Origin of the sequence: Mycolicibacterium mageritense (assembly GCF_010727475.1) — a bacterium.
Lineage (GTDB): Bacteria > Actinomycetota > Actinomycetes > Mycobacteriales > Mycobacteriaceae > Mycobacterium > Mycobacterium mageritense.
Window position 1 is genome coordinate 3,749,686 of the sequence record NZ_AP022567.1, and the last position, 908,499, is coordinate 4,658,184.

General features: G+C 66.8%; 866 protein-coding genes, 4 tRNA genes, 16 pseudogenes and 1 riboswitch (2 of these 887 cut by a window edge). Of the genes and pseudogenes, 538 read left to right on the plus strand and 348 right to left on the minus strand.

All coding sequences use genetic code 11. The features are described from left to right. The 20 genes and pseudogenes from G6N67_RS17985 to nuoN all read left to right on the plus strand — a co-directional run. Window positions 1-660, plus strand: partial view of a D-sedoheptulose-7-phosphate isomerase gene (locus G6N67_RS17985; protein WP_036429798.1) — the 3' portion only. The gene continues 21 nt to the left of window position 1, outside the view; the window shows 660 of its 681 coding nt (coding positions 22-681); its start codon lies off the left edge, out of view; it ends in the stop codon at window positions 658-660. Beyond that, a complete protein-coding gene (gene hypE, locus G6N67_RS17990) occupies window positions 657-1,769 on the plus strand; it encodes a hydrogenase expression/formation protein HypE (protein WP_073909097.1) in 1,113 nt (370 codons plus the stop codon). The genes G6N67_RS17985 and hypE overlap by 4 nt, the downstream gene beginning before the upstream one ends. A gap of 32 nt (window positions 1,770-1,801) precedes the next feature. Next, window positions 1,802-2,074 (plus strand): HypC/HybG/HupF family hydrogenase formation chaperone, encoded by a 273-nt coding sequence (locus G6N67_RS17995; protein WP_036429795.1) that lies wholly within the window; start codon window positions 1,802-1,804, stop codon window positions 2,072-2,074. 14 nt (window positions 2,075-2,088) lie between these two features. Further along, entirely contained in the window at window positions 2,089-3,237 is a 1,149-nt protein-coding gene (hypD, locus tag G6N67_RS18000) for a hydrogenase formation protein HypD (RefSeq protein ID WP_036429793.1), read from the plus strand. Then, entirely contained in the window at window positions 3,237-3,986 is a 750-nt protein-coding gene (locus tag G6N67_RS18005; protein ID WP_036429791.1) for a DUF6390 family protein, read from the plus strand. The genes hypD and G6N67_RS18005 overlap by 1 nt, the downstream gene beginning before the upstream one ends. Further along, the gene (locus G6N67_RS18010; protein WP_036429788.1) at window positions 3,983-4,822 is read left to right on the plus strand and encodes a hypothetical protein; all 840 of its coding nucleotides are present in this window, start codon (window positions 3,983-3,985) and stop codon (window positions 4,820-4,822) included. Before G6N67_RS18005 ends, G6N67_RS18010 begins: the two co-directional genes overlap by 4 nt. A 170-nt stretch (window positions 4,823-4,992) precedes the next feature. Then, window positions 4,993-5,352: an NADH-quinone oxidoreductase subunit A gene (locus tag G6N67_RS18015; RefSeq protein ID WP_036429787.1), complete on the plus strand. Its 360-nt coding sequence runs from the start codon at window positions 4,993-4,995 to the stop codon at window positions 5,350-5,352. After that, window positions 5,343-5,897, plus strand: coding sequence for a NuoB/complex I 20 kDa subunit family protein (locus G6N67_RS18020; protein WP_036429786.1), 555 nt, complete (start codon window positions 5,343-5,345; stop codon window positions 5,895-5,897). Before G6N67_RS18015 ends, G6N67_RS18020 begins: the two co-directional genes overlap by 10 nt. Then, window positions 5,894-6,541 carry an NADH-quinone oxidoreductase subunit C gene (locus G6N67_RS18025; protein WP_036429785.1) on the plus strand — a complete coding sequence of 216 codons (648 nt, stop codon included), beginning with the start codon at window positions 5,894-5,896 and terminating at the stop codon, window positions 6,539-6,541. The genes G6N67_RS18020 and G6N67_RS18025 overlap by 4 nt, the downstream gene beginning before the upstream one ends. Then, a complete protein-coding gene (gene nuoD / locus G6N67_RS18030) occupies window positions 6,541-7,860 on the plus strand; it encodes an NADH dehydrogenase (quinone) subunit D (RefSeq protein ID WP_036429784.1) in 1,320 nt (439 codons plus the stop codon). Before G6N67_RS18025 ends, nuoD begins: the two co-directional genes overlap by 1 nt. Beyond that, window positions 7,857-8,477: pseudogene (gene nuoE / locus G6N67_RS18035) on the plus strand (NADH-quinone oxidoreductase subunit NuoE); the annotation flags it as partial. The gene nuoD and the pseudogene nuoE, both read left to right, overlap by 4 nt. Before the next feature lie 26 nt (window positions 8,478-8,503). Continuing rightward, window positions 8,504-9,817 (plus strand): NADH-quinone oxidoreductase subunit NuoF, encoded by a 1,314-nt coding sequence (gene nuoF, locus G6N67_RS18040; protein ID WP_036429783.1) that lies wholly within the window; start codon window positions 8,504-8,506, stop codon window positions 9,815-9,817. Window positions 9,818-9,909: 92 nt separating this feature from the next. Further along, window positions 9,910-12,291: an NADH-quinone oxidoreductase subunit G gene (locus G6N67_RS18045; RefSeq protein ID WP_036429782.1), complete on the plus strand. Its 2,382-nt coding sequence runs from the start codon at window positions 9,910-9,912 to the stop codon at window positions 12,289-12,291. Then, window positions 12,288-13,607, plus strand: a complete 1,320-nt coding sequence (gene nuoH / locus G6N67_RS18050; RefSeq protein ID WP_081812436.1) for an NADH-quinone oxidoreductase subunit NuoH — start codon at window positions 12,288-12,290, stop codon at window positions 13,605-13,607. Before G6N67_RS18045 ends, nuoH begins: the two co-directional genes overlap by 4 nt. Continuing rightward, complete coding sequence (gene nuoI / locus G6N67_RS18055) at window positions 13,600-14,142, plus strand: NADH-quinone oxidoreductase subunit NuoI (RefSeq protein WP_036429780.1); 543 nt, start codon at window positions 13,600-13,602, stop codon at window positions 14,140-14,142. Before nuoH ends, nuoI begins: the two co-directional genes overlap by 8 nt. Next, the gene (locus G6N67_RS18060; RefSeq protein ID WP_110798351.1) at window positions 14,139-14,891 is read left to right on the plus strand and encodes an NADH-quinone oxidoreductase subunit J; all 753 of its coding nucleotides are present in this window, start codon (window positions 14,139-14,141) and stop codon (window positions 14,889-14,891) included. Before nuoI ends, G6N67_RS18060 begins: the two co-directional genes overlap by 4 nt. Further along, window positions 14,888-15,187, plus strand: coding sequence for an NADH-quinone oxidoreductase subunit NuoK (nuoK, locus tag G6N67_RS18065; protein ID WP_036429779.1), 300 nt, complete (start codon window positions 14,888-14,890; stop codon window positions 15,185-15,187). Before G6N67_RS18060 ends, nuoK begins: the two co-directional genes overlap by 4 nt. A 10-nt stretch (window positions 15,188-15,197) precedes the next feature. Continuing rightward, on the plus strand, window positions 15,198-17,105 hold the full coding sequence (gene nuoL, locus G6N67_RS18070; protein WP_036429777.1) for an NADH-quinone oxidoreductase subunit L: 1,908 nt from the start codon (window positions 15,198-15,200) through the stop codon (window positions 17,103-17,105). Next, window positions 17,099-18,670 (plus strand): NADH-quinone oxidoreductase subunit M, encoded by a 1,572-nt coding sequence (locus G6N67_RS18075; protein ID WP_036429776.1) that lies wholly within the window; start codon window positions 17,099-17,101, stop codon window positions 18,668-18,670. Before nuoL ends, G6N67_RS18075 begins: the two co-directional genes overlap by 7 nt. A gap of 14 nt (window positions 18,671-18,684) precedes the next feature. Then, window positions 18,685-20,217 (plus strand): NADH-quinone oxidoreductase subunit NuoN, encoded by a 1,533-nt coding sequence (nuoN, locus tag G6N67_RS18080; protein ID WP_051578877.1) that lies wholly within the window; start codon window positions 18,685-18,687, stop codon window positions 20,215-20,217. A 63-nt stretch (window positions 20,218-20,280) separates the two neighbouring features. Here nuoN and G6N67_RS18085 read toward each other — a convergent pair whose 3' ends face one another. Beyond that, window positions 20,281-21,165 carry a phosphoribulokinase gene (locus G6N67_RS18085; protein WP_036429774.1) on the minus strand — a complete coding sequence of 295 codons (885 nt, stop codon included), beginning with the start codon at window positions 21,163-21,165 and terminating at the stop codon, window positions 20,281-20,283. A 14-nt stretch (window positions 21,166-21,179) separates the two neighbouring features. Next, window positions 21,180-22,253 carry a class 1 fructose-bisphosphatase gene (locus tag G6N67_RS18090; RefSeq protein WP_036429773.1) on the minus strand — a complete coding sequence of 358 codons (1,074 nt, stop codon included), beginning with the start codon at window positions 22,251-22,253 and terminating at the stop codon, window positions 21,180-21,182. 173 nt (window positions 22,254-22,426) lie between these two features. Between G6N67_RS18090 and G6N67_RS18095 the strand changes: the two genes are divergently transcribed. Further along, the gene (locus tag G6N67_RS18095) at window positions 22,427-22,846 is read left to right on the plus strand and encodes a response regulator (protein WP_036429772.1); all 420 of its coding nucleotides are present in this window, start codon (window positions 22,427-22,429) and stop codon (window positions 22,844-22,846) included. Window positions 22,847-22,963: 117 nt separating this feature from the next. Beyond that, window positions 22,964-23,986 carry a type I glyceraldehyde-3-phosphate dehydrogenase gene (gap, locus tag G6N67_RS18100; RefSeq protein WP_163642226.1) on the plus strand — a complete coding sequence of 341 codons (1,023 nt, stop codon included), beginning with the start codon at window positions 22,964-22,966 and terminating at the stop codon, window positions 23,984-23,986. A 134-nt stretch (window positions 23,987-24,120) separates the two neighbouring features. On the opposite strand, the gene usfY is transcribed toward gap, so the two are convergent. After that, window positions 24,121-24,432: a protein UsfY gene (gene usfY, locus G6N67_RS18105; RefSeq protein ID WP_036429770.1), complete on the minus strand. Its 312-nt coding sequence runs from the start codon at window positions 24,430-24,432 to the stop codon at window positions 24,121-24,123. Between the two features lie 111 nt (window positions 24,433-24,543). Here usfY and G6N67_RS18110 point away from each other — a divergent pair. From G6N67_RS18110 to G6N67_RS18145, 8 genes and pseudogenes are all read left to right on the plus strand, one after another. Further along, window positions 24,544-25,633, plus strand: a pseudogene (locus G6N67_RS18110) (IS630 family transposase). A gap of 419 nt (window positions 25,634-26,052) precedes the next feature. Further along, window positions 26,053-26,652, plus strand: a complete 600-nt coding sequence (locus G6N67_RS18115; protein WP_229480497.1) for an alpha/beta fold hydrolase — start codon at window positions 26,053-26,055, stop codon at window positions 26,650-26,652. A 190-nt stretch (window positions 26,653-26,842) separates the two neighbouring features. Then, window positions 26,843-27,895: an HAD-IIA family hydrolase gene (locus G6N67_RS18120; RefSeq protein WP_051578517.1), complete on the plus strand. Its 1,053-nt coding sequence runs from the start codon at window positions 26,843-26,845 to the stop codon at window positions 27,893-27,895. 69 nt (window positions 27,896-27,964) lie between these two features. Beyond that, the gene (locus G6N67_RS18125) at window positions 27,965-29,467 is read left to right on the plus strand and encodes a M28 family metallopeptidase (protein ID WP_036429767.1); all 1,503 of its coding nucleotides are present in this window, start codon (window positions 27,965-27,967) and stop codon (window positions 29,465-29,467) included. Beyond that, entirely contained in the window at window positions 29,464-30,891 is a 1,428-nt protein-coding gene (locus G6N67_RS18130; RefSeq protein ID WP_036429766.1) for a M20/M25/M40 family metallo-hydrolase, read from the plus strand. Before G6N67_RS18125 ends, G6N67_RS18130 begins: the two co-directional genes overlap by 4 nt. 105 nt (window positions 30,892-30,996) lie before the next feature. Further along, on the plus strand, window positions 30,997-32,064 hold the full coding sequence (locus tag G6N67_RS18135) for a type III polyketide synthase (protein WP_229480505.1): 1,068 nt from the start codon (window positions 30,997-30,999) through the stop codon (window positions 32,062-32,064). A 5-nt stretch (window positions 32,065-32,069) separates the two neighbouring features. Next, entirely contained in the window at window positions 32,070-32,573 is a 504-nt protein-coding gene (locus tag G6N67_RS18140; protein ID WP_036429764.1) for an isoprenylcysteine carboxyl methyltransferase family protein, read from the plus strand. After that, on the plus strand, window positions 32,570-33,586 hold the full coding sequence (locus tag G6N67_RS18145; protein ID WP_036429763.1) for an NAD(P)/FAD-dependent oxidoreductase: 1,017 nt from the start codon (window positions 32,570-32,572) through the stop codon (window positions 33,584-33,586). Before G6N67_RS18140 ends, G6N67_RS18145 begins: the two co-directional genes overlap by 4 nt. On the opposite strand, the gene G6N67_RS18150 is transcribed toward G6N67_RS18145, so the two are convergent. Next, window positions 33,557-34,153 (minus strand): TetR/AcrR family transcriptional regulator, encoded by a 597-nt coding sequence (locus G6N67_RS18150; RefSeq protein ID WP_036429761.1) that lies wholly within the window; start codon window positions 34,151-34,153, stop codon window positions 33,557-33,559. The genes G6N67_RS18145 and G6N67_RS18150 overlap by 30 nt on opposite strands. A gap of 18 nt (window positions 34,154-34,171) precedes the next feature. Beyond that, complete coding sequence (locus tag G6N67_RS18155; RefSeq protein WP_036429760.1) at window positions 34,172-35,452, minus strand: uracil-xanthine permease family protein; 1,281 nt, start codon at window positions 35,450-35,452, stop codon at window positions 34,172-34,174. A gap of 18 nt (window positions 35,453-35,470) precedes the next feature. Between G6N67_RS18155 and G6N67_RS18160 the strand changes: the two genes are divergently transcribed. Further along, the gene (locus G6N67_RS18160; RefSeq protein ID WP_036429758.1) at window positions 35,471-37,162 is read left to right on the plus strand and encodes a SulP family inorganic anion transporter; all 1,692 of its coding nucleotides are present in this window, start codon (window positions 35,471-35,473) and stop codon (window positions 37,160-37,162) included. 11 nt (window positions 37,163-37,173) lie between these two features. Here the strand turns inward: G6N67_RS18160 and G6N67_RS18165 are convergent, their stop codons facing one another. Continuing rightward, a complete protein-coding gene (locus G6N67_RS18165; protein ID WP_036429756.1) occupies window positions 37,174-37,944 on the minus strand; it encodes an SDR family NAD(P)-dependent oxidoreductase in 771 nt (256 codons plus the stop codon). 14 nt (window positions 37,945-37,958) lie between these two features. Continuing rightward, window positions 37,959-38,789: a sugar phosphate isomerase/epimerase family protein gene (locus tag G6N67_RS18170; RefSeq protein WP_036429755.1), complete on the minus strand. Its 831-nt coding sequence runs from the start codon at window positions 38,787-38,789 to the stop codon at window positions 37,959-37,961. Between the two features lie 220 nt (window positions 38,790-39,009). On the opposite strand from G6N67_RS18170, the gene G6N67_RS18175 reads away from it, so the two are divergent. Genes G6N67_RS18175 through G6N67_RS18190 form a run of 4 tightly spaced genes read left to right on the plus strand, consistent with a single transcriptional unit; the run spans window position 39,010 to window position 42,835 of the window. Further along, window positions 39,010-40,341: an MFS transporter gene (locus G6N67_RS18175; protein WP_036429753.1), complete on the plus strand. Its 1,332-nt coding sequence runs from the start codon at window positions 39,010-39,012 to the stop codon at window positions 40,339-40,341. After that, window positions 40,341-41,159, plus strand: a complete 819-nt coding sequence (locus tag G6N67_RS18180) for a transketolase (RefSeq protein WP_036429751.1) — start codon at window positions 40,341-40,343, stop codon at window positions 41,157-41,159. The genes G6N67_RS18175 and G6N67_RS18180 overlap by 1 nt, the downstream gene beginning before the upstream one ends. Then, window positions 41,156-42,133 (plus strand): transketolase family protein, encoded by a 978-nt coding sequence (locus G6N67_RS18185; RefSeq protein WP_036429750.1) that lies wholly within the window; start codon window positions 41,156-41,158, stop codon window positions 42,131-42,133. Before G6N67_RS18180 ends, G6N67_RS18185 begins: the two co-directional genes overlap by 4 nt. Window positions 42,134-42,175: 42 nt before the next feature. After that, on the plus strand, window positions 42,176-42,835 hold the full coding sequence (locus tag G6N67_RS18190) for a GntR family transcriptional regulator (protein WP_036429749.1): 660 nt from the start codon (window positions 42,176-42,178) through the stop codon (window positions 42,833-42,835). Between the two features lie 4 nt (window positions 42,836-42,839). On the opposite strand, the gene G6N67_RS18195 is transcribed toward G6N67_RS18190, so the two are convergent. From G6N67_RS18195 to G6N67_RS18205, 3 genes are read right to left on the minus strand one after another with little or no spacing between them, the layout of a single operon-like run. Next, complete coding sequence (locus G6N67_RS18195; RefSeq protein ID WP_036429747.1) at window positions 42,840-44,060, minus strand: APC family permease; 1,221 nt, start codon at window positions 44,058-44,060, stop codon at window positions 42,840-42,842. Window positions 44,061-44,075: 15 nt separating this feature from the next. Next, window positions 44,076-44,402: a hypothetical protein gene (locus G6N67_RS18200; RefSeq protein WP_036429746.1), complete on the minus strand. Its 327-nt coding sequence runs from the start codon at window positions 44,400-44,402 to the stop codon at window positions 44,076-44,078. 12 nt (window positions 44,403-44,414) lie between these two features. Then, window positions 44,415-44,639: a hypothetical protein gene (locus tag G6N67_RS18205; RefSeq protein WP_036429745.1), complete on the minus strand. Its 225-nt coding sequence runs from the start codon at window positions 44,637-44,639 to the stop codon at window positions 44,415-44,417. 122 nt (window positions 44,640-44,761) lie between these two features. Here G6N67_RS18205 and G6N67_RS18210 point away from each other — a divergent pair, with 122 nt between their 5' ends. Next, window positions 44,762-46,027 carry a TetR/AcrR family transcriptional regulator gene (locus G6N67_RS18210; protein ID WP_036429744.1) on the plus strand — a complete coding sequence of 422 codons (1,266 nt, stop codon included), beginning with the start codon at window positions 44,762-44,764 and terminating at the stop codon, window positions 46,025-46,027. Here the strand turns inward: G6N67_RS18210 and G6N67_RS18215 are convergent. From G6N67_RS18215 to G6N67_RS18235, 5 genes are read right to left on the minus strand one after another with little or no spacing between them, the layout of a single operon-like run. Then, on the minus strand, window positions 45,994-46,266 hold the full coding sequence (locus G6N67_RS18215) for a DoxX-related protein (protein WP_036429743.1): 273 nt from the start codon (window positions 46,264-46,266) through the stop codon (window positions 45,994-45,996). The genes G6N67_RS18210 and G6N67_RS18215 overlap by 34 nt on opposite strands. 16 nt (window positions 46,267-46,282) lie before the next feature. Beyond that, window positions 46,283-47,767 carry a flavin-containing monooxygenase gene (locus G6N67_RS18220; protein ID WP_036429741.1) on the minus strand — a complete coding sequence of 495 codons (1,485 nt, stop codon included), beginning with the start codon at window positions 47,765-47,767 and terminating at the stop codon, window positions 46,283-46,285. 45 nt (window positions 47,768-47,812) lie between these two features. Further along, the gene (locus tag G6N67_RS18225) at window positions 47,813-48,745 is read right to left on the minus strand and encodes a DUF5996 family protein (RefSeq protein WP_036429740.1); all 933 of its coding nucleotides are present in this window, start codon (window positions 48,743-48,745) and stop codon (window positions 47,813-47,815) included. A 25-nt stretch (window positions 48,746-48,770) separates the two neighbouring features. Beyond that, window positions 48,771-49,430 carry a GntR family transcriptional regulator gene (locus tag G6N67_RS18230; RefSeq protein ID WP_036429739.1) on the minus strand — a complete coding sequence of 220 codons (660 nt, stop codon included), beginning with the start codon at window positions 49,428-49,430 and terminating at the stop codon, window positions 48,771-48,773. Then, a complete protein-coding gene (locus tag G6N67_RS18235; RefSeq protein WP_051578516.1) occupies window positions 49,430-49,972 on the minus strand; it encodes a VOC family protein in 543 nt (180 codons plus the stop codon). The genes G6N67_RS18230 and G6N67_RS18235 overlap by 1 nt, the downstream gene beginning before the upstream one ends. 103 nt (window positions 49,973-50,075) lie before the next feature. On the opposite strand from G6N67_RS18235, the gene G6N67_RS18240 reads away from it, so the two are divergent. The 7 genes from G6N67_RS18240 to tal all read left to right on the plus strand — a co-directional run bounded on the left by G6N67_RS18240 (window position 50,076) and on the right by tal (window position 59,861). Next, a complete protein-coding gene (locus G6N67_RS18240; RefSeq protein ID WP_036429737.1) occupies window positions 50,076-52,253 on the plus strand; it encodes an alpha-ketoacid dehydrogenase subunit alpha/beta in 2,178 nt (725 codons plus the stop codon). Between the two features lies 1 nt (window position 52,254). After that, entirely contained in the window at window positions 52,255-53,478 is a 1,224-nt protein-coding gene (locus tag G6N67_RS18245) for a dihydrolipoamide acetyltransferase family protein (RefSeq protein WP_036429736.1), read from the plus strand. 38 nt (window positions 53,479-53,516) lie between these two features. Then, window positions 53,517-54,440, plus strand: coding sequence for a LysR family transcriptional regulator (locus G6N67_RS18250; protein ID WP_036429735.1), 924 nt, complete (start codon window positions 53,517-53,519; stop codon window positions 54,438-54,440). A 180-nt stretch (window positions 54,441-54,620) separates the two neighbouring features. Beyond that, a complete protein-coding gene (locus tag G6N67_RS18255; protein ID WP_110798349.1) occupies window positions 54,621-55,883 on the plus strand; it encodes an MFS transporter in 1,263 nt (420 codons plus the stop codon). A 44-nt stretch (window positions 55,884-55,927) separates the two neighbouring features. Beyond that, window positions 55,928-57,175 carry a M20 family metallo-hydrolase gene (locus G6N67_RS18260; protein WP_036429731.1) on the plus strand — a complete coding sequence of 416 codons (1,248 nt, stop codon included), beginning with the start codon at window positions 55,928-55,930 and terminating at the stop codon, window positions 57,173-57,175. Continuing rightward, window positions 57,175-58,632 carry an amidase gene (locus tag G6N67_RS18265; protein WP_036429730.1) on the plus strand — a complete coding sequence of 486 codons (1,458 nt, stop codon included), beginning with the start codon at window positions 57,175-57,177 and terminating at the stop codon, window positions 58,630-58,632. The genes G6N67_RS18260 and G6N67_RS18265 overlap by 1 nt, the downstream gene beginning before the upstream one ends. A gap of 89 nt (window positions 58,633-58,721) precedes the next feature. Then, window positions 58,722-59,861, plus strand: a complete 1,140-nt coding sequence (tal, locus tag G6N67_RS18270) for a transaldolase (protein ID WP_036429729.1) — start codon at window positions 58,722-58,724, stop codon at window positions 59,859-59,861. Window positions 59,862-59,871: 10 nt separating this feature from the next. On the opposite strand, the gene G6N67_RS18275 is transcribed toward tal, so the two are convergent. Genes G6N67_RS18275 through G6N67_RS18295 form a run of 5 tightly spaced genes read right to left on the minus strand, consistent with a single transcriptional unit; the run spans window position 59,872 to window position 65,631 of the window. Next, entirely contained in the window at window positions 59,872-60,891 is a 1,020-nt protein-coding gene (locus G6N67_RS18275; protein ID WP_036429728.1) for a LacI family DNA-binding transcriptional regulator, read from the minus strand. A 9-nt stretch (window positions 60,892-60,900) separates the two neighbouring features. Then, the gene (locus G6N67_RS18280) at window positions 60,901-61,638 is read right to left on the minus strand and encodes an ABC transporter ATP-binding protein (RefSeq protein WP_036429727.1); all 738 of its coding nucleotides are present in this window, start codon (window positions 61,636-61,638) and stop codon (window positions 60,901-60,903) included. Beyond that, a complete protein-coding gene (locus G6N67_RS18285) occupies window positions 61,638-63,527 on the minus strand; it encodes a branched-chain amino acid ABC transporter ATP-binding protein/permease (protein ID WP_197747972.1) in 1,890 nt (629 codons plus the stop codon). Before G6N67_RS18285 ends, G6N67_RS18280 begins: the two co-directional genes overlap by 1 nt. Further along, entirely contained in the window at window positions 63,524-64,408 is an 885-nt protein-coding gene (locus G6N67_RS18290) for a branched-chain amino acid ABC transporter permease (protein WP_036429726.1), read from the minus strand. Before G6N67_RS18290 ends, G6N67_RS18285 begins: the two co-directional genes overlap by 4 nt. Further along, window positions 64,405-65,631, minus strand: coding sequence for an amino acid ABC transporter substrate-binding protein (locus G6N67_RS18295; RefSeq protein WP_051578515.1), 1,227 nt, complete (start codon window positions 65,629-65,631; stop codon window positions 64,405-64,407). Before G6N67_RS18295 ends, G6N67_RS18290 begins: the two co-directional genes overlap by 4 nt. Before the next feature lie 205 nt (window positions 65,632-65,836). Here G6N67_RS18295 and G6N67_RS18300 point away from each other — a divergent pair, with 205 nt between their 5' ends. Genes G6N67_RS18300 through G6N67_RS18310 form a run of 3 tightly spaced genes read left to right on the plus strand, consistent with a single transcriptional unit; the run spans window position 65,837 to window position 69,312 of the window. Next, window positions 65,837-66,814, plus strand: a complete 978-nt coding sequence (locus G6N67_RS18300) for an NAD(P)-dependent oxidoreductase (protein ID WP_197747973.1) — start codon at window positions 65,837-65,839, stop codon at window positions 66,812-66,814. Between the two features lie 10 nt (window positions 66,815-66,824). Next, window positions 66,825-68,102, plus strand: a complete 1,278-nt coding sequence (locus G6N67_RS18305; protein ID WP_036429725.1) for a M24 family metallopeptidase — start codon at window positions 66,825-66,827, stop codon at window positions 68,100-68,102. 22 nt (window positions 68,103-68,124) lie between these two features. Further along, window positions 68,125-69,312 carry an aldehyde dehydrogenase family protein gene (locus tag G6N67_RS18310; RefSeq protein WP_081812434.1) on the plus strand — a complete coding sequence of 396 codons (1,188 nt, stop codon included), beginning with the start codon at window positions 68,125-68,127 and terminating at the stop codon, window positions 69,310-69,312. On the opposite strand, the gene G6N67_RS18315 is transcribed toward G6N67_RS18310, so the two are convergent. Beyond that, window positions 69,277-70,368, minus strand: a complete 1,092-nt coding sequence (locus G6N67_RS18315) for an IS630 family transposase (protein ID WP_036429724.1) — start codon at window positions 70,366-70,368, stop codon at window positions 69,277-69,279. The genes G6N67_RS18310 and G6N67_RS18315 overlap by 36 nt on opposite strands. Before the next feature lie 37 nt (window positions 70,369-70,405). Between G6N67_RS18315 and G6N67_RS18320 the strand changes: the two are divergent. After that, window positions 70,406-70,714, plus strand: a pseudogene (locus G6N67_RS18320) (aldehyde dehydrogenase family protein); the annotation flags it as partial. 91 nt (window positions 70,715-70,805) lie between these two features. On the opposite strand, the gene G6N67_RS18325 reads toward G6N67_RS18320, so the two are convergent. From G6N67_RS18325 to thiC, 6 genes are all read right to left on the minus strand, one after another. Then, entirely contained in the window at window positions 70,806-71,075 is a 270-nt protein-coding gene (locus tag G6N67_RS18325; RefSeq protein WP_036429722.1) for a DUF3303 domain-containing protein, read from the minus strand. Further along, a complete protein-coding gene (locus G6N67_RS18330) occupies window positions 71,072-72,481 on the minus strand; it encodes a cytochrome P450 (RefSeq protein WP_036429721.1) in 1,410 nt (469 codons plus the stop codon). Before G6N67_RS18330 ends, G6N67_RS18325 begins: the two co-directional genes overlap by 4 nt. 46 nt (window positions 72,482-72,527) lie before the next feature. Continuing rightward, on the minus strand, window positions 72,528-73,124 hold the full coding sequence (locus G6N67_RS18335; protein WP_036429720.1) for a septum formation family protein: 597 nt from the start codon (window positions 73,122-73,124) through the stop codon (window positions 72,528-72,530). Window positions 73,125-73,144: 20 nt separating this feature from the next. After that, entirely contained in the window at window positions 73,145-73,777 is a 633-nt protein-coding gene (locus G6N67_RS18340) for an alpha/beta hydrolase family protein (protein WP_036429719.1), read from the minus strand. Window positions 73,778-73,781: 4 nt separating this feature from the next. Continuing rightward, window positions 73,782-74,618 (minus strand): bifunctional hydroxymethylpyrimidine kinase/phosphomethylpyrimidine kinase, encoded by an 837-nt coding sequence (gene thiD / locus G6N67_RS18345; protein WP_036429718.1) that lies wholly within the window; start codon window positions 74,616-74,618, stop codon window positions 73,782-73,784. After that, on the minus strand, window positions 74,615-76,216 hold the full coding sequence (thiC, locus tag G6N67_RS18350) for a phosphomethylpyrimidine synthase ThiC (protein ID WP_036429716.1): 1,602 nt from the start codon (window positions 76,214-76,216) through the stop codon (window positions 74,615-74,617). The genes thiD and thiC overlap by 4 nt, the downstream gene beginning before the upstream one ends. Continuing rightward, a riboswitch (TPP riboswitch) is annotated at window positions 76,208-76,317 on the minus strand. (Overlaps the previous gene by 9 nt.) Before the next feature lie 196 nt (window positions 76,318-76,513). Here thiC and G6N67_RS18355 point away from each other — a divergent pair. Further along, the gene (locus G6N67_RS18355; RefSeq protein ID WP_036429715.1) at window positions 76,514-78,271 is read left to right on the plus strand and encodes an MFS transporter; all 1,758 of its coding nucleotides are present in this window, start codon (window positions 76,514-76,516) and stop codon (window positions 78,269-78,271) included. 3 nt (window positions 78,272-78,274) lie between these two features. Here the strand turns inward: G6N67_RS18355 and G6N67_RS18360 are convergent, their stop codons facing one another. The 7 genes from G6N67_RS18360 to G6N67_RS18390 form a co-directional block, all read right to left on the minus strand. Then, the gene (locus G6N67_RS18360; protein ID WP_036429714.1) at window positions 78,275-78,961 is read right to left on the minus strand and encodes a DUF5642 family protein; all 687 of its coding nucleotides are present in this window, start codon (window positions 78,959-78,961) and stop codon (window positions 78,275-78,277) included. A gap of 19 nt (window positions 78,962-78,980) precedes the next feature. Next, window positions 78,981-79,451, minus strand: coding sequence for a hypothetical protein (locus tag G6N67_RS18365; protein ID WP_131524583.1), 471 nt, complete (start codon window positions 79,449-79,451; stop codon window positions 78,981-78,983). Between the two features lie 59 nt (window positions 79,452-79,510). Beyond that, window positions 79,511-80,335 (minus strand): endo alpha-1,4 polygalactosaminidase, encoded by an 825-nt coding sequence (locus G6N67_RS18370; protein WP_036434666.1) that lies wholly within the window; start codon window positions 80,333-80,335, stop codon window positions 79,511-79,513. Window positions 80,336-80,405: 70 nt separating this feature from the next. Further along, window positions 80,406-80,795: a DUF7715 family protein gene (locus tag G6N67_RS18375; protein WP_036429712.1), complete on the minus strand. Its 390-nt coding sequence runs from the start codon at window positions 80,793-80,795 to the stop codon at window positions 80,406-80,408. Window positions 80,796-80,870: 75 nt separating this feature from the next. Continuing rightward, window positions 80,871-81,653, minus strand: a complete 783-nt coding sequence (locus G6N67_RS18380) for an exodeoxyribonuclease III (protein WP_036429709.1) — start codon at window positions 81,651-81,653, stop codon at window positions 80,871-80,873. 4 nt (window positions 81,654-81,657) lie between these two features. After that, window positions 81,658-82,566: an N-acetylglutamate synthase, CG3035 family gene (locus G6N67_RS18385; RefSeq protein WP_419724290.1), complete on the minus strand. Its 909-nt coding sequence runs from the start codon at window positions 82,564-82,566 to the stop codon at window positions 81,658-81,660. Further along, window positions 82,566-83,159 carry a peptide deformylase gene (locus tag G6N67_RS18390; protein WP_036429707.1) on the minus strand — a complete coding sequence of 198 codons (594 nt, stop codon included), beginning with the start codon at window positions 83,157-83,159 and terminating at the stop codon, window positions 82,566-82,568. Before G6N67_RS18390 ends, G6N67_RS18385 begins: the two co-directional genes overlap by 1 nt. Before the next feature lie 127 nt (window positions 83,160-83,286). On the opposite strand from G6N67_RS18390, the gene G6N67_RS18395 reads away from it, so the two are divergent. From G6N67_RS18395 to G6N67_RS18420, 6 genes are read left to right on the plus strand one after another with little or no spacing between them, the layout of a single operon-like run. After that, window positions 83,287-83,595 (plus strand): nucleoid-associated protein NapA, encoded by a 309-nt coding sequence (locus G6N67_RS18395; protein WP_029370048.1) that lies wholly within the window; start codon window positions 83,287-83,289, stop codon window positions 83,593-83,595. A gap of 49 nt (window positions 83,596-83,644) precedes the next feature. Beyond that, window positions 83,645-84,115, plus strand: coding sequence for a LytR C-terminal domain-containing protein (locus G6N67_RS18400; RefSeq protein WP_179976832.1), 471 nt, complete (start codon window positions 83,645-83,647; stop codon window positions 84,113-84,115). Between the two features lie 10 nt (window positions 84,116-84,125). Beyond that, the gene (gene sodC, locus G6N67_RS18405) at window positions 84,126-84,830 is read left to right on the plus strand and encodes a superoxide dismutase[Cu-Zn] (protein ID WP_036429704.1); all 705 of its coding nucleotides are present in this window, start codon (window positions 84,126-84,128) and stop codon (window positions 84,828-84,830) included. Then, window positions 84,811-85,941 carry a glutamate--cysteine ligase gene (locus G6N67_RS18410; protein ID WP_036429703.1) on the plus strand — a complete coding sequence of 377 codons (1,131 nt, stop codon included), beginning with the start codon at window positions 84,811-84,813 and terminating at the stop codon, window positions 85,939-85,941. Before sodC ends, G6N67_RS18410 begins: the two co-directional genes overlap by 20 nt. Window positions 85,942-85,950: 9 nt before the next feature. Beyond that, entirely contained in the window at window positions 85,951-86,373 is a 423-nt protein-coding gene (locus G6N67_RS18415) for a hypothetical protein (RefSeq protein ID WP_036429702.1), read from the plus strand. Between the two features lie 17 nt (window positions 86,374-86,390). Then, entirely contained in the window at window positions 86,391-87,008 is a 618-nt protein-coding gene (locus tag G6N67_RS18420) for an LON peptidase substrate-binding domain-containing protein (protein WP_036429701.1), read from the plus strand. Between the two features lie 56 nt (window positions 87,009-87,064). Here the strand turns inward: G6N67_RS18420 and G6N67_RS18425 are convergent, their stop codons facing one another. Genes G6N67_RS18425 through G6N67_RS18455 form a run of 7 tightly spaced genes read right to left on the minus strand, consistent with a single transcriptional unit; the run spans window position 87,065 to window position 94,063 of the window. After that, on the minus strand, window positions 87,065-87,973 hold the full coding sequence (locus tag G6N67_RS18425) for an SAM-dependent methyltransferase (protein WP_036434664.1): 909 nt from the start codon (window positions 87,971-87,973) through the stop codon (window positions 87,065-87,067). A gap of 29 nt (window positions 87,974-88,002) precedes the next feature. After that, entirely contained in the window at window positions 88,003-88,347 is a 345-nt protein-coding gene (mnhG, locus tag G6N67_RS18430) for a monovalent cation/H(+) antiporter subunit G (RefSeq protein ID WP_036429700.1), read from the minus strand. After that, window positions 88,344-88,631, minus strand: a complete 288-nt coding sequence (locus G6N67_RS18435) for a monovalent cation/H+ antiporter complex subunit F (protein WP_036429699.1) — start codon at window positions 88,629-88,631, stop codon at window positions 88,344-88,346. Before G6N67_RS18435 ends, mnhG begins: the two co-directional genes overlap by 4 nt. Beyond that, complete coding sequence (locus G6N67_RS18440; protein WP_036429698.1) at window positions 88,628-89,164, minus strand: Na+/H+ antiporter subunit E; 537 nt, start codon at window positions 89,162-89,164, stop codon at window positions 88,628-88,630. Before G6N67_RS18440 ends, G6N67_RS18435 begins: the two co-directional genes overlap by 4 nt. Further along, the gene (locus G6N67_RS18445; protein WP_036429696.1) at window positions 89,161-90,756 is read right to left on the minus strand and encodes a Na+/H+ antiporter subunit D; all 1,596 of its coding nucleotides are present in this window, start codon (window positions 90,754-90,756) and stop codon (window positions 89,161-89,163) included. Before G6N67_RS18445 ends, G6N67_RS18440 begins: the two co-directional genes overlap by 4 nt. Further along, entirely contained in the window at window positions 90,753-91,214 is a 462-nt protein-coding gene (locus G6N67_RS18450) for a Na(+)/H(+) antiporter subunit C (protein WP_036429695.1), read from the minus strand. The genes G6N67_RS18445 and G6N67_RS18450 overlap by 4 nt, the downstream gene beginning before the upstream one ends. Next, window positions 91,211-94,063 carry a Na+/H+ antiporter subunit A gene (locus G6N67_RS18455; RefSeq protein ID WP_036429694.1) on the minus strand — a complete coding sequence of 951 codons (2,853 nt, stop codon included), beginning with the start codon at window positions 94,061-94,063 and terminating at the stop codon, window positions 91,211-91,213. Before G6N67_RS18455 ends, G6N67_RS18450 begins: the two co-directional genes overlap by 4 nt. A gap of 123 nt (window positions 94,064-94,186) precedes the next feature. Here G6N67_RS18455 and G6N67_RS18460 point away from each other — a divergent pair, with 123 nt between their 5' ends. Together G6N67_RS18460 and G6N67_RS18465 are read left to right on the plus strand one after the other, a co-directional pair. After that, a complete protein-coding gene (locus G6N67_RS18460) occupies window positions 94,187-95,608 on the plus strand; it encodes an FAD-dependent oxidoreductase (protein ID WP_036434662.1) in 1,422 nt (473 codons plus the stop codon). A 94-nt stretch (window positions 95,609-95,702) separates the two neighbouring features. Then, a complete protein-coding gene (locus G6N67_RS18465) occupies window positions 95,703-96,572 on the plus strand; it encodes a type IV toxin-antitoxin system AbiEi family antitoxin (protein WP_036429693.1) in 870 nt (289 codons plus the stop codon). Window positions 96,573-96,600: 28 nt separating this feature from the next. Here G6N67_RS18465 and G6N67_RS18470 read toward each other — a convergent pair whose 3' ends face one another. Both G6N67_RS18470 and G6N67_RS18475 read right to left on the minus strand, forming a co-directional pair. Further along, complete coding sequence (locus tag G6N67_RS18470) at window positions 96,601-97,887, minus strand: ArsB/NhaD family transporter (protein ID WP_036429691.1); 1,287 nt, start codon at window positions 97,885-97,887, stop codon at window positions 96,601-96,603. A 7-nt stretch (window positions 97,888-97,894) separates the two neighbouring features. After that, window positions 97,895-98,383, minus strand: coding sequence for a CBS domain-containing protein (locus G6N67_RS18475; protein ID WP_229480534.1), 489 nt, complete (start codon window positions 98,381-98,383; stop codon window positions 97,895-97,897). 143 nt (window positions 98,384-98,526) lie between these two features. Between G6N67_RS18475 and G6N67_RS18480 the strand changes: the two genes are divergently transcribed. Together G6N67_RS18480 and G6N67_RS18485 are read left to right on the plus strand one after the other, a co-directional pair. Next, window positions 98,527-99,486 (plus strand): histidine kinase, encoded by a 960-nt coding sequence (locus G6N67_RS18480; protein ID WP_036429689.1) that lies wholly within the window; start codon window positions 98,527-98,529, stop codon window positions 99,484-99,486. Continuing rightward, window positions 99,486-100,133: a response regulator gene (locus G6N67_RS18485; protein ID WP_036429688.1), complete on the plus strand. Its 648-nt coding sequence runs from the start codon at window positions 99,486-99,488 to the stop codon at window positions 100,131-100,133. The genes G6N67_RS18480 and G6N67_RS18485 overlap by 1 nt, the downstream gene beginning before the upstream one ends. Here G6N67_RS18485 and G6N67_RS18490 read toward each other — a convergent pair. From G6N67_RS18490 to G6N67_RS18500, 3 genes are all read right to left on the minus strand, one after another. Continuing rightward, window positions 100,100-100,549: a DUF1707 domain-containing protein gene (locus tag G6N67_RS18490; RefSeq protein ID WP_051578513.1), complete on the minus strand. Its 450-nt coding sequence runs from the start codon at window positions 100,547-100,549 to the stop codon at window positions 100,100-100,102. The two genes, G6N67_RS18485 and G6N67_RS18490, sit on opposite strands and share 34 nt — an antisense overlap. A 62-nt stretch (window positions 100,550-100,611) precedes the next feature. After that, window positions 100,612-101,112, minus strand: coding sequence for an SRPBCC family protein (locus G6N67_RS18495; protein WP_036429687.1), 501 nt, complete (start codon window positions 101,110-101,112; stop codon window positions 100,612-100,614). Next, window positions 101,109-101,477 carry a hypothetical protein gene (locus G6N67_RS18500; RefSeq protein WP_036429686.1) on the minus strand — a complete coding sequence of 123 codons (369 nt, stop codon included), beginning with the start codon at window positions 101,475-101,477 and terminating at the stop codon, window positions 101,109-101,111. Before G6N67_RS18500 ends, G6N67_RS18495 begins: the two co-directional genes overlap by 4 nt. A gap of 21 nt (window positions 101,478-101,498) precedes the next feature. Between G6N67_RS18500 and G6N67_RS18505 the strand changes: the two genes are divergently transcribed. Further along, window positions 101,499-102,089, plus strand: coding sequence for a TetR/AcrR family transcriptional regulator (locus G6N67_RS18505; protein ID WP_036429685.1), 591 nt, complete (start codon window positions 101,499-101,501; stop codon window positions 102,087-102,089). On the opposite strand, the gene G6N67_RS18510 is transcribed toward G6N67_RS18505, so the two are convergent. After that, window positions 102,075-102,785, minus strand: coding sequence for a hypothetical protein (locus tag G6N67_RS18510; protein ID WP_131524581.1), 711 nt, complete (start codon window positions 102,783-102,785; stop codon window positions 102,075-102,077). The genes G6N67_RS18505 and G6N67_RS18510 overlap by 15 nt on opposite strands. Before the next feature lie 13 nt (window positions 102,786-102,798). Between G6N67_RS18510 and G6N67_RS18515 the strand changes: the two genes are divergently transcribed. Next, a complete protein-coding gene (locus G6N67_RS18515) occupies window positions 102,799-103,296 on the plus strand; it encodes an SRPBCC family protein (RefSeq protein WP_051578512.1) in 498 nt (165 codons plus the stop codon). 90 nt (window positions 103,297-103,386) lie between these two features. On the opposite strand, the gene G6N67_RS18520 is transcribed toward G6N67_RS18515, so the two are convergent. From G6N67_RS18520 to G6N67_RS18550, 7 genes are all read right to left on the minus strand, one after another. Beyond that, window positions 103,387-105,594 carry an AAA family ATPase gene (locus tag G6N67_RS18520; RefSeq protein ID WP_081812610.1) on the minus strand — a complete coding sequence of 736 codons (2,208 nt, stop codon included), beginning with the start codon at window positions 105,592-105,594 and terminating at the stop codon, window positions 103,387-103,389. 10 nt (window positions 105,595-105,604) lie between these two features. Beyond that, window positions 105,605-106,465, minus strand: coding sequence for a CDP-diacylglycerol--serine O-phosphatidyltransferase (pssA, locus tag G6N67_RS18525; protein WP_036429681.1), 861 nt, complete (start codon window positions 106,463-106,465; stop codon window positions 105,605-105,607). Between the two features lie 13 nt (window positions 106,466-106,478). Next, window positions 106,479-107,177, minus strand: a complete 699-nt coding sequence (locus G6N67_RS18530; protein ID WP_036429680.1) for a phosphatidylserine decarboxylase — start codon at window positions 107,175-107,177, stop codon at window positions 106,479-106,481. Window positions 107,178-107,212: 35 nt separating this feature from the next. Then, entirely contained in the window at window positions 107,213-108,400 is a 1,188-nt protein-coding gene (gene moeA / locus G6N67_RS18535) for a molybdopterin molybdotransferase MoeA (protein WP_036429679.1), read from the minus strand. A gap of 27 nt (window positions 108,401-108,427) precedes the next feature. Further along, window positions 108,428-109,885: a threonine/serine exporter family protein gene (locus tag G6N67_RS18540; protein WP_229481967.1), complete on the minus strand. Its 1,458-nt coding sequence runs from the start codon at window positions 109,883-109,885 to the stop codon at window positions 108,428-108,430. A 69-nt stretch (window positions 109,886-109,954) separates the two neighbouring features. Further along, window positions 109,955-110,878 (minus strand): SDR family NAD(P)-dependent oxidoreductase, encoded by a 924-nt coding sequence (locus G6N67_RS18545; RefSeq protein ID WP_036429678.1) that lies wholly within the window; start codon window positions 110,876-110,878, stop codon window positions 109,955-109,957. 31 nt (window positions 110,879-110,909) lie between these two features. Next, on the minus strand, window positions 110,910-112,211 hold the full coding sequence (locus G6N67_RS18550; RefSeq protein ID WP_036429677.1) for a flavin-containing monooxygenase: 1,302 nt from the start codon (window positions 112,209-112,211) through the stop codon (window positions 110,910-110,912). Between the two features lie 95 nt (window positions 112,212-112,306). On the opposite strand from G6N67_RS18550, the gene G6N67_RS18555 reads away from it, so the two are divergent. From G6N67_RS18555 to G6N67_RS18570, 4 genes are read left to right on the plus strand one after another with little or no spacing between them, the layout of a single operon-like run. Continuing rightward, window positions 112,307-112,717 carry a MerR family transcriptional regulator gene (locus G6N67_RS18555; protein ID WP_036429676.1) on the plus strand — a complete coding sequence of 137 codons (411 nt, stop codon included), beginning with the start codon at window positions 112,307-112,309 and terminating at the stop codon, window positions 112,715-112,717. 28 nt (window positions 112,718-112,745) lie between these two features. After that, a complete protein-coding gene (locus G6N67_RS18560; RefSeq protein ID WP_036429675.1) occupies window positions 112,746-113,252 on the plus strand; it encodes a PH domain-containing protein in 507 nt (168 codons plus the stop codon). A 29-nt stretch (window positions 113,253-113,281) separates the two neighbouring features. Continuing rightward, on the plus strand, window positions 113,282-114,688 hold the full coding sequence (locus G6N67_RS18565) for a PH domain-containing protein (RefSeq protein WP_051578874.1): 1,407 nt from the start codon (window positions 113,282-113,284) through the stop codon (window positions 114,686-114,688). A gap of 25 nt (window positions 114,689-114,713) precedes the next feature. Continuing rightward, entirely contained in the window at window positions 114,714-115,529 is an 816-nt protein-coding gene (locus G6N67_RS18570; protein WP_036429673.1) for an HAD-IIA family hydrolase, read from the plus strand. A 3-nt stretch (window positions 115,530-115,532) separates the two neighbouring features. Here the strand turns inward: G6N67_RS18570 and G6N67_RS18575 are convergent, their stop codons facing one another. The 3 genes from G6N67_RS18575 to G6N67_RS18585 all read right to left on the minus strand — a co-directional run bounded on the left by G6N67_RS18575 (window position 115,533) and on the right by G6N67_RS18585 (window position 118,777). Then, a complete protein-coding gene (locus G6N67_RS18575) occupies window positions 115,533-117,239 on the minus strand; it encodes a DEAD/DEAH box helicase (protein ID WP_036429672.1) in 1,707 nt (568 codons plus the stop codon). Window positions 117,240-117,323: 84 nt separating this feature from the next. After that, window positions 117,324-117,830 (minus strand): cupin domain-containing protein, encoded by a 507-nt coding sequence (locus tag G6N67_RS18580; protein ID WP_036429671.1) that lies wholly within the window; start codon window positions 117,828-117,830, stop codon window positions 117,324-117,326. Window positions 117,831-117,859: 29 nt separating this feature from the next. After that, window positions 117,860-118,777 (minus strand): SDR family NAD(P)-dependent oxidoreductase, encoded by a 918-nt coding sequence (locus G6N67_RS18585; RefSeq protein WP_036429670.1) that lies wholly within the window; start codon window positions 118,775-118,777, stop codon window positions 117,860-117,862. Window positions 118,778-118,879: 102 nt separating this feature from the next. On the opposite strand from G6N67_RS18585, the gene G6N67_RS18590 reads away from it, so the two are divergent. The 4 genes from G6N67_RS18590 to groL (G6N67_RS18605) all read left to right on the plus strand — a co-directional run bounded on the left by G6N67_RS18590 (window position 118,880) and on the right by groL (G6N67_RS18605) (window position 123,157). Next, entirely contained in the window at window positions 118,880-119,434 is a 555-nt protein-coding gene (locus tag G6N67_RS18590; protein WP_036429669.1) for a TetR/AcrR family transcriptional regulator, read from the plus strand. Then, window positions 119,431-120,264, plus strand: coding sequence for an LLM class F420-dependent oxidoreductase (locus G6N67_RS18595; protein WP_036429668.1), 834 nt, complete (start codon window positions 119,431-119,433; stop codon window positions 120,262-120,264). Before G6N67_RS18590 ends, G6N67_RS18595 begins: the two co-directional genes overlap by 4 nt. Before the next feature lie 152 nt (window positions 120,265-120,416). Next, the gene (locus tag G6N67_RS18600) at window positions 120,417-121,214 is read left to right on the plus strand and encodes a polysaccharide deacetylase family protein (RefSeq protein ID WP_036429667.1); all 798 of its coding nucleotides are present in this window, start codon (window positions 120,417-120,419) and stop codon (window positions 121,212-121,214) included. Between the two features lie 317 nt (window positions 121,215-121,531). Further along, on the plus strand, window positions 121,532-123,157 hold the full coding sequence (gene groL, locus G6N67_RS18605) for a chaperonin GroEL (RefSeq protein WP_036429666.1): 1,626 nt from the start codon (window positions 121,532-121,534) through the stop codon (window positions 123,155-123,157). 330 nt (window positions 123,158-123,487) lie between these two features. On the opposite strand, the gene G6N67_RS18610 is transcribed toward groL (G6N67_RS18605), so the two are convergent. From G6N67_RS18610 to G6N67_RS18615, 3 genes and pseudogenes are all read right to left on the minus strand, one after another. Then, window positions 123,488-123,823 (minus strand): VOC family protein, encoded by a 336-nt coding sequence (locus tag G6N67_RS18610; RefSeq protein WP_036434656.1) that lies wholly within the window; start codon window positions 123,821-123,823, stop codon window positions 123,488-123,490. Window positions 123,824-123,853: 30 nt separating this feature from the next. Next, window positions 123,854-124,222, minus strand: a pseudogene (locus G6N67_RS38930) (pyridoxamine 5'-phosphate oxidase family protein); the annotation flags it as partial. Then, the gene (locus G6N67_RS18615) at window positions 124,219-125,946 is read right to left on the minus strand and encodes an N-acyl-D-amino-acid deacylase family protein (protein ID WP_036429665.1); all 1,728 of its coding nucleotides are present in this window, start codon (window positions 125,944-125,946) and stop codon (window positions 124,219-124,221) included. The gene G6N67_RS18615 and the pseudogene G6N67_RS38930, both read right to left, overlap by 4 nt. A 46-nt stretch (window positions 125,947-125,992) precedes the next feature. On the opposite strand from G6N67_RS18615, the gene G6N67_RS18620 reads away from it, so the two are divergent. Further along, window positions 125,993-126,379, plus strand: a complete 387-nt coding sequence (locus G6N67_RS18620; protein WP_036429664.1) for a VOC family protein — start codon at window positions 125,993-125,995, stop codon at window positions 126,377-126,379. A gap of 3 nt (window positions 126,380-126,382) precedes the next feature. Here G6N67_RS18620 and G6N67_RS18625 read toward each other — a convergent pair whose 3' ends face one another. Beyond that, window positions 126,383-126,901: a hypothetical protein gene (locus G6N67_RS18625; protein ID WP_036429663.1), complete on the minus strand. Its 519-nt coding sequence runs from the start codon at window positions 126,899-126,901 to the stop codon at window positions 126,383-126,385. After that, window positions 126,901-128,451: a serine/threonine-protein kinase gene (locus G6N67_RS18630; protein ID WP_036429662.1), complete on the minus strand. Its 1,551-nt coding sequence runs from the start codon at window positions 128,449-128,451 to the stop codon at window positions 126,901-126,903. Before G6N67_RS18630 ends, G6N67_RS18625 begins: the two co-directional genes overlap by 1 nt. A gap of 67 nt (window positions 128,452-128,518) precedes the next feature. Between G6N67_RS18630 and G6N67_RS18635 the strand changes: the two genes are divergently transcribed. The 6 genes from G6N67_RS18635 (at window position 128,519) to G6N67_RS18660 (ending at window position 134,618) form a co-directional block, all read left to right on the plus strand. Continuing rightward, the gene (locus tag G6N67_RS18635) at window positions 128,519-129,037 is read left to right on the plus strand and encodes a mycothiol transferase (RefSeq protein ID WP_036429661.1); all 519 of its coding nucleotides are present in this window, start codon (window positions 128,519-128,521) and stop codon (window positions 129,035-129,037) included. After that, window positions 129,037-129,642: a phosphatase PAP2 family protein gene (locus G6N67_RS18640; protein ID WP_229481790.1), complete on the plus strand. Its 606-nt coding sequence runs from the start codon at window positions 129,037-129,039 to the stop codon at window positions 129,640-129,642. The genes G6N67_RS18635 and G6N67_RS18640 overlap by 1 nt, the downstream gene beginning before the upstream one ends. 331 nt (window positions 129,643-129,973) lie before the next feature. Next, window positions 129,974-131,134, plus strand: a complete 1,161-nt coding sequence (locus G6N67_RS18645) for a hypothetical protein (protein WP_036429660.1) — start codon at window positions 129,974-129,976, stop codon at window positions 131,132-131,134. 142 nt (window positions 131,135-131,276) lie between these two features. Continuing rightward, on the plus strand, window positions 131,277-132,806 hold the full coding sequence (locus G6N67_RS18650; RefSeq protein ID WP_036429659.1) for an aldehyde dehydrogenase family protein: 1,530 nt from the start codon (window positions 131,277-131,279) through the stop codon (window positions 132,804-132,806). Window positions 132,807-132,880: 74 nt separating this feature from the next. Beyond that, a complete protein-coding gene (ppk2, locus tag G6N67_RS18655; protein ID WP_036429658.1) occupies window positions 132,881-133,738 on the plus strand; it encodes a polyphosphate kinase 2 in 858 nt (285 codons plus the stop codon). A gap of 31 nt (window positions 133,739-133,769) precedes the next feature. Beyond that, entirely contained in the window at window positions 133,770-134,618 is an 849-nt protein-coding gene (locus G6N67_RS18660; RefSeq protein WP_036429657.1) for a hypothetical protein, read from the plus strand. A 35-nt stretch (window positions 134,619-134,653) separates the two neighbouring features. Here the strand turns inward: G6N67_RS18660 and G6N67_RS18665 are convergent, their stop codons facing one another. From G6N67_RS18665 to G6N67_RS18690, 6 genes are all read right to left on the minus strand, one after another. Then, window positions 134,654-136,243 (minus strand): BamB-related PQQ repeat family beta-propellar protein, encoded by a 1,590-nt coding sequence (locus tag G6N67_RS18665; RefSeq protein WP_081812432.1) that lies wholly within the window; start codon window positions 136,241-136,243, stop codon window positions 134,654-134,656. Window positions 136,244-136,354: 111 nt separating this feature from the next. Next, window positions 136,355-136,756, minus strand: a complete 402-nt coding sequence (locus G6N67_RS18670) for a DUF1622 domain-containing protein (protein WP_036429654.1) — start codon at window positions 136,754-136,756, stop codon at window positions 136,355-136,357. Between the two features lies 1 nt (window position 136,757). Beyond that, window positions 136,758-137,483 (minus strand): MgtC/SapB family protein, encoded by a 726-nt coding sequence (locus tag G6N67_RS18675; protein WP_036434650.1) that lies wholly within the window; start codon window positions 137,481-137,483, stop codon window positions 136,758-136,760. Window positions 137,484-137,543: 60 nt separating this feature from the next. Further along, complete coding sequence (locus G6N67_RS18680) at window positions 137,544-138,443, minus strand: crotonase/enoyl-CoA hydratase family protein (RefSeq protein WP_036429653.1); 900 nt, start codon at window positions 138,441-138,443, stop codon at window positions 137,544-137,546. Between the two features lie 31 nt (window positions 138,444-138,474). Continuing rightward, window positions 138,475-138,738, minus strand: a complete 264-nt coding sequence (locus G6N67_RS18685) for a hypothetical protein (protein WP_051578511.1) — start codon at window positions 138,736-138,738, stop codon at window positions 138,475-138,477. 60 nt (window positions 138,739-138,798) lie between these two features. Continuing rightward, on the minus strand, window positions 138,799-140,793 hold the full coding sequence (locus tag G6N67_RS18690; protein WP_036429652.1) for a prolyl oligopeptidase family serine peptidase: 1,995 nt from the start codon (window positions 140,791-140,793) through the stop codon (window positions 138,799-138,801). A 61-nt stretch (window positions 140,794-140,854) separates the two neighbouring features. On the opposite strand from G6N67_RS18690, the gene adh (G6N67_RS18695) reads away from it, so the two are divergent. The 4 genes from adh (G6N67_RS18695) (at window position 140,855) to G6N67_RS18710 (ending at window position 144,592) form a co-directional block, all read left to right on the plus strand. Further along, window positions 140,855-142,378, plus strand: coding sequence for an aldehyde dehydrogenase (gene adh / locus G6N67_RS18695; RefSeq protein WP_163642231.1), 1,524 nt, complete (start codon window positions 140,855-140,857; stop codon window positions 142,376-142,378). A gap of 2 nt (window positions 142,379-142,380) precedes the next feature. After that, on the plus strand, window positions 142,381-142,851 hold the full coding sequence (locus tag G6N67_RS18700; RefSeq protein ID WP_081812431.1) for a DUF779 domain-containing protein: 471 nt from the start codon (window positions 142,381-142,383) through the stop codon (window positions 142,849-142,851). 80 nt (window positions 142,852-142,931) lie between these two features. Next, the gene (lpdA, locus tag G6N67_RS18705; protein ID WP_036429650.1) at window positions 142,932-144,326 is read left to right on the plus strand and encodes a dihydrolipoyl dehydrogenase; all 1,395 of its coding nucleotides are present in this window, start codon (window positions 142,932-142,934) and stop codon (window positions 144,324-144,326) included. Next, complete coding sequence (locus G6N67_RS18710; protein ID WP_036429649.1) at window positions 144,323-144,592, plus strand: hypothetical protein; 270 nt, start codon at window positions 144,323-144,325, stop codon at window positions 144,590-144,592. Before lpdA ends, G6N67_RS18710 begins: the two co-directional genes overlap by 4 nt. Window positions 144,593-144,595: 3 nt before the next feature. Here the strand turns inward: G6N67_RS18710 and G6N67_RS18715 are convergent, their stop codons facing one another. Further along, entirely contained in the window at window positions 144,596-145,147 is a 552-nt protein-coding gene (locus G6N67_RS18715; RefSeq protein WP_036429648.1) for a carboxymuconolactone decarboxylase family protein, read from the minus strand. Window positions 145,148-145,175: 28 nt separating this feature from the next. Next, a complete protein-coding gene (gene ramB / locus G6N67_RS18720) occupies window positions 145,176-146,591 on the minus strand; it encodes an acetate metabolism transcriptional regulator RamB (RefSeq protein ID WP_036429647.1) in 1,416 nt (471 codons plus the stop codon). 118 nt (window positions 146,592-146,709) lie between these two features. Between ramB and G6N67_RS18725 the strand changes: the two genes are divergently transcribed. The 4 genes from G6N67_RS18725 (at window position 146,710) to G6N67_RS18740 (ending at window position 151,046) form a co-directional block, all read left to right on the plus strand. Continuing rightward, window positions 146,710-147,531, plus strand: coding sequence for an acyl-[acyl-carrier-protein] thioesterase (locus tag G6N67_RS18725; protein ID WP_036429646.1), 822 nt, complete (start codon window positions 146,710-146,712; stop codon window positions 147,529-147,531). A gap of 254 nt (window positions 147,532-147,785) precedes the next feature. Then, window positions 147,786-149,072, plus strand: coding sequence for an isocitrate lyase (gene aceA, locus G6N67_RS18730; RefSeq protein ID WP_036429645.1), 1,287 nt, complete (start codon window positions 147,786-147,788; stop codon window positions 149,070-149,072). Window positions 149,073-149,162: 90 nt separating this feature from the next. Beyond that, the gene (locus tag G6N67_RS18735; protein WP_036429642.1) at window positions 149,163-150,023 is read left to right on the plus strand and encodes a 3-hydroxybutyryl-CoA dehydrogenase; all 861 of its coding nucleotides are present in this window, start codon (window positions 149,163-149,165) and stop codon (window positions 150,021-150,023) included. 147 nt (window positions 150,024-150,170) lie between these two features. After that, complete coding sequence (locus tag G6N67_RS18740) at window positions 150,171-151,046, plus strand: cyclopropane mycolic acid synthase family methyltransferase (protein WP_036429641.1); 876 nt, start codon at window positions 150,171-150,173, stop codon at window positions 151,044-151,046. A gap of 73 nt (window positions 151,047-151,119) precedes the next feature. On the opposite strand, the gene G6N67_RS18745 is transcribed toward G6N67_RS18740, so the two are convergent. From G6N67_RS18745 to G6N67_RS18755, 3 genes are all read right to left on the minus strand, one after another. Then, window positions 151,120-151,977 (minus strand): endonuclease domain-containing protein, encoded by an 858-nt coding sequence (locus G6N67_RS18745; RefSeq protein ID WP_036429640.1) that lies wholly within the window; start codon window positions 151,975-151,977, stop codon window positions 151,120-151,122. Between the two features lie 117 nt (window positions 151,978-152,094). Continuing rightward, window positions 152,095-152,964, minus strand: a complete 870-nt coding sequence (locus tag G6N67_RS18750) for a polyphosphate kinase 2 family protein (protein WP_036429638.1) — start codon at window positions 152,962-152,964, stop codon at window positions 152,095-152,097. 4 nt (window positions 152,965-152,968) lie between these two features. Then, window positions 152,969-153,673 (minus strand): TetR/AcrR family transcriptional regulator, encoded by a 705-nt coding sequence (locus G6N67_RS18755; protein WP_036429636.1) that lies wholly within the window; start codon window positions 153,671-153,673, stop codon window positions 152,969-152,971. A 106-nt stretch (window positions 153,674-153,779) separates the two neighbouring features. Between G6N67_RS18755 and G6N67_RS18760 the strand changes: the two genes are divergently transcribed. From G6N67_RS18760 to deoC, 6 genes are all read left to right on the plus strand, one after another. Beyond that, window positions 153,780-155,108, plus strand: coding sequence for a DUF445 domain-containing protein (locus tag G6N67_RS18760; RefSeq protein ID WP_036434642.1), 1,329 nt, complete (start codon window positions 153,780-153,782; stop codon window positions 155,106-155,108). Between the two features lie 85 nt (window positions 155,109-155,193). Beyond that, on the plus strand, window positions 155,194-155,649 hold the full coding sequence (locus G6N67_RS18765; RefSeq protein WP_036429634.1) for a helix-turn-helix domain-containing protein: 456 nt from the start codon (window positions 155,194-155,196) through the stop codon (window positions 155,647-155,649). Window positions 155,650-155,660: 11 nt separating this feature from the next. Beyond that, entirely contained in the window at window positions 155,661-156,296 is a 636-nt protein-coding gene (locus tag G6N67_RS18770) for a hypothetical protein (protein ID WP_036429632.1), read from the plus strand. A gap of 54 nt (window positions 156,297-156,350) precedes the next feature. Continuing rightward, window positions 156,351-156,635: a DUF2516 family protein gene (locus tag G6N67_RS18775; RefSeq protein ID WP_036429631.1), complete on the plus strand. Its 285-nt coding sequence runs from the start codon at window positions 156,351-156,353 to the stop codon at window positions 156,633-156,635. A 24-nt stretch (window positions 156,636-156,659) separates the two neighbouring features. Then, window positions 156,660-157,043, plus strand: coding sequence for a DUF2599 domain-containing protein (locus G6N67_RS18780; protein WP_036429629.1), 384 nt, complete (start codon window positions 156,660-156,662; stop codon window positions 157,041-157,043). After that, window positions 157,043-157,714, plus strand: coding sequence for a deoxyribose-phosphate aldolase (deoC, locus tag G6N67_RS18785; RefSeq protein WP_036429627.1), 672 nt, complete (start codon window positions 157,043-157,045; stop codon window positions 157,712-157,714). Before G6N67_RS18780 ends, deoC begins: the two co-directional genes overlap by 1 nt. Before the next feature lie 7 nt (window positions 157,715-157,721). On the opposite strand, the gene G6N67_RS18790 is transcribed toward deoC, so the two are convergent. Genes G6N67_RS18790 through G6N67_RS18810 form a run of 5 tightly spaced genes read right to left on the minus strand, consistent with a single transcriptional unit; the run spans window position 157,722 to window position 161,282 of the window. Then, window positions 157,722-158,615 carry an LmeA family phospholipid-binding protein gene (locus G6N67_RS18790; protein WP_163642233.1) on the minus strand — a complete coding sequence of 298 codons (894 nt, stop codon included), beginning with the start codon at window positions 158,613-158,615 and terminating at the stop codon, window positions 157,722-157,724. Then, window positions 158,612-159,451, minus strand: coding sequence for a carbon-nitrogen hydrolase family protein (locus G6N67_RS18795; protein ID WP_036429625.1), 840 nt, complete (start codon window positions 159,449-159,451; stop codon window positions 158,612-158,614). The genes G6N67_RS18790 and G6N67_RS18795 overlap by 4 nt, the downstream gene beginning before the upstream one ends. Window positions 159,452-159,456: 5 nt before the next feature. Then, window positions 159,457-160,263, minus strand: a complete 807-nt coding sequence (locus tag G6N67_RS18800) for a hypothetical protein (protein WP_036429624.1) — start codon at window positions 160,261-160,263, stop codon at window positions 159,457-159,459. Next, the gene (locus G6N67_RS18805; RefSeq protein ID WP_110798345.1) at window positions 160,238-160,753 is read right to left on the minus strand and encodes a DUF2505 domain-containing protein; all 516 of its coding nucleotides are present in this window, start codon (window positions 160,751-160,753) and stop codon (window positions 160,238-160,240) included. Before G6N67_RS18805 ends, G6N67_RS18800 begins: the two co-directional genes overlap by 26 nt. 22 nt (window positions 160,754-160,775) lie before the next feature. Then, window positions 160,776-161,282 (minus strand): DUF2505 domain-containing protein, encoded by a 507-nt coding sequence (locus G6N67_RS18810; RefSeq protein ID WP_036429620.1) that lies wholly within the window; start codon window positions 161,280-161,282, stop codon window positions 160,776-160,778. 26 nt (window positions 161,283-161,308) lie between these two features. Between G6N67_RS18810 and G6N67_RS18815 the strand changes: the two genes are divergently transcribed. Together G6N67_RS18815 and G6N67_RS18820 are read left to right on the plus strand one after the other, a co-directional pair. Then, window positions 161,309-162,376: a UDP-N-acetylmuramate dehydrogenase gene (locus G6N67_RS18815; protein ID WP_036429618.1), complete on the plus strand. Its 1,068-nt coding sequence runs from the start codon at window positions 161,309-161,311 to the stop codon at window positions 162,374-162,376. Between the two features lie 6 nt (window positions 162,377-162,382). After that, on the plus strand, window positions 162,383-163,717 hold the full coding sequence (locus tag G6N67_RS18820; RefSeq protein WP_036429616.1) for a L,D-transpeptidase: 1,335 nt from the start codon (window positions 162,383-162,385) through the stop codon (window positions 163,715-163,717). Window positions 163,718-163,816: 99 nt separating this feature from the next. On the opposite strand, the gene G6N67_RS18825 is transcribed toward G6N67_RS18820, so the two are convergent. Then, window positions 163,817-164,563: an SDR family oxidoreductase gene (locus G6N67_RS18825; RefSeq protein ID WP_036429614.1), complete on the minus strand. Its 747-nt coding sequence runs from the start codon at window positions 164,561-164,563 to the stop codon at window positions 163,817-163,819. Between the two features lie 198 nt (window positions 164,564-164,761). Between G6N67_RS18825 and G6N67_RS18830 the strand changes: the two genes are divergently transcribed. From G6N67_RS18830 to regX, 6 genes are all read left to right on the plus strand, one after another. Next, window positions 164,762-166,081: an ROK family protein gene (locus G6N67_RS18830; RefSeq protein WP_036429612.1), complete on the plus strand. Its 1,320-nt coding sequence runs from the start codon at window positions 164,762-164,764 to the stop codon at window positions 166,079-166,081. A 10-nt stretch (window positions 166,082-166,091) separates the two neighbouring features. Continuing rightward, complete coding sequence (gene mshA, locus G6N67_RS18835) at window positions 166,092-167,420, plus strand: D-inositol-3-phosphate glycosyltransferase (RefSeq protein WP_036429610.1); 1,329 nt, start codon at window positions 166,092-166,094, stop codon at window positions 167,418-167,420. Continuing rightward, complete coding sequence (locus G6N67_RS18840) at window positions 167,417-167,920, plus strand: type III secretion system chaperone family protein (protein WP_036429608.1); 504 nt, start codon at window positions 167,417-167,419, stop codon at window positions 167,918-167,920. Before mshA ends, G6N67_RS18840 begins: the two co-directional genes overlap by 4 nt. 23 nt (window positions 167,921-167,943) lie before the next feature. Next, on the plus strand, window positions 167,944-168,687 hold the full coding sequence (locus tag G6N67_RS18845; RefSeq protein ID WP_036434640.1) for a phosphoglyceromutase: 744 nt from the start codon (window positions 167,944-167,946) through the stop codon (window positions 168,685-168,687). A 222-nt stretch (window positions 168,688-168,909) separates the two neighbouring features. Further along, the gene (locus G6N67_RS18850; RefSeq protein WP_036429606.1) at window positions 168,910-170,088 is read left to right on the plus strand and encodes a sensor histidine kinase; all 1,179 of its coding nucleotides are present in this window, start codon (window positions 168,910-168,912) and stop codon (window positions 170,086-170,088) included. An 8-nt stretch (window positions 170,089-170,096) separates the two neighbouring features. Beyond that, window positions 170,097-170,783, plus strand: a complete 687-nt coding sequence (gene regX / locus G6N67_RS18855; protein ID WP_036429604.1) for a two-component sensory transduction protein RegX — start codon at window positions 170,097-170,099, stop codon at window positions 170,781-170,783. Window positions 170,784-171,314: 531 nt separating this feature from the next. Here regX and G6N67_RS18860 read toward each other — a convergent pair. After that, a complete protein-coding gene (locus G6N67_RS18860; protein WP_051578510.1) occupies window positions 171,315-172,184 on the minus strand; it encodes a helix-turn-helix transcriptional regulator in 870 nt (289 codons plus the stop codon). 1,073 nt (window positions 172,185-173,257) lie between these two features. Here G6N67_RS18860 and G6N67_RS18865 point away from each other — a divergent pair. Together G6N67_RS18865 and G6N67_RS18870 are read left to right on the plus strand one after the other, a co-directional pair. Next, window positions 173,258-173,758, plus strand: coding sequence for a helix-turn-helix transcriptional regulator (locus G6N67_RS18865; RefSeq protein ID WP_051578509.1), 501 nt, complete (start codon window positions 173,258-173,260; stop codon window positions 173,756-173,758). Window positions 173,759-173,809: 51 nt separating this feature from the next. Beyond that, window positions 173,810-174,968, plus strand: a pseudogene (locus tag G6N67_RS18870) (IS3 family transposase). Between the two features lie 171 nt (window positions 174,969-175,139). On the opposite strand, the gene G6N67_RS18875 reads toward G6N67_RS18870, so the two are convergent. Continuing rightward, a complete protein-coding gene (locus G6N67_RS18875) occupies window positions 175,140-175,958 on the minus strand; it encodes a GNAT family N-acetyltransferase (RefSeq protein ID WP_036429599.1) in 819 nt (272 codons plus the stop codon). Window positions 175,959-176,573: 615 nt separating this feature from the next. Here G6N67_RS18875 and G6N67_RS18880 point away from each other — a divergent pair. The 6 genes from G6N67_RS18880 (at window position 176,574) to G6N67_RS18905 (ending at window position 183,386) form a co-directional block, all read left to right on the plus strand. After that, complete coding sequence (locus G6N67_RS18880) at window positions 176,574-177,641, plus strand: alkane 1-monooxygenase (protein WP_306666506.1); 1,068 nt, start codon at window positions 176,574-176,576, stop codon at window positions 177,639-177,641. After that, window positions 177,634-179,259 (plus strand): GMC oxidoreductase, encoded by a 1,626-nt coding sequence (locus G6N67_RS18885; RefSeq protein WP_051578872.1) that lies wholly within the window; start codon window positions 177,634-177,636, stop codon window positions 179,257-179,259. The genes G6N67_RS18880 and G6N67_RS18885 overlap by 8 nt, the downstream gene beginning before the upstream one ends. 422 nt (window positions 179,260-179,681) lie before the next feature. Further along, window positions 179,682-180,926 carry a class I SAM-dependent methyltransferase gene (locus G6N67_RS18890; protein WP_036429593.1) on the plus strand — a complete coding sequence of 415 codons (1,245 nt, stop codon included), beginning with the start codon at window positions 179,682-179,684 and terminating at the stop codon, window positions 180,924-180,926. Continuing rightward, window positions 180,923-181,705: a glycosyltransferase family protein gene (locus G6N67_RS18895; protein ID WP_036429591.1), complete on the plus strand. Its 783-nt coding sequence runs from the start codon at window positions 180,923-180,925 to the stop codon at window positions 181,703-181,705. The genes G6N67_RS18890 and G6N67_RS18895 overlap by 4 nt, the downstream gene beginning before the upstream one ends. Then, complete coding sequence (locus G6N67_RS18900) at window positions 181,702-182,361, plus strand: PIG-L deacetylase family protein (protein ID WP_036429589.1); 660 nt, start codon at window positions 181,702-181,704, stop codon at window positions 182,359-182,361. The genes G6N67_RS18895 and G6N67_RS18900 overlap by 4 nt, the downstream gene beginning before the upstream one ends. Further along, the gene (locus tag G6N67_RS18905) at window positions 182,358-183,386 is read left to right on the plus strand and encodes an NAD-dependent epimerase/dehydratase family protein (RefSeq protein WP_036429587.1); all 1,029 of its coding nucleotides are present in this window, start codon (window positions 182,358-182,360) and stop codon (window positions 183,384-183,386) included. The genes G6N67_RS18900 and G6N67_RS18905 overlap by 4 nt, the downstream gene beginning before the upstream one ends. Here G6N67_RS18905 and G6N67_RS18910 read toward each other — a convergent pair. Next, a complete protein-coding gene (locus G6N67_RS18910; RefSeq protein ID WP_036429586.1) occupies window positions 183,370-183,924 on the minus strand; it encodes a dTDP-4-dehydrorhamnose 3,5-epimerase family protein in 555 nt (184 codons plus the stop codon). The genes G6N67_RS18905 and G6N67_RS18910 overlap by 17 nt on opposite strands. A gap of 14 nt (window positions 183,925-183,938) precedes the next feature. Here G6N67_RS18910 and G6N67_RS18915 point away from each other — a divergent pair, with 14 nt between their 5' ends. Further along, window positions 183,939-185,039, plus strand: coding sequence for a class I SAM-dependent methyltransferase (locus tag G6N67_RS18915; RefSeq protein WP_036429585.1), 1,101 nt, complete (start codon window positions 183,939-183,941; stop codon window positions 185,037-185,039). Beyond that, window positions 185,027-185,638, plus strand: a complete 612-nt coding sequence (locus G6N67_RS18920) for a GNAT family N-acetyltransferase (RefSeq protein ID WP_230021159.1) — start codon at window positions 185,027-185,029, stop codon at window positions 185,636-185,638. The genes G6N67_RS18915 and G6N67_RS18920 overlap by 13 nt, the downstream gene beginning before the upstream one ends. Here G6N67_RS18920 and G6N67_RS18925 read toward each other — a convergent pair. The 3 genes from G6N67_RS18925 to G6N67_RS18935 are packed head-to-tail and all read right to left on the minus strand — an operon-like array spanning window position 185,625 to window position 189,248. Then, window positions 185,625-187,256 (minus strand): hypothetical protein, encoded by a 1,632-nt coding sequence (locus tag G6N67_RS18925; RefSeq protein WP_165572148.1) that lies wholly within the window; start codon window positions 187,254-187,256, stop codon window positions 185,625-185,627. The genes G6N67_RS18920 and G6N67_RS18925 overlap by 14 nt on opposite strands. Next, entirely contained in the window at window positions 187,253-188,548 is a 1,296-nt protein-coding gene (locus tag G6N67_RS18930; RefSeq protein ID WP_081812429.1) for an O-antigen ligase family protein, read from the minus strand. The genes G6N67_RS18925 and G6N67_RS18930 overlap by 4 nt, the downstream gene beginning before the upstream one ends. Next, a complete protein-coding gene (locus G6N67_RS18935; RefSeq protein WP_131524579.1) occupies window positions 188,535-189,248 on the minus strand; it encodes a hypothetical protein in 714 nt (237 codons plus the stop codon). Before G6N67_RS18935 ends, G6N67_RS18930 begins: the two co-directional genes overlap by 14 nt. 395 nt (window positions 189,249-189,643) lie before the next feature. Here G6N67_RS18935 and G6N67_RS18940 point away from each other — a divergent pair, with 395 nt between their 5' ends. After that, window positions 189,644-190,420, plus strand: a complete 777-nt coding sequence (locus tag G6N67_RS18940) for a WecB/TagA/CpsF family glycosyltransferase (RefSeq protein ID WP_051578506.1) — start codon at window positions 189,644-189,646, stop codon at window positions 190,418-190,420. On the opposite strand, the gene G6N67_RS18945 is transcribed toward G6N67_RS18940, so the two are convergent. Further along, window positions 190,380-191,387 (minus strand): glycosyltransferase family 4 protein, encoded by a 1,008-nt coding sequence (locus G6N67_RS18945; RefSeq protein ID WP_230021161.1) that lies wholly within the window; start codon window positions 191,385-191,387, stop codon window positions 190,380-190,382. The two genes, G6N67_RS18940 and G6N67_RS18945, sit on opposite strands and share 41 nt — an antisense overlap. Window positions 191,388-191,449: 62 nt before the next feature. Here G6N67_RS18945 and G6N67_RS18950 point away from each other — a divergent pair, with 62 nt between their 5' ends. The 3 genes from G6N67_RS18950 to G6N67_RS18960 are packed head-to-tail and all read left to right on the plus strand — an operon-like array spanning window position 191,450 to window position 196,000. After that, on the plus strand, window positions 191,450-192,997 hold the full coding sequence (locus tag G6N67_RS18950) for an oligosaccharide flippase family protein (protein WP_370466380.1): 1,548 nt from the start codon (window positions 191,450-191,452) through the stop codon (window positions 192,995-192,997). Beyond that, on the plus strand, window positions 192,987-194,975 hold the full coding sequence (locus G6N67_RS18955) for a glycosyltransferase (protein ID WP_036434623.1): 1,989 nt from the start codon (window positions 192,987-192,989) through the stop codon (window positions 194,973-194,975). The genes G6N67_RS18950 and G6N67_RS18955 overlap by 11 nt, the downstream gene beginning before the upstream one ends. Further along, on the plus strand, window positions 194,972-196,000 hold the full coding sequence (locus tag G6N67_RS18960) for a glycosyltransferase family 4 protein (RefSeq protein ID WP_036429581.1): 1,029 nt from the start codon (window positions 194,972-194,974) through the stop codon (window positions 195,998-196,000). Before G6N67_RS18955 ends, G6N67_RS18960 begins: the two co-directional genes overlap by 4 nt. Here G6N67_RS18960 and G6N67_RS18965 read toward each other — a convergent pair. Next, window positions 195,972-197,069: a glycosyltransferase gene (locus G6N67_RS18965; protein WP_036429579.1), complete on the minus strand. Its 1,098-nt coding sequence runs from the start codon at window positions 197,067-197,069 to the stop codon at window positions 195,972-195,974. The genes G6N67_RS18960 and G6N67_RS18965 overlap by 29 nt on opposite strands. Before the next feature lie 209 nt (window positions 197,070-197,278). On the opposite strand from G6N67_RS18965, the gene G6N67_RS18970 reads away from it, so the two are divergent. Further along, window positions 197,279-198,799 carry a sugar transferase gene (locus G6N67_RS18970; protein WP_036429577.1) on the plus strand — a complete coding sequence of 507 codons (1,521 nt, stop codon included), beginning with the start codon at window positions 197,279-197,281 and terminating at the stop codon, window positions 198,797-198,799. Window positions 198,800-198,806: 7 nt separating this feature from the next. After that, complete coding sequence (locus tag G6N67_RS18975; RefSeq protein ID WP_036429575.1) at window positions 198,807-200,180, plus strand: glutamate-1-semialdehyde 2,1-aminomutase; 1,374 nt, start codon at window positions 198,807-198,809, stop codon at window positions 200,178-200,180. Here the strand turns inward: G6N67_RS18975 and G6N67_RS18980 are convergent. From G6N67_RS18980 to G6N67_RS19005, 6 genes are all read right to left on the minus strand, one after another. Continuing rightward, entirely contained in the window at window positions 200,119-200,454 is a 336-nt protein-coding gene (locus G6N67_RS18980) for a hypothetical protein (protein ID WP_036429573.1), read from the minus strand. The two genes, G6N67_RS18975 and G6N67_RS18980, sit on opposite strands and share 62 nt — an antisense overlap. Window positions 200,455-200,506: 52 nt before the next feature. Beyond that, window positions 200,507-201,373 carry a glucose-1-phosphate thymidylyltransferase RfbA gene (gene rfbA, locus G6N67_RS18985; RefSeq protein ID WP_036434621.1) on the minus strand — a complete coding sequence of 289 codons (867 nt, stop codon included), beginning with the start codon at window positions 201,371-201,373 and terminating at the stop codon, window positions 200,507-200,509. After that, window positions 201,373-201,987 (minus strand): dTDP-4-dehydrorhamnose 3,5-epimerase, encoded by a 615-nt coding sequence (rfbC, locus tag G6N67_RS18990; protein WP_036429572.1) that lies wholly within the window; start codon window positions 201,985-201,987, stop codon window positions 201,373-201,375. Before rfbC (G6N67_RS18990) ends, rfbA begins: the two co-directional genes overlap by 1 nt. After that, window positions 201,984-202,982 carry a dTDP-glucose 4,6-dehydratase gene (gene rfbB, locus G6N67_RS18995; protein WP_036429569.1) on the minus strand — a complete coding sequence of 333 codons (999 nt, stop codon included), beginning with the start codon at window positions 202,980-202,982 and terminating at the stop codon, window positions 201,984-201,986. The genes rfbC (G6N67_RS18990) and rfbB (G6N67_RS18995) overlap by 4 nt, the downstream gene beginning before the upstream one ends. A gap of 51 nt (window positions 202,983-203,033) precedes the next feature. Further along, complete coding sequence (locus tag G6N67_RS19000; RefSeq protein WP_163642235.1) at window positions 203,034-205,088, minus strand: carbohydrate-binding domain-containing protein; 2,055 nt, start codon at window positions 205,086-205,088, stop codon at window positions 203,034-203,036. Between the two features lie 171 nt (window positions 205,089-205,259). Next, the gene (locus tag G6N67_RS19005; protein ID WP_036429567.1) at window positions 205,260-206,036 is read right to left on the minus strand and encodes a DUF3109 family protein; all 777 of its coding nucleotides are present in this window, start codon (window positions 206,034-206,036) and stop codon (window positions 205,260-205,262) included. A 150-nt stretch (window positions 206,037-206,186) separates the two neighbouring features. On the opposite strand from G6N67_RS19005, the gene G6N67_RS19010 reads away from it, so the two are divergent. The 9 genes and pseudogenes from G6N67_RS19010 to G6N67_RS19050 all read left to right on the plus strand — a co-directional run bounded on the left by G6N67_RS19010 (window position 206,187) and on the right by G6N67_RS19050 (window position 213,700). Next, window positions 206,187-207,152: a Ppx/GppA family phosphatase gene (locus G6N67_RS19010; RefSeq protein ID WP_036429566.1), complete on the plus strand. Its 966-nt coding sequence runs from the start codon at window positions 206,187-206,189 to the stop codon at window positions 207,150-207,152. Between the two features lie 64 nt (window positions 207,153-207,216). After that, the gene (locus G6N67_RS19015; RefSeq protein WP_036429564.1) at window positions 207,217-208,269 is read left to right on the plus strand and encodes an Rv0497 family membrane protein; all 1,053 of its coding nucleotides are present in this window, start codon (window positions 207,217-207,219) and stop codon (window positions 208,267-208,269) included. Window positions 208,270-208,291: 22 nt separating this feature from the next. Continuing rightward, window positions 208,292-209,137, plus strand: a complete 846-nt coding sequence (locus G6N67_RS19020) for a sugar phosphate isomerase/epimerase family protein (protein ID WP_036429563.1) — start codon at window positions 208,292-208,294, stop codon at window positions 209,135-209,137. An 18-nt stretch (window positions 209,138-209,155) separates the two neighbouring features. After that, window positions 209,156-209,971: a thioesterase family protein gene (locus G6N67_RS19025; protein ID WP_036429562.1), complete on the plus strand. Its 816-nt coding sequence runs from the start codon at window positions 209,156-209,158 to the stop codon at window positions 209,969-209,971. A 26-nt stretch (window positions 209,972-209,997) separates the two neighbouring features. Then, window positions 209,998-210,858 (plus strand): pyrroline-5-carboxylate reductase, encoded by an 861-nt coding sequence (gene proC, locus G6N67_RS19030; RefSeq protein ID WP_110798474.1) that lies wholly within the window; start codon window positions 209,998-210,000, stop codon window positions 210,856-210,858. A 138-nt stretch (window positions 210,859-210,996) separates the two neighbouring features. After that, window positions 210,997-211,227 (plus strand): cell division/environmental response transcriptional regulator, encoded by a 231-nt coding sequence (locus G6N67_RS19035; protein ID WP_026256699.1) that lies wholly within the window; start codon window positions 210,997-210,999, stop codon window positions 211,225-211,227. A 114-nt stretch (window positions 211,228-211,341) separates the two neighbouring features. Then, a complete protein-coding gene (locus tag G6N67_RS19040) occupies window positions 211,342-211,443 on the plus strand; it encodes a 30S ribosomal protein bS22 (RefSeq protein ID WP_003402602.1) in 102 nt (33 codons plus the stop codon). Window positions 211,444-211,472: 29 nt separating this feature from the next. After that, window positions 211,473-212,594 (plus strand): SDR family oxidoreductase, encoded by a 1,122-nt coding sequence (locus G6N67_RS19045; RefSeq protein WP_036429558.1) that lies wholly within the window; start codon window positions 211,473-211,475, stop codon window positions 212,592-212,594. 30 nt (window positions 212,595-212,624) lie between these two features. Continuing rightward, window positions 212,625-213,700, plus strand: a pseudogene (locus tag G6N67_RS19050) (lysophospholipid acyltransferase family protein). Window positions 213,701-213,783: 83 nt separating this feature from the next. Here G6N67_RS19050 and G6N67_RS19055 read toward each other — a convergent pair. Then, window positions 213,784-214,320, minus strand: a complete 537-nt coding sequence (locus G6N67_RS19055; protein ID WP_036429557.1) for an FAS1-like dehydratase domain-containing protein — start codon at window positions 214,318-214,320, stop codon at window positions 213,784-213,786. Window positions 214,321-214,394: 74 nt separating this feature from the next. Continuing rightward, a complete protein-coding gene (locus tag G6N67_RS19060) occupies window positions 214,395-215,309 on the minus strand; it encodes an HAD family hydrolase (RefSeq protein ID WP_036429556.1) in 915 nt (304 codons plus the stop codon). 78 nt (window positions 215,310-215,387) lie between these two features. Here G6N67_RS19060 and G6N67_RS19065 point away from each other — a divergent pair, with 78 nt between their 5' ends. The 14 genes from G6N67_RS19065 to G6N67_RS19130 all read left to right on the plus strand — a co-directional run bounded on the left by G6N67_RS19065 (window position 215,388) and on the right by G6N67_RS19130 (window position 225,242). Further along, window positions 215,388-215,630: a glutaredoxin family protein gene (locus G6N67_RS19065; RefSeq protein WP_036434617.1), complete on the plus strand. Its 243-nt coding sequence runs from the start codon at window positions 215,388-215,390 to the stop codon at window positions 215,628-215,630. Between the two features lie 57 nt (window positions 215,631-215,687). Next, a complete protein-coding gene (locus tag G6N67_RS19070; RefSeq protein WP_036429552.1) occupies window positions 215,688-217,043 on the plus strand; it encodes a glutamyl-tRNA reductase in 1,356 nt (451 codons plus the stop codon). Between the two features lie 24 nt (window positions 217,044-217,067). Beyond that, the gene (hemC, locus tag G6N67_RS19075; RefSeq protein WP_036429550.1) at window positions 217,068-218,003 is read left to right on the plus strand and encodes a hydroxymethylbilane synthase; all 936 of its coding nucleotides are present in this window, start codon (window positions 217,068-217,070) and stop codon (window positions 218,001-218,003) included. Further along, entirely contained in the window at window positions 218,000-219,673 is a 1,674-nt protein-coding gene (locus G6N67_RS19080) for a bifunctional uroporphyrinogen-III C-methyltransferase/uroporphyrinogen-III synthase (protein WP_036429548.1), read from the plus strand. Before hemC ends, G6N67_RS19080 begins: the two co-directional genes overlap by 4 nt. Before the next feature lie 14 nt (window positions 219,674-219,687). Next, a complete protein-coding gene (gene hemB, locus G6N67_RS19085; RefSeq protein ID WP_036429546.1) occupies window positions 219,688-220,668 on the plus strand; it encodes a porphobilinogen synthase in 981 nt (326 codons plus the stop codon). Next, on the plus strand, window positions 220,665-221,099 hold the full coding sequence (locus G6N67_RS19090) for a hypothetical protein (protein ID WP_081812427.1): 435 nt from the start codon (window positions 220,665-220,667) through the stop codon (window positions 221,097-221,099). Before hemB ends, G6N67_RS19090 begins: the two co-directional genes overlap by 4 nt. Before the next feature lie 20 nt (window positions 221,100-221,119). Beyond that, window positions 221,120-221,500: a hypothetical protein gene (locus G6N67_RS19095; RefSeq protein WP_036429545.1), complete on the plus strand. Its 381-nt coding sequence runs from the start codon at window positions 221,120-221,122 to the stop codon at window positions 221,498-221,500. After that, window positions 221,493-221,975, plus strand: coding sequence for a transport-regulating membrane protein Mce1N (locus tag G6N67_RS19100; RefSeq protein WP_036429543.1), 483 nt, complete (start codon window positions 221,493-221,495; stop codon window positions 221,973-221,975). The genes G6N67_RS19095 and G6N67_RS19100 overlap by 8 nt, the downstream gene beginning before the upstream one ends. After that, window positions 221,972-222,199, plus strand: a complete 228-nt coding sequence (locus G6N67_RS19105) for a hypothetical protein (protein ID WP_036429541.1) — start codon at window positions 221,972-221,974, stop codon at window positions 222,197-222,199. The genes G6N67_RS19100 and G6N67_RS19105 overlap by 4 nt, the downstream gene beginning before the upstream one ends. Window positions 222,200-222,202: 3 nt before the next feature. Next, window positions 222,203-222,958, plus strand: coding sequence for an APH(3'') family aminoglycoside O-phosphotransferase (locus G6N67_RS19110; protein WP_036429537.1), 756 nt, complete (start codon window positions 222,203-222,205; stop codon window positions 222,956-222,958). Window positions 222,959-223,034: 76 nt separating this feature from the next. Next, window positions 223,035-223,889: an oxygenase MpaB family protein gene (locus G6N67_RS19115; RefSeq protein WP_036429536.1), complete on the plus strand. Its 855-nt coding sequence runs from the start codon at window positions 223,035-223,037 to the stop codon at window positions 223,887-223,889. Next, complete coding sequence (locus G6N67_RS19120; protein WP_036429535.1) at window positions 223,876-224,466, plus strand: TetR/AcrR family transcriptional regulator; 591 nt, start codon at window positions 223,876-223,878, stop codon at window positions 224,464-224,466. The genes G6N67_RS19115 and G6N67_RS19120 overlap by 14 nt, the downstream gene beginning before the upstream one ends. A 41-nt stretch (window positions 224,467-224,507) precedes the next feature. After that, window positions 224,508-224,723, plus strand: coding sequence for a hypothetical protein (locus G6N67_RS19125; protein ID WP_036429534.1), 216 nt, complete (start codon window positions 224,508-224,510; stop codon window positions 224,721-224,723). Window positions 224,724-224,759: 36 nt separating this feature from the next. Further along, entirely contained in the window at window positions 224,760-225,242 is a 483-nt protein-coding gene (locus G6N67_RS19130; protein WP_036429533.1) for a pyridoxamine 5'-phosphate oxidase family protein, read from the plus strand. 70 nt (window positions 225,243-225,312) lie between these two features. Here G6N67_RS19130 and hchA read toward each other — a convergent pair whose 3' ends face one another. Together hchA and G6N67_RS19140 are read right to left on the minus strand one after the other, a co-directional pair. Continuing rightward, window positions 225,313-226,194 (minus strand): glyoxalase III HchA, encoded by an 882-nt coding sequence (gene hchA, locus G6N67_RS19135; RefSeq protein ID WP_036429526.1) that lies wholly within the window; start codon window positions 226,192-226,194, stop codon window positions 225,313-225,315. A 106-nt stretch (window positions 226,195-226,300) separates the two neighbouring features. Continuing rightward, on the minus strand, window positions 226,301-226,498 hold the full coding sequence (locus G6N67_RS19140) for a hypothetical protein (RefSeq protein ID WP_036429522.1): 198 nt from the start codon (window positions 226,496-226,498) through the stop codon (window positions 226,301-226,303). Window positions 226,499-226,621: 123 nt separating this feature from the next. Here G6N67_RS19140 and G6N67_RS19145 point away from each other — a divergent pair, with 123 nt between their 5' ends. Then, window positions 226,622-226,942, plus strand: coding sequence for a hypothetical protein (locus tag G6N67_RS19145; protein WP_036429521.1), 321 nt, complete (start codon window positions 226,622-226,624; stop codon window positions 226,940-226,942). Between the two features lie 3 nt (window positions 226,943-226,945). Here the strand turns inward: G6N67_RS19145 and G6N67_RS19150 are convergent, their stop codons facing one another. Continuing rightward, the gene (locus tag G6N67_RS19150) at window positions 226,946-229,552 is read right to left on the minus strand and encodes a LuxR C-terminal-related transcriptional regulator (RefSeq protein ID WP_063835097.1); all 2,607 of its coding nucleotides are present in this window, start codon (window positions 229,550-229,552) and stop codon (window positions 226,946-226,948) included. 187 nt (window positions 229,553-229,739) lie between these two features. Between G6N67_RS19150 and G6N67_RS19155 the strand changes: the two genes are divergently transcribed. Further along, a complete protein-coding gene (locus tag G6N67_RS19155; protein ID WP_036429520.1) occupies window positions 229,740-230,228 on the plus strand; it encodes a lipoprotein LpqH in 489 nt (162 codons plus the stop codon). A 38-nt stretch (window positions 230,229-230,266) separates the two neighbouring features. Here G6N67_RS19155 and G6N67_RS19160 read toward each other — a convergent pair. Further along, window positions 230,267-230,521, minus strand: a pseudogene (locus G6N67_RS19160) (nitroreductase family deazaflavin-dependent oxidoreductase); the annotation flags it as partial. A 210-nt stretch (window positions 230,522-230,731) separates the two neighbouring features. On the opposite strand from G6N67_RS19160, the gene G6N67_RS19165 reads away from it, so the two are divergent. The 4 genes from G6N67_RS19165 to G6N67_RS19180 all read left to right on the plus strand — a co-directional run bounded on the left by G6N67_RS19165 (window position 230,732) and on the right by G6N67_RS19180 (window position 235,691). Further along, entirely contained in the window at window positions 230,732-231,802 is a 1,071-nt protein-coding gene (locus G6N67_RS19165; RefSeq protein ID WP_051578869.1) for a tyrosine-type recombinase/integrase, read from the plus strand. Continuing rightward, window positions 231,799-232,143 (plus strand): helix-turn-helix domain-containing protein, encoded by a 345-nt coding sequence (locus tag G6N67_RS19170; RefSeq protein ID WP_036429519.1) that lies wholly within the window; start codon window positions 231,799-231,801, stop codon window positions 232,141-232,143. Before G6N67_RS19165 ends, G6N67_RS19170 begins: the two co-directional genes overlap by 4 nt. Before the next feature lie 8 nt (window positions 232,144-232,151). After that, complete coding sequence (locus tag G6N67_RS19175; protein ID WP_036429518.1) at window positions 232,152-234,659, plus strand: site-specific integrase; 2,508 nt, start codon at window positions 232,152-232,154, stop codon at window positions 234,657-234,659. Window positions 234,660-235,283: 624 nt separating this feature from the next. After that, window positions 235,284-235,691 carry a hypothetical protein gene (locus tag G6N67_RS19180; protein WP_131524577.1) on the plus strand — a complete coding sequence of 136 codons (408 nt, stop codon included), beginning with the start codon at window positions 235,284-235,286 and terminating at the stop codon, window positions 235,689-235,691. 98 nt (window positions 235,692-235,789) lie between these two features. Here G6N67_RS19180 and G6N67_RS19185 read toward each other — a convergent pair whose 3' ends face one another. The 4 genes from G6N67_RS19185 to G6N67_RS19200 form a co-directional block, all read right to left on the minus strand. Further along, window positions 235,790-236,329 (minus strand): DUF5994 family protein, encoded by a 540-nt coding sequence (locus G6N67_RS19185; protein WP_051578502.1) that lies wholly within the window; start codon window positions 236,327-236,329, stop codon window positions 235,790-235,792. 343 nt (window positions 236,330-236,672) lie between these two features. After that, window positions 236,673-237,050, minus strand: coding sequence for a winged helix-turn-helix transcriptional regulator (locus tag G6N67_RS19190; RefSeq protein ID WP_036434602.1), 378 nt, complete (start codon window positions 237,048-237,050; stop codon window positions 236,673-236,675). Window position 237,051: 1 nt separating this feature from the next. Then, window positions 237,052-237,279: an FAD-dependent oxidoreductase gene (locus tag G6N67_RS19195; protein WP_036429516.1), complete on the minus strand. Its 228-nt coding sequence runs from the start codon at window positions 237,277-237,279 to the stop codon at window positions 237,052-237,054. Continuing rightward, on the minus strand, window positions 237,276-237,971 hold the full coding sequence (locus tag G6N67_RS19200; RefSeq protein ID WP_036429515.1) for a hypothetical protein: 696 nt from the start codon (window positions 237,969-237,971) through the stop codon (window positions 237,276-237,278). Before G6N67_RS19200 ends, G6N67_RS19195 begins: the two co-directional genes overlap by 4 nt. A 270-nt stretch (window positions 237,972-238,241) precedes the next feature. On the opposite strand from G6N67_RS19200, the gene G6N67_RS19205 reads away from it, so the two are divergent. Genes G6N67_RS19205 through G6N67_RS19255 form a run of 11 tightly spaced genes read left to right on the plus strand, consistent with a single transcriptional unit; the run spans window position 238,242 to window position 252,147 of the window. Next, window positions 238,242-239,759: a flavin-containing monooxygenase gene (locus G6N67_RS19205; protein WP_036429514.1), complete on the plus strand. Its 1,518-nt coding sequence runs from the start codon at window positions 238,242-238,244 to the stop codon at window positions 239,757-239,759. After that, entirely contained in the window at window positions 239,752-240,654 is a 903-nt protein-coding gene (locus G6N67_RS19210; protein WP_036429513.1) for an alpha/beta fold hydrolase, read from the plus strand. Before G6N67_RS19205 ends, G6N67_RS19210 begins: the two co-directional genes overlap by 8 nt. Continuing rightward, window positions 240,651-242,069 (plus strand): flavin monoamine oxidase family protein, encoded by a 1,419-nt coding sequence (locus G6N67_RS19215; protein ID WP_063835096.1) that lies wholly within the window; start codon window positions 240,651-240,653, stop codon window positions 242,067-242,069. Before G6N67_RS19210 ends, G6N67_RS19215 begins: the two co-directional genes overlap by 4 nt. Next, on the plus strand, window positions 242,062-243,486 hold the full coding sequence (locus G6N67_RS19220) for an APC family permease (protein ID WP_036429512.1): 1,425 nt from the start codon (window positions 242,062-242,064) through the stop codon (window positions 243,484-243,486). Before G6N67_RS19215 ends, G6N67_RS19220 begins: the two co-directional genes overlap by 8 nt. Before the next feature lie 44 nt (window positions 243,487-243,530). Further along, a complete protein-coding gene (locus tag G6N67_RS19225; protein WP_051578501.1) occupies window positions 243,531-244,178 on the plus strand; it encodes a hypothetical protein in 648 nt (215 codons plus the stop codon). Continuing rightward, complete coding sequence (locus G6N67_RS19230) at window positions 244,171-245,523, plus strand: glutamine synthetase family protein (RefSeq protein ID WP_036429511.1); 1,353 nt, start codon at window positions 244,171-244,173, stop codon at window positions 245,521-245,523. Before G6N67_RS19225 ends, G6N67_RS19230 begins: the two co-directional genes overlap by 8 nt. Beyond that, window positions 245,520-246,281, plus strand: a complete 762-nt coding sequence (locus G6N67_RS19235) for a gamma-glutamyl-gamma-aminobutyrate hydrolase family protein (RefSeq protein WP_036429509.1) — start codon at window positions 245,520-245,522, stop codon at window positions 246,279-246,281. Before G6N67_RS19230 ends, G6N67_RS19235 begins: the two co-directional genes overlap by 4 nt. After that, window positions 246,278-248,662 carry an AMP-binding protein gene (locus G6N67_RS19240; RefSeq protein ID WP_036429507.1) on the plus strand — a complete coding sequence of 795 codons (2,385 nt, stop codon included), beginning with the start codon at window positions 246,278-246,280 and terminating at the stop codon, window positions 248,660-248,662. The genes G6N67_RS19235 and G6N67_RS19240 overlap by 4 nt, the downstream gene beginning before the upstream one ends. Further along, window positions 248,659-249,780: a Zn-dependent alcohol dehydrogenase gene (locus G6N67_RS19245; protein WP_036429506.1), complete on the plus strand. Its 1,122-nt coding sequence runs from the start codon at window positions 248,659-248,661 to the stop codon at window positions 249,778-249,780. Before G6N67_RS19240 ends, G6N67_RS19245 begins: the two co-directional genes overlap by 4 nt. Beyond that, a complete protein-coding gene (locus tag G6N67_RS19250; protein ID WP_036429504.1) occupies window positions 249,777-251,240 on the plus strand; it encodes an aldehyde dehydrogenase family protein in 1,464 nt (487 codons plus the stop codon). Before G6N67_RS19245 ends, G6N67_RS19250 begins: the two co-directional genes overlap by 4 nt. A gap of 28 nt (window positions 251,241-251,268) precedes the next feature. After that, entirely contained in the window at window positions 251,269-252,147 is an 879-nt protein-coding gene (locus tag G6N67_RS19255) for an NAD(P)-dependent oxidoreductase (RefSeq protein ID WP_051578500.1), read from the plus strand. A 67-nt stretch (window positions 252,148-252,214) separates the two neighbouring features. On the opposite strand, the gene G6N67_RS19260 is transcribed toward G6N67_RS19255, so the two are convergent. From G6N67_RS19260 to G6N67_RS19295, 8 genes are all read right to left on the minus strand, one after another. Further along, a complete protein-coding gene (locus G6N67_RS19260) occupies window positions 252,215-253,435 on the minus strand; it encodes a PucR family transcriptional regulator (RefSeq protein ID WP_051578867.1) in 1,221 nt (406 codons plus the stop codon). Window positions 253,436-254,190: 755 nt separating this feature from the next. Further along, window positions 254,191-254,562 carry a LysR family transcriptional regulator gene (locus tag G6N67_RS39695; protein WP_051578499.1) on the minus strand — a complete coding sequence of 124 codons (372 nt, stop codon included), beginning with the start codon at window positions 254,560-254,562 and terminating at the stop codon, window positions 254,191-254,193. Between the two features lie 71 nt (window positions 254,563-254,633). Then, on the minus strand, window positions 254,634-256,787 hold the full coding sequence (locus tag G6N67_RS19270) for a TniQ family protein (protein ID WP_081812425.1): 2,154 nt from the start codon (window positions 256,785-256,787) through the stop codon (window positions 254,634-254,636). A gap of 4 nt (window positions 256,788-256,791) precedes the next feature. Then, the gene (locus tag G6N67_RS19275; protein ID WP_051578497.1) at window positions 256,792-257,916 is read right to left on the minus strand and encodes an AAA family ATPase; all 1,125 of its coding nucleotides are present in this window, start codon (window positions 257,914-257,916) and stop codon (window positions 256,792-256,794) included. Continuing rightward, the gene (locus G6N67_RS19280) at window positions 257,916-260,063 is read right to left on the minus strand and encodes a TnsB C-terminal domain-containing protein (RefSeq protein ID WP_036429499.1); all 2,148 of its coding nucleotides are present in this window, start codon (window positions 260,061-260,063) and stop codon (window positions 257,916-257,918) included. The genes G6N67_RS19275 and G6N67_RS19280 overlap by 1 nt, the downstream gene beginning before the upstream one ends. Continuing rightward, the gene (locus G6N67_RS19285; protein WP_230021721.1) at window positions 260,060-260,794 is read right to left on the minus strand and encodes a TnsA-like heteromeric transposase endonuclease subunit; all 735 of its coding nucleotides are present in this window, start codon (window positions 260,792-260,794) and stop codon (window positions 260,060-260,062) included. Before G6N67_RS19285 ends, G6N67_RS19280 begins: the two co-directional genes overlap by 4 nt. A gap of 542 nt (window positions 260,795-261,336) precedes the next feature. After that, the gene (locus tag G6N67_RS19290) at window positions 261,337-261,810 is read right to left on the minus strand and encodes a hypothetical protein (protein ID WP_131524572.1); all 474 of its coding nucleotides are present in this window, start codon (window positions 261,808-261,810) and stop codon (window positions 261,337-261,339) included. Window positions 261,811-261,840: 30 nt separating this feature from the next. Continuing rightward, window positions 261,841-262,476 carry a TetR/AcrR family transcriptional regulator gene (locus G6N67_RS19295; RefSeq protein WP_036434589.1) on the minus strand — a complete coding sequence of 212 codons (636 nt, stop codon included), beginning with the start codon at window positions 262,474-262,476 and terminating at the stop codon, window positions 261,841-261,843. A 196-nt stretch (window positions 262,477-262,672) separates the two neighbouring features. Between G6N67_RS19295 and G6N67_RS19300 the strand changes: the two genes are divergently transcribed. Then, on the plus strand, window positions 262,673-262,834 hold the full coding sequence (locus G6N67_RS19300; RefSeq protein WP_163642238.1) for a hypothetical protein: 162 nt from the start codon (window positions 262,673-262,675) through the stop codon (window positions 262,832-262,834). After that, the gene (locus G6N67_RS19305) at window positions 262,818-263,240 is read left to right on the plus strand and encodes a hypothetical protein (protein ID WP_036429498.1); all 423 of its coding nucleotides are present in this window, start codon (window positions 262,818-262,820) and stop codon (window positions 263,238-263,240) included. The genes G6N67_RS19300 and G6N67_RS19305 overlap by 17 nt, the downstream gene beginning before the upstream one ends. Window positions 263,241-263,401: 161 nt before the next feature. Here G6N67_RS19305 and G6N67_RS19310 read toward each other — a convergent pair whose 3' ends face one another. Together G6N67_RS19310 and G6N67_RS19315 are read right to left on the minus strand one after the other, a co-directional pair. After that, window positions 263,402-264,121 (minus strand): GAF and ANTAR domain-containing protein, encoded by a 720-nt coding sequence (locus tag G6N67_RS19310; RefSeq protein WP_036429497.1) that lies wholly within the window; start codon window positions 264,119-264,121, stop codon window positions 263,402-263,404. Between the two features lie 99 nt (window positions 264,122-264,220). Next, window positions 264,221-264,607, minus strand: coding sequence for a MerR family transcriptional regulator (locus G6N67_RS19315; RefSeq protein ID WP_036434587.1), 387 nt, complete (start codon window positions 264,605-264,607; stop codon window positions 264,221-264,223). Window positions 264,608-264,758: 151 nt separating this feature from the next. Here G6N67_RS19315 and G6N67_RS19320 point away from each other — a divergent pair, with 151 nt between their 5' ends. From G6N67_RS19320 to G6N67_RS19330, 3 genes are all read left to right on the plus strand, one after another. After that, window positions 264,759-265,172: an Hsp20/alpha crystallin family protein gene (locus tag G6N67_RS19320; protein ID WP_036429495.1), complete on the plus strand. Its 414-nt coding sequence runs from the start codon at window positions 264,759-264,761 to the stop codon at window positions 265,170-265,172. A 661-nt stretch (window positions 265,173-265,833) separates the two neighbouring features. Then, window positions 265,834-266,283 (plus strand): J domain-containing protein, encoded by a 450-nt coding sequence (locus G6N67_RS19325; RefSeq protein WP_407663287.1) that lies wholly within the window; start codon window positions 265,834-265,836, stop codon window positions 266,281-266,283. Window positions 266,284-266,345: 62 nt separating this feature from the next. Further along, window positions 266,346-267,083: a proteasome activator gene (locus tag G6N67_RS19330; protein ID WP_051578493.1), complete on the plus strand. Its 738-nt coding sequence runs from the start codon at window positions 266,346-266,348 to the stop codon at window positions 267,081-267,083. A 378-nt stretch (window positions 267,084-267,461) separates the two neighbouring features. On the opposite strand, the gene G6N67_RS19335 is transcribed toward G6N67_RS19330, so the two are convergent. Further along, entirely contained in the window at window positions 267,462-267,830 is a 369-nt protein-coding gene (locus G6N67_RS19335; protein ID WP_051578492.1) for a helix-turn-helix domain-containing protein, read from the minus strand. 743 nt (window positions 267,831-268,573) lie between these two features. Here G6N67_RS19335 and G6N67_RS19340 point away from each other — a divergent pair. After that, a complete protein-coding gene (locus G6N67_RS19340; protein WP_051578491.1) occupies window positions 268,574-269,065 on the plus strand; it encodes an ATP-binding protein in 492 nt (163 codons plus the stop codon). Between the two features lie 181 nt (window positions 269,066-269,246). Here the strand turns inward: G6N67_RS19340 and G6N67_RS19345 are convergent. Further along, a pseudogene (locus G6N67_RS19345) lies at window positions 269,247-269,378 on the minus strand (nitroreductase family deazaflavin-dependent oxidoreductase); the annotation flags it as partial. A gap of 88 nt (window positions 269,379-269,466) precedes the next feature. Between G6N67_RS19345 and G6N67_RS19350 the strand changes: the two are divergent. The 8 genes from G6N67_RS19350 (at window position 269,467) to G6N67_RS19385 (ending at window position 278,114) form a co-directional block, all read left to right on the plus strand. Then, window positions 269,467-270,855 (plus strand): cytochrome P450, encoded by a 1,389-nt coding sequence (locus G6N67_RS19350; RefSeq protein WP_036434577.1) that lies wholly within the window; start codon window positions 269,467-269,469, stop codon window positions 270,853-270,855. Between the two features lie 31 nt (window positions 270,856-270,886). Next, complete coding sequence (gene hemL / locus G6N67_RS19355; protein ID WP_036429493.1) at window positions 270,887-272,185, plus strand: glutamate-1-semialdehyde 2,1-aminomutase; 1,299 nt, start codon at window positions 270,887-270,889, stop codon at window positions 272,183-272,185. A gap of 38 nt (window positions 272,186-272,223) precedes the next feature. Continuing rightward, complete coding sequence (locus tag G6N67_RS19360) at window positions 272,224-272,811, plus strand: histidine phosphatase family protein (RefSeq protein WP_036434575.1); 588 nt, start codon at window positions 272,224-272,226, stop codon at window positions 272,809-272,811. After that, window positions 272,811-273,407: a TlpA disulfide reductase family protein gene (locus tag G6N67_RS19365; RefSeq protein ID WP_036429492.1), complete on the plus strand. Its 597-nt coding sequence runs from the start codon at window positions 272,811-272,813 to the stop codon at window positions 273,405-273,407. Before G6N67_RS19360 ends, G6N67_RS19365 begins: the two co-directional genes overlap by 1 nt. After that, complete coding sequence (locus tag G6N67_RS19370) at window positions 273,404-274,189, plus strand: cytochrome c biogenesis CcdA family protein (protein WP_036429490.1); 786 nt, start codon at window positions 273,404-273,406, stop codon at window positions 274,187-274,189. Before G6N67_RS19365 ends, G6N67_RS19370 begins: the two co-directional genes overlap by 4 nt. Then, a complete protein-coding gene (resB, locus tag G6N67_RS19375) occupies window positions 274,189-275,823 on the plus strand; it encodes a cytochrome c biogenesis protein ResB (RefSeq protein WP_081812422.1) in 1,635 nt (544 codons plus the stop codon). Before G6N67_RS19370 ends, resB begins: the two co-directional genes overlap by 1 nt. After that, the gene (ccsB, locus tag G6N67_RS19380) at window positions 275,820-276,818 is read left to right on the plus strand and encodes a c-type cytochrome biogenesis protein CcsB (protein WP_036429487.1); all 999 of its coding nucleotides are present in this window, start codon (window positions 275,820-275,822) and stop codon (window positions 276,816-276,818) included. Before resB ends, ccsB begins: the two co-directional genes overlap by 4 nt. A 129-nt stretch (window positions 276,819-276,947) precedes the next feature. After that, window positions 276,948-278,114 carry a MinD/ParA family ATP-binding protein gene (locus G6N67_RS19385; protein ID WP_229480763.1) on the plus strand — a complete coding sequence of 389 codons (1,167 nt, stop codon included), beginning with the start codon at window positions 276,948-276,950 and terminating at the stop codon, window positions 278,112-278,114. Window positions 278,115-278,118: 4 nt separating this feature from the next. On the opposite strand, the gene G6N67_RS38810 is transcribed toward G6N67_RS19385, so the two are convergent. Beyond that, entirely contained in the window at window positions 278,119-278,280 is a 162-nt protein-coding gene (locus G6N67_RS38810; RefSeq protein ID WP_165572147.1) for a hypothetical protein, read from the minus strand. A gap of 75 nt (window positions 278,281-278,355) precedes the next feature. On the opposite strand from G6N67_RS38810, the gene G6N67_RS19390 reads away from it, so the two are divergent. Both G6N67_RS19390 and G6N67_RS19395 read left to right on the plus strand, forming a co-directional pair. After that, window positions 278,356-278,640 (plus strand): DUF4229 domain-containing protein, encoded by a 285-nt coding sequence (locus tag G6N67_RS19390; RefSeq protein WP_179976869.1) that lies wholly within the window; start codon window positions 278,356-278,358, stop codon window positions 278,638-278,640. Beyond that, complete coding sequence (locus G6N67_RS19395) at window positions 278,637-279,683, plus strand: aminotransferase class V-fold PLP-dependent enzyme (protein ID WP_036429484.1); 1,047 nt, start codon at window positions 278,637-278,639, stop codon at window positions 279,681-279,683. The genes G6N67_RS19390 and G6N67_RS19395 overlap by 4 nt, the downstream gene beginning before the upstream one ends. A gap of 20 nt (window positions 279,684-279,703) precedes the next feature. Here the strand turns inward: G6N67_RS19395 and G6N67_RS19400 are convergent, their stop codons facing one another. Further along, complete coding sequence (locus tag G6N67_RS19400) at window positions 279,704-280,357, minus strand: response regulator (RefSeq protein ID WP_036429482.1); 654 nt, start codon at window positions 280,355-280,357, stop codon at window positions 279,704-279,706. Between the two features lie 74 nt (window positions 280,358-280,431). Continuing rightward, window positions 280,432-281,794, minus strand: a pseudogene (locus G6N67_RS19405) (MFS transporter). A gap of 158 nt (window positions 281,795-281,952) precedes the next feature. Here G6N67_RS19405 and G6N67_RS19410 point away from each other — a divergent pair. Continuing rightward, entirely contained in the window at window positions 281,953-282,159 is a 207-nt protein-coding gene (locus G6N67_RS19410; protein ID WP_036429480.1) for a helix-turn-helix domain-containing protein, read from the plus strand. A 2-nt stretch (window positions 282,160-282,161) separates the two neighbouring features. Continuing rightward, window positions 282,162-282,728 (plus strand): Clp protease N-terminal domain-containing protein, encoded by a 567-nt coding sequence (locus tag G6N67_RS19415; protein WP_036429479.1) that lies wholly within the window; start codon window positions 282,162-282,164, stop codon window positions 282,726-282,728. Between the two features lie 128 nt (window positions 282,729-282,856). On the opposite strand, the gene G6N67_RS19420 is transcribed toward G6N67_RS19415, so the two are convergent. Together G6N67_RS19420 and G6N67_RS19425 are read right to left on the minus strand one after the other, a co-directional pair. After that, window positions 282,857-283,672: a type IV toxin-antitoxin system AbiEi family antitoxin gene (locus G6N67_RS19420; protein ID WP_229480762.1), complete on the minus strand. Its 816-nt coding sequence runs from the start codon at window positions 283,670-283,672 to the stop codon at window positions 282,857-282,859. A 218-nt stretch (window positions 283,673-283,890) separates the two neighbouring features. Further along, window positions 283,891-284,757, minus strand: coding sequence for a 1,4-dihydroxy-2-naphthoate polyprenyltransferase (locus G6N67_RS19425; protein ID WP_036434571.1), 867 nt, complete (start codon window positions 284,755-284,757; stop codon window positions 283,891-283,893). 37 nt (window positions 284,758-284,794) lie between these two features. On the opposite strand from G6N67_RS19425, the gene G6N67_RS19430 reads away from it, so the two are divergent. The 5 genes from G6N67_RS19430 to G6N67_RS19450 all read left to right on the plus strand — a co-directional run bounded on the left by G6N67_RS19430 (window position 284,795) and on the right by G6N67_RS19450 (window position 289,164). Then, window positions 284,795-285,055, plus strand: coding sequence for a hypothetical protein (locus G6N67_RS19430; RefSeq protein WP_036429477.1), 261 nt, complete (start codon window positions 284,795-284,797; stop codon window positions 285,053-285,055). Window positions 285,056-285,062: 7 nt separating this feature from the next. Further along, window positions 285,063-285,848 (plus strand): S-methyl-5'-thioadenosine phosphorylase, encoded by a 786-nt coding sequence (locus tag G6N67_RS19435; RefSeq protein WP_036429476.1) that lies wholly within the window; start codon window positions 285,063-285,065, stop codon window positions 285,846-285,848. Beyond that, entirely contained in the window at window positions 285,845-286,876 is a 1,032-nt protein-coding gene (locus tag G6N67_RS19440) for an NAD-dependent epimerase/dehydratase family protein (RefSeq protein ID WP_036429475.1), read from the plus strand. Before G6N67_RS19435 ends, G6N67_RS19440 begins: the two co-directional genes overlap by 4 nt. Window positions 286,877-286,971: 95 nt before the next feature. Continuing rightward, on the plus strand, window positions 286,972-288,003 hold the full coding sequence (locus tag G6N67_RS19445; protein WP_036429474.1) for an endonuclease/exonuclease/phosphatase family protein: 1,032 nt from the start codon (window positions 286,972-286,974) through the stop codon (window positions 288,001-288,003). A gap of 42 nt (window positions 288,004-288,045) precedes the next feature. Beyond that, entirely contained in the window at window positions 288,046-289,164 is a 1,119-nt protein-coding gene (locus tag G6N67_RS19450; protein WP_036429472.1) for an NAD(P)H-dependent flavin oxidoreductase, read from the plus strand. A gap of 80 nt (window positions 289,165-289,244) precedes the next feature. Here the strand turns inward: G6N67_RS19450 and G6N67_RS19455 are convergent, their stop codons facing one another. Together G6N67_RS19455 and G6N67_RS19460 are read right to left on the minus strand one after the other, a co-directional pair. After that, a complete protein-coding gene (locus tag G6N67_RS19455; RefSeq protein ID WP_036429470.1) occupies window positions 289,245-290,267 on the minus strand; it encodes a sensor histidine kinase in 1,023 nt (340 codons plus the stop codon). After that, the gene (locus tag G6N67_RS19460) at window positions 290,254-290,943 is read right to left on the minus strand and encodes a response regulator transcription factor (protein WP_036429469.1); all 690 of its coding nucleotides are present in this window, start codon (window positions 290,941-290,943) and stop codon (window positions 290,254-290,256) included. Before G6N67_RS19460 ends, G6N67_RS19455 begins: the two co-directional genes overlap by 14 nt. 105 nt (window positions 290,944-291,048) lie before the next feature. On the opposite strand from G6N67_RS19460, the gene G6N67_RS19465 reads away from it, so the two are divergent. The 5 genes from G6N67_RS19465 to G6N67_RS19485 are packed head-to-tail and all read left to right on the plus strand — an operon-like array spanning window position 291,049 to window position 294,502. Beyond that, window positions 291,049-291,711, plus strand: coding sequence for a glycosyltransferase family 2 protein (locus G6N67_RS19465; protein WP_036429467.1), 663 nt, complete (start codon window positions 291,049-291,051; stop codon window positions 291,709-291,711). Beyond that, window positions 291,708-292,376 carry a TIGR04282 family arsenosugar biosynthesis glycosyltransferase gene (locus tag G6N67_RS19470; RefSeq protein ID WP_036429466.1) on the plus strand — a complete coding sequence of 223 codons (669 nt, stop codon included), beginning with the start codon at window positions 291,708-291,710 and terminating at the stop codon, window positions 292,374-292,376. The genes G6N67_RS19465 and G6N67_RS19470 overlap by 4 nt, the downstream gene beginning before the upstream one ends. Window position 292,377: 1 nt before the next feature. Continuing rightward, window positions 292,378-293,004 (plus strand): methyltransferase domain-containing protein, encoded by a 627-nt coding sequence (locus tag G6N67_RS19475; RefSeq protein ID WP_036429465.1) that lies wholly within the window; start codon window positions 292,378-292,380, stop codon window positions 293,002-293,004. Between the two features lie 41 nt (window positions 293,005-293,045). Further along, window positions 293,046-294,101, plus strand: a complete 1,056-nt coding sequence (locus tag G6N67_RS19480) for a molybdopterin-dependent oxidoreductase (protein WP_051578866.1) — start codon at window positions 293,046-293,048, stop codon at window positions 294,099-294,101. Further along, window positions 294,098-294,502 (plus strand): hypothetical protein, encoded by a 405-nt coding sequence (locus G6N67_RS19485; protein ID WP_036429463.1) that lies wholly within the window; start codon window positions 294,098-294,100, stop codon window positions 294,500-294,502. Before G6N67_RS19480 ends, G6N67_RS19485 begins: the two co-directional genes overlap by 4 nt. Window positions 294,503-294,508: 6 nt before the next feature. Here G6N67_RS19485 and G6N67_RS19490 read toward each other — a convergent pair whose 3' ends face one another. Then, window positions 294,509-295,864 (minus strand): hypothetical protein, encoded by a 1,356-nt coding sequence (locus tag G6N67_RS19490; protein WP_036434567.1) that lies wholly within the window; start codon window positions 295,862-295,864, stop codon window positions 294,509-294,511. A 121-nt stretch (window positions 295,865-295,985) separates the two neighbouring features. Here G6N67_RS19490 and G6N67_RS19495 point away from each other — a divergent pair, with 121 nt between their 5' ends. Then, entirely contained in the window at window positions 295,986-296,474 is a 489-nt protein-coding gene (locus G6N67_RS19495) for a DUF417 family protein (RefSeq protein ID WP_036429460.1), read from the plus strand. A 5-nt stretch (window positions 296,475-296,479) separates the two neighbouring features. Beyond that, a complete protein-coding gene (locus G6N67_RS19500; RefSeq protein WP_036429459.1) occupies window positions 296,480-297,295 on the plus strand; it encodes a GNAT family N-acetyltransferase in 816 nt (271 codons plus the stop codon). Here G6N67_RS19500 and G6N67_RS19505 read toward each other — a convergent pair whose 3' ends face one another. Beyond that, window positions 297,296-297,910 carry a pyridoxamine 5'-phosphate oxidase family protein gene (locus G6N67_RS19505; protein ID WP_036434565.1) on the minus strand — a complete coding sequence of 205 codons (615 nt, stop codon included), beginning with the start codon at window positions 297,908-297,910 and terminating at the stop codon, window positions 297,296-297,298. It lies immediately after the preceding gene. Between the two features lie 91 nt (window positions 297,911-298,001). On the opposite strand from G6N67_RS19505, the gene G6N67_RS19510 reads away from it, so the two are divergent. Further along, the gene (locus G6N67_RS19510) at window positions 298,002-298,367 is read left to right on the plus strand and encodes a hypothetical protein (protein ID WP_036429458.1); all 366 of its coding nucleotides are present in this window, start codon (window positions 298,002-298,004) and stop codon (window positions 298,365-298,367) included. A gap of 1 nt (window position 298,368) precedes the next feature. Here G6N67_RS19510 and menE read toward each other — a convergent pair whose 3' ends face one another. Together menE and G6N67_RS19520 are read right to left on the minus strand one after the other, a co-directional pair. Next, window positions 298,369-299,451 (minus strand): o-succinylbenzoate--CoA ligase, encoded by a 1,083-nt coding sequence (gene menE, locus G6N67_RS19515; protein WP_407663288.1) that lies wholly within the window; start codon window positions 299,449-299,451, stop codon window positions 298,369-298,371. A gap of 50 nt (window positions 299,452-299,501) precedes the next feature. After that, window positions 299,502-299,822 carry a DUF3349 domain-containing protein gene (locus tag G6N67_RS19520; protein ID WP_036429457.1) on the minus strand — a complete coding sequence of 107 codons (321 nt, stop codon included), beginning with the start codon at window positions 299,820-299,822 and terminating at the stop codon, window positions 299,502-299,504. A 271-nt stretch (window positions 299,823-300,093) separates the two neighbouring features. Here G6N67_RS19520 and G6N67_RS19525 point away from each other — a divergent pair, with 271 nt between their 5' ends. The 3 genes from G6N67_RS19525 to G6N67_RS19535 are packed head-to-tail and all read left to right on the plus strand — an operon-like array spanning window position 300,094 to window position 301,983. Further along, window positions 300,094-301,341 carry an inorganic phosphate transporter gene (locus tag G6N67_RS19525; RefSeq protein WP_036429454.1) on the plus strand — a complete coding sequence of 416 codons (1,248 nt, stop codon included), beginning with the start codon at window positions 300,094-300,096 and terminating at the stop codon, window positions 301,339-301,341. Between the two features lie 38 nt (window positions 301,342-301,379). Then, entirely contained in the window at window positions 301,380-301,664 is a 285-nt protein-coding gene (locus G6N67_RS19530; protein ID WP_036429452.1) for a hypothetical protein, read from the plus strand. 10 nt (window positions 301,665-301,674) lie between these two features. Then, the gene (locus tag G6N67_RS19535; RefSeq protein WP_036429451.1) at window positions 301,675-301,983 is read left to right on the plus strand and encodes a DUF3349 domain-containing protein; all 309 of its coding nucleotides are present in this window, start codon (window positions 301,675-301,677) and stop codon (window positions 301,981-301,983) included. Between the two features lie 45 nt (window positions 301,984-302,028). Here the strand turns inward: G6N67_RS19535 and G6N67_RS19540 are convergent, their stop codons facing one another. Next, entirely contained in the window at window positions 302,029-302,412 is a 384-nt protein-coding gene (locus G6N67_RS19540; RefSeq protein ID WP_036429450.1) for a VOC family protein, read from the minus strand. Between the two features lie 49 nt (window positions 302,413-302,461). Next, window positions 302,462-303,844: a PucR family transcriptional regulator gene (locus tag G6N67_RS19545; RefSeq protein ID WP_081812420.1), complete on the minus strand. Its 1,383-nt coding sequence runs from the start codon at window positions 303,842-303,844 to the stop codon at window positions 302,462-302,464. Window positions 303,845-304,009: 165 nt separating this feature from the next. On the opposite strand from G6N67_RS19545, the gene G6N67_RS19550 reads away from it, so the two are divergent. Genes G6N67_RS19550 through G6N67_RS19570 form a run of 5 tightly spaced genes read left to right on the plus strand, consistent with a single transcriptional unit; the run spans window position 304,010 to window position 308,755 of the window. After that, window positions 304,010-305,491, plus strand: coding sequence for an APC family permease (locus tag G6N67_RS19550; protein WP_036429449.1), 1,482 nt, complete (start codon window positions 304,010-304,012; stop codon window positions 305,489-305,491). Beyond that, window positions 305,484-306,176, plus strand: a complete 693-nt coding sequence (locus G6N67_RS19555; protein WP_036429448.1) for an SDR family NAD(P)-dependent oxidoreductase — start codon at window positions 305,484-305,486, stop codon at window positions 306,174-306,176. The genes G6N67_RS19550 and G6N67_RS19555 overlap by 8 nt, the downstream gene beginning before the upstream one ends. Continuing rightward, window positions 306,173-306,934: an SDR family NAD(P)-dependent oxidoreductase gene (locus G6N67_RS19560; RefSeq protein ID WP_036429447.1), complete on the plus strand. Its 762-nt coding sequence runs from the start codon at window positions 306,173-306,175 to the stop codon at window positions 306,932-306,934. Before G6N67_RS19555 ends, G6N67_RS19560 begins: the two co-directional genes overlap by 4 nt. Next, entirely contained in the window at window positions 306,931-307,920 is a 990-nt protein-coding gene (gene speB / locus G6N67_RS19565; protein WP_179976736.1) for an agmatinase, read from the plus strand. The genes G6N67_RS19560 and speB overlap by 4 nt, the downstream gene beginning before the upstream one ends. Further along, window positions 307,913-308,755: a polysaccharide deacetylase family protein gene (locus G6N67_RS19570; protein ID WP_110798340.1), complete on the plus strand. Its 843-nt coding sequence runs from the start codon at window positions 307,913-307,915 to the stop codon at window positions 308,753-308,755. Before speB ends, G6N67_RS19570 begins: the two co-directional genes overlap by 8 nt. Here the strand turns inward: G6N67_RS19570 and G6N67_RS19575 are convergent, their stop codons facing one another. After that, on the minus strand, window positions 308,756-309,625 hold the full coding sequence (locus G6N67_RS19575; protein ID WP_036429445.1) for an SDR family oxidoreductase: 870 nt from the start codon (window positions 309,623-309,625) through the stop codon (window positions 308,756-308,758). A 128-nt stretch (window positions 309,626-309,753) separates the two neighbouring features. Between G6N67_RS19575 and G6N67_RS19580 the strand changes: the two genes are divergently transcribed. Further along, entirely contained in the window at window positions 309,754-310,278 is a 525-nt protein-coding gene (locus tag G6N67_RS19580; protein WP_036429444.1) for a pyridoxamine 5'-phosphate oxidase family protein, read from the plus strand. 228 nt (window positions 310,279-310,506) lie between these two features. Next, the gene (locus G6N67_RS19585; protein WP_036429443.1) at window positions 310,507-311,496 is read left to right on the plus strand and encodes a TerC/Alx family metal homeostasis membrane protein; all 990 of its coding nucleotides are present in this window, start codon (window positions 310,507-310,509) and stop codon (window positions 311,494-311,496) included. A 49-nt stretch (window positions 311,497-311,545) separates the two neighbouring features. Here G6N67_RS19585 and G6N67_RS19590 read toward each other — a convergent pair whose 3' ends face one another. Further along, window positions 311,546-312,463 carry a 1,4-dihydroxy-2-naphthoyl-CoA synthase gene (locus G6N67_RS19590; protein ID WP_036429442.1) on the minus strand — a complete coding sequence of 306 codons (918 nt, stop codon included), beginning with the start codon at window positions 312,461-312,463 and terminating at the stop codon, window positions 311,546-311,548. 91 nt (window positions 312,464-312,554) lie between these two features. Between G6N67_RS19590 and G6N67_RS19595 the strand changes: the two genes are divergently transcribed. Beyond that, the gene (locus G6N67_RS19595) at window positions 312,555-312,830 is read left to right on the plus strand and encodes a hypothetical protein (RefSeq protein WP_036434557.1); all 276 of its coding nucleotides are present in this window, start codon (window positions 312,555-312,557) and stop codon (window positions 312,828-312,830) included. A gap of 7 nt (window positions 312,831-312,837) precedes the next feature. Here the strand turns inward: G6N67_RS19595 and G6N67_RS19600 are convergent, their stop codons facing one another. Then, entirely contained in the window at window positions 312,838-313,284 is a 447-nt protein-coding gene (locus tag G6N67_RS19600; RefSeq protein WP_110798339.1) for a nitroreductase family deazaflavin-dependent oxidoreductase, read from the minus strand. A 10-nt stretch (window positions 313,285-313,294) separates the two neighbouring features. Further along, on the minus strand, window positions 313,295-313,984 hold the full coding sequence (locus G6N67_RS19605) for an HAD family hydrolase (RefSeq protein ID WP_036429439.1): 690 nt from the start codon (window positions 313,982-313,984) through the stop codon (window positions 313,295-313,297). 136 nt (window positions 313,985-314,120) lie between these two features. On the opposite strand from G6N67_RS19605, the gene G6N67_RS19610 reads away from it, so the two are divergent. Both G6N67_RS19610 and G6N67_RS19615 read left to right on the plus strand, forming a co-directional pair. Next, window positions 314,121-314,909: a hypothetical protein gene (locus G6N67_RS19610; RefSeq protein WP_131524568.1), complete on the plus strand. Its 789-nt coding sequence runs from the start codon at window positions 314,121-314,123 to the stop codon at window positions 314,907-314,909. Then, window positions 314,903-315,472, plus strand: coding sequence for a hypothetical protein (locus tag G6N67_RS19615; RefSeq protein WP_036429436.1), 570 nt, complete (start codon window positions 314,903-314,905; stop codon window positions 315,470-315,472). The genes G6N67_RS19610 and G6N67_RS19615 overlap by 7 nt, the downstream gene beginning before the upstream one ends. Here the strand turns inward: G6N67_RS19615 and G6N67_RS19620 are convergent. Continuing rightward, window positions 315,456-316,706, minus strand: a complete 1,251-nt coding sequence (locus G6N67_RS19620; protein ID WP_179976737.1) for an RNA polymerase sigma factor — start codon at window positions 316,704-316,706, stop codon at window positions 315,456-315,458. The genes G6N67_RS19615 and G6N67_RS19620 overlap by 17 nt on opposite strands. A gap of 17 nt (window positions 316,707-316,723) precedes the next feature. Continuing rightward, window positions 316,724-318,325 (minus strand): fatty-acid--CoA ligase FadD8, encoded by a 1,602-nt coding sequence (gene fadD8 / locus G6N67_RS19625; RefSeq protein WP_036429434.1) that lies wholly within the window; start codon window positions 318,323-318,325, stop codon window positions 316,724-316,726. A 163-nt stretch (window positions 318,326-318,488) separates the two neighbouring features. Here fadD8 and G6N67_RS19630 point away from each other — a divergent pair, with 163 nt between their 5' ends. Further along, a complete protein-coding gene (locus tag G6N67_RS19630; RefSeq protein WP_036429433.1) occupies window positions 318,489-318,743 on the plus strand; it encodes a hypothetical protein in 255 nt (84 codons plus the stop codon). Window positions 318,744-318,795: 52 nt separating this feature from the next. Here G6N67_RS19630 and G6N67_RS19635 read toward each other — a convergent pair whose 3' ends face one another. Then, window positions 318,796-319,254: a YciI family protein gene (locus tag G6N67_RS19635; RefSeq protein ID WP_036429431.1), complete on the minus strand. Its 459-nt coding sequence runs from the start codon at window positions 319,252-319,254 to the stop codon at window positions 318,796-318,798. A 172-nt stretch (window positions 319,255-319,426) separates the two neighbouring features. Here G6N67_RS19635 and G6N67_RS19640 point away from each other — a divergent pair, with 172 nt between their 5' ends. The 12 genes from G6N67_RS19640 to G6N67_RS39790 all read left to right on the plus strand — a co-directional run bounded on the left by G6N67_RS19640 (window position 319,427) and on the right by G6N67_RS39790 (window position 331,819). Then, entirely contained in the window at window positions 319,427-320,605 is a 1,179-nt protein-coding gene (locus tag G6N67_RS19640; protein WP_051578488.1) for a PA2928 family protein, read from the plus strand. Between the two features lie 9 nt (window positions 320,606-320,614). Next, window positions 320,615-322,228, plus strand: coding sequence for an amidohydrolase (locus G6N67_RS19645; RefSeq protein ID WP_110798338.1), 1,614 nt, complete (start codon window positions 320,615-320,617; stop codon window positions 322,226-322,228). A 3-nt stretch (window positions 322,229-322,231) separates the two neighbouring features. After that, complete coding sequence (locus tag G6N67_RS19650) at window positions 322,232-322,909, plus strand: TetR/AcrR family transcriptional regulator (protein WP_036429429.1); 678 nt, start codon at window positions 322,232-322,234, stop codon at window positions 322,907-322,909. 148 nt (window positions 322,910-323,057) lie between these two features. Continuing rightward, window positions 323,058-323,903, plus strand: coding sequence for an ABC transporter substrate-binding protein (locus tag G6N67_RS19655; RefSeq protein WP_036429428.1), 846 nt, complete (start codon window positions 323,058-323,060; stop codon window positions 323,901-323,903). A gap of 15 nt (window positions 323,904-323,918) precedes the next feature. Continuing rightward, a complete protein-coding gene (locus tag G6N67_RS19660; RefSeq protein ID WP_036429427.1) occupies window positions 323,919-324,707 on the plus strand; it encodes an amino acid ABC transporter permease in 789 nt (262 codons plus the stop codon). Between the two features lie 21 nt (window positions 324,708-324,728). Beyond that, complete coding sequence (locus tag G6N67_RS19665) at window positions 324,729-325,505, plus strand: amino acid ABC transporter ATP-binding protein (protein ID WP_036429426.1); 777 nt, start codon at window positions 324,729-324,731, stop codon at window positions 325,503-325,505. Window positions 325,506-325,555: 50 nt separating this feature from the next. Then, window positions 325,556-327,148, plus strand: coding sequence for a gamma-glutamyltransferase family protein (locus tag G6N67_RS19670; protein WP_036429424.1), 1,593 nt, complete (start codon window positions 325,556-325,558; stop codon window positions 327,146-327,148). Continuing rightward, window positions 327,145-327,870, plus strand: a complete 726-nt coding sequence (locus G6N67_RS19675; protein ID WP_230021298.1) for a YoaK family protein — start codon at window positions 327,145-327,147, stop codon at window positions 327,868-327,870. The genes G6N67_RS19670 and G6N67_RS19675 overlap by 4 nt, the downstream gene beginning before the upstream one ends. A gap of 30 nt (window positions 327,871-327,900) precedes the next feature. Next, the gene (locus tag G6N67_RS19680; protein WP_036429423.1) at window positions 327,901-329,475 is read left to right on the plus strand and encodes a long-chain-fatty-acid--CoA ligase; all 1,575 of its coding nucleotides are present in this window, start codon (window positions 327,901-327,903) and stop codon (window positions 329,473-329,475) included. Between the two features lie 87 nt (window positions 329,476-329,562). Then, window positions 329,563-330,525 carry an esterase family protein gene (locus G6N67_RS19685; protein WP_036434549.1) on the plus strand — a complete coding sequence of 321 codons (963 nt, stop codon included), beginning with the start codon at window positions 329,563-329,565 and terminating at the stop codon, window positions 330,523-330,525. A gap of 5 nt (window positions 330,526-330,530) precedes the next feature. Next, window positions 330,531-331,487 (plus strand): o-succinylbenzoate synthase, encoded by a 957-nt coding sequence (locus tag G6N67_RS19690; protein ID WP_396899791.1) that lies wholly within the window; start codon window positions 330,531-330,533, stop codon window positions 331,485-331,487. Between the two features lie 149 nt (window positions 331,488-331,636). Further along, window positions 331,637-331,819, plus strand: a complete 183-nt coding sequence (locus G6N67_RS39790; protein WP_438804017.1) for a DUF7327 family protein — start codon at window positions 331,637-331,639, stop codon at window positions 331,817-331,819. A gap of 178 nt (window positions 331,820-331,997) precedes the next feature. Here the strand turns inward: G6N67_RS39790 and G6N67_RS19695 are convergent, their stop codons facing one another. Further along, window positions 331,998-332,345, minus strand: coding sequence for a type II toxin-antitoxin system HicB family antitoxin (locus G6N67_RS19695; protein ID WP_036429420.1), 348 nt, complete (start codon window positions 332,343-332,345; stop codon window positions 331,998-332,000). A 90-nt stretch (window positions 332,346-332,435) separates the two neighbouring features. Between G6N67_RS19695 and G6N67_RS19700 the strand changes: the two genes are divergently transcribed. Continuing rightward, window positions 332,436-333,398, plus strand: a complete 963-nt coding sequence (locus tag G6N67_RS19700) for a GlxA family transcriptional regulator (protein ID WP_179976738.1) — start codon at window positions 332,436-332,438, stop codon at window positions 333,396-333,398. A 10-nt stretch (window positions 333,399-333,408) separates the two neighbouring features. Then, window positions 333,409-334,131 carry a DJ-1/PfpI family protein gene (locus G6N67_RS19705; protein ID WP_036429419.1) on the plus strand — a complete coding sequence of 241 codons (723 nt, stop codon included), beginning with the start codon at window positions 333,409-333,411 and terminating at the stop codon, window positions 334,129-334,131. Between the two features lie 7 nt (window positions 334,132-334,138). Here the strand turns inward: G6N67_RS19705 and G6N67_RS19710 are convergent, their stop codons facing one another. From G6N67_RS19710 to G6N67_RS19720, 3 genes are read right to left on the minus strand one after another with little or no spacing between them, the layout of a single operon-like run. Next, window positions 334,139-335,143: an amidohydrolase family protein gene (locus G6N67_RS19710; RefSeq protein ID WP_036429417.1), complete on the minus strand. Its 1,005-nt coding sequence runs from the start codon at window positions 335,141-335,143 to the stop codon at window positions 334,139-334,141. Window positions 335,144-335,158: 15 nt separating this feature from the next. After that, complete coding sequence (locus G6N67_RS19715) at window positions 335,159-335,935, minus strand: SDR family NAD(P)-dependent oxidoreductase (protein ID WP_197747923.1); 777 nt, start codon at window positions 335,933-335,935, stop codon at window positions 335,159-335,161. Next, the gene (locus tag G6N67_RS19720; protein WP_036429414.1) at window positions 335,911-336,225 is read right to left on the minus strand and encodes a hypothetical protein; all 315 of its coding nucleotides are present in this window, start codon (window positions 336,223-336,225) and stop codon (window positions 335,911-335,913) included. Before G6N67_RS19720 ends, G6N67_RS19715 begins: the two co-directional genes overlap by 25 nt. A gap of 70 nt (window positions 336,226-336,295) precedes the next feature. Here G6N67_RS19720 and G6N67_RS19725 point away from each other — a divergent pair, with 70 nt between their 5' ends. From G6N67_RS19725 to G6N67_RS19740, 4 genes are read left to right on the plus strand one after another with little or no spacing between them, the layout of a single operon-like run. Then, entirely contained in the window at window positions 336,296-337,153 is an 858-nt protein-coding gene (locus tag G6N67_RS19725; protein WP_036429413.1) for a LysR family transcriptional regulator, read from the plus strand. Window positions 337,154-337,168: 15 nt separating this feature from the next. Continuing rightward, window positions 337,169-337,945 (plus strand): alpha/beta fold hydrolase, encoded by a 777-nt coding sequence (locus G6N67_RS19730; protein ID WP_036429411.1) that lies wholly within the window; start codon window positions 337,169-337,171, stop codon window positions 337,943-337,945. A gap of 9 nt (window positions 337,946-337,954) precedes the next feature. Continuing rightward, a complete protein-coding gene (menD, locus tag G6N67_RS19735; RefSeq protein ID WP_036429410.1) occupies window positions 337,955-339,574 on the plus strand; it encodes a 2-succinyl-5-enolpyruvyl-6-hydroxy-3-cyclohexene-1-carboxylic-acid synthase in 1,620 nt (539 codons plus the stop codon). Beyond that, complete coding sequence (locus G6N67_RS19740; RefSeq protein ID WP_229480184.1) at window positions 339,571-340,083, plus strand: DUF3592 domain-containing protein; 513 nt, start codon at window positions 339,571-339,573, stop codon at window positions 340,081-340,083. The genes menD and G6N67_RS19740 overlap by 4 nt, the downstream gene beginning before the upstream one ends. Here the strand turns inward: G6N67_RS19740 and G6N67_RS19745 are convergent. Further along, window positions 340,073-340,747, minus strand: coding sequence for a DsbA family protein (locus tag G6N67_RS19745; protein ID WP_036429407.1), 675 nt, complete (start codon window positions 340,745-340,747; stop codon window positions 340,073-340,075). The genes G6N67_RS19740 and G6N67_RS19745 overlap by 11 nt on opposite strands. A gap of 98 nt (window positions 340,748-340,845) precedes the next feature. On the opposite strand from G6N67_RS19745, the gene G6N67_RS19750 reads away from it, so the two are divergent. Beyond that, the gene (locus tag G6N67_RS19750) at window positions 340,846-341,973 is read left to right on the plus strand and encodes a glycosyltransferase family 4 protein (RefSeq protein ID WP_036429406.1); all 1,128 of its coding nucleotides are present in this window, start codon (window positions 340,846-340,848) and stop codon (window positions 341,971-341,973) included. A gap of 1 nt (window position 341,974) precedes the next feature. Here G6N67_RS19750 and G6N67_RS19755 read toward each other — a convergent pair whose 3' ends face one another. Both G6N67_RS19755 and G6N67_RS19760 read right to left on the minus strand, forming a co-directional pair. Beyond that, a complete protein-coding gene (locus G6N67_RS19755; protein WP_036429404.1) occupies window positions 341,975-343,924 on the minus strand; it encodes an aconitate hydratase in 1,950 nt (649 codons plus the stop codon). A gap of 39 nt (window positions 343,925-343,963) precedes the next feature. Then, window positions 343,964-344,788, minus strand: coding sequence for an SDR family oxidoreductase (locus tag G6N67_RS19760; protein WP_036429403.1), 825 nt, complete (start codon window positions 344,786-344,788; stop codon window positions 343,964-343,966). A 106-nt stretch (window positions 344,789-344,894) separates the two neighbouring features. On the opposite strand from G6N67_RS19760, the gene G6N67_RS19765 reads away from it, so the two are divergent. Then, entirely contained in the window at window positions 344,895-345,584 is a 690-nt protein-coding gene (locus tag G6N67_RS19765; RefSeq protein WP_036429401.1) for a demethylmenaquinone methyltransferase, read from the plus strand. Window positions 345,585-345,785: 201 nt separating this feature from the next. Beyond that, complete coding sequence (locus G6N67_RS19770) at window positions 345,786-346,295, plus strand: hypothetical protein (RefSeq protein WP_131524565.1); 510 nt, start codon at window positions 345,786-345,788, stop codon at window positions 346,293-346,295. Between the two features lie 58 nt (window positions 346,296-346,353). Here G6N67_RS19770 and G6N67_RS19775 read toward each other — a convergent pair whose 3' ends face one another. Next, entirely contained in the window at window positions 346,354-347,772 is a 1,419-nt protein-coding gene (locus G6N67_RS19775; RefSeq protein WP_163642241.1) for an HNH endonuclease signature motif containing protein, read from the minus strand. A 103-nt stretch (window positions 347,773-347,875) separates the two neighbouring features. Here G6N67_RS19775 and G6N67_RS19780 point away from each other — a divergent pair, with 103 nt between their 5' ends. The 3 genes from G6N67_RS19780 to G6N67_RS19790 all read left to right on the plus strand — a co-directional run bounded on the left by G6N67_RS19780 (window position 347,876) and on the right by G6N67_RS19790 (window position 350,907). Further along, window positions 347,876-349,108, plus strand: a complete 1,233-nt coding sequence (locus G6N67_RS19780) for a DDE-type integrase/transposase/recombinase (RefSeq protein ID WP_036429399.1) — start codon at window positions 347,876-347,878, stop codon at window positions 349,106-349,108. Window positions 349,109-349,369: 261 nt separating this feature from the next. After that, window positions 349,370-350,362, plus strand: coding sequence for a CobW family GTP-binding protein (locus G6N67_RS19785; RefSeq protein WP_036429397.1), 993 nt, complete (start codon window positions 349,370-349,372; stop codon window positions 350,360-350,362). 41 nt (window positions 350,363-350,403) lie between these two features. Beyond that, window positions 350,404-350,907: a TspO/MBR family protein gene (locus G6N67_RS19790; protein WP_036429396.1), complete on the plus strand. Its 504-nt coding sequence runs from the start codon at window positions 350,404-350,406 to the stop codon at window positions 350,905-350,907. Here G6N67_RS19790 and menJ read toward each other — a convergent pair. After that, entirely contained in the window at window positions 350,886-352,106 is a 1,221-nt protein-coding gene (menJ, locus tag G6N67_RS19795; protein WP_036429394.1) for a menaquinone reductase MenJ, read from the minus strand. The two genes, G6N67_RS19790 and menJ, sit on opposite strands and share 22 nt — an antisense overlap. Before the next feature lie 21 nt (window positions 352,107-352,127). On the opposite strand from menJ, the gene grcC1 reads away from it, so the two are divergent. From grcC1 to G6N67_RS19810, 3 genes are all read left to right on the plus strand, one after another. Then, a complete protein-coding gene (gene grcC1 / locus G6N67_RS19800; protein WP_073908022.1) occupies window positions 352,128-353,135 on the plus strand; it encodes a nonaprenyl/(2E,6E)-farnesyl/geranylgeranyl diphosphat synthase in 1,008 nt (335 codons plus the stop codon). A gap of 72 nt (window positions 353,136-353,207) precedes the next feature. Beyond that, complete coding sequence (htpX, locus tag G6N67_RS19805; protein WP_036429392.1) at window positions 353,208-354,083, plus strand: zinc metalloprotease HtpX; 876 nt, start codon at window positions 353,208-353,210, stop codon at window positions 354,081-354,083. 178 nt (window positions 354,084-354,261) lie between these two features. Continuing rightward, entirely contained in the window at window positions 354,262-354,909 is a 648-nt protein-coding gene (locus G6N67_RS19810) for a DUF1326 domain-containing protein (protein WP_036434541.1), read from the plus strand. Between the two features lie 60 nt (window positions 354,910-354,969). On the opposite strand, the gene G6N67_RS19815 is transcribed toward G6N67_RS19810, so the two are convergent. Next, window positions 354,970-357,135 (minus strand): SulP family inorganic anion transporter, encoded by a 2,166-nt coding sequence (locus G6N67_RS19815; protein WP_036429391.1) that lies wholly within the window; start codon window positions 357,133-357,135, stop codon window positions 354,970-354,972. Between the two features lie 457 nt (window positions 357,136-357,592). Between G6N67_RS19815 and G6N67_RS19820 the strand changes: the two genes are divergently transcribed. From G6N67_RS19820 to G6N67_RS19835, 4 genes are all read left to right on the plus strand, one after another. Beyond that, complete coding sequence (locus tag G6N67_RS19820; protein WP_036429390.1) at window positions 357,593-358,366, plus strand: response regulator transcription factor; 774 nt, start codon at window positions 357,593-357,595, stop codon at window positions 358,364-358,366. A gap of 4 nt (window positions 358,367-358,370) precedes the next feature. Continuing rightward, window positions 358,371-359,849, plus strand: a complete 1,479-nt coding sequence (locus tag G6N67_RS19825; RefSeq protein WP_036429389.1) for a sensor histidine kinase — start codon at window positions 358,371-358,373, stop codon at window positions 359,847-359,849. Window positions 359,850-359,971: 122 nt separating this feature from the next. Continuing rightward, on the plus strand, window positions 359,972-360,271 hold the full coding sequence (locus G6N67_RS19830) for a hypothetical protein (protein ID WP_036429388.1): 300 nt from the start codon (window positions 359,972-359,974) through the stop codon (window positions 360,269-360,271). A 38-nt stretch (window positions 360,272-360,309) separates the two neighbouring features. Next, window positions 360,310-360,834, plus strand: coding sequence for a hypothetical protein (locus G6N67_RS19835; RefSeq protein ID WP_036429387.1), 525 nt, complete (start codon window positions 360,310-360,312; stop codon window positions 360,832-360,834). Between the two features lie 2 nt (window positions 360,835-360,836). Here G6N67_RS19835 and G6N67_RS19840 read toward each other — a convergent pair whose 3' ends face one another. Then, window positions 360,837-362,276, minus strand: coding sequence for an APC family permease (locus G6N67_RS19840; protein ID WP_036429386.1), 1,440 nt, complete (start codon window positions 362,274-362,276; stop codon window positions 360,837-360,839). Between the two features lie 17 nt (window positions 362,277-362,293). After that, the gene (locus tag G6N67_RS19845; RefSeq protein WP_081812418.1) at window positions 362,294-363,406 is read right to left on the minus strand and encodes a zinc-binding dehydrogenase; all 1,113 of its coding nucleotides are present in this window, start codon (window positions 363,404-363,406) and stop codon (window positions 362,294-362,296) included. A 134-nt stretch (window positions 363,407-363,540) separates the two neighbouring features. Between G6N67_RS19845 and G6N67_RS19850 the strand changes: the two genes are divergently transcribed. Continuing rightward, entirely contained in the window at window positions 363,541-364,134 is a 594-nt protein-coding gene (locus G6N67_RS19850) for a helix-turn-helix domain-containing protein (protein WP_229480174.1), read from the plus strand. Between the two features lie 6 nt (window positions 364,135-364,140). On the opposite strand, the gene G6N67_RS19855 is transcribed toward G6N67_RS19850, so the two are convergent. The 5 genes from G6N67_RS19855 to G6N67_RS19875 form a co-directional block, all read right to left on the minus strand. After that, window positions 364,141-365,166 carry an NAD(P)H-dependent glycerol-3-phosphate dehydrogenase gene (locus G6N67_RS19855; protein ID WP_036434534.1) on the minus strand — a complete coding sequence of 342 codons (1,026 nt, stop codon included), beginning with the start codon at window positions 365,164-365,166 and terminating at the stop codon, window positions 364,141-364,143. A 151-nt stretch (window positions 365,167-365,317) separates the two neighbouring features. Then, a complete protein-coding gene (locus G6N67_RS19860; protein ID WP_131524563.1) occupies window positions 365,318-366,322 on the minus strand; it encodes a hypothetical protein in 1,005 nt (334 codons plus the stop codon). A 132-nt stretch (window positions 366,323-366,454) separates the two neighbouring features. After that, window positions 366,455-368,056, minus strand: coding sequence for a hypothetical protein (locus tag G6N67_RS19865; protein WP_079481882.1), 1,602 nt, complete (start codon window positions 368,054-368,056; stop codon window positions 366,455-366,457). Between the two features lie 95 nt (window positions 368,057-368,151). Next, on the minus strand, window positions 368,152-368,469 hold the full coding sequence (locus G6N67_RS19870; RefSeq protein WP_036429384.1) for a helix-turn-helix domain-containing protein: 318 nt from the start codon (window positions 368,467-368,469) through the stop codon (window positions 368,152-368,154). 1 nt (window position 368,470) lies between these two features. Then, window positions 368,471-369,523, minus strand: coding sequence for a tyrosine-type recombinase/integrase (locus tag G6N67_RS19875; RefSeq protein WP_036429383.1), 1,053 nt, complete (start codon window positions 369,521-369,523; stop codon window positions 368,471-368,473). 189 nt (window positions 369,524-369,712) lie between these two features. On the opposite strand from G6N67_RS19875, the pseudogene G6N67_RS19880 reads away from it, so the two are divergent. Continuing rightward, window positions 369,713-370,522: pseudogene (locus tag G6N67_RS19880) on the plus strand (alpha/beta hydrolase); the annotation flags it as partial. 64 nt (window positions 370,523-370,586) lie between these two features. Further along, window positions 370,587-371,042: a lipoprotein LppJ family protein gene (locus G6N67_RS19885; RefSeq protein ID WP_229480172.1), complete on the plus strand. Its 456-nt coding sequence runs from the start codon at window positions 370,587-370,589 to the stop codon at window positions 371,040-371,042. Here the strand turns inward: G6N67_RS19885 and G6N67_RS19890 are convergent. Then, on the minus strand, window positions 371,020-372,240 hold the full coding sequence (locus tag G6N67_RS19890; RefSeq protein WP_036434527.1) for an MFS transporter: 1,221 nt from the start codon (window positions 372,238-372,240) through the stop codon (window positions 371,020-371,022). The two genes, G6N67_RS19885 and G6N67_RS19890, sit on opposite strands and share 23 nt — an antisense overlap. A gap of 101 nt (window positions 372,241-372,341) precedes the next feature. Here G6N67_RS19890 and G6N67_RS19895 point away from each other — a divergent pair, with 101 nt between their 5' ends. The 5 genes from G6N67_RS19895 to G6N67_RS19915 are packed head-to-tail and all read left to right on the plus strand — an operon-like array spanning window position 372,342 to window position 376,778. After that, window positions 372,342-372,698: an ArsR/SmtB family transcription factor gene (locus tag G6N67_RS19895; protein WP_036429381.1), complete on the plus strand. Its 357-nt coding sequence runs from the start codon at window positions 372,342-372,344 to the stop codon at window positions 372,696-372,698. A 39-nt stretch (window positions 372,699-372,737) separates the two neighbouring features. After that, window positions 372,738-373,799 (plus strand): ABC transporter substrate-binding protein, encoded by a 1,062-nt coding sequence (locus G6N67_RS19900; protein ID WP_036434525.1) that lies wholly within the window; start codon window positions 372,738-372,740, stop codon window positions 373,797-373,799. Next, window positions 373,796-374,599, plus strand: coding sequence for an ABC transporter ATP-binding protein (locus G6N67_RS19905; protein WP_036429380.1), 804 nt, complete (start codon window positions 373,796-373,798; stop codon window positions 374,597-374,599). The genes G6N67_RS19900 and G6N67_RS19905 overlap by 4 nt, the downstream gene beginning before the upstream one ends. Next, the gene (locus G6N67_RS19910) at window positions 374,592-375,434 is read left to right on the plus strand and encodes an ABC transporter permease (protein WP_036429379.1); all 843 of its coding nucleotides are present in this window, start codon (window positions 374,592-374,594) and stop codon (window positions 375,432-375,434) included. The genes G6N67_RS19905 and G6N67_RS19910 overlap by 8 nt, the downstream gene beginning before the upstream one ends. A gap of 12 nt (window positions 375,435-375,446) precedes the next feature. Further along, entirely contained in the window at window positions 375,447-376,778 is a 1,332-nt protein-coding gene (locus tag G6N67_RS19915; RefSeq protein ID WP_036429378.1) for an LLM class flavin-dependent oxidoreductase, read from the plus strand. 87 nt (window positions 376,779-376,865) lie between these two features. On the opposite strand, the gene G6N67_RS19920 is transcribed toward G6N67_RS19915, so the two are convergent. Beyond that, window positions 376,866-377,357 (minus strand): YajQ family cyclic di-GMP-binding protein, encoded by a 492-nt coding sequence (locus G6N67_RS19920; protein WP_036429377.1) that lies wholly within the window; start codon window positions 377,355-377,357, stop codon window positions 376,866-376,868. Window positions 377,358-377,466: 109 nt separating this feature from the next. On the opposite strand from G6N67_RS19920, the gene G6N67_RS19925 reads away from it, so the two are divergent. The 4 genes from G6N67_RS19925 (at window position 377,467) to G6N67_RS19940 (ending at window position 379,662) form a co-directional block, all read left to right on the plus strand. After that, window positions 377,467-377,549: transfer RNA gene (locus tag G6N67_RS19925), tRNA-Tyr, on the plus strand. A gap of 171 nt (window positions 377,550-377,720) precedes the next feature. Further along, entirely contained in the window at window positions 377,721-377,996 is a 276-nt protein-coding gene (locus G6N67_RS19930) for a hypothetical protein (RefSeq protein WP_036429376.1), read from the plus strand. Next, on the plus strand, window positions 377,993-378,553 hold the full coding sequence (locus G6N67_RS19935; protein WP_036429375.1) for a hypothetical protein: 561 nt from the start codon (window positions 377,993-377,995) through the stop codon (window positions 378,551-378,553). The genes G6N67_RS19930 and G6N67_RS19935 overlap by 4 nt, the downstream gene beginning before the upstream one ends. Window positions 378,554-378,777: 224 nt before the next feature. Further along, the gene (locus G6N67_RS19940) at window positions 378,778-379,662 is read left to right on the plus strand and encodes a cutinase family protein (RefSeq protein ID WP_036434524.1); all 885 of its coding nucleotides are present in this window, start codon (window positions 378,778-378,780) and stop codon (window positions 379,660-379,662) included. 24 nt (window positions 379,663-379,686) lie between these two features. Here G6N67_RS19940 and G6N67_RS19945 read toward each other — a convergent pair whose 3' ends face one another. After that, complete coding sequence (locus tag G6N67_RS19945) at window positions 379,687-381,519, minus strand: DUF7159 family protein (protein ID WP_036429374.1); 1,833 nt, start codon at window positions 381,517-381,519, stop codon at window positions 379,687-379,689. A gap of 240 nt (window positions 381,520-381,759) precedes the next feature. Here G6N67_RS19945 and G6N67_RS19950 point away from each other — a divergent pair, with 240 nt between their 5' ends. From G6N67_RS19950 to G6N67_RS19960, 3 genes are all read left to right on the plus strand, one after another. After that, entirely contained in the window at window positions 381,760-383,421 is a 1,662-nt protein-coding gene (locus G6N67_RS19950; RefSeq protein ID WP_036429373.1) for a DUF7937 domain-containing protein, read from the plus strand. 81 nt (window positions 383,422-383,502) lie between these two features. Then, window positions 383,503-384,549: an AAA family ATPase gene (locus G6N67_RS19955; RefSeq protein ID WP_197747924.1), complete on the plus strand. Its 1,047-nt coding sequence runs from the start codon at window positions 383,503-383,505 to the stop codon at window positions 384,547-384,549. Then, window positions 384,546-386,327, plus strand: coding sequence for a vWA domain-containing protein (locus G6N67_RS19960; protein ID WP_051578483.1), 1,782 nt, complete (start codon window positions 384,546-384,548; stop codon window positions 386,325-386,327). Before G6N67_RS19955 ends, G6N67_RS19960 begins: the two co-directional genes overlap by 4 nt. Here the strand turns inward: G6N67_RS19960 and G6N67_RS19965 are convergent. After that, the gene (locus G6N67_RS19965) at window positions 386,320-387,213 is read right to left on the minus strand and encodes a DMT family transporter (protein ID WP_036434519.1); all 894 of its coding nucleotides are present in this window, start codon (window positions 387,211-387,213) and stop codon (window positions 386,320-386,322) included. The two genes, G6N67_RS19960 and G6N67_RS19965, sit on opposite strands and share 8 nt — an antisense overlap. A gap of 45 nt (window positions 387,214-387,258) precedes the next feature. After that, window positions 387,259-387,483, minus strand: coding sequence for a hypothetical protein (locus G6N67_RS19970; RefSeq protein WP_036429371.1), 225 nt, complete (start codon window positions 387,481-387,483; stop codon window positions 387,259-387,261). A 642-nt stretch (window positions 387,484-388,125) separates the two neighbouring features. Here G6N67_RS19970 and G6N67_RS19975 point away from each other — a divergent pair. Next, complete coding sequence (locus G6N67_RS19975) at window positions 388,126-389,820, plus strand: TROVE domain-containing protein (RefSeq protein WP_036429370.1); 1,695 nt, start codon at window positions 388,126-388,128, stop codon at window positions 389,818-389,820. Between the two features lie 445 nt (window positions 389,821-390,265). Here the strand turns inward: G6N67_RS19975 and G6N67_RS19980 are convergent, their stop codons facing one another. From G6N67_RS19980 to G6N67_RS19990, 3 genes and pseudogenes are all read right to left on the minus strand, one after another. Then, entirely contained in the window at window positions 390,266-390,592 is a 327-nt protein-coding gene (locus G6N67_RS19980; protein WP_051578482.1) for a hypothetical protein, read from the minus strand. 48 nt (window positions 390,593-390,640) lie between these two features. Continuing rightward, window positions 390,641-392,596 (minus strand): DEAD/DEAH box helicase, encoded by a 1,956-nt coding sequence (locus G6N67_RS19985; RefSeq protein WP_036429369.1) that lies wholly within the window; start codon window positions 392,594-392,596, stop codon window positions 390,641-390,643. Between the two features lie 68 nt (window positions 392,597-392,664). Then, window positions 392,665-392,889, minus strand: a pseudogene (locus G6N67_RS19990) (LuxR C-terminal-related transcriptional regulator); the annotation flags it as partial. 192 nt (window positions 392,890-393,081) lie between these two features. Here G6N67_RS19990 and G6N67_RS19995 point away from each other — a divergent pair. After that, window positions 393,082-393,813: an MSMEG_1198 family transcriptional regulator gene (locus G6N67_RS19995; protein ID WP_036429367.1), complete on the plus strand. Its 732-nt coding sequence runs from the start codon at window positions 393,082-393,084 to the stop codon at window positions 393,811-393,813. 23 nt (window positions 393,814-393,836) lie between these two features. Here G6N67_RS19995 and G6N67_RS20000 read toward each other — a convergent pair whose 3' ends face one another. Further along, window positions 393,837-396,212 carry a lysylphosphatidylglycerol synthase transmembrane domain-containing protein gene (locus G6N67_RS20000; RefSeq protein WP_036429366.1) on the minus strand — a complete coding sequence of 792 codons (2,376 nt, stop codon included), beginning with the start codon at window positions 396,210-396,212 and terminating at the stop codon, window positions 393,837-393,839. 189 nt (window positions 396,213-396,401) lie between these two features. Here G6N67_RS20000 and G6N67_RS20005 point away from each other — a divergent pair, with 189 nt between their 5' ends. Next, window positions 396,402-397,976 (plus strand): DUF4407 domain-containing protein, encoded by a 1,575-nt coding sequence (locus G6N67_RS20005; protein WP_081812416.1) that lies wholly within the window; start codon window positions 396,402-396,404, stop codon window positions 397,974-397,976. Between the two features lie 80 nt (window positions 397,977-398,056). Further along, the gene (gene stpK7 / locus G6N67_RS20010) at window positions 398,057-399,865 is read left to right on the plus strand and encodes a serine/threonine protein kinase StpK7 (RefSeq protein WP_036429365.1); all 1,809 of its coding nucleotides are present in this window, start codon (window positions 398,057-398,059) and stop codon (window positions 399,863-399,865) included. 39 nt (window positions 399,866-399,904) lie between these two features. Here the strand turns inward: stpK7 and G6N67_RS20015 are convergent, their stop codons facing one another. Next, the gene (locus G6N67_RS20015) at window positions 399,905-400,738 is read right to left on the minus strand and encodes an NYN domain-containing protein (RefSeq protein WP_036434513.1); all 834 of its coding nucleotides are present in this window, start codon (window positions 400,736-400,738) and stop codon (window positions 399,905-399,907) included. A gap of 54 nt (window positions 400,739-400,792) precedes the next feature. Next, window positions 400,793-401,281: a flavin reductase family protein gene (locus G6N67_RS20020; protein ID WP_036434510.1), complete on the minus strand. Its 489-nt coding sequence runs from the start codon at window positions 401,279-401,281 to the stop codon at window positions 400,793-400,795. Between the two features lie 116 nt (window positions 401,282-401,397). Here G6N67_RS20020 and G6N67_RS20025 point away from each other — a divergent pair, with 116 nt between their 5' ends. Together G6N67_RS20025 and G6N67_RS20030 are read left to right on the plus strand one after the other, a co-directional pair. Beyond that, window positions 401,398-402,585 carry a zinc-dependent alcohol dehydrogenase gene (locus G6N67_RS20025; RefSeq protein WP_036429364.1) on the plus strand — a complete coding sequence of 396 codons (1,188 nt, stop codon included), beginning with the start codon at window positions 401,398-401,400 and terminating at the stop codon, window positions 402,583-402,585. Window positions 402,586-402,684: 99 nt separating this feature from the next. Continuing rightward, window positions 402,685-403,935 carry a KasA/KasB family beta-ketoacyl-ACP synthase gene (locus tag G6N67_RS20030; RefSeq protein WP_036429363.1) on the plus strand — a complete coding sequence of 417 codons (1,251 nt, stop codon included), beginning with the start codon at window positions 402,685-402,687 and terminating at the stop codon, window positions 403,933-403,935. On the opposite strand, the gene G6N67_RS20035 is transcribed toward G6N67_RS20030, so the two are convergent. The 3 genes from G6N67_RS20035 to G6N67_RS20045 form a co-directional block, all read right to left on the minus strand. Next, window positions 403,929-404,819: a cyclopropane mycolic acid synthase family methyltransferase gene (locus G6N67_RS20035; protein ID WP_081812415.1), complete on the minus strand. Its 891-nt coding sequence runs from the start codon at window positions 404,817-404,819 to the stop codon at window positions 403,929-403,931. The two genes, G6N67_RS20030 and G6N67_RS20035, sit on opposite strands and share 7 nt — an antisense overlap. 19 nt (window positions 404,820-404,838) lie before the next feature. Further along, the gene (locus tag G6N67_RS20040) at window positions 404,839-405,762 is read right to left on the minus strand and encodes a cyclopropane mycolic acid synthase family methyltransferase (RefSeq protein WP_036429362.1); all 924 of its coding nucleotides are present in this window, start codon (window positions 405,760-405,762) and stop codon (window positions 404,839-404,841) included. A gap of 114 nt (window positions 405,763-405,876) precedes the next feature. Next, window positions 405,877-407,655 carry an alpha/beta hydrolase family protein gene (locus G6N67_RS20045; protein WP_036434505.1) on the minus strand — a complete coding sequence of 593 codons (1,779 nt, stop codon included), beginning with the start codon at window positions 407,653-407,655 and terminating at the stop codon, window positions 405,877-405,879. Window positions 407,656-407,786: 131 nt separating this feature from the next. Here G6N67_RS20045 and G6N67_RS20050 point away from each other — a divergent pair, with 131 nt between their 5' ends. Further along, entirely contained in the window at window positions 407,787-408,107 is a 321-nt protein-coding gene (locus tag G6N67_RS20050) for a hypothetical protein (RefSeq protein ID WP_229480150.1), read from the plus strand. A gap of 7 nt (window positions 408,108-408,114) precedes the next feature. Here the strand turns inward: G6N67_RS20050 and G6N67_RS39530 are convergent, their stop codons facing one another. Continuing rightward, window positions 408,115-408,249, minus strand: coding sequence for a hypothetical protein (locus tag G6N67_RS39530; protein ID WP_268951220.1), 135 nt, complete (start codon window positions 408,247-408,249; stop codon window positions 408,115-408,117). A 427-nt stretch (window positions 408,250-408,676) separates the two neighbouring features. On the opposite strand from G6N67_RS39530, the gene G6N67_RS20055 reads away from it, so the two are divergent. The 4 genes from G6N67_RS20055 to G6N67_RS20070 all read left to right on the plus strand — a co-directional run bounded on the left by G6N67_RS20055 (window position 408,677) and on the right by G6N67_RS20070 (window position 412,231). Then, complete coding sequence (locus G6N67_RS20055) at window positions 408,677-408,817, plus strand: hypothetical protein (protein ID WP_163642243.1); 141 nt, start codon at window positions 408,677-408,679, stop codon at window positions 408,815-408,817. Window positions 408,818-408,891: 74 nt separating this feature from the next. After that, complete coding sequence (locus tag G6N67_RS20060; protein WP_051578480.1) at window positions 408,892-409,992, plus strand: glycosyltransferase; 1,101 nt, start codon at window positions 408,892-408,894, stop codon at window positions 409,990-409,992. Next, window positions 409,989-411,002 (plus strand): hypothetical protein, encoded by a 1,014-nt coding sequence (locus G6N67_RS20065; RefSeq protein ID WP_036429361.1) that lies wholly within the window; start codon window positions 409,989-409,991, stop codon window positions 411,000-411,002. The genes G6N67_RS20060 and G6N67_RS20065 overlap by 4 nt, the downstream gene beginning before the upstream one ends. A 113-nt stretch (window positions 411,003-411,115) precedes the next feature. After that, window positions 411,116-412,231 carry a fatty acid desaturase family protein gene (locus G6N67_RS20070; protein WP_036429360.1) on the plus strand — a complete coding sequence of 372 codons (1,116 nt, stop codon included), beginning with the start codon at window positions 411,116-411,118 and terminating at the stop codon, window positions 412,229-412,231. 304 nt (window positions 412,232-412,535) lie between these two features. On the opposite strand, the gene G6N67_RS20075 is transcribed toward G6N67_RS20070, so the two are convergent. Genes G6N67_RS20075 through G6N67_RS20085 form a run of 3 tightly spaced genes read right to left on the minus strand, consistent with a single transcriptional unit; the run spans window position 412,536 to window position 416,256 of the window. After that, window positions 412,536-413,672 carry an FAD-dependent monooxygenase gene (locus tag G6N67_RS20075; protein WP_131524561.1) on the minus strand — a complete coding sequence of 379 codons (1,137 nt, stop codon included), beginning with the start codon at window positions 413,670-413,672 and terminating at the stop codon, window positions 412,536-412,538. Between the two features lie 17 nt (window positions 413,673-413,689). Next, complete coding sequence (locus G6N67_RS20080) at window positions 413,690-414,952, minus strand: ABC transporter substrate-binding protein (protein ID WP_036429358.1); 1,263 nt, start codon at window positions 414,950-414,952, stop codon at window positions 413,690-413,692. Beyond that, window positions 414,949-416,256: an MFS transporter gene (locus G6N67_RS20085; protein ID WP_036429357.1), complete on the minus strand. Its 1,308-nt coding sequence runs from the start codon at window positions 416,254-416,256 to the stop codon at window positions 414,949-414,951. The genes G6N67_RS20080 and G6N67_RS20085 overlap by 4 nt, the downstream gene beginning before the upstream one ends. A 428-nt stretch (window positions 416,257-416,684) precedes the next feature. On the opposite strand from G6N67_RS20085, the gene G6N67_RS20090 reads away from it, so the two are divergent. From G6N67_RS20090 to G6N67_RS20115, 6 genes are read left to right on the plus strand one after another with little or no spacing between them, the layout of a single operon-like run. Beyond that, complete coding sequence (locus tag G6N67_RS20090; protein WP_036429356.1) at window positions 416,685-418,118, plus strand: amidase; 1,434 nt, start codon at window positions 416,685-416,687, stop codon at window positions 418,116-418,118. Beyond that, window positions 418,115-418,369 carry a hypothetical protein gene (locus G6N67_RS20095; RefSeq protein ID WP_036429355.1) on the plus strand — a complete coding sequence of 85 codons (255 nt, stop codon included), beginning with the start codon at window positions 418,115-418,117 and terminating at the stop codon, window positions 418,367-418,369. The genes G6N67_RS20090 and G6N67_RS20095 overlap by 4 nt, the downstream gene beginning before the upstream one ends. Then, the gene (locus G6N67_RS20100) at window positions 418,366-419,799 is read left to right on the plus strand and encodes a sodium:solute symporter family protein (protein ID WP_036429354.1); all 1,434 of its coding nucleotides are present in this window, start codon (window positions 418,366-418,368) and stop codon (window positions 419,797-419,799) included. Before G6N67_RS20095 ends, G6N67_RS20100 begins: the two co-directional genes overlap by 4 nt. Next, the gene (locus tag G6N67_RS20105) at window positions 419,796-420,770 is read left to right on the plus strand and encodes an Lrp/AsnC family transcriptional regulator (RefSeq protein ID WP_051578479.1); all 975 of its coding nucleotides are present in this window, start codon (window positions 419,796-419,798) and stop codon (window positions 420,768-420,770) included. The genes G6N67_RS20100 and G6N67_RS20105 overlap by 4 nt, the downstream gene beginning before the upstream one ends. Continuing rightward, window positions 420,751-422,133 (plus strand): acyl-CoA synthetase, encoded by a 1,383-nt coding sequence (locus G6N67_RS20110; RefSeq protein ID WP_036429353.1) that lies wholly within the window; start codon window positions 420,751-420,753, stop codon window positions 422,131-422,133. The genes G6N67_RS20105 and G6N67_RS20110 overlap by 20 nt, the downstream gene beginning before the upstream one ends. Window positions 422,134-422,153: 20 nt before the next feature. Then, window positions 422,154-423,503, plus strand: coding sequence for a cytochrome P450 (locus tag G6N67_RS20115; protein WP_036429352.1), 1,350 nt, complete (start codon window positions 422,154-422,156; stop codon window positions 423,501-423,503). 90 nt (window positions 423,504-423,593) lie between these two features. On the opposite strand, the gene G6N67_RS20120 is transcribed toward G6N67_RS20115, so the two are convergent. The 3 genes from G6N67_RS20120 to G6N67_RS20130 are packed head-to-tail and all read right to left on the minus strand — an operon-like array spanning window position 423,594 to window position 425,531. Next, on the minus strand, window positions 423,594-424,397 hold the full coding sequence (locus G6N67_RS20120; RefSeq protein WP_051578478.1) for a hypothetical protein: 804 nt from the start codon (window positions 424,395-424,397) through the stop codon (window positions 423,594-423,596). Beyond that, a complete protein-coding gene (locus G6N67_RS20125; RefSeq protein ID WP_036429351.1) occupies window positions 424,394-425,071 on the minus strand; it encodes a sensor domain-containing protein in 678 nt (225 codons plus the stop codon). The genes G6N67_RS20120 and G6N67_RS20125 overlap by 4 nt, the downstream gene beginning before the upstream one ends. Window positions 425,072-425,120: 49 nt before the next feature. Continuing rightward, window positions 425,121-425,531 (minus strand): DUF6194 family protein, encoded by a 411-nt coding sequence (locus tag G6N67_RS20130; protein WP_036429350.1) that lies wholly within the window; start codon window positions 425,529-425,531, stop codon window positions 425,121-425,123. Window positions 425,532-425,594: 63 nt separating this feature from the next. On the opposite strand from G6N67_RS20130, the gene G6N67_RS20135 reads away from it, so the two are divergent. Then, window positions 425,595-426,281 carry a MerR family transcriptional regulator gene (locus G6N67_RS20135; RefSeq protein ID WP_036429349.1) on the plus strand — a complete coding sequence of 229 codons (687 nt, stop codon included), beginning with the start codon at window positions 425,595-425,597 and terminating at the stop codon, window positions 426,279-426,281. Window positions 426,282-426,301: 20 nt separating this feature from the next. On the opposite strand, the gene G6N67_RS20140 is transcribed toward G6N67_RS20135, so the two are convergent. Both G6N67_RS20140 and G6N67_RS20145 read right to left on the minus strand, forming a co-directional pair. Next, entirely contained in the window at window positions 426,302-426,814 is a 513-nt protein-coding gene (locus G6N67_RS20140; protein ID WP_036429348.1) for a nuclear transport factor 2 family protein, read from the minus strand. Beyond that, on the minus strand, window positions 426,811-428,199 hold the full coding sequence (locus tag G6N67_RS20145) for a serine/threonine-protein kinase (RefSeq protein WP_036429347.1): 1,389 nt from the start codon (window positions 428,197-428,199) through the stop codon (window positions 426,811-426,813). The genes G6N67_RS20140 and G6N67_RS20145 overlap by 4 nt, the downstream gene beginning before the upstream one ends. Window positions 428,200-428,389: 190 nt before the next feature. Between G6N67_RS20145 and G6N67_RS20150 the strand changes: the two genes are divergently transcribed. Beyond that, a complete protein-coding gene (locus G6N67_RS20150; RefSeq protein WP_163642245.1) occupies window positions 428,390-428,596 on the plus strand; it encodes a hypothetical protein in 207 nt (68 codons plus the stop codon). 66 nt (window positions 428,597-428,662) lie between these two features. Here the strand turns inward: G6N67_RS20150 and G6N67_RS20155 are convergent, their stop codons facing one another. The 4 genes from G6N67_RS20155 to G6N67_RS20170 form a co-directional block, all read right to left on the minus strand. Beyond that, window positions 428,663-430,204, minus strand: coding sequence for a tripartite tricarboxylate transporter permease (locus G6N67_RS20155; RefSeq protein WP_051578860.1), 1,542 nt, complete (start codon window positions 430,202-430,204; stop codon window positions 428,663-428,665). Next, entirely contained in the window at window positions 430,204-430,677 is a 474-nt protein-coding gene (locus G6N67_RS20160; RefSeq protein ID WP_163642246.1) for a tripartite tricarboxylate transporter TctB family protein, read from the minus strand. Before G6N67_RS20160 ends, G6N67_RS20155 begins: the two co-directional genes overlap by 1 nt. Window positions 430,678-430,688: 11 nt before the next feature. Further along, window positions 430,689-431,675: a Bug family tripartite tricarboxylate transporter substrate binding protein gene (locus G6N67_RS20165; protein WP_036429344.1), complete on the minus strand. Its 987-nt coding sequence runs from the start codon at window positions 431,673-431,675 to the stop codon at window positions 430,689-430,691. A 124-nt stretch (window positions 431,676-431,799) separates the two neighbouring features. Next, entirely contained in the window at window positions 431,800-432,705 is a 906-nt protein-coding gene (locus tag G6N67_RS20170; protein WP_036429343.1) for a LysR family transcriptional regulator, read from the minus strand. Window positions 432,706-432,786: 81 nt separating this feature from the next. Between G6N67_RS20170 and G6N67_RS20175 the strand changes: the two genes are divergently transcribed. The 8 genes from G6N67_RS20175 to G6N67_RS20210 all read left to right on the plus strand — a co-directional run bounded on the left by G6N67_RS20175 (window position 432,787) and on the right by G6N67_RS20210 (window position 441,745). Further along, complete coding sequence (locus G6N67_RS20175; protein WP_036429342.1) at window positions 432,787-433,839, plus strand: Ldh family oxidoreductase; 1,053 nt, start codon at window positions 432,787-432,789, stop codon at window positions 433,837-433,839. Beyond that, window positions 433,836-434,312 (plus strand): ribonuclease E activity regulator RraA, encoded by a 477-nt coding sequence (gene rraA, locus G6N67_RS20180; RefSeq protein WP_036429341.1) that lies wholly within the window; start codon window positions 433,836-433,838, stop codon window positions 434,310-434,312. The genes G6N67_RS20175 and rraA overlap by 4 nt, the downstream gene beginning before the upstream one ends. A gap of 67 nt (window positions 434,313-434,379) precedes the next feature. After that, complete coding sequence (locus tag G6N67_RS20185; RefSeq protein ID WP_036429340.1) at window positions 434,380-435,411, plus strand: patatin-like phospholipase family protein; 1,032 nt, start codon at window positions 434,380-434,382, stop codon at window positions 435,409-435,411. An 85-nt stretch (window positions 435,412-435,496) separates the two neighbouring features. Further along, window positions 435,497-436,372 (plus strand): formylglycine-generating enzyme family protein, encoded by an 876-nt coding sequence (locus G6N67_RS20190; protein ID WP_036429339.1) that lies wholly within the window; start codon window positions 435,497-435,499, stop codon window positions 436,370-436,372. Between the two features lie 120 nt (window positions 436,373-436,492). After that, entirely contained in the window at window positions 436,493-437,296 is an 804-nt protein-coding gene (locus tag G6N67_RS20195) for a GntR family transcriptional regulator (protein ID WP_051578476.1), read from the plus strand. A gap of 50 nt (window positions 437,297-437,346) precedes the next feature. After that, window positions 437,347-438,702 carry an arylsulfatase gene (locus G6N67_RS20200; protein WP_036429338.1) on the plus strand — a complete coding sequence of 452 codons (1,356 nt, stop codon included), beginning with the start codon at window positions 437,347-437,349 and terminating at the stop codon, window positions 438,700-438,702. Between the two features lie 10 nt (window positions 438,703-438,712). Then, the gene (gene gyrB, locus G6N67_RS20205) at window positions 438,713-440,626 is read left to right on the plus strand and encodes a DNA topoisomerase (ATP-hydrolyzing) subunit B (protein ID WP_110798337.1); all 1,914 of its coding nucleotides are present in this window, start codon (window positions 438,713-438,715) and stop codon (window positions 440,624-440,626) included. 249 nt (window positions 440,627-440,875) lie between these two features. Next, window positions 440,876-441,745, plus strand: a complete 870-nt coding sequence (locus G6N67_RS20210; protein ID WP_036429336.1) for a hypothetical protein — start codon at window positions 440,876-440,878, stop codon at window positions 441,743-441,745. Here the strand turns inward: G6N67_RS20210 and G6N67_RS20215 are convergent. Further along, window positions 441,731-442,051: a DUF202 domain-containing protein gene (locus G6N67_RS20215; protein ID WP_036429335.1), complete on the minus strand. Its 321-nt coding sequence runs from the start codon at window positions 442,049-442,051 to the stop codon at window positions 441,731-441,733. The genes G6N67_RS20210 and G6N67_RS20215 overlap by 15 nt on opposite strands. Continuing rightward, window positions 442,048-442,380, minus strand: coding sequence for a YidH family protein (locus G6N67_RS20220; RefSeq protein WP_051578859.1), 333 nt, complete (start codon window positions 442,378-442,380; stop codon window positions 442,048-442,050). Before G6N67_RS20220 ends, G6N67_RS20215 begins: the two co-directional genes overlap by 4 nt. Window positions 442,381-442,535: 155 nt before the next feature. Here G6N67_RS20220 and G6N67_RS20225 point away from each other — a divergent pair, with 155 nt between their 5' ends. Genes G6N67_RS20225 through G6N67_RS20240 form a run of 4 tightly spaced genes read left to right on the plus strand, consistent with a single transcriptional unit; the run spans window position 442,536 to window position 447,170 of the window. Beyond that, a complete protein-coding gene (locus tag G6N67_RS20225) occupies window positions 442,536-443,993 on the plus strand; it encodes an ABC transporter substrate-binding protein (RefSeq protein ID WP_036429333.1) in 1,458 nt (485 codons plus the stop codon). A gap of 26 nt (window positions 443,994-444,019) precedes the next feature. Next, on the plus strand, window positions 444,020-444,907 hold the full coding sequence (locus G6N67_RS20230) for an ABC transporter permease (RefSeq protein ID WP_036429332.1): 888 nt from the start codon (window positions 444,020-444,022) through the stop codon (window positions 444,905-444,907). Then, a complete protein-coding gene (locus G6N67_RS20235; RefSeq protein ID WP_036429331.1) occupies window positions 444,904-445,653 on the plus strand; it encodes an ABC transporter ATP-binding protein in 750 nt (249 codons plus the stop codon). Before G6N67_RS20230 ends, G6N67_RS20235 begins: the two co-directional genes overlap by 4 nt. A 29-nt stretch (window positions 445,654-445,682) precedes the next feature. After that, window positions 445,683-447,170 carry a SulP family inorganic anion transporter gene (locus tag G6N67_RS20240; protein WP_036429330.1) on the plus strand — a complete coding sequence of 496 codons (1,488 nt, stop codon included), beginning with the start codon at window positions 445,683-445,685 and terminating at the stop codon, window positions 447,168-447,170. Between the two features lie 269 nt (window positions 447,171-447,439). Here G6N67_RS20240 and G6N67_RS20245 read toward each other — a convergent pair whose 3' ends face one another. Beyond that, the gene (locus G6N67_RS20245) at window positions 447,440-448,600 is read right to left on the minus strand and encodes a beta-ketoacyl synthase N-terminal-like domain-containing protein (RefSeq protein WP_036429329.1); all 1,161 of its coding nucleotides are present in this window, start codon (window positions 448,598-448,600) and stop codon (window positions 447,440-447,442) included. A 161-nt stretch (window positions 448,601-448,761) separates the two neighbouring features. On the opposite strand from G6N67_RS20245, the gene G6N67_RS20250 reads away from it, so the two are divergent. Beyond that, entirely contained in the window at window positions 448,762-450,426 is a 1,665-nt protein-coding gene (locus G6N67_RS20250) for a sensor domain-containing protein (protein WP_051578475.1), read from the plus strand. Window positions 450,427-450,471: 45 nt separating this feature from the next. Here G6N67_RS20250 and G6N67_RS20255 read toward each other — a convergent pair whose 3' ends face one another. The 6 genes from G6N67_RS20255 to G6N67_RS20280 all read right to left on the minus strand — a co-directional run bounded on the left by G6N67_RS20255 (window position 450,472) and on the right by G6N67_RS20280 (window position 456,839). Then, a complete protein-coding gene (locus G6N67_RS20255; RefSeq protein ID WP_230022708.1) occupies window positions 450,472-451,752 on the minus strand; it encodes an amino acid ABC transporter substrate-binding protein in 1,281 nt (426 codons plus the stop codon). Between the two features lie 15 nt (window positions 451,753-451,767). Beyond that, complete coding sequence (locus G6N67_RS20260; protein WP_036429327.1) at window positions 451,768-452,481, minus strand: ABC transporter ATP-binding protein; 714 nt, start codon at window positions 452,479-452,481, stop codon at window positions 451,768-451,770. Then, complete coding sequence (locus G6N67_RS20265) at window positions 452,474-453,190, minus strand: ABC transporter ATP-binding protein (protein ID WP_036429326.1); 717 nt, start codon at window positions 453,188-453,190, stop codon at window positions 452,474-452,476. Before G6N67_RS20265 ends, G6N67_RS20260 begins: the two co-directional genes overlap by 8 nt. Beyond that, window positions 453,187-454,182, minus strand: a complete 996-nt coding sequence (locus G6N67_RS20270) for a branched-chain amino acid ABC transporter permease (RefSeq protein WP_036429325.1) — start codon at window positions 454,180-454,182, stop codon at window positions 453,187-453,189. Before G6N67_RS20270 ends, G6N67_RS20265 begins: the two co-directional genes overlap by 4 nt. Beyond that, the gene (locus tag G6N67_RS20275) at window positions 454,179-455,054 is read right to left on the minus strand and encodes a branched-chain amino acid ABC transporter permease (RefSeq protein ID WP_036429324.1); all 876 of its coding nucleotides are present in this window, start codon (window positions 455,052-455,054) and stop codon (window positions 454,179-454,181) included. Before G6N67_RS20275 ends, G6N67_RS20270 begins: the two co-directional genes overlap by 4 nt. Before the next feature lie 222 nt (window positions 455,055-455,276). Beyond that, on the minus strand, window positions 455,277-456,839 hold the full coding sequence (locus G6N67_RS20280; RefSeq protein ID WP_036429323.1) for a serine/threonine-protein kinase: 1,563 nt from the start codon (window positions 456,837-456,839) through the stop codon (window positions 455,277-455,279). A gap of 484 nt (window positions 456,840-457,323) precedes the next feature. Between G6N67_RS20280 and G6N67_RS20285 the strand changes: the two genes are divergently transcribed. Beyond that, window positions 457,324-457,698: a CDGP domain-containing protein gene (locus G6N67_RS20285; protein ID WP_036429322.1), complete on the plus strand. Its 375-nt coding sequence runs from the start codon at window positions 457,324-457,326 to the stop codon at window positions 457,696-457,698. A gap of 148 nt (window positions 457,699-457,846) precedes the next feature. Here the strand turns inward: G6N67_RS20285 and G6N67_RS20290 are convergent, their stop codons facing one another. After that, entirely contained in the window at window positions 457,847-458,410 is a 564-nt protein-coding gene (locus G6N67_RS20290) for a protein-tyrosine phosphatase family protein (RefSeq protein WP_063835136.1), read from the minus strand. Window positions 458,411-458,479: 69 nt separating this feature from the next. Here G6N67_RS20290 and G6N67_RS20295 point away from each other — a divergent pair, with 69 nt between their 5' ends. From G6N67_RS20295 to G6N67_RS20305, 3 genes are all read left to right on the plus strand, one after another. Further along, window positions 458,480-458,980, plus strand: a complete 501-nt coding sequence (locus G6N67_RS20295; RefSeq protein WP_036429321.1) for an O-acetyl-ADP-ribose deacetylase — start codon at window positions 458,480-458,482, stop codon at window positions 458,978-458,980. 306 nt (window positions 458,981-459,286) lie between these two features. Then, a complete protein-coding gene (locus tag G6N67_RS20300) occupies window positions 459,287-462,604 on the plus strand; it encodes a hypothetical protein (protein WP_230022710.1) in 3,318 nt (1,105 codons plus the stop codon). Next, a complete protein-coding gene (locus G6N67_RS20305; protein WP_036429319.1) occupies window positions 462,601-467,232 on the plus strand; it encodes a DEAD/DEAH box helicase family protein in 4,632 nt (1,543 codons plus the stop codon). The genes G6N67_RS20300 and G6N67_RS20305 overlap by 4 nt, the downstream gene beginning before the upstream one ends. A 126-nt stretch (window positions 467,233-467,358) precedes the next feature. Here the strand turns inward: G6N67_RS20305 and G6N67_RS20310 are convergent, their stop codons facing one another. Then, window positions 467,359-467,883 (minus strand): HNH endonuclease family protein, encoded by a 525-nt coding sequence (locus tag G6N67_RS20310; RefSeq protein WP_163642249.1) that lies wholly within the window; start codon window positions 467,881-467,883, stop codon window positions 467,359-467,361. Between the two features lie 18 nt (window positions 467,884-467,901). Between G6N67_RS20310 and G6N67_RS20315 the strand changes: the two are divergent. Then, a pseudogene (locus tag G6N67_RS20315) lies at window positions 467,902-469,030 on the plus strand (IS3 family transposase). A gap of 172 nt (window positions 469,031-469,202) precedes the next feature. On the opposite strand, the gene G6N67_RS20320 reads toward G6N67_RS20315, so the two are convergent. From G6N67_RS20320 to pglW, 8 genes are read right to left on the minus strand one after another with little or no spacing between them, the layout of a single operon-like run. Next, window positions 469,203-469,556, minus strand: a complete 354-nt coding sequence (locus G6N67_RS20320; RefSeq protein ID WP_163642251.1) for a DUF262 domain-containing protein — start codon at window positions 469,554-469,556, stop codon at window positions 469,203-469,205. Next, the gene (locus G6N67_RS20325) at window positions 469,549-470,037 is read right to left on the minus strand and encodes a DUF262 domain-containing protein (protein ID WP_051578472.1); all 489 of its coding nucleotides are present in this window, start codon (window positions 470,035-470,037) and stop codon (window positions 469,549-469,551) included. Before G6N67_RS20325 ends, G6N67_RS20320 begins: the two co-directional genes overlap by 8 nt. Window positions 470,038-470,045: 8 nt before the next feature. Continuing rightward, window positions 470,046-472,142 (minus strand): DEAD/DEAH box helicase, encoded by a 2,097-nt coding sequence (locus G6N67_RS20330; RefSeq protein ID WP_036429317.1) that lies wholly within the window; start codon window positions 472,140-472,142, stop codon window positions 470,046-470,048. Beyond that, window positions 472,139-473,419 (minus strand): BREX system ATP-binding protein BrxD, encoded by a 1,281-nt coding sequence (brxD, locus tag G6N67_RS20335; protein ID WP_179976740.1) that lies wholly within the window; start codon window positions 473,417-473,419, stop codon window positions 472,139-472,141. The genes G6N67_RS20330 and brxD overlap by 4 nt, the downstream gene beginning before the upstream one ends. Beyond that, window positions 473,416-476,094 carry a BREX-2 system phosphatase PglZ gene (gene pglZ / locus G6N67_RS20340; RefSeq protein WP_036429316.1) on the minus strand — a complete coding sequence of 893 codons (2,679 nt, stop codon included), beginning with the start codon at window positions 476,092-476,094 and terminating at the stop codon, window positions 473,416-473,418. Before pglZ ends, brxD begins: the two co-directional genes overlap by 4 nt. Further along, window positions 476,091-479,771: a DUF6079 family protein gene (locus G6N67_RS20345; protein WP_163642253.1), complete on the minus strand. Its 3,681-nt coding sequence runs from the start codon at window positions 479,769-479,771 to the stop codon at window positions 476,091-476,093. The genes pglZ and G6N67_RS20345 overlap by 4 nt, the downstream gene beginning before the upstream one ends. Next, complete coding sequence (gene pglX / locus G6N67_RS20350; RefSeq protein WP_235684052.1) at window positions 479,768-483,304, minus strand: BREX-2 system adenine-specific DNA-methyltransferase PglX; 3,537 nt, start codon at window positions 483,302-483,304, stop codon at window positions 479,768-479,770. The genes G6N67_RS20345 and pglX overlap by 4 nt, the downstream gene beginning before the upstream one ends. A gap of 24 nt (window positions 483,305-483,328) precedes the next feature. After that, the gene (gene pglW / locus G6N67_RS20355; protein ID WP_163642255.1) at window positions 483,329-487,567 is read right to left on the minus strand and encodes a BREX system serine/threonine kinase PglW; all 4,239 of its coding nucleotides are present in this window, start codon (window positions 487,565-487,567) and stop codon (window positions 483,329-483,331) included. A gap of 290 nt (window positions 487,568-487,857) precedes the next feature. Between pglW and G6N67_RS20360 the strand changes: the two genes are divergently transcribed. The 10 genes from G6N67_RS20360 (at window position 487,858) to G6N67_RS20405 (ending at window position 505,034) form a co-directional block, all read left to right on the plus strand. Beyond that, window positions 487,858-488,823, plus strand: a complete 966-nt coding sequence (locus G6N67_RS20360) for an AAA family ATPase (protein WP_036434485.1) — start codon at window positions 487,858-487,860, stop codon at window positions 488,821-488,823. Continuing rightward, window positions 488,816-491,356 carry a S8 family peptidase gene (locus G6N67_RS20365; protein ID WP_051578471.1) on the plus strand — a complete coding sequence of 847 codons (2,541 nt, stop codon included), beginning with the start codon at window positions 488,816-488,818 and terminating at the stop codon, window positions 491,354-491,356. Before G6N67_RS20360 ends, G6N67_RS20365 begins: the two co-directional genes overlap by 8 nt. Window positions 491,357-491,410: 54 nt before the next feature. Beyond that, window positions 491,411-491,827, plus strand: a complete 417-nt coding sequence (locus G6N67_RS20370) for a hypothetical protein (RefSeq protein WP_036429313.1) — start codon at window positions 491,411-491,413, stop codon at window positions 491,825-491,827. A 167-nt stretch (window positions 491,828-491,994) separates the two neighbouring features. Next, window positions 491,995-492,303 carry a hypothetical protein gene (locus G6N67_RS20375; RefSeq protein WP_131524559.1) on the plus strand — a complete coding sequence of 103 codons (309 nt, stop codon included), beginning with the start codon at window positions 491,995-491,997 and terminating at the stop codon, window positions 492,301-492,303. A 331-nt stretch (window positions 492,304-492,634) separates the two neighbouring features. Next, entirely contained in the window at window positions 492,635-498,964 is a 6,330-nt protein-coding gene (locus G6N67_RS20380) for an anti-phage protein ProA (protein ID WP_036429311.1), read from the plus strand. Beyond that, window positions 498,961-499,323, plus strand: coding sequence for a hypothetical protein (locus G6N67_RS20385; RefSeq protein WP_036429310.1), 363 nt, complete (start codon window positions 498,961-498,963; stop codon window positions 499,321-499,323). Before G6N67_RS20380 ends, G6N67_RS20385 begins: the two co-directional genes overlap by 4 nt. A gap of 81 nt (window positions 499,324-499,404) precedes the next feature. After that, a complete protein-coding gene (locus tag G6N67_RS20390) occupies window positions 499,405-501,234 on the plus strand; it encodes an AAA family ATPase (RefSeq protein ID WP_036429309.1) in 1,830 nt (609 codons plus the stop codon). Window positions 501,235-501,370: 136 nt separating this feature from the next. After that, window positions 501,371-502,599 (plus strand): IS3 family transposase gene (locus tag G6N67_RS20395; RefSeq protein ID WP_087139964.1). Its coding sequence is split into 2 segments (ribosomal slippage): window positions 501,371-501,683 and window positions 501,683-502,599, totalling 1,230 coding nucleotides; the frame shifts between segments, so codons are not numbered across the junction. A gap of 101 nt (window positions 502,600-502,700) precedes the next feature. Continuing rightward, window positions 502,701-503,855, plus strand: coding sequence for a 5-methylcytosine restriction system specificity protein McrC (locus G6N67_RS20400; protein WP_051578469.1), 1,155 nt, complete (start codon window positions 502,701-502,703; stop codon window positions 503,853-503,855). 120 nt (window positions 503,856-503,975) lie between these two features. Beyond that, window positions 503,976-505,034 carry a DUF2510 domain-containing protein gene (locus G6N67_RS20405; protein ID WP_131524557.1) on the plus strand — a complete coding sequence of 353 codons (1,059 nt, stop codon included), beginning with the start codon at window positions 503,976-503,978 and terminating at the stop codon, window positions 505,032-505,034. A gap of 113 nt (window positions 505,035-505,147) precedes the next feature. On the opposite strand, the gene G6N67_RS20410 is transcribed toward G6N67_RS20405, so the two are convergent. Then, window positions 505,148-506,476: a type 1 glutamine amidotransferase family protein gene (locus tag G6N67_RS20410; RefSeq protein ID WP_036434477.1), complete on the minus strand. Its 1,329-nt coding sequence runs from the start codon at window positions 506,474-506,476 to the stop codon at window positions 505,148-505,150. 205 nt (window positions 506,477-506,681) lie between these two features. Between G6N67_RS20410 and G6N67_RS20415 the strand changes: the two genes are divergently transcribed. Both G6N67_RS20415 and G6N67_RS20420 read left to right on the plus strand, forming a co-directional pair. Next, window positions 506,682-507,764, plus strand: coding sequence for a hypothetical protein (locus G6N67_RS20415; RefSeq protein WP_036429308.1), 1,083 nt, complete (start codon window positions 506,682-506,684; stop codon window positions 507,762-507,764). A gap of 136 nt (window positions 507,765-507,900) precedes the next feature. Next, a complete protein-coding gene (locus tag G6N67_RS20420) occupies window positions 507,901-508,614 on the plus strand; it encodes a PDDEXK family nuclease (protein WP_036429307.1) in 714 nt (237 codons plus the stop codon). 105 nt (window positions 508,615-508,719) lie between these two features. Here the strand turns inward: G6N67_RS20420 and G6N67_RS20425 are convergent, their stop codons facing one another. The 3 genes from G6N67_RS20425 to G6N67_RS20435 form a co-directional block, all read right to left on the minus strand. Next, the gene (locus G6N67_RS20425) at window positions 508,720-510,264 is read right to left on the minus strand and encodes an SIR2 family NAD-dependent protein deacylase (RefSeq protein ID WP_036429306.1); all 1,545 of its coding nucleotides are present in this window, start codon (window positions 510,262-510,264) and stop codon (window positions 508,720-508,722) included. A 335-nt stretch (window positions 510,265-510,599) separates the two neighbouring features. Continuing rightward, window positions 510,600-511,559, minus strand: coding sequence for a DUF4268 domain-containing protein (locus tag G6N67_RS20430; protein WP_235684053.1), 960 nt, complete (start codon window positions 511,557-511,559; stop codon window positions 510,600-510,602). 91 nt (window positions 511,560-511,650) lie between these two features. Beyond that, window positions 511,651-511,950, minus strand: coding sequence for a hypothetical protein (locus G6N67_RS20435; protein ID WP_036429305.1), 300 nt, complete (start codon window positions 511,948-511,950; stop codon window positions 511,651-511,653). A gap of 334 nt (window positions 511,951-512,284) precedes the next feature. On the opposite strand from G6N67_RS20435, the gene G6N67_RS20440 reads away from it, so the two are divergent. From G6N67_RS20440 to G6N67_RS20465, 6 genes are all read left to right on the plus strand, one after another. Then, the gene (locus G6N67_RS20440) at window positions 512,285-513,073 is read left to right on the plus strand and encodes a hypothetical protein (RefSeq protein ID WP_051578466.1); all 789 of its coding nucleotides are present in this window, start codon (window positions 512,285-512,287) and stop codon (window positions 513,071-513,073) included. 247 nt (window positions 513,074-513,320) lie between these two features. After that, window positions 513,321-514,274, plus strand: coding sequence for a nucleoside triphosphate pyrophosphohydrolase (locus G6N67_RS38935; protein WP_179976741.1), 954 nt, complete (start codon window positions 513,321-513,323; stop codon window positions 514,272-514,274). Continuing rightward, the gene (locus G6N67_RS20450; RefSeq protein ID WP_036429302.1) at window positions 514,271-514,663 is read left to right on the plus strand and encodes a hypothetical protein; all 393 of its coding nucleotides are present in this window, start codon (window positions 514,271-514,273) and stop codon (window positions 514,661-514,663) included. The genes G6N67_RS38935 and G6N67_RS20450 overlap by 4 nt, the downstream gene beginning before the upstream one ends. After that, window positions 514,660-515,064: a hypothetical protein gene (locus tag G6N67_RS20455; protein WP_230022094.1), complete on the plus strand. Its 405-nt coding sequence runs from the start codon at window positions 514,660-514,662 to the stop codon at window positions 515,062-515,064. Before G6N67_RS20450 ends, G6N67_RS20455 begins: the two co-directional genes overlap by 4 nt. Window positions 515,065-515,167: 103 nt before the next feature. Next, the gene (locus tag G6N67_RS20460; RefSeq protein ID WP_036429300.1) at window positions 515,168-516,136 is read left to right on the plus strand and encodes a hypothetical protein; all 969 of its coding nucleotides are present in this window, start codon (window positions 515,168-515,170) and stop codon (window positions 516,134-516,136) included. A gap of 30 nt (window positions 516,137-516,166) precedes the next feature. Then, window positions 516,167-517,822: an SWIM zinc finger family protein gene (locus G6N67_RS20465; RefSeq protein ID WP_036429298.1), complete on the plus strand. Its 1,656-nt coding sequence runs from the start codon at window positions 516,167-516,169 to the stop codon at window positions 517,820-517,822. Here the strand turns inward: G6N67_RS20465 and G6N67_RS20470 are convergent. Then, window positions 517,819-518,955, minus strand: a complete 1,137-nt coding sequence (locus G6N67_RS20470; protein WP_036429297.1) for an SMP-30/gluconolactonase/LRE family protein — start codon at window positions 518,953-518,955, stop codon at window positions 517,819-517,821. The two genes, G6N67_RS20465 and G6N67_RS20470, sit on opposite strands and share 4 nt — an antisense overlap. 208 nt (window positions 518,956-519,163) lie before the next feature. On the opposite strand from G6N67_RS20470, the gene G6N67_RS20475 reads away from it, so the two are divergent. The 4 genes from G6N67_RS20475 (at window position 519,164) to G6N67_RS20490 (ending at window position 523,351) form a co-directional block, all read left to right on the plus strand. Then, on the plus strand, window positions 519,164-520,282 hold the full coding sequence (locus tag G6N67_RS20475; RefSeq protein ID WP_036429295.1) for a hypothetical protein: 1,119 nt from the start codon (window positions 519,164-519,166) through the stop codon (window positions 520,280-520,282). A gap of 207 nt (window positions 520,283-520,489) precedes the next feature. Then, a complete protein-coding gene (locus G6N67_RS20480; protein ID WP_036429293.1) occupies window positions 520,490-521,170 on the plus strand; it encodes a hypothetical protein in 681 nt (226 codons plus the stop codon). A gap of 130 nt (window positions 521,171-521,300) precedes the next feature. Beyond that, on the plus strand, window positions 521,301-522,461 hold the full coding sequence (locus tag G6N67_RS20485; RefSeq protein ID WP_051578464.1) for an NAD(P)/FAD-dependent oxidoreductase: 1,161 nt from the start codon (window positions 521,301-521,303) through the stop codon (window positions 522,459-522,461). Further along, window positions 522,431-523,351 carry an RNA polymerase sigma-70 factor gene (locus tag G6N67_RS20490; protein WP_230022096.1) on the plus strand — a complete coding sequence of 307 codons (921 nt, stop codon included), beginning with the start codon at window positions 522,431-522,433 and terminating at the stop codon, window positions 523,349-523,351. Before G6N67_RS20485 ends, G6N67_RS20490 begins: the two co-directional genes overlap by 31 nt. On the opposite strand, the gene G6N67_RS20495 is transcribed toward G6N67_RS20490, so the two are convergent. Both G6N67_RS20495 and G6N67_RS20500 read right to left on the minus strand, forming a co-directional pair. Beyond that, window positions 523,348-523,719 carry a hypothetical protein gene (locus G6N67_RS20495; RefSeq protein ID WP_036429289.1) on the minus strand — a complete coding sequence of 124 codons (372 nt, stop codon included), beginning with the start codon at window positions 523,717-523,719 and terminating at the stop codon, window positions 523,348-523,350. The genes G6N67_RS20490 and G6N67_RS20495 overlap by 4 nt on opposite strands. A gap of 16 nt (window positions 523,720-523,735) precedes the next feature. Further along, window positions 523,736-525,709 (minus strand): OPT family oligopeptide transporter, encoded by a 1,974-nt coding sequence (locus G6N67_RS20500; RefSeq protein ID WP_036434465.1) that lies wholly within the window; start codon window positions 525,707-525,709, stop codon window positions 523,736-523,738. Window positions 525,710-525,931: 222 nt separating this feature from the next. Between G6N67_RS20500 and G6N67_RS39275 the strand changes: the two genes are divergently transcribed. Beyond that, the gene (locus G6N67_RS39275; RefSeq protein WP_036429287.1) at window positions 525,932-526,786 is read left to right on the plus strand and encodes a hypothetical protein; all 855 of its coding nucleotides are present in this window, start codon (window positions 525,932-525,934) and stop codon (window positions 526,784-526,786) included. A gap of 215 nt (window positions 526,787-527,001) precedes the next feature. On the opposite strand, the gene G6N67_RS20510 is transcribed toward G6N67_RS39275, so the two are convergent. After that, complete coding sequence (locus G6N67_RS20510; RefSeq protein WP_051578856.1) at window positions 527,002-528,468, minus strand: ADP-ribosylglycohydrolase family protein; 1,467 nt, start codon at window positions 528,466-528,468, stop codon at window positions 527,002-527,004. 65 nt (window positions 528,469-528,533) lie between these two features. Here G6N67_RS20510 and G6N67_RS20515 point away from each other — a divergent pair, with 65 nt between their 5' ends. Further along, the gene (locus G6N67_RS20515) at window positions 528,534-529,175 is read left to right on the plus strand and encodes an NUDIX hydrolase (RefSeq protein WP_036429285.1); all 642 of its coding nucleotides are present in this window, start codon (window positions 528,534-528,536) and stop codon (window positions 529,173-529,175) included. A gap of 34 nt (window positions 529,176-529,209) precedes the next feature. After that, on the plus strand, window positions 529,210-530,166 hold the full coding sequence (locus G6N67_RS20520; protein WP_036429283.1) for a mechanosensitive ion channel family protein: 957 nt from the start codon (window positions 529,210-529,212) through the stop codon (window positions 530,164-530,166). 100 nt (window positions 530,167-530,266) lie between these two features. On the opposite strand, the pseudogene G6N67_RS20525 reads toward G6N67_RS20520, so the two are convergent. Next, window positions 530,267-531,536, minus strand: a pseudogene (locus G6N67_RS20525) (IS256 family transposase). Between the two features lie 136 nt (window positions 531,537-531,672). On the opposite strand from G6N67_RS20525, the gene G6N67_RS20530 reads away from it, so the two are divergent. Beyond that, a complete protein-coding gene (locus tag G6N67_RS20530; RefSeq protein ID WP_081812410.1) occupies window positions 531,673-532,026 on the plus strand; it encodes a response regulator transcription factor in 354 nt (117 codons plus the stop codon). A gap of 20 nt (window positions 532,027-532,046) precedes the next feature. Here the strand turns inward: G6N67_RS20530 and G6N67_RS20535 are convergent, their stop codons facing one another. Beyond that, on the minus strand, window positions 532,047-533,021 hold the full coding sequence (locus G6N67_RS20535) for a metallophosphoesterase (RefSeq protein ID WP_036429279.1): 975 nt from the start codon (window positions 533,019-533,021) through the stop codon (window positions 532,047-532,049). A gap of 98 nt (window positions 533,022-533,119) precedes the next feature. On the opposite strand from G6N67_RS20535, the gene G6N67_RS20540 reads away from it, so the two are divergent. Further along, window positions 533,120-533,701, plus strand: a complete 582-nt coding sequence (locus G6N67_RS20540) for a DUF2510 domain-containing protein (protein ID WP_036429276.1) — start codon at window positions 533,120-533,122, stop codon at window positions 533,699-533,701. Here the strand turns inward: G6N67_RS20540 and G6N67_RS20545 are convergent. Next, the gene (locus G6N67_RS20545) at window positions 533,677-535,653 is read right to left on the minus strand and encodes an SEC-C metal-binding domain-containing protein (protein ID WP_051578463.1); all 1,977 of its coding nucleotides are present in this window, start codon (window positions 535,651-535,653) and stop codon (window positions 533,677-533,679) included. The two genes, G6N67_RS20540 and G6N67_RS20545, sit on opposite strands and share 25 nt — an antisense overlap. A gap of 126 nt (window positions 535,654-535,779) precedes the next feature. Between G6N67_RS20545 and G6N67_RS20550 the strand changes: the two genes are divergently transcribed. Together G6N67_RS20550 and G6N67_RS20555 are read left to right on the plus strand one after the other, a co-directional pair. After that, window positions 535,780-536,235 (plus strand): GNAT family N-acetyltransferase, encoded by a 456-nt coding sequence (locus G6N67_RS20550; RefSeq protein WP_197747925.1) that lies wholly within the window; start codon window positions 535,780-535,782, stop codon window positions 536,233-536,235. 247 nt (window positions 536,236-536,482) lie between these two features. Continuing rightward, window positions 536,483-536,710 (plus strand): hypothetical protein, encoded by a 228-nt coding sequence (locus G6N67_RS20555; protein ID WP_036429274.1) that lies wholly within the window; start codon window positions 536,483-536,485, stop codon window positions 536,708-536,710. Window positions 536,711-536,713: 3 nt separating this feature from the next. On the opposite strand, the gene G6N67_RS20560 is transcribed toward G6N67_RS20555, so the two are convergent. From G6N67_RS20560 to G6N67_RS20570, 3 genes are read right to left on the minus strand one after another with little or no spacing between them, the layout of a single operon-like run. After that, window positions 536,714-538,333 carry a peptide chain release factor 3 gene (locus G6N67_RS20560; RefSeq protein WP_036429272.1) on the minus strand — a complete coding sequence of 540 codons (1,620 nt, stop codon included), beginning with the start codon at window positions 538,331-538,333 and terminating at the stop codon, window positions 536,714-536,716. A gap of 51 nt (window positions 538,334-538,384) precedes the next feature. After that, window positions 538,385-538,768 (minus strand): type II toxin-antitoxin system death-on-curing family toxin, encoded by a 384-nt coding sequence (locus G6N67_RS20565; protein WP_036429270.1) that lies wholly within the window; start codon window positions 538,766-538,768, stop codon window positions 538,385-538,387. Beyond that, a complete protein-coding gene (locus tag G6N67_RS20570; RefSeq protein ID WP_036429268.1) occupies window positions 538,765-538,971 on the minus strand; it encodes a hypothetical protein in 207 nt (68 codons plus the stop codon). Before G6N67_RS20570 ends, G6N67_RS20565 begins: the two co-directional genes overlap by 4 nt. Window positions 538,972-539,124: 153 nt before the next feature. Between G6N67_RS20570 and G6N67_RS20575 the strand changes: the two genes are divergently transcribed. After that, window positions 539,125-540,306 carry a DUF7159 family protein gene (locus tag G6N67_RS20575; RefSeq protein WP_419724293.1) on the plus strand — a complete coding sequence of 394 codons (1,182 nt, stop codon included), beginning with the start codon at window positions 539,125-539,127 and terminating at the stop codon, window positions 540,304-540,306. On the opposite strand, the gene G6N67_RS20580 is transcribed toward G6N67_RS20575, so the two are convergent. Then, window positions 540,290-541,363: an HNH endonuclease gene (locus G6N67_RS20580; RefSeq protein WP_036429264.1), complete on the minus strand. Its 1,074-nt coding sequence runs from the start codon at window positions 541,361-541,363 to the stop codon at window positions 540,290-540,292. The genes G6N67_RS20575 and G6N67_RS20580 overlap by 17 nt on opposite strands. Window positions 541,364-541,490: 127 nt before the next feature. Here G6N67_RS20580 and G6N67_RS20585 point away from each other — a divergent pair, with 127 nt between their 5' ends. Further along, a complete protein-coding gene (locus G6N67_RS20585) occupies window positions 541,491-542,750 on the plus strand; it encodes a L,D-transpeptidase (protein WP_036429262.1) in 1,260 nt (419 codons plus the stop codon). A 73-nt stretch (window positions 542,751-542,823) separates the two neighbouring features. On the opposite strand, the gene G6N67_RS20590 is transcribed toward G6N67_RS20585, so the two are convergent. Next, window positions 542,824-543,384 carry a TetR/AcrR family transcriptional regulator gene (locus G6N67_RS20590; protein ID WP_036429260.1) on the minus strand — a complete coding sequence of 187 codons (561 nt, stop codon included), beginning with the start codon at window positions 543,382-543,384 and terminating at the stop codon, window positions 542,824-542,826. Window positions 543,385-543,459: 75 nt separating this feature from the next. Here G6N67_RS20590 and G6N67_RS20595 point away from each other — a divergent pair, with 75 nt between their 5' ends. Next, window positions 543,460-544,341, plus strand: coding sequence for an SDR family oxidoreductase (locus G6N67_RS20595; RefSeq protein WP_036429258.1), 882 nt, complete (start codon window positions 543,460-543,462; stop codon window positions 544,339-544,341). Window positions 544,342-544,365: 24 nt separating this feature from the next. On the opposite strand, the gene zwf is transcribed toward G6N67_RS20595, so the two are convergent. Next, window positions 544,366-545,856 (minus strand): glucose-6-phosphate dehydrogenase, encoded by a 1,491-nt coding sequence (gene zwf, locus G6N67_RS20600; RefSeq protein WP_036434454.1) that lies wholly within the window; start codon window positions 545,854-545,856, stop codon window positions 544,366-544,368. 215 nt (window positions 545,857-546,071) lie between these two features. Between zwf and G6N67_RS38820 the strand changes: the two genes are divergently transcribed. Beyond that, the gene (locus tag G6N67_RS38820) at window positions 546,072-546,221 is read left to right on the plus strand and encodes a hypothetical protein (protein WP_110798336.1); all 150 of its coding nucleotides are present in this window, start codon (window positions 546,072-546,074) and stop codon (window positions 546,219-546,221) included. Here G6N67_RS38820 and recD read toward each other — a convergent pair. From recD to recC, 3 genes are read right to left on the minus strand one after another with little or no spacing between them, the layout of a single operon-like run. After that, window positions 546,218-547,843, minus strand: a complete 1,626-nt coding sequence (recD, locus tag G6N67_RS20605; protein ID WP_036429256.1) for an exodeoxyribonuclease V subunit alpha — start codon at window positions 547,841-547,843, stop codon at window positions 546,218-546,220. The genes G6N67_RS38820 and recD overlap by 4 nt on opposite strands. Then, complete coding sequence (recB, locus tag G6N67_RS20610; protein WP_036434451.1) at window positions 547,836-551,072, minus strand: exodeoxyribonuclease V subunit beta; 3,237 nt, start codon at window positions 551,070-551,072, stop codon at window positions 547,836-547,838. Before recB ends, recD begins: the two co-directional genes overlap by 8 nt. After that, window positions 551,069-554,320, minus strand: a complete 3,252-nt coding sequence (recC, locus tag G6N67_RS20615; RefSeq protein ID WP_036429254.1) for an exodeoxyribonuclease V subunit gamma — start codon at window positions 554,318-554,320, stop codon at window positions 551,069-551,071. The genes recB and recC overlap by 4 nt, the downstream gene beginning before the upstream one ends. Before the next feature lie 43 nt (window positions 554,321-554,363). On the opposite strand from recC, the gene cynS reads away from it, so the two are divergent. Next, window positions 554,364-554,819, plus strand: coding sequence for a cyanase (gene cynS, locus G6N67_RS20620; protein ID WP_456152578.1), 456 nt, complete (start codon window positions 554,364-554,366; stop codon window positions 554,817-554,819). A 1-nt stretch (window position 554,820) separates the two neighbouring features. Here the strand turns inward: cynS and G6N67_RS20625 are convergent, their stop codons facing one another. The 3 genes from G6N67_RS20625 to G6N67_RS20635 are packed head-to-tail and all read right to left on the minus strand — an operon-like array spanning window position 554,821 to window position 557,346. Next, window positions 554,821-556,044: an MFS transporter gene (locus G6N67_RS20625; protein WP_036429250.1), complete on the minus strand. Its 1,224-nt coding sequence runs from the start codon at window positions 556,042-556,044 to the stop codon at window positions 554,821-554,823. Next, the gene (locus G6N67_RS20630; protein WP_036429249.1) at window positions 556,041-556,523 is read right to left on the minus strand and encodes a MarR family winged helix-turn-helix transcriptional regulator; all 483 of its coding nucleotides are present in this window, start codon (window positions 556,521-556,523) and stop codon (window positions 556,041-556,043) included. Before G6N67_RS20630 ends, G6N67_RS20625 begins: the two co-directional genes overlap by 4 nt. A 28-nt stretch (window positions 556,524-556,551) precedes the next feature. Next, window positions 556,552-557,346, minus strand: a complete 795-nt coding sequence (locus G6N67_RS20635; RefSeq protein WP_036429248.1) for a sulfite exporter TauE/SafE family protein — start codon at window positions 557,344-557,346, stop codon at window positions 556,552-556,554. 85 nt (window positions 557,347-557,431) lie between these two features. Between G6N67_RS20635 and G6N67_RS20640 the strand changes: the two genes are divergently transcribed. Further along, window positions 557,432-558,199, plus strand: a complete 768-nt coding sequence (locus tag G6N67_RS20640) for an AraC family transcriptional regulator (protein WP_036429246.1) — start codon at window positions 557,432-557,434, stop codon at window positions 558,197-558,199. A 6-nt stretch (window positions 558,200-558,205) separates the two neighbouring features. Here the strand turns inward: G6N67_RS20640 and G6N67_RS20645 are convergent, their stop codons facing one another. The 4 genes from G6N67_RS20645 to G6N67_RS20660 form a co-directional block, all read right to left on the minus strand. After that, on the minus strand, window positions 558,206-558,907 hold the full coding sequence (locus G6N67_RS20645; protein ID WP_036429245.1) for a crotonase/enoyl-CoA hydratase family protein: 702 nt from the start codon (window positions 558,905-558,907) through the stop codon (window positions 558,206-558,208). 54 nt (window positions 558,908-558,961) lie between these two features. Then, a complete protein-coding gene (locus tag G6N67_RS20650) occupies window positions 558,962-559,822 on the minus strand; it encodes a DUF8453 domain-containing protein (RefSeq protein WP_230022102.1) in 861 nt (286 codons plus the stop codon). Between the two features lie 63 nt (window positions 559,823-559,885). Continuing rightward, on the minus strand, window positions 559,886-560,875 hold the full coding sequence (locus G6N67_RS20655; RefSeq protein ID WP_036434446.1) for a phospholipase effector Tle1 domain-containing protein: 990 nt from the start codon (window positions 560,873-560,875) through the stop codon (window positions 559,886-559,888). 239 nt (window positions 560,876-561,114) lie between these two features. Then, window positions 561,115-561,840, minus strand: a complete 726-nt coding sequence (locus tag G6N67_RS20660) for an MBL fold metallo-hydrolase (protein ID WP_036429243.1) — start codon at window positions 561,838-561,840, stop codon at window positions 561,115-561,117. A 126-nt stretch (window positions 561,841-561,966) separates the two neighbouring features. Between G6N67_RS20660 and G6N67_RS20665 the strand changes: the two genes are divergently transcribed. The 13 genes from G6N67_RS20665 (at window position 561,967) to rplA (ending at window position 568,485) form a co-directional block, all read left to right on the plus strand. Beyond that, window positions 561,967-562,401 carry an RrF2 family transcriptional regulator gene (locus G6N67_RS20665; RefSeq protein WP_036429242.1) on the plus strand — a complete coding sequence of 145 codons (435 nt, stop codon included), beginning with the start codon at window positions 561,967-561,969 and terminating at the stop codon, window positions 562,399-562,401. A 23-nt stretch (window positions 562,402-562,424) separates the two neighbouring features. Continuing rightward, a complete protein-coding gene (locus tag G6N67_RS20670) occupies window positions 562,425-563,660 on the plus strand; it encodes a globin domain-containing protein (protein WP_036429241.1) in 1,236 nt (411 codons plus the stop codon). 117 nt (window positions 563,661-563,777) lie between these two features. Further along, window positions 563,778-563,850, plus strand: a tRNA-Thr gene (locus G6N67_RS20675). A 36-nt stretch (window positions 563,851-563,886) separates the two neighbouring features. Further along, a tRNA-Met gene (locus G6N67_RS20680) sits at window positions 563,887-563,960 on the plus strand. A 35-nt stretch (window positions 563,961-563,995) separates the two neighbouring features. Then, window positions 563,996-564,163, plus strand: a complete 168-nt coding sequence (rpmG, locus tag G6N67_RS20685) for a 50S ribosomal protein L33 (RefSeq protein WP_023985310.1) — start codon at window positions 563,996-563,998, stop codon at window positions 564,161-564,163. A gap of 11 nt (window positions 564,164-564,174) precedes the next feature. Continuing rightward, entirely contained in the window at window positions 564,175-564,651 is a 477-nt protein-coding gene (gene hadA / locus G6N67_RS20690; protein WP_036429238.1) for a (3R)-hydroxyacyl-ACP dehydratase subunit HadA, read from the plus strand. Continuing rightward, the gene (gene hadB / locus G6N67_RS20695; RefSeq protein ID WP_036429236.1) at window positions 564,638-565,066 is read left to right on the plus strand and encodes a (3R)-hydroxyacyl-ACP dehydratase subunit HadB; all 429 of its coding nucleotides are present in this window, start codon (window positions 564,638-564,640) and stop codon (window positions 565,064-565,066) included. Before hadA ends, hadB begins: the two co-directional genes overlap by 14 nt. 13 nt (window positions 565,067-565,079) lie before the next feature. Next, the gene (hadC, locus tag G6N67_RS20700; RefSeq protein ID WP_036429234.1) at window positions 565,080-565,589 is read left to right on the plus strand and encodes a (3R)-hydroxyacyl-ACP dehydratase subunit HadC; all 510 of its coding nucleotides are present in this window, start codon (window positions 565,080-565,082) and stop codon (window positions 565,587-565,589) included. 185 nt (window positions 565,590-565,774) lie between these two features. After that, window positions 565,775-565,847 (plus strand) — tRNA-Trp (locus tag G6N67_RS20705). Between the two features lie 69 nt (window positions 565,848-565,916). Further along, complete coding sequence (gene secE, locus G6N67_RS20710; protein ID WP_036434443.1) at window positions 565,917-566,363, plus strand: preprotein translocase subunit SecE; 447 nt, start codon at window positions 565,917-565,919, stop codon at window positions 566,361-566,363. A 25-nt stretch (window positions 566,364-566,388) separates the two neighbouring features. After that, entirely contained in the window at window positions 566,389-567,210 is an 822-nt protein-coding gene (gene nusG / locus G6N67_RS20715; protein ID WP_036429233.1) for a transcription termination/antitermination protein NusG, read from the plus strand. 66 nt (window positions 567,211-567,276) lie between these two features. Next, the gene (rplK, locus tag G6N67_RS20720) at window positions 567,277-567,705 is read left to right on the plus strand and encodes a 50S ribosomal protein L11 (RefSeq protein WP_003881829.1); all 429 of its coding nucleotides are present in this window, start codon (window positions 567,277-567,279) and stop codon (window positions 567,703-567,705) included. A 72-nt stretch (window positions 567,706-567,777) separates the two neighbouring features. After that, window positions 567,778-568,485, plus strand: a complete 708-nt coding sequence (gene rplA / locus G6N67_RS20725; protein ID WP_036429230.1) for a 50S ribosomal protein L1 — start codon at window positions 567,778-567,780, stop codon at window positions 568,483-568,485. Window positions 568,486-568,557: 72 nt separating this feature from the next. Here the strand turns inward: rplA and G6N67_RS20730 are convergent, their stop codons facing one another. The 7 genes from G6N67_RS20730 to G6N67_RS20760 form a co-directional block, all read right to left on the minus strand. Further along, complete coding sequence (locus tag G6N67_RS20730) at window positions 568,558-569,781, minus strand: RNA polymerase sigma factor (RefSeq protein ID WP_036429228.1); 1,224 nt, start codon at window positions 569,779-569,781, stop codon at window positions 568,558-568,560. A 6-nt stretch (window positions 569,782-569,787) separates the two neighbouring features. Then, on the minus strand, window positions 569,788-570,483 hold the full coding sequence (locus G6N67_RS20735; RefSeq protein WP_036429226.1) for a YciI family protein: 696 nt from the start codon (window positions 570,481-570,483) through the stop codon (window positions 569,788-569,790). A 93-nt stretch (window positions 570,484-570,576) separates the two neighbouring features. Further along, a complete protein-coding gene (locus tag G6N67_RS20740; RefSeq protein WP_036429224.1) occupies window positions 570,577-571,437 on the minus strand; it encodes a cyclopropane mycolic acid synthase family methyltransferase in 861 nt (286 codons plus the stop codon). 197 nt (window positions 571,438-571,634) lie between these two features. Beyond that, window positions 571,635-572,507 (minus strand): cyclopropane mycolic acid synthase family methyltransferase, encoded by an 873-nt coding sequence (locus G6N67_RS20745; protein WP_036429223.1) that lies wholly within the window; start codon window positions 572,505-572,507, stop codon window positions 571,635-571,637. Between the two features lie 160 nt (window positions 572,508-572,667). Next, window positions 572,668-573,573, minus strand: a complete 906-nt coding sequence (locus G6N67_RS20750) for an alpha/beta fold hydrolase (RefSeq protein WP_036429221.1) — start codon at window positions 573,571-573,573, stop codon at window positions 572,668-572,670. Beyond that, window positions 573,574-574,935 carry an ABC1 kinase family protein gene (locus tag G6N67_RS20755; protein WP_036429220.1) on the minus strand — a complete coding sequence of 454 codons (1,362 nt, stop codon included), beginning with the start codon at window positions 574,933-574,935 and terminating at the stop codon, window positions 573,574-573,576. It abuts the gene before it with no gap. A gap of 152 nt (window positions 574,936-575,087) precedes the next feature. Further along, entirely contained in the window at window positions 575,088-576,125 is a 1,038-nt protein-coding gene (locus tag G6N67_RS20760; protein ID WP_230022108.1) for an oxygenase MpaB family protein, read from the minus strand. Between the two features lie 55 nt (window positions 576,126-576,180). Here G6N67_RS20760 and G6N67_RS20765 point away from each other — a divergent pair, with 55 nt between their 5' ends. Beyond that, complete coding sequence (locus tag G6N67_RS20765) at window positions 576,181-576,780, plus strand: TetR/AcrR family transcriptional regulator (protein ID WP_036429218.1); 600 nt, start codon at window positions 576,181-576,183, stop codon at window positions 576,778-576,780. Between the two features lies 1 nt (window position 576,781). Here the strand turns inward: G6N67_RS20765 and G6N67_RS20770 are convergent, their stop codons facing one another. Together G6N67_RS20770 and G6N67_RS20775 are read right to left on the minus strand one after the other, a co-directional pair. Beyond that, complete coding sequence (locus G6N67_RS20770; protein WP_036429217.1) at window positions 576,782-577,381, minus strand: DinB family protein; 600 nt, start codon at window positions 577,379-577,381, stop codon at window positions 576,782-576,784. Between the two features lie 3 nt (window positions 577,382-577,384). After that, the gene (locus tag G6N67_RS20775; RefSeq protein ID WP_036429215.1) at window positions 577,385-577,909 is read right to left on the minus strand and encodes a DinB family protein; all 525 of its coding nucleotides are present in this window, start codon (window positions 577,907-577,909) and stop codon (window positions 577,385-577,387) included. Window positions 577,910-577,970: 61 nt separating this feature from the next. On the opposite strand from G6N67_RS20775, the gene G6N67_RS20780 reads away from it, so the two are divergent. Continuing rightward, the gene (locus G6N67_RS20780; protein WP_036429213.1) at window positions 577,971-578,939 is read left to right on the plus strand and encodes a helix-turn-helix transcriptional regulator; all 969 of its coding nucleotides are present in this window, start codon (window positions 577,971-577,973) and stop codon (window positions 578,937-578,939) included. Here the strand turns inward: G6N67_RS20780 and G6N67_RS20785 are convergent. Further along, window positions 578,932-579,480 carry a hypothetical protein gene (locus G6N67_RS20785; RefSeq protein WP_036429210.1) on the minus strand — a complete coding sequence of 183 codons (549 nt, stop codon included), beginning with the start codon at window positions 579,478-579,480 and terminating at the stop codon, window positions 578,932-578,934. The genes G6N67_RS20780 and G6N67_RS20785 overlap by 8 nt on opposite strands. A 61-nt stretch (window positions 579,481-579,541) precedes the next feature. Here G6N67_RS20785 and G6N67_RS20790 point away from each other — a divergent pair, with 61 nt between their 5' ends. The 4 genes from G6N67_RS20790 to G6N67_RS20805 are packed head-to-tail and all read left to right on the plus strand — an operon-like array spanning window position 579,542 to window position 585,989. Then, the gene (locus G6N67_RS20790; protein ID WP_036429209.1) at window positions 579,542-580,300 is read left to right on the plus strand and encodes an endonuclease/exonuclease/phosphatase family protein; all 759 of its coding nucleotides are present in this window, start codon (window positions 579,542-579,544) and stop codon (window positions 580,298-580,300) included. An 18-nt stretch (window positions 580,301-580,318) separates the two neighbouring features. After that, window positions 580,319-584,464 (plus strand): glycoside hydrolase family 38 N-terminal domain-containing protein, encoded by a 4,146-nt coding sequence (locus tag G6N67_RS20795; RefSeq protein ID WP_036429207.1) that lies wholly within the window; start codon window positions 580,319-580,321, stop codon window positions 584,462-584,464. After that, window positions 584,461-585,069, plus strand: coding sequence for a DUF7158 domain-containing protein (locus tag G6N67_RS20800; RefSeq protein ID WP_036429205.1), 609 nt, complete (start codon window positions 584,461-584,463; stop codon window positions 585,067-585,069). The genes G6N67_RS20795 and G6N67_RS20800 overlap by 4 nt, the downstream gene beginning before the upstream one ends. A gap of 14 nt (window positions 585,070-585,083) precedes the next feature. Further along, window positions 585,084-585,989 (plus strand): ROK family protein, encoded by a 906-nt coding sequence (locus G6N67_RS20805; RefSeq protein WP_036429203.1) that lies wholly within the window; start codon window positions 585,084-585,086, stop codon window positions 585,987-585,989. Here the strand turns inward: G6N67_RS20805 and G6N67_RS20810 are convergent. Beyond that, window positions 585,890-586,324 (minus strand): winged helix-turn-helix transcriptional regulator, encoded by a 435-nt coding sequence (locus G6N67_RS20810; protein ID WP_036429202.1) that lies wholly within the window; start codon window positions 586,322-586,324, stop codon window positions 585,890-585,892. The genes G6N67_RS20805 and G6N67_RS20810 overlap by 100 nt on opposite strands. A gap of 79 nt (window positions 586,325-586,403) precedes the next feature. On the opposite strand from G6N67_RS20810, the gene G6N67_RS20815 reads away from it, so the two are divergent. From G6N67_RS20815 to G6N67_RS20840, 6 genes are all read left to right on the plus strand, one after another. Continuing rightward, on the plus strand, window positions 586,404-586,856 hold the full coding sequence (locus G6N67_RS20815; RefSeq protein ID WP_036429200.1) for an anthrone oxygenase family protein: 453 nt from the start codon (window positions 586,404-586,406) through the stop codon (window positions 586,854-586,856). A gap of 297 nt (window positions 586,857-587,153) precedes the next feature. Beyond that, a complete protein-coding gene (gene rplJ, locus G6N67_RS20820; protein WP_036429199.1) occupies window positions 587,154-587,681 on the plus strand; it encodes a 50S ribosomal protein L10 in 528 nt (175 codons plus the stop codon). 57 nt (window positions 587,682-587,738) lie between these two features. Continuing rightward, window positions 587,739-588,125, plus strand: a complete 387-nt coding sequence (gene rplL / locus G6N67_RS20825; protein WP_036429197.1) for a 50S ribosomal protein L7/L12 — start codon at window positions 587,739-587,741, stop codon at window positions 588,123-588,125. A 178-nt stretch (window positions 588,126-588,303) separates the two neighbouring features. Beyond that, the gene (locus G6N67_RS20830; protein ID WP_036429195.1) at window positions 588,304-589,404 is read left to right on the plus strand and encodes an ABC transporter ATP-binding protein; all 1,101 of its coding nucleotides are present in this window, start codon (window positions 588,304-588,306) and stop codon (window positions 589,402-589,404) included. A gap of 556 nt (window positions 589,405-589,960) precedes the next feature. After that, window positions 589,961-593,473, plus strand: coding sequence for a DNA-directed RNA polymerase subunit beta (rpoB, locus tag G6N67_RS20835; RefSeq protein ID WP_036434438.1), 3,513 nt, complete (start codon window positions 589,961-589,963; stop codon window positions 593,471-593,473). 36 nt (window positions 593,474-593,509) lie between these two features. Continuing rightward, entirely contained in the window at window positions 593,510-597,463 is a 3,954-nt protein-coding gene (locus G6N67_RS20840) for a DNA-directed RNA polymerase subunit beta' (RefSeq protein WP_036429193.1), read from the plus strand. 126 nt (window positions 597,464-597,589) lie between these two features. Here the strand turns inward: G6N67_RS20840 and G6N67_RS20845 are convergent, their stop codons facing one another. Then, a complete protein-coding gene (locus tag G6N67_RS20845) occupies window positions 597,590-598,192 on the minus strand; it encodes a maleylpyruvate isomerase family mycothiol-dependent enzyme (RefSeq protein WP_036434437.1) in 603 nt (200 codons plus the stop codon). 100 nt (window positions 598,193-598,292) lie between these two features. On the opposite strand from G6N67_RS20845, the gene G6N67_RS20850 reads away from it, so the two are divergent. From G6N67_RS20850 to G6N67_RS20890, 9 genes are all read left to right on the plus strand, one after another. Next, window positions 598,293-599,048, plus strand: a complete 756-nt coding sequence (locus G6N67_RS20850) for a deoxyribonuclease IV (protein WP_036429191.1) — start codon at window positions 598,293-598,295, stop codon at window positions 599,046-599,048. Between the two features lie 62 nt (window positions 599,049-599,110). Then, on the plus strand, window positions 599,111-600,247 hold the full coding sequence (locus G6N67_RS20855; protein ID WP_036429190.1) for a phosphatase PAP2 family protein: 1,137 nt from the start codon (window positions 599,111-599,113) through the stop codon (window positions 600,245-600,247). Window positions 600,248-600,256: 9 nt separating this feature from the next. Next, window positions 600,257-601,927, plus strand: a complete 1,671-nt coding sequence (locus tag G6N67_RS20860) for a BamB-related PQQ repeat family beta-propellar protein (protein ID WP_081812409.1) — start codon at window positions 600,257-600,259, stop codon at window positions 601,925-601,927. A gap of 77 nt (window positions 601,928-602,004) precedes the next feature. After that, window positions 602,005-603,702, plus strand: a complete 1,698-nt coding sequence (locus G6N67_RS20865) for a BamB-related PQQ repeat family beta-propellar protein (RefSeq protein ID WP_163642257.1) — start codon at window positions 602,005-602,007, stop codon at window positions 603,700-603,702. 285 nt (window positions 603,703-603,987) lie between these two features. Continuing rightward, window positions 603,988-605,460: a BamB-related PQQ repeat family beta-propellar protein gene (locus G6N67_RS20870; protein WP_235684139.1), complete on the plus strand. Its 1,473-nt coding sequence runs from the start codon at window positions 603,988-603,990 to the stop codon at window positions 605,458-605,460. 52 nt (window positions 605,461-605,512) lie between these two features. After that, window positions 605,513-607,171: an acyl-CoA dehydrogenase family protein gene (locus G6N67_RS20875; protein WP_110798335.1), complete on the plus strand. Its 1,659-nt coding sequence runs from the start codon at window positions 605,513-605,515 to the stop codon at window positions 607,169-607,171. A 112-nt stretch (window positions 607,172-607,283) separates the two neighbouring features. Beyond that, window positions 607,284-608,201: a crotonase/enoyl-CoA hydratase family protein gene (locus tag G6N67_RS20880; protein ID WP_036429183.1), complete on the plus strand. Its 918-nt coding sequence runs from the start codon at window positions 607,284-607,286 to the stop codon at window positions 608,199-608,201. A 2-nt stretch (window positions 608,202-608,203) separates the two neighbouring features. Continuing rightward, complete coding sequence (locus tag G6N67_RS20885) at window positions 608,204-608,935, plus strand: PaaX family transcriptional regulator C-terminal domain-containing protein (RefSeq protein ID WP_036429181.1); 732 nt, start codon at window positions 608,204-608,206, stop codon at window positions 608,933-608,935. Further along, entirely contained in the window at window positions 608,932-609,696 is a 765-nt protein-coding gene (locus G6N67_RS20890) for a crotonase/enoyl-CoA hydratase family protein (RefSeq protein WP_036429179.1), read from the plus strand. The genes G6N67_RS20885 and G6N67_RS20890 overlap by 4 nt, the downstream gene beginning before the upstream one ends. Window positions 609,697-609,702: 6 nt before the next feature. On the opposite strand, the gene G6N67_RS38985 is transcribed toward G6N67_RS20890, so the two are convergent. The 4 genes from G6N67_RS38985 to G6N67_RS20905 form a co-directional block, all read right to left on the minus strand. Further along, on the minus strand, window positions 609,703-609,957 hold the full coding sequence (locus G6N67_RS38985; protein ID WP_036429178.1) for a hypothetical protein: 255 nt from the start codon (window positions 609,955-609,957) through the stop codon (window positions 609,703-609,705). Between the two features lie 18 nt (window positions 609,958-609,975). Next, window positions 609,976-610,956, minus strand: coding sequence for a C45 family autoproteolytic acyltransferase/hydrolase (locus G6N67_RS20895; RefSeq protein WP_063835095.1), 981 nt, complete (start codon window positions 610,954-610,956; stop codon window positions 609,976-609,978). A 68-nt stretch (window positions 610,957-611,024) separates the two neighbouring features. Beyond that, on the minus strand, window positions 611,025-611,438 hold the full coding sequence (locus tag G6N67_RS20900) for a DUF3060 domain-containing protein (protein ID WP_036429176.1): 414 nt from the start codon (window positions 611,436-611,438) through the stop codon (window positions 611,025-611,027). An 18-nt stretch (window positions 611,439-611,456) separates the two neighbouring features. After that, window positions 611,457-611,810: a DUF3060 domain-containing protein gene (locus tag G6N67_RS20905; RefSeq protein ID WP_230022126.1), complete on the minus strand. Its 354-nt coding sequence runs from the start codon at window positions 611,808-611,810 to the stop codon at window positions 611,457-611,459. Between the two features lie 154 nt (window positions 611,811-611,964). Here G6N67_RS20905 and G6N67_RS20910 point away from each other — a divergent pair, with 154 nt between their 5' ends. The 14 genes from G6N67_RS20910 (at window position 611,965) to G6N67_RS20975 (ending at window position 627,550) form a co-directional block, all read left to right on the plus strand. Next, window positions 611,965-612,513 (plus strand): DUF3558 domain-containing protein, encoded by a 549-nt coding sequence (locus G6N67_RS20910; protein WP_036434429.1) that lies wholly within the window; start codon window positions 611,965-611,967, stop codon window positions 612,511-612,513. Between the two features lies 1 nt (window position 612,514). Further along, entirely contained in the window at window positions 612,515-613,048 is a 534-nt protein-coding gene (locus tag G6N67_RS20915; protein ID WP_036429174.1) for a DUF3558 domain-containing protein, read from the plus strand. Between the two features lie 80 nt (window positions 613,049-613,128). Beyond that, a complete protein-coding gene (locus G6N67_RS20920; protein WP_036429172.1) occupies window positions 613,129-613,737 on the plus strand; it encodes a TetR/AcrR family transcriptional regulator in 609 nt (202 codons plus the stop codon). 309 nt (window positions 613,738-614,046) lie between these two features. Then, the gene (gene rpsL, locus G6N67_RS20925) at window positions 614,047-614,421 is read left to right on the plus strand and encodes a 30S ribosomal protein S12 (protein ID WP_007167812.1); all 375 of its coding nucleotides are present in this window, start codon (window positions 614,047-614,049) and stop codon (window positions 614,419-614,421) included. Next, window positions 614,421-614,891, plus strand: a complete 471-nt coding sequence (rpsG, locus tag G6N67_RS20930; RefSeq protein ID WP_036429170.1) for a 30S ribosomal protein S7 — start codon at window positions 614,421-614,423, stop codon at window positions 614,889-614,891. The genes rpsL and rpsG overlap by 1 nt, the downstream gene beginning before the upstream one ends. An 88-nt stretch (window positions 614,892-614,979) precedes the next feature. After that, window positions 614,980-617,082 carry an elongation factor G gene (fusA, locus tag G6N67_RS20935; RefSeq protein WP_036429168.1) on the plus strand — a complete coding sequence of 701 codons (2,103 nt, stop codon included), beginning with the start codon at window positions 614,980-614,982 and terminating at the stop codon, window positions 617,080-617,082. Between the two features lie 83 nt (window positions 617,083-617,165). Continuing rightward, window positions 617,166-618,356: an elongation factor Tu gene (gene tuf / locus G6N67_RS20940; RefSeq protein WP_036429167.1), complete on the plus strand. Its 1,191-nt coding sequence runs from the start codon at window positions 617,166-617,168 to the stop codon at window positions 618,354-618,356. Between the two features lie 176 nt (window positions 618,357-618,532). Next, the gene (locus tag G6N67_RS20945) at window positions 618,533-619,360 is read left to right on the plus strand and encodes a cutinase family protein (RefSeq protein ID WP_051578460.1); all 828 of its coding nucleotides are present in this window, start codon (window positions 618,533-618,535) and stop codon (window positions 619,358-619,360) included. Window positions 619,361-619,791: 431 nt separating this feature from the next. Further along, window positions 619,792-621,054, plus strand: coding sequence for a hypothetical protein (locus tag G6N67_RS20950; RefSeq protein ID WP_131524555.1), 1,263 nt, complete (start codon window positions 619,792-619,794; stop codon window positions 621,052-621,054). Between the two features lie 415 nt (window positions 621,055-621,469). Then, window positions 621,470-622,696, plus strand: a complete 1,227-nt coding sequence (locus G6N67_RS20955) for a hypothetical protein (RefSeq protein ID WP_131524553.1) — start codon at window positions 621,470-621,472, stop codon at window positions 622,694-622,696. A 141-nt stretch (window positions 622,697-622,837) separates the two neighbouring features. After that, window positions 622,838-623,680, plus strand: coding sequence for an SHOCT domain-containing protein (locus G6N67_RS20960; protein WP_036429164.1), 843 nt, complete (start codon window positions 622,838-622,840; stop codon window positions 623,678-623,680). Between the two features lie 175 nt (window positions 623,681-623,855). Next, window positions 623,856-625,370, plus strand: a complete 1,515-nt coding sequence (locus G6N67_RS20965) for a basic amino acid/polyamine antiporter (protein WP_051578458.1) — start codon at window positions 623,856-623,858, stop codon at window positions 625,368-625,370. A 15-nt stretch (window positions 625,371-625,385) separates the two neighbouring features. Then, window positions 625,386-626,633, plus strand: a complete 1,248-nt coding sequence (gene arcA, locus G6N67_RS20970) for an arginine deiminase (protein WP_036429162.1) — start codon at window positions 625,386-625,388, stop codon at window positions 626,631-626,633. 62 nt (window positions 626,634-626,695) lie between these two features. Beyond that, on the plus strand, window positions 626,696-627,550 hold the full coding sequence (locus tag G6N67_RS20975) for a mycofactocin-coupled SDR family oxidoreductase (RefSeq protein ID WP_036429160.1): 855 nt from the start codon (window positions 626,696-626,698) through the stop codon (window positions 627,548-627,550). A gap of 86 nt (window positions 627,551-627,636) precedes the next feature. Here G6N67_RS20975 and G6N67_RS20980 read toward each other — a convergent pair whose 3' ends face one another. The 3 genes from G6N67_RS20980 to ddaH form a co-directional block, all read right to left on the minus strand. Continuing rightward, entirely contained in the window at window positions 627,637-629,100 is a 1,464-nt protein-coding gene (locus G6N67_RS20980) for an amino acid permease (RefSeq protein ID WP_230022114.1), read from the minus strand. Window positions 629,101-629,162: 62 nt separating this feature from the next. Continuing rightward, window positions 629,163-630,416 (minus strand): ornithine--oxo-acid transaminase, encoded by a 1,254-nt coding sequence (gene rocD, locus G6N67_RS20985; RefSeq protein ID WP_051578457.1) that lies wholly within the window; start codon window positions 630,414-630,416, stop codon window positions 629,163-629,165. After that, window positions 630,389-631,246 (minus strand): dimethylargininase, encoded by an 858-nt coding sequence (gene ddaH, locus G6N67_RS20990; RefSeq protein ID WP_110798334.1) that lies wholly within the window; start codon window positions 631,244-631,246, stop codon window positions 630,389-630,391. Before ddaH ends, rocD begins: the two co-directional genes overlap by 28 nt. A gap of 112 nt (window positions 631,247-631,358) precedes the next feature. On the opposite strand from ddaH, the gene G6N67_RS20995 reads away from it, so the two are divergent. Both G6N67_RS20995 and G6N67_RS21000 read left to right on the plus strand, forming a co-directional pair. Beyond that, entirely contained in the window at window positions 631,359-631,805 is a 447-nt protein-coding gene (locus G6N67_RS20995) for an Rv2324 family transcriptional regulator (RefSeq protein ID WP_036429157.1), read from the plus strand. Between the two features lie 59 nt (window positions 631,806-631,864). Beyond that, on the plus strand, window positions 631,865-633,040 hold the full coding sequence (locus tag G6N67_RS21000) for an FAD-dependent oxidoreductase (protein ID WP_036429155.1): 1,176 nt from the start codon (window positions 631,865-631,867) through the stop codon (window positions 633,038-633,040). 163 nt (window positions 633,041-633,203) lie between these two features. Here the strand turns inward: G6N67_RS21000 and G6N67_RS21005 are convergent, their stop codons facing one another. After that, complete coding sequence (locus G6N67_RS21005; protein ID WP_036429153.1) at window positions 633,204-634,538, minus strand: MFS transporter; 1,335 nt, start codon at window positions 634,536-634,538, stop codon at window positions 633,204-633,206. Window positions 634,539-634,665: 127 nt separating this feature from the next. Between G6N67_RS21005 and G6N67_RS21010 the strand changes: the two genes are divergently transcribed. After that, window positions 634,666-635,409 carry a phytanoyl-CoA dioxygenase family protein gene (locus G6N67_RS21010; protein WP_036434416.1) on the plus strand — a complete coding sequence of 248 codons (744 nt, stop codon included), beginning with the start codon at window positions 634,666-634,668 and terminating at the stop codon, window positions 635,407-635,409. On the opposite strand, the gene G6N67_RS21015 is transcribed toward G6N67_RS21010, so the two are convergent. Together G6N67_RS21015 and mftR are read right to left on the minus strand one after the other, a co-directional pair. After that, complete coding sequence (locus tag G6N67_RS21015) at window positions 635,394-635,561, minus strand: hypothetical protein (RefSeq protein WP_163642261.1); 168 nt, start codon at window positions 635,559-635,561, stop codon at window positions 635,394-635,396. The genes G6N67_RS21010 and G6N67_RS21015 overlap by 16 nt on opposite strands. A 44-nt stretch (window positions 635,562-635,605) precedes the next feature. Continuing rightward, on the minus strand, window positions 635,606-636,220 hold the full coding sequence (gene mftR / locus G6N67_RS21020) for a mycofactocin system transcriptional regulator MftR (RefSeq protein WP_036429151.1): 615 nt from the start codon (window positions 636,218-636,220) through the stop codon (window positions 635,606-635,608). Between the two features lie 91 nt (window positions 636,221-636,311). Between mftR and mftA the strand changes: the two genes are divergently transcribed. The 7 genes from mftA (at window position 636,312) to mftG (ending at window position 642,815) form a co-directional block, all read left to right on the plus strand. Further along, entirely contained in the window at window positions 636,312-636,407 is a 96-nt protein-coding gene (gene mftA, locus G6N67_RS21025) for a mycofactocin precursor MftA (RefSeq protein WP_036429149.1), read from the plus strand. 2 nt (window positions 636,408-636,409) lie between these two features. After that, window positions 636,410-636,709 carry a mycofactocin biosynthesis chaperone MftB gene (gene mftB, locus G6N67_RS21030; protein WP_036429147.1) on the plus strand — a complete coding sequence of 100 codons (300 nt, stop codon included), beginning with the start codon at window positions 636,410-636,412 and terminating at the stop codon, window positions 636,707-636,709. Then, complete coding sequence (gene mftC / locus G6N67_RS21035; protein WP_036429146.1) at window positions 636,706-637,887, plus strand: mycofactocin radical SAM maturase; 1,182 nt, start codon at window positions 636,706-636,708, stop codon at window positions 637,885-637,887. Before mftB ends, mftC begins: the two co-directional genes overlap by 4 nt. A 3-nt stretch (window positions 637,888-637,890) precedes the next feature. Beyond that, window positions 637,891-639,084, plus strand: a complete 1,194-nt coding sequence (gene mftD / locus G6N67_RS21040) for a pre-mycofactocin synthase MftD (RefSeq protein ID WP_036429144.1) — start codon at window positions 637,891-637,893, stop codon at window positions 639,082-639,084. A 135-nt stretch (window positions 639,085-639,219) separates the two neighbouring features. After that, a complete protein-coding gene (gene mftE, locus G6N67_RS21045) occupies window positions 639,220-639,954 on the plus strand; it encodes a mycofactocin biosynthesis peptidyl-dipeptidase MftE (RefSeq protein ID WP_036429143.1) in 735 nt (244 codons plus the stop codon). Further along, a complete protein-coding gene (gene mftF / locus G6N67_RS21050) occupies window positions 639,951-641,363 on the plus strand; it encodes a mycofactocin biosynthesis glycosyltransferase MftF (RefSeq protein WP_036429141.1) in 1,413 nt (470 codons plus the stop codon). Before mftE ends, mftF begins: the two co-directional genes overlap by 4 nt. Window positions 641,364-641,372: 9 nt before the next feature. Then, window positions 641,373-642,815 carry a mycofactocin dehydrogenase MftG gene (gene mftG / locus G6N67_RS21055; RefSeq protein WP_036429139.1) on the plus strand — a complete coding sequence of 481 codons (1,443 nt, stop codon included), beginning with the start codon at window positions 641,373-641,375 and terminating at the stop codon, window positions 642,813-642,815. On the opposite strand, the gene G6N67_RS21060 is transcribed toward mftG, so the two are convergent. Next, entirely contained in the window at window positions 642,802-644,376 is a 1,575-nt protein-coding gene (locus tag G6N67_RS21060; RefSeq protein ID WP_036429137.1) for an MFS transporter, read from the minus strand. The genes mftG and G6N67_RS21060 overlap by 14 nt on opposite strands. 86 nt (window positions 644,377-644,462) lie before the next feature. Between G6N67_RS21060 and G6N67_RS21065 the strand changes: the two genes are divergently transcribed. Then, window positions 644,463-645,071 (plus strand): TetR/AcrR family transcriptional regulator, encoded by a 609-nt coding sequence (locus tag G6N67_RS21065; protein ID WP_036429136.1) that lies wholly within the window; start codon window positions 644,463-644,465, stop codon window positions 645,069-645,071. On the opposite strand, the gene G6N67_RS21070 is transcribed toward G6N67_RS21065, so the two are convergent. Further along, window positions 645,056-646,309, minus strand: a complete 1,254-nt coding sequence (locus G6N67_RS21070; RefSeq protein ID WP_036429134.1) for a cytochrome P450 — start codon at window positions 646,307-646,309, stop codon at window positions 645,056-645,058. The genes G6N67_RS21065 and G6N67_RS21070 overlap by 16 nt on opposite strands. Before the next feature lie 179 nt (window positions 646,310-646,488). Between G6N67_RS21070 and G6N67_RS21075 the strand changes: the two genes are divergently transcribed. From G6N67_RS21075 to modA, 4 genes are all read left to right on the plus strand, one after another. Beyond that, window positions 646,489-648,057: a carboxylesterase/lipase family protein gene (locus G6N67_RS21075; RefSeq protein WP_051578853.1), complete on the plus strand. Its 1,569-nt coding sequence runs from the start codon at window positions 646,489-646,491 to the stop codon at window positions 648,055-648,057. 4 nt (window positions 648,058-648,061) lie between these two features. After that, a complete protein-coding gene (locus tag G6N67_RS21080; RefSeq protein ID WP_036429132.1) occupies window positions 648,062-648,415 on the plus strand; it encodes a nuclear transport factor 2 family protein in 354 nt (117 codons plus the stop codon). Between the two features lie 69 nt (window positions 648,416-648,484). Beyond that, window positions 648,485-648,892, plus strand: a complete 408-nt coding sequence (locus G6N67_RS21085; RefSeq protein WP_036429130.1) for a TOBE domain-containing protein — start codon at window positions 648,485-648,487, stop codon at window positions 648,890-648,892. Continuing rightward, a complete protein-coding gene (gene modA / locus G6N67_RS21090) occupies window positions 648,889-649,653 on the plus strand; it encodes a molybdate ABC transporter substrate-binding protein (protein WP_036429128.1) in 765 nt (254 codons plus the stop codon). The genes G6N67_RS21085 and modA overlap by 4 nt, the downstream gene beginning before the upstream one ends. 9 nt (window positions 649,654-649,662) lie before the next feature. Here modA and G6N67_RS21095 read toward each other — a convergent pair whose 3' ends face one another. Next, a complete protein-coding gene (locus G6N67_RS21095) occupies window positions 649,663-650,148 on the minus strand; it encodes a hotdog fold domain-containing protein (RefSeq protein WP_036429126.1) in 486 nt (161 codons plus the stop codon). Between the two features lie 446 nt (window positions 650,149-650,594). Between G6N67_RS21095 and rpsJ the strand changes: the two genes are divergently transcribed. The 16 genes from rpsJ to G6N67_RS21175 all read left to right on the plus strand — a co-directional run bounded on the left by rpsJ (window position 650,595) and on the right by G6N67_RS21175 (window position 664,490). Further along, window positions 650,595-650,900, plus strand: coding sequence for a 30S ribosomal protein S10 (rpsJ, locus tag G6N67_RS21100; RefSeq protein ID WP_003883485.1), 306 nt, complete (start codon window positions 650,595-650,597; stop codon window positions 650,898-650,900). A gap of 14 nt (window positions 650,901-650,914) precedes the next feature. Then, window positions 650,915-651,568: a 50S ribosomal protein L3 gene (rplC, locus tag G6N67_RS21105; protein WP_036429124.1), complete on the plus strand. Its 654-nt coding sequence runs from the start codon at window positions 650,915-650,917 to the stop codon at window positions 651,566-651,568. Next, window positions 651,568-652,215 carry a 50S ribosomal protein L4 gene (rplD, locus tag G6N67_RS21110; RefSeq protein WP_036429122.1) on the plus strand — a complete coding sequence of 216 codons (648 nt, stop codon included), beginning with the start codon at window positions 651,568-651,570 and terminating at the stop codon, window positions 652,213-652,215. The genes rplC and rplD overlap by 1 nt, the downstream gene beginning before the upstream one ends. Beyond that, window positions 652,215-652,517 (plus strand): 50S ribosomal protein L23, encoded by a 303-nt coding sequence (gene rplW, locus G6N67_RS21115; protein WP_036429120.1) that lies wholly within the window; start codon window positions 652,215-652,217, stop codon window positions 652,515-652,517. Before rplD ends, rplW begins: the two co-directional genes overlap by 1 nt. A gap of 36 nt (window positions 652,518-652,553) precedes the next feature. Beyond that, window positions 652,554-653,390, plus strand: a complete 837-nt coding sequence (gene rplB / locus G6N67_RS21120) for a 50S ribosomal protein L2 (RefSeq protein ID WP_036429118.1) — start codon at window positions 652,554-652,556, stop codon at window positions 653,388-653,390. Between the two features lie 12 nt (window positions 653,391-653,402). Beyond that, a complete protein-coding gene (rpsS, locus tag G6N67_RS21125; RefSeq protein WP_003892827.1) occupies window positions 653,403-653,684 on the plus strand; it encodes a 30S ribosomal protein S19 in 282 nt (93 codons plus the stop codon). Further along, window positions 653,681-654,160 carry a 50S ribosomal protein L22 gene (gene rplV, locus G6N67_RS21130; protein WP_036429117.1) on the plus strand — a complete coding sequence of 160 codons (480 nt, stop codon included), beginning with the start codon at window positions 653,681-653,683 and terminating at the stop codon, window positions 654,158-654,160. The genes rpsS and rplV overlap by 4 nt, the downstream gene beginning before the upstream one ends. Then, window positions 654,160-654,987: a 30S ribosomal protein S3 gene (gene rpsC, locus G6N67_RS21135; protein WP_036429116.1), complete on the plus strand. Its 828-nt coding sequence runs from the start codon at window positions 654,160-654,162 to the stop codon at window positions 654,985-654,987. The genes rplV and rpsC overlap by 1 nt, the downstream gene beginning before the upstream one ends. Before the next feature lie 2 nt (window positions 654,988-654,989). Then, a complete protein-coding gene (rplP, locus tag G6N67_RS21140) occupies window positions 654,990-655,406 on the plus strand; it encodes a 50S ribosomal protein L16 (RefSeq protein WP_036429115.1) in 417 nt (138 codons plus the stop codon). Continuing rightward, window positions 655,406-655,639 carry a 50S ribosomal protein L29 gene (gene rpmC, locus G6N67_RS21145; RefSeq protein ID WP_036429114.1) on the plus strand — a complete coding sequence of 78 codons (234 nt, stop codon included), beginning with the start codon at window positions 655,406-655,408 and terminating at the stop codon, window positions 655,637-655,639. The genes rplP and rpmC overlap by 1 nt, the downstream gene beginning before the upstream one ends. Beyond that, complete coding sequence (gene rpsQ, locus G6N67_RS21150; protein ID WP_036429113.1) at window positions 655,639-655,935, plus strand: 30S ribosomal protein S17; 297 nt, start codon at window positions 655,639-655,641, stop codon at window positions 655,933-655,935. The genes rpmC and rpsQ overlap by 1 nt, the downstream gene beginning before the upstream one ends. Before the next feature lie 352 nt (window positions 655,936-656,287). Continuing rightward, window positions 656,288-657,814 (plus strand): hypothetical protein, encoded by a 1,527-nt coding sequence (locus G6N67_RS21155; protein ID WP_036429112.1) that lies wholly within the window; start codon window positions 656,288-656,290, stop codon window positions 657,812-657,814. A gap of 88 nt (window positions 657,815-657,902) precedes the next feature. Further along, on the plus strand, window positions 657,903-659,792 hold the full coding sequence (locus G6N67_RS21160; protein ID WP_235749814.1) for a hypothetical protein: 1,890 nt from the start codon (window positions 657,903-657,905) through the stop codon (window positions 659,790-659,792). 2 nt (window positions 659,793-659,794) lie between these two features. After that, the gene (locus tag G6N67_RS21165) at window positions 659,795-661,321 is read left to right on the plus strand and encodes a hypothetical protein (protein WP_081812599.1); all 1,527 of its coding nucleotides are present in this window, start codon (window positions 659,795-659,797) and stop codon (window positions 661,319-661,321) included. Beyond that, the gene (locus tag G6N67_RS21170) at window positions 661,318-662,805 is read left to right on the plus strand and encodes a glycosyltransferase (RefSeq protein WP_036429111.1); all 1,488 of its coding nucleotides are present in this window, start codon (window positions 661,318-661,320) and stop codon (window positions 662,803-662,805) included. The genes G6N67_RS21165 and G6N67_RS21170 overlap by 4 nt, the downstream gene beginning before the upstream one ends. Then, window positions 662,802-664,490, plus strand: a complete 1,689-nt coding sequence (locus G6N67_RS21175) for a glycosyltransferase family protein (RefSeq protein ID WP_036429110.1) — start codon at window positions 662,802-662,804, stop codon at window positions 664,488-664,490. Before G6N67_RS21170 ends, G6N67_RS21175 begins: the two co-directional genes overlap by 4 nt. On the opposite strand, the gene G6N67_RS21180 is transcribed toward G6N67_RS21175, so the two are convergent. After that, window positions 664,487-665,839 (minus strand): alpha/beta hydrolase, encoded by a 1,353-nt coding sequence (locus tag G6N67_RS21180; RefSeq protein ID WP_036429109.1) that lies wholly within the window; start codon window positions 665,837-665,839, stop codon window positions 664,487-664,489. The two genes, G6N67_RS21175 and G6N67_RS21180, sit on opposite strands and share 4 nt — an antisense overlap. Before the next feature lie 21 nt (window positions 665,840-665,860). Continuing rightward, window positions 665,861-667,057, minus strand: a complete 1,197-nt coding sequence (locus G6N67_RS21185) for a lipase family protein (protein ID WP_036429108.1) — start codon at window positions 667,055-667,057, stop codon at window positions 665,861-665,863. 281 nt (window positions 667,058-667,338) lie between these two features. Between G6N67_RS21185 and G6N67_RS21190 the strand changes: the two genes are divergently transcribed. From G6N67_RS21190 to G6N67_RS21210, 5 genes are all read left to right on the plus strand, one after another. Beyond that, window positions 667,339-669,426, plus strand: a complete 2,088-nt coding sequence (locus tag G6N67_RS21190; RefSeq protein ID WP_229478623.1) for an alkyl/aryl-sulfatase — start codon at window positions 667,339-667,341, stop codon at window positions 669,424-669,426. Window positions 669,427-669,508: 82 nt separating this feature from the next. Continuing rightward, a complete protein-coding gene (locus G6N67_RS21195; protein WP_163642262.1) occupies window positions 669,509-672,061 on the plus strand; it encodes a winged helix-turn-helix domain-containing protein in 2,553 nt (850 codons plus the stop codon). A 90-nt stretch (window positions 672,062-672,151) separates the two neighbouring features. Beyond that, a complete protein-coding gene (locus G6N67_RS21200) occupies window positions 672,152-672,676 on the plus strand; it encodes an NUDIX hydrolase (protein WP_036429106.1) in 525 nt (174 codons plus the stop codon). Window positions 672,677-672,726: 50 nt separating this feature from the next. Beyond that, window positions 672,727-674,154, plus strand: a complete 1,428-nt coding sequence (locus G6N67_RS21205; protein ID WP_036434404.1) for an NAD(P)/FAD-dependent oxidoreductase — start codon at window positions 672,727-672,729, stop codon at window positions 674,152-674,154. Next, window positions 674,151-674,477 carry a cupin domain-containing protein gene (locus G6N67_RS21210; protein ID WP_036429105.1) on the plus strand — a complete coding sequence of 109 codons (327 nt, stop codon included), beginning with the start codon at window positions 674,151-674,153 and terminating at the stop codon, window positions 674,475-674,477. The genes G6N67_RS21205 and G6N67_RS21210 overlap by 4 nt, the downstream gene beginning before the upstream one ends. Here the strand turns inward: G6N67_RS21210 and G6N67_RS21215 are convergent. From G6N67_RS21215 to G6N67_RS21235, 5 genes are read right to left on the minus strand one after another with little or no spacing between them, the layout of a single operon-like run. Then, window positions 674,474-675,376: an ABC transporter permease gene (locus G6N67_RS21215; protein WP_081812405.1), complete on the minus strand. Its 903-nt coding sequence runs from the start codon at window positions 675,374-675,376 to the stop codon at window positions 674,474-674,476. The two genes, G6N67_RS21210 and G6N67_RS21215, sit on opposite strands and share 4 nt — an antisense overlap. Then, on the minus strand, window positions 675,373-676,281 hold the full coding sequence (locus tag G6N67_RS21220; RefSeq protein WP_036429104.1) for an ABC transporter permease: 909 nt from the start codon (window positions 676,279-676,281) through the stop codon (window positions 675,373-675,375). The genes G6N67_RS21215 and G6N67_RS21220 overlap by 4 nt, the downstream gene beginning before the upstream one ends. Continuing rightward, window positions 676,278-677,423, minus strand: coding sequence for an extracellular solute-binding protein (locus G6N67_RS21225; protein WP_036429103.1), 1,146 nt, complete (start codon window positions 677,421-677,423; stop codon window positions 676,278-676,280). Before G6N67_RS21225 ends, G6N67_RS21220 begins: the two co-directional genes overlap by 4 nt. 5 nt (window positions 677,424-677,428) lie before the next feature. Beyond that, window positions 677,429-678,568 carry an ABC transporter ATP-binding protein gene (locus tag G6N67_RS21230; RefSeq protein WP_051578454.1) on the minus strand — a complete coding sequence of 380 codons (1,140 nt, stop codon included), beginning with the start codon at window positions 678,566-678,568 and terminating at the stop codon, window positions 677,429-677,431. Between the two features lie 27 nt (window positions 678,569-678,595). Continuing rightward, window positions 678,596-680,257, minus strand: coding sequence for an amidohydrolase (locus G6N67_RS21235; RefSeq protein WP_036429102.1), 1,662 nt, complete (start codon window positions 680,255-680,257; stop codon window positions 678,596-678,598). Window positions 680,258-680,392: 135 nt separating this feature from the next. Here G6N67_RS21235 and G6N67_RS21240 point away from each other — a divergent pair, with 135 nt between their 5' ends. Then, window positions 680,393-681,115 carry a TetR/AcrR family transcriptional regulator gene (locus G6N67_RS21240; protein ID WP_036429101.1) on the plus strand — a complete coding sequence of 241 codons (723 nt, stop codon included), beginning with the start codon at window positions 680,393-680,395 and terminating at the stop codon, window positions 681,113-681,115. On the opposite strand, the gene G6N67_RS21245 is transcribed toward G6N67_RS21240, so the two are convergent. From G6N67_RS21245 to G6N67_RS21255, 3 genes are all read right to left on the minus strand, one after another. Beyond that, window positions 681,101-682,603, minus strand: coding sequence for an ArnT family glycosyltransferase (locus G6N67_RS21245; RefSeq protein WP_036429100.1), 1,503 nt, complete (start codon window positions 682,601-682,603; stop codon window positions 681,101-681,103). The two genes, G6N67_RS21240 and G6N67_RS21245, sit on opposite strands and share 15 nt — an antisense overlap. Beyond that, window positions 682,600-683,232: a TetR/AcrR family transcriptional regulator gene (locus tag G6N67_RS21250; RefSeq protein WP_036429099.1), complete on the minus strand. Its 633-nt coding sequence runs from the start codon at window positions 683,230-683,232 to the stop codon at window positions 682,600-682,602. The genes G6N67_RS21245 and G6N67_RS21250 overlap by 4 nt, the downstream gene beginning before the upstream one ends. Before the next feature lie 118 nt (window positions 683,233-683,350). Further along, window positions 683,351-684,052 (minus strand): TetR/AcrR family transcriptional regulator, encoded by a 702-nt coding sequence (locus tag G6N67_RS21255; RefSeq protein ID WP_036429098.1) that lies wholly within the window; start codon window positions 684,050-684,052, stop codon window positions 683,351-683,353. Window positions 684,053-684,106: 54 nt separating this feature from the next. Between G6N67_RS21255 and G6N67_RS21260 the strand changes: the two genes are divergently transcribed. Then, the gene (locus G6N67_RS21260) at window positions 684,107-684,772 is read left to right on the plus strand and encodes a DUF2306 domain-containing protein (protein WP_081812404.1); all 666 of its coding nucleotides are present in this window, start codon (window positions 684,107-684,109) and stop codon (window positions 684,770-684,772) included. Here the strand turns inward: G6N67_RS21260 and G6N67_RS21265 are convergent. Continuing rightward, window positions 684,755-685,300 carry a TetR/AcrR family transcriptional regulator gene (locus G6N67_RS21265; protein WP_036429096.1) on the minus strand — a complete coding sequence of 182 codons (546 nt, stop codon included), beginning with the start codon at window positions 685,298-685,300 and terminating at the stop codon, window positions 684,755-684,757. The two genes, G6N67_RS21260 and G6N67_RS21265, sit on opposite strands and share 18 nt — an antisense overlap. Before the next feature lie 89 nt (window positions 685,301-685,389). Between G6N67_RS21265 and G6N67_RS21270 the strand changes: the two genes are divergently transcribed. The 4 genes from G6N67_RS21270 (at window position 685,390) to G6N67_RS21285 (ending at window position 690,674) form a co-directional block, all read left to right on the plus strand. Next, entirely contained in the window at window positions 685,390-686,613 is a 1,224-nt protein-coding gene (locus G6N67_RS21270) for an MFS transporter (protein ID WP_110798331.1), read from the plus strand. Window positions 686,614-686,740: 127 nt separating this feature from the next. Further along, window positions 686,741-689,092: a sulfatase-like hydrolase/transferase gene (locus G6N67_RS21275; protein WP_036429095.1), complete on the plus strand. Its 2,352-nt coding sequence runs from the start codon at window positions 686,741-686,743 to the stop codon at window positions 689,090-689,092. Beyond that, window positions 689,092-689,793 carry a hypothetical protein gene (locus G6N67_RS21280; protein ID WP_036429094.1) on the plus strand — a complete coding sequence of 234 codons (702 nt, stop codon included), beginning with the start codon at window positions 689,092-689,094 and terminating at the stop codon, window positions 689,791-689,793. The genes G6N67_RS21275 and G6N67_RS21280 overlap by 1 nt, the downstream gene beginning before the upstream one ends. Window positions 689,794-689,798: 5 nt before the next feature. After that, the gene (locus G6N67_RS21285) at window positions 689,799-690,674 is read left to right on the plus strand and encodes a formylglycine-generating enzyme family protein (protein ID WP_036429093.1); all 876 of its coding nucleotides are present in this window, start codon (window positions 689,799-689,801) and stop codon (window positions 690,672-690,674) included. Here G6N67_RS21285 and G6N67_RS21290 read toward each other — a convergent pair. Both G6N67_RS21290 and G6N67_RS21295 read right to left on the minus strand, forming a co-directional pair. Then, on the minus strand, window positions 690,612-691,337 hold the full coding sequence (locus G6N67_RS21290) for a YoaK family protein (protein WP_230022123.1): 726 nt from the start codon (window positions 691,335-691,337) through the stop codon (window positions 690,612-690,614). The genes G6N67_RS21285 and G6N67_RS21290 overlap by 63 nt on opposite strands. Window positions 691,338-691,349: 12 nt before the next feature. Then, window positions 691,350-692,909 (minus strand): hypothetical protein, encoded by a 1,560-nt coding sequence (locus G6N67_RS21295; RefSeq protein ID WP_036429091.1) that lies wholly within the window; start codon window positions 692,907-692,909, stop codon window positions 691,350-691,352. A 371-nt stretch (window positions 692,910-693,280) separates the two neighbouring features. Between G6N67_RS21295 and G6N67_RS21300 the strand changes: the two genes are divergently transcribed. Next, window positions 693,281-694,648 (plus strand): MFS transporter, encoded by a 1,368-nt coding sequence (locus G6N67_RS21300; RefSeq protein WP_036429087.1) that lies wholly within the window; start codon window positions 693,281-693,283, stop codon window positions 694,646-694,648. Here the strand turns inward: G6N67_RS21300 and G6N67_RS21305 are convergent, their stop codons facing one another. Further along, entirely contained in the window at window positions 694,649-696,316 is a 1,668-nt protein-coding gene (locus G6N67_RS21305) for a PucR family transcriptional regulator (protein ID WP_036429085.1), read from the minus strand. Between the two features lie 182 nt (window positions 696,317-696,498). On the opposite strand from G6N67_RS21305, the gene G6N67_RS21310 reads away from it, so the two are divergent. The 21 genes and pseudogenes from G6N67_RS21310 to G6N67_RS21410 all read left to right on the plus strand — a co-directional run bounded on the left by G6N67_RS21310 (window position 696,499) and on the right by G6N67_RS21410 (window position 712,272). Next, window positions 696,499-696,951 carry a GlcG/HbpS family heme-binding protein gene (locus G6N67_RS21310; protein ID WP_036429084.1) on the plus strand — a complete coding sequence of 151 codons (453 nt, stop codon included), beginning with the start codon at window positions 696,499-696,501 and terminating at the stop codon, window positions 696,949-696,951. A 125-nt stretch (window positions 696,952-697,076) separates the two neighbouring features. Then, window positions 697,077-697,796, plus strand: coding sequence for an iron-containing redox enzyme family protein (locus tag G6N67_RS21315; protein WP_036429082.1), 720 nt, complete (start codon window positions 697,077-697,079; stop codon window positions 697,794-697,796). A gap of 34 nt (window positions 697,797-697,830) precedes the next feature. Beyond that, window positions 697,831-698,184, plus strand: a complete 354-nt coding sequence (locus G6N67_RS21320; protein ID WP_036429081.1) for a Rieske (2Fe-2S) protein — start codon at window positions 697,831-697,833, stop codon at window positions 698,182-698,184. Further along, window positions 698,181-699,407 (plus strand): NAD(P)/FAD-dependent oxidoreductase, encoded by a 1,227-nt coding sequence (locus G6N67_RS21325; RefSeq protein WP_036429079.1) that lies wholly within the window; start codon window positions 698,181-698,183, stop codon window positions 699,405-699,407. The genes G6N67_RS21320 and G6N67_RS21325 overlap by 4 nt, the downstream gene beginning before the upstream one ends. Next, on the plus strand, window positions 699,404-700,846 hold the full coding sequence (locus G6N67_RS21330; RefSeq protein WP_036429078.1) for an aldehyde dehydrogenase family protein: 1,443 nt from the start codon (window positions 699,404-699,406) through the stop codon (window positions 700,844-700,846). The genes G6N67_RS21325 and G6N67_RS21330 overlap by 4 nt, the downstream gene beginning before the upstream one ends. A gap of 12 nt (window positions 700,847-700,858) precedes the next feature. Then, window positions 700,859-701,212: a Rieske (2Fe-2S) protein gene (locus G6N67_RS21335; RefSeq protein ID WP_036429077.1), complete on the plus strand. Its 354-nt coding sequence runs from the start codon at window positions 700,859-700,861 to the stop codon at window positions 701,210-701,212. Next, window positions 701,209-702,810: a gamma-glutamyltransferase family protein gene (locus G6N67_RS21340; protein ID WP_229478633.1), complete on the plus strand. Its 1,602-nt coding sequence runs from the start codon at window positions 701,209-701,211 to the stop codon at window positions 702,808-702,810. Before G6N67_RS21335 ends, G6N67_RS21340 begins: the two co-directional genes overlap by 4 nt. After that, complete coding sequence (locus tag G6N67_RS21345; protein WP_036429074.1) at window positions 702,800-703,225, plus strand: RidA family protein; 426 nt, start codon at window positions 702,800-702,802, stop codon at window positions 703,223-703,225. The genes G6N67_RS21340 and G6N67_RS21345 overlap by 11 nt, the downstream gene beginning before the upstream one ends. Window positions 703,226-703,385: 160 nt before the next feature. Next, window positions 703,386-704,876 (plus strand): hypothetical protein, encoded by a 1,491-nt coding sequence (locus tag G6N67_RS21350; protein WP_036434393.1) that lies wholly within the window; start codon window positions 703,386-703,388, stop codon window positions 704,874-704,876. Next, on the plus strand, window positions 704,873-706,231 hold the full coding sequence (locus tag G6N67_RS21355) for an amidase (RefSeq protein ID WP_036429072.1): 1,359 nt from the start codon (window positions 704,873-704,875) through the stop codon (window positions 706,229-706,231). Before G6N67_RS21350 ends, G6N67_RS21355 begins: the two co-directional genes overlap by 4 nt. 170 nt (window positions 706,232-706,401) lie before the next feature. Beyond that, window positions 706,402-706,770 (plus strand): 50S ribosomal protein L14, encoded by a 369-nt coding sequence (gene rplN / locus G6N67_RS21360; RefSeq protein WP_018601827.1) that lies wholly within the window; start codon window positions 706,402-706,404, stop codon window positions 706,768-706,770. Beyond that, window positions 706,771-707,088, plus strand: coding sequence for a 50S ribosomal protein L24 (rplX, locus tag G6N67_RS21365; RefSeq protein ID WP_036429070.1), 318 nt, complete (start codon window positions 706,771-706,773; stop codon window positions 707,086-707,088). 1 nt (window position 707,089) lies between these two features. Beyond that, window positions 707,090-707,653, plus strand: a complete 564-nt coding sequence (gene rplE / locus G6N67_RS21370) for a 50S ribosomal protein L5 (RefSeq protein ID WP_036429069.1) — start codon at window positions 707,090-707,092, stop codon at window positions 707,651-707,653. Between the two features lie 4 nt (window positions 707,654-707,657). Next, window positions 707,658-707,843: a type Z 30S ribosomal protein S14 gene (locus G6N67_RS21375; RefSeq protein WP_003892855.1), complete on the plus strand. Its 186-nt coding sequence runs from the start codon at window positions 707,658-707,660 to the stop codon at window positions 707,841-707,843. 389 nt (window positions 707,844-708,232) lie between these two features. Further along, window positions 708,233-708,631: a 30S ribosomal protein S8 gene (gene rpsH, locus G6N67_RS21380; RefSeq protein WP_018601823.1), complete on the plus strand. Its 399-nt coding sequence runs from the start codon at window positions 708,233-708,235 to the stop codon at window positions 708,629-708,631. Window positions 708,632-708,644: 13 nt separating this feature from the next. Then, a complete protein-coding gene (gene rplF / locus G6N67_RS21385; RefSeq protein WP_036429068.1) occupies window positions 708,645-709,184 on the plus strand; it encodes a 50S ribosomal protein L6 in 540 nt (179 codons plus the stop codon). Window positions 709,185-709,187: 3 nt separating this feature from the next. Next, window positions 709,188-709,589, plus strand: a complete 402-nt coding sequence (rplR, locus tag G6N67_RS21390; RefSeq protein WP_036429066.1) for a 50S ribosomal protein L18 — start codon at window positions 709,188-709,190, stop codon at window positions 709,587-709,589. Window positions 709,590-709,614: 25 nt separating this feature from the next. After that, the gene (rpsE, locus tag G6N67_RS21395; RefSeq protein WP_110798465.1) at window positions 709,615-710,271 is read left to right on the plus strand and encodes a 30S ribosomal protein S5; all 657 of its coding nucleotides are present in this window, start codon (window positions 709,615-709,617) and stop codon (window positions 710,269-710,271) included. Window positions 710,272-710,273: 2 nt separating this feature from the next. Beyond that, window positions 710,274-710,453, plus strand: a complete 180-nt coding sequence (rpmD, locus tag G6N67_RS21400) for a 50S ribosomal protein L30 (protein WP_036429063.1) — start codon at window positions 710,274-710,276, stop codon at window positions 710,451-710,453. Window positions 710,454-710,455: 2 nt separating this feature from the next. Continuing rightward, the gene (gene rplO, locus G6N67_RS21405; RefSeq protein WP_036429062.1) at window positions 710,456-710,899 is read left to right on the plus strand and encodes a 50S ribosomal protein L15; all 444 of its coding nucleotides are present in this window, start codon (window positions 710,456-710,458) and stop codon (window positions 710,897-710,899) included. Between the two features lie 308 nt (window positions 710,900-711,207). Next, window positions 711,208-712,272: pseudogene (locus G6N67_RS21410) on the plus strand (IS110 family RNA-guided transposase). Between the two features lie 21 nt (window positions 712,273-712,293). Here the strand turns inward: G6N67_RS21410 and G6N67_RS21415 are convergent. From G6N67_RS21415 to G6N67_RS21425, 3 genes are read right to left on the minus strand one after another with little or no spacing between them, the layout of a single operon-like run. Next, on the minus strand, window positions 712,294-713,217 hold the full coding sequence (locus G6N67_RS21415; protein WP_036429061.1) for an LLM class flavin-dependent oxidoreductase: 924 nt from the start codon (window positions 713,215-713,217) through the stop codon (window positions 712,294-712,296). Next, on the minus strand, window positions 713,214-714,362 hold the full coding sequence (locus G6N67_RS21420) for a serine hydrolase domain-containing protein (RefSeq protein ID WP_036429060.1): 1,149 nt from the start codon (window positions 714,360-714,362) through the stop codon (window positions 713,214-713,216). The genes G6N67_RS21415 and G6N67_RS21420 overlap by 4 nt, the downstream gene beginning before the upstream one ends. Continuing rightward, the gene (locus tag G6N67_RS21425; RefSeq protein ID WP_051578451.1) at window positions 714,362-715,738 is read right to left on the minus strand and encodes an APC family permease; all 1,377 of its coding nucleotides are present in this window, start codon (window positions 715,736-715,738) and stop codon (window positions 714,362-714,364) included. The genes G6N67_RS21420 and G6N67_RS21425 overlap by 1 nt, the downstream gene beginning before the upstream one ends. Before the next feature lie 114 nt (window positions 715,739-715,852). Here G6N67_RS21425 and G6N67_RS21430 point away from each other — a divergent pair, with 114 nt between their 5' ends. From G6N67_RS21430 to G6N67_RS21440, 3 genes are all read left to right on the plus strand, one after another. Further along, window positions 715,853-716,464 (plus strand): TetR/AcrR family transcriptional regulator, encoded by a 612-nt coding sequence (locus G6N67_RS21430; RefSeq protein WP_036429059.1) that lies wholly within the window; start codon window positions 715,853-715,855, stop codon window positions 716,462-716,464. Window positions 716,465-716,572: 108 nt separating this feature from the next. Beyond that, complete coding sequence (sppA, locus tag G6N67_RS21435) at window positions 716,573-718,342, plus strand: signal peptide peptidase SppA (RefSeq protein WP_036429057.1); 1,770 nt, start codon at window positions 716,573-716,575, stop codon at window positions 718,340-718,342. Window positions 718,343-718,549: 207 nt separating this feature from the next. Further along, a complete protein-coding gene (locus G6N67_RS21440; RefSeq protein ID WP_036429055.1) occupies window positions 718,550-719,953 on the plus strand; it encodes an MFS transporter in 1,404 nt (467 codons plus the stop codon). Here the strand turns inward: G6N67_RS21440 and G6N67_RS21445 are convergent. From G6N67_RS21445 to G6N67_RS21455, 3 genes and pseudogenes are all read right to left on the minus strand, one after another. Further along, the gene (locus G6N67_RS21445; protein ID WP_036429053.1) at window positions 719,942-720,595 is read right to left on the minus strand and encodes a GntR family transcriptional regulator; all 654 of its coding nucleotides are present in this window, start codon (window positions 720,593-720,595) and stop codon (window positions 719,942-719,944) included. The genes G6N67_RS21440 and G6N67_RS21445 overlap by 12 nt on opposite strands. Continuing rightward, window positions 720,592-721,311, minus strand: coding sequence for a maleate cis-trans isomerase family protein (locus G6N67_RS21450; protein WP_110798330.1), 720 nt, complete (start codon window positions 721,309-721,311; stop codon window positions 720,592-720,594). Before G6N67_RS21450 ends, G6N67_RS21445 begins: the two co-directional genes overlap by 4 nt. 37 nt (window positions 721,312-721,348) lie before the next feature. Next, window positions 721,349-722,074: pseudogene (locus tag G6N67_RS21455) on the minus strand (maleate cis-trans isomerase family protein); the annotation flags it as partial. 78 nt (window positions 722,075-722,152) lie between these two features. Between G6N67_RS21455 and G6N67_RS21460 the strand changes: the two are divergent. From G6N67_RS21460 to G6N67_RS21470, 3 genes are read left to right on the plus strand one after another with little or no spacing between them, the layout of a single operon-like run. Next, window positions 722,153-723,169, plus strand: coding sequence for a D-2-hydroxyacid dehydrogenase (locus tag G6N67_RS21460; protein WP_036429052.1), 1,017 nt, complete (start codon window positions 722,153-722,155; stop codon window positions 723,167-723,169). After that, window positions 723,166-724,572, plus strand: a complete 1,407-nt coding sequence (locus G6N67_RS21465) for an amidase (protein ID WP_036429050.1) — start codon at window positions 723,166-723,168, stop codon at window positions 724,570-724,572. The genes G6N67_RS21460 and G6N67_RS21465 overlap by 4 nt, the downstream gene beginning before the upstream one ends. Continuing rightward, a complete protein-coding gene (locus G6N67_RS21470) occupies window positions 724,569-725,066 on the plus strand; it encodes a DUF3830 family protein (protein ID WP_036429049.1) in 498 nt (165 codons plus the stop codon). The genes G6N67_RS21465 and G6N67_RS21470 overlap by 4 nt, the downstream gene beginning before the upstream one ends. A gap of 92 nt (window positions 725,067-725,158) precedes the next feature. Here G6N67_RS21470 and G6N67_RS21475 read toward each other — a convergent pair whose 3' ends face one another. From G6N67_RS21475 to G6N67_RS21490, 4 genes are read right to left on the minus strand one after another with little or no spacing between them, the layout of a single operon-like run. Further along, window positions 725,159-726,076, minus strand: coding sequence for a class I SAM-dependent methyltransferase (locus tag G6N67_RS21475; RefSeq protein WP_036429048.1), 918 nt, complete (start codon window positions 726,074-726,076; stop codon window positions 725,159-725,161). A 7-nt stretch (window positions 726,077-726,083) separates the two neighbouring features. After that, on the minus strand, window positions 726,084-726,980 hold the full coding sequence (locus G6N67_RS21480) for a class I SAM-dependent methyltransferase (RefSeq protein ID WP_036429046.1): 897 nt from the start codon (window positions 726,978-726,980) through the stop codon (window positions 726,084-726,086). Window positions 726,981-726,987: 7 nt separating this feature from the next. Then, window positions 726,988-727,890 carry an SAM-dependent methyltransferase gene (locus G6N67_RS21485; RefSeq protein WP_036429044.1) on the minus strand — a complete coding sequence of 301 codons (903 nt, stop codon included), beginning with the start codon at window positions 727,888-727,890 and terminating at the stop codon, window positions 726,988-726,990. A 10-nt stretch (window positions 727,891-727,900) separates the two neighbouring features. Beyond that, window positions 727,901-728,815, minus strand: a complete 915-nt coding sequence (locus G6N67_RS21490) for a class I SAM-dependent methyltransferase (protein ID WP_036429042.1) — start codon at window positions 728,813-728,815, stop codon at window positions 727,901-727,903. Window positions 728,816-729,099: 284 nt separating this feature from the next. On the opposite strand from G6N67_RS21490, the gene secY reads away from it, so the two are divergent. The 10 genes from secY to G6N67_RS21540 all read left to right on the plus strand — a co-directional run bounded on the left by secY (window position 729,100) and on the right by G6N67_RS21540 (window position 738,304). Further along, complete coding sequence (gene secY / locus G6N67_RS21495) at window positions 729,100-730,425, plus strand: preprotein translocase subunit SecY (protein ID WP_036429041.1); 1,326 nt, start codon at window positions 729,100-729,102, stop codon at window positions 730,423-730,425. Continuing rightward, window positions 730,422-730,967, plus strand: coding sequence for an adenylate kinase (locus G6N67_RS21500; protein ID WP_036429039.1), 546 nt, complete (start codon window positions 730,422-730,424; stop codon window positions 730,965-730,967). The genes secY and G6N67_RS21500 overlap by 4 nt, the downstream gene beginning before the upstream one ends. Beyond that, window positions 730,968-731,765: a type I methionyl aminopeptidase gene (gene map / locus G6N67_RS21505; RefSeq protein WP_036429038.1), complete on the plus strand. Its 798-nt coding sequence runs from the start codon at window positions 730,968-730,970 to the stop codon at window positions 731,763-731,765. A gap of 114 nt (window positions 731,766-731,879) precedes the next feature. Beyond that, window positions 731,880-732,407, plus strand: coding sequence for a sigma-70 family RNA polymerase sigma factor (locus tag G6N67_RS21510; protein ID WP_036429036.1), 528 nt, complete (start codon window positions 731,880-731,882; stop codon window positions 732,405-732,407). Next, window positions 732,404-733,138, plus strand: coding sequence for an anti-sigma factor family protein (locus tag G6N67_RS21515; protein WP_036429035.1), 735 nt, complete (start codon window positions 732,404-732,406; stop codon window positions 733,136-733,138). The genes G6N67_RS21510 and G6N67_RS21515 overlap by 4 nt, the downstream gene beginning before the upstream one ends. 157 nt (window positions 733,139-733,295) lie before the next feature. Further along, the gene (locus tag G6N67_RS21520; RefSeq protein WP_036429034.1) at window positions 733,296-735,020 is read left to right on the plus strand and encodes a thiamine pyrophosphate-binding protein; all 1,725 of its coding nucleotides are present in this window, start codon (window positions 733,296-733,298) and stop codon (window positions 735,018-735,020) included. After that, window positions 735,001-735,681 carry a hypothetical protein gene (locus G6N67_RS21525; RefSeq protein ID WP_036429033.1) on the plus strand — a complete coding sequence of 227 codons (681 nt, stop codon included), beginning with the start codon at window positions 735,001-735,003 and terminating at the stop codon, window positions 735,679-735,681. Before G6N67_RS21520 ends, G6N67_RS21525 begins: the two co-directional genes overlap by 20 nt. Before the next feature lie 7 nt (window positions 735,682-735,688). Beyond that, entirely contained in the window at window positions 735,689-736,717 is a 1,029-nt protein-coding gene (locus G6N67_RS21530) for a 3-oxoacyl-ACP synthase III family protein (RefSeq protein ID WP_036429031.1), read from the plus strand. Beyond that, entirely contained in the window at window positions 736,714-737,748 is a 1,035-nt protein-coding gene (locus G6N67_RS21535; RefSeq protein WP_110798329.1) for a pyridoxal phosphate-dependent aminotransferase, read from the plus strand. The genes G6N67_RS21530 and G6N67_RS21535 overlap by 4 nt, the downstream gene beginning before the upstream one ends. Window positions 737,749-737,800: 52 nt before the next feature. Further along, window positions 737,801-738,304: a MarR family winged helix-turn-helix transcriptional regulator gene (locus tag G6N67_RS21540; RefSeq protein ID WP_036429030.1), complete on the plus strand. Its 504-nt coding sequence runs from the start codon at window positions 737,801-737,803 to the stop codon at window positions 738,302-738,304. Window positions 738,305-738,309: 5 nt separating this feature from the next. Here G6N67_RS21540 and G6N67_RS21545 read toward each other — a convergent pair whose 3' ends face one another. Further along, a complete protein-coding gene (locus G6N67_RS21545; protein WP_036429029.1) occupies window positions 738,310-738,693 on the minus strand; it encodes a nitroreductase family deazaflavin-dependent oxidoreductase in 384 nt (127 codons plus the stop codon). Between the two features lie 86 nt (window positions 738,694-738,779). Between G6N67_RS21545 and G6N67_RS21550 the strand changes: the two genes are divergently transcribed. Beyond that, window positions 738,780-739,367 carry a TetR/AcrR family transcriptional regulator gene (locus tag G6N67_RS21550; protein WP_036429028.1) on the plus strand — a complete coding sequence of 196 codons (588 nt, stop codon included), beginning with the start codon at window positions 738,780-738,782 and terminating at the stop codon, window positions 739,365-739,367. Here G6N67_RS21550 and G6N67_RS21555 read toward each other — a convergent pair. Then, a complete protein-coding gene (locus G6N67_RS21555; RefSeq protein ID WP_036429027.1) occupies window positions 739,347-740,549 on the minus strand; it encodes a GAF domain-containing sensor histidine kinase in 1,203 nt (400 codons plus the stop codon). The genes G6N67_RS21550 and G6N67_RS21555 overlap by 21 nt on opposite strands. Then, a complete protein-coding gene (locus tag G6N67_RS21560; protein WP_036429026.1) occupies window positions 740,546-741,208 on the minus strand; it encodes a response regulator in 663 nt (220 codons plus the stop codon). Before G6N67_RS21560 ends, G6N67_RS21555 begins: the two co-directional genes overlap by 4 nt. Window positions 741,209-741,324: 116 nt before the next feature. Between G6N67_RS21560 and G6N67_RS21565 the strand changes: the two genes are divergently transcribed. Next, complete coding sequence (locus G6N67_RS21565) at window positions 741,325-742,128, plus strand: HAD family hydrolase (protein WP_036429025.1); 804 nt, start codon at window positions 741,325-741,327, stop codon at window positions 742,126-742,128. On the opposite strand, the gene mmsB is transcribed toward G6N67_RS21565, so the two are convergent. The 4 genes from mmsB to G6N67_RS21585 form a co-directional block, all read right to left on the minus strand. Further along, window positions 742,117-742,989 carry a 3-hydroxyisobutyrate dehydrogenase gene (gene mmsB, locus G6N67_RS21570; RefSeq protein ID WP_036434381.1) on the minus strand — a complete coding sequence of 291 codons (873 nt, stop codon included), beginning with the start codon at window positions 742,987-742,989 and terminating at the stop codon, window positions 742,117-742,119. The two genes, G6N67_RS21565 and mmsB, sit on opposite strands and share 12 nt — an antisense overlap. 10 nt (window positions 742,990-742,999) lie before the next feature. Beyond that, window positions 743,000-744,160, minus strand: a complete 1,161-nt coding sequence (locus G6N67_RS21575; RefSeq protein ID WP_036429024.1) for an acyl-CoA dehydrogenase family protein — start codon at window positions 744,158-744,160, stop codon at window positions 743,000-743,002. Between the two features lie 9 nt (window positions 744,161-744,169). Continuing rightward, entirely contained in the window at window positions 744,170-745,690 is a 1,521-nt protein-coding gene (locus tag G6N67_RS21580) for a CoA-acylating methylmalonate-semialdehyde dehydrogenase (RefSeq protein WP_036429022.1), read from the minus strand. Between the two features lie 111 nt (window positions 745,691-745,801). Continuing rightward, complete coding sequence (locus G6N67_RS21585; protein WP_036429021.1) at window positions 745,802-746,626, minus strand: MOSC N-terminal beta barrel domain-containing protein; 825 nt, start codon at window positions 746,624-746,626, stop codon at window positions 745,802-745,804. Between the two features lie 81 nt (window positions 746,627-746,707). Between G6N67_RS21585 and G6N67_RS21590 the strand changes: the two genes are divergently transcribed. Both G6N67_RS21590 and G6N67_RS21595 read left to right on the plus strand, forming a co-directional pair. Beyond that, on the plus strand, window positions 746,708-748,207 hold the full coding sequence (locus tag G6N67_RS21590; protein WP_036429019.1) for an FAD-dependent oxidoreductase: 1,500 nt from the start codon (window positions 746,708-746,710) through the stop codon (window positions 748,205-748,207). Continuing rightward, entirely contained in the window at window positions 748,204-748,806 is a 603-nt protein-coding gene (locus tag G6N67_RS21595) for a TetR/AcrR family transcriptional regulator (RefSeq protein WP_036429017.1), read from the plus strand. The genes G6N67_RS21590 and G6N67_RS21595 overlap by 4 nt, the downstream gene beginning before the upstream one ends. Window positions 748,807-748,824: 18 nt before the next feature. On the opposite strand, the gene G6N67_RS21600 is transcribed toward G6N67_RS21595, so the two are convergent. Continuing rightward, window positions 748,825-749,232, minus strand: a complete 408-nt coding sequence (locus G6N67_RS21600; protein ID WP_051578450.1) for a MarR family winged helix-turn-helix transcriptional regulator — start codon at window positions 749,230-749,232, stop codon at window positions 748,825-748,827. A gap of 167 nt (window positions 749,233-749,399) precedes the next feature. Here G6N67_RS21600 and G6N67_RS21605 point away from each other — a divergent pair, with 167 nt between their 5' ends. The 4 genes from G6N67_RS21605 to G6N67_RS21620 all read left to right on the plus strand — a co-directional run bounded on the left by G6N67_RS21605 (window position 749,400) and on the right by G6N67_RS21620 (window position 753,248). Then, complete coding sequence (locus tag G6N67_RS21605) at window positions 749,400-750,437, plus strand: substrate-binding domain-containing protein (protein ID WP_051578852.1); 1,038 nt, start codon at window positions 749,400-749,402, stop codon at window positions 750,435-750,437. A gap of 87 nt (window positions 750,438-750,524) precedes the next feature. Continuing rightward, on the plus strand, window positions 750,525-751,145 hold the full coding sequence (locus G6N67_RS21610; RefSeq protein ID WP_036429015.1) for an AmiS/UreI family transporter: 621 nt from the start codon (window positions 750,525-750,527) through the stop codon (window positions 751,143-751,145). A 28-nt stretch (window positions 751,146-751,173) separates the two neighbouring features. Next, window positions 751,174-752,214, plus strand: a complete 1,041-nt coding sequence (locus G6N67_RS21615; protein ID WP_036429013.1) for an aliphatic amidase — start codon at window positions 751,174-751,176, stop codon at window positions 752,212-752,214. An 8-nt stretch (window positions 752,215-752,222) separates the two neighbouring features. Then, complete coding sequence (locus tag G6N67_RS21620; RefSeq protein WP_036429012.1) at window positions 752,223-753,248, plus strand: AAA family ATPase; 1,026 nt, start codon at window positions 752,223-752,225, stop codon at window positions 753,246-753,248. Window positions 753,249-753,322: 74 nt separating this feature from the next. On the opposite strand, the gene G6N67_RS21625 is transcribed toward G6N67_RS21620, so the two are convergent. Together G6N67_RS21625 and G6N67_RS21630 are read right to left on the minus strand one after the other, a co-directional pair. Then, window positions 753,323-754,192: an EamA family transporter gene (locus tag G6N67_RS21625; protein WP_036429010.1), complete on the minus strand. Its 870-nt coding sequence runs from the start codon at window positions 754,190-754,192 to the stop codon at window positions 753,323-753,325. Beyond that, window positions 754,189-754,857: a TetR/AcrR family transcriptional regulator gene (locus tag G6N67_RS21630; RefSeq protein ID WP_036429008.1), complete on the minus strand. Its 669-nt coding sequence runs from the start codon at window positions 754,855-754,857 to the stop codon at window positions 754,189-754,191. The genes G6N67_RS21625 and G6N67_RS21630 overlap by 4 nt, the downstream gene beginning before the upstream one ends. 47 nt (window positions 754,858-754,904) lie before the next feature. Between G6N67_RS21630 and G6N67_RS21635 the strand changes: the two genes are divergently transcribed. Together G6N67_RS21635 and G6N67_RS21640 are read left to right on the plus strand one after the other, a co-directional pair. After that, window positions 754,905-756,053, plus strand: a complete 1,149-nt coding sequence (locus tag G6N67_RS21635) for a DmpA family aminopeptidase (RefSeq protein WP_051578449.1) — start codon at window positions 754,905-754,907, stop codon at window positions 756,051-756,053. Continuing rightward, a complete protein-coding gene (locus tag G6N67_RS21640) occupies window positions 756,050-757,474 on the plus strand; it encodes an APC family permease (protein ID WP_036429007.1) in 1,425 nt (474 codons plus the stop codon). Before G6N67_RS21635 ends, G6N67_RS21640 begins: the two co-directional genes overlap by 4 nt. A 6-nt stretch (window positions 757,475-757,480) precedes the next feature. Here the strand turns inward: G6N67_RS21640 and rfbC (G6N67_RS21645) are convergent, their stop codons facing one another. From rfbC (G6N67_RS21645) to G6N67_RS21680, 8 genes are all read right to left on the minus strand, one after another. Continuing rightward, window positions 757,481-758,083, minus strand: coding sequence for a dTDP-4-dehydrorhamnose 3,5-epimerase (gene rfbC / locus G6N67_RS21645; protein WP_036429005.1), 603 nt, complete (start codon window positions 758,081-758,083; stop codon window positions 757,481-757,483). Next, entirely contained in the window at window positions 758,080-759,066 is a 987-nt protein-coding gene (gene rfbB / locus G6N67_RS21650; RefSeq protein WP_036429003.1) for a dTDP-glucose 4,6-dehydratase, read from the minus strand. The genes rfbC (G6N67_RS21645) and rfbB (G6N67_RS21650) overlap by 4 nt, the downstream gene beginning before the upstream one ends. A gap of 74 nt (window positions 759,067-759,140) precedes the next feature. Continuing rightward, window positions 759,141-759,998, minus strand: coding sequence for an LLM class F420-dependent oxidoreductase (locus G6N67_RS21655; protein WP_036428996.1), 858 nt, complete (start codon window positions 759,996-759,998; stop codon window positions 759,141-759,143). A gap of 16 nt (window positions 759,999-760,014) precedes the next feature. Beyond that, window positions 760,015-760,875 (minus strand): LLM class F420-dependent oxidoreductase, encoded by an 861-nt coding sequence (locus tag G6N67_RS21660; protein WP_036428994.1) that lies wholly within the window; start codon window positions 760,873-760,875, stop codon window positions 760,015-760,017. A 43-nt stretch (window positions 760,876-760,918) separates the two neighbouring features. Further along, the gene (locus tag G6N67_RS21665; protein WP_051578448.1) at window positions 760,919-762,421 is read right to left on the minus strand and encodes an ATP-binding protein; all 1,503 of its coding nucleotides are present in this window, start codon (window positions 762,419-762,421) and stop codon (window positions 760,919-760,921) included. Between the two features lie 42 nt (window positions 762,422-762,463). After that, on the minus strand, window positions 762,464-764,155 hold the full coding sequence (locus G6N67_RS21670; protein WP_036428992.1) for an NAD(P)/FAD-dependent oxidoreductase: 1,692 nt from the start codon (window positions 764,153-764,155) through the stop codon (window positions 762,464-762,466). A gap of 98 nt (window positions 764,156-764,253) precedes the next feature. Beyond that, a complete protein-coding gene (locus G6N67_RS21675; protein WP_036428990.1) occupies window positions 764,254-765,765 on the minus strand; it encodes a flotillin family protein in 1,512 nt (503 codons plus the stop codon). Between the two features lie 36 nt (window positions 765,766-765,801). Then, window positions 765,802-766,299 carry an NfeD family membrane protein gene (locus G6N67_RS21680; protein ID WP_036428989.1) on the minus strand — a complete coding sequence of 166 codons (498 nt, stop codon included), beginning with the start codon at window positions 766,297-766,299 and terminating at the stop codon, window positions 765,802-765,804. Between the two features lie 318 nt (window positions 766,300-766,617). Here G6N67_RS21680 and infA point away from each other — a divergent pair, with 318 nt between their 5' ends. From infA to truA, 8 genes are all read left to right on the plus strand, one after another. After that, complete coding sequence (infA, locus tag G6N67_RS21685) at window positions 766,618-766,839, plus strand: translation initiation factor IF-1 (RefSeq protein WP_003418601.1); 222 nt, start codon at window positions 766,618-766,620, stop codon at window positions 766,837-766,839. A gap of 46 nt (window positions 766,840-766,885) precedes the next feature. Further along, entirely contained in the window at window positions 766,886-766,999 is a 114-nt protein-coding gene (gene rpmJ / locus G6N67_RS21690) for a 50S ribosomal protein L36 (protein ID WP_003879483.1), read from the plus strand. Between the two features lie 160 nt (window positions 767,000-767,159). Next, window positions 767,160-767,534 (plus strand): 30S ribosomal protein S13, encoded by a 375-nt coding sequence (gene rpsM / locus G6N67_RS21695; RefSeq protein WP_036428987.1) that lies wholly within the window; start codon window positions 767,160-767,162, stop codon window positions 767,532-767,534. Between the two features lie 4 nt (window positions 767,535-767,538). Next, the gene (gene rpsK, locus G6N67_RS21700) at window positions 767,539-767,955 is read left to right on the plus strand and encodes a 30S ribosomal protein S11 (protein WP_015305086.1); all 417 of its coding nucleotides are present in this window, start codon (window positions 767,539-767,541) and stop codon (window positions 767,953-767,955) included. A 16-nt stretch (window positions 767,956-767,971) separates the two neighbouring features. Further along, window positions 767,972-768,577 carry a 30S ribosomal protein S4 gene (gene rpsD / locus G6N67_RS21705; protein ID WP_036428985.1) on the plus strand — a complete coding sequence of 202 codons (606 nt, stop codon included), beginning with the start codon at window positions 767,972-767,974 and terminating at the stop codon, window positions 768,575-768,577. 75 nt (window positions 768,578-768,652) lie between these two features. Further along, the gene (locus G6N67_RS21710) at window positions 768,653-769,705 is read left to right on the plus strand and encodes a DNA-directed RNA polymerase subunit alpha (protein ID WP_036428984.1); all 1,053 of its coding nucleotides are present in this window, start codon (window positions 768,653-768,655) and stop codon (window positions 769,703-769,705) included. A gap of 59 nt (window positions 769,706-769,764) precedes the next feature. Next, on the plus strand, window positions 769,765-770,349 hold the full coding sequence (rplQ, locus tag G6N67_RS21715) for a 50S ribosomal protein L17 (RefSeq protein WP_036428982.1): 585 nt from the start codon (window positions 769,765-769,767) through the stop codon (window positions 770,347-770,349). After that, window positions 770,333-771,223 carry a tRNA pseudouridine(38-40) synthase TruA gene (gene truA / locus G6N67_RS21720; RefSeq protein WP_036428981.1) on the plus strand — a complete coding sequence of 297 codons (891 nt, stop codon included), beginning with the start codon at window positions 770,333-770,335 and terminating at the stop codon, window positions 771,221-771,223. The genes rplQ and truA overlap by 17 nt, the downstream gene beginning before the upstream one ends. A gap of 29 nt (window positions 771,224-771,252) precedes the next feature. Here the strand turns inward: truA and G6N67_RS21725 are convergent, their stop codons facing one another. The 5 genes from G6N67_RS21725 to G6N67_RS21745 all read right to left on the minus strand — a co-directional run bounded on the left by G6N67_RS21725 (window position 771,253) and on the right by G6N67_RS21745 (window position 775,148). After that, window positions 771,253-771,900, minus strand: a complete 648-nt coding sequence (locus G6N67_RS21725; RefSeq protein WP_051578447.1) for a cutinase family protein — start codon at window positions 771,898-771,900, stop codon at window positions 771,253-771,255. A gap of 93 nt (window positions 771,901-771,993) precedes the next feature. Continuing rightward, window positions 771,994-772,626 carry a cutinase family protein gene (locus G6N67_RS21730; protein WP_110798327.1) on the minus strand — a complete coding sequence of 211 codons (633 nt, stop codon included), beginning with the start codon at window positions 772,624-772,626 and terminating at the stop codon, window positions 771,994-771,996. A gap of 112 nt (window positions 772,627-772,738) precedes the next feature. Continuing rightward, window positions 772,739-773,392 (minus strand): cutinase family protein, encoded by a 654-nt coding sequence (locus tag G6N67_RS21735; RefSeq protein WP_036428977.1) that lies wholly within the window; start codon window positions 773,390-773,392, stop codon window positions 772,739-772,741. Window positions 773,393-773,416: 24 nt separating this feature from the next. After that, a complete protein-coding gene (locus G6N67_RS21740; RefSeq protein WP_081812399.1) occupies window positions 773,417-774,085 on the minus strand; it encodes a cutinase family protein in 669 nt (222 codons plus the stop codon). A gap of 25 nt (window positions 774,086-774,110) precedes the next feature. Beyond that, window positions 774,111-775,148 (minus strand): EamA family transporter, encoded by a 1,038-nt coding sequence (locus G6N67_RS21745; protein WP_036428975.1) that lies wholly within the window; start codon window positions 775,146-775,148, stop codon window positions 774,111-774,113. Window positions 775,149-775,235: 87 nt separating this feature from the next. Here G6N67_RS21745 and G6N67_RS21750 point away from each other — a divergent pair, with 87 nt between their 5' ends. Together G6N67_RS21750 and eccB are read left to right on the plus strand one after the other, a co-directional pair. Further along, on the plus strand, window positions 775,236-775,787 hold the full coding sequence (locus G6N67_RS21750) for a CGNR zinc finger domain-containing protein (protein WP_036428973.1): 552 nt from the start codon (window positions 775,236-775,238) through the stop codon (window positions 775,785-775,787). Between the two features lie 67 nt (window positions 775,788-775,854). After that, entirely contained in the window at window positions 775,855-777,255 is a 1,401-nt protein-coding gene (gene eccB, locus G6N67_RS21755) for a type VII secretion protein EccB (protein ID WP_036428972.1), read from the plus strand. On the opposite strand, the gene mycP is transcribed toward eccB, so the two are convergent. Next, the gene (gene mycP / locus G6N67_RS21760) at window positions 777,211-778,479 is read right to left on the minus strand and encodes a type VII secretion-associated serine protease mycosin (RefSeq protein WP_110798462.1); all 1,269 of its coding nucleotides are present in this window, start codon (window positions 778,477-778,479) and stop codon (window positions 777,211-777,213) included. The two genes, eccB and mycP, sit on opposite strands and share 45 nt — an antisense overlap. A gap of 44 nt (window positions 778,480-778,523) precedes the next feature. Further along, entirely contained in the window at window positions 778,524-779,849 is a 1,326-nt protein-coding gene (gene eccD, locus G6N67_RS21765; RefSeq protein WP_051578446.1) for a type VII secretion integral membrane protein EccD, read from the minus strand. A gap of 124 nt (window positions 779,850-779,973) precedes the next feature. Here eccD and G6N67_RS21770 point away from each other — a divergent pair, with 124 nt between their 5' ends. The 4 genes from G6N67_RS21770 to G6N67_RS21785 all read left to right on the plus strand — a co-directional run bounded on the left by G6N67_RS21770 (window position 779,974) and on the right by G6N67_RS21785 (window position 785,511). After that, window positions 779,974-783,690: a type VII secretion protein EccC gene (locus tag G6N67_RS21770; protein ID WP_036428970.1), complete on the plus strand. Its 3,717-nt coding sequence runs from the start codon at window positions 779,974-779,976 to the stop codon at window positions 783,688-783,690. Continuing rightward, complete coding sequence (locus tag G6N67_RS21775) at window positions 783,690-784,814, plus strand: type VII secretion-associated protein (RefSeq protein ID WP_036428969.1); 1,125 nt, start codon at window positions 783,690-783,692, stop codon at window positions 784,812-784,814. Before G6N67_RS21770 ends, G6N67_RS21775 begins: the two co-directional genes overlap by 1 nt. A gap of 72 nt (window positions 784,815-784,886) precedes the next feature. Continuing rightward, a complete protein-coding gene (locus G6N67_RS21780; RefSeq protein WP_036428968.1) occupies window positions 784,887-785,198 on the plus strand; it encodes a WXG100 family type VII secretion target in 312 nt (103 codons plus the stop codon). A 16-nt stretch (window positions 785,199-785,214) separates the two neighbouring features. After that, on the plus strand, window positions 785,215-785,511 hold the full coding sequence (locus G6N67_RS21785; protein WP_036428966.1) for a WXG100 family type VII secretion target: 297 nt from the start codon (window positions 785,215-785,217) through the stop codon (window positions 785,509-785,511). 3 nt (window positions 785,512-785,514) lie between these two features. On the opposite strand, the gene G6N67_RS21790 is transcribed toward G6N67_RS21785, so the two are convergent. Further along, a complete protein-coding gene (locus G6N67_RS21790) occupies window positions 785,515-786,495 on the minus strand; it encodes a hypothetical protein (protein ID WP_036428964.1) in 981 nt (326 codons plus the stop codon). 39 nt (window positions 786,496-786,534) lie between these two features. Further along, window positions 786,535-787,902 carry a DEAD/DEAH box helicase gene (locus G6N67_RS21795; protein WP_036428963.1) on the minus strand — a complete coding sequence of 456 codons (1,368 nt, stop codon included), beginning with the start codon at window positions 787,900-787,902 and terminating at the stop codon, window positions 786,535-786,537. A 250-nt stretch (window positions 787,903-788,152) separates the two neighbouring features. Between G6N67_RS21795 and G6N67_RS21800 the strand changes: the two genes are divergently transcribed. The 4 genes from G6N67_RS21800 to G6N67_RS21815 all read left to right on the plus strand — a co-directional run bounded on the left by G6N67_RS21800 (window position 788,153) and on the right by G6N67_RS21815 (window position 793,306). Beyond that, the gene (locus G6N67_RS21800) at window positions 788,153-789,442 is read left to right on the plus strand and encodes a GAF domain-containing protein (protein ID WP_230021553.1); all 1,290 of its coding nucleotides are present in this window, start codon (window positions 788,153-788,155) and stop codon (window positions 789,440-789,442) included. 101 nt (window positions 789,443-789,543) lie between these two features. Continuing rightward, a complete protein-coding gene (gene adh / locus G6N67_RS21805) occupies window positions 789,544-791,067 on the plus strand; it encodes an aldehyde dehydrogenase (protein WP_163642264.1) in 1,524 nt (507 codons plus the stop codon). 103 nt (window positions 791,068-791,170) lie between these two features. Next, window positions 791,171-791,569, plus strand: a complete 399-nt coding sequence (locus G6N67_RS21810) for a GlcG/HbpS family heme-binding protein (protein ID WP_036428961.1) — start codon at window positions 791,171-791,173, stop codon at window positions 791,567-791,569. Between the two features lie 66 nt (window positions 791,570-791,635). After that, window positions 791,636-793,306, plus strand: coding sequence for an HNH endonuclease signature motif containing protein (locus G6N67_RS21815; protein WP_081812398.1), 1,671 nt, complete (start codon window positions 791,636-791,638; stop codon window positions 793,304-793,306). 174 nt (window positions 793,307-793,480) lie between these two features. Here G6N67_RS21815 and G6N67_RS21820 read toward each other — a convergent pair whose 3' ends face one another. Next, window positions 793,481-794,188 (minus strand): (2Fe-2S)-binding protein, encoded by a 708-nt coding sequence (locus G6N67_RS21820; protein WP_036428959.1) that lies wholly within the window; start codon window positions 794,186-794,188, stop codon window positions 793,481-793,483. A 123-nt stretch (window positions 794,189-794,311) separates the two neighbouring features. Between G6N67_RS21820 and G6N67_RS21825 the strand changes: the two genes are divergently transcribed. The 15 genes from G6N67_RS21825 to G6N67_RS21895 all read left to right on the plus strand — a co-directional run bounded on the left by G6N67_RS21825 (window position 794,312) and on the right by G6N67_RS21895 (window position 809,583). Further along, window positions 794,312-794,752, plus strand: a complete 441-nt coding sequence (locus tag G6N67_RS21825; protein WP_036434365.1) for a diol dehydratase small subunit — start codon at window positions 794,312-794,314, stop codon at window positions 794,750-794,752. Between the two features lie 10 nt (window positions 794,753-794,762). Then, a complete protein-coding gene (locus tag G6N67_RS21830; protein WP_036428957.1) occupies window positions 794,763-796,478 on the plus strand; it encodes a propanediol/glycerol family dehydratase large subunit in 1,716 nt (571 codons plus the stop codon). A gap of 1 nt (window position 796,479) precedes the next feature. Then, window positions 796,480-797,061, plus strand: coding sequence for a propanediol/glycerol family dehydratase medium subunit (locus tag G6N67_RS21835; RefSeq protein WP_036428956.1), 582 nt, complete (start codon window positions 796,480-796,482; stop codon window positions 797,059-797,061). Beyond that, complete coding sequence (locus tag G6N67_RS21840) at window positions 797,061-798,926, plus strand: diol dehydratase reactivase subunit alpha (RefSeq protein WP_036428955.1); 1,866 nt, start codon at window positions 797,061-797,063, stop codon at window positions 798,924-798,926. Before G6N67_RS21835 ends, G6N67_RS21840 begins: the two co-directional genes overlap by 1 nt. Then, window positions 798,886-799,287 carry a glycerol dehydratase reactivase beta/small subunit family protein gene (locus tag G6N67_RS21845; protein ID WP_081812397.1) on the plus strand — a complete coding sequence of 134 codons (402 nt, stop codon included), beginning with the start codon at window positions 798,886-798,888 and terminating at the stop codon, window positions 799,285-799,287. Before G6N67_RS21840 ends, G6N67_RS21845 begins: the two co-directional genes overlap by 41 nt. 239 nt (window positions 799,288-799,526) lie before the next feature. After that, entirely contained in the window at window positions 799,527-800,939 is a 1,413-nt protein-coding gene (eat, locus tag G6N67_RS21850; protein WP_036428953.1) for an ethanolamine permease, read from the plus strand. 56 nt (window positions 800,940-800,995) lie between these two features. Continuing rightward, window positions 800,996-802,351, plus strand: coding sequence for an ethanolamine ammonia-lyase subunit EutB (locus tag G6N67_RS21855; protein WP_235750308.1), 1,356 nt, complete (start codon window positions 800,996-800,998; stop codon window positions 802,349-802,351). After that, window positions 802,348-803,133, plus strand: a complete 786-nt coding sequence (eutC, locus tag G6N67_RS21860) for an ethanolamine ammonia-lyase subunit EutC (protein ID WP_036428950.1) — start codon at window positions 802,348-802,350, stop codon at window positions 803,131-803,133. The genes G6N67_RS21855 and eutC overlap by 4 nt, the downstream gene beginning before the upstream one ends. Continuing rightward, complete coding sequence (locus G6N67_RS21865; protein WP_110798326.1) at window positions 803,130-804,398, plus strand: HAD family hydrolase; 1,269 nt, start codon at window positions 803,130-803,132, stop codon at window positions 804,396-804,398. The genes eutC and G6N67_RS21865 overlap by 4 nt, the downstream gene beginning before the upstream one ends. Window positions 804,399-804,650: 252 nt before the next feature. Further along, window positions 804,651-805,094 (plus strand): 50S ribosomal protein L13, encoded by a 444-nt coding sequence (gene rplM, locus G6N67_RS21870; protein WP_036428949.1) that lies wholly within the window; start codon window positions 804,651-804,653, stop codon window positions 805,092-805,094. Next, window positions 805,091-805,558: a 30S ribosomal protein S9 gene (rpsI, locus tag G6N67_RS21875; RefSeq protein WP_036428948.1), complete on the plus strand. Its 468-nt coding sequence runs from the start codon at window positions 805,091-805,093 to the stop codon at window positions 805,556-805,558. The genes rplM and rpsI overlap by 4 nt, the downstream gene beginning before the upstream one ends. Window positions 805,559-805,884: 326 nt before the next feature. After that, a complete protein-coding gene (locus tag G6N67_RS21880; RefSeq protein WP_051578444.1) occupies window positions 805,885-806,316 on the plus strand; it encodes a hypothetical protein in 432 nt (143 codons plus the stop codon). 141 nt (window positions 806,317-806,457) lie between these two features. Further along, a complete protein-coding gene (gene glmM, locus G6N67_RS21885; protein ID WP_036428946.1) occupies window positions 806,458-807,795 on the plus strand; it encodes a phosphoglucosamine mutase in 1,338 nt (445 codons plus the stop codon). A 42-nt stretch (window positions 807,796-807,837) separates the two neighbouring features. Then, the gene (locus G6N67_RS21890) at window positions 807,838-808,143 is read left to right on the plus strand and encodes a type VII secretion target (RefSeq protein WP_036428945.1); all 306 of its coding nucleotides are present in this window, start codon (window positions 807,838-807,840) and stop codon (window positions 808,141-808,143) included. A gap of 45 nt (window positions 808,144-808,188) precedes the next feature. Then, a complete protein-coding gene (locus tag G6N67_RS21895) occupies window positions 808,189-809,583 on the plus strand; it encodes a hypothetical protein (RefSeq protein ID WP_197747927.1) in 1,395 nt (464 codons plus the stop codon). Window positions 809,584-809,587: 4 nt separating this feature from the next. Here G6N67_RS21895 and G6N67_RS21900 read toward each other — a convergent pair whose 3' ends face one another. Together G6N67_RS21900 and G6N67_RS21905 are read right to left on the minus strand one after the other, a co-directional pair. Beyond that, window positions 809,588-810,628, minus strand: coding sequence for an LLM class F420-dependent oxidoreductase (locus G6N67_RS21900; RefSeq protein WP_036428942.1), 1,041 nt, complete (start codon window positions 810,626-810,628; stop codon window positions 809,588-809,590). Between the two features lie 48 nt (window positions 810,629-810,676). Then, window positions 810,677-811,558 carry a LysR family transcriptional regulator gene (locus G6N67_RS21905; protein WP_036428941.1) on the minus strand — a complete coding sequence of 294 codons (882 nt, stop codon included), beginning with the start codon at window positions 811,556-811,558 and terminating at the stop codon, window positions 810,677-810,679. Between the two features lie 71 nt (window positions 811,559-811,629). Here G6N67_RS21905 and G6N67_RS21910 point away from each other — a divergent pair, with 71 nt between their 5' ends. Further along, window positions 811,630-812,346: an SDR family oxidoreductase gene (locus tag G6N67_RS21910; RefSeq protein WP_036428940.1), complete on the plus strand. Its 717-nt coding sequence runs from the start codon at window positions 811,630-811,632 to the stop codon at window positions 812,344-812,346. Window positions 812,347-812,350: 4 nt separating this feature from the next. Here G6N67_RS21910 and G6N67_RS21915 read toward each other — a convergent pair whose 3' ends face one another. Next, on the minus strand, window positions 812,351-813,193 hold the full coding sequence (locus tag G6N67_RS21915) for a dienelactone hydrolase family protein (RefSeq protein WP_036434358.1): 843 nt from the start codon (window positions 813,191-813,193) through the stop codon (window positions 812,351-812,353). A 124-nt stretch (window positions 813,194-813,317) separates the two neighbouring features. Here G6N67_RS21915 and glmS point away from each other — a divergent pair, with 124 nt between their 5' ends. Together glmS and G6N67_RS21925 are read left to right on the plus strand one after the other, a co-directional pair. Further along, a complete protein-coding gene (gene glmS, locus G6N67_RS21920) occupies window positions 813,318-815,183 on the plus strand; it encodes a glutamine--fructose-6-phosphate transaminase (isomerizing) (RefSeq protein WP_036428939.1) in 1,866 nt (621 codons plus the stop codon). Window positions 815,184-815,212: 29 nt separating this feature from the next. Next, on the plus strand, window positions 815,213-816,151 hold the full coding sequence (locus tag G6N67_RS21925) for an alpha/beta fold hydrolase (RefSeq protein ID WP_036428938.1): 939 nt from the start codon (window positions 815,213-815,215) through the stop codon (window positions 816,149-816,151). Window positions 816,152-816,213: 62 nt separating this feature from the next. Here the strand turns inward: G6N67_RS21925 and G6N67_RS21930 are convergent, their stop codons facing one another. Then, the gene (locus G6N67_RS21930; RefSeq protein ID WP_036434355.1) at window positions 816,214-817,134 is read right to left on the minus strand and encodes a DMT family transporter; all 921 of its coding nucleotides are present in this window, start codon (window positions 817,132-817,134) and stop codon (window positions 816,214-816,216) included. A 58-nt stretch (window positions 817,135-817,192) separates the two neighbouring features. On the opposite strand from G6N67_RS21930, the gene pdxR reads away from it, so the two are divergent. The 11 genes from pdxR (at window position 817,193) to groL (G6N67_RS21985) (ending at window position 827,964) form a co-directional block, all read left to right on the plus strand. After that, window positions 817,193-818,611 (plus strand): MocR-like pyridoxine biosynthesis transcription factor PdxR, encoded by a 1,419-nt coding sequence (gene pdxR / locus G6N67_RS21935; RefSeq protein ID WP_036434353.1) that lies wholly within the window; start codon window positions 817,193-817,195, stop codon window positions 818,609-818,611. Between the two features lie 57 nt (window positions 818,612-818,668). Next, window positions 818,669-820,081 carry an NAD(P)H-hydrate dehydratase gene (locus G6N67_RS21940; protein WP_036428937.1) on the plus strand — a complete coding sequence of 471 codons (1,413 nt, stop codon included), beginning with the start codon at window positions 818,669-818,671 and terminating at the stop codon, window positions 820,079-820,081. Between the two features lie 17 nt (window positions 820,082-820,098). After that, window positions 820,099-821,484, plus strand: coding sequence for a glutamate decarboxylase (locus tag G6N67_RS21945; protein ID WP_036428936.1), 1,386 nt, complete (start codon window positions 820,099-820,101; stop codon window positions 821,482-821,484). A 38-nt stretch (window positions 821,485-821,522) separates the two neighbouring features. Next, entirely contained in the window at window positions 821,523-822,686 is a 1,164-nt protein-coding gene (gene alr, locus G6N67_RS21950) for an alanine racemase (RefSeq protein ID WP_036434351.1), read from the plus strand. Between the two features lie 55 nt (window positions 822,687-822,741). Next, window positions 822,742-823,209 carry a tRNA (adenosine(37)-N6)-threonylcarbamoyltransferase complex ATPase subunit type 1 TsaE gene (gene tsaE, locus G6N67_RS21955; RefSeq protein ID WP_036428935.1) on the plus strand — a complete coding sequence of 156 codons (468 nt, stop codon included), beginning with the start codon at window positions 822,742-822,744 and terminating at the stop codon, window positions 823,207-823,209. Next, entirely contained in the window at window positions 823,206-823,826 is a 621-nt protein-coding gene (gene tsaB, locus G6N67_RS21960; protein ID WP_036428933.1) for a tRNA (adenosine(37)-N6)-threonylcarbamoyltransferase complex dimerization subunit type 1 TsaB, read from the plus strand. Before tsaE ends, tsaB begins: the two co-directional genes overlap by 4 nt. After that, the gene (rimI, locus tag G6N67_RS21965; RefSeq protein ID WP_036428931.1) at window positions 823,823-824,290 is read left to right on the plus strand and encodes a ribosomal protein S18-alanine N-acetyltransferase; all 468 of its coding nucleotides are present in this window, start codon (window positions 823,823-823,825) and stop codon (window positions 824,288-824,290) included. The genes tsaB and rimI overlap by 4 nt, the downstream gene beginning before the upstream one ends. Continuing rightward, window positions 824,287-825,309, plus strand: coding sequence for a tRNA (adenosine(37)-N6)-threonylcarbamoyltransferase complex transferase subunit TsaD (tsaD, locus tag G6N67_RS21970; RefSeq protein WP_036428929.1), 1,023 nt, complete (start codon window positions 824,287-824,289; stop codon window positions 825,307-825,309). The genes rimI and tsaD overlap by 4 nt, the downstream gene beginning before the upstream one ends. Then, entirely contained in the window at window positions 825,306-825,797 is a 492-nt protein-coding gene (locus G6N67_RS21975) for a nuclear transport factor 2 family protein (protein ID WP_036428928.1), read from the plus strand. Before tsaD ends, G6N67_RS21975 begins: the two co-directional genes overlap by 4 nt. A gap of 159 nt (window positions 825,798-825,956) precedes the next feature. Continuing rightward, the gene (gene groES / locus G6N67_RS21980) at window positions 825,957-826,259 is read left to right on the plus strand and encodes a co-chaperone GroES (RefSeq protein ID WP_003892970.1); all 303 of its coding nucleotides are present in this window, start codon (window positions 825,957-825,959) and stop codon (window positions 826,257-826,259) included. An 85-nt stretch (window positions 826,260-826,344) separates the two neighbouring features. After that, the gene (gene groL, locus G6N67_RS21985; RefSeq protein WP_036428926.1) at window positions 826,345-827,964 is read left to right on the plus strand and encodes a chaperonin GroEL; all 1,620 of its coding nucleotides are present in this window, start codon (window positions 826,345-826,347) and stop codon (window positions 827,962-827,964) included. 63 nt (window positions 827,965-828,027) lie between these two features. On the opposite strand, the gene G6N67_RS21990 is transcribed toward groL (G6N67_RS21985), so the two are convergent. Further along, on the minus strand, window positions 828,028-828,879 hold the full coding sequence (locus G6N67_RS21990; protein ID WP_036428925.1) for a hypothetical protein: 852 nt from the start codon (window positions 828,877-828,879) through the stop codon (window positions 828,028-828,030). A gap of 10 nt (window positions 828,880-828,889) precedes the next feature. Between G6N67_RS21990 and G6N67_RS21995 the strand changes: the two genes are divergently transcribed. Then, entirely contained in the window at window positions 828,890-829,099 is a 210-nt protein-coding gene (locus tag G6N67_RS21995) for a hypothetical protein (RefSeq protein ID WP_036428923.1), read from the plus strand. A gap of 500 nt (window positions 829,100-829,599) precedes the next feature. Here G6N67_RS21995 and G6N67_RS22000 read toward each other — a convergent pair whose 3' ends face one another. Continuing rightward, entirely contained in the window at window positions 829,600-830,265 is a 666-nt protein-coding gene (locus G6N67_RS22000) for a DUF6891 domain-containing protein (RefSeq protein ID WP_036434349.1), read from the minus strand. 150 nt (window positions 830,266-830,415) lie between these two features. On the opposite strand from G6N67_RS22000, the gene G6N67_RS22005 reads away from it, so the two are divergent. The 4 genes from G6N67_RS22005 to G6N67_RS22020 all read left to right on the plus strand — a co-directional run bounded on the left by G6N67_RS22005 (window position 830,416) and on the right by G6N67_RS22020 (window position 834,381). Next, window positions 830,416-831,858 (plus strand): FAD-binding oxidoreductase, encoded by a 1,443-nt coding sequence (locus tag G6N67_RS22005; RefSeq protein ID WP_036428915.1) that lies wholly within the window; start codon window positions 830,416-830,418, stop codon window positions 831,856-831,858. Window positions 831,859-831,898: 40 nt separating this feature from the next. Beyond that, on the plus strand, window positions 831,899-832,489 hold the full coding sequence (locus G6N67_RS22010) for an HD domain-containing protein (protein WP_036428913.1): 591 nt from the start codon (window positions 831,899-831,901) through the stop codon (window positions 832,487-832,489). Between the two features lie 81 nt (window positions 832,490-832,570). After that, window positions 832,571-833,605, plus strand: coding sequence for a zinc-dependent alcohol dehydrogenase family protein (locus G6N67_RS22015; RefSeq protein ID WP_036428912.1), 1,035 nt, complete (start codon window positions 832,571-832,573; stop codon window positions 833,603-833,605). Then, on the plus strand, window positions 833,602-834,381 hold the full coding sequence (locus G6N67_RS22020) for an enoyl-CoA hydratase (RefSeq protein ID WP_036428910.1): 780 nt from the start codon (window positions 833,602-833,604) through the stop codon (window positions 834,379-834,381). Before G6N67_RS22015 ends, G6N67_RS22020 begins: the two co-directional genes overlap by 4 nt. 8 nt (window positions 834,382-834,389) lie before the next feature. Here the strand turns inward: G6N67_RS22020 and G6N67_RS22025 are convergent, their stop codons facing one another. Together G6N67_RS22025 and G6N67_RS22030 are read right to left on the minus strand one after the other, a co-directional pair. Further along, window positions 834,390-834,914 (minus strand): OsmC family protein, encoded by a 525-nt coding sequence (locus G6N67_RS22025; protein ID WP_308289833.1) that lies wholly within the window; start codon window positions 834,912-834,914, stop codon window positions 834,390-834,392. Then, window positions 834,903-835,781 (minus strand): annotated as a pseudogene (locus G6N67_RS22030) (sigma-70 family RNA polymerase sigma factor); the annotation flags it as partial. The gene G6N67_RS22025 and the pseudogene G6N67_RS22030, both read right to left, overlap by 12 nt. A gap of 78 nt (window positions 835,782-835,859) precedes the next feature. Between G6N67_RS22030 and G6N67_RS22035 the strand changes: the two are divergent. Then, window positions 835,860-836,222: a DoxX family protein gene (locus G6N67_RS22035; RefSeq protein WP_036428909.1), complete on the plus strand. Its 363-nt coding sequence runs from the start codon at window positions 835,860-835,862 to the stop codon at window positions 836,220-836,222. 6 nt (window positions 836,223-836,228) lie between these two features. Here G6N67_RS22035 and G6N67_RS22040 read toward each other — a convergent pair whose 3' ends face one another. Beyond that, on the minus strand, window positions 836,229-836,519 hold the full coding sequence (locus tag G6N67_RS22040; RefSeq protein WP_036428908.1) for a WhiB family transcriptional regulator: 291 nt from the start codon (window positions 836,517-836,519) through the stop codon (window positions 836,229-836,231). Window positions 836,520-836,951: 432 nt separating this feature from the next. On the opposite strand from G6N67_RS22040, the gene G6N67_RS22045 reads away from it, so the two are divergent. The 3 genes from G6N67_RS22045 to G6N67_RS22055 all read left to right on the plus strand — a co-directional run bounded on the left by G6N67_RS22045 (window position 836,952) and on the right by G6N67_RS22055 (window position 839,592). Beyond that, window positions 836,952-837,749: a hypothetical protein gene (locus G6N67_RS22045; protein WP_036428906.1), complete on the plus strand. Its 798-nt coding sequence runs from the start codon at window positions 836,952-836,954 to the stop codon at window positions 837,747-837,749. 99 nt (window positions 837,750-837,848) lie between these two features. Further along, a complete protein-coding gene (locus G6N67_RS22050; protein WP_036428905.1) occupies window positions 837,849-838,427 on the plus strand; it encodes a sigma-70 family RNA polymerase sigma factor in 579 nt (192 codons plus the stop codon). Then, window positions 838,420-839,592 (plus strand): anti-sigma-D factor RsdA, encoded by a 1,173-nt coding sequence (locus G6N67_RS22055; RefSeq protein WP_036428904.1) that lies wholly within the window; start codon window positions 838,420-838,422, stop codon window positions 839,590-839,592. Before G6N67_RS22050 ends, G6N67_RS22055 begins: the two co-directional genes overlap by 8 nt. On the opposite strand, the gene G6N67_RS22060 is transcribed toward G6N67_RS22055, so the two are convergent. Then, on the minus strand, window positions 839,583-839,987 hold the full coding sequence (locus G6N67_RS22060; protein ID WP_036434345.1) for a DUF5319 domain-containing protein: 405 nt from the start codon (window positions 839,985-839,987) through the stop codon (window positions 839,583-839,585). The two genes, G6N67_RS22055 and G6N67_RS22060, sit on opposite strands and share 10 nt — an antisense overlap. A gap of 194 nt (window positions 839,988-840,181) precedes the next feature. On the opposite strand from G6N67_RS22060, the gene guaB reads away from it, so the two are divergent. Together guaB and G6N67_RS22070 are read left to right on the plus strand one after the other, a co-directional pair. Then, window positions 840,182-841,723 (plus strand): IMP dehydrogenase, encoded by a 1,542-nt coding sequence (gene guaB / locus G6N67_RS22065; protein WP_036428902.1) that lies wholly within the window; start codon window positions 840,182-840,184, stop codon window positions 841,721-841,723. 10 nt (window positions 841,724-841,733) lie between these two features. Further along, on the plus strand, window positions 841,734-842,870 hold the full coding sequence (locus tag G6N67_RS22070) for a GuaB3 family IMP dehydrogenase-related protein (protein ID WP_036428901.1): 1,137 nt from the start codon (window positions 841,734-841,736) through the stop codon (window positions 842,868-842,870). A 67-nt stretch (window positions 842,871-842,937) separates the two neighbouring features. Here G6N67_RS22070 and G6N67_RS22075 read toward each other — a convergent pair whose 3' ends face one another. Beyond that, window positions 842,938-843,825 carry a type IV toxin-antitoxin system AbiEi family antitoxin gene (locus G6N67_RS22075; RefSeq protein ID WP_036434343.1) on the minus strand — a complete coding sequence of 296 codons (888 nt, stop codon included), beginning with the start codon at window positions 843,823-843,825 and terminating at the stop codon, window positions 842,938-842,940. 220 nt (window positions 843,826-844,045) lie between these two features. Between G6N67_RS22075 and G6N67_RS22080 the strand changes: the two genes are divergently transcribed. After that, window positions 844,046-845,782 (plus strand): GMC oxidoreductase, encoded by a 1,737-nt coding sequence (locus G6N67_RS22080; protein ID WP_036428899.1) that lies wholly within the window; start codon window positions 844,046-844,048, stop codon window positions 845,780-845,782. Here G6N67_RS22080 and G6N67_RS22085 read toward each other — a convergent pair. Then, window positions 845,779-846,321, minus strand: coding sequence for a hypothetical protein (locus G6N67_RS22085; RefSeq protein ID WP_036428897.1), 543 nt, complete (start codon window positions 846,319-846,321; stop codon window positions 845,779-845,781). The genes G6N67_RS22080 and G6N67_RS22085 overlap by 4 nt on opposite strands. Before the next feature lie 52 nt (window positions 846,322-846,373). Next, window positions 846,374-847,003, minus strand: a complete 630-nt coding sequence (locus G6N67_RS22090) for a TetR/AcrR family transcriptional regulator (RefSeq protein ID WP_036428895.1) — start codon at window positions 847,001-847,003, stop codon at window positions 846,374-846,376. Between the two features lie 46 nt (window positions 847,004-847,049). Between G6N67_RS22090 and G6N67_RS22095 the strand changes: the two genes are divergently transcribed. Both G6N67_RS22095 and G6N67_RS22100 read left to right on the plus strand, forming a co-directional pair. Then, a complete protein-coding gene (locus tag G6N67_RS22095; RefSeq protein ID WP_230022129.1) occupies window positions 847,050-847,832 on the plus strand; it encodes a P-loop NTPase family protein in 783 nt (260 codons plus the stop codon). Beyond that, entirely contained in the window at window positions 847,832-849,793 is a 1,962-nt protein-coding gene (locus G6N67_RS22100) for a YhgE/Pip domain-containing protein (RefSeq protein WP_036434339.1), read from the plus strand. Before G6N67_RS22095 ends, G6N67_RS22100 begins: the two co-directional genes overlap by 1 nt. 1 nt (window position 849,794) lies before the next feature. On the opposite strand, the gene G6N67_RS22105 is transcribed toward G6N67_RS22100, so the two are convergent. Next, window positions 849,795-850,691, minus strand: coding sequence for a TauD/TfdA dioxygenase family protein (locus G6N67_RS22105; RefSeq protein WP_036428893.1), 897 nt, complete (start codon window positions 850,689-850,691; stop codon window positions 849,795-849,797). A gap of 72 nt (window positions 850,692-850,763) precedes the next feature. Between G6N67_RS22105 and G6N67_RS22110 the strand changes: the two genes are divergently transcribed. Next, window positions 850,764-851,318 (plus strand): TetR/AcrR family transcriptional regulator, encoded by a 555-nt coding sequence (locus G6N67_RS22110; protein WP_036428892.1) that lies wholly within the window; start codon window positions 850,764-850,766, stop codon window positions 851,316-851,318. A 3-nt stretch (window positions 851,319-851,321) separates the two neighbouring features. On the opposite strand, the gene G6N67_RS22115 is transcribed toward G6N67_RS22110, so the two are convergent. Both G6N67_RS22115 and G6N67_RS22120 read right to left on the minus strand, forming a co-directional pair. After that, window positions 851,322-853,676, minus strand: coding sequence for a glycoside hydrolase family 65 protein (locus tag G6N67_RS22115; protein ID WP_036434336.1), 2,355 nt, complete (start codon window positions 853,674-853,676; stop codon window positions 851,322-851,324). Further along, window positions 853,676-854,419 (minus strand): beta-phosphoglucomutase family hydrolase, encoded by a 744-nt coding sequence (locus G6N67_RS22120; protein WP_036434333.1) that lies wholly within the window; start codon window positions 854,417-854,419, stop codon window positions 853,676-853,678. Before G6N67_RS22120 ends, G6N67_RS22115 begins: the two co-directional genes overlap by 1 nt. Before the next feature lie 164 nt (window positions 854,420-854,583). On the opposite strand from G6N67_RS22120, the gene guaA reads away from it, so the two are divergent. Beyond that, window positions 854,584-856,140 (plus strand): glutamine-hydrolyzing GMP synthase, encoded by a 1,557-nt coding sequence (gene guaA, locus G6N67_RS22125; RefSeq protein WP_036428890.1) that lies wholly within the window; start codon window positions 854,584-854,586, stop codon window positions 856,138-856,140. Between the two features lie 6 nt (window positions 856,141-856,146). Here guaA and G6N67_RS22130 read toward each other — a convergent pair whose 3' ends face one another. From G6N67_RS22130 to G6N67_RS22170, 9 genes are all read right to left on the minus strand, one after another. Beyond that, the gene (locus G6N67_RS22130) at window positions 856,147-857,055 is read right to left on the minus strand and encodes a MerR family transcriptional regulator (RefSeq protein ID WP_036428888.1); all 909 of its coding nucleotides are present in this window, start codon (window positions 857,053-857,055) and stop codon (window positions 856,147-856,149) included. Then, window positions 857,055-858,542, minus strand: coding sequence for a flavin-containing monooxygenase (locus G6N67_RS22135; RefSeq protein ID WP_036428887.1), 1,488 nt, complete (start codon window positions 858,540-858,542; stop codon window positions 857,055-857,057). Before G6N67_RS22135 ends, G6N67_RS22130 begins: the two co-directional genes overlap by 1 nt. 1 nt (window position 858,543) lies before the next feature. Further along, window positions 858,544-859,464, minus strand: coding sequence for a reductase (locus tag G6N67_RS22140; RefSeq protein WP_036428885.1), 921 nt, complete (start codon window positions 859,462-859,464; stop codon window positions 858,544-858,546). Next, entirely contained in the window at window positions 859,464-860,318 is an 855-nt protein-coding gene (locus G6N67_RS22145; protein ID WP_036428883.1) for an SDR family NAD(P)-dependent oxidoreductase, read from the minus strand. Before G6N67_RS22145 ends, G6N67_RS22140 begins: the two co-directional genes overlap by 1 nt. Continuing rightward, window positions 860,315-861,295 carry an alpha/beta hydrolase gene (locus tag G6N67_RS22150; protein WP_081812594.1) on the minus strand — a complete coding sequence of 327 codons (981 nt, stop codon included), beginning with the start codon at window positions 861,293-861,295 and terminating at the stop codon, window positions 860,315-860,317. Before G6N67_RS22150 ends, G6N67_RS22145 begins: the two co-directional genes overlap by 4 nt. Before the next feature lie 117 nt (window positions 861,296-861,412). After that, window positions 861,413-862,132, minus strand: coding sequence for a hypothetical protein (locus G6N67_RS22155; protein WP_036428880.1), 720 nt, complete (start codon window positions 862,130-862,132; stop codon window positions 861,413-861,415). After that, window positions 862,129-863,334: a zinc ribbon domain protein gene (locus G6N67_RS22160; protein WP_036428879.1), complete on the minus strand. Its 1,206-nt coding sequence runs from the start codon at window positions 863,332-863,334 to the stop codon at window positions 862,129-862,131. The genes G6N67_RS22155 and G6N67_RS22160 overlap by 4 nt, the downstream gene beginning before the upstream one ends. Further along, window positions 863,331-864,959, minus strand: a complete 1,629-nt coding sequence (locus G6N67_RS22165; protein WP_036428877.1) for a S53 family peptidase — start codon at window positions 864,957-864,959, stop codon at window positions 863,331-863,333. Before G6N67_RS22165 ends, G6N67_RS22160 begins: the two co-directional genes overlap by 4 nt. A 33-nt stretch (window positions 864,960-864,992) precedes the next feature. Continuing rightward, entirely contained in the window at window positions 864,993-865,280 is a 288-nt protein-coding gene (locus G6N67_RS22170; RefSeq protein WP_163642266.1) for a hypothetical protein, read from the minus strand. A gap of 288 nt (window positions 865,281-865,568) precedes the next feature. On the opposite strand from G6N67_RS22170, the gene G6N67_RS22175 reads away from it, so the two are divergent. Further along, window positions 865,569-866,276 (plus strand): DnaE2-dependent mutagenesis accessory factor ImuA', encoded by a 708-nt coding sequence (locus G6N67_RS22175; protein WP_036428875.1) that lies wholly within the window; start codon window positions 865,569-865,571, stop codon window positions 866,274-866,276. An 8-nt stretch (window positions 866,277-866,284) separates the two neighbouring features. After that, a complete protein-coding gene (locus G6N67_RS22180; RefSeq protein WP_036428873.1) occupies window positions 866,285-867,862 on the plus strand; it encodes a DNA polymerase Y family protein in 1,578 nt (525 codons plus the stop codon). A gap of 62 nt (window positions 867,863-867,924) precedes the next feature. Here the strand turns inward: G6N67_RS22180 and G6N67_RS22185 are convergent, their stop codons facing one another. Next, window positions 867,925-868,953 carry a nucleoside hydrolase gene (locus G6N67_RS22185; RefSeq protein WP_036428871.1) on the minus strand — a complete coding sequence of 343 codons (1,029 nt, stop codon included), beginning with the start codon at window positions 868,951-868,953 and terminating at the stop codon, window positions 867,925-867,927. An 86-nt stretch (window positions 868,954-869,039) separates the two neighbouring features. Between G6N67_RS22185 and G6N67_RS22190 the strand changes: the two genes are divergently transcribed. Beyond that, entirely contained in the window at window positions 869,040-869,429 is a 390-nt protein-coding gene (locus G6N67_RS22190) for a VOC family protein (protein ID WP_036428869.1), read from the plus strand. A 3-nt stretch (window positions 869,430-869,432) separates the two neighbouring features. Here the strand turns inward: G6N67_RS22190 and G6N67_RS22195 are convergent, their stop codons facing one another. Further along, entirely contained in the window at window positions 869,433-871,442 is a 2,010-nt protein-coding gene (locus G6N67_RS22195) for an SDR family oxidoreductase (protein ID WP_163642268.1), read from the minus strand. A gap of 58 nt (window positions 871,443-871,500) precedes the next feature. Here G6N67_RS22195 and G6N67_RS22200 point away from each other — a divergent pair, with 58 nt between their 5' ends. The 3 genes from G6N67_RS22200 (at window position 871,501) to G6N67_RS22210 (ending at window position 874,906) form a co-directional block, all read left to right on the plus strand. Beyond that, complete coding sequence (locus G6N67_RS22200; RefSeq protein WP_036428867.1) at window positions 871,501-872,370, plus strand: MaoC family dehydratase; 870 nt, start codon at window positions 871,501-871,503, stop codon at window positions 872,368-872,370. A gap of 98 nt (window positions 872,371-872,468) precedes the next feature. Next, window positions 872,469-873,353, plus strand: a complete 885-nt coding sequence (locus tag G6N67_RS22205; protein WP_036428865.1) for a universal stress protein — start codon at window positions 872,469-872,471, stop codon at window positions 873,351-873,353. Continuing rightward, window positions 873,350-874,906 (plus strand): APC family permease, encoded by a 1,557-nt coding sequence (locus G6N67_RS22210; protein ID WP_036428864.1) that lies wholly within the window; start codon window positions 873,350-873,352, stop codon window positions 874,904-874,906. The genes G6N67_RS22205 and G6N67_RS22210 overlap by 4 nt, the downstream gene beginning before the upstream one ends. A gap of 82 nt (window positions 874,907-874,988) precedes the next feature. Here the strand turns inward: G6N67_RS22210 and G6N67_RS22215 are convergent, their stop codons facing one another. The 4 genes from G6N67_RS22215 to G6N67_RS22230 all read right to left on the minus strand — a co-directional run bounded on the left by G6N67_RS22215 (window position 874,989) and on the right by G6N67_RS22230 (window position 878,694). Continuing rightward, entirely contained in the window at window positions 874,989-876,005 is a 1,017-nt protein-coding gene (locus G6N67_RS22215; RefSeq protein WP_036428862.1) for a hypothetical protein, read from the minus strand. Window positions 876,006-876,083: 78 nt separating this feature from the next. Continuing rightward, the gene (locus G6N67_RS22220; RefSeq protein ID WP_036428860.1) at window positions 876,084-876,935 is read right to left on the minus strand and encodes a 3-hydroxyacyl-CoA dehydrogenase family protein; all 852 of its coding nucleotides are present in this window, start codon (window positions 876,933-876,935) and stop codon (window positions 876,084-876,086) included. Continuing rightward, window positions 876,932-877,849, minus strand: a complete 918-nt coding sequence (locus G6N67_RS22225) for a PQQ-dependent sugar dehydrogenase family protein (RefSeq protein ID WP_036428859.1) — start codon at window positions 877,847-877,849, stop codon at window positions 876,932-876,934. The genes G6N67_RS22220 and G6N67_RS22225 overlap by 4 nt, the downstream gene beginning before the upstream one ends. A gap of 68 nt (window positions 877,850-877,917) precedes the next feature. After that, window positions 877,918-878,694, minus strand: coding sequence for an SDR family NAD(P)-dependent oxidoreductase (locus tag G6N67_RS22230; protein ID WP_036428857.1), 777 nt, complete (start codon window positions 878,692-878,694; stop codon window positions 877,918-877,920). Window positions 878,695-878,781: 87 nt separating this feature from the next. Between G6N67_RS22230 and G6N67_RS22235 the strand changes: the two genes are divergently transcribed. The 4 genes from G6N67_RS22235 (at window position 878,782) to G6N67_RS22250 (ending at window position 884,179) form a co-directional block, all read left to right on the plus strand. Next, window positions 878,782-879,636, plus strand: a complete 855-nt coding sequence (locus tag G6N67_RS22235) for a helix-turn-helix transcriptional regulator (protein WP_036428855.1) — start codon at window positions 878,782-878,784, stop codon at window positions 879,634-879,636. Between the two features lie 33 nt (window positions 879,637-879,669). After that, entirely contained in the window at window positions 879,670-882,954 is a 3,285-nt protein-coding gene (locus G6N67_RS22240; protein ID WP_036428854.1) for an error-prone DNA polymerase, read from the plus strand. A gap of 163 nt (window positions 882,955-883,117) precedes the next feature. Further along, entirely contained in the window at window positions 883,118-883,435 is a 318-nt protein-coding gene (locus G6N67_RS22245) for a hypothetical protein (protein WP_229479089.1), read from the plus strand. A gap of 57 nt (window positions 883,436-883,492) precedes the next feature. Beyond that, on the plus strand, window positions 883,493-884,179 hold the full coding sequence (locus G6N67_RS22250) for a FadR/GntR family transcriptional regulator (RefSeq protein WP_036428853.1): 687 nt from the start codon (window positions 883,493-883,495) through the stop codon (window positions 884,177-884,179). Between the two features lie 114 nt (window positions 884,180-884,293). On the opposite strand, the gene G6N67_RS22255 is transcribed toward G6N67_RS22250, so the two are convergent. From G6N67_RS22255 to G6N67_RS22265, 3 genes are read right to left on the minus strand one after another with little or no spacing between them, the layout of a single operon-like run. Beyond that, window positions 884,294-885,106, minus strand: coding sequence for an alpha/beta fold hydrolase (locus tag G6N67_RS22255; RefSeq protein WP_036434328.1), 813 nt, complete (start codon window positions 885,104-885,106; stop codon window positions 884,294-884,296). Further along, a complete protein-coding gene (locus G6N67_RS22260; protein WP_036428852.1) occupies window positions 885,103-886,254 on the minus strand; it encodes an FAD-dependent oxidoreductase in 1,152 nt (383 codons plus the stop codon). The genes G6N67_RS22255 and G6N67_RS22260 overlap by 4 nt, the downstream gene beginning before the upstream one ends. Before the next feature lie 27 nt (window positions 886,255-886,281). Then, the gene (locus tag G6N67_RS22265; protein WP_036428850.1) at window positions 886,282-887,616 is read right to left on the minus strand and encodes a carboxylesterase family protein; all 1,335 of its coding nucleotides are present in this window, start codon (window positions 887,614-887,616) and stop codon (window positions 886,282-886,284) included. Window positions 887,617-887,708: 92 nt separating this feature from the next. Between G6N67_RS22265 and G6N67_RS22270 the strand changes: the two genes are divergently transcribed. Continuing rightward, window positions 887,709-888,293 (plus strand): TetR/AcrR family transcriptional regulator, encoded by a 585-nt coding sequence (locus tag G6N67_RS22270; protein WP_036428848.1) that lies wholly within the window; start codon window positions 887,709-887,711, stop codon window positions 888,291-888,293. 5 nt (window positions 888,294-888,298) lie between these two features. Here G6N67_RS22270 and G6N67_RS22275 read toward each other — a convergent pair whose 3' ends face one another. Further along, window positions 888,299-889,774, minus strand: coding sequence for a 4-hydroxyphenylacetate 3-hydroxylase family protein (locus G6N67_RS22275; RefSeq protein ID WP_036428847.1), 1,476 nt, complete (start codon window positions 889,772-889,774; stop codon window positions 888,299-888,301). Between the two features lie 285 nt (window positions 889,775-890,059). Here G6N67_RS22275 and G6N67_RS22280 point away from each other — a divergent pair, with 285 nt between their 5' ends. The 3 genes from G6N67_RS22280 to G6N67_RS22290 are packed head-to-tail and all read left to right on the plus strand — an operon-like array spanning window position 890,060 to window position 892,585. Further along, on the plus strand, window positions 890,060-891,481 hold the full coding sequence (locus tag G6N67_RS22280) for a UbiD family decarboxylase (RefSeq protein ID WP_036434326.1): 1,422 nt from the start codon (window positions 890,060-890,062) through the stop codon (window positions 891,479-891,481). A 25-nt stretch (window positions 891,482-891,506) separates the two neighbouring features. Then, on the plus strand, window positions 891,507-891,971 hold the full coding sequence (locus G6N67_RS22285; protein WP_081812396.1) for a hypothetical protein: 465 nt from the start codon (window positions 891,507-891,509) through the stop codon (window positions 891,969-891,971). Continuing rightward, complete coding sequence (locus tag G6N67_RS22290) at window positions 891,971-892,585, plus strand: non-oxidative hydroxyarylic acid decarboxylases subunit B (protein ID WP_036428846.1); 615 nt, start codon at window positions 891,971-891,973, stop codon at window positions 892,583-892,585. The genes G6N67_RS22285 and G6N67_RS22290 overlap by 1 nt, the downstream gene beginning before the upstream one ends. Here G6N67_RS22290 and G6N67_RS22295 read toward each other — a convergent pair. From G6N67_RS22295 to G6N67_RS22320, 6 genes are all read right to left on the minus strand, one after another. After that, entirely contained in the window at window positions 892,578-893,483 is a 906-nt protein-coding gene (locus tag G6N67_RS22295) for a LysR family transcriptional regulator (RefSeq protein WP_036428844.1), read from the minus strand. The genes G6N67_RS22290 and G6N67_RS22295 overlap by 8 nt on opposite strands. A gap of 11 nt (window positions 893,484-893,494) precedes the next feature. Continuing rightward, complete coding sequence (locus G6N67_RS22300; protein ID WP_036434322.1) at window positions 893,495-893,944, minus strand: nuclear transport factor 2 family protein; 450 nt, start codon at window positions 893,942-893,944, stop codon at window positions 893,495-893,497. Between the two features lie 188 nt (window positions 893,945-894,132). After that, window positions 894,133-894,948 carry a 3-(cis-5,6-dihydroxycyclohexa-1,3-dien-1-yl)propanoate dehydrogenase gene (gene hcaB / locus G6N67_RS22305; RefSeq protein WP_036428843.1) on the minus strand — a complete coding sequence of 272 codons (816 nt, stop codon included), beginning with the start codon at window positions 894,946-894,948 and terminating at the stop codon, window positions 894,133-894,135. Next, entirely contained in the window at window positions 894,945-895,202 is a 258-nt protein-coding gene (locus G6N67_RS22310) for a hypothetical protein (protein ID WP_036428841.1), read from the minus strand. The genes hcaB and G6N67_RS22310 overlap by 4 nt, the downstream gene beginning before the upstream one ends. Continuing rightward, window positions 895,199-895,723: an aromatic-ring-hydroxylating dioxygenase subunit beta gene (locus G6N67_RS22315; protein ID WP_051578440.1), complete on the minus strand. Its 525-nt coding sequence runs from the start codon at window positions 895,721-895,723 to the stop codon at window positions 895,199-895,201. Before G6N67_RS22315 ends, G6N67_RS22310 begins: the two co-directional genes overlap by 4 nt. Beyond that, window positions 895,720-896,982 (minus strand): Rieske 2Fe-2S domain-containing protein, encoded by a 1,263-nt coding sequence (locus G6N67_RS22320; RefSeq protein ID WP_235684054.1) that lies wholly within the window; start codon window positions 896,980-896,982, stop codon window positions 895,720-895,722. The genes G6N67_RS22315 and G6N67_RS22320 overlap by 4 nt, the downstream gene beginning before the upstream one ends. A 360-nt stretch (window positions 896,983-897,342) precedes the next feature. Here G6N67_RS22320 and G6N67_RS22325 point away from each other — a divergent pair, with 360 nt between their 5' ends. Then, on the plus strand, window positions 897,343-899,658 hold the full coding sequence (locus G6N67_RS22325) for an ATP-binding protein (RefSeq protein ID WP_036428837.1): 2,316 nt from the start codon (window positions 897,343-897,345) through the stop codon (window positions 899,656-899,658). 3 nt (window positions 899,659-899,661) lie between these two features. On the opposite strand, the gene G6N67_RS22330 is transcribed toward G6N67_RS22325, so the two are convergent. The 5 genes from G6N67_RS22330 to G6N67_RS22350 form a co-directional block, all read right to left on the minus strand. After that, window positions 899,662-899,835 carry a hypothetical protein gene (locus G6N67_RS22330; protein WP_179976743.1) on the minus strand — a complete coding sequence of 58 codons (174 nt, stop codon included), beginning with the start codon at window positions 899,833-899,835 and terminating at the stop codon, window positions 899,662-899,664. Beyond that, the gene (locus tag G6N67_RS22335) at window positions 899,832-900,995 is read right to left on the minus strand and encodes an oxidoreductase (protein ID WP_051578439.1); all 1,164 of its coding nucleotides are present in this window, start codon (window positions 900,993-900,995) and stop codon (window positions 899,832-899,834) included. Before G6N67_RS22335 ends, G6N67_RS22330 begins: the two co-directional genes overlap by 4 nt. Window positions 900,996-901,047: 52 nt before the next feature. Continuing rightward, window positions 901,048-901,740 carry a DUF2848 domain-containing protein gene (locus G6N67_RS22340; protein WP_036428836.1) on the minus strand — a complete coding sequence of 231 codons (693 nt, stop codon included), beginning with the start codon at window positions 901,738-901,740 and terminating at the stop codon, window positions 901,048-901,050. Between the two features lie 82 nt (window positions 901,741-901,822). Next, entirely contained in the window at window positions 901,823-902,677 is an 855-nt protein-coding gene (locus tag G6N67_RS22345) for an IclR family transcriptional regulator (protein ID WP_230022133.1), read from the minus strand. A 186-nt stretch (window positions 902,678-902,863) separates the two neighbouring features. Beyond that, window positions 902,864-903,637 (minus strand): 2-keto-4-pentenoate hydratase, encoded by a 774-nt coding sequence (locus G6N67_RS22350; protein ID WP_230022135.1) that lies wholly within the window; start codon window positions 903,635-903,637, stop codon window positions 902,864-902,866. Window positions 903,638-903,837: 200 nt separating this feature from the next. On the opposite strand from G6N67_RS22350, the gene G6N67_RS22355 reads away from it, so the two are divergent. The 6 genes from G6N67_RS22355 to G6N67_RS22380 all read left to right on the plus strand — a co-directional run. After that, window positions 903,838-904,599: an alpha/beta fold hydrolase gene (locus tag G6N67_RS22355; protein WP_036428835.1), complete on the plus strand. Its 762-nt coding sequence runs from the start codon at window positions 903,838-903,840 to the stop codon at window positions 904,597-904,599. Beyond that, window positions 904,596-905,243 (plus strand): pyroglutamyl-peptidase I, encoded by a 648-nt coding sequence (locus G6N67_RS22360; RefSeq protein ID WP_036428834.1) that lies wholly within the window; start codon window positions 904,596-904,598, stop codon window positions 905,241-905,243. Before G6N67_RS22355 ends, G6N67_RS22360 begins: the two co-directional genes overlap by 4 nt. Continuing rightward, a complete protein-coding gene (locus tag G6N67_RS22365) occupies window positions 905,240-906,097 on the plus strand; it encodes an alpha/beta fold hydrolase (RefSeq protein WP_230022137.1) in 858 nt (285 codons plus the stop codon). The genes G6N67_RS22360 and G6N67_RS22365 overlap by 4 nt, the downstream gene beginning before the upstream one ends. A 120-nt stretch (window positions 906,098-906,217) precedes the next feature. Then, a complete protein-coding gene (locus G6N67_RS22370) occupies window positions 906,218-907,084 on the plus strand; it encodes a VOC family protein (RefSeq protein ID WP_036428832.1) in 867 nt (288 codons plus the stop codon). A gap of 36 nt (window positions 907,085-907,120) precedes the next feature. Then, window positions 907,121-908,362: an NAD(P)/FAD-dependent oxidoreductase gene (locus G6N67_RS22375; protein WP_036428831.1), complete on the plus strand. Its 1,242-nt coding sequence runs from the start codon at window positions 907,121-907,123 to the stop codon at window positions 908,360-908,362. A 14-nt stretch (window positions 908,363-908,376) separates the two neighbouring features. Further along, window positions 908,377-908,499 carry the beginning of a non-heme iron oxygenase ferredoxin subunit gene (locus G6N67_RS22380; protein WP_051578437.1) on the plus strand. Its footprint extends 210 nt past the window's final position, so 123 of the gene's 333 nt are visible here — the first part of the coding sequence; its start codon is at window positions 908,377-908,379; its stop codon lies beyond the right edge, outside the window.

The following is a 908,499-nucleotide window of genomic DNA, read 5'->3' on the forward strand; positions in this document are numbered from 1 at the left end:
GCCGACGCACCAGAGGAAGCCACCAATTTCCTCTATCCCTTCATCGATTCCCAGGAATCCGACCCAGGGCCTTTGTTGGCGGACCTCGCGTTGTCAGCCCGGACGAAGGCGGCCGAGAGCGCCGCACTGCGACGCTCCACGCTCGAGGATTGTGCCGCGCTGGTGGACACCGCCGCCACCGAGATGGCCCGGCGGTTCTCCACCGGGGGCCGATTGTTCACCTTCGGAAATGGTGGCAGCTCAACCGATTCGGCGACTCTGGCCGCGTTGTTCGCGCACCCCCCGGTGGGGCCCCCGCTGCCGTCTTGGTGCCTGACCGCCGATCAGGCCATCTTGACGGCGTTGGGTAACGATGTCGGATTCGAGTTGGTTTTCGCCCGACAATTGATGGCCCGTGCGACCGCCGGGGATATCGCGATCGCGATGTCCACGAGTGGAAACTCTGCCGACCTGACGGTGGCACTGCGTGAGGCCAGACATCGTGGCATGTACACCATAGGTTTCGCCGGCTACGACGGTGGTGCGTTTGCCGCCAGCGCCGACGTCGACGCGTGCTTCGTGGTGAAGTCACAGAGTGTGCATCGCATCCAGGAGGCCCAGGCCCTGCTCGGCTATCAGCTGTGGTCTTCGGTCCACGAGAAGGGGGTTCACGCGTCGTGAGTAAACCTGTCAGCGATCATCGTTCACCGGGCCCGAGCTGGGCCGAGCATGAGGTCATCGAGCGCATCGAGGCGTTCCGCAGGCGTAGACCCCGGTTGCGCGACGAAATCGTGACCCTGGCCCATGGAGCCGGCGGTAAGGCATCGGCTGCTCTCGTGGATGCTGTGTTCGTCGAGGCGTTTCGCAATCCGTTGCTGGAATCGCTCGGCGACGGCGCGGTGATCGAGCTCCCCGGCGGCCAACGCATTGCAGTATCAACCGACTCTTTCGTGGTGCAGCCCTTGCGATTTCCGGGTGGATCCATCGGTGACCTGGCGGTGCACGGTACGGCGAACGACCTGGCGATGGCGGGCGCACTGCCGTCCTGGATCACCGCAGCGTTTGTGCTGGAAGAGGGATTTCCGATAGCCCAGTTGGAGGAGATCGTCGCGGACATGGCGGCGGCGGCGGCCGCGGCTGGGGTCCAGATCGTCACCGGCGACACCAAGGTTGTGCCGCGGGGTGCTGCTGACGGGCTCTTCATCACCACAACGGGGGTGGGGTTGATACCGGCCGGCCGGGAATTCTCGGCCGCCGCGGTGAGGCCGGGGGACAAGGTGCTGATATCCGGATCTATGGGCGACCACGGGATGGCAGTCATGCTGGCCCGTGGTGATCTGGCTATCGACGCCGATATCCGTTCCGATACTGCATCGGTCAGTGAGTTGGTGGAGGTTCTGCTCGCTGCAGCCCCGGCCACCCGGTGGCTACGTGACCCCACTCGCGGTGGTGTCGGCACCGTGTGCAACGAGTTGGCCCGGACCGCCAACGTCGGAGTGGTTCTCGACGAGGAACGCCTGGTGGTGCGGCCACCGGTGGGTGGTGCCTGCGAAATGTTGGGCATCGACCCGCTTTACGTCGCCAACGAGGGTAAGTTCATTGCGGTCGTGGCACCCGCGGAAGTTGACGCGGCACTGGTCGCCCTGCGGCGACACCCGCTGGGTGCCGAAGCGGCCGAAATCGGCGAGATCACTGCCGAGCCTGCGGCAGCTGTCCTGCTGCGCACGATGTTCGGCGGAAGCAGGATCGTCGACATGCTCGTCGGTGACCCGTTGCCGCGGATCTGTTGAGAAGCGCCCGATGAAGAACGGAGAGTGACGCGATGTGTCTTGGAATTCCCGGCCAGATCGTCGAGATCACCGATACTGCAAACTATATGGCGCGGGTAGACGTGTCAGGAGTGCGGCGGACCATCAGTGTGCGTCTGCTTGAGAAGGATATGCCCGAGGTCGACGACTGGGTGCTGGTACACGTGGGCTTCGCGATGGCCAAGATCGATGAGACCGAGGCGTTGTTGACGCTTGCCGCGGTGAAGAAGCTCGGCGAGGCCTACGACACCGAAATCGAAGCCTTCGACTCATCCTCGATCATCTGAAGGAGACAACCGATATGCGATTCGTCGATGAGTTCCGCGACCCCGCAGCAGCTCGGAAGTTGTTGGGAACCATAGAGTTCTTGGCCAAGGACGGCCAAGAAGATGGTCAACCGTTCAAGTTCATGGAGGTGTGCGGCGGGCATACTCACACCATTTATCGACACGGCATAGAACATCTACTACCGGAAAATGTAGAACTCGTGCACGGGCCTGGCTGTCCGGTGTGTGTGATCCCGATGGGCCGAATCGACGATGCGATGTGGCTCGCGTCGCAGCCGGACGTGATCTTCACCTGCTTCGGCGACATGATGCGGGTACCCGGCTCCGAAGGGAGTCTGCTCGACGCGAAGGCCCGTGGCGCGGATGTCCGGTTCGTCTATTCGCCGCTGGACGCGCTCAAGATCGCGGTCGACAATCCGGGCAAGCATGTGGTTTTCTTCGCAATCGGCTTCGAGACCACGGCGCCGTCGACCGCGGTAACCCTCTTGCGGGCAAGGGAAATGGGCGTGGTCAACTTCAGCGTCTTCTGTAATCACGTCACGATCGTGCCGCCCATCAAAGCTATCCTGGAATCGCCGGATCTGCGACTGTCAGGTTTTCTCGGGCCCGGGCACGTCTCGACGGTGGTCGGCAACCGGCCCTACCGGTTCGTGCCCGAGGTGTACCGGAAGCCGTTGGTGGTCACGGGCTTCGAACCGCTGGATATCCTTGCGGCCGTGGCCATGCTGCTGCGGCAGATTCACGAGGGCCGCTGCGAAGTGGAGAACCAGTACTCCCGCATAGTTCACCCAGAGGGTAATCAAGCGGCTCTGGCGTTGCTGGGCAAGGTGTTTGCGCTGCGGCCACACTTCGAGTGGCGCGGGCTCGGATTCATCTCGCAGAGCGCGCTCAGAATACGTGACGAGTATGTGGAGTTCGACGCGGAAATGCGGTTCGACATGCCCGGGGTGCGGGTCGCCGACCCCAAGGCATGCCAGTGCGGCGAGGTGCTCAAAGGCGTACTCAAGCCTTGGGAATGCAAGGTGTTCGGCACCGCGTGCACTCCGGAGACTCCGATCGGAACCTGCATGGTGTCCGCAGAAGGAGCCTGTGCGGCGTACTACAACTTCGGTCGGATGCACCGCGAGGCCGCCCAACTCGTCGGGCAGACCGGGCGGGGGTGATGCCGGTGGAGGTGGCTACCGACGGGCCGCGGCTGTTCGGCAGGTACGCCTACGCGCCGAACCAGCTCGGCTATTGCGGTCCCGCCGACGGTGCGGCACTGCGCGACGGTTCCGAGGACGAGATCCGCGCGGTGGCGCGGCGATTCTCCGGTGTTTGGCCTTACCTGAGAGTGCTTTCCCGGATGACCGGCATCGCCGATCCGCTGGACCATCGGCTGGTCGAATCATATTGGTTGGGAGGCGGTGTCGGTGATCGCCTGGACTCAGCGGAGTTCTACGCCGAGCTGCTCGCGGTGATCGGTCCGCAGGCCGGACACTACTGGACGCATCTCACGCCGGAGCTGGCCGAGGAGGCCGCGGGCAACCACTGCTTCCACGTCTTCGGGGTTTATCCATGGTCGCGGCTGCTCGGCAAGGGCATGGGCGAACATCCGATCCGGATCTTGGACAGCTGCCGGATCACGCCGGCCGAAGTGCTGGCTCGCGACCGAGACCGTATCGAGGTCCGCACCAGGACACTGACCTGGGATGGCCGTTGTCTCAGCCTCTCCGAGCCGTGGGCGCGCGAGATAGCAGTCTTTGTCGACGGTCACAGCGCTTTGCCCGATGTGGCGGCCGGAGATCACATCGCGTTGCATTGGGACCGGATCTGCGGCCCTCTGGACGCCGCGCAGGTGCATACCCTCGACGAGTCGACGAAGCGTCAACTTCTGCTGACCAACCGCAGACTTGCCGTGCCGTCGGAATGAGGCCGCGAATTGTCCAGGCCGACGGTCAGATCGGCTTCTACTGGACCGATCCCGCTGGCACACCGACCACTTTGCAAGCGCTCGTGGCCGACGACGACGAAGCCGAACGTCTGGTCGCCACCCATCTCGAGGCGCTCGACGACGCGCTGATCATCTCCGCCGAGCGGTTCGGCCGACACCTCGGCGGCGGACGGTCGCCGGAAAGCCAGGATGAACGCGACGGCCTGGTCGAACTGCACCGCGTTCTGGATCGACTGTGTTTCGAATATGCCGCGACGGTCGAATTCCTGGGGCTGGCGGCGGATCTGCGCGCCGGCAAGATCATCGGCACCGCCGCGCTGTTCTCGATCCGGGCCCGGGAACCCCTTGGGCTGTTGGGGCCGGTGCCACTGGACGGTGAGCTCGACGACCCGACGCTCGGTGTGGTCAGCGGATTCGGCCGGATGCAACAGGTCGATCCCGACAAGCCCTTCAAGGGTGGGCGATGGGTGGTGCAAGCCGAATCCGGGCAGCGCTTCCCCTTGACGTTGTCGATGCTGCTGTTCGACAGCTCAGGGGTGAACAAGGATGCCGCGCGCACCGAGCACCTCGACGCAATGCGATCAGTGATGTCGGCAGCACACGGCCCGGATGCAGATGCGCTTGCCGTCGCCTGCGCACTCGACTGGTTGTTGTACGACTGGCTGATGGCCCACCGTGACGGGCCGGACAGCGCCGAGATCGTATTCCCCAAGGGCCATGATTCAGCTGCCCGGGTCATCGTGGCAGCCGCGGCCGCGTCAGTGGCCGCCAGGGCGACATTCGACCCGGGACTGTTCGGCCTCTCGCCGCGCTGAGCCGACTTTCCCCCAGCGAATCACCTTGCGTATCCCCCATATCGGGGTCAACCACGCCTCTGCCGACCGGTAGACATCTTCGTACGAGGTAGCGACCAATGACGGTCCACCTCGAATCACCTCGGCACGGCATCAGTGCCGCACTTCATCGTGTGGAAGGGCCAACGGGTATGGGTTTGTATCTGCCGATCCTGGTTCTCGGCGGCGTCGCCGCGGCGTTCGCAGTCGTATCGGTCGGGATGGCCTTGCTGATCGGTCCGCGCCGGTTCAACCGGGCCAAATTGCAGGCCTACGAATGCGGGATCGAACCCGCACGGCACAGCGTGGGTCCGGGCCGTTTCCCGATCCGGTTCTACCTGACCGCAATGCTGTTCATCGTGTTCGACATCGAGATCGTGTTTCTCTACCCGTGGGCCGTCGCGTTCGACCGGCTCGGTCCGTTCGCACTTGCAGAGATGGCGCTGTTCATGGTGGTGGTCTTCGTGGCCTACGGCTACGTGTGGCGACGGGGTGGACTGGAATGGGACTAGAGGAGACGCCGCCCGGTGGCATCGTGTTGTCCACGGTCGAGAAGGTGGCCGGTTATGTCCGCAAAGGGTCGTTGTGGCCGGCCACGTTCGGCCTCGCGTGCTGTGCCATCGAGATGATGTCCACCGCCTCACCGCGTTTCGATATCGCCCGGTTCGGCATGGAGCGATTCTCTGCAACTCCACGGCAAGCCGATCTGATGATCGTTGCGGGCCGGGTCAGTCAGAAGATGGCGCCGGTGCTGCGCCAGGTGTACGACCAGATGGCCGAACCGAAATGGGTTCTGGCAATGGGCGTGTGCGCGTCATCGGGCGGAATGTTCAACAACTACGCGATCGTGCAGGGCGTTGATCATGTCGTGCCGGTCGACATCTACCTACCGGGATGCCCGCCGCGCCCCGAGATGCTGCTGCACGCGATCCTGAAGTTACACGACAAGATTCAGCAGATGCCGCTCGGAGTGCACCGCGAGGAGGTCATCGCTGCCGCCGAACAGGCTGCGCTGGCATCACCATCCACGTGGGATATGAAGGGGTTGCTGCGATGAGCTGGAACCGCGGGATGTTCGGTGTCACCGGCAGTGGTGACACCTCAGGGTATGGGCTGTTGACTCGCGTACCCGCCGAACTGCGCCGCAGCGCCCGCCCTTACGGCGGGTACTTCGATGTGGTGGTCGACCGGCTCACCGGTGTCCTCGGCGGCCGCAAAGCGTTCGAGGCCGCCGTCGAACGCGTCGCCGTCCACCGCGAGCAGCTGACGCTTGAGGTACACCGTTGGCAGTTGCCGAGGGTGGCAGCCGCATTGCGCGATGATCCGCAGTTGCGCTTCGAACTGTGTCTCGGTGTCAGCGGTGTGCACTACCCCGAGGACACCGGAAGAGAACTGCATGCGGTGTATCCACTGATGTCGATCACGCACAACCGGCGAATCTGTCTGGAGGTCGCGGCGCCCGACAGCGATCCACGTGTCCCTTCGCTGTTTTCGATCTACCCGACTACCGACTGGCATGAACGGGAGACTTTCGACTTCTTCGGGATGGTGTTCGACGGTCATCCGGCGTTGACTCGCATCGAGATGCCCGACGACTGGGTCGGTCATCCGCAGCGCAAGGACTACCCGCTGGGCGGTGTCCCGGTGGAATACCACGGTGCCCGGATAGCACCCCCGGACAAGCGGAGGTTCTATCGCTGATGTCCGACATCGAAGACACGGTGGTCACCGTGGTCGGCCGGGACTGGGATGAGATGGTGCGGACGACGCCGGCCTGGTCGCAAGGTGCAGCGTCGGAACGGATCGTGGTCAACATGGGTCCGCAGCATCCGTCGACCCACGGCGTGCTGCGGCTGATCCTCGAGATCGAGGGCGAAGTCGTGACCGAGGCGCGCTGCGGTATCGGCTATCTGCACACCGGGATCGAGAAGAATCTCGAGTATCGCAACTGGACTCAAGGCGTCACATTCGTCACCCGCATGGATTACCTGTCACCGTTTTTCAACGAGACCGCATACTGCCTAGGGGTCGAGAAGCTGCTGGGGATCACCGACGACATCCCGGAGCGGGCGAGCGTGGTCCGGGTACTGCTGATGGAACTCAACCGTATCTCCTCGCACCTGGTGGCGCTGGCCACCGGTGGCATGGAGCTGGGTGCGATGAGCGCGATGTTCTTCGGTTTCCTTGGCCGCGAAGACATCCTCAAGGCGTACGAGGCGATCACCGGATTGCGGATGAACCATGCCTACATCCGCCCCGGCGGGCTGGCCGCGGACCTGCCCGCCGACGGCGTCGAGCAGGTGCGCGCGCTTCTTGGGACATTGCCGGGACAACTCGATACGGTCGAGGATCTGCTGCGGGAGAACGCCATTTGGAAGTCGCGCAATCAGGGCGTCGGTTATCTGGATCTGACCGGCTGTATGGCACTGGGGGTCACCGGACCGGTACTGCGGGCTACCGGGCTGTCGCACGACCTGCGCAAGAGTCAGCCGTATTGCGGTTATGAGACATACGATTTCGAGGTCGTCACCGGGACGCAAGCCGACTGCTATGACCGGTTCCTGGTGCGTGTCGGCGAGATGCGGGAATCGCTGAAGATCGTGACGCAGTGTGTGGAGCGACTCGGACAGCGAGCGCGCGGGCCGGTGATGATCTCGGACAAGAAGCTCGCCTGGCCGGCCGATCTTGTGCACGGCCCGGACGGGTTGGGCAATTCCGCTCAGCACGTCGCCAACATCATGGGCCATTCGATGGAGGGCCTCATCCACCATTTCAAGCTGGTCACCGAAGGATTCCGAGTGCCGGCCGGGCAGGTGTACACGGCGGTGGAATCGCCACGTGGTGAGCTCGGCGTGCACATGGTGTCCGATGGCGGCACGCGGCCGTATCGGGTCCACTACCGGGATCCGTCGTTCACCAATCTGCAGGCGGTCGCCGCGATGTGCGAGGGCGGGATGGTCGCCGACGTGATTGCGGCGGTGGCGTCGATCGATCCGGTCATGGGAGGGGTGGACAGGTGACCGAGATATTTCTCGAGCTCGGGCAACGACCCGACGAGACCGGACCGCAACTCAACGGCCCGGTTGCTTACCCGGCCGAAGTCGCGTCGAGGTTGGCCGACGACGCCGCAGCGATCATCGCGAAGTATCCACAGGCCCGTTCGGCCTTGTTACCGCTGCTGCATCTGGTCCAGTCGCAGGACGGGTATCTGACACCGGCTGGAACAAGGTTCTGTGCAACGCAACTCGGATTGACAGCGGCCGAGGTCACCGCTGTTGCGACGTTCTACTCGATGTACCGGCGTGCGCCGACGGGCGAATACCTCGTGGGCGTGTGCACCAACACGCTGTGCGCCGTCATGGGCGGTGACGCCATTCTGGAAGCGCTGCGATACCACCTGGGTATCGAGCCGGGGCAGACCACAGCGGACGGCCGGGTCACCCTTGAGGCGATCGAATGCAATGCGGCCTGCGACTACGCGCCGGTGGTGATGGTGAACTGGGAGTTCTTCGACGACCAGAATCCGGACACTGCGCGCGAACTCGTCGATGATCTGCGAGCCGGCCGACCGGTGACTCCGACGCGAGGTGGACCATTGTGCACCTTTCGAGAGACCGAACGGGTTCTGGCGGGGCTGCGTGCTGCACCTGACGGCGGTTGGTCATGACGCCGCGGACCCGGTTGACACCGGTGTTGACCCGATTCTGGGATGAGCCCGAACCGTGGACGCTGGACATCTATCGACGTCACGACGGCTATCGCGGCCTCGCCAGGGCGCTATCGATGGATCCCGACAATGTCATTGCGCTGGTGAAGGATTCGGGTCTGCGCGGTCGTGGCGGTGCGGGATTCCCGACCGGCACCAAGTGGTCGTTCATCAACCAGAACGACCCCAAGCCGCGCTATCTGGTGGTCAACGCCGACGAGTCCGAACCAGGGACGTGCAAAGACGTCCCACTGATGTTGACTGCCCCGCATCTCCTGATCGAGGGTGTCGTCATAGCTGCCTATGCGATCCGTGCACATCATGCGTTCATCTACGTGCGCGGCGAAGTGGTATCGGTGCTACGGCGATTGCAGGTCGCGGTCGCCGAGGCGTATGCCGCGGGTTATCTGGGCCGCAGTGTCGGCGGATCGGGGTTCGATCTGGAACTGACCGTGCATGCCGGGGCCGGTGCCTACATCTGCGGTGAGGAGACCGCGCTGTTGGATTCATTGGAGGGCCGTCGTGGCCAGCCTCGCTTGCGGCCACCGTTTCCCGCTGTTGCCGGGCTGTATGCGTGCCCGACGGTGGTCAACAACGTCGAGTCCATTGCCAGCGTGCCTCCGATCCTGCTGAACGGAGTCGAGTGGTTCAGGTCGATGGGGCCGGAGAACTCGCCGGGCTTCACGCTGTACTCACTGTCGGGGCACGTGAACCGGCCGGGTCAGTACGAAGCCCCGCTCGGTATCACGCTGCGCGAACTCCTCGAGCATGCCGGTGGGGTACGGGACGGGCATGAGGTGAAGTTCTGGACCCCCGGCGGATCCTCAACACCGCTGCTGACCGCAGAGCATCTGGATGTGCCGCTGGATTACGACAGCGTAGCTGCGGCCGGATCGATGCTCGGTACCAAGGCCTTACAGGTTTTCGACGATTCCACCTGTGTCGTGCGGGCGGTGCGCCGCTGGACCCAGTTCTACGCACACGAATCGTGCGGCAAGTGCACGCCGTGCCGCGAAGGCACGTACTGGCTCGCGCAGATCTACGAGCGCCTGGAGACCGGGTCGGGCACTCTGAGAGATCTGCGAAGGCTATTCGACATTTCGGAATCTCTGTCGGGTAAGTCGTTCTGTGCCTTGGGTGATGGGGCGGTCTCACCGATCATGTCCTCGCTTCGACACTTTCGCGACGAGTATGAGGCCCACGTCCGTTCAGGCTGCCCGTTCGATCCATACGCCTCGACTGCGATGGCTTCCGGCCGGGTGGATGCGTAGATGTCTCACATCGAGCTCAGACCCGAATTCGTCCGAATTGACCCAAGTATCCGCATTCTTACCACCGCTCACCGTCGCGGAAGGGAGCGTGTATGACGCAGGCCGAACAGACAAGCCACACGCCGTCGGCTCAGCTGGTGTCGCTGACCATCGACGGTGACAGGATCAGCGTGCCCGAGGGTACTTTGGTGATCCGCGCTGCCGAGCTGCTGGGTATCCAGATTCCGCGATTCTGCGACCATCCGTTGTTGGAGCCGGTCGGGGCGTGCCGGCAATGTCTGGTCGAGGTCGACGGGCAGCGTAAACCGATGGCGTCGTGCACAATCGTCTGCACCCCGGACATGGTGGTGCGTACCCAGCACAGCTCTGAAGCCGCCGACCGGGCGCAGCGGGGTGTGATGGAGCTGCTGCTGATCAACCACCCGTTGGATTGCCCAGTCTGCGACAAAGGCGGTGAGTGTCCACTGCAGAACCAGGCTATTGCCCACGGGCGCACCGAAACCCGGTTCGAAGACGTCAAACGGACCTACCCTAAACCGATCAGCTTGTCGGCCCAGGTGCTGTTGGACCGCGAGCGCTGCGTGCAGTGCGCTCGCTGCACCCGGTTCGCCAGCCAGATCGCCGGAGATCCGTTCATCGATATGCTCGAACGCGGCGCCCGGCAACAGGTAGGCGTTGCCCCCGATGAGGGGCTGCAATCCTATTTCTCCGGCAACACCGTGCAGATCTGCCCGGTGGGGGCGCTGACCGGCACGGCCTATCGGTTCCGGGCCCGGCCGTTCGACCTGATGTCCAGTCCCAGCGTGTGTGAGCACTGTGCGTCCGGATGCGCGCTGCGCACCGACCATCGCCGCGGAAAGGTGCTGCGTCGCCTGGCCGGTGACGATCCAGAGGTCAACGAGGAGTGGAATTGCGACAAGGGTCGCTGGGCGTTCGCCTATCCGACTGTGGGGGATCGGATCACGTCTCCACTGGTACGCGAGGCCGGCGAACTAAGACCCGCGTCTTGGCCGGAAGCGATCGGTGTGGCTGCCGCTGGGTTGTATGCCGCTACGGGGCGTGCAGGGGTGCTGGTGGGCGGCCGGTTGACGACCGAGGACGCGTACGCCTACAGCAAGTTCGCTCGAATAGCACTCAGAAGCAACGATATCGACTTCCGGATCCGGCAACACTCACAGGAAGAGGCTGAGTTCCTGGCCGCACGTGTGGCCGGGAAGGGTATGGAAGTGACCTACGGGGATCTCGAGCGCGCGTCGACCGTCCTGCTCGTAGGCCTCGAACCGGAGGAAGAAGCACCTGCGGTGTTCCTGCGACTGCGTAAAGCCGTTCGAACACACGGCCTTCCGGTTGTTGCCGTGGCGCCCTTCGTCAGCGGGGGGCTGGCAAAATGCAATGGTCGGCTGGTTGCCACCGTGCCCGGCGGAGAGGCCGCGGCGCTCGACGCGTTGACTCCGGACCTGCCCGCCGGTTCCGTCATCCTGGCCGGGGAGCGGCTGGCCGCCAGCCCTGGAGCGTACGTCGCTGTCTCGCGCCTCGCCGACGCCTCGGGGGCTGCACTCGCGTGGGTTCCGCGCCGAGCCGGAGACCGTGGGGCTCTGGATGCCGGATGCGCACCGAACCTCTTGCCCGGCGGTCGTCCGTTGTCGGACAGGCGAGCTCACCAGCAGATCGCCACCGCGTGGGGCGCCGTGAACCTACCCGAAGCCCCGGGGCGTGACACCGCCGCGATCCTCGCGGCGGCCACTTCCGGTGAGCTCGGCGCGTTGCTCGTCGGTGGGGTGGACGTCAACGACCTGCCAAATCCGCGGGCGGGACTGGACGCATTGGACTCCGTGCCGTTCGTGGTGAGCCTGGAAGTCCGGGAAACTGCCGTCACGCAGCGCGCGGATGTCGTGTTCCCGGTATCGCCCGTGGTGGAGAAGGCCGGCTCCTTCCGCAACTGGGAGGGCAGGGTGCGACAGTTCGAGCCGGCGTTGTCCACCGATGCAAACTCGGATCTGCGGGTGCTGCACATTCTGGCTGACCGGATGGGGGTGGAGCTGGGTAGTCCGTCACCCGCGGCGGCCGCAGCCGAGCTGTCCAGACTGGCCACCTGGGTGGGCCGGCGGCCTGACGCCGCGTCGGTGACCGCCCAGCCGTTGCCAGCTCCTCGGCCCGGCCAGGCGGTCATCGCCAGTTGGCGGATGCTGCTCGATGATGGTCGGCTCCAGGACGGAGAGCCAAATCTCGCTGCCACTGCGCCTATTCCGGTCGCACGGTTGTCGGCGAGAACAGCCGCAGAGATCGGCGCTGTCGACGGTGCCCCGGTTTCGGTGCGCACCGCCGACGGTGCTGTCACATTGCCCCTGAAGGTGACGGACATGCCCGACCGGGTGGTGTGGTTGCCCCTGAACTCGCGGGGCTGCGCGGTGCACCGTCAACTCGGGGTGGGCATCGGGGCGGTCGCCGATATCGAATCGGGAGGAGTGCGATGACGTATCCAGATCCCAACGTGTTCGGCCACGACCCCTGGTGGGTGATCCTCGGTAAAGCGTTGGCCATTTTCGTATTCCTTCTTTTCACCGTACTGGTTGCGATTCTGGTCGAACGTAAGGTGTTGGGGCGCATGCAGATGCGATTCGGGCCGAACCGGGTGGGACCGCACGGAATACTGCAGTCCCTGGTCGACGGGGTCAAACTCGCGCTCAAGGAAGGGATGATTCCATCGGGGGCGGACAAACCGATCTATCTGCTGGCTCCCGTGATAGCGGTTGTCCCGGCGTTCATGGCATTCGCGGTGATCCCGATGGGCCCGGTGGTATCCGTGTTCGGTACGCACACCCCGCTGCAGCTGACCGATCTTCCTGTCGCGGTTCTCTACATTCTGGCCGTCACCTCGGTCGGTGTGTACGGAATTGTGCTGGCGGGCTGGGGTTCTGGCTCTACATACCCGCTGTTGGGGGGACTGCGGTCGGCGGCACAGGTGGTGTCCTACGAAATCTCCATGGCTCTGTCGTTCGCCGCGGTGTTCTTGCTCGGGGGCACCATGTCGACCTCGGGCATCGTCGCGGGCCAAGACCGCACCTGGTACGTGGTATTGCTGCTGCCGTCTTTTCTGGCCTACGTGACCGCGATGGTCGGCGAAACCAACCGTGCGCCTTTCGATCTGCCGGAAGCCGAGGGGGAGCTCGTGGGCGGATTCCACACGGAATACAGTTCGCTGAAGTTCGCGATGTTCATGCTCGCCGAGTACGTCAACATGATCACGGTATCGGCGCTCGCCACCACGATGTTCCTGGGCGGCTGGCACGTACCGTGGCCGGGCACCGTCTGGAGTGGCGCCAACGTCGGTTGGTGGCCGTTGCTGTGGTTCGTCGTGAAGCTGTGGCTGTTCATGTTCGCCTTCATCTGGCTGCGCGCCACCCTGCCACGCCTGCGCTATGACCAGTTCATGGCGATCGGCTGGAAGCTGCTGATCCCGGTGTCCCTGGTATGGATAATGGCGGTAGCCGTGCTGAAATCGGTTGATCTGACCGGAAATGTGCCGATGACGCTGTCGGCGGGAGCGCTGTTGGGGGCGGTGTTCCTGATGGTCCGTGCTCGGCGCTCGACGACCGCGTCCGCTGTCAAGCCGGTGGCGGACTCGATCGCGTTCGATCCGTTCGCCGGAGGCTTTCCCGTGCCACCGCTACCCGGCGAGTGGGTCTGTTTTGACCCAACTGACCATGGCGGCGCGGCCGCACCGATCGACGACGGAGAACCGGTCCGCAATCGTGTGGTGCTGACCAGGGGAAGGGGCCGTGATGTCTGAATTCCGTGACGCAATGGCGGGCTTCGGTGTGACGTTCTCTGCGATGTTCAAGAGGCCGGTGACCGAAAAGTATCCGGAGAGTCCGGGGGCGGTGGCATCGCGCTACCACGGTCGTCATCAACTCAACAGGTACGCCGACGGTTTGGAGAAGTGCATCGGATGCGAACTGTGTGCCTGGGCCTGCCCGGCCGATGCGATCTACGTGGAGGGTGCAGACAATTTCGATGATCGGCGCTTCTCCCCGGGCGAGCGGTTCGGCCAGGTGTACCAGATCAACTACCTGCGATGCATCGGCTGCGGGTTGTGCATCGAGGCCTGTCCGACCCGGGCGCTGACGATGACCAACGAGTACGAAATGGCCGACGACAATCGATCGGACCTGATCTACGGCAAGGAACAACTCCTTGCTCCGCTGGGCGAGGGCATGGTGGAAGCTCCGCATGCCATGGTCCCGGGTAGCACGGTCGAGGACTACTACCGCGGGAAGATCACCGGCGCAACGGACGAATCAACACAAAAGGGGTCGGTCTCATGACCAGCACCGCCATGGAGACATCAGTGTTCTGGATCGTCGGCACGGCCGCCATACTCGGGGCCGTCGGTGTGGTGACCACGCGTAAGACCGTGTACTCGGCGATATTCCTGGCCTGCACCATGATCAGCCTTGCGGTGTTGTATGTCGTTGCCGGCGCACCGTTCCTTGGGGTGGTGCAGGTGGTCGTCTACACCGGTGCAGTGTTGATGCTCTTCCTGTTCGTGGTCATGCTCGTCGGCGTCGACTCAGCCGAGATTCCGGGTGAAACCATTCGCGGACAACGGGTCACGGTGATGGCGACGGCGTTGGGGTTCGGCATCTTGTTGATCGCAGGCATCGGGCGGGTGTCCGTCGCCGGATCAGGTCTGGGTGGCCGTGACGATGTGAGCGGACTGGCGGTCTTGATCTTCACCAAGTATCTGTGGTCCTTCGAGCTGACCAGTGCGTTGTTGATCACTGCGGCCCTCGGCGCGATGGTGCTGGCTCATCGCGAGCGGTTTTGTCGCCGCAAGACGCAACGAGAACTCGCTGCCGAACGGTTCAGGCCGGGTGGGCATCCGACGCCGCTACCCGCTCCCGGTGTCTACGCCCGCCATAACGCGGTCGACGTGCCTGCCCGGTTGCCCGATGGTGCGGTGTGCGAGTTGTCGGTCAGCAGAACGCTTGAGCGCCGTGGGGTCGTGCTGAAGCTGCTGGTGGCCGACGCCGAGGAATTCGAGAATGTGTGCGTGGAAGGGCGTGTGCCATGAACCCGGCCAACTATCTGTACCTTTCGGCCTTGCTTTTCACCATCGGTGCCGCAGGGGTGTTGTTGCGGCGCAACGCCCTGGTGATGTTCATGTGCGTCGAGTTGATGCTCAACGCCGCGAATCTGGCGTTCGTCGCGTTCTCCCGGATGCACGGCCAACTCGACGGGCAGGTGGTGGCCTTCTTCACCATGGTGGTCGCGGCCTGTGAAGTGGTGGTGGGGCTGGCGATCATCATCGCGGTCTTCCGTGCCAAGCTCTCGACCAGCATCGACGATGCCAACCTGCTGAGGCATTGAGGCCGCCGCGATGACCATGCTGTGGTTGCTGATCGCGTTGCCCCTGACCGGGGCGGCGGTGTTGTTGTCGGGTGGTAAACGGACAGATGCGTGGGGACACTGGCTGGCCTGTACGACCGCGGTGGCTTCGGGTGTCGTGGGCGTTGTGTGCTTCGCGGACCTGCTCGGTCGGGACGCCGCCGATCGCACCATCCACGAGACACTGTTCGCCTGGGTGCCGGTGGCGCAGTTGAACGTCGATTTCGGACTGCGCCTCGACGCCTTGTCGGTGTGTTTCGTCTTGCTCATCACCGGGGTGGGAACCCTGATCCACGTCTATTCGATCGGTTACATGCGTGAGGACGAGGGTCGACGGCGATTCTTCGGCTATCTCAACTTGTTCCTGGCCGCGATGCTGCTTCTGGTATTGGCCGACAATTATCTCGGGCTTTACTTCGGCTGGGAGGGCGTCGGTCTGGCGTCCTACCTGCTGATCGGGTTCTGGTCGGACAAGCCATCGGCCGCCGCCGCGGCGAAGAAGGCGTTCATCGTCAACCGGGTCGGTGACGTCGGGCTGGCCATTGCGGTGATGATCATGTTCGCGTCAGTCGGATCGATCTCGTACGCAGGGGTGTTCGGTGCCGCCCCGGCGCTGTCTGAAGGCACATTGAACAGCATCGGATTGTTGCTGCTGTTGGCGGCGTGCGGTAAGAGCGCACAGGTGCCGCTGCAGTCGTGGCTGGGCGACGCGATGGAGGGTCCGACTCCGGTGTCGGCACTGATCCACGCGGCCACGATGGTGACGGCAGGGGTGTACCTGATCGTGCGGTCCGGCCCGGTGTTCAACCTGGCGCCCGGAGCACAACTGGCCGTGGTGGTCGTCGGCGCAGTCACGCTGCTATTCGGCGCGATCATCGGATGCGCCAAGGATGACATCAAGAAGGCGCTCGCTGCCTCCACCATGAGCCAGATCGGGTACATGGTCTTGGCAGCCGGGCTGGGTCCGGCAGGGTATGTGGCGGCGATCATGCACCTGCTGGTCCACGGCTTCTTCAAGGCCGGGTTGTTCTTGGGTGCCGGTTCGATCATGCATGCGATGCATGACGACGTCGACATGCGACACTACGGTGGTTTGCGGAAGTGCCTGCCGATCACCTTCGTGACATTCGGCCTCGGTTACCTGGCGATAATCGGTGTGCCGCCGTTTGCCGGCTTCTTCTCCAAGGACGCCATCATCGAAACAGCGTTTGCCGCAGGCGGTGTGCGCGGTTGGCTGCTGGGTGGTACGGCCCTGCTGGGTGCCGGCGTGACCGGTTTCTACATGACCCGGGTGATGCTGATGACGTTTTTCGGTGAAAGGCGTTGGCACACCGAAGTGAATGACGAAAGCGTCGGTCATGCCGGTGAACCGCACGAGGCGCCCTTCGTCATGACTGCGCCCATGATCGTGCTTGCCGTAGGTTCGGTGGTCGGCGGGGCCCTACTCGCCGTCGGCGGAACATTGGCGCGATGGCTGGCGCCGGTGGTGGGCAGCCACGAGGTGCACCGCAACGTCGCGACATCGGTGATGACGGTGATCATTTTGGTCGTGGTGGGGCTCGGGGTCATGATCGCGTATCTGAGGTATGCCGCCCGCCCAGTGAACAGGCATGCCACCGAGTGGGTTTCGGTGCCGACCGTCGCCGCACGCCGTGATCTGTACGGAGATTCGATCAACGAGGCCGTGTTCGTGCGACCTGGAGCGGTGCTGGCTCGTTCACTGGTGGCCCTGGACACCCGGGGGATCGACGGCGTCGTGACGGGGCTTGGTCGGGCGGTCGGGGCCGCCTCGATGCGGATTCGTCTCCTGCAGAACGGATTCGCCCGATCCTATGCGCTCTGTCTTTTCGTCGGCGGGACAGTCATCGTCGCCGCCCTGACCGTGGTGAGGGTGTGGTGAGCGGCTTTCCGTGGCTGAGCGTGTTGTGGGTGACGCCGATCGTCGGGGCAGGTGCGGTGATGGTGCTGCCCGCCCAGGCGCGTCAGCTTGCGAAATGGGTTGCCGTTGTCTCCGCTGTCGTCGCGCTGATGCTGGGCGTGCTGCTGGCGGTTCAGTTCGAGCCGGCGGGAGACGGTTATCAGTTTGTCGAAAGTCACTCGTGGATACCGGCATTCGGTGCCGGCTACATCGTCGGGGTTGACGGCATCGCAGTGACGCTGGTCATCCTGACCGTAGCGGTGGTTCCGGTGCTGATACTGGCGGGCTGGAACGACGGTGGGGATCGGGGCCGGTCGACGCACGCCTATCTCGCCCTGACGCTGGTGCTCGAAGGAATGGTGCTCGCAGCCCTGATCGCTCTGGACGTGCTGCTGTTCTTTGTGTTCTTTGAGGCCATGCTTGTGCCGTTGTACTTTCTGATCGGTGGCTACGGCGGTGCGCATCGAACGGGAGCGGCGTTGAAGTTCTTGCTGTACAACCTGTTCGGTGGGCTCATCATGTTGGTGGCGCTGATCGTGCTCTACCTGGTCACGGCGGAGAACGGCGTGGGCGGCATCGATGGCGGGACTTTCGATTTCCGCGCGGTCGCGGCTGCTGTGGCAAATGGGAGCCTCGTGGTCGATCCGGCGGTGGCCGCCGCCATGTTCCTGGGGTTCATGTTCGCGTTTGCGATCAAAGCGCCGCTGTGGCCGTTTCACAGCTGGCTGCCCGACGCTGCGGTACAGGCCACCCCTGCCACCGCGGTGTTGATGATGGCGGTCGTCGACAAGGTCGGCACCTTCGGCATGTTGCGGTACTGCCTGCAGCTGTTCCCGGACGCCGCGGTGTCCTTCCGCCCGGTGGTTGGCGCGCTGGCGGTCGTCGCGATCCTGTACGGGGCCTTCGTGGCTATCGGACAGAGCGATGTGATGCGGCTGATCGCCTATACATCGGTTTCCCACTTCGGGTTCATCGTGATGGGCATCTTCGTGATGACCAGCGAAGGGCAAGCCGGTTCCACGCTGTACATGGTCAATCACGGTATCGCGACGGCGGCGCTGTTTCTGACCGCCGGATTCTTGGTGTCGCGGCGCGGTACCCGTGCGATTGCCGCTTACGGCGGGGTTCAGAGAGTGGCGCCGGTGCTGGCGGGCACCTTCCTGATTGCCGGTATGGCAACGCTCGCACTACCCGGGCTGGCGCCGTTCATCAGCGAGTTCCTGGTTCTGATCGGGACGTTCACGCGGTATCCGGCGTTCGCTGTGTTGGCCTCGATCGCACTGGTGCTCTCAGCCGTATACATCCTGTGGCTCTATCAGCGGATCATGACCGGACCGACTACCGAAGGCAACGACAAGCTCCGGGATCTGGTTCCCCGTGAAATTGCGGTAGTGACACCACTTTTGCTGTTGCTGATCGGACTGGGCGTCTATCCCAAGCCGGCCTTGGACCTCATCAACCCTGCCGTTGGCCACACCCTGACCACCATCCATCAGCGAGAGCCGGTGCCGACCGCGCCATCCGCAGCCGAAGGAGCGCACCCGTGACGACATCGCTGAGCATGTCGACCCCGAGCATCGAATATGCCTGGTTGTTACCGATGTTGTCGATCTTCGGGGTAGCGGTGGCCGGTGTGGTGGTCGAGGCGTTCCTACCACGACGCCGACGTTATCGAACCCAGCTGGTGTTGTGCGGGGGTGGGCTGGTGTCCGCGCTCATCAGCGTCGTCGCACTGGTCGGCACCCGTGGGATGGCAGTGGCCGGCGCGGTCGCAGTCGACGGTCCGGCCCTGTTCGTGCAAGGCGCGATTTTGGTTGTCGGACTGATGACACTTCTGCTCGTGGCCGAACGGCCCTCCACCGGTGGCTTGGACGGGTTCACCCCGCAGGCCTCGGCGGTTCCCGGCAGTACGGCCCAGCTTGAGGCCACCCGGGCGCGGGCGGTCCAGACCGAGGTTTTTCCACTGACGATGTTCGCCATCGGCGGCATGATGCTTTTCCCCGCCGCCAACGATCTGCTGACGATGTTCGTTGCGCTGGAGGTGTTCTCGCTGCCGCTGTACCTACTGTGCGGACTGGCCCGCCACCGTCGCTTGCTGTCCCAGGAGTCCTCTCTCAAGTACTTTCTGTTGGGCGCGTTTTCGTCCGCGTTCTTCCTGTACGGTGCGGCGATGCTCTATGGATACGCCGGCACGTTGAGTCTGGCCGGGATAGGATCGGCCGTCGCCGCCGGCGCAGGCGACGACTCGCTGGCATGGGTCGCCATGGGTTTGGTGTCGGTCGGACTGCTGTTCAAGGTCGGCGCGGTGCCGTTCCACTCCTGGATTCCTGACGTCTATCAAGGTGCACCCACGCTCATCACCGCGTTCATGGCCGCTGCTACCAAGATTGCGGCGTTTGGTGCGATGCTGCGAATCTTCTACGTTGCGCTACCGGGCCTGCGTGACGGCTGGCGGCCGGTACTGTGGGCAGTGGCGATACTGACCATGGTGGCCGGGGCGGTGTTGATGGTAGCCCAGACCGATGTCAAGCGGATGCTCGCCTACTCCGCAGTTGCCCAGGCTGGTTTCATCCTGATCGGAGTGTGTGCCGCGAACGGGGCAGGCATCTCCTCGACGCTGTTTTACCTTGTAGCGTATGGCTTTGCGACGGTGGGTGCGTTCGCAGTCATCACTCTGGTACGCGCCGTCGGCGGGGAAGAGGACACCGAGTTGACGCGCTGGGTCGGACTGGGCCGGCGATCTCCGCTGATCGGTGGGTTGTTCACGATCTTCTTACTTGCCCTCGCCGGAATCCCGCTCACGAGTGGCTTCATCGCCAAGCTCGCAGTGTTCAAGGCGGCAGGGGAGGGCGGTGCGTTGCCACTCGTCGTTGTCGGTGTGCTCGCAAGTGCCGTCGCGGCTTTTGTCTATCTGCGGGTGATCATCGTGATGTACTCGCCGGCCCTCGATGCGGATGGACCACAAATTCTGACGCCGGGTTCGGTGACGTGCGCAGTGATCGTGGTGGGAGCGGCCGGGACTGTGCTGCTCGGGATCATGCCGCAGCTGCTGCTCGACGTGACCGGCAGTACCGGGATGTTCCTGCTGCGGTGAAACTGCACCAAAACCACACTGGTGGGCGCGCGGGGCGCGCCCACCAGTGGTTTCAGGCAAGACCTAGTGCACTCCAAGTTCGACATTGCGCCGGTCTCGCAAACGCAGCACCATCGGGGTGAATATCAACTGCATTGCGAGGTCCATCTTGCCGCCGGGGCAGACAATGGTGTTCGGCCGCGTCATGAACGAATCGTGCAGCATCGAAAGTAGATACGGGAAGTCGATGCCGTGCGGATCCCGGAAACGGATGATGAGCATCGATTCGTCTGCCGTTGGAATCGACCTGGCGATGAACGGATTAGAGGTGTCCACCACAGGTACCCGCTGAAAGTTTACATCGGTGTTCGAGAACTGTGGGCAGATGTAGTTCAAGTAGTCGGGCATCCGGCGCAGAATGGTGTCGGTGACCGCCTCGGGCGTGTAACCGCGAGTGTTCCTGTCGCGGTGCAGCTTCTGGATCCACTCCAGGTTGATCACGGGCACCACACCGATGCGCAGGTCGGCGTGCACTGCGACGTTGGCCTCCTCGGTGATGATCGCTCCGTGCAAGCCCTCGTAGAACAGCATGTCGGTATCCTCCGGAACCGCTTCCCACGGTGTGAAGGTGCCCGGTTCCTGCCCGTAGGGTTCGGCCTCCTTGGCGTCGTGCAGATAGCGCCGGATCTTGCCGGTGCCCGTTTCACCGTAGCTTTGGAAGAGGTTCTGCAGCTCCGCGAACAAGTTCGCATCGGGACCGAAGTGGCTGTAGCTGTGGTCGCCCCGGGCATGGGCATCGGCGATCGCAGCCTTCATCTCGGCCCGGTCGTAGCGGTGGAAGCTGTCGCCCTCGACGAAGGCCACGTTGATGTGCTCACGCCGAAAGATCTGCTCGAAAGTACGCATCACGGACGTGGTGCCGGCGCCGGACGAGCCGGTGACCGAGATAATCGGATGTAGACGAGACACGGTCTTCTCCTTTCTCAGCCGGCCGCGGACCGGAACAGACCGCGGCGGGCATACAGCGGCGAACCGCCTGGACTGTCGTTGCTTTCACGGTGGTACGTCTCGATCAGTTCCACCTCTTCTCGGTTGCCGAAGATGAAGGGCACCCGCTGGTGGATGTCGTCTGGCAGTACTTCGAGCATGCGGCCACGTCCGCTGCTGGCGGCACCGCCGGCCTGTTCGATCAGGAACGCCATCGGATTGGCTTCGTACATCAGGCGTAGTCGTCCGGGCTTGGCCGGATCCTTCGAATCGCGCGGGTACAGGAAAACGCCACCACGACTGAGGATTCGGTGCGTCTCTGCCACCAGTGAGGCGACCCAGCGCATGTTGAAATCCCGCCCGCGCGGCCCGGATTTTCCTGCCAGGCATTCGTCGATGTAGCGCTGCACGGCAGGCTCCCAGAATCGGCGATTCGATGCGTTGATCGCGAATTCCTGTGCCACAGAGGGAACTCGGATGAACTGACGCGTCAACATGAACTCGCCGAGTCTGGGATCGAGGGTGAAGGCATGTACTCCCGTACCCACTGACAGCACCAGCATGGTCGACGGTCCGTATAGCGCGTAGCCGGCGCAAACCTGCTCGGTTCCCGGCTGGAGAAAGTCCTCGGGGCTGGGGTCGGTGCCTGGGTGCGGCGCCCGCAGAATCGAAAAGATGCTTCCCACAGACACATTGATGTCGATATTGGAGGAGCCGTCGAGGGGGTCGAAGACCAACAGGTATTTGCCGCGCGGATACTCGCCGGGCAGCAGGTACGGGTGCTGCAACTCCTCGGACACCATTCCGGCGACCTGGCCGCCCCACTCCGTCGCACGCAAGAAGTAGTCGTTGGCCAGCACATCGAGGTTCTGCTGGACCTCGCCCTGCACGTTGACCGCGCCGGCCGAACCCAGGGCGCCTCCGAGTTCGCCGAGCGCAACCCGGTTGGAGATTGCCTTACAGGCAAGCGCCACACTCAAGATGAGACCGTTGAGGTCTCCGCTGGCGCCGGCATGGCCCCGTCGTTCGTCGATCAGGAACTGAACCAGCGTCGTGTGGTTGGCGAGCATGACGATTCCTTGCGTGTCGTGGGGTCATCGTGTCGGTCACAGACGGCGACCGGGGACTTTTTGATGCTCCCGGGGGTACTGGTCGACATCCATCCCCCAGATGGGTGGGGCGAGTGGGGGAATCGGATCATGAGTATTTCGTTGTAGCGCAGCATGACTTAGCCTCGGGTGCCATGAGCGCATCGGCGGCGGTACTGGTCTACAGCGACAACGCTGCCACCCGCCGCCAAGTCATCACGGCGTTGGGACCGTGTCCGCACCCTGACCTTGTGAGAGTCGAATACCTCGAAGCGGCAACGCCTGCGGCGGCGATCGCACTGCTCGAGGCGGTCGATCTACGGCTCGCGGTACTCGACGGTGAAGCAACTCCGGCGGGCGGGATGGGTATCGCCAAACAGGTCCGCGATGAATTCGACTGGTGCCCGCCGATCCTGCTTCTCACTGGCAGGCCCGATGACATGTGGTTGGCTCGCTGGTCGCGCGCCGACGCCGTGGTGCCGCACCCGGTCGACCCGTGGCGATTGGTGGCGGCCGTGAACCGGGTGCTGGGTGTTGAACTGAACGCCGCATCATCGAACCGGAAAGCTCGATAGACGCTTGACGGTCCCGCAGGCAGCATGTGTTGTCGTACGTGCTCGATGAATTGAAAGACACTTCACGGCAACCTATTTTGTGAACTTCTTGGTGTACACCGACAGGAGGAGAAACACGTGACCATCCGGGTAGGCGTTAACGGCTTCGGCCGCATCGGGCGCAACTTCTACCGCGCCCTGGCAACTCAGAAGGCCGAGGGCAAGAACACCGACATCGAGATCGTGGCCGTCAACGACCTCACCGACAACGCCACCCTGGCCCACCTGCTGAAGTTCGACTCGATCCTGGGCCGCCTGCCCCAGGATGTCAGCCTGGAGGGTGACGACACGATCGTCATCGGCGACATCAAGATCAAGGCTTTGGAGGTCCGCGAGGGGCCAGGGGCCCTTCCTTGGAATGACCTGGGTGTCGACGTCGTCGTCGAGTCGACCGGCATCTTCACCAACGCCGCCAAGGCCAAGGGCCACCTCGACGCGGGCGCCAAGAAGGTCATCATCTCCGCGCCTGCCACCGATGAGGACATCACCATCGTGCTGGGCGTCAACGAAGACAAGTACGACGGCAGCCAGAACATCATCTCGAACGCGTCGTGCACCACCAACTGCCTCGGCCCGCTGGCCAAGGTGCTCAACGACGAGTTCGGCATCGTCAAGGGCCTGATGACCACCATCCACGCCTACACGCAGGATCAGAATCTGCAGGACGGCCCGCACAAGGATCTGCGCCGTGCCCGCGCGGCCGCGCTCAACATCGTGCCGACGTCGACCGGTGCCGCCAAGGCCATCGGCCTGGTGCTGCCCGAGCTCAAGGGCAAGCTGGACGGCTACGCCCTGCGCGTGCCGATCCCCACGGGTTCGGTCACCGACCTGACCGCCGAGTTGACCAAGTCGGCCACGGTCGCCGAGATCAACGCCGCGTTCCAGGCCGCCGCCGAGGGCCCGCTCAAGGGCATCCTGAAGTACTACGACGCGCCGATCGTGTCGAGCGACATCGTGACCGACCCGCACAGCTCGCTGTTCGACTCGGGGCTGACCAAGGTCATCGACAATCAGGCCAAGGTCGTCTCCTGGTACGACAACGAGTGGGGCTACTCCAACCGCCTCGCCGATCTGGTCGCGCTCGTCGGCAAGTCGCTCTAGCCCTCATGGCTGTCGCGACCCTTTCCGACCTGATGGCAGAGCGCGGCTTTTCACCGGTGCAGGGGCGTGGCTGGAATACCTTGACTGACATCGGGATAACCGCCTCGGGAGCGGGGTGACTCAAACCCTCGGCGCTACGAGGCCGGGGATCCGATGGTGGTACCGGAATGCCTTTCCTGCCAATGGCGTTCGATCTCGATTACCCGATGGTGTTCGACCACCAGCCAGGCAATTCCGCCCGAGATCGCAAGCAGCCCGACGGTCCCGGTCGTCAAGATCCATTCGTGCCGACGGTAGGCGGCCGCTGCGACGCTTCCGACCAAAGAGATGGCGCCCAACAAGATTGAGATCAGCCCTGGCCAGCTGTACATGTCGACGAACTGCTCACCGGCGTGCTTGTTGTGAGTACGGAAATGGTCAATCGGATCGTGGGTGTTTCCCATCATTCCACCTCCTCGGGCTTCGATATCGCCAGAGTGGATGCGTGGGGATTGGTGCGCCATCCCCCACCTAGTGTCCTGCGCCGTAAATTAGTTGATTAATTGTAGAATTGGCGGGTGGGAACCAGGGGTAGGCCGGTAGTCGAGTTGGTGTTGACCGACGACGAACGTGAGACGTTGCAGCGGTGGGCCCGTCGATCGAAGTCCTCGCAGGCGTTGGCCCAACGTTGTCGGATCGTGTTGGGTTGCGCGGCAGGGAAATCCAACAAGGAAGTCGCCGCTGATGAAGGTGTGTGGCCGCAAACGGTCGGCAAATGGCGTGGACGGTTCCTGGAGGCGCGACTGGAGGGTCTGGCCGATGAGCCGCGTCCTGGTGCGCCGCGCAAGATCACCGACGAGGCGGTCGAGCAGCTGATCGTGGCCACGTTGGAGCGTCAACCCAAAGGCGCCACGCACTGGTCGCGGTCTTCGATGGCGGCTGAGACCGGGTTGTCGAAGTCAACGGTCGGACGGATCTGGAAGTCGTTCGGCCTCAAGCCGCATCAGGTGGACACCTTCAAGATCAGCAACGACCCGCAGTTCGTCGACAAGGTCCGTGACGTCGTGGGGTTGTATCTGGACCCGCCGGAGAAGGCACTGGTGCTCTGCGTCGATGAAAATCGCAGATCCAGGCCTTGATCGCAGCGCGCCGGTCCTGCCGATGATGCCCGGCATGCCCGAGCGCCGCACCCATGACTACGTGCGGCACGGAATCACCACCTTGTTCGCCGCCCTGGATGTGGCCACCGGCGAGGTCTACGGCTCGATTCACCGCCGGCACCGCGCGATCGAGTTCAAGAAGTTCTTGACCAAGTTGGACAACACCGTGCCCGCTGACCTGGACGTCCATCTGATCTGCGACAACTACTCGACGCACAAATCGCCGACAGTAACCAAATGGCTTGCCGCCCATCCCCGATTCCACATGCACTTCACCCCGACCTACTCGTCGTGGCTCAACCAGGTCGAGCGGTGGTTCGGGTTACTCACCGACCAGAAACTGCGCCGCGGCGTTCACCGCTCAATTCAGGCCCTCGAGAAGGACATTCGCGAGTGGATCGCAGACTGGAACGACAACCCCCGCCCGTTCAACTGGACCAAGACCGCCGACGAGATCTTCGAACGACTCGGTTCATATCTTCAACGAATTCCCGGCGCAGGACACTAGGTGGAGAACGGAGGGATACCCTCGTCATCTCCAATGCGTCGAGGACGTGGAGCCGGCGAGAACAGTCAAGCGAAACGTGCAGCGTTGACTACGAATCCTCAATGGACAGGCCCGGTTCCGGCTGGGAGTATTCGAGACGTTCCGAGAGTCTGACGACTGCCGTTGCTCTGATGCTTGGGGCGAACGGAGCCCGCGGGATCATTACCGTGTTAGTTCAGCGCTTCCCGCTGATGTGCCAACTCGACATGGGTCATTTCTTGCGACAGATCTGGGGGTGAGCAGTGCGACATGTCGAGCGTTTGGCAGGCGAACACGCGTGCCGACGACGGCAACATCCGGCGCGGTTCGCCACCGATAGGCCGATAAACCAACTGGCGGCTGACTGCTGCGAAACGTACGCCGACAAGACGCTAGAGCGCATGGAGTTGACCGCACCAGACGCTGAGACGTCCTACCAGCGTCACGCCCAGCGCATGACTGTCGACGGTATACCCATTGAGGTCGTTGGCATTGGTCCGATACGTGGCCCGGCAGTCGTGATGCTCACCTCCTCGCGTTCGCGCGGTGTAGTCGACCGGGTGTGTGAGCGACTTCAGGTGGCTGCCTTGCACCCCCTCGTCGTTATCGTTGACCAGCGAATTGCCCCCGAAACTGTGATGCGACTGCTCGCCACGGTGGGTCTACAGACTGCCGTGCTGGTCGGTGACCGAACGGGAGGGCAGCTGGCTTGGCAGTTGGCCGCCGCGCATCCGGGCAGGTTCACCGGCTTGGTCGTCATCGATGCCGGGCACCCGGGTGTGGCCGACGTATCTGGTGTCATCAGTGATAGCACCTGTCCTGCAGTGAGATTGAATACGACTGCGATTGTGAGCACTTCGTGCGCCAGGGCGGTTGCCCGGGCAAGTCAACGGCTGGTCTATGGTGACTTCCGGCTCGCGGAAACGTGCTCGCCGCGCCCCACCTTGCTCTCGGTCGCGCAAGTGTCCAGCGAGATCGTTCTTCGGACAATCGGCTGGTGACGGCCATCCGTGAATCACCGTGTGATCGCCCGTGTGTGGGCGCGTACCAAGGGGCCAATGATCCTGGTGTGCATGCATCGACCAAGCCACCGGTCGGTGGGCGACACTGCCAGGTGGACCGCTGTGTTCACCCCCGGGTTCATACTGATAGGTGAGTCGAGGATCCGTTCCGGTTGCATATCGTCTGGCGGTGGGCCAAACCTCGGCAAGCCGAACCTCTGTGCCTCCCGAGCCGCTCATCGCGCGCTACCGGGGGCTGATCTGCGACCTCGACGGTGTGGTGTATCGCGGCGCGTCCGCGGTACCCGGGTCTGTGGAGACGCTGAATCATCTGATCGCGGACGACACCGGTGTCGTGTTCGCGACCAACAACGCGTCCCGCCCGCCTGACGCCGTCGGTGAGCACCTGCGGGAGCTGGGCCTCGCGCGGCGGGGCTGGTCGGTGGTGACCAGCTCGCAGGCGGCCGCGGCCTACCTGGCTGACCGGCTGCCCACGCGGACGCCGGTGTTCGCGGTCGGTGGCCCGGGAGTCGCGCAGGCGCTCGCCGAGGTCGGGCTGGTCCCGGTCGGGGTGCGCGAGCTGGCCGAAACTCACGTCACGGCAGTGGTTCAGGGTCTGGGGGTGGACGTCAGCTGGCGCGAGCTTGCGGAGGTCGCCCATCTCGCCGAGGCGGGTGCCACCTGGGTGGCCACCAATCTCGACTTGATGCTCCCAACCGCGCGTGGACCCGTACCGGGCAACGGAGCGCTCGTCGCAGCCGTGCAGACCGCCACGACGGTGACACCGCATGTTGTCGGTAAACCGGGCGCGGCCCTGCTCGATCTGGCACGTCGTCAGCTCGGTACCGACTGTGCACAAACCGTGGTGTGCGGTGACCGGCTGGACACCGACATCGCCGGCGCCAACGCGGCCGGGGTCGATTCGCTGTTCGTCCTGAGCGGTGCGTCGCGGCTGCGTGATCTCGTGTTGGCGCCGCCGGTCGCACGGCCAACCTATGTCGCCGCCGATCTGACGGGTCTGCTCGAACCGGCGATCCGGCTTGAGCCGGTACCGGACGACCTCGTCGAGTACGCGCCCGACGGTGTTCCGCACCTCCACGGAGACGCCGACCGGGCCAGGTTGCTGCGGTCGGTGGTGACGACGGCGTGGGCCGCTGCCGACGCGGGGCGGGTGGTGTGCGGTGATGCGCAGCTGTGGCTGCGACTTGAGGAGCGTCTGGGCCTGGTGCCGGTGCAGGCCTGATGCTGGGCCCGTCCAGCGCGTTGAGGATCAGCGGGAGCCGAGCCCGCGTCACCCGCTACCGTGGGTCCAATGCGACGCAATGTGACGGGGGCGGTCTTGGGTGCGGTCGTGTTGACCGCGGCTTTGGCCGGCTGTGATTCCAAGACCGAGCTGCAAACCGAGCCGCAATCGCAGGAGGCGTCGTCCGCGGCGGTGGACTTTGCCAGTCAGCTCCGGGAGCGGGTGTCGGTCGACGCCATGATGGGGCACCTGTCCACGTTGCAGGACATCGCCAACGCCAACGACGGCACGCGGGCGCTGGGCACTCCCGGGTACGACGCGAGCGTCGACTACGTCGTCAAGACCCTGCGCGATAAGGGCTTCGACGTCGACACCCCGGAGTTCGAGGTGCGGCTTCCGTTCGCCGAGGATCCACAGGTCACCGTCGGCGGCCAGGCGGTCACAGCCAAGCCGCTGGAGTTCACCATCGGCACCGCACCCGAGGGCGTGTCGGGCCCGCTCGTGGCGGCCAAGGTCGAAGACTCCCCGGGCTGTGAGGCTGCCGACTACGACGGTCTGCCGGTGGCGGGCGCTGTGGTGCTCGTCGACCGCGGCAGCTGTCAGTTCTCGGCCAAACAGGCCGCCGCCGCCGAACGCGGTGCCGTCGGGCTGATCGTCGCCAACAACATGGACGGCGACGAGATGGGTGGCACGCTGGGGCGGACCACTGACGTCAAGATTCCCGTCGTCAGTGTCACCAAGGCCGACGGCGCGCGGCTGCGCGCGAACCCCGGGCCGGTCACCATCAAGCTCAATGCCGGGGTCCGCACCGAGCACACCCGCAACGTGATCGCTCAGACCAAGACCGGGTCCACGTCGGACGTGGTCATGGTGGGCGCGCACCTCGACAGCGTGCCCGAGGGGCCGGGCATCAACGACAACGGCTCCGGCGTGGCGGCCGTGCTGGAAACGGCTGTGCAGCTTGGCAGTTCGCCCGACGTGAAGAACGCGGTCCGGTTCGGGTTCTGGGGCGCCGAGGAGGAGGGCCTGCTCGGGTCGGCCAACTATGTGCAGTCCCTGGACGTCGAGGCACTCAAGGACATCGCGTTGTACCTGAACTTCGACATGCTGGGCTCACCCAACCCGGGCTACTTCACCTACGACGGCGATCAGTCCGCGCCGCCGGATCCTCGGGGGGCCCCGCGCGTTCCGGAAGGCTCCGCGGGCATCGAGCGCATGCTCGCGGCCTACCTGGCCGACGCCGGAAAGATGCCGCAGGACACCAGTTTCGACGGACGGTCCGACTACGACGGATTCACCATGGCGGGGATACCCGCGGGCGGCCTGTTCTCCGGTGCCGAGGACAAGATGTCCGAGGAGGAGGCGGACCTCTGGGACGGTGAGGCCGATCAGCCGTTCGACCCGAACTACCACAAGAGCACCGACACCCTCGACCATGTCGACCGCGACGCCCTGGAGATCCACGGTGGCGGGGTGGCCTTCGCGGTCGGTCTGTACGCTCAGGATCAGCGGGGCCGCAACGGTATACCGATTCGTTCCGACCGCACTCGTCACCGGGTCACGCCCGAGTGAGCGCGCGTTGGCTCGCCGCGCTGGCCGCGGTGGTACTCGCCGGATGTTCGACAACCGCGCAAACCCCCGTGGATCCGCACGATCTGGCAGGCAAGATCACCGTGGACGCGATGTTCGCGCATCTGCGGAAGTTCCAGGAGATTGCCGACGCGCATGACGGAAACCGTGGGCAGGGCACACCCGGCTATGACGCGAGCCTCGACTACGTGTCACAACAACTGCGGGACAAGGGTTTCGACGTCGAGACACCCGAGTTCGAACGGCTCGGCACCATGCGTGGTGGCAACCCCGGCCTGACCATCGGCGGCCGCCGTTATCAGGTGGACCAGGCGTCGCTGCTGCTGACCACTCCGCCCGGTGGCCTCAAGGCGCCGACCTTGCGTCCGGACAAGGCCGCTGGCTGCGCGCGGGCGGACTACGGCGACATGAAGATGGCCGGTGCGATCGCCGTGGTCGACGACACGGGGTGTTCGGTTGGTGTCAAACAGGATACGGCCGTCGCCGAGGGGGCCGTCGGGTTGCTCGTGGTGAGCACCGAGCGACCCGCGCCTGCGGGGCTTTTCAACCAGGGCTACTACCGGCAGCTCACCGTGCCCGTCGGCATCATCGACAAGGACGCGGACGCGGCGTTGCGCCGCACCACCGCGCCGGTCCAGTTGGTTCTCGACTCGCGAGCCGAACTGGTGAAGGGGCGAAGCCTGGTGGCGCAGACCAAGACCGGTTCGACCTCCGACGTCGTCGTGGTCGGGGCACACCTGGACAGCATCGCCGCGGGCCCCGGCATCAACGACAACGGCTCCGGGGTGGCCGCGGTGCTGGAAACCGCTCTGCAACTGGGCAGTTCACCTCAAATCAAGAACGCCGTGCGGTTCGCGTTCTGGGGCGCCGAGGAGACCGGGCTGGAGGGGGCGACGCAGTATGTCCGCGACCTGTCGCCCGAGGAACGTTCCGACATCGCGCTGTACCTGAACTTCGACATGCTGGGCTCGATCAACACCGGCTACTTCACGTACGACGGCGATCAGTCCGCGCAGATCAAGCCCGCCAAACCGGCGCCCGAGGGGTCGGCGGGCATCGAACGCACCCTCGCCGGCTACCTCAACCTGGCCGGGGTGCGGCCGGCGGACATGCCGCTCGGCGATGCCACCGATTACAGCCCCTTCCTGGCCGCGGGTGTGCCGGTGGGCGGAGCGACCACCGGGTCGTCGCAACGGAAAACCGAAGTGCAGGCCCGGCTGTGGGGCGGCAAACCCGGCGTGGCGTTCGATCCGAACTATCACACGCCCCGCGACACGATCGACAACGTCGATGCGCACGCCATGTCGGTGATGGGGCCCGCCGTCGCGTTCGCCGTCGGCAGCTATGCACAGTCGATCGAGGGTGCCAACGGAGTTCCGCCTCGCGACAAACGCCACCCCAACTGATCGCCGCGGCAATGTAATGCGAAACACACCCGGGATTGACAGGGAACGGTTGAACCCCGAGACGTAGCTCCCCGTATGAGGGGTATGGGAATTAACCTCGCGAGAATGCCCAGCCCCAGCACAATTGCCGGTGTCCACGGCGTGGTGCCGCCCAATCGATATACCCAGGACGAGGTCACGCAGGCCCTGCTTGACCTGCCCGGATACGCCGAATATGAAGACGTCGTGCGGGCATTGCACAAAAGTGCGAAAGTGAACAGCAGGTATCTCGTCAGGCCGATTGAGGAATACGCCCGGCTCAGTGATTTCGGCGAGACCAACGACTTGTTCATCGAACATGCGACCGACCTCGGCTGTGAGGCGCTGATCGGGGCGCTCGATGAGGCCGGACTGCGCCCGGAGGACGTCGACCTCATCGTCACCACCACCGTGACCGGTGCCGTGGTGCCTTCCCTGGACGCGCGCATCGCGGGTCGGGTCGGCCTGCGCCCCGATGTGCGGCGCATCCCGATCTTCGGGCTCGGTTGTGTCGCGGGCGCGGCGGGGATCGCCCGGCTCAACGATTACCTGCGCGGCGCGCCGGACAAGGTCGCGGTGCTGGTGTCGGTCGAGCTGTGTTCACTGACCCGCAAACACAACCCGTCCATGCCCACGTTGGTCGCCGGCGCGCTTTTCGGTGACGGTGCATCGGCGGTGGTCGCGGTCGGCGCGCATCGCGCGCAGCAACTGGATCCCAGCGGGCCCGACGTGCTCGACTCGTGCAGCCACCTGTACCCCGACTCGCTGCACGCCATGGGTTGGGACATCGGCACCGACGGGTTCGAGATCGTGCTGAGTGCCGAAGTGCCGAGCTTCGTGGGGCGCTACCTCGGTGACGACGTCACGGGTTTCCTTGGTACGCACGGTCTCACGGTCGCCGACGTGGGGGCGTGGGTGAGCCACCCCGGCGGGCCGAAGGTGATCGAGGCGATCATCGACACCCTCGGACTGCCGAGTGACGCCCTTGACCTGACCTGGCAATCGCTGGCCGAAGTGGGCAATCTGTCGTCTTCGTCGGTGCTGCACGTGCTGCGGGACACCATCCGCAAGCGGCCCCCGCCCGGCAGTCCCGGTGTGCTGATGGCGATGGGGCCGGGTTTCTGCTCCGAACTCGTTCTGCTGCGTTGGCGTTGAGGCCTGTGAAGGGATTCACCGCGTTGATCGCCGCCGTCGCCGCCGAGCGGCTGGTTGAGTTGGTGGTGTCCAAACGCAACCTGGACTGGAGTAAGGCCAACGGCGGCAAGGAGTTCGGCGCCGGCCACTATCCGGTGATGGTGGCCCTGCATACCGGGCTGCTCGTGGGCGCGGTGGTCGAGGCCCGCCGCCGCCGGTTCCGGCCGGTGGTGGGCCTCCCGATGCTCGCGGTCGTACTGGCCGCGCAGGGCCTGCGCTGGTGGTGCATCAGAACCCTTGGCCGGCAGTGGAATACCCGGGTTGTGGTGGTGCCCGGTGCGTCGCGCGTCGTGGACGGGCCGTACCGCGTGGTCCCACATCCCAACTACGTGGCAGTGGTGACGGAAGGTGCCGCGCTGCCGCTCGTGGGCGGCGCGTGGATCACGGCGCTGGTGTTCACCGTGGCCAACGCCGCATTGCTGCGAACCCGGATCCGGGTGGAAAACGAGGCACTGCAGGGCTTGACGTGATTGATCTACTCGTCGCGGGAGGCGGTCCGGCCGGGCTGGCCACCGCGGTGCATGCGGCGCGAGCCGGTCTTGAGGTGGTCGTCGTGGAGCATCGTCGCGGCCCGATCGACAAGGCCTGCGGCGAGGGGCTCATGCCGCATTCGGTCCGTCAGTTGGAGCGGCTCGGCGCGAACCCCGACGGGCGTGCCTTTCACGGCATCCGGTACCTCGACGGCCGCCGGGCCGCCGAGGCCCGGTTCCGCGACGGCGCCGGCCGCGGCGTGCGCCGCACGGTGTTGCATGCGGCGCTCACGGCAGCGGCCGAGGATGCCGGGGTCCGGATCGAACGTGGCGAGGTCGGGGAGGTAACGCAGGATTCGACATCGGTGAGCGCAGCGGGTTTCCGGGCCCGCTACCTTGCTGCCGCGGACGGCCTGCACTCACCGATCCGCCGGGCGCTGGGACTCGCGCAGGGGGAGTCGCGGCGGCGGCGCTGGGGGATCCGGCGCCACGTGCAGATCGCGCCGTGGTCGGACTGCGTCGAGGTGTACTGGGCACACGACACCGAGGCGTATGTGACACCCGTGAGCGACGACTGCGTGGGCGTGGCGATCCTCAAGTCCACCCGCGGTGGCTTCACCGAACACGTCAAACAATTCCCCGAGTTGGTGGAGCGGATCGACGGCCTGCCGCACGGTGCCGACCGAGCGGCCGGCCCACTGCGGCAGAAGGTGCGCAACCGCACGGCAGGGCGCGTGATGCTGGTCGGCGACGCCGCGGGATACATCGATGCGCTCACCGGCGAGGGCATGGGGCTCGCGTTCGGCGCCGCCGAGTTGCTGGTCGGATGTGTGCTGGCCGATCGTCCGGGCGACTACGACCGGCAGTGGCGTGCGATGACCCGGCGGTACCGGTTCCTGACCGCTGCCCTGTTGCACGCGAGCGCAATTCGCCCTGTGCGCGCGTGCATCACCCCGTTGTCGGCGGCGTTGCCTGCGGTGTTCTCACAGGTGGTGAACGCGCTCGGGGAGTAGCTCGCGTTCGGCGAACCGCATGGCGATCTCACGGGCCTTGACCGCGTCGAGTTCGGGATCCTTCGTGGCCAGCTGGATCCACAGGCCGTCGAGCAGCGCAGCGAACTGGACTGCGAATTCGTTGGTGGCCGTGCATCGTTCGGTCAGCGCACCCTCGACGGCGTATGCGATGAGATTGCGCCACCCGAGGTTCATGTCAGCGCGGTAGGCGTCGCAGCGCAAGGCTTGGGCCCACATCTCAAGGCGTAGCGCCCCGGCCCGGCCTGCGGGCATGCAGATCCAGGTGACCAGAAGCGAAAGCCGGTCCCGCAGTGCGGGTACCGTGTCGAGTTGCCGTTGGGCGTGTTGATAGAACATGTCCTGGGCGAAGCTCAACGCCGAGATCAGCAGCTTCTCCCGGGTGCCGAAGTAGTAGATCACCAACGCCGCACTCACCCCGGCACGGTGCGCGATGTCGGCGACCCGGGCGTCGGCGAAGCCCCGCTCACCGAGGAGCTCGGCCGCCGCGCGCAGGATTGCCGACCGGCGCCGCTCGTTGTGTGAGGTGGCGTTGGCGGGGTCGGCCATGGCGTGGCAGCCTAACAGTTACGCAGGCTGATTTGGGGCCTTGCGGTGCCGCAGCCCGCCGAGGTACTCCAGCAATCGCATGCCGTGAAAGATCACCAACGCGGCGATCGAGCCCAGGGCGATCCCGGTGAATGTCAACTGCCCTGCCTGCCAGGTGAAATCGGCAATGCCGATGATGAGCGGGATCGCGGCCGTCATCTGGTTGACGGGGCGGGAGAAGTCGACGTGGTTGGTCAGCCAGATGCGGACGCCGAGGATGCCGACAAGTCCGTAGAGCACCACGGTGGCGCCGCCCAGCACCCCGGCCGGGATCGCCGAGATGGCGGCACCGACCTTGGGACACAACGACAATGCGATGGCCACCGTGGCGGCCACCCAGTAGGCAGCGGTCGAGTAGACCCGAGTGGCCGCCATGACGCCGATGTTCTCGGCATAGGTGGTGGTGGCCGATCCGCCTCCGGCGCCGGCAAGCACCGTGGCCACGCCGTCGGCGGCCAGTGCCCGGCCGACAAGCGGATCCATGTCGGTGCCCGTCATCTGGCCGACCGATTTCACGTGTCCGATGTTCTCGGCGATCAACGCGATGACCGCGGGAAGGAACAGCGGCAGGACCGCAATGGTGAACGTCGGCGTCTGGAACTCGGGCAGGCCCAGCCAGGGCGCGGCGGCGATCGCCGCGGTGTCCACATCGCCGAGAGCCAGTGCGAGTAGGTATCCGATCACCACTGCGGCGAAGATCGCGAGGCGGCCGATGATTCCGCGGAAGAACGCCAGCGTGCCGATCAGCAGAACCAGTGTCACGAGGCCGACGAGTGGTCCTTTCTCGAAGTTGGCCTTCGCGGCAGGCGCGAGGTTGAAACCGATGAGCGCGACGATCGCCCCCGTCACGATCGGCGGCAGGGTGAGGTCGATCCATCGGGTGCCGACCAGGTGCACGATCGCGCCGATGAGGATCAGCAACAGGCCCACGGCGATCAGGCCGCCCAGCGCACTGCCGGTGCCGTTGGAGGCGACTGCCGCGGTCACCGGGGCGATCACCGAGAAGCTCGATCCGAGGTAGCTCGGCAGCCGGTTGCCGGTGATGACGAGGAACAGGATGGTGCCGATCCCGGAGAACAGCAGCGTGGTCGCGGGTGGGAACCCCGTGAGCACGGGCACCAGGAACGTCGCCCCGAACATCGCCACCACGTGCTGCGCGCCGATGCCGATGGTGCGGGGCCAGTCCAGCCGTTCTCCGGGAGCGACGACGAAATCGTCTTCGGCGCGAGCTTCGACATACTTCCAACTCAGCAGGGTCACGAGTGTTGACTGAACACCATGAGCGATCGTCGCGCACCCCAAACGTGGGCGCCGGGCCTGACGCAGTTGCTGGCCTATCAGCGGTCGTGGCTGCGCGGCGACGTGGTGGCCGGGGTGACGGTCGCGGCATACCTGGTGCCGCAGGTCATGGCCTATGCGACGGTGGCCGGTCTGCCGCCGGTCGCGGGGTTGTGGGCGTCGTTGGTGCCGATGGCCGTCTACGCGGTGCTGGGCTCGTCGCGTCAGCTGTCGGTCGGGCCCGAGTCCACGACCGCGTTGATGACCGCGACGGCGTTGGCACCTCTGGTGGTCGGCGATTCCGCGCGATACGCCGCGTTGTCGGCGGTACTGGCGCTGCTCGTGGGCGTGATCTGTGTGGTGGCCGGGCTGTGCCGGCTCGGCTTCCTGGCGGACCTGCTGTCGCGGCCGGTGCTGATCGGCTACATGACCGGGGTGGCCGTCATCATGATCAGCGGTCAGCTCGGCAAGGTCACCGGGGTTCCGGTCGACGGTGACGAGTTCGTCGACCAGATCCGGTCGTTCATCGCGGGGATCGCTCATGTCCACTGGCCCACTGTCGCGTTGTCGACGGTCGTGCTGGCAGTGCTGCTCGTGCTCTACCGGATGTCGCCCCGGTTTCCCGGTCCGCTGATCGCGGTCCTCGCGGCGACGGCGGTGGTGTCGTGGTTCTCGCTGGAGGCCGCGGGAATTCGAGTTGTCGGAGGTATCCCGGCGGGCCTTCCGAAGGTGAGCATGCCTGCGGTCACGGCATCGGAACTCGTTGGGTTGTTGATACCCGCGGTCGGCATCGCGATCGTCGCGTTCTCCGACAATGCGCTTACCGGCCGAACCTTCGCGGCCCGCAAGGGTGAGACGATCGACGCCAACGCCGAACTGCGCGCGTTGGGCATCTGCAACATGACAACCGGTGTCACCCAGGGGTTTCCGGTGAGCTCGAGCGGTAGCCGTACCGCGCTCGGCGACATCCTGGGCAGCCGCACACAGCTGTATTCGCTCGTGATGCTCGCGACCGTGGTCGCCGTGATGCTCGTGGGCCGCGGCCTGCTGGAACATTTCCCGATGGCTGCGCTCGGTGCGCTCGTGGTCTATGCGGCGCTGCGGTTGATCGACATCGCGGAGTTCCGGCGGCTGGCCCGATTCCGGCACAGCGAGCTGATCCTGGCGGTGGCCACCACGGTCGCCGTGTTGGGACTCGGCGTGTTGTACGGCGTGCTGGTCGCGATCGGCTTGTCGCTGTTGGACACGTTGCGCCGGATCGCGCGGCCGCACGACAGCGTGCTGGGCTACGTCCCCGGAGTGGCGGGCATGCATGACGTCGACGACTATCCCGAGGCCAAATCTGTGCCGGGTCTGGTGGTGTACCGCTACGACGCGCCGCTCTTCTTCGCCAATGCCGAGAACTTCCGGGAGCGCGCGATGGCCGCTGTCGAGGAGGCCGAAGATCCGGTCGAGTGGTTCGTGCTCAACGCCGAGGCGCAGGTCGACCCGGATCTCACGGCGGTCGACGCCATGGAGCAGCTGCGCAGAGACCTCACGGATCGCGGCATCGTGTTCGCGATGGCCCGGGTCAAGTCCGACCTGCGCGATGACCTGGTGGCAGCGGGCTTCCTCGACCGCGTGGGCACCGACCGGATCTTCCCGACGCTACCGACCGCGGTCGAGGCGTTCCGCAACCGTTCGGGTCAATAGAGCGGCGAGGATCAGTGCATGTGGCTGCCACCGTTGACGTCGACGGTGGTTCCGGTCAGGTAGCTGGCGTCCTGGCTGGACAGGAACGTGATCACGGCGGCCACCTCGTCGGTGGTCGCGGTGCGGCCCACCGGGATGTCGGCGGCGAGCTTGGCTTCCTGCTCATCGGTGGAGCCGACGCGGATGTTGGTGTCGACCGCGCCAGGGGTGACGGCGTTGACCGTCACGCCGGTGTCGGCGATTTCGCGGGCCAGCGACTTGGTGAAGCCCAGGATCGCGGCCTTGGCCGAGGAGTAGGGCACCTTGCCGAAGACGCCGCCGCCGCGCTGCGCGGACACCGAGCTCATGTTGACGATGCGGCCCCATCCGGCCTCGATCATGTCCGGCAGGAAAGCCTTTGTGACCAAATAGGTTCCGGTGGCGTTGACGGCCATGACCTTGTTCCACAGATCCAGGCTGGTCTCCAGGAACGGCACGGGGGACGTGATTCCTGCGATGTTGGCCAACGCGCCGACGGTTGGTAGGTTGCCCGCGGCGACCTCGGCCGTGACGGCGGCGTGTGCGGCGGTGACCGACTCCTCGGAGGTCACGTCGACGGCGTGGCCGAACGCGGGAACCGCGAACTGGTTGCCGATCTCGGCGGCCACCTTGGCAGACTTCTCGCCGTCGAGGTCGAGGATCACCACGGCCCAGCCCTCGCGGGCGTAGCGCTCGGCAACGGCGACGCCGATGCCCTTGTCGGAGGTGGCGCCGGTGATGACGGCGGTGCGGGTGACGGACATGGAAGGGGTTCCTTTCAGATCAGAGCCGAGATGAGGTTTCCGGCCGCCGCGGCGGCAGCAGGACGTTCGTCGTGGGTGACGTCGCGGGTTTCGAGTTCCAGCGCGAAGTGCCCGAAGTAGCCGGCGTCGGCGAGACGCTTGAGACCGCTTGCGAAGTCGACCTGGCCGTTGCCGACCGACAGGTTGATGTTGCCGGGCACGGCGTCGCGGATGTGGACGTGGCGGATGCGCGGCCCGAACCGGTCCACGAAGTCGATCGGGTCGCCACCGGAGGCCACGATGTGGCTGAAATCCAGTACGATGCCGACGTTTTCGTCGAGCCGGTCGGTGAGCTGCTGCGCGCGTTCGATGTTGAAGCACAGCCGGAAGAAGTGCAGCGACTCGGTCCACAGCGCAACCCCGCGGTCGGTGGCCACCTGCGCGGCCGCCGCGAGTTCGCCTGCCACGGTTGCCAGATCCTCGTCGAGGGAGGCAACCGGCTCGTGTTCGAGCGCCCCGCAGGGCAGTACCAAGGCTTCGGCGCCGGTGGCGGCCGTCAGCTCGACCAGCATCGCGAGGTGGCGATCGCGAGCGGCGCGGCCCGCGGCGTCCAGCGCGACGTTGAGGTCGCCGATGTCGCCGTTGATCGAACGGACCCGGACACCGGAGGCCGCCACGGTTGCCGACACATCACGGACGGCGTTCTCGTCGAGGACGAACGGCACGTGGTCGCATACGCCCGGCAGCGCGCCGAGATCGATCTCCGTGAAGCCCAGCCCGGTGATGGTGTCGAGGGCCTCGGCCAGGGGCTGGTGGCGAAAGCTGATCGTCGAACAGCCCAGCCGGGTGTGGAACGAATCTGGCATGCGGCACTGCTTTCTTCCGGGCCTCACGGCGTTGTGACCGCGCCCACATTACTTTAGTCGACTGTTAACAGTCAACGGGTGGCAGTCGAAATGTGTTGACTGTTGACAGTAAGCTGTGTGCAGGCTCACACTAGGTCACGTACCGCACTGTTGACCGTCAACAGTGCAGGGAATTCCCAGGTAGAACCCGATACTGACCGGGATTTGAAAGGATGAACCCATGAGCGACGACGCTCTGAACATGCGGGGCCCCGTACTCGGCACGAAGGATGCCAAGCGGGTCGCGGTCGGCTCCGCCGTCGGCGCGGTGATCGAGACCTATGACTTCATCGGTTTCGGGACCGCGGCAGCGCTGTACTTCGGCACCGCGTTCTTCCCGAACTCCAGCCCGGTCGCCGGCACCCTGGCCGCGTTCGCGACGCTCGGCGTCGGCTTCGCGGCCAGGCCGCTGGGCGGCATCATCGGTGGACACCTCGGCGACAAGGTCGGGCGCAAGCCGGTGCTGGTGGCCTCACTGATCGTCATGGGTCTGGCCACGTTCGCGATCGGCCTGCTGCCCACCTATGCCGCGGTCGGCGTGCTCGCGCCTGTCCTGCTGGTGACCGTCCGGATTATCCAGGGCTTGGCCTTCGGTGCCGAGTGGGGCGGTGCCATCCTCATGAGTTACGAGCATGCCCCGTGGAAGCGCAAAGGCGCCTTCACCGGAATCGTGCAGGCGGGCTTCCCGGTCGGGCTGCTGCTGGCCAACCTGGTTTTCCTGGTCAGCGTGCACCTCGGTGGTGACTGGGCCTGGCGCGTGCCGTTCCTGGCCAGCATCTTTCTGGTGATCGTCGGCCTGATCATCCGGGCCAAGGTGCCCGAGTCGCCGGTGTTCGAAGACGTCAAGGACGAGGGCAACATCGTCAAGGCGCCGATCGTCGAGGTGGTCAAGAAGGACTGGCGAAACATCTTGCGCGGCATCGGCCTTCGCATCGCCGAAACCGCAGGCTACGCCGTGTCGATCACCTACATGATCTCCTACCTCAAGAGCGCCGAGCTCGCCACCGCCACCGAAACTCTTGTGGCACTGTGCATCGCGGCCGCTCTCGGTATCTTCGCGACGATGGCCTGGGCCCGGTTGACCGACCGGGTGGGCCGGCGCCCGGTGTACGTCTGGGTGTGCGCGTTCGGCATCCCGTTCGGTGTGCTGATGTTCCTGCTCGTGAACACGGGACTGTTCGTGCTCATCATCGCGACGTTCGTCGTCGCGTACGGCGTGTCCCAGAACGCGCTCGCGGGTGCCCAGGGCGCCTGGTTCCCCGAACTGTTCACGGCCAACACGCGAGCCTCGGGAGCGTCACTGGCGTACCAGATCTCGGCCATGGTTTCAGGCTTCACGCCCTTCATCACCACGCTGCTGTTCGAGTGGATGGGTTGGATGGGCCCGGCCCTGCTGTTCTCCACGTACGCCGCGATCGGGCTGTGGGCTGCCTTGGTGACCCGCGAGACCTGGGGCCCTGCCGAACGCAAGGCCGCTGACAAGGCCGCCGCCGACCACGCCCTGGCCGCCTGATGCGCGCGGCGAAGGTCCGTGACGCCGCCTACCGGATGCGTCACCACGTACTCAACATGGGCGAGGCTCAGGGGCAGGGCTACGTCGGGCAGGCCCTCGGTGCGGCCGACATGCTCGCCGTCGTCTATGCCGACCAGCTGCGCTACCGCGCCGACGATCCGCATTGGGCGGGGCGCGACCGGTTCCTGCTGTCCACGGGGCACTACGCGATCGGGCTGTATGCGGCGCTCGCCGAGGCCGGCATCATCGACGCTGCCGAACTCGACACCTACGGATCCGACGAATCCCGGCTGCCGATGTCCGGAATGGCCAGTTACACACCGGGTATGGAGATCTCGGGCGGATCGCTCGGGCACGGGCTCACGGTGGCGGTCGGCATGGCACTGGGCTTGCGCCACCAGGGCAACGATGCGCGCGTGATCAACTTCCTGTCCGACGGCGAACTCGACGAGGGCTCCACCTGGGAGGCCGCCATGGGTGCCTCGCATCACCGGTTGAGCAACCTGACCGCGATGGTCGACATCAACGCGCTGCAGGCTGACGGGCCCACCGCCGGGGTGCTGCGTACCGAACCCGTGCCCGACAAGTGGGCGGCGTGCGGATGGCACGTCCAGCGGGTCGACGGCAACGACGTCGACGAGCTGTTGGGTGCTTTCGATTCCGTGAGTACCGAACAGCCATCAGTCATCTTGTGCGACACCAGGATCGGCAAAGGCGTGCCACTGCTGGAGACCCGCGAGAAGGCGCACTTCATGCGCATCGACGCCGACGAGTGGCAGATCTGCCGCGACCAACTCACTGACGGGGCCTCAGCATGAGCACCAAACTGCGCACCTCGGCGATGATCGCATCGTTCGCGGATCCGGGACAGAAGACCACGCCCGCGCCATTCGGGCACGCGCTGGTCAAGGCTGCGCAGGCCGACGACCGCATCGTCGGGCTGACCGCCGATCTGGGCAAGTACACCGACATGCACATCTTCGCGCAGGCCTTCGGCGACCGCTTCTTCCAGATGGGCATGGCCGAGCAGTTGCTGTTCGGCGCGGCGGCCGGCATGGCCGAGACGGGCCTGATCCCTTTCGCCTCAACGTATTCCGTGTTCGCAGCGCGCCGGGCCTACGATTTCATCTGCCTCGACATCGCCGAGCCGGGGCTCAACGTCAACATCGTAGGTGGCCTGCCCGGGCTGACCACGGGGTACGGGCCGTCGCACCAGGCGACGGAGGACGTCGCGATCTTCCGCGGCATGCCCGGCCTGACGATCGTCGATCCGTGCGATTCGGTGGACATCGAGCACGCCGTGCCGCAGTTGGCCGAGCATCCCGGGCCGACATACCTGCGGCTGCTACGTGGGCAGGTTCCGACCGTGCTGCACGAGTACGGCTACAGGTTCGAGCTCGGCAAGGCCAAGGTGGTCCGGCCAGGCACCGACGTGGTGTTCGTCTCCAGCGGTTTGATGACGATGCGGGCGCTGCTCGCCGCCGAGGAACTGGTTGCCCACAACGTCGACGCCGCGGTGGTGCACACCCCGACGCTCAAACCGTTCGACGCGGAAACCGTGCTGCGTGAACTGGATTCGGATCGGCTGGCGCTGACGCTGGAGAACCACACCGTCGTGGGCGGGCTGTTCGAGACGGTGGCGGCCGCGATGGTCCAGCGCGGGATGACCCGGCAGGTCACGCCCGTCGCACTGCCCGACGAATTCCTCGCCGCGGGCGCGCTGCCGACCCTGCACGACCGCTACGGCCTGTCGACGCGACGAATCGTCTCATCGGTACTCGAGCGGCTGTAGGATCAATGTCGACAAACAAGTGTTGACAGTCAAGGAGCGGTCATGTCGGTCGAGGCTCCGTCGCTGCTGCGACTCGAGAAGACCAGCCTGCGTGAGCAAGCACTCTCCGCTCTGCGCCGTGCGATCACATCCGGTCAGTTGCAGCCGGGCACCCATCTGGTGGAGACCGAGCTGTCCGATGCGCTGCAGATCAGTCGCGGAACGCTGCGGGAGGCCATGCGCCAACTGCAGCAGGAGGGGCTGATCTCGGCGGGCGCCCGCGGCCGGCTGTCGGTGCGCCACCTCGACACCAAGGAGATCAAGAACATTTTCGACGTCCGGGGTGCCCTGGAATCGTTGGCCGCCAGTGCGCTTGCCGCGCAAGAGGATCGGACCGCGGCGGTTACGGCCCTGCGCAATGCTGTCGCCGATATGGAGCGGTGGGCCGCGGCCAACCTGGAAGACCGTATCGAGGCCGATCTGAAGTTCCACCGCACGATGTGCCATCTGAGTGGCAACGAGACCCTGCTGCACTCCTGGTCGTCGCTGGAGGGCAGCATCCGGATGTCGATCATGTTCGCCGGCGTGGACCGCGCGCTGAAGAACATGGACGCCAAACGTCATCTCGACATCGTCGATGCCATCGAGTCCGGCGACGCCGCGGCTGCGGCCGCCACGGTGCGTGACCACATGTGTACTGCCGCAGCGGTTCTGGTGGGTTAGTCCGCTATCGGCGCTTGCGTAGACCGTAGGCTGCCGCGCCGACGGCCACCACGACCAGGCCCGTTATCACCGACGACAACGGCAGCGTGAAGGCCAGCACCAGGCAGCCGACCAGGCCGACCGCGGGGATCAGGCGGTGTCCCAAAGTCCACGCCGACGCATTGGCGATCGCGTAGTACAGCAGCACCGCGAACGACGAGAAGCCGATCGCGCCACGCAGATCCGCGAACGCGGCAAGCGTCGCCACCACAACGCCCACCACGATCTCGGCCCGGTGCGGTGTCTTGAAGCGCGGGTGCACGGCGGCCAACGCGTGCGGTAGGTGCCGGGCGCGCGCCATCGCCAGCGTCGTGCGCGAGACCCCGAGGATCAGCGCCAGCAGCGAGCCCAGTGCCGCCACCGCGGCCCCGACCCGGACCACCGGCTGCCAGCCTCCCGCGCCGCCGGCAGCGACCACGTCGGCCAACGGCGCGGGCGCCGAGGCCAGCCCGTCGCTGCCCAGCACGGCCAACGCGGCCATCGCGACGGCGGCGTAGACCACCAGTGTGATGGCCAACGCGATCGGGATCGCCCGCGGGATGGTTCTGGCGGGGTCGCGCACCTCCTCACCGAGAGTCGCGATGCGCGCGTACCCGGCGAACGCGAAGAACAGCAGGCCGGCTGCCTGCAGCACGCCGGCCACCGTCGCATCCTCGCCCAGCTCCAGCCGGGTGGCGTCGGCATGCCCGGACGTGATGACGATGACCACGACGGCGGCCAGTACCGCGAGCACGATCGCGACGATGATCCGCGTCAGCAGCGCCGACTTCTGGATCCCCGCGTAATTCACGACCGTCAGCGCGACCACCGACGCCGCCGCGACGGCATGGGCCCAGTCCGGCCATACATACAGGCCGACGGTCAGTGCCATCGCGGCGCACGATGCGGTCTTGCCGACGACGAAGCTCCAGCCTGCGGTGTAGCCCCAGAACTCGCCGAGCCGTTCCCGGCCGTAGACGTACGTGCCGCCGGACTCGGGGTAACGGGCCGCCAGCCGGGCCGACGATGTGGCGTTGCAGTACGCGACGACCGCCGCCACGGCCAAGCCGATGAGCAGACCCGAGCCGGCTGCCGCTGCGGCCGGGGCCAGGGCCGCGAAGATTCCTGCACCGATCATCGACCCCAGGCCGATGATGACGGCGTCGACAGTGCCGAGCCTGCGTTGCAGGCCCCCGGGCGTGGTCACGCCCGCGATCGTAGATCAGTGCGTGTCGCGTGTCGGGATGAGCGTTTCGTGGGCCGACGACGTCGCGGCCCGGACCAGCACGGCCACCAGTGCAAGTGCCCCGATCACCACGATGGGAACGGTCCACAGCCGGCGCATCAGGACGGCTGAATCACATTTGCCGATGTACTCGTCACCCGCGGCGATGGCTTGGTCGAGGTGGACCCCGTACGCGGACCCGCAGGGAATCTGCATGCCGTACTGGTCGAAGTCGTCGAGATAGACCGGCATGCTCATCACGTACAGGCCGATGCCGAGGATGACGAAACCGGCGATCCCGATGTATACGGCGCGAAAACTCATGCTTCCCCTTTCTCAGGTCATGCAGACATCTGCGAACAACAGCACCGGCCAGGACACGATCGACCCGAGGAAGGACACCACCGCGTCGAGGCTGTTCATGGTTTCCAGATGCTCGGTATGGGTGGCCGACCAGATCGCTCCGACCAACAAGTACGGAAGGCCGAGGACGGCTGCCACGACGATCAACTCGCCGACCGCGACACGGTACGACAGCAACCTTCGTAAACCTCCGAGCACGGGACCCCCATCCGGCCTCAACGGCGCCGCGTGTGCTGCTCGCGTCGCACCTATATGTTAATGCCCATTCTGCGCTGTTCTGCCACTTTGACCGGATTGGCGGGCCCGTTTAGGGTGTCGACATGGCGCGCACCCCGCCCGGCCCGGTCGACGTCGACGGTGGTTCTTCCGGTGTGCGGCGCCGCCCGAAGGATCGCAAGGTGCAGATCGCGCGAGCCTCGGCCGAGGCCTTCAGCACACTGGGCTATCACGGCGTGAGCATGGAGGCCATCGCGTCGCGCGTGGGGATCTCGGCCGCCGCGTTGTACCGGCACTACTCCAGCAAGTACGAGTTGTTCCGCGGTGCGGTGCTCAACCTCGGCCAACAGCTCGTCGACGGAACCGCGTTCGCGGACGGCGGCGACGCCGCGGGCACCGATCCGCGCACTCTGCTGCGAAGGCTGGTGGCCGCACTGACCGATACCGCGTTGGCCAACCGCGAATCCGGCGGGTTGTACCGCTGGGAGGCCCGGTTTCTGCGCGGCGAGGACCAGCGCGCATTGGACGCTCAGCTGCGCACCGTGCACCGGCGCATCCAGCGGCCGCTGCACGAGCTCCGCCCGGACCTGACGTCGCACGCGAGGTGGATGCTGTCCACCTCGGTGCTCAGCGTGGTCGGCAGCATCGTCGACCACCGAGCCAAACTGCCTTCCGGCCAGATCCGTGCCGTGCTTGCCGAGATCGCCGAAACCGTGCTGGCCGCCGAACTGCCGGAGCTGCCCGACTGCTCCGCTGCACCGGCCGTCGCAGCCCCGCCGTCCGCGGGTGGCACCAAATACGAAGCGCTGCTGGATGAATCGATGCGGCTGTTCAATCAGAACGGATATCGGGACACCACGATGGAGGACATCGCGGCAGCCGTCGGTATGCCGGCTTCGGGCATCTACCGCTATTTTGCGGGCAAGAGCGACATCCTCGCCGCGGGATTCCGCCGCGCAGCCGATCGCCTGTCGGCGGACATGGCCGAGGTGCGGTCCACTGTCGACGATCCCGAGACCGCATTGACGGCCTTGATCGACGGCTATGTGTCCCGCTCGTTCGACCATCCCGAACTCGACTACGTCTACTACACCGAGCGGCTCAACATGACGCCGTCGGATCAGAAGAGCCTGCGCGACCTGCAGCGCTCGGCGGTCGAATCGTGGGTCGACGTGGTGATGCCGGTCCGCCCGGCATGGACGGCCGGGCAGGCGCGGTTTGCCGTGCATGCTGCGATGGCGTTGGTGATCGACCTGGGCCGGTTGCTCGGCTACCGGAATTCGGCGCAGGCCAAGGCGGTGGTGACGACCCTGGTCGATCTGACGCTGTTGGGCCGCTATCGGTTACGGACGGCGTTGCCGGCCAGGTAGGCCACGTAGCCGAGGGCTCCGACGGTGGCGAGCTTGCGGGTCTTGCGGACGAGCAGGCCGAGGCCGAGCGCAGTCTCGATGCTGCCGTTGGTGTAGATGTGCTTCTGCGTGTCCCTGGGGAACGCCGATTTGGTGATCGATTCGAACAACTGCGGTTTCACGAAATGGGCTACCCCGGCCCCGGCCACGCCGAGGCCGACGAGCTTGGCCAGTGTGGAGTCGTTCTTCTGATCCGCCATGGATGATCCTCTCTGATCAGGCAAATGCATAGTCGCTCAACGGGAACCGTGAAGCTTCCGCGACGGCCCGGCGGGTCGTCATCGGTCGGAGCAGCGTGGCTTCGCCGCTCGGATTGAAATAGTACGACCGTGCCGATGCGCAGTTGCCGAGGGTGAACAACGAGTCGCCGAGCAACTCGGTCATCAGGTCCAGATACCGTGCGTTGGCCTCCTCGGTCACCTCGAACGTGGTCGCGCCGCGGCGTTTCAGTTCGCCGAAAAGGCGCTCCATGAGCCGCATCTGGTACTCCATGGTGTTGAAGAAGTTCAGCCCGAGGAACGCGTACGGGCTCGCCAGGCTCAGGTAGTTCGGGAAGTACGGCATCGACACGCCTTGATAAGCCTGGAACCTGGTGTCGCGCCACCACTTTCCGAGATTGCGGCCCTCGCGGCCGATCACCTCGATGGCCGGGAAGTTGGCCTCCCACAGGTCGAACCCCGTCGCCAACACGAGGGTGTCGATGAATGTCTTGCTGCCGTCGGCGTTGACGATGCCGTCCGCCTCGATGCGGTCGATGCCGTCGGCCTGCAGGTGCACATGCGGCTTGGTGAAGGTGCGGTAGTAGCTGTTGGAGAACGTCGGCCGCTTGCAGCCGAAGTCGTAGTCCGGGGTCAGCTTGCGTCGCAGTTCGGGGTCGCGGATCGACGCGAAGCGATGCAGCTTGGCCAGGTCGGCCGCGGCGATGTTGAGCCGGCGGAAGTACCGGTGCTTGAGCACCGCGGTGTCGACCATGAACGCGTAGATCGCATCGGTCACGGCACGAACGACGCGTTGGGTCAGCGGGACGCGGGCGAACAATGCCTTGATCGGTTCGGAGAACTTCAGGTCGATCTTGGGCACGACCCAGATCGGGGTGCGTTGGTAGACGGTGAGATCGGCGACCCGGTCGGCGAGTTCGGGGATCAGCTGGACCGCGGTGGCGCCGGTGCCGATGATCGCTGCCCGGCGGCCGTCGAAGTCGTGGTCTTCGTCCCAGTCGGTGGTGTGGATGACTTTGCCGGAAAAGCTCGTGATTCCCGGTATGTCGGGGGTGTGCGGCTGGGACAGGAACCCGGTGGCGGTCAGCAGGAACCGCGCGGTCAGCGATTCGCCGCCCGCGATCGCGACCCGCCACACCCTCGCCTCGTCATCCCAGCGGGCGCCCTCGACGCCTGCGTTGAAGCGCATGTGGCGGCGCACGTCGTACTTGTCGGCGACGCCGTCGGCGTATCGCTTGATCTCAGCGCCCGTGGAGAACAGCCGTGACCAGTTCGGATTCGGCTCGAAGAAGTACGAATACGTGGTGGTCGGGACGTCGACGGCCAGGCCCGGATAGTGGTTGACGTACCAGGTGCCGCCGAGATCGTCTTCTCGGTCGACGATCACGAAGTCGTCGATGCCCAGCCGCTTGAGCTGGATGGCAGCGCCTATCCCGGCGAAACCCGCCCCGACGACAACGGCGTCATGCACCCCCGTGCTCATGCCCAGACAGTACCGCAGGTACCGGGTACTTTGTCGAGAGGTTTGCTACGTGGCCTCGGCGCGCCATCGCTGCGGGTCGTCCTCCAGCGCGGCGCGATCCCACTTCGCCAGGTCGGCGGCCGCGGCGTAGCTGGACTGCAGGAACTCCAGCAGCGCCCGGTCGGGGTCGGCGGCTGTCCGCACGGCTTCGTACGGCAGCAGGAATTGCCGGAAGTCGGCGCTGTAGAACGCGGCCTCGGGGCCGACGGGGTAGTCGGCGAAGCCCTCGGGTTCGGGATACGCGTACGCGTAGAACGCCCCTTCCTCCCCGCCACCGGGCCAGAAACCGCAGCTGCTCAGTTCGTGCGAGTAGCCCTCCACCATGACCCAGTCGCCGCAGTTGGGCGCCCCGCCTGGATGCTCGGGCGCGGGGCGACCCGAGAACCTCGTACACGCCATGTCGAACGAGCCCCAGAAGAAGTGCACCGGGCTCACCTTGCCGATGAAGTGTGACCGGAACTCGCTGATCACGCGGTGCGCCTGGACCAGTTGGCCCCAGAACAGCTGCGCGGCCTTCGGGTCGTAGGACGCGTGCTGGTGATCCTCGGCGAAGGGGATCGCCGGGTCGACTTCGTTGGGCCGTGCGGTGATGCCCGCTTCGATTCCCAGTTGTCCCAGCGCGGAAAGGATTTCGGAGTAGAACTCGGCGACCGATTTGGGGGCCAGCGCGACAGTGGCCGATCCGCCGTCGCTCGTGCGGATCGCCAACACATGGTCGACGAAGTCGAATTCCAGGTCGAACAACCGGTTTCCGTACGGGATCGAGCCTGTGGTCAGCCCGCGCGGGCTCACGTACAACGTGACCTGCCACCAGTGGTTGAGCAGCGGTGAATGGGTGAGCCGGATCTTCCCGACGATCTGCGTCCACATGTGCAACGTGTCCCGCGTCGGCTCCCAGTCGGAGACCCGCAGCGCGGGCCAACCGTTGGCTGTGCTCATTCGAATTCCCTCCGGCGCAGATCGGTCACGTGAATATCTCTGGGTGTAAAGACAATTCGGTGCGGGTGCGGCGGATGTGGCCGCGCAGCACGTTCTCGGCGTCGGTGGCGTCCCGGCGTTCGATGGCGTCGATGAGCAGGTTGTGCTCGGCGTTGATGATCCACGCTCGCCCCGGCCCGGTCAGTGCGACGAATGCGCGCCGGTAAGGCTGCGTGCTGTTCCACAGGCGGACCACGGTCGAACTGAGTGGTTCGACCGCGCAGCCCTGGTAACTGTTGAGGTGGAATGCCCGGTCCAGCTCGAGGAACCGCTGGATGTCGTCGTTGGATTCGATGTCGCGCTGGATGTCGCGCAGTTCGGCGACATCGCCATCGGTGAGGTGGGGCATGCTCTCGGCGAGTGCGAGCGGCTCGAGGGCCTCCCGCATGCGGTAGACGACGTCGACCTCGTGCATGCTCAGTCGGGGAACCCTGGCGCCGCGGTTGGGGTGAAGTTCGGTCAGGCCTTCTGCGGCCAGCATCCGCAGTGCCTCACGTACCGGAAGCCGGCTCAGCTCGAACATCTCCGCCACGTCCTCCTGGCGAATCCGCTGACCGGGCGAGATTGCGCCGCTGAGGATCTGTTCGCGCAGATGGTCGGCGACACGGTGGCTGGCCGGATCGGCCGTCGTGCGATCGTCGGGCATCACCTGGATCCTTTGCGCTGGCGGTCGAACGCTTTGCCGCCAGGGTAGGACACCAGCTCGAACTGCATGCCCCACGGCGCGAGAAAATACACCCAACGTTGTCCTTCGCTCGGCCCCTTGCTGACGGTCGGGTCACCCAACACCGTGATGCCGCAACGTTTCAGGTGCGCGACAGCGGCGTCGAGATCGTCGACATAGAGCGCGACATGATGCCCGCCCACGTCGCTGTTGGCCGGTGGGGTCAGGCGCCGGCCGGGCGCCTGGTACTCGAACACCTCGAACACGGCCGCGTCGCCGCACCGGAAGAAGTGCAGCTGTCGCATGACGGCTCTCGGATGGACGTTGAGGTGCTCCCGCATCCACTCGCCGTCGTCGTCGCGGTACGGGCCGAGTGTGTAGAGGTACTCACAGCCCAGGACGTCGACGAAGAACGTGGTGGCCTCGGCGAGATCGGGCACGGTGATGCCGACGTGGTCCAACCCGCGCAGCCCCGGGAGCCCGGCGGGATAGTCGCCGTCAGACTGATTGGCGCCAATTTGCATGATAATGATGCTAACTCGCCAGATGAAAGTGAACAAGATTCTTTGTTTGGATCCAATCATGTCCTACACTGTGACTGCCGCTACAGGACATCGGAGACTTTCCATGAGCACTCACACCCCACTGATGCCCACGTCGCCGTGGGTCCAGATCGCCGCAACCGCCGACGACTACCGGCAGGCCGACGCGGAACTGCTGACCACGATGCTGGGCCAGCTGGTCCTGATCAGGGCCTTCGAGGAGTACGTGCTCGAGCTGGCCGGCCAGGGGCTCGTCAACGGGCCCGCGCATTCGAGCATCGGCCAGGAAGGCGGTGCGGTCGGCTCGGTGCTCGCGCTCACGAGCGCCGACTCGATCAACGGATCCCATCGTGGCCACCACCAGTTCCTCGCCAAGGCGCTGCACCATGTGACACCGAAAGGTATTGACCCGCTTGCCGATCCGTCGGACGAGATGCGCACGGTGCTGTTGCGCAGCCTGGCCGAGATCTGCGGACTGTCGCGAGGTTTCTGCCGCGGCCGCGGCGGTTCGATGCATCTGCAGTGGCACGAGGCCGGGGCCGTCGGTACCAACGCGATTGTCGGCGGCGGTGTCCCGTTGGCGGCCGGCTATGCCTGGGCGCATCGGCAGGCCGGCTCGGACGCGGTGGCGGTCACTTATTTCGGTGACGGCGCGGTCAACATCGGATCCACCTTGGAGACCTTCAATCTCGCCGCGGCATGGCGGCTGCCGATCTGCTTTTTCATCGAGAACAACCACTACGCGGTTTCGACGAGCGTCGACGAGGCGACGGGGGAGCCCCGGCTGTCGGCCCGCGGGCTCGGGTTCAACATCCCCAGCTGGCGCGTCGACGGTCAGGATGTGCTGGCGGTGCACTTCGCCATGCAGGAAGCGCTGCAGCACATGCGAAAGGGGCGCGGGCCGACCATCATCGAAGCGGACACCTACCGGTTCTTCCACCAGAACGGCGCGTTCCCGGGCAGTGCGTTCGGCTACCGCTCCAAGGAGGAGGAGAAGGCCTGGCGGGATCGTGACCCGATCCGAGGACTCGCGGGACATCTGGTGAGTCGGAACATCCTGACCGATGACGAGATCGGCACCGCCACCAGGCGGGCCAAAGACGTCATGGCCGAACTCGGCGCCGAGATCCTCGAGCCGCTTCCCGGCGGCAAGCCCGGGCAGCGCCGCATCAAACCGGCCGAGTGGCCGGACCCGGGCTTCCGCGATGTCGGGTTGCGCGGTGACCTCTCAGAGCTGCGCGATGTGGAATTCGCTGACACCGAAACCTTTTCGGGCGCGGTCGGGCAACGAAAGTTCATCGAGGTGATCGCAGCGGTGCTGGGCAGGCGCATGGAGGCCGACCCCGCCGTCGTGATCATGGGGGAGGACGTCCACCGCCTCAACGGCGGGACCAACGGCGCCACCCGGGGCCTGGCCGAGCGCTTTCCGGACCGGATCCTCGGCACACCGATCAGTGAAAACGCCTTCACCGGTCTCGGCGGCGGCGTCGCGCTCGACGGTCGGTACAAGCCGATCGTGGAGTTCATGTACGCCGATTTCATGTGGGTGGCCGCCGACCAGCTGTTCAACCAGATCGGCAAGGCCCGGCACATGTTCGGCGGCGACAGCGCCGTCCCGTTCGTGCTGCGGTCCAAGGTCGCCATGGGCACGGGGTACGGTTCGCAGCATTCCATGGACCCCGCGGGCGTGTTCGCGACCGCGCCCGGCTGGCGCATCGTTGCGCCCTCGACGCCGTTCGATTACGTGGGGTTGATGAACACGGCGCTCGCGTGCAACGACCCCGTCGTGGTGCTCGAACACGTCGATCTCTACACCGGCACCGGCGATGCACCCGTCGACGACCTGGATTATCTGCTCCCCGTGGGCAAGGCCGCGGTGCGCCGGACCGGTTCGGCGGTGACCGTCATCTCCTACTTGGCGATGGTCAACTACTGCCTGCAGGCGGTGGCCGACGGCGGATTCGACGCCGAGGTCATCGACCTGCGCTGGCTGGACCGGGCCAGCCTGGACTGGGACACGATCGGCGAGAGCATCAAGAAGACCAACCGCGTCGTCATCGCTGAACAGGGTGCAGTGGGGACGTCGTACGGCGGGTGGCTGGCCGACGAGATCCAACGGAGGTTCTTCGACTGGCTCGACCATCCGGTCGAGCGGGTGACCGGGGGTGAGGCATCGCCGAGCATCAGCAGGGTGCTGGAGCGCGCCGCCATCGCCAAGGCCGAGGAAGTCGCGGCGAAGCTGACTGAGATCGTGGAGGCCTGACATGCCCACACTGCTGCGGATGCCGGGTATCGCGGCCGACACGGCCACCGCGATTCTGTCGGAATGGCAAGTGCAAGAGAATATTCCGTATCAGAAGGACGATGCTCTGGCCACCGTCGAGACCGACAAGGCCTTGGTGGAGATTGAAGCCGAGGAAGCGGGGGTGATCCTCGGGCTGCTGGTCCAAGCGGGTACGGAGGTGCAGATCGGTGCCCCGATCGCGGTGACCGGCGTGGTCGGGGAGGCTGTCGACGACCTCGACGCGGTACTGCGACAGCTCGGCGTGGGTGCGACGGAAACCGCTGGGCGACAGGACGGCCCGCAATCGGCGCCGACGACCGGGCGCCGGCTGTTCGCCACGCCGCTGGTCCGGCGCCTGGCCCAGGAGGCCGAACTGGATCTGCACACGATCGAGGGCAGCGGCCCCGGCGGCCGGATCGTGCGACGCGACGTCGAGCGGATACTGGCCGAGCGGGCCGAACCGGCGCCGGTGGCGGTGGTTGCGGCGCCGCCGGAGCACAGTCCGCAACAGCACGCTGAGCAGCAGGGTTACGTTGACGAGCCGCACTCCCGGATCCGGCGGGCGATCGCCTCGCGCCTCGCCGAGAGCAAGCGCATCGCGCCGCACTTCTATGTGCGTGCCACCTGCCGCGTCGACGCGCTGCTCGCGCTGCGCGCCACGCTGAATTCAGCGGGCGGGCAGAAGGTTTCGGTCAACGACCTGGTGGTCAAGGCCGCGGCGCGAGCGCACACTCTGGTACCTGCCATGAACGTCGTGTGGAACGACGACGCGATCCGGCGGTACCAGCAGGTCGACATCGCGGTCGCGGTGGCCTCGCCGCGTGGGTTGGTGACCCCCGTCGTCCGCGACGTGGCCCGGCGCAGCATCTCTGCCGTCGGCGCCGAGCTCGGCGAGCTCGCCGGACGCGCGCGGGACGGCAAGCTCGGCCAGCACGAGATCGAGGGCGGTGCGTTCTGCGTGTCCAACCTCGGCATGTACGGCACCGAGGAGTTCGCCGCGATCATCAATCCGCCGCAATCGGCGATCCTGGCCGTGGGGGCCGCGCGCCAAGAGCCCGTGGTCGACGACGGCGCGCTCGCCGTCGGCACCGTGATGCGCGTGACCCTGTCGGTGGACCACCGCCCGATCGACGGATCCACCGCTGCCGAATGGATGCGGGCGTTCGTCGGTGTCGTGGAGAACCCGGTGCAGATATTGGCCTGACACACCGGGCGGGTCCGCCGAGTCGGCATGATGCGGTCATGGCGAAGTCGTTCACCCTCGTGCAGCTGAGGTACTTCATGGCTGTTGCCCGGCACGAGAACATGCGGGCCGCCGCGCACGAGCTCAACGTGACCCAGTCAACGTTGTCGGCGGCCATCCATCAACTGGAGCGCGAAGTCGGCGTCGAGTTGTTTCAGCGGTTGTCGAGCCGTGGGCTTCGCCTGACAGGGGAGGGGCGCCGGCTGCTCGTCGGGGCCAGAACGTTCCTCGAGGACGCCGATCAGCTGTATCACTCGGTCCGCGCGGAACGGGAGGAGCTGGTCGGGGATCTGGTGGTCGGCATCTATTCGCCGATCGCGCCCTTCCACGCGCCCAACATCCTGACTGCCATGGAGCGACGCCACCCGGGGATCAACCTGAGTTTCCTCGAAGGTGACCAGGAGACCCTGATGCGCGCCCTCACCGACGGCACGTGTGAGATCGCGGTGATGTACGACCTGGGCGTCGGAACCGAGTTCGGCTATCGGGTGCTCGAACGAATCCCGCCGCACATCGTGGTGTCGGCCGACCATCCGCGCGCGGCTCAGCCCGACGTGCCGGTGCACCTGCGCGACTTCGAGGACGAGCCGTTCATCCTCCTCGATCTCAAGCACACCCGGGAGTACTACCTTGACATGTTCAAGCGCCTCGGTCTGCGGCCACGGATCAGGCACTTTGTCGCGGGGTACGAAACGGTCCGGTCCTACGTGGGCTTGGGGCACGGCTATTCGATCCTCAACCGGCGGTTGGTGCACGACATGACCTATGCCGGAGCGCGGGTGGTGCCGCTCGGTCTGGCCGATGACCTGCCTGCGATCGAAGTGGTCCTGGTCAGGCTGCAGGGCGCCCGGCCGACCCGGAAATCTCTGGCCTTCGAACAGGTGTGTATCGACCTGCACGCGGGTATCGGCGGCGAGGACTGATCGATTTTGTCGAACGGTCTGTGCGATCTTTTTCGTTGGACTCGTGTGAGGGCGATCACCATGCTGGACGGACAGCAGCGACCCCGACGATCTGAGAGCCATATGACGATGACAGACCACGAACGAGTCGTAGGCACCATGGCGCCACCACAACCGGCAGACAAACAGCCCAGCTCAGGCATGCAGAAGCGGGTGCTGGCCGGCGGCGGCATCGGGCAGTTCATCGAGTTCTACGACTTCACGCTCTACGGGCTGTCGGCCGTCACCCTCGCGAAGCTGTTCTTTCCCGGTGGCAGCGCGCTGGCCGGTCTGCTCGCGACGTTCGCCACGTTCGGCGTGGCCTTCTTCGTACGGCCGCTGGGCGGCCTGTTCTTCGGCGCCCTCGGCGACCGCATCGGCCGTCGCAAGGTGCTGTTCATCACGCTCGTCGCGATCGGCCTCGCCACCGCCATGATCGGGCTGTTGCCCACCTACGCGAGCATCGGCATCGCTGCGCCGATCCTGCTGGTGGTCTGCCGCCTGATCCAAGGGTTCTCCGCGGGTGGTGAGTCGGTCGGCGCACCCGCGTTCGTGTTCGAGCACGCACCCCTGGAGCGGCGCGGTTTCTGGCTCAACATCACCATCGCGGCAACCGCCCTGCCGTCGGTGGTCGGCGGAACGTTGATCCTGCTGCTGTCTTCCACCATGCCGTCGGAGGCGTTCCTGTCCTACGGCTGGCGGATCCCGTTCCTGCTCGCGTTGCCGTTGGCCATCTTCGGGGTGTGGATCCGGACCAAGACCGAGGAATCCGAGGCCTTCAGGCAGGTGCTGGCCAAGCACGAGCACGACGAATACAGCCCGATCCGGGAGGCCTTCCGCGAGAACAAGGTTCGTATGGCGCAGGTCATCTTCGTGATGGGACTGACCGCCATGGGGTTCTACTTTCTCTCGGGCTACTTCGTCTCCTACGTCCAGACCTCCGGGAATCTGAGCCGCGACCAGTCGCTGCTCGCGAATGCGGTCGCGATGGCCTTCTACGCCGTGCTGCTGCCCGTCGGCGGCATCATCGGCGACCGGGTGGGGCGCAAGCCCATGCTCATCGCCGGATCTGTCGCGCTGGCAGTACTTTCCGTGCCCTGCTTCATGCTCGTCACCAGTGGATCACTGCCGCTGGCGATGGTCGGGCAGCTGCTGTTCGTGATCCCGCTGTGTATCTACGGCGGCGGTTGCTACACGTTCTTCGTCGAGGTGTTCACCACGGCAACGCGTTTCACCTCGGCGGCGATCAGCTACAACGTCGCCTACGCGCTCTTCGGCGGCACCGCACCCTTCATCGGCACGATGCTGGTGTCCTCGACCGAGATGAGCTCGGCGCCCGGCTACTACATGGCGGCGGCCGCGGTGATCGTGCTGCTCCTGCTGGTTTTCACCCGGGTGCCCGAGACGCGCAGGCGCGTCGGCTGACCGCAGACCCGCCCGAATCCGCCCTGACTTCAAGGAGATCCACCATGGGAACGACCGAGTTCCTCACCGACTTCCATCACGTGGCCACGTTCGGCGCGACCGACAACAACGGCGTCGACCGCCAGGCCGCAACACCCGAGGACAAACTGAGCCGGGACTGGTTCGCCGCGTTCGCGGCGGAACGCGGTTGGGAACTGCGCGTGGACGGCATCGGCAACATGTTCGCGCTCATCGAATTCGTACCAGGGGCGCCCTACATCCTCATCGGCTCTCACCTCGATTCCCAGCCGCTCGGCGGCCGCTTCGACGGCGCCTACGGCGTGATCGCGGCCCTGCACGCCGCCGACCGCGTTGCCCGGCGAGTGGCCGAGGACCGGGCCGCCGTGACATACAACCTCGGTGTCGTCAACTGGTTCAACGAGGAGGGCGGCCGGTTCGCGCCGTCGATCATGGGCTCATCGGTGTTCGCGGGCCTGATGTCCGAGGACGAGATGCTCGACGTACGTGACCTTTCGGGCGTCTCGGTGGCCGAGGCCCTGACGGCGATCGGCTACCGCGGCAGTGACCCGCGCCCCGAGGTCGCCGGATACGCCGAGATCCACATCGAGCAGGGCCGCATCCTGGAACGTGAGGGCATCACGCTGGGTGCCGTGGACTACTCGTGGTACACCCAGAAGCTGGACATCGAGGTTCTCGGCGAACAGTCCCACACCGGCGCCACCGCCATGGCCGACCGCCACGACGCGCTGGTGGCCGCGAGCAAGGTCGTCCTGCTCGTGCACGACGTTACGCAGCAGTTCGAGGACGAGGCCATCGTGTCGTCGGTCGGGCGGTTCACGGTCGAACCCAACTCGCCGATCGTGGTGGCCCGGCGCGTCCACCTGGTGGCCGACCTGCGCTCGGCCTCGCCCGAGATCGTCGCCGCGGCGCGCGCGAGCCTACTCGCCGATATCGCCGAGATCGCGCGTGACCACGACATCCGAATCAACGTCCGGGATTTCGACATCCGCGACATCCAGCGCTACCCGCAATCCGGCATCGAACTCACCGAGAAGGTCGCCGCCGATCTCGGGCTGAGCGTGCGGCCGATCCGCACCATGGCCGGCCATGATTCGGTGGCGATGAACCGCATCGTGCCGACCGTCATGATGTTCATCCCCTCGGTGGACGGCGTCAGCCACTGCGAACGGGAGTTCAGCACCGACGACGACATGGCCGCCGGCGTGGACGCCTTGACGGGCGTGGCCTGGGAGATGGTCCGCGGCGCACTTCCGGCCGAAACGGACGATTGATGGGCACCGGCGTCATGACGCCGCCGGCGTACCTGAGCGCCACCGAGGCGGTGAAAGCCTTTCGGCGATTGGAGCTTTCGCCTCTCGAGGTACTCGAGGCGCAGATCGAGCAGATCGAGACCCACAACGGCGACACGGCCACCGGCATCAACGCCCTGACCGAGACCCTGTTCGACGACGCCAGGACACTGGCCCGCCGGGCCGCCGATGCGTACGCCCGCTGTGCGGCCACCGGTCAGGAACCGCCCCCGCTGCTGGGGGTCACGGTGGCGACCAAGGAGAAGCACGGGATCGCCGGATTACGGCTTGAACAGGGCCTTGCCGCGCACCGCGGGCGGATCGCCGAGCAGGACCACCCGGTCGTCGAGCGGATCAGGGCCGCCGGCGGGATCATTCACGCGCGCACGACGAGCCCGGAGTTCAGCTGTGCCACCGTGACCCACTCGCCGATGTGGGGTGTGACGCGCAACCCGTGGAACCGCCGGACCTCGCCCGGTGGCTCGTCGGGCGGCGCAGGTGCGGCGTTGGCCGCCGGATTCACCACGCTGGCAACGGCATCCGATATCGCCGGGTCCACCCGCATTCCCGCGGGATTCACCGGTACGGTCGGTTACAAGGCTCCGTACGGCCGGATTCCCGGGCTGCCGCCGTTGGCCGCGGACTGGTATCGCGGGGACGGACCCATGGGCCGGACCGTGGCGGACGTGGCACTGCTGAGCTCGGTGCTGGCGGGCCGGCACCCGGCCGACCATGCATCGTGGGGTGCGCACGGCGCCCTGCCCTCGCTTGACGGCGGTGTGCAGGGCCTACGGATCGGCCTGAGTGTCCGGCTCGGCGATTATCCCGTCGCCGACGCGGTTGCCGCGAACACCGACGCCGTGGCGATCGCGCTGCAACAGGCCGGAGCCGAGCTCGTGGACGTCGAGCTGCCGTGGACCACGGCGCTGGTCCGCGACACGATCTTCGCGCACTTCGGCCACATCCTCGGGCCCGCCATGGCGCGTGAGACGACCGGAACCGAGCGGGAACTGGCGGCTTACACCCGCCAGTTCATTCTCGACGCGGCTGTTGCGGCACAGCGCTATTCGCTGCTGGACTCGCTGGCCATGGACGCCCGGATGCGCGCCGACCTGGCGACCGCCATGCGTGACACCGACGTGCTGCTGTGCCCGACCTCGGCGGTCACGTCACTTCAGGCCGACGGCGAATACCTCGACGGGATCGACACGCCGTCCGGGCATCGCGAGCACTACTGGGAAGGACACCTGACCAGTCCGTTCAACGTGGCCAACCACTGCGCGGTGCTGTCGGTGCCCAGCGGTCTGTCCGACGACAACGTACCGACCGGCGTGCAGGTGGTGAGCCATCCCCACGACGAGGCGATGGCGTTCCGGGTGGCCCACGCCGTGGAGGCCCTGGTCGGATTCGACGCGCGGCCCTCGCTGCAGCACTGCTGAACCGTTCATTCCGAGTTCATCCGTTGAGTGGGAGTCGGGTGGCCGGTGTCGCGCAAGGATGGCAGGGTGGGGACCGAGGAGTTCATGCGATGACCCAGAATGCCAACCTGGCAGCACTGTCCACCGCGGGAGTGTCGGTATGGCTCGATGACCTCTCGCGCGACCGGCTGCGGTCGGGCAACCTGGCCGAGTTGCGCGACACCAGGTGCGTGGTCGGAGTCACCACCAATCCGTCGATCTTCCAGGCCGCGTTGTCCGTAGGCGACGCCTATGACGAGCAGGTCCGGGAACTCGCCGAGCGGGGCGCAGATGTCGAGGCCACCATCCGCACTGTCACGACAGACGACGTGCGGGACGCCTGCGACCTGTTCACCGACGTGTACCGAGCGACCGCCGGGGTGGATGGGCGGGTGTCGATCGAGGTCGATCCCCGGCTCGCCTACGACGCCGACAAGACGATCACGCAAGCCATCGAGCTCTGGAAGATCGTCGACCGCCCCAACCTCCTGATCAAGATCCCGGCCACCGAGCCCGGACTTGCCGCGATCACCGCGGTGATCGGCGAGGGCATCTCGGTGAACGCGACGCTGATCTTCTCGGTCGACCGGTACCGCGCGGTGATGGACGCCTACCTTTCCGGATTGGAGGCCGCCGAGACCGCGGGACGCGACCTGTCGACGATCCATTCGGTGGCGTCGTTCTTCGTGTGCAGGGTCGACACCGAGATCGACGAACGACTGGAGGCCATCGGTACCGACGAGGCCCTCGCCCTGCGTGGCAAGGCCGGCATCGCGAACGGCTGGCTCGCCTACGCCGCGTACCAGGAGGTGTTCGCCGGCGGTGACCGGTTCGCCGCGCTCAAGGATCGCGGCGCCAGGGCGCAGCGCCCGCTGTGGGCGTCGGCCGGCGTCAAGAACCCCGACTACCCGGACACGCTCTACGTCACCGAACTGGTCGCACCGAACACCGTGAGCACCATGCCTGCGCGCACGCTCGGCGCGGTCGCCGACCACGGTGTCATCGCCGACGGGGCGGCCGTCGGCAGGGCGGCCGACGCGCAGGCCGTGTTCGACGCGCTGCGGACCGTGGGCGTCGACGTGGCCGAGGCGTTCGAGGTTCTCGAGGAGCAGGGTGTGGAGAAGTTCGCGAGATCCTGGCGCAACCTGCGGGAGGTCACCCAGGGCCAACTCGACGACGCGGCCAAGCGATCCCACCTCCGCGGGGCGTGAGACGCGCGCGTCAATCGGGCACCGGCGCGGTCGAACCGCGCACGACCAACTCGACGGGCAGCAGCACGGATCCGGCGCGGCGGGCCGGCTCGTCGATGCAGCCCAACAACATTCGGGCTGCCTCGGCGCCCAGATCCCGGTGCGGGATCCGCACCGTCGTCATGGGCGGGCGCAGTTTGTCGAGGAACGGGATGTCGTTGAAGCCGACGACGCTGATCTCGCCGGGGCAGTCGACGTCGCGTTCGGCGAACACGTCGTAGCAGCCCATAGCGAGGAGATCGTTGCCGGCCACCACGGCGGTGAACGGCACACGCTGGTCGAGCAGTTCGCGTAATGCCTTGGCGCCGCTGGCTTCCTGGAAATACTCGCACTCGACGACAAGGGCCGGGTCGTCGTCCAGGCCGGCATCGCGCACCGCGTGGCGGAACGCCCGCGCCCTGGCGACACCGGTCGAGGTGTCCTGAGGTCCGGCCAGGTGTGCGATGCGGACGTGGCCGAGCCCGGCGAGGTGGGCGACCGCAAGCCCGATACCCGCCGCGTCGTCGGGGATGATCGCGGGCACATCGAGGTTCTCCACCCGGCGATTGATCAGCACCATCTTGACCTGCTCGTCGTGCAGCCGGGACAACAGCGGGTGCTCGCGCTGCGCGGTCGCCACGATCAGGCCGTCGACCTGCCTGCCGACCAGAGAGTCGACCAGCCGCTGTTCGCGCGCCGCATCGTTGTCGGTGCTGGCGATCAGGGCGCTGTAGCCGCGGTCGAACAGTACTTCGTCGGCACCGCGCACGATGGGCGGGAACAACGGGTTACACAGGTCGGGCACCAGCAGGCCCACGGTGTTGCTGCGTGCGGTCTTGAGGCTGCGCGCAATCGGATTGGGCCGGTAGCCAAGGGATTCAGCGGCTTTGAGCACCCGGCGCGCGGTGTCGGGATGCACCTCGTGGCGTTTACCCGGATCCAGTGCGCGCGACACCGTCGCCGAGTGCACCCCCGCGGCCTCGGCGACGTCCTTCAGTGTCGGCTTGCGCACACGGCAATCCTAGGACGGTGCCGCGGGTGCATCGGTCACGGTGCCACCGAAGTACATCTGGGACAGGTTTGGATCGCCCAGGATCGCGTCCGCGGGCCGCGCGGCGACCACGCGGCCGGACTCCATCACGATGCCGTGCGTCGCCATCCGCATACCGAAGCGCACATTCTGTTCGACGATCAGGATGGTCTTGCCGTTCTCGCTCATCCGGACCACCGATTCGTGCAGCACCTGCAGCGATTTCGGATCGAGTCCCAGCGACGGCTCGTCGAGGAGCAGCAGTACCGGATCCAGCATGAGCGACCGCGCGAACTCGACCATGCGGCGCTGGCCGCCGGACAGGTTGCCCGCCTTGTCGTCGGCCCGGTCCGCCACGATCGGGAACATCTCGGCGACCGCCTGATAGCGCGTGCGGACCAGACCGCGGTTGCGCCGGATGATGTAGCCGCCGAGCAACACGTTCTCGCGCACGGTCAGGTTGGGGAACAGCGCATTCGACTGCGGTACCTGAGACACCCCGCGGTGCAAGATCTCGGTGGCCGAGCAGTTGTCGATCTGTTTGCCCTGCAACGTGATCGACCCGATCCGTGGGGTGAGCAGCCCGCTCACCGTCCGGAGGATCGTCGACTTGCCCGCACCGTTGGGGCCGACGATGCACGCGATGGCACCCTGGGTGACGTCGATGTCGACGCCCTGCAGCACGTCGCCGCCGCCGTATCCCGCGACCACTCCCTGCAATGTGAGCATCAGTGGGCTTCCTGTCCTGTCGTGGCTTGCGAGATCTGGTAGTCGTCGCCCAGGTAGGCGTCGATGACCGCAGGGTCGGTGCGGATGGCCTCGGGCGTGCCCGAGACCATGGTGGCGCCGCGCGCCAGCACGTGGATGTGGTCACACAGATCGAGCATGAACGGCATGTTGTGCTCGACGACCAGGAAAGTCTTTCCGTAGGAGTTCAATTCGCGGATCATCTCGCCCATCCGCTCGATGAGGACCGGGTTGATGCCGCCGGCCGGCTCGTCGAGCAGGATGAGTTTCGGGTCGAGCATCAGGATCTGTGCGAGTTCGACGAGTTTCTGCTGGCCGTAGGACAGCGCCTGTGCCTTCTGATCGCGAAAACGCGCCATGCCGACGAATGCGAGCAGTTCCTCGGCATGGTCGGCTTCCCTGCCGGTCACCGCGGGCCGGCCCAGCTGGCCCAGCGTGAAGGATCGCTGTGCGGCCACGACGTTCTCCAGCACGGTCATCTCGTGGAACAGCCGGGTGATCTGGAAGGTGCGGCCCAGCCCGCGATGCGCGCGGTCCCACGACGGCAGCTTCTCGATGTGTTCGCCGTCGAACACGATGGTGCCGGCATCGGCCCTGATCGTGTTGTCGATCAGGTTGAACACCGTGGTCTTGCCCGAACCGTTGGGTCCGATCAGGCCCGTGATCGAACCTTCGGCCACAGTGAACGAGCAGCCGTTGACAGCCTTGACGCCGCCGAAGTGCTTCACCAGCCCGTCGACGGCCAGCAGCGGTTGTGTCACGGACGATCCGGTGGGCCGCTCGGTCACGGTCATGCGGTTGCGTAGGGTGGCCAGGCTCCCGCTGGTGTCGATGCGCTGGCCCACCAGACCGGCCTTGCCGGATTCGCGCCTGCGGGTCAGGAGATTCTGCAGCCCGGGCAGGATTCCGTTGGGCAGGAACACCACGACGAGCATCAGCAGCGCACCGAACAGGAACAGTCGTGCGTTTCCGCCGCCGAGGTTTCCGAGCGAGTTGTTGACGGTCTCGTTGAGCGGTTCGACCAGGAATGCGCCAAGGACCGGTCCCCACAGCGTGGCCTTGCCGCCGACCAGCAGGGACAGGATGATCTGAACGCTGATCAGGATGGCGAACATGCCGAGCGGATCGATGAAGGTCAGGTAGTAGCCGTAGACCGCGCCGCCCATGCCGACGAAGATGCTGCTCGCGACGAAGCCCAGGATCTTCTGCACCGGCAGGTTGATCCCGATGGTGCCGGCCTTGGTCTCGTCCTCGCGGATCGCGATGAGGCCCATGCCGAACTTGCTGCGGCGGATCCACCAGGTCATGCCCAGCTGCGCGGCCAGGATCGCGATCAGCGCGTAGTAGAACGGCCAGTTGATGGTTTCGAGGCTCCAGGTCGGCAGGGGCAGCAGCAGACCTGCGGTGCCGCCGGTCACGCTCTCCCAGTTCACCGCGATGACCTGGACCAGGAACAGGAACGCCACGGTGATGATGACGAATGACGGTCCGCGGGAACGCAATGCGACCAGGCCAAGGCCCGCGGCGACCACCGCCGCGACGACACCGGCCACCGGAACCCACAGCCAGGGGGACAGTGAATCGAACCGGGTGGCGAGTACCCCGATGGTGTAGCCGCCGAGGCCGATGAACGCGCTCTGGCCCAGCGACACGTATCCGGCGAAGCCCGTCATGATGTTGAGCCCGCTGGCACCGATCGCGAAGACCAGCGAGATGATGATCATGTTCTGGTAGTAGCGGTCGTCGGAGATCAACGGGTACACCAGAATCAGCGCGCACGCGATGCCCGCGAAGGTTCGGCCGATCCATTCGGGGCGGATCCGCTGCAGGGCCGGTCCGGCCTGTGCCGGCGCGATGGTGGTCGTGGTCATGCGGTCACCGAATCCTGACGCAGGTGGGAGCCCAGCAGGCCCTGAGGCCGGATGAGCAGGACAGCGAAGACGATCAAATAGGGCACAGCCGTGGCCCAGGACGGCGAGATATAGGCGGCGGTAAGGGTTTCTGCTAGACCGAACAGAACCGCGCCGAGGACGGCGCCGCTGAGGCTGCCCATCCCGCCGAGGACGACGATCGCGAGCAGCCGGGCGATCCACTGGTAGTGCGAACCCGGCACGAACGGGTACAGCACGCCGATGATCGCGCCGCCCGCACCGGCGGCTCCGATCCCGATGGCGAAGACCAGCGCGGCCACCGAAGACACCTTGATGCCGACCAGTTCGGCGCCCGTGGGGTTGATCGCCGCGGCGCGGATGGCCCGGCCGAGCCAGGTCTTGGTGAGCAGCAACGTGAGTGCCACGAGGACGACGACCGCGACGAGAAGCCCGTAGACGTTGACCTTGGGCAGGAAAAGTGGTCCGAGCGTGAAGGATTGGTCGGCGTAACCCGGCGTGATCGACGTCGAGTTGTTGCCCCAGATCGTGCCCATGGCGCCTTCGAGCACGAGCGCCAGACCGAACGTGAGGAGCACCGTGACCGTCATCGGGGCGTTGCGGATCGGCGCGACCGCGAACTTGTAGGTGAGCCAGCCCAGTGCGAACACGATCGGCGACGTGATCAGGATTCCCAGCAGCGGATCGATGCCGAACGCGGACCACAGCGAATAGGTGATGAACGAGGCCAGCACCAGGAAGGCGCCGTGGGCGATGTTGATCACCTTCATGACGCCGAAGATGAGCGTCAGACCGCTTGCGACGAGTGCGTAGACGCCGCCCAGGAGCAGGCCGAGGATCAGGTTCTGAATCAGTTGCGTCATTGCTTTGCTCCCAAGGGCTTCCACCCCAGCACCGGTTTGTCCGTGGTGGCGTACTCGTCGGGCAGGATGATCTGGACCTGGCCGCCGATCCATTGCCCGATCAGGAATTCCCCGATGGGCCTGCCGTCGTCGTCCCATGCCAGCCGGCCCAGGACGGTCTGGACGGAGTTGTTGCGCAGCCAGTCGGCAAGCGCGGTCTGATCGATCTTTCCGACCCCCGTGACAGCGGCTTCGATCATCTGCCCCGCCGCGAACGCGTCGGCGGCGTCTTCGGGCGGGGGCTCGTGGAACATCTGCTGGTATTTGGCCACGAACTCGGCGTTGCCGGGCGTCTTGGCCTCGGGCGTGTGGCTGATCGCGAAGGCGATTCCCTCGGTGTTCTGTATCCCTATGGCATCGGCGTACTGGTTGCCGAGCGACGGTGCCGTGGTCTGGTAGAGCCATCCCGGACGCATCCCGGCGCGGAGCATGGACCGCACCATGCCGACACCGTCCTCGAAAGACGCTCCGTGCACGACCAATTGGGGATTCGACGCCTTCATGGCGTTGATGATGGTGTCGAAGTTGCGCGTGTCGGGGGCGTAGGTCTCGCGGTACACCGTGCGGACACCGGCGGCTTCCAGCACGCGCCGGATGGCCTCGACCGACGGTGCGGCGAACGGATCGTCGATGGTGGGGTAGGCAGCCGTGGCCGGACGAATCTCCCTGGGCAGATCGGCAATCCAGTTCGCGTATGCCAATCCGGTCTTGTCGGCGGTGGCCTGCTGGCTGTAGAAGAGGTAGCGGAAGCCGCGGTTGAACATCGCGGGCGATCCGCCTGCCGGTTCCACGAACAGCATCCGGTTGCGCTCGGCAATGGCCGAGGCCGGCAGATTCAGCAGCGACGAGTAGGACCCGATCAGGAGGTCGACCTTGTCACGGCTGATCAATGAGTTGTAGTCGGCGACGATGATGTTCTGCTGCGACGCGTCGTCCTTGATCACCAGCTCGACGTCGCGGCCGAGCAGGCCGCCGCGTTCGTTGGTGAGCGCTTCCCAGGTCTGGTAGCCGCGCAGGGCGGCCTGTCCGGGTTGGGAGAACTGACCGGTGAGCGGCAGTGATGCTCCGACCTTGATCGGATCGGAACCATCTGCGGCGCGATCGGCTCCGCAGGCAGCGAGTCCGAGCGCCGTCACCGGAGCCAGGACGAGGGCCGCCAAGCGACCCGCGAGAGAACGATTCATTGGCGTCCCCTCGATGCAATCGTTTGCATTTCCACCGCAACATCATGTGAGTGGTGCCACAGTCTTGTCAAGACCCCGATGGCGATCACAGCCCGGTGATGTCGGTATGACCGGGAGTGTTCCGACATCTGGCAGACGAGCGGGTCTTGACGGCGTGCAAATGGCTGAGCTACGTTCCTGCAAACGATTGCAGAAGGAGTGTTACGTGAGCGCAGATGTGAGTGTGTCCGATCAGCGGACGAACGCGGCAGGCGAAACCCTGCGGGTCGGCTGGATCGGCGCGGGCCGGATGGGCGCCGCGATGGCCATCCGGGTGGTGCGGGCCGGTGAGGATCTCACCATCTGGAACCGCACGGCGGCCAAGGCCGAGCCGGTGGCCGAGGCGGGTGGTGCCATCGCGGCGTCGATCGCCGGCCTGCGGGACCGTGACGTCGTATTCACCATGGTGTCGACCGGCGCGGACCTCGAGCAGGTGCTGCTCGGTGACGGTGGTCTGCTCGTCGACGAGGCTGCCCGGCCGGCCATCGTCGTCGACTGCTCCACGGTGTCGATCGACACGTCCGCGGCGATCCGCGCCGCATGCGCCGAGCGCGGGGTGGAGTTCCTGGCCGCTCCGGTGAGCGGCAATGCCAAGGTGATCAAGGCCGGCGAGCTGACGATGGCGGTGTCGGGCCCCGAGGAGACCTACCGGCGCGTGGCGCACCTGTTGGCGGACATCGCCAAATCGGTGACCTATGTTGGCGACGGTGAGGTGTCGCGTCTGGTCAAGATCGCGCACAACACCATGCTCGGTGTGGTGACGCAAGCGCTCGCCGAGATCACGGTGCTTGCCGAGAAGGGCGGCGTGCCGCGCCATTCGTTCCTGGAGTTCCTCAACAACAGCGTCATGGGATCGGTGTTCACGCGGTACAAGTCGCCCGCGTTCGTCAACCTCGATTTCACGCCCACGTTCACACCGGTGTTGCTGCGCAAGGACTTCGACCTGGCCCTGGAGGCCGCCCGCAAACTGGAGGTGCCGATGCCGGTGGCTGCCATCACCGCGTCGATGGTCCAGGCAAGTGTCGGAAGTGGGCGCGTCGACGAGGATTTCGCGATCCTGCTCGAGATGCAGGCCGCCGCGGCCGGGATGGAACTCAAACCCGAGAACGTCGTCGTCGACGACGGCCTTTCCGGCGCGCAGTAGGGCACGCACCATGACCACGTCAGCGTTGAACAGCGCACCGCATGTCATGTCCGGCGCACCTATACCTGCGCCCGGCCACATGGGGGTCGACTACGAACAGCGGGTCGACTTCGACAGGCTGCGCCGCTACCGGCTGGACCGCGCGAAGGCGGCCCTGGAGGCCAGCGAGTGCGGAGCCTTCCTGCTGTTCGATTTCTACAACATCCGCTACACCACTCAGACCTGGATCGGTGGTGCGTTGGGCGACAAGATGACCCGCTACGCGTTGCTCACCCGGGACGGTGAGCCGATGCTGTGGGACTTCGGATCGGCCGCGCGGCATCACCGGCTGTACTCGCCGTGGCTGCGGCCGGAGAACTGCCATGCCGGCATGCTGGGACTGCGCGGCGCCATCGCGCCCACCGTGGGCCTGATGGAAGATGCGGTGCGCCAGATCAAGGGCCTGCTCGAAGATGCCGGTGTCGCAGGCGCCCCCATCGGTGTCGACATCGTCGAGCCGCCGTTCCTGTTCGAGATGCAACGCCAGGGATTGCGCGTGGTCGACGCTCAGCAGCACATGCTCGATGCCCGCCAGATCAAGAACACCGACGAGATCATGCTGCTCAACCAGGCCGCGGCCATGGTCGACGGGGTCTACCAGGACATCGTGGAGGCGCTCAAACCCGGTGTGCGCGAAAACCAGATCGTGGCACTGGCCTCGCAGCGGCTCTACGACATGGGTTCCGATCAGGTCGAAGCCATCAACGCGGTCAGTGGCGAACGCTGCAACCCGCACCCGCACAACTTCTCCGATCGGTTGATCCGGCCCGGGGACCAGGCGTTCTTCGACATCATCCACTCCTACAACGGATATCGGACCTGCTACTACCGCACCTTCAGTGTGGGCAGGGCGACCCCGAGCCAGCGCGACGCCTACCGCCGCGCGCGGGAGTGGATGGATTCGTCGATCCGGGCGATCCGCCCGGGCATCGGCACCGACGAGGTCGCCGCGCTGTGGCCTGCGGCCACCGAGTTCGGATTCGACAACGAGATGGCGGCGTTCGGCCTGCAGTTCGGCCACGGCCTCGGACTCGGGCTGCATGAACGACCCATCATCTCGCGGCTCAACAGCATGAAGGAGCCCGTCGAACTGCAGGAGGGCATGGTGTTCGCGCTCGAAACCTACTGCCCGGCAAGCGATGGTTTCTCGGCAGCCCGCATCGAGGAAGAAGTGGTGGTCACGGCTGACGGTCCCCGCGTCCTCACGCTGTTCCCCGCAGAAGACCTCGTGGTCACCAACCCCTACTGACGCCTCAGACGAAAGACCTGCCATGACACAAACCACACTGCCGACCGAACTGTCCACCGAACTGTTCATCGGCGGAAAGGCAGTGCCCGCCCGCGACGGCGGACGATTCGACGTGCTCGACCCGTCGACCGGTGAGACCGTCGCATCGGTCGCCGACGCCACGGTCGAGGATGCCCTGGCAGCCGTCGCGGCCGCACACGACGCAGCCGCCCGATGGGCGGCCACCGCACCTCGGGAGCGTGCCGAGATCCTGCGGGCCGCGTTCGAGACGATGACCGCCCGCGCCGACCAACTCGCCCACCTGATCTCGCTCGAGAACGGCAAGGCGCTGCGCGATGCGCGCGGCGAGATCGCATATGCCGCCGAGTTTTTCCGGTGGTACTCGGAGGAAGCCGTCCGGAACATCGGCGCGGTCACCGAGTCGCCGTCGGGTACGAATCAGATAATGGTGATCCGGCAGCCGGTTGGAGTGTGTGTGCTCGTGACACCGTGGAACTTCCCTGCGGCGATGGCGACCCGCAAGATCGGCCCGGCCCTCGCGGCGGGTTGCACGGTCGTGCTCAAACCGGCCAGCGACACGCCGCTGACGGCGCTGGCCATCGCCGACATCCTCGCCGAAGCTGGGGTGCCCGCGGGGGTGGTCAACGTAGTGCCGGCCAGGCGCTCGAGCGCGGTGGTCTCGGCCATGCTGCACGATCCGCGGGTGCGCAAGTTGTCGTTCACCGGGTCGACGGAGGTCGGCCGGGTACTCCTGCGGGAAGCGTCGGACAAGATCGTGAACTCGTCGATGGAGCTGGGCGGCAACGCGCCCTTCATAGTGTTCGCCGACGCCGACCTCGACGCGGCCGTCGACGGCGCAATGATCGCCAAGATGCGCAACGCCGGGGAAGCCTGCACGGCGGCCAACCGGTTCTACGTCGAATCATCAGTGCTGAAGGAGTTTTCGACCCGGCTCAGTCGGCGCATGGCCGCGCTCGCGGTCGGTGCCGGCGCCGATCCGGCCACCGAGGTTGGCCCGTTGGTCAACCCCGAAGCCGTCGACAAGGTCGATGACCTGGTCAATCAGGCCACCGGTGCGGGTGCCCGCGTGATGGTCGGTGGCAGACGTATCGACCGGCCTGGGTACTTCTACGAACCCACCGTGCTGGTCAACGTCGCGCCGGACTCGCCGATCCTAGTGTCCTGCGCCGGGAATTCGTTGAAGATATGAACCGAGTCGTTCGAAGATCTCGTCGGCGGTCTTGGTCCAGTTGAACGGGCGGGGGTTGTCGTTCCAGTCTGCGATCCACTCGCGAATGTCCTTCTCGAGGGCCTGAATTGAGCGGTGAACGCCGCGGCGCAGTTTCTGGTCGGTGAGTAACCCGAACCACCGCTCGACCTGGTTGAGCCACGACGAGTAGGTCGGGGTGAAGTGCATGTGGAATCGGGGATGGGCGGCAAGCCATTTGGTTACTGTCGGCGATTTGTGCGTCGAGTAGTTGTCGCAGATCAGATGGACGTCCAGGTCAGCGGGCACGGTGTTGTCCAACTTGGTCAAGAACTTCTTGAACTCGATCGCGCGGTGCCGGCGGTGAATCGAGCCGTAGACCTCGCCGGTGGCCACATCCAGGGCGGCGAACAAGGTGGTGATTCCGTGCCGCACGTAGTCATGGGTGCGGCGCTCGGGCATGCCGGGCATCATCGGCAGGACCGGCGCGCTGCGATCCAAGGCCTGGATCTGCGATTTTTCATCGACGCAGAGCACCAGTGCCTTCTCCGGCGGGTCCAGATACAACCCCACGACGTCACGGACCTTGTCGACGAACTGCGGGTCGTTGCTGATCTTGAAGGTGTCCACCTGATGCGGCTTGAGGCCGAACGACTTCCAGATCCGTCCGACCGTTGACTTCGACAACCCGGTCTCAGCCGCCATCGAAGACCGCGACCAGTGCGTGGCGCCTTTGGGTTGACGCTCCAACGTGGCCACGATCAGCTGCTCGACCGCCTCGTCGGTGATCTTGCGCGGCGCACCAGGACGCGGCTCATCGGCCAGACCCTCCAGTCGCGCCTCCAGGAACCGTCCACGCCATTTGCCGACCGTTTGCGGCCACACACCTTCATCAGCGGCGACTTCCTTGTTGGATTTCCCTGCCGCGCAACCCAACACGATCCGACAACGTTGGGCCAACGCCTGCGAGGACTTCGATCGACGGGCCCACCGCTGCAACGTCTCACGTTCGTCGTCGGTCAACACCAACTCGACTACCGGCCTACCCCTGGTTCCCACCCGCCAATTCTACAATTAATCAACTAATTTACGGCGCAGGACACTAGGTGACGAGATTTTCGGCCCGGTCGCGCCCATTGTCGGTTTCGAGACCGACGGCGAGGCCATCGCGCTCGCCAACGACACCGAATTCGGGCTGGTTGCTTATGTTTACACCGGTGACCTGGCGCGGGGCCTGCGCGTTTCCGCGCAGATCGAATCGGGCATGGTCGGGCTCAACCGCGGTTTGGTCAGCGACCCTGCCGCACCGTTCGGCGGGATGAAGCAGAGCGGCATCGGCCGAGAAGGCGGCCACGACGGGATGCTCGACTACACCGAGTCGAAATACATTGCGGTGCAGTGGTAGCGGCCACGCACGGGGTTGCCGCGCGCGATACAGCTGTCGGGGGGAAGACTGATCACGCGCGGCAACGTACGGGAGGACTGCGCGAGCGGGCTCAGAACAGCTTCGCGAGCACCTCACCGGCTTCGGCATCCTCGACGGCCGGGGTGATGTCCATGGTGAGGAATTCGCCCCATTCCGCGGCCGACTCGAACATGGCCTTGGCATCGTCGGTTTCCACCACGGCGAAGCCCTGGCCGTTCATACCCCACCAGCGGCCGAGCATCGTCACCCCGTCCGGTACCTGGGCGCCCGTCTTCTTGAATCGCTCGATGGCGTCGCGATAGTTCGTCTGCGATTGCGTCCAGTGCACGATGAATTTCATGGTGTCGATCTCCTTTTCGTGATCCGGGCCGGAATCGGCTCGGCAGCAACGACGGTGAAGGGTGTCTCCACCGGGAAGTCGTCGTGCAGGGATTCGACGTGGGCTGCCCGGACGAGGGTGGCCAGGGCCAGCGTCGCCTCGAGCATGGCGAAGTGGTCTCCCACGCATGACCGGGGGCCACCCCCGAAAGGTAGGTACTGCCAACGGCTTCGACCTGCCGACCGGTCCGGGTTGAAGCGGTCCGGGTCGAACGTCAGCGGGTCGTCCCACAGGGCTGGGTCGCGGTGCATGACATAGAAGTTGACCATCGCCATCGTGCCTGCCTCGACCCGATAGCCGTCGACCACGATTTCCTCGTTGAGCATGCGCGGCGTCCCCGCGCCGGGCGGGCAGAGCCGTAACGATTCATGCAGCACCCGCACGGTGTACTCGAGGTGCGGAACGTCCTCTGGCGTCAGCGTCCGCTCACCGAGGGCCGCGACTTCGGCGTGCACGCGGGCCTCGATCTCGGGGTGACAGCCCAGTGCCCACAACGAATAACACAGGGTGGTCGAGGTCGTGTCGTGGCCGGCGAGCATGAAAAGCACCAACTCATGGCATATTTCGTCGTCGGTCAACCGCAGCCCGGTATCCGGGTCTCGGGCGTCGATGAGGGCGCGCACCAGGGGCGCATCGCGATCCGGGTCAGCCCTGACGGCCGTGAGGATCTCGGCGGCCAGCTGATGGAGCCGGGCGTTGCCCGCCTTGGCGCGGCGCTGCGCCGGGGTGGGCACCCACTGCGGCAGCTTTACCGGATGGGTCGAGCGATCGGAGATCCACGACAGCGACGCACGCAGGGCCGGGCCGACGTCATCGGCGCGTTCGTCCAGATCCAGGCCGAACACCGACCGACCCAAGGCCCGCAGCGTGAGTGCCCGGCACGCCGCATCCAGGTCGACCGTCGCGCCGTCGTCCCAGCTGTCGGCGACGTCCTGCGCCGCGGTGGCCATGTGCCCGGCGTAGCGCGGGACGTGCTGTTTGGTGAACATCGGTTGCAGCGTGCGCCGCCGGGGCAGCCAGTGCTCATGCGGCAGGTTGAGCAGGTTGCCGCCCATCAGCCGGCGCAGCTCGATCATGTTGAGGGCACCCCCGCGGTCGGCGACCGCGTCGGGACGGCCCAGCACGTCGCGCGCTCCCTGCGGCGAGGTGACCATCAGAACCTGCGGCACGAGCCACCGCGGGCCCAGCACTATGCGGTTGACCGGACCGCCCGCGTCGCGAAGCCGCTGATGCCCTTCGATGAAGTAGCGCAACGCCTTGATCTGTTGCCGATACGGCAGAGGGTTGCGCGGCGCCAGCGGCAGCGTGCCCGTCGCCGGTCCGCCGGCGTGTGGAGCAACCGCGCTCGGGCTGTCGATCTCGACCATGAGATGAGTGTCAGCCCGGCGGCACAGGGCTACTTAGAGTAGAGGACTACCCGAATTTTCCGGTCCGCGGCGCCTTGGTCGTCGCGATGCACGTCACCGTGCGGTCGCCTTGCTTCCACGAGTCGGCGGTCGGGTACAACACGAACACCGATACCGCGGGATCGTCAGCTGCCTGCGGCGCCCGCTGGGCAAACGCGGGACCACACTTGTCCGTGAACGCCGATACCGCGGCGTCCCCCGGAAACGCTCCGTCGGGCATGGCCAGCACGGTGTAAACCTCGCCCTTGTGCGGTTCGTCGCACGGCACCGTCTTGACGAACATCACGCGGCTGTTGTCGGGGATCTCGGACAGGCAGTCGCCGGTCTTGACGTCGGTGGCCTGAACCGAGCTGCGGCTGACGATCATCCAGACCGCGACCACGCCGCCCACCGCGAGCACCACCACCGCCGCGACGGCGACGAGCACCCACTTGAGGACCGGAGACTTCTTCTGCGGCGCCGGAAACTGGTTCTGCGGGTTCGAATACGGCTGGGGCGGGGGTGGCGGATACCCGTGACCGGGTGGCGGGTACCCGTGACCGGGCGGCGGATATCCGTGGCCCGGCGGCGGGCCGTACGGCGGTGGCCCCGGCGGCATGGTCATGATGAGACGATAACCGGATCTCAGCGCTGTGCGAGCAGCCGCAGTGCCGCATCCACGGCCAGCGCAGGCACATCGAGTTTCTTGGAGCCCAGGTCGTGCCGGGCCCCGGTGATCGCGACGACCTCGGTGGGCCCCGCGACCAGCCCTGCCGCGGCGCCGATCTCGTCGAGAGTGCCGAACGAATCGGCGCTGCCATGCGTGAACACCGTCGGCACGTCGATGCGGGGCAGGTGCTCGGTGCGGGCGCGTTCCGGCTTTCCGGGCGGATGCAGCGGATAGGAGAACAGCGTCAGCACGTCCGGTCCGGCGCCGTCGGCCGCCACCATCGAGGTCATGCGCCCGCCATAGGAATGCCCGCCGGCCATCACCGGGCCCTCGGTGAGCGTGCGGGCCAGCCGGATGGCCTCGCCGATCCCGTCCTGGTCACCCGCGGCTGATCCCGAGGGCGGGCCTTTCGGCCTGCGCCGCCGGTACGGCAGGTTGTAGCGGATCGCGAGCCAGCCGCGCGACGCCCACTCGTCGCAGATCCGGACCAGCATCGGGGAATCGCGATTGCCGCCGGCACCGTGCGTGAGGACGACGATGCCTGTCGGGGTGGTGTCGGGTTGGTGCGCGACACCGTCGACCGCGGTCAGGATCTGGTCGAGCTTCATCCGTTCAATCTAGAGCGGTAAGCCTGAAGAGCGCCGACACCGGGCCGTGGCCGTGGCCCAGCGGATAGGCCGCCCGCAGGCATTCGGTCACCCACTGCTTGGCGAAGGCCACCGCGTCGGGCACCGAACAGCCGTGTGCCAGCGCGCTCGCCGTGGCCGCCGCAAGGGTGTCGCCCGCACCGTGGTCATGGCCGGTGTCGATGCGTTCCGCGTCGAACTCGTGGAACTCGGTGCCGTCGAACAACAGGTCCGGGGCACGCGTCGAGGTCCGCAGGTGGCCGCCCTTGACCAGCGCCCATTTCGGGCCGAGCGCGTGCAGGGCCTTGGCGGCGTCACGCTGCGTCGCGGTGTCCACGACGTCGATACCGGTGAGCAACCGGACCTCGTCGAGGTTCGGAGTGACGAGCGTGGCGAGCGGAAACAGCCTGGTGCGCAGGGCATCCAGTGCGCTGGGATGCAGCAGCGGGTCACCGTGCATCGACGCGCACACCGGATCCACCACCAGCGGTGCGTCGAGGCTCAGCTGGTCCCACGTCTCGGCGACGGTCTCGATGATCGCCGACGACGCGAGCATGCCGGTCTTGGCGGCCTGCAACCCGATGTCGGAGGCCACGGCCTCGAGCTGGTCCGAGATCACGTCCAGCGGAACCTCGTGAAAACCCTTGACGCCCACGGAGTTCTGCACGGTCACCGCAGTCACGGTGACCAGGCCGTGCAGGCCGAGCATCGCGAACGTACGCATGTCGGCCTGGATGCCTGCACCGCCACCGGAATCCGACCCGGCGATGGTCATCACCCGGTGCGGCGTCTGGCCCGGCGGGGTCAGCGGAAGGAAATTCATGACGTTGCCAGTGGTAGATACACCCTGTTGCCGTGGTCGGCGAACTCCTGCGATTTCTCCGCCATGCCCTGCGCGATCTCGTCGGGCACTCCATTGGGGTAGGCATCCCGGATATCTTGGGTGATCCGCATCGAGCAGAACTTGGGCCCGCACATCGAGCAGAAGTGCGCGGTCTTGGCGGGTTCGGCCGGCAGCGTCTCGTCGTGGAACTCCCGGGCGGTGTCCGGATCCAGCGACAGTGCGAACTGGTCATGCCAGCGGAACTCGAAGCGCGCCTTGGACAACGCGTCGTCGCGTTCTTGGGCCCGTGGGTGGCCCTTGGCGAGGTCGGCGGCGTGTGCGGCGATCTTGTAGGCGATCACGCCGTCCTTGACGTCCTTGCGATCCGGCAGGCCCAGGTGTTCCTTGGGCGTGACGTAGCACAGCATCGCGGTGCCGGCCTGGGCGATGATCGCCGCGCCGATGGCCGACGTGATGTGGTCATAGGCCGGCGCGATGTCGGTCGCCAGCGGGCCCAGCGTGTAGAACGGGGCCTCTTCGCAGAGTTCCTCCTCCAGCCGCACGTTCTCGACGATCTTGTGCATCGGCACGTGGCCGGGGCCTTCGATCATCACCTGCACGCCATGGGACTTCGCGATCTTGGTGAGTTCACCGAGCGTACGCAGCTCGGCGAACTGGGCCTCGTCGTTGGCGTCGGCGATCGACCCGGGGCGCAGGCCGTCACCCAGGGAGAACGTCACGTCATAGCGGGCCAGGATCTCGCACAGTTCGTGGAAGTTGGTGTACAGGAACGACTCCTGATGATGCGCGAGGCACCAGGCCGCCATGATCGACCCGCCGCGGCTCACGATGCCGGTGACCCGGTTGACGGTCAGCGGGATGTAGCGCAGCAGCACGCCTGCGTGCACCGTCATGTAGTCGACGCCCTGCTCGCACTGCTCGATCACGGTGTCGCGGTAGAGCTCCCACGTCATCTTGGTGGGATCGCCGTTGACCTTCTCCAGCGCCTGGTAGATCGGCACGGTGCCGACCGGGACGGGGGAGTTGCGCAGGATCCACTCGCGGGTCTCATGGATGTTGCGGCCGGTGGACAGGTCCATGATGGTGTCGGCGCCCCAGCGGGTGGCCCACACCATCTTGTCGACCTCTTCACCGATGGAGCTGGTGACCGCCGAATTGCCGATGTTGGCATTGACTTTCACCGCGAACGCCTTGCCGATGATCATCGGCTCGCTCTCGGGGTGGTTGTGGTTGGCGGGGATCACGGCCCGGCCCCTGGCGACCTCGTCGCGCACAAGCTCCGGCGAAACCCCTTCGCGCGCAGCGATGAACGCCATCTCGGCGGTGATCTCGCCGGCACGTGCACGTTGCAGCTGGGTGCCGCGGTCGCGCACCACCCCTGGGCGGGGCGGCAGACCCTTGGTGAGGTCGATGGTGGCGTCCTCGTCGGTGTACGGACCCGAGGTGTCGTAGAGGTCGAGGTGCTCACCGTTGGTCAGATTGACCCTGCGGAACGGCACCCCGTCGACGTAGATCTTGGTGCTACCGGTGATGGGGCCGGTGGTCACGGAGGCGTCGACAACAACAGCACTGCTCATGAAAAATCTCCCTACGCCGGCATTACCCGGTCAGGTTCTTACGGTCGACGGGCCTACCCGTCCTCTCAGCGCGCTCGGTGCGCGCTCCCGCGTGGTTTGTTTCTGGCAGTGCCCAACCTAGCGCAGTCGGTACGGCCGGGGGAACCGGATTGCGGTTCCCAGTGAATTGCCAGGTGGCCCGGTGCGGCGGCACGAATTGCCGTTCGTTGATTTGCATAGCTAATATATGTGTTCTGGGTTGTGCGAACCCGACGACAGATCACGACAGGCTTGACTTCCACCGACATGACGGCAGATATGACGACGACTGGATCCGAAACCGACACCGCCACCGACACCGCTGCAGCCGAGACCGCGCGCCGACGCGTGCGCATGGATCACGACCACCCGCTGTACAAGTGGATCGCGCTGTCCAACACCACCCTCGGCACGTTGATGGCGACCATCAACGCCTCGATCGTGCTGATCTCACTGCCCGCGATCTTCCGCGGCATCGGGCTCAACCCGCTGGCGCCGGCCAACGTCAGCTACCTGCTGTGGATGCTCATGGGCTACCTCGTGGTGACCGCGGTGCTCGTGGTGCTGTTCGGCCGGCTCGGCGACATGTACGGCCGCGTCCGCATCTACAACCTCGGATTCGTGGTGTTCACGGTCGCCGCGATCGCACTGTCGATCGATCCGTTCGACCTCGGTGGCGGCGCGGTGTGGCTGATCGCCTGGCGCGTCGTGCAGGGCGTCGGCGGGGCGATGCTCATGGCGTCGTCGTCGGCGATCCTCACCGACGCGTTCCCCGCCAACCAGCGCGGCATGGCGCTCGGCGTCAACATGGTCGCCGCGGTCGCGGGTTCGTTCCTCGGACTGCTCATCGGTGGGGTGCTCTCCGAATGGGACTGGCGGGCCATCTTCTGGGTGGGTGTCCCGGTCGGCATCCTCGGCACCATCTGGAGCTACCGGTCGCTGCGTGAACTCGGGGTACGCAGCCCCGGCCGGCTGGACTGGGCGGGCACCCTGACGTTCGGCATCGGTCTGACGGTGCTGCTGACCGGCATCACGTACGGCATCCAGCCCTACGGCGACTCGACCACGGGCTGGACCAACCCATGGGTGCTGGGTTCGATCATCGGCGGAGTGCTGCTTCTGGTCGCGTTCTGTTTCATCGAGCTGCACGTCGAGCATCCGATGATGAACATCAGGCTCTTCCGCTCGGCCGCGTTCGGCATGGGCAACCTGGCGGGGCTGATGTCCTCGGTGGGACGCGGTGGCCTGCAGTTCATGCTCATCATCTGGTTGCAGGGCATTTGGCTGCCGCTGCACGGATACAGCTTCGAGTCGACACCGCTGTGGGCGGGCATCTACATGCTGCCGATGACCATCGGCTTCCTGGTGTCGGGCCCGTTGGCCGGGACGCTGTCAGACCGCTACGGCGCCCGCCCGTTCACCGTCGGCGGCATGCTGCTGATGGCCGTCACGTTCGTCGCCCTGGTGATGATCCCGGTCGACTTCAACTACTGGCTGTTCGCGGCCCTGGTGTTCCTCAATGGGCTCGGCGGCGGCATCTTCACCGCACCCAACACGGCCGCGATCATGTCATCGGTGCCCGCCGCCGAACGCGGTGCGGCGTCGGGCGTGCGGGCGACGTTCTTCAATGCGGGCTCGTCACTGTCGATCGGGATCTTCTTCTCGCTCATGATCATCGGACTGGCCGGAACCCTGCCCAGCGCGATGAGCGCCGGGTTGGAACAGCAAGGTGTCGCCCCCGCCGTGGCGCAGGACGTCGCGCAGCTGCCGCCGGTCGGCAGCCTTTTCGCGGCGTTCCTGGGCTACAACCCGATCGCCGAGCTGCTCGCACCGTCGCACGCGCTGCAGCAGCCCGGGGTCAACGCCGACGTGCTCACGGGTCAGGAGTTCTTCCCGCGGCTCATCACCGAGCCGTTCCACTCCGGGCTCACGGTGGTGTTCGTCGCCGCCGCGGTGATGATGGTGATCGGTGCGATCGCGTCGATGTTCAACGCGGGGCGCTACGGCACGGAGGCCGGAGCCGACAACGCGGCGTGACGCTCACTGATATCGCAGCGCCGCAACCGATTTGGTGAGTAGATCCTGTAGCACGTCGGCGTTGGCATCGCCCTGGACGACGACGGCCGTGGTCGGGCTGAGCGTGGCCACGAACGTGTAGCGGTCCATCGATCGGGTGGTCTGCTTGAGGTTGACGTTGAGATGGATCCGCACGCCCATGGTGTCGGCTCCGCTGATGTCCGGTCCGGCAATGCGCTCGACGGTGCCCTCCGCGACACCGGGTGACCGGACACTGACATGGTCGCAACCCGCGCCGACCTCGCTACGTGCCGGGGTCGGAGACTGGACTGCGATCACGGTGATGGGTTCGACGCCCTGCGCGTCGAGGCCTTCCGACCGGGCCCCCGCCGTCGCGGGCACCGGTTTGAGCATCGTGTCGCAGTGCGGGGGATCGAACGTGAACGGCATGGCGCCCGACAACCCGCCCAACTGGTCGACCTGTTCCTGCGTAAGGGTGATCGGGGGCAGCGGCTTCACCGTGTAGCCGGGCGGAAACTGGTTCTGCAGCTCGTGAATTCGGGTGATGTCGTAGCCGCCCGCGGGCTCGACCGCGGGCGCCGATGCGGCCGGTGAACTGCCGGTCGGTGCTTCCGGAGCGTCGGCGCCGCACCCGGAAACCGTCAGCGCCGTGAGCAACGCGACGAACCCGAGGCGCACCCAGCTGGACATCGGTCGAGACTAACCGGGTTCAGCCCGTCGCCGACGGGACGCCCCACGAGAACTGTGACGCCGCGATGTGCTGTGGTTCGAGATACCCGGGCACGCCGCTCACGGCGGTGGCGCTGGCGAGGTAGCCGCCGGGCTTGAGCGGGATCAGCTGGTCGTTGTTCGGGAAGGTCACCGAGAACGAGTCACCGTCGTGGACGTCGCGGGTCTCCAGGTAATGATTGGTGTGTGCGGCCCACCGGCCGTCGGGCTCCTGATTGGAAACCGACATCTCCATCTCGAACTGGATGGGTGTGCTGCCCAGGTTGGTCGTGCAGTTCGTGGCGTCCACCCGGCTGCCCACGTACTGCTGCCCGTTCACGTCGTAGATGAACGGCATGGCGACCGTGAAGGCACAGCCGACGAAGTGGACGTCGGCCTGCGCGTGCGGCACGGCAACCGTCGTCGCCGCACCGATGATCACCGTGCACACCAACCCGCGGACTGTGCTCATGGCTTCCCCCTGGTCTTTGTCACATCGTAGGCACAGGGCTGCCCGCGTGAACGCACCGATCAGCAGGTCTCCCGCCACGCGTCGAGCTCGACACGCTTGAGAATCGTGGCCAGCCCAAGGCTCTCCGCCTGCGGACACGCGACGTCGCGTGTCACGTGGTACTCCGCGCTGAACACCGGCTTTTTGCGATCGGTGAACGGTTCCAGCGCCGCGCACTCGTCGAATTCGATGCACTGCTCGACGACCGAGTAGTCGAACAGCTCGGCCAGCACCGCGGCCTGGTCGAGGTCGTTCTTGAGCCCGATGGCCAGTCCCCGCTCATGGGCCAGATCGGCCAGCATGCGGTTGAAGCGCAACTGGTCTTCTGCGCCGATGTCGAAACCGGTGTCCTGTAGATGGTTGTCTGCCCAATCTGGCTCGGCGCCGTCAAAACCCTTGTCCCGGCACATGTCCAGACGCGCGGCCAGGAGCGGGCGCAGCTTGTCGATTCGGCGGATGTCGAGCCACCGTTCGTCGGGCCAGCCTTGGACCGGGCCACCCAGCAGATCGGCGTCGAACGCTGCGCTGTCCGGGCGGTACGGCTCCCACGACCCCGCGGTGAAGTAACAGATCACGCGGCTCCCGCGGGCGTGCAGGGAATCCACCACGGCCGCCGAGTTGTCGAACAGGTCGATGTCGAAGACCTCTGCCTGCACCGCCGTGTCGACCGGCTCGTCGTCCAGCTGCCATTGCCAGGTGGGCTTACCCGTCGGCTGCCACCACGGGCCGCTTGAGCTCGTCGATTCGGTTGAGCTGCCCGGTTCGGGTGCCGCGGCGCACCCCACTGCGCTCAGCAGGGCAAGAATCAGGATCGGCACGAGCCGTCCGTGCCAGCCACGGAGCATGGCCATGATGCTACGCCCGCATGTCAATTTCCTTGCCGGGCTGATGATTCGCGCGCAGCTCCGGATTGGCTCAGCCGCGGCCCAACGTGACGGCGCGCAGCACGAACCCATCGAGACGACGGGTGATCACGGATCCGTCCGGGAAGTACTGAGCGATCCGCAGGTTGTCGTCGGCGACCTCCTCTGCCCATTCGACGGGCCAGCCGCCGTCGGCCAGACTGGTCTGAAATGCCTGGACGACGTCGTCGCGGGTCAGTTCGGACTCCACCACCTCTGCGGTGGTGGTGGCTCGATGCGATGCGGCGCCGGCGAACCCACGACCGCAGCCGCACGGCCCGTCAGGATCGTCGTGGTCCCGCGAGCAGGGCTCCTGGATCCACACCAATTCGCCCTGGATGCAGTAGTGGTAGTCCGTCGGCGCGTAGCCCTGCGTGTGCCCGGTTGCCACAAGAATTTTCATGTTCGGCCCTCCAGCTCGGATGTTCCGAACCGTACGTGCGGGCACCGACAACTACGATGCTGGGCGAGGGGCAGGTCAGCCGAGCTCCACCAGCACCGGGGCGTGATCGCTGGGCTGCTTGCCCTTACGCTCCTCGCGCACGATCTCGGCGTGGTTGACCCGCCCGGCGAACGCGGGGGAGCCGAGGATGAAGTCGATCCGCATGCCCTGCTTCTTGGGGAACCGCAGCTGCGTGTAATCCCAGTAGGTGTAGACACCCGGGCCTGGCGTGAAAGGCCGTACCACATCGGTGAATTGGGCTTCGACGATCGATGTGAACGCGGTGCGCTCCAGTTCTGTGACGTGCGTGGATCCCTTGAAGAACTCTACGTCCCAGACGTCCTCGTCGGTGGGTGCGATGTTCCAGTCGCCCACCAGCGCGATCTGCGCCGCGGGATCGTCGGCCAGCCATTTCTGGGCGTTGTCGCGAAGCGCGGCAAGCCAATCCAGCTTGTAGGCATAGTGCGGCGAGCCGACCGTGCGGCCGTTCGGGATGTAGAGACTCCAGACCCGAACGCCGCCGCATGTCGCGGCGATCGCCCGGGCTTCGGCCACGGCCTCCCAGCCGGGCTGGTTGTCGAACCCGATCTGCACATCGTCCAGGCCGACCCGGGACGCGATCGCCACGCCGTTCCACTGGTTGAAGCCGACGTGGGCGACCTCGTAGCCCAACGCGGCGAACGGCATGGTGGGGAACTGCTCGTCGGTGCACTTGGTCTCCTGCATCGCGAGCACGTCGACGTCGGCGCGGGAGAGCCAATCGGTGACCCGGTCGACGCGGGTGCGGATCGAATTGACGTTCCAGGTGGCCAGGCGCATGAGGTTAGAGGTTACGGGCGGGCGCGAGGATGTCGTCGGCCAGGACGTAGCGCGTCTGGTGGTGCAGACGGAAGCCCAGCGCGGTGTACAGCGCGATGGCCGCATGGTTGTCGACCTCGACCTGGATGTAGGCGCGCTCGGCGCCCGTTTCGGCACCCCAGCTCACCAGGGCGTCGCACACCGCGCGGGCCTGGCCCTGCCTGCGATGCGCCGGGTCGACGCGGACCGAGGAGATGCCCAGCCAGCGGGCGCCGTCCGGTGCGGTCGTCACCGCGCCCCGGCCGACGGCGTACCCAGTCGATGCGAACGTCAACTCGCCGTCGATCACCGCGGTCAACACATCGACAGGCACCTCGCGCTCATATATCCGCAGCCAGGCCGCATCCGGGTGCGGCGCCAGCGTGACGTCTGGCACCGGTGCAGCGGCGCCGGCGAGATCCCGCACCATGACCCGGGCCGGTTTGATGCCCTCGGCCCGGATCGGGACCAGCCGTTCGGGTAACGCGAGCCATGCGGGCAGCCCGCATTCGCGGTACCACTCGACGACCGCGGTCAGATCGGCGACCTGCGCCGAAACATCAAGTGGCAGAGCCGAGTTCGCCCTGCTGGTGACTCCGTGGCCGGCGCGCGCGAACCAACCGCCGAGCCACCGCTGCTCGGTGCCGGGCCACGCCAGCGCGGCCGCGTGTTCGAGCGCGCGGATCTCCGATGCCCGGACCGGGGCATGCGACAACTCGCGCACACTCACGACGTCAGCCTGCGCGACCGTGACGAGCTCGCCGGATTTGGTCCGCACCAGCACGGCGGGATCAACCTGCTCGACGTGCCCGACGACGTCGGTGAGCGGCTTGCCCGACCCGGGTGGCAGGCGATAGCGCAGGCTGACCCGGCTGCCCACCGCGGGCATGTCCATCAGTGCCCGAACGGATCGGGAACCTCGCCGGGTGTCCAGCTCAAGCCGGGCACACCCCAGCCGTTGCGCTTCACGGCGCGCTTGGCGGCGCGGGCATGCCGGCCCACCAGCTTGTCGATGTAGAGGAAGCCGTCGAGATGCCCGGTCTCGTGCTGCAGCATCCGGGCAAACAGATCGGTGCCCTCGAGGGTGACGGGGGAGCCGTCGGCGTCAAGACCTGTCACGCGGGCCCAGTCGGCCCGACCGGTCGGGAAGTTCTCACCCGGCACCGACAGGCAACCCTCTTCGTCGTCGTCGGGGTCGGGCATGGTCTCGGGAACTTCGGAAGTCTCGAGCACCGGATTGATGACCACGCCCCGGTGGCGCACCGAACGGCCGCGTGTCTCGGCGCAGTCGTAGACGAACAACCGCTTGGCGACACCGATCTGGTTGGCGGCCAGGCCAACCCCGTTGGCGGCATCCATCGTGTCGTACATGGTCTGGATGAGCTCCGGCAGGTCGTCCGGCAGCGAACCGTCCGCGCCGACGGGAACCGGCTCGGTCGGCGTGTGCAGAACGGGATCTCCGACGATGCGAATGGGTACGACGGCCATGAGGGAAAAGCTTATGTGAGCCGACTCGCGGGCTTATGTGTCACCTCTAGCCAGCAAGCCGTGGTTGAATGATCGCCGAACCACAGCGATGTCATTTCACGAGTGTCGGAAGGGTCCAGGGAGCAATATGGACGGCGCCATGGCGCGGACTGAGCGATCCGGGGACGACTCTGATCTCACCGACGGGCTCACCCGCCGCGAACACGATATTTTGGCGTTCGAGCGCCAATGGTGGAAGTACGCGGGCAGCAAGGAAGACGCGATCAAAGAGCTGTTCTCGATGTCGGCAACGCGGTACTACCAGGTTCTCAATGCATTGGTAGACCGCCCGGAAGCACTGGCGGCCGACCCCATGCTGGTCAAGCGGCTACGTCGGCTGCGGGCCAGTAGGCAGAAGGCGCGCGCGGCGCGCCGCCTTGGGTTCGACGTCACATAAAGGGTCGACGAATGTGGGATCGGGCGGCTCGCTCGATACAGTGGACTCGATGAATCAGAGAGAATCCTCCGGGCTGCCCCTGCGCGCCATGGTGATGGTGCTGTTGTTTCTCGGGGTGGTTTTCCTGTTGGTCGGATTCCAGGCGCTCGGATCCGACGACGACTCCTCGGGTGACGATTCGACGGTGGCCACCGCCGTCACGACCACCACGACGGCCAAATCTTCGGCCAAGCCGGCGCCTGCCGCGGCCAAGCCCGTCGTGCGGGTCTACAACATCTCAGACGTGGCCGGTGCCGCGGAAGGCACGGCCAACCGGCTGCGTGAAGCGCAATGGGATGTCACCGAGACGGGAAACCTCACGCTGGAGGGTGTTACGGGCACCACGGTGTACTTCGGTGGCGCCGAAGGCGAGCGCGAAGCCGCCGAAGAAGTGGGAAAGGTGCTGCAAGCTCCGGTCGAACCGAGACTGCCCGAACTTGCCGAGCAACCACCAGGCGTGATCGTGGTAGTCACCGGCTAGGCTTTGGCACATGCTGAAGCCTGTCAGTGTCGCCGTCCTTTTTGCAGCCCCTGTCGTCGCGTTGAGCGCCTGCAGCCCGCCCGGTGAGCAGGCGTCCAGTCAGCCCGGCACCACGCCGGCCATCTGGACCGGCTCCACGTCGCCGTCGGCCGCGCCCGGCGAGCACGGCAGCGCCCCGGGTGCCGAAGGTGCCGCAGGCGAGACACTGACCGCCGACCTCAAGACCGCTGACGGGACGTCGGTCGCCACCGCAGAGATCCAGTTCGCCGACGGCTTCGCCACGGTCACCGTCGAGACCACCGCACCGGGCAAGCTGACTCCGGGTTTCCATGGCCTGCACATCCACTCGGTCGGCAAGTGCGAGGCCAACTCGGTGGCCCCCACGGGCGGTGCCCCGGGCGACTTCAACTCGGCCGGCGGGCACTTCCAGGTCGCCGGGCACACCGGCCACCCGTCGAGCGGTGACCTGAGCTCGCTGCAGATCCGCCAGGACGGGTCGGGCAAGCTGGTGACCACCACCGACGCGTTCACCGCAGAAGATCTGCAGTCCGGCGCCAAGACCGCCATCATCATCCACGAGAAGGCGGACAACTTCGCCAACATCCCGCCGGAGAAGTACCAGCAGGTCAACGGCACCCCTGGCCCCGATCAGGCGACGATGGCCACCGGCGACGCGGGCGGCCGGGTGGCGTGCGGTGTCATCGGCGCAGGCTGACAGCCGCATCGATTTCGCCGGGTCGCCCCGGCCCACTGTCGGCGTCGAGTGGGAGTTCGCTCTCGTCGACGCCGACACGCGTGATCTGAGCAACGAGGCCGCCGAGGTGATCGCCGAACTCGGCGAGAACCCGCACGTGCACAAGGAGCTGCTGCGCAACACCATCGAACTCGTCACCGGAATCTGCGACAACACCGGTGAGGCGATGGACGACCTGCGCAGCACGCTCGGCACGGTGCGCAAGATCGTGCACGACCGCGGCATGGAGCTGTTCTGTGCCGGCACCCATCCGTTCGCGAAGTGGTCGGCCCAGCAGCTGACGGACGCCCCGCGGTACGCCGAGCTGATCAAGCGGACCCAGTGGTGGGGCAGGCAGATGCTGATCTGGGGCGTGCACGTGCACGTCGGGGTCTCCTCGGCGCACAAGGTGATGCCGATCATCTCGTCGCTGCTCAATCAATACCCTCACCTGCTGGCGCTGTCGGCGTCGTCGCCGTTCTGGGAGGGCGAGGACACCGGGTACGCCAGCAACCGGGCGATGATGTTCCAGCAACTGCCGACCGCGGGCCTGCCGTTCCAATTCCAGGCCTGGCCGGAATTCGAAGGCTTTGTGCACGACCAGAAGAAGACCGGCATCATCGACCATCTCAACGAGATCCGTTGGGACATCCGGCCCTCGCCGCACCTCGGCACGGTGGAGGTCCGCATCTTCGACGGAGTTTCCAACGTCCGCGAGCTCGGTGCGCTGGTGGCGTTGACGCACTGCCTTATCGTCGACCTCGACCGCAGGCTCGACGCGGGCGAGCTGCTGCCCACCATGCCGCCGTGGCATGTGCAGGAAAACAAGTGGCGCGCTGCACGTTACGGGCTCGACGCGGTGATCATCCTCGACTCCGACAGCAATGAGCGGTTGGTCACCGAGGATCTCGACGATCTGCTCAACCACCTGGAGCCAGTCGCCCGGTCATTGAATTGCGCCGACGAGCTGGCCGCGGTGTCCGACATCTACCACAACGGCGCGTCCTATCAGCGGCAACGCCGAGTGGCCGAGGAGAGCGACGGCGATTTGCGCGAAGTTGTCGACGCCCTGATCGGTGAACTGGAGTTATAGGGTGGGCAGATGCGCGGTGTGATGGTGGCCGGGATTGCCGTTGGCGTGCTCGCGCTTGCCGCATGCAACAACGTCACCGCAGGCACGCCGATGGCCGACCCCGACCAGACCGAGATCACCACGACGACCACCACCACGACGCGGAGCACGTCGCCGACATGGATGCCGTTGCCGCCGCCGGTGTCCACCGGAGCGCCGGCACCCGGTGGCGCGGCGACCCCACCCCCCAACGGGATGGCGACGACCTGCAGCGAGTACTCGACCATGGACGACGCCACCAAGCGGGGCATGGTCGACCTGCTGGGTGACAACGGTTATCCGGGCATGAAACGAAATCCGCTGCTGTGGACCAGTTTCATCGGGGCGATGTGTGTGATCGCGCCGCCCGGGTCGACGGTGGTCGACGCGATCAACAACAAGGTTCCCGGTTGATCTTGTCTGTCACGCCGATGTTCCCGCTCGAGGTGGCGATGCTGCCCGGAGAGGAACTGCCGCTGCGGATCTTCGAACCGCGGTACGTGGCGATGGTGGGCGACTGTATGGCCATGCCGGAACCGGCTTTCGGGGTGGTGCTGATCGCGGCCGGCCGTGAGGTCGGTGGTGGCGACCAGCGGTGTGACGTCGGTGCGCTCGCGCGGATCGTGGATTGCCAGGATCTCGGTGTCGGCCGGTTTCGGTTGCGCTGCGTGATGGGCGAGCGGATTCGGGTGCGGCGCTGGCTCGATGACGATCCGTACCCGCGCGCCGATGTCGAGGTGTGGGACGACGAACCAGGCGATCCGGTCGATATGGCCCGGATCGAAGATGTCCAGGACCGGATGGTGGCGCTGTTCGACCTGATCGGGCAGGCGCGCGGCACCGCGATCCGCAGCCGTGACATCGTGGCTGCCGCGGCAGCCGCTGCGGATCCGTCAATCCTCTTGTACGCGTTGGCCTCCCGCGTGCCGATGGGACAGGCCGATCGATACGCGGTGCTGTCGGCGCCAACCCAGCCCGCGCGGCTTGAGGCGTTGAGCGAGGCCGTCGACACCGTTACCGCGATGGTGGAGTTTCAGCTTTCGGAGTAGCCGGGGCCGCGAAACTGTAGTGAGGGGTTGCCGTGATGCGCGGTTGGGTGTCGCCGTCACTCGTCGCGCTTGTCGACCAGCACGCCACCGACGAATAGCGTTGGCATTCCTTCGGTATCGGCCGTGACGGGGCGGTGATAGCGCTCCATCAGGTCGGCCGCCGTGATCGTGGAGACCTGCCAGCCGTGATCCATCAGCCAGTCGGGGACATGTGCGCGTTCCTCGAGGAACCAGAGCTGCTCTGGGTCCGGCATGTCCTCGCCCGCCTCGGCGGCCTGCTCCCGCATCTCCTGGATCCGTTGCCGGCGTCGCGCCAGATATTCGTCGGTGAAGAAATCCTCGCTGAACGCCTCGACTCCGATCCGGCTGCCCTCGGCGGACAGCTGGGTGACCCGTTCGAACAGCAGATCCTGTGCCTCGGCAGGCAGATAGGGCAGCAGGCCCTCGACAGACCACACGGTCGGTTTGTCGGGGTTGAACCCGCTGTCCACCAATGCCTTCGGCCAGTCCTGGCGAAGATCGACCGGCACCGCCACATGATGGGCCGCCGGCTCGGCGTGTGCGGCCTGCAGTGTGTCCGCCTTGAACTGCAGCACCTGCGGTTGGTCGATCTCGTAGACCACGGTGCCGTCGATCCACGGCAGGCGCCACGCCCGCGCGTCGAGACCGGACGCCAGGATCACGGCCTGAGCGATCCCCGTCCCGCCCGCGGCGATGAAGAAATCGTCGAACCACTTGGTCCGTGACGCGGCGTAGTCCGAGATCGCCCGGATGCGTTGACCCATGGCACCCGTCGGTGGATGCCAGCCGCGCGCCGCCGCGGCGTCGAGAAACACCTGGGCATAGCGGTCGGTGAACAACGGGCAATCGGATTCGGTTTCATGGGCACGCGCCATCGCCACGCCGAGCGCGGTCGCGCCGACGCTCTCGGTGATGTCCCAGCTGTCGTCGTCAGTTCTGGCCATGCTTCCAGTGTCCACGTGCGGGCGCGAACTCACTTGGTGTCGGTCTCGCCGAACTCGGCCATCTCGTCACGGGTCAGCAGATCATCGCGAATGGTCTGCTCGCGGTAGGCCAATTGACCGACGCGGTTGGCGATCACCGGCGCCGTGATGACGGTGAACAGCCCGGTGAGGATCAGCATGCCAACGTCGGCGTGGCCGCGCAGCCGGATCGCGGCCCCGGCGAGCACCAGCAGCAGGCCCAGCACCTGGGGCTTACTGGCGGCGTGCATTCGCGACAGCGTGTCGGGGAATCGGACGATCCCGATCGCGGCGGTCAACGCGAGCGTCGATCCGCCGAGGATCAGGACGGCGGTGATGATGTCGAGAGCGCTCACGAGGACTCCCGTCGGCTACGTGGTCTGTCGGTGTCGGGCACCCGGAACCGCGCGACGCTGACCGAGCCGACGAAGCTGATCAGGGCCAGCGCCGTAAGGCTGTACGTGACGGTGGTGTCCAAACTGAATGCCGCCCAGGTGCCGATCGCGCACATCGTGACCGACACCAAGGTGTCCAGTGCCACCAGTCGATCGAGCGTGCTGGGCCCGGCCAGCAACCGGAACATCGTGATGACCGCGGCCAGGGTCAACATGACCGCAGCGGTGATCCAGACCCAACTCATGATGCGTCGGCCTCCTTCGCGGCCGGGCGCCAGTCCTCGTCGCGCTCGAACGCCGCCACCAGCAGCCGCTCGACCTCGGCGACCTGCTTGTAGAAGCGCTGCACGGCACGCTCCGAGCCGACGTCGATGACGTGCAGATAGAGCATTCGCCGCGTCTGGTCGATCTCGAGCACGATCGATCCGGGGATCAGGTTGAAGATGTTGACGGCCAACGCCAGCACCAGATCCGACTTGAGGGCCAGGTGTGCGCGCAGCACCGCGACGAGCGGTGGCGGCCCCGGCCGGATGGCCAGCCAGGCCACCTGCACCGAGGACAACACCAGGTAGTAGGCCACCAGCAGGATCAGTTTGAGCAGGGACAGCGGATGCACGCGGCCCTCGACGGGTACCGCGGGCAGCGGCAGCAGCACGGTGATCAGCACCGCCACCGCCAAACCGCTGAGGATGTTCGCGGCTGACACGGTGCCCCACAACAGAATCCACACGAGGATCAGGAAGCACAGCAGCCAGGCCCGCAGCATCAACCGCCTCACTGCGCACCTCCCAACACCGCCGAGATGTACTGCCCACGGTCGAGCACCTCGGCCGCCGCGCGTTCGCTGTAGCCGAAGATCGGTCCGGCCGCGACGGTCAGTGTCAGGCCGACGACGATCAGGGCGCCCGTCGGAATCAACATTCCGACCGGCATGCGTCCCACACTGTCGCGGTCGGCGAACTGGATGTCCTGGATGTCGTCGAGCAGCACCGAAGGCGCGGCCGCAGCCAGATGCCCTTCGGGTGCGTCGGCACGCGACCGCCAGAACGCCTTCGTCCACACCCGGGCCACCACGTACAGCGTCAGCAGGCTCGTGACCACGCTGCCGGTCACCAGGGTCCAGGCCAGGACTGAACCGTTCTCGGCGCCCGCCTCGAGCAGCGCGACCTTGCCGATGAAGCCCGAGAACGGCGGGATACCACCGAGGTTGAGGGCAGGCACCACGAACACGAAGGCCAGTACCGGGCTCGCGGCGGCGAGCCCGCCGAGCCGCTGCAGCGTCGACGCACCCGCCTGCCGTTCGATGAGCCCGACCACCAGGAACAGTGTCGTCTGCACCACGATGTGGTGGGCCACGTAGTAGATCGCGCCGGACATGCCGAGCTGGCTGGCCAGTGCGATGCCGAACACCATGTAGCCGATGTGGCTGACAAGGGTGAACGACAGCAGCCGCTTGATGTCGCTCTGGGCGATCGCACCGAGGATCCCGATGATCATCGTCAGCAGGCCGGCCACCAGCAGCACCGAGTCCAGTCCACCGCCCGGGAACAGCAGTGAGTGGGCCCGGATGATCGCGTACACACCGACTTTCGTCAGCAAGCCCGCGAACACCGCAGTCACCGGTGCGGGCGCGGTGGGGTAGGAGTCGGGCAGCCACGTCGACAGCGGGAACACCGCGGCCTTGATGCCGAACGCGACGAGAAGCACCGCGAACAGTGCCGTGCGGGTGCCCGACGGAACGTCGTCGAGACGCACCGCGAGTTCGGCCATGTTGAGGGTGCCGGTCGACGCGTACACGAGCGCGATGCCGATCAGGAAGATCATCGACGACACCATCGAGACCAGCACGTAGGAGATGCCTGCGCGGACCCGGTCCATGCTGGCGCCGATGGTCAGCAGCACGAAGCTCGCGGCCAGCAGCACCTCGAAGCCGACGAACAGGTTGAACAGGTCACCGGCCAGGAAGGCCGTGCACACGCCCGCCGAGAGCACCAGGTAGGTGGGCATGAAGATCGACACGGGCTGGCGTTCGTCGCCGTCGCGAATACCCTGCCCGATGGCGTACACCACCACCGCGAGCAACACGATCGCCGACACCACGAGCATGAGCGCCGAAAGCCGGTCCACCACAAGGGTGATGCCGAGCGGCCCCATGCCCGGCACACTCTGACCCCAGCCACCGACGTGCAGGACCAGGGTGCCGTCCCGGTCGGCCAGGTACACCAGTGCAGCGCACACCGCGACCACCGCGACCAGCGCCACCTGGGTGATGATCCGTTGCAGCTGGGGCCGCCGTCCCGCGACGAGGGTCACCGCTGCGGCGAGCGCGGGGATCAGCACGGGCAGCGGGATCAAGGCTTGCGCGTTCATTTCGACCCCTCGAACCCGGGCAGCGCGTCCAGCTCGTCGGGAGCGTCGGTGTCGCGGTTGGGGTCGGGTTGCGGGATCTCTTCCTCTTCGTCCGGGCCCGACTGCTGTGACACCCGGGTGTCCTCGGGATCGTCACTGACTTCTTCGACCGTGGTGAGCCGGTACGAGCGGTAGGCCAGGGCCAGCACGAACGCCGCAAGCCCCATGCTGATGACGATCGCGGTGAGAATCATGCCCTGCGCCAACGGATCTGCCTCGGTCGTGGCGCCGTTGCTGGTGCGCCCGCGGATCGGTGGATTGCCCGATTTACCCCCGACGGTCAGGATCAGCAGGTTCACGGCATTGCCGATCAGCAGCAGGCCCAACAACATCCGGGTCAGGTTGCGCTCGAGCAGCAGGTACACGCCCGCGCTCGTGAGGCCGCCGATGATCACGAGCGGCACCAGGTACGTCGTCATCTGGCCATCTCCACATCCACTCGGGCGCCGAGACTGCGCAGGATGTCGAGCACCAAACCGACAACGATGAGATACACCCCCAAATCGAAGAACAGCGCGGTCACCATCTTGACCGAACCCAATACCGGAACGTCGAACTGCAGCACGGCCGAGGACAGGGCCGGTGCACCGAACAGCAGTGAGGCGACCGCGGTCCCGGCCGACAGGGCCAGCCCCGTGCCCAGGATCTTGCCCGCGTCCAGCGGCAGAGTCTCGCCGAGTTCGTAACGGCCACCGGCCAGATACCGCAGCACCAACGCCAGACCAGCGGTCAGCCCACCCGCGAAACCGCCGCCGGGCGTGTTGTGCCCGGCGAAGAAGAAGTAGGCCGACAGCACCATGATGAGCGGGAAGATGACCCGGGTCGCGACCTCCAGGACGAGTGACCGGTAGCGGGGATCACGCACCTCGCTGCCCCGCAGCCACGTCACGTCGCCGGCCGCCGGACTGTAGGCCCCGATCGGTCCGATGTCGGGTTGCCCGACGGCGGAGCTGAGACGCGGCGCGGCGCCGAAGCGGCGGTGCCGGAACACCAGCGAGGCCACGCCCGTCGCGGCCACCAGCAGGACCATGATCTCGCCCATGGTGTCCCAGGCCCGGATGTCGACCAGGAGCACGTTGACGGTGTTGGCGCCGTGACCGCGGTAATAGGCGGCATCGGGCAGCAATTCGGCGATCCCGGGCCCGGTCCGGGCGGCCATCGCGAACGCGCCGAGCGCCGTGACGGTGGCCCCCACGGCCAGCGCGAGTACCGCGCGGGGCAGCCGGTAGCGGTTGATGTTGGTGGCGTCGGCCTCGGCGGGCAGAACCCGAAGCACCAGCACGAAGATCACCAAAACCAGTGTCTCGACCAGGAATTGGGTCAACGCCAGGTCAGGCGCGCCGTGGAAGGCGAAGATCGCGCCGCAGCCGTAGCCCGTCACACCCACCAGCAGCACCGCGGCCAGCCGGTTGCGCATCACCGTCGCACTGATGGCCGCGGCGAGCATCAGCAACCCGACCACCACCTGGAGCGGGGAATCCCACAGTTCGAACTCCGGGCGGTTCCGGGCCCCGAGGGCCAGCATCGCGATGGGCAGCAGGACCAGTGTCGACAGGATCACCGACTGCGTGGCAGGCAGCGAGCCGCGCTGGGTTTCGCCGGTCAGCCGCACCGAGGCGACGTCCAGCCCGCGGATCACCGCGTCGTACATGCGGTCCGCGTTGCCCAGCGGTTGGTAGGCGAACCGGGTGCGGGGCAGGCTGCGCCGGCCGAAGAACACCGCGGTGCCGACGGCGAGCACCACGACCGACAGCAGCAGCGGCAGGCCGAAGCCGTGCCACAACGCGAGGTGGTAGCCGGAACCGCCGGGCATGGTGTCGGCGTATTCGTCGAGCACCGAGTCCAGCCCGGCCGGCCAGAGCCCGAACAGCAGGCCCGCGGCGGCCAGGATTGTCGGAGCCGTCAGGAAAAGTACTGAGGGCTGATGCATTTCAGCCACCCGGGTGCTGGGCGCGGGCAGCCCCTTTGCAGCGAACGCGCCCCACATGAACCGCAGGCTGTAGATCGTGGTGAACACCGAGCCGACCACGATGCCGGTGAGCACGAACGGGGCGGCCGTGCCGAGCGCAGGGCTGTGCAGCACGGTTTCCAGGTCGGCTTCCTTGGCGACGAAGCCGAAGAACGGGGGCAGCGCAGCCATGCTGGCGGTCGCACACGCGGCGATGATCAACAGCGGGCGGTGCCGCTGCCCCAGCCCGGCGAGCCGCCGGATGTCGCGGGTGCCCGTGGTGTGGTCGATGACGCCGACCACCATGAACAGCGCGGCCTTGAACATCGCGTGCGCGCACAGCATGGCCAGGCCGGCCAGCATCATGTCGCTGCCACCCGTGCCCACCATGACCGTGATCAGGCCGAGCTGGCTGACGGTGCCGAACGCCAGGATGAGTTTGAGGTCGTACTCCCGGACCGCGCGCCAACCGGCCAGCAGCATCGTGAGCAAGCCGAGTCCGACCACCATCGGTCGCCACAGCGACGTGTCGGCGAACCCGGGCGCCATGCGCGCCACGAGGTACACGCCGGCCTTGACCATGGCCGCGGCGTGCAGGTACGCACTGACCGGGGTGGGCGCGGCCATCGCGCCGGGCAGCCAGAAGTGCATCGGCACGATCGCCGACTTCGACAGCGCGCCGACGAGGATCAGGGCCACGCCGATGGATGCCGCGGCGCCGCCGGGCGGCGAGGCGATCAATTCGGACAGCAGATAGGTGCCGGCCAGATTGCCGAGCACGATGATGCCGACCAGCATGGCCAGCCCGCCGAACGTCGTCACCAGCAATGCCTGGGTGGCGGCGCGGCGGCTCGTGGCGCGCTCGGCGTAATGACCGACCAACAGGAACGACAGCACCGTCGTCGTTTCCCAGAAGATGTAGAGCACGAGCATGTTGTCGCTGACCACCAGGCCGAACATCGACCCGGAGAACGCGACCAGCTCGGCGGCGAAGCTGGGCAGTCGCTTCTCGACCTTGTCGCCGTGATGGTGGAAGTACTCGCCGCAGTAGAACAGCACCAAGGCGCCGATCGCCAGCACCAGCACACTCATGATCGCGGCGAGCGAGTCGAACCGCAGCGTGATGTCCATCGACAGCTCGGGCAGCCACGGGATGCTCAGGGTCGGGACGCGGTCGCGGCTCGGCCAGTTCTGCGCGACCCAGACCAGTGAGCCGAGCGGTACCAGCGCCAAGGGGTAGAACGCTCGCCGTCCCCATTTGGCCACCATGAGGGGCGCCAGCGCGGTGGCTACCGCGTGGGCGAGCAGGACGGCGAGCATGGCACTCCGATCGGGTTGGGGTCGGGGTGTCGGCTACCGATGAGCGCTTGCGCGAAGAGCACCGGCATGAGTGGCTTTGGTTTAAGTGCATTCTACGTGGGCCGTTGTGGCTACCATCAGCTGATGGCCACGGGTGACGTCGTGGTAGTCGGGGCCGGCCCCACCGGTCTTATGCTCGCGTGCGAGCTGGCACTCGGCGGAGCGACCGTGCGCCTGCTCGAGGAACGCACCACGGTTCCCAACATCACTAGGGCGTTTGCCGTGCATGCCCGCACCCTGGAGCTGCTCGACGGGCGCGGGCTGGCCGACGAATTGCTGACCCGCGGCGTCCCGGTATATGAGGTGGCACCACCGGGCGGGGCGACGCTGGATCTGCGCACACTGCCCACGCAGTTCGGCATGGTGCTGATCGTTCCGCAAAGCGGGACCGAGCATCTCCTGGAAGCGCGGGCCGCCGAGCTCGGCGTCGAGGTGCGCCGGGGTGCCAAGGTGGTCGGGCTGACTCGGGACGACGACGGCGTGACGGTCGAGCTCGCCGACGGCGCAAGCCTGCGCGCCGACTACGTCGTCGGGTGCGACGGTGCGCACAGCGCTGTCCGCGAACTGGTCGGCATCGACTTCGTCGGCAAACAGTACGAGACCCACATCCTGCTGGCCGACGTCCGGTTGGCGGCACCGCCGGCCGAAACGCTGTTCGCCCGGACCAGCCCGGAAGGCGTCGTGCTGTTCGTGCCGTTCGGTGATGGCTGGTTCCGCGCCATCGCGTGGGACCGGCTGCGGGAACAGGCGCCGCTGGACGAACCGGTGACGCTCGACGAGATGCGGGACGCGTTTCGCCGCATCGCCGGCGGTGACTACGGCATGACCGACATGCGCTGGAGCTCGCGATTCCTCAGCGAGCGGCGCCAGGCCCGGCACTACCGGTCCGGGCGCGTGTTCCTGGCGGGCGACGCCGCCCACGTGCATTCGCCGCTGGGTGGGCAGGGCATGAACACGGGTCTCGGCGACGCCTTCAACCTCGGTTGGAAACTCGCCGAGGCGGTCCGCGGGCAGGCGCCGCCGTGGTTGCTGGACACCTATGAGCGCGAGCGGCATCCCGTCGGTGCCGCGGTGCTGCGGCTGACCGACGCGTTCAACCAGGTGGTGTTGAGCTCGGCGGCCACGCGTCGGCTCCGGGTTTTCGTACTCGGCATAGTGCTGCGCATCCCGCGCACGCGGCGATTCCTGGCCGAGCGGCTCAGCGGCATCGGCATCGCCTATCCGCGGTCGCGTGAAGAGGACTGGCTGGTCGGGCGTCGTATCGCCGACCTGGACTGCGGTGGCGTCCGCCTCTACGAGCTGCTGCGTGCGGGCAAGTTCGTGCTTGTCACCGCGGCTCCGGTGGACGTCGCAGGGTGCGATGTGGTGCACGCGATCGACCACCGGCCCGAACTGCCCGACGCGGTGCTGGTGCGGCCCGACGGGTATGTCGCGTGGGCCAGTGAGCGGTTGCCGCGGTCAGCCGACGTGCGGGCCGCGATCGGGCACTGGGTTGAGCGGGGCTAGGCACCGAGAGTGTAGTGAGGGACAAGAGTCGGGTCTGATTTGTCCTTGAGTACAGCCTCGGTGTGGTGTCGGTACCGCGTGCCAACATTCCGCCATGGGTGGGGTGATCATCGGCAGTGAAGCGTTGGCCAAAGGGGTCGTGACGCGTAACGAGCTTCGACATCACTACCAGCGGCTGTTTCCCGACGTATATGTCCGAGGTGAACCGACGCTGCGCGACCGGACAGTCGGCGCCTGGCTGTGGTCGGGGCGTCGGGCGGTGATCGCAGGCGTGGCCGCGTCGGCTCTGCACGGCGCGGCGTATGTGGACACCGACATCCCCATCGAGCTTGTCTGGAACAACACCCGGCCACCGGCGGGCTTGGTGGTGCGCAACGAAACCCTTGCCGACGACGAGATCAAACGGGTCGTGGGTATACCGGTCACCACACCTGCGCGTACCGTGTTCGACCTCGGGCGCCACTACCCACGCGACGAGGCCGTCGCACGGATCGATGCGCTCGCCTGGACCCTGCGGGTCACGGTCGACGACGTCACCCCGCTCATCGAACGCTATCCGGCCGTTCGGGGGATCCGGGCTCTGAAAGCCGCGCTGCCGCTGGTCGACGCGGGTGCCGATTCCCCGCGCGAAACGTGGCTGCGCCTGCGACTGACCGACGCCGGTATGCCGCCCGACGAAACCCAGATCATGGTGATCGAAGGACGCGGCCGCATCGTGGCGGTGCTCGACATGGGTTGGGAGCGGTTCGGTGTCGGCGTCAACTACGACGGCGTCTTCCATCAGTCCGATCGCAAACGCTATGTGCAGGACCAGAAGACCCTGCGCAAGCTCGAGGCCATGCGGTGGATCGTCATCCGCGTGATCGCCGAAGACACCATCGCGGATGTCCTCGCACGAGTCGAACGAGCGCTGCGCAGCCGCGGCTGGCGCCGAGACTGTAGTCAGGGACAAAAATCGGCGTGACCTTGTCCCTCAGTACAGCCTCGGCGTCTCAGAAGTAGCGCAGCCAGACGTACACCCACGCCAGGGCCGTGCTCAGCAGCGTCACCACGATGCCGTAGCGGGTGAACCGCCAGAAACTGATCGCGTGCCCGGCGCGTTGCGCGATGCCGATCGCGACGACGTTAGCGCTCGCCGCGATCGCCGTGCCGTTGCCGGAGAAACACGCGCCGAGCGCGAACGCCCACCACAGGGCCTGACCGGTTCCCGCGTCCGGCGTCTGGGCCACCATGGATTCGACGACGGGCGTCATGGTCGCGGTGTAGGGGATGTTGTCGACGAATGCGCCGACGATCGCCGAGCCGAACAACAACGCCGTGGCCGCGCCGAACCAGTTGTCGTCGAACGCGGATTCGGCCACCGAGCCGAGCTTGCCGATCACGCCGGTGTGCACGAGCCCCGCCACCATCACGAACAGACCCATGAAGAACACCAGCGTCGGCCATTCCACCTCGGGCAGCACCTCGGCCACGTCGATGTCGGTGACCAACAACATCAATCCGGCCCCGAGCAGCGCCACCACCGACGGCGCGACATGCAGCACCGAATGCAGTGCGAAACCGATGATCACGAGGTTCAGTACCACGAGCGAACGCACGAGCAGCCGGGTGTCCTTGATGGCACGGCGTTCCTGCAGTGCCATGACCTCGTCGATGTGAACCTCGTCGGCGCGCAGATCCTTGCGGAACAAGACCCGGGTGAACGCCACGAACAGCGCGAAGATGATGACCACGGCCGGCGCCATGTGAATCAGGAAGTCGTTGAACGTCAAGCCCGCCCGGCTGCCGATGATGATGTTGGGCGGGTCGCCGATCAGCGTGGCAGCACCACCGATGTTGGACGCCAACACTTCCGCGATCAGGTAGGGCTGCGGCGAGATCCGCAGCCGGTCGCAGATCACCAGCGTGACGGGGGCGACCAGCAGGATGATCGTGACGTTGTCGAGCACGGGCGACGCGATCGCGGTGATCAGCATCAGCATCACCATGAGCCGGAACGGCTTGCCGCGCGAGCGTTTTGCCGCCCAGATCGCGAGGAAGTCGAACAGCCCGGTCTGTTTGATGACGCCGACGATCACCATCATGCCGAGCAGCAGGAAGATGACGTTCCAGTCGATGCCCTCGTGCTCGGAGTAGAAGACCCGCTCGCCGGGAATGAGCCCGAGCAACGCCATCAGGCCTGCCGCGACCAGGACGGTCTTGACCTTGTCGGCCCGTTCGGTGGCGATGAACCAGAAGGCGGTGACGAATATCGTCAGCGCCAGAATCGGGGCGAGCACCGGGGGATCAGTCGCCCGGCCCGGCCACCGCCAGACTGGTCAGGAGCCGTTCGAGGGTCACCGCTCCGGTGAGCCGGCCGGTGCGGTCGACGACCGCGATGAGCGGACTGCGCTTGTTCGCCATCACCGTCGCGATCTCCAGCAGCGTCGCGTCGGGTGACACCGTGGCCGGCTTCGCCACGGGCGTCGGGAGGCAGTCTCCGACCGTGAGCTTGCCCGGTCCGTGCCAGAACAGGTCGGCGTGGATCTCGTCGACCGTGCGGACCAGAGCCGGATCGTCTTGGTAGGACTCGGGTATCGCCAGGCGTAGCACCTGCGTTCCGGGCAGTACCGCGACGGGCCGTCCGGAGTCGTCGACCACCACGAGCCCGGGCAGCCGGTTGACCACCATGAGCTGGACCGCCTTGGACACCGGGTCGTCGATGCGGACCGTCGGCGGGTGGACGGCGATCTCATGTGCTTGCATGTCTTCGTTCCAGTGGGTCGCTACGGTCATGGTCCTCGTTCTCCGAGTCGCCGGGCGTGGATTGGGCTCAGTTTCTGCGGTGCGGCGGGCACTGACCATCGGGGCTGACACCCATTCCGCGGGGGATGCCGCCTGTATGGACAAAAACTGATGTGCCGGGTCACGCTGGTGGGGTGAAACCGGCGCGCACCCCGGCGGCGGCGCTGTTCCGACGGGTGTTCCTGATCAACGGGCTGATCTTCACGCTGGGCACGCTGATCCTGGCGGTGTCGCCGGCCTCGGTGTCGTCGCGCATCAAGATCACCGAGATTCCGGTGCTCGTGGTGGGTCTTGCGGTGATCCTCACCGCCAACGCGCTGTTGCTCAGGTCGAGTCTTGCCCCATTGGATCGGCTCGCCGCGTCAATGCGGCGAGTCGATCCGCCCAAGCGCACCGACCGCGTGGATCATCGCGGCAACACCGACCTGCAGCACCTGATCACGTCGTTCAACACCATGCTCGACCGGTTGGAGACCGAACGGACCACGGCGAGCGCGTCAGCCCTGGCGGCGCAGGAGAACGAGCGTCAACGCATCGCCAGGGAACTGCACGACGAGATCGGCCAGACCCTGACGGTCGCGCTGCTGCGGCTCAAACGGGCCGTCGACCGGGCGCCCGCGTCGATGCAGGACGAACTCGCCGACGCGCAGGAGATCGTGCGGTCCAGCCTCGACGAGGTGCGCGAGATCGCCCGGCGGCTGCGTCCCGACGCACTGGAGGATCTCGGGCTGCACAGCGCGCTCAACGCGCTGTGCACCGACTTCGGCCAGGCCTCGGGCATCGCGGTGGTCAAACATATTGCACCGCAATCAGATCGGTTGAAGCCCGAGGTGGAGTTGGTGTGCTACCGGATCGCCCAGGAGAGCCTGACGAACGTGGCTCGGCATTCCGGGGCGAGCAAGGTGTGGCTCGACCTGCACACCGGTGCAACCGAATTGACGTTACGGATCGCCGACGACGGATGTGGGGGAGTGGACCGCGAGGGGGCCGGTATCAACGGCATGCGGGAGCGTGCGCTGCTGGTGAACGCCGAATTGACTATCACCTCACCACAAGACGGCGGCACCGAGGTGCGGCTGGTGATCCCGCTCTGATGTCCGCAAAGATCCTGCTTGCCGACGACCACGCGCTGGTGCGCAGCGGCCTGCGCATGATCATCGACGCCGAACCGGATCTGCAGGTGGTGGCCGAGGCGGCCGACGGGCACGAGGCGGTGTCGGCGCTCGATCGAACCCCGGTGGATCTGGCCATTCTCGACATCGCGATGCCGCGGATGACCGGTCTGCAGGCGGCCCGCGAGATCAACCGGTCGCATCCGCACGTCCGGATCCTGATCCTGTCGATGTACGACAACGAGCAGTACTTCTTCGAGGCGCTCAAGGCCGGGGCGTCGGGCTATGTGCTGAAGTCGGTGGCCGACCGCGACCTGCTGGAGGCGTGCCGGGCGACGATGCGTGGCGAGCCGTTCCTGTACGCGGGAGCAGTGACCGCGTTGATCCGTGACTATCTGCACCGGGCCAGGCAGGGCGGGGAACTGCCCGACACCATCCTCACGCCGCGCGAAGAGGAAGTGCTCAAGCTCATCGCCGAGGGTTACTCCACGCGCGAGATCGCCGCGACGCTGACCATCAGCGCGAAAACCGTTGACCGGCACCGCACCAACATCCTGGCCAAGCTCGGGCTGCGGGACCGGTTGGCGCTCACCCGCTATGCGATCCGGGCGGGCCTCATCGAGCCGTGAGCCCAGATCGGGATGGCATGCGACGCAACGCCGATGCCCCAGCCCATGATCGGCCAGACGGGCCAGAAGTACCATCCGCCGCCGCCCAACCCGACTGCCAGCCAGATGCCGAGCATCAGGACGGACACGGCGAGGTAGACGCCGACGTGGATCCGGACACTCAACCGGGCGGCCCTGAGCTGTGCGGCCTTCCGGCGCGGATCGCTGCGTCGCAGTTGGCCGACGGGCAGATCGGCCACGAGCCCGCGTAACTCGCCTGTGGTGTTGGCGCCGAAGGCCCGCTGGAGGCGGTCCTCGTATTCGGTCATGGTCAGGTAGCCCTGCGAGAGCGCCTGTCCGAGGTCGTTCGCGGTCTTCTCGCGCTCCGGGTCACCGACGCGGGTCGCGTGCACGGCGTTCATGACGGTGTCGGTCATGGTGTCCCCATCCATCGATCTAGGCAGTGACAAGTTGAATATGCCATACCAACTAGTCACCGTCAAGATTTGATCGAGATGGATTCCCGTTCTGCCAGTTCGCGCAGCGTGAGCAGTTGCTTGCGCATCATCACCACGTCGCCCAGTGTGAGCGCCCAGCCGATCACCCGCGGTCCGTCGAACAGCACGCGCACGTGTAGCCGCGTCCCGCGGCCGACCGGGCGCACCGCGTAGGTGACCGTGACGCTGCCGGCCTGCAGCGTGATGTGCTGGTCTGTGCGGAACGAGCGCAGCTCGAACACCTGCATGAAGCGTTGTCCGGCAGCCAGATCGGTCAACTCGGGGTCGCGAATTCGTGGGCTGCGGTGGCCGAAGTTGTCGAGCAGGTCGTAACTGTAGGGCGCGACCCGGAGCTGACACAGCCATGCGAAGACGGTTGCCGGCGGTGCGTCGATGCTGATGGCGCGGTCGGCCTGAACGCTTGCGCCGGGTGCGACGGCATCGCACGGCAGCGTGTCGGAACGTTCCCGGGCGGTCGCGCCCCAATTCAGGATCATCGTCATCGTGTGGCTCCCGCGATGCGGTTCAACATCCACCGCACCGCGAGACGGTGGCCGCCCGAGCCGATCACCAGTGCGCGGTAGATCTTGCCGTGCAATCCGGGAAAAGCGGCCCAGGTCTGTGACCGGACCCGCGTGCTGTGCGGTGTGATCGGGTCGAGTTCGAAAACCCAGTTGTAGACCGAGAACGGGTGATGCCCGGCGAGGACCAGGCGTTCGCGGGGCTTGGATTCGCCGATCCGGAATCCGAGCGGGGCACGCGGATTGGTCGGGCTTCCGCAGAGGGTCTGCAGTACGGCGGCCCATGTTGTTGCCGCGTCGGCGTCGACGGTTGTGGCATGCTCATCGATATAGGGTAAACGTTCCATATAGAAGGACTGTACTAGATCATGGCGCCTCCGCGGAAGCATGAAACCGACGCGATCCTCGACGCGACCCGAGCACTGGTGCTCGCGCAGGGACCGCGGGCGGCCAGCGTGGCGGCGATCGCCAAGGCCAGCGGCGCCCCGGCCGGCACGCTGTATCACCGGTTCGGCAACCGCAACGGCATCTTGACCGCCGCGTGGCTGCGCGCGCTCGAGCGGTTCCAGGCCCGGGCGATGGCGGCCGCGGGCGAGGCGCCGTTGGAAGAGGCGGTCGCGATGGGCGTCGCCGCGGTGCGGTACGCCCGCGAGTTACCCGAAGACGCGCGGCTGCTGTTGACGATTCGCCCCAGCGACCTGCTCGACGGGGAACCTGATCCCGAGTTCCAGGCCACCCTGACGACGATGAACGCGCCGCTCATCGAGCGGGTGCGAGAGCTGGCGCGTGGCATCTACGGTGACGACGACGCGCGCACCATGGACGCCATGGCCCGCGCCGTGGTGGACCTGCCCTACGCCGTCGTCCGGCGCCATGCCCATGACCGAGAGTTGCCGCCCTGGCTCGAGGAAGATCTCGCAGCTGCGGTGCGCGCGCTGTTGACGCTAAACCTGAAGTGACTCAAGTCGATTCAATGCGCGGCCGTTGGTCAGTTCGTCGCGATGTTCGGGATGCTGCCAATAAAAGCGTACGAACTCGTAGAGCGCTTTGCCTCCCGGCGTGTATATCCCGGTGGATTCCATGCGAAGTCGCTTGTTGTTCGTCATGGTGAAATCCATGAGACCCCAGAACCGTCCAGCCTCTGGGTCGTCGTCGACCATCGCGGCGATGTCGTCCCATTTCCCGACCCTGGGCGAGAGCAGCCCGGAGAACTCGAAGCCGTCGGGAGACAGGATCAGATAGCTGATGCCGCCCTGACGCTTGGTCATCAACCACGTCCACAGCAGGACAAGGGAGGTGACGCCGCACAGCAAAGGCACCATATGGCCGAACTCGTCCAGGAACCCCTGATACAGCACACCACCCAGCCAGGCTGCACACACCGTGGCGGTGGCGACGATGCCCGCCGTGACGAGCCTGTGCATGAGCGCTTCGATTCGCGGGTCCGGACGCAGCCACGTGCCTGCCGAATCGAACGCCACCCCGGGCGCGACGGCGGTGGAGATCCGGGTCATGGCGACGATCAAGATCGGTATCACCGACAGCGCGAGCGCGATGACCACGGTGATGTAGGCGCCGTGCCGGAACGCCGCGTACGCCCAGCCCCAACACATCAGGAGCAGGATCGCCGTCACGAAGTAGGCGAGTCTCCGCATCAGCTTCGGCATTATGACCTTTGCGCCCGCTCGTAAACTCTGGTCAGATCGATTCGTGGACATTAACACTGACGGCGATCGGATCGTGACGGCGAGTCGGGAGATCTCCGCGCCGGCCGCAGCCATCTTCGAGCTGATCGCCGACCCTGCGCAGCAGCCGCGGTGGGACGGCAACGACAACCTCGCCGAGGCCCCTGGTGGACAACGGGTCCGAGGCGTCGGCGACGTCTTCACCATGAACCTCACGGTGGGCTTCGTGCGCGAGAACCACATCGTGGAGTTCGAGGAGGGGCGCCTCATCGCATGGCGGCCGTCCGAGGTGGGCAAGGAACCGCCCGGCCACCTGTGGCGGTGGGCGCTGGAACCGCTCGACGATGGCCAGACCCTCGTCACGCACACCTATGACTGGTCGCAGCTGACCGATGAGCAGCGGCTGCCGCGTGCGAGAGCCACAACCCCGGACAAGCTCCAGGCGTCGGTCGATCGGCTGGCCGCGTTGGCCGAGGGGTGATCGCGCACGCTCACTTGGCTGCGAGGGTGCGCAAATTGCCGACGGAATGCGGTGTGGCGGGGGACAAACACGCACGTTCGCGGTGCAGGGTTACCGCCCCGCGGCGAACTCGCGCAGGGATGCCACTTGCACGGGATCCAATGAGGGGCGGACGGTTTCGCGGGCTTTGGCCACGTCGGCCGCGGTGACGTCGGCCGCGTCGATCGACCGGCGCATCGCGGTCAGTGCCGCTTCGCGCAGCAGCGCCACACAGTCGGCCGCGCTGTAGCCGTCCAAGTCGGCCGCAAGCGCATCGAGATCGACGTCGGCGGCCAGCGGAATGGATTTGCCGCTGGTGCGCAGGATTTCGCGCCGGGCCTCGGCGTCGGGAGGTTCGACGAACACGAGCCGTTCCAACCGCCCGGGCCGCAACAGGGCCGGGTCGATGAGGTCGGGCCGGTTGGTCGCGCCGAGCACGACGACGTCGCGCAGCGGCTCGATGCCGTCGAGCTCGGTCAGCAGCGAGGCCACCACCCGGTCGGTCACGCCGGAATCGAAGCTCTGCCCGCGCCGCGGTGCCAGGGCGTCGAGCTCGTCGAGGAACACCAGTGACGGTGCCGAGTCGCGGGCCCTGGCGAACAGTTCGCGCACGGCCTTCTCCGACGAGCCGACCCATTTGTCCATCAGCTCAGCACCTTTGACGGCGTGCACCGACAGCCGTCCGGAACTGGCGAGCGCGCGGACCACGAACGTCTTGCCGCAGCCAGGCGGGCCGTAGAGCAAAACCCCGCGCGGCGGCTGCACGCCGAGCCGCGCGAACGTGTCGGGATGCTGTAGCGGCCACAGCACGGCCTCGGTCAGCGCCTGCTTGGTCTCGACCATGTCGCCGACGTCGTCGAGGGTGACCGAACCGACCGAGATCTCTTCCGTCCCCGATCGCGACAGAGGGCGGATCACGGTCAGCGCCCCGGTCAGATCCTCCTGCCGCAGCGCGGGCTCGGCCCCGTCGGCGCTCGCGCGGGCCGCTGCCCGCAGCGCCCCTTCACGGACCACCGCGGCGAGGTCGGCCACCACGAAACCCGGAGTGCGGTCCGCGATCTCGCCGAGATCGAGATCGATCGAAGGAACGCCGCGCAAAAGCACTTCCAGCAGCGCTTTGCGGGTCGCGGCATCGGGCAGGCTCAGGCCCAGCTCGCGGTCGCACAGGTCGGGTTCCCGTAGCCGCGGGTCGACGGCTTCGGGCCTGGCGGACGTGGCGACGAACGCGACGCCGCGCGTGGCCACCGCTTTACGCAGTTCGGCCAGGATCAGCGTCGCCACCGGATCGGGCGCGCGATCAGCGGCGGCCGGCAGCAGCGCATCGATGTCGGTGATCAGCAGCACCCCGCCGCCGTTGGTGACGGTCTGCACCGCGGCAGTCACCTTGGCCAGTCGGTCCTCGACGTGCAGCGCGCCGACCTCGGGGCCGTCCAGCTCGACGAGCCGGCGCGAGGCGCACACCGCGCGCACCATCGTGGCTTTCCCGACTCCTGCGGGCCCGGATACCAGCACGCCGAGATTGGCTGTGGCGCCAAGGGTTTCCAGTAGTTTCGGCTCGTCGAGGGACAACTTGAGCCACTCGGTGAGCTTGCCGGCCTGGACGTGCATGCCCTTGAGATCGTCGAAGCTCACGGCGGGCTCGTCGCGCGTCGCGCTGACCGTGTACTCACCACCCGTAGATACCTGCTCGGCGGAAGTGACGCCCGATCCCCACGACACCACCGAATTCGGCTGCACACTGACCGGACCGGTGGGGTCGACCCCCGTCACGGTCAGCAACTCCGAGGTCCAGGTGATGCCGACCGACGACGCCAGCGCACTGGACGCCGCCGACGTCGACGTGCCGGGCCCGAGGTCGCGGGGCAGCAGCGACACGGTGTCGCCGACCGTCATGACCTTGCCCAGCAGCGCCTGGCGCAGCGTGGCCGACGAGATCGAGTCGGTGGCCAGTTTCGAACCCGACACCGTCACGCAGCGCGCGCCGTACACGGTCACGGGTGCCACGATCACGGTCCCGTTCTCCCGCACCCCGGCATTCGACAACGTGACGTCGTCGAGCAGCGCGGTGCCGGTCGGTGTGCCCGCGGGTGCGTTCCCGGCCACCGCGGCCGTGGTGCGCGAACCGATCAGCGACACCGCGTCCCATTCGCGGATGCCCAGGGCGGCAAGAACTTCTGGGTGCAACCGGACCACGCCACGACGGGCGTCGAGAGCAGACGTGTTCAGGCGTGCCGTCAGCCGGAGATGGCCGAGCGACATCTCGCCGGCATCGTCCTCCATCTGGCTCACCTCAACGGCCCGGCTTCCGCAGGCCCAGACGCGCCACCGAGCGCCGGTGCGGCTGGGCGCGGCGGATGGCGCGGCGCGCGGCGCGGCGCTGCCGCGGCTTGTCGTCCCAGGATTCGGGGTGGGCGGCCACCCAGTGCTTGGTGCGGACCGCGAACGGAATGTGGATCACGTAGGCCACGGCGATCACCATGATCACGATGTAGCCGTAGAACACCGAGGCCGCAACGCCGATCGCCACGAGCGCCAGCAGGGGAGCGACCATGTTCGGCGGCACCGAGAACGTGTGGATCTTGCGCATCGGGATGCGGCTGACGACCAGCAGCGAGACGCCGACCATCCAGCCGATCACCACCCATTCCGCCACCACAGAGTCCCACCAGGTGCCGGGGAACTGCATCTTGGCCGCCAGCGGGACGATCGCGCCGATCGCGCCTGCCGGGGCAGGCATCCCGACGAAGTACTCCTTCTCGTACGCGGGCTGATCGACGTCGAGCAGCGCATTGAACCGCGCCAGCCGCAGCACGATGCACACCGCGTACAGCAGCACGACGATCCAGCCGATCCGCGAATGGGACAGCAATGTCGCGTACACGATGAACGCCGGTGCCACACCGAAATTCACGGCGTCGGCCAGCGAGTCAATCTCCTCGCCCATCTTGGAGGTGGCCTTGAGCATGCGGGCCACGCGGCCGTCGAGGGCATCGAGGATCGCCGCGACGGCAAGAAACGCCATCGATTCGGTCGGCCGGTCGTCGAGGGCCATCTTCACCGCGGTCAACCCGAGGCAGATCGCGGCCACCGTCAAGGCGCTCGGCAGCATGCGCACCGTGAAGGAAGGGGGCCGAATCCGAGCTTTTATCATCACAACCCCGCGATCATGGCAGCTCGGCGAGGACGGTTTCGCCGGCCAGCGCGCGCTGGCCGCGGCTGACGAGCAGTTTCGAGCCGACGGGCAGGTACGTGTCCAGGCGCGAGCCGTACCGGATCAGCCCGTAGGTCTGGCCGATGTCGAGCTTGTCGCCGACGCGGGCGTCGCACACGATGCGCCGCGCGACCAGGCCGGCGATCTGCACGGCGATCACCTGGATGCCGTCAGGAGTGCGGATGACGACGCTGTTGCGCTCGTTGTCCTCACTCGCGGCTTCCAGTTCGGCCGAGTGGAACCGGCCGGGCCGGTGCTGCACGGCCACCACCTCGCCGCCGATCGGCGCGCGCTGCACATGTGCGTCGAGCACCGACAGGAAGATGCTCACCCGGGGCAGCGGGGTGTCGGGCAGGCCCAGCTCGGCGGGCGGCACCGCGTCCTGGATGAGGCACACCAGGCCGTCCGCCGGCGAGACCACCACACCGGGCCGAGTCGGTGGCACGCGTGGCGGGTGCCGGAAGAACGCCGCGTTGGCGCCGGCCGCGAGCAGGCCGGCGCGGCGGACCCACCGGCGGTTACGTCCGAGCGCGGCAACCGCGAGGCTGGCGCCGACGAACGGCAGGCCTGCGGAATGCATGGGCGGGACGCTGGATCGAACCAGCGCCGCGAGGCGTTCTGGACCGGATTGGAGGTCGGGGCGTCTGGCCATCGGGAGGATTCTACGTGTGCGCCGGGTCGGATTCGCTAGCTCAGATCCCATACCGGGACGGCGGACCCGGCGGCCAGTTCAGTGATGTCCTCGCCGATCTCCAGCAGGCAGTTCGCCGAGGCCAGCCAGCGCAGGTGATGCGACGCCGGAGGCCCGTAGCTGGTGACGGCATCCCCGGTGAGGACGCCGCGCCGGAACTGGCGTTTGCCGCGCGGCGAGGTCAGATCCTCGCTGAGCACCGCGGCGCGACGGGGCCGGCCCGGGTGTGGGTATCCCATGGCGGCCCGCAGTGGGGACCGCACGAACACCTCGAACGACACCAGTGCGCTGACCGGATTACCCGGCAGCGTGATGATCGGTGTCCCGTTGACGGTGCCCGACCCCTGCGGCATACCGGGCTGCATGGCCACCTTCACGAACTCCACCTGACCACTCAGTGAATCCTTGACCACTTCATACGCGCCTGCGCTCACCCCGCCGGTGGTGATGATCAGGTCGACATCGGTGGCATGCGCGGCCAGGGTGGCATGGAATGCGTCGACGTCGTCCCCGCACATCGGAGACGCCACCACCTCGGCACCCGCGTCGCGTACCGCGGCCGTCAGCATCACGGCGTTCGACTCGTAGATCTGGCCCGGCTGCAGTGGCGTGCCGGGGGCCACCAACTCGGTACCGGTGGACATCACCAGGACGCGCTGCCGCGGAGTGACCGTCAATTCGGCCAGGCCCAGCGCGGCGGCCAGTCCGAGTGCGGCCGGGGTGACCACCTGGCCGGCCCGCAGCACCTCGGTGCCCGCGGTGACGTCCTCACCGGCCCGCCGGACGTGCTGGCCTGTCACGACCGAGGTGCGGATGCTGACGGTGTCCGTCGAACCGTCCGTCGCCTCGACGGGCACCACCGCGGTGGCGCCCGCAGGCATGGGTGCGCCCGTCATGATCCGGTGTGCGGTACCGGGTTTCAGGGTCAAGGGATCGGTGCGGCCCGCCGGGATGTCCTCGGCGACCGGCAGCAGCACCGGGCGCTCGGCTGTGGCCGATGCGATGTCCTCGGCGAGCACGGCGTAACCGTCCATCGCGGAATTGTCGAAACCCGGCAGCGACAGCGGCGCGACGACCTCTTCGGCCAACACCAGGCCGAGCGCCTGCGCAAGCGGCAACTGTTGTGGCGCACGGGCTTTGATCAGCGCAGCGACAATGTCCTGGTGTTCTGAGACGGTTCGCACGGCTACCACGATACTTTCGCCGAGGGCCTATGCCCGAGGCCGAGCCCGGCGCTGCGGGAATCGCCGTCGACGGACCCGAAACGAGCTCCACTCACCGAGGGAGACGCCCGCCGCGAGCGCCGTGCTGATGGCGAGCGCGCCGAGGACCGCAGTGAACCCGACGTTGCTCTGCCCGTTGAGCACCGCGTAGATGCCGTGCAGCAGCGACAGGCCGGGCAGCAGCGGCGTGATACCCGCGATCGACACCAGCAGCGGCGGGGCGAGGTTACGGCGCTCCATGAGCCGGCCGACCAGGCCGACCGGAACCGCCGCCACGAATGACGACGCGACGGCACCCAGGCCCAGGCTCAACCCGATCAGATAACCGATGATGGCGGTCGCGCCGCCGAACGCCGCGGCCACCGCCGCGGTCCGCTCGGCGTAACAGGCCAGGGCGAACGCCACTGCGCTCGCCGCACCGAACGCCACGCGCACCGGATACTCGGCGAGCGCGGGTGGCGGGTTCGCGCCCATGTCGATTGCCGGTGCACCGAAGCGGCTCGCCAGGTGCAACACCAACGCCACCCCGGCGATGGTCGCGGCCGTCAGCATGAGCAACTCGAAGAACCGGCCCGCCGCGGTGATGGGTGCGCCCGCGATGACATCGCCGACCGAACCCACCAGGGAGAGCCCCGCGAGGATCACCACCAGACCCGCGGCGATGGCCACGGTCGGCTCGAACGGGATGCCCCACATGATGCACGCCTTGAAGATCAGCAGCGGAGGCGCCGTGGCGATGATGCCGCCGATCGCGTACTGGAAGAAGAACGGCAGCCCCTGCTTGTTGAGGTACCGGTTGACGCGGTCGATCGCCATGGTGCTCAGCGCGCTCACGACGCAGACCAGGAGGTCCGCGCCGAGGGTGCCCGCCGTCGCGAACGCCAGCGTGCCCCACGCGAGGGTCGCGACCCAGCGCTTGTATGGGTGCGGCGCGGTGATGATCGCGTTGAGTTCGACGTGGGCTTCGGCCGGCGGCAGCTCATGTGCGGTGATGCGGCGGATCAGCCGGCCCAAGGCCGCCAGCCGGCTGAAGTCGATCGACCGGGACGGCACGATGTGCATGGTGCTGGCCGGCGGCAATGCCGGGCCGCGATAGACCGCGATGTGGATCGCGGTGTTGATGACGTCGACCTCGCAGTGCTCGATCCCGTACGCGGCGGCCACCTCGGTGACCTGATGCGCGGTGGCGATCGCCGGCGTACCCGACGCCATCAGGACCGCTCCGATGCTGCCCGCCAGGTCGAGCACCGCGCCGAGCCGCGCATCGTAGAAGTCGTCCGGCGCTTTGCGACCCGGTTTGATCAGGGGGAAGCTGTCCGTCGGGGCCTCGGTCTCGCGGACGATACGGCTCAAGATCTTGCGTTGCCGTGCCCGCCGCGGCGGTTGCGCGCCACCGCCGTCGCCCTGCCCGGCCGGGCCCGCGTCGGGTGGACCTACCTCGGTCATTGCCCCATCCAAGCACCGATGGCCGACCCGTGGGCAGCCTTGAGCGGCAGAGTTTTTGGCGCGCTGCCGCTACACGGGGAACGTCACGCCGGTGAGTTCTTCGGACACCGTCCAGAGCCTGCGCTGCAGTTCTTCGTCGTGCGACTGCTTGCTGGAGGTCACGAGCTTCGGATGGCCGACCATCTCACGGAATCCGTCAGGACCGTAATACTGCCCGCCGCGGACGCCGGGATCGGTGGCCGCCCGCAGCGTCGCCAGCGCACCTTTGGCGGGGCTGTTGGTGAACAGGCCGGCCAGTTTGTCGTAGCCCGGCAGGCTCGTTCCCGGGATGTGGCGCATGAGTTCGGTGTTGGACAGCCCGGGGTGCGCGGCCACGGCGATGGTGGGCTCGCTCTTGGCGGCCAGCCTGCGCTGCAGCTCGTAGGTGAACAGCAGGTTCGACAGCTTGGACTGTCCGTACGCGGCGACGCGGTTGTAGCTGCGTTCCCATTGGAGGTCGTCGAAGTGGATGGCGGCCTGGATGCGGTGCGCGACGCTGGCGACCGCGACGACGCGTGACCCGTCGACGGGCAGCAGGTGATCGAGCAACAGCCCGGTCAGCGCGAACGCCCCCAGATGGTTGGTGCCGAACTGCAATTCGAAGCCGTCGACCGTGGTCTGTTTGGGCGGGTACATCACGCCGGCGTTGTTGATCAGCAGATCGATGCGCGGGTATGCGTTCCTGAGCTCGTCGGCCGCGGTGCGGACCGATTCCAAGGAGCCGACATCGAGCTGCTGAAGCTTTAGGTCGGCCTTGGGGGCCACCGCGATGATGCGGTCGACGGCTTCGCGGCCCTTGTCCAGATTGCGTACTGCGACGACGACATGGGCGCCCTTGGCGGCCAGCACCCGTGCCGTCTCGTAGCCCAGCCCGGTGTTGGATCCGGTGACGATCGCGACCCGGCCCGACTGATCGGGGACGTCGGCCTCGGTCCACTTGCTCTTGGCAGTCATGGCCCGAACTTTACGGGTGTGCGCGTGTCGGTCACACCGCCTCGATCACCGAAGCCGGCGAGCCGGACCGCATGACGTGGTCGATGTGAATGTGGCGCGCGATGAACCGGCCGTTGTCGGCGACTGCCGCGATGCCCGCCCGCGCAAGTGAGTTCCCGTCGGGCAGACCCGCGTAGTACAGCCCGGGCAGCGCCCCGAGGATGCCGTCCTGCCGCAGCGGGGCACCGTCCTCATCGAGCACATGCCATGGCAGGATCCGGTAGTCCGGCGCGAATCCGGTGCACCACACGATGGTCGAGATGCCGTGGCGCGCAAGGTCGAGGTGCGTGTCGAAGCGCGTGATGGCGTCGAGGTTCACCGCGGCAGCCACGGCCGGCGCGGGCGCGACGAAGCCGCGGTCGCGCAGACCGGCGTCGATCTTGTCGATCACCGCGCGGAACGACTGCGCTGACTCTTCTGCGACGTCGATGACGTTGTCGTCGAGCGTCAGCACGCTGCCGCGCGCGGAACGCACCGAACCGACCAGCACGGCACCTTTTTCGGCGAGCGTCCCCAGATTGAGTTCGGCCCCGCCGTCCTTGACCCCGCTGACGGGCAGGCCCGGAAGGGTTGTGCCGTCGAAATCTGTTCTAGCCGTGACGAAGTCGTCGTACAGCGAGAACACGTATATCCATTCGTGGATGGTGCGTCCCCGGTAGTTCCTGGGCCACGCGCGGTGCCGTCCGACGGACAGGAACACGTGGCGTCCGGCATCCACCAGTTCGTCGGCGATCTGCTGCCCGCTGATCCCCGCGCCCACCACCAGGACGGCGCCGTCCGGCAGCGAACCGGGATTGCGGTAATCCCGCGAATGCAGCTGGCGGATGGCCGGGTCGACGTCTGCGGACAGGCTCGGGGTGCGCGGTGCGGCGTAGCCACCCACGGCCGCGACCAGGTTGCGCGATTCGACGACACCACCGTCGTGCAGGTGTGTGCGAAACCTCACGTCGTCGTGAACCGATGCGTCGACGGGACATTCGACGCTGCGCACCGGGGTGTGTTCGAGCACCCGCAGTTTGCGCTGCTCGACGTAGCGCCGCAGGTAGCGCGCGACCTGTGGGCCCGAAGGCAGCCCGCACGGGTCGTCGCCGTCGTATTGCGAGCCGGGCAGCCGAATCGAGCGATTCCCACTTCCCACCAACAGGCTGTCCCACCGCTCGTGCGCCCACGCCTGGCCGATCTCGGCCTTCTCGAAGACGATCGCCTCATGGCCGATCTCGTCGAGCGCGCCGGCCACTCCACACCCTTGCTGGCCTGCGCCGATGATGACCGTCTCGGTGTATTCGCGTCCCATGGAGACCTTCCCTTGTTCGTCAGTTTTGTTAGGGTCGCCTAACTTGAACATCTGAAGTCGGCTTGAGATCAAGTCCTGGACCGGCGGTGGGGGAAATGGCGAAGAGCGACGAATTCATGGGCATCGGAGCGGCCGCGCGCCGCTTCGGGCTGGCCGAATCGGCACTGCGGTACTGGGAGGAGCGAGGCCTGTTGCGCCCCGCGCAGCGGCGGTCGAACTGGCGGCTCTACGGACCCGAGGAGCTGCACCGGATCGGGCTGATCCACATGTGGCGGGAAACCGGCCTGATGAGCCTCGACGAGATCACGACGATCCTCACCGCGCGCAGCCACGACTGGCGCCACGCCGTGCGCGACCGACTCCGGGCGATCGAGCGGCAGCAGGAGCGGCTGGCGAAAGCCAAGGCGCACCTCGAGCACCTTTTGACGTGCCCGGACGAGAATCCGGCCGAAGACTGCCCGTACCTACGGGCAATGACGGCTGAACAAGCCTGCGGTCCGGCTTGAGCGGCGACGGGTCAGGCATGCTCGACTCATGGACCGTTCTGTCGCGCTGACCGATCCGGCACACCCGCCGAGTCGCAAGGCGCCGCTGGCGTGGGCGCTGGGCGCGGCCATTCCGTGGGCGGTGCTGGCCGTGGCGCAGGTGGTCTGGCTCGCCCTGGACCGGCGGCTGCTGTGGCTGCACGGCGTCGCCGCGGCCGTCACCGTACTCGGGGTCGTGCTGTTCGTGATCGTGGTTCCGATGTGGCGCTACCGCGTGCACCGGTGGGACATCAACCTCGACAGCGGAACTCCCGCGGTCTACACCCGGACCGGCTGGCTGGTGCAGGAGCGCCGCATCGCGCCGATCTCGCGGGTGCAGACCGTCGACACGTACCGGGGTCCGTTGGACCGGCTGTTCGGGTTGGCCAACGTCACGGTGACGACCGCGTCGTCGGCCGGTGCGGTCCGCATCGTCGCACTCGACGTCGACGTCGCCGACCGCGTTGTGGCGCAACTGACCGATATCGCGGCCATCGGCGAACAGGACGCCACGTGACCGAGCAGTGGCAGCGGCTGAGCCCCCGGATGCTGCTCGTGCATCCGGTTCATGAAGTGCTTCAACAGATTCCACTGCTGATCGGCTCGGTGGTGCTGGGATCGACGACGGGGAACCCGCTGTGGATCGTCGCGGCGCTTGCGTTGACCGTCGCGTTCGGCCTGGCCCGCTGGTTCACCACGAGCTACCGCATCGAGCCGGATGAGGTGCGGCTGCGAACCGGCGTGGTGCAGCGCAAGGTGCTGTCGGTGCCCCGCAACCGGATTCGCTCGGTGTCGACCGATGCCAGACTGCTGCACCGCTTGCTCGGGCTGACCGTCTTGCGGATCAGCACTGGGCAGGAGGGCAAGGGCGACAACGACTTCGCGCTCGACGCCGTCGAGGCGCAGCAGGTACCTCAGCTGCGGGCCATTCTGCTGGCCGACGTCGTGCCGGTCACCGAGTCCGCACAGGGGCAGGTGTTGGCGCGGTGGCAGCCGAGCTGGCTGCGCTACAGCCCGTTGAGTTTCACCGGTCTGGCCATGATCGCCGCGGCTGTCGGCGTGGTCTATCAGGCGGGCGCAGGCGCCGCGCTGAGAGAATCCGAGCTCGCGCAGTCGGGCCTGGACGCTGCCGAGCGATTCGGCGTGGCGGCCAGTGTGGCGCTCGGGGCGGTTGTGGTGCTGGTGCTCTCGGTCGTGCTCTCGGTGCTGCGTTCGCTCGTGACCTACGGAAACCTGGTGCTGCGGCGGGATTCCGATGTGCTGCATCTGCAGCACGGGCTGCTGCGGTTGCGCGAGCACACCTACGACATGCGCCGGCTGCGCGGCGGCACGCTCCGGGAACCCCTGCTGGTGCGGTTGTTCGGCGGGGCGCGCCTGGACGCCGTGATGACGGGTGTCGGCGGTGAAGGCGAAGCGTCACTGCTGCTGCCGCCGTGCCCGGCCACGACCGCGACGGCGGTGCTCACCGAATTGATCGGCCGGCCCGATACGGTGGCAGGTCCGCTGCGGCCGCACGGTCCAGCAGCGGTGCGCCGGCGGTGGACTCGGGCGCTCACGGTTCCCGGCCTGGCGCTCATCGCGCTGATGGTCATGCGGCCCCCGGTGTGGATGTGGGTGCTGTGGGTTCTGTTCACCGTCGCTGCGGCGCTGCTGGCGGTGGATCGGGCGCGGGCGTTGGGGCATCGCGTCGACTCGGGTTGGCTCGTGGCGCGCACCGGCAGCCTGGACCGCCGGCGGGACTGCCTCGACACGGCAGGCATCATCGGCTGGACCGTGCGGCAGACGCTGCTGCAGCGCCGCGCCGGTGTGGCGACATTGGTCGCGGCGACCGCCGCGGGCCAGAAGCGCTACCAGGTCATCGATGTTCCCGCGGCGCAGGCGTGGGCGATAGTTTCCGCGGCGTCACCGTGGGTCGCCGACAACCGCTGGGCGGCGGGCCCCGAGTTGCGCTGACCCGGCGGGCGTTTACTGTCGCTGCATGGCGATCGGTGGAGTGCTCTTCGACATCGACGGTGTGCTGGTGACCTCGTGGCAGCCCATAGCCGGCGCTGCCGAAACGCTGCAGGTTCTGGCCGAACATCAGATTGCCCGGTCCTATCTGACCAACACCACCACCCGGACCCGCGCCCAGATCTCCGAGTTGCTGACGTCGGCGGGCATGAACGTTGCCGCCGACGAGGTGATCACGGCCGCGGTGCTCACGGCCGACTACGTGCGTGACCGCTACCCGGACGCGCGATGTTTCCTGGTCAACAGCGGCCAGATCGGTGAGGACATGCCGGGTGTCGACGTCGTGTACTCCAGCGACTTCACCGGGCCGCAGACCCCCGAGACGCCCGATGTGGTGCTGCTGGGCGGAGCCGGGCCCGAGTACAGCCACCTCACGCTTAGTTGGGTCTACGACTGGATGGCCCAAGGGGTACCGGTGGTCGCGATGCATCGCAGCACGTCGTGGACCACGACCGACGGCCTGCGCATCGATACCGGTATGTACCTGATCGGCATGGAGGAGACCTCCGGCCGCAAGGCCACCGCGGTCGGCAAGCCCGCACCCGAAGGATTCCTGGCCGCTGCCAACCGGCTCGGTGTGGACCCTGAAGAGATGTACATGATCGGCGACGATCTCAACAACGACGTGCTGGCCGCCCAGGTGGTCGGCATGACCGGCGTGCTGGTGCGCACCGGGAAGTTCCGCCAGCAGACGTTGGACCGCTGGGCCGCAGACGAATTCGCGATGCAGCCCAACCACGTCATCGACTCCGTCGCCGATCTTCCGGAGTTGTTGGGGCTGTAGGCGTCAGGCCTTGAGGTCGCGCACCGCCTCGATGCGGGCCTTCAGCTGATCCGTGGTGGCCGCCGCGACGGGCGGGCCCCCGCAGATGCGTCGCAACTCATTGTGAATCCAGCCGTGCGGCTTGCCCGTGCGGTGATGCGCGATGGTCACCAAAGCGTTGAGTTCACGTCGCAATTCCCGGATCTGGCCGTGCGTGGTGCGTGGCGCCGGCGGCCCACCCGAGACCGCAGCTTCGGCCGTGCGCTTGGTGAGTTGCTCATCTTGCCTGCGGCGCAAAAGGTCTCGCATCTGCTCGGCGTCGAGCAGGCCGGGGATGCCGAGATAGTCGGCCTCCTCGTCGCTGCCGGCCGGGGTCGCGGTGCCGAATGATGCGCCGTCGAAGATGACCTGGTCGAGCTCGGCGTCCGCGCCCAGGTACTCGAAGCCGTTCTCCAGCTCGCTCTTCTCGTCCTTGCGCTTCTCGGCGGCTTCGAGCGCCTCGTCATCGAGCCCGTCGGACTCCCGGTGCGGCTTGCCCAGCACATGGTTGCGTTGGGCTTCCATCTCGCTGGCCAAGAGCAGCAGGTTGGGCACCGAGGGCAGGAAGATGCTCGCGGTCTCGCCGGCCCGGCGGGATCGCACGAACCGGCCGATGGCCTGCGCGAAGAACAACGGTGTCGAGGCGCTCGTCGCGTACACGCCGACCGACAGCCGCGGCACGTCGACGCCCTCGGACACCATGCGCACCGCGACCAACCAGCGGCTGGTCCCTGCCGAGAACTGGCTGATCCGGTCCGAGGCGCCCGGATCGTCGGACAGGACCACGGTCGGGGCCTCACCGGTGATCTTGGTGAGCAGGTCGGCGTAGGCGCGGGCAGTGGTCTGGTTGGTGGCGATGATCATGCCGCCGGCGTCGGGCACGTGCTGACGCTTCTGCTGCAGCCGCTTGTCGGCAGCCGCGATGACCGCGGGCATCCATTCGCCCGCCGGGTTCAGCGCGGTGCGCCAGGCCCGCGCGGTCTGCTCGGCCGTCAACGGTTCGCCGAGCCGGGCCGCATGTTCCTCGCCGGCACTGTCGCGCCAGCGGGCCTCACCCGAGTAGGCCAGGAACACCACGGGCCGGACCACGCCGTCGGCCAGGGCATCGGCATAGCCGTAGACATGGTCGGCCTTCGAGCGCTGGAATCCGCTCTCGTCGGGCTCATAGTTCACGAACGGGATCGGGCTGTCATCGCTGCGGAACGGCGTACCGGTGAGAGCCAGGCGCCGCGTCGCGTCGTCAAACGCCTCGCGCATCGCGTCGCCCCAGCTCTTCGAGTCACCGCCGTGGTGGATCTCGTCGAAGATGACCAGAGTCTTGCGGTTCTCGGTGCGCACGCGGTGCCGCGTGGGGTGGCTGGCCACCTGCGCGTAGGTGACGACGACGCCGTGGTACTCGGACGAGGTCTGCGAGTCGGAGTTGCTGAACTTCGGATCCAGCGCGATGCCGTTACGTGCCGCCGACTGTGCCCACTGGATCTTGAGGTGCTCGGTGGGCACCACCACGGTGACCGCGTCGACCGTGCGGTCATTGAGCAGTTCAGCCGCGATCCGCAGCGCAAACGTCGTCTTCCCCGCGCCCGGGGTGGCCACCGCCAGGTAATCCCGTGGTTTGGCGGTCAAATATTTCACCAGCGCCTTGCGCTGCCAGCCCCGCAGTGCCTGGGTGCTGGGCGCCGCATCAGCCCGCACCCGAGGACTCCTCTCAGTCGGAAAGCAGTCTATGACAGGGCGTTACGTCAGCGCATATCCGCAGGAACATACCGGGCGTGTCGCTCAGATGAAGTAGTTGTCGTTCTTGACGAACCACTCGGCGCGCTCGTCGTCGGTCAGGTCGGCCAGCTGGGCGAATCCCTCGAAATAGGCTTCGCGCGGCGCGCCCGGAGCAAACAACATCAGTAACGACGTCGGCGCGTCGGCCTCGTTGCGAAACCCGTGGATACCGCCCGGCGGAACGTAGAGGAAGTCGCCCTGGTTACCGTCGCGCCAATCGGTGCCGTCGTAGAGCCTGACGGTGCCGGACAGCACGAAGAACGCCTCGGACATCGCGCGGTGGAAATGCGGGCCCGGCCCGCCGCCCTGCGGACTGATGTCGACACGGTACAGCCCGTAGTCGCCGCCCGTCTGCTGTTGGTTGGCCAGGTAGTGATACTTGACCAAGCCGAACGAGTCGTAGTCGGGCGGCTCGTCACCACGCCTCAGCCAGGCGCTGACCTCCGGCTCGGCTTTGGTGTAGCGGACCGGGGGATAGGGCGGCACATTCCTGGGATCCCAGAGTGACACGTCGCCCAGCCTAGCCGTGGCGATCGGACTCAGGCGCGGCTGTCCTGCAGGGCCGGGAACGTCACCCCGGTGAGTTCTTCGGACACCGCCCACAACCGGCGCTGCAACTCCAGGTCGTGCGACTGGTCGCTGGACGGCACCACCTTGGGGTAGCCGCGGGTGGTGAAGTTCGGCCCGAAGTACTGGCCGCCGAGCGCACCCGGGTCTGTCGCCGCGCGCAGGGTCGGCAGTGCGCCCGCCGCGGCGTCCTGGACCAGCGGCCGGATCAGCGGAACGGCCCGCTGCAAGGCGGTCGGCAGATGACGCATCAGCTCGGTGTCCGAGCCGCCGGGATGCGCGGCCAGCGCCGTGGTCTTCTCGCCGGTGAGCCTGCGCTGCAACTCGTAGGTGAACAGCAGGTTGGCGAGCTTGGACTGGCCGTACGCGCCGACGCGGTTGTAGCTGCGCTCCCACTGCAGGTCGTCGAAGTGGATCGAGGCGTTGATGCGGTGCCCGATGCTGCTCACCGTGACGACCCGCGAGCCGGTGATGGGCAGGAGGCGCTCCAAGAGCAGGCCGGTGAGCGCGAAGTGGCCGAGGTGGTTGGTGCCGAACTGCAGCTCGAAGCCGTCGGCCGTGGTTTGTTTGGGCGGGTACATGACGCCGGCGTTGTTGATCAGCAGGTCGATGGAGTCGTGTTTGGCCTTGATCTCGTCGGCGGCTTCGCGCACCGATGCCAGTGCGCCGAGGTCGAGGCGTTGCAGTTCCAGGTCGGCGGCCGGGACGGCACGCGAGATCCACTCGACGGCGGCTTTGCCCTTCTCAAGGTTGCGCACGGCGAGCACGACCCGGGCGCCCTTGGCGGCCAGTGCTTTGGCGGTCTCGATGCCGAGGCCGGTGTTGGCGCCCGTGACGACGGCAATGCGACCGGTTTGGTCCGGAATGTTGGCGGTGGTCCATTTGGTCATGAGAGACTCCTGGGAGGGCTAAACGGAGTACGCACTCCGGTTGATGTCGACTATACGGAACGCGCGCCCCGTTTTGTCAATGGGTTGTGAGGTGATGACGAGATGCGTGCGGATGCGGCACGGAACCGTGCCCGGGTGCTGGAGGTTGCCTACGCCACGTTCGCGTCCGACGGGTTGGCGGTGCCCATCGACGAGATCGCCCGGCGGGCCGGCGTCGGCGCCGGAACCGTCTATCGACATTTCCCCTCCAAGGAAGATCTGTTCCGGGCAGTGATCGCCGAACGGATCCGCGGGGTCGTCGACGAAGGGCGCGCGCTGCTCGAGCAGAATCCCGCCAGCGGGTTGTTCGACTTCCTCCGGTCGATGGTGCTGCAGTGGGGCGCCGCCGACCGCGGACTGGTCGACGCCCTCGCCGGGCTCGGCATCGACGTCACGACGGTCGTACCGGACGCCGAGAACGAATACATGGCGGTCCTCGGCGAGCTGCTCGCCGCAGCCCAACGGGCGGGCACGGTGCGACCGGACGTCACGGCCGCCGAGGTCAAGGCGCTCATGGTCGGCTGCCAGGCCATGCAGGGCTACAACGCCGATGTGGCCGAGCATGTCACCGATGTCGTCTTCGACGGATTGCGGGCCGGAGTAGCGTCGGGCAAATGAAGTTCGGGATCTCCACGTTCGTCGACGACGACACCATCGATCCGGTGTCGCTGGCCCGCGCGATCGAGGAGCGGGGCTTCGCCTCGCTCATCGTCGCCGAACACAGTCACATCCCGGTGAGCCGAGAATCGCCCTATCCCAGCGGCGGCGACCTGCCGTCGGTGTACTACAACACGCTCGACCCGTTCGTCACGCTCGCGGCCGCGGCCGCAGTGACGTCCACGATCGAACTGTTCACCGGGGTCGCCCTGCTCATACAGCGCGACCCGATCCACACGGCCAAGGAAGCCGCCAGCATCGACCTCATCTCAGACGGCCGGTTCGTCTTCGGCGTCGGCGCCGGATGGAACCTCGAAGAGATGCGCGACCACGGCACCGACCCGAAAACCCGGGGTGCCAGGCTCGACGAGAGCATCGAGGCGATCAAGGCGCTGTGGACCACCGAACCCGCCGAATACCACGGCAAATACATCGATTTCGAACTGTCCTACTGCCGGCCCAAGCCGGTCCGGAAACCGCATCCGCCGATCTACATCGGCGGCAACTCCGACGCCACGGTCAAACGGGTGATCCGCCACGGCGCAGGCTGGATCTCCAACGCGCTCCCGCCCGACGCGCTGGCCAAGCGAATCGGGCAGATACGTGACGGCGCAGGCCATGACGTTCCGCTCGCCATGTTCGGAACCCCGATCGACACCGACTATTGGCGTGCCGCCGAGGAACTCGGCTTCGGGCAGCTCGGGCTGTTCCTGCCCTCGGTCGGCAAAGACGAGTCCCTGCGCCTGCTCGACGAATTCGCCGCGAAGGTACAGAAGTATCAGTCGGCGTAGCCTTTTCGGCACCGAGTTCGACGAAACTGTTGTGCGCCGGCGGCCGTAGCGACATTTTCGTCGAACTCGGGCACCTGAGGCTTCGTGGTGGCTACAGCCAACCCACAGTCCCCAGTGGGGAGTTACCAAGTTGTGCGCCTACCGTCCCTGGCGTGATCAGCAGGCGGGCCTTTCTGATGGCGGCCGCAGGCACGATGGCTGCCGGTTCGGTGCTGTCCGCCGGTATGCCTGGGGCGCTGGCTGATCCGAACGCGGTCGACCCGCCGTCCGTCGCGGTGCTCAACCGGCGCCGCACACCCACGCAGTGGGGGATGGCGCTGGCGGGCATCACGACGTCTTTCCCGGCGGCGGGCCGGCAGATCGCGCTGACATTCGACGCCTGTGACGGCGCGTGTGACGATGCCCTGCTGGACACCTTGCAGCGCAACGCCGTTCCGGCCGCCCTGTTTCTCAACTCCCGATGGATCGACGCCAACCCCGACCGGGCCCGCCAGCTCGCGGCGAACCCGTTGTTCGAGATCGGCAATCACGGCACGCGGCACGTGCCCCTGTCGGTCACGGGGCGTTCGGCATACGGGATCGCCGGAACCCGGTCGGCCGACGAGGTCGTCGACGAAGTGTGGAACAACCACCAGCGACTCACCGCGTTGACCGGTAAGCCGCCGACGTGGTTCCGCCCGGGCACCGCGCACTATGACGACGTCGCAGTGCAGATCGTGCACGAGCTCGGCGAGCAGCCCCTCGGGTTCACCGTCAACGCGGACTACGGTGCGACAGCATCGGCCGCGACAGTTCGGTCCAACGTCATGGGTGCGGCCCCGGGGTCGATCGTGATCGCCCACATGAACCACCCCGCATCCGGAACCCACGCCGGCTTCGCCGATGCCATCCCGGCGATGCAGGCCGCGGGCTGGCAGTTTGTTTCATTGAGCGGGCACGCGCAGCTTTGATGCGATTTCACCGAGACGGTACTGAGGGACAGAATCCGGCTCGCTTGTGTCCCTCAGTACAGTCTCGGCCCCCATCGTGGGGCCAAACCCCACGGTTTCGCCGGGGGCGAAAACCGAAAGCCGTAGCGGCCCTCCCAAACCTTGCACTCTCCCTGGTCGAGTGCTAAGAATGCAGTTGGCACTCTCGATCAGTGAGTGCTAGGTCGGGCCGGTGAGGCAGGGGCCGCACCTGCGGGAGCACACCCACAGCCGTCCGTCGCGGGCACTGAACCTGACCACACAACGTGCGATCCCCTAACCGGAGGAATCACTTCGCAATGGCTAAGACAATTGCGTATGACGAAGAGGCCCGTCGCGGCCTCGAGCGGGGCCTCAACAGCCTCGCCGACGCGGTAAAGGTCACGCTGGGCCCCAAGGGTCGCAACGTCGTCCTGGAGAAGAAGTGGGGCGCCCCCACGATCACCAACGATGGTGTGTCCATCGCCAAGGAGATCGAGCTGGAGGACCCGTACGAGAAGATCGGCGCTGAGCTGGTCAAAGAGGTCGCCAAGAAGACCGACGATGTCGCGGGCGACGGCACCACCACCGCCACCGTTCTGGCTCAGGCCCTGGTTCGCGAAGGTCTGCGCAACGTCGCTGCCGGCGCCAACCCGCTCGGCCTGAAGCGCGGCATCGAAAAGGCCGTCGAGAAGGTCACCGAGACGCTGCTGAAGAGCGCCAAGGAGGTGGAGACCAAGGAGCAGATCGCTGCCACCGCCGGTATCTCCGCCGGTGACCAGTCCATCGGCGACCTGATCGCCGAGGCCATGGACAAGGTCGGCAACGAGGGTGTCATCACCGTCGAGGAGAGCAACACCTTCGGCCTGCAGCTGGAGCTCACCGAGGGCATGCGCTTCGACAAGGGCTACATCTCGGGTTACTTCGTGACCGACGCCGAGCGCCAGGAAGCCGTCCTCGAGGATCCCTACATCCTGCTGGTCAGCTCCAAGGTGTCGACCGTCAAGGATCTGCTGCCGCTGCTGGAGAAGGTCATCCAGTCCGGCAAGCCGCTGCTGATCATCGCCGAGGACGTCGAGGGCGAAGCCCTGTCGACCCTGGTGGTCAACAAGATCCGTGGCACCTTCAAGTCCGTCGCCGTCAAGGCCCCGGGCTTCGGCGACCGCCGCAAGGCCATGCTGCAGGACATCGCCATCCTCACCGGTGGCCAGGTCATCAGCGAAGAGGTCGGCCTCTCGCTGGAGACCGCCGATGTCGCGCTGCTCGGCCAGGCTCGCAAGGTCGTCGTGACCAAGGATGAGACCACCATCGTCGAGGGCGCCGGTGACTCCGACGCCATCGCCGGTCGCGTGGCCCAGATCCGTGCCGAGATCGAGAACAGCGACTCCGACTACGACCGCGAGAAGCTGCAGGAGCGCCTGGCCAAGCTGGCCGGCGGTGTTGCGGTGATCAAGGCCGGCGCTGCCACCGAGGTGGAGCTCAAGGAGCGCAAGCACCGCATCGAGGACGCCGTCCGCAACGCGAAGGCTGCCGTCGAGGAGGGCATCGTCGCCGGTGGTGGCGTGGCTCTGCTGCAGGCTGCACCGTCGCTGGACGACCTCGGCCTGTCGGGTGACGAGGCCACGGGCGCCAACATCGTCCGCGTGGCGCTGTCGGCCCCGCTGAAGCAGATCGCCTTCAACGGTGGCCTGGAGCCCGGCGTTGTCGCCGAGAAGGTCACCAACTCGCCCTCCGGCACCGGCCTGAACGCCGCGACCGGTGAGTACGAGGATCTGCTCAAGGCCGGCGTTGCCGACCCGGTGAAGGTCACCCGCTCGGCGCTGCAGAACGCGGCGTCCATCGCGGCGCTGTTCCTCACCACCGAGGCCGTCGTCGCCGACAAGCCGGAGAAGGCCGCGGCTCCCGCCGGCGACCCGACCGGTGGCATGGGCGGTATGGACTTCTAAGAAGTCGCAACGTAAACAGCCCTGGTGCGCTCGGCGTGCCAGGGCTGTTTCGTTGTTCATCCCCAGTGTGGGCTCCATGCACAGCGTCGGGCCGTATCGCGTGCGTAGGGCCCACATTCGTCGGTGGCCGCGGTGACCGGATCGCGTTGCTTGAGGACATCGGCTGGAGAGTCGTCAGGGTCAGCGCGGAGATGATGGCACGCCCCAATGTCATCGTCGAACGCGTGCGAGCCAACCTTCGTACGGCAGGCTGTCCGATCTGACGCCGACTGTGGGGGCTGTGCACGCTTCGGCGACGATCTTCGTGCATAAGCCCCACACTCGCGGCTGTCAGTCCCTATGGTCGACGATGTTGTGCACGTTGCCATCTGGCGCCCGGACGAAGAACCGCGTGACGCCCCACGGCTCGGTGGTCAGCGGGTACACGATCTCGTAGCCGCGGCGCTGGGCTTCTGCGTATGCGCCCTCGATGTCGTTGACGCACACCGATGTCACGGGGTTCTCCGGAGCCGACGCATCCCGCGTGACCAGTTGGATGCTGGCCCCGGTCGCCGGTGAGGTGTAGCGGGCCACCCAGCCCATGTTGAATTCCTCAGAGCTCAGACCGAGGAAGTCGGTGTAAAAGCCTCGTGTCGAAGAGATGTCGGCCACCGCGAGATCGGCCATGACGCGGGTGGTGCCGACACCGGACGGCGCATCGAGCGGAACGCAGTCGTGCAGGCAGCCCGTCGCCGACGTGGGGGAGCCGGGCTTGGCCGGGCGGTGCAGCACCGCCCGGTTGGGTGCGACTCTCATTGCGTCATCGGATAATTCGGCCACACCGTCGACAATCAGCGTGTACCCGCCGGGGTCGCGGGGCGGCCAGATCACCGTGACGGCCGGGTGTTGCGTGGCGTTGCGGCGGGTGCTGTTGCCGATCGAACCGATGTCGAGAACGCCGTCGACGAGCCGCGGAACGACGGCAACGGTGTGCGCGCCGAAGTCGTCGCCGACCGTGATCAGATAGCCGAAAGCGAAGTCGTCCAGGGTTTCTGCCAGCTGGTCCAGATCCACCTTGACGCTCATGACACGGGCTCCGGCCGGCGCCCGCGGATCAGCCGACCCGGGCGGGCTTCGGTGGGGACACCGTTTTCGGCGATCACCTCACCCGAGACCACGGTTGCGACGTAGCCGTCGGCAGTCTGGTCGAGTCGGCGCCCGCCGGCGGGCAGGTCATAGGTGATGACAGGCTTGTGCAGACGCATCGCCGCATGGTCGATGACATTGAGGTCGGCCTTGTAGCCCACCGCGATCCGGCCCCGGTCGGCCAGCCCTGCCACCCTCGCGGGAACCGACGTGAGTTCCCGGACGGCCTCGGCGACCGAGAGCCTGCCCGACACGCGATCCCGCGCCCAATGTGTCAGCAGGTAGGTGGGAAAGCTTGAGTCGCAGATCATCCCGTAATGGGCACCGCCATCGCCGAGACCCAGCACCACGTCGTCGCGGCGCATCAGCCCGCCGACGGTGTCGAGCGAACCGTTCTCGAAGTTGGCCATCGCGCCGAGCAGGATCGCGTGCCCGTCGTCGTCGAGCAAGCGGTCGTAGGCCTCCTCCATCGGCGTTACGCCGCGCGCCACGGCCCGCGCCGCGATGCTCTGCGAAGGGTCCGGCTCGTAGTTCGCGTCGTCGCCCAGCGGGAAGATCCAGTCCCAGGCCTGCGCGAGGTACACCAGCGGGTTGGCGGGTGCACCGCCCGGCTTGTCGGCCAGAATGCGTTCCCTTACTTCGGGTTTGCGCATCTCGGTGACCCGGTCCGGGAGTGGCAGGCCGGCGATCTCCTGATAGCTCGGGTACAGCACGAACGGGTTGGCGGTGAGCTCGAGCCCGATCATCAAACCGATCGGCCGCGGGAACACCTGCGCGGTGATCGATCCGCCGTCGGCGTTGGCCTTCTCCACCATGGCCATGGCCTCGACCCACAGCGGGTCGCCCGAGTTGAGCACCAGCAGCGTGAACGTCACGGGCAACCCGGTTTCGCCCGCGGCGTCGAAAACCTGTTGCAGCACAGGCTGATACCCGCCGGCCGGGATGTCGGGTACGAACTGGATCAGCCCGCCACCGCCGTCGGCGACTCCGCGGGCGATCTCCAGGATCTCGTCGTCGGCCGCGTCGAAACTCGGGATCTGTGCGCCGGCCTCGGTGCGGTGGGTGGCCAGCCGAGAGGACGCGAACCCCAGCGCGCCGGCCTCGACAGCCTCTTTCGCCAAGGCGCGCATGCGGGCCAGATCCTCGGCCGTCGCGGGTTCGCGGTCGGCGCCCCGCTGACCCATGACGTACACCCGCAGCGGGGAGTGCGGCAGGTAGGCCGCAACGTCGATGTCTCTGTTCCGGGCGTCCAGCGCGTCGAGGTACTCCGGGAAGGTCTCCCAATGCCACGGCAGGCCGTCGACCATGACCACGCCCGGGATGTCCTCGACGCCCGCCATCACGTCGACCAGCACGTCGTGATCGGCGGGCCGGCACGGCGCGAAGCCGACCCCGCAGTTGCCCATGACAGCCGTGGTGACGCCGTGCGCCGATGAGGGATTGAGTCGATCGGACCAGATGGCCTGGCCGTCGTAGTGCGTGTGGAGGTCCACGAAGCCGGGGGTGACCAGCAGTCCGGTGGCATCGATCTCCCGGGCACCGGAACCCGGCGCGGTGCCGACCGCCACGATCACCCCGTCGCGTACCGCGACGTCTCCGGCATACGGTTCGCCACCCAAACCGTCGACGATGAGGCCGTTGCGGATCACGAGATCGTAGGTCATCCACCAAAACTACGACGCCGTCGGTGGCACATGCCAGGATCGGCATGTGATCGATCACTTCGGAATCAACTGCGCCGATTTCACCAAGTCCAAGGACTTCTACGACTCCGTGCTGGGTGTGCTGGGGTTCACCCGGCAGATGGACTTCGGGGTCGCCATCGGCTACGGCCGCGATGGCAAACCCGATTTCTGGATCGCCGATGTCAGCGCCGGTGAGGCGTCCGGGCCCAATCGGGAGGTCCATGTCGCGTTCCAGGCCGCGGATACCGCTGCGGTGCAAGCGTTCTACGATGCCGCGCTCGCGCTGGGCGCGGAATCACTGCATGCACCGCGGCTGTGGCCCGAGTACCACCCCGGTTATTTCGGGGCGTTTGTTCGCGATCCGGACGGCAACAACGTCGAGGCCGTGTTCCACGGGGCTGCGCCCGCGTAGCTCTCACGGTTGTTTGAGGACGGGAAGTGAGTTGATCAGCCACTTCCCGTCGACCTTTGTCAGGCCGACCCGGATGCCGAACCTGGTGCGCGTCGGCGCCGTGAGCAGCTTGGTGACCTTCGCTTCGACGAACACGATGGCGGTCGCCTTGTCGGCGGCGATGTTCTCGATCCCGGCGTGGTTCACGGTCACGCCCTGGCTGGAGCCGTCAGTCTTGGCGGCCGCCAACTTGGCCTTGATCCAGTTCGGGTATTGGTCGGCGGCCTCGCCGGTCAGCAGTGTCCCGGTCTTGGCGATGGTTTGGTCGTCCAGCTCCGGGTAGTAGCCCAGCACCTCCTGAACGCTGTCCTTCGCGACGTCGAGGACTGCTCGGCGGGCGTCGGCCTGGTCGCTGATGGGGACCGGTGCGGGGCGGTTCTTCTCGACCATCTGCCAGGTGCCCAGGGCTGTCAGCGCGATGATGCCTGCGCACAGAACGCCGACGAGGGCCTTCCACGAGGTCGATCGTGTGCTCTTGCTCATCACCCGTCCGTCATGGTGGAGACCTTGTATTTGTCATCGTCTTTGACCACCGTGACGACCCGGAGCAGGTTCTCGGTGGACGCCGGCTCGTTCGGTTTGGTCGTTTCGACGACAGCGCTGATCATGACGTCGGCTTCGCCTGGTTTGAACGATTCGATCGCCGCTGCATTGACCGTTCCCTTGTTGCTGGCCCTGGAGATGATCAACGTCGCCTTGATGTCCAAGGCTTTGCGCTGGAAGACGTTGTTGAATTCGGAGGTCGAACTCTGCAGCACCTTCTGGATGTCGTCGTCCACCGTCGGGTAACTGATCCCGGTCCAGGTCACCACGAACTCCTTGGCCGCATCGACATAGGGCTGCCATTCCGGTGTGGTGCTCGCGACCGGGGTCGGGCGGGCGAACTGGCTGATGGCGAAGACCAGCGCGCCGACCAGCAGCACCGCCAACACCGCGGGAATGAGAATCCTTGTGCGATCGGGCTTTTTCGAGCTCGCCGGAGTCGCTGCGATGGAGGCCGCAACCGTCGTCGTCGGGAACGGCTCGGCAGCAGCGGGTGACCACGCCGGCGGCGGCGAGGCTGTCGGGACGGGTTCGGATGTGCCCGTGGCCCACCAGGGCAACGAGGCCGAGGGCTGCTGGTTGTGCTGTGGTGGCGGTGGCAGGTGCACCGATTGCGCGGGCGTTGTCGGCGGGTTATGGCCACCCGGATTCGGGACGCTGCCCTGCGTCAGGGCGCGGGCGAAATCACCGCACAGCGCAAACCGGGCCTCTGGTTCCTTGGCCAGGGCCTTGGCGATCACGTCGTCGAGATATCCCAGTTCGGGCCGGGCGTCGCTGAGCCGGGGCGGTGGTTCGCTGAGGTGCTTGCTGATGACGACGGCGGGGTTGGTGGCGTGGAACGGCGACCGCCCCGTCAACAGCTGATATGTGGTCGCTGCGAGCGCGTACTGATCGGCCCGGCCGTCGAGGGGCAGGCCCATGAGTTGTTCGGGCGCCGAATACGGCATCGAACCCACGGTGAGGTTGGTGGCCGTGAGACCGCTGACCTCGTCGGTGCGGCGCGCAACTCCGAAGTCTGCCAGGAAGATCCGGCGCTTCCCCGCCCCCGGCAGGGTCAGCAGGATGTTCGCGGGCTTGACGTCGCGGTGCAGCAGGTGGCGGGCGTGCGCGTAATCAAGGGCATCGGCGATGGCGCTGATGATCTCTGTCGCCTCGTGGACGGGCAGTCCGGAGCGGTGACGTTCGCGAAGCAGTCGTGACGCGTCGGTGCCCTCGACGTAGTCCATCGCGATCCACAGTTGGCCGTCGGCCTCGCCGCGGTCGTGCAGGCTCACGATGTGCGGATGCCACAGCGAGGCAGCGATATCGGCTTCGCGGTTGAAGCGCTCGCGGTACTGGGTGTCCCGGGTCAACGATGCGGGCAGGATCTTCAGCGCATCGTGGCGCGGCAGTCGCGGATGTTGGGCCAGATACACCTCACCCATTCCGCCGGCGCCAAGTAGACGTTGGATCGTGTACCCGGCGAACACGTCCCCAGCGTGCAGCGGCATGTGGGGATAGTAGCGGTGACTCGTCCGAAACATCGCAGGAGTCGGTCCGGCGAGTAGCGTCGGCTGCATGACTGACGCGGATTCTGACGCCGTCCGGGAGCTCCTGCGCGACTCGTTCACGCGGCTGATCGAACATGTCGACGATCTCACGGACGGGCTGACCGAAGAGGTGTCCCGCTACCGGCCGACCCCGCAGGCCAACAGCATCGCGTGGCTGATCTGGCACAGCGCGCGCTGCCAGGATCTGCAGCTGTGCGACATCGCCGGGGTCGAGCAGGTGTGGACGCGCGACGGGTGGATCGACCGTTTCGGTCTCGGCCTGCCCCCGGGTGACATCGGCTACGGCCACAGTCCCGAGGACGTCGCGAAGGTACATGCGCCTGCCGAGCTGCTGGCCGGCTACTACCGGGCCGTGCACAAGGTGACCTTGGAGTACATCGCCACGGTGACGCCGCAGGAGTTGAGCCGCGTCGTCGACACCAATTGGGATCCGCCGGTGACTGCCAGCGCGCGCCTGGTGAGCATCGTCGACGACTGCGCCCAGCACCTCGGGCAGGCTGCCTACCTGCGCGGCATCATCCCTTGATGATGCGGTGGTGGCCGCCGATCGGGCTGGCCGCCATGATGCTGCTCGGCGGGGTGGTCGGCGACGGCTCGACCGCGGTCGATGACTGGTTTCAGCGCCTCGGTGCGCGCATGGGCCAGTATCGCGGTGATTTCCTGGTGTTCAGCTATCCGCCGCTGGTGGCGCTGGTGCTGCTCGGCGTGCTGGTGGCAGTGGCACGGCGCAGACAGTGGTGGCTAATGGTGGCCGTTGCGGCGAGCCCGCCTCTGGCGATCGTCGTGGTTCAGGTGTGCAAGAGGATGTTCGGCCGCGAGAAGGGCGGCTCCCTGGCGTATCCGAGTGGGCACACCACGTTCCTGGTGGTGGTTATGGGCTTGCTCGTGGTGGCTGCGGGCGCCGCGGCATGGTCGCTGATCGCCGCGGTCAGCGTGAGCCTGCTCGGCATGTTCGGCCAGTCGGTCACCTATCACTACTTCACCGACACGGTCGGCGCGACGTTGTTGGCGACGGCGATGGTGTGCGTGGTGGCGCTCGTGGCGCGCGACGTCGCCGGCTCGGCGTCGGAAACTTCGCTGAGTGCGGATCCTGCGTCGCCGACCGTGGATTCTGAGACAAATCAGACCTGACGCCGCAATGCGTGTGTCGGTTGATCGACCGACACGTGCGGTGGTGGCGTCGGGATCGAACGATCAAGAACCCCATGACGATTGCTGAGATGTCACCGAATGGTCTGATTGCGTGGCACAAGACTTTTGTGCGGACAGGTGATTTCTGGCAAACGTCTCGGCCGCGGCGGAGCTGAGCTTACGGCAGCTTTGGGCACTTTGCGGCAATCGCAAAGATCCGACGAGTCATTGTGTTGGCAACGACTACCTGAGAAAAACCTGAGATAGCCCTTTCTTGGGCGTAATTTACTGCCCAGCTCTGGGAAACACCCAGGTGAGAGGGGATTTTTCGATGCAAATTCGTGTTCAGTGCGGCCTGACAGCCGGCATTGCGATCGTCGGAGCCAGCGTCATCGCGATCACGCCGATCGCATCGCCGGCAGTCATGCGGGCCGTCGACGCCGCGCCGGCATTGATGCGGAGTTTCGCCGGGTTGTCGCAGGCCGAGCTGATCGCGATGTCGGTGCAGCGTCTGGGGGAGCAGGTGCAGCAGGCGCCGTTCTTTCCGTTGGTTGCCGCGCTCGACGTCGCAGGGGGCGACAATGCGCGGTTGTACACCGCGATTCGGTCCGTGATCGATTCGCCTGTGTACGTTGCCGACCCGTTCATCGAAGCGGTGGCGAACACCGTGCCCACGTCGCTGGGTGGCGGATCCGACCACGAGACGACGACAACGGCGGGTGACGGCGCGATCATGCAGATCCGCAACGTCCAACTGCTCGGCCTGCGGGATTCCCTCGACGGGCTGTTCGCCGATGCGCTCGGCGTACCTGCCAGTACCGACGCGAACTACGCCTTCGACCTTTCCAACGGGGTCGCCGAGTCGGTCGAGCGGACCGCGCAAGGGGCCGTCCTCGCGCCGATCGGCCTCGTGGCCGTCGCACAAGCCATGGCGTCGGGCGATTCCGCTGCGCTCTACACGGCGATCCGGCAGTACATCGACGCACCGCTGTGGGCCGCCGACCCGGCCATCGACGGTCTGGCGACCGCGCTGCCGGCCTCGCTGGGCGGCGGCACCGATCACGATCCGACGACCCAGGCTCCGCAAGACGGCGCGCTGATGACGTTCCGCAACGAGACGCTGTGGGGAGCGACGCACAACACGCGGGTTGCCGTGGCCAATGTGCTTGGCGTCGATCTCGACGCGCAGGACAATCCCGAGCCCTCCACGACGCTCTCGGTCGAGCGCACGGTCGCTGCCGACGATGAGGCGACGAAGGACTCCGACAAGCCTGACGTCACCAACCTCAAACCGCACTTCACGACTCTCAACGCCCAGGTCAAGCAGGCCGGCGACAGGGCAGAGAAGCGGGCGAACAAGGTCAAGGCGAACGTGAACGAGGCACTGACCGGCGTGCGCGAGGCGGTCGAGAACGTGACCAAGAAGCTCACGCCGAAGAAGGCCGAACCGAAGGGGGACGACAGCGCCGAGAGCAACGGCGACGACAGCTGACGTTGCTCGAAATCGACGTAAGGGTCGTCACCGGACGCTGGTGACGACCCTTTCGTCGAACTCGAGGCGGCCAACCTGGCCGCACTTGACAGGTGTCAACCCCGGTGCGACGTGGGTCACAACGTGTGGTTAACATGGCCCCATGACTGCGACGCCCGAAGTTGAGTTGCCCGACTCCTTTGACGGGGCCGGCACCATTCACAACCCTGCGACCGGGGCCGTCGCCGGCCAGGTGCGCTGGACCGACCCGGCCGACGTACCGCGGATCGCGGCAAGCCTGCGGGAGGCACAAAAGGAGTGGGAGGCCCGCGGCGCGAAAGGTCGCGCCAAGGTGCTGGCCCGCTACGCGGTGTGGTTGGGCGATCACCGCGACGAGATCGAGAGGCTGCTGATCTCCGAGACCGGCAAGTCAGCCGTGGACGCCGCTCAGGAGGTGCCGCTGCTGATCATGATCCTGTCGTACTACATCAAGGTCGTCGACAAGGCCATGGCGCCCGAGCAGCGGCCGGCGTCTTTGCCGTTCCTGTCGGTCAAGAAGGTCGCGGTGCATTACCGGCCCCGCCCCGTGGTCGGCATCATCGCGCCGTGGAACTACCCCGTGGCCAACGCCATGATGGACGCCATCGGCGCGCTGGCCGCCGGTTGCGCGGTGCTGCTCAAGCCGTCCGAGCGCACCCCGCTGACCGCAGAGGTGCTGCTGCGCGGCTGGATCGACTCGGGCGCGCCCGACGTGCTGGCACTGGCCCAGGGGGCCCGCGAGGTCTCCGAGGCCGTCATCGACAACTCCGACTACATCCAGTTCACCGGATCCAGCGCGACCGGCGCCAAGGTCATGGAGCGCGCCGCCCGCCGGCTCACGCCCGTGAGCCTCGAGCTCGGCGGCAAGGATCCGATGATCGTGCTGGAGGATGCCGACGTCGAGCTGGCCGCCAACGCCGCGGTGTGGGGCGCGATGTTCAACGCCGGGCAGACCTGCGTTTCGGTCGAACGCGTCTACGTCCTCGAACCGGTCTACGACCAGTTCGTCGCGGCGACGGTCAAGGCGGTCGAGAACCTCAAGGTGGGTGCCGGTGAGGGCTACCACTTCGGTGCCCAAATCGACGACAGCCAGGTCGCGATCACCGAACGCCATGTCAACGACGCGATCGCGGCCGGCGCGAAGGCGTTGACGGGTGGCAAGCGCCCGGAGGGGCCGGGCAGCTTCTACCCGCCGACGGTTCTGGTCGACGTCGACCACTCGATGGCGTGCATGACCGAAGAGACATTCGGCCCCACGCTGCCGATCATGAAGGTGGCGACGGTGTCCGAAGCGATCCGGCTGGCCAACGACAGCCAGTACGGGCTGAGCGCATCCGTGTTCTCCAAGGACATCGAGCGGGCCAAAGCGGTTGCCCTGCAGCTGGATTGCGGCGCGGTCAACATCAACGACGTGATCTCCAACCTGATGTGCACGACGGCGCCGATGGGTGGCTGGAAGACCTCGGGTATCGGCGCGCGGTTCGGTGGGCTCGACGGCGTGCGCAAGTTCTGCAAGCAGGAGACCGTCGTCGCGCCGCGCACCAACGTCGGTGCCGGCGGCAACTACTACAACAACTCACACAAGGCGCTGGCCCGGATGAACAAGCTGATGACCAAGTTGGCGTTGGCCCGCCCGCGCCGCACGGCGAAGTAGCGGCGGAACAGCCCGCCATCCGGCGTTCATCCTGGCGTCACCTTCGCGTACGGCGCAGTCGATATTTTCGCCCGGTGACCCTGGACACCACTGGCTACTCCGTCCGTGACGACGATGACGACGACCCCGAGCTGCTGCTGCAACCCAGCGGCGAGGTCGTCGACACCTGGCGTGAGGGCTACCCGTACGACGAGCGCATGAAGCGCACCGACTACGAGGAGCAGAAGCGCCTGCTGCAGATCGAACTGCTCAAGCTGCAGAAGTGGAGCCAGAACAACGGGCACCGCCACGTCATCGTGTTCGAAGGGCGCGACGCCGCCGGCAAGGGCGGCACCATCAAGCGGTTCATGGAACATCTCAACCCGCGCGGGGCCCGCGTCGTCGCGCTGGAGAAGCCCACCGAGAAGGAACGCACCCAGTGGTATTTCCAGCGCTACGTCGAGCACCTGCCCGCGGCCGGTGAGCTCGTGTTGTTCGACCGGTCCTGGTACAACCGGGCGGGCGTCGAACGGGTGATGGGTTACTGCACCCCCAAGCAGCACGCCGAGTTCATCCGGCAGGCCCCGCTGTTCGAGCAGATGCTGGTCAACGACGGCATCAGCCTGACCAAGCTGTGGTTCTCGGTAACGCAGTCCGAGCAGCTCACCCGGTTCACGATCCGCCAGGTCGACCCGGTCCGGCAGTGGAAGCTGTCGCCCACCGACCTTGCGTCGTTGGACAAGTGGAACGACTACACCGCGGCCAAAGAAGAGATGTTCGCGTGGACGGACACCGAGATCGCGCCGTGGACCGTGGTCAAGAGCAACGACAAGAAGCGCGCCCGGATCAACGCGATGCGCTACGTGCTCGGTAAGTTCGAATACGACAACAAGGACCATGAGGTGGTCGGCCAGGCCGATCCGCTGATTGTGGGACGCGCGCTTTCGGACTGACATCCGGCCCGTCCCGGGGCAGGAGGACGGCGTGCGGTTTGTGATGGCGTCGTTCCTGTGGCTCTTGACGACGGCACTGCTGGCCGTCGCGGTACCCAGCGTTTGGGCGCAGAAGAACGTCATCGACCGTGACGGCTACACGGCGTTCGCCGCCGATGCCGCCAAGGATCCGCGGCTGCAGCAGGCCGTCGCGGGCGAGCTGACCACGCAGGTGCAGACGCTTGCGTCCCGCAACGGCACGGAGATCGACGCCGACCGGGTGCGGATGGCCGCCAACTTCTACACCGCCAGCGCGGCGTTTCCCGGGCAGTTCGCGAAGGCCAACGAGATCGCGCACACCTGGATGTTCACCGACCGGGTGTCGCGGGATTCCGAGGGCGCGTGGGTGATCGACCTCGGACCGATGCTGTCGGATTCGTCGTTTCAGCAGACCCTGGACCAGTTCAACATCGAACCGCCGCAGACCCTCACGGTGCCGATTGCGTCATCGGCTCCCGAAAGCCTGCAGCCCGGAAAGCTGCGCCCGGCAGCGGTTTGGGGACCATGGGTCAGTGTCGGGGCAGCGATCCTGGCCGGTGTCTTCGCCCTGTTGACGCTGGCCGCGGCCCGGGCGCGCGGCAAAGCCCTTGCCGCATTGGGTGTCTCGGCGCTGTTGGTGGGCGCGGCGGGCTGGGCCGGATTGGAGGTGGCACGGCGCCATCTCAACGACGCGCTCAACCACACCAGTGGCGACCTTCGCCAGATCGCCGACGTGATGGTCGGTCACGCGATCAGCGGCCTGCACCAGTGGCTCAACCTGACCCTGGCTGCCGGTGGCGGACTGGTGGTGTTCGGCGTGCTCGTCGCGATGCTGGGTGGGCTGCGGCGCAAAGCCCATTAGCACGACATGCGCGGTGCTTCGGACACATGGCGGTCTCACGACCACCGGTGTACGCCCTGGAAGCCTCCCGTCGAGGCAGAAAACAGCCCGTTGCCAAGCCACTGGGCGCCGATCATGTCGTTGTTCTGCTTCTCCCATACCTCCTGGCCGTTCACCACATCCAGACACCTCACCCGGTGCGTCGTTTCGCCTGCATCCACGAGTACGCGTTGACCGTCGTAGCCCTGCATCCAGGCGTGAATCTGATCCGGGAAGTCTGTTGAGATCGATAGGTACACGTTGGTGCCGGAGGTACCGCACTCCTGTGTGCTCAGCGACACGGAACGTTCCACGCGGTTGTCCAACAGAGCGAGAAAACACGTTGTACCGCTGCCGAATCCGACAACGTTAGCGGTTTGACTTGGCGATACGGTCCCCACCGACCACCGGATGGCGCCGCTGGCCGGATCGTAGGCACGCAAACCGCCCCTGGATGGGTTGAATGCCACGGGATAATACGTCCCGGACGAGGCGGTGAAGTTCTGGTCGTTGTCGATCAGCCTGAAGTCGTCGGTGGCGATCGAGGCTGTTTTCGTGCCGGTGAAGTCGTAGAAGTCGATCACCGAGGCGTTCGACAACGCAAAGCCGGCGGCGAATGCCATACCGCTGTCGACGACGGGAGCCTCGACGATCGTGCGACCGGAGTTCGCGTCGATGACCCGGCCCGGACCGCCCGTCACGGCGACGATGATGATCGCCTGGTCACCGTAGACGTCCACGCCGCCGTTGATACGGTTGTCGGCACGCCATGATTCACTGCCGTCGGACCGGTATCCGACCAGTTCCCCCTTGGTTGCGGCCACGAATCCGTCACCAGCGGAGTAAAGGTCCGCACCCGAAGTGCCGGCCACGATCTCGTGGTGTTTTTCGGCGCCGGTCGCAGTGTCGAAGAAGATCAACACTTCCTCGAGGCCGTTGCCGGTGGACAGGGCGCAACCGATGGTCGTGGACGCTCGATCGACGACGCAGTCGCCTTGATTGAATTTCTTGAGGTCGACATCAGCAGGCGATACCGGCTCCGACCACCGGGATGCGCCATTTGCCGCGTCCAGCGCCATGAGGCCGGTATCTTCCGTGCCGACCACTACGGTGTGGATATCTCCCCCGAGTAGGTGTGGCCACCCGTCTGTCCGGTAACTCCACTTCGGATCGCTGATTTGCTGCTGGAGCGACGCCATCTGGATATCGCGTGGTGGGCGTAGCGCGCCCAACGGTTCGGGAGCATCGGGTAGGGGCCCCGCCCGCAGCCTTGACCCGCTACTCGCCGAGCCATCGCCAGAGTTCAAGCGCCACAGCACGGTTCCCACTCCCGCCGCGGCGACTACGACCAGTGCAACTACCGCGAACACCAACCACTTCTTGTTGTTGCTCGGTGGTGGTTGGGGCGGCGGCACCTGACCGTGCCCCGAACTCATGACCGGTGGCCCACCGATTGGGAAGGGGTTGGCCGCGGGCGACTGACCGGCAAATTGGAATGGGCCAGGCGTTCCAGCCCCATACTGGCCACTTCCGAAAGGATCCCCCGGGATTGGGCCGCTGCTGCCGGTCGGTGGATAGCCGTGAGGCGGGTAGTTCATCGACTCCATCTCCCCGTATCAGAGTCGTCGGCCTGACGACCTTTCTGGACCCTACCGGAATTCAGAGACCGTTCTGCCTGCTGGTGGTTCAGGTAATCCCAGAGTCGCGAGCTGAGGATGTCACGCGTCGGTTCTGCCGGATTCCCGTGCGGTGCGAGCCAATACCTGCGGGCCGGTGGTCAGCGCCTTGCGCCAGGGCGCGACGCCGTCGACCTCGATTTCGATCGAGATGCTCAGCACGGTACGGATCAGCACGATCATCCCGAGCACGGCGGCATCGGTGAGTGATGGTGTGGCCGTGACGGTCTTGACGATGTCTGCCGCGACGAGTAGCTCCAGGCCCAGCAGAATCGCCCCGCCCAGTGAGTCCCGTAGCGTCTTGAAGGCGCGGCTTCCGTCGCCCGTGCGCCGCCACGCACGGATGGCGAGGACGAATGCGAACAGGAATCCGAGCACCATCGACAGCACGCCCAGCACTTCGAACGCCGTCGTCGCCTGTTCGAAGAACTCCGCTACGCGCACGTCAGCGGTCCCTTCCGAGCCAATCGGCCGCAGCCTCGTGGTGGATGGACCATCGCGCTGACCGGATCTCGGGCTGCAGGCCGATACCGGCTACGGCTTCTTCGAGTGCCTTGTCATCGCGGACGTCGGCGGACAGCTCGGCGCGCAGCCGGATCTCGTCGGGCGCGGCACCGACCGTGGAGAGCATCGATTTCAGCGTCAGCTCAGGTCTGGCGACCGTGCGCAGAATCAACGCCCGGGCCTGGGCTTCGGCGGCGGCCCCGCACGTGACGTCGAGCGCGTAGTCGGCGGGCGAGACTTCACGGCCGGTGCGGGATTTGACGCGGTCCATTCGCCGGCCCACGGAGTGCAGTAGACCGTTGGCCGCGACGATGATCGCCGCAGCCGCCACGGCTTCCCGCCACAACCACGCGCCGGCGAGCGCGCCGACGGCGGCCGTCGCCCACAGCGTCGCGGCGGTGTTCAACCCGGTCACCGACATGCCCTGCTTCATGATCACACCCGCACCGAGAAAGCCGATCCCCGAGACGATTTGCGCTGCCACACGCGTGGGGTCGCTGCCCTCGAACGCGTAGGCCCCGAGGATCAGGAACAGCGCGGAACCCATGCTGACCAGTGCCATGGTCTGCAGCCCCGCCAATCGAGACCGCCACTGGCGCTCCATCCCGATCGCGATGCCGAGCAGCGTCGCGAATCCGACCCGGCCCAGCAGCTCGAGAGCAGGCATGGAAGACATGCATGAAGTGTGCCCCGGTGGGACTGCTACCGAGGGCGCCGACACGCACAGTCACGGCTCGATGACGTGTGACGGGTCGGGCCTGCGGTCCGGCGGCGCCTGGCTGTAGTCGCCCCATGGACCGTCGCGGTGCTCGATGGCCGCGCGCACGCCCTCGTCGGCGGCGGTGTCGATGAACCGCAACGCATCCGGGGTGTTGCGCATCAAGCCGTCGAGGATGCCGCCAAGAGTCTGGGTGGAGGCCAGACCCATGTTCTCGTATGCCTGGTTGACCACCAGTTTCTGGGCCTGCAACTGTGCCAACGGGATCCGGGCCAGCTTGCCTGCGATCTCGGCGACCCGGCTTTCCAGCCGGTCGAACGGAACCGACTCGTTGATCAATTCGATTGCGGCTGCTTCCTTTCCGGTCAGCGGTTCACCGGTCAGCGAGTGCCATTTCGCCTTCGCCAGGCTCAGCCGGTACAGCCACATCCCGGTGAGGTACGCGCCCCACATGCGGGCATACGGCGTGCCGATCACGGCGTCGTCGCTCGCGATCACGATGTCGGCGCACAGCGCGTAGTCACTCGCGCCGCCGACGCACCAGCCGTGCACCTGGGCGATCACGGGTTTGGAGGCGCGCCAGATCGCCATGAATTTCTGTGTCGGACCGGTCTCGCGGGAGCTGACCATGGCGAAGTCCTTGCCAGGATCCCATCGCCCGTCGGTGTTCATCGCCTCGCCCCAGTGCTGGAAGCCCCCACCGAAGTCGTAACCGCCTGAAAATGACCGGCCCGCACCCCGCAACACGATCACCTTGATCTCCGGATCGCGCTCGGCCAGGCCGATCGCCTGCTCGATCTCGTCGGGCATGGGCGGGACGATGGTGTTGAGCTGCTCCGGGCGGTTCAGTGTGATGGTCGCGACCGGGGGAGCGGTCCGGTACAGCAGGGTCTCGAACTCGTGGGCCATGGGAGCAGTCGAGCGACTGTGCCCCGGGAAGTCAAGAGTCGTCGTGGCGCTGACGGAAGTTCTGCAGGCTCAGCGCGATGCGGACGTCGGCGGGTTCTTCGGCCTTCAGGGTCGACTGGGTGATGGCCAGCGCGATCAAGATGTCCGCGGCGGTGACGAACAACCCGGCCCAGTACATCCATTTCAGGGTCGGGTCAGGCTGCGCGGCAAAGTAGACGACCAGGAAGATCGGCCCGACGATGCCGCACACCAGCGTCATCGCCTGAATGGCGAGGTATCGCCGCAACACCGCCATGGGAGACATCGGCGTCAGGATAGCGCCGGAGTGGCACCGTACGCACCCGGCGCGACGGGCTCAACCGGCCAGCATCCGCCACAGGAACTCATAGGTCAGCGCTCCCTTGAACGCGGCCTGGGCATTGTCGGCCGCACCGCCGTGCCCGCCCTCGATGTTCTCGTAGTAGTACACCCGGTGCCCGGCCTCCTCGAGAGCCGCGGTCATCTTGCGCGCATGTCCCGGGTGGACCCGGTCGTCGCGCGTCGACGTCGTGATCAGAATCGGCGGGTAGCGGCGGTCCGGCGAAATGTTCTGGTATGGCGAGTATTTCGAGATGAACTCCCAGTCCTCGGGGACATCGGGATCGCCGTACTCCGCCATCCACGATGCGCCGGCAAGCAGCAGGTGATACCGCTTCATGTCCAGCAGGGGCACGCTGCACACCAGGGCGCCGAACAGTTCCGGGTACTGCGTGAGCATGACGCCCATCAACAACCCGCCGTTGCTGCCGCCGGCCGCGGCGAGTTGCTCGACGGTGGTGATGCCGCGCCGTACCAGATCGGCCGCCACTGCGGCGAAATCCTCGTACACCAGGTGGCGGTTCTCCCGCATCGCCTGCGTATGCCACCGGGGACCGTACTCACCGCCGCCGCGAATGTTGGCCAGCACGTACGTGCCGCCGCGGGTGAGCCATTCACGACCGATCCCGCCCGCGTAGCCGGGCGTCATGGAGCTCTGGAAGCCGCCGTAGCCGTAAAGGTAGGTCGGGGCCGGCTCGTCCTTCTGGCCCACCACGAAGTACGGGATCGCGGTGCCGTCCTTGGAGGTCGCGAAATTCTGTGTGACGGTGATGCCCTCGGCGTCGAAGAACGATGGCGCCGACTTGACCTGCTGCAGCGCGCCGCCGGCCGTCCCGTACAGCAGCCGCGAGGGCGTGGTGAAACCGCTTGAGTCGTAGAACACTTCGTCGCCGTAAGGATCGACGGCGGCCACCACGGTTTCGTCGGACGCCGGAATATCCGGCGCGTCCCGCCGTTCCCACGTGCCCGGCGTGACGATCTCGACGTGGCTGGCGACGTCGCGCCGCGTGACGAGGATCAGCTTGTCCTTCGTCCAGTCGATGCTGTACAGGCAGCTGTGCTCGTCGGGTTCGTATACGACCGTGAGATCGCGTGAGCCGGAAAGGAAATCGTCGAAATTGGTGGCGATCAGACTGCCCGCGGGATATGTCACGTCGCCCACCTGCCAGTCGCTTCGCGGCGAGATCAGCAGCCATTCGTGATGCGTCGACGTCGTGGCGTCGGTCGGGACATCGATGTAGATGAGCTCGTCGCCGCGGGCCTCATACCGCAGCAGGTTGTAGAAGTCGGTGGCGCGGGCGAATCGCGTGTGTTCGTAACCGGGCGTGCGGTCGACCGTCGCGGCGACCTGGACATCCGTGGGCTCCGCGGTGAACACGGTCTCGGCATTTTCGAGGGGCTCACCCCGCCGCCAGCGCTTCGCGATGCGCGGATACCCGGACTCCGTCATCGACCCTTCGCCGAAGTCGGTGCACACCAGCAGCGTGTCCTCGTCCTCCCAGGACACCGACGACTTGGCTTCCGGCAGCTCGAACCCTCCTTCGACGAACTGCTTTGTCCGCATGTCGAATTCGCGAACCACCGTGGCATCGGCGCCGCCGCGGGACAGGCTGATCATCGCGAGCGTGTGCTCGGGTTCGATGACGGTCGGCCCGGCCCACACCCAGTTCTCGTCCTCGTCACGCGCCAGCTGGTCGACGTCGATCACGACCTCCCAGTCCGGGTTGTCACTGCGGTAGCTCTCCCGCGTGGTGCGCCGCCACAGGCCGCGCGGGTTGGCCTCGTCGCGCCAGAAGTTGTACAGGTAGGCGCCGCGAATCCCCACGTACGGAATCCGCTCGTCGGTGTCGAGGATCTCCAGCAGCTCGGCGCGGGTCCGCTCGAACCGCTCGCCGCCGAGCTCCGCGACCGTCGCGTCGTTGTGTTTACGCACCCAGTCCAGGGCGTCGTCGCCGGTGACGTCTTCGAGCCAGAGATACGGGTCATCTACCACCCGACCATTGTGGCCGCGGGCGTAGTGTGAGCTGTGTTACACCGCTCACGAGGAGTCGAACATGCCTGTCTTTTCGCGTCCGGGTTCCGCCGACGCCCTGATGTCATTTGAGTCCCGCTACGCCAACTACATCGGTGGGGAGTGGGTCGCACCGGCCGAGGGCCGCTACTTCGAGAATCCGACACCGGTCACCGGCCAGGTGTTCTGTGAGATCCCCCGGTCGAGCGAGGCCGACGTGGAGAAGGCGCTCGACGCCGCCCACGCTGCCGCGCCCGCGTGGGGCAAGACGGCGCCGGCCGAGCGGGCCAACATCCTCAACAAGATCGCCGACCGCATCGAGGCCAACCTCGAGTCGATCGCCCTGGCCGAGTCGTGGGACAACGGCAAGCCGATCCGCGAGACGCTCAACGCCGACATCCCCTTGGCTATCGACCACTTCCGCTATTTCGCCGGGGCGATCCGCGCCCAGGAAGGCTCGCTGAGCGAGATCGACGACGACACCGTCGCCTACCACTTCCACGAGCCGCTCGGTGTCGTCGGGCAGATCATCCCGTGGAACTTCCCGATCCTGATGGCCACCTGGAAGCTCGCGCCCGCGTTGGCGGCCGGCAACGCCGTGGTGCTCAAACCCGCCGAGCAGACCCCGGCGTCGGTGTTGTACCTGTTCAGCCTGATCGGTGACCTGCTGCCGGCCGGTGTGGTCAACATCGTCAACGGGTTCGGTGTGGAGGCCGGTAAGCCGCTGGCGTCGAGCAACCGGATCGCCAAGATCGCGTTCACGGGTGAGACCACCACGGGCCGGCTCATCATGCAGTACGCGTCGCAGAACCTGATCCCGGTCACGCTGGAACTGGGCGGAAAGTCGCCGAACATCTTCTTCAACGACGTGATGGCCGCGGGCGACGACTTCCAGGACAAGGCCTTGGAGGGCTTCACGATGTTCGCGCTGAATCAGGGTGAGGTGTGCACGTGCCCGTCGCGCAGCCTGATCCAGGCCGACATCTACGACGAGTTCCTGGAGTTGGCGGCGATCCGTACCAAGGCCGTGCGTCAGGGTGATCCGCTGGACACCGAGACCATGATCGGGTCGCAGGCCTCCAACGACCAGTTCGAGAAGATCCTGTCCTACATCGAGATCGGCAAGAGTGAAGGTGCGCGCGTGGTCACCGGTGGCGAGCGCGCCGACCTCGGCGGCGACCTTTCGGGCGGGTTCTACGTGCAGCCGACGGTGTTCGAGGGCAACAACAAGATGCGGATCTTCCAGGAGGAGATCTTCGGCCCGGTCGTCGCGGTGACGTCGTTCACCGATTACGACGATGCGATCTCGATCGCCAACGACACGCTCTACGGCCTGGGTGCGGGGGTGTGGAGCCGCGACGGCAACACCGCCTACCGCGCCGGTCGCGACATCAAGGCCGGCCGGGTGTGGACCAACTGCTACCACGCCTACCCGGCGCATGCGGCGTTCGGTGGTTACAAGCAGTCCGGCATCGGCCGGGAGAATCACAAGATGATGCTCGACCACTACCAGCAGACCAAGAACCTGTTGGTCAGCTACAGCAACAAGGCCCAGGGGTTCTTCTGACCATGACAAGTCGTGCGCTCATCACCGCCGCCGCGGCCGACCTGCTGGCAAAACTGCAGGAACGCCACGGCGCGTTGATGTTTCACCAGTCCGGCGGCTGCTGCGACGGATCGTCACCGATGTGCTACCCGGACGGCGATTTCATCGTCGGGGACCGCGACATCCTGCTGGGTGTGCTCGACGTCGGGTCGGGGGTTCCCGTGTGGATCTCCGGGCCGCAGTTCGAGGCGTGGAAGCACACGCAGTTGGTGATCGACGTCGTGCCCGGCCGAGGGGGCGGCTTCAGCCTGGAGGCGCCGGAAGGCATGCGGTTCTTGTCCCGCGGGCGCGCGTTCACCGACGCCGAGAACGACGAGCTGGCCGCCGAGGAGCCGATCACCGGGGCTCGCTACGCCGCGGGGGTGCGTCCTTCCGACATCGGAAGCCACATCGTCGCCGAGGCCGCCGACGCGTGCCCCATCCCGGGTCGCTAGGCGGCCGCTCAGCCGCCGTTGCCGAGCTGTTCGACCCGATCGCCCGGTAGAAACCCAGAGCCGCCCACTAGGGTAGGGGCGTGACCCACTTTGACGTCGTCGTTATCGGAGCCGGTCCCGGTGGATACGTCGCGGCCATCCGTGCCGCCCAACTGGGGCTGAACACTGCCATCATCGAGCCCAAGTACTGGGGCGGAGTGTGCCTCAACGTCGGGTGTATCCCGTCCAAGGCGCTGCTGCGCAACGCGGAACTCGCGCACATCTTCAACAAGGAAGCCAAGACGTTCGGCATCAGCGGTGAGGCCAGCTTCGACTACGGCGCGGCGTTCGACCGCAGCCGCAAGGTCGCCGAGGGCCGGGTCGCGGGTGTGCACTTCCTGATGAAGAAGAACAAGATCACCGAGATCCACGGCTACGGCAGGTTCACCGGCCCCAACAGCCTCGACGTCGAGCTCAACGACGGCGGCACCGAGAAGGTCGAGTTCTCTCATGCGATCATCGCGACCGGGTCGTCGACCCGCCTGGTGCCTGGCACGTCGCTGTCCGACAACGTGGTCACCTACGAGACCCAGATCATGTCGCGGGATCTGCCCTCCTCGATCATCATCGCCGGCGCGGGCGCCATCGGTATGGAGTTCGCCTACGTGCTGAAGAACTACGGCGTCGACGTCACCATCGTCGAGTTCCTGCCGCGGGCCCTGCCCAACGAGGACGCCGAGGTCTCCAAGGAGATCGAGAAGCAGTACAAGAAGCTGGGCGTCAAGATCCTCACCGGCACCAAGGTCGAGGCAATCTCAGATGACGGCTCGGTGGTCAAGGTCACCGTCAGCAAGGACGGCAAGACCGAGGAGCTCAAGGCCGACAAGGTGCTGCAGGCCATCGGGTTTGCCCCGAATGTCGAAGGCTTCGGCCTGGAGAAGGCCGGCGTGGCGCTGACCGACCGCAAGGCCATCGGCATCGACGACTACATGCGCACCAACGTGCCGCACATCTACGCGATCGGTGACGTCACCGGCAAGCTGCAGCTCGCCCACGTGGCCGAGGCCCAGGGTGTCGTCGCGGCCGAAACCATCGGTGGTGCAGAGACTTTGGCGCTCGGTGACTACCGGATGATGCCGCGCGCCACGTTCTGCCAGCCGCAGGTCGCCAGCTTCGGGCTGACCGAGCAGCAGGCCCGCGACGAGGGTTACGACGTCGTCGTCGCGAAGTTCCCGTTCACCGCCAACGGCAAGGCGCACGGCCTGGCCGACCCGACCGGGTTCGTCAAACTGATCGCCGACAAGAAGCACCTGGAGTTGCTCGGTGGTCACCTGATCGGACCCGACGTGTCCGAACTGCTGCCCGAGCTGACCCTGGCGCAGAAGTGGGATCTGACCGCGAACGAGCTGGCCCGCAACGTGCACACGCACCCGACACTGTCGGAGGCGCTGCAGGAGTGCTTCCACGGGCTGACCGGCCACATGATCAACTTTTGAGAAACGAAATCGTCGCCGGCATCGGCGGGTTGGTGATCGGTCACATCCTGTGGCTGCTCGCCATGTCCATCGCGACCGACAGCGGGCGGGTCAACCAATGGGTGCTGGTGGTCGCCGCCCTGTCGCTGCTGGGCGGCATCGCGGGTGGCGTGCTGGGCTGGCGCAAGTACAAGGACAAGTCCTATGCGTGGGCCGCGCTGCTGTGGTTCCTGCCCGTGTCGCCCGTGCTGTTCTCGCTTGCCGTGCTGGGCGTGACGTACCTCTAGCCGCTAGTCCGGGAAGTCCAGCGGCATGCGCAGCGTCGTCATGGTCGCCGCGAGCGCATCGTATTGCCCTGCCAGCATGCAGAATTCGATGAGCTGGGGCTTGTCGAGGATCGCCGACAGTGCGGCCCATGTCTCGGAGGAGATCGACCGCGTGACGACGAACTCGTCGGTCGCGGTGATCAGCACACGCTGCCGCGCGGTCAGGCCCTCTGCGTCGGGGCCTTCGAAGATGCGGGCCTGGGTCTTCTCGTCGACACCGCGACTGCGCGCCAGGCGCCGGTGTTGCTGCAGCTCGTACTCGCAGTCGCGCAGGTGGCCGACCCGCAGGATCACGAGTTCGGCGTCCTTGCGCGGCAGCTTGCCGAGCGGCCCGAGCAGCAGCCCGGAGAACGGCAGCCAGGCCAGGAACAGCAGCTTGTGCTGGCCCAGCACGTTGAACAGGGTGAATCGGGGTGCCCGGATGGCCCGCGCGCCCAGCTTGGCGATGGCCCAGTTGATCGGACCCAGTTCGCGGAATCCGCCCGGTGCGATGCGGGGCGGCTCAAGTGCGCTCACCTTGCCGAGTCTGACACAGCCGCCGTCGTCACGACTTCCGCACCAGATACGGCGACACCGTGGACCGGTGTTCGTCGAGATCGAGCGCGCGGCCCAGCGCGGGGAATGCGCGTTGCGGGCAGTTGTCCCGTTCGCACACGCGGCACCCGGATCCGATGGGCGTGGTGACCTCGCCCGAGAGGTCGAGGCCTTCTGAGTAGACCAGCCGATGCGCGTGGCGCAGTTCGCAACCGAGCCCGATCGCGAACGTCTTGCCCGGCTGCCCGTACCGGGAGGCGCGCCGCTCGACGGTGCGCGCCACCCACATGTAGTTGCGGCCGTCGGGCATCTGGGCGATCTGCACGAGGATCTTGCCCGGGTTGCCGAACGTCTCGTAGACGTTCCACAGCGGGCACGTGCCGCCCGACGATGAGAAGTGAAAACCGGTGGCGGACTGACGCTTTGACATGTTGCCCGCCCGGTCGACGCGGACGAAGGAGAACGGCACACCGCGTAGCCCGGGCCGCTGCAGCGTCGAGAGCCGGTGGCCGATGGTCTCGTAGCTCACCGAGTAGAACGCCGAAAGCCGCTCCACGTCGTAGCGGAAGTTCTCCGCGACGTCATGGAATTGGCGATAGGGGAGCACCGTGGCGGCCGCGAAGTAATTGGCCAGGCCGAGCCGGGCCAGCGTGCGCGACTCGTCGCTGGTGAACATGCCCTCGTCGACCATCTTGTCGATGAGGTCGCCGAATTCCAGATAGCCCAGCTCGGCGGCCATCTTGAACACCTGCTGCCCGCGGGAGAGATGATTGCCCATCTCCAGGGTCTTGGTGGACGGGTCGTAACGGTGCAGCACGGTGTCGCCCAGGTCGATACGCCGGACGATGTGGACGCCGTGCACGGTGGTAAGCCGGTTGCTCAGCTCGCCGGCCAGATCTCCGCGGTGCATGCGGATCTTCGCGGTGAGATCCTCGGCGGCGGTGTCGAGCTCGTGCAGATAGTTCTGCCGCTGGTAGAAGTAGTCGCGCACCTCCTCGTGGGGCATGGTGATCGACCCGCTGCCGCTGCCGTCGGAGTAGCGGTCCTCGGTCGCCGCGGCCAGCTGCGTGGTGGTGAGCCGGTAGCGCCGGTGCAGGTTCACCATCGCGCGCGCGATGGTCGGATAGGCCGCGACCATGTCGGCGACCTCGTTGAGGTCGACCTCGACCCCGAGGTCGCGATCCATCGTGACCTCGCGCATCTCGGCGACCAGCCGGGTGTCGTCGTGGGATGCGAAGAACGTGGCGTCGACGCCGAACACCTCGGTGATGCGCAGCAGCACCGCGACGGTCAGTGGGCGCACGTCGTGTTCGATCTGGTTGAGATAGCTCGGTGAGATCTCGAGCATCTGTGCGAGTGCGGCCTGGCTGAAGCCGCGCTCACTTCGCAGCTGGCGCACCCGCGACCCGACAAAGGTTTTTGCCACGTCAACAAGGCTAACAACGCTGCAAAGGGTGCCTTCGCATTCTTGGCAGAACGGTCGTTGGGGCGGTATCGCGGTGCCTGGCATGATCGGCCTAGGCAACCGATTGGGGAGTTCGAAAATGACGGGTACCGCAGGCAAGCCGACGACCGGACTGGGTAAGACGATGATGCCGGTACCCGATCCGCATCCTGATGTGTTCGATCGTGAATGGCCGCTCCGGGTCGGGGACATCGACCGGGTGGGCCGGTTGCGGTTCGACGCGGCGTGCCGCCACATCCAGGACATCGGATCCGATCAGCTGCGCGAGATGGGCTTCGAGGAGACGCACCCGCTGTGGATCGTGCGCCGCACCATGATCGACCTGATCCGGCCCATCGAATTCCAGGACATGCTGCGGATGCGGCGGTGGTGTTCGGGTACCTCCAACCGGTGGTGCGAGATGCGGGTGCGTATCGACGGCCGGAAAGGCGGCCTCATGGAATCCGAGGCGTTCTGGATCAACATCAACCGCGAGACCCAGGGCCCGGCGCGCATCTCCGACGACTTCCTGGAAGGGTTGCGGCGCACCACGGACGAAGCCCGACTGCGCTGGAAGCCGTACCTGAAGGGCGGCAGCCGAGAGGACGCCGTCGAGATCCGGGAGTATCCGGTGCGGGTGACAGACATCGACCTGTTCGACCACATGAACAACTCGGTGTACTGGACGGTCATCGAGGACTACCTGTTCTCGCATCCCGAACTCCTGGAGAAGCCGCTGCGGGTGGCCATCGAACACGACGCCGCGGTGGCGCTCGGCGAGAAACTCGAGATCCTCTCGCACGTCCATCCGGCCGGATCGACCGACAAATTCGGTGAAGACCTCACCGACCGGACTGTTAGAACGCTCACATATGCGGTCGGCGACGAGACGAAAGCCGTCGCAGCGCTGTTCCCGCTCTGATCCCGACAGGTTTAACAGTACGGGCGTACTGACCTGCGCAAACCTGTTACCAGTCGGTAGCTTCTGAACCGGTACAGCCATCATGTTTCTTCGCAAACTTTGCAAGTTAACGTTGCCGTTTGGCGAAACTTGGCAACTGAAACGGGTGGACCTGCGGATATGGGTTGTGCCATCTTCGGATTAGCACACCAGTGAAGCTGCTGCGGCGTTAACAAGTAACGAGCGGCGGTGAACGAAACCGAAGGAGCAGTCCTATGTCGACCGTGGGCACCCCCAAGTCACCGGAGCAGATCCAGCACGACTGGGATCACAACCCCCGCTGGAAGGGCATCACCCGTACCTACACCCCGGCCGACGTGGTGGCGCTGCAGGGATCCGTCGTCGAGGAGGCCACCCTGGCCCGCCGCGGCGCCGAGGTGCTGTGGGAGCAGCTGCACGACATGGACTTCGTCAACGCGCTGGGCGCGCTGACCGGCAACATGGCCGTCCAGCAGGTCCGCGCGGGCCTCAAGGCCATCTACCTGTCGGGTTGGCAGGTCGCCGGTGACGCCAACCTGTCCGGCCACACCTACCCCGACCAGAGCCTCTACCCGGCCAACTCGGTGCCGCAGGTGGTCCGCCGCATCAACAACGCGCTGCTGCGCGCCGACGAGATCGCCAAGGTCGAAGGCGACACCTCGGTCGAGAACTGGCTCGCCCCGATCGTCGCCGACGGTGAGGCCGGCTTCGGTGGCGCGCTCAACGTCTACGAGCTGCAGAAGGCCATGATCGCCGCCGGTGTCGCCGGCTCGCACTGGGAAGACCAGCTGGCCTCGGAGAAGAAGTGCGGCCACCTCGGTGGCAAGGTGCTGATCCCCACCCAGCAGCACATCCGCACCCTGACCTCGGCCCGTCTGGCCGCGGACGTCGCGGACGTCCCGACCGTCGTCATCGCGCGCACCGACGCCGAGGCCGCGACCCTGATCACCTCCGATGTCGACGAGCGGGACCGCCCGTTCATCACCGGTGAGCGCACCTCCGAGGGCTTCTACCGGATCAAGAACGGTCTCGAGCCCTGCATCGCCCGCGCCAAGGCCTACGCGCCGTACTCGGACCTGATCTGGATGGAGACCGGCACGCCGGACCTGGAGCTGGCCAAGAAGTTCGCCGAGGGCGTCAAGGCCGAGTTCCCGGACCAGATGCTGGCCTACAACTGCTCGCCGTCCTTCAACTGGAAGAAGCACCTGGACGACGACACCATCGCCAAGTTCCAGCGTGAGCTGGGCGCGATGGGCTTCAAGTTCCAGTTCATCACGCTGGCCGGCTTCCACGCCCTCAACTACTCGATGTTCGACCTGGCCCACGGCTACGCCCGCGAGCAGATGAAGGCCTACGTCGAACTGCAGGAGCGCGAGTTCGCCGCCGAGGAGCGCGGTTACACCGCCACCAAGCATCAGCGTGAGGTCGGCGCCGGCTACTTCGACCGGATCGCCACCACGGTTGACCCCAACAGCTCGACCACCGCGCTGGCCGGTTCCACCGAAGAGGGTCAGTTCCACTAAGGCCTTCGACCGACACAGGTTGACAGCGCAGGCCCCGCTCAGAATTCTTGGGCGGGGCCTGTCGCGTATCCGTATTGAGAAAGTGAAGTCGTGAGCAATCAAATTGAACGAGTAGGCGTAATCGGTGCCGGCCAGATGGGCGCGGGTATCGCCGAGGTGTCCGCGCGTGCCGGCGTCGACGTCCTGGTGTTCGAGACCACGGACGCTCTGGTGACCGCGGGGCGCAACCGCATCACCAAGTCCCTTGAGCGTGCGGTGAGCGCAGGCAAGGTGACCGAGCGCGAGAAGGACGCCGCGCTGGCCAAGTTGAAGTTCACCACGGCACTGTCGGATCTGGCGGACCGCCAGCTCGTCATCGAAGCTGTCATCGAGGACGAAGCCGTCAAGAGCAAGATCTTCTCGGAACTCGATCAGGTCATCACCGACCCCGACGCGGTGCTCGCGTCGAACACGTCGAGCATCCCGATCATGAAAATCGCAGCAGCTACCCAGAACCCTCACAGGGTGCTCGGTCTGCACTTCTTCAACCCGGTGCCCGTGCTCCCGCTGGTCGAGCTGGTCAGCACCCTGGTGACCAGCGATTCCGCGGTCAGCCGCACCGAGGAATTCGCCGGTACCGTGCTCGGCAAGCAGGTCGTGCGGTGCTCGGACCGATCGGGGTTCGTGGTCAACGCGTTGCTGGTTCCGTACCTGCTCGCAGCGATCCGGATGGTCGAAGGCGGCTTCGCGACCATCGAGGACGTCGACAAGGCTGTCGTGGCCGGCCTATCTCATCCAATGGGACCGCTGCGGCTGTCGGATCTGGTGGGTCTGGACACCCTAAAGCTAATCGCGGACAAGATGTTTGATGAGTTCAAAGAACCGCTCTACGCAGCACCGCCGCTGTTGTTGCGCATGGTGGAGGCGGGGCAGCTGGGCAAAAAGTCGGGTCAGGGCTTCTACAGCTACTGATCCGACCCGCGCTGGCACTCCGGCCAAGGCTTAGCTACTCTACCCACAGTAGGGCCTGCTGGCTCGGTATTGAGTCTGCGCGGCATCCCGCGCCGGCCCGGCCGATCGTCGTCAGTAGAAGAAAACGCAAAGAGGTAATTGTTTCGCATGTCTAACGTCGAGTCCGAACTGGCGCCGTACTACGAAGAATCTCAGTCCATCTACGACATCTCCAACGAGTTCTTCGCACTTTTCCTGGGCCCGACCATGGGTTACACCTGTGGTTACTACGAGCGCGAGGACATGACCCTCGACGAGTCGCAGAACGCCAAGTTCGACCTGGCGCTGGGCAAGCTGGACCTCAAGCCGGGCATGACCCTGCTCGACATCGGTTGTGGTTGGGGCGGTGCGCTCGAGCGCGCGGTCACCAAATTTGACGTCAACGTCATCGGGATCACGCTCAGCAAGGCCCAATCCGAATGGGCCCGTGAGCGATTGGCGAAGATCGACACCAACCGCACCGTCGACATCCGGCTGCAGGGCTGGGAGGAATTCAACGAGCCCGTCGACCGCATCGTGTCGATCGGCGCGTTCGAGGCCTTCAAGGCCGAGCGTTACCCGATCTTCTTCGAGCGGGCCTACAGCATCCTGCCGGAGAACGGTGGCCGGATGCTGCTGCACACGATCCTGGCGCACACCCAGCAGTTCTTCCGCGAGAACGGCATCAAGCTGACCATCAGCGACCTGAAGTTCATGAAGTTCATCGGCGAGGAGATCTTCCCCGGTGGGCAGCTGCCCGCGGTCGAGGACATCGAGAAGCTCGCCGACGACTCGGGCTTCAAGTTGGAGCGCATCCACCTGCTGCAGCCGCACTACGCGCGGACGCTGGACATGTGGGCGGCCAACCTCGAGGCGGCCAAGGACGAGGCCATTGCCATGCAGGGCCAGGAGGTCTACGACCGGTACATGAAGTACCTGACCGGTTGCGCCGACTTCTTCCGCCGCGGCATCACCAACATCGGCCAGTTCACTTTGGTGAAATAGCTTCGCCCGCCGAGGCTACGGTTCTTGGCGCGATTTCTCCGATTTCGCGTCACAAACCGTAGCCTCGGCGCTTTTAGGGGGAGTAGCCCGCCCGACGGAGCGCAGCCCACGCCCGGCTGACAATCTCGGGCTGCCGGTATTTCAGTTGCCGAGCGCTCACCCGCACGATGGTCCAGCCGCGTGCGGCCAGAAATTCCAGTCGGACGATGTCATTCTCGTGGTCCTCCGGACTCGTCCAGTGCTGCTCGCCGTCGTATTCGACACCGACCGTCCACTCGGCCCACCCCATGTCGATCCGCCGACACACCCGTCCCCACGCGTCGGTGACCGGTATCTGCGTGACGGGTCGGGGGAGCCCTGCGCGGACGAGTAGCAGCCGCAGCCGGGTTTCCTGCGGGGATTCGGCTCCCGCATCGGCAAGGGCGAGCGCCGTGCGCAACCGCCGGATGCCCCTCGCGCCGGGGTAGCGATCGGTGACGGCCATGACGTCGGCCACGCCCACGTGGGTGGCATTGAGCAGCGCATCGATCCGAATGATCGCGGTGTCGAGCGGTTGGCGCCGCCCGATGTCGTAGCAGGTGCGGGCGACGTTGGTGCAGGTCATGTGGTCGACGACGGCGATCTCGTCGTCGGCGATGGCGCCGGTGTGAATCAGAATTCCGGGCGGTGACGGATGGCGGATGCGGGCGAGTTCAGCCGGCGCGTCGGAGGGGAGCCAGCGGCTGCCGAGCGCCGCCGCCGCGGAGTATCCGGCTAGCGTGGCCGTGCGTCCTGACCACAGCCACGCGGCCTTCGCGCGGCTGTCCGCGTTTAGCGTGAAATCCTTTGGTATGTAGACGTTCTGATGAAGTTTGCGGTAACCGGTCCGAAGCGCATACCGGGTAACCTCGCCGGCCGCCAGCGCCTCGGTCGCCACAACGATGTCCCCCACACGATGTTCGACGCGCCGGGCTGAAGTTCGGTTCCCGACGCGCCGACACTACGGTTTGTGGCGGGAAATCACCGAAATCGCAACACAAACCGTAGTGTCGGCGCACTCGGCGAGAAATCAGGCCGACGCCAGTCGCTGCTTCTCCGCTTCGATGTCGAAATCCGCCGGCGGCCAAGACATGTCGAGACCCTTGAGGGCTTCGATGAGGAGCTCGGTGATGGCGAGCCGGCTGTACCACTTCTTGTCGCACGGCACTATGTGCCACGGTGCGTAGTCGGTCGACGTGCGGTCCAGCATGACCTGATAGGCCTCCTGGTACTTGGGCCACAGCAGCCGTTCGTCGATGTCGGCCGGGTTGTACTTCCAGTATTTGTCGGGCCGCTCCAGCCGCTCGGCCAGCCGCTTCTTCTGCTCGTCGAGGGAGACGAACATCGCGACCTTCACGAGCGTCGTCCCGGCGTCGACGAGTTCGCGTTCGAACGCGTTGATCTCGTCGTAGCGCGGTTCCCACACGTCGGGCGGCACGAGGTTGTGCACCCGGACGATCAGCACGTCCTCGTAGTGCGAGCGGTCGAACACGCCGATGTGCCCGGCAGGCGGCAGCGCGTTGCGGATCCGCCACAGGTAATGGTGGGCGCGCTCCTCCTCGGTGGGCTTGCCGAAGCTCGTGTACCGGATGCCTTGCGGATTCGCGGCTCCGACAACGTGTTTGACTATGCCGCCCTTGCCGGCGGTGTCCATGCCCTGCAGCACGAGCAGCACCGAGCGGGTGTCGTCCCCGCTGCGTGAGCCGGCATAGAGCATCTCCTGCAGCTCGGCGAACCGTTCGTTGCGTTCGGCCTGCAGGGCCGGGGCGTCGGACTTGGAGCCGCGGAACCCCGGGGTGCGGTTGGTCTTGATGTCCGCGACCTTGTCCCCGGGCTTGAACTCCAGATGCGTGTGCGGCTCGTGCGTCCAGAGGGACGGCAGGTCGTTCTGATCAGACACCTGGCTAGTCAAGCAGCTGTGGTGGCAAAACCGGGGATGGGTGGGGCTGCGAGTTGAACTTTTCCAGCGACCCGCCGACCTCGACGATGCCGCACAGGGCGTTCCACGACAACATGGTGAGGTAGTCGATCAACTCGTCGGCGCTCATCCGCGGGTTCGACATCCACGAGTGGGTCGCGAGCTGCACGCCGCCGACGGTGTGGAACGCCCACGCCTCCGCGCCCCGGGTGTCCATGCCTGCCTCGGCCATGCGCCTGCGCAACATCACCGCCAGCATGCGGGCGATGATCTGCTCGGAGTCGGCGACTGCCTTGCTTTTGCTGGCCGAGTTGTTGGCCATCACGAACCGGTATGGCTCGGGCTCGGCGGCCACGGTCTGGACATAGACCTTGATGATCTCGCGGGTCAGGTCGAAGCCGTCGAGGTTGGACGACAGCGCCGCGGCCATGTTCGGGATGAGCGTCGTCTGGGCGAACCGCATCATCACCGCGGTGGTGAGGTCGTTCTTGTCGACGAAGTACCGGTACAGCACGGTTTTGGAGACGCCGATCTCGGCGGCGATCTCGTCCATGCTGACGTTGCTGCCCCGGTGGCGGATCGCCTCCAGGGTGCCGTCTACCAGCTCATTACGACGCTCCACCTTGTGCTGGTGCCAGCGCCGCTTCCGTCCATCGGTCTTCACCGTGACCGTCGGAGTCTGCTGTGCCACTATCGCAGTAATCCCATTCCCTAGTCCCAATTGATAGTACGGCGAAATACCGGGTGCTGACCCGTGGGTGGCGCGCCGAAGTGGCGGCGTTGTGGATGATGGTTACGTGGCACATAGATCCGACGCCGGTTTGCGTGCGTTGCCTGCCTCGCGGGGCAGCATCGCCGAGACGCTGGCAGGCGCCGATCCGGCCGCCGACGCCGAGCGTCGCCGTGGTTTGCGGCGGATGAAGGCCGTGGCGCTCGGCTTCCTCGTCGGCGCCACCGTGGTGTTCCTGGCGTGTACCTGGGCGCAGTCCCAGGGTGCCGCGGCGTGGGTGGGTTACGTCCGGACGGCCGCCGAGGCAGGCATGGTCGGCGCGCTGGCGGACTGGTTCGCGGTGACGGCGCTGTTCCGGCATCCGCTGGGTCTGCCGATCCCGCACACCGCGATCATCAAGCGCAAGAAGGATCAGCTGGGCGAGGGCCTGGGCACCTTCGTGCGGGAGAACTTCATGTCGCCGCAGGTGGTGGAGACCAAGCTGCGCGACGCCCAGGTGGCGGGCCGGCTGGGCAAATGGCTCTCGGACCGTTCGCACGCCGAGCGGGTGGCCGCCGAGGCGGCGACCGTGCTGCGCGTCGGTGTGGAGATGCTGCGCGACGAGGATGTCCAGCACGTGCTGGACCGCATGATCGTCAAGCGGGTCGCCGAGCCCAAGTGGGGTCCGCCGATCGGGCGGGTGCTGGCGACTCTGCTGGCCGAGGGCAGGCAGGAAGCGCTGCTGCAGCTGCTGTGCGACAGGGCATTCCAGTGGTCGCTCAATGCCGGTGAGGTGATCGAGCGCGTCATCGAACGGGACTCGCCGACGTGGTCGCCGCGCTGGGTCGACCATCTGGTGGGCGACCGGATCCATCGGGAGCTGGTCGACTTCACCGACAAGGTCCGGCGTAACCCCGACCATGAGCTGCGCCGCTCGGCGACCCGGTTCCTGTTCGAGTTCGCCGACGATCTGCAGCACGACGACGCGACGATTCAGCGTGCCGAGAACGTCAAGGAACAGATCATGGCCCGCGACGAGGTGGCCCGCGCTGCCGAGACGGCGTGGAGCGCGGCCAAGAAGATCGTGCTCGAGTCAGTCGACGATCCGTCGTCGGCGCTTCGCACGCGGATCGCCGACTCGGTGATGCGGATCGGGGAGTCCATGCGCGACGACGCCGAGCTGCGCGACAAGGTCGACAACTGGATTGTGCGGGGCGCAAAACACCTGGTTGCGCAGTATGGGACGGAGATCACAGCGATCATCACGGAGACGATCGAGCGCTGGGATGCCGAGGAAGCGAGCCGGCGGATCGAGCTCCACGTAGGCCGTGACCTGCAGTTTATTCGCATCAACGGTACTGTGGTGGGCGCGCTGGCCGGTCTGGTGATCTACACGGTGGCCCAGCTGTTGTTCTGAAGGTGCTAGCAGAGCGCTTGCAATAGCTAGCACTCGGTCTTACCGTGGATTTCGTCAGTAGGAAATCCGACGGATCGAGGCTCACATGTCGCAGGACGAGAATCTTGCCGCGGTCGTGAGTAACGCCGCACAAGACATCGGCAGCTACATCCGGGCTCAGCGGGAAGCGGCCCAGGTCTCGGTGCGTCAACTGGCTGAGAAGGCCGGCGTCAGCAACCCCTATCTGAGCCAGATCGAGCGGGGCCTGCGCAAGCCGTCGGCCGACGTGCTCAATCAGATCGCCAAGGCGTTGCGTGTCTCCGCCGAGGTGCTCTACGTACGTGCCGGGATCCTCGAGCCCAGTGAGGGCAGCAAGGTTCGTGACGCGATCATCACCGACACGGCGATCAACGAGCGGCAGAAGCAGGTGCTGCTCGACATCTACTCCTCGTTCTGTCAGCAGAACGAAGCCGAATCCGCAGTCGAGGGTGATGCAGAAGGGATGCCGACTACGTCTGAGATCTCGTCCGAAACCACGCCTGAATCAACGTCAACAATCTGAAAGGGAATGACATGACCGAGAAGAACCAGCCCACCATCGAAGACCTCAAGGCCCCGCTGCTCGCCGCGGTCGGCGCCGCTGACCTGGCCCTGGCCACCGTCAACGAGATCGTCGCCAGCCTGCGCGAGCGCGCCGAAGAGGCCCGCACCGACGCCGAGGCCCGCGTCGAAGAGGGTCGCGCCCGCCTGACCAAGCTGCAGGAAGAACTGCCGACCCAGTTCGAGGAGCTGCGCGATCGGTTCACCTCCGAGGAACTGCGCAAGGCCGCCGAGGGCTACGCCGACCAGGCGCAGACCACCTACAACAAGCTCGTCGAGCGTGGCGAGGCCGCGCTGGAGCGCCTGCGCAACCAGCCGGCTCTCGAAGAGGCCGCCAGCCGGGTCGAGGGCTACACCGACCAGGTCACCGAGCTGACCCAGGACGCGCTGGGCACCGTGGCCTCGCAGACCCGCGCCGTCGGCGAGCGTGCCGCCAAGCTGGTCGGCGTCGAGCTGCCGAAGAAGGCCGAAAAGGCTGAGAAGGCCGCCCCGGCTGCCAAGAAGACCACCGCTGCGCCGGCCAAGAAGACCGCCGCCGCTCCGGCCGCCAAGAAGACCGCTGCCCCCGCCAAGAAGGCCGCTCCGGCCAAGAAGGTGACCCAGAAGTAGGGGCTGACCCGTCGTCATTCGACGCTGAGGATGGCGTCCGCTTAGGCTGGTGACGTGATAGTCACCGACCTTGCGGACGTCATCCTTTTTTCTATCGGCGTCGCCGTCTTCTGCGTCGGCGTCTACGCCTTTGTGCACGCGGCGCGGCAGCGTCCCGACGCCTACACCGCGACCGGCAAGCTGACCAAGCCCGTGTGGCTGACCATTCTCGGAGTGTCATTGCTGCTGGAGCTGCTGCTCAGCGGCGCCTTCGGGGCCGCCATCGCAGCCTGCGCCGCGGGCGTATACCTGGTCGACGTGCGGCCCAAACTGCTTGAAATCCAAGGAAAGTCGCGTTAGGGCCGGTTGTTGAAGCGATCACTGATGGCCGCGTTCGGCGCGGTCGGGGTAGCGCTCGCGTGCGCTCCCGGCGCATCCGCCGACCCCGCGCTCGTCGACCATGTCGAGTGGGCCAAATGGGGTGACCTGTCGAGCCTGCGGATCTATCCGACCGAGGCGGCGCGCGGGCTGGCCACGCAACCCGGTACCGATGCGTCTGCCCAGGAAGCCTGGAACGAGGTGCTGACGCTCGCGCCGGACGCCGACATCCCCGGCATGCGCGAGCAGTTCTTCTGTCACTGGCACTTCGCGGAGCGCGCCGAGCCGGGCAAGACCAGCTGGAACATCGAACCGTGGCGGCCCGAGGTGCCCGCCGAGCAGATGCTCGCCGCGGGGTGTAACCCCGGCGGCACGGAAGAGCCGTTCTGATGTACACCCGCGCCGAGGTCGCCGCACTGGTCGATCACACGTTGCTCAAGCCCGAGGCGACACCGGCCGACGTCGCCGCGCTGGTCGTCGAGGCCCTCGAACTCGCGGTGTTCTCGGTCTGCGTGTCGCCCTCGATGGTCGCGGTCGCGGCCGGTGCGATCCCGTCGGGGCTCGCGGTGGCCGCGGTCGCCGGATTCCCGTCGGGCAAGCACCTCTCCGAGATCAAGGCCCGCGAGTCGCAGCTCGCGGTGACCGCGGGCGCGACCGAGATCGACATGGTCATCGACGTCGGGGCCGCACTTGCGGGTGACCTGGTCGCCGTCGCGGCCGATGTCGCCGCCGTTCGGGCCGCAGTGCCCACCGCGACGCTCAAGGTCATCGTGGAATCGGCTGCGCTGCTGGACTTCTCGGGCGAGCGCCTGCTGGCCGACGTATGCCGGGCCGCGGTCGACGCCGGCGCCGACTTCGTGAAGACCTCCACCGGTTTTCACCCCAGCGGTGGCGCGTCGGCCCGCGCGGTCGAACTGATGGCCGCGACCGTCGACGGCAGCGTCGGGGTCAAGGCCAGCGGCGGAATCCGCACCGCGCAGGCCGCGACCGTCATGCTCGACGCCGGGGCTACTCGGCTCGGCCTGTCCGGCACCCGGGCGGTCCTCGACGGTCTGGGCTAGCCGCGCCTCACAGCTTCGCGAAGCAGGGATCCTCGGCGGCCTTGGGCATCGTGGCGTTCTGCGTGGAGTACTTGGCGATCACACCGGTGTCGGTCACCTGCACGCTGTCGGCGTGAATACCCATGGGGTAGTTGTCGGTCAGCTGCTTGCTGAAGGTGTCGAGGATCGGCTGGACCATCTCCTTCGGCCACGTCAGGCCGACCGCCTCGAGCTTGGTGATCTCCAGCGTGATGCCACCGTCGGCGACCCGCGGCTTGGTGGTGATGCTGCCGAGCATGGTCTTGAGGTCGATCGTGCCCGCGGACGCGTTCGTGGACACGTCGGTGATGGCCGAGCCGATGAACGGCAGCTGCACCATGTCGGCCGCGGTCTGCCTGATGCCATCGGTCGACCACGTGATGTCCGCGGTCAGCGATCCGACCGTGCCGCTCGAGTTCGCGGTGTCCTCCAGCCGGACGTCGTTGATGCCGAGGACCACCTTCATGCCCTTGGCGTCGCGGATCTGGTTGCCCGCGGTCTCGATGTTGATGTTGGTGTAGTGCCCCGTCATGTGCTGCCACAGGAACGGCGGCAGCGGGTCGAACGACGCCGAAGCCTCGTCCTCCACGATGCACGACACCACGCCGGCCACGATGGTGTCCGCGCGCTTCCTGGCGTACAGCTCACCGCCCAGCACGCCCGCAGCGACCAGCGCCAGCACGATCACCACGACCAGCACGATCGACAACGGATCGCTCAGGAGTTTCTTGACCTTCGCCATGGGCGACGAGCCCTGCTGCTGCGTCGCGCCGGGCTGCTGACCAGCGGTGTCAGGTGGCGGCGGGGGAAATCCCGCCGGCGGGGCCTGCGGCGGTTGGGCGGGTGGGGCCTGGTCGGTGGGGCGAGCCCAGGGATCGGTCACCCCAGCGATTGTGCCCTACTCGACTGAGCGAACTGTGAGCGACCGAGCCCAGCGAGGGCCGATCGATTGTCGAGCACCGCGATGCTCTCGCGGGCACTGCGGGCCGCGTCGAGGTCGATGTCCACGACGAGCAACTCGGCGTCGCCCCCGGCCGCGGCGATCACCTCGCCGGTGGGGGAGCTGACCACGCTGCCGCCCACCCCCGTCGGCCCGACCTTGGCGATCTCGTCACCCGGATAGGCCTGATCCACCGCGGCGACGAAACCCGTGGTGTCCAAGGCCCTGGCGCGGGCCAGCAGTGTCCACTGTTCAAGCTTGCCGGGGCCCGAACCCCACGACGCGTGCACCGTCGTCAGCTGTGCGCCGCGCTGCGCGAGCTCGACGAACAACTCGGGGAACCGGATGTCGTAGCACGTGGTCAAACCGACCGTCACGCCGGCCACGGTGATGGTCACCGGCTCGAAACCCGGTGCCACAGTGCGTGATTCGGCGAATCCGAAGGCGTCGTACAGGTGGATCTTGTGGTAGTGCGCATCCACCCCGGGGCCCGCGGCGACGAGCGTGTTGGTGACCCGCCCGTCGTCGCTCGGCACGAACATGCCCGCCACCACGACGACGCCCGCCTGATCGGCGATCGCCCGCACGCCGTCGGCCCACGGGCCGTCGAGCGGTTCGGCGATCGGACTCAGCGGCACCCCGAACCGGCACATGGTGGCCTCGGGGAACAACACCAGCTGCGCGCCGTCGGCGGCCGCGCGGCGCGTGTAGTCCTCGACCAGGGCCAGGTTGGCCGTGGGTTCGGTGCCGGACGCGAGCTGAGCCAGGGCGATCCGCATGGTTCTCAGGGTAACGGCGCGACGGCCGACCACGGGACCGTCAGCACGCCGTCACGCATCCGGCGGCGCGGTGGATCCACCGGGTAACCCGCACCGGCCAGCAGCTCGAGCATGGCCCGCCACCGCACACGCGGCCCGAAAACCCCGTGGCCCGCAACGCTGGCCCAGGCCCGGTCGGCGGCCGTCAGCAGCGCGTGGACGGGTTGTCCCGGCACATTGTGGTGAATCAGTACCTTCGGCAGCCGTTCGGCCAGGTCGGACGGCGTCGCGATGGCGAACGGATCACACGCCAGCGTGAGGCTCACCGGCCCCGACGCGTCGAGCAGCACCCAGCAGCAGCGTCGGCCCAGCTCGTCGCACGTGCCGTCGACGATCAACCCGCCCGCGGCCAAGCTGCGCTGCATGGTCGCCCACGCCTCCGGAACCGCGTCGACCGGATACTGCCGCAGCACGTTGAACGCGCGCACCAGCACGGGCCGCAGGCCCGCCAGTTCGAACCCGCCGAGCGCGAACTCGACGCCCCGGTGGGCCGCGGTTGCGCGTGCCGTGGCGACCCGTTCCGGATGGATCTCCAGCCCGACGACGCGGACGCCGGCCCGGACCGTCTGCAGGCGGGCCGCGAGCTCGAGCGTGGTGACCGGTAGCGCGCCGTACCCGAGATCGACCACGAGCGGGTCGGGCGCGGTGCCCAGCGCCGTGCGTACCCGCGCGGAGTGCACCAGCCAGCGGTCGCTGCGGCGCAGCCGGTTGTACCCGGTGGTGCCCCGGGTCACGGCACCGACGGGCCTAGTGGTGCTGGGCGATCCAGTCAGCGGTGAACGCCTCCTCGGCGACGAGAATGTCCTTCATGAACTGCAGTGCCATGCCTTCGAGCTTGCCGCCGACCAGCGGCACCGGAACTTTGCACGAGCTGGCGAACCGCAACCGGCTGCCGGTGGGGGTCGCGGTCAGGTCGTAGCGGCCGTCGAGGCGCCCGGGGGCGTGCGCCACCGACGCGGTGTAGTTGCCGCTCGTCCGGTTCTCGGCCGGGTCGTACGGTTCGAAGTGCTGCTCACGCGTGATCGCCATGTCCAGCGGAACGACGGTGCGGACGATGCCGGGAAGATCCGCGCGGGACAGCACCTGCCGGAACGTGACGTCGATACCGTCTGCACCGCACCGGAATTCGACCAACTCCGATTGCGGAGCCACCTGCCGGTAGTGCTCGAGCATGCTCTCCCAGTAGTCGCGGTCGCCGAACACCGCGTACAGCGTGTCCGCCGGCGCGTCGAATGCGATGGTGTGGTCCATCTTTCGACTCATGACGATGACGGTACCGCCGGGCTCACCCCTTCTCGGTGATCCACACCGTGGTGAAGCGTTGCTCGGCGATCAGCAGGTCGACGAGCTGTGAGCCGATGAAGTTCTCGATCTTGCCGCCCACCAGCGGCACCTTGACCTCCACGGAGATCCTCACCGCGAGCCGCGAGCCGGAATCGGCCCGAGCCAACGTCGCCGTCCCGTCGAGGGCCACCGGCGCGCCGGGGATGGTTCCGCTGACCGTGCCGGCCGCGCGGCCGTCGACCAGCGGTCCCCAGTGTTCCTCTCGGTGGATGCTCAGGTCGCCGTGGTGGAACTGCGCGACGAGCCCCGGCAACCGGTCGGCGCGCAGCAACTGGGTGGTGATGACGTCGATGCCGCCGTCCTCGGCCACCGTCATCGAATCGAGCGTGGCGTCGTCGGCTCCCGAGTCGGCGAGCCTGGCCAGCCAATATTGTCGATCACCGAAGGCTCCGTGGACCTGTTCGACGCTGCCTGCGTATTCGGTGGCCATGTCGAATGAGCGCGGCATAGCTGGCCAGGCTACCGTTACGGCCCGTGGTCAGTTCGCATGTCGGGGGCGTGGCGGTCGCCGAAGATGTCCCGCTGGCTCCGCTGACCACGCTGCGCGTGGGACCGGTGGCGCGCCGGATGCTGACCTGCACGAGTACCGAGCAGCTCGTCTCCGTGCTCCGTGCGATCGACGAACCGGCTCTCGTCCTGGCCGGCGGGTCCAACGTGGTGCTGGCCGACGACTCCGACGCGGTGGCGGGGCTCACCGTGGTGCGCGTGGCCAACACCGAGATCACGGTCGACGGCAACATCGTGCGCGCCGAGGCGGGCGCGATGTTCGACGACGTGGTGGTGACGGCCCTCGCGCACGGCCTCGGTGGGCTCGAATGCCTGTCGGGCATTCCGGGTTCGGCCGGCGCGACGCCCGTGCAGAACGTCGGTGCCTACGGGGCCGAGGTCGCCGACACCATCCGGCGGGTGCGGCTGCTCGACCGGCGGACGGGCGAAGACCGCTGGGTGCCACCGGAAGCGCTGCGCTTCGGCTACCGCACCAGTGTGCTCAAGCATTCCGATGCCGCGATCGTGCTCGAGGTCGAGTTCGCGCTCGATCCCGAAGGGCGCAGCGCGCCGCTGCGGTACCGCGAACTCGCGACGGCGCTTGGAGTGGAACCCGGCGAGCGATCGGATCCGCTGCAGGTTCGCCAGACCGTGCTGGCGTTGCGTGCCGGCAAAGGCATGGTGCTCGACGAGCAGGACCACGACACCTGGAGCGTCGGATCCTTCTTCACCAACCCGGTGGTGTCGCGTGCCCAGTTCGAGCGGCTGGCCGCATCCGCGGGCGGACCGGTGCCGAACTACCCGGCGCCCGACGGGGTCAAGCTCGCGGCAGGCTGGCTCGTCGAGCACGCCGGGTTCGGCAAGGGCTTCCCCGGTGACGGCGCCCCGGCGCGGCTGTCGACCAAGCATGCGCTGGCCCTGACGAACCGTGGTGCGGCCACGAGCGCCGACGTGATCGCCCTGGCAGGCAGGGTTCGGCAGGGCGTCGCCGAGGCCTTCGGGATAGAACTCACACCCGAACCGATTCTGATTGGGTGCGCTCTGTCGGTACCCTAGATCCACGTGAGCTCAGCCGGTGATATAGAGACCCCGGCGCCGTTGGTGAATCGGCGTCGCGCGCTCGGTGTTTTCGCCCTCGGGATGGGCGCCGGCGTGCTGGCTGCCTGCTCGACCGATTCTTCGTCGACCTCGTCCGCCCCGGAAGCCGCTCCGGCCGCCCCGACGCTGACGTACCAGCCGGAGACCGGCACGAAAGACGTGGTCCCGACCGATCCGGTGGGCGTCAAGGTTTCCGACGGCTGGTTCCAGCGCGTCAGCCTGACGAATGCGAACGGCAAGGTCGTCGCCGGTGCGCTCAACCGTGACCGCACCGAGTTCACGGTCACCGAAGCCCTCGGCTACGACGCGACCTACAAGTGGGCAGGCTCGGTCGTCGGGCACGACGGCAAAGCCGTCACGGTCGAGGGAAAGTTCACCACGATCGCGCCGCAGACACAGGTCAACGGCCAGTTCCAGCTCTCCGACGGCCAGACCGTCGGGGTTGCCGCGCCGATCATCCTGCAGTTCGACGCCTCGATCGACGACAAGGACAAGGCGACCGTCGAGAAGGCGCTTCAGGTCACCACCGAGCCGCCGGTCGAGGGCAGCTGGGCCTGGTTGCCCGACGAGGCCCAAGGCTCGCGCGTGCACTGGCGCAGTCGGGAGTACTACCCGGCGGGCACCAAGATCCACGTCAACGCACCCTTGTACGGGGTCAAATTCGGAGACGGCGCCTACGGTGCGGCCGATTCCACGCTCGACATCGAGGTCGGCAGGCGCCAGGTGGTCAAGGCCGAGGCGTCCAGCCACCGCATGCAGGTGCTCGACGGCTCCGGAGCGGTGATCATGGACTTCCCGTGCAGCTACGGCGAAGGCGACCTGGACCGCAACGTCACGCGCAGCGGTATCCACGTCGTCACCGAGAAGTACGAAGACTTCTGGATGACCAACCCGGCCGCCGGGTACAGCAACGTGCACGAACGCTTCGCGGTGCGGATCTCCAACAACGGCGAGTTCATCCACTGCAATCCCAACAGCATCGGTTCGCAGGGCAACACCAACGTGACCAACGGCTGCATCAACCTGAACCTGGAGAACTCGCAGCAGTACTTCAACAGCGCGATGTACGGCGACCCCGTCGAGGTCACCGGCACCCGGATCGAGCTGTCCTACGCCGACGGCGACATTTGGGACTGGGCAGTGCCGTGGGAGGAATGGAAGGCCATGTCGGCCATCTCGTCGGAGAAGCCGCCGCCGGACCTGCCGGTGAGTGCCCCGGCCACGCCGAGCGACGCACCGACCCTGTCCGGCACGCCGACGACGACCACCCCTTCGCCGAGCCCGCGCCCGGGCGGCTAGGCCCGGTTACGCTCGCTGCCTTTCACGCTCGCCGGCCTAATTCGACGAAATCGTCGCTCCGCCTGCGCGACAACGACGATTTCGTCGAATTGGCGGTGCTCAGTTCCGGTTGAACCGGCCGTGCGGCGCCTGGTCGCGGGGCCGGATCACGATCTGGTCCAGATCGACGTGCGGCGGGCGCGACGCGACGAATCCGATGACCTCGGCGATGTCCTCGGCCGCCAGCGGGGTGATGCCCTTGTACACGTTGTCGGCCCGCTCCTGATCGCCGTCGAAACGCATCAACGCGAACTCGGTCTGCACCGCTCCCGGCGCGATCTCGGTGAGCCGCACGGGCTTTCCGAGCAACTCACCGCGAAGCGTGCGGTGTAGTGCACCCTGCGCATGCTTGGCGGCGGTGTATCCGGAGCCGCCGTCGTAGGTCTCGAACGCGGCGATCGAGGTGACCGTGACGATCAAGCCGTCACCGGAGTCGATGAGCTTGGGCAGCAGCGCCCGGGTCACCCGCAGGGTGCCGAGCACGTTGGTCTCCCACATCCAGCGCCAGTGCTCGACATCGGCGTCCGCCACGGGTTCAAGACCCCTGGCCCCGCCTGCGTTGTTGACCAGGACGTCGATCCGGTCCAACTGTCCGGCAAGGGCATCCACCGAATCCTGGGCAGTGACGTCCGCCACAATCGCGGTGCCGCCGATCTCGTCGGCGAGCGCCTGGATCCGGTCGCCGCGGCGGGCCACGCAGACCACATGAAAGCCAAGTGCGCCAAGGGTTTTAGCGGTTGCGGCGCCGATTCCCGCGCTGGCGCCGGTGACCACCGCGACGCGCTGTGGGGGTGCAGAAGCTGTCATATCCCGAACTTTAGTTGCCGTGCTAAGTTCTCTCTCATGTCCCGAATCGGTCAGGCGATCCTCGCCGCGCGGCGTGCGTGTTGTTGTTGCGCACCCCGCCGCGCCTGACTGCGCCCGGACATCTTCTCGCTGTCCTGCTGAGTCGCCAGGTGTGGCACCGACCCACCACCGGCCGAACTCAACCGAAGGACAACTCACGTGACCACCGCCACCGCCGCCCCTCTGGTCCGCACCAACCGCGCCCCCGCCCGTCCGCAGCGGGTGCGCTCGACTCCCAGTACGCGCTACCCGCAGTCGCGCCTGCTCCACATCGTCGCCCCGTCGCTCAAGGTCGCCGACGCGGCCTCGGCCTCGGTGTTCAGCGCGGTCCGGACGCGCGGGCCGATCGCGCGCGACGCCATCGCGCAGAGCACCCAACTGAGCATCGCGACCGTGAACCGCCAGGTCACGGCATTGCTGGAAGCCGGTGTGCTGCGCGAACGCGCCGATCTCGCGGTGTCCGGCGCCATCGGGCGCCCGCGGGTTCCCGTCGAGGTCAACCACGAACCGTTCCTGACGCTGGGCATCCACATCGGTGCCAGGACCACGAGCATCGTGGCCACCGACCTGTTCGGCCGCACGCTCGACGTCGTCGAGACACCGACCCCGACGGGCGCCCAGTCCGCGGCACTGGCCACGCTGGCCGCCAGCGCGCGGCGGTACCTGAGCCGCTGGCATCGCCGCCGCCCGCTGTGGGTCGGCGTCGCCGCCGGCGGAGTGGTCGACAGCGCCACGGGTTACCTCGACCATCCCCGGCTCGGCTGGAACGACGCCCCGGTGGGCCCGGTGCTGGCCGAGGCGCTCGGCCTGCCGGTGTCACTGGCGTCGCACGTCGACGCGATGGCCGGTGCCGAGTTGCTGCTGGGCGGACGTCGGCACGTGCCCGACGCCGTCGGTGGCCAGTCGCGCACGAGCCTGTACGTCTACGCCCGGGAGACCGTGGGCTACGCGCTGTCGATCGACGGCCGCGTGCATTCCCCGGCAAGCGGCCCCGGCACGATCGCCGGTCTGCCCGCCCGCTCCGAACTGCTCGGGGGCGCAGGGCAATTGGAATCCACCGTGAGCGACGAGGCCGTGCTGACCGCGGCCCGCAAGCTGCGCATCGTCCCGGCGGAAGGGCCTGCGTCCACGCTGTCGTCTGTGCTGCGCGCCGCCCGCCAGGGCCACGAGAAGGCCGGCGAACTGCTCGCCGACCGCGCCCGCGTCCTCGGTGAAGCGGTTGCTCTGCTGCGCGACATGCTCAACCCCGACGAGCTGATCGTCGGCGGCCAGGCCTTCACCGAGTACCCCGAGGCGATGCCTCAGGTCGAGGCGGCTTTCGCGGAGCGGTCGGTGCTCGGGGCGCGCGACATCCGGGTCACGGCGTTCGGCAACCGGGTGCAGGAGGCCGGCGCGGGCATCGTGTCGCTGGGTGGGCTCTACGCCGATCCGATCGGCGCCATGCGGCGCGCTCAGACCCGCCGAGCGACGGCGGTGTAGACATAGGGGTGTGCGTCTAGCAACAGACGGTTCCGACGTAGAACGGCACCGCTCCGAGACCCCCCGTCGCGTCGCGGTCCTGTCCGTGCACACCTCGCCCCTGGCGCAGCCGGGCACCGGGGACGCGGGCGGCATGAACGTCTACGTGTTGCAGACCGCGTTGCACCTGGCCCGGCGCGGTGTCGAGGTCGAGGTCTTCACGAGGGCCACCTCGTCGAGCGATGCGCCCGTCGTGCAGGTGGCGCCCGGTGTGGTGGTGCGCAACGTGGTGGCCGGGCCGTTCGAGGGGCTCGACAAGTACGACCTGCCGACACAGCTGTGCGCGTTCACCGCGGGTGTGCTGCGCGCCGAGGCCACGCACGAGCCCGGGTACTACGACGTCGTGCACTCGCACTACTGGCTGTCCGGACAGGTCGGCTGGCTGGCCCGGGACCGCTGGGCCGTGCCGCTCGTCCACACCGCACACACCCTGGCCGCGGTGAAGAACGCCGCGCTCGCACAGGGGGACTCACCCGAGCCGCCGCTGCGCGCGGTCGGTGAACAGCAGGTGGTCGACGAGGCCGACCGGTTGATCGTCAACACCGAACACGAAGCGCAGCAACTGGTTTCGTTGCACCACGCCGACCCGGCGCGGATCGACGTGGTGCATCCGGGCGTCGACCTCGACCTGTTCACACCGGGGGACCGGAACCGCGCCCGCGCGGTGCTCGGCATCCCCTCCGACGAACAGGTCGTGGCCTTCGTCGGCCGCATCCAGCCGCTCAAGGCCCCGGACATCCTGTTGCGCGCCGCCGCGAAACTGCCCGGGGTACGGGTTCTGGTGGCCGGTGGACCTTCGGGTTCGGGCCTGGCCGAACCCGACACACTGGTTCGCCTCGCCGACGAACTGGGTATCACCGACCGCGTGACGTTCCTGCCGCCGCAGTCCCGCGAACAACTGGTCAATGTGTACCGCGCCGCCGATCTGGTTGCGGTGCCGAGCTATTCGGAATCGTTCGGCCTGGTCGCGGTCGAAGCCCAGGCCTGCGGCACCCCGGTGGTGGCCGCCGCGGTGGGAGGGCTGCCGGTCGCGGTCGCCGACGGTGTGAGCGGCGCACTGGTCGACGGGCACGCGGTGGACGACTGGGCCGCCGCGATCGACGCGGTGCTGCAGCGCGAGCCCGAGGCGCTGAGCCGGGCCGCGGTCGCGCACGCCGCGGAATTCTCGTGGGGGCACACCGTCGACGCCCTGCTGACCAGCTATTCGCGCGCGATGACCGACTACCGGGCCCGCCATCCACGTCCGGCTTCGCGGCGTGTGGGCAGGAGGTTCTCGATGCGGCGGGGCGTGCGGGCATGAGCCTGCAACGGCTGATCGAGGACACCCTCGACGAGCACGGCCTCAACTACCAGCACCACGAGGGCGCCCACGGCGGGTTGCCCGGCATCGTGGTCGAGCTGCCGGGGGAGCGCAAGCTCAAGACCAACACCATCCTGAGCATCGGCGAGCACTCGGTGCGGGTCGAGGCGTTCGTGTGCCGCAAGCCCGACGAGAACTTCGAAGGCGTCTACCGGTTCCTGCTCAAGCGCAACCGCAGGCTCTACGGCGTCGCCTACACGCTCGACAACGTCGGCGACATCTATCTCGTCGGCCGGATGGCTTTGCACTCGGTCACCCCAGACGAACTCGACCGGGTGCTCGGCCAGGTGCTCGAAGCCGTCGACGCCGACTTCAACACGTTGCTGGAACTCGGTTTTCGGACCTCCATCCAGAAGGAGTGGGAGTGGCGGGTTTCGCGGGGCGAGTCGCTCAAGAACCTGCGGGCTTTTGAACATCTGATCGACGACCGCGACGACTGAGCAGCTATGACAGGATGAGCGTCATGCCGACCCTGATCCTGCTCCGCCACGGCGAGTCCGACTGGAACCAGAAGAACCTGTTCACCGGATGGGTGGACGTCGACCTCACCGACAAGGGCCGTGCCGAGGCCATCCGCGGTGGCGAACTGTTGTCCGAACAGGGTGTGTTGCCCGATGTGGTCTACACGTCGCTGCTGCGCCGCGCCATCAACACCGCGAACCTCGCGCTGGACAAGGCCGACAGGCACTGGATCCCCGTGCACCGCAACTGGCGGCTCAACGAGCGGCACTACGGTGCGCTGCAGGGCCTCGACAAGGCCGCCACGAAGGAGCGCTACGGCGAAGAGCAGTTCATGGCGTGGCGACGCAGCTACGACACCCCGCCGCCGCCCATCGAGAAGGGCAGCGAGTTCAGCCAGGACGCCGACCCGCGCTATGCCGACATCGGCGGCGGCCCGCTGACCGAATGCCTCGCCGACGTGGTGGCGCGTTTCGTGCCCTATTACGAGGAGGCCATCGTGCCCGACCTCAAGGCAGGCAAGACCGTGCTGATCGCCGCGCACGGCAACTCGTTGCGGGCGTTGGTGAAGTACCTCGACGGCATGTCGGACGACGAGGTGGTGGGGCTCAACATCCCGACCGGTATCCCGCTGCGTTACGACCTCGACGCGGACCTCAAGCCGAAGGTGGCCGGCGGTGAATACCTCGACCCCGAGGCCGCCGCAGCCGGCGCGGCCGCGGTCGCCGCGCAGGGCGCCAAGAAATAGTCAGTTAATCCCGGTGCCGAGGATTTCTGCATGGTGCGGGCGTTCAGGGGTGCCGTCAGCGCACTCCTGGCGGGCCGGTCGGGCGCCATGGAGAAGCTGTCGGCGAACATTGGGTGAACTCGGGTTAACGGCATCAGAAAATTCTGTGTTTGACGGTGTGACTTGTCCCGAATTGGCCGCACGCTGCTGGGATGACGTTCACCGGATGCGTACGATTTTCGCGTGAGTGTCGTGTCGGCGTTACTGCTGACCGCAGTGCTGGCGCTGGTTGTCGGCCTGGGTGTCGGTGCCGCGGTGGCGCTTCGCATCTCCACCGAGCGGCATCGCCGCGCGGCCGACGAGGCCGGTATGACGGTGTCGCAGATGCTGTCGCACATCGTCTCGCTGTCACCGGTCGGTATCGCCGTGGTGGACATGTTCAACGACGTCGTCTACTGCAACATCCGTGCCGGTGAGCTGGGGATCGTGCGGGACCGACTGCTCGACGACCGCGCGTGGCAGGCGGCCGAGCAGGTGTTCGCCACGGGCCAGGACGTCGAGGTCGACCTGTCGCCGCGCAAGGTGACCCACCCCGGGCGGTCCGGCCTCTCGGTGCGCGGAAAGGTCCGGTTGCTCGCCGACGACGACGGCCGTTTCGCGGTGGTCTACGCCGACGATCAGTCCGAACACGCGCGCATGGAAGCGACGCGACGCGACTTCGTGGCCAATGTCAGCCATGAACTCAAGACCCCGGTCGGAGCCATGGGCGTGCTGGCCGAGGCGCTCCTGGCATCGGCAGACGACCCCGACACGGTCCGCAGGTTCGCCGACAAGATGGTGGCCGAATCGCAGCGGCTGGCCGATATGGTCGGAGAACTGATCGAGCTGTCCCGGTTGCAGGGCGGCGAGCGGCTACCCGATCTGGAGGCGGTCGACGTGGATGCGGTGGTGTCGGAGGCGCTGTCCCGGCACAAGGTCGCCGCAGACAACGCCGACATCTCCATCACCACCGACGCTCCCACGGGCTACCGCGTGCTGGGCGACGAGTCACTGCTGGTGACCGCGATCGCCAACCTGGTCTCGAACGCGATCGCCTACTCGCCCAACGGGTCGGGCGTCTCGATCAGCCGTAGGCGCCGCGGCGGCAGCGTCGAGATCGCGGTGACCGACCGCGGCATCGGCATCGCCAAAGCCGACCAGGAACGGGTTTTCGAACGCTTCTTCCGGGTCGACAAGGCGCGCTCGCGCGCGACCGGCGGCACGGGCCTCGGGTTGGCCATCGTCAAACATGTCGCGGCCAACCACAACGGAACCATCCGGCTGTGGAGTCAGCCGGGAACGGGGTCGACGTTCACGCTGTCGATCCCGGCCTATCCCTATCACGATGACCCTTCACGTGACGTGGACGAACGAGAGGATTAGCGAGACCGATGACCAGCGTTTTGATCGTTGAGGACGAGGAGTCGCTGGCCGATCCCCTGGCCTTCCTGCTGCGTAAGGAGGGCTTCGAGGCCACCGTGGTGGGCGACGGGCCGTCGGCTCTGGCAGAGTTCGAGCGTTCCGGCGCCGACATCGTGCTGCTGGACCTGATGCTGCCGGGCATGAGCGGCACCGACGTGTGCAAGCAATTGCGTTCGCGCTCAAGCGTGCCCGTGATCATGGTGACCGCGCGCGACAGCGAGATCGACAAGGTCGTCGGGCTCGAGCTGGGGGCCGACGACTATGTCACCAAGCCGTATTCGGCCCGCGAGCTCATCGCACGGATCCGGGCCGTGCTGCGCCGCGGCACCGAGAGCGACGACAGTAGCCTCGGAGACGGCGTGCTGGAGGCCGGCCCGGTGCGGATGGACGTCGAGCGGCATGTGGTCAGCGTCAACGGTGAGGCGATCACCTTGCCGCTCAAGGAATTCGACCTCCTCGAGTATCTGATGCGCAACAGTGGGCGCGTGCTCACGCGCGGTCAGCTCATCGACCGCGTGTGGGGTGCCGACTATGTGGGCGACACCAAGACCCTCGACGTGCACGTCAAGCGGCTGCGGTCCAAGATCGAGGCCGACCCGGCCAACCCCGTGCACCTGGTCACCGTCCGCGGCCTCGGCTACAAACTCGAGGGGTAGTTTTCCTCCCGAGCAATAGCGCGTGCGTGAAGCCGTCGTGTTTACGTCGTGATACTGCGTGTGGTTGTCATGTTGCAGGGCTTGCAGGGCATGGAATATGAACCGTGAGGTGCAGCGTTTGAAGCGGCGCCGTGCTTTGGCTTTGGTTTGCCGTCGGCGATGAGCAGGCGGTGGTAGGCGTGACCGTCGCTAGCCTATCCGAGCCTGAGTGACGGCGACGCGGTGGATGGCGGCGTTGAGTTGGCAATTCCTGAGCGGCTCAACCGCATCTGGCCGGCGTTGGCGCCAACCATGCCTGGATGGGTGCCACGCTGGTTGGCAGACGAAGGCGGCCTCGGTGGTGAAACGGCGATGCCGGCGGCTGCGCCGACGCGCGTTGTCATACCTTCCGACACTTGTGGGCGGACGGTCTACGGGGAACTGCCGATGCGATGTCTCGGCAAGCCCTCGATCGAGGCGCCCGACAAGCGGGCAACGTCCATGCATCACTTGGTTCGGACATCGACGGCATGACCGCGAATGAGCCTCAAGTCAGGCGCGGGCGTCCCGCCGGAAGGTGCTGGGTGTGACGCCGACTCGCTGCTTGAACGTGGTCGCGAAGTGGCTGGGATTGGAAAACCCCACCGCGTCGCTGATTTCGGTGACCGACAGCGGTGTGGTCGCCAACAAATGCTTGCTCCGCGCAATTCGGCGGTCCAGTACAAACTGGTAAGGCGTGGTATGAAAGGTTGCGCTGAACGCTCGGCTGAATGTGTGCACTCCCATGCCCACCAAGCCGGCAAGCGTGGGCAGATCGATCTCGGCATCGAGACCGTCATTCAGGAAATCGACAATGCGTTGCTGCTCGGCGCGGCTCAGGGTGCGGTCGGTCCGCCGCGGCAACTGTGATCGTTCCCCGTAGCGGTCACGGATATGCAATCGCAGGCCCTCGGTCAGTGATTCCCGCAGGAGTCGGGCGATGACGTCGTTACGGTCCGCGACGTCGGCGATTCGCTCAACCAGCTGACGCAGGAACGGGTCTTGGCGCCCGACCAGCGGACGGAGCGTGTTGTCGCCGAGCGTCGCGGTGGGCAGAGTCAACATCGCGAACTCGCCTCTGGCGTGGCTGATCAACGCGGCCGCCGACTGCTCGGCGGGGATTACCCACACATTGCCTGCCCGCGGAGTTACGACGCCACTCGGTCCGCGTTGGAATTCGACTTCCTTCGACCGTGCGGTTCCACCACGCTGTAAGAACACTTTGTGTTCCGGTTCATTAAACGTCCAATCCATCGATTCGACGAATGGCAGGGACATCAAGTTCAGCTCGATACCCAGAACTGCGATCTCCGCAAGAACCATATCCGCCGCGGAGGCGAGTTGATACTCGTCCTGATCAGTGGTCTCATGCTGGTTGGTCATACTGCGAAGCCCGCCCCGACAGCAAACATCACTTCATATTAACGCACCCGTCGGCGCCGACGCAGCGCGCGTCTGCCGCCAACTTTGCGGCGCGTAGGACGATCTGGCCCGCCGGTTGCCGCTCACGGTGCCGTGCGTTGGCTCGTCGCGGTGAGTGGTGCACTGGCTTCGTCCTTTCCCGGACTCAATGCTCACCTGGTTGCAACCGCTTGTGCGTCTGGACACGCTCCTTTCTTTGACGGCCAGCGTCGGCATTGCCGCGCACTGCACTACTGAGCCTGATTTCGCCGCTGACTTATCTCCAGCGGCATGCCATCTGGGCATCGTTGCGAGCAACCCATGCAAGCGGAGGTTCCGCATACGAGGAATTCATGCCGAACGTCGCTAGCTGACGATGGGAGAGTGGAAACCGCTGTGCGTCAAGGCGAGTGGGGTTTGTGGCGCGCTCGGGCCACGAGATGGTCGCGTCTTGATCGCGATTGCTGGGAGTTGCGGAAGTGTCATAGCATGAGGAAAGTATGTGTTTGCCCGTTGTCCAATGTGATACGACGCCCATGCAGGCCGGTGTGCGGACACCTCGTGGTGGAGCAGTCGGTCGTGCCGCCGGAGGAAAACAGTTGAGTGGTGGTGGCTGTGCATCGTCTGACAGTCCAGTCGCATTCACGGGTGTGAGGCCGGTCGATGACTGACGAGTATCGAGTGCGTGACAACGACCGTTCGTGTCTTCTGGATTGCCCTGCACGCGACGGAACCCGTAGGCCCAAGGCCGGGAGGCGCTGGAGTTGAACTCCGGGTCTTCAGATTGGTTGGTCGCGGTATTTGCGGCCGGCCCGTTGATCGATGCGCCGGAATGGGAGGAAAGCGGTCCCCACCGGCTGATTGTCTGCCCCGACGTCAGTCGGCTGCGTCCCACTCGACGGGCCAACTTGGCCGTCGACGCCGTCCGGCTCCTGGACGCAGATGTGTGGGTAGTGCCTGCCGCGCAGCGCGCTACCGCTGAGCGTTATGGGCCGATAAGCGTATTCTGTGAAATCGACTTGCCCAGAAGGCCTTTCGCTGAAGGTGCCGGTTACTTGATCGTCCGGCGTCATCCGTTCACTCTGAGTCTGGTAGAGGCGCTCGGTGACTTGCGCGGCCGCGGCGATGCCGCAGGGCAGCTCTTGACACGCACTTTGGCCGAAACGCTACGTCTAGATCTGATCGACCGGTTCGTCTCGTGGAAGCACCGCCACACGCGATCGGCCGTTGCGGTTCTCGATGAGACTGAGCAAGCCCGCCTGTTGAACTATATCGAGCGTGAAACTTGTAATGGCAACGTCAGCATGGCGGCGCTGGCTGCATGTGTCGGCATGGGTGTCGATCGATTCGCGCGTGCATTCGCCGCCACGTTTCACACAACACCGCGACAGTACATCCTCGATCGGCGTATCGCGCATGCCAAGGCGCTGTTACTGACCAGCACCATGACTGTCGCCGAGATCGGCGCAGCAGTAGGGTTTTCCAGCCAAAGCCACTTCACCACCACATTTGGCAACCGCGTGGGTGTTGCGCCCATGGGTCTGCTGCACGAATAGGTGACATCTGAGTTGGCTTGCCCAGCATGGGCGGGCTGGAAGGATGTCCCCATGGCAAGGCCCTACCCCCGCGAGTTCCGCGACGACGTCGTCCGGGTCGCTCGCAACCGCGATGACGGTGTAACGATCGAGCAGATCGCCACCGATTTCGGAGTGCACCCGATGACGCTGCAGAAATGGCTCCGTCAGGCCGACATCGACGAAGGCACCAAGCCCGGCAAGAGCGCCAGCGAGTCCGGTGAGCTGCGCGAAGCCCGACGGCGGATCAAACTGCTAGAGCAAGAGAACGAGGTGCTGCGCCGGGCCGCAGCGTATTTATCGCAGGCCAATCTGCCGGGAAAAGGGTCTACCCGCTCGTGAAAGAGCTCGCCGCCGACGGGATCCCCGTCGCGGTGACGTGCCAGTACTCAAGCTCTCCGCCAACCGTATTACCGCTGGCTGGCCGACCCCATCACCGAGGCCGAACTCATCGAGGCCTACCGCGCCAATGCGCTGTTCGACGCGCACGCAGACGATCCGGAGTTCGGCTACCGCTACCTCGTGGAGGAGGCGCGATGCCGGCGAGCCGATGGCCGAGCGCACCGCATGGCGGATCTGCTCGCAGAATCGACTGTGGAGCGTGTTTGGTAAGAAACGCGGCAAGAACGGCAAAGTCGGGCCGCCGGTGCACGACGATCTTGTCGAGCGTGACTTCACCGCTGAAGGGCCAAATCAGTTGTGGCTCAGTGACATCACTGAGCACCGCACCGGTGAGGGCAAGCTCTACCTCTGTGCGATTAAGGACGTGTTCTCCAACCGGATCGTCGGCTACAGCATCGACTCCCGAATGAAGTCACAACTGGCCATCCGGGCACTACACAGCGCGGTAGCCCGACGCGGAGATGTCGCGGGGTGCATTCTGCACTCGGATCGCGGATCTCAGTTCCGGTCAAGGAAATTCGTACACGCCTTGAATCAACACGAGATGGTCGGCTCTATGGGCCGTGTCGGAGCCGCCGGCGACAACGCCGCCATGGAGAGCTTCTTTAGCCTGCTGCAGAAGAACGTGCTCGACCGCCGCCGCTGGGACACCCGAGAACAACTCCGCATCGCGATCGTCACCTGGATCGAGCGCACCTACCACCGGCGCCGCCGCCAGTCCGGCCTCGGGCGGTTGACCCCGATCGAATTCGAAGCAATCATGACCACACCGGCCAGTCAGGCCGCGTGACCGAAACTGTCACCTGATCGTGCAGCAGACCCCATCGAGTACCGCCGTCAGTGACGGACCTGTTCTAACCAACGTGTCGGCTTGGACTCTCAATTGATCCGACAGCCCCTCTGGCGGGAGTTTCCTCACTCCAGACGTGGTCGCACACGGCACGCTGGCAGTGAATCAGAATCACGGCGCCAAGCGCGTTGGAGACCCTTCGGTCACTGACGGGCAGCGGCGTATGGTTCCAATTCGGTTGTAGCGCAATGCCTGGATGGCGGACGTGTCATCGCCGCAAGCAGGTTTGGTCACGCCGTGATCGCTCCAGGCTCCCCGGAGTGATGGAGTTTCGGCCGCTGCGGGGTCCGGCGCGGTGGCGGGTTCCGCGAGCGTCGTCGTGAACAGCCGGTCTCCGTCGGCGGGCTGGATATACATCAGACTGCCGATCGCGGTGGTGACGTTGAGCCCCTCGTAGGGTTCTAGCACGGTGAATCCGCGTTGCTTGTAGAAGCTCTCCAGGCACACGTGCCGGGCGTTGAATTCTCCGTAGAGTTCGCCGAATGCCGAGAGGCGGGCGATGTTCGTCGCAGTCCCCAGCAACCGCGAACCGGTGCCCTTATTGCGGTGATCGGGTGCCACTGCAATGCAGTGGAGCTTGGCAAGCCCTAGCAGCACTCTGATATTCAGATCGTAGTAATGCGGGCCGAGCTGGAGTAGCCGCGGGTTGGGTCCGAGCATCAGCAACCCGACGGTTTGAGCGTTGCAGCGCGCCGAGAGCACCAAGGTACGTGCCACGACACTGTCGAACATGGTGTGGTAGCGGTCTAGGGACTTAGCACGCATTGTTCCGCCGCGCAATGCCGCGCCGAGCAAGCCGTCAGTGCGTGCAGCGGCGAGCTCTCTCCCCATGGTGCTTCCCGACGACGCCCCCGCCAGGCCGTACCAGTACTCCACGTCATTGATCTCGTCTGCGGTGGCATCCTGGATCGTCACCGTGTCGACCTTCACCGATTTCCCCTTGTCTCGTTGCCACTTGCGCGTGGATATGAGCTAGCCAACGCATAACGAAATGCGGATCGTCCAGTGGAATCACCGGACGGTCGAACGGCGCATCAACGACCGCTCAGTCGTCCGAGGCGTAGCCAACGTACTTTGTGTGGCTACCGCGCGCCTTCGAATTTTCTATTCAGCTTTGCTGAAACGCGGTTACGTGACGAGTCGAACAGTCTCACAAATGAGCCCTCGTCATAGCCACCGCGGCCTGTGAGCCTCGGCGCAGTCGCGAGGCGTGGTTCAATCTTGTTCGGTGCGCCTTGGGATTCGGGGATCGAAGCACTCGCGCTGTATGCGGTAGTGAAGAACTCGCGGCGTGAATAGGGTTCGCGACGAAGGTCACAAGGTTGTTGCGCGGCTCAAGTGGCTCATTCGCCAGGGACTTTGCTAGTTTGCGTGACGCAAGAGTTTTTCCTGTCGGGGAGAGCCATGAATGGCGGACGTTTCACACGGCCTGAACTGATTCGGCGACAACGGCTCGCCGTGACCGGACACTGGAGGGATCCGAAAAAGTACTTATGGCTACTCGGTGCAACTGTCCCATGTTTGGCCCCGATTTCATGGATTGCGGTGTCTATCACCGATATCCGATGGTTTTGGTGGCTATGCCCAATCCTTGCCTTCGTGGTGGTGCCCGCGTTGGATCACCTAATCGGCCGAGACAAACGTAATCCCCCGGAGGGTGCGTACGTCGAGCTTGATCGGGACAGGTTCTATCGGTGGGCGACCTATCTGTATCTGCCCAATCAGTATTTGTCGCTGGTTCTGGCCTGCTGGTTGTGGAGTGGTGGAGGTTGGTTGCGGATGGCGCTCGGGGACAAGGTCGGACTGATGGTCACAGTCGGTGTAATCGGGGGTGTGGGCATCAACGCCGCCCACGAACTCGGTCACAAGCATGAACGCTTCGAACAACGACTCAGTAAGATAGCGCTGGCGCAAACCTGCTACGGCCATTTTTTCGTGGAGCACAATCGCGGCCATCACAGCCGGGTGGCAACACCGGCGGACCCCGCAAGCGCCAGACTTGGTGAAAACCTGTACTGCTTCATCCCGAGATCGTTGTTGGGTGGCCTCCGCTCAGCGTTGCGTTCGGAGGCTAGGCGCCTTGCGCGGGCCGGTCTCTCACAGCGGACTTTCGGCAATCATGTCCTCAACGCCTGGCTGTTGAGTGCGCTGTTATTCACTGTTGTCGCACTCTGGTTCGGCCCGATTGTACTTCCCTGGCTGCTTGGGCAGGCGGTCATCGGATTCTGTCTACTAGAGATTGTCAATTACATTGAACACTACGGGCTTCGGCGTCAACGGTTGCCTTCTGGGCGCTACGAGAAGGTCGCTCCGCGCCACAGCTGGAACAGTAACACTGTGGTGGCCAATGTCTTTCTGTTCCACTTACAGCGACATTCCGATCACCATGCCAACCCCCGGCGGCGCTACCAAACTCTACGTAGTTTCGACGACGCTCCCGAACTGCCCGGGGGATACGGCACCATGCTGGTGCTGGCGCTGGTCCCTCCGTTGTGGCGGCGTGTGATGGATCCGCTTGTCCTTGATCATTACGGGGGCGAGATCGGCCTAGCCGCAGTTGATTCGTCACGCGAGCGGCGTGGCGTTGCCAGGTATGGGCAGCGTAATGGATGACCTGCTCCTCTCGCGGCGAAGATTCCTCGGAATGGCTTCGTCGGCCGCCATGGGCGCTGGCGGCGCGGCTGTGCACCTACGCACGACAGCGCGCCGGTCCGCGCCGCGTGATTACTACCCGGCGATTGTGGTTGGAAGTGGATACGGCGGTGGGGTCACAGCGCTGAGACTCGGCCAAGCGGGAATCGACACCCTGATGTTGGAGAAGGGAAGACACTGGACCGCGCCTGACGACGATGGCAAGCGATTCTCCAAGATGCTGCCCGCCGATACTCGGTCCGGCTGGTTCACGCCGATTCCGCCAAGCCTGACTACATCGTTCAGGGGGATCACGGTGGAGGATATCGCGCGAAACGTTCCCTCGCCCCAACCCGTGCAGGCCGGTATCTGCGACAAGAGTACACACGGATCCCACGATGTCTTCCGTGGAATCTGCGTAGGTGGCGGATCGATGGTTAACGCGGCAATCGCCGCGGTCCCAACCGCCGCGCAGGTAGCCCAAACGTTCCCAGACATCGCTCCGACGGAGTTCCTCGGAACATATATACCCCGCGCGCGTAGGTCGTTGCGGATCAGCTACAGAGATATGAACTGGTTCGAACAGACCCCATGGTTCCAGTACGCGCGAGTCGGGAGGCAATACGCGGCCGCCGCAGGCTATCCCGTCGACTACAACGGCAGCGCCTACTCGTTCGATTATCTCAAAGATGAAGCGGCAGGGCGGGCAACGCGGTCTGCGCTTGACTTGGAACAACAGTACGGCAACAATTTCGGCCGCATTGGCAGTGTCGACGAAACCTACATCAGAGCGGCCGTGAAAACCGGCCGCGTGAACCTGAGGCCGCTCACCGAAGTCACCAGTATCCGGCAAGAGCCGTCCGGCGAATATGTGGTGGGCACCCGCACGATCGACCGCTGGGGTGAAGAACTGGCGCGTAGAGAGATCGGGTGTCGGCACCTTTACCTTTGCGCCGGCGTTCTCGGTACCAATCACATCCTGTTACGTGCTCGAGAGACAGGTGCGCTATCGAATCTCTCCGACGCAGTTGGGCGAGGCTACGGCAACAACGGTGACGTTATGGTTTCGCACATGCTGGACAACCATGATCCGGCGGGCACTCAGCAGTCGCTCATGGGCATGATCAATCTCGACGGCAGAACCGACCCAGACAATCCGGTATACGCCAGCATGTTCTCCATACCGCTCCCCGAGGAGACATTCATGCTCGGGTACTACGCCATGGTCAAGACCGGGGACCGAGCCGACTTCAGCTACGATCGTCCAACGGATTCGATATCCATTCAGTGGACGGACGAGCACACCGAGCACCTCGTGCAACGAGCCCGGCGGGTGTTTGACCGAGTGGTCACCGCCAATAGCGTCGACTACCGAGATGACATCTTCTCTGGGAGAGTGTTCGTGCCCAACACCGTCCACCCGTTGGGCGGATGCGTTCGGGGACAGGTCACTGATGCATTCGGTCGCGTACTCGGATACGACAACCTCTACATCAACGATGCCTCTTTGATCCCGGGCTTTGTCGGGTGTAACCCTTTCATGACCATCACCGCACTGGCGGAACGCAACGTCGAAGCAATCCTCCAAGGCCGCCGATGAGAGTGGCGGCCCACCCGCACTGTGCAACGGTTCTCGCGGAGCATGAGCGAGAGGGAGTATGCGGTGCAGGGAACTTCCAGGTCTGCTCAGCAAATGCTGCCACTGAAGGCGCGTACTGGTAGCGGTCACCAGCGCGGCGGCGTTGTCAGTGACCACCAAGCCTGTGACTGCTGTTGGCGTACACCGCTGTTGAGAGGTGGCTTGGCAAGCCGCACGACTGTGCAGCGTCTACAGAGAACACGACACACGCGGATTGCTCGGGTTGACGTACACGGGTGAGGCGACCAACACAGCAACATAGTCCTAGTTAGCTGAAGGCTGCTAAGATCCTCGGGTTGAGTGATACCGATGGCCTTGCTTGCGACTCGGCGTCACGAGATGAACAGTATTGATCAACCTCGGCGGAGAGCGAAGGTCTGCGTGTGCTGTGCCGGTTGTGTGAGTCAGACCGCCTGCTGAGCGTGCTCGATCTGGGCGCAACTCCGCCGTGTGAGAAATTCCTTGCCGTCGACGAGCTGGACCTGTCGGAGCCGACGTATCCACTGCACCTCCGAGTGTGCGAGAACTGCCTGCTTCTGCAGATCCCTGCGCTGATAACGCCCGAGGACACGTTCACCGAGTACGCATACTTCTCGTCATTCTCCGATTCGTGGGTCGAGCACGCCAGGCGGTTCGTCGGTGCCACCGTCGACCGGTTGGGCCTGGGCCCCGAATCGTTTGTGGTGGAGGCTGCCAGCAACGACGGGTACCTGCTGCGGCACGTGGTCGACGCGGGCGTGCCATGCCTGGGCATCGAGCCGTCGGTGAATGTCGGACAGGCGGCGCGTGAGCGCGGCGTGCCCACGCTGACGGCGTTCCTCGAGGAATCAATAGCAACGGCGGTTAGGGACCGGCACGGGCCCGCGGACCTCGTGGTGGCCAACAACGTCTATGCCCACATCCCCGACCTGCTGGGCTTCACCCGTTCCTTGCGCACGCTGCTTGCCGACGACGGGTGGCTGTCCATCGAGGTGCACCATGCGGGCAACCTGGTCGAATTCGCGCAGTTTGACACCATCTACCACGAGCATTTCCAGTACTACACGGTCGCGTCGGCGGCCCGTGCGCTCGCGACCGCCGGGTTGACCGTCGTCGACGTCGAATCCCTTCCGACACACGGCGGCTCGATCCGGTTGTGGGCGCGGCCCGACGCGGTGGCCGGCGCACCCTCGGCCCGGATGGCCGAACTGCTCGCCGCCGAGGAACGCGCCGACCTGCACGACGTCAGCGGTTATGTGTCGCTGCAAAGGCGTACCGAGGATCTCCGCCACAGCCTGCTGCGGCTGTTGCTGGACTATCGGGCCGCGGGCAAGCGGGTGGTCGGCTACGGCGCCCCGGGTAAGGGCAACACGCTGCTGAACTACTGCGGAATCCGCTCGGACCTCCTCGAATACACCGTCGACCGCAACCCGTACAAGCACGGCCGGTTCACCCCTGGCACGCGGATCCCGATCCATCCCGTGGACCGCCTCGAGAAGGACCGCCCGGACGTCATTGTCGTGCTGCCGTGGAATCTCGAGACCGAGATCACCGCACAACTGTCATACACCGCTGAGTGGGGAGCGCAGCTCGTATACCCGCTGCCCAGTCTGCACGTCGTCGACATGGCGAAGGGAAGGTCTTCATGAAGGTCGTCTTGTTCTGCGGGGGCTACGGCATGCGGATGCGCAACAAAGCCGACGACACCATTCCCAAGCCCATGCAGATGATCGGGAACCGGCCCCTGATCTGGCACGTCATGCGGTACTACGCGCACTTCGGGCACAAGGACTTCATCCTGTGCCTCGGCTACGGCGCGACGCACATCAAGAACTACTTCCTGACCTATCAGGAGTCGGTGTCCAACGACTTCGTGATCCGCGACGGCCAGGTCGAGCTGCTGCATTCCGACATCAGCGACTGGTCCATCACGTTCGTCGACACCGGCGCGGAATCGCCGATCGGCGAGCGGCTGCGGCGCGTCGGCAAGTTCCTGGAAGACGACGAGTACTTCCTGGCCAACTACGCCGACGTGCTCACCGATGCGCCGATGAACCACATCATCGACGAGGTGAAGGCCTCGGGCGCCGCGGCGTCGATGCTCGTGGTGCCGCCGCAGTCGTCGTTCCACTGCGTGGATCTCACGGATTCGGGTGCGGTCAACGGGATCACGCCCGTATCGCAGCTGCCGATCTGGGAGAACGGCGGGTTCTTCGTGCTCTCGCGCGATGTGCTCGAGCTGCTGACCGAGGACTGCGACCTGGTCGAGGACGTCTGCGGCAAGCTCGCGGCCGACGGCAGGCTCTACGGCTACAAACACCTGGGCTTCTGGAAGCCCGCCGACACGTTCAAGGAACGCGCCGACCTGGATGCCGCCTACCAGCGTGGCGACGCGCCGTGGATGCTCTGGGAGAAACGCGCGTCGTGATCGGGCTGAACACCGCGTCCGTCACCGAAATCGCGGCGGTCGCAGCACATTGCGACGACATCGCGATCGGCATGGGCGGCACGCTGCTCACCCTGGCGCGTACGCATCCGGGGCTACGCGTGCACGCGCTGGTGCTGTCCGGCGGCGGCACCCCGCGTGAGGCCGAGGAGCGCTCCGCGTTACCGACCTTCTGTCCCGGGGCCGAGATCGCGCTCACGGTGCTGGATTTCCCCGACGGCCGCGCGCCCGCGCATTGGGACCGGGTCAAGGCCGAGCTCAATGCCTTTCGGCAGACCTGCGATCCGGATGTGGTGTTCGGGCCGCAGCGCCACGATGCGCATCAGGACCACCGCACGCTGGCCGAACTGCTGCCCACCGAGTTCCGGGATCACCTGACCCTGGGTTACGAGATCCTCAAGTGGGAGACCGACACCCCGCGGCCGACGCTGTTCCACCCGGTGGATCGCGAGATCGCCGAGGAGAAGGTGCGCCTGCTGCACGAGCACTATCCGTCGCAGGCCGGGCGGGACTGGTTCGACGACGCGGCCTTCCTCGGGCTGTCCCGGCTGCGCGGCGTGCAATGTCGCAGCAGCCACGCCGAGGCGTTCGTCGTGGAGAAGGCGATCATCGGATTCGCGGAAAGGGCTGGCGTATGAGGGTTCTGGTCACCGGACATCAGGGGTACCTCGGCACGGTGATGGTGCCGGTGCTGCAGGCAGCCGGGCATCAGGTCGTCGGCCTGGACACCGGCTACTTCGCCGATTGTGTGCTCGGGCCCGAGCCGGACGCAGTCGAACAGCTCACGGTCGACCTGCGTGACGTCACGGTCGATCAGCTGGCCGGGTTCGACGCAGTGGTGCACCTGGCCGCGTTGTCGAACGATCCGCTCGGGGCGCTCGAACCCGACATCACGTTCGACATCAACCACCGTGCGTCGGTGCGGCTGGCGCGGCTGGCCAAGGACGCCGGTGTGGGCCGATTCCTGTATGCCTCAACCTGTTCGGTATACGGCGCGGCCGGCGACGGCTTGGTCGACGAAGATGCACCGCTGCGGCCCCTGACGCCGTACGCCATCAGCAAGGTGCGTGTCGAGGACGATGTCGCGGCGATGGCCGATGCCGGGTTCGTACCGGTGTTCCTGCGCAACGCAACGGCATTCGGGTTCTCGCCCCGCCCGCGTGCCGACATCGTGCTGAACAATCTGGTCGGCCACGCGGTGCTCACGGGTGTGGTCCGGGTGCTCTCCGACGGCACGCCATGGCGGCCGCTCGTTCATGCGGCCGACATCGCCGCGGCGTTCGCGAACTGCCTCACCGCACCGGCCGACGTGGTCAGTTGCCGCGCGTACAACGTGGGCTCGGAGACCAACAACGTGACGGTCGCCCAGATCGCCGACGAGGTGGTCCATGCCGTACCCCGATCCACCGTGCAGATCACCGGCGAGACCGGAGCCGACCCGAGGTCGTACCGCGTCGACTTCAGCAGGGCGCGAACCGAACTGGGTTTCGAGGCGCGCCACACGGTCGCCGACGGCGCGATCGAGCTGTATTCCGCCTACACGGCCTACGGATTGACCGAAGCGTCGTTCCAGGACCGGTTCACGCGGCTGGCGCGGCTGCGGCAATTGCTCGACGGCGGCTCGGTGGACGGTGAGCTGCGGAGTGTCAGCGCAGTTGCCTGACCAGATCCGCCCAGCTGCCCGCGGCGGCGTCGCGCTGCGATATCGCGGTCACCGGCAGGGGCCACGCCACCGCCAGGTCGGGATCGTCGTGGGCCACCGCGATGTCCTCGGCGGGGTCGTGGCCACGATCGATGCGGTAACACACGTCGGCGGTCGCGGTCAGCGCCTGGAAACCGTGCAGCAGGCCGGGTGGGACGTACAGATGGCGAAAGTCGTTGTCGTCCAGCAGGAACGACTCATGCTCACCGAACGTGGGGGAGTCCGGCCGGGCATCCACCAGGACGTCGTGCACGGCGCCGTTGGCGCACCGCACCAGTTTGGCCTCACCGCGGCCGCGGCGCCCGTGCAGTCCCCGGATCACGCCGCGCGCCGACCGGGACTGCGAATCCTGCACGAACGTCGCTGCGGCGCCGGGAACTCCCAGCCACTCGTCGAAGATCGCCGCGTCGAAGGTTCGCGTGAACAGGCCCCGCGCGTCACGGTGCGGTTGCGGAACCAGTACGGCCACACCGGGAATCCGGGTCTGCTCGATGCGCACAAGGACATGCTGCCATGAGTACCTGCCGGGCATGCGGCGGACACCGGCTCCGGCGTGTGCTCGAGCTGGGGCGAGTTCCTGCCGCGGACCACTTCCCGCCGGCGGATGAGCCTGTATCGGATCGTGAGGCGTTGTATCCGCTCGCGATGGACCTGTGCGACGCATGCCGGCTGGCCCAGCTGGCCGAAGACGATACGGTGACCGCCGAACCGCGTGGGGTCGAACCGCAGGCGCTGAAAGATCAGGCCGCCGACGCCGTGGCACGTGTGGCCGGGGCCGGATGGCTCACGGGAACGACCGTGCGCGAGTTCGGCAGCCCGCACGGCGGCAGCTGGCTGGGATTGTTGACCGCCCGCGGCTTCACCCCGCTCCCGCGGGCCGGCGAACCGGCCGATGTGGTGCTGGACTGCTTCGGCATCATGCACGAACCCGATCAGCGGGCCGCGTTTGCCGAACGCGCGGCGGCCACGGCCCGCGACGGCGTGCTGCTGTTGCAGTATCACGCGCTCGCGACCATCGTCGCCCAGGGTCAGTGGAACGCCCTGCGGCACGGGCATTTCGCCTACTATTCGCGCCATGCTCTCGAAGGGCTGCTGACCCGGGCCGGGATGACGATCGTCGCCGACTGGGCATTCGGCTTGTACGGCGGCACCGAGTTGGTGGCCGCAGTGCACACGGCGGCCCAGCGGCCGGAGCGTGAAAGATACTGCACTGGACGGCAACTCGATGACGAGCTGCTGCACGGGGCGCTGCAGCGGGCGGCCGACACCCAGGTGGCGAGCCTGCGGACGTGGCTGCGGGACCGGCGACGCGAAGGCCTACGCGTGTACGGCTATGGCGCGGCGTCGAGGGCTGTTGCGCTCTTCGCGATGGCGGGCCTGGACCGCGAACTACTCGGCGGGGTCGCCGACGCGTCACCCGCCAAGCAGGGGCGGCGGATGCCGGGCACCGACATCCCGATCGTCTCACCCGACGCACTGATCGCCGCCCGGCCCGACATGGTTCTGCTCACGGTGCCGGACCTGTTGTCCGAGGTGGCAGCTCGGTATCCCGAGCTGCACGGGCGCTGGATCGACCTTGATCGCCTACCCGAGAGCAACGAGTGTCAGAGTTAGGGGTGCGGTTGCGCCGGGTGCTCGGCGCGGCGCCCACGTTGACGGGTGTGACGGACCACGGTGTCGCAGTGACGATGCGGACGCCGCGCTTCTCCGACGCCGACACCTGGCGCGAGGTACGCCTGGCCGATCAGGCGTTGATCGAACCGTTCTGGGATCACTCGACGCTCAGCTGGGCAGAACGCCACACCCGTCGCGCCTGGATCCGCGAGTGCATGTCAGCCCGCAGGCGCATGCGTGCCGGCGGTGGGCTGCACACCGTGATCGACGTCGACGGTCGGCTGGCGGGGCAGTGCGATGTGTGGCTCGACGGGTTCCACGGCAGAAGCGAACTCGGCCTGTGGGTCGGATCGCGCCATGCGCGCGCCGGCGTGGGTACGACCGCGATCCGGCTCGCGATCGGCCACCTCTTCGGCGAACTCGGAATCGAGCGGATCGCGGCACCGATCGCTGTCGGCAACTCGGCGACCGTCAAACTGGCACAACGCCTTGGGTTCACGCGCGAGGGCGTCATGCGCAACTACATGCGGGTTGGCGACGGGCGTCGCGACCACGAACTGTGGAGCCTGGTGCGGGACGACTGGGTCAGCGCACGCTGAACTGCAGGATCGGGTACCACCCGTCGGCATCACGTCCGGTCTGTGCCAGGTTCATGGGCGGAAAGTCCACTGTGACAGTCGCGTTCGGCTTATGCTCGCGCCAGTTCACCCGGGCCCGCACCACATACGTGCCACTGGGCAGGCCGTCGGCGACCGTGACCGCGTCCATGGCCGATTTCGCGGCGGGGACGTCGGCGACATCGTCGAAATGCTGATCGGCGACCAGACTGTGCAGATCGACGCCGGCCGGTAGCGTCCGCACCACCTGGCCGGACGCCGATACGATGGTGTACTCGGGATCCCAGCGTTCATACACGGGCGCGGCACCGAAGTTCGTCCACCGGAAGGTGAGCGTGAAACTCGTCGAAGCCTGCGCGATAGGCTCGGTCGGTTCCGTTGCCACGACGGCATACCGGTATCCGGCGAACTTGTTGGCCGAGGCCCACACCTGGTACTGATCGGCGGGCATCGGGGTTTCGTACAGCTGACCCGGGAACCCGGTGCTCGCGGTCATCGACACATGGTCGTTGACCACGTCGCGCAGGCCCGTCAGGTAGTAATCTGCGGTGTCTGTAGTAGGTGGGTTCGGAATCCACTCGGTCACGATCGGTGCGATGCGAAACCTGTTGGCCACCACCGCAACCATGGGATCCCCGGTCTGGACGTAGCGAGAGTCGTCGTCCTCGGCCCAGGTCGGGATCGGGCGGTAGGCACCGAGCCCGTCGGCGCGGATCCCGACAGGTTTGGCGCGGCCCCGCAACCGCGCACTGTCCCGGAACAGTTGCCGGGTGATCTCCGGATTACCCGTCGCCGCGATCAGCTGGGTGTTGGGGAACGCGGCCAGATTGGCGTCGACCAGGAACGTGATCGAGTCCTTCGTGATGTACTGATCCCGGTACTGGCTGAAATAGCCCAGTTCGCGCTCGCTGTCGTCAGGGGCCGGCCCGGGGATCTTGAGGGTGTCGCGCATGAACGCCACGTGGTTCTCGCTGAAATCGCCGTAGCCCGACACCTCCACGATGGCGAGCCGCTCGTCGCGGTCGTAGCGCCTGCCCAGCGCGGCAAGCAGATCGGCGAACGACGACAGGTACGCCTTGTTGTTCCAGTCCGGAATGACGTAGCTGACACCGCGATTCGGATACGTGCGGGTTGCGCCGGGGATGGCTCGAAGCCAGTCGGGCACCGCGATGTCGGTGTCGTTCGGGTAGTCGGATTCACAGCACGAGTTGAACGCCGTGACGCGAAAACCCACGCGGTGACCGTTCTTCTCGGCCTCCGCCAGGGCTGCATCTAGCACGCCGAAGTCGTACTTCTGGTCGTCGGGCGCATCCTTGGGCAGGGTGCGGGGATCGCGGGGCTGCAACGTGCGCCAATCGATCCGCAGGCTCGTGTCGGTGGTGCCTGGCCATGGCTCGTACCTTCCCTGGGCCGGATTGCCTTGCGGAAAGAGCGGAGTCGCGAGGTTCTCGTACTGCCCGCGCAGCGGGTTGACGAGATCCGGTGCGGAGAATCCGATGATCTCAGGGTGCGGCATGGGTGTTGCCGCGTGTCCGGGCGATCCGCAGCCTGCGAGCACCAGTGCCGCCGCGGCGAGCGCACGGCCGGGGCGCGACCTCATGGCTGCCGCCCCAGCCGCCAGACGACCGTCGACAACGCGACGAGTATCCATGTCACGGTCCAGATCTGGATGAAGCCGCTGACGTCGAGGATCGTGCTGATCACCGCGAGCGCAGCGAGTGATCCGCTGATGCCGCCCGCGAGTTCGGCGGTCACTGGGTCACGCGCCGCGGAAGCCCGCAGGGCCAGCACCAACGCCACAGCGATCAACGCGACGAAGCTCACCAGCCCGAGCGCGCCGGTCTCCATGAGCCGCGAAAGGTACTGGTTGTCGAGCACGGGTTGGCGGAACGCCGGATACATGCCGGCCCCTTGCCCCAGCCAGAACTGGTCGCGGAAGTGCGCGGCGACGTACGAGGCGCCGACACCTCGCGAAGCGATCGACGAGTCGGTGGCCGCGTTGGCGAACGACTGCAGGATCGCCGTCACCACCTGCACCTGCAGCAACAATCCCAACCCCACCGCGGCAGCCGCGGCGATCAGCGTCACGGCGAACCGCCTGATCGACCACCGCCACACCATGACCAGGACCGCTGCCACCAGACCGACGACCGCCGAACGCGACACGGTCACCATCGCGCCGCAGATCAGCAGGCCGGTGCAGGCGATCCACGGCCAGGTCCGTTCGCCTTTCGCGCGGGCACTGGCCACGATCGCGACACCGAGCGGGATGATCACGGTCAGCACTCCGGCGAGCTCGAGGGGATGCCCAGCGCTGCCCTGCGGGCGGTCGATGCCTTCGCGGGCGAGGTTGGTGACGAGGACGAAATCGCTCTGTTTGAGCCCGGGCAGGATGAACAGCGGTGCCAGGTCGATTCCGGCTATAAACCGCACGACCGCGAATGCGGACGACAGCGCACCACCGACCAGCAGGCCCTTCAGCATCAGCGCGACGTGGCCCGTCGTGGTGATCATCGCGATGATCGCGACGACCATGGCGGCCAGTGCCAGATCCGAGAAGATGTAGCGATCACCGAATTCGAACCCGCGCGTGACGGTGCCGCGGTCCATCGCAGCGCCGTAGGACAGCAACGATGCGGTGAGGTAGCCCATGACCGCGATCACGAGCCACCGGTTGGCGACCCCACACCGGGCCACCCCGCCGCCGACGAGCGCCCACCCGGCGGCGCCGACATAAAGCAGGAACTGGCCGAGACTCAGGCCGAAAGTCAATGGGACGGTGAACGTCTGGCGCATCCCGAGCAGGAAGAAGGCGCCGGCCGCGAGCAGCACCGGCCCGCTGTGTCCGCTGCGGCCGGCTACGTCGACCACAGGGGCCTCAGGCGTTCGCATCACTCCGCGATGCTCCGTCCGGTTCGGTGGCGGATTCTTCGGTCCGAGAGAGGCTTCCGGGCCTACGGATGACCTCGCGCGCCGCGTCCAGGATCAGCAGCAGCGCCAGGCCACCGAGCACCGCACCCAACGCGTACGCCGCGCCGGCCCGGACGCCGCTGGTCGGCAGCTTCACGGCCTGGCTCGGCTCGACCGACGGGATCAGGAGCGCGTTGTTGACGACGGGCACCGCGGAGTCGAGCTGGATCTTGTTGAGGCATGCGCGCGCATATTCGACGAGTGCGGCAGCCGCGGCCCTGGCCGAATCGGCGTCCGGCCCGTCGGCCACGATCACGAGCTGGGAAGTCAGCTGCGCGTACACCGCGGCGTCACCGAATGTTGTGTTGACGGTGAAGTTGCCGGTTCCGCCCGCGTCGGCGGCGGCCTTGTGCCCGCCGTCTGTTTGCAAGGCCGTTGCCACGATTGCTGTGAGCTGTGCGGTGTTGTTGTTGAGATTGATCAGCGGGTTGAGGCCCGCGTCCGGAGAACCGCTGCCGGGTGGGATCACGACGGCAACCGCAGTCGACTGATACACCGATGACGCAGAGGACAGCCCGACGTAACCGGCAATGGCACCGAGAATAGCTAGAAACGCGAGTGCCAGCGGTCGCCGGACGACTGATCGAAGGAACTGGGCGACGTTCAAGGCGGAGACCCTCACTGGATTCGGTGTGCGCCATCGGCACCCGTATTTCCGTGATATTAACGGCTTGACGGAATTGCGGCAAAGTCCGTTCTCAGGTTTCGGGCGGCGGGCGCGGCGACGGTCCGGCCGGCTCGAGGCCGCAGCGACGCTCGGTGCATGATGTTTGCGAATAATTGACGCAGCGAGCGAACCAATTGTCGCCTGACTGTCGGTCAGCTGTGATGGTCACCGATCGCGAGGCCTCCCGGACGGGGTGGTCACACGATGCGCCAGAGCCGGCGGCATTGGTTTAGGATCTGGCTCTGCGTTACCGCCGATAGTTTGCCATGATGTTCGCATCACCGGCTAGCTGAACGCTGCGAGAAAGGCCGTCTACGTTGCTGACGCTCCCTGGTCGTTCGCCTGCGCACATGCGGATCGGTGACACGCTCGTGGCCCGGCACACCACGGCCGACGTGGTGACAACCGTTGCGCAACGACTCTGCGCGCCAGGGCCGCAGCTGGCCGTGGGTTCGGTGAACCTCGACCATCTGCATCACTTCCGGCCGGGCCGAAATCGAATCCTCGACCAACCCGAGTGGCTGTGGCTGGCCGACGGTGCGCCGGTGGCATGGCGCGGTGCCCGGCTCGGCGGTGCGCCGTGGCCCCGGGTCACCGGTGCGGACCTGCTCGTACCGCTGCTCGACCTCGGCGCGGCCCACGGCGTCCAGGTCGGTTTCCTCGGTGGGATGCCTGCGACACACGAACGGTTGGCCGAGGTGCTCGCCAGCCGCCATCCGCGCGCCGCGCCACCACGATTCTGGGCACCGGCCCGCGACGAGATCGAATCCGCCGATGCCTGCGCCGCGCTGGCCGCCGAGATCAAAGCCGCCCGGGTGCGGCTGCTGGTCGTCGGGCTCGGTAAGCCGCGCCAAGAACTGTGGATTCAGCGATACGCGAAAGACACCGGTGCCTCGGTCCTGCTGGCGTTCGGCGCCGCGGGGGACTTCCTGGCCGGAGTCGTCGACCGGGCGCCGGTCGCCTACCAGCGTTACGGCCTGGAGTGGCTGTACCGCCTGAAGCAGGAGCCGCGCCGGCTCGCCCGGCGTTATCTGGTGCAGGGCCCCGCGGCGTTCGCGCGGCTGCGGCATGCGTCGCTGGCGCCGGTCACGCCTTCTTCAGCAGGGCAGCCAGGTCGGCAGCCATGACTCCTGACGTGAACCGGTCGCGGACCCGAACCGCCGCGGCCGCACCCATTTCCGCGCACCGCTGCGGATCGGCGAGTAACGCTTCGAGCGCGGCGGCGAACGCGTCGACATCGTCGGGCGGCACGAGCAGGCCGGTGACACCGTGCTCGACATAGTCGCCGACACCCGGATTGTCGGTCATCACCACGGGCCGGCCGCTGGCCATGGCCTCCAGCGCAACGGTCAGACCCGAACCGCTGAGCGTCGGCTTCAACGCGATCGCCACGACGGCAGCCCTGCGGTACAGCTCCCGCATCTTGCCGTCCAACCGCCCGCGGTAGAGCGTGCCCAGCTCCTCGGGCAGGTCGACCGGCAGACCCGTCGCGAGTTCGAGCCGGACGCCGTCGCTGCCGGCGTGCGGAGAACGCTTGGCGCGGAGCGCGGCAACCGCCGCGACAAGCAATGCGTGGTCGCGGTAGCGGTCCTCGCCTGCGCTTGCGATCACCGGCGGCGTGCCCGGCTCGGGCCATGGTTGTACTGCGTAGAAATCGGTGTCGATCCCGACCGGGACGAAGTGCAACCGGGACCGCGGCACACGCCATTCACGATGCAGTGTGGGCAGCACGCCTTCGCACTGCGCGAAAACCGCGGCCGCCCGCGGCAGGGCACGAGCGGCCAGCGCCCCGTGGATCCCGGGCGCCGCGGCGCGGCCGGTGAGCCACCCGACGCCGAGAACGATCGGACCTTGCCCGGGGCCGCGCAACAACGTGGCGGGTACTCCCGTGCGCTCGTCGTACGCCAGCACCGCGTCGGCCTCGCGCCTCGCGCGCGCTTCGACCAAACCTTCGACCAACTCGAGGCCCGAGGTCCGGTACCGCACCGACGCTGCGACGCGCTCGCCGACCCGGCCGAGTGTGGTTTCGCCGAAGATCACGTGGATGCCGTGGTCGGTCAGCTGGTGGAGCCCGTACGGTGACGCGTCGGGCACTTCGCCGCGGCTGTGCCGCTCTGCCCATGCGGTCGCGGAAAGACCATGAGGCAAAGGAATGTATGCGCGCATCGATCCCCGGTCCGAGCTTTGCTGACGGATCCGAGGATAACAGCGCGGCCGAACCCCGTCCGGCACAACCGGAACGTGCCTCGAACCGTGCGATGGCGCAGGCCTTCAGTCAGCAGTTGGTGTTTCGCGCGCTGGGCATGGTGGCCTCGGTCCTGACCGTCGCCGTGACCACACGGCATCTCGGTCCGACCGCCTACGGGCATCTGACCACGGCGGTCGTGTTCGTCGGGCTGTGGACCAGCCTCACCGAACTCGGCGTCGGCGCGGTCCTGGTACGCCGCGTCATGTCGGGCAACGGCGATCTCGACCGCCTGGTCCGGGTGAACGCGGGGATGTCGCTGGTCTACTGCCTGCCGCTGTTCGGCATCGCTGCGACCTCGGGCGCGCTGGTGTATCGCGGGCAGGACGAAGTGGTGCAGATGGTCCTGATCGTGTCGTGCAGCCTGATCCTGACCACCATCACGAGTTGCTTCGAACCGATCTTCTTGGCCAAGGTCCGCTTCACCGCGGTGGCCTGGTCGGATCTGGTCAGCAGGGTTGCCTCGCTCGGCATGACGATGGTTCTGCTGGCCTACCACGCGAACACGGTGTGGTTTGCAGTGGTGCAGCTGGTCCCGCCCCTCGTGGTGCTGGCGATCCAGGGTGTCGCGGCGGCCAGGATCGCCGACTGGCGGCCGGTGTTCTCGTGGTCGGAGAGTTGGCATCTGCTGCGCGAGAGCCTGCCGCAGACCGGGGTGCTGATCATCGCGGTGCTGTACTGGCGCGCCGACGGCGTGATCCTGAGCCTGCGCAGCACTCCGGACCAGGTGGGTGTGTACGGGTTGGCCTACACCCTGGCATTCACGCTTTCGGTGCTGTCGACGTTCTTCCAGACCTCGACACTGTCGGCCGCGACGCATTCGTTCGCACGGGACCGTGGTGAGTTCGCCCGATTCGTGACGCGTTCGGTGGAGTCGATGGTGTTTCTCGGCGCACCGATCGCGGTGGTCGGGGCAGTGCTGGCGGCGCCATTGGTCGAGTTGATCGGCTCGTCGGAGTTCGTGGCCCACGGTGCACCGACGCTGGCCCTGCTGCTCGTCGCCGTCGCTTTGACGTTCGTCAACGCCGCGATCAGCCAGGCCCTGTTCGCCGCGCACGATCAGGTGTTCCTGTTCCGGTTGAACCTGCTCAACCTGATCGGCAACATCGTGCTCAACGTCGTCCTCGCACCGCACTACGGCGCCGTGGGTGCAGCCGCCGCGCTGATCGTCGCCGAGGTGGTCGGCTTGTCGGTGGTGACCTGGCGGCTGGGGCGGATCGCGCCCTACCGCGTGCCGTGGCTGTTCGTGCTGCGCCTGTTGATTCCGCTGGGAGTGGCTGCGGCGCTGGCATTTTCGTTGAGGCAGTGGCCCGTACCGATCACGCTGGCGCTGGCCGCCGTGGCGTACCTCGGCGTCAACTTGATCGTCGGACCGGTGACGCCCCGGATGGTCCGGTCGCTCCTCGCGGATCGCGATGCCGCGGAGCGCGACGCCCATGGAGGAAGCCATGAATCGTGAACTCGACCGCGCATACCTGCCCGAGCGGTTCCGGACGCCGCGCGGGCCTTCGGGGCCGGCGACGCCGCGGCAGACGGCGGTGTTGATCGTCGCCTACCGCAACCCTGCGCTGCTCGCCGACTGTCTGACCGCGGCGGGTAAGCACCTGCCGGACCTGCCGATTCTGGTGTGGGACAACTCGGGTCCGGGGTTTCCCGGGATGGATGCCGTGGTCGAGGCGTATCCCGCGGTCCGCTGGTTCCTCGGGTCGGCGAACATGGGCTTCGCCGCGGCGGTCAATGCGCTGGCGGAGCACGTCCCCGAGCACAACCTGTTGTTGCTCAACCCCGATGCGATCCTGCAGGGTTCGCTGACCGCCACGCTCGCCGCGCTGAATCGCCCGGGCGTCGCGGCCGCGGCACCGCTGGTCGTCGACGACACCGCCGACCCGGCACGGCACCGCGACTGGGACGTCGCTCACCGTGAACAGGGCACGATCCGTGCCCTGGTGTCGCGTGCGGGTTATGCCGATCGCCTTCGGGGGAGCCGATTCTCAGAGCTCTACGACCGCCGCCCCACCACCGTCACGGGCTATCTCACCGGCGCGTGCCTGGCCGTGAGCAGGGATGCGTGGCAGGCCGTCGGATGCTTCGACGAAGAGTTCTTCCTCTACGGGGAGGAGGCGGACTGGCAGCGGCGGGCCCGGTCCGCCGGGTGGACGCTGGAGTTGGTCGACGAGCCCGGCATCGCCCACACCGGGCACGGCACGGTCGCCGGCGACCCGGTGGCCGGACAGCGCTCACGAGACCTTTTGCGCGCCAACATCGCCCTGAACCTCGAGCTGGACAAGGGCCCGGTGCGCGCCAACCTCTACCTGGCCGGCACCTCCGTGCTCGATCGCGTGCAGCGCTCGGCTCGCAGGTACCGTGCGGCGCTGCGCAGACCCGCCGAGGCCCGACCATCGGTGATCATCACCACCAACCGGCTGGTGTTCGGGGGTGCCGAACGGCAACATGTCCTGCTGGCAACAGAATTGGACCGCCGTGGCTACGAGGTCGTGATCACGTGTGTCCAGCGGTTCGGCCCGCTGGTGGCCGAGATCCCCGCGTCGGTACGGGTCGTACGCCAACCATGGTGGGCTCCTGTGGTCGACACCGGCCCCGGGCGCTCGGTGGTGATCAGCGGCGACACCAACACCGAGACGGGCTTCGCCACGCTGTGGCGCGCAGCGGTCCGCGATCGCCGCTGGCTTGTCGCGGCACACATCCCACCGAACCCGCACGGCCCCACCTACTCCCGGCCGCTGGCGCGCGCGATGCGCCGGGCGGACGGATTCATCGCACTGTCCCCGCGGCACTGGGCGGAGGCCACCGCGCACCAGGATCTGGGCACCACGAGCTTCTTCGCCCCCAACGGGGTGGCGACCGAGGCGGACGTGGCGGCCGCCCCCGCGCGGCCGCCCGTCGCCGACGTGCCCCACCTGGTGATGCTCACGCGGATCGCCAAACACAAGAATCCGCACCTGTTGGTCGAGGCGCTCGACGGCTTGCGCGAATTGCCGTGGCGGCTGTCGATATACGGTGACGGGCCCGATCGCGACGAGCTGCAGGCGATGACCCCGCCGGACCTCGCGGATCGGATCGCGTGGCGCGGCTGGTCTCCGGGGCCCGGTCCGGCGCTGGCCGATTGCGATCTGCTGTGTGTGCCCAGCCGGTCGGAAGCCTTCCCGCTGGTGATCCTGGAGGCCATGGCCCGGCGTATCCCGGTGGCGGCCTCGGCCGTGTGCGCGGTTCCCGACATGCTCGATGCGGGCGACGCCGGCTTCCTGGTCGACGACATCTCGGTTGGCGGGTGGCGCACTGCGCTGGACTCAGCGCTGCGCCGCACCGATTCTTGGCATTCGCTGGGCGAGAAGGGCTTCCGCCGGATGGCGCAGCTCTACACGATCGAGGCCATGGCCGACTCATATGAAGCTGCGATCGCGGCGGCATTCGGATGACCGGCCTTCGGGTGTTGTGGCTGTCGCCCTGGATGCGGCCACTGGCGCGCGTGTACGCGGAGGCCTTGCGGGACGCCGGCGCCGAGGTACTGCTGGTGACCTCGGATCAGCATCCGGCCTCGGATGCCGCCAGGCCGTACGAACTGGTTCTCCGCCCGCGGCCCAAGCAGCTGCGCTCCTGGCCCGAAGCGGCGCGGGCAGTGCAGCGGTGCAGCGACTTCGCCCCCGATGTGGTGGTGTCCGAACTGGTTCGCGATCCACGATGGCTGGCGTTCGCGCGTGGCGTGCCGCGCGTCGAGCTGATCCACGACGACCGCCCGCACGACGCGGGTGAGATCCGGCCGCGTTGGGAACGCGCGCTGTTCGACCGGCCCGCGCGCAGATCCCGCTGGGTCGCATTCAGTCGTTACGTGGCCGACGAGGTGTGCGCGGCCGATGTGGTTCCGCTGACCAGCGACCTCGCCGACAGCGAGGTTCCCGAATTCGTGCCGGCGGCGGGCCGGCGCGACTTCGTCTTGGTCGGGCGGCTCAACGGCTACAAGAACATCGATCTGTGCCTGCAGGCCTGGCAGAAGCACACCGCGGGCCGCAGCTGGGCCGGAGACGACCTCGTGCTGCTCGGCGACGGCGAATGGACCGGAGTGCTGCCCGAACACGTGGTGTGGCAACGTGAACCGTTCCGTTACGCCGACGTGCTGCCGCGGTTGGCGCGCGCGAAGGGCTCGATCGTGCATTATCGGCGCGCCTCGCAGAGCGGTGTGCAGGTGCTGGCCATGCAGCTCGGGGTGGCATCTGTGGTGTCGACCGAGGGCGCCCTGCCCGAGTTCCAGCCGCCCGGGGAATCACCGATCGATGTGGACGACGTCGACGGGCTGGCCCGCGCGTTCGATGCCCTGGCCGATCCGGACCGGGCCGCCGCCCGAGGCTCGGCCGCGCAAGAGCATTACCGGAGAACGTATTCCGCGTCGGTGTCGGCTCAGGCGCTACTCGGCGTGCTCAGCCGGGCCGCCGTGCGGCAAGGCTGAGCCACAACTGCGCGAGTTCCGCGCGCCAGCCCGCGATGCCGAATATCTGTGCGCGCTCGCGGGCTGCCGCACCGAGCCTGCGCCGTAGCTCGTCATCTTCGGTGAGGCGCCGCAGCGCGGACGCGAGGTCAGCGGGCTGGCCCGGTGGGACCAGAAGCCCCTCGACGCCGTCGGTGACCGCGTCGGGAATGCCACCCACCGGTGTGGTCAGCGGCACCACGCCGTGGGCCATCGCCTCGAGGATGGCCATCGGCAGGCCTTCCTCATAGCTCGGCAGGACGAAAATATCGGCACGGCCCAGGAGTTCGTCCCGCGTGACCGGGTCGATCCAGCCGACCACGTCGATCACGTCGCCCAGGTCGTTGGCGGCGACCTTCGCCCGCACCTTCTCGACTTCACCGTCACCGGCCAGGATCAGGCGCAACCGGGTACGTATATCGCTGGGTAACAACGTGATCGCCTCGATCAGGTCGTAAGTGCCTTTGCGTTCCCCCAAACGTCCCAGCGACAACACGGTCAGATGCTGCGGCGCAGCCGCCCGCGGGGGTGTCGCGGCCGGGATGACCACCGGGTTGTACAAAACCTGCACCTTGTCGTGCGGCAGGACCAGGCTGCGGCGGTACTCCCCGGCAAGTTGCGCACCGAGAACGAGCCACTGGTCGGCATGCAATGCGGCGCGGGCCAATCGACGGACCGCAGGTGGTAACCGGTCGAACCAGCCGGAGAAGTTGAAACTGTGCCCGTGCACGACCGCAGGTACGCCGCGGAGCCGGGCCGCCAGCAGCGGCACCGACTTGCGTACCACGCTGCCGCCGTGGGCCAGGTGCACGTGGACGACGTCGGCGCGACCGGACAGGATCAGGGCCGCGGACACGACCATGCCGCGCACGCCGGTCCACTGGCGGGCCGCGGCGCCTGCGTCGACGTACGTTGAGACCGACGAGATGGCGAACCGCGGATCGGGGTCGTCGACCAGCAGACGGATCACCGATGCCATGCCGCCCCGACTGTCCGGCCCTGCCGGGGCAGGACCGATGGTGAGCACGCGGATCGGTTTACTCGACGTCACGGTGCGATTATGGCAAAGAACTTGGCTCAGCTACCTGTCTGGCTGATCGATGTGAGCGAATCGACCCGGTTTTTTGTATGGATTGTGTGCTGAAAACGAAGGTTACCGTGATTCCTGTCACACATATGGATTCAAGTACTGCAACTGACTGCTTGATGATGCAAACTTAGCCGGTCTTTAACTGAACATTATGAGGAGTCGGCGTGAGCATGAGGCTCAGTGATTCGATCACCACCCTCACGGCAAATAATCAACCGTGTGAGGTGGACGGTCGGGCGCTGCTTGCGCCGGCCCCGGGCCGGCGGGTCAACGCGCTGCGGGCATGGCAACGTGGTTATGCGCGCTGGCTGGTGTGTTCGGACACGGTGGTCGCGGTTGCGGTCGTCTTGCTCGCGCAGGGTTTGCGGTTCGGGTCGGTGACCGGTGAGAGCCTGGCCCTCTACTCCAACGTCGACTACGCATTCGTTTCCGCGGCCGTGCTCGCGGGCTGGCTCGCGGCGTTGGCCGTGCAGCACAGCCGCGCACCGCAGGTGCTGGGGCACGGCCTCGAGGAGTACCGGCGGGTGTGGACCGCGACGCTCGCGGTATTCGCGATCGTGGCGTTGGTCTCCTCGGTCTTCCGGCTTGAGATCGCCCGGGGTTACCTGGCGCTCGCGTTGCCCCTCGGACTGGTGGCCTTGACGGTCAACCGCATGCTGGCCCGCCGCTATGTCGCGACTCAGCGGCGCAAGGGCAGGTTCGCCAATTCGGTACTCGCGGTCGGGCATCTCAGTTCGGCCCGGGCGCTGGTCAAGTCGCTGGCCCGGCAACCGGAGGACGGCTACCGGGTCGTCGGGGTGTGCGTGCCCGGCGGCAACGGTGTGCAGATCCCAGCGGTCGAGGGCATCCCCACATATCAACACGAGGGCGACATCATCGGCGCGGTGCTCAGTTCGGGTGCCGACACCGTGGCGCTCACGTCGGGGCACCTGGATCCCGACGAGATCCGCGATCTGTCCTGGCAATTGGAGAAACTCGACGTCGACCTGCTGGTATCGCCGGGCATCGTCGACGTGGCCGGCCCGCGGCTGATGGTGCGCCCGGTCGGTGGCCTGCCGCTGATCCATCTGGACAAGCCGCAGTACGAAGGTGCGAAACGTTTCCAGAAGCGCGCATTCGACGTGTGCTTCGCGGCGCTGGCATTGCTCGCCGTCGCACCGGTGATGCTGGTTGCCGCGCTGGCCATCAAGCTCACCAGCCGCGGCCCGGTGTTCTATCGGTCCGAACGCATCGGGCTGGACGGGCAACCGTTCGAGATGATCAAGTTCCGCAGCATGGTGGTCGACGCTGACCGGCGGGTGGCCGAGTTGGCGGCCCAATCCGATGGCAACGGTGTGCTTTTCAAGATGCGGCGAGATCCACGCGTCACCCCGGTCGGCCGGTGGATGCGCCGCTACAGCATCGACGAGCTGCCGCAGTTCATCAATGTGCTGCGTCGCGAGATGAGTATCGTCGGGCCGCGCCCCCCGCTGCCGACCGAGGTCGACCGCTACGATCACCAGGTCCGGCGGCGCATGCTGGTGCCGCCAGGTATCACCGGCCTCTGGCAGGTCAGCGGCCGCTCGGACCTGTCGTGGGAGGACTCGGTTCGCCTGGATCTCTCGTACGTCGAAAACTGGTCCATGGTGGGCGATCTCGTGATCGTCGCGAGCACCGTCAAGGCTGTCGTACTGGGTTCGGGTGCATACTGAACACGCCATGACCACGGATCGTTCGTTTGCGCAGTCCAACCGCGTGCAAGCGCGGTTGCACGACGTCGTCCCCGGCGGCGCGCACACCTACGCACGTGGTTCGGATCAGTACCCGGAGAACATGTCTCCCGTCCTGGTTCGCGGCGCGGGATGTCACGTGTGGGATGCCGACGGGAACGAATACGTCGAGTACGGGATGGGTTTGCGCGCGGTGACTTTGGGGCACGGGTATCCACCTGTGACCGAGGCCGTGCGGGCCGCGATCACCGACGGTGTCAGCTTCAGCAGGCCCACCGTGCACGAACTTGCGGCCGCTGAGGACTTCCTGCGCCTGGTGCCCGGCGCGGACATGGTCAAATTTGCGAAGAACGGGTCGGACGTGACCACCGCCGCGGTGCGGCTGGCCCGCGCCGTCACGGGCCGCGTCAAGGTCGCCATCTGCGACCAGCCGTTCTTCTCGACCGACGACTGGTTCATCGGGACCACCGCGATGTCGGCCGGGATCCCCGACCACGCGGTCCGCGACACCGTGCGGTTCGCGTACAACGACGTGACGTCGCTCGCGGACGTGTTGGCGGGCAACGATGTTGCGTGCGTCGTCATGGAGGCCGCGACCGCGACCGCCGAGCCGCACCCCGGGTACCTCGAGGAGGTGCGTCGGCTGTGTGACCGGACCGGAACCCTGCTGGTGTTCGACGAGATGATCACGGGCTTCCGGTGGTCGGCGGGCGGGGCCCAGGCGGTATACGGCGTCACGCCAGATCTGTCGTGCTGGGGCAAGGCGATGGGCAACGGCTTTCCGTTGTCGGCACTGGCCGGTCGGCGAGAGTTCATGGAACTGGGCGGGTTACGGACCGACCGGGACCGCGTGTTCCTGCTGTCCACCACGCACGGCCCGGAGACGTCGTCGTTGGCGGCGTTTCGGGCCGTGGTGCGGGCCTACACCGAGGCGGCCCCGGGAGACGATCCCGTGGCGCGGATGGAACGCGCCGGGCGGCTGCTGGCCGACGGTGTCACGAGATCGGCTGCCGAACACGGCCTTTCGCAGTACGTGCAGGTCGTGGGGCGGCCGTCGTGCCTGGTGTTCGTCACGCGGGACGCCGATCAGGTGCCTTCTCAGGCGTTCCGGACGTTGTTCCTGCAGGAGCTGCTGCACCGCGGTGTGCTCGGGCAGTCGTTCGTCACCTCCGCGGCGCATACCGAGGCCGACGTGGCGTACACGATCGACGCGGTCGACGGGGCGCTGGACATGTACTGCAAGGCGATCGACCAGCGGTCGGTGGCCGGACTGTTGGCGGGCCGGCCGGTGGCGCCCGCCGTCAGGAGGTCGGCAGCACCGCGGAACCTTCCCGCGTTCGAGAGTGGTCCGCGGCAGGGATGAAAGCATCACGGACCGGTCGAGTGTCGAGATCGTTGACGCCGCGCACCAGTAACAACATCGAGATGAACGCCAGGACCGGCCACAGCTGCCACACCCAGTGCGCGTCGAGGCGTGACTGCTGGAACCAATACAGCGTGATGATGACGGCCCAGGTTCCGCTCGACACGTAGAACCGGGCATCGTCATGCGTCGGCCAGTTGGGGTGCCTGCGCAACCTCAACCGCCATATGGCCAGCGCCGCCACCGTGGTTATGACGGCGATCGTGGAGTCCATCGCGTCCAATGTAAGCCACGGACGTGCGCTGAGGCGGCTGAACGACGCCCGCTCACCGCCCGTCGAGCAGCTCCAGCAGGTACCCGCCGTAGCCGGACTTCATCAGAGTGTGGGCCCGTTCGGCGAGCTGCTCGTCGTCGATGAAACCCATCCGCCAGGCCACCTCCTCGGGGACACCGACCTTGAGCCCCTGCCTGCGTTCGATGGTGCGGACGTAGTCGGCGGCATCGAGCAGCGAGTCGAATGTCCCGGTGTCCAGCCACGCGGTACCGCGGGCCATGACGCTGACGCTCAGCCGGCCCTGGTCGAGGTAGGCCTGGTTGACCTCGGTGATCTCGTACTCGCCGCGCGCGGACGGCCGGAGGGTTCGCGCGATCTCCACGACGTCGTTGTCGTAGAAATAGAGCCCGGGTATCGCGTAGTGCGACTTGGGCTCTGCGGGTTTCTCCTCGAGGGACAACGCGGTCCCGTCGGCGTCGAACTCGACCACGCCGTAGGCGGACGGATCCGCCACCCAGTACGCGAAAATCGCCGCGCCGTCGAGGTTTTGGAACCTGCGCAGGCTCGTGCCCAAACCCGGCCCGTGGAACAGATTGTCCCCGAGCACGAGTGCCACATTGTCGGTGCCGATGTGGTCGGCACCCAGGATGAACGCCTGGGCCAGCCCGTCGGGGCGCGGCTGCACCACGTAACTGAGGTTGATGCCCAGCGCGGTTCCGTCGCCGAGCAGCCGCCGGAACGCAGGCGCGTCCTGTTCGGTGCTGATCAGCAGGATGTCCCGGATGCCGGCCATCATGAGCGTCGACAGCGGATAGTGGATCAGCGGCTTGTCGTACACCGGCAGCAGCTGCTTGCTGACCCCGAGCGTGATGGGGTGCAGCCGGGTTCCCGAGCCGCCCGCCAGGATGATGCCGCGCATCATCGGCTGTGCGCCGGGACGCGGCGGCGCAGGTCGTCGACGAAGGCGCGGGTGTCCTCCCACGTCGGCAACAGGCCCGCCGCGCGGGCTTCTTCGAGAGTCTGTGCGGCGGCATCGCGCTCGGACAGGATGATCGGATGCTCCGCGGGCCAGTCGATGCCCAGTGAGGTGGCCAGGATGGTGTGTTCGCGGTTGGGCGCGTACCCGGCGGAGCACAGGTACATGACGGTCGAATCGTCTTCGAGGGCAAGGAATCCGTGTGCCAGCCCTTCGGACAGGTACACCGATCGATGGCTGCGATCGTCGAGGAGCACCGAATCCCATTGACCGAACGTGGGGGAGCCGACCCTGATGTCGACGACCACGTCGAACACCGCGCCGCGCACGCATGTCACGTATTTGGCCTGGCTGGGCGGAAGTTCGGCGAAATGCATGCCACGCAGCACCCCGGCTGCCGACACCGAGCAGTTGGCCTGCCGCAGCTCGAACCTGTGGCCGGCGAACGCCTCGAAGCCGGCTTGCGTGAACCACTCGAACAGGTAGCCACGGTCGTCGGTGTGCAGGCGTGGCGTGATCTCCCAGGCGCCCGGCACCGAGAGTTCGCGTGCGGTCACTGGCTGCGCTCCGCGTATCGGGCCTCGACGGCGTCTTTGAGTGGGCCCCACCAGGATTCGTTGGCGCGGTACCACTCGATGGTGGCGCGCAGGCCGTCCTCGAAGTCGATGTGCTCAGGCTTCCAGCCCAGCTCGTCGGTGAGTGCGGACGGGTCGATCGCATAGCGCAGATCGTGGCCCGCGCGGTCGGTGACGTGATCGAAGTCGTCGGGATCGCGGTCCATCAGGGTCAGGATGGTGCGGAGCACGTTCAGATTGTCCCGTTCGTTGTCGGCCCCGATGAGATAGGTCCGGCCGATCTGACCGTCGGTGAGAATGCGCCGCACCGCGGCGTTGTGGTCATCGACATGGATCCAGTCGCGCACGTTGGCGCCGGTGCCGTAGAGCTTCGGGCGGCGGCCCGTCAGGATGTTGGTGATCTGGCGGGGGATGAACTTCTCGACGTGTTGGTACGGCCCGTAGTTGTTGGAGCAGTTGGAGATCGTGGCCCGCACGGAATAGGACCGAACCCACGCACGCACCAGCATGTCGGAGGCGGCCTTGGTGGCCGAATAGGGACTCGACGGGTTGTACGGCGTCGTCTCGGTGAACCGGGTGGGGGTGCCGAGTTCCAGGTCGCCGTACACCTCGTCGGTGGACACGTGGTGGAGGCGGACGCCGTGGGCGCGCACGGCTTCCAGCACGGTGTAGGTGCCGATCACGTTGCTGTGCAGGAACGGTGCCGGGTCGGCAAGGGCATTGTCGACATGGGTCTCGGCGGCGAAGTGCACGACCGCGTCGGTGGCCGGGTCGAGCTCGGAGACCAGCTTGGTGAGCAGCGCCGCGTCGGCGACGTCTCCCTTGATCAGGCGGACCTCGTCCTGTACGGGGGCCAGCGACTCGTGGCTACCGGCATAGCTCAGCGCGTCGAGCACCGTCACGTCGTGCTCGGCGGAGGCTGTGCGCGCAAAATTGCCGCCGATGAAACCGGCTCCGCCGGTGACCAGCAATCGCATGACAAAACCCTAGCCGGTCCATGGACGCGGTGCGGTGGTGTGCGCGACGGATCAGGACAGCTGGATCGTTCCGATCGGATAGCCACCGGCGCTGTCGCGGCCTGCCTGCGCCAGGTTCATCGGTGCCATGGTGATCGCGTTGGTGCCGCCGGATTTGTGGTCGTTCCACACGACGGTCGCCGCGACGCGGTAGGTGCCTGCCGGCAGTCCCGCGGTCGGCAGGCTCACGGCGTCGTCGACGGTGGCTGCCGCGGGCTCCTGCGTGGTGGCGGTGTAATTCTGGGCCGCGGCAACGCTGTTGAGCGACAGCGGGGACGTGACCGCCTGACGCACCGTGCCGGACGAATCGCGGAGTTCGTACCGCACGGCCCAGGTGTCGTAGGTCGGCGCACTGCCGAAATTGGCCCACCGCACCTGCAGCGGTAGGGCGGTGCCCGCCGCGGCGGTGGCAGGCAGCGAGGCCGAGGTCATGGCGTAGCGGTAGCCCCCGAACTTGTTGGCCTTGGCCCACAGGTCGTAGATCGAGGCGGGCATCGTGGTCGAGCCCTGATACAGCGGCACCGTGCTGGAAAGCATCGACACGTGATAGTTCACGGTGTCCCTGACCGCCTTGTCGAACAGGGTCTGGGTGCCGTTGGGGGCGAAGTTGCACCACTCGGTCACGACCGGTGCGGTGCGCCACCGGTTGAGCAGCACGGGCACGATCGGGTCACCGTTCTGGACGTAGTACGAATATTGGTTGACCGCCCAGGTCTGCGGCGGTTCGTAGACCCCGAGGCAGTCGGCGCGGACACCGACCGGATGTGCCAGGCCCGACGCGGCGGGGCTGTCGCGCATGGCCTGTTTGACGATCTCGGGATTCTGCGCGGTGGTCAGCACCTGGGTGTCGGGGAAGGCCCGCAGCGTCGCGTTGACGATGCGGGTGATCGACGCCTTGGTGATGTACTGGTCCTGGTACTGGCTGTAATAGCCGAGTGTGCCGATGCTGTCGGCAGGCGCGGGGCCCGGAATGCCAAGGGTGTCACGCATGAACGCGTTGTGGTTCTCGCTGAAGTCGCCGTAGCCGGACAGTTCGAACCATTCGACGCGTTCGTCCTTGTTGTACCGGCTGCCCAGGGCGGTGACCAGCCGCTCGACCGCGGTGAGGTAGGCGTCGTTGTTCCAGTTCGGCACGACGTAGGTGATGCCGTTCTTGACGTAGTCGGTCGTGGCACCGGGCGTGGCCCGCAGCCAGGCCGGGACGGAGACGTCGGTGTTGGCCGGGTAGGACGATTCGCAGCACGACGCGAATGCCATCACGCGGAAGTGGAACCGCTTGCCCTGTGCGGCATTTGCGGCGATTGCGGTGTCGATCGGCGTGAAGTCGATGGTCTGCGCGTCGTTGGGTTGCAGGTCTTTCCAGTCGAACCGGCCGCCCGCGTCGGCGGTGGCCGGCCACGCGGGATAACTGCTCTGGGCCGGTTGGCTCTGGGGGAACAGGCCGACGCCGATGTTCTCGTACTGGCCTCGCTTGGGGTTGTTGACGTCGGTCGCCGAGAACGGCACCACCGCGCCGAGCGTCACCGAACCACCCGGCGGGGTCGTGGCTGTGGTGCTGGTGGCGGTCGTGCTCGGCGCGATGGTCACCTTGTCCACCAACAGGTTTCGATCACACAGCAGGGATCGGTAGTCGTTGGTGTACGTGATGCTCACGACGTGCGATCCGGCCGGGATGTTGGCCGACGCCGAGTAGTCGGTCCACGACGAGGCCGTGACGTTGGTGGTGCCCAGCACGGTGTTGTCGACGGCGACCCGCATGCTCGGCGAGCCTTGGCATTTCTGTCCTTTGGCGCGCACGGTCACCTTGGTGGACGCGGGTAGTGCCACCGTTGCCGAGGCGGTCGCGTTGGCCCAGAGTCCGAGTGCCCGACCACCAGAGGCCGTTGAATCAGCGAAGCCGGACCCGGCCGACGGGGGTGCGACGCTCATGGTGTCGGCTTCCAGTGCAGTCGAATCCGCCACGAGCGCATAAGGTGTCGAGCTGGTGTTGCCCACACATGCGATGACGGCAGCCACCACCACCGAGACGAGGGCGGCGGTGGCTAAGGCGGGACGCAGCGGCAGCACGGCGGCTCCTCGACCGGTCGAAGTTTGCTCGCCGCCAAGCATCCTGGAGATCGTGGGCAATCACAAACAAATCGCCTATCACTTTGGTAACAAAGTGCTCGAAAACGCCACTGGCCGATGGCTTTGTGGATGTTTCGCTGATGTGGTGCCGACTGAGGTTGGCGGGCCTCGCTATTCGGCTGCGCGCGTTGCGGGATGCACCGCGATCAACCCGAGGCTCGCGCGCCGCTTGCACATCGCGGCCAGTTCGGCGTAGGCCTTCTCGCCGAGCAGCGCGGTCAGCTCCGGGGCATAGGACTGCCACACCTGTTTGGCGCCGAGGTGCGCGGCCGGATCCCCGGTGCAGTACCAGTGCAGGTCCGCGCCACCTTCACCCCAGCCGCGCCGGTCGTACTCGGTGACGACGGTCCGCAGGATCTGGGTGCCGTCTGGCCGGGTCACCCAGTCCTGGCTGCGCCGGATCGGCAGCTGCCAGCACACGTCGGGCTTCATGGTCAGCGGCTCGACACCGAGCTTCAGCGCCTTGCTGTGCAGCGCACAGCCGATGCCCGCGGGAAAACCGGGACGGTTCAGAAAGATGCAGGCGCCCTTGTACTTTCGGGTCCGAAGGTTCGGCTTGCCGTCGTACTCGTCGTCCTCGAGGTAGCCCTTCTTGCCCAGGCCCTTGTCCCGGAACTGCCAGTCGTCGTCGGTGAGTTGTTTGACCGCGTCGTCCAGCCGCGCACGGTCGTCGTCGTCGGACAGGAACGCGCCGTGCGAGCAGCACCCGTCGTCGGGACGGCCTGCGACGGTGCCCTGACACGCGGGCGTGCCGAAAACGCACGTCCAGCGCGAAAGCAACCAGGTCATGTCGGCCGCAATGAGATGCTCCGGGTCGTCGGGGTCGTAGAACTCGACCCACTCACGGGCAAAGTCGAGTTCCACTTCGCCGGGATGCACGCGTGTCACAACGCAAACGCTACCGCGGTTTCCGGCGGGACGATTTCCCAATCGCCCGGTGTGGCGGGGTGGTATTTCCCAAAGCCATCACCGGGCAGTCGCCTCACAGCTTTCCGGTCCGCGCACGGTGGCGAAACGGTGACCCGTTAGGTTGTGTGCGTGCGGTTAGGCGTGCTCGACGTGGGCAGTAACACAGTCCATCTTCTCGTGGTGGATGCCCGCCGCGGCGGGCACCCGACACCGATGAGTTCGACCAAGGCCGCACTGCGGCTCGCCGAGGCCATCGACGGCTCCGGCAAGCTGACCCGCAAAGGTGCCGACAAGCTCGTCGAAACCGTCGACGAGTTCGCCAAGATCGCCACGAGTTCCGGTTGTGCGGAGTTGATGGCGTTTGCCACCTCGGCTGTGCGCGATGCCACAAACTCCGAGGAGGTGCTGGCCAGGGTGCGCGCCGAGACCGGTGTCTCCCTTCAGGTGCTCAGCGGGGTCAACGAGTCGCGGCTCACGTTCCTCGCGGTGCGTCGCTGGTACGGCTGGAGCGCGGGCCGGATCATCAACATCGACATCGGGGGCGGCTCGCTCGAACTGTCCAGCGGCGTCGACGAGGAGCCCGAGGTGGCGATGTCGCTGCCGCTGGGCGCGGGACGGCTGACGCGCGAATGGCTGCCCGACGATCCGCCGGGGCGGCGCCGCGTGGCCATGCTGCGGGACTGGCTGGCCACCGAGATGGCCGAGGCCGGTGTGGCGATGCGCCGGGCCGGAAGCCCTGATCTGACAGTGGCGACCTCGAAGACGTTCCGCTCGCTCGCGCGGCTCACCGGAGCGGCACCGTCCGGCGCCGGTCCGCGGGTCAAACGAACACTCACGGCTGCCGGATTAAGACAGCTCATAGCATTCATCTCTAGGATGACGGCGGCTGACCGTGCTGAACTGGAAGGGGTGAGTGCCGAGCGGGCGCCACAGATCGTGGCCGGTGCCTTGGTAGCTGAGGCCAGTATGCGAGCACTCGAGGTCGAATCCGTCGACATTTGCCCCTGGGCGTTGCGGGAGGGGTTGATTCTGCGGAAACTCGACAGCGAGGCAGATGGAACCGCCTTGGTGGAGACGTCGGCGCGCGAAGCATGACGTTGATTGCGACGTTGTTGATTTTGACGGCGAGGAATAGCTAGCCCCATAAGGCGACACAGACATGACAGGACCAGAAGATAGCCAAGCCGGCACCCGACCGATCTCGGTCGCGGAGTTGCTGGCAAAGAACGGGACGATCGGTGCGCCGCCCGTCGGCGGCCGCCGCCGCCGGCGCAGGGGCAACGCCGATGCGGTGACCGTCGCCGAGCTCACCGGCGAGATCCCGGTGATCACCGACGACGACGTGCCTGCCGAGGCCGACGAGGAGGCCAAGGCTCCGGAGCCGCCGAAACCGGCTCCGCCGCCGCGAACGCCACCGGCCCGCGCGGCCACCCCGGCCCGGGCGCCCGAACCGGCCGTCGCCGACCCCGTCGAGCCGCCCGAGCCCCCGGAGCCCGTCGAGGTCCGGGGCAACGCCAGCAACGCGACCGCGACGCGTGACGTGGAAGCGGACTACGAGGCGCACCTGCAGGCCCGCGAGGTCGACCCCGAACCCGTCGAGTTCAAGCCGCGCCGCCCGCAGTACCCGAGCGCGCTGCGCGACTATCGCCCCAGCGGCACCGGCGCCGAGCGGATGAGCCCGGACCCGCTCGATCTCGATGACGACGACGATTCACCGGTCGCCGAAGCCACCGACACCGATACCGACAATTCGGACGATCGTCCGTACGGAGGCTCGATCGGCCCGCTGTTCGGTGGCCAGTCCGTCGCCGACGACGTGGCCCGCCGCGGCGGACGCCCCGGTCCCGAGGACATCGACCTCGGTGACGACGACGATCTCGCCGACGAGGACGCGCGGGTTGGATCCGACGACGAGACCGACCTCGACGACGAGCGGCACGCCGAGGAGTCCGGATCCCCGCTCGTGCGCGGTGCCTGGGTGGTCGCGCAATGCGTCATCGCGGTGGCCTTCGGCGCGGGCCTGTTCCTGGCGTTCGACCAGCTGTGGAAGTGGAACATGATCGTGGCGCTGGTGTTGGGTGTCCTGGTCATCCTGGGCCTGGCCGGTGGCGTGCGCGTGGTGCGCAAGACCGAGGACATCGGCAGCACGTTGACGGCGGTTGCGGTCGGGGCGTTGGTCACGTTCGGGCCACTGGCGCTGCAAGCCGGTTAGTACGCCGGTACACAATTAACCTGTGCGTCCAGCCATCAAGGTCGGCCTGTCCACGGCTTCGGTGTACCCGTTACGCACCGAGGCGGCGTTCGAATACGCGGCCCGGCTGGGATACGACGGCGTCGAGCTCATGGTGTGGGCCGAATCGGTCAGCCAGGACATCGAAGCTGTGGCGCGCCTGTCCGAGCGCTACGGCATGCCCGTGTTGTCGGTGCACGCGCCGTGCCTGTTGATCTCGCAGCGCGTGTGGGGCGCCAACCCGATTCCGAAGCTCGAGCGCAGTGTGCGCGCGGCCGAGCAGTTGGGCGCACAGACCGTCGTGGTGCACCCGCCGTTCCGGTGGCAGCGGCGCTATGCCGACGGATTCACCGACCAGGTCGCCGAACTCGAGGCGAACAGTGACGTGCTGGTCGCCGTGGAGAACATGTTCCCGTTCCGCGCCGACCGGTTCTTCGGCGCCGGGCAGACCTCGATCCAGCGCATGCGCAAGCGGGGCGGCAGTCCCGGGCGCGGCATCTCGGCGTTCGCGCCCTCGTACGACCCGTTGGACGGCAACCACGCGCACTACACGCTCGATCTGAGCCACACCGCCACGGCGGGCACCGATGCCGTGGAGATGGCGCGCCGCATGGGCGACGGCCTTGCGCACCTGCACCTGTGCGACGGCAAGGGCGCGTCCACCGACGAACATCTGGTGCCGGGGCGCGGCACGCAACCGACCGTCGAGGTGTGCCAGATGCTGGCGGCAGGCAACTTCTCCGGGCACGTGGTGCTTGAGGTCACCACGTCGGCGGCGCGCACCGCGGCCGAGCGCGAGGCCCTGCTGACCGAGTCGTTGCAGTTCGCCCGCAAGCATTTGTTGCGCTGAGACCCGAAAAGGAACCACATGCCCGGCTCGACCCTGTTCACCGATGCCATGGCGCTGACCGCGGCGGGCGCCGGCGTCTACGACGGCGAGCTCAACGAGCACTGGACGATCGGCCCCAAGGTGCACGGCGGAGCCATGCTCGCGCTGTGCGCCAACGCCGCCAGGACCGAGTTCGGCGGCATCGCCGAGCCCGTCGCGGTGTCGGGGAATTTCCTCTGGGCACCCGATCCAGGGCCCATGCGGCTCGTGACCACGGTGCGCAAGCGCGGCCGCCGGATCGGCCTGGTGGACGTCGAGCTGGTCCAGGGCGAGCGGTGTGCTGTCCGGGCGTCCATCACGCTCGGTGAGCCCGAGCACCATGTGCCGCCGCTGCTGTCGTTCAACCCGGTCGTGCCTTTGATGACACCCGAGCCGCCGCCGGGTCTGGAACCGATCGGGCCGGGGCATCCGATGGAGCACATCGTGCACCTGGCGCACGGCTGCGACATCCGGCCCGCGCTGCACACGCTCGGACCCCGCACCGACGGCGGTCCGCCGGTTTTCGAGTATTGGGTCCGGCCCAAGGGCGTGGCGCCCGACGTCCTGTTCGCGCTCCTGTGCGGCGACGTGTCGGCTCCGGTGACATTCGCCGTCGAGCGTGCGGGTTGGGCGCCCACGGTCCAGCTGACGGCGTTTCTGCGGGCGCTGCCTGCCGATGGGTGGCTGCGCGTCATGTGCACCGCGGTCCAGATCGGCCAGGACTGGTTCGACGAAGACCATGTCGTGGTGGACTGCGAGGGCCGCATCGTCGTGCAGTCCCGGCAACTGGCGATGGTGCCCGCGGCGGGTTCGTAACCCTCGGACGTGCGATGCTGTGGCGCATGTCGAGAATCGCGATCATCGGCGGCGGCGCCATGGGAGAAGCACTGCTGTCCGGGCTGTTACGGGCGGGCAGGCAGGTCAAGGACATGGTGGTCGCCGAGAAGTATCCCGACCGGGCCAAGTACCTCTCGGAGAAGTACTCGGTGTTCGTCACCTCGGTCTCCGATGCCGTCGAGAACGCCGCCTATGTGATCGTCGCGGTCAAGCCCACCGACGTGGAGGGCGTCGTCGACGAGGTGGCCGAGGCCGCCACGCACGCCGAGACCGACACCGCCGAACAGGTCTTCGTGACCATCGCGGCCGGGGTCAGCACGGCTTACTACGAGGCCAAGCTCCCTGCCGGGGCGCCCGTGATCCGGGTCATGCCGAACGCGCCGATCGTGGTCGGCGGTGGCGTCAGCGCGCTGGCCCCGGGCCGGTTCGCGACGCCCGAGCAGCTCAAGGAGGTCTCGGCGATCTTCGACTCGGTCGGCGGGGTGCTCACGGTCGCCGAGTCGCAGCTGGACGCGGTTACGGCGGTGTCGGGATCGGGCCCGGCGTACTTCTTCCTGATGGTCGAGGCTCTGGTCGACGCAGGCGTGGCGTCGGGGCTCTCGCGGGCCGTCGCGACCGATCTGGTGGTCCAGACCATGGCCGGCTCGGCGGCGATGTTGCTGGAGCGGCTCGACCAGGTGGACGCCGCCGGCGGGGCCGCGATGGACACCACGGCCGCACAGTTGCGCGCGACGGTGACCTCTCCGGCCGGCACGACCGCCGCTGGGCTGCGGGAACTCGAGCGAGGGGGACTGCGGTCCGCGGTCGCAAACGCCGTGGAAGCCGCGAAAACGCGCTCTGAGCAGCTAGGAATTACATCAGAGTAATTAGATTATCTGCGATGGATTAGCCCACACCCGTCGCATTAACCCCACCCGCCACGCTATTCTCCCTTTGTATGCGCGGGTTGGTGCCAGCGGTGGGGAAGCCGCTGGAACTGCCCGTGCCTGATTGATTGGGTTGCGATGACGTCAATGAACGGGCCATCGGCGCGGGATTCGGCTGGCGACGGTCAGCCACGAGCGCAATTTCTCACGGTCGCCGAGGTAGCGAACTTGATGAGGGTCTCGAAGATGACGGTGTACCGGTTGGTGCACAACGGCGAGCTACCTGCGGTTCGGGTGGGACGATCGTTCCGGGTGCACGCCAAGGCGGTCCACGACCTGCTGGAGACCTCGTACTTCGACGCGGGCTGAGCGCGCCCACCGGCGAATCCGAGCAGCGCAGGCGTTTTCCGTTTCACAGGCTGGCCCGGGTAAAGTGACCGGGTCAATCATCAAGCTGTCCAAGTAGCGGAGACACCGGGGTTTATGGGTTCAGTCATCAAGAAGCGGCGTAAGCGCATGTCGAAGAAGAAGCACCGCAAGCTGCTTCGTCGTACTCGAGTGCAGCGCAGAAAGCTCGGCAAGTAGCTTTCAGCCCCGGCCGTTAGGCTGACCCGATGGATTCTGATGGTCGTTCCGGTGGGCGCTCGGCGGGAGTTCCAGGCGGTCCAGGTGATGCAGAATTCACCGACGACGTGCTCTACCCCAAAGTGGTCTTGGTCACGGGGGCGTGCCGGTTCCTCGGCGGTTATCTCACCGCGAGGCTGGCGCAGAACCCCCTGATCAACCATGTCATCGCGGTCGACGCGGTGACGCCGAGCAAGGATCTGCTGCGCCGGATGGGCCGGGCCGAGTTCGTGCGGGCCGACATTCGCAATCCGTTCATCGCCAAGGTGATCCGGAACAACGACGTCGACACCGTCGTGCATGCCGCGGCAGCGTCGTACGCGCCGCGGTCCGGCGGCCGGGCCACGTTGAAGGAACTCAACGTGATGGGGGCGATCCAGCTCTTCGCGGCGTGCCAGAAGACGCCGTCGGTGCGCCGGGTCGTGCTCAAGTCGACGTCAGAGGTCTATGGGGCGGGCCCGCGAGATCCGGTGATGTTCACCGAGGACAGCAGCGCCCGTCGCCCACCTGGCGAAGGCTTCGCCCGCGACAGCATCGACATCGAGGGCTACGCCCGCGGGCTCGCGCGGCGCCGTCCGGATATCGCGGTGACCATCCTGCGGTTGGCCAACATGATCGGCCCCGCGATGGACACCGCGCTGTCGCGGTACCTGGCGGGGCCGGTGGTGCCGTCGGTCGTGGGCCGCGATGCGCGGCTGCAGCTGCTGCACGAGCAGGACGCGCTCGGCGCGCTGGAGCGGGCCACCATCGCCGGCAAGGCGGGCACGTTCAACGTGGGGGCGTCGGGCATCATCATGATGAGCCAGGCGATCCGCCGGTCTGGCCGCGTGCGCCTGCCGGTACCGCGCTCCGCACTGTCTGCCGTGGATTCGCTGAGCCGCGCCACGCGCTCGTCGGAACTCGATCGCGAGCAGCTGAACTACCTCAGCTACGGCCGGGTGATGGACACCACGCGGATGCGCAACGAACTTGATTACCATCCGAAGTGGACGACTGCGGAAGCTTTCGACGATTATGTACGTGGGCGAGGATTGACGCCGATTCTCGATCCACGCTGGGTACGCTCAATGGAGAGTCGCGCCGTGGCATTGGCGCAGCGTTGGGGACGTTAACGACTAGCTCTACCGGGGTGGGGAGAAGGTATCGACGTGGCGGGCGAACCTAAGGCGAAAGTTATTCCGCTACATGGGAATTCGAACCGTGCCGCAGCAGGGCGGCGGGCTGCGCAACGATCGGACAGCGCACGACGGCATCCGTCGTTGCTCGCCGATCCCGGCACGCGAGGGCATCGGCTGAACAGATAGCGGCGGTGGTCCGCGAGATCGATCAGCGGCGCGGTGCCGCGGCCGGTGCGCCGGCCGCCGACGACACCCCGACCGAGCTTGCCAAGCAGATCGCCGCGGTGAGCGAATTCATCCGGAAACGGATGACCGGCGACTACGTCGTCGACGAGTTCGGCTTCGATCCGCACCTCAACAACGCTATCTTCTTGCCTTTGCTGAGAGTGCTTTTTCAGTCGTGGTTCCGCGTCGAGGTCTCCGGCATCGAGAACCTGCCCGCCAAGGGTGCCGCGCTCGTCGTGGCCAACCACGCGGGTGTGTTGCCGTTCGACGGGCTGATGACCCAGGTGGCCGTCCACGATCACCATCCGTCGCATCGCGATCTGCGGCTGCTGGCCGCAGACCTGGTGTTCGACCTGCCGATGGTGGGGCAGATGGCCCGCAAGGCAGGACACACCATGGCATGCACGGCCGACGCGCACCGGCTGCTGGCCAACGGCGAGCTGACCGCCGTGTTCCCGGAGGGCTTCAAGGGCCTCGGCAAGCATTTCAACGACCGCTACAAGCTGCAGCGATTCGGCAGGGGCGGGTTTGTTTCCGCTGCTCTGCGGGCCAAAGCGCCCATCGTGCCGTGCTCGATCGTCGGGAGCGAGGAGATCTACCCGATGATCGCGGACGTCAAGCTGCTGGCCCGGCTGTTCGGCCTGCCGTACTTCCCGGTCACGCCGTTGTTCCCGCTCGCGGGTGCGGCCGGGCTGGTACCGCTGCCGTCGAAATGGCACATCCAGTTCGGCGAGCCCATCGAGACGGCCGACTACGACGAGAGCGCGGCCGACGATCCGATGGTCACGTTCGAGCTGACCGATCAGGTTCGCGAGACCATCCAGCAGACGCTCTACCAACTGCTGGCGGGCCGCCGGAACATGTTCTTCGGCTGAAGTTTCTCGCGCGAGCAGGCGCGTAGGTACCCCAAAACAGCGCTCTCGGGGTACCTAACTGTCTGCTCGCGCAAAGAAAGGGGTCAGGCTCCCGACTTTTGCCCAGCAATCATCTTGGCGATGGCGGCGTCGCGCGCCGCGGCGATCTGGGAGCTGATCTCGCCGGCCTCCTCGGGGTGGGCCGCCTCGCCGAGCATCGTCACGATGCTGGTAGCTATGGGTTCGCCGTTGTCGTCGGTGACCTCGGCGCGGATCTCGCAGATCACGGTGCCGTGCGATTCGATGACCGAATCCAGGTACGAGTCGAACCACAGCCGGTCGCCGACCTTGATCGGCCGGTGGAAGATCAGCTTCTGGTCGCGGTGCAGCACACGCTCCAGATTGATGGGCACGTCGAACTTGTCGAACAGGTCCAACTGGACCCGGCGCCCGGCGACCGCGAGGAACGTCAGCGACGCGACGACCGAGTCGTGGCCGTACTCCTTGGCCGATTCCTCGCTGTAGTGCGCGGGATGGTCGTCCTTGACCGCGGCCGCGAACTCACGAACCTTCTCCCGGTCGACCTGGAAGTAGTCGGGGTACCGGTAGTGGGTACCGATGATGTCTGCGGCGATGCTCATATGTCTGTGTTATCCCTGTGGTCTCCACGCAAAACGTGCTTGGCGGCGGAAGCCTATCAGCGTGGGCATGTTGCTCAGCGAATATCGTGGCGTCGCGAGGCCACCGCGGCCAGCGCACCGCCAAGCGCGCCGAGCGCGAGGGCCGACGGAACCCCGATCCGTGCGGCCTTGCGTGCGGTGCGGAAATCCCGGATCTCCCAGCCGCGTTCGCGCGCGAGATCCCGCAGCGCGGCATCGGGATTGATCGCGACGGCCGTGCCGACCAGCGACAGCATCGGCACGTCGTTGAAGCTGTCCGAGTAGGCAGTGCAGCGCCGCAGGTTCAGGCCTTCCCGGATGGCCAGCGAACGCACCGCGTGGGCCTTGCCGGTGCCGTGCAGGATGTCGCCGACGAGGCGGCCGGTGAACACGCCGTCGACGGACTCGGCCACGGTGCCGAGCGCGCCGGTCAGTCCGAGCCGTTTGGCGATCGTCGCGGCCAGCTCGTAGGGGGTGGCGGTGACGAGCCACACCTGCTGGCCGGCGTCGAGGTGCATCTGGGCCAGCGTGCGGGTGCCCGGCCAGATCTTGTCGGCGATGATCTCGTCGTAGATCTCCTCGCCCAGCTCGGCCAGCTCGGCCGTCGACCGGCCCTCGATGAACGCCAGCGCCTTGCGTCGGCCGGCCGCGACGTCCTCGCTGTTCTCCTTGCCGGTCAGCTGGAACTTGGCCTGCGCGTACACGATTCCGAGGATGTCGGAGTACGTGAAGTATTTCCGTGCGGCCAGCCCGCGGGCGAAGTGCACCAGCGACGAACCGTGCACCAGGGTGTTGTCGACGTCGAAGAACGCCGCGGCCGTCAGATCGGGCGGGGGCGGCGGGGGAGTGCCGTCGGTGTCCGATTCGGTGTCGGACCCCGCGTCGGTTTCGAGGTGGGTGACAGCCGCTTCGGCGCTGGCCTCGGCTGCCAGCTCCTGATCGAGCTCATCGGGACTACCGGATGCGGACACGAATTCACCCTAAGTCACGGCATGGGGATACTGGGCGGCGTGGACCACGAGCGGACAGGGCCCGGCGAGCGGCACATCGTGACGTTGCTGACCCGCGCGGGCTGCAGCCTGTGTGCGCGCGCCGCCGAGCAACTGCTCGCGCTGCGCGACGAATTCGGTTTCGACCTGGTGACCACCGACGTCGACGCGGTCGCCGAAGCCGGTGACCCGACGTTGCGGGCACAGTATGGCGATCTGTTGCCCGTTGTTTTGCTGGACGGCACCCAACACAGCTACTGGGAAGTCGACGAGCCGCAGCTGCGGCGCGACCTCGCTGACTAGGCAAAATTTGGTGGCCGGGGAGGTCAGCGATTACCTTGGTGCAATGGTGATGGAGCCGTGAGCGTTCTGCTGTTCGGAGTTTCGCACCGCAGCGCGCCGGTGTCCGTTCTGGAGCAGTTGAGCACGGACGAGGCCGAGCAGGCCAAGATCATCGACCAGATTCTGCAGTCATCTCTGGTGACCGAGGCCATGGTGCTGTCCACCTGCAACCGCGTCGAGGTATATGCGGTGGTCGAGGCCTTCCACGGCGGTCTTTCGGTGATCGGCCAGGTGCTCTCCGAGCATTCCGGCATGGGCCTGGGCGATCTCACCAAATACGCCTACGTGCGGTACGCCGAGGCGGCCGTCGAGCACATGTTCGCGGTGACCAGCGGCCTGGACTCGGCGGTCATCGGCGAGGCGCAGGTGCTGGGGCAGGTCCGCCGCGCCTATGCCGCGGCCGAGGCCAACCACACAGTCGGCCGGACCCTTCATGAGCTGGCCCAACGCGCGCTGAGCGTCGGCAAGCGCGTGCATTCGGAGACCGGTATCGACGCCGCGGGCGCGTCGGTGGTTTCGGTTGCGCTCGGTATGGCTGAGACCAAACTCACGGGCGGCCTCGCCGGGCGCAGCGCGGCGATCGTCGGTGCCGGTTCGATGGGCGCCCTGGCCGGGGCCCACCTGGTCCGCGCGGGCATCGGAAGGGTTCACGTGGTGAACCGGTCGTTGCCGCGGGCCCGGCGCCTCGCCCACAATCTCACCGAGCAGGGTGTGCCCGCCCAGGCCCACTCGCTCGACGATCTGACGACCGCCCTGGCCGACGTCGACGTCGTCGTCAGCAGCACGGGCGCCGTGCGGCCCGTGGTGTCCCTGGCCGACGTCCACCACGCACTCGCGCAGCGCAACGGGTCCGGGGTGGATCACCAGCTGGTCGTGTGCGATCTCGGGATGCCCCGTGACGTCGACCCGGCCGTGGCCGGCCTGCCCGGTGTGTGGGTGGTCGACATGGATCGGATCCAGCGCGAGCCCACGGCCCGGGCGGCGGCCACCGATGCCGAAGCGGCCCGCACGATCGTCGCCACCGAGGTTGCCAACTACCTCGCCGGTCAGCGGATGGCCGAGGTCACCCCGACCGTCACGGCACTGCGGCAACGGGCCGCGGACGTGGTGGAGTCGGAGTTGCTGCGGCTGGACAACCGGCTGCCCGGACTGGACGCGGCACATCGCGACGAGGTTGCCAAGACCGTGCGCCGCGTCGTCGACAAACTCTTGCACGCACCCACGGTGCGCGTGAAACAACTCGCCAGCGCGCCTGGCGGGGACAGCTACGCAGAGGCCCTGCGGGAGCTGTTCGAACTCGATCCGCAAGCCGTCGAAGCTGTGGCGGCCAGCGAATTGCCTTTCATGACAACAGATCTCGATAAGTCTGAGTAGAGCTTGGCGAAAACTGACGATACGGTGATCCGGATCGGCACCCGGGGGAGCCTGCTGGCCACCACCCAGGCCGGAACCATCAGAGACGCATTGCTGGCCGCTGGTCACCTCTGTGAGCTGGTGATCATCTCGACCGAGGGGGACCGCAACCAGGGCCCCATCGCCGACATCGGCGTGGGGGTTTTCACCGCGGCCCTGCGGGAAGCCATCCACGACGGCAGGGTCGACATGGCCGTGCACTCGTACAAGGATTTGCCCACTGCCGTCGACGAGCGGTTCGTCATCGCGGCTATACCGCGTCGTGAGGATCCCAGGGACGCGCTGGTGGCCCGCGACGGCATGGTGCTCGGAGAGTTGCCGACCGGCTCGGTGATCGGCACGTCGAGCCCGCGACGGGCCGCGCAGCTTAGAGCACTGGGTCTCGGTTTGGAAATCCGCCCCCTACGAGGCAACCTAGATACCAGGTTGAGCAGGGTTACGAGTGGTGATCTCGACGGCATCGTCATCGCCCGCGCGGGTCTGGCCCGTATCGGTCGGTTGGACGAAGTCACCGAGACCCTCGAGCCGGTGCAGATGTTGCCAGCACCGGCTCAGGGTGCGCTGGCGGTGGAATGCCGCGCCGGCGACACCGAGCTGGTCGCGGTGCTTGCGGAGTTGGATGACGCCGACACACGCGCCGCGGTCACCGCAGAACGGGTTCTGCTCGCCGAACTGGAGGCGGGCTGTTCCGCACCGGTGGGCGCGATCGCGGACGTGGTCGAGTCGATCGATGAAGACGGCAATGTCTTCGAGGAGCTGTCGTTGCGCGGCTGCGTGGCGACGCTGGACGGATCCGACGTGATCCGTGCGTCCGGGATCGGAACTCCGGGGCGGGCCGCAGAGCTAGGTGTCTCGGTGGCCGCGGAGCTTTTCGAACTCGGCGCACGCGAGCTGTTGGTAGAGCGCGGGAGTGAGACATGACCATGCGAGGCCGCAAGGCAAAGCCCGGCCGCATCACCTTCGTGGGTTCGGGCCCAGGGGATCCAGGTTTGTTGACGGCACGCGCGCAAGCGGTGCTGGCGCACGCCGATCTGGTGTTCACCGACCCCGATGTGCCCGAAGCCGTGCTGGCGCTGGTCGGCACCGAACTGCCACCGGCATCCGGTCCGGCTCCCGCCGAACCTGCGAAGCCCACCGATGCCGCGGACGGTTCCGAGTCCGGCGATGCCGACGCGGCGGCCGTCATCCCGGGCGGCCCGGAGATCCGGCCTGCTCTCGGTGATCCTGCCGAGGTCGCCAAGACGCTGGCCGCCGAGGCCCGGCACGGCTACGACGTGGTGCGCCTGGTCGCGGGTGATCCGCTGTCGGTCGACGCGGTCATCAGCGAGATCGGTGCGCTCGCCAAGACCCACCTGAACTTCGAGATCGTTCCCGGTCTGCCCGACACCACCGCGGTGCCCACCTACGCGGGGCTGCCGCTCGGGTCGTCGCACACTGTCGCGGACGTGCGGGGCGACGTGGACTGGGCGGCGATCGCGGCCGCACCGGGCCCGCTGATCCTGCACGCCACCGCGTCGCACCTGCCGGACGCGGCCCGCACCCTGATCGAGCACGGGCTGGTCGACAGCACCCCCGCGGTCGTGACCGCCAACGGCACCACGTGCCAGCAGCGCTCGGTGGAGACCACGCTGGGCGGGTTGATCGACAAGGCCGTGCTGGAGAAGCCGGCAGGCAGCGAGCTCGCAGGCCCGCTGGCCGGCCCGCTCGTCGTGACCATCGGCAAGACCGTCGCCAACCGCGCCAAGCTGAACTGGTGGGAAAGCCGCGCCCTGTACGGCTGGACCGTGCTGGTGCCGCGCACCAAGGACCAGGCAGGCGAGATGAGCGACCGGTTGGTGGGCCACGGTGCCCTGCCGATCGAGGTGCCGACCATCGCCGTCGAACCGCCGCGCAGCCCCGCGCAGATGGAGCGCGCGGTCAAGGGTCTGGTGGACGGCCGGTTCCAGTGGGTCGTGTTCACGTCGACCAACGCGGTGCGTGCGGTGTGGGAGAAGTTCAACGAGTTCGGTCTGGATGCCCGCGCGTTCTCCGGCGTGAAGATCGCGTGTGTCGGCCAGGCCACCGCTGACAAGGTGCGCGCCTTCGGCATCAACCCCGAGCTGGTGCCCGCGGGTGAACAGTCCTCGCTGGGCCTACTCGACGAATTCCCGCCGTATGACGAGATTTTCGATCCGGTCAACCGCGTGCTGCTGCCACGGGCCGACATCGCCACCGAGACGCTGGCCGAGGGCCTGCGCGAACGTGGTTGGGAGATCGAGGATGTCACCGCTTACCGCACGGTGCGGGCCGCACCGCCGCCGGCGCACACCCGCGAAATGATCAAGACCGGCGGATTCGACGCGGTCTGCTTCACCTCGAGTTCGACGGTGCGCAACCTGGTCGGCATCGCGGGCAAGCCGCACGCGCGCACCATCGTGGCGTGCATCGGGCCGAAAACCGCCGAGACGGCAGCCGAATTCGGGCTCCGCGTCGACGTGCAGCCGGAGACCGCCGCGGTTGGACCGCTGGTCGAGGCGCTCGCCGAGCACGCAGCCCGACTGCGTGCCGAGGGTGCGCTGCCGCCGCCGCGCAAGAAGAGCCGACGGCGGTAGTCGGAGGACTTCCTGTGTCATTCCCGAGGCATCGACCGAGACGCTTGCGGACCACGCCTGCGATGCGCCGCCTGGTGGCGCAGACCTCATTGGAGCCGCGGCATCTGGTGCTGCCGATGTTCGTCGCCGACGGAATCGACGAACCGCGGCCCATCTCCTCGATGCCGGGCGTCATGCAACACACCCGGGAGTCGTTGCGCCGCGCCGCTGCTGACGCGGTGGCCGCAGGCGTGGGCGGGCTCATGCTGTTCGGCGTGCCGCGGGACGAGGACAAGGACGCGGTCGGATCGGCAGGCACCGACCCCGACGGCATCCTCAACGTCGCGCTGCGGGATCTGACCAAGGATCTCGGGGACGCCACGGTGCTGATGGCCGACACGTGCCTCGACGAGTTCACCGATCACGGGCACTGCGGCGTGCTCGACACGGCTGGCCGCGTCGACAACGACACCACCAACACCCGCTACGTGGAACTCGCAGTGGCGCAAGCGGATTCGGGTGCACAGGTGGTCGGGCCGAGCGGCATGATGGACGGTCAGGTGGCGGCCATCCGGGACGGTCTGGACGCGGCCGGGCACACCGACGTGGCGATCCTCGCGTACGCCGCGAAGTTCGCCTCGGCGTTCTACGGACCGTTCCGGGAAGCGGTGTCCTCCAGCCTGCAAGGCGATCGCCGCACCTACCAGCAGGATCCCGGCAACATCCGGGAGGCGGTGCACGAGATCGAGCTCGACATCGACGAGGGCGCCGACATGGTGATGGTGAAACCCGCGATGAGCTATCTCGATGTGGTGCGGGCCGCGGCCGACATCTCACCGGTACCCGTTGCGGCATACCAGATCTCGGGTGAGTACTCGATGATCAGCGCGGCCGCGGCCAACGGCTGGATCGACCTGCAGGCTGCCGCGCTGGAATCGCTCGTCGGGATCCGGCGGGCGGGCGCCGACATCGTGCTGACGTATTGGGCGGCCGACGTGGCCGGCTGGCTGGCGTGACGGCAGGACGCGTGACGCCGGAGCCCGAACAGGATTCCCGCCCCGCGGATGTCGACACCGGGTTCTGGTTGTGGGTCGTGGCCGTGCCGCTGATGGTCGCCGGGTTCGTGCTCGACGTCGTCACCACGCCCGGAGGCGGTGAACACCGTGCGCTCGTGGTCGCGGTCGCGGTGATGTTCGTGGTCGTCCTGACCTCGATCGTGGTGGCGTTCCTGATCCTCATGCGACACGGCTATCGCTGGACCCGCACCCTGCTGACCAGCGGTGGCGTGGTGTCAGTGGTGCACGCCGTCAGCAGCCTGGTCACGGTCGACCGAGTGCCCGCGGTCGCCGTCGCGTACGCGTTCACCACGATCGTCGGTTCGGTGCTGATCGCCGGCGGCATCTATCTGCTGCACAGACGGGATGCGACCGGCTTCTTCACCCGGTGATTCGCTACGCTTCCGTGACAATGTCTGCAGAGCCGCCTTCCCCACCGCTTCGGGCGACCATCGGGTTCTGGGTCTGGCTCACTGCGTCGGTCCTGCTGATCGTCGGCGGCCTGTTCGCCGCGGCGGTCGAGCTGCCCGGTCTCAACACCGTATTGTTCCGGGGCACCGGTGTGCTGACCGCGCTCGGTGGCGCCGCGATGGCCTACCTGGCGGGCCGCAGCCGTACCGGCGAACCCCGGTTCCGCCGGGCCGCGCTCGCGCTGTCGATGGCGCTGGTGGTGGTGATCGGGTTGACGGCTGCGCTCGGTGTCGTGCACATTCTGACGTTGCTGGGGGTACTCCTGCTGATCGCGGGGACGATTCTGAATGCCCGCGTCGACTTCGGGAGGAACGGTGAGTGAGAACGACGGCGATTCCGCCTCGCCGGTGTTGTTCTACGAACAGGGTGCGAGTTGGGCCTGGTTGCTGGCCGGGCCGTTCGCCGGGATCGGCATGGCGGTGCTGCAGATGACCGGCGGGTACGGCCAGGATCTGTGGATCCCGTTCGTGTTCTTGGCGATCGTCTCGGGATTCGTCGCAGTGCAGATCAAAGCCGCGCGCATCCACACGTCGGTCGAACTGACGCCGGAAACCCTGCGGCAGGGTGAAGAGAAGATTCGCGTCGACGAGATCGTCCGCATCTATCCGGAGGCCACCGGCACGGAAGCGCCGAAGTGGCAGTCGTCGCGTGCGCTGGGAGAACTGACCGGGGTGCCGCGGGGCCGTACCGGCATCGGGCTCAAGCTCACCGGTGACCGCCGCGCCCAGGCCTGGGCCCGCAAGCACCGACGGCTTCGGGAAGCGCTCACCGAGTTGATCAACGAGCGCACGCCGTGACGGGCCGTGCGGCGGTGCAGTTGGTCGTGGCGGTCGCCGCGGCGGTGGGCTGCGTGCTGAGCTGGCTGGCGGCCAGGACCACCATCGAGGTCGCCCCGGTGCTGCCCGACGAGCCCGTGACCACGGCCGTGACGTATTCGGCGCCGCTCCTGGCGCTTTCGCTGTTGCTGGCGGCGGTTTCCGGGGTGCTCGTGGTGCTGGCTGTCGCCCGAACCCGGCGCTGACGGGTGGAATGGCAACCCGTCCGGCACGGTGAGTCGGGCGCGCGCGTCTTCCGCAGCGCGGACGGCGCGCGGTACGCGAAGGTGGTCGGCCCGGCAGCAGCACCCGATCTGGCGGCCGAGCGCGATCGAATGTCATGGGCGCACGAGCACGGAATCGCCGCACCTGCCGTGCTCGACTGGGGCATGACGCCGGACGGCGACACCTACCTGGTGACGCGCACCGTCGACGGTGTCCCGGCGGATCAGCTGACGGAATCGGTACTACGCACGGCCTGGCCTTCGATCGTCGCGGCGGTGCGCGCCCTGCACGAGATCCCGATCGGTGACTGCCCGTACCGGCGCGACCTCGACACCATGCTGGCGCTGGCCCGCACGGTGGTGGCGGCCGGTGCGGTCCATCCTGAGTTCCTGTCCGACGACGACCGGGGAGTGCCCGCCGCCGTACTGCTCGAGCGCGTCGAGCGCGTCGCGGAGCTGCGGCGCACACAGGAGTCCACCGACGCCGTGGTGTGCCACGGTGACCTGTGCCTGCCCAACATCCTGGTCGCCGGCGACCGGTTCTCGGGCTTCATCGATCTGGGCCGGCTGGGTGTCGCCGACCGCCATGCCGATCTCGCGCTGCTGCTGGCCAACACCGCCGACACGTTCGCCGGCTTCGCGTCCGACGCGGCCGCGGAACTTGCTGCCGGGTATCCGGCGGAGCTGGATGGTGACCGGCTGCGCTACTACCTGGCCTTGGACCCGCTGACCTGGGGATAGCGCTGTGTCGGCCGCAACGTGAGTGAGCCTCCCCACAGCTATTGGTACAAAGTGCAAAATCTGTAACACTGTGTCTATGACTGATCTGGCAGAACAGCCACAGCAGACCGATGCCCTGCCGCTCGGGCCCGAGTCGCTGGTCTGGAAGTACTTCGGCGACAACCGCATGTACCTGATCGGACCGCGGCCCGCGGTGCTGCAGAACATGCTGGCCGAGCTGGGGCAGGGCGTGTTGGACCACTCGACGTTCTTCTCCGACACCGCCGAACGGCTCAGGCGGACCATCCCGCCGATCTTCCGCACGGTGTACGGCACCGACGCCGACAACGCGGGCACCCAGGTCCGCGACTTCCACCATCACGTCAAGGGCGAGATGCCCGACGGCTCGCGCTACCACGCGCTCGATCCCGAGACCTACTTCTGGGCGCATGCCACGTTCGTCGAACAGGTGCTGTACTTCGCGGACACGTTCGTCAAACGCCTGACCGACGCCGAGAAGGAACAGATCTACGCCGAATCCAAGACCTGGTACCGCCGCTACGGCGTGAGCGATCGGCCGATGCCCGCCAGTTACGCGGAGTTCGAACAGTATTGGGACCGCATGCTGGGCGAGGTCGCCGTCCCGCACCGCTCCGCGCGCTACGGCGTCGGGTATGTCACCAAGGGCTTCCCGTGCCCCAAGGCCGTGCACCCCGCGGTCTGGCGCGCAGTCGCGGTCGTGTTCGATCCGGTCGCGGCGTTCATCACGACCGGTGGCCTGCCGCCGCGCGCCCGCGATCTGCTCGACCTGCCGTGGAGTGAGCGTCAGGAACGCAACTATCAGCGGTTTGCCGCGTTCTGGCGATCCCGCCCGGTGAACTGGCTGTGGGATCATCTACCGATGAGCGTGCGGTACAACAGATTCGCGCAAGAGGGTTATGCCAGGGCCTGACGCGACGCAGGCGATCCTCGACGCCGCGCTCGCCGAGTTCGAACGGCACGGCTTCCGTCGTGTCGCACTCGACGACGTCGCGCGCCGCGCCGGGGTCAGCCGCACCACCATCTACCGGCGGTTCGCCAACCGGGACGAGCTGGTGGCCGCGGTCATCGAGCGGGAGAACGTGGCCTTGTTCGCCGACATCGCCAACGAATTGAAAGCCGCTGGGCCGCAGTCGAATTACTACGTGGAAGCGTTCACGCTGTCGATTCTGCGGTTCCGGCGCCACCGCGTGCTCAACCAGATGATCACCGACGAGCCCGCGTTGGTGCAGGAGCTCATGCACCGGCACTACGGTGCCGCGGTCGAACGGATGGCTGCCGCGTTGCGCGTGATCTTCCCGGACGGATTCGCCGACCGCATCGGTGAACAGGCCGTCAACGACCTGGCCGACACCATCCTGCGCTACGCCGCGATGGCGCTGCTGCTGCCGAGCATGCAGCCGTTGGACACGGACGACGACATTCGGGCGTTCGCGACCCGTCATTTCCTGCCCAGCCTGCCGGTGGCGGTGCGCGGCGTGTCGGCGTAGCTCGCGGTTTGGCGGGTCATGGTTTCGGGCAGTCGTAAACAATGAACACCGAAGAAAACCGGCGCACGGAAGCGCCGCCGATCACCGAGGAGCACCGGGAAGAGGCCAAACGCGTCTTGAAGGCATATGACGACGACCGGCCGACCACCACGATGCCCGGCACCGGCGGCACAGTTTCCGGCACCATGGTCAACGATTGGGTCGACGACGAGGGCAACCCCATCTACGGCAAAGATGACGCAGGCAAGGACAAATAGCCGCGCTGCGGCGCCTGGGTTGCTTAGGGTGGCCCGGTGACCCCGTTGGATCAGATCGCCCCCGCCTTCATCGACATGGCTCACTCGATCGTGTGGGCGTCGGTGGCCACTGTCGACGCCGACAGCAGGCCCCGCACGCGCATCCTGCACCCGATCTGGGAGTGGGACGGCACCGATCTGTTCGGCTGGATCGCCACGGTCCCCAGTCCCGTCAAGCGGGCGCACCTTGCCGTGCACCCGGAAGTCTCGGTCAGCTATTGGGCCCCCACGCACGACACCTGCGCGGCGGATTGCCTCGTCGAGTGGTACACCGACGATGAGACGTGCACCGAGGTGTGGAACAAGTTCGCGAACGGTCCGGCGCCGGTCGGATACGACCCCAACATCATTCCGCAATGGCAGAACGGCCCGACGTCCGATGACTTCGCGGCCCTGCGCCTTACTCTGTACCGGCTGCGCGTTCAGCCTGGAACCATCATGACGGCCGGTGTCGGAGAAGTGCTCACCTGGCAGCACTAGGCGCCGAATCCCACTGCTCCCGTACGGAATCCGCGACCGGTTGATCGCGATCCTGCGGGGATCGCGAGGGTCAGCCGGACGTCCGGACCGCGTCGACCAGAGCGTCGGCCGCGAGCAGGCCGAGATTGTTCGAGGCCAGCGGGCTGTCGCCGGTGAGCAGCTTGCGGTCCCGGTGGACCTGGCCGGTCATCTGGTCGTTGACCACCCGCACGCCCTGCTTGCCCAGGAGATCGGCCACGAGCCACTGTAAATGGCCTGGCAGATAACCGATCTCGAGGTTCGGTCCCTGGTCGAGCGCGTCGGGGAACACGCACACCGAGTAGTCCTTGAACGGCGATTCCGGCTTGCTCAACGATGCGGCAAGCAGCGCTGCCGGACCGTGGCACAGCGTGATGATGAACTTGTCGTTGGCCAGGGCCCAGTCGAGCACCTGCTCGACATCGGTGCTGGCGGGCAGACCGACGACGGCCGCATGCCCGCCGGGGATGAACACCGCGAGGTAGTCGGAATCCGGGCCGAGGTCGTCGGCGATCACCTCCGCGAGTTTCTTCGGCTGCTTGAGCTTCGGCTTGAGCGCCTCGTACGTCGACAGGACGGCCTCGTCCTCGCGGGGCATGGCCCACAGTTCCAGCTTGGCGGGATAGCCCGACAGCGTCGCGACGTCGATCTCGAACCCCGCCTCCATCAGGTGGTGCAGCGGCAGCAACATCTCGATCGGGTGGTTGCCCGTCGAGAACATCTTGCCGTTCTGCAGCAGCACATAGCGCTCCTCGGCGGCGATCATCAGGATCTTCCACCGGCCTGCGGTGTAGGCACCTTTGTGTTCGACCCCGGCGAAATCCGTCTTGGCGGTGGTGTACTGGCTCAGCGAGTACGGCGAAGGAAAGAACGCGTTGTCCTCGGCCGGGTCGGGTGTGGGCTCTCTGCTCAGGTCGTCTGCATCGGCTGTCATGGTGTGCACCCTTCTTTCTTGTGCCTTCCATCGTGGCGGGCGCAGGCGGCGCGGTCGATGGGCCCGCGAACAATTCGGGTTGTGTATTCCCACAATGCGCCGGCGGTCAACCGGTCGTGTCCTCCCATGCGGCGGCGAGCTTGGCCTCTGCCACCCGCATGAACGTCGCAAGCGTGTCCGGGTCCACGTCGACGCACTCGGCGATCACGTCGTCGGGAATGCCGGCGTCCCGCAATCGCAGTGCCGTCGCGTAGGGCAACGGCAAGCGCTGCAGTGCTTCGGCCCGGTGCGCGTCGGCGGCCATCCACACAGTCTGGCCTCGGCGACGGCGGTCGGCTGGGGTAGTCGCTTACCCCAATCGCCGGGGTTCGAAGTGGAGTAGCCGGCTACTCCAGCCACCGCCGGGCCACGGCGTTAGCGTCCGGACATGAATCGAACACTCATCGCGGGATTGGCGCTTGCCGCTGTGCTGTCGCTCGGGTGGGGGCCGGCGGTCGGCACGGCCCATGCCGACAACCTCGGACCGTACCAGTGGTGCCCCGGTCAGGACATGGCGTTCTCTCCGCAGACGGGTTCGACAGGACCGGGGCGCGAATTCGTCTGGGACATGAACGTGTGCCACACGTTCTGGTTCGTCGACTACGGGAAGGGCAACGTGGCGCGCAACTACCCGCCGCCTCCGGAATCCAATGTATGGGACGGCGACAATCCGCCGCCGAGCACCCGGTGCTTCCCGTGGTGCCTGTAGCGGTCAGCGTCCCTGCAGGATGGCGATCAGTTCGTCGCGGCTGTTGGCGGCGACACGCTGCGATGCGCGAAACAGGTGCCCCTCGACCGAGCGGACCGACATCGTGAGCCGGTCGGCGATCTCCTTGTTGGAAAGGCCTTGTCCGGCAAGGGAGATGATCTCACGCTGGCGCTCGGTGAACGGCTGCGTCGTGGTCGCGGCCCGCAGCGCGGGCGTCTGGGCGCCCTGGCACAGGGCTGCCAGCCGTTGCGCGGTGGCGGACGCGCTCATCGCCGCACCCCGCAGGCCCGCGTGCTGGTAGGCGACGACGGCCTGCGCCGCGGCATCGGCGGCAGCGAGGTTGTCGCCGAACTCCTCGTAGCGGTGCGACGTGGCGAGCAGGGCGGCGCCGTCGCCCGCCGCGAGCGCCGTGGCGTGTGCTGCCGCGGTGGGCGCGCGCGGGCCCTGCACCTGCCGGGCCAGCTCGGCGAGCCTCGCCGCGGTGGTCGGATCCCCGAACTGCGTCGCGGTCTGCAGCAGCACGACTTCCCACGCCGGCCGGTCGAGCAGGGCCTCGCGTTCCGCGGCGCTGCGCATGATCGAGACCGCCTGCGACACAACCCCCTCCGCGGCGCACACCCACGCCTCGGCGAGGGCCCGGTACGGATCGAACATGCACGCGTCGGGATCCTGGGCCCACCACTCGATGCCGTCGAATTCGCGGCGGGCCTCGGCTGCCTGCCCGGCCATCGCGATCACCGTGGTCAACCAGGTCCGCCCGAACGTCTTCACCATGCGTCCGCTGCCGCCGCTACCGAGGTAGGCTAGCGCGTCTCGCAACGAACGCCGCGCGTCGTCGAGGGCACCGTGGCTCATCGCCGACAGGCCCACCATCACGCGGTGCCACGATTCCTCGAACGGAACGTCGAGCGTGTCGCGCCGGATCCGCGCCACGACAGCGTCCGATCGGGCCAGCGCACCCCCGAGGCGGTAGCCGTGCGTTTCCTGGAATGCCAACCGGCGCCGTAGATGTCCCGCTTCCGGCGACCGGTCGGCCACAGCGTACCCACGGTTGGCCGCGGACTCGATCGCGTCGATGCGTCCGAGGTCGCCCTGCCCGGTGACGAACACCCAGGCCAGGAAGATCTTCGCGACGTCGTTGTCCAGCGACGGGGTGTCGGCCGCCAATGCCATGTCGACCGCGGTCCTGGAGTGGCCCCGCACCAGCTGGATCAACGGGCGCAGCGCGGTCGCGATCGCCTGTGCGGAGTGATCGTCTGCGGGCAGCAACTCGAGTTGACGTTCGGCGCTGGTCACCCGCCCGAGAATCAACGTGAAATTCATGGCGCGCAGGATCGCGATCTGCGTCTGTTCGAAACCCGATGCGTGCTCCGCCTGTTCGGCCAGCACCTCTTCAGCTTCGGCGCCGCGCTCCTGCCACGTGATCGCCATCGCGCGCGCGATGTTGGCCCACGGCCCACCGCCGACGGCGACGGCACGTTCCGCGAGGGTCTCGGCGAGCCGATGGTCCAGCAGCTGCATCGCCGCGGCGGCCGCCGCAAGGAGCAGCTCCGAGTCGGGCGTGCGGTCGGATTCGATGAGCAGCACTGCGCGCCGGATCAGGTCACGTGGATCCGTCGAGCCTTTCCGGGCCAATTCGACCGCGATGCGGCCGCGTAGCCGTGCCAGGCGCAGCGAGCCCGTGCGGCGGACCTCGCCGAGCAGCGGATGCGCGAGGCGGACCGATGCGGGCCGCACGCTGGAGTCGACGGCGACCAGGCCCAGCGACTCGGCCTCTGCGAGCGCGTCGGCGTCCGCGATCGACTCCAACACGGTGGTCTCCAACGGTTCTGCGACCGCGAGGGCGTCGAGCACTTCGTGGACGGAGGCCGGCACCTCGGTCATGCGGGCCTCGAGCAACTCTGCCAGCGTCGGTGACAGCCGCGGCTGCCCGTTCCACAACCAGACGCCCGAGTGGCGGGTCACCCGACCGGCGCTCACCTCGTTGTCGAGCAGGTACCGGAGATAGAGGGCATTGCCCTGGGTGTACTGCCAAAGCCGTTGTGCGCTGAAGGAATCCACCGGTCCGCCGAGCACATGCTCCACCAGGTCCGCGATCTCTCCCGGCGAGAGCGGTTGCAGTTCAAGGCGTTCCAGGTGCTGGTCTTTCCAGATCGCGGTGATGGCATCGGGCGGCGACCCGCCCGAGCGGATGGTCAGGATCACCGTCGCGAGCCGCCGTGTGACCAACTGGTGCACCGTGAATGCCGACAGGTCGTCGAGCAGGTGTGCGTCGTCCACCCCGACGATCACCTCGCCGTGCCCGGCATCGCCGATGAGGCCGTCGATGACTTCACGCACCCGCCGGAGCGGATCCGGGCCGAAGTCGCTGGCGATGCCGACGAACGCGCCCAGCGGCACGGTCCGCGACGACGCGGTGCCGACGATCCAATGCCTGCGCACGCTCCGGGGACCGCATCCCGCAACGGCTTCGCGGGCGAGCCTGGTCTTGCCGACGCCTGCCGCGCCGGAGAGAACGACGCCGCGGGCGTGATCGCCGGTCGCCCGGGTGGCGTCGGCAATGATCTGAAGTTCCTCGGTACGGCCGACCAGCGGCCACCGGTGGATCACGCGGCGAATTCTAATCCGTTGCCTGCGTGCTTCTTCGCGAAATGACGAAAGGCGAAGGGCGTTGACCGCGCAAGAGTGCGAACGGAATTGCAACTGGGGTAGTGGCTTACGCCAGTCGCCTGCGCGCGTGGACCTTACGGTCACTCAATCTGACGCGCCACGGCGCACGAACAAAGGGGAAGGTCAGATGAAGAAGATCCTGGTGGGGATGACGGTATTCGTCGCGGGCGCAGGCGCGGCGGTGGGTTGCTCGAGCGGTGCGGACAGCGGCGCTCCGGTGACCCAGGTCGCGGCAGGCGGGGCCGAGGTCAGCACGGGTGGTGCGGCTGAGGTCACCGTCGGTGGCGGCGAACTGGCGGGGCTCGATCCCGCGTCGGTCACGTGCGTCAGGCAGGGCGGAAAGATCAGCGTCGGCAGCGGTTCGGCGGGCCCGCAGCAGGCGCTGGCCGTCGTGATGACCGACGAGGCCACACCGAAAGTCGAGTCGGTGGCCCTCATGGTCGACGGGAACGCGCTCGGCGTCAGCGACATGATGGGGGTCAAGACCGGGTCGGCTGCGGTGGACGTCGACGGCGAGACCTACACCATCTCCGGTGAGGCGCAGGGCACCGACATCAAGAACCCGATGGCCGGCATGATCACTAAACCGTTCACCATCAAGGTGACCTGCAGTTAGCGCCGATTTGCTTGGGGCGCAACGGGTTTCGCCGGGGTTCAGCGGACCCGCGTCAACAGCACCGCCTGTTCGAACGGCAGTCGCGTGAAAATCGCTTTGATGCCGCCCTTCACGTGCGCCGCCGCCTGGGCGCGGGGCACCACCCGCGGATCGGTGAGTTCGATGGTGCGGCCGTGGCGTCGCATGGTGGCTCCGCCGGCGGCCTGGATGTTCTTCAGCCAGTCCCGGTTCGGGCCGTAGGTCAGCAGGATCGCCACGCCGTCGTGCGTGCTGAACACCGACAGGGGTGTGAACCACGCGGAATTGCATCGGATGCATGATGTGCTTGGGATGGGATGTCGATGTTCGACATAGGCAGCGTACTCCAGCGCGATGTGCGCGGGGGCTTCCGAACTGCGGGTTTCTGACGTAGATTGCATGTGATGCACGTTTAGTGCATTGGAAGGTTGGGGGTGGTGGGCAGGAAACGTGAGTCGCCGGCGCCGGGTTCGGCGCATCTGGAGTTGGCGCCTGGTGTGCGGCATCTTCATCCCGAGGACGACATGGTGCGGGCGATGTTGTCGGGGTGGGCCAAGCAGCAGTTGGGTGGGCGGTTGTGTGCGGAAAACACGGTGAAGGTACGGGCCTCGTGCGTCGGTGAGTTCATCGAGTTTTCGGGAGCGTATCCGTGGGAGTGGACGGCCCGGATGATGGATGAGTGGAGCGCACATCTGGTGGGGTCGCTGTCTCGAGCGAAGTCCACGATCCGTCAGAAGCAGGGCGCGGTCCGGCTGTTCTGCAGCTTCATCACCTCGCCCTACTACGACTGGCCGACGCAGTGTGAACTATGGTTCGGTGATCACCCGACGCAGATCTGTCACGAGTGGAACACCTCGGCGCATCTTGTCGACTACGAGGGTGATCCGGGCCGTCGGCCGTTCACCCGCAAGGAGCTTCAAGATTTCCTTGATTGCGCCGACGCGCAGGTCGAGAAGGCTCGCCGGTCGCGGCGTAAGGGCACGTTGGCCGCCTATCGGGACACGACGATGTTCAAGGTGATGTACGGCTGGGGATTGCGGATCAACGAGCTGTGTCGGCTGGATCTGGCCGACATGTATCGCAATCCGCACGCTCCCGAATTGGGGCAGTGTGGGTTTCTGCACGTTCGGTACGGGAAGGCCTCGCGAGGGTCGCCGCCCAAGCGGCGGACGGTGCCGACGTTGATGCCGTGGGCGGCGGAGGCACTGTTGGACTATGTCAACAACATTCGGCCGTTGTATGAGCCTGGGCAGAAGCAGGCGCTGTGGCTGACTGAACGGCGCTCGCAGGTGAAGGTGCGGACGTTGACCGGCACCTTCGACGACATCCGGGATGAGGTGGGCCTGGATCGCAAGCTCACCCCGCACTGTTTTCGGCATTCGTTCATCAGCCACATGACCGAGGACGGCGTGGATCCACGGTTCCTGCAGGAAATTTCCGGTCACCGGTTCGCCAGTACCACCGGCATCTATACCCATGTCACCGGCGAGTTCATGAACAAGATGCTCACCGACGCGCTGGGGCGGGTGTCCAGCTTCGGAGAGGGACGAGAATGACCGCCGATTACCACTGGCATCTGCGCAGGCTGATGGCCGAACGCGGACTGTTCAACACGACAGCGTTGCGGCCACTGCTGGCCGAACGCGGGGTGCAGCTGTCGGCCAGCCAGGTCTACCGGCTCGTGACCGAGAAACCGGAACGATTGAGCCTGCCCACCCTGGTGGCACTCGTGGACATTTTGGGGTGTGCGATGGACGAGTTGATCGAGATCGTGCCCGCCAAAGCTGCCTCGGCGAAGAAGGCCGCCGGGGCACCGGAGGGCAGCAAACCGGTCAGGACGCGTGAACTTGGTGGCCACCGCCCCGTCCGGGCCAAGATCGTCGACACGGATTCCTAGGCCGGCGGATGCGCGGAGACCCCAGCGAGTTCGTGACGGTGATCGTCACTGCAGTCGGCGCGATCGAGCCGCATCTGAGCCACGACGATGTCCGCACCGCGATCGAGGGGATGGGCCTGTCGGCCGCGCAGTTGCAGAGACTGGCCAGAACGCTGCGGCGCGACGGTAGCGTGCTCACCGGGCCCGCCGGCAGCGACTGCGCCGCCGACATCGAGCCGCTGATCCTGTGTCTGCGCCAACTCGGCGCCCAGCGTGTCCGAGCGCCGCGGTGTGCCCAGTGCGGCCGCAACGATTCCGAAACCTACTCGCGCAAGCTCAAGAAACGCATCTGCCGAGCGTGCTCGATGCAGGGTTGGCAACCGGCGGTCGGTGAATGCCCGGGCTGCGGCGCGGTGGACAAGCTGATCTACCGCCCACGGCACGGCGGCGGCCTGTTGTGCCGACGGTGCAAACCCGAACCCGACGTCGACCACGCCGCCAAGGTCCGTGACGGTATCGCGCAACTGCGGACCGGGCTGTCGGCCACCGAGATTGACCGGATCGCGTCAGTGTTCGGCACGGCGGTCGCGCAGCGCGAGCTCAACTGGATCTTGCAGGACACCCCCGGCGTGTTTCGCGGTGAGATCGCCCACCGCTCGGCGGTCTCGGTGCGGCTCGCCGAACAGCTTGTCGCTGCCGGTGCCGACAATGTGCGACCTCCACAGTGCCCGTTGTGTTTTCGCACCGTGAAGCTCAGCAGCCAGATCGACGGGTTGCGCTGCTGCCATACCTGCTGGGGTCACCACTTCAGCCGCGGCACCTGTGCTCGTTGCGGTCGCCAGCGTCACCTCATCAATTATCACGGTGCCGGCGAGCGCCTCTGTCACCGTTGCTTCGAGCATGATCCGGTCAATCATGAGCCGTGTACACGGTGCGGTCGGGTGGACTTCATCAACCACCATGACGGCCAAGCGAAGCTGTGCCGGCGCTGCTACCCGGCACCCACCGCGGTCTGCAGCTCGTGTGGACGCACCCGCCCGTGCACCCGCACCCGGACGGGAAAGCCCATCTGCGGCACCTGCTCGGCCAAACAACGCCCACCCCAACCCTGTTCGGTATGCGGCAACGTCCGCTCCGTGCACACCCGGACCGACGCCGGTGAGCCGGTGTGTAACCCGTGCGCACGAAGTCGGGAACCCTGCGCGCGGTGCGGCAAAACCCTGGCGGTCTCGGCGCGGCTTGCCGGGGTCGGTCCGCTGTGCTCGGCCTGCCTACTACGTGAACCCGCCTATTTCACCGACTGTGTGCAATGCGGTGCCCATGGCCGGACGTATCACCGTGGGCTGTGCCCGGCCTGCGCCTGTCCCGGTGAGCTCCGCGAATTGTTCGCCAAGGACGGCCAATTGAGCGGCGCCGCGGGCCGCATCGTTGAGGCGTTGCTGCAATGTGACGCCATGCCCGTGCTGCGATGGGTCAGGCGCATGCGATTAAACAGTGAATTGCCCGCGCAGCTCGCCGAACTCGGCGACACCCTCAGCCACCACGACCTCGACAACCTCCCGGCCAGCAAGTCCGTGGAATGGTTGCGCAACATCCTGGTGACCGCCGAGGTGCTGCCACCCCGCGACCCGTACCTGCACCGCACCGAGCAGTACATCGCGGCCCGGCTGGCCAGCATCGGCAACCGCGACGATCGTGCCGCGGTCCGCGCGTTCACCGAATGGAATCATTTGCGCAAACTGCGGGCCCGCGCCGACCAAGGACCACTCAAACGCAACCACGGGCTGGCAGCCCAGGTCATGGCCGCGTCCATCACCGACTTCGTGTGCGAACTCAACGCGCACGGACTGGCCTTGGCCTCGTGCCGGCAAGAGTTTGTCGACGACTGGTTGGTGCGCAACCCCACTCGCGGCCAGATCCACCAATTCCTCACCTGGGCGGTCCACCGTGGCTACGCCCACGACGTCGCGGCTCCCGTACCGCAAACCCGCCGCACCCGCCACACCCTGCCCGGTGACGACGAACGATGGCGCCTGATCCAATACCTGATCGAAGACCCCGACTTGGAGACGCGCGACCGGGTCGCCGGGTTGCTGGTGCTGCTTTACAGTCAACCCGCCGCCCGGCTGGTCACCCTCAAGGTTGTCGATGTCACCATCACCGAGGACGCGGTCCAACTCACCCTCGGCGCCGTCCCGCTCACTGTGCCCAGCCCGGTCGACCGCCTGCTCGCCGATCTCGTGCAGCAGCGGCGTGGGTACGCCGCGGTCACCGTGGGCACCAATCCATGGCTGTTTCCCGGAGGACGTTCCGGTGGGCACCTGTCCGCCAACCAGGTGGGCCTGCGGCTCAAACGAATCGGGATCTCCCCCCGGCTGGCCCGCAACACCGCGCTGATCGACCTCGCCGGCGAACTGCCCGCTGTCGTGCTCGCCAAGCTCCTCGGCTTCAGCGTCAAACGGGCCGTCACCTGGAGCGAAGAAGCCGGCAACACCCGCCCGCGCTACGCCGCCGAGGTCGCCCGCCGCAACACCTGATGACCCGCGTCGAGCCAGAGTTCTGGTCTGACACGTCGAGGGTGCTCGCCCCGCGGGGATTGGTGGAGCGAGCACCTCAATTCCCGCAGTATAAGACGGTCGCGCGGCGCCTGCGAGCGGACCGGTAGAGCCGTTCGGTCGTGCAGCCGGGCGAGCGAATCAAGTGGGCAAGTCGTGATCTTGCCCGAAGTCGGCAGGGCGTGTCCGGCGAATGTCGTTCTTACGCATGCGATCTGACCGGTTCACCGTTGTCCGTTGAGGACACCTCGTTGCCCGGCAGGCCTCGGCTGAGTGTTTGGCGGCGACTTTGCCGGGGAACGACTGGGGTCAGCGGTGAGCGCGAGGTCGCACGTGCAACTCGCCGTTAGACGCCACTGGAAGGGCGACCTCGGGTTAAGCAGTCAGCACGGTTTTGGTGGCGTCGCACACAGCCGGAGAGGTGGGTGTTCAGTAGCTGGGCCGGTTGGTCGCGGCGTTGCAGACCGTTGACCGCTCGCTACCGCCATACGATCGTGGTCTGCTTGAGTGCGTCGATGAGGTCGCGGATGGGTGATGGTGTGCCTCGAGAGCGGTTAGAGTCATCGTTGGCTTGAGCCCACAGGCTGGCAGGTACACCTTGCACGGGTGCCGAGTGAAGGATGCGGCACGATGATCGTGTTCTGCGTGCAGCTGACTCCGGATTCGATGATTGCCGTTGCGGAGCTCACGCGCTACGCCGTCGCCGGCGTGCTGGAGGTGTTGGGCACCCGCGGTGTGCATGCCGAGGATGTCGACCCGCCCGAGTTCATCCTCGGTCGGCACAGTCGACAGCGGTTCCGCTTGGCGCCCGGGCCGGCGACGATGACGGTGTCGACCGATGACGTCGATGCCGGATCCGTCCAGATCGTCTTGCGCGGTCCCGGCTTTGGCCGCCGGTTCGGCGCAGGTGAGCAGGATCCGGTCGTGTGGATGCAGTTGGTGGTGTTCGGCGTGTGGCTGGCCGAAACCTACCGGGTCGCGGCGGTGGTCACCGACCCTGATCACGGCGGATAGGGCGAACAGGTCCGTATGTGGCGGCGACCCTGGCGTCAGATGTCGCGTGCAGGCGATCCAGTGGGCATGCATGGTGCCGTCCCGCATTTCGATTGGCGTCAGGCGGTGTCGGGCGGCGGCTGCGTGGAGGCGTGGCCATGTCGACGAGCGCCCAGCGGCGCGTGGCCGGGAAGCCATCGGGCCGATTCCAGCAGGGCGGCATCCAACACGCGCTCGGCCGTCTCGAACACCGGGGTGCGCCGGACGGCGTCGTCGACCGGCATCGAGGCCGCGCACCGCATCACCAAGGCGCCCAGCGCCGGTGACGTTCTCGGTGGCACCACCAGCAGGGTGGCGCCGTTGTTACGCCCGGCGATCCTGATCAGGCGTGGGGGGCGTCTGCGGTGGGCGCCGATCGGCCACTTGCTGCCGACGGCCATGCCGTCGAGATCGAGTTGCTCGTCGGTGTCAGACCAGTTCAACCAGATGTCGACAATGTCGCCCAGCTGCTGTTGCAGCACGGCGACGAGATCGACGAGTTCACCGGCCAGCGATTCAGAAAACGGCCACCAACCCCCGTCGACATCGGCGCCCAACTGCTGTGCCAGCGCCACCCGTACCGGCCGCGCCGAACGCCGCGCCGCGACCAACCCGGTCATGACGACATCTGTAGGTTCTCAAATTTGACTGCATTTGGCCGCAGCTCTGACGTGCGAATATCGGATGGTCTCACGTGAACTGCACCGGGGTTTGTCTCACGAGGTGCTGCATTTCCTAGGCGCAAGCCCCGAACATACGATTTCCATGCCACTCGCGATAGAGCTAGTCAAACTCACCAGATGTCGATTGGTCACGGTGAGACATGAGCCTGGCTTGCGACAAGAAGCGGCAAGCATTGAGCCGCTGATTCAACCACGTCCGGTCTTGGCGACCGCTTGTTGGGTTACCGCGTACGCACATGTCGATTCAGTGGCCCAATTGGTCATTTGCGTCCTGGCCTGGCTAATCCGCTCGCGGTTGTCGCGCCGCTTCGATGACATGTACGTGGCTGTCGGCCCATGCGTGGAGTCCGTCGAGGCTGTCAACTAGGGACCGGCCCAGATTGGTCAGGCGGTAGTACACACGTTGCGGCGGAGGCCCTGTTCTCGGCGAGCGCTGTACCAAACCGTCGCGCACGAGATTGCGCAGTGTCGCGGACAGCATTTTGCGCGAAGCGCCGTTGATGCGCCGATACAGGTCTCCGTAACTGAGTTCCGTTGCACCGGAGAGGTGTTCGAACACTGCGGGCACCCACTTGTTGCTGATAATCGCCAACACAGCTTGCAACGCGCAGACATCGCGGACCGGCCTCGAACGGACATGACGCTCGGCAACGAACACCTCAGCGCACCGCGGTATCGAAGGGGCCGTATCCGCAGCACCCCGATTCGAGCAGGACCGTGTCGACGCCGCGCCCAGCCAGCCGCCGTGCGGTCGACAGGCCGGCCAGTCCACCGCCGATGACCGCGACCGAGCAGGTGAGATTCTCCGTCAGCGGCGGAGGGATGTCGGTCGGCGGGTCGATCCAGCCGGTGAAGCTGGTGTAGTCGGTGGTCGCGGTGCTGTTCATGCGGCTCCGGCTCCATGGATGCTGGTGGCTGAAAGGCGTTGTGCGGCAGCACCAGTACGAGCGTCGAACGCGGTGTAGGCGCAGTAGATGACGAGCATCGTCAGGCCCCAGGTGGACAGGGCCAGGGTGTAGAAGAGCGTGTGGTTGGCGTCGTCGCCCGGGATGTGCCAGAAGTCGTAGATCGCGGCGACGACGACGTTGAGGGCCGTCGCGGCACCGATCCAGGCGGCGTGTGCGCGCTCGCCGATGTTCCACAGGCGAAATACGAAGTAGCACAGGAAACTTGAGGTCGCGAGCGCCGTCAACAGGAAGAACACCTTGCCGGGAGTGCCGATCTGGACGGCGAACTCGGAGAGGAAGAATCCGAACACCGCGGCCAGGGCGAACGCCCCGACCTCGACACGCAGTGACGGCCTGTAGCCGTTGGTGAGCATCAGCAGGCCCATCACCAGGATCAGCGTGAAGCCGATGGACCGCGAGAACGCGTCGAGGAAGAACGCAATGTGGAACATCGGAGAATCCTGGCCGCCCTTGAGCAGACCGTACAGCAGGAAGTTCGACCCGGACACAGCCATGATGATCCATTCGAGGCCGATCAGGTAATTGTGATGGCGCCGAATGAATTTCGCGCCACAGATGAATCCGATGGCGATCATCCAGACGTCCGCCGCGGCGAAGAACATGTCGCGCATGGCAGCGCCTCCTTGGGTGTGACCGTGATCTCGTACGGTCCCCAGCGTGTCGAGGCGACTGCCGCCGCCGCTACGCCGACATGCACCTTCGTGGCGCCATGGGCGCGGCACAGTGCACCACCAGATCGTGCGATCTGCCCCTGTTCGGCGGCCGCGGTGCACTGTGCACCGCACCGTCGCGAAGGTATGGGCACCGCGGCGTAGTGATCAGGCGGCGGCACCGGGCACGGTGGCATCACCTAAAGCGGAATCGAGCGAAAGGCCCAGCCCATGAACGCATCGACACTCACCGTCGACGAGTACGACATCGTCGTCATCGGCGCCGGCATCTCCGGTATCGGCGCCGCGAAGTACATCACCGAGGCGTTCCCAGGCAAGCGGGTGGTGATCCTCGAGGGTCGCGCGAACATCGGCGGCACCTGGGACCTGTTCAAGTACCCCGGCATCCGTTCCGACAACGGCCTGCACACCTTCGGCTACGAGTTCAAGCCCTGGACCGACCCGGACGCCATCGCGGAGGCCCCGAAGATCGTCAACTACCTCCAGGAGACGCTTGACGAGTTCGACCTGAACCGGCTGGTGCGGTTCGAGCACAGCGTGCAGCGCGCCTCGTGGTCGAGTGAGGACGCCCGCTGGACTCTCGACGTCACTACCCCAGACGGCGACCGGCGGATCAGCGCGAACTGGATCTTCGCCGGCACCGGCTACTACCGCTACGACGAGGGCTACACCCCGCAGTTCGAGGGCCGCGAGGACTTCCGGGGCGACATCCTGCACCCGCAGCACTGGCCCGAGGACTACGACTACAGCGGCAAGAAGGTCGTGGTCATCGGCAGCGGTGCCACCGCGGTCACGCTGATCCCGTCGATGCTGAACCACGCAGGTGCTGCGGCGCACGTCACCATGCTGCAGCGCACTCCGACGTACGTTATCCCCTGGGCGAAGGTCGATTCCGCAGCGCTGATGTTCACCAAGTGGTTCGGTGAGAAGCGCGGCTACGCGCTGACCCGGTTCGCCAACATCTGGATCGAACGAGGCATCGTCAAGGCCATGCGCGGATTCCCGAAGTTGGCACGCGCGGCCATCCGGCGCGTGAACATCGAATCCCTGCCGCAAGGATTCGACGTGGACACCCACTTCAACCCGCCCTACGACCCGTGGGATCAGCGCCTGTGCCTGTGCCCCGACGGCGACTTCTTCGAGGCGCTCAGTGACGGCAGCGCTTCGATCGTCACCGATAAGATCGAGCGGTTCACGGAGACCGGCATCGCGCTCGAATCGGGCGAGCACCTGGACGCCGACGTGATCGTCACCGCGACCGGCCTGAACATGCGCCTGCTCGGCGGCATCGAACTCGACGTCGATGGCGATCCGGTGCACCTACCGGACACCGTGGCTTACCGCGGAACCCTCCTGTCGGGAATCCCGAACCTCGCGATCGCGATCGGCTACACGACATCCCCGTGGACGCTGAAGATCAGCATCCTGTGCCGATACTTCTGCGCACTCGTGGCACACATGGACGCCTTCGGCTACGACAGCGTCCGCGTCGAGGCCGACCCGGCCATGGAGCGCCGGCCGATCGTTGACCTGAGTTCCGGCTACGCCCAGCGCGCGAAGGACATCATTCCGAAGCAGGGCACGGGCCTGTTCCAGATGTCCATGTCGTACCAGCAGGACGCCAAGATCCTCCGCGGTCCGCTGCTCGACGAGGCCCTGCACTTCTCGTCCCGTGCCGACGAACCGCACCGCTCGCCGGCACCGGCGAATGAGGCGATCCATGCCTGAGCCGAAATCCGCAGACCGGTTCGTGACGCTCCCGGGCGGCACGCGGGTCTGCTTCCGCACCGACGGCCCAGCCGGGGGAACACCGGCCCTGCTGCTCGCCGGACTCGGGGAGGACCTCACGACATGGTCGCCGCGGTTCGTCTCCGCCCTGGCCGAATCCGGATTCCTGGTGATCCGCATGGACAACCGCGACTCGGGCCGCTCGACCTTCGCCACGACGCCGCCGCCGAACACCCTTCGGCAACTGCTTTCCCGGCCGCGGCGCGACGCCTACACGCTGGCCGACATGGCGACCGACGCCGCGCAACTGATCGAGCACCTGGCCGTGGGCCCGACCCATGTGGTCGGCAGGTCGATGGGCGGCATGATCGCGCAGACGGTCGCGGCCCGGCACCCCGCCCTCACCGCCACGCTGACCTCGCTGTACTCGACCACCGGTGATCCGACGGTGGGGCAGCCCGCCGCGTCGACAAAAGCCCTGCTGGTGAGCCCCCCTCCGCGGAACCGGCTGCAGGCGGTCCGCGCGCACCTGCGGATGACTGCACACCTCGCCGGAACCGGTTACCCCATCGATGAGGCCGAGGAGGCCGCGCATGCCGTCGAAACCTGGAACCGCACCGCCGGCGACGGCGCCTCCGGGATGGCCCGGCAGATCCAGGCCATCCAGGCCTCCGGTGACCGGACAGCGGAACTGGCCACGATCACCGCGCCGACGCTGGTGATCAACGGCGACCGCGATCTCATCGTCGCACCGTCGGGCGGCGCGGCCACCGCGGCCGCGATCCGGCACGCGCGGCACATCGTCATCCCCGGCATGGGCCACCACCTGCCCGATTCACTCGCCCCGCGCATCGCCCACCACGTCATCGACCATCTCGAAAGGGCACTGATATGACCGAACAGAATCTGACCGCACAACACACCGTCGACGTCGCCATCATCGGCGCCGGCGTATCGGGCTTGACCGCGGCACGCAGGCTGACTCAGGCCGGGCGATCAGTGCTCGTCCTGGAGGCCGGGGACCGCGTCGGCGGGCGCACCATGAACCTCGACGTCGGCCACGGCGTCATCACCGAAGGCGGCGGCCAATGGATCGGCCCCGGCCAGGACCGGATCTTCGCCCTGATCGACGAACTCGGGATCGACACGTTCAAAACCTACGTCGACGGCAAGACGATCTATCACCGCAACGGCAAGTCCAAGCGATATGACGGCCTCATCCCGCCGGTCAATCCGCTGATTCTCGCCGACTTCGCCCAGCTGCAGATGCGGCTGGACCGCATGGCGAAAACGGTACCGCTCGAGGCGCCGTGGACGGCCCGGCACGCGCGCAAATGGGACAGCACCACCATCGGGCACTGGCTCGACGCCAACGCGCTGACCGAGGACGCCAAGTTCATCCTCACTCTCGGCCTGGCGGTGACGAACGCCGAAGATTTGCACTGGACGTCGCTGCTGGTGCAGTTGGCGCGGATCAAGGGCGCCGGCGGCTTCGAACACATGGTGAACGTCACCGGCGGCGCGCAGGAGTCGCGGGTCGTCGGCGGGACGTTCCGCATCGCTCAGCGCATGGCCGACGACCTCGGGGCCGCCGTGGTGCTTGAGTCGCCCGTGACTGAGATCAGCCAGAACAGTGACGGCGTCACGGTTCGGTCCGCGCGCATCGATGTCCACGCTGACCGGGTGATTGTCGCCATGTCACCCGCCGATGCCTCCCGCATCAACTTCACACCGGACCTTCCGACCCGCCGGAGCATGCTGCAGCGCCGCTGGAGCAGTGGTTCGGAAAGCAAGCTCTTCGCCGTTTACGACAGGCCGTTCTGGCGGGAGCAGGGCCTCAACGGGCAAGCAGTCAGCGATCTGCCGGTCGCCAACTTCGTCATCGACAACTCGCCGCCGGACGCCAGCGTCGGCATCCTGCTCACCTTCATGGGCACCGCAGGATCGGGGTGTCTGCAGAGCTGGCCCGATCAACTGCTCGACAACCCTGACGCCCGGCGCGACGCCGTCCTTGCCGACCTGACCACACTGTTCGGCCCGCAAGCGGCCAAGCCGATCGCGTTCCTGGAAAAAGACTGGGCACACGAACCGTGGATCAATGGCTGTGTCGGCTCCCGCGCGCCAGGGTCGCTGACCCAGTATACCGACGCCGACCGGCGACCCGTAGGCCGAATCCACTGGGCCGGCACCGAGACCGCGACCGTCAACCAGGGCTACTTCGACGGCGCTGTCAGCGCCGCCGAGCGCGCCGCCGCCGAGGTGCTCAAGCACCTCCCGGTGCCGACAGAGTGGCGGGGTAGTCATGACTGAACAGCACACACAGGCGCCGGAGGCCGCCACCGGCCTGAACCGGACCCTCGGCGTCGCCCACATCGTGTTCATGGTCGTGGCGTTCGCCGCGCCGCTGACGGTGTTCGCGGGGCTGATCCCGCTGATGCTCGGCTCCGGCAACGGCATCGGGACGCCCGTCGACTTCGTGATCGTCGGCGTCGTGCTGGTGCTGTTCACCGTCGGCTACTCGGCGATGACCCCCGAGGTCCGCAACGCCGGCGCCTTCTACTCCTATGTGCAGCGCGGCCTCGGCACCGCGGCCGGCCTCGGCGCCGCCGCGCTGGCCCTGGTCACCTACTCGCTGCTCATCGTGTCCGTCGCGGCTTACCTCGGTGCCGCCGCGCGGAACGTGATCCACACGTTCGCCGGAGTCGCGGTGCCGTGGTGGATACTCGCAGCCGCCGGGCTCGCGGCGATCGGCTACCTGGGATACCGCAACGTCGAGGTCAGCGCGCGCGTACTGGGCGTGCTGCTCATCGCGGAGATCGGGATCGTCGCGCTGGTTGATGTCGCCATCGTGCTGCGCGGCGGAGCTGACGGGCTGTCGGCGCACCCGCTGACCTGGGACGCGTTCACCAGCGGCGCCACCGGCACCGGGATCATGTTCGCCGTCTTCGGCTTCGTCGGTTTCGAGGCCACCGCGGTCTTCCGGTCCGAGGCCAAGGATCCCGACCGCACGATCCCGCGCGCGACGTACACCGCCGTCGTCGTCATCGCCGCCATCTACACCGTCTCGTCCTGGGCGATGATCAACGGCATCGGCGTCACGCGCACCGTCGAGGCCGCGGCGAACGATCCCGAAGGGCTGGCAGCCGGGCTCGCGACCCGCTATGTGTCGCAGCTAGCCCACGACGCCGTGCAAGTGCTGCTGGTCTCGAGCTTCTTCGCGTGTGTGCTCACCGCGCACAACGTGGTTTCCCGCTACCTGTTCGCCCTCGGCCGCCAGGGCGCGCTCCCGGTTCCGCTCGGCGCGGTGCATCCCGTGCACCGGTCGCCGCACGTGGCCTCGCTGCTGACCTCAGGAGTCATCGCGACGCTGGTCGCGGTCACGGCGATCCTGGGGCTCGACCCCGTCGTCCAGATCTATGCCTGGTTCGGCGGCGCCGGAACCCTCGGGCTGATCGTTCTGCTGGCCCTGACCTCCGCGGCGATCGTCGTGCACTTCCGCCGGGTCCGCACCGCCAGTACCTGGACGGGCACCGTCGCCCCTGCCCTCGCACTCGCCGCCCTCGGCACCATCCTCGTGCTCGTCATCAGCAACTTCGAGCTCCTCATCGGCTCGCGCACCTGGGCGAATGTCTTCCTCGCGGTGATCACCGCCGCGTTCTCCGCCGGCCTCGCCTGGGCAGTCATGCTGCGCCGGCGTCGCCCCGATGTCTACCGCACCCTCGAATGACCTCGATCCCCGAAGCAGACCCCCAACGAAGAAAGGACGGACCATTGGACGCCACCACGATCCCCCCGGCTCCGGTCACGACAACAATCCGTGTCGAGATCGCCCACGATGCCACGCCCATCGTCCGACTGCTCGGCCGGACCCTGCGTGACGCCGTCCGCACCGGACACGCCCCCGACGTGCTCGGACACGGCGCCGGGACGGTAGCGGTCCGCTCCCACGACACCCCGCAGGCCGCGACCGTGACATTCTCCGACGGTGCCGTGACGGTGACCGGTGGCGTGTTCGCACCGACCGATGCCACGGTGGTCGTCGATCTCGACGCGCGCCTGGCGACCGTCAGCACCGAAGGCGACGCCGACCTGGCCGACAGGCTGTCGACCGCCCTGCGACCCCCGCTGCCGTCGTGGCAGGAGGCGGCCACCCGATTCTGGGACCTGACCCGCGGCATCCGCGGCATCCCGGACGTCCTCGTGGCGGTGGCCGATGGCCCCGGCGGCCCGGAAGAGGCCCGGTTCGGCGCCGGCCCCACCTGCTACCGCATGGTCGCCACGCCCGACGTGCTGACCGGTGTGTTCACCGGTTCCGACTATCTCCTCTCCGCTCTGGACCGCGGCCTGCGGGTTCAGGGCACGCTCTCACAGCTCTCGGTCATGACGGCCGCCTCGTGGAAGGTTCGATTCGATGTCTGAGCTCACCCTGCCCAGAATGGCCACCAAGGCGATCCGGGTGGAGGCCACCAATCACGACGGCAGCTTCATGGGTAAGAACGTCACTCCTGCGAAGTTCGCGTCCGGCAAGGATTCGGGGTTCGCCTTCGCCGACATCCTCTTCGCGATCGACATGGGCACCGACTTCGTTTTCGGCGACGCCTTCCCCGACTGGCGCGGCAACCTGTACGACATCGCGCTGGTCCCGGACATGAGCACGCTCGTGGAGTGGAAGCCCGGGATGGACTCCGTGATCGGTGACTTCTGGATGAGGGACGGCCGGCCACTACCAATCTGTCCGCGCAACATGGTGCGCCGCCTCGCCGACCGGCTCAGCGCACTCGGATACAGCGCCACCGTGGCGGTGGAAATCGAGACGACCCTGTTCGAGGAATCCATCCAGGAAGCGCGGGCACGCGGCTACCGCGACCTCACCCCGCTCGGTGGGGACACCGGGTCCGCCTACAACCTCGCGCGGTCCAAGGACTGGATCGACTACATGGAGGCCGTCACCGACCGGCTCGACTCGCTCGGCATCACCTGGGAGGCGTGGACCGACGAGGCCGCTCCCGGTCAGACCGAGTTGAACATCGCACCCGCCGACCCGGTGGCGCTCGCCGACGCCTGGGTACGAACCAAGCAGGTCATGCGCGAGGTCGCGTACGAACAGGGCCGATCGGTCACCTTCATGGCGAAACCGACCGCCGGATTCGGGCAGGGCGCGCACGTCAACCTGTCGCTGCAGCGGGACGGCGTGAACCAGTTCTTCTGCCCCGACGGGCCGTCCGAGGTCATGCTGCAGGCCATCGGCGGGCTGATGGCCACCATGGCCGGCAACGCGTTGCTGGCGATGCCGCAGATCACCTCGTACCGGCGCCTCGTCGACATCTCGGGGCCACCGACCACCATGAGCTGGGGCGTCAACAACAAGACCGCGGCGTTGCGGGCGATCGTCGGCCATCCCAAGTATTCGCGCCTGGAGTATCGGGTGCCGGGTTCGGATGTCAATCCGTACTACGCGCTGGCCGGCGTCCTTGCCGGGGTCCTCGCCGGGCTCGAGCGCGGGCTGACGGCCCCGCCGCCGTGCGATGACATGGCGTGGTCCCTGCCCGACGACACCGGGGTCGCGCGGATCCCCGACACGATGACGAAGGCCATCGCAGCTCTCGACGCCGACCCGCTGCTGCGCGAATACCTGGGTGACGAGTTCGTCGAATTCTGGGTGGCGTCGCGCCGGTGGGAGTGGATGCAGTTCCACACCAAGGGCGGCGACCCGTATACCGAACTCTCCGCGTGGGAGTCCCATCGCTACTTCGAGTTCACATGAGTCGCAAACCGCTGATCGGGATCACGGGCCGCCGATTCCAGCTGGGGCTGATCGCCGGGATGGACGAACGGTACGGAGGCGAGTCCATGGACTCCTTCATGTCCGCGTTCGCGACGCGCATCGCGAGGGCCGGCGGCGTGCCCGTGCACCTGCCCTACGACGCCGATCCGGCCGACGCTTGCCAGTGGCTGTCCGGGGTGGTGGTGACCGGCGGGCAGGACGTGCATCCGGCACGGTGGGGCGGCGACACCACCGTGGTCCGCGACGTCGACCCCCGGCTTAATCCGAACGCGCATGACACCGAACGCGATGAGTACGAATTCACCCTGACCCGCACCGCGATTGATCACGGTATCCCGTTGCTGAGCGTGTGCCGCGGCCTGCAGGTCCTCAACACCGCGCTCGGCGGGACCCTCGTCGCGGATCTGCCGCCCGGGCCGATACCGCACCTGTCGCCGCGGGCCGCGCCCACCGACGGGGACGCCGCCCATGTGGTGGTGTTCGAGCCTGGGTCGACGGCCGCGCGGATCTTCGGCGACAGCGCAGTCACCAACTCGTGGCACCACCAGGCCGTTGACCAGTGCGCCACGGGGCTCATCGTTACCGGCCGCACCTCTGACGGGGTGGTCGAGGCGGTAGAGGCGCCCGATGCGCCGATCCTCGGGGTGCAGTGGCACCCCGAGTGGATGGAACGCGACGACCCGGCATTGACCTGGCTCGTCGACGAATCGAGAAAACAGCTGGAGGCCGCCAAATGACCATCGACACCACACATAGGGCACCGGGGCGACCCGCCGTCGCCGCCGACGAGATCGGGGCCGTGCCGCGGGTGCGCACCGTCACCGGCCTGCTCGCCGACGGCGCCGCCCGCACACCGGACGCCGAGCTGCTGCGTTTCGGCGAGCAGTCGTGGACCTATGCGCAGGCTGACGCGTCGTCGTCGCGGCTCGCGCACCGACTGATCGCGACGGCGGGCGTGGCCCCAGGCGACCGGGTCGCGATCATGCTGCCCAACGTCGCGGGCTGGCCGCTGACATGGCTGGCGGTGCTCAAAGCGGGCGCCGTCGCGGTGCCCGTCAACTCGGCGTACCGCGCGGCCGATCTGCAGTTCGTGCTGCAGGATTCGGGCGCCCGTGTGATCGTCACCGACGCTGATCACAGCCCCCTGGTACGTGAGGTGATCGCCGCAGTTCCCGGCCTCGCCGACGTGACGATCATCGATATCGCCGACAGCGATGCAGGGTTCCCCGCGACCGCCCCCGAGGTCGTGATCGGTCCCGACACCCTCGCCAACCTGCAGTACACCTCGGGCACCACCGGGTTCCCGAAGGCGTGCATGCTGACCCACGATTACTGGACCAGAATCGCGTGGACCTGCGCCGCGGCCGCCGGACTCGGCCCCGACGACGTGCTGCTCACCGCCCAGCCCTTCTCCTACATGGACCCGCAGTGGAACACGGTGCTCGCCCTCACCACCGGTGCTGCACTGGTGGTGCTGCCGCGGTTCTCGGCATCGGGCTTCATGACAGACGTGCGCCGGCACGGTGTGACGTTCTGCTACGTGCTCGGGTCGATGCCGACGCTGCTGTTCAAGCAGCCGCCCGGCCCTGACGACCGGGACAACCGGCTGCGCGCCGTGTTCTGCTCAGCCATCCCGGTGGCGCTGCACGCCCAGCTCGAGGAACGCTGGGGCGCGCCCTGGCGTGAGCTCTACGGAATGACCGAGAGCGGCATCGACATGATCAGCCCGCTCGCCGACACCGCGGCCGTGGGCAGCGGAACTCTCGGGCATCCCATGCCCACCAAGCAAATCCGGATCGTGGACGCCGACGGCGCCGACGTTCCCGCCGGCACGCCCGGCGAGCTCATCGTGTCCGGCGCACCGATGATGCTGGGCTACTGGAACCGGCCCGACGAGACAGCGCGGGCCCTGCACGGCGGGCGGCTGCACACCGGCGACCTGGCCGTCGCCGACGACCGCGGCGACATCCGCCTGGTGGGCCGCATCAAGGACATGGTGCGCCGCGGCGGCGAGAACGTCGCCGCCGCGGAGGTGGAGGCCGCACTCGAACGCGACGACGCCGTGGTCGCGTCCGCAGTGGTGGCCGAACCCGACGAGATACTCGGCGAGGAAGTCAAAGCATTCCTGCAACTCGCGGCCGGCCTGCCGGCCGACCGGGCGACGGCCGAGGCGATCGCCGAAAGGGTCTCGGGGCAGCTCGCGCGGTTCAAAGTGCCGCGGTACATCGAATTCGTCGCCGACTTCCCCCGCACACCGTCCGAGCGGGTGTCCAAGCCCGCACTGAAGGCGCGGGCCGCCGAATCCCCCGGCACCGTCTTCGACCTGCGCGAACCGGTCCCGGCCCAGACGGGTGCGGCTGAGCACGTGGTCGTCGACATGGTCCGCGACGTCGCCGTCATCACTCTGCGGCGCCCGGCGAAACTCAACGCGCTGACCATCGAGATGCGGCGGCGGTTGGCCGCGCTCATCCGCGAGTACGGCACCGGTGAGCGGGCCCGCGGCATCGTGCTCACGGGCACGGGGCGCGCGTTCAGCGCCGGCGAGGACCTCGCCGCACCGCCGACCACCTTCGACGAGATGCGCGACACCTTCGAGACCTTCCACGACATCACCCGAGCGATCCTGCAGACCCGGGTACCCGTGGTCGCGGCGATCAACGGCATCGCCGTCGGCGGCGCCTCGGAGATCACGATGTGCTGCGATGCCCGCCTCGGCACGCCGGCGACCACCTATTTCCAACCGGAGAATGGACGCGGCCTCACGATCTCCAACGCCTCGAGCGTGCTGCTCCCGCGGATCGTGCGCAATCACGCGATGCGGATGGTGCTGGGCTCCGAACGCATCGACGCCAACGAGGCGCTGCGCATCGGACTGCTCGACGAGATCGTCGACCAATCCGATTTGCTGGACCGAGCCGTCAGCACCGTCCTGGCCTGGACGCCGGAAGGCGTCAACAACACCGCTCTGCACCTGGCGCTGCTGCGTCCGCCGCTCAAGGAGATCGAACACGCCTTCGCGCTCGAGGACGCCGCCGCCGACGAATCGTGGAACAGCGGGGCGTTCAGCGCCGGCATCGCCGGGTTCTGGAGCTCCAAAACCTCTGGAGGACAACGATGATCACCACCCGCGCGGCCGTACTCACGACAGTGGGTGAGCCGCTGCACCTGACCGACATCGTCGTCGACGATCCCGAGCAGCACGAGGTCCGGATCGCCGTCACGCACGTCGGGCTGTGCCACAGCGACCTGCATTACATGACCGGTACCGTCGACACCGAGCTGCCGGTGGTGGTCGGGCACGAGGTGGCGGGCATCGTCGAATCCGTCGGCTCGGCCGTCACCGGCCTATGCCCCGGGGATCTGGTGACCGGGGTCCTCACCCCGTCATGCGGCCAGTGCGCCAACTGCAACGCCGGCCGCTCCACACAGTGCCAGCGCCAAGACGAGATCCGTCGTCGCACCCGCCCCGCGTACGCCCTGCCCGACGGCACCCCGCTGGCTCGCCTGGGCGATATCGGTGCGTTCTCCGAGCACATCCTGCTGCGTGCGAACGCCGCGGTGAAACTGCCCGACGACGTGCCCACCCGGGTGGGCTGCCTGCTGTCCTGCTGTGTCGTGACCGGTGTCGGCGCGGTGTTCCGCGGCGCACAGGTGCGGCCCGGGTCCACGGCGGCGGTAATCGGCTGCGGCGGTGTCGGCTCGGCGATCATCCAGGGCGCGCGGCTCGCCGGCGCATCGGCAATCGTCGCCATCGACCTCGACGAGGCCCGGCTGAAAGCCGCACGTCGCTACGGCGCCACCCACACGGTGAACGCCGCCGAGGACGTCCCCGCGACGGTACGCGAGCTGCTCGGCGACGGCGTCGACTATGCCTTCGAGGCCGTCGGCTCCGCCCGGACCGCTGCCACCGCACTTGCCGTCACGCGCCCGACCGGCACCGCCTGCCTCGTGGGCATCGCCCCCGACGGCACGCAACTCGCGCTGCCCGCGTCCGACTTCTTCTTCAGCGAGAAGCGCCTCATCGGCTCCTACATGGGTTCCGGACAGGCGCGGGAGGACATCACCCAATTCGCCCGGCTCTATCAACAAGGTCGACTGCTCCTCGACGAAATGGTCACCGAAGTCATCGACTTCGAGCAGATGAACGAAGGCTTCGAGGCGATGAAATCCGGTGACGTGACCCGCATCGTCGTCGCCATGCCCAACCGTTCCAAGACCGCGGAGATGACCCGATGACGACCACGATCACGGCACTCGCCCAGCCCCGCAGTTACATCGCCGGCGAATGGGTCGACTGCGACGCACTCGACGCGTGGAACATCGACCCGAACACGGGCGAGCCGGTGCACCGCATGATGACCACCACGACCACCGACCTGGAGCGGGCACTCCAGCACGCTCAGCGTGCGTACGACGCCGCGGACTTCACCTCAGAAGAATTCCGGCTCGAACGCGCCGACGCACTCGAGCGCGCCGCGACCAAGGTCGAAGACCGGCTCGAGGAAATCGCCCGCACCGACGCGATCACCAGCGGCACCGCGATCACCTCAACCCGCAAGCTCGCTGCCTTCCTCCCGCCCCGGATCCGCGCCGCGGCGGCCGAGGCCCGCAGAATCCCCCGTGTCACCGCGCTGGCCGCCGGCGGCCGCGACGTGCGTTTGCACCGGGTGCCGTGGGGACCTGCCGCCATCCTCACCCCGTGGAACGGTCCCAGCTTCATCCCCGCGGCGAAGATCGCCAGCGCGATCGCCGCAGGCTGCCCGGTGCTGCTCAAGCCGTCCGAGCACGCGCCGGCCAGCGCCCAGGTGATCGCCGAATGCTTCGTCGACGCCGGCTTACCCGACGGTGCACTCCAACTCGTGCACGGCACCGGCGGCATCGGCGCTGCACTCACGGCCGACCGCCGGGTGCAGGTTGTCTCCTTCACCGGCGGACCGGGCGCGGGCCGGGCCATCGCCCGCGCGGCGGCTGAGGATTTCAAGGTTCTGCAGCTCGAGCTCGGGGGCAACAACCCCGTACTGGTGCTCGACGACGCCGATCTCGACGTCACTGCCGACGGCATCCTCGCCGGCATGACGACGCTGAACGGGCAGTGGTGTGAGGGCCCCGGAAAGGTCCTGGCACCGCACCGGCTGGTGCAGCCCCTGCGGCAAGCGCTGATCGAGCGCATCACGCGATTGCGGATCGGGCATTCACTCGACGAGGGCACCGACATCGGACCGATCTCGAACGAGCCGCATTACCGGACCCTGCTCCAGCGGATCGACGACCTGCGCGGGCTCGGCGCCGAGATCGACCAGCCGGGCGAGCTCCCCGGCCTCGCGGGCTACTTTCTGTCGCCGACCATCGCCACCGGCTCCGACCCCGACCGCACGACCGCCGAGCTGTTCGGCCCGGTTATCTCACTGCACGGCGTCGGTTCGGACGAGGAGGCCCTGCACGCCGCCAACGCGCACCCGTCGGGCCTGGACGCCTACGTCTTCGGAACCGACACCGACCGCGCCATCGCCGTCGGGGCCCGGATCAAGTCCGGTGAAGTGCGGGTCAACGGCGCCAAACTCGCCGACCTCGGCGACGGTTCCGCCCAAAGCTTCTGGGGCCGGTCCGGCATCGGCGGACACGGGCCCGCGGAATCGGTGCGGGTGTTTTGCGGCGAGCGCGTCGTCGGGGTCGACTCACCCGACCTGCCGCTGTAACGCACACCAACCAACACCGGAGAAAACCATGGCCTTGACCACCTCACACGACGTCGCAGTGCTGGGCTGCGGCTTGATGGGATCAGCACTCGCGCAGGCGCTCGCCCGCGGCGGCAAATCCGTCGCCGTCTGGAACCGCACGCACCAGAAGGCAGAAGCCTTGGCAGACAACGCGATAACGCCCATTCAGGAAATCGGTGAGGCCGTCCGCTCCGCGCCGCTCGTCGTCGTCTGCCTGGCCACGTACGACAACGCGCTCGCCGCCCTCGGGCCGGCGTCCGACCTGACGGGCACGACCCTCGTCAACGTGGGCAGCGCCGCCCCCGCAGACGTCGAAGCCTTCGGGGCCTGGGCCGGCGAGCGCGGCGCCAGATATCTGGACGGGTCCATTCTCGGGTACCCCGAACAGATCGGCACCGAGGCCGCGGCGATCCTCTATTCCGGATCCGACGGCGCGTGGGCCGACCACAGCGAGAGCCTGCAACTGCTGACCCCCATGTCCGTATGGGTATCCCCTGACATCAAGATCGCCAGTGTTCTGAACGTGGGACTGGTGGGCATGTTCCTGGTCCCGGCCGTCAGCGCCTTTGTGGAAGCAACGACCTACATGCGCGGACAGGGGGTCGATCAGGCCGTTCTCGAAGCACTCACGCCTGCCACGTTCGTGACCGTCCAGAGTGAGACCGCTCGGGTCGCGTCCGCCATAGCCGGCGGCGATTTCACCACCGATCAAGCAACCATCGCCACCTATGCCCAAGCCCTCGACGGTGCCATTGATGTGATGACGGAACTCGGACTGACACCCCGGGTGTTCGCCGCCGCTATCGAGAATCTGAACGCCGCAGTCGACGCCGGACTGGGCGACCTCGGCTTCGCCGCACAGACGAAGATCATCGCCACCTTGTGAGCAAGCCTGCACAGATACCTCGCCGCGAGCACTGGCTGCGACTGAGGTCCGGCGGCATCGCCAGACCTCAGTCGCGCAGCTGCACAAGCATCAACGCCGCCACCACACTCGCAGCGTTCTCGGCGAGCGGCACCGGAAGGAGCTGATCGGCCCGAGCCAGCCGCCGCTCGACGGTGTTGCGGTGCGTGAACAGCCGCTCCGCTGCGGCGGAGCCATTGAACCGCTCACGCACGTAAGTCAGGACCGTCTCCCGCAATACGGGGTCAGCAGTAGCAAGATCGCCGAGTGTGTCGTTCACGAACTGATCGGCCTGCGCCATGTCCGCGGTGAGCACTGACACCAGAGCGACGTCCTCATACCGCACGACGGGCCGCGCCGATCCCAGCCGGGCGAGCATCCGCTGCGCGGCCGCGGCGTCCAGATGACTGCGGCGAAATCCATCGAGATCGCGCCCGGTTCGCCCGAGGGCCACGCGGATCCCTGGGCAGACAGATAGGGCAGCCTCAACCGCCTCGACCGACGGGACACCATCCGCCGGGAACCACACCCACAGCGCGGTGGCACTCGCATTCAGGGTGAGCCGGCGCTGCACTCCGCACACCCGCATCACCGCTTCTGCGGCGGAGTCCAGTCCCTCGGCCGCGTCGGCGGAGTCGCTCCAGATGATCACGCTGAGGTGGCTGCCCGTCAGCGCGTACCCGAGGCGGGATTCTGCACGTGCGCGAGCGATCGGCGCCCCCTCGAGCAGCAGTTGCACGGTGGCATGCCGCTCCGCGCTGGCGCCCCGGGCGAGGTCCGCACGCTCCTGCTCGACGTACTCATCCAGTGCCGTCATCGAATCGTCGATGAACGTCGCCATCGACCGCTCGGACACCTTCATGAGATCCCGGAGCTCCTCGACATCTGTCGTCGCCGCGAAGCACGCATCCACCCACAGGTCCCACGCGCCGTGCTGAGCGCCCCGCCACGAACCGAGATCGTGCATGTCCATTCCCCGGCGCACCAGGTCACGCGCAAACTGCAGGACCTCGGGTTCGACACAGGGCGCGACCGCTGCCCCCGGGTCCTGCAAATTGGCCGACAGCCAATGCAACAGGTACGCCTTGCTCATGTGACGGTCAGCCGCCGCAAGCTGAGGATCCTCAAGCAACGCACGATAGGCGGCACCCTGGTGGGCGGCGGCGATCACGGAATTGACCGCCTCATTCGTCGACGCCAGCAGACGTGCAGCGACGTCCCTGATCAGCGCCGCGGTTCGCTGATCAGGTCGCGGCCATCGTGCATCCACGCTCGCACTGTAGCGCCGCACGGACACAGTCGCCCCAAGCCCGGCGGTCGTCATGAATCGCGCCGGACGTCAGCGTTGTTGACTTTCGCACCTAAAGAGTTCGGTGCGCCCAGGCCGACTGCGGAATTGAGCGACCGTCGCCAACGCGATCACCACGAGCACGACGGTGTTAATAGCCCATGGTGACTGCTACCCGACACCTTGGATACGGGACCTGGCGTCGTCCGAGGAGGCGGTTCGGCTCGTGGATAGGTTCTCAATTTCGGCTGCACCGTCCCGCACCTCTGACCTGGATGTTTGTGCGTGGTCTCACCTCAACGGCATCGCGGTTTGTCGGCGTCGCCTGAAAACTAACCCCGTGTCGGGTCAATTTTCAACCGACGTTGACAGCACATTTCGCTCGCGCACCGCAACCCGAAGCTCGGCACGCACCCGTCGCCCGGCGCACCTCTGAGGAGTTGTCGGCTGGTTAGTCGCGGCCGCGCGTGGTGTGTGCGGCCATTCAATGTCAGTACGACTTAGATTGAAACAATGACCGCAAGTCGCGATGGGCTGCTCCGCCCGATCGACAGCATGCCCGACGACCAAGTGGATACTCTACTCGCGGACGCATGTCGGCTGTCCCGCGCAGCTCAAGCTACGCCGCGACGGACCTGGCCCCCGAAGTTTGTAGGCATGATCAAGGATGGCCCTGGCGTCGGATCGTCGCCGGAGTACACCGACTCGGTGTTAAGTCGGGGATTCGGCCGCGAACGTTAGTCGGACGTCTGCCTGAGGGATCTCAGCACCTGGATTCCATCGTCGGTGAGCTGCATTGCGCATCCATTCTCTGGACGAACGAGCAGTTGCACACCGAGTTCGCTTTCTAGGTACTTGATTCGGTTGATGAGGCTGATCGGGCGGACGCCAAGTTCTTGCGCGGCAACGGTAAGTGTCCGGTAACGCGCAGCACACGCGAATAGCTGCAGACGCTGCCATGTGCGGGTTCCGACGAGCGTGGAGTCGTGTTCCAGGGCGCTAGGGACATCGCGCTGGGCGGCGAGGCTTGCGCTGTGGCTCGGTCCACCTCGCCCGCGCAAGGGGATAGCGTGCGTCTTTGCCCAGCGGGCCATGCTGCTGGTGCTCATCCCGGCCTCACGTGCGAGGTCTGGGAGAGCGCGGCGTCCGGTGACGTACTGCTCGTAGAGCCAGTCGCGGTCTACCGGGTTTCTGGTGTGCCGGCAGGGTTGCCGCAGAGGGACACCTCATAGTCGTGGGCGAGGCGGGTGATCGTCTGACGGCTGACTCCGATGTCGACGGCTATGTCGTACAAGGACATTCGCTGATCGTGATAGAGCTCGATGAGGCGGGAGCGGGGGAGCGCGGCCCGCGCGGTGCAATATGCGGATGCGCGAGTCGGCGCGGCGTGGTCGACGCCCGTCGCGGACGAACTGGCGACGGCTGCTACCTGTAGGACGTGTCGCGCCGTGTCGAGGCTGGTGCCAACGAGTTTGGCAGCAGTGCCCAGCGTCATCTGTTCGCCGTTCACCAGATTGCGTAGTTCAGCGGCATCCAGGTCGTCGGGACTAGGTCCAGGTAGGAGAAGGCCATCAAAGACGTTGGCCGGTGGAGACCACACCGGCGGTTCGCCCGTAATATCCATGTGGGATAGGAATTCCTGCGCATGCTCGTAGAGCGCAGCTGACAGTGCTGGGGTGAGGTGCTGCGGAAAGTTGGCAACCCTGGTGCGGAATGCGCTGTCATCGGCACCCCACGGTGCCGCCGCTGAGGGCAGTCCGCTGAGTTGTTCGAAAAGGTAACTGCGGGCGATCTTGGCCCGAGCGGTCCCCGCGCCAGGGGTGCCGGTGTCGCGACAGATCTGTGCCCACGTCATGTCCGGTAGTAGCTGGCTGTAGTTGAGGCGTCGGCGCAGATGGTAGTCGATGGGTACGTTTTCGGTGGCCAGGTATTCGGCCATTCGGATGATTCCGGCTCGAATGTTGGGCCAGTGCTCGCGGTCTTCGAGGAGCTGGAGCACGCGCGATATCGCCTGGCCGTTGATGGGGCTGTCGACTATTCGCGCCGAGTCGTCCAGACTGAGCCTGCTGTGGACGAGTAGAAGCGCAACGGCCAGCGTGGGCCGTAGTTGGCGTTGATGGCATTTCGGAATCGAGAATCGCAACGACCAGGCCGGCCACAGCATGGGCGGCAGTCGTTTGGCCAGGATGTTGCTGTGTACGTCGGAGGGCGCGGGATGCGTCGGCATCGGTGTGCCGATGCGGTAACGCAGTTGGTCGCTGGGGTTGAGTAGAGGTCCCAGCGCGGCGAGTTGGGCTCCGACGAGTGCGGCGGAGATGCCCTTTCCCCAACCAATGTTCGTTGCTGTCACAGACAATCCCTGGTCGCGCGAGGATTGCACCAACCAGCGCAGCGCCTCCCCGGCGTCGGCGACACTCACGTGATCAAGCACGTTCAGCGCGGCGACCACGCCGACCGCCGCACTTGCAGCGGGCGTCGGCACCGCCTGTCTCGGGTCGCGGCTGGGTCCGCGTGGGGAGGAAGGCCGGCGGATCGGGCCACGGTAGACGGCGAGCAGGTCAGCGGGGATGACGGCTTCGAGATCGCGTGGTGTGGCATAAGCCAACACGCGTCCGGCGACGGCCCGAATGTCTGCGAGGACGCTGGCCCGTGGCTGGGTGTGCGCGTTGTAGAGACCGAATCCTGGTGTCGCCGTGGCGATAATGGCATTGATGGTTCGTTGCGCCTCTATCACGGGGTGTTCGATTCTGAAGATGGAGACCCTCGCGTGTGAGAGGTCGGCCCCGCACCGTTTGGGCGAGCGACCGAGCGCTGACGTTGCCGGGTTGGAGCAACGTCCTGGTTGGGGGATGGTCTCTTTGATATGTGCCCGCCCACGCTGCACACCGCCGCATTCTGGGCAGGCATGCGCGAGCAAGCAATGATGCTTGATGCAAACGAATGTCCAGCCCAGCCGCCAATCGAGGTTCCATCTCCCACCGGTCTCTTCTAAGCACGCCGGGCAAAAACCCGATCCGGTCGGTGTGCTCCACGGCAGGTACCGTTCTGCGACATACAACCGTCGATCGATATGCACGGCATCATCGGCGTAGCGGTGCAGCGTCATGCGATTGAGCGTGGCCGATGAAACGCCCGTCACTGCGCTGACCGTCTCGATCTCGGTGGAACTCAGCCCTACCATCCACCATGCTGCGGTTGTCTGCGGGTGTGTAGCGAGGCCGACCGCCTGAAGAAGGTCGCCGAATGCCGTGTGCGTGCGATGCGCAAGCGCTTCGAGCCAGGAATCGAGGGCTTCACCATCAATCGGGTTGACGCGGATCGGCAAGGTACGCAAACGGTTACCCTGCCTTACCGATTCGAGTCGTCAACCGCCGCGCCTGAAATGCGATCTCCAGTTCCTGACGGGCTTTCTCCGACGCCGCATCGTTCTTGACGCGATCCATCAATTCGCGGGAAAGGACTTCAGCCCCGGTCCGAACGGCGCGTTGACAGCCCCGATTGATCAACGTCATGAGCGATCCGATATGCCCGGTGCTACGCGCAAACAGGTAGTCCGAAAGCTCGTCGACGAGCATGCCGGGATGGTGGTCGGCCAGCACGATCCGCTGTTCCAGGGCGAGCAGGAGTTGGCGCCACTGGCGGCGACCTTCGTCCCCTTCGATGGTGAACGGCCTCATGTCGAGGTTTGTTGTCCGCCTACCGGTTTGAGCGATTACGGCGTCTTCGTAGAAATGGCCTTCGGAGAACAGGCCGCGAGCTGCCAGACCGACGCCGACGAAGATCAGGGTGACGGGAAACTCGTTGGCGATGTATTTGAAATGGTTGCTGATCTCCACCCCGACTGTGTTGCGCCAGCGGAGAAAGTGCAGATCATCGATTATGAGCAACTTGGTCTCGCAGCTCAGGACGTTGTCCAATGCTCGATAGGCGTAGTCAGCTGCCTTGCCCCGTGTGACTCCCGGATGGGCGTAAAAGCCGAGCATCGCCTTATTGAATTCGACCATCCCAGTATTGCCGGTCAACCCCACTCGGCACACCGGCCAACGCTCGTGGCCCGCATTGGTTTCGGTTCCCTGCTCGTTGATTTCGCGACGATGGAACTTCTTGGCGAAATCCAGCACCGAAGTGGTCTTCCCGAGTCCAGGAAAGGCATCGATCGCCACCGCGCCTTTGGCTTTGTCGCCGTCCTGGGCGTTGCTGTCGACGATGTCCCACAGGTCCTCATGCAGCGCGGCAAGCTGCGGCGTTTTGATCGGGCCAAGATTGGCGTGCCACTCGCGGCGCTGCCGGTTGTAGTCGTCGAAGGCCGCTTCGCCCAGCGCCTCAAGCCGGGTGCGGGTCAGTGGCTCCGGTGGGATACGAGCGGCGGTGTTTACGAATCGCTGCCAGCCCTCCTTTCGGGCCAACGTGAGATTGTCCAGCCGGGCTTCGGTCTGCTGCTGCGCGTGATTCTTCGTGGCCATCACGCGTCCTCCAGCGCGTCGGCGTAGAAGTCGCTGACATAGTCGTCGAGTTCGTCCTCGGCGTCGTCATCACCGGTCTCCGGATCGGGTACATCGGGCGTGTCCGGTTCCTCATCGGCGGGAGGATCGGCTGTCGCCATCACGCGGGCTACTGACGGCAGGGTGCCAACGTCGTTCAGCACAGCACTCTGGTCGATCAGTGTGTCTTCGCGGGACAGCCGCAGCGCCATCCGCCGTTCCGCCAGCGTGGAGCCCAACCCGAGGTTCCACCGCTCCAACAGATCGGTGACCGCAAGTCGATCATCGGGGTAGGTGTACTTTGAAGCGGCTAGCTTACGTGCGAATTGCAGCGCATCCTGGCTCAGCGGCATCTCCATCGACGGTGCGTGCTCCCACATCAACGTGTGCCACTTGCGGGTCTCCGGATCGCGGAAGTAGGCGCGGGTGACGTCATCGGGGTCGTAGTGAATAGGCCAGCCCCCCTTGGCTTTTCCCTTATACGGGCTGGCCACATTGCGGTAAGGGCTCAATGACATGCCGTTGTACCGGCGACCACCCAAATCCACCCCGTAGTGCTGCACCTTGCGGAACTCGGCTTTCAGGAACTCGTACGCCAAATCGGGATCACGTGGCGCCTCGATGTAGCCGGCGCGAGCAATGCCGTGTTCAAACATCTGTGCCGGGGACATACGTAGCCCTGGCACATGCGGATCGACGAGACTGTCATGCGGTCGGCGGTGATACTCCACTGCCACCCACTCGCGGATGATCGCTTCCAACTCGTCAAGATAGAAGAACGCCTCCGACTCCGGGTCGAGCCCTCGCGAGTGAATATCTGGACCCTTGTATCCGGGGAGGATTTGGAGCAGGTCTTCGCGAATCGTGCGAAAGAATCTCTCCACTGGCCCTTTGTCTCGGCCTGTCCGTAGTCGGGCCGGCTGGATCGAAATCCCGAGCCGCTGACAGACACTCGTCATATGCTCAGACACGTAAATCTTGCCGTGATCGATCACCACGGTCTCGGGCACGATCGCCGGGCCCGCTGCGCCGACGAACGTGCCGTCAACTGCCTGCACGTCAACCAGAACGGACCTCGGCACACCATGTTCGGGCCACACCGCATGCGTCGGCCAGTTCTTGCCGGCTGGCCGTGGCCGATAAGACTGATACAGGACTGCGGCCGCATCCACTGACTTCGTCGACACCGGTGTCAACCGAATCCCGGTGACGCAGCGGGTATACCAGTCCATACCGATCGTCAACTCCGCCTGCACCCACCGCAACGTAATCGGATCCATCGCAAAGACGTCCAGGCGCGTGGTGTCCATCAGCATGTACTCGCCGGGCCTGGTCGGGCGGAGCTTCCCGTACAACCCGTCTGGACGGTCCGCGATGTCGCGGTTGCGTTTCGTACTCAACCGGAAGGTCGGGTACCGCTTTTCTAGCTCGGCAAGAACACGAAATGCTGTTGCACGCGAAGGGACTTCAACGACCCCTTCGCCAAAACGAGCGACAATCCGCGCGTTGGTTCGCTTGATGACCATCGTTTGCGACGGCCGGGATTGGTCTGCGTGCTCGACCATCACCTCAACTGCCATCTCTGTCCACCGAGAGTCGACGTTCGCACCCGGGCCAGCACCCGCGCGATCGTGCGTCGGCGCAAGTCCCGCCTCACCGCTCTTCTGGAATTGCTGCACCCAACGCTCGATCGAGCGCACCCCAGCACCAAGCTCACGCGCTTTGCTCGCGTAACGTCTCGACAGCGGGACATCGCCTCGGTACTCCGACCGCGGCTCCCCGGGGAGCGCCAATTCCTTACTACCCGAACGGAACCCAGTCAGCACCTCACGGACGTGCGCCGCTCGGTCGATCACCTCGTTACGCTCAGCGCCGCTCAGCTGAGCAAGAACAACCCCGGCCGGCTCGAAGTCGTCATCACCTGACGGCCCGTCCCGTTCGGGGATAACTCGCGTGGCGCCAGACGTGAGGAGTTCGTTGAAGCTGGCACGGATGAGGGCTTGCTTCGATGTACATTTCAACACGACGTCCATGCCCGTCCGGCCAGCGTGGATCTCAACGATCTCCACCAGCTCCCCGTCGTGCACAAGTCGCGTGCCCACACCGATTCGAACCGCAGCTGAACTCATGCCCGTCTCCTCAGTTCCGTTCGTCCGCTAAGCGGCGCGCTCAGATCTATCAGCAGCTCTTGGCGCCAAATGAGGTGCAGCAGGCTCGATTTGACGTGTTGGATCGGTTCATCCGGCAGACACTTGAGCGCATCTGCGAGTACCAGGCCGTCCAGATCCTTCCCCCGCACTCGTGTCAGGAGCTCCGACCGGAATAGCCAATCGCGCCGGTATCCCGATAGGAAGCGGACATTCTGCAGTTCCGCAGCGATGGGCTCGGCCGCCACCTCGTAACGCCAGCCTTTCGCCTCAACCAGCTCGCGGGTCCACTCGAACGTGAAGGCCACCTCGGGATCGGCCAGACGACGGGCTGGCTTCACGTCCACGACAACAGGGCCGATATTCGTGACCAATAGAAAGTCTGGGACGTGCTTGCGTGGCTTGCGGTCGACCGACGCTCGTAGCAGAAATGGTTGGGCGACGATGTTCTGCACACTCGTATCAAAGTCGGCAAATAGCAAGCGCGCCAACTCAAGTCGCGATTCGTAGATGACGTGGTTACCGATGGTGCTCGACCAGTAGGTACCCGAGTAGTGCTTCTGTCCGCGGTGCCACCGAAAGGTCCGCCACGGCGCCGCATTGGCAAGTTCGTCGATCCCTGCCGCAGTCCACTCTCGTGCCACTTCACTCAGGTCGTCTGCACGTCGGTATGAGACAGAGACACTCGACGCCTTGTCTCCACTGCGGCCCATGGCGATCACCTCGGCCCTGCAATCGGATCAGACTGCTTTGGTGACCTGATCGTGACATGGCTGTCGGCGCAGACATCGGATTGAACAACCCGCGTGTCTCACCAATTTGGCGGATCCGCCATCACTCCGCCATCATCCGTGAGATCCCGCCACGTTCCGTGAGAACCTACAACATCGCGCAATGCATGATCGGGATCCTAGAGGTGAGGAAAAGTGTGGGGCCCGGCCCACATTCGCTGTCAACCGCGCGGCTTACCTCGAAGGAGACTTGCCGCACCACCTTGTGGACTGGCCACACCGACACCGGGCGACCAGACATGCCAACACTGTGTTTACCCTGCTCAACCTACACCTCACCTCGATCAACCTCCATCTGTTGCGGAGGGGCGGCGTCGAGGACCACCGCGGCATGCCGTACGGTCATGCCGGTTCGATTGAAAAGGGCTTCGTGTCGTTGGATGCCGCGAAAATGGTTGGTGCAGTGATGCATTCGTTGGAAGTGGAGCCGGAATCAGACGCTGCGGTGCCGCGCAGGGGCAGGTTCAGGTTGTCGGCGTCGGGTGGGCGTCGCCGCGGTCGGTGATCTCAAGGTCGGGATCGGTGACGCGCGCATCAACACCATAGGCCTCGCGGTACTTCAGGCCGAGCACGACCAGTCGCATCCAGATCACCGGATCGGTGTCGCGGCCCACGACTCGTTTGCCGAACGCCTCGCCTGTCAGCATGAACTGGATGCGGGAGGCGCCGTTCTCGTCGACCGCGTCGGCCACGAGCGCGGTCGGCCCGGGCTTGATCCGATACTGGGCGGCGCACTTCCGTTCGCCGTGTGGGGCCGCCGCGGTCCCGTCGACGGTATAGCCAGGATGATCAGTTCGGCGAGCACGGCCGGCGGAGCCGCGCCCCAGAGTTGGGCCATCGTTATGGTCGCTGCCGGCGTCGACCATAACGTGAAGCAGATCATCGATCCGGGCCACTGCGCAGCGGTGGCCAGTCGGGTTGGCGGCCGCCGGCGGCATCGAAAGACATGGTTCGACGATATGCGGTCCTCACCGTGTGGCGGACCGCCCACTCTGAGCTGACAGCAACCGCTCGAACGCGTCGGCCACGTGGCCGGGATCCTGGTGCGGAGCGATATGGCCGGCCGACAAGGCCATCCCGAGCAGCGCGGCCAACAGCATCTCGACCACAGTGGCAGTGTCGGTGTCGGAGGACAGCTCACCGGTGTCGGAGGCCTCAGTGAGCGCCCAGGAGAGGAACCGCCGGCAGGCGGCCACCGGGTCGTGCTCGGCATCGACGAGTTCGGGGTGGCGTCGCGACTCGATCGCCGCGGTCACCAGGAACGCCGCGCCGGACCGGTCGGACGACCCGGCGCCGACGACCGCAGCAAAGAACGTCGACAGCCGCGCCGTCACCGTGGACTGCTCACGGGCCTGGGTCGCGGCCTCGATCACCGCGGTGGTCGTCTGGGCGACGACTGCCCGATACAGCGTCGACTTGCCGCCGAAATGATGGTTCACAGCCGGCCTGGTCACATCGGAGCGCACCGCGACCACGGTAAAAGTGGCCGCGTCATAACCGAGTTCGTTGAACACCTCACGGGCTGCTCGAATGATCCGTGCCCGGGTCTCGGCTGCGCTCGGCGACGCCCGCCGCCCCGGACGGCGCGGCGCGGGAGTGGCCATCACCGCATTGTGCCACACCGCCCGCCGCGCACCGGTTGCTGACGCCACCGATCCGCCACCGGGCTGCAGCAAAGGCGGATCAGCCCGGTCCGCGGGTCGGACCAAGTCCACCCTCACGCGGGAGCGCCAGCGGTCTGTCCCGGGGGGCTGGCCATCCTGAGGTGCGCTCCGCATCGCGAGAGCGATCATGGGTGGTGTGGGTGAGGTGGGCTCGGTCGAGGTGGCGCGCTCCGTGAAGCCGCGCCGTAGCTGGGTCCGCGTGGGGCTGGTGGCCGGTGTGGCGGTCGCCGCGACCGTGGCGATGATCGTGATGACGGCCGGTCTGCTTCCGCCGCAGCGCGGTGCTGCGGCTGCGTAACGCGTTACCGCCCGGCGAAGAATTCGCCAGCATCAACCGGGTCTCGCGCTGGCCCGCCGATTGGGTTGCTGCGGTGTGTGAACCGCCGCTGTATCGGCTGCGTATCCCCTATTCGCGGCTGCCGCATGCGACCGCGGCCGCGGTGTGCCGGGCCCGGGTTACGCCCGACGGTGACGTGGTCCATGTCCTCGTTGCGCGATTTCCCGCGGAATTGCCCATGCAGGTTGATCTGGTCAACGACGGCTACCAGTGGTACGCGTTCACCGTCGAGGACGACGAGATGGTGGTCTTTGCGACCTTTGCCGGGATGGTAGCGGCGGACCACACCACCAGCGTCGGTGAGCCGCCAGCGCTGCGGCCGTTGAAGCGCTTCGGCTTTACCATCTACTCATCCCCGGGACCATAGCCACCGCGGTGTCGCAAACCCGGCGTTTCCCAGAGAGTTCGCCTGGCTGGCGGATCGTCGGTAGGGGTGGGCGTCGTTGTCGCCGAAGTCTTTTGGTCACCCCGCATACCTGGCCGGTGCGGGATCGACCGGGCCGGTGGCGGCCCATCCGACATCCAGGGTTATGGGCGGTGGTGTTGTTGGACGATGGTGCGGGCCACCTCGGCGAGTTTGATGTTCATCCGTTGGGAGGTGCGCCGCAGCAGGTCGAACGCCTCGTCTTCGGTGAGATGGTGCAGCACCATGAGCATGCCGATGGCTTTGCCGATCTCGCGGTTGCTCACCAGGGCGGTGCGCAGCTGGCCCACGTCTTCACCGGCGGCGGCGGCATTGACGGCGACACTGGCGAACGCGACCAACACGATCGCGCGGTCGACCGCGGTGGTGTCGAAGGCGCCGCGGGTGTCGCTGAACAGGTTCAGCGCCCCCACCTTGCGGTCGGCGACGCGCAACCGGAACCCCATCGCCGCGCGGACCGGGGTTTCGGCGACCACCCGGGCGGCCAACCGGGGCCAGTGCTGCGCGGCGGCCAGGTCGGACTCCACCTGCGCGGCTTCCTCTTCGATGGCATCCAGACACGGCCCGTCACCGGTGGCCTTCTCCAACGCGTCGACCTGGCGGGCGACGTCGTCGGTGGCGGCCACGGTGACGTAGCGGTCCTTGCGTTTGAGCAGGATGCTGGCGTGATCGCAGCCGGGCACCATCAGCGTCGCGGCCCGGCAGATCGTGGCATAGATCTGGGAGACATCGGAGCCTTGGTAGACGATGTCGGCCAGCGCGGTGAAGACGGTGGGCGGTTCGGCCGCGGTGACCGATGCGGCGCTGTGTGGTTGTTCGGTCACCCTGTAATCCTCCTCGGCCCGGTCGCACCTGGTGTGGCGACGTCGACACTGTCGCGCACGGGCCGCACAGGGGACGGTGTCGAGGCGACCAGGGCGAGTCTAGTGCGGCGTCGCACCCCGCGACCGTCGTCGCGCACCATTGGTCGCGCTGGCTGCGTCGATGTCCGGCTCGTCGGCGCGCAGCCGGGAGTTCTCGGCTTCGAGGTGGCTGTTGTGGAAAGCGAGTTCGGTGTTGCGGTCCTGCAGGTGCAGGATCTGCAGGATGCCGGCGATGTTCACCCCTTCCCCGACCAGGTCGCTGATACGCCGCAGGCGCTCCAGGTCATCGTCGCTGTAGCGGCGGGTGCCGCCGTCGGTGCGGGCCGGGGCGAGTAGCCCGCGTCGCTCGTAGAGCCGCAGGGTCTGCGGATCGATCCCGCTGAGCTCGGCGGCCACCGAGATGCCGTACACCCCGCGCGCCGACCGCGACACCGGACCATCCGACACTGACTGCTCCTTTTCGCCGAACTCGTTCAGTTGCATCCTTGCACAAATCTGTGACCGGTGCTATAAGAAAATCTATAACAGAGAACACAGATCTCTGTCCAGTGTTTTGAGTGGATTAGGAGAGAGAGAGAGAGAGGCAGACAATGTTGATGTGCGTACCGATCCGTTCCGCGACTTCGATCGCCTCGCCCAGCAGGTACTGGGCACCGCGGCACGCCCGGCGGTGATGCCGATGGACGCCTGGCGAGAAGGCGAGACGTTCGTCGTCGAGTTCGACCTTCCCGGAGTGGATCCTGATTCGCTGCAGCTCGATGTCGAGCGCAATGTGCTCACCGTGCGCGCCGAGCGCCCCGACCTCGATCCCGACCGGGAGACGGTGTCGGCCGAGCGGCCTCGGGGCGTGTTCAGCCGGCAGCTGTTCCTGGGTGAGACCCTCGACACCGACGCGATCGAAGCCAACTACAGCGGCGGGGTGCTGCGGTTGACCATCCCGGTGGCCGAAAAAGCCAAACCACGCCGCATCCAGATCGCCAGCAACACCGAGAAAACGGCGATCAACGCCTGAGGGCCGGACCCGCGAAGCTGCTGGGCCGGGGGCGCAGCATCCGGTGAAAGGAGGTGAGCGACATGGCGCCCGACATCCGACAGGACAGCAGCCTGCTTGATGAGGCGACGGCGATCGTGGAGGCCGAATGGATACGCCTACAACAGGACTGGGACCGTGAGCTCGCCGACCTGCTCGCCGAGACGCCCGCGCCCCGGCCCCGCCCACCGCGCGTCGGCACTGGCGTCATCGCACGCCGGCACCCTGGCCCCCCACGGGCCGTCAGCGGCCGCGGGTATCGGCCGCGGCGCCGGCCATCGGTGCCGGTGCGCGCCACCCAGCGCTCCCCTCCGGCACACCCGAATCGCGTGCCGAAACACAAGGTCGGGACAGGGAGGTGATGCCCTGAAGGCGATGTCCACAGCGGCCAACGACACGCGTGCCGCCCACACAGATCCCAATATCGCGTCCCGCCGCCGGCTCCCGGCATCGGAACCGGTCAGCGCACGCACCGCCACTCATGGTGGCACCATCCAACGTGGAACGTGCACGACGTAGTCGTCGCACACCCGGGCAGGGGCCGGCGGGTCTGCTCTCCAGTCTGCCGCCCTTGCCCGTCCCGCCACCGCCCGGCAGCGATCTCGCAACTGGAGCAGCTGCCCCGATAGTCCATCCCCGCGCGGTGGCTCCCGGTTCGCGCCCGCAAGCCCGGGAGTCACCGCTCGTGGTCTCGTCGGAGGTGCCGGACATCATGATGCGCCACAATCCCGACCCCTACCTGGTGCTGGGTGTGTCACCGACGGCGACCCAGGCCGAGATCACCCACGCCTACCGCACCCAGCTGCGCGCCCAGCACCCCGACACCCGCCGGACACCCGACGCGGCCACCGCCGACGAGGAACTCCGCAACCTGCTGGCCGCCTACGCCCTGCTGCGCGATCCCGCACGCCGCGCCGACTACGACCGCGCCACCGGCCGCGGCGCCCCACCAGAACCCGACCCGCCCGGCGCCGTTGCGGTCGCGGGGCCCAGCGCCGGCCCCGCCCAAATCCCGATCAGATTCCGCCACACCCCGCGTGCCGCCGGCGCGTCGCCGCCACTGCGGGCCGGCCCAGTGCGCCGCCACCGCTAGCCGCGATCGCCGACCACGCGGTGCGCACCCACCGAACACCACCATCGACCCTGGAGACGCCCATGAGTAGTGACACCGGCAGCAGGTCCGGTCGGCCCACCACCACGGGCACGACATCCCCGCCGGGCACCAAGATCATGCGCATCGCCACCACGGCCACCCAACTCCTCGACGAGATCCATGCCCACCCCCTCGACGCCGCCAGCCGCGACCGCCTCCGCGTGATCGACACCCACATCGTCGAGGAACTGCTCGCCGACCTCACCCCCGACCTCCGCCACGAACTGCAAACGCTCGCAGAACCTTTCACCGGCCACGCCGAGTACACCGACACCGAACTCCGGCTCGCCCACGCCCAACTGACCGGATGGCTGCACGGGCTCCTGCAGCCCCCCCACACCGGAGGCGCTGATCCTCACCCCGCCGCGTCCACTGCAGCGCCGGCACCCCAGACGCCCCCAGCCAGCGACCGAACCCCCACCGATGCGGTCGGCCCGTCCACGCGCCCGATCGACGCCGCGGCTCCGCGTCCGGACCGTCCTGCCAACCGCGCCGCACGGCGCACCCTGATCACCGCGATCACCAGACGCATCACCCAACAACGCCTCACCGCGGCGCAGGCCGCCGCCGCGCTCCATCTCACCGGACCCCAGATCACCCAGCTCTACCACGCCAACATCGACGCCTTCACCCTCGACGACCTGCTCGACCTGCTGCCCGCACTCGGACTCACCCTTCAGGTGACGCCCGAGCCCGACCCCGTAGACGAAACGCTCAGGGCCGCAGAGCTACCCGCATGACGACGTCGCCGACGGTGCCGACTGCCCGGCATCCGAATACCAGTGTTCACCCCACTCGTCGCTGGGAGAAGGGGCGGGTTGCGGACTCCCGTTACCTGTTCGAAAACATCGTCCATCTGGTGCTACCTTGACGACGCGATTGTTCTGTCATGCCCAGCGCCGCGGTTCGAATACCAACCGAAAGTCGCCTGGGCTCCGGAGCATTGCAAACCCCGCTCGCTAGCATTGGCAACAACCGGGGCGTCAGGGTATTTGAACTCCTCACCGGCGCAAGAGAACTCAGCTACCGCGAGCTCCACCGAGCGCGGACCATCGACACCCGCATCAGTTGTGCCGGTGAACGGCTCGCTGCCCAGCCTGCACGGCAAGTTGCGCGACTCAGGCCGGCGGCTCGTCCTCGGCCTGAGGATGGTGCAGTCGGTGGCGCAGCGCGGCGTTGGCGGCGTGGGCCTCGGCAAGTTGGTCTTCGAGGATGATGATGCGGCACGCTGCGTCCAACGCGGTGCCCTGATCGACGAGTTCGCGGGCGCGTGCCGCGATCCGCAGTTGGTGGCGGGAGTAGCGGCGGTGCCCGCCGGCTGAGCGTTGCGGAGCCAGGAGGTTCGCCTCATCGAGACTGCGCAGAAACGCCGGGGTCGTACCAAGGATTCGCGCGGCGCTACCCATGCTGTAAGCGGGGTAGTCCTCGTCGTCGAACTTGTCATTCGGATTCGGTTCGGTCGTCGAACCGTCGTGTTCTTGAACCACTACACCTTTCGAACAACCAACGGCAATGTGCCGCCGGTGGATGACCCCGGGCATTCCAGAATCGGCACGCCTACATGCCGTGTGGACGACCGTGCCCATCGGCGGGATCCGCCAGCCGTGGGTGCGGCCCACATCCGGGGCTACGCGGGAAAAAGGTCGGCGCCCCGGCTCGTACAAAGCTCAACCACCGAGGGGGACGCCGACCCTTGGGAGATCACCAGCATCTCCCGATACTGCTAGGGATAACTGCAGGATCGTGCCCGTACAGACGCTCACGGGACGATCCGACGGTAACTCCCTCCTTTCACTCTTCCCACCTTCACCGCGGCCCGAGGGGCCCGTGCTGCCTGTGCCCTCCCAACATCACCGCGGCTGCCACACCACATCACGGGCAGTTCCTCATCTCCCGTGCCAGTTAACCTCTGCTCTCAACGCGAACTACTCTAGCGAAGTCACTCATCAATGTCTATATCGGTCGCTGGAGATTTTCGAAGGGGTGTCACGTGCGGCTTCGCCGGGATGCCGGTCATTTGGGGGGCGTACCTCGCACGCCACCCTCGGTGCGACGACGCGGAACCTGCTGCACCGGGGCTGCATTGGCCCACTGGGTCGCATATTCCGTTCAGCAGCAATGATGCCCGCTTCGACGAGAACCGGAACCCGCGTGGAGGACGACCCGCTGCGGTTGACGGGTGAGGGCGACAGGTGTTGATCGACGCGATCGCGGGTATGAGCTTGACGTGATGGGAGCGTTCGAGCACTGCGACAACGATGAATTCGTGCTCGTGCTGCCTGCGACCGCAGCCAACGCCGCCGAAGTCCGACACCGACTCGCCGAATGGCTCCACACCCGCGCGATGCCGACATCGACCATCGCCGACGTCGTGCTCGCCGTCTATGAGGCCTGTGCGAACTGTGTCGAACATGCCTACCAGGACGTCGCCGCGGGGCCCATGCGCATCAACGCCACGCCAACACCAGAGGGAGTGGTCGTGCGGGTAACCGACTACGGAACCTGGCAACCTCGAACCGCCAACCTGCGGGGTGGCCGCGGCATTGCACTGATGCGCACGATGAGTGACACGCTCACCTTGACACGCACCGCCAGCGAAACCACTGTGACCATGCAGTTTCGATGGGCCGAAGAATCAACCGCCCCGAGCAGCCAAGCGGGTGCTGATATAAACCCTCCGCACTCAGCAGCCGCGGAACCACCCCTTCAGGTATCCGGGTAGCCGAACTACGCTCCGAATTCGTTCTGCAACAAGAACATCGATCGCGATAACCGCAGACCCCCCTTCCATCGTTGGTAGGACGCCTGTACGAAGGCCGGAGTCCGTCGACGCGTGCAATGTCAGTACCGAGATATCCCGCCGATGCCCTATTCGGACGCTTCGAATAACGCCAGTTACCAATTCGGTACGGCTGCCCGGACTTGCGGCCGACGTGCTCGAGGATTCCGAAGGTCGGCGCCCACCCGGCCCAGAGTCGCTGGATCGGGTTGGTGACGTGGCGGTTGAAGCGGGCCAGCCACTGCGGTAATTGCATGGTTCCCATCCAACCCGCGCCGCCCGACATCCGCGAGGGTCAATCTGTCGTGGACCGGTCTCACCCCGACCCGCTACAACTGTTGGTGATGAACACCGCAGCGAATACCTCGGATGTCGGCGCGCTGCCGCTTGCGCCGCGCAATCCGCTGTCGATCAGACAGTTGGCGAACGCGGTGCGGGAGCTCGACACCGGGCAGGAGCTGATCCGGGCCGCAGGCGGTCCGGTCACGCGCGTGCAGCTGGGGCCCAAGTGGCTGGTGCCGCCACTCGTGGCGGTGTTCTCCCCGGACGGCATCCGCGACGTGCTCGGCCGTAACGACGCGTTCGCCGAGCGGTGCATCGTGCACGACGAGGTGCGCCACGCGGCGGGTGACAGCCTGTTCGTGCTGCCCAACGAGCAGTGGCGGCCGCGGAAGCGGGCGTTGCAACCCGTGTTCACCAAGCAGAACGTGCGGGCCTTCGGTGGTCACATGTCGCGCGCTGCTCAGGCCGCGGTGGACAGCTGGGGTGACGGCGGGGAGATCGACCTCGATGCCGAATGCCGCAAGGTGACCATGCAGTCGCTGGGCCGCTCGGTGTTGGGAATCGACCTCAACGAGCGTGCGGGCGTCATCGTCGACCACATGCACGTCGCGTCGTCGTACACGACCGACCGTGCGCTGCGGCCGGTTCGCGCGCCCCGGTGGCTGCCGACGCCCGCGCGGGCCCGCGCCCGTGCCGCGGTGGCGGCGATGCGGCAGGTGACCACCGAGATCTTGATGGCCTGCCGTGCCGATCCGGGGCGGGATGCGCCACTGGTGCAGGCTCTGATCGCCGCCACCGACCCGGAGACCGGACGGCCGCTGTCCGACGAGGACATCAGCAACGACCTGCTGATCTTCATGCTGGCCGGACACGACACGACCGCGACGGCGCTCACGTACGCGTTGTGGCAGCTGGGGCGGCACCCCGAGATCCAGGACCGGGTGGCGGCCGAGGCCCGCGCGATCGGGGACCGCGAGCTCACGCCCGCGGATGTCCCGGCGCTCGGTTACACCGTCCAGGTGCTGCACGAGGCGCTGCGGCTGTGCCCGCCGGCCGCCGGTGTCGGACGGCTCGCGCTGCGTGACATCGCCGTGGGCGGATACCGGGTCGAGGCGGGCAGCCTGGTCGCATTGGGCATCTACGCCGTGCATCACGATCCGCACATCTGGCCGAATCCGCAGGTCTTCGACCCCGACCGGTTCACCCCGGAGAACTCGGGACGGCGCGACCGGTGGCATTTCATCCCGTTCGCGGGCGGTGCGCGCGCGTGCATCGGCGAGCATTTCGCCCGGCTGGAGACCACGCTGGCGCTGGCCACCATCGTGCGGTCCACCGAGGTCGTCGCGACCCGCGCCGAGTTTCCGGTCGAGGTGCCGTTCACCACCGTGGCAAAAGGACCGATCCCGGCCACGGTGCGGGTTCGAGGCCATACCACTACACCCTGTAGTTGACGGGTTTGCGCCGACTGGGACACTGGTGGCCATGCCTGTCACCCAGCGGTCGGCTCAACTGTTCGCCGACGCCTGCGCCGTCATCCCCGGCGGAGTGAACTCCCCGGTTCGGGCTTTCAACTCGGTCGGCGGTACGCCCCGGTTCATCACCTCGGCCGACGGCTACTGGCTCACCGACGCCGACGGGAACCGCTACGTCGACCTCGTCTGCTCGTGGGGCCCGGCGCTGCTCGGCCACGCCCACCCGGCGGTCGTCCAGGCCGTGCAGAAGGTCGCCGCGGACGGGCTGTCGTTCGGCGCGCCGACGCCGTCGGAGACCGAGCTGGCCGCCGAGATCATCGGCCGGGTGGCCCCGGTCGAGCGGCTGCGGCTGGTCAACTCGGGCACCGAGGCCACCATGAGCGCAATCCGCCTGGCCCGCGGCTACACCGGGCGGGCCAAGCTCATCAAGTTCTCGGGCTGCTACCACGGCCACAGCGACGCGCTGCTGGCCGACGCCGGTTCCGGCGTCGCGACCTTGGGCCTGCCGTCCTCGCCGGGCGTTACCGGCGCAGCCGCGGCCGACACCATCGTGCTGCCGTACAACAACGTCGAAGCCGTCGAAGACGTGTTCAGGCGGTTCGGCGACGAGATCGCGTGCGTCATCAGCGAGGCCAGCCCAGGCAACATGGGCACGGTGCCGCCGCAGCCGGGTTTCAACGCCGCGCTGCGCCGCATCACCGCCGCGCACGGTGCGCTGCTGATCCTCGACGAGGTGATGACGGGGTTCAGGGTCAGCAAGGCCGGTTGGTACGGCCTGGATCCCGTCGACGCCGACCTGTTCACGTTCGGCAAGGTCATGAGCGGCGGCCTGCCCGCCGCGGCGTTCGGCGGCAGTGCCGAGGTGATGGGGCGGCTGGCCCCGCTCGGGCCCGTCTACCAGGCCGGCACGCTGTCGGGGAACCCCGTGGCGATGGCCGCCGGGTTGGCGACGCTGCGCAATGCCGACGACGCGGCCTACGCCCGGGTCGACGCGAACGCCGACCGGCTGGCGGCGCTGCTGACCTCGGCGCTGACCGAGGCGAGCGTGGCGCACCGCGTGCAGCGTGCCGGGAACATGCTCAGCGTGTTCTTCACCGACGAACCGGTACATGACTTCGCGGCCGCGAAGGCCACGCAGACCTGGCGCTTCCCACCGTTCTTCCACGCGCTGCTGGAGGCCGGCGTGTACCCGCCGTGCAGCGCATTCGAAACCTGGTTTGTCTCAAGTGTTTTGGACGACGCGGCGTTCGAGCGCATCGCCGCCGCGCTGCCCGGCGCGGCCCGCGCCGCCGCGGAGGCCCGACCGTGACCGAAAGCGCATCGACAGTGCGGACGACCGTGCACGTCATGCGGCACGGCGAGGTGTTCAACCCCGAGAAGGTGCTCTACGGGCGGCTGCCCGGCTACCACCTGTCGGACCGGGGCAGGCGGCAGGCACAGGCCGCGGCCGACTGGTTGGCAGGCCACGACATCGTCTACGTGGTGGCCTCGCCGCTCGAACGGGCGCAGGAAACCGCCAAGCCGATCGCGGACAGCCACGGCCTGTCCATCGACGTCGACGACGATCTCATCGAATCGTGGAACTCCTTCGAGGGCGAGCGCGTGGCCCCCGGCGACGGGGCCTTGCGCGATCCGAGGAACTGGCCGCGGCTGCGCAATCCGATGAAGCCCTCGTGGGGTGAGCCCTATTCGGAGATCGCGCCCCGCATGATGGCTGCGCTCAACCGGGCTCGGGAGAAGGCCGCGGGGCACGAGGCCGTGTGTGTGAGCCATCAGCTCCCGGTGGAGACGCTGCGTCGTGCGATGACGGGGCGCAAGCTGCCGCACCTGCCGCTGCCGCACAGCCGGCTGTGCAACCTGGCCTCCCTGACGTCGTTCACGTTCGACGGCGACCGCCTGGTCCGCTGGGGTTACACGGAGCCCTGGGGAATCTAGTGAAGTGGTTGGTCGCGCTGCTTGCGGCGGTGCTGTTGGTCTCCGGGTGCTCCACCGGTGACGACGCCGTCGCGCAGGGCGGCACGTTCGAGTTCGTCGCACCGGGCGGCAAGACCGACATCTTCTACGATCCGCCCGAAAAGCGGGGCACCCCAGGCAAACTGAGTGGGCCCGAGCTCACCGACCCCGACAAGACCATCTCGCTCGAGGATTTCGCGGGCAAGGTCGTGGTGATCAACGTGTGGGGCCAGTGGTGTGGGCCGTGCCGCGCGGAGATCAGCCAGCTGCAGCAGGTCTACGAAGAGACCCGGGACAAGGAAGTGGCGTTCCTCGGCATCGACGTGCGCGACAACAACCGTGACGCGGCAGTCGATTTCGTCACCGACCGCAAGGTCACCTTCCCGTCCATCTACGACCCCGCCATGCGCACCATGATCGCGTTCGGCGGCAAGTACCCCACGACGGTCATCCCGTCGACCGTGGTGCTCGACCGTGAGCACCGGGTGGCCGCGGTGTTCCTGCGGGAGCTGCTGGCCGAGGATCTGCGGCCGGTCGTCGAGCGGCTGGCGGCCGAACCCGAGGTGCCGTCGCAGTGACCGGATTCGCCGAGATCGCCGCGGCCGGGCCGGTACTGCTGGCGCTGGGTGTCAGCGTGCTGGCCGGCCTGGTGTCGTTCGCGTCGCCGTGCGTCGTACCGCTGGTGCCCGGCTACCTGTCGTACCTGGCCGCGGTGGTCGGCGTCACCGACGACGTCACGGCAGAGCAGCCCGGACGGGTCGCACTCAAGTCGGCGCGCCTGCGCGTCGCGGGCGCGGCGGCGCTGTTCGTCGCGGGGTTCACCGTGGTGTTCCTGCTCGGCGCCGTGGCGGTGCTCGGCATGACCACCACACTGATCGCCAATCAGCTTCTGCTGCAACGCATCGGTGGGGTCGTCACGATCGTGATGGGTCTGGTGTTCGTCGGGTTCATCCCGGCGCTGCAGCGGCAGGCCCGGTTCACGCCGCGCCAACTGTCCACGCTCGGCGGCGCGCCGCTGCTCGGTGCCGTGTTCGCGTTGGGCTGGACCCCGTGCCTCGGGCCGACGCTGACCGGGGTGATCGCGGTGGCGTCGGCGACCGACGGCGCCAGCGTGGCCCGCGGCGTCGCGCTGGTGCTGGCGTACTGCCTGGGCCTCGGCATCCCGTTCGTGGTGCTGGCACTCGGATCGGCGCGGGCCGTGCAGGGCCTGGGCTGGCTGCGCAGGCACACGCGCGCCATCCAGATCTTCGGTGGCGTGCTGCTGATCCTGGTGGGCACGGCGCTGGTCACCGGACTCTGGAACGAGTTCGTGTCGTGGGTGCGCGACGCCTTCGTCAGCGACGTGAGGTTGCCGATCTGATGGTCACCTCTGACTCGCGAGCAGACACGCAGGTACCCCAGAACCCGCGTCCAGGGGTACCGGGGCGTGTGTTCGCGCTGATTCGGAACACCTGGCGAACGCTGACGTCGATGGGCACGGCGCTGGTGCTGCTGTTCCTGCTGGCGCTGGCAGCCATCCCGGGTGCCCTGCTGCCGCAGCGCAGCCTCAACGAATCGAAGGTCGACGAGTACCTCGCCGCGCATCCGGTCATCGGCCCGTGGCTCGACCGCGTGCAGGCCTTCGACGTGTTCTCCAGCTTCTGGTTCACCGCGATCTACGTGCTGCTGTTCATCTCGCTGGTCGGCTGCCTGACGCCGCGGCTGATCGAGCACGTCCGCAGCCTGCGCGCCGTGCCCGTGGCCGCGCCGCGCAACCTGACCCGACTACCCAAGCATCATCGCGAAGAAGTCGGCGCCGACCAGGACGAGCTCGCCGAGACCATGACGCGTCGCCTCAAGGGCTGGCGCACGGTCACCCGCACCCAGGACGGGGCCACAGAAATATCCGCGGAGAAGGGCTATCTGCGGGAGTTCGGCAACATCGTCTTCCACTTCTCGCTGCTCGGCCTGCTGGTCGCGGTCGCCGCGGGCAAACTGTTCGGCTACGAGGGCAACGTCATCGTCGTCGCCGACGGCGGCCCCGGGTTCTGTTCGGCGTCGCCCGCCGCGTTCGACTCGTTCCGGGCAGGCAACACGGTCGACGGCACCTCGTTGGACCCGATCTGCGTGCGGGTGCACGATTTCGACGCCCACTACCTGCCGACGGGCCAGGCGTTGTCGTTCGCCGCCGACATCGACTACCAGGCCGGGGAAAGCCTGGCCGGCGACACCTGGCAGCCGTACCGGCTCGAGGTCAACCATCCGTTGCGCATCGGCGGCAACCGGCTGTACCTGCAGGGCCACGGCTACGCGCCGTCGTTCACCGTGACGTTCCCGGACGGCAAGCAGCGCAGCCAGACCATCCAGTGGCGGCCCGAGGACCAGACCACGTTCCTGTCGTCGGGCGTCGTGCGCATCGACCCGCCCGGCGGCACCTATCCCGACGCCGACGAGCGGCGTAAGCATCAGATCGCGATCCAGGGCCTGTTCGCACCCACCGCGCAACTGGACGGCACCTTGCTGTCGTCGAGCTTCCCGGCCCTCAACGACCCTGCCGTCGCGGTCGACATCTATCGCGGCGACACCGGTCTGGACACCGGCAGGCCGCAGTCACTTTTCACGCTGGATCCCCGGCTCATCGAACAGAACCGGCTGACCAAGGTGGCGCGGGTCAACCTGACCCAGGGCCAGGAGACCCGGCTCGACGACGGCACCACGGTCCGGTTCGACGGGGCCAAGCCGTTCATCAACCTGCAGGTGTCACACGACCCGGCGCAGATCTGGGTTCTGGTGTTCGCGATCTCGATGATGGCCGGGCTGCTGGTGTCGTTGGTGGTGCGGCGCCGTCGCGTCTGGATTCGGATCGCGCCTGTCCAGGCAGGTACCGTGAGCGTCGAGCTGGGTGGGCTGGCCCGCACCGACAACTCCGGGTGGGGTGACGAGTTCGAGCGGTTGACGGCCCGGCTGCTCGAAGGCTGTGACACGGCCGATGAAGCGAAGGCGGACCGCGCATGAATAGCGAACACATCGACATCGGGCTGGCCCGGTACTCCGACTGGGCGTTCACGTCCTCGGTGGTGGTGCTCGTGGGCGCCCTGCTGCTGTTGGCCGTCGAACTGGCCTACAGCCGCGGTCGCAAGGTCGATGAGCGCTCGCGCGAAGAGGAGATGGCTGGGGCATCCGTCCGAGTCGGCGCGACCGTCGGGGCCGAAAGTGCCACCCCGGGCGTCGTCCTCGAAGAACCCAAGCGGCCGTTCGACGAGCGCATCGGGCAGTCCGGTCTGGCGCTGGTCTACGTCGGTATCGGGTTGCTGCTGGTGTGCATCGTGCTGCGCGGCCTTGCCACCTCGCGGGTGCCGTGGGGCAACATGTACGAGTTCATCAACCTGACCTGCTTCTCGGGCCTGGTGGCCGGGGCTGTCGTGCTGCGCAAGGCGCAATACCGCACGTTGTGGGTTTTCGTGCTGGTGCCGGTGCTGATCCTGCTGACGGTTTCGGGCCGCTGGCTCTACACCAATGCCGCGCCGGTGATGCCTGCGTTGCAAAGCTATTGGCTGCCGATCCACGTCTCGGTCGTGAGCCTCGGCTCGGGCGTCTTCCTGGTTGCCGGCGTGGCCAGCATCCTGTTCCTGTTGAAGATGTCGCCGCTGGCCGACCGTGACAATGCGGTGGGCCGCATGATCCAGCGGCTGCCGGACGGCCGCACGCTCGACCGCATCGCTTATCGGACGACGATCTTCGCGTTCCCCGTGTTCGGGTTCGGCGTGATCTTCGGCGCAATCTGGGCCGAGGAGGCGTGGGGCCGCTACTGGGGCTGGGATCCGAAGGAAACCGTGTCGTTCATCGCGTGGGTGGTCTACGCCGCGTACCTGCACGCGCGGTCCACGGCCGGCTGGCGCGATCGCAAGGCGGCCTGGATCAACGTGATCGGCTTTGTCGCGATGGTCTTCAACCTGTTCTTCATCAACCTGGTCACGGTCGGTCTGCACTCGTACGCCGGCGTCGGCTAGGGCAGCTCGGACCGCCATGGCAGCCGCGCACGGGTATCGCCGGGCGCGCTAAGGTCAGGCCGACGGCTGTTTGTCCGAACGGAGGGAATATCCGTGTCCGAGCCATCCGAGCATCCTCTGTCCAGCACGGTGGACGTGTCGTCGACACCGCCGGACGAGCCGACCGTCATCGAACAACCGCCGGTGTCCGGCTTCCGTGGGCAGCACCGGTTCAGTGATCCGGCGGCCAATGCCCCTGGCGTGACCCAGACGGCCCCGCCGCCCGAGTGGACGGCGCCCACGCCGCCGCAGGGCATCCCCGCGGTTCCCGCGGCCGCCGTGGCGCCGCCGCCCGCGCCTGCTGCCCCCGTCGACTTCGCGTCGCCGTATCGGGATCTGTCCACCACGGCGCTGCTCGGTCAGCGCAAACGTGCGCCCTCGACGGGTTGGCGCAAGTGGCTCTACCTCGCGTCGTTCAAGCAGATCAACGTGGGGGAGAGCCCCAAGGTCACCCACCACAACAACCTGCTGACGGAGGTCAGCCAGCCACTGCAGGGGTGCTACCGGATCGCGCTGCTGTCGCTCAAGGGCGGCGTGGGCAAGACCACGATCACCGCGACGCTCGGAGCCACGTTCGCCTCGATCCGCGGTGACCGCGTCGTCGCGGTCGATGCCAACCCCGACCGGGGCACGCTGAGCCAGAAGGTGCCGCTGGAGACCGCCGCGACGGTCCGCCATCTCCTGCGCGACGCCGAGGGCATCGAACGGTACAGCGACGTGCGGTCCTACACCTCGCAGGGGCCGAGCCGGCTGGAGGTGCTGGCGTCCGAAAGCGACCCGGCGGTGTCCGAGGCCTTCAGCTCCGACGACTACGTGCGGACGCTCGCGGTGCTCGAGCGGTTCTACAGCCTGGTGCTCACCGACTGCGGCACGGGGCTCATGCACTCGGCGATGTCGGCGGTGCTGTCGAAAGCCGATGTGCTGATTGTGATCAGCTCCGGTTCGGTCGACGGCGCTCGGAGCGCATCGGCGACGCTCGACTGGCTCGACGCCCACGGGCACCAGGATCTGGTGCGCAACTCGATCGCCGTGATCAACGCGGTGCGGCCGCGTTCGGGCAAGGTGGATCTGTCCAAGGTGGTCGACCATTTCTCGCGACGGTGCCGCGCCGTTCGCCTCGTCCCGTTCGACCCGCACCTGGAAGAGGGCGCCGAGATCAGCCTGGAACGGCTCAAGCCGCGCACCCGCGAGGCGCTGATCGAATTGGCGGCCGTGGTGGCCAGCGACTTTGCCGGGCCCCGCCGGTCGGCCAAGTAGCCCGCTAGGGACGCGGATTGTCGCCGTGCCCGAGGCGACGAAGGAAATCCGGGTCGTCGTCGGGCCCGATGACACGTGGACCCGGTCGAGTCCCCGTCGTCCGCATCAGGCGCCAGCCGACGTAGATCAAGCAGGCCACTGCGATGAACAGGAGCAGATAAGCCACTCAAAACCTCCTTGCTCCGAATATACGCGCCGTCGGTAGGCTCGGAGCGTGTCAGATCCTCGTCCGGCGACGCGCATGATCGTCGATGTCCTGGTCTACGCCGTGGCTCGGCTCGTCCTGGTGGCGGTTTTGACCGGCGTGATTTTCGGGGTCGGCCATCTGCTTGGGGTGCGGGAGTTTCCCATCGTCGTCGCGTTGCTGTTCGCGTTCGTGATCGCACTGCCGTTGGGCATCTGGTTGTTCACGCCGCTACGGGACCGCGCGACCGCGTCCATCGCGGTGTTCGACGAGCGGCGGCGCAAGGACCGGGCTCAGCTGCAGGCCCGACTGCGCGGCGAAGAGCCGCCGGCCGAGCAGTGAGAGAAGCGTTCGGCGCCCAATTCGCCGGGGCGGAGGGATTTCTCAACTCCCCGACATTCGGGTTGCCACCGCAGTTCCTGCTCGACGCGCTGCAGCGCTGTATCGCCGACTGGCAGGCAGGAACCTTGGATGCGGCCTCGTTCGACGAGCCCGTGCGGGCCGGGCGCGCCGGATACGCGGCGCTGGTCGGCGTTCCCGTCGAATCGGTCGCGATGGCGGGCAACGTATCTGGCGCGCTCGGACTGGTTGCCGCGGCGATTCCCGACGGCAGTCGCGTCGCGGTGCTCGCAGGCGAATTCACCAGCACCACGTTCCCGTTCGCGGCGCAGGCGGCCCGCGGCGTGACCCTCACCGAACTGACCCCCGACGAATTGGTGCGCGAGGCGGGCAACTACGACGTCGTGGCGTGCAGCCTGGTGCAGTCGGCCGACGGTGCGGTGCTGGACGAGGAGGCCTTGCGGGCGGCCGTGACGGGCACCGAAACGCTGTCGGTGGTCGATGTCACGCAAGCCGCGGGCTGGCGGAATCTGGATCTCGCGTGGGCCGATGTCACGGTGGCCGCGGTCTACAAATGGCTGCTTGCGCCAAGGGGCACGGCATGGATGTCGTTGAGCGAGCGGATCGCTGAGCAGATGACGCCGCACGCGGCGAACTGGTACGCCGGGGAAGACCCGTGGCAGTCGATCTACGGGCTGCCGCTGCGGCTGGCGGCCGACGCGCGCCGGTTCGACACGTCGCCGGCCTGGTTCTCGGTCCTGGGGGCGAGCCTCACGCTGCCGTGGCTGGCGTCGCTGGACGCTGCGGCCGTGCATGCCCACACCGTCGGGTTGGCCGATCGGTTGCGGAGCCAGATCGGACTGCCGCAGCGGGATTCGGCGATCGTGTCACTTCCGATCGCCGACGCCGCAGAGCGGTTGCAGCGGGCCGGGATTCGCGCGTCGGTGCGTGCCGGTGCGGTGCGGGTGGGCTTTCACCTGTACAACACCGACGACGATCTGGACCGGCTGGTCGACGCCCTGGGAGCAGACCGGCTCGGGGTGTGAGCCTCGTTGCGGTGCCGCCGTTATCGCGACTCCAGGTAGGTGATGACCGCGCGGACGCGGCGATGGTCATCGGCGGTCTCGGCGAGGTTCAGCTTGGTCAGGATGCTGCGGACGTGCTTCTCGACGGTGCCCTCGGTGACCCATAGCCTGCGGGCGATACCGGCATTCGACCGGCCTTCGGCCATGAGCATGAGCACCTCGCGCTCGCGGGCACTCAGCGCCGCAAGCGGGTCGTCGCGGCGCCGTGCCGAGACCAATTCGGACACCAGTGCGGGGTCGACCACCGAGGCGCCTTTGGCGATCCGTTCCAGGGTCTCGACGAAATCGCTGACATCGGTGACGCGGGCCTTGAGCAGGTAGCCGATGCCGTGACCGCTGGCGAGCAGTTCGGTGGCGTGCTCGACCTCGACGTGTGCGGACAACACCAGGATCCCGGTGTCCGGGGTCTCGGCGCGGATGACCTTGGCGGCGTCGAGCCCTTCGGTGGTGTGTGTCGGTGGCATCCGGATGTCCACCACTGCCAGCTGGGGTTGCTTGTCGCGCACGAGCGTGAGCAGTTCTGTCGCGTCGCCCGCCTGGCCGACCACCTCGAACCCTGACCGGTCGAGCAGGCTCGCAAGCCCCTCGCGCAGCAGCACATCATCGTCGGCGACGACGACCCGCAACGCAGCCATCGGGATCCTTCCTCACGTCGAGCCACCTTGGAAGAAGGTACCGGCAATGGGCGCCGCGGCGCTCGCGATGGGGGTCAACCGGGTTGACGCGGGCCGAATGCGGAGCCCTTCTCCCGATCCAGATATGTGTCGGACTTGTTCTTCAGGAAGAACACGTACACGAACAGCGAGATCGCGATGCACACCGTGACGTAGAGGATGAACAGCGGAACCTGGTCGCGTTCTTTGAGGGCCTGGTAGATCACCGGCGCAGTGCCGCCGAATATCGAATTGGCCAGTGCGTAGCCGACACCCACGCCGAGTGCACGCACGTGCGACGGGAACAGTTCGGACTTCACCAGCGCGTTGATCGAGGTGTAGCCGGTCAGGATGATGTACCCGACCGCGACCAGCAGGAACGACGCCAGCGGTGAATGTGTTTGCGGCAGATAGGTGAACAGGAAGTAGGTGTAGATCACCCCGCCCACGCCGAACCACACCAGCAGCGGTTTACGGCCGACCTTGTCGCTGATCATGCCGCCGACCGGCTGGATCGACATCAGGAAGATCAGCCCGATCAGGTTGACCCAGGTGGCCGTCATCGCCTGCTCTTTGTAGGTGGACTTGACGATCGCCGGGGCGTTGACGCTGTAGGCGTAGAACGCCAGCGTGCCGCCCATGGTGATCAGGAAGCACAGCAGCAGGGGTTTGGGGTAGCGCGTGAACAGTTCACGCAGCGAGCCAGAGCTCTTGTCCTCACCGGCCTTGACGGCCTCGAGCTGTTCTTCGGACAGCGACTCGTCCATCGTGCGGCGCAACCAGAACACCACGATCGCGGCCACGCCGCCGATGGCAAAGGCGATGCGCCAACCGAATTCGTGCACCTGCGCGGTGGTGAACACCGTGAGGATCAGCAGCAGGGTGAACTGCGCGAGCACGTGACCGCCCACGAGCGTGACGTACTGGAACGACGAGAAGAAGCCGCGCCGCTCTCGCGTGGCCGCCTCCGACATGTAGGTCGCCGACGTGCCGTATTCGCCGCCGGTCGCGAAGCCCTGCACCAGCCGGCACAGGATCAGGATGATCGGCGCCGCGGCTCCGATGATTTCGCGCGACGGCACCAACGCGATGACCAGCGAGCAGGCCGCCATGAGTGAGCGAGACGCTGAAGGTCAGGGCGGCGCGGCGGCCGCGGCGGTCGGCGAAGCGGCCGAAGAACCATGAGCCGACCGGTCGGGTGATGAAGGTGACCGCGAAGATCGCGTAAACGTACACCGTCGAATTCTGGTCGGCCTCATCGAAGAACTGTTTCTCGAAGTACGTGGCGAAGACCGTGTAGACGTAGACGTCGTACCATTCCACGAGGTTGCCCGACGAGCCCCGGATCGTGTTCCAGATGGCCCGGCGGGTTTCGGCCCGGCCTGATGGCGTCGACGGGTGTTCGGTCGAAACGGTCATGCGGTTCTCCAGACGGTTTTCGCAGTCTCCGGCCGTCGGTCACGTTACGTCTTTTTGGCCGAGCAGACGCGCAGGTACCCGGAAATCGCTGTTCACGGGTACGGGAGCGTCTGTTCGCGGCCTTGACGAAGCTCGCTCTGTCAAGTTTGATTGACAACATGGACGTGCCTGACACCGCCAGCCTCACCAGTTCGGACCCTGTTCTGGGCCTGCGGACTGTGCGTGCGTTGGCCAAGACGCTGGAGCGTTTGGAGGCCATTCATGTGGCGAACGCACGCGAGCAGGGTTGGAGTTGGCGGGCCATCGCCGAAGCGCTGGATGTCAGCCGACAGGCACTGCATCAGAAGTACAACCGGAGGAAGTGACGATGTTCGAACGGTTCAGTCGTGCTGCGAAGGTGTCGGTCGTATTGGCTCAGGAAGAGGCTCGTGAACTGGCGGCCAACGACATTCGACCGGAACACCTCTTGGTGGGTGTCTTGCAGAGCGCGGGCCGTGACTTGGCGGCGCTGCTTGCCGGTTTCGGCCTCACCGTGGAAGAGGTTCGCGGCAAGCTGGTCGCCGCGGACGCGCCCGGTGACGAATCGTTCGATGCCGACGCGGAGGCCCTACGTTCCATCGGCATCGACCTGCATGCGGTGCGCGACAACGTGAACCGCACGTTCGGTGCCGGTGCGTTCGACAATGCTCTGCGTCGATCAGGACGGCGGCGCAGGCGCCGCAGCCATATTCCCTTCACGAAGTCGGCCAAGAAGGTGCTGGAGTTGGCACTGCGAGAATCGTTGGCGCACAAGGACGGTTACATCGGCTGTGAGCACATCCTGCTCGGGATCCTGCGCGGCGGTGACGACTACACCGTCGGGCTGATCACCGAGCATGTCAGCGTCGCGGCCCTGCGCGCCGGCATCGTCGATCTCCTGGACCAGGCTGCTTGATTTTCGTCGCTAGATTTTCCGACGAGCAGTCCCCCGCAAGCGGGAGGTGCCCCCAGTGCGGGTACCCGGGAATCGCTGTTTGCGGGTACCGCCACGTCTGCTCGTCATGGTCTGCTCGCCGAGGAAAATCAGCCCGCCAACGCGGGGCGGTCCAGATGGCGCATGATGCGGAGGGCCAGATCCTGCGGGTAGCGGCGGATGTCGTCGACGACGGCAGGGATCGAGGTCCATCCGCATTCCTGCAATCGCGCGGCCTTGAGCCGATCATGTTTGAACGCTTCGGGATTGGCGTGCCATTCGACGCTGTCGTACTCGGCGGCGACTTTCGCGTCAGGCCAAGCGAAGTCGACCCGCCACGCCCGTCCGGTGCGGTCGGCGATCTCGTACTGCAGCTCGGGCGTCGGCACGGCCCAGTCGATGAAGACGAGGCGCATTTCGCTTTCCATCGGAGACTCGGCTCGGCCGTCGGCATGCGCCAGGAGCTCGCGAACCTTCGCGATCCCTCTGCGCCCCTTTTGTTCCCGCACCGCGGCGTCAAGTTCGGCGACGGTGCATGCTTCGGCATGTAACGCCGCGTCGAGGACCGCGAGTGCGCGCGGCCGCGGCAAGGTGCGCGCGATCTCGACGGCCGTCCACGCCGGCGTCGTCGCGAGTCGCCCTGTGACTCGTCGTAGCGGTGCACCGATGCGCTGGTGCACCATCAGCCCGGCGTCCGGCCTGACCCGCACACCGGGATCGAGAATGTGGATGCGCTGGTCGTGTTCGGTGTCGAAGCCGTACAGCGCAGCGGCCGTGCTCATGCAGGCGACGATGGGTTTCCCGTTGAGGAGGTCCAGTGCGGCGAGGCGCGCGAGCGGGTCCGCCGGAAACGGGGCGTAGACGCCGCGGCACACGCGAACCACGGCGCCCGACCGTACGAGCGCAGCCAAGACCTTGCGACTCATCACCGACTGCAGTTGCGCGGCGGTGGCGACACCGCCGTTGGCGGAGAAGATTTCCTCGATGGACACGCTTCGATGCTGACCGTCGACGGGGCGCAGGTGAACCCCGCTGGAGCGATCTGTGGATAACCTGCCGAACTTTCTTGCCGAGCAGACGCGGCGGTACCCTGGAATGCGCTTTCCCGGGTACCGCCGCGTCTGCTCGCGCAAGGGAACTCGCGCTAGAAACTCAACGCCACGCTCACCGCGACGGACCACACCAGCATGGTCAGGCCGGTGTCGCGCAGTACCGGGATCAGCGCGGCCCCGCCGAGCCCTGAACGCACCGGCCCGGCGGCCCGCACCGCCAACGGCGCGGCCACCAAACCGACCAGACACCACGGTGTCGCGGCGGCCAGCACCACAGTCAGAACCAGAGCTACCACCAGCAGCAACTGATACAGCACCCGCGTGCGCTTGTCGCCCAGGCGCACGGCCAGCGTGATCTTGCCCGAGTCGGCGTCGGTGGGGATGTCGCGGAGGTTGTTGGCGACGAGGACGGCCGACGACAGTGAGCCCATCACGACTGCCAGCACCACGCCGACCCAGTCGATCCGCAGGGCCTGGGTGTACTGCGTGCCGAGCACCGCGACCAGACCGAAGAACACGAACACCGCGACCTCGCCGAGGCCGAGGTACCCGTAGGGCTTCTTGCCGCCGGTGTACAGCCAGGCTCCGGCGATGCACACGGCGCCGACCGCGATGAGCCACGGCGCACTCACCGCGGCAAGCACCAGGCCGGCGACGGCGCCCACCGCCAGACTCAGGATCGCCGCCGTCAGCACCGCTCGGGGCGACGCCAGTTTCGAACCCACCAGCCGCAACGGTCCGGAGCGCACGTCATCGGTGCCGCGGATGCCGTCGGAGTAGTCGTTGGCGTAGTTGACGCCCACGATCAGCGCGAGCGCGACGACCAGAGCCAGCAACGCCTTCCACCACACCGCGGCATCGAGCCACGCGGCGGCGCCGGTGCCTGCGATCACCGGTGAAACGGCATTGGGCAACGTGCGGGGGCGGGCCCCTTCGACCCACTGCGCGAAACTGGCCACGAGCGCCATCGTTCCATGCCGCCTTACACTGAACCGCATGAAGGACCGGCTCAGTAAAACCGAGATCGGCAAGGACGCCTTGCAGGAGTCCGTCGAGGCGGTGGCATCGACCGTCGGCGAGGTGACGAGCATCATCACCACCGCGGTCAAGGACGTCGCCACCGCGATCGGCGGCTTGGCCACCGACGTGTTCGAGATCCGCGACGGGGCCCGCAAGGCTCGCGCTGATCTCGACGAGGATCCGGTGGATTACGACGACCCCGTGGATCCCGAGGATCTGACCGACAAACCCGAATAGCCCCTGCATGCTCGGAGTCATCGGCGGCAGCGGTTTCTACACGTTCTTCGGGTCTGACGCGCGCACCATCGCACTGGACACTCCCTATGGCGAACCCAGTGCGCCGATCACCGTCGGCACCGTCGGCGATCACGAGGTCGCGTTCCTACCGCGGCACGGCGTCAAGCATGAATACTCGCCGCACACCGTGCCCTACCGCGCCAACATGTGGGCGCTGCGAGCCTTGGGGGTCAGGCGCATCTTCGCTCCGTGCGCCGTGGGCAGCCTGACCACCGCGCTCGGGCCCGGGTCGATGGTGGTGCCCGATCAGCTGGTGGACCGCACCAGCGGGCGCGCCGACACGTATTTCGATTCGGGCGGTATCCATGTCAGCTTTGCCGACCCGTACTGTCCGGCGCTGCGCACCGCGGCCGCGGGGCTGCCGGGCGTGATCGACGGCGGCACCATGGTGGTGATCCAGGGGCCGCGGTTTTCGACGCGGGCCGAGAGCCGCTGGTACGCGAGCCAGGGCTTCACGTTGGTCAACATGACGGGCTATCCCGAGGCGGTGCTGGCTCGTGAACTCGAAATGTGTTATGCCGCCATCGCTTTGGTAACCGATCTGGACGCCGGGGTCGAGGCCGGAGAGGGTGTCAGGACTGTCGACGTGTTCGCCGAGTTCGAGCGCAACATGCCGCCGTTCAAGAAGCTCGTGCGGGAGGCATTGGAAGCCGCGGTAGCCGTCGACGGCGATCGCACCTGCGCACACTGCCTGTCCCATGAGGGCGTGACCTTGCCGTTCGAACTGCCGTGAGGGTTCTGCTCACCGGTGCGGCGGGTTTCATCGGAACCCGTATCGCGCAGGCGCTCACCGCTGCCGGTCACGACGTCGTCGGCGTCGACGCGATGCTACCCGCGGCGCACGGCCCCGATGCTCAAACCCCGGCGGCCTGTCGCCGCGTCGACATCCGTGACCGAGACGCGCTGGCCCCACTGCTGAAGGGCGTCGACGTGGTGTGCCACCAGGCCGCGGTGGTGGGCGCGGGTGTGAATGCGGCCGACGCGCCGTCCTACGGCAGCCACAACGACTACGGCACCACGGTCTTATTGGCCGAGATGTTCGCTGCGGGGTGTTCACGCCTGGTGCTGGCGTCATCGATGGTGGTCTACGGCCAGGGCGGTTTCGACTGCCCGCAGCACGGCTCGGTCGACCCGTTGCCGCGCACCCGCGTCGATTTGGACGCAGGAGTTTTCGAGCACCGGTGTCCGTTCGACGGTTCGCCACTGCGGTGGGCGTTGGTGGGGGAGGACGCGCCGCTGCGCCCCCGCAGCCTGTACGCGGCGAGCAAGACCGCGCAGGAGCACTACGCGCTGGCGTGGAGTGACGCCGTCAAAGGTTCCGTCGTCGCGCTGCGCTACCACAACGTCTACGGGCCCGCCATGCCCCGCGACACACCGTATTCGGGCGTTGCGGCCATCTTTCGTTCACAGCTCGAATCCGGCGGGGTGCCAACGGTTTACGAGGATGGCGGGCAGATGCGCGACTTCGTTCACGTCGACGACGTGGCGGCGGCCAACGTCGCGGCCGTGCAATACCCGGAGCCGGGTTTCAACGCGTTCAACGTGTGTTCGGGGCAGCCCATCTCGATCATGGATGTGGCCACCCGGTTGTGTGAGGCCCGCGGCGGGGGCGCTCCCGTCGTCACCGGGCAGTACCGCAGCGGGGACGTCCGCCACATCGTCGCCTCACCGGCACGTGCGGCCGACGTGCTGGGGTTCCGCGCCGCGGTCGACCCGCGTGACGGACTGGCCGAGTTCGCGTTCGCGCCGCTGCGTGGTTAGCGCTGAGGTGAACCGCGCGTCGCGACCCGCGGAACGTTTACCCATCGATCGGTGACAGCCCTTGTGCCGTCCGCAGGCCGGCGTATGCAGGAGCCATGGAGCTCGAGCGGTTCAGTGTCGCGACCTTCAACCTGTTCAACCTGCAGGACGCGGGTAAGGAGATGTACCACGGCGCCGCATGGACAGAAGACCAGTTCAAGAACAAGGCGTGGTGGACTGCGTGGCAACTGGAAACGCTGAATCCCGATGTCGTCGGCCTGCAGGAATTGTGGAGCAAGACGGCGCTGGAGAAGGTGCTGGCCGCGGGCAGCGATGAGCTGAAGGACCGGTACGACGTGCTCGCGAAACCCGCGACCGGCAAGAAGATCGTCTGTGGTGCGCTGGTGCGTAAAGGCCTGCTGGTCGGCGAACCGCGTTGGGAGGAACGGTTTCCCGACGCGGTGAAGCTGCAGTCGACCGAGGATGCCAACGATCCGCAGGCGCCGCGGATCAACGTCACCATCAACAAGTTCTCCCGGCCGGTGCTCAACTTTCAGGTCAAGCTGCGCGATGACGAGCCGGCCACCGAGGTGTATGTCGTGCACCTGAAGTCGAAGCTGCCCACCGCGGTGAACGCCGAGAACTGGTTCGCGGCGGACCCCGACCTGTACAAGCCGCATCAAACCGCGCTGGGCGCAGCGCTTTCCACGATCCGCCGGACGGCAGAGGCGACCGCCGTGCGGGTGATGCTGACCTCGGTCATGAAGGAAACGGCGACGCCGGTGATCGTGCTTGGCGACATCAACGACGGGCAGACGAGCAACACCGCCAACATCCTCACCGAACAGCCCCGGTACCTCGTCGGGGATTCGCGCGGCGGCGCCGACGTCGGTCTGTACACCGCCCAGACGTTGCAGGAGTACCGCGACACCCGCGACGTCTATTACACGCACGTCCATCAGGATCTGCGGGAATCCCTGGACCACGTGCTGGTCAGCGAGCAGTTCTACGACAACAGCCGCAAGCGGCGCTGGCTGTTCGACGGCCTCGTCATCAACAACGACCACCTCAACTTCGACAACCAGAAGGACGTCGGGACCGGTGACCATGGTGTGGTGAAGGTCAGCTTCAAGCACGATCCGGCGTGAGACAGTTGACACCCGTCAAGTCTGCGTGCCAATACTGACGGGGTGAAACCCGCCATCTGTGAACAGTTCGGTATCGACTTTCCGCTCTTTGCCTTCAGTCACTGTCGGGACGTGGTCGCTGCGGTCACCAACGCCGGGGGCTTCGGCGTGCTCGGTGCGACTGCCTACACGCCCGAACAACTCGACCGCGAGATGTCCTGGATTGACGGGCAGGTCGGCGGCAAACCATATGGCGCGGACATCATCGTGCCCGCCAAGTTCGAGGGCAAGGGCGAGAACCTGAGCCGGGGGCAGCTCGGCGAGCGGATCCCCGCCGAATACCGCGAGTTCGTCGCGCAATTGCTCAAAGACCACGGCATCGAGCCCGAGCCCGAGCAACGCCTGGGCGGTTCGTCGCTGTCCGGCGACACCGGCAGGGATCTGCTCGACGTCGCGATGAGCCACCCCATCAAGCTGATCGCCAACGCGCTCGGCGTGCCGCCCGACTACATGATCGAGGCCGGCCGGGAGCGGGGCGTGCCGGTCGCGGCGCTCGTGGGTGCGCGTGAGCATGCCGTCAAACAGGTGCAGGCCGGGGTGGATCTGATCGTCGCGCAGGGCACGGAAGCCGGTGGCCATTGCGGCGAGGTGACGACGATGGTGCTGATCCCCGAAGTGCTGGACGCGATCGGCGGTCAGGTTCCCGTGCTCGCGGCGGGCGGCATCGTCACCGGACGGCAGATGGCGGCCGCGGTGGCGCTGGGTGCCGACGGGGCGTGGACGGGGTCGGTGTGGTTGACGACCGAAGAGGCCGAGACCGCACCGCACACCGTGCAGAAGATGCTCGCGGCGACCTCCCGCGACACCGTCCGGTCGACGGGCCGGACCGGCAAGCCGGCACGCCAATTGGTCTCGGAGTGGACCGATGCGTGGCAGCCCAATCCCGCAGGGCACCAGACCTTGCCGCTGCCCCTGCAGAACATGCTCGCCGAGCCCGTCATCCGGCGCATCGATGTGCTTGCCGCGCAGGGACATCCGGGTGCGCAGGCGCTGGCCACCTATTTCGTCGGCCAGGGCGTCGGATTGATGAACAAGGTCAAACCGGCCCGCGAAGTCGTGCGGGAGTTCATCGAGGACTATCTGGCGGCCACCGAACGGCTGAGCAACTCGCTGCCCGACTAGGTTCCGAGTCCGCCGAACCTGAGCTTGTTTGTCAATTTCGGCCCGAAAATGGGACACCAGCTCAGATTCGACGCACGACACTACTCCGCGAACGGCAGCCGCACCTCGAATCGCGCCCCGGCAGCCAGGTTGTGCGCCGAGAGCGAGCCGCCGTGGGCCGCCACCAGGCCCGCGGCGATCGCCAGGCCGAGACCCGACCCACTGGGCAGCGACGAATCGGCGCGTGGCACACGGCCGTTGGACCCGCGGTAGGCGATGTCGAACACCCGCGGCAGGTCCGCCTCGTCGATGCCGACCCCGGTGTCGTCGACGCGGGCCCAGGCGCCTGTGTCGTCGGATCCCACCGTCAGGGTGACGACGCCGCCGTCGGGGGTGTGCGCGATCGCGTTCGCGATGAGGTTCGACAGCACACGCACCAGCGCACGGTCACTGCCGACCACGCGGACCGGCTCGGTGGGCAGCTCGGCTTTCAGTGCGACGCCGGCACGTTCGGCCGCGATCCGGTGCGCGGCCAGCACGTCGTCGACGACCTCGTCGAGTGCCACCTGCTCATGTGCGGGTTGCACGGCGCCCGCGTTGATCTTCGACATCTCGAACAGATCGTCGACCATCTCGGAGAGCCGGATCGATTCTTGCTCGATGTGCTTGGCGTGCAGGCGAACTTCTTCGTCGGACACCACGCCGTCGGCGATGGCCTCGGACACCGCACGGATACCGGCCAGCGGGGTCCGCAGGTCATGGCTGACGAACGCGACGAGTTGCCGCCTGGAGTGCTCGGCGGCGCGTTCGGATTCGCGGATCTCCTGCTCCCACATGGTGCGCCGGGCCTGATAGCGGGCCAGCATGACGGCCGCGGGGATGGTCACCACCGCGACGATCACCAGCACGACGGCGGTGCGCTGGAAGGTCTCGGTGATCATGAACCCGCTGGCACCGAGCACACCGGTGAACGTCGCGAGCGTCGGGATGAGCACCAGCGCAACCATGCTGACCGCGAGAGACCAGTTGCGCGCCAGCCGGATCGCGATGGCTCCCGCCACCACGACAGGAATCGAGCAGGCCAGCGCCCACCCGATGATCTGCCAGAAGTCATTGCCCGGCATGCGGATTCCCGTTCCACAGATAGCCGCGGCCCCACACGGTCTGCACGTGATGCTGGTCGCCGAGCTTGGAGCGCAACCGTTTGACGTGCACGGTGACGGTCGACATGTCGCCGAAATCCCAGCGCCACACGAGTTTCAGCAGGTCTTCGCGGGAGTACACGGTGTCGGGGTGGGTCAGGAAGAACACCAGGAGGTCGAATTCGCGGTTGGTGAGGCTCACGGGTGTGCCGTGGACGGTGACCGAACGCGCGGTCGTCGACACCGTGAGCCCGCCCACCGTGAGGGTCGCGGGGGTGGTCGACGCGGTGCCGTGCGTTCTCCGCAGCACCGAGCGCACGCGCAGCGCGAGTTCGCGCGGGCTGAACGGCTTCGTGAGGTAGTCGTCGGCTCCGGCTTCGAGCCCGGCGATGCGGTCGTCCTCCTCGCCGAGCGCGGTCAGAAGGATCACCGGCAGGCTGTAGTCGCCGTCGCTGCGGAGGTCACGGCACAGTGACAGGCCGTCGGGCCCCGGCATCATGACGTCGAGCACCGCGACGTCGATGTGCTCGGTCTGCAGCAAGCGCATGGCCTCCGCGCCGTTGTGCGCGATGGACACCTGCAGACCGTCCCGCTCGAGGTAGCGGCGGACCACATCGCGCACGACGATGTCGTCGTCGGCGATCAATACCCGCGTCACAACTTACGAGGCTAGTCCTGAACCTTCGCCACCAGCGCCGATGTCATGGTTTTGTCACGGTTGCCCCATGGTCACGGGCACCCGACCGGCCTACCGTCGAATGACATGGCCACAGATGCCGCTCAGGTCACGGTCGTGCTGCCGTGTCTGAACGAGGCGGAATCGCTGCCCGCGGTGCTGGCGGCGGTTCCGGCCGGCTATCGCGTGGTCGTGGTCGACAACAACAGCACCGACGGCACCGCCGAGGTGGCTCACGCGCACGGTGTCGAGGTGGTGGCCGAGCCGCGCGCGGGTTACGGATCCGCGGTGCATGCCGGCGTGGTCGCGGCGACGACGCCGATCGTGGCCGTGCTCGACGCCGACGGTTCGATGGATCCGGGTGCGCTGCCCGCGTTGGTCGGCGAGCTGGACCGCGGTGCCGACCTGGCGATCGGCCGTCGCAGGCCCACGCCGGGGCTGCGCTGGCCGTGGCACGCCAGGCTGGGCACCGCGGTGGTGTGCTGGCGGCTGCGCCGGCGCTATGGGGTGCCGGTGCACGACATAGCGCCCATGCGGGTCGCGCGCCGGGATCCGCTGTTGGCGCTCGGGATCACCGACCGGCGCTCGGGGTACCCGCTGGAACTGCTGGTCCGCGCGGCACACGCGGGGTGGCGGGTGGCCGAACGCGATGTGGCCTACGGGCCGCGTACCGGTGGCCGGTCCAAGGTCAGCGGCTCGTTGCGCGGCAGTGTGATTGCGGCGCTGGACTTTTGGAAGGCCCTCTCATGACGACGATCCCGGTTTCGGTGTTGGTGGTGGCCAAGGCTCCGGTGGCAGGGCTGGCCAAGACGCGACTCGCGGCGGCCGTCGGCGCCGATGCGGCGGCTGCGATCGCGGCGGCCGCGCTGCTCGACACGCTCGATGCGGTGGCTGCGGCGCCGGTGCAGGCGCGAGTGGTGGCGCTGACCGGCGACCTGGGGCGGGCCCACGACGGTGCCGAAATCCAGGACCGGTTGAGGGATTTCACCGTCATCGCGCAGCGTGGCGGCAGCTTCGCCGAACGCCTGGCGAACGCGCATGCCGATGCCGGCGCGGTGACCGGGCTGCCGGTGCTGCAGATCGGTATGGACACCCCGGAAGTCACGGCACGGCTCATCGAGGACTGTGCGAGCGCGCTGGTCGGTGCCGACGCGGTGCTCGGTCTGGCCGCCGACGGCGGCTGGTGGCTGCTGGGCGTGCGGGATCCTGTCACGGCCCGGTGCCTGGTGGGCGTGCCGATGTCGCAGGCCGACACCGGTGCTGTAACGCTGGCGGCGTTGCGCGACACAGGACTGTCCGTGGAGCAGGTTTGTGCAATGCCCGACGTCGACACGGTGGCCGACGTCGAGATCGTGCGTCGCATGTGCGCCCCGGGAAGCAGGTTCACCCACGTGACGCTGGCCGCGGGGGTATGACGTGTTGGGTCAGCTCTACGAGCGTGCGCTCGGCGGCGAGCGATGCTGGATCCGCCACGACGACGGTCACGTGCGGACCCTGCCGGTCCGCAACTGGCTCGGCGGGCGGCACGCCGACCGGACCTTCGACCGCGCGGTGCTCAGTCTGTGCAGTGGTCCGACCATCGATCTGGGTTGCGGCCCAGGACGATTGGTCGCGGACCTGATCCAGCGGGGCGTGCCTGCGCTCGGCGTCGACCAGTCCGCCGCTGCGGTCGAACTGGCCCGGCGCAGCGGTGCGCCCGTGCTGCGGCGGGATCTGTTCGGACCGCTGCCGGGCGCCGGACGCTGGCACACCGTGCTGCTCGCCGACGGCAATGTCGGCTTGGACGGTGATCCGTGGCGCGTGCTGCAGCGGGCCGGGGAACTGCTGCGCCGCGGTGGCCGCTGCGTGGCCGAGTTCGACCCCGTGGCGCGCGGTGTCCGCGTCAGCTGGGTGAGGCTGGAATCGACCAGGACGATCGGTCCGTGGTTCCGCTGGGCCACTGTGGGTGTCGACTGCGTGGCGCGCCTGGCAGACGATGTCGGCCTTACGGTGACCGGCATTCAGCCGGTCGGCTCCCGGGTGATCGCGAGCCTGGCCGCGTGACGACCACGCTGCGCGGCACCGCCGTCACCGCACGCGTGGGCATGGCCCTCGGCGTCGCCATCGGGATCTGCTTCGTCACCGGATTGATCAGTCATTTCCTCCAGCATCCGCAGCCGTGGTTTGTCTGGCCGACGCGGCCGGTGTGGTTGTACCGGTTCACCCAGGGATTGCACGTCGCCTCGGGTATCGCGGCGATCCCGCTCGCAGTGGTCAAGCTCTGGTCGGTGTGGCCGAAGCTGTTCGAGCGTCCCGTGATCGGCGGTCCGCTGCGTCAGGCCGAACGCCTCTCGATCCTGGTCCTGGTCGGCGCCGTCCTGTTCGAATTGTCCACGGGTCTGTTGAACATCGCGCAGTGGTATGCCTTTCGGTTCTTCTTCACCACGGCTCACTACGCGGTGGCCTACGTGGCGGCCGGCGCGGTGCTGGTACACGTCGCGGTCAAGCTGCCGGTGATCCGCGCCGCGTTCGACACCCCGCTGGAGCCGCGCACCGACGCCGCAGCCGGCCCCACGCGCCGCACGGTGCTCTACGGCACGGGCCTGGCGGTCGCATTGGCGACGTTGGCCACGGTCGGACAAGCGGTGCCGTTGCTGCGCCGGGTCTCGGTGCTGGCGCCGCGCTCCGGCCAAGGGCCGCAAGGTGTTCCGGTCAACCGCTCGGCGCTCGCCGCGGGTGTGCTGCGCAGCGCACAGTCGCGCGACTACCGCCTGACGGTGGTCAATGGCGCCACGGTCCGTGCTTTCACCCTGGCCGAACTGGAGCAACTGCCACAGGCCACCCACCGGTTACCGATCGCGTGTGTGGAGGGCTGGAGCGTCGACGCGGAATGGACGGGCGTGGTGCTGGCCGATCTGGTGGCCACGGTGGGCGGGTCACCTGACGACGACGTGCGCATGATCTCACTGGAACCGCCCGGACCGTATTCGCGCAGCATCCTGCCCGCCCGCCATGCACGGGATGCGCAGACGCTGATTGCGTTGCGGCTCAACGGTGAGACGCTGGATCTCGACCACGGCTATCCCTGCCGATTGATCGCGCCGAGCCGGCCCGGCGTACTGCAGACGAAATGGCTTTCCCGCATCGAGGTGGCCGGATGACGCTGCTGCGGTGGGTGATCGGGCTCTGCGGCATTCTGCTGGCCGCATACGGGGTCACGCTCGTCGGCGACAACCCGCCGGTCATCATCGTGCGCATCGCGGTGTGGGCGCTGGTCGCGGTGGTGGCGCACGATCTGGTCTTCGCGCCGGCCTGTGTCGCGTTGGGTTTCGCGGGGCGCCGGCTGATTCCACGTTCCTGGTGGGCTGCGGTGGGCGTCGCGGCGCTGTGCAGCGTCGTGCTGGTGCTGCTGGCGGTACCCGTATACGGCAGGCCGGGCGCCCGCCCGGACAATCCGACTGTGCTGGACCGCAACTACCCCGTGGCCTTGTGGGTTTCGCTCGCCGCGGTGTGGGCGGCCGTGCCGGTGTACCAGCTGTTGGTCAGACGCCGGCGCGCATGACGGTACCTACCAGTTGGTGAGGATGACGTGGTTGAGCACGAGTGCCCCAATCACGTTGACCCCCAGCCACCAGCGGTGTGACCGTGGCGGCAGCAGCGCGGGCGCGGCGGTCAGCCACACGGTGAACGGCAACCAGATGCGTTCGGTCTCCGCCTTGCTGAGCATGCTCAGATCCGCACACACGATGGCCAGCAGCGCGCCGATGAGCACCAGATGGAAGCCGGACCGGTGCTTGACCGCGTCGATGTCGAAGAGCCTGCCGAGGCCCGCGACGCTGCCCAGCCCGACGGCGCACACCACCGAGGCCAGGTTGGCCCAGCCCCAGTACTGGAACGGCCGATTGTTGGCGATGCCCTGCCAATAGCGTTCCTGGACAAGGGTGTAGCCGTCGAACCACCAGAATCCGGTCAGCAGGAACACCGCCGCGACGGTGATTGCGGCGAGCGCCGCGGCGGTGAGCGCGCGTGCGGCGGCCCGTCGATCGCGCGCGGCGCACAGCACGGCCACCGCGGGCAATGCCATCAGTGCCAGGCCGTAATTCAAGAAGATGCCCCATCCCAGCAGCAGTCCGGCCGCTCCTGCCGTGACCATCGGATGCCGGGCAGCGCCTCGCACGGCCAGTGCCAGCAGCGCGATGCCCCACGCCGCGACACCGGCGAAGTATCCGTCGGCCGACACCGCGATCCAGATCGCCGTCGGGGCGACCGCCACGAACGGGGCCGCGCGCCGGGCCGTCGACTCGTCGGACAGCGCTCGCATCGCGACGACGATCGCGGCTGCGGCACTGGAACCGACCAGCAGGCACAGCAGCCCCGCCCATGCCCCGCCGCCGAGTCCGATGCGGTCGAGCCACACGAAGGTGAGCAGCGCGCCGGGTGGATGTCCCGACACGTGGGTGATCCACGAATCGGGTTGGAAGTCCAGGATTCTGGACGAGAAGGTGCGCAGCGCCGCGGGGATGTCGGTGATGCCGGGCACCTGCCGCAGGTACTCGTGGCGCGCAGTCAAGCGGCCGGCGAAGCCGCGCTGCCAGCCGTCGATCATGGCCAGCGAGAACGCCCACAGGCACGACGTCGCCCACGTCACCCAGGGCAGCGCGCGCCAGGGCAGTCGCTGGGCCACCGAAGGGCCCCACCACACGGCCGCGGCGCCGATGACGATCGCCGGGACGGTGCCCCATCCGACGTGGGCCTTCCACCAACCGAAGATCGGTGCGGTGTCGGCGAAGCTGTAGATCTGTGCCGCGGTGCTGTTGATGAGCGGCGTGACGATGCCGAGGTTGAGGTGTGGCACCACGAACGCCGCCACGACCAGCAGCAGACCGATGGTCGCCGCGACAATTTCCCGGCGCCCGATCTGCATGCCGCCCAGCCTAGGCGGACGCCGCCGCGGTTTTCCTGACGTTTCGGTGACGCGCGGCCGCGCACGGTCGAATTCGGGTCGCCGGTCACGCATCGTGGACAGCGGGAGATCGGAGGACCACATGACGGCGAGCATGGCATCGCGACTCACCACGGTCGGCCAGACCCTGAGTCGGTACGGCCTCGTGATCGTGTTGGCCTGGATCGGCATCGGGAAGTACGTGAAGATGGAGGCCCGTGTTCTCATCGAGCACAGTCCGTTCATGTCGTGGATCTATCACGTCCTCAGCGCCGGAGCGGTCGCCGCGACGCTGGGTTCCGCGGAAATCGTCGCGGCGGTTCTGATTGCCCTGCGGCCCTGGTGGCCTCGGCTCTCCGCACTCGGCAGCGCGATGGCCGTGGGGTTGTTCGTCGGCACGCTGAGCTTCCTTTTCACGACTCCGGGTGTGATCGTCAACCATGCTGGGCCCATCCCGGTGCTGGGCGCACAACCCGGCCAGTTCTTGCTGAAAGATCTGGTTCTGATCGGGGTCGCGATCTGGACTCTCGGGGACGCCCTCGGGGCAGCGCACAAATTCGGTGGCGACGCCCGCGTGGCGGTGCGAAGGTAGCCGGCGTGAACTCCGACCTGTTCTGCGGTATCGATCTGGCTGAGCGCATCGAGAAGGCCGAGGCGGCGCTCATCGTGGCGGCCACCGAGGCCGCCCGGGACAGGGGAGCGCCCGGCCTGGTGACAGCGGTCGCTGGTGGGTTTGCCTGCTTCGCCGAAGACGGTTCGCCCATGAACAAGGTCGTGGGGCTGGGCTTCGCGAGTGCGCCCGACGCGGCGGAACTGGACGCGATCGAGCGGATGAACGCCGCGACTCAGGTGGAGCTGTCCAACCTCGCCGATCCTGGGCTCGGGGAGCTGCTGACGCGCCGCGGCTATCGACTGGCCGGGTTCGAGAATGTGCTCGGCCGACCGGTGGCCGGTGACGAGCAGCCGCAACTGCCCGCAGGCGTCGAGGTGCATCGCGCCGACGATGTCACGGCGTGGGTGGATGTCGTGGTAGACGGCTTCGCGCATCCGGACGGCGAGGGAGTGCCCAGCCATGAGGAGTTCCCGCGCGATGTCATCGAACGTGCCGAGCGTGACTTCGAAAAGGCGGGTGCCACACCATATATCGCGCTGTGTGAAGGGAACGTCGCCGGTGGCGGGAGCGTCCGGTTCACAGAAGGCGTCGCGCAGCTGACCGGCGCGGCGACCGCTCCGGCCTATCGGCGCCGCGGTGTGCAGAGCGCGTTGCTGTCGGTCCGGCTGGCCGATGCAGCCGCCGCAGGCTGCGACATCGCCGTCGTCACCACCGCGCCCGGGTCGAAATCCCAGCAGAACGTGCAGCGCAGGGGGTTCCAGTTGCTCTACACCCGGGCGATCCTGGTGAAGGCCGGCTGATCAGTACAGGATCTTGCGCAGGCTGTCTTCGCTGTAATAGTCGTCGAGTTCCTTCTGGCTCAAGTCGGGCTTGAACGCCTTGGCCAGCTGCGCGACCGAGGGGACCGCGGACGGGTTCCAGGTCTCCGGCTTCCAGGTGTCCGAGCGGAGAAATGCCTTGGCGCAGTGAAAGAACACCTCTTCGATGTCGATTTCCAGCGCCAGGATCGGCCGCTTGCCGTTGACCGCCAGGTCATCGAAATAGTCTGCGTCGGAAAGGATCCGGGCAGTGCCGTTGATGCGCAGCGTGTCGCCCCGGCCGGGGATGAGAAACACCGTGCCGACATGCGGGCGCTGCAGCACATTGAGATAGCCGTCGACCCGCTTGTTGCCCGGCCGCTCCGGAATCGCGATCGTGGTGTCGTCGATCACCCGTACGAAACCCGGCGGGTCACCCTTGGGGGACACGTCGACACGGCCTTCGGCGTCGGTCGTCGCGACGAAACACAGCGGAGATGCCGCCACCCAATCCTGCTGTGCGTCGGACAGTCGCGGTGTCACCTTGTTGGCGACGTACTTGTTGGGGTGGCCGACGATGGCGCGCAGCTCCTCCACGGTGTTCACTTCACGGCGCATGCCTTCCATCATGCCTGCACGATCTTGGGCGCGGTCGTCCACCATGACCGCTTCGCCGTCGGTGGCCCGCCGTGTCCAGTACATTCAGCGCATGCGCAAGACAACGGTGCTGCTGGCGGCCTTGGCGCTGGCTGTTGCCGCGTGCGCGAATGCGGTGGACGGCACCCCGGTCGCCGGGCCGGACACGGGTACCTCGGTGAGCGAGGACGCCACCACGACGCAAACGACGACGCAGACCTCCGAGCCGCCGGCCGCGGGTGATCCGGGCCTACTCGGGCTCACCTGCGGCGAGTTCATGGGCATGGGTGTCGATGAGCAGAAGAGCGCGGCCCATGATCTGGCGGTGCTGCTGGACCGTCCGCTGGCGGCAGCCAACGAGAACATCTATCTGTTGATCACGGCGTTCTGCGCGGGTGAGCCGGACACGCTCGTCAAGGACACCCTTCCGCTCGCCTAGCTCATCCGAATCGCGTGACGAGCGCGCGCCGGTCGAGCTTGCCGATGCCTCGCCGCGGCAATTCGCCCACCACGTGGATCTCGCGCGGAGCCGCGGTGGCGTCGAGTGTCTGCTCCACATGCGCTCGCACGTCGGCCAGTCCGGGTTGCTCGGCGCCCGGCGCGAGCACCAGGGCCGCCACCACACGTTGGCCCAGCCGCTCATCGGACACCCCGAACACCGCACAGTCGGCGATCGCGGAATGGGTGGCCAGCGCCGCCTCGACCAGTTGCGGAAACACCGTGAGGCCGCCCGTGCTGATCGCGTCGTCGGCCCGGCCCAGAACACGCAGTACACCCGAATCATCCACCATGCCAATGTCATCGGTGCGAAACCAGCCGGGCTCGGCGAACGGGTCCGGGCTGACGGGGTTGCGGTAACCCTTGGCGACGGTAGCCCCGCCCAGCACGATCCGAGAATCGTCGAAGCGCACCGAAACCCCGTCCAGCGGCACCCCGTCGTACACGCAGCCGCCGGCGGTTTCGCTCATGCCGTAGGTGCGCACGACGCGAATGTCCGCTGCCGCGGCGCGTTCGGCGACCCCGGCAGGCATCGGTCCGCCGCCGATCAGCACGGCGTCCAGCTCGGCCAACGCCGCGGTGGCGGCCGGATCATGCAAAGCCTTGTCCAGTTGCACGGCCACCAGAGACGCGTACCGTCGGCCGGCGCCCAGCGCGTGGACCGCCGACGCCAGTTCGGCCGCGTCGGCGGTGGCCGGGACAGCCACCGGGGTGGTTCCCGCGACGATGCCGCGCACCAGCACCTGCAACCCCGCGACGTGATAGGCGGGCAGGGCCAGCAGCCAGCGGCCGGGACCGCCGAGGCGCCGATGCGTGGCCTCGGCACTGGCGACCAGGGCCGACGTGGTCAGCATGGCGCCCTTGGGAGTTCCGGTCGTGCCCGAGGTCGAGACCACGACGGCGACGTCGCCGTCGATGGGTTCGCCGGCCCGCAGGCTGGTCGTCAGCAGCGCGGCCTGACGGTCGTCGTGTGCGGGCACGGGCAGCACGGCATCGCCGCGACCCTTCAGCACCTCGTCGAGCACGGGTAGCAGGGACAGCGCCGACGCGTCGACGGCGACCGGGCGCAGGACGGCTATGCCGGGCCTCCGGTGTCGGTGGGGTCCACGTCGTCGCGGGGATCGTCCAACGGCCAGCCCTTGGCGGCGAGGCGCTCGCGGACGCGTTCGACGTCCTCGTCCCGCGGCAGTTCGTCGGTGATCTGGGTGATCAGCACTCCGATGTCGATGTGGTCGAAATCGCCGCGGTCGATGAGATCCCGCGCCACTGCCTTTACCTCGTCGTTGGTGAGGCGGCGGGTCAGCAGGGCGAGCAGGGGCACCCGGTCTGGTCCGGGGACACCCTCGGGGTATCCGGCGTTGAGCCAGGCCGCGATCTTTGCCAGAAATGCGTTCACTGCGCCAACTCCTGATGGGACCGGGTGACTGTTGCGGTCATATGACTACACCGATGACTGTCCCGATGGTAGTGGGGCGGGTCACTGTCGGCGCCCAGTGAACTTATCGGTTGCACGGGCATGGCTTGCCGCGCCCGGCGAACACGTCGGGGCGCACAGATGAACAGTCGGTGAACTCATTTCGATGCTAGCTGAATTGCCTGGTGAGAGTGTCAGTTTAGATGCCCTATCAGCTGGTCAAAATCGACTCCGGTCCCCCAGAATTAGCGCCATGAGCGCAGAGCTGATCATTCTGGTGTTGCTGATAGCAACAGCCTTGGCCTTCGACTTCACCAATGGCTTTCACGACACCGGCAACGCCATGGCGACCTCGATCGCCACGCGGGCACTCAAGCCGAAGACAGCGGTGCTCCTGGCCGGTGTGTTGAACCTGGTCGGCGCGTTCCTCTCGGTCGAGGTCGCCATCACGGTCACCAGTTCGGTGCTGAAGATCCAGGATTCCAAGACCGGCGCGCTGATCCCCTCGATCGACGCCTCGACCGGCCTGACCATCATTTTCGCGGGCCTCATCGGCGGCATCCTGTGGAACCTGCTGACCTGGCTGTTCGGCATCCCCTCGAGTTCGTCGCACGCGCTCTTCGGCGGACTCATCGGTGCGGGCCTGGCCGCGATCGGTCTGGCCGGGGTCAACTGGGCGGGCGTCACCCAGAAGGTGTTGATCCCCGCGGTCGCCGCGCCGCTCATCGCGGGCCTGGTCGCGGCCTGCGGCACCTGGCTGGTCTACCGCATCACCCGCAATGTCTCGAAGAACCGTCGCGAGGAAGGCTTCCGCTGGGGTCAGATCGCGACGGCCTCGCTCGTCGCGCTGTCGCACGGCACCAACGACGCCCAGAAGACCATGGGTGTCATCGCGCTCGCGCTCATCACCACCGGCCATCTGTCGGGCGATGTCAAGGAGAACGGCCTGCCGTTCTGGATCATCTTCAGCTGCGCCCTCGCCATCGGCCTCGGTACCTACATCGGTGGCTGGCGCGTCATCCGCACCCTGGGCAAGGGCCTCGTCGAGATCGAATCCCCGCAGGGCCTCGCCGCCGAAGCATCCTCGGCCGCGATCATCCTGAGCTCGAGCGCCGCGGGAATGGCGCTGTCCACCACGCACGTGGCGACCGGCTCGATCCTCGGTAGCGGCGTCGGCAAGCCGGGCGCCGAGGTGCGCTGGGCCGTGGCCGGCCGCATGGCGCTGGCCTGGCTGGTCACCCTGCCCGCCGCAGGCATCGTCGGCGCGCTGTCGTTCTGGCTCTCGCACGGGGTCGAGGCACTGACCGGGGCTGCGCTCGCCGGCGACGGTCTCATCTTCCTGATCCTCGTGGGCCTGTCCTTCTACATGTGGTGGCGTGCCCAGCAGCAGAAGGTCGACCACAAGAACGTCAACGCCGACTGGGACGCCTCGACCAACTCGGTGGTACCCGCCGAAGTTCGCGAGGCCACCACGGGCAGCACCGACAAAGCCGCCGTCTGATCGCCACCGGACGACCTGACAAAGACTAGGAATCACCGATGATCTATCTGGAATCCATCTTCAAGGTTCTCGTGGTCGGGCTGATCCTCGGCGCCGGACTGCCTGCGGTGTTCGCCACCGGGCTGGTCGCGTTCTCGAACGGATCCGGCGGCACCAACAGCGACGGCACCACGCAGGCGCCCAATCCGGCACTGAAGTTCCTCGGCCTGGCGCTCTTCACGTTCGTGGGCGCGGTGGTCGTCATCGCCATCCTGTGGATCACCCGGACCACGATCATCCACCACACGGGTGTCGACCTCTTCCCGTTCCTGCCGAAGAAGTGAGCTGACCACCGTGACCGAAAACAACGGCGTCATCGACAACGTGCTGGGCTGGCTGCACGAGGGCTACCCGGAGGGCGTACCGCCCAAGGACTATTTCCCACTGCTGGCCCTGCTGAAGCGTTCGCTCACCGAGGATCAGGTGGTCAAGGCCGCGCAGTCGATCCTGCGGTCCAACGACGGCGACAATCCGGTGACCGACAGCGAGATCCGCGATGCGATCCACCGCATCACCGAGACCGCACCCAACCCGGAAGAGATCCATCAGGTGGCGTCCCGGCTGGCCTCGGTCGGCTGGCCGCTGGCGTCCCCGGTTCGCTGAAACTCACTTGACCGGCGAGAACCCCCGGCCTCGTGCCGGGGGTTTTCAGTTCCTCGTGTCGCGCCGCAGCGGGTGCGTGTCGGGTACCTGGACGAAAATCAACGTCACGCCGTCGGGATCGGTCACATGCATCTCGTGCAGCCCCCACGGCTCCTGTGTTGCCGCACGGGTGATCTGCACGCCGCGACTTTCCAGCTCGGCCTGCGTCGCGTAGACGTCGCGGACCTGCAGCCACAATGCACCGGGAAACACGCCGGACTCGGCGGGCGTGTGGTGGCCTGCGATCTCGATCAGTGACTGCCCGGCGTAGAACACCGTGCCTCCGGGGTATTCCCTGGCGATCGCCAGACCGAGCTGATCGCGGTAGAACCCAACCGATTTCGGGTAGTCCACCGGCCGGATCAGCATCCGGCTGGCCAGGATCTCCATGGCTCGTGTCTACCACGCGCGGTGTTCCGCTCGTGGCGCGACACGGTGATCAGTCCGCGCGGCCGGTCATGCGGCGGGCCCGGTCGCTGGCCCTCAGCCCGATCGCGAATGCCGCCTGGTCTTCGAACACGAGTGGGTTGCGCCCGGTGAGCTCGTGGATGCGGGACAGCCGGTGCCGCACGGTGTTGGTGTGCAGGAACAGTTCGCGCGCGGTGTCGACGAGGGAGCCGTTGGTGGCCAGGAACACTCGCAACGTGCGCACGTGCTGCGTTCCGCGCTCCTGGTCGATCTCGTCCAGCGGATCGATCAACTGGTTCTTGAACGGTGCGAGCCGGTTCAGCGGCAGGCCCTCCAGCAGGCTGTCGAACGTGCTCAGTTGATCGGGGCCGATGCTGCCGCCGTGCTGCTGGGCGAGGCCGAGTGCGATGCGCGCCTGCGTGATTGCCGAGCCGAGCTCAGCCAGCGGGCCCGGCGCCGAATGCCCCGACGGCAGCGACAGCTCGGCCGCGACGTCGGCCAGGCCGCTGGTTCCGTCGGTGACGACGAGGCACACCTCCGGCGCGTCACCCACCAGTGCGGCCGGGAAGGCCATCGACAGCAGTGCGCCCGCACCGGCCGGCCACGCCGAACACGCGACTTCACGCGTCGTCAGGCCAGGCCAGTCCAACAGTTGATTGAGCGCATCTGGCAGCAGCATTCGCCGTTCCACCAACGACAGCAACTGCCCGACGCGTTCGCGGGCCAGCGCGGCCTCGATGTCGCGTTCGCCCTGGGCGGCCTGGACGAACCGCACGATCACGTCGAGCACGGGTTTCTCGGGCGGTTCGCCGCTGCCCACCCACACCAGCGCACCCAGCCCGTCGACCGGCACCGCCAGGCCGCCAGGCTCGGTCGAGCCCTCGGGTTCGAGCAGGAAGTAGCAGCCGAGCACCTGACCGGCGCGGTCCAGCAACTCGCGCACCGACTCACGTCGGCGTTGCGACGAAAGCAATTCGGGGACAAGGGTGTTCGTTGCCCGCGCCACGGCGATCTCACCGCCGAACTGGAAGTCGGCGACGTAGCGGCTCACGGTCGCGAACGGGACGCTGGGCGGCGCTATCAACAGCGGCAGCTGGTTGCGGGCGCACGCCGCGACCAACGGACCGGGCACCGCGTCGTGCACGTCGCCGATGCCGAAGCACACGCCTGCCACACCCGCACCGCTCAGCGACGCGACGAAGGCCGACGAATCCTCGGCGGTCTGCAGGCTGATGCCCACCGTGCAGACCAGCTCGCCACCGCGCAGATAGCGGGACGGATCCCGCAACTCGGTGGTGTGCACCCAGCTGATCGGCCGGTCGAGGTCACCGGTGACGGTATCCGGGGTGAGCAGCCCCAGATTGGAGCCGAGCAGGTCACGCAGTGTCGGTGCGACATCGCTGCGGTCTGACACCGACCGAGCGTAACGCCGTCGTCACGTGTCTGCGGCCGGACCGTTGTTCGATCCTCCAATGCCGGGGGTGGGTGACGGTGGCTTCGCAGCGTCTTGCGCGGGAACCCTTGGCGCGGTGACGGCGGCGGCGTGATAGTTCGTCCAACCAAGTAAAGGGAGCACACCGTGTCCGAACCCGAGTCTTCACCCGACGAGTCGCACGTGCTGCGACGCGAATTCTCGCTATGGTCGGCGTTCGCGTTCGCCTTCGCGTTCATCTCGCCGATCGTCGCGCTCTACGGCATCTTCGGCCTCGCCCTTGCCGCGGCAGGCCCGAGTTTCTGGTGGGGTTTCGCGCTGGTTTTCGGCGGCCAGATGCTGGTCGCCCTGGTTTTCGCGATGCTGGTGTCGCGCTGGCCGCTGGAGGGTTCGATCTACCAATGGTCGCGCCGGCTGCTCGGCACGTCGTACGGCTGGTTCGCGGGCTGGGTGTACATGTGGACGCTGGTGATCGCGATGGCCACCGTCGCACTCGGCGCGGCGGGATTCGTCGCCAACATTGCAGGGGTGGAAGCACCGTCGGGTGGACTTCGTGCCGCCATCGCACTGGCGATCCTCATCGGCGGCACCGCGATCAACCTCGTGGGGCGCGGGGCCCTCAAGGTGTTCATGACCGCGAGCATCGTGGCCGAGGTGATCGGCTCGATCGGCCTGGGCACGTGGCTGCTGCTGTTCCACCGGCAGAACTCGTTGTCGGTGTTGTTCGACGGCGGTGGTGGTGCTGCGGACACCTGGTCGTACCTGACCGGGCCGTTCCTGATCGCCGTGGCGTTCATCGGGTTCTCGTTCGTGGGCTTCGAAAGTGCCGGGGCCATCGCGGAAGAGGTGCACGAACCACGGCGCTATCTGCCGAAGGCCGTGCTGTTCTCGCTGACCTTCATCGCGCTGGTGGTCGCGTATTCGAGCCTGGCGATCATCCTGGCGATCCCGGACCTGGACGCGGTCGTGGCCGGCTCGGTGGCCGACCCGGTGTACGAAACCCTCACGGCCGCACTGGGACACGGTATCGCCAAGCCGGTCGAGGTGTTGTTCGTCATCGGCTTCCTGGCCAGTTTCCTGGCCTTGCAGACCTCCGCGTCACGCGTGATCTGGGCCTACGCGCGCGACGGTGCGCTGCCGTCCTCGGCGGTGCTGTCGCGGCTGCGCGGCAAGGCCCGCATCCCTGTCGTGGCGATCCTCGTCACCACAGTGGTTGGCGGCGCCCTGTTCCTGCTGAGCACCGTCGCGGGCGACATCTACTCGCTCATGGTCAATTTCACCACCGGCGGGTTCTATCTGGCGTTCCTGTTCCCGCTGATCGGGTTCGTCGTCGTGCTGGCGCGGCGGGCGTGGACCGACGGCGCGTTCACGCTCGGCCGCGCGACGGTTCCGGTGGCCGTGGTGGCCGCCGTCTGGGCGGTCCTGCAGATGCTCAACATCTCCTGGCCCCGTGCGGTGTACGACCAGCGGTATCTGGACTGGTCGGTGTGGATCGGAGTGGCGGTCGTCGTCGCGGTCGGTTTGGCGATCCTGATGTCGGTGCGGCACCGCATCGTCAGTGTCGCGGTGATCGACGACCTCGAGGCCACCGACGAGCGGGACGACGACAAGGTGGTTGCCGGTGAGTGAGGTCGCGATCGTCACGGGCGGTGCGAGCGGGATCGGCGCCGCGGTCGTGGCGGCACTGCGCAGGCGCGGGTATGTGGTCGGCGCGCTGGACCTCAGCGGCCGGGCCGACGCCGACCATGTTGTGGCGGTGGACGTTTCGGATGGACCCGCGGTGGCCGCCGCGGTCGCCGAGATGCGTTCACGGCTCGGCCCGGTCGGAGCGCTGGTGACCTCGGCGGGCCATTACGAGATGGTGCCGGTCTCCGACATCTCCGCGCAGGCGTGGCGCCGGATGCTGCGTGTGCACCTCGGCGGGCTCGCCAACGCCACGCGGGCCTGCCTGCCGGACATGCTCGAGCGCCGGTCGGGCGCGGTTGTGGCGGTGGCTAGTGAGCTCGCCGTCGGCGGTGCCGACCAGGACGCCCATTACGCCGCGGCCAAGGGCGCGATCCTCGGGCTGGTGCGTAGCCTGGCGGCCGAGGTCGCCGACCGGGGCGTGCGCGTCAACGCCGTGGCGCCCGGGCCCACCGACACCCCGCTGCTGGCGGCCGATTCACCGTGGCGGGAGGCGGATTACCTGCGGACGCTACCGCTGGGCCGGCTCGCGTCGCCGGCCGAGGTGGCGCGCTGCGTCGAGTTCCTGGTGTGCGACGCGACGTTCAGCACCGGCGACGTCGTCAACGTGAATTCGGGAGCCGTGATATGAGCGCACTGCAAGGGCGGGTCGCACTGGTCACCGGTGCGGCGCAGGGCATGGGTGCCGCGCACGCGCGCCGGTTGGCCGCGGCGGGAGCAACCGTGGCGGTCAACGACATTCGCGCAAGCGAGGCGCTTGACGGCCTGGCCCGTGAGATCGGCGGACTGACCGCGCCGGGCGACGTGTCGGACCCCGAGGTGTGTACGCGGATCGCCGCCGACGTCGCGGCCGCGACGGGACGGCTCGACATCCTGGTAGCCAATCACGCCTACATGACCATGGCGCCGCTGCTCGAACACGACGAGCAGGACTGGTGGCGCGTCGTCGACACCAACCTCGGTGGCACGTTCCATCTGGTCCAGGCGGTGCTGCCGCACATGCGCAGGCAGGGCCAGGGCCGCATCGTGGTGATCACGAGTGAATGGGGTGTGACCGGCTGGCCGGGGGCAACCGCGTACGCGGCAGCGAAATCCGGGCTGATCTCGTTGGTGAAGTCGCTGGGCCGCGAGTTGGCGCCCGAACGGATCATCGTCAACGCGGTCGCGCCCGGTGTGACCGACACGCCGCAGCTGCACGTCGACGCCGAGGCCGCGGGTGTCGCACTGGCCGACATGCAGGCGCGCTACGCCGAGTCGATTCCGTTGGGCCGCATCGGTTCTCCCGACGAGATCGCCGCGGCCGTGGAGTTGCTGGCCGATTTCGGGCTGGAAGCCGTGGTCGGACAGGTGATCTCGTGCAACGGCGGATCCACCAGGACCAGGGCATGACGGAAGGGGAGCAGGTGACGAGCCAGCCGTACGTACGGTCGGCGACGGGCAAGGTCGGGCAGGTCGACGCGAGGGCGGTGCCGCGGTATGCGGGCATCGCGACGTTCGCGCGGCTGCCGCAGCGGCACGAAGTCGACGACCACGACATCGCGGTCGTGGGCGTGCCGTTCGACAGCGGCGTCACCTACCGGCCGGGTGCCCGGTTCGGCCCGGCCGCGATCCGGCAGGCCTCCCGGCTGCTCAAGCCGTATCACCCGGCGCTCGACGTGGCGCCGTTCGCCGCCGCGCAGGTGGTCGATGCCGGCGACATCTCGGCCAACCCGTTCGACATCGGTGAGGCCGTCGACCAGATTCGGACCGGGGTCGCAGGCCTGCTGACCAGGCCCGAACAACGCGTCGTGTTGCTCGGCGGGGACCACACCATCGCGCTGCCTGCGTTGCAGGCCGTGCACGGCGTGCATGGCCCCGTCGCGCTCGTGCATTTCGACGCTCACCTCGACACGTGGGGCCCCTATTTCGGCGCCCCGTGCACGCACGGCACCCCGTTTCGGCTTGCCGCAGAGCAGGGCCTGCTGGTCAAAGACCGCTCGGCGCACATCGGGATCCGCGGCTCGCTCTACGACCGGCAGGATCTGCTCGACGACGAATCGCTCGGGTTCACGATCGTGCACTGCCGCGACATCGACCGGATCGGTGTGGACGGTGTCATCCACCGGATCTGGCAGCGGGTCGGCGATCATCCGGTGTACGTGTCGATCGACGTCGACGTCATGGATCCCGCGTTCGCGCCGGGCACCGGGACGCCGGAGATCGGCGGTATGACCAGCCGCGAGCTGGTGGCGATCCTGCGGGCCATGCGGGGTCTGCAGATCGTGGGCGCCGACGTCGTCGAGGTTGCGCCGGCCTACGACAACGGTGAGGTCACCGCGGTGGCCGCGGCCAATCTCGCGTACGAACTCGTTACGCTGATGGCTGATGATGCCTGAATTGCGTTGGCCTTCCGGGAAATCTGCCGCCGCGGCGTTCACGTTCGATGTGGATGCCGAATCCGCCGTGCTGTGGGGCAACGAGGGCGCCGCGGCACGGATGAGCGTGATGTCACACCAGGCCTACGGGCCGCTCGTCGGGGTGCCGCGCATCCTCGACCTGCTGGAGCGTCATCAGATCGCCTCGACGTTCTTCGTGCCGGGCCACACCGCGCACCGCTATCCCGACGTGGTCCGCAGCATCGTGGCCGCGGGCCACGAGATCGCCCACCACGGCTATCTGCACGAACAGCCGACCGCGCTGACCCTGGAGCAGGAGATCGAGGCGCTGGACCGGGGTTTGGCGGCGCTGGCCGAGGTGGCGGGGGTGCGGCCCGCGGGTTATCGCGCACCGATGTGGGATCTGTCCTGGCACACGCCGGCCCTGCTGGCCGAGCGGGGTTTTCTGTACGACTCCAGCCTGATGGATGCCGACGCGCCCTACGAACTCGCGGTGGGGGATGGCTCGCTCGTCGAGATCCCGATTCAATGGGCGCTCGACGACTGGGAGCAGTACTGCTATCTGCCCGACATCGCCGGTTCCGGCCTGATCGAGAGCCCGCGCAAGGCCCGCGAACTGTGGCAGCTGGAGTTCGACGCGCTGCGCGGCCGGGGTGCGTGCTGGGTCTTGACCAATCACCCGTTCCTGTCCGGAAGGGCTTCCCGCGCAGCTGAACTCGACGATCTGATGCGCTACGTGCTTGGGCACACCGACGTGTGGACCACGAGCCTCGGCGCGATCGCCGAGCATGTCCGATCGCTGGGGCTCACGCCGCGCAGCATCACCCGGCCGTGATCAGGATGGTTGCACGCGTTGGCGTTTCATCAAGGCGTCGACGAGGCCGGGCGCCACGCTGTTGAGCGCCTTGGCCGTCACCGCCATCCGCGGTGCGATCTGTACGGGCCGGGTGCGGGCGGCCGTGATCATCCAGTCCGCGGCCTCTTCCGCGGACAGGCCGGGCAGCCCGTCGTACGCCCGTGTCGGGGCGATCATCGGGGTTTTCACGAGCGGGTAATACAGCGTCGTCGAGTGCACACCTTGTGCGGCCCATTCGGTTTCGATGACACGGCTGACGGCGGACAGCGCGGCCTTCGACGCGTTGTACACCGCGAACAGTGGCGACGACTCGTTCATCACACCCCAGGTCGCGACGTTGATGATGTGCCCGTCGCCGCGTTCGCGCATGCCGGGTGCGAGGCCGCGGATCAGCCGAAGCGGTGCGTAGTAGTTGAGCGTCATGGTGCGTTCGACGTCGTGCCAGCGGTCCAGCGATTCGGCCAGCGGGCGCCGGATCGACCGCCCCGCGTTGTTGACCAGGATGTCGACGCCGCCGAGATCCTGCTCCACCTCGGCCACCAGCGCGTCGACCGCGTCCAGGTCGGAAAGGTCGACGGCGCGCGCCCGCGCATCGCCGCCGGCATGGCTGATCCGTTCGACAAGGTCGTCGAGCAGTTCCTGGCGGCGGGCCACCGCGACGACCCTGGCGCCGCGCGCGGCGAACTTCTCCGCGGCGGCCTCACCGATGCCCGACGATGCACCCGTCAGCAAGATGCGCTTGCCGGTGAGGTCGATGTCGCCGCGGGCCTGCAGCCGTTCGGTCAGTGGGGGACGCATGCTGGTCAGCAACAGCTGGTCGGACAGCCGGCGCAGCGGGCTCTTGCTCATGAGCTGAGTTTAGGAGTCCTACCTTTTTCTCCGGCGAGCAGACGCGGCGGTACCCCACAACGCGCCAGTCGGGGTACCTCGGCGTCTGCTCGCGATGAGTTGGTGACGGCGAGGCAGTCGGTACGGATATGACGATCACGGGCAAGCTCGACCAGCGCTTCAGCGAGGCGACCGAACCGACCGAGTGGGACGGCGTCGCGGCCGTGCTCGATACCGCCGAGCTGTACTGGTTGACCACCGTGCGCGCCGACGGGCGTCCGCACGTCACACCCTTGGTCGGGGTGTGGGTCGACGACTCGTTCGTGTTCTGCACCGGGCCGGCCGAACAGAAGGCGCGCAACCTGCGGTCCGGCGCAGCCGTCGTCGTCACGACCGGAACCAACACGTGGAATGCGGGTGTCGACGTGGTCATCGAGGGCTCGGCGGTCCGCGTCACGGGTGCCGCGACGCTGACCGGCCTGGCCGACGCCTACCGGGCCAAGTATGGCGACGACTGGGATTTCGATTGCAACGCCGAGGTTTTCGACCCGGCCGGCACGGCCGCCCTGGTGTTTCGGGTGGTCCCGGACAAGGTGCTGGCCTTCGCGAAATCGCCGCACGGTCAGACCCGGTTCCGCTTCCCGCCGAGCGGCGAACCTGGCAGTCGACTGTGAAAAACCTGGGAGGGTAAGCGGCGCAACGGATATCGCAGCCACCCCTGCCGATGACAAGGGTTGCATCGACGGGCTATAGTTCTCGACGTTCGTGGAGGGGAGTATTCCTCGCGCGGCATCGTCGTCATCACGGAAGGCCCATGGCCGACCCGGCGGTGCCGGTCCCGGCCAAGGCCGTGGGCGGAAGAGACCTCCGGATCGCTGCCCTGTGCCGTCCGGAGGTTGATCGTGGTTTCTGTTGTCTCGCCGCTCGTTTGGGCTGTCACCGTCGTCGTGTTGCTCGCGATCATGGTCCTCGACCTCACGGTGATCGCACGCCGCCAACGCACCGTGACCACCAAGGACGCGCTGCGGTGGGTGCTGGTCTACATCGGGCTGGCCGCTATCTTCGCCGTGGGCCTGTTCGTATTCCTGCCGGGGTCGGCAGGGCAGGAGTTCGTCGCGGGCTACATCACGGAATACAGCCTCAGCGTGGACAACCTGTTCGTGTTCATGATCATCATGGCGCGCTTCGCGGTGCCTGCCCTCGCGCAGGACAAGGTGCTCTACATCGGCATCGTGCTGTCGCTGGTGTTCCGCGCGGCGTTCATCTTCGCGGGCGCCGCGGCGATCGCGGCCGCGAGCTGGGTGTTCTACATCCTCGGCGGCTTCCTGGTTTACACCGCCATCCAGTTGGCGCTCGAGGACTCCGACGACGAGCCCGAGTTCCAGGACAACGCGGTGGTGCGGTTCCTGTCCCGGGTTCTGCCGCTCAGCGACGACTATGCCGGCCGCAAGCTCGTCACGCGGGTCGGAAAACGCCGCATGCTCACCCCGCTGGTGATCGTCATCGCGGCCATCGGCATGGCCAACGTCGTGTTCGCCTTGGATTCGATCCCGGCGATCTTCGGCCTCACCGACGACGCGTACATCATCTTCACCGCCAACGCCCTGGCCTTGATGGGCCTGCGGCAGCTGTACTTCCTGATCGGCGGCCTGCTGGAGAAGGTGGTGTACCTCAGCAAGGGGCTGGCCGTCATCCTCGGCTTCATCGGCGTCAAGCTCATCATCGAAGCGCTGCACGGATCGCATCTCGACGAGTTCGGATCGTTCCACCTGCCCGAGATCGGCACCGTGACATCGCTGCTGTTCATCGTCGCGACGCTGGCCACCACCACCGTGATCAGCCTGCTCAAGACCAGCCGGGATGCCCGCCGCGCCGTGGCCGAAGCCGAGTGATTTGTGTGCGTCCACCGGCGGTCAGCACCGGTGAACGCACGCAAATCACTCAGAAGTAGCGCGGGAAACCGCTCCAGTCCGGATCGCGCTTCTGCAGGAAGGCGTCGCGGCCCTCCACGGCCTCGTCGGTCATGTACGCCAAACGTGTTGCCTCACCGGCGAATACCTGCTGACCCACCAGACCGTCGTCGATCAGGTTGAACGAGAACTTGAGCATGCGGATCGCCTGCGGTGACTTGCCGTTGATCTCGGCGGCCCACTGCAGCCCGACCTTCTCCAGGTCCACGTGGTCGACGACCTCGTTGACCGCACCCATCTGGTACATGGTGTCGGCGTCGTAGGCCCGGCCCAGGAAGAAGATCTCGCGCGCGAACTTCTGCCCGGTCTGCCGGGCGAGGTACGCGCTGCCGAACCCGCCGTCGAAGCTGCCCACATCGGCGTCGGTCTGCTTGAACCGCGCGTGTTCGCGGCTGGCCAAGGTCAGGTCGCACGTCACGTGCAGGCTGTGCCCGCCGCCGGCGGCCCAGCCGTTCACCAGACAGATCACCACCTTGGGCATGAACCGGATGAGCCGCTGCACCTCGAGGACGTGCAGTCGACCCGCGCGGGCCGCATCGACAGTGTCCGCGGTGTCCCCGGACGCGTACTGGTATCCCGTGCGGCCCCGGATGCGCTGATCCCCGCCCGAGCAGAACGCCCAGCCGCCGTCCTTGGGCGACGGCCCGTTGCCGGTCAGCAGGATCACGCCCACGTCCGGCGACATGCGGGCATGGTCGAGCACGCGGTACAACTCGTCGACGGTGTGCGGCCGGAACGCGTTGCGTACCTCGGGCCGATCGAACGCCACCCGGACCGTCGGCTGCTTGGCGTCGTCGGTGACATGGCGGTGGTAGGTGATGTCGGTCAGATCGTCGAAACCGGCCACGGGTTCCCAGACCGCCGGATCGAACGGGTTCTCAGCACTCACCTGCTCGACTGTAGAGCGGGGTTTCGCCGAGACCGACCACGGGTATGGAACCGGGGCGGTGCACGTGGCACCACTGACACGGAGGGACATGATGAAGCGCTCGGCAAGGCTGTTGTTCTCGGGTTTGGCGGCAGGTGCGGTACTCGTGGGATGCTCCCCGGCAGTCACAGGTGGTGACACCAAGTGCAAGGACTTCATCGGTCAGGACGAGAAGACCCAGAACGACGCGGTGGCCAAGATGCTGAAGGACGAGAAGGGCACGGACGCCGCCCAGCTGGAGATCACCGGTACGCGCCTCGCGGTGCAGACGTTCTGTCAGACCGCGGGCAAGCAGGACAGCAAGATCAAGGAGGCGCCGCACCTCTGAGCGGGCACTAGACCGGGTCTAGGCGGAACACCGGGCAGCGCCCGGCGAGTGCTTCGAACTCGTCGGCGTTCGGCCCGGTGACCAGCCCGGCATTCTTCATGAAGCCCACACCCGTCGGCACGAGGGTGGGGAACTGGCGCAGCAGCGGGCGGGCCTGCTCGGCGGGGATCTCGACCATCTGCACCTGCTGGGTGCGGCGCCCCTGATGCACGGTCGCGGTGCCCGCGGCGCGGGCGTTGGCCGCCCAGTCGGAGCCCGGCAGGCCGCCGACGACGTAGCGATGGCCGTCGACGACCATCGGGGTGACGGGGGTGGACCGGGGCTTGCCGCTCTTGCGGCCGGTCACCGTGAGCACCACCGGGCCCTTGTCGCCGCCGACGCCGAGCTTGTTGAGCCCGATCATCACCTTGTTGACGTACTTGAGCCACCACGGCGGCCGGATACGTTCAGCCATGGCCACCAGCCTAGGTCGAAATGCCAAGCGGCGTCAGGGCCGCGACGAGCCCTTCGGTCCGTTCGGTGGTGGGCAGCGGGTCGACGAGCGCGAACCGGCAACCGACGGCCAGTGCACCGCCGTCGGCCTCTTCGCTGTCGCCGACCATGAGTGCATCGGCCGGGGCAACTCCCAGCTTGTCCAGCGCCGCGGTGAAGATTGCGGGATCGGGTTTGACCGCGCCCACTTCGAAGGACAGCACGAACTCGTCGACATCGACGGCGGCGCCGATCGCCTCGAACGCGGGCCGCACGTCGAACGCGATGTTGGACACGACCGCGGTCTTGATGCCTTGACGCTTAAGGCTTTTCAGCACTCGCGCGGTGTCCGGATAGGCGGTCCAGCTGGCCGGGTCGATCACCCGGTCGTACAGCGACTCGGCGTGATGGTCGGCGAGCCCCGATTCGCGCAGCACGTGCAGATAGGCCTCGCGGTGCAGATGCGGTGCCAGATCCCGGTTGACCCACGCGTCGTACTGTTCGTCGGTCATCTCCACCGAGCGTCCGGTCGGCGCGGTGAGCCGACGCATCAGTTCGGCCTGCACGTGCCCGTCGACCGCCCGCTCGTCGACGGCGATACCGGCGAACCAGCTTTCATCCTCTTCCAGACGGAACAGCGTTCCGGAGAAATCGAACAACACCGCTTTGACCATGACTGCCATCGTGCCAGCACCGGCCCGGTTGGCGGTTCGGGGAACCCTTGGCGTCACTTCAGCGAATTCTGTGTGCGGCGGGCATACTGCTCGATCAGGATGGCTTGATCGGGGCCGGGCTGCGGCATCCAGGGGAGGTCGTGCAGTGTCGAACCCACATCAGCAGTGGCAACCGCAAGCGCCGCAGCCCGGGCCGTATCAGCCCGGTTCGGACGCGACGGGGCAATCTCAGCAATATCCGTCGGATCCCAGGTTCCAAGGGCCGCCGCAGCCGTACCCGCCCGACCCGCAGCACTACGGCGTGCCTGTGCCCTGGGGTGGTTACGGTCCGCCACAACCGGTGCGGCGCGCCCCGGCCTTCGACCTCACGAAGGTCGCCGCGGCGATCGTGGTGATCGCGGGGTTGGCGGCGTTTGTCGCGTCGCTGTTCGCGCTCTACAGCGTGACCGTCACGCCGGCTGCGGCCAATGTGCCCAACAACGACGCGCCGCCCGGGCAGATCGAGGTGGGCATCGGGTTCTACGACATCGTGCCGTTCGCGCCGCCCATTGTGGCCGAGGCGATTCCGACGCTCATGGTGCTGGCCGCGCTGACAGCGGCGCACGTGTTGTTCGGCGGTTCGCGGAGCACGGGCGCGCTCTCGGCGGTGTTCGCCGGGACGGCCACGCTGCTCAGCGTCATGCTGGCGATCGCGAATCCGCTGCCCGCGGTGGAACTCGACGGTCAGATGGCCGACAAGCTGAACGAGGAGCTCAGCGGCCAGTCGCTCGGCGATCTGATCGATTCGGTGGTAGCGGTCGGTCCCGGCGCAGGCCTGATCGTGGCTCTCGTGTTCGCGCTGATCGGGTGGATCGCCGCGGCGGTCATGGTGTTTCGCCGGCCACCGCCCGCCGCGCAGCAGCTGCCTGCGCCGAACATGGCGCCCCGGTGGTGAATTCGCATGGTCCCGGCGGCGTCGGCAGGCTGCTGGGCGCGCTGGTCGGCGTGGTCGCGCTCGGCGGGTTGTTCGCGACGCTGCTGCCCGCGTGGGCGCTGACGGTGTCGCCCAGCGATTACGGGTCCGGCTCCTACGATCTCGACGAGGCCAAGCTGGAGTTGCTCAGTGCCGGCATCAAACTCGACGTGGGGTTCTACGACTGGATCGCGTCGTCGGCTCCCGCGGTGGCGGCCGTGCCGATGGCGCTGGCAGTTGTGGCCGCGGTCGCGCTCACGACGACGTTGCGTGGGCCGGACCGGACCTTGTGGGGCGTCGCGGCCGGCTTTGCGTTGTCCGCGTTGGTCATCGTGCTCGCGACCGCACTGCGCCCGGCCTCCCGCCGGGAGGTCACTGGCCCGCTGGCGCGCGAATTCGACGCGGGCACCGGGCCGGGGTCCGACCTGGGCGTGGGCGTCGGGCCCGGGCTGGTGGTGTCGGGCATCGTGTTGCTCGCAGTCTGTGCGCTGGCCGGGTGGCAGTACTTCGCGACGCGCCGCACGGATGTCAGCGGGCCGCTCTAGCCTTGTCGGCCAGCACTTCCCGCTCGCGTTCGTTGTCGGTGAGCGCCGCCGCGCGCTCGAACTCCGTGGCGGCTTCGGTGTGGCGCCCGAGCCGCGCCAGCAGCTCGCCGCGCACACTCGGCAGCAGGTAGGAGTTCTCCAGCCCGGTCAGCCCGTCGACGATCGTCAGCGCCTCGGCCGGCCCGGAGTTCATGGCCACCGCGACGGCCCGGTTCAACTGCACGACGGGCGACGGTGCGATCTGCAGCAGCGCGTCGTAGATCGACACGATGCGGTTCCAGTCGGTGTCGGCCGCCGTGGGCGCGACGGCGTGGCACTCGGCGAGCGCGGCCTGCAGCGCGTACGGCCCCCAGCCTGAACCCCGTTGCCGCCGAGCGTCTTCGGCGCGTTGCAGGGCGGCGACGCCACGCTGGATCTGGGCGCGGTCCCACCGGGCCCGGTTCTGGTCCTCCAGCAGGATCGGCCTTCCGTCGGCCTGCGTGCGGGCGGCGAACCGCGACGCCTGCAACTCCATCAGCGCCACCAGACCGTGCACCTCGGGCTCGTCCGGCACGAGCGCGGCCAGCACGCGACCCAATCGCAAAGCCTCGGCACACAATTCGTCGCGAATCCAGCGCTGCCCGAACGACGCCGAATAGCCCTCGTTGTAGATGAGGTAGATGACCGACAGCACTGCCGACAGGCGCTGCGGATACTCTTCGCGCGGCGGCACTTCGAACGGGGCGTTGGCGTCGGCCAGAGTCTTCTTGGCCCGGGTGATGCGCGCGGCCATGGTCGCCTTCGAGGTCAGGAATGCCCTGGCGATCTCGTCGGTACCGAGACCGCCGACCATCCGCAACGTCAACGCGATCTGCGACTCCCGCGACAGCGCCGGGTGCGCGGCGATGAAGATCAGGCGCAGCACGTCGTCGTCGATGCGATCCGGATCCCACGCCTCGTCCACGTGCTCGGCGAGTTCGCGCGCCAGCACCGCGTACTTGGCATCCAGGTTCTCCTGGCGGCGCCAATGGTCGATGGCCTTGCGTTTGGCCACCGTCGTGAGCCAGGCACCCGCATTGCGCGGAACGCCCGACGCCGGCCACTGCGTCAACGCGTCCAGCAGCGCTTCCTGGGCCAGATCCTCCGCGAGCCCGAGGTCGCCGACCGCACGCGTCAGCGTGGCCACGATCTTGGCGGCCTCCATGCGCCACACCGCGTCGAGCGTCTCGCGGAGGTCGGCGTTCACCCCACCCATTGTGCTCGGCAGCGAGGCTAGCCCACAGCGCGTGCCGCGCCCTCCCAGAACTGGGCCCGCACGGCCTTCTTGTCGGGCTTGCCGAGCGCGGTCACGGGCACCGAGTCGACCACGACCACCTGCTTGGGCGATTGCACGGAGCCCTTGCGTTCCTTGACGGCGGCCTGGATCTCGGCGGTCACCTTGGCGACGGCATCGTCGTCGGAGGGAACGTCGGGCCGTAGCACGATCACGGCGGTCACCGCCTCGCCCCACTTCTCGTCCGGGGTGCCGATCACACACACCTGGGCCACCGAAGGATGCTCGGCCACAACGTCTTCGACCTCCCGCGGGAACACGTTGAACCCGCCGGTGACGATCATGTCCTTGACCCGGTCGACGATGAACCAATAGCCATCCTCGTCCTCGCGCGCCATGTCGCCGGTGCGCAGCCAACCGTCCTTGAAGGTCTCGGCGGTCGCCTCGGGCAGTTTCCAGTAGCCGCCCGCCAACAGCGGACCGGACACACAGATCTCCCCGACCTCACCGCGCGGCACCGGGTTGCCCTCGGGATCCAGCAGCGCGGTCCGCGCGAACAGCGTGGGCCTGCCGCACGACGTCAACCGTTTCTCGTCGTGGTCCCTCTTGCCGAGGTACGAGATCACCATCGGCGCCTCGGACTGGCCGTAGTACTGCGCGAAGATCGGCCCGAATCGCTTGAGGGCCTCGGCCAGCCGCACCGGATTCATCGCCGAGGCACCGTAATACACGGTCTCCAGCGACGAGAGGTCGCGCGTGTGGGAATCCGGGTGGTCCATCAGCGCGTAGATCATCGACGGCACGAGCATGGTCGCGGTGATGCGGCGCTCCTCGATCACGCGCAGCACCTCGGCCGGGTCGAACTTGGGCAGCACGATCATCTCGCCGCCCTTGACGATGGTCGGCACGAAGAACGCCGCACCGGCATGCGACAGCGGCGTGCACATCAGGAAGCGGGGGTTCTCGGGCCACTCCCACTCGGCGAGCTGGATCGTGGTCATGGTGGTGATCGACCGCACGGTGCCCATGACCCCCTTGGGCTTGCCCGTGGTGCCACCCGTGTAGGTCAGCCCACCGATGTGATCGGGCGGCAGCTCGGCGGCGACCAGCGGGACGGGTGAGTACTTGGCGGCCTCGGCCACCAGGTCGGTCGCCACGCCCTCAAGGGCCGACGGCACCGGGCCGATGGTCAGCACCTGCCGCAGCGACGGCACCTTCTCGAGCAGTCCGAGTGCCCGTTCGACGAACGCGGGGGTCGGATCGATGATCAACGTCGACACCTCGGCGTCGGTCAGAACGTAGGCGTGATCGTCGAGAGAACCGAGAGGGTGTAGTGCCGTGCGGCGATAGCCCTGGGTCTGGCCGGCGCCGATGATCATCAGCACTTCGGGCCGGTTCAGCGACAGCAGCCCGACACCGACCCCGGTGCCCGCCCCGAGCGCCTCGAACGCCTGAATGTACTGGCTGATGCGGTCGGCGAGCTCTCCGCCGGTGAGCGTGGTCTCACCCAGGAATAGCACCGGTTTGTCTTTGTTGCGTTTAAGTGCGCCCACTGTGAGGTGGCCGGAGTGGATCGGATGGTGCAGTAACGCATCACTCATGACCAACAGACTAGAACGTGTTCCAGTCGTGGTGGAGGCGATCCCACGTCGCGGTCGCAGCAGCGGGCCGCAGTGCCGGGCGGTGGGGTAGTGCGCTACTCGCGTTTTCGCAGGTGAGCGTTCCTACGCTGCTAATCAGCACGTCGCGAGAGGAGGAAGGGACATGACAAATACACAGTGGAAGACGATCGCTCCGCTTCCCGCGGCGCTGTTCGTGGCGTTCGGCGCACTGGGTGCCGCGGCGGTCACCGTCGCCACACCCGAGTCGCCCGACGCACCGCAGCTCGGGGCGCGGTGCCTGTTCGACGACAACCTGTACGGGCACAGCATCGTGCCGCCGGCAAACGGCACCTATCGGCAGGGGCTGTCGTCCATTCGCTTCGCGAGCCCGGAGCTCGGAGGCTACTGCCACCTGTGAGGCAACGGCCGTCCCCGGCGGGTGAGGGACCGCCGGGGACCGAGTCGGCGCCTCAGCGGTTGGCGGCCTTGCGGGCCTCGACGGCGATCTTCTCGGCGAGGTCGGCCCGCCATTGGATCTCCTTCTGGATCCACTCGTTGTCCTGCGGAAACTCGTCGGTCTCCGCGACGCGACGCACCTCGAGCTTGACGCCGGGGCCCAGCGGGCATTTGCGTGCCCACTGCTTGGCTTCTTCCTTCGACGACACGTCGAGCATCCAGAACCCGTTGAACAGCTCCTTGGCCTCGGTGTATGGGCCGTCGGTGACGACGGGCGGGTCGGCGTTGAAGTCCACCACGAAGCCCTCGTCCGGGCCGGTCAGGCCCTCGCCGGCCAGCATGACACCGGCCTTGATCAGCTCCTCGTTGTAGCGGCCCATCGCCGCGATGATCTCGTTGAAGTCGATGTCCTGCTCCGCCATGGCGGCCTCGGCTTCGGGGGTGGACCGCATGATCAGCATGTAGCGCGACATTGTTGTCTCCTTCGGTTGGGTGGAAGGGGCCCATTCATTCTTGTTCAGGGTGTCCCTCGCATAGGCGTCGAACGGCGCCCCGCGAAAATCGACATGACGCCCGAAAAATTTTGGGAAGTTTTTGAATCCGCAGGCCAGGGGATCCTTAGAGCCGCTCGATAGATGTGGATTCATGATCGACGGCGCGCAACCGAAGGTTCCGTTGTGGCGTGTCGGCGCGACGCTGGTGCTCGTGGTCGGGATGCTGGCCGGCGTCTTCGCCGCCACCCGGTTCGCCAGCCGCCCCATGGTCAGCGTGGGGCCCGTCGTCGGCTACGCGACCGTGCAGGGCCGCGATACCGTGCTGGTCGCGTACGGGCGGACCGGCGGGACGATCGGCGCGCCGTTCGGCTCCAACGACACCTGGCAGGAACGCGTGGCCGCGGTGTCGCTGGACAGCGGCGAGCTGTTGTGGGACGTCCAGCTGCATGGCACGCAGGGGTGGGAGCGTGGCGTGCTCGCGGTGGCCGACGGGCTCGCATACGTCGCGAGCGACCGAGGATTGTCGGTGGTCCGGGTCGACGACGGCAGCGTCGTCGTACCGGCTCTCGGTGACGGCGCCTACGTCGAGTCCTTCAACGGTTACAACGTCGATCCGCGGATCAATGCCGTTGTCGCGCTGACAGATTCCGGTGAGGTGGAGGCAGTCCCGTTGGGCACGACGGACCTCGCGGCGGTCACCGATGACATCGCCGACGCCTGGCGCACCACACTGGTCGCCAAGGCGTCCGCGACGGCGGACGCGGATTTCGGCGTCATCCACGTCGATCCGGCCGCCATGCCGCGCGGCATGGAGCTGCCGGGCGGCGACGTCATCTCGGTGCCCAAGCCCTACCAGTCGCCCGATCCGCAGTTGATGCGTGGCGGGAGAGTGCTCGCGCGGCTCGACGGCCTCACCAAGAGAGAGCTGGTGTACGAGGTCGTGCGCACCCCGGCCGCGCTCGCCACGCCCGCGCAGCTCAAGGAGGGCACCGACATGTTCAGCCACTACCACTCGTCGGCTGTCCCGCTCGGCATCGACCATGGTGTGGCGTTGGTGCGGGGTGAACCCATCGACCACCCAGGCGTCGAGGAGCTGCGACTGTTCGACATCGATACGGGCGACACCCTCGCGGTGGTCGATCACCTCGACGGGTTCGTCCGCGCCACCGCTACTCCGAGCGGCGCGATTCTGGTGATCGGCGCCGAGGAGGGCAGCGGTCTGGACAACGACCGGCTGATCGTCGTGCACCCGGACGGCCGGACCACCCGAACCCAGATCGGCGATACGGATTTCTGGGGACGCACCCGGGCGAACGTCACCACGCCTTAGCATCCGGGTGTGAGCGCAGCCGATCTCGTCATGTACGGAACCGTCCTGACCGTCGACGACACGCAACCCACCGCCGAAGCGCTCGCAGTGTCGGACGGGCGCATCGTCGCCGTCGGGAGCCGTGCCGACGTGCAGGGCTGGGTCGGCCCGGATACCGAGGTGCGCGAGATCGACGGCTGTGTCATGCCGGGATTCGTTGAGGCACATGGCCACCCGCTGATGGAGGCCGTCGCGGTGTCGGACCGCATCGTCGACATCCGGCCGGTGACGTTGGCCACCGCGGACCAGGTGCTCGACGCGATCCATGCCGAGGTGGCCAAACGTGGTGCGTCCGGTGCCTACCTCAACGGGTGGGATCCGCTGCTGCAGAACGGTCTGCCCGAGCCCACGCTGGCCTGGCTCGACGGCGTCGCGCCCGATACCCCGCTGGTCATCGTGCACAACTCGGGACACAAGGCCTACTTCAATTCCGCCGCGGCGGCCTCTGCCGGGCTGAGCCGGGACACCCCGGATCCCAAGGGCGCGCTGTACGGCCGCGACGCCAACGGAGACCTGGACGGTACGGCCGAGGAGACCGGCGCGGTGTTTCCGCTTCTGGGCGGGGCCATCTCGGTCAACGACTATCCGGCGATGCTGCAGGCCGAGTGCGCCCGGCTGAACCGGGCGGGCCTCACGACGTGCTCGGAGATGGCGTTCGATCCGATGTTCCGGCCGCTGCTCGCGCAGTTGCACGACACGTTGACCGTGCGGTTGCGCACCTACGAGATGTCCACGGCCGCGCTGCACACCGACGCCAGCCCGTTCGAGGGCGACGACGTGGTGCGCCAGGTCGGTATCAAGATCTGGGTCGACGGTTCGCCGTGGGTCGGCAACATCGACCTCACGTTTCCGTACCTTGACACCGAGGCCACCCGCACGATCGGCGTGGTGCCCGGATCGTGCGGGCACGCCAACTACACCAAGGAGCAGCTCGCCGAGATCGTCGGAACGTTCTTCCCACAGGGCTGGCAGATGGCCTGCCATGTGCACGGCGACGCCGGTGTCGACACCATCCTCGACGTCTACGAGGACGCGCTGAAACGCCACCCCCGCGACGACCATCGGCTACGGCTCGAACACGTCGGCGCCATCACGCCCGAACAGTTGCAGCGCGCCCACGATCTCGGCGTCACGTGCAGCCTGTTCGTCGACCAGATCCACTACTGGGGTGACATCTTGGTCGACGGGTTGTTCGGGCCCGAGCGCGGCGAGCGGTGGATGCCCGCAGGGTCCGCGGTTGCCACGGGCATGCGGATCTCGCTGCACAACGACCCGCCTGTCACACCGGAAGAGCCGCTGCGCAACATCAGCGTCGCGGTCACCCGTACCGCACCCAGCGGCCGCGTGCTCGGTCCGGAGCAGCGGCTGACCGTCGAGCAGGCGATCCGGGCGCAGACCATCGATTCGGCGTGGCAGTTGTTCTCCGACAACGTGATCGGCTCACTCGAGGTGGGCAAGTACGCCGATCTGGTGGTGCTGTCGGCCGACCCGCGCACCGTCGACCCCGAGGCCATCGCGGGCCTGGAGGTGCGGGCCACGTACCTGGCGGGCCGACAGGTCTATGCGGGCGTGTGCCACAGTTGAGCTGTGAAATACGGGCAGGATTGGCAACCGAGAGCGGTTGACTGGTCGTCGACGCGTGGCCGCATCCTGCTCGCGGCGTCGGTCCTGTTCGCGCAGCGTGGCTACTTCGGAACCTCGACGCGGGACATCGCCGATGCCGTGCAGATCCGTCAACCGTCGCTGTTTCACCATTTCCAGGCCAAACACGAGATCTTCCGGATGTTGGTGGAACTCGATCTCGGGCCGTCGATCGACCGGATGAAGCACAGGCTCGTCGAGCAGTCGAGCTGGGCCGAGAAACTGCATCTCGGGATCGCGTGCGACGTCCTGGAGAGCCTGGCGCAACCGTTCGATGCACGCGGCCTGTATCACGACGCGGTCCTCGCGCTCGACGAATTCGAGGCCGAGCGCGAGGGCATCGCACTCTTTCACGATCAGGTCGAGAGCCTCGTCGCGGGTGGCCGCGACGCTGGTGAATTCGTGTCGTTCGAACCGAGCTTCGTGCTCCGTGCGATCAACGGCATGCTGTTCGAGACGTTGCGCGAGCAAGGCGGCCCGTCGGGGCGGGTGCGGCGCGAAAGACCCTTGCAGTCAGCTGATTTCGTCGTCCGCTCGCTTCTCGTCGATCAGTCGCGGCTCGATGACATCCGGGCCGTCACGCGCGGGCGGCTGCGCGACCTCGAACCTGCAGGCACCAACTGACTCCCCGCTCGCCGGCGTGACATCTGCGTTAACGGTGTAACGAGTTTCGTCAAACTCTTCCCTATCGATCGATAGTGCCCTATCGTTCGATAGGCACCGCGGGTGTGATCTGACCAACACTCATGCCGGTAGACCCTTGGGAGGAACGTTGAAGAAAACCCTGATCACCGGGTTGGCCGGGGTGGCTCTGATGGCGTCGGCCGCTTGTTCGTCGTCGAACTCGTCGACGCCGGAGCCCAGCGGCCCCGCCAAAGTTGCCCCGCCTGCCATCCTGCAGGCAGGCACGCTCAAGATCTGCGCACCCAACGACGGCACACCGCCCAGCGTCTACCACGACGAGACGGGTGAACTTGTGGGCAGCGAGGTGGATCTCGGCAAGGCGCTGGCCGCCGAGATGGGCCTCAAACCGCAGTTCGTGGAATCCGCCTTCGCGGCGGTGATCCCGACCCTGCAGGCCAAGCAGTGCGACGTGATCATGGCGCAGCTCTACATCAAGCCCGAACGTGAGGCCGTCGTCGACTTCGTCCCATATGTGTACTCCGGGACGGCAATTGCGGTGTCCAAGGACAAACCGGCCGCCATCACCGGGATGGATGACAGCCTGTGCGGCAAGAAGGTCATGGTGGCGGTCGGGACGACGGCCGAGGCGTTGTCGCAGGAGCAATCCGACAAGTGCGCTGCCGCAGGCAAACCCACGGTGGACATCAACCGCAACAACCACGCCGACGTGTCCCTGCAGCAGGTGCAGAACGGGCAGGTCGACGCCTACCTCGACACCGCGGAGACGCTCGGGTACTACGCGACCAAGACCGGCGCCAAGATCCAGATGGCCGGCCAGCCGTTCGGAACCATCAAGATCGGCGCGGCAACCTTGAAGGGCAACAAGGCATTACACGATGCCATCGCGACAGCGTTGAGTGCCCTCGAGGCGGACGGCACCTACGGCAAGCTCCTCGACCAGTGGGGTCAGGCCGACCTCAGCATCCAGAAGTAGCCCCGAGGTCCGAACGTGAACTTCGATTGGCAGTTCTTCTGGAAGTCGCTCTTCGCGCCCAGCGAGGCGTTTCTCGACGGCTTGGTGCTCACCATCGTCATCTCGGTCGTGGCGATGGTCCTGGCGACCGTGCTGGGCCTGGTGCTCGCCCTGATGCGGCGGTCGCAGTTCGCCGCGGTGCGCTGGTGTGCCAGCGTGTACATCTGGGTGATCCGTGGTACGCCGCTGCTGGTGCAGTTGGTCATCATCTACACGGGCCTGGCGGCCGTCGGGTTGTACCAATTCCATGACGTGTCTGTCGTCGGCCTCTCGGTGAAAGCCGCCGTGCAGGCAGCGATCATCGGTCTGATGGTCAACGAGAGCGCCTACATCGCCGAGATCATCAGGGCTGGGCTGGATTCCGTGCCCAAGGGGCAGTTCGAAGCCGCGGCATCGTTGGGTATGACTCCCGTGAAACTGATGCGGTGGATCATCGTCCCGCAGTCGCTTCGCGTGATGGTCCCGCCCCTGGGTAATTCGTTCAACGGCATGATGAAGACCACGTCGGTGCTGTCGGTGATCGGAGTCAGCGAGATGTTTCTGGTCACCCAGGCAATCAGCTCGTCGACATTCCACACATTCGAGATATTCATCGTGGCCGCGATCTATTACCTTGCGCTGACCACGATCTGGACCTTCATCCAGGCCTGGATCGAGAACCGGTTGGCCCGCCAGCTCGGCATCGAAGCGCGAGTGCCGATCACCCAACGTCTCCTCGGCGCCCGCAGGGCGACCATGAACCCCACGCTGCAGTCGCAGGCGTGAGCGCGAGGTCAAGGAAACCCCATGAGTGACAACAACACCGATCCCACGCAGCCGATCGTCTCGGTGCGCGACGCGTGCTGCACGCTCGGCGGCCGACGCGTGCTCGACAACGTCAACCTCGATGTCGACCGGGGGCAGGTCGTGGTCCTGATCGGCCCGTCTGGAGCGGGCAAGACGACGCTGCTGCGCTCGCTCAACCACCTCGAGGAACTGGAGAGCGGCGAGGTGCGTGTCGCCGGGCAGTCGATCGCCCACGACGAGGGTGGCGGCCGGATCGGCAAGACCGAACTGGCCCGCAGACGGCGCGAGATCGGCTTCGTGTTCCAGCATTTCAACCTGTTTCCGCACATGACCGCGTTGGAGAACGTGTGGAACGCGCCGGTGCGCGTGTTGGGCCAGCCCAAAGACAAAGCACGCGAGGACGCCCGGGCGTTGCTGCGACGAGTGGGACTGGGCGACAAGGGAGAATCTCGGCCCAGCCAACTGTCCGGCGGCCAGCAGCAGCGCGTGGCGATCGCCCGTGCGCTTGCCATGCGCCCCAAGGTCATGCTGTTCGACGAACCCACCAGTGCGCTCGACGTCGAGATGGTGGGCGAGGTGCTCGAAGTGATGCGCGAGCTCGCACGCGACGCGATGACCATGGTGGTGGTGACCCACGAGATGCGGTTCGCCCGGGACGTCGCCGACCGCATCATCGTCATGGACGCGGGCCGCATCATCGAGGACGCGCCGCCCGACGAACTCTTCTCCAGCCCGAAGAACGCGCGGACCAAGGCCTTCCTGTCCACGATCCACTGACCGACCGGTCTTCCGATACCGACACATCCTCACGAGGGGGTAGATCAGGCGTGCCCACGACCAACGGCTCAGCCCCGTTCACCGGCGCCATCGCGACACCGCACGTCTTGGCGACCGAGGCCGCGACGGCCGCATTCCGTGACGGCGGCACCGCGATCGACGCCGCGATCGCCGCGGCCGCGGTGTTGACCGTCGTCTATCCGCACAACGTCGCGCTGGGCGGAGACCTGATCGCCCTGGTGCGAACGCCGGACGGTGCGGTCGTGTGCGTCAACGCCTCGGGATGGGCGGGCGCGGGCGCCGACGTCGAAACGATGCGCGCCAGACACGGTGCGGAACTGCCGGTTCGGGGAGCCGACACGGTCACGGTTCCTGGCGGGGTGCGCGGATGGGATATGCTCCGCAGCTTCGGAAGTCGGTTGCCCTGGGCCCGCCTGCTGGGCGCGGCCGAGCGGGCCGCCGCCGTCGGCGTACCGGTTTCCGAATCGCTCAGGCGCCACCTCGCAGACCCCGAAAACGATGATCTGCACGGCATTCCGGACTTCGACAGCGTGTTCGGTCCGCTGCTGCGCGGGGAACCGTTGCGGCAGCCGGCACTGGCCGCGACGTTGCGGACGCTGGCCGACGCCGGACCCGATGAGTTCTACACCGGCGGGCTCGCGGCTCGCAGCGTGCAGTATCTGCGCTCGCACGGTTCGGTGCTCGACGCCGCCGACTTCGCCGACTTCCGGCCTGAGGTCACCGAACCCATCTCGCTGGATTTCCGCGGCCTGACCGTGCTGACCAGCCCGCCGAACACACACGGCTTCATGATGCTGCGGGCGTTGAACGCGATCGACCGACTCGGCATCGAGTCCCCGCTCGGCGCGGGCGCAGGCACCGTGATGAGGGTGTTCCATCACGGCAACCGCTTGCGCTCCACGCTTCTGGCCGACCCGCGCATGGCTGCGGTGGACGTGTCGGCGCTGGTGTACGACAGCCCCCGGGCCGCGGCGCCGCTCGCGGAAACGGCGCAGGCGGTGCGGGTGCCGCGCGGTGACACCGTCGGCATCGCCGCGGCCGACGGCGACGGTTTCGCGGTATCCCTGATCCAAAGCGTGTACCACGCATTCGGTTCCGGGCTGGTCGACCCGCAGAGCGGCATCCTGTTCCACGATCGGGGCACGAGCTTCTCGCTGAATCCGCGGTCGCCGAACGTGCTCGGCGCCAGGAAGCGTCCGCTGCACACCTTGATGCCTGTGATGACCACACGCGACGGTGCCATCCGCCATGTTCTCGCGACCATGGGCGGGCAGGGGCAACCACAGATCCTCACGCAGGTGCTGCTGCGCATGGTGGCCGGCGCGACACCCGCGGACGCGATCGCGGCGCCACGCGCCGTGGTCGGCCCGCAGGAGGCCGGATGCACGGACGACTCGGTGGTCGTCGAGACGGGGATCGATACGGCCGCCATGTCATCGCTCGTCGCGTCGGGTCTCGGGGTGGTCGAGGTGCCCAGGCACACCGAGGGGCTGGGGCAGGCCAACGTGGTGGCGGTGGGGCGTGACGGCCAGATGTCTGCGGCATCGGACCCGCGCGCGGACGGTTCCGGCGTGGTGGCGCAATACCCGCGCCACCGTCGAGTGGCCCAGGCTGCCACGTGAGTGTGCAAGCAGCCGAAGCCGTTCCGTTGCGGCATCGGCATCTGCACGTGTGGCTCATGCTCGCGCTGACGGTCGTGACCGGAATGCTCGACGCCGTCGGCTATCTGGGGCTCGACCGCGTCTTCACGGGCAACATGACCGGCAACGTGGTGATCCTCGGCATGGGCCTCGCCGCCGAGGAAGGCCTTCCGGTGGCCGGGCCGCTGATCGCGCTCATGGGGTACGTCGTGGGTGCGGCCGTCGGCGGCAGGCTCGTCCGCGGCCGGTCCCGCGGCTGGAGCCGCATCGTCACCGCGGTCGTCGGGAGCAACGCCGCGGTGCTCGCGGGCATCGCGACGATCCTGCTGGCGGTTCCCGGCTCGGCCCGTTCGACGGGCGGCGTCGCGACGGCGGCGACCATCGCGGTCGTGATGGGTGCCCAGGCGTCCGTGGCGCGGTTCCTCGCCGTGACCGATCTGACCACCGTCGTGGTGACGTCGACCATCACGTCGTATGCCGGGGAGACGTTGTTTGCGGGCGGCCTGAGCTGGTTCACGCATCGGCGACTGTGGGCGGTCGTCGCCATCTTCGTGGGTGCGCTCGGCGGAGGCCTGATGATGAAACTGCACATGAGTGTCCCGGTGTATGCGGCGGCCGTCGTGACCGCTGCCACGGCCGCGGTCGGACACCGCCGCTGGGAGCGCGGTGTGGCGGGTGGGCCGGTTTATCCGAAAGCCGGTTGACGCTCGGCGGGACGTGGCACGCTCACGTTCATGTCTGATTTGCCGACACCGCAGTTTCTCGACGAGCGCGTCGCCCACTGGGCCGCGACCAAACCCGACGAAGAAGCCATCACCTACCTCGGCAGAACCTGGACCTGGTCGCAGTGGGACGACCGGATCCGGCGGCTGGCCGGCGCGCTCACGGCGTGGGGCGTCGGGCGCGGCGACGTCGTCGCGTTCCTCGACAAGAACCACCCGGCCTGTGTGGAATTGACGCTGGCGGCGGCCTCGCTCGGGGCCGCCAATGCGATCGTCAACTTCCGGCTCGCGGCCGACGAGCTCGACTATGTGCTCAACGACTGCGGCGCCAAGGTTCTCATCGTCGGCGCCGAGCTCAAACCGGCCGTCGACAAGATCCGCGACAAACTCGGTGCCGTCGAGCACGTCGTCACCGTGACGCCCGAGGGCGGCTCTGAGGCTGGAGGCGACGAGTACGAGGCGTTGCTGGCAGGTGCCACCCCGGTCGGACGGTCGCCCGATGTCCAGTCCGACGACGTCTGCATCATCATGTACTCGTCGGGCACCACGGGCCGCCCGAAGGGCGTGGCCCTGACGCAGGCCAACATGATCGCCCACACCATCAACGCGTTCGACGGCTGGGTCAGCAGCCCCGAGGACAAGAACCTGGTGGCCATGCCGCTGTTCCACGTCGGCGGTTCGTCGTATGTGCAGTACGGGTTGCACAACGGGGTGCCGAGCTACATGACGCGCGACGTGGACGGCGCGGCGCTGGCCGGAGGCATCCTGGCGGGCGCGAACCGGACCTTCCTGGTGCCCGCCGTGCTGGCGAAGGTGCTGGAGTCCGGGCCCGATGCGGTGAAGCTGTTCAGCGCGTTGAAGACCTACGCGTACGGGGCGTCGCCCATGCCGCTGCCGTTGTTGCGGCAGGCGCTGCAGGCCTGGCCGGACACCGAGTTCATCCAGGTCTACGGGTTGACCGAGGTGTGTGGCGTGGTCAGCCGGCTGATGCCCGAGGATCACCGGGCCGACAACGAGGAGCGGCTGGTCAGCGCCGGGGTGCTGGTTCCGGAGGCTGAGGTGCGGGTGGTCGATCCCGACACGCTGGAAGACGTGCCCTCCGGTCAGCAAGGCGAATTGTGGTTCCGGACACCGACATTGATGAAGGAGTACCTCAACCGGCCGGACGCGACGGCCGAGGCCATCACGGCTGACGGCTGGTTCCGCACCGGCGACATCGGCCGTGTCGACGCCGATGGATACATCTTCGTCGAGGACCGGCTCAAGGACATGATCATCTCGGGCGGCGAGAACATCTACTCGATCGAGGTGGAGCGCGTGCTGGCCGAGCATCCCGCCGTATCCGAGGTCGCGGTCATCGGCGTGCCCGACGAGAAGTGGGGTGAATCGGTGAAAGCCGTTGTCACACTTGAGGGTGACGCGACCGACAAGGATCTGATCGCGTGGGCCAAGGAACGGCTGGCCGGTTACAAATGCCCCAAGACCGTCGACATCGTCGACGACCTGCCGCGTAACCCGACAGGCAAGATCCTCAAGAAGGATCTGCGCAAGCCGTACTGGGAGGGCCGCGACCGCGCGACCGTCTGACATCCGCGCTGACGATTCCGCCACATCCGCCGCACCTGCCGGAGTATTTTCGGCACATACGTGTGCGCGACGATGTGGGGTGCGGACATGGCATACGTCGACAACTCGCAGAGGATTTCCCGCGGGACCGTGATTCTGGCAGTCCTGGCGATGGCGGCGACCGTTGGTCTGCTCGGTCCGCCACCGACTGCGAGCGCCTGGTCGAGGGCGGGGCTGCCGGTCGAGACCGTCTCTGTGCCGTCGCCGTCGATGGGCCGCGACATCAGGGTGCAGTTCCAGGGCGGCGGCCCGCACGCCGTCTACCTGCTGGACGGGCTGCGGGCCCGCGACGATTTCAACGGCTGGGACATCGAGACCCCGGCGTTCGAGTGGTTCTACCAGTCGGGCCTGTCGGTGGTCATGCCGGTCGGCGGCATGTCGAGTTTCTACACCGACTGGTATGAGCCCGCGGCCGGCAACGGCGGCGTGTGGACGTACAAGTGGGAGACGTTTCTGACCAGCGAGCTGCCGCAGTGGCTCGCCGCCAACAGGAACGTGTCCAGGTCGGGCAACGCCGTGGTCGGCCTGTCCATGTCGGGCAACTCGGCGATGATCCTGGCCGCGTACTACCCACAGCAGTTCAGCTATGCGGGGTCGTTGTCGGCGTTCCTGAACCCGTCGGCCGGCCCATGGCCGAGTCTCATCGGGCTCGCCATGGGTGACTCCGGAGGTTTCAATCCCGCGGCGATGTGGGGGCCGCCGGGTGACCCGGCGTGGGCCCGCAACGATCCGACGGTTCAGGTCGGGCGGCTGGTGGCCAACAACACCCGGCTGTGGGTGTACTGCGGTTCCGGTACGCCGGGAGAGTTGGGCGGCGGCGACCTGCCCTCGACGTTCCTGGAAAACACTGCGCTGCAGAGCAATTTCAACTTCCGCGATCAATACGTCGCCGCAGGCGGTAACAACGCGGTGTTCAACTTCCCGCCCACCGGCACCCACACCTGGAGTTACTGGGGCGCGCAGTTGCAGCAGATGAAGCCCGACATCCAGCGGGTGCTCGGCGCCGGTTAGGCATCATTGACCCTGTGCCCACGCTCGACGAACTCCTGGACCGCCTGTACGTCGTCGCGTTGCCGATGCGTGTGCGCTTCCGCGGCATCACGGTTCGCGAGGTGGCGCTGATCGACGGCCCGGCCGGCTGGGGCGAGTTCGGCGCGTTCGTCGAGTACGAGCCAGCCGAGGCGGCCGCCTGGCTGGCATCGGCCGTCGAGGCCGCATATCAGCCCGCGCCCGTCGTCAAGCGCGACCGCGTCCCGATCAACGCGACTGTGCCCGCCGTCGACGCCGCGCGGGTGCCCGAGATCCTCGCCCGGTTCCCGGGAGCGCGCACCGCCAAGGTGAAGGTCGCCGAACCCGGGCAGACCCTGGCCGACGACGTCGCGCGCGTCGAGGCTGTACGCGCCGAGGTGCCGACCGTGCGCGTCGACGCCAACGGCGGCTGGACCGTGTCGGAGGCGGTGGCCGCGGCACGTGCGCTCGGTCCGCTCGAGTACATCGAACAGCCGTGTGCCACAGTCGAAGAGCTCGCTTCTGTGCGTGAGCTGGTCGACGTACCGGTGGCCGCCGACGAGTCGATCCGCAAGGCGTCGGATCCACTGCGGGTGGTTCGGGCCGGCGCCGCGGACGTGGCGGTGCTCAAGGTGGCACCGCTGGGCGGAGTCGCGCGCATGCTCGACATCGCCGCGGCGATCGACATCCCCATCGTGGTGTCCAGCGCGCTGGACTCGGCCGTCGGCATGTCCCGCGGCCTGTTGGCCGCCGCGGCCCTGCCGTCGCTACGGCACGCCTGCGGTCTGGGCACCGGCGGGTTGTTCGTCGAAGATGTCGCCGAACCTCGCGTGCCCGTGGACGGCTGCCTACCGGTGACGCCGGTGGTTCCGGACCCGGCGCGCTTGGCTGCCTTGGCGGCCCCGGCCGACCGGCGGCAATGGTGGATCGATCGGGTGCGGGACTGTTACCCCCTGTTGGATTAGGTTCTTGCGTAGGGAATTTCGCGCAGGTGGTACGCAGGCTCAAGAAGCTTTAGCGGGGGTTTTCGCGTAGTCCGCTACGCATGTGCGCCGATTTCGGTGATCTCACACTGCTCGTATGAGCAATGTGGCTCCTCCGAAAGGCAATCATCATGTTACGACTCGTATCAGCCGCTCTCGCGGCGGGAGCAGCGATCGTTTGCGCTCCCATCGCCAGTGCCAACCCGACGCATGACGTCCTGTGCTTCACCAATCAAGCTTTCGCCCATGGTCATTCGACCGACTGCGCTGGTGCGAAGAATCCGCTCGGCGACCTGCCTGCGTTCCGGGAGTGATGAGCCGCTTCCGCGGGCTCAAGAGGTTGTAACACTTGGACCGCATGCGTCACTCTGGCACCGCGGAGGCGGGTGATATGTGCTCTGGAACTGTGGTACCGCCGGTGGTACCACGTTTCGGAAGTGGTTATGCCCTCCGGGAACCTGCCGGCCCCGGACGCCTGGCCGCCCCGGATACCTAATACAGATCACTCAGCGAAACCGACGGCCGGCCCACGAGTTTCTGAACCACCCACTGGTTCAACGACACTCGTTGTTCCGCGGCCTCGAAAACGAGCCTGGCATGCAATGCCGGCGAGACCCGGACCATGAACTTGCCGCTGTAGCGATGATCGCCGAGCGATTCCGGCGGGATGTCACCCGCCTCCCTGAGGAATGCGAGTTCTTCGGCGACCTTCTGCTCGACCGCGGCGATCGCTTCGTGCGCCGTGAGCCCGTGTGCCCAAATGTTCGGGAACTCCAGACACAACCCGAGATAGGTGTGGTCGTCGGCCGACCAGTGCGCGCGGTACGTGTACTCGGGCATGCCGCAATCATCGCGCCCCCGACCGACATGTCCTGATTTGTGGGATGCGTGTCCTAGACGCCATCGGACTGTGCCGCCAACATTGAAGGCGTGACGCGATCGGTGGTGATCCTCGGCTACTCCGGGGTGCAAGCGCTCGACCTGGCCGGACCGTTCGACGTGTTCACCGCCGCGACACTGGTCCTGGCCGGCGAGGGCCGTACCGACGACGGCTACGTCGTCACGCTCACGTCCGCCGACAGTGAGCCCGTCACGACCCTCACGGGCCTCGAATTCGTCGCTCAACCCCTGCCTGACCCGGCCGACGCGATCGACACGCTCCTCATCCCCGGCGGCATCGGCGCCGACACGGCCCGCGCCAAACCCGAGGTCATCGACTGGATCAAGACCGCGTCGGCCCGTCGCGTCGTCACCGTCTGCACGGGCGCGTTCCTCGCCGCCCAGGCCGGTCTGCTCGACGGCTGTCCGGCCACCACGCACTGGGCCTCGGCCGGCCGGCTTGCCAGCGAGTTCCCCAACATCGCGGTGGATCCCGATCCGATCTTCATCCGCAGCTCGGACCGCGTGTGGACGGCGGCCGGGGTTACGGCCGGCATCGACCTGGCACTGGCCCTTGTCGAGGACGACTACGGGACAGACATCGCCCAGACTGTCGCGCGCTGGTTGGTTCTCTATCTGCGTAGGCCCGGCGGGCAGACGCAATTCGCCGCACCGGTATGGATGCCGCGCGCCAAACGCGCGCCGATCCGCGAAGTGCAGGAGCTGATCGAGGCCGAACCCGGCGGATTGCACCGCATTTCAGAGCTGGCCCAGCGGGCCGCCATGAGCCCACGGCATTTCACCCGGGTGTTCACCGACGAGGTGGGTGAGGCGCCGGGAGCCTACGTCGAGCGGATCCGCACCGACGCCGCGCGGCGTCAGCTCGAAGAGACCGACGACACCATTACCGTGATCGCGACTCGCTGCGGATTCGGCACAGCCGAAACCATGCGGCGCAATTTTGTTCGACGCCTTGGCATTTCACCCGACCAGTACCGGAAAACCTTCGCCTAGAGGAGACATCATGCAGATCGCAATCGTGCTCTACCCGGGATTCACGGCCCTCGACTTCATCGGGCCGTACGAGATCTTGCACTACCTGCCCGACGCCGAGGTCCGGTTCGTCTGGCATGAGCCCGGTCCGATAACCGCGGATTCCGGCGTGCTGGTGATCGGCGCAACCCACTCATTCGACGAAACCCCGTCGCCCGACGTCATTCTCGTGCCCGGTGGGCCGACCACCATCGAGCATGCCCGCGACGAGAACGTGCTGGCCTGGCTGCGCCGCGCCCACCAGACGGCGAGCTGGACGACCTCGGTGTGCTCGGGCTCGGTGTTGCTGGCCGCAGCGGGCATCCTCGACGGGCGCCGCGCCACCTCCCACTGGATGGCGCTGCCGGTGCTCAAGACGTTCGGCGTGACGCCTGTCTCAGAGCAGCGCATCGTCGATGCGGGGGATCAGGTCGTGACCGCGGCGGGGGTGTCCGCAGGCATCGACCTGGGGTTGTGGTTGGCGGGGCAGATCGCCGGTGAGGCGAAGGCCAAGGCCATCCAGCTCGGCATCGAATACGACCCGCAACCCCCGTTCGATTCCGGGCACATGTCGAAGGCATCGGCCGCGACCAAGGCCACCGCCACGGCGCTGCTGTCCAAGGATCTGGTGAAGCCGGCCGCGATCAAGGCAACCACGCTGTTGTTGTGGGACCAGGCGATCGGCAAGGTGCGTCGCCGTCGCGCGGCCTCTTGACGGCCGCTCAAGCAGGTAGGCCGAAGACCCGCTGCGCAGTGCGGTGGCTGATGCTGTCGCGCTGGCGTTCTGTGAGGGGAGCGGTCCGGAGAAACGCTACGGCATCGGCGGTCTCTTCGTAGGGTGCGTCGATCGCGAACATGATGTTGTCGTCGCCGACCGCGTGCAGGGCGAGATCGAGGACGTGGGTGTCATCGATGCCGCTCGTGGTGATGACGAAGTTTCTGCGGAAGTACTCGCTCGGTGCGAGCTCGAGTTCGGGGGCTTCGCCGGCCGCACCGGCGATCTTGCGGGTGTATGCATGGCGGTTGTCGATACGCCTGAGCCAGTAGGGGATTCCTTCACCGAGGTGTCCGAGCACAACGGTGAGGCCCGGGTATCGGTCGAACACGCCGCTGAGAATGAGTCGCATCGCGTGCAGGCCGGCTTCGGCCTGGTAGCCCCATACCGCTGCCTGCATCCCGTAGTCGTCGTAGGGGCCGGTGACGCTGAACATCCGCGGGTGCAGGTAAATCGGGGCGTTGTGCTGTGTGGCGGCGTCGAGTAATGGAGTGAATCGCGGCTCGTCGAGATAGTGCCCGCCGGTGTGCGAATTGATCATGATGCCGTTGAGTCTCAGTGGGCCCATGATGCGTTCGATCTCGTCCGCGGCGGCCGTAGGATCCTGCGGTGCAACGGTTCCCAGAGCGCCGAACCGCTCGGGATGATCGCGCACGATTTCGGCGAGGCTGTCGTTGGCGGTTTGTGCGAGCGAAACCGCTTGGGCTGCCGGATAGGGTTGCACACCGGGCGGGTTGATGCTCAGTATCGCCATGTCCTGGCCGACGGCGTCCATCGTCGCGATGCGTGCGTCGATGTCGGTGAGCGCAGCCCGGACGGGACCGGTCTCGACCGTGCGCATGAGGCCTACCTCGGTACGGTCGGCAGCCGTCACGTCGAGGCGGTGCGCGATCTGCAGGTACTCCTCGGTGGCGACATGTTCTTCGACCGCGATGATGCGTTGGTGATTCATGGAATTCCTTGTGGTTCAGGCTCGGCGGCCGCCGTCGACGGACATGGCGATGCCGGTGACGTATGAGGAGTGATCGGAGCAGAGCCAGATCACGGCTTCGGCGATCTCGTCGGGGGTGGCGAACCTGCCCAGCGGCGTGGCGGCCTCCTGGAGGGCGATCGTCTCCGCGCCGGGGTCGACCCGATCGAACATCTCTGTTCGGGTGATGCCAGGCGCAACGGCGTTGACCCGGATCCCGGCCGACGCGTAATCGACGGCGGCGACCTTGGTCAGCCCGACCACTCCGTGCTTGCTCGCCACATAGGAGGGTGCCTGGGGGATCGCATACAGGCCGCCGTTGGACGCAACATTGACGATCGCGCCGCCACCCGCCCGCAGCAGTTCGGGGATCTCGTACTTCATCGACAGGAATGTCCCCGTGAGGTTGATTCGTATGATCCGGTCCCACGCTGTCAGCTGCATTGCGGTGAGATCCTGTCCCGTCGAGGTGATTGCGGCATTGTTGACGGCGAAGTTCAGCCCCCCGAAGGTTTCGACGGTCTGCCGGATGGCCGAACGTACGGAGTCCTCGTCGGCGATGTCGGTCGTGACGGCCACCGCGGTTCCGCCGGCACTGGCGATCGTCGACCTCGTCGCCTCGGCTCCGTCCGCGTCGATGTCCAGCACCGCGACCGCCGCCCCGCGCCGAGCGAGGCCGGTGGCGATCGCACGTCCGATACCGCTGCCCGCACCGGTTACCAAACCGGCCTTGCCGGTGAACTCGCCCATCACAGCGGCTCGTGATTCGCCCATGCGACCCGGTATGGGTTCCGCGCCTGCCAGTGATGGATCACCGCGGCTGCGCCCGGCGCGGCGAAGAGCCTTTCCAGGGCGTCGAGATCGGCGACGTCGAACTGCAGGATCGCGGTTGCGACGAGGGCTGGAATCTCGCCTTCGCCCGAAACGGGGATGTGGCGTCGCGCGGAGAACCCCTCGACGGTCCCGGTGCCTCGCATCGATTTCTCGATATCTGCAAGGAACTGATCGAGTTCGGTGTCGGCTATTGGTTCGTCGAACGATATGAGCATCGTGTGCCTGATCATGACTCCAGATAACCGCCGCAAGCGGGCGCTGGTCCAATACCTGTTGGCCAAATATCAATAACCTGTAGGCATGAATGATCTGGAGACGCGGGAGCTGCGGTATTTCATAGCCGTCGCGGAGGATCTGCATTTTGGCCGCGCCGCCACCAGGCTGGCCATCGCCCAGCCGGCGCTTTCGAAGGCGATCAAGCGGCTCGAGACCAGGCTCGGGGTTGCGTTGTTCATCCGGTCCAGCCGCAGCGTCGCACTCACCCATGCCGGCGAGGTGTTGCTCGAACACGGCAGGTCTGCACTCAACGCGCTGTCGGTAGCCGTAGAACGCGCCAAGCGGGTCGGCACCGACGAACACCTTCGGCTGGTGCTGAAACCGGGCGGTGACGCCAACTTGCTGTCGGCGATTCTCGCCGCATATTCCCGCCATCCCGACGCTCGACGGGTCGACATCCTGTTCAGCGGCGCAACAGATCGAATCGACTACTTGCACGACGGGCGGGCGGACGTGGCCCTGCTATATGTGCCTTTCGACGACACCACGGGACTGGCCTACAAGACGCTCCTCGTCGAAGACAGGGTCGCCGTGCTCCCGGCCGATCACCGTTTGGCCGGACGCGCCTGTGTGCGTTGGGCAGACCTGGACGGCGAGACGTTCCCGCGGTGGCCAGGGATCGCGGGCAGCGGGACCGGGCCGGACGTGACGGACGTGGCGCAGTTGTTTCCCCTGGTGGCCATCGGCAGGTTGATCGCCGTGCTACCTCGGTCACTCGTCAGCCCTATGGCACCGGGCGTGGTGCTCGTCCCCGTGGAAGACGCCGAGGCGAGCCGAATCGTCATCGCGCGATCTGACCGCGACCAGCGCAGCACCGTCGCCACGTTCATCGCCGCCGCGGCCAGCGTCGCGCAGCGACCGGACCCGTCTCGAGCTTCCTGAAGTAGGGTCAGCCAGGTGAATCTGGCTTTCGACGACCGAGGCAAGGGCGACCCGGTGCTGTTCATCGCAGGCCGTGGCGGCGCAGGCCGGACCTGGCACCTGCACCAGGTACCGGAGTTCCAGCGGGCCGGCTACCGGGTCATCACGTTCGACAACCGCGGCATCGGCGCGACCGAGAACGCCGAGGATTTCGACACCGCGCAGATGGTGGCCGACACCGCCGAGCTCATCGAGAAACTCGGCGCCGCGCCGGCCCGGCTCGTGGGGGTGTCGATGGGTTCGTTCATCGCACAGGAGTTGATGGTGGCGCGGCCCGACCTGGTGCACTCCGCGGTGCTGATGGCCACCCGGGGCCGCCACGACCGGGCCCGCGATTTCTTCCGCGACGCCGAGCGTGATCTGGCGCTCTCCGGGATCCAGTTGCCGGCGTCGTTCGACGCGAAAGTGCGGATGCTGGAGAGCTTTTCGCCCAAAACCCTCGACGACGACCAGGTGGTCCGGGACTGGAGCGAGATGTTCATGATGTGGCCGACCAAGCAGACCCCGGGCCTGCGTCGGCAGCTCGACATCGGCCCGGACGGCAACCGGTTGCCCGCCTACCGGTCGATCACCGCGCCCGTGCTGGTCATGGGGTTCGCCGACGACGTGGTGCTTCCGTCACATCTGGGCCGCGAGGTGGCCGACGCCATCCCCAACGCGCGCTTCCTGGAGATCCCGGACACCGGCCACCTGGGCTTCATCGAAAAACCGCAGGAAGTCAACGCTGCGATCCTCAAGTTCTTCGCCGAATAAGGTGGAGGGGTGAACCCATCGACGGCACAGGCCCGCGTCGTCGTCGACGAACTGATTCGCGGCGGTGTCCGTGACGTCGTGCTGTGCCCGGGCTCGCGGAACGCCCCGCTGGCGTTCGCGCTCGCCGACGCCGACCGCACGGGCCGCATCCGACTGCACGTCCGCATCGACGAACGCACGGCCGGCTACCTGGCCATCGGTCTCGCGGTCGCCGAACGGGCGCCGGTCTGCGTCGCGATGACCTCGGGCACCGCGGTGGCCAACCTGGGGCCCGCGGTCGTGGAGGCCAACTACGCGCGCGTACCGCTGATCGTGCTGAGCGCCAACCGGCCCTACGAACTGCTCGGCACCGGAGCCAACCAGACCTTCGAGCAGCTCGGCTACTTCGGCACGCAGGTGCGGGCCAATATCAGCCTGGGCCTCGCCGAAGATCGTCCAGAGAATCTGGACACCCTCAACGCCCAGTGGCGTTCGGCGACGTGCCGCGTACTGGTCGCCGCGACCGGCTCGCGCAGCGCCAACGCCGGGCCCGTGCAATTCGACATCCCGTTGCGTGAGCCCCTGGTGCCCGACACGGAGGACAAGTCCTTCCCGCCCGGCCGTCCTGACGGCAAGCCGTGGACCTACACGCCGCCGGTCACGTTCGACCAGCCGCTGGACATCGACCTCACGCCGGACACCGTCGTCATCGCCGGGCACGGCGCAGGCGAACATCCCAACCTGGCCGAGCTCCCGACGGTCGCCGAGCCCACCGCGCCTGCGGTCGCCAACCCGTTGCACCCGCTGGCGCTGCGGCTGGTGCACCCGCAGCAGGTCATCATGCTGGGCCGGCCGACCCTGCACCGGCCGGTGTCGGCGTTGCTGGCCGATCCGTCGGTGCCCGTCTACGCGCTCACCACCGGCCCGCGTTGGCCCGACGTGTCCGGCAATTCACAGGCCAACGGCACCCGGGCGGTGACCACGGGCACGCCGAGTGCAGCGTGGCTGCACCGCTGCGCCGAGGTCAACCAGCACGCGATCGCGGCGGTGCGCGGTCAGCTCGCGGCGCATCCGCTGACCACGGGTCTGCACGTGGCCGCCGCGGTTGCCGACGCTTTGCGTCCCGGGGACCAGCTGGTGCTCGGCGCGTCCAACCCCGTGCGCGACGCGGCGCTGGTCGGGCTGAACCCGCGCGGCATCAAGGTCCGGTCGAATCGCGGCGTGGCCGGTATCGATGGCACGGTGTCCACGGCCATCGGCGCGGCACTCGCACATCAGGGCCGCACCGTCGCGTTGATCGGAGACCTGACATTCGTGCACGACAGCTCGGGCCTGCTGATCGGGCCGACCGAGCCGACGCCGCGCAATCTGACCATCGTGGTGTCCAACGACAACGGCGGCGGCATCTTCGAGCTGCTCGAACAGGGTGATCCCCGGTTCTCCGACGTGTCGTCGCGCATCTTCGGCACCCCGCACGATGTGGACGTCGGCGCACTGTGCCGGGCCTATCACGTCGAGAGCCGGCAGATCGAGGTCGACGCGCTCGGCGCAGCACTGGACGAGCCGTTCGACGGCATGCGGGTGCTGGAGGTGAAGGCCGACCGGTCGTCGCTGCGTGCCCTGCACGCATCGATCAAGGCCGCCCTGTGAGACGGATCCCGGCGGCGGTGACGGGACGGCTGAAAGCCGTCGCGCAGGCACTCATCCCGCATCTCTACGGCGAGCCCGGCGAGACCAAGTCGCAGCGCATCATCCGCCGGGTGCGGATCGGCGTGGTGATCGTCGCCTGCCTGGTGACGCTGCAGTCGGTGCTGCTGGTGCTCGGCGCGTGGCGCAACGACCAGCAGATCGAGCGCAACATGGGTGTCGCGGCGGCCGAGGTGCTCAGTGCGGGTCCGCGACGCTCGACCATCGAGTTCGTCACGCCCGACCGCGTGACCTACCGGCCCGAGCTGGGTGTGCTCTACCCGTCCGAACTCGACACCGGCATGCGGATCTACGTCGAGTACGACAAGAACGATCCGGACCTGGTGCGGGTCCGGGACCGTGACGCGTCCCTGGCGATCATCCCGGCCGGGTCGATCGCGGTGGTCGGATGGCTGGTCGCGGGTGCCGCCCTGGCCGGGCTGGCAGTACTGCAGAAACGGCTCAACCGTTGAACCGCTTCATCAGATCCGACAACCAGTTGTCGTCGATCTCGACCAGCTCGTCGTCGATCAGGTTGTAGACGGTCGGGGTCGACACCTGGCCCGCGAAACCACTGAGCAGGTCGGTGTTCTGGTCGGCCATCTGTTCGACGTCGACGCCCTCGCTGCCCGCGGCGATCTTGTCGACCTGATCGGCGCCCACGCCGCTGTCTTTCGCCATGTCGGCCATCTCGTCGTCGGTCGGACCGGCGGATCCTTCGGGCTCCTGATGGCTCCACAGATCCTCGACGAATGCCTGGAATTCCTCGCCGGTCGTCCCGTCGCCCGCGGCCAGGAACATGGCGTTGCTGACCCGCGCGGAGTAGTCGGTGCCCTGGTCGAGGAACGTCATGGGCCGATAGGTCACGGCCAGTTCGCCCTGGCCGACGTAGTCGGCGATCTCGGCACCGAAATCGTGCTGCAGACGGGCGCACGCCGGGCATTGGGGTTCGGTGAAAATCTCGATGCGGACCGGTGCGTCGGAGTACCCGATCAGGATGCCGCTGCCGTCATCGGTGATCACCGACGGCGGCGGCGCGTTGTTGGCCATCGGGGTGCCCTCGATGGCCCGGGTGCAACCGGCAGTGGTCAGTGCCACGACAGCCACGACTGCCGCCAGCGCGCCCGATAACCGCATGTCAGCAACCGTACCCAATACTCGCGCTGTGTCAGGTTTTTGCGTGTCGTATCCCCGCCGGACACCTCGGCGACAGTTCCCGCTGGGAGCATCTTGATGTGCGCGTTGCAATCGTTGCAGAGTCGTTCCTCCCGAATGTCAACGGCGTCACCAACTCGGTGCTTCGGGTGATCGAGCATCTCCGCCGGACGGGCCACGAGGTTCTCGTCATCGCACCGGACACCCCGCGTGGTCAGACGCCCGCCGAACGTGTACACGACGGTGTGCGGGTCCACCGGGTGCCGTCCCACATGTTCCCGAAGGTGACCTCGCTGCCGCTGGGTGTGCCGCGGCCCCGGATGGTGAGCGTGCTGCGCGGTTTCGATCCCGACGTCGTTCATCTCGCGTCACCCGCGCTCCTCGGCTGGGGCGGCGTGCATGCTGCCCGGTACCTGGGCGTGCCCACCGTCGCGGTGTTCCAGACCGATGTCGCGGGTTTCGCCGAGAGCTACGGTGTGGGCCTGCTGTCGCGAGCGTCGTGGGCGTGGACCCGGCGCCTGCACAGCAAGGCTGACCGCACCTTGGCCCCGTCCACGTCGGCCATGGAGAACCTGGAAGCCCACCGCATTCCCCGGGTGTTCAAGTGGGCACGCGGGGTCGACATCACCGGGTTCGCGCCGTCGGCGCGGGATCCGCACCTGCGTGCCACCTGGTCGCCGGAGGGCAAGCCTGTGGTCGGGTTCGTCGGCCGCCTGGCACCCGAGAAGCACGTCGAACGGCTCGCTGCTATCGCAGGCCGCGATGACCTGCAACTGGTGGTGGTCGGTGACGGCATCGACCGGGCGAAGCTCGAAACAGCGCTTCCGTCAGCGATTTTCACGGGTGAGCTGCACGGCGCAGCGCTGGCCGCGGCCTACGCCAGCATGGACGTGTTCGTGCACCCCGGCGAGCACGAGACGTTCTGCCAGGCAGTGCAGGAGGCCATGGCGTCGGGATTGCCCGTGATCGCGCCCGATGCCGGCGGGCCACGTGACCTGGTCACGCCGTACCGCACCGGCCTGCTGCTCGCGGTCGACGAATTCGAAGCCGCGTTGCCTGCGGCGGTCGAGCATCTGATCGCCGAACGGGCCCGCTACTCGGTCGCCGCGCGCCGCAGCGTGCTGGGCCGCACCTGGCCCGCGATCTGTGACGAGCTCATCGGTCACTACGAAGCAGTGCAAGGACAGCGGCGGTTGCGCGCGGCCTGAGCTACTGCTGCGCGGCTAGCCAAGGGATCAACCCACCGGCCAGCACATGCTGGATCTGCCGCTCGGAAAGCCGGTGCCGCACCGTGAAAGTCGTGCCCTGTGTGGTGTTGGCGACGGTGATCGGATCGCCGTCGGCCAGCGCCTGACGCAGGTTGGTGAAGACGAGCACGTCATCTTGGGCCACGCCGTCATAGTCGGCGGAGTCGTCGAATTCCAGTGCCAGCACCCCGAAGTTGGCGAGGTTCTGCCAATGGATGCGGGCGAACGACTTGGCGATCACCACCTGCAACCCCAGATAGCGGGGCGCGATCGCGGCGTGTTCGCGAGATGAACCCTGGCCGTAGTTCTCCCCGCCGACGATGATGTGCCCGGACTGGGCGGATTTCGCGCGCTCCGGGTAGGTCTCGTCGACCTGCGTGAAGCTGAACATCGCGAGCTTGGGGATGTTGGAGCGGAACGGCAGGGCGCGGGCGCCCGCGGGTGAGATCTCGTCGGTCGAGATGTTGTCGCCGACTTTGAGCAGCACCGGTGCCTCGATGTCGTCGGGCAACGGGGTCAGCTCGGGCAGGCTGGAGATGTTGGGGCCCTTGACCACTTCGACGGTGCGGGCCTGTTCGGGTTCGAGCGGAGCCACCAGCATCGCGGTGTTGACACTGTGGTGTGCGGGCAGATTCAGCTCCGGATACTCGATCCCGTTGTCGGCGGCCCACTGCCGGGGATCGGTGATGACCCCCGTGATCGCCGATGCCGCAGCGGTTTCCGGCGAGCACAGCCACACCGAGTCCTCCTTGGTGCCCGAGCGGCCCGGAAAGTTGCGCGGCATGGTCCGCAGTGAATTGCGGCCGGTCGCCGGGGCCTGTCCCATGCCGATGCAGCCCATGCAGCCGGCCTGATGGATGCGCGCGCCGTTGATGACGAGTTCGGTCGTCGCGCCCATTTGGGTCAGGTCGGTGAGGATCTCGCGCGAGGTGGGGTTGACGTCGAAGCTCACGTCGGGCGAGGTCTGACGGCCGTGCACCATGGCCGCCGCGATCGCGAAGTCCCGCAACCCGGGATTGGCGCTCGACCCGATCACCACCTGGGCGACGGGCTCACCGGCGACCTCGCGCACCGGGACGACGTTGCCAGGCGACGACGGCTTGGCGATCAGCGGTTCGAGTTGTGACAGATCGATGACCTCGTCGATGTCGTATTCGGCGCCGTCGTCGGCAATGAGTTCGATCCAGTCGTCGCCGCGGTCCTCGGCGACCAGGAAATCGCGCACCGCGTCGTCGCTCGGGAACACCGTCGTGGTGGCGCCGAGTTCCGCGCCCATGTTGGCGATGACGTGACGGTCCATCGCCGAGAGGCCCGCCAGACCGGGGCCGTAATACTCCATGATCCGATTGACGCCGCCCTTGACGTCGTGGCGCCGCAACATCTCCAGAATGATGTCCTTTGCCGAACACCATTGCGGCAGTTCGCCTTCCAATCGGATGCCCCACACTGCGGGGGCCCGTAGGTGCAACGGTTCTCCGGCGATGGCCAGTGCCACCTCCAAGCCGCCGACGCCGATCGCGAGCATGCCGAGCGATCCGGCGGCCGGGGTATGGGAATCCGAACCCACCATCGTCTTGCCCGGCACTCCGAAGCGCTGCATGTGCGTCGGATGCGAAACCCCGTTGCCCGGTTTCGAGAACCACAAACCGAAATGCTCTGCGGCGGTCCGCAGGTACTCGTGATCTTCGGCGTTCTTCTCGTCGGTCTGCAGCAGGTTGTGGTCGACGTACTGGACGCTCACCTCGGTGCGGGCGCGGTCAAGCCCAAGCGCCTCCAGTTCCTGCATGACCAAGGTGCCTGTCGCGTCCTGCGTCAGGGTCTGATCGATCCGGATCGCCATCTCGTCTCCGGGTGCCATGGTCCCGGAGACGAGATGCGAACCGATCAACTTCTGCGTGACGCTCTGCGGCATCTACCCAGCGTTCCCCGGCAGGTGCCTGATGAAACGCCGTCAGCCCTGCGCCTCGACCGACACCGGCTGCCATTGCTCCCAGGTCTTGAGCCGGTTCTCGTAGTCGGCCTTGGCCAGCTGCAGCGGCAGTTCGCCGAAGAACACCCGCAGCGGTGGGTTCTCGGCGTCGACGATCTTGAGTACGGCCGCAGCCGACGCCTTCGGGTCGCCCGATTTCGCCGACCGCTGCGCGCGTGCCCGGTCGGCGGCCTCGTGTGCCTCGGCGTAGTCCGGCAGTGGTGTCGCGCGTTTGGCCGAGGCACCGGCCCAGTCGGTCGAGAAGCCACCCGGCTCGATCAGCGTCACGTGCACACCGAACGGTGCGACCTCGGCGGCCAGCGACTGCGAAAGCCCTTCCAGCGCCCACTTGGAGGCGTGGTACATCCCGAGGTTCTGGAACGCGACGATGCCGCCGATCGACGACACCTGCAGGATGTGTCCGCTGCGTTGCGCACGCAGATAGGGCAGTGCAGCCTGGGTTATCCACAGAGCACCGAAGACATTGGTCTCGATCTGATCGCGCGCCTCGGCCTCCGAGAGTTCCTCGACGAACCCGAACTGGCCGTAGCCCGCGTTGTTGACCACGATGTCCAGCCGCCCGAAATGATCGTGGGCCTGCTTGACCGCGGCGAAGTCCGCCTCCCGGCCGGTGACGTCCAGCTTGAGCGCCAGCAGCGCGTCGCCGTACTTCTCGCCCAGGTCCGCCAGAGTCGCGGTGTCACGTGCCGTCGCGGCCACCTTGTCACCGCGCTCCAGGGCCGCGATTGTCCATTCCCGGCCGAAACCACGCGACGCACCGGTGATGAACCACACTTTTCCACTCATGCTCAACCCTCCTACGTATCGATTCGACGGTTTCAAGCCTCGTCACGCTGCGGCCATTCCCGCGGCCAGGAAGTTCACAGGGAGCGCGCCGGGTAGCGTCAGCGGCGTGAACCGGGCAACGCTGGAGAAGAATCCGCGGGACGTGGCGTCGATGTTCGACGGTGTGGCGCGGCGCTACGACCTGACCAACACCGTGTTGTCGCTGGGCCAGGACCGCTTCTGGCGTCGCGAAACCCGCGCAGCGCTGGGCATCGGGCCCGGTGACTCCGTGCTCGACCTGGCGGCGGGCACCGCGGTGTCGACCGTCGAGCTCTCGCGCTCGGGCGCCTGGTGCGTGGCCGCCGACTTCTCGGTCGGCATGCTGGCCGCGGGCGCCGGACGCGACGTACCGAAGGTCGCCGGCGACGCGACCAAGCTGCCGTTCGCCGACGGGGTGTTCGACGCCGTCACCATCAGCTTCGGACTGCGCAACGTCGTCGATCACGTCGCGGGGCTGCGAGAGATGGCCCGGGTCACGCGGCCCGGTGGCCGGCTGGTGGTGTGCGAGTTCTCGACGCCCACCAATCGACCGTTCGCGACGCTCTACAAGGAGTATCTGATGCAGGCGCTGCCGCGGATGGCCACCGCCGTGTCGAGCAATCCCGAGGCCTACGTCTACCTTGCCGAGTCGATCCGGGCCTGGCCCGACCAGGCCGGGCTGGCCCGCCAGATCGGCGCGGCCGGCTGGTCAAAAGTGCGGTGGCGCAACCTGACCGGCGGCATCGTCGCCTTGCACGCGGCGACCAAGCCGGAGTAGTTCAGGCTCTACCTCACGCTGGGCGCGCCCCGTCGGTCGCAATGGGGTACCCGACTACCTCAGTGAATCGGGCTCAAGCGCCCTAGTGTTCGATCACGGCGCACACGCAGACCGGTCAACCCGGTACTGCCGGGGGTGTCGGGGAGAACACGACAACTGCGGCGGCCAGGGTCTGGTCGCCGTCTGCGAGGGGAGACAATCATGCCTGGAATTTTCATGCCGGAATCGCTTGAGCCGGAAGAACTTCTGAACGTGCCGGTGGCAAGTAGCGGCACCTTGTGCCGGGTGGTGTCCGGGTACGCGAATTTCTTCGACAAGAGCATCACCAACGTCTACGGCGCACCGATCGGCCTTGAGCCGCTGCCCGGCGACAATGTCCTGCAGCCTCTACCGCTGACCGGTGACATCTATCCAGACGATGAAGACAAGAAATGGACGCCGTACGAGGTACACATGGTTGTCGGTCCCGCGTGGAACGCCGTGCGGGATGTGTCACCGATTGTCAGCGTGGCCGGATTCTCCTTCCGGGACAATGACTCAGCGGACGCGTCTGGTACCGAGATCCGCGGATGCACATGGGACACCGTCGGTCTCACCGGAGATCAAAGCAACCTGGAACGCATTCGCCTCAAGGTCGACCTACGGCTGTGTGGCGGAAACCAGTACGCCGTCATCAAACTCGGCTACCACTTTGTCGCCGTGGGCAGATAGGCCCAGCAATCCTTGCACGCGGCTACGAAGCCGAGTGATTTGGCGACCGCAGGCCGGGTCAGAAGGGTGGGGGTTCGGCGTGGTCGGTGAGCCATTGTTGGTGTTGGCGTTGTTGTTCGGCGAGTTGTTCGTTGAGTGCGTGGCGGAGCCGGCGTTCGGCGGCGATGCGTTGGGCGGTGTCGTGGTCGCGGGTTTGGCGGCGTCTGGGCATCATGACGGCTTTGTGGGGGCCGGGTTCCTGCGGGGCGGGCAGGTCGAGTGTCCCGGTGGGCTGCCCCAGGACCGGGAATAGGACCGCGCCGTGGGCGTCGGTGCTGTAGAGGTGCCCGGTGGGGGTGGTGAATTCCACGGTGCCGTCCGGGTGTTGACGATCCCACCAACCCTGGCAGAACGTCTTGACCAGGTGGTGAAGGGTGCAGTAGAGCTTGGTGTTCGACGGATGCGTCGGCCCCACCGGATACGGCGTGGTGTGATCAATCTCGGTGTGCGTGGCGGGTTGGTCGCAGCCCGGGAACCGGCACGTCAGATCACGCCAGTGCACGAAATCCCGTAACGCCGCCGAGGGCCGGTACCGGGGCTCGGCCGTGTCCTGCGGGATCACGACGGGCTTGATCGTGGCGGTCGTGGCCGCCGCCCGCACGGTCTCGGCGGGCTGGATGCCGAACCCGGGTAGGTAGCCGGGATCGTTACTGGTGCCGTCGAGGGTGGACTGGTTGGCCAACACATGGATCACCACATCGGCGGCGCGGTGCTTGTCGGCCACCGCCGGGCAGTCGGGTAGCCCGCACTGGCAGTCCAGCCAGGGGCGGCCACGGCCCAGCGCGCCGATGGCGTCGGTGCGGCGCTGCATCCCGGTGCGGGGATCCTGATCGCAGACGGTGGCGGCGATGGTGATCAGGCGTTGTTCGAACGCGGCGGCATCTAGGGCATCCAGCCGGGCCCAGATCCCGGCCATGCCGGGTTCGGTGGGGGCGATCTCCACATACCGGCCGTCCGCGACCTCTGGGGGTACGCGCACGGCGTCGGGGTCGTGTTTGGCGATCCACTGATCGATTCGGTCCCGCAGCTTGGGTTCGGACAGGCGCATCCATTTGTCGCAGTGCCGGGCCATCGCCGCGTCCAACCCGGGCCAGGCCTCATCGGTGACGTTGGGGGTGCGGTGCAGGATCATCTCCATCACCCGCCAGTCGATGTCCCCGGCGGCGAAGCGGGCCGCCACCGCCGGCATCTTGCGCAACGCGCGGGCATGGCGGATCTGCGTGGCCGCCCGCGCACGGCTGATCCGCAACGCCGCCGACACTTCGGCGGCGACTTCTTCGAACGGGTCGACCCGCCAGAACACGGTCTGCGCCAACTCCACGGTGCGCCGGGCGTCGAGTCGGCCGATCTGGTCCAGGCGGGCGGCGATCGCGGCGGATTCGGCCCGCCAGGCCGCGCTCATCCCGTCGATGAACTCCGCACCCGACCGATCGAACATACGTGCGATTCTACCGATCCGCACTGACCGCGTTGACTCGTCAAAAATGCGCGTGAATGGGTGATTCGTTGCCTCATTGAAAATGCGCGCGTAAGCCCAAACGATGGGGTTGACGTTGGCCGAACGCAGAGCCGTGACGGAGACGACCGCAGTCCGTTACCAGTTGGCGAGCAAGGGCGGTAAGGGGCGGATTCTCGATGAGCTGTGTGCCAATACCGGGTGGCATCGCAGTCATGCCCGCAAGGCGCTCAAAGCCGCATCGGGGCCCAAAGTCGTTACGCCGCGGCGCGAGCGGCCGGTGAAGTATGGACCAGAGGTCATCGCGGCACTGACGGTGTGCTGGACGGTGCTCGGGATGCCGGCTGGTAAGCGTCTGGCGCCGATGCTCGCTGAATTGGTGGCCGTGCTGCGCCATTTCCGGGAGCTGGACATCGATGAGGGCACCGCTGAGTTGTTGGTGTCGATGTCGGCGGCCACTATCGATCGTCGCTTGGCCGGTGAGCGCGCCAAACTCCGGCCGCGGGGGCGCGTGGGTACGAAACCGGGATCGCTGCTCAAAAGTCAGATCCCGGTGCGTACCTGGGCCGAATGGCAGGACGCCCGGCCGGGATTCGTCGAGATCGACTCGGTCTGGCACGATGGCGGCATCCGGGGCGGAGGTCATGCCTCGACCTTGACGGTCACCGACATCGCCACCGGTTGGACCGAGAACCGTTCCATGCCTGAGCGGACCGGCAAATGCGTGAAGGCCGCCCTTGACGACATCGCCCGTGCGATGCCCTTTCCGATTCTGGGTGTGGACTGCGATAACGGATCAGAGTTCATCAATGACGACCTGCTCACGTGGTGTGAGAACCGCAAGATCACCTTTACCCGATCACGGCCGGGCAATAAGAACGACGGCTGTCATGTCGAGCAGAAGAACTGGTCGGTGGTGCGCATGTTGGTGGGCTATTACCGCTACGACACCGCCGCAGAGGTGTTGTTGCTCAACGAGATCTGGCGGCTACAGTCCACGTTGACCAACTTTTTCTATCCGCAGCAGAAGCTGGTATCCAAGGTCCGCAACGGAGCCAAAGTCTGCAAGAAGCACGACGAGGCCGCCACTCCCTTTCATCGCGCGATCGATCACTCTGACATGACCGTGGAACGCATCGTGGCGATGACCCGCGCCTACTCGTTGATCAATCCCGCCGCCACCGGACGCCAGGTGCAAGCCCTGACCGCGCAACTGTTCACCCTCGCCACCACCAAGGCCAGCGCTACCGCCCAACCCCAGATCAACAAGCGCGCACGATTACGTGAGGCAACGAATGCCTCTACGCGCGCATCTTGACATGAGGCAACAGGCTGACAATCTCGCAGGTCAGCACGCTGGCTGGGGATGAAAACCAATCTGGGGAGAACTTCTGAGAGGCGCGGGTTCCGGTGAAGTACCTGCCCATCCGCGTGTGGAGCGTGTCACATTCCAACATGTGCGCCGTCATTGATAACGCGGTCTGTACTGGTGTAAATGCGACTTTTTGTGACGTGCCGTCGGCGCCATAGCGTGTCGGATGCTGGCGAAAATGATTCTCAATAACCCTACGATGGCCGCATGACGGGATCGGTGCCCGTGCTGGCGATAGCGGGATACCTCGGCGCGGGAAAGACGACGCTGCTCAACCATCTGCTGCGCAACAGTCGCGGCGTGCGCATCGGCGCGTTGGTCAACGACTTCGGCGCGGTGAACATCGACGCGATGTTGGTGGCCGGACAGGTCGACGCGATGGCGTCGCTGTCCAACGGCTGCATCTGCTGCGCGGTCGATGCCGACGAGGCGGGCGAGATGCTCGGCAAGCTTGCGGGCGTCAAACCTCGGCTGGATCTGATCGTGGTCGAGGCCAGCGGGCTCGCCGAGCCGGCTGCGTTGGCGCGCACCATCGCCACGGCCGACGACAAGCGCTTCCACTACGCCGGTCTGGTGCTCGTGGTGGACGCGGTCGAATCCGCGCACGCCGACCTCGGCCACGCGGCGCGCGTCGCTGATCTAGTGGTCCTCAACAAGGCGGACCGGGTGGGAAGCGACGAACTGGAGGTGTTGCGGGACAAGGTCTTCACGGTCAACCCGCGGGTTGCGGTGCTGCCCACCGAGTTCGGCCGCATCGATCCCGAGCTGCTGATCGATCCGCCGGCCCGCGCGGAAACGGCCGGCCAGCTCAGCCTCGACGAAATGCTGTGGGAAACACACGAACACGACCATCACGAGCACGCGTCGTATCAGAGTGTCGAGTTCGCGTCCGATGTCCCGCTGCACCCCCGACGGTTGATGGGCTTCCTGCAGGACCGGCCTGCCGGGCTGTACCGGGCCAAGGGGTTCGTCGACTTCGGCGCCGTCGGGTCCGGGCGGAAGTTCGTGATGCAGCTCGTCGGCAGTTCGCTGCGCTTCGAACGGCAGCGGTGGGCCAAGGACGAGCCCCGGCGCAGCACGCTGGTGCTGATCGGTTCGGGCATGAGCCCCGAGAGCGTCACGGGCGCGCTGCATGCCTGTGCCGATGCCGAACCGGCAGACGATCAGGCGATGCTGGGCGTGCTGCGCTATCTCGACTGACCGCAGGTGTCAGCGGATCTGACGATGGGTATGAACGGACCATGCGACCGATCACCCTGACCAAGACCGCTGCCGCAACGCTGGCCACCGCACTCGTCGGCGGCCTCGCGAGCCGTCCGGCGGCATCGCCGTGGTACGCAGCGCTGCGCAAGCCGTCGTTTCAGCCGCCCCGCCAAGCCTTTCCGGTGGTCTGGCCGCTGCTCTACACCGATATCGCCGTGACCTCGGCGGCAACGCTGGAGGAGCTGCACGCCGAGAACCGCAGCGATGAGGCTCGCGCATTCGGCACGGCGCTGGCGGCCAATCTGGTCATGAACGCCGGCTGGTCGTGGATCTTCTTCTCGCAGAAGCGGCTTGGGGCGGCGGCGGTCGCCGCGGCAGCGCTGACGGTCAGCAGTGCGGATCTCACGCGTCGCGTCGGAAAGGCCGCTCCGGGTCGCGGTGCAGCACTGGCCCCGTACCCGTTGTGGTGCGCTTTCGCGACCCTGCTGTCCACCCGCATCTGGATGCTGAACCGGGGGCGTCAGCTGAACGGTTTGCGCTGATCCAGCCGGCGCGACGCCAAACCGGCCCGCCGCCACACCCGGGCGATCCAATCCTCGTCCTCGTCGGTTACCAGGTTGCCCATCACCCGCACGGCGACGTTCATGAGAAATGTCGAGCGCATCGCGACCGGACCCGTGAAGGGCAGGAACCGCGGCAGCGTCAGCAGCAGGGCCAGGCGGCGCGCCACCGAGAACCCCCGTGAGTAGTGCTCGGCCAGCACCGCGGGCCAGGCCGCGGAGAAATCGCCGGCCTCCAACAGCTCGGCGGCCAGCCGCCCGGTTTCCAGGCCGTAGTCGATGCCCTCGCCGTTGAGCGGGTTGACGCACGCCGCGGCGTCACCGATCAGCATCCAGTTGGGCCCGGCCACCCCGGACACTGCACCGCCCATCGGCAGCAGCGCCGACAAGCCGGCCCGTGGTTCACCGGTGAAGCCCCACTCCTCGCGGCGCAGGCTCGTGTAGTACGACATCAGCGGCCGCAGCGCGGCGTCGGCGGGCCGCTTCGCGGTCGCCAGCGCACCCACGCCGATGTTCACCTCGCCGTTGCCCAGCGGGAAGATCCAGCCGTAGCCGGGCAGCACCTGCCCCTCGGGCGAGCGCAGTTCGAGGTGCGACGTGATCCACGGTTCGTCGGCGCGGGGGGTCGTGATGTAACCGCGGATGGCCACGCCGTACACGGTCTCCTTGTGCCACGTCCGCCCCAGTACCCGACCGAGGGTCGAGCGCGCGCCGTCGGCGACGATCAGGGTTTTGCACCGCACCGCGCCGCCGTCGTCGAGCAGCACCGATTCCACTCGTCCCGCGGAATCATGGCGTGCGTCAACGGCCTTCACTCCGAGCAGCATCTTGGCGCCGTCGTCGGCGGCCACCGAGCGGATCCGGTCGTCGAGCTCGGTGCGCGGCACCGCGCTGCTGGTGGACGGGAAGGACGGCCCGGGCCACGGCACTTCCACGTCGGCGCCGAACCCCGACATCCGCAAACCGTGGTGCCGGATCCGGGTGTCGAGCCACGGCCCCATGCCGAGCCGTTCCAGCTCGGCGACCGCGCGAGGGGTCAACCCGTCGCCGCAGGCCTTGTCGCGCGGGAACTGCGCGGCGTCGATCACGGTCACCTCGTGGCCCGCGCGCGCGGCCCATGCGGCCGCCGCCGAACCGGCGGGCCCGGCGCCCACGACGACCACGTCTGACTTGATCTCCATCGGTCCCAGTATGTTGGACGAATGAGGACACCAGCGACTGTGGTGGCGGGCGTCGATTTCGGCGACGAGGGTTTCGCCGGCGACGTCCGGGACGGTGTGGCGCAGATCGAGGATCTGATGTCCACTGAGCTGGGCAAAGCCGACGAACTGATGGCCGAGGCCGTGCAGCACCTGTTCCAGGCGGGCGGCAAACGGTTCCGCCCCTTGTTCACGGTGCTGTCGGCGTCCCTCGGCCCGCGGCCCGACGATCCCGAGGTCACCATCGCGGGCGCCGTCATCGAACTCGTGCACCTGGCAACGCTGTATCACGACGACGTGATGGACGAAGCCCAGGTCCGCCGGGGTGCGCCCTCGGCCAACGCCCGGTGGGGCAACAACATCGCGATCCTGGCGGGTGACTACCTGTTCGCCACGGCGTCGCGGCTGGTTTCGCGGCTCGGCCCCGATGCGGTGCGTGTGATTGCCGACACGTTTGCCCAACTGGTCACGGGCCAGATGCGGGAGACGCGTGGCGCTGCCGAGCACGTCGACTCGGTCGACCACTACCTCAAGGTGGTCTATGAGAAGACCGCGTGCCTGATCGCCGCGTCGGGGCGGTTCGGGGCAACGTTCTCTGGCGCGGACGAAGACCAGATCGAGCGCCTGTCCCGCCTCGGCGGCATCGTCGGCACGGCCTTCCAGATCTCCGACGACATCATCGACATCGACAGCGATCCCGACGAGTCGGGCAAGCTTCCCGGCACTGACCTGCGCGAGGGCGTGCACACCCTGCCGGTGCTCTATGCCCTGCGGGAGTCGGGACCGGACGCCGACCGGCTGCGGGAACTGCTGGCCGGCCCGGTCGAACGCGACGAGGATGTGGCCGAGGCACTGGCCCTGCTGCGCCGGTCGCCCGGGATGGCGCGGGCCAAGGAGACCGTGGCCTCCTACGCCGCCCAGGCCCGCGACGAGCTGGCGAGCCTTCCCGACGTCCCGGGGCGCGCCGCCCTGGCGTCACTGGTCGACTACACGGTGAACCGGCACGGCTGATCCGGAACCCGACGGGGTTGCTGCGCGTTTAATCGGCGAATACTTCTTCGGTTCCAAAAGGAGGCGGCTCGGATGACGTGGAATCCGCACGCGAACCGGCTCAAGACATTCCTGCTGTTGGTGGGCATGTCGGCGTTGATCGTGTTCGTCGGGTCATTGTTCGGCAGAAGCATGATGTTCCTGGCGGTGCTGTTCGCCGTCGGCATGAACGTCTACGTCTACTTCAACAGCGACAAGCTCGCGCTGCGCGCCATGCATGCTCAGCCCATCACCGAGGTGCAGGCGCCCGAGATCTATCGGATCGTCCGTGAGTTGGCCACCACCGCGCATCAGCCCATGCCCCGGCTGTACATCTCCGATACCGCCAACCCGAACGCGTTCGCGACCGGGCGCAACCCGCGCAACGCGGCGGTGTGTTGCACCACAGGCATTCTCCAGCTCCTCAACGAGCGGGAACTGCGTGCGGTGCTGGGCCATGAGCTCTCACACGTGTACAACCGCGACATCCTGATCTCGTGTGTGGCAGGCGCAATGGCGTCGGTGATCACGGCGTTGGCCAACATGGCGATGTTCGCAGGCATGTTCGGCGGCAATCGCGACGGTGCGAATCCGCTTGCCATGCTTCTGGTCTCGTTCCTCGGGCCCATTGCGGCCACCGTGGTGCGGTTGGCGGTGTCGCGGTCGCGCGAGTACCAGGCCGACCAGTCGGGCGCCGAGTTGACCGGTGACCCTTTGGCTTTGGCGTCGGCGCTGCGCAAGATCTCCGGCGGCGTGGAGGCCGCGCCGCTGCCGCCGCAGCCGCAACTGGCCGATCAGGCGCACCTCATGATCGCCAGCCCCTTCCGCGCCGGCGAGCGCATGGGCAAGCTGTTCTCGACCCACCCGCCCATCGAGGACCGCATCCGACGCTTGGAGGACATGGCCGGCCGCGGCCCGGGCCACTACTGATCCCTCTGGCAATGACAGGCCAGTTGTGGCACGCATTTTCGCGATTCGTGTGCCATGACTGGCCTTTCGGCATTCCGGTGAAATATACCCCCTAGGGGTACTTGTGCGTGCGCTCTCGGCTGTGTAACGTCGTCGTCGTTAGATACCCCCTGGGGGTATGAACCGAGAGGAGTGGACGATGGCAGTAGCGACGACGGATTGGCATCTGCGGGGCGATTGGTTCGATGTGTGCAGCTGCAAGCTGCCCTGCCCGTGCAGCTTCGCGCAGGAGCCGACGCATGGTGACTGCCTGTTCACGCTCGTCTGGAAGATCAGCGACGGCCATTACGGCGAAACGGATCTGAGCGGCCTCGGGGTGGTTGCGCTGGGAGAGTTCAAGGGCAACATGTGGGTCGGTGACCCCGACGCCATGATGTCGCTGATGTTCTACATCGACGCCTTGGCCGATGCCGATCAGCGGCACGCCCTCGAGCAGATCTTTACCGGATACGAGGGAGGTTGGCCGGGCGAATTCAGCAGTCTGATCCGCGAGCTACGCGGAATCGAATACGCCCCCATCACATTCGACGCGGCCGAGGATCTCGCGTACTGGCGCGCCGAGATCCCGGGCAAGGTCGACGTGCGGGTCGAGGCACTGACAGGGCCGACGTCGGATCCGAACCGGCGGGTCACCACTGTCAATGCGCCGGGCGCCGAGGTCGGGCCCGGCCAGGTGGCGACCTGGGGTGTGGTCACGAAAGACGACGCGATCGGGTTCGACTTCTCGCACGAATACCGGGGCAAGTCGAGCAAGCACTTCCCGTTCGACTGGCGCCCGGACGCCTGAACTGCGCGTCTGCCGCCCGACGGTTGTCGGGCGGCAGAAGCGCAGCGCTGCGATGGGCATCTATGCCGCGTCGGCCAACGTCTCCACGCGCGTGGGCGTCACCCGGAGCACGCCTGCACTGGCGATGTCGTAGAACAACCCGATCACGTTGACCCGGCGGGCCAGCGGATGCTGCTGCAGGGTCTGCACCTGGATCGCGATGTTCACCATGGACAGCTGGTCGACAGTGCCGAACCCCGCCTCGGCCGCTGACCGGGCGACGGGGTGACGGCCGTCGTCGAAGGCCTCCAGCGAAGGATTGCCATGGGCCAACCAGGATTCCAGATGCTCGTCGCCCAGATCGGTCTTGCCGAGCAGCGCGGTCATCGCGCCGCAGCTGGAATGACCGCACACCACGATCGAGGAGACGTCGAGCTTGTCGACCGCGAACGCGATGGCCGCTTCGATCGAGGCGTCGGCCTGGCCGGCCGGGATCATGTTGCCGACGTTGCGCACCGTGAACAGATCGCCCGGCCCACTACTGGTGATGACGTTGGGCACCACGCGCGAATCGGCACACGTGAGGAACAGCGTCTCGGGGCGCTGCGCGTGCGCCAGCTCCTGCAGGTGCGGGCGCAGCACCGGGGCGGTGCGGCGGTGGTAGGCGGCCAGGCCGTGCAGCACCGAGGTCGTGTTCTCGCGCTGCCACGAGCTCCACGGCACCACACCGGAACGCTTGTCGAACGGGGTGAAGCCGCGCGTCGGCGGTCCCGCGACCGCGCTGGCCATCTCCACCGCGCCGACGTCGTGCACATCGACCGTGCCGCCTGTCGCGACGTGCTGACGCCGCCATTCCTCGATCGTCTCGTGCGCGGCATGGTCGAGGAAGTCGACCGAAAGTTCCACGGTGACAGCCGTTCCGGCGGGCACCCGAGCCAGCGCGGAGGTCAGCGTCGGCAGGGACAGGAAAGTGCACGAGCCCTCGATCATGACCCGCCAGGTGCCCTCACCGGTGGGCTCGGCGACGATGTTGGTGCGCACCACGCGCCACACCGTCAGCGCCACCGCGAGCGCCAGGCCGATCAGTACGCCCTCCAGCAGGTTGAGGAAGACCACGCCCGTGACGGTCACTGCGTACACGGCCAAATCACCTGTGCGCCGGGCGGTTTCGATGTGTGCACGCTTGACCAGCTGGCAGCCGATGACGATCAGCAGGCCGGCAAGGGCTGCCGTCGGGATCAGCTGGGCCAGACCCGCGAACGGCACCGCGAACACCAGGATCCACACGCCGTGCAGGATCGCCGACGCCCGCGTGCGGGCCCCGACCGCGACGTTGGTCGAGCTGCGCACGATCACACCGGTGACGGGCAGCCCGCCGATGGCGCCGGAGACCACGTTGGCCGTGCCCTGGCCGATCAGCTCGCGGTCGAAGTTGGTGCGGGGTCCGGTCTGCATGCGGTCCACCGAAACCGCCGACAGCAGGCTCTCGACGCTCGCGATCAGCGCCACGGTCAGCACACCCGTCGCGAACGCGCCCCAATTGCCGTCGGGAAGGCTGGGCAACGCCAGCGCATCCAGCAGGGAACCGTCGATCTTGATGCGCGTGACGTCACTGAACGTCGCAAGCATCGACAGCGCGGTCACACCCACGATCGCGACCAGCGGACCGGGCACCTTGCGGACCGCCGCGGGCATCCAGCGCCAGCCCACCAGGATCGCGATCACCAGCCCGCCCAGGACGACGCCGTGGCCGTGTGCATTGATCAGCTGACCGGGCAGCTCGGTGACGTTCGCCCATGCCGAGCTGTTGGAACTGCCGCCCAAAAGGACGTGCACCTGCTGCAGCGCGATCGTGATGCCGATGCCCGCGAGCATGGCGTGCACGACGACGGGGGAGATGGCCAGCGCGGCACGGGCGATCCGGCTCAGCCCGAACAGCACCTGCAAGATGCCCGCGCACACCGTGATGGCGCATGTCACGGCCCAGCCGAACTCCGCGATGAGGCCCGCGACGATGACGGTGAGGCCGGCCGCGGGGCCGCTCACCTGCAGCGGCGAGCCGCCGAGCGCTCCGGCGACGATGCCGCCGACGATCGCGGCGATGATGCCCGCCAGCACGGGTGCGCCAGACGCGACCGCGATGCCGAGCGACAGCGGAAGCGCGACCAGGAACACCACAAGGGATGCGGGCACGTCGTATCGCAGTATCGCTCTGGCTCTGTCTGCCAGTTGTGAGGTTTGCTGCATGAGAGTGTTCCCATTCTCCAGTCGGCGGATTCCGGGCAGGCGTCATCGCATGACCGGTTGGAGGTTGACTTCGTTGTCCACGAAAGAGGTTGCACCGCAACGTGTCACGTATGAAGTGGCCGGAGTTGCGGTGGAACTGAATCCAATTGCTATGGGCGAGAGTATTTATCGCGAAGAGAACGCGTCAAGGAAGCTCGCTTGACGCATAGAGAACCCAAATCTTTTGCCACCCGTCAAATGAAGCGAATTATGGTGCTGTGCAGGGAAAACGCGCTCATGGGGTAGATATGTGGTTACCAAGAATTAACGTCGACGATTGAAAATCTATGTATTGCAACAATTCTGGGGTGCATCACGTGGCAGGTGCAAGCGTGATCCACGTCATATTGCGCCGTCTTGCCTTAGAACTCCATATGAACTCCGTGACAACTATCTGTGCGCTCCGCAGAATGGAATTATGACGACGATGTCGGTATCTCCGCGTACCCACCAGCCGCGCCAGGCCATCCTCGGCCAGTTGCCGCGGATTCATCGCGCCGACGGTTCTCCTATCCGGGTGTTGCTGGTCGATGACGAGCCGGCGCTGACCAACCTGGTCAAGATGGCATTGCACTATGAGGGCTGGGAAGTCGACGTGGCCCACAACGGCCACGACGCTGTCGCCAAGTTCGACGAGATCGAGCCCGATGTGGTGGTGCTTGACATCATGCTGCCCGACATCGACGGGCTGCAGATCCTGCAGCGGGTGCGGGAAGCCGACGGGTACACCCCCACGCTGTTCCTGACCGCGCGGGACTCGGTGCTCGACCGCGTCTCCGGACTCACCGCGGGTGCCGACGACTACATGACCAAGCCGTTCAGCCTCGAGGAGCTCGTGGCCCGGTTGCGCGGGCTGTTGCGCCGGTCGAGCCACACCACGCCGCCTGCCGACGAAACGCTCAAGGTCGGCGACATGGTGCTCGACGGCGCGAGCCGTGAGGTCACCCGCGGCGGCGAGCCGATCGCGCTGACCGTGACCGAGTTCGAGCTGCTGCGGTTCCTGATGCGCAACCCGCGCCGCGCGCTGAGCCGTGCCGAGATCCTCGACCGCGTGTGGAATTACGGGTTCGGCGGCAAGTCGAGCATCGTCGACCTCTATATCTCGTACCTGCGCAAGAAGATCGACGCCGGGCGCGATCCGATGATCCACACCGTGCGGGGTGTCGGCTACATGCTGCGGCCTGCAGAATGACGCGATGAACCAACGCGGCCCCTGGTGGCGGCCACGGTCCCTGCGGCGCCAACTGGTGCTCGGAGTCACCGCGATCGTCACCGTCGTGCTGGTGGCGGTCGGGATGCTGTCGGTGTACAGCCTGCACACCTATGTGTCGACGATGAGCGATACCGAGGTCTCGCGGTCCCTCGCGGCATTCAGCCACTCCTACGACAAGTACGACAACTTTTCCGACGACGAGAACAACCATGCGCTGACCGCGTTCGTCGGTCAGGCGCCAGGCAACCTGATCGCCGTGCTGCACGACGGCGAGGTGGTGCAGTCGGCGGTGTTCTCCGACGGTGAGCCGCATCCGGCACCCGTCGAGGTGACCCGGGCGCTGGATGCGCAGTCGTGGGACGACGCCGACGGTCCCCGCACGATCAAACTGCCGACGCTCGGCTCCTACCGGTTGGCGAGCCAGTCGGCCGGTGGTGGCGACGTGCTGGTGTCGGGTGTCTCCATGGACAGCGCCAACCTGGTGATCGCCCGCAAGACCGTCACGGTGACCGTCATGACCGTCATCGCGATGATCGTCACCGCGGTGGGCACCGTGCTGGTGGTGCGGTACGCGCTGCGGCCGTTGCGCCGGGTGGCCGCGACCGCGGCCAAGGTCGCGACGCTGCGCTTGGACGGCGACGACCACCGCATCACGGCGCGGGTCCGGGACAAGGACACCGATCCCGACAACGAGGTCGGTGTGGTGGGGGACACGCTCAACCGGCTGCTGGTCAACGTCGACAGTGCGCTGGCCGAGCTGGCCGCGTCGGACCGCCGCACCCGGCAGTTTCTCACCGACGCCAGCCACGAGTTGCGCACGCCGCTCGCCGCGATCCAGGGCTATGCCGAGCTGACCCGGCAGGACAGCGCCAACCTCCCACCCACCACCGAATACGCGCTGGCGCGCATCGAAGCCGAAGCGCGGCGGATGACCGTGCTGGTCAGCGACCTGCTGTTGCTGTCGCGGCTCGGCGAGGGCCAGGATCTGGAGACCGACGACGTCGACCTCAGCGATCTGGTGGTCGACGCGGTCAACGACACCGCGGTGTCGGCGCCCACGCACCACTGGGTTGCGCGGCTGCCGGACGACCCGGTCTGGGTGCGGGGCGATCGCGCCCGATTGCACCAGGTGGTCACCAATCTGCTGACCAATGCCAAGGTGCACACACCGCCCGGTGTGACCGTCACGGTGACGCTCACGGTGGACGGCGAATTCGCCGAATTGACGGTCAAGGACGACGGCCCGGGAATCGATCCCGAATTGTTACCCAATTTGTTCGGCCGTTTCGTGCGGGCCGACAAATCCCGGTCTCGTGAATTGGGCAGTACGGGCCTCGGGCTGGCCATCGTCGCATCGATCGTGAAAGCCCACAATGGTTCTGTCGCAGTGGTTTCCGACGATGACGAGACCGTGTTCACGGTGCGGGTGCCGATGGCCCGGGTGGCCGCGAAAAGCATGTGAATTCGGCCTGAATTCAACCAGTGCGCATTTATGTATGGGTTCGATATGAACTCATGGACCCCGGCAAATTGTCTCTCTAGGCTGAAAGTTAACAACAGCTTAACTGGAAAGGCGATCTGCAAATGAGAAATACCATCGTTGCCGCTGTCGGGGCCGGGCTCGCGGTCACCGGAATGGCGTTGGCCGCGCCGGCCGGTGCGGCGCCGTCGGGACAGACCTCGGCGCAGCAGACCATCAAGGAGCTGGAGGCCGAGGGCTACCGCGTCATCCAGACCCGGGTCGGCAGTGGCTCGCTGGACAACTGCACGGTCAATGCGGTCCGTCCGGGCCGCGACATCACCGATCTGAGAGCCGCACCGCGCGGCAACACCGAGGAAGTGGTCCGCTACACCACCGTGTACGTCGACCTCAAATGCGGCTAGCCGTGGCCTGACACACAGGTAGCGGTTAGGGTATCGGCGTGCTGAGCAGAGTGATGATTGGCCTGGTGAGCGCCGCGGGGGCGGCCGTGATGAGCGTCGCCGGGGCGATTGCGCCCGGCGTGGCGCGCGCCGATGATCCGCCGGCGCTGCCGAACATCAACGCGTTCGCGCCGGTGAAAACATCGGAGTACGCGGTCATGGACAACAACTGGTACGCCTTCCGCACCCCGGACGGGCTGACCTGCGTGCTGCAGCGCAGCGGCGGCTACGGCTGCAGCGGTCCGATCCCGGCGGCCCCCAACGGCGCCAACCTGGTCAGCGGCGGCCCGGGCGCCCCGGGATTCGCCAGCTCTCCCGCTCCGGTGTTCGCCGTCGCGGGGGACGCCAAGCCGCTGCCCGCGAACTCGCGGCTCAGCTACCAGACCGTCAGCTGCGGCACGGACGGCGTGATGACGGCCTGCGTCGACGGGCGCAGCCAAGCGGGCTTTGTGATCAGCCCGGCCGGCAGCTACGTCGTCGGCGCCCAGGAATCAGACTTCAAGCCGTCGGTCACCATCGGCTGAGGTCAGCCGATCCCTTCGAGCGTCTCCACCTCACTGGTGCCGATGTTCGCGATCACTTCCGGTGACCGGCGACCCAGCACCCAGTACCAGGCCAGCGCCGCGGCCACTGTCACCACGAACAGCCACGGGATGACGTTGAGCGGGTACGCCGGGACCGGGTACACGTTGGCGTAGAACACATAGGCCATCGACACGATCGCCACCACGGCTGCGGGCCACACCAGCGGCACGCGCGCGTCGATGCTGCGGAGGTACATCACGGCGGCCAGGGCCGCGGCGGCGTAGGCCACCATGTAGCCGTACGTGCCGTAGGTGTCGACCCAGGTGACGACGTTCATCGGGTCCACGCCGAACAGGTACATCACCACGGGGACGGCGATCACGAGCGGGCCCACCGAGATCAGCGCGCGGTGCGGCGTGAGGTGCGTTTCGTGCGTGCGGCCGATGGCTGCCGGGACGACGCCCTCCTTGCCCATCACGTAGAGGATGCGGCCGACCACGTTGAGCGGCGCGACGACGACGGCGAAGAACGACGCGGCGATGCCGAGGTTGAGGATCGGGTTGAACCACGTCGGCATGCCGACCAGCGTCGCGATGTCGTCGAGCGGTTGCGCCGATTCGCCCAGCGCCGGGCCGAGTGCGGCCACCTGCGTGTAGGCCGCGAAGATGTAGAGCACGCCGACACCCGCCGCGCTCCACATGATGGCGCGCGGCACGGCGCGGTACGGATCCTTGGCCTCGCGGGCCAGCGCGTCCGAGCTGGAGAAGCCCACGAATCCGAGGATCGCCAGCACCATGCCGACGGCGATGCCCGAAGGCTTGACGTCGGTGAGCTCGAACTGCTCTGCGTCGAATGCGCCTGCGCCCAGGTGAATCAGCGTCACCACCAGCAGCAGCGTGATGATGGACACCGAAATCAGTTCCAGCACAAGGGAAACCCGTGCCGACAGCCGGATGCCCCGGATGGTGAACAGCGTCGCGAGCGCGCCGAGGATCACCGCAAGCACGATCTGCGCGGCCGTGCCATGGATGGGGATGCCGAGCTGGTTGAGCAGCGTGGCGGTGTAGGCGACCGATCCGCTCAGCGAACCGGCGGCGATGCCGAAACAGCCGATCAGCAGGCTCACGCCCGTCAGGTAGGCGCCGAACGGCCCGAGCGCCGTCGCGGCGTAGCTGTAGAGCGAGCCCGCAGACGACCGCCGTTTGGCGAACTGCGATATGCAGTAGCCGACCGACAGGATCACCACGGTCGCCAGCGCGAACGAGACCCAGGTGCCGTTGGTGGCGGTGTTGTAGATGGCCGCGGCCGTGAAGGCGATGACGGCGCTCGGCGCGATGTTGGCGATGGCCTGGGCGGCGAGTTCGCCGCCGCCCATGACGCCGCGCCGCAGCCCGGCGTCACCGGTAGCGGCCTCCGAACCGGTCTGAATGTCTTCGGACACTGGCGCTCTCGTTTCTGTCAGGCGGATGGGATGAGGAGTTGGCGTAGTGCGTGGCCCGCGGCGAGATCGTCGAGCGCGGCCGCGGCTTGGTCGAGTGGGCGGCGCCCCGAGATCATGGAAGCGAGATCGAGATTGCCCGCCATGACCTCGTCGACCAGGGCGGGGATGTCGCGTTCGGGCACCGCGGAGCCGTAGTTGGAGCCGAGGATGCGTTGGTCGGCTTCGGCCAGCGCCAATGGGTCGAAGGTTGCGCGTTCGCCCTGCGGGGGCAGGCCGACGATGACGGCCGCGCCGCCGAGTCCGAGGGCCGCGATGGCCTGTTCGGTGGTGACGATCTTGCCGATCGCGTCGAACACGTAGTCATACCCGTCGGCCACCACGTCGCGCAGCGCCGCCACCACGTCGTCGGTGCCCGCGGCGTCGACCGCGTCGGTGGCGCCGAGTTTACGTGCCAGGTCGAGCTTTTCGGCCACGACGTCCACCGCCACGATGCGTGAGGCCCCGGCCAGCCGGGCGCCCTGGACACAGGCCAGCCCCACGCCGCCGCAGCCGATCACAGCCACCGTCGAACCTGGTTGCACCCCAGCGGTATTGCGTACCGCACCGACACCTGTCGCGATGGCGCAGCCCACGATCGCGATGTCCTCCAGCGGTGCGTCCTTGCGGACCTTGATCGCGCCGCTGCGCGGGACGACGACCTCTTCGGCATACGACGAGACGCCCAGGTAGTGGTGAATCGTGCCGCGCGCGTTGGACAGTCGCGTCGTGCCGTCGTACAGCGTGCCGCGGGTGGCCACCACCGAGGCCACCAGCGAGCACTGCGCGGGCCGCCCGGCCCTGCAGGCGCGGCATTCGCCGCAGCCGGGCACCCAGCTCAGCACCACATGGTCGCCGGGCTCGAGGTCGTCGACGCCCGGGCCGGTCGCGGTGACCACGCCCGAACCCTCGTGCCCGAGTACGACCGGCGCGGGCACGTCCCACGCACGCGTGGTGACGTGCAGGTCGGAGTGGCACACGCCGGCCGCCGCGACCTTGACGCGAACCTCGCCGGGACCGGGTGCGGCCAGGTCGACCTCCTCGACACTGATGGTGCCGGTGCCGTCGAACACCGCGGCTCGGATCCGGGTCATTTCAGCTGCGGACACTGCGTGCCTTTCTGGTCTGAAGGAGGCATGACCGCGTGTAGGGTTCAATGCCATAAAACGATGAACGTGTTTTACACCACTAAACGAAGAGGCGTCAACAGCCCAGGGGAGGGGTTGCCGTGGCAGACGGCGAAGAGACCGGAATGGGCCGCGCGGGGGCGCGCCTGCGGGAGTTCCGCACCCAACGCGGGCTGAGCCTGAACGATGTGGCGAGCCGCGCCGAGGTCACCAAGGGTTTTCTGAGCCTGGCCGAACGTGGCATGACCAACGTTTCGGTGCCGGTCTTGATCCGGATCTGCGATGCCCTGGGGATCGGCATCGGCGACCTGTTCGAATACCCCAGCGCGCCGATCGTCCGCAGCGGTGCCGGCGCGCCCCTGGAGATGGGCGGGCACGACGTCAGGGAGGAACTGCTCACCCCGAAATCCGAGCGGCACGTGCAGGTGATGCACACCGTGATGCGGCCCGGTGGCGGTTCGGGCGGCGCCTACCGGCTCGATGCCACAACGATTTTCGTGTACGTGCTCAAGGGTGAGCTCAGCATCACGGTCGACGGGCAGACCACGCTGCTGAACACCGGCGACAGCATGACCTTCGGCGCCACCCAGCTCCACGACTGGCACAACCCGACCGACGGCGAGGCCGAAGTGCTGTGGACCATCGCGCCGCCTGTCGGGGCGGAGGATTTCAAGGCCGCGGTTCGGGGTGGCTGAGCGCTGTCAGAAGCCCGAGCCGTGCACCTCGTGGCCCGGCTTCTCGGCGGCCAGGCCGCGGTAGGCGTCCTCGACCGTTGCACCGTGGTTGATCACGCCGTCGACCTCCCGCGCGATCGGCATGTTGAGCCCGTACTTCTCGGCGAACTCCATGATCACGCTCGCGGCCTTGACGCCCTCGGCCACCTGGTTCATCGACGCGATGATCTCGTCGATCTTCTTGCCCGCGCCCAGTTGCTCGCCGACGTGGCGGTTGCGGCTGCGCTGGCTGGTACAGGTGACGATCAGATCGCCCATGCCCGCCAGGCCCGCGAACGTGTCGCGGTGCCCGCCCATGGCCTCGCCCAGCTTGGACATCTCGCGGACCGCCCGGGCCATCACCATGGCCCGGGTGTTCTCGCCGATGCCCAGCGAGTAGCCCATGCCGACCGATATCGCGTACACGTTCTTGAGCGCGCCGGCCATCTCCACGCCGATCACGTCGTCGGTCGTGTACGTGCGGAAGCGCTTGGTGCGGAACAGCTCTGCCAATTTCGCCGCCAGGTGCTGGTCGGGCATCGCCAGCACGGCCGCGGCCGCGTAGCCCTCGGCGACCTCACGGGCGATGTTCGGCCCGGCCAGGATGCCCGCCGGATGCCCGGGCAGCACCTCGTCGACGATCTGGCTCATCCGCATGTTGGTGCCCTGCTCAAGGCCCTTGACCAAGGACACCACGGGAACCCACGGCCGCAGCTCCTTCGCGAGTTCCTGCAGCACGCCGCGGAAGCCGTGCGACGGCACGCCCATCACGATCACGTCGGCACAGTTGGCCGCTTCGGAGAAGTCGTTGGTTGCGCGCAGGCCTTCCGGCAGCGCGACCTCATCGCCGAGGTAGCGCGAGTTGCGGTGGTTGTCGTTGATGTCCTTGGCGGTCTCCTCCGAGCGCACCCACTGCAGCGTCGGCCCGCGTCTCGCGCAGATCGAGGCCACCGTGGTGCCCCACGAGCCTCCACCGAGAACGACGACCTTGGGTTCGCGCTGCGCTGATGCCATGGCGATCAGAGTATTGCCGGGATGCGCTGCGGACCGCGGCTTTGCTGAACTGCGCAGGGCCGGGGCGAAGATTGCCGCGTCCGACCCGCAGTTGCGCGTGCGATGATGCGTCGGGACGTTCGAAGCGGGGGTGTCGGTGTCGGTTTCCATGTCAACCGTGAGGGCGTCGCAACCACAGGCTTTGATCGACGCCGCCGGCGGGATGGGCGGCAAAATCGATGCGCTGCAGGCCGTCATCGACGGCGAGCGCACGCAGCTGGAGCGCCTGCAGAACGCGTGGGAGGGCGACGCGGCCGCGGCAGCGATCGCCAAGGGCCGGCAGTTGATCGCCGAGCAGGAGAAGTTCCGCGCCCGGCTGGTGCAGATGCAGACCGCGTTGCGCGACGGCGGCGAACAGTTGGACGCGCTGCGCAGTGCCATCGTGACGATGGCGGACACGTTGGCGGCCATGGGGTTTTCGGTGGCCGACGACGGGACCGTGACGCCGCATCAGTGGCTCGTCGGGCGGTTCCTCGACGGGCTCGCGGAGAAGTTCACGGGCTTCCTCAAACACCTGCTCGAGACATTCGACAGCGTCGACGCGTCGACCGCGGCGGCCATCGAGCAAGCCGCCGCCGCGCCGCCGCCGGGGGCTTCGGTCAAGGTCGGCGGTCAGGACATTCAGCTGCCCCCGCCCGGCACCGACGCGGCCGAAGTGGAGAAGTGGTGGAATTCGCTGAGCCCCGAGCAGCGCGACGGGCTCAGGGCCGCGCATCCCGCCGGTCTCGGCAACCTGAACGGCATTCCGATCGTCGACCGCGATCAGGTCAACCAGAAGGTCATGGAGGACGACCTCAAGCGGGTCCGCGACATCGCGGGCCGCAACGGCGTATCCGAGGACGACGTCGTCAAGAACCCGGAGAAGTACGGCCTGACCCAGGTCGACGCCACGCGGTTCTACAACGCCCGGCGCACCGGTGAGGGGCTGGCCCATCAGCGCGGCGGCGACCCGAAAGCCCCGCGGCCCGTGATGCTGATGGCCTACGATCCGCTCGCCGACAACGGCCAGGGCCGCGCCGCGATCACGATCGGCAACCCGGACACCGCCAGGAACACCGCGGTGATCGTGCCCGGGACCGGCAGCAGCGTACGGGACGGCTGGCTGGCCGACGGCCACGACGACGCCATCAACATGTACGAACAAAAGACCGCAAGTTCAGGATTACTGAACAACGATTGGCGCTCTCGCGGTCGCGAGTTGGTCGAACTTGCGGATCGTATCGGGTGTGAGCGCTGCTTTGGCGCAGGTTCAGTCGGTGTCGCGGCCGTCGTCGTGGTGGTCGAGCGCGGTGGCGTCTGCGCAGTAGTGCAGAGCCGTTGGAGCAGTGACGCCGAACAGGTGCGCGAAGCGCAGCGGGTCTGCGTTGCCGTTATGGACCTCGTCGAGGAAGCGATCGACGCGCAGTTGGTGGGCTGTGTACCCGAGCCTTCGGAATGTGGCGCTGATGTGGCCAGTGGGTACCGCGGCGACGGTGTTGGCGCTCTGATAGTTGACCAGCAGGTGAGGGTTGGCCGTGTTGGGCCAGCGTTGGCGCCGGTATTCGAGCCACGCAATGAGGTATTGGCCGGTGAGGCTGTCGAGCGCGCGCGGCTTACCCGCGACGGCGATGGTACCTGCGGTCAGGTCCACATCATCGATTCGGAGAGTGACGATTTGGCCTGCGCGCATCGCATGGACGCCGGCCAGCAGCACCATCAAGTGTTCGTCGGGCCTGAGGTCGTCAGCGAACAACCGGGCTCGGTCTTGGGGTTGCAGCCCGATCGGCGCCGCCGTTTTGATGTTCTGTCCGCTGAGGTGCCTGGTGGGATTGGCGAAGATGATTCGTTGTGTTTTAAGGGTTTTGAACAGCGAGCGCATGGCGCTGGCGGCCAGGCCTCGTTTGGCTCCCGAGAAGGTAGCGACTTGTTCGTCGATGCCCTCCGGGGTGACCTCGCGCAGCGAGTCGTAGGTCTGCGACCAGTTGGCCAGGGGCGTGGTGAGGATCCAGACGTACGAGCGAATCGTCTGGTATTGCAAGGGTTTTTGTGGTCGGTCGCCGCGGCCGAGGAGTCTTTCGGTCCATATGTGAAGTTCGGAGCGGATCTGTGGGCACAGGTCGGCGAACTGGGTGTCGAGCCAGAGCTGGAATGTGGCTTCGGTGCTGGACGTCGCGAGTCCCTCGTCGGTGAGGAAGTCGATGACGCGCTGGACTGCGTTGTTGGCGCGGTGGCTGGCGGTGGTGTCGAGCAATTCTTTGATGGCGTTACTGGTCCACGGCGGCGGGCCCAGAACATCGCTGCCGGCGAGGACGATCCGCAGGCTGGTGCGCGCGACGGTCAGGACCCCGGGGGACCAGCCGCGAGCCCGCCCGTACATGGTCATCTGAGCCAGCAGGAGTTTGCCGGTCGGGGTATTGCGGACGTGTATGGCGCGGCGCTTGTTGGTGCAGTTGCGGCACAGTCCATTCGCACCGATGGGGAATCGTTGGCCGCAGGCCGGGCAGTCACCGGTGCCGTGCCGCCGAAAGTGCTCATAGCAGTTCTTGCAGCGGCCGGCGATGATCTCGCCGGTTTCCCCGCAGTCTTGGCATCGGCCCGTGGGGTTGGCGGCGCGGCGCTGGCACTGCCGGCAGCGCGCACCGTAGAGGCGGCGAAAATCGCGGTGGCAGTCGGTGCAGGTGCCGGCGCGTGCCCGGGACCGCCTTTCGCACGCCTCGCACAAGGCGTGTTTGCCCTCAATGGGACGGACTTTGTTGCATCCGGGGCACAGTCCGTCGTGAAGCCGCGATACGCGATAGCAGGTGGCGCACAGGCCTTTGGCGACCTGTCGTCGAAAAAGGCCGCAGTTGTCGCAGTTTCGCGGCGTGCGCATTTTCCGGGCTCGGCAGGCGTTGCAGAGCTGCGAATGCACCCGTCCTCTGCCCTGGCGTCCACATTCCCGGCAGACGACGATCGGCTCCCGATCGCTCATACGGGCGGCGCAGGTCGGTGGCCGCGGCGGGCTTTCGGTTGCACCGCAGGGCCATTGGCGGCCAGCGGCGCGCTCTGCGGTGAGGTGCGCTTAGCCGCTTCGCTATCGCGGATGAGCAACTCCCCGGGCTCGCAGTCCAGGACCGAACAGATGATGTCCAGATCATCCAGGCGGATCGAAATCGGTTCACCGGCCCACAGATGTGACATCTTGCCTGCCGATATCACCAAGCCTTGCTCGGCGAGCAGTCGGCGCAGATCTGAAGCGCGCCATATGCTGCGCTGCGCGGCGACGAGCCGCAAGTTCCATTTCATGTCAGCTGGTCTCCTTGAATCTGGAGGCGGATCGTTCAGCAGCAGCCAGGTACTCCGCCTCAATCGTCCCGTCGGTCACGTGCACATAGCGAACCGTGGTGGACAACCACCGATGCCCGAGAAGTTGCTGGATCGCGTCGAGGCTGACGCCTTCGCCGTAGAGCCGGGACGCTGCGGCATGCCGGAGCACGTGCGGGGTCAGCGTTCGCACCGGACCCTGCAGATGACGTTCGGCCGCTTCCCCAAGAGCTTTGGCGAAAACCGATCCGCTGATCGGACCATCGCGTTCAGAGGGAAACAGCGGCGCCCGGGGCAGCGTCCAGTCGTCGCGGAACTCGCCTCGGACCTCCTGCACCCACCACGTCAGCAGGGGCCGGGTGTCACCGAGCATCGGGACCAGTCGTTCGCGGGGGCCAGAACCGCGCGATCCCTTGCCCATCCGGACATGGATCTTCCCCAGCGGGCCGTGAGAGAAGTGCAGGTCTTCGATCGCGAGCATGCACACTTCCTGAAGACGCAGCCCGACTTCCGCGGCAAGCCGTGCGATCACATACGACCGGGTAGCGGTCAACCATCTGCGTTGACTGGCAAGCGAATCGCGCCACGCCACAAAGAATGCCGCCAGATCGCGGCTCGATGGTGGCACTCGGACCTTGAACTCGCCCCGATGCCGGGGCCGGTTACACGAATCGATCGGCGAGGCCACCACCCGGCCGGTGAGCTCGTGGATCTCGCCCGCATACCGCAGCTCAAGGAAGGCGAAGAACAAATCGACCGCCACGGCCTTGCCCATTCGCGTCGCTGGCGCGTTCTTCCGTTGATGCTGGCCCAGAAAGCGATCGGCGTGGACCGGCTCGATCTCCCACGCGGGTACCTCAGCCACGGTGAGAAACTCTTCAACCGCCGCGATTTCCTTGCGGATCGTGCTGTCAGCCACACCATGCGCCATGCGCGTCAACACATATTCGGCCATCAGGTGTTCTTGGTACGCCGCAACGCCATCGGGATCAGTCAGCGACCGGGGCGAACGCAAATCCCGAACAACGTTCAGCATCGTGCTCCTTCGACGCAACTTCAGGAATCCCGAGCAGATTATTACATTCACATCCTGTGGGTGGGATTTCGAGAGACGTGTCAGTATTCTTGCGCGGCGGTCGGAAAGGTCTCATCGCATGGCTTCACCAGCGAATACGTCCGAGCTGGGCTTACCTCTCCTCAAACGAACTTGCGGAAGAGCGGATAGTCCCGGCTGGCCGATCGGAACAACGACACCGCGGTCGTCATGTGGATGGGGTACGACGCGCCGGACAGCTTCACCGATCCGCGGATCGCCAACCCCGACCTGGCGCGCCGTGGTGGCGCGCTGCTCGCCGCCGACGTGAATGCCCTTGGCGTCACGCATGATCCGTCGAAACCGTCGCACGTCACGGTCATCGGCCACTCGTACGGGTCGACCACCGTGGCCGACGCGTTCGCGGGCAGCGGGATGAAGGCCAACGACGCGGTGCTGATCGGTTGTCCGGGAACCGATCTCGCCAAGAGCGCGGCCGATTTCCACGTCGACGGCGGTCAGGTCTATGTGGGGTCGGCGTCCACCGACCCGGTCAGCTGGCTGGGAAACCCCGGAGCGATACCCGCCAACGTCCTCAACGAGATGCTGGGATATCCCGTCGGCGCACAGGCCGGGCTGGGCACCGACCCGGCCGGCGACGAGTACGGTTCGGTGCGGTTCCGGGCCGAGGTGGCCGGCGAGGACGGCGTGAGTTTCCACGATCATTCGCGGTACTACGAGAAGGGCAGCGAGGCGCTGCGGGCCATGACCGACATCGCCAGTGGTCACAGTGAGCGCCTGACCAGTGACGGTCTGCTGGCCGAGGGGCGGCATCAGCCTCACATCAGCACACCCGACCACGTCGACGTGCCGGGCATCGGGTCAATCCCGTTGCCGCACATCGACACCGATATTCCAGGGGTGCCCGCGTTCATCGACCCCGAAGCCGACCGACCAGGGAGCTCTGTGACTCTTGACCATGGCTACAAACCGACGAACTGACCGGGTGCTGGTGCCGCTCGCCGTTGTGGCGCTGCTGTGTTCGGCCGTATTGGGAGGATGTTCGATGCTGTTTCACCGGGATGCCGACGTACCGAACCCGATGAGCGACGACGAGGCGACGGCACAGGTCATCGACGTCGGCCGGCAGCTGCGCACCGTCGCGGTGCTGCAGGACGTGAGCGGCGGTTTCAGCTTCCAGTCGTGCAACGACCAGGGGGAGCCGCCGTACCGGGGCCACGTGGAGATGAGTTCGCTGCTGCCCGCCGGTGTCGATGCGGACACCTATGCGCGTCAGGTCGCCGACGCGATGGTGGCTGCGGGCTGGACCGACGGTCCGCCGCCAGGGCTCAATCCGTATGGCACCGTGATCCATCAGGGCGGCGTGATGGTCATCATGGGGCCCGCGCACGTCCCGAGCCGGTTGTCGTACGACATCTCGGGGGAGTGCCGCAACACCACCAACCATCGCGACGACGGCAAGACCGTCGGCCGTGACGTCAGTGCTGAACTGAACTCCTGACCGCACGCATCGATCGAGCGCCGATCGCTGCGGCAGCCAGGCACGCCAGCGCCACGGCGGCCGCGAACCACGGGAAGACCGTGGCCAGATCCCAGCGGGTCGCGGCCCAACCGGCGAGCAGCGTGGGCACGGCCATCGCGGTGTAGGCCAGCACGTAGAACGCCGACATGGTCTCGCCGCGCTGGTCGGCGGGCACCACGTGCGAGAGGTGGCGCAGCGACCCGCCGAAGCCGAGCCCGAACGTGGCCCCCAGCAGGGCTGCGGCCACGAACACCAGTGGCCAGGAATGCATCACCAACACCGGAACGGTCAGGATCAGCGTGAGGGCCATGCCCACGTCGCCGATGATCGCGGCCCGGTGCGCCGGGATGTGGGTGGCGGCCAACTGTGCCAGCGCCGCCGCGAATGCGGTGACCCCGACCACGCCGCCGCCGAACAGCAGGTTGTCGATGTGGGTCTGATGCGCGGCCAGGGACGGATACAGCGACAACAGCACGCCGAGCACCGACCACGACGCCATCGCGCCGATGGCCGCGAACCAGAAGTCGCCGCGGATCTCGGCTGACACAGCGGGTTTGGAGATCCGGATCGGACCGGCCGACCGGGCGGTGTGGGTCTCACGCAGGGCCAGCACCCCGACGCCGACGAGCGCGCAGACCACCGCGACGACGGCGTACGGCGTGCGCAGCGGGTGCGGTGCGTACTGTGCGAGCACTGCGGAGCCGACGATGGCGACGGTCATGCCGATGTTGAAGGCCACACCGCTGAGTTGTCCTGACCGCACACCGTGGTTCGGGCGGAGGTCGAGTAGGGCGGCCGCGGCGACGACCACGATCGAACCGACCGCGGCGCCGTGGATGGTTCGGGCCACCAGCAGTAGCGCCATGTTGTCGGCGATCAGGAACACGCCGAGTCCGACGAGCATCGCGAGCAGTGCGCCGATCAGCACGGGCTTGCGCCCGACGACGTCGGAGACGCGGCCGGAGATCAGGACCGCGGCCAGTGCCGCGAGGGCATACACCGCGAACACGATCGTGGTGGCCAGGGGAGTGAGGTGCCACGCCGTTTCGTAGATGCCGTACAGCGGTGCGGGCAGACCCGAGACACCGAGTGCGACGCCGCTGAGTACCAGCAGCAGCGGGTAGGCCCAGCGCTGTGTGTCGTTACCGAACGAGCGGTCGGCCGCCACGGGCGTCATGATCACTCCTGATGCGGTAGTTTGATGATCATCGAACTTGGTCGAGCGTACGCCGGGTTCGATGATCATCAAACTTATTTTCGCGTGATGGAGGGCACACCATGGTCGAGGCGCAGTCAGCCACGACGGTCCGCCGTCCCGTCGCGCCCATCCACCAGGTGCTGGGTGCGCTGCAGGATCCGGTGCGGCTGGAGATGGTCCGCCGCCTGCACAACGCCGGCGGGCCGGTGAAGTGCGCGGCGCTGTACGACGGCATCAACAAGTCCACGGCCACGCACCACTTCAACATCCTGCGCGACGCCGGACTGATCGAACGTCAACCCGTCGAGGGCCACACGCATCAGCGGCTGCGCGTCGAGGATGTCGACGCCGCAATTCCCGGCCTGCTGGGTTCGGTGGTGGCCCAGGCCAACCGGGAAGTCGGCACCACATCGGGATTTGATTCCCCGCGAGGTTAAAGGGTTACCCCGCGTCGGTTGGTTGTCACGATGGCCGGCATGCGGTCAAAACGTTCGGTGTTCGCCTGGACCCTCGCCATCTTCGCGCTGGTCCTCGCGGCGTGCGGATCCTCCGGGGAAGCCGCGCACAGTGCAGACGGCAAGACCGTGGTGCGTTATCAGGGCTGGGCCGGCGAGGTCGAGTTCCAGGAACTCGCCGAAGAACTCGGCTTCTACAAGAACATCAAGCTGGAATGGGTCGGCAACACCACGAGCGGCCCGCAGGACATCCAGTCCGTGGCGACCGGCGACATCGACGTGGGCTCGGCGTTCAACGGCGCGGTGGTCAAGCTCAACGCGGCCGGGGCGCCCATCACGTCGGTATTGAGCTCCTACGGCGCCGACGACGGCGAATACACCGGCTATTACGTGTTGGCCGACAGCCCGATCCACACCGCGCGCGACCTCATCGGCAAGAAGGTCGGCATGAACACGCTCGGTGCGCACCACGAGTTTCTCACCAGAGAGTGGCTCGCGCAGCAGGGGCTGTCCCAAGATGAGATCAAGACCGTGACACTCACGGTCGTGCCGCCCGTCAACACCGAACAGGCGTTGCGCGAGAAGCAGATCGACGTGGCGGCGCTCAACACGATCTGGCGTGAGACGGCCACCGAACGCGGCGGCATCCGACCGCTGTTCACCGACAAGTCGCTGTTCGGTGCGTTCAGCTACGGCACCTACGTGATGCGCGACGACTTCATCGCCAAGAACAAAGACGCCGCAGCCGATTTCGTGCAGGGCACGGCGCGAGCCGTCCGCTGGGCGCAGGTCACGCCGCGCGATCAGGTGGTCGCGAAGTTCCACGACATCATCGACAAGCGCAACCGAAACGAGGACACCAAGACCATCGACTACTGGCGCAGCTCGGGCATCCCGGTGCCGGGGGCTGTCATCGCCGAACGTGAGTTGCAGACCTGGATCGACTGGCTGGTGCGCAACGGTGAACTCGACCAGGGCAAACTGACCGCGAAAGACCTGTACACCAACGAGTTCAACCCGTACGCCAACGGAACCTTCCCCGAAGGCAGCGGACCCGACGGCCAGACGCTGGCGCAGAAATGACCACGCCACCAAAGCTGCGTCTGCGCAACGTCACCAAACAGTTCGAGATCCGTGGTGAGAAAACCGGTTTCACGGCCATCGAGGACATCAGCATCGACCTGGCCACGGGCGAGTTCCTGGTGCTGGTGGGCCCGAGCGGCTGTGGCAAGTCGACGCTGCTCGACCTGCTCGGCGGCCTGAGCGCACCCACGGCGGGCGAGATCCTGCTCGACGGGCACCCGGTCTCGGGGCCCGGGCTCGACCGCGGCATCGTGTTCCAGCAGTACGCCCTGCTGCCGTGGCGGACCGCCCGCAAGAACATCGAATTCGGCCTGGAGGCAAAGGGTCTGCGCGCTGCCGAGCGCCGTGGACTGGCCGAGCACTATCTCGAACTGGTGGGCCTGCAAGCCTTCGCCGACCGTTACCCGCACGAGCTGTCGGGTGGCATGAAGCAACGCGTGGCCATCGCCCGCAGCCTCGCGTTCGATCCCGAGGTGCTGCTGATGGACGAACCGTTCGCGGCGCTGGACGCCCAGACCCGGGAATCGCTCCAGGGCGAGCTGCTGCGGATCTGGCAGGCCACGGGCAAGACCATCCTGTTCATCACCCACGGCATCGACGAGGCGCTCTACCTCGGACAGCGGGTTGCGGTGCTGACGTCGCGGCCCGGGCGGATCAAGACGATCGTCGACGTCGACATCGACCGCAGCGCCGAGGACGTGCGGTCCAGCGAGGGATTCCGCGCGCAGCGGCATCACATCTGGACCCTGCTGCACGACGAAGTCGAACGCGCGCAGTCCCAGGAGGTCCAGCATGTCTAGTGCGGTCGCCGAGGCCGCGGCGCCCGCCGTCGCACCGTTTTCCCCGTCAACCCCCGCACCTCCACCCCGGCGCGCGACCGCGGTGGCGTGGCGGCTGGTGCGCGCCACGAGCGTCATCGTCGCGTTCCTCGCGCTGTGGGAGGTCGCACCCCGGGTCGGGTTGGTGGACAAGGTCTTTCTGCCGCCGTTCAGCGAGGTCGTCGAAGCATGGTTCGCGCTGGCCGCCAACGGGCAGCTGTGGGAACACGTATCGGCAAGCCTGTCGCGTGCGCTCGCCGGGTTGCTCGTGGCGATTGCCGTGAGCATCCCGCTCGGGGTGGCCATCGCGTGGTACCGGCCGGTCGCCGAATTTCTCAACCCGCTGCTCGAACTGTTCCGCAACACCGCGGCCCTTGCCCTGCTCCCGGTGTTCGTGCTGATACTCGGCATCGGCGAGACGTCCAAGGTCGCACTGGTGATCTACGCGTCGTCGTTCCCGATCCTGCTCAACACCATCTCGGGCGTCCGCATGGTCGATCCACTTCTGGTCAAATCCGCTCGTTCACTGGGCCTTTCACCGATCCGGTTGTTCCAGAAGGTGATCCTGCCCGCCGCGGTGCCCACGATCTTCACGGGCCTGCGGATGGCTGCGGCGTCATCGATCCTCGTGCTGATCGCGGCCGAGATGGTCGGCGCGAAAGCGGGGCTCGGATACCTGATCACCGCGTCCCAGCTGAACTTTCAGATTCCGAACATGTACGCAGGCATCGTCACCATCGCCCTCGTCGGCGTCGCTTTCAACGGCGTGCTCGTCGCGATCGAAGACCGCCTGTCGGGCTGGCGTCACACCACGTAGAAGAGGAGAACCTTGCCGCGCCAACTGCATCTCAACGCGTTCCTGATGGGTGTCGGCCACCACGAAGCGGCCTGGCGTCACCCCCGCACCGACACCCGGAACCTCAGCAGCGTCAGCCACTTTCAGAACCTCGCGCAGATCGCCGAGCGTGGCCGGCTCGACTCGGTGTTCTTCGCCGACGGTTTGGCGGTCGACCCCCGCGTCAAGCACAACATTCAGGCGATCTTCGAGCCGATCACGCTGCTGACCGCGATCGCCACCGCGACCCAACACATCGGCCTGATCGCGACCGCGACCACCGGCTATCTTGAGCCCTACACGCTGGCCCGCAGTTTCGCGTCGCTCGACCACATCAGCGGAGGCCGCGCCGGCTGGAACATCGTCACCTCGGCCGGGGAGGACGAGGCCGCGAACTTCGGCTTCGACGCAATCCCGGACCACGCCGGAAGATACCGGCGCGCAGCCGAATTCGTCGACGTCGCGACCGCACTGTGGGACAGCTGGGAGGACGATGCGCTGGTCCTCGACGAGGAGTCCGGCATCTTCGCCGATCCGGCCAAAGTGCACCGGATCGACCATGTGGGAGAACACTTCACCGTTCGTGGACCGCTGAACTCGCCGCGGTCGGTGCAGGGCAGGCCACTGCTGGTCCAGGCCGGGTCGTCGGAAACCGGAAAGGACTTCGCGGCCCGCTACGCCGAGGCGATCTTCACCGCTCAGCGGTCGATCGAAGAAGGGCAGGCGTTCTACCGCGACGTCAAGGCCCGCGCGGTCAAGTTCGGCCGCAGCGCCGACGATGTGGTGATCCTGCCCGGTATCGTGCCGTTCCTCGGGCCGACCGAAGCGGCGGCCCGAGAGCTGGAGCAGGAGTTCACCGATCTCATCTCGCCCGAGTACTCGCTGCGCCAGCTGTCGCAGATGCTCGGGGTCGACCTCACCGCGCACGCGCTCGACGCGCCGTTGCCCCCGCTGCCGCCGATCGAGCAGATCCAGGGCAACAAGAGTCGCTACCAACTCGTCAAAGAGCTCGCGAGCCGGGAATCGCTGACGGTGCGGCAATTGATCGCCAAGCTCGGCGGCGGCCGTGGGCACCGGACGTTCGCCGGGACGCCCGAGCAGATCGCCGACAACCTTCAGGAGTGGTTCACCGCGGGCGCGGCCGACGGGTTCAACGTGATGCCGCCTTACCTGCCCGGTGGTCTGGAGGATTTCGTCGAGCACGTGGTGCCGATCCTGCAGCGGCGCGGGCTGTTCCGCACCGAGTACACCGCCACGACGCTGCGCGGCCACTACGGCCTGGCGCGCAGGCCGAGCCGATTCACCGCGACAGCGGCTGCCAGCTGAGCTGTCGACCAGCACCCGATCGACGCTGCGGTGACGGCGCCAAACCTCGAGTCCCCGGCGCCGTCACCGCGGACTCAACGCGACGGCTCAGCGGTAGTTGACGAACTGCAGGGCCACATCGAGGTCGGAGCCCTTCAGCAACGCGATGACGGCCTGCAGGTCGTCGCGCTTCTTCGAGCTGACCCGGATCTCGTCGCCCTGGATCTGTGCCTTGACGCCCTTGGGGCCTTCGTCGCGGATGATCTTGGTGATCTTCTTGGCCTGCTCGCTGCTGATGCCCTGCTTGATGTCGCCGGTCACCTTGTAGGTCTTGCCGCTCGCTTGCGGCTCACCGGCATCGAAGGCCTTCATCGAGATGTCGCGCCGGACCAGTTTCTCCTTGAACACGTCGACGGCGGCCTTGACGCGTTCCTCGGTGCTCGAGCTGAGTTCGATCACCTCGTCGCCCTTCCAAGCGATGGTGGTGTCGGTACCGCGGAAGTCGAACCGGGTGGCCAGCTCCTTGGCGGCCTGGTTGAGCGCGTTGTCGACCTCCTGGCGATCGACCTTGCTGACGACGTCGAAGCTGGAATCCGCCATTGGATCGCCTCTCCTCTCCCTCGGTGAGTGCTGCCGGTTTGTAGTTTGGGTACATCCTCGTTGTACCCTGCTAGTCGCACCAAACCGGGAACGGGGCGGAGCAGCACCAGGCAGGTTGCCCGAGCGGCCAATGGGAGCGGACTGTAAATCCGTCGGCTTACGCCTACAGTGGTTCGAATCCACTACCTGCCACCCAGAACAGGCCTCCTCTTTCGAGGAGGCCTGAGTGCTTTCGGGGGCGCATCAGCCACGAAACAAATCTGTCAGGTTCCGACACATTCCACCTTCGGTTGGGCGCGATGTCACACCGCGTGAGCCGTGCGATAACCTGCTCCGAGCGTGTTGGCCAGTTGGGGGATTGACATGGCAAACGATCTTGAAGTGGACGCGAGCGGCTTACGGCTTGCCGCTGCCGGCAGTGACGAGCTGGCCGCGGGTTTCGCTGCCGGCTCGGACGACGCCCTGTCCGGCAGCCGCCGAAGTAGTGCGGGCATCTCTGCACTGGATGTGGCGATCAACGCAGTGCGCGGTCACCAGTCCGTTCGGATTTCGGGGCAAGCGGGCGACATGTTGGTGGGCGCGGGGCGCTATGACGAAACGGACGGTGACGCGGCACGAGCCGTCACCGTGACCGTGTGAATGCAACCACCCCCAGTTCACCTGGGGGTCTGCCCACCCGCTCGGAGATCGAGAGCTGGGACACCTCAGACCTGGACAACGCGGCCACGCGATGGCGAGTGCTGGCCGCAGGGTCGGAGGAACTCTTCGCGCAGCACCGGCACAACATCACGGCGGCCGGTGGCACGGCCTGGACCGGTGACGCGAGGGACGCCGCGATCGATCGCGTCACCGCGGACATGGGTGTGGTCCGCAATCAGGGCGACATCCAGCGCGAGGCCGCCAACATCGCCGAGGACGGCAGCCGCGACATCCAGGCCGCCAAGCGCGACGTGCTCAATGCGATCGCCGACGCGGAAGCCGATGGGTTCCGCGTCGGTGAAGACCTCTCGGTGACCGACACCCGGCGCGCGGACCTCTCGACGATGGCTAAACGGCACACTGCCCGACAGGAACATGCCGAGGACATCCGCTGGAACGCCGAACGCCTGCTTCAAGCCGACGCCTACCTCGGTGAGCGTCTGCAAGCCAAGGCAGACGAGTTGGCGAGTGTCCGCTTCGCGGAAGACGGGACGTAGCCGGCCACAGCGTCAGCGGCTGACCCACGCCGCCAGTGTCCCGGCAAAGCCGCCCGCCCGGCATCCGCATCGGCATCGTGTCATTTGGCGCACGGCCGTCGATCATGGCGAATTCGCAACGTCCAGGAATTGCGTTGTTGAGGGTTTTCTCTGGAACTTGTGGAATCTCTATGCCTCTATATTCTCGCCGCGCGCGTAAGGAAATGCTGTGTCAGCATGAGTCGGTGCGTAAATCTGGTCTCGCCGGTTTGATCGCCGTCGCGGCAGCGGCAACGTCCGTGGTGCACAGCTCGGCCATCCCGGCCGCGCAGGCCGCCCCATGCCCGGACGCCGAGGTGATATTCGCCCGTGGCACCACCGAACTGCCGGGCGTCGGTCCCACCGGCGATGCGTTCGTCGAATCGCTGCGTTCGCAGATCAGCCCGAAATCGCTGAACGTGTACGCCGTCGATTACCCCGCCACCACCGATTTCCCGACCGCCGTGCAAGGAATTGCCGACGCACGCGCTCGCATTGTTTCCACGGCCACGAATTGTCCGCAGACCAAAATGGTGCTCGGCGGATTCTCGCAGGGCGCGGCGGTCATGGGCTTCGTCACCGCCAGCGTCGTCCCCGACGGAGTTTCGCCCGCGGATGTGCCTGCGCCCATGCCGCCGGAGATCGCCGACCACGTGGTGGCCGTGGCGCTGTTCGGCAAGCCGTCGACGCGGTTCATGAAGGTGCTCAACGATCCGCCGGTCGTGGTGGGCCCCGACTACGTCACCAAGTCCGTCGATCTGTGTGTCGACAACGACCTGGTGTGCGATCCGGCGGGCCGCAGTTTCGCGGCGCACAACACGTATTCGGAGGCCGGCCTCGTCACCCAGGGCGCGACATTCGTCGCGCAGAAACTGCAGGCCAGCTGGGCCACGGACGCTGCCCGCGCCGCCACACCGGGAGCGCCGACCCCGTCGCCGACCCCCACTCCGGCGCCGCTGTCCAGGCCGGTCGCCGTGGTGCAGCCGCCGGCCGAGCATGTGGGTTCACCGGCGCCGGTGCTGCCCGGGCCTGCGCCGCTTCCGGCTCCCGTCGCCCCCGCTGCGCCCCAGCCGGTCGCCCCGCTCGCCTGACGCCGCCCGCGTCTCAACCGACGATCAGGGGCTGACCGGAACCGTCGTCACCGGCGAGTCACCCGAACCCGATCCTGATCCCGAGCCACCGCTCGAGCTGCCACCGCTCGACGACTCGTAGCCGCCTGACGACGAACTCCCGCCCGACGGCACCTGCGGATACAGCGGCGCCGCCGGAGCCTCAGACACCGGCTCGTGGGCCGGCGCGGTGTAGACGGGCGCCGGTGCGGTGTAGGACGGCTCCTGCTGTTTCGGCGGCTCAGCGGGAATCACCGGCTCGGCCGAATGCGACGTCGGCACCGTCGTTGTGGTCGGCGGCACCGTCGTCGTCGGCACCGTCGTCGTGGTTGGCGGTGTCGTGGTCGTCGGCGGGGTTGTTGTCGTCGTCGGCGGTGTGGTCGTGGTCGTCGGAGGCGTCGTCGTGGTGATCGGTGGCGTGGTGGTGGTCGTGGGTGGCGTTGTCGGTGTCACCCACGGCGGTGTCCACGGCGGCGAGACGATGACCGGCGGAATCGGGATCGGAATGGGCACCGGTACGGGCGCAGGGATCGGCGCAGGCGGAACTTCGGGCGCGGGTGCCGGCACGGCAGGAGCAGGCGCGGCAGGCGGTGCCTGATTGACGGGTGGGGCCTGATTGACCGGTCGGTCGCCCGTGCCCGAGCGCACGTTCGGTGCTGCCGGTGCTGCGGGTGCCGCGGGCGGCGGTGTCAGCACCGAGACCGGCAGTGCGACCGGATCGGGCTCGTGCGGAACCGGGGGCAGGTAGCGGCCCGGCACGGTGTCCGACTGGGTGGCCGTCGCCGGCTGGGCGCTCACGTCAGCCGTCGGCCGGACCGTGATCGCGACTGTGACAGCCAGCGTCGCGAAGCTGATCACCAGGAACATCACCGCGCTGCCCATGAGCAGCATGCGTGGTGCGGGCGGGGCGATGGCTGTGGTGTAGGGGGCCTCGTCGTCCTGCTCGGGCACGAACTCGCCCAGCGGCTCGACCGGCATCTCGTCGACCCACGGTTCGGCGTCGGTTTCCTGCGAGTACGCGAGGTCCGGTCCGACTGCGCCCTCGGTGGCCGCAGTGCCCGCGGGAGCCATCTGCGTGGCGTCGGCTGAGGGAGCCATTTGCGTGGCGTCGGCCGCGGCGGGAGCCATCTGGGTCGCCTCGGCCGCCGGTGCCATCTGGGTGGCGTCGGCCGCCGCGGGTGCCATCTGGGTCGCCGCACCGGCCGGTGTGAAACCGGAATCGTCGGCGGTCTGCGCCGCACCGCGCGCGATCGCGTAGCCCGCGTCCGGCGGCACTTCGACCGATGCTGTCGAACGCAGTTCCGCGGCAACGGAATCAAGGTCGAGCCGTTGACCGACGAGCATCACCCGCAGGGGAGCGTCGGCTGCGGGCACCTGCTGCAGGACCGAAGCGCACGCCACTGCCGCTCCGGCGGCTCCGATCGGCACCGACGCCAGCGTCGACGTGGCTTCGTCGTCTTCGCCGACCACCGTCAGCGACACCGTGTCGTCATCGGCCAGCAACAGCGCCGCGTCCGCGCCGGCACTGCGCGCCAGCGCTGCGGCGGCCTCGGCCTCGGCCACCACCTCGACGTTCTGCACGCCCGCTCGCGTGACGGTCTGCCGCAGGGTGTCGGCGGTCGAAAGGTCGGGCAGGCACAGGCGCGTCGCGGCGACCCGGTTGCCCGATTCGGTCACCTCGCGATAGGTGCCGACGATGGTGTCGGCCAGTTCGGTCAGCCCGTCGTCGGACAGGTCGAGGGCGTACTGGTCCAGCACTTGACCGCCACTCGAAGGCGACCCGATCATCGCCAGTCGCGCCACCCGTCCGGTGACCGCCACCCCGAGGACTACGTCCACGGTTCCTCTCCTTGTCTCACGCATGTTTTCCGCGTCGTGACGGCTCTCGTCCGGCGCGCTTCAATTGCCTCCCCGACGCACCGAGCGCTGCGTGTTTTCGACGCTTCCAAGCTACCGCACAGCTTTGTCGCGCCTCGGTGATCGAGAGCACCTGCGGTGTGCGCTGCTTGTGCGTGGGGGCAAAAGTGAGCACGCTGGTTGAATCGCCTTGCGACGGCACTCATAGAAGGGAATCGGTACGTGAGCGACCAGCGTTACGACGCGCCCGCCACCGTGCAGGTGGCGACGACGGCTGCGCCAGTGGTGGCGCGGTCCCCGCGCGTCGGCTATGTGCCCACCCGCACCAATCGGGTGCGCGACGGGCTTGCGGTCGCGCTCCTGCTCCTGGCGCTGCTGGTGCCGTGGAACATCGAATTCGGGGTCGGGGTGCCGGCCAGTGACGGGTCGATGTTCGGTGCGCTGGGGGTTGTGACCTTGCTGGCCGTGGCGGCCGCGCTCGCGCCGCACCTCGGCCCGTTCCGGCTCGCCGCGCCGTCTCCCGATGTCCGGCGCACCAGCCGGGTGCGGCTCGTGTTGAGCGTCGCCTACCTGGTGGTCGTGATCGTCTTCGTGGGCTATCACGTGGTGCAGACGGTCCGCAACGGTGGGACCGGCGCGGTGCCACCAGGCGTCGGGCCGGGCATGCTGCTGGGCGTCGCGGGCGCATTGCTGGCCGCGCAGCCGCCCCTCACGTCGATCACGATCGAAGACAACAAGTTTCGCCGCTGGTACGCGGTGGCGCGAGTGATCGGGTTCCTCTCGATCGCACTGGCCACGCTGTCGGTGGCGTTCAACCTGTACTGGCGGCTGCGGTATCTCTTCGTGACGCAGGTGGACTTCGGCGGTCACGACATCGCCGTCATCGTCAGCACCCTGCTCTACGGCGCCGAGGCGATGATCGCGCTCGTCATCGCGTCGCGCTGGCTCACCGAGAGGACCGCCGCGGCCCGGCTGGCCACCACCGCGATCGGTATCTCGGGGGCGATCGCCGCCACGCTGGTGTGGATCGCAGGCATCGGCCGCGACATCGATGCGTTCCACGGCATCGCGCAGAACACCTCGACCGCCGCTGTGGGCTACGAGGGCTATCTCGCGTGGGCCGCGGCCGCCGCGATCGTCGCACCGACGACGCTGTACGCCGTATTCCTCATCAAACCGCCGACCATCGGGGCGTATCGCGGTGCCGCGCAGAAATGCTTGACGCTCATCGCGTTCTGGGCCTTCGCGGCGGCCGCGCTGCGTGTCGTCGACTACCTGATCGCCCTGTCGCTCGACCTGCCGCGGGCGCTGTACGACAGCGTCGCGATGGCGGTGTTCAGCTTCGCCACGGGTTACATCGCACGGTGGCTGCACCGCCAACTCGGCAAAGGCGTGACGTCGGTGACCGTGACCGCGGCGTTCAGTGCGGTGTTGTTCGTGTTCACGGTCGCCGATTTGGCCATCGGCGTGGCGCTGGCGCCCCGCTACGCCGCACCGGCGCCCGCCGCGATCTACGGCAACAACCTGGCCCAGCAGATCACCAGCACCTTCGACGTCGTCGTGGGTGTGCTGAGCCTCGTCGTGCTGGCCGTCATGCTGTTCACCGGCCCGCTGGCGGGCTATCTGGTGCGCAGGGACACCCGCGCCAACCCGGCGCCCCCGGCGCCGCCTGCGGCCACCGAGGAGATCTCCGCGCCGCCGACCATCGTGCGCCAGCCGCAAGCCGCTGCCGTACCGAGAATCGTTCGGCTCAAAGAGGATTCGACCCGGGTGTTGGCCGCCCCGCCGACCACTGAGCTTCAGACGCCGACGACGACTCTGCGGATCCAGCGTCGCCCGTCACAGCCGCCGTCGACACCTGAGACCCCGCCCGCGGAGCGTTAATCGCTTGCAGGCCCGGCCCGTTGCGGGCAAAGTGTCATCGACACTTCGGGGGAGATCGAGTTAGTGGAATCGTCGTTCACTGTGACGCCGGCGCAGCTGCCGGAGATATTGCTGCATGTCGCGGTGGTGCGGCCGGTGTTCCTGTGGGGTGCGCCGGGCATCGGCAAGTCGAGTCTCGTGCAGAAGTTCGCCGAGTCGTTGGGCTTGGAGTGCGTCACGATGATCGGCACCCAGTTGGCTCCCGAGGATCTGATCGGGGTGCCGCAGATCGTCGACGGCCGGTCCCGGTTCTGCCCACCGGAATCCATTGCGCGGGATGAGCCTTACTGCCTGTTCCTCGACGAACTCAACGCCGCGAGTGCCGATGTGCAGAAGGCGTTCTACTCGTTGATCCTGGACCGCCGGATCGGTAATTACGAACTGCCGGATGGCAGCATCGTCATCGGTGCGGGCAACCGCGCGGCCGACAACGCGCTCGCGCGACCGATGGCCAGCGCGTTGGCCAACCGGCTCGTGCACGTGCACTTGAGGGCCAGCACCACCGATTGGCTGCAGTGGGCCGTACAGTCGGCGATCCACCCGTGGGTCATCGACTATCTGACCGAGCGGCCGGACCACCTGTGGTCGGCGGCTCCCAAGATCGAGGCCCCGTTCTCCACGCCCCGCTCCTGGCACATGCTGTCCGATGCGCTGCACTCGTGGGGCCCGGACATCGCGCCGGAAGTGCTGCAGGTACTGGCCCACGGCACCTTGACGGCCAATCACGCAGGCAATTTCTGCGGGTGGGCCAAGATCGTGCGCAATCAGTACGGCATCGAGGCGATCCTCAAGGGCGACGCGGGCTGGCCGCGGCGCCCCGAAGACCGAGACCTGTTGTACTACCTCGCCGATGCGCTGCGGGCTCGGCTGGTCAAGGAGCTGCCCGCCAGTCGAGACCACGGTTCGGCGGCTGCGCAGCAATTGGCGTTCAAGGCAAAAGGACTCATCGTCGAGCTGGCCGAGCTCTCGCTCGAGATCGCTCAGGCGGTCCTGGCGGCCGGTGATGATGCCGACCGTGGTGACCTGCCGCCGTGGTTCCTGGTCGAGGTGGCCCGCGACGTGCCACGCTTGGCCCAAGCCCGCCAATGAGTCGCAAGGCGAAAAAGCCGCACCCGCCGAGCAACCTCGACATCGCAGGTCAGGTGCTGCGGGCACATCCGGCGTTCCGCAGGCTCATGCGGGAACCGACCGCGGCCGGGCCGAACACCCTGCAGTTGTCGTCGACCGACTTCGCCGTGGTGAGCGCATCCGGGTTGCTGTACGTCAACACCGAGCGGCGGCTGGAGCCCGCCGAATGGCAGTGGGTGCTGGCCCACGCTCTGCTGCATCTCGGTCTCGGGCACGCCCACTGCGCTACTGAGCGTCAGCCTCCGCTTCCGGACGCCGTGACCGTCGCAGTCGCCTGCGTCGAAGTCAACCGGTTCCTCGAAGGGTTGGACATCGGTCGTCCGCCGATGTTGCTGCCCGAGATGCCACGTGACGACCGGGGCGTGCTGGAACGGCGGTGGCGTCGCGACGGCGTGCCCGACGAGTTTCGCGGGATCGGCACGACTGCCGTGGGTTCCGACTTCCGGCACACGCAGTGCACGCACCACCATGGGCACCATCCCGGTTGGGAACACGTCTTCGCCGCAGGCCTGGCCGACGCGGTGACGCACGCCGTGGACGTCGCGGGCGGCGCCGACGCTGAGTCCGGGCTGCGCCGACAGGTGTGGGACCGCGCACTGAGCTGGTTCGTCTCGTCGTACCCGTTGCTCGGGGGCATCGCGTCGGGCATGCGGATCGTGGCCGACAGCGCTGTGGCGCGCAGCGCGGAGATCAGCGTCGCCGCAGTCGATCCGGGGCTGGGGGAGATCTACATCAACCCGCACGTTGCACTCGACGAGGACGAATGGCGGTTCGTGCTGGCTCACGAGATGCTGCACGCCGCGCTGCGGCACACCGACCGCATCGGCCGCCGTGACCCCTACCTGTTCAACGTCGCCTGCGACTACGTGATCAACGGGTGGTTGATCGAGATGCAGGTAGGGGCGATGCCGGCCGGAGCGTTGCACGACGCCGCACTGGCCGGGCTCACTGCGGAGGAGGTCTACGACCGCATTGTCACCGACCTGCGCCGGTTACGCCGCCTGGCCACCATGGGCGGCAAGGGCAAACCCGACATGCTGCCGCACTCGCTGCCCGGACGGATCAACGACGGCACCGGCCTCGACGAGTTCTATCGCCGCGCCCTGCTGACCGGATTCGATTACCAGACCGGCCTGGGCCGGGGGTTGCTGCCCGCCGGGCTGGTCGAGGAGATCAAGGCGCTGCTGCAACCTCCACTGCCGTGGGACGCCAAGCTCGCGCAGTGGTTCGAGGAGTTCGTTCCCGCAGCCCAGCCAATTCACAGTTATGCCAGGCCATCTCGACGCCAGACCGCCAGCCCCGACATCCCCCGGCCCGGCCGGTATCTGCCCGGTGAGCTCGCGGCACGTGCCACGTTCGGCGTCGTGCTCGACACTTCCGCATCGATGGACCGCCGTCTGCTCGGAAAAGCGCTCGGCGCCATCGCCTCCTACGCGGCGAGCCGCGATGTCGTCGCCGCCAGAGTCGTCTACTGTGACGCCGCACCTTACGACGCCGGTTACCTGTCACCCGATGATCTCGCCGGGCGCGTGCGGTTGTCCGGGCGCGGCGGCACGGTGCTGCAGCCCGCAATCACGCTGCTGGAGAACGCAGAAGACTTCCCGGCGGCCGCGCCGGTGCTCGTCATCACCGATGGTTGGTGTGACCCGCTGCGCATCCGCAGGGAGCATGCATACCTCGTTCCCCAAGGTGCCCAGCTGCCGTTCCAGCCGCGTGGCCCGGTGTTCGTGTTCAAGTAGGCCGCGCCGTGATCAGGTAGGCACTGCCAAGGATCAGGACACACCCCGTCACCTGCAACGCCGACGGGATCTGGCCGAGGACCACCGCGGCCAGCACGAGCGCGGCGACCGGTGTCAACAACAGCAGCGCCGAGCCGACTTCCACTCGGAGCAACGGGCTGCCCAGCGCGACGAGCAACCAGCCCAATACCTGCCCGCAGATCGCCGTCAGCACAAGCCATCCCGCCGGACCCCAGCCGGGTGCGAGCGTGACGCCACCCCACAGCGCGCCGCCGAGCACGGCCGCGCCCGCGGCGGACACCATGATGGTGACGTACGACTGGACCGGCGGCCGGTCCGGCCCGCCGCGTCGGAGCAGGAACAGGAACACCGAATAGCACAGTGCCGCCAACGCCGAATGCACGGTTCCGGCGACGGGTGCCGTCCCGGTCACCCCGGTCTCGAAGACGCCGCCGGTGAGCACCGTGCCGAGCACCACTACCGGCAACAGTGAAACGAACCGAGCGCTCAGCGGCTCGCGGTCGATCACCCGCGCGAGCAGCGGCACCATCACCACCTGCGTGTTTACCAGCACGGCGGACAGCCCGACACCCACCTCGTAGATCGCCTGGGTCCACAACAGCGCGTCGGCCGCGAACAGCACTCCGGCGCCTGCCGCCCACCCGTGTTGACGAGCGGTCGGTGCGCCGCGGCGGCGTCGTTCGGCCAGCGCGAGCGGAACCAGCAAGGGCAGGGCGAACACACACCGGAAGAACGATGCCGTGCCAGGCGACGTGGCCGACAACGCCACGAACAATCCCGACGTCGACACCCCGAGCGCGCCCACCGCTGTGGCCGTGACAGGTCGGTCCGCCAGCGCGGACAATCCTCGGCTGACGTGGGCCATCACCGCCCGATCGTAGGAACCAGGCGGCGGGCCTCGCATCGAATTTTAGGACTTGCGACCGACCACCAGGTACGCCGCGGGAAGCACGCCCGAGGTGCTCAGCACGCCGAGAGCGCTGCCCCACAGCCACTTTGGTCCGTTGACCTGATCGGCATCACGGCCCGCGAGGTCGCGCAGGGCCCAGGCGCGCAGCCCGGCGTCCACCGCGGCCAGGCCGACGATCGTTGCCTTGGCGGTGGGGGACAGGTCGTTCCAGCGATTCTTGGCCACTGCTGACTTCCTTTCGTTCGGATGTATCTCTTTCACGGTAGCGGCCGTCGGGCGCGCGAAAATCAGTCGCGAACCGGGTGGTGTCCGCGTACCGTACTGCGGGCCTGGTGATGTGGGCCGATGTTGATCGGTTACCACTGTTACTGGAGAGGTCGCGGGTTCGAATCCTGCCCGCCCTACCTGGGGCGGTAGCTCAGTCTGGTAGAGCTCTTTACTTCCGGTTGGCGTTCACACGCTCACATCACTTGGCGCACAGTTTCTTTGCCGCCATCGTCCGTCCTCTCGAACAGTGCTCCGATAATTCGCTGGCCTTCCGGCATTTGCGCGCGTACTGTTCTGCGAGGCCGGTGATGTGAGCCGGATGTTGATCGGTTACCACTACGGATGGAGAGGTCGCGGGTTCGAATCCCGCCCGCCCTCGGGCGGTAGCTCAGTGGCAGAGCGCTTTTTCCGGTCGATGCTTCACACGCCCACATCGCTTGGCCCACAACTACATTGCCGCGGGCCGGAAGTCGGTCGGTTATCTGGTGTATTTCAAAGGTTCGATTCCCTTGCGCAGCAGTCTCGCCTGCTGCGAGTCCGGTTGACGCCTCACACGCTCGCGGCTGACCCGTAAAGCTCGACAACGAAAGGAGTAGCCCCATGGACATTCTGAAGACGATCAACGTGCGCTGGACGCCACAGTCGCGTGCCGCGAAGCCGGAGCAGGTGCGCAATGCCGCTGGTGGCTACACCTTTTCGGTCGATGACTGGGCCCGGGTGCACCGTTTCCTCACCCTGGGTACCGATGGAGGCACCTACTACACGGGCGACCGCGAGCTGACCCGGGACAACGCCGACGTCGTGCTGCGGGCCGCCGCGGCCGACCCGGTTGGCCTGGTGAACCGCATCGTCGAGGTGTCGGAGGCCGGCCGGGCGCCCAAGGCCAACCCGGCCCTGTTCGCGCTGGCGATCGCGGCCTCTGCCGAGGACGTCGACGGCCGGCGGGCGGCGCTGGCTGCGCTGCCGCGGGTGGCGCGCACCGGAACCCATCTGTTCCTGTTCGCCGGTTACGTCGAGCAGTTCCGCGGGTGGGGCCCGACGCTGCGTCGCGCGGTCGGTGCGTGGTACACCGATCGGCCTGTCGATCAGCTGGCCTACCAGCTGGTGAAGTACCGGCAGCGTGGTGGCTGGAGCCACCGTGACCTGTTGCGGCTGGCCAGCCCGGGCGGGATCGTCGATCCGGCCCGTCGGATGGCGGTCAACTGGGCCGTGGGCAAGGGTCTCGGTGACTACGCCGAGGCGCCCGTGCGGTTGACCGGTGCCGAGCTCAAGGCGGGACGGCGCAGCGCTGTTCGGCCGGTGCTCCAGACCGAGGTCGTGCCCGGCGAGTTGGCCATCATCGCTGACTTCGAGGCCGCGCAGGCGGCGTCGACGGCAGCGGAGTGGGTCGGCATCGTCGAGCGGGGCAACGGTGTGCCGTGGGAGATGCTGCCCGACGCGGCGCTGGCCGAGCCGGCGGTGTGGGAGGCGCTCATCGCCCGCGGGATGCCGCAGACGGCGCTGATGCGTCAGCTGCCGCGGCTGACCCGGCTCGGGCTGCTGTCCGGCGCGGTCGGCGAGACCGTGGCGGCGCAGCTGGCCGACGCCGATCGGCTGTCGCGGGCCCGAGTGCACCCCGTGAACGTCCTTGTGGCGCAGCGTACCTACGCTTCCGGGCAGGGTGCGCGGGGCCAGGGCTCGTGGACGCCCGTCGCGCGGATCTCCGATGCGCTCGACGCCGCGTTCTACGCGGCCTACGGCGCGGTGCGGCCGGCAGGCAAGCGGACACTGCTGGCACTCGACATCTCGGGTTCGATGGGAATGCGCGTGTCGGGCCTGCCGGTGACGTGCCGGGAGGCGTCGGCGGCGCTGGCCATGGTGACCGCGGCCACCGAGCCGCAGCACCGCATCATCGGGTTCACCGCGGGCAGCCGGGGTTACCCGGACACTGCGGTGACCGAGCTGGATATCAGCCCGCGGCGTCGACTCGACGACGTGTGCCGGTACACGGCCGGGTTGCCGATGGGTGCGACGGACTGCGCGCTGCCGATGGTCTGGGCGCGCAAGCACCGGGTGAAGGTGGACACGTTCCACATCTACACCGACAACGAGACCTGGTACGGAGACATCCATCCGCAACAGGCGCTGGAGCGGTACCGCCAGAAGATGGGAATCGACGCGCGGCTCGTGGTGGTGGCAATGACCGCGACCGGCAACTCGATCGCCGATCCGGCTGACCCGCGCCAGCTCGACATCTCCGGGTTCGACTCGGCGGTGCCGACGCTGCTCGCGGATTTCTCGCGCGGCGACATCTAGCGGAGTCGGGGGTGACGGCCTTGGGGTCGTCACCCCCGATCTCGATGCAGTACTTGTGCCACTGGTGTCACGCCTGTCACCGCGGGGGTCGTGGCGTCGTTCTGCCCGGCTGTTAGCGACAATGTCGCAGAACGCGCCTCGTGGGCCACTTGAACCGCATGCGGCGCACACGAAACATCCCACCAGCCCGACGAGCCTCAGAAGTCGTGCTGTTGCTCATGTGTCCCGTGCCTGGCTGTCCGCGACTTTGTCGCGCTAAAGCGGGCAGTTAGATTTCTGAGGCTGGAGTTACGTGGGTGCGCCAGTGCGTCTGGAGTGTCTGTTGCCAATAGGTTGATGGGCTTGGAGATACGGGTGTGGCGGTTTCTGCGACTTTGTCGCTAACAGCCGGGCACAACGACACCATCCTCGGAAGCTGTGACTGGTGAGACCAACCGGGCGGTTCCTATTCCGAAACCACGAAGACGAACAGCGCGATCGTGAGCAGTGTGTAGACCGGCACGCTCACCAGGAATGCCCTGAGCCACAGTCGGCGGGGAAAGATCAGCGGCACGAGCAAGCTCAGCACGAGGCCGATCGGGATGGACAGGATCGACCCGAAGACGATGCCATAGCCGTGGACGTCACCGCTGTTCGGATTGAATCGGCTGTCCAGCACCATTCCCACCGTGAACAGATAGGCCGTCGCGCACGCGGACGCGAACACCCCGGCCACGATGCGGATGGCCAGATCGACTTCCGAGCGCTGGTTGGCCGGCGGCAACGGGTACATGGATCAAGGATGCCAGCGGTCGCGGGTGCGCCGGCCCACAGATTTCGGCTACCGCCGCAACCGTTCCTGCTCGGCTCGCACCAGCTCGTCCTGATGCGGCGGCGCGGCGTCTTTGTCTACCGAAAGCCTGCGCAGCGGCTCGTCGATGCTGCCCCTGGCCAGCAGTCGGTACACCCGCACGGTGTGCAGCTCGCTGATCCGCTGGGTGCGCCCGATGACCTGTCGTTCGGTGCGTGGCCGCCAGTGTGGTTCGGCGACGATCACGACGAGCGCGGCCGACAGCCGGTGCAGATCAAGGGGGCCGGCGTCGATGTGGGCGAGCAGGGTGGCCTGGCCAGGGTGGGTGGCGAATTCGTCGACCAGCGCCTGGCGGTCCGGAACGGTTTCGTCGAGCGGTCCGAAGATGCTGCCGGACAGCGCTTTCCGAATCACCGCGAGTACCGGGGCAAACTGCGAGAACACCACGACCTTGGCACCGTTGATGTGGGCCTCGGCGGTGAGCTCGATCAGGCGGTCGAGTTTCGCGGCGGGCTCGGGTGAACCCGACGGCCACGCCCCCTGCCGGATCGCGGTGAAGTTCCCGCTGCCGACCGCGCGCCGGTAGCGTTCCCGATCGGTACCGGCGAACCGCACCCATTCGTCCGTCGAGACCCGTAGTGGCAGTTCGTCGACGACGTCGCGGTAATCCCGGCGCAGGTACACCCGGTCCACCGCGCGGCGGAACGCGATGGAACCGCGTGATCCGGCGTTCGGGGCGACCTTGCCTGCGACGTCGGGTTGCAGGAAGTCGACGAGGTTGCGGAAGCCGTCGATCCGGTTGTGCATCGGCACACCGGACAGGAACACGACGCGATCCTCCGACGTCAGCACGTTGCGCACGGCCCTGGCGCGGTCGGACTTCGGGTCGCGCAGCAGGTGCGCCTCGTCGACGATCACCAGGTTCGGCCGTTCGGGCAGCTTGACGCGCTGCAGCGTGGTGAACGTGACAATCGCCAAGCCGCCGTTGACTTTCCACTCGGCAAGCCGGGCCTCGCGTTGACTCCCGCGGATCTCGATGGGGGTGAGCGCGGTGTGCTTGGTGGCCTCCTCGGCCCAGTGGATGCTCAGGTTCGCCGGGCAGACCACCAGGATGTGACGCTGCTTGTCGGCTGCGGCCAGGTGGGCCGCGACCGCGAGCGCCTGCACGGTTTTGCCCAGGCCCAGTTCGTCGCACAGCAGAACCCGCTGCCGGGTCAGGGCGTACTGCGCGCCGAACAGTTGGTAGCCGCGCAATTGCGTGCGCAGCAGCGAACGGTCGAGGTTGGTCTGCTCTGCCTCCGCCGCGACGTCGGCGCCGACGAAGCCATGTTCGGCATCGACATCGGTTGTACCTGACGCGAATTCGTTCAGTAGCCGGTCGATGGGTGCGGGGTCGGACCGGTAGGTGGCCCATACGTCGGATTCGGCGCTGCGGGCCTCCTCGATGCGGTCGATCAGCTCGATGACCTTGTCGGCGGCGGGATCCGGCTCCGCAGCCACTTGCGGTTCGCGCGTGTGACGCGGTCCGGTGCCGCGGATCCGCACCCGGGGCAGTTGGCGGCGCAACTGCTTGACCGGTGCGTCGACACGGGCGAGAGCGAGCAGGTTGGTCAGCAGCGCGGTGTCGCGTTCGGGATCCAGCCGTGGGTGCACCCTGGAGCGGAAGTGGTCGGCCTGAGCCTGGGCGGCGGCCTGTACGGCCTGCGCCGTCGCGATGTCGACCCCGGGCACCTGCGTGAGGATGCGGGCGGGCACGGTGTGGATCTCGGCGACGGTGCGAAACTGCGAGTTGGCCAGCCCGCCGATGCGGGCTCCCGGGGCCAGGTACGGACGCAGGCTGTCGATCGGTGCCGACTGCAAGGCCCGCGACACCAAGTCGTCGGCGCCGGTGCGGATCTGGGCGGCGACTTCCACGCGGAGTTTGCCGATGTCCGCGAGAATGCCCTCGGCTCGGCGGATCAGGTCGGTGGGGTCGGCGCGATCCATGGCTTCCTATCTTCGCACCTCACCGCGACCTGCGAAGCGCTGACTTCGGCAGCGACGGCTGGCGACGGCTACAAGTCGTCGACGTGGATCAAACCGTCCTGGAGCGCGCGGGCGACCAGAGCGGCCTTGGTCGGTGCGGGGCGTCCGACCGCCGCGTACTTTGCCCGCACGCGCTGCAGGTGCGTGCGCACGGTGGTCGGGGCGATGTGCAGCGCCCGGGCCACACCGTCCTTGCTGTCGGTGCGGAACCATGCGATGAGGACTTCCTTCTCGCGCGGCGCCAGCTCCGGCCGTGGCTTCGCGCCAGTGCCTGAACCGTCCATTGCGCCCCCTCCTGACGTGCGCGCAAATTTTCTGGGGTTATCGTCCGATCGGAGGACAGCCGAGTCAGGTGTGCTCCTCACCTGATTCGGTCAGGAGTGGTTTTCTGAACGGCTTGCAATGAATTCGTCGGCAAGATCATGCCTGATATCGGAGTATTAGCTATGGATCGCGGCCTGCGCATTCTGGTTGCGTCCCCACTGGGACGCATCGTCGCGCCGTCAGTGGCTGCCGCGTTTCCGGCGTGGGAGATCGACGTCGCCGAGGATCGCGAGTCCGTGCGCCGCCAGGTCATCGGCCGGGTGCGGTTCGATGTCGTGATCGCCGATCTGGTGTGGAACAACCCGGAACTGGAGTTCACGTTCGACGGCCTCGACGTGATCGACGTGTTGCACGAGGCAAATCGGCTGGCGCCGGTGATCCTTGCGCGGCAGGGCCATTCCATGGAACTCGATCTGCTCGACGAGGCGCGCTTGCGGCCCGAAGTGGTGTCGGTGTTCCACAAGTCGGCGGGTACCGGCGAGCTGCCTGCGTTGATCCGGGACGCCGCCGTCGGGAAGTCCCACCCCACTCCGCCGGCGTCCCGCAAGCCTCCGCTGTACGAGTTGTTCCGGGGACGCAAGGGACAGACGGCAGGACGCATGGCCGGTGCCATCGCCGCGGGCCGAGCTTCCGACAGTGCCACGTTGGCCACGGCCGCCGGCGTTGGCGTCAACACCGCAACCAAGGTGGCGACGCACTATCTGGGTCCGATCATCCGGCAGCGCGGCGAGCATGACCCGACGGTGCCGTTGACCCTGCCCGCGGTCTATCGGTGGTGTGGTCTGCACGCCCGCTATCTCGTGAGCTGGTGCCGGCGCAACGGCCATGTCGAAGTGCTGGGGTTCGGTCGCTGACCTCAGTTAGGGGAGGCCGAGAGTCAGATCATCTCGTTCTCGGTGAGCCACCGCATCACGGGCCAGCCGATGAACACCGGCAGCCAGCACGTCAGCACGCGGTAGAGCAGCACTGCGGGCACGCCGATCGCGGCGGGTACGCCGAACGCCGCCAGACCACCGATCAGTGCGGCCTCCACCGCGCCGACACCGCCGGGCGTGGGAGCGGCCGAGGCCAGCGTGCCGCCGATCATGGTCACCACGGTGACGGTGACGAACGAGGTGTCGCCGCCGAACGCCTCGACACTGGCCCACAGGGCCAGGGCCGCACCGAGAGTCGTGCCCGCCGCGCCCAACACGATCAGCCCGAGCCGCTTGGGTTCGCGGGCCAGCTTGATCAGATCGCTGGTGACCTCTTTGAGCTTGGGTCGGATCGCCGACGCGAGCCAGCGCCGCAATTTGGGCACCGCCAGAAACGCCCCGACGAGTCCCAGTGCGACACCGGCGATCAGATAGAGCACCGTGGCGTCCGGCACGAAGTGCGACAGGTCCGCCGACGCGCCCGCGACGGTGCTGAAGAAGATCAGCAGCGCCACGTGGACGATCACCTGAACCGACTGCTGCAGCGCGACCGCCGCGGTCGCGCGCATGGTGCTCAGCCCGCCCTTCTGCAGGAATCGCGTGCTCAACGCGAGACCACCGACGCCTGCCGGGGTGGTGGTCGCGGCAAAGGTGTTGGCCACCTGCATGATCGCGAGGTTGCGGAAGCTCACCAGTCCGTCGGCGCATGCCCACAGGGCCGCGGCCGCACCGACGTACGTCAGCGCCGAAACGGTCAGGCCGAGCAGCGCCCACCACCAGTTGGCGGTGCGCAGCTCGGAGAAGAACGTCGGCACCGTGCTGATGAACGGGTAGGCGACGTAGACGAGGGCCACGAGCAGCACCAGCTGGATGATCTGGGTGCGGGTGAACCGCGTGATGGTCTCGGCCTGGATCTGGTCGGCCCCGGTCTGGTGCATCACCTCGTCGCGGGCCTGGGCGAGTACTTCTTTGGGTTGGTCCACGGCATCGCGGACGCGCCCGGGCACCGCGGATTTGGTGAGCCTGCGCGACGCCGTCAGCACGGTGTCGCGCCCGAACGCAGCGATGGCCGCGCTCACCGCCGATGGCGCGTCGTAGAGCGCCGTGGTGGTGACCAATAGCTGCGCGATGTCGGACTGCAGCTGCGCGTCGGTGGCCCCGTACTCGGCATTGCCGAACCCGCCGAACAACACCGCGCCGTCGTCGACGGTGATCTCCTTGGCGCGCAGATCGCCGTGCGCGATCTGGTGGTCGTGCAGTGTGCGCAGTGCTCGCCACACGCGGCCGACGGTGGCCTCGTCGGTGCAGGAGTCCAGTGGGGCACCGCGTTTCGGGTTGTGCGCATAGAGGGTCCAGCCGCGGTCGAGCGCGGCCACCGACATGGTCGAGGTGCTCGCGAGCCCGAGGTCGCCGATCGCGATGGCCATCAGCGCGCGGTGCTCGACGGCCCGGCGCATCGAAGTCTGCAGGGGAGCGGTCTCGTCGGTGCGGAACCGGAGCTTGCGCCACACCTGGCGGACCGCGCCGCCGCTGCGCTGATTGGGCCCGTACAGCTCGACCACCGCGGTGGCGTCGGGATCGTGTGATTCGGCGGTGAGCAACAGCGGTCCCGCGCCTGCCGGGCGCACGACCGTCAGCGCCGACACCGCGAAACCGCGCCGCGCCATGGCGCGCAGCGCGCCGTCGAGCGGAACCTCCAGCGCCGGGGTGCCGACGACCCACACGATCAACGCGCCCACGAACCACCCGACCGCGAGACCCAGAAGTGAGCGGGCCGGGACGACGGCGCTGACGACCAGATGGATCGGCACGAACGCCAGCAGCAGCGTCCACCACCACCGGCGCAGGCGCCGCGACAACCATGGGCCCGACACCGTGAGCACCGCGGCGAGCATCGCGATCCACCGGGGATCGTCGAGGAACTGCGACAGCTGGGTGTCGAGCCGGTCGTTGAGGTCGAAATGCCATTGCGGCGCCGCGACACCGTTGCCGGTGATCGACAGCGACAGGATCGCGATGAGCCCGGCCGCGGCGTACGCGCCGAGCAGTTTCCACTGCCGCGACAGGATCAGGCTGACCAGGATCACGAACGGCAACGCCAGGATCGCGATGCCGTACGCGAGGTACACCAGATTGGATTGGGTCGGCGTCAGCACGCCGACGATCTCGGAGATCGACCGCTCCAGCGCGACCCACTCGTAGCGGGTGATCAGCGAGCTGGTGATGACCGTCGCGAGGAACACCGCGGCCAGCGCCAGCCTCAGGATGTCGTTGGTGCGCCGGGTCAGTGGCTGCAGCAGGCTGCCGGTGACGGTGATGTCCCGTCCGTCAACGCGCATGCTCCCCCTTTCGCCGGCTCGCGACCAAGGTAACCGGCCCGCCCGGCGATATCGGGCATTGGCCGCGATCCTGCGGTGCCGTTTGCCCGCGGAGCGCGCTCAGGGGCGCTGTGAGAGGATTCCGGCATTGGCAGCCGGCGTGAGGGATTCCGCTTGGCGCGCCCCAACACCGAACCATTGGAGCCCGTGATGCGTGCCGGTCGAAAACCTGAACCCCTTGTCGTTGCGGTGCTGCTGCTCGGCGGCGTGCTCGCTGCGGCAGCCGCGATCCTGGCGCTGTCCGGTGCGACGCGGTGGCCGCCGGTGGCGGTCGTGGCCGCGGGCGTCGTCTTCGGGGCGTTGTTCGCAGTCGCGAGTTGGGCCGTGGCCGGCGGCCGTTCGGCCGTGGTGGGCCGCGTCGCGGTCGCGGTTGTCGTCGGTGTGATGGCGGGCGAACTCGCGGCGGTGTCGGTGTTCGGCGGCTCGGTCGATCAGGTGCTCACCGAGCAGGCGTCGACCGCACCGGCCGTCGTCGCGGCTACGGCCGAACTGGATGCGGCGCGCCAGGCCCGCACGGGCCTCGATGATGCCGTCGCGCAGGCCAACCGGCACCGCGACGAGGCGCTCGTGGTGGCCCGCTGCGAATTCAACCCGTCGGCCGACTGCCCGCGGGTCCGCATCACCGGGGTGCCCGGTGCGGGGCCCGAAACCCGGACCGCGAACGAGTTTCTCGGCGATGCGCAGCGCCAACTGGACACCGCGGTGGCCGAGCGTGACAGCCGAGCCGCCGCGCTCGACGCTCAGGTCGCCGCGCACGAGCAGGCAGTCGCGCAGGCCCGCGCGGCCGCGCTCGACGGTGGCCTCGGTGCGCGCTGGGTCGCGATGAACTCCTACACGCTCGGGCATCCTGGCGCGATGGCGCTGCGGCTGCTGGTGGTCGGGTTCTTCGTGCTGCTGAGTGGGTTGCCGTTGGCGTTGCGCCGCTGGCGGGGTGCGACGACTCCCGAGCGCGCCGACGACGCGCAGGCCGAGCAGGAACGTGCCGAGCTCGAAGCCGACACCGCGATCGCCGTCAAGCGTGCCGAGGTGCGCGCGACCATCGAAGAGATGTGGGCCGAGCAGGAGCTCACGAGTGCCCGCCTGGCGGTCGAGGCGCAGAACGAGATCGACCGGGAACAGCAGCGTCGCCGTGTCGCGGAGGCCTTGGATGCGCCGGTCGAGCCGTTACGGCTGCAGCGTCCCGAGCCCGTCATGTCGGCGCGGCCGGAACCGATCGAGGCCGCGGTGCTGCCGGAACCCGACGTCTACCTGCCGATCGCGGCCGAGGCCGAGGCGGCCAGCCTGGCCTTGACGGCCGCCGAACGCGACAACCTGCCCGTCAAGGCCGAACCGCAGCGCGGCACCGGTATCCCTGGCCTCCCCGCGATCCCGGCCATCCCGGACGTCACCAAGGCCGTCACGAAGGCCGTGACCAACGGCCCGGTGCGGTGGATCAAGCCGTTTGTGCCGCCGATCGTCGCGGGGGCCATCGACAATGCGACGAAGCCGTTGCGGCAGGTGTTCGTGGAGACCGAAACCGAGGAGATCCACGTGACCGTCAAGCGCACGCACAAGGTCACGGTCGAATCCGAGGGCAGTGCCGAGGCCGCCCCGCAGCAACCCTCTGAACCGGCGCCGGTACCCAGCGGCCGCGTCCAATCCTGGCGTGGGCCAGCACTGACCGACGACGTCGCCGAGGAGCTGCGCCGAGCGGACGGACCCCGGCAATTACTGTCGGGTGAGTAAGTCCCTCGCGACACATTCGCGGTCGGTGATGTAACTTCGATCGACACATCGACGCGGGGGGCCCGCCGAGAGGGACAACGGTGGACGCGACACCCTTTGGCCATTATCAGCTCAGGAAGCTGATCGGCCGGGGCGGCATGGGCGAGGTCTATCAGGCCTTCGACACCCTGACCGACCGCATCGTCGCGCTCAAGGTACTGCCGCCGCACCTGGCGCAGGACACCACGTTCCAGGAACGGTTCAAGCGCGAATCCCACGCCGCGGCGGGCGTCAACGATCCGCATGTGGTGCCGATCCACGGCTACGGCGAAATCGACGGCAGGCTCTATCTCGACATGCGGCTCATCGAGGGCCGCAACCTGGGGACCATGCTGTCCAACGCCGTGCGGCCGTTGGCGCCGGCGTTCGTGGTCAACATGATCGAGCAGGTGGGTATGGCGCTCGACGCCGCGCACCACGCCGGCCTGATCCACCGCGACGTCAAACCGTCCAACATCCTGATCACCGACCAGGACTTCGTGTACCTCATCGATTTCGGCCTGGCGCGCACGGCAGGCGAGGCCGGCATGACGACCGCGGGCAGCACGCTCGGGACGCTGGCCTACATGGCGCCGGAACGTTTCGAATCCGGCACGGTCGATCCGCGCTCGGACATCTACGCGCTGACGTGTGTGCTCTATGAATGTCTCACGGGCGCGCGGCCGTATCCCGTCGACAGCCTCGAGCAGCAGATCGCCGGGCACATGGTGTCGCCGCCGCCGAAGCCGTCGGACACCGATCCGCGGTTGGCCGCTTTCGACGCGGTCATCGCCAAGGGCATGGCGAAGAAGCCGGCCAAGCGGTACCAGACCGGTGCCGAGTTGGCCGCCGCGGCGCGCTCCGCGCTCAACGCGCCGGTGCGCGGCGCGGGGTCCGGCCGGCATTCGGCCCAACGTGTGCGGACCCGGCCCGCGGTGCGGTTGCCGAGGCGTGCGCTCGCGATCGCCGGGGCGACGGTGTTGGTGGCCGTGGTGTGCGCCGTGGGGGTGTGGCAGCTGCGCGGTTCGTCGGGTACCGAGAGCGCGCCCAGCCTGGCCGACAGCTCGTCGACCACGGGACCGGTCGAGGCGCCGCTGGGCGCCGTGCCCGAGATCGCGGCCACCGTGCCGCCCGAGATCCGCGACGCCGGGCGGCTCGTGATCGGCGTGAACGTGCCCTATGCCCCCAACGAGTTCAAGAATTCGTCGGGCGAGATCGTCGGCTTCGACGTGGATCTGATGAAGGCCGTCGCACGCACGCTCGGATTGGTACCGGATTTTCGCGAGACCGGTTTCGACGCCATCCTGCCCTCGGTGAGCGACGGGAAGTTCGATGTGGGGATGTCGTCGCTGACCGACACCCGCGTCCGCGAGGAGACGGTCGACTTCGTCACCTACTTCCAGGCGGGCACGCTGTGGGCCCAGCGGACGGGGTCGTCGGTTGACCCGGACGCCGCATGCGGGTTGCGCGTCGGCGTGGCCTACGGCGTCATCCAGGAGACCGAGGAGATCCCGGCCAAGAGTGACGCGTGTGTGGCGGCCGGGCTGCCGGCCATCGAAAAGGTCGTGCGGACGCACCAGGACGAGGTGACGGCCGCGCTGGTCGCCGGTGAGGTCGACGCGATGTCGGCGGATTCGCCGGTCACCGGATTCGCGATCAAGCTCAGCGGCGGGGCGCTGGAGCCGGCCGGCGAGGTGTTTGCCTCCGCGCCGTACGGCTGGCCGGTCGCGAAAGGCTCGGCCTTGGCGGAATCGCTGCGCCAGGCGTTGGAGCACGTGATGACCACCGGTGAGTACCGCACCATCGCCACCATGTGGGGCGTCGAGAAAGGCATGATCACCCAGCCGGTGATCAACGGCGCTTTCCGCTAGAGCGCGTGCGGCCGCCGATGGTCTTGTCCGGTGATCCGCTCAGCGCAACCGCACCATGCGGGTCGTCGAGCTCTCGTCCAGCTCGACGAGGTCGGTGCGGGAGCGCAGGAAGTCGCTGAAAGACCGGAAACCCAAAGCTTTTTCGCTGAACGACGGGTCCATTCGTTTCATCTGCGCCTTGACCGCAGAATTGTGCAGCCACTCCACATCGTCCTTCTCCAGGCCCATCTGCAGGGCACGTGTCAGCAGCGCGGTGGCCTCGGCCTGTGGATCCGGTTCGGCGTTCTTGCGGCCGCGTCTGGGCGCCTTGGGTTCCGGAGCCGGTTCGGTGGTGGGGACGCCGGGCAGCGAGTCGTAGATGACGAACTCGTCGCACGCGGCCGCGAGCGCACGGCTCGATGAGCCCGCGACCCCGATGCCCACGACGTAGCGGCCCAGGCGTTTGCAGCGCTGCGCGAGCGGAATGTAGTCGGAATCTCCCGCCACGATCACCACGTGGGTGAGGTCGGGCAGCCGGAACATGTCCTCGACCGCGTCGACGGCCAACCGGATGTCGGCGCCGTTCTTGCCGTAGGCCGCGGCCGGGAAAAGCTGGACCAGGTCGACCGCGCGGCCCACCAGTTGCTGGCGGTATCCGGCGTTGACGTCGGCCGACCAGTCCGCGTACGCCCGGGTGAGTACGAGCGTGCCGAACGAGGACGCGAAGTCAAGGATCGCGCCGACGTCGACGGTGGACCGGGCCAGCCGGTCCTCGTCGAGCCCCTTGGCCTTGTCCCGCTGGAAGGAGTTGCGTCCGTTGACCTGGTCGTAGCGTGAGATGACGATGTTGTCGAAGTCCAGGTAGACCGCGACGCGGGTGGCGGGTTCGGTCATGTGTCGAGTCTGGCCCATGCACGCGGCGAACGTGCGCATCTCCACCGACTCGGGTCACGCCTGGTGCCCCGGCTCGACATCCTTGACGTCGGTGAAGGTGACCCAGTCCGGACGGCCTTCGGGTGCGTGTCCGTCGACCGGTTGCAGCAGATGCCCGACGTGGTCACCGAAGTCGAACCGGTCGAGGATCTTGCCCACGAACCAGGCCGGTGCGGCGTCGAGGATGGGTGTGCTTGCGGGCCCGCGATGCCAGCGGTGGCGGCCGAACTTGTCCATCCGGTCACCGGTTTCGCTGCCGAACCACCGGGCCAGCTCGACGTCGTCACGGCTCACCAGGTGCACCCCGAGGTGTGTCGCCTCACGCGCGACCGCGAACGTGTGGTTGTTCGGCGACAGCCCGACCAGGAACCGCGGCGGGTCGATACTGGCCTGCGTCGCGAAACCGACCAGGCAACCGCTGATTTCGTCACCCGCGCTCGCGGTGACGATGAACATCGGATAGTCGAGGCGGTCGACGAATGTCTCGAACGGTTGCTCACCCATGGTGGTGGCGGAGTTTCCCTCCACTCGGGTGGTCAAACCTGGTTTGACCACGTTGAACCGGGGTAGCCGATACCCGGCACGGCGATCCGCCGTGCGACATCAACGATAGGACTGCTGTGAAAGCCGTTACTTGGCATGGCCGGCGCGACGTGCGGGTGGACACCGTGGCGGATCCGGAGATCGAGAAACCCGGCGACGCGATCATCGAAGTCACGTCGACCAACATCTGCGGCTCGGATCTGCATCTCTACGAAGTGCTCGGCGCGTTCATGCACGAGGGCGACATCCTCGGCCACGAGGCCATGGGCATCGTGCGTGAGGTCGGGCCTGCCGTCGACGCGCTGTCGGTCGGTGACCGGGTGGTCGTGCCGTTCCAGATCTCGTGCGGCCACTGCTACATGTGCGACAGGAAGTTGTACACGCAGTGCGAGACCACCCAGGTCCGCGATCAGGGCATGGGCGCGGCGCTGTTCGGCTACTCCGAGCTCTACGGCCAGATCCCGGGCGGCCAGGCCGAATACCTGCGGGTGCCGCACGCACAGTTCACCCACATCAAAGTGCCGTCCGGACCGCCGGATTCACGCTTCGTCTACCTCTCCGACGTGCTGCCGACCGCTTGGCAGGCGGTCGCCTACGCCGACATCCCCGACGGCGGGTCGGTGACCGTGCTCGGGCTCGGCCCGATCGGTGACATGGCGTCGCGCATTGCCGGCCACCTCGGCTACCGGGTCATCGCGGTCGACCGGGTGCGGGAGCGGCTGCTGCGCGCGGAGGCCCACGGGATCACGACGGTCGACCTCGATTCGATCGAAGGATCCGTGGGTGACGAGATCCGTTCCATGACCGACGGGCGCGGTACGGATTCGGTGATCGACGCGGTGGGCATGGAGGCGCACGGTTCACCGGTCGCGCAGGTGCTACACCGCGTGACCGCGGCCCTGCCGGACATGGTCGCGAAACCCATGATGCAGACGGCCGGGCTCGACCGGCTCGACGCGCTGTATTCGGCGATCGACATCGTGCGCCGCGGCGGCACCATCTCGCTGAGCGGCGTGTACGGCGGCAACGCGGATCCGTTGCCGATGATGACGATGTTCGACAAACAGGTGCAGTTGCGAATGGGCCAGGCGAACGTCAAAAGGTGGGTCGACGACATCATGCCGCTGCTGACCGACGACGACCCGCTCGACGTCGACTCGTTCGCGAGCCACGTGTTGCCGCTCGACGACGCGCCCCGCGCCTACGAGCTCTTCCAGAAGAAGCAGGACGGGGCGGTCAAGATGATGCTCACCCCGAACACATGACTGTGTGACAAACGGGTTCTAAGGAGGCGTGGACAGTTTTAGAGTTGTAAGAGTCACCGCAGCAGATCGGCTGGTACAGGAGACCCGAAAGCACAGCGCATGGTTGCCATGACCACCGGCGACGGCTTACCGGATGTCGTCGTCACCGCGGCCGCATCGACCACGGCCCTTGCGTCCCAGGCCGAGCAGACCTGGGACTTGTTGCTGGAGGGCCGAAGCGGCATCGGCACCCTCGACAAGTGGTTCGTCACCGAATTCCATTCCCCGGTGCGGGTCGGCGGGCAGCTGACGGAGCGATTCGACGAGATCCTGGGTCGTGTTGAGCGGCACCGACTTTCGTATATGGGCCAGATGTCTGCGGTGCTGGGCCGCCGGCTCTGGGAGGATGCCGGGTCACCCGAGGTCGACACCAGGCGGCTTATGGTGTCGATCGGGCTCGCACTGGGTTCGACAGAAGAGCTTGTGCTGCAATACGACACCTGGCTGAAGAAGGGGCTGCGCGCGGTGCCGCCGACCGCGATCCAGAAATACATGCCCAACGCTCCCGCGGCAGCCGTCGGACTGGAACGGCGCGCGAAGGCGGGCGTCATCTCGCCGTTGATGGCCGATGCCTCCGGCGCCGCGGCGATCGCGTACGCGTGGCAGCACATCATCCTGGGCGACGCCGACGCCGCGATCTGTGGCGGCGTCGAAACATGGATCGAGGCGGTGCCCGTCGCGGTGTTCGATCGCCTCGGCATGCTGTCGACCGCCAACGACGATCCGCCTGCCGCGTGCCGCCCCTTCGACCTGCACCGCGACGGCATGGTTTTCGGCGAGGCCGGCGCGCTCATGCTCATCGAAACCGAGCAGCATGCCAAGGCCCGCGGCGCGCGAATCCTGGCGCGGTTGATGGGCGTCGGCATCACATCCGACTGCCATCACCCCATCGACCCGGACCCCGAGGGCATCCAGGCCGGCGCCGCCATCACGCGGGCCGTCCAGCTGGCCGGCCTCACCCCGGCCGACATCGACCACGTCAACGCGCATGCCACCGGGACGGTGCGCGGCGACCTGGCCGAGGCCCGGGCGATTCACAATGCGCTCGGCAAGCACACGCCCGCGGTGTACGCGCCGAAGGCGGCGTTGGGGCATTCGCTGGGCTCGGCCGGCGCGGTGGAGGCCGTGCTGACCGTACAGGCGCTGCGCGACGGGATCATCCCGCCGACACTGAACCTGAAGAACCCCGATCCCGAGATCGATCTGGATGTGGTGGCCGATCAACCGCGCCGGGGCAACTTCCGCTACGCGATCAGCGACTCCTTCGGCTTCGGTGGCAACAACGTGGTATTGGCGTTCGGCGCCTACTGATTTCGCTTGTCGAAGGTGAACTGCGCAACCTCGGCGATGCCGCGTCGGAAGAAGTCCGCGCAGCCCGTCAGGTAGTGCATGTAGCGCTCGTAGACCTCTTCGGACGTGGTGGCGATCGCGGCGTCGCGACGGTCGGCCAGGGCTGCCGCCCAGGTGTCGAGGGTCCGGACATAGTGGGTGTTCATGAGTTGTAGCTCGACGGTGGAAAACCCTGATACCGAGGAGAATTGGAGCACGTCCTCATCGGAGGGCAGCTGCCCGCCCGGGAAGATCTCCTTGCCGATGAACCGCGTGAACTTCATGTCGCTCAACGTGATCGCGATGCCGTGCTCACGCCAGTAGTTGATCGGATGGGTGAAGATGGTCTCCAAAACCATGCGGCCGTCGGCCGGGAGCACCCGGTGGGCCGTATCGAAGAACGCGGCGTACCGCGACTTGCCGAACGCCTCGAACGCCTCGATGCTGACGATGCGGTCCACGGGTTCGTCGAACTGTTCCCAGCCCTTCAGCAGCACCTGGTGTGAGCGGGCGGTGGGTACTTGCGCCAAAAGCTCTCGGCTGTAGGCGTGTTGGTTGCGGCTCAAGGTCAGGCCGATGACGTTGACGTCGTATTTCTCGATCGCGCGTTTCATCAGCGCGCCCCAGCCGCAGCCGACGTCCAGCAGCGTCATGCCCGGTCGCAGGCCCAGTTTGTCGAGGGCCAGGTCGATCTTGGCCAGCTGTGCCTGTTCGAGGGTCATGTCGTCGCGCGCGTAGAACGCGCAGCTGTACGTTCGCGATGGATCCTGGAACAGCCCGAAGAAATCGTCGGAGAGGTCGTAATGGGCTTGTACGTCCTCGAAGTTCGGCCGCATCTCCGCCGTCGCGGACCTGCCGTCAGCCATGTGGTGACCTCCCCCTCAGCTATACCGCTTTCTCACAGGTGAATTGGCATACGTCGGTGTAACCCTTGCGAAACAGGTCGGCGCACCCGGTCAGATACTTCAGGTACCGCTCGTAGACCTCTTCGGAGGTGATCTCGATCGCCTCGTCCTTGCGGGCCGCGAGGTTGGCCGCCCAGGTGTCCAGCGTGCGGGCATAGTGCGGCCGCAAACGTTGTTTGCGCGTGACGGTAAAGCCTGCGTCGGTGGCGTGGTCTTCGACCATCGCGATCAGCGGAATGCGGCCGCCGGGATAGATCTCGGTGACGATGAAGCGGAAGAAGCGCATGAGCGACATCGTGGTGGGTAACCCGAGTTCGGCCACTTCTTCTTTGCTGGTCGAGACGATGGTGTGCAGCAGCATCACGCCGTCGTCGGGCATCAGCTCATAGGTCTTCTTGAAGTAGTCGTCGTACTTCTCGAAGCCGAAGTGCTCGAACGCTCCGATCGACACGATGCGGTCGACCGGGTCGGTGAAGTCTTCCCACGGCTGGAGCCGAACTTCTTTGCTGCGCTTGCTGTCAGATTCGACGAAGCGCTGCTGGATGTGGGCGAGCTGGTTGTGTGACAACGTCAGGCCGATCACGTTGACGTCGTACTTCTCGACCGCGCGCATGATGGTCGAACCCCAGCCGCAGCCGATGTCGAGCAAAGTCATGCCGGGTTGCAGGCCCAGTTTGCCAAGCGCCAGATCGACTTTCGCCATCTGCGCCTGCTCCAGCGTCATGTCGTCGCGTTCGAAGTAGGCACAGCTGTAGGTCTGGGTTGGGTCTTGCCACAACCTGAAGAACTCGTTCGACAGGTCGTAGTGGGAGCGGACTTCGTCCGCCGTCGATCCATGCCGCTCGCCGGGGCGGGCGCCGATGCAGGGCAGCTCAGTTTTCGTTTTGCGTGGGGTAGCGGTCACTATCCGCTCCGTGGGGATCTCGGATCCGGTAGCTGACTTGACGTACCGCTTTCTTCATACGCCGAGACGGACGTTACTCCCTCAAACCGGTCTGAGCCAGAGGCTTTCGGCAAGTCACGGGGCTTCGGCCGCTTCTCCGTCGGTAATCTCCTTGGGCACCAAGCCATTTACCACCATGAACTGCAGCAGCGCGTTGATCGCGGCCTTCGCCGCGGTCAGCTGCGACAACCGCGCGGACTTGGGGTCGTTGAACGGCTCGAGCCGGTTGATCACGGCCGACACCTGGCTCTCGAAGTCGGTGAGCTGATACCACAGCCGGGTGTCTGAACCCAGGTCCAGCAGCTTGCGGGCGTGCGCCGCGGCCACGCGCATCATGAGCTTGTCCAGGTTGGGCGGCGACTCGGCAGGCCCGGAGCCGCCGGCCACCGCGGCGGCCGTCGTCGCGGCGCCGGTCCCGGCCAGCCCGCTGACCATCGCGAGCCCGCCGACCATGCCGCCGGGGCCGAACGCGGCAAGGCCTCCGGTCACGGCCGCCGCCCCGAATGCGCCCGCAGGCGCGGCCACGACCAGGCCGACCGGGCCCGCGGCGATCAGCGCGACACCGGCCGCGGCGGTCAGCACCCGGCCCCACGGCACCCCGCCCTTGCTGCTGACCGCGGCCTGCACGTCCTTGATCGCGGTGGCCACGGTCTTTCCCACATCACGGCGGAAGCCGAGGGCATCGGCGATGTCCTCCAGCGCCTTGATGGGGGCGTCGCCGGTGTCGATCTCGTAGGGCGTGACGCAATTGGTCAGCGCCAGCACCACGAGCTCGGTGACGGCCTCGTGCAGTTCCCACCGCTGCGGCAGTGGAGGCAGCTCACCGGCGATGAGCTGGTGCAACTCGGGTGCGAGCAACTGACCGCCCGCTGCTTGCCGGGTGAGTTGCGCGGCCAGGTCGTCCCGCAGGATCTGCAGCGTGGCGCGGTAGCGGTCGGCGCGCTCGGCGTCCTTGATGTGGCGGGCCACGGCCTCCCCGAAATGCTGCACGAGAAGGGCTGACGCTTCGGTCTCGCTCATCCGCACGGCGATGTCGGAACCTGCCGGTGCGGCAGCTTCCGGGCCCGGGTACAGCGCGTCGGCCACCAGCCCCGCGACTGCGGGATCGCCCATGTAGGTGTCGGCGTTGTGCCCGCGCACGGTCAGCATGAAGTCCTGTGCGCCGGGAAAGGTCGATGCCAAACCCCTTCCGCCCGTGACGATGTCGCGCACGTTGAGGAAGTTCGACCAGTCGTCGACGCGTGAGTACGGGAACCGTTTGAGCAGTCGTTCGCTGCCCTCGTGCAAGGCCCGGATACTGGCCGGGCTGCCGATCGTGATGAACCGGCGCACGTGCACACCTTCCGGCAGATGGTCGAGGAGGTCGATCGCGATGACGCTGCCGAGGCTGTGACCGATCAACAGCAGTTCACCCTCGTCGGGCAGCGCGTTGAGGATGCGCAGCATCACCGCGGCCCGGATGCCGTCGTTGCGGATGTAGCGGCGGACCTGGTCGAGGTCGTAGACCGACAGGTACTCGACGACGCCGCTGGGCGCGGAGTTCCACACCGGGTCGGGGATCAGGTTGAACCCGTAGGTCCGGACGCCGAACTGCTGCCCGAGCAGCCGCTGCACGCGGGCCTGCCTGCGTTCGAACTCGCGGCGCGCCAGCGCGTCGTCCTTGGCCTTGTAGGTGATGGGCGGCAGCTTGGCGGTGATCCCGTCGGTCTTGAGCAGGTCGCTGTAGCGCGGCGCGAGCACGTCGGCACGGTCGACCGGATCGAACCCAGCCTGCGTGAGGCCCCGGTTGAGGCCGTCCAGCCAGTCGTAGTCCCGGTTCCCGTCCCCGATGCCGTGCAGGAAGACGACGTGCATTGCTCAGCTCCCGTTCGCGATGATCGATCGAGTCCACGGTAGCGATGGCACGATGGCTGTCGGCGTGCCGGAGCATGGAGAGGAGTTCGGAGGCGGATGTGCCCCTGATCGATGTCACGTGTGGTCCACGGGTGACCGACGACACCCGCGAGCGTTTGGCTCAGGCGCTACCTCACGTTGTCTCCCTGGCGGTCGAGTGCCGAGACGAGCCCTATGAACGCAACCTGCAGCCGGGCGATGTGGTGATCCGTTTCCACACTGTCGGCCCGTTCGACCGCTTCGACATCGACGTGCTGATCGAGGTCAAGTCGAAGTACTTCGGCGACCGGGCAGAGGACCGGCAGCGACGCGCCGAAGCCATCCGCGATGCCGCCCAGGATGTGGCCCAGGACTTGGTGATCGGTGTGTACCTGACGCTGCCGATCGCGGCGTGGGCGCAGACCGGGGACTAGCTGACCGTCAGTGCTTCTTGGGATGCAGGACGTTGTCGGTTGACGACGACTCTGCGCTCTTGGCGCGCTTGACCGCACGCTTCTCCTTGAGCGACTTACCGGACTTCTTGCTCATGCTCTGCCGTGGCGACTTGTCAGCCATTGTTGGCCCCTTGTGATGTGGGGGCCTGTCGTGGTCCCGGTCCTTCGACCGTACGCGCCGCGTCGGCGAACTCGCAATGTCGGTATCGGTGCTGTTGACAATGTACTCCGCGCAGCGTTGACTGAGGTTCTGGCCCGGATCCCGCCACCAGGCACGAACGATCCACTGCGCTAGCAGGATGCACCAGTTTTTCTGCGGTACAGCGAAATTCGGTTCAGTACACACACAATGCGGTAGCGGCGTGCTTTCGGACAGGCTGAGGCGTCGAACGCGAACCGGAGCGAGGCCGATGCGCGTACCTGCCGATCAGCAGCGAATCATCTTTCTCAGATCCAGGATTCGCGTTGCGCGATGACCGTGGCCAACCGACGGCCTGCCGGCGTGCATCGGTCTTGATGCACGGCGCAACAGAACCAGAGAGACGAGCATGACGCACATCACCGAACCTCGGGCCATCGGCAACCATGCCGACATGGGCCCCGCGGTGTCGAAAAAGGGCACGGATACCGAGGATTCGAATGATCCACCAGTCGCACCTGCCGCCGACCGCCGGTCGGAGACGCGTTGACCGCGTCGTCGACACTGCACTTGGTTGGTAGTCCCATCACCGAGCGTCCTGGTCTCAGCCCGCTGAATGTGGGGATGCTCTGTACATTCCCACCGACACGGTGCGGGCTGGCCAGGTTCAGCTCGGGGCTCGCCGCAGGTCTGTCCGCCAACGGCGTGAACATCGGCGTGGTCCGGGTGAGCGATGGCATGCCATCCCAAGGCAGTCACGTCATCGGTGAATTGGTCAATGGTTCCGCAACGTCGGTGGCTGAGTGCATCGATCTGCTCAACCTCAGCGACATTGCCCTGGTTCAGCACCGGTTCGGCGTCTACGGTGGCGCGGACGGCGATGAAATTCTGGAGATCATCGGCGGGTTGGATGTCCCGGCAATCGTAGTCGTCCACACGGTGCCCCGTGACCCGTCGCCGCGCCAACGCGCTGTGCTCGAGCAGATCGTGGCTTTGGCCGAACGCGTGGTGGTGTTGTCCGATACGGCCAACGGACGGCTCAGTCGTGCCTTCCGCGTCGACGGCTTGAAAATCAAGACGATTCCGCACGGCGCGACGATTCCCACCGGTGGATCGGTCAAGCGAGGCAACAGGCCCACGCTGTTGACGTGGGGTCAGCTGGGTCCGGGCAAGGGGATCGAGCGGGCCATCGACGCCATGAGCGCTCTGCACCAACTCAACGGCCGGCCGCGGTATCTCGTCGCGGGCGGGACACATCCCAAGGTGCTCGCCGCCGAGGGCGAGCAATACCGTGACGCGTGTGTGCAGCAGGTCCACGACAGTGGGTTGGCAGGCGTGGTGTTCTTCGAGTCCGGTTATCGCGACCGGGAGTCGTTGAGCGCGCTGGTCCGGTCCGCCGCAGTGGTGGTGCTGCCCTACGACTCCACCGAACAGGACACATCCGGTGTGCTCGTGGAAGCCATCGGCCATGGTCGGCCCGTCGTCGCCACGGCTTTTCCACATGCAGTGGAGCTCCTCGGGAGTGGCGCGGGCATCGTCGTCGCGCATGATGACCCCGACGCGTTGAGGTGGGCGTTGCGCAGCGTGCTCACCCAGCCACGTCTGGCAGGCGATATGGCGGCCGAGGCGAGAAGGCTGGCTCCCTCGATGGCGTGGTCGATGGTCGCCGCGTCATATCAGGCTGCTGCACAACAGGTTTTGTCGATTCAGCCGGAACGCATATGACGGGTATCCCGCAGCCGAGGTTCGACCACCTGCATCATTTGACTGACGCCCGCGGTACCTTCGAGCGCGCCTGTCTCTCCGAGCCGCAGACCGAGAATGGTTACCGGACAGAAGATATGGCCCGTGTGCTCGTTGTCGCCACCCGGCAACCCGGGGCAGACCAGGCGGTGCGCCGGCTGGCGGGGGTGTCGATACGTTTCCTGAACGAGGCGCAGACCGTGAGCGGTGCCTGCCGCAACCGCATGGCGGGCACCGGCGCCTGGGTCGATGCGCCGGCGCTGGAAGAAGCCTGGGGACGCTGCCTGTGGGGACTTGGCGCCGCCGCGCACAGCGCTGACGGCATGGTCCGCACGATGGCCGTGATCCAGTTCGAGCGTGCGGCGCGGCGCCGATCGGTGTCGCCACGGGCCATGGCGTTCGCAGTGCTCGGCGCCGCCGAGATGCTTACCGTGCACCCTGAACACGGTGCGGCGCGCGCCCTCGTCTCTGACTATGCCGTCCGTGTTCCCGCACCGAGCGGCTGCACAAGCTGGCCGTGGCCGGAGCGCAGGCTGACCTACGCCAATGCCGTTCTCACCGAGGCGATGATCGCTGCGGGCATCGTTCTCGACGACACCGAGCTGTGGAACCGAGGGCTCGACCTGCTGGCCTGGCTCGTGGCAGGCGAGACCGTGAACGGCCACCTTTCGCCGACACCCGCTGCAGGCAGGTCGGCCGACGACATCCGGCCGGGATTCGCCCAGCAGCCGACCGAGGTGGCCGTCCTCGCCGACGCCTGTGCCCGTGCCGCAACCGTCGATCCGCGAGCCATCTGGCCCGATACGGTGCGAGCCGCCGCAGCATGGTTCGAGGGCGCCAACGACGCGGGTGAACTCATGTGGGTTCCCGGCACGGGCGCGGGATTCGACGGATTACATGCCGACGGTGTCGACCGCAATCAGGGCGCGGCGGCCACCCTGGCGGCCATCTCGACGTTTCAGCAGGCGCAACGGTATTCGCACGCAGTGTGATGACGTCGGTCACGCGCTGTGGCGGGAACCGGCATTGACGGTTACCCTCGCGGATAACACGCCCAGGTGGCCCGGACACGCGCCGCACATCGACGAACCGGGATCACACACAGGTGGCAATCAGCGACAGCGCGGCGTACGCGCAAATGAGCCGCGCCGACATCGAGGCTTTCGGTGCCGAGCTCGACAGTATCCGCAGCGACATCGAGGATTCGCTCGGCGAGCGCGACGCGGCCTATATCCGGCGCACGATCAATTTCCAACGGACACTTGACCTGGCCGCGCGGCTGCTGATCGCCGGCAGCCGATCGAGAACCGGGTGGTTGGTGGGGACGGTTTCGCTGGCATACGCGAAATCGGTCGAGAACATGGAGATCGGGCACAACGTCTGCCACGGCCAGTGGGACTGGATGAACGACCCCGAGATCCACTCGAGCACGTGGGAATGGGACATGGTCGGCCCGTCCGCGCAGTGGCGTTACTCGCACAACTACCGCCACCACGTGTTCAGCAACGTGCTCGGCGTGGACGACGACCTTGGCTTCGGGATCCTTCGGATGAGCCGCGATCAGGCCTGGGAGCCACAGCATTTCATCCAACCGCTGCGTAATGTGCTGCTCGCCATGATCTTCGAGTGGGGCATCGCGCTGCACGGCTTCTATTCGGCACGCGACCGGGCGGATACGGCAGCCGGCAAGCTGGATGCGCGCCAGGTGTTGCGAGCGAAGATCGGCAGGCAGTTGGTCAAAGATTACCTCATCCTGCCCGCGCTGAGCCGGCGTCGCTGGCGCCGGACCCTGGGAGCCAACCTCACGGCCAATCTGTTGCGCAACCTGTGGGCGTATGTAGTGATCTTCTGCGGGCATTTCCCCGACGGTGCCGAGAAGTTCACCGCCGACACGCTCAAGGACGAGACCAGACCGGAGTGGTACCTCAGACAGATGCTGGGTACGGCGAACTTCAAAGCCGGTACCGTGCTGGCGTTTTCGAGCGGGAATCTGTGCTACCAAATCGAGCATCACCTGTTCCCGGATCTTCCGAGCAACCGGCTGGCCGAGATCAGTGTCCGGGTACGAGAACTGTGCGACAAGTACAACGTGCCCTACACCAGCGGGCCGCTGTCGCATCAATACCTTCAGACGCTGCGCACCATATTCCGGCTCGCACTGCCTGACACCGGTTGGCGCGGCGTGCGATCGGCACTACGGTCGTCGTGGCGCAACGGATGACTGAGCGACGCCACCGCGCCGGCCGGGATCCCGAAAAGGAACATCGCTTCTGTTGTCCCTGGGACATCGCTGTCGGCCAGGGAGGAGCTTTCGGCCAGTGGGTGGGCCGCCCGGCCACTGCTCAGCTCCAACGGTCACGAAGACCGTGGCGACGAGCAAGTCTGTGAATCCGACGAAGGCGGTTTCCAATGTCTGTTCCGCTGGCTTCCAGTAGACGCCCATATTGCAGAGCTGTCAACACAAGCGGTGCCATATCCCCGTCGGTGACGGAATCGCTTGCGGAGCAATCCGTTAGCCGAAATGATCACGGCTCTTCCACAGTTCTGACGATGTCGGTCAAGCGCACCGAGACCGTCGCCCGCCGGTCGGCGTAACCACGTGCGGCCCGCTGGATTTCGGCGGTCTGTTCGGTCCTGATGCGCTGGTACTCCTGCAACGCCGCGGTGTAGTCGTCATGGCCGGCGCCCGCGATCTGCGTGGCCAGTTCGGCCGCGTCCTGAAGGGCCTGGTTGGCGCCCTGTCCGCCGAACGGCGTCATGGGGTGTGCGGCGTCGCCCAGCAGCGCGATCCGGGCCGTGGTCCACCGGTCGATGGGATCCCGGTCGTACACCGGGTGCATGTAGACCGGGCCGGTCGCGGCGAGCAGCATCCGCGGCACGACGGGATCGAACTCGTCGAACTGCGCGGCAAGCGCTTCGAGGTCGGCCTGGGCGGACCACAGGTGCAGCGGTGGTTCGTCCACCCCGAGCGTGGCGTCGACAGCGACCTGCCTGCCGGCCCGCACCGGCATGGCGATGACGTGTTTGGCGTAGTCGTCCGAATGCCACGACCGCAGCCGGTCGTTGGGCCCGTCGAGACAGTCCGCGGGGCTCACGGCCCGGAAGATCACCGAGCCACAGTAGTGAATCTCGTCGCTGCTGAACATCTTCCGCACGGTGGAGCGCAGCCCGTCGGCAGCGATGACCAGACCGGCCCGGGCGGTCTCACCGTTGGTGAAGCTCAATTCGACGTGATCGTCACGTTCGGTGATCGCGGCCAGCTGATGGCGCAGCCGCACGTTCTCGGCCCCGACGGCCCCGACCAGCAGACTGTGCAGATCGGCCCGGTGCACAGTGCGGGGCGAGACCTCGGCGTCTGCGTAGCCGAACCGTCCGTGTTCGCCGTCGGCGTCGGGTGCCGCACCGTAGTCGGTGACCTTCTCGAGCCGGCCGAGCTGGTCGCGGTTCTCGAAATATGCGGTGGCCGACGAGATCTCGTTGAACGCGTCGATGATCTTCCATTGCGAGAACAGCCGCAGCGTCTGCGGCGAGATGCCCAGCGGGCCGCCGACCTCGCCGAGCTCGCGGGTCTTGTCGAACAGCACGGGACGGTGGCCGTGTCGCTGCAGCGCGACGGCCGCGGCCAGGCCGCCCAGGCCGGCGCCGACGATGGCGATATCCATGGTCTTGCCTTTCAGGTTCAAGGGATTCGGGCCAATGCCTCGGCGTCGAGATACACGCCGGAGAGCACGTCAGGCCGATAACTGGTGACAGTGTGGACATTGCACAGTGGCAGCCACAGCCCGTCGCCGACGATCCGCCGTTGGGTGTCGTGCACCAGCTCACGGCGCGCGGCAGGATCGGCACAGGTGAGTTGGGCGTCGAGCAGGGTGTCGAGCTCGTCGGGTTCGGTGCGGCGGTTCATGTTCCGTTGGGTGACGGCGAACTGGTAGCGCAGCACGTCGGGGTCGCTTCCGGTGAAGTAGAAGAACCGGAAGTCGTAGTCCCCGGATTCCTGCCGCCTGCGCAGCTCGGGAAAGTCGACATCGCAGAGCGCGAGCTCGACGCCATGGTCGGCCCACTGCGCGGCCACCGCGTTAAGGACCGCGGTGTCGACGGGGGAGAACGTGCTGTTGAACACCACCTCGAACCTGGGCCGCCGGCCGTCGAGCAACCGGTGCGCGGTTGCCGGATCGTAGGTGAGTTCGGCCGTGCAGTCGCGATAGTCGAGCGTCGGCGGCGTCAACACCGAGGTGGCGACGGAGTAGCCACTCGGATCGAGCAGCGGTTGCAGGCGTGGCCGGTCGATCAGCAGCGACAGCGCTCGGCGGATTCGCGGGTCGGCAAGCAGACCGCGGGATGCATTGGGGCACAGCCCGTAACTGATGCCCGGATTGTCCAGTGCGGCGGCTGCAAACCCGTCGACCGGCCCGGGGTAGAGGTCGCCCGAGACGGACTTCTGAAATATCAACCGGCGGGCTCCGTCACGCAGCCCCTCGGCCGTCCGTGCCCAGCGCCCGGTGCCCAGTCCCGCCCGGCTCGTGATGGCGAGGTTCACACTGGCCAGCGACCGCAGGAACGCCGCGTTGTGTCGCGTGAAGCGAAACGTCACGGTGTCGCCGTCGGTGTCGACTCGGTCGAGCCCGGTGAGCATCGTCACGGCGGCCGGAAGCGGTGAAACCCGCTCCAACGCACGGATTTCGGTGAAGCTCTGCGCGACGGCGGTGGGGGTGAGCGGTGTGCCGTCCGAGAACGCTCTGTCGGCGCGGATCTCCAGATCCAGGGTCAGCTGGTCGCGGTAGCGCCACGACGTGGCGAGCCAGGGCAGCAGTTCTCCGCTGCCGGGATCGACGTCGAGCAGGCTCTCGTAGACCTGGCGGCAAAACGTCTTCGAGATGCTGTTGTACGCCAGGCGCGGATCGGTGGTGAGCTGGTCGGTGGGCCAGCCGTACGTGAGCGTCATCGCACAGCCACCAATCGGGTTGCCCGGCACGCCGAGCGGGCCGCCAACGCCGCCGCCACGCCGACCACCGTCATCAGCGCGGCGACCCCGCCGAACAGTTCGGTGCCCAGGCCGTCGATCATCGTCGCGCCCATCGCCACGCCGATCGCGGCGCCCAGTGCCCGCAGGTAGTGGTACAGGCTGGAGTCGAACGCGATCTGTGCGGAGTTGGTCAGCACATTGGCGGCCAGGGAGCTCCACAGGAATCCCATCGCGCCACCCATGAGCGCGGCGCTGAGCAGTAGCGGGTGTCCCGGCAGGACGACGCTCAGCCCGGCCGTGATCAGGAACAGCGCACCGATCCACACCAGGCGGGTGTTCTTGGCGTTGTCACCGGGCCTGCCGAATCTCAGCACCGGGATCAACCCCGCGAAGAACGCCATGGGAAGCAGATACAGCGCCGAGCCATACGAACTCACGCTGCGTACCTGCTGCAGGAAGTAGATCAGCGACAGCGTGAAGACGTTGGTGGCGATGCCGGCCACGAACACCACGAAGAGGCTCTGGCGCAGAACGGGATTCGGGGCCTGACGGTAGGCCCGGACGACGATGACGGTGATGCCGATCATGGTCGCGGCGACACACAGGGCCACCTTGGTGGGCACGGTGCCGGCCGCGCCGATCACCAGGAAGATCGCGAGCTGCACGACCGCGAGGCCGACGACCGGGATCGCCGCGCGGCCGCTCGTGGCGTCCTCGTGCGTGGTGGCCGGTCGGGCAGGTGCCAGCGCGAGCAGGGCCATCGCGATCACGGTGGTCGCCACGGTCTCGTACGGGAAGGAGCGCCAGCCCCACAGGTCGTTGAGCAGCGCGGTGATCAGCGGTGAGCACAGCGCCGACGCCGACACCACCAGACCCCACGTGCCGAGGACTGCCGAGTGGTGATCGGGATAGAACTGCGTCCGGATGATGCGGAAGATCTGCGGCGCGAGCACGGCCGACGCGATGCCCTGCAGGAACCGGATGGTGATCAGTATCCAGAACTGGGGGCTGAGGCTCGCGGCGATGCCGAGCACGGCGAGCACCGCCGAGCCGGCGAAGAACGCGGCCGTCGGTGAGTACCGATGCGACAGCAGGCCCGCGGGCAGCAACGCCAGACAGAAGCCGGCCAGGAATGCCACACCGATGTAAGCGGCCTGCGAGAACGGGATGTCGAAGTAGTCGGCGATCGCGGAGTTCAGCAGCACAGCCGACGACGAGTTGGAGTAGAGGGTGTATTCGGTCAGGTAGAGCGACGCCGCAACGGCGTATAGGGACGGCTTCATGACGCCTCGAAGCTGATAGCAGGGTCAGTGGGTTGCGCGAGCTAACCCGAGATCCTCTTCAGCGGCGCCAGGCGGGCACGGTTCCACATCGACGACAGCAAACGTGCGTTTGCCCGGTCGGATGCGGTTGCCATGGCGACCACTGTACCGACATCGAGATTCACACCAGGGACAAGATCCGTGCCCGGTTTGTCCCTGGTGTGAGTCTCGGTGCGACGTCGCGCAGGTGGCGGCGCGCTGCCCGGCAGTTCCATATACGCCAGAATTCACCCTTAGGCGGCGCAAAAGGCCACTATCACCGCATCTGTTGTCCTATTTCGTCATCCATGCTAGTTTTCTGGCACATACACATCATGTGATTGGGCTCACAAGACCACTCTGGTGTGTCAATTGACACGCCGGGCCCACGAGAGAGGCAATGCGCAACCGTGGATGACTCGCTGAACTTCAGTAGCGCTCGCGACCTGGCAGCGCGGCTGCGCCGCCGCGAGGTCTCGGCCCGCGAGGTGCTGGCGGCGCACGTCGGCCAGATCGAGCGACACAACCCCGCGGTGAACGCGATCGTGAGCCTCGACATCGACGGCGCCGAGCGGGCCGCCGACGAGGCGGACCGCCGCTGCGCCGCGCGTGAGCCCGTGGGCCCGCTGCACGGGCTGCCGATCGCGTTCAAGGACACCCACGCCACCGCGGGCATGCGCACGACGTTCGGCTCGCCGCTGCACGCCGACTGGGTTCCTGAGCAGGACGACGAAATCGTCCGGCGCATCCAACGCGCGGGCGCCATCCGGATCGGCAAGACCAACGTGCCCGAGTTCGCGGCCGGATCGCATTCGTTCAACTCGGTTTTCGGCACGACCCGCAACCCGTACGCCCTCGACCGGTCCGCCGGCGGTAGCAGCGGGGGTGCCGCGGCCGCGTTGGCGAGCGGTATGCAACCCATCGCCGACGGCAGCGACATGGGCGGCTCGCTGCGCAACCCGGCTTCGTTCTGCAACGTGGTGGGCCTGCGCCCGACACCCGGACGGGTGCCCGATCCCGGTGCCGCGTGGGCGCTTCCGAACCTGGCGACCGCGGGCCCGATGGGCCGCACGGTCGGTGACGTCGCGCTGCTGCTGTCGGTGATCGCGGGCGCGCATCGGGATGACCCGTCGTCCCTGAGCGACGACCCGGCGGCGTTCGCCACGGTGCACCCCGCCGAGCTGAAAGGCCTCCGGGTCGCCTGGGCACCCACCCTCGGCGACCGCGTCCCGGTGGACGCAGAAGTGCTGGCGCCCTTGGAAACCGCGGTCGGGCTGTTCGCGGAACTCGGCGCGCACGTCGACCCGGCATGCCCGGATCTCGACGGTGCCGACGCCACGTTCCGCACGCTGCGCGCGGTCGAGTTTGACGTCATGTGGGGTGACCAGCTCGACGCCACCCCCGACGCGTTCAAGGCCGATCTCGCGTGGAACATCCGCGAGGGCCGGGCCAGGACTCCCCGCGACGTCGGCCAGGCCCTGGCCGAACTGACCCGGCTGCGGCGCGCGGCCGCGGCGTTCTTCGACACGTACGACGTGCTGCTCGCACCGGTCAGCCAGGTCGCACCCTTCGACGCCGAGCAACTCTGGCCCACCGAAGTGGCCGGGGTACCCCAGCACACCTACCTCGACTGGATGGCGTCCTGCTATCTGATCACCACCCTTGGCGTTCCTGCCATTTCGGTGCCCGCGGGGTTCACGCCCGACGGGCTGCCGGTCGGGCTGCAGATCGTCACCCGTGCCCGCTCCGAGCAGATGCTGCTCGCGGTGGCCGCGGCATTCGAAGCCGCCACCGGCCACGGTCAGCGGCGCCCCGCCCCCTCCCTGGAGAACCGCTCATCATGAAACACCCTGTCCTGGAAAGCCCGCGGCGCCTCGCCATCGCCGCGGTCCCGATCCTCGGATTCCTGATCACCCCGTTCCTGTCGTTCGTCAACGGACCGCACCTGTGGTTCGGTGTCCCGTCGGTGCTCGTCTGGACCGCGATGTGCGTCGTCGGCACGGTCGTCGCGCTGCGCATCGTCGAGGCCACCTATCAGCGGGACGGCGGCGCTGCTCTCGACGCCGCCGACGCGGCCGACGGAGACCCGCGATGAACGCGCTCACCGTCTTCATCGTGATCGGCCTGATCGCCATCGGTGTGCTCGGCGTCGCGGGCCGGCGCGCCACCAAACTCGACGAATGGACAGTCAGCGGCCGCAGCTTCCGCCGGTGGCGCTCGTGGTTCCTGCAGGCGGGCGAGTCGCTCACCACGTTCAGCTTCCTCGGCCTGTCCGGCATCGCGTTCGGTGGCGGCGTCAGTGCCACGTTCGCCCTTGCCTACCTGTCGATCTCGGCGATCGGCATGTACTTCGTCGCGCCGCGCCTGTGGCGGCTCGGCAAGGGCCGCGGCTATCTCACCATGGCCGACTTCTTCATCGACCGCTTCAACAGCCCGGTGCTGGGCAAGGTCGTCGCGGTGGTCGGCGCCATCTTCCTGCTGCCCTACCTCGAACTGCAGATCACGGGCCTGGGACTGATCGTCGAACTGGCCACGGGCAGCGAATCGAGCCGTGGACTGTCCATGGTGATCGCGAGCGTGCTGGTGATCCTGTTCGTGGTGTGGGCGGGCATCCGCGGGGTTTCGCGGGTCGCGGTGCTCAAGGACGCGCTCATGGTTGTGGCGCTGCTCATCGTGGTCGGCGGTGTCGCGTTCGGCATCGCCGGAATCCCCGAGGTCTTCGCGCGGGTGCACCAGGATCAGCCCGTGCTGCTGACCCTCGCCGCACCGGGATACGACACCACGTTCTTCCTCACCGCGGTTGTCGTCACGTCGATCGGTGCGGGGCTCAACGTGTTTCCGCACCTGTGGCCGCCGGTGTTCGCGGCTCGCAGCGGGGAGATCCTGCGCAGCAACTACACGTGGCTCGCGCTGTATCAGCTGCTGCTGTTCGCGCCCATCATCGTCGGGCTCGGCGCGACGCTGGTTTTGCCGACCGACACCACGGGCAACCATGTACTGCTCGACACCGCGACGCACACGCTGCCGGACTGGCTGGTCGCGGTCGTCGCGATCGGCGGCGCCTCGGCCGCCATGGTGCCCGCGGCCGCGATCGTCATGGGCATCTCAACCCTGGTTTCGCGCAACCTCATCACCGTCGGTAGCGAGAAGACCCGGATGCGCATGAACACCGCTGTCGTCGCGGGTGCCATCACCCTGGCGCTGGCCTTCGGCCTCGGTGGCGCGAGCATCGCGAGCCTGCTGCTGCTCACGTATGGCGGCCTGACCCAACTCGCACCTGCCATCTTGGTGGCGCTGCGCGGGCGCGTCACGGTGGGTGCGGTCCCGGTGCTCGCCGGCATCGTCGTCGGTGTGCTGGTGGTCAGCTGGATCACGTTCTTCGAGATCCCGATCGGCAGTTGGGATTCCGGCTTCATCGCACTTGGCCCAAACCTCGTCGTGCTGGTCGTCGGCGAGGCGATCCGCCGCCGGCTCCCGCGAAAAGCTGACACGGCTGTGAAAACTGAAGTACCAGTAGTGGGGTGACCCGACCGGTGGAAGTGCTCGACCCCCTCGCGCTTCGGATTACCGAGGCGCTGCAGGTCAACGGCAGGGCGTCGTGGCGACGGATCGCGGAAGTGCTCGACGAGCCCGTCCGCACCGTCGCCCGCCGGGGCGCGGCGCTGCTCGAGGACCGCACGGTGCAGGTCGTCGGGCTGACCGCGCTGGCCCCGACGCACCTGCTGCTCGTGCAGTGCCGACCTGACGCCGTGCAGTCGGTGGCCCGGGCCCTGGCCGCCCGTCCCGACACGGTTTTCGTCTATGCGCTTGCCGAGTCGGCGGAGGTGATCGCCGAGGTGGCGTCGGAGTTCGAGGCGCTGCCGGACGTTCTCGGTGCAGGGCTCGACGGCGTGATCACCCACCGGCTGACCCCGGTGCTGCAATACTTCCGGACGGTCGCCGAGTGGCGCGCAGGCGTGCTGACGCCGGCCGAGGTGGCCGCGCTCGAATTACCCGACGTGCCACCGGAACAGACCCGCACCGGGCTGCAGGTCGATGACGTCGACCGCGCGATCATCGACGCCCTGGTGGCCGACGGTCGCACGCCGTTCGAGACCATCGCGTCGCTCGCTGGCTTCTCACAGGCCACCGCCCGGCGGCGTATCGACCAGCTGATCCAACGGGGTTTCGTCCGCATCCGCGCCGTCGTCGGCCCGGCCCTGCTCGGCCTGCCGGTCGAGACGCTGCTGTGGATCCGGTGCGCTCCCCAGCACGCCGAACACGTCGGAACCACGCTCGCCCGTTCACCTCTCGTGCGCTACGCCGCGATGGTGATGGGCGAGTATCCGCTCGTCGTCGACGTGACGGCCCACGACATCGCCGAACTGCGCGACTTCCTCACCAACGGCCCGTGGGAGGGCCGCGTCGAATCGGTCCACCCGACCCTGTTGCTGCAGACGTTCAAGCGCGGCGGGGTTGTGACTGAAAGGTTCTCGGATGCTGCTGAATTCGCTTGAACTCGCTGATGCGACCGCCGCGGTCACCATCGGCGAGCAGAGCGTGTCGCGGGCTGAACTCGCCGCCACGGCACGTGCGCTCGCCGCCGCACTCCCGACCGACCGTCCCGTCGCGGTGTGCGCGCAGCCCACGCTGGACACCGTCATCGGCGTGACCGCATGCCTGCTGGCCGGCGTGCCGGTGGTGCCCATCCCGCCCGACTCGGGCAGCGCCGAGCTGCGTCACATCCTCACCGACGCCGGGGTCGCGTGCTGGGTCGGGCCCGCGCATCGCGACTCCGACCTGCCGGTCGTGCCGACGCACGGGCACACCGGCGCGGTTTCGGACGGCCCGGCCGACGACGCCGTCGCCATGATCCTCTACACGTCCGGAACCACCGGCGCGCCAAAGGGAGTCAACCTCAGCCATCGTGCCCTCGCGGCGGGAATCGACGCCGTCGCCGACGCGTGGCAGTGGACCGCCGAGGACACCGTCGTGCACGGGCTGCCGCTGTTCCACCTGCACGGGCTCGTGCTCGGGGTGCTCGGCTCGCTGCGGATCGGCTCGCGCGTCGTCCACACCGTCAAGCCGCGTCCCGAGCGCTACGCCGCCGCGGTCGGCACCATGTACTTCGGTGTCCCCACCGTATGGTCCCGGATCGCGGCCGACGAATCCGCGGCGCGGGCGCTGAGCCGGGCCCGGCTGCTGGTGTCGGGCAGTGCACCGTTGCCGACGCCCGTGTTCGACCGCATCACCGAGCTCACCGGCCAGGCGCCGATCGAGCGGTACGGCATGAGCGAAACCATGATCACGCTCAGCACCCGGGCCGACGGCGAGCGCAGGCCCGGATCGGTGGGCCAGCCCGTGCTGGGCGTCGAGACCCGGTTGCGCACCGAGGACGGCCTGGAGGTGCCCGACGACGGCGACAGCATCGGGCGGCTTCAGGTGCGTGGCCCAATGTTGTTCACCGACTATCTGAATCGGCCTGATGCGACCGCCGCGTCGTGGACCTCCGACGGCTGGTTCATCACGGGTGACGTCGCGACCCGCGACGCGCAGGGCTTCCACCGCATCGTGGGCCGTGAATCCGTCGACCTGATCAAATCCGGCGGCTACCGCATCGGCGCAGGCGAGGTCGAGACCGCGCTGCTGGCACATCCCGACGTGCGTGAAGTCGCCGTCGTTGGGCAGCCTGATCCCGACCTCGGGCAGCGCGTGGTCGCCTATGTCGTCACCGACGCCGATCGGGGCGGGCTGGCCGACCGACTGATCGCGGTGGTGGCGGAGAACCTGTCCAACCACAAGCGGCCGCGTGAGGTCGTCTTCGTCGACGAGCTGCCACGCAACGCGATGGGCAAGGTGCAGAAGAAGCTGCTCGGCTGAACCGTCGTACGCTGGGAGTGATGACCGACGCGGCGCACGCCAAGCTGCCGCCGGGGCCGCGGCTTCCCCGGTCGGTACAAGCCGCGCTCATGATGCGGCACTGGCCCCGGTACGTGTCCGCGTGCCGGCGCCGCTACGGCGACGTGTTCACGGTGCGGGTCGCGTCGTTCGGCACCATGGTGTATCTGGCCGACCCTGCCGACATCAAAACCGTGTTCGCCGGTGACCCGGCGATTTACCATGCCGGGGAAGCGAATTCGGTGCTCAGCACACTGCTGGGGGATACCTCGGTGCTGGTGGTCGACGGGGACGTGCACCGCGATCGCCGGCGGTTGATGCTGCCGCCGTTCCACCGCGATGCCGTGGCACGCCAGGCCGCGGTCATGGCGGAGGTTGCCGCCGACAACGTGGCGCGCTGGCCCGTGGGCACGCCGTTCGCGGCGGCGCCCAAGATGGCCGAGATCACCCTCGAGGTCATTCTGCGGACGGTGATCGGTGCGTCCGATCCGGCCCGGCTGGACGCGTTGCGCACGGTGCTGCCGCGGTTGTTGAGCGTGGGGTCATGGGATCTGTTGGCGATCGCAAGCCCCGGTCTGCTGCGGCGGCGCCCCTGGCAGGCGCTGCGGCGCGACATGGCGGAGGCCGACTGGCTGCTCTACGCCGAGATCGCCGAGCGGCGCGCCGACCCCGACCTGGAGAACCGCACCGATGTACTGGCCATGCTGGTGCGCGGCGGTGACGGCATGACCGACGTCGAGCTGCGCGATCAGTTGATGACGCTGCTCGTCGCCGGGCATGAGACCACCGCGACCGGCCTGTCCTGGGCGCTGGAACGGTTGACGCGGCACCCGGCCGTGCTCGACAAGGCCGTGCGCGCCGCACGGTCCGGCGATGACGAGTACCTCGACGCGGTCGCCAAGGAAGTGCTGCGGATCCGGCCCGTGGTGTTCGACGTCGGCCGCGTGTTGACGCGGCCGGTCGAGGTGGCGGGTTACCTTTTGCCTGCCGGGGTGATGGTGGCGCCGGGCATCGGGCTCGTGCACGCCAGCGACACGGTGTATCCCGACCCCGGCCGGTTCGATCCGGATCGCATGGTCGGTGTGACCCTCGGCCCCACCACGTGGTTCCCGTTCGGCGGCGGCAACCGCCGCTGCCTGGGCGCGACGTTCGCGATGGTCGAGCTGCGCGTGGTGCTGCGTGAAATCCTGTGCCGAGCAGATCTTTTCACCACCACTACGGCCGGTGAGCGGCAACGCGTCAAGCATGTGACGTTGGTGCCGCACCGCGGTGCGCGGATCTGTGTGCGGGCGATGCGGGACGTGCCGGGTCACGCGGCGAGCGGCACAAGTGTCCACCAGCGAACGCTGTGACGAACGTGCAGGCTTCCGAGCGAGAACGGCGAAACCGCCACGTCAGGCTGCACACTGGTCACAGCGCCCGGCAACCCACCTCGATGTCGGCTAGGTGAGCCGTTCCATCGCCCGGCGCGCGTAGCGCCGCGTCGGTGGCCAGCTGGATTTCAGATGCGGTTCGATCAGGTGCCGCACCCCGGTCGCGTTCATCTTGATCAGCGTGGGAATCACGATGTTCGCGCAGCAGTCGAGGTGCGGCAGCACGATGTCGCGCGACTCGTCGGTCTTGACCTTGCCGAAGTACGCGATCAGGAAGTACTTGGCATGGTTGCCGTCTTCCAGTTCGTCGAACAATTCGACGATGCGGTCGAAGTGACGCGGCGTCGCGGCGCGGGCCAAGACCTGCCCTGCGGCATCCGAAAACGGTGACGGCAGTGGTGGTTCCCGACGGCGGATCTGGGCGGTGACCACGTCGATCGCGCGCGCGTTTCCCCGGATCGCCGCGTGGTCGAGACGCTCGATCAGCCAGCCGCGGATCAGCTCGCGGTGGCGGGTTTCCGGGCCGGGAATCCGTTTCTCCAGGTGCTCGAGCCAATCGAGCGCCACCGGAATCGCGTTCTTGGTATCCCGCGTGTACAAGAGATCGGCTCTGTAGCACCGGAATCCGGCTGCCGCGAGGTCTTCCATCAGCTGTCGGTCGAAGCCGTTCTCGCCGTGCCGATACTTGGCCGGTACGTGGTCCATCCAGTCGTCGCCCTCGGGCATTCCCGGGTAGGTGGTCGGAACCGGTTGCGCTTTGGGCTTTTCCCTGCGGGCCTTCCTCGCCGTGGCGGCCGCATCCTTGTCGACAGGGTCCGTGGTTTCGATCTCGGCGATGCCGCGCCGCAGGCGCGCGACCACGTCGTCGTTCACAACGCGTTGCGGCTCGCGATGGCCTTGGCGAGCTGGACGGTCTTGGCGTCGTCGATGGCGTACCCGCTCACCCGCAAGTCGACGACGATGTTGTTGACGGCCAGGATCGCGCGGTGGGTGAGGCGATCTTCGGGATCCACCGGCTGGTCGTGAGTGAGGTTGATGCCGTCGACGACACTCGGCGTCGCCATGATCCGCGCCTCCTGCGTTTCGCCACCGTCGTAGCTGAACGTCAGGGTGTCCCCGCCGCAGCGGGTCCAGATGTCGACCGTGCGGGCGACGAGGGCGTTGGCCGCCTTGGGGCTGTCGAACGTGGCGATGGCCTGATCGACCTCGACATCGTCGGCGTCGTCCGCGAGCTGCACCTCGCGGAACTGGTCGTAGCCGCTGTCCCGGTACACCCAGTCCATCGCGTTCCCGATCACCACGATGCACTCCGGCCGCGAAAGCGGTTCGTAGTTGTCGTTTTTCATCGGTGCTCGCAGGGCGGTCTTGGGCCGGATGGTGGTGGAGCCCATGATGGCGTTGATCTCCGATTCGCTGGCCATCATGCTGCCCAGGACGTCGACCTCGGGCCCGTCGGTATCGCGGTGCTGCGGCGCGCATCCGCTCAGCGCGAGGAGGGCGACGAGGGCCATGGCGAGTTTGCGGCCGGCCCGGCGCTCACCATCCATCGTTCCCCCTCGGGTCTCTCAGCTGATCGTAGTCGGGCCGCCGGGGTGGTCAGTGCGGAGATTTTCGGCGCGATGACGCGCGCTGATGCGCCGCGCACAGCAACTCGACCGCGGTCGCGGCAGTCGCGGGTCCGGGGTTGACGATGGCCACCCAGCCCTGCCTGCCGTACACGGGATGCACGATCACCGTGTCGTCACGCGGTTCCCGCGCGGCGGGCGCGCGGGTGGCGATGTTGAGGCGAAACGCGCCGGGCCGGTCGAGCCGGCACGCGTCGTCGCCGGGGTAATCCTTGGTGATGATGGTGGCGAACGGCTGCGTCTTCGGGACGACGCCGTCGGGCGCGTAGTAGAAGAACACGTCGCCCCAGGCGATCTCGGGGGAGCCGTCGCCGGGTTGTGGCTGCAGGACCAGGACTCCCTCCATGGCGCCGATGAGGTCGATGAGGTCTTGAATCGTCATACCCTCAACCGTGACACTGAAGTGCTTATGTGGACTTTGTCAGCACTGTAGTGGGAAGTTCTGGTGGAAAGTCTCAACTCGCTGCGTACCGCCGATGTCGCGCGGCTGACCGGGTATTCGGTACAGCAGATCCGCAACCTGGAGTCCAGCGGCGTGCTACCTGCCGCGCAGCGGACCGCGACGGGGTACCGGCGGTACTCCGCCGTGCACGTCCAGTCGGCCACGGCGTATCGCGCGTTCGCGGAAGCGGTCGGTCCGGTCGACGCGAAGCGGATCATGACGCACCTGCCGGCCTCGGCGCTCGAGTTGATCGACGAGGCCCACTCGCGCTTGCACACCGAACGTCAGGAGCTCCGGCTCGCACAGCGGGCAGCAGCGGCGATCGCGGACGAACTGGTCGACGATGCGCGGCCCGCGGACGCCATGAGCGTGTCAGAACTGGCGCGGGCCTTGGGGGTTCGCGTTTCGACGCTGCGGCACTGGGAGTTCGAAGGGCTCATCCGGCCGGGCCGATCGGCGGGCCGCGTCCGCGTGTACGCGCCACGGGATGTGCGTGACGCCCGCATCGTCCATCAACTGCGCCTGGCTGGGTATCGGATCCCGGCGCTGCGGGCACTGATGCCGCAACTGCAGGACGGCCGGTCGTGGGAATCGGTCAGTGCCGCACTGGTTTCGCGCGAGGCTGACCTGGTGCGGCGGTCGCGGGCGCTGATGGCGGGGGCTGCCGCCGTGCACACGCTGTTCGACTGATTGGCTCACTTGCCGGCGGACTACAGCGGCTGGAACTCCGATATCAGCCATTGGCCGTCGACCTTCTGCCATCCGACCCGCACCGCGCTGTTGGCGGTGGTGGGGCTTTCACCGCCTGCGGTGGTGGTCTGGTCGACGAACGCGATGGTCGTTGCCGTGGTGTCCGTCAGGGCCTGGACTGCCACGCCCGGCACGGTCGTCACAGCCGTGATCTGGCGCGCTTTGGCGGCGGGGATCACTTTCTCGCGCGTGAGCTTGGTGTAGCTGTCGTGGAACTCGCCCGTGGTCAGGTCGGCGGCCTCGGCGAGTTGCTCGTCGATGTGCTCAGGTGTGTAGCTCAGCAGCTTGGTCACATGGTCTTTGGTGACGTCGGAGATCGCTTGGCGGGCAGCCGCCGAGTCGGCCGCGGGCGGCGGTGCGGGGCGGAGGAACTTGACGGCCTGATATCCCGCGAAGGCGATCGCGGCCATCAGCGCGATGGTCAACAGGGCGGTCATCGACCACCAGAGCACGCGTCGGGTCGTCGTGGTCATGACACGAACTCCACGTTCGTCGCCTTGTAGTCGGAGCCGGTGCGCGCCATCGTGATCCGCATGCGCCAGTTCCTCGGGCTCGGTTCGGATGTGGGGCCGGTGGTGGTCTTGACCGTGACCGCCACGAGCGTCGTCGCCTGGTCACCGCTGACCGATTCCAGCCCGGCACCTGTCACCGTGCCGGTGGACTGCGATTGGGCTTGACGCGTGACTTCGGCGAAGGAGTCTCTGCGATCGGTGAAGTCACGGTGGAAGTCGCCGGTCGAGTTGTCGAGGATCTTCTGGATGTCACGGTCGATCGTGCGGTAGTCGATCGATGTCAGGTCGACCGCGAATTGGCTTGCGGCATCGACGTATGGCTGCCAATTCGGGGTGGCTTGCGCAGTTTCACGGTGGCTGTTCATGATGAGCGCCCCGGCCGCGCCCGCGACGAGGGTCAGGATGGCCAGGATGGCCGGGATCACGATGGCAGGCCAGCGGGGGCGTGGGGACGCGATCTGCGGGCCCGGGTTCCAGGGCTGTGGCGGAATGTACGTCGAGTACACCGTTGCGGGGCCCGCGGAGGCCGCGCGTAGTGCCTGGGCGAAGGCCGTGCAGGTGGTGAAACGATCGGCCGGCGCCTTGGCCAACGCACGGGCGAGCACGGGATTGAACGCCGCGAGGGCAGGCGGCACGGGCGGGGGTGGGGTGTTGAGGTGCTTGCCGATCACGACGGCGGGGTTGCTGTCGACGAACGGTGGGCCGCCCGCGAGCAGGGTGTAGATGGTCGCGGCGAGGGCGTACTGGTCGGCGGCCGGCGTGAGCGGCTGCCCGAGGAGTTGTTCGGGCGCCGCGTAGCTCACCGTGCCCAGCGTGGTGTTGGTCTCCGTGATCCCGTGGACATCCTCGGTGTGGCGGGCAATCCCGAAGTCGGCCAGCAGTATTCGTTGCCGGCCGGTGGGCGGGGTGGCGAGCAGGATGTTGGCGGGTTTGACGTCGCGGTGCAGCAGACCGTGGTGATGGGCAAAGTCGAGCGCGTCGGCGACCGCGTCCGCGATGTCGAGCACCTGACCCACCGGCAGGCCAGGAGCGCCGTTGGTGCTCAACAGTTTCGCCGCGTCGGTGCCGTCGACGAAGTCCATCGAGATCCACAGCTGGCCGTTGTGCTCGCCGCGGTCGTGGACGCCGACGACGTGCGGGTTCCACAGTGTCGCGGCCAGCTCGGCCTCACGGTGGAAGCGCTGCCGGTAGGCGTCGTCCTGGGTGAGCTGGGCGGGCAAGATCTTCAACGCGTCCTGCCGCGGGAGCCGTGGGTGCTGGGCCAGGTACACCTCGCCCATGCCACCGGAGCCCAATCGCCTCACGATGGTGTAGCCAGCAAACTCTTCCCCGTCGGTTAGTGGCACGGCAGGAGCCTACACCGGCCGTGAGGCCGCCCCGTGGTAAACGGGTTCCCCCGATCGGGGGACATGGGTTTGGTCCGGTGGATGGGCCGGTCGGCCGATGGTTGGCGGGGGCGATGGGCGGCATTCTTATATCAACGCCGGAACACACCGGAAGAAACACCCAAAAGCCTTACCCGACAAAGGAGTCGACATGACCATCACCCGCCGCATCGCCGCCGGTTTCGCCCTCGCCGCCGCCCCCGCCGTCATCTTCCTCGGGGCCACCACCGCCAACGCCGAGGCCTCGCAGACCAACGCGGGCCCCTCGGTCAGCCACCCGGCGTTCCCGAACCAGCACAACTTCCCGCAGCCCGGCACCTCGGTACATCACCACCACCAGAACAACCACGCCAAGTAAGACCCGACGGCCAGAGCCCGGACGCTGAAACAGCGTCCGGGCTCACGTCGTTTCGGCACTACACGCTCAGCGCTCATCCCCATGGCTCTGACCCGCCAAGGCCACCGGCTGCGACGGTGGAGTCGTGGCGGCGCGCTTGCGAAACCGCTTCACCAGCGGCCACAACAGCACCACGGTGAGGACGACGTAGATGCTCACGCACAGCGGGCTGGACAGCAGGGTCCAGAAGTCGCCGTCGCTGATCTGTAGCGCCCGCCGCAACTGCAGTTCGGCTCGCGGTCCCAGGATGACCCCGACGACCAGCGGCAGCACCGGCAGTCCGTACTTGCGCATGACAAAGCCCAGCACGCCGATGACGGCCAGGAACACGATGTCGAGCGGTTGCGCGTTGACCGAATACGTGCCCAGTACCGCGAAGAACACGACGCCGGCGTACAGGTACGGGCGGGGAATCCGAAGCAGCTTCGCCCACATGGGCGCCAAGGGCAGGTTGATGATCAGGAGCAGGACATTGCCGATGAACAGGCTGGCGATCAGCGCCCAGACCAGATCGCTGTGGCTCTCCAGCAGTTGGGGCCCCGGTTGGATTCCGTAGGTGGTGAAGGCGGCGAGAATGACGGCCGTCGTGGCACTCGTCGGGAGCCCCAGCGTCAGCATCGATGTCACGGACCCGGCGGCCGCGGCATTGTTCGCCGCTTCGGGGCCCGCGACTCCCTCGATGGCACCCTTGCCGAACTCTTCTGGATGTCGCGTCAACTTGCGTTCGGTCGCGTAGGACAGGAATGTCGGGATCTCGGCACCGCCGGCCGGAATTGCCCCGAACGGATAGCCCAGCACCGTCCCGCGCAGCCAGGGCCGCCATGACCGGGACAGGTCGGCACGGCTGAGCCAAGGACGCCCGACGGGGATGGGCTTGTCGGGCTCGGTGCGGATGCGCGACGCAACCCAGAGCGCCTCCCCGATTGCGAAGACCGCGACCGCGACCAGCACGACATCGAGTCCGTCGACCAGTGCGGGCAGTCCGAAGGTGAGCCGCTGCTGGCCGGTCTGGGTGTCCAGCCCGACCATGCCGATCAGCAGTCCGACGCCGAGGGCCGCGAATCCGCGGATACGCGATGTCCCGAGCACGGCGGTGACCGCCACGAATGCCATGACCATCACGGCGAAATACTCGGGCGCACCCATGCTGAGCGCGAGCTTGACCACCGGAGTGGCCAGTGCCACGAGGAGCAGACTGCCGATCGTTCCCGCGATGAACGAGCCGATCGCCGCCGTCGCGAGGGCTTGCGGGGCGCGACCGTTCTTCGCCATCAGGTGACCTTCGATCGCGGTCACCACCGTCGAACTCTCACCCGGCGTCCTCAGCAGAATCGAGGTGGTCGATCCGCCGTAAGCCCCGCCGTAGTAGATCCCGGCGAACATGATGAACGCGCTCGTCGGTTCGAGGGCGAACGTCAACGGAAGAAGCAGTGCCACCGTGAGCGAGGTGCCAAGGCCCGGAAGAACTCCGACGGCTGTGCCGAGGAGCACGCCGAGTGCCGCGTACATGAGATTCGTCGGCGTCAACGCGACGGCGAACCCCTCCGCCAACAGGTGCCAGGTCTCGATCACAGGATGCCCTCCAGCACACCGGCCGGGAGATTGATCCCGAGCACGCTATAGAAGAAGTAGAAGGATCCGAGCGCCATCACCGTCGACACCACGAGATCACGAATGTGCTTGCGGCTGCCGAACGCATACACGCACAGGTAGAACATCGCGCCGCCGGCCAAGACCCAGCCGAGTGGTTCGACGGCCACCGCGACCAGCAGCACGGCGCCGAGGATCACTGCCCACGTCACCCAGTCGGAGCGATCCTCGACGCTGCCTTCCTCGGGTTCGCCCTGCCCGCCGCGAAGCAGATCGACGGCGATGCCGACGGCGCAGGCCAGCAGCATGCAGCCGACCATGATGGGAAAAGCACTGGGCCCCAAGGGGCCTCGTTCCATGGCCTGCTTCGGCGCGGTCAGCGTGTCCCACAGCAGCAGTGCGGCCAAGCCGGCCAGGACGCCGACCACCAGAAACTCCGACGGTCGGCGCACACGAGCGAACATCATCGCAGCCCGGCCTCGGCGAGAACCGTCTCAACCGTCGTCTGTTGTTGGTCGATGAACGTGGCGAACTCGTCTCCGGCGAGATAGGCATCGAGCTGACCGTTGAGTTGCAGGCGTTCCCTCCACGCCGGCGAGGAATGAAGCTTCTCGAACGCGGCGACGATCGCCGTGCGCTGTTCGTCGCTGATGTCCGGCGGGGCGACGAAACCGCGCCAGTTGGTGAAGACCAGATCGACGCCCTGCTCCTTGATCGTTGGCGCGTCGACCTTTTCGAGGCGCTTCTCGCCGGACACCGCGAGAATTCTGATCTGGCCGGAATCGACCTGTTCGGCCCACTCGGCGTAGCCGGACGCGGTGAACTGAACCCTGCCGCCGAGAATCGCGGGCAGCAGCTCGCCGCCACCGTCGTAGGTCACGAAGTTGACGGTGCGCGGGTTGATGCCCACAGCCTTGGCCAGCAGCATGACCTGCTGGTAATCCGGCCCGCCGATGGCGCCGCCACCCGCGGTGACTTTTGCGGGGTCGGCCTTCCACGCCCGGATGAGGTCGTCGAGCGTCCGGTACGGCGACGCGGCGTCGACGGCGATGATCATCGGTTCTTCGAGAACCCGGGCGATCGGGGTGACCTGGTCGAGGGTGACGGGTGATTCGTTGGTGATCACCGCGCCCAATACAGCCAGACCCGTCGTCATCACCGTTTCGCCGTCGCCGGCCCTGTTGACGAGATCCTGCAGTGCGACCGTGCCGCCGGCGCCGGGCTTGTTCATCACCCGGACGCCGGGCGCGATCTTGTCCGTCTGGAGCACGGCGGCGATCTGGCGCGCCATGGTGTCGTACCCGCCGCCGGGGGAGTTCCCGACAACGATCTCAAGATTGTCGACCCCGGCCTGAGCAGACCCGGTGTGGCCGGTGGCACCGCATGCCGCACTCATCACCGCGACGCAACTCAGGGCCGCCGCGACAACAAGGGGCCTGAACTTTCGCATTGCAACCTCCCGCGTTGGGGCGGAAGCCGTCGCAGCTCCGCCGTTGGAGAAGGCCAGAGTGACACGGAACACTCTTTGAAGACCAGCGCGGGTTCATTCACTTATCGTGAAGGACTGCTTAAAGCTATCCGGGCCGTCCCGCGGCAACGCTGCGCATCGCCGACAGCATCGCCTGATGGGAGGGGCTGAGCGCCCTTCCGGCCGAATGGGCCGTGCTGATCCTGCGCGCGGGAACGTCGGGCCTGAGCCGGCGGACAACCAGGTCGTCCCGTAACGGTTGAGTTGCCAGCGCGGGGCACATGGCGATCCCGAATCCGGCTGCGACCATCGCCTGCAGTTCTGGGTAGTCGTTCGTCTCGGCGGCGATGTTGGGTACGAAACCATTTGCGCGAGCGCACCGTTCAAGGACATCCGTGGTGGGATGGTTCGCGCGTACCACCCAGGTCTCGGACGTGAGCCCGGCCGGGTCGACGTCGGTGCGCGCGGCCATGGGGTGCGTGGCCGGCAGCAGCAGGATCGTCGGATCCAGCATCAGCTCCTCGGTGGTGATCGCGGCGTCCTCTGCGCGATTCCACGGGTAGTCCCAGGCCAGGCCGAGGTCGATTTCACCACTGATCAACAGTTCGCGCAGCGGTGCGTTGCGGCTGCTCCGCACTTCAACCGCCACGCCGGGGTGACGCGAGCGGAACCGGGTGATCACCGACGGCAGCAGCGACGCGGCGAACGTGGGGAAGACCCCGATCCGCAGCGTCCCCGCGCGCAGGCCCGCCAGGTCGTCGAGGTCGTTCTCCAATCCGCGCAACTGGCCTGAAATGGCTTCTGCGCGAGCGACAACCGCCCGGCCCGCCTCCGTCAGCGTCACTCCGCGCGCGTGCCGATCGACCATCGGCGTGCGCAGTTCCGACTCGAGGCGCCGAATCTGCTGCGAGACCGCCGACGGCGTGTAGGACAGCTCCTCGGCGGCCGCGGTCATGGAACCGTGCTTGGCCACCGCGGCCAGCACGGCCAACCGTTCGAGGTCGAACTTCATCAGCCGATAGTAGCTCTGCTTAACTATCTATGAAGATAGATTTGCTTCTCTTAATGACGAAGTCATGCCAGATTTGGGCCCATGACCACCTGCACCGTAGCTGTCGAGGAACTCAGCGAGCTGGCCCGCTCGGCTCTGATCGGCGGGGGCGTTCCCGCCGACGATGCCGCCGATATCGCCGACGTCCTGATCGCCGCCGACCTGTTCGGTATCCACACCCACGGTGTTCAGCGGATCCCGCAGTACCTGGACCGGGTGCGCCTCGGTGGCGTGAACCCTCGGCCCGACATCCGTACGGACGCCCCCGCACCGGCTGTCCGACTTGTGGACGGCGACAACGGGATCGGGCCGCTCGTCGGGCGCCGGGCGCTCGGCGACGCGCTCGCCGCCGGTCGTCAGACCGGTGTCGGTGTCGCATTCGTCAAGGGCAGCAATCACTTCGGTCCGGTCATGCCCTACCTGTACGACGCCGCACAGCACGGGTTCGCCGCGGTCATCGCCAGTAACGCCACCACCACCATTGCCCCGTGGGGCGGGAAGGCGACCAAACTCGGCAACAACCCGATGGGCTGGGGAATGCCCGCCGGCGACAACGATCCCATCCTCTTCGACGTGGCGCTCAGTGTCGTCGCCCGCGCGAAGATCCGGGCGGCCGCCGCGGCCGGTACGAAAATTCCCACCACCTGGGCCACCGATGCCTCGGGCGTTCCGACCGATGATCCCGACGCGGCGCTGGCCGGCTTCCTTCAACCGATCGCCGGTCACAAGGGTTACGGACTGTCGGTGATGGTCGACTTGTTCGCCGGGGTGCTCAGTGGCGCTTCGTATCTGGACCGCGTCAGCTCATGGAGCAGCCACCCCGAAATACCGCAAGACCTCGGACACTTCTTCATCGTGATCGACACGGAGACCATCTGCCCGGCAGACGAGCTGGACCGGCGCGTCACGGATTTCCGCGAGCGACTCCTGGCAACTCCTGCCGCGGACCCGTCGTCACCCGTGCGATTGCCGGGGCAGCTGGAACTGCAGAACCGGCGCAGACAGCAACGGGAGGGAGTCGACATCGCTGCCGCTGACCTCGACAAGCTCCGGCAACTCAGCGAACTTCGAGTCTCCGCAGGAGGAACCCAATGAGTACGTCCGACCTCTACGACGAGCACGGTGAGGCTCTCGAATCCTGCGACCTGCCGCTCCTGAATTACGGCGGTGTCCGCGAATTCTCCGGGGAGATCGTGACTTTCCGCTCCCGCGAAGACAACCTGATCCTCAAAGACCTGATCGCCGAGCCCGGCGAAGGACGGGTGATCGTGGTCGACACCGAGGGCGTCACGCGGTGCGCGATGCTCGGTGACAACATGGCGCTCACGGCGCACCGCAACGGATGGGCCGGTCTGGTGGTCAACGGCGCCGTTCGCGACGTCGAGGCACTGGCCGCCATCCCGATCGGCATCAAGGCGCTCGGGTCGAACCCACGGCGCAGTTACAAGGCCGGTGCCGGTGAGCGAAACGTCCCGGTCACGTTCGGCGGGGCCCTGTTCACCCCGGGTGAGATCCTGGTCAGCGACGCCGACGGGATCGTCGTCGGATCGGCCGCCCTCCTCGGCTGACTTTCACGCGACGCCACGGGCGCGCAAATCTGGGTGGATTGTCAGTGTGGCGTGCCAGGCTGGTGTGATGGCGACGAAGCGAAGCTCGCCCCGACGTGCGGACCTCGTGTTGTCGGGCGGCGGGGTCAAGGGCATCGGGCTGGTCGGGGCGGTCGGCGCCCTGCTCGACGCGGGGTACGAGGTCGAGCGGGTGTCGGGCACGTCGGCAGGATCGTTGGTCGGCGCGGTGGTGGCCGCGGCGGCCCAGCAGGGCTCGCTGACCAGCGACCAGGTGCGCGACATCGCGCTGAGCGTGCCGTACCGCAAGTTCCGCGACAGCGGGCCCATCGAGAGCATCCCGGTGCTCGGCACGGCATGGGGACTGCTGCGGGAAACCGGCGTGTACCGCGGTGATTTCGCCCACGACTGGATCCGCGGTGAGCTGAAGAACCTGGGTGTCAACACGTTCGGCGACCTCGCCATCGACGATGACCATCTGCTGGCCGACCGGCGCTACCGCCTCGTGGTCACGGTCACCGACCTCACCACCGGGCAACTGGTCCGGCTGCCGTGGGACTACCGCCGTGTCTATGGGCTGGACCCCGACGAGCAGTCCGTCGCCGACGCGGTGCGCGCGTCGATGGCGATCCCGTTCCTGTTCCAGCCTGTCACGCTGAAAGATGCTGCGGGCGAGGCGTCGACGCTCGTCGACGGTGGGGTGCTGTCGAACTTCCCGATCGACTCCTTCGACCGGCCCGACGGCCGGGAGCCGCGGTGGCCGACGTTCGGGGTGACGGTGGTGCCGTACCTGCCTGCACCGTCGGTCGAGCAGCTGATCCCCGGGCTCGGGCTTTTGAGCTGGCGTGGGCCATCGTTGTTGGAGAGCCTGCTGACCACCATGCTGGTCGGCCACGACCAGACGTATCTCAGCCAGCCGTGGGTGAAAGTGCGTGCTATCCAGGTCGATTCGACCAACGTCGGCGTGCTCGACTTTGACATCGCCCGCGAGCAGGCCGAAGCGCTGTACGACAAGGGGTACGCGGCCGCGCGGCTGTTCCTGGAGACGTGGGACTGGCCCGCGTACCTGGAGCGGTTCCGGTCGGCGCACTTCGTGGGGTAGGAATCCTCCTTGGGATGCAGACTGATTCGCGTTGCGACGCGACTGCCGGGCTGCACGCGACGCGGACGCTGCTTACTCTGTGCGGATGCTTACCGAACTGGTCGCCCTCCCCGGCGGCACCTACCGGATGGGATCACAGGACTTCTATCCGGAGGAATCTCCTGTATTGGAGGCGGTCGTCGCGCCCTTCTCGATCGAGCGGCACCCGGTCACCAACGCCCAGTTCGCGGAGTTCGTGCTCGCCACGGGATATGTCACGGTCGCGGAGCGCCCACTCGATCCGCGGGCCTTTCCCGGTGTACCCGCAGATGAACTCGTTCCGGGGGCATTGGTCTTCCGGGCCACCGCGGGACCGGTTGACCTGCGCGATTGGCGGCAGTGGTGGACGTGGGCCCCCGGCGCCTGCTGGAAGCACCCGGAAGGATCCGGATCGACTATCGACGATCGGCTCGATCACCCGGTGGTCCAGGTCGCCTACCCCGACGCGGCGGCCTATGCGGCGTGGGCCGGTCGACGCCTTCCCACCGAGGCGCAGTGGGAGTACGCGGCCCGTGCCGGCTCCGAGTCGGCCTACGCGTGGGGCGACGACGTTCAGCCGGACGGTGAGCTCATGGCCAACACCTGGCAGGGCAAGTTCCCGTATCGAAACGATGGTGCGCGGGGATGGATCGGAACATCACCGGTTGGTACGTTCGCGCCGAACGGATTCGGCCTGATCGACATGATCGGCAACGTGTGGGAGTGGACCTCGACCCGGTACGCACCGCGGCACCGCGCCAGTCCTCAGGTGTCAGGCTGCTGCCCGGCGCCCGCAGGCGACCCGTCGGTGCACCAAACCCTCAAGGGCGGATCCCACCTGTGCGCGCCCGAATACTGCCACCGATACCGGCCGGCAGCCCGGTCGTCGCAGTCGCAGGACAGCGCGACCACGCACATCGGGTTTCGTTGCGTCGCCGACTGAGGTGGCGGACTCGGCATCGATACGCCGTGCCGTAGCCGCTGGCCTAGCACTTTACGAAGTAACAGGTGGCGTAACACAGACCGTATCGCCACCACGTGCTGTCGGTGGCACAGTGAGGTCATGGCCCGGCGACCGAACATCCCACCGAAGGACTTCCCACGTCCTGCGCCCAGGGAATACGCCGGTACCCGTGCCGATGCGGCGCGTTGGGCGCGCGACGTCCTGCGTGGCCAGATCCTCGACGGAGTCTATGGCGGGCTGGCTGCGGCACGCCCGTTGCTTCCACCCGAGAACGAACTCGCCGCCGAGTTCGGCGTGAGCCGCAACGCGATCCGCGAAGCACTGGAACTGCTGCGCGGCGAAGGATTGATCACCCGGGTCCAAGGGGCGGGCACATTCGTCACCGGTGCCAAGCTGAGCCAGCGCATCGACCGGCTGGAAGGTCTGGCAGAGTCACTGGCCGGTCATCAACTGCCCGTGGAGAACACGGTGCTGTCGGTGCGGGAAGCGGTCGCCTCCCCGTTCGTCGCGGCCAAGCTCCAGCTCCCGGAGAACGCCCCGATCCTGTTCATCGAGCGGTTGCGCTCGGTCGGCGGCGTGCCGCTGTCGCTGGACACCACCTCACTGCGGATCGGCGCGATACCCGTCGACGCCAACCTGGACAGTCAGGACGTCTTCGCCCTGATCGAACGCGAACTCGGCATGCGGCTCGGCTGGGCCGAGATGACCGTCGAGTCGGTTTCAGCGGATGCAAACACCGCTGAGCTTCTGCAAATCCGTTCCGGTGCACCGCTGTTACTGCTACACCGGTTGACCCACCTGGAAGACGGAACACCCTTCGACTTCGAGACCGTGCGGTATCGCGGCGACCGGTGCTCGCTGATCACCACCGCCGCGCGGGAACCACACCAGCCGCCAAAGTAGCCGGCGCTCGTTCGTTTCACCCCCTTATCGACAAGAGAGGTAGTTCAGCCATGCCCGAAAAACCCAACATCGTGTATTTCCACGTCGACAATCTCGGGATGGGGGAGCTCGGCTGCTACGGCGGCGGCATCCTGCGCGGCGCCGACACCGCCCGGATGGACGCCTTTGCCGCGGAATCGCTGAAGCTTTCCCACTTTGTCGTCGAACCGCAGTGCACGCCCACCCGTTCGGCGCTGATGACCGGGCGGTATCCGATCAGGTCCGGCAACCACACCATCGCACTGGGCGGAAATGGTGGCGGCATCGTCGCCTGGGAGCGCACCATGGGCGACATTCTGTCCGAAGCAGGCTACGCCACAGCGTGTTTCGGGAAGTGGCACATCGGAGCGGAGGACGGACGCTGGCCGACCGATCACGGGTTCGACGAGTGGTACGGCCCGGCCCGCACGTACGACGAATGCTTGTGGCCCGACGATCCCTGGTACAACGGCGATCGCGACGGTTATTCCTACATGTACGACGGCACCAAGGCCGCGGGTGTCCGCACCACCGATCAGCAGCTGACCGTCAAGCTCAAAGGTGAGGTCGACGGCGAATACGACCGCCGCGCAAAAGCGTTCATGAAGCGCAGCGTCGAAGAAGGTAAACCCTTCTACCTGTATCACAACCACTCGCTGATGCATTTCCCGATGGAGGTGCGCGAGGAGTTCAAGGGCAAGAGCACCAACGGGGCGTGGGGGGATTCGCTGCTGATGCTCGACCATGACTTCGGCAGCATTCTGGACGCGCTGACCGAACTCGGCATCGAGGACAACACCATCGTCATCATGGCCGGGGACAACGGCGCGGAAGACCACCTGGCCGGGCGCGGCACCGCAGGGTTCTTCGACGGGTCGTACTTCAGCTCCGCCGAGGGCGGTATCCGGACCCCGTGCCTGATCCGGTGGCCCGGCAAGGTCGCGCCACGCGAGAGCAACGAAATGGTGCACGTCACCGACATGTTTCCGACCCTGCTGCGGTGGGCGGGCTGCGAGGTGCCTGACGACCGGATCATCGACGGTATCGACCAACGCGAATTCTTCGGTGGGGCAGAGGAATCCAAGCGGGAGGGCTGCATGGTGTGGCTCAACGAGGAGCTGCATGCGGTGAAGTGGTCGCAGTTCAAGATCAACTTCAAGCGCCAGCAGCACTTCCACGATCCGGAGATCCCACTGGGCTTCGCGCGCATCACCAACCTTCTCGAGGATCCGAAGGAACGCGAGGCGGTCAACCAGACCTGGGTGCGGTGGTGGGTCATGCAGCACGCGTACCGGTTCATCCAAGAGTTCGAGGCCAGCGTCGAGACTGAAGAGCTCATCCCGGCCGGCGCACCGATCGATTTCGTCCCCGCCCGCAGTAGCCAGTAGGAGCCCGCTCGTGTCCAGCTATGGCGCTCAGTCGATCACGATCCTCGAAGGCCTCGACGTCGTCCGCAAACGCCCCGGCATGTATATCGGGTCGACCGGTGAACGCGGGCTGCACCACATGGTGTGGGAGGTCGTCGACAACGGGGTCGACGAGGCCATGGCCGGGTACGCCAGCCGCGTCGACGTCGCGCTACTCCCTGACGGTGGCGTCGAGGTGCGCGACGACGGCCGCGGCATCCCCGTCGCCATGCACGAAACCGGCATTCCCACAGTCGATGTCGTGATGACCCAGCTGCACGCGGGCGGCAAGTTCGACGGCGAGTCCTACCAGGTGTCGGGCGGGCTCCACGGTGTCGGCGTGTCCGTCGTCAACGCGCTCTCGACACGGCTCGAGGTGGTGATCCACCGCGACGGGTACGAGTGGCATCAACACTACGACCATTCGGTGCCGGGGATCCTCCAGCGCGGCGGCGCCTCGGAGCGCACCGGCACCACGGTCCGATTCTGGTCCGATCCAGGCGTTTTCGAGACCACCGAGTACAACGCCGAGACCATCGCCCGCCGGCTTCAGGAAATGGCCTTCCTGAACAAGGGGCTGGTTCTCACGCTGACCGACCGGCGCAATCCCGACGGCGACACCCGCACGTTCCACCGCCCAGGCGGCTTGACCGACTTCGTCAAGCACATCAACCGGGTGAAAGGCCCGATCCAGCCGAGCATCATCGCGTTCGAGGGCACCGGTCCCGGTCACGAGGTCGAGATCGCGATGCAGTGGAATGCCGGTTACTCGGAGTCGGTGCACTCGTTCGCCAACACCATCAACACTCATGAGGGCGGTACCCACGAGGAGGGGTTCCGGTCGGCGCTCACGAGCGTGGTGAACCGGTATGCCAAGGAGAAGAAGCTCCTCAAGGACAAGGATCCCAACCTCACCGGCGACGACATCCGCGAAGGTCTGGCGGCCGTGATCTCGGTGAAGGTGTCACAACCGCAGTTCGAGGGGCAGACCAAGACCAAGCTGGGCAACGCGGCCGTTCGCTCGTTTGTGCAGAAGGTCTGCAACGAGGAGCTGACGCACTGGTTCGAGGCCAACCCGGTCGAAGCCAAGGTCATCGTCACCAAGGTCGCATCGTCGGCGCAGGCGCGTATTGCGGCGCGTAAGGCCCGGGAGTTGGTGCGGCGTAAGAGCGCGACCGATATCGGTGGGTTGCCGGGTAAGTTGGCCGATTGCCGGTCGACGGATCCGCGTAAGTCCGAACTGTATGTGGTGGAGGGTGATTCGGCGGGTGGCTCGGCCAAGAGCGGCCGGGATTCGATGTTCCAGGCGATCCTGCCGTTGCGCGGCAAGATCATCAACGTCGAAAAGGCCCGTATCGACCGGGTTTTGAAGAACACCGAAGTCCAGGCGATCATCACGGCGCTGGGCACCGGTATTCATGACGAGTTCGATATCGACAAGCTGCGGTATCACAAGATCGTGTTGATGGCCGACGCCGACGTGGACGGTCAGCACATCTCGACGCTGCTGTTGACGTTGTTGTTCCGGTTCATGAAGCCGTTGATCGAGAACGGGCATGTGTTTTTGGCGCAGCCGCCGTTGTACAAGCTCAAGTGGCAGCGTCAGGAGCCGGAGTTCGCCTATTCCGACCGGGAGCGGGATGCGTTGCTGGAGGCGGGTAAGGCCGCCGGTAAGCGGATCAATGTCGATGACGGTATCCAGCGGTACAAGGGTCTGGGTGAGATGGACGCCAAGGAGCTGTGGGAGACCACGATGGATCCGACCGTGCGGGTGTTGCGTATGGTGACCCTCGATGACGCCGCGGCGGCCGACGAGCTGTTCTCGATCCTGATGGGCGACGACGTCGAAGCCCGCCGGAGCTTCATCACCCGCAACGCCAAGGACATCCGCTTTCTCGACATCTGATGTCCCACTGGAAACACTGTGACGAACGTGCAGGTTTTCGGTGCCAGAACGGCGCGATCGCGAATACAGCCTGCACGTTCGTCACAGTGCTCCCAAGGGATGTCCACTCCGGGGGCCCTGCGCCGAATGTGCAGTTTCATTGCGGCAGATCGGCAACTTCGACGTCAAAGCCTGCACGTTCGCCGCAGCCCTGTGGATAACCCTGGCACGGCCACCAGAATTGTCGGAAGACCCGCCGATGCTGGCTCCATGGACAACGAGTCCCCGTTCCTCGGTAGCAAGGCCATCCGGGCCGGGTTGCTCACGGCGCACGAGCTCGGGACGAAGTATCGGGCCGTGTACCGCAATGTGTATCTGGACAATGACGTCGCTTTGACACCACTGTTGCGGGCCCGTGCGGCATGGCTGTTCACCGGACCCGACGCGGTCCTGTGCGGGGTGTCGGCCGCCGCGGTACACGGCACCCGGTGGCTGGACGTCAACGCGCCGGCCGAGGTCGTGCGGACCAACCGTCATGCACCGAAGGGCCTCCGGGTGCACTCGTATTCCCTTGCGCCAGAGAATATTTGCACGATCGACGGGATGCGAGTGACAACCGCGGCGCGCACGGCGTTCGATCTGGGCCGGTTGCTACCGTATGCGCAAGCGGTGCCGATGTTGGATGCGTTGATGAACAAGACCGGACTTGACCCTGAGGACGTGTGGTCCTTGGTCAAAGCGAATCGAGGCATAAGAGGCGTTGATCGCCTGCGGACGGCACTGATGGACGCCGACGGCGGCGCCGAATCACCGCTACAGACGCAAACGCGCCTGGCCCTGCGCTACGCGGGCATACCAGGACTCGAGACTCATATCCCGTTCTATGACCAGTGGGGGTTGGTAGAGACCCGCGCGGCGATGGGCTGGCCTCGATGGAAATTCGCCGTCGAATGCGACGAGGAGCGAGATGTTCCGGGCTACCGAAGGTGGGTGTACTTGCAGACGGCCGAACTCGAATCGCGCGGTTGGGAGGTCATGTGGGTGACCAAGTCCATGGTCTCCGGCCCAACGAACATTGCGCAGCGGGTGCGGAAGAAGGTGCGGGCCGCCGCGCAGCGAGTGCTTTCAGGCGGCGGGTAACACCAGATACGCCACCACCAACGCGCTCTCGGTGATCACGGCGACTCCGACAATCGGTACATACCGCCGCCCGGCTGCCACCGGGCGGCACAGCAGCTGACGGCGCCGCCGCGCCCCGACCACGTACACGCCCGCGGCGAGTACGGCGGCCGCGGCGACGACCGCGATGCGCGCGGGGCTACCGACGCCGTCGCGCACCAACACGAGCACCCCCGACGCGGCAACTGCAAGCGCGGTGCGGGTCCACGCGAGTGCGGTCCGTTCGGCCTGCAGCCCCCGGTCTTCGGCGAGTGCCTGCCGGGTCATCGGAGCGTGGCGGCGACGGCCACACCGACCGTGACCAGCCCCATCGTCGCCAGAGCGGCTGTGAGATACGCAGGCACGGCAGCGCGGGGCAGCGGCTGGTCGTGGCGCATGGCGCGATCCACCTGGGCCCACCGACGCAGGCCCGCAATCGCGGTCAGGATCGCCAGGGCACCGACCGCCACACCCAGTATGTGGCGAACACCGGGCATTGTCAGTTCGGGCATGAACTGCACCACAGCGACGGCCGCGGCGAGCAAGCCGAGGGACGTCCGCTGCCATGCCAGAAACGTGCGTTCGTTGGCCAGCGTGAACCGGTAATCGGGCTCCATCGGATCATCCACGGCTGCAAGCTTTTCCGAAACAGCTCCGGGTTTCCAGGGCGGTGTCGGTGGCGTAACGTCCGCGTTCATTCGGCGCAGATGGCGTAACTGCTGCGCAACCTCACATGACAGCGAGGTAACAGAAGCCGTCGACCCTTGTCGGTATGGACGACGTGCAATATCCCCCTCGTGGCCGGTGGCGCGCCCGGTCGGCGACTCTGCTGACCGCACTCACCGTCGGTGGGGCGCAGCTGCTGACCGGGTGCGGTCTGCTCACCGAGCCTACCGTCGTCGTCAACGTCGGCTACCAATCGAAGACCATCAACACCGTCAACGCCGGCACCCTGCTGCGCGACCGCGGCGACTTCGAGAACGCACTCAAGGAACTGGGTGCCGCCACCGGGACCAAGTACCGGGTGGTGTGGCAGGACTTCGCGTCCGGCGCTCCGCTGACCGCACAGATGATCGCCACCCACGTCGACATCGGGTCTATGGGCGACTACCCGCTGCTCACCAACGGCTCCAAGACCCGCAAATACGACGACGCAGTCACCGAGATGGTCGCGACCACCGGCTACAACCTGCGCGGCTCGCTGAACCAGGTGGTGGTGCCATCGGATTCGACCGCTCAGACCCTGACCGACCTGACGGGCAAGAAGGTTTCGACGAGCCTCGGGTCGGCCGGTGACGGAATGTTCTCGTCGGCCGTGAAGAACAGCGGGATCGACAAGAGCGCCGTGCAGATCGTCAACCAGGATCCATCGGTGGGCGCGTCGGCGATCGACGGGCGGCAGGTCGATGCCCTGGCGCAGTTCGTGCCGTGGCCGCAGTTGGTGATCTACCGCAACCAAGGACGGCTGCTCTACGACGGCGGCGACAACAACGTGCCGACGTTTCACGGCGTGGTGGTGCGGCGGCAGTTCGCCGACCGCAATCCCGACGTGATGGCGGCGTTCCTACGAGCGATGAGGGCCACCACCGACGACATCGTCGCGCACCCGCTGGCAGCAGCGAAGCGGGTAGGGGAGCTGACCGGCATCGAACCCGAGGTGATCTATCTCTACAACGGCCCCAACGGGTTGGTCAGCTTCGACATGACCCTCAAAGAGCAGTTTCTCGCCGCGTTCGCGGCCGTCAAGGACTACCTGGTCGGGCGCGGTTCGGTGACAGCCGATTTCGACGTACCCGGGTTCGTCAACGACGGCTACCTGCGACAGCTGTTCGGCGACGAGTACCCGGTGCGACGTGCGAGCGTCGCGAATCCGATGACGCTCACCGGCTTTGACGACGTCTGCGGGTTACCGGTGAACGACCCGGCGCTGGCCTCCGAGCTGTGGGCGTCCGGCGCTGAGACCACCGACGTCGCGGCGACCCCGGCATGCCTGCTGCGCCGGGTGGCCGCGACACCTGCCGTGCGGGCCGCCTATGTGCCGGACACGCTCACCGGGCTGCGGATCTTCGCCGACCACGCCGTCTGGCTGCAAGATCCGACCGCGCCGCCCACCCAGCGTTACAAGCCGTTCGCCACCTCGGCGGGTGCGGACACCTACCGCGCCAGTCATCCGCACGCCCAGGCCGTCGGCTACGCCGCCGCGGTCGGGCAGTCCCGCACGGCCGGTTAGTCACTCCCCATGAGAAAGGAAACCGCATGACCGAGCTCATGACCCGGCCCACGATCGTCTCTCCGCGATCGTGGTCCCCGGCCCACAAATCCGGAAAGTCGCTGCGGCACAGGATCGCCGACGTGCTGCCCGCGTCGGTCACGCGACGTGTGCCTGCGCTGCTGCTGCCACTGATCCCGATCGCGGTGTTCCTGGTGGCCTGGCATCTGCTGACCGCCAACAACGTCGTCGCGTGGCTGCGATTCAACCGGATGCCGACCCCGGAAGCGGTCCTGCAGACCCTGCTGGCACGGGTCGGCTCGGGCACCTACTACGACGACCTGCTGGCCAGCCTGCAGCGAATCCTGCTGGGCTTCGGCCTCGCCGCGGTGGTCGGCATCGGGCTCGGCGTGCTGGTCGGACGCTCCGAGATCGCCCGAATGACGTTGCGGCCGTTCATCGAACTGATCCGGCCGATCCCCGCGATCGCGCTCGTGCCGCTGACCATCCTGTTATTCCCGTCCAGTGAGCAGGGCATCGTGTTCATTACGTTCTTCGCGGCGTTCTTCCCGGTGGTGGTCAGCACCATCCACGCCATGGATTCCATGCCGAAGGTGTGGGAGGAGGCCGCGCAGACCATGGGTGCGGGCCGAATGTCGTTGTTGTTCCACGTGATCATCCCGGGTGCGCTGCCCGGCATCTTCGCCGGGCTTTCGGTGGCGATGGGTGTGGCGTGGATTTGTGTGGTGAGTGCGGAGATGATCTCGGGCCAGTTCGGCATCGGCTACTACACGTGGCAGGCGTACGGGCTGCTCGACTACGCCGGCGTCGTCGTCGGCATGATCTCGATCGGCGCACTCGGGCTGGGCACCGCCTGGCTGGTCGAGCGCGTCGGACGGCGGGTCAACCGCTGGCTGCCGAGGGCGTCGCGATGAGCACCGGAGCGGTCAACCTCCAGCAGCTGCAACTCGGCTTCAACGGTGTCGTCGCCGCCGACATCACGCTGACCATCGAACCCGGTGAGGTCGTCGTGTTCCTCGGCCCGTCGGGCTGCGGCAAGTCGACCATCCTGCGGGCGCTGGCCGGGCTGCTCAAGCCCATGGGCGGCACCGCGACGGTCGACGGTGCACCCGTCACCGGCAACGTCGCTCAGTGCGCCATGGTGTTTCAGGAGGACGCACTGTTCCCGTGGCGTACCGCGCTCAAGAACGTCCAGTTCCCGCTCAAGCTGCGGGGCGTGCGCGGCAAGGAACAGAAGACGACTGCGACGACGCGGCTGGAGCAGGTCGGGCTCGGCGCCTATCTGGACCATCTGCCCAGCCAGCTGTCGGGCGGCATGCGGCAGCGGGTGCAGCTCGCGCGCACGCTGGCCTGTGAGCCGCGGGTGATGCTCATGGACGAGCCGTTCGGCGCGCTGGACGCCCAGACCCGGCTCGAGATGCAGCAGCTGTTGATCTCGGTGTGGGAGACGCAGATGATGACTCTGCTGTTCGTCACACACGATGTCGACGAGGCGCTGCTGCTGGCCGACCGGATCGTCCTGCTGAGCCACCGGCCTGCGACCGTTGCCGATGTCATTACAATCGACAAGCCCCGCACGCCCGAGGCGCAGTTCGAGGAGTCCTATCAGCGCCGTCGGCGCGCCATTCTGGACTTCCTCGGCCATCGTCCGGCTGCCTAGCCGATTCGGCTGTCCGCCAAGGAGTTTTGATGAGCCTGACCATTGCTGGATTCCGCGCGCCCGCGACCGGGCCGTCGCTGCGGTCGCCTGCCGTGCTGCGCACCGAGGTGCTGGCCGGCCTGGTGGTCGCGCTGGCGCTGATCCCCGAGGCCATCGCGTTCTCGGTGATCGCCGGGGTGGATCCGCGGGTGGGCTTGTTCTCGACGGTGACCATGGCGATCACCATCGCGATCACCGGTGGGCGGCCGGCGATGATCACGGCCGCGACCGCGGCCGTGGCGCTCGTCGTCGCACCGGTGTCCCGGGAATACGGCGCGGGCTACCTGGTCGCCACGATCCTCCTGGCGGGGGTGTTTCAGATGCTGCTGGCGCTGTTCGGTGTCGCCAAGCTCATGCGGTTCATCCCCCGCAGTGTGATGGTGGGCTTCGTCAACGCGCTCGCCATCCTGGTGCTGGTCTCGCAGCTGCCGCATCTCGTCGGCGTGCCGTGGCTCGTGTACCCGCTGACCGCGGTGGGCATCGCGGTGATGTTCGTGCTGCCGAAGGTGACCACTGCGGTGCCCGCACCCTTGGTCGTGGTGCTGGTGCTGACGCTGTTGGTCGTCGCCTTCGGGTGGAATGTGCCCGATGTGGGAGATCAAGGGGCCCTGCCCGATTCACTGCCCGTGCCCGGCTTTCCTCATGTGCCGGTGACCCTGCACACGCTGCAGGTGATCGCACCCTATGCGTTGGGCGCGGCGCTGGTGGGTCTGTTGGAGTCACTCATGACGGCCAAGCTCGTCGACGACATCACCGACACGCCGTCCAACAAGACCCGTGAAGCGTGCGGACAGGGCATCGCCAACGTCGTGACCGCGGTGTTCGGCGGCATGGGCGGGTGCGCGGTGGTGGGGCAGACCATGATGAACGTCAAGGTGGCCGGTGCCCGAACCCGGCTGTCGACGTTGCTGACCGGGGTCTTCGTGCTGATCCTCGTGGTGTCGCTGGGTGACCTCGTCGGCCGCATCCCGATGGCCGCGCTGGTCGCGGTGATGATCGTGGTGTCGTTCGCGACATTCGACTGGCACAGTGTGGCGCCGCGCACGCTGAAGGTGTTGCCGCGCAGTGAGACTCTGGTCATGGTGGTGACCGTCATTGCCACGGTGGCGACCGGGAACCTGGCCATCGGGGTGTCACTGGGGGTGCTGGCCGCGATGGTGGCGTTCGCACGCCGCGTCGCGCACTTCACCACGGTGTCGGCGGTGACCGGACCGGACGGCACCCGGACCTACCGCGTTCGCGGGGATCTGTTCTTCGTTTCGAGCAATGACCTGGTGCACCAATTCGACTACGCCGACGACCCCTCCGAGGTGGTGATCGACCTGTCCGGGACATCGGTCTGGGATGCGTCGTCTGTCGCGACGCTGGATACGATCCGATTGAAGTACGCATCACGCGGAAAGACGGTTTCGTTCACCGGCCTTGACGGGGCGAGCCTGGACCGGCTGAACCGGTTGTCGGGGCAGTTGGGCGTGTAGGGCTGCTTTACGGGTGCCAGTGATCACACCAGTCACTTTGGCCCCGGCTGCGGAGGTGACACATGGTTTCGAAACGTGATATCGCCGGTGATACCAGGCCTTACTTCTGGGCCCAGATGTCGGCGAGCATGGTGGCGCGCGGCAGCAAGGTATATGCCGATGGGCCGAGATCCCAGACGTGCCAATCGCTGTCGTCGAGCAGGTCGAGCCCACACATGAACAGTCCGCGGCCACGCGCCCGCCGAGGGACGCGCAGCCGCGGAGTGCCGTCACCGGGCCGGTGCCAGGACAACCGCCGAGTTCTGGCCGCCCATCCCGAGCGAGGTCTTGAGCGTCACGCCGTCGGACATCGCGGTGGGGCCGTCCAACAACCGCGCGTGGCCGGGCGCGACCGCGGGCGGCGCCGGGACGATGCCGTACTCATAGCCCAGCGCCGCGGCCGCCACCTCGACTGCCGCGGCCGCGCCCTGGCAGTGGCCGGTGAGCGGTTTGACCGAGTAGATCTCGGGCCGGCCGCCCAGCAGCTCGTCGACCACGCCGGCTTCGGCGGTGTCGCACTGCCGGGTGCCCGGGCCGTGCGCGTTGACGTAGCGCACGTCCGTGGCCGACACCCCGGCATCGGCCAGCGCCAACTGCACGCACTCGTCGACGTGCGTGCGGGCCGGGTCCACCGAGGTGACGTGGTAGGCGTCGTGTGTCATCGCTCCGCCGAGCAGCGAAACGTACGGTGCCGGAGTGTTTTTGGACAACACGAAAGCCACCGATGCTTCGCCGACGGCGAACCCGCGGCTGCCTTCCTGGAACGGTCGGCAGGCGTCGAGCGGTTCGGTGTCGACCACCGCGACACCCAACTGCACAAAGTGGCGGACATTCTCCGGAGTCAACGACAGATCGGTGGCGACGAACACGACGTCGTCGACCACTCCGGCGTCGAGCCACATCTTCGCCGTGATCAGGCCGGCATTCCCGGACGCGCACATCGCCGACACGTTCATCGCCGGACCGTGGAACCCGAACTCCTGCATCAGCAGCGACACGGGGGTCGACGGCATCAGCGAAAGATAGCCACGGGTCTTGCGCCGACCGCCGTCCTGGACGTAGAACTGCCGCCACTCCTCGGCTTCGGGAAGCACGATGGCGTGCAGCAGGCCGACGCGTCGACCCCGCCGCCAGCCCCGGTCTTGGGCATCGGCGATCGCTTCGCGTGCCGCGGCCCGCAGGGCTCGGCCTGAGCGGCTCGGTCCGTCGGCGGGATCGCCGCCCGCGGGAACCTGTGCGAGCCACGCGTTGCCCTGCCCGTCGTCGGCGTAGCGATCGATGAGCGCCGCGGCGGGTTTCCCGCTGAGCAGCCCGCGCCACAGCTCGGCGGTACCCCAGCCGTACCCGGTCACCGCGCCGATTCCCGTCATGTGGATTTGCTCTTCGTGCATTGCGTTCCTTTTCTCTGAGTCGGCGGCGCTATTTGGCCGCCGCGGTCGGATTAACCGTCACTCGACGCTATTAACCCGATGGCGTGCACGCTATTGCCGGATCGGGCCGTCGCTGCTTCTATGTCCTAGGCAGAAATACGCGCGAGTAACCGAAGGGCACTGTGGGTCGTCACGGGGGTCAACACATCGACGGTTCCGCTGAGCGCAGATTCCGCCAGCTCATCGATCAGTGTCCGGATGCGATCTGTGTGCATCAACACGGCAGGTTGGTGTACATCAACGCCGCGGGAATTCGCTGGATGGCCGCACAGTCGGCAGACCAATTGATCGGCAGGGAAATCACCCGGTTCGTTCATCCGGATTCGATTCCGCCGATGTTGGCCAGAATTGCAGAATTGCGGCACGAGGGGGAGTCGTCGGCGCCCTCGGAAGCGGTGATGCTGCGGTTCGACGGCACCATGCTGGACGTCGAGGCGGTGTCGGTGCTTACGACGTGGGATGGCGGTCCGGCGTATCAGGTGATCTTCCGGGATCTCACCGCGCAAAAGGCTGCCCAGACCACGCTGCGATATCAGGCCGCGCTCGTCGACCATGTCAGCGACGCGATCATCGCGACGACAACGAGCGGTCTGGTCACCAGTTGGAACCGGGCTGCTGAGGTCATCTACCGGCGCCCCGCGGCGGACGCGCTCGCGAGATTGGTCAGCGAAGCGGTCGGCGCCCCGCTCGCTCCCGGCGACATCGTCGCGGCAGGCGGTACGGCGCACGCGACGCATCGTGCCCTCGACGGGTCGCACCTGACCATCCGGGTGTCGGCCGCCGCGATGGACAACGGGTTTGTGCTCCTGTGCTCGGACCAGACCGCGGTGCGGCGCGCCGAACAGCACTTTCAATCCGTAGTGTCCTCGCTCGAAGAAGGCGTCATCGTGATGGACCGCAGTGGCCGACCGAGGACCGCCAATCCGGCCGCGCGGCGCATCCTCGGCGTCGAGGCCGACGTCCTGCTACGTAGCGATCTCGGCGACGCCAACCCGTTCGAGCTGTGCGACGACGGGGGCCGCCCGCTCACCTTCTCCCACATCCCCATCCTCGAGACGCTCGTCAGCGGTACCCCGATCAGCGGCCGGACCGTCGGGGTGGCGCGCTCCGATGGCTCGCGGATCTGGCTGTCGGTGAACTGTCGGCTGCTCAACCCGTCTGACCCCGACGACTCCGCCGTTCTCATCTCCTTCAGCGATATCACCGAACAACGTTCGGCCACAGAAAGACTCGCCTATCAGGCGGCCCACGATCCGCTGACCGGGCTGCCCAACCGTGCGCAGCTCGTGGAGCGGATGGCGCAGCTGCAACAGGGCGATGCGCCGCCGGCCGCCGTGCTGTTCATCGACCTCGACGACTTCAAGAAGATCAACGACTCCCACGGACACGAAACCGGTGACGCCGTCATCACCGTCGCCGCACAGCGGCTCCGTGCGACCGTCCGGGATCTCGGCACGGTCGGGCGGCTCGGAGGCGACGAATTCGTGGTGCTGTTGGTCGGTGAGCTCACCCGGCCCGAGCTCGACGTCGTGGCGGGCCGGATCCTCGACGCGCTGGCCGAGCCGATCATCGTCGGCGGCAAGGCAATCCATATCAGCGCGAGCATCGGCATCGTCGCGACCGATCAGGACGATCGACGTGACATCGCCGAGATGCTGCGGCACGCCGACAGGGCGATGTACACGGCAAAAGCGTTGGGACGTCACGCCACTCACTACTTCGACGAACCCACTCAGCCGACCATCAAGGCGCGTACGCCGGGTTCGGACGTGCAGACGCAGGTGTGATCGGTGCGCGACGTGGTGGTCAACAGCCCCTCGGTGTCGCGGCGCTCAACCCAGCGGCGGCAGCGGATAGATCATCGGCGCCTGCGAGGCATCCGGCGGCGCGATGGCCTTGACCTGACCACCCTGGATCTGCACCAGCATCGGGTCGAGCGCGGTGTTGTTGTGGAAGTGGTCGCCCTCGGTGGCGAACTTGATCGGGCCGTAGAAGGTCTGCAGGTCGGTCGCGGCGATCAGGTCGTTGAGCTTGCCCCGGGCGTCCTCGGACAGTGACGGCGTCTCACCCAGCTTCTCGACCGCGGCCTGCAGCACCCGGCCGGCCGCGCTGCATCCCGCGGAGGTGTAGTCGGGCGGTGAGCCGTACGCCTTCTCGAAGGCCTGCGCATATTCGCCGGCCGAGCCGAACAGGTCGTCTTTGAACGTCGCGGTCGGCAGCCACACCGAGATCCCCAGGACGCCGTCGGCTTGGCGGCCAAGGGCTTTCGAGAACGACGCGTCGGTGATGCCGTAGTGCTCGATGATCGCCTTCGGCGTGTAGCCGGTCGCGGCCATCGCCTTGACGAAGTCGACCAGCAGCACGTCGTGGCCGCCGACCGCCACGATGTCGGGCCGCTGCGCCGCGACCACCTGAGCCACTGGCGCCAGGTCGGCGTTCGGCGGGAACAGCGAGAAGTGCACCACGTTGAGCTTGGCGGCCTCGGCGCCCGCGCGGAAGCCGTTGGCGGTGTCGTCGGAGAACGGCTCGTTGGCGCCGACGACGGCCGCGCTGACCGGTTTGGGATTGGCGGTGTCGACGATCGACTGGATCGAGCTCGCGGCCGTCAGGTCGACCGCGGGGATGACGCCAAAGGTGAACGCGGGCTGCTTCTTCCACACGTTGGGCGACTCGGCCGAGCCCGCGATACACGGGATGCGGTACTTGGCGCAGATCGGGTCCATCGCGAGCTGCACGCCGCTGGTGTACGCGCCGAACATGGCGTTCACACCCTCCTCGGTGGCCAGCCGCGATGCGGCGTGGGCACCCGTGGCGGGATCGCTCTTGCAGTCCTGCACGATCAGGTCGACCTTGTACTTCTTGTCGCCGATCGACAGGCCGCCCTTGTTGTTGACGGTGTCGGCCCACAGCTGGTAGCCGCGCTGTGCGATCTGGCCACCGGTCGCGGATTCTCCGGAAAGCTCAAGGACCGCACCCACTTTGAAGGTGTCGGTGGTCCCGCCGCCGTCCTGCTCGCCGCCGCACGCGGCCAGCAGGCTCGGGCCGGCCACCACACCGCCCGCGACCAGGCCGGCTCGCGTGAGAAAGACGCGACGGTTGATGTTGTGGGACATGGTGATTCCTCTCCTTCAGCGGCCACCCAGATAGAGGTGCATGAGCTCGCGGTCGTCTTTCACGTCGGCGGGGGTGCCGTCGAACCGGTTACGTCCGCCGACGAGGACGTACAGCCGGTCGGCCACCCGCATCGCCTCGCGGATGTTCTGCTCGATCATGATCACGCCGACGCCGCGTCGGGCCAGCTCGGCCGCGCGGGCCAGGACGTCGCCAACGAGCTTGGGGGACAGGCCCGCCGACGGCTCGTCGAACAGCAGGAACCGCGGGTTCAAGATGAGCGCCCGCGCGATCGACAGGATCATCTGCTCGCCGCCGGACAACTGGCCGGCCGGCACCGCGTAGCGTTCGCGCAGCCGCGGAAACTCCACCAGCAGTTCCTCGATCCGTTCATCGAGTTGCGTGCGGGAGCGGATCGTGTAGCCGCCGACGCGCAGGTTGTCGCGCACCGACAGGTGCGGGAAGACGCCGCCGCCCTGCGGCATCATCGCCAGGCCGCGGCCGAGCGTGCGGTGCGACGGCAGGTGGGTGAGGTCGTCGCCGTCGAGGGTGACGCGGCCGGCCCACGGGTCGATCACGCCGACCATCGCCTTGAGCAGTGTGCTCTTGCCGCAGCCGTTGGGCCCGAAGATGCACGTGACCTCGCCGGTGCGGGCCGTCATCGACACCTCGTGCAGGATCTGCACGCTGCCGTACCCGGCGTCGAGGTTCTCGACGGTAATCTCACTCACTCGTCGGCACCCCCAGATACGCCTCCATGACGTGCGGGTCGTGCGAGATCTCCTCAAAGCTGCCCTGCGCGACGATTTTTCCGGCGTCCATCACCAGGATCCGGTCGCAGATGTCCTGCGCGAGCTCCATGTCGTGCTCGATCACCAGGAACGTCGTGCCCGCGTCGCGCAGATCGCGGATGGCGTCGAGCATGATCTGGCGTAGCCGCGGATGCACACCGGCCGCAACCTCGTCCAGCAGTGCGACTTTGGGCTTGCGCATCAGCACCCGGCCCATCTCCAGGAGCCGCTGCTGACCGCCGGAGAGGCTGCTCGCGAGATCCTCGGCGACGTGGGTGAGCTCGAGGCGGTCCAGCACCGTGTCGGCGTCGGCGCGGGCGTTGTCCCAGTCGAACTGCACGGCGGCGGTCCAGAGGTTCTCCCGCACAGTCATGTTCACGAACAATGCCGGGATCTGGAAGGTGCGGGCCAGGCCGGCGCGGGCGATGCGGTGCGGGGCCAGGCGGGTGATGTCCTTGTCGAAGAGCGTCACGGTGCCGCTGTCCGGCTTGATCGCGCCGGTGAGCAGGTTGAACAGCGTGCTCTTGCCGCTGCCGTTGGGCCCGATGATGCCGACGATCTCCGCTTGGGCCACCTCGAACGTGACGCCGTCGACGGCGCGGATGCCGCCGAACGCGCGGAACAGGTCGCTCACCTGCAATACGCTCATGGTCGCGCCTTCTGGGGCGCGATGCGGCCAAGCAGCTGGTGTACCAGGCGCATTCGTCTTGCGCGGCGGGCGAGGCTGACCAGGCCGTCAGGCAGGAACAGCACGACTGCCATCACCAGGGCGCCGACGATGATGATGTAGGCGGTGGTTTCGCCGTAGCTGACGCGCAGTTGCTCCTGCAGCAGGTACAGCGCGGTCGCGCCGAGCGCCGGGCCCCACGCGTGCCCGAGCCCGCCGACGAGCACCATGACCACCAGCTGGTCGGTGATGAGGGTGTTGAGCACGCTGGCCGGGTTGATGAACGTGATCCAGTAGGCGTTGATACCGCCCAGCACGGCCGGGATGATCGCGCTCAGCACGAAGGCCTCGATCTTGACGAGCGTGGTGTTGATGCCCTGCGCCCGGGCGGCGATCTCGTTGTCGCGCACGGCCTTCACCCGGAACCCGAACCGGGATCGTTCCAGCAGCAGGTAGCACACCGCGTAGGCGATCGCCGCGGCGGCGAGCATGGTGTAGAAGAAGAAGTTGTCGTCGGCACGGATCGGAGTGCTGAGTCCGCCGGAGCCGCCGGTGAAGTCGAGGACCGTGGTGAGTTCGCGGACCGCCTCGGCCAGGGCCCACGTCGCGATGGCGAAGTACGCGCCTTTGAGCCGCAGCGCGGGCCACCCGACCAGCGCGGCAACCGCACCGGCGATGACGGCCGCGACCGGAAGCGTCGCCCAGAAGTTCCAGTCGTGCTGGGGCTGCATGAGGATCGCCGTCGTGTACGCGCCGATGCCGAAGAACGCGACATGGCCGAAGCTGATGTAACCTGCGTAGCCGCAGATGACGTTCCAGGACAGTGCGATTCCGGCCCACAGCGCGACACCGGTGGCGACGCGGATGTAATAGGGCGACGTCATCATCGGCAGCAGGCACAACGCCGCGACGACGAGTGCGAGCATGCCCAGGTTGAGAAACGGATTGCCCCCGGAGGCCGGCCTGTTCCTCATGCCAGGCCCCGCCGCGAGATGCCTTGCGGGAACAGCAACAGGGCGAGGAACAGTACCGCGAAAACCACGAGCAGGGTGTAGTTGGCGCCGACGTACGTCGTCACCACCGACTGCAATATGCCGAGGAACAACCCCGCCGCCATGACCCCGACCACCGAGCCCAGGCCCGCGAGCACCACCACGAAAAACGCGAACAACGTATAGCGCAGACCGACTTCCGGCGTCATCGCGTAGATCGCGCCCAGTAACGCGCCGGCCATCGCTGTGAGCCCGGTGTAGATCGCGTACACTAGGCTGCTGATTCGCTTGACGTCGATGCCCATCAGCCCGGCGTTCTCTTTGCTCTGCGCGGTGGCCCGGATCGCCAGGCCCGTGCGGGTGTAGAACAGGAACGCCAGGAAGAGGCCCGTCGCGATCACCGCGAACGCGAAGCCGGCCACCCGGATGGTGGGGGCCGTGATGCCGAACAGCTCGATGTTGCCGGGGAAGTACTCGGTGCGCACGGTGCGCGGGTTGTAGCCGAACGCCGTGAGCAGGCCGCCGCGGATCAGCGTGGCCAGGCCGAACGTGAACGCCAGCCCCATCAGCGCCGGCAGCGCGTACTTGCTGGTCCGGACCCGGTAGATCAGCGGCGCGATGATCCAACCGACGATCCCGAACACCACGAACACCGCGGGGAGCAGGAGAAACGCGTCGACCTTGAGGGCCTCACTGGCCACGATCGCGGCGTACGCACCGATGACCACCCACATGCCGACCGCGAGATCGACGACGTCGAGCACACCGAACGACAACGAGAAGCCGATGCTGATGGCCACGTACAACCCACCGATGAGGATCCCCCCGACAAGCGCTTGCGCGAGTGCGGTCATGGAGTCCTTTCGGCGGGCGGTCAGGACTCTTCGGAGCGTATCCACGGTGTGGGGGAGTTATCAGCGGATCACGCGGATTGGCTGGGGTGTACGAAGTTTCGGAGCTTTGTTGCGGACGTGGGGTGGTTTGAGCGTTGGTCACATTGGTCACAGTGGTTTCAGGACGGGTTGCCATAGTGACTTCGGAAACCTGATACCGCCGGTGGTATCAGGTTTCTGCGTTCAGTTGAAGGCCGTGCTGCCTGACACGGCGTGCGTTTTGCTGATGAGCTTCGCGTAGCAGTGATCCCGATCGAAACCTTGGTAGGTGCACCAGGCCAGTGCGCCGCTCGCGTCGGGGAAGGAGATCGGCGCGATGGTCACCCAGAAGTTGGGCGCGTCGAAGGTCGACCAGTCGCCCGACCACAGCAGCTTCGCGCCATACCGTTGGCGCAGCCGCAGGTGCTCTTCCAACGTCAGGGCGTTGTTCCAGACAACACCTTCATCGACGACGCCGGGGCGCTTGGAGCTCAACTGCGGAACCCACCGGTCGGCGCCTTGGGCGTTGATGACGGCGTGGTCATCGATGGAGATCTGCCGTAGCTGCTGGAAGCTCGAGGACTCGGGATCGCGGACCGCAGTCGGGGTGTGCGTCGGCGTGGACGGGCGGGCGACCGGCGGCGCGGACACCGTTTTCGTGACAGGGGGTGCTGCGACCGTCACGGTCGGTGGCGGGGTGACCGTCGCTGCCGCGACCGGCGACGAGGCGACGGAAGGTGCCGAGTTCTTCGACAGCAGCAGGCCGATGGTGAGGCCGATCGCGCCGAGCAGGATCGCTGAGACGACGCCGATGATCGCCAACGGAACCAGCAGTGGGCGTGCGGGCTGTGCGGCGGCGGGTGTTGCCGTGAGCAAGGGGGGTGAGGAATGCGGCGCCAGCATCGTTTCGGCGCCGGCCGCCATGGCCTCTGCGGGACTCACCTGCACGGCCCGCCGGGCGGCACGCGCCAGGGCGCCGGCACTGCCGTAGCGGTCGTCGGGTTCCTTGGCCATGCCGCGCGCGATCACTGCGTCCATGGGCGTGGGAATGCCGGGGTGGACGGTGCTCGGCCGTGGCGGCAGGGCCGACAGATGGGCCGCGATCAGTTGCTCGTAGCTGTTGGTCGGAAACGGCGTGTCACCGGTCAACGCCTCGTACAGCACACAGGCCAGCGCGTAGACGTCGGCAGCAGCCGAGCACGGCACGTCGCCGAACCGCTCCGGGGCCATGTAGCCGAACGAGCCGATCTGCATGCCCGCCTGGGTGAGACCCGAATCGCCTTGCGCCTGAGCGATGCCGAAGTCCAACAGGTACGCGAAGTCCGCGTCGGTGACGATGATGTTCTGCGGCTTGATGTCCCGATGGATCAGCCCCTGGGCGTGCGCGGCATCCAGCGCGGCAGCGATCTGCTCCACGATCGCGACCGCGCGATGCGGTTCCAGAGGGCCGGCTTTCAGGAGGTCGTGCAACGTCTGCCCGCGGACCAGGCGCATGTCGATGTAGAGGTTTCCGTCGATCTCACCCCAGTCGTGGATCGGCACGACGTGCGGCTCGTCCAGGTTCGCGGCCGCGTGCGACTCCCGCAGGAACCGGGCCCGGAACACCTCGTCTTGCGCGTAATCCTCGCGGAGGATCTTCAGGGCGACAGTGCGGTCCTTGTCGCTGTCGTGCGCCTCGTACACCTCGCCCATGCCGCCGCGGCCGAGGATCGCGGTGAGCTCGTACTTGCCGAAGCTGCTCCCGACGCGTGTGTTGTTGTCAACCATCTTCTTGCCTCCTCGACTGGCGAACAGGCGAACGTAGCGTGAGGCACCGACAACCCGGTGGGCGGGATTGCCCCGGGTTGCCCGACCTCAGCCAGGATGAGCATCATCTTTGCTGAACAGTGCCGTTTTCGGGCCCGATTGCCAATTTTGTGGCGCCTTCGCTCGTGGCGAGCGCCAGGGTTGACGACCGCAACACCTGCTGTGCCGAACACCGTCGTGCATCGTGAGATCGCCAAGTGCCGGGCGGCGCTGGAATGCCAAGCGCTTTCTCCCCGTGATGTGGCTTCTGGAGCGCTGTGACGAGTGTGCTGGATTTTTCGCTGGAGACGCGTGATCGCGTCGAAAGGCTGCACACTCGTCACATTCGTGCGGATGGCACTCCGGCAGCTGGGGTGCCAGCAAGCTCGACCCGCGGCGCTGAGCGAACGAGTTTGTCGGACCGTGGTGCCACGATGTCCGGTTGCTTTGACGCCAGGAGGACATCATGATCAAGACTTTGACCGCAGCCGTCGTAATCGGCGCCGCCACAATGGTGTTCGCGCCCTCTGCCGGTGCGACGCCGGGGTGCGAGTCCGTTCCGTGGGGTTTCTTGGGCAGCCAGGTGCGGACCCTGTGTGACGGGCCGATGATGGCAGACGGTAGCTGGATGCGCGCCCGGGTGATCTGGGTGCCCGCGCATCAGGTGCCGTTCACTTGTAGCTACAGCCGGTATAGCAGCAGTTGTTCCGGAGGCTACTTTGTCGACGACAAGGTGGTCAGCGCGGAGGAGTACCCGGTGCGTCCCGAGACGGTGCTGCCCGACGAGCCGGGTTATCTGGGGCCGGCGGCTCCGGTGCAGAACGTGGCGGGGGTGTACTGAGCGTGGGATGTCGGACGGAGACACCCTGGCCTCTGATCACACCCGTCACAGTGGCCCCGGGAAAAGTGCGGGGTATGTGGTTTCACAACGTGGTACCGCGGGCGATACCACGTTGACGGTCGAGTGTCTTGACCGGCGTGCGCCGGCATCAGTGTCCAGCTGTGCAACGAGCTCGCAGAAGGTCGTGCTGGGCGGCACTCTCAGGACAACAATGCGCGGCTTTTCTTGTGCCTGACCGTAATTCAGCGATGCGAGCGATGACGTCGTCGTAGCTCAGCCCGGATTCAGCGAGGAAACACCCGATGACCGTGCCGGTGCGGCCTTTCCCGCCCCAGCAGTGCACGTACACCGTGCGGCCTGCGTCCAGTTCGGAGTGGATGCGCGCCAAGATCGCGTCGTAGCCTGCGTGGTCGAGAACACCGAAGTCCGGGATCGGGTGCGCACAGTGGCGTACTCTGCGACCCGCGTGTTCGGCCGCCGCCTGTAGTTCGTCTCGGTACGGTGTCAGACCGTCGTGCTCAGTGGTCAGGTCGACGATGGTGTCGACACCGGCTTCGACCAACAGGCGCACTTTGGCCGCAGCCTTCTCCGGAGTCGTCGCACCCGGGTATTCGCCGGCGAGCAGTCGGTGTGGCTTGACCCACCAGGCGTGCAGTACGTCGTCGTGCGGCCACGGCGGTGGTGTCTCGGACGGTGGGTCGCTCTCTGTCACGGGTGTGCCTTCCCATTGCAGCTCATCGGGTGGTACCACGACCAGCGTGCTCGTGGGGATACTGGCGACATGCCAACCATCATCGCCGTGCGCGGGGACATCACCGCCCAGGACGTCGACGCGATCGTGAATGCAGCCAACAACGCGATGCGGGGCGGCGGTGGAGTTGACGGCGCGATTCACCGTGCCGGCGGCCCGGCCATCCTGCAAGACTGCATTGAGAGATTTCCCGACGGGCTTGCCACCGGGGACGCCGGTTGGACGACCGCCGGCGAACTTCCCGCCCGATGGGTCATCCACACCGTCGGCCCGAACTACAAAGCGGGACAGCGTGACCGCTCCCTGCTGCAATCGTGTTACCGCCGTGCGTTGGAGGTGGCCGACGAACTCGGTGCGCAAACCGTCGCGTTTCCGCTCATCAGCACCGGCGTCTACGGCTGGCCACGTGACGACGCCATCGCGGCCGCAATCGAGACCGTCACCGCGGTGGATACCCGCGTCGACGAGGTGCGGTTTGTAGCCTTTGATCGTGCGTCGCATGACGCCGTGCGTGCGCGGCTGGAGTCTTGACGTGTGCGAGCGGAGTCCGTGTCGCACGAGGCAGACCGGCAGACGCTTGCGCCAGACAATGCCGACAGAGTTATACATGCGCGTGTGGGCTGCAACAGTGCCACCATCATTTGGTGCTGTGACCTGCGCAGACTTTGCGGCACGTCAATATTTGCTGAATGCGCTCCGATAAACCCTCCGAGATGTCGGAGACTTGCCTTACAGTGCGTGCGAAGTACTTCGTTGGAGGGGCACGTGTCGGATGGTCAACCGCTCTCGGATTGGATGAGCGATTCAGATTACGGTTGGCGCACGCGGTTGGAACCGGTGAACCTCGTCATCGAGACAGATTTCTCTACTGATGAGGTCCGTGAGGCTCAACGAAAATTCGGGGCGGCGGCCCAGCATCTTTTGAAGCAAGATGTGCCGTACAACAAGATCATTAAGCGCTATCCGGCACTGATTCTGATGATTCTCGTCGGACACGCATCGCTTGCCTACGACCACGGCGCGTACTGGGAAAGCTTCTGGGACGAGCTCGGACTGTCTCGTGACATCGACTTCGAGAACGAGCTTCGCAGGAGCCTCGTGGGCCTACTCGACAAGTTCTCTCTGGCGCGATTTCCGGATGTCGAACGCGAGAGCAATCGCAAGTACGTAATGTTGCTAGCCCTGCACGCCGGCATACCCATCCACTGTTTGCGGGATCTGCTGACGGTTATCAATGACCACATCGTGCAGGGCCGCCCGTCTACGGGCGCCTCGGTGATGGAGTGGCTGCAAGAACCAGGCAAGGAATACCGGGCGGCCGCACTGGACGTGCCTGTGCGTAACTTTCTGCTCAACGGCGCCGAGTTCGCCGCCGACATCCTCGACCGAATCATTGAGTTCATCGAGGAAGCGACGATCGACCCGACGGTGTTCGACAGAGAGCTCAATGCGTCGACTACAGGGCTGCCGTCCGTGCTGCTAGACGAACTGATAGTGCAGCTCAAAGACGCCCCGGTCCAGGTCGAGCGGAAGCGACCGAACAGCGCGTCGACTACCCGGCCGACGGTGTCGTATCTCGTCGACGACGACGAGATTGTGTTGGAGATGCCGACGCCGGCAGGCTGTGTGGATCTGCCATGGCGGGTTTCCCTCGATGGAGAGGTTCGTGAGGTTCACGCCGCGCGCCGGTGGGGTTCAGGCAACCAAACGGCTGTGGCCAGAGCGGCTGTACCAGGGCCGGTCCGCGAGGCCATCGTGTCCCATCCTGGTGTCGCGGCCGCATCATCGATTCCACTCATAGTGCAAGCGGATCCACTGCTCACCTTCGACGAGAAAGGTCACTGGATTCCTCGGCGCGACGGTCTGAAGGACTGCGTGTGGGCTGTCTTTCCCGATGATCATCAACTGGTCGATGCCCGTACCAACGAGCCGGTTGAATATCGCGACAGTGGGTGTCCCGCCGGCTGGCATCGATGGCGCAGCGCGTTCGTCGAGCTCGACGACGTCGATGCGCTGCAATTACAGCGCAACGGCGTGCTTGTAGGAACGCCGCGATGGGTTCGAAAGGATGCACGGCCGCGATTCTTGCTCGGCGAAATGGCGGCCGGCGTGGTCACGGCTGAGGGGCGGACTGTTTACAGCTCGCGCCCGTGGGTGATGCTGCCCGCCACACGAACCGAAGCGGCCCCGACATGGAACGTACGGGTACGTCGGGTCGGCGACGCCGACTGGCTCGTCGACGAGGAATGGCTCGGAGAGGACGAAGAGGTCTGTGTCGACCCATTCGACGACGCAGAGGAAGCACAACTCGGATACTTCGAAATTCTGGTGACCGGTCCGATGGGATCGGATGCACGGTGCGTCATGTTCCTGGCCGAAGGGCTACACGCCAGTTTCGAGCCCCCGATTCGCGTGCCCGAGTCAGGTGGACTGACGACGTGCGTCGTGGTGGTAGAGAGCGAAGGGGTTTCAGTCGCTTCCGGTGATCCGATCACGTTCGGACACGGCGACCTTGAGCGGATCTTGGATGTCCAAACCGAGCACACGGCGGCCACGCTGTCGCTGCGCCCACCGCACGTGGAGATCCGCAGCGGGGAAACCGGGATTCCGCTTGCCTGGCGGATGACGCCCGATGTATGTGACCCGGAGGACTTCTCACAAGACAGATTCGTTGCGGTCCGGGCCCCAGGTGTCGGCCACGTCGAGTTCGCCTACCTCTCCGATGTCGGCGATGTGATCCAGGTCGACCCCAGCCCGCGGCGACGGGCTGGCGATGTTTTCGAGACGCGCACCCAACAATTCGCTGACACTGCACGACACCACCCCACGGGCCGGATGGTGGCCAAACTGCACACCGACGGTGGACACTTTGAGGTCACTGCACTGTTCGCGCGGCCCCGGCTGCTGGCTTCGGGCGTGAGCCTGGCGGGGGACGTACTGGAGTTCAGTGATGTCGCGGCGGTGGAAGATCTGGCAGTCTACGTCTGGAACACGACAGCGCCATGGCGAGCCGCCGAAGCATTCCCCGTACGGGACGGGCGAGCGGTGTTGCCCGCGAGGTTCATCGAAAGAGGTGAACTGCGGTGCCTGCTCTTCGTTGACGACCCGTGGGTGTTCATCGACCCGCCCGCGAGCCCGCCCGAGTCAGCGTTCCGCGTCGACCAGCCCGGCTGGTGTCAGGAAGGAACACCAGAACAGGTGACGCTCGCGCGATACATCGCTACAGGAGGACAGAAACTCGATGCACTCGGCGTCCGGCCGGAAGTGTGGACCACGCTGGCGAGGCTGCACACCGACAGTAAGAAGGACCGATTTGCCGGCCTAATCAATGTGCTGACCGCTGAGCCACGCGTGGCACTGGAATGCTTGGGCGACAGCACCATCTCCGCTAATGACAAGATGGCGATGCTGATCCGCAGCGAACTTGTCAACCACAACTTTTCTGCGGACGAGACGTTCAACGAGCTGCACTCGCATCCTTGGTTCGGGTGCATGGTCGAACTGGCCGATCTGCCCTCGCTATATCACCGCCGTAATGAAGTTCCAAAGGAACGCGCGGAAACGTTGGCCTACTTGCGGGATCGTGGCGGTGAGGCGCTGACTGAACTGCTGCGCACTGGCAAGACGAACCGGTGTCATGATGCCTGTTTCGACTCCGCGGTCCTGGAGCTGAGTTTCGTTCCAGGCAGCCGGATCGAAACGAAACTACGTGAGATCCAGCAGGTACCGCATGCGCAGTTGGACTTCGACAATCTGCGGGCCGGTGTGTACGAGGGACTGTGTCGGCGCAGTGAGTGGTTGGCATCCGGATGGTCAAAGAACTTTGAGCAGCAGATGTCGCTGGTCCTGAAACCGATAAGTCGGGCGTCAATGCTGGCGCACGAGACAATCATGATGCGTATCGACAGGCTGAAGGGGATTGACAGCTCCGAGCACCCATGGATGCTCATGTCGGTGCAGTCACTCACTCTGGCGTTTCTGGCACGCCTCGAGGCGTACAAGCGAATTGAGGCCCGCTACTTGAACTCTGGCCTGTTGCGGAACTGGGCGCGCATGGCGCAGCTGTGCCCGACCATGGTGGCCAATGACCTCCTCATTGCAGAAGCTGCTGTGCTCTACGACCGACGCGGCGACCTGATCGGAGAAGAGAAGTGATCGACCGGCTTGACCCACTTGAAGCCGCCAAGCAGATCGAAGGGAGCTATAAGCGGTACCTCAAAACGCTCCTGGCGCTGCGTGATGAACAACTTGCCGCTGCGTTCGATGCCGAGATCGATGCCAGTACGCTCTTAACCAAGGGGCCGATTCTCGAGATGACGCCGCCCTACGAGACGGGGGCGACGTGTCGGGAGCTCATCACAGAAGGCATTCTGCATCCCGACTTTGCCCGCATCGACAGCAAGGCGTTCCGCATCGATCGGCCGCTGTATTTGCATCAAGAAGCAGCAGTTCGCAAGTTCACCGCCGGGCGAAACCTAGTGGTGAGCACAGGAACTGGCTCGGGTAAGACGGAAAGTTTCCTCATTCCGATCATCAACGCGCTGATCGAGGAATCCTCTCGCGGAACCCTCGGCCCCGGGGTGCGAGCGCTACTGCTCTATCCGATGAACGCCCTGGCTAACGATCAGCTGAAACGGCTGCGTGCCGTTCTTGCCGCAGTCCCGGAGATCACTTTCGGCCGCTATACCGGCGAAACCGTCGAACACGCCCGCGACGCGGAAGCTGAATTCGCGCAGGCTAATCCGGGGCAACAGCGATTGCCGAATGAGCTGCTGAGCCGCGATGAAATGCGTGGCGCCCCTCCGCACCTGCTGTTAACCAACTACGCGATGCTGGAATACCTGCTGCTACGCCCCGTAGACATGGATCTGTTCGACGGAGCCCATGCCGGAACATGGCGCTTCATCGTGATGGATGAGGCTCATGTCTACGACGGCGCTCAGGGCTCCGAAGTGGCATTGCTGATCCGCAGACTTAAGCAGCGCGTCGCCCCGGGAGCGAATCTGCAGTGCATCGCGACATCCGCATCGCTCAACGGATCGGTGCGCAACGACCCGCGCAGCGAGGCTATGGAATTCGCCACCAACTTGTTCGACGCGAAATTCGAATACGCCGACGGTGATACGGCCGAGCAGGATCTCGTCGAACCGGTGCGTAAGACACACGCTCCGACGCCCACCTGGAGTCTGACCGGTGATCAACTGTTGGGGCTGCGCAGCGGAGCCCTCAAGCTAGACGATGTGTTTCCATCGACGGCAAGCGCTGCAGCGGCGTTGGCCAGTGAGCGGTCGATGGTCGAGCTGAAGGACGCGCTCAGTGCCGGACCGGTCGACGTGCGCACCCTGCGGGAACGGTTGTGGCCTGATGACGACCGGTCCGCTGAGCTGCTTGATGCATTGGTGGAGCTGGGCAGCGGAATCCAAGACGATGGTGGTCACCCTGTCCTGTCGGCTCGCTACCACCTGTTTGTTCGGGCGACCGAGGGCGCCTACGTGAGCTTCAATGACGATGGCCCGCACATCTTTCTGGGTCGCCACGAGGTCGACCCTCAGACTGGGCGCGCGGTCTTCGAATTCGGTACCTGCACGCGGTGCGGCGCCGTTCATCTGGCTGGCGATGTCGAGCATCGCGACCGGCGCGAGTACTTCGTCCCATCCAAGGCGGCCGACCGATCGGTGAACTGGTTGGTGCTGGCCGACGAGCAAGGCGACGTCCTGGATGACGAGGATGAGCTGACCTTGGCCGATTTGGACAAGGCCAAGTCCGATCCCACCACGCGCCGTCTGTGCACTGGCTGTGGCTTAATTGCCGACGCAGTGGCCACAACTTGCCCAGGAGTGAATTGCGGTGGGGGCCAGATGCTGCTTGTTCGGGAACATGCACATGCCACCCGGGTGATGAGCCGCTGCACGGAATGCGGAACACAATCTCGGCAGGGTGTTCGACGGCTTCGCACCGACGTCAACGCTGCCCCGGCGGTCGTCACCACGGCGCTGTACCAGCAGCTGCCCGAAGCGACGGATGAGTCTGCGGACCAGGTCGGTGGGGGACGAAAGCTCTTGATGTTCTCTGACTCTCGGCAGGCGGCAGCATTCGCGGCCCCGTACCTCGATAGAACGTATACGCGGATGCTCGAGCGTCGCTACATCACTCAGGCGTTGCGGGATCCGTCTGCTGCAGGTGAAGAACTTCCTCTCAAGGATTTGGCCTTGCTGACTCGTGAGAGGGCAGATGCGGCAGGCCACTTCCCGCGTGCAATGGGAAAGATCGAGATCAGCCAAGCGGTTAACCAGTGGATCTCGGGCGAACTGATGACGCTCGACACACGGCAGTCGCTGGAAGGCCTCGGGCTGATGCGGGTAGCGCTGAGGCCCGCCACCCCGATCCCCTTGCGCGGATTCACTTCACTGGGACTGACGGACGATGAATCGTGGGCACTGCTCAACGAGCTCGTCAAAACGATCCGGCTCCAAGCGGCTGTCACTGTGTTGGATCGTGTCGATGTGAGGGATGAGCGATTCGCGCCACGAAACACCAGGGTTCGGATGAAGTCGGTCGGATCCGATCGGGCCAAGCAAATCATCAGCTGGAGTCCCAGCGCGGCGAGCGCAACGAACAGCCGCATCACGTTCCTGCGTAAGGTTCTCGCGGACCTGTCCAACGACACACCTGCCGAACGCATACTTGAAGGCAGTTGGAAACTGCTTGAGTCGAGCGGGCTGTTAGCATCGGAGGCGGAGCGAGGAGCCGGCGGGTATGTCTATCAGCTTGACCACAACCAGCTGGGCGTGTCGAACGGTGCGGAGTGCCAGTGGTACTCGTGTGATGCGTGCCGGCTACTCACCGCGTTCTCCGTGCGGGACATCTGTCCCAACAGCCGATGCACCGGACGGCTCAAGCCTTTCGAGCTTCCGGACCCTGCTGAAGACACGAACCATTATCGCGTGGTCTACCAGACCATGAACACTGCTCCGCTGACAGCGCGGGAACACACCGCTCAATGGAGCGCCAAGGAAGCCGCAGAGATTCAGCGCGATTTCATCAGCGGTGCGGTCAATGTGTTGTCGTGTTCGACGACGTTCGAGCTCGGCGTTGACGTGGGGGATCTGCAATCTGTGGTGATGCGCAATATGCCGCCGAAGACCGCCAATTACGTCCAGCGGGCTGGACGTGCCGGTCGCCGGGCCGCGTCAGCTGCGTTGGTCGTCACATATGCCAACCGGTCAGCTCACGATCTCGCGCAGTACCAGAATCCGACGGCGATGATTGCCGGCCAAATGCGCATCCCGTGGGTACCGGTCGATAATGCCCGCATCGGTCGGAGGCACGCGCACTCAATCGCTCTTGCAGCGTACTTCCGGCATTGCTACGAGACCGATGGTGAGTGGTGGAAGGCCGCGGGGCCGTTCTTCTCGCCGAACATTGCGGGTGGTCCGTCACCAGCCGACGGTGTGCGGGAGTTCTTGACCCCGGTGCCCGCTCATGTGCAGGATGCGCTGGCCCAGGCACTTCCGGCTGGTGTGCAAACCGATATCGGTGTGCACGACGGAAGCTGGGTCGCCCCGCTTGTGGAGCTGCTCGAGTCGGTGCAGGACGAGTTGAGCCAGGATGTTGCTGACATCGACGCACGGATCGAAGAGTCGGTGAAGGCGCGAAAGTTCGGCGTCAGCAAGCAACTAGAAGAGACAAAGAGAACAATTCTGGGCAGACCTCTACTGGGATATCTCGGCAGTCGAAACATCCTGCCGAAGTACGGATTTCCAGTCGACACGGTCGAACTCAACACGCTTAACTCGACCGAGGCAATCGGCAGGAAGTTGGCGCTCGACCGTGATCTGTCGATGGCAATCTACGATTACGCACCCGGTAATCAGGTGGTTGCGGGTGGCAAGTTGTGGACATCGGCGGGTCTGCGGAAGCGTCCCGGCAAGGAGCTGGTTCGCCACAAGTACCGCGTATGTACCACCTGTGGCCGCTTTGAGCGCGGTGCTGAACTTGACCCAGCTGTGCCTTGCCCCAGCTGTATGGATCCCTTCAAATCTATTGGGACATTGGTGGTTCCCGAGTTCGGATTCGTTGCCGCGTCCGACACTCGAGACGTTGGCAGTGCGCCACCGGATCGCCGCTGGCATGGTGGAAGCTACGTTGAGACGCACGGTGACGAGATCGGCACGTACCACTGGGCGGGTTCCAGCGGTCTGAAAGTCAGTGCGCGGGCTGGAGTGAGGGCGTGGCTGGCTGCGGTGTCGGACGGAACCGGTGAAGGATTCCAACTCTGTCAATGGTGCTACTGGGCCGCTCCTGTCGAGCGGGGGAGTCGACGCCGGAAGCATCAGCGGCCGGATAACGGACGGGAATGCGACGGCCCGTTGGAGAGAATCTCGCTCGGCCACCGATATCAGTCCGACATCGCGGAGTTCACCTTTGATGGGGCGCCGTACTTGAAAGATCAAGAGGCGAACTGGTTGTCGGCTCTGTACGCGATCCTCGAAGGAGCCTCATACGCGCTCGAGATCACCCGCGACGACATTGACGGAGCACTGTCGTGGAGCGCTGATCACCGGCGCAGCATCGTCTTGTTCGACACGGTCCCCGGTGGAGCAGGGTCGGCGAAGCGGATCGCGGAGAACATCGGATTGGTGTTGGAGTCGACAGTAAAGCGCGTGACGAGCTGCGACTGTGGTGAGGAGACTTCCTGCTACGGGTGTCTGCGGTCGTATCGGAATGGGCGGTTCCATGAGAGTCTGTCGCGGCGTGCAGCGCTGCAGATCCTGAGAGGCTGAGCATGATTGCGCGAATGTCTGCGAGCCGCCGCATGGAACAACTGTCATCGCAGAACGAGGCACATTGCGGAGTTTTCATTCCAATAGACATTGGGCAATGTCGGGGCGAAGCAATACCCAGTGAGTTCAGAGCGGAAATAGCTTCAAGGTCTGCTTAGCCAGCTTGTCGGTTCGGGCTTCGAACTCGGCTGCCGTCCATTGCTTCGCCTCGACCACATCAGCATTGAGTGTCAACCCATTCTTGAAGCCGACGAAGTTTCCGTTGGTATCTTTCCGAATCTTCTTGGAATGGAACGATTTATTGCTCAATGTGCTGTTGTAACCCGTCACAGTGAGGTTCCCCAGTCGGTGTACGTGCTGTTGCTGAATCGCTGATGCCATATCAGCTCCGCCCAGCATGTTCAGCCATTCCTTCGGAAGTCCTGGCCCTTGAGGCAAGATGTGCTCGATTGTCCACTTGTAGTGCTTGCCTTCCCGCTCCCATAGATCGGTGAAGGTTTCGTTGGTCATGCCGGCGCGGGCCAACGCAATCAATATGTACCTCGTTACGTCGGCATTCTCGTTGTCGAGGGGAGCGGTGAGCTTGGCGTGAGGTGAGCCCTTCGTAGTGGTCCAGTCGTTGTGCGACTCTGTTGCCCGGTCTGCGGGCAAGGAAGAATCAACAACGACATGGCATCGAACAAGCGCCGGCGGCACACCCCGGACCAGATCATCCGCAAGCTCGCCGAGGGCAACAAGCTCCTTGCAGCGGGCCAGGAACTGAGCGAGGTGTGCCGACACCTAGAGATCGCGGAGTCGACGTGGCATCGCTGGCTTGCCCAGTACGGCGGCATGAAGGCCAACGACGCCAAGCGTCTCAAAGAACTCGAAGCCGAGAACGCCCGGCTCAAGAAGATGGTCGCCAACCAGGCCCTCGACATCGACATGCTCAAGGAGATCTCGGCGGGAAACTTCGACCCCGAACCGCAAGCGCAGCGCCGTCACGGTGCTGCGCGAGCGGTTCGGGGTGTCTGAACGCCGCGCCTGCACGGTCGTGGGTCTGCACCGCTCCACGATGCGCCTGACGCCGGCGCCGATCGCCACCGAGGAGGCCGAGCTGCGGGCTTGGTTGCGCCGGTTCTCCACCGATCGACCTCGCTGGGGGTGGCGACGGGCAGCCAAGATGGCCCGCAAGGCCGGCTGGAAAGCCAACAACAAGCGCATCCGCCGGCTGTGGCGTGAAGAGGGCTTGTCCACAGCGCCGCCGCAAGAAGCGGCTGACCGGCATCGGTGTCGCCGTGGGTGCGATGTCACCGATCCGCCCGAACGTGATCTGGGCGATGGACTTCCAGTTCGACACGACCGCCGATGGCCGCATCCTCAAGATGCTCAACGTCATCGACGAGTTCACCCGCGAAGCACTCGCGATTGAGGTCGACCGCGCCATCAACGCCGACGGCGTCGTCGACGTCTTGGATCGCCTGGCCCTCACCACGGGCGCCGCACTACGTGCGCTTCGACAACGGGCCTGAGTTCGTGGCCCACGCCGTGAGCGATTGGTGCCGATTCAACAGTGCCGGTTCCTTTCATTGATCCCGGCTCGCCGTGGCAGAACGCCTGGATCGAATCCTTCAACGGCCGCCTGCGTGATGAACTGCTCAACTCGTGGCGCTTCGACTCGCTTCTGGAGGCCCGGGTGATCATCGAGGACTGGCGCTGCGATTACAACGCCAACCGACCCCACTCCGCCCACGGCGAACTTACCCCAGCGGAGTTCGCTCTACAGTGGACCACGACCCACCAACCCCAAGTCGCATAGCGACTGGACCACCAAACGGGTCCCCCTCAGGCGTAGAAGGCCGCATCATCGGATGCTACGCGTCGCAGACGTGCCTTGACTGTGTCAACGATGTCGTGCCCGGCCATTCCCGACACGTCCCCAATGATTGACATGAAAAGTCGCTGGAGCAGATTCGTCGCTGGGTCGCCCGTCAGGCTCCTTCGGACGAAGAAACCTTGTAGTCGTCTCCGAGATCCCCAAGAAGTTCATTCCACTGGTCGGATACGTGGTCCGCCGTAAACCCTCTCTGCCGCTTTTTGTCAGCGGCTGCGAGCAGCGAGTTCTTGATGATGTCGATGGGCGTCAGCGAAATTCCTCGGTTGTTGAGCGACTCGAACAACGTAAAAGCATCCGAGGTGCTTTCTACTTCAAGCTTTACGAGTATCGCCTGCTTGACACGCTTGAGTAGGTCGAACACTGGTTTGACCGACGACTTCGGCCCTGCATGCTGTTCGATGAGGGCGCTGAAGTGGTTGTAGCACTTAATAATACGACGGTTACCCAAAAACTTGACCCCCGGGGCTTTGGGCAGGATGCCCGCAATTTTTCAAGACGTTTGCGTAGTCGTCGTAGTTGGAGTTCTGGATCTGAGGACGGACCCGCAACCGATTGCCATCTTTCAGAACTAGTTGCCTGCCAAGGTAGTTCAAGTCAACCAGCTCGTTCTGATCGAGCTGATCGCTGCGGTTGGCCAGAAACGTGTAGATAGCAGCCATCAAGATCGACAGCGTGGTCATTCGCTGTTGGCCGTCTACGAGCTCGAGGACATTCTCCTTGGTGGCATTTGAGGTGCGGTTGATGCAGATGATGGTGCCGAGGAAATGGCCAGAGTTCGAGTTCTCCTCTTCGAGTAGGTCATCGAAGAGTTCGTCCCATTGTTGCTTGGTCCATGCGTATTCTCGCTGGTACTTCGGCGCTTCGTAAACGACAGTGTCCTCAAGGCTGAGCAACTTGTATACCGGATCATCGGCCACTGATTTGATCACGGCGGCTCCTAACTGTTTTGGGATCTGAAAACTGCTCGGTCTTGCGCAACAACTTCCCTGGAGTTCGCGCGATCCCCAAGTCGAGCGCCCAATGTCTTGACCGCCAGGTCACCAGGTAGCGCCGCTGAAAACTTGAGGCCCACCAGTGCATTCGCGTCGACCTCGGGATCGCGCCACTCTATTTCGGCTAGTCCAGCGGTGAACTGTTGCACGGTCAGCCCCGGTAACAGCCGCACCGACTTCTCGTCAATCCGCTGCCGCGGGTCGATCACCGATGGCAGTGATGCCTGCAATGTTCGGTTCGCGGCGGTGCCGGCCCAGGTCCACCAGCGTCCTGCGGAGTCATCAGGTAGCCGTATGATCGAACGGTCGGCCGATACGTTTTCTGCGAACGTGGACCGTAGCTCCGCCAATACCTTTGCCGCGCGCCCGGTGAACACCACCCCGGTCGGTAAGTTTCCGAGCAGCACGTCGCGCATCCCGCGGGTTACCTCATATGACAGGCCGCCAGGAACCCCGGGCCATTTCGCCTTACCGCCGCCGTCGGCCACCTCGACGAAGCATCGTCGGCGGTCCCAGTCGACGTGAGTCACCTTCCATGATCGGCCACCGAGCAGAAGAAGCCTTGGCCCATCGGTGCTTTCGGTCAGTAGGTCGGTGCCGATGGTGCCGACCTCGATCCGCCCGGCGAGTACCACGTACTCCGGCGGCGCGGTGAATACCGCCGTCAGATCGGAGAAGTAGCGACGACCAAAGCGACGCTCAGCTTCGGGGCCGATCTGCAGGAACGGGCCATCGCAATCGAAATAGCCCTCAGAAACCAGAAACTCAACGATCTCCGGTGCGCTCTCGTCGAAGACCGGCAGATCGCCCCACCACTCCGACCATTCGGCGGCACTGATCCGATGCTGTTGTAGACAGAGGGCCATGAGCTGTTGTGCGGCGATGTGACGCGGGTGTGGCGGGGGCGTGATCGGTTCGACCCAGCCGTCGGACCATCGCTTGAGCATCCCGGCCGCGAGCAGCACACTTTCGTCCTCGACGCATAGAAAGAGGCAATTGCGGGTCGAACCTGGCCGGCGTCCGGTGCGGCCCAGTCGTTGTAGAAACGACGCGACGGTACGTGTGGAGCCAATCTGGATGACCCGGTCGAGGTCACCGACGTCGATGCCGAGTTCCAGGGTTGAGGTGGCGACGATGACGGTGTCGCGAGCGTCGGCGAACGCCGCCTCGGATCGACGCCGCTCGGCGGCCGACAGCGACGAGTGAGACAGGTAAGTTTCAATGCCGAGTTCCCGCAGTGCGGCGCCGAGCTCTTCGGCCTGGCGCCGGCTGTCGACGAACACCAGCCGCTTCTCTCCGGCGTGCAGCGAGGCAATCACGGTGGCGGCATTGGTAATTGAACCCACGTAGTCCACCGTGATGTCAGGAGCATCGGGGGTGGAGACAGGAGGGGCGACCACAGCCTTTTCGCGTCCCTGAAAGCTGCCCTGCAGCCAGGCCAGCAGTTCGTCCGGATTGCCGACGGTTGCGGACAGTCCGATCCGCTGCAACGGCCGCGAAGCGATGCGCGCCACGCGCTCCAATACCGCCAGCAGATGCCAGCCGCGGTCATCGCCGGCGAAGGCGTGGATCTCGTCGACGACCACCGCTTGGAGCCCGGAGAACAACACCCGCGGATCCACCTTGGTGGACACCAGCATGGACTCCAGCGATTCGGGGGTGGTCAGCAGGACATCGGGCCGCTCGGTCAGAATGCGTTGCCGCTGAGCTTGACTCACATCGCCGTGCCACACGGCCGCCGTGCGTCCAAGCCATTGGCAGTAGCCGTTGAGGCGAGGCTGCAGATTGTTCAGCAGCGCGCGCAGCGGGCAGACGTAGAGCACCGAAACGCCCTGCCAGTCCTCGGTTGCCATGCGCGACAGCACGGGGAATATCGCCGCCTCGGTCTTACCGCCGGCGGTGGGCGCCAAGACCATCACGTCGCCACCGGAAAGGATCGGCTCCACCGCAGCGGCTTGGGTGGGTCGAAGTCCGTTCCACCGCAAGGTATTTGCGATGTGGTACTGCACACCCGGGTGCAGCAGATCGAACTGATCAGTCACAGCTCGAGCGGCACGTCGTCGGCCGTCAAGGCGGCGCGTTCGGCATCGGACAGCTCAGCCGGAGCGATCTTCACTTCATAGTCGGTGTAGGGGTCGAAGTCGGGGAACTGTTCGATCTTGTCGAGCACATCGACGAGCTTGCGCAGAAACAGCCGCGGCGCGATACCTACCTTGCCGCCCAACTCACCCGCCACCGCACCGGCGAAACGTTCCAGGAACGCATCGTCGGCGACCGCGCGCACCCGATCCGGGTCCGGAACGCCCCCGATGTACAGCTCGCGCACGCGGGTGCCCAGTTCCACCAGCCGGGCCTGATCGAAACCAGTCAGTCGCAGTTGCGGTGCCCGCGGGTTGTCGAAGCGCGGATCCTTGGCAAACTCGGTGTGTAGCCGATCCGCCAGTGGCGGTAGCAATGGAATGCCTTGTCGCCCTTCGAAGAAGGCCGGTGTCCCCGTGATCAGCAGGTATAGGCCAGGGAAATGGCCGTCGTGCACCTCGTCGATCAACTGGCGCAGTGCATTCAGTGCCTTGGCGCGGGCGTCGCTTCGTACCCGCTGAAGAGTTTCCACCTCGTCGAGCACCAGCAACAAGCCCGGGTTGCCGGCATCGGCGAGAATCGCCAGCAGGCCGCGTAGAAAGCCAAGCGCCAGGTAGTGGTCAAGGTCGCCCTTGATTCCGGCGCGGCGCTTGACTGCGGCCGCTACGTGCGGCTGCCCACCCAGCCAGGCCACCAGCGCGTCGGCGCCGTCGTGGTCATCGTCGGCGACGAATCGGCGGTAGGCGCGGATCGCAAGCGGGAACACCGGTGCGCGTGCGGCGACTTCGGCCAGCCGCCGCTCTAACAGCAGATCGACATCCACGCCCTGCTGGCCGGCGTCGTCTTCGATCGTAAACAGCCAGGCATCCAGAATCGGACGCAACGCACTGGGCTGAATCGAGGCGGTGCGTAGTGATTCGATGCTGCGTCGGTACACCGTCTCCAGCTTGTGTAGCGGAGTGTCGATCTCATTGATTTGAACCTCGGCGACTGCGAAGCCCTTCTTCATCGCACGGTCGGCTAGCCAACGGGCGAAAAATGTTTTACCCGAACCGTATTCACCGCGAACGGCTTTAAACACCGCGCCGCCCGCGGCCACGACGTCGAGTTCGGCGTCCAGTTCGGTTTCGAAACGGCTCAGCCCGACCGCCAATTGATCCAGGCCATTCGACGGGACGGTGCCGCGCCGCAGCGCATCGAGAATTTCGCGGCGCCGTCGCGCCGACACCTGGCTACTCACTCGGATACCCCGAACTGTTCCTTGAGTGCCGCCACATCAAGACCGGTGACGCCGCCTGCGACCCGCAGTACCTCGTAGCCTTCGACGTCGAGCACCCGCTTGGTCTGCATCAGCGCACCGTTCACACTGGCAGTGGCGACTCCGAGCGCGGTCGCGGCCTGGGCCAAGGTGATCTCGCAGGCGCCGGTAGCTAGCAGGGCTTGCAGCAAGTTCTTGATTTGCGGGGCTTTGACCACAATCCGACCGGCCAGCCGCAGCTGGGTCTCAAACACCTTGCTGCGAATCACCTTGTCCGGCAGCGGGCTTACATCCTCACTGCTCACCTGGTTGAACAGGGTGAGTTCCCTGTCTGCTTCCGTCTTCCGTCCGGAATCAGGCAGAGGCTCTGCAGCCGACGGCGCCGCGCGATACCACCAGGGCGGTTCAGCCGCAGCCACCGGGACTGCCCACTCGGGCAGCTGACCGGGCAGGAACGCCAACACCGGGACCAGCGCTTCGCCCGGAAGTCCGCCGCCATGGTAACCAGCGTTGCGTCCGCCGTAGCGGATGGTCTCGTCGACGGCCAGTACCACCCGGTGGTTGTCGGTGAGTACTCGCGGTCCCTCGACTACGACCTCGCGGTCGGGGTCGACGTTGGCGAAGTCCCCGTGCGCGCGTTGGCCATAGGTGTTGGCGCGGGTGACCTTTGCACTGGTGCCGTATTCGATGATGTGGCCGTGATCGGAGGTGATGACGACCGCGCGGCCTGCGTTCTTGGCGGCGTGCAGCAACGCCCTTAGGTGTGTGATCGTGGTCAGGTTCCAGTCGGTGCCACCGGGATCGGTGTGGTGCAGGGTGTCATCAACGTAATTCAAGACAGCAGCCACCAGCGGCTGCTGGGTGGTGTCGGCGATGGCGTTACTGACGTCAGTAGCCAGGCTGGCCCCGCTGGGGATGGCGTCAAGCGCACTCTTGTGGAAGATCGGGTCGGCGGTGCCGCCGGTGGCTTGCAGTCCGGCTTCGCGGATCAGCGCGAGAAAACCGGACCGTTCGACGTTGTCGGCGCCTTCGCGCAATTCCCCGCACAGCAAAGAACAACGGCTGCGTTGGGTGAGGGTGGGCAGCACCGCTAGTGCCCAAGCCCGGTTTGCGGTGCTGGCCGACAGCTCGGTCCAGCCGTTCTGCTGGATCGCGGTGACCAGGTCGTTGGCGGCCGCCAACGACAAAGCGTCGATCACCAGGAGCAGCGTCGGAACCTTTCGGGCCACCGGGACGACGAGGTCTCGCAGCACGTTCTCAATAGTCTGTACCGCGGGTTTCGGTGCGTCAGCCAACGCTGCGGCGAACACTCGGTCGTGGCGGCCGCGACGGGACACCACGAGATCGATCAAGGCGCGCAGCGCGGCCGCCGGTATCGGCCTTTCGGCGCCGCGGCGGGCCTTGATGAGCGCGGTGTCCACCCAGGAGTCTGTCCGGACATAACGCGACGCCATCTCGGAAAGGCCGCCGACGGCGGCCACGGGTTGGGCCAGCCAGCGCACCAGCCGGACCGCGCCGGAGAATGCCTCGACGGTGGGGGAGTTGGCGGCTAGAAAGTGTTGTCCGGTTTCTGCCCAACGGGTTTCGACGAGCTGCAGCGACGACGCGGCGACCAGGGCGCTGTCAAGGTCGACAGGCAGGGGGTGCGGCAGCGCTGCCGTGAGTGCATCGGCTAGCAGGTTGACCCGAGCTTCCAGACCATGCGGCAGCAGGTCAGAAGCTGCTGCGGCAGTATCGATTCCGAGGTCGTTGACGATGCCGGCAGCGGTCTGCAGCACCGCTTGCTGATGAGATGCTTCCAGCGCGGTGGTCAGGAGTCCACGAGCGCTCGTGTACCAGGCTTGTAGGTCCTCGGTGCTTAGGCCGGTCAGCCCGTAGCGGCCGAGAAACACACCGAGAGCGACGGCATCACCGGAACCGTCGTCTTGGCAGAACAATCCCGCCACCACACCGAGCGGAACCAGATCGGTGATCCGCTCGGCCTTCAACAGTGCCGCGAGAGGTTTCGCGAGCTGCCCGGCCCTGCTCGCCAGCCAAGTGGTCACGGCTGCGGTGAGTTCGGCGCAGCCGCGGGCCCGCAGGTCAACTAGGTTGGTAGGCGCTGACAGTGAGCGGCTCCATTCCAGGATCGCCAACGCATCTACTTCTACGTCGGAGCTCTTGACGATCTCCAGCACATCGCGGGCCAGTGCGCGCATGGCGTGATCTCGGGTGAGCACGCCGCCGGGTGCCGGGGTGTAGGCGTCTACCGAGAGCACACTGAGCAGGCCGTTGGCCAGGGCTCGATCATTGGTCGAGCGGTACAGGGCCGGTTCGATGGTCGATGCGGAGAAGTTGCTGCGCAATGCATCCCACGGATCAGGCGTGATGAGCCGGCCGTCGAGCAGGTGCGCCAGCACGGTGTCGCCGAGATCGTCATCGTCGACGTTGGTGAGCACCACCGTCCAGCCTTGGGCGTCACGGGTGTCGATCGCCTCCCAGATCGACAGCACCGACGGGCACGCCACCACCGTCACGGGGGCTCCGTCATACTCGAAGCTGTCGCCGTCCCACACCGGTTTTGCGCGTAACCCGAGCACCCCATGCCTGTACTGCTTGGCGCTGGCCTTCTTCAACCGGGCCCGGATGATTGGCTCGGTGGCCGTCAAGGTCGTCATTCCACCCACCAATGCACATGAACTTTCTTGCCGTCATCGAGCGCCGAGGTGAGTGCGGACTGCAACGACGTCAAATCCTTCGCGCCGCGCAGCACCACCTCGCCCGACGGCTCGGGGCCGGGGGGTGGGGGTGGCGGCGGAGGTGGGGTTGGCGGCTCATCCTCGACAACCCAGGTGACAAGCTTGTTCTCACCACCGGTGAGTTCGTCGCTCAGTGAGCGACCCGGAATCGAGATCGCGTCCTGCAGCGCCCTCCAGATGGAACGGGCGGGATCACCGGCCTCACCGGCACGGTCAGTGCCGGCTTTGAGCTTCTCCAGCAGTTTCCATTTGAAGTTCCGCAACGTGCGAGTATCGCGGGCGGCGTCGCCGGTGATCTGGCCGGCGGTCTCCAACGCGACCGGCAATGCGACCGACGCCATCGCGTTGATGACGGCGACGTTTCCGGCTGTGCTATATAGGGTTTCGACGAATTGCTGGAACGCCCGGGCGGCGCTCAATCGGTCATTGGCGCCAGCTTCGGACTCCAGTCGACGATGTGCGGCAGCGAGTTCCTCGATCAAATACCTGATCTCACTGAGGGATTCGTTGGCCTTAGTCCGCACCTGAGTGGCGAAGTCGGCGACGTTGGCACCAGTCAGGTAGGTCCGGGGCATGGTGTAGCCGAACAACTTGGCGGCGTTGGCACGGGCCGCATCCCAGGATTGCTGATCAGGCAGCTGCTCTGCCCGCAATTCGATGTTGGGTCGCAACCGCCCCAATGCCGGTGCGGTGATGGCGCTTCCGGCTTCGAACCAGGCCCGTTTACGCAGTAGCGCCCAGGCCGACAGCACCAGATCGCGGGCCTCGGGCCGCAACCCCCAGGCGGGCGACATGCCGTCGATGTGCTGCTGCAATACACCGACGGTAACCGGGTCAGCGGCCAGGGCCGCCCGGTCCAGCTCACCAGCCCAGTAGGCGAAGGAGTCCTCGGCGAACAGGTAGTGGTCCTCGGTTGCTTTGCCGACCCGCAATGGGCCCGCGACTCGGCGGACCACCTTGCGGTCATTGCCAGGGTTAGTGGGGATGCGGCCATCGCGATGGCTGGCGGCCTGCTCCACATAGTCTCGGACGGTTTCGAAGTTGCGGGCGGTGACTTCCTCGGCGGCCGGATCAAACTCCGGATGATTCGGGTAGGTAGCGGAAAACGCTTGGTCGACAATCTTGAGGAAGGCATCCTCCAGACCGGCAGCGGGTGGCATCTGCGGGTCGAAATCGCGGCTCAGCGAGGTCAAGACCTCGAACTGTTGGGAGTCTGCGGTAATCCGCTTCGGGTCGGCGGGCTCGATCCCGTAGGCCTGTTTCAACAGGTTCTGGAAGCTAGTCATGGTGCCGCTGAACAGGTTTTCAAGGATGCCCCGTGCCTGTGCCCGATCAGTCGCCCCAAGGTGGTCGGAGTTCTCATTCCAGCGGTCGCCGCTGCCGGTGAACAACCAGTCCAGTTTCACCAGCAGCGCCAGGTCTTCCGTCGCCGACTCGGAGAAGAATCGGGGCAACCACACCACTGCGTGACGGTCCCCGCTCGTCAGCAGTCGGTCGATGCGGCTGATGTCATCAGCGCTGGTGTAGCCGTCCTCGTCGAAGGGATAGTCGATGACGAACCGCCAGGTGCCGGGCCGGTTGTCGAAGGACTGCTCGGGCAGCGAGCTGGCGTCACGCACATTGCCGAAGACGATGTCGATTTCGCGGCGTGACCCGCGCCAGATGACGGTGCGGGTCGCGGCACCGCCGAGGTCGTCCTGGGCGGTGGTGACGCCGAGCGCCTTGTGCACCAGTTTGCGCAGTAGTACCCGTCGCCGCCCCGAATTGTCTTCGCCCCGAACCCGATCCAGGATCGACTGGTAATCGACCTCAGCAAGCTGGACTCGGATCACTGGGTTGGTGCCGTCGGAGACACTGATCTCTGGCACGTCTTTCTGTGCCCATTCGCGCACGACGCCGAGTACTACTCGGGATTCACCGCCCGCGACGCGGGCCTTGATCGATCCGTGGTTGAGTGCGGCTAACCGCGGCGCGGTGATGTCCCGCAACGCTGGGACGTTCGGCGCGATGGCGGACAGCAGCAGCGTTTTGGCGATCCGCTCCTGGCCGCGGAAACCGCCGGGCACCGAATCCGGGACGGTCTCCAGTTGTTCCTTGCTAACCGAGTGCTTTTCCAGCAGGGACGGCAGCAGCCGGTTGCCGTAGAGGTCATGGGCGGCTTTGAACATTGCCCCGGCATGGTTGTCGATGGGTTCGCTGCCCTCAACGATGTAGTCGAAGGAATCTCCCACCGGGATAAGGTCATCCACGGTGAGGGTGTCGCGGCGGTCGACAAGCATGCGTTGCATCACCTTGAGCGCGGTGCGTTCTCGCTGCATCACCGAGGACAAATTGCGCAGGGTGGATACCAGCACGGGGGAGAACGGGTAGGTCAACCGGAACTCGGTCTCGGACGCCCCGCGATGTCTTTCGTCGGTGTTAAGGCTGTCGCGCAGCACATCCCACACCTCGGGACGACGGGTCAGATCGGCGAACGCCTGATCTAGAATAGCTTGGGCGGCCTCATCTTTCGGTTTGAGTAGCCGGGCCTTCGCGACCTCGGCCAGATTGTCATCACCGAGTTCGATCTCCCGGAACCGGCCCTGCTGGTATTGGAAAGCCCGGTCCAGGGCTTCCTGCTCGGCACCCGATGCGCCGGCGTCGGCGAACCACTTTCGCAGATCCATCTGTCGAGAGATGATCGACACCAGCGGGATGGCGCGTTGGCGCCCCGAGGATTCGACGAGTTTGGTGATCTTCTGCGATTCGCGGGCGAAAAACTCGGTGTCGCGCACCGAGAATGCCAGCCACAGCACCAGCTCGTCGAGGAACAGCACCACACCGTCGTAGCCGAGCGCCTTGGCGTGCTCGGACATGACCACCAGCCCGCGGTCTAGGTCGACGTAGTCGGCGGTTTCGGTGAACGATCCGAAATACCCATTGACCAATGCGGAAACCAGTTCGCGGCGTTCGGAGTCTTCCGGACCGGCCTTGATCGCAGCCAGGTAGCGGGGCAGATCCCAGGCTGCCCCCAGCAATCCACCCCAGCCATCGCCGCCACCTTCGCCGCCGCCTAGGCCGGCCAGGAACTCCTCATCACCCATCCGTTGACGGAGCTTCTCCGCATCGTCGAGTAGCTTGTCGGAGACGTGCACGGCCGGAAGCGGTGCATCGGGGTGGAGTCGGGTGATCTGCTCGACGTAGCCGCGGAGTACCGCCTGCTCCAACGTTTTCGCGCCCAGCAGGTGGTAGGTGAGGCGCAGCAACTTCTTGCCGGCCAGCGCGCCGTCGTAGTGGCCGGTGAGGTCTTGAAACTTCGGTACCCGCACGGCCGGGTGGTTGCCGAGCAATGCGTACAGCACAGCCATGAAATGGCTTTTACCGGAACCGAACGACCCGGTCAGATACGCCGCCCGTGAGGTGTTCTTGTTCAGCGCGTCAGCGACCAAATCGAGTGCGGCGGCGAAGTTTTCCCGTAGCGACTCGGTAAGCACGTACTCGTTGAGCGTCGCGGTGATGTGGGCGTCATCGTCGGTGCTGTCGGTGAGCCGCAGTACATAGTCGTCGCTGCCGACCCGTTCGGGAATGTTGATGACATCACGCAGATAGATGGTCATGAGGTGGTGGTCCTTCGGCCGCGGCGGGCAGGTTCGGGCCGCCAACTGGTCAGGTCGGTCACGGTGAGGTGATGCTCATTAAGCCGGGCGGTGAGTTCGTCGTCGATGGTGTCGGCGACAGATTCGCCATACTCCGGGTCGATCTGGTTGTGCCACTGACGAACCCACGGCGCCAACTCCTGTAATCCGGCGAGAAGCGGAACCAGTCTAGGGCTGTCCCAGCCCTCGTCGATGCGCTGGGAGATCAGTGAGGCCAGGGCAAGTGCCTGGTCGGCGTGATCCCAGCCGGCCCATCCGAGTAGTTCAGTGGCGTCGGTGTCTCGCCCGGCGTTCGGGTAGGAGATGAACCGTTCCTTGGGGACGTCGAGCTTGCCGCGATGCGACCAGTAGGAGCCTTTGGAGAAGTCGGCGGGCTTGTACTTCGGCGGCACCGGGATCGGGTTGGCGAGCTTTTCCCCGGCATCTTCGCGGCGCTGCAGCGCCCAGGTGTCCTCCCAGGCGGCGCGCTTGTCTAAACCGGACGGTTTGTAGCGGTAGGCGGCCAGGAACGGAACCGATTCGTCGGCAAGCAATTTCGCCAACGCCGCACCTGTGGCCGCGTTCGGGTCGCTTGCCCACAACCGCAGCACCCCGCGGAATTCCTCATCGCGGTCGAGCACGTCGGCCAGTTGCGCCACCGACTGCGCGGCCGGCCGACCCTCCCGGTCGTACCACAGCGCACGGTCCTCGACCCGGTCCAGCAGCCAGCTCCGCAACGCGGAGTCAACTTGTTTGTCCCACGGCTCGGATGCCCAGCGCCGCTTGTATTCCGGGCGCTCCAACAGTCGGATATTTGGATGCGACTCGATGGTGTCCAAACGCCGCTGCAACAGGTCGCGGTAATCGGCGGGCAGATGGTCGGGAATCTCGGTGATCGGGGTAGAGCCGTGTCGTTCGAACCACGCGGTGTGCTCACCGTCCTTCATCCGGCGGGCTAGAGCGATCTCGAAAACCCGCTCCCCGAGCGCAATTCCGGGAACGTCACCGGTGTAGGTCAGGTCGTCCTCGATGAGGCCGTAGACGCGGTAGTACTCCCAGTCCAATTCTTCCTGATGGGCAATCATCAACCTACGTATGCGCTCCGATTCGGTGCGTGCCGCGTCGAATGTCGCAGCTGTGGGAATCTGCCGGCCCGTGACTTCGGTTGGTGATTGTTGCTGGAGATCCTGGGCGAGTTGATCGAGTGGTTGCACGCACTCAACGGGTAGGGCGGCAGGCAGAGGGAAGTCTTTGAGCGTTGTCGCGTTGTGCTGGTAACGCTCCTCCCACGCCTCGTCACCGATGCCGCGGCCGATCCCACTTCCACCCTTGTTATGGCAGTTCTGTTTGAGCCAGAAGCAGGCCGTCGACGAGTTCAGCACCCCCAGCAGCCGCAGATGGTCCTCGACCGACGCGCCCGCCGGCAGCTTGATCACCGGCGCGGTTTGCTTGAAGACCTTCCCGCCGCGGTCCAGCACGAAATGGTTGTGGGTGGCGACTTCCGCGAAGGTGATGGCTAGTTCGCATGTGCCGGGATCACGGGTCAACTGGTGCCACTCGTACCATGGTCGCCCCTCCTCGAAGTACGTTGCCTTCGCGAATGTGGCACGGTTGCCCAGCACCGTTCTGCATGGCCACAACCACTTGAATGATCCAGGAGATGGTTCGAGTAAGGGAAACCTGGGCGGATCACCGTATGGGAACACCGCGCAAGTGTCGGATGTGATGTTCCAGTCGCGGACCTCGTCCCCCAGCGTGAGCGGCCGGACCATCGCGCTTTCGACTGCTCGGCGTTCGAATGATTGTTCGTCAGCGAGCATCACCTCGTCGGCGTTCGTCATACCAAACACGCCGATTCGATGTGTTTGAAGGTCAAGCGATATAGATGACACAGTCGTGATGTGTTCCAGAAGTTCTACTGCGCCACCGCCGCTCAAGCTCCACGGATGCGTGCGGAATCCGGCCCGGGGAAGATCTGCGACGCTGATGTACGCGTCTTCGTGTCCCGGGTTTGCGATGTGTTCGGTGATTGCCGTCCACACGAGGCCCTTCGCGGGCTCCGGCGGTCGCCCGGGTTCACCCCGAATGCCCAGCACCGCGCGAATGGTCTCTGTCGCGGCACGTTGGTGGCGGCCAACGATGATTGCGGTCGGCGTCCCGTGCCCCGGGATGTAGGCACCGGATGTGTCGATGATTTCGCGGACATCGACCGTCGGCAGGAACTCCTCAATCAGTTTCGAGCCAAACTCCCGCTTCATAAATGAGTTCGACGTGATTTGTCCAGCCCAGCCCGCGGGCCGAGAACCGGAAGGGCCGTAGGCAAGACGGAAGAAAAGTTCCATGAATGGCACGGTCAACGCGTACTTCCGGTGCGGGGTCTTGTAGAGCTGCCGGTACATCGAGTTGAGCGCTGCATCCTTGGGCGTGATGTAGGGCGGGTTCCCGACCACTACATCATGTTCGCGCTGCAAGATTTCTTTGAGCGCGTCGACGTCCTCGGTCGAATCTGCACGAATTGCGGGGCCTGCCAATAGGTCTTCAGGAAGCAGCTGTTGATTCGCTCCCCATAGCAGGCTGTCGCCCGCGGCCAGGTGCGGCTGGTAGCGGATTTTCTGCTCGATGCTGTGATCGCCGGCAGCATGCAGCGCAGCGACCAGTAGCCGGAAGCGGGCGATCGCCACCGCGAATGGGTTGATGTCAACGCCGTAGACCCCGTCGAGGGCATTCTCTACCAGCTCGCGTGTACCGAGTGCAGGGGCTTCACGTTCCCACCGCTCATGCAGGCGGTGGAACGCGCCGAGCAGGAAATGTCCTGAGCCACAGGCGGGATCGATGACGGTGAAGCCTTCCAACGGACGACCCGCGAGGGCCGGTTCCATCGTCTGGTCGAGAATGAATTCCTCGACGAACTCCGGGGTTTGCAGCAGCGCGTAGGTCTTCTTCGCGTGCTCGGACAAGTCCTGGTAAGCCTCGCCGAGGAAGCGGGTGTCGACGCCGGCGAAGGAGTAGACGGGCTGCCCATCGTCGCCCTGCTGCCACCAAAATTCCAGTAGTGCCCGCGCCGCGTCACCCGATGGTGCCACCAGATGCAACGGCGAGAATTTGTCCACCAGCCCAGCGGTCGCCGGGTATTTCGCGAAATGCTCGATGATTTGGCCGAGCCATTCGCGGTCGGTGTGCTCGGGCTGGGCCTGAAAGAAGCTACGACGGGCGTCGAGTGCCTGGGCGCGTTGGTCGGCGTCGGACCCACTGATCCAGCGAGGGCTGACCAAGGCGTTGTCCTCGCAGTAGCGGGCGAACACCGTCAGCAACACCCACGCGACTGCGGCCTGGGTCACCCGGTCGTTACGCCACTCCTGCCAAGTCGATGCGGTGCGTTGCGCGGTGAACGCAGCGTCGTAGTCGCCCTTCCACGCCTCGAACACGCCAGGCTGGCGACCGTCGTGATCCTCGCCGTCGACCCGAGCCCGCAGATCCGCCTCCAAGTCCAGCACCTGCCGGCGTAGCGCTGCCACTAGATCCGATGCCGCCCAAGTCAATTACTGCACCCCTCCATCGCCACCGGCGGGAACCACATCCGGAGCCTCCCGCCACACCACAAACTGGCCACCCGGCGAACCCAGCTGAACTGGCTTGCGGTCGACCAACGCACCGACCTGACCTCGCAGTTGAGGCAGCACCGCCCATACCGGCCGGCGCCGTGGCGCCGACAAATCGGACAGCTTCGCCAACACCTCCAGATGGCCGTACCGAGCGAGCGGGGAAATTTCGGTCAGGATCAGCGGGTCACGGCTGCTCTCACCGTCGAACACCGCCGCGTGCAACTCGGCCCACAATTGGGGGACCACCCGGTCGATCACCGCGCGCAACCCGCGGGCATCACGGCTGCCCGACTCGGCCGCGTCGGCGCCGCGGATCAGATCCCACGAAACACCCTGCTGTGCAGCCAAATTCCGCATTGCACCGATCAGCCGCGTCGTGACGTCCAACAGCTGGCCGCCGTGGGTTTCGGCTAGGAGGCGGGCCACCCGCTCATGCTCACCAGGACGGTCGGCTGGGATCGGCACACCGATCGCCAAGAACCCGCACTCATCCATGGAACGGCGCAGCACCGCCAGGGCGTTCGTTGCCTGTCCGACTGCGGCATCCGCTGCTGGCGTCGCTACGTCGGGGACCTTTGTGGGTTTGCGGGTGTGCATCGTTGTCGCACTGGCCGGCTCGGCATCGGGGAAGCAAAACGTTTCCCGGTCGCTGTTCCACTTCAGGTTCAGGGTGGTCTGGTCAAGAATTCTGTCCAGATGCGGACGCAGCGGCACCCGGCCCAGCTCTGGGAAGCGCGCGGTGACCCGGCTGCGGATCTGCGAGGCAGATAGTGACTCGCTTTGCGCCAACCCGGTCAATGCCACCTGCACCGCCGCCGCCGGCGACATCTCTTGATTGTGCAGCTCCCCGCGACCCGACACGGCGGCGTGCTTTGAGACCGCCGCAGCCAGCCGCACCAAGCGCATATCTCCCGGTGTAGGGACAGTGACCTCACGGTCGCTGACCGCGTTGTAGCCGGCCTGAAACGCTGCCCTCAACTCGCGGGCTGAACTGTGCGCGGGGATGACGGCGTTGCGGTCGGCCGACACCAGCTCGTCGGCCCGCTTGGCCGCGGATTCGGCTGCGTTGAGCAGCATTTCGTCGTTGGCGAGCAGCGAAAGCCGGCGGCCGTGGCGCCGCCGCACGAACTCCTTGTCGCCGGAGGCGGCCTCATGCTCGCTCAGCCGATCCAGCGCCACCCGCAGCAGCCCACCAGCGGCCCGATCGGCGCGCTCACGCGCAACACTGTCAGTCGGGCTAAGCCCGGCCTGCGGCAGCCGCGCCCGGATCTCGGCGGTCAGCGTGCTGATCGCGGCCACGCCGCCGAAGTCGGCGATCACCCGCCGCGCAATGTCGGTGATGGCGTCGAGCAGGTCACGGGTGTCGGCGTGCTCGCCCCAATTCTGTTGCAATTCCCTGATTAACTGCGGTCCCCGCTGGGTGGCTTTGCCCAGTTTCTCGGCCAGCTCTGTGCTGCTGGCGAAAGCTCCCAGTCCAGGCTTCACCCCGAGAATCAGTGCCGCGGCATCCTTGCGGGTGGAGGAGCGTTGACCAGACACCGCCGTCATTAATATGGCGACCGCGTCGTCGAGACCCATCAGATCGCTCCGCGTTGGCTGAGATTGCTTGCCCAGCCGTTTCGCCCAGGCGCGGTAGCGCGTGGTGATCTCGCTGCGAGTGTCCTTCGCTTCGCGGGCGACCAGGCGGTTCAGAGCGGTGGAATCCAACGCCAGCAGCTCACCTACCGTGCTCACTCGCACTGGCTCCAATGCGGAGAGTGCCCGCGGACTCAACCCCGCGGCGGTGAGTGCTGTTGCCGCGTCAGCCTTTTCGGCTGCAGCGTCGCTGACCGCGGCGGTGATGTCGGTTTCGGCGACCGCGAAGATGCGCCGCCACCCACGCAGCATGTCTTCCCCGGTGTCTGGGCGCCGCGCGGTATCACGGGACAGCGCGGCGGCGAAGAACTCGACCATTGCCGTCGCCAGGGTGGGCTCGAACAGCGTCGGGTCCACGGTGACGTCGTCGTCGACGGTAGCTGGGTTGGCGTTGGGGTCCGGGCCGTACTGCGGGGTGGAGCCGGTGGCCATCTCGAACAGCACCACTGCCGCGCCGTACCGTTCGGCGGCGGTGTCGTATTGGCGGCGCGCGCCGGCGCCCAGAAATGGGTCGAGGTAAGGTGGAGTGCCTGCCTCGATGTTGCGCGCGTCTACTCCGGCCATGGAGAAGTCGAACATCATTAGATGTGACTCGGCGCGCGAACTTGATTGGTACACACCAAGATTTGCCGGCTTGATGTCGCGGTTAGTCACGCCGTGGCGTTCTAGTGCGACCAGCGCTGTCAGAAGGTCGGTACCCCAGCGTTCTAGTACGTCGATGGACAGCCGGCCGCGATTGTTGAGTTCCTCGGCCAGCGTGGTCCGCCCGGCATAGCGCAGGAGCAACGCGGTGCGCCCACCCACGGTCTCGACGCCGTGCAGGGTGACGATCCGGTCGTCGTTGTCGAACTGGCCGAGGATCTGTGCTTCGGCGTGCAACCGCTCGGCGGCCTCGGCGTCCTTGGCAACCTTCAATACCCGTTCGGCACCGCCGACCTGGTGGTCTTCGACCAAGATGCCTTCGGCTGTCGACCCTGCGCCCAGCCGTCGCTTGTAGACGAAACGGCCTCCGGCCAACACCGTGCCAGGGCTCGCCTCAAGTGGGTCGGTGCCGGTCGTCTTTTCCGACAGCTCTTCTCGAACGTCAGCGAGTTTTGCCACGAAGTCGGCAACGCTGTCGATGCGTTCGGCCGGGCTGGGATTTGTGGCGTCCAGTATGAGCTGCCGCAGCGACGAGCGGACCTGGGGCATCTCGGCGGCCAGATCGAGCCCGCGGTCTCGCCGAAGGCGATCCATCAGCTCGCCGCGTTCGGTGGCGGGTGCAGTCCCGCCGGTCAGGATGAAGAACGCCAGCGCGCCCAGCCCGAAGACGTCGATGCGGGCCGGGTCGGCGGGGCGAGGGCCCTCCGGGGCAGCGAACAGTCGGGCGGTGTCACTCGGGGTAGCAGCCATCAGGGACATCGATCCCGATGAAAGCCGACTTACTGCGGTGTCCGGATTGGCTGGCAGCACCCCGGCGCTGTCCCAATCGGTGACTTGGGGCAGTAGATGCGCGCCCCGCTCGCGGATCGCGACTGAACGCGGATTGAGGCTGCGATGCACCACCCGATTGCGGTGCGCATAGTGCACGATGTCGGCGATGTCGGAGATCAGCTCCAGCTGCTGATCCAGCGTCAAGGTGCTCTGATGGTCGGCCAGCCACAAATCCAGGGGAGTGTCAGCCTTGGGTTGTGGGAAGACAAGGCCGATGCCCAGCTCGGGTTCGTTGACCAGGTCTTTCGGCGCCTGTAAGCCGTCGTAGGTGAGCCGGGACAGCAGGTTGAATTCGTGGGTAACGGCCTGCTTGCGGGCATGATCATCGGCCTTGGTCGAACCCTGCCCGGTGGTGTAGAACCGGATGCGGACGTGATCCTCGGAGTTGACGTGGTGAAACGCCGGCCAGTCCTGCCAGCCGTCGCCGTCGGCCAGCGGCTGATCGTCGATGATCCACGAGCCGACTTCGCGCTGCCGGCGCGGGGCCAGACCGATCGCCTTCATAAGTCCCGCGATCAACTGGCTGTTGTGTTCGGTGACCGGGTCGTGTTTGGCCGGGGCGAGCAAGCGCTCAGAGATGCCGGGAAGCCCGGTGATCTTGCTGTGTCCGTCGAGGCCGTAGAGGTTGATCGCAGAACTCGGTGCGAGGTCGCAGACGAACTCTGGATGATGCAGGAACACCAGCTCCTGCACATACGGGATGACTCCCTTGGGCAGATGCCCTGCCTTCTGGCGCAGAGTGTCCTTCAGGAGCGAGGCGAAGTACTGGGCCTTGCGGCGAGCTAGCAGCAGCGGGGAATCCTCGGCCCGGTGGCCGTCACGCATCCACACGTGGTCGTTGCCGCGCAGGATGCCGCGGTAGTGCTTGAGCTCGACCAGGTAAAGCGTGTCGCGGGCCAAAACCAGCAAGTCAACCTCATGCCAGCGGCCCCGGTTGTCGCGAAACTCGAAGTTAGCCCAGGCTCGAAACGGCGGAGCGTCAGGAAGGGCCTGCTTGACGGCGTCCAGGCCCTGCTTTTCGTGCGCAAACTGTGAGTCGGCGATCGTGACCCAGCGGCCGTCCTTCACCGGTGAGCCACCTCCTTCTCGCAGTGTGTAGGGATAAAGCTAGTGCGGTGTGCCGGGCTTGCTGGGCTGTTCCCCGATTCGGGGCTTTGCCGGGCCACCGAGTATGCGCCTGGTCACCGACAATTTATGACACGCGCCGTTAATTTGGTACGGATGTCTCGATATAGTTCGTCGGGTTAGGCGGGAAGTAACGGTGAATCGTCGATCCCTACCTGGGTGGCACGATCGCCGGCAATCTGACAGAGCTCGGTCCTACACTCAGGGCAACAGTGCTTGGGTGGGAGGTGAATGTGGCGGGCTCGGGTGAGCATTTCAAAGCGCTGGTGCGCACCCATGCAAGTGGGGACGATCAGGCCTTTTACTCGGTCGCTTTGCAGGTAGCTGCTCAGGCTGCCCGCCAAGGTCACCACAAGCTCGCGGCCGACCTCAAGGCAGCTGTCGAGAGCTCACGCACCGATCGCTCCACCAAGGTTGTCTCGATCGCCCGGCCTCGTGGTGACCTTGCTGAGTTGGTCGTCGCGTCGCATCCGACCGTGACCTTGAAAGATCTCGTCTTACCGGCCGATCTGGACGCCCACGTGCGACGGATCCTGACGGAGCAGCGTCAGCGCAAGAACCTCTTGGATCATGGGTTCGATCCAGCACATCGACTGCTATTCGAAGGTCCGCCGGGCACCGGCAAGACGATGACCGCCGCCGTCCTTGCCCACGAGTTGTCGTTGCCGTTACTCACCATTCGGTTGGACTCGCTGATGAGCAAGTTCATGGGCGAGACGGCCGGCAAGCTCCGGACCATTTTTGATGCTGCCGAAAGCCAACGTGCCGTGTACCTGTTCGATGAGTTCGACGCGCTCGGCGGCGACCGCGCCGGAAACGACGTCGGCGAAGCGCGACGGATCTTGAACTCGTTCCTGGTGTTTCTGGAGAACAGCAGCAGTGAAAGCATCATCATTGCCGCCACCAACCATCGGGCCATTCTGGATCGGGCGTTGTTTCGTCGCTTTGACATGGTTCTTGACTACGCGCTGCCGGACGCCAAACAAGGTGCAGCAGTCATGCGTGCTCGGCTTGGCTCCTTGGCCAAGGGAGTCCGCTGGGCCTCGCTCGCGGCCGATATCGAGGGGCTTTCCCATGCAGATCTCGTGCGGGCCGCCGAATCGGCAGCGAAAAGTGTGATCTTGGAAGGGCATTCACAGGTCAGTATCGAGGAGCTTCGTCGAGCGCTGAGCGCGAGGAAGTCGGCAAGCCTTGGCTAATGGGCGCGACCATCTCAGTCATTTCCTGGTCGTAGACCGCGTAGCAAACGAGGACTTCCACCGTCGAGGTGGCGGGAATCCCAAGGTCCGACCGGTCGAAGACCGTGCTGGGCACGGGCTGGGTCGGCTCAGTGAGCTGGAGTCCGCGTTCAGTTCCAGCGATGAGGCCCGCGCAGAATTGCTGACCGAGGAGGAGCTTCAAGCGCTCGGCACGATTGTCACTCTCGAGGGTGCAGACCCTGCGTTCCCGCTGAAAGTTGAATCACTTCAACAGTTCACACGGCATCGAAAAACTCCGCGCCGACCGAAATGGCTGCTTCTGTCGGTGCTTTCCGCTGACCCGAACGGTGGACTACCTGAACGGGCAATGGTCTGGGTAGCAGATGCGTACCGTGCTGAGTTTATTGGACTTTTCGAGAAGTACCTGTCAGACACTGGGTCCGGTAAGCCGAAGAACAACGAGCTTGTGGCCAATATTGCCCGGATTCGGGCGACGGTCCTGCTAGACCTATGGCAGTCGGATGGCGAGCCACCGATGAAGTCGTCTGTTTGGTGGGAGGTCTGGCTGCACCGAACGGGAACCGGCCCAGATCTTTTGCTGCGCTTCGTATTATTGCATGGGCTCAAAGCGTCTCCGCGCATCATGCACCTCAAAGATCGCGACGTCATGTGGATCGAGGCAAGCTGGGATCAGCTCCAGATTCTGCCGTTCACCGACGTGCCCGTCGCCGAGTTGCGTCGCCCCGAGTTCATCGACACAGTGGAGGACTTGAAGGCCGGTGAACAGGCCGAATACGCTGACGATCTTGCCGATCGACTTGAGCCGGCGGAAGCGCACCAGCCCGCTGTGTGCCACTTGGACACTGGCGTGGCACGCACACATGTCTTGCTGGCGAAGTCGCTCGCGGCCGAGGATCTCCAAACTGTCATTGGCACAAGCGGATTTGATGCCGAAGGCCACGGAACAGCGATGGCGGGCATTGCGCTGTTCGGTCAAGATCTTGATCAGCGCCTCATCGGTGCTGATCCCGTCGTCCTGCGCCATCGGCTGGAATCAGTTCGCATCATGCCAACTCGATCAGAACCCAAGAATGACCCGCTCGCGTTCGGTGACGTTACCGCTCAGGCAGTTTCCATGGCCGAGTCTACTTCGGCACGACGTCGGGTGTTTTGCTTGCCGGTGACAGTCGACGGTGACACGTCGGAAACCCCAGGCCAGCCAACGCTGTGGTCTGCCACCGTTGACGCGCTTGCGGTCGGATCCGACGTGGTACGCGATGGTGAGGCACTGCAGCTACTTGCACCGCCCGATGGAGAAGCAGCGCGCCTCATCTTGGTATCGACCGGCAATGTGAATTGCTTTGTCACTGACCACCTCAATGAATCGGATACGTCGCCGGTACAGGATCCGGCGCAGGCATGGAATGCGTTAACTGTCGGTGCGTACACCGAGATGGCAGATCCACCAACCGATCCGGCATACACCGGGTGGAATGCGGTTGCCGCCAGCGGTGAGCTCTCGCCTCACAGCCGGACGTCCCTGCATTTCGGTGCAACTCCGTGGCCCATCAAACCTGACATCGTCATGGAGGGTGGCAACGTGCTTCATGACGGTGGCTCAGGGTTCGAGCCCAGTCATCCGGCGTTGTCTGTGCGGACGACCGGTCACGTGAACGACCAAGCTCTGTCCTCGGCCAATGCGACGAGCGCCGCGACAGCCCAGGCTTCCCGTCTTGCGGTACTGGCGATGGCCACATATCCCGCGTACTGGCCGGAGACTGTTCGCGCCCTGCTGGTCCATGCAGCTGAGTGGACACCAGCGATGCGCCAGGCATTGGCGGCGGCTGCCAGGCAGGGATTGAAGCAGCAGCAGGCAATGTTGCGTCGGTACGGATGGGGCGTGCCGACCGAGGATCGCGTGCTCTATTCCTCCGATCAGGCAGTAACACTCGTCATCCAGGATAAGTTTGTGCCATTCGAAGGCGATGACTTCAAGGTTCCGGTCTTCCGGCTGCACCAGCTGCCATGGCCGAACGAAGTATTGGAGGAGATCGGTGACACGCGAATCGATTTGCGTGTCACCCTGTCGTACTTCATCGAGCCAACCGCGTCCCGACGCGGTTGGCGGCAGCGGTACAAATACCCGTCGCACTCTCTTCGCTTCGAGCTTCAGGATCCATTGGAATCGGACGAGCAATTTGTGCAACGTGTTAATCGGGATTCCAGCGCCGAGGAAGGCGGTGGCGGTCGGGCACCGAGCCAGGTGCGCTGGGTTGTAGGGCCGAATCAGCGCAACCTCGGATCACTGCACCAAGACATCTGGCAGACATCGGGAATCGAGCTTGCACAGGCGGGAAAGCTCGCGGTGTACCCGGTGGGTGGATGGTGGAAGTACAGCAGGGCGAAGGATCGCGTCGATAAGGAGGTCCGTTATGCGCTCGTCGTCTCGTTGCGGACGCCCGAGAGCGGCATCGATCTGTACACCCCCATCGCGAATTTGCTGCGGGTTCCGATTGCGGTGCCGATGGAATGATACGTCGGCTTTATATGCGTGCTTGTGGTGCGTTGAGCGATCGGAAAGGGCAACATGAACCTGGCTAGCGGTATCGCTCTCGCGTCGGCGGTCATAGCCTTGCTGGCGCTGGCGGTGGCCGCATGGACTTTTCGGCAGGGGGCTGAGCTGAACGCGTTCCTGGTGTTCACAGAACGCTACGAGAAGATCATGAGCGAGCTGCCGCACGAAGCTCGACTGCACCCGGAGTGGAATCCGGAGGTAGACAAAGACTTTGCGATTCGCTTGCGCTATCTCAACCTGTGCTCGGAAGAGTTCTACCTCAAGAAGCGCTGCCTCCTATCTGCACGAGTCTGGGGCATCTGGAAAACCGAGATGACGTCAACGCTCGCCTCACGACCGTACCGAGATGCCTGGCAGCAGCTGCGGCCACATTTCAGTAGCTACCCAGAGTTCTCGGAGTTTGTCGACGATTGTCAGACAGCGCGTTGAACCATCGCCCCGGGATGGTGAGCCAAGACATGGACAGCCCGCGAAGCGCGGAGGCTATTGTGCGAGGCTGAGCCACGCGAGCGGGCCGGCCCGACTCCGCAACCCTAACCGGACTTGATCTATGCGGATTTGTCGTTGCGGATACCAGTCGTACGGATAATGCTTCGATGGTTTCGGTGCATCACTGCAGACAGCATGTTGTTCAAAACGGACGCGATATGGTCCGCGCACACATTTGGGCGATACGGGAACGCGGAGCAAGGCTTGTTCTCGCCGCTATCGACCCGGACTCTGACAGGGAGGAGTTCCTCGACGCCCACGTACCTGAGTGCTCAGCGTGTTACCGCGATCTGATTCTTGAATTAGTCGATCAAGCCAGCGCGTGGTATCAGGTTGAATTCGGTGGCCGCGAATCGGCCATCGAAGCACTTCACGACGAGCTGGCGACCATAGTCAAGCTCAGCCGCGACGATTGAAGGTCAGATCCTTTCGATGTACGGCGTCGGACGCTTGTCGGTCCCTCATGCCATCCTGATCAGCTCGCCACCCGCGGGCACCCGAGCCTGACGGATGGAGACCCCAGTGACTATCGACCGCCTGACCCCTGGGCGCACCCTTGACGGGCGATGCATCGCCCCCGGTCGCTACCATCGGCGGCAAATTAACGCGTGCAAAGAACTCCCTCGAGTGGCCGGTCCGTGGTTACATGTTTCTGCTGCTGTGTGGGGGTGCTCGTCGGTGGCATCTGCAGTCAATACGCGAGTCGCTTGCAATCTGCAAGGCGTCATGAAATCAGGGGTGTGAGCCGTGAATCCCGTTGACCGTCACCAACTGATCGGACAGATGCTGACCACGCTGGCCGGTGGCCTCTCACCATTCGTCACACAGGTGCTCAACCGCATCATTCCGCCTGGCACCGACTGGGCCGACTTGCTGCGCGCAAAGGACGCCGCCAATGGTCGTCGTGGCGGCGACTATCAGAGTCGCGACGTGGCTCTGATGCTGCGCGCCATGACCGAACGCCTCGGCGATCTCGGCTACCCCTTCAACCGCGCGATGCCCCGGCAGGCGGAGATCTACGCCAAGGAGCTACGGGAGGTCCGCAACAAGTGGGCCCACACTGGCGAGTTCAGCGACGCTGAGACCTACCGGGCCATCGACTCGGCCGAGCTGCTGCTGCGCGCCATCGGCGCCACTGACGTCGCAGCCCGCGTCAACAAGCTGAAGGCGTCCGTCGCCCCCGTCACCGCCGCACAGGTCGCGCCGCCGGCACCGGTCACCCAGCCTGGACCCGCCACGGCGCCGCCACCCGCGCCCGCCGTCGACGCGCCACGCATCAAGATCTCCGCGATCTCCGACCTCAGCTACGCGATGGCCCACTGCCGCATCCCGGTCATCGACCACATCACTGTCGACAACACCGGCGGCGACCGCCAGGGCGCCGTCGTCGAGGTCGACGTCGTCAGCGCCGAAGGCTCCCACGGCGGGCCGGCCGAAATCCACCTCGACCTGCTGGCCCACCAGCCGACCGTCCTGAACTCGGTCGACCTCAAACTCGACCCAGCGTCGATGCTGCAGGTCGACGAACAACGCCCCGGCGACATCCGGGTCGTGCTGCGTGGCAACGCCGGTGAGGTGCTCGCCGAGAGAACCCAAGAGGTCACCATCCTGGCGGCCAACCAATGGAAGGCCACCCCGCCGCAACTCGCGCTGGAAATCCTGGCCGCCTATATCCAGCCCAACGCCGCCGCCATCGCTCTCCTGATGCTCGACGTTTCCGACCGGCTGCAAGCGGCCACCGGGAACTCCTCGATCGACGGTTACCAGAGCGAGAACCCCGAACGCGTCGACGCCATCGCCCACGCCGTCTTCGACGCCATGAAAACCCGCGACATCCGCTACGCCGAACCGCCAGCCAGCTGGGGCGAAATCGGGCAGAAGGTCCGCACCCCCGCCGAGGTGCTCGACGGGCGCCTCGGTACCTGCCTGGATACCACCCTGGTGATGGCGGCGGTGCTCGAACAGTGCGGCATCAACTCCACCATCTGGCTGGTCCGCGGTCACGCGTTCCTCGGCTACTGGCGTATCGACGGGGCACTCGGCAGCGTCTCCACCACCGAACCCGTGGAAGTCGTCAACCAGGTCGACCTCGACCACATCGGGCTCATCGAAACCACGATGGTCACCCAGTCCGCCCCGGACGCCTCGTTCGAAGATGCGCGGCGCGCGCCCCGCACCCGGCACCTCGCCGGTGACCTCGTCACCGTCCTGGGCATCACCGATGTCCGGCAGGCCCGCCAGGCCCGGATCTACCCGCTGCCCAGCCGCAGCACCGACGCCGACGGCAATGTCGTTGTCGCGGAATACAAGCCGGGTGCCGGACCGGTGTTTGAGCCGTACGTGGCTACCGGCGCCAAAGCCGTCGCGCAGACCGAGACCGTGCCCGCCCGCGTACGGCAGTGGAAGAACGCGCTGCTCGACCTGAGTCTGCGCAACAAGCTCATCAACTACACCGACCGCGCCGGGTACCGCCTCGACGTGCCGGCTCCCGCGCTGAGCCGATTCGAGGACGCCGTCAACGCCGGTGCCCGGATCAACCTCCTCGGGTCCGACGAAGTGCAGAACGTCGATATCGCCCGCGGGGTCCGCTTCGGCCGTGACCTGCCCGAGCAGGAACGCGAGATCCTGCTCGCCGACAAACACAGCGCCTACATCGACATCACCGCAGCGTCCTACAAGACCAAGCTGAGATACCTTGCCAACAAGGCGAAGACGATCCGCGAAGAGACCGGCGCCAACAACCTCTACCTGGCCTTCGGCATGCTGACGTGGGAGCTCAACGACCGTGCGCTGCGCTCACCGTTGGTACTGGTGCCGGTGACGCTGAGCACCACCAACCGCGGTGAACGCTACGGCATCACCATCGACGACACCGGCGCCTCCACACCCAACTACTGCCTCGTGGAAAAGCTCCGCACCGCACTTGGTCTGGAGATCCCCGCACTGGCCCAACCTGACGAGGACGCCTCCGGCATCGATCTCACCGGCACCTTCGACGCGGTGCGTCATGCCATCGCTGAGGCGCAGCTGCCGTTCCGCGTCGAAGACACCGCGCAGTTGGCCATCCTGCAGTTCGCCAAGTTCCCGCTGTGGAAAGACCTCGACGAATCGTGGAAAGCACTGTCCCGCAATAGCTTGGTGCGTCACCTCATCGACAACCCGCAGAACCCGTTTATCGACCCCGTCGCCGCCACAGCCGATGTGGACCTCAACGAGCTGAACGCCGCCGTGCCGGTCCCAGCGGATGCGTCCCAGCTGCGTGCCGTCGCAGATGCCGTCATTGGCCGCACCTTCGTCCTTGAAGGGCCCCCCGGTACTGGTAAGTCGCAGACGATCACCAACCTGCTGGCCCACGCGATGGCTACGGGCAAGAGGGTGCTGTTTGTCGCCGAGAAACGCGCCGCCCTGGATGTCGTAAAGAAGCGGCTCGAAAGCGTCGGCCTGGGAGAGCTGTCCCTGGACATCCACGACAAGTCCGCGCGCCCCGCCGCAGTACGCGCCCAGATCAAGAACGCGCTCGAACTGCGGCTGAGCCACGACGCCGACTTGCTACATACCAAACTGCAAGTTGCAGAATCCAGCCGGCACAGCCTGGCCCGCTACGCCGACCGGTTGCACGAGCCCAACGCCGTCGGCCAGTCCCTCTACACCGCGCGTTCCTTCGAGCTGGCCGCCGATCAGGACATCACCCCGTTGGCGGTGCCGAGAAGCCTTGTCGCCAACGCTGATCCCGCCCTCTTCGACGCGGTGGCGCAGGCATTGCGAACTCTGCCGGAAAAGTTCGACGACGCGCGTCCGCGCCCAGACCACCCGTGGGCATTCATCGATACCGTCCCGCCAGCGGGGCTGGAGCCGGCCGCAATTCACACCGCCGCGGTAGCGTTCGACACTGCTCTGGCCGAACTTCACGCCGGTGGCATCGCGGTCGATGTGTTGGGGAAGTGGGACAGCCCCGATGCCATCGATACCTGGGCCCGGATGACCAACGAGCCGCGCTTTCCACTGGCCGCACTCGACAACCTCAGCACCCCGCAGTGGCAGGACTACATCGCCGGCATCGAACAAGTGCTGGCCGGGCTGCACCACCAGAAGCCGGCATGGTTGGCGACTGCCATGCCCGCGGCCATGGATCTCGACATTCCTGCCATCCATGCGGCCGCGGCCGCCGCTGATGAATCCGGGTTCTTCGGCCGCAAGAAGCGTCGCCGCGCCGTCCTGGAACAACTCACCGGCGTGCTGTCCGTCGATCCCGCCACGGTCAATCTCAAGACCTTGTCGGCACTGACCGCGGATCTCCTGAACAGCCATGCGGTGGTTGCCGATCTTCGGCAGCGGGTAGGCGCGCTGCCGGTGGCGCTGTTCGACAAACCCTGGAACCCGTTCGAGGGTGCCGATGCCGCGCACCTCATCGGGAACCTGGCCGCCATGCGGAGGGTCGGGCAGGTGCTATCCACGAATCCGACGGACCCGCGCCTGGGCGATCTGCGAAAGTTCTACAGCGACACTGCGGTTGGTACATTGGCGCCTACCCTGCAGGCATTGCCGGCCGGATGGCGGCAGCTGACTGCAGCCACCGGTACGACGTGTGGCGAGGGGTTCATCGAGCGTTGGTGGGCCGGCCGCGGCGCCCGCCGGCTGGAATCGCCGGATTCCGTGCATCGGTGGGTGGCGCTACTGCAGCATGTCGAACCGCTGGTGCGCGCCGACATGGCGAACGCCCGCACGGAGATCCTCGCCGGCAAGATCGTCGCCGAAGACGCCAGCCTCGCGTTCGACCGTGGTGTCGCGATGGCGTCGGTGGCAGAACGCCTGGAGGCCAGCGGGCTCAGCGAGTTTGACGTGACCGCACACGGAAAGGCCGTCCAGCGGTTCACCACCAGCTCGGCGGCGATCCGCGACGAGCTGCGGCGGTCCATCCCGGCCCGGCTGCTCGCCGGACGCACCTTCGACGCGTACACCGAGAGCGGCCAGATCGGGCTGCTGAAGCGGCAACTGGACCGCAAACGCGGCGGTCTGAGTGTGCGCGCACTGATGGACAACTTCGGCGAGCTGATTACCCAGATCCTGCCCTGCACCCTGATGAGCCCCGACTCGGTGGCCCGGTTTTTCCCGGCCCATGCCGACATCTTCGACATCGTCGTATTCGACGAGGCCTCGCAGATCCGTGTCGCCGATGCGATCGGCGCCATGGGCCGAGCGAAATCGGTTGTGGTGGTGGGAGACAGCAAGCAGATGCCCCCCACCAGTTTCGCCGACACCAACGCGGCCGTCGACGATGGCGAGGAAGACACCAACCCCGAGGTCGTCGCCGATGAGGAGTCGATCCTGAGTGAATGCGTGCAATCGCTGGTGCCGCAGCAGTGGTTGTCCTGGCACTACCGCAGCCAGGACGAGGCGCTGATCGCGTTCAGCAATATCCACTATTACAACGGCCGACTGGCCTCGTTCCCAGCACCGTTGGGTCCGGCGTCCGGGCACGGCATCTCTTTGGTGCGCGTCGATGGGCAGTTCGAACGGTCCGGGCGAGGGAAGACGCTGCGTACCAATCGAATCGAAGCCGATCGCATTGTGGCGGATATCTGCAACCGGTTCGCCGCGTCACCCGGTACCGCGCCGTCCATCGGCGTGATCACTTTCAATGCCCAACAGCGTGACCTCATCGAGAACCTGCTGCGTGACGCTGGGGATGAGCGCTTGGTGCAGGCCCTCGACGAACCCGACGGTCTGTTCGTCAAGAACCTGGAGAACGTTCAGGGCGACGAGCGGGACACCATCCTGTTCTCGGTGGCGTTCAGCAAGAACGACAAGGGCGTGGTGCCGCTGAACTTCGGGCCACTGTCCCGGCCGGGCGGTGAACGTCGTCTCAACGTGGCGATCACCCGGGCTCGCTGCGAGGTGGTGCTATACGCGAGTTTCGATCCGGCGGAGCTGCGCGCCGAGGAGACGACACAGGTCGGAACCAAGCATCTGCGGGCGTACCTGGAGATGGCGCAGCGGGGGGTGCAGACCATCACGCAGGGCGGTCGGCGTAACGCGGTGATCGACCGGCACCGCGACGATATCGCCGCCGAACTGAGGCGGTCGGGGTTTGTCGTGACGGCCGATGTGGGGTTGTCCGACTTCCGTGTCGACCTGGTGATCGCCGATCCAGATGAACCGGATCGGCCGTTGGTGGCGGTGCTGCTCGATGGGACCGAGTGGTATGGCCGCCGGACTGTCGGCGACCGTGACGGGCTGCCGGTCGAGGTGCTGTCGCGGCTGCTGCATTGGCCTGGCGTGGAACGGGTTTGGCTACCTGAGTGGCTGAGCCAGCGCGAGGCGACCGTCACACGCCTGCGGGACGCGGTGGGTGCCGCGAAGCGGCGGCTGGCGGAACCGCCGGTGGAGGACATCGTGGTGCCACCGGTCGTGATCGAGCCGGTGGTGACGCCACCTCCGTTATCGGCGGCGGAGGAGGTGTTCGCGTTCCGGTCAGCGCCTACTGCACCGCCTCCGCCGCCCGTTGCACCGCGGCGTCACGCCCACCTGGTGGACTTCGCCGCGTGGATGCCGATCGTCGTCGGCGATATTCGTGTGCTCGATGAGATTCACAGCGCGTACAACGAGTCGCAGGTGGTGAAGGTGGTCGAGTCGATCATTGAAGCCGAAGGGCCGGTGCATCGCGATCGCCTGGCGAAGCTCGTGGCTGGAGCGTTCAGTCTGGGCAAGGTTGCCGAGGCCCGACGGGTCGCGATCCAGCGCGTCGTGCCCCTGCGCTACCTGCGCGCCAACGATCCAGACTTCTACTGGCCCAGCGGGGTTGACCCGATAAGCTGGCGGACCGTGCGGACCTCAAAGAAGGGTGAGGGCCGGCCGCTCGGCGAGATCAGTCTGGTGGAGATCGGCAATGCGATGGCGGTCGTGGCCGAACAGTCCGGCGGTATCGCTGTCGAGGATCTCAAGCGGGATGCGCTGGCAATGTTCGGGGGTAGCCGCCGCACTGCGGCCGTTGGCGCGCGGCTGGCCGAGGCGTTGGACCGGGCACTCGTGATGGGGACGCTCAAACAGCTGCCGTCGGGCATCGTGGTCGTGGCATGACCGCAACCGAGTTCGACGACGAGCTGTACGGCCAAGTGTCGAAGGTGATCGGTCCCGGCATGGTGATCTTGACTCTGTCCAGTAAGAAGCTGAATCGCATCGTCGCCGTGGACTGCGACGGCGTGCTGGTGGCGACCGAACGGTCGTTGAGCCGCGGGACGGGACAGCAGCGGGTACCAGCGTGGATGATCGCCGCGGCGTGGGAACGGTTGCGCGACAGTGGAGAGCTGAGCCAACAGGAACTGCTCAACGAGCTGAACCTGAAACGCTCGGCGTTCGTGTGCGCACTGTTGGCGAAGTTCCCGGACGTTCATATCCGGTCGACGCGACCGACTGTGCTGGAACTGCAGGGAGATTGAGGGACATCCGAATCGCACGACGAATGGAAAGGGGTACGGGGATCTGCATCTGCCATGCGCGGATCGCGCCCCTGATTGCGAATGGCACGGTACGTAGACGCGGGATCCTCCCGCAAGCTGATTGATTCATTTGTCGACGACTGGAAACCAACCTGCCTGCTCGAGTCAGGTTCCATGCTCTTCCAGGACCGCGCAGTGTGGACGCCGGCGAATCTCGAAGAACTCCGGCAGCGGTTGGTTGTCAACCCGATTGTTGGTGCCGAGCAGAACTTTGGGCAGAAGCTGGCTCAGCAACTCAACACCGCTGATGACGACGTGAAGTGGCTGGCGGTTGAACTTCTCGCCGTCTACTTCCTCATCTCACGGGGCGCGATCAGCCCTTCGCTGAAAAGGGCGACGCTCAAAGCGGTTGCGCCCGAGGAGCAGCCCGATCCCCCCGGATGGCAGCGCATTCTCGACACGATGGGTGAAGGGATTGCCAATCCTGGTGTCGGGTACAACATCAACCGAGATCAGCAGCTCGGATACCTCATCGACTTCTGCCTGCGGTTCAAGGCTGTCGGCGATGGCCAGAAGCAGCGTGAACTGCTCGACAACCCGTGGCAGCTCCGTGACTTCGCCGACGATGTCACTGAGGGCATCGCGGTACGCGAGATGCGTCATATCCTGCTGCACTTACTACGACCCGACGATTTTGAACGGATCTCGAGCAGTACCCACAAGCGAAACATCGTCGAGGCGTTCGCTAAAGAGTTCCTAGGCGACGGGGCACCCGAGGGCCTAGATGAGCAACTCCTGATGATCCGCAATCGGTTGGTTGATCTGGGAGTGAACCCCTCGGGCACCGGCAATGTCATCGACTTCTACTACGCACCGCTTCGCACGATCTGGGATTCGAGTGCAGCGCAGTCGGAAGGTTCCAGCGATCTCGATCTGTTCCTGCACAAGAAGCAGATGGTGCTCTTCGGCGCGCCCGGTACCGGCAAGACCTATCGAACCCGACAACTTGCCGACCAGGTAATACGACGGGCTGCACTGAAGAAGTGGGGTGCGGCCAAGTTTTTCACCGACCAAGACCAGCTTGACGAGCGCGTTGCCGCCAACATTCATTGGGTACAACTACACCCAGGGTATGGATACGAGGACTTCATCCGCGGTCTTCGACTTGCCAAGGATGGGCGTACGGTTTTCGTCGAGGGATTGCTCCCACGCCTAATCGCGAAAATGGCGACAGTACCTGAACCGGAACGGCTTCCGGTTGTTCTGGTGCTGGACGAGATCAACCGATGTGACGTCAGCAGGTTGTTCGGCGAGGCGTTCAGCCTCTTGGAGAATCGTGGTTCATCAGTGCTGTTACCGGGCATCGATGAGGACGCCGAACCCGTCAAACTTGCGCTGCCCGAAGACCTCTACGTCATCGGGACGATGAACCTGATTGATCAATCCGTCGAAGAGCTCGACTTCGCCTTGCGGCGGAGGTTCTTCTGGAGGCCTGTCACATTCGATTCCACCGCAATTCTCACCGTCAATGAACAGCGGTGGTCTAACCAGCTCCCGAAGAAATGGGGATGGGATAGAGCAGCGGAGGATATGGCCAAGCTGGCCCGCCACGCAGAACTCTTGAATAAGGCGATCAGTGCTTCCCCGCATCTCGGGCCGCAGTATGAGCTCGGGCAGTCATACTTCTTCGACACCGCCTTCTTCGTGAAGAACTGGCTGGCCGGCCGCAAGTCACTGACCGGCGGTGTGCTGTGGACAAAGGCAGGAGTCCCACGGCCACCGTTGACGGATTTGTGGCGTTACTCGTTGGAGCCGTTGGTCATGCAGTATCTGGCCGGTCTGGATATCGATGTCGCGACCGCCGAATGCGAACGGTTGAAGGCTGTGCTGCTGACCGGCAAAGAAGCATGAATTTCCCTGTAATCCTTCAGGATTTGTCGGCACACACGGCAGCTGATCTTGCGGAAGATCAATGGGGCCCTGACCCCGTGTGTTGGACACGCTGAATCCCGCAAGATTGGCGGGGAAAGCGAGATGATCGACACCGATGGCAAGGAAGAATTACCCGGACGAGTTCAAGCGGGATGCGGTGGCGCTGTACCGAGATACCGAGGGCGCCACGATTACCCAGATCGCCGAGGAGCTCGGCATCAGTGGGGTGACGCTCTCAGCCTGGTGCAAGGCCGCGGGAGTGCCGATCAGGCATCGCAACCCCAGTGCGGCCGATGGGCCGGTGGCGGGCGCAGAGACCCCGGAGCAGGAGTTGGCCCGGCTGCGGGCTGAGAACAAGGCGTTACGCGCCACCGAGGCTCGGCTGTCGACCGAGCGCGACATTCTGCGGTCGGCGGCCAAATATTTCGCCGGGGAGACGAACTGGTGAGCCGCTTTCAGTTCGTCGCCGACCACTCCGACACCTACCCGGTGAAGTGGCTGTGCGCGGTCGTGGAGATCGCGCGTTCCTCGTTCTACGCCTGGCTGGCCGGCGCTGACGGGCGCGCCGCCCGTGCTGCTGCTGACCAGGCGCTGGCCGCGCGGATCCGCACCGTCCACGACGAGGACAACACCTACGGGGCGCCGCGGATCACCGCTGAACTCAACGACGGTGCCCCCGAGCAGGAGCGGGTCAACCACAAACGGGTGGCCCGGGTGATGCGCGATGCCGGCATCGCCGGTTACCGCCGTCGACGACGGGTCAAGACCACGGTGGCTGATCCGGCCACGCGGAAGGTCCCGGATCTGCTGGGCCGGGATTTCACCGCCGCGGCGGCCAACGAGAAGTATGTCGGCGACATCACCTACCTGCCGTTGGCGACCGGTGCGAATCTGTATCTGGCGACGGTGATCGACTGCTTCTCCGGGCGGGTGGCGGGGTGGGCGATCGCCGATCATATGCGCACCGAACTGGTCGAAGATGCCCTCAAAGCCGCCGAGGCGCTGCGTGGATCACTGGCGGGTGCTGTGTTTCATTCAGATCACGGAAGTCAGTACACCTCACAGGATTTCGCGGCACTCTGCGCAGATCTGCGCGTCGTCCAGTCTATGGGTGGGGTGGGGTCAAGTGCTGATAACGCGCTCGCCGAATCGTTCAACGCCTCCCTCAAACGCGAAATCCTGCAGGACCGCAGCCAGTGGCTCGACGCCGCCAGCTGCCGCCGTGAAGTGTTCCGCTGGCTGGTCCGCTACAACCTGAGGCGACGGCACTCCCGCTGCGCTTATTCCAGTCCCGCCACCTACGAACGCGTCCGCGAAACCGCTACGCTGCCAGAAGCGGCGTAACCACAAATCCCGTGTCCACTACACGGGGGCAAGGCCCATGGCTGGCGGGCCTGGCGAATCACCTGGGCGATGACCACCACGTGATACGGCTCAGTGACCGCATGGGACGACGTGCCGACGACGAAGACGACGCCGCCCTCTCGCGCGACACAGACGGAACCTGGTGGACAGGGCGCTATATCGGCGAGCTTCGGTTCGAAGACCGCGAACTGCGGATCGAGCCACGGCTCGGCATCGATGTGATTGGGGCGTGGCTCGCTCATGCGCTCAACGTGACTGCCGTGCCCAACACTGCGACGAAAGCCACCGATGGTCCGCTCATCGTTCAGATCATCGACAGAGTTTGGTCGTCGGCGGTCGCCGACGCTGCACGGCACGGGACACCCCGACTGCGACGTGCCACCCATCACGACCACGCGTTCATTCGTGGTCGTCTCGACATTGCCGGTACCGTTCGGCATCGTGCGGCAGGCCGGCCATTGGTGACGATGGTGCGCAACGAGCGCGATCTACATAATCCGGTGTCCCGGGTGTTGGTGCTGGCTGACCGGGTTCTGCGGTCGCTGCTGCCCGGGAAGCCGACGTGGCGTCCCGCACTGACCGAGACGGTTCTCGGGCAACTCCGTGGGGCCGTCGGCTCTCATCCTCAATTGCCGGATCGTCTGGAACTTCGGGGAGTCCGGTACACCCCGATCAGCCGCCGCTATCAGCGAGTCACCCAGCTCTCCTACGAGATCGCCCGCCGCCAAGGCCATTTCACCTCGGCGACCGGCTCCGACGTATCCGGTGTCTTGATCGACGTTGCGGAGCTGTGGGAGCTGTTCCTCGTGCACTGCGCTCGAACTGCGTTCGGACCAAGTCGCGTCGAACACGGTACCGCGGAGCGTGAAGGCGGGTTTCTGCTGCAATCAAGCATGGGCGCAGCGTCTTTGGGTCGACTCAAACCTGACATCCTGATCAGAGACGCTGATGGCAGACTACGCGCGGTGATCGACGCCAAGTACAAGCGTCTGCGGTCTTGGGCAGGTAGTCCGAGCGGCGTCGATCGGGGCGACCTCTATCAGCTCGCGGCGTATCTTGTGGGCCACGACGTGCCGCTCGGTGTCCTGGCCTACCCGCCGAGTGACGGCGACGAAGCCGTGGCACACAGTGCCGGCCCGTGGCTGACACGGGACGGTCGAACGGTCCGGTTCGAGCGGATCCCTGTCACTGTCGCGGAAGCGGCCCATGAACTCAATGGCGTGTTAGTCGGCTAGACCGGCGGCTGGAAATTAGTGGGCTGACAACGCTACCTTGGGTTTTGGATCTCGCGCCGGAACGACGTCTGTGCAACTACGCTCCAGATGGAATATTTGCAGCTGTGAAGCGGGTGGAAAGTGCAACCATACCAACTCTGGAGCCAGCAGCGCGGCACGTGGTGTGACTATGACATTGTTGGCGAAAAATCCTATGGAGCAGCGATTTATGAGTTGTTGCCATCAGACTGGTCGCCGAGCGGCACGGAGGTCCGGCGAACCTTCGAACTGATCCCAGAACCCCATAACCCACATGATCCGTGGGCGATCTCTGTGCGTGCAGATGGCAGAACGGTGGGCTATCTACCGCGAGAGGATTGTCGGCAGTGGGCCAATGTGGTTCGGCGCGTTATCGCGTCGGGATACGTCCCCGTAGTCCCCGGACGTGTGTATGCGTTTGACGCCGTTGACTGGGACAACTGGGATGGCGATGGCGACCCACCGAAGGAGTTCGCTGCGAAGATCCAACTGAAGCTGGGGGAACCCCATACCGCGTTGCCGATCAACGACCCACCGAGCGGTGCGTACACGTTGATACCTCGATCGACGATCGTCCAGGTGACGAAGGAAGAAGACCATAGCGACGCGCTGTTGAGATTTGTGCCGGCCAGTGGCTACGGGATGCTGTTCGTCACTCTCCATGAATCCGCATCCGGACGCGGATCCTCGGGCAAGTCGATCGTGGAAGTCCGAATCGACGATGAACGCATCGGACAATTGACACCACAAATGAGCCAGCGCTTCTTGCCGATGATTCGTCACCTTCAATCGCGAGGGCTTCTCACGGCGTGCTGGGGTGATATTACGGGATCGACTGTCGCTGCCGAAGTGAGGATTGACGGTGTGAAGGCGAACGAAGCCGACGCCGCGGTGCTTGACGGTGAAGCTGTGACGGTTCCCAAGCTCGTGGCAACGCAAGATGATCCATTGCGGTACGACATGTCTGTCGGGGTTGCCGGAACGGTCGAACCTACGGCGCGTCATTCCTATAACGACGGGGATCGTGATCAGTCGTCGCATTCCCCCGTTGCGCCTCCGCGGCCGCCTGCGGCGTGGTACGACGACCCTCGCGATCCGCGGATGTTTCGGTACTGGGACGGCATTAGGTGGACCGAGCACGTCGCGCCCAAGATCACGTAGCGGTGTGCGCTTGTCAGCGCTACGACCTTGCCCGAAGCAATCCAACGTAATCCTCAGTTTCACTTGGCCGCGAACGGTGCAAACCGTTCCGTTGAGCGCAGTAAGGATTAAGTCTAGTCATCGTCGGCGTTCGGTTTTTCCCGCCGCCACACTTTGCTCTTGCCCCTGGCCCTTCCGAGAAGTCCGCCGAGCTTGTCGATACCTTCACTCGCGGCTCCGAGCGCCATAGTGGCAGTGTCACTAGCAACCCCGAGGGCGACGGTGGCGGTGTCGCTTACCCGCTCCACTGCCGCGTTCGCGGCGTCGCGTGCAGTGGGGGCTTTGAACTCCTGCCACTCCTGCATGTGCGCGCGCCGCGCCTTGCCGAACCGGTCGAGGTCGGCGCGCAGCATGGGAAGACTCCGTTGTAGTCCCTGCACCGACCAGAACCGAAAGCCGTCGATGGCCTCCGTCTTCGCGACGGCGTCCAAAATTCCTTTGGCACGTTGGAACAACGCATCGTCTTCGACCAGTTGGCGGGCGAGCAAGTCGCGGGCGTCGTCGAGCACCTGTTGCACGTGTTCGGGTTGGGTCGCTTCGACCCGGGCCAGCCGCAGTCGCTGCCACTTGAACAACGACTCTTGAGAAACCACCAGCAGGCTCAGCGTCTCGCCGAGCTGGTTGTTGTCGACGGCTTTGACGATGAAGTCTGCGCGATCCTGAATCGGCTTCGTGGGGTCGAAGCTTTGCAATGTCCGATCGGCGTGATGGCGGAGCTGCTCCACGGTGCGGTTGAGTGCAGGCCCGATGCCGGCAATCGAATCCCAGTCGGCATCCGAGAAAGATCCGTGCCGATCGAGGTATGCGGCCATCCGGTCGATGGTCACGCGATCACCCAGCACGTCACCGGACCGGTTTGCGTGGGCGAGGCGCAGCACCTCCTCGACCTTGCCCTCGACGCGCTGCACGGACTCTTCGACCTCCGCGATCGCCGACTTCAGGGCCATCTGCACCGCAACCATCTGGAGCGACATCATCCGCACCGGCGTGAGGTTGACAGGCTTCCACTGCAGCTGGCTGACGAACTTCTTGTCCGCACCGCGCGTCATCATCCGGTAGAAGCCGCCTGTGCCTTTGATCAGCTGATCTTTCTGAATCGCCTTGAGGCTCTCGGGGTGCAGCTGCACAAACTTCGCCGACTGCCCGAGAAACGATGCTGCGCCAGCGGCCAGACCAGTTGCGTTGCCGAGGGTCGTTTTGTCTACTCCCATGACTCCGATTGCACGCCCCGCGACACCGCGTACGCGTTCTACGTAGGCTTCGATCTCCGACGGATCGCCCGCAACGAGCAGTCCCTCCGGCTGGACGGAAACGGCCACCTCTCCTTCGTGTGGCACTACTGCGGGAAGCTCGCCAGAAGAGTCGGACGGCTTCGGGCTCGACGGTTCAAGATCGCTTGCCATCTGCATCCCCTTTGCTCGTGCTCGGGCAGTCTAAGTGAATAAGCGCCCGTTGCGGGTGACTGACGACAGACGCCATCGAAAGGCAAAGGCTTAGGAGTGCCAGCTGTCATCGCTCAACCAAACCGTGTCATACGTTCGACGGACAAACATGCGCCGGAACAGCTTTCGGGCTCTTGATGTCACATCCCAATGTAATGATGCTCGGGTGAGTCGGAACTTTTCAGCCGGTACTGCGATCACGCTGGTCGGTGCCGGGGCCCGGGGATTCATTCTCTATCGCGCGTTTCAGCAGTTGCGGCGTCGTGCAGTCGACCCGGACATGAAAGATCCTGGAACGAAGCTGACGCGTTGGTTGTCATGGATACCTCTCGGGTCGGTAGCCGTCGTGGCGGCGATCGGAGTTGCGGCGGTGTGGGCCTGGGGCATCTTCGGTGTTCTCCTGACCATCGCGTGTGCGCTCGTTGTCGTCGTTGTCGCGACTGTCGTTGCCGCCTACCTGTGGTTGGCCGCTGAGGACTATCGCCGGAAGGCTGGCTACATCATTTGTGAAGCTGACTATGACAGTGCGCCGCGGCAGATCAAGTCGACTATGCGACGGATCTATCGCTCGGCGCGGACGGTGCGAACGGGACGTGCCCACCAGGACGGAATGTTCGGTGAACTGGAATTGGAGCGGCTTGTCTTCACTGCGGCGCAGCAAGCCGTCCTCAGTTCTGACGTTTCGGCTGGGATACGGGATTTGAAGCCCGACGCCGGACCGGCCGATCGCGAACTCATTGCCGATGCCGATGCCCAGATCAAAGAGATTGCCGATCACCTAGTGGAGGTAGAGGCAAGGTTGAAGCGGACCGCTTCAACCGCAAGCCGCTTGTCCGAAACTGTTGCCGAACCCGAGAGGCGCCGGGAGGCTCAGAAGGCTGCCGACGAAGCTCCTGCTGCTGCGGAGGATCGGCGCCGACGGGCACATGAAAAGCTTCAGCGCGCTACCGCCGAGGCAAAAGTGAAGACGCCCGTCGACGCAACGGACGTTGAAGACCGCGTAGCCGCCGTCGCAGCGGGCTACGAGGAAGTTGCGCGGATTTCGAAACAAGCCCTCGAAGGTGGGAGCTCTCGAGGGGAGAACTCAGTTGAGGGGAACGCTGTGGCCGGTGCCGACGACGGCGGAAAAGCAGCACGCACAGCGGCCATCAATGCAGCGAAAACATCTGCGGGACAGGCGACAAAGCTCGCATCGGCGGCGGGCAGAGCTGGTGCCAAGAAACTCAAGAAGTTGCTAGATGACCAGTGACGGAATGCGACGGGTCTGTGCGAATCGCCGTGCTGGTTTTGCGTCCGACAAAGGTGCCACCGGCCGGGCCGAAGTTGTGATAGGAACGCTTCCAGCCTAGGAAACGCCCAGCGAGCAGGATGGGAGGGGCGGCAGGATGCCGAAACTGGTCAGCAAGGAAGATCGTCTTGAGCGGCTGGTCGCCAAAACGCGCAAGCGCATCGACGACAATCCCCAGGCCACACGGTCACTCTCGCAAAGCCCCGACAGCAAGCTTGGAACGCTCGTACGGGAAGCCGGTTACGAGCGCAGCTCGGCCAAGCTGCTGCAGACGTTGGAGCAGCGCCTGATGGACTGCGGAATCGCGACCTACCCTGAGCTCACCGATCCTAGCAATACCTCGGCGACCAGGATCCACTTCTTTGACCGCAGCGCGCCAGTTCCGGGGTACCAGCTGCCACGGCATCTATTCGATGAGGAGAAGCAGTTGTCGCGCTTCCTCTTCATGAACAAGGACGTGCTGCCGTATTGCAAGAAGAACAACCTCCAGATCCGCGGCCCAGAGGTACGCATCGCGGGTGACTGCCGTATCGACCTCCTTGCGGTGGACAAAAAGTCCGACGAGCTTGTCGGGTTTGAGCTCAAGGCAGGCAACGCCGACCAAGGGGTCGTTGCGCAATCGGCCAAATACATGAAAGCGCTTTTGGCGCAGGCGAAGAGCGAAGGCCGACCAGGTGCTCGGCTGTTAATTGTCACTGGCCAACCTGATGAGCGTCTCGCCGAGCTGGTCCAGGATGTTGCCAAGAAGTATGGTGTGGAAACCAGCTGGTTACTGTACAGCGTGACGATCGACCTTACCGAGATCAAGTGACCTTCACCGGATTCGACGACGAGTTTCACGCGTCCAAGTTGTCGCTCAGTCGCGCGATGAAACCTCTCGACATTGGGTGCTTTGTGCGTCGACCGTCGGAGTCGGCTATGCGCCAAGTCCCTCGAGGAACTCCTTGACCAGGTGACCGACGCTGTCGAGGTCGCTCGTAGCCGTGCGCTTTGCCAAGTCGCGCAGGGTGTCACGTAACTCCTGCTCACTCTCCGAGAGGTCGTCGTAGTCCTCGTCAAGGAAGTAGGCTGCTGCCGTGGTGGAGAGGTAGCCGACAAGATCGAGGAACAGTTCGAGTTGCCTTGCTGCCTTCGGTATGTCGACGTTGGCGCCCATCATCATGGGCACGATGTCGAGGTCGGTCTCCCATAGCTGTTTGTCGAGCTTGTCATTTCGCAGTGTGAGAGCGATTCCTTTGCCGACCTCGGGGGAGCTATCGCCCCTTGCTGCCCGTACTTCGTCAATGAGTTCGTGAAAGTCCTCGTCTCCCAAGGAATAGCCAACAAAGACCATGCGTCGCATCAGCAGCAGGCCCTGAACAAGTCCCATCAGCGCACCGTACTGGCGGGGCATGCTCAGATAGTCTGCACGTGTGAGGATCATTTTCGCGGGCTCGTCGATGCTGCCGTGTAGCTTCAATAGCCAGTGACCATCGGTATCGCGGGGATTGTTTGGTAGGACAGAGATGTCGCGACCGCGAAGTCTGGATGCCGACTCGAAGAGATTGTCAAAGTTGGTGGTCACCGCTTCCTTGCTTGGTAGTGATGCCAATAGCCCGTGCACCAGGGAATATCGCTGGAACTTGCGTAGGTCCGTTGCAATCATCTCTTTGAGGCATCCACCTTTGCGCTCGAGCTCGCGTTCGATGAGGGTCGCTTGGTCACGTAAATCTCTTCTGGACAGCCGCTCTCGTGTGTGGTCGTCGAAGCCTGACGCCTTTGCGCCGTTGTCGAGAAGACCTTTCCAGTCGGGTAGACCGGCGCCCGCGCTGACTCCTGCGCCGATGAACAGGACAAGTTGGTGCTTGATGGCTTCGTCGGCGAGTTTGCGTGCTTGCTGAATGAGTTCTGGGTTTGCCTTTTTCGCGAACTTCCATGTGTTGGAAAGGTTCTTGGTGCTGATCAGTGCCCGCCGTGCTCGTTGTGCGGCGGCGTATGGCTTTGTGCCGAATGTAACGAGAACGATGTCGACATCGAACTCGTCAGCGAGGGAGGTGAGCGTTTCGACAAGCCCCAGAACGAGGTGGCCCTTTTTTCTTGAGCCGCCGCCGCGACCGGAGCCAACCAGGTTGACGGCCAGCCGCTTCTTTGGCCATTGGTAGATACGGTCGCTGTCATCAAGGGATTTGAGTTCGCCGGAGGCTCGAACGACGAACTCGCGCACCGTCGGGGCAAACGCGGAGAACTTCGATGTTTCGCCCACGTGGCCGACGTTGCCGAGCCATATCTGCGGCTGTCCACGCTTTGCTTCCAACGGGTGAACGCTGCAGGAAGCCAGAGACTTAGGGATTTCGTGGTCGCGGCCCTCGATGAGCGAGGCCCAGGCACGCTCGATCTTTGGTCGACCATCCGTTGGGAGTAGGACTGCATCGCATGCGACCTTGGTGAGGTCGCCGTTGATGATGAAGAGATGACCGCCCATGCGCGAAGGCTAATCGACCGCGTTCCGTGGCATGGCAGAAATTGCGGTCGCGCCCACGCGATGACTTCCGAGTTTACGGTCAAGCGACGCTAGAAGTCCCACGCGAATCGGGCAGGCTTAGGCACCAAACCACAGATGGCCTACTGTAGGCGGCTCGGATCTCTAACCGAAGCTGAAGTCGACCATCGGTCGACACCGCAGAAGAGCCTCGTTCACGATCAGGCGGGACACGTTTCCTGACCGCTGCTTCGTTGTACGCGACGCCGTGCACGTGGAGGCTCAGAGTCAGCGAGTTCACTGAGGCGCAGCGCTGATGCCCACCGGCGGCGGTTCGCTTATTGAGCGTGCCCGTCGCGTGGTAGGCGGATCGTCAACGAGCTGAGCCCGCCGACTGCCTCGATGGCCCGACGGAATCGTGTCAGTTGATCAATGACCCAATCGATCATGGCGCCCCACTGCTGCTCGTCGGCGACATCGGTGAACGGCGATCTCACATAGATTGCGGTGGACTTCATTCCGGGCTTCTCATCCCACTCGGCCGACTCGCCGAGTGCCTGCTCGAACTGGTCCTTCTTCTCCTGTAAGGCCAAGAAACGAGCTAGATTGAGATCGGCGTGCCCGTTGAAGTTCAGCTGCACGCGCAGCCCATCATTGGCGAAGACAATCGCGAAGACGACTCCACCAGTCCCGGTGGCGAGATCATAGAAGTTGTCGCGGCTCGGCGTTCTGCGGCTGGTCCACGCGGGCTGGCGTTCACCAAGTGTGGTGAGAAACCTGTCCCAGAAATTCCAATAGTGCTGTGATTTCTCGCTAGTTCCCGCTGTTGCATTGGCGGTCTTAACTTGCTTGCCCCAGTCGTTGGGTTGCGCTGCCAGAACGAAATTGGGTGCGGGGGCGGAATCACCGATCTTGACGACCTCGATCTCGACGCCGAAGAATCGCGTGTCGGGATCGGTGTGCTCGTTGAGCCAATCCAGGGCCGCGCGGTGCTCGGACCGAAACCGAGTGGCGACCCACACGATCGTCTTGGGCTGGGTGCCGGCGGCGTAGGTGAGGATCTGGCCGAGGTGCGTGTGATCGGAGCTTTCCAGTTGATTCTCGACGATGACCACGCTGTCATCGGACAGATCCCGGCCGATGAGATCCAGGGAGAAGTCGCCGACCGGATGCTCGGCGACTTCGAGCTCCAAGTCCATGCCGAGGAGGTCGCTGAGAACATCGACGTTCTGCAGCAACCACGGCGTGAAGTTATGAGCCTCATGCGGCCAGACCTGCCTCGGCGGGACGACAGTCAACCGGCCGAGCTCAGGAATCGACATCTCCTACCTCCATTTGCCGAGTAGCTTCGAGACTTGACCGCGAAATCATGTGTGGCCGCGCATGACACTAGCCTCGGTTGAGGTAGCTGCATCGGACTTCTGGATCATTGGCGAACGGCCCGGCCGCGGCTTCGGCGGCACTCAGTGCTGCTGACGGGGTCAACCCGGTTGCGCCGTAGGCGTTGTTGAGTGGTTCGGCGACATCCCATGCCACGGCTGCGGAACTGGGGCCGCTCGCCACCACATAGCAGTCTCCGGCTGGCTGCATTTGTGCACACAGCCGGAGAGCGGCGATCTCCGCGTCGGCTTGCGAGTAGCCCGGGCCGCCACCCCAATCCAGGGCTTCGTGTGAGGCCGACTTCGCCACAGCGATCCACCCGATATCAGCAACTGCCGGAGGGGCAACCGCGACAGTAACCCCGAGCATCAGACTTGTGACAAGCAAGGGGGCACTACGGCGGATCATCCCGGCTCCTCGGTCAGTTCGGTCCTCACCTTGAGGATTCCGCGCACCCTGAAATGTTCCTGGGAGAATTGGCACTGTACCGATCAGACCCAAATTGGGATGTCGGTCGAACGGTGGACTTTTCGTCATGAAAAGGCTTGACGTGCCAAAATGTCGGACCCGGCGCCTATTCTGTGGGTCAGGTCGCCCGGAAAGCATCCGGTATACGACGCCTCGGTCACCGTGCCGTCATCCGATGAGCCGTTCGGATCCGACGAGAGGGGAAGCGTTGAGTGATGACACTCTTGATTGGAATTTCCCGACCTTGGCGCTCGTTTGGGACAGCGAACGTCGAGCCATCATCGCCGGCGCCGACAGATTAGAGGCACTCCCGGACGAGGAGCGCGCCTTGTCCGTCGCGGCGTTGGCCAAACGGGTCCGCGAGCTCACCGGTGCTCTCGAAGACGAATGGCTCGTCCGAGTTGCCGTTTTCATGGTTGATGATCTGTACAAATCCCTCTTCTACGGGTTCCGGTGGAGTGGTGGCGTTTACGACTACATCGCCTCGACCGCAGGGCAGGTCGTCAAGGAGTTGGTGAACCGAGGATTTGTGTTGCACTACGTCGTCGACAGCGTGCAATCACAAGCGGACCTCGCAGAACGCCTCGCATTTCTACCGGGTGTCTTCGAGGCTGCCGGCTTCAAGGTGACCGGCCCACAGTTGATGGCGATGGAGTTGATGCAACGGGTTGACGGCAAGCCTGGCGACTTATCGGTCATCCCGGCCTACCGCGAGGAAGGGCACCACGTCGCAGATATGTTCATCGCACGATGTCACCAGGAACGTCGCTGCTCGGTGTACCTCAACCTGGACCTGGCCGACGACGCACCGGCGTTGTCCCTTGATGTAGCACTCTCACAGGCGTCGACGCCTGGCGTCATCGTGGTGTACCGCAACCAGCCCCCATTGCCAGGATCGGCCGCACAGGTCGCGTTACCGCCGGGCCTCACGGTGGCGGATACGGAACGCGGCGTGCCGTCCTAGCTCCACATCTCGGGCCCGCCGTGGCGGTCCGTAGCGTCGTGTGTCTCGACGTGTACTCATCGGAATCCCTTTCATCCATTGTTGCTCGACGTAACGAGGCGCCCAGCATGACCGAGATGCCCGACCAGCGACGAAGGTTGGGGCGGTGACATACGAACGGATGACATTGTGGTACTGCCGGATTCACGTACAGTTTCCACGCTGGCGTGCAGATCCGGGCGACCTCAGCGGATTGGAGTCCAACACGATGACTGACGGCAAGCTGGTCCGTGACCTGATTCCGGACCTCATTCGGAAATCGGGTCGCTCGGTTGAGGTGCGCCGGCTGGCCGGCGACGAGTTGGTCCAGGCGCTGGTCGACAAGCTCTGCGAAGAGGCACAAGAAGCCGCCGGCGTGGTCACCGACCGGGAGAGGCTGATCGACGAGCTGGCCGACATCTCTGATGTTCTGTCCGCACTGTTGAAATCCAGGGGAATCGATGAACAGGAAGTCGCGGACGCGGCGCGGGCGAAGGCGTTGGAGCGTGGTGCGTTTGAGTCGGGCACGTGGGTGGTCAGTGCGGTTCCGCAAGCGGTCCGGCGATACACCGCGAAGAACGTGCAGGGCCAACGCAACCGGTGGATCCCCGAGCGGTGGGTCGGCGTCTTCGCCGGGCACGAAGAAGCGCACGCCGACTTGGCGGCACATGTGCAGCAGGCTGGTGGCATCGCCCGCAGCTTCCTGCACGCCCAATCCCAGCGGGATCCCGTCGACCTGTTCTTGATGACGATGGCGTGGGGATATCAGCCGAAAGACTATGGCCCACAACGCACCGCGGCCGTGTTGGGACGTGAGGGTGCGGCGGACAGCATCGCGGCGATCGTCGAGCTGACGCGAAACAAAGGCGCCGCAGCCGGGTGGAATGCGTTACTGAACACTCACAAGATCACCGGATTCGGCATGTCGTTCGGAACCAAGCTGCTTTATTACGCCGGATACACCACCGAGCAGCGGCCCCGTCCGCTGGTGCTCGACGAGCGGGTCCGCGCTGCCCTGGCCGTTACCGCCCCCGGTACCGTGCCGGCCACCGGACTCGTACGCAAAGCTGACTACCTGCGTTATCTCGAACTGGCGGAACAGTGGGCCGACGATCCACTGTGGCAACAAGAACCGGATGTGGTCGAGTACGCGCTGTTCGCACATGGAGGCAAAGAAGGATGACTCGCAGTTCTCCGAAGCCTGGTGCGCATGCGGCTGTACTTGACGACGACCTCCTGGACCGCATCGCCGCCGTCGTCGAGAGCGGCAACGAGATTCAGACGCTGAGCATCAAACGCCCCAACTGGATTTCGTCGTTCAATCGCACTGGTGTGTGGGTGGAGACCGAGCGATCGAAGGCTCGGGGTACCGGTCCGCAACTGGTGCCGGCGTGGATGATCGTCGTGGCCTGGGAGCGGTTGTGCAAGAACGGTGCGCTCAGTCAGATCGAGCTGCTGAACGACCTGAACGTCAAGCGCTCTGCGTTTGTCTGCGCATTGCTTGCCCAGTTTTCCGACGTGGTGATACTGCAGAATCGCCCGACCGTTCTTGAGAGGACCGCGACTCCGTGAAGCACACCATCAGGACGCCGAAGCAGGGCTGGGAGTACTGGCGGCTGAACCGCATCGACGACGACAGCATCGAATGGCTCGCGTTGACTCGGCCTGAGGGGCGGGCCGGGATTGACAGAACCAAGGTGTGGACATTGATCCCGGACCGACGGATATTCCTCGCCAACTGGATCGTGACCGAGGACCATCACCGGCAGGAGGAACCCGGGATCTGGACTCACGAGAACATTGACATCGTTGAGGCTCGTGAGATTGCGCTTGAGGTGCCACAGGTGTCTGCGGACGCACTGGCTCGGATTCTGCGGCCGGAACGGTGCCTCACTCTGGACCAGCTCGATCGGTATCCCGCGGAGAAAATTCTCGGCGTCCGCGTTGCCAACGCGCTCGGTCGTCGGCGCTAGCGTCGAAACCCAGCGGTCCTCGACGCAAAAGTGACCGCCGCTCGCCACAGCCTGTCGGACGGTACTGGTAGACCTTTGGCCAGATCAGGATGGAGGTACGTTCATGGTGAACGAGCCGGCGGTGCGGGTAGACCGCGACGCGTTGGTGCTGGGCCCGGTCCAAGTGAGTTTCCAACGGACCCTGCGGATCCCGGAGAGCGGGCTGCATCCGCTGCCACCCGGGCTGGGACGGTTCCCGCTTCGGCGGGTCCAGGATTATCCCGACACCGCCCCGGCCGAATGGCTGGCCCACGGTGGGATCATGCTGCCGGTCTACCAACGCGAGGCCATGTGGTTGTCGTTCCACGCCGACGAGCCGGCCGCGCTGCAGGTCGGCGTCGGCAAGGTGTGCGCGGTCAGCGGGAAGGCGTGGCGCCAGCGCCTGACGCGGCGCTCGCAGAACTATGTGGCGCTGCCGCGCCAGCCGTGGCTGGACGGCATCAACGCCGGCGACGGGTTTATCCGCCAGTTCGTGGCCGTCCCGCTCGGTTGCGGCGCCACGGTGGAAGGCCAGGTTACGGGCGAGGAGCGCCACGGCGGAGTTCAACTGCGCGCCGTCGGCCTCACCGCCGAGGCGCTCGCCAAATGGCGGGCAGAGCGAAGTGCCATGCGCGAGTGCATGGTTGAGTTCGATGACATCATGCCGGCGCCCGCAGGCATGGGCCTCGGAGCAGGTGGGCGGATGCGCCAGGAGGTATACCGCGACGAGCGTGACTTGTCGGATTACGACGAACAGCGCTGCTGGCGGGTCTTCGTGCACTTGTGCTCGGCCGCCCAGTGGACGGCGATCACCGGCGAGGTGCCGCCGCCCACGCCTGTCGACCGTGACTCGTATGTAGAGGCGGGGTTGCCGTGGTTCGACTACTACGATTCCGACGCCGCCGACCTCGCGCCAAGTGTCACGTTGGCTCAGGTGAAGACCGTCGGCGATGTCCTCGGCAAGGAGGCCGACGCGTTCCAGCCCGTCGACCCGGCCACCGTCATCGCGCTGAAGGACGCCGGCGCTGACGTCGTCACCGACGGTAAGTGGTAGACGAGCCCGCTAAACGTGCACCATGGCGATATGCCACTCTCTGAAACGACGCTGCTGCAGGCGGCCGGCGACGTGGTTTATGCCCGTGGCGAGGACTACGTCCGGTACGTCAGAGGGCTTCGCACCACCGAGTTCAAGGCCTACGCGTCGATTCAGGCCAAGCGGGTCTACACCGTGGAGCTGGACTGGTCCGGTCCACTGCCCGACGGAACCTGCACGTGTCCGCACAATGCCGACGGCAACTTCTGCAAGCATCTGGTCGCCGTTGGACTCGCGGCGATCGACAGCGGCCGGGTTGCCACCGACTCCCACACGGCCGACGATGCGTTGCAGGCAGCAGTCCAAGCGATGGACGTCGCCGAGCTTCGCGACCTGATCCTCACCGTTGCCCAGCGCGATGCCGGGGTACGTCGGATGCTGGAGATCCGCGCCACGACCGCGTCGGGTGACGATACGCAGGCCAAGGCAGAGTTCGAAGCCTATGTGCGAAACATGTTGACGTTCCGCGGATGTATCGACTATCGGCGTTCTTTCGAGGTCGCGAGAGCCGCTAGTGACATGCTCGACGAACTCGAGAACCACATCGACAACGGGGCTGCTGAACTCGTGCGGCCGGCATTGCGGAGTGCAGTGACAAAATTACGCGACATCATCCAACACGTCGACGACTCCTCAGGCTCCATCGCCGATCAATGCCAACGGGCCGCCGACCTCTACGCGCGGGCCTGCCGGTTGGGTGAGCCCGACCGTGCCGCACTCGCGAAGTGGCTGGTGAAATTCCGCGCCGACTCACCAGGGTGGCCGAACCTGGTCTTGGCAGATTTCGTCGACGCCTTTGACGACAAGGCACTCGCGACCTACCGCCGGGCGGTGGCGGCGCTGGACCGCAAGCTCGCAGACCGTGATCACCTCCACCGGTTCGAAGCCGACGCCATGATCCTGGAACTCGCCGACCACGACGGCGACCTCGACCAGGCCATCCATCTGCTCAGCCAGGGGGAACACCCCCAGTACGGGGCGATCGTCGACCGGTTGCGCGCCGCCGGACGCGACGACGATGCGGTGGCCTGGATCGATCGCGCAGTGACCGAAGGCCGAACCAGCAGCCACGGCGGCGGCAACGAATACTGGCTGAATCCCGATGACGTCGCCAAGACCTACGCAACCCTGGGACGCATCGACGATGCGATCGCCGTCCTTCGCGCCGACTTCGTCCGCCAGCCCACGGTCCAGAACTACCGCGTCCTACTTGATTTCGCCGCCGGTGTTGACCGCACCGACACCGAACATGCCTGGGCCTTGGCCCACGCCGAACAACTGGCGCCCGACCGATTCGCCGCCGGTGCGGTCCTGGTGCAGCTCCACATGAGCGACGGCAACATCGAAGCCGCGTGGCAGGCCGCCGACCGGTACGGTCCCGGCTGGGCGTGGAAGGAACTGGCCGTCCGAGGCGCCGACGCGCGGCCTGTCGCGGCGGCTGACCTGTACCGGCCGGGGCTTGAGAATGATTTGCGCTACCCCGACTCCAAGCTGTACCCGGACATCGCCGACAGGCTGGCGACAATGGCTCAACTCTACGAAAAAGGGGGTCGCAGCGATGATTTCGCCTCATTCATCGCCCAACTCCGCCAGGACTACGGCCGGCGCCCCGCCCTGATGAAAGCGCTGGACGCGAAGAAACTCTAAACCGCACCGTGGGTTTCGACGTACAGCGCATAGAGCGAGTGCGAAGCCGCCATATAGAGGCGGTTGTTCTCCGGCCCGCCGAAGGTGAGGTTGGCGCACCGTTCCGGGAGACGGATAAACCCGATCGCCTTGCCGTGCGGGTTGAACACCATCACACCGTCGAGATCCTCTGACTTGCCCCGGAGTTGGAATACCTTGCGGCCGCCGACGTCGGTCGGCTGGTCCTCGAGCGCACCGTTGCTGCCCCAGCCGCACCACAGATTGCCGTCGCGGTCGACGGTGAACCCGTCGAGCGCGCCCTGGTCGGCCGCATCGATCAGCTTGGTCTTGTTGCCAACGGTGCCGTCGTCGGCGACGTCGTAGCTCCAGAGGCTGCGGTTCGGCGTGCCCTTCCACTCCACGACGTAGAGCTTCTTCTCGTCGGGGGAGAAGGCCAGGCCGTTCGGATTGACCAGATCGGTGATGACCGCGGTGACCTGGTTGTCGGGGGTGACCCGATAGACGTTGGTGGTGGCCTGCTCGGGTTCGGCGCGGCTGCCTTCCCATTCGCCGTTGATGCCGAACAACGGATCGGTGAACCAGATGGTGTCATCGGACTTCACCACGATGTCGTTGGGCGCGTTGAGGCGCTTGCCGTCGAAACTGTCGACCAGAACCGTGATGTCGCCGTTCTTTTCGGTGCGGGTGATGCGACGCGTCTCCGAATGCTCGCAGGTGACGAGCCGGCCCTGGCGGTCGCGCGTGTTGCCGTTGGCGTAGTTCGCGCCGCTGCGGAACACCGTGAAGCTGTTGTCCTTCTCATCGAACTTCATGATCCGGTTGTTCGGAATGTCGCTGCAGAGTAGGTAACCGCCGTCGGGGAAGTACACCGGGCCCTCGGCCCAGCGCATGCCGGTGGCGACCTGCTCGAGCGTGCTCGAATAGATCCGGTACTTGCTGAAGCTCGGATCGAGGATCTCGACGGCGGGGTCGGGGTAGCGCAGGTTCGGCTGGAACGACGGCGGCTCGGGTGGTGTCGCGGGCTGGGGCGGCGGCGACTGGGGCGCGGCCGGCTGCGCGCATGCGCCGGCGGTCACGGTGGCGAACACGGCGGCCGCCGAACCGAGGAGCATGTTGCGCCGAGTCGTGTACATCGAGCCTCTTTCCGATAGGGTCCGCACCGGCCTGATCGTTGAGCGTGAACCTACGCGGGATCTGGGGGACGGTCTAATCCCTTTCTGATATCGATCGATGCGGCTCCGGCATTGATGTGTCGACGAACAACGCACGTGCAGACACGATTTCGCGCGGGCATGCTGTCGGCACCGGTGACTTGTCAGACCCCGTGAGTAGCCTCCGCGTATGAGAGACAAACGACGAGCGCGCGAGGCCAAACAGGCCCGCCGTGACGTGCGGCGGGCGGCGAGACGCGCCAGGAATAATGCTGCCGAACCGACGCTGATGGATATCCTGCGCCGCGCTGTGGCGCGTGAGCATCCGCTGCACCTGCTCAGTATCGCGAGCCTGTTCATCAACGTGGGCAAACCTGACCCGCACGGCCGGGAGAGGTATCTCGACGACGTCCTGACCAGCTGGATCGGTGCGCGGGATCCGGCGGTGACGGCGGTTCTGGCGGTGCTTGCCGAGCTTCTGGTCGACGAACCGGCGGCCCAGCTCCGATGTCGCGAGGAGGTGGCCGCGCGTAACCACGTTCTGCCACAGTGGATTACAGACCTGCCGGAGGCAGAGGCCTACAGGGCGGTGCGCAGACGCCATGTGCTTGCCGACGCCGACGAACTCGTGCTCGGGGTCCAATTCGGTCGCCACGAGCTGACTGTCGCGGTCTTCATCGACCACCTCGGATGTTCGAGCATCGCCGACGGCGGCGCCGTGCCCAAGCCGATCGACGATGTTCTCGCACGAGTGGCTGAATCCAGCACCGACCCAGAAGCTATCGAGATGAGCCTGGCGGACGCGCGAGCGTGGATCGAAGATGCGTTCACCAAACCGGCGTTCGCGCCTGAGACCGATAGCTGGCCGCTCTACCGCGCACTGGTGCAGTGGTTGGTCGCTCGGCTTCCTGAAGGCGGTGAGTGCCGGCCGGGCGTCGATTGGGACGCGATCGAGGAACTGTGCGACACGTTCTTCGCAACCCGCTCCGCGGCGCCTTTCACCGAGCGCAGCCATCAGGAGTTGTTGCTGGAGCTGCTCGAGACCGGTTCGGGCGATGCGCTGCGATGGAGCGCAGCGCGTGTCCACCAAGCGATCGGTGGCGCGTTTTACGACGGCAACATCCCGTTGGCGGTCGCGCTCGACGCCCCGGACTTGCTGCGCGCATTCATTCCATATGCACACGCGCAGAGCGGTATTCGAGATGAACTGACAGCGCGAACACTCGCGGCGATCGACGACCTGAGGTTGAGCTACAAGGAGGAGGTGCTCGAGGAGGCAGCACATTGGGGATACCTCGACGCGGGCTGATGATGGTGGCGTCTTAAACAACGGTTGGGCCGGCGAAGGCCTGAGTCCTCGGACGCCAACCGACGCCGAGATCGCAGACGTGCCCCATTTGAGTCGGAAATGACGGAACCGCATCCGATTTCACGACGCGGGATCACGCATGCGGCCGATTCGACCGACGCACAATTGGTGCGATGACGGGCCTCCAGCAACCGTTATGGTCGGAAGGTGCTGAAGAACCTCACAGCCGGCGTCGTCGTCTTTCTCGTGGCCGCGGCGCTCCTGGCTGGTTGCCGCGACGAGGCCGACGCCCCGACGGTGACCATGGACGCGTCGCTGCGCCCGTTGTTGGTGACTCGGTCCGACTTTCCGTCCGGTTGGCAGGTGCAGGACTTGAGTGACGAGATGTCAAAGAACTCAGGCGGAACGGAATCCGGCCGGGCCGAGCCCGCGCAGTGCGACGCGTCGGACAAGACCTCGCTATCGAGTGGCGTCGTCGCCATGGTCACCAAAAACCAGCAGAAGGTGCCCAACGTCATCGTGACGATCGCGCGTGAGCCAGGCAGCAACCTTGTCGCCGTCACCGAAGAGTGGCTCGCGAAGTGCTACGAATTCTCGGTGGACAAGGGTGACGTGACGGCCGAGGTGACGGTGGAGCGCATGGCCCCGCCGCCTAGCCGAGCTGCCAAGCAGGTCGGCTATCGGTTGGAGTCGCAAGCTCAGTCCGGAGGGGAATCGGTGACGGTGAAGTTCTCGGGGTACACCGCCGAAGTCGGCGAACTCGTGGTCATGTGCATCGCGACGGGCGGAGACGCGACCGGCGCGGGCGGCAAGTCGATCGCCCCGGATGTGGACATGCTCAACGAGGTGTTCGCCAAGCAGGTCGCCAAGGTCGCGACCACAAGCTGAGCGCGGTCCCCGCGAGGGCGTCCAAGGCCGCCCGCCGCACTGTGACGCAGATCACTCTAACTCCGATGTCACGAATCGTCGTCCGGGATCCGTCTGGTGTGCATCAACCGCTGCAATGAAAGGCAGAGCGATGCACAAGATCCTGATCATCGGCGCTGGGTACACGGGCATGACCGCCACGATGGGCCTGGTGGGCCGGCTGCGCGGCCGAGAGGACGTCCACATCACGCTGGTCAATCCGCAGACCCGGTTCACTGAGCGGCTGCGTTTGCATCAAACCGCCTCCGGCCAGACCCTGGCCGACCTGCAGATCCCCGATCAGCTCCAGGGCACTGGGGTCGACTTCGTCCAGGGTTGGGTGACCGGTATCGACGCCGACGCCCAGGAAGTACGCATCGACGACGCGTACGGGTTGCGCTACGACACGCTGGTCTACGCGCTGGGCAGCGTCGCCGATACCGCGACGGTTCCCGGTGTCGACGAGTTTGCCTACACCCTCAACAACGCGCAGGACGCGACCCTGTTCGCCGACCGCCTGAACCAGCTCGCCGCCGGCACCGTCGTGGTCGCCGGTGGCGGACTGACCGGTATCGAATCGGCCGCCGAGATCGCCGAACAGCACCCCGAACTCGATGTCGTCCTGCTGAGCCGGCAGACCCCCGGCGCGATGATGGGGGAGAAGGCGCGGGCCCGGCTGCACGCCGGCCTGGATCGGCTCGGTGTCCAGGTGCGCGCAGGCGTCGAGATCGTCAAAGTGATGCCCGACGGCGTCGCCGTCGACACCGGCCAAGTCGTGGAGGCGCAGGCCATCCTCTGGACGACGGGAGTGCGGGTCTCGCCCATCGCGGCGGCCGCGGGCCTCGAAGTCGACGACCGCGGCCGCATCGTCACCGATCACGCACTGCGGTCCGTCACGCACCCGAACATCTACGCCGTTGGTGACGCGGCCGCGATCCGGCAGGGCTACGGCGTCATCCACGGCACCTGCCAGAGCGGCATCCCGACCGGGGTGCATGCGGCAGCATCGATCGCCCGGCAATTGAAAGGCAAGCAGCCCAATAAGTTCCGCTTCGGCTATGTCCATCAGCCGGTCAGCTTGGGTCGCGCCGACGGGGTCATCCAGTTCACCCATCCCGACGACAGCCCTCGGCGGGTCTACCTTGCCGGCCGGTTCGCCGTGGCCTACAAAGAAGCGGTGAGCTCCAGCCCGTGGACGACGTACCGCTTGCTCAAGGTGCTGCCCGCGCTCGGGGCAGCGACATGGCGGCGCGGCGGCCGGTCGACACGATGAACGCCGATCAGCAGACGTTCGCCGAGTACCGCACCCTGTTGTTCTCGATCGCCTATCGGCTCCTCGGCTCGGCGGCCGACGCCGAGGATATCGTCCAGGATGCCTGGTTCAAGTGGTCCGGCGACGACCGTTCACAGGTCAGCGACCCGAAGGCATACCTCGCCCGCATCGTCTCCAACGCGTCGATGGATCGGCTTCGCTCCGCACGCCGCCAACGTGAAACCTACGTGGGGCCGTGGCTTCCCGAGCCGATCCTCACCCAGCCCGATGCGGCAGATGACGTCACCGCGGCCGAATCCGTGTCGATGGCCATGCTCGTGGTGCTGGAGACCCTCAGCCCGTTGGAGCGTGCGGTGTTCGTGCTCAAGGAGGTGTTCGACTTCAGCTACGCCGAAATCGGTGACGCCGTCGAACGGTCTGAGGCCGCGGTACGCCAGGCCGCCCACCGGGCCCGCGAACACGTCCAGGCTCGGCGACCCCGATTCGAAGCCGACCGCGCCAAAAAGCGCGAGGCGACCGAGCGGTTCTTCGCCGCCGTCACCGGTGGCGATATCAACGCACTGATGGAATTGCTCGCCCCAGAAGTCACACTGTGGACCGACGGGGGCGGCAAGGTCCGTCAGGCGATGCGCCCGATCATCGGCATGCGCAACGTCGCACAGTGGCTCGCCGGAGTCGCGCGACGTCCGTACGAGGGCGTCGAGATCGCCGATATGACAGCCGATATCGTCGATGTCAACGGTGGCCCGGGCATCGTGTTCAGCGGCGCCGGCCGGATCATCGCCACCCTCACCCTCGACGTTGACGCCGGCGGCCGCGTCGCGACCGTCCACAACGTCGCCAACCCCGACAAGCTGCACGCCATCGCCACCGGGGTCAAGCGACTCTAGACCGAGAAGGCGATGGCATAGCCGATGGGAATCATCGCGCAATAGCCGACGATGCCTGTCGCCAAGCCGAACAGCGGTGAGCGCCTGAGCCGTTCGGCAACGCCGGCGCCCACGACCGCCGTCGCGAAGCCTGCGGCCAGGCACATCCACGGTATGACGACGAGCACGTTCTGTCCGCGCGCGGTCAATTGACAGATCTTGTCGGTCGTGCCCTCGTGGCAGCCGTCCGTGGCCATCGCGAGCGGCAGCATCATCACAAACGCCACGACGAATCCCAGCAAGAGCAGGGCAGTGAGAATGCCGGCAAACCACGCCCAGTGCTTCGCGCTCGGCCGCTTACGTTCGGCCTGCGGCGTCGAGTCGGTCACAAACGCACCAAGCCGGTCAGCTCTTCACCGGCTCCCGCGCGGAGATCTTCTGGGTCCACTTGTACACCAACGCGATCACGGCCGCGAACGCCACGATCCCGATCACTTCGGCGGGGGTTCCGGTGTTTGCGGTGAAGATCGCGAGCGGGTCGTCGTTGCCGGTGCCGGCGACGATTCCGGCGAAGACCACACCGTAGAGGCTCTCACCGACGATCAATCCGGTGGCCAGCAGCACGCCGAGGCGCTTCTTGCGTTCGACGTTGCCGCCGGTGCGGTCAGCCCACTTGTTGTAGAAGAAGCCCAGCAGCGCACCGAGCGGGATGATCAGCGTCAGGCTCATCGGCAGGTACATGCCCATCCCGACGGCCAGCGGCGGCAGGGCGAAACGTGTTGTGTGGTTGAGGATCTCGTCGACGATGATCACGCCGACCCCGATCGCGGCGCCCAGGCCGATCAGCGACCAGTCCAGGTTGCCGCCGAACACGCCCTTGGTGAGCGAGGAGATCAGCGCGGCCTGCGGTGCGGCCAGGGCGTTCTCGGTGGCACCCGGCGCCCCGAGGAATCCGAACGCGCGCTGCATCAGATCCAGCACCGGCGGGATGATCGCCGAGCCGAACAGCACGCCGATCACCAACGCCACCTGCTGCTTCCACGGTGTGGCGCCGACCAGCTGGCCGGTCTTGAGGTCTTGCAGGTTGTCGTTGGAGATGGTGGCCACGCCGAACGTGACGGCCGTGACGAACAGGGTGAACGCCACCAGCGCGGTGGCCTGGTTGTCATCGGTGTGGCCGAACACCACCTTGATCACCAGCGCGGCGATGAGCACGGTCAGGATGCCCACCCCGGAGATCGGGCTGTTCGACGAGCCGATCAGGCCGGCCATGTAGCCGCACACCGCGGCGATCACGAGGCCGATGAGGAACACGAACACCAGGCTGGCGATGATGATCCCGGCGGCACTGCCCTGCAGCGCGGTGCCGCGGCTGAAGTTCCACAACAGCACGGCGATCGGGAGCAGCATCACCACCACGGTGCCGACGACGATGGGGAACGGGATGTCGCGTTGCGTGACGTCGACGAGCTTGCCCTGCCGGCGATCACGCGCCGAGGTCAGCGCTTCGGTGATGCCTGTGACGATCGGGCGCAGGATCTTCAGCAACGTCCACACCGCGCCCACCGCGATCGCCCCGGCACCGATGAACCGCACGTCGTGCGCGAACACGCTGTCGATGACGTCGCCGATCGGTTCGTCGGTGCCGAACGCTCCATTGGTGCGGATCGGCAGCATGATCCCGAACGAGATGACCAGGCCGACGAGCATCGCGATGCCCACGGTCATCCCGACCAGATGACCGACGCCGATCAACGCGAACGACAGGCTCGCACCGAACATCGAGCCGCCCGCGCCGACGCGGAAGTAAGCCGCCACGGAGTTGGCGAGCACCTTGAGGTTGGCCAGCAACGCGAACGCCGCCGATACCACCGAGCCGAACGCGATCACCCGGATGCCGGTGCGGTTGTCTTCGGCGCCGCCGGTGCTGTCACCGACCTTGAGCACCTCGGCGGCTGCCACGCCCTCGGGGTAGGGCAGATCCGACCCGGTCACCAGGGCGCGGCGCAGCGGGATGGAGTACATCACGCCGAGGATGCCGCCCACGGCGCACACCGCGAGCGTGATCCAGTAGGGGAAGCCGGTCCACCAGCCGACCATGACCAGGCCGGGAAGCACGAAGATGATCGCCGAGAGCGTGCCCGCCGCCGACGCGACGGTCTGCACGATGTTGTTCTCCACGATGGAGTGGTTGGCGAAGTTGCGCAGGATCGCCATCGAGATCACCGCGGCCGGGATAGTGGTGGCGAACGTCAGGCCCACCTTGAGGCCCAGGTAGACGTTGGCCGCGGTGAACACCAGGGTGATCACGCCGCCGAGCAGGATCCCGCGGACGGTCAGTTCGCGCAGTGTCGGTGTGGTGGGGGTATCGACGGCCAACTCGGCATCCTCTCGGTTGCAGCGCAAAGGCCGACGCGGCCCGCGCGGCGACCCGCTGATACACGTTAGGCCTTGGACGGCGGTGTCGCGGGCTGATCGGAACACCAACGCGAACTGGTGCCGCGGACGAGGTTGCCGGGAACGTCATTCTCGCGCCAAAGCGGGCTTCATGGCTAACGTCAGCGAACACGAATTGTCGTACCTCAATGGGACAATAGCCACATGGCGCAAACAATCCACCACCGTCTCCACATCCTCGAGGCTGCTGACTGGATGGACGGCGTCATCACGCTGTTGGAGCCGCGCTCGCCGTACCGGCCGTGGCGGTACGCGTTCGGGGAGTCCCGGCCCGGCGACTACGCGCTGATGGTGCTGGGCACGGACCCGGCCTCGGTGCTGACGCGACTTGCCCGCATCGACCACGAGGGTGCACTGGGTGGAGCTGTGGTCGGAACGTACGGCGCTGACCTGGTAGACCTGACCACGCTGGCCATGGTGCTGGATCTGAGTGACGCCTTCGTCAGTTGGCGCCTCGACGACGATGACGCCGAACGGGTGATCCTGGCACTGCACGAGAGCCCGGTGCACGGGGAGCCGCATCATCGCTGGGGGCATTCGTCAGTGGCCGCCGCGCGGAACCTGCTGCGCTTCGGCGGCGACTGTCACGGCTGCGGAGCGGCGATCGACCTCGGCGAAGCCGACGCCCGCGACCGGGTGCATATCCACACCGTCGACCCGCTGCCGCGTCCGCAGCCGGATTCGCCGATCAGAACGCCCGGCAGCCCGCGTATCCCCGGACCGTTCCGGGCGTCGCTCCGAGAATCCGCCACCGACTGGCCGGCCGTCATCTGCCGTAGATGCCGAGACCTCATGCGGGACCGGAACTTCCGTTCATTCGTCGACTTTCGGTTCGCGCAGAATCCGGAGTGCCCGCACTGCGGAGGTCAACGGACCCAGACGATTCAGTACGGCATGCCAAGCGACCCCGAATCGTGGGGACCGTGGCTGCACATTGGCGGCTGCTGCCTCAGCGACGAGAAGTGGCGGTGCTCGATCTGTGATCACGAATGGAAGTAACCATGTAGCAGAAGCAATCTGGAGATGGCATCTCATCGGTACTCTGATCCGACTGAGGCTGTCATCGATTCCGCCGGACGCGAGCGTCGCGGTGCCGCTCCCGGTGACCTCGCACCCGCAGCACGCCGCGCTCGCCCACTGACGGGCAGGCGGGCTTGCCCGCAATGTCGCGTGCTCGGATCTCATCGAGATTCACACCAGGGACAAGCAGACGCTCAGTTTTGTCCCTGGTGTGAGTCTCGGTGTGCGCTGGTCGGCTCAGGCGCCGGCAGTCCCTGTCGTGGAGTGCCCAACCGCACCAATGCCTCCCGAAACACCGGATTCGGATTCGCGTCGGGCAGAGCCGACAGCACGTCGGCCAACGCCTCGTCGGTGCCGACGCCCCGCAGCCGTGCGCCGTAGAGCGCGGCGACGGTGGGGGTGCGGCTGTATGCCTCGACGCAATGCAGCAGCACCGTGTGCCCTTGAGCGCGAAGACCTTCGAGTGTCCGCACGGCGTCGAGCAACACGAAATCGAGGTGCGGATTCTCGTCGGGATCGACCTTGTCGATCAGACGAACCTCGACATGTGACATCCCCTCGGGCACATGACTTTCCGGAATCCGGCACAGCGAGACCACCGCGTCGACCTCCGCCGGCAACCGACGCAGCGCGCCCACGCTGCCGAGCAGGACGTGTGGGTCATGTGGATGTGGAACCAGGACGTCGGCGTGGGACCACGAGTAGTCGGGGTCCGCGGTCGCTGCCTTGCGCTCGATCGCCGTCGCCAACCTCACCAGGCCGCGGGCCGTGAGGCCCGGCCACCCGTGCAGCTGCGCGCGCCACTGGGTCGGCACCGCCGAGGCGCCGTAAGCCGCGCCGAGCAAGCCGCCGGCGATCGCGGCCACGGTGTCGGTGTCATTGCCGCAGCGCACGGCCGCATCCAACCCGCGGCGGAGATGTTCGGGCCCGCCGCAATCGGTGCTGACGATTGCCGACCACGCTGCCTGCAGCGCGGCCACCAACCAGCCGTTGTTGACGAAGTCCGCAGGACGGGACGCCTCGGCCTCATCGAGGCGCTGCGCCCAGAGGTCGCGACGGACAGAGTCGATGTGGCGCAGTCCGATTCGTACGTCGAGCTCCGCGGTCAGGACGGCGTGCCGAATCGCGCAACACCACAACACGACTCCATCGGCGGCGTCGCGGTCGAAATGGGTGAGCTCGCTGATCGCCCGAGCGGCCCGGACCATGGCGCCCTCGTCGTCGAGGAAGGCAATGGCTACCGGAGCGGTCCGCATCAGCGACCCGTTGCCTGCGGTGCGCCCTGTGCTGGCGTGCAGTGCCGCCGAGACCGCACGAGCGTTGGCCGCGGTGAGGGCACCGTCGCGCGCGACCGTGGTGAGTACCGAACGGGTCTGGATGCCAACGTCCTTGGCGCCCAAAGACCATTCGTGCCACCGGGCGACGATCGCGTCCTGCGCGGCGGCGTCGCGAAGATCGGCGCCGGTCGCGGCGACTTCGGCGATCGCGACCGCCATCGCGGTGTCGTCGGTCCACTCGCCGGGCTCCCACGGACCGCCACCTGCCATCTCGACCGGTAGTTCCGGTCCGCGGGGCGGTTCGAATTCGTACGGCGCCCCCAGTGCGTCGCCGGCCGCAGTGCCCAACAACACGCCTTCGACGCGGTCGTTACGTGACGTCATGGCCACCTCCTCCATTTTGCGCAAAATTGCGCTAATTGAGATGCACTGTACGCTCAGGCACTGACATGAACAACCTCACGGACTACCCGCGGCCCTCGGTCGCTGTCGACACCGCGGTTTTGACCGTCGACCCCGGCAGCGGGTTCGTCGTGCTGCAGGTCCGTCGCGCGCAGGGCCGCGGATGGGCGTTGCCCGGTACGTTTCTGCATGAAGGTGAGATCCTCGCCGACGCAGTCGAGCGATCGCTGGCCGACAAGGCCAACATTCGCGGGCTGTCACCGCGTCAGCTCCACGTGTTCGATGCGCTGGGGCGCGACGACCGGGGTTGGGTGCTGTCCGTTGCGCACGTCGCCGTGGTGCCGCCCGAGCAACTCGCGTCGCGCTTCGCCGAGACCACGCGGCTGGTCCCGGTCCACGCGCCCGGAAGGTTGATCTACGACCACGCCGATATCGTCAGGCTCGCCGTCGACGAGGTCCGCGCCCGCTATGCCGCCATGCCCGACCCTGACGGCCTGCTCGGCGCGGAGTTCACGCTGCGGGATCTGCGGCTGGTACACGAGGCGGTGGCGGGCCACGATTTGCAGCGCGACACGTTCCGTCGCGCGATGGAACCGCACATCGTCGCGACCGGCGCCACCACCGCCGGCGGCCGCGGACGCCCCGCCGAATTGTTCCGGCGACGACCTGCCAGAGATACAACGCGTTAGACGCCTGTAAACCGTCTTCCGTACGGTCGGAACCATGGATGTGTACAACCTGGCTTTCGAATGGACGGACACCAATCGGCACTGGCTCATCGAGGTTCCCATCCGGATCGTGGCGTACCTCGTCGTCGCATTGATCGCACGGTATTTGCTACATCGCATGATCGACCGCGCCACCACCGGCCGGGCCCGCAAGGGCCGAAGTGCCGATGTACAAGTCGAATCCAAGAAACCGCCGCTGCTGCGTTACCTGCGTGATCGCGCATCGGCGTCGGCCAACAACAAGGCCGCCGAGCGGCGTCAGCAGCGTGCGCAGACCATCGGATCGGTGCTGAAGTCGACGGTGTCGATCTTGTTGCTGATCTGGGTCGTCCTGGCCGTTCTCAGCGTGCTCGGGGTGAACATCGCGCCGTTCATCGCCTCGGCGGGTGTGGTCGGCCTCGCCATCGGCTTCGGCGCGCAGAACCTGGTGCGTGATTTCGTCAGCGGCGTGTTCATGCTGCTGGAGGACCAGTACGGCGTCGGCGACACCGTCGACCTCGGGGAGGCGGTCGGGGAGGTGCAGAGCGTCGGCCTGCGGATCACCACAGTCCGCGACATCGACGGCACGCTCTGGTACGTCCGCAACGGGGAGATCGCGCGCGTCGGGAACATGAGTCAGGACTATGCCGTCGCACGGATCGAGGTGCCCGTTGCGCTGACCGCGGACGTCAACCGGGCCGAGCAGGTCGCGCTCGACGCCGCGCACGAGGTCATCGCCGACCCGTCGATGGCGCACAAGGTGCTGGGGGAGCCGGAGATGCTTGGCGTGCAAGAGTTGTCGGCAGACCTGCTCAAGCTGCGGATGACCGTGAAGACGCGGCCCAACGCGCAGTGGGCGGTGCAGCGACGACTTCGCCGCGAGATTCTCCGCGCCTACGACGAACATGGCATCGATCTGCCGTATCCGCAGGGACGCATCCACGCCGTGGTCGGTGGCCAGGCGGCCGAATAGCCGCCCGCCGGTAGTTGTCGGAGGTCTCTGTCATTCTGTTCGGCTCGCGTGTGCGGGCTATCCGAACGAGATATTGTCAAGACTTGTGGATGAGCGAGTTTCAGGCGGCCTCCTCGGTGGGTGAGGTGGAGTCGGTTTCGGCGAGTTTTCCCTTCTCGAAGGTGGCGCCGTCGCGGACCAGTTTCACCAGGTGGGGTGCGTTGACCGCTCGCCATTTCGCCTGTGCGGCCTCGATCAGCTTGTAGGCCATCGCCAGACCCGCAGCGCGGGATCCGGGGCCTTTGGTGACCTTGGTCCGCAGTCGCACGGTCGCGAAGGTGGATTCGATCGGGTTAGTGGTGCGCAGGTGTATCCAGTGTTCGGCCGGGTACCGGTAGAACTCGAGCAACACGTCGGCGTCATCGATGATCTTGGCCACAACCTTGGGGTACTTGGCGCCGTAAGCCTTCTCGAAGGCCACGATCGCTTGGCGTGCGTGCGTGTCGTCTTCGGCGTTGTAGATTTCCTGCATCGCTTTGATCGCGTTGGGGTGTGCTGATTTCGGCAGTGCAGCAAGCACATTGGCTTGTTTATGGAACCAGCAGCGTTGCTCACGCGCTTGTGGGAACACCTCCCGCAGCGCGGCCAGAACCCGAGCGCCCGTCCCCGACCGCCAGGGCCGGCGCCGTCATGCCGCGGCGTTTGCACGAGCGCAGCAGATCGGCCCACGACTCGGTCGATTCCCGATACCCATCAGCCAGGGCGATGAGTTCCTTCTTGCCGTCGGCGCGGACCCCGATCATCACCAGCAGGCATAGTTTCTCCTGCTCCAAACGCACTTTGAGGTGGATGCCGTCGACCCACAGGTACACATAATCGGCGGTGATAGCCCGGTCGGCGAAGGCGGCGGCCTCTTTCTGCCATTGACTGGTCAGCCGGGTGATCGTGGCTGCTGACAGCCCGCGCCCGACCCCAGGAACTGCTCCAGGGCGGGCCCGAAATCACCGGAGGACAGCCCATGCAGGTACAGCAACGGAAGCACCGCAGAGATCTCCGGGCTCTTGCGTGCCCACGCAGGCAGGATCTTCGACGAAACTTCTGCCGCTCACCGGTTTCCGGTCGACACGCTTGTCGTTGACCCGGGGTGCTTTCACCGCGACCGCACCGGCGGCGGTCATCACCTCACGTTCGTGGTGATACCCGTTGCGCACCACCAGCCGGTGCCCATTCTCATCGACCTGATCGACGAACTGGTCGATATAGGCGGCGACCTCAGCGCGCAGTGCCGCGGCGAGCATCTGCCGGGCCCCGTCACGCACGATCTCATCGAGGATCGAGCGGTCTTGGCCGGCCGGGTTGGAACCTTCGTTGTTGTTGACTACCGTGAGCACGAAGCGTGCCTTTCCGCCAGCGCTGCAACGCTGACTTGATCAAGTGACTACCGGGATCATATTTGCGGGAAGGCACGCCCTCCCAGATCCACAAGTCTTGATCATTCCTCTATCCGAACAGGCAGGAGACGCTCCGATGAACACCTATCCGGCACCAACGGCCACCAACGGCAACAAACTGGGGCCGACCGCGCCGCTGGTTGTGTGCGGCCGCGCCGAGCGGTCAATCGGGAAGGGTGATCCTCCGCGACCGGAAGTGGGCCCTCGCGTCGAGCTCTCGGCCCGGGAGCTAGAGATCCTGATCGCGTGGCTGCGCACCGACAGCAAGGCCGCGGTCGCCGAAGAGCTGTTCCTCACACCGAGCACCGTCCGGACGTACCTGCAGCGCGTCCGTGCCAAGTACGCCCGCGCCGGCCGCCCGGCACGAACCAAGGCGGCGTTGGCCGCACGCGCCATCCAGGATGGTTACATCGGCCTCAATGACCTGTAGGAGAGCGAGGATTCGTGACCTCACGTCACATAATGCTTGGGCTGGATCCGTGTTTCCCCCGACCAGCGATACGCCGTGAGCGCCCCGCCTTTCACAGCGCTGAAGTCCACGCACGCGGTGTAGTCCGTCCAGTCGTGTCGATGTTTGGGTGAGCCTTGCCGCCAATAGTGCCCGTAGAACACCGGGACTTGGTCTGCGTAGACATACGACTGAGAGTCGCCCACCACGTCCAGTTCGGGTAGCAGCGGGTACGGTTCGCCGGATTCCGTGGTGTAGTTGCCGCCCATCTCGGCGATGTCGCGCAACGTGCGGGCGTCGCTGTTCCACCAACGTATGCGCGCGCTGCCGCGCGAATGACCGTCCTTGTCCATGTATTCGGCTTGGCCGTGGTCGACGAGGCTGATCTCGGGCCCCTTGAGCGGGGTTTCGATCGCCCGGTAGAGCGGATGGTTCTCGTCGGACGCTGCGACGAGATGTTCCACGTCGCCGAACGGGGTGGCCGAACCGCATTCCTGCTCGACCACCGCGATCGACGGCTCATGCCAGCACGCATGCACGACGCGCAGGTCACCGAGGTCGAGCCACAGCGGAATCGTGGCGAACCACTCCAGGTACTCGCGGCGGTCCTCGCCGTCGACCTGATCGAGGAACGCCTGATGCTGTTTCATGTTCTTGGCCGACTTCGGATTGTCCGGGTCATCATGCGGGCGTAGAAACTTGCCGCTGCCGTGCGGCCATTCGGTGTGATACGCAAGGGCATTGAATTCGTGATTGCCCATCACGATCTGTGCGCTTCCCACGTCGACCATGCCCTTGACGATCTCCAGCACGCGCAGCTGCCCGTCGCCGCGGTCGATCAGGTCGCCGACAAAGATGGCCTGCCGGCTCGGGTGGCGGTATTCGCCTGCGGCAGTACGGTACCCGAGTTTGTCCAGGAGTGCTTCGAGCTGCGTGGCGCACCCGTGGACGTCGCCGATGATGTCGTAGCCATCCATGCCGTGGCCCCCTTCTGGTTGACGTCTCCGGGGTCGAGCGACAGGTACTTGTCGGTGCCCAGTGTCATTCTGGTCGGCTCTCTACGAAAGGAACCACAATGACGCACACGCCATCGCCCGGCTGGCATCCCGACCCGAGCGGACAGCCGGGCCAGCGATATCACGACGGTGCACGCTGGACCCAACACTTCGTGCCGACGCCGCCGACCGTGTCGGCGCCGACTGCGCAAGCCGTCGCGGTGGCGGTATCAACAGGCGGAACCAACCATGCCCTTCACGCCGTGCTGACGTTCTTGACGTGCGGGCTGTGGCTGCCGATCTGGATCTTGGCCGCGCTCTTCGGCGGTGGGTTGTCCTCGGTTGCCGTCGGTACCAATGGCGCGCTCGTACGGACGTCCAATAGTCGGCCGATCGTCGTGGCGGCGGTGGTCGGTGGACTGGTTCTGCTCGGCGCTGCCAACCAGCACCCATGGCTGTACGTCGTGATGGTGGCGCTCGGGCTCCTCGGCGGGTATGGCTTCTGGGTGCTCAAGTCGGCGGACAAGCGCGAAGAGCAGCAGCGCCGCGAGCAGTTCCAGCGCGACATGCTTGCACAACGAGCCGACTACGAGAACCACCTGTACCAGCAGGGTGACCCCCGCGGTGTGCATGGGCGCTATCTGCCGCCGGAGTCGTTGTGAAACAACATGTCCGGGTCGGGCGGGGCGAACCGGCGGCTCAGCAGCGCGACCAGTTCGACGGCATCGGGCTCGTCGTCGAGCAGCGCGATCAACTCGTCGCGGTCGTTCAGCGGTACCGGTACCAGCCCGCCGAAGCACCGCAGGCTGTCCCCGGCGGGTGCCACGCGCGTACAGATCAGCTGCCCGGGCTTGAGTTGACGGCTGTCGGCTTCGGCATGCGCATCCTGGGTGTCGCCGGTTCGCACATCGCGCACGGTCACGTCGCGGCTGGGATGCACCGCGTCGACCTCGAACACCGAGCGGTCCACCGACAGCCACTGCTGGGCAAGCGACAACTCGTCGTCTGGGAGCAGTGACCCGCGCACCGCGACGAAATCCTCGAACGCCCCGCCCTCGAACAACACCGCGTCCATAACCAGCGGATCGCTCACTGCCACAACGACTTCGTCGTAATCTGCGGCATAGCGGCTCCGCTCGTAGCCAACCTCGTGCAACAGCTCGTCCCAGCCGGTGTGCATGACGTGTTGGGCGGCCTTCGAGTACAGCCAGTCGGCGCGTTCGGCCAACGGCAGCTGTTCACGGCCGAGGTGACACTTCTTGTATTTGCGGCCCGACCCGCACCAACAGGCATCGTTGCGCCCCACATCGTTTCGCGGTTGGGACCGATGTCGTTCCAGCAACGTAACGATCGGATCGTCGGGATCGGCGCCCGCTCGGCGGAGGAGCGACAGCGCGCGCTCGGGGTCACCGCGATCGGACGCGAACCGGGCGAGGTCGAACAACACTGGCGCCCAACCGGTATCCATGGATTCGGCGGCCAGGAACTCGCGTTCGGCGCTTTCGACGTCCCCGATGCGCTCCAGTGCCACCGCGCGCAGCCACTGGCACGCGACCTGGGCCGTCCGCGGCACCTTGGACTCCAGGGTCTCGGCGAGCATGCCCAGTCCAGTCGCACCGGCCCGTCCAGTGCCTGCGGTTTCCGTCGCCAATATCTCGGCAAGGTCGGGATCGGCCAGCACGGCACCGAGGTCTCCGGACAGATCACTGAAATCGCCCACCCACGGCGAATCTTCGGACTGTTCAGGTGACACGAGCTCGTCGTCGGAGCCGGTCTCGATCAAGGTCGCCATCTGCCGATGCATGGTGATGAGCGTGTAGAGCGCCAGCGCCTCATCGGGGTGAAGGTCATGCCGGTCGGCCAGCAGGTTCCAGCCACGTTTGAAATCCCATGCGCCGAAGTTGAATTCCACCGGCGCGAGGAGATCTGCCCGGCGCTTCAGGCCATATTCGTCGATGATCTCGCTCAGGGGTAGCAGTGGTGCGGAGAATACTGACGCATCTTCGTGGCACAGTGTCCAGACAGCTTCCGACAGGACGGCCGGTGCGTCGTCGTCGAGCAGTGCGGCCAACCGTTCACCGACGGGCGGCCGTTCGGCAGCGGCGACCCGCTCGACCGCCAGTCCTTGTAAGGTCAGCCGGACCCCGACCAGCTCACCCTCGGACAGGCCCAAGCTCCCGAGCGTTCCCGCCGGCAGCAGCAGGGCCCCGTTGCGGTCGACTGCCTCGGCGGGAATCCCGCGCTGCCCGAGGAGCGCGGCGTCGTAACCGGCCGTCACCACCACAGCCGGTTCCTTGGTGGCGAAGCGCGCGCGTGTGCCGTGGTTCGCGAGGATCGGATCGAGTTCCGGGGTGACCGTCAGGATGTCGTGGGTCAGCTCGTCGGCGGTGAGCCGACGGGTGAGCACCCGCCCCAGCAATAGCGCGGGCAGCCACACCCAGCGGCCGTCGGTCAATTGGCCTACACCATCGCCGATCTCGTCGAGAAGCTCCTCGAAATCGAGGTAATCCCCGCCGGCCTCCTGAATCCGGCGTAGGAACTCGTCCTCGGACAGCGGCCCGTGCCTGGTCAGGATTTCCTCGGCGGGCCCCTCTGGATCGAACTCCTCCACCATGGGGGTCACCCTAGTCCCCGGACCTGTCGCAGTTCGTCGCGTGATACCGCATGTGGTACCACCTTTCCAGACCATGTATGTGCCGGCCTCGCGGTGCTGGTGTGACTGATGAGACCATTGCACCTGATGGACGTTCGGATTCTGCAAGCCGACGACTGGCGACTCTGGCGTCGACTCCGCCTTAAAGCGCTCGCGGAGTCGCCCGACATGTACGGGTCGACGCTGGCCGAATGGACCGGCGACGGCGACACGGAAGAACGGTGGCGGAACCGGTTTTCCGCGGTTCCGTTCAATGCCGTCATCGACTGCGACGGCATGCCTGCCGGGATCGTAGGTGCCTATGTGCAGGCCGGCGGCGCGGTGGAACTGATATCCATGTGGGTCGATCCGGCCGTCCGTGGGCGCGGAGTGGGCGACGCGGCCGTGCAAGCCGTGCTGGACTGGGCCGACCGCTGCGACGTGGTGCTCTCGGTGAAGACGCACAATCGGCCGGCCATCGCGCTGTACGAGCGCAACGGCTTCATCGATGCCGGTCCGTCACCCGATGACGATGACGAACGGTTGATGCGACGGTCGAACTGACGGTCTCGACCCAGCGTCGCGTCGTTGCTGCCGTAGTGCAGACCGCACAGCGCGATTATGTGTCTCCAATATGAGTTGAGTGACGCGGGGCGGATGCGTCCCTAGATTGGGGTTATCGGCGCTGACGCGCAAGCTGAAAGTCCTAGTTGGCTTGTGACGCAGATCATTACGTCGATGACAGGGTGTTCCCGTCTGTACGGGGAACGCCGATCAATCGACCGATTCATAGCAGATGCAAAGGAGCATCATGACCATCAAATTGCGTTACGTCGCATCGTTATTCGTCACAGGAGCGGCTGCGGCCGCGATTGCTGCCGCACCGACCGCCGCTGCCGCGCCCTCGTGTGTCGGCTCTGGCAATGCCACCATTTGCCAGCGGGGCGGCCACACGGCGATCACCACGAATCCGCCGGTCAATCGAGCGCCGACCTCGGTGTACGGCCCGTTCCTGCCGTCGCACTACCCATTCCGGTAAGCCCTACCCGTCAGCCGCCGCCACCAGCGACCGCAGCTTGATGCCCGGGTTGTCGCGCTGAAACCCTTCCAGCCGCCACGGCGTCGAGAAGAGCACGAGCATCACGCCGTCGGTGCGGGTCAACACTTCGGCGGAGACCTGCCGGTTCATGAACTCGGCGTCCTCGGGGTCGACGATCCGCGCGACCTGATATGGCAAGTGTTCCAACGTGATCGGCGCGCTGAGCTCGGTGGCCATCCGATGGGCGGCCACCTCGAACTGCATGGGACCGACGGCGGCGAACACCGGCGCCTGCTCGCCACGCTTGTCCGAGCGCAGCACCTGCACGACACCTTCTTGGTCGAGCTGTTCGATACCGCGGCGGAACTGCTTGTGCTTGCTGGGGTCGGTGCCGCGAGCCACCGCGAAATGTTCGGGCGAGAAGCTCGGAATCGGCGGATACTGCACGGGCACATCGCGATACAGCGTGTCACCGGGCCGTAGGGCGGCGGCGTTGGCAAGGCCGATCACGTCACCGGGCCACGCGTCGTCCAGCGTCGAACGCTGCTGGCCGAAAACCGACTGCGCGTACTTGGTGACGAACGGCTTGCCGGTGCTGGCGTGTGTGAGCACGTCGCCGCGTTCGAACGTGCCCGAGACCACACGGGCGTAGGCGATGCGGTCGCGATGTGCCGAATCCATGCCGGCCTGCACCTTGAACACGAACGCGCTGAACGGGTCGTCGGTCGCGCGGCGCGTGCCGTCGACGGCGAGCGCGCCGTTGGGCGCGGGTGCGAGTTCGGCGAGCACGTCGAGTAGCTGGTTGACGCCGAAGTTCAGCGCCGCGGACGTGAACAGCACCGGTGAGGCGTCGCCGCTGAGGAACGCGTCGCGGTCGTAGTCGGAACCGTCGGCGCTCAGCAGTTCGGATTCCTCGACCGCGGTCTCCCAGTCGACCCCGGCGGCGTCGTACGCGTCGTCGGCGGGGATGTGTTCCTCGGGGGCTGCGGTGGCGCCGCCCGCGGTGCGGGTGAACCGGATGAAATGGCCCTTGCGGCGGTCCATCACCCCCTTGAAGTCCCCGGCGATACCGACCGGCCAGGTCAGGGGAGTGGTGCGCAGCCCGATCCGCTCGTGGATCTCGTCCATCAATTCCAGCGCGTGGCGGCCCGGACGGTCCCACTTGTTGATCACCGTGATGATCGGGATGCCGCGGTGCTTGCACACCTGGAACAGTTTGAGGGTCTGCGGCTCAAGGCCTTTCGCGGCGTCGATCAGCATGACCGCGGAGTCCACGGCCGTCAGCACCCGGTAGGTGTCCTCGGAGAAGTCGGCGTGGCCGGGCGTGTCCAGCAGGTTGATGACGCAGTCGCGGTACGGGAACTGCAGCGCCGTCGACGTGATCGAGATGCCCCTGGCCTTCTCCATGTCCATCCAGTCCGACACCGTCGACCGGCGGCCCGCCTTGCCGTGGATTGCGCCGGCCTCGGTGATGGCCCGGGCATGCAGCGCCAACGCCTCGGTCAGTGTCGACTTACCGGCGTCGGGGTGGCTGATGACGGCGAAGGTGCGGCGGCGGGCTGCTTCGGTGGCGACGCGGCCGTTCGCGGAGGTCTTCGGCGTGTCCAGGGCGTTCTCGGTCATCTCGACTAGCGATGGTATTGGCCGCGGCCTGCAAATCCGTAATCGAGCGGTTCAGGTTTCGGGGTGGCTCCACGCGCGGAGTTGGCCGGCGATCTCATCCAGGCCGGGCTCCGCGCCTGTCGCGACCTTGATGACAAAGTTGAACCGGTCATCCTCGGGTGCGCTGATCCAGTAGCCGTTGACTGCCAGGAATGTCAGACACGCCGTCCACGCGAGCCGCTTGTTGCCGTCGACAAGTGCGTGGTTGCGTGCCACTGATTGCATGAGAGCGGCTGCCTTGAGGTGCAGATCCGGGTAGGCGTCTCCGCCGAATACCGAAGCGGCGGGCCGTGCCAGCGCGGACTCAAGCAGGCCGTAGTCGCGAACCGCGACATCGTCACCGACGGCGAAGCGGGCGATCTCCAGGAGATCGTCGAGGTCCAGATATTCGGTCATGCGTCCTTGAGGCGTTCGAGAACGCCGGCTTCCTCGGCCACTACCCGCCGCAACGCCGCGTCCACCTTGGTTTTGTGGGCGCGGCGGGCGATGTACTCGTCGATGGCCGAGAGTGCAACTGCCTGCATTGACCGCCCCTCAACTGCGGCTTGTCGGCGTAACGCCTCGGTCTGCTCGTCACTCGTCCGCAGCGTCATACCCATGCCGCGATGATACCGTTCTGATACCACTATGTGGAGGCGCTGCAGCGAGATTCAGTGCCTCTGAGAGAGCGGTGCTGGTGTGGCGCATGTGGTTTCAGCCCGGCCGAGGACGCGATAGTCACGCTCGACCGGTACCCTCGGTGTGCGATTGACATGGATCGGAGGTCATCTGTGGACCTCGTGCTCGGTCTCTCGATGACATCGAGAGACATCCGGTGGGTGCTGGTCGAAGGAACGACAGGCGAAGGTGCGCCTGTCGATTGTGGTGCGCTGGACATCCCGGATGTCGCCGCGTTCGACGCTGAGTCGTTCCTCGAGGAACTGCTGGGTGACGGGGTCGTGCACTCCGTCGGTCTGACCTGCGCGCAGGGTGCTGAAACTCTGCTGGCCAAGATCAGCGACGCGTTCGGCGTCGTCGGTGGGGGTGCCCGCCTGGTCGAGGTGTCCGACGTCGACGCCACCAAAGTGCTCGCGAGCGGCATCCAGGACATCACCGGAAACAACTTCGTCGTCGTGATCGTCGCCGAACCCGAGGCCGCGATCGTGGCGGCCGTCGACGCGCAGCGGGTCACCGTCGAGCGCATCGACCGTCCCGGCTTCGGGCCGCGGATCAACGCCGTCAGTGCGGCGGTGGACAGCGTGCGCCCGCGCCCCGACTCGATCTTCGTGCTCGGCTCCGGCGACGCCGAAACCCTCGCGTCAATCCTGCGCGACGAGACGGCACGGCCGGTCATCACGGCCGACGAAGCCGAGTTCGCGCTGACCCGTGGGGCCGCGCTGGTGTCGGCCCGAGCCGGTGCGGATGCAGCGTCGTCGGCCAGTCCGCGGTTCTCACAAGTCCGGGTTCTGTCCTCGGTCCTCGCCGCCGCGGTCGTGGTGTTCGTGGTGTCGGTGTCGCTCGCGTTGGGGCTGCGGCTCACGCCGAACTCGATCGAGCAGCCGCGCAACACCAGCGCCGAGGGCCACGCGGAATCCAAGCCGGCGCCCAAGTCCGCGCCCATCGCCGAGGCCGCTGCCCATCCGCCCGTGCTCGCGCCGCCCGCGGCGCCACCGCCGGCCCCTGAGGCCGTGCCGGTTCCCGAGGTCGCACCCGCGCCTGAGCCCGAGGTCGCACCGATGCCGGAACCGGCGCCGGAGGTTGCGCCTGCCGAACCGGCGTATGTCCCGCCCGCGCCGGAGCCCGTCGCGCCCGCGCCCGAGTACGTGCCGCCGGTCCCGGATCCGGTCTACGTGCCGCCGGCGCCGCCCGCGTATGTGCCGCCTGTGGCACCGCCTCAGCCGCGTCTGCGGGACCGGATCATCGAGAAGATCCCGCTGCTCAACCGCTTCCACTGAGCGTCCACCACGGACCGAAGCTGATGTCCAGCCTCGTGCTGGCCTTGTAGCCCGACCACGTTGCGACGCCTTCGGGTTGCCCCCGGTAGATCCCGCGCGCCGCCGAGACCACGCGGGGCCGCTCGGTCGGCCACCGGATCTCTTCGGCGATCTGCTCCAGCACCCCGGCGTCGCGATCGAGCACGCGGTCGACGATCTCCACGGCAGGCAGGGCGTGACGCTTGTCGCCGTTGCAGCGTGCGCACGCCAACACGAGATTGGCCAACCCGTCGATGCCGACCAGCGACCACGGCAGCACATGATCGATGGGATTGTCGGCCGGCAGGTGCGCACCGCAGTAGAAGCAGTGCGGTCCGTAGGCCTCCTTGAACGGTTTCCGCACGGCGCCGAGGGCGGCCCTGTCGCGGCCGAACAGATGTCCGGCGATGTCAGGCACGTCGGCGTCGAGGAACTTGTTCATTCGGCGGACGTCGTCGACCCACATGATCTCCAGTGCGGGCTTGAGCAACCCGGCCAGCCTCGCCAGCCCGAACGCAACACCCGGCAACAACTCGATGGCGTCTCCGTGCTCGCGCAGTGTGCGATGCGAGACGTTCTCGCCGAGAAACGAGTCGTCGTACAGGAACGTGTCACTCGTCGTGGCGCCGGGCAGGCGCTGCAACCGGGGGAGCGGCTGCTTGGCCAGGGCCAGGGTGATGGTTTTGATAGTCGCCGCGTATACGTCGGGTGCGTGCACCATGGCCCGGCTGACCGACGCTCCCGCCGGGGCGGCCGCCCGCAAAGTCAGCACGGCTCGCGGGATGCGCGCGTTCTCGCCCGTCGACTGCCGCAATTCGTGGCCTTCGAACGGACGGACCTGGCGCCAGTACAGCTCCAGCACGCGGTGCGCGAGATCGGGGATCGGCACCGTGAGCGTGTCGTCGGGTTCGGCCGGCAGATGCTCGATGCAGTGCTCGATGAGCGCCATGAGTGTCGCGAGCTTGTAGGTGGCTGTCCGTAACCCCGTCTCGAGGATGGCGACGACGCGCTGACCCAGTAGCAGTGGATCGCCCGTCACACAACGACACTATTACGACTCGCCTACGGGTCGGAGCCGTCGTGCCGAATGTGACCGGGCCCGGCTAGGATGAATCCACCCGGATCACGGATCCGCATCAATCCGGCCATCGCCGAACCACATTGGAGTGATGTTGACGTCTGTTCGTCGTGCCTGCCTCGCGGTCACGCTCGCGGTGCTCGCTGTGCTGGGTGGTGTCGTCGTCACGGCATTGCCCAACTGCTCCGAGCACTGCCAGACACTGGCCGCGCCGCCGCAGGGCGCGCCGTTGCCGTCGCCCACGGAGCCGGCCCGGCTCACCATCACGCCCAAGCCGAACGCCGAAGTCGATCCGCTGGCGCGGGTCATGGTCACGGCGGAGACCGGCACCGTCGCCAACGTCTCGATGGTCAACGACGCCGGCAAGCAGATCCCCGGTGTCCTCACCCCGGATGCGAAGACCTGGAAGCCGACGACGACGCTCGGCTACGGCCGCACCTACACGTTGACGGTTGACGCGCGTGGCCCCGGCGGCATGCCGACCCGGCAAACCACGACGTTCAGCACCCTGACCCCGAGCTATCAGGCCCGCGTCTACCTCAACGGCACGAACTACGCCCCGTTGCAGGACGGCGCCACCTACGGCGTCGGCATGGTGATCGTCGCGCGCTTCGACGAGCCGATCACCGACAAGGCCAACGCCGAACGCCGCATGCAGGTGACCACCGAACCGAAGGTCACCGGCTCCTGGAACTGGATCGACGACCAGACCGCGCACTGGCGCCCGGAGAAGTACTACGCGCCCGGCACCAAGGTTACGGTCGACGCCGGCATCTACGGCGCCAAACTCGGCGACGACCTGTACGGCGCGCAGGACGAGAAGGTGTCGTTCAACATCGGCCCGTCACACGTCTCGATCGCCGACGACACCGACAAGCAGGTCCGGGTGTACGAAAACGGCAAGCTGGTCCGGACCATGCCGACGTCGATGGGCATGGGTGGCACCGAGACCGTCGGCGGCACCACCATGAGCTTCTGGACCCCACGCGGCATCTACACCGTGATGGACAAGGCCAACCCGGTGATCATGGACTCGTCGACCTACGGCCTGCCGGTCAACTCGCGGCTCGGCTACAAGACGACCATCCCGTTCGCGACGCGGATCAGCGTCGACGGCATCTATCTGCACCAGCTCAACTCGACGGTGTGGGCTCAGGGCAAGGAGAACGTCAGCCACGGCTGCCTGAACCTCAGCGGCGAGAACGCCGAGTGGTTCTACAACTTCTCGGTGCCCGGCGACATCGTCGAGATCCGCAACACCGGCGGTGACCCGCTCAAGCCCGACAACAACGGCGACTGGACGGTGCCCTGGGATCAGTGGGTCAAGGGCAGCGCGCTGCGTCGCTAGACGTGCGCCCAATTCGACGTAATCGTTGCGATCAGCCGCGTCGGGCGACGTTTTTGTCGAATTGGGCGAGCAATCAGGCCGTCAAGTCAGCCAACTCGCGACGCACCGCGTCGATGGTCGCGGCCAGGCCCCGGCCGGGGTCTGCGCGCACCCACCGTTCGAACGCGACCTTGAACACCGCCATGCCGGTCTCGGCGGCCAGGCGTGCGGTCGGTTCGTCGACGCCCCGCCGGCACAGTGCGTCGGCCATCTGGCGGGTCAACAGTGCGAGCTTGGTCAGCTCACGTTCTTGCAGGCTCGGGTTGGCGTCGATGACGGACTGCCGCTTGCCGGCCTGATCGCGGCGCCCGTCGAGAACCTCACCGAACGCGGCCAATGCCAGCCCGACGGCGTCGAGCGGCGGGGTGCCCTCCGGTGCCGCATCGATCCGGCCGATCAACAGCTCGGTCAACTCGGCCTGCCCGCCGAAGAGCACCTCGCGCTTGTCGGCGAAATACCGGAAGTAAGTGCGCTCGGTGAGGCCGGCCCGCTCGGCGATCTCGGCGACCGTGACCTGGTCGTACCCGCGTTCGGCGTACAGCTCCAGCGCCGCCTCCGCCAGGCGGCCGTGGGCGTTGGGCTGCCACCGGCTCATGACTTCGATCTTAGGGAATGTCAGTGACTGTCATCGCGTTGCGCTGAAGACAGTCACTGACATCAGGAGGTTCCCATGAAGGTTTTCGTCACCGGCGCATCCGGGTTTGTCGGCACCGCAGTCGTCCACGACCTCGTCGCACACGGTCACGACGTGATCGGCCTGGCCCGGTCCGACGCATCCGCCGACGCGATCACCGCGGCGGGCGCTAGCGTGCACCGCGGCGACCTGAACGACCTCGACAGCCTGCGTGCCGGAGCCGCCGCGGCCGACGGCGTCGTTCATCTCGCGTTCCACCACGACTTCGACGAATTCGCCGATGCCGGGGATCTCGACCGCCGCGCCATCGAGGCACTGGGCGAAACCCTCGCCGGATCAGACCGCCCCCTGGTGGTCACGTCGGGCATGGCGGGCCACACCCCGGGCCGCCCGATCACCGAGACCGACGCCGCCCAACCCGGATTGCCGAGGGTGTCCGAGCAGGCGGCCCTGGCGTTCGCCGACCGCGGAGTGCGCGTCGGGATCGTGCGCCTGTCACCGACGACGCATGGTGTCGGCGACCACGGGTTCGTGCCGCGACTGATCCAGATCGCCCGCGAGAAGGGCGTTTCGGCATACCCGGGTGACGGCACCAACCGCTGGCCCGCGGTGCATCGCCTCGACGCGGCCCCGCTGTTCCGCCTCGCGCTGGAGAAGGCGACCAGCGGCACGATCCTGCACGCAGTCGCCGAAGAAGGCATCCCGAGCAAGGAGATCGCCGAGGCCATCGGCCGCGGGTTGAACCTGCCCGTGACGTCGGTGCCCGCCGAGCAGGCCTTCGACCACTTCGGTTGGATCGGCGGGTTTTTCGCGCTCGACCTCCCGGGATCGAGCGAGCTGACCCGGGAGCGCTTCGACTGGAAGGCCGCCGAGGTCGGGCTCATCGAGGATCTCGAACAGGGGCACTATTTCGCGTAGGGGACGCCGCAGCGGGTCTGGCGCCTACTCCCGCCAGGCCCGCTCGAACGGCAACCGCCATGCGTTGGGCGCGATCAACTGGTGAATGGCGTTGGGCCCCCACGTCCCGGGTGGATACATCTTGACCAACGGGGGATCCTCCAGCAGCGGCATCGAACGCTCCCACAGCGATTCGATGCCCTCGGCCGTGGTGAACAACGTGTGGTCGCCGCGCATGGCGTCGAGGATCAACCGCTCGTAGGCCTCGAGCACGTCGGCGATCGCCGCGGTCTCCTGCGTCGAGAACTGCATCGACAGCTTCTCCAGCCGCATGCCCGGCCCGGGCCGCTTGCCGTAGAACGACAGGGACACCTTCGACTCGTCGGCCAGATCGAACGTCAGGTGATCCGGACCCTGCGCGCCCACGCCGGATCCGGCCGGGAACATCGTGCGCGGTGCCTCCTTGAACGCGATCGAGATGATCCGTTGACCCTCGGCCATCTTCTTGCCCGTGCGCAGGTAGATCGGCACGCCGGCCCACCGCCAGTTGTCGATCCCGACCTTGAGCGCGATGAACGTCTCGGTCTCGGAATCCGGTGACACCCCGGGCTCGTCGCGGTAGCCCTGATACTGGCCGCGCACCACGTCGGCCGGGTTGATCGGCAGCATCGACCGGAAGACCTTGTTCTTCTCCTCGCTGATCGCGCGCGGCTCCAACGCCGTCGGCGGCTCCATCACCACGAACGCCATCACCTGGAACAGGTGCGTGACCACCATGTCCTTGTAGGCACCGGTGCTCTCGTAGAAGTTGGCCCGCTGATCGAGCCCGAGCTTCTCCGGGATGTCGATCTGGATGTGGTCGATGAAGTTTCGGTTCCAGATGGGCTCGAACAGGCCGTTGGCGAACCGGAACGCCAGGATGTTCTGCGCGGCCTCCTTGCCCAGGAAGTGGTCGATGCGGAAGATCTGCGATTCCTTGAACGTCTTGTGCACGAAGGCATTCAGCGCGACCGCGCTCTCCAGGTCGGTGCCGAACGGCTTTTCCATCACGACCTTCGAGCGCTTCACCAGGTCGGCGTCCTTGAGCATGGTGATGACGGACTGGGCGGCCTTGGGCGGCACCGAGAGATAGTGCAGCCGACGCGCATCGGGCCCCAGCTCCTCCTCGGCGACCGCGACGGCCTTGGCGAGCGCTTCGGGCCCCGCGCTCTGCGGGACGTACTGCACCTTGCTCGCGAAGCTCGCCCACTGCTCGTCGGTGGGGTGCCGGTTGCCGAACTCGTCGATGGCCTTCTTGGCGTGTGCGAGGAACTCCTCGTCGGTGAAATCTTCCAGCGAAGTGGCTACGACCCGGATGTCCGGACTGAACGTCGACTGGTCCAGATAGGCCAGGCCCGGGAGCAGTTTGCGTTTCGCCAGGTCGCCGGTCGCCCCGAACAGCACGATGACGTGCGGCGGCAGGGACTCGCTGTCGTGCCGGAGCGGCCGTGAACCAGGGGCGGGGTAGGCGATGTTCTGCGCTTTGTCGGTAGCCACGCTTCGCATCCTGGCAGGCCCGCGTGCACTCGCGGCGTCGGTTGGGTTAACTCGGCCGATCAGCAAAGTCCGCGCGGACGTTGCTACTGAATGCATTTACCAAGCTCGGCTATACAATTCGCACCGAAATTGTTAACCAAACTGACGCACGAACTCGCTGTGATTCAGCCCACGTAAGCGGTACATTGTGACCGCACTCATAGAAAGGGCTGTCGATGATCGGAGCAGTGGTTGGTGGTCTCCTGCTGGTGCTCGGCATTTGTGCGGTCACCGGAGTCGTCGTGGCTGCCGTGATGGGTCTGCCCAGCTTGGCAATCGCGATCGGCCTCATCTCCGGTGCGTTTTTCGCCGGCAGGGCCGTTTAGAGCTTCAGCCGCTTTCGCAGGCCGGTCGCTCGGACTGCCTGCCGGGTGATCGCCGCGCGAACTTCGGGTTCCGCGCCGACGACGCGGATGCGGGTCTTGGCCCGCGTGACGGCCGTGTAAAACAACTCCCGGGTCAGCAGCCGTGACTCGACCTCCGGCAACAGCACCGTCACCTCGTCGGCCTGGCTGCCCTGTGACTTGTGGATGGTCATGGCGTGCATGGTCTCCACCTCGGTGAGCCGGCCCGGCGCGAACGAACCCGCTCCGCCGACGACGGCCCGTAACCCGTCCGGGGTCGCGACCGTGACGCCCGTATCGCCGTTGTAGAGCTTGAGCCCATAGTCGTTGGCGGTCACCAGGATCGGGCGGCCCGCATACCACGTCGCCCACAGCGGCTCACCCGTCTCTTCGGTCAGCCAACGCTCCACCTGACGGTTCCACTGCGCGACGCCATACGGTCCGCGGCGATGTGCACACAGCAGGCGATGCTCATCGAGCGTCGCCAGCGCGGCCCGGCCGTCACCCAGAATCGCGGCCTGCCGCATCGCAAGGGCATGCGGCACAAGCACTTCCCGCAACCGCTCGGTGGCGTCGGAGGTCACCCAGTCGATGTGGTCGCCACCGGCCGCGAGCACCTCGAGGGCCCGGTCAGCGTCGCCGACGCGGATCGCCGAGGCCAGCGCGCCGATCGACTCACCGAACCGGTGCGACGTGCGCAGCGCGGCCACGCCCCGCTCACCCAGGCCGTCGACCAGATCGGCCAGCACCGCGCCGGCCTCGACCGAGGCCAGCTGATCGGGATCACCGACGAGGATCAGCCGGGTCTGCGGCCGCACGGCCTCCAACAGCCGGGCCATCATGGTCAACGAAACCATCGAGGTCTCGTCGACCACGATCACGTCGTGCGGCAACCGATTCGCGCGGTGATGCCGGAACCGCGACGACGTGTCCGGCCGCGCGCCCAGCAGCCGGTGCAGCGTCGTCGCCTGCAGGCCCGCCAACCTCCTGCGGTCGATCAGGTCGAGCCGATCTACCTCCAGTTGCACGGCCTGCTGCAGCCGGGCTGCGGCCTTGCCGGTCGGCGCCGCGAGCGCGATCCGCAGCGCGGGCCGACCCGCCAACGCGGCCTGCTCGGCCAACAGCGCCAGCAGCCGCGCGACGGTCGTGGTCTTGCCCGTGCCCGGTCCGCCGGTCAGCACCGTCAGGCCTTGTGACAGGGCGACATTCGCCGCGGCCCGCTGTTCCTCGAACCCCTCGGGGAACAGCCGCGCCACGTCCGGGGCGCCGTCGGCGGGGCGGGCCGCGACCAATGCGAGCACGTCGTCACACACCTGTTGTTCCTCAAGCCAGTATCGGTCGAGATACAGCAGGTCACCGAACAGGCGCAGCACCGGGGGCGGACCGACCGTCAGCGGGCTGGCGGACACCGCCGCCAGCCAGGCATCGGCATCCAGGTCGAACTCAGGCGCCACCGACCGCAGATCCACACACACCGAACCACCGCGCAGCGCGCGCACCGCGGCGGCGACCGCCAGACCCACCGACTCGTCGGTCTCGCCGGCCAGGGCCGTCAAACGTTGCGCCACATGGATATCGGCGGGTTCGAACTCGTGGTCAAGCATCGAGCAGCTCCGATATCGCGATGACCAGCGCGGCGGGCGGTGCCCAGCTGAACACTCCGGCCGGGTGTCCGTGGACGACGGGCGTCGCCGCCCCACACATACCGCGCACGAACAGGTACAGCACGCCACCCAGGTGGATCGACGGATCGTAGCCGGGCAGCCGCCACCGCAGATACCGGTGCAGCACGACGCTGTACAGCAGCGCCTGCAGCGGATAGTCGGAATGCAGCATGGCCTCGACCATCCGGGCGCGGCCGTAGTCGGCCGCTGTGAGTCCGGCATCACCGGTGCCGAGCCAGTTGGTCTTGTAATCCACGACAACGAACCGCCCGTCGATGCGCAACACCGCGTCCACCGACCCGGACAGGTATCCACGTAGCGGCTGATCGCCCAACACTCCGTGCGAAAGCCGCTCGGCATAGCAGGCCAGCGGATCGTCGGCGGGCAGATGTTCGGCGAGCAGGGCGCCCACATCGGCCAACCGCGCGAACCCACCGGCCCGCACGTCGCCCCCGGCCATCGGGAACTCGAAATCCATCTCGCACAACCGGTCCGACAAACCGATCTGCCGCAACGTGAGCCCCGGCGCCAGCGGGCCCAGCGGTGTGTCGTGCAGCGGCACCAGCGCCGTCGCCAGCTCGTCGGGCTCGACATCGACCGGCCAGCGTTCGGTATGCGCGCGCACGTGTTCGGCCAACTCGGCGGCCAGGTCGGGCGCCGACGGATCAGCCGTCTCCAGCACCGCATGCACGAGCGATCCGAATGCCGCCCCGGTCGGCAGCTCGGCCATGGGCGACGGGACGTCGGCCCCGGTCGCTGGTGCGACGACGGGCAGGTCGTCGACCTCGTCGTCGAGCTCGGCGATCTCCGGCTCACTCGAAACGCCTGCGGTGTCGGCCGCGCGCAGCAGACCCGAGTACGAGGTCCGCCGCCACGACGTGTCGATCTTGCGGTGAAAGTGCCGCACCGCAAGCTTGCTCGTCCGCTCGGGCAGGGCCACCGGGGTGAACGCCCCGATCACGGACTCCTCGATCACCGGCCCGCCCGCAGCCTCCCACGCGCGCAGGCGGTCCAGCGCGTCCTCGTCGGTCACCTTGAGCGGCGAGCACTTGTCGGGCACCTCGGTGTCGCCGGGCCGCCGCCCGCGCAGCAGGCGGGACAGCCCGCCGTTGGGTTCGTCGCGCGCGGGTGCCCACCACGCCACCACCTGTGACTGCGCCCGCGTCATGGCGACGTATGTCAGGCGGCTGTCGTCTGCCGCGGCTTCGGCGCGGCCGGCCCGTGCGACCGCGGGATCCATGCCGCCGATGTGCAGGCACCGGACCCCGTCGTCGTGGAACAGCACCAGATCCTGTTCGGGCACATAGCGGTTGAACGCGAACGGCAGGTACACGACCGGGTATTGCAGGCCCTTGCTCACCCACACGGTCATGATCTGCACGGCCGCCGCGTCGCTGTCGAGGCGCCGGTTGCGCTCGGCTTCGCCACCGCCCTCCGAGCGTTGCGTGCGCAGCCAGTCGCGCAGCGCGGGCAGCCCGAATCCTTCGCGGTGCGCGGTGTCCTGCAGCAGCTGGGTCACGTGCGCGAGGTCGGTCATCAAGCGTTCGCCGCCCTGCCACGACAGCACGCGTTTGCCCATGCCCGCCAGCTGCGCGGCCTCGAAGATCGCCGCCACGCCCTGCTCCCGCGCCTGGCCGGCCCACGTGCGCAAGGTCTCGGCGATGCGGTCGGTCAGCTGCTCACCGCCTGCCGCAAGGGATTCCGCGGTCTCGCCGAAGAACATGGTGGCGGCCGCGGCGCGGACCAGGCCGGGCCGGTGCGGCTGGTCAAACGCTTCCAGCAGGTACAGCCAGTCCTCGGCGGCCTCGGAGTTGAACACGTCGGAGTCTCCCGTGTAGACCGCGGGAATGCCGGCGTCGAGCAGTGCGGTGTGGCAGATGCGGGCATCCTTGTGGGTCTCGACGATCACCGCGATGTCGCGGGGTTGCACGGGCTCGCCGTCGAACGTCGCACCACTGGTCAACAGGGATCCGATGTCGGCCGCGAGATCCTTGCTGATGTGCGCGCGCAGATCGCCGATCGGAATCGTCTGGGTGCCAGGACGTTTACGACGCACCACGCGCAGCCGCAACGGATCGTTGTGCGGGGCGCCCGCCAAGCGGTGCCCCTGATGGTGCGCCTGCACGTCGTGCACCACGATCTCGGGACCGCCCAGCTGGGCGCCGCGCAGCACCACCTGCAACCGGTCGACGAGCGCGGCGTCGCTGCGCCAGTTGGTGCCGAGCGTCTGCTTGTCGCCCGCGGTCGACGCGGCACGCAGGTACGTCGCGATGTCGCCGCCGCGGAACGCGTAGATGGCCTGCTTGGGGTCGCCGATGAGGATCAGCGTCGAACGGCCCGAGAACGCGCGCTCGATCACCTGCCACTGCACCGGGTCGGTGTCCTGGAACTCGTCGACCATGACGATGGGCCACCGCTGGTGCATGCGGATGCGGGCGGGCGAGTCTTGGCTTGCCAATGCGCCGGCCAGCCGGGTGAGCAGATCGTCGTAGCCCAGGATGCCGCGGCGCCGCTTGCGGATCTCCAACTCGTCGAGCACATTCCGTGCGAATCGCAATCGCACCGCGTCGTAGGAATCCGGCTCGGGGTCCAGCGGCCGCAGCTCGGTCGCCGGATTGTTGACCACCACCCGGGCCAGCCGCAACGCCTCCCGGTAGTCCAGCACCGGCACATCCCGCTCGTGAGCGAAGTGAGCCAGGTACAGATCGTCGACGATCTCGCACACCAGGTCGTCAAGGCTCTCCACCAGGGTCACGCCGGTATCGCTGTCCCCGGCAACCCCAAGGGATTTCAGCACGATGTGGCAGAACTGGTGGGTGGTGGCGATGGTCGCGGCATCGAACCCGGCCAACGCGTCGCGCAGCCGCAGCCGTCGCGCCTGCTGGTCTTCGGCGATCAGGTGCTGCAGCAGATCGGTGTCGGCGCGGGCCGGATCGTCGAATGCCACCAGGGCGCTGACGATCTGGCCGCGTACCCGTTCGCGGAGCTCCTGGCTGGCCGCCCTGCTGAACGTGATGAGCAGCATCTCGTCGAGTTTCGCCGCGCCCTCGGCGACCATGCGGGTGACCAGGCCGGCCAACGCGAAGGTCTTGCCGGTGCCGGCGCTGGCCTCGAGCACCGTGGTGGTGTTGCGCGCGGGCAGCGGCCCGAGGAGGTCGAATGTCTTCACTGCGGCGGCCTTTCGGCCCGCAGCAGCGGCAACCACAACCGGGCCGCGTACGCCCCGAGCCGGTTGGTCTCACCCTCGACGTCCTCGCCGGGCCGCAGGGGTTGCATGAGATCCCGCAGCCACGCGCCGCGGCCGAACGCCCGCTCGTGCGCGGGCTCCTGGTCCTCGCCCGGGTATTTGTTGGTGCGCCACCGGTATCCGGCGGCGCGTTCCGGGTCATCGCCCGCGTGGCGGGCCTCGGCCCACGCGAACGACGTCTTGACCGGAAGAGGCAGCGGCTCGCGGCGGCCCGCATCGTAGATCGCCACCAGATCGGCCAGCAGCGCCACGGGATCGTCCGGCCGGCCCAGACCCGCCGTCCGTGGTGTGTCGCCCCGTTTCGGGCGCCCGATGCACACCGCCGACCAGTCCCGCTTGGGATACCCGGCAGTCAATGCCAGCAACGGAATCCACGACGCGAGCAGATGCTTGCCGCCCAGCTTCGAATACGTCACCGACACCAGCCGCTCCCCGAACACCGGCGACACCGTGCCGGTGAGCCTGCGTCCGGTGCCCAGGTCGATGTCGATGTCGTAGGCCTGCGGGTCGACGCCGCGGTACCGCAGGGCTTCTGCCGCCAGCAGTGCGCACTGATCCCGCAGCGCGATGGCCCGCCGCCAGCCCAGCTGACCGGGCGGCAGGGTGCCGCGGCGCCACTCGGCCTGCTGGGCGTCGGCCGGGGTCATGCCGCGCATGATGTCGCCCAGCATGCGGTCGCCGACCGTCCACTCCTGCAGTGCGTCGATCTCGACCGGTATCACGTCCGAAACGCCGTCGACGTCCCAGGGCAGCGTGTACTCGAGCGCCCGGAAGAAGCCCTTCACCGGATCCTTGAAGAACGCGACCAGATCTTCCAACGCGACATCGGTGACCGGCAGCGGCGGCAGCGGGTCGGCGAAGAACGGCGGCCGCTGCTCGCGGTGGCCGGTGCTGGCCCGGGCGGCGGTCAACGCCGTGGTGTCGAACGTGAACGGTTCGCCCGGCACGATGTCGCCAGGCGTGACATTCCGAATGTCGAAGGGCTGCAACGGGTGATGCGTGACGACGTCAACCGGCGCCTCGGTGGTGACGTCGAGGGTGTCGAGCAGCTCGGCGACCGGCACCGCGGGCGGCCGCAGCTGGCCCGAGTACTCGTTGGCGCCCGTGTAGGTGATGACGAGGGTCTGGGTGGCCGAGCAGATCGCGTCGAGCAGCAGTTGGCGGTCCTCGGAACGGATGTCGCGTTCACCGGTCATCGGGTCGCGGGCCAACGCGTCGTCGCCGTCGACCGCACCCAGCCGCGGGAACACGCCGTCATCGAGTCCGACCAGGCACACGACCCGGTGCGGAACCGAGCGCATCGGCACCATGGTGCACACGGTCAGGGTGCCCGTGCGGAAGTTGGCGCGCGTCGGACGGCCGGCCAGGTGCCGGTCGAGCAGTGCGCGAATGTCTGCCAGCCGCAAGGCGGTATCGGTCGTCGACGTCGACAGGATCTCGCCGAACTCGCGCTGCACCTGCGCGGCGGGCCAATCCTCGGCGTCGAATGCCAACGCGTCGATGCCGTCGGCGAGCGCGGTCAGCCACTCGGCCAGCGGCCGGACCCCGCTGAGTTGACGGACAGTGTGGCCGAGGCGCTCGACGAACTCCGCGAACCGGCCGGCCAACTCGACGCGGTTGCTGCTGACGTCGTCGAGCGGCAGCGTGGTGCCCAGCCAGGCGTGCGAGTCGTCGGACATCGCCACGCCCGAGAGCACGCGGTCCATGCCGAACCGCCAGGTGTTGTGGAGGAAGTCGACACCGTAGGGCCTGCGCTGCTCCTGATCGAAACCCCAGCGGATGTTGGCTTCGCGGACCCACGCAGTGATGGCGTCGAGATCGTCGTCGGTGAAACCGAAGCGGGCCCGTACGGGCGCCGTCACGGCCAGGTTCAGCACCTCACTGGCGGTGGCCCGCCCACCCGCAAGGGCCAGCAGCTGCGCGGCCACCGAGAGCAACGGATTGGTCTGCACCAGAGCACGATCCGCGAGTCGCACGCGCAGCTTGTGTGCCGGGTGGGCGATGTGGCCGGCCGGAGCTGCTCCGGTGTGCGGCATCACGTCGACGAGCCCGAAGCCCGCGCTGATCAGCGGCGCATACGTCTCGATCTCGGGGCACATCACCAGGATGTCGCGCGGTTCCAGCGTCGGGTCGTCGGCCAGCAGTCCCAGCAGCACCTCACGCAGCACATCGATCTGGCGGGCCGGCCCATGGCACGCGTGCACCTGCACCGAACGGTCGTCCGGCCGGTGGATACGCCCGGTGGGCCGCACCGCGTCGGCCGCGATGTCGGATTGCAGCCAGCCCAGTAGCGTGCCGGGATGCGTTGCGGTGGGCAGGTATTCGTCGGTCGCGGGAACGGGCAGGCCGCGCTCCAGCTCGCGCAGATCCCGGCCGAGAGTGGCCAGCAGCGGGTGGGTCACCTGGCGGTGGCTGGTGTCCTCGTGGCGCGGGATCGGGCCATGCTGGGACTTGAGTGCGTGCCACAGGGTGTCGCTGGGATGCGGCAGCCACAGGTGCAGATCGTGATGGGTGGCCAGTGCACCGAGCAGTTCGATCTCGGTGACCGGCAGCCGCGTGTGCCCGAACAGCGACAGCCGTTGAGGCAGGTCGCTGGGTGAGTCACGGAGCCGGGCAAGGGTTTTCGCGTGCCGGACGTGCGGTGGATCGGCGTCGACGCGGTCGACCACGGCCTGCCACAGCGGACGTTGCCAAGCCAGGTCGTCGTCGAGCCCATGCCAGTCGAGCAGCAGCTCGGGACGCTGGCGCGCGTACGACGCGAACAGCCCGGCCAGCCGGCGGGCCACGGCATAGCGTCGGCCCTCGCGCAGTTCGCGCTCGTCACCCGCTTCGAAATGCCCCAGGTGGGTCGCCAACGTGGTGCACCACGGCGCATCCAGGTTCTCGTCGATGGCCGCGAGCAGCGGCCACACCAAGCTGTCCGGGGACCACGGATCGTCATCGGCGGTGCCGGTGAGTTCGGCGATCAGGGACCGCGGATTGCGGAACTCGACGTTGGCGCACACGCCGAGGCGGTTCGACAGCTGCTGGCTCAACCAGCGTTCGGTGCCCTTCGCCGGAACCAGCACGAGCTCCGGCGCGAACGGGTCCGGCAACGGCTGCGCCAGCAGGGCACCCAGCCCGTCGGCGAGCAGATCCGTGCGCTCGGCCCGGTGCAGGTGTAGTGCCATCGCCCCCAGCCTATGTGGCGCGCCGGCGGGCATGATGAGAGCCGTGACAAGAGATGAGATCACCGAAGAGATCGTGTTGGCCCGGCTGTCGAAAGGGCTGAGCTGGCAGCAGCTCGCCGACGCGATCGGCCGCCCCGTGGTGTGGACCACGGCGGCCCTGCTCGGCCAGCACCCGATCCCGCCCGAGCACGGCGCCGTGCTGGTCGAGATGCTCGGGCTCGACCCGGACGTGGTGCCCGTGCTGGCCGCGGTGCCGATGCGCGGCGGGCTGCCGACCGCGGTGCCCACGGACCCGACGATCTACCGCTTCTACGAGGCGCTGCAGGTGTACGGCCCGGCGCTCAAGGAGCTGATCCACGAGCAGTTCGGCGACGGCATCATGAGCGCGATCAACTTCAGCGTCGACATCGCCAAGAAGCCCCACCCGGCGGGGGACCGGGTCGTGGTGACGTTCGACGGAAAGTTCCTGCCGTACGACTGGACCGCCGCGCAGGGCTGATTCAACGTGTGGCGGCAGGCCGCCACGCGATCGCGATCACGAGGGTCAGGACCGCGGCGATCAGGAACGCGATCCGGACGCTGAACATGTCGGCGGCACCGCCGAGGATGGCCGCGGCGAACGGCCGCGACCCGACGAAGCCGACGAGCCACAGCGCCATGATGCGGCCGCGTAGTTCTTCGGGCGCGCGTTCCTGCACCACGGTGCTCAGACCCGTCATCGCCCACCCGAAACCGAGCCCCGCCACGGCGAAGCCGGTGACCGCGATGGCGGTGACGCTGCCGAGCGCCAGCAGACCGCATCCGATGACCAGCAGCCACAGCCCGATCGCGGACACCCGGGCCGACGGGATCCGTCCGCGCAGCACGGCCAGCACCACCATGCCGATGGCGGCGCCGACGCCGAAGGCCGCCGACAGCAGACCGACCAGATGCGTGCCGCCACCGAGTGCTTCGGCGAGCGACGGCGTCAGCGTGATGGAGGGGTCGGACGCGAAGCCCACGGTGCTCACGGCCAGCAACGCGAGCAGCAGCGGACGATCCCGCCACACGTACCGCAGGGCGGCCCGCACCCGGTAGTCGGTGTCCGGGCTGAGCTTCGGGCGGGACGGAAACGTCACCACCACAAGGAAAACGGCGAAGATCAGGTGCAGGCCCGCGCTGATCGCGAAGCCCGTGGCCGCCCCCAGGTGCGCCGCGAGGTAGGCGCCGATCGCCGGGCCGAGGATCCGTCCGATGGTCATCGGGATGCTGTTGAGCGCCATCGCGGTCGGCAGTTCGCCGTCACGGATCAGGGTGGGCACGATCGACTGCATGGCCGGGCCGCCGATGACGAAACCGAAGCCGACCAAGGTCGACCCGACGAGCACCGGGGTCACCGCGGACATGCCGTCCAGATCGCCCGAGACGGCCAGCCACGCGGCGATCGAACCTGAGCCCAGGATGCACATGACCCGGCCGAGCAGGATCTGCCGTCCCGGGTTGCCGGTGTCGGCCCACTTGCCGCTCGTCGGGCTGAGGATCAGCTGGGGGAGGAACTGCGCGACTCCGACCAGTCCCACCATCACCGCCGAGTTGGTGGCGCCGTAGATCACGATGGCCGCCACGATGCCGTGCGTGTAGACCGCGACGACGGAGAACATCTTGCCCCAGAACAGCGCCCCGAAGACCGGATCGACCATGAGGCGCAGGGCGCCCCGGGGGCGGGTGGTGATCTCGGCCGTCACGAACAGACCCCGCGTTCGAAGTCGGTGACGAGCCGCTCCAGCAGGCCGACCAGGGTGTCGACGTCGTCGGCAGGCCAATCCCGCACGGTCTGCGCGACGAGTTCGCGGCGCCGCTCGGTGACCGCGGCCAGCGCTCGGCGGCCGTGTTCGGTGAGCACCACGACGCAGCGCCGCTGGTCATCCGCGGCAAGGGTTTTCGTCAGGAAGCCGGCCGTCACCGCGTTGGTGACGCTGCGGCTGGCCGTGGAGTGCTCGACGGCCATGTAGTCGGCGACCTCACGGATCGAGGCGCCCTGCCCGGCCTTCTCGCGTTGTTCGACGGCGCGCAGGACACGCAGTGCCGAGAGGCTGGGCACCGCGCCCTGGCCGTCGATCAGGCGCCGCCGCCAGCCTGGCCGCTGTCGCACGGTGTGGACCCGTACCAGCAGTTCGTCGAGATCGTTGTAACGAGACGCAGGCACTATATATGCATAGCACATACATGTTTCTTGCCCGGTGGCGGGTGGGCTACCGGATCACGGCCATCAGCAGCAGGACAGCCCCGAGCAGCGCCACGTACATCGCCGCGTGCACCGCGTCGGGAATCGCGCGCAGCATGAGCGCGCGTCGGATGATCGTGATGGTCGGCAGGGATCCGGCCAGCAGGGCCGCGCCTGCGGCGAAGTTGACGTGCCCGACCAGGCCGGGCGAGGACGCCGCGGGGCCCATCGAGGCGTAGACGACGCTGCCGCACAGGGCGACCGGCAGGCTCAGCGGATTGGCCGTCGCCGTCGCCCCGGCCATGTCGGCGCCTTTGCGGCGCAGGAACGGCACGGTCATCACACTGCCCCCGACGCCGAGGAAGCTGGCCACGAACCCGACGAGCAGGCCACCGAGCGTCGACTCGGCCCGCGTCAGCTCGTGCGGGACAGAATCGCCCGCCTGGCGGGAGAGGAATCCGCGCCGGGCGAGGCAATCCACGATCGTGACCGCGAGGTACGCCACGAACAACCAATGCAGCAGGCGCTCGGGTGCGGACAGTGCGGCGTACGCGCCGAGCGCCGCTCCGGCCGCGATGAAAAGCGCCATGGGCCACAGGTATTGGGCCAGAATGCGGTGGCGGCGCGCGCTGTCGAGGGTGGCCAGGCCTGAGTTCACGATCATGACGGCCGTCGACGTGGCGACCGCGGCGTGCATGTCGCCACCGTGGGTGGCGAGGTACACGGCGGGGACGGTGACGAAGCCACCGCCGAATCCGAACAACACCGTGGTCACCCCGCTGACCACACCCACGCCGAACAGAAGTGGCAGAGAAGATGTCACGGCTCGACGCTAGGGAGCCCGGCCGGTGGCGCACAATCGACAAGTCGCCATTGATCATCGAAGTTACGCCAACAGGGGGAAGGTCATGCGCAACGTTCCGATCGACCTGGTCGATGGCCTGGACAGCGCGGTGCTGGCCATCGCCACCGACTATCCGCCCGGCCACGTACTGCCGCGGCACCGGCACCGACGGGCTCAACTGCTCTACGGCGCCACCGGCACGATGCAGGTCGACACCGCGGACGGCAGCTGGACGATACCGCCGCAGCGCGCGGTGCTGATTCCGCCGCAGACCGACCACGAGGTCCGGATGCATGGTGTCAGCACCCGCAGCCTCTACCTAGAACCCGTTGCGGTGCCGTGGTTTCCGGTGTCGTGCCAAGTGGTCGCCGTGTCGCCGCTGCTACGCGAACTCCTGATCGCGGCCGTCGACCTACCTGTCGAGCGCCCGCCGCACGGTCGCGAGAGCGCGTTGGTCACCCTGCTGCTCCACGAGATCGAGGCCGTCAGCCCGCTGCCGTTCGGATTGCCCATGCCCGCCGACGAGGCTCTGCGCGCCCGCTGCGAAGCCTTCGCCGCGTCCCCCGGCATCGGCGTGGCGCCGCACGAGTGGGCCACGGGCCTCGGGGTCAGCACACGGACGTTCGTGCGGCACTTCAAAACCCAGACCGGGCTCACCTTCCAGCAGTGGCGCCAACGTGCGTGCCTGGTCCACGCCATCCGGCTGCTCACGTCCGGACACTCCGTGACCCACACCGCGGCGGCACTCGGCTATTCGAGCCCCGCGGCCTTCACCGCGATGTTCGTCAAGAACGCGGGATCGACCCCGGATGCGTTGCGGCGCGGACGGTGACGGGCCTCAGCCCGCGAACTCGGCAGCCAGGCCGTCGATACCGGCGCGGATCGCGTCGAGGGCCGCCGCACGGGCCTTGAGCTTGGAGCCGACGTGCGCGTTGGTGTGCACGGTGGCCGCGATCTCGGCAGCCACCTGCTGGGCGCGGGGCAGCACCGCTTCCGACTCGACGATCTCGTCGAGCCAGCCGCCGGCGATGGCGGCGTCGCCCGCGTACGTCGCGGCCGTCGAGATACCACGCTGAAAAACGGCCGGGGTCAACCGCATCCGCATGATCTCGATCGCGGCGATCGGCAGGGTCATGCCGATGGTCACCTCGTTGGCCTGGCAGCGCGACCGGGGCGAACCCACGCGGTGATCGCCCGACAGCAGCAGGAACGACCCCATGGCGATCGCGGGCCCGGTCGCGGCCATGACCACCGGCACGGGAAAGGTCAGGCACCGCACCGCGAGCTCGAAACCACCCGCAAGCATGCCCAGCGTCGCCGCGGTGTCGCCCGACGCGAACACGCTCAGGTCGAAGCCGCCGCTGAACACCTTCGAATTGCCTGCCAGCACGACGGCCTTCACTTCGCCGTCGGCGGTCGCCTGATCGAGCGCCGCATTGATCTCGGCCTGCATGGCCGGTGACAACGCGTTGACCTTGCCGTCGTCGAGGGTGATCGTGGCGACGGCCGCGTCGCGCGAATAGTTGACCGGGCTGCTCATCGGACTGATGGTACGGAGGGGCGAAATCGGCCGGAGCAGTCAGGTCCGGGGCGATCAGGCCTTGTGGCGCCGCCCACGCGTGGCGATCAGCTCGGTTTCGGGATCGTCCTCGTCGTCATAGTCGTCGTCGTCGTCTTCATCCGTGGCGTGGTAACGGCTCTTCCACCGGTCGCGCACCTCGGTCCCGATTGACTGGATCCGGTTGATCTCCGAGCGCAGCACCTGCTCGTCGGTCTCCTTGGCCGCGTACTGGTAGTAGGCCAGCACGGCACGCAAGAGCTCGAGCTTCTGTTTCTCCTGGCGGGCCCGGTCATGCGTGGTGAGCAGTTCCATGCGGTCCACGGGCGGCAACGTCGCCCAGTCGAGCACCGCGGTGTTGCGGAACTTCTTGCCCGCGGACTTGCCGCCCGTGCTGGGCTGGTCGTAGTACGTGATGGCGCCGTCGAAACGGGACGCGATGGCCTCGCCGAGCTGTTTGCGGTCCAGCGCCGAATCCCAGACGATCCGCCACTCCTGCGACGGCGCGAGATAGGGAATCTCCGCGGGCAGGTTCAGCGGCGCGATGTCGACGTAGTTGTCGTCGTACGAGCTCTCGTACTTGCCGACGGTCGGCGGATTGGCGAACTCGAAACGCAGCCCGTAGGCCGGCCGCTGACCGTAGTTGCGCACCACGAGTTCGACCAGATGCCAGTCGGCGCCGCTGGGCTCCATGTACATCGCGACGTTGGGCTGCGTGAGCTCGGCACGCCGTTCTCTGGCCTTGAGGAACTGGCGCCACACATAGATGAGTGCGGCGATGACCACGATGAGCGCCACCCAGGCCGCGAGCGCCGTCCATGCGCCGGGGTCGAAGTTCGCCAACTGGCGCCCTTGGTCCGTGATCGATTCGCTGTACCCCGCGGTCAATGTCCCCACCAAGTGCTTATATCACGGACGGTAGGGGCTCACACCCGTTGCTGACAGCAAATCTGCGCCCAGTCAAGATGCCGCTGCGGTGAGTACCTCGTGCTCGACGAACGCCTCGGTGGGCCGGTGCAGCAGACGCTCGCCCCGGGCCAGCCAATCGACATCGGCCCATTCGATGCGTGCGGGCAGCCGTTTCCAGTATTGCGGGTGCGCCCGCACGTACATCTCGACGCTGGCGTGGACGTGCGCGTCGACGGGTGTCTGCCTGCGCCGCAGCGTCGGGACGGTGCCGGCCAGGGCATCCAGCTCGTTGGGGCATGACGTGCGGTCGTGCAGCAGCAGGCCGGCCTCGGTCGCGCCCGCGAGCATCCAGTCCAACGCGATGTCGGCAAGGGGCCAGCAGGCACCGGTGCCGCCGGCGATATCGCACTGTCCACCGCGGAACCAGACCTCGTCGATGTGGTCGCTGTCGCGCCGCAGGGCCGGTCCGCCGTCGATGGGCAGCGCGTGGCGCCCGGCGTCGACATTGGTCAGCGGGCGGCCCTCGCGCCGTGTCCCGGGAATGCCCAGCGCGTCGAACAGCCCCAAAAACCGTACGGGGACTGCGATTTCGGGCTCGCCCGCCAAATCGGCGGTCAACTGGCTGAGCCGTTCCCAGTCCTGCGGGCTGCGCAGGGTGCGCGGCAGCACGTAGGTGGCCAACGCGTACTCGAGCAGGTCATCGGAACACTCGGGCATCAATCCGACGGTGCCGAGCAGGGCCGCCAACTCGATGGCCCGGTGGCCACCGTGCCAGCCACCGAACAGGTAGATCTCGTCGCCGGGCTCCCAGCATTCGTCGAGGAATCGGTATGCCTCGATCACGGCGGCGCGGGCGCCGGCCGCGGCTTGATCACGTCGGCCCAGCTTGCGGGCGCCGGCCCGCGAGGACGCTCCGGAGTGGTACCAGCCGACCTGTTCCGGGCCCGATTCCAGCAACCGGAACAATGACTGGATGTTGGTCGCGTCGCGCGGCCCTGGACGCTCATCTGTGTGGTCGAAGCACAGCACGATATTTTTCACGACGACCCCCGGCAGGGTGACAAAGACTGATAGGAAAACCTGGTAAAACAGTTTGCCGGGCACGCGCGTCGATGTCCTGAGTATTGCACTACTCGAATCAGTCAATTTGACGGATTCTTGAGTACGCAAGTTCATTACGTACGAAATCCGTGTTTATGCGCCGCGGAGACGGTGGAATCCGTCCGTCGAAAGCCCTTGCCGGGGTCCGATGTGCAGTTTTGACGTGCTTTTGTGGCCCGTTAACCGCCCATCAACATGCGCCACTGGTCAAGATTCGACGCCCGGTAGACGTAGTTGCTGCGTTTGACCGTCTCGAGCGGTGCGCTCGGGTCGGTCGAATACCAGTGCCCGGGAAACACCGTCGGATCCCCGGGCAGCTGCGCGAGCGCCTGCAGGCTCCGGAACATGTCGTCGACATTGCCGCCAGGAAAGTCCGTACGGCCGCAGCCGTCGAGGAACAGGGTGTCGCCGGCCACCAGCCGGCCGTCCAGCAGAAAGCACTGGCTGCCCGGTGTGTGACCGGGCGTGTGCAGCAGTTCGATCTCCACGTTGCCCGCACCGACCTTGTCACCGTGGTCATGGCGGGTCAGGTCGCTCAGCGGGATGCCGGTGACGCGCGAAACCCAGTCCGCCTCATGGGTGTTGACGTGTACGGGCACCTCGACACGGTCCAGCAGCTCGGCCAGGCCCTTGAGTTCGAAGCCCATCATCGAGCCCCCGACGTGGTCGGGGTGGTGGTGGGTGACGAGCACTCCCGACAGCCGCATGCCGTCGGCTTCGAGCGTGTCGACCAGGTCGCCCGCGGCGTACGCGGGGTCGACCACGAGCGTGTCGCCGGTCTCGCGATCACCGATCAGATAGGCGAAGTTGCGCATCTGCTGCGCGATCGGATCGCTCGCCGCGAAGTCGCGGCCGGACAGCAGTTGGCGGAAGTACAAGCGGTCGTCAGCGGCGGGCTCAGCCATGCGCCAAGACTATTGCGCGGTGCTCGACGGCCAAACCCGCAGGTCTAAAAACCGCACGTCACGGGGTGTTTAAGGGCACACGCAAAAAAGTCGCATGCGAAATGCGGAATTACTAACGTCGGCCTCATGCACCTCACCCGATTCACCGACCTGGGCATCCGCACGATGATGCTGCTGGCCTCCGGTGAGTCCGACGATCGGCGGGTCACCACCCGCACCATCGCCGTCAGCGCGGGCGCCTCCGACAACCACATCGCCAAGGCTGTGTCGCGGCTGTCCGAACTCGGCCTCGTGCAAGCCCGGCGTGGCCGGATCGGCGGCCTCACGCTGACCGAGGACGGCCGCCATGCATCGATCGGCTGGCTCGTGCGTCAGCTCGAGGGCGACCGCGAGGTCATCGACTGCGATGGCGACAACCCGTGCCCGCTGATCGCCGGCTGCCGCCTGCGACGCGCCCTGGCCGAGGCCAAGGAGGCCTTCTACGCCCAGCTCGACAAGTACACCGTCGCCGACCTGGCCCGGAACCCGAGCATCACCGTCATCGCGACAAATCTGTTGTGAACACCAGCGAAAGGAACCCACCGATGCCCGTAAGAAAACCCGAAACAGCCGTCGCGGCAGGGGAACTCGACAAGCGGCACGCCGACGTCGTATCGGCGACCCTGCCGCTGATCGCCTCGCGCATCGACGACATCACCAGGGAGTTCTACCAAGGCCTGTTCGGCAATCACCCCGAACTGCTGCGCAACCTGTTCAACCGCGGCAACCAGGCCCAAGGCGCCCAGCAGCGCGCGCTGGCCGCTTCGATCGCGACGTTCGCGACGCACCTGGTCGATCCGGACCTGCCGCATCCGGCCGAGCTGCTGTCGCGGATCGGGCACAAGCACGCGTCGCTTGGCGTCACGGCCGAGCAGTACCCGATCGTGCACGAGCACCTGTTCGCGGCGATCGTGAAAGTGCTTGGCGCCGAGACTGTCACCGCCGAGGTGGCCGAGGCGTGGGACCGCGTCTACTGGATCATGGCCGAAACCCTCATCGCGCTGGAGCGTGACCTCTACGCGTCGGCGGGGGTGGAGCCGGGGGACGTCTACCGGCGGCTGCGGGTCACGTCGCGGGTCGACGATCCGTCAGGCGCCGTGCTGGTCACCGTCGCGACCGACGGTCCGACGAAATTCCTTCCCGGCCAGTATGTCTCGGTGGGTGTGACGCTGCCCGACGGCGCACGGCAGCTGCGCCAGTACAGCCTCGTGAGCGTGAGCGGGACCGATCGGCTGACGTTCGCGGTCAAGCCGGTCGACGCGACGGCGGACGCGCCGGCGGGGGAGGTGTCGAACTGGATCCGCGCCAACCTGTGCGTCGGTGACCTGCTCGACGTCACGCTGCCGTTCGGTGATCTGCACCCCGCGCGCCTGGCCGGTCAGCCGTTGGTCCTGGCGTCCGCGGGCGTCGGGGTCACGCCGATGGTCGGCATCCTCGAGGCGCTGGCCGCCGAGCAACCCGACACCCGCGTGCAGGTGCTGCACGCCGACCGCAGCGACACCACGCATCCGCTGCGGGAGCGTCAGCACGAGCTGATCGCCGCGCTGCCCAACGCGAGCCTCGACGTCTGGTACGAGGACGGCGTCACCGCGCGCACCCCGGGCGTGCATCCGGGGCTGATGAACCTCTCCGGTGTCGACGTGCCCGACGATGCGCAGGTCTACCTGTGCGGCGGGGCCGGTTTCGTACAGGCCGTACGCACCCAACTGGTCGAGCGCGGCATCGCCGCCGAGCGCGTGCACTGCGAGCTGTTCTCGCCCAACGACTGGCTGCTCGATTGAGTCCTGCCTGCTAGAAAGCCTCTCGGCAGCCGTGCTGACCAGCGGTTTGGTGCGGCTGCTGAGTAGGCTGTACCCTCTTTAAGGCCCACGGCTAACGCCGCGGGCCGAAGTAGGCAGGCCCCCTTAGCTCAGTCGGCAGAGCGTTTCCATGGTAAGGAAAAGGTCAACGGTTCGATTCCGTTAGGGGGCTCGGTGGTCGCCGGGCTGAAGGCGGCGGCGCCATCATGGCGGTGTAGCTCAGCTGGTTAGAGCGCACGACTCATAATCGTGAGGTCGGGGGATCGAGCCCCCCCACCGCTACAGGGACAAGAATTACGTGAAAGAGGGCAGCTGACGTGGCGTCGAGTACGGACGTTCGGCCGAAGATCACTTTGGCCTGCGAGGTGTGCAAGCACCGCAACTACATCACGAAGAAGAACCGCCGCAACGATCCCGATCGCCTCGAGATCAAGAAGTTCTGCCCGAACTGCGGTCACCACCAGCCGCACAAAGAGTCGCGGTAAGCCCAGCGCCAGTGGCTCTTTCGTCGAACATCGTCGGGATGCACTACCGGCATCCTGAGCATTACGAGGTTGGTCGCGAGAAAATCCGTGAGCACGCAGTCGCCGTCAAGAACGACGACGCGTACCACCATGACGAGAAGGTCGCCGGCGCGCTCGGACACGATTCGCTGCCTGCGCCGCTGACCTTCAGCTGCATCTTCGGTTACCAGGCGCAGTCAGCCTTCTTCGAGTACGCCAAGATCGGCATCCAGGACGCCCAGATCGTCCAGGTCGACCAGAAGTTCGTGTACCGCAAGCCCATCTTCGCGGGCGACAAGTTGTACGCAGACGTCTACGTGGATTCGGTTCGGCAGGCGCACGGCACCGATCTGATCGTGATGAAGACCATCATCACCGACAGCTCCGGTGATGAGGTGCAGGAGTCCTATACGACCTTGGCGGGCCGTACGGGCGAAGATGGAGAGGGCTTTTCTGATGGCTCTGCGTGAATTCGATTCGGTCAAGGTCGGTGACACCCTTCCGGAGAAGGTCATCCCGCTCACCCGTGCGGATCTGGTCAACTACGCCGGCGTGTCCGGCGACCTCAACCCGATCCACTGGGACGACGAGATCGCCAAGCAGGTCGGTCTCGATACCGCGATCGCCCACGGCATGCTGACCATGGGCCTCGGCGGCGGCTACGTCACCTCGTGGGTGGGCGACCCGGCGGCGGTCAAGGAATACAACGTCCGGTTCACCGCGGTGGTCCCCGTGCCCAACGACGGTGTCGGCGCCGAGATCACCTTCAACGGCCGGATCAAGTCCGTCGATCCCGAGGACAAGCTGGTCACCATCGCCATCTCGGCCACCGCAGGCGGTAAGAAGATCTTCGGGCGTGCCGTCGCCACCGCGAAACTCGCTTAGGGAGGTCTGAGCCATGGCGCTCAAAACCGATATCAGGGGAATGGTCTGGAAGTATCCGGATCCGTTCCTGATCGGCCGTGAGCAGGTTCGCCAGTACGCGAAGGCCGTCAAAGCCTGGGATCCGGCCAGCCACGACGAAGCCGCCGCCGCCGAACTCGGCCACGACGCCGTGATCGCGCCGCTGACCTTCGCCTCCACACTCGCGCTGTTGGTGCAAGAGCACTTCTTCAAGCACGTCGACGTCGGCATGGAGACCATGCAGATCGTCCAGGTCGACCAGAAGTTCATCTATCACCGGCCGCTCAAGGCAGGCGACCAGCTGCACGCGGTCATGGAGATCCAGTCCGTCGACGAGCGGTTCGGCGCCGACATCGTCGTCACCCGCAACATCTGCACGGACGACGACGGCGAGATGGTGCTCGAGGCCTACACCACGATGATGGGGCACGAAGGCGACAACTCGATCCAGGTCAAGTGGGATCCCGAGACCGGCAAGGTCATGCGCAGGGCCGCCGGAGAGTAACGGTGGAGAGGGCGAATAGTCAGCGCGATTAGTAACTGACACCCACGCCGGGGTACACTCGGCACTCGGGGTTTTTCCCATTTCAGCGCGCTTCCGTCGGCTTTGTCGAGTAGACGGGGAGCGCGCGAATTGTGTAAGCCCCGGACGCAGGACGTGACGACGGTGAGCCAATGTCGTCACACTAGAGGGGCGTAGCTCAACTGGCAGAGCAGCGGTCTCCAAAACCGCAGGTTGCAGGTTCAAGTCCTGTCGCCCCTGCTCAACTGAATACTCGACAGCGTGTGGACACTGGAAGGTGACCACACAAACCAGGATGAAAGGCATGCGGTGAGCGACGAGCGCGAAGGTGCCGGCTCCGCAGACGACACTGGCACCGACGCTGGCGCGGATACCCACGGTCAGACCGCGGTGGTGACCCGGCCGCTGCGCCCGACCGGCAAGCGGTCGCGCCGCGCCGGCGGCGCCGACAGCGGGGAAACCGACAGCGGTGACGAGGCCGAGGCCTCGGATTCAGCCGATGCGGGCAAGGACGGCTCCGGCAAGTCCAAGAAGACCAAGAAGGCCGCCAGCGGGCCGTCCCGCAATCCGATCCTGTTCGTCATCAACTACCTCAAGCAGGTAGTTGCCGAACTCCGGAAGGTGATCTGGCCGAACCGCAAGCAGATGGTCACCTACACCACCGTGGTGCTGGCATTCCTGGCCTTCATGGTGGCGCTGATCTCCGGTGTCGACTTCGGCTTGGCGAAGCTGGTGTCACTGGTGTTCGGCACCTGACCGGAACTGAGAGAGGACTGACAACGTGACCACGTTCGACGGCGATGAGACACTCGCCGACGAGACTGTCGACGTCGACGCCGCCCCGTCGGAGACCGCCGAGGCCGAGGCGACCGACGAGACGACAGCCGCCGACGAGACGCCCGTGGCTGACGGTGCCGAAGAGGCGCCTGTCGCCGAGGAAGCACCTTCTGCTGAAGAAGCTCCGGCCGAAGACGAGGATCCGGCCGTCGCGCTGAAGAAGGAGCTGCGGCTCAAGCCCGGCGACTGGTACGTCATCCACTCCTACGCCGGCTACGAGAACAAGGTGAAAGCCAACCTCGAGACCCGCGTGCAGAACCTCGACGTCGGTGACTACATCTTCCAGGTCGAGGTGCCCACCGAAGAGGTCACCGAGATCAAGAACGGCCAGCGCAAGCAGGTCAACCGCAAGGTGCTGCCCGGCTACATCCTGGTGCGCATGGAGCTCAACGACGAGTCGTGGGGCGCCGTCCGCAACACCCCTGGTGTCACGGGGTTCGTCGGCGCGACGTCGCGGCCCTCGCCGTTGTCCCTCGACGACGTGGTGAAGTTCCTGCTCCCGCAGGGTGCGGCCAAGAAGGCCGCGGCAGGCAAGACGCCGGCCGCAGCTGCCGCCGCCTCCACCGAGGCCACGCTGGAACGTCCGGAGATCCTGGTCGATTTCGAGGTCGGCGAATCCGTCACCGTCATGGACGGTCCGTTCGCGACGCTGCCCGCCTCCATCAGCGAGGTCAACGCCGAGCAGCAGAAGCTCAAGGTGCTGGTGTCGATCTTCGGCCGCGAAACACCTGTCGAACTGACCTTCACCCAGGTCGCCAAGATTTAGTCGGTAACGACTAGAACAGCGGGCGCGGCACGCGCCCTCGGATAAGCGAGTAAGGAACACCACAGCATGGCCCCGAAGAAGAAGGTCGCCGGGCTCATCAAGCTGCAGATCCAGGCCGGGCAGGCCAACCCTGCCCCGCCGGTTGGCCCTGCGCTTGGTCAGCACGGCGTCAACATCATGGAGTTCTGCAAGGCGTACAACGCCGCGACGGAGTCGCAGCGCGGCAACGTCATCCCCGTGGAGATCACCGTCTACGAGGATCGCAGCTTCACGTTCGCCCTCAAGACCCCGCCCGCCGCCAAGCTGCTGCTCAAGGCCGCTGGTGTGCAGAAGGGCTCGGGCGAGCCGCACAAGACCAAGGTCGCCAAGGTGACCTGGGACCAGGTGCGCGAGATCGCCGAGACCAAGAAGGCCGATCTCAACGCCAACGACATCGACGCTGCGTCGAAGATCATCGCCGGCACCGCCCGGTCGATGGGCATCACCGTCGAGTAAGACTCCGGAAAGCGTGGGAGAGCTGGCATCGGCTCGGGAACCACGACTCCAACAGACACGATTGGATTTTCAATGAGCAAGAACAGCAAGGCATATCGCGAAGCGGCCGAGAAGGTCGACAGGGACAAGCTCTACACGCCGCTGGAGGCCGCGAAGCTGGCCAAGGAAACGTCGTCGAAGAAGCAGGACGCCACCGTCGAGGTGGCCATCCGCCTGGGCGTCGACCCCCGCAAGGCGGACCAGATGGTCCGCGGCACCGTCAACCTGCCGCACGGCACCGGTAAGACCGCGCGCGTCGCGGTGTTCGCCGTGGGGGAGAAGGCCGAGCAGGCCATCGCCGCCGGCGCTGACGTGGTGGGCAGCGACGACCTGATCGAGAAGATCCAGGGCGGCTTCCTGGACTTCGACGCCGCGATCGCCACCCCGGATCAGATGGCCAAGGTCGGCCGGATCGCTCGCGTGCTGGGCCCGCGCGGGCTGATGCCGAACCCCAAGACCGGCACCGTCACTCCGGACGTCGCGAAGGCCGTCGCCGACATCAAGGGCGGCAAGATCAACTTCCGCGTCGACAAGCAGGCCAACCTGCACTTCGTGATCGGCAAGGCGTCGTTCGACGAGGCCAAGCTGGCCGAGAACTACGGAGCCGCGCTCGACGAGGTGCTGCGTGCCAAGCCCTCGTCGTCGAAGGGCCGTTACCTCAAGAAGGTGACCGTCTCCACCACCACGGGCCCGGGCATCCCGGTTGACCCGGCGGTGACCCGGAACTTCACCGAGGCGTAGCCCTTCCTGCGCGAGCAGACGTGAAAGTGCCCCAAATCCATTGATTTGGGGCACTTTTGCGTCTGCTCGGCGTCAAGAGGTGACACATTCGGCGATACGGCGCCGCAGGAAGGCGGCCGACGGTTCCGACACGTTGGCGTTGCCGAGCGCGACGCGGTACCACCGCACGGCTTCCTGGGGCCGGCCGGCGCGGCGCAACAGATCCGCCCGGATCGTGGCGACGGTGTTGGTCCGCGCCAGCCGTGGATCGTCGGCGATCTCGTCGAGAGCCGCCAGGCCCGCCCCGAACCCGTCGCGGAAGCCGATGGCCATCGCGCGGTTGGCGCGCACCACGGGTGACTCGGTGATGCTCAGCAGCCGATCGTAGGCCAGACATATGGTGGCCCAATCGGTGTGCTGCCAGGTGGGTGCGGTGGCGTGCAGCGCCGCGATCACCGCCTGCGGCAGGTACGGGCCCGGTGCCGCCTCGGCGAGCCGCAACTGCTCCAGGCCGCGGGCGATCCGGCCGCGGTCCCAGCGGGCGCGGTTCTGTTCGTCGAGCGGTACCAGCGCCCCGCTGTCGTCGACCCGGGTCTGCCGCCGCGAATCGTGCAGCAGCACAAGGGCGGAAAGCGCGTGTGCGTCAGCGTCATCGGGCATCAGCGCGCACAGTTCGCCGGCCAACCGCACGCCCTCGTCGCACAACTCGTCCCGGATCGCCGACGGCCCCGCGGTGGACCAATAGCCTTCGGTGAACACCGAGTAGATGCACGCGAGCACGTGCGGTGTGCGCTCCGGCAACAGCTCGGCCGGCGGCACCCGCAGCGGGATGTTGGCCTTGCGAATCTTGTTCTTGGCCCGCGTGATTCGCTGACCTACCGCGGCCTCGGACTGCAGCAGCGCCCGGGCGATCTCGGTGACCGTGAGGCCGGAGATGAGCCGCAGGGTCAACGCGAGCTGCGACGCGCGGTCCAGGGCGGGGTGGGCGCACGTGAACATCATCCGGAGTTCGTCGTCGCGCACCTGGTGCAGCTCGCCGCCCGCGCCACGAGCCGTCACCTCCTCATACACCGCAGCCAATTCCTTTCCCCCGCGCGCGGATTCGCGGCGCAGCCGGTCGGTTGCCCGGTTGCGTGCCACCGCGGTCAGCCACGCGCCGGGGTTGGCGGGCACGCCTTCGGACGGCCACACCCGAAGCGCCTGCGCACAGGCCTCCTGGACGGCGTCCTCGGCCACCGAGAGATCGCCCGACCACCGCGCAAGCGCGGCGACGGCCGGTCCCCACTCACGCCGAAAGACGCCGTCCAGCTGGGCCACAGAGAATCAGAGGCCGGCGATACCGGACAGCTGGCGCACCTCGATCGCCGAAGCCGGAATCATCGACGCCAGTTTGACCGCCTCGTCGCGGTCGGCCGCACGCAGGACGTAGAAGCCGTTGGCGACCTCGGCACCTTCGGCGTACGGACCGTCGGTCAGCGAAACCTGGCCGTCGCGCACCCGGACCGTCGTCGCGGTCGACGGCGGATGCAGCGGCGCGCCCGCCAGCGTTCGGTCACCGATGGTCTTGGCGAGTTCGACGTGTTGGCCCGCCTGCTGATTCCACTCGTCGGTGCCTGGGGTGTGGATCTTCTCCGGTGGCTCCAGCAGCAGCGCCAGCCAGTCGTTGGTCAGCGGCTGCTCGGGGGCCTGCCAGTGCACCATCGGCCACACCTCGACGGCACCGTACTTCGCGGCGGGGATGTCCTGGGCGAGCGCGAGGGCCTCGTCGAGGTTGTCCGCCTCGAATACGTAATAGCCCCCGGCGACTTCGGCGCCCTCGGCGAACGGGCCGTCGGTGACCGTCGGATTGTCCGGTCCGCCGGAGATCCGGACCGCGCCCGCCGCGGGGGTCAGGGCATCGCCCGCACGGATCGCCGACCCCGCCTTGGCGTGGAAGGCCAGGTATGCCGTCATCTCTTCGGCACCCTGCTCAGGGGTGAGCGCCTGCTCGCGATTGATCAGCAAGGCGAAGTAGTGCATCGTCGTCTCCCGGTGACAGTGAGCGGAACCCTGTGTTCCACTCTCTACCTATCCGACGAACGACGTTGCCGTGATCCGACAGGCCGCGAAAAATTACTTCTGCAGCGTGAACTGATGCACGCTGATGTGACCCGAGGCGAAGTACTTCTGGCAGCCGTTGAGGTACTTGTCGTAGCGGTCGTAGACCTCTTGGCCCTGGATCGCGATGGCCTCGTCCTTGTGGGCCTCGAGCGCGTCGGCCCAGATCTTGAGGGTGCGCACGTAGTGCGGGCCGATCTCCTGCAGCTGGGTGAGCTTGAACCCGGCTTCGAGGGCCTTTTCCTTCTCCATCTCCACCGAGGGCAGCCGGCCACCGGGGAAGATCTCGGTCATGATGAACCGGGCGAACCGGGCATCCTCGAACGTCATGTGCAGGCCGAGCTTCTGGCCCTGGCGAAGGTCGAATCCCGTGATGTTGTGCAGCAGCATGATGCCGTCGTCGGGCAGCGCGTTGTAGGCCGTCTCGAAAAACGCCGGGTAACGCTCGAATCCGAAATGCTCGAACGCGCCGATCGACACGATGCGATCGACCTTGTCGGTGAACTCTTCCCAGCCCTGGAGCCGCACCTCGACATTGCGGTCGGTCTCGATCTTGGAGAGCTTGTTGATCGCGTACTCGCGCTGCTCGCCCGACAGGGTCAGGCCGATGACGTTGACGTCGTACTTCTCGATGGCCCGTGCCATGCCTGCGCCCCAGCCGCAGCCGATGTCGAGCAGCGTCATGCCGGGCTCAAGGCCGAGCTTGCCGAGCGCGAGGTCGAACTTGGCGATCTGGGCCTCGTCGCCGGTCATGTCCTCGCGTTCGAAGTACCCGCAGGTGTAGCCCATTGTCGGGCCGAGAAACAGTTCGTAGAATTCGTTCGAAATGTCGTAGATCGACTGCAGTTCTTCATATTTCGGTGTCAATTTGGACATATTCGAAACGCTCCAAGCCTCAGAGTTCTCCCCGCGATTGGTCAGCCTACCGTAGCCAACTGGCGGTCGGCCTCGACTACTGTCAACCAAACCCCACGGCAAACAATCGGTGATCCAGCTGGTCTTCGCGGCGCATCCGGGGCCTGCGGAAACTTGCGAAAGCACGAAATTCGGCAGCGAAGCAGTAACGACACGCGCTACTTCTGCAAAGTGAACTGATTCACGTCGATGTAGCCCACCCGGAAGCTGTTGGCGCAACCCGTCAGGTAGTGCATGTAGCGGTCGTAGACCTCTTCCGACTGGATGGCGATGGCCTCGTCACGGTGCGCGGCCAATGCCTCGGCCCACAGATCGAGCGTGCGCGCGTAGTGCAGCTGCAGCGATTGCCTGCGGGTCAACGTGAATCCCGCGCGGTCGGCGTGTTCGACGACCATCTCGATCGACGGCAGCCGGCCGCCCGGGAAGATCTCGGTGACGATGAACCGGATGAACCGGGCCACTTCGAACGTCAGCGGGATACCCCGGCTGTGCGCCTCCCGGGGATGCAGCCCGGTGATGGTGTGCAGCAGCATGACCCCGTCGTCGGGGAGCGCCTCGTACGCGAAGCGAAAGAAGTCCTCGTAGCGCTCGTGGCCGAAGTGCTCGAACGCGCCGATCGACACGATTCGGTCGACGGGCTCGTCGAACTGCTCCCAGCCTGCGAGCAACACGCGCTTGCTGCGGGGGCTGTCCGATTGCGCGAACACCTGCTCGACGTGCGCATGTTGATTGCGGCTCAGTGTCAGGCCAACGACGTTGACGTCGTAACGCTCGATCGCTCGCATCATCGTTGCGCCCCAACCACATCCGACGTCGAGCAGCGTCATGCCGGGCTCCAGGCCGAGCTTGCCCAGGGACAGATCGATCTTGGCCAGTTGGGCCTCTTCGAGCGACATGTCGTCGCGTTCGAAGTATGCGCAGCTGTAGGTCCGGCTCGGGTCGAGAAACAGTGCGAAGAAGTCGTCGGACAGGTCGTAATGTGCCTGAACGTTCTCGAAATGCGGTTTGAGGTTTTCCGGTGGTTTGGCCATGGCGTTGCCTTCCGGGCCGACCGGAGAGCGCCGCTACACCGGGATTGGTCCAGCTCGCCCCCGGACTCTGGCACAGCGTAGACCGCGAAAAGTCAGCTACCCAGCTGCCGCTCGTGGGCAAACGTGCAGGCAGGCGGGAGATTTTGCGTTATCACACACCTCATCCCGCGGCGGCGAAGTTGGTCTTGAGCTCACCCACGACCTCGTCCCACACCGGCTCGGGTAGCTCGTGGCCCATGCCGTCGATCAGGACGAGCCGCGCGCCGGTGATCGCCTTGGCCACCGCGCGCCCGCCGTACGGACGCATCAGCCGGTCCGCGAGACCGTGGATCACCACCGTCGGCGCGGTGATGCGCCGGTCGTGGTGCAAAAGGCTGCCGCTGCCCAGGATGGCCGCAAAATGCCGTGCGATGCCGGCAGGGTAGTACGCCCGGTCGTACAGTTCGGCGGCCTCGGCGCGGATCTGCTCCTCCGGCGTCGGATAGCCCGGGCTGCCGTTGAGCTTGCTGAGCCGAACGGCGTTGTCGATGATGGCATCTCGCGACGAGTTCGCCGGCGGCCCGGTGATCACCGACATCAGCTGGCGGATCCCCGGGGGCGGCAGCAGTGGCCGGTTGTTGCTCGAGAAGATCACCGCGAGCGTCTTGGTGCGCGCGGAATGCTGTGCCGCGAAAACCTGCGCGATCATCCCGCCCATCGATCCGCCGACGATGTGCGCGCTGTCGATGCCGAGGTGATCCAGTAGTGCCGCAGCGTCATCGGCGATGTCCTCGAGGGTGTACACCGAGGGGCTGCGCAGGCCGAGGAACGACCGCGCCATCCGCAGCGACAACGGCGCGTCGACCCGTTGGCCCGACAACTTGCTCGACAGCCCCACATCCCGGTTGTCGTACCGGATGACCCGCAGGCCCTGGTCGATGAGCTTCTCGCAGAAACCGTTGCGCCACAGCAACAATTGCGCACCCAGTCCCATGATCAGCAGGACCGCGGGATTGTTCGGGTCGCCCATGTCCTCGTAATACAGATCGAGATCGCCGGACTTCGCGTAGCCGGTACGAATTTCCATTTACGTTTCGACCTCGTCGATGTCCTTGTGTTCGCGGCTGATGTCCACCATGAAATTGGCGAAGTATCCGGTGAGCTGCGGGTCGTTCATCATCTGCCAGTTGGGCGCCAACAGCTTCATGTAGCGCTCGACGTAGAGGAATTGTTTGCCGATCAGCACGAGTTCGCGGGGCAGCTTCACGTCGTAGGCGTCGGCGAGCGCTGAGAGCTGTTTCCCGATTTCGGCGTATGACATGTCGCCCAGCGACTTCATGGTCAGCGGCGTAGCGAACGCTTCGAGATCCTTGGCGGCCTGCCCCTCGGGCTTGACCGTGCCCACCGCACCCATGAGCACCACGATCTTGCCTGCCGCCGCATGGTCCTTCTTGACCAGCAGCGCGTACACGAGCTCGCGCAACAGCCAGCGGGTCCGCGGGTCGATGCGGCCCATGATGCCGAAGTCGAAGAACACGATCTTGCCGTCGTGGTCGACATACAGGTTGCCGGCGTGCAGGTCGCCGTGGAACAGGCCGTGCTTGAGCCCACCCTCGAAAACACTGAACAGCAGGGCCTTGACCAACTCGGTGCCGTCGAACCCGGCCTTGCGGATGGCGGCCACATCGTCGATGCGGATGCCCTGTACCCGCTCCATGGTCAGCACACGCTGGCTGGTCAGGTCCCAGTACACCTGTGGCACCCGGATGTTCGCCCCCAGCGGGGACGCGTGCATATGCGAAACCCACGCGTCCATCGACTGCGCCTCGAGGCGGAAGTCCAGCTCCTCGGCCAGGTTGTCGGCGAAGTCGGCGACCACGTCCTGCGCGGACAGCCGCCGGCCCAGCTTGGCGAGTTCGACGATCTGCGCGCCGCGCTTGAGGATCTGCAGGTCCGCGGCGACGCGGCGGCGGATCCCGGGCCGCTGGATCTTGACCACGACCTCCTCGCCGGAGTGCAACGTGGCGTAGTGCACCTGGGCGATCGAGGCCGACGCGAACGGCTTGTCGTCGAACGACTTGAACAGGTTCTGCGGATCGTCGCCGAGTTCTTCCTTGAAGAGCTTGTGCACGGCGTCTGTGTCGGCGGGCGGCACGCGGTCCAGCAGGCTGCGGAATTCGCGGCTCAACGGCTCACCGAAGGCCCCGGGGCTGGACGCGATGATCTGGCCGAACTTGACGTAGGTGGGTCCGAGGTCGGAGAACGTCTGGGGCACCTGCTTGATGATCTTTTGCTGCAGGGAGCCCTTCCCGAGGATGTTGGTGACGACCCGGGCGCCGGTACGGGTGATCTGCCAGCCCGTCGCACCGATGCGGGCGGCCTCGACCGGCAGCGGCACCCGATCCAGCTTGGCGCCCTCGCGTTGCTTGGATTTCGGCGGAGTGCTCATTACCGCAGTGTCTCAAAACCGCCGGTACTGCCAAAAATGGGTGTGCCGGGTATCACACCGCACCCGTCCGCTGACCACCATGCGCACAACCTGAAGATCGCCGGTCAGCAGGGGTTGTGCGCACAAGCGCGGGCTCAGTGTATTTCGCCGTGTCAGGCGAAGCTGTGCTCAACCTCGTCGCGACTGCGCACCGGATCGCTGCCGGGCACGTACGTCGGCACGGTGTGCGGCGAAAGGGCGGGATCGAGGCCGCCGGCCACGCGGGCCTGCGCCTCGCGGAACTCCGGGATGGGCCCGGCCGCCAGCTCCAAGCCGTTGATGGTCGACCACACCAGGCCGCGCCGGGCAGTGCGCTCGATGATGTTGGGGGACTGGTGCTGGATCAGCTGCATGGCCCACTTCGGCATGGTGTCGCGGATCGCCCAGTCGATCGCGCTCTGCGGCAGCGCCACGTTCGACCCGGTGGCCATGGCGGCCCCGTGGGTGAGCGCGAGTTTGGGCAGGTAGGACTCCAGGCAGTCCAGCGTTTCGGCCTTGGTGGCGGGCAGGTCGGTACCGCCGAGGGCGTGCCCGACGCGGACGAACTCGCCGTAATAGCGGTCAAGTTTCTTGCCGCGCAACGGCTGCGGATGGTAGAGCTCGTGCGCGGTGGCCAGGCCCCACACCACCGTGGCGTAATTCCAGCGCAGCCAGTCCGGATCGTCGGCGTCGTAAGGAGCGCCGTCGGGTCGGACACCCTTGATGGTGTGGTGCATCGCGCGCACGGCCTTGGCCAGCCGTTCGGCGGTCTCGGTGGACCCGTACGCGGTGCCGATGAAGAACGCGATCGAGTGGCCGAGGCGCACCGCCGCGCCTTTCGGATCGATGACCGGTATGGCATTGCCTTCGTCGTCACGCTTGACCAACCTCGAATGGTGCATGCCCATCCAATAGATCGACGGGTCGAGGCGCTCCAGGTACGCCGCACACTGCAGGCCGAAGATCAGGGCATGCATGTGGGAGTGCACGTGCCACACCGCACTGCCCGGGCCGAACCATCCCGGATCGCCGGCAGGCCCGGCGAACTCCATGCCGCGGAAGTAGTTCCGGCGGATGTCGGCGTCGAACTTCTGATTCAGCCACTGGCCGACGAACTGGTGCGGCAGGAACGGCGGTAGAGACACGTTGAAGCCCTTTCCCAATCTGGTCACAGCTGTAACCACAATACATTTTGGCTACGGTCGTGACCAGATTTAGGCTGTACAGATGTCGACCCCGACCCGCTGGGCCGGCGTCCCGCTGACGGACCGCCGCGCCGAACGCCGGACGCTGCTGATCGACGCCGCGTTCCGGCTGTTCGGTGAGGGCGGGGAGGCGGCCGCGTCGGTGCGGTCGGTGTGTCGCGAGTGTGGCCTGAACACGCGGTACTTCTACGAGAGCTTCACCGACACCGACGACCTGCTCGGTGCGGTCTACGACGAGGTCAGCACGCTCCTGGCGGCCGACGTCGAGGCCGCGATGGCCGCCGCGGGCGATTCGCTGCGGGCCAGAACCCGGGCCGGTATCGCAGCCGTGCTCGGGTTCAGCTCTGCTGACCCCCGCCGGGGGCGAATCCTGTTCACCGATGCCAGGGCCAACCCGGTACTGGCCGCCCGCCGGGCCGCGACGCAGGATCTGCTGCGCGAAGCCGTGCTCACGGAGGGCGGGCGCCAGCACCCCGACTCCGACCCGGTGGCCGCCCAGGTCGGCGCCGCGATGTACACCGGCGCGATGGCCGAGCTGGCTCAGCAATGGCTGGCCGGCAACCTGGGCGACGACCTGGACGCCGTGGTGGACCACGCGTTACGGCTGGTCCTCGGGCGCTAGGTCACACGGACGCGGGCCGCCAGCGCTTGATCCAATCGGTCTCCGGCCATTCTTCAGCCGCCGCCATCAACTCGTACATCGTTGCGCGGTCCAGGGATTCGCGGATGATGTCGGCATGCCCGGCGTGTCTGCTGAGCTCCTCGATCAGGTGCATGGCGACCCAGCGCACCGACCAGTTGTCGATGTCCTGCGGAAACCAGGGCACTCCGCGGGGCACAGGTACCGGCGCGGCCAGATCCTGTTCGGCGAACACCCGCAGGGTGTCGGCGTTCTGCGCCTTGAGTGCCGCGAGTAGCGCGGCGAGGGTCTCGTCGTCCCGCATCACGTACTGGTCGGCATAGTCGGCCATCTGCTCTTCCATCGGGCGCGGATCCGCCGGTGGTGCGGCGGGCGCATGCGCGGCGCGCTCGGTCCAGCCCTTCTGGACCCCGGTGGCGTGTTTGACCAGGCCGCCGATGGACAGCGTGCTCACCGACGGTGTCGCGCGGGCCTGCTCGTCGGTCAGGCCGTAGGCCACCGCGAAGAACGCATTCTGCTGGAACGCCAGAAATTCGATCAGCGTCTGGCGTTCGTCGGCGGCGGGGGCGGGCATTCCTGGCATTGGTCAGTTCTCCTTGTCGTGGGCTGAATGAGCGTAAAGATCACGGATGCAAGCGATTTCGGCGCCGTGGTGGATGACCTCCCGGTTGATGTGCAGAACGAGCTCGGCCATCGGATGCTCGGCCCACGGGCCTTCGGCCGGACCGACCGGCCGCTGCAGGTCATCTTCGCCGAGCCCGCGCACACCGTCGATCCAATTTCGGTACGCGTCGTCGAGTTGTTTCAGCGCCGTGGCCGCATCGGTGGCGTACGGCCAGGACTGGTAGTCGGCAGGTGGGCCGCCGAAGTGCGAGTGGTTGCGCATCGCCAGCACGCCCACGATGACGTGCGCGAGCCGCCACGCGATCGTGGTGAACGGTTCGGGCTGGGGCGGCGGATAGCTGAAATCGATTGCGCCGTCGGGATGCACGGTCCAGCAGTCCGGTACCGGCTGCCAGAAGTACTCGTCGTCGGTCAGGCCGTTCAGCCGGGGCCGCAGCTGGTTGGTCCAGTGGTAGTCCAACTGGTCGGCCAGGAGATCTGTTCGCATGGGACCACCCTCGCAGGTATATAGGACAGTTTTTGTCCTATGAGTGCGGCAGACTCTTGGCATGTCCGAAACCACCAGCCGCGTCCTGCAACTTCTCGGGCTCCTGCAGTCGCGGCGCGTCTGGTCGGGCGAGGAGCTGGCCGAGCGGCTCGGTGTCACGGGCCGCAGCGTCCGCAGGGATGTCGAGCGGTTGCGCGACCTGGGCTATCCCGTGCACGCCAGCAAGGGGCACGGCGGCGGCTATCAACTCGGTGCCGGGGCCGCGCTGCCACCGCTGCTGCTCGATCCGGACGAAGCGGTCGCGATGGCCGTCTGCCTGCGGCTCGCGGCGGGAGGCAGCGTCGCGGGCGTCGGCGAATCCGCGTTGCGGGCGCTGTCCAAGCTCGACCAGGTCATGCCGGCCCGGCTGCGGTCACAGGTGTCCGCGGTGCACGACGCCACCGTGACCCTGACCCCGAACCAGGCCGACACACCCGTCGAACCGGACGTGTTGATGACCCTGGCCCGCGCGAGCCGCGACCACGAACACGTCAACGCCGACTACACCGATATCCGCGGCAACCACACGCAGCGGCGCCTGGAGCCCTATCACCTGGTCACCACCGGCAGGCGCTGGTACCTGCTGGCCTACGACCGCGACCGCGCCGACTGGCGCACGCTGCGGCTCGACCGCATGGCCGACGTGCGGGCCCTCGGCAGCACCTTCGCGCCGCGCGACGCGCCGGACGCCGCGAGCTACGTGCGCCGGTCCATCAGTTCGTCGCCGTATCGATATGTCGCCAGGGTGCGCTACCGGGCACCGGAACACGCACTGGCACAAGTTTTTCCGGCCGCGTCGGCGACCGTCGAACCGGACGGCCCCGATACGTGCATCGTCACCGCCGGCGCGGACGACCCCGAACGCATGGTGCTCTACTTCGCGACCACCGGTTACGACTTCGAGGTGCTCGAGCCACCGGAGGTGGTCGCCGCGGTGCGTACGGTCGCGGAGCGTTTGCGGGCCGCGTCGTCGCCGGGGCGCGTCACGTGATGCCCAGGCGGTCGGTGAGCACCAGGAACGCCGCCGCGAAATCGTTCTCACTCGTCGCGGCGCGGACGGCATCCCAATCGACGCGCTCGCGCACTGCGCGCGCGGCGGGCAGCAGGGCCGCGAAATCGCAGTGATGCTCGTTGAGAGAGTTGAGCTTTTCGGCCATCACGTGCGTCGGCGGCAACACGGGCATCCGGATCGCGAGCACGTCGAGTACCTCGGCGCTGCTCAGCGTGACGGCGTCGACCGGGACACCGTTGAGCTGATAGAGCACGTCGACCAGGACGTCGTCGTCCGGATACGCCTTGAACAACCAGTCCTCGGGAGTGCGCACGATCCGGAAGCCGGCCTTCTGCAGGGTCACGGCTGCCGCGTCGGCGTCGGCCTCGGCGACCACGAAGTCGACATCGTGCACCGGTTCCGGTGCGCCGTGCACCCACAGCGCGTAGCTGCCCGCCAGGGCAAAGTCGGGGCCATGCAATTTCAGCGCTGACGCCGCGCGCTTCAATGCGTCCCGCAGGTCGTCGTTTCGAGCGAGCACGGTGCCATCCTGTTGTCGGTGCGACGCGTGGTGGATTGCCGTCGCGGGTACTTGAGTACCCATGCGGATGGCTACTTTCAACATCCTGCACGGACGAAATGTCCACGACGGTGACGTCGACCTGGGCAGACTCGCCGATGCAGTGGCTGAGATCGACGCCGACATCCTCGCGTTGCAAGAGGTCGACCTCGACCAACCACGTTCCGGTAAGGCCGACCTGACCGCGATGGCCGCGGCCGCCATGCACGCCCAGCACCACCGGTTCGTCGCCGCGATCTCCGGCACCCCGGGTGCGACATGGATGGCGGCCACCGGACGTGAGCAACCCGGCACGGCCGCGTACGGAATCGCATTGCTGTCGCGGTTTCCCGCCGAGAACTGGCAGGTGCTGCGGCTGCCCCGGATCCCGGTGCGATTCCCCATGTACCTGCCCGCCATCCGACGGGTCCGCATCGTCCACGAGGAACCCCGAGCCGCCGTCGTGGCGCGGCTCGACACGCCGCTGGGGCCGATGACCGTCGCCAACACCCACCTGTCGTTCGTGCCCGGCTGGAACCGCGTGCAGCTGCGCCATCTCGTGCGCGATCTGCGCGGTTTCCCGGCGCCGCGGGTGCTCATGGGCGACCTCAACATGCGCGCGAACCGCTCGGTGGGATGGCGCGCGCTGGGCACCGCGCCGACATTTCCGGCCGACGATCCCGACCATCAACTCGACCACGTGCTGACCGACGACGACACCCTCCAGGTCGAGTCGTGTGACGCTCCGCGGTTGGCGATCTCGGATCATCGCGCGCTCGTCGTCGACATTTCCCGGCCGTGACGTCGTAGGGTTCGTGAGGTGCACGTCACGTCAGCCGAGACGACGGAGCTGTTTGCCGGTTCAGCGGAAACACCGCTGCAGCTGGTGCGGGTGGCCTACACCGGGGCGAGCCCCGGCGAGACCGTGCGGGTCACCGGTGAAGGGCTGTCCGGCGAGGCGGCCGCCGAGCCGGGCGACGGCGTCGTCGAAGTGCCCGTCGCGGTCACCGGTGCCGTGCCGGGCGAAACCCGTACCGCGCGGGCCGCGGACGTGGCGTTCGAGTTCACCGTCGCCGAACCGGGCTGGACGATGTACATGATCAGCCACTTCCACTACGACCCGGTGTGGTGGAACACCCAGGCCGCCTACACCAGCGTGTGGACCGAGGATCCGCCCGGGCAGTGCAGGCAGACCCACGGGTTCGACCTCGTGGCGGCGCACCTGGAAATGGCGCGCCGCGAACCGGAATACAAGTTCGTGCTGGCCGAGGTCGACTACCTCAAGCCGTACTGGGATGCCCACCCCGAGGATCGGGCCGACCTGCGCCGGTTCATCGCTGACGGGCGCGTGGAGATCATGGGAGGCGCCTACAACGAGCCGAACACCAATCTCACCAGCCCCGAGACTGCGATCCGGAACTTCGTGGCCGGCATGGGTTTTCAGCGTGACGTCATGGGGGCGCGGCCCGCGACGGCGTGGCAGCTCGACGTGTTCGGGCATGACCCGCAGTTTCCGGGAATGGCGGCAGACGCCGGACTGACGTCGAGTTCGTGGGCGCGTGGACCGCATCACCAGTGGGGGCCGATGCAGAACGACGGCGATCCCGAGCGCATGCAGTTTCCCAGCGAGTTCGAATGGATCGCGCCGTCGGGGCGCGGCCTGCTCACGCACTACATGCCCGCGCACTACTCGGCGGGCTGGTGGATGGATTCCGCGGCGTCGCTGACCGAGGCCGAAGCCTCGACATACGCGTTGTTCACCAAACTCAAACGCGTCGCGTTGACCCGCAATGTGCTGCTGCCCGTCGGCACCGACTACACGCCGCCCAACAAGTGGGTCACGCAGATCCACCGGGACTGGAACTCCAGGTACATGTGGCCGAAGTTCGTGTGCGCGGTGCCGTCCGAGTTCTTCGCCGCGGTGCGCGCCGAGCTTTCCGAACGCGGTGTTGAGGCGTCGCCGCAGACCCGCGACATGAACCCGATCTACACGGGCAAGGACGTCTCCTACATCGACACCAAGCAGGCCAACCGGGCCGCCGAGGACGCGGTGCTTGACGCCGAACGGTTCGCGGTGTTCGCGGGCCTGCTCGGCGGGGCCGAGTACCCGCAGGCGGCGTTCGCCAAGGCCTGGGTGCAGCTCGCGTACGGGGCCCACCACGACGCCATCACCGGATCCGAATCCGACCAGGTGTATCTCGACCTGCTGACGGGTTGGCGCGACGCATGGGAATTGGGCACGGGCGCGCGCGACAACGCACTGGCGCTGTTGTCCGACGCCGTGGACGGTGCGGTGGTGGTGTGGAATTCACTGGCGCACAACAGAACCGACATCGTCACGGTGCGGCTGGACAAGCCGTTCGACGGTGCCGTTGTCGACACCGACGGACGGTATCTGCCGGTCCTGGTCGAGCACGGGGGCCTGACCGTCAGCTGGCTCGCGCGGGATGTGCCGTCGCTGGGCTGGCGCTCCTACCGGTTCACCGAAGGCCGGGGCTCCGGGTGGGAGCCGATCGCGGGCACCACCATCGAGAACGACTACTGCCGGCTGAGCGTCGACCCGGCACGTGGCGGCGGTGTCGATTCCGTCGTCCACGACGGCCGTGAGCTGATCGCCGACGGCGCTGTGGGCAACGAGCTCGCGGTCTACGACGAGTACCCGGCGCACCCGCAGGCCGGCGAAGGGCCGTGGCATCTGCTGCCAAAAGGGCCCGTGGTGTGTTCGTCGGAGGCCGCGGCTGACGAGATCCGTTGTTACCGTAGCGCGCTCGGGCAGCGTGTGGTGGTACGGGGCCGCATCGGAGACCTGCTGCGCTACACCCAGACCATCACCCTGTGGCAGGGGCTGGACCGGGTCGACTGTCGCACCACGATCGACGAATTCGTCGGTGCCGACAAGCTGCTGCGGCTGCGGTGGCCGTGTCCCGTTCCCGGCGCACTGCCGGTCAGCGAGGTCGGAGACGCCGTCATCGGCCGCGGTTTCGGGCTGATGCACGACCGCGGGGACAGCGGCCGCGCGGTGGACTCCGCACACCACCCGTGGACCCTCGACAACCCGGCCTACGGCTGGTTCGGGCTGTCCTCCGCGGTGCGGGTCCGGGTCGGCGATGCCGTGCGGGCGGTCTCGGTCGCCGAGGTCGTCACACCGGACACCGCGGCTGCTCCCGCAGCGCGTGATCTGATGGTCGCGCTGGCACGCGCCGGGGTGACCGCGACGTGCAGCCGCGCCGACAAGCCCCGCTACGGCGACCTCACGGTGGACTCCAACCTGCCCGACACCCGCATCACGCTCGGTGGACCGGACGAGAACTCTTTCACCGCAACCGTGCTCGCGGCCGCCGACGTGTCCTACAGCGACGAACTCAAGCGTCAGCTCGAACAGACCGGAACGGCCAGGGTGTGGGTGCCAGCCGCGGCGCCCCTGATCGAACAGTGGGTGCCGGGCGCCGATCTGCGCGCGGCGGCTGCCCTGCCCGTGTTGATCCTCATCGGTGACCTCGGCGGCGTCGTCGATGACCTGGCCGACGCGGAGATCGTCGTCGAACAGGGTGCGCCCGCCGGCGCCGAACGCTTCGAATCACACACCGTGGCGGTGCTCAACCGTGGCGTGCCGGGCTTCGCGGTCGATCCCGACGGCACCCTGCACACGTCGCTCATGCGGTCGTGCACCGGCTGGCCGTCGGGAACCTGGATCGACCCGCCCCGGCGTACCGCGCCCGACGGCTCCAACTTCCAATTGCAGCACTGGACCCACACATTCGACTACGCACTGGTCAGCGGTCCGGGTGACTGGCGCGCAGCCCGGGTGGCCGCGCGCGGCGCGGAATTCAACCGACCACTGCTCGCGGTGCCGGCACACGGTGGCGGAGGCGGCCTCCCGTCCTGGGGATCGCTGCTGGAGATCGAGCCGGCAGGCCGCGTGCAACTCGGCGCGCTCAAGGCGACCGGCAACCCGCTGGCCGCCGGCAGTGTCCGCACGACCGGTCCGGCCGACGGCGTCACCCTGAGGCTCGTCGAGATGTCCGGCAGCACCACGGATGTGACCATCCGATCCGGGCTGCGCACGGTCTCCGCGGCGACGCACCTGAACCTGCTCGAGGAGCCGGGGCCGCAGCTCGCGCACGCCGATGGGTTGACGCTGCACGGATATCAGATCGCGACCGTGGCGACGCGGCTCAACCTGCCGCAGGTGCTGCGGGCCGACCACCGCCGGCTGGCTCCCGAGGCCGAGGCGGCCCAACCGCTCTACGCCAGGTACTGGCTGCACAATCGTGGCCCCGCGCCGCTCGGCGGACTGCCTGCCGTCGCCCACCTGCACCCGGAGAACGTTGCCGCGCAGCCGGATTCAGAGATCGTGCTGCGCCTCACCGCGGCCAGCGACTGTACCGACGCGTCGCTGCACGGGCGTGTCCGGGTGCTGGTGCCCAAGGGCTGGGCCGCGGGCCCCGCGCAGCTGCCTTTCGTGTTGCCGCCCGACGAGCATCTGGAGACCGACGTGGTGGTGCGGGCGCCTGCCGGCACCGAACCCGGCCGCTACCCTGTGCGGGTCGAACTCGCGGTCACCGGCAGCGACTCGGGCTCGATGCCGCCGTCGTGGCGGCAGGTGGTCGAGGACGTCTGCATCGTCACCGTGGGTGACGGTGGGGGAGAAGTGCTCAAACTGGTGTCCGAGCCGCAGCCGATCGAGGTGAAAGCCGGTGAGACCGCCCGGCTTTCGGCGACCGTCGGCACCGATGCGGCCGCGGGCCTGACGGCCGAGGCGCACCTGATCAGCCCGTGGGGCACCTGGGAGTGGATGGGCCCGGCCGCGGCGGGCGCCGATGTGCCCGCCCGCGGCACGGTCGAGATCGGGTTCGACGTCACGCCGCCCGCCTGGCTCGAACCCGGCGAATGGTGGGCCCTGATCCGGGTCGGTTGTGCGGGGCGCCTGCTGTACACGCCCGCGGTGAAGGTCGCGGTCCGATGACGGTCGCGGCGCGGGTCGCGGGAAAACCGGTGCCGGTCACGGAGATCGACCGGCGTGAAGCGATCCTGCGGGCGGGCAATCGGGCTTCGGCGCTGCCGCGTCCCGGCACGAGTGAGGGCCGTCAGCTGCGGCGCTGGTTGACCCAGCTCGCGGTGGCCGAGCGGGTGGTCGCCGACGAGGCGGCGGCTCGGTGCCTGGTCGAGGACGGCGCTCCCACCGAGGATGCGGTGCTGCCCGACACCGCGGCGCGGTTGGAGATCGGCAGCGTCGCGGCCTCGACACTGGCCCTCCCGCTGGCCCGTGCGGTGTTCGCCGACATCGGCGCAGCCGTCGTCGTCACCGACGCCGACATCGCCGCCTACCATGCCCGCAACCCGCTGCGGTTCGCCACGAAATGCACTGTGCCGCACGGGTGGAACACGAGACCCGAGGCGCCCCCGCTGCACGAGGTGTCCGACCGCATCGCGCGGCTGCTGCGCGGGGCCGCCCAGCGGCGCGCCTTCCGGCTGTGGCTCGATGCCCGCTGCGCGGCCACGGTCGAACTCGCACCCGGCTACGAGCACCCCGGTGACCCCCGCCAGCCCGACAACACCCACAAACACTGATTGGCGCATCATCGATGACCCTCACCCTCGCGCTCGACATCGGCGGAACCAAGATCGCCACCGGGCTCGTCGACCCCGACGGCACCCTGGTGTACCAGGCCAAACTGCCCACTCCGGACGGCGACGCCGAAACCGTGTGGGCCGTCGTCGAACAACTGCTCGCCGAGACGCTGGCAGCGGCCGACGGCACCGTGCGTGGCGTAGGGGTCGCGTCGGCCGGTCCCATCGACCTGCCGAGCGGCACCGTCAGCCCCATCAACATCACCGAGTGGCAACGCTTTCCGATCGTGCAGCGGGTCGAGTCGGCGACCGGGCTGCCCGTGCGCCTCGGTGGCGACGGGCTGTGCATGGCGTTGGGGGAGCAGTGGCGCGGCGCGGGGCAGGGCGCTGAGTTCCTGCTCGGCATGGTGGTCTCGACCGGTGTCGGTGGCGGCCTGGTGCTCGACAGCGCACCGTATGACGGGCGCACGGGCAACGCGGGCCACGTCGGGCATGTCATCGTCGACCCCGACGACGGCACCCTGTGCACGTGCGGCGCCCACGGGTGCGTCGAGACCGTCGCGTCCGGCCCCAACATGGCGCGCTGGGCCCGCGGGCAGGGCTGGGATGCGCCGCCCGAGGCCGACGCGAAAGAGCTCGCCGACGCCGCGCTCGCGGGTGAGCCCGTGGCGCTGAAGGCATTTCAACGTGGGGCGCGGGCCATCGCGGCGATGATCGCCTCCGTCGGCGCGGTGTGCGACCTCGATCTCGTGGTGATCGGTGGCGGCGTCGCCAAATCGGGCGAGCTGCTGTTCGGACCGATCAGGGCGGCTTTGGTGTCTTACGCGGGACTGGATTTCCTGCGGGAGATGCGCGTGGTGCCCGCCGCGCTCGGCGGCGATGCCGGGCTGGTGGGTGCGGCCGCTCTCTTGCGGGGCTGAGCCTTTCGCGTCTCGCGCCGCATGTGAACGCGGCCCCAGTCGCACAGGCTCTGCAGCACGGGCGCCAGCGTCATGCCGTACTCCGAGATCGAGTAGTGCACGCACGGCGGGATGGTGCCCGCGTCGTGACGGTCGATGATGCCGTCGGCCACCAGCTCGTGCAGATGCCGGATGAGCATGCGCTCGGTGATGTCGGGAATGCTGCGCCGGAGCTCGGCCGTGCGCATGGGGCCGTCACACAACCGCCACAGGATGGTGCCCTTCCATCTGCCGTCGATGACCGAAAGCGTCGCGTCTATCGGGCAGTCACCGATCTCCTTCTTCGACACCGCCACGGCAGGCCTCCCCGCACGTTGAACTGACTAATTTGTCAGTACCTTGTTTTGTGACAGCATAACGACCAGGCTCGACGACATGGAACAGATCGTGCAGATCCTTGCCATCGTGGTCACCGGACCGCTCGTCGGCGTCGAGTTCGGGGTCGCGGCATTCCTCAACCCGATCCTCGGGCGGCTGCCCGACGAGGCCTACCGGCAGGCCCGCGGCGCCGGCAGCCGGATCTTCGGGACCGTGATGCCGTTCTGGTACTGCACCGCGGCGGTCCTGTTGATCGCGGCCACGCTGATCAACCCCGGCTTGCCGCTCATCGCCGCGGTGGTGTTGATGGGTGCGGTGATGGTGCTGACGCTCACCACGCTGGTGCCGATCAACAACCGCATCGCGGCCTGGGCGGGCGGACCTGCCGACACCGCCGCTGCCCCGCCCGAGCTGGCGCATCGCTGGGATCGGCTGCACCGGGTGCGCGTGGCACTGTTGGCGGTGCTGCTCGTGCTGGTGGTGACGGCTGCGGTGGCAGGGCTCGATTAGGAAGTGCGCGCGTGTTCGGCTACCCTTGACGCGTTCCACCGAAGACCGTCGGTCACCGATGAGCGCTTGCGCGAAGAGTAAGCACTCGAGCAATCGGTTGAAGGTCCGGATCGCTCTGTTGTTCATCGCGCAAGCGGTGCATCAGAGACCCGGCGGCCCACGCAGGAGGACGAGGCCAGTTAGATCTGCGGGCCGACACCCGCGTATTTTTCCGCCCCGACCTGTCTGCGTCGGGGCGTTCGTCGTTTCCGGCCCCAAGTTGGTGGAGCACCCGATACCCACCACAAGGAGGCATGCATGGCCAAGGCTGACAAGGCCACGGCGGTTGCCGACATTGCCGAGCAGTTCAAGGAGTCGACGGCCACCGTCGTCACCGAGTACCGCGGGCTGACCGTGGCACACCTGGCTGAGCTCCGCCGTTCCCTCGGCGACTCCGCCACGTACACCGTCGCCAAGAACACTCTGGTGAAGCGCGCCGCTTCCGAAGCCGGCATTGAAGGCCTCGACGAACTGTTCGCCGGCCCCACGGCGATCGCGTTCGTCAAGGGCGAGCCGGTCGACGCCGCCAAGGCGATCAAGAAGTTCGCCAAGGACAACAAGGCGCTCGTCATCAAGGGCGGCTACATGGACGGCAGGGCGCTGTCCATCGCCGAGGTCGAGAAGATCGCCGACCTGGAGTCCCGCGAGGTGCTGCTGGCCAAGCTGGCAGGCGCCATGAAGGGCAACCTGTCCAAGGCTGCCGGTCTGTTCAACGCGCCCGCTTCTCAGGTGGCCCGGCTCGCTGCCGCGCTGCAGGAGAAGAAGGCCGCCGAGGAAGCCGCTTAACCGCAACCGCTCAACCCACCCAAACATCTGTAAGAAGAATCAGGAAGGACCATCACCATGGCCAAGCTGTCCACCGAAGAACTGCTCGACGCGTTCAAGGAAATGACCCTGCTGGAGCTCTCTGAGTTCGTGAAGCAGTTCGAGGAGACCTTCGAGGTCACCGCCGCCGCTCCGGTCGCCGTTGCCGCCCCCGGTGCCGCCCCGGCCGCCGCCGAGGCCGCCGAGGAGCAGTCGGAGTTCGACGTCATCCTCGAGAGCGCCGGCGAGAAGAAGATCGGCGTCATCAAGGTCGTCCGCGAGATCGTCTCCGGCCTGGGCCTGAAGGAAGCCAAGGATCTCGTCGACAGCGCCCCCAAGCCGCTGCTCGAGAAGGTCGCCAAGGAAGCCGCCGACGACGCCAAGGCCAAGCTCGAGGCCGCGGGCGCGACGGTCACCGTCAAGTAGTTTTCGCCGACGCAAAAATCCCCCGAATCTTCGCGGATTCGGGGGATTTTTGCTGTTCGTGGGGGTATATAGCCGGTATCCGGTACAACGTTGAAACTCGGCAGCCGCGGTGCGCTATGGTGACTCAAACCACAGGCGGGTTGCAGGTGAATCGCGGACGTAGGCGGAAGGGTCTCGGATGGCTGGCGTCAGTATCGAAGTAAATGGGCTGAGCAAGTCCTTCGGATCCTCGAAGATCTGGGAAGACGTCACGCTGACGATCCCCGCCGGTGAGGTCAGCGTCATGCTGGGCCCGTCGGGTACCGGCAAGTCGGTGTTCCTGAAGTCGCTGATCGGTCTGCTGCGCCCGGAGCGCGGCTCGATCATCATCGACGGCACCGACATCATCCAGTGCTCGGCCAAGGAGCTCTACGAGATCCGGACGCTGTTCGGGGTGCTGTTCCAGGACGGCGCGCTGTTCGGCTCGATGAACATCTACGACAACACGGCCTTCCCGCTGCGTGAGCACACCAAGAAATCCGAGAGCGAAATCCGTGAGATCGTCATGGAGAAGCTCGAGATCGTGGGTATGCCCAACGACGGTCACAAGTTCCCCGGCGAGATCTCCGGCGGTATGCGTAAGCGCGCCGGTCTGGCCCGGGCCCTGGTGCTCGACCCGAAGATCCTGCTCGTCGACGAGCCGGACTCCGGTCTCGACCCGGTTCGTACCGCTTACCTGTCGCAGCTGCTGATCGACATCAACGCGCAGATCGACGCGACCGTGCTGATCGTGACGCACAACATCAACATCGTGCGCACGGTGCCGGACAACATCGGCATGCTCTACCGCAAGCACCTGGTCATGTTCGGTCCTCGCGAGGTGCTGCTGACCAGTGACGAGCCGGCCGTCAAGCAGTTCCTCAACGGCCGCCGTATCGGCCCCATCGGCATGTCGGAGGAGAAGGACGAGGCGACCGCGGCCGCCGAGCAGGCCGCGCTCGATGCCGGTCACGGCGACGGTGGTGTCGAGGAGGTCGAGGGCGTGCCGCCGCAGATCACCGTCACCCCAGGTATGCCGGTGCGTCAGGCCGTCGCGCGACGTCAGGCGCGCGTGCGCGAGATCCTGCACACCCTGCCGCCCGCCGCCCAGGCCGCGATCCTCGAAGACCTCAACAACACCAGCGGCCAGACGCAGCAGGCGGCCCCGCTGCCGCAGAACTACGACGAGCCGACCGCTCGCCATCAGCGGACCGCCGACGACGAGCCCACCGGGGTGATCGAGGTTCCTGGGAAGAGTTAGTCGCCAAGACAAGGTGAACGAGGCCGGGCCGCAAGGCCCGGCCTCGTTCGTTTGTAAGACGGGTCGGGACGGGCTTCAACGGCCCTGTGGCGGCCGCTGCGGGCCATTGAGGACTGGTTGAGGGTTCTGGGTGTCCAACGGGGTTACGCGCGCTGTCGGAGGGTTGGGTTAAGTTGGACATCGTGCTGGTGAACACACATATTCGGCGCGTCACCTCTTGACGGACGGCGCCTTAAGGGCCAGTCTGTTGGGCAGCATGTTCGTATCGGGTAGTTCGAGACGCCAGCCAGCGCCTTACCGGCACGGATATCGTCGGGAGATGCTCGCCCAGTGATGCTCATTACTGGGCAGTTGAGGAATGCGCCGTTCTGCGCTATCGTTGGACGTTGCGCTGGCTGCCTCCTGCCCACCCTCAGTATTCGACACCGTAGGTCTTGCCTGAGCATTGCTCAGTGATCTCGTCGCGTGCCGTCGGACAGGTCGTCAACCAGCCGAACCGACGCAGAATCGCGGCTAACCTGACCGGCAGTTGATGTCCTCCGGAAAGTCGCATGAGGTGCTGGAAGGATGCATCTTGGCAGTCTCTAGCCAGAGCAAGTCAGCAAACGCTACCACCAATAACTCCGTCCCAGGAGCACCGAACCGAGTTTCATTTGCAAAGCTCCGCGAGCCTCTTGAGGTTCCGGGGCTACTCGACGTTCAGACCGATTCCTTCGAATGGCTGGTCGGTTCCGACCGTTGGCGCCAGAACGCCGTGGACCGCGGCGAGGAGAACCCTGTCGGCGGCCTCGAAGAGGTGCTGGCCGAACTCTCGCCGATCGAAGACTTCTCGGGCTCGATGTCGCTGTCGTTCAGCGACCCGCGCTTCGACGAGGTCAAGGCCCCGGTCGACGAGTGCAAAGACAAGGACATGACGTACGCGGCCCCGCTGTTCGTCACGGCCGAGTTCATCAACAACAACACCGGTGAGATCAAGAGCCAGACGGTCTTCATGGGCGACTTCCCGATGATGACCGAAAAGGGCACCTTCATCATCAACGGCACCGAGCGCGTCGTGGTGTCGCAGCTCGTCCGTTCGCCCGGTGTGTACTTCGACGAGACCATCGACAAGTCCACCGAGAAGACGCTGCACAGCGTCAAGGTGATCCCCGGCCGCGGTGCGTGGCTGGAGTTCGACGTCGACAAGCGCGACACCGTCGGTGTGCGCATCGACCGCAAGCGCCGTCAGCCCGTCACCGTGCTGCTCAAGGCGCTGGGCTGGACCAGCGAGCAGATCGTGGAGCGCTTCGGCTTCTCCGAGATCATGATGGGCACGCTGGAGAAGGACAGCACCGCGGGCACCGACGAGGCGCTGCTGGACATCTACCGCAAGCTGCGTCCGGGCGAGCCGCCGACCAAGGAGTCCGCGCAGACCCTGCTGGAGAACCTGTTCTTCAAGGAGAAGCGCTACGACCTGGCCCGCGTCGGCCGCTACAAGGTCAACAAGAAGCTGGGGCTCAACGCCGGCCAGCCGATCACGTCGTCGACGCTGACCGAAGAGGACGTCGTCGCGACCATCGAGTACCTGGTGCGCCTGCACGAGGGCCAGACCACGATGACCGTCCCCGGCGGTGTCGAGGTTCCGGTCGAGGTCGACGACATCGACCACTTCGGCAACCGTCGTCTGCGCACCGTGGGTGAGCTGATCCAGAACCAGATCCGCGTCGGCCTGTCGCGTATGGAGCGTGTCGTGCGTGAGCGCATGACCACGCAGGACGTCGAGGCGATCACGCCGCAGACCCTGATCAACATCCGTCCCGTCGTGGCGGCGATCAAGGAGTTCTTCGGCACCAGCCAGCTGTCGCAGTTCATGGACCAGAACAACCCGCTGTCGGGTCTGACCCACAAGCGTCGCCTGTCGGCGCTGGGCCCCGGCGGTCTGTCCCGTGAGCGCGCCGGCCTCGAGGTCCGCGACGTGCACGCCAGCCACTACGGCCGCATGTGCCCGATCGAGACCCCTGAAGGTCCGAACATCGGTCTGATCGGCTCGCTGTCGGTGTACGCGCGCGTCAACCCGTTCGGCTTCATCGAGACCCCGTACCGCAAGGTCGTCGAGGGCGTGGTCACCGACCAGATCGATTACCTCACCGCCGACGAGGAGGACCGCCACGTCGTGGCGCAGGCCAACTCGCCGACCGACGCCGATGGCCGCTTCAGCGAGGACCGCGTCATGGTCCGCAAGAAGGGCGGCGAGGTCGAGTTCGTGGCGGCCGATCAGGTCGACTACATGGACGTCTCGCCGCGCCAGATGGTGTCGGTCGCGACCGCGATGATCCCGTTCCTCGAGCACGACGACGCCAACCGTGCCCTGATGGGTGCCAACATGCAGCGCCAGGCGGTTCCGCTGGTGCGCAGCGAGGCCCCGCTGGTCGGTACCGGCATGGAGCTGCGTGCCGCGATCGACGCGGGCGACGTCGTGGTGTCGGACAAGGCCGGTGTCATCGAAGAGGTCTCGGCCGACTACGTCACCGTGATGGCCGACGACGGCACCCGGCACACCTACCGGATGCGCAAGTTCGCCCGGTCCAACCACGGCACGTGCGCCAACCAGCGTCCGATCGTGGACGCCGGGCAGCGGGTCGAGGCCGGCCAGGTCATCGCCGACGGGCCCTGCACCGAGAACGGTGAGATGGCGCTCGGCAAGAACCTGCTCGTGGCGATCATGCCGTGGGAAGGCCACAACTACGAGGACGCGATCATCCTCTCCAACCGCCTGGTGGAAGAGGACGTGCTCACCTCGATTCACATCGAAGAGCACGAGATCGATGCCCGCGACACCAAGCTGGGCGCCGAGGAGATCACCCGGGACATCCCGAACGTCTCCGATGAGGTGCTGGCCGATCTCGACGAGCGCGGCATCGTCCGCATCGGCGCCGAGGTCCGCGACGGCGACATCCTGGTCGGCAAGGTCACCCCGAAGGGCGAGACCGAGCTGACCCCGGAGGAGCGCCTGCTGCGTGCCATCTTCGGTGAGAAGGCCCGCGAGGTTCGCGACACGTCGCTCAAGGTTCCGCACGGTGAGTCCGGCAAGGTCATCGGCATCCGCGTGTTCTCGCGTGAGGACGACGACGAGCTGCCCGCCGGCGTCAACGAGCTGGTCCGCGTGTACGTCGCGCAGAAGCGCAAGATCTCCGACGGCGACAAGCTGGCCGGACGCCACGGCAACAAGGGCGTCATCGGCAAGATCCTGCCCGTCGAGGACATGCCGTTCCTGCCCGATGGCACCCCGGTCGACATCATCCTGAACACCCACGGTGTGCCGCGTCGTATGAACATCGGCCAGATCCTGGAAACCCACCTCGGGTGGGTCGCCAAGGCCGGTTGGAACATCAACGTGGCCGACGGAACCCCGGACTGGGCGAGCAAGCTGCCCGAGGGCCTGCTCTCGGCGCCTGCCGACAGCATCGTCTCCACCCCGGTGTTCGACGGTGCGCAGGAAGGCGAGCTGGCCGGCCTGCTCGGGTCGACGCTGCCGAACCGTGACGGTGAGGTCATGGTCGACGGCGACGGCAAGGCGACGCTGTTCGACGGCCGCAGTGGCGAACCGTTCCCGTACCCGGTGACGGTCGGCTACATGTACATCCTGAAGCTGCATCACCTGGTGGACGACAAGATCCACGCCCGCTCGACCGGTCCGTACTCGATGATCACCCAGCAGCCGCTCGGTGGTAAGGCGCAGTTCGGTGGCCAGCGGTTCGGTGAGATGGAGTGCTGGGCCATGCAGGCCTACGGCGCGGCGTACACGCTGCAGGAGCTGCTCACCATCAAGTCCGACGACACGGTGGGTCGCGTCAAGGTGTACGAGGCGATCGTCAAGGGCGAGAACATCCCCGAACCCGGTATCCCGGAGTCGTTCAAGGTGTTGCTCAAGGAGCTGCAGTCGCTCTGCCTGAATGTTGAGGTGCTGTCTTCCGACGGCGCGGCGATCGAGATGCGTGACGGTGACGACGAGGATCTGGAGCGTGCCGCTGCCAACCTCGGAATCAACCTGTCGCGCAACGAATCCGCCTCTGTGGAAGACCTGGCCTAAACAGATTTCTAGTCCCGAAAGGGGAAAGGGAGTTACGTGCTAGACGTCAACTTCTTCGATGAACTCCGCATCGGCCTCGCCACCGCGGACGACATCCGTAACTGGTCCTTCGGCGAGGTCAAGAAGCCGGAGACCATCAACTACCGCACGCTCAAGCCCGAAAAGGACGGCCTGTTCTGCGAGAAGATCTTCGGACCGACTCGCGACTGGGAGTGCTACTGCGGCAAGTACAAGCGTGTGCGCTTCAAGGGCATCATCTGTGAGCGCTGCGGCGTCGAGGTGACTCGCGCCAAGGTGCGTCGTGAGCGGATGGGCCACATCGAGCTGGCCGCGCCCGTCACGCACATCTGGTACTTCAAGGGTGTGCCGAGCCGGCTGGGCTACCTGCTCGACCTGGCGCCGAAGGATCTGGAAAAGATCATCTACTTCGCGGCCTACGTCATCACCGGCGTGGACGAGGAGATGCGGCACAACGAGCTGTCGACGCTCGAGGCCGAGATGGCCGTCGAGCGCAAGGCCGTCGAGGACCAGCGTGACTCCGACCTGGAGGCCCGCGCCCAGAAGCTCGAGGCCGACCTGGCCGAGCTCGAGGCCGAGGGTGCCAAGTCCGACGTGCGCCGCAAGGTGCGCGACGGCGGCGAGCGCGAGATGCGTCAGCTCCGCGACCGGGCCCAGCGTGAGCTGGATCGGCTCGAGGAGATCTGGAACACCTTCACCAAGCTGGCTCCCAAGCAGCTCATCGTGGACGAGGTGCTCTACCGCGAGCTGCAGGACCGCTACGGCGAGTACTTCACGGGCGCCATGGGCGCGGAGTCGATCAAGAAGCTCATCGAGAACTTCGACATCGACGCCGAGGCCGAGTCGCTGCGTGACGTCATCAAGAACGGCAAGGGCCAGAAGAAGCTGCGGGCGCTCAAGCGCCTGAAGGTCGTCGCGGCCTTCCAGCAGTCCGGCAACTCGCCCATGGGCATGGTGCTCGACGCCGTCCCGGTGATCCCGCCGGAGCTGCGTCCGATGGTTCAGCTCGACGGTGGCCGCTTCGCGACCTCCGACCTGAACGACCTGTACCGCCGCGTGATCAACCGCAACAACCGGCTCAAGCGACTGATCGATCTGGGCGCGCCCGAGATCATCGTCAACAACGAGAAGCGCATGCTTCAGGAGTCGGTGGACGCGCTGTTCGACAACGGCCGTCGCGGCCGTCCGGTCACCGGGCCGGGCAACCGTCCGCTCAAGTCGCTGTCCGATCTGCTCAAGGGCAAGCAGGGCCGCTTCCGGCAGAACCTGCTGGGTAAGCGCGTCGACTACTCGGGCCGTTCGGTCATCGTGGTCGGCCCGCAGCTCAAGCTGCACCAGTGCGGTCTGCCGAAGCTCATGGCGCTGGAGCTGTTCAAGCCGTTCGTGATGAAGCGTCTGGTCGACCTGAACCACGCGCAGAACATCAAGAGCGCCAAGCGCATGGTCGAGCGTCAGCGTCCCCAGGTGTGGGATGTCCTCGAAGAGGTCATCGCCGAGCACCCGGTGCTGCTGAACCGTGCACCTACGCTGCACCGCCTGGGTATCCAGGCCTTCGAGCCGCAGCTGGTGGAAGGCAAGGCCATCCAGCTGCACCCGCTGGTGTGTGAGGCGTTCAACGCCGACTTCGACGGTGACCAGATGGCCGTGCACCTGCCGCTGTCGGCAGAGGCGCAGGCCGAGGCCCGCATTCTCATGCTGTCGTCGAACAACATCCTGTCCCCGGCGTCGGGCAAGCCGCTGGCCATGCCGCGTCTGGACATGGTGACCGGTCTGTACTTCCTGACCACCGAGGTCGAGGGGGACACCGGCGAGTACGTCGCGGCCGGTACGGATTCGCCCGAGCAGGGTGTGTACAGCAGCCCGGCCGAGGCCATCATGGCGCTCGACCGCGGTGCGCTGTCGGTGCGCGCCAAGATCAAGGTGCGGCTGACCGATCTGCGTCCGCCTGCCGACATCGAGGCCGCGCAGTTCCCGAACGGCTGGCGCCACGGAGACGCCTGGGTCGCCGAGACGACGCTGGGTCGCGTGCTGTTCAACGAGCTGCTGCCGCACGGGTATCCGTTCGTCAACGAGCAGATGCACAAGAAGGTCCAGGCCCGGATCATCAACGACCTGGCCGAGCGCTACCCGATGATCGTGGTCGCGCAGACCGTCGACAAGCTCAAGGACGCCGGCTTCTACTGGGCCACCCGTTCGGGTGTCACCGTGTCGATGGCCGACGTGCTGGTGCCGCCGCAGAAGCAGGAGATCCTGGAGCGGCACGAGGCCGAGGCCGACGCGATCGAGCGCAAGTACCAGCGTGGTGCCCTCAACCACACCGAGCGCAACGAGTCGCTGGTCAAGATCTGGCAGGACGCCACCGAAGAGGTCGGTAAGGCTCTGGAGGAGTACTACCCCGCGGACAACCCGATCATCACGATCGTGAAGTCGGGCGCCACGGGTAACCTCACCCAGACCCGCACCCTGGCAGGCATGAAGGGTCTGGTGACCAACCCGAAGGGTGAGTTCATCCCGCGGCCCATCAAGTCGTCGTTCCGTGAGGGCCTGACGGTGTTGGAGTACTTCATTAACACCCACGGTGCTCGTAAGGGTCTGGCCGACACCGCGCTGCGTACCGCCGACTCGGGTTACCTGACCCGTCGTCTGGTGGACGTGTCGCAGGACGTCATCGTGCGCGAGACCGACTGTGAGACCGAGCGTGGTATCACGGTGCACCTGGCCGAGCGTGCCGCCGACGGTTCGCTGATCCGCGATGCGCACGTCGAGACCTCGGCGTTCGCGCGCACCCTGGCCACGGACGCGGTCGACGCCGACGGCAACGTGATCGTCGAGCGCGGCCACGACCTGGGTGACCCGGCCATCGACGCATTGCTCGCGGCCGGCATCACGCAGGTGAAGGTCCGCTCGGTGCTGACCTGCGCCTCGGCCACCGGGGTGTGTGCGAAGTGCTACGGCCGCTCGATGGCCACCGGCAAGCTGGTCGACATCGGCGAGGCCGTCGGCATCGTCGCCGCCCAGTCCATCGGTGAGCCCGGCACGCAGCTGACCATGCGTACCTTCCACCAGGGTGGTGTTACCGGTGGTGCCGACATCGTCGGTGGTCTGCCCCGCGTGCAGGAGCTGTTCGAGGCCCGCATCCCGCGGAACAAGGCGCCCATCGCCGACGTCGCGGGCCGGGTGCGGCTGGAGGAGAGCGACAAGTTCTTCAAGATCACCATCGTTCCCGACGATGGCGGCGAGGAAGTTGTCTACGACAAGCTCACCAAGCGTCAGCGCCTGAAGGTCATCACCCACGAGGACGGCTCGGAGGGCGTGCTCTCCGACGGCGACCACGTCGAGGTCGGCGACCAGCTGATGGAAGGCTCCGCCGATCCGCACGAGGTGCTGCGTGTCCAGGGCCCCCGCGAGGTGCAGATCCACCTCGTCAAGGAGGTCCAGGAGGTCTACCGGGCCCAGGGCGTGTCGATCCACGACAAGCACATCGAGGTCATCGTCCGGCAGATGCTGCGTCGCGTCACGATCATCGATTCGGGCTCGACGGAGTTCCTGCCCGGTTCGCTGACCGAGCGTGCCGAGTTCGAGGCCGAGAACCGTCGCGTCGTGGCCGAGGGCGGCGAGCCCGCGGCCGGACGTCCGGTGCTCATGGGCATCACCAAGGCATCGCTGGCCACGGACTCGTGGCTGTCGGCGGCGTCGTTCCAGGAGACCACTCGCGTGCTGACCGATGCGGCCATCAACTGCCGCAGCGACAAGCTGAACGGTCTGAAGGAAAACGTGATCATCGGCAAGCTGATCCCGGCCGGTACCGGCATCGCCCGTTACCGCAACATCCAGGTGCAGCCGACCGAGGAAGCCCGCGCTGCGGCGTACACGATCCCGTCCTACGAGGATCAGTACTACAGCCCGGACTTCGGCCAGGCCACCGGTGCCGCGGTGCCGCTGGACGATTACGGCTACTCGGATTACCGCTAGCTAGTCACGGAAAAGCCCCCGCCTTGTGCGGGGGCTTTTTCGTGTGCGTGCCATCTCCGGGCCCGTCCGTTGTCACGCTGGAGTGGCGCTCGACGCCGACGGTCACTCTGGCGTGACAATGGTTGCTCAGGACGTCGCCAAGGTGGGCAACCCGGGGCCGTCGAGTTCACCGAGCGCCACGGGCCGACCCGAGATGGCCAACAACAGGGCCAGCGCGGTGCCTCTTATCTCATCCCCTTCACCGATGGCCAGGTCGGCGTCGGTCGCAATGATCCGCACCTGGGTGAGAAGTTCCTTCGCTCCGCCGAATGATCGTGAGGTGCGGGCCTGTTGGCGCAACGATCTGACGACGGCCTGCGGGGCGTAGGTGTGCGCGATGCCGAGCGGGCGACGGATGTCCTCGCCGTGCACGACTTCCTCGACGAGTCGCGTGTCGAGGGGCGCCGGGGGAGTCGACGTCCGTGCTGCGGCGCTGCGCAGGCGCTCCAGCGTTTCGTGCGGGGACGCGCCGCGGGCACGCGCGACGCCACGCGCGTTCTGCCGGTCGAAGTCGAAGCGCGCCCGGGCCATGTCGACCAGGAACCCGACCCGCGTCGTCATCGCCACATCGACCAGATGCGCCACGACGTCGTGCACACTCCACCCGTCGCACAGTGATGCGGTGTCCCACGCGTTGTCGTCGAGGCGCGCGAGGTCGGCGATCAGCGCTGTCCGTTCGGCGTGCACCATCGGCCATACGTTGTTGTCCACACTGCATACGACCAAGCGGGCCGCGGAAAGTCATCGCAGCACCGGCTGACGTGTCGCACCGTCTCACTAGACTGGCTGCGTGCTTATCGGTTCGCATGTAGACAACACCGACCCTCTGGCCGCGGCGGCCGCTGACGGTGCCGACGTGGTGCAGTTCTTCCTCGGCAACCCGCAGAGTTGGAAGAAGCCGAAACCACGTGAGGATGCCGACGTGCTCAAGGCGTCGGCCATCCCGCTCTACGTGCATGCGCCGTATCTGATCAATGTCGCGTCGGCGAACAACCGTGTTCGGATCCCGTCCCGCAAGATCTTGCAGGACACGTGCGACGCTGCCGCCGAGATCAACGCGACCGCCGTCATCGTCCACGGTGGTCACGCCGACGACAACGACATGGACGCCGGGTTCGAGCGCTGGGTCAAGGCGCTCGACGCGCTGAACACCGACATCCCGGTCTACCTGGAGAACACCGCGGGCGGTGACCATGCGATGGCGCGCCACTTCGACACCATCGCGCGGCTGTGGGATCGCATCGGCGACAAGGGCATTGGCTTCTGCCTCGATACCTGCCACGCCTGGGCCGCGGGGGAGGCGCTGGTCGACGCGGTCGAGCGGATCAAGGCCATCACCGGCCGCATCGATCTCGTGCACTGCAACGACTCGCGGGACGCGGCCGGCTCCGGCGCCGACCGGCACGCCAACTTCGGTGCCGGACAGATCGATCCGCAGTTGCTGGCAGCTGTGGTCAAAGCGGCCGACGCGCCGGTGATCTGCGAGACCTCAGAGGAAGGCCGCAAGGACGACATCGCGTTTCTGCGCGAGCACGCCACCGACTGAGCCGCCACGCCCGAACAGTCCCAGAACAGCTGGTTACCGAACGGTGAACTAGGCTCATCTGGGTGTCCACGATTGACGAAGAGCAGTCAATCGTGCGGTTACCGGTCGATGCCCCTGCGAAGGCCGTCGACCGCCGCGCACTCGTATTGCGAATCGTGCGCTATCTGGCGATCGCGGTGTGGGCCGTCGTCGTGGTGTACCGCACGGTCACGGACGGCTTTGCCTTCAACCGAGAGTTGTTGCTGCTCTACATCTCTACCGGGCTGCTGGCCGCCAGCATCGGCCAGGGCCGGCGCATGCTCTACGTCATCAGGGACTGGTTGCCGTTCGCCCTGGTGCTGGTCGCCTACGACCTCAGCCGCGGAGCCGCGACGCTGATCGGCCGGCCCACGCTTTGGCACTGGCAGATCGACGCGGACCGCTGGCTGTTCTTCGGTTCGGTGCCCACGGTGTGGTTGCAAGAGCGGCTCAAGCTGCCGCACCCGCCGTGGTGGGAGATCGTGATCAGCACGGTCTACATGTCGTTCTTCATCCTGCCGTACGTCGTGGCCGGGGTTTTGTGGCTGCGCGACCGCGACGAGTGGAAGCGGTTCGTGCGACTGTTCGTCGGGCTGTCGTTCGCCGCGCTTGCGATCTATGCGCTGTTGCCCGCCGCGCCGCCGTGGGCTGCGGCCAGGTGCACCGCGGAGGATGTCGACGGCGGCCCGTCCGGTCCGCGCTGCATGTTCCGTTCGGCGCGCGAGGCCGCCGACGGAGGACTGCTGGGTGCGATGCAAACCAGCCAGGACGGCGCACACGACTGGATCGAACGGATCGTCACCCGTGGCTGGGGCAAGATGAATCTGCACTCCGCCGCGGCGCTGATCGATCAGGGACAGGCGAGTGTCAATCTCGTCGCCGCGATCCCGTCGCTGCATGCCGGCCTGACGGCCGCGGTCGCGGCGTTCCTCTGGAACCGGGTGAACCGCGGGTGGCGGCCCGTGCTGGTGGCCTATGTGCTGATCATGGCCTTCACGCTCGTCTACACCGCAGAGCACTACGTCATCGACATCCTGCTCGGGTGGGCGCTCGCGGCAGTCGTCGTCACGGTACTCAGTCGGTACGAAGCGAGAAGGACGGCGCGCTCCGGGCCACCGCAGTTGCAGGACGGGATCGCAGCACCTGAATTGCCGTCCGGACGAGGTGCGTCGCGGCCATAGGCTCGTCGTATGACGGGCAGGGGAGACGGCGACAGGCCGTCCTCGGGCCGCTGGCTGACGACTGTTGCCGGAAGCTGTGTCGGGCTGGGTCTGGCATTGCTGCTCGCCGCGGTGGTCGCCGGCAACTTCAGCCGGACCTGGGCGACGAAAAGCCAGCTGCCGATCCGCAATCTCGGCTGGGACAGTTCCACTCCCGCGATCGCGGCCGGGCTGGCGATGGGCGTCGGATTGCTTGTTTTCGCGGCAGTCGTCGTCGCGTTGGCCTACCGGGCATGGATCCCTGCCGCATGCGTTGCCGGGGTCGGTGCGCTGGCGACGCTCGCCTACAGCACCATGCTGCGCAACTACGGAGCCATGACAACCTCCTACACGTCTGCGCAGCAAGTCCCGGCTGCATTCGCGGCCTGGCTGTTCGCCGCGGCCGGTGCGGTGGCTGCGCTGGTCGGCGCCGTGGTCTTCATCTGGCGTCCTCGCGCCGTGAGATGGCTGTCGGTTTCCTCGGGTGTCGCCGTCGGGGTGGTTACGGTGATCGCGGTTTCGGCAGTACTCATGCGCGATGCCGATCCGGGCAGAGACTTCGATGCGACGACGGCTGCGGGCATCGCGACGCCACCGATCCCCGGCGCTCTCGGTGTCGAAAAGCGGTTCGCCCTCCAGTTGGATGTGGCCGACGAGCACGCGGTCCTGGCGGCCGGTGCCGGGTTTGTGGCGCGCGTGCCTGACGGCGTCCGCGCGTTCGATTCGGCCGGGCAGCCGCGGTGGCACTATCTGCACAACGGCCAACCCCGGTGGAAGACCGAATTCGTCGGGGTGTTCGACGACGGCGCAACGGTTGTCGTCGGCTTCGATTCCGGAGCACACATGGCCGGTGAGGTGGTGGGTCTCGATGCCGTCACCGGAGAGCTGTTGTGGCGCACTGACAAGATGAGTGTCGCCCTGACTGTCGATGAACTCGCGTCACCCGGCGCGACGGATCCCGCAGCGCCGTTCTACCTGACGGTGGCCAACGGATCGGAGGTGGCACGAATCGACACCAGAACCGGAAAGGAACTCTGGCAGACCAGAATTCCCTACCCGCACATGTACCTGCCGTTCGATACCCACGCCGGGATCGGGTACTTCAGCGGAGAAGCGCGAAACACCGGTGTCGACATGCGATACGTGTCGCTGGATCCACAGACCGGGACCATCCGATTCGATGTCCCGATCGGCACGTATCGGTGGGAGGACGTCGACGGCGTCGGGTGGCCCGCGCGGATCAACGCGAGACACGCCGGGCGCGACGGGATGGTGTTCACCGACGGGGACGGCTCTCCGCAATTCTTCAACGCAGCTACCGGCGCTGTTGCACCGTTCGATGCCGCCGAGGTGCTCGGTCCCGGGTCGGCCGACGAAATCCTGGCGCTGACAGCCGGACACGGCGTTACCTTGCGCGAGGCGCAAGACGGCCGTGTTCGGTGCACGATCGCCGGCGCCGTCGACGTCGAGACCGCGGGCTGGCTGGGTGACGAAGTGCTGCTCGGTGATCGCGACGGGGTGTCGGCCTACCGGCGCTCGGACTGCTCACCGGTCGCCGCCGGTGGGCACCGGGTGCCGGGCGGGAACATCGTCGTCGCACCGGGAGTCGTGCTGATCGTTGACGCGGCGTCGGGCGCGGACACGATCGCGGGGTACAGCTGACCGATGCGACTTCAGCCGGGCTGAGCGCCTGAATTTGCCGCGCTTGCGCAATGCCAGTGCGCCTTAGGCTTACCCGCGTGGATGGGGGAAATGACGCCGGGCCGTCACGGCTTGCCCGGTGGGGGACGAACGTGGCCGCCGGTCTGGTCGCGGCGGGTTCGGTGTTTCTGGCGGCCGCCACCGGTCTGGCCATCTTCAGTCAGATCTGGGCGTCGACGACACCGCTGCCGCGCAACGACACCTTGGGAGCGCCGGGCACCACCGTGTGGCTGTCTGTCGGCGTCGGTGTGCTCGTTGGCGCCGCGACAGCACGGGCATTGCTGCGACGCTCCTGGGGGCTTGCGGTGTGCGTCGCTCTTGGCGGGGTGTTCGCGATGATCGCCCTGGCCGTGCTTCCCCACAGCCTTCTGTCGGACTACAAGGATCTGACCACGAAATACTCTGCGGCGCAGCAAGTTCCGACGGCATTCGCTGCCTGGCTGCTGGTGTGCGCGGGTGTCGTCGCGATCTTCGCCGGGGCTTGGGTGTTGCTGGGGTGGCCCCGGCTGACCCGCGCGGCGTTCGGAACTGGTGCCGTTGTCGGAGTGGTGATCGCACTCGTGGTGGCGGCGCTCTTTCTACGCGACGCAGATCCGAATCGGAACTTCGACGCGTCGACTGCCGCCACCATCCCAATCCCGGCAGTGCCGAACACGCTGGGAGCTTCGGAGCGGTTCTCCGTGAGAATCGAGGTGCCGCGGCAGGTCGGTTCAAAGATCACCGATACGGTGCGCGGTGCCGGCCCAGGATTTGTGGTGCGTACGTCCAACGGGGTGCGAGCGTTCGACTCGGCGGGACACGAGCGGTGGCACCACCTGCACACCGACGAGTGGTCTGTCAGCGACATGCACGTGTTCGACGACGGCGCGACGGTCGTGGCCCGCTTCGCTCCGGATGGCGGCAGATTCGGTGTGGCGGTGGGACTCGACGCGATGACCGGACAAGTGTTGTGGCGCAGCGCCGATCACGAGATCACGTCGGCCGTTGCCGGAATGGGTGCGGATTCTGGCCTGAGCGCCAACGAACCGCTGTACCTGGTTGTGCCCGGGGAGTCGACGTTGACCCGAATCGACACGAGGACCGGGCGAAAACTGTGGAGTGTCGGTGTCCCCGACGACTATTCCTCAGTGGATTCCGAAGCCGGCGTCGGATATTTCACCGGTGCGGAGAACAACGGCAGAACCGACGTGCACTACGTATCGCTGGATCCGCAGACCGGCAATGCCCGATTCGACGTCGTCGCTGCCACGTACCGGGTGGCCGAGGAGGACACGTATGCTTCGAACCACGTGCGTGCGGTGAAGCAAGCGGGCCGCAACGGCGTTGTGTTCACAACTCGAGCCGATGGCGGGACGCATTACCTCAACGCGTTGACCGGACAGGTTTTCCCGTTCGATGGCGACTTGCTGTTCTCGACAGTGGCGACCGATGACTTTGTTGCGAGCGAGCATTCGTTTCAGCCGAACACTCCGAGCATCAACGCGATCCGCGAGCAACCGGACGGGCGCGTCCGTTGCCCCCTTCCCGAGGGCGTCGTCGTCGGGCCGACGGACTGGCTTGCCGATGAGGTTATCTATGCCGACCGCGCGGGCCTCATCGCATACCGGCGGTCGGATTGCTCGGAGGTTCCAGCGGCAGGGCCCAGGGTGCCTACCGGCGACCTGACGGCCGTGCCGGGTGTGGTGCTCGTGGCCGATTTGAACCCGGCCAGCTTGGTCATCAGGGGATACGCCTGAAAGTCGCCGTCGAATCTGGTGCACCGGTTGACGCTTCAGCTGCCCTAAGTTTGAGCTGTGACCAACGGGGGTGGAATGTCGCAGGTCAGACTGCGGCTGGGATCTGTTGCGCAAGTCTGTAACGGGATCGCGCTCGGATTGTTGACGGCAGCGACCGGGCTGGGGGCGTGGGGACTGATCTGGGCGACTCGCACGCCGCTGCCGGGCCTGTCGAATCCGTACTGGCGATGGGAGTCGGTGAGCACTTCCCGCATTACGTCCTGGACGGTAGTCGCCGCCGTGGTCATGCTGATCGCAGTCGCCATGGCGGTTCGGTCGGCAAGTTGGCGGCTGCTGCCTGCCATCGTCGTGCCTGTCGTTGGCTTGTTGGGACTTGTGCAGCTCGTGGGCCACGACTTTTTCCGCTTCTACTCTGTGATCATCACGAGTTTCAACCCCTCGCAACAACTTCCAGCCACGATGGCCACCGTGCTGCTCGCCGGAGCCGGCGGCGTCGCCGCCTTGGCAGGTGTTGCGGCCCGCATCGGTGGGTCGCGTGCTTTGAGGAGCGGCGCGGTCGTGGGCCTGGTCCTAGCGATCGTGGCTGCTGTGACCGTCATTCGGAACGCGAAGCCGGACCTTGATTCATCGACAGCAGCAGCAGTGCCCGTGCCCCCGGTTCCGGCTGCGTTGTCAGAGGGCCAGATCTTCACATTGCGTTCGGACTTCACTCGGCCTGACGACAGTCTGGCTTTCGGCGTCGGCTACACCGTGCGCGCGGCCGGTCCGGGATTCGTGGTTCGTGAACCCAGGGGAGTTCGCGCCTACGACAGCTCGGGCGCCGAACGATGGCACTACATCCATAGCGGAACACCCGAGCTGAGGGTCCAAGAGTTTCGAGTATTCGACGGCGGAGAAACCGTAGTTCTCTTGCTGACGACCGAAGTCCCTCACTCCGGCTGGGTAATAGGGCTCGACGCCATGACCGGGCAACGCTTATGGAGCAGCGGTGACCAAGACGTGGTGTCGGCGATGGCGGAGTACCGGCATGCGGCGACCGATGATTCTCCGATTCACCTTGCCGCGCATCACCGTGAGGAGATCGTTCGTTTCGACAGTCGTACCGGACAGCGGATGTGGGCAGTGGACGTACCCGAGGACAGCCAGCCCATGGATACCGGTGCAGGCGTCGGCTATCTCACCGGCACCATGCACAACGGTCGAGCGACCGTCCGATATGTCTCAATCGACCCGACGTCAGGATCCGTTCAACGCGATTTTGTGGTCAGCGAGTACGCACTCAGTGACATCGCCCATCGCGATCAATTTCCTGATACCTACGTGCGGGGGTTGGAACACGCCGGGCGCAACGGGTTTGCATTCAGGGATCGCGTGAACCGGGCGATCTACGTCAATGGGGTCACCGGTGTGGCGACTGAATTCGACGGTGAGGTGCACGCCAGCGATGAGCGAAGTGACGACTTCATCGTCGAGAAGCAGGATGCACGCGGGGTGCCGTACGGCCACGAACTGCGCAGTGCTCCAGACGGTCGGGTCCGATGCACATTCGGCAGTGAGCCGATGTACAACTCGGCGTGGCTGGCCGACCAGATCCTCAGCGGCTCCGGTGACGAGCCGGCACGGCTGTACTCGCGCGCCGAGTGCCGCCCGCTACCGACCACGGTGTCTCCGGTGAATGTCGAGTATGTTGTCGCGCCCGGTGTTCTCCTGGCGGTCAACGACTCGCGCAACGGCCTGGTCATCGAAGGGTACCGGTAGAGGCCGCATTACAACTCTTGTGCAGTTGTCGCGAAACTGTAACACTGGGGGCATGAGTGATACGCACGTCGTCACCAACCAGGTTCCGCTGCTGGAGGACTACAACCCTGCGACATCTCCGGTGCTCACCGAGGCCCTGATCCGGGAAGGTGGGGAATGGGGTCTTGACGAGGTGGTCGAGGTCGGCGCCCTCAACGGCAGCAGGCAGGTGCAGCGGTGGGGTGAGCTCGCCGACCGCAACCAGCCGATCCTGCACACCCACGACCGCTACGGGCACCGGGTCGACGAGGTCGAGTACGACCCCGCCTACCACGAGCTGATGACGGCCGCGATCAAGCACGGTCTGCATGCCGCGCCGTGGGCCGACGACCGCGAAGGCTCTCACGTGGTGCGGGCGGCGAAGACCTCGGTCTGGACCGCCGAGCCCGGCCATATGTGCCCGATCTCGATGACGTATGCGGTCGTGCCCGCGCTGCGGTTCAACCCGGAGCTGGCCGCGACTTACGAGCCGTTGCTCGCGAGCCGGGTCTACGACCCCGAGCTGACGGTGCCGTCGACGAAAGCCGGTATCACCGCGGGCATGTCGATGACCGAGAAGCAGGGCGGCTCCGACGTGCGCGCGGGCACCACGCAGGCCACGCCGAACGCCGACGGCAGTTACTCGCTGGTCGGCCACAAGTGGTTCACGTCGGCCCCGATGGGTGACATCTTTTTGGTGCTGGCGCAGGCTCGCGGGGGCGAGCGAAGCGACGGGGAATCGTCCGGCGGTTTGTCCTGCTTCTTCCTGCCTCGGGTGTTGCCCGACGGCACCCGCAATCGGATGTTCCTGCAACGGCTCAAGGACAAGCTGGGCAATCACGCGAACGCGTCCAGCGAGGTCGAGTACGACGGCGCCACGGCGTGGCTGGTGGGTGAGGAAGGCCGCGGGGTGAAGACCATCATCGAGATGGTCAACCTCACCCGGCTGGACTGCGCATTGGGCAGCGCGACCAGCATGCGCACCGGCCTGGCGCGTGCCGTCCATCACGCGCAACATCGAAAAGCGTTCGGCGCCTATCTGATCGACCAACCGCTCATGCGCAACGTGCTGGCGGATCTGGCGGTCGAGGCCGAGGCCGCGACCATGCTGGCGATGCGCATGGCCGGGGCCACCGACAAGGCTGTGCGAGGGGACGACCGCGAGGCGTTGCTGCGCCGCATCGGCCTGGCGGCGGGCAAGTACTGGATCTGCAAGCGGGCCACTCCGCACGCCGCAGAGGCGATGGAATGCCTGGGCGGCAACGGTTACGTCGAGGAGTCGGGCATGCCGCGGCTCTACCGCGAGGCCCCGCTCATGGGAATCTGGGAGGGCTCGGGAAACGTCAGCGCGCTGGATACCCTGCGCGCCATGGCAACTCGGCCGGACTGCGTCGAGGTGCTGTTCGACGAGCTGTCCAAGACCGCGGGCCACGATGCCCGCCTGGACGCCCACGTCGCCACACTGCGCGACGATCTGCAGGATCTGGAGACCATCCAGTACCGGGGCCGCAAGGTGGCGGAGGACATTTCGCTGGCCTTGCAGGGCGCGTTGCTGGTGCGCCACGGGCATCCCGCCGTCGCGGAGGCGTTCCTTGCGAGCCGGCTCGGCGGCCAGTGGGGCGGTGCGTTCGGCACGCTGCCCACCGGGCTGGATCTCGCGCCGATCATCGAGCGCGCCCTGGTGAAGGGATGACCGTTCTTGCCGAGCAGTCCCCCGCAAGCGGGGGGTGCCCCCAGCGCAGGTGCCCTGAAACTGCTATTTGCGGGTACTTACATGTCTACTCGTGGGAAGGGGTGACCACCGCATGAGCGTCGACTTCGACCACCTCAAGACGATGACCTACGAGGTCACCGATCGCGTCGCGCGTATCACGTTCAGCCGCCCCGAAAAAGGCAATTCGATCGTCGCCGACACTCCGCTGGAGCTGGCGGCCTGTGTGGAACGCGCCGACCTCGATCCTGCGGTGCACGTGATCCTGGTGTCGGGCCGCGGCGAAGGCTTTTGTGCCGGTTTCGATTTGAGCGCCTATGCCGACGGCACCGCGTCGGCGGGCGGTGACCATCACGGCACGGTGCTCGACGGGAAAACCCAGGCGATCAACCACCTCCCGGACCGGCCCTGGGATCCGATGATCGACTATCAGATGATGAGCCGGTTCGTGCGCGGCTTCTCCAGCCTGATGCACTGCGACAAACCGACCGTGGTCAAGATTCACGGTTACTGCGTCGCGGGCGGTACCGACATCGCGCTGCACGCCGATCAGGTCATCACAGCGTCCGACGCCAAGATCGGCTACCCGCCGATGCGGGTGTGGGGCGTGCCCGCCGCGGGTCTGTGGGCGCACCGGCTGGGCGACCAGCGCGCGAAACGCCTTCTCTTCACGGGGGATTGCATCACCGGAGCGCAGGCCGCCGACTGGGGCCTCGCCGTCGAGGCGCCCGAGCCGGAGCACCTCGACGAGCGCACCGAGCGTCTCGTCGAACGGATCGCGGCCATGCCCGTCAACCAGCTCATCATGGCCAAGCTGGCGTGCAACACCGCGTTGCTGCAGCAGGGGGTCGCGACCAGTCGCATGGTCAGCACGGTGTTCGACGGCATCGCCCGCCACACCCCGGAAGGGCACGCCTTTGTCGCCGACGCCCGCGAGCACGGGTTCCGCGAAGCCGTGCGCCACCGTGACGAGCCCCTGGGTGACTACGGACGCACGATATCCGGAGTCTGACGATGCCCGCGCTCAACCGGATGACGGCCCGGTCGGTGGTGCTCAGTGTGCTGCTGGGCGCACATCCGGCCTGGGCGTCGGCGGCCGAACTGGTCCGGCTGACAGCTGATTTCGACATTCGGGAGCCGACGCTGCGGGTCGCGCTGACCCGCATGGTCGGCGCGGGTGATCTGGTGCGGTCCGACGACGGCTATCGGCTCTCCGAGCGGCTGTTGGCCCGGCAACGGCGCCAGGACGCCGCGATCAACCCGCGGCTGCGCGAATACCGCGGGGACTGGCTCACTCTCGTGATCACGACGGTGGGCAACGACGCGAGAACCCGGGCGTCGTTGCGTAACACGCTGCAACAGAATCGGTTCGCCGAGCTCCGCGAGGGCGTGTGGATGCGGCCGGACAATCTCGACCAGGAGCTGCCGCAGGAGATCACGGGCCGGGTCCGGATCCTGCGCGCGCGTGACGACGACCCCGTCGGGTTGGCAGGCACGCTGTGGGATCTGCCCGGCTGGTCTGCCACCGCCCACCGACTTCTCGACGAAATATCCTCCGCACCAGACATTCCCGGTCGATTCGTGGCCGCGGCAGGCATTGTGCGGCATCTGGTGACCGATCCGGTGCTGCCCGACGAACTGCTGCCCGAGCCGTGGCCTGGCGCCGCACTGCGCGCCGCGTACACCGACTTCGCCGCCGAACTCGTCGCGCGGCGCGACAATCCCGAACTGATGGAGGCGACGTGAGCGAACCCGTGCGGATCGAGCGAAACGGTGCGGTGACCACGGTCATCATCGATCGGCCGCAGGCCCGCAATGCCGTCAACGGTCCCACGGCGGCCGCGTTGTTCGCGGCTTTCGACGAGTTCGACCGCGACGACACCGCATCGGTGGCCGTGTTGTGGGGTGATGGCGGGACATTCTGTGCCGGAGCGGATTTGAAGGCGTTCGGCACTCCCGACATGAATCAGACGCACCGCACCGGCCCTGGGCCGATGGGCCCGAGCCGGATGGTGCTGTCCAAACCGGTGATCGCGGCGGTGAGCGGCTACGCCGTCGCGGGCGGCCTCGAGCTTGCGCTGTGGTGCGACTTGCGGGTCGTCGAGGAGGATGCCGTGATGGGCGTCTTCTGCCGCCGGTGGGGGGTGCCGCTCATCGACGGCGGCACGGTGCGCCTGCCCAGGTTGATCGGGCAGAGCCGCGCCATGGATCTGATCCTCACCGGACGCGCCGTGGAGGCCGCGGAAGCCCATGCGATCGGCCTGGCCAACCGCGTGGTGCCGAAGGGCCAGGCGCGTGAGGCGGCGGAGGAGTTGGCCGCTGAGCTGGCCCGGTTGCCGCAACAGTGCCTGCGCGCCGACCGGATGTCCGCTCTGCGTCAGTGGGGTGAATCCGAGGAATCGGCAATGGATTTCGAGTTCGGCAGCCTGGCCAAGGTGGCAGAGGAGTCGCTGGCCGGAGCCAAACGGTTCGCCGACGGCGCGGGCCGCCACGGAGCGAGGGCCTGAGCGGTTTTACGACCGCCAGCGCTCCCAGGCGGCTTGTTTGGAGGTGCCCGACACTTCGGCGACCTGGGCCCACGAGTTGGACGTCGCCAGCAGTCGCGCCGCCACGCCGACCTTTTCACCGGCGTAGGAGACCACGCGGAGCAACTCACCGAACGCCTCGCGATTGCCCCGGGTGCTCAGCTCGTCGATACCCCGGTAGATGAGCGCTGCCAATTCGTCCTCGCTCATGGCGGTCAGCGACGTATCGGGGTCTGCCGGCATACGGGCATTCTACGGCGGCTACGCGGCCGCCACGTCGAGACGCAACTCGGCGTCGGTCGAGTCGAACGACCGGGACCAGGTCGTCCCCGGCCATCGGTAGTGCACCACGCCGGAATCCGGCCGATAGTCCGCGGTGTACAACGTGCCGAAGCCGTTGGCGTAGTCGGTGCTGCGCAGCGGGGCGCGAATGAACTCACGGGCCAACGCATCTGGGTCGGGCTCAGCGCGCAGCAACGCCATCAGGTGCTTCTGGCGTTCGACGCTGCGGAAGCGCTTCGCGTGTGCGGGGTCGTCGGGCCGGTCGAATCGATGGTTGGTGGCGAACGGGATCTCGCGCACCTCCATCGGGCGGTCCGGCGCGACGTATGCCGTGCGGTGACAGCCTGTCCGGTCTGTCAGGGTCAGGTTGTACGACATCGCGACGGGTATGCCGGATAGTGCCGAAAGCGCGTCGGGCACGGTGCCGGCAACCTCCAGCAGATACCGCACCACCAGCGGAATCCCGAACCCCGGGCCGTGGCCTTTGGCGCCGCCGAAGGTCAGCGACACCGCGAGCCCGTCGGAGTTCATGCCGTCGAGCAAGCCCCACAGGCAGTCGCTGGTGCCGATGACCTCACGCCCACCGAGTCGAGTGGTCAGCACGACCTGTTCGAACAGCGCGGGGTGATAGTCGTAGTTGCGGATGAGCGCCCGTGTCCCGCTGTCGATGACGACTTGCGAACACGCCGGCGCGAATGCGGGCATGTTCCAGTGCGTGAGCATCGCGGCAGTGGTGGGATCGCCACCCGTCAGTGAGACCAGGTGCTGCCAGGTCGGATGCAGTTCGGGCAGGTGCCGCAGCAGGGCGGCTTCGGCCTGCGTGGCCGTGGGGCGCTCGCCGGTGCCCGGACGCAGGTACCACGACCGGTATCCCGGCCAGGTGGCGTCGTAGAGCGCGCGCCACCGCGGTCCGGGAATGTCCTCGCGGAATGCGTGCAGGGAGATGGATTGAAACACCATGCGTCAAGGTTTACTTGACGACATGGTGGGCGTCAAGGAAACCTTGACGTGAGTTGGATAACCCGGCGTCAGCCCTTGCTGACCGTGTTGTTGCTGCCGGTGTTGTTGACCTTCGGGTCGCCCGCCTTGTACGTGATGGTGTTGTTGAAGCCGAGGACCGCGAGATCCTTGTCGATCTTGTCGAACGTGATCTTGTTGTCCGACCCGCCGATGTTGACGCTCGCGCACGTGCCCTTGACGGTCAGCGTGTTGTTGGTGCCGCCCACCGTCAGGGATTTGCCGTCGGCGCAGTCCAGATCCGTTGTGGTCCCGACAGATGCGTAGTTGATGGTGTTGCCCACCTCGACGTTGAGCCCGGAGGAGCCCGCGGTCGCCGACGGCGTATTGGTGTCCTTGCTCTCGGATCCACAGGCGGACAAGGCCAGAACTGTGCTCGCGGCCGCGATACCGCCGACGATCCTGATGTGGTTGGTGGTGAACATCGCATTCTCGCTTTCTCGTCAGGCGGGAACCCGGTCGAGTCGATTGGTCATGCCCAACTCGCGGCCGCGGTCGACCAGGATGGGATCGCCGTTCTTGAAGAACACCGTCTGGTCGTAGCCGTACACCGTGATGTCGTTGATGACATTGTCGGCGACCACGATGTTCGACGAGCCCTGCACCGTGACCGCCCAGCAGGTACCGAGTGCGTTGACGGTGTTCCCGGTGCCGTTGACGAACAGGGTGGAACCGTTGCAGTCCAACGTCTGTGTGATGCCCTGGCCGGTGACGTGGGTGTCCCCGTTCTTCGCCGACGCCACGGGCGTGCCGAGGCTCAAGATCAGTGGTAACGCCCCCAGTCCGACCACCGACACCCGTCGCGCAGCTGTCCATCCCACGGTGTTCCCCTTCCGAGTTCGATGTCACGAAGATTACGTGGCGACTCGGCAGACGCGGCAGGGCTTGGTGAGTTCCACCGCGGTGACCATGGAGTCGCGGGAGTTGAGGCTGGTCGGTACGGTGTTTTCGATGCGTCGGCGTGTTGTGAAGGCTGCTGTCGTGGCGGTCACGGCGTTGGTGACCGCCACGGGGTGTTCGCACACCGTGGCCGGGGAGGCCCGGCGGGCCCAGGCCGACACCGCGGATCCCGACCGCAGCTTCGGCTACGTCGACGACAGGTGCGGATTGCTGGTCGACAGTTCGATCCAGGAACTGCTCCACGCGGACAACGTGGTGCGGCCCTACAGCGGTGCGGTGTGCCAGTACGTGTTGTCGCGGAACGGCGCGGGTCCGTCGCCGATGATGATCGACGTCGTCTTCTCGTGGTTCGAGAGTGGCACCTTGCAGCGCGAACGCGCGTTGGCGCAGGAGCGGGGGGCCAAGATCACCGACACCGTGGTGGAACGGCGGGAGGGATTTCTCGCGCGTCGCGATGTCACGGGCGCGGCGTGCGCCGCAACCGCTGCGGCCGGTTCGGGCGTGCTCAGTTGGTGGGTCCAGTTCCGGGGCCAGAACAGCGGAGACCCGTGCAAGGACGCGGAGCTGTTGCTGTCGAAGACGCTGCAGTCGGAGCTCTGACATGGCTCGTCGTACGCGTGTGGGCGCCGTCGTCGCCGGCGCCGTCCTGGGCGTCGTGCTCGCGAGTGGGTGCGGCAGCCCGGATCAGCACGAACAACCGGCCCCGTCCAACGCGCCCGGCAGCGGTTTTCACAGCGCTGATTGCAACGGCGTGACCGATGCCGACGTCAACAAGGCCATCGGCACCGCGATGTTCACCAAGGCGGTCGTGAGCGACTCGGGCTGCTTCTGGCAGGAGAACACGGTGCTCGGCACGTTCGGTGCCGGCATGGGCATCTCGACCTGGTGGTACCGGGGCAGCGACATGGACACCGAACGCACCCTTGAGCAGCGAGCCGGCCGCACCCTGACCGAACTGTCGATCGACGGCAACAAGGGTTTCAAGGCCTTCGACGCCAACGTCTGCAGCATCTATGTGGCCAAGGGTCAGGACGTCATCACGTGGTCGATCCAGTCGATGAATCCCGCGATGCTCCCCGATCTGTGCACCGTCACAGAACAACTCGCCAGGCTCAGTCAGGACCGCGTCAACTGACCCAGGCGGTGCCGAACGGGCTAGAGTTTCACGGCGGCCCAACACCGGGTCGACGTTCGATCCGAAGAGGTACAGCCCACATGTCAGCTCGGCCCGAGCCGCATCCAGTAGGCGGCCGGCCTCGCGCGGCGCGGACCACCAAGCTGAGTCGCGAGATGATCGTCAACGCGGCGCTTACGTTCCTCGATCGCGAGGGCTGGGACGCGCTGACCATCAACGCGCTGGCCAATCAGCTGGGGACGAAGGGCCCATCGCTGTACAACCACGTGCACAGCCTCGAAGACCTGCGGCGCACCGTCCGGATGCGGGTGATCGACGACATCATCGCGATGCTCAACACGGTTGCGCAGGGGCGCACGCGCGAGGATGCCGTGGTCGTGATGGCCAGCGCGTACCGCAGCTACGCCCACCACCATCCCGGCCGGTACTCGGCGTTCACGCGGATGCCGTTCGGTGGGGACGACCCCGAGTACTCGGCGGCCACGCGTGCCGCGGCGGGCCCGGTTATCGCGGTCCTGGCCTCGTTCGGCCTGGAAGGGGAGGACGCCTTCTACGCGGCGCTGGAATTCTGGTCGGCACTGCACGGGTTCGTACTGCTGGAGATGACGGGTGTGATGGACGACATCGACACCGATGCGGTGTTCACCGACATGCTGCTGCGGTTGGCCTCCGGAATGGAACGTCGCTAGTCCTTGTCGCACGGGGTAGTGTTGACCTGCGATTAGTCGGTCGCGGACGAGTTTGGATCGTCGCGGTCGGCCCTGGTATTGTGGTGGATCGTGCCTGGCCGGAAAGACGCATGCGGCTGAGTCGTTTCGCAAGCGTGCCCGCACGCCGGGCAAATTCGCATGTCTAACACGCATCGAAATTTCTTCGGTGTGGACGCGTGCGACACGCCCGGCCGCGGGGTACGTAACCGGGGGATAACTGCAGTACAGAGAACTTAAAGAACTCCAGAACGACTCAGAACGACGTAGCAACACAGAGAAAGCCGGTAGATGCCAACCATCCAGCAGCTGGTCCGCAAGGGCCGCCGCGACAAGATCGCCAAGGTCAAGACCGCGGCCCTCAAGGGCAGCCCGCAGCGCCGCGGAGTGTGCACTCGCGTGTACACCACCACCCCGAAGAAGCCGAACTCGGCGCTTCGGAAGGTCGCTCGTGTGAAGCTGACCAGCCAGGTCGAGGTCACCGCCTACATCCCGGGCGAGGGCCACAACCTGCAGGAGCACTCCATGGTGCTGGTGCGCGGCGGTCGTGTGAAGGATCTGCCGGGTGTGCGCTACAAGATCATCCGCGGTTCGCTCGACACCCAGGGTGTGAAGAACCGCAAGCAGGCCCGCAGCCGCTACGGCGCGAAGAAGGAGAAGAGCTGATGCCGCGCAAGGGACCGGCGCCCAAGCGCCCGTTGGTCAACGACCCGGTCTACGGATCGCAGCTGGTCACCCAGCTGGTCAACAAGGTTCTCCTGCAGGGGAAGAAATCGCTGGCCGAGCGCATTGTCTATGGTGCGCTCGAGCAGGCCCGCGACAAGACCGGCACCGATCCGGTCGTCACCCTCAAGCGTGCTCTCGACAACGTCAAGCCGGCCCTCGAGGTCCGCAGCCGCCGCGTCGGTGGCGCGACCTACCAGGTGCCTGTCGAGGTTCGTCCGGACCGGTCCACCACGCTGGCGCTGCGCTGGCTGGTGAGCTTCTCGCGGCAGCGCCGGGAGAAGACCATGGTCGAGCGGCTGGCCAACGAGATCCTGGATGCCAGCAACGGCCTGGGTGCGTCGGTGAAGCGGCGCGAGGACACCCACAAGATGGCCGAAGCGAACCGGGCTTTCGCGCACTACCGCTGGTGATGTCCGCCCTTGCGGGCATCCAGCGTCGGGTGCGGCGAGGGCGCAATCGAACACCTAATCAAGCAAGCGAAAGAGTGGGAAGACTTCCGTGGCACAGGACGTGCTTACTGACCTGAGCAAGGTCCGCAACATCGGCATCATGGCGCACATCGACGCCGGTAAGACGACGACGACGGAGCGCATCCTCTACTACACCGGCGTCAACTACAAGATCGGTGAGACGCATGACGGTGCGTCGACCACCGACTGGATGGAGCAGGAGCAGGAGCGGGGTATCACCATCACCTCGGCTGCCGTCACCTGCTTCTGGAACGGCAACCAGATCAACATCATCGACACCCCCGGGCACGTCGACTTCACCGTTGAGGTGGAGCGGTCGCTGCGCGTGCTCGATGGTGCGGTCGCCGTGTTCGACGGCAAGGAAGGCGTTGAGCCGCAGTCCGAGCAGGTGTGGCGGCAGGCCGACAAGTACGACGTCCCGCGTATCTGCTTCGTCAACAAGATGGACAAGCTGGGCGCGGACTTCTACTTCACCGTCCAGACCATCAAGGACCGCCTCGGCGCGAAGCCGCTCGTGATCCAGCTGCCGATCGGCGCGGAGAACGACTTCGAGGGCATCGTCGACCTGGTCGAGATGAACGCCAAGGTGTGGCGCGGCGAGACCAAGCTCGGGGAGAGCTACGAGACCGTCGAGATTCCCGCGGACCTGGTCGAGAAGGCCGAGCAGTACCGCAGCGAGCTGCTGGACACCGTCGCCGAGACCGACGAGGCCCTGCTGGAGAAGTACCTGGGCGGCGAAGAGCTGACCATCGACGAGATCAAGGGTGCGATCCGCAAGCTGACGGTGTCGAGCGAGCTGTACCCGGTGCTGTGCGGCAGCGCGTTCAAGAACAAGGGTGTGCAGCCGATGCTGGACGCCGTGATCGACTACCTCCCGTCGCCGCTCGATGTCGAGTCCGTCAAGGGCCACGTCCCCGGCAAGGAGGACGAAGAGGTTCTGCGCAAGCCGTCCACCGACGAGCCGTTCTCGGCGCTGGCGTTCAAGATCGCCGTGCACCCGTTCTTCGGCAAGCTCACCTACGTCCGCGTGTACTCGGGCAAGGTCGAGTCCGGCGCGCAGGTGGTCAACGCCACCAAGGGCAAGAAGGAGCGGCTGGGCAAGCTGTTCCAGATGCACGCCAACAAGGAGAACCCGGTCGAGTCGGCCGCCGCCGGTCACATCTACGCGGTGATCGGCCTCAAGGACACCACCACCGGTGACACCCTGAGCGATCCGAACAACCAGGTTGTGCTGGAGTCGATGACCTTCCCCGATCCGGTTATCGAGGTGGCCATCGAGCCCAAGACCAAGAGCGACCAGGAGAAGCTCGGCACGGCGATCCAGAAGCTCGCCGAGGAAGACCCGACCTTCAAGGTGCACCTGGACCAGGAGACCGGCCAGACCGTCATCGGCGGCATGGGCGAGCTGCACCTGGACATCCTGGTGGACCGCATGCGTCGCGAGTTCAAGGTCGAGGCCAACGTCGGCAAGCCGCAGGTGGCCTACCGGGAGACCATCCGCCGCAAGGTGGAGAAGGTCGAGTACACCCACAAGAAGCAGACGGGTGGCTCGGGCCAGTTCGCGAAGGTGCTCATCGATCTCGAGCCGTTCACCGGCGAGGACGGTGCCACCTACGAGTTCGAGAACAAGGTCACCGGTGGCCGCATCCCGCGCGAGTACATCCCGTCGGTGGATGCCGGTGCGCAGGACGCCATGCAGTACGGCGTGCTCGCCGGCTACCCGCTGGTGAACCTGAAGGTGACGCTGCTCGACGGCGCCTACCACGAGGTCGACTCCTCGGAAATGGCGTTCAAGGTGGCGGGTTCGCAGGTGCTGAAGAAGGCCGCGCAGGCTGCGCAGCCGGTCATCCTGGAGCCCATCATGGCTGTCGAGGTCACGACACCCGAGGACTACATGGGTGACGTGATCGGCGACCTGAACTCCCGCCGTGGTCAGATCCAGGCCATGGAGGAGCGCAGCGGTGCGCGCGTCGTCAAGGCGCAGGTTCCGCTGTCGGAGATGTTCGGCTACGTCGGCGACCTCCGGTCGAAGACCCAGGGCCGGGCGAACTACTCCATGGTGTTCGACTCGTACGCCGAGGTTCCGGCGAACGTGTCGAAGGAGATCATCGCGAAGGCCACCGGCCAGTAGGTCGGTATCCTTCGGGACCGCACAACTGAACACATCAACACTGCTTAAGTACAAGCACCAACACAGTCCAGGAGGACACCACAGTGGCGAAGGCGAAGTTCGAGCGGACGAAGCCGCACGTCAACATCGGGACCATCGGTCACGTTGACCACGGCAAGACCACGCTGACCGCAGCAATCACCAAGGTTCTGCACGACAAGTACCCCGATTTGAACGAGTCGCGCGCATTCGACCAGATCGACAATGCGCCTGAAGAGCGTCAGCGCGGCATCACGATCAACATCTCCCACGTGGAGTACCAGACCGACAAGCGCCACTACGCGCACGTCGATGCCCCCGGCCACGCCGACTACATCAAGAACATGATCACCGGTGCGGCCCAGATGGACGGCGCCATCCTGGTGGTCGCCGCCACCGACGGCCCGATGCCGCAGACCCGCGAGCACGTGCTGCTGGCCCGCCAGGTGGGTGTGCCCTACATCCTGGTCGCGCTGAACAAGTCGGACGCCGTGGATGACGAGGAGCTCATCGAGCTCGTCGAGATGGAGGTCCGCGAACTGCTGGCCGCCCAGGACTTCGACGAGGAGGCCCCCGTGGTCCGCGTCTCGGCGCTCAAGGCGCTCGAGGGCGATGAGAAGTGGGTCAAGTCGGTCGAGGAGCTCATGGAGGCCGTCGACGAGTCGATCCCGGATCCGGTTCGTGAGACCGACAAGCCGTTCCTGATGCCCGTCGAGGACGTCTTCACCATCACCGGCCGCGGCACCGTGGTCACCGGTCGTGTGGAGCGCGGCGTGATCAACGTGAACGAGGAAGTCGAGATCGTCGGCATCCGTCCCGACACCACCAAGACCACGGTCACCGGTGTCGAGATGTTCCGCAAGCTGCTCGACCAGGGCCAGGCCGGTGACAACGTCGGTCTGCTGCTCCGTGGCATCAAGCGTGAGGACGTCGAGCGTGGCCAGGTTGTGGTCAAGCCCGGCACCACCACGCCGCACACCGACTTCGAGGGCCAGGTCTACATCCTGTCCAAGGACGAGGGTGGCCGCCACACGCCGTTCTTCAACAACTACCGTCCGCAGTTCTACTTCCGCACCACCGACGTGACCGGTGTGGTGACGCTGCCGGAGGGCACCGAGATGGTCATGCCCGGTGACAACACCGACATCTCCGTCAAGCTGATCCAGCCCGTCGCCATGGACGAGGGCCTGCGCTTCGCGATCCGCGAGGGCGGCCGTACCGTCGGCGCCGGCCGGGTTACCAAGATCAACAAGTAAGTTTGATCTGACTGCTGCAAAGCGGCGCTCACCTTCGGGTGGGCGCCGCTTTCGCATGTGTGCTCGGCCTTCGTCCAGCTCGACCGAATGCCGTCCATCACATCTGTAACATATGTAACTGGTCAACCGATGTTCCCTGCATACGGCCAGTGGGCTGGTTGCGAAGGGTAGGGGTCATGTTTCGACGTATCAGTGCGCTGACCGGCGCCGCCGTGGTCGGAGCCGCGGCGCTGATGGGTATCTTCTCGGCCGGTACGGCCTCTGCGGCGCCGGGTTGCCCGGACGTTCACTGGATCGGCGTCGCCGGCTCGGGGGAGCGGGTCGACCCGACCGCTGACGGTGGGATGGGCCGCGTGGTCTATCGGTCCCTGCAGGATTTCTCGCGGATGGTCCAGCGGGACGGTCGCACCATGACCGTCGAAGCTGTCGAGTATCCGGCGGTCGCAGTGCCCGCCGACGGTGACCTGATCGGCTGGGGCGGCTTCATGGGCAGTGTCGACGCCGGTGTCGCGGCGCTCGCAAACCAGTACACGGCCTTCACCCAGCAGTGCCCGACGTCCAAGGTCGTGTTGGCCGGCTATTCCCAGGGCGCCATGGTGGTGCATCGGAACCTGAATTCGCTTGCGGCAAGCCCGAATTTGGCCGCCGCCCTGCTCGTGGCCGACGGCGACCGGTTGCCGACCGATCCGACGGTGAATCTCGGAACGGTCAGCGCTGTGCCAGGCGCGGGTAAGGGGGTCGCGCAAGACTGGCCGATCTTGGCGCACACACCTCCTCCGTTGCCGGTTTCGGTGGGCGCCAAGACAATCAGCGTGTGCGATCTGGGCGACGCAGTCTGTGACTACGATCCCGATGCCGAAGAGGTGACGGCGACGGCCGTGGCCATACACACGAGCTACGCCCGGTCGCGATCCGGCGGGTATGCGTGGACCTGGCCGCTGTACCAACTCCTCGGGCCGTCGCTGTCGGTCGATCACCTTGCGCCGACCGGTGCGCCGACGTGATCGATCGGTTCGTCTGCTGCGGACAAGAGGCGCTCACCTTTGGGTGGGCGCCTCTTGTTTTGGTCGCTCGCTACAGAGCGGGCGGGTACTTTACCAGGCGAACTTCACGCAGGTGTGCAATTCTGGCAAATATTATCGCAGACGTAGATCCGGCGTGAATGATGGCGATTGACGTTTCTGCAGGTTTGCTGTGAATGAGTGTCGACGCTGATCTGCCGGTTACTCCGCCGCGATTATCGACGTTGAACTGCGAGGATTTGTCTCCGCTTTGCTGCGCTTGAGGCGTGAGACTATCCGGCAAGGGCCGTAGCGCTTTGCCGTACGTGTGGCGATCCGATAACGACGTGATCCTTGACACACTTTATGGCAAAGCCTAGTGTCTGCTTGCGAAATCAGATGGACACATCTGCTCCTGAAAGGGAGGGACGCGGATGACCTCGCATGGCACTGCTGTCGACCTGGATCTCGGCGCGCTACCGTCTCGCGGGCGCGGCGCTCATCGGCTTCCTGCCAAGGGTTCGGTGCTGAGGCGAACTGTCGCTGCGGGGGGCGCGGCCGTCTGCATCGGCGCCGTCGCGGACACCCCGGTGGCGGAGGCTCTGTCCATAATCCTGCCCGCCGCCGGCGGTTCGGGAAATGTCACCCAGCTCAACATTCTCGAAGGCAACGTCATCAACCCGCAGCTAGCGGTGGCCGGCTCGAATGTGAGTCGCAATGCGGTGACGGGAAACATCGCGCAGGGCAACGGGAACGACAGCGCTGTCGCCGTGACGCCGACGTTCTGGTCGCAGACCATCTGCCTGGCCGGCACGACGGGCAACGGCAACATCACGCAGGTGGACATCTTTTCGTACAACGTCATGAATCCGCAGTTGAGCATCGGTGGCAGCAATACCAGTGCCAACTCGTCGCGGAGCAACGTGTCCACGGGGAACGGAAACAACAGCAGCACCGCTGTGACGTCGGGCGGAACCGTCGCGACGGCCGGAACCACGGGCAACGGCAACACGACTCAGATCGCGATCGGGTCGGGCAACATCATCAATCCGCAGTGGAGTCTTGGCGGCAGCAACGCCAGTCGTAATGCGGTCGTGGGCAACGTATCCACGGGCAATGGCAACAGCAGTGCCACCACCGTCGAGTCGACGGGCGATGGTGGGACTGCTGCGGTGAGTGGTGTGACGGGCAACGGCAACACGACGCAGGCGTCGTTCTTGTCCTTCAACATCGTGAACCCGCAGCGCAGTTTCGGTGGCAGCAACGTCAGCGACAACTCGACGCGGAGCAATGTCTCCAGCGGCAACGGCAACGACAGCACCACCGAGGTGAGCGGTGGCGACAACGGCGCCAACACCGTTGTGGGCACGACGGGTAACGGCAATACCTCGCAACAGGCCACTCGGTCGGGTCAGGTCTTCAACCGCCAGGTGACCTCGGTGATGCCGACGTTCGGTGCCACCGGGGGCGGCAACTCGCGCCGCGGAACGGAGACCGAGACCGCGTCGGTGCGGGCCGCAGCGCAGGCGCAGCCACAGACCCGCGCATCCGCATCGGCCGCATCGCCGACTTCCGATACTCGCGGCGCATCGTCCGACAAGCGCAAGCCCCGTGCCCTTGATGCGGTACGGGCGGTCGCGTCGCACCTGGCGAGCCACGACGAACGCGGTCCCCGGCACGCCAAGGCGGAAGAGTGAAACCACGTTATCGTCAACAGACCGACCTGCCGCCCTGACTGCGCGGCATGGCCAGTTTTAGTCAACCCTGTTGTCCTGCTGAATTTCGTGTGGGTCAACTTGCGCTTTCCCGTATCTCTGTGGTCCGGGCTGCTGTCATTCTTTTTTCGTTCACGGGTGATGGCAAGCGAATTGAATTTCCCGCAATTTCTTGACGCGTCACGGAGGTGTACCGCATGGCCTCGTACACTCGTGAACTGCACGGCGCTACCCACGTAAGCCGCAGTCCACCAACATAATTGCGCGCGCACAGCGCACGTCAACACCGGCTGATGCTGCCGGACACCCACGATTTTGCATCGACGCGAGAACACATTCTGTCAATCCAGCAATTACTGACCCATGCCTGAAGCGGGCAAATATCAAGGAGTTCAAAATGGGTAAGCACAACAGGCCGCGCAAACCGACGCACGTGAACAAGACGATTGCCGCCGGCACCATCGCCGGGTGCACCGCGATGGGATTCGGGGCGCTCACCGCGCTCGATGCCCCCGTGGCCAATGCCGCGCTGTTGAATTTCAAGAACATATTCGCTCCCAAGACCACCACGGTCGTCGGAACGACCGGCAACGGCAACACCACGCAGAAGTCGACCGCGTCGGGCAACGTCAACAACCCGCAGGCCAGCGTGCTGAGCCCGGCGGTCGGCGGCGTGTCGACCAGCGGCCCCGCGACGTCGTCGGCTGTTGGCGGTCCGGGTACCAGCACCTCGGCGAACACCGCCGTGAACACCGGCGGAGCTGCCGTCGGCGGCACCACTGCGGGCGGTTCGGCCGTCGACACCACGACCGGGGTGAGCCCCGCTGTCGGAGGATCGGGTACGGGCGGCGTCTCGGCCGGCGGGGCAGGCGTCGGCGGCACCGGCGCAGGGGGTTCGAATGTCAACGGCGCCACCACGGGTGGCCCCGGAACGGGTGGTTCGGACCTCGGTGTCAACACCGGCGGCCTGGGCGCGGGTGGCTCGAATGTCAACGGCGCCAACACGGGTGGCCCCGCGACCGATGCGGTGGTCAGTGCCAATCCCGCGACCGGTGCAACGACGGTGGCCAACACTCAAACCGGTGGCACGGCAGCCAATGTCAGCACAGGTGACGGGGGCGCCCTGGCCGGTGGGCCGACGGGTGGCAGTACCACGTCGAGCGTGACGAGCGGCGACACCACGGGCGGCAACCCGACCGGCGGAGCGGCGACCAACAACCAGACCGGCGGCGGCGGAACGGGTGGAGGCGTTAACAGCACGCAGAACGCCGGCTCCGGCACCGGTGGCGGGGCCACCACCAACCAGACTGCCGGTGCTGGCTCCGGTGGTGCGGGGACCGGCGGAGCCTCGTCAGCCGGTGGCGGCACCGGCGGAAACGCGACGGGCGGTGCGACGACGGGTGGCAATGCCACGGGCGGCAATGCGACCGGTGGAACGACCAAGGGCGGCAACGCCAGCACGTCGCAGTCGAGCACCAGCAGCGCGACCGGTGGCAGCGCGTCCAGTGGCAGCGCCACCAGCAGCGCCAACTCAAGTGCCAACAGCGGCAACAAGTCCAAGAACAAGTCGAGCGTCAACACGTCGAAGGGCAACGGCAACGGCAGCAGCGTGAAGATCGGCTGACGCCCCGAAAAGATGCAGTCCGGGCCGGACCGTCGCCGCGCCGGTGGCGGTCCGGCCCCTTGCCGATCGGAGCCGACACCGGCCGGCAAGGCCGTATCGCCGCTACGCTAGGTGCGCCGGCCGACCGACAGGAGCAGGGCAATGTCAACCTTGTGGCGCTACATTCGGATCCAGGCTTTCGTCCTGCTGTGCGGCATCGTCGGGCCGATCTTCCTGGTCATCTACTTCACGTCGGGAATGCCGGAGATGAAGTGGATGTTCTGGACCGGTTTGTTGGTCACGGTCCTCGACGTGCTGATTGCCTTGGCGATCACCGGTTTCGGAGTGCAGTCCGCGGCCAAGAACGAAGCTCTTGAGGCGCGTGGGGTGCTCGCGTTGGCGCAGGTGACGGGCATCCACGAAACCAACACCCGAATCAATGAGCAGCCGCTGGTGAAACTGGATCTGCAGATCTCCGGTCCGGGGATCGCCCCGTTCGCCAGTGAGGACCGTGTGCTCGCATCTATCACCCGTTTGCCGATGATCACCAACCGCAGGCTCGTGGCAGTCGTCGACCCGACCACCAACGAGTATCGGATCGACTGGGACAGAAGTGGGTTGATCAGCGGGCTGATGCCCGCCACGTTCACCATCGCCGAAGACAACCGGACCTACGATCTCACCGGCCAGACCGAGGCGTTGATGGAGATCCTGCAGATCCTCAAGGCGCACAACATCGGTATGAACAACATGATCGATCTGCGGGCCAATCCTGCGGCTCGTGAACAGGTTCAGGCAGTTGTGCGCCGCGCGGCCGCGCGGCAGGCCCCGCCGGCGCCCGCGCCCGCGCCCGCGGCCCCCGTGGCGCCGGGGATGACGTTCCCCGCTGCGCCGCCGCCGTCGGCCGCGCAGCGGCTGCAGGAACTCGAGACCCTGCGGGCCACCGGCGCGATCACGGAGGACGAGTATTCCGCGAAACGGCAACAGATAATCGCCGATCTGTAACCGTCGTACCATCGGTCGGTGGTAACGTCGGGTGGCGTGCCGTCGGATCGTGGTTAGGTCGTCCGTGCGATGACGGAAATGCCAGCGCACCAAGCGGTTCAGCCGCTGGCGCTGGTCGATGTCACCACGTCCACGCTGCACTGGCGCGCCGTGCCAACCGAGCCGGGGGCGAACCGTGACGACGTCTACTGATGAAAAGTCCGAGGGCAAGGTAAGTCTGCCCACCCTGACGGCCATGGTGATCGGCTCGATGATTGGGTCGGGTGTGTTTCTCCTGCCGCGCCGATTCGGTGCGGAAGCCGGTGTCGCGGGCGCGCTGATCGCGTGGATCATCGCCGGAGCGGGAATGCTGATGTTGGCCTTTGTTTTTCAACGGCTGGCGACCAGGAAGCCTGAACTCGACGCTGGTGTCTACGCCTACGCGAAAGCCGGTTTCGGTGACTACGTCGGATTCAACGCAGCTTTCGGCTTCTGGGCGTCGGCATGTGCAGGCAACACGTCGTACTGGGTGCTGATCATGGCGACCTCGAGCGCGTTGTTCCCGGCGCTCGGGTCCGGTGACACAGTCATCGCCGTTCTCGTCGCCTCGGTGGGCGTGTGGTTGTTCTGTTATCTGATCCTGCGCGGCGTCAAAGAGGCCGCGATCATCAACCGCATCGCGACCGTCGCGAAGATCATTCCCATCCTGGTGTTCATCGTCATCGCGATCATCGCCTTCCAGGCGGATGTGTTCACGGCGAACTTCTGGGGCGGCGACGGAAACTACTCCTGGAACTCGTTGTTCGAACAAGCCAAGGGCACGATGCTCATCACGGTTTTCGTGTTCATGGGTATCGAGGGCGCCAGCGTCTATTCGCGCTTCGCGCGCAAGCGCGCGGATGTCGGCCGGGCCACCGTGATCGGGTTCCTGTCGGTGCTGGCGGTTTTCATGTTGGTCACGCTGTGTTCCTATGGCGTGCTGCCCCAAGACGAGCTGGGTCAGGTCGACGATCCGCCGATGGCCGCGGTGCTGGAATCCGTGGTGGGCCCGTGGGGTTCGGTGTTCATCCGCATCGGGGTGTTGCTCTCGGTGCTCGGGGCGTACCTCGCCTGGACCCTGATGGCTGCCGAGATCCTCTACCTCCCGGCCAAGAACGACGACATGCCGAAGTTCCTGGCCCGGGTCAACGGCCAAGGCGCTCCCGTGTACGCCCTGGTGATGGCGACCGGTCTGGTGCAGTTGCTGTTGATCCTGGTGTTGTTCACGTCCAACGCGCTCGACTTCATGCTGGACCTGACTGCGGCGCTCGCGCTGATCCCGTACCTGTTGGCCGCGGCGTACGCACTCAAGCTCACCATCACCCGGGAAACCTACGGTGATCGGCGGTCGTTGGTGCCCGACATGGTGGTGGCCGCGCTCGCGACCGTCTACACGCTGTTCCTGGTCTATGCGGCCGGCTGGGATCACCTGCTGTTGTCATGTCTGCTGTATGCGCCCGGCGCACTGCTCTACGTGTTGGCGCGGCGCGAACGCGGATTGCGCATCTTCCGTCCCGTCGAAGCGGTGCTGTGCGGTGTGATCGTGCTCGGTGCGGTCGGCGCGGTGGTGAGTCTGGCGACGGGGGCGATCCAACTCGATCTCCCGAACCCGGTCGAGCCGACCGGACTCGTCCACCTGCCGGATCCGGCTGAGACCACCGGAGTGAAGTGATCGAAAGGGACCGAAATGGGTAGTCCGTCCGCCGGTTACGGCGTGCATTCCGAAGTCGGCACACTGCGCAAGGTGCTTGTGTGTTCGCCGGGCCTGGCCCATGAACGGCTGACCCCGACGAACTGTGACGACCTGCTGTTCGACGACGTGCTGTGGGTCCAGAATGCCCGCCGCGACCATTTCGACTTCATGGACAAGATGCGCGACCGCGGTGTCGAGGTCGTCGAGTTGCACAACCTGCTGACCGAGACCATGGACCTGCCGGAGGCCAAGGCATGGCTGCTGGACCGCAAGATCGTGGCCAACGAGGTCGGCCTCGGCCTGATCGACGACACTCGCGGATTCCTCGACTCCCTGACGTCGCGGCGGCTTGCCGAGCTGTTGATCGGCGGCATGTCGATCCGTGACCTGCCGGCCGAAATGCGGTCCGGATACCGGGCTTTGGCGCGCGAAGCGGCCGGGATCACCGAGTATCTGATGCCGCCGCTGCCCAACACGCTCTATACCCGCGACACCACGTGCTGGATCTACGGTGGCCTCACCCTCAACCCGCTGTTCTGGCCGGCCCGCCATGACGAGACGTTGTTGATGAAGGCCATCTATCAGTTCCATCCCGACTATGTCGGATCCACGGTGTGGTGGGGGGATCCCGAACAGAGCTGGGGACTGTCCACGATCGAGGGCGGCGATGTGATGGTGCCCGGCAACGGCGTCGTTCTGATCGGCATGAGCGAACGGACCTCGCGTCAGGCCATCACCCAGGTGGCGGCCGAGCTGTTCGCCAACGAGGCCGCCGAGAAGGTGATCGTGGCAGGCATGCCCAAGCTGCGCTCGGCGATGCACCTCGACACGGTTTTCACGTTTGCCGACCGTGACGTCGTCACGATCTACCCGGACATCGTCGACGCGATCCAGACCTTCGTGCTCCGCCCCGGCGATGCCGAGCCCGGAGTCGAGGTCGAGGAGGCCACCAAACCATTCGTGGAGGTGGTCGCCGCGGAGCTCGGGCTCGGCGAACTGCGGGTGGTGGAAACCGGTGGCACCAAATATGACTCAGAGCGTCAGCAGTGGGACAGCGGTAACAATCTGGTCGCGGTCGAACCGGGTGTGGTGTTCGCCTATGACCGCAACACCCATACCAATTCGCTGCTGCGCAAGGCCGGGATCGAAGTGATCACCATCGTGGGTGCCGAGCTCGGCCGGGGTCGCGGCGGCGGGCACTGTATGACGTGTCCGATCATCCGCGATCCGCTCGAATGGTAGGGGACTAGAACACGTTCTACTTTGGCTGTTAGCCTGTGCGCAGGATCACGAAAGGACCGGCGATGGCGGCAGGTAGTGGAGCGCTTGACGGGCGCGTGGCATTCGTAACCGGCGCTGCTCGCGGGCAGGGGCGCGCGCATGCCGTCCGGCTCGCGAGCGAGGGTGCCGACATCATCGCGATCGACGTATGCGCACCGGTCGCCGATTCCATCACGTATCCGCCGGCCACCTCCGATGATCTCGCCGAGACGGTACGGCTCGTCGAGGCGGCGGGGCGCAAGGTGCTTGCCCGTGAGGTCGACATCCGTGACCTGGCCGCGCAGCAGCAGGTGGTGGCCGACGGCGTCGAGCAGTTCGGCCGGCTCGACATCGTGGTCGCCAACGCGGGTGTGCTGAGTTGGGGGCGCATCTTCGAGATGAGCCCCGAGCAATGGGACACCGTGGTCGACGTCAACCTCAACGGCACGTGGCGCACCCTGCGGGCCGCGGTGCCCGCGATGATCGAAGCGGGCAACGGCGGGTCCATCATCATCGTGAGTTCGTCGGCGGGGCTCAAGGCCACCCCGGGCAACGCCCACTATGCCGCGTCCAAGCACGGTCTGGTGGCGCTGACCAACTCATTGGCACTTGAGGTGGGGGAGTACGGGATTCGCGTCAACTCCATCCACCCGTACTCGATCGACACCCCGATGATCGAGCCCGAGGCCATGGCGGAGGTGTTCTCGAAGTACCCGAGCTACCTGCACAGCTTCGCGCCCATGCCGCTGCATCCGCTCGGCGAGGACGGCACCCGTGGCCTGTCGGCCTTCATGACGCCCGACGAGGTCGCCGATGTGGTGGCGTGGCTGGCGGGTGACGGCTCGGCGACACTGTCCGGCAGCCAGATCGCCGTCGACCGCGGCGTTCTGAAGTACTGACTTTTTCCGCCGAGCAGACGCTCCGGTACCCCATTCCGCGTCGAACGGGGTACCCGCGCGTCTGCTCGCGGAGAAACTTGCGCAGCTCAATCGGGCGGGTGCACCGTCATGACGTCGTCCTCCCCGGCGGCCGCGCCCGGAATGTAGCCGTCACCGCCGTCGTTGAGCGCGCTGTGATGGCGGCTCCACAACAGGTAGAACACCAGCACCAGGCCGACCCACAGACTGAACCACAGCCACGTGATCGGCGGTAGGCCGTACAGCACGAACAGACACACCAGCACCGACAGGATCGGTGTCACCGGATATCCCGGAACCTTGAAGGAGCGCGGCAGATTCGGCTCGCGAACGCGCAGGATGATCACACCGACCGACACCACGATGAACGCCACGAGCGTGCCGATCGACACCAGATCCCACAGGTAATCGAGCGGGACGAAGCCCGCCAGAAGGCCCGTGACGACGGCGACGACGATCGTGTTGTTGACCGGCGTCATGCTGCGCGGGTGGACCTTGGCGAACATGGGCGGCAGCAGGCCATCGCGTCCCATGGCGAACAGGATGCGGGTCTGGCCGTACATCACCACGAGGGTCACCGAGAAGATCGATATCACCGCGCCCAGCGCCAGAATCGTGCTGGCCCAGGTCTGTCCGTGCAGGATGCTGGTGAGCATGACCGAAAGCCCGGCCTCGGCCTGCTCGTCGGATCCGAACGCGTCGGCGGACTGCGTGCCCAATCCCGCGAACGCCACCAGGATGTACACGCTCGTGACGACGATCAACGCGCCGAGGATCGCGCGCGGCATGGTCTTCTGCGGATCCTTGACTTCGTCACCCGCCGTGGAAACCGCATCCAGTCCGATGAACGTGAAGAAGATGGTGCTCGCGGCAGCGGTGATACCGGCAAAGCCCTTGTCCCAGAATCCCGCGAAGTGGTCGGTGGTGAATGCCGTGAAGGCCACTGCGACAAAGAGACCGAGCACCGCGAGCTTGAGGATCACCATGACGGTGTTGACCATGGCCGACTCGCTGGCGCCGCGGATCAGCAGCAGGGCGCACATCATGATCAGCACCGTGGCGGGCAGGTTGATGATGCCCGGTGTCTCGCCCCAGGGCGCGGCGGTCAACGCATGAGGGAGCCGGAAGCCGAACAGGTTGTCCAATAGCTCGTTGAGGTAACCGCCCCAGCCGATCGCGGTCGCCGACATCGACACGCCGTACTCCAACAGCAGGCATGCGGCCACCCCCATGGCCACCATCTCACCCATCGTGGTGTAGGCGTAGGAGTAGGTGGACCCCGAAACCGGCACCGCGGCAGCCATTTCCGCGTAACAGATGGCGCTGAGCCCCGCCGCGACACCCGCGACCACGAAGGACACCAGCACCGCGGGACCGGCTTTCGGCACCGCCTGCTGCAGCACGATGAAGATGCCCGTGCCGACGGTGGCGCCGACACCGAACAGGGTGAGCTGGAAGGTGCCGATACTTCGCTTGAGATGATCGGAGGCGCCATGTGCGACGGGCGCTCCGGTGACAGGGCGGCGGCGCAACAGCTGATTCGCGAGGCTGATGGATGGAGCGTCATGGTGCCTCCTCGGTGCCGTTCAGGCGATTATGGGCGTGAATCCGCCAAGGCGTCGGCGAATTGGTCAACGGCCCAATCGATCTCCTCGGCGGTCACCACGAGCGGCGGCGCGAACCGCAATGTGGCCCCTTGTGTGTCCTTGACCAGCACTCCACGCTCGGCGAGCCTCATGCTGAGGTGTTTGCCCGTGCCCAGCGCCGGGTCGATGTCGACCCCCGCCCAGAGCCCCAGGCCGCGGACGGCCACCACCCCGTGACCGATCAGCCCGCGCAACCGGTTGTGTAAATGACGGCCGAGTTCGGTTGAGCGCTTTTGGTACTCGCCACGCCGCAGCATCGAGACCACGGTGCTGCCGACGGCTGCGGCCAGGGGATTGCCGCCGAAGGTCGATCCGTGCTCGCTGGGGTGCAGCACCCCGAGCACGTCGCTGTCGGCCACCACGGCCGACAGTGGCACCACGCCTCCGCCGAGCGCTTTACCGAGCAGGTACACATCGGGCACCACACCCCAGTGTTCGCACGCGAACGTGCGGCCCGTGCGGGCCAATCCGGCCTGGATCTCGTCGGCGATGAGCAGCACGTTGCGTTGGTTGCACAGTTCGCGGAGCCGCGGCAGGTAGTCGTCGGGCGGCACGATGATGCCGGCTTCGCCCTGGATCGGTTCGATCAGGATCGCCACGGTGCGCTCGTCGACGGCGTCAGCCGCCGCGGCGGCATCACCGAAGGGGACCGGCCGAAATCCCGGGGTGTACGGGCCGAAGCCGCGGCGCGCGGTCTCGTCATCGGAGAAGCTGATGATCGTCGTGGTGCGACCGTGGAAGTTGTTGCGCGCCACCACAATGTTGCCTTCGGGCACGCCTTTGACGTCGGTGCCCCATTTCCGTGCGACCTTGATTCCGCTTTCGACGGCTTCTGCGCCGCTGTTCATCGGAAGGACCATGTCCTTCCCGCACAGCTCGGCGAGCGCCTGACAGAACGGCGCCAACCGGTCGGAATGGAAGGCGCGGCTCACCAGGGTCAGGGCGTCCAGCTGGGCGTGCGCGGCCGCTACGATCTCCGGGTTGCGATGGCCGAAGTTGACGGCCGAGTACGCGGCCAGGCAATCGAGGTAGCGCCTGCCCGCGACGTCTGTGATCCAGGCGCCTTCCGCGCTGGCTGCCACGACAGGCAACGGCGAGTAGTTGTGCGCGACGTAACGCTCGTCGAGCGCGATCACAGCCTTGGTGGCCTCGTTGTCCACGCCTTCCAGAATGGTCACGGATGCACCTCCAACGTGCAGCATTTGACGGATCCGCCGCCTTTGAGCAATTCGGAAAGGTCGACGCCGACCGGCTCGAACCCGGCGGCACGCAACTGCGCGGCGAATCCGGTCGCCGCCGCGGGCAGTACCACGTGGCGACCGTCGGACACGACGTTGAGGCCGAGCACGAATGCGTCGGCGCTGCCCACCTCGAGCGCGTCGGGAAACAACTCGTGTAACCGCTGTCGGGACGGGCCACTGAACGCCGGCGGATAGTAGGCGATGGTGGTGTCGTCGAGCACGGCCAGTGCCGTGTCGAGGTGATAGAAGCGGGGGTCGACGAGTTCGAGACTCACCACCGGCAGCCCCGTGCTCGCGGCGATCTCGTCGTGCGCCTGTCGTTCGGTGCGGAATCCCCAGCCCGCCAACAGGGTTCGCCCGACGAGCAGCAGGTCTCCCTGCCCTTCGTTGACGTGCTCGGTGGTCACGGTGGTAAAGCCCTGCGCGGCCATCCAGTCGGCATAGGCCTCGGCTTCCCCGGTGCGCTGCGGATAGGCGAACCGTGCCACCACCGCGGTCGCGCCGATGACGAATCCGCCGTTGGCGGCGTAGACCATGTCGGGCAGGCCCGCTCGCGGTGACACCAGGTCCACGCGGTGTCCCAGGTCGAGGTAGGTCTGCCGCAGGGCCTCCCACTGAGCCATCGCCCGGTGGTTGTCGACGGGATTCGTGATGTCCATCCACGGATTGATCGCGTACTCGACGGTGAAGTGGGTGGGGGCCGTCATCGCGTAACGCCGGACGGTGGGTTTTCGGGAGGGCGGCCGCGGTGCGGCAGGCTCTAGCGGCATGACATCGTCGAAAATCGTCATGAATCGACGATATGGAGCCAATCTGGCGCAATCAATCGCTCTATCTTGCTTGATATCCATCGATATATTGCGTGAGATCCGCTAATGTGGCGGTTTATTGCGTGGAGGTGTCATGGATCGTCTGGACGAGACGGACGAGCTGATTCTGGCTGAGCTGGCCGAGCATGCCAGGGCCACCTATGCCGAGATCGGGCAGCGGGTGAATCTCTCTGCGCCCGCGGTCAAACGCCGGGTGGACCGCATGGTGGCCGCCGGCGTGATCCGGGGATTCACCACCGTCGTGGACCGCAATGTCCTGGGCTGGCGTACCGAGGCATATGTCCAGGTTTTCTGTCATGGCACCATCGCTCCCGCGCAATTGCGCGCGGCCTGGGTGGACATACCCGAGATCGTCGGCGCCGCGACCGTGACCGGCACCGCGGATGCGATCCTGCACGTGCTGGCCCGCGACATGCAGCACCTTGAGGAGGCGCTCGAACGTATTCGGTCCAGTGCCGACATCGAGCGCAGTGAGAGCATCGTCGTGCTCTCCAACATCATCGAGCGAGCCCGGCCATAATCCTGCGCAAATGTAGGGTGGCGCACAACGCCGCGGGGCGATCGTGTAAAAACCCCCACGTGACTACACCTGGGGGCATCGTCATCGTCGGAGGCGGCCTGGCCGCCGCGCGCACCGCCGAACAGCTGCGCCGATCCGAGTACACGGGGCCCATCACCATCGTCAGCGACGAGGACCACCTGCCGTACGACCGGCCGCCGCTGTCGAAGGAAGTGCTGCGCGCCGAGACCGACGATGTCACGCTCAAACCTGCCGAGTTCTACGAGGAGAAGGACATCACGCTGCGGCTCGGCTCCGCAGCGGTTTCGGTGGACACCGATGCCAAGACGGTCAAACTGGCCGACGGCAGCGAGGTGGGCTACGACGATCTGATCATCGCGACGGGCTTGGTGCCCAAGCGGATTCGCTCGTTCCCCGATCTGCCCGGCATCCGCGTGCTGCGCTCGATCGGCGAGAGCCTGGCGCTGCGGGCCGATGCGGGCTCGGCGCAGCGCGCCGTCGTGGTCGGCGCCGGGTTCATCGGATGCGAGGTGGCCGCGAGCCTGCGCAAGCTCGGCGTGGCGGTCACACTGGTCGAGCCGCAGCCGACGCCGCTGGCCTCGGTGCTCGGCGAGCAGATCGGCGCGCTGGTGACCCGGCTGCACGAGGCCGAGGGCGTCGACGTGCGCTGTGGTGTCGGGGTGACCGAGGTGCGGGGCACCGACAAGGTCGAGCAGGTGGTCCTCGGTGACGGCACCGAACTCGCGGCGGATCTGGTGGTGGTCGGCATCGGCTCGCACCCGGTGACAGATTGGCTCGACGGCAGCGGCATCGAACTCGACAACGGTGTGGTGTGCGACGAGGTGGGGCGTGCCAGCGTGGCCAACGTGTGGGCCATCGGCGACGTCGCGTCGTGGCGCGATTCGGTGGGAGACCAAGTCCGCGTTGAACATTGGAGCAACGTCGCCGATCAGGCCCGGGCCTTGGTGCCGGCTCTGCTCGGCCAGGAATCCTCGCCCGTGGTGTCGGTGCCGTACTTCTGGAGCGATCAGTACGACGTCAAGATCCAGTGCCTGGGCGAGCCCGAAGCCGACGACGTCGTGCACGTGGTCGAGGACGACGGCCGCAAATTCCTGGCCTACTACGAGCGCGACGGCGTGCTGGTCGGCGTGGTCGGCGGCGGCATGCCCGGCAAGGTCATGAAGGCCCGCAGCAAGATCGCGGCGGGCGCGCCGATCTCCGACGTACTTTCCTAAGCGCGGGTTTCCTAGCGCGACCAGTCTCCGGTACCCCGGAAAGCGCATTCCGGGGTACGCGCGGGTCTGCTCGGCGGGCTGGTCGCGGAGCGTCTGTTTCGGCGCTCACATTCCCATTGTCGCCGTCCGGGCCGAACCTCCGACGGGTGTGCCGGAAATTTTTTCATCGAGTTCCGTCGGCGCTGTCCAGCGGCACCGCCCGGGTCTCCTTCATCGCGAGCTGCGCGACGAGTGTCAGGCTCACCATCGCGATGAGATACCGGCCCACGTATGCGACTCCGTAGTGGGCCGTCAGCCACGTCGCGATGAACGGCGCCACCGCTGCGCCGAGAATGCCCGCGACGTTGAACGCCACCCCGGACCCCGTGTAGCGCACGTTGGTGGGAAACAGCTCGGGTAGCACCGCGCCGAGCGGGCCGTATGCGAAGCCGGTCAATGACATACCGATCACGAGGAACGCGCACACACTGGCCCGCGATGCGTGTGCCGGTGCCAGGAACAGCGCGAAGGACGTGCCGTAGGCGATCACGGCGACCGACGTCAGGAGCAGTACCGGCCGTCGCCCGAACCGGTCGATGAGCTTGCCGGTGAACGGGACGGTGGCGGCGAAGAACAGCACCGAGATCAGCTGGAGTTCGAGAAACTCGACGTAGCTGAACCCCAGCCCGACGCCGGTGGGGGCGATGCCGTATCCGAGCGCCCACGTGGTGACGATGTAGAACAGCGAGAAGATGCCGACCACCGCGAAGGTACCGACGGTCAGCTGGTACCAGTGGTGCCGAAATAGTTGGGCCAGTGGCGCTTTCACCCGTTCACCACGGTCGGCGGCCCTGGCGAACACCGGGGTCTCGGCCAGCCGCAACCGCACGTACAGGCCGAAAGCCACCATGATCGCACTGAGCAGGAACGGAATTCGCCACCCCCAGCTGAGAAATGCACCCTTGGGCCCGCCGAGCACCGAGATCAGCACGAGAAATGTGCCGTTGGCGATCAGGAACCCGACGGGTGCCCCCAGCTGTGGCCACATCGCAGCCCAGCCGCGACGCTCCGGCGCGGCGGTCTCGGTCGCCAGGAGTGCGGCACCGCTCCACTCGCCGCCGAGCGCCAGACCCTGCGTGAACCGCATCAACGCCAGCAGGGCAGGGGCGAGCAGGCCGACTTGGTGATAGGTGGGTAGGGCGCCGATTACGAAGGTCGCGAATCCCATCACCAGCAGCGAGGCCACCAGGGTGGCCTTGCGTCCGAGCCGATCGCCGAAGTGCCCGAAGATGATTGAGCCCAGTGGCCGCGCGACGAACGCCAGGCCGAACGTTGCCAGCGATGCGAGCAGCGCGGTCGTCGGGTTGCCCTTCGGGAAGAACAGCTGCGGGAAGACCAGAACAGCCGCGGTCGCGTAGCTGTAGAAATCGTAGAACTCGATCGTGGTGCCCACCATCGACGCCATCGCGATGCGCGCCCGCGGCACCCCGGTGCCGGGTGCTTGCTCAACCGTTGTCATATATGCCCTTGCCGTCGTATAGCAGATGTGAAAACCACTTTGGGAAGACGATTCGCAGCGCGGAAAGGTTCGAAGCGGCCCGAAAAATGGCTCGCGTGAGCCGGGGATTTCCGTCATGGTGGCGAACATGGTCGAAGTCGACGCGTTCGTCAGGGACGGCTTCACGAAGGTGGATCGTGCCGCGCCTCGCGAAATCGCTGACATGGCACGGAACCTGCTGTGGCGACAGTTGGGGTTGTCGCCGGACGAACCTGACTCATGGACCGAGCCCGTGCGGTGGACGGCCGATCTCACGGGCGCGGGCCCGTTCGGGCAGATCGTGGCCAGCGCGCGGCTCGCCGCGGCCCTCGACGCGTTGTGCGGCCCGCGGGGCTGGACACCCCGCCACGCATTGGGCAATATTCCGGTGCGCTTCCCGGTGCAGCCGTCGGCCGACGACCGGGGCTGGCACATCGACCACAACACCCCGCTGAGCAGCGATGAGTGGGCGGTCAGCGGCCGGCCGCACACCTTGCTGCTGTTGACGTTGCTGTCAGAGGTCGGACCGGACGACGCGCCGACCCGGATCCGGGTCGGGTCGCACCGCGACGTCGCGGCGGTGCTCGGTGAGGAACCGGTCGATGCCGCCACGGCGGGGGCGATGGCCGAGGCGGCCAGCCGGGGCAGGCCGGTGGCGCACGCGACCGGCGAGCCAGGCGACATGTACCTGTTGCATCCGTTCACCGTGCATGCTGCCGACGAACATCGCGGCCGCACACCGCGTTTCATGGCGCAGGCCCCGATCCTGCTGTCCGCACCGCTGACTCCGCACGGCCCGGCGCCATTGGCGCAGGTGTGGCGGCACCCGCGGGATGGTCAAGCCTTTGCGTAGAAGAAGCCCGAGCCGATGATCGCGATGGCGAGCACGACGGCGATGCCTGCGACGGCGTTGCCGAAGTAGGTCGCGACACCGAATCCGACGAGCAGGGCCACCAGGAAGGCGATCAGCTCGATCGCTGTCGGCGTCCTGTTGGGCTTTCGCATGGCGGTCTCCTCTCCCCGGGTTGGTTACCCACGCGGGGAGATCTTCATCGCGGATCCAGGGCGTCCAGACCTGGCCGGGCGATGTCGAAGGCGTCGGCGATCGCGGCTGTCAACGACGCAGATTCGTCGGCCAGCCAGTGCTCGTACGCCGACAGGGCCACGCCGAGCATCAACCAGGCCGCGGTCTGCGGGACCAGGTCCGTGGTCTGGGTTCCGGTGCGCCGCGCGACGTAGGTGGCGATGACTTCGCGCCAGCCGGCGTACATGGTCATCGAATAGGCTTGCAGCCCAGTGGTTTCCAGGATGACCCGCATGCGCTGCCGGTGCGCTTCGGTTTCTGCCGCGCCGTACGTGTTGAACGCGAGCAGGGCCTGCCGCAGCGCGTCGCCGAGGGGAACGGCCGGGCTCAGGGTGGCGAGCAGCTCGCGCAGCTGCTGCAGATGGGCGTCGAAGTTGCCCCACGGGATGGCGTTCTTGGAGCCGTAGTAGCGAAACAGGGTGCGCCGTGAGATGCCGGCCGCTGCGGCGATGTCGTCGACGCTGACCTCGTCGAAGCCGCGTGCCACGAACATCTCGATGGCCACGTCGGCGATGTGGTCCTGCGTGGTGGAGCGGCGCCGGCCGACTCGGGAGAGGTGCGCCGCAGATCCCTCCGACATGTGACCCACCCTTCCATTCTGGCACTCGATGCCATATCCTTGCGATCTCGATCACAATTGTCGAGACCCTATGCGATGAAAGGCGGTCCCCATGGAACCGAATCAGCACGTCGAGTCCGAGACCGAGCTCGTGACCGAGACTCTGGTGGAAGAGGTTTCCATCGACGGTATGTGCGGGGTCTACTGATCGTGTCTGCACAGGTCGTCGACGCGGTCGTGTTCAACCCGGACGCCGGCTGGCGGTTGCACCCCCAGGTGGCCGTGCGGCCAGAGCCGTTCGGCGCCCTGCTGTACCACTTCGGTACCCGCAAGTTGTCGTTCCTGAAGAACCGGACGGTCGTCGAGGTGGTCAACTCGCTGGCTGACCACCCCGACGCCCGGTCTGCGTGCCGGGCCGCCGGCATCGCCGATTCCGACCAAGCTCCCTACCTGCACGCGTTGAGCGTGCTGGTGTCCTCGAAAATGCTGATCCCCGGGACTGCCCAATGACTTCTGTCCAACCCGTGCCGCGGCTCGTCGAGCAGTTCGAGCACGGCCTCGACGCGCCGATCTGCCTGACGTGGGAACTCACCTACGCGTGCAACCTGGCGTGCGTGCACTGCCTGTCGTCGTCGGGCAAACGTGATCCCCGCGAGCTGTCGACGCAACAGTGCAAGGACATCATCGACGAGCTCGAGCGCATGCAGGTGTTCTACGTCAACATCGGTGGCGGCGAACCCACTGTGCGGTCGGACTTTTGGGAGCTCGTCGACTACGCGACCGCCCACCACGTCGGCGTGAAGTTCTCCACCAACGGGGTGCGTATCACGCCCGAGGTCGCCGCCAAACTCGCCGCGAGCGACTACGTCGACGTCCAGATCTCGCTCGACGGCGCGACGGCCGACGTCAACGACGCGGTGCGCGGGCCCGGCTCGTTCGCCATGGCGATCCGCGCGCTGGAGAACCTCAAGGACGCGGGGTTCAAAGACGCCAAGATCTCGGTCGTGGTCACCCGGCACAACATCGACCAGCTCGACGAGTTCAAGGCGCTGGCCGACCGCTACGGCGCCACACTCCGGATCACGCGCCTGCGGCCGTCGGGTCGTGGCGCCGACGTGTGGGACGAGTTGCACCCCACCCCGGTGCAGCAGGTCCAGCTCTACGACTGGCTTGTCGCGCACGGTGAGCGCGTGCTCACCGGTGACTCGTTCTTCCACCTGTCGGGCCTCGGCGAGCCCGGCGCGCTGGCCGGGCTCAACCTGTGCGGTGCCGGGCGCGTGGTGTGCCTGATCGATCCGGTCGGCGACGTCTACGCGTGCCCGTTTGCGATCCACGACAAGTTCCTGGCCGGAAACATCCTGTCCGACGGCGGTTTTCAGAGTGTATGGCAGAACGCGCCGCTGTTCCGGGAGCTGCGTGAGCCGCAGTCGGCAGGCGCGTGCGGCAGCTGCGGGCACTACGACAGCTGCCGGGGCGGTTGCATGGCGGCGAAATTCTTCACCGGTCTGCCCTTGGACGGGCCGGACCCCGAGTGCGTGCAGGGCTACGGTGAGCCGGCCCTCGCACTCGAGCGGGACAAGCCCAAACCGAGCGTCGACCACTCCCGCAGCGGTGCGCGCAAGGGGCCGATCCCGCTCAAGCTCCTCACCGTCCCACCCAAGAAGTTCTGTAACGAAAGTCCTGTGTAACTCATGGCCCGCGATACCTGGTTCGAAACCGTCGCCATCGCGCAACAGCGCGCGAAGAAGCGACTCCCCAAGTCGGTCTACAGTTCGCTGATCTCGGCGAGCGAGAAGGGCCTGACCGTTGCCGACAACGTCGAGGCATTCGGCCAACTCGGCTTCGCGCCACACGTCATCGGGGCGCAGGCCAAGCGCGATCTCGCGACGACTGTTATGGGTCAAGACATTTCGCTGCCGGTGATCATCTCGCCGACCGGCGTGCAGGCAGTCCACCCGGACGGCGAGGTGGCAGTGGCCCGCGCCGCCGCCGCGCGTGGCACCGCGATGGGGCTGTCGTCTTTCGCCAGCAAGCCCATCGAAGAAGTCATTGCGGCAAACCCGAAACTGTTCTTCCAGGCGTATTGGCTCGGTGATCGCGACGCCATCGCGGCCCGCGTGGAGCGGGCCCGGGCGGCCGGTGCGGTGGGCCTGATCGTCACCACCGACTGGAGCTTCTCGCACGGGCGGGACTGGGGCAGCCCCAAGATCCCCGAGGCCATGGATCTCAAGACCATCGTCAAGATGCTGCCGGAGGGCCTGACTCGGCCGCGGTGGATGTGGCAATGGGGTAAGACGTTCCGGCCGCCGAACCTGCAGGTGCCCAACCAGGGCGCCAAGGGCGAAGCCGGTCCGCCGTTCTTCGCGGCGTACGGCGAGTGGATGGGCACGCCGCCACCCACGTGGGAGGACATCGCCTGGTTGCGGGAGCTCTGGGGCGGCCCGTTCATGCTCAAGGGCGTGATGCGGGTCGACGATGCCAAACGTGCGGTGGATGCCGGGGTTTCGGCCATCTCGGTGTCCAACCACGGCGGCAACAACCTGGACAGCACACCTGCGTCGATCCGGGCGTTGCCGGCGATCGCCGACGCGGTGGGCGATCAGATCGAAGTCGTGCTCGACGGTGGCATCCGACGCGGCAGCGATGTGGTCAAGGCATTGGCGCTGGGCGCCCGTGCGGTGATGATCGGGCGGGCCTATCTGTGGGGCCTGGCCGCCGAGGGGCAGACCGGCGTCGAGAATGTGCTCGACATCATGAGCGGTGGGATCGACTCGGCCCTGCGCGGGCTCGGGCTCGCGTCGGTTCACGATCTGCGGCCCGAGCACATCCTGGTGCCGCCGGGGTTCCTGCGGCCGCTCGGTCTGCCGTCAGACACCGGCGCCTGACGAGCTTTGCCGACCACCCCCTATCTGTCGAGTGACAGGGGTGGCTGGAGGGACGCACGTGATGGTGTTGGGCGGTCAAGAAGAAGTTCAGGGAAATCTACTGCCGCGCATGCTCCAACAATTGGCGCACACCAGGTGAATTCGGCCTACCATCGGGACGTGGCTTACCCCACCGGGCTAGGGAACTCGACGTCGAGGCAGCTGTGTGGCATGGCGCCAATGTTGGTAATCCCGGTTGGTTCGACCGAACAGCACGGCCCGCACCTGCCGCTGGACACCGACACCCGCATCGCGGTCGCGGTGGCCTCCGCGACTGTCGAGGTCTTGTCGGACGGCGACTGGATGGTCGCCCCGGCGATCAGTTACGGCGCGAGCGGAGAACACGAGGGCTTCCCGGGCACCGTGTCGATCGGGAGCACCGCTTTGGAGCTTTTGCTGGTCGAGTATGGTCGTTCGGCCTCCGGTTGGGCGTCGAAGCTGGTGTTCGTCAACGGCCACGGGGGCAACGTGTCGGCCCTGGCTGCGGCAGTCGCGCTGCTGCGCTACGAAGGTCGAGACGCCGGCTGGGTGCCGTGTACGGCCGCGAACGCCGACGCCCATGCGGGCCACACAGAAACTTCTGTATTGCTACATATTTCGCCGGGTGATGTCTGGTCCGACGAGCTCGCGCCGGGCAACACCGCGCCGCTCGCGGAGCTCATGCCGCGGATGCGCAGCGGCGGGGTGGCGGCGGTCAGTGAACGCGGGGTTCTGGGTGACCCCACAACAGCAACTGCGGTCGAGGGGGAGCGTATCTTTGCTGAAATGGTCGAGGGGTGCGTCGGGCGGATCGGGCGGTGGCAGCCCGACCGGAATGGGATGCTGACATGACCGGACCGAGACTGCCTGACGGCTTCGCCGTACAGGTGGATCGCCGGGTCAAGGTGCTCGGCGAAGGTGCGGCGTTGCTGGGCGGTTCCCCGACCCGGCTGCTGCGGTTGGCTCCGACAGCGCAGACCATGCTCAACGGCGGACGCCTCGAAGTCCACGACGCAGTCAGCGCACAGCTGGCCCGGACCCTGCTCGACGCCACGGTGGCCCACCCCCGGCCGCCGAGCGGCCCGTCCCATCGGGACGTCACTGTCGTTATCCCCGTGCGGGACAACGTATCCGGGCTGCACCGACTGATCGGCACGCTGCGCGGGCTGCGGGTCATCGTGGTCGACGACGGATCGGCCGTGCCGATCTCGCCCGACGAGTTCGCCGGCATGCACTGCCACGTTCAGGTACTTCGGCACACCCACAGCAAGGGGCCGGCAGCGGCCCGCAACACCGGCCTGGCAGCGTGCGAAACCGACTTCGTCGCATTCCTCGACTCGGATGTGGTGCCCCGGCGAGGATGGCTGGAAGCGCTGCTCGGGCACTTCTGCGACCCGGCCGTCGCACTCGTCGCGCCCCGCATCGTCGGATTACACACAGGCGACAATTTGGTCGCGCGGTACGAGGCGGTGCGTTCGTCGCTCGATCTCGGCGTGCGGGAGGCGCCGGTGGTGCCGTACGGCACCGTGTCGTACGTGCCGAGCGCGGCGATGATCTGCCGCCGGTCGGCGCTGACCGCGGTTGCGGGCTTCGACGAGACCATGCAGTCCGGCGAAGACGTCGACCTGTGCTGGCGCTTCGTCGAAGCCGGCGCCCGGCTGCGCTACGAACCCATCGCGCTGGTTGCCCACGACCACCGGACCGATCTGCGAGAGTGGTTTGCCCGCAAGGCATTCTACGGATCTTCCGCCGCGCCGCTGACCGTGCGGCATCCGGGGAAGACGGCTCCGCTGGTGATCTCCGGCTGGACCCTGATGGTGTGGTTGCTCTTGGCCATGGGGTCTGGTATCGGTTATCTGGCCTCGCTGGCGGTCGCGGTGATCACCGGCCGGCGGATCGCCCGGTCGCTGAGCACGGTCGACACCGAGCCCAAGGAAGTGGCGGTCGTGGCTGCGCACGGACTGTGGTCGTCGGCCCTGCAGCTGTGTTCCGCGATCTGTCGGCACTACTGGCCCATCGCCCTGATCGCCGCGCTGCTCTTCCGGCGGGCCAGACAGGCGGTCCTGGTGGCGGCGGTGATCGACGGGGTGGTCGACTGGGTGACCCGCCGCGGGAACGCCGACGATGACGTCAAGCCCGTGGGTGTGGTGACGCACTTGCTCCTCAAGCGGCTCGACGACATCGCGTACGGCACCGGGCTGTGGACCGGGGTGGTGCGGGAGCGACACCTCGGGGCGCTCAAACCGCAGCTGCGGAACTGATCGGCAGCCTTGTCTGCAACCTCTTCAGCCCCCGATCGTTTCGATGTCCTGATCGTCGGCGCGGGCAGTGCCGGCTCGGTGCTTGCCGCGCGGCTGTCGGAGGATCCGGGTTGCCGCGTCGGTGTGGTGGAAGCGGGCCCCGGACCGACGGATCCGCGGGTTGCGGCTCAGATCACCAACGGCGTCCGGTTGCCCATCGGTGCCGCCAGCGGTGTGGTGCGGCACTATCCGGCGGTGCTGACCGAGCGGCCGCGCCGGGAAGTCGACATCATCCGGGGCGCCGTCGTCGGTGGCTCGGGCGCTGTCAACGGCGGCTACTTCTGCCGTGGACTGCCCGGTGACTTCGACGGCTGGGCAGTGCCGGGGTGGGCCTGGGCCGACGTGCTGCCGCACTTCCGGGCGATCGAAACCGACCTTGACTTCCCCGGCGAGCTGCACGGTTCGAGCGGGCCCATCACGGTGCGCCGGGTGCGTGAATTCGACGGCTGTACAGCGGCTTTCGTGGAAGCTGCGCTGAGGGCAGGTTACGGCCGCATCGATGACCTCAACGGATCCGATTCGGGGCGTGTGCTACCGGCAGGGGTGGGGGCCGTGCCCCTGAACATCGATGCCGGTACGCGGGTCGGCCCCGGGGGCGCCTACCTGCAGCCCGCGTCGCACCGGGCCAACCTGGTGATGCGGACCGACACCAGGGTGGCCCGGGTCCGCACGTCCGGTGGCCGGGCGACGGCGGTCGAATGTGCTTCCGGTGAAACCCTGCATGCTGAACGGATTGTGTTGTGTGCCGGGGCAATCGGTTCGGCACAGCTGCTCATGTTGTCAGGTATCGGCTCGCCCGCGGTGCTGGAACCGCTCGGGATCGACGTGGTCTCCGGCGTGCCTGTCGGGGCGGCGACGGTCGATCACCCGGAGTGGGTGCTGCCGGTCGACTGGACCCCGACGCACGGCCTGCCGCCGCTCGAGGCCGTGCTCACCACTGCCGACGGCTTGGAGATCAGACCGTATACCGCGGGGTTCGCGGCTCTGGTGCACGGCCCGCACCACGATCCGGCCGAGCGGCCTCACCTCGGCGTGGCCGTGATGCGGCCCCGGTCGCGCGGGCGCGTGCGGCTCGCATCCGCCGACCCGGCTGTGCCCCCGATCATCGAGCACCGCTACGACAGCGCTCCCGAAGATGTCGCCCTACTCGCCGCAGGGGCCGCGCTGGCACGTGAATTGACCAGCAGCACAAGCCATGTCGCCGAGCCGTCATGGTCGACGTCACAGCATCTGGCCGGCACGGCGCCGATGGGCACCGGGGCCGGCGCCGTGCTGGACCCGACCTGTCGCGTGCACGGCGTCACGGGTTTGTGGGTGGTGGATGGCTCGATCATGCCCGCGATCACCAGCCGTGGACCGCATGCGACCATCGCCATGATCGGTCACCGGGCCGCCGAGTTCATCGCGATGTGAAGCGGCGCACCACGCGCAACTGTTCGCCGTCCCGCCCGGGTGCCCAGACTCCCACGGCCGCGGCGGCCACTCCGAGTACGGCCGCCATCACCAGCAGGGCGGAGTTCGTCGCGTCCAGGAAGGACTGTTTGGCCAGTTCGGCAACGGCGCCACCGCGCGGACCCAACTGCCCGGTGACCGCCAGGGCCTCGGCCAGTGAGTTGAGGACCGGTGCGCGTATCTCGGCCGGCAGCCCGGTCAGTTCGGGTGCCAGCTGATTCTGGTAGTGCGCCGCCAGGATCGAGCCGGCCACCGCAATGCCCAGTGCGGCACCGACTTCCCGCGTCGTGTCGTTGACGGCGGATGCCACGCCCTGTTTTTCGTCGGGAACGGCCCCCATGATGGCCGATGTCGTCGGCGCGGTGCACAAACCGATGCCGATGCTCATGATGATCAGCGGCCAGGCGAAATCGACGTAGTCCGAGTCGGGTTGGAGCAGGCGCATGCACATCAGGCCCGCCGCGATCACCAGCAGGCCGATCGACACGCACAGACGCAGACCGAGGCGCGGCAGATACAAGTGCGTGGTGGCGCCAAGCGCTAGTACGGGAAGCATCAAAGGGCACAGGGCAATTGCGGTCTGTATTGGGCTGTACCCCATGACCAGCTGGATGTACTGCATGCTCACGAAGAAGTAGCCGAAGTTCGCGAAGAACAGGAAGGTCACGCCGACTGCACCCGTGGCGAACGCGGGTTTTCGGAACAACCGGATGTCCAGGAGCGGGTGTCGGCGGTTGAGCTCCACCACGGCGAACGCGGCGGCCAGGACGACCCCGGCCGTCATGTCGCCCCAGACGATCGGGTGCGTCCAGCCCCGCACCGGGGCTTCCACCACCCCGAGCACGAAGGCTGCCACCGCCGCGCCGATCAGGACGGCGCCGGCCCAGTCCAGCGGCGCGGCGCGGTCGTCGCGCGACGACGGCACGGTGCAGGTCAGCGCGAACAAGCCGATGCCTGCGGCCGCGAAGGCCGCGAAGATCGACTGCCAGGCCCAGAAGTGCAACAAGGCACCGGTGATCAGGAAGCCGAAGACGGCGCCCGATCCGACGACGCCTGCCCAGATTCCGACGGCCTTGTTGCGCTCGGACTTTGGGAAGGCCGCGGTCAGCAGGGACAGCGTGGCGGGCATGATGAACGCGGCGCCCGCACCGGCCGCCGCGCGGGCCGCGATCAGGTGTGCCGGGTCGCCGAACAGCAGCGGTGCGGCCGAGGCCAGGACGAAGACCGCGAGTCCGATCAGCAGCGCGCCGCGTCGGCCGTAGCGATCGCCGATCGCGCCCGCGGGCAGCAGCAGACAGGCCAGCACCAGGGTGTAACCGTCGATCACCCAGGTCAGCTGCGCCTGGGTGGCCGCGGTCTCACGGGCGATGTCGGGCAGCGCGGCATTGAGGGCCACCATCGATGCCACGACGATGGACACGTCCATGCACGCCACTGCGAGCAACCAGTACCGCTGCCGGGGCCGGAGTGCGGCGTGCGGTGCACGGATATCCTGACCAGATTCGGCAAGGGTGTCGGACATACTGTGCGCTCCTTGGCCGGACGATACTTTTGAGACTATCAGTCTCGTAGAGGGACGGTAAGTCTTGTTTTGTGGGAGGCGTGGAAATGGCGGCCGACAGTGGTGATCCGCGGCCGGCCCGGTCACGGGCGCGGCTGCTCGACGCGGCGACGTCGTTGTTGCGTGCCGGCGGTCCTAGCGCGGTCACGGTGGATGCCGTCACCCGCGCCGCCAATGTGGCCCGGGCGACGCTGTACCGTCACTTCCCGAGTGGAAACGACTTGCTGGCGGCGGCATTTCGCTCGTTGATCCCCGCCGCGCCGATGCCGCCGACAGATGGCCCGCTGCGGGACCGGCTGATCACGCTGGTGCAGGCGCAGGCCGATCTGATCGCCGAGGCCCCGATCACCGTGACCGCGATGTCATGGCTCGCGCTCGGCGGGGACATGGAGCACCTGCCGTGGCGCGAGAATGACAGCGACGAGGTGCGCACCCTGCGGGAGCGGGTGGCCGAGCAGTATGCCGCCCCGTTCGACGCGCTGTTCGACAGCCCCGAGGCGGTTGCCGAACTCGGGGAGGTGGACCGGACTCAGGCGGCCGCGCTGCTGCTCGGCCCGATCGTGCTGGGCAAACTCAGCACGTTGCCGGAGTTCGACTACTCAGCGTGCGTCCGCGCCGCGGTCGACGGCTTCCTGGCCACTCACCGCACCGAGTAACGAATCGGCAGGTGCTTGAGGCCACCGACGAACGTCGTCGCGGAAAGCTCTGGCTTGCCCGCCAATTCGATGGATTCCAGCCGGGGGAGCAGCTCGGAGAACAGGCTGTTCATCTCCATCCGCGCGAGTGCGGCACCCAGGCAGAAATGGACGCCATAGCCGAACGCGAGGTGCTTGTTGGGGTCGCGGGCCACGTCGAACCGGAACGGGTCGGCGAAGACGTCCTCGTCGCGGTTGCCCGAAACGTAGGCCAGGTACACCGATTCGCCCTTGGCGATCGGCACGCCCCGGACCGAGGTGTCCTCGGTCGCCGTGCGCATGAATTCCTTTACCGGCGTGGACCATCGGATCATCTCTTCGACTGCGGTGCCCATGAGCTCGGGGTTGGCACGCAGCCGGTCCATCTCGCCGGGGTTCTCGATGAGTGCCAGCAGGCCGCCGGAGATCGCGTCCTTGGTGGTGTCGTGTCCGGCGCTGGCGACGATGACGTAGTACGACGCGGTATCGACGTCCGACAGCGGCTCGCCGTCGATCCGGCCGTTGGCGATCGCCGATGCCAGGTCATCGGTCGGCCGCTCCCGGCGCGCCGCGGTCAATGCCGAGAAGTACGCGAAGAAGTCCATCAGGACCGCGAGTTGGTCTTCGAGTGAGCCGCTGTCGCGCTTGTACTCCTCGTCGTCCCCGCCGAACATCTCCTGGGTCAGCATGTGCATGCGCGCGAAGTCCTCTTCGGGCAGCCCGAGCAGCGACATGATGACGTAGAGCGGAAAGTCGACGGCGACGGCGGTGACGAAGTCGCATTCGTTTCCGATCTCGGCCATCTTGTCGACGTATCGCTTCGCGAGCTCGTCGACGCGGACCTTCAATGCGCGCATTGCCTTGGGGCGGAACCAGTCTGCGCCGATCGCGCGGACCTTCCGGTGATGCGGATCGTCCATGTGGATGAGGGTGCGCAGGCCCATGCCTGCTTCGAGCTGCTCGCGGGCCAGGTCGTCGGCGGCCGCGGTGGCCAGCAGTGGTCGGGGCTCGCTGATGAACAGGTTGTTGTCCCGTTCGATGGCCATGATGTCGGCGTGCTTGGTGATCGCCCAGAACGGTCGGTATGGCGCATTGTCGACCCAGGCCACCGGATTGTTGGCGCGCAGATGGGTGAGCGCTGCGTGCAGGCGCGAGTCGTCGGCATATGCCGTCGGGTCGGCCAGGACGTTCGCGGCGTCGTCCATTGTCGGCGCGCTCATGGGTGCTCCCTCCGTGGACATCAAACTTGACGGGTGTCAATTACACCCTATGTGACTGCCGCCACTCAAGGGCCGGAATGCGGCAACGAATGCCAGTAGGCTCAGTGGTCGTGCTGCCAGCAAAGGTGAGCCGGGTCGGTCGCAACGGCGCCGCGCTTGTCACCGCGCTTGTGTTGACGATGTCGCCCGTGTCGGCCTGCGGCCGCGGCGGCAGCCAGACCTTTGCGGGCGACGCGCCTGTCGCCGATGTGCAGGGCGGTGATCCCGCGGTGGTGACCACGAGCGCGGGAACCCTGCGCGGTGTGGCGGCGCCCGATCACCGGCTGTTCGCCGGAATCCCTTACGCGGCACCGCCGGTCGGACCGCTGCGGTTTGCGGCGCCGGAACCCGCGCTCGGCTGGGTGGGGGAGCGCGACGCCACGCGTGCGGGTCCGCGCTGCATCCAGGATCCCGCCGCAGATCCGGAACGCGGCCAGAACACCTCCGAGGACTGCCTCACGCTCAACGTGTGGACGCCGCCCCGCCGTACCGATGCCGCCCTGCCGGTGATGGTGTGGATTCACGGCGGCGCATTCGTCAACGGCAGCAGCGGCATCTATGACGCGAGGTGGCTCGCGTCCCGTGGCGACATGCTCGTGGTGACGGTCAACTACCGGCTCGGCACCCTCGGCTTTCTGGCGCACCCCGGGCTCGGGCCCGCGGGCGGCGTGGGCAATTACGGGCTGTCGGATCAGCAGGCGGCTCTGCGTTGGGTTCGCGACAACATCGCCGCGTTCGGCGGAGACCCGGACGCGGTCACCGTCGCGGGCGAGTCGGCGGGCGGCATGTCGGTGTGCGATCACCTGGTCGCGCCCGGGTCGGCCGGTCTGTTCCGGGCCGCGATCGTGATGAGCGCGCCATGTCAGGCTCAGGCCGACCTGGCGACGGCACAGCGGCGCAGCATCGACTACGCGGCAGGCGCGGGGTGTCCCGATCCTGCGACCGCAGCCGCATGCCTGCGCGCGCTCCCGGTCGACAAACTTCGAAACCCCGTCTGGTACTTCAACATCGGCAGCGACGAGCTGACCGGACCGGTCACCGGGACCACCGTGCTCCCGGCCGCGCCGTTGACCGCATTCGGGGCCGGGCAGCAGGCGCACGTACCCGCGCTGTTGGGCACCACGCGCGACGAGTTCACGTTGTTCACGGCGCTGCGCTACCTGAGGCAAGGGGAGCGTTTCGCGCCCGGTGAGTACCCGGGGCTGCTGGACGAGACGTTCGGTGTGAACGCACCCGCGGTCGGGGCCAGATATCCGATAGATCGGTACGGCGGTGTGGCACAGGCGTATTCGGCTGCGGTCACCGACGGTGAGTTCGCCTGCGTTGCCGACCGGATGGCCGGCGCCCTGGGGCGGACGGACCCGGTGTACGCCTATGAGTTCAACGACCGCGGTGCGCCGGCGCCGGAAGCCATGCGCACCTTGCCGTTCCCCGTCGGAGCCAGTCATTCGCTCGAATTGCGGTACCTGTTCGATGTCGGCGGTGCACCACCACTCAACCCCGCGCAGCAGGCGCTGTCCGCGGCGATGATCGGTTACTGGAGCAGTTTCGTGCATTCCGGCAGCCCGGCGGCCGGCGGTCAGCCGGACTGGCCCGCAGTCGACGGCGCGGGCCCCTGGATGTCGTTGCAGCCGGACGGCAGCCGGATGGTATCCGGGTATCAAGACGAACATCAGTGCCCGTTCTGGGCTGGATTGAAAGGCAGGTGAGTCGATGGCCACGCCGGATCCGCAGGGATTCGCCGACGAATGGGTGCGTGCCTGGAACGCGCACGACGTGGAGGCCGTGCTCGCGCACTTCCACGACGACGTGGTCTTCAGCTCGCCGGTGGCGGCCCGCGTACTGCCCGACAGTGACGGCGTCGTGCAGGGCAAGGCCGCGCTGCGCGACTACTGGACCACGGCGCTGGCCGGTATGCCCGATCTGCGTTTCGAGATCGTCGATGTCTACCGCGGCCAGTCGACGCTCGTGATCAATTACCGCAACCAACGTGGCGGACTGGTCAACGAGGTACTGATCTTCGACGGCAACCTGGTGCGGGAAGGACACGGAACCTACCTCGGCTAGCGTATTTGTCCGCAGCTACGGATGTTCTAGCTCTTTTTCTCCGTAGATGCGGTTGTTAGGCTCGCAGGCATGCCTGACATCCGTATCCGCGACGCGGCCGCGTTGCTCGGGGTCAGTGACGACACCGTGCGCCGCTGGATCGATGACGGAGCGCTGCCGGCTCACGCCGATGCGGCGGGCCGCAAGGTGGTCGACGGTGCGGCGCTGGCCGCGTTCGCCCGCGCCCATGCCGCCGGGAACACGAATGACGTGCTCGGAATCGGGAGTTCGGCGCGCAACAGATTCACGGGTCTGGTGACCCGCGTGGTGGCCGACGAGGTGATGGCCGAGGTCGAGATGCAGTGCGGACCGTTCACCGTCGTGTCGCTCATGAGCAGCCAGTCGGCCCGTGACCTCGGGCTCGAACCGGGCAGCGTGGCCGTCGCGGTGGTCAAGGCGACCACCGTGATCGTCGAAACCCCGAAGGGACAAACATGATTCGGATGCGGTTCGGGGTTGCGGCGGTCGCCGTGCTGGCTGCGGTCGCCGGCTGCAGCTCGACGGCCGACGAGTCGGCACCGGACAACGGCGCGATCATGGTGTTCGCCGCGGCATCGCTGAAGACCGCGTTCACCGAGCTCGGTGAGCAGTTCAAGACCGACAATCCCGGTGCCTCTGTCGAGTTCTCCTTCGCGGGCTCCTCGGATCTGGTGACGCAACTGACGCAGGGGGCCGCCGCGGACGTCTTCGCGTCGGCGGACACGCGCAACATGGACAAGGCCGCCGACGCAGGCCTGCTCGACGGCGCGCCGGTCGACTTCGCGACCAACACCTTGACCATCGTGGTGGCGCCCGGAAACCCCAAGGGCATCAAGTCATTCCGCGATCTCGCGCAGTCCGGCCTCAACGTCGTGGTGTGCGCGCCGCAGGTGCCGTGCGGAGGGGCGACCGAGAAGGTCGAGAAGGCCACCGGCGTGAATCTGGCAGCCGTCAGCGAAGAATCGTCGGTCACAGATGTGCTGAACAAGGTGACCACGGGCCAGGCCGACGCAGGCGTCGTCTACGTCACCGACGCTGCCGGTGCCGGGGACAAGGTGACCGCGATCGCCTTCCCCGAGGCCGCCGAGGCCGTCAACACCTATCCGATCGCCGTGCTCAAGCAGACCGGGCACAAGGATCTCGCGCAGCGCTTCGTCGACCTCGTCACCGGTGAGGCCGGACAGAAGGTTCTCGCCAAGGAAGGGTTCGCCAAGCCCTGACGGTCCACCTCAGGCCGGCGTCACCCACGTGGTGATGTCGGCGTGCACGACCTCTTCGCCGTGCCGGTCGGTGATGCTCACCGGTACCACGATGTCGGTGCCATCGGTGATGGTCGCGAAGTCCGGCGGCGTGAGCCGTGCCGTCGCCCGCAGCGACGTGGTGGCCTTGGCCAGGTACTGCACGGTCATGGCCTTGGGGATCCAGCGATGGCTCGTGGGAACCGTCGCCTCCATCAGCATGCCCATCGCCATCTCGGCCGCGTTGCACGACGCGATCGCATGCACGGTGTGCAGGTGGTTGTAGATGAAGAACCACTTCGGCACGTCGACCTCGGCCAGCCCGGGCTCCATGCGCCGCACGTGGGGCAGCACCGACGCGAAATAGGGCACACGTGCCATGGCGGCAGCCGAGAACAGCCGGGTGCCCAGCGGCTTACCGGACAGCTGCTGCCAGGCGCGGTAGGTGGCGCTCGACGTCCCTGAAATCGCGGTCATGACCCCTATCTTACTCAGCAGTAAGATAGGGCCCGCGGCGTTAGGGTCGGCGAGCGTGGGACATATGCCCGCTTACCGCTTGTTTTACGTGCACAACGCCCACGCTCGCACCGTCGTCGGGTCGTCCGGTCGCAGATTTGGAGGACGCCCGGATCTAGGGCATACTGTTCGGGTTGCCTTGCGCCGGGTTCACACCTGGCCGGGCATACGACCGGCGCCTTAACGGGCGCATCCGGTCCCAACACCGATCACGACGGATTTTTCCAGACTGGTTGAGTGTGCGTGAGGGCGACACGCCCGACCGCGGGGGCCGGTGGACCACAGACAGGTAAACAGCGGCGGCAACACTCGGTGCGACCGCGCCGGGACAGGCCCGAACTGGATCCCATCAGGGGATCTGCACGGGGCCGGCCGATGTACGAAAGCAGGAGCGAGGTAGGAGAAGCGTGGCGGGACAAAAGATCCGCATCAGGCTCAAGGCCTACGACCACGAGGCCATTGACGCCTCGGCGCGCAAGATCGTCGAAACGGTCACCCGTACCGGCGCCAGCGTGGTTGGCCCAGTGCCGCTGCCGACCGAGAAGAACGTGTATTGCGTCATCCGGTCCCCGCACAAGTACAAGGACTCGCGGGAGCACTTCGAAATGCGCACCCACAAGCGCCTTATCGACATCCTCGACCCGACGCCGAAGACCGTTGACGCTCTCATGCGCATCGATCTGCCGGCCAGCGTCGACGTCAACATCCAGTAGGAGACCCGAGAAAAATGGCTAGAAAAGGCATTTTGGGCACCAAGCTGGGCATGACGCAGGTGTTCGACGAGAACAACAAAGTCGTCCCGGTGACGGTCGTCAAGGCCGGCCCCAATGTGGTGACCCGCATCCGTACCACCGAGCGTGACGGCTACAGCGCCGTTCAGCTGGCCTACGGCGAGATCAGCCCCCGCAAGGTCAACAAGCCGGTCGCCGGCCAGTTCGCCGCCGCGGGCGTCAACCCGCGCCGTCACCTGGCCGAGCTGCGGCTCGACGACGAGGCGGCTGCCGCCGAGTACGAGGTCGGCCAGGAGCTGACCGCCGAGATCTTCGCCGACGGTGCTTACGTCGACGTGACCGGCACCAGCAAGGGCAAGGGCTTCGCCGGCACCATGAAGCGTCACGGCTTCCGTGGCCAGGGCGCCGCCCACGGTGCGCAGGCCGTGCACCGTCGTCCCGGCTCGATCGGTGGCTGCGCCACCCCGGGCCGCGTGTTCAAGGGCACCCGGATGTCGGGTCGCATGGGTAGTGACCGCGTCACCACCCAGAACCTCAAGGTGCACAAGGTTGATGCCGAGAACGGCGTGCTGTTGATCAAGGGCGCCATCCCCGGACGTAACGGTGGACTGGTTGTCGTCCGCAGCGCAATCAAGCGAGGCGAGAAGTAATGACTTTGAAGATTGACGTTAAGACTCCGGCAGGCAAGACGGACGGTTCCGTCGAGCTGCCCGCCGCGCTGTTCGACGTTGAGCCCAACATCGCGCTGATGCACCAGGTGGTCACGGCGCAGTTGGCCGCCAAGCGTCAGGGCACGCACGCGACGAAGACCCGTGGTGAGGTCTCCGGCGGTGGCAAGAAGCCGTACCGGCAGAAGGGCACCGGCCGCGCCCGTCAGGGCTCGACCCGCGCACCGCAGTTCACCGGTGGTGGCGTCGTGCACGGCCCGCAGCCGCGCGACTACAGCCAGCGGACCCCGAAGAAGATGATCGCCGCCGCCCTGCGCGGTGCGCTGTCGGACCGGGCCCGCAACGAGCGCATCCACGCGATCACCGAGCTGATCGAAGGTCAGACCCCGTCGACCAAGAGCGCCAAGGCGTTCCTGGCGACGCTGACCGAGAACAAGAAGGTGCTCGTGGTCATCGGCCGCGCGGACGAGGTGGGCGCCAAGAGCGTTCGCAATCTGCCTGGCGTGCACGTGATCTCGCCCGATCAGCTGAACACCTACGACGTGCTCAACGCTGACGACGTGGTGTTCTCGGTCGAGGCGCTCAATGCGTACATCTCGTCCAACACGAAAGAGGAGGTGTCGGCCTGATGGCTACCGTGACCGACCCCCGCGACATCATCCTGGCCCCGGTCATCTCGGAGAAGTCGTACGGGCTGATCGAGGACAACGTGTACACGTTTGTCGTGCACCCGGATTCGAACAAGACGCAGATCAAGATCGCGATCGAGAAGATCTTCAACGTCAAGGTCGATTCGGTGAACACCGCCAACCGTCAGGGCAAGCGCAAGCGCACCCGCGCCGGTTTCGGTAAGCGCAAGAGCACCAAGCGCGCCATCGTCACGCTGGCCGCGGGTAGCAAGCCGATCGATCTGTTCGGAGCACCGGCCTGAGCCGGGAGCACCGAGGACTAGAGAGATTTAACTGATATGGGAATTCGCAAGTACAAGCCGACGACTCCGGGTCGTCGCGGTGCCAGCGTCTCCGATTTCGCCGAGATCACTCGCGACCATCCGGAGAAGTCGCTGGTTCGCCCGCTGCACGGCAGGGGCGGCCGCAACGCGCACGGTCGAATCACCACCCGGCACAAGGGCGGTGGCCACAAGCGCGCCTACCGCGTCATCGACTTCCGTCGCAATGACAAGGACGGCGTGAACGCCAAGGTCGCGCACATCGAGTACGACCCCAACCGCACCGCGAACATCGCGCTGCTGCACTTCCTGGACGGCGAGAAGCGCTACATCATCGCGCCGCAGGGCCTCAAGCAGGGCGATGTCATCGAGTCCGGTGCCAACGCCGACATCAAGCCGGGCAACAACCTGCCGCTGCGCAACATCCCCGCGGGCACCGTGATCCACGCTGTGGAGCTGCGGCCCGGTGGTGGCGCCAAGCTGGCCCGCTCGGCCGGTGTCAGCATCCAGCTGCTGGGCAAGGAAGGCACCTACGCCTCGCTGCGTATGCCGTCCGGCGAGATCCGTCGCGTCGACGTGCGCTGCCGCGCCACCGTCGGCGAGGTGGGCAACGCCGAGCAGGCCAACATCAACTGGGGCAAGGCAGGCCGGATGCGGTGGAAGGGCAAGCGCCCCACCGTTCGTGGCGTCGTGATGAACCCGGTCGACCACCCGCACGGTGGTGGTGAGGGTAAGACCTCTGGTGGCCGTCACCCGGTGAGCCCGTGGGGCAAGCCTGAGGGCCGCACCCGCAAGCCCAAGAAGGCGAGCGACAAGCTCATCGTCCGACGCCGGCGCACCGGCAAGAAGCGCTAGGAGTAAATAGCGATGCCACGCAGCCTGAAGAAGGGTCCGTTCGTCGACGACCATCTGCTCAAGAAGGTCGACGTTCAGAACGAGAAGAACACCAAGCAGGTCATCAAGACCTGGTCGCGTCGGTCGACCATCATCCCCGACTTCATCGGGCACACCTTTGCGGTACATGACGGCCGCAAGCATGTCCCGGTGTTCGTCACCGAGGCGATGGTCGGGCACAAGCTCGGCGAGTTCGCCCCGACGCGCACGTTCAAGGGTCACATCAAGGACGACCGGAAGAGCAAGCGTCGATGAGCACTGTTACCGAATACCCGTCCGCGCAAGCGAAGGCGCGCTTCGTGCGCGTCTCGGCCACCAAGGCCCGGCGCGTCATCGACCTGGTCCGCGGCAAGAGCGTCGAGGAAGCCCTCGACATCCTGCGGTGGGCACCGCAGGCCGCCAGCGAGCCGGTCGCCAAGGTGATCGCGAGCGCCGCCGCCAATGCGCAGAACAACGAGGGGCTGGACCCCGCGACCCTGGTGGTCGCCACCGTCTATGCAGATGAGGGCCCGACCGCCAAGCGCATCCGTCCGCGCGCCCAGGGGCGTGCGTTCCGGATTCGCAAGCGCACCAGCCACATCACCGTGATCGTTGAAAGCCGTCCGCCACGAAAGGGCAGCGAGAAGGGTTCCTCTGCAGCCTCGGCGCGTAGCCGTCGTGCTCAGGGCAGCAAGGCCGCATCTGCCAAGAAGACCGAGGCTTCGAGCGAAGCGAAGGGAGGCTCGCAGTAGTGGGCCAGAAGATCAATCCCCACGGCTTCCGGCTCGGTATCACCACCGAGTGGAAGTCCCGGTGGTACGCCGACAAGCAGTACAAGGATTACGTCAAGGAAGACGTCGCAATCCGTCGCCTCCTGGCCACCGGCCTGGAGCGGGCCGGCATCGCCGATGTGGAGATCGAAAGGACTCGCGACAGAGTCCGAGTTGATATCCACACCGCGCGCCCCGGCATCGTCATCGGTCGCCGCGGCACCGAGGCCGATCGGATTCGCGCCGACCTGGAGAAGCTGACCGGCAAGCAGGTGCAGCTCAACATCCTCGAGGTGAAAAACCCTGAGTCGCAGGCTCAGCTGGTCGCCCAGGGTGTTGCCGAGCAGCTCTCGAATCGTGTGGCGTTCCGCCGCGCGATGCGCAAGGCCATCCAGTCGGCGATGCGTCAGCCCAACGTGAAGGGCATCCGGGTGCAGTGCTCGGGCCGCCTCGGCGGTGCTGAGATGAGCCGCTCGGAGTTCTACCGCGAGGGCCGGGTTCCGCTGCACACGCTGCGGGCCGACATCGACTACGGCCTGTACGAGGCCAAGACCACCTTCGGCCGCATCGGCGTGAAGGTGTGGATCTACAAGGGCGACATCGTCGGTGGCAAGCGCGAGCTCGCCGCTGCCGCGCCGGCTGCAGACCGGCCGCGTCGTGAGCGTCCGTCGGGCACCCGGCCGCGTCGTAGCGGTTCGTCGGGTACCACGGCGACGAGCACCGAGGCCGGCCGTGCTGCCGAGGAGACCGCGGAGTCCGCAGTGCCGGCGACGGCTGAAGCGCCCTCCGCAGAGAACACGGAGAGCTGAACATGCTGATTCCCCGCAAGGTCAAGCACCGCAAGCAGCATCACCCTCAGCAGCGCGGCATCGCCAGCGGTGGCACGTCGGTGAGCTTCGGTGAGTACGGCATCCAGGCACTGGAGCACGCCTACATCACCAACCGGCAGATCGAGTCCGCTCGTATCGCCATCAACCGGCACATCAAGCGTGGCGGCAAGGTGTGGATCAACATCTTCCCGGACCGTCCGCTGACCAAGAAGCCCGCCGAAACCCGTATGGGTTCGGGTAAGGGTTCGCCGGAGTGGTGGGTTGCCAACGTCAAGCCGGGTCGCGTGCTCTTCGAGCTGAGCTACCCCGACGAGAAGATCGCCCGGGACGCGCTCACCCGCGCGATCCACAAGTTGCCGATCAAGGCACGCATCGTGACTCGAGAGGAGCAGTTCTGATGGCAGTGGGAACTTCGCCTGGTGAACTGCGCGAGCAGACTGACGACGAGTTGAAGGACAAGCTCCGCGAGTCCAAGGAAGAGCTGTTCAACCTGCGCTTCCAGATGGCGACCGGACAGCTCGCCAACAACCGTCGGCTGCGCACCGTGCGCCAGGAGATTGCACGGGTCTACACCGTGCTGCGTGAACGTGAGTTGGGTCTGGCGTCCGGGCCCGTTGGTGAGGATTCGTAATGGCAGAGACTAAGGGCCCCAAGCACACGCCGGCCACCGAGAAGCCCCGTGGCCGTCGCAAGACCGCCATCGGCTACGTGGTCAGCGACAAGATGCAGAAGACCATCGTGGTCGAGCTGGAAGATCGCAAGAGCCACCCGCTCTACGGCAAGATCATCCGGACCACCAAGAAGGTCAAGGCGCACGACGAGAACGGCGATGCCGGTATCGGCGACCGCGTCTCGCTGATGGAGACCCGGCCGCTGTCGGCCACCAAGCGGTGGCGGCTGGTCGAGATCCTGGAACGCGCCAAGTAATTTCTCTGCGCGAGTCACCTTCTCGCGCGAGCAGACGCAAATGTCCCCCAAAACTCCGGTTTTGGGGGACATTCGTGTCTGCTAGGCACAGAATTCGCCGGTAACACGTCAATGCGCAGAAAAGCCGACTGCGGCCCGCTGTCCGTCGGCGCCATGTCATTTTGCTGAATTCGCAGTACTGGGCACGGTTTTGTCCAGCTTCTCAATTCGGGTTTGCCCGTCGCTTTGGCTGTCATAGCATCGCGCCCATGCGAGCGGGGAAATGGTGTGCAATTGAAGCGCATTGGGCCTGCATCGGCCGAAACTGCTTATTTACGTACTCGTTAGCTCGGGCGCCACTTTCCCGACGCCGATGACCGCGACGTCGGCGTCCAAATCCTTGGCGGACCGGGCCCGTCCCGCGACGGTCCTCGCGCGGTACTACGACATTCATCCCGGTTATCGGTTGGCGATTCGGTGGTTTCTGATCATCGGTCTGACGGCGTTCGCGTTCCACGACAGCTTCGGCAGTCTGGTCACGACCACCAGGGAAGGCGGCATCGGCGGCTACGTCTGGGTGGTGCCGGTGTCGGCCGCCATGGTGGCCGTTGGCGTCTCCCGCCGGAACCGCACCGAGCTGCCCATCCACGATCGGCAGACCGACATCATCGTCGGCATCATGTGTCTGGGCTTGGCCCTGATGATCCAGGCCGCGCTGCTGGACCGGTACGCACTGTACTTTCACCTTTTGCGGCTCGACCTGGTCGCGGCGTGGCTTTTCGTGTTGTGTTGCTGCATCGTGCTGTTCGGCCTTCGCCCCGTGCTGCGCTTCGCCTGGGTGTGGGCGCTGTTCGCGCTGGGGTTCTCGTTGCCGTATTACCTGACCGTCGTCGTGCTGGGCGGTGGGAAGTTCGCGGCCGGTGCCGCAACGCTTCTGGTCGCCGCGGTCGGCACGGGTATCGGCGTCGGCCGCACCTTTCGTCGCGGGTTGGCGGGATCGCTGGCCGCGTGGGCGTTCGGATTCGCGGTGCTCGTGACCATCAGCGTGGTCCGCCCGGCAGCCCCGTTGCTGGTGTATCAGCAAGTACCTGCGTTGTCGGCGATATGTGTGGTCAACGTTGCGATGTATCTGTTGTCCCGCCGGGGTGTCCCGAAGCGCTGGCTCGACCGCAAGGTGGAACCGCTTGCCGCCAGGCAGGTCTGGGCGGCCGTGCCGCTCGTGGCCGTGGTTGCGCTCGCACTGTCGTTGTGTGCGTTGCCGACTCAGGTGACGACCGCGCCGATAAGCCGGACGAGCCCGGACGTGCTGTCGCCCGCGCAGCCACTGGTCGCGCCGCCGGGATGGTCGACGACGGCACGCGAGAACCACAGCGAGGTCCACCGGCTCTACGGCGACGACGCCGTGCTGGTGCGCCAGTACATGCGTGCGGATTCCGGGAACCCGCGCTGGGACAAGCTCGCCAGGCCTCGCACCGTCGTGGTGGACAGCATCGTCAGTCAACGCCCCTTCACGTTCGGCGTGTATCCGGCGCGGGTGGTCTACGGACTGACCGGCGCACGGCTCAGTCAGCTGCGCCCGGTCGACCTCGGCAACGGTGTACACGGTCAGATGCTGTCGGTGGTGGACGATGACCTGCTCGTCACCTGGAATTCACTGCAATTCGCGTGGGGTGACAGGGAGCTGGCGCAACGCGTGACGGTATTTGCCGTCGACAACCATGAACCCGACGCACCGTTCCCGCACCCCTCGGAGAACATCGCATCCACCTTGCGGACCCTGATCACATTGTTGTTCCGCGGCAATGCAGTTCTCGACGAGCGGACGCCCACGTTCAAAGACGAAGAACTCCTCGCCCAATTCGGGCGAGGTCTGGTGGCCGCGCAGTTTCCACGGCCATAACGATTTCTGTGAACTCGGCCGAATGCGCAACGCCCGGCTTAGGCTGCCTCGTGTGACTGCACGGATATTGCCGCTGTTAGCCGCTGCGATGGTCGTTGCCGGAACTGTTGTGCCAGGTGTCGCGCAGGCAGCACCCGAAGATGGCGATTCGCTGACCAATTCGCCGACATTGAGCCTACGGACGCTGGGCACTGATCCGGATGTCGCCCTCTACGGTGTCGAGGGTGTGCAGACCGTGACGTTTCCCGTGCAACCCGGACTCACTCCGGCCGAGCTGCTCGCGACCGTGTTGTTACCGGTCAACGCCCGTGGCGGAACCCTTGAGGTCACGCAGGACGACCGCGCGCTGACGCGGGTGCCGCTGCCGCCGGACCAGGGCCCGATATCGATTCCCCTGACCGGAGCGCGCGTGGTCGACAATGCCGTCTCGGTGTTGCTGCGCAGTTATCTGACCATGCCGGAAGGTTACTGCGTGTACGACCCGACGAATCCGCTGCGCCTCGTCGACACGTCGGTCCGCTACACGGGCCGGGAACTTCCACCCACGACCATCGCCGACTTCCTGCCCCCGGTGCTGCAGAAGCTCACCGTGTTCGTGCCGCCCGAGCCGTCGAAGGCCGAATCCGATGCCGCGCTTCGACTCGTCACGGCGACAGTGGCGCGGTACGGCCTGCAGCGCACCGCTGTCGACCTGGTACCGACCGACGGCGGACCGGTACCGCCTCCGGCTCCGCTGGAACGCCAGATCGTGGTGCGGGAGGGGCAGGCGCCCGGACTGAGCCTGCAGGGGCCCAATGCCGTACCCGCTCTGCTGATTTCGGGCTCGTCCGGAGAGCTGACCAACCAGGCGCGGTTGCTCACCAGCGACCTCTCGAAACTCGCGGTGAGTTCGAAGGCCGTCGTCGGACCGTTGTCGGCGAGCCCGCAGTTGCCGGGTGACCTGACCACGATCCGCCAGCTCGGTCAGCCCGGCGTCAACGCCACCGCGCTGGTCAATCCGCGGGTGACGGTTCCGCTCGACCAGACCAGGCTCGGCCGTTCCGTTCACGGCGTCCGCGTGCATCTGCAGGGTTCATACACGCCGTTGCCCGCGAGCGTCGCCGGGCAGGTCGTTGTCAGCATCGGGGGCCAGACGATCGACCGCTGGGCAACCGAGCCCGATGGACGCATCGACCGCTGGGTCGACGTTCCGGATCGCCTGCTGCAGCGGTACACGAACTTGGACGTCGCGGTGAACGCCGCGGGAAACACGGGGCGCTGCGGCGAGTTTCAACCCATCACGTTGACGATCGACGGTGAAACACCGGTGGAGAGCAAGCTGGCCAATCCGCCTGTGCCGCCGGGGTTCCAGGCCTTACCCCAGGCGTTGATGCCGCGCATGGAGGTCGGGATCGACGAGGGCTTCGCGAACCTGCGCAGGGCCGCGCTGATCCTCACCGGTCTGCAACGCCTGAGTGCGCGTCCGTTCGACACCGTCGTGGTGCCGCGCCCAGACGCCATCACGTCGTCGAACCCGGCACTGGTGGTGAGCCCGGACGGTTGGGACGAGGATGCAGTCACGCTGCCGGTCTCGGTCGATTCCCAGAACGTGATCACGGTCGACAATGTCGACAGCAGCGGCAATTCCAGCACACTCACGCTCGATCCCAAGGTCGGGTTCGGCTCGCTGCAGACGCTCTACTCAGGCGGCCGCAGCCTCCTGGTCGCCACGTCGACCAACTCACCCCAGGAACTCGACCGCCTGCTCGCGTGGCTGAACACCGACACCGCGCGGTGGTCGGCGCTCACGGGTGACGTGTTGATCGCGGTGGGGGATCGCGCCCCCATACAGGTGAACACGCAGACGGCGGCATCGGAGCCGGCGGCGGCCGGCACCGACCGGAAGGCGCTGTATGCGGGCGTCGGCATTGCGGCGGTGGTTCTGGCGGCCGTCGGCGCCGGCGCGCTCGCGTGGCGCAAGCGGCGGTCGCGGAGCTGACCGTGACCACGACCGCCGAACCCGACGCGGGGCCGTGGGAATCACTGCAGACGTGGTGGTTCGGTCTGAATCCCACCGTCCGGTTGGTGTCGCGATGGCTGCTCATCGCGGTGCTGACGGTCGTCGCGTTCCGGGAGAGCTTGCTCAACCTGATCCAGACCACACTCGCGGGTGGCTTGATCGGATATGTCTGGATGGTGCCGATCGCGGCCGTGCTCGCTGCCCTCGGGGTGAACTTCCGGCGCCGGACCGAATTGCCCATCCACGATCGCCAGACCGACATCATCGTCGGTGTCATCGGGTTCGGTCTCGCGCTCATGGTGCAGGGCGTCCTGCTCAAGCGCTATTCGGAGTTCTTCCACCTGATGCGACTGGATCTGCTGGCGCTGTGGCTTTTCATGCTCAGCAGCAGCCTCGTGTTGTTCGGGGTGCGCCCGGTGGCCCGCTTCGGCTGGGTTTGGGTGCTGCTCTCGCTCATCTCCGCATTGCCCTACCAGGTGGTGGTCATCGCTCTCGGCGGCGGCAAGGTCGCCGCCGGGACGGGGACTCTGCTGATCGCCGCCGCGGCGACCGCGATAGCGGTGGGACGTACGCGCAAACGCGCGGTGTTCGGTGCGGCCGGTGCGTTCGTCTTCGGTTCGGTCTTCCTGGTCCTGCTGAAATGGGTCGCGCCCGACGCCGCGGTCCTTGCGTACCAGATGATTCCGTCGCTCACCGCGATCGTCGCGGTGGGAGTCGCGGCCTTCCTCTACACGCGCCGGGGTCAGCCGAAGAAGATCCTCGACCGAAAGGTCGAGCCGCTTGCGGCCAAGCAGATCTGGTCGGCGATCCCGCTGGTGGTGGTCGTCGCGGTCGCATTGGCGTTCATGCCGTTGCCGCGGCAGCAGAGCGCCACCGAGATAAGCCGCTCCGCGCCATACGATCTCGCACCGGGAAAGCGGCTGGCAGCACCGCCCGGCTGGACACCCACGGGTGAGCAGACCTATTCCGGCGTCGCGCGCTACTACGGCGACGACGCGCTGCTGGTGCGGCAACGGATGACCGCCGACGTCGGCGACCGACGGTTCGACAAGCTGTCCGCGCCACGAACACTCATGGTGGACAGCATCGTCAGCGAACTGCCGTTCTCGTTCGACGCCTATCCCGGTCAAGTGCTCTACGACACCACCGGCACCCGGCTCAGCGCGCCTCGCGTGGTGGACCTGGGCCACGGGGTACGCGGAAAGCTCTTCTCCGCGATCGACGACCGCCTGCTGGTCACGTGGGACGTGCTCCGGTTCGCGTGGGGCGACAAGGACCAGGACCAGATCGTCGACATCTTTGCCGTCGACAACCATTTGCCGGACGCGCCGTTTCCCGATCCGCAGCGTGGTCTCGTATCGACCCTCCGCAACCTGTTGACGGTCCTGTTCCGGGGAAATTCGGTACTGGTGCAACGACAGCCGACGTTCAAGGACGCCGAACTGCTCACCGAGTTCGGCCAGGCGATCGTGGCCGAGCAGTTCGAACAGGCCGGGGGTGGGCAATGAGGTACCGCGAGACGTTCGATCCCGAGACCCTGACTGACGGTGAGCGCGACTACGCGTTGCACCGTGCCATCAACGGTCTGCGCGAGGACGATCCGGTGCATTCTGCGTCCACCCCGCTGCTCGGCTGGCAGAAGCCCGTGCTGTGGGCATTGTTGGCCATCGTGGTGGCGTTCGGCGTCTGGCGCCCGATGCAGACCGCCGTCGTGCTCATCGGATTGTGCACACTCGCTTACCTGTTGACGTTGGGTGACCGGGTGCTGATCTTCAAACGCGGGCTCGCGTCGCGGCCCATCGTGATCGCTGACGAGGTGGCGCGGGCGATACCGGATGACGAACTGCCGCCGTACACCATCCTGGTGCCGGCATACAACGAGCCGGAAGTGGTCGCCGACCTCATCGGCGCGATGGATGCCCTGGAGTATCCGCGGGACAAGCTGCAGGTGCTGCTGTTGCTCGAGGCGGACGACCAGGTGACGATCGACGCTGCCGAGGCGTGCGGCGAATCCGACGTCATCACAATCCTGTTGGTACCGCCCGCCGAGCCGCGCACCAAGCCCAAAGCGTGCAACTACGGTCTGCACTTCGCCACCGGCGAGATCGTCACGATCTTCGATGCCGAGGATCTGCCCGAGCCGTTGCAGCTCCGGCGCGTCGTGGCGGCCTTCCGGCAGTTGCCCGACAACGTCGCGTGCGTGCAGGCCAAGCTCGTCTACCACAACGGTCACCAGAACCTGCTGACCGCGTGGTTCACGGCCGAGTATGCGTTGTGGTTCGGCTACCTGCTGCCGGGCATGATGGTCAGTACGTCGCCGATCCCGTTGGGCGGCACCTCGAATCACCTGCGCCGCGACATCTTGCGGAAGATCGGTGCGTGGGATCCGTTCAACGTCACCGAAGACGCCGACCTCGGTCTGCGCATCGCCTCGAACGGATACCGCACGGCCGTCATCGACTCATTCACGCTGGAGGAGGCCAACAGCGATGTGATCAACTGGATTCGGCAGCGATCCCGGTGGTACAAGGGTTACCTGCAGACCTGGCTGGTCCACATCCGTGAACCGCTCAAGCTGTATCGCACACTCGGTCTGCGCAGCTTCATCCGGTTCACCCTCGTGCTCGCCGGCACCCCCATCATCGCGGTGCTGAACCTGCTGTTCTGGTTCATCACGGTGCTGTGGTTCCTCGGCCAGCCCGCGGTCGTCGGTGAGGTGTTCCCCGTGCTGATCTACTTCCCGGCGCTCATCGCGATGGTCATCGGAAACTTCACGGTGATGTACATGAACATGGTTGCCCTGCGTGAGGACGATCGTTCGGATCTGCTGCTGGCGGCGCTGAGCGTGCCGCTGTTCTGGGTCATGATGAGCGTGGCCGCGGCCAAGGGCTGCTATCAGATGATCCGGCAACCGTCGTTCTGGGAGAAGACATTTCACGGCCTGGCGGCTCGGCCCGACGGCACGGCGACAGAAGATGCGGCCGCAGCGTGACGACGCGCGTGCTCGGAGGCCCGGACCGCCGGCTCAAGATCACGATCTTCTTCGCCTGCCTGGTGCTCTACCTCGCGGTGGGGTACTGGCTGCAGGTCCACCACGGGTTCATCATGGGCGACACCCTGTCGCGCGTCGCGGCCACGCAGTCCGTGTTGTTCAGCCGCGACCCGCACCTGGCCGCACTGGGCTTCATCTTCACGCCCGTTGCGGCGATGGTGCAGATCCCGGCCATCGCGCTCAGCACGCTGTGGTCGGACATCGCCGCGCGTGCGTTCTCCGGCACGATCATGTCGGCGGCGTTCATGGCGGGAGCCGCGGTGCAGATCCTGAGCATGGGCACCGATCGTGGCCTGCCGCGGGCATATTCGCTGACCATCACATTGTTGTTCGCGCTCAACCCGATGATCGTGTTCTACGGGTCCAACGGGATGAGTGAGGCACCGTTCATCTTCTTCATGTCCTGGGCGGTGCGCCGGCTCATCATGTGGATGGTCGACGACGACGTTCACCATCTGGTCACCGCGGGCGGCATCGCGATGGGCCTGGCCTACCTGACTCGCTACGACGCGGCCGCCTGCATCGGCGCGGCAGGCATCCTGGTGGGCGTCACCACGTACGTGCGGGCGACACCGGCGCCCCGGTTGCGGCGCGCAATTCTGGATCTGTTGATCGTCAGCGGCCCCGGTGCGCTGGCGTTCCTGGGCTGGGCCGCCGCGGGGTGGCTCATCACGGGAGAAGCCTTCGCGCAGTTCACATCGCAGTACGGCAACACCGCGATCCTCGAACAATCAGGCCAGACCGCACCCGATTTCGCGCACGGAGTGCAATTCGCCGTGGTCTGCATCATGCTGCTGGCCCCGACGATGCTGCCGCTGGTGCTGTGGGTGGTCATGCAACGATGGGGGCGGCCCAACTGGCAGGTGCTGCTGGTGCCGTTGGCGTTGTTCGGCGCGGTGCTCGTGTTCCAGACCTACAGCTATGCGGCGGGATCGACGTTTCCGTTCCTGCGGTTCTTCATCATCGCGATCCCGTTGACGGCGTGCCTGGCGATGCTCGCCGTACCTGACGGCGTGTTGGTGGCGCCCACCCGCCGCGGCCGGTATGCACCGCCGGCCACCGTCGCCCAGCCGCGACACCATCGTTCGGCGGCTCGCTATGCGGCCGTGGCCGCCACCGTCGCGATAGGAATCCCCGTGACGATCGTGGGCATGGCTCAGCCCGACTACGCTCCGCAGGAGTACGGATTGGGCGCTGTGCTGAAACCTGATCCGTACAACGTGACCGAACGCAAGGCCACCGAACACCGGATCGCCCGGACCTTCGGCACCGAACGCCGGATCGCAGGCTATCTCGAATCGCTTGACCTTCCGGACAGTTCGGTGATCACGGACACGGTGTACGGCTTCGGCATTCTGGCCGCGTCGAGCCGGCCGCGAGTCTTCGTCATCCCGTCCGATCCGGACTTTACCGAGTTGCTCAACGATCCCACCGCCAACGGCATCCGGTACCTGCTCGCGGTGCCGCCGATTGGCCGCGGCACGTCCGATGCGCTCAATCTGCGATACCCCACGTTGTACGACACCGGCGCGGACGTTGCGACCCTGGAGCTCGAGATTCCCAACGACGGTGACGGTCAGCCCGACTGGCGGCTGTACCGGGTCAACGAGCGGGTCGACGGCTAGTCGCCCGGCATCGGCAGCTGCTCGACACCCGGCGTGCCTAGTTGGCCTGCGAGCCATGGCAATGCGTCTGCGAACCCCGCACCTGCTGCCGGAAAGGTATGCGAGCCTGGATAGCTGACGACGGAGCATTCCGCGTTGTGAGCACTCAGCAGCAGACACAACTTGTTGGCATTGGCTGCGTGCTCTTCGGAGTACTGGTCCCACTCCGATATGGCGGCGGGGTCGGTGAGTGGTTTACCGGCGGCCCGGTGGACCGTCGGTGTCTGTTCGGAAACACCCAACCAGGCCGACGTGTTGTCGTAGCGGCCGTGTTTCTCGATGATCGTCCGCGGGTCGAACGCGGCCCACGCGGCGGCGTCGCCGCCGAACAACCGGGCGATGGTCTGCTCCCTGGTGCCGCTGTTCGGGCCGAGCTGGCCGTCGAGTGCGACGAAAGCACTGAACAACTCGGGGTTTCGCACGGCCAGCATCGATGCGCACGTGCCGCCCGACGACCACCCGACCAGGCCCCAGTTGGCCGGGTCCGGACTCACGCCGAAGTGCGAGACCACATACGGGCGGACGTCTTGCGTGAGGTGGTCGGCGGCGTTGCCGCGCGGACCGTTGACGCATTCGGTGTCGTTGTCGAACGTCCCGGTCGAGTCGGGGAACACCACGACGGGCGTGGTCCCGTGGTGGAATGCGGCGAACTCGTCGAGAGTTTTGCGGGCGCCGCCGGATTCGGGCCAGTCGGAGGGGTGGCTGAACTCCGCGCCGATGGCCATGATCGCAGGCAGTCGCGGCGGGGGATCGGACCGGAACCAGGCGGGCGGCAGGTACACGAGCTCGCGCCGATGACCGAACCCTGAAGCGTCCCTGGGCGTCTCGATCCACACCATGGTGCCGCGGGTGGGCTGCGCACCGCTCTGGCGCATCGCCGTCAAGGCGTCTTCGTCGATCCATTGCGGCGGTTCGGATCCGGTGGCACGCTGCCACAGGGCGTGCACCGTGGGGAAGTACCCGGTCGAGATGTTGAGCTCGGCCAACGAGCACAGCACCGCGAGCACGACGGCCAGCGCGGACACGATCCGGCGCCACCACAGGCCGCCGCGCCACGCGAGCACCATGACCGCGGCCGCGAATCCCGTGACGACGACCCACACCACGGTGCTCACCGACGCGGCCTTCTCCGACCAGCCCTGGTAACGGACGAAAACGCGGACAGCAACCGCGAACAGCACACCGGTCAGCAGCGCGATGGTCAGCCACCGTACCCACGGCACGCCCGGTCTGCGCCCGACGCCGACCACGAGCGCGACGAGTGCGAGCACTTGCAGCGTGACGGGGATCCAGCCGCTAGTGAGTGACATGGCCGCTCCTGTGCGCGTCGCTCATGGTTTGTGGGCCGCCGTGAACGCGGGGCAGTCGTTGGCCGAGGGAAGTGATTTCAACCGATCGGCGAGCCAGCCCAACGCCGCGAGCGGCTCGATCTGGTCGCCGTTCTTGTCGGGCCAGTAGGCGATCTGGATGACGTCACCCATCGTGCAGCCTGCGATGAGGGCACGCTCCGTCCACGCTGCCGGGATCACCGAATCCTGGCCGCCGTATATGACGTACATCGGCACTTGTGTCGGGCCCTGGGGAAGATTGGTCTTCTGGAGGTAGCCACGAAGGGTCTGCAGCGCTTCTGGAGTGGCTGGACGCAAATCGTCCGCGGTCAGCTTTTCGGCCAACGACGTTCGCTGGGCGGCGTCCTGGCAGCGCAGCAGCGCGTCCCAATTCTGTTGGGCTGCCCCGCGCCGGTAGTCGTCGAGTTCGAAGTCGTAGTAGTACTCGTCTTTCAGCGCGGCCAGGTATGCCACGTAGACCAATTTTTGGTCGGTGGTCAGGGTGCCCGCCGCGGCAGCGTCGGCAAGCCCTGCGATGTCGGCCATCGGAGCCAGCGCCGCGGTGGCGACCAGCTTCAGGTCGTAGCCGTAGTTGTCGGCGAGTTCGTTGGCCGCCCAGGCGGCCTGGCCACCTTCTCGCGCGCCGAGTGCGGCCCACGACGCGGACGTTTCGGGCACCATCGTGCGTGCCGCGCGCACCGCGTCGATCATGTTGTACCCCGCCGTGGTCGAGTCCAGATACGGGTGGAAGTCGTACTCGTCGGGTTCGCTGGGACGGCCCAGGCCCTGATAGTCGGGCACGGTGACGACGTACCCGGCTTTCAGCAGCGCGGCCACGGTCGCGGCCTCGCCGAGTAGATCGGGCGATCGGGAAGGTGCGCACTCGGCTGACGTGCCTGTGGTCCGGTGGCCCAGGGCGACAACCGGAAACCCGCCGGGCGGCGGGGTTCCTTTGGGCACGAAAACCGATCCCGTGACATGGGAGACCGCGTCGTTGACGCCGTTGCGCGAGGCATAGGTCATGGTTCTGGCCGACGCGGCCGCATCCCGCAGCGCCGGGGCGAGGTCGTCCAGTTGTGTCTCGGAGACGACGTGGCCCGCACTGTCAGGATCTTCCTGCGGGGATTGCTGCTCTGACGGTGCACCGCAACCGGTGACGAGCGCAAGAACCAGCGCAAGCAGTGCCAAGACTCGAACCATCGAACGTCCCCTAGCTCTTCGTGATCCGTGGCCTGTTTGCAGACAGCCCTCATCTTTTCATCGACGCATTGTGAATGTGTGGTGTATGGGCCAACCAATGTCGCGGTCCGTTCGGGTGAATGGCGCTCCAGCAAGCCGTAACTCGTTTGCTCACAAACGAAATCTGCGGAACGTCCTCACCCGAAATGGGTGAGGCAGTGGGAATGTCACAATTCTGAATTGGTGTAACCGGTCCGGCGATTCGAACGAAACAGGATGGCGCAGTCGGCATAATCCGGTTCATGGGTCCGAATTCGAACGTGCAGAATGCCGGCGAAGGTGACGATTTCCGAGCGCGACTGCCGCGCCGCAAGATTTTGGGTGGCCTGGCGGTCGCGGGCGCCGCGACGACGCTGATCGCCGCATGCGACGACAAATCGGGGACGGCCTCGGGTGGAGGCGGTGGTGGCGGGGAGGTCACCACCGACAACTCCGTCAAGGGGGCCACCGAGGCCACCAAAGCGGCGAACAAGAAGGTGCTCGACACCTTGCCGTTCAGCGATCGCAGCGATTTCGAGGACGCCAAACGCGGTTTGCTCTCGCGCCCTGACACTCTCACGATCAAGAACGAAAACGGCGACGTCGTCTGGGATCTCGAGCAGTACAAGGGCTACATTGCCGACGGCAAGCCCGCGCCGGACACCGTCAACCCGAGCCTGTGGCGAAACGCCCAGCTGTGCATGGAGTACGGCCTGTTCGAGGTCGTGCCCGACCGGATTTACCAGGTGCGCGGTTATGACCTGTCGAACGTCACGTTCGTGCGGGGCGACACCGGCTGGATCGTCGTCGACACGGCCATCTCGCCGGAGACCGCGAAGGCCGCGTTGGACCTCACCAATCGACATCTCGGTGCCCGTCCCATCGTGGCCGTCGTCCACAGCCACTCGCACGTCGACCACTACGGCGGTGTGCGCGGCATCGTCAACCAGGCCGACGTCGACTCGGGCAAGGTGAAAATCATTGCTCCGCAGGCTTTTGTGGAGGATGCGGTCAGCGAGAACGTGATCGCGGGCAACGCCATGTCGCGTCGCGCGATCTACATGTACGGCGCGCTGTTGCCGCGCAACGCCGAGGGTGGCGTCAACGGTGGCCTCGGCATGACGGTGTCCACAGGTGTGCCCACTCTGATCATCCCGACCGACATCATCACGACCACCGGGCAGAAGATGACCGTCGACGGCGTCGACATGGAGTTTCAGATGACGCCGGGCACCGAGGCACCGACCGAGATGAACACGTTCTTCCCGCAGTTCAAAGCCATGTGGATGGCCGAGAACACCACCAACACCATGCACAACCTGCTGACGCTGCGGGGCGCGCAGGTGCGCGACGCCCGGATCTGGGCGAAGTTCCTCGACGACACCATCCGCGTCTACGGACCGAACACCGACGTGAAGTTCCAGAGCCACCACTGGCCGATGTGGGGCCGCGACAAGATCATCGACTACTGGAAGAAGCAACGTGACATGTACAAATACATGCACGACCAGTCGGTCCGGATGATGAACCAGGGCTTGGTGGGTTCGGAGATCGCCGAGGAGATCGCGTTCCCGCCGGAAATCAACAACTTCTGGCCCGACCGCGGCTACTACGGCACGCTCAAGCATAACTCGCGAGCGGTCTACCAGCGCTATATGGGCTGGTATGACGGCAATCCGTCGGATCTCGACGACCTGCCGCCACAAGCGGCAGCCAAGAAATACGTCGAGTACATGGGTGGTGAGGCCGCGATCCTGGACAAGGCCAAGAAGGACTTCGACAACGGCGACTACCGCTGGACCGCCATGGTGCTCAAGCACGTGGTGTTTGCCAACCCAGACAGCGTGAACGGCAAGAACCTCCTCGCCGACAGCTATGAGCAGCTCGGTTACCAGGCCGAGTCCGGGCCGTGGCGTTCGGTGTACCTGCAGGGCGCGTACGAATTGCGCAATGGGGTACCGACCGCGGGCGGTACCGACACCGCGAGTCCCGACACCATCGACGCGATGCCGCCCGAGATGATGTTCGATTACCTCGGTGTGCGGCTCAACGGCCCGAAGGCTGCGGGGAAGAACATCAAGCTCAATGTGACGTTCGACGACCTGAAAAAGGACTACACCCTGGTGGTCGAGAACGGCGTACTCAACTATCAGCCGGGCAAGCTACCCGATGCCAACGCGAGCCTCACGTTGTCCAAGGACACCATGAACCAGATCCAGATGGGCAAACTCAAGCTCGACGACGGTATCAACCAGAACAAGGTCAAGGTGGACGGCAACCGCGACTCGGTGACGGAGTTCATCGGGCTGATGGACACGTTCCCGTTCTGGTTCAACATCGTCACGCCGTAGGGGCCAGATCGCACTTACGGTGGCGTAAAGAGGCATATAATTCGCCTCCGTGTGGCAGTCCGGAAATGCAGGGATGCACCCGGTGCCATGGTTTCTTGCGACCACACCGTCATCGAGCCCGGAGATGTTGTCCCGCAACGCGATCACGCGGTTGCTCGACGAATATGGCGACGGCACACGGGCGATCCTGGTCGCCGCCCCGTCGGGCTTCGGCAAGACGGTGGCGGTAGCCCGCTGGGCCACCGATCGGGCACAGTACGCTCCCGGGTCGGTGGCATGGCTGACGCTGACCGAGCGCATGAACGATCGCAGCGATGTGCTGCGCGGGATGCTCACCGCGCTGCTCAACGCCGCCGGTGACGACTGCGAACAATTCGGGCGGGCTCTGGCAGCGGTGTTCGACGCGACGGACTACGACGCCGCGGTTGCGGCCCTGACCGCGATCGAACCGCCGCACCCGGTGACGGTCGTCGTCGACGATCACCAACTCGCCCGTGCGGTGTGGCCGGACACCGACGTCGTGGACCTGGTCGAGAACGGCCCCAGGTGGCTGCGGTTCATCTTCCTCACCACAGACCCGGTGGCGCCCGAATGGATGCGGTTGCGGGTGCAAGAGCAGGTGGCCGTGATCGGTGCGGCCGAGCTGGCGTTCACCCGCGCCGAGGTGGAGGCACTGGCCGCGCGCGTCGATGTGCCGGTGACGGCGCGCGACGTCGACAGCGTCATGGCCGCGACGAACGGCTGGCCGGGTGCCGTGCGGCTGATCCTCGTCAGCGGCGGCGCCGAGGGTTTCCACGCCGACATCGATCTCACCGATTACATCGCCACCGCGGTGCTGGCGCGGCTGCGTCCGGACCTGGCGGAATTCGCGTTGCACGCCACGGTGTGCCCGCGGGTCGACGAGAGCCTCGCACAAGCGCTGTCGGGACGCGCCGACAGCGGCGCACTGCTCGACGACTGCGTCGCGGCGGGTCTGTTCATCGAGCGCATCGGATCCGGTAAAGATGCGGTGTATCAATGGCATTCGATCTTCGTCAGGCACTGCGGCGAAATCCTGCGACGTCGGCGGCCCGACGACTGGTATGCGCTCAATCGGCTTGCCGCCCGTGAGCTGGCCCGGCGGTATCCGCTGGAGGCCGTCGAACACGCGATCCGGGCCGATGACCGCGCCGGGTGCGACATCATCGCCGACCACTGGCTCGAACTGCTGCTGCAATCCCGTTCCGCGGCCTTGGATCACGCGTGCGTGAGGCTCGCCGAGGCCTTCGGCGAGGATCCGGAACTGCTCATGATCCGATCCTGTTGCCGGGCGATGGCAGGCGACGATGTGATGGCACAGCTGCTGTTGGACCGGGCCTTGGCGATGGCTCCCACAGCGGAGACGTCGCGGCGGTTGGCGTTCATCGCCGATCTCACCCACATCCTGGTGTCCGACGACCGTGACACCATGGCGGCCGCGGCGGCGCGCGCGGAGGCGGCACTGATCGACCGCGAGGTGGTGACCCCGCGCGTATATGCCTGCGCGCTGTTCGTGCTGGGCTGGGCGGATTCGCGGCTGCGGCGCGGGCCGGCGCGCGGGTCGGCGCTGCTGGAGGCCGCGGTGCACGAGTGCACAGCGCTGGGTCTCGACGAGGTAGCGCAACGCGCACGCCAGAACCTGGCGTTCGCGTTGGCCCACGCCGGTGAGCTTGGTCGGGCGAAGCGGGCGTTGCGGGCTGCGACCGCGCCGGGTGATTCCGCCCCTGAGCTGTGGCTGTCCCACGACGGCGACGGCATCACGACCTTCACGACCGGCTGGATCGACTTCTGGTGCGGCGAGATCGAAACAGCCCTGGGGCATTTCGTCACCGCCGACGCGTCCTCAGGCGTCGGCTATCCCGATACCGCACGAATGTTCTTGTGCTTCAGTGCATCGACTCTGCGGGACGACGATGCACTCGACATCGCCGAGGTGGCCGTGACCCGCATGCCCGATGTGGACACGCACGGTGTGCCGTGGGTCAGCTACACCACCGCGAGTCGTGCGCGCATCGCCGAGGCACGTGGGCAGCATGCCGTCGCGCTGGAGTTGGCGGCCAGTGTGGTCGATTCCGTTCATGTGCCGATGGTGTCGGCCATGATGTCCGGGATGTGCCGGCGGCTCGGTGCTGTCGAGCTGGCGGCGAGGCTGGCGCAGCAGGCTCTGGAACCGCAGGTGCCGGGCTATATCGCGGTGTACGCGCTGCACACGCTGGCCGTGATCGACTGGCAACGCGGCGATGCTGCCGCGGCCCATCGACGCATGGAGCAACTGCTGGCGCTGGCGGCTCCGGAGCAGGTGCGCTACCAGTTCATCGACAACACCGATGTGTTCGGCAAGGAGCTGCTTGCGGCGCACATGTCGTGCACGGCGTACCGGTCCTTCGTCGAGGGCTCCCTCCTCATGTGCGAGGGGTTGACACGCCATCCGCCGTTCGCGGCTCTGACGGCCCGCGAGCGCGAGGTGCTGGCGTTCCTGCGGACACCGATGACCATGCAGGAGATCGCCGACAAGATGTCCGTGTCGGTGAACACGCTCAAGACCCATCAGCGCGCGATCTACCGCAAACTGGGCGCTGCCAACCGGCGTGAGGCCATCGCTCGCGCCGGCCGGTAGCGTTTTCCCGCGAGCAGTCGCGCCGGTACCCGGAAACGCCGTATTTGGGGTACCTTCACGACTGCTCGGCAGGGGGAGGGAGCGCGGCACATGGTCGACGAACTGGTGACGGTGTACGACGCCGACGGCAACGAGACCGGCGTCGCGCCGCGCAGCCGGGTATACGCCGAAGGGTTGTGGCACGGCAGCGCCGGGGTTCTGGTGCGGTCGACCGACGGCGAGCGGATCTACGTGCACCGGCGCACCACGACCAAGGCGGTCTTCGCGGGCATGCACGACTGCCTGGCCGGTGGTGTGGTCGACCCCGGGGAGACGCCACTTGAGACCGCGACACGGGAACTGGCCGAGGAACTCGGCATCACCGATGTGCCGCTCACGCCGTTGGCAGCTGCGGCCTGGGACGGACAGTGGATCGGAAAACCGATGCGCTGTCACCTTTTTGCCTTCGAGGCCCGCTGCGACGGCCCGCTGCGGCATCAGCCGGAGGAGATCGCCGACGGGTGGTGGTGGACCGACGCCGAACTCGCGCGGCACCTGGCCGACCCGGACTGGCCGTTCGTACCGGACACCCGGGTGCTGATCCCGGAGCTGCTGCGCTTACGTCAACACCCTTGAGGTAAACCCGCGGATGCTTCTTACTGGTGGTACCTCACCATTCAGGAAGAATCGTGCAAACCGTTTTCGAACAGAATATTCCCGCCGCCGGCCTCATCGACCGATCGCTGGCCGACACCGTACTGCAGCCCTTCTGGCTCGACGACGTGCCGGTCAGGCCGGGGTATCCGACGTTGACCAGCGCTCCGTCGCACTACGACCTGGTGGTGGTCGGCGGTGGATACACGGGCCTGTGGTCGGCCTTGCTGGCAAAGCAGCGTGACCCGGGACTTCGGGTTGCCCTCGTCGAGGGACAGACGATCGGCTGGGCGGCCTCGGGGCGCAACGGCGGTTTCGTGGAAGCGTCGCTGACCCACGGCGCCGAGAACGGCCGCAATCGTTGGCCCGACGAGATCGAGGTTCTCGACCGGTTGGGTATGGAGAACCTCGACGCGATCGAGAAGACCGTCGATTCGCTGGGTCTCGACTGCGACTTCGAACGGACCGGTTCGATCGCGGTCGCGGTCGAGCCGTATCAGGCCGCCGAATTGGCGGCCGCGCCGACGCGATCCGACCAGGTTTACCTCGACCGGCGAGCCATCCGCGCGGAAGTCGCCTCGCCGACATACCTGGCCGGAGTGTGGTCGAAAGACAGTGCCGCACTGGCGCATCCCGCCAAGCTCGCGTACGAACTCGCTCGTGTGGCAAGTGAACTGGGCGTGGAGATCTACGAGCACAGCAAGGTGCTCGGCGTCGGCCAGGCGCGTCGCGGCGGGGCGATGTCCGTGCGCACCGAACGCGTATCCGTACGTGCCGACCGAGTCATCCTGGCGACCAACGGGTTTCCGTCGCTGCTGAAGCGATACCGCTATCACACGGTGCCGGTCTACGACTACGCGTTGATGACCGAACCGCTGACGGACGCCCAGCTGGCGTCGATCGGTTGGGGCAACCGCCAAGGCATCAGCGACATGTCGAACCAATTCCATTACTACCGCTTGTCGAAGGAAAACCGCATCCTGTGGGGCGGGTACGACGCCATCTATCACTTCGGCGGCCGTGTCCGGCCGGACTACGAGGATCGCGACGTGACCTATCGTCGTCTCGCGAGCCATTTCTTCACGACGTTCCCGCAACTGGAAGACGTCAGGTTCACCCACCGGTGGGCCGGCATGATCGATACCTCGACGCGGTTCTGCGCGTTCTTCGGCTCCGCGTACGGCGATCGTGTCGGGTACGCCGCCGGGTTCACCGGGCTCGGCGTGGCCGCCACCCGGTTCGCCGCCGAGGTCATGCTCGACCGTTTCGCCGGAACACCGACGGAACGCACCGAACTCGAAATGGTCAAGTCGACACCGCTGCCGTTCCCGCCGGAACCGTTGGCATCGCTCGGAATTCAGGCGACCCGCTGGTCGCTGGACCGCGCCGACCATCGCGAAGGGCGCCGCAATGTGTTGCTGAAGGCGCTCGATTCCGTCGGGCTTGGGTTCGACTCGTGACATCCGTCGACGCGGCGGCGCTGGCGCTGGACCACGCGCCGATTCCGGCCGACTCGGTGGTGCACGGAGCACCGACCACAGGGCACCGTGACCTGATGTCGGTGGCCGACACGACGATCGGCGTGTGGGAACACACGCCCGGCGTCTCGCGTGATGTGGAGGCCGACGAGGTGTTCGTCGTCCTCGCCGGCGACGCGACGGTCACGTTCGACGACGGTTCCGCGCCGATCGATCTGCGCCCCGGCAGCCTCGTGCGCCTGCACGCGGGGCAGCACACCACCTGGACCGTCCGGGAGACCCTGCGCAAGGTGTACGTCGCCTAACCGCCCGCCAGGGCGGACGCCATCTCCCGGGAGTCCGAACCGGTACGGCGCAGCACGAAGGCGACGACGCCGAGCGCGACGAGCGTGAGGGCCAGCATCAGGGTGGACACCGCGGCCACCTCGGGGCGCAGCCCGACCTTCAGCGACGAGAAGATGTACACCGGCCACGGGGTGAACCCGGGCAGTTGCACGAAGCTCGACACGATCGTGTTGTCCAGGCTGAGCGTGAACGACATCAGGGCACCGGCCAGGATCCCGGGAAACGCCAGCGGCAGGGTGATCTGACGGAAGGCGTTCCACTTGCCGGCGTACAGGTCGGCGGCGGCCTCCTCGAGCCGTAGGTCGGCGCCTTGCATGCGGGCCCGGATGATGAACGTCACGACGGCAACAGACATCACGGTGTGCGCGATGACCAGGCGGATCAGGCCGTTGTTCATCGGCAGGAATCCGGCGTCGGTGCCCAGCGTCACGAACCAGGGCAGCAGCGAAATACCTGTCACCACTTCGGGTGTGACGAGCGTGACCGCGAGGATCGCGGTCAGCGCCGCGGCCCAGCGATTGCCGTTGCGCGAGCGTGCCAACGCCAGCCCGCCGAGGGTGCCGAGGATCGTGGACAGCACGGCCGCGCCGACCGCCGCCTGCAGCGACGTGAGCACCGAGTTCCTGATCATGACGTTGCCGAACGCGCTCGCGTACGCGTCGAATCCAAACCCCTGCCAGGCGGCCAGAATGCGGCCGGTGTTGAAGGAATACGCGATGATCACGACGATCGGCAGGAACAGGAACGCGTACACCACGATGCCCCAGACCCGCAGGCCGATGGAGATCGGATCCCAGCGTCTGCGCTTGCGCACCGGTGTCGCGATGGATGCGGCGGGACGCTCGACAGTGTCGGTCATGCGTGTGCCCCTTCGGGAATCGTGACGCGGCGGGACCGCTTGATGAGTGCCTTGACGACGAGGGCGACGACGCCGACCGCGACCACGGTGGCGAGGATGAAGGTCATCAGGATGATCGCCATTGCGGAGCCGAGTGCCCAGTTCTGGGCGATGTTGAACTGCGACGCGACGAGCTGGCCGATCATGTTGCCCTGCGCGCCGCCGAGCACGGACGCGGTGATGTAATCGCCCATCAGGGGGATGAACACCAGCAGGCACCCGGAGGCGATGCCGGGCAGTGCGGTCGGGATGGTGACGTCGAGAAAGGTTCGCAGGCGCCCCGCGCCGAGATCCTTGCTGGCTTCCCGCATGCTTGCCTCGGAGCGCTCCAGCGCAACGTACAACGGCAGGATCATGAGCGGCAGGTAGTTGTAGACCACGCCGATCTGTACCGCGGTCTGGGTGTACAGGATCGACAGCGGCCCGTCGGTCACCCCGAGCTTCGTCAGCGCGCCGGACACGAAACCCTCCGGGGACAGCATGATCTGCCAACCCAGGGTGCGAACCAGGAAGTTCGTCCAGAACGGGATCAAGACCAGCGCCAGCAGCATCGCGCGCCAGCGTGGGGCGACCTTGACAGCCAGCCAATACGCGAACGGAAGACCCACGACAAGGCAGATCAGCGTGCCGAGGCCGGCGATGCGCAGGGTGTTCCAGAACGTCGCCAGGAAGGTGGCGTCGGTGGCTTCGAGGTACCGGTCGAACGACAGCCGGTCATTGGACCGTGCGGTGTAGATGTCGGGCTTGTGCCCGAAGCTGTACCACCCGATCAGCGTGGTCGGGATCAGGAAGAAGAACACCAGGTATGCCCACAGGGGAAAGGACAGCGTGGCATTGGATTTCGTGCCGGCAGACAGTCTTTTCATGCCGCCGCCCCGGCCTGCATGCGGTTGAAGATCTTCACCAGGCGCCCGCTGGCGTCGTTGACCTCACTGGGGGTCAGCCGATCCAGGGTGGCCTGGGTGGGGTAGATCAGGTCGGTCATCGGAACCTCGTTCTGCATGGCCAGTTGGCGCTGGCCGATCAGACCGGTCGGGTAGCCGATGTGTTCCATCTCCTTCATGCCGACTTCGGGTTCCAGCATGTAGTTGATGAATGCATAAGCGGCGTCGGGATGTTTGGCGCCCTTGGCGATTGCCCAGGTGTCCATCCAGAGGTTGGCGGTGGGTGTGGGGAACACGAACCGCCAGCGATCCGGATCGTCGTCCTCGAGCAGCGCAAGGCGGACATCTCCGTTGAACGCCTGCATCATGGCGAATTGGCCCTGCACCAGCTGTGCCGACACCTGGGACACGAACGCCGCGACGGTCGGGGAGATGGTGTCGACCATGAACCGCTCGCACGCGTCCAGTTGGCGCTCGTCGGTGGTGTTGAGGTTGAAGCCGTTGGCGGCGAAGAAGACCGAACACACCTCCCACGGATCCTCGAGCAGCGTCGTCTTGCCTCGCGCCTCCTTCTGCGCAGCATCGAGAAAGTCGCCCCAGGAAGTCAGCTCGCGGTCGACGACCGTGGTGTCGTACACGAAACCCGTTGTGCCCCAGTTCTTGCACACCGCGTACTGGTTGGTCGGATCCCAGGGCTGGCGCAGATAGGTCGCCTCGACGTTGGCGAGGTTGGGCAGATACGAATGGTCGAGCTTCTCCAGCAGGCCCGCGTGCGCCATCATGGGCACGTAGCTTCCGGTGGGAACCACGATGTCGTAGCCGCTGGTGCCGCGGGCCGCGCCGAGTTTGGCCACGAGCTCCTCATTGGAGCCGAAGTTGTCGACCTGCACCGTGACGCCACGCTTGGAGAACTCGGCGAGGTTGTCCGGATCGTCGTAGTCGCCCCAGGAGTAGACGTTGAGTTGGTCTTCCAGCCTGCCGTCTGCAGGCGGGGACGGCACGCCGCCCCGCGCGCAGCCCGACAGCGCCAGGCCGGCGCCTGCCACCGCGAAGCCCGCGAGCAGGCTGCGCCGGGTGATCCGTTGAGCATCGCTGGGAGACGCCAGGATTCGCAGCTTGTCCATCGGGTTCACCCGGCCGCCACGGTCGTGTCGGGGTCCGCGGGGAAGACGTGCACGGAATCGCCGTCCCAGCTGCAGCGGACCGCAGTGTGCAGATCGAGCTCTCGGGCTCGGCCTGCGGGCATCCGGGCGAGCAGCTCCGATCCGGAATCGGTCGTCACGACGTACTGCACGGTCTCACCCAGGAAGGAGATGTTGGCCAGGGTTCCGTCGATCGCGTTGACCGGCGTTTCGCCCGAAACGGGGCCCACCGCGACGGACTCGGCCCGCACCACCGCCACCACGGGTGCACCCTCGCGGTGGCCGTCCATGGCAGTGCGGTCGGGCCGGATCGTGAAGTCGGGTCCGGTGAGAGTATCGGCGCCGGAGACCAGGCACCTGAGGAAGTTCTGCTTGCCGATGAAGCCGGCGACGAACGAGTTGGCGGGCGACCGGTAGATCTCGGCCGGGGTGCCGAGCTGCTGTATCGCGCCGTCGCGCATGACCACGACGCGGTCACTCATCGACAGCGCCTCTTCCTGGTCATGCGTGACGAACACGAACGTGATGCCCAGCTGGAGCTGAATCAGCTTGAGCTCCACCTGCATTTCCTCGCGCAGCTTGCGATCAAGCGCCGACATCGGCTCGTCGAGCAGCAGCACCTTCGGCCGGTTCACCAGGGCACGGGCCAGCGCCACGCGCTGTTGCTGTCCTCCGGAGAGATTCTTGGGGTTGCGGTCGGCGAAGCTTTCCATACGCGCGAGCCGCAGTGCTTCTCCGACGCGGCGGCCGATCTCGGCTCTGGGGGTGCGCTGCTGTCGCAGGCCGTAGGCGACGTTCTCCGCGACGGTCATATGGGGGAACAACGCGTACGACTGGAAGACGGTGTTGACGGGTCGCTTGTTCGGTGGCAGCCCGACGATGGAGGAGCCGTCGAGCACGATGTCGCCGCCGTCGGGCTCCTCGAATCCGGCGATCATCCGCAGCAGCGTCGTCTTGCCGCAGCCCGACGGCCCGAGCAGCGAGAGAAACTCCCCGGCCCGGATCTCCAGGTCGATGCCACCGACCGCGGTTGCCCCGCCGAACTGCTTGGTGACTCCGCGCAATCGGATTGCAGCGCCTGACTTCTGCGTCTGTTGCGGCACCGCGGCGATGGTGGCTTCGGTCATATCGCGTTCCTTCTGGTCGTGGACAGGTCAGCGGATTGCGGTGGACAGCATGCTGTCGGCGTAGACGAGTTCGCCGTCGACATAGGTGCGCTCGACCCGGGTCTGGTCGATCTCCTCGGCGGGCGACGCGAACGGATCACGGTCGAGCACAACCAGATCCGCCAGGTAGCCGGGTCTGATGACGCCGGTCTCGTCCAAGTGGTTGACGTAGGCCGAGCCCGCGGTGTAGGCCGCGAACGCGGCATTGAGGTCGATCCGCTGCTCGGGCAGGAACACCCGGTCATCGGTGGTGGCCGGCGCGCGCCGGTTGACCGCGACGTGGATGCCCTGGATGGGATCGGGGCTGCTCACCGGCCAGTCGCTGCCTGCGGCCAGGACGGCGCCGGCCCGCAACAGATCGCCGAACGGGTACTGGCGCCGCGCGCGCTGCTCGCCGAGGAACGGAATGGTGAGTTCGTCCATCGACGGTTCGTGGCAGGCCCACAGTGGCTGCATGTTCGCGACCGCTCCCAAGGTGCGGAACCGGGGGATGTCGCGTGGATCGACCACCTGCAGATGTGCCAGATGTGGCCGTGTGTCGCGAAAACCGTTGGCATGCCGGGCGGCTTCGATCGCGTCGAGGGCCTCCCGGACGGCGCGGTCGCCGAGCGCATGGAAATGCACCTGGAAACCGAGCGCATCCAGTTCGACGACATAGCCGCGCAACGCTTCCGGGTCGACGAAGCTGACCCCCGCGTTGCGCGTGCCGCAGCCGCACCCGTCCAGGTAGGGCGCCAGCATGGCGGCGGTCTGGTTCTCGGCGATACCGTCGACCATGATCTTGACCGTGTTGGCACGGAGTCGCGCGTGCTGCAACGCGGTTCGACGCTCGACCATCTCCGCGATCTGTTCGGCGCCCCGGTCGCGCTCCCACCATTGTGCCGCCGCGACCCGCACCGTCAGGGTTCCGTCGAGCGCGGCACGCAGGTATGCGCGTTCCGCGTCCGGCACGGCCGCGTACCTGCCCAAAATCGCGTCCTGCCAGGCCGTGATGCCCAGGGAGTGGAGATGGTTCTGCGCGTCGAGCAGTGCTCGGTACAACTCGTCCTCCGTGGGGCGCGGCACATGCGCCGCGACCAGGTCCATCGCGGCTTCCTGAAGCATCCCGGTGGCCGCACCGTCGGCGTCGCGTTCGATGCGTCCGCCCGGTGGATCCGGCGTGTCGTCGGTGATCCCGGCGATCTGCAGCGCGCGGCTGTTCACCCAGGCCCCGTGGTGATCTCGGTTCGGCAGGTACGCCGGCCGGTCTGCGACGACTGAATCGAGCATCCGAGCGGTCGGGATGCCGCCGTCGAAGGCGTCGAGAGACCAACCTCCGCCCGTGATCCAGGGCCGCTCGGGGTGTGCCGCGGCGTAGGCGCCGACCGCGGCCAAGGTGGCGTCGGCATCGTCGAATGCGAGCAGGTCGCACGTCATGCGCTCGACACCTGCGCCTACGGGATGGACGTGGGCATCCTGGAAGCCGGGGATCAACAGCTTGCCCGCCAGGTCGACGACCGCGGTATCGGGACCGATCGATTCGCGCGCGGCGGTCCCGACTGCGCTGATCCGATTGCCGGTCACCGCAACGGCGTCGACTCGCGAACGCACGGAATCCATCGTCAGGACCGGGCCTCCGGTGAATACGATGGTCGCCGGCACAGCTGGCATCGCGTTGTCTCCTGGTTTCGTTCGGGTGGTCGACGCGTGTTCCGGACTCGGGATCGCGATTTGATGTGCGCCATGACACAGCAGCGCCGCAAAATGGGTCAAGGGTGTTGACGTAAGGGTTGAAAGGCGGCGCGGATGGGTCGGACTCTCAAATCGCAGTCGCCACGAACCCGGCGGCGCTCGACCAAGCAGGGCGTCGTGCTGTCCGAGCAGCTCATCGTCGAGACGGCGCTGCGGGTTCTGCAGTACCACGGCGCTGCGGGGCTGACCGTGCGACGGCTCGGTACCGCTCTCGGCGCGGACCCGACGGCTCTGTACCGCTACTTCCGGAGCATCGAGGACGTCATCCTGGCCATCACCGACGAGCTCCTGCGTCGGGTGGTCGAGGACTGGCAGCCGACCGGTCGCTGGCGAGAGGACATGCGGGATCTCGGTCTGCGCGTGCATCGCGTCTACCTCGAACACCCGCAGGCCGGGGTGCTGGCCGCGAGCCGGGTGACCGGCGGAGCTCACGAGATCTCCGTCATCGAGACGGTTCTGGGGTTACTGCGCTCGGCAGGCTTTTCCGAGCGGGAGGCGGTCGACGTCTACCACGCCTTCATCGACCAGATGCTGGGGTTCGCGGCGCTGGACGCGGCTTTCGAGGCACTGCCCGCCGAGCACCAGAAGCGCGACGACGACAAGTGGCGTGACACCTACGCGCAGCTGCCCGCCGAGACGCACCCGAACATCTCGGCCACCAGCCGCCTGCTCGACGAGTCGATGCGGCGCAGTGCGTGCGAATCGGCGCTGGATCTCCTGCTCGACGGCATTGCCGCGCGGCTGAATTCACGCCGCGCCGGATCAACCGAGTCGTAGCAACGACGGCCAGACCTGCGACCACGGCAGCAGCGGTCCCGTGCACTTCCAGATCGTCACATCCCTGGTCACACCGGGGTATCCGAGTCGCGCATCGACCCGCCCGACCGGCTGCACGTGAGCACACACCGTGTTGGCGGTGTCGGGCCGCTGGTCGACGAACAACGCGGTGGTCGCGGAATCCGGTGGCGCGCCGAAGTATCCCCACCCGCGGCTGGGCGAGTACACCGCGGGCAGGTAGCCGTCGCGGTAGTTGTCCAGAGCGCTTGCCTGCCAATAGGAATCGGCGATGACGACGGCGTGGTCCTGCTCGTCCGGGCTGAGCGCACGGTAGGCCTGAGCGGTGGCAGCGCTCAACTCGCTCCAGCCGAACTTGCCGTACAGCAGGATCGACATGCCCTGGCCCTCGGGTGCGGGCGGCAGGTCACGTTCCTGCTGCCACGGCAGGCTCCACACCGCGAGCGCGATCGAGGCGCACACCAGCGGCACGGCGGCGATGCGCTGCCAGCGCCGGGTGTCGCGCGTCAGCCATACCGCGCCTGCGGCCATGGCCACCGGCAGAACGCCCGCGACGTAGTAGGGCCGGCCGCCGAGCGCGATGAACACGGCGAAGAGCAACAGCACCACCAGGCCGAGGAATCGATACGCACGCAGCGATTCCGAGCGCAGCAACGCCCACACGCCGCAGCCGACGAGCACGGTGCCGAGCAGGCCTGCGACGAACATCGCCGACGGGATGAACAGCAGCCGACCGCCGACGAAGTCGCTCTCGGCCGCGACCACACTGCCCATCGACACCTGCGGCCAGTCGTGGCGGTGCTGCCACCCCAGGCTCGGCAGCGCGGTCACCGCAACGATGGCCGCTCCCAGCCAGAACGCTCTGCGCCGCAACAACTCTCGCGGGCCGACGGCCAGCACCGCGAGCACGACCGTCAGCCAGAAGAACGGGATCAGCCACTTCACCTGGAACGCCACGGCAGTGACCAGGAAGGCCCAGATCAGCACCGAATCTCGCCGGGTTCGTGTCCACCGCACCACAAGCCAGGTGATCACGACCCACAGCGCGACGTCGATCACGTTGGTGGACAGCTGCGAACCCTGGACGAGAAGAAACGGCGACGTCGCGTACCCGGCCGCGGCCAAAAGTTGCGCCGCGCGGGTGCCGCCCAGCTCCCGGGTGATCAGGGCGGTGACGACGATCGCGCCCGCGGTGGCTACGACTGCCGGGAGTCGCAGCACGAACAGGGAACCGGGCGCGACGGCGTCCATCGCGTGTGCGATCAGCGGCACCAGCGGCCCCTGGTCGGCATATCCGAACGACAACCGGCGTCCGGCCGACACGAAGTACAGCTCGTCGCCGAAGAAGCCGTACCGGCCCAGGAACGCCTGGAGGGCGACCGATCCGAGCGCGGCGATCGCCGCGACGCCGGTGACGGCGAAGCGCGGCGGGGTCCGGACCGCGGTGTCGTCGAGCGTGGACGTGCTCACGGCTGACCACCGTTCGCGGTGGCCGCGTCGAACAACCGGATCAGTGCCGATGTGTACGCCGCGACGTCGAAGTCGGGTTCACGGACCGCGCGGCCGGCGATGCCGTCGATGCTGTCGCGGATGAGCTTGGCCGTCACGGTCGGGTCGAACTCGCCGAATTCGCCCGCCCGTTGGCCGTCGGTCAGCAGCTCGACCAGCGGGGCGATCATGTCGTCCTCGTTGCCGGTGTTGATGAACGTGAGTGCGCCGTCGGCGTTGCGCAGGTTGAGTGCCACCTCCATCATCGCGGCGACGAACGTGCGGTTGGCGTCGATGAACGCGAGGTTGGATTCGATGTAGGCGCGCAGCTTGTTTCGCGAACCGTCGGCCGCCTCGACGAACGGTTTCATGTATTCGGCACCCGAGACGAAGAGCTGGATGACGACCTGCGTCATGAGGTCGTCCTTGCCGTCGAAATGGTAGGAGATGACGCCTTTGGAGATCCCGGCGTGCTTGGCGATCCGGGCCAGCGACGCGTTGGCATAGCCGCCCTCGGCGAGCACCTCCACCGCCGACGCGAGGATCTGGCGGCGCCGGGCCTCCTCGATGAACGACCGCCGTTGGCCATCCGGACTATTTTCTGGCCGCATGGTCAAAAATTAGCACACGTGGGCACCGGTCCCATGCGCGAGCAGACGCAGAAGCACCCGAAATCGCGCGATCAGGGGTACCGGACTGTCTGCTCGCGAGGGAACGTGCGAGGCAAAGTCACCCGGCCTTGGCGGCGATGCCGTCGAGCAGTTGGCCGAGGCCGGAGTGGAACTCGGTCAGCGGGCTGTCGTCGGACTGGTCGAACGCGCCCGCGTCGATGGCGGCGGCCAGCGCGGGGAAGCGGGCCGGTTCGACCAGGCGGCGCAGCAGAGCCGGGTAATCGCTGTCGTCGACCCCGCGCGCCTCGATGGCCAGCCCGGCCGAACCTCGCGTGAAGACCAGCACGGCGATGACAGCGGCGAGTTTCTCGCGTTCGGTCAGTGCGGTGCCCGACAGGGTGTTCAGGCCGGCGTCGAGCCAGGCCAGCTGACCGGGATCGGTGGGTGGCCCGGCGGACGCGGTCTGGAGGATCCACGGGTGGCGGTGATAGACGTTCCACAGCTCGAGCGCCCAATTGGTCAGTGCGCCACGCCAATCCGTTCCTTCGGGCGCCGACGGCGGCGGTCCGGGCCCGGTGGCGAGCATGAAGGTCACCAACTCGTCCTTGTTGGCCACATGGCGGTAGAGCGACATCGTGCCGCACCCGAGCCGCTCGGCCAGCCGCGCCATGGACAGTGCGGCAAGGCCGTAGGTGTCGGCCAGTTCGACGGCAGCCTCGACGATCGCCTCGCGGGTCAGTCCACGGGACCGGCGCGGTGCCGGATCCTGCTGCCAGAGCAGGCGCAGCGCGCGGGGGAGAGGAGGGTGGGGGCTGGTCATCAACGTCAGGGTAAACCAGTGACAGCCAGATGCGTATGACGTACCCTCATGCGTATGGCATACGCATCAGGGCGGTCGACGCGGCTCGCCGCCGGTCTTGCGGTGGTCGTAACGGTATTCCTGGCATATTCGCTGCCGCCGTATCTCACCGGCGGCACTCGGGTGCCCGCCACGTTCGGGTTGCACTACCCCCTGCTCGTCGCGCACGTACTGCTCGCGAGCGTCGCGATGGTGGGAGCGGTCGTGCAGATCTGGCCGGGCCTGCGGCGTCGCCACCCGACGCTGCACCGGCGCACGGGACGCGTCTACGTCGCGACCGCGATCCCGGCGGCCGGGTGCGCGATGGTGATCGGGGCCGCGACCCCGTTCGGCCCCGTGCTGGCGGTCAGCAACGTGGCGCTCGCGGCACTGTGGCTCTGGTTCACCGTCGACGGCTTCGTCGCCGCGCGGCAGCGCCGGTTCGGCGCACACCGGCGCCAGATGCTGCGCAGTGCGACCCTGGCGCTGTCGATCATCACCAACAGGATCTGGACACCCGTGCTGTTCGTCGCATGTGAGCCGTTGCGCGACAGCATCTTCGGCGGCAACGAGGAACGTTTCATGTGGGCCGTGGCAGGCGTGGGCGCGTGGCTGGGCTGGACGGTTCCGCTGCTGGGGCTGCAGTTGTGGCTGCGGCGGCGGCCGGCAGAGGTCAGGGCCCGGTCATCGATCGGAGTGTGAGGTCGCCGTGATCCGGTCGATCACGGCAAGCAGTCCGTCGTCGTGGTCGGTCGTTGCCAGGTGGCCGCCCAGCGCGCGATGCAGCGCGGAGAAGTAGAGGCCGTCACCGATGAGCTTGACCGCGCGCGCGACGTCGCGATCACCCAGGGTCTCGTGTAGCACGTTGAGCCAATCGGCGGATACGGACTCGATGACGGTCCGCGCCCGAGCGTCGCCGGCCTGCTGCAGGCGCGACACCGCCACCACTGCCCGGTCGAGGGGTGTGCCCGCGTAGTGCGAGGTGCGGATGTAATAGCGGGCGGGCCCCTCGGGTGCGGTCCGCATCTCTTCGACGTCCTCGGCGGCCAGGGTCAGCAGACGGTCGCACATTGCCTCGGCGAGGCGGTCCTTCGACGGAAAGTGGTAGAGCAAACCGCCTTTGGACACGCCGGCTTTTGCGGCCACCGCGTCGAGGGTGGCGTACCGCTCGCCTTCGACGGCGAGCAGATCCTCGTAGGCATCGAGGATGCGGTCCCGCGACGAAGCCATCCCCAGAGCTTACGACAGCCGCCACGAACTGTACCGTCTGGACGGTATAGTCAGCGTCGGTCACATTTGATCGGCTGAGGGAGTGGGTGATGCGGGCGTATCGCGACGTGGTCCGGACTCCGGGTGTGTTGAACGTGACTGCATCGCAGTTGTTCGCGCGCCTGCCGCTGGGCATGCTCAACCTCGCAATCCTGCTGCACGTGCAGTCGAGGACCGGTTCCTACGCGCTGGCCGGTGCCGCGGTCGCGTGTGTGAGCGTCGGGGAGGCGGTGGCGACGCCGGTGACCGCCCGGGTCGCCGGCCGTGCCATGGTGGCGACGCTCGTGATCGCGGCGCTGGCGAACGGCGCCGCCATGGTGGCTCTCGCATTCGCCAGTACCGCCCCGATCGTGCTCCTGGCCCTCGGCCTGCTGATCGGCGCGTCGGTGCCGCCGCTGATGCCGGTGGTGCGGGCGTTGTACCCGCAGTTGGTGTCTCGCGACGGCGTGCGTGCATTGTTCGCGCTCGACACCACTGCGCAGGAGCTGATCTGGGTGGTCGGCCCGGTGGCCGCGACCTTCCTCGCATCCGCGTACGCGACGGCCGTCCCGCTGATCGCATCCGCGGCGGTGACGATCGTGGGCACCGGCTGGTTTCTGCTGAGCGCCAAGCACCTTCGGCCGCCGGTGACCGCCAGAGCCGCGGCATTCGGCCGGGTGATGGCCAACCGGGCAGTCATCCTCGCCATGGTCGCAAGCCTCGCGCTGGTCGCGTCGTACATGGCCCTTGAGGTCGGTATCGTCGCCCTGCTCGGCCGCACTGGCGTCACCGCGGGACTCGCGATCGCCGCGGCCAGTGTCGGGTCTGTGATCGGCGGCTTGGCGTTCGGGCACCGCCGATTTGGGCTCGCCGGCCTCGTCGCGGCATTGGCGATCGTGGCGATCGGCACCACCGGGTTCGGCCTCGTCGACAGCCTCGCCCTGCAGTTCTGCGCGTTGTTCATCTCGGGCCTGGGGTTTGCGCCGGCCATGTCCGCGCTCTACATCATGGTGTCCGCGGAAATCGCCGACCATGCCGCGACCGAGGCGTTCGGCTGGCTCAACAGTGCCGCACTGGTGGGCGGGGCCGCGGGTACGGCCGTGGCCGGTGTGGCGGCCGACGCGCACGGCGCGTCAGGACCGGTCGTCGTGTCGGTGGTGTTGGCGGCGGTCGCGGTGATCAGCCCGATCGTCGCTCGGTTGAGCGGTCCGCTGCGCGGTCTGTCCGACGAAGCGGGCGCACGACCCGACGGGGACGAGAACCTGTGTACGTCCACCGCCAATCCCGAGGCTTGACTTCGGCTTTGCCGGGCCGGTGCGTTGTCGGGCTCGTCAGTTTTCCCGTCGGCAAACCCCGTGCGGGTGTACTCTCCGGGCGTTCGCCCACATCGGCGGCGATCCACCGATCGGGATGAGGTTCGCAATGGCTACCGGGTTCAACGGGAAGATCGAACTGGACATCAGGGACTCCGAAGCGGACTGGGGCCCATACGCCGCCCCGACAGCTCCGCAGGGCGCGCCCAACGTGCTGTACCTGGTGTGGGACGACACGGGCATCGCCACGTGGGACTGCTTCGGCGGCCTGGTCGACATGCCTGCCATGAGTCGCATCGCCGAGCGCGGCATCCGGTTGTCCCAATTCCACACCACCGCACTGTGCTCGCCCACGCGGGCGTCGTTGCTCACCGGCCGTAACGCGACCACTGTCGGCATGGCCACCATCGAGGAATTCACCGACGGGTTCCCGAACTGCAACGGCCGGATCCCGTTCGACACCGCATTGCTGCCGGAGGTGCTCGCCGAATCCGGGTACAACACCTACTGCGTCGGCAAGTGGCACCTGACACCGCTGGAAGAGTCGAATCTGGCTGCCACGAAACGGCATTGGCCGTGTTCGCGGGGCTTCGAACGGTTCTACGGGTTCATGGGCGGCGAAACCGACCAGTGGTACCCGGATCTGGTGTACGACAACCATCCGGTGGACCCGCCAGCCACTCCTGAGGAGGGCTACCACCTGTCGAAGGATCTGGCCGACAAGACGATCGAGTTCATCCGCGACGCCAAGGTGATCGCGCCCGACAAGCCGTGGTTCACCTATCTGTGCCCGGGCGCGGGGCATGCTCCGCATCATGTGTTCAAGGAGTGGGCCGACCACTACGCCGGCCGGTTCGACATGGGCTACGAACGCTATCGGGAGATCGTGCTCGAGAACCAGAAGAGGCTCGGCATCGTGCCACCCGACACCGAGCTCTCGCCCGTCAACCCGTACTCGGATGTCAAGGGGCCCAACGGGGAACCGTGGCCCGTTCAGGACACCGTGCGGCCGTGGGAGACGTTGTCCGACGACGAGAAGCGGTTGTTCGCCCGCATGGCCGAGGTGTTCGCGGGATTCCTGTCCTACACCGACGCGCAGATCGGCCGGATCCTCGACTTCCTCGAGGAGTCAGGCGAACTCGACAACACGATCATCGTGGTGATCTCCGACAACGGTGCCAGCGGCGAGGGCGGCCCCAACGGTTCGGTCAACGAGACGAAGTTCTTCAACGGTTACATCGACACCGCGGAAGAGGGGCTGAAGTTCCTCGATCGGCTCGGCGGCCCGCAGACCTACAACCACTACCCGATCGGGTGGGCGATGGCGTTCAACACGCCCTACAAACTGTTCAAACGCTATGCGTCGCACGAGGGCGGCATCGCCGATACGGCGATCATCTCGTGGCCCGACGGGATCAGCGCGCACGGCGAGGTCCGCGACAACTACGTCAACGTCTGCGACATCACGCCCACCGTGTACGACCTGCTCGACATCACCCCGCCCGCCACGGTCCGCGGCATCGCGCAGAAGCCGCTCGACGGCGTCAGTTTCAAGGTGGCGCTGGAGAATCCGACCGCACCGACGGGCAAGGAGACCCAGTTCTACACCATGCTGGGGACGCGTGGCATCTGGCACAAGGGCTGGTTCGCCAACACCGTGCACGCCGCAACCCCGGCCGGCTGGTCGCATTTCGACGCCGACCGCTGGGAGCTCTTCCACATCGAGGCGGACCGCAGCCAATGCCACGACCTGGCCGCCGAGCATCCCGACAAACTCGAAGAGCTCAAGGCGCTGTGGTTCGGCGAGGCCGCGAAGTACCACGGGCTGCCGCTGGCCGACCTCAACATCTTGGAGACCATGACCCGGTGGCGTCCGTACCTGGCCGGTGAGCGCGCGACCTACACGTACTACCCGCACACTGCCGAAGTCGGTCTCGGCGCGGCCGCCGAATTGCGCGGGCAGTCGTTCAAAGTGCTCGCCGAGGTCAGGATCGACAGCGCCGACGCCCAGGGCGTGTTGTTCAAGCAAGGCGGTGCGCACGGTGGCCACGCGCTCTACGTCGCCGACGGCCGGCTGCACTACGTCTACAACTTCCTCGGTGAACACGAACAGGTGCTGTCATCGCCGGACTCGATTCCGTTGGGCCATCACATCTTCGGTGTCCGCTTCAACCGGACGGGCACGGTCGAGGGCAGCCACACGCCGGTCGGTCCGACCACGCTGTTCATCGACGGTGTGCCGGTGGCCGAATTGCCCGACATGCACACGCATCCGGGAATGTTCGCGCTGGCCGGCGGCGGCATCGCCATCGGCCGCAACACCGGATCGGCGGTGTCCCAGAGCTACCGGGCGCCGTTCGCGTTCACCGGTGGGGAGATCGATCGGGTCACCGTGGACCTGTCCGGAGAACCGTACGAGAGCGTCGAAGCCCAGCTGGCCCTGGCCTTTTCGAAAGACTGATGAACCGCGTCCGAAGGGCCACCATACTGCTGCTGTGCCTGGCGGCCGCCGGGTGCACGCGGACCAGCGGCGATGTGGCGGTCACCGCGAGCACCACGACCACCAGCCCGGTCGAGACCACCGTGACCGCGACGGTGACCTCGACCGCCGAACGCATACCGACCACGAACCCACCGCCGGGCATCGCCGAAACCACGCACACCGAGTTGCCGCCGGACGCCGTCACGTGCGCGCCGACGGCAGCGCCCGCGGCGTCGATCACCACGCAGGTGGCCGACCCGCAGGCGCCCCGGGTCACGGTCGCGATCCCGGACGGCTGGACGCCCGGACCGGCAACGGGTGACGTGGGCGCTCGCCTGAGCGGCCCGAACGGCATGTTCGCGACCGTGACCGTCAGCCGCACCGACCTCGACCCGGCGGCCGCGTTCACCGAATATGCCGACCGGATCGTCGCGCGCGCCGCGGTCAGCAGTGTGAGCATCCTGCCGGCCGAACTGTGCGACTACAGCGGCCAGAAGCTCATGGGCGGCTGGTCGAACACTCCGCAGGACGCCGTCGAGTACCGGGACCGGCTTGTCCACATCTGGACAGCCGGCCCGGCATATCTGGTCGCGGTGCATGTCCAGGCCCCGGGCCGGACCGCGGAGTTCGACGCCGCGGCCGCGCCACTGATCGCCGACTTCGGGGTCCGCATACCCTGAGACACATGCTGACCGAACTGGTCGAGATTCCCGGCGGTGCGTTCCGGATGGGTTCCACGAGCTTCTATCCGGAGGAAGTTCCGGTGCACACCGCTACAGTCGATGCGTTCGCGATCGAGCGACATCCGGTCACCACGGCGCAGTTCGCCGAATTCGTCGCGGCCACCGGATATGTCACGGTCGCCGAACGGCCGATGGACCCCGCACTGTACCCAGGCGTGGCGGCGGAGGATCTGCTGCCCGGCGCGCTGGTGTTCCGGCCGACCGACGGACCCGTCGATCTGCGGGACTGGCGGCAGTGGTGGGACTGGGCGCCCGGTGCCGACTGGCGCCACCCGTTCGGGCCCGACCGCGACCCGGCCGCGCCGGACCATCCCGTCGTACAGGTCGCCTACCCCGACGCCGTCGAGTACGCCGCGTGGGCCGGGCGACGGCTGCCCACAGAAGCAGAGTGGGAGTACGCCGCGCGGGCAGGAGCCGACGGCACCTACGCGTGGGGCGACGAGGTCACGCCCGGGGGCCGGCTGATGGCCAACACGTGGCAGGGCCGGTTCCCGTATCAGAACGACGGCGCGCTGGGCTGGTTCGGCACGTCCCCGGTCGGCACCTTCCCGCCGAACGGCTTCGGTCTGGCCGACATGATCGGCAACGTGTGGGAGTGGACGACGACGCGGTTCTCGGCCCACCACCAACGCGGCGCAGCACGATCCGCGTGCTGCCCGCCGCCGGCCGGCGATCCTGGCGTGAACCAGACTCTCAAGGGCGGGTCACACCTGTGCGCCCCCGAGTACTGCCACCGGTACCGGCCCGCCGCGCGGTCACCGCAATCGCAGGACAGCTCGACCACCCACATCGGGTTCCGCTGCGTCGAGAGCCGCTGATTTCTCCCGCAATCCGACCTGGCCTGCGATCACCACCAGACACGTGAGCGCGGCCGCCAGCCCGAGTGGCACTGCGATGTGCAGGCGCAGCAGCACCGCACCCGCGACAGCGCCGAGGAAGATCACCACGATGGCCGCGAGCCGGCGGTTTCCCAGCGCGCCGCGCATTCCGCGCGGCCAGGTTTCGCCGGCCAGGCTGGCCAGGGTCGAGGTCACCACGACGGTCGTCATGTCCTTGACCGCAAGGGCCCGCGCCACCATGGCCTGCTGGCCCATCACCGCCGCGATGGCGGTTGCGATGACGACTTGTTCGGTCGCGGTGGGGTTCTCGGCCCCGGCCGCGACAGCCACCGTGAGTGCCAGCAGCACCGCCGCGCCGAGAGTGAGCAGCGTGGTGATGCGGGTGTCCCAGCCGGACGACGTGCGGCGGCGCACGGCCATGCCCGCTGCCAGTGCGCCCGCGGTGAACCCCGCGAGTGCGATGGCGGGGCCCAGCACGGGCAGATCGTCGGCACCTGCGACACCCATACCGAGGATCACGATGTTGCCGGTCATGTTGCCCGTGAAGACGCGGTCGAGGCCGAGGTAACCGACCGCGTCGACGATGCCGGTGACGAACGTCAATGCCAGTGTCGCACCGAGCTCGACGTGAGAGCGATTCAACCGCACCATATTTCAGAAGACGATGATCGCGACGACAGTGGCCAGCACCAACCCGGTCATCACGGGCAGGAAGCACTTGCGCGCGAGGGTCAGCACGGGCACCCGCGCGAAGCCCGCGACCGCCACCAGAGACGACCAGGCGACCAGGGTGCCGCCGCCGGACCAGATGTTGCCCATCTGGCCGATCGCGGCCAGGGTCGAAGGGTCCATGTCGACGACCGGGCCGAGCGCACCCGAAAGCGAACCCGTCAGCGGCAGCCCGGAAAAGCCCGAACCTTCAAGCCCCGCAATGAGTCCGACGAACAAAACCGCGAACGACGTGACGACCGGATTCGGCGAAAGGTGGGACTGGGCGGCGGTGATGAGGTCGAACAGGAACGCCGGGCCCTTGGCGTCGGCGGGCATCCCGAGGATCGCCGCGGAGAAGTCACCGTTGCCGATGAAGAAGAACCCGGCGATCGGCAACACGATCCCCATGGCCTTGAACGCGAACACCAGCCCGTCCACGACATGCTGCGACGACGTCTCCAGGAAGTTGCGTTTGTCGTTGGTGGCCGACGCCGCGAACAGCAGCAGCGCCGCGAGCCCGCCGACGATGGCCGCCGCATCCCCGCCCTTGAGCGGCGGCACGACGCTGGTGAACTTGCCCAGCAGCAGGTAGACGATGAACGCGAAGTACACCAGCGGCACCAACACCGCGAAAACCTTTGCCGCCAAGTTCTTCTGCGGCTCTCGGGGATCCTCGACCGGATCCGCCAGGACGACGGTCGCGGTGGCAGTCGCGGTGGAACCATCGGTCAGGACCGGTTCCGGCAGCGGTGCGGGCGGCGGGCTCGGCACGGCCGCCGAACCCCCATCGGACGGGGCGTCGTCGTCATCTCGACGCCGGTCCGCGGCGTCCTCCCACTCCTTGAGCAGTTCGGGCGACGGGTGGCGCCAGGTGCGGCGCTGCACGACATAGGTGATGACGAGCGCCGTCAGGCCCACGACCAGCGACAGCACCATGGCCTTGTCTGCCACGGCGTCGGCGTCGACCCCCGCGGCCTTGGCCGAGATGCCGGGCGCCACCTTGATGATGTAGTCCGAGGACAGTGCCATGCCCTGGCCCGAGATCGCGATCACCATGCCGACCGACAGCGGTGCCAGACCCGCGCGGATCGCGACGGGTATGAGCACCGCGCCGACCAGGGGCACCGCAGGCGTCGGCCAGAAGAACAGCGAGATCACGTACGTGACGATCGCCAGCACGATGAAGCTGCTGGTGCCGGCACGCATGACCCGGCGAAACGGCGTGACCATCATCCGGTCGGCGCCCATTTCCCGCAGCGCCCCCAGCATCGCCGTCACGATCGCGATGATCAGGAAGATGTTGAACAGTTCTTTGGCCGCGGTGAGGCTGGCGTTGAAGATCGAGGACAGGCCCGTGATGAGGCTTCCGGAGAACGCCCAGGCCGTCATGAGTGTTGCGGTGACCGCAGGCACGACGATGTTCTTGCGGATTGCCATCGTGATGAGAATGACGACGATGCCCGCAAGGTAGATCCAGTGTGCCGCGGTGAGATGGGTGTCCAATTCGGGACCTCTCGTTGAACTGCTGGTGGGCTGTGCAGTCGATGGTGGAATGTTCGGCGTGGTCACGACCTGGGTCAACGACAACAGTGCACATCCGGAACTGCCTCACCATGTGCAATATGTTCCGAACTTGTCGGTGGCATATCGCCCGGTTTCCGTGACGTAACGTTTCGCCGCGACAGCGCGCGGTGGACCAGCCCGCTTGTGCATGTTGTCCAGATCCGGGCGCGCAGGACTGTGCACCATCGCCCCGCCGGATTTCCCAATCGGCCGTGCGCGGGTGAGACAGTGCTTGGTGCGGGTCGTGAGCGCGTGGCAAACGCCATGGCTCATACCGCAATTCGCCGGATTCCAGATTGGGAACACGAAGCATGACCGATGTTCGAAGCGCCGGGCCGCCGGGCCGCGCGCTGGACGATGGCACACCGCTGGGGTTGGCAGCGCTGCTGGCGGGAACAGTGGTGGGCACCCTCAGCAACAACGTCGTCAACGTCCCGCTGAACGCGATCATCGACGAGTTCGGCGCTCCACTCGGCAACGGGGTTTTCGTCGTCGTCGGCTTCCTGGTCTGCTTCGCCGCGACGATACCGCTGGCAGGCTGGTTCGGGGACCGATTCGGGCGCAGACGCGTGTATTGCGCAGCGCTGCTCGCGACGGCGGTCTGTGCCGTCGGCGCGGCGACCGCGCCGACGTTGCCGCTGCTGATCGCGTGGCGATCCGCAGGCGGTGTCGCCGCCGCGGCGTTCGCCCCCGCGGTCATGGGCCTGATCGCCTGGATGTTCTCGGGGCAGTCACGAGGCAGGGCCATGGGTGCCTGGGCGTCGGCCAACGGCATCGGCCAGGCGATCGGGCCGAGCCTGGGCGGCCTGGTGGCCGACCACTGGGGCTGGCGGTGGGTTTTCGTGCCGCTCGTGCCGGTGGCGCTGGCGGGCTTCCTCGGCACCCTGCGTTACGTGCCGCGCTATCCCGGAACCAGGATGCCGTTCGACCTCGCGGGCGCATCCGCGCTGACGATCGGTTCGGCGCTACTCATGCTCGGGCTGGCCGTGGTGCCACAGCCCGACGTCACGGCCTGGTTCGCGCTCGGCGTCGTGGTGCTCGCGGTCGTCGTACTCGCGTGGTTCGCGTGGCACTGCACCCGCATTCCGAACCCGTTCGTCGACGTGCGGCTGGTGACCGAATCCCGGTTCGCCCGCAGCTGCGCGGCGGCGTTCGCCCAGATGTTCTGTCTCGGTGCGGCTTTGCTCGCCGTCCCGCTGTATCTGGTCGGCAAGTCGGTGTCGATATCGGCCGCGGGCCTCGTGTTGTTCACGGTGCCCGCGGCCATGGCGATCCTCGGTCCTGGTGTGGGACGTTGGCAGGACCGGTTGGGTCCGCGGCGGGTGCTGCGCACCGGCCTGGTGCTGCTGCTGGCCGCCCAGGTCGGGCTGGCCGTCACGGTCGCGCAGCACCGGTTGCTGCTGCCCGCCATGGTGGCTGTGCTGGTGGCCGCCGGGGTCGGTATCTCGCTGGTTCAGACGCCCGCGGCGACCGGCGCGACGCGCTCACCCGCGGGTGAATGCGGCACCGGGCTGGGCCTTTTCAATCTGGTCCGATTCGGTGGCTCGGCGTGTGGTGCGGCGTGGGTCGCGGTGGCCTTGGAAACCGGCGGCTATCCGCTGGTGTTCGTCGCGTGCGCGGTGATGGTCGCACTGGGGCTGGCCGGGTCGTTTCTCGGCCCCGACCCCGCGCCGGTGTGATCAGCGGAAGCTGGCCTCCCGGTCGATCGCCGAGCGCACTTCGTCGAGGAGGTCGAGGCGGATCGCGAGCCACACCGTGAACTGGTTCTCGGGAACCTTGATGTCCATGCCCAGCAGCCGTGACACCCGGTCCAGCTTGGCGAGCATGGTGTTGCGATGCACGTTGAGCACGCGTGCCGTCGCGTTGACGTTGCCGCCCTCGGCCAGATACGTGCTCAAGGTCTCCAGCAGGTCGGGGGCAGAGCGTAACGGCCCCAACACATCCCGGACCAACTGGCGGCTTTCCTGCGTTTCGGCCACCTGGGCCAGCACTGTGAAACCACGCAGTTCCTGGTACGAGGTCGGGCCTGTGCGGTGCAGCCGACGGGCAATGCCGAGCGCGACCCTGGCCTCGCGATAACTCTCCCTGACCTCGCCGGCACCGCACGCGGGCCGGCCGTAGGCCACCGGTTCCCGCAGCCCACGGCGCCGTTCCAGCTCGACCGACATCGCGCGGGCATAGTCGGTCATCTCTTCGCGCATCGCCGCGCCGTCCTCGCTGCGCAGCGTCCGCACGACCACCAGAACGTCGCCGATCACCGTGACATACGCGTTCACCGACGGGTGTGGTGCGACACCGGCCGCGTAGCGCGCTAGCCGGACCATGCTCGCGGTCGGGTTGTCCACGCGGCGGGGCAGGACGCCCGGTGCGACGAAAACGCCGAACCGCGAATCGAGTTCGATGTCGTGATGCTCGGCGCGGGCCCGCATGTCGTGCTCGCTGGAGAAGCTGCCGTGCACGAGGGCCTGCACGAAATCTCCGCGCGCGCGTTCCTCGGCTTCGTCGACGCTGCGTTGCCGCAGCATCTCCGAGCCGACGATGGCGGTGGCCTGCTCGGTCAGCACCGCGTACCGGGCCAGGTCATGGTGACCGGGTTCGGCCGTCGGAACGAGGATCACGACCCAGCCCTCGAACGACTTGCCGAGCCGGATGGCGCTGGCCACGCACGTCCACACGCTGTCGTGCAGGCCCGTCACCGGCTGGATCCGGGTGTCGTGCCCGTCGGACCGCCGCTCGGAGGCGGGCAGATCGGTCGCGAGCATCTCGCTGACCGAATCGGCCAGCGGCGCCAGCACATCGGGGGTGACGCCGTTGCAGGCCACCACGTGCCCGCGGGCGTCGAGCGCAACCGCCGGATTGCGCGCCAGGTTAGACACCTCGCGCACCAGGATCTCCAGTCCGGCGCCGCGGTGGAACAGGCCCGCGAGCGACGCGTGCACATGCGTCGAGTAGCGCATGACGTGGACTTCCTGGCTGAGCGCGCGTTCGGCGAGCAGCCGGTTCAGCGCGGCGAACCCGACCGGGATGCCGAACTCGATGACGATGAGCCCCTCGGGCGGGTGACCGAGATCGGCCGGGATCGCGCCGTCCACCAGCAGGGTCGTGGCGCCGCGCGCGATGAGCGCCGACAGCGCGGCACCGTTGCCGACCAAGGACTCGGGCCGCGCGTAGACCGCGACCGCGTCGAGCGGATCATGTTGTGTCAGAACCTCGTTGAGCGGAAGCACCCAGCTCAACTCGACGCCGAGGCGGTCGGCGCCCGCGACCACGCGGGCACCCGACATGAGCGACTCGTCGAGCAGCCCCGCAACGGTCATGCGTTCGCTGTCGGTCGGTGTTGCCGCCATGTCGCACCTCGCGTCTCGTGCCGTTCTGTATCGATTACCGGACTCGTCGGCACAGACACCATGTGCAATGTAACCCGGTTCGGCCGTCAATTCAGGTCATATTAGCCATCCCGCTGTGATCCTGCCGTTGATAGACATGCCTCGTCAGCCGATTACGACTGCCGCGAGAGAGCGAGACACCAATGCACCGAATTCACCGCATAACCCTCGACGACGCGTTGCCGCTGCTGGCCGCGGGCCGCGCCAAGGCCGAGGAGATCGGCGTCAAGCAGACCCTGTGCATCTGCGATGACGGAGGCAATGTCCTTGCGCTGCACCGGTTGCCGGGTGCGCGCCTCACGGGTGTGGACATCGCCATCGCCAAGGCGTTCACCGCAGCGGGACACGAGCGCGCGACGCATCTGTTCAACGAACCACCCAACGGGCCCGCGCTGCCCGGCAACGAAGCCTTCGGGATCAGCCACATGCTGCCGGGCAAGTTCGCGATCTTCGTCGGCGGCTTCCCGTTGGTGTTCGACGGCCAGATCGTGGGCGGTGTCGGGATCAGCGGCGGCAACGGCGAGCAGGACAAGGCCGTGGGGGCGGCGATCCTGGCGGAGTTCGAGGCGTTGACGGCCTCGGTCGCGCGGGCCTGAGGCGCCTGGGTTGTGCACCATGACCCGCTCGCAGGTGCGACGCCGGTGATTGTGACCATGGCCCGGCGCGTCGAATTCTAGCTAACCTCCTTGACACCCAAGCGATTTCACGAAAGGACACATCGATGACCCAGCTGCTCGGGCGCGACGAGTTTCGCGCCGAACTCGAGAACGCGATCAAGGGCCGTGAGGCCAAGAACGCATCGTTCTCCAAGGCGTGGGCCGAAGGAAAGCTGAGCAAGCAGCACTTCGCGCGGTGGGCCGAGAACCACTACCACTACGTCGGTCCGTTCGCCGACTATCTGGCCAACATCTACTCCAACACGCCTGACGAGTTCACCGGGGCAAAGGATTTCACGCTCCAGAACATGTACGAGGAGGAGCTGGCCGACATCCGCCACACCGATCTGCTGATCAAGTTCGGCGAGGCGTGCGGCACCACGCGGGAGCGCATCGAGGATCCGTCCAACATGAACGCCATCACGCGAGGTCTGCAGGCCTGGTGCTACGCGGTGTCACAGCGCGAGCATTTCGTGGTGGCCACCGCGGCGCTCGTGGTCGGGCTGGAATCGCAGGTGCCGAGCATCTACACCAAGCAGATCGTGCCGCTGCGTGAGGTTTACGGGTTCAGCGAGGACGAGATCGAGTTCTTCGACCTGCACATCACCTCCGACGTCGTGCACGGCGAACGCGGTTACCAGATCGTGCTCGACCACGCCGACACCCCGCAGCTGCAGCAGCGGTGCCTGCAGCTCGTGCGGTGGGGCGCCGAGATGCGGTTCTCCTACACCAAGGGTCTCTACGACTACTACGTCGCACCGGACCTGGAATCGGCGTCGGTCTGATCCTCTCCCGCCGCCTCGGCAGAAAGGTAGCGCCATGACCACGGACTGGGTTGCGGTGGCGAGCACCAAGGAACTCGGCCGCCGCCGCAAGCTGCGGGTCGAAGTCGACGGCCTGGCCATCGCACTGTTCGAGGCGGCGGGGCAGGTGTACGCCTTCGCCGACAGCTGCATCCACCAAGACCGCTCGCTGGCCAAGGGGACGCTGTTGCACGGCAAGGTGATCTGCCCGGGCCACCAGTGGCAGTTCGACCTGGAGACCGGATACGAGGAGAGCCAGGACCGCTGCCAACCCACCTATCCGGTCCGGGTCGAAGCAGGCACCGTCTACGTCAACCCGGGGACGAGCGCGGCGACAGCCGGGCGTGAACGAGAGGAAGCACAGGCATGACCGGCCGGACATTCGTCACCGTCGGGGCGGGGCAGACCGCCGCGGTGGCAGCCCGCACGCTACGCCGCCGCGGCTTCGACGGCCGCATCGTGCTGATCGGCGACGAGCCCCACGCGCCGTATCAGCGGCCACCGTTGTCGAAGGAGTTCCTGTCCGGCGCAGACACGTCGGACTCGCTGGAGATCCTGCCACCGCAGTGGCGGGCCGACAACGACATCGAGCTCTTGACGGGCACCGAGGTGGTCCGCGTGGATACGGCGGCGGGCCGTGTCGAACTGGCGCGCGGACCGGCGATCGACGCGGACGCGGTCCTGTTCGCCACCGGCGGGCAGCCCCGCCGACTGTCGGTGCCCGGGCCCCGACCCGACCTCGTGCACTATCTGCGCACGGTCGACGACGCCCGGCGGTTGCAGGCCGCCCTGGTTCCGGGGCGCCGGCTCGCGATCATCGGCGCCGGCTTCATCGGGCTCGAAATTGCCGCGACGGCAAGCACTCTGGGCGTCGACGTCACGGTTCTCGAGGTAGCCGCCGTGCCGCTGGCGGGTGTCGTCGGGCCGCGGGTGGGAGCCGAGATCGCCCGGGTCCACCGGGATCGCGGCGTGTCCGTCCGGGCGGGTGTGGCCGTCGACGCGCTGCACACCACCGTGGACGGCGTCGTCGTCACGTGTGCGGACGGCACCTCGGTCGCTGCCGATGCCGTCGTGGTCGGGATCGGCATCACGCCCAACACCGCCGTGGCGGCTGCCTCTGGGCTGTCGGTCGATGGCGGCATCGTGGTGGATGCTCAGGGCCGCACGTCGATTCCGAACATTTACGCGGCGGGCGACGTCGCGAGCCGCTATTCGGCGCGTGCCGGGCGCCATGTCCGACTCGAGCATTTCGACAACGCCAACCGGCAGGGCGCCGCCGTCGCCAACGCGATGCTGGGCCGCGAGGCCGTCAACGACGACGCCCCGTGGTTCTGGTCCGATCAGTTCGACCACAACCTCCAACTGCTCGGCGCGGCAACCACTGAACTCGTCGTCCGCGGCGACGTCGAGTCGTTCGACTTCAGCGCGTTCTATCTCGACGGCGACGTCTTGCGCGGCGTGTTCACCGTCGACCGTGGTGAAGACGTCATGGCCGGCCGCGAACTGCTCGGCCGCCGCGTCGAGCGTGCCGTGCTCGAAGACGAGGACACTGACCTGTGGGAACTGGTGGACACCGAGGAGGTCGCGTCGTGAACGTCACGGGAGCCAACTTCATCGACGGGCAGTGGCTGCCTGCCGCCTCCGGCAAAACCTTCGAACGGCGCAACCCGGCCGATCCGGACGACGTGATCGGCAACTTCCCGGCTTCCGACGCGACCGACGTCCGCACCGCGGTCGACGCCCTGGAGAAGGGCGCGGAGCAGTGGGCCGCCACCGCGCCCGAGCGCCGCGCCGCCATACTCGAAGCTGCTGCCACGCAACTCGAATCGCGTGCCGACTCACTGATCGCCGAGCTGGTCCGCGAAGAGGGCAAGACGATGGCCGAAGCCACGATGGAGGTCAGCCGGACACCGGCCAACCTGCGGTTCTACGCGGGTGAGGCGACGCGCGCCACCGGCTCGACATACCCCGCGGCGGGCGAGGGCCTGGTCTACACCAGGCGCGAGCCGGTCGGCATCGTCGCGGCCATCACGCCGTGGAACTTCCCGTTCAACATCCCGTCACGCAAGATCGGTCCCGCGCTCGCGGCCGGAAACCCCGTGTTGTTCAAGCCATCCGAGATCACCCCGCTCATGGGTCAGCGCCTCGTCGAGGCACTGCTGGAGGGCGGGCTGCCGCCCGCGGCCATCGCACTCGTGCAGGGTGACGGCACGGCAGGCGCCGCCGTCGCCGCGGAGCCACGGGTCGCGGCCGTGACGTTCACGGGCTCGACGCGAGTGGGCCGGTCGATACACCGCCAGGTCGGTCCCGACCGCCGCGTGCAGCTGGAGATGGGCGGCAAGAATCCTGTCGTGGTCGCCGCGGACGCGGACCTCGACGCCGCCGCCGCGCTCATCGTGAAAGGTGCATTCGGCCTGAGCGGCCAGGCCTGCACCGGCACGAGTCGCGTCGTCGCGCTCGACGCGGTCCACGATGCGCTGCTCGACCGGGTGGTGGCGAAAGCTCAGGCACTACAGGTCGGTCCGGGAAACGAGCCGGGCGTCAACATGGGGCCGCTGGCGAGCGCCGCTCAACTCGACAAGTTCCTGTACTACGTCCAGACCGGCGTCGCCGAGGGCGCGACCCTGCGCTGCGGCGGCACGACCATGGGCGATCGCGGGCACTTCGTGCGTCCCGCGGTGTTCGCGGATGCGCTGCCGTCCATGCGCATCGTCACCGAGGAGGTGTTCGGTCCGCTGATCGCCTTCCAGCGGGCCGCGTCCCTCGACGAGGCGATCGACCTGGCCAACGCGACGGAGTACGGCCTGAGCGCGTCGATCGTGACGGCGAACCTCGCTGTCGCAAGCCATTTCGCGCACCGGTCGAAAACCGGACTGGTCAAGATCAACCAGCCCACGACCGGCATGGCGATGAACGCGCCGTTCGGCGGCTACAAGGCCTCGAGCACCCAGACCTACAAGGAGCAGGCGGGTTCCACCCTCATGGAGTTCTACACGCTCGAGAAGACCGTCTACCTCACCCCCGCCGTCTGATCAGGAGTTGCAATGGAATTCATGCGAGTCGCCCGGTCCGGGCAGGTGCCCGAGGGCATGGTGCGGCGATTCTTCGCCGGCGATCACGAGTTCGCGGTGGCTCGCCTGAACGGCAAGGCCTACGCCACCTCCAACTACTGCACGCACCTGGACTGCCTGCTGTCGTCGGGGAAACTCGTCGACGACGGTATCGGATGTTCGTGCCACGGCAGCGCATTCGATCTCGAAACCGGGGAGCCGATCTGCCCGCCCGCCACCGTCGCCATAAAGACCTATCCGGTCGAGGAGCGCGACGGCGAGATCTTCGTCGGCGTGGAACCCGGTGAGATGCCTGCCGGGCCGCGCCGCAGGCGCAAAGGCGCATGATGGAGCACGCGGCGCGGCCTTCCGCATTGTCGGTCGGCGGGATGGTCAGCTCGAGCCATCCCGCGGCGAGCTTCGCCGGTGCCCGGGTGCTTGCCTGCGGCGGCAACGCGATCGACGCCACGCTCGCCATGGCGGCGACCACCTGGCTGGTCCTACCCGGCCAGTGCGGCATCGGGGGTGACGCATTCGCGGTGGTGCGCGAACCCGACGGGCGGGTGTGGACCGTCAACGGCTCCGGATTCGGCCCCGACGGCGGCAGCGCGCAGTTCTATCGGGACCAGGGCCTTTCGGCGATCCCGCTCTACGGACCACTGGCCGTCGCGGTGCCCGGGGCGCCCGCCGCGTTGGCCGCGCTGCATGCGCGCGGCGCGAGCATGGCGCTCGACGAGCTGTGGGAACCTGCGGCGCGGCTGGCCGAGACGGGCCTGCCGTGCTCGGCCAAAACGGCCGCGGATGTCCGGGAGGCGCTCACCGCGATCCGCACCGATTCGGGGCTGGAGTCCATATTCGCGCCCACCGGGGAGCCGGCCCGGATCGGGGACCGGCTCGGCCAGCCGGATCTGGCGCGCACGATCCGTCGCCTCGCGAAGGATCCGGCTGACTTCTACACCGGCGAGATCGCCGAGCGCGCGGTGTCGATGCTGCGCCGGGCGGGCGCACCGTTCAGCGGTGACGAGTGGGCCGCCGGTGCCGCGCTCGAGCCCGAGCCCGCGATCACGGGCAGCTACGCCGGCGCGACCATCCACCAGACCCCGCTGCCGACTCCCGGTTGGATGGTGCTGCACCAGGCGGCGCTGTGCGACGGTGTCGTCGGATTCGAGCCCTGGCTGGGCGCCGCGGCCATCGACCGCATGGCGCGCGCCGCGCGGCTGGCGTTCCAGGATCGTTTCGCGTTGTGCGGAAGCACCGCGCCGGGGGCCCGAGATGTGCTCGACCCGAACCGAATCGAGCAGCAGCGGCGTGCGCTCGCCGCGGCGACCGAGGACCGGCTGGCCTACACCGTGGCCGACGGGGACACCACCTGCACGGTCGCCGTCGACCACGAGGGACGCGCGGTCACCTTCATCCACTCGCTCGGGTTCACCTTCGGCGCGACCCTCACCGTGGGCGGCACCGGTGTCGTGCTCAACAACCGCCTCGGCCGCGGGGCGTACCTGATCCCGGACCACCCCAACGAGGTGGCCCCGCGGCGCAAACCCCTGCACACCCTCAACGCCTGGATCGCCACCGACGATGCGGGGGAGTTGCTCGCGCTCGGCAGCATCCCCGGCGGGGACGGCCAGGTGCAGTGGAACATGCAGCTCATCTCCCACCTGTTCGACCACGGACTCGACCCGGCCGGTGCGGTAGCCGCCCCCCGGTTCACGGTGTTCCCCGGCTCGGATGCCGACGTGGTCGGTGCACCTGACGAACTGCGCGTCGAAGCGCGGGTTCCCGAGGAGGTTCGCGACCAGCTGCGCTCTGCCGGGCACCGGATCGTCGTGCAGCCGTCGTGGGGGGCCGGCGGGAGCGCGCAGGTGATCTGCCGTGACGAACGCGGCGTGCTCAGCGGCGCGGCGGACCCCCGTCAAGAGGGGGTGGCGATAGGTGTCGACTGAGCTCAGTGCGCCGCCGCCGCAAGGCGACTACCGTCCCGCCGTCGAGCATGACGGCGTCGTCTACACCGCGGGCATGACACCACGCCGGGACGGGGAACTGGTGATGTCCGGCGTGGTCGGCGAATCGGTTTCGGCCGAGCAGGCATACGTGGCTGCCGGGATCGCCGCGGACAACGCGCTGGCTGCGGTGCGCTCGGTCGCGCCGGGTGTCCGGCGCGTGCGATGCCTGCGGATGACCGTTTACATCGCCTGTGTGCCAACGTTTCACGATCATTCGGCGGTGGCAGACGGAGCGTCGGCGGCGATCCGGGCGGCGTACGGTGACGACGCGTTGCCGGTGCGCGCCGCGATCGGCGTCGGATCCCTGCCGTCCGGTGCTCCGGTCGAAATCGATTTGATCGCAGCGGTTTCGTGATATGTGTGGTGGTCATGGTGCACAGTGAAGCTCACCGGCGAATGTGCGCAATTCGCGTTGTCCGGCCGTACACCGTGCACCAGAATCACGAGATCTGCTGAACACCACAACCTTACGTGAGCCGCAGACAGCCCGATCAACCGGATGGAAGGTGAAGCCGTTGTCCGCAGCCCACTGGGTCTACCTGCTCGGCCTTGTCGTACTGATCGGCACCGTGGTGGCCAAGAAGAACGTCATCGCACCCGCCTTGATCGCCACGTTCCTCACCGGCTTCGTCTACCAAGGCAGCTTCACCATGGGGCTGGGGGCGGTGTTCAACGCCTCGATCGCCGGAACACGTGAGCTGCTGCCGATTTTCATCATCATCGCGCTGGTCACCGCGATGCTCGGCGCGATGCGCGCGCTGGGCGCCGACACCGTCATGATCCGCCCGCTGCGCGGCCTGTTCCGCAACGGGCACATCTCCTATCTGGTGCTGGCGGTGGTGACCTTCCTGCTGTCGCTGGCATTCTGGCCCACACCCGTGCTGCCGCTGATCGCCGCGATCCTGCTGCCCGCCGCGGTGCGCGCCGGGCTCCCGCCGCTCGGTGCGGCCCTGGCGATCGCCATCGCCGGGCAGGGGATGGCGCTCAGCTCGGACTACATCATGGGTGTCGCGCCCGCACTGTCGGCCGAAGGTGCCGACGTGCCTGCCAGGCTGATCGCGGACCGCGCCACGATCATCGCGTTGATCGCCGGTGCCGTGGCGTTGGCCGTGGCCTACCTGCGCGATGTGCGCACCAAGATGAACGATCCCGACCAGAGCGCAGCGGTCACGTTGCCCATCGCGGACGCCGCAGAGCCGGTGCGAGACACGGGCGAGTCGGCCGGAAGCGGTGGCGGGGCGGCCGGAACCGCAACGGCCACCCTCGTCGCACCGGCACCGACCGCCACGCTCAAGCCTTCGCCGAAGGCCCTCGCGATCGCCATCGCGGTGCCCGTGCTGTTCGCCGCGCTGCTCGTGTTCATGCTGCTGGGCCGGTTCACCACGATCGTGCCCGACATCGACGAAGGGCTCGGGGCGCCTCTCGTCGGCGGCACCGCCGCGCTGGCCCTCGTCGCAATCTCGTTGCTGGCCAACCGGAAAGGCTGGCTCGACGACGTCGGCGGCCACTTCACCGAGGGCGTCGCGTTCTCCTTCCGCACCATGGGCATGGTGATACCGGTCGCCGGATTCGTCTACATCGGGCTAGCGGACTACTCGTCGGGCATCCTCGGTCTGCCCGACGACGCACACGCTCCCGCGTTCCTGTTCGATGCCGTCGGCGCCGTGCAACCCCACATTCCGCACGTTCCGGTGTTCGCGTCGTTCGCCATGCTGCTCGTCGGCATGCTGATCGGTCTGGACGGAAACGGTTGGCCCGGACTGCCGTTCACCGGCTCGCTGGCAGGCACCCTCGGTGACGGCCCGACCGACGTCGCGACGCTCGCCGCCATCGCGCAGAACGGCGCCAGCTGGACCGGCGGTGGCACGCTGGTGATCTGGTCGTCCCTGATCGTGGTCGCGGGGCTCACGGGCGTCTCGGTGGTCGAACTGGCGCGCCGATTGTTCCTGCCGGTGATCGCCGGGTTGGTGGTGGCCACCGCGATCGCGACGGTGGTCCTGCTGTGACCGGGGTCGTCGACATCGCCGATCTCGTCCGCTCCGGGGAGTTGGCCGCCGCCACGGTGACACAGGACGCACTGAACCGGATCGAGGAACGCAACAGCGCGCTCGGGGCCTTCGTACACGTGGACGCCGAATATGCCCTCGCGCGGGCACACGCGGTGGACCGCATGGTGGCGCACGGCGAGGATCCCGGCCCACTTGCCGGAGTGCCGTTGGGGGTCAAGGAACTTCATCCGGTCGCGGGCTGGCCGTACGCGATGGGCAGCCGGCTCTACGCCGATCGCGTCGCCGACCACACCTGCACGCTGGTCACGCGGGCCGTCGCGGCGGGCGCGATACCCGTTGGCCTCACGGCGTCACCGGAATTCGGGCGCGCCTCCTACACCGCGTCGGCGCTGCACGGGGTGACCCGCAATCCGTGGAACCCCGCGCTGACCCCGGGCGGGTCCAGCGGCGGGTCGGCGGCCGCGGTCGCCGCCGGAATGGTGCCCATCGCGACCGGCACCGACGGCGCGGGCTCCCTGCGCATCCCGGCGTCCTACTGCGGCTTGGTGGGCTTCAAGACCACCTATGGTCTGGTGCCCCGTGGCCCGCGCCATCGCGGCGCGGCCGACAACGACCACTACGGCGCCCTGACGCGCACGGTCCGTGACACCGCGCGGTTCCTGGACTGCGTGTGCGGCATCGACCCGTTCGACAGGGCGTCGCTGCCCGCGCCGGGCCGCTTCGAGGAGAGCCTCGGCGCCGACCTGCGCGGTCTGCGCATCGCCTTCGCCGCCGACCTCGGCAACGCACCGTGCGACCCACGGGTGGCCGAGGTCGTGGCCGCCGCGGCGGACAAGCTCGTCGCCGCGGTCGGCGCCGTCGTCGTGCCCGCGGACGTGCGGGTCGACGAGCAGTGCGGTGCGGCCTACCGGACGCTCTCGGCGCCCGACGTGTACGCCCAGCTGCGGGCCGCCCCGCGCGGGCGGGAACTTCATGCCACGCTGCGCGGCTACCTGGACGCGGCGACGAGCGTCGACGCCGACGCCCTCGCGGATGCCCACGAGACCCGGGCCCGGCTCGTGGCCACCCTCGCCGAGGCGTTCGAACGGTTCGACCTGCTGCTGACCCCGGCCACCCAGGTGCCCGCATTTCCCGCCGAGGGGCCGATGCCCACCGAGATCGCGGGCCGCCCCGTCGACCATTGGGGCTCGCTGGCCGTGACCTTCCCGTTCAACCTGACCGGTCAGCCCGCCATTTCGGTGCCTGCCGGTACGGTCGAGGGGGTTCCGGTCGGGCTGCAGATCGTCGGGCGGCGCCACGCCGATCTGATGGTGCTCGCGGCCGCGGCCGCGATGGAGGAGATCGGCCTCTGATCGGCTGATCGGCGGCAATTTTGTGCATCGCCGGTGCTCACCTACTATGTAGGGGTTGCCTTGGGTAGACCCTGGTTGGCTGCTGCCGGCCTCGCGTGCTCATAGGCGACAAGACCGCGCACGTCCAGGTCGGAATCTGGCGTGCATGAAAACCCAGGTCAGGAGATCGAGTGATTCAGCAGGAATCGCGGTTGAAGGTCGCCGACAACACGGGTGCCAAGGAGATCTTGTGCATCCGCGTGCTCGGTGGCTCGTCGCGACGCTATGCCGGCATCGGCGACATCATCGTCGCCACCGTCAAGGACGCCATTCCCGGCGGCAACGTCAAACGCGGTGACGTCGTCAAGGCCGTCGTCGTGCGCACCGTCAAGGAGCGCCGCCGTGCCGACGGCAGCTACATCAAGTTCGACGAGAACGCCGCCGTCATCATCAAGAACGACAACGACCCCCGCGGCACCCGCATCTTCGGGCCCGTCGGTCGCGAACTGCGCGAGAAGAAGTTCATGAAGATCGTCTCGCTGGCCCCGGAGGTGCTGTAAATGAAGGTGCACAAGGGTGACACCGTGCTGGTGGTCTCCGGCAAGGACAAGGGCGCCAAGGGCAAGGTCATCGAGGCCTACCCGGAGCGCAACAAGGTGCTGGTCGAGGGTGTGAACCGGATCAAGAAGCACACCGCCGTATCGCAGAACGAGCGTGGCGCGTCGTCGGGTGGCATCGTCACCCAGGAAGCCGCCATCCACGTCTCGAACGTGATGGTGGTCGATTCCGACGGCAACCCGACCCGCATCGGCTACCGCGTCGATGAGGAGAGCGGCAAGAAGGTCCGTGTCTCCAAGCGCAATGGCAAGGACATCTGAGATGACCACAGTAGAGAAGACCCAGCCGCGGCTGAAGGCGCGCTACCGCGAGGAAATCCGCGACGCGCTGCAGAAGCAGTTCGAGTACGGCAACGTCATGCAGATCCCCGGCGTGGTCAAGGTCGTCGTCAACATGGGTGTCGGTGACGCCGCCCGCGACGCCAAGCTGATCAACGGCGCCGTCAACGACCTCGCGCTGATCACCGGCCAGAAGCCGGAGATCCGCCGGGCCCGCAAGTCCATCGCGCAGTTCAAGCTCCGCGAGGGCATGCCGATCGGTGCGCGCGTCACGCTGCGCGGCGACCGCATGTGGGAGTTCCTGGACCGCCTGATCTCGATCGCGCTGCCGCGTATCCGCGACTTCCGCGGCCTGTCGGCCAAGCAGTTCGACGGCACCGGCAACTACACGTTCGGGCTCAACGAGCAGTCGATGTTCCACGAGATCGACGTGGACTCCATCGACCGGCCCCGTGGTATGGACATCACCGTCGTCACCTCGGCGACGAACGACGACGAAGGCCGCGCGCTGCTGCGGGCGCTGGGCTTCCCCTTCAAGGAGAACTGAGCATATGGCGAAGAAGGCGCTGGTCCACAAGGCCAACAAGAAGCCCAAGTTCGCGGTCCGCGCGTACACCCGGTGCAACAAGTGCGGCCGTCCGCACTCGGTGTACCGCAAGTTCGGGCTGTGCCGCATCTGCCTGCGCGAGATGGCGCACGCCGGCGAACTGCCCGGTGTGCAGAAGTCCAGCTGGTAACAAGCGACTGACCGAAAGCACCCCGTGGGAGCCATGCGCCCCCGCGGGGTGCTTTCGGCGTTTGCGCGGCGGGTTTGGCGAACGTGAAGAAGATGGCGAGATTTTCGAGAAAGTTCGCCATCTTCTTCACATTCGGTGACCCAAACTCCACGATTTGGCTCTGAACTGCCGGTTGTCTACACTTGACCGGTTGCCTGTCGCTTTTAGTCCAGGCGAGTCGGTATGTGATGCCCGCGGGCGGCACTACTGACGTGCGACCCCTGACCGAACCCGGTCAGGAACGGAAGAACACTTCGCAGTAGGCCCACCGTGCGATGTACCAGGCCTTCGGGAACCGGTATGAGCACGCTGTATGGGAACCGCAGCGGGAGAGGTTGATTGACGCTGTCATGACAATGACGGATCCGATCGCAGACTTTCTGACACGTCTGCGCAACGCCAACTCGGCGTACCACGACGAGGTGACCCTGCCTCACTCGAAGATCAAGGCCAACATCGCCGAGATCCTCAAGAAAGAGGGCTACATCACCGATTACCGCACCGAGGATGCCCGCGTCGGCAAGTCCCTGGTGGTGCAGCTCAAGTACGGCCCCAGCCGTGAGCGCAGCATCGCCGGCCTGCGTCGCGTGAGCAAGCCCGGTCTGCGGGTCTACGCAAAATCCACCAACCTGCCGCGGGTGCTCGGCGGCCTGGGTGTGGCGATCATCTCCACGTCCTCGGGCCTGCTCACCGACCGCCAGGCAGCACGACAGGGCGTGGGCGGCGAAGTCCTCGCTTACGTCTGGTAGGGGGCAGCACAACATGTCGCGTATTGGTAAGCAGCCCGTTCCGGTCCCCGCCGGAGTCGACGTAACGATCGACGGGCAGAACGTTGCGGTCAAGGGCCCCAAGGGCACCCTGACCCTGGATGTCGCCGAGCCGATTGCGGTGTCCCGCAACGACGACGGCGCCATCGTGGTGACCCGGCCGGATGACGAGCGGCGCAACCGCAGCCTGCACGGGCTGTCGCGCACCCTGATCGCCAACCTGGTGACCGGTGTGACCGAGGGGTACACCACCAAGATGGAGATCTTCGGTGTCGGTTACCGCGTGGTGGCCAAGGGCTCGAACCTGGAGTTCGCGCTCGGCTACAGCCACCCGGTGGTCATCGAGGCGCCCGAGGGCATCACCTTCGCGGTGGAGACGCCGACGAAGTTCTCGGTGTCGGGCATCGACAAGCAAAAGGTCGGTCAGATCTCGGCGGTCATCCGTCGTCTGCGCCGTCCCGATCCCTACAAGGGCAAGGGCGTGCGCTACGAGGGTGAGCAGATCCGCCGCAAGGTCGGAAAGACAGGTAAGTAAGTCATGGCTACTGCAGAAACTGCGAAGCGTAAGCCGGTGGGCCAGAACATCTCTGAGACCCGTCGTAACTCTCGCCTGCGCCGCCACGCCCGGCTGCGCAAGAAGGTCGCCGGCACCGCCGAGACCCCGCGCCTTGTGGTCAACCGCTCGTCGCGCCACATCCACGTCCAGCTGGTCGACGACCTGGAAGGCGTCACCCTGGCGGCGGCCAGCTCGATCGAGGCCGACGTGCGTGCGGTTGAGGGCGACAAGAAGGCCCACAGCGTTCGGGTCGGTCAGCTGATCGCCGAGCGCGCCAAGGCCGCCGGCATCGAGACCGTGGTGTTCGACCGCGGTGGCTACACCTACGGTGGCCGCATCGCCGCGCTGGCCGATGCCGCCCGTGAAGGTGGGCTGAAGTTCTGATGACTGTTAACGAGAGGATTGCATGATGGCCGATCAGGCTGGCGCCGGGTCGGCGTCGGACAATCGCGGCGGTCGTGGTGACCGGGACGGTCGTCGTCGTGACGACCGCGGCGGTCGTGGCCGCGACGACCGTGAGAAGAGCAATTACCTGGAGCGGGTTGTCTCGATCAACCGTGTCTCCAAGGTGGTCAAGGGTGGCCGCCGGTTCAGCTTCACCGCGCTGGTGATCGTCGGCGACGGTCACGGCATGGTCGGTGTCGGCTACGGCAAGGCCAAGGAAGTTCCCGCCGCCATCGCCAAGGGTGTCGAGGAAGCGCGCAAGGGCTTCTTCCGGGTGCCGCTCATCGGCGGCACCATCACCCACCCGGTGCAGGGCGAGGCCGCTGCCGGTGTCGTGATGCTGCGTCCGGCCAGCCCCGGTACCGGTGTGATCGCCGGTGGCGCGGCTCGTGCCGTACTGGAATGCGCTGGGGTGCACGACATCCTGGCCAAGTCGCTGGGTAGCGACAACGCGATCAACGTGGTTCACGCCACCGTTGCCGCGCTGAAGCTGCTGCAGCGTCCGGAAGAGGTGGCGGCCCGGCGTGGCCTGCCCATCGAGGATGTTGCGCCGGCCGGCATGCTGCGGGCCCGACGCGAGAGCGAAGCGCTGGCCGCTGCGGCTGCGCGTGAAGGATCGTAATCATGGCAGAGCTGAAGATCACCCAGGTGCGCAGCACCATCGGTGCTCGCTGGAAGCAGCGGGAGAGCCTGCGCACCCTGGGGCTGAAGAAGATCCGCCAATCGGTGGTGCGTGAGGACAACCCTCAGACCCGTGGCCTCATCAAGACCGTGCATCACCTCGTCGACGTTGAGGAGGTCTAGCAATGAGTGTCATCAAGCTTCACGACCTGAAGCCGGCTCCCGGGGAGAAGACCGCCAAGACCCGCGTCGGTCGCGGTGAGGGCTCCAAGGGCAAGACCGCGGGCCGCGGCACCAAGGGCACCAAGGCCCGCAAGAACGTCCCCGTGACGTTCGAAGGTGGCCAGATGCCGATCCACATGCGGTTGCCGAAGCTCAAGGGCTTCCGCAACCGGTTCCGCACCTCCTACGAGGTGGTCAACGTCGGCGACATCAACAAGGCCTTCCCCGAGGGTGGCACCGTTGGCGTCGACGAGTTGGTGGCCAAGGGCCTGGTTCGCAAGAACACCCTGGTCAAGGTGCTCGGCGACGGCAAGCTGACCGTCAAGGTCGACGTCACCGCCAACAAGTTCAGCGGCAGCGCCCGTGAGGCGATCACCGCTGCCGGTGGTTCGGCCACCGAGCTGTAATTTCTCTGCACGAGCAGACACAAATGTCCCCGCACGCCCAGCGTGTCGGGGACATTTGCGTCTCAGTGTCATGGTGAGTGTGCCGGGTTTACGGCGTGTCTGCGTGACAGGCGTTGTAGCGCGGTGGTTGGTTGCGTTTCACCTGGTGTCTGGCTCGGTACGCGTCTGCCGCCCTGTGGAGTTGGCGTTGAGCAGTAGTGCCGGCACCAGGTGAGACGGACCGGCCGACCTGACTTGATAGGAGCGTGGCATCGCCCCGACTGAGATGTGTCGGCCGACCGGTCCAACCTCAACAACCTCTCCCACGCGTGAAGGAGGCATTCACCATGATTGTTGTTGGCGCCGATGTACACAAGCGCTCCCACACCTTTGTCGCCGTTGATCAGGTAGGCCGGCGCCTCGGTGAAGACCGTCAAGGCCACCACCGAGGGCCACCACGCGGCCCTGATGTGGGCGCGTGACCAGTTCGGCACCGAACTGGTGTGGGTATCGAAGACTGCCGCAACATGTCCGCGCGGCTGGAACGCGACCTGCTCGGTGCCGGGCAGAAAGTGGTGCGGGTACCCACCAAACTGTCGGCCCAGACGCGCAAGTCCGCCCGCACCCGCGGCAAGTCCGACCCGATCGATGCCGAGTCGGTCGCACGGGCGGTGCTGCGCGAACCCGACCTGCTCATCGCTTCCCACGATGAGCAATCCGGAGCTCAAACTGCTCACCGACCGTCGCGATGTCCTTGTCCGGCAACGCACTCAGACGATCAACCAACTGCTGTGGCGTGTGCATGAACTCGACCCCGACCAGGCCCCGCCACCTCGCGCGTTGAAAACCCGCACCCATCAGCAGGCGTTGCAGACATGGCTGAACATCCAGCCGGGTCTGGTGGCTGAACTGGCCCGCGATGAGCTGGCCGACATCATCCGACTCACCGGCGAGATCGACAAGCTCGAGCAGCGTCTGGCCGCTCGGGCCGCGAAGTGGCGCCCAGCCTGCTGGCCATCGACGGGTGCGCGGAGCTGACCGCGGCCAAGATTGTCGGCGAGGCCGCCGGCATCGACCGGTTCACCAGCGAGGCCGCCTTCGCCTGCCATTGCGGGGTCGCACCCATCCCGGCATGGTCGGGCGCCAACGCCGGCCAGATGCGGTTAAGCCGCTCAGGCAACCGCCAACTCAACGCCGCCATCCACCGCATCGCCGTCACCCAAGCCCGAATGAAAGGCAGCGACGGCCACGCCTACTACCACCGGCTCATCACCGCCGGGAAAACCAAAGCCAAAGCCCGCCGCTGCCTCAAACGCCGCATCTCCCGCCGCATTTACCAGGCCCTCCACTACGACAACCACACCCACAATCAACACCTAACCGCCGCGGCTTGACATAGGAGCTATTGCTCGCGCCTATAGGGCCGGGATCACCTCGGCGGCGAGGCGTTCCATCTGTTCGCGGTCTTCAGCGACGTCGACCCCGACCGGATTGAGCACGACCATCTGGGCGCCCGCGTCGGCCACCTCGCGCAGCCCGCGCACCACATCGGCCGGCGTGCCCGACACCGGAACCGCGTCGATGTCGCGCATCCGGCCGTAGATGCGGTGCAGGCCATCGAGCACGCGCTCGCGTGCGCGGGCAGGGTCGTCGTCGATCATCAGGTACACGCGTTTGCCGATGGTGTAACCGGCCGGATCCTTGCCCTGCTCGGCGAGTTCACGCCGCACAATCTGCGCCGCGCCGGCGAACGTCTCGGTGGTGGACGACCCGGCCCCGAGGAACGAATCGCCGTAGCGCACCGCGCGGGCCAGCGCTTTCGGCGCTGTGCCGCCGAACCAGATCGGGGGATGCGGGCGCTGCACCGGTTTTGGCTGGATCGGCAGATCGTCGACCTCCCGGAACTTTCCGTGGAACGTGATGCGCGGCTCGTCGGACCAGGCCGCCTTCATGAGCTCCAGGCCCTCGTTGAAGTAGCTCACGAACGTCGACCGGTCCACGCCGAACGCCTGGAACGGGCGGAAGTTGCCGCCGTGCCCGACACCGACGTCGAGGCGCCCGTGGCTGAGCCGGTCGACGGCCGTGACGGCCGACGCCAGTTGGAGTGGATCGTGCAGTGACGTGATGAGCACCGCCACGCCCAGGCGCAGCCGCGTGGTGCAGGCCGCCGCATACGACAACAGCTCCAGCGGAGCGATGCCCGGCGACTCGCCGATGGTCTGCTCCATCGTCCACCCGCCTTCGAAACCCAACTCCTCGGCGCGGGCCAGGTAGGCTTTGAGCCCGGCGTCGTCGAAACGGTCGGTGACCAACTGCGGTATCGAGATCGAGAACCTCACCGCTCCACGGTACGGCGCGAACCTGGACGCGCAGGCCCAGCCGCCTGTGCTGCGGCGCAAGCGGCTTCGGCGAGCGCCAGTGTCGCCGTATCGAGCGCCGGGTCGAGCGGTGTCGGCCAGGACGACAGTTTGGCGACCACGACCGCGCGGTCGAAGTCCACGTAGATGAGCTGCCCGTGGATGCCCAGACACATGAGCACCCGGCGATCGGCGTAGGGCACCCAGAACTGGTTGCGGTACATCCCGCCGGGCAGTCCGGTGTCGGTGGGGGACGCGGCGAACGCGGCGCGGGAATCCGGATCACCGGTCAGCGCGTCCTCGATCCACGCGCGGGGCACGATCGTACGAGTGCGCAGGAGTTCACCGAAGCGCGCAGCGTCGCGCAACGACGCTGCCAGCCCACCGTCGTGAAAGACATTGCCCGCGCGGTCCACTCCGGCGTCCATGTCGTCCTCGGCGAACCGTGACCACAAGACGTCGGAAAGCAGTTCGGGCATCCGCCGACCGGCGGCGCGTTCGCACACCCAGCCGAGGACGTCGGTCTCGCACGACCGGTACTCGAAAGCCCCGCCGTGTGGGCGTTGCTGTCGCAGCCGGGGCAGGTATTCATAGAGCGTGGCCGGCCCGTCCGGGCTGGTGCGCGGAACCCAGCCGAGTGCCTGATCAAGGTGGCGCACTTCGGCATCCGGGTCGAGGTATTCCTCACGGAACCTGATGCCCGATCGCATGTCGAGCAAGTGCCGAACGGTCGCGCCGGCGTAGCCCGATACAGCGAGTTCCGGTATGTACGAGGTGATCTGGGCATGCATGTCGAGCCGGCCGCGGTCGATGAGCACCGCGGTCACCGCGCCGATGATGGACTTGCTCACCGAGTAGAGCATGTGTGGGCGGCCGGGTTCCAGGTCGCCGGGATAGCATTCGGCGCGGATCGCCCCGTTGTGCAGCACCATGAAGCCGTCGGTGTAGGTGTCGCGTAGGACCGATCCGAACGTGTCGATATCGAGCGTGCGCCCGTCCTCCGCCAGCGGCAGCGGATTGCGGCTTGCCGCCACGCGCGCGGTGGGCACGATTTCGCGCATCCGCCCCGATGTGTGGCGATTGACCGGGCCTGTTTGCCAATTATCCAGTGTCACAGCTTGTTTCATCATGCGTGTGGTTCCTTCTGGGCTGGTTCGACGTGCTCGGGCATGTGCAGGAGCGACTGCTCGTAGTCGATGCTCAGCTCGGGGGTGGGGCGCCGGAACCCGCGGGTGAGCCAGAGCAGGTAGGCCACCCCGATCCCGAGCCAGGCCAGTCCGATGATCAGTGACGTTCCGCTGAGTTGGGTCAGCAGGTAGACGCTCACCACCGCGCCGGCCGCCGGCAGGGCGACGTAGCCGACGATGCCGAGCCGATGAGTGGGGCGGTGACGCAGGTAGTACGCGATCACGCACACGTTGACTGCGGTGAAGGCCGTGAAGGCGCCGAAGTTGATGAACCCCGTCGCGGTCTGCAGGGACAGGTTCAGGCCGACGAAACACATTGCGCCGGTGAGCAGCACGCAGTAGACCGGAGTCAGCGTGCGGGGGCTGACGTAACCGAATACCCGCTTTGGGAGCACTCCGTCACGGCCCATGATGTAGAGCAGCCGGCTGGTGCTCAGCTGCACGGCCAGGCACGATGCCGATCCGGCGATGATGCCGCCGAGGTTGGTCCAATCGGCGTAGAACTGGCCGCCGACGTCGATGGACATCGTGTAGGACGCGGCCTGGGCGTCCTCGAAGACGTCGCCGGGGTGGACCAATTGCATGATGTAGGCGCCGCCGACGAACAACAGCCCGCCGATCGCCACCACCAGGATCACCGCGCGGGGGATGGTGCGCTTGGGATCTTTCGTCTCCTCCGAGAGCGTTGTCACGGCGTCGAAACCGAGGAACGAGTAGGCGGCGATGGCCGCAGCCGCGGACATCCCGGCGATCGTCGAATTGGTGTTCCAGATCGGATCGGTATGGGAGACCGGCCGATTCCCTGCGATGAACGTGACGCAGTACGCGAAGAACAGCAGTACGAGAAAGAGGGCGACAGCGGTCAGTACCTTGTTGACGCGGTCGGCCACCACGATTCCGACGACATTGACGATGGTCGTGAAACCGGCGTTGATCAACATCCACGCCCAGATCGGAACCGCCGGGAACTGTGCATTGAGCAGGATCGACTGGGTGAGCCAGGCCACCATCGGCAGGAAGAGGTAGTCGAGCAGCACGCTCCACCCGACCAGAAAGCCCACCGGGGAGCCGAGAGTGTGGCGAGCGTAGAAGTAGGCCGATCCGGAAACCGGATAGCAGCGCGCCATCTTCGCGTAGCTCATGGCCGTCACCAGCATCGCGGCCGTGGCGAGTGCGAACGCGGTCGGCGCGGTGCCCGCACTGGCGACAGCGATGAGGCCGAAGATCACCATCACCAGGCTCGGTGCCATGTAGGACACCCCGAAGGCGACGACCGATGGCAGGGTCAGCCGGCGCGCCAGGTGCGCTTCGGTCATGAGCAGAGCTCCTCACGGGTTAATTGAATGCGATTCAATAATGTAGATCAGTGTGGTTCACGCCACAAGGCGGAAATTGAATAAGATTCAAGACCAGCCGAAGAAGGGGGTCTGATGGGTCGGCCACGGGTCGCGCTGCTGAGCCGGGACAAGATCGGTGCCGCGGCGCTGAAACTCGTGTCGCGCGACGGAGACTTCACGATGCCGGGCCTCGCCCGCGAACTCGGCGTGCAGGTGGCCGCCGTCTACCATCATGTGCCTGCGGGCCGCTCCGAGGTGATCGAGATGGTCCGGGTTCTGGTGGCCCAGAACATCGACGACGCCGCGTTCGACAGATTGCCCTGGGATGAGGCGTTCGTGGTGTGGACCCGGTCGTACCTCGACGCGTTCAGCGGGCACCCGGCGGCGGTCCGGCTCCTGGCCACCGAGCCGATCCGCGACCCCGACCTCATCGCCGCCTACAACCCCGTCGCGGCGGGACTCTCGCGTGCCGGATTCGTCGACGGTGAGATCATCGCGGTCATCACCGCTGCCGAGAACTTCGTCCTGGGCGCCGCTCTCGACGCATCTGCCCCAGACCTTGCGGTGGCAGCCGATCAGGACGGTATCGAACCCGAACTGCGCAGGGCGCTCGACGCCGCGCCGTCCGGGGCTGCCCGGGCCAGGCAGGCTTTCGATCTGGGTGTCAGTGCGTTGGTGGCCGGGCTGCGCGCCCGGCTCCCATAGCGCTTTCGCTGTGCTGACAGCCCCGAGGCCGCCCCGCGGATGACGTCGGGTGTGCGACCGCTCTCGCGCGGTCGGGATGCACCCCCGTGGCGTCGGTAGGCTCGGAGCATGTTCGACTTCCTCCCGAGCCTGCCCGGTCCCGACGACGTGCGGGCGCTGGTCCGCAAGGTCGACACCGCCCGGCACAACGGCATTCCCAGCGGCTGTGTCCTCGAGCTCGACCTGCAGTCGGTGCCGCCCGAGACCGCGGGATTCGATCCGTTGGCCATCATCGCCGGCGGTGGCCGGCCGCTCGTGCTGCGTCAGGCGATCGCCGCGATCCACCGCGCGGCCGACGATGACCGCGTCGCCGGGCTCATTGCGCGCGTCCAGATCCCGGCTGCGGCGGCCGGGCCGGTGCAGGAGTTGCGGGACGCGATCGCCGAGTTCAGCGCCGTGAAGCCGACACTGGCCTGGGCCGAGACCTACCCCGGCACCCTGTCGTACTACCTGGCGTCGGCCTTCCGCGAGGTGTGGATGCAACCGTCGGGAACGGTCGGGCTCGTGGGGTTCGCGACCAACGCGATGTTCCTGCGCGACGCTCTGGACAAGGCCGGCATCGAGGCGCAGTTCGTCGCCCGCGGCGAATACAAGTCCGCGGCAAACCTTTTCACGCAGGATCGGTACACCGAGCCGCACCGGGAGGCCGACAGCCGGCTGATCGAGAGCCTGCGGACACAGGTGTGGCAGGCCATCGCCGACTCCCGGCACGTGCCGGTCGAATCCATCAACGCACTGGCCGACAAGGCGCCCCTGTTGCGCGACGACGCGGTGTCCGGCGGACTGATCGACCGGATCGGCTTCCGCGACGAGGCGTATGCGCGGGTCAGCGAACTCGCCGGTGCCGCAGCGGAATCCGACGGTGACGACAGTGCGCCGCGGCTGTACCTGTCGCGCTATGCGCGGGCGTCGGCGCCGAAGCCGGTGCCGCAGTTGCCGGGTCGCAAGCCGAAGCCCACCGTGGCCGTGGTGACGTTGCACGGTCCGATCGTCAGCGGCCGCGGTGGTCCCCAGGTGCTGCCGGTGGGCAATTCGAGTGCGGGCGGTGACACGATCGCCGCAGCGATCCGGGAGGCCGCGGCGAACGACGATGTCTCGGCGATCGTGTTGCGGGTCGACAGCCCCGGTGGCTCGGTGACCGGGTCGGAAACCATTTGGCGCGAAGTGGTTCGCGCACGTGAGACCGGGAAACCCGTTGTCGCGTCGATGGGTGCGGTTGCGGCCTCTGGTGGTTATTACGTGTCGATGGCGGCCGACGAGATCGTGGCGAATGCCGGAACCATCACCGGATCCATCGGTGTGGTCACCGGCAAGCTCGTGTCACGCGAGCTCAAGGACAAGCTCGGGGTCGGATCGGACGCGGTTCGTACCAACGCCAACGCCGACGCGTGGTCGACCAACGCACCGTTCACCGACGAACAGCACGCGCACGTGGAAGCCGAAGCCGACCTGTTCTACACCGACTTCGTCGATCGGGTTGCGCAGGGCCGCAACCTCGGGGTCGACGCCGTCGAAGCGGTTGCCCGGGGGCGGGTGTGGACGGGTGCCGATGCCAAAGAACACGGGCTCGTCGACGAATTGGGCGGACTGCGCACGGCGGTCACCCGGGCCAAGGTGCTGGCCGGGCTCGACCCCGACACCGAGGTGCGGGTGGTGAACTATCCCGGTTCGTCGTGGCTGGACATGTTGCGGCCCAAGCCATCCTCACAGCCCGCCGCCGCGTCGCTGCCGCAGGCAATGGGCGCACTGCTGGGGCAGTCGGTGCTCGGGGCACTGGACCAGACCCAGCGTTCACTGACCGGAGCCACCGCATTGTGGCTGGGGGACCATCGATTCTGACGCTTACGAAAATTGCGGCTCGGTGAAGGTGCGGTGCATCGCCTGTGGCGGCGCGGTAATGTCAACTCTTGGCAACTAGTGAATTGTCGACGAGACGACGGCCTGGCCCTGCGGTGTTCATCCGAGTCAGTCCAGCCGTAACAGAACGCGCGGTGGGAGCAGTGTCGTCAGACACCTGGAGGAACCGTGCCCGCGCGAAAAATCCCGATGAGGGGCTTCGGCGACAAGCCGGAGATCGATTACAGCGAACCCATCGAAAATGCGCCTGACCCTGGTGTACTGCGGCGAGCTATCGCGGCGTCAGCGATCGGCAACGCCACCGAATGGTTCGACTACGGCATATACGCCTACGGCGTGAGTTACATATCGGCAGCGATCTTCCCGGGCGACACCCAGCAGGCGACGCTGTTGGCGTTGGCGACGTTCGCGGTGTCGTTCCTGGTGCGACCGCTCGGCGGATTCGTCTGGGGCCCGCTCGGCGACCGCGTCGGCCGCAAACACGTATTGGCGATCACCATCGTCCTGATGGCCGGTGCGACGTTCTGTGTCGGCCTGGTGCCGTCCTACGCCGCGATCGGGCTGTGGGCACCGGCGATCATGGTCGTGCTGCGGATGATCCAGGGTTTCTCGACCGGTGGCGAATATGGCGGTGCCGCAACATTCATGGCGGAGTACGCGCCGTCGCGGCGGCGCGGTTTCCTCGGCAGCTTCCTGGAATTCGGTACGCTGGCTGGCTTTTCGCTGGGCGCGCTGTTGATGCTAGGTTTCTCAACGCTTCTCAGCGACGACCAGATGGGTTCATGGGGCTGGCGGCTGCCGTTCATGGTCGCCGCACCGCTCGGACTCGTCGGCGTCTACCTGCGTTCCAAGCTCGAAGACACCCCGGTGTTCCGTGAACTCGAAAATGCGGGGGAGCGGGAAGGCGGCCCCGGCTCGGAGTTCAAGGATCTCGTGGTCGAATACTGGGGCCCGATCCTGCGGCTCGGTGGCCTCGTCATCGCGCTGAATGTCGTCAACTACACGTTGCTCACTTACATGCCAACGTATTTGGAACAGACGATCGGCCTGTCGAGCAGCCACTCGCTCGTCGTCCCGATCATCGGGATGCTGACGATGATGGTGTTCCTCCCGTTCGCCGGCCGCATCTCGGACCGGATCGGCCGCAAGCCGATGTGGTGGATCTCGCTCGTCGGGCTGTTCGTCGCCGGGGTGCCGATGTTCCTGCTGATGTCGACGAACATGGTGGGCGCGATCATCGCGTTCGCGGTGCTGGGATTGCTGTATGTCCCTCAGCTGTCGACCATTTCGGCGACCTTCCCGGCGATGTTCCCCACCCAGGTTCGCTACGCGGGCTTCGCGATCGCCTACAACGTGTCGACGTCACTGTTCGGCGGTACGGCGCCCGCGGTCAACGACTGGCTGGTCGGGCAGACGGGCGACAACCTGGTGCCGGCGTACTACATGATGGCGGCCTGCGTCATCGGCATGTTCGCGCTCGTCAAGGTTCCGGAAACCGCGCGGTGTCCGATCAACGGCACCGAGATACCGGGCACGCCAGAAGCGCCGGCGCAGCTGGAATATGAGACGGCCGCGCCTGCGTCAGGCCGGTAGTCGGGCGATCAACCGCTCGACGGCGTCCTCCATGTGTGCCAGCATCAACTTGTCGGTCAGGGCGACGTCGCCGGAGCGGATGGCACCGGCCAGCGCCTGATGCTCACTGACCCGGTCGGCAGGCGAATCGTAGGTGTCGGCCAGCGCGTGCACGCACATTCGCGTCTCGACCAGGAAGGTCTGGTGCAGGCGCGACAGTCGCGGGCTGCCCGCGAGCTCGACGAGCAACTCGTGGAAGCGCATGTCGGCCTCGCTCACGTCGTCGAGGTCGGCCGCGGCCGCCATCTCATCGACCACGGCCAGTAGCGCATCGCCCGCGGCGGCGTGGTCACCCTCGAGGATCTTTCGGCTCGCGGTACGTTCGATCGCCTCACGCGCCAGGTACATGTCGCGGATCTCGTCGGAGTTCATGGTGTTGACGAACACGCCGCGGTTGCGGATCGCGATCAGCAGGCCTTCCTGCGTGAGGCGCTGCATGCCTTCGCGCAGGGGACCGCGACTGACTCCGAACCTGCGGGCCAGCTCGGCCTCACCCAGCTGGGTGCCGGGCACCAGCTCGCCATAGGCGATGGCCTGACGGAGCTTGTCGGCGACGATGCTCGGCGTCGACTCCTGTTCGACGGGCGTGATGAAATCGGTCATCGACCGCCCCTGAACAGGCGCCCCAATCCGGGTATCGGTGGCACCGGGCCGAGCAGCTGCAGGCCCTTCCACACCGTGACCTGGTTTGCGGTGAGGACGGGTTTGCCGACCGCGGACTCCAGCTCGTCGATGAAACCCAGTGTGTGCATGGCGGTGTCAGGCACCAGCAGCGCTTCGGCGTCGGGATGGTCGGCCGCGCACACCATCGCGATCACCTGGTCCTGCCCCAGCAGGCCCACCTCGGCGGCGGTCACGATGCCGTGGCTGCCCATCGACACCACGTCCACCCCGCCGCCGGTGAGGAATGCCACGAAATGGTCGGCGACATCCCGCGGATAGGAAGCGGCGACGGCAACCCGGTGAAGGTCCAAGTGCTGCAAGGCATCTACGAAGGCGATCGATGTGGACGACGCCGGGACGCCGGCCGCTTCGGCCACGTCGGCGGCCTGCTTCTGCGCGCCGGCACGGCCGAACACGAAACTGCCGGAGGTGCACGCCCACATCATCGAATCCGGACGCGCCGGGCCCAGCCGTGCGACTCCGTCCGCCAGACGCTCGGTGCGGCCGAGGTCGAGGAGGGCGTCTACGCGGTGCGCGTCCTCACCGACCGACGTGATCGCGACCGGCAGCCTGACCGTCGCGGACACGCGCGCCTCGAGCGCGCCAAAGTCGTCCTCGGCGCTGTGGCCGGGATACAGGATCCCCACCGTCGCCATGCAGTCTCCTCTCGTCGCTGCGACCTCGCCCTTCCAGCAGCCATTGACCGGCGCCGACGGCCTCGCGGCCCGCGACGGCCAGCGCCGCCCACATCGTCACCTGATTCGCGGTGATCACCGGCTTGCCGAGTTCGCGTTCGAGCCGCGCGATCAGGTCGTAGGTCGGCAGGTTGGTGCAGCTGATCACGATGGCCTGCGCGTCGGGCACATCGGTGGCGTGCACCAGCTCCGCGGTGGTTTCGTAGGGCACGGCCCAGATGCGTGAGGTCATGCCGAGGCCTGCGGTGGCGACCACCTCGATCCCTGCCTCCATGAGGTAACTCGTGAGCCCGACGGTCAGATCCGTCGTGTAGGGCGTGACGGTTGCGACTCTGGTGAGGCCCAGATGCCGCAGCGCGGAGAGCATCGAGCCGCTCGTGGTCACCGCTGCCGGGGCACCCGCAGCACGCATCGCGGCGACCAGCGCGGCCTCCCCGGCCATGCCTTTGACGAAGCTGCCGGCGGTGCACGCGTACGCGGTCACCAGCGGGGCCACCGCCAAGACGTTTGCGGCCCCGGCCTCGACTTGCTCCGGCTCGGAGACGTGCACCGCCATGTCGACGGTCACGGGCAGCGGGGCGTAGCGCAACCGGGTGACGTAGAGGCTCACGTCGTTGGGCACCCAGCGCCACAGTTCGCGGTCGAGGGCGAAGTCGTAGGGCGCCACAACACCTATCCCCACCTGCTGCAATGGCGGGGGAGGCGCCAGCTCCTCGAGCGTCATGTCCATAGTGTGAGGCCGAACCCGCCAGCCAGCAACAGATTGTTGACAATCCGACGAAGGCGTTCCTAGCCTCGAGCCGTGCCGACACCCCGCCAGAGCACCCCGACAGCACTGCCTGGAGGCCCGGCGCGACCGGTGATCGCGGTGTTGTGCGAACACGAATCCGACCGGGTACCGGGACTTGCCGGCCTCGACGCCGAGTTCCGCCACTGCGACGCCGACGGACTGGCACAGGCCGTCAAGGGTGCCCAGGCGTTGCTGCTCTGGGATTACTTTTCCACCGCCCTGCGCGACGTGTGGACGCACGCCGACGCGCTCGAGTGGGTCCACGTCGCGGCGGCCGGGGTCGACACTTTGCTGTTCGAGGAATTGCGCGATTCCGACGTGGTGGTGACCAATGCCCGCGGCGTATTCGACCGTCCCATAGCCGAATACGTGCTCGGCGCGGTGATCGCGTACGCCAAAGGGACGCAGGCCAGCCTCGACTTCCAACGCCGCCACGAGTGGCGGTACCGCGAGACCCGCAGCATCACGGGCGCGCACGCGCTCGTGGCCGGCACGGGCGGAATCGGGCGTGAGATCGCGCGCCTGCTGCGTGCGGCCGGGCTGAGCGTGCGGGGCGCGGGGCGCGTGGCCGCCGCCAGCGACCCGGATTTCGGGACCGTGGTGGCCACCGCCGATCTGGCCGGCGCTGTCGGCTGGTGCGATCACCTGGTGCTGGCCGTCCCGCTCACCGACGCCACGCGCGGTGTGGTCGACGCGGAGGTGCTTGGGGCGATGAAACCCGATGCGCACCTGGTGAACATCGCGCGCGGACCGATCGTCGACGAGGACGCGCTGCTCGCGGCGCTGACCGAACGCCGCATCGGCGGCGCGACGCTCGATGTGTTCGACATCGAACCCCTGCCGGCCGATCACCCGTTGTGGGACGCGCCGGGTGCCGTCATCACCGCGCACATGTCCGGTGACGTCGTGGGGTTCCGGGACACCCTCGCCTGCCAGTTCGCCGACAACGCGCGCCGGTGGCTGGCCGGCCAACCCCTGCTCAATGTGGTCGACAAGAAGCTCGGCTACGTGTCGGCGGGCACCGCGTGATCCCGCAGGCCGTCGAGCTGCTCGCGGCGTACCGCGCCAAGACACTGTCGCCCGTGGAGGCCACCACGGCCGCGCTCGACGCGATCGACCGCCACAACCCCGCGGTGAACGCGTTCGTGTTGATCGACCGCGACGGCGCCCTGTCCACGGCCCGCGAGTCCGAAAAGCGTTGGCACGCCGGATGTCCGCTCGGCCCCGCCGACGGTGTCCCGACGTCGGTCAAGGACGCGCTGTGGACTCGGGGCTGGCCGACGCTGCGCGGCAGTTGGCTCATCGACGCGGCCGGACCGTGGGACGAGGACGCGCCGAGCGTCGCGCGACTGCGGGAATCCGGTGCGGTGCTGCTCGGCAAGACCACCACGCCCGAGTACTCGTGGAAAGGTGTGACCGACTCACCGCGCTACGGGATGACCGGCAACCCCTGGGATCCTGGTGTGACCGCGGGTGGGTCGAGCGGCGGCAGCGCCGCGGCCGTGGGCCTCGGGATGGGCGCATGGTCGGTCGGCACCGACGGTGGTGGGTCGGTGCGTATCCCCGCGGCGTTTACCGGAACCGTGGCCCTCAAACCGACCTACGGTCTGATCCCGCTGTATCCGCCGAGCCCCTTCGGAACCCTTTCGCACGCCGGCCCCATGGCGAGGACGGTCGCCGACGTCGCCGCGCTGATGGACGTCGTCACCGGGTTCGACCCGCGGGACTGGTCGGCGATGCCGTCACCCGCATCGTCGTTCCGCGCCGCACTGGGCGGGGGCGTCGCGGGACTGCGGGTCGCGTACTCGCCGAACCTCGGCTTCGGCGTCAACGATCCCGAGGTCGACGCCGCCGTGCGGGCCGCGGTGGACGTCCTCGCGGCCGCGGGTGCGCACGTCGAGCAGGCCGACCCTGGCTTCGCCGATCCCGTGGCGGCGTTCCACGTGCTGTGGTTCTCGGGTGAGGCGAAAGTGTTGCAGGGCAAGCTGAATGGCCCACAGAGCCGGCACATCGACCCCGGCCTGCGGCGCACGGCCGAACTCGGGGCGACGTTCACGGCGTCGGACTACCTGGATGCGACGGCCGTCCGGATGAAGCTCGGGGAACTGATGGGCCGGTTCCACCGGACCTACGACGTGCTCGTCACCCCGACGCTGCCGCTGACGGCCTTCCCGGTCGGCCGGGACGTGCCCGACGGTTCGGCGTCACCGGACTGGACGAGTTGGACGCCGTACACCTACCCGTTCAACATGACGCAGCAGCCCGCACTTTCGGTGCCCTGCGGGTTCAGTTCGAGTGGCCTGCCGATCGGGCTGCAGATCGTCGGGCCCCGGCATGCGGACGCCTTGGTGCTCCGCGTCGGGCAGGCCTATCAGGACGCCACCGATTGGCACCACCGTGTGCCGGCATTGCTCACCGAGGAGGTCGTATGAGCCGATTGATCACCGTGTCGCTCGACAAACGGGGGGTCAGTTGCGTCGCGCGGCTGCTCGACGACGCGGCACCGCGGACGTGCGCGGCCGTGTGGGACGCCCTGCCGCTCGCCGCACAGGTGTTTCACGGCAAGTACGCCCGCAACGAGATCTACACGCTGCTACCGGCATTCGGCACCGACCCCGGCAAGGAGAACACCACGGTGACCCCGATTCCGGGTGACCTGTGCTGGTTCTCGTTCGATTCCGACGATCTCGGCAACCCCGCATACGGCTACGAGAACAGCACGGGCACCGGGACCACCGGCGCGATCGTCGACCTCGCGGTGTTCTACGGGCGCAACAATCTGCTGATCAACGGGGACCAGGGCTGGGTGCCGGGAAACGTGTTCGGCGCGATCGTCGAAGGGCTCGAGGACATGGCGGCCGCGTGTCAGGACTTGTGGATGGGCGGGGCCAGGGGCGAGACGCTGCGCTTCGCGAGGGCGTCCTGAATCCTCGCCCACACCGGAACTGCATTCCCGGTTGTCAATCAACGCAGTCAACAACCGGGAATGCAGTTCCGGTGAGATAGAGGTGGGGGAGTTCAGCCCAAGGAACCGCTGATGTAGACGATCTCGCCGAGCGGGTCGTCGTCGTCATCGTCGAGCGCGGGAACCGGGATGCCGTAGCGCGCGAACAGCTCGGTGCGGGGCGTGCCGCTCATCTGCCAGCCCTTGGTCGCCAGATAGTCGGCCGCCGAATGCCGTTCGCCGTGATAGATCAGCGACGGCATGTCGAGATCCAACCCGATCTTGCTGAACTCGGCAGTGGCCGCGCGGGCCTTCTCCGGGTCGAAATCCTTGAGGGCAGGCACGAACTCGGTGGCCACCGCGCTGCCCGGCGCGCTCAGTTCGTGAATGTTGTCGAACAGCCGGTCCTGCGCGTCGGGCGGAAGGTAGATCAGCAGGCCCTCGGCGCACCATGCGGTCGGTAGGCCCGGATCGAAACCGGCCGCGCGTAACGCCGCGGGCCAGTCCTCGCGTAGGTCGATCGGCACGGTGCGCCGTTCGGCCGTCGGCGTCGCACCGTGCTCGGCCAGCGTGCGGGTCTTGAACTCGATCACCTCTGGTTGGTCGATCTCATAGACCACGGTGCCCGCGGGCCACGGCAGCCGGTAGGCCCGTGCGTCCAGGCCGGAAGCCAGGATCACGGCCTGCCGGATGCCGCGTTCGGTGGCCGCCAGAAAGTAATCATCGAAAAACTTTGTCCGCACAGCCATCTCGTCGATGTTCGCGCGGACCCGCGATGCCGCGTCCGGCGCGATCTCGGTGATGTTCAGCGTGCCGTCCACCATCATGGTGAACGCCTCGATGCCGACGGCCCGCACGAGCGGCGCGGCGAACGGATCGTTGATCAAACCGTGCGGGTCGGTGCTGGCGATGGCCCGGCCCGTCGCGACCAGTGTCGCCGTCGCACCCACGCTGGACGCCAGATCCCAACTGTCGCCGTCAGTTCGCGCCATCAGCTCCTCATTTCAAGACTGCCGACAGATACCCCGAATCGCCCGCAAGCTCGGCGAGATCCTCGGGGTACTCGAATCCATGGCCAGCGTAGGCCTCGCGGGTCGACTGGATCGTCACTTTCCAGCCGTGCCCGCCCAGATAGTCGCGGGCGGTGTTGCGGTCACCCGAATAGAAGAGGTCCATCAGGTCGACATCCGAGCCGACGCGCTTCGACCAGTCGCTGACCTTCTTGGACCACTCCTCGGGCATCGAGCTCATGTCCATGTGCTCGGTCGCGAGCCGGCTGCCCGGCGCCGACAGCGCGGTGATGTGGTCGAACAGCCGGTCCTGGGCGTCGGCCGGAAGGTAGATCAGGAGGCCTTCGGCGATCCACGCGGTCGGCGCCGACGGGTCGAACCCGTTGTCGCGCAACGCCGCCGGCCAGTCGTCGCGCAGATCGACGGCCACCGCCCTGCGATCGGCAGTCGGCTCGGCACCGAGACCGGCCAGCGTCCGGGTCTTGAACTCGATCACCTCGGGCTGGTCGATCTCGTAGACCACAGTGCCCGCAGGCCAGGCCAGTCGGTAGGCACGGGTGTCCAGACCCGAGGCCAGGATCACGGCCTGCCGGATCCCGGCTTCACCGGCGTGCGAGAAGAAATCGTCGAAGAACCGGGTGCGCACCGCGATCTGCTCGCACATGCGCTGCCGGTCGAGCATCTGATCGCCCTCGACGCACAGTTCGCCGTCGGCCAGCCGGATGCAGTGCTCCAGCCCGACGGCCTTGACCAGCGCGTCGGCGTACGGGTCGGTGATCAGCGGGTCGGGTTGCTTGGTGGCCAGTGCCCGGGAGGCGGCGACCCCAGTCGCCGTCGAGCCGACGCTGGAGGCCAGATCCCAGGTGTCGCCCTCTGAACGTGCCATCGCGTACCTACTTTCGTATTGCGGTGACCGCCAAGGAATTCCGCTGCGGTGCGGCATCGGCGGTGTCGGGGAACACGCGTCCGTACTCGTCGAAGAGTTCGGTGCGCGGCCGGGAACTCACCGACCAGCCGGTGCCGGCGAGGTAGTCGATCGGCGAGTTACGGTCGCCGGTGTACCAGAGGCTGCCCAGGTCGACGTCGAAACCGTGCTGGCGCCACCGGTCGGCGACGGCCTGGGTGCGCTGCTGTACGGCCGCCCCGAAGTCGGGATGGAACTCGGTGGCCAACCGGCTGCCCGGGGCGCTCAGTGCGGTGATGTTGTCGAAGAGGCGGTCCTGGGCTTCTGGCGGCAGATAGGCCAGCAGCCCCTCGGCGCTCCACGCGGTGGGCAGTGCGGGATCGAAGCCCGCCGCGCGCAACGCGGCCGGCCAATCCTCGCGCAGGTCGATCGCCACGGTCCGGCGGATGGCGGACGCGGTGGCACCGATCTTCTCCATGGCCGCGGTCTTGGCGCCGATGACCTGAGGCTGATCGATCTCGTAGACCACGGTGCCCGCGGGCCAGGGCAGGCGGTAGGCGCGCGAGTCCAGACCCGACGCCAGGATCACGGCCTGGCGCACCCCGGCTTCACCCGCCGTGAGGAAGAAGTCGTCGAAGAACCGGGTCCGCACCGCCATCACCGAGGTCATCAGCTCGGCCGATTCCGCGTCGTCGCCCGAGAGGGTCAGCTCGCCGTCGACGAGCTTGGTGAAGAAGTCGACACCCACCTCACGCACGAGCGCGGCGGCGTAGGGATCGTCGATCAAGGCGTCGGGCTCGGCACTGGCGATGGCGCGCGCGGCGGCGACCATGGTCGCCGTGGCGCCCACGCTGGACGCCAGATCCCAGCTGTCGGTGTCTGTCCGTGCCATGCGGGTGTCCTTACTTCTCGGCGCTGATGTACATCACGGAGGCCGCGTGCGCCTCGTCCTCGACGGGCGGCAGGCCGGTCCGCACCAGTAGATCGTTCGACGAGATGCCGGTGGTCCGCCAATCGTGGCCTTCCAGATAGGTCGTCACGTCGGCGCGGTCGCCCAGGAAGATCAGTTCGTTGAGGTCGATGTCGAGGCCGTGGGCCCGCCAGCGGTCCGTGAAGTCCTTCATCCGGGCCCGGATCGACTCCTCGTCGTCGGCCTCGGTTGCGGGTACCCCCTCGACACCCAGCCTGCTGCCGGGCGCACTCAGCGCGGTGATCTGGTCGAGCAAACTGTCCTGGGCCTCGGGCGGCAGATAGCCGAGCAAGCCCTCGGCGATCCAGGCCGTCGGCTCGGCGGGATCGAAGCCGGCCTCGGCAAGCGCCGCGGGCCAGTCGAAGCGCAGATCCATGGCCACCGCGCGGCGATCGGTCGTCGGCGCCGCGCCGAGACTCGCCAGGGTCGCGGTCTTGAACTCGATCACCTCGGGCTGGTCGATCTCGTAGACGACGGTGCCGTCGGGCCACGGCAGCCGGTAGGCGCGCGAGTCGAGCCCGGAGGCCAGGATCACGGCCTGCCGGATACCGGCGCGACCCGCGTCGAGAAAGAAGTCGTCGAAGAAGCGCGTCCGCGCGGCCATGCCGTTGGCGAATCTCGTCAGGCCGGTCTTGGCCTCCTCGTCGAGGGCTTCGACGTCGAAGGTGTCGTCGACGAGTTTCGTGAAGAAGTCCAGACCGACGGCCCGCACCAGGGGAGCGGCGAACGGGTCGTCGATCACCGGGTCGGCGGCATTGGTCGCCATCGCGCGGGCCGCGGCCACCATGGTCGCGGTCGCGCCCACGCTGGATGCCAGATCCCACGTGTCGTCAGCAGTCCGGGCCATCGAATCTCCCTCGAGTATTGGGTGCCAATATGCGTGTTAGTTAGGTGGGGTAACGAGCTGTCGCCGACTGTACGCTCTGAAACTGAAGAGCCGGCCCGGCTGCAGGTGGCGCTGATCGATGCGGGGCAACTCGGGTGCAACTGTTACTCTCGTAGACTGTTTGACGGCTGAGTTTGCAGGCTGCGCGCCTGTCGGACTCCCGTACATGACTTGACCATGACGCTGGACCCCACCAGCCCCATTTGGCACGCCGCGCTTGAGACGTAGGCTGCGCAGGAGGAAGAGTGCTGTCGGCTTTCATCTCGTCGCTACGAACGGCCGATCTCAGACGCAAGATCCTGTTCACCTTGGGCCTCGTCGTCCTCTACCGGGTCGGCGCGTCGATTCCGTCCCCCGGGGTGAACTACCCGAACGTGCAGCAGTGCATCGCGCAGGTCAGCGGCGGTGACTCGGCACAGATCTATTCGCTGATCAACCTGTTCTCCGGTGGCGCCCTGCTGCAGCTGAGCGTGTTCGCGGTCGGCGTCATGCCGTACATCACCGCAAGCATCATCGTGCAGCTGCTGGTCGTGGTGATCCCGCGGTTCGAGCAGCTGCAAAAAGAAGGTCAGGCCGGTCAGGCCAAGATGACCCAGTACACGCGCTACCTGTCGGTGGCGCTCGCGCTGTTGCAGGCCACCAGCATCGTGGCGCTCGCCGCCAACGGCGGCCTGATGCAGGGCTGCAGCCTGGAGATCATCCAGGACAGCTCGATCTTCGGGCTCGTGGTGATCGTGCTGGTGATGACCGCCGGTTCGACCCTGGTGATGTGGATGGGTGAGCTGGTCACCGAGCGCGGTATCGGCAACGGCATGTCGCTGCTGATCTTCGCCGGCATCGCGGCCCGGATCCCGGCCGAGGGCCAGATGATCCTCGACACCCGCGGCGGCCTGGTCTTCACCCTGGTCTGCGGTGCCGCGCTGCTGATCCTCGCCGGCGTCACCTTTGTCGAACAGGGCCAGCGCAGGATCCCGGTGCAGTACGCCAAGCGCATGGTGGGCCGCAAGATGTACGGCGGCACCTCGACGTATCTGCCGCTCAAGGTCAACCAGGCCGGCGTCATCCCGGTGATCTTCGCGTCGTCGCTGATCTACATCCCGCACCTGATCACTCAGCTGATCCAGAGCGGCAGTGCCAACCCGGGTAACGGCTGGTGGGACAAGTTCGTCGCCAACCACCTGACCAACCCGGCGGACCCGGTCTACATCGGCCTCTACTTCGGCCTGATCGTGTTCTTCACCTACTTCTATGTCTCGATCACGTTCAATCCAGACGAACGTGCCGACGAGATGAAGAAGTTCGGCGGCTTCATCCCGGGTATCCGGCCCGGCAAACCGACTGCCGACTATCTGCGCTATGTGCTCAGCAGGATCACGCTTCCCGGATCGATCTACCTCGGCGTGATCGCGGTTTTGCCGAACGTCTTCCTGCAAATGGGCAGCGGGGGGACACTACAGAATCTGCCATTTGGCGGTGTTGCGGTTCTCATCATGATCGGTGTCGGGTTGGATACCGTCAAACAGATCGAGAGCCAGCTCATGCAACGTAACTACGAAGGGTTCCTCAAGTGAGAGTCGTTCTACTCGGACCGCCCGGTGCGGGCAAAGGCACGCAGGCCGTGAAGCTGTCTGAGAAGCTCGGCATCCCGCAAATCTCCACCGGGGATCTCTTCCGCCAGAACATCGGCGACGGCACCCCTCTCGGGCTGGAAGCCAAGCGCTACCTCGACGCGGGTGATCTGGTGCCCGCCGAGCTGACGAACCGGCTGGTGGAAGACCGCATCGATCAGCCCGATGCCGCCGACGGGTTCATCCTCGACGGCTACCCCCGCTCGGTCGAGCAGGCCGGCGCGCTGAACGACATGCTTGCCGCGCGCAACACCAAGCTGGACGCGGTCCTGGAGTTCCAGGTCTCCGAGGACGAGCTGCTGACCCGGCTCAAGGGCCGTGGTCGCGCCGACGACACCGACGAGGTCATCCGCAACCGCATGAAGGTCTACCGGGACGAGACCGAGCCGCTGCTGCAGTACTACGCCGCTGACCTCAAGACGGTCGACGCCGTCGGCCAGCTCGACGAGGTGTTCGCCCGCGCGCTGCGGGCCCTGGGACGGTAAGTGATCAATCTGCCGGGGCTGCGCAGCCGCAAGGTCGTCGCGCAGCGTAGTGCCGCCGAGCTCGACGCCATGGCGGTGGCCGGTGCGCTGGTCGCCGCCGCGCTGCGCGTAGTGCGCCAGGCCGCGGCGCCCGGCGTCTCCACGCTCGAGCTGGACCGCGTCGCGGAATCGGTGATCCGTGACGGTGGCGGAACACCGTCGTTCCTCGGTTACCACGGCTTCCCCGCCACGATCTGCGCCTCGGTCAATGACCGTGTGGTGCACGGCATTCCGTCGGCAGGCGAGGTGCTCGCGCCGGGGGATCTGGTGTCGATCGACTGCGGTGCGATAGTCGACGGCTGGCACGGCGACTCGGCGGTCACCTTCGGCGTAGGTGATCTGATCGGCGCCGACGAATTGCTCTCGGCCGCAACGAAAGCCGCGATGGAGGCCGGGATCGCCGCGATGCTGCCCGGCAACCGGCTCACCGATGTCTCGCATGCCATCGAGGTGGAAACCCACGCCGCCGAGGCGCGCGACGACCGTAAATACGGCATCGTCGCCGGGTACGGCGGGCACGGGATCGGCAGGCAGATGCACATGGATCCGTTCCTGCCCAACGAGGGCTCACCCGGCCGCGGGCCGTACCTGGCGCCCGGTTCCGTCCTGGCGATCGAACCCATGCTGACTCTCGGCACCACCAAGACCGTCGTACTCGAGGACGAGTGGACCGTCGTCACCGCCGACGGAACCCGCGCGGCGCACTGGGAACACACCGTCGCCGTCACCGAGGACGGGCCCCGCATCCTGACCCAGTAACCCGCGCCAGCAATCCTGCCAGGTCGCACCGCCCAATCGGGTGCGGGTGACCCGCGCAAAGGGTAGTAATGAACCGGATCACCGCCAACGTCGTATCAAAGACGGAGGTTGGTAATGGACGATCCGGAGGCCGCGATGATGCGGGGGCTCTACGACGAGCACGCCGCTGCGCTGTGGCGCTACGCCCTTCGGCTGACGGGGGATCGAGCCCGCGCCGAAGACGTCGTACAAGAGACGCTGCTGCGCGCCTGGCGTCACCCCGAGGTCACCGCTGACGTCGATCGATCCGCCCGGGCCTGGTTATTCACCGTGGCGCGGAACATGATTATCGATGAACGTCGCAGTGCCCGGTTTCGCAGTGAGACCGGCGTCCCCGACCCCGAACAGGTGGCCGACCATCTTGGATACGCAGCCTCTCCCGACCAGGTGGACACCGCTTTGGACCGGTTGCTGCTGAGCACCGCGCTCAGCCAACTCTCCGAGGAACACCGCGCGGTGGTCCGTCGGGCGTACTACCAGGGCTGGACCACCGGACAGATTGCAGCAGATCTGCAGATACCGGAAGGAACGGTGAAATCGCGGCTGCACTACGCGGTCCGTGCGCTACGACTGAATCTGCAGGAAATGGGGGTGACACGATGACGCCGTTCGGTGTGCCCCACGGTGTCGAACCGGTGGATGGTGACCGCTACCTGACGTGGGATGCGGCCTATGTGCTGGGCTCGCTGGCGAGCAACGAGCGCCGCGAGTACGAAGCGCACCTCGAAGGTTGCGAACGCTGCCGCGCAGCGGTCGCCGAGTTGAGCGGCATGCCGGCCCTGCTGGCGCTGCTCGATCTCGACGACGTGCGCTCGATCGACGAGCAGCAACCCGATCCACCCCTGCGGCCCGAGGTTCTGCAGTCCGTGCTCGACACCGTCAGCTGGCGGCGGCGGCGCTCACGGTGGATCACCAGCGCAGCCGTCGCCGTGGCGGCCGCGGTGCTGGCCGTCGGCCTGGTGGTCGCGATCCGGCCCGAGATCTTCGGGATGCAACGCGGGACCGAACAGCAGACCGCGCAGATGCTCGAGATGACCAAGGTGTCTCAGACGCCGATCAACGCGAGCATCGCGATGAGCAGCTTCGCCTGGGGCACCCGCATCGACATGGCCTGCACCTACGGGGATTGGGGCCAGCGCGACGCCCCGCCGCAGAACCTGGGCATGGTGGTGGTCGGGCGCGACGGCAGCCGCTCGGAGATCGCGACCTGGCTCGGATTGTCCGGCGCGACCGCCCTGCCGAGCGCGAACACGCCGCTGCCGATGGACCAGATCGCCGCGGTGCAGATGGTTTCGTCTCCCGACGGGAAGGTGCTGCTCGAAAAGCAGCTCTGACGCCTCACTCGCCTCACCCGCGAGCGGGGGACTGCTCGCCGGTGTTGGCTGGGGGAATCCTGGCCGCTCGCAGGGAATTTCCCCAAATCTGCCAACCCGGTGAACCGAAGTTACCGGCCGGTCGTGTCACTGGGCAGAGGACGGGAGTAGGTGACACATGGTCAGCAGGCACAGGGTGGTCGACCACATCGTCGCGGTTCTTGCGGCGAACAAGGTCAGTCATATCTTCGGCGTCGACGGCGCCAACATCGAAGACCTTTATGACGCAGCGCATTTCCGCGACGACCTCACCGCAGTACTGGCCAAGCACGAATTCTCGGCGGCGACCATGGCCGATGGTTACAGCCGCAGCGGCGCGGGGCTCGGTGTCGTCGTCGCGACCTCGGGCGGGGGCGCGCTGAACACCGTGGCAGGGCTGGGTGAGGCCCTGGCCAGCCGGGTTCCGGTGCTCGCCTTGATCGGGCAGGCGCCGACGGTGCTCGACGGCCGGGGCTCGTTTCAGGACACCAGCGGTGAGAACGGTGCACTCGACGCCGTGGCCTTGTTCTCGGCGGTCTCGGTGTACTGCCGCCGGGTGCTCGGCGCCGACGATATCCGCGCCGCCCTGCCCGAGGCGCTGGCCGCCGCGCGACGCGGTGGGCCCGCGGTATTGCTGCTGCCCAAGGATGTTCAGCAGGCCGACGTGAGCGGCACCAACGGTTTCGGCGGCACAGACGCCGAGCCGGGCGCCCGGTTCGCCGATCTGCAGCCATTGGTGCACGCGTTGCGCAGCGCCGCCGGGCCGATCACGGTCATCGCCGGTGAGCAGGTCGCCCGTGACGATGCGCGCTGCGAACTCGAACGGCTGCGGGCGACGTTGCGGGCCCGGGTCGCGACGGTCCCCGACGCCAAGGACGTGGCGGGCACGCCAGGGTTCGGATCGTCTTCTGCGCTGGGCGTTTCGGGTGTCATGGGTCATCCCGGTGTGGCCGCCGCGATCAACCAGAGTACCCTGTGCCTGCTGGTCGGCACCCGGATGTCGGTGACGTCGCGCGCCGGGCTCGACGAGGCGTTGGGTGCGCTGCCCACCTACTCGCTGGGTAACGCCAACCCGTACGTGCCGAGCACACACGTGCACACCGACGATCTGCGCCATTCGCTGGCGACGCTCAACGAGGCCATGTCGGGCAACGGTCGGCCACACCAGGTCAGGGTTCCGGACCCGATGCCGCACAGCGAATTACAGCCGCCGCCGCACGACGGTCCCGGCATCAGGTACCGCGACGCCATGACGATCCTGGACGCCACGCTGCCCGACGGCACCGACATCGTGGTCGACGCCGGGAACATCGGCGCATCGGCCATCCACTATCTGCCGGCCCGGCGGGACGGGCGTTTCATCGTCGCGCTCGGTATGGGCGGCATGGGATGCAGCTTCGGGGCGGGCATCGGGATGACGTTCCACCGCACGCGGGAGCGGCACAGGCGCACCGTGGTGATCGCGGGTGACGGGTCGTTCTTCATGCACGGCATGGAGATTCACACCGCACTGCAGTACCGGTTGCCCATCACGTTCGTGCTGTTCGACAACCACGCGCATGCCATGTGTGTCACGCGGGAGCAACTGTTCTACGAGGATCGCTACAGCTACAACCGGTTTGGTGCGAGCCGGCTGGGCGCAGGCCTCGCGGCGATGTTCCCCGGGCTGACGGCGGTCGACGTCGACGCCATCGATCAGCTTCCGGAGGCGCTCGCGGTCGCACTCGAAGCCGACGGTCCGTCGGTGATCAGCGTCGAATGCTCACCTGATGAGATCCCGCCGTTCGCAGCATTTCTCGGCAAGACCGTACCCAACCCTTCAACTCACGAGGAGAACAGAACCCATGTCACTGCCCGCGCTTGACGACATTTCCGCCCACCGAGGCAGCACCGTCCCGATCGACGGGGTCATCCGCATCGAGACCTCACCACGGGAACAGGCCACCCCGATCATCATGGAGATGATGCGGTCGGTGTACCCGCACCACGAGGTGTTCGGCGAGTACTGCACCGTCAACGAGTACATCGACTGCCCACCCGACGAACTGTTCGACTACCTGTCGGACACCCGCTGCCTGGAGGAGTGGACCTACAGCCTGCGGGGTTTCGTGCCCACCGACGAACCGGGACTGTGGCTCGCGCACGACCGGCTGGGCGCAGGCCCGAACGGTCCGGGCAGCGAGATCTACACCCGCACCGTCGCGCACCGCGATGCGCTGACCGTGGACTACCACTGCGCATGGGACCAGGGCAAACACCTGTGGATGATCTACCTGATGCGCATCGTCGACGCCCAGGTGGTGTTCGACAAGCCCGGATCCGTTGTGCTGTGGACGAATTGCCATCACCCGTTCTACGACCACAATCCGTACCCGGAAACCGCGCCGCCCGGGCGCCCGGTGTGGGTCGGCGACTTCTGGGACATGTTCGGCCCGGGCCACCTGCTGGAACTGCGCAACCTCAAGGCCATCGCCGAATACCGGCACCGCAACGGCCTGCCCGTCACCCCGCTCTGGATGAAATGAGATCCGCATGAACGACGAAACCAACACCGTCAGCCTGATCGATGTGTCGACGTACCTGCCCGGTGACCCGGTCAGCTCTGATTACTACCTGCAGTTCGCCGATTCCGACGATCTGCGCGACAACCTGATGTTCCGCGCGCCGCGGTTCCGCCACCATGTGGGCCCCGACGAGACCGCGGTCGACATGGTCGAGCGGGCGGCGGCCGGCCTCGTCGAGCGGCACGGTCAGGACGTCGTCGCCGATGCCGACGTGTTGATCACGCACACCCAGCTGCCCGACATGCCGTTCTACGGCGGGGGCGGCGCCATGGCGCATCGCCTTGGCATGAAACCGAACTGGGTGATCGACCTGCACAACGGCGGCTGTGCGGCCTTCGTGCTCGGACTCAAACTCGCCCGCAACCTGCTGGCAGCCGGTGAGGGCCGCACCGCGCTCATCGCGGTCGCCCAGAACGCCGCGGGCCAGATCTTCGACCAGGAGACCGTGCGACGCAAGGCCCAAGCCGCGGTGCCGGGTGACGGTGCCGCTGTCGGACTCGTGACGCGGTCGGCCGAGTCGCCGATCCTCGACGTCGAATGCCGCACGTACGGCGAATACGCCGGCGACATGACCATCTCGGTCGACCCGCCCCGCAAGTGGTGGCAGGCCGGGCCGGGGGAGGGCTGCATCGGTTTCACCGAAAGCAAGATCACCAAGGTGCTGGCCCGGGGCAACCGGCAGGTGCCCGAGGTGTCGTATGCGGTGTGCGACCGAATCGGGTTGGCGCCCAAGGACGTCGACCTGCTGGTGACCAACCAGCCGAACCGGGTTTTCCTGCGGAACTGGCGGGACGCGCTGGAACTTCCGAAGACCCGGCACGTCGACACGTTCGACGACTGCGGCAACCTGTTCGCCGCAGGCATCCCGGTCAACCTGGACCGGGCGATCACGGCAGGCAAGCTCAAGACCGGCGACACGGTGCTGATGGCCGCGTTCGCGCATGCCGGTGACTTCGCCGGCGCCGCGGCGCTGCGCTGGGGCGGACGCGTCCGGTGACCGGGTTGCGGCCCGCGCTGCTCGACGCGGTCGGCGCGCTGCCCGAGGCGGTGAACCCGTTTGCGCTCTCGCTCAACGAGTGTCCGTTCCCGCCGTTGCCCGCGGTGCGGTCGGCGATGGTCACGTCGATCGACGCCGCCAACCGCTACCCCGAGTTCCTGCCGCAGCGGTTGCGGTCGTTGATCGCGTCACGCGTCGGCGTGGGCGAGGAGCAGGTGGTGATCGGGGTGGGTGCAACCGGCGCCATCATGCAGGTGCTGCACGCGGTGACCAGTCCCGGTGACACCATCGTGATGTCGGCACCGACGTTCGACGGATATCCGATCTTCGCGCAGATGGCCCGGTTGCGTTCGGTCACAGTGCCCCTCGATGTGCATGGCCATCACGACCTCGATGCCATGGCCGACGCCGCGGCCCGGGCCAGGGTGGTGGTCGTGTGCCGGCCGCACAACCCGACCGGAACCATCGAGACCGCTGCGGACATCGAACGATTCCTGACCAGAGTTCCCGAGGACACTGTGGTACTGCTCGACGAGGCCTATGTCGAATTCCTCGCGCCCGAGCACCGCATCGACGCTCCGAGCCTGGTGGACCGGTTCGGCAATGTCGTGGTGGTGCGCACGTTTTCGAAGGCCTACGGGCTGGCCGGGTTGCGGATCGGATATGGCTTCTGCGCAGCCGAACTCGGGCGCAGCCTGTGGCGCATGCAGCTGCCGTTCGGGATCGGGCTCACCGCACTGGTCGCCGTTGCGGCGTCCTACGATTCGGAAAGCCAGCTGCGCCAGCGGATCCGGGTGATCGCGGCCGAGCGTCGATTCCTGCGGACGCGGCTGCGCGCCAAGGGGATCTACAGCACCGACGGGCACGCCAACTTCGTGTATCTGCCCGCGGCGTCGACACCGTGGCGGAACGTGTTCGACGACACCGGGCTACAGGTCCGGCACTACGCCGACGGCGGAGTGCGGATCACCGTGGGCTCCAGGTCATCGACCCGCGCGGTGCTGCGTGCGGTGACGGCTGCGCTGGACTGACGAATCTGCGCAGGCTTTGGCGGCACCCGCAGCTGATGGGGTAAGAAGAGGAGTGCCCTCCGGACCCGACAAGCGTGACCCCATCGCGTTGGCCCGCGCCAACTGGGAGGCGTCGGGCTGGGGTGATGTCGCCGACGGCATGGTCGCGGTGACGTCGGTGATGCGGGCACACCAGATCCTGCTGGCGCGGGTCGAGAGCGCGCTGCGGCCCTACGATCTGAGCTTCTCGCGCTACGAGCTGTTGCGACTGCTGGCGTTCACCCGGACCGGCGCATTGCCCATCACCAAGGCGTCGGACCGGCTACAGGTGCACGTCACGAGTGTCACGCACGCCATCCGGCGGCTGGAGGCCGGCGGTCTGGTCGAACGGACGCCGCATCCGACCGACGGACGCACCACGTTGGTCTGGATCACCGACCTCGGGCGGTCCACGGTGGAGGACGCCACCGCGACGCTCAACAAGGAAGTGTTCGCCGACATCGGGATGTCCGACGAGCAGTCGCGTGCGCTTGCGGCCTCGATCGAGACGTTGCGCAGGCATTCCGGCGATTTCTGACCGGCTCAGCGCGCTACTTCGAGGCTCAGGAATTCGGGTGCCTTGATCACGTACCGCAGCATGAACCGGATGAACGCGGGCATGTCGGCGGCACTGTCATCGCGGTAGACCTCGGGGTTGGTCAGCCGGTAGTGGTGCCGCCGCGTCTCGAGTTCACATCCGCCCGCCGTGAGCACATTGCGCACCCAGTCGGCTTGCGGGCCGTAGGTCAGGGCGATCACGTAGCCGTTGTGCCTGCGGAAAGCCCACAGCGGGGTCCGGAAGGTGCGACCCGACTTGCGGCCGCGGTGGATCACGACGGCCCATCCCGGGGCCCATGGGGCGATGAAACGGGTGAGCCGGTTGAGGCCGATCTTGTTGGCGCGGGCAACCCATCGTGGAGCGGGCATCGCAGAAACTCCTCAAGTGTGGAATTAATGAGACGAGCGTAGCGCTGCCACGATCGGGAAGTCAACGACTGTAGAATTTCGGGACCATGGCTCCCCTTGGACGACGGCCGGGACCGACCGCCACCCGTGACGTGCTGGTGACGGCCGCCCGGACGTTGTTCGCCGAGAAGGGTTACGACAGGACGTCGGTGCGTGATATCGCCGCGGCCGCCCGTGTCGACCCGGCGATGATCCGGCATTACTTCGGCGGCAAGGCCAACCTGTTCCGCGCGACCGTGGGATGGCCGTTCGAGCCCGAACAGTTGCGCGACCGAATCGTGGGCGACGATGCCTGCGGCCTGGCCGACCGGTTGACGCGCGTGTTCTTCGAGGCGTGGGAGAACCCCGAAACCCGCACGCCGTTGTTGGCGATCCTGCGCGGAGCGGCCACGCACGATGATTCCGCGGCATTGGTGCGCCAGTTCATCGAGCACCGGCTCTACCCGCAGATCGCGGACCAGCTGGGCGGCCCTGACGCCGAGTTGCGCGTGGATCTCGCGATGGCCCAGCTGTTGGGCATCGCCTACCTACGCCATGTGCTGCGGATCGAACCGCTCGCTTCTCAGTCGACCGAAGAGCTCATCGCCCACGCCATTCCCGTCGTGCGGATCCACCTACTCGATGATCGCGGGTAACGGGATGGTCGCGGTGACCGCGGTGCCCGATCCGGGCCGCGACCGGATGTTGAGCCGCCCACCCACGATCTCGGCGCGCTCGGCCATCGACAGCAGCCCGTAGCCACCCATCTCGTCGCTGCCCAGCGGGTGCTCGAACGTGTCGAAACCTTTTCCGTCGTCCACGATTTCGAGCCGGGCCACGTTGTCGTCGACCGCGAACGTGAGCCGCGCCCGGCCGGCCTCGGCGTGTTTGACGACGTTCTGCAGGCACTCCTGGGCGATCCGATAGAGCGCGAGCTCGATGTGGTCGGGCACCCGGGTCTCGGCCAGTTCGACGTCCAGATCGATGCCGGGGATGGACCGGGCCAGGCTCGCGAGACCGCCCGCCAGGCCGAGGTCGTCGAGCACCGGCGGTCGCAGCCCGCTGATCGCGGCACGGGCCTCCTGTAACGTCAGATCGGCCAATTCCCTTGCCTTGTCCAGCTGTTCGGCGACGGCACGCGGGTCGTCCACCGCCCGCGCGGCAGCGTCCAGCCGGTACGACAACGTCACGAGCCGTTGCGAGATGCCGTCGTGGATGTCACCGGCCAGTCGGCGGCGTTCGATCTCCTGGGCCTCGATGACTTGCTCGACGAAATTCTCGTGCGCCCGTTCGCGCGCGACCAGCTGCCGGTGCAGCCGGGCCTGGTGCAGTGCACCGGCGATGAGGCGGCCGATCACGACCAGCAGTTCGACATCCCGCGCGGTGAACTCGCGGCGGTTGACGGTGTGCACGTTGAGCACGCCCACCAGCCCGCCCGGATCGGTCTGCATCGGGACGGACACCATCGACGTGAAATCCCGCCCGCGCAGCGACTCGAACGGCATGTACCGCGGGTCGGCTTCTTTGTCGTGACTGATCACCACCGGTTCGCGGTGGCTGGCCACCCATCCCGAGATGCCCTGGCCCAGCGGCAGCCGGATCTTGCCGACCTCGGCGTCGAACGGCGGTGTCGCGCCCGCGAGGGTCAGCGCGCGTTCGGAGTCGTCGAGCACGTGCACGAAGCACACGTCGGTCGCGGTGGCGTCGGTGATCATGCGTGCGGCCGCGGCCGCCAGCGGCTCGACCCCGGGCCCGCTGGACGTGGCCTGGATGAGCTCCCGTAGCAGCGCCAGCTCGCGGTCGGTGGTCAGGATGGTGGGGTCGAGATCGCCGGTCATTGATAGATGCCTTCTCGCAGCGCCGTGGCGACCGCGCCGGCGCGATCGCTGACCCCGAGCTTGCGGTAGATGGACCGCAGATGAGTTTTCACGGTTTCCTCGCCGATCACGAGCTTGGTCGCGATGCCCCGGTTGGACAGTCCGGCTACGACGAAGGACAGGATCTCGCTCTCGCGCTGGGTCAGGCCCTGGCGGACGCCGGGCCAGAACTCGTCGCGCTGCAGGCGCGCGGCGGTGTCGGCGGCCCGGGCGGCCATACCGGGGTCGATCGCGGTCGCGCCGCCGTGCGCGAACTCGATCTGACGCACCAACTCGTCGCTGCTGATGCTCTTGAGCAGATAACCCGCCGCACCGACCCGTAGCGCCTGGAACAGGTACTGCTCGTCGTCGTACACCGAGAGCATTACGACCTTGCGTTCCGGGTCGCGCTCCCGCAGGTCGCGGCACAGGTCCAGGCCGCTGGAGCCCTGCATGCGCACGTCGCACAGCACGATGTCGGGATCCAGTTCGGCCACCACGCTCAGTGCGCGTTCGGCGCCGACGGCCTGGCCGACGACCAGTACCCGGTCGTCGAATGCAGCGAGCATGGCCTTGAGACCCTCGATGACCATTTCGTGGTCATCGACCAGCACAAGGCGCACTGGGCTGGAGGGCGCCATGGCATCACCTTATGTGTGACGCACGGGTGTGAGGAGCAGAGCCGGGCAGAAGTTGGCCGGCCCAATCCCCCTTTTGGGGGACGCGCAGCCGGTGTGACGGGGGCCACTCTGATCAGGTGCCCTCACCACAGGAAAAAACATGGCGTGCCGGTCGGTTCTGGTGGGACTGTCCCCAGCTCGGCGATTCCGGTGCATATCCGCTGCGTGCGGTGATCTTCGACCTCGACGCGCTGTCCGATCTCGACCTCGACGGGCATCGTGTCGTGTTCAACGCCGCCTTCGCCGCCCACGGCCTGGGCATCCAGTGGAGTGTCGGGCGGTATCGGCAGCTGCTGGCACTGCACGACGAACGCCAACGCGTCACCGCTGAGCTGCGCAAACGCTGCGTCGGCACGGAGTGCGACGTGCTCACAGAGTTGCTCGCCGACGAGATCTGCGCAACCAAGGAGCAGATGTTCGACGAGATGATCCTCGACGCCGGGTTGGCGCCGCGGTCGGGCCTGGTGGATCTGGTGATGGACGCGTTCGCCGCGGACATCCCGGTGGGTGTGGTCTCGAGCGGGCGCCGCGCGTGGGTCGAGCCCTTGGTGCGCCAACTGGTCGGTGAGGGGCTGGTGGAACGCATCGTCACGGGTGACGACGTCGGTGACGGCGCCGAGGCCTACCGGCACGCGCTGTGGGAGCTCGGGGTGGCGCCGCACGACGCGCTCGGCGTCGCGGGCTCCGCCGCCGGCTTGCGTAAGGCCAACGCGGCCGGGCTGGCCACCGTGCTCATCGACCCGGACGGCGTGGCGGGCGGCGGTGCCGCCGCGGCCGCGGTACGGGCCGACTATTCAGGCGCCGACGAGGCGCTGCGGCTCGCGACGTGCCAGCGGCTGCACGCCCAGTGGTGGGCACAGCACAGCCCGTCAGCCGCGTAGCGTCTCGATCACCGCGCTGAAGTCCTTGTCGGCATGGTCGACGGCGAACTTGGCGTAGATCTCGGCGGCGTGGCTGCCCAGCGGGGCCGTGGCACCCGTCGAGGACACGGCATCCATCGCGAGTCCGAGATCCTTGTTCATCAGCGCCGTGGCGAACCCGGGCGTGAAGTCGTTGTTGGCCGGTGACGTCGGAACCGGGCCGGGCACGGGGCAGTTCGTGTGCACGGCCCAGCAGTTTCCGGTGGCTCCCGTGATGACGTCGTAGAGCGATTGGGCCGCCAGACCGAGCTTCTCGGCCAGCACGAATGCCTCGCCGACGGCGATCTGCTGCACCGCGAGCACCATGTTGTTGCACAGCTTGGCCGCCTGGCCGGTGCCGGACGCGCCACAATGAATGATCTTGCCCGCCAACGGTTCCAACACCGGGCGGGCGCGCTCGACGGCCGCGTCCTCACCGCCGACCATGAACGCCAGCGTGCCGGCGGTCGCGCCCTTGACCCCGCCGGACACGGGTGCGTCGAGTTGGGCATGGCCGCGCTCGACCGCCTGCGCATGGATCTCCCGAGCATCGGCGACCGAGATGGTCGACGTGTCGATGAACAGCGTGTTCTGCGGTGCGGCAGCCAGCACCTCGGCGTACACGGCCTTCACGATGTCGCCGTTGGGAAGCGACGTGATGAGCACGTCGGCTTCCGCGGCGGCCTGTGCGCCGCTGGAGAACACCTGCGCGCCCTTCGCCTCGGCGGCCTCCCTGAAGGCGACGACCGGGTCGAAGCCGCGCACGGTGTGGCCAGCCGCGACCAGGTTCGCGGCCATCGGCCCGCCCATGTGGCCCAGGCCCAGGAAAGCAATTGTGGTCACGTGCAACTCCCTATGCGGATGCGCGGGCACGGCTCGCTTCGGAGCGACCGATCACGACGCGCATGATTTCGTTGGTTCCTTCAAGGATGCGGTGCACCCGCAGATCTCGGACGATTTTCTCCAGGCCGTACTCACGCAGGTAGCCGTAGCCGCCGTGCAGTTGCAACGCCTGATCGGCGACATCGAAGCAGGTGTCGGTGACGTACCGTTTGGCCATCGCGCACAGCGTGACCTTGTCGGGGTGATTGTTGTCGAGTGCGCTCGCCGCCCGCCACAACATGTTTCGCGACGTCTCCAGTCCGGTCGCCATGTCGGCCAGGGTGAAGCGGATGGTCGGCTCGTCGAGCAGCGCACCGCCGAACGCCTGGCGGTCGGCCAGGTAGCCGACCGCCTTGTCGTATGCGGTCTGCGCGCCACCCAGCGAGCACGCGGCGATGTTGATGCGCCCACCGTTGAGCCCGTTCATCGCGATGCCGAAGCCCGTGCCCTCGGTGCCGCCCAGCAGCGCATCGGCAGGCACCCGCACGCCCTCCAAGATCACCTGCGCGGTGGGCTGGGCGTTCCAGCCCATCTTCTGCTCTTGGGTGCCGAAACTGAGCCCCGGCGTGTCCTTTTCGACCACGAAGGCCGAGATTCCGCGTGGCCCTTCGGCTCCGGTGCGGGCCATCACGACGTACACGTCCGAGCTGCCCGCCCCGGAGATGAATTGCTTGACCCCGTCGAGCACCCAGTCGTCGCCGTCGCGAACGGCCTTGGTGCGCAGCGCTGCCGCGTCCGAGCCCGCGCCGGGCTCGGTCAGACAGTAGCTCGCGATCGCATCCATCGACGCGAGCCGCGGCACCCAGGTCTTGCGCTGTTCGTCGGTGCCGAAGCTGTCCACCATCCACGCGCACATGTTGTGGATGGACAGGAACGCCGCGAGCGTCGGGTCGGCAGCGGCCAGTGCGGTGAAGATGCGGACCGCGTCCAGGCGGCACAGCCCGCTCCCGCCGGTGTCCTCACCGCAGTAGATGGCCGCCATGCCCAGTTCGGCCGCCTCACGCAATACGTCGGTGGGGAAGTGGTGGCTTTCGTCCCACTCCAAAGCGTATGGCGCGATGCGCTTTTCGGCGAACGCGGCCGCCGTCTCGGCGATCACCCGCTCGTCGTCGGTCAAATCGTGCAGATCCACGTCAGCCAACTACTTCATGGTCGGGATGACGAACTCGGCGCCATCCTTGATGCCCGACGGCCAGCGCTGGGTCACGGTCTTCGTCTTGGTGTAGAACATGATCGACGCGGGGCCGTGCTGGTTGAGATCGCCGAAGCCGGACCGCTTCCAGCCGCCGAACGTGTGGTAGGCGACCGGGACCGGGATCGGCACGTTGACACCGACCATGCCGACCTGCACGCGCGACACGAAATCGCGAGCTGCGTCACCGTCGCGCGTGAAGATCGCGACGCCGTTGCCGTATTCGTGTTCGGACGGCAGTCGCAGGGCTTCGTCGTAATCATGGGCCCGCACGATGCACAGCACCGGCCCGAAGATCTCATCGGTGTAGATCGACATGTCCGTCGTGACGTGGTCGAACAGCGTGGGCCCGATGAAGTAGCCCTTGGAAAGGTCGGCGTCACCGAAAGCCAGTTCGTCACTGGCACGTTCGCGGCCGTCGACCACCAACTCGGCGCCGGCCTCGACGCCCTGGGCGATGTAGTCCTTGACACGCGCCAGTGCGGCCTCGGTGACCAGTGGGCCGTAGTCGGCCTTGGGGTCGAGGCTGTGGCCGACGCGAAGCTGGTTGATCCGCTCGACGAGGCGGGCGCGCAGGCGGTTCGCGGTCTCTTCACCGACCGGCACCGCGACGCTGATCGCCATGCAGCGTTCGCCCGCACTGCCGTAGCCCGCGCCGATCAGCGCGTCGACGGCCTGGTCGAGGTCGGCGTCGGGCATGACGATCATGTGGTTCTTCGCCCCGCCGAAGCACTGCGAACGCTTGCCGTTGGCGGCCGCGGTCGAGTAGATGTACTGCGCGATGTCGGAGCTGCCGACGAAGCCGACGGCCTGGACGGTCGGGTGGTGCAGGATCGCGTCGACGGCTTCCTTGTCGCCCTGGACCACCTGGAAGACCCCGGCGGGCAGGCCGGCCTCGATGAACAGTTCGGCCAGCCGCAGCGGCACCGAGGGATCCCGCTCGGAAGGCTTGAGGATGAACGCATTTCCGCACGCCAGTGCGGGGCCGGCCTTCCAGAGCGGGATCATCGCCGGGAAGTTGAACGGCGTGATGCCCGCGACCACGCCAAGGGGCTGGCGCAGTGAGTACACGTCGATGCCGGTGCCCGCCCCCTCGGTGTGTTCACCCTTGAGCAGATGCGGGATGCCGATCGCGAATTCGATGACCTCGATGCCGCGCTGGATGTCGCCCAGCGAGTCGGCGACGGTCTTGCCGTGTTCCATGGAGAGCAGCTGTGCGAGTTCATCGGCGTTCTGGTTCACCAGTTCGATGAAGCGCATGAGGATCCGGGCCCGGCGCTGCGGGTTGTAGGCGGCCCATTCCTTCTGGGCCTCGGCGGCACCGGCGACGGCGGTGTCGACGTCTGCTGCCGAAGCCAGCAGCACCTGTGCCTGGACCTCGCCGGTGCTCGGGTTGAGCACGTCGGCCGTCCGGGTGGATCCGGCGTTGGTGCGCTGTCCGTTGATGAAATGCGGAATCTGTGTGGTCATGGCGTCCGTCCAAGAGATAGGTGCGCGGTCAAGCGGCTCGGGGAACACCCGAGATACTTGCATATCCTAGTAATTGGCCGGACCGGTTGGCAAGGCCTCTGGAGATCTGCGTCAGCCGAGCGCGATCAGGTCGTCGGTCGCGATCGTGCCTCCGGTGAGAACTTCGAGGTAGGTGCCCGCGCAGGGCAGGGGTCCGAGGCCGAAAGTGTCGACCCGGTTCTCGGCCGCCGGTGTGCGCAAAGCGTGCGGAGCCCGCGGCAGCGATCCGTGCTCCAGGGTCGGGATGACGCAGCGGGGCGTGGCGCCCATGGCGCGCAATCTGGTTCCGCCCACCGTGAGAACGTGGTCGGTCCACGAGTTCTCGGCGTAGGCGGGATAGCCGGGCGGCGTGGCGATCACGATGTTGGGGCGATAGCGCGCTGCCTCCACGCCGATGCGCTCCAGGGTGGCGGTGGTGATCGCGTGCAAGGGGGCGAGGTCGACGAACGAATCACCGGGCGTGGCCATGGCCAACTCGAGCAGCGGAGCCTCGACCTCTGCCTCGACTCCCCGTTCGAGCACCTGTTGTGGGTCGGCCCGCTCGATCGACGCGCCGGCCGGTCTGCTGTCGATCAGCCGGACCTGGCGCCCGGCGAACTCCGACAGCACATCGTCGATGTCATCGTCGTCGGAAGACGTGGTGGTGCCATCCGGCAGCGCGATGTGGATGCCTACCGAGTCCAGGCTCGCGGTGCACCGCAAGAGGTCACGCCACAGCCGCGCCTGTTTCGCGCTGGCAACCCGGCCGGTGGACCCGTCGAGCAGGGCCAACCTACGGTCGCCCTCGGCGCCGCGAGCGTCCACGAGCAGCGCGTCCACGCGCTCGCCGAGCATCGACTTCACCGGATAGCGGTACAGACTCTCGACCCGTAGCTGCTCAACTTCGTTGGAACCCATGGCTCGAAGATAGGCCGCCGGGTGAGAAATGTGGGGCACCGAACTCTTTAATTTACGATACGGTACCGTTACGATTTTAGGATGGCTGATGCAGACGTGGTCGTGGTGGGAGCCGGGCCGACAGGGCTGACGCTTGCGTGTTCCCTGGTCCTGCACGGACTTTCGGTACGGGTCATCGACCGCGCGAGTGGACCGGCGACGACGTCGCGGGCGAACTTCCTACATGCCCGGGGCTCCGAGGTGCTGGGTCGGATCGGGGCGTTGGGCACCCTGCCCGAGGAGTCGCTGCGGGCGATGCGGATCACCAGCTACCTGGGCGACCGGCCCGTGATGAGGCTGGAGTTCGGGGATCCGGGTATGCGGACGGCCGCGCCACCGATGGTCGTGTCGCAGGCCAAGGTCGAGGCGGCGCTCCGCGCCCGGCTGGCCGAACTTGGCCTCACGCCGGAATGGGGAACCGCGCTCGTCGGTGCCCACCAGGACGCCGACACCGCAGTGGCTGAGCTCGACGGTGGGCAAACGATCCGGGCCCAGTGGATCGTCGGCTGTGACGGCGCCGCCGGCACAACCCGGCAACTGGCAGGCATCGCGTTTCCCGGCGTCAAGCTGTCCGAGCGGTTTCTGCTCGCCGACGTGCACCTGGACTGGGATCTGGACCGCGCGGGCACCACCGGCTGGATCCATCCCGACGGTCTGGTCGGGGCGATGCCCATGCCGTCGAGCGCGTCGAACGACCTCTGGCGGTTGTTCGTCTACGACCCCGCCATGGAGCAAAAGCCAACTGACAGCGTCATTCTCGAACGGATCCGGGCAGTTCTTCCAGCGCGGACCGGGCGGGACGTCCGCGTCGGCGACGCCGAATGGCTCTCGGTGTTCACGGTGCACCGCCGGCTCGCGGAAACCTACCGGCGGGGACGCATCCTCATCGCGGGTGACGCCGCGCATGTCCACGCGCCGTTCGGCGGTCAGGGCATGCTGACCGGCATCGGAGACGCCGAGAACCTGGCCTTCAAACTCGCACTGGTGGTGCGCAATCGGGCATCTGACGCGTTGATCGACAGCTATCAGGCCGAACGGCGGCCGTTGGCCACCGAGGTGCTGCGCGGGACGAGCGCGGTGACGCGGGTCAACGTCGCAAACACTCGGCTCGGACGTTTCCTGCGCGATCGCGTGGCCGTGCGGGTGTTCAATCTCCCTGTCGTGCAACGATGGACGACCTTCACCACGTCTCAGCTGTGGGTGAGCTACCGCAAAGGCCCGCTCGGCGGCCGGGGGCGCAAGCCGCGTCCCGGCGATCGGATCCCGGACCTGGCCTGTTTGCGGGCGGATGGCACGCCGACCCGGCTGCACCGTGAGCTCGGTGGGCGGTGGGCGGTGCTGGTGCCGTCCGGCGTGCAGGACGACGGTATCGGGGCGGCCCGCAGGCGGCTCGGAGACTTCGTCGTCGAGCTGCGCCACCACGGGGCAGAGGTGATGTTGATCCGGCCCGATGCCCACTTGGCCTGGCGAGGCCGGCCCGGGCATGCGGAGGGCTTGCACCGTTGGCTCACAAGGGCTTTGGACGAAGGAACGGTGCGATGACCAGTCCTGCCCCGCGCGGCCGGCCCCGGGAGGCGGCAACCGACCGTGCGATCCTGCAAGCCGCGCTGGACCTGTTCATCGAGCGTGGCGTCGAGGGCGCAAGCATCGAGCAGATCGCCAAGAATGCCGGCGTCGGCAAGCCGACCATCTATCGGCGGTGGTCGGGGAAAGAAGAGCTGATCGCCGCGGCGATGGAGAGCCTGGTCGCCGACGAGGTGGGCTGGGCGTCAGGCCCGGAAATCGAAATCGCGTCTCCGTACGAACTGGTCGAAGCGGCTATCGAGGGCGCGGCCGTGACCACGACGACGCCGTTCTACCGGGCGCTGGTGGCGCGGGTTTTCGGCTCGGCCGTCAGCCACCCCGAACTCATGGCCGTGTACTGGGAACGCTATATCCGCCCGCGCCGCAAGCTGGCCCGGCGCCTGTTGGAGCGGGCGCGTGAGGCGGGGACCGTGGCAGCTGATGCCGACTTGGACGTTGCGATCGACATGATGGTCGGCGCCATCACCTACCGCGTACTGCAACCCGACCCGCCCGATGCCGAGGAGATGCGGCGTTACCTGCGCGCGGTCTATCGCCAGGTCGGTCTGCTGCCGTGAGTGGCCGACCGTTGATCGTCAGTTCGGAATCATCCATGCGCTGACGCCGTGCTCGTCGAACCACGCCTGCTCCGCGGGGCGGATGGTCGTGAGCAGCCGGGTGTGCAGGGCAGCGCCCCGCTTGCTGAGGTTGACCCTGACCTTGCGGCGGTCGTCGGCGTCGACCTCGCGGAACACCAGCGCGCGTGCCACCAGGCGGTCGACCACCCGAGTCAGCGTCGGCGCGGCCGTCAGCGTCTGGGCCCGCAATTCGGCCATGGTCAGGCCCGGTGACGAGCCCAGGGCCTCCAACGCCAACCAGTCGTCGAGCGTGAGATCCTCGGGTGCGAGCGCGTGCTCGACGACCGCGCCGATCATGCGGGCGATCCGGATGATGTGGCTGGTGGACGGAGTGGCAGAACCGTCAGGAGGGAGCACGCCCGTCATGGCCGTCGACCTCCCAACTGACGATTGCCTCGCGCCGCCGACGCGAGGATACTTTCAATTGGAATGATTCTAGCTGAAGGTCTCGCCTGCCCGGTAACGAGGAATGGAACCAACGGGTGACAGTACGAGTGCGCACGCTCGCCCGCGACGCAGAATGGCGCCTGGCGATGGTGGTGCCGCTGCAGGGGCCGGCCGGGCTGTTCGGCCCGTCCTGCGAAGCCGTCGGCGATCTCGTGGCGCATGACCTCAACGCGGCCGGCGGTGTGCTGGGGCGCGAAGTGCACATCGAGGTGGTCGACGGCGGGGCGCACCCGAAGGCCGTCGCGGCCGAGATCAACCGGCTGATCGAGGAGGACCGCATCGACGCGGTCAGCGGCTGGCACATCTCGTCGGTGCGCAATGCGCTGGCGCCCGTGGTGGCAGGCCGCGTGCCGTACTCGTACCCCGCCCTGTACGAGGGGGGCGAGCGGCGTCGCGGAATCTATTGCTGCGGTGAGACTCCCGACCAGCAGATCGCGCCTGCGTTGCGATGGATGCGCGACAACCTGGGTATCCGGAAGTGGTTCGTCGTCGGCGACGACTACGTGTGGCCGCGCACGTCGCTGGCCGAGGTGCGGCGCTACGTCCGGGAACTGTCGCTCGATCTGGTCGGGGGGTCGTTCGTCGCGCTCGGGCACGGCGACATCGACCGCCTCGTCGACAAGGTGGCCCAGTCGCGGTGTGAGGCCGTGCTGATGCTGTTGGTGGGGCAGGACGCGGTCGAGTTCAACCGGACGTTCGCGCGCCGTGGGCTGCAAGACGAGAAGCTGCGGTTCAGCCCGCTCATGGACGAGAACATGCTCATCGCGAGCGGGCATGACGCGACGCAAGGGCTGTTCGTCGCGGCCTCGTACTTCCGCTCGATGGTGGGGCGCAATTCGATGGAGTTGCTCGACCGGTACCTCGAAGTGAACGGGTCGAGCGCGCCGGCGCTGGGAAATGCCGCCGAATCCTGTTACGAGGGAGCGTATTTCCTCGCGGAGATGATCAACCGGGCCGGCGACGGGCTCGACATCGAAGCCGTGTCGGAGGGCGCGGCATATGACAGCCCGCGCGGCACGGTCGAGTTCAAGAGTCACCGCACCAGCCAACCGGTGCACCTCGCCGTCGCGGCCGGGGTGGACTTCGAGATCGTCACGACGTTGCCGGGCAGCCTCGCCGACTGAATCCGGGCCCACTTGTTGACAGTGTGGCGCCGGTCACTTACTTTCATTTGGACATATTTCATTTGGAAGTAATTGGGAGGTGTACCGGTGGGCAGTGTCGGTCTCCTTTACGTCGGGGCAGTGCTTTTCGTCAACGGCTTGATGCTGTTGAACATCGTGCCTGCGCGCTCGGCCGCGATCCTCAACCTGTTCGTCGGCGCCCTGCAGTGCGTGCTGCCCACGATCATGTTGGTCATGGCGGACGGTGACGCCGCCGCCACGCTGGCCGCGTCAGGCCTGTACCTGTTCGGATTCACGTACCTCTACGTGGGCATCGTCAACATTGCGGGCCTGGAACCCGAAGGCATCGGCTGGTTTTCGCTGTTCGTCGCGGGCGGCGCCGTCGTCTATGCGGGGCTGTCGTTCACCGTGGTCGACGACCCGGTGTTCGGTGTCATCTGGTTGAGCTGGGCCGTGCTGTGGTTGCTGTTCTTCCTGGTGCTCGGCGTGCACCGCGACCAGCTCGCGCGGTTCACGGGCTGGTCGGTCGTGCTGCTGAGCCAGCCGACCTGCACATTGCCCGCTTTCTTGATGCTCAGCGGCCACTACCGGAGCACGCCCGGCATCGCGGCGATCTGGGCGCTCGGCTTCATCGTGCTGTTCGTGATCGCCAAGGCGCTGAGTGCGCACCGATCACACACTGCCGCAAAACAACCCGCTTACAGCTGATCCGTCAACCAACTACCGAGGAGCGATCATGAGACACGGAGACATCTCGTCCAGCCCGGACACCGTCGGCGTGGCCGTCGTCAACTACAAGATGCCGCGGCTGCACACCCGGGCTGAGGTGCTCGACAACGCCCGCAACATCGCCGACATGCTCATCGGCATGAAATCCGGCCTTCCAGGCATGGATCTCGTTGTGTTCCCCGAGTATTCGACACAGGGCATCATGTACGACGAGCAGGAGATGTACGACACCGCCGCGACGATCCCCGGCGAGGAGACCGCGATCTTCTCGGCCGCGTGCCGCGAGGCAGGCACTTGGGGCGTCTTCTCGATCACCGGCGAGCGCCACGAAGACCATCCGAACAAGCCGCCGTACAACACCCTGGTGCTGATCGACGACAAGGGCGACATCGTCCAGAAGTACCGCAAGATCCTGCCGTGGTGCCCGATCGAGGGCTGGTATCCGGGGGACACCACGTATGTCACCGACGGGCCGAAGGGGCTCAAGATCTCACTGATCATCTGCGACGACGGGAACTACCCGGAGATCTGGCGGGACTGCGCGATGAAGGGCGCCGAGCTGATCGTGCGGTGCCAGGGCTACATGTACCCCGCCAAGGATCAGCAGGTGCTGATGGCCAAGGCCATGGCGTGGGCCAACAACTGCTATGTGGCCGTGGCGAATGCGGCCGGCTTCGACGGCGTCTATTCCTACTTCGGCCATTCGGCCATCATCGGATTCGACGGGCGCACGCTCGGTGAGACCGGCGAGGAGGAGTACGGCATCCAGTACGCGCAGCTCTCGCTGGCCGCGATCCGCGACGCGCGGGAGAACGACCAGTCCCAGAACCATCTGTTCAAGCTGCTGCACCGCGGCTACTCCGGCGTGCACGCCGCGGGCGACGGCGACAAGGGTGTCGCCGACTGCCCCTTCGAGTTCTACAAACTGTGGGTGACCGACGCGCAGAAGGCCCAGGAGCGGGTCGAATCGATCACCAGGAGCACGGTCGGGGTGGCTGACTGCCGCGTCGGATCGCTCCCGGTCGAGCAGACCGCCGAGGCCGGATAGGCGCCGCGTTGCCGTTTCTCACCGACATGTATCACGAGCAGAATCGCAATTCTGCCCGGGTGGCGGAGCCGCCGGCTACCAGGCCCGCGGGAGGCTTTGACCCTCAGGAACTTTCGCGCCGGCTGGGCGCGGCGATCCTGGGCCAGCCCCACGCGGTCGAAGCGGTGGTCCGCGCGGTGTCGATCGCCCAGGTCGGCATGGCCGACCCCGGTCGCCCCCTGTCCAGCGTGCTGCTGGTCGGGCCGACCGGGGTCGGCAAGACCGAACTGGTCCGCCAGGTCGCGGCGGCCTTGCGGACCGGGCCCGACGACCTGTGCCGCATCGACATGAGCGCCCTGGCGCAGGAGCACTACGCGGCGTCGCTGTCGGGCGCCCCGCCCGGCTATGCGGGCAGCAAGGAGTCCTTCACGCTCTTCGACAAGGGCAAGATCGAGGGCGGGCCGTACCAGCCGGGGATCGTGCTGTTCGACGAGGTCGAGAAGGCCGACGCCAGCGTGCTGCGGGCCTTGCTGCATGTGCTGGACACCGGCGAACTGCGACTGGCCAACGGGCAGCAGAAGATCTCGTTCCGCAACAGCTACATCTTCCTGACCTCGAACCTGGGGTCCGGGAAAATCGCTGCGCTGCAACGATCCCGGCGGCGCAGACGCTGGTGGGGCAAGGCGGCCGCATCGGAACGGGAGCTGGCCCACGACGCCGTCGAGTCGTTCTTCGATCCCGAGTTCTTCAACCGTATCGACGAGACCGTGGTATTCGACGCGTTCGACGACAATACGGCCGAGCGCGTGACCCGCAAGGAGATCGGCGACCTCGTGCACCGGCTCAAGGCCCGCGGCGTCGAGCTTGAGGTCGATGACAGCGTCGTGGAATTCGTGCAGGCAAAAGGATTCGATCCGGTGTACGGCGCGCGCGGCCTGCGCCGGGCCATCCGCACCGAGCTCACCGAGCCCGTCGCGTGGGCCGTCCTCACGGCGTCGCACCAGCCCGTGGTGCTCCGGGCACACGTGCACGACGGTGCGCTGACGATCACCTGACTCCGGCGAGCAGACACGTAGGTACCCATTTTCCCGGCGTGTCGGGTACCGGCGCGTCTGCTCGCCAAGGGAAATCAGCCGAGTGGCTCGATGGGGCCTGCGTGCGCCGAGCGGACCGCACCGATGCTCGCGACCGTCACCAGCGCCACCCCGAGATAGCCGAGCAGGCCGATCTGCTGGCCGAGCACCACGAGCCCGGCCAGCGCGGCCGTGACCGGTGACAGGCACGTCAGCACCGCGAACGTGGCCGGGGGCAGCCGGCGCAGGGAGATCAGCTCCAGTGAGTACGGGATCACCGACGACAACACCCCGACGGCGGCGCCGATCCCGAGCACATGCCAGTGCAGCGCGTCCAGGTGCACCGAAGCCGCCGCGAACGGGGCCACGACGATCGCGCCCATGGCCGTGGCGAGGGCCAGCCCGTCGACGCGGCGGAACTCGGCGGCGGTGCGTGCCGAGGCCAGGATGTAGCAGGCCCACGCGAGGCCCGCGGCCGCGGCGAAGGCGAAGCCCATCGGGTCGAAGTGCCCGCCACCGTGGCGGGGCAGGCCGAGCAGGGCGACCCCGGAGAAGGCCAGCAGGGCCCACAGCCATGCGATGCGCCTGCTACTCGTCACGACCGAAAGGATCAGTGGGCCAAGGGCTTCTATGGTCACGGCGATGCCGAGCGGGATCCGTGCGATCGCGAGGTAGAAGCAGAAGTTCATCACCGCCAGGGTGGCCGCCAGCGCGACCGCCGAGCCCCACGCCCGGCGCGTCAGGCCGCGCACCGTCGGCCGGGCTGCCGCGCACAGGATGACCCCGGCCACCGCGAACCTCGCGAACAACGCGCCGACGGTGCCGACCGCGGCGAACAGCCCGACCGCGAATGCAGCACCGACCTCCTGGCTGATCGCGGCGAGGACCACCAGCATCGCGGCCCCGATCGGGGCGCGCGTGGTCACTCCGTCACCGGAAGCCTGGTGCCCGTTGCCAATTCCGCGTATTGACGCATGAGGCGCAGCGCGGTCTCGCGGCTCAGCTCGGGATCGCGGGCCACGACGCGGAAGCCGAGGTAATCCTCCATGGCCATCAACGTCATCGCGGCGTCACGCGCGGGGGACTGCAGCTGGAACACACCGTCGCGGGCGCCCGATTCGAGGATGCGGGTGTAGAGCTTCACCTGCCGGTGATAGATGTGCTGGACGTCGCGGCGTTGGTCGAGCTCGAACCCGGCCGCTAGGACCGCGCGCCAGATCGCGCGCCACTCGGCGTCCTCCGGTCCGGTCGGCAGTCCGGCCGCGATGGTCAGGGCGAGCTGCTGGGCAACGTCTTCGGTGCGTTCGACCACGGCAAGGCGATCGTCGTAGAACCGCGCGTCGGAACGCTGAGCGAGCTCGGACAGCAGCTGGCCCATCTCTTTGAAGTAGTAGCGGACGGCGTTGGTGGTCAAGCCGAGCTCCGCGGCGACGTCGGCGATCCGCAGCTTCGCCAGATCGTGCCGTTCGATCAGGGAGATGGTGGCATCGAGGATCTCCTCGCGCCGTTCGGCCTGTCGGTTGGGTCGTGCCACACCTTCATCCTTGCTGATTTCGCCGTTTCTCTTGCGAGCGAGGCTACCTTCGCCCATTATTTTCCAAACGTGAAAAAAACTTGACGGGAACTCCCGGAGGCTCGATGACCAACAGCCCATCTGACGACACGCACAATGGCTCCGCACTTCCCCGGGTCCGTGCGCGCGACCTCGGCATCGTGATCGGCGATCACCCCACCGGCCCGTACAACGCCATCACCGACGTGGCCGGGGTTCGGGTTGGCCACACCACGCTGTGCCAGGAGGGTCCGCCTGCCGTCAACACCGGGGTCACGGTCGTCATCCCGCACGACGACATCTGGTCTGAGCCGGTGTTCGCCGGCGCTCACCGGCTCAACGGCAGCGGTGAGATGACCGGGCTGGAGTGGATCAGGGAATCCGGCGAGCTCACCACCGCCATCGGGCTGACCAACACCCACAGCGTCGGTGTGGTGCGCGACGCCCTGGTCGACGCGCAGGTGGCAGCCAGGGGCGAGGGGCTGTACTGGTCGCTGCCGGTCGTCGGGGAAACCTACGACGGGCTGCTCAATGACATCAACGGCCACCACGTGCGGGCCGAACACGTACATGCCGCCCTCGCGTCGGCGGGCGACGGGCCTGTTGCCGAGGGCAACGTCGGTGGCGGAACCGGCATGATCTGTCACGAATTCAAGGGTGGTATCGGCACGGCGTCGCGGGTCACCGACACCGCGGCCGGGCGCTACACCGTCGGCGTGCTCGTGCAGGCCAACCATGGGCGGCGGGAACGCCTGCGCGTCAACGGAGTTGGTGTGGGTGAGCTGATCGGCCCGCAGCAGGTACCGCTGCCGGGCCTGCCGATGGCCTACGAACCGGGGTCGGGATCGATCATCGTCATCGTCGCCACCGATGCGCCGCTGCTGCCGCACCAGTGTGCCCGGCTCGCGCAGCGGTCGGCTCTTGCGGTCGGCCGGCTCGGCGGAACGGGGGAGCAGTACAGCGGCGATCTCATGCTGGCCTTCGCCACCGGCAACCGCGGCATCCCGCCGTACGCGTGGGACGAGAATGCCGAAACCGACCGCCCCGAGGTCGAGTTGCGCATGGTGGCACCGCAACTCATGACCCGGCTGTTCGACCTGACGATCGAGGCGACCGAAGAAGCCATCGTCAACGCGCTCGTGGCGGCGACCACCATGACCGGACGGGACGGCCGCACCGTCCACGCCCTTGACCACAAGCTCTTTCGCAATGCGCTTCTCCTGGAGGGCCAATGAGTACCAGCACCCCCACCGCCGACGACTCCCGCCTGCACGGCAAACTCGGTCCCGTCGGCGTGGTCTTCATGGTGGTCGCCGCCGCGGCACCACTGACCGTGATCGGCGGCAACATGCCGCTGGCCATGGGTTTGGGCAACGGTGCAGGTGCGCCGGTCGGCTTCCTCATAGCGGCACTCGTCCTGCTGGTGTTCAGCATCGGATTCGTCGCGATGACACCGTATGTGCCCGAGGCCGGAGCCTTCTTCTCCTATGTCACGCTTGGGCTCGGCAGACGGATGGGCAGCGGCATCGCCGCCGTCGCGCTGATCGCCTACACGGCCATCCAGGTCGGCATCTACGGTTACATCGGCTGGGCCATCGACGACACCGTCCGGTTCTACGGTGGTCCGCAAATCCCGTGGCCCGTCTACTCGTTCGCGGTCCTGGCGATCGTGGCGGTGCTCGGCTACCGGCACATCGAGCTGAGCGCCAAGGTGCTCGGGGTGGCACTCGTGTGCGAGATCAGCATCGTCGTGCTGCTCGATCTGGTGATCGTCACCGACCCCGGCCCGGCCGGGCTGACGTTCGCGTCGTTCACGCCCGGCGTCTTCACCGACGGTGTCCTCGGTATCGCGGTGCTGTTCGCGCTCACCGGGTTCATCGGGTTCGAGGCCACCGCGGTGTTCCGGGACGAGGCCCGCGACCCCGAGCGCACCATTCCTCGCGCGACGTACGCCGCGGTGCTCATAATCGGCGGGTTCTACGCCGTGACCTGTTGGGCATTCGTCGTCGCGATCGGACCGGATCAGGTCGGTGAGGTCGCGCAGCGGACCCTCGACGGCGAGGCCAACATGCTGCTGGACACCACCGACGCCAACCTGGGCCGGATCGGCCGTGACATCGTCAACGTGCTGTTGCTGACGAGCCTGTTCGCGTGCGTGCTGTCCTTCCACAACGTGATCGCGCGGTACCAATTCGCCCTGGCGCGAAAGGGATTGCTGCCGGGCCGGCTGGCCGGGGTGCACGAGCAACACGGATCTCCCGCGTTCTCGTCGGTGGTGCAGACGATCACCGCGGCAGTCATCGTCGCGATCCTGGCGGTGCTCGGCGTCGATCCGCTCGTCGGTGTCTTCGGTTCGATGGCCGGCGTCGCGACCGTGGGCATGGTGCTGCTGATGCTCACGACGTCGGTCGCGGTCCTCGTCTACTTCGCCAGGAATCCGTCACTCGTTGCAGGGCGGGCATGGCAGACGCGGATCGCCCCGGCGCTGGCCTGCCTGGGTCTGCTGGCGAGCCTGTGGTTGGTGCTGACCAACTTCACGTTGGTGACGGGCGGCAGCGCCACGCTGAGCGCGATCCTGGCGGCGGTGCCGTTCGCCGGCCTGCTGGCCGGTGTTGCGGTCAGGCCGCCGGGCAACGCCGCGACAGGTGATGCGTAGCGTCGGTCAGCGAGCGCGGTCCCGCAGCTCTGCGACGAACGCCTGGGTCTCGGCCCACGTCGGCAGCAGTCCTGCGGCCCGCACCTCGTCGAGTGTCGGTGCCGCCGCGTCGCGGTCCGACAAGATCAGCTCGTGGGTGTCAGGCCAGTCGATGCCCAGGTCGGTGACGCGGATGGTGTGCTCGCGCTCGGGGTCGTATCCCGCCGAGCACAGATACATGACCGTCGAATGATCCTCCAGCGCAAGGAAAGCGTGTCCCAGGCCTTCCGAGAGGTAGATGGTGCGGCGCTCGCGGTCGTCGAGCAGCACCGAGTCCCACTGCCCGAACGTCGGTGAGCCCACGCGGATGTCGACGACGACGTCGAACACCGAGCCGCGTACACACGTGACGTATTTGGCCTGGCTGGGTGGAAGTTGGGCGAAATGCAGGCCGCGCAGCACGCCGGCGGCCGACACCGAACAGTTGGCCTGGCGCAGGTCGAACTCGTGTCCGGTGAACGCTTCGAATGCGGTTTCGGTGAACCATTCGAAGAACAGCCCACGGGAATCGGCGTGCTGCCGGGGGGTGATCTCCCACGCGCCGGGCACGGCGAGCTCGCGAACTGTCACTGGCCGCGCTCCTGGTAGCGCGCTTCGATGGCGTCTTTCAATGGTCCCCACCATGATTCGTTGTCGCGGTACCAGTCGATGGTGGCCGCGAGGCCGGTTTCGAAATCGGTGTGCGCCGGTGTCCAGCCGAGTTCGTTGCGCAGCGCCGACGCGTCGATCGCATAGCGCAGGTCGTGGCCCGCACGGTCGGTCACGTGATCGAAGTCGTCGGGGTCGCGGTCCATGAGCTTGAGCAGTGTCCGCAGCACCGACAGGTTGTCGCGCTCGCCGTCGGCGCCTATGAGGTAGGTGCGGCCGAGCTCACCGTCGGACAGGATGCGCCACACCGCGGCGTTGTGGTCTTCGACGTGAATCCAGTCCCGCACGTTGGCGCCCGCGCCGTACAGCTTGGGCCGCCGCCCGGTCAGCACATTGGTGATCTGGCGCGGGATGAACTTCTCCACATGCTGATACGGGCCGTAGTTGTTGGAGCAGTTCGACAGCGTCGCGCGCACGCCGTACGACCGGACCCAGGCGCGCACGAGCATGTCGGAGGCGGCCTTGGTCGCCGAGTAGGGGCTCGACGGGTTGTACGGCGTGGTCTCCGTGAACCGCACCGGGCTGCCCAGCTCGAGGTCGCCATACACCTCGTCGGTCGACACATGGTGCAGCCGTACGCCGTGACTGCGGACCGCCTCGAGAATGGTGAAGGTGCCCACCACGTTGGCGCGCAGGAACGGCTCGGGCTCGGCGAGCGCGTTGTCGACGTGGGTCTCGGCCGCGAAGTGCACGACGGCGTCGGCCTCACCGACGAGCCTGCCCACCAACGGCGCGTCGGTGATGTCGCCCTGCACCAGCCGGATGTCGTCGGCGACACCGGCCAGTGACTCCCGAGAGCCCGCATAGGTGAGCGCGTCGAGCACCGTCACATCGTGCTTGCCGACTGCGCTGTGTACGAAGTTCGCGCCGATGAACCCGGCACCACCGGTGACCAGCAACCGCATGACACAACCCTAACGGTCGTGTCGGGGCGGACTGTCGGCAGCGGACCCGCACACAGCGCAGCCGTGGCGGTACGTCAGGCTTTCGGCTGCAACTCCAGCGGCCCGGCCAGCTCGGTCAGCGTCGGGATGAGCTTGTCCCACCCGCCGAGTACCTGGATGGCCACGTGGTCAGCGCCCGCGGCGATGTGCTGGCGCAACCGTGCCGCGATGTCCTCGGCGGTGCCGTGTGCGACGACGGCGTCGATCAACTTGTCGCTGCCCGGCTTGGCGATGTCCTGCTCGGTGAATCCGAGCCTGCGCCAGTTGTTCAGGTAGTTGCTCAGGTTGAGATAGAAGTCGACGGTCTCGCGGCCCACGGCGCGTGCGGCGGCCGCGTCGGTGCTGAGCACCACCTTGTGCTCGGGCGCCAGCAACACGGTCTCACCCAGCAGATCCCGGGCGTGCTCGGTGTGTTCCGGGGTGGTCAGGTACGGATGCGCGCCCGCGCTGCGCTGCGCCGACAGCTTGAGCACCTTGTCGCCCAACGCCGCGACCACCAGCCGGCTGGTCGGCACCTTGGCGGCGTCGAGCGCATCGAGGTATTCGACCAGTACGTCGTAGGGCTTGCGGTACTCCTCGGTGTGCTCGGGATGACCGATGCCGATACCGAGCAGGAACCGCCCCGGGTAGGCGTCCTCGACGCGGTGATACGCCTCGGCGACTTCCTCGGCCTTGGCGGTCCAGACGTTGATGATGCCGGTGGCCACCTGCAGCGTCTCGGTGCGTTCCAGGATCGGCTCGACGTAGTTGAGATCGCCTGCGGGTGAGCCGCCGACCCACACCGCGCCATACCCCAGTCGCTCGATCTCGACCGCTTGCTCGGGCTTGACCGCCCCGAACGTCCACACGCCGTAACGCCCCAACGCGGGCTTGAGTGAGATGCCTTCGCTCATCTGAAAGATCCTTCCGTCAGGCCAGACCGAGTGGCCCGGCGAGCTCAGCCAGCGCGGGCACCAGTTTCTCCGGTGACGTCAGCACCTGCACGGGCACATGGTCGGCGCCGGCCTGCCGATGCTGCTTGAGCCGGGCGGCGACATCTTCGATCGTGCCGTATGCGACGACCGCGTCGATGAACCGGTCGCTGCCGGGTTTGGCCAGATTCTCCGCGGTGAAGCCGAGCCGCTTGAAGTTGTTCAGATAGTTCGTGAGTCCCAGGTAGAGATCGAGCGCCTTGCGACCCACCGCACGCGCCTGTTCGGCATCGGTGGTCAACACCACCTTGTGCTCGGGCGCGAGGAACGCGTCCGGGCCGAGGATCTCACGCGCCTGCGCGGTGTGTTCGGGCGTGGTCAGGTACGGATGGGCGCCCGCCGAACGGTCCGCCGACAGCTTCAGCACCTTCGGGCCGAGTGCGGCCACCACCCGGCGGTCCTTCGGTACGCCGTACTCATCGAGCTTGTCGAGGTAGTCGTTGAGCGCGTCGATGGGCTTGCGGTAGTCGTCGATGGCCTCGCGGTGACCGACGCCTATGCCCAACAGGAACCGGCCCGGATAAGCCTTGTCGATGCGGTGGAAGCTCTCCGACACCGGCCCGGCGGCGGCCGTCCAGATGTTCACGATGCCCGTGGCCAACTGCAGCTTGGCGGTCTCGGCCAGGATCGGGTCGACCCAGTCCAATTCGGCGGGCGGCGACCCGCCGGCCCAGATCGCCCCGTAGCCAAGGGCCTCGATGTCGCGCAGCTGCTGCGGGGACAGCGGCTGGAACTGCGAGTAATGGCCGAATACGCCGAACGGTCCGAGGTCGGGTTTGGTGCTTGTGATGTCCGTCATGGTTGCGTCAACCCGGCCCCGCGTCGCGGCTATTCCGAAAAACTCACGGCGATTCCGGCGCGGGCGAAGCGGTGGCCGTCTCGCGGCTGGGTGCAGGCAGGTCTTCCGGCGCCGGCGCTTCCAGCGGCAGCAGCACGATGAACCGGGTGTTGCCCGGCTCGGACTGCACCCGCAGGTCGCCGCAGTGTTTCTCGACGACGATCCGCCAGGCCAGATCCAGACCAAGGCCTGTGCCTTCGCCGAACGCCTTGGTGGTGAAGAACGGCGTGAAGATGCGCTCGATGATGTCGGCGGGGATGCCGGGCCCGTCGTCGCAGATCTCGACCTTCACCAGATCGCCCTCGCGGCCGGTGCGCACGGTCAGCGTGCCCGTCCCGTCCATCGCCTGGATCGCGTTGTCGATGATGTTGGTCCACACCTGGTTGAGGTCGCCCGGATAGCAGGCCAGCTCGGGCAAGGACTTGTCCCACTCTTTGACGAGCCGAACACCCTTGCCTTCCTTGCCGATTCGGTCACCGAACATCATCAGGGTGCTGTGCAGCAGTTCGTGGATGTCGGCGCTCTGGTAGGGGGCGCGGTCCATCTGCGAGTACTGCTTGGCGCCGGCCAGCAGCGCCGAGATGCGCTTGCTGGCTTCGGCGATCTGGTTCATCAGCAGCTCGGTGTCGATGGTGTACTTGAGCCAGCCGATGGCGCCCTGCAGCGTCGCCGAGGCCTGCACGTCCTCGACCGACGCCGATACGCGCTCCAGCCAGTCGGTGTCGAGCCCGGCCTCGACGAAGGTCGGCGCGTAATCCCAGCCGCCGACGATGCCGTGATCGTCGAGCCAGTCGCCGATCTGCTCTTCGCGATCCGAGGCCTCCAGCGCGGTCAGGTTCTGCGCCTTGCTCTTGGCGACCTGCTCGGCCACCTCGTCCTGCACGCTCACCAGCACCCGCAACGCCTCCGCCGTGAACCGGCCGTCGGCCAGCATGGCCAGCTTGTGGCGCATCTTGCCGACGCGGTCGCGAAGATCGGCGACCGCACGGGCCGTGGCCGCCGCAGGATTGTTGAGCTGATGCGTCAGGCCCGCCGACAGCTGGCCCAGGGCCAGCAGCTTCTCCCGCTGGCCGATGATCTGCCTGCGCCGCAGCCCACCGACCTTGTGTCCCTCCAGGAGGTGCACCGCCATCGGGAACTCGGTGCGCATGAAGTCCGCGTAGGCCTCGGCGTCGAGCACGAAGAACCGCGACGTGCGCGTCACCCGCACCGACGCCTCGTACACCGGCTGCTCGCCGGGGATGTAGGCCGACCAGGCGCCGCAGTACACACCGCGCATCGAGGTGCGGTTGGTCTCGATGTCGATGCCACCCGACTTCATCGACATGACGAGTTCGCCTTCGATCATCACGTAGAAGCACGTGGCCGGTTCGCCCTCGATGCACACCGGGCCGGGTTCGAACGTCGCGATGTGGCCGTGCGCGCACAGCGTGTCGAGCTGCTCGTCGGTCAGCGATTCGAAGAGGAACAGCGTGCGCAGTTCGTCACGCACACAGGCTTCACCCATTGTCGTCATCAGCTCCTTAGGCCACGCCGGCGGTGCCGGCCATCATGCTTCGGCGAGATAGCGGTGCACCAGCATCACCGCCATCGACCCTTCGCCGACCGCGGCCGCCACTCGCTTGGCGGACTCTGCACGCACATCTCCAGCAACAAACACACCGGGCACACTTGTTTCCAAGTGGTGCGGCGGACGTTCGAGATTCCAGCCGCACACGTCGCGCAGGTCCGGCCCCGCGAGGATGAAGCCGTGGTCGTCGCGGGCCACCACACCGTCGAGCCAGTCGGTGCGCGGGGTCGCGCCGATGAAGCAGCACATGCGAGTCGAGCGGACCTCTTCGCGTTCTCCGGTGCGCTTGTCCGACAGCACGAGCCCGACGAGGTGGTCGTCCTCGCCGATCGCCCCGACCACCTCGGTGCACGTCCGGACGTGGATGTTGGGGGTCTGTTCGATCTGCTGGATCAGGTAGTACGACATCGACGCTTCCAGTGACGGACCGCGCACCAGCAGCGTCACCGACTTGGCCTCGCGCGACATGAACATCGCGGCCTGCCCGGCCGAGTTGGCCCCGCCGACGATGTAGACGTCCTCGCCCGCGCATTCGTTGGCGTCGGAGACCGATGCGCCGTAATACACGCCCCGGCCGACGTAGTTGACCGGGTTGTCCGGGTCGTCCCAACAACCTGGCACGGGCAGCTGGCGGTAGTCGACACCGGTCGCGAGGATGACCGCGCGGGCCCCGATGGTCTCGCCGTCGGCGAACCCGATGGTGCGGGCCGCGCCCGCGACGTCGAGCGTGACGGCTTCGCGGGTGGTGATGACCTCGGCGCCGAATCGCTCGGCCTGCCTGCGGGCCGACGTCGCCAGCTCGGCGCCGGAAACCCCGGTGGGGAAGCCCAGATAGTTCTCGATGCGTGAGCTGCGGCCGGCCTGCCCGCCGGTCGTGGTGCCCTCGATGAGAACGGTCTTGAGCCCTTCGGATGCGCCGTACACCGCCGCGGCCAGGCCGGCCGGGCCGCCACCGATCACCGCGAGGTCGTACATGGTCAGCGACGGCGTGGTGGACAGCCCCAGCATGTCGGCGAGCTCACCGTCGGTGGGTTCGACGAGCGTCTGCCCGCCCTCGGTGATCACCACCGGCAGCTGCAGGCCGTCGAGGCCCGCCGCCTCCAGCAGCTGGCGGCCCTTGGGCTCGTCGGCCGTGAACGCGCGGTAGGTGTGCTGATTGCGGGCCAGGAACTGGCGCACCTCCCACGAGCGCGCACTCCACTGGTGGCCGATCACCTTGGTGTGCGGGATGGCCCGGTCGCCGACGGCATGCCACGCCTCCAGCAGGCCGTCGATCACCGGGTAGAGCTTCTCCTCCGGCGGATCCCACGGCTTGAGCAGGTAGTGGTCGAGATCGACGACGTTGATGGCGTCGATCGCGGCCGTGGTGTCCGCGTACGCGGTCAACAGCACGCGGCGGGCCATGGGGTAGAGGTCCATCGCGGCTTCGAGGAACTCGATGCCGCTCATCTGCGGCATGCGGTAGTCCGCGACGAACACCGCCACGGTGTCGCCGCGCAGCTTGAGTTCGTGGAGCGTTTCGAGGGCGTCGGGGCCGGACTCGGCGCGCACGATCCGGTACCGCTCGCCGTAGTGGCGGCGCAGGTCACGCGCCACCGCACGGGAGACGGCCGGGTCGTCGTCGACGCTGAGGATGACAGGTTTACGGGGCTGGGGCGAGGGTCCAGTCATATCGGCTCCAATTATGCGCCTGACCGGTGACTTGATGCGCTGTCGGCCGAGTGCCGACCGCCACACCGCCGTCCCTTCAGGGACGGCGGTGCAGCAGATCAGACGGTGTGGTCGGTCTTGCCGTTGAGCATGGCCGCCAGATCGATGCCGGAGCTCTTGAGCGACTCGACGATCTTGGCCACCGCGAGTGGGCTCACTCCGAGCAGTCCGCCGACGGCGTCCTGGGTGTCGCCCGACCCGCCGATGATCGACAACCGTTCGATCTCGGCCAGCGGCGAGGCGGCCGCCTCGGTCGCCTTGACCACAGAAGCCAGCACGTCGGGCAGCATCAGCAGGCGCGCGGCGTCGGCGGTGTAGCCGTTGAGCGCAGCGGCGATCTCCTTCTTGCCGTTGGCTTCCGCCAGCAGCTTGGCCTCGATACCCGCGGCCTCGGCCTGCTGCTCGACGCGCAGCGCGTCGGCCAGCTCCTTCTTACCGGCGGCCTCGGCGACCAGTTTGGCCTGCAAGCTGTCCGCCTCGGCCTGCTTCTCGACCCGCAGCGCGTCGGCGGCTGCCTTACGGGCGTCGGCCTCGGCCTGACCCTTGCGCCGCTCGGTCTCGGCTGCGGCCTCGGCGGCCAGGATCGAGGATTGGCGCTGACCTTCGGCGATCGCGATGTCGGCCTGGCGCTTCGCCTCGGCCGGAGCGATCACGTCGGCCTGCAGGGCGGCCTGGGCCTGCTCGGCGCGACGCTGTTCCACCTCGATGCGGGCCTGCACCCGGGCTGCCTCGGCCTGCTCGATCGCGATGCCGACGTCCTTCTGCGCGCGAGCGTTGGCCAGTGGCCCGGCCTGGTCGGCCTGCGCGTTCTCGGCCTCGGTCTGGGCGCGCAGGCGCGCCAGTTCGACGTCGCGCTTCTGATTCGCCGTCGCGATCGCGGTGTCGGCCTCGGCCTGGGCGATCGAACCCTCCTGACGGGCCTTGGCCGACTGGATCTGGGCATCCCGCTCGGCCTCGGCGGTACCGACCGTGGCGTCCCGCTTGACCTCGGCGATGCGGCGCTGGCCGAGCGACTTCAGGTAGTCGTTGGCGTCGGAGATGCCTGCGATCTTGAGGACGTCGACCTCCATGCCGATACGGGCCAGGTCGCCGCCGGCCTCCTCGACCACGCTGCGGGCCAGGCTGTCGCGGTTGGAGTTGAGATCCTCGACGGTCATCGTCGCGGTGATGCCGCGCAGTGAACCCGCCAGGATCTCGTTGATCTGCCGCTGCAACTCGTTGAGGTCAGAGGTCAGGAAGCGCTGCACCGCGGTCTGCACGGCCTCGTCGGCCGAACCGATGCGCACCAGCCCGACGGCTTCGACGTTGACGGGCACACCGTTGTTGGACAGCGCGTTCTGCAGGTTGATGCTGACGTTGAACGGTTCCAGGCTCATGATGTCGACGCGCTCGATACCGGGCATGCGGAACCGCGCCCCGCCGCGCACCACCTTGGGCTGACCGCGGCCGGTGAACACCGCGACCTCGTTGGGCGGCACCTTGATGTAGTTCTTCACGTAGACCATCGGCAATACCACCAGGATGAGGATGGCCGCGATGGCAGCGAGGACGACGATGAGCAGCAGGGACACTGTGGTGCCTTTCTCGGAGGTTCGGTGCTCGGGTACTCAGGTTTGCGGAACGGCGACCACGTGGACGAAGTCGGCGTCGATGTCAGCGATGTACACGCGGGTCGATTTGGGCAGCGCGGCGGGTTCGTCGCTCTTGGCGCGGGAGAAGACGCGGTTGCCGTCGGCGTCGACGAACGAGACCTCACCCCAACCGCCTGCCGGCACCTCGAGGGTCACCGTGCCGAGCAGGCCGATGTAGGAAGAACGGCCCTTGTGTGAGTTGGACTGCTGGCGGCGCATGTAGGGCAACAGCAGCCCGTTGAGCAGGAACACCAACACCACGGCGCATGCCCCGGCCAGCACGGCGGAACCGAACGCGCCCAGATGGGTCCAGGTGCCCACCAGGCCGCCGGTGCCCGCCCCGAGCAGGGCGACCGACAGACCGGTGAGGCTCAGGAACGGCATACCGTCGCCGTGCCCGACGTCGGCCAGCAGCAGAGCGGCCAGCACCGCCACCGCGCCGACGACGAATGCCGCCAGATATATAGCTGTCACGTATCAGTCTCCGAAGATCCCCCGGGCCCGGTCTGAGCTGCTCGCAGCTCACTGGGACCATTGTCTCCCGAGAGGCGGTCCCTACCGTGCACAATTTTCGACGTCCGTCCCTGGTCGGCGGCGATTTTGGTGTAGGCCGATGAGCGGGTATTGTGGACCAACGGTGCGGCTTCCCGCGCCGGCTTTTGTGCGCCCGTCCTGGAACTGCTGGAATTTCTGGAATTCTGCCGATCCGGCTCACGTTTCCGAAGCCGGAGAGGTCGCTGTGCCACCTAGGGCGCACGAGATACGAAACGAAAGCAAGGATCGCCAGACAGTATGGCCAAGAAAGACGGTGCCATCGAGGTCGAGGGCCGCGTGGTCGAGCCTCTGCCCAATGCGATGTTCCGCATTGAGCTGGAGAACGGACACAAGGTTCTGGCCCACATCAGCGGCAAGATGCGGCAGCACTACATCCGCATCCTGCCCGAGGACCGCGTTGTGGTGGAGCTCTCTCCCTACGACCTGTCCCGGGGCCGCATCGTGTACCGGTACAAGTAACTGCCCGAACCCCTTAACACAGACGAGAGAACAGGATCGCGAAGCCGTGAAGGTGAACCCGAGCGTCAAGCCGATCTGCGACAAGTGCAGGGTGATCCGCCGGCACGGGCGGGTCATGGTGATCTGCTCCGATCCGCGGCACAAGCAGCGGCAGGGCTGACAAGCCCGGCTTGAGCAGTACCCACAACTGAATGCAGACCTCCCAGCACCACTGAGCGGATTGGCCGCTCAACACGTCCGGAACGGAGGCCGGACCCCACACAAGAGGCGTGGGAACGGGCTGGGAACAGACCTCCGCATAGAAGAAGGAATACCGCCACATGGCACGGCTCGTGGGCGTCGATCTTCCGCGCGACAAGCGCATGGAGATCGCGCTGACTTACATCTACGGCATCGGCCGTACCCGCTCCCAGGAGATCCTTGCGGCCACCGGCATCGACAAGGACATGCGCACCAAGGATCTGACCGACGATCAGGTCACCCAGCTGCGCGACTACATCGAAGGCAACCTCAAGGTTGAGGGCGACCTGCGCCGCGAGGTCCAGGCCGACATTCGCCGCAAGATCGAGATCGGCTGCTACCAGGGCCTGCGGCACCGCCGCGGTCTGCCCGTGCGTGGTCAGCGGACCAAGACCAACGCGCGCACCCGCAAGGGGCCGAAGCGCACCATCGCCGGCAAGAAGAAGGCCAGGTAAGTAAATGCCACCAGCAAAAAAGGGTGCCGCAGCTCCTAAGAAGGGGCAGAAGACCCGTCGCAGGGAAAAGAAGAACGTCCCGCACGGCGCCGCGCACATCAAGAGCACGTTCAACAACACCATCGTGTCGATCACCGATCCGCAGGGCAACGTCATCGCCTGGGCGTCGTCGGGTCACGTCGGCTTCAAGGGCTCGCGTAAGTCCACCCCGTTCGCCGCGCAGCTGGCCGCTGAGAACGCCGCCCGCAAGGCGCAGGAGCACGGCGTGAAGAAGGTCGACGTGTTCGTCAAGGGCCCGGGCTCGGGCCGCGAGACCGCGATCCGTTCGTTGCAGGCCGCCGGCCTCGAGGTTGGCGCCATTTCCGATGTCACCCCGCAGCCGCACAACGGTTGCCGTCCGCCCAAGCGGCGCCGGGTCTAGGGAGGAATAGAGACTCATGGCTCGTTACACCGGACCTGCGACGCGCAAGTCGCGTCGCCTGGGCGTCGACCTCGTCGGCGGCGACCAGTCGTTCGAAAAGCGCCCCTACCCGCCCGGCCAGCACGGTCGCGCGCGGATCAAGGAGAGCGAATACCGCACCCAGCTGCAGGAGAAGCAGAAGGCCCGCTTCACCTACGGCGTCCTGGAGAAGCAGTTCCGCAAGTACTACGAAGAGGCAAACCGCCAGTCGGGCAAGACCGGTGAGAACCTGCTGCAGATCCTGGAGAGCCGCCTCGACAACGTCGTGTACCGCGCCGGCCTGGCCCGGACCCGTCGCATGGCGCGTCAGCTGGTCAGCCACGGCCACTTCACCGTCAACGGTGTCAAGGTGAACATCCCGAGCTACCGGGTGTCGCAGTACGACATCATCGACATCAAAGAGAAGTCGCTGAACACGCTGCCCTTCGAGATCGCCCGCGCCAACGCCGGTGACCGCCCGATCCCGTCCTGGCTGCAGGTCGTGGGCGAGCGCCAGCGCATCCTGGTGCACCAGCTCCCCGAGCGCGCGCAGATCGACGTGCCGCTCGCCGAGCAGCTCATCGTCGAGTTCTACTCGAAGTAATGACCTTCCGGCCATTTGGCCGGTAGGTACCCAGACGGCATCAAATAGCGGGTGCCGAGAAGGAGAAGAAACACCATGCTGATCTCTCAGCGACCCACCCTGTCCGAGGAGACCGTTGCCGAGAACCGGTCCAAGTTCGTCATCGAACCGCTGGAGCCCGGATTCGGCTACACCCTCGGCAACTCGCTGCGGCGCACGCTGCTGTCGTCCATCCCCGGCGCGGCAGTCACCAGCATCCGCATTGATGGTGTGCTGCACGAGTTCACCACCGTTCCCGGGGTGAAGGAAGACGTCACCGACATCATCCTGAACCTCAAGGGCCTGGTCGTGTCCTCCGAAGAGGACGAGCCGGTCACCATGTACCTGCGTAAGCAGGGCCCGGGCGCGGTCACCGCAGGTGACATCGTCCCGCCGGCCGGTGTGACTGTGCACAACCCCGACATGCACATCGCCACCCTCAACGACAAGGGCAAGCTGGAGGTCGAGCTCGTCGTCGAGCGTGGCCGCGGCTACGTCCCCGCCGTGCAGAACAAGGCGTCGGGTGCCGAGATCGGCCGCATCCCGGTGGATTCCATCTACAGCCCCGTGCTGAAGGTCACCTACAAGGTGGAGGCCACCCGCGTCGAGCAGCGCACCGACTTCGACAAGCTGATCCTCGACGTCGAGACCAAGAACTCCATCAGCCCGCGCGACGCGCTGGCTTCGGCCGGTAAGACCCTGGTCGAACTGTTCGGTCTGGCACGGGAACTCAACGTCGAGGCCGAGGGCATCGAGATCGGCCCGTCGCCGGCCGAGGCGGACCACATCGCGTCGTTCGCCCTGCCGATCGACGACCTGGACCTCACGGTGCGGTCGTACAACTGCCTCAAGCGCGAGGGTGTGCACACGGTGGGCGAGCTCGTGGCCCGCACGGAGTCCGATCTGCTGGACATCCGCAACTTCGGTCAGAAGTCCATCGACGAAGTCAAGATCAAGCTGCACCAGCTGGGTCTTTCGCTCAAGGACAGCCCGGCCACGTTCGATCCGTCCGAGGTCGCGGGCTACGACGCCGCGACCGGCACGTGGACCAGCGACGCAGGCTACGACCTGGACGACAACCAGGACTACGCCGAAACCGAGCAGCTCTAAAGAAATCCGTCCCGGTCCTACCTGATACGGGGACCGGCCCCAATTAGGAGATAGTCGCAATGCCCAAGCCCACCAAGGGTCCTCGCCTCGGCGGGTCGTCCTCGCACCAGAAGGCGCTGCTGGCCAACCTGGCCACCTCGCTGTTCGAGCACGGCCGGATCAAGACCACCGAGCCGAAGGCGCGGGCGTTGCGTCCGTACGCCGAGAAGCTGATCACCCACGCCAAGAAGGGGCAGCTGCACAACCGCCGCGAGGTGATGAAGAAGATCCGCGACAAGGATGTGGTCCACACCTTGTTCGCCGAGATCGCGCCCTTCTTCGCCGACCGCAACGGTGGCTACACCCGGATCATCAAGGTCGAGAACCGCAAGGGCGACAACGCCCCCATGGCGGTCATCGAGCTGGTCCGGGAGAAGACCGTGACCTCCGAGGCCGACCGGGCCCGCCGCGCCGCGGCGTCGCAGGCCAAGGCCGAAGAGGCCAAGGTTGAGGAGGCCAAGGTTGAGGAGGCCGACGAGGCTGCGTTGGCCGAGGAAGCCCCGGCCAACGAGGTCGAGGCCGAGGACGCTGCAGTCGCCGACGCCCAGACCGCCGAGGTCGAGGCCGAGGCCGACGCTCCGGCTGAGGATGACACCAAGTCCTGAGGACGCTCGTAACGTGCCCGCCATCGACTCCGGTGGCGGGCACGTTCGTCTGCGGCTGGACATCGCCTACGACGGGACGGATTTCGCCGGCTGGGCGGTCCAGGAGGGACAGCGCACCGTCGCCGGAGTGATCGACGAGGCGATGTCGACGGTGTTCCGCACCCCGATCGTCACGCGGACCGCGGGCCGCACCGACACCGGCGTACACGCCACGGGGCAGGTCGCGCACATCGACGTTCCCGTCGACGCGGTGCCGCACGCGTATCCGCGGACCACTCGCCCCGCGGATGCCGAATTCACCCCGCTGGTGCGTCGGCTGTCGCGGTTTCTGCCCGCCGACGTCACCGTGCGCGACATCACGCGTGCGCCAGCTGGTTTCGACGCCAGGTTCTCGGCGTTGCGCAGGCACTACGTCTACCGACTGAGCACCGCACCCTACGGCGTCGAGCCGCAGGAGGCCCGGTTCGTCACCCCGTGGTCACGTCCACTGGACGTCGACGCGATGACCGAGGCCGCTCGTGAGCTGTTGGGACTCAACGACTTCGCCGCGTTCTGCCGACACCGTCCCGGCGCCACCACGATCCGTGACCTGCAGCGGCTCGACTGGGTGCGTGACGGCGTGTACGTCACGGCCCACGTGACCGCGGATGCCTTCTGCTGGAACATGGTCAGATCCCTGGTCGGTGCGCTGTTGAAGGTGGGGGAGGGGCGACGCACGCCGGACTGGGCCGCGCATCTGCTGTCCGAGACGAGCCGGTCGAGTGCGTTCGCCGCGGCGCCGGCGCGGGGGTTGACGCTCGTGCGCGTGGACTATCCGCCAGACGATCAGCTGGCTGCCAGGATCGGCGTCACCCGGGATCTGCGGACACTCTGAGCGGCTCCGACAAATCGGTTGCCGGCCCTTCAGATCCGCGCGGAGACGAATCTGGCTGCCTGTGCCACCATGCCCGAGCGGATGTAGCCGGGCGCCAGGTGATCCGCCCATCCCGCCTGCCACTTGTACGGGCTGCTCGGGTTGCACACCGGATCGTCGGAGTGGCACAGGTCGATGGTGCGGTTCTGGTAGGTCGGGCTCAGCGCCGTGATCGGTACGGCCCAGTTGGCGCCGTTGCCGAACAACGCGACCGCCGCGATGTGCCGGTCGGTGCCCCGCGGCAGCGGGTTGTTGAAGGTGAACGCCGAAATAGGCATCGCGAGAACGAGATCCGTCGCGGCGGCACCCAACGAGTAGCCGCCGAGGACGAGCTTGGTTCTCGGACATTTGCGGGACATCAACTGAACCCGTCGGCTCATGTCGTTGGCGGCCATGTCGACCTGGGTGTCGGCCGGGTAGTTCACCGGATAGAGGCTGATGTTCGGGCCCCGCAGGGTGCGCAACGCGTTGACGAAGGCAGCGCCGACCTGTCCGGGACCTGGGGGCTCCATGCGGCCGCGGGCGAACACCACCTCGACCGGCGGGCACCCGGCGGCGCTCGCAGTGCCGATCATGCTGGGCGACGCCGTCATTGGCACCGCGACGGCAGTCAGGGCGATGATCAGTGCGGCCGACATTCGACGGCCAATCACGCATCTGATGGTATTGACGATCGCGTCGAGAATAGGTGCCGGTCCGGCAACGATCCGGCGACGAAGTGGCTCAGCGGGTCAGAGCCGCCCCGCCACGAAGTCCGCTGCCTGGTTCACCATTCCGCCGTCGATGTAGGCCCCCGCGAGGTGATCGGGCCAGTTGTTGCGCCAGGTGTCGGGATCCGCGGGGTTGCAGATCGGGTCGGCGCCGTGGCACAGCTCGATGGTCCGGTCGCGGTAGACGGGGCTGAAATTGGAGATGGGGCCGACCCAGGCCGCCCCGTTCCCGAACAGGGCGATGGCCGCGATGTGGTCGGCCGCCCCGGCGGGCAACGGGCTCTTGAACCCGAAACCGGTGAACGGCACGGCCAGTACGACATCGGCGACCGCAGCGCCCAGCGAGTACCCGCCGAGCACGAGCCGGGTGTTCGGGCAGCTGTCCATCATGTACTGGATGTGCTGGCTCATGTCGTTGGCGCCGATGTCGACCTCGGTGTCGGCCGGGTACTTCACGGCGTAGACACTCACGTTCTTGTCGGTCCGCGATCGCACCGCGTTGACGAACGCGTTGCCGAGCGTGCCGACGCCCGCCGGTTCGGTGCGGCCACGCGCGAACACTATCTCGACATCGCTGCACGGCGCGGCCTGGGCGCTCGGCAGGCCGGCCGACACGATCACGGGCGTGAGCGGCAGGACGGCGGCGACTGCCATCACGACAGCGGCCACACAGAACCATCGGCGGAACCGGCCGCGGGTAGAAAGTTTGACCACCTAGGCGATCGTAGCGGAGAAATTGACGGCGCTGCCGATGTTGGCGTGTGGTCTACAGCAGTCCCGCGACGAAGTTGGCGGCGTCGTTGGCCGGACCCTCGTAGGCGCGGTGCGCAGGCACGCTGTCGCCGTCGGTGCACACCGGATCGTTGGGGTTGCACAGGTCGATCGCCCTGCTGCCGTAGACCGGGCTCGAGGTCAGCGGCAGGCCCAGTTTCGCCGAAGGGTTGCCGAAGACCGCGACAGCCGCGATGTGGTCGGGAGCGTTGGGCGGCAGCGGCGCGTTGAAGCCGACCGCCGGGAACGGAACCGCGGCGATGACGTCGATCACCGCGGCGCCCTGCGAGTAGCCGCCGAGCACGAGCCGCGTGTTGGGGCAGTTCTCCATCATCCACTGGACGTGACCGCTGGCGTCGTTGGCGCCGTTGGCTGCCGCGAGGAAGTCGTAGCTGGCCGGGTAGTTGACGGCGTAGGCACCCACCGATCGGCCGCCGACCTTGTTGCGCAGCGCGCTGACGAAGGCGTTGCCGATGCGGCCGAGCCCGGGGGAATCGTTGGTGCCTCGAGCGAAGACCACCTCGATGTCGGGGCAATCGGCCGCCGACGCCACGCTGGGCGTCAGTACCGGAGTGATGAGAGCGCCCGCGACAGCGAGCGCGGCGGATGCGACGAGCAGGCTGCAACGACGAACAAGATCAATGGCCACACCAAATCCTAGCTTCCGAAGTTGCTAAACGATGCCTGCGACGAAATTGGCGGCCTGATCCGTCAGGCCCGCCGTCACGTAATCGCTGTGCGCGAACGGATTCCGGCCACGCGAGCAGATGGGATCACCGTCCTTGCAGAGATCAATGGCCTTGCCACCGAACACCGACGACGTGATCGGGTTGCCGAACTTCGTGGCCGGGTTGCCGAACACGGCCACGGCGGCGACCTGGGGTACCAGGCTGCCCTCCAGCGGGGGCGCCGAGCCGATCTCACCGACCCTGTTGCCGAGCGGCGGGATGCCGGCCAGCATGTCGACGACTGCCGCGCCCTGGGAGTAACCGCCGAGCACCACGCGCGTGGACGGGCACGTGGCCGCCAGGGTGGAGATGCGGGCAGCGGCGTCGTTGGCGCCGTCGGCGGCCGCCAGGAAGTCGTAGCTCGCGGGGTAGTTGACCGCGTACGTGGACACCGTGCGGCCGCCGAGCCGGGACGACAACGCGTCGGCGAAGGCCTGCCCGGGCCGTCCGAGACCGGGGGCATCGTTGGTGCCGCGGGCGAAGATGACCTCGACGTCGGAACACGGTTCGGCCGCGGCCGGCGCGGCGACAGCCAGCGGCAGGGCCGCGCTGACCAGTGTCGATGCGATTGCGGCCACCCGGGCCGATTTCCGGAGGAGACTCACGGACGACATCGTCACACAAAATGGTTAGCCGCGGCTAATCGTTTGCCCGATCTGTCGTCTCTCGGATCGCCATGTCGGGCCAGCTCGCCAGCTCGAGCTGACCGGCGCCGTCCGAATCCGCCTGCTCGCTGCGGTCGCCCTGGCGGGCCAGCGCGAGGCCCACAAGGACCACGGCGCCGCCGATCGCCTGGCTGACGGTGATGGCCTCACCGAGCAGGATCCAGGCCGCCAGGACGGCGAACATGACCTCGGACAGCCCCACCAGCGACGCGAAGCGAGGCTTGAGGCGGGCGATGCCGAGGATGCCCAGCAGATAGGCGATGGCGGTCGGGATCAGGCCGAGCGCGATCACCGGAACCAGCCACGATGTGGTGAAACCGGCGATGACGACGGAATTGGCGGTGAAGGCCAGCGGCATGACGCCGGTCACGCCGAGCACCGCGACGGCCGCGGCGCCGACGATCAGCCCGCCCGTGGCCAGGCTGATCGGGTTCAGTCCGGCGTCGCCGTCCGTCGCGACATTGCCGGACATCATGAAGTAGCACGCTGCGCACACGGCCGCGGCCAGGCCCCAGCCCACGCCGACGATGTTGATGTGTGCTCCGGTAAACACGTTGAGCACCAGCATGATTCCGGCCACAGCCAGCGCGACGCCCGCGAAGGTCATGGTGCTCGGCCTGCGCCGCGTGGTGGCCCACACCCAGGCCACGACGAGCACGGGCGCGGTGTACTCCAGCAGCAGGGCCACACCGACGGACAGGTGCGCGACGGCGTTGTAGTAGAAGAGCTGCGCGCCGGCGATCGGTACGAGGCCGTAGATCAGCACGGTCCGGGAATGATGGATGACCTCGCGCACCCAGCCGGGACGGACCATGCCGGCGAAGACGGCCATTGCGAGTGCACCGCCCGCGAGCCGCGCGGTGACCGCTGCGGTCGGGCTCCACCCGGCCTCCATGAGAGCCTTGGCGAAGGGGCCCGATGATCCGAACGCGAGCGCGGAGCTCACTGCGAACAGCAGTCCGAGCCGGAACTGCTTGTCGGCAGGCAGACGGTTCAGCTGGGTTGTGGTCATCGGTACACCTCCCGGGGGATGTAATGAGTAAAATGGATTTTGGTAGTGACAGTACTGACGCTACGGTGAGGCGTCGTCAGGAGTCAAATGCTTTTTACATATGACACGGAACTCACACTCAGGGCCGCGGCCGAGTTGGTCAACAGCGACCGCGTGGACGGCGAACAGCTCGCCGACCTGGCAGCCCTGGACGTCTACCTGAACAGCTTCGGATGGACGGGACGCCGTGACCGCGACGATGCCGAGCTGCGGTCGGTGCACCGGCTGCGCGCCCGCCTGGGCGATATCTGGGCCGCGACCGATGACGAGGAAGCCACCGTGGAAAAGGTCAACGCACTGTTGCGGGAGACCAAGGCGTCGCCGTGGCTGACCCGGCACGTGGAGAACCCCGACTGGCATCTGCATCTGGGTGCCCCCGACGACCCGCTGTCGCAGCGCATGGGCGCCGAGATCGCGATGGCATTGGCCGACCTGATCCGCGGCGGTGAACTGCGCCGGCTGAAGGTGTGTGCGGCACCGGACTGCACGGCTGTGCTGACCGATCTGTCGCGCAACCGGTCGAAGATCTTCTGTGACACCGGAAACTGCGGCAACCGGCAGCATGTGGCGGCCTACCGCCAACGGCAACGCGAGGAGTAGGGCTCCGCACGAAAATCCCTGCCAGAGGATCGTTTCGAACCGGGTTAAGGTGGTTGCCGGGGGACATATGGCACGGGAACCGGCGACTCGGTTGCAGCTCAGCGGTCATCGCTTTCTGCTTCGGCGCACCGCGCATGCGCTGGTCCGCGGCGACGCCACGATGGTCGACGATCCGCTTCGCGCGCAGTCGATCTCGTTCGCAAGTGGATGTGCGCTCGCGGTCGTCGCGGTCGTCGCGTTCCTCGTACTCGCGTTCGTCCGTCCGGGTACCGCGCTGGGCAGCGCGCCGATCTTGATCTCCCCGAAATCCGGCGCGCTGTACGTGCAGATCGACGGCGTAGTGCACCCGGTGCTCAACCTGGCGTCGGCCCGGCTCGTCACCGGTGCAGCCGCCGACCCGCAACCGGTCGGCGACGGCGCACTCGCGACGGCACGCCGGGGGCCGCTCGTAGGTATTCCCGGGGCGCCGGCGCGTATCGGTCCTCCTCTGGCGCTCGACGAATCCGGTTGGGCGGTGTGCGATGTCGCCGATCCCGTGGGCACGGTGCTCGTCGCGGGCCGCCCGCACCCCGGCTTTCGGCAGTTGCGCCGCGGTCAGTCGCTGCTCGTGGTGGCACGCGACGAAGGAGCCGCCAACACCTACCTGCTGTTCGACGGCGTGCGGGCCCGCGTCGATCTTCGTGACATCGCCGCGGTCAGGGCCTTGAGAATGGAAGATGTTGCACCGCTGTCTGTTTCGCGCGCCTTGCTGGACAGTGTGCCCGAGGTGGCCGCCGTCAGGGCGCCGAGCATCGCCGCGGCGGGCACACCCGGGCCGCCTGTGCTGGACGGGCTCGGGGTGGGCACCGTGATACGCGTGGTCCGGGCCGACGGCGTCGAGTTCTACGTGGTGCTGACAACCGGGCTGCAACGCGTCGGCCAGGTGGCCGCCGATCTCATCCGGTTCACGGTTCCGCAACCGGCCGGTCAGCCACCCGAGATCGCCGCGGCCACCGTGGCGAAAGTTCCGTTCGTGCACGAACTGCCTGTGGGCACGCTACCCGAGCGGGTGCAGGCGGGTGGTGCCGCGGTGCGGTGCGCGGGCTGGGATCCGCGCGGATCGACCACGAAAACCACGTTGTACACGGCTGATTCGTTATCCGGCGCGGCGGTGACGGTCGAGCTCGCGCAGCACGACGGCGCAGGTCCGAACCTCGACCACGTCAGCATCCCCGCTGGGCGCAGCGCGCTGGTGCGGGCGACCGGCCTGGCCGGTGACACGGTGGCCGGATCGCTCTATCTGGTCGACGATCTCGGTGTGCTCTACGGAGTGCACGACGACGATGCCGCGAAGCGCCTCGGACTACCACTGCCCGCGGTGCCTGGCCCGTGGCCCATGCTCAGGCTGCTGCCGGCCGGCCCGGAACTGAGCCGCGACGGCGCGTCAGTCGTCCGTGACGGGTTGACCGCCGGAAGCGCCGCGCCGTAACCGGCCCACCGACACGGCCAGCGCAACGCCCAAAACCACGCAGATTGCCGCCCCGCCGAACGCGACCCGGCGCGACCCGTCGTCTGCCTGCCCGGCAGTCGGCGCGGTCACGGTCGAGACCGGACGGGCCGCAGCGGTGACCGGCTGACCGCCGTCACTCGTGGCGGCCAGCGCGTCGACGATTCCGTTTCCGACCAACGGATCCCAGCCGCCTGGCGGCCGATGTGCGGTGGTCTCGATCCGGCGCATCACCTCACGCGCGGTCAGCTGTGGAAACCGCGCCCGCACCAACGCCGCGATCCCGGCGACCATCGGTGCCGCGTAGCTCGTGCCCGAGATCGGGTCGGCCTCACCAAGCCTGTCGATCAGCTGCTCTCCGTCCGGATGCAGGGAAACGACCTGTTCGCCGGGCGCGGCGACATCCACCCACGGGCCGGCCAGCGTGAACTGCGACGCGACGCCGTCGGGGCCCACCGAGCCCACACACAGCACCAGGTCGTCATACCAGGCCGGGCTGGCGATCGTCCGCACGTGCTCCCAATCGGGCGGGCCGGCGGCACCGTTCTGCGCCGGGCAATGGCCCGGGCCGCCGACATTGCCGGCCGCGGCGACGACCACGACGTTCTTGACGTCGACCGCATAGGCCAGCGCCGCGCCGAGCGTACCGTCGTCGGGCGCCCGCTCCGCCGCGACGCAGGCCACCGACGAAATGTTGATGACTCCCGCGCCTAGATCGGCCGCCGTCCGGACAGCCTGCGCCAGCGTTGTGACGTCACCGACGCCCGCGGTCTCGCCTTCGACGGCGAATTTGTTGCTGGACTGACGAATTGCCAGAATCGTCGCGTCAGGGGCGACGCCGCTGAAACCGTCGTCGGTGGGTGCGCCGCCCGCGATCCCGGCGACGATCGTGCCGTGACCGTCGCAGTCGGCCGTGCCGTCGCCACCGGACACGTAGTCGCCGCCACCGACCAGGTGCGGCAGTAACCGGTGCCGTGCGACCCCGGTGTCGATCACCGCGATGGTCTGGCCCGCGCCCCGGGTCAACTGCCACACCGCGTCGAGGCCGAGCGGGTGCGTCACCGCGCCGGTGGCGTGAGCCGAAGCGCTGAAGCACGGCTGACGTAGCTCGGTGGGCTGAACCGGTTTCGGTGGTGCGGCCGGAGGCAACCGCGCGTTGTCGACAACGGGCGGAACCACAGCGGCCGCCACCGGTGTCATCATCATCGGTGCCGCCAGGACCGCGGCCGCGATCACCCGGGGTGTCCTGCTCACAGCTGGCCCAGCGCATCGAAAATGCCTGCGAGCCAACAGGCCAGCGGCACGATCGCAGCCAGCGCAATGTACTCCAGGCAGTCGGCCATCCTCATCGCCGCGGGGTGAGCGGCACTGGTGGGCCACAGCAGGGCCAACCCGACCGCGACGGCGAGCAGGCCCAGCCAGTCGCCATGCTGCGGCAGCCACATCACCAGGAGTGCGAAAGTCGCCGCCAGACCGAGACATCCGGTGATCGACAGGGCCGTGCGGCATGAGCTTGAGGCATACGACCTCGACCGCAGAACCAGGGCCACGCCGACCGCCGCGGTGAAAGCGACGGCGGGTGCAGTCACGACATGACGACACCCCGCGACGACGAGCAGGGCACCCACCGAGGCTGCCGCGGCGCATCCGGTGACCAAACCCGCCAACGTCCGATGCCCGCGAGAGGCCCGCATCGTGAGGTCATCCGCATCGTCGTCATCGGGCTCGCCAGGGACCGCAGGCGTCAGATCTGCCACGATGATCGACAGTCGCGGCGTCAGCGCCAACGCACCGACCCCGGTCGCGGCCAGCGCCGCGCCGAGAGCGCTCAGCGTGAGTGCCGGCCACACCACGCCGAGTCCCGCGGATGCCGCCACCACGGCCGCGAAAGCCGTGACGGCGAGGAGAGACGTCGGTCCGCAGTCCGACATCCGGAGTAGCACGATCCCGACCGACCCTGCCGCCACCGCCGCAAGGAATACGTTCGCCGCGCCGGGCCCGGCGGGGACGGCGAGAAATCCCGTCGCCGCAACCTGAGCCACGGTGACAATGTTGAGCGTCGCCACGAGCGGCGGCGCGGCCCTGACCCGTTGTGCGCCAACCGCGGTCGTGACGACGGCTGCCGCCAGCACGGCCGCCACGCCGAAGCGGGCGAGGCCCTGCGCGGCGAGCCCCGTCCATGCCAGTGCGAGAATACCCAGTGCGCACGAGAAGACGCAGCCGGCGAACCCCAGCCCGGGAACCGCGGTAACAGCGGGCACGCTCGCCGCGAGTGCTGCGGTGACCGAATCGGTGCGGGTGGTGGGCTCCGCAGGTGCCTCGGGTGCCAGTAGCAGCAGGTCGCCGTCATGAACATCGTTCTGAGCCAGCGTCTTCGATTCGTTGAGCGCTGGGCCGCCGATGGTGCAGAGCCGCCAGGGCATGGGTGTGGCGTCGTCCGCGCCGCACGCATCGATGATCGACGGGATCAGCTCGCCGACCGTGATCGCGGTGGGCAGAGACAGATCCACCGTGACCGAATCGTCGTCGGCGACCCATCCGCAGTGAATCGACACGCGGCGCAGCGCATCCGGCATCACATCATCCCCCCGGTCGACGCCAGTGCAGATCACCGTAACCGACACTCGCACCGGTTCCGCGCGGCAAAATTTCCGGCAGTTCGATGGAACGGATCGACGCCAGGGTGCGTCCAATCGTGCAATGGAGACAACCGCGCGGACAACCGCACTCGCCGACCCGGGGCAGCCCGGCGAGTTGATGATCGATGCACCCCCGACGGTGCCGCGGGCCGCCCCGGCGAATGTGTTCACCCGGCTGATGCCCGTGATGCTGGCCGTCGCGATGGTGGGCATGATGGCCGTCTATTTCTCGTCGGGCGCCGCCGCATCCCGCGGGCCGGCGTTCATGTTCTTCCCGATCATGATGGTCTTGTCGGTGATCGGCACGATGGTCTACAGCCTGCGTGGGAACGGTCGCGGTGCCGAGCTGAGCCGTGACCGTCGCGAATACCTGTGCTATCTCGACGGACTGGATGCCGTGCTGGCGGCTGCCGCGCAGGCGCAGTGGCGTGACCTGCACGAGACCCACCCCGCCCCGCACCAGTTGTGGAGGCATGCCGGCAGCGCTCGAATGGGGGAGCGCGCCCCGGAACATCCTGCCTTCTGCGAAGTTCGCATCGGGGTGGGGGAGCGGCCGTCGAGCACCCGGCTCGTGACGGCAGAAGCCGCGGCAGGCGGTGAACCCGATCCGGTGACCACCGGCGCGCTTCGCCGGCTGCTCGCCGATCGCGCGACGGTGAGCGACGTGCCCGTGACCGTTGCACTGCGTGAGGTGTCCGGTCTCGCGATCGACGGCGACGCCTCGGCGGCTCGGGCCCTGCTCCGTGCCGTGGTGTGTCAACTGGCAACCTGGCATCATCCGCGCGACCTCCTGATCGCGGCCGTGATCGGTGCGGCCGCGGCTGACCACTGGGAGTGGTTGAAATGGCTTCCGCACCATGGTCATCCGCGGCGGCACGACACCGCGGGACCGGCGCGGATGACCTATCGGAGCGCAGCCGAGATGCATGTCGACGCACCGGGCGCCCACGTCATCGTCATCGTCGACTCGGCCGACCCTCCTGCGGAGGCGCCGGGCGTCACGGTGCTCACGGTCGGTGCGCGACGCGACACGGCAGCGCTCCTGCACATCGGCGATGACGGCGTCCGCCACGGGCGGGTCACCGCCCGGCCTGATCGGCTGAGCGAGAGCGAGGCCCTGGTGTGCGCACGCCGGCTGGCCCGCTACGCATCGGCCCGTTCTCGGCGTGCGGTGCATCCGGAATGGCTGGATCTCGTCGGTGCGCGTGACGTCACCAGGATCGACCCGCCGAACTGTTGGCGGACATCCGATCCGCGCTGCTTGCTGCGGGTGCCTATCGGCAGAACCGAGACGGGCACACCCGTTCACCTCGATCTCAAAGAGGCCGCGCAGGACGGCATGGGTCCGCACGGGCTCTGCATCGGCGCCACCGGATCGGGAAAATCGGAGTTCCTGCGTACGCTGGCGTTGGGTCTCGTCACGACCCATTCACCCGATGCCCTCAACCTGGTCCTGGTCGACTTCAAGGGCGGCGCAACATTTCTCGGTTTGGAAACGGCTCCGCATGTCAGCGCGTTGATCACCAATCTGGCGGACGAGGCCGCGCTCGTGGCCAGGATGGCCGACGCGCTGTCCGGAGAGATCACGCGTCGGCAGGAACTGCTGCGCGCCGCGGGCGGCCTCACCAACATCACCGAATACCGCAGACTGCGCGCGGATCTGCCGGCGCTGCCTGCCCTGCTGATCATCGTCGACGAGTTCTCCGAACTCCTGCACCAGCATCCCGACTTCGCGGAGCTGTTCGTGGCGATCGGTCGATTGGGTCGCTCGCTCGGCGTCCACCTGCTGCTGGCCAGTCAGCGCCTCGACGAAGGACGGCTGCGCGGACTGGAGACCCACCTGTCCTACCGGATCTGCCTGAAGACGTTCTCGCCCAGTGAGTCCCGCGCGGTGCTGGGGATCCCCGACGCCTACGAGCTGCCGAACACTCCTGGGATGGCCTACCTCAAGACACCGGCGGGCGCGGTGACCCGGTTCCGCACTGCGTTCGTCTCCGGGCCGCTGTCGATCCCGGAGCCTGTCGAGCCCACTCCGACACCGGGCCCGTTCAGTGCCCGCTGGTCGCCGCCGAACAAGGCGGTGGCCCAGCGCGACACCACGACTCTGCTGACTGCAGTGCTGGGCCGGCTGGCCGGGCACGGGCCACCCGCTCATCAGGTCTGGTTGCCGCCGTTGCCGGCCTCGGTCCCGCTCAGCGACGTGCTGCTGGCCGGCAACGCGCCGTTGAGCGTCGCCATCGGACTGGTCGACTGCCCGTTTCAACAGCGCCGCGACCGGCTCGTCGTCACGCTGGCCGGCGCCGAGGGCAACGTGGCGATCGTCGGCGGACCCCAGTCGGGGAAGTCCACCACGGCAAGAACCCTGGCGCTGGCCCTGGCAGCATCCCACCGCCCCGGTGATGTGACGTTGTACTGCCTGGATTTCGGCGGCGGAGCCCTCACTGCCCTGCAGGCGCTGCCGCACGTCGGTTCGGTCGCCGGCCGCCATGATGGTGACCTGGTCCGGCGCACGGTAGCGGAGCTCGAGGGGTTGGTGCGCTCCCGCGAACAGCGGTTCCATGAGCTGGGCATCGATTCGATGAGCGAATACCGCCATTCCAGCGACCGCGACGGATACGGCGACGTGTTCCTGATCGTCGACGGGTGGGCGGTGCTGCGCCAGCACCACGACACGTTGGAGGTGGCAATCACAGCGCTTGCCGCACAAGGACTTTCGTACGGTGTCCACGTTGTGCTGACCGCGTCGAGGTGGGCGGAATTCCGTCCCGCGGTCAAGGACCAGCTCGGAACCCGCATCGAACTGCGGCTCGGCGATCCGGCCGAATCCGAGATGGACCGCAAGCGGGCCCGGCAATTGGGCCTGTGCGCGCCCGGCCGGGGGCTCACGAGTGACGGCCGGGAGTATCTGATCGCGCTGCCCCGACTCGACGGCGCAACCTCGACCACCGGCGGTGCTGACGCACTGCGGGCGGCAGCTGACACGCTGCGCACCCAGTACCCCGGCGCGGCCGCACCGGAGATCCGGCTGCTGCCGGCGCTGGTCACGCGCAACGCGATCGGCGACGTCGGGCAGGCCCGGCCGGCCACCCAGGTGGTGCTCGGCCTCGGCGAACGCGAACTCGCGCCGGTGGTGGTCGATTTCGGCGAACAGTCCGACCTCGTGATCCTCGGCGAGGCCGGCTGTGGAAAGTCCACCGTGCTGCGCACCTTGTGCCGCGAGTTGGTGGCGACCACCGCGGCGGCCGACGTACAGGTGCTGATCGTCGACTTCCGCAGGTCGTTGCTCGGCGCGGTGGAATCCGATCACCTTGCCGGCTATGCGATATCGACAGGCATGCTCGAGGGCCTGTTGCCCGCGGTGACCGACCGCCTGCGGGACCAGATTCCCGGTCCCGCGGTAACCCAGCGTGAGCTCCGGGACCGGTCATGGTGGTCGGGGCCTGAGCTCTACGTGGTCGTCGACGACTACGACCTGGTCGCCGGAACCGGGAGCAATCCGCTGACGTCACTTGTCGAATTCCTGCCGCACGCCCGCGACATCGGTCTGCACCTCGTGGTGGCGCGCCGCTCGGGTGGCGCCGCCCGTGCGATGTTCGACCCGGTGCTGGCCCACATGAAAGACCTTGGCTGCATGGGGTTGATGATGAGCGCCGGTCCGGAGGAAGGCGTATTGCTCGGCTCGGTGCGGCCCAGGCCGCTACCGCCGGGGCGCGGAACCCTGATCACGCGTGCGTCGGCCGAGCAGCTGATCCAGGTCGCCGTCGGGCCGGACCCGTGATGATCGAGGCCGGGCCCGTGACGGTGCGTGGGCCCGGGCCGGTCCCATGGGATTTGGCTGCCACCGCCGTCGAGTGCATCGACGATGCGATCGCATTGATCGACGATGAGCCGGTCTCGGTTGAGGAGCTGTGGGCAGAGGTGCTGCGGGCCGCCGCGGTCGACGACGGCGCCGGGGTGGTGCTCGTGTGCCCGACGTGGTGGACTCGTGACCAGGTCGAGCGGGTGCGTGCAGCCGCCGCCGCGGCGTTCGGTGAGGCTGTCGTGATGAGCCGGGCCGAGGTGGTGGCCGCGGGTCGGGACGACGCGGCGTGGGCAGTGGTCGAGATCGCTGATGAACTCGTGGTCATCTCGCGACCCGATGCGATGCCGGTGAGGATGATGCGCTCGGATACCGAGACCGTGGTGACCGCCGTCACGGCCGCGGTGGCAACGGCGCACGAGGTGATCGTCGACGCGCCTGCCGACGTCACGCAGTCCGGTGAGCTGGGGCGTCTCGTCGCAGAGCGCCTGCGCCGCAACGGGATTCCCGTCGTCGTGGTCGCGACGTTGTCACTTCCGCCGCCTGATGAGCCGGAGCCGTCCGAGCCCGACGCCAGATCCGGTGCTGTCCGTGGCAGGGTCGCGGTCTGTACCGGCCTCGCGCTCGCCGCGGTGTTCGCCGCAGGAGCGGCGGCCATGCGCACGCCGAGCACGTCTGGAGAATCGACGGTCACCCTGGTGGAGGGACGCGTCGGAATGCAGGTTCCGGCGGGCTGGACCGTCGAGCGGCTCACGGGCGGTGCCGGATCGGCCCGCGTGCAGGCATCGTCGCCGGCGGAACCTGTTGTCGCACTGCACCTGACCCAATCCGGCGTGCCGCCCGGTCGGCTGGAAGACAGTCTGCGACGAGCACTCGACGAGCAGCCCGCCGGGGTGTTCGTCGACTTCAACCCCCATGACCGGGTGGCCGGCCGCGATGTCGTCAGCTACCGCGAACTGCGCGCGCAACGCCAGGTTCGGTGGATCGTGCTGACCGACAACGCGGTTCGCATCGCCATCGGATGCCAGAGCGCTCCGCAGCGGCCCGACACGGTGCAGGCCGCGTGTGAAGCGGCCGTCCGCTCGGCACATGCCCTGTTTTGAAAAAGATGGAACCGAAGAGCCTTCTGCTGCGTCGAAACCTTATATCCCGCAAGACAACGCCGGAAGGATCCGATGGTGACATCACTGGGTACCGACTTCGAGGTGATGACCTCGGTGGCCGGGAAGATCGACGTTCTCAACGACGACATCCGGGCCATGCTGCAAGCATTCATCGCGAGGATGAGCAGTGTGCCGCCCTCGGTGTGGGGCGGCGCGGCGGCAACGCGCTTCCGGGACGTCGTCGACCGGTGGAACAGCGAGTCGGTCGCGCTGCACACCGCGCTGGCGCGCATCGCCCAGACCATCCGGTCCAACGAACGCACCCTGCGTCAGGCCGCCGACGGCCATTCGGAGCGCCTCGGCGCCGTCGGCCAGAACCTGTGAGAGACAAGGAGCAACCATGAGCGAAGTGCTGTCATACAACTTCGACGAGATCGAATACTCGGTTCGCCAGGAGATCCACACGACGTCGAGCCGGCTGAATGCGGCGTTCGAGGAGTTGCGGTCCCAGATCGCTCCGCTGCAGCAGGTCTGGACCCGGGAAGCCGCACAGGCCTATCAGGTGGAGCAGATCCGCTGGAATCAGGCCGCCGCGTCACTCAACGAGATTCTGTTCAACCTGGGCAATGCGGTGCGGGACGGGTCCGACGATGTCGCCGCGACCGACCGCAGCGCGGCCAACGCGTGGGGGCTGTGACGCTCACCCGACAAAGCCTGTGCGGTCCCGCTCGGAATGGAGAGGCCGGCGGGACCGCACATTTTGTTCGTGCGCGGTGTGCAGCCACGAGCGCTGACGGTCGACGCGACGGCGTTCGTTGCGGTAGTGCGTGGTGAGCCACGCGGCCTTGTAGACGTCGCCGACCTTGTGCGCCTGGCTGATCCGGTCGCGCTCGCGCATCTCCAGGAGCGTCAGCCGCAGCAGGAACAGCGGATCGGCTACCCGGCTCAGCAGCCAGTCGTAGCCGCGTGACGAGTAGGTGAGTGCCTGTGCCGACGCGGCTTTCGCACGCTGCCGATAGTCGATCCCGGACACGCGCTCAGCCGCGGTGCGGACATGTGCCTGCCATGGCACCTCGCCCGCGGCGAGCACGATGTTGACCGCGGCAACGGTGCTCAACGGGGCCGCGCTGGCGTCGCGCACATCGGCGGCGCGGCCGAGGATCGTCGCGACGGTACGGCGCGGGGTTCTGGTGATCAGGTCGGTGCGCGGCCGGATCAACTCGGCGGGCGCACCGAAATGAATGAACAGTTCCCGCGTCACAGTGTCATTGCGGACGAAGTTGCGCACGGCCCGGTCGAGCCAGGCCGCCGCGAAGACCACGACCGCCAGCAGCACGAGCCGCGAGACCAATCCGCCGGGCAGCAAGTAGTAGGCCACCACCGCGGCGAGAAGACCGAGCCCGATCAATGCGATGTGCGCGATGTCCTTGCCGCGCTGAGGATATTGCGTGAGGTAGGCCAGGGCCATGGTGTCGCGCTCGACACCGGCAATGATCTGGCGGCTGCCCGGCACCGTCGGGGTCAGTTTCTCGGCGATGAGCAGCGACCGGTACAGCCGACGCTGCATGAGGCCGCGTGAGCCGAACACGGTGTGGCCCGTGGCGATTGCGGCCACCGCGGGCGCCGCCGCCACGATGGGTGCGCACGCCACTGCGACGTCGAACAGGCCCGAGAGCAGCATCGCTCACAGTGTATGGCCGCAGTGGGCCGATGACGGTCGCTAGTGGCGGCCTGCGGCGGAGTCGTTCGCCCTTCTGGGCCTGCGGCCGCGGCCACCGCCATTGCGTTGGGCCGCGGACCGATTGCCCTGGCGACCGCGACGCGACTGTCCGGGCCCGGACGACCGCTCCGGCCGCGCCGGGGCCTTCGACTCGGGCCGCGACTGAGCCTTGGGTTCACCGAAAACCCGGTCACCCGGCGCGATCTGCCGCAGCACCGGATGATCGGTGCCACTGATGCGGGTGATGGTCGGCTTGACGCCGGCCTTGCGGGTCAGGTTGCGCACATCCGACACCTGCGCGTCGTGCATGAGCGTCACGACGGTACCTTCGGCCCCGGCGCGCGCGGTGCGGCCGGACCGGTGCAGGTAGGCCTTGTGCTCCACCGGCGGGTCGGCGTGCACCACGAGGTTGACGTCGTCGACATGGATTCCGCGCGCGGCGATGTCGGTCGCGACGAGCACGGTCGCGGAGCCGTCAGAGAATGCCGTGAGGTTGCGGTCACGCGCGTTCTGCGACAGGTTGCCGTGCAGTTCGACAGCCGAGATGCCACGGGAATTGAGCTGGCGGGTCAGGCTTTTCGCGCCGTACTTGGTGCGGGCGAAAACAATGGTGCGGCCAGGGGCGGCAGCCAGATCGGCCACGACGTTGACGCGCGCGGCCGTGTCCACGTGCAGCACGTGATGCACCATGGCGGTCACGGGCGACTGCGCCGAGTCGACGCTGTGCACCACCGGGTCGTGCAGGTACCGCTTGACGAGCACATCGACACCGGCATCCAGCGTCGCCGAGAACAGCAACCGCTGGCCGCGTTTCGGGGTGCGGTCGAGGAGGCGCTTCACGCCGGGCAGGAAGCCGAGATCGGCCATGTGATCGGCTTCGTCGAGCACCGTGATCTCGACCGCGGACAGATCGGCGTGGCCGGACTTCACATGGTCTTCCAACCGGCCGGGGCACGCGATGACGATGTCCACGCCGCGTTGCAGCGCCGCGATCTGCGGGTTGGGGCCCACCCCGCCGAAAATCTTGACCGAGCGCAGCCCGGTGGCTTCGGCGAGCGGGATCAGCGATGCCTCGATCTGGGTCACGAGTTCCCGGGTCGGGGCGAGGATCAGGGCGCGCGGGCGTCCGGGCGTGCGTGCGGTGCCGCTCTTGGCCAGGCGCGCGACCAGCGGCAGCAGGAACGCATAGGTCTTGCCGGACCCGGTGCGGCCACGGCCGAGTACATCGCGGCCGGTCAGCGAGTCGGGAAGCGTCGCGGCCTGAATGGGGAACGGCGTGTGCACGCCACCCGCGGCGAGGGTGGTGACGATCTCGGCGGGAAGGCCGAGGTCGGCGAAAGTCGTCTGGACAGACGTCGAGGCAGACAAAAGAAAACTCCGAAAATGGTAGGCGGTCGTCCTGCCCGGCGCGGGTGAGATCCCGCGGCGCTCGAGTTGACGATCGAGATGGCGACAAAGGCAGAACAGACAAGTCGCCGTGACCCGACTATACCGGTAGGCGGTCCGTTTCCCGGCCTCCGAGCGGCCATGCGTTACCGCCGTCACACCCAGGTCAACTATCCTGGCGGGCACGCGCGGTGGCCAAAATGTCGGCGCCGCGTTCAGGAGCGTGATCACCGTGACCACATCGGAGGACGTGGGTGGCCGGGTTTTGTCCCGAGTGCCGCCTGCGAAGGTGCGTGCCGTGCACGACCTCTTCGTGGAGGGCCAGGTGGACGCCGCATACCTCGACTCCACACCGCTGCGCCGCATCGTTGTGGAAAGTTGGCAGCGCAGCCTGGCCACGGGCGTCGACCCCGACCGTGGCGGCCGGCTTGCCGCGGCAAGCCTGACCGAGTTGCGGGCCTCGCATCCGCTGGCCCCCACGCTGCCGCTGATCCGCAGGCTGCTGGTCGAGGACGCGGCCGACTCGGGCGTGGTGGTCGCCATCACCGCCGCCGACGGCACCTTGCTGTGGGTCGAGGGCGACCGGACCGCGTGCCGGAGGGCCGAGGCCATGAACTTCGTGCCCGGTTCGGACTGGAGCGAGCGCTCGGCGGGCACCAATGCTCCGGGTACCGCGTTGGCGTTGGACCGCGAACTGCAGATCCTGGGCTCGGAGCACTTCTCCCGCATCGTGCATTCGTGGAGTTGCACGGCCGTGCCCGTGCACGACCCGGCCAGCGGAGTCCTGCTCGGCGCCATCGATCTCACCGGCGGTCACGCCGTGACGACGCCGCAGACCCTGGCGCTCGTGCGCGCGACCGCGGTCGCGGTGGAGAACCACCTGGCGTTGCTGCAGTTGACCAAGCCGGCACCGGACCCGGTTCCCGAAGGCGCCCGGCTGTCGGTGCTCGGTGCCGAACGGCCTCGGTGGGAGGCCGCCGACTCCGACGGCCGACCACGCACCGCCACCCTGACCGGCAGGCACGCCGACATCCTGGTCCTGCTGATCCGCCATCCCGAAGGTTTGAGCGCCGATCACCTCGCGATGCTGCTGGACGACAAGGATCTCGACGTGGTGACCATCCGCGCCGAGATGTCACGGTTGCGCCGTGTGATCGGCAGCGAGCACATCGCGTCGCGGCCGTATCGCCTGCTCGCGCCGATCGCCAGCGACATGGGTGACGTGTACGACGCACTGCGGGCAGGCGACGTGGCGGCGGCGCTCTCCGCGTACACCGGGGCCTTGCTGCCGCAGTCCGTATCACCTGCCATCGCGCGGCTGCGCACCGAGCTGAGCGCGAGCCTGCGCGGAGCCGTGCTCGCCGACGGAAACCTCGACCTGTTGCGCCGGTGGCTGCAACTGCCCGACGGCCGGGACGACCGACGCGGCTGGCACCTGCTGCACGATCACCGCGATGCCGACCCGGTCGCGCGGGCACATGCCCGCGGTCACCTCGCCGGGCTCGACGCCGACTTGGCCTAGGTCCGCCGCGTTGCACGACGCGTGCAACCGTGCTGCAACCTCCTGCTACCTACCTTGAGTGACGACCGACACATTCGGGTGTCCGACCGCAGGAGAATGCCATGACTGTTTACGCACGTCCGGGCGCCGAGGGCGCCTTGATGTCGTTCGAGGCCCGCTACGACAACTACATCGGTGGGGAGTGGGTCGCGCCGGCCGAAGGCCGCTACTTCGAGAACCGCACCCCCGTGACCGGCCAGGTGTTCTGCGAGGTGGCGCGGTCGAGTGAGGCCGATGTCGAGAAGGCGCTCGACGCCGCCCACGCTGCCGCGCCCGCGTGGGGCAAGACGGCACCGGCGGAGCGGGCCAACATCCTCAACAAGATCGCCGACCGCATCGAGGCCAATCTCGAGTCGATCGCGCTGGCCGAGTCCTGGGACAACGGCAAGCCGATCCGCGAGACGCTCAACGCCGATATCCCGTTGGCAGTCGACCACTTCCGCTACTTCGCGGGCGTGTTGCGTGCGCAGGAGGGGTCGCTCTCCCAGATCGACGAGGACACCGTCGCCTACCACTTCCACGAGCCGCTCGGTGTCGTCGGGCAGATCATCCCGTGGAACTTCCCGATCCTGATGGCGGTGTGGAAGCTGGCCCCGGCACTGGCGGCCGGCAACGCCGTGGTGCTCAAACCCGCCGAGCAGACCCCGGTTTCGGTGCTCTACCTCATCTCGCTCATCGGTGACCTGCTGCCGGCCGGTGTGGTCAACATCGTCAACGGGTTCGGTGTGGAGGCCGGTAAGCCGCTGGCGTCGAGCAACCGGATCGCCAAGATCGCGTTCACGGGTGAGACCACCACGGGCCGGCTCATCATGCAGTACGCGTCGCAGAACCTGATCCCGGTCACGCTGGAACTGGGCGGCAAGAGCCCCAACATCTTCTTCTCCAATGTCCTTGCCACAGCTGACGATTACCAGGACAAGGCGCTCGAGGGCTTCACGATGTTCGCGCTGAATCAGGGCGAGGTGTGCACGTGCCCGTCGCGCAGCCTGATCCAGGCCGACATCTACGACGAGTTCCTGGAGTTGGCGGCGATCCGTACCAAGGCCGTGCGTCAGGGTGATCCGCTGGACACCGAGACCATGATCGGGTCGCAGGCCTCCAACGACCAGCTGGAGAAGATCCTGTCCTACATCGAGATCGGGAAATCCGAAGGGGCCAAGCTCATCACGGGCGGTGAGCGCGCTCAGCTCGGTGGCGATCTCAACGGCGGCTACTACGTCGCTCCGACGATCTTCACCGGCAACAACAAGATGCGGATCTTCCAGGAGGAGATCTTCGGCCCGGTGGTGGCGGTGACGTCGTTCACCGATTACGACGATGCGATCTCGATCGCCAACGACACGCTCTACGGCCTGGGTGCGGGGGTGTGGAGCCGCGACGGCAACACCGCCTACCGCGCCGGTCGCGACATCAAGGCCGGCCGGGTGTGGACCAACTGCTATCACCAGTACCCGGCGCACGCGGCGTTCGGTGGTTACAAGCAGTCCGGCATCGGCCGCGAGAATCACAAGATGATGCTCGACCACTACCAGCAGACCAAGAACCTGTTGGTCAGCTACAGCAACAAGGCCCAAGGCTTCTTCTGAGCCGGTCTCCAGCCCGAACGTGGGCTTGTGTGCCGAACCCCCCACCCGCACACAAGCCCACGTTCGTCATAACCGACGGTCATAGCCGACGAGAGGAGAACTGATGGGAGCTCTGTCGCTGTCCACGGCGCAGAAGGTGGTCGACGCTGCGATCGCCAAGGCCCACGAGATCGGCCACCCGATGAACATCGCGGTCGTCGACGATGGCGGCCACCTGGTGACGTTCGTTCGCATGGACGGCGCCATCAAGGCCAGCATCGACATCTCGATCCGGAAGGCCCGCACGTCGGTCATGATGAATCTGCCGACCAGCGCGCTGACCACGGTGTGCCAGCCGGGCGGTGAACTGTATGGGCTTGAGCAGACGGCGGGAGGTCTCGTGGTGTTCGGTGGCGGCCTTCTGCTGGAGTCCGACGGTGTGGTGATCGGCGCGATCGGGGTCAGCGCGGGCAGCGTCGAGCAGGATGTCGCGGTCGCCGAGGCCGGCGTCGCCGTGCTCTAGTCCCAATCTTGTTCCTCCATCGTGGTCGCGACGCAGGTCGGGGCGCGCCGTTTTGTCGGTGGTCGAATGTATGTTCGAAGCATGCAGACGGATGCGCTGGCGGCGGTGGCGGGGTTGCGGGCCGCCTTCGACGCGTTCGCCGCGTGCGATGTCGCGTCCTTGTCCAGGGCCGAGGTGGTGGCGCTGCTCGACGAGTACGAGGAGCTGATGTGTCAGCTGCCGGCACCGTTGCATCGGCTGCTGGCCCAGCTACAGGCCGGCACCACACCCAAGGAGATGGGTGCCAAGTCGTGGAATGCGGTGTTGCGGATCCGGTGGCGGCTGTCGACCGCGGAGGCGGGCCGCCGCTTGCGCGAGGCCGCCGAGCTGGGGCCGCGCCGCGCGCTGACCGGCGAGCCGCTGCCGCCGGTCCTGCCAGTGGTTGCGGCCGCGCAAGCCGCCGGGCTGATCAATGCCGATCACGTCAAAGTGCTGCGCGACGCGGTCGATGCTCTCCCCGGGTGGGTCGATCCCACCACGCGGGACCAGTTCGAAGCCGATCTGGTGGGGGTCGCGGTCAAGGTGGATCCCAAGGAGCTCAAGGACACCGCCGAGCTGCGGTTGTTTCTGCTCGATCAGGACGGCCCCGAGCCCGACGACACCGAACGCGCCCGTACCCGCGGGGTGTCGATGGCCAAGCAGGATCGGGCTGGGATGACGGGGTTGACGGCGAACCTGAGCCCGGAGGCCGCGGCGGTGTGGGAGGTGTTGTTTGCCAGGTTCGCCGCGCCGGGCATGTGCAACCCGGCCGATGAGGAACCCTGCACGTCGGGGACGCCGACTCAGGCCCAGATCGACAATGATCACCGCTCCCTGGCCCAGCGCCAACATGACGCGCTGATCGCCATCGGGCGGATCGCGTTGATGACCGATTTGGGTCAGCTCAACGGATTGCCGGTGTCGATCATCATCCGCACCACCCTGCAGGATTTGGAATCGCGCGCCGGGATCGGCACGACCGGCGGCGGAACCAAGCTGCCCATCAAAGACGTCATCCGGATGGCCGCCCACGCCAACCATCACCTGGCGATCTTCGATCGGGCCACTGGAGCGGCGCTGGACTATTACCGGGCCCGGCGTACCGCCAGCCGGGCGCAGCGGATCATGTTGATCGCCCGTGACGGCGGCTGTACGAAACCGTGTTGCACTGTGGGGGCTTACGGTTGTCAGGCCCATCACGGCGAGGCCGACTGGGCCGCCGGCGGCAACACCAATGTCAACGAGATGACTTTGGCCTGCCCGCCGGACAATCGTCTGGTCGACGACGGCGGATACACCACCACCTTCAACGACCGCGGCGAGGTCGAATGGCACCCGCCACCAGAGCTCGACCACGGCCAGGCCCGCATCAACTACTACCACCGGCCCGAACTGCTGCTCAACCCACCCGAGGACGAATCGGAGCGGGAACGGGCGCAGGGCGTGGAGCCGGAAGCACAGCAGAACCCCGAGGACGAATCGGAGCCAGAGCGGACGCCAGACCTCCAGTGGGATCTGGACTGGGATCTGGACTGGGGCAACGACTTCGACCAACCCACACTCATCGCACCCAACGTCGACCACCTCTGGGACGCGCAGTCGTTCGACAAGGGGCCCTTCGACCCCGGACTTCCATCCGGCTGGATACTGATCGACCCCTACCCATGGCAATCCAGCACAGACCAGGCCCCCGGCGGCAAAAGAGTCCGCGGCCCTTGACCAGCCACGCAAGCCCGGCGCTTGCCGGTCCCGTCGCATCCCACCAACCGCCGACACCGCAGCCGCGCGGCGAGTTCGTCGGGTGCGCATACTGCCAATCGACTGAATCCGCCTCCGGCACAGGGCGGTCGTGCGTCCCTTCGGCGGCCATGTTGGTGTCGACGTCGAAATCGCCTAGTCCACCAGAACGCAATCGCCGCAGTACCCGGCGCCGGGCACCAGGTAGAACAGGCAACAGTTCCGGCGCCGGAACGTGCCATCGATGTGGGCGGCGGCACCGGCGAGCTGGTCGGTCGCCATGAGTGCGGCAATCAGGGCGCGGCCCGGCTGCTCACACTCGGGCCGGGTCTGCGACATCACCGTCACGGCGCCGTTGGCCGCCGATATCACGTTGCCCCACAACACCTGCGGTGAAAGCGCCGCACCTGAGCGCAGGGTGTCGTTGAGCGGCACGATCACTTCGTTGATCACCGAGCCGGTGATGGCCGCCGCGGCGTCGGCCGCATCCGACACCGGCAGCACGCGCGGCCGGGTCACCGCAAGCCGCGGCCGGTGCGACGAGTCTTGTTGCCAACGCAGGGTTTCGGCGTCGAGCACGGGGATCTTCGAGAGCGTCACCGCGGCGCCGACGACCGGCGAGAGAACCCGCGCGGCGATCGACAGGTGCACCGAGGAGGCCGCGGCCTTGACCGGCACGAGCGCCTCGTCGAGGCCGAATGCCGATGCGGTCGCGCGACGGGTGCGGGATGCGTATTCGGAAAGCGTCGCGGCGTCGGTGAGCAGGGTGGTGATCGGCAGCCAGGGGCCGTCCTCGGCGGCGGGCAGCGCGAAGTAATCGCCGAGCCCGGCGACCGCGTCGAGCAACGCAGCGGTGTCGTCCATCGTCGACACACGCTAGTCGCATTACGCAAGTACGGCTGACCTGCGACGCAACGGTGATGCAACGTGACGCAGCGCACAATCGAGGGTGCTTCGCGCCCGCAGCACATCAGTTGGGAGTCGTGTATGACAGAACCGGTCCTGGATCCGGCGGTGGATTACCCGCTGAGCCTCAATCGCAAGGATTTGCTTTCCACCCCCAACGGCAAGTCGATCGACGACATCACGATGGACGCGGTCATGTCGGGTGCGGTGCAGGCCTCGGATCTGCGGATCACGCCGCAGACCTTGCGCCTGCAGGCCCAGATCGCCGAGAAGGTCGGCCGCAGGCAGCTCGGCGCGAATCTTCGCCGCGCCGCCGAGATGACCGCCATCAGTGACGAGCGCGTCTTGCAGATCTACAACGCGTTGCGGCCCAACGCCTCCACGAAGCCCGAGCTGGACGCGATCGCCGACGAACTCGACACCCAGTACGGTGCGACGATGCTGGCCGCGCTCGTCCGTGAGGCCGCCGACGTCTACGAGCGCCGCGACATCTTGGCCACCAGCGAATCTACCGGCGAATAGGAGACATTCGGTGACGTCAGCAGCGTCAGGGAAACCGACAGTCCAGCGCAAGCAGTCGGAGCGCACCAAGGTTCTCGAGGACCGTCCGGTCAATCTCGACGGGTTCGTCGAGGAGTGGCCCGAGGTCGGGATGGTTGCGCTCGACAGCGCATTCGACCCGGCCCCGAGTGTGCGCGTGGCCGACGGGGTTATCGTCGAGATGGACGGCCGGGCTCGCGCCGATTTCGATTTCATCGACCAGTTCATCGCCGATCACGCGATCGACGTGGCCACCACCGAGCAGGCCATGGCGATCCCCGCGGTGGAGATCGCGCAGATGCTCGTGGACCCGCACGTGACCCGCGACCAGGTGATCGCCGTGACCGGCGGCCTGACCCCGGCCAAGCTGCTGGAAGTCGTCAAGACGATGAACATCGTCGAGATCATGATGGGCATGCAGAAGATGCGCGCGCGCCGGACCCCGGCGAATCAGGCGCACTGCACGAGCGCCCGAGACAATCCGCTGCAGGTGGCGTGCGAGGCCGCCGAGGCGTCGTTGCGCGGGTTCTCGGAAGTGGAAACGACTTTGGGTGTCGTGCGCTACGCGCCGCTGGTCGCGATGGCGCTGCAGATCGGGGCCCAGGTCGGCTGCGGCGGCAGGCTCACGCAGTGCGCGCTGGAAGAGGCCACCGAGCTCGAACTCGGCATGCGCGGCATCACGGCCTACGCCGAGACCATCTCGGTGTACGGTACCGAGTCGGTGTTCGTCGACGGTGACGACACCCCGTGGTCGAAGGCGTTCCTCGCGGCGGCCTACGCCTCGCGCGGCATCAAGATGCGATTCACCTCGGGCACGGGTTCCGAGGTGCAGATGGGCAACGCCGAGGGCCGGTCCATGCTGTACCTGGAGATCCGCTGCATCCTGGTGGCCAAAGGCGCAGGCGTGCAAGGGCTGCAGAACGGTTCGATCTCGTGTATCGGTGTGCCGGGCGCGGTGCCCGCCGGTATCCGCGCGGTGGCCGCCGAGAATCTCATCGCATCGGCCGTCGACCTGGAGTGCGCGTCGGGCAACGACCAGTCGTTCTCGCATTCCCCGATGCGGCGCACCGCCCGGTTGCTGCCGCAGATGATGCCCGGAACCGACTTCATCACGTCGGGCTACTCGGCGACACCCAACTACGACAACATGTTCGCCGGATCCAACGTCGACGCTGAGGATTTCGACGACTTCAACACCATCCAGCGCGATCTGCAGATCGACGGCGGATTGCGCCATGTCAACGAGGCCGAGATCCTCGCGGCCCGACACCGTGCCGGTAAGGCACTGCAGGCCGTGTTCAAATACCTTGATCTGCCCGCGATCTCCGACGCCGAGATCGAGGCCGCCACGTACGCGCACGGCAGCCGCGAGCTGATCCCGCGCGATGTGCTCGAGGATCTCAAGGGCGCACAGCAGGTGATGGAACGCAACGTGACCGGACTCGACCTGGTGAAGGCCCTCGAGTCGACCGGGTTCACCGACATCGCCGAGAACCTGCTCGCCGTGCTGCGGCAACGCGTTTCGGGCGACCTGCTGCACACGTCGGCGATCATGACCCGCGACCTCAAGCCGCTGTCGGCGGTCAACGACCGCAACGACTACGCGGGCCCCGGGACCGGCTATCGCCCTTCGGGTGAGCGCTGGGAAGAGATGAAGCGGCTACGGCACGTCACGAGCGCGGAGAACCCGGAAGAAGAGGTTCAGTGAGATGGCAGACAGGACAATCACTTTCACCGGTGAGACCGCGGCACAGCCGGGCACGCGTTCCGACGAGGTGGTGCTGGGCATCTCGCCGGCATTCGCCGACTTCTTCAGCCAGACCATCATCGGTCTCTCGCACGCCGACGTGATCCGCCAGATCCTGGCAGGCATCGAGGAGCAGGAGGTCACGGCGCGCTGCATCCGGGTCCGGCACAGCAGCGACCTGGCCGTGGTGGCCCACACCGCGGCCAAACTCTCCGGATCTGGCATCGGGATCGGCATCCTGTCGCGCGGTACGTCGATGATCCACCAGCGCGACCTGCCCAGGCTGTCGAGCCTCGAGCTGTTTCCGCAGAGCCCGCTGATGACGTTGGAGACCTACCGCAGCATCGGGTCGAACGCCGCGCAGTACGCGAAAGGCGAGTCGCCCGAGCCTGTTCCCACTCTCAACGATCAGATGGCTCGGCCTCGGTGGCAGGCCAAGGCCGCGCTGCTGCACCTCAAGGAGACCGAGCAGATCCGCAAGCAGGCCAAGCCTGTCGAGGTGGTGGCGGAGTTCGCGCAACCTTCGGGGGCGTTGGGTAGTTGATGACGAGAACCGTTGTCGGCGTCGACATCGGTAATTCGACGACGGAGGCCAGCGCCGCGGTGATCGAACCCGACGGTTCGGTGGCTTACCGCGGTGCGGCGCTGACCGCCACGACCGGGGTCAAGGGCACGCCGCGCAACGTCGACGGGGTGGCCGATGCGGTGGCACGTGCGCTGGGCACGGCCGGAATCGCGCTCGCGCAGCTCGATGTCGTCCTGCTCAACGAGGCCACCCCGGTGATCAGCGGTCTGGCGATGGAGACCATCACCGAGACCATCATCACCGAATCGACCATGATCGGCCACGATCCGCGCACACCGGGTGGGCGCGGACTCGGCGTCGGAACCACGGTCGCCTTCGGCTCGCTCGCCCAAACGCGTCCGGGTGACAAGGTGATCGTCGTCGTGCCCAAGGGCGTCGATTTCGAGGACACCGCGCAGGGCATCAACGCCGCCGTGCGACGCGGGGTCGACGTGGCCGCCGCGATTCTCGGCAACGACGATGCCGTCCTGGTGGTCAACCGGCTCGACTCGGCGGTCCCGGTCATCGACGAGGTGTCGCGGATCGAGGCGGTGCCGCTGGGCATGCTCGCGGCCGTCGAGGTGGCCGGGCCCGGCCAGACCATCCGCACGCTGTCCAATGCCTATGGGCTGGCGACCATTTTCGAGCTCGACGCGGCCGCGACCCGGGTGGTCTCGCCCGTGGCCAGGGCCTTGACGGGTAACCGGTCGGCAGTCGTGGTGCGCACTCCCGCGGGTGATGTGGCCGACCGCACGATAGCCGCGGGATCGCTGTCGTTTGAGGGAGCACGTAAGCGAGCGACCGTGGACGTGTCGGGCGGCGCCGCGGAGATCATGGCCGCTGTCGAACGGGTCGGTCCACTGCTCGACGTGGCGGGGGAGCCGGGCACAAACACCGGTGGGATGATCGCGAACGTGCGCCAGAGCATGGCCGACCTGTCCGGTCACGCCACCGCCGACGTGCGCATCCAAGATCTGCTTGCGGTCGACACGTTTGTGCCACAGGAGGTTCGGGGCGGCGTCGCGGGCGAGGTCGCCCTGGAGAACGCGGTCGCGCTGGCAGCGATGGTGCGCACCAAGGACAGCGTCATGCAGGCCGTCGCCGACGCGGTGGCCGACCGGCTCCGTGCTGACGGCGCGCCCGGCGTGCGGGTGATCGTCGGCGGCGTCGAGGCGGAGATGGCCGTGCGGGGTGCCCTGACGACACCGGGGACCGACAAACCACTGGTGGTACTCGACCTCGGTGGCGGTTCGACCGACGCCGCACTGATCGAGGCCGACGGCACGATCGCGGCCGTCCATCTGGCCGGAGCGGGGGATCTGGTCACCAAGCTCATCGACGCCGAACTGGGACTCGACAACCTCGAACTGGCCGAGGACGTCAAGAGGTTCCCACTGGGCAAGGCCGAGAGCTTCTTTCATGTGCGGCTGGAGAACGGTACCGTGCAGTTCTTCGAGACGCCTTTACCCACAACGGCCTTCGCGAGGGTCGTCACGCTGGCTGAGCACGGCATGAACCCGATACCGACCCGGCACACCATGGACCGCATCAGGATGGTGCGCCGTGGCGCGAAAGAGCGTGTGTTCGTGGTCAATGCGCTACGCGCGCTGAAGGCCATCGCGCCCGCCGGTGATCTGCGGCAGATCGGCTTCGTCGTGCTGCTCGGTGGGTGTGCCCTCGATTTCGAGATACCCGAACTCATCGCCGACGCCCTGGCGTCCTACGGAATCGTCTGTGGTACAGGGAATGTCCGCGGCACCGAGGGCCCCCGCAATGCGGTGGCGTCCGGATTGGTCGCCGCACATGCGACCGCCCAACTTGCGGGGTCTGCCGTTGGCGCATGACAGTGGCCGACCTGAGCGACCCGCGATCGTGATCGTCAGCGCGGCCGGCGGGGCGGCCGAGCGCGAGGTCGCCGCGGGGATCGAGGAGGAAGGCGTTCCCTACGTCGTCCGTCGAGACGAAATCGACGTGTCGGCAATCGATCTGGCACGCAGTGCTGCGCTACGCTCGCCCCTGGGTGTCGGCGTGGGCGTGGACGCTCGCGGTGAGGTGTGGGTGCACCACGCGAAACTCGCCGAACCGCTGGTCGAGCTGGGTTCTGGTGGTGTCGCCGACGCCGATGTCGCGCGGATGCTCGGACATCACGCGGCACGGATCGTGGTCGGGCTTCCGCTCAAGCCGGATAACCGATCTCGCGAATAACCCGCCAGGGGTAGACACGGCGGCCATCTCCGGCGATACTTCTCTATCAAAGGTTGAGAAACCGACCTTTAGGCTTACCGGCGGGGCGGGAAGCCGAAGGTGAAAGCCTGGTGGCCACGACCAAAAGGTCGGTTACCGCTTTCAGGTCAGCCGTGGCTGGCATGTGCGGAAGCATCGTCGCTCCGCATCCGCGTCGTTGACACGTCGAACGCAAAGCATTGCAAATAAAGGAGTTTGAAGTGGCCGGTGTCGAAGAACACCTCGAGTCCGCAGCGTATCTGCAGAAACGTCAGTTGAAATCGGGCAGCGCCGGGTGGTTGCTGCTGGCCGGCCTCGGGGTCAGCTACGTGGTGTCCGGTGACTACTCCGGATGGAACTTCGGCCTGGCGCAGGGGGGCTTCGGCGGCCTGGCCATCGCGGCCGTCGTGATCGCAGGCATGTACCTGGCGCTGGTCCTCGGCATGGCCGAGCTGTCGTCGGCGCTGCCCGCGGCGGGTGGCGGCTACACGTTCGCCCGCCGCGCGTTGGGCCCGTGGGGCGGGTTCGCCACCGGCACGGCGATCCTCATCGAGTACTCGATCGCGCCCGCGGCCATCGCGACGTTCATCGGCGCCTACGTCGAATCGCTGGGGTTGTTCGGCATCACCAACGGGTGGTGGGTCTATCTGGCGGCCTATGCGTTGTTCATCGGGATCCACCTCTCGGGTGTCGGTGAGGCGCTCAAGGTGATGTTCGTGATCACCGCCATCGCCCTGGTCGGCCTGGTGGTCTTCGCCGTCGCGGCGATCGGCCACTTCGACGTCGCCAACCTGACCAACATCGCGGTGGACTCAGGCGCTGCCGGTGCCTCGGAATTCCTGCCGCACGGCTACCTCGGCATCTGGGCCGCCATCCCGTTCGCCATCTGGTTCTTCCTCGCGGTCGAGGGCGTGCCGCTGGCCGCCGAGGAAACCGCCAATCCGGAGCGCAACGTGCCACGCGGCATCATCGCGGCCATCGCGGTGCTGCTCGTGAGCTGCGCGGTGGTGCTGGTGCTGACCACCGGAGCCGGTGGCGCCGAAGAGATGTCGGACTCCGGCAACCCGTTGGTCGAGGCCCTCGGTGACGGCACGGCGGCCAAGCTGGTCAACTACATCGGCCTGGCGGGCCTCATCGCAAGCTTCTTCTCGATCATCTACGCCTACTCGCGCCAGCTGTTCGCGCTGTCGCGGGCTGGTTACCTGCCGACCGCCCTGTCGGTGACCAACTCGCGTAAGGCACCGACGCTGGCGCTCATCATCCCCGGCATCATCGGCTTCATCCTGTCGCTGACCGGGCAAGGTGCCCTGCTGCTCAACATGGCCGTGTTCGGCGCCGCGCTGAGCTATGTATTGATGATGATCAGCCACATCGTGCTGCGGGTCCGCGAACCCAACATGCCGCGGCCCTACCGCACCCCGGGTGGCGCCATCACCACGGGCTTCGCGCTCGTCATCGCGGTGCTGGCCGTGATCGCGACGTTCCTGGTGGATCCGGTCGCCGCAGGGTGGTGCCTGGCCGTGTTCGCCGGCTTCATGGTCTACTTCGCGGTCTACAGCCGCCACCGCCTGGTGGCCAACTCGCCCGACGAAGAGTTCGCGATGCTCGCCCAGGCCGAGAGCGAATTGAAGTGATTTACCGCCAACAGGTTTCGGGCGTGACATACACGTTCGACGGGCTCGTCGAGGTGATGGCCAAGGCCACCCCGTTGCGCTCGGGCGATCAGCTGGCGGGCTGCGCGGCCGAGCACGACGGTGAACGGGCGGCGGCCGCCTGGGTGCTCGCCGACCTGCCGCTCGAGGTCTTCCTCAACGAGGAGATCGTCCCGTACGACACCGATGAGGTCACCCGGCTGATCATGGACAGCCATGACCGCCAAGCCTTTTCGGCGATCTCCCACCTGACCGTCGGCGGGCTGCGGGACTGGCTGATGGACACCGCGGCGCACGATCACAGCGCCGAGCGGCTCGCGGCCGTCGCGCCAGGGCTGACGCCGGAGATGGTCGCCGCGGTCAGCAAGATCATGCGCAACCAGGATCTGATCGCGGTGGCGGCCGCCGCCCAGGTGACAGCGGCGTTCCGGACCACCATCGGTGCCCGCGGCACCCTGGCCACGCGGTTGCAGCCCAACCATCCCACCGACGATCCCCGTGGCATCGCCGCCGCGGTGCTCGACGGGCTGCTGCTGGGCTGCGGTGATGCGGTGATCGGGATCAACCCGGCCACCGATTCGCCGCAGGCCACCGCCGACCTGCTGTACCTGCTCGACTCGATCCGCACGCGCTACGACATCCCGGCCCAGTCCTGCGTGCTGTCCCACGTCACCACCACGATCGGGCTGGTCGAGGCCGGCGCGCCCGTGGATCTGATGTTCCAGTCCATCGCGGGCACCGAGGGCGCCAATTCGGCGTTCGGGGTGAACCTGGCGTTGTTGCGGGAAGGCAACGAAGCTGCGCGCAGTCTGCGCCGCGGCACGGTCGGCGACAACGTGATGTACCTGGAGACCGGGCAGGGCTCGGTGCTGAGCTCGGGTACGCACCTCGGCGTCGGTGGCAAGCCGGTGGACCAGCAGACCCTGGAGGCCCGCGCCTACGCGGTGGCTCGCGATCTGCAGCCGTTGCTGGTCAACACCGTCGTCGGCTTCATCGGCCCGGAGTACCTCTACGACGGCAAGCAGATCATCCGGGCCGGCCTGGAAGACCACTTCTGCGGCAAGCTGCTGGGCCTGCCGATGGGCGTGGATGTCTGCTACACCAACCACGCCGAGGCCGACCAGAACGACATGGACACACTGCTGACGCTGTTGGCCGCGGCGCAGGTGGCGTTCGTGATCACCGTGCCGGGCGCCGACGACGTGATGCTGGGCTACCAGAGCCTGTCGTTCCACGACGTGCTGACCACGCGGCGCACCCTCGGCCTGCGGCCCGCCCCCGAGTTCGAGGCCTGGCTGCGCAAGGTCGGGATGGTCGACGATTCCGGCAAGCTCACGCCGTTCGACCTGGAGAGTTCGGTGCTGCGGTCACTCACGTCGGCGGAGGCGCCATGACCACCAATGATGTTGCAGTTCAGGAGTTCTGGGATGAGTTGCGCAAGACCACCCAGGCCAGGATCGGGTTGGGCCGCGCGGGCAACGCGCTGCCCACCCGGCGTGTGCTGGAACTCGCCGCCGCGCACGCTGCCGCGCGCGACGCCGTCCACATCCCACTGGACGTCGAACAACTCGCCGCGCAGGTGCGGGAGATCGGGATCGGCGAACCGGTGCTGGCCACCAGCCGGGCCACTTCCCGCGACGAATATCTGCGCCGGCCGGACCTCGGACGGCAACCCTCAGAGCACATGGCGATCCCCGCGTCAGGCGCGGACATCGGCTTCATCCTCGCCGACGGATTGTCACCGACTGCGCTCAACCACCACGGCGCGGCGCTGCTCGCCGAACTCGTGGCGCAGTTGCGCGAGCGGTACACGTTGGCACCGCCGGTGATCGCCACGCAGGCCAGAGTGGGGCTGGGCGATCACATCGGCGCGGCCGCACGGGTACGTACGTTGCTCGTCATCATCGGCGAACGGCCCGGCCTGAGCGTCGCCGACAGCCTCGGCATCTACCTGACGCACCTGCCCCAACCCGGGCGCACCGACGCCGACCGCAACTGCATCTCCAACATCCACCCGCCCGACGGCCTCGGATACGTCGAAGCGGCGCGGGTGGCCGCCGGGCTCGTCGAAGGTGCTCTCGCACTGGGCCGCTCGGGCGTCGACCTGAAGGACACCTCACGAACCGCAGCGCTGGGGCCGACCAGCGTCGCCCAACTGAACCAGGGAGTTTCATGACCGCGCGCGCCGTGCTGTCCGTGCTCGCCGCTGCCACCTTCGTCCTCGCGGGCTGCGGTGGAAATGACAATCAGCAGGCCACATCGCAAGGTGCGCAGGCCGAGTCGGGCTGCCGCACGCTGGCCGCCGATCCCGGCTGGTACGGCGACAACCGCGACCGCATCGACAAGCTCATCGGTGAGCTGGGCACGTGCGGTGCCAACGGCTCGGTGGCCGACGGTGCACCGCTGGCGCTGTTCGACTGGGACAACACGATGGTCAAGAACGACATCGGCGACGCGACGTTCTTCTGGATGGTGCGCAACGGCAAACTGCGCGCGCCCGCGGGCGGAGACTGGGCGAGCACGAGCCCGTATCTCACACCGCAGGCGGCCACGGCGCTCGCCAAGGCGTGTGCAACTGCCAAACCCGGCCAACCGATGCCGACCGACACCGACACCGGCTGCGCCGACGAGCTGGTGTCGGTCTACACCGACGGCGAGACCCGTGCCGACGAGCCCGCGTTCGCCGGATTCAACGCCCGCAGGTTCGAGCCGTCGTATGCGTGGGCCGCGCAGATGCTCGCGGGCTGGCGTGAATCCGAGCTGACCGGGTTCGCCGAGGCGGCCCGCCGGGAGAACCTCGACGCGCCGGAGGGGGCCGAGCAGAAGGTCGGCAGCGACGACGAAACCGGGTGGGTGCGTTATTACCCGCAGATGCGTGATCTGGTGGAGGCGTTGCGCGCCAACGGTTTCGACGTCCGGATCATCTCGGCGTCGGCTGAGCCGGTGGTCCGGGTGTGGGCAGCCGACCTCGGATTCACGCCCGACAAGGTGATGGGTGTGCGGACCGAGCGCGACGGCGACGTGCTGACGTCGAAGCTCGTGCCGTGTGGCGGCGAGACCGCGATCCCGTACATCGAGGGCAAGCGCTGCCGCGTCAACGAAGAGGTCTTCGGGGTCGAGGGCGCCGCGGCCTTCGAGCAGCAACCCGAACCGAAGCGCGCTGCGTTTGCCGCTGGGGACTCCGACACCGACGTCACATTCCTCAGCGATGCCACCGGGCTGCGCCTCGTGCTCAACCGGCAGAAGACCGAGTTGATGTGCACGGCCTACGACAACTCCGACGGCCGTTGGCTGGTCAACCCCATGTTCATCAAGCCGATGGACAAGGGCGACACCTATGACTGCGCGACCGAGGGCTATATAGAACCGAGCGGCAAGGAAGCGCCTCTGCACCGCGCCGACGGCAGCGTCGTCCCTGATCAGGAGGATCGCGTCTCGTGACCTGACGCCGACTCGACGAACGTGAACAAGATTGCGAGATTTCTGGAGATCCTCGCCATCTTGTTCACACTGGGCGCCTGCCCGGCAGTCACAAGGGCGTTTTGACCTGCATGGACGACGACCGGTAAGCTGCTCCGTTGGTGTGCGCTGCCCTGATCAGGGGCATGCAGTTCCGGGTCAATGTCGGTCGCCGGGACATCGTAGTGCGCTCGCCTGACCGGCAACCCAACCCGAGAAGAGAAGGTAAGCACTGTGCCTACTTACACGCCGAAGGCGGGTGACACCACGCGTCAGTGGTATGTCATCGACGCCCAAGACGTGGTGCTCGGCCGGCTCGCCGTGGCAGCTGCCAATCTGCTGCGCGGCAAGCACAAGCCGACATTCACGCCCAATGTCGACGGCGGCGATTTCGTCATCGTCATCAATGCCGAGAAGGTCGCCCTCAGCGGCGACAAGCTCACCAACAAGTTCGCTTACCGCCACTCGGGTTACCCCGGCGGCCTGCGCAAGCGCACCATCGGTGAGCTGTTGGAGAAGCACCCGACCCGCGTCGTCGAGAACGCGATCGTCGGCATGATTCCGCACACCAAGCTCGGTCGGCAGATCCAGAAGAAGCTCAAGGTGTACGCGGGCCCGGATCATCCGCACGCCGCGCAGCAGCCGGTTCCGTACGAGATCAAGCAGGTGGCGCAGTGACCGAAGTGACGGAAACCGAAGTCGTGACCGAAGACGTCGCCAGTGAGGTCGCCGAGCACCGCGAGCCGGTGATCATCGACCGCCCGATCCAGACCGTCGGCCGCCGCAAGGAGGCCGTGGTGCGGGTGCGCCTGGTGCCCGGCACCGGTCAGTTCAACCTGGACGGCCGCACGCTGGAGAACTACTTCCCGAACAAGGTGCACCAGCAGCTGATCAAGGCTCCGCTGGTCACCGTCGATCGGCTCGAGCAGTTCGACATCTACGCCCACCTCGATGGTGGCGGCCCGTCCGGTCAGGCCGGCGCGCTGCGCCTGGCGATCGCCCGTGCCCTCATCCTGGTGCAGCCGGAGGACCGGCCCGCACTGAAGAAGGCGGGCTTCCTGACGCGTGACCCGCGTGCCATCGAGCGCAAGAAGTACGGCCTCAAGAAGGCCCGCAAGGCTCCGCAGTACAGCAAGCGCTGATCTGCTCAGCTTTCACAACCGCCGAGCGTGCATTCCGCACGCTCGGCGGTTTTTTATTTTCCACCACACGCGGCGCTGACAGTTATTTCGGCCGTCTGCGTCAGCGCATTTCACTGGGGGGCCGACCATTTCGAAGGCAAATATCTGAGAAAGCTCTTAGATCTCCGATTATTAAATTTTGGTTTGACTTTCCGGTGAAAAGTGGAAAACCCTGGGGTCGGAGCGGGGGCACCGCGGCGTGTCCGGACAGACCGATTCTGTCCCCGGTGCGAGTCAGTCAGCTCGTTGGGGGATTGGGCCGCTTCCTGACTGAAAGGAACCGATTGATGAAGATCAGTACGTTCAAGCGAGTGACCGTCGGCACCGCCCTCGGCGGGGCTTTGCTCCTGTCGGCCGGGATGGGGCTGGCCAACGCGGAGGCCAGGGACGGCCAGGTCGACGTCGTCGTCGGCACCGCGGGTGTGCTCGAGGATGTTCCCATCGGCGCGGCCGCACAGGTTGCCGCCAACCTGTGTGATCGTCCCGATGCCCAGGTCACCCCGGTGGCCCAGGATGTCGACGTCAACGGCACTCAGCAGAACGTCTGCTCGGGCACCGTCGGCGCCATCGACCTGCGCCAGAACGACGCCGGCAGTGCCGAGGGCGCCGCCGAGGAGCAGGAGGGCACCGCTCAGGGCACCGAGACCACCTCGCCCAGCACGTCCGCTGCGCCCACCACGACCACGGCTCCGGCGCACGCTCCGGCCAACGCCGGATAACTCGGCATCGGCCGCTGTCCGCGCCGTCTCGGTGCGGACAGCGCGCCGCTGAGATCTCGCTTCGGTACCCATTGAGCGGCGACACGGCTACTGAGGTGGTCAGTTGGCTCTTTGGGCACTATTTGTGAGAAGTTTGTCCGCATGGCTCGACTGTTCGGCACCGACGGGGTGCGTGGGGTCGCCAACCGCGATCTCACCGCTGAGCTGGCGCTGGCACTCGGTTCGGCTGCGGCCCGTCGGCTCGGATCGATCGGATCTGCGCGGCGCCGGGTGGCCGTCGTCGGGCGTGATCCCCGGGCCAGCGGCGAGATGCTCGAAGCCGCGGTGATCGCCGGTCTCACCAGCGAAGGTGTCGACGCGCTGCGCGTCGGTGTGCTGCCCACGCCCGCGGTGGCCTACCTGACCAGCGCGTATGACGCCGAATTCGGTGTCATGATCTCTGCGTCGCACAACCCGATGCCCGACAACGGCATCAAGATCTTCGGTCCCGGTGGCCACAAGCTCGACGACGCCACCGAGGATCGCATCGAGGAGCTCGTCAATTCGGGTCCGGGCAGCCGGCCGACCGGTGTGGGCATCGGACGCGTGCTGGACGCCGAAGACGCACTCGATCGCTACCTGCGCCATGCCGGCAAGGCGGTGACCACGCGGCTCGAGGGCCTGACGGTGGTCGTCGACTGTGCGCACGGTGCGGCGTCGACCGCGGCGCCGCGGGCCTACCGGGCCGCGGGGGCCAACGTCATCGCCATCAATGCCGAACCCAACGGCCTCAACATCAACGACCGGTGCGGCTCGACACACATGGATGTACTTCGGACCGCGGTGCTCGAATACGGCGCCGATCTCGGTCTGGCTCATGACGGCGACGCGGACCGCTGTCTGGCCGTGGACGCCGCGGGCCGGATCATCGACGGAGACGCGATCATGGTGGTGCTCGCGTTGGCGATGCAGGAAGCCGACGAGCTCGCCTCGAACACCCTGGTGGCGACCGTCATGAGCAATCTGGGTCTGCACCTGGCGATGCGGGAGGCCGGCATCGAGGTCCGCACCACGGGTGTCGGCGACCGCTATGTGCTCGAGGAACTGCGGGCGGGTGAATTCTCGCTCGGCGGTGAACAATCCGGCCACATCGTGATGCCGGGCCTGGGAACCACCGGCGACGGGATCGTCACGGGCTTGCGCCTGATGTCGCGGATGGCGCAGACCCGATCGTCGCTGGCCGCGTTGGCGGCGCCCATGCAGACTCTCCCGCAGGTGCTGATCAATGTGGAAGTGGCCGACAAGGCGACTGTCGCCCAGGCGCCTTCGGTGCAGTCCGCGGTCGCGGCGGCAGAGGCCCAGCTCGGCGACACCGGGCGAATCCTGTTGCGGCCCTCCGGCACTGAGCAGGTGGTGCGGGTGATGGTCGAAGCGGCCGATGAGGACACCGCGCGGCAGGTGGCCGTGCGGGTTGCGGAGTCGGTCAGCAAGCAATCCTGATCAACCCGGAACCAGATCGGGTTCCGGCGCGTCTAAACCGGCATGGGACACGTTGACGCGGCGCGAATCGACGTTGCGGCGTTACTGCAGCTGGCGGGGGAGTACGACGCGGTCGCCGACATGGTCGACGCTGCCGCCCGCGCACGCCTGAACGGCACGGTGTTCGACGGTGCGACGGCCGGCCGGGCGCACACCCACCACGGCGACGCCGTGCGACTGGCCGTGGACGATCTCACCGATGTCTTGCGGGAATGGGCGCGGTCAGCACGCGAGATTGCCACGGCGGTGCGGACTTCCGCCGATCGCTACGTCGTCGCCGATGCGCACGCATCGAACCGGGTGGGCTGACCGGTGCTACAAGATCACGACGTTAGTTCGCGTTTGGCGCAAGGGTTGCCCGCTGTCGACACCATTGCCGAATATGTCTGGGCCAGTGCCCTGCTCGGCTACCAGCAGGCCGGTCTGACCGGGCAACCCGGCGACGTGCACGGCTGGTACACCACCGAAGACGGGCTCGATCTGCGTGCGCTCGGGGCTGACTGCACGGCGTTGACGTCAGTCGTGGCGTCGGCGGATGAGGCAGCGCGGCGGCAGGATGATCAGTTGCGTCTGCTCCCGGAGGTCTGGCAGGGCACCGCGGCGCAGTCCTCTCGTGAATTCCTGACGCGTCATGCCGCGACTTCGGGGCACGCGGTCGCCGCACTCCGATCGGCCGCGGACACCCTGGCGCAATTGCGGGACAGCCTGTGGCGGGCAGTCGACCGCAAGGTCGAGGCCACGCTCGAGATCGAGGGCCGCAGTGCACCGCAGCGCGCCGCCTGGCTCGCGGCCGCGCGGACCGTGCGGACCGGCATCGGGGATCGCGATACCGCCAGCGAACTGATCGACCAAGAGGTCAAGCCGTTTGTGGCCAACGACATCGGGGGCGACTGGCTGGCGGCGATGCGGGCCGCGGCCGCGGCGGTCGCCGGCGCGTACGACGACGCGGTGGCGGCCCTGCGGTCAGGACCGGTGGCGGCATTCGCCGTGCCGGGGGAGTTGGGGCCCGTGTGGACGCCGCCGCGGAACACCGGTTCAGCCCCGCCGGTCGGCCCGGCGGCGCCGGCTTCGGGGGCTTTCGGTGCGCCGGCGTCGTACCATCCGGCGGCTGCCGCAGTGCCGGCGTTTTCACCTGCCGCACAGTCGATCCCACCTGCCCCGGCCACGACGAACCCCGCGCCGACGCTGCCGGCGGCAGCACCGCTGGATCCTGCCGACCCGGTGGTTCCGCCCGCCGCACCGCCGTTGTCCGGTTCCGGGGCCGCGCCCGGACTGGCAGGTGGACTGCCCGATCTCGGTGGCGGATTGTCCGGCACCGGGCTCTCGGGTCTCGGACAGCAACTGGCCGACATGTTCGGTGGTTTGATCGGTTCCGCTGGTGATGCCACACCGCCCGACCTGGAGGATCCGTTCGACGAGACCGATGTCGACGGTGATCTCGATGAGGAGCCTGAAGACACTGCGCAGGAGGAGGATCCGGAGGACGAGGGCGAGGACGGGGACGTTACGGAGGACAAGGAAGCTGCTGAGGACGGCGAGCCCGGCGAGCCGCCGGCTGTAGGCGATGAGGAGGCACCCGCGGAGGTTCCCGCCGACGAGGAGGCGGAGCCTGTTGCCGCGCCTGTGGTAGTCGCACCGGCGGAGACCGTGCCACCACCTCCAGTGGCCGAACCGCAAGCAGCCCAAGAGATTCCCGGGCGGACACCGTGCGAGATCGCTGCCGACGAACTACCGCAGGTCGGTGGCTGACGGGCTAACCGCTCAACGACACCAGTTCTTCGCAGAACCGCACAGTCTCGGTATCGGAGGTGGCAAGCGGGTGCACCAGCAGCGTCGTCACGCCGGCTTCGGCGTAGGCGGCGAGCCGTTCCTTGACGAATCCCCTGGACCCGACCAGCGACACGTTGCGCACCAACTCGTCGGGCACGGCATCGATGGCCTCGGCCTTGCGTCCCGCCAGATACAGATCCTGAATGCGGTCGGCCACTTCGCCGAATCCGTACCGGGTGGCCAGGTTGTGGTAGAAGTTCTTGCCGCGCGCACCCATGCCGCCGATATACAGCGCCAGTTGAGGTTTCGCCCAGGCGAGCCGGTCATCGACATCGTCGCCGATCGCCAGGCTTGCGCTGACCATCACGTCGAGCGGTCCGAGTGCTGGATCGCGCTTCGTGATCCCGGCGCGCAGCGCGTCACCCCACACCGCGTCGGCCTTCTCGGGGTGGTAGAACACGGGTTGCCAGCCCTCGGCGATCTCCGCGGTCAGTTCGACGTTCTTGGGCCCGAGGGCCGCGATGGTGATCGGAATGCGTTCGCGTACGGGGTGATTGATGAGATGGAGTGACTTGCCCAGGCCCGTGCCGCGGCCGGCGGGCAACGGCAACTGGTAGTGCTTGCCGGTGTAGTCGACGTTCTCGCGGCGCCAGATCTGACGGCAGATGTCGACCACTTCACGGGTTCGGCCCAACGGGGCGTCGAACGGTACGCCGTGGAATCCCTCCATCACCTGCGGGCCGGATGTGCCGATGCCGAGCCGGAACCGGCCGTCGGACACGTAGTCCATTCCGGCCGCGGTCATCGCCATGAGCGACGGCGTGCGGGTGTAGATCGGTACGACGCCGGTGCCGAGTTCGATCGTCGAGGTCTTGGCGGCCAGATAGCCCAGCTGGCTGATCGCGTCATAGGAGTAGGCCTCGGCCACCAGTGCGATGTCGACACCGACCTTCTCCAGTTCGACGACCTGGTCGGCGGCTTCCTTGAAACCGCCCGCATAGCTCAGAAAGATGCCCGTCCGCATTGAGGAGTTATATCACGATCAACCGGTTGGTTGGGATGTCGTCAGGCATCAGATCGTCTCGTCCCGGCATTCCAGTGCGATCCTCACGAACTCGTCCCGGAGTGGGTTGTCGGCGGCTGTATCCCAGATCAGCGTCACCCGCCCAGGTTCGAGATCCTCGATCGGGACCGCACAGACATCCGGACGCCGGTAGTACGCGGTGGTGGACCGCGGCAGGATGACGAAACCGTCACGCGCGGCGACGTGTTCGAGCTTGTCTTCGACCGTGCGGACCACGCTGCGCGGTGGCGCCCAGCGTTGATCGGCCACGGCCGCGGACTGCCATCCCGGAACCATCGCGGGGTCGGGCATCAGCAGCACCCTGGAGGCCAGGTCGGCGAGCCGCAGCGACGTGCGCGTCGCCAGCGGGTCGTCGGCTGGCAGCACCGCATCCATGGGCTCTTCGAGCAGCGGCGCGGCGCCGAGCCCGCGATGGTCCACCGGTTCGCGCGCGTACACCACGTCGAGCTCGCCTGAGCGCACCAGGTCGACCTGCTCGTGCCAGCGGATCTGGCGCACGATCGCCCGACGCTGCGGACCGGCGGCCTCGAACGCCGACGCGGCTGCCGTCGCGCGCAGACCGGGCATCACTCCGACCGTCACGGTCACGGGCTGTGCAGCGGCCCGGGACAGCCGCTGCCGCAGTCCTTTTGCCTCGTCCAGCAGAACCTTGGCGTCTTGCAGGAGTTGGGTTCCGGCGGCGGTCAGTTGGGTGCCGGTGGAATTCCGCACCAACAGCTGGACACCGAGTTCGTTCTCGAACGCGCGGATCTGCCGCGACAGCACCGGCTGGGCGATGTGCAGGCGCTCTGCGGCCCGGCCGAAGTTCAGTTCCTCGGCGACTGCGACGAAGTAGCGCAGCTTGCGCAGGTCAAGGTCCGCCGTGCTCATACCGAGAGGGTATCGCCGTTCGACGAAAAGGGTCTTGGACGAAGCACCTGCGCCGGATTCACAGTGGTTTCATGAACCTCAAGAACGCACGGATCCTGGTCATCGGCGGCACCTCCGGCATCGGTCTCGGAGTGGCGGCCGCGGTCGCGGATCGCGGTGGCATCCCGATTGTGGTGTCGCGCAATCAATCCAACGTCGAGCGCGCCCTGGCCGGCCTGCCCACGCACGCGCGCGGCGCCACAGTCGACCTCAGTGACCCGGCGGATCTCAGCCGCCTCGCCGACGAGGTCGGGCAGATCGAGCACCTGGTCTTCACCGCGGGCGAGCCGCTGACGATGGTCGGATTCGCCGACCTGACCGCCGAGACGATCACCGAGTTCATCGGCACCAGGTTCATCGGCCAACTGCAGGTGATCCGGGAGTTCGCGCCGCGGATCACCGAGGGCGGATCCGTCACCCTCACCAGCGGAACGGCTGCCGAGAAACCGGGCTTGGGGGTGCTGCCCACCGCGGTCTGCGGTGCGATCAACGCCATGACGCGAGCGCTTGCCGTCGAGCTCGCACCGTTGCGCATCAATGCCGTCGCGCCCGGCCCGATCGAGACGCCGCTGTGGTCGGCGTTCGGTGAAGCCGACCGGGACGCCGTGTACGAGCAGTTCGCACGCAATCTGCCGGTGGGCCGCATCGGCGAGGTGACGGACACGGCGCTGGCCTATGTGTACTGCATGGAACAGGAATTCGGCACGGGCGTCGTGCTCACGGTCGACGGCGGCACCACTCTGGTCTGATCCCTCAGGGTTTGAGCAGCGCGACGACCTTGTCCTCGAGCGCGACCGGGTCGGCGTTCGGGTCGGGGGTCTCGGTGCGGGGGAGTTGCACCTCGGGGTCCGCGAAGTCGCGGTAGGTCTTGTCGCCGGCCAGCGTGGCGAGCAGGTATCCGGTGAGCAGTCCCCGCACGAGCTTCTGGGTGTCGCGGTCAGCGCCGGGCAGCCCGACGACGCGGGCCAGCCGACGTCCTTCGATCAGGCCGCCCGCCTTGGCCTTGGAGACCGTGCGCAGTGTCGCGCGGTCCCACACCCGGCTCAGCTCGACGGCATTGGACCGCAGTGTCATGGGGTCACCGGGGGCCGTCAGCACCAATCCTGGCACGTCCAGCGACGCAGCCGGCTGTTCGGCCGCCGGCTTGGTGACCGTCGGGAACAGCGCGACGACGGCCTTCGGCTTGTTCGGCATGCCTGCGGCGGTGAACACGGCCGCCGACCCACCGAATCCGTGGCCGACCACGCCGCGCTTGGTCGGATGGACACTGATCTTGCCGGGTCCGAGGCGTACGCCGCTGACGATGTCGAGGGTGGCGCCCAGGTCGAAGGCGAAGTTCAGCACCGACGGCGCCAGGCCCCTCTCGGTGTCGGGTGCGGCGGCGACTATGCCCCACGAGGCCAGGTGCTCGAGGGTCTTCCCGTACCGGTCGGCGCGCGTCAGCCAGTCATGGCCGAACGCGATGCCGGGGAGGTTCAGCCCGGATTCCGGGGTGTACACCACACCGGGAACGCCGGCGAATGCCAGGTCACCGCGCAGCACACGGTGTGGTCCCCGGCGGGTCAGAGCAGCGAGGAGCTTCTTCGTGCTGGCCACCCGATGACGGTAGCCCACCGGCATCACATTCGTCCGCTGCGGTGCAGGCCAACGGCTGTGTCGCGGTCCGGGCGGGCCCCGCGCGCGGTTTCTCACCCCTCGCCCTGCACTACCCTGGTGGACTATGTGTGGAATCGTCGGCTACGTCGGGGCGCGCCCGGCCCGCGACATCGTGGTCGACGCGCTGCGCCGGATGGAATACCGCGGCTACGACTCTGCCGGTATCGCCCTGATCGACGGCCAAGGTGGGTTGACGGTGCGTCGCCGCGCCGGCCGGCTGGCCAACCTGGAATCCGCGCTCGCCGAGACCGACGACGCCGTGCTGACGGGTGCGACCGGCCTAGGCCATACCCGCTGGGCCACTCACGGCAGGCCCACCGACCGCAACGCGCATCCCCATCGCGATGCCGCGGGCAAGATCGCCGTCGTTCACAACGGCATCATCGAGAACTTCGCGGCGCTGCGGGCCGAGCTCGAGGCGGCCGGAGTCGAGTTCGCCAGCGACACTGACACCGAGGTCGCCGTGCACCTGGTGGCCCGGCAGTACACCCACGGTGACACCGCGGGCGATTTCCCGGCGTCTGTCCTGGCGGTGCTGCGCCGCCTTGAGGGCCACTTCACATTGGTGTTCGCCAACGCCGACGACCCGGGCACCATCGTGGCGGCCCGCCGGTCCACGCCGCTGGTGCTCGGCATCGGCGAGGGCGAGATGTTCCTCGGCAGCGACGTCGCCGCGTTCATCGAGCACACCCGCCACGCGGTCGAGCTCGGTCAGGACCAGGCCGTGGTGCTCACCGCCGACGGCTACCGGATCAGCGACTTCCACGGCAACACCGACGTGGATTACCGCGAATTCCACATCGACTGGGATCTGAGCGCCGCCGAAAAAGGTGGCTACGACTACTTCATGCTCAAGGAGATCGCGGAGCAGCCGGCCGCGGTGGCCGACACGCTGCTGGGGCATTTCGTCGACGGCCGCATCGTGCTCGACGAGCAGCGCCTGTCCGATCAGGAACTCCGCGAGATCGACAAGGTCTTCATCGTGGCGTGCGGCACGGCCTACCACTCGGGCCTGCTGGCCAAGTACGCGATCGAGCACTGGACCCGCCTGCCTGTCGAGGTCGAGCTGGCCAGCGAGTTCCGGTACCGCGACCCGGTGCTGGACCGCAGCACGCTGGTGATCGCGATCTCGCAGTCCGGCGAGACCGCCGACACGCTCGAGGCCGTGCGGCACGCCAAGACCCAGAAGGCCAAGGTGCTGGCGATCTGCAACACCAACGGCAGCCAGATTCCGCGTGAGGCCGACGCTGTGCTCTACACGCGGGCCGGGCCGGAGATCGGGGTGGCGGCCACCAAGACGTTCCTGGCGCAGATCGCGGCCAACTACCTCGTGGGGCTGGCGCTGGCCCAGGCGCGTGGCACCAAGTACCCCGACGAGGTGCAACGCGAGTATCGCGAGCTGGAGTCCATGCCGGATCTGGTGACGCGCGTGCTGGCAGGCATCGAACCGGTGGCGCAGTTGGCGCAGCGGTTCGCGAAGTCGCCCACGGTGCTGTTCCTGGGCCGCCATGTGGGCTACCCGGTGGCGCTGGAGGGTGCGCTCAAGCTCAAAGAGCTCGCCTACATGCACGCGGAGGGCTTCGCGGCGGGCGAGCTCAAGCACGGGCCCATCGCGCTGATCGACGAAGACCTGCCGGTCATCGTGGTGATGCCCTCGCCCAAGAACGCGCAGATGCTGCACGCCAAGCTGCTGTCCAACATCCGCGAGATCCAGGCGCGCGGTGCCATCACCATCGTGATCGCCGAGGAAGGCGACGACACGGTCCGGCCCTACGCCGATCACCTGATCGAAGTGCCTGCGGTGTCAACGCTTTTCCAGCCGCTGCTGTCCACCATTCCGTTGCAGGTGTTCGCGGCCGGGGTGGCCCGGGCGCGGGGGTACGACGTCGACAAGCCACGCAACCTGGCCAAGTCGGTCACCGTCGAATAGCTCTTGTCCACATTCGGGGCCCCGGACTGATGGATCTTGACATTCCCGAGGTCAACTTCAGCGAGCGGTGGAGCCGCGGCGGGGTGGGCGGCTTCGTCGGGCGCTGCGCCTTCGAGCATTATCTGAGTGCCTACCGCGACGGTATGGCGCAGCTGCCCGAGTTCGAGATCTGCGACGTGCCGACCTCGTTCGGCACCGTGCGGGCCTACCGTTTCGCCGGGCGGCACGAAGGCGTGCCCGTACTGCTGTTGCCGGGGCGCAACGCCGCGACGCCGATGTATCGGACGAATCTGGCGGCGTTGCTGACGCACCGCACGGTGTATTGCATCGACCTGCTCGGTGAAGCCGGATTGTCCGTGCAGCACAAGGAGATCCGGTCCGCAGCCGATCAGGCGCGGTGGCTCACGGAGGCGCTGGTCGGTCTTGAGTTCGACCGTGTCCATCTGCTGGGCGTGTCGATCGGCGGCTGGACGGCGGTCAACTGCGCGGTGCACCATCCCGACCGGATCGCGTCGTTGACCTTGCTGGATCCGGTGTTCACGTTCGCGCGGATACCGCTCAAGACGATGTTCGCGTCGATACTCATGTACGCACCGGGCGTGCCCGAGACGCGGCGGCGCCGCGTGCTGAGCTGGATCTCGGGCGGCTCCGATGTCGACACCGCCGACGTAGAGGCAACGCTGATCTCGGCCGGGTCAAAGGATTTCGCACTGCGCACACCGATGCCGCGGCTCTTCACCGACGCGCAACTGCGCTCGCTCGCGGTGCCGGTTCTCGCGTTGCTCGCGGGCCGCAGTGTGATGCTCGATCCGGACCGGGCGGCGGCGCGTGCCCGGAACCTGTTGCCCCACGGCGAGATCGAGGTGTGGCCGCAGGCCTCGCATGCGATCAACGGCGAATACCCGGCCGAGATCGCCCAGCGCGCTGCCGGGTTCTGGGACGGGGTCGACGGTTACCGTCGAACCTGAGCTTGTGTGCGAGATTTCGGCCAGAGTTCGTACACAAGCTCAGGTTCGGCGCCGCGAGCAGTTCAAACGGGTTGCCGGGGTTTCGCCGCAGGCGTATCGCGTGACGTTCCGTGGTCAGGCCGAGGTTTAGCGCCAAGCCCCAGCGCCAGCCCGCACGCGATCAACGCGATGCCCGTCCATACCGGCGCCGCGGGCAGCGCCCCGGTGAGCGGAATCCCGATGACGGCGGCGGCGACCGGCGCCACGCCCGTCAGCAGGCCGGCGCGTCCGGCGCCCAGATGCCGCACGCACGTGTACCAGAGGATGAACGCCAGCGCGGTGACCCCGAGCGCCAGATAGCCGATCGCCAGCAGCTCACCGGCGTCGAAAGTGGTTGCCGCGCGCCATCCTTCGGTGCTCACACCCAGGATGGCGAACATGACGGCGGCCATCCAGGTGGTGTGCACCGAGACGCCTGCCGGCCCGTGAGACCCGAGAACGGGCACTGCCAGCAGGGTGAAGCCTGCCTCGCATGCGAACACCACCAGCGCCCACAGCAGTCCTGTGCCGTCGGCGTCACCGAGCCCTTCGACCACGATCGCGCCCACGCTCACCACGATCGCCGCGACCAGCACCCGGGTGGTCGGGCGGCGTCCCTCCAGGAGCGGCCCGACGGTCGCCAACGCCACCGGGACACAAGCCACCGCCACCGCGAGCACCGCGGGTTCGGCATGCTGCGAGCCGTGCACCAGCGCGACGTTGAACAACACCAGGCCGCTCGCGGTGACACCCGCCAGCCACAGCCACTCGGCACCGCGGGGGCGGCGTAGCGGCTGGCTGGTCATGCGCACCCATCCGAGTAGCAGCGCGCACGCGACGGCATAGCGCAGCGCCTGTCCGGTGTGCAGTGGCGCGTCGGCGAGGGCACTCGAGACTGCGACACTGCCGCCGACGAACGTCATGCCGAGAGCGCCGGACAGGGCCGCGCGGGTAGTACTGGACATGAAACCCATGCTGGCGGCACGATGGTCCAACAAACAGCACCAAGTATGGATACATCAAGTGGACCAAATCTCGTTCGGGGCCGACTTCCTGCTGCTCGACCCGGCAGCGGCGCCGGCGCGGGGACTGACCGGGTGGCTCACCGACGCGTTCCGCGCCGCAATCGCCGACGGGCGGCTGGCCACCGGCACCCGGCTGCCCGCCACCCGCGTGCTGGCCGGCGAGCTCGGGATATCCCGTGGCGTGGTCGTGGAGGCGTACCGCAGGATCGCCGATGAAGGTCTGATCAGCGGGCGCTCGGGTGGCGGCACGGTGGTGCTCGAGCGTCCCGCGCCCGCCGCCGTGCGCACACCCCAGCGCTTCGACACGCACCGCCTCCCACGGCCGCGGCTGCCCGCCGGGGCAGGCATCGACCTCTCACCCGGGGTGCCCGATCTCTCGGCTTTTCCACGCAGCACGTGGTTGCGCGCCGAACGCGCGGTGCTCTCGGAGGCGTCGCCGGAAGATCTCGGTTATGGCGATCCGCGTGGGCATCCGCGGCTGCGCGCCGCCCTCGCGCCGTGGTTGGCACGCACGCGCGGGCTGCGGGTCGATCCCGACGAGATCCTCATCGTGGCGGGCGTCGCACAGGCCGTCGCCCTGCTGGCGCAACAGCTGCGCCGCGACGGCATCGATGAGATCGCGGTCGAGGAGCCGGGCTCGCGCGGTGCCGTCGAGGAACTCGAGTACTGGGGTCTTCGCCCCGTGCCGGTGCCGGTGGACGACGACGGCATCCGAGTGGACGCCCTCGCGGCGTGCGGCGCACGGGCCGCGTTCCTGACTCCCGCGCACCAGTTTCCGACGGGCGTGGTGCTCGGCCCGCAACGGCGCCGTGAACTGCTGACATGGGACGCCGAATTGGTGATCGAAGACGACTACGACGCCGAGTACCGCTATGACCGTGCACCGGTTCCGGCGCTGCACCCTGCCGCGCCAGACCGCATCGCCTACACCGGCAGCACGTCGAAGAGTCTCGCGCCCGCGCTGCGAATCGGCTGGCTGGTGGCGCCCCGGAACCGCTTCGCCGACCTGGTGGCCGCCAAACACGCGACCGACCTGGGCAGCCCGACCGTGCCGCAACTGGTGCTGGCGCGAATGCTGGAATCGGGCGATTACGACCGGCATGTCCGGCTGGTCCGCAGCCGGCATCGGGCCAGGCGCGACGCATTGCTCGCAGCGTTACCGGGTCTGGCGGTGAGTGGGGTAGCGGCCGGGCTGCACCTGCTGGTCACCCTGCCGCCCGGGACGGACGACGCAGCGCTCGCGGATGAGCTGCGCGCCGCAGGCGTCCTGGTACATCCGTTGTCGTGGCATCAGCGGCTGCCCGGTCCGCCGGGGTTGGTGCTCGGCTACGCGTCACACCCGCCGGACCGCTTGCGCGCGGCGGGCGCCGTGATCGCGCGGGTCGTCGGCCACGCCAGGACCGAATCCCTGACCTAGCCCCACCGACTCGCGTAACCTGTTGGCGCACGGTCAAGTCGACGGGAATGAGAGTTGATGCGGCACTACTACTCTGCCGATGCGATCCGTGAAGCCGAGGCGCCGCTGCTGGCCGCGTTGCCCGACGGCGCGTTGATGCGCCGCGCCGCTTTCGGGCTCGCCACCGCGATCGGCCGCGAACTCAAGGCCCGCACCGGCGGTATCGCCGGTCGGCGCGTATGCGCAGTGGTGGGCTCCGGCGACAACGGCGGCGACGCCTTGTGGGCGGCAACATTTCTGCGCCGCAGGGGAGCGGCGGCCGATGCTGTGCTGCTCAATCCCGAACGCACTCACGCCGCGGCGCTGGCCGCGTTCCGGCGCGCGGGCGGTGCGGTGGTGCAAAATATCCCGGCGACAACGGATCTGGTGATCGACGGCGTGGTCGGGATTTCCGGTCGTGGTCCACTGCGGGCAAATGCCGCCGCAGTGTTCGAGTCCAGTGCCGCACCCGTCGTCGCGGTCGACATTCCCAGCGGCGTCGACGTGCACACGGGAACAGCAGACGGCCCGCACGTGCACGCCGCGCTCACCGTGACCTTCGGCGGACTCAAGCCCGTGCACGCACTCGGTGAGTGTGGACGCGTCGAGCTCGTCGACATCGGCCTGGATCTGCCTCCGACCGATCTGCTCGGTTTCGACGCCGCCGATGTCCGGGCTCGCTGGCCCGTTCCGGGACCGCACGACGACAAGTACACCCAGGGCGTCACGGGTGTGCTGTCCGGCTCGGCGACCTATCCGGGCGCGGCGGTGCTGAGCACGGGCGCCGCGGTGGCCGCGACATCTGGCATGGTCCGCTACGCGGGAAGTGCTGCACAGCAGGTGCTTTCACACTGGCCCGAGGTGATCGCATCCCACGATGCCGAATCCGCGGGCCGCGTGCAGGCCTGGGTGGTGGGGCCCGGCCTCGGCACCGACGAGACCGCGGCCGAAGCGCTGCGGTTCGCGCTGGGCACCGACCTGCCGGTACTCGTCGATGCCGATGCGTTGACCCTGCTGGCCGCCGATCCGGACCTGGTGGCCGAGCGTTCCGCACCAACCGTGCTCACCCCGCATGCCGGTGAGTACCAGCGCGTGGCAGGCGAGCCCGTCGGCGACGATCGCGTCTCCGCGGCCCGTGGGCTGGCCGCGCGGCTCGGCGTCACGGTGCTGCTCAAGGGGAACGTCACGGTCATCGCCGAACCCGGTGGCACGGCCTACCTCAACCCGGCCGGGCAGTCCTGGGCCGCGACCGCAGGCTCGGGTGACGTGCTGTCAGGGGTCATCGGCGCTCTGCTGGCAGCGGGTCTTCCGCCGGGCGAGGCCGCCGCTGCCGGCGCCTTCGTCCATGCGCGCGCGGCCAACCTGTCAGCGGCCGATCCCGGTCCGCGCCCGGCACCCACCTCGGCGTCGCGCATCCTCGCTCATGTCCGCAACGCAATCGCGGCTCTGTAAACCACGAAAGGATCGTCATGGCGCGCAAGCACTCTCATGGCCAGCACATCGCACCCGCCTATACCGGGAGGCTGGCCATGGCCCCGGTGCCCTCGCTGCGTCTGCCGGACGAGGCGATGGATCCGGCCGCGGCCTACCGGTTCATCCACGACGAGTTGATGCTCGACGGCAGCTCGCGGCTCAACCTCGCGACGTTCGTCACCACCTGGATGGACGAAGAGGCCGAGAAGCTCATGGCCGAGACCTTCGACAAGAACATGATCGACAAGGACGAGTACCCGGCGACGGCCGCGATCGAGCAGCGCTGTGTGTGCATGGTGGCCGATCTCTTCCATGCCGAGGATCTGCGCGACGACGATCCGGCCAGCGCCGTCGGAGTCTCCACGATCGGCTCGAGCGAGGCCGTCATGCTCGCCGGGCTTGCGCTCAAATGGCGTTGGCGCGAGAAAGTTGGTGACGGCTGGAAGGGACGCACCCCGAACCTCGTGATGGGCTCCAACGTCCAGGTGGTGTGGGAGAAGTTCTGCCGTTACTTCGATGTCGAGCCGCGGTATCTGCCGATGGAGGAGGGGCGTTACGTCATCACGCCCGAACAGGTGCTGGCCAACGTCGACGAGGACACCATCGGTGTGGTCGCCATCCTGGGCACGACGTTCACCGGCGAACTCGAGCCCATCGCCGAAATCTGTGCCGCACTCGACGATTTGGCGGGCCAGGACGGGAAGCTCGATGTGCCGGTGCACGTGGACGCGGCCAGTGGCGGCTTTGTGGTGCCGTTCCTGCATCCCGATCTGGAGTGGGATTTCCGGTTGCCGCGCGTGGTGTCGATCAACGTCAGCGGCCACAAGTACGGGTTGACCTATCCGGGTATCGGCTTCGTGGTGTGGCGCAGCAAGGAGCACCTGCCCGAGGATCTGGTGTTCCGGGTCAACTACCTCGGTGGCGACATGCCGACGTTCACGCTCAACTTCTCCCGGCCCGGCAACCAGGTGGTGGGGCAGTACTACAACTTCCTGCGGCTTGGCCGGGCCGGCTACAGCCAGGTGATGCAATGCCTGTCGCAGACCGCGCGCTGGCTCGGTGACGAACTCCGCGACAGTGAACACTTCGAGATCATCTCGGACGGTTCGGCCATCCCGGTGGTCAGCTTCCGGCTCAAGGGAAACCCCGGATACACCGAGTTCGATGTGTCCGCGGCGCTGCGCGGGTTCGGCTGGCAGGTGCCCGCCTACACCATGCCGGACAACGCCAACGACGTCGTCGTGCTGCGGGTGGTGGTCCGCGAGGGCTTCTCGGCGGACCTGGCCAGGGCGCTCAAGGACGACACCATCACCGCGCTCAAGCACCTTGACGACCTCAAGCCCGGTGGGTACTTCGACAGGGAGCAGCCCTTCACGCACTGAGGTCGACCTCTGGGACAATGGTCGGCGGAGACATGAGCATGCAGACAACCGAACTCACGACAGCGCTGACCCCACACGCATCGGCGCAGGCTGTGGTGGATCTCGCAGCGATCGACCACAACGTACGCGTGCTGCGCGAGCACGCCGGGTCGGCGGCGGTCATGGCCGTGGTCAAAGCCGACGGCTACGGCCACGGCGCCGTGCCGGTGGCCCGGGCCGCCCTCGCCGCCGGGGCGGCCGAGATCGGTGTCGCGACCATCCCCGAGGCACTGGCCTTGCGCGCCGCGGGCATCTCCGCGCCGCTGCTGGCCTGGTTGCACCCGCCCGGCACCGATTTCGCGCCCGCGGTGAACGCCGATGTCGAGGTCGCGTTGTCGTCGCGCCGCCAGCTCGACGAGCTCTTGACGGCCGTGGCGAGCACGGGCCGCACCGCGACCGTGACCGTCAAGGTCGATACCGGATTGAGCCGCAACGGTGTCAGCGCCGCCGATTACCCGGCGATGCTCGACGCGCTCGGCCGCGCCCAGGCCGACGGCGCCATCCTGCTGCACGGCATCATGAGCCATCTGGTGCACGGTGACGATCCGGACAATCCGTTCAACGATCTGCAGGCGCAGCGGCTCGTCGCGATGCGAGATCACGCCCGCAGCCAGAAGGTGCCACTGGAGGTGGCGCATCTGGCCAACTCGCCCGCCGCGATGACCCGGCCGGACCTCGCGTTCGACATGGTTCGGCCAGGTATCGCCGTGTACGGTCTCAGCCCGATCCCGGAGCGCGGCGACCTGGGGCTCCGGCCCGCGATGACGCTGAAATGCCCTGTCGCGCTGGTGCGTTCGGTACGCGCGGGTGACGGTGTGTCGTACGGGCACCTGTGGATCGCCGACCATGACACCACCCTGGCGCTGTTGCCGATCGGGTATGCCGACGGCGTGTACCGCGCCCTCAGCGGGCGCATCGACGTGCTGATCAACGGTCGCCGTCGCCGCGCGGTCGGGCGGGTCTGCATGGACCAGTTCGTCGTCGACCTCGGCCCCGACGCCTCTGACGTCAGCGAGGGTGACGACGCCATCCTGTTCGGACCGGGCACGCACGGGGAGCCGACCGCGCAAGACTGGGCGGATCTGCTCGACACCATCCACTACGAGGTGGTCACGAGCCCGCGCGGCCGGGTGACCCGCACGTATCTGCCGGGTCCGCGTTGACCCCGGTGGAATACTCGGGGGTCGTGGCAGGGCAGCGATCGGCGGGTTCACCCGCATGACGGAACGCTTGGGCGGCACCGCCGAACTGGCGACCGCCGAGGACACCATCGCGCTGGGCGCCACCCTCGGACAGGGCTTGCGCGCGGGCGACGTGGTGGTGCTGTCAGGGCCCTTGGGCGCCGGAAAGACGGTGCTGGCCAAGGGAATCGCGCAAGCGATGGACGTCGACGGCCCGGTGGTCTCACCGACTTTCGTGTTGGCCAGGGTGCACCGCGCCCGCCGGCCGGGACGGCCCGCCATGGTGCACGTGGACATGTACCGGCTGCTCGACCATCCCGGGGCCGATCTGCTCGGGGAACTCGATGCGCTCGACCTCGACACCGATCTCGAAGACGCGGTCGTGGTCGTCGAGTGGGGTGAGGGCCTGGCCGAGCGGCTCTCCGATCACCACCTCGACATCCGCATCGAGCGCGATTCGCGCACCGAGGTCCGCACCGTGACCTGGCAGTGGAGCCAGCCATGATCCTGACGATCGATACCGCGACACCGGCCGTGAGCGCCGGGGTGGTCAGCCGTGCCGACGGATTCGTCACCACGCTCGCCGAACGGGTCACGGTCGATGCCCGGGCCCACGCCGAGCAGCTGACCCCCAATGTGCTCGGGGCGTTGTCGGATGCCGGGATCGTCGTCGACGACCTGCAAGCCGTCGTCGTGGGGTGCGGGCCAGGTCCGTTCACCGGGCTGCGGGTCGGCATGGCCAGTGCTGCGGCATTCGGCCATGCGCTGGGCATTCCGGTGCACGGGGTGTGCAGCCTCGATGCCATCGGCATCCAGACGCGGGGCGACGTCCTCGTGGTGACCGATGCGCGTCGTCGCGAGGTGTACTGGGCGCGGTACCGCGACGGCGTGCGCGTGCACGGTCCGGCCGTGAACACTCCCGCCGATGTGCCTGCGGATGCCGCCGCGGTGGCCGGCTCGCCCGAGCACGCAGCCCTGTTCGAGCTGCCTCGCGTCGACGCGGTGTATCCGAACCCGGCCGGTCTGGTGGCCGTGGTCGCCGATTGGGATGCCCCGGCGCCGCTCGTTCCCCTGTATCTGCGCCGGCCGGACGCCAAACCGCCTGCCGCGGTGCGGAAATGACCGAGATCGAGTACGGTCCCCTGACCCGAGCCGACGCGGCCCGGTGCGCCGAGTTGGAGATGCAGTTGTTCGGCGGCGACGACCCGTGGCCGGCCCGGGCGTTCCTCGCCGAGCTCGCAGCGAAACACAATCACTACCTCGCGGCGCGCAGCGACGGTCGCGTGGTCGGCTACGCCGGGATCTCCCGGCTGGGACGAGTCCGGCCGTACGAGTACGAGATTCACACGATCGGGGTCGACCCGGATTTCCAGGGGCACGGTATCGGCCGCCGGCTACTCGCCGGGATGCTCGAGTTCGCCGCGGGTGGAACGGTTTTCCTCGAGGTGCGGACCGACAACGTGCCCGCGATCAAGCTGTACGAGAGCGTCGGATTTGTCAACATCGGTCTGCGCAAACGCTATTACCGCGCGAGCGGTGCAGACGCCTACACCATGCGACGTGTTGCCGAGGGAGCCCAGACATGATCATCCTGGCGATCGAAAGCTCGTGTGACGAGACCGGTGTCGGCATCGCCGAGCTCGCGGGCGACGGCACGGTGACCCTGCTGGCCGACGAGGTCGCGTCGAGCGTCGACGAGCACGCCCGGTTCGGCGGCGTCGTACCCGAGATAGCCTCCCGGGCGCATCTGGAGGCGCTGGGGCCGACGATGCGCCGGGCGCTGGACGCCGCGGGCATCGAGCGGCCCGACGTCGTCGCCGCGACCATCGGACCGGGCCTGGCCGGTGCGCTGCTGGTCGGGGTGGCCGCGGCCAAGGCGTACGCCGCGGGGTGGAACGTGCCGTTCTACGCGGTCAACCACCTCGGCGGGCATCTGGCCGCCGATGTCTACGACCACGGTCCGCTGCCCGAGAGCGTGGGGCTGCTGGTCTCGGGTGGGCACACGCACCTGCTGCATGTGCGCTCGCTGGGGGAGCCGATCGTGGAGCTGGGCAGCACGGTCGACGACGCCGCGGGCGAGGCCTACGACAAGATCGCGCGCCTGCTGGGGCTCGGCTACCCGGGCGGCAAGGTGCTCGACGATCTGGCCCGCACGGGGGACCGCTCTGCCATCGTCTTTCCGCGCGGGATGACGGGGCCGCGTGACGATCCGTACGCGTTCAGCTTCTCCGGCCTGAAGACCGCGGTCGCGCGGTATGTCGAGGCGCACCCCGAGGCGTCCCAGGCCGATGTGGCGGCGGGGTTCCAGGAAGCGGTCGCCGACGTGCTCACGGCCAAGGCCGTGCGAGCCGCGACCGATCTCGGGGTGTCCACGCTCTTGATCGCCGGGGGCGTGGCGGCCAACTCCCGGCTGCGTGAGCTGGCCGAGGAACGGTGTGCGGCCGCAGGTTTGACGTTGCGGGTGCCGCGGCCGCGGTTGTGTACCGACAACGGCGCGATGATCGCGTCGTTCGCGGCACACCTGATCGCCGCCGGTGCGGCCCCGTCGCCGCTGGACGCCGCGAGTGATCCGGGGCTGCCCGTGGTGCGGGGCCAGGTCGCGTGAGCGGCTCCGACAAGGCGGCGGTCACCGAACTGCTGTACCGCTACGCCGAACTCGTCGATGCGGGCGATTTCGACGGCGTCGGGCGGTTGCTGGCCAGGGCCACGTTCGGCGGCACCGCGTCGCCGTCCACGTCGGGTGCGGAGAAGATCGCGAAGTTGTTCGGGATGTCCACCCGCCGGTATCCCGAGCACGGCAACACGCCACGCACCCGGCACCTGGTGCTCAACCCCATCGTGGATGTCGACGGCGACCATGCGACGGCTCGGTCGACGTTCGTGGTGGTCCAGAGCGTCCCCGAAGGCCCGGTGCCTGTTCCTTTACAGCCCATCGTCGTCGGGCGGTACTACGACACGTTCGGCCGGGACGCCGACGGCTGGCACTTCACCGAGCGCAAGGTCGACGTGGAGATGGTCGGGGACATCTCGGCGCATCTCATGGTGGATCCGAGCGCCTACGACACAAGAGCACGGTCCGACCTTGAGTGCTAGCACTCGCATGTATAGAGTGCTAGGTGGCACGCGGCCAACCCCAGCGCCGGCACCCGCGACGACGGAGCGAGGGCACGGACGCATGCCGAACACCTGGAAAAACCCGAGGATCCCGGAGCACACCGGGATTCAAGACCCCAACAAGTGGAGGGCTCCATCGTGGCGAGCGTGAACATCAAGCCACTCGAGGACAAGATCCTCGTTCAGGCCAACGAGGCCGAGACCACGACCGCTTCCGGTCTGGTCATCCCCGACACCGCCAAGGAGAAGCCGCAGGAAGGCACCGTCGTCGCAGTTGGCCCCGGCCGCTGGGATGAGGACGGCGAGAAGCGGATCCCCCTGGACGTTGCCGAGGGCGACACCGTCATCTACAGCAAGTACGGCGGCACCGAGATCAAGTACAACGGCGAGGAGTACCTGATCCTGTCGGCCCGCGACGTGCTGGCTGTCGTCTCCAAGTAATCACTCGTGTAACCGCCCCGGAGATCCCCGTATCCGTACGGGTGGTGTCCGGGGCGGTACACGTTACGAGTCATGAAAGAGACTTATGAGCAAGCAGATTGAATTCAACGAAACTGCGCGCCGGGCCATGGAGGCCGGTGTCGACAAGCTCGCCGACGCCGTCAAGGTGACCCTGGGCCCGCGCGGCCGCTACGTCGTTCTGGCCAAGGCCTTCGGCGGCCCGCAGGTGACCAACGACGGTGTCACCGTCGCGCGTGAGATCGACTTGGAAGACCCGTTCGAGAACCTGGGTGCCCAGCTGGTCAAGTCGGTGGCCACCAAGACCAACGACGTCGCAGGCGACGGCACCACCACTGCGACCGTGCTGGCACAGGCGCTGGTCAAGGGCGGCCTGCGCTCTGTCGCGGCGGGAGCCAACCCCATTGCGCTGGGATCGGGTATCAACAAGGCTGCCGACGCCGTCAGCGAGGCCCTGCTCGCGGCCGCCAAGCCGGTGTCCGACAAGACCGCCATCGCCCAGGTCGCCACGGTGTCCTCGCGTGATGAGCAGATCGGTGAGCTGGTCGGCGAGGCCATGACCAAGGTCGGGCACGACGGTGTGGTGACCGTCGAGGAGTCCTCGACGCTGAACACCGAGCTGGAGATCACCGAAGGCGTCGGGTTCGACAAGGGCTTCATCTCGGCCTACTTCGTCACCGACTTCGACCTGCAGGAAGCGGTGCTCGAAGACGCCGTGGTGCTGCTGCACCGCGACAAGATCAGCTCGCTGCCCGACCTGCTGCCGCTGCTGGAGAAGGTCGCCGAGGCCGGCAAGCCGCTGCTGATCGTCGCCGAGGACGTCGAGGGTGAGGCGCTGTCGACGCTCGTCGTCAACGCCATCCGCAAGACGCTCAAGGCCGTCGCCGTCAAGGCGCCGTTCTTCGGTGACCGTCGCAAGGCGTTCCTGGAGGATCTCGCCATCGTGACCGGCGCACAGGTCGTCAACCCCGACGTGGGTCTGGCGCTGCGTGAGGTCGGCCTCGAGGTGCTGGGCTCGGCACGGCGCGTCGTGGTCAACAAGGACAGCACCGTGATCGTCGACGGTGGCGGCTCCAAGGATGCCGTGGCCGATCGCGTCAAGCAGCTCAAGTCCGAGATCGAGACCACCGACTCAGACTGGGACCGCGAGAAGCTGCAGGAGCGGCTGGCCAAGCTGGCCGGCGGCGTTGCGGTGATCAAGGTCGGTGCGGCCACCGAGACCGATCTCAAGAAGCGCAAGGAAGCGGTCGAGGACGCCGTCGCGGCGGCCAAGGCTGCGGTCGAAGAGGGCATCGTCACCGGCGGGGGCGCCGCACTGGTCCAGGCCCGCGCGGCGCTGGACAAGCTGCGCGGCGAGGTCAAGGGCGACGAGGCCATCGGTGTCGAGGTGTTCTCGTCGGCACTGTCGGCCCCGCTGTACTGGATCGCCACCAACGCGGGCCTCGACGGCTCGGTCGTGGTGAACAAGGTCAGCGAGTTGGGCAACGGGCAGGGCTTCAACGCCGCCACGCTGTCCTACGGCGACCTGGTCGCCGAGGGCATCGTCGACCCGGCCAAGGTGACCCGCTCCGCGGTGCTCAACGCGGCGTCGGTGGCCCGGATGATCCTGACGACCGAGACGGCCGTCGTGGACAAGCCTGCCGAGGAAGAAGACCACGGCCACGGCCACCACGGTCACGCTCACTGATCTAGTTACCCAAAAGTGCCCCAAATCGGTTGATTTGGGGCACTTTTGCGTGGTCTGGCAGGTCTACGCGACGCGCTCGATGTGCCGGGTGGTGCGGTCGGCGGCCGCGGTGCGGTGATGGATCGAGACCAACGATCCACTGCGTACGACGCCGATGGGCCCTGGCCGCATGAAACGGGCCAAATCCGGGGTGAGCAGCGCGATTCCGGCGCTGGACTGGCGGTAGCCGATCCGCACGCCGACCGCGCCGAAGGAGACCAGGCCGCCCAGGCCCGGCAACGCCGCGTACACCAGGGCCCAGATCGACACCGTCACCGCGACCGCGGTGACCGCGTCCGCGATCAGGCCGGTCACCGAGTGGCCTGAGCGCATTGCCGCGATGAATGCCGGGGCGGCGGCCTGCGGCTGCAACGCGGCGGCCAACAACGTGATCCCGCCGTCCACCTCGATGCTTCGGTAAATGGTTGGCGCGGCGCTGACGGCGCCTGGTGCGCCAACCGGTACGGACGAGGGCGCGATCAGGTTCAGCAGCACGACGTTCGGGGTGGTGGACAAGAGAAGGGCGCGGTAGCTCGCCACAGTGGGTGTGGCCCAGGAGATGCCGAGCGCGGCGCGGATATCCGCGGGGAGTTGCAAAATGGCGTCGACGAGGTTGATGGCCGTCGTCGCCAACGTCCGCAACAGGTAGGCGATCGCGTACTGCAAGGTCGGCGCCGCAGCCTCGGTGACCGCGACGCTGTTGGTGGTGACGACGTCGGATGTAACGGTTTCGGTCGTCGCGGAGGTCGACAGCGTGGTCGACTCGGCGGTGTCGGATTCAGTCGGTGCATCCGACGTCGCCGAATCGCTGCCCGAGGTGGTGGTCGACGAGGTCTCGTCGCCTTGAGCGGACAGGCTGCTGGTCTGGTTCTGCACACCCGTCGTAGTGGCTGGATCGTCCGAACTCGCGCTGGTGGTGTCTGTGCTGTCCGAGGTGGACGTGGAGGTGTTCGTCTGTGCGGAGAGTGTGGAGCTGGGGCCTGTCCCCGACACGGTGGTGGTCGTGACGTTGTGGTCCGTGCTGGACAGATCCTCCGACGCTGCGCCGGCCGAGGAGGTGGTGTCGGTGCTGTCCGAGCTGGACGCGGATGTGTAGGTCTGCGCGGAGACTGTGGAACTGGGTTGGTCGGCGCCTGTAGCGGTGGTGGTCGTGATGTTGTGATCCGTGGTGGTCGTCGCGTCACTGCCAGAACTGCTGGAGCTCTCCTCACTGGCACCTGACGTGGAATCGCTCTCGGAATCCGCGGCGGCAATCGCGCCGCTCATGGCGGTCATGGTGAGTGCGGCCGTCATCAGACACACAGCGGCAAAGCGGCAGCTACGGCTGATGATCATGAACGTCTCCTCGCACCGGAGCTGTGGTGTTAGCTGCTGATAGCGAGGATCGGGTGTGACTTAACTAACAGCAAGCTCAATATGCGACCAGGGTGCGAACTTTGTCAACAGGCACTATTGTGTCCGCAACTTTTCGCAATTTGCGGACACGTCAGAATCGGATCCGGGTCGGCAAAGAAAGTGTGCCGAGCAGACGTAAATGTGCCCCAAATCGCTTGATTCGGGGCACATTTACGTCTGCTCGCGAGGGGCGGGGCGTCCTCAGCTCTCGATCGGCGCGTACCAGTCGGCGTTGGTGAGCAGCACCCGAGTTCCGAGATCGCGGTTCCACTCCGGCTCGATGCCGTGGCGGCGCACGATCGGGAACACGATCTCGTCGAGCATCCGCACCACGTCGCCGAAGTACAGATCCTGCTTCGCCTGATCGCTCAGCCGGTTGTAGGCCTCCTCATCGAAGTCCTCGGGCTCGAACGCTCCGTACCCGATGTAGGTCGCGCCGTCCTCGATCAGGCGGTCGGTGTCCTGGCTGTGGAAGTAGACGAAGCCGCTCCAGTGCCTGCTGTCGTCGCGCTCGTCGCCGATCTCGGCGGATGTGCAGGTTCCGCAGCACGAGAAGTCCGCGCGGGCGATCACGCCGTTGGCGTTCAGCTCCTCGAAGGCCGCGTGCGTGCGCGACCGGTACTCGCCGATCTCGGTCTGCTGACGCAGCCTGGCCTCGCGCAATGCGGCAAAGGCGACCGTGAGCTGATCTTCGGTGAGTTCGTAGTCCTCGGCGTAGATCTCGAGGAACTCCTCGACGTCGTCGTTGCCCGTGACCAGCATGCCCCAGATCTCGGAGGCGAGGGTCGCACGGTCCTCCTCGTCCAGGGGCAGCTCAGGGAGTGCGGCGTAGTCGGGGATTGCGTTGGGGTTCGACGGTGCGCTCACGCAGTGGCCTCCAGGTGTGCTGTCAGGGACCGGGCGGTCGCCCGGGCGGTGGCGATCGTAACGTCGGCTGTGCGAATCGGTATCGGACCGATACCGCGACACGTCGTGCGCCACGGCGGTTTCCGCGCCGGGCAGGCCCACAATTCGGACATGACGGTACCGCGTGGGATCTCCCGTCAGACCTTCCTGCGCGGCGCGGTAGGAGCGTTGGCCGCCGGTGCGGTGCTCGGGACGAACCGGGCACATGCCGAACCTGCGGCCTCCGGTTGGGGTGACCTCTCCGCCGCCATCAGGGGCCCGGTGGTACTGCCGGACAACGGTCAATTCGGCTCCGCCAAGGCGGTTTTCAACACCAACTTCAACGACCTGGCACCGGCCGCGGTCGTCGCTCCCACGTCGGCTTCGGAGGTGCAGAAGGCGATGGCTTTCGCTGCCGCCCACAACCTCAAGGTCGCTGCACGCGGTGGCGGGCACTCCTACGTGGGCGCGTCGACGGCGACCGGCGCCCTGGTGCTCGACCTACGGCAACTGCCCGGCGACATCCACTACGACGCCGCGACCGGGTACGTCACGGTGACGCCCGCGACCGGGCTGTATGCGATTCACGAGGTGCTGGCCGGCGCCGGCCGGGGAATCCCGACGGGAACCTGCCCGACGGTCGGCGCGGCCGGGCATGCCCTGGGCGGCGGGCTCGGCGCGCAGTCCCGGCACGCGGGGTTGATGTGCGATCAACTGGTCTCGGCAACGGTGGTGCTGCCCGGTGGCGCGGGTGTCACCGCATCAGCCAACGAGCATCCCGATCTGTTCTGGGCGTTGCGCGGTGGTGGCGGCGGCAACTTCGGCGTGACGACCGCGCTGACCTTCGCCACCTTTCCCGCCGGCGACGTGGATGCCGTGAGCCTCGATTTCCCGCTGCAGGCCTTCGCGCAGGTTCTGGTCGGGTGGCAGAACTGGTTGCGGACCGCCGACCGCAACAGCTGGGCCCTGGCCGACACCATCACCGACCCCGGCGGCGCGCACTGCCGCATCCTGGCGACCTGCCCGGCCGGATCAGGGGACGCCGTCGCGGCTGCCGTCACCAGAACGGTGGGATTGCAGCCGATGGGCGTGGACAAGCACACCTTCGATTACCTGGACCTGGTGCGATACCTGGCGGTCAACAACCTCAACCCGTCGCCGCTGGGCTACGTCGGCGGATCCGACGTCTTCACGTCGATCACCCCGGCCGTCGCCCAGGGGATCGCCGCGGCGTTCAATGCCTTTCCGAACGGGGCCGGTCGTCCGCTGGTGATCATGCACACCCTCGACGGCGCGCTCGCCACCGTCGGGCCGGGCGACACCGCCTTCCCGTGGCGGCGGCAATCCGCGCTCGTGCAGTGGTACGTCGAGACCTCCGGTTCCCCGGCGGCAGCGGCCCGCTGGCTCAACACCGCTCACCAGGCCGTCGCGCCATATTCGGTCGGCGGCTACGTGAACTATCTCGAAGCGAACCAACCGGCGTCGCGGTACTTCGGAGCCAATCTCTCCCGGCTGGCTGCCGTCCGGCAGAAGTACGACCCGGGCCGGATCATGTTCTCGGGTCTGAACTTCTGATGCGGGAAGCGCCGGCTGACCGGACAGCGTTGTCTCCATCATGACGAACAAGGCGTTTCCCCAGACCGCGGCGGCCACCGCCGCACTGGCGGTGGCTACCCGCTTCTACCCGCCGGCGCTGCTCAACCACTGCGTGCGGTCGTATCTGTGGGGCGTGAGGTACGCCGCGGCGCACGGCATCGCATTCGACGACGAGCTCTATTACGTCTCGGCGATGCTGCACGACATCGCCCTCACCGACCCGTTCGACAGCCACCGGGTGGCGTTCGAGGAAGCGGGCGGGGAGCTGGCGTGGGTGTTCGGGGTGGCGGCCGGTTGGCCGGCGGACCGGGCCGCCCGAGCGACGGAGATCATCGTGGAGCACATGCGCGCCGACGTCTCCGCGGACGCTGATCCCGAGTCCCACCTCCTGCAGGTTGCCACCGCCTGGGACGTCGCCGGACGACGCCCCGAGGAGTTCCCGCCCGAGGTCAGGGCCGAGATCCTCGCGGGCTATCCCCGGCAGGGATTCGGCAACGAGTTCCTGGCCTGCTTCGAAGACCAGGCGCGGCGCAAACCGGACGGTGCCGCGGCCGCTTCGGTTGCCAACAACGGCGCCGAGCGCATCAGGGCCAACCCGCTCGACTCGTAGCTTCGCTGCACGCGTCGACCGTCGGCCCCCTAGCCTCGAGACGATGGGTCAGTCTCCGTTGGACGAGCGAGGGAACCGAGCATGCGAGCAACCGTGATGTACCAGGCCGGCGACGTGCGGGTGGAGGACGTGCCCGACCCGACTTTGCGAGAACCGACCGACGCCATCGTGCGGATCACCCGCGCCTGCATCTGCGGCAGCGATCTGTGGCCGTACCAGTCCATGCCACACAAGGAGGGTGGCCGCCGGATGGGCCACGAGTTCATCGGTGTGGTCGAGGACGTCGGCGCCGACGTGTCCGGGCTCGGCCGCGGCGACGTCGTGGTGGCGCCTTTCGTGTGGGCCGACAACACGTGCGACTTCTGCCGTGAGGGCCTGCAGAACTCGTGCCGTCATGGCGGCGGGTGGGGTGCGCCCGGCGTCGATGCCGGCCAGGGTGAGGCCGTGCGTGTTCCGCAAGCCCAGGGCACGCTCGTGAAGCTGCCCGTCGCCGAGGACTCGGCGTTGATGCCGTCCCTGCTGACCCTGTCCGACGTGTTCTGTACCGGCCACCACGGCGTGGTGACGGCCGGCGTGCGGCCGGGAACCTCCGTCACGGTGATCGGGGACGGCGCGGTGGGATTGTGCGCGGTGCTGGCCGCCAAACGGCTGGGTGCCGAGCAGATCATCCTGAACGGCCGCCACACGGTGCGGACCGACCTCGGGCGGGAGTTCGGCGCGACCGACGTCGTGGCCGAACGTGGCGACGAAGCCGTCGAGAAGATCCGCGAACTCACCGGCGGTGACGGCACCCACGCTGTCATCGAATGCGTCGGGACCGAGCCGTCACTTGCCACGGCCCTCGACGCGGTCCGTGCAGGGGGCCGCGTCAGCCGGTTGGGGGTATCGCAATACACCGAGGTGCCAATGGGTTTCGGCACGTTCTTCCGGAACGTCACCCTCACCGGTGGCGTCGCGCCCGCCCGTGCCTACATCGAGGAACTCATGCCCGACGTGCTCGACGGCACCATCGAACCCGGCCGGGTCTTCGACCGCACCATCGGGCTCGACGAGACACCGGACGGGTACCGCGCCATGGCCGACCGCAAGGCGCTCAAGGTGTTGATCGAGCCATGACCTTGCTGCTGCACGAGCGCGACGACCGCGGCGTCGTCACGCTGACGCTCAACCGCCCGCAGGCGTTCAACGCGCTGTCCGAGGACATGCTCGCGGCGCTCGGTGACGCCATTTCCGCTCTGGCCCAGGATGATTCGGTGCGCGCCGTGGTGCTCGGAGCATCCGGCAAGGCGTTCTGTGCCGGCCACGACCTCAAGGAGATGCGGGCCGAGCCGTCCCTCGAGTATTACCAGCGGTTGTTCGCGCAGTGCACCGAGGTGATGTTGTCGATCCAGCGCCTACCCGTGCCGGTGATCGCGCGGGTTCACGGCCTCGCCACCGCGGCCGGGTGTCAGCTGGTCGCGATGTGTGATCTCGCGGTGGCGAGCCACGACGCGCGCTTCGCGGTCAGCGGCGTCAACGTCGGATTGTTCTGCGCGACACCGGCAGTGGCGTTGTCGCGCAACGTGCCTCGCAAACCCGCGTTCGAGATGCTGGTCACCGGCGAATTCATCTCAGCAGCACAGGCACACGCGCTGGGTCTGGTCAACAGGGTCGCGGCGCCGGAGGCGCTCGACGACGAGATCGAGGCGATGGTCGCGAGCATCGTCGCCAAGCCGGCGGTCGCCGTTGCCATGGGAAAGGCGTTGTTCTACCGGCAGCTCGAGGTCGGTATCGAGGCGGCCTACGACGACGCCGGTGCCACCATGGCCTGCAACATGGTGGATCCGAGCGCACTCGAAGGCGTTCAGGCGTTCATCGAGAAGCGCAAGCCGCAATGGGCGGCGCCGGTGTAGCGATCGACTCACACCGCCGACGTGGTGATGTGGACCTCCGAGGTCAGCGTCTGGTGGACGGGGCAGCGTTCGGCGATGTCCATCAACCGTTGCCGTTGGTCGGGGTCGAGGTCGCCGACCAGCTCGATCTCGCGGTCGATCTGATCGATCATGCCTTTCGTGGTCTCGCAGGCCTCGCAATCCTTGGCGTGAATGCGTGAGTGCCGCAACGTTACTCGCACCTGTTCGAGCGGCCAGCCTTTGCGCTTGGCATACATCCGCACCGTCATCGACGTGCATGCCCCGAGTCCGGCGAGGACCAGGTCATAGGGATTCGGGCCCTCGTCACCGCCGACCGGGATTGGCTCGTCGGCGATGAACCGGTGGCGTCCCGCGGTGATCTCCTGGGTATAGGTGCCCGATCCGGTCTCCGTCACCGTGACCGCTGTTGTCATCCAAGCCTCCCTTTGCCGCCGAGCAGACGCGAAATTACCCGAGAACGCGCGATTAGGGGTACTTTCGCGCCTGCTCGCGAGGGACCGCTGATAGGCCATCCCGGCCAACGTCACGTCTACCGACCTCAACCGGTCCGGCTCGCCGATGATGTCGATCACGTGGATCCGCCCGTCCCGGATGGTCAGGCGCAGTAGGACTTTCAATCGGCCGGCCGGGGCGATGACAATCCCTGCGCCGCCGTCGAGCACCGCGACCTCGCCGCCGCGGGCCACTCCGGCGAAAAGCCGGGATTCCTCGACGAACTCGCGTGCGCCCCGCAGCTCGGTGGAGATGTGCGCGGGAACGAGTACCCGGTCGACACGCCGTACCACGTCGGGGTGGAGGATTTTCAGCAGCGCTTCGAGATCGCCCTCTTGCGAGGCGGCCAGGAAGACTCGTGCTATCTGGAGATGCTCGGCTGTGGGACGAGGCGACACCGAGGGATCGCCGTGGACGCGTTCGCGGGCGCGGCTTGCGAGCTTCTTGGCTGCGTCCGGCGTGCGGTCGAGCAGCGCCGCGATGTCGTCGAAGGGCACGCCGAAGGCGTCGTGCAGGACGAACGCGACGCGCTGGGCGGGGGACAGTCGGTCGAGCACGACCAGCAGCGCCCGCCCCACCGACTCGGCCATGGCCACCTCGTCTTCGGCGGCCGGGGCGGCAGGTGCGGTTCCGATGTGATCGGCTCCGAGCACCTCGGCACGGCGCTTCTGCTCGCGCAACCGGTCGAGGCATTCGTGTGCCGTGACGGTGGTGAACCAGCCCGTGGGATTGTCCACGTCGGAGACACCGTGCCTGCTGACCTTGAGCCACGCGGCCTGAACAGCGTCGTCGGCGTCATGAACCGAGCCCAGCAGGCGGTAGGCGACCGCGCGCAGGTGGCGGCGATCCTGCTCGAAGCGCACCGCCAACGCCTGTTCGTCGGTCATCGGGGTCACCTTTCGTGCGCGGCAAGCGTCAGTTAGGTGAACCACTATCCGACAACCGCCCACAGGGAGACGACAGCAATGACCCTACAACTCGACATCGTCGCGGCCGTGATCGTCGTGGTCACCGCCGCCGCCAACGCGGCGATGGCTCTGGCCGACCTCATCGGTGCTCGGTTCGTACTGGCCAACTCCGCGGAGGTCGGCGTGCCACGGACCTGGGTTCCCACGCTGGGGCTGCTCAAGGCGGCGGGAGCCGCCGGACTACTGGTGGGCATGTTTGCTGTCCCACCGATCGGTTTCGCTGCCGCGGTCGGATTGACCGCGTTCTTCATCGGCGCGGTCGCCACCCACCTCAGGGCGCGGGTGTTCTACAACATCGCTTTCCCAACCGCGTTCCTCGTGCTCGCGGTGCTGTCGTTGGGAGCGTTTGCTGCGGGATGAGCCCCGCTATGCGCTGCGCCGGATGCCGCGCTTGAGCAGCAGCTCGCGTTCGGACTCGCTGAGGCCACCCCAGATGCCATAGGGCTCGCCGACGGCGAGGGCGTGGGACCGGCACTGGGTGATCACGGGGCAGCTGCGGCACATCTCCTTGGCGCGCATCTCGCGGTGTGCTCGGGCGCGGCCACGTTCCCCGTCGGGATGAAAGAACATCGACGAATCGACACCACGGCAAAGTCCCTGCATCTGCCAATCCCAGATATCCGCGTTGGGCCCTGGTAGCTGCTGCGGCTGAGGCATGTGAAAACCCCTCTCTGCGCGCCCAATTCACCAAATGGGCGGGCGTGAGTTGGTGGATCCGAACTGAGCACGTGTCGCCGATGACCTCTCGTGCACACAAACTAGGGGTGCTCAATAATTCCCGTCAATAGCCTGAACGTGTGCTCAATGACATACGCCCAGGTCGAGAATTTACATCACGTTCATCGTGGTGGTGCGCTCGTCGCGACAACCGTGTTAGACGTCGATCCCTTGTAGCAGGGTTTGTGCTGTTCATACTGGTCGGCGCCACGCGTCAATTTTCTAGCAGCCGGTAGGTAGTTGACATCGCATTAACATTCGAGCCATCAATTGTTAACTAATGCTCATAGCGCAATATTTGATACCCGGTTCTCGCGGTATCAGGTTCCCGCGGACCTACCATTTCGGGTGGATTGATACCGTCGCAAATCGATGAGCACAACCCTTGACACGGCAACCGTGCTGGCGAATGCCGCGTTCGGCGACCAACCCGGTTGCTGGCCGTTGCCTGCCGCGACCAGTGCGCGCGAGAGATGGCTCCGTGCGGTGGCTGCGGGAGGGCAGGGACGCTACGGGTGTGCGCTCGCCGAACTCGCCGAGATCCGACGTGCCGGGGCCGCAGATCCCGTGACGTCGCTCGCGTACAGCACGCAGGCGTCGTTCCACCGCCAACTCGGTGGGCACAACGTGGCGCGCGGCTTCGACGGCCTCGCGTGGGCGCACAGCGGAGGTACCGGTGAGGCCGCGGCCGACGCGCTCATCGGGCTCGCCGCCGACGCCCTCGGTGTCGGCAGGTTCGCGTTGTCGGGCCGCCTGCTGGAGCGGGCGCGCGAGCACGCCGGTGCCGCGGGCGGACGGCTGCCGGTGCGGCTGGCATGGGTGAGCGCCGAACTCGCGATGGCCCGCGGCGAGGGCTCGATCGCGGTCGGTCACGCCGAACAAGGCGTTGTCGCGGCCGCAGGGTTCGGCTCGACGCGCCACGCGGTGAAATCGGATGTGGTGCTCGCTGCCGCGCTGTGCTGCGCGGGGCAGTTGGACCGTGCCCGCGCGGTGGCCGACGCGGCACTGCTGGTCGCCGAGCGCTGCGGAATCATCCCGCTGCGCTGGGCGTTGGCCTGTCTGCTGGCCGACATCGGCAGCACGACGCTCTCGACGGAAGAGGTCGTCGCCATCCGCGACGCCAGCGCCGATACAGTGCGACGCAGAGGCGGGGTGTGGTCCGGTCTTTGATGTAGCGCGGGCGGGGCCTCAGTCTGTTGATCGTTATTGTTTAGCTGAGCCAATCGCCGCGAGTGTCGGTACAACGTAACGCTGGAGAGATCGCCCACGATGACAAGTTCGGGAGACCGTCTCGACATTGTCGTTGCTGAGGCAGTGAACGGTGATCGAAACGCCCTCCAGGAAGTGCTGGAGATCATTCGGCCGATTGTCGTTCGCTATGTCCGGGCGAGGATCGGGGCAACCGAGCGCAGTGGTCTTTCAGCTGATGACGTTGCGCAGGAGGTGTGCTTGGCCGCCATAACGGCGCTGCCGCGCTACAAAGATCAGGGACGCCCGTTCCTGGCCTTTGTCTATGGCATCGCTGCGCACAAGGTTGCTGACGCGCATCGCGCGGCGGCCCGCAACCGGGCTGACCCGACCGACGTGGTGCCTGAACGCTTCTCGCTGGATGCCGGACCCGAGCAGTCCGCACTGGATTCGGAGTCGTCGGCGCGGATGGCCCAGCTGTTGTCGGTTCTGCCGGAGAAGCAGCGCGAGATCCTGATCCTGCGCGTCGTCGTCGGCATGAGCGCCGAAGAGACCGCCGAGGCGGTCGGCAGCACCGCGGGTGCGGTACGCGTGGCCCAGCACCGTGCGCTGGCGCGGCTGAAGACGGAGATCATGGCGACGGGACGCGACCATGCCTGACTTCGGCCGCTGGACGTCCAACGGGGGCGATCCGTCACTCAACGAGATCAACCGCACCGATCGGTTCATCGAGGCGCTGTCGCTGGAGCGTCCGGTCTATTCGACCGACCCCGGCGAGGCCGAACTGGCCTACCTGCTGGCCGGCTGGCGCGACGATGCGCGCCGCGGCTCGATGGCCGGTATCGCCACGCCGCGCGACGCGGTCGCGGCGCTGAACCGCGGCACTGCGCGCGGGCGTCCGCGGCTGCCGCTGGCCCTCGTCGGTTCGGTCGCGGCAGCCGTGCTGTGCCTCGGCGGGTTCGGTGCGGCGGTGTACGGATCGAGCCCGGGTGATGCGCTGTACGGCGTGCGGGGCATGTTCTTCGGCGAGCAGCAGGTCAAACGCGACGTGCAGGTCGAGCTGGCCTCGACCGAGCTGGCGCAGGTTCAGCAGCTGATCGACCAGGGGCAGTGGCAGGCCGCGCAGGAAAAGCTGCAGACCATCACCACGACCGTCGCGACCGTCGGCGATGCCCAGCAGAAGCAGGATCTCGTCAACCAGTGGCAGCAGTTGTCGGTCAAGGTCGAGAACCGCGATCCCAATGCCACGGTGCCGCCCGACGCGCCGCCGGTGGTGCTGCCCGAGGTGACCGCGACGTCGGTGCCGACACCGCCGTCGGAGACGCCGGGTTCGTCGACGAGCGTGACCGAGACGTCGTCGCCGTCGTCGTCGACCCCGCCGTCGGAGACCACATCGGGATCGTCGGAAACCTCATCGTCCGCGCCGACCAGCTCGTCGTCGGAACCGACGTCGCCTTCGACGGCGACGTCGGCGCCGTCGAACACGTCGGCGCCCCCAACCTCGACGCCACCGTCGGCCACTTCGACCAATCCGCCTGCGGAGCTGCCCGCGACGGGCACGTCCGCACCTGCGACGCAGCCGAGCTCACCGGTCCATACGACGACGACCATCCTGCCGACGGTGCCGACGGCGGCTCCCAGCAGCGCGCCGCCGGTCGTCACCGTTCCGACGGTCGCCGAACCGCAACCTGAGGCGGGTGGGGGAGAGGCGCCTGCGGCACGTGAGCCCGCGGGCGGGGGACGTCAACAACAGCAGCAGGCGCCTCAGGCACCGGTCATCGAGCTGCCGTTGCTGCCCGGACTGACCGGCGGGGGTCAGCGGTAGCCGTCGGGCTCCGAGGTCGCTTCGTTGAGTGACGCGTCGGCGTAGCCGCGGCAGTAGTCCCAGGTCACGTAGGCGTCGGGCTCAGGGTCGTAGGCAGGCTCGTGCGGCCGGACGGTCCCGTCGACAAGCAGCTGCAGCAGGTTGGCACGCAGCATGTCCCAGTCGTGATAGTGGTCCTGCTGGCACTCGTCACAGCACACGACGAGACCACGAATTCCCTTGTGCGCCAACAACGCCTCATACACCGCCAGATCGGCGAGGTCCGCTTCAACGGCCGTCCGCTCCTGCGGGTCCAGGGGCTGACCCGGCTCGATGGCGTCCAGCGCCGCGGACGGGTCACACGGATCGTCTGCGAATGGGTCGGGTGGCAAACCAGGTGGGAGGTGGTCACGCACGGGTTCCACACTACGCAGCACCACAGGTGTCGCGCCAGCCGTTACCCTGCCCGCTGGTCGGTCCCGGGCCTGTGCAAGGCCGTCTCGACCGCGCCGTTCACCGGCAACGTCGCAGCCGACACCGGAGCCGATAGGATTAGGGGACAACTTTGTGCTGGCGCGCCTGACTGCGTCTGTTACGGGAGGCCCCGCTCATGTCGATCGCTGAAAGCAGCGTTCCCATCGCCGTACCGGTGTCCACCGGTGGCGACGACCCCACCAAGATTGCCATGCTCGGCCTCACATTCGACGATGTGCTGTTGCTGCCGGCAGCTTCGGATGTGGTGCCGGCCACGGCTGACACGTCCAGTCAGCTCACGCGCAAGATCCGGTTGAAGGTGCCGCTGGTCAGCTCGGCGATGGACACCGTCACCGAGTCGCGGATGGCCATCGCCATGGCGCGCGCGGGCGGCATGGGTGTGCTGCACCGTAATCTCCCTGTCGGCGAACAGGCCGGTCAGGTCGAGACCGTCAAGCGCTCCGAGGCCGGCATGGTCACCGATCCGGTGACCTGCTCGCCCGACAACACGCTCGCCGAGGTCGATGCGATGTGCGCGCGGTTCCGCATCTCCGGGCTGCCGGTCGTCGACGACACCGGCGCGCTTGTCGGCATAATCACCAACCGCGACATGCGCTTCGAGGTCGACCAGAACAAGCCGGTCTCCGAGGTGATGACCAAGGCGCCGCTGATCACCGCGCAGGAGGGCGTTTCGGCCGAAGCCGCGCTGGGGCTGCTGCGCAGGCACAAGATCGAGAAGCTGCCCATCGTCGACGGACACGGCAAGCTCACCGGGCTCATCACGGTCAAGGATTTCGTCAAGACCGAGCAGTTCCCGCTGGCCACCAAGGACAGTGACGGGCGGCTGCTGGTCGGTGCCGCGGTCGGCGTCGGTGAAGACGCCTGGACCCGGTCGATGACGCTCGTCGACGCCGGTGTCGACGTACTGATCGTGGATACCGCGCACGCACACAACCGCGGCGTGCTGGACATGGTGCACCGGCTCAAGACCGTGGTCGGCGACCGTGTCGAGGTGGTCGGCGGCAACGTCGCGACCCGGGCTGCCGCGGCCGCGCTCGTGGAGGCCGGCGCCGACGCGGTCAAGGTCGGTGTCGGTCCGGGCTCGATCTGCACCACGCGCGTGGTCGCCGGGGTCGGTGCCCCGCAGATCACCGCGATCCTGGAGGCCGTCGCGGCCTGCAAGCCGTATGGGGTTCCGGTGATCGCCGACGGCGGCCTGCAGTACTCGGGCGATATCGCCAAGGCACTGGCGGCCGGGGCGTCGACCGCGATGCTTGGCTCGCTGCTGGCAGGCACCGCCGAATCGCCGGGCGATCTGGTGTTCGTCAACGGCAAGCAGTTCAAGAGCTACCGCGGCATGGGTTCGCTGGGCGCCATGCAGACGCGCGGCCCGCAGAAGAGCTACTCCAAGGACCGCTATTTCCAGGACGACGTGCTCTCCGAGGACAAGTTGGTGCCCGAGGGCATCGAGGGCCGGGTGCCCTACCGTGGGCCGCTCTCGACCGTGGTGCACCAGCTGACCGGCGGGTTGCGCGCGGCCATGGGCTATACCGGCTCGGCCACCATCGAGCAGTTGCAGCAGGCGCAGTTCGTGCAGATCACGGCGGCCGGGCTGAAGGAAAGCCATCCGCACGACATCACGATGACTGTCGAAGCGCCCAACTACTACGCCCGATAGGTCCGAACGCATGCGTGACATGGTTGAAATCGGCATGGGCCGAACTGCCCGCCGCACCTACGAACTCGGCGACATCAACATCGTGCCGTCGCGGCGGACCCGCTCCAGCAAGGACGTGTCGACGGCGTGGCAGATGGATGCCTACCGGTTCGAGATCCCCGTGGTGGCGCACCCCACCGACGCGTTGGTGTCGGTCGAGTTCGCCATCGAGATGGGCCGCCTCGGCGGTCTCGGTGTGCTCAACGGCGAGGGCCTGATCGGCAGGCATGCCGATGTCGAGGACAAGATCGCTCAGGTCGTGGAGGCTGCCGACAAGGAGCCGGAGCCGTCGGCCGCGATCCGGCTACTGCAGCAGCTGCACTCGGCACCGCTCGACCTCGACCTGCTCGGGGCGGCGGTCAGCCGCATCCGGGAAGCCGGCGTGACGACCGCGGTGCGGGTGAGCCCGCAGAACGCGCAGGCGCTCACGCCGACGCTGGTAGCGGCGGGCATCGACCTGCTCATCATCCAGGGCACCATCATCTCGGCCGAACGGGTCGCGCAGGACGGTGAGCCGCTCAACCTCAAGACCTTCATCTCCGAGCTGGACGTGCCGGTGGTCGCGGGCGGGGTGCTCGACCACCGCACCGCGCTGCACCTGATGCGGACCGGCGCGGCCGGCGTCATCGTTGGCTACGGCTCCACGACCGGGGTGACCACGAGCGACGAGGTGCTGGGCATCAGCGTGCCGATGGCGACCGCGATCGCGGACGCCGCGGCCGCGCGCCGCGAGTACCTCGACGAGACCGGTGGCCGCTACGTGCACGTGCTCGCCGACGGGGACATCCACAGTTCCGGCGACCTGGCGAAGGCCATCGCGTGCGGAGCCGACGCGGTCGTGCTCGGCACGCCGCTGTCGGTCGCGGCCGAAGCGCAGGGCGGCGGCTGGTTCTGGCCCGCGGCCGCGGCGCACCCGTCGCTGCCGCGCGGCGCGCTGCTGCAGGTGGCGCTCGGTGAACGCCCGTCGCTCGGGCAGGTGCTCAACGGCCCGTCCGACGATCCGTTCGGCTCGCTGAACCTGGTGGGCGGGTTGCGCCGGTCGATGGCCAAGGCCGGCTACTGCGATCTCAAGGAGTTCCAAAAGGTCGGCCTCACGGTCGGATCCTGACGCCGAGCAGACAGAGAATCGCACTGCTGCTGCCTGATTTGTGCGAGTCTGCGTCTGCTCAGCATCGTCAACCGACCAGTCGCGCGGCTGTGAGGTGGTAGGCGATGCGATCGGCCAGTCTGCTGGGATATCGGCGAACGTCTTGCGCGACAATCGGAATGACGGTCCACGCCCGTTCCTGTATGCCTGCGAATCGAGTCTTGTCCTCGATCATTTTCAGTGGCCCGGAATGCCAGTCAAGTCCTTCGTATTCCGCTGCGACTCTCGCGTCGGGCCAAGCGAAGTCGACACGCCAGGTCTGGCCGTAAAGGCCCTGAATCTCGTATTGGAGTTCCGGCAACGGCACGCCGTGGTCGATCATGACCAGCCGCGCTTCGCTCTCCATCGGTGATTCGGCTCGGCCATCCGCGTATTCGAGCAATTCGCGGACAGCGACGATGCCTCGGCGACCCCTGTGGTGGCGCACCGCGTCGTCCAAGTCGGCCCGAGTGCACTGTGCTGAATGAAGTGCGCCGTCAAGGGCAGCGAGTGCGCGGGGGCGTGGCAGTTGCCGTGCAATCTCGACCGCAGTCCAGGCAGGAGCGGTTGCGAGTCGTCCCGCTATCCGCCGCAGTGGTGCACCGACCCGTTGGTGAACCATCAGTCCGACGTTGGAGCGTATACGTACACCCGGATCGAGCATGTGTATCGCCGTCGTGTTCTCAAAGTCGAAACCGTAGAGCGCGGCTGCGGTACCCATGCATACGACTGCCTCGCGGCCCACGAACAAGTCGAGTGCAGCCAGTCGTCCCATCAAGTCTGGCTCTGCCGCGGCGTACACGCCGTGCCACACACGGGTGAGCACTCCACAGCGCACCTGTCCGTCGAGTTGTTGACGCGTCATCACGGTCAGGAGTTGTCGGGTGGTGGCGAAGCCGCCGAGTTGCGCCAGGAGCGTATGCGCGGATGCAGTCACGATCGAATAGTGCGTCGGCGTGGGCTGTGCCGGCTCCACCAGTTGCGTTGCCTGGGGATGAATTCAGGACTGTGGATAACCTCGCCGTGACCAGCAGACGCAAACTTGCACGGAAACGCAATGAACGGTGCGATTCTGTGTCTGCTCACCGAAGGGGTTTCTTTACAAGTTAGGCATTCCTGTCTAGAAAGTTACCTACCGGTAGGTCCATACTTGTCGGATGCAGCCTGACTACGACGTCTTGGTTATCGGTTCTGGATTCGGTGGCAGCGTGAGCGCGCTGCGGCTCACGGAAAAGGGCTACCGAGTAGGTGTGCTGGAGGCCGGGCGGCGGTTCAGCGATGCCGACTTCGCCAAGACCTCGTGGGATCTCCGCAAGTTCCTGTGGGCGCCTCAGCTCGGCATGTTCGGTATCCAGCGCATCCACCTGTTGCGCAATGTGATGATCCTGGCGGGTGCCGGTGTCGGCGGGGGATCGCTGAACTACGCCAACACGCTCTACGTGCCGCCGGACCCGTTCTTCAACGACCCGCAATGGAAGGGCATCACCGACTGGCGGGCCGAGTTGATGCCGCACTACGACCAGGCCAAGCGGATGCTCGGCGTGGTCACCAATCCGACGTTCACCGACGCCGACCGCATCGTGAAAGAGGTGGCCGACGACATGGGTGTGGGTGACACCTTCGTCGCCACGCCGGTCGGGGTGTTCTTCGGGCTCGACGGCGAGAAGACGCCTGGCAAGACCGTGCCCGATCCGTTCTTCGGCGGGGCGGGCCCGGCCCGGACCGGCTGCCTGGAATGCGGCGAATGCATGACGGGCTGCCGCCACGGCGCCAAGAACACGCTCGTCAAGAACTACCTGGGGCTCGCGGAATCGGCCGGTGCGCAGGTGCATCCGATGACCACGGCGACGGGTTTCGAGCAGCGCCCCGACGGCCTGTGGGAGGTCACCACGGTGCGTACGGGCAGCAAGCTGCGCCGCAAGCGCAAGACGTTCACCGCGACACATCTGATCCTGGCGGCAGGCACGTACAACACGCAGAAGCTGCTGTTCAAGATGCGGGATGCGGGCAAGCTGCCACGGCTGTCGTCGCGCCTCGGCGTGCTCACCCGGACCAACTCCGAGTCGATCGTCGGCGCCCAAACCCTCACGGTGTCACCGGATCTGGACCTCACCCACGGCGTGGCCATCACGTCGTCGGTGCATCCGACCGCCGATACCCACGTCGAGCCGGTGCGCTACGGCAAGGGCTCCAACGCGATGGGCATGTTGCAGACGCTGATGACCGACGGCACCGGCCCGGGCGGCACCGACGTGCCGCGCTGGCGCCAGTTCCTCGACCAGGGCCGGGAGCGGCCGGGTCTGCTGATCCGGCTGCTGAACCCCTCGCGGTGGAGTGAGCGGACCGTGATCGCCCTGGTGATGCAGCATCTGGACAACTCGATCACCACCTTCACCAAACGCGGACCGGGCGGCAGGCGCGTACTGACGTCCAAACAGGGCCACGGAGAACCGAACCCGACGTGGATCCCGGTGGGCAACGAGTTCACCAGGCGGATGGCCGAGAAGATCGACGGCATCGCGGGCGGTACCTGGGGCGAGTTGTTCAACATCCCGCTGACCGCCCACTTCCTCGGTGGCGCGGCGATCGGGGACAGTGCGCAGAGCGGTGTCATCGACCCCTATCAGCGCGTGTACAACTATCCGACGCTCTACGTCATGGACGGGGCCGCAATCTCGGCAAATCTGGGTGTGAACCCGTCGCTTTCGATCACCGCTCAGGCCGAACGGGCCGCGTCGCTGTGGCCCAACAAGGGCCAGGACGACGTGCGCCCGGCCCAGGGGGAGCCGTACCAGCGGCTGTCACCGGTGGCGCCGGAGCGCCCCGTGGTGCCCGCCGAGGCGCCGGGTGCGCTGCGCCGGCTGCCGATCGAGCCGGTGACCTCGAGCGGCTAGTTGAAGTAGGGGTTGCGTCCCTCGCCCGTGTTGAGCAGCAACGGATTGTTCGGGTCGAGCACGTAGCTGCTCGCGGGGCTGAGGACGAACCCGGCCCCGTCGTAGGAGTTGCTGCACATCGTCACGGTGCCGTCGGTCCCGCACGTCACGTTGCGGAAGCTGATGCGGGATCCGGGCAGCAGCCGGTTGGGCAGCCCCTCGAAGTTGAACAGCGGCCGGTTGTCGCTGAGGAACGTGGGCACGCCCTGTTGGTTGCCGGTGACCGCATTGGCGCCGTCAGGTGCTGCGGGCAACGGACCGGAGCAGCCGTACTTGCCCGTCCCGCGGCTGATCGCGCACGCGATGTCGCCCGGCACCGCGAATGCGTAGTACTCGCCGTTCTGCATCGCGAAGTCCGAGGGCTTGACCGACGTCAGCGCGTTGAGATTGAGCGGCGGCGGGGGTGGCGGTGGTGGCGGGTCCGCGGCAGCCACCCCGGGACCGCAGAGGCCGGCGCCGAACGCCGTGCTCACCAGGGCCAACAGCATTCTCGTGCGCATCAGGTCACCTTAAGGGGCCGCATCCGGGCATGCAGTGGCAACCGCAGAACCGTCATGGCCGACCATCCTCGGGCACCGACGCCAGCAACGCGGTGATCAGTCGAGCGAGCATGTCGGAGTTGATCGTGCCGGGTTGCAGCACCTCTTCCATCGCGATGCCCGTCGTGATGGTGACGACGAGTTGGGCGAGGTCGGCCAGTTGCTGACTGGGCAGCACCGTGCCGGCCTTCTCGACCACGCGCAGCGCTTGCTCGGCGGCCGCGCGCCGGCGTTCGATGAGGCGGTCGCGCAGCTGCGGATCACGCATGGCGCGCAGCCAGTACTCGAAAAACACCAGGTGGTACTCGTTTTGGTCGTGGATCGAATCGAGAATCGACTGGCTGAGGGCCTGCGCGGTCGCGGTGGTGTCGCCGCCTCCGCTGTCGAACGCCGTCACGATCAGCTCGCCTCGGTTCTCGGATTGCCGGTCGAGGAGAGCGAGGAATAGTTCATCCTTGGACTCGAAGTTCGAGTAGACCGCACCCTTGGTGAAACCCGCGGCCTGACCGATCGCGTCGATGGTGGCGCCGGCGAACCCTTCGGCGGCGAAAACCTCCATCGCCGCGTCGAGGATTCGGTCACGCACCTCGTCGCGCGTGGGCCGGGTTCGTGCGGGTTTGACAGGCGACATGGGCAACAGCATACTCGCAAGTATCGAATGGATACTAGTCGGTATCGAAAGGGTTTTGATGACAGACGAGGGCGACGCCGCTGCACCGCAGGAGCAGGAGCCTGATCAGGCCGACGACGTCGCGGAGCCTCAGGACACCGCGGTCGTCGAGGACGCCGACGGCGGGGAAGCCGACGGCGAAGACGCCGATCCGGTGCTGATCGCCGCGACCGGTCTTGGTGTCGACGGCGAGCACGGGCCGCTGTTCTCTGATGTCGATCTCGAGCTCACGTCGGGCTTCCACGCCATTCAGATGCCCGGCGGGTGGGGCCAGACCGCGTTGTTGTTGACCCTGGCGGGCCGGCTCAAGCCCAGTCACGGCACCGTCACGGTGTGCGGTGACTCGCATCCGCGGGCCATCCGCAGGCACTGTTCGATCGCGGCCTTCGATGACATCGACGAGCTGGAGGAGACGGTCTCGGTGCAGACCGTGGTGGCCGAGCAGCGCCGCTGGCTTTCGCCGTGGTACGCACAGGTGCCGATAGAAGCCGGTGAGGCCGAACTGGCGCGCGTCTTCGGTGACATGACGCCGCCGTCGCCGCACACGTTCATCAGTGAGCTGTCGGACCTTGAGCTGTTCCTGCTGCGGATCACGTTGGCGCTGTTCTCGAATCGGCCGATCCTGGTGGTCGGCGACCTCGAACAGGTGCGGGACAACGCGCGGCGCGCCATCGCCGTCGAGCGGTTGGGCGCCATCGCGACGCAACGGACGGTGATCGTCGGCGTGACCAACCCGCTCGGCATCGATGCCCCCGACCACGATCTGCACGATCACCGCATCCTGACCGGAAGGGACGAATGATGCTGGCTGGACTGGCGTTCGGCTCGGAGCTCAAGCGCTTCGGCCGCAGCCGGATGACGCGCGCGGCGGTCGTGGTGCTCATGCTGCTGCCGCTCGTGTACGGCGCGCTCTATCTGTGGGCGTACTGGGATCCGTTCGGCCACGTCAACAAAATGCCCGTGGCGCTGGTGAATTCCGATCGCGGCGCAGAGGTGTCCGGACAGCACCTCAACGCGGGCGACGAGATCGCCAAGAGTTTGACCGCCGACGCGAGCCTGGACTGGCACGTGGTGGATTCCGTCGAGGAGGCGCGCCAAGGCGTCGACCACGGCAGGTACTACTTCATGGTCGAGTTGCCACCCGACTTCAGCGAGGCCATCGCATCGCCCGTGACGGGAGAGCCCAAGCAGGCCAACCTCATTGCCGTCTACAACGACGCCAACAACTACATTTCGACGAGCATCGGCCGGACCGCGATGGACCAGGTGCTCAATGCGGTGTCGAGCCGCATCTCGGGACAGGCCGTCAATCAGGTGCTGTCGGTCGTCGTCCAGAGCGGATCGGGCATCAAGCAGGCCGCCGACGGAGCACACCAACTCGCCGACGGTGCGGTCAAGGTCGACGACGGTGCCGGCCAGCTCTCGACGGGGCTGCACAGCGCACGGACCGGTTCGGCTCAGGTCGCGGCAGGCGCCAAGCAGCTCTCCGACGGCATCACCAAAGCCACCGATCCGTTGGTCACCGTCACCAAGGCGCTGTCGCAGATCGGCGGCAACACCGAGCAGTTGCAGCAGGGCGTCGACGCGTTGCGTCAGGCCAACGAGCAGATCGGCGGCATCGCCACGGCTCAGGACGATGCGGCCAATTCGCTGACGGCCGTGATCGATCAGCTGTCGGCCAGCCCGGATCCGGTGGCCAACAACGCCGCCGGAACGCTGCGCGGGATCCAGGATCAATTGCGCGGCCACGAGTTCACCCCGCAGATCCGGCAGAACCTCACCAATGCCGAGAATGCGGCAGTTTCGATGACCGAGTCGCTCCGCGGCCCAGGCAGCCCGCTGAACACGGCACTGAACCAGGTCGGCGCAAGCGGACAGAACCTCAACAACAAGCTGACCGAGCTCCGCGGCGGCGCGCAGAAACTGGCGTCTGGCAGCGCCGAATTGTCCAGCGGTATCGTCAAACTCGACGACGGCGCCACCGAGCTGAAATCGGGAACCGCGCAGCTGCGGTCGGGCTCGGCCGAACTGGCGACCAAGCTGACCGAAGGCGCCCAGCAGGTGCCGGACTGGACCACACAGCAGAAAGACGCGATCGCCGACACTATCGGTGGTCCGGTCAACCTGGAAACGGCGCACGAGAATGCCGCGCCCAACTTCGGCACCGGCATGGCGCCGTTCTTCATCACGCTGGCGTTGTTCTTCGGCGCCCTCGTGCTGTGGATGGTGTTGCGGCCGCTGCAGAGTCGCGCCATCGCCGCGGAGGTGCTGGCGATCCGTGTGGTGCTCGCCAGCTACCTGCCCGCGGTGATGATCGGCGTGTTCCAGGCGATCATCCTGTACTGCGTGGTGCGCTTCGCGCTCGGCATGCACGCCGCGCATCCGCTCGCGATGCTCGGTTTCATGGTGTTGATCTCGTGCGCCTTCATCGCCGCGACACAGGCCATCAACGCGCTGGTGGGCCCCGCGGTGGGCCGGGTGCTCATCATGGCGCTGCTCATGCTGCAGCTGGTCAGCGCGGGCGGTATGTATCCCGTGGAGACCACCTCGAAGCCGTTCCAGGTATTCCACAGCTATGACCCGATGACCTACGGCGTCAACGGATTGAGACAGCTCATCCTGGGCGGCATCGACTACCGGCTGTGGCAGGCGATCATCGTGCTGGTGTTGATCTGGGCCGGCGCGCTGACCATCTCGTGCCTGTCCGCGCGGCGTAACCGGCTCTGGAACATCACCAGGCTGATCCCGGCGATCAAGATGTGATTCAGACCGCCTGAAGCAGTGCGGCATCCGCGAGCGGTCGGCTGCGCCGGCCGTGGATGTCGACGGGGACGTCGCCGGCCAGCGTGACACGGTGCATGACGCGGCGCTGGTTGTCGTAGTCGTCGACCGCGCGGTGCTGGGTGGCCCGGTTGTCCCAGATCGCGACGTCACCGGGTGCCCAGTTCCACCGGACGGTGTTCTCCGGCACGGTGATTCGCCGCTGGAGCAGTTCGAACAACACGTGCGACTCGTGGCTGTCCAGGCCGAGGAAGCCGCGCGCGAAGTCACCGGCCAGCAGGGTGCGCTCGCCGGTCTCGGGATGCACCCGCACCACCGGGTGTTCGGTGCGGAAATCAGGTTTCTCGAAGGCCGCGCGCAGCTGTTGCTGTTCGTCGCTCAGGGTGACGGTGAGCGCAGCGGCATAGTCGAACCGATTGCTGTGCACGGCCCACAGGTTCTCGGTGAGGCGCTTGAGCGGTTCGGGCAGCGCGTCGTAGGCCGCGGCGGTCGAGGCCCACAGCGTCGAACCGCCGTATTCGGGCAGCGTCACGGCGCGCAGGATCGAGATGGCGGGGTAGTCGGGCACGAACGTGACATCGGTGTGCCAGCGGGTGGCCTTGGCGTACTCGGAGTCGATCGGTGTGATGAGCGGTGCGCTGTCCTGTTTGAGGGCGTGGTGCCCGATCGGAGTGCCGAGGAGCCGGGCGAACGCGTGCTGCTGCTCGTCGGTGAGGTGGTGTTGGTCGCGGAAGAAGATCGCTCTGTGGCGCAGCAGGGCGCTGCGGATCTCGGCGACGGTGCGCTCGTCGAGGTCGCCTCCGAGGTGGACGCCGTCGACGCGGGCACCGATGCGGCTGCCCAACTTGGTCACGGTCAGGGATGAGGTGGAAGCGGTCATCGGATGTCCTTTTCACTGTTCGGACGTGGTGTAGTCAAGTGACTACACGCTGACGTCCGCTAGTGTAGCCACATGACTACACCGACGCCACCGGCGAACCCGGTCGGTCGTGAAGAAGTGGTCGCCGCGACGCTCGCTGCCGCGGCGGAACTGTTCGCCGAGCGCGGGCCGGCCGCCACGTCCATCCGCGACATCGCGACTCGGTCCAACGTCAACCACGGTCTGGTCTACCGGCACTTCGGCACCAAGGAGCGGTTGGTCGGCGCGGTGCTCGAACATCTCGGGTCCACGCTGACCACGCTGGTCAACGGCGGCGCGCCTGCCGACGAGATCGAACAGACCATGGACCGGCACATCCGGGTCATGGCCCGGGCGCTGCTCGACGGCTACCCGGTCGGGCAGTTGCAGATGCGATTCCCTGGCGTCACCCTGCTCCTCGAGCAGGTCTTGCCGCGCTCCGCTGACGAGCGTTCCGCGCGCCTGGCCGTCGCCAACGCCGTTGCGCTGCAAATGGGTTGGCGCCTGTTCGAGCCGTTCCTGCGATCCGCGGCAGGTCTGGAGGGCGTAAGCGACGCCGAGATCAAGGACAGCGTCGGCGCCGAGATCGCCCGAATGCTCGAACCCTGACGGTCAGCCCGGCCTGCGACGCACCGGTTCGCGACCGGGCGGCTGCGGAGGCGGCGGCAGCAGCGGCTGACGCGGCTGCACCGCGACAGTGGTCGGCTTGCGGGTGTTGAGCACCAGGTCTTTGCCGGCGTGCCGGATGGTCAATGACCCGTCGGGCCCGTCCCGCAACGTGTAGGTCACCTCGGCGTGCTCGGCCTGGATGGTCAGCCGGAAATCCTTCCACCGCAAGCGGAACCGCAGGCACGCGATGCCGTCGGGCAGGTGCGGATCCAGCGACAGGACGCCTTCGTCGTCACGCAGCCCGCCGAAGCCGGCGACCAACGCAATCCAGGCCCCGGCGAGCGACGCCATGTGCAGCCCGTCGCGGGTGTTGCGGTGCAGGTCGCGAAGATCGATCAGCGCGGCTTCGTACGCGTAATCGTGGGCCAGCTCCAGATGCCCCACCTCGGCGCACATGACCGCCTGCGTACACGCCGACAGCGACGAATCGCGCGTGGTGCGCCGCTCGTAGTAGTCGACGTTGCGCGCCTTCTGTTCCGGGGTGAAGGCATGGCTCTGCCACTGCATCGCCAGCACCAGGTCGGCCTGCTTGAGCACCTGGGCCGGGTAGAGCCGCACATACGGTTCGTTCAGCAGCAGCGGATAGACGGTGTTGGACGTGAAATCCCATTCGGCCAGCGTGGTGAAGCCGTCACACTGCGGGTGCACCCCGAGCTCTTCGTCGTAGGGGATGTGCGCGGCGCCGGCCGCGTCGCGCCACGCCGCGGTCTCCTCGTTGGTCACCCCGAGCGCATAGGACGCCTCGGGATGGCGCAGACACGCGTCGGCGGCCACCCGAAGATTGTGTGCCGCCATCAGATTCGTGAACACGTTGTCCCGGACCACCGCGGTGTACTCGTCGGGACCGGTCACACCGTCCAGATGCCAGACGCCGTGGCGGTCATGATGACCGAGCGACATCCACAGGCGCGCGGTGTCGACGAGCACCGTGAGCCCGCACTCGCTTTCCAGCGAATCATCCCCGGTGACAATGCGATAGCGCTCGAACGCCGTCGCGATGTCGGCGTTGATGTGCCACGCCGCGGTGCCCGCGGGCCAGTACGCCGAACATTCCTCGCCGCGGATGGTGCGCCACGGGAAGCTCGCACCTTTCAAGTCGAGCAGCGCCGCGCGGTCGCGCGCGAGGTCAAGGGTCGACGCACGCCACCGCAACGCGTCGGCCGCGGCCTGCGGTTTGGTGTACGTCAGCACCGGCAGCACGAAACCTTCGGTGTCCCAGAACGCGTGACCGTCATAGCCGGTACCGGTCAGGCCCTTGCCCGCGATGGCGCGTCGCTCGGCCCGCGCGCTGGCCTGCAGGACGTGGAACAACCCGAACCGCACGGCCTGCTGGCAGTCCGGGTCTCCCTCGACCTCGACGTCGGCGCAGTCCCAGAACTCGTCGAGATAGGCGCGCTGGGAATCGAGCAGACCCTGCCAGCCGCTGTACCGGGCCCCGGTGATCGCGCCGGCAGCCTGATCACGCAGAGCCGGACGGGATCTCAGGCTCGACCAGCCGTAGCCGAGGTACTTCACGATGCGCAGCTTCTGCCCCGGACGCAGCCCACAGATCACCGTGGTGCGGGCCAGATCCTCGCGCGCGTCGGTGCTGACCTCGACCCGGCCGGGCACCTCGACGTCATGGTCCATCGCGGCCGCCACCATCAGGCCGCTCCCACGGGTGCGGTGTACCAGCAGCGCGCCCCGGTCGGTGTTCTCGTGGTGGACCGCTTGCAGCGGGTGCTTCAGCACCGCCGACACCCGTGGATCATCCGACGTCTCGGGCTGGTCCTCGTTGGTCACCAGCTCGGATTGCACTGTGACACGCACGAATTCGTCGAGTGCCTCGACGATGTACTCGATCGCGGCGACGCCGCGCTGCGCGAGCGACACCAGCCGCGTCGACGTGATGCGCACCTGCTTGCCCGCTGGCGAGCGCCACTGGGCGTTGCGGACGAGCGTGCCCGCCCGCAGGTCGAGGGTGCGCTCATGGTCGATCAATTCGCCGTAGCGCACGTCGAACGGTTCGTCGTCCACCAGCAGGCGCAGGATCTTGCCGTTGGTCACGTCGACCACCGTCTGGCCCGCCTCGGGATAACCGAAACCGGCTTCGGCGTACGGCAGCGGACGCACCTCGAAGAACCCCGCCAGATACGTGCCGGGCAGGCCGTGCGGCTCGCCCTCCTCGAGGTTTCCGCGTAGGCCGATGTGCCCGTTGGACAACGCGAACAGCGATTCGGATTGCGCCAGCAGGTTGAGATCCAGGCGGGTTTCGCGGACCTGCCAGGGCTCCACCGGGTAGGCCTCGTGGGTGATCATCATGATTGCGGCAGCAATTCGGCCAGGTCGGTGACGACGACGTCGGCGCCGTCCCGACGCAACTGCTCGGTCTGCCCGACGCGGTCGACCCCGACCACCACGCCGAAGTTCCCGGCATGGCCCGCGGCGACCCCGGACAGTGCGTCCTCGAAGACCGCGGCGTGAGCAGGTTCGACGCCGAGCAGTTCGGCGGCGCGCAGAAAGCTGTCGGGTGCGGGCTTGCCGGGAAGGTGCTCGTCGCGCATGGTCACACCGTCGACGCGGCATTCGACGAGCGGCGCCAGGCCGGTCACCTCCAGCACTTCACGGGTGTTGGCGCTGGACGACACCACTGCGCGACGCAGGCCTGCCGCGGCAGCTGCCTCCAGATATCGTCGCGACCCTTCGAACACGTCGACGCCCTCCTCGGTCAGGGTCTTGTGGAACATGGCGTTCTTGCGGTTTCCCAGCCCGTGCACGGTTTCGGCGTCGGCCGGGTCGTCCGGTCCGCCCTCGGGCAGCGTTATGCCCCGGCTGGCCAGGAAGGCCCGCACCCCGTCCTCGCGGCGCTTGCCGTCGACGTACTGCAGGTAGTCGGCTCTGATGTCGAACGGCACGAATGCTTCGCCACCGCCATCTGCCCTGCGCTGCAGGTAGTCGTCGAACATCGTCTTCCAGGCCTTCTTGTGCACACTGGCCGTGTCGGTGAGCACACCATCGAGGTCGAACAGGCAGGCCGTGATCTGCTCAGGCAGTCCGAGCACAGCGTCCTCGCTTTCTGCGACGTCTTCTTCATCATGCGGAATCGCCGTTGGTGCGGTCGTCTTAAACACGCCGAATGTCGGCACAGAGTCACACCGTGCACTGGCCAGGGCGTCTGTGCTGTGGCGACGAGGAGATCATCCGGACAGCTCTTTAGACTAGGCCGGTGGCTGCATCTCCCCGCCCCGTCCTCGTCATCGACTTCGGCGCCCAGTACGCGCAACTGATCGCGCGCAGGGTCCGCGAGGCGCGGGTGTATTCCGAGGTCGTCCCGCACACCGCCAGCGTCGAAGAGATCAAGGCCAAGGATCCGCAGGCCATCGTGTTGTCCGGCGGGCCGGCCAGCGTGTACGCCGACGGCGCGCCGCAACTCGACGCCGGGCTGTTCGACCTCGACGTGCCGGTGTTCGGTATCTGCTACGGCTTCCAGGCCATGGCCCAGGTGCTCGGCGGCACCGTGGAACACACCGGCACCAGCGAATACGGCCGGACCGAGCTCAAGGTTTCCGGTGGTGACCTGCACGCCGACCTGCCGGAGAACCAACCGGTGTGGATGAGCCACGGCGACGCGGTCACCGCGGCGCCGGAAGGGTTCAACGTGATCGCGTCGAGCGCCGGGGCCCCGGTCGCAGGCTTCGAGAACCGGGCGCGCCGCCTGGCGGGTGTGCAGTACCACCCCGAGGTGCTGCATTCCCCGCACGGTCAGCAGGTGCTCAGCCGCTTCCTGCACGAATTCGCGGGCATCGGCGCCACGTGGACCGCCGCCAACATCGCCGAGCAACTGATCGAAGGCGTACGGGCCCAGATCGGCGACGGCCGAGCCATCTGTGCGCTGTCCGGCGGTGTCGATTCCGCGGTGGCCGCCGCACTGGTGCAGCGCGCCATCGGTGACCGGCTGACGTGCGTGTTCGTCGACCACGGTCTGCTGCGGGCGGGGGAGCGCGCGCAGGTCGAGCGTGACTTCGTCGCCGCGACCGGCGCCAGGCTGGTGACCCTCGACGCCGCCGACCGCTTCCTGGAAGCGCTCACCGGCGTGACCAACCCCGAGGGCAAACGCAAGATCATCGGGCGCGAGTTCATCCGGGCGTTCGAGCGGGTGGTTCGCGACACCCTGGGTGACAGCGACGGAGAGATCGAGTACCTGGTGCAGGGCACGCTGTACCCCGATGTCGTCGAGTCCGGTGGCGGGACCGGCACGGCCAACATCAAGAGCCACCACAACGTCGGCGGCCTGCCCGACGATCTCAAGTTCAAGCTCGTCGAACCGCTGCGACTGCTGTTCAAAGACGAGGTGCGCGCGGTGGGCCGCGAACTCGGCCTGCCGGAGGAAATTGTTGGGCGCCAACCGTTCCCGGGACCGGGGCTGGGAATTCGCATCGTCGGCGAGGTGACCGCGAAGCGCTTGGACACGTTGCGCCGGGCCGATGCGATCGCGCGTGAGGAGTTGACCGCCGCCGGGCTGGACAACCAGATCTGGCAGTGCCCCGTGGTGCTGCTCGGCGACGTCCGGTCGGTGGGCGTGCAGGGCGACGGGCGCACCTACGGGCATCCGATCGTGCTGCGGCCGGTGTCCAGCGAGGACGCCATGACCGCGGACTGGACTCGCGTGCCTTACGAAGTGCTGGAACGCATCTCGACCCGGATCACCAACGAGGTACCCGAGGTCAACCGCGTGGTGATCGACATCACCAGCAAGCCGCCGGGCACCATCGAGTGGGAGTAGCGGCGATCACTCGGCGGGGTTGGTGGCGGCCTTCTCGACGTACTCGGTCAGCATCTGACTGACCACCGATTCGATGGTCGACTCGATCGACGCGGCCAGCGTGGCACTGACCGCGGACACGGCCTGGGTGCGGAACCGGATGAGCATCGTGATCAGTTCGGCGACTTCGGTATCGGCCGGCAGTGATTCGCCGGGCTTGATCCGATCGGACACCTGGTCCACGCCCGCCCGCACCAGGATCGAGCTGATCTGATCGAGCAGCGGTACCACCTGCTCGTGCACGTCGATCAACTTGCCGACCGGCACGCCGTACTGCCGGATCTCGTTGAACGCCTCGATCAGCTTGGGCCGCACGATGATTGCCTGGTCGCCGTCGAGCTTGAGCACGCCGTTGCCGACGAGCCTGTCGAATGCCGTGTCGTCGTCGATCAGCCGTTTGGCGTCGGCCAGCGGCATGCGCTCGGGTTTCTCGGTCGCCCAGTTGCCCGCGATGGCGTCCTCAAGGCCCAGCACATCGGCGATGTCCTTGCCCTGCTCCCACGCTGACAGCATCTCGTGGACGTGCGCGATGTTGTAACCCCGGTCCAGCATCGAGGTGATCAGCCGCAGCCGGGTCAGGTGGGTGTCGTTGAACAGCGCGATCCGGCCGACGCGTAATGGCGGATGCAGCAGGCCCCGGTCGCGGTACACCCGGATGTTGCGTGTGGTGGTGTCGGCCAGCCGGGCGAGTTCCTCGATGCGGTATTCGCCGGAAGCGGCCGCGCCGTGCGGCTGGACGGCGGCGTCGAACAGCTGGGACACCGCAGTCTCGATGACGTCGCGCGATCCGCGCCGGATCTGCCGGGGGGCCCGGCGCAGGCCGGTGAGGATGGTCGAGATGGCGCCCGCCGGCGGCCGGGGCTGCTTGGCCGCCATCAGGCCGAGGAGCTGATCGCGACCTGAGCGTCGCGTGCTGCTGCGTCGTAGTCGCCGAACCGGAAATCCCGCATCTGTCGAAGATACTGGGTCGCGAATCCCGGGTACATCGACGCGTTGAATCCGTCGGCCGTCAGATACCAACTACTGCAACCGCTCATCCACGTGGTCTTCGTGAGCCGCCGCTGCAGCCGTTCGTTGTAGCGCTGCTGCACCTCGGCGCGTACGTCCAGGTAACGCAGGTTGTTGCGCAGGATCGTGGTGATCCCGGTGACGGCGTAGTCGATCTGGCCTTCGACGTAGACCAGCAGCGAATTGTGGCCCGGGCCTGAGTTGGGCCCCGTCATCAGGAAGAGGTTCGGGTACCCGTTGGCGTTGATGCTCTTGTACGCCTGGGCTCCGCCCTTCCATTCGTCGGCCAGCGAGCGGCCGCCCAGACCCGTGACCGGGTACGGCGGACCGGTGAGGTGCACGTCGAAACCCGTCGCGAACACGATCGCGTCGAGGTGGTGTTCGATGCCGTCACTGGTGCGGATGCCGACGGGACTGATCGTGGCGATCGGCCAATCGATGAGCTTGCAGTTGTCGCGCTGCAGCGCCGGGTAGTAGTCACTCGATACCAGCATGCGTTTGCAGCCCGGCGTGAAATCCGGGGTGAGCTGCCTGCGCAGCCACGGGTCGGAAACCTGCCGGCGCAGATGGGCCTTGCCGAGCCGGGCCACCAGTCCCGTCAGCGGCGTGTCCCACACCATGGCCGTCGCGCTGGCCTCGTGGCCCCAGAACAGGATCTGGCGGGCGAGCTGTTGCGCGGCAGGAACTTTCGCGAACAGCGCGCGTGCCGCCGGTGGCGTGGCGATGTCCAGCCGCGGGATCACCCAGCCCGGCGTGCGCTGGAACACCTTGACGAAGCCCGCGGTCTTCACCAGCTCCGGGATGATCTGGACGGCGCTGGCACCCGTGCCGATCACCGCCACGCGCTTGCCGGTGAAGTCGTAATCGTGATCCCAGTTCGCACTGTGGATCTTGTGGCCTTCGTAGGTGTCGAGTCCGCGGATGTCGGGCCACTTGTGGTCCGGCAGGGGACCGGAGGCCAGCACCACGGTGCGGGCCTGAAATCGCTTGCGGCCGGTGGTTTTCACGGTCCACACTCCGTCGGCCTCGTCGAACGACAGCCCGTTGACCTCGACACCGAACTGGATCCGCCGGCGCAGGTCGAAGGTGTCGACCATGTCCTCGATGTGCCTGCGGATCTCGTCGGCGGGGGAGTAAGCCCGCGACCAGTCCGGGTTCTTGACGAACGAGAACGAGTACAGCAGCGACGGGATATCGCATGCCGCACCGGGATAGGTGTTGTCCCGCCAGGTTCCGCCGACGCGGTCAGAGCGGTCGAGGATGACGAAGTCGTCGACGCCGGCGTCGAGGAGCTTGATGGCGGTGCCGATGCCGGTGAAGCCTGCGCCGACGATCAGGGTGTCGTAGATGTGCATGTCAGGCCGCCGGCTCGTGGGTCAGCTCTTTGAACCAGCTCGGGATCGGCCGCAGCAGCGCCTTGGGATAGCGGTCCGATGCCCACACCATGGGGTTCGCGATCCAGTGGTAGGGATGGCGAGGGTTGGTGACCATGCGGCCATGCAGCTTGAGCAGCTGATACGCCGGTACGCGCCAGGTGTATTCGGCCCTCCCGCCCAACTCCTTGAACCGCATCATCGCCTTGTAGAGCTTCTCGGGCTGCAGGCCCATGTCGACGATGTTGTTGCGCATCCGATTGAGCAGCGGGACGTACATGAGCGCGCCGATGATGACTCCGGGGGACGCCACGTTTCCGACGAACTCGACCGCCAGCCGCCGTGCGCTGGAATGCCCGATCATGTTCAGCACCTCGAAATCGACTGCGATGTGCCGGGACTCGTCGTTGTTGATCTTCTCGAAGACCTGGTGACAGATGGGGTCGTCGACCTCTTCGAGCAGGAACTTGAGCAGGGCGCCATCGAGCGCGACCTCGAGCATCGGGATGACGGTGCCGAGCACCGACAGCGACATGTTGTCGGAGTAGGTGTCCAGCCATTCGATGGCGAGCCGGATGTTGACGTTGGGTTCGGGCATCTCACCGTCTTCGAGCATGCCCCACCGCTTCATCAGCGCCAGTTCGGCGTTGGCATGGCGCTGCTCCTCGGCGTGGAAGTAGCGGTAGATCTCGGCGATGGTCGGGGTCGGTGCCTTCTTGGCCAGCGCCGCGAAGCCACGCGCGCCGACGTTCTCGATCCAACACAGGTCGGCCATGAAGGCCTTGAGCTTGGGCCGCATCTCGTCGGTGATGGTCTCCGCGCCCGGGGCGTCCCAGTCGATGTCTGCCAAAGCCCACTGCCGGTCTTTGATCTTCGCCAGCATGCGGTCCATGTCCATGGCCATTACGAAACCTCCTCGTGACTGGTGACGCGGGTCGTCAAACCCACGGCGCGGGTGTAGATCGTCGGGGTGAGTCGCTTGATGCCCCAGCCGATCCGGGCATCGGGTTGCGGCATGCAGTACAGGCCGCCGCGGTCGTTGGTATCCAGGCACATCCGGGCGACGCGTTCGGGGGAGAAGCCGGTCCAGCGCATGAGCCGGTCGGCCAGCTGAGTGGATTGCGCTGTGATCCGGCCGGATTCGACGATGTTGGTCTTGACGAACGTCGGGCACAACACCGTGACGTTGATGTCGGTGCCGGACAGCTCGGCGGACAGGGTTTCCGACAGTGACAGCACGCCGGCCTTGCTCACGTTGTACGCGGCCATTCCCGGGGCCGCGCCGAACGCCGCCGCCGACGCGACGTTGATGATGCCGCGCGGTTGGTCCGTGTCCGCCGCACGCAGGATCGGGGTGAACACATGACAGCCGTGAATCGGCCCCCACAGGTTGATGGCGAGCACCCAGTTCCAGTCGTCGAGGCTGACCTCGCCGATCGGCTGCCCACCCGCTCCGACACCCGCGTTGTTGACGACCAGCGACGGTGGCCCGTCGAACCAGGTCTGGGCGGCCTCGGCGAGGCGGCTGACCTCATCGATCCGGGAGACATCACAGCGCAGCGCCGTGGCCTGGCCGCCGTCGGCGACGATGGCGTCGGCGGTGGCCCGGGCCGCGGCCTCGTCGATGTCGCTGCAGACCACACGGCCGCCGCGGGTGGCCAGCTCGCGGGCGAATGCCGCGCCGATCCCGCTGCCCGCGCCGGTGACGACGGCGTCGGCATGCCTGCTGCGCTTGCGGCCCGATCCGAAGAGGTTCATCCGGCCACCTTGACGGCGTTGCAGCGCAGGGACTCAGTGATGAATCCGGCGGCCTGTTGCATCGCGGGGGTGGCTTCCGGGCTGAGCCGCGGCAGGGCCTGGAAGACATGCACCTGATCGGGCCACACCTGCAGTTCGGAGTAGCCGCCGGCGGCGCGGATGTCTGCGTCGAGGGCTCGGGCGTCGGCGAGCAGCATCTCGGCGCCACCGGCCTGGATCAGGGTCCGCGGCAGGTGCCGTCCGTTCGCCACGTCGAGGGCAAGCCGGGGATGGCCGGGATCGATTCGGCCGCAATACAACCCGACCAGGCGAGCGGCGTCGGCGACCCGGATCGCCGGATCGGGGCGCAGGCTCTCCCTGGCGCGGGCCAGCGCGAACGACAGATCGATCAGCGGTGAGAACAACACGAGCCCGGCCGGGTGCGGAACCTCGGGTTGCAGGAGCAGGTCGACCGCCAGGTGACCGCCCGCCGAGTCGCCTGCCATCACGATGTGATCGGGATGCAGCCCGCGTTCGGTGCAGAGCCAGTCCCATCCGGCGCGAACGTCGTTGGCGGCGGCGGGGAACCGGTGCTCGGGAGCCAGCCGGTAGTCGACACAGAACACCGGCAGGCCCGTGAGCCGCGACAGCCATGCGGTGAGCCGTCGGTGCGTCTGGGGTGAGCACAGCGCGAATCCGCTGCCGTGCAGGTAGTAGATGGCGCGTTCACCTTCCACGACGCCGGGCCCGCGCACCCATTCGCCGACCACGCGCCGGCCGTCGGCCATGCGCACATCGACCGGTTCGACCCGGGTGCCCGCGAGCGATGGTCCGAAGGTGGCCATGATCCGCGCGATCAGCCGGCGTGACGCCCACAGTCCCCACGCGGTTTCTGGTGGTAGTGCGCCGCTGATCTGCCGCAAGGTGAGGCTGCTGGCCGTCGAGGCGCTACGGGAGCGCAATGAGCCGCGGCGCGGCGGGTGCTGGGTTCCAGACATGGTGGCCTCCTCATCGAAGCGTGCGAGGAGTACACCAGCAATTGATGACATTTGTCAATGTCAACAATTGAGAATGCGGGTTCTGTTTCCCGCCCGGGAAAGCCTGCCGAGAAGTGGTTACCGGGGCGGGTCGCCGCGCCAGCGGAAGCTGTTGACGTACTTGCCCATGTCAAGGGCGAGCTGCAAGTTGGCGCCCGACGGCTTGCCTGAGCCGGAGTCCGGACCGAACTGGTGATACGGCCCGACGGCCGAGGCGATCAGGGCCAGGCCGTCTTTCACCGCGACCATGACGATCACGCGCATGCGCGCGTAGCTGCTCGTGGCGCCCTGTGGCCAGCAGTCGGCCACGAGCCCGAAGCCGGGCTGATAGCCCACCATGGCGTTGGGGATCTGGTACGCCGTCTTGGTGTCTGGGAACGTCTTCCCCACAAGGGAATTGGCGATGTCCTGCGGCGTGCGGCCGTCGGCGGGCTGACTGAACAGCTGCATCATGCCGCCGTCGCCCGCGGTGAACTCCGCGGTCACGCCGCTGGCCTCGGTGTTGATCTTGTAGGCGGCTCCTGCGGCGGGGTAGGAGACCGAGAAACTGCCGTCGGGCGCGGTGAAGACCGGGTTGATGGTTACGGGCTGCCCGGTCGGGGGTGTGCCGCAGTCCGGCGGGCACATGTAGCGGGCGGGCGGCTTGCTCATCACCCCTGACAGTGAGACCAGCGCGATGGCCACGGCGGCGATGACGGCACACAGGATGCCCAGCAGTTTCAGGCTGGGCGCCTTGCGAACGCCCTTGGTCTTGCCCACCGCGATGGGCACCGCGTAGCCCGGAAAGAACGTCGTCATACGGTGTCCGACCCCGGGTCGCGCACCGGTCGGTGCTCGCGGCGCTCGGATCGTGAAGATCGCGACGAGGCGTGCGTGGCCGCGCCGCACAGCGCGCAGAATGCCATGTCAGGCACGACGTTTCCGCACCGCGGGCAGAGGATCGGTTGGTCGGAGGCGACTTCGTCCTGGGCCTCGTGCAGCAGCGCGAGATGCAGTCCGATGCGCAGCAGGAGCACCGCGACCAATGCGATCGTCAGGTGCACCGCGAGCTGCACCCACTGTGGGACGCGTGCGACATCGACGAGTCCGAGCGCGGCGTACACGGCGAGCACGCCGAACGCGAACGAGAACAGGGCCAGCCGAACGTAACCCACATGTTTGTCGGCCTTGGTCGCGGGCCGCGTGAACCACAGCGCGGCACCGATCAGCCCGCCGACGGCCGCGGCGGTCAGCGGGGCTGCCACGCCGCGGATACCGGCCTCGACCAGCAGGCCCGACATCGGACGGCTGTGGGCCACCATGCCGGTGGTGAGCTGTGGCGCCAGCCGGGTCAGGGTCGCGGCCGCGGTGAAGGCCGTCGCACCGAGAGCTCCGATCATGAAGCCGTCCAACGACTCCCGGCTCGACGGGCGCAGCAGCCTGACCACCACGGCGGGCACCAGCATCAGGACCGCGCCGCCCAGCGGTATTCCCAGGCCGTTGCGCATGATCCGGAACCCCGTGATGCCCGCACCGAGGGGGACGCCATAGGACTTGGCCATGATCTGGCCGGTGAGGAAAACCCATCCGACGCCGAGTCCGACCCCGAGCAGTATGGTCAGCACCAGATTGGCGCGGTGCAGATCGCGGAAGGCGTCGGACTCGTAGAGATAGATCACGAACAGCAGGGGTAACCCAAGTGCTGCCACCGCGATCAGGGCCGCGGGCAGTCGCAGCAGGGCGCAGGCCACCAGGCCGGCCACCAGCACCAGCATCGCGATCCGGAACGGCGTGCGAGACCGCTGCGACAGGTGCGGGAAGAGCGAACTGGTGATCGACGGGCGCAGCAGGTGCTCTTCGGGAGCGACGCAGGATGCGCTGAGCCGCAACCATTCTGGGCCGTCGCCCGGCTCCTTTTCGAGGTGCACGCCGCAGTAGCCGCAGTACTTGCCGTCGGGCACGTCGATCTTGCAGACCCGGCATTCGGTGGTGGGGACGTCTTCTTCGGGTGTCTCGGTCATCGATTCGCCTTCTGTTGGACGAGAAGGTTGTTGACGAGGTTGCTCACGTCAGGCGTACCGAGCCCGGTCGCCAGGTCGTAGCCGGGGCCGGCCGTGGCCACCGCGTTGCCGCCGAGCGTGATGTCCCGGAACGCCGGAAGCGGTGCCCCGCCGGCGATCCGGTACAGCGACGGGTTAAGATCGCCCAGGGCGCGGCCACCGTTGCCGGTGAGGTACTGGTTCATCACCGCGGCGATACCGGCCCACAGCGGCGCCGCCTGCGACGTGCCGCCACCGACCAGAAGTTGGCCGTTCAGCACGATTTTCACGCCGGTGAACGGATCGGCGACGGCAGCGATGTCCGGGGTGAGCCGCTTCTGGGCGCCGCCGTCGTCGGGGGCGGTCAGCCCGCGTTGCCACTCGGGCCGGTCGAACAGGGCCGAGACCCCGCCACCCGTGCCCTGTGACAGCGGGACATCGAACCAGGCCTGTTCGGCAAGCCAGCCACCGTCGGCGGTGGTGGACAGCGTGGTGCCACCGACATTGGTGATCTCGGGAAGCGAGGCAACCGAATCCAGGCCGATGTCGTCAGGTCCGGGTGGCGACGACCAGTCTTGTCCGCCTCGGCATTCGAAGCCCGCAAGGTCTCCGCTGGCGTTGAACGCCGTGGTGCCGTGGGTGTGTGCGGTGGCCAGCGCCGAGCGGACGGGTGCGAGGTCCGCCGCGGTGAGCAACTTGTCACAGCCCCAGCCGATCGAGAAGCTCCACACCGCACCCGGGAACTGTTTGTCCGCGGCTTCGAGCATCTGCCCGATCTTCTCGTACGCCCCGTCCCCCTGGACTGTGGGCCTGGCGTTGATCACCACTTTGCGGGCGTCAGGCGCGATGGCGTGGGCGACCTGAAGATCCATGGTGGTCTCGCCGCGTGGCGCGCTCGGTTGCCCGCCGACCAGTACCGGGGTGAACCGCGGCAGGCCGAACGTGGTGGCGTAGGTGTCCAGATCGGCCTGGTCGAAACCGTCGAACGCGAAGATCACGATCGTGGTGCCCTTGCCGGTGTAGCCCTGATCGGCGAGCCTGCGCAGGTTGTAGGTGTTGAGCAGGGCCTGTGGGGTGAGCCCGCGGTCCGGTACGTCGGCAGGCAGGTTGTGTAGGTCGGGCAACGACATCCGGTACGGCGTGTAGCTGAGGATCCGGCCGACCTCGGTGAGCTGACCGCGCAGCGGCTCGGGCACCTGAGGCTGTTGCGGCGACGCATAGAACTGCTGACCGCGTTTACCCCGGTAGTCGTGGATGTCGACGCCGAACGCGGTCGCCATGTCGACGGGGGAGCCTTCGACGATCGCCCAGTGCTCGGCAAGGCGCCACCGCACCGACAACCGGTGCCGGGCAGCCCAATCGAACAACCCGGCCGGTCGCCGTGCGCCGCTCAGTGTCACGGTGAGCTGAACCGGGCCGGCCTGTGACGGCCCGAGATCAGTTGAGGCAGCGAGTAAGTGGGCGTACGGGCCAGTTATCCGGCCGGAGCCGTTGGCAGGCCCGTACGCCGTAACTCCCGGCGTGGTGTGCAGGTCGGAAACCAGCAGCGCGCCGACCATGATCAGCGTCGCCAACACCCGCCCCGGTGCGACGCGAATCCCGGTCATGGGCGAACGACCGACTTTCTGTGCTCCCGCGGATCAGTTGTCGCCAGGAACGGCGGTCGGTGCCGCCGGTGCCTTGACGTCAGGCGTGAACAGGTTGCCGCCGGTGGGGTTGATCGACTTCTCGGTCGGCTCGACCGGTGGCGGCGGTGCGGGGGTGGCCGGCGGCGTGGTCGTTGTGGTGGTCGTCGTTGTGGTGGTCGGCGTCGTGGTTTCGGGAGTCTTTTCCTCGGTACCGCACGCTGCGGTGAACGCGATCATGCCGAAGATGGCAGCGCCACCCGCAGCGACGGTGAGCCGCCGACTCAATTGCCCAGACCTCATGATGGTGTCCTCACTGTCCCCCGGGAGTTGTTACAGGCTGTCCTTGCGAATCGCTTTGCGATCCCCGCCATCTGAAACGCAATCGCGCACCGGATCCCATCCCGCGGGGTCCGGTGCACGAACTTTAACGTAATGCAAAGGTCGCCGCAGACGCATTCCTGCTGGCATTACCAATCGGTGACGTTCGGGCCAGGCGCGGCTTGACGGTGTGGGCCGCCAAGTGTTTACTCGAGTGATCGAACATATATTCGAATGCGGTCTGAGTCGGGTGAGTCTGGAGGTGTTGCTGTGACAGTGGCAGTCGACGCCGAGCTGGGCCGGTTAACCCGTTCTGAACAGGTGGAACGCCTTCGCCGCAAGATTGCGGCAGTGTCGGGGAAAGTTGGTTCGGCGCACCGGGGAACACCCAGGGGCGATGGCCCGGCCACGGCTCAGGAATCTTTGCTGCCGGGCCCTGATTCACTGGCTGAAACGCTGCCTGCGGAGTTGCCGACGACGCTGCCGCGCGGCACCGTCGCGGTGGCTTCGGGGGCCCGGTCGCTGTCGCTGGGTCTGGTGGCGGCGGTGACGGCCGCGGGCGGGCACGCCGTGATCGTCGGCCAGGCGGATGTCGGTCTGCTGGCGGCGGTGGAGATGGGCGCCGATCTGAGCAGGCTCGCGGTCGTCCCGGATGCCGGCGCCGATCCGGTTGAGGTCGCCGCCGTGCTGATGGACGGAATGGATCTGGTGGTGCTCGGGCTGGGGGGACGCTCGGTGCCGCCGAGCCGGGCGCGGGTGATGGTGGCGCGGGCGCGGCAGAAGGGCTGCACCCTGCTGGTCACCGATGGCGACTGGCAGGGGGCCGCCGCACGGCTGGAAGCCAAGGTCTGTGGTTACGAGCTCACCGGTGCGGGCCGGGATACGCCCATTCCCGGGCGGGGCCGGATCGGCCGGGTCCGGCTGGCGATGCGGTCTTCGGGGCGCTTTGGCGGATCGGCATGCGCGGCAGGCGGGTAACCAACCCCATGTCGGCTTCCCGAGTGTTGGCCCTCTGGTGCATGGACTGGCCCGCGGTGGCCGCGGCGGCTGCGGCGGGCCGGCCGCCCACCACTCCGATTGCGGTCACCTTGGCCAACCGGGTCGTCGCCTGTTCGGCATCGGCGCGGGCGGTGGGAGTGCGCCGCGGGCTGCGCAGGCGCGAGGCCCAGGCCCGATGTCCGCATCTGCATGTCGTCACTGCCGATCCGGCCCGGGACGCACGTCATTTCGAGAGGGTGACGGTCGCGGTCGACGAGTTGGTGCCGCGTGCCGAAGTGCTGCGGCCTGGGCTGCTCGTGCTGTCGGTGCGGGGCGCGGCTCGCTACTTCGGTACGGAATCGGTTGCGGCCGAGCGGCTGGTCGATGCGGTGGCGGCGGTTGAGGTGGAATGCCAGGTCGGCATCGCCGATCAGCTGTCCACCGCGGTCTTCGCCGCCAGGGCCGGCCGCATCGTCGAACCCGGGCAGGATGCGCCGTTCCTGTCCAGGTTGTCGATCCGCCAGCTGTCCACCGAACCGGCCCTGGCCGCCCCGGGGCGCGAAGATCTGGCAGACCTGTTGTGGCGGATGGGGATCCGGACCCTGGGACAGTTCGCCGAGCTGTCCCGTACCGATGTCGCCTCGCGGTTCGGTGCCGACGCGGTGGTTGCGCACCGGTTCGCCCGTGGAGAACCGGCAAGGGGGCCTTCGGGGCGGGATCCGGCCGTCGAACTCGATGCGGTGATGAACTGTGACCCGCCGATCGAGCGGGTGGATGCGGCAGCCTTCGCAGGGCGCTCGCTGGCCAGCGCCCTGCATCGCAGCCTCGAGTCGGCGGGTGTGGGTTGTACGCGGTTGGCCATCCATGCCGTCACCGCGAACGGTGAAGAACTGGAACGGGTTTGGCGCTGCGCCGAACCGCTGACCGAGGACGCCACGGCCGACCGGGTGCGCTGGCAACTGGACGGCTGGCTGAACCGTCGGCATCGGGACGAGCGGCCCACCGCGCCCATCGCGGTGCTGCGGTTGCGTCCGGTGGAGGTGGTGTCGGCGGCGGCACTGCAGCTACCGCTGTGGGGCGGCATCGGTGAGGAGGATCGGTTGCGGGCGCGGCGCGCGCTCGTGCGGGTCCAGGGCCTGCTCGGGCCTGAGGCGGTGCAGGTGCCGGTGCTCAGCGGCGGCCGCGGGCCCGCCGAACGCATCACCTTCACCGCGCTGGGGGATGAGCCGGTGCCACGAGCCGACCCGGCGCAGCCGTGGCCGGGGCAGCTGCCGGAACCTTCGCCGACCGTGTTGCTCGACGATCCGGTGGAACTGCTTGATGCGCAGGGCAATCCGGTGCGGGTCACCGGACGTGGAATGTTCTCGGCCGACCCGGCGCGGTTGGCGGGCGCGGGTAAACGCGACGGCAGGCTGCGGTGGTGGGCCGGGCCGTGGCCGGTGGACGAGCGGTGGTGGGATCCGGAGAGCCCGAAAGCGGGGCGTACCGCACGCGCCCAGGTGCTGCTGGGGGATGACGAGAACGCTCTCGCGCTCCTGCTGTGCTACCGGCAGCGCCGGTGGTATCTGGAGGGTGCTTATGAATAGCCCCTGAGTGACGTCGAACGTGAAGAAGATTGCGAGATTTCGCTGAATATTGGCAAACAAGTTCATGTTGGGCGTAGGGAACCGGCAAAGGCACCCACCCGGGCGATGAACCGGTCGAAGAACGCCGCCGGATCCACCTCCGTGCCGATCAGCGCGTTCGGTGGTCGGCCCCAGTGCCCGCGCCAGTCCGCCACGGTCATGCCGCGGGTGAGTGTCCCGGTGAGTTCGACGTCGACCGTGCTCTGCCGGTAGGTCACCAGCTCCGGGTCCAACGCGACCGCGGCGGCCAATGGGTCATGCAGATGCGCGAGATAGCCGTCGCCGGTGTCGAAGTGGAACTCGAAGTAGAACCGCATCGCGTCTTCGAGCACCCGGATCAGCGGATTGGCCGAATCCGACCGGGTGCCACGCTCGTCGTTCACGTTCATGAGCGAGGTTGCTGACCCTGCCGCCGTGGCCAGCCGGTTCAGCAATGCGGGTGTCATAGCGATGTTCTCGGTGAGGTTCAGTCCCAACACGATCGGCAGGTGCCCGGGGTCGCCGGCTGCACGCCACCCCGCGAACACCTCGGCCGCGGATTCGGGGTCGACGCTGACGTTCCACTCCGAGACCGGCGTGGTGTTGCCCCGGTAGTCGAACGCCCCGCCCATGATCACCAGCCGGCGCAACAACCGCGGCAGTTCCGGCTCGGCCCGCAAGGCCAGTGCCAGATTGGTCAGCGGGCCGGTGGCCAGGCCGATCAACTCGCCGGGATGCGCGCGGGCAGCCCGCACCCAGGCCTGCGCGGCGTCGTAGCCGGTCAACTGCTGATCGCCGGGCGGCAATTGGGCGTACCCCAGGCCTTCGGGTCCGTGGGTGTCTTCCGCGGTGCGAAGCGGGGCGCTCAGTGGTTGCTCGGCGCCCTTGGACACCGGGATGCCGCTCACCCCGCACAGCCGCAGCAGGCCCAGATTGTTGAGGCAAACCTGTTGCACCGGAACATTTCCCGCGGTCGACGCGATCCCGATCAGATCGGCGTCCGGACTGGCGAACAGATACGCCAAGGCCATGGCGTCGTCGACTCCGGTGTCGACGTCGGCGAACACGGGCATCCCTGTCACGTGCCTCACGATAAGGGCTCACGAGCCTCTCGTGCACGCCTAGACTCCGACATGCAGGTCAACCCGAGGAGGCAGCGATGTCCGGTCGTGTGGTGCATTTCGAGGTTCCGTTCAGCGACGGTGCACGGGCCAAGGATTTCTATCGGGAAGTGTTCGGCTGGCAGCTCAACGACTACCCGGAGATGAACTACACCGGGGTCGCGACGGGACCGGTCACGGAAACGGGGATGCCCGCCGAGCCTGGATACATCGGCGGCGGCATGTTCGAGCGTGCCGAGAACTACCCGCAGGGGCCGGTGATCACCATCGATGTGCCCAGCATCGACGAGGCACTGACGGCGATCCTGTCCAAGGGCGGCGCGCAGTTGGGCGAAAAGATACCGGTGGGCGAGATGGGGTTCGCCGCATATTTCACCGACACCGAAGGCAACATCCTGGGCTTGTGGGAGACCGCGGCCCCGGCTTGAGGCCTACCAGTGCACGCCCGGAACCAGGCGCACCGCGCGTTTGACCGGGCGAGCGACCGAGCGCGGAACGCGTAGCGGCCGATGGCTGCGTGCGGGCCGCTTGGGCCTGCGGATCGGCTCCGTTTCGGCGGTCACGATTCCACGGGCCGCCGCGGAATCCGGGTAGCCCAGGTAGAGCTGGTGCAGCACGCGTCGAGACAGCTTGGGCGTCAGGTAGTTTCCGACATCGGCGAGCGTGCCAAGCGGCGTGTCGATGCGGACGGGCTTCTCGACCAATCCGCGCACCACCATGGCCGCGGCGTGCTCGGCCGAGATCGGCGGCACCGGGTTGAGCTTGCGCGACGGCGCGATCATCGGCGTTTTCACCAGGGGCATGTGGATGTTGGTGAACGTGATGTGATCCGAAAGCGTCTCGGTGGACACCACATCGGAGAACGCGTCCAGCGCGGCCTTGCTGGGCAGGTACGAGCTGTACTTGGGACTGTTCGCCTGCACGCCCGCACTGGACACGTTGACGACGTGGCCGAACCGGCGTTCCCGCCAATGCGGCAGCAGCGCCAACACCATGCGCACCGCACCGAAGTAGTTGACCGCCATCACGCGTTCGTAGTCGTGCAGACGGTCGGTCGAGTTCACCACCGACCGCCGGATGGACCGGCCTGCGTTGTTCACCAGGTAGTCCACGTGCCCGAACCGCCCGAGGATGTCCTTGACCGTGTGCTCGACCGACGCCGAATCGGTGACGTCGCACGTGAATGCGTAGGCATGCCCGCCGCGCTCGCGGATCTCGGTGACCAGATCGTCGAGCGCTTCGGCGTTGCGGGCCAGTGCGAAAACGCATCCGCCGCGTTCGGCGACCGCGATCGCCGATGCCCGCCCGATGCCGCTGGACGCGCCGGTGATGATGACGTGTTTGCCGACCAGCGGCCCGGCCGGGTCGTCCCGGCGGGCCCGGTCCGGATCCAGATGATCGGCCCAGTACTGCCACAATTTCGGTGCGTACGACGCGAATTCAGGTACGGCGATGCCGGTGCCACGCAGCGCGTGTTCGGTGTGCTCGGCCGTGAACGTCGGCATCAGGTCGACGACGTCGAGCACCTCGCCCGGGATGCCCAGCTGCGTCGCCACGATGTTGCGTACCGCCTTGACCCGTCCGCGGGCCCGGGTCACCGGCGCCGCGGCCGCCCGCGGCAACGATCCACGCAACGGCGGCAGCCCGGCTGTTTCGGCGATCCCGCGGTAAATGCCGCGCAGGCCAATGGTTTTCGGCGCGGTCAGGTGGAACGTCTCGCCATCGTGGCCGTCGGCGTGCATGAGGTGCACGACCGCGTCCACCACATAGTCCACCGGCACGATGTTGGTGCGGCCGGTGTCGGGCAGCATCATCGGGGTGAACCTGGGTAATGCCGCGAGCCGGGACAGCACGCCGAAGAAGTAGTACGGCCCGTCGATCTTGTCCATCTCGCCGGTGCGGGAATCGCCGACCACCACCGCGGGCCGGTACACGCGATACCGCAACCCCGGTGTCGACCGCACGAGCAGCTCGGCCTCGAACTTCGTCTGGTGATACGGCGTCGGTAGATCCTGCGCGACGTCGAAATCGTCCTCGGTGAACACACCTCGATAGCTGCCGGCGACCGCGATCGACGACACATGGTGCAACGTCGCGTCCAGCCGGCGAGCCAGCCCGATCACCGCGCGGGTGCCTTCGACGTTGGCGGCGCGCTGCGTGTCCTCGTCGACCGTGATGTCGTAGATCGCCGCGCAATGCACCACGTGCGCGACGTTGCCCAGCTCGGCGACATCGGCGTCGCTCAGGCCCAGATCGGCTGCGGTCAGGTCACCGACCAGCGGTTTCGCGCGCGAACCCCACTCGGTTGCCAGCCGCTCGAACCGGGTCAGCGACTCGCGGCGGACCAGCACCCACACCTCGGCGTCCTCGTCGCGGGCCAGAATCCGGGACACCACTCGGCGGCCAATAAACCCGGTACCGCCGGTAACGACATAGCGCATGCGAGACATGGTGGCCCTATATCCGGCAAACGTCAACCGAGGGGCTATCGTCCGACTCATGCCCATCAACCCGAACGCCATCGGCGAAAAAACCGATCCGTACGTCTTCGAGTGGACCGACCGCGACACCCTGCTGTACGCCATCGGGGTCGGTGCCGGCGTCGACGACTTGGCATTCACCACCGAGAACTCTCACGAGATCGAACAGCAGGTGCTGCCGACGTACGCGATCATCGCGTGCTCGCCGTTTGCGGCCGCCATGAAGATCGGCACGTTCAACTTCGGAATGCTGCTGCACGGATCTCAGGAGATCCGGGTGTCGGCGCCGCTGCCGCCCGCGGGCAAGGTGAAGGTGGTCTCCGAGGTCGCCGACATCCAGGACAAGGGCGAGGGCAAGAACGCGGTGGTGATGCTCAAGGGCGTGGGCACCGATCCCGACAGCGGGGAAGTTCTCATCGAAACCCTCACCACGGTGGTGATCCGTGGCGAGGGTGGGTTCGGCGGCCGGCCCGGCCAACGCCCGGTCGCTCCCGAGATCCCCGACCGCGAACCCGATGCCCGGCTGGCGTTGCCGACTCGGGAGGACCAGGCGCTGATCTACCGGCTGTCCGGTGACCGGAACCCGCTGCACAGCGATCCGTGGTTCGCCAAGAATCTCGCGGGCTTTCCGAAGCCGATCCTGCACGGGCTGTGCACCTACGGCGTCGCCGGGAGAGCCCTGGTCGCCGAACTCGGCGGTGGAGACGCGACGAAAATCCGTGCCGTGGCATCGCGGTTCACCTCGCCGGTGTTCCCGGGCGAGACCCTGACCACGTCGATCTGGCGCACCGAACCCGGCCGCGCGGTGTTCCGCACCGAGGCGTCCGAGCCGGACGGGTCCAACGCACGGCTGGTCCTGGAGGACGGCGCAGCCGAGTACCTGGACTGAGCTCCCAATTTCCGCGAAGCGCTGATAAACGCCCGCGAGGATTGACAGGATCTTTCCCACTACGGTCGCACGGCGCAGTGCGGGATTGGTGGTCACAGATGAGGTTGGTCGTTGGTTATCTCGCCACACCCGGTGGCGCCGACGCGTTAGCCCTTGCCGTCCGGTTCGCCAGGACGTTGGAGGCCGAGGTCGAGGTCTGCATCGTGCTGCCACCGGACACCGGGCTGCCTGCGCTGGTGCCGAAGGGCGGCTTCGAGGACGTGCTGGCCGAACAAGCCCAGGGCTGGCTCGACGAGGCGCTGGCCATGGTGCCTGATGACGTTGTCGCGCATAGCCATCTGAGCTTCGACGAGTCGTTCACCGACGGCCTGATCCGGGAGGCGGTCCGTCTCGAAGCCGAGGCCATCGTGGTCGGCGGTTCGGGCGGTGGCCTCGTCGGCAGCTATTCGTTGGGTTCTGTGGTCAACGAGTTGCTGCACTCCTCGCCGGTGCCGGTCGCGGTGGCCCCACGCGGTACCCGGGAATCGAAGATCGAACGGGTGCACGAGGTGACGTGCGCGCTCGGTCAGCGCCAGGGCGCGGATCTGTTGCTGGATACCGCGGTACGCGCGAGCCGCGCTGCGGGTACGCCGCTACGGCTGGTGTCGCTCGTGGCGCTCGACCCGACGTTCGGATCCCTGCGGTCCGACGACGACGCCGTTCGTGAACATGCGCTCGAGCATGCCCGCGAAACCCTCGAGATTGCGAAAAACGCGCTGCCCGAGGGTTTCCCGGTGACCGCGACGGTGGTCAACGGGCCGACTGTCGAGGCCGCTGTCAACAAGCTGGAATGGCAGGACGGCGACGTCATCATGGTCGGTTCGAGCCGGCTCAGCGCGCCGCGCAGGATCTTCCTCGGCTCCACGGCGGCCAAGATGCTACGGGTTTTGGATGTGCCGATGGTCGTGGTGCCACGGGATGAGCCGAGTGAGGATATTTCATGACAGAAACCCCCGACGAGGCCGCGTCGCACCATCAGTTGGAAGTTGCCGAGGAGCAGGCCGGTCTGGTCTCCAAAGGGCTTGCCGCAGGCAAGGTTGGTACGTTCTCCGGCGCTATTCTCGGCATTTCGTCGGTCGCTCCGGGTTACACGCTGACGGCCAGCATCGGCCTCATCGTCGCGGCGGTCGGGCTGAAGATGCCTGCCATCCTCATCGCCGGGTTCATCCCGATGTTCCTCACTGCGTACGCCTACCGCGAGCTGAATTCCGTTGCCCCGGACTGCGGTGCGTCGTTCACGTGGTCCACCAAGGCATTCGGCCCGTACGTCGGGTGGATGTGCGGCTGGGGCATGGTGATGGCGACCATCATCGTGCTGTCCAACCTGGCGGCCATCGCGGTGGAGTTCTTCTATCTGTTCATCGGCCGGATCGCGCACAGTCCCGACATCGTCGAACTGGCGCACAACAAGGCCATCAACATCGCCACCACGCTGGTATTCCTGGCGATCGCCACCGCGATCGCCAGTCGCGGCATCACCACCAGTGAGCGGGTCCAGTACGTGCTCGTCGGTTTTCAGATGGTGGTGCTGATCGCGTTCGCCATCATGTCTTTCGTCCATGTGGGGCGCGGTGACGCACCCGCCGGCTTGTCGTTCGATCTCGACTGGTTCAACCCGCTCACCGGACTCACCTTGAGCGCCTTCGTGATCGGTCTGACGGGATCGATCTTCGCGTTCTGGGGCTGGGACACCTGCCTGACTCTCGGGGAAGAGTGCAAGGATCCGACCAAGGTGCCCGGCCGGGCCGGTCTGTTGTGTGTGCTGTCCATCCTCGCGACCTACCTGCTGATCGCGGTGGCCGTGATGATGTATGCCGGTGTCGGCGAAGACGGTCTGGGACTGGGTAATCCCGACAACGCCGACAATGTCTTTGCGGCCCTGGCCGATCCGGTGCTGGGTGGCTGGGCCGGACCGCTGCTGTTCCTGGCGGTGTTGGCGTCCTCGGTGGCAAGCCTGCAGACCACGTTCCTGCCCGCAGCGCGCGCGATGCTCGCGATGGGCGCCTACAAGGCGTTCCCGCCGCGGTTCGCCGAGGTCAGCCCGCGCTACCTGGTGCCCACCTTCGCGACCGTCACCGCAGGCGTGGTCACGGGTGTGTTCTACACAGTGGTGAGCCTGCTCTCGGAAAGTGCACTGCTGGACACCATTGCCGCCCTTGGCATCATGATCTGCTGGTACTACGGCATCACGGCGTTCGCGTGCGTCTGGTACTTCCGGCAGGAGTTGTTCGCCAACGCGCACAACTTCGTGTTCAAGTTCTTGTTCCCCCTGCTGGGCGGGCTCGTGCTGGCCACGGTGTTCGTGATCTCGGTCCAGGAGAGCATGAATCCGGAGAACGGCAGCGGCGCCGCGATCGGCGGCATCGGTCTGGTGTTCTTCATGGGCTTCGGGATCCTGCTGCTCGGTGTGGTGCTCATGTTGATCTGGCGCTCTCGCAGCCAGGAGTTCTTCCGCGGCGAGACACTGCACCGAGATACGCCGTCGCTCGTGGAGTAGCGCGCGCTTGGGTCTCCAATTCAACGAAAAGGTCGTTCCCGCCGGGGATTCACGACCTTTTCGTTGAATTCGGCGTGAAGGTTCAGACCGCCTGGCCGATACCCGACGTGCCCTTGTGGTGCGCGAGTTCGAACGGATCGAGGACATCCCATACGGTGCCTACGGCCAGGTCTTTGAGATCCGCGGCCGGGCCTTCCATGTTGATCAGGTCCGCGACAAGGTCGTAGCCGTAGTACGCGAACGATCCCGGTGGCGTGGTCTTGATCAGCTCATTGATGATGGTCTGCCGAGCGTCCAAGTCACCTTCCACAGCCGGCGCCAGGCTCGGCAGAATCCGGCTGATGGGAATGACCGCATTGACCCACGGCACCATCTGGGTGCCTCGGTAGATCTGCTCGGTGCCCTCACGGACGAAGGGATCGAGCGCATCGGGCGACGCGTTGAGCAAGGCTTGCCGGAGCTGCATGATCGGCTCGGGGAAGTCAGTCGGCTCGGGATCGTCGGCCCGGAACGGGTTCGGGTTCCAGGCCGGGGCGTCGGCGGTGGTGTCGGCCTGGTCCTGTACGGCCGTCCGCACGGTCGGGGTGGTGGTCACGGTCTTGCCGGACGACGAATCTTCCAGCGCACTGTCCGGCTTCGGCGTCGGCTTGGGTGCCGCGGCCTCCTTCGGATTGAACAAATCCTTGAGGCGCTGAACCTGTTTGGCCTCGAACTCGTCGGCGGTCGGTTTGGGCTTGGCCGCGGGCTTCGTGGTGGGCTTGGTGGCCGGTTTGGCAGCAGGCTTGGTCAGGGAGTCGGTGATCGACTTGGACACCGTGCTCGCGGTCTTGGTGACCTGTGAGACAGCCTTCTCGACGCCGTCGTTGACCTTTGACAGCGGCTTGGGACGGTCGGCACCGGATTCGCCGGCCGTGCGCTTCTTCGGACCGGTATTGACCCCGGTGCCGGCGGGCGAGCTGGTGGCGGACGACTCCTTGGCGGTCGAACCACTGTCGGTTTCCGCGTTCGCAGTGCCCTGGCTCGCCGCGGCGATCGCCGCGCCGACGCCTACCGCCACTGCCACGCCGCCGACGTAGCCCATGTACTTCGTTGACGCCATTGCCGTCCTTTCACAGCCGATCCCCAGCCCACGGGCATCGTAGGGGGTCGGCGGAGTTCAGGCAGCGCGAAGGTGCAATCAGCCGTAGGTGTAGAAACCTTCGCCGGTCTTTCCCGCGTCGACGTAGGCGTGCAACAGCTCGCGCGGACCGGCTGGGAGCTGCGGATTCTCCTCGGCGTAGTGGTTCTCGATGTCGAGCACTACGTCCAGCCCGACCTGGTCCATCATCTGAAACGGGCCGACCGGCATGTGCCAGTTGATGCGGAACATGCCGTCGACGTCCTCGGGCCTGGCCACGCCTTCTGCGACCACCGCGAGCGATTCGCGCTTGATGGCCGCCCATACGCGGTTGAAGATGAAGCCGACGCTTTCCTTGCGGGCCTCGAACGGATGGATGTCGAACTCGGGGAGCACCGTCAGCAGTGTGTCCAGCGCGTCGCGGCTGGTCTCGCCGTCCGACATCAGGTCGACTGCGTTGGAACCCGGCGGCATGTAGAAGTGCATGTTGCACAGCCGTGTCTTGTCGCGCACGTGCTCGGCCATGAGTCGCGACGGGTACGAGGAGGAGTTGGTGGCGAAGATGGTGTCTGGGGGTGCAGCGGCGTCGATCTGTCCCCACAGCGGAATCTTGATGTCCAGCCGCTCGGGGACGGCCTCGACGGCCAGCCAGGCTTCGGCGAGCGCGGCGTCGACCGACGTCGCAGCTTCGGCCCGCCCGACTTCACCCGAGCCGCGCCGCTGGATGACACCTGGCAATGTCTGCGTGACGTATTCCGTTGCCGCCAAGGCTTGCTCGGCGCTGGGATCGTAGACCCGGGCGAGCCCGCCCCGGGAGGCGAACATCAACGCGATGCGGCGCCCCAACGTCCCGGCGCCGAACACCGCCACCGGTCGGTCACGGATTTCGGTGAAACTGTGCGCGTAGCTCATGACGGCTCCGTTCGCTTGATGCCGGCGATCCCCGAGATCGGCTCGTGCAGGTCGATCAGGACGCGCGCGTCGCCCCCGCGGCCGCCGGGCAGCGGCACCACTCGGATCTGCCCGCCCAGATCGGATACGTAGGCCACGCCGGCGTGTTCGTCCACCGCGAGCCCGATGGCCTCCCGGAACCCGTCGGCGAGGATCTCCGGCCGGGCCCCGGACTGGCCGGGTGCGGGCAGCGGTGCCCGGTTGAGCGTGTTGCCCGCCGGCGGGGCACCGCGGTCGGTCCAGTACAGCCAGTCGCCGACGATTTCCAGATCGATCGGCTCGGGCAGGTGATCCCACAGCACCTCGATGTCCGTCCGGGTCGCCGCAGACTCGCCCGAGGGAATCGCCAAGCCGGCCCGCAGGATCCGGCCTTGCCCGCCCTTGGCCGGGCCCTTCTGCGTCCAGTACAGGTGCTCGGGCGTCACTGCCACGCCGACGCACTCCTGCAGCCAGCTGTCGTCCCGGGTGTTGACCACGAGATCGGTCAGACCGGTGCCGTCGGTGCGCACACAACTCACGCGGCAGCCCTCCCGGTCTCCCCAGTAGAGGTTGCCGGATCCGTCGGTCGTCAGCTGCTTGCCGGTGGTCAGTGAGCCGACCTCGATGATGTCCCGAGGATCACCGCCGTCGAGGGACATCGCGTGCACGCCGCCGTTACGAGCCGAATAGTCCAGGCTCGCTTCGCCCTTGAGCGCAGGATCGCGATGGGGCACACCCATTGTGGTCCAGTAGACGACGCCGTCGCTCACCACGACGCCGTCGGGGGATACGCCGACGCCCTGGGTGCACAGGGTGGCGACGGCCCCATCGGAGATATCGATCCGGTACACCGAGCCCGAGCGGATGCCGAGCGCGATCAGCTGACGGAACACCATGCCTCCCTGGTCGAGGCCAGGCTACCCGGGCGCGCCGGCAACCGGCACGGATTTGCCGGTCGCTTCGGTCACACCCAGGTGCCGCCGTCGACGCGCAGCGTTGCGCCGGTGACGTAGGACGCACGGTCGCTCAGCAACCATGCCGCCGCCTGGGCGATCTCGTCGGGACTGGCGGCGCGGCGCAGCGGTGTCTCGGCGACCAACCGCTCGACGACCCCCGGGGTGGCGTCCTCCCACTGCTGGATCATCTCGGTCATGGTGGGCCCAGGAGCGACCGCGTTGACCCGGATCCCCTCCGGGCCGTAGCTGACCGCAGCCGACTCGGTGAGGCTGTTGACGGCGCGTTTCATTGCGCCGTACGCCGGCAGGTCGGGATTGCTGTGCAGGCTTCCGATGCTGGAATTGTTCACGATGGCACCGGTTTTGACGGTCGAGCGGATCGCGGCGACCTCCGCCGACAGCGCGAGCCACACGCCCTTGAGGTTGACGGTGTAGACGTGGTCGAAGTCGTCTTCGGTCACCTCGTCGAGCGCACCCGGTGGCTGGATCGTCGCGCCGTTGTTGAACGCGACGTCGAGGCGGCCCCAGAGTTCCACGACACGCTGCACCGCGGCCCGCACGCTGGTTCCGTCGGCCAGGTCGCATACGACGTAGTCGGCGGTACCGCCTGCGGCCCGGATGTCCTCGGTCACCGTCTTGAGCTCTTTTTCGGTCCTGGCCGCGAGCACGACGGTGGCGCCCTCGGCGGCGAACAGTCGTGCTGCGGCGGCGCCGATGCCGCGCCCCGCGCCGGTGATGAACGCGATCTTGCCTTCCAGCAGGCCGGATTTGGTGGGAGAAGTCATGACTGCGAGCCTGCGGCCGTGCGCAGGTCTTATCCAGGTATCAGCGGTACCTGGCTGCCGGCGGCGATGCCCCGGAGAATGAGGGGCGTGGACAAGCGAGAGTTCGGTGCGTTCCTGCGCAGCAGGCGTGAGCGCATCCGGCCCGCGGACGTCGGTCTGCCGGTCGGCCCGCGCCGCCGCACGCCGGGCCTGCGCCGCGACGAGGTTGCGCATCTGGCGTTCATCTCGACCGAGTACTACACACGCCTGGAACAGGCCAGGGCCCCGCACCCGTCGGGCGATGTGCTGGCGGGACTGGCTCGGGCGCTCAGGCTTTCCGATGCCGAGCGGGCCCACCTCTACCAGCTGGCCGGTGTCGAGCCGCAGCGGCCGACGGGGCCGTCGCGGGTGGTCCGGCAGAGCATCGTCGACCTGATCCAGCGGCTGCCGCAGGCCGCGGCGATCGTGGTGTCGGCGACCTATGAGGTGCTCGCCTGGAACGACCTGGCGTGCGCGCTCATGGAGGACTTCTCCGCGCTGTCGCGCCGGGATCGCAACCTGGTGCGACGGGCGTTTCTCGGGCCCCATCCCGCGGACGGGCGGCGGCTGTACGGCGTGTCCGATGCCGAGGAGTTCTCCCGGACCGCCGCGCAACACCTGCGGGCCAGCGCGGCCCGCTATCCCGACGATCCCGAGACAGCCGAACTGATCGCTGAACTACGTTCCGGCAGTGACGAGTTCGAGCGGTTGTGGGCTTCCCATGACGTCGTCTTGCGGCCGACGCTGTGCAAGACGTTCGCGCATCCGGTGGTGGGTCCGGTTGCGGTCAACTGCGATTCGCTCGACATCGCCGATCAGGATCAGCGCGTCGTGATCTACACGCCGGAGCCGGGCTCGCCGTCGGAGGAGGCGATGCGGTTGCTGGCGGTCCTGGGGACTCAACGCATGGATGTACCGGGCTGAGCTGTTCGAACAATTGTTCGATACACTGATGGGGTGGGTTGGCATAACGGTCCGCCGAGCTGGACCGAGATGGAGCGGGTGCTCACGGGCAAGCCGCGCCGCTCCGGCCTGCCGATGGAACAAGCCGGCGACGGTGGGGACAGCCCGGCCTGGTCGCGTAAGCGCGGGGTGTACCAGGCACCCGAGATGGCCCGCGGCGGTGGATCGGTCCGATACGCCGAGTTGCACGCGCATTCGGCCTACAGCTTCCTCGACGGTGCCAGCACGCCGGAGGAACTCGTCGAGGAGGCCGCCCGGCTGGATCTGCGGGCCCTTGCCCTGACCGACCATGACGGGCTCTACGGGGTGGTGCGGTTCGCCGAGGCGGCCAGGGAACTGGACGTTGCCACGGTGTTCGGGGCCGAGTTGTCGCTGGGCAACGTCCCGCGCACCGAGGATCCGGACCCGCCCGGGCCGCACCTGCTGGTGCTGGCCCGCGGGCCGGAAGGCTACCGTCGGCTGTCGCGCGAGATCGCCAAGGCGCATCTGGCCGGCGGGGAGAAGGGCAAACCCCGCTACGACTTCGACGCGCTGGCCGAGGCCGCGGGCGGGCACTGGCACATCCTCACCGGGTGTCGCAAAGGCCATGTCCGGCAAGCATTGTCGGAAGGTGGCCCGGAAGCGGCCGCGGTGGCGCTTGCCGGCCTGGTGGACCGGTTCGGGCGGGATCGGGTCAGCATCGAGCTGACGCACCACGGTCATCCGTGTGACGACGAGCGCAATGCCGTGCTGGCCGAGCTCGCGCCGAGGTTCGGCATCGATGTCGTCGCCACCACCGGCGCACACTTCGCCGGGCCCTCCCGGGGCAGGCTGGCCATGGCGATGGCCGCGATCCGGGCGCGCAATTCGATGGATGCCGCGGCGGGCTGGCTGGCGCCGCTGGGTGGCACACACCTGCGCTCGGGAGAGGAGATGGCCCGGCTGTTCGGCCCGGAGATCGTCGAGGCCGCAGCCGATCTCGGTGAGCGGTGCGCGTTCGGGCTGGCGCTCATCGCCCCGCAGTTGCCGCCCTTCGAGGTGCCCGCCGGGCACACCGAGATCAGCTGGCTGCGTCATCTGGTCGCGGTGGGTGCGGCCGAGCGGTACGGATCGGCCGAACAGGCGCCGAAGGCGTATGCGCAGATCGAGCACGAGCTGAACATCATCGAGCAGCTGAGGTTTCCCGGCTATTTCCTGGTGGTGCACGACATCACCAGGTTCTGCCGCGAAAACAACATCCTGTGCCAGGGCAGGGGATCGGCGGCCAACTCGGCGGTCTGCTATGCCCTCAAGGTCACCAACGTCGACCCGATCAAGAACGAGCTCCTGTTCGAGCGGTTCCTGTCCCCGGCCCGGGACGGTCCGCCCGACATCGACATCGACATCGAATCGGACCTGCGCGAGAACGTCATCCAGTACGTGTACGAACGCTACGGTCGCGACTACGCCGCGCAGGTCGCCAACGTCATCACCTACCGCGGGCGCAGCGCGGTACGCGACATGGCCCGCGCGCTCGGGTTTTCGCAGGGGCAGCAGGACGCCTGGAGCAAGCAGATCAGCCGGTGGAGCGGAAAAGCCGAATCCCCTGAGGTGGAGGACATCCCAGAATCGGTGATCGAGCTGGCCACCCAGATCGCCAACCTGCCCCGGCACATGGGAATCCACTCGGGTGGCATGGTGATCTGCGACCGGCCGATCGCCGATGTGTGCCCCGTGGAGTGGGCCCGCATGGAGAACCGCAGCGTGCTGCAGTGGGACAAAGACGACTGTGCGGCAATCGGTCTGGTGAAGTTCGACCTGCTCGGCCTCGGCATGCTCTCGGCGCTGCACTACGCGATCGACCTGCTCGACGAGCACAAGGGTGTCAAAGTCGACCTGGCCAAGCTGGACCTGTCCGAACAAGCCGTTTACGAGATGCTGCAGAAGGCCGATTCGGTCGGGGTGTTCCAGGTGGAGTCCCGCGCACAGATGGCCACCCTGCCGCGGCTCAAACCGCGTGAGTTCTACGACCTGGTGGTCGAGGTGGCACTGATCCGGCCCGGCCCGATCCAGGGCGGCTCGGTGCATCCCTACATCAAGCGGCGCAACGGGTTGGAGAATGTCACCTACGACCATCCGTCGATGGAACCGGCGCTGAAGAAGACGCTGGGGGTGCCACTGTTCCAGGAACAGCTAATGCAGCTGGCGGTCGACTGCGCGGGTTTCACCGCGGCCGAAGCCGATCAACTGAGGCGTGCAATGGGTTCCAAACGTTCGACCGAGAAGATGCGACGCCTCAAGGGCCGGTTCTACGACGGGATGCGCGAGAAACACGGCATCACCGGCGAGGTGGCCGAACGGATCTACGAGAAGCTCGAAGCTTTCGCGAATTTCGGTTTCCCGGAGAGTCATTCACTGAGCTTCGCGTCCCTGGTGTTCTACTCGTCGTGGTTCAAGCTGCACCATCCGGCGGCGTTCTGTGCGGCACTGCTGCGGGCCCAGCCGATGGGTTTCTATTCGCCACAGTCCCTGGTCGCCGATGCGCGGCGGCACGGGGTCACGGTGCACGGCCCAGACGTCAACGCGAGCCTGGCCTACGCCACGCTGGAGAACGCCGGTATGGACGTGCGGCTGGGCTTGGGCAGTGTCCGGCACATCGGCGACGATCTGGCCCAGCGCATCGTCGACGAACGAAACGCCAACGGGCCCTACACCGCTCTGCTCGATCTGACCGGACGCATCCAGCTGTCGGTCCCGCAGACCGAATCGCTCGCCACCGCAGGCGCGCTCGGCTGCTTCGGCATCACCCGGCGCGAGGGGTTGTGGGCGGCAGGGGCGGCAGCCAGTCAGCGGCCGGACCGGTTGCCCGGGGTGGGATCGTCATCGCATGTTCCGCCGTTGCCGGGGATGAGTGCGCTCGAGCTGGCCGCCGCCGATGTGTGGGCCACCGGTATCTCTCCGGACAGTTATCCCACGCAGTTCCTCCGCGAGGATCTCGATGCTCTCGGCGTCATCCCGGCGAACCGGTTGCTGGAAGTGCGCGACGGTACCCGGATCCTGGTGGCCGGTGCGGTAACTCACCGGCAACGACCGGCAACCGCGCAGGGGGTCACCTTCGTCAACCTGGAAGACGAGACCGGCATGGTCAACGTGTTGTGCGCGCCCGGCGTGTGGGCGCGTCACCGCAAGCTGGCGCAGACGTCGGCGGCGCTGATCATCCGCGGCATCGTCCAGAACGCCACCGGCGCGGTCACCGTCATCGCCGATCGGATGCGGCCCATCGATCTGCGGGTGGTGTCACGGTCGCGCGACTTCCGGTGACATCTGTGAGTTAGGTAACCCTTACTTAGGTGAGTGGTTCGGTGTTAGGCTCAAAGTCCTCAGAGGATCTGAGTAATCTTGAGCCCAGCCGCAAGGCCGCGTGGGCCCGGAATGCGGAAGGAATCCCGAAATGAACAGCTTGTCCATCAGGCGGTGTCGGTGCGTGCGCAAGCCAGCTCGCTCGCTGTCGCTGGGCGGTGCCCTGGCGGCTGCGGCAGCGCTGGCCGTGTTGTTCGGTCCCGCCGCGACCGTCGGTGCGGCTCCGTCCGGGCCGTCGCCTGTCGATCAGGTTGTCCGCCAGCTCAAGGAACAGGGCTATGCCGTCATCGTCAACAGGGTCGGCACAGGACGGTCCGACGACTGCGCGGTCGTTGCGATTCGGCACGGCCAGACCTACTCACGCACCGACCACGGCGTTCCCGGCGGTGATTTCTCCACCACAGTCACCGGTAAGACCGTGTATGTCGACGTGAAGTGCTGAACCACTCCGCCTCAACACCTAAGATCATCAGAGGATTCTGGGTAGAGGAGGCTGGTGGTGCCGGTTCGTGCGGTCGAACGTGATTCGCTCGTCGTGCAATGCAGCGCCGAATTGAGCCGTCTGATCGGACAGGGTGAGTGGCCAGTTGGTGCCAGGATCCCGAACGAACAGGAGCTGGCGAAGCTCCTCGGGGTCGGCCGGTCCACCAGCAGGGAAGCCGTGCGGTCCTTGATCGCGTCCGGTCAGCTGAGTTCGCGGCAAGGCTCCGGCACCTTCGTGGTCTCCGCGGTGCCGGTATCGGAGCTGGACCGTCAGATCCGGCAATCCGACATCAGTGAGGTTTCCGAGGTCCGATTGTTGTTGGAGGTCGAGGCGTGCCGGCTGGCCGCGCACCGTCGTACGCCCACGGACCTTGCAGAGATGAAGCGGCTCCTCAAGGTACGGCAATCGGCGTCGAGTACTGCTGAGGTCGTCGAGGCCGACCTCCGCTTCCATGCCGCGATCGTTGCGGCAACACATAACTCGGTACTGGTCACGTTGTATGAATCGTTCGCCGGAACGCTCCAGACGACTACTACAGCGATCTTCTCGGGTCGCGAACAATGGTCTGCCGCCACCGCCCGCCGCGATGAGAAGGCGCATTCGGACCTCTACACCGCAATCGAACGAGGCGACCCACGCGCGGCGGCACTCGTGGCCCGTCGTCTCATGGTGTGCACAGACGCCGATGCGGCAACGGATTAACGCGCCCGCGCTACCTATCCGGCGAGCACGGTCAAGACTGCTTCGAAATCGCACTCCGGGCGTCGGTCGGGTGCAAGCCGGTCGGCTGTGTCAGACGACAGGAGACCGAGCATCTCAGCTCAACGAGCATTCACCGAGCAGATCGGACAGCTCGGCGGCGACGTGTTCGGGCAATTCGATTCCGGGGAAATGAGTCTCGCCGGGCAGGCGGGTGTAGCTGAACCACGGGTTGCGGCTGCGGAACTCGTCGTGCAGTGCGTCGTACTCGGGCACCTTCGGGTGTGAGAAGACATGCCGGATCGGGCGCGGCTGGGTGAGCTTCTCCATCCGCCCCATGGGCGAGCCCCAGGTGTCGTAGGCGTTCTCGATGACGCGGCAGGCACGTGACCACATGTCGAAACCGAAACCGCCGGCCTCATGGTGCATGTGATAGTGGACCGCGGGGTTGTCGCTGCCGTCCAGCCAGGACTGCACGAGTCCGTCTCGGCCGGCCAGCCACGTCTCGCGCTGCTGGATCGCGTGCAGACCGGCGACGAACTCCGGCGGTGCCGGCGTCATGATCAGGTCGAGGATCATCACGGCAGGCACCCGGTCGGGGCCGAGTTGCTCGGCGATGTCCAGTGCGGCCCAGCCGCCGTGCGCGTGCGCGACGGGCACGAACGTCTCGATCTCCAACGCGTCCAGCAGCGCGATGGTGTCGGCGACCTGCTCGGCCACCCCGAAGTCGCCGACGGGGGTGCGGTCGGGGCCGTGGCCGCGCCAACAGACCCGGACCACACGGTGTTTCGGAATGAGGTGGGGTACCAGCCGGTCGAAGGCGCGGTGGTCGTGTGCCCACCCGGTGAGCGGGACGATCACCGGCCCCGGTTCGAGTCCTTCGTCGACGAACGCGATCTGGACGCCGTTGACGGTCATCGTGTTGGTCATGCTGTTCTCCTCCATCTAGACGTGGCGGCCGATTGCCGTCGGGCGGTGGACAGGTGCAGGTCGGAAAAACCGGGTACGCGGCCGACCGTGGACAGCAGCGGCACCCGCACGGCGTCGGGAATGTGATTGAGCAACCGCATGCCATACGACGTGCGTTGCGTTCGTTCGATCTCCGGACGCGTGCGTCGTTCCCAGCCCTTGAGCGCATCGGGGATCTCGGTGCCGGGGCGGCTCACCGTCGTGGCGAGCGCGATCGCGTTGGTCATGGCCGTTCCGCCGCCCTGCCCCAGATACGGCGGTTGAGCATGAGCGGCGTCGCCGAGAAACGCCACCGCGCCGCGGGACCACGTCGACAACTGCACGAACTCGAAGGTGTCCCAACGGATCGGAACGTCGGCGGTGGCGTCGAGCAGCGTCGACAGCATCGGGAAGCTGTGTTGCCACTGCGCGACGTTCACGCGTGATCCGTCGATGGCCGGATCGCCCGCATCGCAGACCAGGGCGAGGTAGACCCACTTCGGGGTGCACGGCGTGTACAGCAGCCGGCGTCGGCCCTGGAAGAACTCGAGGTGCTTCACCCGATCCTCGTCGGACAGATAGTCGGGCGAGGCCGGAATCATCAGCCGCGCCGCCCCCTGCGTCATGCGGATCCGGCGGTAGGCCAGGTCGAGGCTGTCGCGCAGCCGTGAGTGCACGCCGTCGGCGGCGACCACCAGATCGGCAACCTCGGTGTGTCCGTCGTCGAAATCGACTGTCCCGTTCGCGTGGACGGCAGTGGCCACCGAGTCGGTGACGAGTTCGACGCCGGCGTCGCGCGCGGCGTTCACCAGCGCGCGGATCAGTACCTCTCGCAGCAGGGTGTAGCACCTGGCCTGGCCGTCGCCGTTGATATCGATGCGGTACAACGTCTTTCCGCAATGTGACCTGGCTTCGGCGGCCGGGCCGATGTGCGCGCCGTGGGTGGCCTCGTCGAACGCTCCGATCGATTCGAGCGCGAGCAGGCCGTTGTCCCAGACATAGATACCGGCACCCACCGCGCGGATCTCGGGTTGGCGCTCGTGCAATCGGACGGTCCAGCCGCGTCGGGCAAGTGCGGTGGCGGCGGTCAATCCGCCGATGCCGCCGCCGATGACGGTGGCATTGCTCATGGTGGCCTCTCTGTGTCGATTGGGTGGTCAGGGCAGTGCGTGCACGCGCCGGGACCCGGGTCGGTGCATCCGCCAGTCCCCGCAGATCTCGCCGGTGCGGACGAACTGGCCCCAGTGCTCGCGGGTGCGCACGCCGATCGTGGTGATCTCGCCGGCGGTGAGCGGCGACACCATGGGCGCGTTCTTCCAGGCCTCGCCGTCACCGAACAGCAGCGGGAGCTCGATGCAGTGGCAGGCGCCGAAGGGGTTCGCGGGATGCAGCGATCCGACGCGGTAGCGGTACACGCCCGCCCCGGCATCGGCGAGCAGATCGGCGAGTTGGTCTGTCGGTTTGTCGAAGGCCTTGGCCTGTACTGCTTTCTGCACGATCACAGCGAGGGGCTTGCCGATCACCGGAACGCGGCGTAGTGCCGAGAAGAACGGGTGCGGACCGTAGAAGGCCGCCATCTCGTCGACGGTGGTGCCGATCAGGACGCGCAGGTCAGCGGCCCGCTCGATGACGGTCTTTTTCCATTCGGGTTCGTCGGGCAGGGGAGTGATCCCGCCGACCGGTCGCAGCGGGGGTGCCGAATTGAGACCGAGCCGCCCGGCCAACCGGCGGGCAGCACGGGCCTGCGCGTCGAGAATCTCGGCGTCAGTCGCCTCGCGGGGATCGGCACCGAGCACACCGCGGAAGACGTCGGCCACCCGCTGCGCCTCACCCGGGCTGTGGAATGCGATACCCAGCGGTGCGCTCTGGATGATGGCCTGGTCGAAAAGTGTTCGAGTGCGCTCGATCCCGAGCATCGCGACGACGGATTGCGCGCCGGCGGACTGGCCTGCGACCGTCACCCGGGACGGGTCTCCGCCGAACTCTGCGATGTGGTCGTGTATCCACTCCAGTGCGGCGATCTGATCGAGCAACCCGAGGTTGCCGGGCGATACGCCGGCGGCTCGCAGATAGCCGAAGGCGCCGACGCGGTAGCTGACGGCGACGACCACAATGTCGGTTTCCCGTACCAGTTGGTCGGCGTCGTAGAGATTCCACTCGCCGCTGCCGGACAGGTAGGCCCCGCCGTGCAGCCAGACCAGGACCGGCCGCGAGCCCGGTTCTGCGCCGGCCGGCGCGGTGACCGTGACGCGTAAGCAATCCGGGCTCTGCCGGTACCGGGCCGGTGCGCCCATGACCGCTTCCAGGCGCGACGGCAGCTGGGGTGCGGCCGGGCCACGGCCAGTGGCATCTAAACCGCTGTTGGCCAAGGGGATCGGGCGGGGCGGCCCGAATCTTTCCGCCTGCGCGTAGCGAATTCCGCGGAAGACCGCGATGTCGCCGGACAGGCGGCCGCGCCACCGGCCTGACGTGGTCAGCACCTCGTCGTGCATACCTTCCCACCTTCTATCGCAAGTTGACCTGCGATAGCCTCACGGTAGGTGGTCGGCTCGCATATCGCAAGTCAAACTGCGATAATCGCGACATGGTTGATCGACCGAATCCTGACCGGCAAGTGCGTGGCGCCAAGCTGCGCGCGCTGGTCCTGGACGCCACGATCGCCCGAATCGAAGCGGTCGGGATCGACAACGTCCGTATCGCCGACATCGCCGAAGCGGCCAGAGTTCACGAGACGTCGCTGTATCGACGATGGAAGACGCTGTCGCGGTTGCTGGTTGACGCACTGGTCTCGCGTACCGCAGCGGAGATCCTGATACCCGACACCGGCTCGGTCGAATCTGATCTGGAGACCTTCACGGCCGATCTTGCCCGGTTCGCCCAGACCCGCGCCGGGACGGCGATGATCCGCAGCACCGTGGTCTCGGACACCGATCCCGAAGTTGAGGCCGCCCGCCGCGAATTCTGGTTACAGCGCTTATCGGCTGCCGAGGAGATCATCAAACGCGGGATCACCCGCGGCGAGGTCGCCGCCGATACCGATGCACAACTGGTGGTGCTGACTCTCGGCGGGCTGGTCCACCTGTACGTGAGCCATATCGGCGGCCCGATCCCGGCGGACCTTCCCCAGCGGGTGGTGCACCTGATCCTGCCCGGGATCGCGCCGAAATAGTCGTCTTAAATGAAGGCCGGTGCCTGCTCGTCTTTTTCGGCGGCCTCGGCAATTCGCAGCAGGGGATCGACCAGTGATTCCGACATCTCGAACTGTGCGACGTCATGGTCGAGTTGATAGGAGCGCGCGGCCGAGCCGAGGTAGAACCGCTCGTACAGTTCGTTGCGCCCGCCCAGTGCGGTTCCGGCGAAATCCCAGGCGGCCCGGAACAGCCGGACACGTTCTTTGGCATCGAACCGGTTGGCGCCCTGCAGATACTTGTCGAGCAAGGGGCGTAGTTCCGGATTGTCGAAGGCGGCCTCGGACGGTGTGGCGAGCAGGTTGTGGGAGCCGAGCAGCTTGATGATCTCGTTCACCCTCGGAAACCACTGTGGCAATGTCGGACGCAAGGCGCGGAACGGACGCTCATCGCAGAACCAGATGCCGTTGCCCCACTCTCGAGCACCCGCCTCCGCGGCGACCAGCAGTGCGCGGGTCATCTCCGCGTACGTCCACAGTTCACCAAGCAACTCCTTGGTACGCGGGTCGGACGCATTGATCGACTTGCAGAACCTGCTGACCAGCTCGTACGCGAATCGCAACTTGGCCTCGGCGCGAATCGTCGTCTGCTGCATGATGTTGGCGGTCCAACCGTTCATCATGGCCGCGTTCCACACCTCGGTGTTGCCGTCGATGAACACCCGGCTGCGCGGGATCTCGACGTCATCGAAGATCAGGAAGGCATCCTGTTCGTCGAAGCGTCCCGAGAAGGGCGCGTCGAAATGGGCCATGTCGGTCGAGAACGCGTCCCGGCAGAGGAGTTTGAGCCCGGGGGAGGCAATGGGCGCGGAGAACGCGATCGCGTACTTGTGGGCATCTCTGGGCAGCGGCTGGCCCGGGTAGACCGCGACTTCGTCGGAGAACGGGGCGAGTGTGCTGAGCACCATCGCGCCGCGCACCACGATGCCGTCCGCGGTGTCGGCGACCTTGTGCAGTGCCATCTGGCCGTCGGCTGCCGCGAGGTCGCCGATACCCTTGTCGACGGTCGGTCGGATGATCGCATGGGTGAGCGCCAGATCGTCACGGGCCAGATCGGCCTGGAACCGCACGAGATTGGCCGCGCCCTCTTCGTTTCCGCTGCGTGACCAGACGTCGGACCGCCCGGCATGGCCGGCGAGGGAGACGTTGACATAGTCGGGCGACCGGCCGAGCAATCCGACCGAATACCGGGCGGCGTGCGCCAAAGATGTTCCACGGCGGGCGATGTCCTCGCGCGAGCGGGGGATCAGGTGGCTGATGTTGGTGAGCTCACCCGTTTCCGGATGCGTGAACAGACAGTCGCCGGCGTGGTCGTGCTGCAGGTCATACAGGCCCGCCACCGACTGCACCGCACCGGCGAACGGTTCGTATTCCGTTACATCGGAGACGCGTTGGCCGCCGATCCATACCTCGCGTCCGTCACGCAACCCCGAGATGTACTCCTTGCCGGTTCGTGCCGCCATTCCGTCTCCTCCAGTGGTGTGGTTATGCGACTTCGTCGTGGTCCGCTGTGTTTCGGACCATCGGCTTTCCGGTCATGACCGTATGAATCCGTGGTAAGCGCAGCAATGCCGTCGGTCCGGCAGCCGGAACGGGCGCCATCTGCCAATCCGATGGTGGATATCTGAACCATCTATTGGACATATGGGCACTCGGCACGCAAGGTGGAAGTGCAGGACTATTACGCGCCGTTCCTGCGAAATACATTCGGATGCAAGGGGTTAGGCAACATGGCGGTATTCCGTGACTTGCGGCACTACATCGGCACTCTGACCGAGAAGCTGGGCGCCGACGAGGTGCAGACCATCAAGGGTGCCAACTGGGATCTCGAAATCGGTTGCATCACCGAGTTGTCGGCCGAGAAGGAGGGCCCGGCATTACTTTTCGACGACATCCCCGGATACCCGTCGGGATATCGCGTCTTCACCAACTTCATGGGGACCGTGTCGCGTTGCGCGGTTGCCCTGGGCCTGCCCGCAGACACCTCGGCGATGGACATCATCCGTGCTTGGAAGGATCTCGGCAAGCGCATCGAACCCATTCCGCCCGTCGAGGTTTCCGAGGGCGCCATCCTGGAAAACGTGCGCGAGGGGGATGACGTTGACCTGGAGATGTTCCCGACGCCGCGGTGGCACGACGGCGACGGCGGGCGCTACATCGGCACCGCGTGCATGGTCATCACGCGTGATCCGGACACAGGCTGGGTCAACGTCGGTACCTACCGGGGATGCGTGCAGGGCAAGGACCGGCTGTCGCTGTGGATGCTCGGAAACCGGCACGCGCTCGCGATCGCCAAGAAGTACTGGGATCGGGGCACGGCGTGCCCGATCGCGGTTGTCGTCGGTTGCGATCCGATTCTGACCACCGCCGCCGCCATCGCCGCCCCATCGGGGGTGTGTGAGTACGACGTCGCGGGTGGACTTCGTGGCGTGGGTGTCGAGGTGATCGCCGCGCCCGGCACCGGGCTGCCGATCCCGGCCAACGCCGAGATCGTCCTCGAGGGCGAGATGCCGCCGGTGGAAGAGGAGTCGGTGCACGAAGGCCCGTTCGGGGAATGGACCGGCTACTTCACCCATGCCGGCGACGAGACCGTCGTGCGCGTGCAGCGCATCCTGCACCGGGATTCGCCGATCATCCTCGGCGCGCCGCCGATGATCCCCACGGTGCCCGCCGGCGACCAGGCGGTGCCGCTGTACTCGGCCTCGGTCACCTGGGATCACCTGGAGGCCTCCGGTGTGCAGAACATCAAGGGGGTCTGGGCCTACGCGCGTCAGCTCATGATGGTCATCTCGATCGAGCAGACGGGTGCGGGCGACGCCATGCATGCGCTGCTCGCCGCCGCGGGCCGTAAGCGCACCGGGGGAGTGGATCGCTATTTCGTGGTGGTCGACGAGGACATCGACATCACCGACATCAACCACGTGCTGTGGGCGCTGTTCACCCGTGTCGATCCCGCCGAATCGATACACGTGCTGCGGACGCCCACGACCGCGATCGACCCGCGGTTGTCACCGGCCAAGCGGGAAGCCGGCGACATGTCGATGGGCTTCGTGTTGATCGACGCGTGCAAGCCGTTCGCATGGAAGGACTCCTACCCGCGGGCGAACCGGTTCGACGAGCCGTACCGGGCCGAGATCCGCGATCGGTGGAAGGCGAAACTATCGCTCTGACAGGGGTCGAGGAAGGTGGAAAGTGATGATGCCGAAGGTGCCCGGCGATATCGCCGAGTTGTTGCGCGGTTTCCCGGATGTCGATGTGCAGGAGCAGGCGTTCGCATTCCTGACCGTTGACACCGGCGGCTATCCGCACAGCGCACTGCTGTCTCGCACCGAGCTCGAACCCAGCATCGACGAGGCGGTGTTGTTCGCGGTGGTGGCGAGTCCGCGGACCAGGGCCAACCTTCGACGTACCGGGACGGCCGGCCTCATCGCGATCGACGGCACGGCCTGTCATCACCTGAAGCTGCGCATGACCGGGTCGTTGGCCGACCGCGGGGTGCTCGGCTGCATCTTCACCGTGGTCGAGCACAAGCGCGACGACCTCGGAATACCGCTGCAGCCGATGACTTTCCGCACGTCCGCGGACCTCGCGGAGCAAGAGGACTGGCCGAGGACTCGTGATCTTTTCGTGCGGCTCCGAGCGGGATACGAGCAGTCGTGATGCGTGATACGCCGACGCGCATCATCGTCGCGATCAGCGGTGCCAGCGGTGCACCGTTCGCGGTGCGACTGCTGGAGACGCTGCGCGAGATGCCCGATGTCGAAACCCATTTGGTGATGAGTACCTGGGGTAAATCGAACATCGAGGTGGAGACCGACCGCACGGTGTCCGAAGTCGTCGCCTTGGCCGACGTGACGTACAAGCTCGGTGAGCAGGGCGCGGCGATCTCATCCGGCTCGTTCCGCACCACCGGGATGATCATCGTGCCGTGCAGCATGAGAACGTTGTCCGCCATCCGCTACGGGATGGCGGACAACCTCATCTGCCGGGCGGCCGACGTCGTGCTCAAAGAGGGCCGGCAGCTGGTGCTGGTGCCGCGAGAGACCCCGCTGAACACCATCCATCTGGAGAACATGCTGGCGTTGAGCAGAATGGGGGCGCGGGTCGTGCCGCCGATGCCGGCCTTCTACAACCACCCGCAGACCATCGCCGACATCGTCGACCATGTTGTGGTGCGCATTCTCGATCAGTTCGGGCTGGACGCCCCGCAAGCGAAACGGTGGCGCGGACTGGGCGCGGCCCGGCGGGACCGCGTGGGCCACGACCTCAGCTAGGCAGATGGCGCCGAGTACGTGCCGACATGGTCGCGGCGTGCTCGACGAAGGCCTGCGCGGCGGGATCGAGGGCGGGACGATCGCGCCAGATGATCCCGAGCCGGCCGGGCGGCAGTTCGGGCACCCGCACGCTCATCAACCGATCACTTTGCGCCAGAGCAGATTCAGGCACCAGGCCGACGCCGAGGCCTTGCTCGACAAGAGCCACCAACACGTCGGGGTCACTGGCCTCGAAGGCGATCCGGGCGCGAACCCCGGCCTTCTCGAGAGCCCGGTCGAATTGCCACCGCAAGCCCGAACCCTCCGGTAGCGCGATCAACGGATGTTCGGCCAACTCACCGAGCGATGCTTCGTCATGGCGGGCGAGCGCGGACGATGGGGGCAGTATGGCGATCACCGCCTCCCGATGCAGTTCACGAACCTGCATACCGCGCGTCGTCGCATCGGTGAGACTCGTGAACGCCACATCCAGTCGGCCATCGGAGATGCGCTGCGTGAGCATCGATGCGGCATCCTCGATCAGAGACAGATCGACACCCGGATGGCTGCGATGGAATAAAGCCAACAGCTCGGGAAGGTCGATACTGCGGGGTGAGATCGAGGTGATGGTCCCGATCGCCACCCGCCCGTGCAGCAGGCCCGCGAGGCCATCGACTGCGGCACGCCCGGCCGCGAGCGCATCCATCGCCGAACGCACGTGGGGTAGCAGGGCCGCACCGGCCGCGGTCAGCTTGGCCGCCCGCGGATGTCGCTCGAACAGTTGCTGCCCGACGTCGCGTTCGAGCGCCTTGATGTGCGCGCTGACCCCGGATTGGGCGAGATGCAGGCGCAGGCCGGCGGCGGTGAAGGTGCCCTCCTCCGCCACCGCGACAAAGCACTGCAACTGGTGAATGTCCATCTCGGCCGAATTTAGCGCGGATCCGGTGCCGGCGGCTCCTCGCTCAACGGCGTCACCTGGTAGGACAGCATGCGCCAACGCCCGTTGGTGCGTCGCCAGACAACCAGCATCGACCAGAACACGCCGGCGCTGACCCGGTTGGCCACAGCCGGTGAGGTGCCCGGGTCGTTCCCGTCCAGGGTTCCCTTCAGCGATTGTCTGCCCCAGCAGAGTGCGATGTCACCGAATGTCTTGACCTGCAGATCGAAGTACTCCATCTCAAGGTCACGTGAGTTCATCGTGGTCTGGATGTGCTCTTCGGCCGTGATGAGGTGCCCGGGAAGCTCGGTGCCCACGAATTCGGCATCGTGCAGGTCCACGAGTGTCGCGTGGTCCCGGTTGACGATCGCCTCCTTCATCCTGGGGTACTGCGCGAGCACCTCCGCCACGGCTGCGGGGTCATTGACAAGGTATTGAGCCAACTTCTGATTCTCCTGTGGTGTACCGCAATTGGTGTGCGCTGATCGTGCTTCTCGCATGCGTGCGGATGACAGCATCCAGCCGTCGGATGAAAGGCGAGAAATGAAAGGGATTGCACCCGGTAGCGGTCGGTGACACCGACTCAATCCCGCGCCGGGTGCCGTAAGGCATCCGAGTCTATCAGAGCGATTCAGGAGATCAGTTCGCCGCCAAGCGGAACCAGGCCGCGGCTGTGCAGGCCGCCGTCGGAGTTGATCACGCAGCCGGTGACCGACTTCGTGCGTTCCTTGCAGGCAAGGTACACATAGGCCCAGGCGTGGTCGGCGGGTTCGGAGGCGACCTGCAGTGGGTTGGTGCGGCGGATCAGCGTCGGCAGGTCCGGCATGTCGACCAGACGCTGTTCCCCGGTAGCCGTCGCCTCCAGGCCGCGCAGCGCTGTGACGGTGCCGCCCGGTGCCACCGCGTTGACCCGGATGTCCGGCGCGAGTTCGAAAGACAGCTGCGCCAGCAGGCCGCGTACGGCGAACTTCGACCCGGTGTAGAGCGGCCCGCCGCCGCCCGGCAGGTAGCCGGCGTTGGAGATGGTCAGGACGACGTTGCCTCGCGACTTTTGGAGTTCGGGCAGCGCAGCTTTCACCGCCAGCAGTGTCCCTTTGACATTCACGTCGAACATCTCGCTGAACGCCGCATCGAGGTTGTCTTCGGGGAGGCTTTCCAGCGATGCGAAGTAGTCGAAGATCCCCGCGACCGTGACGAGCACATCGATGCCGCCGAACTCGCGCACCGTCTCTGCGACACACCGCTGGTGGTCGCCGTACCGTCGCACATCCCCCTCGGTGGCCCATACATTCTGGCGCGCACGAAGTTCGGTGACCGCATCGCCGTCGCGGTCGAGCACCGAAACCCGTGCGCCTTCAGCCACGAACCGGTCGACGACCGCCCGGCCGATTCCGGTGCCGCCGCCGGTGACCACCACGGTCTTGCCCGTCAGCCAGCCATCGGTCACAGCGGCGCCCGATCGTCTGACGTGACGAAATCTGGCTCCTCGACGCCGATCTCGGGCCGGCACGGACCTATCGAACCCTCCAGCATCCGGGTGAAGGTATCGGTGGTCTGCCACGTCAGCGCCTCCAGCTCGACCGGGTCGAGCCGGATGGTGGTGCCGCGTCGCGGTGACGAGATCTGCAGGCGCTCCCCATTTCCGGTGCTGACGACCTCAAGGACGACGTCGGCGAATTCGTTGCTGAGACGCGTTGTCACAGGAAGATCCCCAGGTTCGCCGTCAACAAGGTGGTATGGGCCAGGTGAACCGTGCGCCGGGCCAGGCGCCATCCGTCGGCGGTGTCGCGCAGCACATCGAAACGCTCGCCGACCAGGATGTCGTAATCCGCCAGGTCGCCCTGTGCCCGGTAGCAGAGGAAATTGCTGCGGACGTTGTACTCGTCGTCACCTAATGGGTCGACGCGCACATTGGTGATGAGACGTTGAGTACGCGACGGCGGATCCTCGGCGTACGCGTGCTCGGTGTACAGCCGCGCCACCCGCATCTTCATCGACGCGAGGGTCTCCTTCATGTGGAAGCCGGTCGGGGAGAACTCCAGGTTGCGCGCCTCGGGCCCCCGGGTAACCCGGATGGGCATCAGGTACTCAAGGTCGTCTGCGAGGCCGCTGAGCCACAGGTCGAACTCGTGGTGGTCCAGCCGCTCCGCCTCCAGGTACAGAAACCGGGCACAGTCGGCGGCGACATCGCGGGTCAGGCCGACTGGGGCATCGATGGTCACGAGCGCGCTCCGTTCTCGGTCAGTTCTTGTGCGGCGGGCGTCATCTCGCGAAGCCAGCGGCGGTAGAAGGCCCGCTGCGGTGCCTCGCCGAGCGCGGTGGTCGTGGCGATACCGGGATACTGCCAGTCCGTGTCCTCGGCATAGTCACTCATGCCGTCGAGACCGAGCTGAAAATTGAAACGCATACCGCATTTCCGGGCGAACACCGATTTGCCGGCTTGCGGTGCGCCGCCCCACACCACGGTGTCGTCCTGCTCGAGGATGCCGGCCGGGCCGTGCATGCTCAGTCCGGCGATGTAGGCGTCCTCGTTCAATCCGGCGGGTGCGGACTTCCAGCCGAGGGTCCAGTTCCAGTTGACGATGCCATCGGGCCCGACCGGCTGCCACTGACGTAGGTGGGTGAACACCATCGGCGGCGCGTCGGGATGCGGTGCAGCGGGCACGCGGACCAGACCGAAGTTCGGGAAGATGAGGAACGTTGTGGCCGAGTGGTTTTCGACGAACTGACGCTGCAAGGGCGTCAACCGCTCGAGCTGGAAGGTCTCGGCGACCTCCGGCGGGTATCCGGAGGTGTGCCACGGCGGAGGAAGGAAGCCGTTGTTGACGATCATGCCGTGGCCGTGTTCGAAGTACACATGCCGGGACACGCCCTGCGGGCCCGCCCCTCCGGTCTCGATCCGGGGGAACATGCCGACGTCCTCGGCAGAGCGGTGTAGTGACGGGACGTGGTAGGCGTCGGCCATGAAGTTCTCCGCGCCAGACTTCCAATTGGCCGGTACCCGCCAGCGGTGCGGTTCGCCGATGGTCGTCATTCCCGAGTCGTTCAGGCCGAGCAGGACGTCGAGGTACCAGCGCATGTCGCCGAGGTACTCGTCGAGCGTGGGAGCGTCGGGATCGAGCGCGGCGAACACCAGACCGTGCACCGAATCCACGTGCGGGGCCGCCGCGAGCCCCCAGCTGCCGGCATCGAGCTTCTTGTATGCCTTCTTCCGGTAGGGCGCCCCACTCCATTCGCCCGTATTCTTGAAAACCCATGAGTGATAAGGGCATCGGAAATGGGAGCTGTTGCCCTTCTCGACGCGGCACACCGTGCTACCGCGGTGCGTGCATTTGTTGAACAGAACGTGGATCAACCCGTCTTCGTCCCGGACGACGATGAATTGGTCCTGCCCGATGTAGCGGAGCACATAGTCGCCCGGTTCGGGGATCTCCGACTCGTGCGCGACGAAGCACCAGCAGCGGGCGAAAATCCGTGCCATTTCCCGTTCGTAGAGGTCAGGGTCATTGAAGATGCGTGGCGATATCACGCCGCCTGCGAGGTCGGATTCGGCGGTGCGGAGAAACTCCGATATCGGGTCCATTGATGCGGGCCGAACCGCCGAATCGCCATTGCGTAACTGCTCGATCAATGTTGGTTCTCCTTGAGTGTGGACGGTTGTCGACGAATGCCGGGTAACCTACGAGCGCGCCGGGGGCGACCCCAAGTGGCGTGGTCCGGACCGTGGAACAGCGTCGGAATTTTCCGAATCTCGGTTTGCCAGCTTCGATTCGCGTGGCGAAGTACGCATTGTTGGCTATGGTTTTCAACCGAATGCACCACCTATGCGCGAGGTCAGTCCATGGACAACACGCCGCCTTCGGGGCCGCGCCACCTGCTGCCCGCCGACCTGACGAGTCTCGTCGGGCGCCGGGCCGAGGCGGCCGAGGTGCGCCGGCTGCTGGGATCCTCGCGGTTGGTCACGTTGATCGGAATCGGTGGGGTCGGAAAAACCCGTCTGGCCACGCAGGTCGCCCGCAAGTCGCAACGGGCGTTCGCCGACGGCGTGGCCTTGGTGGAGCTCGCCGGCGTCACCGACCCCGGACTGGTCCCGCTTGCGGTCGCGGAGTCGCTGGGGCTCGCGGTGCGGCACCAGGATGTCGTATGGGCGCTCACCGAGTATCTGCGGGCGCGCGATCTGTTGCTGATTCTGGACAACTGCGAGCACCTCCTCGACCAGTGCGCGGTGCTCGCTCGAAATTTGCTGTCGGCCTGCCCGACGCTGCGCATCCTGGTCACCAGCCGCGAAGCGCTGAGGGTCAGCGGGGAGCATGTCTTCCTCGTTCCGCCGCTCGCCATCCACCGCAGCGACGGCGATCGGGACACCGCTCCGACCGAGGCGGTCCAGTTGTTCGGCGAGCGTGCGGTTGCGGTGGACCCGGACTTCCGGATCACCGCCGAGAACTCCTCGGACATCGTGGAACTGTGTTCTCGCCTGGACGGTTTGCCGCTGGCGATCGAACTGGCCGCGGTTCGGATGCGCGCGCTCACGCCGGCGGCGTTGCTCGACCGGCTCGACCATCGTCACGATCTTCTCAACGTCGGCGACCGATCGGCCGCGCCACGGCACCACTCGTTGCGAGCCGCGCTGGAATGGAGCTACGAGCTGTGCTCCGAACCGGAACGGCGGTTGTGGGAACGCCTTTCGGTGTTTTCTGGATGGATCATGCTGAGCGCCGCGGAGTGCATCTGTAGTGACGACGTGCTTCCGCGAGAGGATATCGCCGGGCACTTGTCCGCACTGGTCGACAAGTCGATCGTGGCGCGCCACGTCGCCGAGGGGCACCAGGGCTACCGGTTGCTGGAGACCGTCGCCGAGTACGGCAGGGAGCAACTGCGCTGCCGTGGTGAAGAAGCGGCCGTGCGCGGGAGGTACCGCGCCTACTATTGCCGGCTGGCACACGAATTCGAGAGCCACTGGTTCGGACCCGACCAGCTCGACCTGGTCGGGCGGATGAGAAACGAACAGGTCAATGTTCGCGCCGTCCTCGGCGCGGTGCTCGATGATCCGGATGGCGGACGGGCCGCGTTGCAGATGGCGGCAGACCTGTTCTGGTACTGGCTGGGTTGTGGCCAGCTTCGCGAAGGCAGGCACTGGCTGGACCGTGCGCTGGCAGCCGATGCCTCGCCGAGCTCCGAGCGAGCGGCCGCGCTGTGGGCGAACGGGTACATCGCGATCGCGGAGGGCAAGACCGTCGTTGCGCTGCAGATGCTGCGGGAGAGCCAGTCGCTTGCCGAATCCCTCGGCGATACCGTCAATCTGGCGCACGCCACGCATTTCAGGGGAGTGGCCGAACACAATCTCGGCAACACCACACTGGGCACCGAGCTGATCCGGGAAGGATCGGTGCTGGAAGAAGCCGGGGGGCCGAGCCTGCACCACGTGCTCGCTCAGGAGCAGGTCGGCTGGCTGCACTGCCGGCGCCGCGACCCGCAACAGGCGGTGGAGGTGCTCGGCCGATGTTTGGCGGAATGTGACCTGCGGGACGAACGCTGGCTGCGGTCATGGATTTTGACGTTCTTGGGCCTGGCCAACTGGATGTTGGGCGAGTTGGATCTCGCACAACGGCAACTGCGAGAGGCGTTGGCCGGCAAGACCCGCTTCCACGACTCCCTGGGCACCGCCGTGGTCATCGAACTGAGCGCATGGCTGGCCGCCAGACAAGACCAATCGCGACGGGCGGCACGGTTGCTCGGCGCGGCGCAACGTGCCTGGGAACCCATCGGCAACTATCCCGGCGGGTTCGAGCTGCCGAACTGGAACGACGAGATCTCAGCAGAGTTGCGGGCCGCGTTGGGCGACAATGAGTTCGAGGCACTGCTGGCCGAAGGCCGTGGAATGAGTATCGACAAGGCCGTCGGTGAGGCCATGGGCGATTCTGCGCCGGCATCTGCCGCGCCTGATCTGCCGGACCGGCCCCTGGCAAGTCTGAGCCGCCGGGAGGCCGAGGTGGCGGGCATGGTGGCCGAAGGCATGACGAACAAGCAGATCGCCCAGGCTCTCGTGTTGTCGTTGCGCACCGTCGAGAGCCATGTCGAACACATCTTCGCCAAGCTCGGGGTGCGGTCCAGAACCCAGGTCGCGGTGCTGTACGCGGCCGGTCAATCGCCGCGCTGAGCCTCAGAGCGCCGTTCGATTGGTGAGCACACCGGTGATACCGCGGGCGTGTATCGCAGCCGCGGCGTCGACATCGGTGAAGATCAGCCCCGGTGCGGCGGCCAGCCGGGCAATCACCCCGCCGAGTGGATCGGCGGTGATCTGGCATGCCGCGATACGAAGCGGGGTGGCGGTCATGTTCGGTCGTCTCCTTGGATACGCGGGATCCACCCCGGTCGGCTCAACAGGTACTTCACCATCTGCCCCGGAATCGTCAGCGCGGTCTCGATGTCGTCGCTGTCGGCGGGCAGGTGCGTCCGAACGCTCTGGTATTGGCCGGCTTTCATCTTGTCGACCCATTCCGGATCGATCAGGGCGGCACGGCCGACGGCGACGAGATCGGCACCGGCGCCGAGCGCCTCGTCGGCATCGTCGAGCCCTCGGATGCCACCGCTGGCGACGACGGCACTGCGGCCCGCGACCGCGGCGGCAATCGCGGCGATGGGATTGCGCGACTCGACGGCTTCGCGCCTCTTGGTCCAGTCTCGATCTTCCGGCTGGGGCGAGTTTTTGCGGAAGTCGTCCATGGAGATGTGGACATAGTCGACCCCACGCTCGGCGAGGCGGTCGCAGAGTAGGGCCGAATCGTCGAGGGTGTAGCCGCCGTCTTCCGACTCGAATGGCGTCACCCGGAACCCGATTGTCACGGCAGGGCCGACCGCTGTCCGGACCGCTTCGGCGACCGCGAGTGGGAAGCGTGCCCGCCGCGCCGGATCACCGCCCCAGTCGTCGTTGCGCTGATTGGCTCGTGGTGAGAAGAACTGATGGATCAGATAGTGGTTGGCCCCGTGGATTTCGATCCCGTCGAACCCGGCCCGCACACCGAGCGCGGCGGCCCTCCCGAATGCGGTTATGAGGTCATCGATCTCGCCGCTGTGCAGCTCACGTGGGGTACGGGCATCGGGACGTGCGGACGGGATCGGCGACGGACCGCGGATCCCGCCGGGGCCGACCAGGCCTGGCAACGCGATGCGCCCGCCGTCGTAGAGCTGCAGCAGGGTCAGCGCGCCGCCGCGGCCGATCGCTTGCGCGACGGCCCGCAGGCTTTCCAGGTGATCATCGGTCGAAGCCCCGATGCCCTGCCAGGACCGGCCGTCCTCGTGCACATATGCGCACGAGGTCACGGCGGCCCCGAATTCGGTGGCTCCGCGGCGGTCCAGGTACCGCAACTCGTCCTCGGTCACGCGCCCCTGCGCGTCGGACGAGTTGGTGGTCATCGGTGCGAGCATGAAGCGGTTACGGAGTGTCGCTCCGGAGGCAAGGCGTAGTGGTGACCAGGGATCGGTGATCGTGCGCATCGCGGCTCCTTGTGGCACGTCTGCGGGGAAGCGTCGGACAGTCACGGTCTCCTCAATCGACGGCCGTGGGCGTCTGCCGCACCGAGTAGGACAGTGAGATGGCGTCGTCCGTGACGGGGTCGCGCAGTTCCACACCCCATCCCGTACTGAACTGGTTGACGTCGGGACGCATTGGGATGGTTCCGGACATCAGCACGGTGCCCGGGTTGAGCAGCTCGCGGGAGCGCAACTCCTCGACCCAGAACAGCGGCGACAGCAGTTCGGTCAGGGTGCCCTGCTGGATCACCTCGATGCCGGAATCGGTCTCGACCGTGCCGGTCAGGGTGAACTCGTCGAGGCGGTCCGCGATGGTGGCCAGGCGCCAGGCCCGGCGGGCCAGCACATCGGGCGCGGCCTGTTTGCTCCAGGCCACTCCGTGCTGTTCGAGGCGCCGGTCGGTGTGATCACAGGCGGCTGTGAGCAGCAGATCGCCGGGTCCGCTGCCGGCCACCACCAGCGCCCATTCCGCCTCGCCCGAGGTGAGCTCGTGCTGGACGTCGATCTCTTCGGTCTGCATCGCCAGGTAGGAGGCGATGGGGTAGATGCAGGGGATGCGGGTGGGCGCGGGCACACCCAACTCGGCGAGCTCGTCGATGTGGGCGGTCACGTCGGCTTGGCTGCGACCCGCGTATCCGGCGTTGAGCAGCGTATCGACGTCGACGGTGACCATCTCGTCATCGCGCAGCGTGAAGGTGAGTTGTGGCATGGGTGTCCTGACTGTCGACAGGCCTCGGTCGAGACCTGATGGGTGGGCAAAGCGTTGGAGCACAGGGATTTTCGAGGGGAGGTCACCGTGTGGCGCGACGCCAGGCGGCTTCCTGGACATGTCGCGCGATGCCGGCGGCTGCCGTCCGGACAGCCGGTGCCGCGTCGGCGGGCCGGAATCGATGTACCGGACCCGAGATCGAGACCGCCGCGACGATCGCGCCCGACCAGCTCCGGATGGGAGCCGCGATACAGGTCAGGCCAGGTTGGCTCTCCTGGCGGTCGTACGCCACGCCGCAATGCCGGATGGCGGCCAGGTAGCGATCGAGTTGCGCGGCCGAGGAGACACTCAACGACGTGGCGGGCCGAAGGTTCGCCGAGACGCGGGCGATGACCTTCTGGTCGCTGAACGCCAGCAGTGCCTTTCCGATCGCGGTGTTCGCGGCGCGCAGCCGGCCCCCGACGCACGCGGGCGAGTTCACCCCGTTGTGGCCGTGGATCTTGTCGATGTACAGGACGTCCTGGCCGGTCAGGATGCCGAGATTCACTGTTTCATGGGTGATCTCGTAGAGGTCGAGCAGATGTGGCAGTGCGACGCGGCGCAATTCGTGGTTGTCCGGTTGGCTGCCGAGCGCGGCCAGCTCGTTGAGCCGTGCTCCGGGGGAGTATTCGGTGCCGCGTTTGGTCACCATGTCCCAGTCGACGAGGACGGCCAGCAGGCGGTGTGCGGTCGATTTGGGCAGCTGTGCCTGACGCGCGATCTCCGAGACCCCCATGGCCGGGCGATTCGGTGTGAAACAACTCAGCAGCGCGAGAGCCTTGGCAACCGAGGTCGATGAGTCCGGATCCAGCGGACGGTCGGCGACCAACTGCACGGCGGACGTTCGATGCAGTGGGCGGGACGGTGGGGACACCACGGTAGGGCTGATCGTTGTCATCGTTGCCTCCTGGGGCTTCAGTTCGGCGGGGATCGGCCCGGATGTGCGGCACTGGCGCATTCGGCCTGGTGCCCGACGGTATGGCAGCAGTGGCGCGAGTCACATCCGGGGAATTACCGAAAAGACACCTACTTAACGGCTCGCTACGTCCCGGTGAACCGACCGTGAGCTGGCCCGGCGCCGCCGTTAGCACGCCAGGGTGACCGACCCCAGCGACGAGAACCGGGCGGTGACCGGGAATCCGACGGGCAGTGGTACCGGTGCCGTCCCGACGAGTACCGTCCAGCCCACCTCGATCGCATGACCGCGCCGGGCAAGACAGTTCGCCGCGGCCGCGAGTGCCTCGGCGGGATGGCTTCTGGCCACCGCATCGAAACGTGTCACGGTGGCTGTCCCGGCAGCGACGGTGATGCCGGCCTCTTCCCGCGACAGGTCCAGGCCGGTGGGGGCGAACCCGACCGGTCCGGTGAGGTAATACGACGCGGACAGGTTGTCGGCGACCAGGTCGGGCGCAGTGCACCGGCGGTCCGCGTAGCGGCTGTCCGTGACTTCCAGGCCCGCGAACACGAGGTCGACCGCCGCCAGCGCGGCCGCCGCGGTGACGCCGGGGCCGCAGAGCCGCCGGCCCGTGACGAACGCGATCACCGCTTCGACACCGGGATCGACGAGCAACTCCGTGGGCAGGTGATCGCTTGTACGCAGTGCCATCGCGTCGGTCAGCCACCCGGTCAGCGGTGTCACCGAGGACCGAGACTGCACCGTGATGCCGACGACGTGCTCGCCGCACTCGATCCGCTGGCTCACGGCCTCGTCCTGAATCCGATAAGCGAGATCGAAGTTCAGATCGCGGCATTCCGCCGAAAGTGACGGTATCCGTTGCTTCTTGGCCTGCGCGCTCAGCAGCCTTCCGGCAATGGAGTCGACAGTGGGCTGGATTGTGGTGCTGAGTTCGATGTTCACCTGCGGGTGCTCCTGAATCGTCGGTGTGCCGGGCGTTCACCGTGACGGTTGGTCGCGATCGAGGGGAATGTGCGCGGTCTGAACCGTGGAACGCCGGCGGGCGGCATGCCACCCTGCGGAACGGTGCCGTTGCCCATCCCCGAACCAGGCGGAAACCTGCTGTGCCGATGCCTGTTCGAAGCACGGAAGGGAAACGGTGCATGGCGATATTGACGGTCGATGGCGTTGATCTCTACTACGAGGATCACGGGAGCGGAGAACCACTGCTACTGGTGCACGGCGCCGCGGCGTCGGGGCGATGGTTCGGCGATCTGATTCCCCAACTGGCGGCCAAGTACCGGGTGATCGTGCCGGATCTGCGCGGGCTGGGACGCAGTGCGCGGGTGGCGCCGTTGGAACGCCCGCAGGTGTGGGTGGCCGACCTCTGGCGCCTGCTGGACTCACTCGGCTTGGACCGCGTCCATCTCGCCGGTGTGTCGCTCGGCTCACGGATCGCCGGGCGGATGGTGCTCGACAACCGGGCACGGGTCGCGACGCTGACCGTGGACGCGCCGATCATCGGATTGAGCAAGAGCGGAAACGCTTCGCTCAATTCGGTTTTCACGGCCGTGGACCCGGAGAGTGCTCAGGCCCGCGAGTGGAGTGATCTGCACGGGGACGACTGGCGCGATGCCGTCCGGTTCTACGCCGAGACCCGGAGCACCGAACAGTTCCAGGAGTACTTCACCCTGCGACCGCATCTGGCGGACATCGACGTCCCCACCCTGATCTGCCGCGGTGACCTCGATGATGCTATCCACCCGGTGGACGACGCGTTCATCTGGCACAAGCAGGCACCCGACACCCAGTTGTTCATCGCTCCGGGCCTGACCCAGTCATCGATCATGTTGGAGCGGGCGGCGAACTTCGTCACCGAATTCGAGGTATTCCAGGCGCGTTGCGCGCTCGGAACCGCGGCATGACCCGAGCGCTCGTCACCGGATTCGGCGCATACGCAACCGAGAGCGACAATCCCAGCGGTCTGATCGCGCAACGGTTGGACGGACAGCAGATCGCAGGCCTGGACGTAGCCGCCCGCGTGCTGCCGGTGGACACCGAACTGGTGCACGACGTGTTGGCCGAGGCCATCGAGTCACTCCAGCCTGCGGTCGTGGTGCTGACGGGCGTCGCACCCGGCCGCACGGCACCCGCGGTGGAACGCGTCGCGGTCAATGTGCGGGACTTTCCGATTCCCGATACCGCGCAGCGGGTTCCGATCGACGAACCGGTGGTCGACGGCGGTCCCTCCGCCTATCTGAGCACGTTGCCGGTCAAGGCGATCGTGGACGGTTGGCGGCGTGCGGGGCTGGCCGGCTACGTCTCCAACACGGCCGGAACCTATCTGTGCAACCAGGTGTTCTACCTGGCCCGGCATCTGTGTCGCGTCCCGGGCGCGCGGGTCGGGATGGTGCACCTGCCCGTGACACCTGCCCGGTCGACCGCGAGTACACCACCGCTGCCGTCCGTCCCGGTCGAAGTTCTCGAACATCAGGTACGACTGGCACTTTCGGTCTCGGCCGAGCACCAGGGAGACGACCTGCGGATCGGCGGAGGGGCGATCAGTTGACGGCCACCACTCGGATGTTCTCGGAGCAGGGCAGTAGCCACACAGTGGCGATCGGCGGGCATCCGGTCCACTATCACGATGTCGGTGCCGGTCCGCCGCTGGTGATGCCGCAGGCGTTCGGGCCGCTGCCCGGAACGACGGCCTGGCTGACCTACCATCGCACTCTCGGAGAGCTGGCTGCGCGTCATCGGTGCATCCTCGTGGACTACCCGAACTTCGGGCGCAGCGGACCGCGAGAGTTCCACGAGCCGGTGCACGACCTCTATGTGCGAAACACTCTCGGCATTCTGGACCGACTCGGGCTGGACACGGTCACCGCTCTTGGTGTCTCGACCGGGGGAACCGTGGCGATCGGTGTGGCGCTCGCCGCACCGGGACGAGTGGAACGGTTGATCGTCGGCGGGTGTACTGCCTCGACCGGCGGTGACCCGTACCTGCTGGCTACGGCACCCACCGAGGTCGGACGCCTGTTCGACGAATGCCAATCGCGACCGCCGGACCGCGAACGCATCGCGAGATTGCTCCGCAGTCTCGTCTTCGATCCCGGGTTGATCGATGACGGCCTCGTCGAGCAGATGTACCGATGGCGGGTGGACAAGCCGCAACACGCCGAAGCCTGGGCCCGTTCGACCATCGTGGCGCGCAGCAATCTGGCCGCGTTACAGGCCGTGGTCGCGCCCACGCTGGTGGTTCATGGACGCCATGACCGCATGGTGCCCATGGAGGGGGCACTGCAGTTACTGAGCCATCTGCCGTCGGCGGATCTGGTGGTGTTGAACAAGTGCGGGCATTGGCCGCCGTTCGAACGCCCGTGGGACTTCGCCCGCGCCGTCCGTGCATTCCTTTCCTCGTGAATGTTTCGAGTGTTCCGGTAGACGGATCGGTGCCGTTGCCCGTGGCCGGTGCGTTCACGAAAGCTGCATATCCGAGGCCGAACCGCGCGACTGACGCGGGCGGGCCGGGAAGGTAAATTCATGAATGAAGTTGTCGCACTGGGATATCTGGGCCTCCGCGCCACTGATCTGGATGCCTGGCGCACATACGGGACCGAGATTCTCGGCCTGCAGGACGTCTCGGCGCACGAGCATTGCGACGACCAGACCATCCTGCTGCGCGGTGACGAGCGGGGCTGGCGTTTGGCGATTCACCAGGCCGATACCGGCGGAGCGGCCTACGTCGGATGGGAAGTGCCGAACGGTGCGGCACTGGACCGGTTGGCCCGGCGCCTGCAGGACGCGGGTGTAGAGATACACCACGACCCGGACTGTGCCGCCCAGCGTCGGGTCGAGGCTCTCATCCGGTGTACCGATCCCGATGGTCACCGGTTGGAGTTCTCCTACGGTGCCCGGGTGCCGAAGCGGCCCTTCGTCTCGCCGAGAGGTATCCGGTTCGTGACCGGTGACCTCGGCATGGGGCACGTGTTCTTCTTCGTCACCGACCTCGCTGCCGCCAAGCGGTTCTACCTCGACGTGCTGGGCTTCCGCCTCACTGACACCATCGAATTCCACGGCCGCAAAGTCCATTTCGCGCACGTGAATCCGCGTCATCACAGTCTCGCGTTCGTCGAGAACGGCAACCTGGCGCCGGCCCTGGGCCACTTCATGCTCGAGGTCACCGACATCGACGACGTCGGGCGGACGCTCGACGTGGTGGACGCCGGTGGGGTTCAGCTCACCGAAACCCTGGGCCGGCACACCAACGACCTGGCGATCTCTTTCTTCATGAAGAATCCGTCCGGCTCCGAGGTCGAGTACGGCTACGACGGGCGATTGGTCGACGACGCCACGTGGCGCGTGTCGAGCTATGACGCCACGAGTTTGTGGGGACACCACCGTGACTGATGCTCCGAAACCGCATGTCTCGACGGGAGCACCCCGATGACGCCCACCTACGTGGTCGTCGGAGCCAGTCTGGCCGGCGCCCGCGCGGTAGAGGCGTTGCGCAACGAGGGATTCGACGGCCGCATCATCCTCGTCGGCGCCGAGTACCACTTGCCCTACGATCGGCCGCCGCTGTCGAAAGAGGTGATTCTCGGGTCGAAGGATCCGGGCGACACGTTGATCCACAAGTCGGACTTCTATTCCCGCAACGACATCGAACTCCTGCTCGGATCCCGGGCCCGGCGGATCGATACGCACGGTCGCCGAGTCGAGCTGCACGACGGAGTGTCGGTCCAGGCCGACAAGGTGTTGTTGTGTACCGGTACGACGCCGCGCCGTCCGGAGATCCCGGGGTTGGATCTCGACGGCGTGCACTTCCTGCGGACCGTCGACGACGCGGCGGCGATCCGTGACCGGATGCGGGCCGGTGCTGCCGTGGCGATCCTCGGGGGCGGGCTGATCGGCATCGAACTGGCCGCATCGGCACTGCAGCTCGGAAACCAGGTGACCGTGCTCGAACGAAGCGCTGCGGTGCTCGGCCGGGTGCTGCCGGAGCGAATCGCGCGGTGCCTGACGCGCTTCCACGTCGAACAGGGCGTGCGCATGGTGACCGGTGCCAGGGTGGCCGCCGTCGAAGGCGACCACCGGGTACGGCGCGTCACGATGGACGACGGGACGGGCATCGAGGCTGACCTGGTGGTCGTCGGGGTCGGGGTGACACCGGCGGTCGATGTGGCGGTCAATTCCGGAATCGATGTCGACAACGGCATCGTGGTCGACGAGTTCTGTGAGACATCGGTGCCCGGTGTGTACGCCGCGGGCGACGTGGCGAGCTCGCCCTGCACCCACGACTCCGGACGAATCCGGTTGGAACACTGGCAAAACGCACAGAATCAGGGAATCGCCGCCGCGCGTTCGATGGTGGGACGGCGGGAACCCTACCGCGACCTGCCGTGGTTCTGGTCGGACCAGGGCCAGACGAACATCCAGGTGGCCGGGCGGCTGCATCCGGAAGATCAGGTCGTATGGCGCGGCAGCCCGGAATCCATGCAATTCACGGCATTTCACCTGCGGGACAGTGTGTTGGTCGGAGCCGTCGGGGTGAACCAGCGGCGGGAGGTCCGGATGGCGATGAGCCTGATCGACCGGCGGGCCAGGCCGGAGCCGGCCTTGCTGTCCGACCCGGCCGTCGATCTGCGCTCGATCGACGACGTCGCGACACCCGCGGGGCAACAGTGAGGGAGGAATCGGCAATGACGGCAATGGCAGAGTCCGAACACCTGGTCCGGGTGTGTCCGGTCGGAGAACTGGCGCCGGGCAACGTGAAACGGGTCGATGTCGATCCACCGATCGCGGTGTACAACATCGACGGCTCG

What these genes read in the sequence shown, in the direction of transcription:
- G6N67_RS18420 (WP_036429701.1), top strand. Translation starts at nt 86,391, where the DNA reads ATGTTCCCGCTCGAGGTGGCGATGCTGCCCGGAGAGGAACTGCCGCTG.
- G6N67_RS18635 (WP_036429661.1), top strand. Translation starts at nt 128,519, where the DNA reads ATGACTGACGCGGATTCTGACGCCGTCCGGGAGCTCCTGCGCGACTCG.
- G6N67_RS19845 (WP_081812418.1), bottom strand. Translation starts at nt 363,406, where the DNA reads ATGACCCGGATCCGAGCCGCGGTGTTCGACGGCACCGGCACCATCAGT.
- G6N67_RS22295 (WP_036428844.1), bottom strand. Translation starts at nt 893,483, where the DNA reads ATGGACATTCACCAGTTGCAGTGCTTTGTCGCGGTGGCGGAGGAGGGC.
- rplV (WP_036429117.1), top strand. Translation starts at nt 653,681, where the DNA reads ATGAGCACTGTTACCGAATACCCGTCCGCGCAAGCGAAGGCGCGCTTC.
- G6N67_RS21880 (WP_051578444.1), top strand. Translation starts at nt 805,885, where the DNA reads ATGAAGATCAGTACGTTCAAGCGAGTGACCGTCGGCACCGCCCTCGGC.
- grcC1 (WP_073908022.1), top strand. Translation starts at nt 352,128, where the DNA reads ATGAGGACACCAGCGACTGTGGTGGCGGGCGTCGATTTCGGCGACGAG.
- G6N67_RS19510 (WP_036429458.1), top strand. Translation starts at nt 298,002, where the DNA reads ATGCGCAAGACAACGGTGCTGCTGGCGGCCTTGGCGCTGGCTGTTGCC.
- G6N67_RS20210 (WP_036429336.1), top strand. Translation starts at nt 440,876, where the DNA reads ATGGACAACGAGTCCCCGTTCCTCGGTAGCAAGGCCATCCGGGCCGGG.
- G6N67_RS21710 (WP_036428984.1), top strand. Translation starts at nt 768,653, where the DNA reads ATGCTGATCTCTCAGCGACCCACCCTGTCCGAGGAGACCGTTGCCGAG.
- groL (WP_036428926.1), top strand. Translation starts at nt 826,345, where the DNA reads ATGAGCAAGCAGATTGAATTCAACGAAACTGCGCGCCGGGCCATGGAG.
- G6N67_RS18335 (WP_036429720.1), bottom strand. Translation starts at nt 73,124, where the DNA reads ATGACCATGCCGCCGGGGCCACCGCCGTACGGCCCGCCGCCGGGCCAC.
- G6N67_RS20790 (WP_036429209.1), top strand. Translation starts at nt 579,542, where the DNA reads ATGCGGATGGCTACTTTCAACATCCTGCACGGACGAAATGTCCACGAC.
- G6N67_RS19220 (WP_036429512.1), top strand. Translation starts at nt 242,062, where the DNA reads ATGACTGAACAGCACACACAGGCGCCGGAGGCCGCCACCGGCCTGAAC.
- fadD8 (WP_036429434.1), bottom strand. Translation starts at nt 318,325, where the DNA reads ATGAGTGATGCGTTACTGCACCATCCGATCCACTCCGGCCACCTCACA.
- G6N67_RS19245 (WP_036429506.1), top strand. Translation starts at nt 248,659, where the DNA reads ATGATCACCACCCGCGCGGCCGTACTCACGACAGTGGGTGAGCCGCTG.
- G6N67_RS18220 (WP_036429741.1), bottom strand. Translation starts at nt 47,767, where the DNA reads ATGAGCACGGGGGTGCATGACGCCGTTGTCGTCGGGGCGGGTTTCGCC.
- G6N67_RS20915 (WP_036429174.1), top strand. Translation starts at nt 612,515, where the DNA reads ATGGCTCGTCGTACGCGTGTGGGCGCCGTCGTCGCCGGCGCCGTCCTG.
- G6N67_RS20490 (WP_230022096.1), top strand. Translation starts at nt 522,431, where the DNA reads ATGGCGGCGCGGCGGCCGGTCGACACGATGAACGCCGATCAGCAGACG.
- G6N67_RS20960 (WP_036429164.1), top strand. Translation starts at nt 622,838, where the DNA reads ATGTCAACCTTGTGGCGCTACATTCGGATCCAGGCTTTCGTCCTGCTG.
- G6N67_RS19895 (WP_036429381.1), top strand. Translation starts at nt 372,342, where the DNA reads ATGGTCGAGGCGCAGTCAGCCACGACGGTCCGCCGTCCCGTCGCGCCC.
- G6N67_RS20975 (WP_036429160.1), top strand. Translation starts at nt 626,696, where the DNA reads ATGGCGGCAGGTAGTGGAGCGCTTGACGGGCGCGTGGCATTCGTAACC.
- G6N67_RS18585 (WP_036429670.1), bottom strand. Translation starts at nt 118,777, where the DNA reads ATGACCAAATGGACCACCGCCAACATTCCGGACCAAACCGGTCGCATT.
- G6N67_RS19770 (WP_131524565.1), top strand. Translation starts at nt 345,786, where the DNA reads ATGCCTGGAATTTTCATGCCGGAATCGCTTGAGCCGGAAGAACTTCTG.
- G6N67_RS22070 (WP_036428901.1), top strand. Translation starts at nt 841,734, where the DNA reads ATGCGTGACATGGTTGAAATCGGCATGGGCCGAACTGCCCGCCGCACC.
- G6N67_RS22050 (WP_036428905.1), top strand. Translation starts at nt 837,849, where the DNA reads ATGACAAGTTCGGGAGACCGTCTCGACATTGTCGTTGCTGAGGCAGTG.
- nuoI (WP_036429780.1), top strand. Translation starts at nt 13,600, where the DNA reads ATGTCTGAATTCCGTGACGCAATGGCGGGCTTCGGTGTGACGTTCTCT.
- G6N67_RS19415 (WP_036429479.1), top strand. Translation starts at nt 282,162, where the DNA reads ATGTTCGAACGGTTCAGTCGTGCTGCGAAGGTGTCGGTCGTATTGGCT.
- G6N67_RS22195 (WP_163642268.1), bottom strand. Translation starts at nt 871,442, where the DNA reads ATGCGCTATGTCGTTACCGGCGGTACCGGGTTTATTGGCCGCCGAGTG.
- G6N67_RS18630 (WP_036429662.1), bottom strand. Translation starts at nt 128,451, where the DNA reads ATGCCGCTGCACGCTGGGGACGTGTTCGCCGGGTACACGATCCAACGT.
- G6N67_RS21095 (WP_036429126.1), bottom strand. Translation starts at nt 650,148, where the DNA reads ATGACCGCGATTTCAGGGACGTCGAGCGCCACCTACCGCGCCTGGCAG.
- G6N67_RS18235 (WP_051578516.1), bottom strand. Translation starts at nt 49,972, where the DNA reads ATGCAAATTGGCGCCAATCAGTCTGACGGCGACTATCCCGCCGGGCTC.
- G6N67_RS20880 (WP_036429183.1), top strand. Translation starts at nt 607,284, where the DNA reads ATGAGCGTCGACTTCGACCACCTCAAGACGATGACCTACGAGGTCACC.
- G6N67_RS20385 (WP_036429310.1), top strand. Translation starts at nt 498,961, where the DNA reads ATGACCGCAACCGAGTTCGACGACGAGCTGTACGGCCAAGTGTCGAAG.
- G6N67_RS19125 (WP_036429534.1), top strand. Translation starts at nt 224,508, where the DNA reads ATGAACACCGAAGAAAACCGGCGCACGGAAGCGCCGCCGATCACCGAG.
- G6N67_RS22080 (WP_036428899.1), top strand. Translation starts at nt 844,046, where the DNA reads ATGCAGCCTGACTACGACGTCTTGGTTATCGGTTCTGGATTCGGTGGC.
- G6N67_RS20295 (WP_036429321.1), top strand. Translation starts at nt 458,480, where the DNA reads ATGCCAACCATCATCGCCGTGCGCGGGGACATCACCGCCCAGGACGTC.
- G6N67_RS20095 (WP_036429355.1), top strand. Translation starts at nt 418,115, where the DNA reads ATGAAACACCCTGTCCTGGAAAGCCCGCGGCGCCTCGCCATCGCCGCG.
- G6N67_RS18625 (WP_036429663.1), bottom strand. Translation starts at nt 126,901, where the DNA reads ATGAGCAAGAGCACACGATCGACCTCGTGGAAGGCCCTCGTCGGCGTT.
- rplC (WP_036429124.1), top strand. Translation starts at nt 650,915, where the DNA reads ATGGCTAGAAAAGGCATTTTGGGCACCAAGCTGGGCATGACGCAGGTG.
- rocD (WP_051578457.1), bottom strand. Translation starts at nt 630,416, where the DNA reads ATGCTGCACGTTGGAGGTGCATCCGTGACCATTCTGGAAGGCGTGGAC.
- tal (WP_036429729.1), top strand. Translation starts at nt 58,722, where the DNA reads ATGACCCAGAATGCCAACCTGGCAGCACTGTCCACCGCGGGAGTGTCG.
- nuoH (WP_081812436.1), top strand. Translation starts at nt 12,288, where the DNA reads ATGACGTATCCAGATCCCAACGTGTTCGGCCACGACCCCTGGTGGGTG.
- menJ (WP_036429394.1), bottom strand. Translation starts at nt 352,106, where the DNA reads ATGGAGATCAAGTCAGACGTGGTCGTCGTGGGCGCCGGGCCCGCCGGT.
- G6N67_RS20420 (WP_036429307.1), top strand. Translation starts at nt 507,901, where the DNA reads ATGCCGAAACTGGTCAGCAAGGAAGATCGTCTTGAGCGGCTGGTCGCC.
- G6N67_RS18510 (WP_131524581.1), bottom strand. Translation starts at nt 102,785, where the DNA reads ATGCGGAGACTCGCCTACTTCGTGACGGCGATCCTGCTCCTGATGTGT.
- G6N67_RS18980 (WP_036429573.1), bottom strand. Translation starts at nt 200,454, where the DNA reads ATGGACTCCACGATCGCCGTCATAACCACGGTGGCGGCGCTGGCCATA.
- recC (WP_036429254.1), bottom strand. Translation starts at nt 554,320, where the DNA reads ATGGCACTACACCTGCACCGGGCCGAGCGCACGGATCTGCTCGCCGAC.
- G6N67_RS18365 (WP_131524583.1), bottom strand. Translation starts at nt 79,451, where the DNA reads ATGAGCACAGTCCGCGGGTTGGTGTGCACGGTGATCATCGGTGCGGCG.
- G6N67_RS18545 (WP_036429678.1), bottom strand. Translation starts at nt 110,878, where the DNA reads ATGACTGCCAAGAGCAAGTGGACCGAGGCCGACGTCCCCGATCAGTCG.
- G6N67_RS21510 (WP_036429036.1), top strand. Translation starts at nt 731,880, where the DNA reads ATGGACGATCCGGAGGCCGCGATGATGCGGGGGCTCTACGACGAGCAC.
- G6N67_RS18240 (WP_036429737.1), top strand. Translation starts at nt 50,076, where the DNA reads ATGAGCACTCACACCCCACTGATGCCCACGTCGCCGTGGGTCCAGATC.
- G6N67_RS22260 (WP_036428852.1), bottom strand. Translation starts at nt 886,254, where the DNA reads ATGAGCAATGCCACCGTCATCGGCGGCGGCATCGGCGGATTGACCGCC.
- G6N67_RS18230 (WP_036429739.1), bottom strand. Translation starts at nt 49,430, where the DNA reads ATGCCCGACGATCGCACGACGGCCGATCCGGCCAGCCACCGTGTCGCC.
- G6N67_RS22355 (WP_036428835.1), top strand. Translation starts at nt 903,838, where the DNA reads ATGGCGATATTGACGGTCGATGGCGTTGATCTCTACTACGAGGATCAC.
- G6N67_RS20815 (WP_036429200.1), top strand. Translation starts at nt 586,404, where the DNA reads ATGGAACAGATCGTGCAGATCCTTGCCATCGTGGTCACCGGACCGCTC.
- G6N67_RS21555 (WP_036429027.1), bottom strand. Translation starts at nt 740,549, where the DNA reads ATGACCGGCGATCTCGACCCCACCATCCTGACCACCGACCGCGAGCTG.
- G6N67_RS22105 (WP_036428893.1), bottom strand. Translation starts at nt 850,691, where the DNA reads ATGACCGCTTCCACCTCATCCCTGACCGTGACCAAGTTGGGCAGCCGC.
- G6N67_RS21230 (WP_051578454.1), bottom strand. Translation starts at nt 678,568, where the DNA reads ATGACCGAAGCCACCATCGCCGCGGTGCCGCAACAGACGCAGAAGTCA.
- G6N67_RS19350 (WP_036434577.1), top strand. Translation starts at nt 269,467, where the DNA reads ATGAACACCGCAGCGAATACCTCGGATGTCGGCGCGCTGCCGCTTGCG.
- G6N67_RS21545 (WP_036429029.1), bottom strand. Translation starts at nt 738,693, where the DNA reads ATGCCCGCTCCACGATGGGTTGCCCGCGCCAACAAGATCGGCCTCAAC.
- G6N67_RS21285 (WP_036429093.1), top strand. Translation starts at nt 689,799, where the DNA reads ATGCTGACCGAACTGGTCGAGATTCCCGGCGGTGCGTTCCGGATGGGT.
- G6N67_RS20280 (WP_036429323.1), bottom strand. Translation starts at nt 456,839, where the DNA reads ATGGTTGACAACAACACACGCGTCGGGAGCAGCTTCGGCAAGTACGAG.
- G6N67_RS20535 (WP_036429279.1), bottom strand. Translation starts at nt 533,021, where the DNA reads ATGGATGGCTACGACATCATCGGCGACGTCCACGGGTGCGCCACGCAG.
- G6N67_RS18765 (WP_036429634.1), top strand. Translation starts at nt 155,194, where the DNA reads ATGTCGCAGGACGAGAATCTTGCCGCGGTCGTGAGTAACGCCGCACAA.
- G6N67_RS20750 (WP_036429221.1), bottom strand. Translation starts at nt 573,573, where the DNA reads ATGGAAATTCGTACCGGCTACGCGAAGTCCGGCGATCTCGATCTGTAT.
- rpsQ (WP_036429113.1), top strand. Translation starts at nt 655,639, where the DNA reads ATGGCAGAGACTAAGGGCCCCAAGCACACGCCGGCCACCGAGAAGCCC.
- G6N67_RS21840 (WP_036428955.1), top strand. Translation starts at nt 797,061, where the DNA reads ATGACGAGAACCGTTGTCGGCGTCGACATCGGTAATTCGACGACGGAG.
- G6N67_RS18805 (WP_110798345.1), bottom strand. Translation starts at nt 160,753, where the DNA reads ATGAGTCGAAAGATGGACCACACCATCGCATTCGACGCGCCGGCGGAC.
- G6N67_RS21005 (WP_036429153.1), bottom strand. Translation starts at nt 634,538, where the DNA reads ATGACAACGGTTGAGCAAGCACCCGGCACCGGGGTGCCGCGGGCGCGC.
- sodC (WP_036429704.1), top strand. Translation starts at nt 84,126, where the DNA reads ATGCTGAAGCCTGTCAGTGTCGCCGTCCTTTTTGCAGCCCCTGTCGTC.
- G6N67_RS18770 (WP_036429632.1), top strand. Translation starts at nt 155,661, where the DNA reads ATGACCGAGAAGAACCAGCCCACCATCGAAGACCTCAAGGCCCCGCTG.
- G6N67_RS18895 (WP_036429591.1), top strand. Translation starts at nt 180,923, where the DNA reads ATGAAGGTCGTCTTGTTCTGCGGGGGCTACGGCATGCGGATGCGCAAC.
- G6N67_RS18740 (WP_036429641.1), top strand. Translation starts at nt 150,171, where the DNA reads ATGTCTAACGTCGAGTCCGAACTGGCGCCGTACTACGAAGAATCTCAG.
- G6N67_RS19760 (WP_036429403.1), bottom strand. Translation starts at nt 344,788, where the DNA reads ATGAGTGGAAAAGTGTGGTTCATCACCGGTGCGTCGCGTGGTTTCGGC.
- G6N67_RS19230 (WP_036429511.1), top strand. Translation starts at nt 244,171, where the DNA reads ATGTCTGAGCTCACCCTGCCCAGAATGGCCACCAAGGCGATCCGGGTG.
- G6N67_RS19435 (WP_036429476.1), top strand. Translation starts at nt 285,063, where the DNA reads ATGCTCGGAGTCATCGGCGGCAGCGGTTTCTACACGTTCTTCGGGTCT.
- G6N67_RS19910 (WP_036429379.1), top strand. Translation starts at nt 374,592, where the DNA reads ATGTCTAGTGCGGTCGCCGAGGCCGCGGCGCCCGCCGTCGCACCGTTT.
- G6N67_RS18950 (WP_370466380.1), top strand. Translation starts at nt 191,450, where the DNA reads ATGCGCGCATCGATCCCCGGTCCGAGCTTTGCTGACGGATCCGAGGAT.
- G6N67_RS19715 (WP_197747923.1), bottom strand. Translation starts at nt 335,935, where the DNA reads ATGGGCGAATCACGAGCCGCTGTGATGGGCGAGTTCACCGGCAAGGCC.
- G6N67_RS19530 (WP_036429452.1), top strand. Translation starts at nt 301,380, where the DNA reads ATGATCTATCTGGAATCCATCTTCAAGGTTCTCGTGGTCGGGCTGATC.
- G6N67_RS20190 (WP_036429339.1), top strand. Translation starts at nt 435,497, where the DNA reads ATGCTTACCGAACTGGTCGCCCTCCCCGGCGGCACCTACCGGATGGGA.
- G6N67_RS18390 (WP_036429707.1), bottom strand. Translation starts at nt 83,159, where the DNA reads ATGGCCGTCGTACCCATTCGCATCGTCGGAGATCCCGTTCTGCACACG.
- G6N67_RS22055 (WP_036428904.1), top strand. Translation starts at nt 838,420, where the DNA reads ATGCCTGACTTCGGCCGCTGGACGTCCAACGGGGGCGATCCGTCACTC.
- G6N67_RS21425 (WP_051578451.1), bottom strand. Translation starts at nt 715,738, where the DNA reads ATGACCGAAGCGCACCTGGCGCGCCGGCTGACCCTGCCATCGGTCGTC.
- G6N67_RS18905 (WP_036429587.1), top strand. Translation starts at nt 182,358, where the DNA reads ATGAGGGTTCTGGTCACCGGACATCAGGGGTACCTCGGCACGGTGATG.
- nuoL (WP_036429777.1), top strand. Translation starts at nt 15,198, where the DNA reads ATGACCATGCTGTGGTTGCTGATCGCGTTGCCCCTGACCGGGGCGGCG.
- G6N67_RS21325 (WP_036429079.1), top strand. Translation starts at nt 698,181, where the DNA reads ATGACCGGCCGGACATTCGTCACCGTCGGGGCGGGGCAGACCGCCGCG.
- G6N67_RS20945 (WP_051578460.1), top strand. Translation starts at nt 618,533, where the DNA reads ATGTTTCGACGTATCAGTGCGCTGACCGGCGCCGCCGTGGTCGGAGCC.
- G6N67_RS20085 (WP_036429357.1), bottom strand. Translation starts at nt 416,256, where the DNA reads ATGAAGCCGTCCCTATACGCCGTTGCGGCGTCGCTCTACCTGACCGAA.
- G6N67_RS21865 (WP_110798326.1), top strand. Translation starts at nt 803,130, where the DNA reads ATGACCGCGCGCGCCGTGCTGTCCGTGCTCGCCGCTGCCACCTTCGTC.
- G6N67_RS18595 (WP_036429668.1), top strand. Translation starts at nt 119,431, where the DNA reads ATGAAGTTCGGGATCTCCACGTTCGTCGACGACGACACCATCGATCCG.
- G6N67_RS20345 (WP_163642253.1), bottom strand. Translation starts at nt 479,771, where the DNA reads ATGACCATCTATCTGCGTGATGTCATCAACATTCCCGAACGGGTCGGC.
- G6N67_RS19580 (WP_036429444.1), top strand. Translation starts at nt 309,754, where the DNA reads ATGACGATCACGGGCAAGCTCGACCAGCGCTTCAGCGAGGCGACCGAA.
- G6N67_RS19290 (WP_131524572.1), bottom strand. Translation starts at nt 261,810, where the DNA reads ATGCCGCCGGCGGCCGCCAACCCGACTGGCCACCGCTGCGCAGTGGCC.
- rplJ (WP_036429199.1), top strand. Translation starts at nt 587,154, where the DNA reads ATGGCCAAGGCTGACAAGGCCACGGCGGTTGCCGACATTGCCGAGCAG.
- rplF (WP_036429068.1), top strand. Translation starts at nt 708,645, where the DNA reads ATGTCGCGTATTGGTAAGCAGCCCGTTCCGGTCCCCGCCGGAGTCGAC.
- G6N67_RS22340 (WP_036428836.1), bottom strand. Translation starts at nt 901,740, where the DNA reads ATGCCACAACTCACCTTCACGCTGCGCGATGACGAGATGGTCACCGTC.
- mftC (WP_036429146.1), top strand. Translation starts at nt 636,706, where the DNA reads ATGACTTCTGTCCAACCCGTGCCGCGGCTCGTCGAGCAGTTCGAGCAC.
- G6N67_RS21010 (WP_036434416.1), top strand. Translation starts at nt 634,666, where the DNA reads ATGGTCGAAGTCGACGCGTTCGTCAGGGACGGCTTCACGAAGGTGGAT.
- G6N67_RS18355 (WP_036429715.1), top strand. Translation starts at nt 76,514, where the DNA reads ATGACGACGACTGGATCCGAAACCGACACCGCCACCGACACCGCTGCA.
- G6N67_RS18225 (WP_036429740.1), bottom strand. Translation starts at nt 48,745, where the DNA reads ATGAGCACAGCCAACGGTTGGCCCGCGCTGCGGGTCTCCGACTGGGAG.
- G6N67_RS18940 (WP_051578506.1), top strand. Translation starts at nt 189,644, where the DNA reads ATGCGGATCGGTGACACGCTCGTGGCCCGGCACACCACGGCCGACGTG.
- G6N67_RS21190 (WP_229478623.1), top strand. Translation starts at nt 667,339, where the DNA reads ATGGGTCCGAATTCGAACGTGCAGAATGCCGGCGAAGGTGACGATTTC.
- G6N67_RS21930 (WP_036434355.1), bottom strand. Translation starts at nt 817,134, where the DNA reads ATGTCCAGTACTACCCGCGCGGCCCTGTCCGGCGCTCTCGGCATGACG.
- G6N67_RS19830 (WP_036429388.1), top strand. Translation starts at nt 359,972, where the DNA reads ATGAGAAATACCATCGTTGCCGCTGTCGGGGCCGGGCTCGCGGTCACC.
- G6N67_RS19410 (WP_036429480.1), top strand. Translation starts at nt 281,953, where the DNA reads ATGGACGTGCCTGACACCGCCAGCCTCACCAGTTCGGACCCTGTTCTG.
- G6N67_RS18930 (WP_081812429.1), bottom strand. Translation starts at nt 188,548, where the DNA reads ATGCGAACGCCTGAGGCCCCTGTGGTCGACGTAGCCGGCCGCAGCGGA.
- eccD (WP_051578446.1), bottom strand. Translation starts at nt 779,849, where the DNA reads ATGCCGGATGCGCTGCGCCGCGTGTCGATTCACTGCGGATGGGTCGCC.
- G6N67_RS22095 (WP_230022129.1), top strand. Translation starts at nt 847,050, where the DNA reads ATGACAGACGAGGGCGACGCCGCTGCACCGCAGGAGCAGGAGCCTGAT.
- G6N67_RS20545 (WP_051578463.1), bottom strand. Translation starts at nt 535,653, where the DNA reads ATGGTGGAGGAGTTCGATCCAGAGGGGCCCGCCGAGGAAATCCTGACC.
- G6N67_RS19745 (WP_036429407.1), bottom strand. Translation starts at nt 340,747, where the DNA reads ATGCGGTTATCGGGCGCGCTGGCGGCAGTCGTGGCTGTCGTGGCACTG.
- G6N67_RS22150 (WP_081812594.1), bottom strand. Translation starts at nt 861,295, where the DNA reads ATGTCTGGAACCCAGCACCCGCCGCGCCGCGGCTCATTGCGCTCCCGT.
- G6N67_RS21445 (WP_036429053.1), bottom strand. Translation starts at nt 720,595, where the DNA reads ATGACCGATTTCATCACGCCCGTCGAACAGGAGTCGACGCCGAGCATC.
- G6N67_RS19815 (WP_036429391.1), bottom strand. Translation starts at nt 357,135, where the DNA reads ATGCAGCAAACCTCACAACTGGCAGACAGAGCCAGAGCGATACTGCGA.
- G6N67_RS20115 (WP_036429352.1), top strand. Translation starts at nt 422,154, where the DNA reads ATGACCGACGCGGCGCACGCCAAGCTGCCGCCGGGGCCGCGGCTTCCC.
- G6N67_RS20220 (WP_051578859.1), bottom strand. Translation starts at nt 442,380, where the DNA reads ATGGAGCCCGATTACCGGTTCACGCTGGCCAACGAACGCACGTTTCTG.
- G6N67_RS19985 (WP_036429369.1), bottom strand. Translation starts at nt 392,596, where the DNA reads ATGGATCGCGCCGACCCCACCGACCTGATCCGCCGAGCCGAGGGCATT.
- G6N67_RS22375 (WP_036428831.1), top strand. Translation starts at nt 907,121, where the DNA reads ATGACGCCCACCTACGTGGTCGTCGGAGCCAGTCTGGCCGGCGCCCGC.
- G6N67_RS20920 (WP_036429172.1), top strand. Translation starts at nt 613,129, where the DNA reads ATGTCAGCTCGGCCCGAGCCGCATCCAGTAGGCGGCCGGCCTCGCGCG.
- G6N67_RS21085 (WP_036429130.1), top strand. Translation starts at nt 648,485, where the DNA reads ATGCCTGACATCCGTATCCGCGACGCGGCCGCGTTGCTCGGGGTCAGT.
- G6N67_RS20630 (WP_036429249.1), bottom strand. Translation starts at nt 556,523, where the DNA reads ATGTGCTATGCATATATAGTGCCTGCGTCTCGTTACAACGATCTCGAC.
- G6N67_RS21790 (WP_036428964.1), bottom strand. Translation starts at nt 786,495, where the DNA reads ATGCTGCTCTCGGGCCTGTTCGACGTCGCAGTGGCGTGCGCACCCATC.
- G6N67_RS18015 (WP_036429787.1), top strand. Translation starts at nt 4,993, where the DNA reads ATGGGTTTGTATCTGCCGATCCTGGTTCTCGGCGGCGTCGCCGCGGCG.
- G6N67_RS22360 (WP_036428834.1), top strand. Translation starts at nt 904,596, where the DNA reads ATGACCCGAGCGCTCGTCACCGGATTCGGCGCATACGCAACCGAGAGC.
- G6N67_RS18125 (WP_036429767.1), top strand. Translation starts at nt 27,965, where the DNA reads ATGCGACGCAATGTGACGGGGGCGGTCTTGGGTGCGGTCGTGTTGACC.
- G6N67_RS20140 (WP_036429348.1), bottom strand. Translation starts at nt 426,814, where the DNA reads ATGACCACGACGACCCGACGCGTGCTCTGGTGGTCGATGACCGCCCTG.
- G6N67_RS21525 (WP_036429033.1), top strand. Translation starts at nt 735,001, where the DNA reads ATGTCACTGCCCGCGCTTGACGACATTTCCGCCCACCGAGGCAGCACC.
- G6N67_RS18250 (WP_036429735.1), top strand. Translation starts at nt 53,517, where the DNA reads ATGGCGAAGTCGTTCACCCTCGTGCAGCTGAGGTACTTCATGGCTGTT.
- deoC (WP_036429627.1), top strand. Translation starts at nt 157,043, where the DNA reads ATGTACACCCGCGCCGAGGTCGCCGCACTGGTCGATCACACGTTGCTC.
- G6N67_RS20900 (WP_036429176.1), bottom strand. Translation starts at nt 611,438, where the DNA reads ATGTTCACCACCAACCACATCAGGATCGTCGGCGGTATCGCGGCCGCG.
- rpsK (WP_015305086.1), top strand. Translation starts at nt 767,539, where the DNA reads ATGCCACCAGCAAAAAAGGGTGCCGCAGCTCCTAAGAAGGGGCAGAAG.
- G6N67_RS20565 (WP_036429270.1), bottom strand. Translation starts at nt 538,768, where the DNA reads ATGACCGAATATCTGGACCTCGACGATCTCCTGGAGATCGCCCGCTTC.
- G6N67_RS20640 (WP_036429246.1), top strand. Translation starts at nt 557,432, where the DNA reads ATGCGCAACGTTCCGATCGACCTGGTCGATGGCCTGGACAGCGCGGTG.
- G6N67_RS19495 (WP_036429460.1), top strand. Translation starts at nt 295,986, where the DNA reads ATGACGGCGAGCATGGCATCGCGACTCACCACGGTCGGCCAGACCCTG.
- G6N67_RS21420 (WP_036429060.1), bottom strand. Translation starts at nt 714,362, where the DNA reads ATGAAACAAGCTGTGACACTGGATAATTGGCAAACAGGCCCGGTCAAT.
- G6N67_RS22370 (WP_036428832.1), top strand. Translation starts at nt 906,218, where the DNA reads ATGAATGAAGTTGTCGCACTGGGATATCTGGGCCTCCGCGCCACTGAT.
- G6N67_RS19295 (WP_036434589.1), bottom strand. Translation starts at nt 262,476, where the DNA reads ATGGCCACTCCCGCGCCGCGCCGTCCGGGGCGGCGGGCGTCGCCGAGC.
- G6N67_RS20745 (WP_036429223.1), bottom strand. Translation starts at nt 572,507, where the DNA reads ATGGCCAAACCACCGGAAAACCTCAAACCGCATTTCGAGAACGTTCAG.
- G6N67_RS19200 (WP_036429515.1), bottom strand. Translation starts at nt 237,971, where the DNA reads ATGCGCGACATGTTCTTCGCCGCGGCGGACGTCTGGATGATCGCCATC.
- rplX (WP_036429070.1), top strand. Translation starts at nt 706,771, where the DNA reads ATGAAGGTGCACAAGGGTGACACCGTGCTGGTGGTCTCCGGCAAGGAC.
- G6N67_RS21640 (WP_036429007.1), top strand. Translation starts at nt 756,050, where the DNA reads ATGAGTACCAGCACCCCCACCGCCGACGACTCCCGCCTGCACGGCAAA.
- mftD (WP_036429144.1), top strand. Translation starts at nt 637,891, where the DNA reads ATGGCCCGCGATACCTGGTTCGAAACCGTCGCCATCGCGCAACAGCGC.
- G6N67_RS18005 (WP_036429791.1), top strand. Translation starts at nt 3,237, where the DNA reads ATGCCGGTGGAGGTGGCTACCGACGGGCCGCGGCTGTTCGGCAGGTAC.
- nuoN (WP_051578877.1), top strand. Translation starts at nt 18,685, where the DNA reads ATGTCGACCCCGAGCATCGAATATGCCTGGTTGTTACCGATGTTGTCG.
- G6N67_RS19185 (WP_051578502.1), bottom strand. Translation starts at nt 236,329, where the DNA reads ATGACCGGGTTGGTCGCGGCGCGGCGTTCGGCGCGGCCGGTACGGGTG.
- eccB (WP_036428972.1), top strand. Translation starts at nt 775,855, where the DNA reads ATGGCACGGGAACCGGCGACTCGGTTGCAGCTCAGCGGTCATCGCTTT.
- G6N67_RS20755 (WP_036429220.1), bottom strand. Translation starts at nt 574,935, where the DNA reads ATGAGCACTCCGCCGAAATCCAAGCAACGCGAGGGCGCCAAGCTGGAT.
- thiD (WP_036429718.1), bottom strand. Translation starts at nt 74,618, where the DNA reads ATGAATTTCCTTCCGCTGACCCCGCCGGGCCAGACGCCGCACCGGGTG.
- G6N67_RS19465 (WP_036429467.1), top strand. Translation starts at nt 291,049, where the DNA reads ATGGCCACAGATGCCGCTCAGGTCACGGTCGTGCTGCCGTGTCTGAAC.
- G6N67_RS21490 (WP_036429042.1), bottom strand. Translation starts at nt 728,815, where the DNA reads ATGGCCCGGACTGCTGACGACACGTGGGATCTGGCATCCAGCGTGGGC.
- rplK (WP_003881829.1), top strand. Translation starts at nt 567,277, where the DNA reads ATGGCCCCGAAGAAGAAGGTCGCCGGGCTCATCAAGCTGCAGATCCAG.
- G6N67_RS20015 (WP_036434513.1), bottom strand. Translation starts at nt 400,738, where the DNA reads ATGACCGAACCCGCCACCCGCGTCGCGGTCTACCTGGACTTCGACAAC.
- G6N67_RS20400 (WP_051578469.1), top strand. Translation starts at nt 502,701, where the DNA reads ATGGGACGACGTGCCGACGACGAAGACGACGCCGCCCTCTCGCGCGAC.
- G6N67_RS18060 (WP_110798351.1), top strand. Translation starts at nt 14,139, where the DNA reads ATGACCAGCACCGCCATGGAGACATCAGTGTTCTGGATCGTCGGCACG.
- G6N67_RS22290 (WP_036428846.1), top strand. Translation starts at nt 891,971, where the DNA reads ATGCGTGATACGCCGACGCGCATCATCGTCGCGATCAGCGGTGCCAGC.
- G6N67_RS22020 (WP_036428910.1), top strand. Translation starts at nt 833,602, where the DNA reads ATGACCTTGCTGCTGCACGAGCGCGACGACCGCGGCGTCGTCACGCTG.
- G6N67_RS20740 (WP_036429224.1), bottom strand. Translation starts at nt 571,437, where the DNA reads ATGTCCAAATTGACACCGAAATATGAAGAACTGCAGTCGATCTACGAC.
- G6N67_RS21660 (WP_036428994.1), bottom strand. Translation starts at nt 760,875, where the DNA reads ATGACGGACATCACAAGCACCAAACCCGACCTCGGACCGTTCGGCGTA.
- G6N67_RS22185 (WP_036428871.1), bottom strand. Translation starts at nt 868,953, where the DNA reads ATGCCCGTGTTCGCCGACGTCGACACCGGAGTCGACGACGCCATGGCC.
- G6N67_RS20055 (WP_163642243.1), top strand. Translation starts at nt 408,677, where the DNA reads ATGACGCACATCACCGAACCTCGGGCCATCGGCAACCATGCCGACATG.
- G6N67_RS19485 (WP_036429463.1), top strand. Translation starts at nt 294,098, where the DNA reads ATGACGCTGCTGCGGTGGGTGATCGGGCTCTGCGGCATTCTGCTGGCC.
- G6N67_RS19480 (WP_051578866.1), top strand. Translation starts at nt 293,046, where the DNA reads ATGGCCCTCGGCGTCGCCATCGGGATCTGCTTCGTCACCGGATTGATC.
- G6N67_RS18610 (WP_036434656.1), bottom strand. Translation starts at nt 123,823, where the DNA reads ATGGCCGATCTCGCGGTGGCCGACATCTCTTCGACACGAGGCTTTTAC.
- G6N67_RS20195 (WP_051578476.1), top strand. Translation starts at nt 436,493, where the DNA reads ATGGCCCGGCGACCGAACATCCCACCGAAGGACTTCCCACGTCCTGCG.
- G6N67_RS21300 (WP_036429087.1), top strand. Translation starts at nt 693,281, where the DNA reads ATGACCGATGTTCGAAGCGCCGGGCCGCCGGGCCGCGCGCTGGACGAT.
- G6N67_RS21235 (WP_036429102.1), bottom strand. Translation starts at nt 680,257, where the DNA reads ATGCCAGCTGTGCCGGCGACCATCGTATTCACCGGAGGCCCGGTCCTG.
- G6N67_RS17995 (WP_036429795.1), top strand. Translation starts at nt 1,802, where the DNA reads ATGTGTCTTGGAATTCCCGGCCAGATCGTCGAGATCACCGATACTGCA.
- rpmC (WP_036429114.1), top strand. Translation starts at nt 655,406, where the DNA reads ATGGCAGTGGGAACTTCGCCTGGTGAACTGCGCGAGCAGACTGACGAC.
- G6N67_RS20075 (WP_131524561.1), bottom strand. Translation starts at nt 413,672, where the DNA reads ATGGATATCGCCATCGTCGGCGCCGGCCTGGGCGGCCTGGCCGCGGCC.
- G6N67_RS20275 (WP_036429324.1), bottom strand. Translation starts at nt 455,054, where the DNA reads ATGACCGCACTCGCGCAAGCGCTTGTCGGGGGGATCCTCATCGGTGGG.
- mftF (WP_036429141.1), top strand. Translation starts at nt 639,951, where the DNA reads ATGACCGGACCGAGACTGCCTGACGGCTTCGCCGTACAGGTGGATCGC.
- arcA (WP_036429162.1), top strand. Translation starts at nt 625,386, where the DNA reads ATGGGTAGTCCGTCCGCCGGTTACGGCGTGCATTCCGAAGTCGGCACA.
- G6N67_RS18190 (WP_036429749.1), top strand. Translation starts at nt 42,176, where the DNA reads ATGTCGGTCGAGGCTCCGTCGCTGCTGCGACTCGAGAAGACCAGCCTG.
- G6N67_RS18025 (WP_036429785.1), top strand. Translation starts at nt 5,894, where the DNA reads ATGAGCTGGAACCGCGGGATGTTCGGTGTCACCGGCAGTGGTGACACC.
- G6N67_RS22165 (WP_036428877.1), bottom strand. Translation starts at nt 864,959, where the DNA reads ATGACCGGGATTCGCGTCGCACCGGGGCGGGTGTTGGCGACGCTGATC.
- G6N67_RS18255 (WP_110798349.1), top strand. Translation starts at nt 54,621, where the DNA reads ATGCAGAAGCGGGTGCTGGCCGGCGGCGGCATCGGGCAGTTCATCGAG.
- G6N67_RS19695 (WP_036429420.1), bottom strand. Translation starts at nt 332,345, where the DNA reads ATGCCCGAGTACACGTACCGCGCGCACTGGTCGGCCGACGACCACACC.
- G6N67_RS19080 (WP_036429548.1), top strand. Translation starts at nt 218,000, where the DNA reads ATGACCATGCGAGGCCGCAAGGCAAAGCCCGGCCGCATCACCTTCGTG.
- G6N67_RS20575 (WP_419724293.1), top strand. Translation starts at nt 539,125, where the DNA reads ATGGATCGGAGGTCATCTGTGGACCTCGTGCTCGGTCTCTCGATGACA.
- G6N67_RS21635 (WP_051578449.1), top strand. Translation starts at nt 754,905, where the DNA reads ATGACCAACAGCCCATCTGACGACACGCACAATGGCTCCGCACTTCCC.
- pssA (WP_036429681.1), bottom strand. Translation starts at nt 106,465, where the DNA reads ATGATAAAAGCTCGGATTCGGCCCCCTTCCTTCACGGTGCGCATGCTG.
- G6N67_RS18045 (WP_036429782.1), top strand. Translation starts at nt 9,910, where the DNA reads ATGACGCAGGCCGAACAGACAAGCCACACGCCGTCGGCTCAGCTGGTG.
- G6N67_RS20595 (WP_036429258.1), top strand. Translation starts at nt 543,460, where the DNA reads ATGAAGGTTTTCGTCACCGGCGCATCCGGGTTTGTCGGCACCGCAGTC.
- G6N67_RS19605 (WP_036429439.1), bottom strand. Translation starts at nt 313,984, where the DNA reads ATGGCAGTCATGGTCAAAGCGGTGTTGTTCGATTTCTCCGGAACGCTG.
- G6N67_RS21835 (WP_036428956.1), top strand. Translation starts at nt 796,480, where the DNA reads ATGGCAGACAGGACAATCACTTTCACCGGTGAGACCGCGGCACAGCCG.
- G6N67_RS22155 (WP_036428880.1), bottom strand. Translation starts at nt 862,132, where the DNA reads ATGACGACGTTCTTTCCGGGCTACGCGGTGCCCATCGCGGTGGGCAAG.
- G6N67_RS18515 (WP_051578512.1), top strand. Translation starts at nt 102,799, where the DNA reads ATGACCTTTGCGCCCGCTCGTAAACTCTGGTCAGATCGATTCGTGGAC.
- nuoK (WP_036429779.1), top strand. Translation starts at nt 14,888, where the DNA reads ATGAACCCGGCCAACTATCTGTACCTTTCGGCCTTGCTTTTCACCATC.
- groL (WP_036429666.1), top strand. Translation starts at nt 121,532, where the DNA reads ATGGCTAAGACAATTGCGTATGACGAAGAGGCCCGTCGCGGCCTCGAG.
- G6N67_RS19870 (WP_036429384.1), bottom strand. Translation starts at nt 368,469, where the DNA reads ATGAAATGGAACTTGCGGCTCGTCGCCGCGCAGCGCAGCATATGGCGC.
- G6N67_RS22200 (WP_036428867.1), top strand. Translation starts at nt 871,501, where the DNA reads ATGCCCATCAACCCGAACGCCATCGGCGAAAAAACCGATCCGTACGTC.
- G6N67_RS18210 (WP_036429744.1), top strand. Translation starts at nt 44,762, where the DNA reads ATGGCGCGCACCCCGCCCGGCCCGGTCGACGTCGACGGTGGTTCTTCC.
- G6N67_RS39275 (WP_036429287.1), top strand. Translation starts at nt 525,932, where the DNA reads ATGGCGCAAACAATCCACCACCGTCTCCACATCCTCGAGGCTGCTGAC.
- G6N67_RS21855 (WP_235750308.1), top strand. Translation starts at nt 800,996, where the DNA reads ATGGCCAAGGCCACCCCGTTGCGCTCGGGCGATCAGCTGGCGGGCTGC.
- nuoF (WP_036429783.1), top strand. Translation starts at nt 8,504, where the DNA reads ATGACGCCGCGGACCCGGTTGACACCGGTGTTGACCCGATTCTGGGAT.
- G6N67_RS18590 (WP_036429669.1), top strand. Translation starts at nt 118,880, where the DNA reads ATGCGTGCGGATGCGGCACGGAACCGTGCCCGGGTGCTGGAGGTTGCC.
- G6N67_RS21480 (WP_036429046.1), bottom strand. Translation starts at nt 726,980, where the DNA reads ATGGCACGTTCAGAGGGCGACACCTGGGATCTGGCCTCCAGCGTCGGC.
- G6N67_RS20775 (WP_036429215.1), bottom strand. Translation starts at nt 577,909, where the DNA reads ATGCGAACAGATCTCCTGGCCGACCAGTTGGACTACCACTGGACCAAC.
- G6N67_RS22010 (WP_036428913.1), top strand. Translation starts at nt 831,899, where the DNA reads ATGACGAACAAGGCGTTTCCCCAGACCGCGGCGGCCACCGCCGCACTG.
- G6N67_RS18415 (WP_036429702.1), top strand. Translation starts at nt 85,951, where the DNA reads ATGCGCGGTGTGATGGTGGCCGGGATTGCCGTTGGCGTGCTCGCGCTT.
- mftR (WP_036429151.1), bottom strand. Translation starts at nt 636,220, where the DNA reads ATGTCGGAGGGATCTGCGGCGCACCTCTCCCGAGTCGGCCGGCGCCGC.
- G6N67_RS22270 (WP_036428848.1), top strand. Translation starts at nt 887,709, where the DNA reads ATGGTTGATCGACCGAATCCTGACCGGCAAGTGCGTGGCGCCAAGCTG.
- G6N67_RS18455 (WP_036429694.1), bottom strand. Translation starts at nt 94,063, where the DNA reads ATGCTCGCCGTCCTGCTCGCCCACGCGGTAGCCACCGCGCTGGCGCCC.
- G6N67_RS20955 (WP_131524553.1), top strand. Translation starts at nt 621,470, where the DNA reads ATGGGTAAGCACAACAGGCCGCGCAAACCGACGCACGTGAACAAGACG.
- G6N67_RS19710 (WP_036429417.1), bottom strand. Translation starts at nt 335,143, where the DNA reads ATGAATCACCAACGCATCATCGCGGTCGAAGAACATGTCGCCACCGAG.
- G6N67_RS18460 (WP_036434662.1), top strand. Translation starts at nt 94,187, where the DNA reads ATGGCCACGGGTGACGTCGTGGTAGTCGGGGCCGGCCCCACCGGTCTT.
- G6N67_RS18550 (WP_036429677.1), bottom strand. Translation starts at nt 112,211, where the DNA reads ATGGGACGCGAATACACCGAGACGGTCATCATCGGCGCAGGCCAGCAA.
- G6N67_RS22035 (WP_036428909.1), top strand. Translation starts at nt 835,860, where the DNA reads ATGACCCTACAACTCGACATCGTCGCGGCCGTGATCGTCGTGGTCACC.
- G6N67_RS19965 (WP_036434519.1), bottom strand. Translation starts at nt 387,213, where the DNA reads ATGGCCCACGTCAGCCGAGGATTGTCCGCGCTGGCGGACCGACCTGTC.
- G6N67_RS21585 (WP_036429021.1), bottom strand. Translation starts at nt 746,626, where the DNA reads ATGGGTTCCAACGAAGTTGAGCAGCTACGGGTCGAGAGTCTGTACCGC.
- G6N67_RS21160 (WP_235749814.1), top strand. Translation starts at nt 657,903, where the DNA reads ATGGTCGTTGCCGGAACTGTTGTGCCAGGTGTCGCGCAGGCAGCACCC.
- G6N67_RS19170 (WP_036429519.1), top strand. Translation starts at nt 231,799, where the DNA reads ATGACCGCCGATTACCACTGGCATCTGCGCAGGCTGATGGCCGAACGC.
- G6N67_RS19595 (WP_036434557.1), top strand. Translation starts at nt 312,555, where the DNA reads ATGAAGCGCTCGGCAAGGCTGTTGTTCTCGGGTTTGGCGGCAGGTGCG.
- speB (WP_179976736.1), top strand. Translation starts at nt 306,931, where the DNA reads ATGACGGAAGGGGAGCAGGTGACGAGCCAGCCGTACGTACGGTCGGCG.
- G6N67_RS19250 (WP_036429504.1), top strand. Translation starts at nt 249,777, where the DNA reads ATGACGACCACGATCACGGCACTCGCCCAGCCCCGCAGTTACATCGCC.
- rfbB (WP_036429003.1), bottom strand. Translation starts at nt 759,066, where the DNA reads ATGCGGTTGCTGGTCACCGGTGGTGCCGGGTTCATCGGCGCGAACTTC.
- G6N67_RS19340 (WP_051578491.1), top strand. Translation starts at nt 268,574, where the DNA reads ATGGGAGCGTTCGAGCACTGCGACAACGATGAATTCGTGCTCGTGCTG.
- G6N67_RS21080 (WP_036429132.1), top strand. Translation starts at nt 648,062, where the DNA reads ATGGCCACGCCGGATCCGCAGGGATTCGCCGACGAATGGGTGCGTGCC.
- G6N67_RS19055 (WP_036429557.1), bottom strand. Translation starts at nt 214,320, where the DNA reads ATGAGCATCGCCGCAGACATCATCGGTACCCACTACCGGTACCCCGAC.
- G6N67_RS18780 (WP_036429629.1), top strand. Translation starts at nt 156,660, where the DNA reads ATGGCCGCGTTCGGCGCGGTCGGGGTAGCGCTCGCGTGCGCTCCCGGC.
- G6N67_RS22170 (WP_163642266.1), bottom strand. Translation starts at nt 865,280, where the DNA reads ATGAGGTCTGGGCAATTGAGTCGGCGGCTCACCGTCGCTGCGGGTGGC.
- G6N67_RS19980 (WP_051578482.1), bottom strand. Translation starts at nt 390,592, where the DNA reads ATGTACCCGTTGCCGCCGGCCAACCAGCGCTCGGAAGTCGATCTGGCC.
- G6N67_RS21470 (WP_036429049.1), top strand. Translation starts at nt 724,569, where the DNA reads ATGAGCCGATTGATCACCGTGTCGCTCGACAAACGGGGGGTCAGTTGC.
- hypD (WP_036429793.1), top strand. Translation starts at nt 2,089, where the DNA reads ATGCGATTCGTCGATGAGTTCCGCGACCCCGCAGCAGCTCGGAAGTTG.
- G6N67_RS19215 (WP_063835096.1), top strand. Translation starts at nt 240,651, where the DNA reads ATGACCGAACAGAATCTGACCGCACAACACACCGTCGACGTCGCCATC.
- G6N67_RS20265 (WP_036429326.1), bottom strand. Translation starts at nt 453,190, where the DNA reads ATGAGCGTATTGCAGGTGAGCGACCTGTTCCGCGCGTTCGGCGGCATC.
- G6N67_RS19825 (WP_036429389.1), top strand. Translation starts at nt 358,371, where the DNA reads ATGAACCAACGCGGCCCCTGGTGGCGGCCACGGTCCCTGCGGCGCCAA.
- G6N67_RS22335 (WP_051578439.1), bottom strand. Translation starts at nt 900,995, where the DNA reads ATGCGCACGATCACCGATCCCTGGTCACCACTACGCCTTGCCTCCGGA.
- G6N67_RS19875 (WP_036429383.1), bottom strand. Translation starts at nt 369,523, where the DNA reads ATGCTGAACGTTGTTCGGGATTTGCGTTCGCCCCGGTCGCTGACTGAT.
- G6N67_RS21845 (WP_081812397.1), top strand. Translation starts at nt 798,886, where the DNA reads ATGCGACCGCCCAACTTGCGGGGTCTGCCGTTGGCGCATGACAGTGGC.
- G6N67_RS22330 (WP_179976743.1), bottom strand. Translation starts at nt 899,835, where the DNA reads ATGACCGCCACCCCGCTTCGTATCGCGGCATGCCAGATCACCGCCGAT.
- G6N67_RS39695 (WP_051578499.1), bottom strand. Translation starts at nt 254,562, where the DNA reads ATGAGCACCAGCAGCATGGCCCGCTGGGCAAAGACGCACGCTATCCCC.
- G6N67_RS19470 (WP_036429466.1), top strand. Translation starts at nt 291,708, where the DNA reads ATGACGACGATCCCGGTTTCGGTGTTGGTGGTGGCCAAGGCTCCGGTG.
- G6N67_RS20860 (WP_081812409.1), top strand. Translation starts at nt 600,257, where the DNA reads ATGACGGGCAGGGGAGACGGCGACAGGCCGTCCTCGGGCCGCTGGCTG.
- G6N67_RS19885 (WP_229480172.1), top strand. Translation starts at nt 370,587, where the DNA reads ATGCTGTTTCACCGGGATGCCGACGTACCGAACCCGATGAGCGACGAC.
- G6N67_RS22005 (WP_036428915.1), top strand. Translation starts at nt 830,416, where the DNA reads ATGACGGTACCGCGTGGGATCTCCCGTCAGACCTTCCTGCGCGGCGCG.
- G6N67_RS18615 (WP_036429665.1), bottom strand. Translation starts at nt 125,946, where the DNA reads ATGACCTACGATCTCGTGATCCGCAACGGCCTCATCGTCGACGGTTTG.
- G6N67_RS18885 (WP_051578872.1), top strand. Translation starts at nt 177,634, where the DNA reads ATGGATGACCTGCTCCTCTCGCGGCGAAGATTCCTCGGAATGGCTTCG.
- G6N67_RS21065 (WP_036429136.1), top strand. Translation starts at nt 644,463, where the DNA reads ATGGCGGCCGACAGTGGTGATCCGCGGCCGGCCCGGTCACGGGCGCGG.
- G6N67_RS20450 (WP_036429302.1), top strand. Translation starts at nt 514,271, where the DNA reads ATGACTCGCAGTTCTCCGAAGCCTGGTGCGCATGCGGCTGTACTTGAC.
- G6N67_RS20375 (WP_131524559.1), top strand. Translation starts at nt 491,995, where the DNA reads ATGGTTTCGGTGCATCACTGCAGACAGCATGTTGTTCAAAACGGACGC.
- G6N67_RS22145 (WP_036428883.1), bottom strand. Translation starts at nt 860,318, where the DNA reads ATGAACCTCTTCGGATCGGGCCGCAAGCGCAGCAGGCATGCCGACGCC.
- G6N67_RS18200 (WP_036429746.1), bottom strand. Translation starts at nt 44,402, where the DNA reads ATGAGTTTTCGCGCCGTATACATCGGGATCGCCGGTTTCGTCATCCTC.
- G6N67_RS22205 (WP_036428865.1), top strand. Translation starts at nt 872,469, where the DNA reads ATGAGGTTGGTCGTTGGTTATCTCGCCACACCCGGTGGCGCCGACGCG.
- alr (WP_036434351.1), top strand. Translation starts at nt 821,523, where the DNA reads ATGCAGACAACCGAACTCACGACAGCGCTGACCCCACACGCATCGGCG.
- G6N67_RS19865 (WP_079481882.1), bottom strand. Translation starts at nt 368,056, where the DNA reads ATGCGCACGCCGCGAAACTGCGACAACTGCGGCCTTTTTCGACGACAG.
- G6N67_RS19720 (WP_036429414.1), bottom strand. Translation starts at nt 336,225, where the DNA reads ATGATCAGGCACACGATGCTCATATCGTTCGACGAACCAATAGCCGAC.
- G6N67_RS18435 (WP_036429699.1), bottom strand. Translation starts at nt 88,631, where the DNA reads ATGAGTTGGGTCTGGATCACCGCTGCGGTCATGTTGACCCTGGCCGCG.
- G6N67_RS19905 (WP_036429380.1), top strand. Translation starts at nt 373,796, where the DNA reads ATGACCACGCCACCAAAGCTGCGTCTGCGCAACGTCACCAAACAGTTC.
- rraA (WP_036429341.1), top strand. Translation starts at nt 433,836, where the DNA reads ATGAGTACGTCCGACCTCTACGACGAGCACGGTGAGGCTCTCGAATCC.
- G6N67_RS18955 (WP_036434623.1), top strand. Translation starts at nt 192,987, where the DNA reads ATGAATCGTGAACTCGACCGCGCATACCTGCCCGAGCGGTTCCGGACG.
- G6N67_RS21580 (WP_036429022.1), bottom strand. Translation starts at nt 745,690, where the DNA reads ATGACCACACAGATTCCGCATTTCATCAACGGACAGCGCACCAACGCC.
- G6N67_RS21670 (WP_036428992.1), bottom strand. Translation starts at nt 764,155, where the DNA reads ATGACTGGACCCTCGCCCCAGCCCCGTAAACCTGTCATCCTCAGCGTC.
- G6N67_RS19820 (WP_036429390.1), top strand. Translation starts at nt 357,593, where the DNA reads ATGACGACGATGTCGGTATCTCCGCGTACCCACCAGCCGCGCCAGGCC.
- tsaE (WP_036428935.1), top strand. Translation starts at nt 822,742, where the DNA reads ATGACGGAACGCTTGGGCGGCACCGCCGAACTGGCGACCGCCGAGGAC.
- G6N67_RS21260 (WP_081812404.1), top strand. Translation starts at nt 684,107, where the DNA reads ATGGCATACGCATCAGGGCGGTCGACGCGGCTCGCCGCCGGTCTTGCG.
- mftA (WP_036429149.1), top strand. Translation starts at nt 636,312, where the DNA reads ATGGAACCGAATCAGCACGTCGAGTCCGAGACCGAGCTCGTGACCGAG.
- G6N67_RS21590 (WP_036429019.1), top strand. Translation starts at nt 746,708, where the DNA reads ATGGCTGATGCAGACGTGGTCGTGGTGGGAGCCGGGCCGACAGGGCTG.
- G6N67_RS19155 (WP_036429520.1), top strand. Translation starts at nt 229,740, where the DNA reads ATGAAGAAGATCCTGGTGGGGATGACGGTATTCGTCGCGGGCGCAGGC.
- G6N67_RS22345 (WP_230022133.1), bottom strand. Translation starts at nt 902,677, where the DNA reads ATGACAACGATCAGCCCTACCGTGGTGTCCCCACCGTCCCGCCCACTG.
- G6N67_RS20830 (WP_036429195.1), top strand. Translation starts at nt 588,304, where the DNA reads ATGGCTGGCGTCAGTATCGAAGTAAATGGGCTGAGCAAGTCCTTCGGA.
- htpX (WP_036429392.1), top strand. Translation starts at nt 353,208, where the DNA reads ATGACGTGGAATCCGCACGCGAACCGGCTCAAGACATTCCTGCTGTTG.
- G6N67_RS18500 (WP_036429686.1), bottom strand. Translation starts at nt 101,477, where the DNA reads ATGGAACGTTTACCCTATATCGATGAGCATGCCACAACCGTCGACGCC.
- G6N67_RS21180 (WP_036429109.1), bottom strand. Translation starts at nt 665,839, where the DNA reads ATGTCACTCACTAGCGGCTGGATCCCCGTCACGCTGCAAGTGCTCGCA.
- G6N67_RS21595 (WP_036429017.1), top strand. Translation starts at nt 748,204, where the DNA reads ATGACCAGTCCTGCCCCGCGCGGCCGGCCCCGGGAGGCGGCAACCGAC.
- G6N67_RS20130 (WP_036429350.1), bottom strand. Translation starts at nt 425,531, where the DNA reads ATGACGATTCAAGACCTCATCGACCTCATCGGCGCCATGGAGGGAGTC.
- G6N67_RS22045 (WP_036428906.1), top strand. Translation starts at nt 836,952, where the DNA reads ATGAGCACAACCCTTGACACGGCAACCGTGCTGGCGAATGCCGCGTTC.
- G6N67_RS20200 (WP_036429338.1), top strand. Translation starts at nt 437,347, where the DNA reads ATGCCCGAAAAACCCAACATCGTGTATTTCCACGTCGACAATCTCGGG.
- G6N67_RS19035 (WP_026256699.1), top strand. Translation starts at nt 210,997, where the DNA reads ATGACGTCAATGAACGGGCCATCGGCGCGGGATTCGGCTGGCGACGGT.
- G6N67_RS21890 (WP_036428945.1), top strand. Translation starts at nt 807,838, where the DNA reads ATGGGACACGTTGACGCGGCGCGAATCGACGTTGCGGCGTTACTGCAG.
- G6N67_RS21440 (WP_036429055.1), top strand. Translation starts at nt 718,550, where the DNA reads ATGAGGGGCTTCGGCGACAAGCCGGAGATCGATTACAGCGAACCCATC.
- G6N67_RS20100 (WP_036429354.1), top strand. Translation starts at nt 418,366, where the DNA reads ATGAACGCGCTCACCGTCTTCATCGTGATCGGCCTGATCGCCATCGGT.
- adh (WP_163642264.1), top strand. Translation starts at nt 789,544, where the DNA reads ATGACTGTTTACGCACGTCCGGGCGCCGAGGGCGCCTTGATGTCGTTC.
- G6N67_RS18680 (WP_036429653.1), bottom strand. Translation starts at nt 138,443, where the DNA reads ATGGCCCACGAGTTCGAGACCCTGCTGTACCGGACCGCTCCCCCGGTC.
- G6N67_RS19455 (WP_036429470.1), bottom strand. Translation starts at nt 290,267, where the DNA reads ATGCCGGGCAATGACTTCTGGCAGATCATCGGGTGGGCGCTGGCCTGC.
- G6N67_RS21655 (WP_036428996.1), bottom strand. Translation starts at nt 759,998, where the DNA reads ATGAGCGAAGGCATCTCACTCAAGCCCGCGTTGGGGCGTTACGGCGTG.
- G6N67_RS20875 (WP_110798335.1), top strand. Translation starts at nt 605,513, where the DNA reads ATGAGTGATACGCACGTCGTCACCAACCAGGTTCCGCTGCTGGAGGAC.
- G6N67_RS21070 (WP_036429134.1), bottom strand. Translation starts at nt 646,309, where the DNA reads ATGAGCGCGCCGACAATGGACGACGCCGCGAACGTCCTGGCCGACCCG.
- G6N67_RS21450 (WP_110798330.1), bottom strand. Translation starts at nt 721,311, where the DNA reads ATGGCGACGGTGGGGATCCTGTATCCCGGCCACAGCGCCGAGGACGAC.
- G6N67_RS18425 (WP_036434664.1), bottom strand. Translation starts at nt 87,973, where the DNA reads ATGGCCAGAACTGACGACGACAGCTGGGACATCACCGAGAGCGTCGGC.
- G6N67_RS20175 (WP_036429342.1), top strand. Translation starts at nt 432,787, where the DNA reads ATGACCACCTGCACCGTAGCTGTCGAGGAACTCAGCGAGCTGGCCCGC.
- G6N67_RS20165 (WP_036429344.1), bottom strand. Translation starts at nt 431,675, where the DNA reads ATGCGAAAGTTCAGGCCCCTTGTTGTCGCGGCGGCCCTGAGTTGCGTC.
- G6N67_RS21520 (WP_036429034.1), top strand. Translation starts at nt 733,296, where the DNA reads ATGGTCAGCAGGCACAGGGTGGTCGACCACATCGTCGCGGTTCTTGCG.
- G6N67_RS20465 (WP_036429298.1), top strand. Translation starts at nt 516,167, where the DNA reads ATGCCACTCTCTGAAACGACGCTGCTGCAGGCGGCCGGCGACGTGGTT.
- G6N67_RS21745 (WP_036428975.1), bottom strand. Translation starts at nt 775,148, where the DNA reads ATGACCACAACCCAGCTGAACCGTCTGCCTGCCGACAAGCAGTTCCGG.
- G6N67_RS19360 (WP_036434575.1), top strand. Translation starts at nt 272,224, where the DNA reads ATGCGGCACGGCGAGGTGTTCAACCCCGAGAAGGTGCTCTACGGGCGG.
- G6N67_RS20045 (WP_036434505.1), bottom strand. Translation starts at nt 407,655, where the DNA reads ATGCACGTCGTCTTCCTGCACGGCATCGGGGACGGGAACCGGGACTAC.
- G6N67_RS18165 (WP_036429756.1), bottom strand. Translation starts at nt 37,944, where the DNA reads ATGTCCGTCACCCGCACCGCCGTCATCACCGGCGCCACCTCCGACAAG.
- G6N67_RS18285 (WP_197747972.1), bottom strand. Translation starts at nt 63,527, where the DNA reads ATGACCACGACCACCATCGCGCCGGCACAGGCCGGACCGGCCCTGCAG.
- G6N67_RS21750 (WP_036428973.1), top strand. Translation starts at nt 775,236, where the DNA reads ATGCTTTTTACATATGACACGGAACTCACACTCAGGGCCGCGGCCGAG.
- G6N67_RS18380 (WP_036429709.1), bottom strand. Translation starts at nt 81,653, where the DNA reads ATGCGCCTGGCCACCTGGAACGTCAATTCGATCCGCACCCGCGTCGAC.
- G6N67_RS21485 (WP_036429044.1), bottom strand. Translation starts at nt 727,890, where the DNA reads ATGGCACGGACAGACACCGACAGCTGGGATCTGGCGTCCAGCGTGGGC.
- sppA (WP_036429057.1), top strand. Translation starts at nt 716,573, where the DNA reads ATGTTCGACTTCCTCCCGAGCCTGCCCGGTCCCGACGACGTGCGGGCG.
- rpsG (WP_036429170.1), top strand. Translation starts at nt 614,421, where the DNA reads ATGCCGCGCAAGGGACCGGCGCCCAAGCGCCCGTTGGTCAACGACCCG.
- guaB (WP_036428902.1), top strand. Translation starts at nt 840,182, where the DNA reads ATGTCGATCGCTGAAAGCAGCGTTCCCATCGCCGTACCGGTGTCCACC.
- G6N67_RS21240 (WP_036429101.1), top strand. Translation starts at nt 680,393, where the DNA reads ATGGGTCGGACTCTCAAATCGCAGTCGCCACGAACCCGGCGGCGCTCG.
- G6N67_RS21155 (WP_036429112.1), top strand. Translation starts at nt 656,288, where the DNA reads ATGACCGCGACGTCGGCGTCCAAATCCTTGGCGGACCGGGCCCGTCCC.
- G6N67_RS18310 (WP_081812434.1), top strand. Translation starts at nt 68,125, where the DNA reads ATGACACAAACCACACTGCCGACCGAACTGTCCACCGAACTGTTCATC.
- usfY (WP_036429770.1), bottom strand. Translation starts at nt 24,432, where the DNA reads ATGATGGGAAACACCCACGATCCGATTGACCATTTCCGTACTCACAAC.
- G6N67_RS19790 (WP_036429396.1), top strand. Translation starts at nt 350,404, where the DNA reads ATGCGACCGATCACCCTGACCAAGACCGCTGCCGCAACGCTGGCCACC.
- G6N67_RS20485 (WP_051578464.1), top strand. Translation starts at nt 521,301, where the DNA reads ATGCACAAGATCCTGATCATCGGCGCTGGGTACACGGGCATGACCGCC.
- G6N67_RS19025 (WP_036429562.1), top strand. Translation starts at nt 209,156, where the DNA reads ATGCCCGGCTCGACCCTGTTCACCGATGCCATGGCGCTGACCGCGGCG.
- G6N67_RS18340 (WP_036429719.1), bottom strand. Translation starts at nt 73,777, where the DNA reads ATGAAGCTCGACCAGATCCTGACCGCGGTCGACGGTGTCGCGCACCAA.
- G6N67_RS19600 (WP_110798339.1), bottom strand. Translation starts at nt 313,284, where the DNA reads ATGGCTGAACGTATCCGGCCGCCGTGGTGGCTCAAGTACGTCAACAAG.
- G6N67_RS22265 (WP_036428850.1), bottom strand. Translation starts at nt 887,616, where the DNA reads ATGCACGACGAGGTGCTGACCACGTCAGGCCGGTGGCGCGGCCGCCTG.
- G6N67_RS20255 (WP_230022708.1), bottom strand. Translation starts at nt 451,752, where the DNA reads ATGTCCCACAACATCAACCGTCGCGTCTTTCTCACGCGAGCCGGCCTG.
- G6N67_RS18960 (WP_036429581.1), top strand. Translation starts at nt 194,972, where the DNA reads ATGACCGGCCTTCGGGTGTTGTGGCTGTCGCCCTGGATGCGGCCACTG.
- G6N67_RS20845 (WP_036434437.1), bottom strand. Translation starts at nt 598,192, where the DNA reads ATGGTGCACGCCGAACGGACAGCGCTGATCGCCGACCTCGCGCGCCTC.
- G6N67_RS21940 (WP_036428937.1), top strand. Translation starts at nt 818,669, where the DNA reads ATGCGGCACTACTACTCTGCCGATGCGATCCGTGAAGCCGAGGCGCCG.
- G6N67_RS20870 (WP_235684139.1), top strand. Translation starts at nt 603,988, where the DNA reads ATGCTGATCGCAGTCGCCATGGCGGTTCGGTCGGCAAGTTGGCGGCTG.
- G6N67_RS21600 (WP_051578450.1), bottom strand. Translation starts at nt 749,232, where the DNA reads ATGACGGGCGTGCTCCCTCCTGACGGTTCTGCCACTCCGTCCACCAGC.
- G6N67_RS18560 (WP_036429675.1), top strand. Translation starts at nt 112,746, where the DNA reads ATGGACCGTTCTGTCGCGCTGACCGATCCGGCACACCCGCCGAGTCGC.
- G6N67_RS22025 (WP_308289833.1), bottom strand. Translation starts at nt 834,914, where the DNA reads ATGGCCTATCAGCGGTCCCTCGCGAGCAGGCGCGAAAGTACCCCTAAT.
- G6N67_RS20020 (WP_036434510.1), bottom strand. Translation starts at nt 401,281, where the DNA reads ATGGGTGAGCAACCGTTCGAGACATTCGTCGACCGCCTCGACTATCCG.
- G6N67_RS38985 (WP_036429178.1), bottom strand. Translation starts at nt 609,957, where the DNA reads ATGCCGGCAGACCCCGATACGTCGCTGACCGCCATGAGCGAGGACGAA.
- hadC (WP_036429234.1), top strand. Translation starts at nt 565,080, where the DNA reads ATGGCGCTCAAAACCGATATCAGGGGAATGGTCTGGAAGTATCCGGAT.
- G6N67_RS19705 (WP_036429419.1), top strand. Translation starts at nt 333,409, where the DNA reads ATGCAGATCGCAATCGTGCTCTACCCGGGATTCACGGCCCTCGACTTC.
- G6N67_RS21200 (WP_036429106.1), top strand. Translation starts at nt 672,152, where the DNA reads ATGGTCGACGAACTGGTGACGGTGTACGACGCCGACGGCAACGAGACC.
- rplA (WP_036429230.1), top strand. Translation starts at nt 567,778, where the DNA reads ATGAGCAAGAACAGCAAGGCATATCGCGAAGCGGCCGAGAAGGTCGAC.
- G6N67_RS19785 (WP_036429397.1), top strand. Translation starts at nt 349,370, where the DNA reads ATGACGGGATCGGTGCCCGTGCTGGCGATAGCGGGATACCTCGGCGCG.
- G6N67_RS19330 (WP_051578493.1), top strand. Translation starts at nt 266,346, where the DNA reads ATGAGTAGTGACACCGGCAGCAGGTCCGGTCGGCCCACCACCACGGGC.
- G6N67_RS19900 (WP_036434525.1), top strand. Translation starts at nt 372,738, where the DNA reads ATGCGGTCAAAACGTTCGGTGTTCGCCTGGACCCTCGCCATCTTCGCG.
- G6N67_RS20125 (WP_036429351.1), bottom strand. Translation starts at nt 425,071, where the DNA reads ATGGATGGTGAGCGCCGGGCCGGCCGCAAACTCGCCATGGCCCTCGTC.
- G6N67_RS21060 (WP_036429137.1), bottom strand. Translation starts at nt 644,376, where the DNA reads ATGTCCGACACCCTTGCCGAATCTGGTCAGGATATCCGTGCACCGCAC.
- G6N67_RS20805 (WP_036429203.1), top strand. Translation starts at nt 585,084, where the DNA reads ATGACCCTCACCCTCGCGCTCGACATCGGCGGAACCAAGATCGCCACC.
- rpsD (WP_036428985.1), top strand. Translation starts at nt 767,972, where the DNA reads ATGGCTCGTTACACCGGACCTGCGACGCGCAAGTCGCGTCGCCTGGGC.
- G6N67_RS19140 (WP_036429522.1), bottom strand. Translation starts at nt 226,498, where the DNA reads ATGGCCGCCGACGCGCACCGGGCCGAAGCACTGCAGCGCTTGCCGTTG.
- rplW (WP_036429120.1), top strand. Translation starts at nt 652,215, where the DNA reads ATGGCTACCGTGACCGACCCCCGCGACATCATCCTGGCCCCGGTCATC.
- G6N67_RS20035 (WP_081812415.1), bottom strand. Translation starts at nt 404,819, where the DNA reads ATGGCTGACGGCAGGTCCGCGACGGCGGAGATGCGGCCGAACTTCGAG.
- G6N67_RS19045 (WP_036429558.1), top strand. Translation starts at nt 211,473, where the DNA reads ATGGATTCTGATGGTCGTTCCGGTGGGCGCTCGGCGGGAGTTCCAGGC.
- G6N67_RS21615 (WP_036429013.1), top strand. Translation starts at nt 751,174, where the DNA reads ATGAGACACGGAGACATCTCGTCCAGCCCGGACACCGTCGGCGTGGCC.
- G6N67_RS21225 (WP_036429103.1), bottom strand. Translation starts at nt 677,423, where the DNA reads ATGGACAAGCTGCGAATCCTGGCGTCTCCCAGCGATGCTCAACGGATC.
- G6N67_RS18700 (WP_081812431.1), top strand. Translation starts at nt 142,381, where the DNA reads ATGACAAGTCGTGCGCTCATCACCGCCGCCGCGGCCGACCTGCTGGCA.
- G6N67_RS21315 (WP_036429082.1), top strand. Translation starts at nt 697,077, where the DNA reads ATGACCCAGCTGCTCGGGCGCGACGAGTTTCGCGCCGAACTCGAGAAC.
- rplR (WP_036429066.1), top strand. Translation starts at nt 709,188, where the DNA reads ATGGCTACTGCAGAAACTGCGAAGCGTAAGCCGGTGGGCCAGAACATC.
- G6N67_RS21375 (WP_003892855.1), top strand. Translation starts at nt 707,658, where the DNA reads ATGGCGAAGAAGGCGCTGGTCCACAAGGCCAACAAGAAGCCCAAGTTC.
- G6N67_RS20185 (WP_036429340.1), top strand. Translation starts at nt 434,380, where the DNA reads ATGGCGACGAAGCGAAGCTCGCCCCGACGTGCGGACCTCGTGTTGTCG.
- G6N67_RS20510 (WP_051578856.1), bottom strand. Translation starts at nt 528,468, where the DNA reads ATGACGTCACGTAACGACCGCGTCGAAGGCGTGTTGTTGGGCACTGCG.
- G6N67_RS20440 (WP_051578466.1), top strand. Translation starts at nt 512,285, where the DNA reads ATGAGCCGTTCGGATCCGACGAGAGGGGAAGCGTTGAGTGATGACACT.
- G6N67_RS21730 (WP_110798327.1), bottom strand. Translation starts at nt 772,626, where the DNA reads ATGGCAGTCGCCGCCGTCCTGCCGCTCACGCCCGTGATCGTGTCGGCC.
- G6N67_RS20370 (WP_036429313.1), top strand. Translation starts at nt 491,411, where the DNA reads ATGAACCTGGCTAGCGGTATCGCTCTCGCGTCGGCGGTCATAGCCTTG.
- G6N67_RS19115 (WP_036429536.1), top strand. Translation starts at nt 223,035, where the DNA reads ATGACTGATCTGGCAGAACAGCCACAGCAGACCGATGCCCTGCCGCTC.
- G6N67_RS18170 (WP_036429755.1), bottom strand. Translation starts at nt 38,789, where the DNA reads ATGCCAGATTCGTTCCACACCCGGCTGGGCTGTTCGACGATCAGCTTT.
- G6N67_RS19975 (WP_036429370.1), top strand. Translation starts at nt 388,126, where the DNA reads ATGGACATTCTGAAGACGATCAACGTGCGCTGGACGCCACAGTCGCGT.
- G6N67_RS20460 (WP_036429300.1), top strand. Translation starts at nt 515,168, where the DNA reads ATGGTGAACGAGCCGGCGGTGCGGGTAGACCGCGACGCGTTGGTGCTG.
- G6N67_RS20060 (WP_051578480.1), top strand. Translation starts at nt 408,892, where the DNA reads ATGCTCTGTACATTCCCACCGACACGGTGCGGGCTGGCCAGGTTCAGC.
- G6N67_RS19205 (WP_036429514.1), top strand. Translation starts at nt 238,242, where the DNA reads ATGAACGCATCGACACTCACCGTCGACGAGTACGACATCGTCGTCATC.
- G6N67_RS19490 (WP_036434567.1), bottom strand. Translation starts at nt 295,864, where the DNA reads ATGCAGATCGGGCGCCGGGAAATTGTCGCGGCGACCATCGGTCTGCTG.
- G6N67_RS18215 (WP_036429743.1), bottom strand. Translation starts at nt 46,266, where the DNA reads ATGGCGGATCAGAAGAACGACTCCACACTGGCCAAGCTCGTCGGCCTC.
- G6N67_RS18370 (WP_036434666.1), bottom strand. Translation starts at nt 80,335, where the DNA reads ATGCTCCGTGGCTGGCACGGACGGCTCGTGCCGATCCTGATTCTTGCC.
- G6N67_RS20270 (WP_036429325.1), bottom strand. Translation starts at nt 454,182, where the DNA reads ATGAGGAACAGGCCGGCCTCCGGGGGCAATCCGTTTCTCAACCTGGGC.
- G6N67_RS19210 (WP_036429513.1), top strand. Translation starts at nt 239,752, where the DNA reads ATGCCTGAGCCGAAATCCGCAGACCGGTTCGTGACGCTCCCGGGCGGC.
- G6N67_RS21220 (WP_036429104.1), bottom strand. Translation starts at nt 676,281, where the DNA reads ATGAAAAGACTGTCTGCCGGCACGAAATCCAATGCCACGCTGTCCTTT.
- G6N67_RS20800 (WP_036429205.1), top strand. Translation starts at nt 584,461, where the DNA reads ATGACGGTCGCGGCGCGGGTCGCGGGAAAACCGGTGCCGGTCACGGAG.
- G6N67_RS20780 (WP_036429213.1), top strand. Translation starts at nt 577,971, where the DNA reads ATGTCCGAAACCACCAGCCGCGTCCTGCAACTTCTCGGGCTCCTGCAG.
- G6N67_RS20665 (WP_036429242.1), top strand. Translation starts at nt 561,967, where the DNA reads ATGCACCTCACCCGATTCACCGACCTGGGCATCCGCACGATGATGCTG.
- G6N67_RS19040 (WP_003402602.1), top strand. Translation starts at nt 211,342, where the DNA reads ATGGGTTCAGTCATCAAGAAGCGGCGTAAGCGCATGTCGAAGAAGAAG.
- hemL (WP_036429493.1), top strand. Translation starts at nt 270,887, where the DNA reads ATGCCTGTCACCCAGCGGTCGGCTCAACTGTTCGCCGACGCCTGCGCC.
- resB (WP_081812422.1), top strand. Translation starts at nt 274,189, where the DNA reads ATGGTCACCTCTGACTCGCGAGCAGACACGCAGGTACCCCAGAACCCG.
- G6N67_RS18565 (WP_051578874.1), top strand. Translation starts at nt 113,282, where the DNA reads ATGCTGCTCGTGCATCCGGTTCATGAAGTGCTTCAACAGATTCCACTG.
- G6N67_RS18970 (WP_036429577.1), top strand. Translation starts at nt 197,279, where the DNA reads ATGAGGCTCAGTGATTCGATCACCACCCTCACGGCAAATAATCAACCG.
- G6N67_RS20550 (WP_197747925.1), top strand. Translation starts at nt 535,780, where the DNA reads ATGGACGTTCGGATTCTGCAAGCCGACGACTGGCGACTCTGGCGTCGA.
- G6N67_RS21335 (WP_036429077.1), top strand. Translation starts at nt 700,859, where the DNA reads ATGGAATTCATGCGAGTCGCCCGGTCCGGGCAGGTGCCCGAGGGCATG.
- G6N67_RS19285 (WP_230021721.1), bottom strand. Translation starts at nt 260,794, where the DNA reads ATGGGCCGCAGTGGAGACAAGGCGTCGAGTGTCTCTGTCTCATACCGA.
- G6N67_RS19665 (WP_036429426.1), top strand. Translation starts at nt 324,729, where the DNA reads ATGAGTGACAACAACACCGATCCCACGCAGCCGATCGTCTCGGTGCGC.
- G6N67_RS19235 (WP_036429509.1), top strand. Translation starts at nt 245,520, where the DNA reads ATGAGTCGCAAACCGCTGATCGGGATCACGGGCCGCCGATTCCAGCTG.
- G6N67_RS19015 (WP_036429564.1), top strand. Translation starts at nt 207,217, where the DNA reads ATGACAGGACCAGAAGATAGCCAAGCCGGCACCCGACCGATCTCGGTC.
- G6N67_RS18330 (WP_036429721.1), bottom strand. Translation starts at nt 72,481, where the DNA reads ATGGTCGAGATCGACAGCCCGAGCGCGGTTGCTCCACACGCCGGCGGA.
- G6N67_RS20150 (WP_163642245.1), top strand. Translation starts at nt 428,390, where the DNA reads ATGACCATCACCCGCCGCATCGCCGCCGGTTTCGCCCTCGCCGCCGCC.
- G6N67_RS19255 (WP_051578500.1), top strand. Translation starts at nt 251,269, where the DNA reads ATGGCCTTGACCACCTCACACGACGTCGCAGTGCTGGGCTGCGGCTTG.
- G6N67_RS22090 (WP_036428895.1), bottom strand. Translation starts at nt 847,003, where the DNA reads ATGCTGTTGCCCATGTCGCCTGTCAAACCCGCACGAACCCGGCCCACG.
- G6N67_RS18925 (WP_165572148.1), bottom strand. Translation starts at nt 187,256, where the DNA reads ATGAGGTCGCGCCCCGGCCGTGCGCTCGCCGCGGCGGCACTGGTGCTC.
- G6N67_RS18445 (WP_036429696.1), bottom strand. Translation starts at nt 90,756, where the DNA reads ATGAACGCGCAAGCCTTGATCCCGCTGCCCGTGCTGATCCCCGCGCTC.
- G6N67_RS18160 (WP_036429758.1), top strand. Translation starts at nt 35,471, where the DNA reads ATGAGCGATCGTCGCGCACCCCAAACGTGGGCGCCGGGCCTGACGCAG.
- G6N67_RS19120 (WP_036429535.1), top strand. Translation starts at nt 223,876, where the DNA reads ATGCCAGGGCCTGACGCGACGCAGGCGATCCTCGACGCCGCGCTCGCC.
- G6N67_RS18530 (WP_036429680.1), bottom strand. Translation starts at nt 107,177, where the DNA reads ATGGCCAGACGCCCCGACCTCCAATCCGGTCCAGAACGCCTCGCGGCG.
- G6N67_RS19890 (WP_036434527.1), bottom strand. Translation starts at nt 372,240, where the DNA reads ATGACGCCCGTGGCGGCCGACCGCTCGTTCGGTAACGACACACAGCGC.
- G6N67_RS19620 (WP_179976737.1), bottom strand. Translation starts at nt 316,706, where the DNA reads ATGGGTGGGGTGAACGCCGACCTCCGCGAGACGCTCGACGCGGTGTGG.
- adh (WP_163642231.1), top strand. Translation starts at nt 140,855, where the DNA reads ATGCCTGTCTTTTCGCGTCCGGGTTCCGCCGACGCCCTGATGTCATTT.
- G6N67_RS20230 (WP_036429332.1), top strand. Translation starts at nt 444,020, where the DNA reads ATGACCGAGCTCATGACCCGGCCCACGATCGTCTCTCCGCGATCGTGG.
- G6N67_RS18280 (WP_036429727.1), bottom strand. Translation starts at nt 61,638, where the DNA reads ATGCTCACATTGCAGGGAGTGGTCGCGGGATACGGCGGCGGCGACGTG.
- G6N67_RS18135 (WP_229480505.1), top strand. Translation starts at nt 30,997, where the DNA reads ATGCCCAGCCCCAGCACAATTGCCGGTGTCCACGGCGTGGTGCCGCCC.
- G6N67_RS19195 (WP_036429516.1), bottom strand. Translation starts at nt 237,279, where the DNA reads ATGAACAGCACCGCGACCACCGACTACACCAGCTTCACCGGCTGGATC.
- G6N67_RS20770 (WP_036429217.1), bottom strand. Translation starts at nt 577,381, where the DNA reads ATGCCAGGAATGCCCGCCCCCGCCGCCGACGAACGCCAGACGCTGATC.
- G6N67_RS18150 (WP_036429761.1), bottom strand. Translation starts at nt 34,153, where the DNA reads ATGGCCGACCCCGCCAACGCCACCTCACACAACGAGCGGCGCCGGTCG.
- G6N67_RS38935 (WP_179976741.1), top strand. Translation starts at nt 513,321, where the DNA reads ATGACTGACGGCAAGCTGGTCCGTGACCTGATTCCGGACCTCATTCGG.
- G6N67_RS20735 (WP_036429226.1), bottom strand. Translation starts at nt 570,483, where the DNA reads ATGCACTACTTCGCCTTGCTGATCAATCGCGAGCAGGCGCTCACCCCT.
- G6N67_RS19445 (WP_036429474.1), top strand. Translation starts at nt 286,972, where the DNA reads ATGGAGCTCGAGCGGTTCAGTGTCGCGACCTTCAACCTGTTCAACCTG.
- G6N67_RS21925 (WP_036428938.1), top strand. Translation starts at nt 815,213, where the DNA reads ATGGATCTTGACATTCCCGAGGTCAACTTCAGCGAGCGGTGGAGCCGC.
- G6N67_RS18485 (WP_036429688.1), top strand. Translation starts at nt 99,486, where the DNA reads ATGTCCGCAAAGATCCTGCTTGCCGACGACCACGCGCTGGTGCGCAGC.
- G6N67_RS18385 (WP_419724290.1), bottom strand. Translation starts at nt 82,566, where the DNA reads ATGGACATGCCCGCGGTGGGCAGCCGGGTCAGCCTGCGCTATCGCCTG.
- G6N67_RS20555 (WP_036429274.1), top strand. Translation starts at nt 536,483, where the DNA reads ATGACCATCAAATTGCGTTACGTCGCATCGTTATTCGTCACAGGAGCG.
- modA (WP_036429128.1), top strand. Translation starts at nt 648,889, where the DNA reads ATGATTCGGATGCGGTTCGGGGTTGCGGCGGTCGCCGTGCTGGCTGCG.
- G6N67_RS22015 (WP_036428912.1), top strand. Translation starts at nt 832,571, where the DNA reads ATGCGAGCAACCGTGATGTACCAGGCCGGCGACGTGCGGGTGGAGGAC.
- G6N67_RS21185 (WP_036429108.1), bottom strand. Translation starts at nt 667,057, where the DNA reads ATGGTTCGAGTCTTGGCACTGCTTGCGCTGGTTCTTGCGCTCGTCACC.
- G6N67_RS18540 (WP_229481967.1), bottom strand. Translation starts at nt 109,885, where the DNA reads ATGACCGAGGTAGGTCCACCCGACGCGGGCCCGGCCGGGCAGGGCGAC.
- G6N67_RS38820 (WP_110798336.1), top strand. Translation starts at nt 546,072, where the DNA reads ATGATCGGAGCAGTGGTTGGTGGTCTCCTGCTGGTGCTCGGCATTTGT.
- G6N67_RS19240 (WP_036429507.1), top strand. Translation starts at nt 246,278, where the DNA reads ATGACCATCGACACCACACATAGGGCACCGGGGCGACCCGCCGTCGCC.
- glmM (WP_036428946.1), top strand. Translation starts at nt 806,458, where the DNA reads ATGGCTCGACTGTTCGGCACCGACGGGGTGCGTGGGGTCGCCAACCGC.
- G6N67_RS22275 (WP_036428847.1), bottom strand. Translation starts at nt 889,774, where the DNA reads ATGGCGGCACGAACCGGCAAGGAGTACATCTCGGGGTTGCGTGACGGA.
- rimI (WP_036428931.1), top strand. Translation starts at nt 823,823, where the DNA reads ATGACCGAGATCGAGTACGGTCCCCTGACCCGAGCCGACGCGGCCCGG.
- G6N67_RS18725 (WP_036429646.1), top strand. Translation starts at nt 146,710, where the DNA reads ATGACGGGTACCGCAGGCAAGCCGACGACCGGACTGGGTAAGACGATG.
- rpsS (WP_003892827.1), top strand. Translation starts at nt 653,403, where the DNA reads ATGCCACGCAGCCTGAAGAAGGGTCCGTTCGTCGACGACCATCTGCTC.
- G6N67_RS21310 (WP_036429084.1), top strand. Translation starts at nt 696,499, where the DNA reads ATGCACCGAATTCACCGCATAACCCTCGACGACGCGTTGCCGCTGCTG.
- G6N67_RS19725 (WP_036429413.1), top strand. Translation starts at nt 336,296, where the DNA reads ATGAATGATCTGGAGACGCGGGAGCTGCGGTATTTCATAGCCGTCGCG.
- hchA (WP_036429526.1), bottom strand. Translation starts at nt 226,194, where the DNA reads ATGACAGCCGATGCAGACGACCTGAGCAGAGAGCCCACACCCGACCCG.
- G6N67_RS19855 (WP_036434534.1), bottom strand. Translation starts at nt 365,166, where the DNA reads ATGGCATCAGCGCAGCGCGAACCCAAGGTCGTCGTTCTCGGTGGAGGC.
- G6N67_RS20470 (WP_036429297.1), bottom strand. Translation starts at nt 518,955, where the DNA reads ATGTACACGACTCGGCGCAACATGCTCCTCGGTTCGGCGGCCGCCGTG.
- G6N67_RS19280 (WP_036429499.1), bottom strand. Translation starts at nt 260,063, where the DNA reads ATGAGTTCAGCTGCGGTTCGAATCGGTGTGGGCACGCGACTTGTGCAC.
- G6N67_RS21900 (WP_036428942.1), bottom strand. Translation starts at nt 810,628, where the DNA reads ATGCGGACGGGCATCTTTCTGAGCTATGCGGGCGGTTTCAAGGAAGCC.
- G6N67_RS21910 (WP_036428940.1), top strand. Translation starts at nt 811,630, where the DNA reads ATGAACCTCAAGAACGCACGGATCCTGGTCATCGGCGGCACCTCCGGC.
- G6N67_RS21270 (WP_110798331.1), top strand. Translation starts at nt 685,390, where the DNA reads ATGCGGGCGTATCGCGACGTGGTCCGGACTCCGGGTGTGTTGAACGTG.
- G6N67_RS20080 (WP_036429358.1), bottom strand. Translation starts at nt 414,952, where the DNA reads ATGACGCTCACGTACGGCTGGCCCACCGACCAGCTCACCACCGATCCG.
- G6N67_RS20240 (WP_036429330.1), top strand. Translation starts at nt 445,683, where the DNA reads ATGAGCCTGACCATTGCTGGATTCCGCGCGCCCGCGACCGGGCCGTCG.
- G6N67_RS18860 (WP_051578510.1), bottom strand. Translation starts at nt 172,184, where the DNA reads ATGACCAACCAGCATGAGACCACTGATCAGGACGAGTATCAACTCGCC.
- G6N67_RS19400 (WP_036429482.1), bottom strand. Translation starts at nt 280,357, where the DNA reads ATGGCTGCGTTGCGGGTCGTCGTCGCCGACGATGATGTGCTGCTGCGC.
- G6N67_RS19570 (WP_110798340.1), top strand. Translation starts at nt 307,913, where the DNA reads ATGCCTGAATTGCGTTGGCCTTCCGGGAAATCTGCCGCCGCGGCGTTC.
- G6N67_RS22320 (WP_235684054.1), bottom strand. Translation starts at nt 896,982, where the DNA reads ATGGCACGGATTTTCGCCCGCTGCTGGTGCTTCGTCGCGCACGAGTCG.
- G6N67_RS21340 (WP_229478633.1), top strand. Translation starts at nt 701,209, where the DNA reads ATGATGGAGCACGCGGCGCGGCCTTCCGCATTGTCGGTCGGCGGGATG.
- G6N67_RS21605 (WP_051578852.1), top strand. Translation starts at nt 749,400, where the DNA reads ATGGTGGTGCCGCTGCAGGGGCCGGCCGGGCTGTTCGGCCCGTCCTGC.
- G6N67_RS20425 (WP_036429306.1), bottom strand. Translation starts at nt 510,264, where the DNA reads ATGGGCGGTCATCTCTTCATCATCAACGGCGACCTCACCAAGGTCGCA.
- rplP (WP_036429115.1), top strand. Translation starts at nt 654,990, where the DNA reads ATGCTGATTCCCCGCAAGGTCAAGCACCGCAAGCAGCATCACCCTCAG.
- G6N67_RS20910 (WP_036434429.1), top strand. Translation starts at nt 611,965, where the DNA reads ATGCGTCGGCGTGTTGTGAAGGCTGCTGTCGTGGCGGTCACGGCGTTG.
- G6N67_RS22040 (WP_036428908.1), bottom strand. Translation starts at nt 836,519, where the DNA reads ATGCCTCAGCCGCAGCAGCTACCAGGGCCCAACGCGGATATCTGGGAT.
- G6N67_RS21275 (WP_036429095.1), top strand. Translation starts at nt 686,741, where the DNA reads ATGGCTACCGGGTTCAACGGGAAGATCGAACTGGACATCAGGGACTCC.
- G6N67_RS21550 (WP_036429028.1), top strand. Translation starts at nt 738,780, where the DNA reads ATGGCTCCCCTTGGACGACGGCCGGGACCGACCGCCACCCGTGACGTG.
- rplE (WP_036429069.1), top strand. Translation starts at nt 707,090, where the DNA reads ATGACCACAGTAGAGAAGACCCAGCCGCGGCTGAAGGCGCGCTACCGC.
- G6N67_RS19505 (WP_036434565.1), bottom strand. Translation starts at nt 297,910, where the DNA reads ATGCGCCGTGAAGTGAACACCGTGGAGGAGCTGCGCGCCATCGTCGGC.
- G6N67_RS20950 (WP_131524555.1), top strand. Translation starts at nt 619,792, where the DNA reads ATGACCTCGCATGGCACTGCTGTCGACCTGGATCTCGGCGCGCTACCG.
- G6N67_RS21945 (WP_036428936.1), top strand. Translation starts at nt 820,099, where the DNA reads ATGGCGCGCAAGCACTCTCATGGCCAGCACATCGCACCCGCCTATACC.
- G6N67_RS21775 (WP_036428969.1), top strand. Translation starts at nt 783,690, where the DNA reads ATGATCGAGGCCGGGCCCGTGACGGTGCGTGGGCCCGGGCCGGTCCCA.
- rpmD (WP_036429063.1), top strand. Translation starts at nt 710,274, where the DNA reads ATGGCAGAGCTGAAGATCACCCAGGTGCGCAGCACCATCGGTGCTCGC.
- G6N67_RS20765 (WP_036429218.1), top strand. Translation starts at nt 576,181, where the DNA reads ATGTCGACCCCGACCCGCTGGGCCGGCGTCCCGCTGACGGACCGCCGC.
- G6N67_RS18665 (WP_081812432.1), bottom strand. Translation starts at nt 136,243, where the DNA reads ATGGAGTCGATGAACTACCCGCCTCACGGCTATCCACCGACCGGCAGC.
- G6N67_RS18475 (WP_229480534.1), bottom strand. Translation starts at nt 98,383, where the DNA reads ATGACCGTAGCGACCCACTGGAACGAAGACATGCAAGCACATGAGATC.
- G6N67_RS18305 (WP_036429725.1), top strand. Translation starts at nt 66,825, where the DNA reads ATGACCACGTCAGCGTTGAACAGCGCACCGCATGTCATGTCCGGCGCA.
- G6N67_RS21255 (WP_036429098.1), bottom strand. Translation starts at nt 684,052, where the DNA reads ATGACCAGCCCCCACCCTCCTCTCCCCCGCGCGCTGCGCCTGCTCTGG.
- rpsM (WP_036428987.1), top strand. Translation starts at nt 767,160, where the DNA reads ATGGCACGGCTCGTGGGCGTCGATCTTCCGCGCGACAAGCGCATGGAG.
- rfbA (WP_036434621.1), bottom strand. Translation starts at nt 201,373, where the DNA reads ATGCGCGGCATCATCCTGGCGGGCGGCTCGGGAACCCGGCTGCACCCC.
- G6N67_RS20065 (WP_036429361.1), top strand. Translation starts at nt 409,989, where the DNA reads ATGACGGGTATCCCGCAGCCGAGGTTCGACCACCTGCATCATTTGACT.
- G6N67_RS20170 (WP_036429343.1), bottom strand. Translation starts at nt 432,705, where the DNA reads ATGAAGTTCGACCTCGAACGGTTGGCCGTGCTGGCCGCGGTGGCCAAG.
- G6N67_RS19145 (WP_036429521.1), top strand. Translation starts at nt 226,622, where the DNA reads ATGAATCGAACACTCATCGCGGGATTGGCGCTTGCCGCTGTGCTGTCG.
- G6N67_RS21170 (WP_036429111.1), top strand. Translation starts at nt 661,318, where the DNA reads ATGAGGTACCGCGAGACGTTCGATCCCGAGACCCTGACTGACGGTGAG.
- G6N67_RS21215 (WP_081812405.1), bottom strand. Translation starts at nt 675,376, where the DNA reads ATGACCGACACTGTCGAGCGTCCCGCCGCATCCATCGCGACACCGGTG.
- G6N67_RS18450 (WP_036429695.1), bottom strand. Translation starts at nt 91,214, where the DNA reads ATGACGACGTACCTGGTGCCGCTCGTGATCATCGGCGGCCTCACGAGC.
- G6N67_RS18650 (WP_036429659.1), top strand. Translation starts at nt 131,277, where the DNA reads ATGACTGCGACGCCCGAAGTTGAGTTGCCCGACTCCTTTGACGGGGCC.
- G6N67_RS22225 (WP_036428859.1), bottom strand. Translation starts at nt 877,849, where the DNA reads ATGGTGTTCCGTCAGCTGATCGCGCTCGGCATCCGCTCGGGCTCGGTG.
- G6N67_RS18180 (WP_036429751.1), top strand. Translation starts at nt 40,341, where the DNA reads ATGCGCGCGGCGAAGGTCCGTGACGCCGCCTACCGGATGCGTCACCAC.
- G6N67_RS18975 (WP_036429575.1), top strand. Translation starts at nt 198,807, where the DNA reads ATGACCACGGATCGTTCGTTTGCGCAGTCCAACCGCGTGCAAGCGCGG.
- G6N67_RS21905 (WP_036428941.1), bottom strand. Translation starts at nt 811,558, where the DNA reads ATGAGCACGGCGGACCTTGACCTGCGCAAGCTGCGCTACTTCGTCGCA.
- G6N67_RS18915 (WP_036429585.1), top strand. Translation starts at nt 183,939, where the DNA reads ATGAGTACCTGCCGGGCATGCGGCGGACACCGGCTCCGGCGTGTGCTC.
- G6N67_RS19775 (WP_163642241.1), bottom strand. Translation starts at nt 347,772, where the DNA reads ATGTTCGATCGGTCGGGTGCGGAGTTCATCGACGGGATGAGCGCGGCC.
- G6N67_RS19525 (WP_036429454.1), top strand. Translation starts at nt 300,094, where the DNA reads ATGAGCGCAGAGCTGATCATTCTGGTGTTGCTGATAGCAACAGCCTTG.
- G6N67_RS18640 (WP_229481790.1), top strand. Translation starts at nt 129,037, where the DNA reads ATGATGCGGTGGTGGCCGCCGATCGGGCTGGCCGCCATGATGCTGCTC.
- G6N67_RS21820 (WP_036428959.1), bottom strand. Translation starts at nt 794,188, where the DNA reads ATGGACGACACCGCTGCGTTGCTCGACGCGGTCGCCGGGCTCGGCGAT.
- G6N67_RS19960 (WP_051578483.1), top strand. Translation starts at nt 384,546, where the DNA reads ATGAGTCGCAAGGCGAAAAAGCCGCACCCGCCGAGCAACCTCGACATC.
- G6N67_RS21815 (WP_081812398.1), top strand. Translation starts at nt 791,636, where the DNA reads ATGTATGTTCGAAGCATGCAGACGGATGCGCTGGCGGCGGTGGCGGGG.
- G6N67_RS21725 (WP_051578447.1), bottom strand. Translation starts at nt 771,900, where the DNA reads ATGTCGGCCGCACTGATCATCGCCCTGACTGCCGTCGCGGTGCCAATG.
- G6N67_RS19275 (WP_051578497.1), bottom strand. Translation starts at nt 257,916, where the DNA reads ATGGCCACGAAGAATCACGCGCAGCAGCAGACCGAAGCCCGGCTGGAC.
- G6N67_RS21250 (WP_036429099.1), bottom strand. Translation starts at nt 683,232, where the DNA reads ATGCGGCCAGAAAATAGTCCGGATGGCCAACGGCGGTCGTTCATCGAG.
- G6N67_RS18395 (WP_029370048.1), top strand. Translation starts at nt 83,287, where the DNA reads ATGGACGGCGCCATGGCGCGGACTGAGCGATCCGGGGACGACTCTGAT.
- G6N67_RS20285 (WP_036429322.1), top strand. Translation starts at nt 457,324, where the DNA reads ATGATCAAGACTTTGACCGCAGCCGTCGTAATCGGCGCCGCCACAATG.
- G6N67_RS20110 (WP_036429353.1), top strand. Translation starts at nt 420,751, where the DNA reads ATGCTGCTGAATTCGCTTGAACTCGCTGATGCGACCGCCGCGGTCACC.
- regX (WP_036429604.1), top strand. Translation starts at nt 170,097, where the DNA reads ATGACCAGCGTTTTGATCGTTGAGGACGAGGAGTCGCTGGCCGATCCC.
- tsaB (WP_036428933.1), top strand. Translation starts at nt 823,206, where the DNA reads ATGATCCTGACGATCGATACCGCGACACCGGCCGTGAGCGCCGGGGTG.
- G6N67_RS22230 (WP_036428857.1), bottom strand. Translation starts at nt 878,694, where the DNA reads ATGACTTCTCCCACCAAATCCGGCCTGCTGGAAGGCAAGATCGCGTTC.
- G6N67_RS18490 (WP_051578513.1), bottom strand. Translation starts at nt 100,549, where the DNA reads ATGACCGACACCGTCATGAACGCCGTGCACGCGACCCGCGTCGGTGAC.
- rplO (WP_036429062.1), top strand. Translation starts at nt 710,456, where the DNA reads ATGAGTGTCATCAAGCTTCACGACCTGAAGCCGGCTCCCGGGGAGAAG.
- G6N67_RS20390 (WP_036429309.1), top strand. Translation starts at nt 499,405, where the DNA reads ATGGCACGGTACGTAGACGCGGGATCCTCCCGCAAGCTGATTGATTCA.
- G6N67_RS22160 (WP_036428879.1), bottom strand. Translation starts at nt 863,334, where the DNA reads ATGACCGAGACACCCGAAGAAGACGTCCCCACCACCGAATGCCGGGTC.
- G6N67_RS20515 (WP_036429285.1), top strand. Translation starts at nt 528,534, where the DNA reads ATGAACAACCTCACGGACTACCCGCGGCCCTCGGTCGCTGTCGACACC.
- rplD (WP_036429122.1), top strand. Translation starts at nt 651,568, where the DNA reads ATGACTTTGAAGATTGACGTTAAGACTCCGGCAGGCAAGACGGACGGT.
- G6N67_RS18090 (WP_036429773.1), bottom strand. Translation starts at nt 22,253, where the DNA reads ATGCTCGCCAACCACACGACGCTGGTTCAGTTCCTGATCGACGAACGA.
- G6N67_RS20410 (WP_036434477.1), bottom strand. Translation starts at nt 506,476, where the DNA reads ATGGCAAGCGATCTTGAACCGTCGAGCCCGAAGCCGTCCGACTCTTCT.
- recD (WP_036429256.1), bottom strand. Translation starts at nt 547,843, where the DNA reads ATGCTTGACCACGAGTTCGAACCCGCCGATATCCATGTGGCGCAACGT.
- eutC (WP_036428950.1), top strand. Translation starts at nt 802,348, where the DNA reads ATGACCACCAATGATGTTGCAGTTCAGGAGTTCTGGGATGAGTTGCGC.
- G6N67_RS20235 (WP_036429331.1), top strand. Translation starts at nt 444,904, where the DNA reads ATGAGCACCGGAGCGGTCAACCTCCAGCAGCTGCAACTCGGCTTCAAC.
- rpsL (WP_007167812.1), top strand. Translation starts at nt 614,047, where the DNA reads ATGCCAACCATCCAGCAGCTGGTCCGCAAGGGCCGCCGCGACAAGATC.
- G6N67_RS22190 (WP_036428869.1), top strand. Translation starts at nt 869,040, where the DNA reads ATGTCCGGTCGTGTGGTGCATTTCGAGGTTCCGTTCAGCGACGGTGCA.
- G6N67_RS19630 (WP_036429433.1), top strand. Translation starts at nt 318,489, where the DNA reads ATGACAAATACACAGTGGAAGACGATCGCTCCGCTTCCCGCGGCGCTG.
- G6N67_RS19575 (WP_036429445.1), bottom strand. Translation starts at nt 309,625, where the DNA reads ATGAGCAAGAGCCCGCTGCGCCGGCTGTCCGACCAGCTGTTGCTGACC.
- rplL (WP_036429197.1), top strand. Translation starts at nt 587,739, where the DNA reads ATGGCCAAGCTGTCCACCGAAGAACTGCTCGACGCGTTCAAGGAAATG.
- G6N67_RS22210 (WP_036428864.1), top strand. Translation starts at nt 873,350, where the DNA reads ATGACAGAAACCCCCGACGAGGCCGCGTCGCACCATCAGTTGGAAGTT.
- thiC (WP_036429716.1), bottom strand. Translation starts at nt 76,216, where the DNA reads ATGAGCAGTGCTGTTGTTGTCGACGCCTCCGTGACCACCGGCCCCATC.
- rpsH (WP_018601823.1), top strand. Translation starts at nt 708,233, where the DNA reads ATGACAATGACGGATCCGATCGCAGACTTTCTGACACGTCTGCGCAAC.
- G6N67_RS20540 (WP_036429276.1), top strand. Translation starts at nt 533,120, where the DNA reads ATGACGCACACGCCATCGCCCGGCTGGCATCCCGACCCGAGCGGACAG.
- G6N67_RS21280 (WP_036429094.1), top strand. Translation starts at nt 689,092, where the DNA reads ATGAACCGCGTCCGAAGGGCCACCATACTGCTGCTGTGCCTGGCGGCC.
- G6N67_RS20030 (WP_036429363.1), top strand. Translation starts at nt 402,685, where the DNA reads ATGGTTGCCATGACCACCGGCGACGGCTTACCGGATGTCGTCGTCACC.
- G6N67_RS21560 (WP_036429026.1), bottom strand. Translation starts at nt 741,208, where the DNA reads ATGGCGCCCTCCAGCCCAGTGCGCCTTGTGCTGGTCGATGACCACGAA.
- G6N67_RS19930 (WP_036429376.1), top strand. Translation starts at nt 377,721, where the DNA reads ATGGCAAACGATCTTGAAGTGGACGCGAGCGGCTTACGGCTTGCCGCT.
- G6N67_RS18185 (WP_036429750.1), top strand. Translation starts at nt 41,156, where the DNA reads ATGAGCACCAAACTGCGCACCTCGGCGATGATCGCATCGTTCGCGGAT.
- G6N67_RS18400 (WP_179976832.1), top strand. Translation starts at nt 83,645, where the DNA reads ATGAATCAGAGAGAATCCTCCGGGCTGCCCCTGCGCGCCATGGTGATG.
- G6N67_RS22325 (WP_036428837.1), top strand. Translation starts at nt 897,343, where the DNA reads ATGGACAACACGCCGCCTTCGGGGCCGCGCCACCTGCTGCCCGCCGAC.
- G6N67_RS22215 (WP_036428862.1), bottom strand. Translation starts at nt 876,005, where the DNA reads ATGGCGTCAACGAAGTACATGGGCTACGTCGGCGGCGTGGCAGTGGCG.
- G6N67_RS22115 (WP_036434336.1), bottom strand. Translation starts at nt 853,676, where the DNA reads ATGATCACCCACGAGGCCTACCCGGTGGAGCCCTGGCAGGTCCGCGAA.
- G6N67_RS19680 (WP_036429423.1), top strand. Translation starts at nt 327,901, where the DNA reads ATGTCTGATTTGCCGACACCGCAGTTTCTCGACGAGCGCGTCGCCCAC.
- G6N67_RS21770 (WP_036428970.1), top strand. Translation starts at nt 779,974, where the DNA reads ATGGAGACAACCGCGCGGACAACCGCACTCGCCGACCCGGGGCAGCCC.
- G6N67_RS18795 (WP_036429625.1), bottom strand. Translation starts at nt 159,451, where the DNA reads ATGCGGATCGCCCTGGCTCAGCTCGCGTCCGGCACCGAACCCACGGCC.
- G6N67_RS21265 (WP_036429096.1), bottom strand. Translation starts at nt 685,300, where the DNA reads ATGGCTTCGTCGCGGGACCGCATCCTCGATGCCTACGAGGATCTGCTC.
- G6N67_RS19995 (WP_036429367.1), top strand. Translation starts at nt 393,082, where the DNA reads ATGGATCGCGGCCTGCGCATTCTGGTTGCGTCCCCACTGGGACGCATC.
- G6N67_RS21530 (WP_036429031.1), top strand. Translation starts at nt 735,689, where the DNA reads ATGAACGACGAAACCAACACCGTCAGCCTGATCGATGTGTCGACGTAC.
- rplB (WP_036429118.1), top strand. Translation starts at nt 652,554, where the DNA reads ATGGGAATTCGCAAGTACAAGCCGACGACTCCGGGTCGTCGCGGTGCC.
- G6N67_RS21810 (WP_036428961.1), top strand. Translation starts at nt 791,171, where the DNA reads ATGGGAGCTCTGTCGCTGTCCACGGCGCAGAAGGTGGTCGACGCTGCG.
- G6N67_RS18175 (WP_036429753.1), top strand. Translation starts at nt 39,010, where the DNA reads ATGAGCGACGACGCTCTGAACATGCGGGGCCCCGTACTCGGCACGAAG.
- infA (WP_003418601.1), top strand. Translation starts at nt 766,618, where the DNA reads ATGGCCAAGAAAGACGGTGCCATCGAGGTCGAGGGCCGCGTGGTCGAG.
- G6N67_RS18290 (WP_036429726.1), bottom strand. Translation starts at nt 64,408, where the DNA reads ATGACGCAACTGATTCAGAACCTGATCCTCGGCCTGCTCCTGGGCGGC.
- G6N67_RS18265 (WP_036429730.1), top strand. Translation starts at nt 57,175, where the DNA reads ATGGGCACCGGCGTCATGACGCCGCCGGCGTACCTGAGCGCCACCGAG.
- G6N67_RS21740 (WP_081812399.1), bottom strand. Translation starts at nt 774,085, where the DNA reads ATGTCGTCCGTGAGTCTCCTCCGGAAATCGGCCCGGGTGGCCGCAATC.
- G6N67_RS20645 (WP_036429245.1), bottom strand. Translation starts at nt 558,907, where the DNA reads ATGAGCAGCCCGGTCAACTATTCGCGCGACGCGGCCGTCGCCACGATC.
- G6N67_RS21785 (WP_036428966.1), top strand. Translation starts at nt 785,215, where the DNA reads ATGAGCGAAGTGCTGTCATACAACTTCGACGAGATCGAATACTCGGTT.
- G6N67_RS20225 (WP_036429333.1), top strand. Translation starts at nt 442,536, where the DNA reads ATGGACGACGTGCAATATCCCCCTCGTGGCCGGTGGCGCGCCCGGTCG.
- G6N67_RS22255 (WP_036434328.1), bottom strand. Translation starts at nt 885,106, where the DNA reads ATGACCAACACGATGACCGTCAACGGCGTCCAGATCGCGTTCGTCGAC.
- G6N67_RS21305 (WP_036429085.1), bottom strand. Translation starts at nt 696,316, where the DNA reads ATGGCGGCAACACCGACCGACAGCGAACGCATGACCGTTGCGGGGCTG.
- G6N67_RS19685 (WP_036434549.1), top strand. Translation starts at nt 329,563, where the DNA reads ATGGCATACGTCGACAACTCGCAGAGGATTTCCCGCGGGACCGTGATT.
- ddaH (WP_110798334.1), bottom strand. Translation starts at nt 631,246, where the DNA reads ATGACGATTTTCGACGATGTCATGCCGCTAGAGCCTGCCGCACCGCGG.
- G6N67_RS18505 (WP_036429685.1), top strand. Translation starts at nt 101,499, where the DNA reads ATGGCGCCTCCGCGGAAGCATGAAACCGACGCGATCCTCGACGCGACC.
- G6N67_RS21075 (WP_051578853.1), top strand. Translation starts at nt 646,489, where the DNA reads ATGTCGCCCGTGTCGGCCTGCGGCCGCGGCGGCAGCCAGACCTTTGCG.
- G6N67_RS39530 (WP_268951220.1), bottom strand. Translation starts at nt 408,249, where the DNA reads ATGGCTGACAAGTCGCCACGGCAGAGCATGAGCAAGAAGTCCGGTAAG.
- G6N67_RS20475 (WP_036429295.1), top strand. Translation starts at nt 519,164, where the DNA reads ATGAGAGACAAACGACGAGCGCGCGAGGCCAAACAGGCCCGCCGTGAC.
- G6N67_RS39790 (WP_438804017.1), top strand. Translation starts at nt 331,637, where the DNA reads ATGTTACGACTCGTATCAGCCGCTCTCGCGGCGGGAGCAGCGATCGTT.
- hadB (WP_036429236.1), top strand. Translation starts at nt 564,638, where the DNA reads ATGGCTCTGCGTGAATTCGATTCGGTCAAGGTCGGTGACACCCTTCCG.
- G6N67_RS18020 (WP_036429786.1), top strand. Translation starts at nt 5,343, where the DNA reads ATGGGACTAGAGGAGACGCCGCCCGGTGGCATCGTGTTGTCCACGGTC.
- G6N67_RS18010 (WP_036429788.1), top strand. Translation starts at nt 3,983, where the DNA reads ATGAGGCCGCGAATTGTCCAGGCCGACGGTCAGATCGGCTTCTACTGG.
- rpsE (WP_110798465.1), top strand. Translation starts at nt 709,615, where the DNA reads ATGGCCGATCAGGCTGGCGCCGGGTCGGCGTCGGACAATCGCGGCGGT.
- G6N67_RS18570 (WP_036429673.1), top strand. Translation starts at nt 114,714, where the DNA reads ATGGCGATCGGTGGAGTGCTCTTCGACATCGACGGTGTGCTGGTGACC.
- G6N67_RS20995 (WP_036429157.1), top strand. Translation starts at nt 631,359, where the DNA reads ATGGATCGTCTGGACGAGACGGACGAGCTGATTCTGGCTGAGCTGGCC.
- G6N67_RS20660 (WP_036429243.1), bottom strand. Translation starts at nt 561,840, where the DNA reads ATGGCTGAGCCCGCCGCTGACGACCGCTTGTACTTCCGCCAACTGCTG.
- G6N67_RS22140 (WP_036428885.1), bottom strand. Translation starts at nt 859,464, where the DNA reads ATGGCCATGGACATGGACCGCATGCTGGCGAAGATCAAAGACCGGCAG.
- G6N67_RS19175 (WP_036429518.1), top strand. Translation starts at nt 232,152, where the DNA reads ATGCGCGGAGACCCCAGCGAGTTCGTGACGGTGATCGTCACTGCAGTC.
- G6N67_RS22085 (WP_036428897.1), bottom strand. Translation starts at nt 846,321, where the DNA reads ATGCGCACGAGAATGCTGTTGGCCCTGGTGAGCACGGCGTTCGGCGCC.
- tsaD (WP_036428929.1), top strand. Translation starts at nt 824,287, where the DNA reads ATGATCATCCTGGCGATCGAAAGCTCGTGTGACGAGACCGGTGTCGGC.
- G6N67_RS18245 (WP_036429736.1), top strand. Translation starts at nt 52,255, where the DNA reads ATGCCCACACTGCTGCGGATGCCGGGTATCGCGGCCGACACGGCCACC.
- G6N67_RS18645 (WP_036429660.1), top strand. Translation starts at nt 129,974, where the DNA reads ATGCAAATTCGTGTTCAGTGCGGCCTGACAGCCGGCATTGCGATCGTC.
- G6N67_RS20245 (WP_036429329.1), bottom strand. Translation starts at nt 448,600, where the DNA reads ATGCACGAAGAGCAAATCCACATGACGGGAATCGGCGCGGTGACCGGG.
- G6N67_RS18465 (WP_036429693.1), top strand. Translation starts at nt 95,703, where the DNA reads ATGGGTGGGGTGATCATCGGCAGTGAAGCGTTGGCCAAAGGGGTCGTG.
- G6N67_RS19560 (WP_036429447.1), top strand. Translation starts at nt 306,173, where the DNA reads ATGAGCGCACTGCAAGGGCGGGTCGCACTGGTCACCGGTGCGGCGCAG.
- G6N67_RS20000 (WP_036429366.1), bottom strand. Translation starts at nt 396,212, where the DNA reads ATGCGCGTTGACGGACGGGACATCACCGTCACCGGCAGCCTGCTGCAG.
- G6N67_RS18095 (WP_036429772.1), top strand. Translation starts at nt 22,427, where the DNA reads ATGAGCGCATCGGCGGCGGTACTGGTCTACAGCGACAACGCTGCCACC.
- G6N67_RS21475 (WP_036429048.1), bottom strand. Translation starts at nt 726,076, where the DNA reads ATGGCGCGAACTGACGGCGACAGTTGGGATCTGGCGTCCAGCGTGGGT.
- G6N67_RS21825 (WP_036434365.1), top strand. Translation starts at nt 794,312, where the DNA reads ATGACAGAACCGGTCCTGGATCCGGCGGTGGATTACCCGCTGAGCCTC.
- G6N67_RS19635 (WP_036429431.1), bottom strand. Translation starts at nt 319,254, where the DNA reads ATGTCGCGCTACATGCTGATCATGCGGTCCACCCCCGAAGCCGAGGCC.
- G6N67_RS18675 (WP_036434650.1), bottom strand. Translation starts at nt 137,483, where the DNA reads ATGCCTGCTCTCGAGCTGCTGGGCCGGGTCGGATTCGCGACGCTGCTC.
- G6N67_RS19755 (WP_036429404.1), bottom strand. Translation starts at nt 343,924, where the DNA reads ATGCCGCAGAGCGTCACGCAGAAGTTGATCGGTTCGCATCTCGTCTCC.
- G6N67_RS22110 (WP_036428892.1), top strand. Translation starts at nt 850,764, where the DNA reads ATGACTACACCGACGCCACCGGCGAACCCGGTCGGTCGTGAAGAAGTG.
- G6N67_RS20005 (WP_081812416.1), top strand. Translation starts at nt 396,402, where the DNA reads ATGCGTGCCGGTCGAAAACCTGAACCCCTTGTCGTTGCGGTGCTGCTG.
- G6N67_RS21320 (WP_036429081.1), top strand. Translation starts at nt 697,831, where the DNA reads ATGACCACGGACTGGGTTGCGGTGGCGAGCACCAAGGAACTCGGCCGC.
- G6N67_RS22220 (WP_036428860.1), bottom strand. Translation starts at nt 876,935, where the DNA reads ATGAGCTACGCGCACAGTTTCACCGAAATCCGTGACCGACCGGTGGCG.
- G6N67_RS20895 (WP_063835095.1), bottom strand. Translation starts at nt 610,956, where the DNA reads ATGGTGTTTCAATCCATCTCCCTGCACGCATTCCGCGAGGACATTCCC.
- G6N67_RS22180 (WP_036428873.1), top strand. Translation starts at nt 866,285, where the DNA reads ATGTCGGCTTCCCGAGTGTTGGCCCTCTGGTGCATGGACTGGCCCGCG.
- mycP (WP_110798462.1), bottom strand. Translation starts at nt 778,479, where the DNA reads ATGATGATGACACCGGTGGCGGCCGCTGTGGTTCCGCCCGTTGTCGAC.
- G6N67_RS18845 (WP_036434640.1), top strand. Translation starts at nt 167,944, where the DNA reads ATGCCGACCCTGATCCTGCTCCGCCACGGCGAGTCCGACTGGAACCAG.
- G6N67_RS19390 (WP_179976869.1), top strand. Translation starts at nt 278,356, where the DNA reads ATGATCGTCGATGTCCTGGTCTACGCCGTGGCTCGGCTCGTCCTGGTG.
- G6N67_RS21015 (WP_163642261.1), bottom strand. Translation starts at nt 635,561, where the DNA reads ATGCGAAAGCCCAACAGGACGCCGACAGCGATCGAGCTGATCGCCTTC.
- G6N67_RS19420 (WP_229480762.1), bottom strand. Translation starts at nt 283,672, where the DNA reads ATGAGTCGCAAGGTCTTGGCTGCGCTCGTACGGTCGGGCGCCGTGGTT.
- G6N67_RS20670 (WP_036429241.1), top strand. Translation starts at nt 562,425, where the DNA reads ATGCCCGTAAGAAAACCCGAAACAGCCGTCGCGGCAGGGGAACTCGAC.
- G6N67_RS19810 (WP_036434541.1), top strand. Translation starts at nt 354,262, where the DNA reads ATGGCAGTAGCGACGACGGATTGGCATCTGCGGGGCGATTGGTTCGAT.
- rfbB (WP_036429569.1), bottom strand. Translation starts at nt 202,982, where the DNA reads ATGCGATTGCTGGTCACCGGCGGAGCCGGTTTCATCGGCGGCAATTTT.
- G6N67_RS18810 (WP_036429620.1), bottom strand. Translation starts at nt 161,282, where the DNA reads ATGCCGCGCTCATTCGACATGGCCACCGAATACGCAGGCAGCGTCGAA.
- ccsB (WP_036429487.1), top strand. Translation starts at nt 275,820, where the DNA reads ATGAATAGCGAACACATCGACATCGGGCTGGCCCGGTACTCCGACTGG.
- G6N67_RS22100 (WP_036434339.1), top strand. Translation starts at nt 847,832, where the DNA reads ATGCTGGCTGGACTGGCGTTCGGCTCGGAGCTCAAGCGCTTCGGCCGC.
- G6N67_RS18520 (WP_081812610.1), bottom strand. Translation starts at nt 105,594, where the DNA reads ATGGAGGACGATGCCGGCGAGATGTCGCTCGGCCATCTCCGGCTGACG.
- aceA (WP_036429645.1), top strand. Translation starts at nt 147,786, where the DNA reads ATGTCGACCGTGGGCACCCCCAAGTCACCGGAGCAGATCCAGCACGAC.
- G6N67_RS20590 (WP_036429260.1), bottom strand. Translation starts at nt 543,384, where the DNA reads ATGAGCCGGTGGCAGCCCAACGCCCACGGCCGCCTGGCGGAGGCGGCG.
- G6N67_RS19540 (WP_036429450.1), bottom strand. Translation starts at nt 302,412, where the DNA reads ATGGAGATCCTGGCCAGCCGGATGCTGATCCGGCCGGTGGACTACCCG.
- G6N67_RS19095 (WP_036429545.1), top strand. Translation starts at nt 221,120, where the DNA reads ATGTCTGCAGAGCCGCCTTCCCCACCGCTTCGGGCGACCATCGGGTTC.
- proC (WP_110798474.1), top strand. Translation starts at nt 209,998, where the DNA reads ATGTCGAGAATCGCGATCATCGGCGGCGGCGCCATGGGAGAAGCACTG.
- truA (WP_036428981.1), top strand. Translation starts at nt 770,333, where the DNA reads ATGACACCAAGTCCTGAGGACGCTCGTAACGTGCCCGCCATCGACTCC.
- G6N67_RS18260 (WP_036429731.1), top strand. Translation starts at nt 55,928, where the DNA reads ATGGGAACGACCGAGTTCCTCACCGACTTCCATCACGTGGCCACGTTC.
- G6N67_RS19920 (WP_036429377.1), bottom strand. Translation starts at nt 377,357, where the DNA reads ATGGCGGATTCCAGCTTCGACGTCGTCAGCAAGGTCGATCGCCAGGAG.
- G6N67_RS19780 (WP_036429399.1), top strand. Translation starts at nt 347,876, where the DNA reads ATGGGGTTGACGTTGGCCGAACGCAGAGCCGTGACGGAGACGACCGCA.
- G6N67_RS20530 (WP_081812410.1), top strand. Translation starts at nt 531,673, where the DNA reads ATGAACACCTATCCGGCACCAACGGCCACCAACGGCAACAAACTGGGG.
- G6N67_RS20215 (WP_036429335.1), bottom strand. Translation starts at nt 442,051, where the DNA reads ATGACCCGGCAGGCACTCGCCGAAGACCGGGGGCTGCAGGCCGAACGG.
- G6N67_RS18495 (WP_036429687.1), bottom strand. Translation starts at nt 101,112, where the DNA reads ATGACGATGATCCTGAATTGGGGCGCGACCGCCCGGGAACGTTCCGAC.
- G6N67_RS18840 (WP_036429608.1), top strand. Translation starts at nt 167,417, where the DNA reads ATGAGCCTGCAACGGCTGATCGAGGACACCCTCGACGAGCACGGCCTC.
- pglZ (WP_036429316.1), bottom strand. Translation starts at nt 476,094, where the DNA reads ATGACGACCTTGACGGCCACCGAGCCAATCATCCGGGCCCGGTTGAAG.
- G6N67_RS20560 (WP_036429272.1), bottom strand. Translation starts at nt 538,333, where the DNA reads ATGACCGAGAACGCCCTGGACACGCCGAAGACCTCCGCGAACGGCCGC.
- G6N67_RS18685 (WP_051578511.1), bottom strand. Translation starts at nt 138,738, where the DNA reads ATGGCGGTGTTGCGGCGATACCTCGCCATTCAGGCGATGACGCTGGTG.
- G6N67_RS18325 (WP_036429722.1), bottom strand. Translation starts at nt 71,075, where the DNA reads ATGAAATTCATCGTGCACTGGACGCAATCGCAGACGAACTATCGCGAC.
- nuoD (WP_036429784.1), top strand. Translation starts at nt 6,541, where the DNA reads ATGTCCGACATCGAAGACACGGTGGTCACCGTGGTCGGCCGGGACTGG.
- glmS (WP_036428939.1), top strand. Translation starts at nt 813,318, where the DNA reads ATGTGTGGAATCGTCGGCTACGTCGGGGCGCGCCCGGCCCGCGACATC.
- G6N67_RS18375 (WP_036429712.1), bottom strand. Translation starts at nt 80,795, where the DNA reads ATGAAAATTCTTGTGGCAACCGGGCACACGCAGGGCTACGCGCCGACG.
- G6N67_RS20520 (WP_036429283.1), top strand. Translation starts at nt 529,210, where the DNA reads ATGGATGTGTACAACCTGGCTTTCGAATGGACGGACACCAATCGGCAC.
- G6N67_RS21630 (WP_036429008.1), bottom strand. Translation starts at nt 754,857, where the DNA reads ATGGGCGAAGGTAGCCTCGCTCGCAAGAGAAACGGCGAAATCAGCAAG.
- G6N67_RS21665 (WP_051578448.1), bottom strand. Translation starts at nt 762,421, where the DNA reads ATGGGTGAAGCCTGTGTGCGTGACGAACTGCGCACGCTGTTCCTCTTC.
- G6N67_RS21430 (WP_036429059.1), top strand. Translation starts at nt 715,853, where the DNA reads ATGGGTCGGCCACGGGTCGCGCTGCTGAGCCGGGACAAGATCGGTGCC.
- rplQ (WP_036428982.1), top strand. Translation starts at nt 769,765, where the DNA reads ATGCCCAAGCCCACCAAGGGTCCTCGCCTCGGCGGGTCGTCCTCGCAC.
- G6N67_RS18295 (WP_051578515.1), bottom strand. Translation starts at nt 65,631, where the DNA reads ATGAATCGTTCTCTCGCGGGTCGCTTGGCGGCCCTCGTCCTGGCTCCG.
- G6N67_RS20885 (WP_036429181.1), top strand. Translation starts at nt 608,204, where the DNA reads ATGCCCGCGCTCAACCGGATGACGGCCCGGTCGGTGGTGCTCAGTGTG.
- G6N67_RS22135 (WP_036428887.1), bottom strand. Translation starts at nt 858,542, where the DNA reads ATGCACATCTACGACACCCTGATCGTCGGCGCAGGCTTCACCGGCATC.
- G6N67_RS19640 (WP_051578488.1), top strand. Translation starts at nt 319,427, where the DNA reads ATGATCGACGGCGCGCAACCGAAGGTTCCGTTGTGGCGTGTCGGCGCG.
- G6N67_RS18555 (WP_036429676.1), top strand. Translation starts at nt 112,307, where the DNA reads ATGGCGAAGAGCGACGAATTCATGGGCATCGGAGCGGCCGCGCGCCGC.
- G6N67_RS19430 (WP_036429477.1), top strand. Translation starts at nt 284,795, where the DNA reads ATGAAGGACCGGCTCAGTAAAACCGAGATCGGCAAGGACGCCTTGCAG.
- G6N67_RS21780 (WP_036428968.1), top strand. Translation starts at nt 784,887, where the DNA reads ATGGTGACATCACTGGGTACCGACTTCGAGGTGATGACCTCGGTGGCC.
- G6N67_RS18115 (WP_229480497.1), top strand. Translation starts at nt 26,053, where the DNA reads ATGGAGTTGACCGCACCAGACGCTGAGACGTCCTACCAGCGTCACGCC.
- G6N67_RS22285 (WP_081812396.1), top strand. Translation starts at nt 891,507, where the DNA reads ATGATGCCGAAGGTGCCCGGCGATATCGCCGAGTTGTTGCGCGGTTTC.
- G6N67_RS20570 (WP_036429268.1), bottom strand. Translation starts at nt 538,971, where the DNA reads ATGGGTATGACGCTGCGGACGAGTGACGAGCAGACCGAGGCGTTACGC.
- G6N67_RS22130 (WP_036428888.1), bottom strand. Translation starts at nt 857,055, where the DNA reads ATGGCGGCCAAGCAGCCCCGGCCGCCGGCGGGCGCCATCTCGACCATC.
- G6N67_RS21515 (WP_036429035.1), top strand. Translation starts at nt 732,404, where the DNA reads ATGACGCCGTTCGGTGTGCCCCACGGTGTCGAACCGGTGGATGGTGAC.
- G6N67_RS18360 (WP_036429714.1), bottom strand. Translation starts at nt 78,961, where the DNA reads ATGTCCAGCTGGGTGCGCCTCGGGTTCGTCGCGTTGCTCACGGCGCTG.
- G6N67_RS18825 (WP_036429614.1), bottom strand. Translation starts at nt 164,563, where the DNA reads ATGACAGCTTCTGCACCCCCACAGCGCGTCGCGGTGGTCACCGGCGCC.